Source organism: Allobosea sp. GW821-FHT09G06 (genome assembly GCF_059416005.1).
The window spans coordinates 1,362,264-2,077,214 of the sequence record NZ_JBWKOI010000001.1 but is presented as its reverse complement, the minus strand read 5'-3'; the positions used below and the strand labels follow the sequence as shown (position 1 = coordinate 2,077,214).

The 714,951-nt window shown below is 66.9% G+C and carries 709 protein-coding genes, 8 tRNA genes and 2 other RNA genes (1 of these 719 cut by a window edge); 356 read left to right on the top strand and 363 right to left on the bottom strand.

Annotated features, from left to right (window positions below; translation table 11 throughout):
• The 4 genes from AC07NY_RS10195 to AC07NY_RS10180 form a co-directional block, all read right to left on the bottom strand.
• A partial coding sequence (locus AC07NY_RS10195) for a GTP-binding protein (protein WP_494583627.1) occupies positions 1–518 on the bottom strand: 518 nt, incomplete at its 3' end.
• A gap of 126 nt (positions 519–644) precedes the next feature.
• The gene (locus tag AC07NY_RS10190) at positions 645–1,292 is read right to left on the bottom strand and encodes a DUF1444 domain-containing protein (RefSeq protein ID WP_494583626.1); all 648 of its coding nucleotides are present in this window, start codon (positions 1,290–1,292) and stop codon (positions 645–647) included.
• A gap of 72 nt (positions 1,293–1,364) precedes the next feature.
• Positions 1,365–2,642 carry a nicotinate phosphoribosyltransferase gene (gene pncB / locus AC07NY_RS10185; RefSeq protein ID WP_494583624.1) on the bottom strand — a complete coding sequence of 426 codons (1,278 nt, stop codon included), beginning with the start codon at positions 2,640–2,642 and terminating at the stop codon, positions 1,365–1,367.
• 68 nt (positions 2,643–2,710) lie between these two features.
• Positions 2,711–4,561 (bottom strand): TRAP transporter large permease, encoded by a 1,851-nt coding sequence (locus AC07NY_RS10180; protein WP_494583622.1) that lies wholly within the window; start codon positions 4,559–4,561, stop codon positions 2,711–2,713.
• Positions 4,562–4,734: 173 nt separating this feature from the next.
• Here AC07NY_RS10180 and glpD point away from each other — a divergent pair, with 173 nt between their 5' ends.
• Entirely contained in the window at positions 4,735–6,285 is a 1,551-nt protein-coding gene (gene glpD, locus AC07NY_RS10175; RefSeq protein ID WP_494583620.1) for a glycerol-3-phosphate dehydrogenase, read from the top strand.
• 104 nt (positions 6,286–6,389) lie between these two features.
• Here the strand turns inward: glpD and AC07NY_RS10170 are convergent, their stop codons facing one another.
• The 10 genes from AC07NY_RS10170 to AC07NY_RS10125 form a co-directional block, all read right to left on the bottom strand.
• Positions 6,390–7,661, bottom strand: coding sequence for a peptidoglycan-binding domain-containing protein (locus tag AC07NY_RS10170; RefSeq protein WP_494583618.1), 1,272 nt, complete (start codon positions 7,659–7,661; stop codon positions 6,390–6,392).
• Positions 7,662–7,813: 152 nt separating this feature from the next.
• Positions 7,814–10,549 carry a type VI secretion system ATPase TssH gene (gene tssH / locus AC07NY_RS10165; RefSeq protein WP_494583616.1) on the bottom strand — a complete coding sequence of 912 codons (2,736 nt, stop codon included), beginning with the start codon at positions 10,547–10,549 and terminating at the stop codon, positions 7,814–7,816.
• An 11-nt stretch (positions 10,550–10,560) separates the two neighbouring features.
• Positions 10,561–11,625: a type VI secretion system baseplate subunit TssG gene (tssG, locus tag AC07NY_RS10160; protein ID WP_494583614.1), complete on the bottom strand. Its 1,065-nt coding sequence runs from the start codon at positions 11,623–11,625 to the stop codon at positions 10,561–10,563.
• Entirely contained in the window at positions 11,622–13,583 is a 1,962-nt protein-coding gene (tssF, locus tag AC07NY_RS10155; RefSeq protein ID WP_494583612.1) for a type VI secretion system baseplate subunit TssF, read from the bottom strand. Before tssF ends, tssG begins: the two co-directional genes overlap by 4 nt.
• A gap of 4 nt (positions 13,584–13,587) precedes the next feature.
• Positions 13,588–14,094: a type VI secretion system baseplate subunit TssE gene (locus AC07NY_RS10150; RefSeq protein WP_494583610.1), complete on the bottom strand. Its 507-nt coding sequence runs from the start codon at positions 14,092–14,094 to the stop codon at positions 13,588–13,590.
• Between the two features lie 124 nt (positions 14,095–14,218).
• A complete protein-coding gene (locus tag AC07NY_RS10145) occupies positions 14,219–14,701 on the bottom strand; it encodes an Hcp family type VI secretion system effector (protein WP_492287968.1) in 483 nt (160 codons plus the stop codon).
• 139 nt (positions 14,702–14,840) lie between these two features.
• Positions 14,841–16,346, bottom strand: coding sequence for a type VI secretion system contractile sheath large subunit (gene tssC, locus AC07NY_RS10140; protein WP_492287967.1), 1,506 nt, complete (start codon positions 16,344–16,346; stop codon positions 14,841–14,843).
• A 143-nt stretch (positions 16,347–16,489) separates the two neighbouring features.
• Positions 16,490–17,020 carry a type VI secretion system contractile sheath small subunit gene (gene tssB, locus AC07NY_RS10135; RefSeq protein ID WP_494583608.1) on the bottom strand — a complete coding sequence of 177 codons (531 nt, stop codon included), beginning with the start codon at positions 17,018–17,020 and terminating at the stop codon, positions 16,490–16,492.
• 122 nt (positions 17,021–17,142) lie between these two features.
• On the bottom strand, positions 17,143–18,612 hold the full coding sequence (locus AC07NY_RS10130) for a type VI secretion system protein TssA (protein ID WP_492287965.1): 1,470 nt from the start codon (positions 18,610–18,612) through the stop codon (positions 17,143–17,145).
• Positions 18,613–18,682: 70 nt separating this feature from the next.
• Entirely contained in the window at positions 18,683–19,240 is a 558-nt protein-coding gene (locus AC07NY_RS10125) for an OmpA family protein (RefSeq protein WP_492287964.1), read from the bottom strand.
• A 118-nt stretch (positions 19,241–19,358) separates the two neighbouring features.
• Between AC07NY_RS10125 and AC07NY_RS10120 the strand changes: the two genes are divergently transcribed.
• Genes AC07NY_RS10120 through tagH form a run of 3 tightly spaced genes read left to right on the top strand, consistent with a single transcriptional unit; the run spans position 19,359 to position 23,224 of the window.
• Positions 19,359–21,218: a type VI secretion system Vgr family protein gene (locus tag AC07NY_RS10120; protein ID WP_494583606.1), complete on the top strand. Its 1,860-nt coding sequence runs from the start codon at positions 19,359–19,361 to the stop codon at positions 21,216–21,218.
• A 38-nt stretch (positions 21,219–21,256) separates the two neighbouring features.
• A complete protein-coding gene (locus tag AC07NY_RS10115; RefSeq protein WP_494583604.1) occupies positions 21,257–21,805 on the top strand; it encodes a DUF6931 family protein in 549 nt (182 codons plus the stop codon).
• Between the two features lie 33 nt (positions 21,806–21,838).
• Complete coding sequence (tagH, locus tag AC07NY_RS10110) at positions 21,839–23,224, top strand: type VI secretion system-associated FHA domain protein TagH (protein WP_494583602.1); 1,386 nt, start codon at positions 21,839–21,841, stop codon at positions 23,222–23,224.
• Between the two features lie 120 nt (positions 23,225–23,344).
• Here tagH and AC07NY_RS10105 read toward each other — a convergent pair whose 3' ends face one another.
• The 3 genes from AC07NY_RS10105 to AC07NY_RS10095 form a co-directional block, all read right to left on the bottom strand.
• A complete protein-coding gene (locus AC07NY_RS10105; RefSeq protein WP_494583601.1) occupies positions 23,345–23,698 on the bottom strand; it encodes a RidA family protein in 354 nt (117 codons plus the stop codon).
• Between the two features lie 62 nt (positions 23,699–23,760).
• Positions 23,761–24,543: a hypothetical protein gene (locus tag AC07NY_RS10100; protein ID WP_494583600.1), complete on the bottom strand. Its 783-nt coding sequence runs from the start codon at positions 24,541–24,543 to the stop codon at positions 23,761–23,763.
• 67 nt (positions 24,544–24,610) lie between these two features.
• The gene (locus AC07NY_RS10095; RefSeq protein WP_494583599.1) at positions 24,611–25,120 is read right to left on the bottom strand and encodes a PAAR domain-containing protein; all 510 of its coding nucleotides are present in this window, start codon (positions 25,118–25,120) and stop codon (positions 24,611–24,613) included.
• A gap of 176 nt (positions 25,121–25,296) precedes the next feature.
• Here AC07NY_RS10095 and tssK point away from each other — a divergent pair, with 176 nt between their 5' ends.
• From tssK to AC07NY_RS10065, 6 genes are read left to right on the top strand one after another with little or no spacing between them, the layout of a single operon-like run.
• Positions 25,297–26,634, top strand: a complete 1,338-nt coding sequence (gene tssK / locus AC07NY_RS10090; RefSeq protein WP_494583598.1) for a type VI secretion system baseplate subunit TssK — start codon at positions 25,297–25,299, stop codon at positions 26,632–26,634.
• Entirely contained in the window at positions 26,631–28,082 is a 1,452-nt protein-coding gene (gene tssL / locus AC07NY_RS10085; RefSeq protein ID WP_494583597.1) for a type VI secretion system protein TssL, long form, read from the top strand. Before tssK ends, tssL begins: the two co-directional genes overlap by 4 nt.
• Before the next feature lie 11 nt (positions 28,083–28,093).
• A complete protein-coding gene (gene tssM / locus AC07NY_RS10080; protein ID WP_494583596.1) occupies positions 28,094–31,732 on the top strand; it encodes a type VI secretion system membrane subunit TssM in 3,639 nt (1,212 codons plus the stop codon).
• Between the two features lie 4 nt (positions 31,733–31,736).
• Positions 31,737–32,444, top strand: a complete 708-nt coding sequence (tagF, locus tag AC07NY_RS10075; RefSeq protein WP_494583595.1) for a type VI secretion system-associated protein TagF — start codon at positions 31,737–31,739, stop codon at positions 32,442–32,444.
• A gap of 10 nt (positions 32,445–32,454) precedes the next feature.
• Entirely contained in the window at positions 32,455–33,264 is an 810-nt protein-coding gene (locus AC07NY_RS10070; RefSeq protein ID WP_494583594.1) for a PP2C family protein-serine/threonine phosphatase, read from the top strand.
• Positions 33,261–35,417, top strand: a complete 2,157-nt coding sequence (locus AC07NY_RS10065) for a serine/threonine-protein kinase (RefSeq protein ID WP_494583593.1) — start codon at positions 33,261–33,263, stop codon at positions 35,415–35,417. Before AC07NY_RS10070 ends, AC07NY_RS10065 begins: the two co-directional genes overlap by 4 nt.
• Before the next feature lie 203 nt (positions 35,418–35,620).
• Here the strand turns inward: AC07NY_RS10065 and AC07NY_RS10060 are convergent, their stop codons facing one another.
• The 3 genes from AC07NY_RS10060 to AC07NY_RS10050 all read right to left on the bottom strand — a co-directional run bounded on the left by AC07NY_RS10060 (position 35,621) and on the right by AC07NY_RS10050 (position 39,367).
• Positions 35,621–35,899 carry a hypothetical protein gene (locus AC07NY_RS10060; RefSeq protein ID WP_492287952.1) on the bottom strand — a complete coding sequence of 93 codons (279 nt, stop codon included), beginning with the start codon at positions 35,897–35,899 and terminating at the stop codon, positions 35,621–35,623.
• Between the two features lie 57 nt (positions 35,900–35,956).
• Positions 35,957–37,747, bottom strand: coding sequence for a transglycosylase SLT domain-containing protein (locus tag AC07NY_RS10055; RefSeq protein WP_494583592.1), 1,791 nt, complete (start codon positions 37,745–37,747; stop codon positions 35,957–35,959).
• A 66-nt stretch (positions 37,748–37,813) separates the two neighbouring features.
• Entirely contained in the window at positions 37,814–39,367 is a 1,554-nt protein-coding gene (locus tag AC07NY_RS10050; RefSeq protein WP_494583591.1) for a methyltransferase regulatory domain-containing protein, read from the bottom strand.
• A gap of 370 nt (positions 39,368–39,737) precedes the next feature.
• Here AC07NY_RS10050 and AC07NY_RS10045 point away from each other — a divergent pair, with 370 nt between their 5' ends.
• Together AC07NY_RS10045 and AC07NY_RS10040 are read left to right on the top strand one after the other, a co-directional pair.
• The gene (locus AC07NY_RS10045) at positions 39,738–41,873 is read left to right on the top strand and encodes a caspase family protein (protein WP_494583590.1); all 2,136 of its coding nucleotides are present in this window, start codon (positions 39,738–39,740) and stop codon (positions 41,871–41,873) included.
• A 114-nt stretch (positions 41,874–41,987) separates the two neighbouring features.
• Positions 41,988–42,061 (top strand) — tRNA-Gly (locus AC07NY_RS10040).
• Between the two features lie 523 nt (positions 42,062–42,584).
• Here the strand turns inward: AC07NY_RS10040 and trhA are convergent.
• From trhA to gcvA (AC07NY_RS10025), 3 genes are all read right to left on the bottom strand, one after another.
• Complete coding sequence (trhA, locus tag AC07NY_RS10035; protein WP_494583589.1) at positions 42,585–43,247, bottom strand: PAQR family membrane homeostasis protein TrhA; 663 nt, start codon at positions 43,245–43,247, stop codon at positions 42,585–42,587.
• A gap of 197 nt (positions 43,248–43,444) precedes the next feature.
• Positions 43,445–44,047 (bottom strand): LysE family translocator, encoded by a 603-nt coding sequence (locus AC07NY_RS10030; RefSeq protein ID WP_494583588.1) that lies wholly within the window; start codon positions 44,045–44,047, stop codon positions 43,445–43,447.
• Positions 44,048–44,167: 120 nt separating this feature from the next.
• A complete protein-coding gene (gene gcvA, locus AC07NY_RS10025) occupies positions 44,168–45,052 on the bottom strand; it encodes a transcriptional regulator GcvA (protein WP_492287946.1) in 885 nt (294 codons plus the stop codon).
• 155 nt (positions 45,053–45,207) lie between these two features.
• Between gcvA (AC07NY_RS10025) and AC07NY_RS10020 the strand changes: the two genes are divergently transcribed.
• Together AC07NY_RS10020 and AC07NY_RS10015 are read left to right on the top strand one after the other, a co-directional pair.
• Positions 45,208–46,017: a crotonase/enoyl-CoA hydratase family protein gene (locus AC07NY_RS10020; protein WP_494583587.1), complete on the top strand. Its 810-nt coding sequence runs from the start codon at positions 45,208–45,210 to the stop codon at positions 46,015–46,017.
• Positions 46,018–46,061: 44 nt separating this feature from the next.
• On the top strand, positions 46,062–46,502 hold the full coding sequence (locus AC07NY_RS10015; RefSeq protein ID WP_494583586.1) for a DUF1330 domain-containing protein: 441 nt from the start codon (positions 46,062–46,064) through the stop codon (positions 46,500–46,502).
• Positions 46,503–46,540: 38 nt separating this feature from the next.
• Here AC07NY_RS10015 and AC07NY_RS10010 read toward each other — a convergent pair whose 3' ends face one another.
• Together AC07NY_RS10010 and AC07NY_RS10005 are read right to left on the bottom strand one after the other, a co-directional pair.
• The gene (locus tag AC07NY_RS10010; RefSeq protein ID WP_494583585.1) at positions 46,541–49,264 is read right to left on the bottom strand and encodes a bifunctional diguanylate cyclase/phosphodiesterase; all 2,724 of its coding nucleotides are present in this window, start codon (positions 49,262–49,264) and stop codon (positions 46,541–46,543) included.
• Positions 49,261–50,283 carry a TRAP transporter substrate-binding protein gene (locus AC07NY_RS10005; protein ID WP_494583584.1) on the bottom strand — a complete coding sequence of 341 codons (1,023 nt, stop codon included), beginning with the start codon at positions 50,281–50,283 and terminating at the stop codon, positions 49,261–49,263. The genes AC07NY_RS10010 and AC07NY_RS10005 overlap by 4 nt, the downstream gene beginning before the upstream one ends.
• 562 nt (positions 50,284–50,845) lie before the next feature.
• On the opposite strand from AC07NY_RS10005, the gene AC07NY_RS10000 reads away from it, so the two are divergent.
• Complete coding sequence (locus tag AC07NY_RS10000; RefSeq protein ID WP_492287941.1) at positions 50,846–51,142, top strand: hypothetical protein; 297 nt, start codon at positions 50,846–50,848, stop codon at positions 51,140–51,142.
• A 22-nt stretch (positions 51,143–51,164) separates the two neighbouring features.
• Here AC07NY_RS10000 and AC07NY_RS09995 read toward each other — a convergent pair whose 3' ends face one another.
• Together AC07NY_RS09995 and AC07NY_RS09990 are read right to left on the bottom strand one after the other, a co-directional pair.
• Complete coding sequence (locus AC07NY_RS09995) at positions 51,165–51,416, bottom strand: hypothetical protein (RefSeq protein ID WP_494583583.1); 252 nt, start codon at positions 51,414–51,416, stop codon at positions 51,165–51,167.
• 149 nt (positions 51,417–51,565) lie between these two features.
• Complete coding sequence (locus tag AC07NY_RS09990) at positions 51,566–51,868, bottom strand: DUF6522 family protein (protein WP_494583582.1); 303 nt, start codon at positions 51,866–51,868, stop codon at positions 51,566–51,568.
• Between the two features lie 542 nt (positions 51,869–52,410).
• Here AC07NY_RS09990 and AC07NY_RS09985 point away from each other — a divergent pair.
• The 8 genes from AC07NY_RS09985 to AC07NY_RS09950 are packed head-to-tail and all read left to right on the top strand — an operon-like array spanning position 52,411 to position 60,830.
• Positions 52,411–53,016 (top strand): flavin reductase family protein, encoded by a 606-nt coding sequence (locus AC07NY_RS09985; protein ID WP_494583581.1) that lies wholly within the window; start codon positions 52,411–52,413, stop codon positions 53,014–53,016.
• Between the two features lie 23 nt (positions 53,017–53,039).
• Positions 53,040–54,044 (top strand): MsnO8 family LLM class oxidoreductase, encoded by a 1,005-nt coding sequence (locus AC07NY_RS09980; protein WP_492287937.1) that lies wholly within the window; start codon positions 53,040–53,042, stop codon positions 54,042–54,044.
• A gap of 26 nt (positions 54,045–54,070) precedes the next feature.
• Entirely contained in the window at positions 54,071–55,414 is a 1,344-nt protein-coding gene (locus AC07NY_RS09975) for an LLM class flavin-dependent oxidoreductase (protein ID WP_494583580.1), read from the top strand.
• A 37-nt stretch (positions 55,415–55,451) separates the two neighbouring features.
• The gene (locus tag AC07NY_RS09970; RefSeq protein ID WP_494583579.1) at positions 55,452–55,988 is read left to right on the top strand and encodes a GNAT family N-acetyltransferase; all 537 of its coding nucleotides are present in this window, start codon (positions 55,452–55,454) and stop codon (positions 55,986–55,988) included.
• A gap of 41 nt (positions 55,989–56,029) precedes the next feature.
• Complete coding sequence (locus AC07NY_RS09965) at positions 56,030–57,832, top strand: amino acid ABC transporter permease/ATP-binding protein (protein ID WP_494583578.1); 1,803 nt, start codon at positions 56,030–56,032, stop codon at positions 57,830–57,832.
• Between the two features lie 32 nt (positions 57,833–57,864).
• On the top strand, positions 57,865–58,797 hold the full coding sequence (locus tag AC07NY_RS09960) for an ABC transporter substrate-binding protein (protein ID WP_494583577.1): 933 nt from the start codon (positions 57,865–57,867) through the stop codon (positions 58,795–58,797).
• Between the two features lie 44 nt (positions 58,798–58,841).
• Positions 58,842–59,774 (top strand): ABC transporter substrate-binding protein, encoded by a 933-nt coding sequence (locus AC07NY_RS09955; protein ID WP_494583576.1) that lies wholly within the window; start codon positions 58,842–58,844, stop codon positions 59,772–59,774.
• 18 nt (positions 59,775–59,792) lie between these two features.
• Entirely contained in the window at positions 59,793–60,830 is a 1,038-nt protein-coding gene (locus AC07NY_RS09950) for an LLM class flavin-dependent oxidoreductase (protein WP_494583575.1), read from the top strand.
• A gap of 162 nt (positions 60,831–60,992) precedes the next feature.
• On the opposite strand, the gene AC07NY_RS09945 is transcribed toward AC07NY_RS09950, so the two are convergent.
• Positions 60,993–62,003 carry a DUF2891 domain-containing protein gene (locus tag AC07NY_RS09945; RefSeq protein ID WP_494583574.1) on the bottom strand — a complete coding sequence of 337 codons (1,011 nt, stop codon included), beginning with the start codon at positions 62,001–62,003 and terminating at the stop codon, positions 60,993–60,995.
• Positions 62,000–62,926: a hypothetical protein gene (locus AC07NY_RS09940; protein WP_494583573.1), complete on the bottom strand. Its 927-nt coding sequence runs from the start codon at positions 62,924–62,926 to the stop codon at positions 62,000–62,002. Before AC07NY_RS09940 ends, AC07NY_RS09945 begins: the two co-directional genes overlap by 4 nt.
• 92 nt (positions 62,927–63,018) lie before the next feature.
• Here AC07NY_RS09940 and AC07NY_RS09935 point away from each other — a divergent pair, with 92 nt between their 5' ends.
• Entirely contained in the window at positions 63,019–63,927 is a 909-nt protein-coding gene (locus tag AC07NY_RS09935; protein ID WP_494583572.1) for a LysR family transcriptional regulator, read from the top strand.
• A 141-nt stretch (positions 63,928–64,068) separates the two neighbouring features.
• Positions 64,069–64,839, top strand: coding sequence for an HpcH/HpaI aldolase family protein (locus AC07NY_RS09930; protein ID WP_494583571.1), 771 nt, complete (start codon positions 64,069–64,071; stop codon positions 64,837–64,839).
• Between the two features lie 36 nt (positions 64,840–64,875).
• Here the strand turns inward: AC07NY_RS09930 and AC07NY_RS09925 are convergent, their stop codons facing one another.
• Positions 64,876–65,847 carry a Bug family tripartite tricarboxylate transporter substrate binding protein gene (locus AC07NY_RS09925; protein ID WP_494583570.1) on the bottom strand — a complete coding sequence of 324 codons (972 nt, stop codon included), beginning with the start codon at positions 65,845–65,847 and terminating at the stop codon, positions 64,876–64,878.
• A 196-nt stretch (positions 65,848–66,043) separates the two neighbouring features.
• Between AC07NY_RS09925 and AC07NY_RS09920 the strand changes: the two genes are divergently transcribed.
• From AC07NY_RS09920 to AC07NY_RS09905, 4 genes are all read left to right on the top strand, one after another.
• Entirely contained in the window at positions 66,044–66,745 is a 702-nt protein-coding gene (locus AC07NY_RS09920; RefSeq protein WP_494583569.1) for a GntR family transcriptional regulator, read from the top strand.
• A complete protein-coding gene (locus tag AC07NY_RS09915; RefSeq protein WP_494583568.1) occupies positions 66,735–67,652 on the top strand; it encodes a dihydrodipicolinate synthase family protein in 918 nt (305 codons plus the stop codon). Before AC07NY_RS09920 ends, AC07NY_RS09915 begins: the two co-directional genes overlap by 11 nt.
• Positions 67,653–67,826: 174 nt before the next feature.
• On the top strand, positions 67,827–69,560 hold the full coding sequence (gene araD / locus AC07NY_RS09910) for an L-arabinonate dehydratase (RefSeq protein ID WP_494583567.1): 1,734 nt from the start codon (positions 67,827–67,829) through the stop codon (positions 69,558–69,560).
• Positions 69,560–70,483, top strand: a complete 924-nt coding sequence (locus AC07NY_RS09905) for a 3-hydroxyacyl-CoA dehydrogenase NAD-binding domain-containing protein (protein WP_494583566.1) — start codon at positions 69,560–69,562, stop codon at positions 70,481–70,483. Before araD ends, AC07NY_RS09905 begins: the two co-directional genes overlap by 1 nt.
• 3 nt (positions 70,484–70,486) lie before the next feature.
• Here AC07NY_RS09905 and AC07NY_RS09900 read toward each other — a convergent pair whose 3' ends face one another.
• Positions 70,487–71,881, bottom strand: coding sequence for a DUF2793 domain-containing protein (locus AC07NY_RS09900; protein ID WP_494583565.1), 1,395 nt, complete (start codon positions 71,879–71,881; stop codon positions 70,487–70,489).
• 66 nt (positions 71,882–71,947) lie between these two features.
• Positions 71,948–72,697, bottom strand: coding sequence for an aspartate/glutamate racemase family protein (locus AC07NY_RS09895; RefSeq protein WP_494583564.1), 750 nt, complete (start codon positions 72,695–72,697; stop codon positions 71,948–71,950).
• Between the two features lie 247 nt (positions 72,698–72,944).
• On the opposite strand from AC07NY_RS09895, the gene AC07NY_RS09890 reads away from it, so the two are divergent.
• A complete protein-coding gene (locus AC07NY_RS09890) occupies positions 72,945–73,319 on the top strand; it encodes a VanZ family protein (RefSeq protein WP_494583563.1) in 375 nt (124 codons plus the stop codon).
• A 207-nt stretch (positions 73,320–73,526) separates the two neighbouring features.
• A complete protein-coding gene (locus AC07NY_RS09885; protein WP_494583562.1) occupies positions 73,527–74,969 on the top strand; it encodes an undecaprenyl-phosphate glucose phosphotransferase in 1,443 nt (480 codons plus the stop codon).
• Between the two features lie 14 nt (positions 74,970–74,983).
• Here AC07NY_RS09885 and AC07NY_RS09880 read toward each other — a convergent pair whose 3' ends face one another.
• The 3 genes from AC07NY_RS09880 to AC07NY_RS09870 all read right to left on the bottom strand — a co-directional run bounded on the left by AC07NY_RS09880 (position 74,984) and on the right by AC07NY_RS09870 (position 76,399).
• The gene (locus AC07NY_RS09880) at positions 74,984–75,631 is read right to left on the bottom strand and encodes a WecB/TagA/CpsF family glycosyltransferase (protein WP_494583561.1); all 648 of its coding nucleotides are present in this window, start codon (positions 75,629–75,631) and stop codon (positions 74,984–74,986) included.
• Positions 75,632–75,693: 62 nt separating this feature from the next.
• Positions 75,694–75,915 (bottom strand): hypothetical protein, encoded by a 222-nt coding sequence (locus AC07NY_RS09875; RefSeq protein WP_492287917.1) that lies wholly within the window; start codon positions 75,913–75,915, stop codon positions 75,694–75,696.
• A gap of 88 nt (positions 75,916–76,003) precedes the next feature.
• Positions 76,004–76,399 carry a (R)-mandelonitrile lyase gene (locus tag AC07NY_RS09870; RefSeq protein WP_492287916.1) on the bottom strand — a complete coding sequence of 132 codons (396 nt, stop codon included), beginning with the start codon at positions 76,397–76,399 and terminating at the stop codon, positions 76,004–76,006.
• Between the two features lie 222 nt (positions 76,400–76,621).
• Between AC07NY_RS09870 and AC07NY_RS09865 the strand changes: the two genes are divergently transcribed.
• The 6 genes from AC07NY_RS09865 (at position 76,622) to AC07NY_RS09840 (ending at position 84,071) form a co-directional block, all read left to right on the top strand.
• Positions 76,622–78,151 (top strand): ABC transporter substrate-binding protein, encoded by a 1,530-nt coding sequence (locus AC07NY_RS09865; RefSeq protein WP_494583560.1) that lies wholly within the window; start codon positions 76,622–76,624, stop codon positions 78,149–78,151.
• Positions 78,152–78,219: 68 nt separating this feature from the next.
• On the top strand, positions 78,220–79,833 hold the full coding sequence (locus AC07NY_RS09860; protein WP_494583559.1) for a serine hydrolase domain-containing protein: 1,614 nt from the start codon (positions 78,220–78,222) through the stop codon (positions 79,831–79,833).
• Between the two features lie 326 nt (positions 79,834–80,159).
• A complete protein-coding gene (locus AC07NY_RS09855; protein ID WP_494583558.1) occupies positions 80,160–81,188 on the top strand; it encodes an extracellular solute-binding protein in 1,029 nt (342 codons plus the stop codon).
• A gap of 68 nt (positions 81,189–81,256) precedes the next feature.
• Positions 81,257–82,435 (top strand): ABC transporter ATP-binding protein, encoded by a 1,179-nt coding sequence (locus tag AC07NY_RS09850; RefSeq protein WP_494583557.1) that lies wholly within the window; start codon positions 81,257–81,259, stop codon positions 82,433–82,435.
• Positions 82,432–83,268, top strand: a complete 837-nt coding sequence (locus AC07NY_RS09845) for an ABC transporter permease (protein WP_494583556.1) — start codon at positions 82,432–82,434, stop codon at positions 83,266–83,268. The genes AC07NY_RS09850 and AC07NY_RS09845 overlap by 4 nt, the downstream gene beginning before the upstream one ends.
• 5 nt (positions 83,269–83,273) lie before the next feature.
• Positions 83,274–84,071 carry an ABC transporter permease gene (locus AC07NY_RS09840; protein WP_494583555.1) on the top strand — a complete coding sequence of 266 codons (798 nt, stop codon included), beginning with the start codon at positions 83,274–83,276 and terminating at the stop codon, positions 84,069–84,071.
• Here the strand turns inward: AC07NY_RS09840 and AC07NY_RS09835 are convergent.
• On the bottom strand, positions 83,979–85,031 hold the full coding sequence (locus tag AC07NY_RS09835; RefSeq protein ID WP_494583554.1) for a LysR substrate-binding domain-containing protein: 1,053 nt from the start codon (positions 85,029–85,031) through the stop codon (positions 83,979–83,981). The genes AC07NY_RS09840 and AC07NY_RS09835 overlap by 93 nt on opposite strands.
• 251 nt (positions 85,032–85,282) lie before the next feature.
• Here AC07NY_RS09835 and AC07NY_RS09830 point away from each other — a divergent pair, with 251 nt between their 5' ends.
• The 14 genes from AC07NY_RS09830 (at position 85,283) to AC07NY_RS09765 (ending at position 102,880) form a co-directional block, all read left to right on the top strand.
• Complete coding sequence (locus AC07NY_RS09830) at positions 85,283–86,980, top strand: class I adenylate-forming enzyme family protein (RefSeq protein WP_494583553.1); 1,698 nt, start codon at positions 85,283–85,285, stop codon at positions 86,978–86,980.
• Positions 86,977–88,425 carry an amidase gene (locus AC07NY_RS09825; protein ID WP_494583552.1) on the top strand — a complete coding sequence of 483 codons (1,449 nt, stop codon included), beginning with the start codon at positions 86,977–86,979 and terminating at the stop codon, positions 88,423–88,425. Before AC07NY_RS09830 ends, AC07NY_RS09825 begins: the two co-directional genes overlap by 4 nt.
• Positions 88,422–89,267, top strand: a complete 846-nt coding sequence (locus AC07NY_RS09820) for an amidohydrolase family protein (RefSeq protein WP_336814267.1) — start codon at positions 88,422–88,424, stop codon at positions 89,265–89,267. Before AC07NY_RS09825 ends, AC07NY_RS09820 begins: the two co-directional genes overlap by 4 nt.
• A 118-nt stretch (positions 89,268–89,385) precedes the next feature.
• A complete protein-coding gene (locus AC07NY_RS09815) occupies positions 89,386–90,441 on the top strand; it encodes an NAD(P)H-dependent flavin oxidoreductase (protein WP_494583551.1) in 1,056 nt (351 codons plus the stop codon).
• A gap of 93 nt (positions 90,442–90,534) precedes the next feature.
• Positions 90,535–92,046 carry a MocR-like pyridoxine biosynthesis transcription factor PdxR gene (gene pdxR, locus AC07NY_RS09810; RefSeq protein WP_494583550.1) on the top strand — a complete coding sequence of 504 codons (1,512 nt, stop codon included), beginning with the start codon at positions 90,535–90,537 and terminating at the stop codon, positions 92,044–92,046.
• A 140-nt stretch (positions 92,047–92,186) separates the two neighbouring features.
• Entirely contained in the window at positions 92,187–92,960 is a 774-nt protein-coding gene (locus tag AC07NY_RS09805; protein WP_494583549.1) for an ABC transporter ATP-binding protein, read from the top strand.
• A gap of 31 nt (positions 92,961–92,991) precedes the next feature.
• Positions 92,992–93,774, top strand: a complete 783-nt coding sequence (locus tag AC07NY_RS09800) for a transporter substrate-binding domain-containing protein (RefSeq protein WP_494583548.1) — start codon at positions 92,992–92,994, stop codon at positions 93,772–93,774.
• A 45-nt stretch (positions 93,775–93,819) separates the two neighbouring features.
• Entirely contained in the window at positions 93,820–94,518 is a 699-nt protein-coding gene (locus AC07NY_RS09795; RefSeq protein ID WP_494583719.1) for an ABC transporter permease, read from the top strand.
• Positions 94,515–95,243 (top strand): ABC transporter permease, encoded by a 729-nt coding sequence (locus AC07NY_RS09790; RefSeq protein ID WP_494583547.1) that lies wholly within the window; start codon positions 94,515–94,517, stop codon positions 95,241–95,243. Before AC07NY_RS09795 ends, AC07NY_RS09790 begins: the two co-directional genes overlap by 4 nt.
• Complete coding sequence (locus tag AC07NY_RS09785) at positions 95,230–96,012, top strand: inositol monophosphatase family protein (RefSeq protein ID WP_494583546.1); 783 nt, start codon at positions 95,230–95,232, stop codon at positions 96,010–96,012. Before AC07NY_RS09790 ends, AC07NY_RS09785 begins: the two co-directional genes overlap by 14 nt.
• A 199-nt stretch (positions 96,013–96,211) precedes the next feature.
• The gene (locus tag AC07NY_RS09780) at positions 96,212–97,942 is read left to right on the top strand and encodes a hypothetical protein (RefSeq protein WP_494583545.1); all 1,731 of its coding nucleotides are present in this window, start codon (positions 96,212–96,214) and stop codon (positions 97,940–97,942) included.
• A 256-nt stretch (positions 97,943–98,198) separates the two neighbouring features.
• Entirely contained in the window at positions 98,199–99,746 is a 1,548-nt protein-coding gene (locus AC07NY_RS09775; RefSeq protein WP_492287433.1) for an AbgT family transporter, read from the top strand.
• 51 nt (positions 99,747–99,797) lie between these two features.
• Positions 99,798–101,003, top strand: coding sequence for a M20/M25/M40 family metallo-hydrolase (locus AC07NY_RS09770; protein ID WP_494583544.1), 1,206 nt, complete (start codon positions 99,798–99,800; stop codon positions 101,001–101,003).
• A 47-nt stretch (positions 101,004–101,050) separates the two neighbouring features.
• Complete coding sequence (locus AC07NY_RS09765; protein WP_494583543.1) at positions 101,051–102,880, top strand: SLC13 family permease; 1,830 nt, start codon at positions 101,051–101,053, stop codon at positions 102,878–102,880.
• 108 nt (positions 102,881–102,988) lie between these two features.
• On the opposite strand, the gene AC07NY_RS09760 is transcribed toward AC07NY_RS09765, so the two are convergent.
• From AC07NY_RS09760 to AC07NY_RS09750, 3 genes are all read right to left on the bottom strand, one after another.
• Positions 102,989–103,315: a TOBE domain-containing protein gene (locus AC07NY_RS09760; protein WP_494583542.1), complete on the bottom strand. Its 327-nt coding sequence runs from the start codon at positions 103,313–103,315 to the stop codon at positions 102,989–102,991.
• A 189-nt stretch (positions 103,316–103,504) separates the two neighbouring features.
• Positions 103,505–106,009: a rhomboid family intramembrane serine protease gene (locus AC07NY_RS09755; RefSeq protein WP_494583541.1), complete on the bottom strand. Its 2,505-nt coding sequence runs from the start codon at positions 106,007–106,009 to the stop codon at positions 103,505–103,507.
• A gap of 152 nt (positions 106,010–106,161) precedes the next feature.
• Complete coding sequence (locus tag AC07NY_RS09750; protein ID WP_494583539.1) at positions 106,162–107,151, bottom strand: zinc-dependent alcohol dehydrogenase family protein; 990 nt, start codon at positions 107,149–107,151, stop codon at positions 106,162–106,164.
• A 103-nt stretch (positions 107,152–107,254) separates the two neighbouring features.
• Here AC07NY_RS09750 and AC07NY_RS09745 point away from each other — a divergent pair, with 103 nt between their 5' ends.
• The 7 genes from AC07NY_RS09745 (at position 107,255) to AC07NY_RS09715 (ending at position 114,460) form a co-directional block, all read left to right on the top strand.
• Positions 107,255–108,151 carry a LysR family transcriptional regulator gene (locus tag AC07NY_RS09745; RefSeq protein ID WP_494583717.1) on the top strand — a complete coding sequence of 299 codons (897 nt, stop codon included), beginning with the start codon at positions 107,255–107,257 and terminating at the stop codon, positions 108,149–108,151.
• Between the two features lie 244 nt (positions 108,152–108,395).
• Entirely contained in the window at positions 108,396–109,049 is a 654-nt protein-coding gene (locus tag AC07NY_RS09740) for a hypothetical protein (RefSeq protein WP_494583537.1), read from the top strand.
• Positions 109,049–110,281 carry a DUF4350 domain-containing protein gene (locus tag AC07NY_RS09735; RefSeq protein ID WP_492287426.1) on the top strand — a complete coding sequence of 411 codons (1,233 nt, stop codon included), beginning with the start codon at positions 109,049–109,051 and terminating at the stop codon, positions 110,279–110,281. Before AC07NY_RS09740 ends, AC07NY_RS09735 begins: the two co-directional genes overlap by 1 nt.
• The gene (locus AC07NY_RS09730) at positions 110,250–111,206 is read left to right on the top strand and encodes an AAA family ATPase (protein ID WP_494583535.1); all 957 of its coding nucleotides are present in this window, start codon (positions 110,250–110,252) and stop codon (positions 111,204–111,206) included. The genes AC07NY_RS09735 and AC07NY_RS09730 overlap by 32 nt, the downstream gene beginning before the upstream one ends.
• On the top strand, positions 111,203–112,516 hold the full coding sequence (locus AC07NY_RS09725; protein ID WP_494583533.1) for a DUF58 domain-containing protein: 1,314 nt from the start codon (positions 111,203–111,205) through the stop codon (positions 112,514–112,516). The genes AC07NY_RS09730 and AC07NY_RS09725 overlap by 4 nt, the downstream gene beginning before the upstream one ends.
• A gap of 17 nt (positions 112,517–112,533) precedes the next feature.
• The gene (locus AC07NY_RS09720) at positions 112,534–113,571 is read left to right on the top strand and encodes a stage II sporulation protein M (protein WP_494583532.1); all 1,038 of its coding nucleotides are present in this window, start codon (positions 112,534–112,536) and stop codon (positions 113,569–113,571) included.
• Positions 113,555–114,460 (top strand): RDD family protein, encoded by a 906-nt coding sequence (locus AC07NY_RS09715; protein WP_494583530.1) that lies wholly within the window; start codon positions 113,555–113,557, stop codon positions 114,458–114,460. Before AC07NY_RS09720 ends, AC07NY_RS09715 begins: the two co-directional genes overlap by 17 nt.
• Before the next feature lie 28 nt (positions 114,461–114,488).
• On the opposite strand, the gene AC07NY_RS09710 is transcribed toward AC07NY_RS09715, so the two are convergent.
• On the bottom strand, positions 114,489–115,235 hold the full coding sequence (locus AC07NY_RS09710; RefSeq protein WP_494583528.1) for a hypothetical protein: 747 nt from the start codon (positions 115,233–115,235) through the stop codon (positions 114,489–114,491).
• Between the two features lie 198 nt (positions 115,236–115,433).
• On the opposite strand from AC07NY_RS09710, the gene AC07NY_RS09705 reads away from it, so the two are divergent.
• Complete coding sequence (locus tag AC07NY_RS09705; protein WP_494583526.1) at positions 115,434–115,856, top strand: hypothetical protein; 423 nt, start codon at positions 115,434–115,436, stop codon at positions 115,854–115,856.
• A gap of 8 nt (positions 115,857–115,864) precedes the next feature.
• On the opposite strand, the gene AC07NY_RS09700 is transcribed toward AC07NY_RS09705, so the two are convergent.
• Positions 115,865–115,949, bottom strand: a tRNA-Tyr gene (locus AC07NY_RS09700).
• A 169-nt stretch (positions 115,950–116,118) separates the two neighbouring features.
• Positions 116,119–116,673, bottom strand: coding sequence for an AAA family ATPase (locus AC07NY_RS09695; RefSeq protein ID WP_494583716.1), 555 nt, complete (start codon positions 116,671–116,673; stop codon positions 116,119–116,121).
• Positions 116,674–116,774: 101 nt separating this feature from the next.
• Here AC07NY_RS09695 and rlmB point away from each other — a divergent pair, with 101 nt between their 5' ends.
• The 3 genes from rlmB (at position 116,775) to AC07NY_RS09680 (ending at position 119,788) form a co-directional block, all read left to right on the top strand.
• Positions 116,775–117,575, top strand: a complete 801-nt coding sequence (gene rlmB / locus AC07NY_RS09690; RefSeq protein ID WP_494583524.1) for a 23S rRNA (guanosine(2251)-2'-O)-methyltransferase RlmB — start codon at positions 116,775–116,777, stop codon at positions 117,573–117,575.
• A gap of 322 nt (positions 117,576–117,897) precedes the next feature.
• Complete coding sequence (locus AC07NY_RS09685) at positions 117,898–119,526, top strand: MFS transporter (protein ID WP_494583522.1); 1,629 nt, start codon at positions 117,898–117,900, stop codon at positions 119,524–119,526.
• Between the two features lie 187 nt (positions 119,527–119,713).
• Positions 119,714–119,788: transfer RNA gene (locus tag AC07NY_RS09680), tRNA-Thr, on the top strand.
• 59 nt (positions 119,789–119,847) lie between these two features.
• On the opposite strand, the gene AC07NY_RS09675 is transcribed toward AC07NY_RS09680, so the two are convergent.
• Positions 119,848–120,333, bottom strand: a complete 486-nt coding sequence (locus AC07NY_RS09675) for a DUF3617 domain-containing protein (protein WP_494583521.1) — start codon at positions 120,331–120,333, stop codon at positions 119,848–119,850.
• 176 nt (positions 120,334–120,509) lie between these two features.
• Here AC07NY_RS09675 and AC07NY_RS09670 point away from each other — a divergent pair, with 176 nt between their 5' ends.
• The 4 genes from AC07NY_RS09670 to AC07NY_RS09655 all read left to right on the top strand — a co-directional run bounded on the left by AC07NY_RS09670 (position 120,510) and on the right by AC07NY_RS09655 (position 123,339).
• The gene (locus AC07NY_RS09670; RefSeq protein ID WP_494583520.1) at positions 120,510–120,800 is read left to right on the top strand and encodes a hypothetical protein; all 291 of its coding nucleotides are present in this window, start codon (positions 120,510–120,512) and stop codon (positions 120,798–120,800) included.
• 126 nt (positions 120,801–120,926) lie between these two features.
• The gene (locus tag AC07NY_RS09665) at positions 120,927–121,352 is read left to right on the top strand and encodes a hypothetical protein (protein ID WP_492287415.1); all 426 of its coding nucleotides are present in this window, start codon (positions 120,927–120,929) and stop codon (positions 121,350–121,352) included.
• Between the two features lie 76 nt (positions 121,353–121,428).
• Positions 121,429–122,412, top strand: a complete 984-nt coding sequence (locus AC07NY_RS09660; protein WP_494583518.1) for an MBL fold metallo-hydrolase — start codon at positions 121,429–121,431, stop codon at positions 122,410–122,412.
• Between the two features lie 153 nt (positions 122,413–122,565).
• Positions 122,566–123,339, top strand: coding sequence for an NAD kinase (locus AC07NY_RS09655; RefSeq protein WP_492287413.1), 774 nt, complete (start codon positions 122,566–122,568; stop codon positions 123,337–123,339).
• Positions 123,340–123,345: 6 nt separating this feature from the next.
• Here the strand turns inward: AC07NY_RS09655 and AC07NY_RS09650 are convergent, their stop codons facing one another.
• Together AC07NY_RS09650 and AC07NY_RS09645 are read right to left on the bottom strand one after the other, a co-directional pair.
• Positions 123,346–124,560 (bottom strand): DUF2336 domain-containing protein, encoded by a 1,215-nt coding sequence (locus AC07NY_RS09650; RefSeq protein WP_494583516.1) that lies wholly within the window; start codon positions 124,558–124,560, stop codon positions 123,346–123,348.
• Positions 124,557–125,633: a lytic transglycosylase domain-containing protein gene (locus AC07NY_RS09645; RefSeq protein ID WP_494583514.1), complete on the bottom strand. Its 1,077-nt coding sequence runs from the start codon at positions 125,631–125,633 to the stop codon at positions 124,557–124,559. The genes AC07NY_RS09650 and AC07NY_RS09645 overlap by 4 nt, the downstream gene beginning before the upstream one ends.
• 290 nt (positions 125,634–125,923) lie before the next feature.
• Here AC07NY_RS09645 and AC07NY_RS09640 point away from each other — a divergent pair, with 290 nt between their 5' ends.
• The 3 genes from AC07NY_RS09640 to AC07NY_RS09630 are packed head-to-tail and all read left to right on the top strand — an operon-like array spanning position 125,924 to position 127,534.
• Complete coding sequence (locus AC07NY_RS09640) at positions 125,924–126,421, top strand: MaoC family dehydratase (RefSeq protein ID WP_494583512.1); 498 nt, start codon at positions 125,924–125,926, stop codon at positions 126,419–126,421.
• A gap of 5 nt (positions 126,422–126,426) precedes the next feature.
• On the top strand, positions 126,427–127,305 hold the full coding sequence (locus tag AC07NY_RS09635) for an HpcH/HpaI aldolase/citrate lyase family protein (protein WP_494583510.1): 879 nt from the start codon (positions 126,427–126,429) through the stop codon (positions 127,303–127,305).
• Positions 127,306–127,324: 19 nt separating this feature from the next.
• Entirely contained in the window at positions 127,325–127,534 is a 210-nt protein-coding gene (locus AC07NY_RS09630; RefSeq protein WP_494583508.1) for a heavy-metal-associated domain-containing protein, read from the top strand.
• Between the two features lie 104 nt (positions 127,535–127,638).
• Here AC07NY_RS09630 and AC07NY_RS09625 read toward each other — a convergent pair whose 3' ends face one another.
• The 3 genes from AC07NY_RS09625 to AC07NY_RS09615 form a co-directional block, all read right to left on the bottom strand.
• A complete protein-coding gene (locus tag AC07NY_RS09625; RefSeq protein WP_494583506.1) occupies positions 127,639–128,241 on the bottom strand; it encodes an SRPBCC family protein in 603 nt (200 codons plus the stop codon).
• Between the two features lie 90 nt (positions 128,242–128,331).
• Positions 128,332–128,937, bottom strand: a complete 606-nt coding sequence (locus AC07NY_RS09620) for a flavin reductase family protein (RefSeq protein ID WP_492287406.1) — start codon at positions 128,935–128,937, stop codon at positions 128,332–128,334.
• A 4-nt stretch (positions 128,938–128,941) separates the two neighbouring features.
• Complete coding sequence (locus tag AC07NY_RS09615) at positions 128,942–129,511, bottom strand: nitroreductase family protein (protein WP_492287405.1); 570 nt, start codon at positions 129,509–129,511, stop codon at positions 128,942–128,944.
• Positions 129,512–129,668: 157 nt separating this feature from the next.
• Between AC07NY_RS09615 and AC07NY_RS09610 the strand changes: the two genes are divergently transcribed.
• Positions 129,669–130,532 (top strand): RgsD C-terminal domain-containing protein, encoded by an 864-nt coding sequence (locus AC07NY_RS09610; protein WP_494583504.1) that lies wholly within the window; start codon positions 129,669–129,671, stop codon positions 130,530–130,532.
• Positions 130,533–130,693: 161 nt separating this feature from the next.
• On the opposite strand, the gene AC07NY_RS09605 is transcribed toward AC07NY_RS09610, so the two are convergent.
• From AC07NY_RS09605 to yidD, 6 genes are all read right to left on the bottom strand, one after another.
• Positions 130,694–131,398, bottom strand: a complete 705-nt coding sequence (locus AC07NY_RS09605) for an SGNH/GDSL hydrolase family protein (RefSeq protein WP_494583502.1) — start codon at positions 131,396–131,398, stop codon at positions 130,694–130,696.
• Between the two features lie 41 nt (positions 131,399–131,439).
• Positions 131,440–132,666, bottom strand: a complete 1,227-nt coding sequence (locus AC07NY_RS09600) for an OpgC family protein (RefSeq protein ID WP_494583500.1) — start codon at positions 132,664–132,666, stop codon at positions 131,440–131,442.
• A gap of 426 nt (positions 132,667–133,092) precedes the next feature.
• Positions 133,093–133,710, bottom strand: coding sequence for a GDYXXLXY domain-containing protein (locus AC07NY_RS09595; RefSeq protein WP_494583499.1), 618 nt, complete (start codon positions 133,708–133,710; stop codon positions 133,093–133,095).
• Positions 133,710–134,999: a DUF2157 domain-containing protein gene (locus AC07NY_RS09590; RefSeq protein ID WP_494583497.1), complete on the bottom strand. Its 1,290-nt coding sequence runs from the start codon at positions 134,997–134,999 to the stop codon at positions 133,710–133,712. The genes AC07NY_RS09595 and AC07NY_RS09590 overlap by 1 nt, the downstream gene beginning before the upstream one ends.
• Positions 135,000–135,299: 300 nt before the next feature.
• Positions 135,300–137,297, bottom strand: a complete 1,998-nt coding sequence (gene thrS, locus AC07NY_RS09585) for a threonine--tRNA ligase (protein ID WP_494583495.1) — start codon at positions 137,295–137,297, stop codon at positions 135,300–135,302.
• 51 nt (positions 137,298–137,348) lie between these two features.
• Positions 137,349–137,711 (bottom strand): membrane protein insertion efficiency factor YidD, encoded by a 363-nt coding sequence (gene yidD / locus AC07NY_RS09580; RefSeq protein WP_494583714.1) that lies wholly within the window; start codon positions 137,709–137,711, stop codon positions 137,349–137,351.
• Between the two features lie 101 nt (positions 137,712–137,812).
• On the opposite strand from yidD, the gene AC07NY_RS09575 reads away from it, so the two are divergent.
• On the top strand, positions 137,813–138,574 hold the full coding sequence (locus AC07NY_RS09575) for a phosphatase PAP2 family protein (protein WP_492287398.1): 762 nt from the start codon (positions 137,813–137,815) through the stop codon (positions 138,572–138,574).
• A 7-nt stretch (positions 138,575–138,581) separates the two neighbouring features.
• Here the strand turns inward: AC07NY_RS09575 and AC07NY_RS09570 are convergent, their stop codons facing one another.
• Complete coding sequence (locus AC07NY_RS09570; RefSeq protein ID WP_494583493.1) at positions 138,582–139,028, bottom strand: iron-sulfur cluster assembly scaffold protein; 447 nt, start codon at positions 139,026–139,028, stop codon at positions 138,582–138,584.
• A gap of 185 nt (positions 139,029–139,213) precedes the next feature.
• Between AC07NY_RS09570 and folE the strand changes: the two genes are divergently transcribed.
• The 3 genes from folE to AC07NY_RS09555 all read left to right on the top strand — a co-directional run bounded on the left by folE (position 139,214) and on the right by AC07NY_RS09555 (position 141,515).
• Positions 139,214–139,858, top strand: a complete 645-nt coding sequence (gene folE, locus AC07NY_RS09565; RefSeq protein ID WP_494583491.1) for a GTP cyclohydrolase I FolE — start codon at positions 139,214–139,216, stop codon at positions 139,856–139,858.
• A gap of 67 nt (positions 139,859–139,925) precedes the next feature.
• A complete protein-coding gene (gene hisI / locus AC07NY_RS09560; RefSeq protein ID WP_494583489.1) occupies positions 139,926–140,333 on the top strand; it encodes a phosphoribosyl-AMP cyclohydrolase in 408 nt (135 codons plus the stop codon).
• A gap of 204 nt (positions 140,334–140,537) precedes the next feature.
• A complete protein-coding gene (locus AC07NY_RS09555) occupies positions 140,538–141,515 on the top strand; it encodes a patatin-like phospholipase family protein (protein WP_492287394.1) in 978 nt (325 codons plus the stop codon).
• 25 nt (positions 141,516–141,540) lie between these two features.
• Here the strand turns inward: AC07NY_RS09555 and AC07NY_RS09550 are convergent, their stop codons facing one another.
• On the bottom strand, positions 141,541–141,972 hold the full coding sequence (locus AC07NY_RS09550; RefSeq protein WP_257732156.1) for a CBS domain-containing protein: 432 nt from the start codon (positions 141,970–141,972) through the stop codon (positions 141,541–141,543).
• 196 nt (positions 141,973–142,168) lie between these two features.
• Positions 142,169–142,981: a rhomboid family intramembrane serine protease gene (locus AC07NY_RS09545; RefSeq protein WP_494583486.1), complete on the bottom strand. Its 813-nt coding sequence runs from the start codon at positions 142,979–142,981 to the stop codon at positions 142,169–142,171.
• A 410-nt stretch (positions 142,982–143,391) separates the two neighbouring features.
• Between AC07NY_RS09545 and AC07NY_RS09540 the strand changes: the two genes are divergently transcribed.
• A complete protein-coding gene (locus AC07NY_RS09540) occupies positions 143,392–143,961 on the top strand; it encodes a PAS domain-containing protein (protein ID WP_494583485.1) in 570 nt (189 codons plus the stop codon).
• A gap of 61 nt (positions 143,962–144,022) precedes the next feature.
• Positions 144,023–144,637: a PilZ domain-containing protein gene (locus AC07NY_RS09535; RefSeq protein WP_257732159.1), complete on the top strand. Its 615-nt coding sequence runs from the start codon at positions 144,023–144,025 to the stop codon at positions 144,635–144,637.
• Between the two features lie 36 nt (positions 144,638–144,673).
• Here the strand turns inward: AC07NY_RS09535 and AC07NY_RS09530 are convergent, their stop codons facing one another.
• Complete coding sequence (locus tag AC07NY_RS09530) at positions 144,674–145,318, bottom strand: glutathione S-transferase family protein (protein WP_494583482.1); 645 nt, start codon at positions 145,316–145,318, stop codon at positions 144,674–144,676.
• Between the two features lie 376 nt (positions 145,319–145,694).
• Here AC07NY_RS09530 and AC07NY_RS09525 point away from each other — a divergent pair, with 376 nt between their 5' ends.
• The gene (locus tag AC07NY_RS09525; RefSeq protein WP_494583480.1) at positions 145,695–146,330 is read left to right on the top strand and encodes a transglutaminase-like cysteine peptidase; all 636 of its coding nucleotides are present in this window, start codon (positions 145,695–145,697) and stop codon (positions 146,328–146,330) included.
• A 245-nt stretch (positions 146,331–146,575) separates the two neighbouring features.
• Here AC07NY_RS09525 and AC07NY_RS09520 read toward each other — a convergent pair whose 3' ends face one another.
• Together AC07NY_RS09520 and AC07NY_RS09515 are read right to left on the bottom strand one after the other, a co-directional pair.
• The gene (locus AC07NY_RS09520; RefSeq protein ID WP_257732162.1) at positions 146,576–147,106 is read right to left on the bottom strand and encodes a gamma carbonic anhydrase family protein; all 531 of its coding nucleotides are present in this window, start codon (positions 147,104–147,106) and stop codon (positions 146,576–146,578) included.
• A 54-nt stretch (positions 147,107–147,160) separates the two neighbouring features.
• Complete coding sequence (locus AC07NY_RS09515) at positions 147,161–147,487, bottom strand: DUF6949 family protein (protein WP_494583478.1); 327 nt, start codon at positions 147,485–147,487, stop codon at positions 147,161–147,163.
• A gap of 163 nt (positions 147,488–147,650) precedes the next feature.
• Between AC07NY_RS09515 and AC07NY_RS09510 the strand changes: the two genes are divergently transcribed.
• The gene (locus tag AC07NY_RS09510) at positions 147,651–148,370 is read left to right on the top strand and encodes a hypothetical protein (protein ID WP_494583477.1); all 720 of its coding nucleotides are present in this window, start codon (positions 147,651–147,653) and stop codon (positions 148,368–148,370) included.
• A 111-nt stretch (positions 148,371–148,481) separates the two neighbouring features.
• On the opposite strand, the gene AC07NY_RS09505 is transcribed toward AC07NY_RS09510, so the two are convergent.
• Positions 148,482–148,694: a DUF3126 family protein gene (locus AC07NY_RS09505; protein ID WP_199092659.1), complete on the bottom strand. Its 213-nt coding sequence runs from the start codon at positions 148,692–148,694 to the stop codon at positions 148,482–148,484.
• Between the two features lie 170 nt (positions 148,695–148,864).
• On the opposite strand from AC07NY_RS09505, the gene AC07NY_RS09500 reads away from it, so the two are divergent.
• Both AC07NY_RS09500 and AC07NY_RS09495 read left to right on the top strand, forming a co-directional pair.
• The gene (locus AC07NY_RS09500) at positions 148,865–150,238 is read left to right on the top strand and encodes a serine hydrolase domain-containing protein (protein WP_494583474.1); all 1,374 of its coding nucleotides are present in this window, start codon (positions 148,865–148,867) and stop codon (positions 150,236–150,238) included.
• A gap of 254 nt (positions 150,239–150,492) precedes the next feature.
• Entirely contained in the window at positions 150,493–150,831 is a 339-nt protein-coding gene (locus tag AC07NY_RS09495) for a hypothetical protein (RefSeq protein ID WP_492287386.1), read from the top strand.
• A 15-nt stretch (positions 150,832–150,846) separates the two neighbouring features.
• Here the strand turns inward: AC07NY_RS09495 and glyA are convergent, their stop codons facing one another.
• On the bottom strand, positions 150,847–152,169 hold the full coding sequence (gene glyA / locus AC07NY_RS09490) for a serine hydroxymethyltransferase (RefSeq protein WP_494583472.1): 1,323 nt from the start codon (positions 152,167–152,169) through the stop codon (positions 150,847–150,849).
• A gap of 126 nt (positions 152,170–152,295) precedes the next feature.
• Here glyA and AC07NY_RS09485 point away from each other — a divergent pair, with 126 nt between their 5' ends.
• On the top strand, positions 152,296–153,186 hold the full coding sequence (locus AC07NY_RS09485; protein WP_494583470.1) for a LysR family transcriptional regulator: 891 nt from the start codon (positions 152,296–152,298) through the stop codon (positions 153,184–153,186).
• A gap of 5 nt (positions 153,187–153,191) precedes the next feature.
• Here the strand turns inward: AC07NY_RS09485 and cysE are convergent, their stop codons facing one another.
• Positions 153,192–154,040: a serine O-acetyltransferase gene (gene cysE, locus AC07NY_RS09480; protein WP_494583469.1), complete on the bottom strand. Its 849-nt coding sequence runs from the start codon at positions 154,038–154,040 to the stop codon at positions 153,192–153,194.
• A 189-nt stretch (positions 154,041–154,229) separates the two neighbouring features.
• Positions 154,230–154,997, bottom strand: a complete 768-nt coding sequence (locus tag AC07NY_RS09475; RefSeq protein WP_494583467.1) for an alpha/beta fold hydrolase — start codon at positions 154,995–154,997, stop codon at positions 154,230–154,232.
• 100 nt (positions 154,998–155,097) lie between these two features.
• Here AC07NY_RS09475 and AC07NY_RS09470 point away from each other — a divergent pair, with 100 nt between their 5' ends.
• The 4 genes from AC07NY_RS09470 to AC07NY_RS09455 all read left to right on the top strand — a co-directional run bounded on the left by AC07NY_RS09470 (position 155,098) and on the right by AC07NY_RS09455 (position 158,046).
• Positions 155,098–156,075 (top strand): acetyltransferase domain-containing protein, encoded by a 978-nt coding sequence (locus AC07NY_RS09470; protein ID WP_494583465.1) that lies wholly within the window; start codon positions 155,098–155,100, stop codon positions 156,073–156,075.
• A gap of 79 nt (positions 156,076–156,154) precedes the next feature.
• On the top strand, positions 156,155–156,406 hold the full coding sequence (locus AC07NY_RS09465) for a zinc-finger domain-containing protein (RefSeq protein WP_494583463.1): 252 nt from the start codon (positions 156,155–156,157) through the stop codon (positions 156,404–156,406).
• Positions 156,407–156,491: 85 nt separating this feature from the next.
• Positions 156,492–157,673 carry an FAD-dependent monooxygenase gene (locus AC07NY_RS09460; RefSeq protein ID WP_494583461.1) on the top strand — a complete coding sequence of 394 codons (1,182 nt, stop codon included), beginning with the start codon at positions 156,492–156,494 and terminating at the stop codon, positions 157,671–157,673.
• Between the two features lie 58 nt (positions 157,674–157,731).
• Positions 157,732–158,046 (top strand): hypothetical protein, encoded by a 315-nt coding sequence (locus AC07NY_RS09455; protein WP_494583459.1) that lies wholly within the window; start codon positions 157,732–157,734, stop codon positions 158,044–158,046.
• A gap of 3 nt (positions 158,047–158,049) precedes the next feature.
• Here the strand turns inward: AC07NY_RS09455 and chrA are convergent, their stop codons facing one another.
• The 3 genes from chrA to AC07NY_RS09440 form a co-directional block, all read right to left on the bottom strand.
• A complete protein-coding gene (gene chrA / locus AC07NY_RS09450) occupies positions 158,050–159,435 on the bottom strand; it encodes a chromate efflux transporter (RefSeq protein WP_494583457.1) in 1,386 nt (461 codons plus the stop codon).
• Entirely contained in the window at positions 159,432–160,265 is an 834-nt protein-coding gene (locus AC07NY_RS09445; protein WP_494583455.1) for a chromate resistance protein ChrB domain-containing protein, read from the bottom strand. The genes chrA and AC07NY_RS09445 overlap by 4 nt, the downstream gene beginning before the upstream one ends.
• 132 nt (positions 160,266–160,397) lie before the next feature.
• Positions 160,398–161,660: a hemolysin family protein gene (locus AC07NY_RS09440; RefSeq protein ID WP_492287448.1), complete on the bottom strand. Its 1,263-nt coding sequence runs from the start codon at positions 161,658–161,660 to the stop codon at positions 160,398–160,400.
• Between the two features lie 126 nt (positions 161,661–161,786).
• On the opposite strand from AC07NY_RS09440, the gene AC07NY_RS09435 reads away from it, so the two are divergent.
• Together AC07NY_RS09435 and AC07NY_RS09430 are read left to right on the top strand one after the other, a co-directional pair.
• Complete coding sequence (locus tag AC07NY_RS09435; protein WP_492287375.1) at positions 161,787–162,434, top strand: DUF938 domain-containing protein; 648 nt, start codon at positions 161,787–161,789, stop codon at positions 162,432–162,434.
• 224 nt (positions 162,435–162,658) lie between these two features.
• Positions 162,659–163,162: a DUF6778 family protein gene (locus AC07NY_RS09430; protein WP_494583453.1), complete on the top strand. Its 504-nt coding sequence runs from the start codon at positions 162,659–162,661 to the stop codon at positions 163,160–163,162.
• A gap of 34 nt (positions 163,163–163,196) precedes the next feature.
• On the opposite strand, the gene AC07NY_RS09425 is transcribed toward AC07NY_RS09430, so the two are convergent.
• The 4 genes from AC07NY_RS09425 to AC07NY_RS09410 all read right to left on the bottom strand — a co-directional run bounded on the left by AC07NY_RS09425 (position 163,197) and on the right by AC07NY_RS09410 (position 168,612).
• Positions 163,197–163,283: transfer RNA gene (locus AC07NY_RS09425), tRNA-Leu, on the bottom strand.
• 54 nt (positions 163,284–163,337) lie between these two features.
• Positions 163,338–163,991, bottom strand: coding sequence for a DUF1190 domain-containing protein (locus AC07NY_RS09420; RefSeq protein WP_494583451.1), 654 nt, complete (start codon positions 163,989–163,991; stop codon positions 163,338–163,340).
• 50 nt (positions 163,992–164,041) lie between these two features.
• A complete protein-coding gene (locus tag AC07NY_RS09415; RefSeq protein ID WP_494583449.1) occupies positions 164,042–165,607 on the bottom strand; it encodes an AMP-binding protein in 1,566 nt (521 codons plus the stop codon).
• 185 nt (positions 165,608–165,792) lie between these two features.
• A complete protein-coding gene (locus AC07NY_RS09410; RefSeq protein WP_494583447.1) occupies positions 165,793–168,612 on the bottom strand; it encodes a phosphoenolpyruvate carboxylase in 2,820 nt (939 codons plus the stop codon).
• Between the two features lie 185 nt (positions 168,613–168,797).
• Between AC07NY_RS09410 and AC07NY_RS09405 the strand changes: the two genes are divergently transcribed.
• Together AC07NY_RS09405 and AC07NY_RS09400 are read left to right on the top strand one after the other, a co-directional pair.
• On the top strand, positions 168,798–169,397 hold the full coding sequence (locus tag AC07NY_RS09405) for a DUF2239 family protein (protein WP_494583446.1): 600 nt from the start codon (positions 168,798–168,800) through the stop codon (positions 169,395–169,397).
• A 136-nt stretch (positions 169,398–169,533) separates the two neighbouring features.
• The gene (locus AC07NY_RS09400) at positions 169,534–170,427 is read left to right on the top strand and encodes a DMT family transporter (protein WP_494583444.1); all 894 of its coding nucleotides are present in this window, start codon (positions 169,534–169,536) and stop codon (positions 170,425–170,427) included.
• A gap of 12 nt (positions 170,428–170,439) precedes the next feature.
• Here AC07NY_RS09400 and gpt read toward each other — a convergent pair whose 3' ends face one another.
• From gpt to AC07NY_RS09375, 5 genes are all read right to left on the bottom strand, one after another.
• On the bottom strand, positions 170,440–170,949 hold the full coding sequence (gene gpt / locus AC07NY_RS09395) for a xanthine phosphoribosyltransferase (protein ID WP_492287368.1): 510 nt from the start codon (positions 170,947–170,949) through the stop codon (positions 170,440–170,442).
• A 120-nt stretch (positions 170,950–171,069) separates the two neighbouring features.
• Positions 171,070–172,869, bottom strand: a complete 1,800-nt coding sequence (locus AC07NY_RS09390; protein WP_492287367.1) for a methyl-accepting chemotaxis protein — start codon at positions 172,867–172,869, stop codon at positions 171,070–171,072.
• Positions 172,870–173,196: 327 nt separating this feature from the next.
• Positions 173,197–173,958 carry a competence/damage-inducible protein A gene (locus AC07NY_RS09385; RefSeq protein ID WP_494583443.1) on the bottom strand — a complete coding sequence of 254 codons (762 nt, stop codon included), beginning with the start codon at positions 173,956–173,958 and terminating at the stop codon, positions 173,197–173,199.
• Between the two features lie 95 nt (positions 173,959–174,053).
• Entirely contained in the window at positions 174,054–174,905 is an 852-nt protein-coding gene (locus tag AC07NY_RS09380; RefSeq protein WP_492287365.1) for an FkbM family methyltransferase, read from the bottom strand.
• Positions 174,906–174,959: 54 nt separating this feature from the next.
• A complete protein-coding gene (locus AC07NY_RS09375; protein ID WP_494583440.1) occupies positions 174,960–176,141 on the bottom strand; it encodes an HD-GYP domain-containing protein in 1,182 nt (393 codons plus the stop codon).
• A 210-nt stretch (positions 176,142–176,351) separates the two neighbouring features.
• Between AC07NY_RS09375 and map the strand changes: the two genes are divergently transcribed.
• From map to AC07NY_RS09335, 8 genes are all read left to right on the top strand, one after another.
• Positions 176,352–177,173, top strand: a complete 822-nt coding sequence (gene map / locus AC07NY_RS09370) for a type I methionyl aminopeptidase (RefSeq protein WP_492287363.1) — start codon at positions 176,352–176,354, stop codon at positions 177,171–177,173.
• A complete protein-coding gene (gene radC / locus AC07NY_RS09365; RefSeq protein ID WP_494583438.1) occupies positions 177,170–177,907 on the top strand; it encodes a RadC family protein in 738 nt (245 codons plus the stop codon). The genes map and radC overlap by 4 nt, the downstream gene beginning before the upstream one ends.
• Positions 177,907–178,275: a DUF488 domain-containing protein gene (locus tag AC07NY_RS09360; RefSeq protein WP_494583436.1), complete on the top strand. Its 369-nt coding sequence runs from the start codon at positions 177,907–177,909 to the stop codon at positions 178,273–178,275. The genes radC and AC07NY_RS09360 overlap by 1 nt, the downstream gene beginning before the upstream one ends.
• Before the next feature lie 207 nt (positions 178,276–178,482).
• Positions 178,483–179,898: a circularly permuted type 2 ATP-grasp protein gene (locus AC07NY_RS09355; RefSeq protein ID WP_492287360.1), complete on the top strand. Its 1,416-nt coding sequence runs from the start codon at positions 178,483–178,485 to the stop codon at positions 179,896–179,898.
• Positions 179,899–179,968: 70 nt separating this feature from the next.
• Positions 179,969–180,910 (top strand): alpha-E domain-containing protein, encoded by a 942-nt coding sequence (locus AC07NY_RS09350; protein ID WP_492287359.1) that lies wholly within the window; start codon positions 179,969–179,971, stop codon positions 180,908–180,910.
• Positions 180,911–180,963: 53 nt separating this feature from the next.
• Entirely contained in the window at positions 180,964–181,791 is an 828-nt protein-coding gene (locus AC07NY_RS09345; protein ID WP_494583433.1) for a transglutaminase family protein, read from the top strand.
• A gap of 47 nt (positions 181,792–181,838) precedes the next feature.
• The gene (locus tag AC07NY_RS09340) at positions 181,839–182,588 is read left to right on the top strand and encodes a proteasome-type protease (protein WP_492287357.1); all 750 of its coding nucleotides are present in this window, start codon (positions 181,839–181,841) and stop codon (positions 182,586–182,588) included.
• An 85-nt stretch (positions 182,589–182,673) separates the two neighbouring features.
• Positions 182,674–184,905 carry a putative bifunctional diguanylate cyclase/phosphodiesterase gene (locus AC07NY_RS09335; protein ID WP_494583431.1) on the top strand — a complete coding sequence of 744 codons (2,232 nt, stop codon included), beginning with the start codon at positions 182,674–182,676 and terminating at the stop codon, positions 184,903–184,905.
• Positions 184,906–184,933: 28 nt separating this feature from the next.
• Here AC07NY_RS09335 and AC07NY_RS09330 read toward each other — a convergent pair whose 3' ends face one another.
• Positions 184,934–185,533, bottom strand: a complete 600-nt coding sequence (locus AC07NY_RS09330; protein WP_494583429.1) for an exopolysaccharide biosynthesis protein — start codon at positions 185,531–185,533, stop codon at positions 184,934–184,936.
• A 118-nt stretch (positions 185,534–185,651) separates the two neighbouring features.
• The gene (locus tag AC07NY_RS09325) at positions 185,652–185,921 is read right to left on the bottom strand and encodes an usg protein (RefSeq protein WP_494583712.1); all 270 of its coding nucleotides are present in this window, start codon (positions 185,919–185,921) and stop codon (positions 185,652–185,654) included.
• Positions 185,922–186,081: 160 nt separating this feature from the next.
• Here AC07NY_RS09325 and bcsS point away from each other — a divergent pair, with 160 nt between their 5' ends.
• Entirely contained in the window at positions 186,082–186,813 is a 732-nt protein-coding gene (gene bcsS / locus AC07NY_RS09320; RefSeq protein WP_494583427.1) for a cellulose biosynthesis protein BcsS, read from the top strand.
• A 9-nt stretch (positions 186,814–186,822) separates the two neighbouring features.
• Here bcsS and AC07NY_RS09315 read toward each other — a convergent pair whose 3' ends face one another.
• The 10 genes from AC07NY_RS09315 to AC07NY_RS09270 all read right to left on the bottom strand — a co-directional run bounded on the left by AC07NY_RS09315 (position 186,823) and on the right by AC07NY_RS09270 (position 196,863).
• A complete protein-coding gene (locus AC07NY_RS09315; RefSeq protein ID WP_494583426.1) occupies positions 186,823–188,424 on the bottom strand; it encodes an NTP transferase domain-containing protein in 1,602 nt (533 codons plus the stop codon).
• A gap of 9 nt (positions 188,425–188,433) precedes the next feature.
• Entirely contained in the window at positions 188,434–189,126 is a 693-nt protein-coding gene (locus AC07NY_RS09310) for an XdhC family protein (protein ID WP_494583424.1), read from the bottom strand.
• Between the two features lie 3 nt (positions 189,127–189,129).
• Positions 189,130–189,759, bottom strand: a complete 630-nt coding sequence (locus AC07NY_RS09305) for a LysE family translocator (RefSeq protein WP_336814380.1) — start codon at positions 189,757–189,759, stop codon at positions 189,130–189,132.
• A 1-nt stretch (position 189,760) separates the two neighbouring features.
• The gene (locus tag AC07NY_RS09300; protein WP_494583422.1) at positions 189,761–190,084 is read right to left on the bottom strand and encodes an XdhC family protein; all 324 of its coding nucleotides are present in this window, start codon (positions 190,082–190,084) and stop codon (positions 189,761–189,763) included.
• A 197-nt stretch (positions 190,085–190,281) separates the two neighbouring features.
• A complete protein-coding gene (locus AC07NY_RS09295; protein ID WP_494583420.1) occupies positions 190,282–191,481 on the bottom strand; it encodes a vWA domain-containing protein in 1,200 nt (399 codons plus the stop codon).
• Entirely contained in the window at positions 191,478–191,858 is a 381-nt protein-coding gene (locus AC07NY_RS09290; RefSeq protein ID WP_492287350.1) for a nuclear transport factor 2 family protein, read from the bottom strand. The genes AC07NY_RS09295 and AC07NY_RS09290 overlap by 4 nt, the downstream gene beginning before the upstream one ends.
• Before the next feature lie 32 nt (positions 191,859–191,890).
• Entirely contained in the window at positions 191,891–192,805 is a 915-nt protein-coding gene (locus AC07NY_RS09285; RefSeq protein WP_494583418.1) for an AAA family ATPase, read from the bottom strand.
• 157 nt (positions 192,806–192,962) lie between these two features.
• Entirely contained in the window at positions 192,963–193,766 is an 804-nt protein-coding gene (locus AC07NY_RS09280; protein ID WP_494583416.1) for an FAD binding domain-containing protein, read from the bottom strand.
• 124 nt (positions 193,767–193,890) lie between these two features.
• A complete protein-coding gene (locus AC07NY_RS09275) occupies positions 193,891–196,254 on the bottom strand; it encodes a xanthine dehydrogenase family protein molybdopterin-binding subunit (RefSeq protein WP_494583414.1) in 2,364 nt (787 codons plus the stop codon).
• Between the two features lie 96 nt (positions 196,255–196,350).
• Positions 196,351–196,863, bottom strand: a complete 513-nt coding sequence (locus AC07NY_RS09270; protein ID WP_494583412.1) for a (2Fe-2S)-binding protein — start codon at positions 196,861–196,863, stop codon at positions 196,351–196,353.
• A 288-nt stretch (positions 196,864–197,151) separates the two neighbouring features.
• On the opposite strand from AC07NY_RS09270, the gene AC07NY_RS09265 reads away from it, so the two are divergent.
• Positions 197,152–198,507 carry a methyl-accepting chemotaxis protein gene (locus AC07NY_RS09265; protein WP_494583410.1) on the top strand — a complete coding sequence of 452 codons (1,356 nt, stop codon included), beginning with the start codon at positions 197,152–197,154 and terminating at the stop codon, positions 198,505–198,507.
• 123 nt (positions 198,508–198,630) lie between these two features.
• Here the strand turns inward: AC07NY_RS09265 and AC07NY_RS09260 are convergent, their stop codons facing one another.
• Positions 198,631–199,083 (bottom strand): SRPBCC family protein, encoded by a 453-nt coding sequence (locus AC07NY_RS09260; protein WP_199085851.1) that lies wholly within the window; start codon positions 199,081–199,083, stop codon positions 198,631–198,633.
• A 147-nt stretch (positions 199,084–199,230) separates the two neighbouring features.
• Here AC07NY_RS09260 and AC07NY_RS09255 point away from each other — a divergent pair, with 147 nt between their 5' ends.
• Complete coding sequence (locus AC07NY_RS09255) at positions 199,231–200,490, top strand: aconitase X (RefSeq protein ID WP_494583408.1); 1,260 nt, start codon at positions 199,231–199,233, stop codon at positions 200,488–200,490.
• Complete coding sequence (locus AC07NY_RS09250) at positions 200,481–200,891, top strand: aconitase X swivel domain-containing protein (RefSeq protein ID WP_494583406.1); 411 nt, start codon at positions 200,481–200,483, stop codon at positions 200,889–200,891. The genes AC07NY_RS09255 and AC07NY_RS09250 overlap by 10 nt, the downstream gene beginning before the upstream one ends.
• 15 nt (positions 200,892–200,906) lie before the next feature.
• Here the strand turns inward: AC07NY_RS09250 and AC07NY_RS09245 are convergent, their stop codons facing one another.
• The gene (locus AC07NY_RS09245) at positions 200,907–201,422 is read right to left on the bottom strand and encodes a flavin reductase family protein (protein ID WP_492287342.1); all 516 of its coding nucleotides are present in this window, start codon (positions 201,420–201,422) and stop codon (positions 200,907–200,909) included.
• Positions 201,423–201,694: 272 nt separating this feature from the next.
• On the opposite strand from AC07NY_RS09245, the gene AC07NY_RS09240 reads away from it, so the two are divergent.
• The gene (locus AC07NY_RS09240; RefSeq protein ID WP_492287341.1) at positions 201,695–202,021 is read left to right on the top strand and encodes a cupin domain-containing protein; all 327 of its coding nucleotides are present in this window, start codon (positions 201,695–201,697) and stop codon (positions 202,019–202,021) included.
• On the opposite strand, the gene AC07NY_RS09235 is transcribed toward AC07NY_RS09240, so the two are convergent.
• Complete coding sequence (locus AC07NY_RS09235; protein WP_494583404.1) at positions 202,008–202,217, bottom strand: hypothetical protein; 210 nt, start codon at positions 202,215–202,217, stop codon at positions 202,008–202,010. The two genes, AC07NY_RS09240 and AC07NY_RS09235, sit on opposite strands and share 14 nt — an antisense overlap.
• Before the next feature lie 213 nt (positions 202,218–202,430).
• Between AC07NY_RS09235 and AC07NY_RS09230 the strand changes: the two genes are divergently transcribed.
• The 6 genes from AC07NY_RS09230 (at position 202,431) to AC07NY_RS09205 (ending at position 208,085) form a co-directional block, all read left to right on the top strand.
• Positions 202,431–203,354, top strand: a complete 924-nt coding sequence (locus tag AC07NY_RS09230; RefSeq protein WP_492287339.1) for an ABC transporter permease subunit — start codon at positions 202,431–202,433, stop codon at positions 203,352–203,354.
• A gap of 4 nt (positions 203,355–203,358) precedes the next feature.
• On the top strand, positions 203,359–204,744 hold the full coding sequence (livM, locus tag AC07NY_RS09225; RefSeq protein WP_494583402.1) for a high-affinity branched-chain amino acid ABC transporter permease LivM: 1,386 nt from the start codon (positions 203,359–203,361) through the stop codon (positions 204,742–204,744).
• Positions 204,745–204,809: 65 nt separating this feature from the next.
• Positions 204,810–205,610: an ABC transporter ATP-binding protein gene (locus tag AC07NY_RS09220; protein WP_494583711.1), complete on the top strand. Its 801-nt coding sequence runs from the start codon at positions 204,810–204,812 to the stop codon at positions 205,608–205,610.
• On the top strand, positions 205,607–206,338 hold the full coding sequence (locus tag AC07NY_RS09215; RefSeq protein WP_492287337.1) for an ABC transporter ATP-binding protein: 732 nt from the start codon (positions 205,607–205,609) through the stop codon (positions 206,336–206,338). Before AC07NY_RS09220 ends, AC07NY_RS09215 begins: the two co-directional genes overlap by 4 nt.
• Before the next feature lie 127 nt (positions 206,339–206,465).
• Positions 206,466–206,840: a DUF6867 family protein gene (locus AC07NY_RS09210; RefSeq protein WP_494583400.1), complete on the top strand. Its 375-nt coding sequence runs from the start codon at positions 206,466–206,468 to the stop codon at positions 206,838–206,840.
• Positions 206,841–206,969: 129 nt separating this feature from the next.
• Positions 206,970–208,085 (top strand): branched-chain amino acid ABC transporter substrate-binding protein, encoded by a 1,116-nt coding sequence (locus AC07NY_RS09205; RefSeq protein WP_492287335.1) that lies wholly within the window; start codon positions 206,970–206,972, stop codon positions 208,083–208,085.
• A gap of 117 nt (positions 208,086–208,202) precedes the next feature.
• Here the strand turns inward: AC07NY_RS09205 and AC07NY_RS09200 are convergent, their stop codons facing one another.
• The 7 genes from AC07NY_RS09200 to AC07NY_RS09170 form a co-directional block, all read right to left on the bottom strand.
• The gene (locus tag AC07NY_RS09200) at positions 208,203–208,475 is read right to left on the bottom strand and encodes a hypothetical protein (protein ID WP_494583398.1); all 273 of its coding nucleotides are present in this window, start codon (positions 208,473–208,475) and stop codon (positions 208,203–208,205) included.
• A gap of 32 nt (positions 208,476–208,507) precedes the next feature.
• The gene (locus AC07NY_RS09195) at positions 208,508–209,299 is read right to left on the bottom strand and encodes an alpha/beta fold hydrolase (protein WP_494583396.1); all 792 of its coding nucleotides are present in this window, start codon (positions 209,297–209,299) and stop codon (positions 208,508–208,510) included.
• A gap of 36 nt (positions 209,300–209,335) precedes the next feature.
• Positions 209,336–209,914, bottom strand: a complete 579-nt coding sequence (locus AC07NY_RS09190) for an RBBP9/YdeN family alpha/beta hydrolase (RefSeq protein WP_494583394.1) — start codon at positions 209,912–209,914, stop codon at positions 209,336–209,338.
• A 189-nt stretch (positions 209,915–210,103) separates the two neighbouring features.
• Entirely contained in the window at positions 210,104–211,411 is a 1,308-nt protein-coding gene (purB, locus tag AC07NY_RS09185) for an adenylosuccinate lyase (RefSeq protein WP_494583393.1), read from the bottom strand.
• Positions 211,412–211,560: 149 nt separating this feature from the next.
• Positions 211,561–212,244 carry a ribulose-phosphate 3-epimerase gene (rpe, locus tag AC07NY_RS09180; protein WP_494583391.1) on the bottom strand — a complete coding sequence of 228 codons (684 nt, stop codon included), beginning with the start codon at positions 212,242–212,244 and terminating at the stop codon, positions 211,561–211,563.
• Positions 212,245–212,419: 175 nt separating this feature from the next.
• Positions 212,420–213,112, bottom strand: coding sequence for a glutathione S-transferase family protein (locus tag AC07NY_RS09175; protein ID WP_494583390.1), 693 nt, complete (start codon positions 213,110–213,112; stop codon positions 212,420–212,422).
• Positions 213,113–213,156: 44 nt separating this feature from the next.
• Positions 213,157–214,128, bottom strand: a complete 972-nt coding sequence (locus tag AC07NY_RS09170) for a hypothetical protein (protein ID WP_494583388.1) — start codon at positions 214,126–214,128, stop codon at positions 213,157–213,159.
• Between the two features lie 264 nt (positions 214,129–214,392).
• On the opposite strand from AC07NY_RS09170, the gene AC07NY_RS09165 reads away from it, so the two are divergent.
• Complete coding sequence (locus tag AC07NY_RS09165; protein ID WP_494583387.1) at positions 214,393–215,643, top strand: NAD(P)/FAD-dependent oxidoreductase; 1,251 nt, start codon at positions 214,393–214,395, stop codon at positions 215,641–215,643.
• A gap of 287 nt (positions 215,644–215,930) precedes the next feature.
• Positions 215,931–217,067 carry a dipeptidase gene (locus tag AC07NY_RS09160; RefSeq protein ID WP_494583385.1) on the top strand — a complete coding sequence of 379 codons (1,137 nt, stop codon included), beginning with the start codon at positions 215,931–215,933 and terminating at the stop codon, positions 217,065–217,067.
• A 75-nt stretch (positions 217,068–217,142) separates the two neighbouring features.
• Here the strand turns inward: AC07NY_RS09160 and AC07NY_RS09155 are convergent, their stop codons facing one another.
• Both AC07NY_RS09155 and AC07NY_RS09150 read right to left on the bottom strand, forming a co-directional pair.
• A complete protein-coding gene (locus AC07NY_RS09155) occupies positions 217,143–217,643 on the bottom strand; it encodes a Clp protease N-terminal domain-containing protein (protein WP_494583383.1) in 501 nt (166 codons plus the stop codon).
• Between the two features lie 9 nt (positions 217,644–217,652).
• Positions 217,653–217,874: a hypothetical protein gene (locus tag AC07NY_RS09150; RefSeq protein ID WP_492287324.1), complete on the bottom strand. Its 222-nt coding sequence runs from the start codon at positions 217,872–217,874 to the stop codon at positions 217,653–217,655.
• Between the two features lie 193 nt (positions 217,875–218,067).
• Here AC07NY_RS09150 and AC07NY_RS09145 point away from each other — a divergent pair, with 193 nt between their 5' ends.
• Positions 218,068–218,895, top strand: a complete 828-nt coding sequence (locus AC07NY_RS09145) for an RNA methyltransferase (RefSeq protein WP_494583381.1) — start codon at positions 218,068–218,070, stop codon at positions 218,893–218,895.
• Positions 218,896–218,952: 57 nt separating this feature from the next.
• On the opposite strand, the gene AC07NY_RS09140 is transcribed toward AC07NY_RS09145, so the two are convergent.
• Complete coding sequence (locus tag AC07NY_RS09140) at positions 218,953–221,241, bottom strand: TonB-dependent hemoglobin/transferrin/lactoferrin family receptor (RefSeq protein WP_494583379.1); 2,289 nt, start codon at positions 221,239–221,241, stop codon at positions 218,953–218,955.
• 396 nt (positions 221,242–221,637) lie between these two features.
• Here AC07NY_RS09140 and AC07NY_RS09135 point away from each other — a divergent pair, with 396 nt between their 5' ends.
• On the top strand, positions 221,638–222,915 hold the full coding sequence (locus AC07NY_RS09135) for a flavin monoamine oxidase family protein (RefSeq protein WP_494583377.1): 1,278 nt from the start codon (positions 221,638–221,640) through the stop codon (positions 222,913–222,915).
• 4 nt (positions 222,916–222,919) lie between these two features.
• Here the strand turns inward: AC07NY_RS09135 and AC07NY_RS09130 are convergent, their stop codons facing one another.
• Positions 222,920–223,861, bottom strand: a complete 942-nt coding sequence (locus AC07NY_RS09130; RefSeq protein WP_494583375.1) for a bifunctional helix-turn-helix transcriptional regulator/GNAT family N-acetyltransferase — start codon at positions 223,859–223,861, stop codon at positions 222,920–222,922.
• Between the two features lie 136 nt (positions 223,862–223,997).
• Between AC07NY_RS09130 and murI the strand changes: the two genes are divergently transcribed.
• From murI to AC07NY_RS09115, 3 genes are all read left to right on the top strand, one after another.
• Positions 223,998–224,885, top strand: a complete 888-nt coding sequence (murI, locus tag AC07NY_RS09125; RefSeq protein WP_494583373.1) for a glutamate racemase — start codon at positions 223,998–224,000, stop codon at positions 224,883–224,885.
• A 175-nt stretch (positions 224,886–225,060) separates the two neighbouring features.
• Entirely contained in the window at positions 225,061–225,678 is a 618-nt protein-coding gene (gene rpsD, locus AC07NY_RS09120; RefSeq protein ID WP_199085872.1) for a 30S ribosomal protein S4, read from the top strand.
• Between the two features lie 141 nt (positions 225,679–225,819).
• Positions 225,820–226,095 (top strand): hypothetical protein, encoded by a 276-nt coding sequence (locus tag AC07NY_RS09115; RefSeq protein WP_494583371.1) that lies wholly within the window; start codon positions 225,820–225,822, stop codon positions 226,093–226,095.
• A 63-nt stretch (positions 226,096–226,158) separates the two neighbouring features.
• On the opposite strand, the gene AC07NY_RS09110 is transcribed toward AC07NY_RS09115, so the two are convergent.
• A complete protein-coding gene (locus AC07NY_RS09110; protein WP_156407051.1) occupies positions 226,159–226,311 on the bottom strand; it encodes a hypothetical protein in 153 nt (50 codons plus the stop codon).
• Between the two features lie 200 nt (positions 226,312–226,511).
• Between AC07NY_RS09110 and AC07NY_RS09105 the strand changes: the two genes are divergently transcribed.
• Entirely contained in the window at positions 226,512–226,754 is a 243-nt protein-coding gene (locus tag AC07NY_RS09105) for a hypothetical protein (RefSeq protein WP_492287318.1), read from the top strand.
• A 94-nt stretch (positions 226,755–226,848) separates the two neighbouring features.
• On the opposite strand, the gene AC07NY_RS09100 is transcribed toward AC07NY_RS09105, so the two are convergent.
• Positions 226,849–227,469 carry a hypothetical protein gene (locus AC07NY_RS09100; RefSeq protein ID WP_494583369.1) on the bottom strand — a complete coding sequence of 207 codons (621 nt, stop codon included), beginning with the start codon at positions 227,467–227,469 and terminating at the stop codon, positions 226,849–226,851.
• A 175-nt stretch (positions 227,470–227,644) separates the two neighbouring features.
• Here AC07NY_RS09100 and AC07NY_RS09095 point away from each other — a divergent pair, with 175 nt between their 5' ends.
• From AC07NY_RS09095 to AC07NY_RS09070, 6 genes are all read left to right on the top strand, one after another.
• On the top strand, positions 227,645–228,643 hold the full coding sequence (locus AC07NY_RS09095) for a P1 family peptidase (protein WP_494583367.1): 999 nt from the start codon (positions 227,645–227,647) through the stop codon (positions 228,641–228,643).
• Between the two features lie 117 nt (positions 228,644–228,760).
• Positions 228,761–229,075, top strand: a complete 315-nt coding sequence (locus AC07NY_RS09090; RefSeq protein WP_492287315.1) for a hypothetical protein — start codon at positions 228,761–228,763, stop codon at positions 229,073–229,075.
• A complete protein-coding gene (locus AC07NY_RS09085) occupies positions 229,072–230,532 on the top strand; it encodes a methyl-accepting chemotaxis protein (protein WP_494583365.1) in 1,461 nt (486 codons plus the stop codon). Before AC07NY_RS09090 ends, AC07NY_RS09085 begins: the two co-directional genes overlap by 4 nt.
• Positions 230,533–230,739: 207 nt before the next feature.
• Positions 230,740–231,528: an ATP12 family chaperone protein gene (locus tag AC07NY_RS09080; protein ID WP_494583363.1), complete on the top strand. Its 789-nt coding sequence runs from the start codon at positions 230,740–230,742 to the stop codon at positions 231,526–231,528.
• A gap of 5 nt (positions 231,529–231,533) precedes the next feature.
• Entirely contained in the window at positions 231,534–231,920 is a 387-nt protein-coding gene (locus tag AC07NY_RS09075; RefSeq protein ID WP_494583361.1) for a DUF1801 domain-containing protein, read from the top strand.
• Positions 231,921–232,018: 98 nt separating this feature from the next.
• Complete coding sequence (locus AC07NY_RS09070) at positions 232,019–233,548, top strand: acyl-CoA carboxylase subunit beta (protein ID WP_492287311.1); 1,530 nt, start codon at positions 232,019–232,021, stop codon at positions 233,546–233,548.
• Between the two features lie 9 nt (positions 233,549–233,557).
• Here AC07NY_RS09070 and fabF read toward each other — a convergent pair whose 3' ends face one another.
• The 6 genes from fabF to AC07NY_RS09040 all read right to left on the bottom strand — a co-directional run bounded on the left by fabF (position 233,558) and on the right by AC07NY_RS09040 (position 239,102).
• Complete coding sequence (fabF, locus tag AC07NY_RS09065; protein WP_494583358.1) at positions 233,558–234,823, bottom strand: beta-ketoacyl-ACP synthase II; 1,266 nt, start codon at positions 234,821–234,823, stop codon at positions 233,558–233,560.
• A gap of 9 nt (positions 234,824–234,832) precedes the next feature.
• Positions 234,833–235,348, bottom strand: a complete 516-nt coding sequence (locus AC07NY_RS09060) for a winged helix-turn-helix transcriptional regulator (protein WP_494583357.1) — start codon at positions 235,346–235,348, stop codon at positions 234,833–234,835.
• Between the two features lie 73 nt (positions 235,349–235,421).
• The gene (locus AC07NY_RS09055; RefSeq protein ID WP_494583355.1) at positions 235,422–236,564 is read right to left on the bottom strand and encodes an ABC transporter permease; all 1,143 of its coding nucleotides are present in this window, start codon (positions 236,562–236,564) and stop codon (positions 235,422–235,424) included.
• Positions 236,561–237,454 (bottom strand): ABC transporter ATP-binding protein, encoded by an 894-nt coding sequence (locus AC07NY_RS09050; RefSeq protein ID WP_494583709.1) that lies wholly within the window; start codon positions 237,452–237,454, stop codon positions 236,561–236,563. Before AC07NY_RS09050 ends, AC07NY_RS09055 begins: the two co-directional genes overlap by 4 nt.
• Positions 237,455–237,483: 29 nt before the next feature.
• A complete protein-coding gene (locus AC07NY_RS09045; protein ID WP_494583353.1) occupies positions 237,484–238,443 on the bottom strand; it encodes an HlyD family secretion protein in 960 nt (319 codons plus the stop codon).
• Positions 238,440–239,102 carry a CerR family C-terminal domain-containing protein gene (locus AC07NY_RS09040; RefSeq protein WP_494583351.1) on the bottom strand — a complete coding sequence of 221 codons (663 nt, stop codon included), beginning with the start codon at positions 239,100–239,102 and terminating at the stop codon, positions 238,440–238,442. The genes AC07NY_RS09045 and AC07NY_RS09040 overlap by 4 nt, the downstream gene beginning before the upstream one ends.
• Positions 239,103–239,275: 173 nt before the next feature.
• Here AC07NY_RS09040 and AC07NY_RS09035 point away from each other — a divergent pair, with 173 nt between their 5' ends.
• The 4 genes from AC07NY_RS09035 to AC07NY_RS09020 all read left to right on the top strand — a co-directional run bounded on the left by AC07NY_RS09035 (position 239,276) and on the right by AC07NY_RS09020 (position 242,772).
• Entirely contained in the window at positions 239,276–240,649 is a 1,374-nt protein-coding gene (locus tag AC07NY_RS09035; protein WP_494583349.1) for an MBOAT family O-acyltransferase, read from the top strand.
• Positions 240,624–241,646, top strand: a complete 1,023-nt coding sequence (locus AC07NY_RS09030) for a hypothetical protein (protein ID WP_494583347.1) — start codon at positions 240,624–240,626, stop codon at positions 241,644–241,646. The genes AC07NY_RS09035 and AC07NY_RS09030 overlap by 26 nt, the downstream gene beginning before the upstream one ends.
• Before the next feature lie 180 nt (positions 241,647–241,826).
• Positions 241,827–242,249, top strand: a complete 423-nt coding sequence (gene dksA, locus AC07NY_RS09025; protein WP_492287303.1) for an RNA polymerase-binding protein DksA — start codon at positions 241,827–241,829, stop codon at positions 242,247–242,249.
• Positions 242,250–242,379: 130 nt separating this feature from the next.
• Entirely contained in the window at positions 242,380–242,772 is a 393-nt protein-coding gene (locus AC07NY_RS09020) for a GFA family protein (protein ID WP_494583346.1), read from the top strand.
• Positions 242,773–242,790: 18 nt separating this feature from the next.
• Here the strand turns inward: AC07NY_RS09020 and AC07NY_RS09015 are convergent, their stop codons facing one another.
• From AC07NY_RS09015 to flgF, 6 genes are all read right to left on the bottom strand, one after another.
• Positions 242,791–244,023, bottom strand: a complete 1,233-nt coding sequence (locus AC07NY_RS09015) for an HlyD family secretion protein (protein ID WP_494583344.1) — start codon at positions 244,021–244,023, stop codon at positions 242,791–242,793.
• Positions 244,016–244,468, bottom strand: a complete 453-nt coding sequence (locus AC07NY_RS09010; RefSeq protein WP_494583343.1) for a hypothetical protein — start codon at positions 244,466–244,468, stop codon at positions 244,016–244,018. Before AC07NY_RS09010 ends, AC07NY_RS09015 begins: the two co-directional genes overlap by 8 nt.
• A 378-nt stretch (positions 244,469–244,846) precedes the next feature.
• The gene (gene flgH / locus AC07NY_RS09005; RefSeq protein ID WP_494583342.1) at positions 244,847–245,599 is read right to left on the bottom strand and encodes a flagellar basal body L-ring protein FlgH; all 753 of its coding nucleotides are present in this window, start codon (positions 245,597–245,599) and stop codon (positions 244,847–244,849) included.
• A gap of 17 nt (positions 245,600–245,616) precedes the next feature.
• On the bottom strand, positions 245,617–246,663 hold the full coding sequence (gene flgA, locus AC07NY_RS09000) for a flagellar basal body P-ring formation chaperone FlgA (RefSeq protein ID WP_494583341.1): 1,047 nt from the start codon (positions 246,661–246,663) through the stop codon (positions 245,617–245,619).
• 14 nt (positions 246,664–246,677) lie between these two features.
• Complete coding sequence (gene flgG / locus AC07NY_RS08995; RefSeq protein ID WP_494583339.1) at positions 246,678–247,469, bottom strand: flagellar basal-body rod protein FlgG; 792 nt, start codon at positions 247,467–247,469, stop codon at positions 246,678–246,680.
• A gap of 21 nt (positions 247,470–247,490) precedes the next feature.
• Positions 247,491–248,234, bottom strand: a complete 744-nt coding sequence (gene flgF / locus AC07NY_RS08990) for a flagellar basal-body rod protein FlgF (RefSeq protein WP_492287297.1) — start codon at positions 248,232–248,234, stop codon at positions 247,491–247,493.
• Between the two features lie 285 nt (positions 248,235–248,519).
• On the opposite strand from flgF, the gene fliL reads away from it, so the two are divergent.
• From fliL to AC07NY_RS08970, 4 genes are read left to right on the top strand one after another with little or no spacing between them, the layout of a single operon-like run.
• The gene (gene fliL / locus AC07NY_RS08985) at positions 248,520–249,023 is read left to right on the top strand and encodes a flagellar basal body-associated protein FliL (protein ID WP_494583337.1); all 504 of its coding nucleotides are present in this window, start codon (positions 248,520–248,522) and stop codon (positions 249,021–249,023) included.
• A gap of 42 nt (positions 249,024–249,065) precedes the next feature.
• Entirely contained in the window at positions 249,066–250,193 is a 1,128-nt protein-coding gene (fliM, locus tag AC07NY_RS08980) for a flagellar motor switch protein FliM (RefSeq protein WP_494583335.1), read from the top strand.
• Positions 250,194–250,202: 9 nt separating this feature from the next.
• On the top strand, positions 250,203–250,658 hold the full coding sequence (locus tag AC07NY_RS08975; protein WP_492287294.1) for a DUF6468 domain-containing protein: 456 nt from the start codon (positions 250,203–250,205) through the stop codon (positions 250,656–250,658).
• Positions 250,655–251,440: a MotE family protein gene (locus AC07NY_RS08970; protein WP_494583333.1), complete on the top strand. Its 786-nt coding sequence runs from the start codon at positions 250,655–250,657 to the stop codon at positions 251,438–251,440. The genes AC07NY_RS08975 and AC07NY_RS08970 overlap by 4 nt, the downstream gene beginning before the upstream one ends.
• A 12-nt stretch (positions 251,441–251,452) precedes the next feature.
• Here AC07NY_RS08970 and AC07NY_RS08965 read toward each other — a convergent pair whose 3' ends face one another.
• Positions 251,453–251,992: a hypothetical protein gene (locus tag AC07NY_RS08965; protein WP_494583332.1), complete on the bottom strand. Its 540-nt coding sequence runs from the start codon at positions 251,990–251,992 to the stop codon at positions 251,453–251,455.
• A gap of 203 nt (positions 251,993–252,195) precedes the next feature.
• Here AC07NY_RS08965 and AC07NY_RS08960 point away from each other — a divergent pair, with 203 nt between their 5' ends.
• Positions 252,196–255,624: a hypothetical protein gene (locus tag AC07NY_RS08960; protein WP_494583331.1), complete on the top strand. Its 3,429-nt coding sequence runs from the start codon at positions 252,196–252,198 to the stop codon at positions 255,622–255,624.
• A gap of 9 nt (positions 255,625–255,633) precedes the next feature.
• Here the strand turns inward: AC07NY_RS08960 and AC07NY_RS08955 are convergent, their stop codons facing one another.
• The 4 genes from AC07NY_RS08955 to AC07NY_RS08940 all read right to left on the bottom strand — a co-directional run bounded on the left by AC07NY_RS08955 (position 255,634) and on the right by AC07NY_RS08940 (position 258,985).
• Positions 255,634–255,978 carry a lipid-A-disaccharide synthase N-terminal domain-containing protein gene (locus AC07NY_RS08955; RefSeq protein WP_257732267.1) on the bottom strand — a complete coding sequence of 115 codons (345 nt, stop codon included), beginning with the start codon at positions 255,976–255,978 and terminating at the stop codon, positions 255,634–255,636.
• The gene (locus tag AC07NY_RS08950; protein ID WP_494583329.1) at positions 255,978–256,721 is read right to left on the bottom strand and encodes a glycosyltransferase family 2 protein; all 744 of its coding nucleotides are present in this window, start codon (positions 256,719–256,721) and stop codon (positions 255,978–255,980) included. Before AC07NY_RS08950 ends, AC07NY_RS08955 begins: the two co-directional genes overlap by 1 nt.
• 93 nt (positions 256,722–256,814) lie before the next feature.
• Positions 256,815–258,512 carry an ArnT family glycosyltransferase gene (locus AC07NY_RS08945; protein WP_494583328.1) on the bottom strand — a complete coding sequence of 566 codons (1,698 nt, stop codon included), beginning with the start codon at positions 258,510–258,512 and terminating at the stop codon, positions 256,815–256,817.
• A 215-nt stretch (positions 258,513–258,727) separates the two neighbouring features.
• Positions 258,728–258,985, bottom strand: coding sequence for a hypothetical protein (locus tag AC07NY_RS08940; RefSeq protein WP_494583326.1), 258 nt, complete (start codon positions 258,983–258,985; stop codon positions 258,728–258,730).
• A gap of 105 nt (positions 258,986–259,090) precedes the next feature.
• Here AC07NY_RS08940 and AC07NY_RS08935 point away from each other — a divergent pair, with 105 nt between their 5' ends.
• On the top strand, positions 259,091–259,378 hold the full coding sequence (locus tag AC07NY_RS08935) for a hypothetical protein (protein ID WP_494583324.1): 288 nt from the start codon (positions 259,091–259,093) through the stop codon (positions 259,376–259,378).
• Between the two features lie 4 nt (positions 259,379–259,382).
• Here the strand turns inward: AC07NY_RS08935 and AC07NY_RS08930 are convergent, their stop codons facing one another.
• Positions 259,383–260,393, bottom strand: a complete 1,011-nt coding sequence (locus AC07NY_RS08930) for a hypothetical protein (RefSeq protein WP_494583322.1) — start codon at positions 260,391–260,393, stop codon at positions 259,383–259,385.
• A gap of 44 nt (positions 260,394–260,437) precedes the next feature.
• The gene (locus AC07NY_RS08925; protein ID WP_494583320.1) at positions 260,438–261,424 is read right to left on the bottom strand and encodes an extracellular solute-binding protein; all 987 of its coding nucleotides are present in this window, start codon (positions 261,422–261,424) and stop codon (positions 260,438–260,440) included.
• 111 nt (positions 261,425–261,535) lie between these two features.
• On the opposite strand from AC07NY_RS08925, the gene AC07NY_RS08920 reads away from it, so the two are divergent.
• Positions 261,536–262,579 carry an ABC transporter ATP-binding protein gene (locus AC07NY_RS08920; RefSeq protein ID WP_494583318.1) on the top strand — a complete coding sequence of 348 codons (1,044 nt, stop codon included), beginning with the start codon at positions 261,536–261,538 and terminating at the stop codon, positions 262,577–262,579.
• Positions 262,576–264,249 (top strand): ABC transporter permease, encoded by a 1,674-nt coding sequence (locus AC07NY_RS08915; protein ID WP_494583316.1) that lies wholly within the window; start codon positions 262,576–262,578, stop codon positions 264,247–264,249. Before AC07NY_RS08920 ends, AC07NY_RS08915 begins: the two co-directional genes overlap by 4 nt.
• A gap of 414 nt (positions 264,250–264,663) precedes the next feature.
• On the opposite strand, the gene AC07NY_RS08910 is transcribed toward AC07NY_RS08915, so the two are convergent.
• The 4 genes from AC07NY_RS08910 to AC07NY_RS08895 all read right to left on the bottom strand — a co-directional run bounded on the left by AC07NY_RS08910 (position 264,664) and on the right by AC07NY_RS08895 (position 265,810).
• A tRNA-Arg gene (locus tag AC07NY_RS08910) sits at positions 264,664–264,740 on the bottom strand.
• A 31-nt stretch (positions 264,741–264,771) separates the two neighbouring features.
• Positions 264,772–265,077: an ETC complex I subunit gene (locus AC07NY_RS08905; RefSeq protein WP_047574221.1), complete on the bottom strand. Its 306-nt coding sequence runs from the start codon at positions 265,075–265,077 to the stop codon at positions 264,772–264,774.
• Positions 265,078–265,143: 66 nt separating this feature from the next.
• A tRNA-Pro gene (locus tag AC07NY_RS08900) sits at positions 265,144–265,220 on the bottom strand.
• 107 nt (positions 265,221–265,327) lie between these two features.
• Positions 265,328–265,810, bottom strand: coding sequence for a DUF192 domain-containing protein (locus tag AC07NY_RS08895; RefSeq protein ID WP_494583314.1), 483 nt, complete (start codon positions 265,808–265,810; stop codon positions 265,328–265,330).
• A gap of 203 nt (positions 265,811–266,013) precedes the next feature.
• Between AC07NY_RS08895 and AC07NY_RS08890 the strand changes: the two genes are divergently transcribed.
• Together AC07NY_RS08890 and AC07NY_RS08885 are read left to right on the top strand one after the other, a co-directional pair.
• A complete protein-coding gene (locus AC07NY_RS08890) occupies positions 266,014–267,843 on the top strand; it encodes an aq_1923 C-terminal domain (protein ID WP_494583313.1) in 1,830 nt (609 codons plus the stop codon).
• Positions 267,833–268,546, top strand: coding sequence for a CatB-related O-acetyltransferase (locus tag AC07NY_RS08885; RefSeq protein WP_494583312.1), 714 nt, complete (start codon positions 267,833–267,835; stop codon positions 268,544–268,546). Before AC07NY_RS08890 ends, AC07NY_RS08885 begins: the two co-directional genes overlap by 11 nt.
• Here the strand turns inward: AC07NY_RS08885 and AC07NY_RS08880 are convergent.
• The 5 genes from AC07NY_RS08880 to aspS are packed head-to-tail and all read right to left on the bottom strand — an operon-like array spanning position 268,518 to position 272,959.
• A complete protein-coding gene (locus AC07NY_RS08880) occupies positions 268,518–269,570 on the bottom strand; it encodes an acyltransferase family protein (protein ID WP_494583310.1) in 1,053 nt (350 codons plus the stop codon). The two genes, AC07NY_RS08885 and AC07NY_RS08880, sit on opposite strands and share 29 nt — an antisense overlap.
• On the bottom strand, positions 269,567–270,448 hold the full coding sequence (locus AC07NY_RS08875) for a glycosyltransferase family 2 protein (protein WP_494583308.1): 882 nt from the start codon (positions 270,446–270,448) through the stop codon (positions 269,567–269,569). The genes AC07NY_RS08880 and AC07NY_RS08875 overlap by 4 nt, the downstream gene beginning before the upstream one ends.
• 42 nt (positions 270,449–270,490) lie before the next feature.
• The gene (locus AC07NY_RS08870; protein ID WP_492287276.1) at positions 270,491–270,799 is read right to left on the bottom strand and encodes a hypothetical protein; all 309 of its coding nucleotides are present in this window, start codon (positions 270,797–270,799) and stop codon (positions 270,491–270,493) included.
• 7 nt (positions 270,800–270,806) lie between these two features.
• The gene (locus AC07NY_RS08865; protein ID WP_492287275.1) at positions 270,807–271,175 is read right to left on the bottom strand and encodes a hypothetical protein; all 369 of its coding nucleotides are present in this window, start codon (positions 271,173–271,175) and stop codon (positions 270,807–270,809) included.
• Between the two features lie 5 nt (positions 271,176–271,180).
• Entirely contained in the window at positions 271,181–272,959 is a 1,779-nt protein-coding gene (gene aspS, locus AC07NY_RS08860; protein ID WP_492287443.1) for an aspartate--tRNA ligase, read from the bottom strand.
• 141 nt (positions 272,960–273,100) lie between these two features.
• On the opposite strand from aspS, the gene rnd reads away from it, so the two are divergent.
• On the top strand, positions 273,101–274,240 hold the full coding sequence (rnd, locus tag AC07NY_RS08855; protein ID WP_494583307.1) for a ribonuclease D: 1,140 nt from the start codon (positions 273,101–273,103) through the stop codon (positions 274,238–274,240).
• 119 nt (positions 274,241–274,359) lie between these two features.
• On the opposite strand, the gene fliP is transcribed toward rnd, so the two are convergent.
• Entirely contained in the window at positions 274,360–275,061 is a 702-nt protein-coding gene (gene fliP, locus AC07NY_RS08850; protein ID WP_492287442.1) for a flagellar type III secretion system pore protein FliP, read from the bottom strand.
• A 221-nt stretch (positions 275,062–275,282) separates the two neighbouring features.
• Positions 275,283–276,620, bottom strand: coding sequence for a hypothetical protein (locus AC07NY_RS08845; RefSeq protein WP_494583305.1), 1,338 nt, complete (start codon positions 276,618–276,620; stop codon positions 275,283–275,285).
• 222 nt (positions 276,621–276,842) lie between these two features.
• Here AC07NY_RS08845 and flgB point away from each other — a divergent pair, with 222 nt between their 5' ends.
• The 12 genes from flgB (at position 276,843) to AC07NY_RS08785 (ending at position 289,613) form a co-directional block, all read left to right on the top strand.
• A complete protein-coding gene (gene flgB / locus AC07NY_RS08840; RefSeq protein WP_492287271.1) occupies positions 276,843–277,244 on the top strand; it encodes a flagellar basal body rod protein FlgB in 402 nt (133 codons plus the stop codon).
• Positions 277,245–277,246: 2 nt separating this feature from the next.
• Entirely contained in the window at positions 277,247–277,657 is a 411-nt protein-coding gene (gene flgC, locus AC07NY_RS08835) for a flagellar basal body rod protein FlgC (RefSeq protein ID WP_494583303.1), read from the top strand.
• A 32-nt stretch (positions 277,658–277,689) separates the two neighbouring features.
• Positions 277,690–278,013 carry a flagellar hook-basal body complex protein FliE gene (gene fliE, locus AC07NY_RS08830; protein WP_336814303.1) on the top strand — a complete coding sequence of 108 codons (324 nt, stop codon included), beginning with the start codon at positions 277,690–277,692 and terminating at the stop codon, positions 278,011–278,013.
• Positions 278,014–278,038: 25 nt separating this feature from the next.
• The gene (fliQ, locus tag AC07NY_RS08825) at positions 278,039–278,305 is read left to right on the top strand and encodes a flagellar biosynthesis protein FliQ (RefSeq protein WP_336814302.1); all 267 of its coding nucleotides are present in this window, start codon (positions 278,039–278,041) and stop codon (positions 278,303–278,305) included.
• 77 nt (positions 278,306–278,382) lie between these two features.
• Entirely contained in the window at positions 278,383–279,138 is a 756-nt protein-coding gene (gene fliR, locus AC07NY_RS08820; protein ID WP_494583707.1) for a flagellar biosynthetic protein FliR, read from the top strand.
• Positions 279,139–279,148: 10 nt separating this feature from the next.
• Complete coding sequence (gene flhB, locus AC07NY_RS08815; RefSeq protein ID WP_492287269.1) at positions 279,149–280,216, top strand: flagellar biosynthesis protein FlhB; 1,068 nt, start codon at positions 279,149–279,151, stop codon at positions 280,214–280,216.
• A 72-nt stretch (positions 280,217–280,288) separates the two neighbouring features.
• Entirely contained in the window at positions 280,289–282,793 is a 2,505-nt protein-coding gene (gene cckA / locus AC07NY_RS08810) for a cell cycle histidine kinase CckA (RefSeq protein WP_494583301.1), read from the top strand.
• A gap of 193 nt (positions 282,794–282,986) precedes the next feature.
• On the top strand, positions 282,987–284,072 hold the full coding sequence (gene recA / locus AC07NY_RS08805; protein WP_349237279.1) for a recombinase RecA: 1,086 nt from the start codon (positions 282,987–282,989) through the stop codon (positions 284,070–284,072).
• Positions 284,073–284,457: 385 nt separating this feature from the next.
• On the top strand, positions 284,458–287,100 hold the full coding sequence (alaS, locus tag AC07NY_RS08800; protein WP_494583299.1) for an alanine--tRNA ligase: 2,643 nt from the start codon (positions 284,458–284,460) through the stop codon (positions 287,098–287,100).
• Between the two features lie 7 nt (positions 287,101–287,107).
• Positions 287,108–288,271, top strand: a complete 1,164-nt coding sequence (locus AC07NY_RS08795) for a cyclic nucleotide-gated ion channel (RefSeq protein WP_494583298.1) — start codon at positions 287,108–287,110, stop codon at positions 288,269–288,271.
• A 2-nt stretch (positions 288,272–288,273) separates the two neighbouring features.
• Positions 288,274–288,897 (top strand): hypothetical protein, encoded by a 624-nt coding sequence (locus AC07NY_RS08790; RefSeq protein WP_494583296.1) that lies wholly within the window; start codon positions 288,274–288,276, stop codon positions 288,895–288,897.
• A gap of 80 nt (positions 288,898–288,977) precedes the next feature.
• On the top strand, positions 288,978–289,613 hold the full coding sequence (locus AC07NY_RS08785) for a class I SAM-dependent methyltransferase (RefSeq protein ID WP_494583294.1): 636 nt from the start codon (positions 288,978–288,980) through the stop codon (positions 289,611–289,613).
• Between the two features lie 81 nt (positions 289,614–289,694).
• On the opposite strand, the gene AC07NY_RS08780 is transcribed toward AC07NY_RS08785, so the two are convergent.
• Positions 289,695–290,909, bottom strand: a complete 1,215-nt coding sequence (locus AC07NY_RS08780) for an NADP-dependent isocitrate dehydrogenase (protein ID WP_454656322.1) — start codon at positions 290,907–290,909, stop codon at positions 289,695–289,697.
• A 214-nt stretch (positions 290,910–291,123) separates the two neighbouring features.
• On the opposite strand from AC07NY_RS08780, the gene AC07NY_RS08775 reads away from it, so the two are divergent.
• The 3 genes from AC07NY_RS08775 (at position 291,124) to AC07NY_RS08765 (ending at position 293,389) form a co-directional block, all read left to right on the top strand.
• Entirely contained in the window at positions 291,124–291,939 is an 816-nt protein-coding gene (locus AC07NY_RS08775; protein ID WP_494583293.1) for a hypothetical protein, read from the top strand.
• Between the two features lie 77 nt (positions 291,940–292,016).
• Positions 292,017–292,754 carry an SDR family NAD(P)-dependent oxidoreductase gene (locus AC07NY_RS08770; RefSeq protein ID WP_494583291.1) on the top strand — a complete coding sequence of 246 codons (738 nt, stop codon included), beginning with the start codon at positions 292,017–292,019 and terminating at the stop codon, positions 292,752–292,754.
• Between the two features lie 89 nt (positions 292,755–292,843).
• On the top strand, positions 292,844–293,389 hold the full coding sequence (locus tag AC07NY_RS08765; RefSeq protein ID WP_492287261.1) for a 2,4'-dihydroxyacetophenone dioxygenase family protein: 546 nt from the start codon (positions 292,844–292,846) through the stop codon (positions 293,387–293,389).
• A gap of 139 nt (positions 293,390–293,528) precedes the next feature.
• Here the strand turns inward: AC07NY_RS08765 and AC07NY_RS08760 are convergent, their stop codons facing one another.
• The gene (locus AC07NY_RS08760) at positions 293,529–293,936 is read right to left on the bottom strand and encodes a flagellar assembly protein FliX (protein WP_494583290.1); all 408 of its coding nucleotides are present in this window, start codon (positions 293,934–293,936) and stop codon (positions 293,529–293,531) included.
• A 228-nt stretch (positions 293,937–294,164) separates the two neighbouring features.
• Here AC07NY_RS08760 and AC07NY_RS08755 point away from each other — a divergent pair, with 228 nt between their 5' ends.
• The 8 genes from AC07NY_RS08755 to flaF all read left to right on the top strand — a co-directional run bounded on the left by AC07NY_RS08755 (position 294,165) and on the right by flaF (position 300,815).
• A complete protein-coding gene (locus AC07NY_RS08755) occupies positions 294,165–295,298 on the top strand; it encodes a flagellar basal body P-ring protein FlgI (protein WP_492287259.1) in 1,134 nt (377 codons plus the stop codon).
• Entirely contained in the window at positions 295,298–295,654 is a 357-nt protein-coding gene (locus AC07NY_RS08750) for a rod-binding protein (protein ID WP_494583288.1), read from the top strand. Before AC07NY_RS08755 ends, AC07NY_RS08750 begins: the two co-directional genes overlap by 1 nt.
• Positions 295,641–296,129 carry a hypothetical protein gene (locus AC07NY_RS08745; protein WP_492287257.1) on the top strand — a complete coding sequence of 163 codons (489 nt, stop codon included), beginning with the start codon at positions 295,641–295,643 and terminating at the stop codon, positions 296,127–296,129. Before AC07NY_RS08750 ends, AC07NY_RS08745 begins: the two co-directional genes overlap by 14 nt.
• Positions 296,130–296,355: 226 nt before the next feature.
• Entirely contained in the window at positions 296,356–296,811 is a 456-nt protein-coding gene (locus AC07NY_RS08740; RefSeq protein WP_494583286.1) for a hypothetical protein, read from the top strand.
• A 240-nt stretch (positions 296,812–297,051) separates the two neighbouring features.
• Complete coding sequence (locus tag AC07NY_RS08735) at positions 297,052–298,425, top strand: flagellin N-terminal helical domain-containing protein (RefSeq protein WP_494583284.1); 1,374 nt, start codon at positions 297,052–297,054, stop codon at positions 298,423–298,425.
• 201 nt (positions 298,426–298,626) lie between these two features.
• Positions 298,627–300,018, top strand: coding sequence for a flagellin N-terminal helical domain-containing protein (locus AC07NY_RS08730; RefSeq protein WP_494583282.1), 1,392 nt, complete (start codon positions 298,627–298,629; stop codon positions 300,016–300,018).
• A gap of 49 nt (positions 300,019–300,067) precedes the next feature.
• Positions 300,068–300,460 (top strand): flagellar biosynthesis repressor FlbT, encoded by a 393-nt coding sequence (gene flbT, locus AC07NY_RS08725; protein WP_336811500.1) that lies wholly within the window; start codon positions 300,068–300,070, stop codon positions 300,458–300,460.
• A complete protein-coding gene (gene flaF / locus AC07NY_RS08720; protein WP_492287253.1) occupies positions 300,444–300,815 on the top strand; it encodes a flagellar biosynthesis regulator FlaF in 372 nt (123 codons plus the stop codon). The genes flbT and flaF overlap by 17 nt, the downstream gene beginning before the upstream one ends.
• A gap of 88 nt (positions 300,816–300,903) precedes the next feature.
• On the opposite strand, the gene AC07NY_RS08715 is transcribed toward flaF, so the two are convergent.
• The 7 genes from AC07NY_RS08715 to AC07NY_RS08685 form a co-directional block, all read right to left on the bottom strand.
• Positions 300,904–302,421 (bottom strand): flagellin, encoded by a 1,518-nt coding sequence (locus tag AC07NY_RS08715; protein WP_494583280.1) that lies wholly within the window; start codon positions 302,419–302,421, stop codon positions 300,904–300,906.
• Positions 302,422–302,428: 7 nt separating this feature from the next.
• Positions 302,429–304,300: a flagellar hook-associated protein FlgK gene (gene flgK / locus AC07NY_RS08710; RefSeq protein WP_494583278.1), complete on the bottom strand. Its 1,872-nt coding sequence runs from the start codon at positions 304,298–304,300 to the stop codon at positions 302,429–302,431.
• Positions 304,301–304,359: 59 nt separating this feature from the next.
• Positions 304,360–305,760 carry a flagellar hook protein FlgE gene (locus AC07NY_RS08705; RefSeq protein WP_492287250.1) on the bottom strand — a complete coding sequence of 467 codons (1,401 nt, stop codon included), beginning with the start codon at positions 305,758–305,760 and terminating at the stop codon, positions 304,360–304,362.
• A gap of 177 nt (positions 305,761–305,937) precedes the next feature.
• Complete coding sequence (locus AC07NY_RS08700; RefSeq protein ID WP_494583276.1) at positions 305,938–306,951, bottom strand: YcjF family protein; 1,014 nt, start codon at positions 306,949–306,951, stop codon at positions 305,938–305,940.
• A gap of 13 nt (positions 306,952–306,964) precedes the next feature.
• Positions 306,965–308,410 (bottom strand): YcjX family GTP-binding protein, encoded by a 1,446-nt coding sequence (locus AC07NY_RS08695; RefSeq protein ID WP_494583274.1) that lies wholly within the window; start codon positions 308,408–308,410, stop codon positions 306,965–306,967.
• Positions 308,411–308,567: 157 nt separating this feature from the next.
• A complete protein-coding gene (locus AC07NY_RS08690) occupies positions 308,568–309,095 on the bottom strand; it encodes a SixA phosphatase family protein (RefSeq protein ID WP_494583272.1) in 528 nt (175 codons plus the stop codon).
• A 9-nt stretch (positions 309,096–309,104) separates the two neighbouring features.
• Entirely contained in the window at positions 309,105–309,803 is a 699-nt protein-coding gene (locus AC07NY_RS08685; protein WP_494583270.1) for a TetR/AcrR family transcriptional regulator, read from the bottom strand.
• A gap of 103 nt (positions 309,804–309,906) precedes the next feature.
• Here AC07NY_RS08685 and AC07NY_RS08680 point away from each other — a divergent pair, with 103 nt between their 5' ends.
• Complete coding sequence (locus AC07NY_RS08680; protein WP_494583268.1) at positions 309,907–311,160, top strand: ABA4-like family protein; 1,254 nt, start codon at positions 309,907–309,909, stop codon at positions 311,158–311,160.
• Between the two features lie 4 nt (positions 311,161–311,164).
• On the opposite strand, the gene AC07NY_RS08675 is transcribed toward AC07NY_RS08680, so the two are convergent.
• Positions 311,165–312,010 (bottom strand): AAA family ATPase, encoded by an 846-nt coding sequence (locus AC07NY_RS08675; RefSeq protein WP_306224731.1) that lies wholly within the window; start codon positions 312,008–312,010, stop codon positions 311,165–311,167.
• Positions 312,011–312,229: 219 nt separating this feature from the next.
• Here AC07NY_RS08675 and AC07NY_RS08670 point away from each other — a divergent pair, with 219 nt between their 5' ends.
• On the top strand, positions 312,230–314,023 hold the full coding sequence (locus tag AC07NY_RS08670; RefSeq protein ID WP_494583265.1) for a cation:proton antiporter domain-containing protein: 1,794 nt from the start codon (positions 312,230–312,232) through the stop codon (positions 314,021–314,023).
• On the opposite strand, the gene AC07NY_RS08665 is transcribed toward AC07NY_RS08670, so the two are convergent.
• Both AC07NY_RS08665 and AC07NY_RS08660 read right to left on the bottom strand, forming a co-directional pair.
• Positions 313,959–315,071: a glycosyltransferase family 4 protein gene (locus AC07NY_RS08665; protein WP_494583263.1), complete on the bottom strand. Its 1,113-nt coding sequence runs from the start codon at positions 315,069–315,071 to the stop codon at positions 313,959–313,961. The genes AC07NY_RS08670 and AC07NY_RS08665 overlap by 65 nt on opposite strands.
• The gene (locus tag AC07NY_RS08660; protein ID WP_492287241.1) at positions 315,071–315,901 is read right to left on the bottom strand and encodes a UDP-2,3-diacylglucosamine diphosphatase; all 831 of its coding nucleotides are present in this window, start codon (positions 315,899–315,901) and stop codon (positions 315,071–315,073) included. The genes AC07NY_RS08665 and AC07NY_RS08660 overlap by 1 nt, the downstream gene beginning before the upstream one ends.
• Positions 315,902–316,029: 128 nt before the next feature.
• Between AC07NY_RS08660 and AC07NY_RS08655 the strand changes: the two genes are divergently transcribed.
• The 4 genes from AC07NY_RS08655 to AC07NY_RS08640 all read left to right on the top strand — a co-directional run bounded on the left by AC07NY_RS08655 (position 316,030) and on the right by AC07NY_RS08640 (position 319,903).
• Complete coding sequence (locus AC07NY_RS08655) at positions 316,030–316,809, top strand: SDR family oxidoreductase (RefSeq protein WP_336811490.1); 780 nt, start codon at positions 316,030–316,032, stop codon at positions 316,807–316,809.
• A gap of 121 nt (positions 316,810–316,930) precedes the next feature.
• Positions 316,931–317,854 carry a DMT family transporter gene (locus AC07NY_RS08650; RefSeq protein WP_336811489.1) on the top strand — a complete coding sequence of 308 codons (924 nt, stop codon included), beginning with the start codon at positions 316,931–316,933 and terminating at the stop codon, positions 317,852–317,854.
• Positions 317,855–317,953: 99 nt separating this feature from the next.
• On the top strand, positions 317,954–318,574 hold the full coding sequence (locus AC07NY_RS08645; protein ID WP_199091747.1) for a helix-turn-helix domain-containing protein: 621 nt from the start codon (positions 317,954–317,956) through the stop codon (positions 318,572–318,574).
• Positions 318,575–318,733: 159 nt separating this feature from the next.
• Positions 318,734–319,903 carry a GGDEF domain-containing protein gene (locus AC07NY_RS08640; protein WP_494583259.1) on the top strand — a complete coding sequence of 390 codons (1,170 nt, stop codon included), beginning with the start codon at positions 318,734–318,736 and terminating at the stop codon, positions 319,901–319,903.
• Here AC07NY_RS08640 and AC07NY_RS08635 read toward each other — a convergent pair.
• Positions 319,900–320,520, bottom strand: coding sequence for an HAD-IA family hydrolase (locus AC07NY_RS08635; protein WP_494583257.1), 621 nt, complete (start codon positions 320,518–320,520; stop codon positions 319,900–319,902). The two genes, AC07NY_RS08640 and AC07NY_RS08635, sit on opposite strands and share 4 nt — an antisense overlap.
• A 61-nt stretch (positions 320,521–320,581) precedes the next feature.
• The gene (locus tag AC07NY_RS08630; protein ID WP_494583255.1) at positions 320,582–321,487 is read right to left on the bottom strand and encodes an AraC family transcriptional regulator; all 906 of its coding nucleotides are present in this window, start codon (positions 321,485–321,487) and stop codon (positions 320,582–320,584) included.
• 102 nt (positions 321,488–321,589) lie between these two features.
• Between AC07NY_RS08630 and AC07NY_RS08625 the strand changes: the two genes are divergently transcribed.
• A complete protein-coding gene (locus AC07NY_RS08625) occupies positions 321,590–322,333 on the top strand; it encodes an SDR family oxidoreductase (RefSeq protein WP_494583253.1) in 744 nt (247 codons plus the stop codon).
• 216 nt (positions 322,334–322,549) lie between these two features.
• Here the strand turns inward: AC07NY_RS08625 and AC07NY_RS08620 are convergent, their stop codons facing one another.
• The 6 genes from AC07NY_RS08620 to lysM all read right to left on the bottom strand — a co-directional run bounded on the left by AC07NY_RS08620 (position 322,550) and on the right by lysM (position 328,723).
• Positions 322,550–323,491, bottom strand: coding sequence for a c-type cytochrome (locus tag AC07NY_RS08620; protein WP_494583251.1), 942 nt, complete (start codon positions 323,489–323,491; stop codon positions 322,550–322,552).
• 181 nt (positions 323,492–323,672) lie between these two features.
• Positions 323,673–324,104 (bottom strand): c-type cytochrome, encoded by a 432-nt coding sequence (locus AC07NY_RS08615; RefSeq protein WP_492287235.1) that lies wholly within the window; start codon positions 324,102–324,104, stop codon positions 323,673–323,675.
• Between the two features lie 130 nt (positions 324,105–324,234).
• A complete protein-coding gene (locus AC07NY_RS08610) occupies positions 324,235–326,544 on the bottom strand; it encodes a xanthine dehydrogenase family protein molybdopterin-binding subunit (protein ID WP_494583249.1) in 2,310 nt (769 codons plus the stop codon).
• A 260-nt stretch (positions 326,545–326,804) separates the two neighbouring features.
• Positions 326,805–327,764 carry a DUF3829 domain-containing protein gene (locus tag AC07NY_RS08605; protein ID WP_494583247.1) on the bottom strand — a complete coding sequence of 320 codons (960 nt, stop codon included), beginning with the start codon at positions 327,762–327,764 and terminating at the stop codon, positions 326,805–326,807.
• A 55-nt stretch (positions 327,765–327,819) separates the two neighbouring features.
• Positions 327,820–328,137 carry a rhodanese-like domain-containing protein gene (locus tag AC07NY_RS08600; RefSeq protein ID WP_492287232.1) on the bottom strand — a complete coding sequence of 106 codons (318 nt, stop codon included), beginning with the start codon at positions 328,135–328,137 and terminating at the stop codon, positions 327,820–327,822.
• 145 nt (positions 328,138–328,282) lie between these two features.
• The gene (gene lysM, locus AC07NY_RS08595) at positions 328,283–328,723 is read right to left on the bottom strand and encodes a peptidoglycan-binding protein LysM (RefSeq protein ID WP_257732329.1); all 441 of its coding nucleotides are present in this window, start codon (positions 328,721–328,723) and stop codon (positions 328,283–328,285) included.
• A 179-nt stretch (positions 328,724–328,902) separates the two neighbouring features.
• Between lysM and AC07NY_RS08590 the strand changes: the two genes are divergently transcribed.
• Together AC07NY_RS08590 and AC07NY_RS08585 are read left to right on the top strand one after the other, a co-directional pair.
• Positions 328,903–329,331 carry a GlcG/HbpS family heme-binding protein gene (locus AC07NY_RS08590; protein WP_494583244.1) on the top strand — a complete coding sequence of 143 codons (429 nt, stop codon included), beginning with the start codon at positions 328,903–328,905 and terminating at the stop codon, positions 329,329–329,331.
• Positions 329,332–329,488: 157 nt separating this feature from the next.
• Entirely contained in the window at positions 329,489–330,550 is a 1,062-nt protein-coding gene (locus AC07NY_RS08585; RefSeq protein ID WP_494583242.1) for an NAD(P)/FAD-dependent oxidoreductase, read from the top strand.
• 232 nt (positions 330,551–330,782) lie between these two features.
• Here the strand turns inward: AC07NY_RS08585 and AC07NY_RS08580 are convergent, their stop codons facing one another.
• From AC07NY_RS08580 to AC07NY_RS08570, 3 genes are all read right to left on the bottom strand, one after another.
• Positions 330,783–333,278 carry a hypothetical protein gene (locus tag AC07NY_RS08580; protein WP_494583240.1) on the bottom strand — a complete coding sequence of 832 codons (2,496 nt, stop codon included), beginning with the start codon at positions 333,276–333,278 and terminating at the stop codon, positions 330,783–330,785.
• Positions 333,279–333,684: 406 nt separating this feature from the next.
• Complete coding sequence (locus tag AC07NY_RS08575) at positions 333,685–334,920, bottom strand: urate hydroxylase PuuD (RefSeq protein ID WP_494583238.1); 1,236 nt, start codon at positions 334,918–334,920, stop codon at positions 333,685–333,687.
• A gap of 38 nt (positions 334,921–334,958) precedes the next feature.
• Positions 334,959–336,344, bottom strand: a complete 1,386-nt coding sequence (locus AC07NY_RS08570) for a nucleobase:cation symporter-2 family protein (protein WP_492287227.1) — start codon at positions 336,342–336,344, stop codon at positions 334,959–334,961.
• 215 nt (positions 336,345–336,559) lie between these two features.
• On the opposite strand from AC07NY_RS08570, the gene uraH reads away from it, so the two are divergent.
• The 3 genes from uraH to AC07NY_RS08555 all read left to right on the top strand — a co-directional run bounded on the left by uraH (position 336,560) and on the right by AC07NY_RS08555 (position 338,680).
• Positions 336,560–336,913 (top strand): hydroxyisourate hydrolase, encoded by a 354-nt coding sequence (gene uraH, locus AC07NY_RS08565; RefSeq protein ID WP_494583236.1) that lies wholly within the window; start codon positions 336,560–336,562, stop codon positions 336,911–336,913.
• A 6-nt stretch (positions 336,914–336,919) separates the two neighbouring features.
• Positions 336,920–338,344, top strand: a complete 1,425-nt coding sequence (gene puuE, locus AC07NY_RS08560; RefSeq protein ID WP_494583234.1) for an allantoinase PuuE — start codon at positions 336,920–336,922, stop codon at positions 338,342–338,344.
• Positions 338,345–338,521: 177 nt separating this feature from the next.
• Complete coding sequence (locus tag AC07NY_RS08555) at positions 338,522–338,680, top strand: hypothetical protein (protein WP_199088394.1); 159 nt, start codon at positions 338,522–338,524, stop codon at positions 338,678–338,680.
• A 153-nt stretch (positions 338,681–338,833) separates the two neighbouring features.
• Here AC07NY_RS08555 and AC07NY_RS08550 read toward each other — a convergent pair whose 3' ends face one another.
• Complete coding sequence (locus AC07NY_RS08550; RefSeq protein WP_494583232.1) at positions 338,834–340,291, bottom strand: SNF2-related protein; 1,458 nt, start codon at positions 340,289–340,291, stop codon at positions 338,834–338,836.
• A gap of 83 nt (positions 340,292–340,374) precedes the next feature.
• Between AC07NY_RS08550 and AC07NY_RS08545 the strand changes: the two genes are divergently transcribed.
• On the top strand, positions 340,375–341,763 hold the full coding sequence (locus AC07NY_RS08545) for a M20 family metallopeptidase (RefSeq protein WP_494583230.1): 1,389 nt from the start codon (positions 340,375–340,377) through the stop codon (positions 341,761–341,763).
• Between the two features lie 6 nt (positions 341,764–341,769).
• Here AC07NY_RS08545 and AC07NY_RS08540 read toward each other — a convergent pair whose 3' ends face one another.
• The 5 genes from AC07NY_RS08540 to AC07NY_RS08520 all read right to left on the bottom strand — a co-directional run bounded on the left by AC07NY_RS08540 (position 341,770) and on the right by AC07NY_RS08520 (position 346,061).
• Positions 341,770–342,027 (bottom strand): hypothetical protein, encoded by a 258-nt coding sequence (locus AC07NY_RS08540; RefSeq protein ID WP_492287222.1) that lies wholly within the window; start codon positions 342,025–342,027, stop codon positions 341,770–341,772.
• Positions 342,028–342,101: 74 nt separating this feature from the next.
• A complete protein-coding gene (locus AC07NY_RS08535; RefSeq protein WP_494583228.1) occupies positions 342,102–342,560 on the bottom strand; it encodes an MgtC/SapB family protein in 459 nt (152 codons plus the stop codon).
• A gap of 115 nt (positions 342,561–342,675) precedes the next feature.
• Positions 342,676–342,751 (bottom strand) — tRNA-Lys (locus tag AC07NY_RS08530).
• Between the two features lie 139 nt (positions 342,752–342,890).
• Entirely contained in the window at positions 342,891–344,168 is a 1,278-nt protein-coding gene (locus AC07NY_RS08525; protein ID WP_492287220.1) for a solute carrier family 23 protein, read from the bottom strand.
• Positions 344,169–344,498: 330 nt separating this feature from the next.
• Complete coding sequence (locus tag AC07NY_RS08520) at positions 344,499–346,061, bottom strand: 2-isopropylmalate synthase (protein WP_494583226.1); 1,563 nt, start codon at positions 346,059–346,061, stop codon at positions 344,499–344,501.
• A gap of 394 nt (positions 346,062–346,455) precedes the next feature.
• Here AC07NY_RS08520 and AC07NY_RS08515 point away from each other — a divergent pair, with 394 nt between their 5' ends.
• Together AC07NY_RS08515 and AC07NY_RS08510 are read left to right on the top strand one after the other, a co-directional pair.
• Positions 346,456–347,115, top strand: a complete 660-nt coding sequence (locus AC07NY_RS08515; RefSeq protein ID WP_494583224.1) for a YoaK family protein — start codon at positions 346,456–346,458, stop codon at positions 347,113–347,115.
• Between the two features lie 65 nt (positions 347,116–347,180).
• A complete protein-coding gene (locus AC07NY_RS08510; protein WP_494583222.1) occupies positions 347,181–347,525 on the top strand; it encodes a hypothetical protein in 345 nt (114 codons plus the stop codon).
• Positions 347,526–347,634: 109 nt separating this feature from the next.
• Here AC07NY_RS08510 and AC07NY_RS08505 read toward each other — a convergent pair whose 3' ends face one another.
• The 10 genes from AC07NY_RS08505 to AC07NY_RS08460 all read right to left on the bottom strand — a co-directional run bounded on the left by AC07NY_RS08505 (position 347,635) and on the right by AC07NY_RS08460 (position 358,881).
• Positions 347,635–349,737 (bottom strand): M3 family metallopeptidase, encoded by a 2,103-nt coding sequence (locus AC07NY_RS08505; protein WP_494583220.1) that lies wholly within the window; start codon positions 349,735–349,737, stop codon positions 347,635–347,637.
• Between the two features lie 27 nt (positions 349,738–349,764).
• Positions 349,765–350,487, bottom strand: coding sequence for an NUDIX hydrolase (locus AC07NY_RS08500; protein WP_494583218.1), 723 nt, complete (start codon positions 350,485–350,487; stop codon positions 349,765–349,767).
• The gene (locus tag AC07NY_RS08495) at positions 350,484–351,383 is read right to left on the bottom strand and encodes a PhzF family phenazine biosynthesis protein (protein ID WP_494583216.1); all 900 of its coding nucleotides are present in this window, start codon (positions 351,381–351,383) and stop codon (positions 350,484–350,486) included. The genes AC07NY_RS08500 and AC07NY_RS08495 overlap by 4 nt, the downstream gene beginning before the upstream one ends.
• Before the next feature lie 17 nt (positions 351,384–351,400).
• Positions 351,401–352,516: an endonuclease/exonuclease/phosphatase family protein gene (locus AC07NY_RS08490; protein ID WP_494583215.1), complete on the bottom strand. Its 1,116-nt coding sequence runs from the start codon at positions 352,514–352,516 to the stop codon at positions 351,401–351,403.
• A 10-nt stretch (positions 352,517–352,526) separates the two neighbouring features.
• Entirely contained in the window at positions 352,527–353,375 is an 849-nt protein-coding gene (gene pdxY, locus AC07NY_RS08485; RefSeq protein WP_494583213.1) for a pyridoxal kinase PdxY, read from the bottom strand.
• Positions 353,376–353,479: 104 nt separating this feature from the next.
• Positions 353,480–354,559, bottom strand: a complete 1,080-nt coding sequence (locus AC07NY_RS08480) for a sensor histidine kinase (protein WP_494583211.1) — start codon at positions 354,557–354,559, stop codon at positions 353,480–353,482.
• An 89-nt stretch (positions 354,560–354,648) separates the two neighbouring features.
• Entirely contained in the window at positions 354,649–355,668 is a 1,020-nt protein-coding gene (locus AC07NY_RS08475) for an ABC transporter substrate-binding protein (RefSeq protein ID WP_494583209.1), read from the bottom strand.
• 107 nt (positions 355,669–355,775) lie between these two features.
• Positions 355,776–357,140, bottom strand: coding sequence for a DUF3592 domain-containing protein (locus AC07NY_RS08470; RefSeq protein ID WP_494583207.1), 1,365 nt, complete (start codon positions 357,138–357,140; stop codon positions 355,776–355,778).
• Positions 357,141–357,214: 74 nt separating this feature from the next.
• On the bottom strand, positions 357,215–358,006 hold the full coding sequence (locus tag AC07NY_RS08465) for an ABC transporter permease (RefSeq protein WP_336811451.1): 792 nt from the start codon (positions 358,004–358,006) through the stop codon (positions 357,215–357,217).
• Positions 358,003–358,881 (bottom strand): ABC transporter ATP-binding protein, encoded by an 879-nt coding sequence (locus AC07NY_RS08460; RefSeq protein ID WP_494583205.1) that lies wholly within the window; start codon positions 358,879–358,881, stop codon positions 358,003–358,005. Before AC07NY_RS08460 ends, AC07NY_RS08465 begins: the two co-directional genes overlap by 4 nt.
• A 189-nt stretch (positions 358,882–359,070) precedes the next feature.
• On the opposite strand from AC07NY_RS08460, the gene AC07NY_RS08455 reads away from it, so the two are divergent.
• Positions 359,071–359,595 carry a DedA family protein gene (locus tag AC07NY_RS08455; protein WP_494583203.1) on the top strand — a complete coding sequence of 175 codons (525 nt, stop codon included), beginning with the start codon at positions 359,071–359,073 and terminating at the stop codon, positions 359,593–359,595.
• Positions 359,596–359,669: 74 nt separating this feature from the next.
• On the opposite strand, the gene AC07NY_RS08450 is transcribed toward AC07NY_RS08455, so the two are convergent.
• The 3 genes from AC07NY_RS08450 to AC07NY_RS08440 form a co-directional block, all read right to left on the bottom strand.
• Complete coding sequence (locus tag AC07NY_RS08450) at positions 359,670–359,822, bottom strand: hypothetical protein (RefSeq protein WP_494583201.1); 153 nt, start codon at positions 359,820–359,822, stop codon at positions 359,670–359,672.
• A 26-nt stretch (positions 359,823–359,848) separates the two neighbouring features.
• Positions 359,849–360,229 carry a DUF1127 domain-containing protein gene (locus AC07NY_RS08445; protein ID WP_494583199.1) on the bottom strand — a complete coding sequence of 127 codons (381 nt, stop codon included), beginning with the start codon at positions 360,227–360,229 and terminating at the stop codon, positions 359,849–359,851.
• 93 nt (positions 360,230–360,322) lie between these two features.
• A complete protein-coding gene (locus AC07NY_RS08440) occupies positions 360,323–361,150 on the bottom strand; it encodes a helix-turn-helix transcriptional regulator (protein ID WP_494583198.1) in 828 nt (275 codons plus the stop codon).
• A 304-nt stretch (positions 361,151–361,454) separates the two neighbouring features.
• On the opposite strand from AC07NY_RS08440, the gene AC07NY_RS08435 reads away from it, so the two are divergent.
• The gene (locus tag AC07NY_RS08435) at positions 361,455–361,847 is read left to right on the top strand and encodes a ComEA family DNA-binding protein (RefSeq protein ID WP_494583196.1); all 393 of its coding nucleotides are present in this window, start codon (positions 361,455–361,457) and stop codon (positions 361,845–361,847) included.
• A 227-nt stretch (positions 361,848–362,074) separates the two neighbouring features.
• Here AC07NY_RS08435 and AC07NY_RS08430 read toward each other — a convergent pair whose 3' ends face one another.
• The 3 genes from AC07NY_RS08430 to AC07NY_RS08420 form a co-directional block, all read right to left on the bottom strand.
• The gene (locus AC07NY_RS08430; protein ID WP_492287202.1) at positions 362,075–362,305 is read right to left on the bottom strand and encodes a hypothetical protein; all 231 of its coding nucleotides are present in this window, start codon (positions 362,303–362,305) and stop codon (positions 362,075–362,077) included.
• A gap of 332 nt (positions 362,306–362,637) precedes the next feature.
• Complete coding sequence (gene ilvC / locus AC07NY_RS08425; RefSeq protein ID WP_100963369.1) at positions 362,638–363,657, bottom strand: ketol-acid reductoisomerase; 1,020 nt, start codon at positions 363,655–363,657, stop codon at positions 362,638–362,640.
• 14 nt (positions 363,658–363,671) lie between these two features.
• Positions 363,672–364,337 (bottom strand): TetR/AcrR family transcriptional regulator C-terminal domain-containing protein, encoded by a 666-nt coding sequence (locus AC07NY_RS08420; protein ID WP_494583193.1) that lies wholly within the window; start codon positions 364,335–364,337, stop codon positions 363,672–363,674.
• Positions 364,338–364,479: 142 nt separating this feature from the next.
• Here AC07NY_RS08420 and AC07NY_RS08415 point away from each other — a divergent pair, with 142 nt between their 5' ends.
• Positions 364,480–365,025, top strand: a complete 546-nt coding sequence (locus AC07NY_RS08415) for a DUF924 family protein (protein WP_494583191.1) — start codon at positions 364,480–364,482, stop codon at positions 365,023–365,025.
• Between the two features lie 16 nt (positions 365,026–365,041).
• Here AC07NY_RS08415 and AC07NY_RS08410 read toward each other — a convergent pair whose 3' ends face one another.
• From AC07NY_RS08410 to AC07NY_RS08375, 8 genes are all read right to left on the bottom strand, one after another.
• Positions 365,042–365,764, bottom strand: coding sequence for a haloacid dehalogenase type II (locus tag AC07NY_RS08410; protein ID WP_494583190.1), 723 nt, complete (start codon positions 365,762–365,764; stop codon positions 365,042–365,044).
• A 108-nt stretch (positions 365,765–365,872) separates the two neighbouring features.
• On the bottom strand, positions 365,873–366,619 hold the full coding sequence (locus AC07NY_RS08405; RefSeq protein WP_494583189.1) for a helix-turn-helix domain-containing protein: 747 nt from the start codon (positions 366,617–366,619) through the stop codon (positions 365,873–365,875).
• Between the two features lie 71 nt (positions 366,620–366,690).
• Positions 366,691–366,912, bottom strand: a complete 222-nt coding sequence (locus AC07NY_RS08400; RefSeq protein WP_492287197.1) for a hypothetical protein — start codon at positions 366,910–366,912, stop codon at positions 366,691–366,693.
• Positions 366,909–368,162: an FAD-dependent oxidoreductase gene (locus tag AC07NY_RS08395; protein WP_494583187.1), complete on the bottom strand. Its 1,254-nt coding sequence runs from the start codon at positions 368,160–368,162 to the stop codon at positions 366,909–366,911. The genes AC07NY_RS08400 and AC07NY_RS08395 overlap by 4 nt, the downstream gene beginning before the upstream one ends.
• A 16-nt stretch (positions 368,163–368,178) precedes the next feature.
• Complete coding sequence (gene ilvN, locus AC07NY_RS08390) at positions 368,179–368,721, bottom strand: acetolactate synthase small subunit (protein ID WP_492287195.1); 543 nt, start codon at positions 368,719–368,721, stop codon at positions 368,179–368,181.
• 42 nt (positions 368,722–368,763) lie between these two features.
• Positions 368,764–369,447: a glutathione S-transferase family protein gene (locus tag AC07NY_RS08385; protein WP_494583185.1), complete on the bottom strand. Its 684-nt coding sequence runs from the start codon at positions 369,445–369,447 to the stop codon at positions 368,764–368,766.
• Positions 369,444–370,154: an aspartate/glutamate racemase family protein gene (locus AC07NY_RS08380; RefSeq protein ID WP_494583183.1), complete on the bottom strand. Its 711-nt coding sequence runs from the start codon at positions 370,152–370,154 to the stop codon at positions 369,444–369,446. The genes AC07NY_RS08385 and AC07NY_RS08380 overlap by 4 nt, the downstream gene beginning before the upstream one ends.
• Before the next feature lie 159 nt (positions 370,155–370,313).
• Complete coding sequence (locus AC07NY_RS08375) at positions 370,314–372,077, bottom strand: acetolactate synthase 3 large subunit (RefSeq protein WP_494583181.1); 1,764 nt, start codon at positions 372,075–372,077, stop codon at positions 370,314–370,316.
• A gap of 326 nt (positions 372,078–372,403) precedes the next feature.
• On the opposite strand from AC07NY_RS08375, the gene AC07NY_RS08370 reads away from it, so the two are divergent.
• Complete coding sequence (locus AC07NY_RS08370) at positions 372,404–373,867, top strand: GGDEF domain-containing protein (protein WP_494583180.1); 1,464 nt, start codon at positions 372,404–372,406, stop codon at positions 373,865–373,867.
• A 3-nt stretch (positions 373,868–373,870) separates the two neighbouring features.
• Here the strand turns inward: AC07NY_RS08370 and miaA are convergent, their stop codons facing one another.
• Positions 373,871–374,797: a tRNA (adenosine(37)-N6)-dimethylallyltransferase MiaA gene (miaA, locus tag AC07NY_RS08365; RefSeq protein WP_494583178.1), complete on the bottom strand. Its 927-nt coding sequence runs from the start codon at positions 374,795–374,797 to the stop codon at positions 373,871–373,873.
• Positions 374,798–374,809: 12 nt separating this feature from the next.
• Here miaA and serB point away from each other — a divergent pair, with 12 nt between their 5' ends.
• Complete coding sequence (serB, locus tag AC07NY_RS08360; RefSeq protein ID WP_494583176.1) at positions 374,810–375,697, top strand: phosphoserine phosphatase SerB; 888 nt, start codon at positions 374,810–374,812, stop codon at positions 375,695–375,697.
• A gap of 145 nt (positions 375,698–375,842) precedes the next feature.
• On the opposite strand, the gene AC07NY_RS08355 is transcribed toward serB, so the two are convergent.
• The 8 genes from AC07NY_RS08355 to AC07NY_RS08320 all read right to left on the bottom strand — a co-directional run bounded on the left by AC07NY_RS08355 (position 375,843) and on the right by AC07NY_RS08320 (position 382,265).
• Positions 375,843–376,184, bottom strand: coding sequence for a DHCW motif cupin fold protein (locus AC07NY_RS08355; protein WP_492287189.1), 342 nt, complete (start codon positions 376,182–376,184; stop codon positions 375,843–375,845).
• A gap of 148 nt (positions 376,185–376,332) precedes the next feature.
• Positions 376,333–377,850, bottom strand: coding sequence for a DegQ family serine endoprotease (locus AC07NY_RS08350; RefSeq protein ID WP_492287188.1), 1,518 nt, complete (start codon positions 377,848–377,850; stop codon positions 376,333–376,335).
• A gap of 160 nt (positions 377,851–378,010) precedes the next feature.
• Positions 378,011–378,202, bottom strand: coding sequence for a DUF2065 domain-containing protein (locus tag AC07NY_RS08345; protein WP_494583174.1), 192 nt, complete (start codon positions 378,200–378,202; stop codon positions 378,011–378,013).
• Positions 378,203–378,220: 18 nt separating this feature from the next.
• Complete coding sequence (gene hflC, locus AC07NY_RS08340; protein WP_494583172.1) at positions 378,221–379,156, bottom strand: protease modulator HflC; 936 nt, start codon at positions 379,154–379,156, stop codon at positions 378,221–378,223.
• Positions 379,153–380,316, bottom strand: a complete 1,164-nt coding sequence (gene hflK / locus AC07NY_RS08335) for an FtsH protease activity modulator HflK (protein ID WP_494583170.1) — start codon at positions 380,314–380,316, stop codon at positions 379,153–379,155. The genes hflC and hflK overlap by 4 nt, the downstream gene beginning before the upstream one ends.
• Before the next feature lie 154 nt (positions 380,317–380,470).
• A complete protein-coding gene (locus AC07NY_RS08330) occupies positions 380,471–380,986 on the bottom strand; it encodes a dihydrofolate reductase (RefSeq protein WP_492287185.1) in 516 nt (171 codons plus the stop codon).
• A gap of 5 nt (positions 380,987–380,991) precedes the next feature.
• Complete coding sequence (locus AC07NY_RS08325) at positions 380,992–381,474, bottom strand: GNAT family N-acetyltransferase (RefSeq protein WP_494583168.1); 483 nt, start codon at positions 381,472–381,474, stop codon at positions 380,992–380,994.
• Positions 381,471–382,265 (bottom strand): thymidylate synthase, encoded by a 795-nt coding sequence (locus AC07NY_RS08320; RefSeq protein WP_494583166.1) that lies wholly within the window; start codon positions 382,263–382,265, stop codon positions 381,471–381,473. Before AC07NY_RS08320 ends, AC07NY_RS08325 begins: the two co-directional genes overlap by 4 nt.
• Positions 382,266–382,479: 214 nt before the next feature.
• Between AC07NY_RS08320 and AC07NY_RS08315 the strand changes: the two genes are divergently transcribed.
• The 6 genes from AC07NY_RS08315 to AC07NY_RS08290 all read left to right on the top strand — a co-directional run bounded on the left by AC07NY_RS08315 (position 382,480) and on the right by AC07NY_RS08290 (position 385,642).
• Positions 382,480–382,743, top strand: coding sequence for a hypothetical protein (locus AC07NY_RS08315; RefSeq protein ID WP_494583164.1), 264 nt, complete (start codon positions 382,480–382,482; stop codon positions 382,741–382,743).
• A gap of 38 nt (positions 382,744–382,781) precedes the next feature.
• Positions 382,782–383,167: a transfer-messenger RNA gene (gene ssrA / locus AC07NY_RS08310) on the top strand.
• A gap of 62 nt (positions 383,168–383,229) precedes the next feature.
• Positions 383,230–383,802 carry an SspB family protein gene (locus tag AC07NY_RS08305; protein ID WP_494583162.1) on the top strand — a complete coding sequence of 191 codons (573 nt, stop codon included), beginning with the start codon at positions 383,230–383,232 and terminating at the stop codon, positions 383,800–383,802.
• A gap of 11 nt (positions 383,803–383,813) precedes the next feature.
• The gene (gene fumC, locus AC07NY_RS08300; RefSeq protein ID WP_492287179.1) at positions 383,814–385,208 is read left to right on the top strand and encodes a class II fumarate hydratase; all 1,395 of its coding nucleotides are present in this window, start codon (positions 383,814–383,816) and stop codon (positions 385,206–385,208) included.
• A 15-nt stretch (positions 385,209–385,223) separates the two neighbouring features.
• Positions 385,224–385,421: a DUF4169 family protein gene (locus AC07NY_RS08295; RefSeq protein WP_494583160.1), complete on the top strand. Its 198-nt coding sequence runs from the start codon at positions 385,224–385,226 to the stop codon at positions 385,419–385,421.
• A complete protein-coding gene (locus AC07NY_RS08290) occupies positions 385,418–385,642 on the top strand; it encodes a ribbon-helix-helix domain-containing protein (RefSeq protein ID WP_492287177.1) in 225 nt (74 codons plus the stop codon). Before AC07NY_RS08295 ends, AC07NY_RS08290 begins: the two co-directional genes overlap by 4 nt.
• 296 nt (positions 385,643–385,938) lie before the next feature.
• On the opposite strand, the gene AC07NY_RS08285 is transcribed toward AC07NY_RS08290, so the two are convergent.
• Both AC07NY_RS08285 and AC07NY_RS08280 read right to left on the bottom strand, forming a co-directional pair.
• On the bottom strand, positions 385,939–389,538 hold the full coding sequence (locus AC07NY_RS08285; RefSeq protein WP_494583158.1) for an AsmA family protein: 3,600 nt from the start codon (positions 389,536–389,538) through the stop codon (positions 385,939–385,941).
• 164 nt (positions 389,539–389,702) lie between these two features.
• Positions 389,703–391,142, bottom strand: coding sequence for an FAD-binding oxidoreductase (locus tag AC07NY_RS08280; protein WP_494583156.1), 1,440 nt, complete (start codon positions 391,140–391,142; stop codon positions 389,703–389,705).
• Between the two features lie 202 nt (positions 391,143–391,344).
• Between AC07NY_RS08280 and AC07NY_RS08275 the strand changes: the two genes are divergently transcribed.
• Positions 391,345–391,917 (top strand): thioesterase family protein, encoded by a 573-nt coding sequence (locus tag AC07NY_RS08275; protein ID WP_257734511.1) that lies wholly within the window; start codon positions 391,345–391,347, stop codon positions 391,915–391,917.
• A gap of 247 nt (positions 391,918–392,164) precedes the next feature.
• On the opposite strand, the gene AC07NY_RS08270 is transcribed toward AC07NY_RS08275, so the two are convergent.
• The 3 genes from AC07NY_RS08270 to AC07NY_RS08260 form a co-directional block, all read right to left on the bottom strand.
• Positions 392,165–392,974, bottom strand: coding sequence for a potassium channel family protein (locus AC07NY_RS08270; protein ID WP_494583154.1), 810 nt, complete (start codon positions 392,972–392,974; stop codon positions 392,165–392,167).
• Positions 392,975–393,080: 106 nt separating this feature from the next.
• Positions 393,081–393,764 (bottom strand): class I SAM-dependent methyltransferase, encoded by a 684-nt coding sequence (locus tag AC07NY_RS08265; protein WP_494583152.1) that lies wholly within the window; start codon positions 393,762–393,764, stop codon positions 393,081–393,083.
• Positions 393,761–394,984, bottom strand: a complete 1,224-nt coding sequence (locus AC07NY_RS08260) for a BtaA family protein (RefSeq protein ID WP_494583150.1) — start codon at positions 394,982–394,984, stop codon at positions 393,761–393,763. The genes AC07NY_RS08265 and AC07NY_RS08260 overlap by 4 nt, the downstream gene beginning before the upstream one ends.
• A 239-nt stretch (positions 394,985–395,223) precedes the next feature.
• Between AC07NY_RS08260 and msrB the strand changes: the two genes are divergently transcribed.
• Positions 395,224–395,655 carry a peptide-methionine (R)-S-oxide reductase MsrB gene (msrB, locus tag AC07NY_RS08255; protein ID WP_494583148.1) on the top strand — a complete coding sequence of 144 codons (432 nt, stop codon included), beginning with the start codon at positions 395,224–395,226 and terminating at the stop codon, positions 395,653–395,655.
• An 89-nt stretch (positions 395,656–395,744) separates the two neighbouring features.
• On the opposite strand, the gene AC07NY_RS08250 is transcribed toward msrB, so the two are convergent.
• On the bottom strand, positions 395,745–397,385 hold the full coding sequence (locus AC07NY_RS08250) for an acyl-CoA dehydrogenase family protein (RefSeq protein ID WP_494583147.1): 1,641 nt from the start codon (positions 397,383–397,385) through the stop codon (positions 395,745–395,747).
• Positions 397,386–397,537: 152 nt separating this feature from the next.
• Here AC07NY_RS08250 and AC07NY_RS08245 point away from each other — a divergent pair, with 152 nt between their 5' ends.
• The 6 genes from AC07NY_RS08245 to AC07NY_RS08220 all read left to right on the top strand — a co-directional run bounded on the left by AC07NY_RS08245 (position 397,538) and on the right by AC07NY_RS08220 (position 402,843).
• Entirely contained in the window at positions 397,538–398,464 is a 927-nt protein-coding gene (locus tag AC07NY_RS08245) for an alpha/beta hydrolase (RefSeq protein WP_494583145.1), read from the top strand.
• A 131-nt stretch (positions 398,465–398,595) separates the two neighbouring features.
• On the top strand, positions 398,596–400,977 hold the full coding sequence (locus AC07NY_RS08240; RefSeq protein ID WP_494583143.1) for an ATP-dependent helicase: 2,382 nt from the start codon (positions 398,596–398,598) through the stop codon (positions 400,975–400,977).
• Between the two features lie 102 nt (positions 400,978–401,079).
• Positions 401,080–401,274, top strand: coding sequence for a type II toxin-antitoxin system HicA family toxin (locus tag AC07NY_RS08235; protein WP_494583141.1), 195 nt, complete (start codon positions 401,080–401,082; stop codon positions 401,272–401,274).
• Between the two features lies 1 nt (position 401,275).
• Complete coding sequence (locus tag AC07NY_RS08230; protein ID WP_494583139.1) at positions 401,276–401,563, top strand: type II toxin-antitoxin system HicB family antitoxin; 288 nt, start codon at positions 401,276–401,278, stop codon at positions 401,561–401,563.
• Positions 401,564–401,605: 42 nt separating this feature from the next.
• Positions 401,606–402,028, top strand: coding sequence for a GNAT family N-acetyltransferase (locus AC07NY_RS08225; protein WP_494583138.1), 423 nt, complete (start codon positions 401,606–401,608; stop codon positions 402,026–402,028).
• A 44-nt stretch (positions 402,029–402,072) separates the two neighbouring features.
• On the top strand, positions 402,073–402,843 hold the full coding sequence (locus AC07NY_RS08220) for an SDR family NAD(P)-dependent oxidoreductase (RefSeq protein ID WP_494583136.1): 771 nt from the start codon (positions 402,073–402,075) through the stop codon (positions 402,841–402,843).
• Between the two features lie 17 nt (positions 402,844–402,860).
• On the opposite strand, the gene AC07NY_RS08215 is transcribed toward AC07NY_RS08220, so the two are convergent.
• On the bottom strand, positions 402,861–403,277 hold the full coding sequence (locus AC07NY_RS08215; RefSeq protein WP_492287162.1) for a winged helix-turn-helix transcriptional regulator: 417 nt from the start codon (positions 403,275–403,277) through the stop codon (positions 402,861–402,863).
• A 102-nt stretch (positions 403,278–403,379) separates the two neighbouring features.
• Here AC07NY_RS08215 and AC07NY_RS08210 point away from each other — a divergent pair, with 102 nt between their 5' ends.
• Entirely contained in the window at positions 403,380–404,135 is a 756-nt protein-coding gene (locus AC07NY_RS08210; RefSeq protein WP_494583134.1) for an SDR family oxidoreductase, read from the top strand.
• A 12-nt stretch (positions 404,136–404,147) separates the two neighbouring features.
• Here the strand turns inward: AC07NY_RS08210 and AC07NY_RS08205 are convergent, their stop codons facing one another.
• Positions 404,148–404,540, bottom strand: a complete 393-nt coding sequence (locus tag AC07NY_RS08205) for a VOC family protein (protein WP_494583132.1) — start codon at positions 404,538–404,540, stop codon at positions 404,148–404,150.
• A gap of 121 nt (positions 404,541–404,661) precedes the next feature.
• On the opposite strand from AC07NY_RS08205, the gene AC07NY_RS08200 reads away from it, so the two are divergent.
• Positions 404,662–405,609: a 50S ribosomal protein L11 methyltransferase gene (locus AC07NY_RS08200; protein ID WP_494583130.1), complete on the top strand. Its 948-nt coding sequence runs from the start codon at positions 404,662–404,664 to the stop codon at positions 405,607–405,609.
• A gap of 44 nt (positions 405,610–405,653) precedes the next feature.
• Here the strand turns inward: AC07NY_RS08200 and AC07NY_RS08195 are convergent, their stop codons facing one another.
• Positions 405,654–405,782, bottom strand: coding sequence for a hypothetical protein (locus AC07NY_RS08195; protein ID WP_494583128.1), 129 nt, complete (start codon positions 405,780–405,782; stop codon positions 405,654–405,656).
• Positions 405,783–405,838: 56 nt separating this feature from the next.
• Complete coding sequence (locus AC07NY_RS08190) at positions 405,839–406,081, bottom strand: hypothetical protein (protein WP_494583126.1); 243 nt, start codon at positions 406,079–406,081, stop codon at positions 405,839–405,841.
• Positions 406,082–406,378: 297 nt separating this feature from the next.
• Between AC07NY_RS08190 and AC07NY_RS08185 the strand changes: the two genes are divergently transcribed.
• Entirely contained in the window at positions 406,379–408,214 is a 1,836-nt protein-coding gene (locus AC07NY_RS08185; RefSeq protein WP_494583124.1) for an aminopeptidase P family protein, read from the top strand.
• A 245-nt stretch (positions 408,215–408,459) separates the two neighbouring features.
• Here the strand turns inward: AC07NY_RS08185 and AC07NY_RS08180 are convergent, their stop codons facing one another.
• The 4 genes from AC07NY_RS08180 to AC07NY_RS08165 all read right to left on the bottom strand — a co-directional run bounded on the left by AC07NY_RS08180 (position 408,460) and on the right by AC07NY_RS08165 (position 411,703).
• On the bottom strand, positions 408,460–408,759 hold the full coding sequence (locus tag AC07NY_RS08180; protein ID WP_492287156.1) for an AzlD family protein: 300 nt from the start codon (positions 408,757–408,759) through the stop codon (positions 408,460–408,462).
• A complete protein-coding gene (locus tag AC07NY_RS08175; protein ID WP_494583122.1) occupies positions 408,756–409,469 on the bottom strand; it encodes an AzlC family ABC transporter permease in 714 nt (237 codons plus the stop codon). Before AC07NY_RS08175 ends, AC07NY_RS08180 begins: the two co-directional genes overlap by 4 nt.
• A 29-nt stretch (positions 409,470–409,498) precedes the next feature.
• Positions 409,499–410,362: an AraC family transcriptional regulator gene (locus AC07NY_RS08170; RefSeq protein WP_494583120.1), complete on the bottom strand. Its 864-nt coding sequence runs from the start codon at positions 410,360–410,362 to the stop codon at positions 409,499–409,501.
• A 96-nt stretch (positions 410,363–410,458) separates the two neighbouring features.
• Positions 410,459–411,703, bottom strand: a complete 1,245-nt coding sequence (locus AC07NY_RS08165) for an MFS transporter (protein WP_494583118.1) — start codon at positions 411,701–411,703, stop codon at positions 410,459–410,461.
• 95 nt (positions 411,704–411,798) lie between these two features.
• On the opposite strand from AC07NY_RS08165, the gene AC07NY_RS08160 reads away from it, so the two are divergent.
• Positions 411,799–412,773 (top strand): AraC family transcriptional regulator, encoded by a 975-nt coding sequence (locus AC07NY_RS08160; RefSeq protein WP_494583116.1) that lies wholly within the window; start codon positions 411,799–411,801, stop codon positions 412,771–412,773.
• 117 nt (positions 412,774–412,890) lie between these two features.
• On the opposite strand, the gene ligA is transcribed toward AC07NY_RS08160, so the two are convergent.
• On the bottom strand, positions 412,891–415,059 hold the full coding sequence (ligA, locus tag AC07NY_RS08155; RefSeq protein ID WP_494583115.1) for an NAD-dependent DNA ligase LigA: 2,169 nt from the start codon (positions 415,057–415,059) through the stop codon (positions 412,891–412,893).
• 213 nt (positions 415,060–415,272) lie between these two features.
• On the opposite strand from ligA, the gene AC07NY_RS08150 reads away from it, so the two are divergent.
• Together AC07NY_RS08150 and AC07NY_RS08145 are read left to right on the top strand one after the other, a co-directional pair.
• Positions 415,273–416,064 carry a DUF2189 domain-containing protein gene (locus AC07NY_RS08150; protein WP_494583113.1) on the top strand — a complete coding sequence of 264 codons (792 nt, stop codon included), beginning with the start codon at positions 415,273–415,275 and terminating at the stop codon, positions 416,062–416,064.
• 37 nt (positions 416,065–416,101) lie between these two features.
• Positions 416,102–416,233, top strand: a complete 132-nt coding sequence (locus AC07NY_RS08145) for a hypothetical protein (protein ID WP_494583112.1) — start codon at positions 416,102–416,104, stop codon at positions 416,231–416,233.
• A 190-nt stretch (positions 416,234–416,423) separates the two neighbouring features.
• Here the strand turns inward: AC07NY_RS08145 and AC07NY_RS08140 are convergent, their stop codons facing one another.
• Entirely contained in the window at positions 416,424–418,442 is a 2,019-nt protein-coding gene (locus AC07NY_RS08140; RefSeq protein WP_494583110.1) for a DEAD/DEAH box helicase, read from the bottom strand.
• A gap of 357 nt (positions 418,443–418,799) precedes the next feature.
• On the opposite strand from AC07NY_RS08140, the gene aidB reads away from it, so the two are divergent.
• Positions 418,800–419,621 (top strand): AidB family quorum-quenching N-acyl homoserine lactonase, encoded by an 822-nt coding sequence (aidB, locus tag AC07NY_RS08135; protein WP_494583108.1) that lies wholly within the window; start codon positions 418,800–418,802, stop codon positions 419,619–419,621.
• 5 nt (positions 419,622–419,626) lie between these two features.
• On the opposite strand, the gene recN is transcribed toward aidB, so the two are convergent.
• The 8 genes from recN to AC07NY_RS08095 all read right to left on the bottom strand — a co-directional run bounded on the left by recN (position 419,627) and on the right by AC07NY_RS08095 (position 429,503).
• Positions 419,627–421,309, bottom strand: a complete 1,683-nt coding sequence (gene recN, locus AC07NY_RS08130; protein WP_494583106.1) for a DNA repair protein RecN — start codon at positions 421,307–421,309, stop codon at positions 419,627–419,629.
• A 71-nt stretch (positions 421,310–421,380) separates the two neighbouring features.
• Positions 421,381–422,274 carry an outer membrane protein assembly factor BamD gene (locus tag AC07NY_RS08125; protein ID WP_494583705.1) on the bottom strand — a complete coding sequence of 298 codons (894 nt, stop codon included), beginning with the start codon at positions 422,272–422,274 and terminating at the stop codon, positions 421,381–421,383.
• Positions 422,275–422,601: 327 nt separating this feature from the next.
• Complete coding sequence (lpxC, locus tag AC07NY_RS08120) at positions 422,602–423,549, bottom strand: UDP-3-O-acyl-N-acetylglucosamine deacetylase (protein WP_492287146.1); 948 nt, start codon at positions 423,547–423,549, stop codon at positions 422,602–422,604.
• Positions 423,550–423,852: 303 nt separating this feature from the next.
• Entirely contained in the window at positions 423,853–425,559 is a 1,707-nt protein-coding gene (ftsZ, locus tag AC07NY_RS08115) for a cell division protein FtsZ (RefSeq protein WP_494583105.1), read from the bottom strand.
• A 96-nt stretch (positions 425,560–425,655) separates the two neighbouring features.
• Entirely contained in the window at positions 425,656–426,951 is a 1,296-nt protein-coding gene (gene ftsA / locus AC07NY_RS08110; protein WP_257734567.1) for a cell division protein FtsA, read from the bottom strand.
• Between the two features lie 32 nt (positions 426,952–426,983).
• On the bottom strand, positions 426,984–427,946 hold the full coding sequence (locus tag AC07NY_RS08105; RefSeq protein ID WP_494583103.1) for a cell division protein FtsQ/DivIB: 963 nt from the start codon (positions 427,944–427,946) through the stop codon (positions 426,984–426,986).
• A gap of 5 nt (positions 427,947–427,951) precedes the next feature.
• Complete coding sequence (locus AC07NY_RS08100; RefSeq protein WP_265060244.1) at positions 427,952–428,866, bottom strand: D-alanine--D-alanine ligase; 915 nt, start codon at positions 428,864–428,866, stop codon at positions 427,952–427,954.
• A 133-nt stretch (positions 428,867–428,999) separates the two neighbouring features.
• Positions 429,000–429,503, bottom strand: a complete 504-nt coding sequence (locus tag AC07NY_RS08095; RefSeq protein WP_494583101.1) for a MarR family winged helix-turn-helix transcriptional regulator — start codon at positions 429,501–429,503, stop codon at positions 429,000–429,002.
• A gap of 105 nt (positions 429,504–429,608) precedes the next feature.
• Between AC07NY_RS08095 and AC07NY_RS08090 the strand changes: the two genes are divergently transcribed.
• Positions 429,609–430,193 (top strand): nitroreductase family protein, encoded by a 585-nt coding sequence (locus AC07NY_RS08090; RefSeq protein WP_494583099.1) that lies wholly within the window; start codon positions 429,609–429,611, stop codon positions 430,191–430,193.
• A gap of 36 nt (positions 430,194–430,229) precedes the next feature.
• Complete coding sequence (locus AC07NY_RS08085) at positions 430,230–431,123, top strand: EamA family transporter (RefSeq protein WP_494583097.1); 894 nt, start codon at positions 430,230–430,232, stop codon at positions 431,121–431,123.
• Here AC07NY_RS08085 and murB read toward each other — a convergent pair.
• The 4 genes from murB to AC07NY_RS08065 all read right to left on the bottom strand — a co-directional run bounded on the left by murB (position 431,098) and on the right by AC07NY_RS08065 (position 435,843).
• The gene (murB, locus tag AC07NY_RS08080; protein WP_494583095.1) at positions 431,098–432,024 is read right to left on the bottom strand and encodes a UDP-N-acetylmuramate dehydrogenase; all 927 of its coding nucleotides are present in this window, start codon (positions 432,022–432,024) and stop codon (positions 431,098–431,100) included. The genes AC07NY_RS08085 and murB overlap by 26 nt on opposite strands.
• A 164-nt stretch (positions 432,025–432,188) precedes the next feature.
• On the bottom strand, positions 432,189–433,595 hold the full coding sequence (gene murC, locus AC07NY_RS08075) for a UDP-N-acetylmuramate--L-alanine ligase (protein ID WP_494583093.1): 1,407 nt from the start codon (positions 433,593–433,595) through the stop codon (positions 432,189–432,191).
• Between the two features lie 15 nt (positions 433,596–433,610).
• Positions 433,611–434,714, bottom strand: coding sequence for an undecaprenyldiphospho-muramoylpentapeptide beta-N-acetylglucosaminyltransferase (murG, locus tag AC07NY_RS08070; protein WP_494583091.1), 1,104 nt, complete (start codon positions 434,712–434,714; stop codon positions 433,611–433,613).
• Positions 434,715–434,718: 4 nt separating this feature from the next.
• Positions 434,719–435,843 (bottom strand): FtsW/RodA/SpoVE family cell cycle protein, encoded by a 1,125-nt coding sequence (locus AC07NY_RS08065; RefSeq protein WP_494583089.1) that lies wholly within the window; start codon positions 435,841–435,843, stop codon positions 434,719–434,721.
• Between the two features lie 304 nt (positions 435,844–436,147).
• On the opposite strand from AC07NY_RS08065, the gene AC07NY_RS08060 reads away from it, so the two are divergent.
• Positions 436,148–436,627: a VOC family protein gene (locus AC07NY_RS08060; RefSeq protein ID WP_494583087.1), complete on the top strand. Its 480-nt coding sequence runs from the start codon at positions 436,148–436,150 to the stop codon at positions 436,625–436,627.
• Positions 436,628–436,768: 141 nt separating this feature from the next.
• Complete coding sequence (locus AC07NY_RS08055; RefSeq protein WP_494583085.1) at positions 436,769–437,761, top strand: glycerophosphodiester phosphodiesterase family protein; 993 nt, start codon at positions 436,769–436,771, stop codon at positions 437,759–437,761.
• 13 nt (positions 437,762–437,774) lie between these two features.
• Here AC07NY_RS08055 and murD read toward each other — a convergent pair whose 3' ends face one another.
• The 9 genes from murD to AC07NY_RS08010 form a co-directional block, all read right to left on the bottom strand.
• Positions 437,775–439,208, bottom strand: coding sequence for a UDP-N-acetylmuramoyl-L-alanine--D-glutamate ligase (murD, locus tag AC07NY_RS08050; RefSeq protein ID WP_494583083.1), 1,434 nt, complete (start codon positions 439,206–439,208; stop codon positions 437,775–437,777).
• A 213-nt stretch (positions 439,209–439,421) separates the two neighbouring features.
• The gene (gene mraY / locus AC07NY_RS08045) at positions 439,422–440,504 is read right to left on the bottom strand and encodes a phospho-N-acetylmuramoyl-pentapeptide-transferase (RefSeq protein WP_492287133.1); all 1,083 of its coding nucleotides are present in this window, start codon (positions 440,502–440,504) and stop codon (positions 439,422–439,424) included.
• A gap of 21 nt (positions 440,505–440,525) precedes the next feature.
• Entirely contained in the window at positions 440,526–441,950 is a 1,425-nt protein-coding gene (locus tag AC07NY_RS08040; RefSeq protein WP_494583081.1) for a UDP-N-acetylmuramoylalanyl-D-glutamyl-2,6-diaminopimelate--D-alanyl-D-alanine ligase, read from the bottom strand.
• A complete protein-coding gene (locus AC07NY_RS08035) occupies positions 441,950–443,398 on the bottom strand; it encodes a UDP-N-acetylmuramoyl-L-alanyl-D-glutamate--2,6-diaminopimelate ligase (protein ID WP_494583079.1) in 1,449 nt (482 codons plus the stop codon). Before AC07NY_RS08035 ends, AC07NY_RS08040 begins: the two co-directional genes overlap by 1 nt.
• Positions 443,399–443,566: 168 nt before the next feature.
• Complete coding sequence (locus AC07NY_RS08030; RefSeq protein ID WP_494583078.1) at positions 443,567–445,345, bottom strand: peptidoglycan D,D-transpeptidase FtsI family protein; 1,779 nt, start codon at positions 445,343–445,345, stop codon at positions 443,567–443,569.
• Positions 445,342–445,728, bottom strand: coding sequence for a cell division protein FtsL (gene ftsL / locus AC07NY_RS08025; protein ID WP_492287129.1), 387 nt, complete (start codon positions 445,726–445,728; stop codon positions 445,342–445,344). Before ftsL ends, AC07NY_RS08030 begins: the two co-directional genes overlap by 4 nt.
• 2 nt (positions 445,729–445,730) lie before the next feature.
• Complete coding sequence (gene rsmH, locus AC07NY_RS08020) at positions 445,731–446,771, bottom strand: 16S rRNA (cytosine(1402)-N(4))-methyltransferase RsmH (RefSeq protein WP_494583076.1); 1,041 nt, start codon at positions 446,769–446,771, stop codon at positions 445,731–445,733.
• Complete coding sequence (locus AC07NY_RS08015; RefSeq protein WP_492287127.1) at positions 446,768–447,244, bottom strand: division/cell wall cluster transcriptional repressor MraZ; 477 nt, start codon at positions 447,242–447,244, stop codon at positions 446,768–446,770. Before AC07NY_RS08015 ends, rsmH begins: the two co-directional genes overlap by 4 nt.
• 476 nt (positions 447,245–447,720) lie before the next feature.
• Positions 447,721–448,185, bottom strand: coding sequence for a MarR family winged helix-turn-helix transcriptional regulator (locus AC07NY_RS08010; RefSeq protein ID WP_494583074.1), 465 nt, complete (start codon positions 448,183–448,185; stop codon positions 447,721–447,723).
• 150 nt (positions 448,186–448,335) lie between these two features.
• On the opposite strand from AC07NY_RS08010, the gene AC07NY_RS08005 reads away from it, so the two are divergent.
• Positions 448,336–448,758 (top strand): organic hydroperoxide resistance protein, encoded by a 423-nt coding sequence (locus AC07NY_RS08005; RefSeq protein ID WP_494583072.1) that lies wholly within the window; start codon positions 448,336–448,338, stop codon positions 448,756–448,758.
• Positions 448,759–448,926: 168 nt separating this feature from the next.
• Here the strand turns inward: AC07NY_RS08005 and rnpB are convergent.
• Positions 448,927–449,333: RNase P RNA component class A (rnpB, locus tag AC07NY_RS08000), an RNA gene on the bottom strand.
• Between the two features lie 57 nt (positions 449,334–449,390).
• Entirely contained in the window at positions 449,391–450,044 is a 654-nt protein-coding gene (locus AC07NY_RS07995) for a lytic transglycosylase domain-containing protein (protein ID WP_494583070.1), read from the bottom strand.
• A 355-nt stretch (positions 450,045–450,399) separates the two neighbouring features.
• Here AC07NY_RS07995 and AC07NY_RS07990 point away from each other — a divergent pair, with 355 nt between their 5' ends.
• The 6 genes from AC07NY_RS07990 (at position 450,400) to AC07NY_RS07965 (ending at position 456,749) form a co-directional block, all read left to right on the top strand.
• Positions 450,400–451,149, top strand: coding sequence for a TerB family tellurite resistance protein (locus tag AC07NY_RS07990; protein WP_494583068.1), 750 nt, complete (start codon positions 450,400–450,402; stop codon positions 451,147–451,149).
• A 10-nt stretch (positions 451,150–451,159) separates the two neighbouring features.
• Positions 451,160–451,963, top strand: a complete 804-nt coding sequence (locus AC07NY_RS07985; RefSeq protein WP_494583066.1) for an N-acetylmuramoyl-L-alanine amidase — start codon at positions 451,160–451,162, stop codon at positions 451,961–451,963.
• Positions 451,964–452,070: 107 nt separating this feature from the next.
• Positions 452,071–453,735: an HlyD family secretion protein gene (locus AC07NY_RS07980; protein ID WP_494583064.1), complete on the top strand. Its 1,665-nt coding sequence runs from the start codon at positions 452,071–452,073 to the stop codon at positions 453,733–453,735.
• Positions 453,736–453,745: 10 nt separating this feature from the next.
• A complete protein-coding gene (locus tag AC07NY_RS07975) occupies positions 453,746–454,495 on the top strand; it encodes an ABC transporter ATP-binding protein (protein ID WP_494583062.1) in 750 nt (249 codons plus the stop codon).
• A complete protein-coding gene (locus AC07NY_RS07970; protein ID WP_492287119.1) occupies positions 454,492–455,724 on the top strand; it encodes an ABC transporter permease in 1,233 nt (410 codons plus the stop codon). Before AC07NY_RS07975 ends, AC07NY_RS07970 begins: the two co-directional genes overlap by 4 nt.
• 83 nt (positions 455,725–455,807) lie before the next feature.
• Positions 455,808–456,749: a sensor domain-containing diguanylate cyclase gene (locus tag AC07NY_RS07965; protein WP_494583060.1), complete on the top strand. Its 942-nt coding sequence runs from the start codon at positions 455,808–455,810 to the stop codon at positions 456,747–456,749.
• Positions 456,750–456,788: 39 nt separating this feature from the next.
• Here AC07NY_RS07965 and AC07NY_RS07960 read toward each other — a convergent pair whose 3' ends face one another.
• Positions 456,789–457,148 carry a winged helix-turn-helix transcriptional regulator gene (locus AC07NY_RS07960; protein ID WP_492287117.1) on the bottom strand — a complete coding sequence of 120 codons (360 nt, stop codon included), beginning with the start codon at positions 457,146–457,148 and terminating at the stop codon, positions 456,789–456,791.
• A 123-nt stretch (positions 457,149–457,271) separates the two neighbouring features.
• Here AC07NY_RS07960 and gstA point away from each other — a divergent pair, with 123 nt between their 5' ends.
• The 3 genes from gstA to AC07NY_RS07945 all read left to right on the top strand — a co-directional run bounded on the left by gstA (position 457,272) and on the right by AC07NY_RS07945 (position 460,181).
• Positions 457,272–457,883: a glutathione transferase GstA gene (gstA, locus tag AC07NY_RS07955; protein ID WP_494583058.1), complete on the top strand. Its 612-nt coding sequence runs from the start codon at positions 457,272–457,274 to the stop codon at positions 457,881–457,883.
• A 16-nt stretch (positions 457,884–457,899) separates the two neighbouring features.
• Positions 457,900–458,280: a nuclear transport factor 2 family protein gene (locus AC07NY_RS07950; protein WP_494583056.1), complete on the top strand. Its 381-nt coding sequence runs from the start codon at positions 457,900–457,902 to the stop codon at positions 458,278–458,280.
• A gap of 185 nt (positions 458,281–458,465) precedes the next feature.
• Positions 458,466–460,181, top strand: a complete 1,716-nt coding sequence (locus AC07NY_RS07945) for a Na/Pi cotransporter family protein (RefSeq protein WP_494583055.1) — start codon at positions 458,466–458,468, stop codon at positions 460,179–460,181.
• A gap of 55 nt (positions 460,182–460,236) precedes the next feature.
• On the opposite strand, the gene AC07NY_RS07940 is transcribed toward AC07NY_RS07945, so the two are convergent.
• The 4 genes from AC07NY_RS07940 to AC07NY_RS07925 all read right to left on the bottom strand — a co-directional run bounded on the left by AC07NY_RS07940 (position 460,237) and on the right by AC07NY_RS07925 (position 466,570).
• Entirely contained in the window at positions 460,237–460,671 is a 435-nt protein-coding gene (locus AC07NY_RS07940; RefSeq protein ID WP_494583053.1) for a GNAT family N-acetyltransferase, read from the bottom strand.
• A 55-nt stretch (positions 460,672–460,726) separates the two neighbouring features.
• Positions 460,727–464,479, bottom strand: coding sequence for a methionine synthase (metH, locus tag AC07NY_RS07935; RefSeq protein ID WP_494583051.1), 3,753 nt, complete (start codon positions 464,477–464,479; stop codon positions 460,727–460,729).
• A 166-nt stretch (positions 464,480–464,645) separates the two neighbouring features.
• A complete protein-coding gene (gene metF / locus AC07NY_RS07930) occupies positions 464,646–465,557 on the bottom strand; it encodes a methylenetetrahydrofolate reductase [NAD(P)H] (RefSeq protein ID WP_494583049.1) in 912 nt (303 codons plus the stop codon).
• A complete protein-coding gene (locus tag AC07NY_RS07925; RefSeq protein ID WP_492288289.1) occupies positions 465,557–466,570 on the bottom strand; it encodes an ArsR/SmtB family transcription factor in 1,014 nt (337 codons plus the stop codon). The genes metF and AC07NY_RS07925 overlap by 1 nt, the downstream gene beginning before the upstream one ends.
• A gap of 339 nt (positions 466,571–466,909) precedes the next feature.
• On the opposite strand from AC07NY_RS07925, the gene AC07NY_RS07920 reads away from it, so the two are divergent.
• Positions 466,910–467,167, top strand: coding sequence for a hypothetical protein (locus tag AC07NY_RS07920; RefSeq protein ID WP_494583048.1), 258 nt, complete (start codon positions 466,910–466,912; stop codon positions 467,165–467,167).
• Positions 467,168–467,849: 682 nt separating this feature from the next.
• Here the strand turns inward: AC07NY_RS07920 and AC07NY_RS07915 are convergent.
• Positions 467,850–468,125 (bottom strand): hypothetical protein, encoded by a 276-nt coding sequence (locus AC07NY_RS07915; RefSeq protein ID WP_494583046.1) that lies wholly within the window; start codon positions 468,123–468,125, stop codon positions 467,850–467,852.
• Between the two features lie 119 nt (positions 468,126–468,244).
• Between AC07NY_RS07915 and AC07NY_RS07910 the strand changes: the two genes are divergently transcribed.
• The gene (locus tag AC07NY_RS07910) at positions 468,245–468,640 is read left to right on the top strand and encodes a GFA family protein (RefSeq protein ID WP_494583044.1); all 396 of its coding nucleotides are present in this window, start codon (positions 468,245–468,247) and stop codon (positions 468,638–468,640) included.
• 150 nt (positions 468,641–468,790) lie between these two features.
• A complete protein-coding gene (locus AC07NY_RS07905; RefSeq protein ID WP_494583042.1) occupies positions 468,791–469,963 on the top strand; it encodes a GAF domain-containing sensor histidine kinase in 1,173 nt (390 codons plus the stop codon).
• Here AC07NY_RS07905 and AC07NY_RS07900 read toward each other — a convergent pair.
• From AC07NY_RS07900 to AC07NY_RS07890, 3 genes are all read right to left on the bottom strand, one after another.
• Positions 469,943–470,311, bottom strand: a complete 369-nt coding sequence (locus tag AC07NY_RS07900; RefSeq protein WP_494583040.1) for a response regulator — start codon at positions 470,309–470,311, stop codon at positions 469,943–469,945. The two genes, AC07NY_RS07905 and AC07NY_RS07900, sit on opposite strands and share 21 nt — an antisense overlap.
• A gap of 314 nt (positions 470,312–470,625) precedes the next feature.
• Positions 470,626–471,737, bottom strand: a protein-coding gene (locus tag AC07NY_RS07895; RefSeq protein ID WP_494583703.1) for an IS3 family transposase whose coding sequence is annotated in 2 segments (ribosomal slippage) — positions 470,626–471,476 and positions 471,476–471,737 — 1,113 coding nt in all. Because the reading frame shifts where the segments join, the coding sequence is not laid out codon by codon here.
• A gap of 422 nt (positions 471,738–472,159) precedes the next feature.
• Positions 472,160–472,363: a cold-shock protein gene (locus AC07NY_RS07890; RefSeq protein ID WP_047581917.1), complete on the bottom strand. Its 204-nt coding sequence runs from the start codon at positions 472,361–472,363 to the stop codon at positions 472,160–472,162.
• 471 nt (positions 472,364–472,834) lie between these two features.
• Between AC07NY_RS07890 and AC07NY_RS07885 the strand changes: the two genes are divergently transcribed.
• Positions 472,835–473,458 carry a YitT family protein gene (locus tag AC07NY_RS07885; RefSeq protein WP_494583038.1) on the top strand — a complete coding sequence of 208 codons (624 nt, stop codon included), beginning with the start codon at positions 472,835–472,837 and terminating at the stop codon, positions 473,456–473,458.
• A gap of 97 nt (positions 473,459–473,555) precedes the next feature.
• Entirely contained in the window at positions 473,556–474,725 is a 1,170-nt protein-coding gene (locus AC07NY_RS07880) for an alpha-hydroxy acid oxidase (protein WP_494583037.1), read from the top strand.
• 39 nt (positions 474,726–474,764) lie between these two features.
• On the opposite strand, the gene AC07NY_RS07875 is transcribed toward AC07NY_RS07880, so the two are convergent.
• From AC07NY_RS07875 to AC07NY_RS07865, 3 genes are all read right to left on the bottom strand, one after another.
• Positions 474,765–475,142 carry a type II toxin-antitoxin system VapC family toxin gene (locus AC07NY_RS07875; RefSeq protein WP_492288280.1) on the bottom strand — a complete coding sequence of 126 codons (378 nt, stop codon included), beginning with the start codon at positions 475,140–475,142 and terminating at the stop codon, positions 474,765–474,767.
• A complete protein-coding gene (locus tag AC07NY_RS07870; protein WP_492288279.1) occupies positions 475,139–475,414 on the bottom strand; it encodes a type II toxin-antitoxin system Phd/YefM family antitoxin in 276 nt (91 codons plus the stop codon). Before AC07NY_RS07870 ends, AC07NY_RS07875 begins: the two co-directional genes overlap by 4 nt.
• Before the next feature lie 113 nt (positions 475,415–475,527).
• Positions 475,528–477,315 (bottom strand): peptide ABC transporter substrate-binding protein, encoded by a 1,788-nt coding sequence (locus AC07NY_RS07865; RefSeq protein WP_494583034.1) that lies wholly within the window; start codon positions 477,313–477,315, stop codon positions 475,528–475,530.
• Between the two features lie 355 nt (positions 477,316–477,670).
• Here AC07NY_RS07865 and AC07NY_RS07860 point away from each other — a divergent pair, with 355 nt between their 5' ends.
• Positions 477,671–478,087, top strand: coding sequence for a DUF1801 domain-containing protein (locus AC07NY_RS07860; protein ID WP_494583032.1), 417 nt, complete (start codon positions 477,671–477,673; stop codon positions 478,085–478,087).
• 28 nt (positions 478,088–478,115) lie between these two features.
• On the opposite strand, the gene AC07NY_RS07855 is transcribed toward AC07NY_RS07860, so the two are convergent.
• Positions 478,116–478,754: a VOC family protein gene (locus tag AC07NY_RS07855; protein WP_494583030.1), complete on the bottom strand. Its 639-nt coding sequence runs from the start codon at positions 478,752–478,754 to the stop codon at positions 478,116–478,118.
• Positions 478,755–478,904: 150 nt separating this feature from the next.
• Positions 478,905–480,557, bottom strand: coding sequence for an energy-dependent translational throttle protein EttA (gene ettA / locus AC07NY_RS07850; RefSeq protein ID WP_494583028.1), 1,653 nt, complete (start codon positions 480,555–480,557; stop codon positions 478,905–478,907).
• Positions 480,558–480,762: 205 nt separating this feature from the next.
• Between ettA and AC07NY_RS07845 the strand changes: the two genes are divergently transcribed.
• On the top strand, positions 480,763–481,569 hold the full coding sequence (locus tag AC07NY_RS07845; RefSeq protein ID WP_494583026.1) for an MBL fold metallo-hydrolase: 807 nt from the start codon (positions 480,763–480,765) through the stop codon (positions 481,567–481,569).
• A 108-nt stretch (positions 481,570–481,677) separates the two neighbouring features.
• Here AC07NY_RS07845 and AC07NY_RS07840 read toward each other — a convergent pair whose 3' ends face one another.
• Positions 481,678–482,418: an SDR family NAD(P)-dependent oxidoreductase gene (locus AC07NY_RS07840; RefSeq protein WP_494583024.1), complete on the bottom strand. Its 741-nt coding sequence runs from the start codon at positions 482,416–482,418 to the stop codon at positions 481,678–481,680.
• A gap of 111 nt (positions 482,419–482,529) precedes the next feature.
• On the opposite strand from AC07NY_RS07840, the gene AC07NY_RS07835 reads away from it, so the two are divergent.
• A complete protein-coding gene (locus AC07NY_RS07835; RefSeq protein ID WP_494583023.1) occupies positions 482,530–483,147 on the top strand; it encodes a TetR/AcrR family transcriptional regulator in 618 nt (205 codons plus the stop codon).
• Between the two features lie 95 nt (positions 483,148–483,242).
• The gene (locus AC07NY_RS07830; protein ID WP_494583021.1) at positions 483,243–483,566 is read left to right on the top strand and encodes a hypothetical protein; all 324 of its coding nucleotides are present in this window, start codon (positions 483,243–483,245) and stop codon (positions 483,564–483,566) included.
• A 12-nt stretch (positions 483,567–483,578) separates the two neighbouring features.
• Here AC07NY_RS07830 and AC07NY_RS07825 read toward each other — a convergent pair whose 3' ends face one another.
• On the bottom strand, positions 483,579–484,586 hold the full coding sequence (locus tag AC07NY_RS07825; RefSeq protein ID WP_494583019.1) for an aldo/keto reductase: 1,008 nt from the start codon (positions 484,584–484,586) through the stop codon (positions 483,579–483,581).
• 154 nt (positions 484,587–484,740) lie between these two features.
• On the opposite strand from AC07NY_RS07825, the gene fliK reads away from it, so the two are divergent.
• The 3 genes from fliK to AC07NY_RS07810 are packed head-to-tail and all read left to right on the top strand — an operon-like array spanning position 484,741 to position 487,813.
• Positions 484,741–486,363, top strand: coding sequence for a flagellar hook-length control protein FliK (gene fliK / locus AC07NY_RS07820; RefSeq protein ID WP_494583017.1), 1,623 nt, complete (start codon positions 484,741–484,743; stop codon positions 486,361–486,363).
• Positions 486,360–486,653 carry an EscU/YscU/HrcU family type III secretion system export apparatus switch protein gene (locus tag AC07NY_RS07815; RefSeq protein WP_492288269.1) on the top strand — a complete coding sequence of 98 codons (294 nt, stop codon included), beginning with the start codon at positions 486,360–486,362 and terminating at the stop codon, positions 486,651–486,653. Before fliK ends, AC07NY_RS07815 begins: the two co-directional genes overlap by 4 nt.
• Positions 486,650–487,813 carry a GNAT family N-acetyltransferase gene (locus AC07NY_RS07810; protein WP_494583015.1) on the top strand — a complete coding sequence of 388 codons (1,164 nt, stop codon included), beginning with the start codon at positions 486,650–486,652 and terminating at the stop codon, positions 487,811–487,813. Before AC07NY_RS07815 ends, AC07NY_RS07810 begins: the two co-directional genes overlap by 4 nt.
• Here AC07NY_RS07810 and AC07NY_RS07805 read toward each other — a convergent pair.
• Complete coding sequence (locus tag AC07NY_RS07805; protein ID WP_494583013.1) at positions 487,746–488,672, bottom strand: hypothetical protein; 927 nt, start codon at positions 488,670–488,672, stop codon at positions 487,746–487,748. The two genes, AC07NY_RS07810 and AC07NY_RS07805, sit on opposite strands and share 68 nt — an antisense overlap.
• 167 nt (positions 488,673–488,839) lie before the next feature.
• Here AC07NY_RS07805 and mog point away from each other — a divergent pair, with 167 nt between their 5' ends.
• Entirely contained in the window at positions 488,840–489,373 is a 534-nt protein-coding gene (gene mog, locus AC07NY_RS07800; protein WP_494583011.1) for a molybdopterin adenylyltransferase, read from the top strand.
• Between the two features lie 17 nt (positions 489,374–489,390).
• On the opposite strand, the gene AC07NY_RS07795 is transcribed toward mog, so the two are convergent.
• The 12 genes from AC07NY_RS07795 to AC07NY_RS07740 form a co-directional block, all read right to left on the bottom strand.
• Positions 489,391–489,960, bottom strand: a complete 570-nt coding sequence (locus AC07NY_RS07795) for a glutathione peroxidase (RefSeq protein WP_494583009.1) — start codon at positions 489,958–489,960, stop codon at positions 489,391–489,393.
• A gap of 123 nt (positions 489,961–490,083) precedes the next feature.
• Positions 490,084–490,470 carry a response regulator gene (locus AC07NY_RS07790; RefSeq protein WP_047578914.1) on the bottom strand — a complete coding sequence of 129 codons (387 nt, stop codon included), beginning with the start codon at positions 490,468–490,470 and terminating at the stop codon, positions 490,084–490,086.
• Positions 490,471–490,481: 11 nt separating this feature from the next.
• Complete coding sequence (gene cheB / locus AC07NY_RS07785) at positions 490,482–491,591, bottom strand: chemotaxis-specific protein-glutamate methyltransferase CheB (RefSeq protein ID WP_492288264.1); 1,110 nt, start codon at positions 491,589–491,591, stop codon at positions 490,482–490,484.
• The gene (locus AC07NY_RS07780; protein ID WP_492288263.1) at positions 491,591–492,184 is read right to left on the bottom strand and encodes a chemoreceptor glutamine deamidase CheD; all 594 of its coding nucleotides are present in this window, start codon (positions 492,182–492,184) and stop codon (positions 491,591–491,593) included. Before AC07NY_RS07780 ends, cheB begins: the two co-directional genes overlap by 1 nt.
• Positions 492,181–493,059: a CheR family methyltransferase gene (locus AC07NY_RS07775; protein ID WP_494583007.1), complete on the bottom strand. Its 879-nt coding sequence runs from the start codon at positions 493,057–493,059 to the stop codon at positions 492,181–492,183. The genes AC07NY_RS07780 and AC07NY_RS07775 overlap by 4 nt, the downstream gene beginning before the upstream one ends.
• 3 nt (positions 493,060–493,062) lie before the next feature.
• A complete protein-coding gene (locus tag AC07NY_RS07770) occupies positions 493,063–494,880 on the bottom strand; it encodes a methyl-accepting chemotaxis protein (protein ID WP_494583005.1) in 1,818 nt (605 codons plus the stop codon).
• 65 nt (positions 494,881–494,945) lie between these two features.
• Positions 494,946–495,458 carry a chemotaxis protein CheW gene (locus tag AC07NY_RS07765; protein ID WP_492288260.1) on the bottom strand — a complete coding sequence of 171 codons (513 nt, stop codon included), beginning with the start codon at positions 495,456–495,458 and terminating at the stop codon, positions 494,946–494,948.
• Positions 495,455–497,761: a chemotaxis protein CheA gene (locus AC07NY_RS07760; RefSeq protein ID WP_494583003.1), complete on the bottom strand. Its 2,307-nt coding sequence runs from the start codon at positions 497,759–497,761 to the stop codon at positions 495,455–495,457. The genes AC07NY_RS07765 and AC07NY_RS07760 overlap by 4 nt, the downstream gene beginning before the upstream one ends.
• Before the next feature lie 19 nt (positions 497,762–497,780).
• Positions 497,781–498,140: a response regulator gene (locus AC07NY_RS07755; RefSeq protein WP_257731518.1), complete on the bottom strand. Its 360-nt coding sequence runs from the start codon at positions 498,138–498,140 to the stop codon at positions 497,781–497,783.
• 6 nt (positions 498,141–498,146) lie between these two features.
• The gene (locus AC07NY_RS07750) at positions 498,147–498,428 is read right to left on the bottom strand and encodes an STAS domain-containing protein (protein WP_257731517.1); all 282 of its coding nucleotides are present in this window, start codon (positions 498,426–498,428) and stop codon (positions 498,147–498,149) included.
• A gap of 304 nt (positions 498,429–498,732) precedes the next feature.
• Positions 498,733–499,200: a response regulator gene (locus AC07NY_RS07745; RefSeq protein WP_265055593.1), complete on the bottom strand. Its 468-nt coding sequence runs from the start codon at positions 499,198–499,200 to the stop codon at positions 498,733–498,735.
• A gap of 55 nt (positions 499,201–499,255) precedes the next feature.
• On the bottom strand, positions 499,256–500,728 hold the full coding sequence (locus AC07NY_RS07740) for a methyl-accepting chemotaxis protein (RefSeq protein WP_494583001.1): 1,473 nt from the start codon (positions 500,726–500,728) through the stop codon (positions 499,256–499,258).
• 256 nt (positions 500,729–500,984) lie between these two features.
• On the opposite strand from AC07NY_RS07740, the gene AC07NY_RS07735 reads away from it, so the two are divergent.
• Positions 500,985–501,722 carry a superoxide dismutase gene (locus tag AC07NY_RS07735; protein ID WP_494583701.1) on the top strand — a complete coding sequence of 246 codons (738 nt, stop codon included), beginning with the start codon at positions 500,985–500,987 and terminating at the stop codon, positions 501,720–501,722.
• A gap of 113 nt (positions 501,723–501,835) precedes the next feature.
• On the opposite strand, the gene AC07NY_RS07730 is transcribed toward AC07NY_RS07735, so the two are convergent.
• The 6 genes from AC07NY_RS07730 to AC07NY_RS07705 all read right to left on the bottom strand — a co-directional run bounded on the left by AC07NY_RS07730 (position 501,836) and on the right by AC07NY_RS07705 (position 509,064).
• Positions 501,836–503,059, bottom strand: coding sequence for an MFS transporter (locus AC07NY_RS07730; protein ID WP_494583000.1), 1,224 nt, complete (start codon positions 503,057–503,059; stop codon positions 501,836–501,838).
• Between the two features lie 171 nt (positions 503,060–503,230).
• Positions 503,231–504,718, bottom strand: coding sequence for a M81 family metallopeptidase (locus AC07NY_RS07725; RefSeq protein ID WP_494582998.1), 1,488 nt, complete (start codon positions 504,716–504,718; stop codon positions 503,231–503,233).
• Positions 504,719–504,758: 40 nt separating this feature from the next.
• Positions 504,759–505,604: an ABC transporter permease gene (locus AC07NY_RS07720; RefSeq protein WP_494582997.1), complete on the bottom strand. Its 846-nt coding sequence runs from the start codon at positions 505,602–505,604 to the stop codon at positions 504,759–504,761.
• The gene (locus AC07NY_RS07715) at positions 505,601–506,533 is read right to left on the bottom strand and encodes an ABC transporter permease (protein ID WP_293809060.1); all 933 of its coding nucleotides are present in this window, start codon (positions 506,531–506,533) and stop codon (positions 505,601–505,603) included. Before AC07NY_RS07715 ends, AC07NY_RS07720 begins: the two co-directional genes overlap by 4 nt.
• Positions 506,534–506,564: 31 nt before the next feature.
• Positions 506,565–508,124, bottom strand: a complete 1,560-nt coding sequence (locus tag AC07NY_RS07710; protein ID WP_494582995.1) for an ABC transporter substrate-binding protein — start codon at positions 508,122–508,124, stop codon at positions 506,565–506,567.
• A 61-nt stretch (positions 508,125–508,185) separates the two neighbouring features.
• Complete coding sequence (locus AC07NY_RS07705; protein ID WP_492288252.1) at positions 508,186–509,064, bottom strand: MurR/RpiR family transcriptional regulator; 879 nt, start codon at positions 509,062–509,064, stop codon at positions 508,186–508,188.
• A 141-nt stretch (positions 509,065–509,205) separates the two neighbouring features.
• On the opposite strand from AC07NY_RS07705, the gene AC07NY_RS07700 reads away from it, so the two are divergent.
• The 9 genes from AC07NY_RS07700 (at position 509,206) to AC07NY_RS07660 (ending at position 520,596) form a co-directional block, all read left to right on the top strand.
• Positions 509,206–510,483 carry an NAD(P)/FAD-dependent oxidoreductase gene (locus tag AC07NY_RS07700; protein WP_494582993.1) on the top strand — a complete coding sequence of 426 codons (1,278 nt, stop codon included), beginning with the start codon at positions 509,206–509,208 and terminating at the stop codon, positions 510,481–510,483.
• Between the two features lie 166 nt (positions 510,484–510,649).
• Positions 510,650–512,287 carry a methyl-accepting chemotaxis protein gene (locus AC07NY_RS07695; RefSeq protein WP_494582991.1) on the top strand — a complete coding sequence of 546 codons (1,638 nt, stop codon included), beginning with the start codon at positions 510,650–510,652 and terminating at the stop codon, positions 512,285–512,287.
• A 127-nt stretch (positions 512,288–512,414) separates the two neighbouring features.
• Positions 512,415–512,879: a chemotaxis protein CheW gene (locus AC07NY_RS07690; protein ID WP_494582989.1), complete on the top strand. Its 465-nt coding sequence runs from the start codon at positions 512,415–512,417 to the stop codon at positions 512,877–512,879.
• On the top strand, positions 512,879–514,144 hold the full coding sequence (locus tag AC07NY_RS07685) for a CheR family methyltransferase (RefSeq protein ID WP_494582988.1): 1,266 nt from the start codon (positions 512,879–512,881) through the stop codon (positions 514,142–514,144). Before AC07NY_RS07690 ends, AC07NY_RS07685 begins: the two co-directional genes overlap by 1 nt.
• On the top strand, positions 514,144–514,839 hold the full coding sequence (locus AC07NY_RS07680; protein ID WP_494582986.1) for a chemotaxis protein CheW: 696 nt from the start codon (positions 514,144–514,146) through the stop codon (positions 514,837–514,839). The genes AC07NY_RS07685 and AC07NY_RS07680 overlap by 1 nt, the downstream gene beginning before the upstream one ends.
• Complete coding sequence (locus tag AC07NY_RS07675) at positions 514,836–517,103, top strand: hybrid sensor histidine kinase/response regulator (protein ID WP_494582984.1); 2,268 nt, start codon at positions 514,836–514,838, stop codon at positions 517,101–517,103. Before AC07NY_RS07680 ends, AC07NY_RS07675 begins: the two co-directional genes overlap by 4 nt.
• Before the next feature lie 28 nt (positions 517,104–517,131).
• On the top strand, positions 517,132–518,151 hold the full coding sequence (locus AC07NY_RS07670; RefSeq protein ID WP_494582982.1) for a chemotaxis response regulator protein-glutamate methylesterase: 1,020 nt from the start codon (positions 517,132–517,134) through the stop codon (positions 518,149–518,151).
• 13 nt (positions 518,152–518,164) lie between these two features.
• Complete coding sequence (locus AC07NY_RS07665) at positions 518,165–519,187, top strand: diguanylate cyclase (RefSeq protein WP_494582980.1); 1,023 nt, start codon at positions 518,165–518,167, stop codon at positions 519,185–519,187.
• Between the two features lie 164 nt (positions 519,188–519,351).
• Positions 519,352–520,596 (top strand): Zn-dependent hydrolase, encoded by a 1,245-nt coding sequence (locus AC07NY_RS07660; RefSeq protein ID WP_494582978.1) that lies wholly within the window; start codon positions 519,352–519,354, stop codon positions 520,594–520,596.
• Here the strand turns inward: AC07NY_RS07660 and AC07NY_RS07655 are convergent.
• A complete protein-coding gene (locus tag AC07NY_RS07655) occupies positions 520,574–521,554 on the bottom strand; it encodes a LysR family transcriptional regulator (RefSeq protein WP_494582976.1) in 981 nt (326 codons plus the stop codon). The two genes, AC07NY_RS07660 and AC07NY_RS07655, sit on opposite strands and share 23 nt — an antisense overlap.
• A 151-nt stretch (positions 521,555–521,705) precedes the next feature.
• On the opposite strand from AC07NY_RS07655, the gene AC07NY_RS07650 reads away from it, so the two are divergent.
• From AC07NY_RS07650 to AC07NY_RS07635, 4 genes are all read left to right on the top strand, one after another.
• Positions 521,706–522,371 (top strand): RraA family protein, encoded by a 666-nt coding sequence (locus AC07NY_RS07650; RefSeq protein WP_494582974.1) that lies wholly within the window; start codon positions 521,706–521,708, stop codon positions 522,369–522,371.
• A gap of 75 nt (positions 522,372–522,446) precedes the next feature.
• The gene (locus AC07NY_RS07645; protein ID WP_494582972.1) at positions 522,447–523,970 is read left to right on the top strand and encodes an ABC transporter substrate-binding protein; all 1,524 of its coding nucleotides are present in this window, start codon (positions 522,447–522,449) and stop codon (positions 523,968–523,970) included.
• Positions 523,971–524,064: 94 nt separating this feature from the next.
• Entirely contained in the window at positions 524,065–524,982 is a 918-nt protein-coding gene (locus AC07NY_RS07640) for an ABC transporter permease (protein ID WP_494582970.1), read from the top strand.
• Positions 524,982–525,854, top strand: coding sequence for an ABC transporter permease (locus AC07NY_RS07635; protein WP_113584666.1), 873 nt, complete (start codon positions 524,982–524,984; stop codon positions 525,852–525,854). Before AC07NY_RS07640 ends, AC07NY_RS07635 begins: the two co-directional genes overlap by 1 nt.
• Before the next feature lie 162 nt (positions 525,855–526,016).
• On the opposite strand, the gene AC07NY_RS07630 is transcribed toward AC07NY_RS07635, so the two are convergent.
• Positions 526,017–527,168, bottom strand: a complete 1,152-nt coding sequence (locus AC07NY_RS07630; RefSeq protein WP_494582968.1) for an acyl-CoA dehydrogenase family protein — start codon at positions 527,166–527,168, stop codon at positions 526,017–526,019.
• A 112-nt stretch (positions 527,169–527,280) separates the two neighbouring features.
• Here AC07NY_RS07630 and AC07NY_RS07625 point away from each other — a divergent pair, with 112 nt between their 5' ends.
• Both AC07NY_RS07625 and AC07NY_RS07620 read left to right on the top strand, forming a co-directional pair.
• Positions 527,281–528,474 carry a CaiB/BaiF CoA transferase family protein gene (locus tag AC07NY_RS07625; protein ID WP_494582967.1) on the top strand — a complete coding sequence of 398 codons (1,194 nt, stop codon included), beginning with the start codon at positions 527,281–527,283 and terminating at the stop codon, positions 528,472–528,474.
• Between the two features lie 8 nt (positions 528,475–528,482).
• Positions 528,483–529,106, top strand: coding sequence for a TetR/AcrR family transcriptional regulator (locus AC07NY_RS07620; RefSeq protein WP_494582965.1), 624 nt, complete (start codon positions 528,483–528,485; stop codon positions 529,104–529,106).
• Positions 529,107–529,108: 2 nt separating this feature from the next.
• Here AC07NY_RS07620 and pdxR (AC07NY_RS07615) read toward each other — a convergent pair whose 3' ends face one another.
• On the bottom strand, positions 529,109–530,536 hold the full coding sequence (pdxR, locus tag AC07NY_RS07615; protein WP_494582963.1) for a MocR-like pyridoxine biosynthesis transcription factor PdxR: 1,428 nt from the start codon (positions 530,534–530,536) through the stop codon (positions 529,109–529,111).
• A 75-nt stretch (positions 530,537–530,611) separates the two neighbouring features.
• Here pdxR (AC07NY_RS07615) and AC07NY_RS07610 point away from each other — a divergent pair, with 75 nt between their 5' ends.
• The gene (locus AC07NY_RS07610; protein WP_494582961.1) at positions 530,612–531,235 is read left to right on the top strand and encodes an FMN-binding negative transcriptional regulator; all 624 of its coding nucleotides are present in this window, start codon (positions 530,612–530,614) and stop codon (positions 531,233–531,235) included.
• 19 nt (positions 531,236–531,254) lie between these two features.
• On the opposite strand, the gene AC07NY_RS07605 is transcribed toward AC07NY_RS07610, so the two are convergent.
• From AC07NY_RS07605 to AC07NY_RS07575, 7 genes are all read right to left on the bottom strand, one after another.
• Positions 531,255–531,614 (bottom strand): hypothetical protein, encoded by a 360-nt coding sequence (locus tag AC07NY_RS07605; protein ID WP_494582960.1) that lies wholly within the window; start codon positions 531,612–531,614, stop codon positions 531,255–531,257.
• A 129-nt stretch (positions 531,615–531,743) separates the two neighbouring features.
• Positions 531,744–532,676: an ABC transporter substrate-binding protein gene (locus AC07NY_RS07600; protein WP_494582958.1), complete on the bottom strand. Its 933-nt coding sequence runs from the start codon at positions 532,674–532,676 to the stop codon at positions 531,744–531,746.
• The gene (locus AC07NY_RS07595) at positions 532,673–533,653 is read right to left on the bottom strand and encodes an ABC transporter substrate-binding protein (protein ID WP_494582956.1); all 981 of its coding nucleotides are present in this window, start codon (positions 533,651–533,653) and stop codon (positions 532,673–532,675) included. Before AC07NY_RS07595 ends, AC07NY_RS07600 begins: the two co-directional genes overlap by 4 nt.
• Positions 533,654–533,741: 88 nt before the next feature.
• Positions 533,742–535,238 (bottom strand): tripartite tricarboxylate transporter permease, encoded by a 1,497-nt coding sequence (locus AC07NY_RS07590; RefSeq protein ID WP_494582954.1) that lies wholly within the window; start codon positions 535,236–535,238, stop codon positions 533,742–533,744.
• A gap of 7 nt (positions 535,239–535,245) precedes the next feature.
• Positions 535,246–535,710, bottom strand: coding sequence for a tripartite tricarboxylate transporter TctB family protein (locus AC07NY_RS07585; protein ID WP_494582952.1), 465 nt, complete (start codon positions 535,708–535,710; stop codon positions 535,246–535,248).
• Positions 535,707–536,690, bottom strand: coding sequence for a Bug family tripartite tricarboxylate transporter substrate binding protein (locus AC07NY_RS07580; protein ID WP_494582950.1), 984 nt, complete (start codon positions 536,688–536,690; stop codon positions 535,707–535,709). The genes AC07NY_RS07585 and AC07NY_RS07580 overlap by 4 nt, the downstream gene beginning before the upstream one ends.
• A gap of 42 nt (positions 536,691–536,732) precedes the next feature.
• Entirely contained in the window at positions 536,733–537,521 is a 789-nt protein-coding gene (locus AC07NY_RS07575) for an aspartate racemase/maleate isomerase family protein (RefSeq protein WP_494582948.1), read from the bottom strand.
• 121 nt (positions 537,522–537,642) lie between these two features.
• Between AC07NY_RS07575 and AC07NY_RS07570 the strand changes: the two genes are divergently transcribed.
• Entirely contained in the window at positions 537,643–538,590 is a 948-nt protein-coding gene (locus AC07NY_RS07570; RefSeq protein ID WP_492287980.1) for a LysR family transcriptional regulator, read from the top strand.
• Here the strand turns inward: AC07NY_RS07570 and AC07NY_RS07565 are convergent, their stop codons facing one another.
• Together AC07NY_RS07565 and AC07NY_RS07560 are read right to left on the bottom strand one after the other, a co-directional pair.
• The gene (locus AC07NY_RS07565; protein ID WP_494582947.1) at positions 538,591–539,739 is read right to left on the bottom strand and encodes an acyl-CoA dehydrogenase family protein; all 1,149 of its coding nucleotides are present in this window, start codon (positions 539,737–539,739) and stop codon (positions 538,591–538,593) included.
• A gap of 14 nt (positions 539,740–539,753) precedes the next feature.
• A complete protein-coding gene (locus AC07NY_RS07560) occupies positions 539,754–540,917 on the bottom strand; it encodes a dihydrodipicolinate synthase family protein (RefSeq protein WP_494582946.1) in 1,164 nt (387 codons plus the stop codon).
• A gap of 166 nt (positions 540,918–541,083) precedes the next feature.
• On the opposite strand from AC07NY_RS07560, the gene AC07NY_RS07555 reads away from it, so the two are divergent.
• From AC07NY_RS07555 to AC07NY_RS07490, 14 genes are all read left to right on the top strand, one after another.
• Positions 541,084–542,136, top strand: a complete 1,053-nt coding sequence (locus AC07NY_RS07555) for a LacI family DNA-binding transcriptional regulator (RefSeq protein WP_492287983.1) — start codon at positions 541,084–541,086, stop codon at positions 542,134–542,136.
• 24 nt (positions 542,137–542,160) lie between these two features.
• Complete coding sequence (locus tag AC07NY_RS07550; protein ID WP_494582944.1) at positions 542,161–543,753, top strand: acyl CoA:acetate/3-ketoacid CoA transferase; 1,593 nt, start codon at positions 542,161–542,163, stop codon at positions 543,751–543,753.
• Complete coding sequence (locus AC07NY_RS07545; RefSeq protein ID WP_494582943.1) at positions 543,750–544,523, top strand: enoyl-CoA hydratase/isomerase family protein; 774 nt, start codon at positions 543,750–543,752, stop codon at positions 544,521–544,523. The genes AC07NY_RS07550 and AC07NY_RS07545 overlap by 4 nt, the downstream gene beginning before the upstream one ends.
• Before the next feature lies 1 nt (position 544,524).
• Entirely contained in the window at positions 544,525–545,286 is a 762-nt protein-coding gene (locus tag AC07NY_RS07540) for a 3-ketoacyl-ACP reductase (protein WP_494582942.1), read from the top strand.
• A gap of 112 nt (positions 545,287–545,398) precedes the next feature.
• A complete protein-coding gene (locus AC07NY_RS07535) occupies positions 545,399–546,067 on the top strand; it encodes an amino acid ABC transporter permease (protein WP_494582940.1) in 669 nt (222 codons plus the stop codon).
• A 9-nt stretch (positions 546,068–546,076) separates the two neighbouring features.
• Positions 546,077–546,727 (top strand): amino acid ABC transporter permease, encoded by a 651-nt coding sequence (locus AC07NY_RS07530; RefSeq protein WP_257731466.1) that lies wholly within the window; start codon positions 546,077–546,079, stop codon positions 546,725–546,727.
• Between the two features lie 45 nt (positions 546,728–546,772).
• Positions 546,773–547,594 (top strand): transporter substrate-binding domain-containing protein, encoded by an 822-nt coding sequence (locus AC07NY_RS07525; RefSeq protein ID WP_494582938.1) that lies wholly within the window; start codon positions 546,773–546,775, stop codon positions 547,592–547,594.
• Between the two features lie 69 nt (positions 547,595–547,663).
• Positions 547,664–548,443 (top strand): amino acid ABC transporter ATP-binding protein, encoded by a 780-nt coding sequence (locus AC07NY_RS07520; protein ID WP_494582936.1) that lies wholly within the window; start codon positions 547,664–547,666, stop codon positions 548,441–548,443.
• Between the two features lie 121 nt (positions 548,444–548,564).
• Entirely contained in the window at positions 548,565–549,539 is a 975-nt protein-coding gene (locus AC07NY_RS07515; RefSeq protein WP_494582934.1) for an AraC family transcriptional regulator, read from the top strand.
• 168 nt (positions 549,540–549,707) lie between these two features.
• Complete coding sequence (locus AC07NY_RS07510) at positions 549,708–550,712, top strand: helix-turn-helix transcriptional regulator (protein WP_494582932.1); 1,005 nt, start codon at positions 549,708–549,710, stop codon at positions 550,710–550,712.
• A 222-nt stretch (positions 550,713–550,934) separates the two neighbouring features.
• The gene (locus AC07NY_RS07505; protein WP_494582930.1) at positions 550,935–551,477 is read left to right on the top strand and encodes a hypothetical protein; all 543 of its coding nucleotides are present in this window, start codon (positions 550,935–550,937) and stop codon (positions 551,475–551,477) included.
• 51 nt (positions 551,478–551,528) lie between these two features.
• On the top strand, positions 551,529–555,887 hold the full coding sequence (locus tag AC07NY_RS07500) for an autotransporter domain-containing protein (protein ID WP_494582928.1): 4,359 nt from the start codon (positions 551,529–551,531) through the stop codon (positions 555,885–555,887).
• 7 nt (positions 555,888–555,894) lie between these two features.
• On the top strand, positions 555,895–556,323 hold the full coding sequence (locus AC07NY_RS07495) for a globin family protein (protein WP_494582926.1): 429 nt from the start codon (positions 555,895–555,897) through the stop codon (positions 556,321–556,323).
• Entirely contained in the window at positions 556,320–556,928 is a 609-nt protein-coding gene (locus AC07NY_RS07490) for an invasion associated locus B family protein (RefSeq protein WP_494582924.1), read from the top strand. Before AC07NY_RS07495 ends, AC07NY_RS07490 begins: the two co-directional genes overlap by 4 nt.
• Positions 556,929–557,015: 87 nt before the next feature.
• Here AC07NY_RS07490 and AC07NY_RS07485 read toward each other — a convergent pair whose 3' ends face one another.
• The 3 genes from AC07NY_RS07485 to AC07NY_RS07475 form a co-directional block, all read right to left on the bottom strand.
• Positions 557,016–558,113: a transglutaminase-like domain-containing protein gene (locus AC07NY_RS07485; protein WP_494582922.1), complete on the bottom strand. Its 1,098-nt coding sequence runs from the start codon at positions 558,111–558,113 to the stop codon at positions 557,016–557,018.
• Positions 558,110–558,709, bottom strand: a complete 600-nt coding sequence (locus AC07NY_RS07480; protein ID WP_494582920.1) for a TlpA disulfide reductase family protein — start codon at positions 558,707–558,709, stop codon at positions 558,110–558,112. The genes AC07NY_RS07485 and AC07NY_RS07480 overlap by 4 nt, the downstream gene beginning before the upstream one ends.
• Before the next feature lie 189 nt (positions 558,710–558,898).
• Positions 558,899–559,285 carry a RidA family protein gene (locus AC07NY_RS07475; RefSeq protein WP_494582918.1) on the bottom strand — a complete coding sequence of 129 codons (387 nt, stop codon included), beginning with the start codon at positions 559,283–559,285 and terminating at the stop codon, positions 558,899–558,901.
• A 26-nt stretch (positions 559,286–559,311) separates the two neighbouring features.
• On the opposite strand from AC07NY_RS07475, the gene AC07NY_RS07470 reads away from it, so the two are divergent.
• A complete protein-coding gene (locus AC07NY_RS07470; RefSeq protein ID WP_494582916.1) occupies positions 559,312–560,511 on the top strand; it encodes a LacI family DNA-binding transcriptional regulator in 1,200 nt (399 codons plus the stop codon).
• Here the strand turns inward: AC07NY_RS07470 and AC07NY_RS07465 are convergent.
• The gene (locus AC07NY_RS07465) at positions 560,494–561,639 is read right to left on the bottom strand and encodes an ABC transporter substrate-binding protein (protein WP_494582914.1); all 1,146 of its coding nucleotides are present in this window, start codon (positions 561,637–561,639) and stop codon (positions 560,494–560,496) included. The two genes, AC07NY_RS07470 and AC07NY_RS07465, sit on opposite strands and share 18 nt — an antisense overlap.
• 206 nt (positions 561,640–561,845) lie before the next feature.
• On the opposite strand from AC07NY_RS07465, the gene AC07NY_RS07460 reads away from it, so the two are divergent.
• The 6 genes from AC07NY_RS07460 (at position 561,846) to AC07NY_RS07435 (ending at position 566,889) form a co-directional block, all read left to right on the top strand.
• Entirely contained in the window at positions 561,846–562,739 is an 894-nt protein-coding gene (locus tag AC07NY_RS07460) for a dioxygenase family protein (protein ID WP_492288000.1), read from the top strand.
• A gap of 8 nt (positions 562,740–562,747) precedes the next feature.
• Complete coding sequence (locus AC07NY_RS07455) at positions 562,748–563,512, top strand: SDR family NAD(P)-dependent oxidoreductase (RefSeq protein ID WP_494582912.1); 765 nt, start codon at positions 562,748–562,750, stop codon at positions 563,510–563,512.
• 8 nt (positions 563,513–563,520) lie between these two features.
• Positions 563,521–564,444, top strand: a complete 924-nt coding sequence (locus AC07NY_RS07450; RefSeq protein ID WP_494582910.1) for a beta-keto acid cleavage family enzyme — start codon at positions 563,521–563,523, stop codon at positions 564,442–564,444.
• Positions 564,441–565,466 carry a quinone oxidoreductase family protein gene (locus tag AC07NY_RS07445; RefSeq protein WP_494582909.1) on the top strand — a complete coding sequence of 342 codons (1,026 nt, stop codon included), beginning with the start codon at positions 564,441–564,443 and terminating at the stop codon, positions 565,464–565,466. The genes AC07NY_RS07450 and AC07NY_RS07445 overlap by 4 nt, the downstream gene beginning before the upstream one ends.
• Before the next feature lie 4 nt (positions 565,467–565,470).
• On the top strand, positions 565,471–565,806 hold the full coding sequence (locus AC07NY_RS07440; RefSeq protein WP_492288004.1) for a cupin domain-containing protein: 336 nt from the start codon (positions 565,471–565,473) through the stop codon (positions 565,804–565,806).
• Positions 565,807–565,878: 72 nt separating this feature from the next.
• A complete protein-coding gene (locus AC07NY_RS07435; RefSeq protein WP_494582907.1) occupies positions 565,879–566,889 on the top strand; it encodes a Bug family tripartite tricarboxylate transporter substrate binding protein in 1,011 nt (336 codons plus the stop codon).
• A 198-nt stretch (positions 566,890–567,087) separates the two neighbouring features.
• Here AC07NY_RS07435 and gcvA (AC07NY_RS07430) read toward each other — a convergent pair whose 3' ends face one another.
• The gene (gene gcvA / locus AC07NY_RS07430) at positions 567,088–567,978 is read right to left on the bottom strand and encodes a transcriptional regulator GcvA (RefSeq protein WP_494582906.1); all 891 of its coding nucleotides are present in this window, start codon (positions 567,976–567,978) and stop codon (positions 567,088–567,090) included.
• Positions 567,979–568,121: 143 nt separating this feature from the next.
• Between gcvA (AC07NY_RS07430) and AC07NY_RS07425 the strand changes: the two genes are divergently transcribed.
• The 5 genes from AC07NY_RS07425 (at position 568,122) to AC07NY_RS07405 (ending at position 572,880) form a co-directional block, all read left to right on the top strand.
• Entirely contained in the window at positions 568,122–568,589 is a 468-nt protein-coding gene (locus tag AC07NY_RS07425; RefSeq protein WP_494582904.1) for a RidA family protein, read from the top strand.
• Entirely contained in the window at positions 568,586–569,794 is a 1,209-nt protein-coding gene (locus AC07NY_RS07420; RefSeq protein WP_494582903.1) for an aminotransferase class V-fold PLP-dependent enzyme, read from the top strand. The genes AC07NY_RS07425 and AC07NY_RS07420 overlap by 4 nt, the downstream gene beginning before the upstream one ends.
• A gap of 146 nt (positions 569,795–569,940) precedes the next feature.
• Positions 569,941–570,849 (top strand): hypothetical protein, encoded by a 909-nt coding sequence (locus tag AC07NY_RS07415; RefSeq protein WP_494582901.1) that lies wholly within the window; start codon positions 569,941–569,943, stop codon positions 570,847–570,849.
• Positions 570,842–571,219 (top strand): HNH endonuclease, encoded by a 378-nt coding sequence (locus AC07NY_RS07410; protein WP_494582899.1) that lies wholly within the window; start codon positions 570,842–570,844, stop codon positions 571,217–571,219. Before AC07NY_RS07415 ends, AC07NY_RS07410 begins: the two co-directional genes overlap by 8 nt.
• A gap of 35 nt (positions 571,220–571,254) precedes the next feature.
• Positions 571,255–572,880, top strand: coding sequence for a terminase large subunit (locus AC07NY_RS07405; protein ID WP_494582897.1), 1,626 nt, complete (start codon positions 571,255–571,257; stop codon positions 572,878–572,880).
• A gap of 224 nt (positions 572,881–573,104) precedes the next feature.
• On the opposite strand, the gene AC07NY_RS07400 is transcribed toward AC07NY_RS07405, so the two are convergent.
• Both AC07NY_RS07400 and AC07NY_RS07395 read right to left on the bottom strand, forming a co-directional pair.
• On the bottom strand, positions 573,105–573,899 hold the full coding sequence (locus tag AC07NY_RS07400) for a DUF4145 domain-containing protein (protein ID WP_494582895.1): 795 nt from the start codon (positions 573,897–573,899) through the stop codon (positions 573,105–573,107).
• Complete coding sequence (locus tag AC07NY_RS07395) at positions 573,896–574,141, bottom strand: transcriptional regulator (RefSeq protein WP_494582894.1); 246 nt, start codon at positions 574,139–574,141, stop codon at positions 573,896–573,898. Before AC07NY_RS07395 ends, AC07NY_RS07400 begins: the two co-directional genes overlap by 4 nt.
• An 84-nt stretch (positions 574,142–574,225) precedes the next feature.
• Between AC07NY_RS07395 and AC07NY_RS07390 the strand changes: the two genes are divergently transcribed.
• The 9 genes from AC07NY_RS07390 to AC07NY_RS07350 all read left to right on the top strand — a co-directional run bounded on the left by AC07NY_RS07390 (position 574,226) and on the right by AC07NY_RS07350 (position 580,666).
• Complete coding sequence (locus AC07NY_RS07390) at positions 574,226–574,684, top strand: hypothetical protein (RefSeq protein WP_494582892.1); 459 nt, start codon at positions 574,226–574,228, stop codon at positions 574,682–574,684.
• Positions 574,678–574,956: a hypothetical protein gene (locus AC07NY_RS07385; RefSeq protein ID WP_494582890.1), complete on the top strand. Its 279-nt coding sequence runs from the start codon at positions 574,678–574,680 to the stop codon at positions 574,954–574,956. Before AC07NY_RS07390 ends, AC07NY_RS07385 begins: the two co-directional genes overlap by 7 nt.
• A gap of 90 nt (positions 574,957–575,046) precedes the next feature.
• Positions 575,047–575,772 (top strand): hypothetical protein, encoded by a 726-nt coding sequence (locus AC07NY_RS07380; protein ID WP_494582888.1) that lies wholly within the window; start codon positions 575,047–575,049, stop codon positions 575,770–575,772.
• Positions 575,773–575,965: 193 nt separating this feature from the next.
• The gene (locus AC07NY_RS07375) at positions 575,966–577,204 is read left to right on the top strand and encodes a phage major capsid protein (protein ID WP_494582887.1); all 1,239 of its coding nucleotides are present in this window, start codon (positions 575,966–575,968) and stop codon (positions 577,202–577,204) included.
• 3 nt (positions 577,205–577,207) lie between these two features.
• The gene (locus AC07NY_RS07370) at positions 577,208–577,528 is read left to right on the top strand and encodes a phage head-tail connector protein (RefSeq protein WP_494582885.1); all 321 of its coding nucleotides are present in this window, start codon (positions 577,208–577,210) and stop codon (positions 577,526–577,528) included.
• Entirely contained in the window at positions 577,525–578,058 is a 534-nt protein-coding gene (locus tag AC07NY_RS07365; RefSeq protein WP_494582883.1) for an HK97 family phage prohead protease, read from the top strand. The genes AC07NY_RS07370 and AC07NY_RS07365 overlap by 4 nt, the downstream gene beginning before the upstream one ends.
• Positions 578,055–579,290 (top strand): phage portal protein, encoded by a 1,236-nt coding sequence (locus AC07NY_RS07360; protein ID WP_494582881.1) that lies wholly within the window; start codon positions 578,055–578,057, stop codon positions 579,288–579,290. Before AC07NY_RS07365 ends, AC07NY_RS07360 begins: the two co-directional genes overlap by 4 nt.
• 3 nt (positions 579,291–579,293) lie before the next feature.
• Positions 579,294–579,542 (top strand): helix-turn-helix transcriptional regulator, encoded by a 249-nt coding sequence (locus AC07NY_RS07355; protein ID WP_494582879.1) that lies wholly within the window; start codon positions 579,294–579,296, stop codon positions 579,540–579,542.
• Entirely contained in the window at positions 579,539–580,666 is a 1,128-nt protein-coding gene (locus tag AC07NY_RS07350) for a tyrosine-type recombinase/integrase (RefSeq protein ID WP_494582878.1), read from the top strand. Before AC07NY_RS07355 ends, AC07NY_RS07350 begins: the two co-directional genes overlap by 4 nt.
• Positions 580,667–580,671: 5 nt before the next feature.
• Here the strand turns inward: AC07NY_RS07350 and AC07NY_RS07345 are convergent.
• From AC07NY_RS07345 to AC07NY_RS07335, 3 genes are all read right to left on the bottom strand, one after another.
• A tRNA-Ile gene (locus AC07NY_RS07345) sits at positions 580,672–580,747 on the bottom strand.
• 126 nt (positions 580,748–580,873) lie between these two features.
• Complete coding sequence (locus tag AC07NY_RS07340; protein ID WP_494582876.1) at positions 580,874–583,282, bottom strand: methyl-accepting chemotaxis protein; 2,409 nt, start codon at positions 583,280–583,282, stop codon at positions 580,874–580,876.
• Between the two features lie 413 nt (positions 583,283–583,695).
• The gene (locus AC07NY_RS07335) at positions 583,696–584,103 is read right to left on the bottom strand and encodes an acyl-CoA thioesterase (protein WP_494582874.1); all 408 of its coding nucleotides are present in this window, start codon (positions 584,101–584,103) and stop codon (positions 583,696–583,698) included.
• A 137-nt stretch (positions 584,104–584,240) separates the two neighbouring features.
• On the opposite strand from AC07NY_RS07335, the gene AC07NY_RS07330 reads away from it, so the two are divergent.
• Entirely contained in the window at positions 584,241–584,678 is a 438-nt protein-coding gene (locus AC07NY_RS07330; RefSeq protein WP_494582872.1) for a VOC family protein, read from the top strand.
• On the opposite strand, the gene AC07NY_RS07325 is transcribed toward AC07NY_RS07330, so the two are convergent.
• A complete protein-coding gene (locus AC07NY_RS07325) occupies positions 584,663–585,898 on the bottom strand; it encodes an MFS transporter (protein ID WP_494582870.1) in 1,236 nt (411 codons plus the stop codon). The genes AC07NY_RS07330 and AC07NY_RS07325 overlap by 16 nt on opposite strands.
• A gap of 139 nt (positions 585,899–586,037) precedes the next feature.
• Positions 586,038–586,325 carry an HlyU family transcriptional regulator gene (locus AC07NY_RS07320; RefSeq protein WP_494582868.1) on the bottom strand — a complete coding sequence of 96 codons (288 nt, stop codon included), beginning with the start codon at positions 586,323–586,325 and terminating at the stop codon, positions 586,038–586,040.
• 206 nt (positions 586,326–586,531) lie between these two features.
• Here AC07NY_RS07320 and AC07NY_RS07315 point away from each other — a divergent pair, with 206 nt between their 5' ends.
• Both AC07NY_RS07315 and AC07NY_RS07310 read left to right on the top strand, forming a co-directional pair.
• Positions 586,532–586,849, top strand: coding sequence for a hypothetical protein (locus tag AC07NY_RS07315; RefSeq protein ID WP_494582866.1), 318 nt, complete (start codon positions 586,532–586,534; stop codon positions 586,847–586,849).
• Positions 586,850–587,000: 151 nt separating this feature from the next.
• Positions 587,001–587,252, top strand: a complete 252-nt coding sequence (locus AC07NY_RS07310; RefSeq protein WP_494582865.1) for a DUF2798 domain-containing protein — start codon at positions 587,001–587,003, stop codon at positions 587,250–587,252.
• A 4-nt stretch (positions 587,253–587,256) separates the two neighbouring features.
• Here the strand turns inward: AC07NY_RS07310 and AC07NY_RS07305 are convergent, their stop codons facing one another.
• The 6 genes from AC07NY_RS07305 to dnaG all read right to left on the bottom strand — a co-directional run bounded on the left by AC07NY_RS07305 (position 587,257) and on the right by dnaG (position 593,510).
• Entirely contained in the window at positions 587,257–587,682 is a 426-nt protein-coding gene (locus AC07NY_RS07305) for a secondary thiamine-phosphate synthase enzyme YjbQ (RefSeq protein WP_494582863.1), read from the bottom strand.
• The gene (locus tag AC07NY_RS07300) at positions 587,682–588,293 is read right to left on the bottom strand and encodes a LysE family translocator (RefSeq protein WP_494582861.1); all 612 of its coding nucleotides are present in this window, start codon (positions 588,291–588,293) and stop codon (positions 587,682–587,684) included. Before AC07NY_RS07300 ends, AC07NY_RS07305 begins: the two co-directional genes overlap by 1 nt.
• Positions 588,293–588,544, bottom strand: a complete 252-nt coding sequence (locus AC07NY_RS07295) for a hypothetical protein (RefSeq protein WP_257731442.1) — start codon at positions 588,542–588,544, stop codon at positions 588,293–588,295. Before AC07NY_RS07295 ends, AC07NY_RS07300 begins: the two co-directional genes overlap by 1 nt.
• Positions 588,545–588,625: 81 nt before the next feature.
• Entirely contained in the window at positions 588,626–589,186 is a 561-nt protein-coding gene (locus AC07NY_RS07290; protein ID WP_494582859.1) for a hypothetical protein, read from the bottom strand.
• Between the two features lie 219 nt (positions 589,187–589,405).
• Complete coding sequence (gene rpoD / locus AC07NY_RS07285) at positions 589,406–591,415, bottom strand: RNA polymerase sigma factor RpoD (protein WP_492288020.1); 2,010 nt, start codon at positions 591,413–591,415, stop codon at positions 589,406–589,408.
• 196 nt (positions 591,416–591,611) lie between these two features.
• Positions 591,612–593,510 (bottom strand): DNA primase, encoded by a 1,899-nt coding sequence (gene dnaG, locus AC07NY_RS07280; RefSeq protein ID WP_494582857.1) that lies wholly within the window; start codon positions 593,508–593,510, stop codon positions 591,612–591,614.
• A gap of 123 nt (positions 593,511–593,633) precedes the next feature.
• Here dnaG and AC07NY_RS07275 point away from each other — a divergent pair, with 123 nt between their 5' ends.
• Positions 593,634–593,912 carry a type II toxin-antitoxin system VapB family antitoxin gene (locus tag AC07NY_RS07275; RefSeq protein ID WP_494582856.1) on the top strand — a complete coding sequence of 93 codons (279 nt, stop codon included), beginning with the start codon at positions 593,634–593,636 and terminating at the stop codon, positions 593,910–593,912.
• A complete protein-coding gene (locus AC07NY_RS07270; protein ID WP_494582854.1) occupies positions 593,909–594,295 on the top strand; it encodes a type II toxin-antitoxin system VapC family toxin in 387 nt (128 codons plus the stop codon). The genes AC07NY_RS07275 and AC07NY_RS07270 overlap by 4 nt, the downstream gene beginning before the upstream one ends.
• Positions 594,296–594,313: 18 nt before the next feature.
• Here the strand turns inward: AC07NY_RS07270 and AC07NY_RS07265 are convergent, their stop codons facing one another.
• Positions 594,314–594,775, bottom strand: a complete 462-nt coding sequence (locus tag AC07NY_RS07265; RefSeq protein ID WP_494582852.1) for a GatB/YqeY domain-containing protein — start codon at positions 594,773–594,775, stop codon at positions 594,314–594,316.
• A gap of 155 nt (positions 594,776–594,930) precedes the next feature.
• Between AC07NY_RS07265 and carA the strand changes: the two genes are divergently transcribed.
• From carA to AC07NY_RS07245, 4 genes are all read left to right on the top strand, one after another.
• The gene (gene carA / locus AC07NY_RS07260; RefSeq protein WP_494582850.1) at positions 594,931–596,139 is read left to right on the top strand and encodes a glutamine-hydrolyzing carbamoyl-phosphate synthase small subunit; all 1,209 of its coding nucleotides are present in this window, start codon (positions 594,931–594,933) and stop codon (positions 596,137–596,139) included.
• Between the two features lie 21 nt (positions 596,140–596,160).
• Positions 596,161–596,490, top strand: coding sequence for an NIPSNAP family protein (locus AC07NY_RS07255; protein WP_494582848.1), 330 nt, complete (start codon positions 596,161–596,163; stop codon positions 596,488–596,490).
• A gap of 173 nt (positions 596,491–596,663) precedes the next feature.
• Entirely contained in the window at positions 596,664–597,482 is an 819-nt protein-coding gene (locus AC07NY_RS07250) for a prephenate dehydrogenase/arogenate dehydrogenase family protein (protein ID WP_494582846.1), read from the top strand.
• Positions 597,483–597,533: 51 nt separating this feature from the next.
• Positions 597,534–597,959: a group III truncated hemoglobin gene (locus tag AC07NY_RS07245; protein WP_494582845.1), complete on the top strand. Its 426-nt coding sequence runs from the start codon at positions 597,534–597,536 to the stop codon at positions 597,957–597,959.
• 122 nt (positions 597,960–598,081) lie between these two features.
• Here the strand turns inward: AC07NY_RS07245 and AC07NY_RS07240 are convergent, their stop codons facing one another.
• Positions 598,082–599,014, bottom strand: a complete 933-nt coding sequence (locus tag AC07NY_RS07240; RefSeq protein WP_494582844.1) for a LysR family transcriptional regulator — start codon at positions 599,012–599,014, stop codon at positions 598,082–598,084.
• Between the two features lie 91 nt (positions 599,015–599,105).
• Here AC07NY_RS07240 and AC07NY_RS07235 point away from each other — a divergent pair, with 91 nt between their 5' ends.
• Positions 599,106–600,014: a DMT family transporter gene (locus AC07NY_RS07235; RefSeq protein ID WP_494582842.1), complete on the top strand. Its 909-nt coding sequence runs from the start codon at positions 599,106–599,108 to the stop codon at positions 600,012–600,014.
• On the opposite strand, the gene AC07NY_RS07230 is transcribed toward AC07NY_RS07235, so the two are convergent.
• Positions 600,015–601,268: a class I SAM-dependent methyltransferase gene (locus AC07NY_RS07230; RefSeq protein ID WP_494582840.1), complete on the bottom strand. Its 1,254-nt coding sequence runs from the start codon at positions 601,266–601,268 to the stop codon at positions 600,015–600,017.
• Between the two features lie 132 nt (positions 601,269–601,400).
• Here AC07NY_RS07230 and AC07NY_RS07225 point away from each other — a divergent pair, with 132 nt between their 5' ends.
• The 3 genes from AC07NY_RS07225 (at position 601,401) to AC07NY_RS07215 (ending at position 603,496) form a co-directional block, all read left to right on the top strand.
• On the top strand, positions 601,401–602,096 hold the full coding sequence (locus tag AC07NY_RS07225; RefSeq protein WP_494582839.1) for a class I SAM-dependent methyltransferase: 696 nt from the start codon (positions 601,401–601,403) through the stop codon (positions 602,094–602,096).
• A 127-nt stretch (positions 602,097–602,223) separates the two neighbouring features.
• Entirely contained in the window at positions 602,224–603,021 is a 798-nt protein-coding gene (locus AC07NY_RS07220; protein WP_494582837.1) for a hypothetical protein, read from the top strand.
• 4 nt (positions 603,022–603,025) lie between these two features.
• A complete protein-coding gene (locus tag AC07NY_RS07215; protein ID WP_492288032.1) occupies positions 603,026–603,496 on the top strand; it encodes a hypothetical protein in 471 nt (156 codons plus the stop codon).
• A gap of 28 nt (positions 603,497–603,524) precedes the next feature.
• On the opposite strand, the gene AC07NY_RS07210 is transcribed toward AC07NY_RS07215, so the two are convergent.
• From AC07NY_RS07210 to AC07NY_RS07195, 4 genes are all read right to left on the bottom strand, one after another.
• Positions 603,525–603,929 carry a GtrA family protein gene (locus AC07NY_RS07210; protein WP_494582835.1) on the bottom strand — a complete coding sequence of 135 codons (405 nt, stop codon included), beginning with the start codon at positions 603,927–603,929 and terminating at the stop codon, positions 603,525–603,527.
• A 40-nt stretch (positions 603,930–603,969) separates the two neighbouring features.
• Positions 603,970–605,280, bottom strand: a complete 1,311-nt coding sequence (locus tag AC07NY_RS07205; protein WP_494582833.1) for a hypothetical protein — start codon at positions 605,278–605,280, stop codon at positions 603,970–603,972.
• A 146-nt stretch (positions 605,281–605,426) separates the two neighbouring features.
• The gene (locus AC07NY_RS07200; RefSeq protein WP_494582831.1) at positions 605,427–606,488 is read right to left on the bottom strand and encodes a class I SAM-dependent methyltransferase; all 1,062 of its coding nucleotides are present in this window, start codon (positions 606,486–606,488) and stop codon (positions 605,427–605,429) included.
• A gap of 96 nt (positions 606,489–606,584) precedes the next feature.
• Positions 606,585–606,974, bottom strand: a complete 390-nt coding sequence (locus AC07NY_RS07195; protein ID WP_336811245.1) for an ArsR/SmtB family transcription factor — start codon at positions 606,972–606,974, stop codon at positions 606,585–606,587.
• A gap of 151 nt (positions 606,975–607,125) precedes the next feature.
• On the opposite strand from AC07NY_RS07195, the gene AC07NY_RS07190 reads away from it, so the two are divergent.
• Positions 607,126–608,334, top strand: coding sequence for an MFS transporter (locus AC07NY_RS07190; protein WP_494582829.1), 1,209 nt, complete (start codon positions 607,126–607,128; stop codon positions 608,332–608,334).
• A gap of 16 nt (positions 608,335–608,350) precedes the next feature.
• Here the strand turns inward: AC07NY_RS07190 and zigA are convergent, their stop codons facing one another.
• Positions 608,351–609,562, bottom strand: a complete 1,212-nt coding sequence (gene zigA / locus AC07NY_RS07185; RefSeq protein ID WP_494582827.1) for a zinc metallochaperone GTPase ZigA — start codon at positions 609,560–609,562, stop codon at positions 608,351–608,353.
• A 229-nt stretch (positions 609,563–609,791) separates the two neighbouring features.
• Between zigA and carB the strand changes: the two genes are divergently transcribed.
• Together carB and greA are read left to right on the top strand one after the other, a co-directional pair.
• A complete protein-coding gene (carB, locus tag AC07NY_RS07180; protein WP_494582825.1) occupies positions 609,792–613,139 on the top strand; it encodes a carbamoyl-phosphate synthase large subunit in 3,348 nt (1,115 codons plus the stop codon).
• A 104-nt stretch (positions 613,140–613,243) separates the two neighbouring features.
• A complete protein-coding gene (greA, locus tag AC07NY_RS07175; RefSeq protein ID WP_492288040.1) occupies positions 613,244–613,720 on the top strand; it encodes a transcription elongation factor GreA in 477 nt (158 codons plus the stop codon).
• 117 nt (positions 613,721–613,837) lie between these two features.
• On the opposite strand, the gene AC07NY_RS07170 is transcribed toward greA, so the two are convergent.
• On the bottom strand, positions 613,838–614,449 hold the full coding sequence (locus AC07NY_RS07170) for a MarC family protein (RefSeq protein WP_494582823.1): 612 nt from the start codon (positions 614,447–614,449) through the stop codon (positions 613,838–613,840).
• Positions 614,450–614,620: 171 nt separating this feature from the next.
• Here AC07NY_RS07170 and AC07NY_RS07165 point away from each other — a divergent pair, with 171 nt between their 5' ends.
• On the top strand, positions 614,621–615,118 hold the full coding sequence (locus tag AC07NY_RS07165; RefSeq protein WP_494582822.1) for a hypothetical protein: 498 nt from the start codon (positions 614,621–614,623) through the stop codon (positions 615,116–615,118).
• Between the two features lie 9 nt (positions 615,119–615,127).
• Here AC07NY_RS07165 and AC07NY_RS07160 read toward each other — a convergent pair whose 3' ends face one another.
• Positions 615,128–615,592, bottom strand: a complete 465-nt coding sequence (locus AC07NY_RS07160; protein ID WP_492288043.1) for an Lrp/AsnC family transcriptional regulator — start codon at positions 615,590–615,592, stop codon at positions 615,128–615,130.
• A gap of 81 nt (positions 615,593–615,673) precedes the next feature.
• On the opposite strand from AC07NY_RS07160, the gene AC07NY_RS07155 reads away from it, so the two are divergent.
• The 3 genes from AC07NY_RS07155 to AC07NY_RS07145 all read left to right on the top strand — a co-directional run bounded on the left by AC07NY_RS07155 (position 615,674) and on the right by AC07NY_RS07145 (position 618,751).
• Positions 615,674–616,663 (top strand): mitochondrial fission ELM1 family protein, encoded by a 990-nt coding sequence (locus tag AC07NY_RS07155; protein ID WP_494582820.1) that lies wholly within the window; start codon positions 615,674–615,676, stop codon positions 616,661–616,663.
• Positions 616,664–616,750: 87 nt separating this feature from the next.
• The gene (trxB, locus tag AC07NY_RS07150) at positions 616,751–617,716 is read left to right on the top strand and encodes a thioredoxin-disulfide reductase (RefSeq protein WP_494582818.1); all 966 of its coding nucleotides are present in this window, start codon (positions 616,751–616,753) and stop codon (positions 617,714–617,716) included.
• Between the two features lie 144 nt (positions 617,717–617,860).
• Entirely contained in the window at positions 617,861–618,751 is an 891-nt protein-coding gene (locus tag AC07NY_RS07145; protein WP_079591033.1) for a LysR family transcriptional regulator, read from the top strand.
• 544 nt (positions 618,752–619,295) lie between these two features.
• Here AC07NY_RS07145 and AC07NY_RS07140 read toward each other — a convergent pair.
• The 7 genes from AC07NY_RS07140 to AC07NY_RS07110 form a co-directional block, all read right to left on the bottom strand.
• Positions 619,296–619,847, bottom strand: coding sequence for an NADPH-dependent FMN reductase (locus AC07NY_RS07140; protein WP_492288046.1), 552 nt, complete (start codon positions 619,845–619,847; stop codon positions 619,296–619,298).
• Positions 619,848–619,958: 111 nt separating this feature from the next.
• On the bottom strand, positions 619,959–620,534 hold the full coding sequence (locus tag AC07NY_RS07135) for a methylated-DNA--[protein]-cysteine S-methyltransferase (RefSeq protein WP_494582815.1): 576 nt from the start codon (positions 620,532–620,534) through the stop codon (positions 619,959–619,961).
• Between the two features lie 90 nt (positions 620,535–620,624).
• Positions 620,625–621,581 (bottom strand): protein-methionine-sulfoxide reductase catalytic subunit MsrP, encoded by a 957-nt coding sequence (gene msrP, locus AC07NY_RS07130; protein ID WP_494582813.1) that lies wholly within the window; start codon positions 621,579–621,581, stop codon positions 620,625–620,627.
• A gap of 223 nt (positions 621,582–621,804) precedes the next feature.
• Entirely contained in the window at positions 621,805–622,914 is a 1,110-nt protein-coding gene (gene leuB, locus AC07NY_RS07125; RefSeq protein WP_494582811.1) for a 3-isopropylmalate dehydrogenase, read from the bottom strand.
• A 141-nt stretch (positions 622,915–623,055) separates the two neighbouring features.
• On the bottom strand, positions 623,056–624,645 hold the full coding sequence (locus tag AC07NY_RS07120) for an ABC transporter substrate-binding protein (RefSeq protein ID WP_494582809.1): 1,590 nt from the start codon (positions 624,643–624,645) through the stop codon (positions 623,056–623,058).
• A gap of 92 nt (positions 624,646–624,737) precedes the next feature.
• Positions 624,738–625,127, bottom strand: coding sequence for a RidA family protein (locus AC07NY_RS07115; RefSeq protein WP_492288050.1), 390 nt, complete (start codon positions 625,125–625,127; stop codon positions 624,738–624,740).
• A gap of 77 nt (positions 625,128–625,204) precedes the next feature.
• Positions 625,205–626,389: a lytic murein transglycosylase gene (locus tag AC07NY_RS07110; protein ID WP_494582807.1), complete on the bottom strand. Its 1,185-nt coding sequence runs from the start codon at positions 626,387–626,389 to the stop codon at positions 625,205–625,207.
• Positions 626,390–626,517: 128 nt separating this feature from the next.
• Between AC07NY_RS07110 and AC07NY_RS07105 the strand changes: the two genes are divergently transcribed.
• Genes AC07NY_RS07105 through AC07NY_RS07095 form a run of 3 tightly spaced genes read left to right on the top strand, consistent with a single transcriptional unit; the run spans position 626,518 to position 627,514 of the window.
• The gene (locus AC07NY_RS07105) at positions 626,518–626,775 is read left to right on the top strand and encodes a SemiSWEET family sugar transporter (protein ID WP_494582805.1); all 258 of its coding nucleotides are present in this window, start codon (positions 626,518–626,520) and stop codon (positions 626,773–626,775) included.
• Positions 626,776–626,816: 41 nt separating this feature from the next.
• Entirely contained in the window at positions 626,817–627,173 is a 357-nt protein-coding gene (locus tag AC07NY_RS07100; RefSeq protein ID WP_494582803.1) for a DMT family protein, read from the top strand.
• A gap of 38 nt (positions 627,174–627,211) precedes the next feature.
• Positions 627,212–627,514 carry a hypothetical protein gene (locus tag AC07NY_RS07095; RefSeq protein ID WP_492288053.1) on the top strand — a complete coding sequence of 101 codons (303 nt, stop codon included), beginning with the start codon at positions 627,212–627,214 and terminating at the stop codon, positions 627,512–627,514.
• Positions 627,515–627,621: 107 nt separating this feature from the next.
• Here AC07NY_RS07095 and AC07NY_RS07090 read toward each other — a convergent pair whose 3' ends face one another.
• The 3 genes from AC07NY_RS07090 to AC07NY_RS07080 all read right to left on the bottom strand — a co-directional run bounded on the left by AC07NY_RS07090 (position 627,622) and on the right by AC07NY_RS07080 (position 630,628).
• A complete protein-coding gene (locus AC07NY_RS07090; RefSeq protein WP_494582801.1) occupies positions 627,622–628,755 on the bottom strand; it encodes a PQQ-dependent sugar dehydrogenase in 1,134 nt (377 codons plus the stop codon).
• Between the two features lie 251 nt (positions 628,756–629,006).
• Entirely contained in the window at positions 629,007–629,981 is a 975-nt protein-coding gene (locus tag AC07NY_RS07085) for a Bug family tripartite tricarboxylate transporter substrate binding protein (protein ID WP_494582799.1), read from the bottom strand.
• Positions 629,982–630,148: 167 nt separating this feature from the next.
• Positions 630,149–630,628 (bottom strand): YaiI/YqxD family protein, encoded by a 480-nt coding sequence (locus AC07NY_RS07080; RefSeq protein ID WP_494582798.1) that lies wholly within the window; start codon positions 630,626–630,628, stop codon positions 630,149–630,151.
• Between the two features lie 165 nt (positions 630,629–630,793).
• Here AC07NY_RS07080 and AC07NY_RS07075 point away from each other — a divergent pair, with 165 nt between their 5' ends.
• Both AC07NY_RS07075 and AC07NY_RS07070 read left to right on the top strand, forming a co-directional pair.
• Positions 630,794–631,996 (top strand): pyridoxal phosphate-dependent aminotransferase, encoded by a 1,203-nt coding sequence (locus AC07NY_RS07075; protein WP_494582797.1) that lies wholly within the window; start codon positions 630,794–630,796, stop codon positions 631,994–631,996.
• A gap of 53 nt (positions 631,997–632,049) precedes the next feature.
• Entirely contained in the window at positions 632,050–632,424 is a 375-nt protein-coding gene (locus AC07NY_RS07070) for a rhodanese-like domain-containing protein (RefSeq protein ID WP_494582795.1), read from the top strand.
• Positions 632,425–632,539: 115 nt separating this feature from the next.
• On the opposite strand, the gene trmD is transcribed toward AC07NY_RS07070, so the two are convergent.
• The 6 genes from trmD to ffh form a co-directional block, all read right to left on the bottom strand.
• Positions 632,540–633,235: a tRNA (guanosine(37)-N1)-methyltransferase TrmD gene (gene trmD / locus AC07NY_RS07065; RefSeq protein WP_494582793.1), complete on the bottom strand. Its 696-nt coding sequence runs from the start codon at positions 633,233–633,235 to the stop codon at positions 632,540–632,542.
• Between the two features lie 4 nt (positions 633,236–633,239).
• Complete coding sequence (locus AC07NY_RS07060) at positions 633,240–633,911, bottom strand: HAD family hydrolase (protein ID WP_494582792.1); 672 nt, start codon at positions 633,909–633,911, stop codon at positions 633,240–633,242.
• Positions 633,898–634,419: a ribosome maturation factor RimM gene (gene rimM / locus AC07NY_RS07055; RefSeq protein WP_492288061.1), complete on the bottom strand. Its 522-nt coding sequence runs from the start codon at positions 634,417–634,419 to the stop codon at positions 633,898–633,900. The genes AC07NY_RS07060 and rimM overlap by 14 nt, the downstream gene beginning before the upstream one ends.
• 99 nt (positions 634,420–634,518) lie before the next feature.
• The gene (gene rpsP, locus AC07NY_RS07050; protein ID WP_257731397.1) at positions 634,519–634,887 is read right to left on the bottom strand and encodes a 30S ribosomal protein S16; all 369 of its coding nucleotides are present in this window, start codon (positions 634,885–634,887) and stop codon (positions 634,519–634,521) included.
• Positions 634,888–634,918: 31 nt separating this feature from the next.
• Positions 634,919–635,434, bottom strand: a complete 516-nt coding sequence (locus AC07NY_RS07045) for a GNAT family N-acetyltransferase (RefSeq protein ID WP_494582789.1) — start codon at positions 635,432–635,434, stop codon at positions 634,919–634,921.
• Entirely contained in the window at positions 635,431–637,005 is a 1,575-nt protein-coding gene (gene ffh, locus AC07NY_RS07040) for a signal recognition particle protein (RefSeq protein ID WP_494582787.1), read from the bottom strand. The genes AC07NY_RS07045 and ffh overlap by 4 nt, the downstream gene beginning before the upstream one ends.
• A gap of 305 nt (positions 637,006–637,310) precedes the next feature.
• On the opposite strand from ffh, the gene AC07NY_RS07035 reads away from it, so the two are divergent.
• The 6 genes from AC07NY_RS07035 (at position 637,311) to AC07NY_RS07010 (ending at position 641,253) form a co-directional block, all read left to right on the top strand.
• Entirely contained in the window at positions 637,311–637,739 is a 429-nt protein-coding gene (locus tag AC07NY_RS07035; RefSeq protein WP_494582785.1) for a hypothetical protein, read from the top strand.
• Positions 637,740–637,817: 78 nt separating this feature from the next.
• On the top strand, positions 637,818–638,372 hold the full coding sequence (locus AC07NY_RS07030) for a CAP domain-containing protein (RefSeq protein WP_494582784.1): 555 nt from the start codon (positions 637,818–637,820) through the stop codon (positions 638,370–638,372).
• 35 nt (positions 638,373–638,407) lie between these two features.
• On the top strand, positions 638,408–638,833 hold the full coding sequence (locus AC07NY_RS07025; RefSeq protein WP_494582782.1) for a hypothetical protein: 426 nt from the start codon (positions 638,408–638,410) through the stop codon (positions 638,831–638,833).
• An 84-nt stretch (positions 638,834–638,917) separates the two neighbouring features.
• Entirely contained in the window at positions 638,918–639,544 is a 627-nt protein-coding gene (locus tag AC07NY_RS07020; RefSeq protein ID WP_494582780.1) for a LysE family translocator, read from the top strand.
• A gap of 8 nt (positions 639,545–639,552) precedes the next feature.
• Complete coding sequence (locus tag AC07NY_RS07015) at positions 639,553–640,161, top strand: class I SAM-dependent methyltransferase (protein ID WP_494582779.1); 609 nt, start codon at positions 639,553–639,555, stop codon at positions 640,159–640,161.
• Positions 640,162–640,194: 33 nt separating this feature from the next.
• On the top strand, positions 640,195–641,253 hold the full coding sequence (locus AC07NY_RS07010; RefSeq protein ID WP_494582777.1) for an MBL fold metallo-hydrolase: 1,059 nt from the start codon (positions 640,195–640,197) through the stop codon (positions 641,251–641,253).
• 56 nt (positions 641,254–641,309) lie between these two features.
• Here the strand turns inward: AC07NY_RS07010 and AC07NY_RS07005 are convergent, their stop codons facing one another.
• The gene (locus tag AC07NY_RS07005) at positions 641,310–642,131 is read right to left on the bottom strand and encodes a GyrI-like domain-containing protein (protein WP_494582775.1); all 822 of its coding nucleotides are present in this window, start codon (positions 642,129–642,131) and stop codon (positions 641,310–641,312) included.
• 212 nt (positions 642,132–642,343) lie between these two features.
• On the opposite strand from AC07NY_RS07005, the gene dapF reads away from it, so the two are divergent.
• Complete coding sequence (dapF, locus tag AC07NY_RS07000) at positions 642,344–643,228, top strand: diaminopimelate epimerase (protein WP_494582774.1); 885 nt, start codon at positions 642,344–642,346, stop codon at positions 643,226–643,228.
• A gap of 49 nt (positions 643,229–643,277) precedes the next feature.
• On the top strand, positions 643,278–644,600 hold the full coding sequence (gene mtaB, locus AC07NY_RS06995; protein ID WP_494582772.1) for a tRNA (N(6)-L-threonylcarbamoyladenosine(37)-C(2))-methylthiotransferase MtaB: 1,323 nt from the start codon (positions 643,278–643,280) through the stop codon (positions 644,598–644,600).
• Between the two features lie 252 nt (positions 644,601–644,852).
• Here mtaB and AC07NY_RS06990 read toward each other — a convergent pair whose 3' ends face one another.
• The 4 genes from AC07NY_RS06990 to AC07NY_RS06975 form a co-directional block, all read right to left on the bottom strand.
• Complete coding sequence (locus tag AC07NY_RS06990) at positions 644,853–645,962, bottom strand: sulfite oxidase (RefSeq protein WP_494582770.1); 1,110 nt, start codon at positions 645,960–645,962, stop codon at positions 644,853–644,855.
• 254 nt (positions 645,963–646,216) lie between these two features.
• A complete protein-coding gene (locus tag AC07NY_RS06985) occupies positions 646,217–647,932 on the bottom strand; it encodes an AMP-binding protein (protein ID WP_492284770.1) in 1,716 nt (571 codons plus the stop codon).
• A gap of 212 nt (positions 647,933–648,144) precedes the next feature.
• Complete coding sequence (locus tag AC07NY_RS06980; protein ID WP_492284771.1) at positions 648,145–650,229, bottom strand: elongation factor G; 2,085 nt, start codon at positions 650,227–650,229, stop codon at positions 648,145–648,147.
• 232 nt (positions 650,230–650,461) lie between these two features.
• Entirely contained in the window at positions 650,462–650,647 is a 186-nt protein-coding gene (locus tag AC07NY_RS06975) for a hypothetical protein (protein WP_494582768.1), read from the bottom strand.
• A 274-nt stretch (positions 650,648–650,921) separates the two neighbouring features.
• On the opposite strand from AC07NY_RS06975, the gene AC07NY_RS06970 reads away from it, so the two are divergent.
• Entirely contained in the window at positions 650,922–651,110 is a 189-nt protein-coding gene (locus AC07NY_RS06970; protein ID WP_494582767.1) for a hypothetical protein, read from the top strand.
• 186 nt (positions 651,111–651,296) lie between these two features.
• Here the strand turns inward: AC07NY_RS06970 and AC07NY_RS06965 are convergent, their stop codons facing one another.
• Positions 651,297–652,085 (bottom strand): SDR family NAD(P)-dependent oxidoreductase, encoded by a 789-nt coding sequence (locus tag AC07NY_RS06965; protein ID WP_494582765.1) that lies wholly within the window; start codon positions 652,083–652,085, stop codon positions 651,297–651,299.
• A gap of 176 nt (positions 652,086–652,261) precedes the next feature.
• Here AC07NY_RS06965 and rplS point away from each other — a divergent pair, with 176 nt between their 5' ends.
• The 4 genes from rplS (at position 652,262) to AC07NY_RS06945 (ending at position 656,122) form a co-directional block, all read left to right on the top strand.
• Positions 652,262–652,657 (top strand): 50S ribosomal protein L19, encoded by a 396-nt coding sequence (gene rplS / locus AC07NY_RS06960; RefSeq protein ID WP_494582763.1) that lies wholly within the window; start codon positions 652,262–652,264, stop codon positions 652,655–652,657.
• 341 nt (positions 652,658–652,998) lie between these two features.
• Positions 652,999–653,448, top strand: coding sequence for a MarR family winged helix-turn-helix transcriptional regulator (locus AC07NY_RS06955; RefSeq protein WP_494582761.1), 450 nt, complete (start codon positions 652,999–653,001; stop codon positions 653,446–653,448).
• Positions 653,449–653,504: 56 nt separating this feature from the next.
• Positions 653,505–655,073 carry an MFS transporter gene (locus AC07NY_RS06950; protein WP_494583699.1) on the top strand — a complete coding sequence of 523 codons (1,569 nt, stop codon included), beginning with the start codon at positions 653,505–653,507 and terminating at the stop codon, positions 655,071–655,073.
• 5 nt (positions 655,074–655,078) lie between these two features.
• On the top strand, positions 655,079–656,122 hold the full coding sequence (locus AC07NY_RS06945) for an HlyD family secretion protein (RefSeq protein WP_494582759.1): 1,044 nt from the start codon (positions 655,079–655,081) through the stop codon (positions 656,120–656,122).
• A gap of 17 nt (positions 656,123–656,139) precedes the next feature.
• On the opposite strand, the gene AC07NY_RS06940 is transcribed toward AC07NY_RS06945, so the two are convergent.
• On the bottom strand, positions 656,140–656,544 hold the full coding sequence (locus AC07NY_RS06940) for a hypothetical protein (RefSeq protein WP_494582757.1): 405 nt from the start codon (positions 656,542–656,544) through the stop codon (positions 656,140–656,142).
• A 222-nt stretch (positions 656,545–656,766) separates the two neighbouring features.
• Between AC07NY_RS06940 and AC07NY_RS06935 the strand changes: the two genes are divergently transcribed.
• The 6 genes from AC07NY_RS06935 to leuD all read left to right on the top strand — a co-directional run bounded on the left by AC07NY_RS06935 (position 656,767) and on the right by leuD (position 660,462).
• Complete coding sequence (locus tag AC07NY_RS06935; RefSeq protein WP_156134498.1) at positions 656,767–656,919, top strand: hypothetical protein; 153 nt, start codon at positions 656,767–656,769, stop codon at positions 656,917–656,919.
• Between the two features lie 109 nt (positions 656,920–657,028).
• Positions 657,029–658,447 (top strand): 3-isopropylmalate dehydratase large subunit, encoded by a 1,419-nt coding sequence (gene leuC / locus AC07NY_RS06930; protein WP_494582755.1) that lies wholly within the window; start codon positions 657,029–657,031, stop codon positions 658,445–658,447.
• Between the two features lie 23 nt (positions 658,448–658,470).
• Positions 658,471–658,716 (top strand): hypothetical protein, encoded by a 246-nt coding sequence (locus AC07NY_RS06925; protein WP_494582753.1) that lies wholly within the window; start codon positions 658,471–658,473, stop codon positions 658,714–658,716.
• Positions 658,716–659,165 carry a metallopeptidase family protein gene (locus AC07NY_RS06920; RefSeq protein WP_494582751.1) on the top strand — a complete coding sequence of 150 codons (450 nt, stop codon included), beginning with the start codon at positions 658,716–658,718 and terminating at the stop codon, positions 659,163–659,165. The genes AC07NY_RS06925 and AC07NY_RS06920 overlap by 1 nt, the downstream gene beginning before the upstream one ends.
• Positions 659,166–659,168: 3 nt before the next feature.
• The gene (locus AC07NY_RS06915; protein ID WP_494582749.1) at positions 659,169–659,801 is read left to right on the top strand and encodes a LysE family translocator; all 633 of its coding nucleotides are present in this window, start codon (positions 659,169–659,171) and stop codon (positions 659,799–659,801) included.
• A gap of 58 nt (positions 659,802–659,859) precedes the next feature.
• On the top strand, positions 659,860–660,462 hold the full coding sequence (gene leuD / locus AC07NY_RS06910; RefSeq protein ID WP_199088048.1) for a 3-isopropylmalate dehydratase small subunit: 603 nt from the start codon (positions 659,860–659,862) through the stop codon (positions 660,460–660,462).
• Positions 660,463–660,623: 161 nt separating this feature from the next.
• On the opposite strand, the gene AC07NY_RS06905 is transcribed toward leuD, so the two are convergent.
• From AC07NY_RS06905 to AC07NY_RS06885, 5 genes are all read right to left on the bottom strand, one after another.
• Positions 660,624–661,874: a DUF1501 domain-containing protein gene (locus AC07NY_RS06905; RefSeq protein WP_494582746.1), complete on the bottom strand. Its 1,251-nt coding sequence runs from the start codon at positions 661,872–661,874 to the stop codon at positions 660,624–660,626.
• Positions 661,875–661,879: 5 nt separating this feature from the next.
• The gene (locus AC07NY_RS06900; protein WP_494582744.1) at positions 661,880–663,337 is read right to left on the bottom strand and encodes a DUF1800 domain-containing protein; all 1,458 of its coding nucleotides are present in this window, start codon (positions 663,335–663,337) and stop codon (positions 661,880–661,882) included.
• Between the two features lie 156 nt (positions 663,338–663,493).
• A complete protein-coding gene (locus AC07NY_RS06895; protein ID WP_492284782.1) occupies positions 663,494–663,892 on the bottom strand; it encodes a DUF1801 domain-containing protein in 399 nt (132 codons plus the stop codon).
• Between the two features lie 22 nt (positions 663,893–663,914).
• On the bottom strand, positions 663,915–665,006 hold the full coding sequence (locus tag AC07NY_RS06890; protein WP_494582742.1) for an ATP-dependent DNA helicase: 1,092 nt from the start codon (positions 665,004–665,006) through the stop codon (positions 663,915–663,917).
• A gap of 81 nt (positions 665,007–665,087) precedes the next feature.
• Entirely contained in the window at positions 665,088–666,764 is a 1,677-nt protein-coding gene (locus tag AC07NY_RS06885; RefSeq protein WP_494582740.1) for a methyl-accepting chemotaxis protein, read from the bottom strand.
• A 183-nt stretch (positions 666,765–666,947) separates the two neighbouring features.
• On the opposite strand from AC07NY_RS06885, the gene AC07NY_RS06880 reads away from it, so the two are divergent.
• Entirely contained in the window at positions 666,948–667,940 is a 993-nt protein-coding gene (locus AC07NY_RS06880) for an alpha/beta hydrolase (RefSeq protein WP_494582738.1), read from the top strand.
• Between the two features lie 9 nt (positions 667,941–667,949).
• Here AC07NY_RS06880 and AC07NY_RS06875 read toward each other — a convergent pair whose 3' ends face one another.
• Complete coding sequence (locus AC07NY_RS06875) at positions 667,950–668,534, bottom strand: GNAT family N-acetyltransferase (RefSeq protein WP_494582736.1); 585 nt, start codon at positions 668,532–668,534, stop codon at positions 667,950–667,952.
• A gap of 90 nt (positions 668,535–668,624) precedes the next feature.
• Between AC07NY_RS06875 and AC07NY_RS06870 the strand changes: the two genes are divergently transcribed.
• On the top strand, positions 668,625–669,242 hold the full coding sequence (locus AC07NY_RS06870; protein WP_494582734.1) for a LysE family translocator: 618 nt from the start codon (positions 668,625–668,627) through the stop codon (positions 669,240–669,242).
• 12 nt (positions 669,243–669,254) lie between these two features.
• On the opposite strand, the gene AC07NY_RS06865 is transcribed toward AC07NY_RS06870, so the two are convergent.
• Entirely contained in the window at positions 669,255–669,950 is a 696-nt protein-coding gene (locus AC07NY_RS06865) for an SDR family oxidoreductase (RefSeq protein WP_494582732.1), read from the bottom strand.
• A gap of 184 nt (positions 669,951–670,134) precedes the next feature.
• Here AC07NY_RS06865 and AC07NY_RS06860 point away from each other — a divergent pair, with 184 nt between their 5' ends.
• On the top strand, positions 670,135–670,380 hold the full coding sequence (locus AC07NY_RS06860) for a type II toxin-antitoxin system VapB family antitoxin (protein ID WP_494582730.1): 246 nt from the start codon (positions 670,135–670,137) through the stop codon (positions 670,378–670,380).
• Positions 670,377–670,802 carry a type II toxin-antitoxin system VapC family toxin gene (locus AC07NY_RS06855; protein WP_494582728.1) on the top strand — a complete coding sequence of 142 codons (426 nt, stop codon included), beginning with the start codon at positions 670,377–670,379 and terminating at the stop codon, positions 670,800–670,802. The genes AC07NY_RS06860 and AC07NY_RS06855 overlap by 4 nt, the downstream gene beginning before the upstream one ends.
• A 33-nt stretch (positions 670,803–670,835) precedes the next feature.
• Here AC07NY_RS06855 and AC07NY_RS06850 read toward each other — a convergent pair whose 3' ends face one another.
• Complete coding sequence (locus AC07NY_RS06850; protein WP_494582726.1) at positions 670,836–674,435, bottom strand: hydantoinase B/oxoprolinase family protein; 3,600 nt, start codon at positions 674,433–674,435, stop codon at positions 670,836–670,838.
• Positions 674,436–674,655: 220 nt separating this feature from the next.
• On the opposite strand from AC07NY_RS06850, the gene AC07NY_RS06845 reads away from it, so the two are divergent.
• From AC07NY_RS06845 to AC07NY_RS06830, 4 genes are all read left to right on the top strand, one after another.
• A complete protein-coding gene (locus AC07NY_RS06845) occupies positions 674,656–675,204 on the top strand; it encodes a TRAP transporter small permease (protein WP_494582724.1) in 549 nt (182 codons plus the stop codon).
• A gap of 2 nt (positions 675,205–675,206) precedes the next feature.
• The gene (locus tag AC07NY_RS06840; protein WP_494582722.1) at positions 675,207–676,511 is read left to right on the top strand and encodes a TRAP transporter large permease; all 1,305 of its coding nucleotides are present in this window, start codon (positions 675,207–675,209) and stop codon (positions 676,509–676,511) included.
• Positions 676,512–676,551: 40 nt separating this feature from the next.
• Entirely contained in the window at positions 676,552–677,541 is a 990-nt protein-coding gene (locus AC07NY_RS06835; RefSeq protein ID WP_494582720.1) for a TRAP transporter substrate-binding protein, read from the top strand.
• Positions 677,542–677,622: 81 nt separating this feature from the next.
• A complete protein-coding gene (locus AC07NY_RS06830; protein WP_492284793.1) occupies positions 677,623–678,153 on the top strand; it encodes a winged helix DNA-binding protein in 531 nt (176 codons plus the stop codon).
• Between the two features lie 13 nt (positions 678,154–678,166).
• On the opposite strand, the gene AC07NY_RS06825 is transcribed toward AC07NY_RS06830, so the two are convergent.
• Both AC07NY_RS06825 and AC07NY_RS06820 read right to left on the bottom strand, forming a co-directional pair.
• Positions 678,167–678,721 (bottom strand): SRPBCC family protein, encoded by a 555-nt coding sequence (locus AC07NY_RS06825; protein ID WP_494582718.1) that lies wholly within the window; start codon positions 678,719–678,721, stop codon positions 678,167–678,169.
• Positions 678,718–679,041 (bottom strand): metalloregulator ArsR/SmtB family transcription factor, encoded by a 324-nt coding sequence (locus AC07NY_RS06820; RefSeq protein WP_336813730.1) that lies wholly within the window; start codon positions 679,039–679,041, stop codon positions 678,718–678,720. The genes AC07NY_RS06825 and AC07NY_RS06820 overlap by 4 nt, the downstream gene beginning before the upstream one ends.
• A gap of 136 nt (positions 679,042–679,177) precedes the next feature.
• On the opposite strand from AC07NY_RS06820, the gene AC07NY_RS06815 reads away from it, so the two are divergent.
• Complete coding sequence (locus AC07NY_RS06815; protein ID WP_494582715.1) at positions 679,178–680,080, top strand: DMT family transporter; 903 nt, start codon at positions 679,178–679,180, stop codon at positions 680,078–680,080.
• Between the two features lie 24 nt (positions 680,081–680,104).
• Here AC07NY_RS06815 and AC07NY_RS06810 read toward each other — a convergent pair whose 3' ends face one another.
• The gene (locus AC07NY_RS06810) at positions 680,105–680,737 is read right to left on the bottom strand and encodes a pyridoxamine 5'-phosphate oxidase family protein (protein WP_494582713.1); all 633 of its coding nucleotides are present in this window, start codon (positions 680,735–680,737) and stop codon (positions 680,105–680,107) included.
• A gap of 185 nt (positions 680,738–680,922) precedes the next feature.
• Here AC07NY_RS06810 and AC07NY_RS06805 point away from each other — a divergent pair, with 185 nt between their 5' ends.
• From AC07NY_RS06805 to AC07NY_RS06790, 4 genes are all read left to right on the top strand, one after another.
• The gene (locus AC07NY_RS06805; RefSeq protein WP_492284799.1) at positions 680,923–681,381 is read left to right on the top strand and encodes a hypothetical protein; all 459 of its coding nucleotides are present in this window, start codon (positions 680,923–680,925) and stop codon (positions 681,379–681,381) included.
• 14 nt (positions 681,382–681,395) lie between these two features.
• The gene (locus tag AC07NY_RS06800; RefSeq protein WP_492284800.1) at positions 681,396–682,061 is read left to right on the top strand and encodes a ribonuclease T2 family protein; all 666 of its coding nucleotides are present in this window, start codon (positions 681,396–681,398) and stop codon (positions 682,059–682,061) included.
• A 63-nt stretch (positions 682,062–682,124) separates the two neighbouring features.
• Positions 682,125–682,976, top strand: a complete 852-nt coding sequence (locus AC07NY_RS06795) for a 23S rRNA (adenine(2030)-N(6))-methyltransferase RlmJ (RefSeq protein WP_494582710.1) — start codon at positions 682,125–682,127, stop codon at positions 682,974–682,976.
• Positions 682,977–683,013: 37 nt separating this feature from the next.
• On the top strand, positions 683,014–683,616 hold the full coding sequence (locus tag AC07NY_RS06790; protein WP_492284802.1) for a glutathione S-transferase: 603 nt from the start codon (positions 683,014–683,016) through the stop codon (positions 683,614–683,616).
• Positions 683,617–683,783: 167 nt separating this feature from the next.
• Here the strand turns inward: AC07NY_RS06790 and AC07NY_RS06785 are convergent, their stop codons facing one another.
• The gene (locus AC07NY_RS06785) at positions 683,784–684,431 is read right to left on the bottom strand and encodes an outer membrane protein (RefSeq protein WP_492284803.1); all 648 of its coding nucleotides are present in this window, start codon (positions 684,429–684,431) and stop codon (positions 683,784–683,786) included.
• A 375-nt stretch (positions 684,432–684,806) separates the two neighbouring features.
• Between AC07NY_RS06785 and AC07NY_RS06780 the strand changes: the two genes are divergently transcribed.
• Together AC07NY_RS06780 and AC07NY_RS06775 are read left to right on the top strand one after the other, a co-directional pair.
• Positions 684,807–685,622: a glycosyltransferase family 2 protein gene (locus AC07NY_RS06780; protein ID WP_494582707.1), complete on the top strand. Its 816-nt coding sequence runs from the start codon at positions 684,807–684,809 to the stop codon at positions 685,620–685,622.
• Positions 685,615–686,361, top strand: a complete 747-nt coding sequence (locus AC07NY_RS06775; RefSeq protein WP_492284805.1) for an SDR family oxidoreductase — start codon at positions 685,615–685,617, stop codon at positions 686,359–686,361. Before AC07NY_RS06780 ends, AC07NY_RS06775 begins: the two co-directional genes overlap by 8 nt.
• Before the next feature lie 4 nt (positions 686,362–686,365).
• On the opposite strand, the gene AC07NY_RS06770 is transcribed toward AC07NY_RS06775, so the two are convergent.
• From AC07NY_RS06770 to AC07NY_RS06725, 10 genes are all read right to left on the bottom strand, one after another.
• Positions 686,366–686,995: a 2-hydroxychromene-2-carboxylate isomerase gene (locus AC07NY_RS06770; RefSeq protein WP_494582705.1), complete on the bottom strand. Its 630-nt coding sequence runs from the start codon at positions 686,993–686,995 to the stop codon at positions 686,366–686,368.
• Positions 686,996–687,122: 127 nt separating this feature from the next.
• Positions 687,123–687,407 (bottom strand): hypothetical protein, encoded by a 285-nt coding sequence (locus AC07NY_RS06765; RefSeq protein ID WP_494582703.1) that lies wholly within the window; start codon positions 687,405–687,407, stop codon positions 687,123–687,125.
• A 137-nt stretch (positions 687,408–687,544) separates the two neighbouring features.
• Positions 687,545–688,309: a peptidoglycan editing factor PgeF gene (pgeF, locus tag AC07NY_RS06760; protein ID WP_494582701.1), complete on the bottom strand. Its 765-nt coding sequence runs from the start codon at positions 688,307–688,309 to the stop codon at positions 687,545–687,547.
• Positions 688,310–688,352: 43 nt separating this feature from the next.
• The gene (locus tag AC07NY_RS06755; protein WP_494582699.1) at positions 688,353–689,444 is read right to left on the bottom strand and encodes a class I SAM-dependent methyltransferase; all 1,092 of its coding nucleotides are present in this window, start codon (positions 689,442–689,444) and stop codon (positions 688,353–688,355) included.
• Positions 689,441–690,295 (bottom strand): prolipoprotein diacylglyceryl transferase, encoded by an 855-nt coding sequence (gene lgt, locus AC07NY_RS06750; protein WP_494582697.1) that lies wholly within the window; start codon positions 690,293–690,295, stop codon positions 689,441–689,443. Before lgt ends, AC07NY_RS06755 begins: the two co-directional genes overlap by 4 nt.
• Before the next feature lie 84 nt (positions 690,296–690,379).
• On the bottom strand, positions 690,380–691,399 hold the full coding sequence (gene curA, locus AC07NY_RS06745; protein ID WP_494582696.1) for an NADPH-dependent curcumin/dihydrocurcumin reductase: 1,020 nt from the start codon (positions 691,397–691,399) through the stop codon (positions 690,380–690,382).
• A 143-nt stretch (positions 691,400–691,542) separates the two neighbouring features.
• On the bottom strand, positions 691,543–692,121 hold the full coding sequence (locus tag AC07NY_RS06740; RefSeq protein ID WP_494582694.1) for a chloramphenicol phosphotransferase CPT family protein: 579 nt from the start codon (positions 692,119–692,121) through the stop codon (positions 691,543–691,545).
• A gap of 102 nt (positions 692,122–692,223) precedes the next feature.
• A complete protein-coding gene (locus AC07NY_RS06735) occupies positions 692,224–692,484 on the bottom strand; it encodes a hypothetical protein (protein ID WP_492284813.1) in 261 nt (86 codons plus the stop codon).
• A 41-nt stretch (positions 692,485–692,525) separates the two neighbouring features.
• Positions 692,526–692,801: a 30S ribosomal protein S21 gene (rpsU, locus tag AC07NY_RS06730; RefSeq protein ID WP_492284814.1), complete on the bottom strand. Its 276-nt coding sequence runs from the start codon at positions 692,799–692,801 to the stop codon at positions 692,526–692,528.
• Positions 692,802–692,939: 138 nt separating this feature from the next.
• On the bottom strand, positions 692,940–693,149 hold the full coding sequence (locus AC07NY_RS06725; RefSeq protein ID WP_293806237.1) for a cold-shock protein: 210 nt from the start codon (positions 693,147–693,149) through the stop codon (positions 692,940–692,942).
• 405 nt (positions 693,150–693,554) lie between these two features.
• Here AC07NY_RS06725 and uvrC point away from each other — a divergent pair, with 405 nt between their 5' ends.
• From uvrC to AC07NY_RS06700, 5 genes are all read left to right on the top strand, one after another.
• A complete protein-coding gene (gene uvrC, locus AC07NY_RS06720; protein ID WP_494582691.1) occupies positions 693,555–695,672 on the top strand; it encodes an excinuclease ABC subunit UvrC in 2,118 nt (705 codons plus the stop codon).
• A gap of 181 nt (positions 695,673–695,853) precedes the next feature.
• Complete coding sequence (gene pgsA / locus AC07NY_RS06715; RefSeq protein WP_257731334.1) at positions 695,854–696,465, top strand: CDP-diacylglycerol--glycerol-3-phosphate 3-phosphatidyltransferase; 612 nt, start codon at positions 695,854–695,856, stop codon at positions 696,463–696,465.
• Positions 696,462–696,755, top strand: a complete 294-nt coding sequence (moaD, locus tag AC07NY_RS06710; protein ID WP_492284816.1) for a molybdopterin converting factor subunit 1 — start codon at positions 696,462–696,464, stop codon at positions 696,753–696,755. Before pgsA ends, moaD begins: the two co-directional genes overlap by 4 nt.
• Positions 696,756–696,759: 4 nt before the next feature.
• Positions 696,760–697,227, top strand: coding sequence for a molybdenum cofactor biosynthesis protein MoaE (locus AC07NY_RS06705; protein ID WP_492284817.1), 468 nt, complete (start codon positions 696,760–696,762; stop codon positions 697,225–697,227).
• The gene (locus tag AC07NY_RS06700) at positions 697,196–698,278 is read left to right on the top strand and encodes a DUF1176 domain-containing protein (protein ID WP_494582688.1); all 1,083 of its coding nucleotides are present in this window, start codon (positions 697,196–697,198) and stop codon (positions 698,276–698,278) included. The genes AC07NY_RS06705 and AC07NY_RS06700 overlap by 32 nt, the downstream gene beginning before the upstream one ends.
• A 223-nt stretch (positions 698,279–698,501) precedes the next feature.
• Here AC07NY_RS06700 and AC07NY_RS06695 read toward each other — a convergent pair whose 3' ends face one another.
• Positions 698,502–699,389, bottom strand: coding sequence for a branched-chain amino acid aminotransferase (locus AC07NY_RS06695; protein WP_492284819.1), 888 nt, complete (start codon positions 699,387–699,389; stop codon positions 698,502–698,504).
• 182 nt (positions 699,390–699,571) lie between these two features.
• Here AC07NY_RS06695 and AC07NY_RS06690 point away from each other — a divergent pair, with 182 nt between their 5' ends.
• The 4 genes from AC07NY_RS06690 to AC07NY_RS06675 all read left to right on the top strand — a co-directional run bounded on the left by AC07NY_RS06690 (position 699,572) and on the right by AC07NY_RS06675 (position 703,128).
• On the top strand, positions 699,572–700,075 hold the full coding sequence (locus AC07NY_RS06690; protein ID WP_494582686.1) for a MarR family winged helix-turn-helix transcriptional regulator: 504 nt from the start codon (positions 699,572–699,574) through the stop codon (positions 700,073–700,075).
• A gap of 84 nt (positions 700,076–700,159) precedes the next feature.
• Positions 700,160–700,903: a response regulator gene (locus AC07NY_RS06685; protein ID WP_492284821.1), complete on the top strand. Its 744-nt coding sequence runs from the start codon at positions 700,160–700,162 to the stop codon at positions 700,901–700,903.
• Positions 700,904–701,067: 164 nt separating this feature from the next.
• Positions 701,068–702,357, top strand: a complete 1,290-nt coding sequence (locus tag AC07NY_RS06680) for an ATP-binding protein (RefSeq protein WP_494583698.1) — start codon at positions 701,068–701,070, stop codon at positions 702,355–702,357.
• Positions 702,358–702,429: 72 nt separating this feature from the next.
• Entirely contained in the window at positions 702,430–703,128 is a 699-nt protein-coding gene (locus tag AC07NY_RS06675; RefSeq protein WP_494582683.1) for an alpha/beta hydrolase, read from the top strand.
• Here AC07NY_RS06675 and AC07NY_RS06670 read toward each other — a convergent pair.
• Positions 703,100–704,026, bottom strand: a complete 927-nt coding sequence (locus AC07NY_RS06670; RefSeq protein WP_494582681.1) for a LysR family transcriptional regulator — start codon at positions 704,024–704,026, stop codon at positions 703,100–703,102. The two genes, AC07NY_RS06675 and AC07NY_RS06670, sit on opposite strands and share 29 nt — an antisense overlap.
• Before the next feature lie 98 nt (positions 704,027–704,124).
• Here AC07NY_RS06670 and AC07NY_RS06665 point away from each other — a divergent pair, with 98 nt between their 5' ends.
• Positions 704,125–704,763 (top strand): glutathione S-transferase, encoded by a 639-nt coding sequence (locus AC07NY_RS06665; RefSeq protein WP_494582679.1) that lies wholly within the window; start codon positions 704,125–704,127, stop codon positions 704,761–704,763.
• A complete protein-coding gene (locus AC07NY_RS06660) occupies positions 704,753–705,679 on the top strand; it encodes a pyridoxamine 5'-phosphate oxidase family protein (RefSeq protein ID WP_494582677.1) in 927 nt (308 codons plus the stop codon). The genes AC07NY_RS06665 and AC07NY_RS06660 overlap by 11 nt, the downstream gene beginning before the upstream one ends.
• Here the strand turns inward: AC07NY_RS06660 and AC07NY_RS06655 are convergent.
• The 6 genes from AC07NY_RS06655 to AC07NY_RS06630 all read right to left on the bottom strand — a co-directional run bounded on the left by AC07NY_RS06655 (position 705,676) and on the right by AC07NY_RS06630 (position 710,908).
• Entirely contained in the window at positions 705,676–706,035 is a 360-nt protein-coding gene (locus AC07NY_RS06655) for a tRNA-binding protein (RefSeq protein WP_494582675.1), read from the bottom strand. The genes AC07NY_RS06660 and AC07NY_RS06655 overlap by 4 nt on opposite strands.
• A complete protein-coding gene (locus AC07NY_RS06650) occupies positions 706,032–707,999 on the bottom strand; it encodes a methyl-accepting chemotaxis protein (RefSeq protein ID WP_494582674.1) in 1,968 nt (655 codons plus the stop codon). Before AC07NY_RS06650 ends, AC07NY_RS06655 begins: the two co-directional genes overlap by 4 nt.
• A 117-nt stretch (positions 708,000–708,116) precedes the next feature.
• A complete protein-coding gene (locus AC07NY_RS06645) occupies positions 708,117–708,851 on the bottom strand; it encodes a TetR/AcrR family transcriptional regulator (RefSeq protein WP_494582672.1) in 735 nt (244 codons plus the stop codon).
• Positions 708,852–708,916: 65 nt separating this feature from the next.
• On the bottom strand, positions 708,917–709,738 hold the full coding sequence (gene proC / locus AC07NY_RS06640; protein WP_494582670.1) for a pyrroline-5-carboxylate reductase: 822 nt from the start codon (positions 709,736–709,738) through the stop codon (positions 708,917–708,919).
• 117 nt (positions 709,739–709,855) lie between these two features.
• On the bottom strand, positions 709,856–710,362 hold the full coding sequence (locus AC07NY_RS06635; protein ID WP_492284830.1) for a type III secretion system chaperone family protein: 507 nt from the start codon (positions 710,360–710,362) through the stop codon (positions 709,856–709,858).
• A gap of 291 nt (positions 710,363–710,653) precedes the next feature.
• Positions 710,654–710,908, bottom strand: coding sequence for an accessory factor UbiK family protein (locus AC07NY_RS06630; protein WP_494582668.1), 255 nt, complete (start codon positions 710,906–710,908; stop codon positions 710,654–710,656).
• A 140-nt stretch (positions 710,909–711,048) separates the two neighbouring features.
• Between AC07NY_RS06630 and AC07NY_RS06625 the strand changes: the two genes are divergently transcribed.
• From AC07NY_RS06625 to AC07NY_RS06605, 5 genes are all read left to right on the top strand, one after another.
• Positions 711,049–712,200 carry a M24 family metallopeptidase gene (locus AC07NY_RS06625; RefSeq protein ID WP_494582666.1) on the top strand — a complete coding sequence of 384 codons (1,152 nt, stop codon included), beginning with the start codon at positions 711,049–711,051 and terminating at the stop codon, positions 712,198–712,200.
• A gap of 61 nt (positions 712,201–712,261) precedes the next feature.
• Entirely contained in the window at positions 712,262–712,822 is a 561-nt protein-coding gene (locus tag AC07NY_RS06620; protein ID WP_494582664.1) for a hypothetical protein, read from the top strand.
• A gap of 197 nt (positions 712,823–713,019) precedes the next feature.
• Positions 713,020–713,964 carry a ribose-phosphate pyrophosphokinase gene (locus tag AC07NY_RS06615; RefSeq protein ID WP_492284834.1) on the top strand — a complete coding sequence of 315 codons (945 nt, stop codon included), beginning with the start codon at positions 713,020–713,022 and terminating at the stop codon, positions 713,962–713,964.
• A gap of 11 nt (positions 713,965–713,975) precedes the next feature.
• Positions 713,976–714,698 (top strand): 7-cyano-7-deazaguanine synthase QueC, encoded by a 723-nt coding sequence (queC, locus tag AC07NY_RS06610; protein ID WP_494582662.1) that lies wholly within the window; start codon positions 713,976–713,978, stop codon positions 714,696–714,698.
• On the top strand, positions 714,695–714,951 hold the beginning of the coding sequence (locus AC07NY_RS06605; protein ID WP_494582660.1) for a VUT family protein. The gene runs 307 nt beyond the window's last position; 257 of the gene's 564 nt are visible here — the first part of the coding sequence; its start codon is at positions 714,695–714,697; its stop codon lies beyond the right edge, outside the window. The genes queC and AC07NY_RS06605 overlap by 4 nt, the downstream gene beginning before the upstream one ends.

Sequence of the window (714,951 nt, the reverse complement as noted above, 5' to 3'; positions counted from 1 at the left end):
CCCTTGGTGATCGGGATGTCGTCGCCCGGGAAGTCGTACTTCGAGAGAAGCTCGCGGATCTCCATCTCGACGAGCTCAAGCAGCTCGGCGTCGTCGACCAGGTCGACCTTGTTCATGAACACCACCAGCGCGGGAACGCCGACCTGGCGCGCCAGCAGGATGTGCTCGCGGGTCTGCGGCATCGGGCCGTCGGCAGCCGAAACAACCAGGATCGCGCCGTCCATCTGCGCCGCGCCCGTGATCATGTTCTTCACGTAGTCGGCGTGGCCGGGGCAGTCGACGTGCGCGTAGTGGCGGTTCGCCGTCTCGTACTCGACGTGAGCGGTCGAGATCGTGATGCCGCGGGCCTTCTCTTCCGGAGCCTTGTCGATCTGGTCATACGCCGTGAACGAAGCGCCGCCCGTCTCAGCCAGAACCTTCGTGATCGCAGCCGTCAAAGACGTCTTGCCATGGTCAACGTGACCAATCGTTCCAATGTTGCAGTGCGGCTTGTTCCGCGAAAACTTCTCTTTGGCCATGACACCCTTGTCCTCGAAGGCGGCCCTTCGGGCCCAGAAACGCGGTCGCATTAGGGGGTTTTGAAGCGGGATGCAAGCCGACCAGCCTCGTCGGCGTCCTGCGGCGCCAAAGCGGCGATGCCCTTGCTAATTCTTCACCATCCAGCGACCTCGGACTCGCTGCAGAAGAAACGTCGTCACCGAATAGCCATCGCTCGGCATTCGAGCGATGCGCCGCAAGGCCGCGAGCGCCTCCGGATCGGCTCCATCACCGAAGGCGACGATATCGCGCGCCGGCACCGCGACGACCAGGCCGTCGGGAAGATTCGGGATCGCGGACCAGACCTCGGGGAGCAGCAGCAGTGCCGCATTGTAGTCCGCCTCGAAGGACAGGGTCCTGACGGGACCATGTTCCTCGACCTGCAAGCGCGCGACCCTGCGCTTCAAGTTTTCCCGCCCAACATTCATCATATCCTGGTCGCTGAGCCCGAAACGCTTTCCTTCACCGCTCATGACGTAGCGAGAGGTATTCTTGCGATCTTCAACGACGACGACCGAGATATCGACCCCTAGATCCGCATGCACGAGTCCTGACGCGGGCTGCGGTTGCGCACGGGCCTTTTCCGCGACCGCCGCGACAAAGCTGCGGTTCTTGACGGTGAGCAGCAACGAAGCCTTGAACGCGGCGGCCTCGCGGTGAGGCACGCCGCATCCCGAGCAATCCGTTTCCTGAGCGTTCGATGCAGCCGGCCACGCCACGAGCATGGCAAGCACCACAACCAGTAAGCGCATCATGCCGAGCCCCCCAGCCCGCAAGCATGATGGCGCACTGAGAACATAATGGCAACATATTTCGCTGACGCTAGGTCACGAGACCCCGAACACCCGCCGGTAGCGCTTCACCATCTCCGGATCGCCCGAGACCTTCTCGGGATTGTCGGAGAGCTTCACGGCCGGGCGGCCATTGGCCTTGGTGACCTTGCAGACCAGCGAGATCGGATCGAGCGCGCGCGAGCCGTCCGGCGAGCAGCCGACGAGGTCGTTGGTGAGGTCCGTGCCCCAGCCGAAGGCCATGCGGACCTTGCCGTCGAAATGATGGTAGACGCGCTCGATCGCGTCGACATCGAGCCCGTCGGAGAAGACCAGCATCTTGTCGCGCGGATCGCGCCCATGCTCGCGCCACCAGGCCATGATCGTCTCGCCGGCCGGGATCGGCGGCGCGCTGTCGGGGCGGAAGCCGGTCCAGTCGGCGACCCAGTCCGGCGCATGGCGCAGGAAGCTCTGCGATCCGAAGGCGTCCGGCAGCGCGATCAGCAGGTTGCCGCCATAGACCTGGCGCCATTCGTCCAGAACGCGATAGGGCGCGCGCAGCAATTCCTCGTCCGAATCGGCGAGCGCCGCCAGCACCATCGGCAGTTCGTGGGCATTGGTGCCGATGGCTTCCAGATCGGCATCCATCGCCAAGAGCACGTTGGAGGTGCCGGTGAAGGCCGAGCCCAACCCTTCCTTCAGCGCCTCGACGCACCAGCGCTGCCAGAGATGGCCGTGGCGGCGGCGCGTGCCGAAATCCGAGAGCTTGAGGTTCGGCAGCTTCTGCAGCCGCTCGACCTTGTCCCACATCTTGGCCTTGCCGCGGGCATAGAGCACGTCGAGCGAGAAGCGCTTCTGGCCGACCATGACCCGGCGCGCCCGGAGCTCGTTGACGATCGCCAGCGCCGGCACTTCCCACATCGTGCTGTCGGTCCAGGGCCCTTCGAAATGCAATTCGTACTGGCCGTCGACCTTGCGCAGGTCGTAATCGGGCAACTGGAAATCGGCGAGCCAAGCCATGAAATCCGGCGAGAACATCTGCGTCTTGCCGTAGAAGCTGTTGCCCGACAGCCAGATCAGCTCGTTCTTGGTGAAGCGCAGCGAGCGGGCATGGTCGAGCTGCGCCCGCAATTCGCCCTCGTCGACGATATCGGCGAGGCGAATATGCTTCGAGCGGTTGATCAGCGAGAAGGTGACCTGCACATCCGGGTGGAAGGCCCGGATCATCTGCAGCATCAAGAGCTTGTAGAAATCCGTGTCGAGCAGGCTGCGGATGATCGGGTCGAGCCGCCAACCGTGGTTGTAGGTCCGCGTCGCGATGTCGGTGAAGATCATATCGAAGTCCGGGCCGGCTCACGGCGTAGGCGATGGAACGGCGCGGGCGCCGGGCGAAGGAAAGCGCATCAGAACAGCGCCTTGAGCCCCGGCGCAAGCGCGGGCCACGCAGCCATGCCCAGCGACAGCACCATGAGGGCCGCGAGCAGCACGCCGAGCAACGGCAGCACCGCCCGGAAAACGGCCCCGGCAGGCACCCGCATGATGCCGCTGACGACATAGACGAGGATGCCGAGCGGCGGCGTCAGCCCATGGATCATCAGGTTGACGACGAGCACCACGCCGAACTGGATCGGGTCGAGCCCCGCCGCGACCGCCACCGGCAGGAGCAGCGGCGCGAGCAGCAGGATGGCCGCGCCGATATCGAGGAAGAGCCCGGCGACCAGCAGCACGAGATTGGCGAGCAGCATCACCGCATAGGGCCCGGCGCCGAACGCGGTGACGAGCCCGGCCATCTGCTCGGAGACCCGGTCGACCGCGAGCAGGAAGGCGAAGGGCGCCGAGGCGCCGATCAGGAGGCCGATCGCCGCAGCCTCCGCCGCCGACTTGCGCAAGGCGGCAAGCACGCCACGCGCGTTGAGCCTGCGCAGCGCGAGACAGGCGATGACGGCATAGGCGACGGCGAGTGCCGAAGCCTCCGTCACCGTCACCACGCCGAAGCGGATGCCGACGACCACGACGATGCCGAGCCCGATCGCAGGAATGGCGCCGATCAGCGCCCTGCCCCGCTCCGCCGCGCTTGCCTTCGGTGCCGCACCGACGACGCCGCGCGCGCTGAGATGGATGCCGATCGCAAGCGCCAGCGCCAGCACGCCGCCAGCGACGAAGCCGCCGACCAGAAGCGAGCCGACCGAGAGATTGGTCGCGCTCGCCAGGATCAGGAAGGCGATCGAGGGCGGGATGATGTTGTCGAGCATCGAGACGCCCGCGACGATCGCCGCCGCATTGGCCGGCGGATAGCCGCGCGCCACCAGGGTCGGCGCCATCACCTTGGCTCCGAAGGCGGCATTCGCCACCGAAGAGCCGGAGGCGCCCGAGAACAGCACGCTTGCGACCAACGCCGTCTGCGCGAGCCCTGCCCGCCAATGGCCGACCAGCGTCGCGGCAAAGCGGATCAGGCGCTCGGCCAACCCGCCCGCTGTCAGCAATTCGCCGGCCAGCAGGAAGAAGGGAATCGCCAGCAGCAGGAACTTGCCGACACCGCCGACCATGGTCTGCACGATCGCCGGCTCCGGCATCAGGCCGCCGAACGGCCCGGTCAGCGAGACGCCGGCCAGAAGCGCGAATGGCAAGGGCGCACCAAGCAAAAGCCCTGCCCCCGCGACGAGTGCTGCGACGAGGCTCGGCGTCGGGAAGAGATCGAAGGAGAGCTGCGCCAGCCCGTAGAGACAGCCACCGAGCATGAGCGCAGCGAACGCGCCGGCCCAGCCGCGCTCGGTTCCACCCCGCAGGAACAGCATCAGGAGCGTCAACCCGCCGCCACAGGCGAAGGCGGCAAAGCGCAGGGCTTCCGGCAGGCCGAGCACGGTCGAATGCCCGCCAACGAGCGCGGCGACATTCGCCCCGCCCGCAGCCAGCACGAGCGCACCATGGAAGGCGATGGCATCCGCGAGAACGGCCGCAATCCGCTGCGGCAACGCCGGCAGCAAGCGGACCAGAACATCGAGACGCATCGCCAGCATGCCGGTGACGGCAAGCGGCGCACCGACCGCGATCAGCGCCAGATGCAGCCAGATCGCGAGCTCGTCCGACCAGACGAAGCCGCCGCCGAACAGATAGCGCTGCAGGACAGTCGCCATGACGACGAGAAACAGCACCGCCAGGATCGCCGCGCCGGCATGTTCCAGCGCCGTGCGAAGGACGGCCTCCGCCCGCTCCGGAAACCGCCTCCCGTGCTCTCGTTCCACCGACTGGCTCATCCCGCCGCCATGCCTCGCTTCGCGGCCCTGTTCCGGCCTCGCGCGCCGCGCGTCAAGCCACCCGAATTGACATCCTCCTCGAATTGACCACAGGAGCGGGGCTTGCCGCGTCGTCCCGGCCGGGATTGGATGGCGCCATCGATCAGCCTTTTCCAGCCTTCCAGAAGACGCGCATGGCTTCCGAAACGACCTCGCCCTTAGCCGGCTTCGGCACCGCCCCCGCCACCTCCTACGACCTCGCCGTCATCGGCGGCGGCATCAACGGCGCGGGTATCGCCCGCGATGCGGCCGGGCGCGGCGCCTCGGTCGTGCTGTTCGAGAAGGACGATCTCGCGAGCGCCACCTCCTCGCGCTCGACCAAGCTGATCCATGGCGGCCTGCGCTATCTCGAGCATTACAAGTTCCGGCTGGTGCGCGAGGCGCTGATGGAGCGCGAGCGGCTCTGGGCGATCGCACCGCATATCATCCGACCGCTGCGCTTCGTGCTGCCGCATCACAAGGGCCTGCGCCCGGCCTGGCTGCTGCGGCTCGGCCTGTTCCTCTACGACCATATCGGCGGCCGCAAGCTCCTGCCGGCGACGCGCACGCTCGACCTCGCCCATGACGCGGTCGGCAGGCCGCTCAAGGACGATCAGGCCAAGGCCTTCGAATATTCCGATTGCTGGGTCGAGGATGCCCGCCTTGTCGTGCTGAACGCGATGGACGCCGCCGTGCGCGGCGCCGCGATCCACACCCGCACACGCGTGACTGCGGCGCGGCGCGAGAACGACCTCTGGCAGCTCGACACGGACGGCCCCGAAGGCCGCCAGACTGTCTGGGCGCGCACGCTTATCAACGCCGCCGGTCCCTGGGTCGGCGAGGTCCTGAACGGCGTCATCCACACCAATGCCAAGGCCGGCGTCCGCATGGTCCAGGGCAGCCATATCGTCGTGCCCAGGCTTTACGAGCACGACCGCTGCTACATCTTCCAGAACGCGGACGGACGCATCATCTTCGCGATTCCCTACGAGCAGGATTTCACGCTGATCGGCACGACCGACCGCGACTATCACGGCGACCCCGCCGAGGTCGTCGCGACGCCGGACGAGATCGCCTATCTCTGCGCCGCCGCGAGCGAATATTTCCGCCAGCCCGTCACGCCGGCTTCGGTGGTCTGGACCTATTCGGGCGTGCGCCCGCTCTATGACGACGGCGCATCCAAGGCGCAGGAAGCGACGCGCGACTACGTGCTGACGCTCGACGCTCCCGAAGGCGAGGCGCCATTGCTTTCCGTCTTCGGCGGCAAGATCACGACCTATCGCCGCCTCGCCGAGGCCGCGATCGCGAAGCTCGCGCCGCTCGCGCCCTGGGCCGCCCGCGCCGAATGGACGGTTGCCGGCGCCCTGCCCGGCGGCGATTTCCCGGTCGGCGGCTTCGATGCGCTCGTGAGCGGGATCGCGAGCACCTATCCCTGGCTCGAACGCCGCAGCGCGACGCGGCTCGCCCGCGCCTATGGCACCCGCGCCCGCGATATCCTCGGCGATGCGAAGAGCCTCGCCGACCTCGGCCGGCATTTCGGCGCGGACCTCTACGAGCGCGAAATCCGCTACCTGATGAAGGCGGAATGGGCGCGCCGGGCGCAGGATGTGCTCTGGCGCCGCGGCAAGCTCGGCCTGCGATTGTCGAAGGCCGAGAGCGAGGCGCTCGACGATTTCATGCAGCGGGAATCAGCCACAGCCACCTGATTAAATTCGCCTTCGAGAACAATGACTTACGACCGGAAACGGAATCTGTTCCGCAACAATCGGCGATCCCGGCAGGCAAGCCGGGATCGCCGGAGCAGCCAGCCTCAGAAGCCGCAGATCTCGACGAGCTTTTCCTGCGTCTTCGGTCCCGGGACCCCGTCGACCTTGAGCGGCGGATAGGCTTTCTGGAAGAGCTTCACCGCCTTGGCGGTCTTCGGCCCCTTGATGCCGTCGACACGTCCGGCGCCGAAGCCGAGCGCATTGAGCCGGAACTGCACCCCCGTGAGGTATTCCGGTTTCGGCGCGGCCTTTTTGCCGGCCTTGATCGCGATCTCCGGGAGCCGGATCACGGTCTTGCCCTGCCGGCGCTCGCGATAGACCTTGAAGCTGCTCTTGACGATCTCCGGCGGTGCCGGGTCGCGCCTGGAGGGAACGGAGGTCGCCGCCACCACGACGGGAACTGCGAAATCGACGCCCTCGCTCGTCTCGATCGCGGTGACGCCCGCGATCAGCATGGCCGCCCCCGGTACGAGTGCGAGCATGCTCTCCATCACGGCAGTAGGCCCCAGGGTATTGACCAGGCCGACGGACTGTCCCTCCATCAGCCCCATAGGGGTGTGAAGCCGCCCCCAGCGCCGGACCAGATCCTCGAGCGTCGTGAAGTACTTGCCCTTGTAGTCGGAGAAGCGGACCCGCCCGAAGATGTCCCGCACCGCAAGGACCGTGTGCTTAACCTCCAGCATCTCGCCCTTGGCCGTCTTCACCCAGCAGCGGATGGCAAAGACCACCACGCCATCCTGGGTTTCGGCGGCGCGGACGATGTCCCTGACGGTCTGTGCCTGATTTAGGCGCGTGATCTTGGCTCCCTGCGCCATCAGGAACTGCAGACCGTTTTCGACCGACATGGCAAGTATCGGCACCCCTTTCTTGTTCCTCCCGAGCGAGCCGACCGCCCTTCCGGCTGCGGCAGCCATTTCATCGAGGGTGATGAAATAGGTCTTGCCGCGCGTGATCGCCACGACGTTATTGACCGCCTGGAAGGTGCAGGGTCCGGTCACGCCCTTGACCTGCACCGCGAGCCGTATGGCCTGCGTGTGGATGAGTCGCGACAGCATCCCGCCGCCCTTGCCCAGCGGCCCCAGGATGGCAAGCAGGCGCAGCGCATCCTTGCCCACCCCGGCCAGGCCACCCTCAGCGATGCCTTCGCCGAAGCGCAGCACATCGACGTAGCCTCCACCCAGGTCCATCGAGGTCTGCACGCCGGTGGCGACAGCCACCGCCCACCATTGCGGATTATCCTGAACCCATTCGCCGAGGATCTTCTCGGTCTCAAGCTTCTGCTTATCCCACCAGTCGGCATATTCAGACCAGGCCATCCAACGTCTCCCTGCGGCCTGAAGCATCGGGCCGGGAAACGCGGATCGCGTCCCGGGCATCCGGTGCCCCGTCGACAAGCCGGAGCACCGGGCCGCACCCGAAGGATGCGCCGCCCCCAGCCGCCATTAGTCGCGGAGCACGCGGCGGCGGTTCACGCCACCCGATAGGCGAATTGGCCCTCCTCGACCGAGACCTTCGCCTCGGTCAGCGGCTTCTTCTCCAGCTGCAGGTTGAGAATCGCGCGCGAAAGCGCCGGCAGCATCGAGTTGGTGATGATGTTGTCGATCATGCGTCCGCCCGAATCCGGGTCGTTGCACTGGCCGACGATATGCTCGACGACCGCATCGTCGTAGACGAAGGCCGCCTTGTGGTTCTCGCTGAGCCGCTTGCCGATGCGACCGAGCTGGAGCCTGACGATCCCGGCCAGCATGTCCGAGGACAGCGGGTAATACGGAATAGTGACGAGCCGCCCGATCAACGCCGGCGGGAACACCTTGAGCAGCGCGGGCCTCAGACTCACCGCCATGACCTCGGGATCAGGCTTGGCCGCGCCATTGGCGGACAGGCTCATGATCTCATCGGTGCCGACATTCGAGGTCAGGATGATCAGCGTGTTCTTGAAGTCGATGCGCCGGCCGGTGCCATCCTCCATCTGGCCCTTGTCGAAGACCTGGAAGAACAGCTCGTGGACGTCGGGATGCGCCTTCTCGACCTCGTCGAGCAGCACCACCGAATAGGGCTTTCGCCGCACGGCCTCCGTCAGCCGCCCGCCCTCGCCATAGCCGACATAGCCGGGAGGCGCGCCCTTCAGCGTCGAGACGGTATGCGCCTCCTGAAACTCGCTCATGTTGATAGTGATAACGTTCTGCTCGCCGCCATAGAGCGATTCCGCCAGCGCCAGCGCCGTCTCGGTCTTGCCGACACCGGAGGGGCCGCAGAGCATGAACACGCCGATCGGCTTGTTGGGATTGTCGAGCCTGGCGCGGTTGGTCTCGATGCGCTTGGCGATCATGCCGATGCCGTGGCCCTGGCCGACGACGCGCTTGTTCAGCGTCTCCGCGAGGTTGAGCACGGTCTCGATCTCGTCCTTGACCATCCGGCCGACCGGAATGCCGGTCCAGTCCGAGACGACGGAAGCCACCGACTGCTCGTCGACATGGGCGTAGATCATCCGGTTGGCCGGATCGATCTCGCTCAGTGCCGCGAATTTCGTGTTGAGGACAGCACGGGATTCTTCCGGATCGGCAGCAGCCTCCAGAGCGGGAGCCTCCGCCTCAGTCGGCGCAGGCGCGACATTCTCGTTCGCCTCCTGCGTGCCGCTTTCCTTCTTCGCCTCCCCGCCCGGCGCCTTTTCGCCGAGTTTGGTGCGCAGCGCCTTGATCTCCTCGACGATGGCGAGCTCGCCCGCCCAGGCGCCTTCGAGGCCCGAGAGCTTCTCCTGCCGCTCCGCGATCTCGGCTTCGATCTCGCCAAGGCGCTTGGTGGCATCGGTGCCGAGATCGGCATCCGCCGTCAGCGCCGCCTTTTCCTGCTCTAGCGAGGCAATCGCGACGCGCGCATCCTCGATCGCGGCCGGCGTCGCGCTCTGGCTGATGGCGACGCGGGCGCAGGCCGTGTCGAGCAGGCTCACCGCCTTGTCGGGGAGCTGACGCGCCGGAATGTAGCGATGCGACAGCGAGACCGCCGCGACGATCGCCGCGTCCGAGATGCGGACCTTGTGGTGCTTCTCCATCGGGCCGATCAGCCCACGCAGCATGGTGCAGCAGCGCGCCACATCCGGCTCGTCGACCTGCACCGGCTGGAAGCGCCGGGTCAGCGCCGGGTCCTTCTCGAAATACTGGCGGTATTCCGACCATGTCGTCGCCGCGATGGTGCGCAAAGTGCCGCGCGCCAGCGCCGGCTTCAGGAGGTTGGCGGCATCGCCCGTGCCGGCCTGCCCGCCAGCGCCGATCAGCGTATGCGCCTCGTCGATGAACAGGATCACCGGCGTCGGCGAGGACTGCACCTCGTCGATCACCGAGCGCAGGCGCTGCTCGAACTCGCCCTTCATCGAGGCACCGGCCTGCATCAGGCCGATATCGAGCGCGCAGACGCGCACGCCTCGGAGTGGCGGCGGCACATCGCCGGAAGCGACGCGCTGGGCAAAGCCCTCGGCGATCGCGGTCTTGCCGACGCCGGCCTCGCCGGTGAGGATCGGATTGTTCTGGCGCCGCCGCATCAGCACGTCGATGACCTGCCGGATCTCGTCGTCGCGGCCGAGGATCGGGTCCATCGTGCCGGAGCGGGCCTTGACGGTGAGGTCCTGCGAGAAGCGGTCGAGCGCGGTCGTGCCCTTCGCGCCCTCGGCCTGCTCCGCGCCGGGCGTTCCCGCCGCACGCAGGCCAGAGCCGTCCATCGGCCGGAGGTTTTCCTCTTCCGAGCTTTCCCAGATCTTGCCGTGGCCTGCGGCCAGTTCCTCGACCGGGATCTTGGAGAATTCCTTGGAGAGCCCCGTCAGAACACGGCGCAGTTCGGTCGATTTCAGCGCCGCGACCAAGAGATGGCCGGTCCTGATCTGCGTCTCCCCGAAAAACAGGGTCGCATAATGCCAGCCACGGTCGAGGATATCGACGATATGGTTGGCGATGCCCGGCATCTCCGTCTCGTTGCGGCGGAAGCCCTCGACCACGCCGCCAAGCTCCATCAGCATCTTGGCACGGTCGAGCTTGTAATGGTCTGCCGTCAGGGTCAGGTCGTTCGACGTGCCCTGCAGGATCTGGAGCAGCCAATGCGCCAGCTCGACATTGCGGTTCCCCGCCCCCTTCGCCTGCCGGAGCGCCTGCAGGAAGGTGTCGTAGCCGACCCGGTTGAGCTTGCCTGTGACGGCTTCGAGGCTGATATCGGCCATGGTCGTCCCCTTCAGTGTCCAGTGGCCGCAGCGCGGCTTCGTTTCAGGCGCAGGCTTTCGGCGGGGTGGAAGCGGGCGTCGCGGCGCAAGGCGCCCTCCTCGACATCCCAGTTCGGCGCCATCCAGCTCGTCCAGCCGAGATGGCCGGACTGTCCGAGCCGGACCGGCTTGACCTCACCGACCGGCAACGCGAGCTCGACATCCCATTCGAACTGCTCGCCGAGATGGAAGAACACCGCATCCGCCAGCGGCTCGCAGCGGTCCCCGTTCGGCAGGAAGCGCTCGAATTGTTCGAGGTCGCGCGCGACGATCTTCACGCGGAACTTGTCCTCGACGCTGTAGACGCTGCCGCCCAGCAAAGCGTCGCCGCCCAGCGTGCAATGCGAACCGCCAAGCCGCGAGCGGTCGGCCGGATCGAAGACCAGCCACATCCCGGCAAACTGCTCGATCTCGATATCGGCCTTGAACAGGCCGGCGAGGAAGCGCCGCAGGCGCGACGCCGATTTCGCCTGCGCGCCGATCAAGCCGGCATGCGCGAGCTTCTCGGCATCGGGCACCGTGTCCTGCTTGAGATAGGGCTTCGAGCCCACCCCGATCATGCTGCCGATATAGGCGGCGAAGCGGTCGAGATCGGGCCGGTCATGCTGCGCGATCGGCCGCGAATCCGCCCAGGCCCGGTAGAACAACTGCAGGAAGCGGTGGTTGAAGATGTCGAGGAAGCGCGGGAAGGCGTCGTCGCGCGCCAACGTCCAGTGGTAGCTCTCCTCGGTCGTCGCCAGCGGCAATGGCCCCTGCGGCCCGAGCAGGCCGAGGAACTTGACGAAGAGCCGCAGGCGCCCTTGCCCGTCGCGGTCGGCCTCGGCAAGGCTCGATGCCGGGAAGTCGAGATAAGGCTGCTCGCCCAGCGCGACATATTCATCTCGTCGCGAGACGACCTCGCCGACCCGCGGCCGGTCCGGAAAGCTCCGCTCCAGCCGGCGCATCACCGCGTAGAAGTCGAAGCGCCAGGGCTCGGCCTCGAGCTGCGCCTGGTAGTTCGGCGCCTTCTCCAGCGGGGTGGCGGCGTCCTCGCTCACAGGATGCGCCTCGCGCCGGCCCGCGGCGGAAAGCGCATGACCTCGCCGCGCTCGACGGTGCGGATCACCGTCTGGGTGAAATGGTTCATCGCCGCGTATTCGGCGAAGAAGCGGTCGAGCACGGCGCCCAGCAGGAAGACGCCGGAACCCTCGAAGGCCTTCTCGTCGAGCAGCACGGTGATTTCGAGCCCGCGTGCAGCACCCGTCCCCGCCCGCTGCGGAAAGCGGCGCACGACCGCGCGACTGTCGACACTCTTGATGCCGCGGATGCGCCGCTCGGTCGCGCTGTCGGCGAGATCGGCGAAGAGCGATAGCAGTTCGCGCAGCGCCTCCCCATTCTCGCCCGCCCCGCGCTGGACGAGCCCGAGATGGTTGAGGCTGATCAGGTTGACCAGGCGCCAGGTCACGACGCCGGTGCTGGCGGTCTCCGAGCGCAGCTTGAGCTGGGACACGACCGGCTCGCGCGGCGGCGTCGGTCCGGCAAGGCAGGCGATGTCGAGCGAGACATTGTCGATCAGGCGGAAATCGGCACCGCCCTGCCCGGTCGGCAGGTGCTCGGTCAGGTGCCGGTTGGAGCAGAGTGCCCGCACGCTGAGTTCGGCGACCGAGGACGTGTCGGAGACGCTCGCCGGCTCGACCAGCGAGATGAACATCTCCGTGCCCGTATAGTCGGAAGCCTTGCCCTGGCGGCGTTCGGCCGAGGAGCGGCGTCGCGGCAGTCGGCGCTGCGTATAATGCAGCCCCTGCGTCGGCGAGGCGCCCTCCGGCGAGGAATAGAGCGGATGGACCGGCTGCTTCTCGCGCCCGCCGACATAATGCGCGTGCACCGAGAGGATACTGTGCGGCTCGTAGTCGAGCGCGCGACTGCGGTCCGGCACGACATGGAACTCGTGCTGGTTCGTCTTGACCGGGATACGGTCTGTCGTCTTCTCGAACAGGTTGATCGCGGGCGACGCGTAGAGCGCGAACATCTCCTTGCGCACGGCGCCGGGCAAACGCGTGTTCACCTCGTCGAAGACGAAGATGATGTCGACTGCCTTGGCCTTGAGCTTCGGCATAACACCGCTAAGCCCCTCCAGCCGGAAGCCGAGGAACTTGCGCGGGAACCAGAACAGCTCCCGCAACAGGTCGAAGCCACGGAAGACGCGGGTATCGGCCGGCAGCAGCGCCTCATCCTCGTCGAACCCGATCTGCTCGATCCGGCAACCATCGCCCGGCGTCACCACGGGATCGCCGAATTCGTCGAGATGGCGGAAATGGATGCCGACGCAATTCGAGAACAGCTGCTCGTAAAGCGCGACCGCGTCTCCTTCGCTGCCGAGCAGATGGAACGGCAATTCGCGGGTCCGGCAGCCGGCGAACCAGCTCGCCGGGTTCTTCAGCGCCTGCGCGGCGGAGGGCTCCAGCTCCCGATCGGCCATGACCCGATGGTTCAGAGAGATGCGCAGGCCCGACAGTGCCCGTGGGCCGGTACGCAGGCCCAGCGCCTGCAATGGCCCAGGCGCCGGGATGTACTCGGCCGCCGTGATTTCGAAGGGCCAGAGCGTGACGTCTCCGCCCAGCCGGTAACGGCACGCGACCCGGCGCTCGCGCTCCAGATAGGTCGCGTCGATATAGGAGCCGCGCGCGATGCGCAGACCCTCGCGCAGGGCCGGGTCCGAATAGGGCGGCGCCACGCCGGCCAGCAGCGCCGAGGGCGTCGGCGCCAGATAGTTCGGCAGCAGCTGCTCGATCAGGTTGTTGGTGAATTCGGGAAACTCGTGCCGGAGCTTGAGCTGGACGCGGGCGGCAAGAAAGGCCGCGCCCTCCAGCAGGCCGCCGACCATCGGGTCCATGCGCTCCCCGGCGAGCCCACCGAGCCGCTCGGCGATGCCGGGATACTCCTCCGCGAACTCCTTGCTATGCTCCATGAAGAGCCGGAGTTCCTGGTTGTAGAGGTCGAGAAACTCCTGGTTCATCGCGTCACCGCCCCTTGATCGCGATCTTGCCGGTATCGAGTTCGAGATCGGCGATGAATTGGACGGGAATATTGAGCGGTTCGCAATTCAGATCGGCGCGAACCAGGAAGCGGATCTTCAATTCGGCCGGATCGAGGCTCTGGTCGCGCTCGACCGCGACCGACTTGCGGATCAGGCGCGGCTCGTAGCCGACCAGAACATTGGCCAGGTCCTCGCGGATCGCGTCGACCCGGTGCTCGTCGATCGACAGCCGCGTCATGTCGGGAAAACCGTGGTTGAGCACCGAGCGGCGCACGTGCTCCAGCCCTGAGAGATCGACGCAGGAGCCGAGATTGATGGTGTTGACGAGCGCATCGAGATCGACGGCGATCTCGCGGCGCAGCTTCTGCTCGGTGATCGCGGCCCGCGGCGCGGCGCGGCGGGGCGCGATCACGCGTTCACCGCCCTCGTCCCTCAGGTCGAGCGCGGTCCTCGCATCCTTTTCCAGATGCGCCTCCCGGAATGCGAACATCAAAGGCGGCCGCAGCCGCTTCTTCGAGATCGGATCGACCATGGTCTGATGTACCATCGGCAAGGCAAGGCAAAGCAAGACAGGCCATCGGCCCCGGCGGGTGCCGGGGCCGACAAGCTTCAGCTCACTTGGAGTGGGTCTTGATGTCCCAGGTCATGGTGATCGGCGCGTCGAGCGAGCCGTCCTGCTTCTGCGGCTTGTACTCGTATTTGATCTTCGCGTAGTTCAGCGAGAACTGGTCGGTCGGGATGCTCGCCCCGCCGGCGGCGTCGCCCGACTGGTAGCTCGACACCAGCAGGTCCTCCAGCGTGACCACATAATAGTCCTGCTGCGTCTCGCCCTGCTTGCGCACGAAGAGCACCGCCTTCTTGATGTGCTTGCCGCTGGCGCAGGACAGCGCCAGGTTGGCCGAGGCCTTGCCGACCGAGGCCGTGAAATGGATGTCCTGGAAGCTCGCCTTGCCGGCGCCGCCGCCGGCATTGGACGCATGCGAGCCCGCATTGCTGATGCCCCAGGAGAAGGAATCCACTTCGATCGTGTCCTTGTGGTTCTTGTCCTTGCTTTCGCCCTTGATGCCATCGATCTCGAGCAGGAAGTCGCTAGCCATTGTTACCTCCAGAGTAGGGATTGCTATGGGCGCGCGGATGCGGGCCCGCTGTGGACGCACTTCTCCTGTCGCGCCGGCCTCGACCGGCCGGCACGCCGAAGATCCTCGTTGTCGCCGTCACCCGTAGATCAGGTGACGATCACTGCTTGGGAGCTGGCAGTCGCGAGACCAGGCTCAGGCCGATATCCATGCCTTCGAGCTGGAAGTGCGGCCGCAGATAGAACTTGGCCGAGTAGTAGCCAGGATTCTCCTCGTCCTCGAAGACATCGATGCGCGCATCGGAGAGCGGGCGCCGCGCCTTCGTCTCTTCGCTGGAATTGACCGGATCGCCGTCGACATAGTCGGTGATCCACTCCTGCAGCCAGCGCCGCAGCGGCTCCTTTTCCTTGTAGGAGCCGATCTTGTCGCGAACCATGCACTTCAGGTAGTGCGCGAAGCGCGAGACCGCGAACATGTAGGGCAGCCGCGACGACAGGTTGTCGGATGCGGTGGCCGCCACGCCGTCCGGCCCCGAGAAGGCCTTGGGCTTGTAGAGCGACTGGGCGCCGATGAAGGCGGCCTTGTCGGTGTTCTTGCGATGGATCAGCGGGATCAGGCCGGATTTCGCCAACTCCGCCTCGCGCCGGTCGCTGATCGCGATCTCGGTCGGGCATTTCAGGTCGACGCCGCCATCATCGGTCGGGAAGGTATGGGTCGGCAGGTTGAGCACCTCGCCGCCCGACTGCACGCCACGGATGCGCGTGCACCAGCCATATTCCTTGAAGGCGCGGTTGACGTTGACCGCCATGGCATAGGCCGCGTTCATCCAGGCGTATTTCTCGCCCTTGTGCCCGTCGGTATCCTCCTCGAAGGCGAATTCCTCGACCGGCTCCGACTTGGCGCCATAGGGCACCCGCGACAGCACCCGTGGCAGGCACAGGCCGACATAGCGGGAATCCGCCGCATCGCGCAGGCCCTTCCAGGCGGCATAATCAGGCGTATCGAAGACCTTGCCGAGATCGCGCGGGTTCGACAGCTCCGTCCAGGCATCCATCCCCATCAGGGTCGGGTCGGCACCGGCGAAGAAGGGCGCATGCGCCGCCGCCGCCACCTTCGACAGATCGCGCAGCAACTGCACGTCGGTCGGGACATGACTGAAATGATAGTCGCCGACCAGGCAGCCGAAGGGCTGGCCGCCGAGCTGGCCGAATTCCTGCTCGTAGATCTGCTTGAACAGCGGGCTCTGGTCCCAGCGCGCGCCGGGGAACGTCTTGAGATTGCGATAGAGCTCGCTCTTGGAGACGTTCATCACCTTGATCTTCAACTGTGCGTCCGTCTCCGAATTGAAGACGAGATAGTTGAGACCGCGCCAGGCACTTTCGATCTTCTGGAACTCCGGCGCGTGCAGCACCTCGTTCATCTGCTCGGTCAGCTTGGCGTCAAGCCTTGCGATCATCTCCTCGATCGTGTCGATGACGTCGCCCTTGATCAGGGTCTGGTCCGCCAGCGCCTGATTGACCAGGGTCGCGACCGCGTTCTCGACCTCGGTCGCCGCGCGTTCCGTCTTGGGCTTGAAACTCTGCTTCAGGATCGCCGAGAAATCGTCGATCTCGCGCGTCTCGACTGCTGCCCCGCCGGGCTGTTGGGATTGTGCTTCCGCTGCCATTGCCGCCTCGCTCGCTTAATCGCCTGCAGGCCCTGCCCCGTCCCATGCGGACGGGATCGCTTCAGATCGTCCGGAGCGTCGCTCTCGCGAAAACCGGTTCCGGTTCCTCGCGTCGCGCTCCGGAGGCGGGCCTGCGCCCTGCCTCAGTTTGCCGTCTTGTCTTCGGAATGCTCGCCCTTGCCGAGCCTGTCCTTCAGCGCCGCCATCAACTGGGGATCGGCCAGCAGCGCCTTGATCTGGTCGCTCGCGGCCATCTTGCCGTCCATGTAGCGCAGCAGGTTGGCGAGCTGCTCGCGCGCCTCCAGCAGCCTCGCCGTCGCCGGGATCTGGCGGGCGATCGCGGCCGGGTTGAGGTCCTCGAACTTCGAGAACTTGAGCGCCACCGAGAGCTTCTCGCTGCTGTCGTCGCCCAGCTTGTTGGGCACGTTGAAGGACACGGCCGGCTCGATCGCGGCCATGCGCTGATCGAAATTGTCCATGTCGAAGTCGAGGAACTTGCGCTGCGAGATGTCGGATTTCTCGATCGCCGAGGCATTGCCCGAGAGATCGGCCATCACGCCCATCACGAAGGGCAATTCGATCTTCTGCTCCGCGTTGTACGGGTCCTCATAGGTGATGTGGACCCGAGGCGGCCTGTTGCGGCGGATGAACTTCTGTCCAGAATCTCCGGCCATGTGACGTGCCCCTCTGCATTCGTGCCACGCCGACGTAACGTGACATCCTATCCGGTTTCACCCGTCATCGATATAGTCTCGCGACCGTGACGGGAGGTTCAAGGCAATGACGAAAAACTTCCCTAGCTGTCGGTCTCCGGCAACGGCACGACATCTGGCAGGATGTTGCCGAGAAGCGACATGAAATCATGCTGCGCCAGCGCACAGGCCTTGTCCATGAGGAGCGGCGTCGGGTGCGAGGGCTCGACCTGGCGATAGAAGGCGGCGACCGCCCTCATCGCACCCACCGCATCCGCGCGGCTGCCGATCACGATCGTGGACGGCACCGGGCTCGGCGGGGGACTGGAAGTCTCAGCCGCCTCTGCGGCGACCTCCTCCTCCGCCCCGCCTTCGGAAGCGTCATCGCCGGCCTCGGCATCGCTGTCGTAGCTCTCCTCGGCCTCCTCCGAACCGTCGCCGTAGCTCTGGTCCGCATCGCCATCGGCTTCGTAGGCACTCTCCGCCTCGTAGCCGTCAGGCGCCGGCAGCCGCTCGAGCGGCAAGCGGAACCGGCGCTGCTCGCCGATCTCGATCACCGCCTTGTCGACATGCTCGGGGAACATGATCTGGATGACCTCGATCAACGACTTTCCGATCAGCTGCTGCGCCTGCCCGATCAGCAGGACGGCCGGGCTCGACGGCTCGGTTTTGCGAAAGTAGCCGAGGCAGGCAGAGAGCGTATCCTTCACTTGGAGGATGCTCGAAACGCTGCCGGGACTGAAGCTGACGGTGTTTGCTGCCGAGCCCTGCGGACCGGTCGCCGCCGGCTCCAGACCCGCCGCTTGATGGCCCGGGACGCGCCGCGCGACCGCGGCATCGAGGAAGGTAGCGATCTGGTCCAGCAGCGCCGCCAGGCGCGGAAAGCTAAGGGGATGATCGACACCGACCTTCTCCAGCCAGCTCGTCCGCAGGCGCGCGAGCGCGTCGCGCCCCGCATTCGCACGGCCGAGAACCGCGACCAGATCGTCGACATCGGCCTCGCTGAGCGCCGCCTGGATCGTGCTCGCATCGGGATGCTGCTCGCCATCGACCAGCTTGGTCTCACCGCTGGCCACGAGCTGGCTGCGGAACATGAGCGGGCCGATCCGCCGGCTGACGAAGAGCGGGGCGTGCTGCAGCGGCAGCACCACCGTCGCCAGTTCGTCGAGCCCCTGCAGGGCGACCTCGCGCATCACGAAATCGCCATCCATCGCGCGCGGATGCACCTCCTCCCAGTGCGAGCCGAGGAGATCGGCCATGGCTGAGAGGCACGCCGTGAATCCCGGTACGTCGCGATTGAGGATCGTGAGCTTGGCCGCGAGCACGAAGAGCCTGAGGTCGCGCGAGCGCTCCAGCAGCTTGCCGAGCTCGGCGAAGGCGGCGGGAAACTCGATGCTCGTCCGGTCGAAGGCAATCTGCCGGCCGTCGTCGTCGCGGCGAAAATACGAGGCCGGCAGCGCGACCTCGAGCCGCGCCGTGGCATTCATGAAATCGAGATCGTCCTCGAGATCCGGCCCGCAGGGCTCGTCTGCCGAGATCGGCTTCGTCAGTTCGGCGAAATTCAGGCCCGCCATCGCTCTCCCCGCTCAAAGGAGCAGCGCCCCGGCCACGGCCGGAGGCGCCGCAGCCGCCTCTCGTCTTGCTTCACTCGGTCCGCAGGCGGGTCTCGACCCGACGGTTGTCGCCGGAGAGCGGATCGGCCGCGATCGGCTTGCTCTGCCCGTAGCCCTTGGCCACCAGGTTGGAGGCCTTGACGCCATGCCCGCCGAGATAGCGGACGACGGCCTGCGCGCGGCGTTGCGACAGGTTGAGGTTGTAGGACGCGCTGCCGGCGGCGTCGGTATGCCCCTCGACCATGAAGGTCTGCTTCGCGAGCTGCGGGTTCTTCAGCGCCTTCGCGAACTCGTCCAGGTTGAGCTTGGCCTCGGGCTCCAGCTCGTCGGAATTGTATTTGAACTTCACCACGAGGTCGAAGGCGCTGACGGGCTTGGCGGGCTCGACCACCTGCCCGGCCCTGGCACATTCGGCCTCGGTACCGACGCAGAGCCCCCGCGTCAGGGCGGGCTTGGGCGCGACCGCCGGCCCGAAATGCTTGACGATGTCTTCGGCCTTGTAGGTCTGCGCGCCCGCCATGTTCGCCATGGAGAGAACCATGGCGCCGGTCAGAGCGACAAAGGCAGTGAAGCCGGGCTGCTTGCGCATGGGAACACTCCCGCTGAATTTCGCCGTCTGGCAGTTGATGACTTAGGGACCGAAGGATGAACCTAGAAATCACCTACGTCAAGATAAAAATAGAGGCGCGAATCGAAAGGTTCAATTGATGCCATCCGCTCTTGGGCAAGAACAAAGAACCGCGTCTTTTTCAACTCCGGCGGGGAAAGACGAATTTACACTTATCAAGTTCGAAGCCAACGAAGCTTTGAGCGAATTATTCACTTATAATATTGAGGCGACCAGCAAGACTGAGAACGCCGACCTGCAAAGCATCATGAGCGAAAAATGCTCGATCAAGTTCACGCTCAAGAACAAGAGCGAGCGTGTGCTGAACGGCACGCTGGTTGATGCCCAATGGCTCGGCCAGCAGGACGACCTCCATATCTACCGCTTCACGCTCAAGCCCTGGCTCTGGCTGCTCTCGCAGCGGGCCGATTGCCGGATCTTCAAGAACAAGACCGCGCTCGACATCATCAAGGAGATTTTCAAGAAGGAGGGGTCGGCGAGCTTCGACGACCGCACCAGCGAGACGCTCCAGCCGATCGACTACTGCGTGCAGTATCGCGAGACCGATCTCGACTTCGTGCTGCGCCTGATGGAGCAGTACGGCATCTACTACTACTTCAAGCACAGCGACGGCGACCACAAGCTCGTGCTCTGCGATTCCCGCTCCGCTCATGACCAGGTGACGGCCGCGGCCGAGCCGAGCTTCCAGGGCGACGCCTCGGCTTATGCCTTCGTCCAGCAGGGCAACCGCTTCCCGCGCAGCATGGTCGAGCATCTCACCCACTGGTCGACGATCCGCCGCCTGCGCACCGGCAAGTTCGAGCTCAAGGATTATGATTTCGAGAAATCGGAATCCGATCTCACGGCCCGCGCCGAGGAAGGCTTCCCGAAAGCCAAGTCCTACGAGGCCTATGACTACCCGGCCGCCTACACCAAGCGCGACCAGGGCGAGCATTTCGCCCGCGTGATGGCCCAGGCCGAGCAAGCGCAGGACGACCGCCGCTATGCCGGCGGCGATGCCGCGAGCCTCTATCCCGGCGCGCTGATGAAGCTCTGCGACCACCCAAGCGGCGCCGAGAACAGCGAATATATCGTCGTCCGCGCCACCCATGCTTTCGGCATCCAGAGCTATCGCTCGTCGGGACGCCGGGACGAGGCGCTCTATCACGGCTCCTACGAACTCCAGAAAAGCGACAAGCGCTTCCGCGCGCCGATCGTGACGCCGCGCCCGACCGTCTACGGGCCGCACACCGCCAAGGTGGTCGGCGAGAAGAACCAGGGCGAGGAAGGCGATATCGACGTCGATGAGTACGGCCGCATCTGGCTGCGCTTCCATTGGGATCGCGAGGACGGCTCGACCTCCTGCCGCACCCGCGTCGCGCAGATGTGGGCCGGCAAGGGCTGGGGCGGGCAGATCATCCCCCGCATCGGCCAGGAGGTTATCGTCGAGTATATCGAGGGCAACCCGGACCTGCCGCTGGTCGTCGGCGCCGTCGTCAACGACCAGCACAAGCCACCCTACGAACTGCCGGCAAACAAGACCCAGTCCGGCCTCAAGTCGGAATCGACGGATGGAGCCGGCTTCTCCGACACCTATAACGAGATCAAGTTCGAGGATCGCAAGGACCAGGAGGTCCTGGAAATTCGAACCGAGAAGGACCACAAGATCACGGTCAACAACATCGAGACCCGCGATATCGGCGAACGCTACCAGGACGGCGGCTATTCGCGCGAGACCACGCTGAAGAAGGGCAACGACAAGCTCGACATCCAGAACGGCAAGCTCGACGTCGAGGCGCTCACGGAGATCAATCTCAAGGTCGGGGAAAGCACGATCAAGATGACCCCCGGCAGCATTGAGATCAAATCGCCGACCATCACGATCCATAGCCAGGCGCTGACGGAGGTGAAGAGCGATGGCATCCTCGTCGTCAAGGCGCCAATGGTGAACATCAACTGACCCCGTAGACCGACAACGACAGAACGGCCGGAGCCTCCATGTCACGCCTGCGCTTCAGCACCGCCCGCGAAGTGTTCGAGACCTATCCCGCGGCCCGTCAGGCCGTCACGATGGCGCCGACCACCGAGCCGCCGCTGGCTTTCCTCGGCCGGCTCGTCAGGGGTCCGGCGCCGACGGAGGCGGCGAGCTTCTGTGCGTTCCTTTTGCCCCGGCGCGAGACGGTCTGGTGGGCCTTGCAGGCGGTGCGCTCGATGCAGCCGCCCGGCACGCAGGACCCCGGCCTTGCTGCCGCCGAGGCCTGGGTGCGCGAACCCGGCGACAAGACCCGCTTCGAGGCCCTGCGGCAGGCCCAGACCGGTGACAGCGCGCGGCCCGGCACCTTCGTCGCCTGGGCTGCCGGCTATTCAGGCGGCAGCATGTCGGAGAGCCACCCGATCCCGACGCCGTCGGACCTGACCGCGAAAATGGCCCGGATCGCGGTGCTCAATGCGATCAACTCTCTCCCCGCACGCGAGCGTGAAGGCGCATTGCGTGCTTGCGTCGAAGCATGCATTCGTTTGGCTGAAGACGATGCCGGCAAGCGCTGATCCTTCCGCTCAGGCCGTAACGGGATGTCCGCGATGGCGCTGACACTGAAGATCGAGAACGAGACCTCGCTGCCCGATGGCGGCCCGCTCAGCGTGACCACCAGCGGCGGGCGCGGCCTCGATATCGGCCGCGACCAGCATCTCGACTGGGCGCTGCCCGATCCGTCGCGCGCCGTCTCCGGCCGCCATTGCGAGATCCGCTTCCGCGACGGCGGCTGGTGGCTGCGCGACATCTCGACCAACGGCACCTTCGTCAATGGCGGCGAGCATCGCGTGCAATCGCCCTACCGGCTCCAGAACGGCGACAGGCTGGAGATCGGCCACTACATCATCGCCGTTGCCATCGAGGGCGAGGCCGGACAAGCCGCCGACATTGCCCCTGCCCCGCCGCCCTACGCCGCCCAGCCGGAATCGCTGTGGGCGCAGAGCGAGGAAGCCGCGCCGCCGATTCCGCGCCGCGACCTGATGCCGCCGAACCATGCCAGGCCGGTCCATGCCGGCTTCATCGATTGGGCGGCCGACATCCCGGCTCCGAGCGCCGAGCCGCCACCTCCGCCCGCGCGGGACTGGTCGCCTCCCGCGGCACGAAACGACGAATTCGCCTGGGCACCGCTCCAGCCGCAGCCCCTTCCGCCGGAGGAGCCGGTCGCACCGATCCCGACGCCGCGGCGCCCGCCCGCGAACAACCCGGCCAGCGCCAGCCCGTGGGACGAGCCGGCCGAGGACGCGCTTCCGCCCGATACGGCGGCTGAGCAGCCTCCCGAGCCGGCACCGGCCTTCGCGCCGCCGCCCTTCCCGGCTGAACCTGCCGCACCGCAACCCGGCGCGCCTGCCCCGATCTCGATGGGCGAGTTCATGCAGCGCTTCGCCAAGGGCGCCGGCGTCTCGCCGCAAGCGCTGGCGACGCAGGACCCTGGTGCCTTCGCCGAACAGCTCGGCGGCCTGATGCGGCTGATCGCCGAGGAGCTGAAAGGCTTGCTCGCCGCCCGTGCCGAGACCAAGCGCATCGCCCGCAGCACCAGCCAGACGATGATCCAGGCGCAGGACAACAACCCGCTGAAATTCTCGCCGACCGTCGACGACGCCCTGCAACTGATCTTCGGCCAACCGCGCAGCGGCTATCTTGATGCCAAACGCGCCTTCGACGAGAGCTTCCGCGACCTCAAGGCGCACCAGATCAAGACCTATTCGGCCATGCAGCACGCCCTCAAGATGCTGGTCGAGGACCTCGATCCGCAGGCGATCAACGAGGCAACGGCCCAGGCTGGCGGCCTCGGTGGCCTGATCGGCTCGCGCAAGGCCAAGATGTGGGAGGCCTATGTCGCCCGCTGGGACGCCAAGACCGCACCTTACGAGAACGGCCTCGTCGACGCCTTCATGATCTATTTCGCCGAGTGCTACGACCGCGGCGGGAAGTGACGGGCACAAGGCCGTCATGCTCGGGCTTGACCCGAGCATCTCAGGACGAGAAGGCGCCCCTTTCGGCAAGAGTTTCTCGGGTCTGCGCTACGCTTCGCCCGAGAATGACGCCCCGGTCGGTCAACCCTTCGCCGCGACCGCGGTAATCTCGATGGCGTAGCCCGGCGAGGCCAGCTTCGCCTCGACGGTCGCGCGCGCCGGAGAATGGCCCTTCGCAACCCACTTGTCCCAGACCGCGTTCATCTCGCCGATCTTGCTGATATCGGTGAGGAAGATCTGGACGCTGAGGATGCGCTCCTTGCGGCTGCCGGCCTGCGCCAGCGTGTCTTCCAGAAGCGCCAACACTTCCTCGGTCTGCTCGCTCAGCGAGGCGCCTTCGGTCTTCTCGGCAACGTGGCCGGCGAGAAAGATGATGCCGTTGAAGATGGCAGCGTCGCAGTAGCGGGCGGCGAGTCCGATGCGTTCGATGGTCATGGGCTTTACGTCCTGTCGCGAGAGAAATGGCGCAGCTCGCTTGGCCCGCCCGCCCCGCCCGGTCAAGCCGACGGCAGCGCCAGGATTTCGCGGATGGCGCGCGGCTGGAGCTGGCGCGGCGCATCGTCCATCGCGACCTTGTAATAGCCGAGGATGCTGAGCTGCTCGTAGGTCGCCCAGATCGAGTCGTCCTCGAAGGCGGCCATCCGCTCCTCGAAATTCAGGATCATGCCGTATTCCAGGCCGACGCCGCGCTCGATCGGCGGTGGGGTCGGCTTGCTGCGCTTCTGCGCCTCGGCGGCGGCGAAGGCGGCAAGCGCGCCGGGTATCCAGGCCTGCTCATAGGCCGCGACGATATCGGCGACGGCCTCACCCTTCCCCGTCAAAACCCTCCGGCAGGCATCGGCGAAGGCGTCGGTCAGGCCGTTCGCCTCGGCGGCGGAATCGGCCTTGTTGTAGTCGGCCCGCAGCGGCTCGACATAGGCGAAGAGGTTTTCCAGCTGCCGCGCCGCCGCCCCCGCCAGAAACAGCCAGGGAAAGGCGCCATCGATCGAAATCTGGCCAGGCAGGAGATGCGCCGCCTGCTCGCCGTCATCGGCCCGGAAGAACTGGCGCACCGCCGCCGTGCAGCTCACGTTTGGAATGGGGAGGATCGGGCGCTTGCGCCGCGCGGGATCGCGGATCAGCGCCATGAAGCAGAGCGTCTCGGCGACCCTGCCATTGCGGGCGAGCCCATGGTTCTTCGCCCGGCGCTGGTCCGAGGACAGGCGCTGCACGATCTTGTGGCGGAAGCGTTCGCTCTTCGCTTCCGCCCGGTCCGGCACCGTCCGCCTGCTCTTTGACATCGCACCTCGCAGCGAGAAAACGATTCAGACTCAGCGACTTCCACCGCATCCTTGAATCAATCTGGCATCAGCCGCCGATGATCACGGTGGGCAGGCCCATCATGATCTTGTTGGGCGGGCCCAGCGCCTCGATGATCGTGTCGCCCATCCGGCAGGCCGGCAGGTTGTTGATCAGCACCGTCTGCGAGCCGTCGATGACGACGCCGGGCCCATGCGTCGGCAGCGGCAACGGGCCGAGCGGCGTCAGGCAGATATGGATATCGGCGCCGCCGGCCGCGCCTGTGATCGTCGAGCCCATGCTGGCGGCGGCTGAGTTCTTGGCGGTTTCCTCGGCGGCGATGGCGGCCGGTGCTCCCGGCGTGCCGGCCGCGGCGACGGTGGCGGCCTGAGCCACCTGCAGGGCCGCATCGGAGACCGCCTTGGCGGCCTGGATCGCGGCAGCAGCAGCGGCCGGCACGCCGCGCCAGGCCAGCATGCCGCCGATGATCACGTTCACGCTGCCTGGTCCCGGTTGCAGGACTGGCGGCAGCGGATGTAGCACCGGGTCCATGATACGGGCGGCCGGTCCCTTGGGCATGTGAGCCTCCTGCTGGAACGGATTCGTACCTACGAGGACTGCCGTGAAAATCGCCCCGCCGCATCCTTCAAGTCAATGATGGCGGCTCCCGCGCGGCGCGCTAGCATTCGTTTGGTGACGCTTGGGTAGGACCCGTATAAGCTCGCCCAGCCTGCCGTCGAGTGAGCGAGACCGGAATGTCGTGGTACAGCAAGGTCGTCTGGTCGGAAGGACTGTTTCTCAGGCCGCATCACTTCCAGCAGAGCGATCGTTATCTCGAAAACCTGCTGGAAAGCCGCGTCAGGACCATCTCGCCCTATCCATGGGGCTTCTCGGTGCTGGAGATCGACCGCGACCTCGCCCAGCAAAGCCGCATCGGCCTGCGCCGCGCCGTCGGCGTGATGCCGGACGGCACGCCCTTCGCGCTGCCTGACAACAGCCCGCTCCCGGCCGCGATCGAAGTGCCGGAGAATGCCGCAGGCCAGATCGTCTGGCTCTCGCTGCCGCTCGCCGCCGCCAATACGCGGGAGGTCGAGGACACGCTGAACGGCTCGGCCAGCCGCTATGTCCCGGCGAACGAGATGCTGATCGATTCGACCGCCTCGCTGCGGACCGAAGAAGAGATCGACGTCGCCCATCCGCGCCTGACGCTGGAGCTGCGCAAGACCTCGAAGGCCGGCTATGTCGGCCTCGCGCTCGGCCGCATCCTCGAAGTGCGCGACCGCGCGATCCTCTTCGACGAGAAATTCGCCCCGCCCGTGCTGGTCTGCTCGGCCTATCCGGTGATCGAGGGCTGGCTCGACCGCGTCATCGGCTGGATCGACAACAAGCTGGAGGAACTGGCCCGCTACGCCGCCGATCCGACGGCGGGCGGCGGCCTGCAGAGCGCCGATTATTTCGTGCTCCAGCTCCTCAACCGCAGCATCCCGGTGCTGAAGCACATGCGCCGCTCGCGCTTCGTCCACCCCGAGCGGCTGTTCACGACCTTCCTCGCGCTCGCCGGCGAGCTTGCGACCTTCACCACGGCCGAGCGTCGCGCCCGCGACTATCCGGCCTATGATCACGATGACCTGGAGAACTGCTTCGCCCCGGTCGTGCGCGACATCCAGGACTTCCTCTCGGCCAATCTCGGCCGCCGCGCCATTCGGCTGGAGATCGTCGAGCGCGCGCAGAACGCCTTCATGTCGACGATCCGCGACCGCAGCCTCGTGCGCAACGCAACGCTGGTGCTGGAAGTCGCCGCGCGCCGGCCGCTGACCGAGATCCAGGCGCAGTTCCCGCAGCTCTTCAAGATCGGCCCCAACACCAAGATGAACGAGATCGTCCATGCCCATCTGCCGGGCATCAATCTCGTTCATCTGCCGACGCCGCCACCGCAGATCCGCGCGCTCACGGATCATGTATACTTCTATCTCGACCGCACCTCGCCGCTCTGGCCGGAATTCTCGACGGCGAGTTCGATCGGCATGCATTTTTCCGGTGACTGGCCCGATCTCGAACTCGAGCTCTGGGCCGTTCTGGAGGGCAGGCGATGAGCGATCCGGGTTCGCCCTCAGATCCGTTCGGCCGCTCCGAGCGGACGATCATCAGGCCGAACCCCGGCGGGCGCCGCGCGCCCCTGCCGCCCGCTCCCGCCGCGCCGGCCCCGGCCGCGCCACAGCAGGCACCCCAGCCCTATCAGCCGCCGCAGGTGCCCTCGCCCGGCGTGCCCGGCACCGGCGACGAATGGATGTCGAACCCGGCGCCGATCCCGCAGCGCCAGCAGGCCCCGCCGCCTCCGGCCGGCGGCGGCCAGTCCCTGCCGCGCCGCGACCAATTGCTGACGCCGAATGCCAACCCGCTTCTGCGTGCAGCCAGCCCGCTGCTGCTGCTGCTCGGGCGGATGCGCGCCAACCTCTCCAACGCGCCCTTCGCCCAGCTTCTCGGCCAGGTTGGCGAAACGATCGAGGCCTTCGAGCATGAGGTTCGCGCCGCTGGCGTCTCGGCCGAGACCGCGCAGACCGCGAAATACGTCATCGCCGCCAGCGCCGACGACATCGTCCAGAATATCCCCGGCGACGACCGCCATGTCTGGACGCAGTACAGCATGCTCTCGCGCTTCTTCGGTGAGCGCATCGGCGGCGTGCGCTTCTTCGAGATGCTCGACAAGGCCAAGGCCGATCCATCGGTCAATTACGACCTGCTGGAGCTGATGCATGCCTGCCTGGCGCTGGGCTTCCAGGGCATCCACCGCACCTCGGCCGGCGGCGCCAACAATCTCCAGACGATCCAGCGCAACCTGTTCGAGACGTTGCGGCGGGTGAAGCAGCCCGATCCCGAATTGTCGCCGCGCTGGCGCGGGCAGGCGATCGCGCAGGCCGTCGCCGGCTTCAAGGTGCCGGTCTGGTCGGTGGCCGCGATCGCGGCGGTTGCCCTGCTCGGCGTCTATTTCGTCTTCCGCGCCCTGCTCGCCGGCAATGCCGAGGCGGCCTCGACCGCCCTGCTCTCGGTCCATCCCAAGGGCGAGATCGGCATCATGCGCAAGGTCTTCTCGGCCCCGCCGCCGCCTCCCCCGCCACCGCCGCAGCCGCCCAAGGTCTGCGCCGCCGTGCAGCCGCCGATCGTCTGCCTGGTGACACCGAACGTCGTCATTGTCCGCCTCGTCGGCATCACGCTGTTCGAACCGGGGCAAGCCGCCGTGCGCACCGAGTTCCAGCCGCTGATCGAGCGCATCGCCGCCGTGCTGGAGCAGGAGGGCGGCGCGATCAAGGTCGTCGGCCATACCGATAACGTGCCGATCCGCACCGCCCGCTTCCCCTCCAATGTCGAGCTGTCGCAGGCCCGTGCCAAGGCGGTCGGCGACGGCTTGAAGGCCAAGCTCAGCAAGCCGGACCGGATCAGCTTCGAGGGCAAGGGCGCCGATACCCCGATCGCGCCCAACACCACGGCCGACGGCCGCGCCCAGAACCGGCGCGTCGAAATCCTGATCCAGCGTCAGAACTAGGAGGCAGGACGATGAATCTCGCCACCTGGCTCCGCATCGTGGCCATCCTGATCGGCGCGCTCGCGCTCGCCGCGCTGATCTGGTTCGGCGGTCCCTTCGTCGCCTTCGGCGAGGTCCGGCCGTTCGAGTCGTTCTGGGTCCGACTGCCCATCGCCGTGCTTCTTTTGGTCGGGGCGCTCGCCTGGATCGCCGTCATCGTCATCCGCCGCCGCAAGGCGACGGCGGCGCTCACCGAGGCGCTGGAAAAGGAGGAGTCGACCGGCGACGGCGCCGCCCTCTCCAGCGCGATGAAGGACGCGCTGGCGACGCTGAAGAGCGCGCGCGGCAAGGGTGGCGACTATCTCTACGACCTGCCTTGGTATGTCATCATCGGCCCGCCCGGCGCCGGCAAGACGACCGCGCTGGTCAATTCAGGCCTGAAATTCCCGCTGGCGCGCGGCGCGACGCCGGCCGCCGTCGCAGGCTCCGGCGGCACCCGCTATTGCGACTGGTGGTTCGCCGAGGATGCGGTGCTGATCGACACAGCCGGCCGCTACACCACGCAGGACACCGACACAAAGGCGGAGAAGTCGAGCTGGCTCGCCTTCCTCGACCTGCTCAAGACCAATCGCCCGCGCCAGCCGATCAACGGCGTGCTCGTCGCGATCAGCGTCGAGGACCTGCTGACCTCCTCCCCTGAGGAGATCGCCGCCCATGCCGACGCGATCCGCGCCCGCCTGCTCGAACTGCACGAGCGGCTGAAGGTCGATTTCCCGGTCTATGCCGTGTTCACCAAGGCCGACCTGATCGCCGGCTTCAACGAGTTCTTCGGCCAGCTGACCGAGCCGCAGCGGCGCATGGTCTGGGGCCATACCTTCCAGACCGCCGACAAGACCCGCAACATGATCGGCGATGTGCCGCCGGAATATGACGCGCTGATCGAGCGGCTGAACGAGCGCCTGCCCGACCGGCTCCAAGACGAGCACAATCCGACCGCGCGCGCCCAGATCTTCGGCTTCCCCAGCCAGATGGCGACGCTGAAGCGCGGAATCGTCGATTTCCTGACCCGCGTCTTCGAGCCGACGCGCTATCACGCCAATGCGACCTTGCGCGGCTTCTATTTCACCTCGGGCACGCAGGAAGGCACGCCGATCGACCAGTTGATCGGCGCGCTCTCGCGCAATTTCGGCTCGGATCATGCTGGCGCGGCTTCGTTCTCCGGCAAGGGCAAGAGCTACTTCCTGACCGAACTGGTCCAGAAGGTCGTGATCGGCGAATCCGGCTGGGTCTCGACCGATCTCGGCGCCGCCCGCCGCACCACCGCGCTGCGCATCGCGGGGTTTGCCACGGTCGCGCTTTTGTCGCTCGCCGCGCTCGGCCTGTGGTGGACGAGCTTTTCGCGTAACAGCGACCTGATCACCGCGACCAATTACGGGCTTTCCGACTATCGCAGCGCCGCGGCCCCGGTCCTTCAGGAGACCACCATCTCCGACCGCAATTTCAGCCGCGTGCTGCCGCTGCTGCACAAGCTCCGGAACATGCCGGCCGGCTATGCGACGAAATCCGAGCCGACGCCGACGCTCGCTACTTTCGGCCTCAGCCAGCGCGACCGCCTGCAGAACGCGACCGAGATCACCTATCAGCAGGCGCTGGAGCGGATGCTGCGCTCGCGCATCATCTTCCGGCTGGAGGAACAGCTCGAGGCCAACGCCAACAACCCCGGCTTCGTCTACGAGGCGCTCAAGGTCTACATGATGGTCGGCGGCCAGGCGAAGCTCGACCGCGAGCTCGTGACGTCCTGGATGCGGCTCGACTGGGCCGAGAACCTCTTCCCCGGCCCGGCCAATGCCAAGGGCCGCGAGGCGCTGGAGGAGCACCTCGCCGCCATGCTCGATCTCGACGAGGGCACCGGCGAGCCGATCGTCAAGCTCAACCAGTCGCTGATCGAGCAGAGCCAGCGGACGCTGCGCCGCCTCAGCATCGCCGAGCGCGCCTATGAGCTCCTGCGCACGCAATCCCGTAGCGAGAGCCAGAAGGACTGGGTCGTCTCGCAGCGCGGCGGCTCCGATGTCCGCCTCGTCTTCGAAGGCGTCACCGGCGAGGATCTCGACCAGATCCGCGTGCCCTATTTCTACACTTATGACGGCTTCCAGAACGCCTTCATCGCCAAGCTCGGCGATATCGGCGACCAGATCGAGCGCGAGCGCTGGGTGCTGGGCGAAAATCTCGACCAGCAGGCGATCACCGCCCAGTACGCGACGCTCTTCCCGGACCTGATGAAGCTCTACAGCCGCGACTATGCCGCGAGCTGGCAGCGCATGCTGAAGCGCCTAAAGCTGCGGCCGCTCAATGCCGACAAGCCGCGCTATGTTGCTCTCAGCGCGATCAGCGCCGCGACCTCCCCGTTCAAGCAGGTGCTGGAGGCGCTCCGCGACGAGACGCAGCTCACCAAGGAACGCCCCAACGCCAAGAAGGCGGTCGCCCAGGCCGCGGCACAAGCGGCAGCCGATACGCTGGCCCAGCGCGCCAGCAATGCGCTGAACCGCCTCGGCACCAACCTGCCGCTGGCGGCGCCCGGCGTCGATCGCGTGCTGGCCGGCGGCGGGCCCGATACCGCGCTCGGCGCCGATATCGAATCCCAGTTCAAGCCCTTCCACGTCCTGGTCGACGGTGATCTCGGCCGCCGCCCGGTCGATCAGCTCCTCCAGACCTTCTCCGAGATCAACCAGAACCTCGCGACCGCCGCGACCAATCCGGCGCAGTCGGCGGCGGCAAACGCGGCGCTCGTGCCCTTGATCGCGACGCTGCGCGCAAACTCCTCGCGCTATCCCGCGCCCTTCGACGGCATGGTGATCCAGGCGGTCAATGATTTCGAGGGCGATGCCACCGGCGCGACCGTCGCCCTGCTGCGGCAGGCGCTGGCCGAGCAGGTCACGCGGGTCTGCACCGAGGTGATGAACAACCGCTATCCCTTCACCAAGGCGAGCACCCGCGACGTGCCGCTCGCCGATTTCGCCCGGCTCTTCGCGCCCGGCCAGATCATGGACAAGTTCTACAAGGAGCGGCTGGAGCCTTTCGTCGACACCTCCAAGCCGCAATGGAACTGGCGCGTCGACAGCCGCGTCGCCCGCGCGCTCTCGCCGACGACGCTGCGTGAGTTCCAACGCGCCAGCGAGATCAAGGAGGCCTTCTTCCCGACCGGCGGCAACCTGCCCTCCTTCCAGATGGTGGTGACGCCGACCGCGCTCTCGGCCGATGCCGCCAATGCCAAGCTGGAGATCAACGGCTTCACCGTGACGAGCCAGCAGGGCGTCAACACGCCGACCCCGGTGATGTGGCCGGGCGGCGGCGTCGGCAAGACGGCGGTGACGCTGACGCTGGGCGGTGGCGGCGGCAACGCTTCCGGCGGCATGTTCAGCGGCGGCTTCTTCTCCTCGGGCCAGCAGGGCGGCGGCGCGCAGGGCGGCGAGGCCAAGCTCTTCGAGAAGGAGGGCACCTGGTCCTTCTTCCGCCTGCTCGATGCCGGCTCGGTGCTGAAGCAGGGCGACAATATCGGCTTCAACCTGAATGCCGGCGGCCGGCAGGTTGGCTACTCGTTCGGCGTCGGCTCGCTCAAGAACCCGCTGATCCTGCCGGCGCTGCGGGAAATCCGCTGCCCCTCTGGGATATGACAAGGTGCCCTGCGGCCTCTTCGGCAAGCTCCCGGCCAAGCGCGACTTCATCGCGTTGAACGCCCCCTCCGGCTTCCTCGGGACTTACGAGAAATGGCTGCAGGGTGGCCTGACCGCGAGCCGGCTCGAGCTCGGCAATCGCTGGCAGGAAGCCTATCTCAACGCCCCGATCTGGCGGTTCTGGCTCGGCGGCGCCCATGGCGGGCAGACGGTTGCGGGCGCCTTCATGCCCTCCGTCGATGGCGTCGGCCGCTATTTCCCTTTGACGGTCTTCGCAGCCGCGAGCCCGGGCGCCGCGATCCCGCCGCCCGAGCTCGACCCGCAGGATCAATGGTTCGAGGCGATCGAGGATTTCTTGCTTCAGGCGCTGGAACCGCAAGCGAGCTACGAGGCCGTGGCGCAGCGCCTAGCCAACCTGCCCGTCCCACACGACCACCATCTCGCCGCCCCGCCGCAGGACATGGTCCGCCTCGCCGACGGTACCATCGTCAGCGCCGCGATCGCCTCCGGCTTCCCGGAGCGGCTGGCGGCCCTGCGCGTCGAGGACCATGCCCGCGCCTATGCCCATGCGTGCTATCTCTGGACGATCGGCGGTCCGAATTTCGAGCCGCTGGCGCTGACCGGCCACGCCTTGCCCGATCCCTATCTCTTCGCCGGCCTGCTCACCGGCCGTTTCGACGGCCATCTCGCGCCCGAGCGCGCCGGACCATGAGGGCGATGCCATGAATGACGCCCCGCGCCGGAACCCGGATTTCGAGACCGGCTGCATCAGCCATACCGGCAAGGTCCGCACGGCCAACGAGGACAATTTCATCCTGCGGCCGGAGATCGGCCTCTGGGCCGTCGCCGACGGCATGGGCGGGCATGAGAACGGCGCGCTCGCCAGCGCGACCGTTGTCGCGGCGCTGGAGGCGGTCGGCGCCGCGGGCTCGGCGCCGGACCTGCTTGCCATGCTGGAAGCCGGCATACTCAAGGCCAATGACGACCTGCGCGCCGAGATCGACCGGCGCGGCGCGACCATGGGCGCGACGCTGGTCTGCCTGCTGATCCACCAGCGCCATTTCGCTTGCCTCTGGTCCGGCGACAGCCGCATCTACCTCGTCCGCAGCGGCCGCATCGCGCAGGTTTCGCGCGACCATACCGAGGTTCAGGACATGGTCGATCGCGGCCTGCTCACCGCCGAGGAGGCGAGGCGTTCGCCCCGACGGCACGTCATCACCCATGCGATCGGCGTGCACGAGACGCCGGAGCTCGACCTCGAAAACGGCGAGATCGCCGATGGCGACGCCTTCCTGCTCTGCTCGGACGGGCTGACCGAGCATGTCACTGACGCCGAGATACTGGCCGCGGTCGAGGCAGGCGGCGCGCAAGCCGCCTGCGACGCCCTGCTGGCGCTGACGCTGGAGCGCGGCGCGCGCGACAATGTCACGGTCGTGATCGTGCGCTATCGACAGGGCACGAGCGAAAGGACACGCTGGATGCCGAACCGGTCCGTCAGGGGGAATGCGACGCCAGGGAGCACCACGCCATGAGCGACGATTCCGAACGCACCGTCTTCGCGCCCCGCGCCAATGCCCGCCTCGGCACGAAGCTCAACGGCATCTACGAGATCGAGAGCCTGATCGCCGTCGGCGGCATGGGCGAGGTCTACAAGGGCCGCGCGATCCAGACCGGCGACGCCGTGGCGATCAAGATGATCCGCCCCGACATGGCCCGCGACGACGCCGTGCTCGCCCTGTTCCGGCGCGAGGCGGCGGCGCTGCACAACCTCTATAACGAGGCCATCGTCCGCTACTACGTCTTTGCGATCGATCCGGTGAGCGAGACGCCCTATCTGGCGATGGAATTCGTCGACGGCCAGCCACTCTCCGAGCGCATCCAGCAGGGGCCACTCAGCGTCGAGGAAGCCGACATCCTGCGCCAGCGCGTCGGACCCGGCCTGCATGCCGCGCACCGGCTCGGCATCATCCATCGCGACATCTCGCCCGACAACATCATCCTGCCGGGCGGCGATCCCTCCCGCGCCAAGATCATCGATTTCGGCATCGCCCGCTCCAGCATCCTCGGCGAAGGCACGGTCATCGGCTCCGGCTTCGCCGGGAAGTACAACTATGTCTCGCCGGAGCAGCTCGGCCTCTATGGCGGCGAGGTCTCCGGCCGCTCGGACATGTATTCCTTCGCGCTCGTGCTGGCCCAGGCCCTGACCGGGCGCGCCATCGACATGGGCGGCAGCCAGGTCGACATCATCGACAAGCGCCGCCGACTGCCCGATCTCTCGGGCGTCGATGCGCGCATCCGCCCCCTGCTCGCGCGCATGCTCGCGCCCGACCCGAAGGACCGCCCCGCCGACATGGCGGAGGTCGCCACTTGGCAGGCGCCCGCCCCAGGCAAGAAGGCCACAGCCAAGGCCCCGGTCGGCAGAACCACGACTGACAAGCCGGGGCGCTCGCCCCTGCCGCTCGTCGCCGGCATCGCCGCGCTCGCGCTACTGGCCGGTGGTGGCTTCTACGCCTGGACGACGATGGGTGGCGGGCAGCCGGCGCGGGTCGCGACCAACGATCCGCCGCCGCTCTCGGAGCAGCCCTCGGCCAGCATTCCGACTGCCGCGGTGAACGCACCGCCTGCCCTGACCGAAGCGCCTGCCGCGAAGGCCTCGCCGGCAAGCGCTCCCCCAGCGCTGACCGAAGCACCGGCGCAGCCGGCAGCCCCCACGACGCCCGCGCCGGCCGCCGAGAAACCTCCGGCTCCTCCGAACCCACCGGCGCCGCCTCCGGTGGTACAGCCGCCGGCTGCGCAACCGCAAACGGGGCAGCAGCAGCCCCAACGGCCGCAGCGCCCCCCGTCAAGCTCACCCGGCTCGCAGGTTGCTGTGAACACCGAGCCACCACAGCAGCAGGCGCCGGCTCGTCCGCCTGGGGCCGAACCCGTCAAGCAGCCGCCTGTCGTCGAGGTGAAGCCGCCGGAGCCGCCACCTGTCGCGGTCGTCATTCCGACGCCGCCTCTCAGCCAGAGCGTTCCATCACCGCAGCCGCAGGCCACCGCCATCGTTCCGGACCCCGAGCCGCGCACGCCGGCCGAGCGGATCGAGCGCTATGTCCGCGACTATGACGGCGGCTCCTGCTTTTTCCTCTGGCCGCTCGAGATCGGCGACCGCAAGGCGACGCTGGAAGGCTTCGGCAGCTCGTCCGCGCCTTTCGTCGCCTTCGACAGCGCCTTCAAGGCGGCGCAGGGCTTCGAGGCGCAGATCCATCTGCGGCCGATGACCGAGGCGCAATGCCCGATGGTCGATTTCCTGCGCCGGCCCGGCATCGGCATCGATCGTAGCCCGCGCATCCAGATCGGCGCCTTCAACATGAAGAGCGGCGACATCCTCAACGGTTCGGTCGAGGCCGGCGGCGGCCAGAATCTCGATGTCGTGCTGATCGGCGATGACGGCCTCGTCTACAATCTCGCAAGCTTCATGAAGCGCGAGGGCAACAAGGTGACCTTCAACCTCAAGCTCGAATCGACCGGCGGCGCCGCGCGTCCGCAGACCGTGCTCGCGCTCGTCACCAAGGAGCCGCTGCCGGCGCTCTCCGGCCCCAATCCCTCGCCCGCGAGCGAGTTCTTCGCCAATCTCAAGCTCGACCTCGCCCGCCAGAGCGGCAAGCTGGGGTTGGGGATCAAGTATTTCCGGATCGAGTGAAGCGGGGACGGAGTGGACATCCGCGGGAACCCCTCTCCTGTAAGGAGAGGGGTAGGGGTGAGGTGTAGGCCGTTGGATCAGCGAATTGCAGCCCCACCGCCGCGCAGCGACCACCTCGCAGCAAACCACCTGACGGCCGACACCTCACCCTGCCCTCTCCTTACAGGAGAGGGTTCCCCGCGCCTTTGTCGTCTCGGCCACCCTCAATCCTCCCGATACAGCACGCCCCATTCGTCCTGCCAGACGCCGGCCTTGTCCTCGACCACGATCGGCGCCTGGATCTCGTTGGCGAGGCGGATCGCGGTGCGGAAAGCATCCTTCGCGGCCAGTTCGTCGCTGACGAAATCATTGACGAGATGCCCGCCGGCGAGATCGGCCGGACAGAGCACATGCCCGAAGGCTTCCCCACCGCGCTCCGACAGCTTGAGCGTGATCGCATCGGTCGGCGGCTCGTCGACCTGTTCGAAACGGTTGGCCGGCATGGATCGTCTCCTTTCAGTGCTCGCTGGGAGCGGATGGCCGCACGCGGCGGCAAGGCGTCATTTCTTCGGTTGCGGCCGGGCGATGCCGGGCCCCTGCCCCGGCCTGACCGCGCTGTAGCGGTCGAGCCTGACCTTGATCATCTCGTTGAACTTCTTGTGGACCTCGGAGACCGTGAGCACCTTGGTCTCACCCCCGGCATCGGCATAGAAGATCGGCCGGTTGGCCTGGGCCGGCTTGGGCAGGAGTTCGGCCGCCTTGACGCCGGGCTGCTCTTCCATCGTCTCGATGAAGGTCTGCGCCGCGTCCGGGCCGAGGAAGTGGATCAGGTAGATCTCGCCGCCGGTGAGGTGGCGTCCCAGCGCCCGTTCCAGCCGAAGCGTGTCGCGCTTCAGCATCTCGGCCGCCAGCAGCGCCGAGATATAGGGCTCGCGCCGCATGTCGAGGATGCGCTGGCGCTGGGCACTATCGCTGACCACGAACTGCCGGCCCGACTTGCCGATCATTTTCGCGTCGGCGCCAAGCCCGTGCTTCGTGCCGAATTCGTAGATCACGCCGAGCCAGGTCTGCTCGATGAACTGGTAGAGCCCTGTCGCCGAGGAGGTCTGCGCCTTCACCGCCGTCGAGAACGAGGATTCCTTGTCGGCGACCGCCATCAGCAGGGTCGGGTCGGCACCGACGACCTTGCTGGCGCGCACGATGGTGTCGACGAGGTGGCGGCGGATCTTGATCGGCCCGAAGGTCAGCACCTGGTCGGGATCGCCGCTGGAGATCTGCGGTGGGGGCTGCGGCGCGCCGCTGGGCGAGACCGGTCCCGGCGGCGGCCCGCCCTGCATCTTCGGCGGCACCAGCAGGATATTGGACGGCAGCTGCAGCTGGTTGACCGGCACCTGCTGGGTCGGCGCGTCCTCCTGCGGCTTGATCGCCGCCAGCGAGGGATCGTTGTCGAGGGCGAACTGGGCCGCCTGCCGCGCGCCCTCCAGATCCTGCTCGACCGAGGACAGGATCAGCGAAGGCCGGGCCGGCGCATCCTTCAGCGCCGGGGCTTCCACCGCGGCGATATCGACCCCGCGCTCCGGCTGCGGCCGCTCCGGCTGCTGGAGCCGCGCATAGGCCAGCCCGAGCACAGCGGCCGTCACGCAGGCGACGCCGGCCGCGACGGCCGCGATCGCCTTGCGTCCGGAAGCAGCCTTCTTCGGCCGCGCATCGGGCGGCTCGGCAGCGGCCGCTGGCTTGGCGGGTGAGATTCCCGGAGAGGCCGGAGAAACGGCCACCGCCGGCGGGGCGGAAGATGGGGCTGGAGCAACCGCAGCCGGCCGCGCCGGAGCTGGTCGCGACGGCTCTGCCACCACCTGTCGCGCAGGGCGCGGCGCGCCCGGAGCCGATGACGGACGCGGAGGCAGCGGGCTTGCCGGCACCGGCGTCGCGGCCGCTTCCGGCTTCCCGGTCACGAGGTTGCGCAGCGCCTCCAGCCAGCCGGCATCGCCCCGTCCGGCAAGCGCCGCGAGATCGTCGACAAGCCGCTGCGCCATCACCTGCGGCACGCCGGCCTCGCGCGCGATCGTGCCGACAACGCCCTTGCCCGGCTGCTCCGACACCATCTTCAGCGCGTAGAACCAGAGCTGCAGCGGCGTGCGCCGGCTCTCCAGCGGCGTCCCCTCCGCCGGATGGATCATGTAATTGCAATGCTGGCAGGCGAAACCGCGCAACTTCGGGCGCGGCTCGAACTGCGCCGGCCGGCCGCAGGCGGGGCAATTCATGCGTGTCCCGCCGCGGCGCAAGCGCATCAGCGCGGCGAGGCAAGCCTCCTCCGGAAACAGCGCCTGGAATTGCCGGAAGCGCTCGCTCATTCCGCTGGCCTGCGCCCCATCGCCCCCTGCCGGAAGGTTACGCCCGGCACGGGCGCTTCACAATCGTCACGCCCGCAGCAGCCCGAGGCGCGCGACATCCTTCAGATGCATCGACACCTCCTCCGCCGTCGCTCGCTCCGGCAGGCCGGGGACCGTGATCCCGGAGCCGCGGGTCTCGTCGAGGAAGGCGTTCATCGCGTCGAGCAGCATGCCCTGGTCGCGCGAGCCGTCGAGCAGGCTGACGAACTTCCGCACGACGACGCCGTCGAGCTGCACAGTCCGGTGACGCAGATCGGTGACCTCGGCAGAGCTCGCAGCCTGCCAGCGCGCGATCTCGCTGGCCGCCGGCTTCTCGCTGATCGCCGTCGTCAGCGGCGGCGCTTCCAATCGGATGTCGAGTAACCCCGCCTTGAAGATCGCGATCAGGGCTTCGTCCAGCCTCGCGACCTCATGCGCGCGGTCCGGCCCCAGCTCGCCGGCCACCTCGCGGCAGGACCGTTCGACCAGCTCATCCCAGGTGATGCTCGCCGGCCAGATCGCGCTGAGGATGCCGAGCGCCGCCTTGCACAATGGCAGATCGACGGCAAGCTGCACGCCCTCGTCGAAGCTGAAGCGCTGGACGCCGGGCTTCTCGTCGTCCTTGGCAGGCGCGAGCCGCGCATTGGCGGCAAGATGATAAGGCCTGAGCGAGTCCGGCCGGACGCCGCGGCTGAGCGGGACATCGGCACGGCACAGGAGCGTCTCGCGAAAGGCGCGCCCGATCAGCAGGTCGAGCACCTGCTCGCGCAGGGCCGCCTGCTCCAACGGCAGCTTGTCGAGCATCTGCTGGGCCGGCCCCTTGGCAGCGCCGTAGAGGTTCGGGAACGAGGCTTCGGCCAGGAATTGCAGGCCATTTCGCTCGGCGACCGTGAGCACCTCGTGCAGCGCGAAGGCACGCGCACCGGGATTGAGATCGTCGTGATAGAAGACGTTATCGGGCAGCTCGTCGATCTGCTTGAGGCGCTGCCGCAGCGCCGCGCCATGGAAGCTGTCGGGATCGCTCGCTTCGGCGATCTCCTTCAGGGCGGCGCGAGCGACCCTGACCCGCTCGCGCGGGTCATCGATGTCCTTGACCGCGAAGAGCATGACGTCGCGCGCGAGATCGCGCAGCCGGCAGCCCGGCAAGGCATTGTAGCTGACATAGGCCACGCCCTGCGGCGCCAGCAATTGCCCGAACAGCGCGAGGATTCGCTCGCGCACCACGTCCGGCACCCAAGAATAGACGCCGTGGACGATGATGTAATCGAAAGTCCCGATCTCCTCGCCGACAGTGAGGATGTCGCGCTGCTCGAAAGCGAGGTTGCTCAGGCCAAGCTCCGCGGCATTGGCGCTTGCCTGCCGGATGGAGTCACCGCTGAGGTCGATGCCGAGGAAGCGGCTGTCGGGATACTGCGCCGCCATCGGGATGAGATTTCCCCCGCGTCCGCAGCCCAGTTCGAGCACGCGCATCGCGCTTGGCAGGGCCGGGCTCAAGCCGTGGAAATCCGCGATGGTCGCCAGACGCGCCGGATGGGTCTGCGCGAAGGAATGGCCGGGATAGGCCACGGCATCATAGGGATTGATCGCTGGATCGCTCGTCATGCCCGCTGCCGCCCGGCTTCGTCCCCGGTATTCGAGCCGAAGCACCGCCCCGACGCCTCATTCATTTGAAGGAGCGTCGTCCGACCCTGCCCTCGCGGCACGGCTGGAACAAGCTCTCCGATACCGGACAATTAAGTCACACCCGCGCGATTACGCTTGAGGAACCGCTGCGATTGACGCTGCCAACATCAGGCGAAACCTGAAGAATAGACCGCCTGAGCCGGTTCCGGATCGTGGCTTTCCAGCGGCGGTTTGATGTTGCTTCAAGTGCCGGCTTTCTGGGAACCTCCATCATATGGCGGACGCCCCTTCGAATCGCGGGCGTCAGACAGGGTCCAGCGAGTCGTTCTTCTCGCGCAGGGGAAGCAGCATGCGGATACATGCCCGGGCCTATGCGTATCTCATCGCAGCGTGGACGGTAGCCTTCGCCGCGCTGAGCCTCGGCGCCACGCCCGCTCTTGCCCAGAAGCGCTTCGCCTTCGTCGTCGGCAACGGCGCCTATGCCAATGTCACGAAGCTGCCCAATGCCTTGAACGACGCCAATGCCACCAGCACCATGCTGCGGGAAGCAGGCTTCGACATCACGCCGGCGCTCGATCTCTCGCTTGCCGGCCTGCGCGGCGCACTCGATGTCTTCATCGACAAGGTCCGCCGCAGCGGTGCCGACTCCACGGCGCTGGTCTATTACGCCGGCCACGCCGTGCAGCTCGACGGCGCCAACTACATCCTGCCGACCGATATCCGCCCCCAGATCGCGACCAGCATCGCCGATCAATCGCTCTCGCTGGGCGATATCCTGCGCCGCCTCGACGGTGCCGGCGCCAAGTCGAAGATCGCGATCCTCGACGCCTGCCGCGACAATCCCTTCGCCAACCGTCAGGTCGCTCGTGGCCTCGCCCTGCAGATCGTCGACGGCGCCAATGAAGGCATCAGCAACGAGGCCGGCCTCGCCCGCGTCGATTCCGGCAGCGGCACCTTCGTCGCCTTCGCGACCTCGCCGGGCTCCACCGCAGCTGACGGCACCGGCTCCAACAGCCCCTTCACCACCGCCTTCCTGCGCGAGGCGCGCGAGCCGGGCCTCGCCGTCGAGCAGATCTTCCGCCGCATCCGCCTCGCCGTCTACGATTCCACCAATGGCACCCAGATCCCCTGGGACACCTCCTCGCTGATCACCGAATTCAGCTTCTTCCAGCGCCCGGCCGGCGCCCCTGCGGCCCAGCCCGCCACCGCCGGCAACGTGCCCCTGACGGCCCGCCCGACGCTGGCCTCGCTGCGCGCCATGTCGCCGGCCGATGCCGCCCGCACCGCGATCGCCTGGGACCGCAGCGACATCTACGGCAACACGCTGGCCATCAACCCCGAAGACCAGACCGCGCTGCGCCTGAACCGCATCCTCGCCCAGCGCACTGACGAGCGCGCCTGGGCCGAGGCCATTCTCGCGGGCGATGCCGAATCCTTCCGGCTCTATGCCCGGCTCTATCCTGTCTCCGACCACACCGCCGCGGCCCTGCGGCTGGCTGCAACCGCGCCCAGCCGCAACCGCGTCCAGGTCGCCCAGACCTGCCCGGTCTGCCCCGCCGTGCAGCAGCCCCGCACCCGCCGCGCCGACTACACGCCGCGCGGCGTCTCGCCGGCTCAGTCGGGCGCGCCGCGTCAGGCGCCGCCCGCGACGCCTCAGGGTGTGGCACCGCAGGCCATGGCGCCCGTCCTGCCCACCCTGCTGCCCGAACGCCCGCGTTGGACCGGCTTCTATGTCGGCGGCTCGCTCGGCGGTGGCCGGCAGGGCGACCGCACGACGGTGGCAGGCCCGTTCGGCAGCCCGATCTTCACGCCGACCACGACCACCACCACGACCGTCACCACGACGTCGCCCATTGTGGGGACCACGACGACCACGACGACGACGTTCGGCACACCGATCCTCGCTGCCAGCGCGATCAATCCGCTGGCCGTGCCGCGCAGCTTGACGCCTGACGGGAGCGGCATGGTCGGTGGAGCGCAATTCGGCTTCAACTACCAGATCGGCGCCATCGTCATCGGCGCCGAGACCGACCTCTCGGCGACGCGCCTCGGCGGCAGCCAGACGGTCGCGGCCAGCCCCGGCGGGACTCGCTTCACCACCCGCGCCGAGAACGAGGTTTCGATGCTCGGCACGGTCCGCGCCCGCGCCGGCTTCGTCCTTGGCGACGTCATGATCTATGGCAGCGGCGGTTATGCCTATGGGCTCGTCGACCAGAAGGGCTCGATCGCGCCAGACAATCCGGCCACGACCTCGGGCGCCGCAGCCTCCCGGTCAGGTCTCGCCAGCGGCTGGGCTCTGGGTGGTGGCGTGGAATATGCGATCATGCCCGGCATGACGCTGAGGCTCGACTACACGCATTACGACCTGGGCAACCAGAAGCTGACCTTGCAGGACTATACCGGGCTCGCGCCCTCGCAATATGCGATCATGCGCGCCCGCACCGCCGGGGATATCGTCAAGGCCGGCTTCAACTTCGGCTTCTGAGGCCGGCGGCCGTCTCCCTGGCGAGAGACGGGAGCGCGCCAGGGCGACATCTGGCGGACAACCCTGATCGGCCCCTTGACACTGGCGGGTCGGATGGGGAATTTGGCGCCCGATGCGGGTGTAGCTCAATGGTAGAGCAGCAGCCTTCCAAGCTGAATACCCGGGTTCGATTCCCGGTACCCGCTCCAAAGCTCCTTGTACGGACAGCGCGTTAGAATCTGCCGACTCGGCCGGTTCCTGTTTTCCCGGCGTTGACCGAGTTGGCCAGACTTGATGTCGCCACACTCGCTGCATATAGAGGCAGCGTCGACCTGAGTGTCCGGCCTGCTCCCGCTCGAAATGAGCCCTGAGCTTTTCCCGCGTATTCATAGTTTGATCGCCGCAAATGAAGCGGCGCCGCGCCGATTGCATTGCAATCGACGATTTCTCTAAGCCGCGTAGGCTACGCCTCCGGCAATTGGAACAATATGCAACATCAAGTTCGATTGAAATTGAAGACGACGACCCCCAACCCGCTCCTCTTGGACAATGCCTCCCGACGCAGTGGCCGCCCGAAGCTTCATGCTGCGCCGACCGCTCCACGAGCCCCCCGGGATTGGGCACCCGAGCCCTGCGGCCTCACCCGTGAAGAGCTTCGCCAGATCGTCGAAGACATCATGGGTTGAAGCCGATCGCCACCGCCTCTCAGTGGCTCACACGATCGGCGCAGGCTCACACGATCGGCGCAATCGCATAAGCCCGAAACACCGCCCCGTAGAAGCAGCCGGAAGCGACAAGAACGAAGCCGTGCCAGATCGCATTCTGGAACGGCAGGCTTTCCCAGACGTGGAAGATGACCCCGATCGAGTAGAGAACGCCGCCGGCGACGATCAACCACAGGGTGGTCGCCGGCAGCAGGCTGACGCTTTCCCAGATCAGCAGGCCGCTCCAACCGATCGCGAGATAAAGCGCGATCGACAGGCGGTCGAACCGGCCCGGCAAAACCACCTTGATGACGATCCCGGCAGCGGCCGCGAGCCACACGACCGCCAGCAGAACCTGAGCCAAAACGCTCCCGCTCAGCTTCATCAGGAACGGGGTGTAGGTGCCGGCGATGAGGACGTAGATCGCCGAATGGTCGAAGCGCCTGATGAACCATTTGCGGGGCGAGATCGGCCACATGTTGTAGGTGGCGGAAACGATGAGAACGGCGAGCAGGGCCGCGCCGTAGATCGAAACAGGGATCAGGTCGAACAGCGGAGCGCTGCTCGCGACCTGAGCAATCAAGACTGCGACGGCCCCCAATCCCAAGGCAACGCCGAGGACATGGATCACGCCGTCGGCCCAAAGCTCGGCACGCCTGAAAACAAAACGTCCTGTGGCAGGCAGGTTCAAGGGAGGCCTCGCGGGTACCGGAGCTTCACGAAGAAACACCTAGCAAAAACCGGTTGCTCTTTCCTACCTGCGATTTGGACCGGCGCCTATCACCGGCGGTGACCTTGCGCCGATGATTGCCGGCAATGCCTCCTTCCGAAGCCTCCGATGCTCTGCAGAGCGTTCGCATGCCACCGCGACGGAATCGTCGGCAGCCCTCAGGCTGCCGGGACGAGCGCGGGATAGAGCGAGGCGAGCAGCAGCAGCGCCATCGCAATGTTGAAGACGCGCAGGAAGCGCGCATCGCCGAGAAAGCCGCGCAGCATCGTCCCGACGCCCGCCCAGGCGATGGTGCAGGGCGCGTTGATAAGCATGTAGACCAGCGTTACGATCAGGATGTTGGAGAAGAAACCATCCTGCGGCGTGTAGGTCGCCACCGCCCCGATCGCCATGATCCAGGCCTTGGGGTTGATCCACTGGAAGGCCGCCATGTCCACGAAGCCGAAGGGCTCGCTGCCGGCACTTTCCGTGCCCATCGCCCCGGAGCGGGCGATCTTCCAGGCGAGATAGGCGAGATAGGCCGCGCCGCCATAGCGCAGCAGATCGTGCAGGATCGGAAAGCCCGTGAAGACCGTGCCGATGCCGAGCCCGACCGCCAGCACCATGGCGGAGAAGCCGAGATTGACCCCGAGAATGGCCGGAATCGTCGGCCGGAAGCCGAAATTGGCTCCCGACACCAGCAGCATCGTGTTGTTCGGCCCCGGCGTGATCGATGTCACGAAGGCATAGACGGCAAAGCCGAGGAGAAGGTCGAAACTCATGAGCCACCACATGATCGGGAAGCTCTCGAATGCGCATCGGTGGCGGCGCGAGGCAAATGAGTAATATTGACCTCCGCGTGAACGATCTTCACGCGTCGCGCCGTCGCAGCCTTGAGGAACTCAAGTGGCTGGCGCCGCGCTTTCCTGCAGGATCCAGGAGCGGAACGCGGTCATGCGCGGATCATCCGCCCGGCTTTCGGCTCCGACGAGCCAGTAAGCGGTCTTGCTCGGGACCGCCTCCCAAACCTCCACCAGCGCGCCCGAAGCCAGTTCCTCGTTCACCAGTGGCTTGCGGCCCATCGCGACGCCGAGCCCCCGGCAGGCCGCCTGGAACGCCATCTGGATGGTGTCGAAGCGCAGGCCCCGCGCTATATCGGGCACGGGACGGCCGGTTTCCGCTGCCCAGGTCGCCCAGTCCTCGCTGGTTCGGGTCACATGGATCAGCGGCGCCTGCTCGATATCGGCGAGGCCCTGGACCCGCTCACGGATCGACGGCGCGCAGACCGGAACCAGCTCCTCGGCGACCAGCTTGTCGGCGATGACACCCTGCCAGTTGCCGCGCCCCATGCGGATCGCAAGATCGACCCCGCCCTCCGACAGCTCCGCCCGCTCCTGTGCGGTATCGATGACGATCTGGATCTCCGGATGCAGCGCGCGGAACTTGTGCAATCGCGGCAGCAGCCAGCGCGCCCCGAATGTCGGCGCCGCACTGATCGAGAGCTGGCCCGATCCATGTCTGTTGATGACCTGCGCGCTGCCGCTGGCCAGCAGGTCGAGCGCCTGGCGTACGACGGGGACATAGGCGCGCCCCGCCTCCGACAGCACCAATCCCTTCGAGGTCCGCAGGAAGAGCGGCACGCCGAGCCATTCCTCCAGCGACTGGATGCCGTGGCTGACGGCGCTCGGCGTCAGCAGCAATTCCTCGGCGGCGTTCTTGAAGCTCGACAGCCGTGCGGCCGCCTCGAACAGGCGCAGCGCGTTCAGCGGGGGTAACCGGGAGCGCATCGCACTCACCTCCTGTCAGGCTTCTCGCGGCACACGCGATCCGGCGCCATTCACCGAAGTGAAATTTGCTCACGTGCCCAAGAAGATTACCCGTTTGTTCGATCCGCAGCCTGATTGCAACGTCCCGCCACGCAGCAGAGGCAGGAGCCGTGATCATGAATGCAACGACGGAGCACCCGGTGCTGATCGAGATCGCCGGCAGCATCGCCACCCTCACGCTCAACCGGCCGGACAAGCTGAATGCGCTGAACTATGCGACGATCGACATGCTGCAACGCGATCTCGACACGATCGAACGCGACGATTCCGTGGGCATCGTGATCCTGACCGGAGCCGGCGACAAGGCGTTCAGCGCCGGGGCCGATATCGCCGGCTTCTCGCTCAGCGTCGAGGCCGGCGTCACCGCCGCCATGAGGGACTTCGTCGGGCGCGGCCAGGCCCTGACCCGGCGCATCGAGAACTTTCCCAAGCCCGTCATCGCCGCGGTGAACGGCCTCGCCTTAGGCGGCGGCTGCGAGATCGTCGAGGCCTGTCCTCTCGCCATCGCCAGCGAGCATGCCCGCTTCGCCAAGCCGGAGATCAATCTCGGCTTTCCCCCGACCTTCGGCGGAACGCAGCGCCTGCCGCGCCATGTCGGCCGCAAGCGGGCCCTCCAGCTCATCCTGACCGGAGAGCCGATCCCGGCCGAGGAAGCCGTGCAGATCGGCCTGATCAACGAGGTCGTGCCTCCGGCCCGGCTCCTGAAGCGGGCGCGGCAGCTCGCGACGACAATCCTTGGCAAGTCGCCGGCGGCGGTCAGCGCCTGCCTGGCGAGCGTCACCCGCGGCATCAACCTCTCCATCGACGAGGGGCTGGCCGTCGAAGCCGGGCAGTTCGCGCAACTGGCCCATACGGCGGACGTCCGCGAAGGCATCAGCGCCTTCCTCGAACGCCGACCGGCCCGGTTCGGCGGGTCCGGACGATAACCGGAACAACGCTCGCAACCCGCAGCACCCGCAAGGTCATGAACATGTCAGGCTATATCGATATCGAGAAGGCACGTTACCTCGCGCTGCGCGACGGCGACTATCAGGGCGCAATCCACCTGCTCAACCTGATCCGCCTGCGCGAGCACGCCGATTATCCGGATGGCCGCGAGGCCAGCGGCGTCGAGGCCTATCAGAGCTACGGCCGGGCCAGCGAGCCGGTGCTCGCCCGCATCGGCGCCCGGATCGTCTGGGAGGGCCGGTTCGAGACGATGCTGATCGGGCCGTGGGGAGAATACTGGGATCTCTGTTTTGTCGCGGAATATCCCAGCGTGCAGGCCTTCGTCGAACTCCTGCGCGACCCCGTCTATCGGGAAGCCGTCCTGCATCGGAAGGCCTCCGCGCTGGACTCCCGCCTGATCGCCCTGCAGCCCCGGCCGGGAGCGACCCGCTTCGGCCAGTTCCTTGCGGAAGCCTATGGCTGATCGCAGCAGTGCTCCCCGCAGGCCGAGCTTCCGACGGGCTAGAGCGTGTCGGACGAGTCGACCGTGCGGCCGCCCCGCTGCCCGTTGCGATTGCGCGGCGAGCGCCTGAACAGGGTCGTGTGGACAGCATGCAGGATCGGATGCGGCCTTCCGAGCAGGTAGCCCTGCGCCTCCGTGCAGCCGGCCCGGTCGACGGCATCGAGCTGGTCCTGCGTCTCGATGCCCTCCGCCGTCGTCGTCATGCCGAGCTCGGCCGCCAGCGCCGCGACCGCCGTCACGATGGCCGCGCTGTCGGAATGGGCCGTCATGTCGCGCACGAAGGAACGGTCGATCTTGACCTTGTCGAGCGGGAAGAGCCTGAGATGGCTGAGGCTCGAATAGCCCGTCCCGAAATCGTCGAGCACGATGCGCACGCCAAGCTCCTTCAGGCTCCTCAGCGTCCCGAGATTGCGATTGTCGTTGGCGAGCAGCGCGGTCTCGGTGATCTCCAGCTCCAGCCGCTCGGGATCGAGCCCCGTCTCGCGCAGGATGTCGCGCACGGTCGCGACCGCATCGCCGAAGATCAATTGCACGGGCGACAGGTTGACCGCGATGCGCAGGTCGCCCGGCAGCTGGGCTGCATCGGTGCAGGCCTGGCGGAGGACCCATTCGCCGAGCTCGACGATCAGCCGGGTCTCCTCCGCCAGCGGCACGAACTCCGCCGGCGCGACGAGGCCGCGTTCCGGATGGTGCCAGCGCAGCAGCGCCTCGAAGCCGCAGAGCTTGCTGGAATTGAGGTCGAAGATCGGCTGGTAGGACAATTCGAACTGCCGCTCCTCGATCGCCTCGCGCAGGTCGGCTTCGAGCGCGAGCCGGGCGCGCAACTGCTCGTCCATCTCGGCCGTGAATACGCAGCAGACGCCGCACCCCAGCGCTTTGGCCTGATAGAGCGCGAGATCGGCCTGTTTCAGAAGCAGGTCCGCGTCGAAATCAGTCCCCTCGGCCACGGCGATGCCGATGCTCGCCGAGATCGAGATCGTGCGATCCTTGATGATGTAGGGCTGGCTGAGAACCTCGATGATGCGCGCGCCCAGCACCTGCGCCTGTTGCGGCTGCTCCCGACCGAGGCTGAGGACCGCGAACTCGTCGCCGCCGAGGCGGGCGACGCAGTCGGTATCGCGTACGCAGGTCGCCAGCCGCTCCGCGACCGACAGGAGCAGCAGATCGCCAACCGGATGTCCGAGCGTGTCATTGACGTCCTTGAAGCGATCGAGGTCGAGGAACAGGAGCGCCACCGCCCCGGCATCACCCCCGGCCCGCCGCAGCGATTTCGCGATCTGGCTGCGGAAGGAGAAGCGGTTCTGCAGGCTCGTCAGGTCGTCATGATGCGCCAGGAAGCGGATGCGGCTTTCCTGATCGATGAGAGCCGCGTTCTGCTGCCGCGCTTCCTCCGCCGCCTCGTTCGCGCGCAGATTGGCAGCGGCGAGTTCGGCCAGCGCCGCCTTGAGCGCGGTGATATCGGTGCGGATGCCGACGGTCCCGCCGGCCTTCATCTGCCGCTCGGTGATCAGGAGCCAGCGGCCATCCGGCAGCAGGCGCTCCATCGCGCCGCTGCCCTGCCGGTGCCAACTGGCGATCTCCTTCACGAACTCGTCGATATCGACGGTCATCTGGGGATATTGGCCGAGCTCCGCGCCCTTGCGGATGATCTCCTCGAAATGCGTTCCGACCGTCATGAAGGGCGCACTCAGGGCGTAGAGGTCGCGGTAGCGCTGGTTGCAGGTTACCAGCCGGTCGTCCTCGTCCCACATCACGAAGCCGTCCGACATCGCCTCGATCGCGTTGTCGAGCACCGCTGCGGCCCGCGCCCGCTCGGCATCGGCGCGCTCGCGCTGGTGGATGGCGAGCAGGATCGCCCCGGCAAAGGCCGCCAGCAGCAGCGCCCCGACGATGGCCGCCGTGATGGTCCTGTCCCGGTCCTGGCGCCAATCCGCAAGAAGATCCGCGTTGGTCGCGCTCAGGATGACGCGGATATCGCCATAGAGCGAACCACGAACCACGTTGAGGGTGCCGTTCTCGCTGCCCCTGGTCCCGACCAAGAAAGCCTTGCCGTTCACGGCCCCCTCCGGCAGCGCGGAGGCACGGGTCTTGCCGATCAGCAATTCGTCATGCGGCAAGGTTGCGACGACCTGGCCGTTGGCGCGCTCGAGCGAAATCTGCGTGCCGGGGCTGATGCCGGTCTCGCCGAGGAGCTTCATCAGCGTGTGCAGGGGGACTTCCGCGACGGGGACGATGCCGTGCCAGGCCGGCATCCGGCGCGCGACGTAGAGCGACCAGTCCCCGGTGACGACGTTGCGCAGCGGCCCGATCAGGTTCGTCGGCTGCCGCCCGACCATCGCGACGGCAAGCGGCAGCCCATGGCGTGCACCACTCGATTTGGCCGAGGCAATGACGCTGCCATCCGGCCCGACGAGCAGGAGGTCGCGGAAGGCCATGGTCTGGAAGTTGAGTCCGCGCAGCAGCTGGCTGGCCGCATCCCGCTGGCCCGGCCCGATCTGTGCGACCTCGAACAGGGTGACGAAACTCGCCAGCGCGCCGTCGACCTGCAGCAATTGCCGGTCGAGCGCATTCTCGACGGCCATGGCGGAGCTTTCCAGCGCCTGCTCGGCGGCGCGCCAGGCGGCGGCCTCACGCTGCCGGACCAGATTGAAGGCACCGGTAGCCGCCACCGTAAGGATGACGGCCGTCCCTGCCGCGACCATGAGTTTCAGGCGGCTGATCACGGCGTCCGTGGCTCGATGGCGTGGAGCGGCTTGAGATAGGTGTTCCAGGCCGAGACGCAGTCCTGGCCACAACGCTCGAACCAGCGCGGCAGGACGACCTCGGCGAGGAGGCGGCGGCGCGTCTCGTCGGCAGGCGAGGCCGGCACCACGGTCATGGGCCGCTCGGGCTTGCCGGAGCAGGGTTCGGTCCCGGCATTGCAGGCGAGACCTTTCCGCGTATCGGCCTCCGTCTGCGACCAGATGCGATCCTCGAGCCGGCCGACACCCATCTTGATGGTGTCGCGCACATCCGTCGGCAGCGCCTCCCAGGCTGTCGCGTTGGCGCCGAAGATCGAGACGCCCCAGCTGAGCGCGAAGGCATGCACGGAGACGGCGACGCGCGGCAGGCCGATCTCGTAGCCGCTCAGCGTGCCGGTGATCGCGCAATCGGCAACCCCGTCGCGCAGCGCCGCCACGATCTCGGCGAAGGGCAGGATCACCGGCACCGCGCCCATCGCCGTCATCAGCTCGGATTGGGCGACCGAGGAGGTGCGTACCTTGCGGCCGGCGAGGTCGCCGAGCCCGGTGAAGGGCTTGGCGCAGAACAGAACCTGGGCCGGATAGGCATAGACCCCGAGAAGCTCGATGTCGTAGCGCTGGCGCAGCACGTTGCGCAGATGCTCCCGGAAGGCATCGACGGTCCGGCGCAGCGTCGCGACATCCGGGTTCAGAACCGGCAGGTCGACAGCGCTCAGCTCCGGTTCGTCGCCCGCGACCGCGCTCAGCAGCGCCGTGCCGAACGAGACCACGCCGAGCCGCAGCAGCTGGAGCATTTCCTGGTTGCGCAGGCCACCCGCATCGAGCGGCCGGATCGTCGCGCTGATGCGGCCCTTCGACAGCACGCTGATTTCCGACTGCCAGAAGGGCTGCTCGATCTTGGTGTATTGGGTGACACCGGCGAGCCCGCCGATGATCTGCAGCTTGATCGGCTCCTCGGCCCTCGTCTGGGCCAGCGCCCCGCAGCCTGCGAAGGCGAGCATCGCAGCGACTGCTGCAATCACAGGCTGCACGCGTCGACGCGGGTGATACGTGATGGTGTTGTCGCAGGCCGTGCCCATCTCCCCCCCGGTGGTCGCCTGTTACGAGGGGGCCGATATTCGACCGCGGGGGTTAACCGGGGTTGAATCGGAAGCTCGACCTTGTCCGGATGGCGTATCTGTCCCCGCTTTCCAGAGGCTGACCAGCAATCGGGAGGCAGGGCTTGTTTGCCGGCAATGGGAGGGCGAGCGTCTCGACGGTACATCCGAATACTGTTCGGGGCGCAGCAGCGGGTTCTATTGCGGAAGCGAGCAATAGCGGAGGCTGCGTGCAACAACGGCCGGGAACGCTTCTGCTGTTGCCGTGCAAGCCAGGCTTGCTATGCTCGATAATCTGGCGATCCTGATCCCAAACCATCCCCCGAGGCCCCGCGGCTTCTCCCTTCACGCGCGTCTGGCGACAACGCGTGGGCGAGCCGAGACCGGCCTGTCGAGCAAGGGCTGGCAGGCGGGAGGGTTCGAGCGATGCAGGTGGGGGCAGAAGATGCGTCTATGGGCGACAGCGGTGCTTTGGGCTCTGGCATGTCCGACGGGAGCGACCAGCGAAGTGCTGCGCCAGGGCGAATTCCTGCAGGACTACATCACCTGCGAAGCCTGGATGAAGCGCGAGGCCGCGGATAACGAGATGCATGCGCTGATCGGCAACTGGGTGATCGATGCCCTGCGCAAGAGCTCGCCGTCGCGGCTGTCGAAATACGGCGACGGCGAAATCCTCGAGGCGGTCGAGCGGCAATGCCGGGCTCAGCCGGCCAAGACCTTGACGGTCGCCACCTTCCTGGCCGGGCTCCGGCTGCCCGAATAAAGAACGGCCGAAGCGCGCCGCGTCAGAACGAGGGCGCGAGGCCGTTGCCGAAGCTGTCGGACCGCCCGGCAAAGCCAGGCGAGCTGTCGCGCGAGTAGGCAGGCCCGCTCAGCCGGGCCGGTGCCGGTCCGGCGTCGAGATAGCTGCGCTGCTGCGGACGGATCGTCATGGTCTGGACGGCCGGCGGCTCGGAATAGGCGGCAGGCTCGCTCGAAACGCAGCCACCCAGCGCCGCGAGGAAAGCCGTGGCTGCAGCGAAATGGAGAATGCGCATCGTTGCCTCGTCATGAAAATGCAGGAGAAAAACGAAGACCGGCCGCGCCGCTGCGATTCACCCCGCTGAACCGTCATTATCGGGACCTCGGCCGGAAATGTACATTACCGCCCCGGAGCTTCCCCGCAGGCCCGGCATGCGTCCTGCGGTCAAGAGTGATCGCGGCGCCCCTGCGACGGAACGAATTCGAGCTGTTCTTCCTCGATGCTCCCATCGGTCGCGATGACGGCTTGCCAGCGGCGATTGCCGCACAGAACGGAGAGGCGCCAGCGCCCGGCATCCTCGCCCTCCCCGCGCTCGACCCGGCTCGTCACCAGCCCGCGGCGCATCAGCTCGCGCAACTCCTCCGCCGACCAGCCGAACCGCCGGGAGAGCCTGACGGCATCGAGCACGAAGGAGCCATCGGCATCCCGGGTGAAGGGAGGTTCGGGCAAGGCTTCGCCGGTGACCATGATGCTTCGCTCCGGAGCGCGATCGTTCGGCCTCTTCTGCCGCGAAGCGACGGCCGCATCCAGCCCATCCACCCGGGAGAGCGGAAATCTTTCCGCGCCGCATGGCCCGGTGGCGCTTCCGCCTCCCGCGGAGCTGATCTTTGAAAGGCTGTTTCATTGACCGCGCGGTGTTCGGCGGAAAGAATGGACAGTATCGAGCGGTGTTCGCACCACTCCTTCGCGGGATTTGCTGGAGCAGCTTGCACCGCGTCAACAATGCTAAAAGCACCACGACGAAATCGTGGGCTCCGCGATACGGAGACACGTCGGTGACGACATGCACGACTTCATCCAATCCTGCTCCCGCGCGCAGGGATCGATGTTCCTGACGGGATGCCGGGCGTCCTGAGCGCCTGAATTCTTTCCATCGCGACGCTGCCGCGACGCCGATCCTTCCGGCGAAGGGGACGCTTGTCCCGTCCTCCCAGCGGCAACCTGCGGAACCGCCATCGATCGGCGCCCCGCTCTCCCACAGATCCAAACGGCCTGCTCCAGAGGTTTCCATGGCGATCCTGTCCCTTGCCTCCTCGCTTCCGACCCGCGCCGCGACCGGCCAGGCCGCCCGTGCTCTCCCGGCCCCGACGGCTGGGAACGGCGATTTCCGTACGGCCTTGCGCCATCTCGCCGGCGGCGTCTCCGTCATCACGACCGGGGGCGGCGAGGATCGCACGGGCCTGACCGTGACCTCGCTCTCCTCGCTCTCGGCCGAGCCGCCGACCGTGATGTTCGGCCTCAACCTCTCCTCCTCGACCTACCCCGTCCTGGCGCGCCATCGCAGCTTCGGCGTGAACTTCCTCAGTGCCTCACAGAAGCAGGTCGCCGACCGCTTCGCCGGGCGCGGCGGCGAGAAGGGCCCGGCCCGCTATGCCGAGGCGGAGTGGAGCGAGGGCCGCACGGGCGCGCCGCTTCTGGAAGGCGCGCTCGCCGCGCTCGATTGCGAGCTGGAAGAGCTGATCGAGCGCCACTCGCACGCGATCGTCATCGGCCGCGTGCGCGAAATCCGGCTCGGCAGCAACGACGCCGCCCTTCTCTACTGGCGCGGCGATTACGAGCGGCTCGGCTGGATGGCCGAGGAAGCGTCGACCGCGCTCGGCCTCCGCTCCGCCTGACCTCCCGAACGGTAGCGAAATCCATGACCTACGCACTCAGCATTCTCGACAAGAGCCCGCTCATCGAGGGCGAAACCGCCGGCACAGCATTGCAGCGCACGGTGAGCCTCGCCCAGGCCGCCGAGCGCCTCGGCTATCACCGCTTCTGGCTGGCCGAGCATCATGACTTCCCCGGTCTCGTCAGCCCGGCGCCGGAGGTGTTCGCCGCCTATCTGCTAGCCCGCACGCAGCGCATCCGCATCGGCTCCGGCGGCGTCCTGCTGCCGCATTACAGCCCCTACAAGGTCGCAGAGGCCTTCAACCTGCTGGCATCGCTGGCGCCCGGCCGTGTCGATCTCGGCATCGGCAAGGCGCCGGGCGGCCTGCCGCTCTCGACCAAGGCTCTGCGTGTGCTGCACGATCCCGCACGCGCACCGTCCTTCGAGGCGCTGCTGGACGAGCTCGACGGCTTCCTGGCTCCGCCTACGGCGACGGATGGCCCGCGGGACAAGGCCCGCGCGCTGCCTGTCCCGCCCGTGACGCCGGAGCGCTTCCTGCTCGGCGCCAGCCCGGACAGCGCCCGGCAGGCCGGCGAGCGTGGCTGGCACTTCGTCTTCGCCGGCCACCACAACGGCGATCCCAAGGCGATCGACGAGAGCCTGAACGCCTATGCCAAGGCCGGCGGCACGGCCCCCCTGCTGCTCGCGGTGGCCGCCTTCGCCGCCGAGACGGCTGAGGAGGCGCAGAGCCTGACGGAGAACCACCGCGTCGTGCGCCTGACCCTCGACAACGGCCAGAACCTCAATCTCGGCAGCGAGGAGCAGGCGGCGGAATATGCCCGCCAGGCCGGCGCCACCTCCTACCGCACCGAGATCCGCAAGCCGCATATCCTCGCCGGCACGCCAGGGCAGGTCCGGCGCGAGCTCGACGGGCTGCATGCGCGCTTCGGCATCGGCGAGTTCGTCATCGACACGCCGACGGCCCTGACCAGCCGGCGCCTCGCTTCCCTCACGCTGCTCGCCGGCGAGAGGCCGGCGCTGGCCGCCTGATCCTCTCTTTCGAAAGGACTGATCCCATGTCCCGCACCCGCCTCACCTTCGGCCTGATGCTCCAGGGCGCCGGCAGCCACATGAACGCCTGGCGCCACCCGAGCAACCCGGCCGATGCCAGCGTCAATCTCGATTTCTTCATCCGCAACGCCCGCAAGGCCGAGGAGAACGGCATCGCCTTCGCCTTCGTCGCCGACGGGCTCTACATCAACGAGAAGTCGATCCCGCATTTCCTCAACCGCTTCGAGCCGCTGACCATCCTCTCGGCGCTGGCCACGGTGACGAAGAAGCTCGGCCTCGTCGGCACGGTCTCGACCTCCTATAGCGACCCCTACACGATCGCCCGGCAATTCGCCTCGCTCGACCTGATCTCGGGCGGCCGTGCCGGCTGGAACGCAGTCACCTCGCCGCTGGAAGGCTCCGGCCGCAACTACAGCCGTCCGCATCCCGAGCATTCGCTGCGCTACGAGATCGCGCAGGAATATCTCGATATCGCCAAGGGCCTCTGGGATTCCTGGGATGACGACGCCTTCATCCGCGACCGCGAGGCCAGCCGCTTCTTCGACCGCGAGAAATTGCACACGCTGAACCACAAGGGCCGCTTCTTCCAGGTCGAGGGTCCGCTCAACATCCAGCGCTCGCCGCAAGGCCAGCCGGTGCTGTTCCAGGCGGGTGCCTCGGAAGCAGGCATCGGGCTCGCCGGCCGCCATGCCGATGCGGTCTTCGCCAACCATGTCCCGCTGGAGGAGGCGCAGGCCCTTTACCGCGCGATCAAGACCAGCGCCGTCGCCCATGGCCGCAGCGCCGACGACGTGAAGCTCTTCCCCGGCGCCGGGCCGATCGTCGGCCGCACCGCCGCCGAGGCCGAGGAGAAGTACCAGGCCATCCGCAACCTCGTCTCGATCGAGGACGCACTGGCCTATATCGGCCGCTATTTCGACCATCACGATTTCAGCGCCTATCCGCTGGACGCGCCGTTCCCGGAACTCGGCGATATCGGCAAGAACAGCTTCCGCTCGACGACCGACCGCATCAAGCGCAACGCCGTCCTGAAGCGCCAGACCTTGCGCGAGGCGGCTTTGGAAGCCGCGACCCCCCGCACGGATCTGATCGGCTCGGCCGAGGAGATTGCCGACCGGCTGATCGAGCGCGTCGAGGCGCAGGCCGCCGACGGCTTCGTGCTCGGCTTCCCGGTGATCGGCCAGGGCCTCGACGATTTCGTCGAGCTGGTGATCCCGGTGCTGGAAGCGCGCGGCGTCTACGACCGCAACCTGCCCGGCACGACGCTTCGCGACCATCTCGGCCTGTCCCGTCGCGAGAGCCGTTACGCGACCCCGTCGGACGCCGAGCCGGCGCGCCGCGCGAGTTGAGCCAGCACCTCAAAACCATCACGGAAAGGCTCCCGCCATGGCCGATGAATTCTTCTACACGACCCCGCTCGACCCGCTCGCCCAGCCCCTGGTCGAGCAGCTCACCTGGGAATATGCCACGCGCTACGGCAGCTATTTCGGCGAGCCGCCCGGCGCCGAGATGAGCCGCTACCCGGCCGAACTCTTCGCCCCGCCGGACGGCAATTTCGTGCTGCTGTTGCGCGACGGCCAGCCGATCGCAGGCGGTGCCTTCAAGCGCTACGACCAACATACCGCCGAGATGAAGCGCATCTGGACCCATAGCGATTACCGCCGCCAGGGTCTCGCTCGCCGCATCGTCGCCGAGATCGAAGCGCAGGCGGTCAGGCAGGGCTATGGCAAGATCTACCTGACCACCGGCTTCCGTCAGCCCGAGGCCAAAGGGCTCTATCTGGAGACCGGCTACACGCCGCTCTTCGACGTCACGGTCGATCCCGAGATCTACCGGAAACTGCCCTTCGAGAAGGAGCTTTCCGCGCTGCCGGCCTCGCTGCCGCGCCCGCGTGACGCTCACGCCGCCCGCGACGCTGCCTGACCGGGCCGCCTCTCCCTCTCTCATAACAAGAAGAGCCAGCCATGACCCTCGCCAGCGATTTCGCGGGCTTGCCTACGCACGCCCAGAATCCAGCCCCGCACCGCGATTTCAGCCGCTATCGCATCGTCCCCGCCCGCTATCCCGGGCGCACCATCGGCACGGTCTTCGCCGCTGTCGTGATCTTCGCGATCGTGAATTCGGTGCTCTCCAATCCGCGCTGGGGCTGGGACGTCTTCGCGGAGTGGTTCTTCGCCGAACCCGTGCTGGTCGGGCTCGGCCGCACGCTGTTCCTGACGCTGCTTGGTACGGTCTTCGGCTTCCTGTTCGGTACCTTGCTGGCACTGGCGCGGGTCTCCGGTTCGCCGCTGCTCGCCTCGCTGTCCTGGGGCTATGTCTGGCTGTTCCGCTCGATCCCGCTGATCGTGCTGCTGCTGATCCTGAACAATCTCGGCTATCTCTACAGCACGATCTGGCTCGGCATTCCCTTCACCGATATCGGCTTCGGCAGCTGGTCGACCACGCAGCTGATCACGCCCTTCTTCGCGGCCGTGCTGGGTCTCACCCTCAATGCCGCGGCCTTCTCCTCGGAGATCGTCCGTGGCGGCATCCTCGCCGTCGACCAGGGCCAGCATGAGGCCGCAGCCGCGCTCGGCCTGCCGAAGCACCGCCAGGTCTCGCGGATCGTGCTGCCGCAGGCGATGCGCTCGATCCTGCCGACCGCCTTCAACGAGATCATCAGCCTCGCGAAGGGCACGAGCCAGGTCTACATCCTCGCCCTGCCGGAGCTGTTCTACACCATCCAGGTCATCTACCGGCGCAATCTCGAGGTGATCCCGCTGCTCATGGTGGCCACGGTCTGGTACCTCGTCATCCTCAGCGTCCTCTCCTTCTTCCAGCGCCATATCGAGCGCCACTATGCCCGCGGCGCCCTGCGCAATCCGCCCCCGTCGGCGATCGACACGGCCCTGCGCTGGCTCGGCAGGAACCGCGTCGCCCCGGCGATGGCCGGCACCGGCTTCACTGCCCCGACGCAGGCTCCTGCTGCGCCGCGCACGGCCTCGCTCGCCACGCTCTCCCCGCGCAGCGGCGGCGAGATCCGCATCAGCCATGTCTCGAAGAGCTTCGGCCCGCTCAAGGTGCTCGACGATGTCAGCCTGTCGCTGCGCCCCGGCAGCGTCACCGCGATCATCGGCCAGTCCGGCTCGGGCAAATCGACCCTGCTGCGCTCGATCAATCATCTGGAGCGCGTCGACGAGGGCTTCATTGCCATCGACGGCGAGTTGATCGGCTACCGGCAGGACGGCGAGACGCTCTACGAATTGAAGGAGAAGGACATTCTGGCCCGGCGCGTCGATGTCGGCATGGTCTTCCAGAACTTCAACCTCTTCCCGCACCTGACCGCGATCGAGAACATCGCCGAGGCGCCGGTGACCGTGCGCGGCCTCTCCCGCGAGCAGGCTCTGGCGGAGGCGCAGGAACTGCTCGCCCGCGTCGGCCTCGCCGAGAAGGCGAACGCCTATCCGCGCCAGCTTTCCGGCGGCCAGCAGCAGCGTGTCGCCATCGCCCGCGCGCTCGCCCTCAAGCCCAAGGTCCTGCTCTTCGACGAGCCGACCTCGGCGCTCGACCCCGAGCTCGTCGGCGAAGTGCTCGACGTCATCAAGGAGCTCGCCCGCTCCGGCACGACGCTGGTCATCGTCACCCACGAGATCGGCTTCGCCCGCGAGGTCGCCGACCAGGTCGTCTTCATGGAAGCCGGCCGCATCGTCGAGACCGGTGTCCCGGCCGACGTGCTCGGCAACCCCAGTCACAGCCGCACCCGCGAATTCCTCGCCAAGGTGCTCTGACCTTACCCGCCCGCCAGACAAGGAAACCGCCCATGATCACGCGCCGTAACTCGCTCAGCCTCCTCGCCGGCGCCGCCTCGGCCGCCATCCTCCCTGCCCGCGCCTTTGCCCAGCAGGGTATCGACCTCTCGCCCGAGCAGCCGGGGCGCCCTCGCGCGCAGATCGACGAGGCCGCGATCAAGCTCATCGCCAAGGATGCCAAATTCGCGAAGGACGGCGTGTTCACCGTCGCCAACAATACCGGGCGCTTCCCCTTCGGCGGCTATGCCAGCGACACCAAGACGATCATCGGCGCCGAACCCGATATCGCCCAGCTCGTCGCCGACGCGCTGGGCCGCAAGCTGGAGGTCATCCCGACCGCCTGGGCCGACTGGCCGCTAGGCGTCACCTCCGGCAAGTTCGATGCGGTGATCTCGAACGTCACCGTCACCGAGCAGCGCAAGGAGAAGTTCGACTTCTCGACCTACCGCAAGGACCTGCTCGGCTTCTATGTGAAGAAGGACAACGAGATCGTCATCCGCGAGCCGCGCGATGTCGCCGGCCTCAAGATCATCGTCGGCGCCGGCACCAATCAGGAGCAGATCCTGCTGCGCTGGAACGAGGCCAATCTCAAGGCCGGCCTGAAGCCCGTCGACATCCAGTATTACGACGACGATGTCGTGCTTTACCTCGCGCTCGAATCCGGCCGCGCCGACGCCTATCTCGGCCCGAATGCCCTGCTGAGCTACAAGGCCGTACGTGAGAACAAGACCCGGCTCGCCGGCAATTTCTCCGGCGGCTGGCCGATCCTCGCCGAGATCGCGGTCACGACCCGCAAGGGCGCCGGCCTCGCCGATGCGATCACCCAGGCGCTCAACACCCAGATCAGGAACGGCAATTACGCCAAGGTTCTGGCCCGCTGGAACCTCTCCGCCGAGGCGATCGAGGAATCCCGCACCAACCCGCCTGGCCTGCCGAAGGCGTGATCGCCTCGCCCGACCGCGGACACTTTCGAGAACTGGAGACCATCATGATCCCGCGACGGACACTGCTGTCGCTGCTCGTCGGCGCGCTCAGCGCCGCGAGCCTGCCCGCCCTCGCCCAACAATTGCCCTTCGACCTCGGCCCGGAGCAGCCCGGCCGCATCCGCGCCGACAAGGACCCGGCCGCCATCGCCGCCGTGCCCAAGGGCTTCAAATTCGTCGAACCCGGCCTCTTCACCGTCGGCATCAGCCCCGGCGGGCCGCCGCTCACGACCTATGCCACGGACGCCAAGACCGTGATCGGCGCCGATCCCGACTTCGCCCTGCTGATCGCCGACAGCCTGGGCTTGAAGCTCAATCTCGTACCGCTGGCTTGGGCCGACTGGCCGCTCGGCCTGACCTCCGGGAAGTACGACGCCGTCATCTCGAATGTCGGCGTCACCGAGCAGCGCAAGGAGAAGTTCGACTTCTCGACCTATCGCCTCGGCCTGCACGGCTTCTTCGTCAAGGCCGACAGCAAGGTCACGAGCATCAAGGAGCCGAAGGATGCCGCGGGCCTGAGCTTCAGCGTCGGCGGCGGCACCAATCAGGAGCGCATCCTGCTGGAATGGAGCAAGCAGAACGTCGCGGCCGGCTTGAAGCCGCTCGAACTGCAGCTCTTCGATGACGAGGCCGCCCGGCTCGTCGCCTTGCGGGGCGGCCGCGTCGATGTCGTCGTCCAGCCCCATGCCCAGCTCGTCTTCATCGCGGCCCGCGACAAGGACATCAAGCGCATCGGCACGCTGAGCGCCGGCTGGCCGCTGAAATCCGACGTCGCGATCACCACCCGCAAGGGCAGCGGCCTCGTCGATGCCCTGACGCTGGCCACCAACAACCTGATCAAGTCGGGCAAATACCGGCAGGCGCTGGCCCGCTGGGGCATCGAGGAGGAGGCGGTCGAGCGCTCCGAGACCAACCCGCCCGGCCTGCCCAAGTACTGATCTGAAGAGCCGACTGACATGACGAAGCTCTCGATCCGGCACATCGCCTTCCTGACGCCCGGCAATTACGACGATGCCGATCCCCACCGCGGGCTCGAAGACACGCTCTCGCTCTTCGAGCATGGCGAGGCCATCGGCTTCGACAGCGCCTGGATACGTCAGCGCCATCTCGAACCCGGCGTGTCCTCGGCGGCGGCCTTCCTCGCCGCCGCGACCCAGCGCACGCGCCGGATCGGGCTCGGCACGGCGGTCATCCAGATGGGCTACGAGAATCCGTTCCGGCTGGCGGAGGACCTCTCGCTGGTCGATGTGCTCTCGGACGGCCGCTTGAACATCGGCCTCAGTGCCGGCCCGCCGCCCTTCGGCAAGCTCCTGGGCGAGCGCCTCTTCGATGGCGATCCGGCTGCGATCGATTTCTCGCATGCCCGCGTCGCCCGGCTGGCCGCCAATATCGAAGGCGAATGGCTCGGCGATGCCGATACGCGCATCACCTCGGCCGCCGGCGAACATCGCCCACGCCTGCGCCCATACGCGCCCGGCTTGCGTGAGCGGCTCTGGTATGGCGGCGGCTCGCTACGCTCGGCCCGTTGGGCGGCGGAGAACGGCTTCCACCTGCTCGTCGGCAATATCAATACGGCTGAGGAGACCGACAGTTTCTTCGAAGTGCAGCGGAGCCATATCGAGACCTTCCGCGCCCACTGGAAGGGCGAAGGCCAACCGCGCATCGCCGTCGGTCGCGTCATCGTCCCGCTCGACGGGGCCGACACAGTGACGCGCCAGCGCTATCGCGACTATGCCGCGAGCCGGCACGCCCGCACGCTTGCCCCCCAGGGCGAGCGACGAACCCAGTTCGCTCCAGACCTCGTCGGAACCGCCGCGGAACTGATCGAGCGCCTCGCGGCGGACCCGATCCTGCCGCTCGTCGACACGCTGCGGCTGGAACTGCCCTATAATTTCAGCATCGACGACTACCGCCAGATCACGACCGATTTCGCGAGGCTGGTCGCCCCCGCGCTCGGCTGGCGCGGCGGCGTCGAGCTGAAGGGCGCGGCCTGACCGGCTTAAACCGCGCTGATTTTTCTCGGAAACACAGCGTCATCCCGGGCTTGCCCCGGGATCCATCGAAGGGCTGCGGAGCGCTACGATGGATCCCGGATCGGCGCTGCTGCGCAGCTTGTCCGGGATGACGCCCTGTTCACGTCGGAAATCAACGAGCCCTTACCGCTCCTCGATGGCGAGCACGGCGAAACTCGCAAGCCAGTGCTCACCCATATAGTCGCCGGCGATATGCGGCAGCCCGGTTTCGAGATGCAGCCTCGCCGCATCCGCGATGACCAGGCGCCGCACATCGCCCTCAGGCAGCGCCGCCGCCAGCGCACTCCAGCACCAGGCGCGGCTGAGATTGAGCCCGTCGAGATGCGCGATCTTGCCGTCGGTCCGGTCCGTCACCGTCGCCGGCTTGAACAGGATCGCCGGCTGCTGCTGCGCGATGCGCGGCAGGAAGCGCTCGAACCAGGGCAGGAAGCGCTCCGCCGGCAGCAGGCGGCGCATGCACTCCGCCTCGATCAGCGCCGAGGACTGGAAATCGTCGCCGCTCGGCTCGCCCCAGGCCGGGCAATCCTCGTCGGCGCCATACCAGCGCAGGGCCGTCTCGCGCAGCAAGGTCAGGAAGGCGCCGTCCTCGGTCGCATCGGCATAATCCGCCGCCATCCGCAGGCCGAAGGCCGTGTTGAAATGCGTGCCGACCCGCACCGGATAGGTCGCGATCGGCAGGAAATCGCGGAAGCGCTGGGCAAAGGCCTCGGCGAGCGGCTCCAGCGCCCGGCCCCAGCGCCCGTCGTCGAGCCCCTTCAGCTCTGAGGCAAGCTTCAGCAGCCAGCCCCAGCCATAGGGCCGCTTGAAGCCGCGCGCCGTCGGCTGAGCGAGATAGGCGCATTCGACCGCAACCTTCTCCGGGACGAGCTGCTCGTCGAACAGCGCGACGATATCGGCCACCGCTTCCATCATCGGATAGCGCCGCAGCAGGCGAGCCAGCATCCAGTAGCTGTGCACGCAGGAATGCCAGTCATAGCTGCCATAGAACACCGGATGCAGCTGGCTCGGCGTCTGCGCATCCTGCGGCCCGGCCAGCGTATGGTCCGGCTTGTTCGGGTATTCACGACGGACATGGCCGAGCGCGATGCGGGCGAAGCGATGGGCGATCTCTTCGGTCAGCGTGGGGGTGGTCATGAAGTGGCTTTCTCCGGCGTGGCCCAGCGTATCAGGAATGCGATCAGGCGGGGGGTCATGTAGATCGGAAACTGCGTCGCAGCGAAGAAAAGCGCCATGGTCGGCGAGGTCGAGGCCCCGAGCGCCGACCAGACCAGCCCGACATTGCGATTGCCCAGGATCAGGCCGATGCCGAGCCGCTCGGCCAAGGTGCCGGGCAACAGCACCACGCCAAATCCCTGCAGGGCCAGATTGCAGGCGAAAGCCAACGCCACACAGGCCAAAGCAGCCATGGGCTCGGCCTCGATCTGGGCACGCACCCCGGCCATCGTCGAAATCGCGAAGATCAACAGAGCGGCCAGCACCAGTCCGTCGATGGCATCGGCATGGCGTTTCAAGGTTCCCGCCGCGCGTTGCCTCAGGACCAGCGCGACGCCTGCCGCCCCAGCGGTCAAAACGAACAAACGCAGAGCCAACTCGACCGGGTCAAACGCAATCCCGGCGAACCATGACGCCAGCAGCGGCACGCTCAGCGGCGCCAGCGCCATCGACAGCAGGGTGACCGCAAGCGGGATCGTCGCATCGAGCCCCAGCATCCGTGCCACGGCAGCGGTTCCGCCCGATGGGGGCGCACAGACCGCGAGCACCATGGCAAGGGCCAGCTCTGGCCCGATCCCGATCACGCGAGCGGCCATCCCGACCAGCACGGGGCAGACCAACATCACCACGATTGGCAAGAGCGCCGAAAAGCGCGGCTGCCACAGGGTTCGCTTGAAATCGGCCGCGTTCACACGGAGCAGCGTGCCGAGCACGATTACGAAGATCGATGCCGCCATCGCCGGACGTGCGGCCTCTGCCAGTGCCGGAAAGGCAAGGCCGGCAAGCACACCGACGATCAGCAGGGTCGGCCCGCGCGGCGCAAGGCGCAAAATAGGATTCGTCATGCGGCGTCCGGCCTGTCGATCGAGTGCCGCTCAAGCTAGGTCGGGCAATTTCATTGTTGAAATCGATTTTTGATATCTTCATCATTGCTCAGATGAATTTAACAGCAATCGACCTCAACCTGCTGGTGGCCTTCGAAGCCCTGATGGAGGAACGCCACGTCACGCGCGCGGCAAGCCGCATCGGCTTGGCCCAGCCTTCGATGAGCAGCGCGCTCCGGCGGCTGCGCGACCTGTTCGGCGACGAACTCTTCCTGCGCGGTCCCGGCGGCATGCAACCGACCGACAAGGCGCTGGCCCTCGCCCAGCCGATCGGCGCAGCGCTGGAACAGATCCGCGGCGCGCTCGCGCCCGGGCAGGGCTTCGATCCCGCCACCTCGCGACGACGCTTCGCGATTGCCGTGACGGATTACGGTGACCTCGTGATTGTCCCCGCCCTCGTCGTGCTGTTGCGCCGGGAAGCACCGGGCGTCGATCTTGCCGTACGCCCCATCACGGACGCCGCGGCAGCACTGGCAAAACTCGAACGCGGCGAGCTCGACGCCCTGATCGGCGGCCATCTGCCGGATTCACCGGCCAGCCTGCGCCGGCCCCTGTTCGAGGAGCACTTCGTCTGCATCCGCGATCAGAAACACGCCGCTGACGCGGCCGCTCTCGGCATCGGCGAATACGCCGCCCTGCCCCATGCCCTGTTCTCGGCAGCCGGTGGCGACGGTTTGCCGAGCGCGATCGACGACAGGCTGGCACGCCAAGGCCTGAAACGTCGCGTCGCGGTCACGCTCCCTCATGTCGTCGCCGTGCCCTTCGCCGTCGCCGGCACCGATCTTATCGCGACCATGGCCGAGCGCGTGGCGCGGCGCTTCGCCGAGAGCGCCGGGGTTGCGGTGCTGCCGCTTCCGTTCGAGAGCCCGGCCTTCGCCATCGATCTCGTCCACGCCCGGCGCGCGCTCGCCGACCCTGCTCTGCGCTGGCTCGTCGAAGCCGTCACGAGAGCGGCCGCCTGATTCGTCCTCAGGCTGCAACCCCGCCATCTCCTGCCGCCGGGTCCTCTTGCCCGCTCGGTATGGTCTAACCGAGTCTGTGCGCTCCGACAGGCTTCGGCCAGCCGGGTAGCGTCGCCAATCAATCGCCTGAGGGGAAACGCCGTGGACCTGCCTGCCAACGCCTTCAAGGCCGCACTGAAGCGCGGCGAGCTTCAGATCGGATTGTGGAGCAGCCTGTGCAGCCCGATCGTGTCCGAGATCATCAGCCAGAGCGGCTTCCACTGGATTTTGGTCGATACCGAGCATTCACCCAATGAGCCTCCCGACGTCATCGCCCAGCTCCAGGCCCTGAAGGGCGGCACCGCGACCCCGATCGTCCGCCCGGCCTGGAACGACGCCGTCCTGCTCAAGCGCCTGCTCGATATCGGCGTGCAGGCCGTGCTCGTGCCCTTCGTCCAGAACGCCGAGGAAGCGCGCAAGGCCGTCGCCGCCTGCCGCTATCCGCCCGCCGGCATCCGCGGCATCACGGTCAGCGGCCGTGGCAGCCATTACGGGCGCGTGCCGGACTATCTCAAGCGCGCCGATGGCGAGATCTGCGTGCTGGTGCAGGTCGAGACCGGCGAGGCGCTCAGCCGGATCGAGGAAATCGCCTCGGTCGATGGCGTCGATGGCGTCTTCATCGGCCCGGCCGATCTCTCGGCCTCGCTCGGCCATATCGGCAATCCCGGTCATCCCGAGGTTCAGGCGGCGATCCAGGACGCCGTGAAGCGCCTGACCGCGATCGGCAAGCCCGCCGGCATCCTGACGCCGTCCGAGCCCGATGCGCGCCGCTATATCGAATGGGGCTATCGCTTCGTCGCGGTCGGCTCCGATCTCGGTCTCATGACCAAGCAGGCCGACGCGCTGGCCAAAGCTTTCGCCCCCCAGCGCTGATCGGCGCGTTAGAAGCCGGGGCGCTAGCCCCGGCCCTCACTCGATCTTCACATTCGCCTTCTGCGCGACCTCGGCCCAGCGCTTGGTCTCGGAGGCGATATGGGCGGTGAACTGCTCCTGACTCGACCCGACCGGATCGACGCCGAGCTTCTTCAACTGCTCGATCACCGCGGGCTCGCGCATGATCGCCTGCGTCTCTGTCGAGAGCTTGGCGACGATCTCCTTCGGCACGCCGGATGGCGCGAAGAAGCCATGCCAGGAGCTGGCATCGTAACCCGGAATGAATTCGGACAGCGCCGGCAGGTCCGGGGCGACCGCGAGCCGTTTCGGCGTCGCGGTGGCGAGCGCGCGGATCTTGCCCTCCTGCACATGCGGCCAGGCGATCGTGATATTGTCGAAGGTGATCTGGATCTGGCCGCCAAGCAGGTCCTGCGTCACCTGCCCGCTCGACCGGTAGGGCACATGCACCATGTCGGTGCCTGTCGAGACCTTGAACAGCTCGGCTGCCATATGGGTCGAGGTGCCCGCCCCCGACGAGCCGAACGAGTATTTGCCGGGGTTCTTCTTCAGAAGGTCGATCAATTCCGGCACGGTCTTGGCCGGCAGGTCGATATTGACCATCAGGATGTTCGGAACGCTCGCCACCTGCGAGATCGGCGCGAAATCCTTGATATGGTCGAAGGGCAGCTTCGTATAGACGGCCGGGTTGATCGCGTGGCTCGACACCGTGCCCATGGTCAGCGTGTAGCCGTCGGCCGGCGCACGCGCGACAGCGGCGACGCCGGTATTGCCGCCGGCGCCGGGCCGGTTCTCGACGATGAACTTGCCGCCGAGCCGCTGGCCCAGCCGGTCGGCCAGGATGCGCCCGAGCAGGTCGGTCGTGCCGCCAGCCGCGAAGGGCACGACGATGGTGACGACCTTGCTGCCGGGATAGTCGCCCTGCGCCAAGGCGGGCCCCGCCGCAGCCAGGCAGGCGGCGGCGATGATGGTTCTGCGCGTAATGCTCATCGGTTCGTCTCCCCGTCGCGGATAATTCCGCCTGCACCTCATGACGGGCGCTTGTCCCCAGCGATAACACAGGATCGCGGATTTGAAATCTGAAATTTCAGATTGCTGGACGCAGCTCTTTGTGCTGTTTGATGGCCATGGCGCATGAGCCGGCAGCCGCGGTGGAGCGGTTCCGGCAACGCGCCCTGGAAGAACCATGTTGCAGCCTGCCGTCGAACCCGTTGCGCCCGATCTGCTGCGTTCGCTGCGTGAGCATGTCCATGAGCGCTTGCGCCGCGCCATCGTCGCCGGGCGCTTCCGCAATGGCGAGCGCCTGAACGAACGCCATCTCGCCGAGATGCTCGGCGTCAGCACGACGCCGGTGAAGGACGCGATCCGCAAGCTCGAAAGCGAGGGGCTGGTCCGTACCGAAGCGCGACGCGGTGTCTTCGTCGAGTTCTCGCCCCGTCAGGCCTTGGAAATGGCGCTCGGCCGCGCTGCGCTCGAAAGCGTCATGGCCCATATCGCCGCCAATCATCTGACCGAGGATGGCGCAGCCGAGCTCGGCAAGCTGATCGCCGAGATGGAGCAGGCGACCGAGCATGGCGATCTCGAGGATCTCGTCGCGCTGAACGAGACCTATCATCGGGCGATCCACCGCATCTCCGGTTGCACCTATCTGGAGCGCCGCCTCGACGGCCAGCGCATGTACGACCATGCCCAGCGCATCGCCCTGCATTCCGAGCCAGATGAGCGCCGGAGAGGCTTCGAGGAACATCGCGACATCTACGAGGCGCTCCTGGCGCGCGATCCCGCGCGCGCCGAGCTCAGGATGCGCCGTCACATCGTCCGCTCGGCGAAGGCCCATGTCAGGCTGGTCTTCGGCGCGGATGCGGAGGGACTGGATTATGACGAATGACAAGGTCCGCCGCGCGCTGCGCGGCATTTCGGGCGTCCATGTCACCGCCTGGACGGCGGATGGCGAGGCCGACTGGGCGTTGACCGGCAGGATCGTCCGGCGCATCGCGGAAGCCGGCATCCACAACATCGTCTCGGCCGGCAATACCGGCGAGTTCTACCCGATGACGACGGCCGAGGTGGAGCGCTCGCACGCGACCGCCGCCGAAGCCGCCGCCGGCAAGGCGCTGGTCACCGCCGGCATCGGTCGGTCCCTGCGCGAGGCGGTCGCGACCGGCAAGCTCGCGGCCAAGGCCGGCTGCGATGCCGCGATGGTCCACCACCCGCTCGACCCCTTCGCCGCCCCGCAATCCCAGGCCGACTACATCCTCGCGATCGCCGAGGCGCTGACCATCCCGCTCGTCGCCTATATCCGCTCGGACGCCATCGGCGTGAAGGACCTGATCCGCGTCGCGACGCACCCCAATGTCGCCGGCGTGAAATTCGCCTCGAACAACATGATGCTGCTCGCCGATTGCGTACGCGAGACGGAAGGGTCGTCGGCCAACTGGATCTGCGGCCTCGCCGAGGGCTGGGCTGCGCCCTTCTATGCGCTCGGGGCCCGCGGCTTCACCTCGGGCCTGATCAATGTCGCGCCGAAGCGTTCGCTCGCCGTCTGGCGCGCGCTGGAGGCAGGCGACTATGAAACGGCCCGCCGCGAGGTCGATGCCATCGCCGGCTTTGAGAAGCTGCGCACCAAATACGGCAACGGCGCCAATGTCACGGTGGTGAAGGAGGCGCTGGGCCTGCTCGGCACCGATGTCGGTCCGGTCCGCCTCCCCGGCCTGCCGGAGCTGAACGAGGCCGAGCGGGCGGAGCTGCGCGGCATCGTGTCGGGCTGGGGTAGCCAGCGCGCCGCAGCGGAATAACCTCTGTCATTCCGGGGCATCGCGCAGCGATGAACCCGGAACCCACGACCGGGTGAGCCCTTCACAGCAGGCGGACACCGTCTGACCCAGTCGTGGGTTCCGGGTTCGACCCTGCGGGTCGCCCCGGAATGACAAGCCATCGAGCCAACAAAGAGCATCACCGAGGAAACGCCCATGTCCGCCCGCCCCCGCAAGACGCCCGAGACCCTGCGCAGCTGGCGCTGGTTCGGCGCGAGCGACCTGCGCTCCTTCGGGCATCGCTCGCGCGCGTTGCAGATGGGCTTCGGCCATGAGGAGTTCATGGGCAAGCCGGTCATCGGCATCATCAATACCTGGTCCGAGATCAACCCCTGCCACACCCATCTGCGTGACCGCGCCGAGGCGGTGAAGCGCGCGGTCTGGGCGGCCGGCGGCTTCCCGATCGAAATCCCCGTCATGTCGGTTTCCGAGCAATATCAGAAGCCTACGACCATGCTCTATCGCAACTTCCTGGCGATGGAGACAGAGGAATCGATCCGCTCCCACCCGCTCGACGGCGCCGTCCTGCTCGGCGGCTGCGACAAGTCCACGCCGGCCCTGATCATGGGTGCATGCAGCGCCGGCCTGCCCTTCATCTTCGTGCCGGCCGGGCCGATGCTGCGCGGTAACTGGGCCGGCAAGGTGCTGGGCTCCGGCGCCGACGTCTGGAAATACTGGGCCGAGAAGGAAGCCGGCAACATCACCGACGGTGAGTGGAAGGACATGGAGAGCGGCATCGCCCGCTCCTACGGCACCTGCATGGTGATGGGCACCGCCGCGACCATGATGAGCCATGCTGAGGTGCTCGGCCTCACCCTCCCCGGCTCCTCCGCCATCCCCGCCGCCGATGCCGCCCATCCCCGCATGGCCGCAATGGCGGGCAAGCGCATCGTCGAGATGGTCTGGGAAGACCTGACCCCGGATCAGATCCTGACCCGCAAGAGCTTCGAGAACGCGCTGACCGTCCATATGGCCGTCGCCGGCTCGACCAATGCGATCATCCATCTGGTCGCCATGGCCGGCCGCGCCGGCGTGCCGCTGACGCCGGATGATTTCGATGCCTTCTCGCGCAACGTCCCCGTCGTCGCGAACCTGCGCCCTTCAGGCGATTTCCTGATGGAGGATTTCTTCTATGCCGGCGGCCTGCCCGCCCTGCTGAAACAGCTCGAAAGCAAGCTCCACACCGATGCGATGACCGTGACCGGCAAGCCGATCGCCGAGACCATCGCACTCGCCCAGGTCTATGACGACAACGTCATCCGCCCGCTCGACAAGCCCGTGTCGACCGCCAATGGCCTTGCCGTGTTGAAGGGCAACCTCGCGCCCGATGGCTGCGTCATCAAGCCCTCCGCCGCCGAGCCGCGCCTGCTCAGGCATTCCGGCCCGGCACTGGTCTTCGAGCATTACGATGCGATGATGCAGGCCGTGAACGACGAGAATCTCGATGTCACCGCAGACCACATTATGGTGCTCAAGAATTGCGGCCCGGTCGGTGGCCCCGGCATGCCGGAATGGGGCATGCTGCCGATCCCGAAGAAGCTGCTGAAACAGGGCGTGCGCGACATGCTGCGCATCTCGGATGCCCGCATGTCCGGCACGAGTTACGGCGCCTGCATCCTCCATGTCGCGCCGGAGGCCTATATCAAGGGCCCGCTCGCGGCCGTGCAGACCGGCGACATCATCAGCGTCGATGTCGAGGCGCGCAGCATCTCGGTCAACCTCGCTGAGGAAGAGATCGCAGCCCGCCTCGCCGCGTGGGCGCCGCCGGACCGCGATTATCCCCGCGGCTGGGGCAAGATGTCGGCGGCCCATATCCGCCAGGCCGACAAGGGCTGCGATTTCGACTATCTGGAAGGGACGGCGAAGGTGCCGGAACCCGAGATCCATTGATGCAGGATATCCGCGACATCGAGCGCGTCGCCATCATCGGCGCCGGCCTTATCGGCAGTTCATGGGCGGCGCTGGCCATGGGCCACGGCCTGAACGTTTCAGCCTACGATCCCGCCCCTGGCGCGGAGGAGAAGTTCCGCCATGCGGTCGGCCGTGCCCGCGCCCAACTCTCGGAGCTGGGATTGGCCAATACCGGCCAGTACCTTTTCACGAACAATCTCGACGAAGCCCTGCAAGGCGTTGATTTCGTTCAGGAGAATGGGCCGGAGAACGAAACGGCCAAGCGCGAGCTGCTAGCCCGGCTCGATACAGCATTGCCGCCCGAGGTCATCATCGCCAGCAGCACTTCGGCCCTGCTGCGCAGCGCGATCGTCGCGGATTGCCAGGACAAGCGCCGGGTCATCGTCGCCCATCCCTTCAATCCGCCACATCTCGTCCCATTGGTCGAGATCGTCGGCGAGGACGAGGCGGTCGTCGCGCGCGCCGCCGCCTTCTATCGCAGTCTCGACCGGCGCCCGGTCATCCTCCAGCGCGAAATGCCCGGCCATGTCGCCAACCGGCTGGCGTCGGCGCTCTATCGCGAGGCCGTCCATCTGGTCGAGCAGGGCGTCGCCAGCGTCGCCGAGATCGACGCCGCGCTTTGCAACGGCCCCGGCCTGCGATGGGCCCTGATGGGGCCGCACATGACCTATCATCTCGGCGGCGGCGAAGGCGGCATCGCCGGCTATCTCGCCCATCTCGGGCCGAGTCAGGTCCGGCGCTGGCAGTCCCTCGGCACGCCCTCGCTCGACGCGGATGTCCAATGCAAGATCATCACGGGCGTCGCGGAAGAAGCTGCCGGACGCACGATCCAGCAGCTCGAAGAACGCCGCGACGAAGGGCTGCTCGCCCTGCTGCGCGCCCGCAAGCTCGTCAGCGAGTAAGCCTCACAGCTCCGCGTCGAAGGCGATCGCGTCGAACGCCGCCCTCACCCGCCCCAGCGCTTGCGCGGTGACATAGGCATAGGCGCGCTCAGACGATTGCGCGACGACGCCCCGGTCGGTGCCCTGCACGTTGATCTCCAGCGAGACCGTGGCCGTGACGCTCGGCGTCGCCCGCATCGGCACCGGAAAGGTCAGGCTCTGCCGGCTCGCCGCAGCAGCAGCTTGATAGGCATCGATCAGCACCTGCCCGCCCTGCCGCAGATGGTAGCGCCGGCACAACATCTGCTCGTCGGAGAGCGGGCGCGCCACCCAGCCTGTCGCAAGCCGCCCGCGCTCCAGCTTGATCCGCGCGAAGCTGACGGCGCCCGCGCTTGGCGACAACCGAACCTGCAGCACGCCGGTATCTCCGACGGCGGGCGCCAGCGTGAGCGAACGCCGCCCGGCCCCGGCTGTGATCGTGCCGGACTGGCTGCCGATCGTGACCGCGAGGCTGCCGCCGCTCAGATCCTCGACCGAGAGCGTCAACGGCAGACTGACGAAGGACGAAAGCCCCCAGAGCGCCGGCTCGACCGGCTGGATGATCGCGCCCGACGTCAACGTGAGGGTGAAGCCGCTGAGCGAGAGATTCGCTCCACCCGTCGCCGCCTTCCAGCGATCGAAGCCGTAGGCGCCAGCCGCCAGCGCGCCGCCTGCGAAGCCGCGCTGATTGATCGCCATGTCGCCATTGACCAGCAGGTTCGCGCCGGAAGCCCAGGGCGAGCCCGGCAAGGCGACGCCCCCCGAGGCCCGGTCGATCGCCAGCGCATCATGCCAGGCCGAGCCGTCGGCACTGACCTTGATCCGGAAATCGTCGTCTCCGGCGAGGCCGAACTCGGCCCGGCCCGACCAGTTGCTCTGGAACAGCAGGCTCGCGGTGTTACCGGCCGCATTCTTGTTGATCTTCATCCGGTGATCACTGCCGGCATGGCTGAACAGGCTGGCATCCGAAGACACGGCAAGGCGATTGGTCGTGTCAGCCGTCGCGTTCACGCCCCAGCGCTCGGCGCCGAGGCTGCTGAGCGGGCTGTCGCGGCGCCATTCCGTGCCGGTCCAAAGATTGTGCTCGGCCTCGTCGATCACCCAGGCCTGCCAGCCGGCGCGCGGTGCGAGGAAAGTCCAGCCGCCATCCTCGAACAGCGCGACCTGATTGGTGCGACCGGCAAAGGCCCCGGTGCCGCCAGCCGGCACGACATAAGCAGAAAGCGCGGTCGGCGAAGCGGGCGGTGCAGCCTGAGTTCGGCTGTCGACGGTGAGATGGACCAGCCCGTCGAGCCGCATCAGGGCATCGTTATGGGTGACGTGCTTCTGCGCCTGCCCGGCAGCGAGCAGCGGCAGGGAAAGACGGGGCGTATCGGTCATGGGGCCTCGCGGAAGGGGATTTCAGCGAGGCGGATTATCGGGCGGCTGGAAGGACCGGGGATAAGTTCAGCCGAAGCGGCGCGGCCTCAAGCCCGCGTGGAACCAGTTGATCAGCGAATAGATGTCATGGACCGGGAGCCCGGTCGCCGCCTGCACATCGGCCGCATAAGGCGGCATGTTCGTGCATTCCAGCACGATCGCGCCGACCTCCGGATGGCGGGCGACGAGATCGAGCGCCGCCTGCACGACGTCCTGCCGGGCGAGCTCGACATCCATGTCGTCCTTCTCGGCCTTGATCAGGACGCGGAAGAACTCGCGCCCGTTCTCCGTGCCGGTGACGGGCGTGTCGAGCGGTACGCCCGCCGCCTCCAGATGCTTCGGCGTCAGCGACCCCGCCGAGACCGTGACCACGCCCACGCGCTTGCCCGGCGGCAGCGTCGCCTGCACCCAGGGCACCTGCATCAGCGAAGAGGTCGCGACCGGTACGCCGACCGCAGCCGCAAGCTCGCGCTGGAACAGCGAGAGGAAGCCGCAATTCGTGGTGATCGCCTCGGCGCCGAGCCGGACGAGATCGCGAGCGGCCTCGATGAAATCCGGCAGCAGCCCGGCTGCGCCCTTGAGCACGACCTTTTCAGGACTGGCGCCGCCAACGACGCGATAGAGCACCGGGAAGGGCCAGGTCGTGCCATTGCCCATATCGCCGGGAATCCGCGGAAAGCGGGCTTCCAGCATCAGGATGCCCAAGGGAACACCGTAGATCGCCTTTCCACCGCGCGCGATGCGCGTCGGCGAAGGTGCAGTCGAGAACTCCGTCATCCAGCCTCCGCTTGCCGATGAGTCGGCATGCTAGCTTCGACATGGGCGGTCCGTCACCCGTGGATCAGGCCACGGAGGCAGAGTTGAAGAGAAACTTCATCAGCTTCGGTCGAAACTCCGGCCGCCGCCATTGCTTCGTCGTTTTTGCATCGCCATAAGACCGGCTCTCGTTCCGCTCTCGCGCGATTCCGCCGGTTCTGGTCCGTATCTTGCCTGCCCCGCCACGCCGTTCGTCCGGAGCCCGGTCTTGATTCTTTCGCTCGACAAGTTTCGTCGCATCGCCGTGATGGCAGGCTGGGCTGCCCTGCTCGCGATCCTGGTCTCGACCCTGTCCCCCCTGGGGGCGCGACCGCATATTCCCTATCTGGACGCGGATACCGAGCGCTTTCTCGCCTTCTTTGCCGCCGGCGCGGCGCTGGCTTTTGCCTATCCGCGCCAGCGCTGGCTTGTGCTGGCGGGCATCGTCGCCTTCGCCATCGGCCTCGAGGGGCTCCAGACGCTGGAGGCGACCCGTCATGGGCTGCGTCACGATGCGATCGTGAAGGTTGCCGGCGCCACGCTCGGCAGCGTCGCTGCCGCGGCATTTGACACGATGGCGCAGCGCCTCCGCAAGCCCGCCTGACGCATCCTGGCACAACAGCATCCGGCAAGATGCCGGCTCGCGCTGCTCTTTTCGGCTGAGCGCCCCCTATCCGCGCCAATCTGGCCCGTATCCCTACGGCATGGGCCTTGCCACTTCCCTCCCGACCATGGCCCGGCGCCGGCACATTGTGCCGCAACGGGACATACTCAAGCCGGCTCACGCCGGCATGGCTGGCCGGGGGAAGAGATGAGCGTCAATGATCTGAGCGGCATGCCGCAAGCCCTGCCCGACAACCGAGCCGGCATCTGGCGCCTCTCGTTCGGGCCGCTGACCGCGGCAACGGATGCCGCCGTGGTCGCCTCCCTCGTCTATGCGGTGTCGTTCGCCTATCACCTCGGCGCCACGAACCTGCCGGGCGTCGACCGCTCGACGCCGGAACTGGCAGCGATGCTCGCGACCCTGTTCGTCTTCATCAATCTGATGCGCGGCCGCTATCAGATCGGCAACTATCTCTCGACGCGCGGACAGATCGGCTCCGCCTTCGCCGTCTGGAACATCACGATGGTCGCCTTCCTGGCCCTGCTGTTCCTCGCCAAGATCGCCGATCATTACTCGCGCGCCGTCATGATCGCGACCTATCTCTGCGGCATCCCCGTCATCGCCCTGTCCCGCTCGGCGGTTGTCCGGCTGATCGCAGCCGGCAGCCGGACCGGGCGGATCACGGCCGAACGCGCCTTCCTCATCGGGCGCGAGGCGAACATCATGTCCTTCGTCTCGCGGCATAAGCCCTGGCATATGGGTTTCGCGGTGACCGACGTCGCCTTCCTGAAAACGTCGCGCGAGGCCGGCCCGGCCGCCCTGGCGGCGGATCTCGCCACAGCCGTGGCGAATTGCCGTATCCGGCGGCCGGACGCGGTCTTCATTGCGGTTCCCTGGTCCGATCAGGAAACCATCTCGGCCTGCGTCGATGCCTTCACGAACCTGCCGGTTGCGATCCATCTCGCCCCCGAGCCGATCATGGAACGCTTCGGCAATGCGCATGTCGTCCATACCGGCACGCTCTCGAGCCTGCGCCTGACACGCCAGCCGCTCTCAGCAGTCGAGATCGCAGTGAAGCGCGCCTTCGACATCGTGGCAGCGTCCTGCGGCATCATCCTGACTCTGCCGCTGCTGCTCCTGATCGCGGCGCTGATCCGGCTGGACTCCCCCGGTCCCGTCCTGTTCCGCCAGCGGCGTTACGGCTTCAACCAGCAGGCTTTCCGCATCTTCAAGTTCCGCACGATGACGACGACCGATGACGGCCAGGTCGTCGTTCAGGCCAAGCGCAACGACCCCCGGATCACGCGGCTCGGCCATCTGCTGCGTCGCTACAATCTCGACGAACTGCCGCAGCTCCTGAACGTCATCGCCGGCGACATGTCGCTCGTCGGGCCGCGCCCCCATGCGCTGGCGCATGATATCGAATTCGAGCGCAAGATCGCCAACTATGCCCGCCGCCACAACGTCAAGCCCGGCATCACGGGCTGGGCGCAGGTCAACGGCTTCCGCGGCGAGACCGATACCGACGAGAAGATGGCCGGCCGGGTCGCCTACGACCACTGGTACATCGATAACTGGTCGTTCTGGCTCGACATCACCATCCTGTTCCGGACAGTCCTGAGCAAGAAGGCTTTCGCGAACGCGCGCTGAGGCCTTGGCATCACTCAGCCCCGGCCGCGAGGCCGTGGCTGGGTGATGCCAGCCGGCTGAAAGGCGCCGCGGAGCCTTTGCATCAGAACGATACGGCAGAAGGCCAGCCCCGCTTTTGCCGTCGCTCCAAACCGAAGCAGTCGCCTCGGCAGGATATGATCGGAAAGGAAGTTCGGTCCCCCCAGGACAAAGCCCGGAAAGCTCCCCGGCAGGTTGACGCACTCTCCACGGATTCCCGCCGCGTCGCATTGCGCGCAGAACTGCCGAAAGCGCGCCTTCGGGAGATCGGTGACGATCACATCCGCATCTGCCGCCGCGATGTGATCGAGCACGGCGCGGTCGACCGGCCCGGCGAAATCGGCATCGCAGATGCCGGCGACGCGCAGCCCCGGCCAATCCGACGTGATTCGCTCCCTCAGCGCATAGATCGCGCGGCTATCGCCACCAAAGAAGAAAACGGCCCGGTTCCGCCCGGCGCAGTCGCGCAGGAAGGCGGCCATCGCGCCCTCCCCGCCGTCCCGCGCGGGAATTGCAAGCAAGCGTGCCTGGCCCTGAATGATGCTCGATTGCACGGCGATCCCGACATGGATGCGGATTGCATGCCGGACGGTCCGGCACGCTTGCGCCCATCTCCAGGCGATATGGTAAATTTTTTGACACATGCCGCAACGTCAAGTTTTCGGCGCGATCTTGCAGAAATGAGGCAGCGCGACAGGGCGCCGGATCAAGCGAAGTGGCGCCAAACCGTGCGGCCGAGCCAGAGACTCCACCCCGCCACGAGGGTCAGGGCCAGCAGTGCCGCCCCGATGATCAAGGACCGGCCGATCAGGATGCTCACGACGCTGTCCGCGATCGCCGGCTCGTTGTCGTTCGCAGCCTGCGGCCGCCGGCCGAAGCCGGGAGCGTGAACAGGTGCCGGAAACCGTGGCACGCGCTCGGGTCGCATGGAACTCTCTCGCAAGGTTACTCAGGCGTTAAGCAGGAACGAATATCAATGATCCAATTCGCGACGAAATAAAAGCGCAAGATGCGCGCTATCCGCCATATTGAGTGTCGGAAACCTGCTCCAGCCAGTCCACGACCTTGCCGTCCTGCACTTCCTGGATCGCGATATGGGTCATGGCCGTTGCAGGAGAGGCGCCATGCCAATGCTTCTCCCCTGGCGGGAACCAGACGACGTCGCCGGGCCGGATTTCCATGATCGGCCCGCCCCAGCACTGAGCCCGGCCGAGGCCTGCGGTAACGATCACCGTCTGCCCAAGCGGGTGGGTGTGCCAGGCCGTGCGGGCACCCGGCTCGAAGGTGACGTTAGCCCCCTGGACGCGCTCGGCCGCATGGGCGTTGCAGAGCGGGTCGATCCTCACCGTTCCGGTGAACCAGTCCGAGGGGCCCTTTCCGGAAGGCCGGGAGCCAGCACGCGTGATGTCCAAGGAATCTCTCCTCGCTTCAACCAGAGTTCGCGGGAACCATGCCGCCGCCGAAGCCCGGAATCCAGCCCTGCGTGACGGCCAGCCGCATTCGGACCGGAGACGCTGGAATCGTCTCGCTCACGGATGTTTCGCCGAAACCCGCGCAGAGCATCGCTTGACAGTGCTCCAGGCGAATGATTGCCTATTATGGTCTATATAACATAATTACGGAATAAAAAAACGATGAGGAAACTGCTTGCACTCGTGGGGGTCGCCGCGTCGATCTCGCTTTCTTCCGTCGCGCCGAGTCCTGCCCAGCAGGCCGGCGGCATCGTCAATGTCGCGGTGATCGGCGAGCCCGCCTCGCTCGACCCCGGCATCAGCGCGACCGACCTCGTCGGCATGATCTCGCAGCATGTCTTCGAGACGCTCTTCACCTTCGACAGCAAGTGGAACGTGACGCCGCTCCTGGCCGAGGCGATGCCGACGATCAGCGCCGACGGTACGGTCTACAACATCGCGCTCCGCCAGGGCATCAAGTTCCATAACGGTCGCGAGATGACCGCCGAGGATGTCGTCGCCTCGTTGAAGCGCTGGATGGAGGTCGCCTCCCGCGGCAAGCAGACGGCGCTCTATGTCAAGTCGGTCGCCGCGACCGGGCCGAGCGAGGTCACCATCACCCTGAGCCAGCCCTATGCGCCGCTGCTCTCGCTGCTCGCCTTCAACAACTCCGCTGCCGCGATCATGCCGGCCGAGGCCTTGGCAACGCCGCTCAAGGAGGTAATCGGCACCGGCCCCTACAGGCTCAAGGAACACAAGCCGGACCAGTATGTTCAGCTCGCCCGCTTCGACGGCTACAAGCCGCGCAGCGAGAAGGCCGACGGCTTCGGCGGCGCCCGCATCGCCAAGCTCGACGAGATTCGCTTCGTCCCGGTGCCCGATGCCAATACCCGCGTCGAGGCCGCCATCGCCGGCCAGTACGATTATGTCGACTCCCTGCCCGTGGAAGCTTTCGCGCGGTTGGAGAAGGGCAAGGCGAAGCCCGCCCTGCTGAACAATTTCGGCTGGCCGATCTTCGTGATGAACAACAAGGAAGGCCCGCTCAAGAACGAGAAGATCCGCAAGGCGGTTCAGGCGGCCCTCAGCGAGACGGACATGCTGGCCGCCGGCTTCGGCGATCAGAAGTTCTACGCCGTCGACGGCGCGATGTATCCGGAAGGCTATGCCTGGCGCAGCGATGTCGGCGTCAAGGGCAACTACAACATCGCCGACGACAAGAAGGCGGGCGCCCTGCTCAAGGAGGCCGGCTACAAGGGCGAGCCGATCCGCATCCTGACCAGCCGCCAGTACGAGTTCCACTACAAGATGGCGCAGGTCGCGCAGATCTATCTGGAACAGGCCGGCTTCAAGGTCGACCTCCAGGTCAGCGACTGGGCGACCATGATCCAGCGCAACAAGAAGCCCGAGCTCTGGGAGGTCTTCATCACCCACAGCCCCTTCCTGCCGGAGCCGGCGCTGAACTTCATCCTGTCGAAGACCGCCGGCGGTTGGTGGGATACGCCGGAGAAGGAAAAGGCACTCGACGCCTTCAACAGCGCGACCAACCAGGACGCCCGCGTCAAGCACTGGGTCGAGTTGCAGAAGCTGATCTTCGAGCAGGCCCCGATCGTGAAGATCGGCAACTTCAGCGCGCTCTCGGCCGTCGCGCCGGGTCTCACAGGCTTCACCCCGTCGCCCTGGCCAGCCTTCTGGAACGTCGAGATCAAGCGCTAAGCCTCAAGCGCCGCGTTTCCCCCGGAAGCGCGGCGCTTCCACATCAGCCTCCAGCCTAAAAGCCTGCCATGTCCCGCGCCTCTCTCGCCCTCGATCCCGCCACGATCGCCGCCCGCATCGCCCCGCATGTCGCGGCCTGGAACAGCGAGACCTCGCCGGGCATGATGCTCGCCGTCCTCTCCGGCGGCGCGGTCATGCACGAGGCAGCCTATGGCATGGCCGATCTCGCCAACGGCATCCCCCTCTCCAGCCGCTCGGTGGTGCGCATCGCCTCGCAGAGCAAGCAGTTCACCACCTGGCTGCTGCTGGCGCTGGAGCGCGAGGGCCGTCTGTCCCTGCAGGACGATATCCGCACCCATCTGCCCTGGCTGCCCGATTACGGCCGGACGATCACCCTGCATCATCTCGCCTCGAACACCTCGGGCCTGCGCGACATCCTGGAGATGATGACGATCGGCGGCGTGCCGATCCTCGCTCCCTCCTCGCGCCAGTACGCCTGCGACGTCGTGGGCCGGCAGAGCGAGCTCAATTTCGAGCCGGGCTATGACCTGCTCTACAGCAACAGCAATTTCCTGCTGCTCTCCGAGATCCTGGAGAAGGTCTCGGGGCTCAGCTTCAACGACCTCCTGAAGGAGCGCATCACCGGCCCGCTCGGCATGCACGACACGGCGCTGATGCCGCGCGACGACGTGATCCTGCCGCGGCTCGCAGGCCATCACCGTCGCGGGCCGGATGGCGAGTGGCTGAAGGCCGCCTGGGGCATCGCCATCGGCGGCGAAGGCGGCATGGTCTCGACGCTGCACGACATGATCATCTGGCAGCAGAACCTGCGCCAGCCGAAGATCGGCGACGCCCAGATGATCGCGCGCATGGAAGATGCCGGCGTGACGATCAACGGCGTGCCCTCGCCCTATGGCTACGGGCTGGTGCGAGACAATGGCGATCTCAGCGAGGCGGTCGGCCATGGCGGCTGGATCGCCGGTGCACGCTCGGAATCGGTGCGCTTCAAGAAAGCCGATCTCGGCATCGTCCTTCTCGCCAACCACGACGATTGCGCGCCCTATGTTCTAGCCCGCTCGATCGCGCGCGACCTGTTGGGCACCGCCCACGAAGATCAGAAACAGGCATTTGATCTTCCCGCCGGCACCTATCGCGACGAGACCGGCGACGACGCGTTTCAGATCGAACTGCGCCAGGGCCAACCCTATCTGATCATGAACATGGGCGGCGCGCCGCTCCTGCCTGTCGGCGACAGAGGCTGGCAGCCGCAGGCCTCGATCCCGGCTTTCGCGCTGAAGCTGGAAGCCGGTGGCGCGCTATCCGCGACGCGCTTCGGCCGCACCCGCCGCTTCATTCCGATCGGACCGACCACGTCCCCGATCGATCGCTTCGCCGGCAGGAGCTTCGCGGCAGAATCCGGCGCCTTCCGCGGCGAGACCCGCAAGGTTGGCCCCGAGTTGCATCTCACCCTGTCCTCGCCCGAGGGCAGCCAGCGTGTGAAGCTGATCGCCCATGGCGATGACTTCTTCTTCGCCCATCCCGTCAGCACCGCGGTTCACGACCAGTGGCGCGTCTGCCCCTGGGTGCTGCCCTGGCTGTTCACCGTCCGCATCGCGAACGATTGCCTGATCATCAACAGCGACCGCACCAAGCGGTTGGTGCTGAGCGAGACTGGCCGGTAGGCGGCAGAGCCACCCCCCTTGTCATTCCGGGGCTTCGCGTAAGCGAAGAACCCGGAACCCACGACCGGGTGAGCCCCTCGCAACCGAACACGTCATGCCTCACCCAGTCGCGGGTTCCGGGTTCGCGCCTTTGGCGCGCCCCGGAATGACACAACGCGCGCCCGGAAATAGGCCGTCCACCCCAGGCTCTCGCTCGCCTCGCCCCACTCATAACTTCCTGGAATGAAGTTCGGATTCCTTTGAATTTGCAATGAGGGGCCGCACCCTGGAGTCTCCCATCATCGAGGTCGCACAGAACGGCCTGCATGAGAATCGGGAGCCATCAAATGAAGCCATGGGTGTTCGCATTGTCGATGCTGGCGGCCAGCGCCGGCCCGAGCGCGGCCGAAGTCATTCACGCGACCTGGGGCGGCGGCGGCGCGGCCGTGCTGCGCGAGCATTTCCAGGTTCCGTTCACCCAGAAGACCGGCATCGCCGCCCGCATGGCCGAGGTGCCGAACACGGCCGGCGCCGTCCGCTCGCCGTCCGCCTCGCAATATAACGTGGTCGAGGTCACCTATTTCGAGGCGATCGGGCTGGCCAAATCGAACCTGCTCGAAGCCTTCGAGGACAAGGAGATCCCGGCGATCACCAACCTGCCGAAGGAGCTGGTCGTCCGGAACAAGGACGGCAAGATCGTCGGCCTCGCCACGCATTTCGGCTATTACGGCATCGCCTTCAACAACACGCTGGCCAAGGCCTCGGATTTCCAGTCCTGGAATGACCTCACCGACGCCCGCTGGAAGGGCAAGCTCGCGGTCACGCGCCCGGTCTACGCCACCTCCTACGACCTCACCATCCTCGCCCATGCCAATGGCGGCGGCGCTGCCAAGATCGAGCCCGGCATCGAGCCCTTGAAGGCGATCTTCGCCAATTCGCTGACGACCTATACCTCGCTCGCCCATATGAACACGCTGCTGACGCGGGGCGAGGTCACCGCCGCGCCGTTCTACTCGACGCGTGTCTGGAGCCTGCGCCGCGACGGCCAGAAGACTATAGAACTGGCGATCCCCAAGGAGGGCGCGCTGATGCTGCCTTATGTCGTCGTGGTGCCGAAGGGCTCGGCCGAGAGGGCGCAGACCGTCACCTATCTCAACGAACTCCTGGATGCCGCCGCGCAGACCCGGATCTCCGGCCAGAACGGCTCGATCCCGACCAATAACAAGGCCGTGCTGCCGCCCGAATACGAGCAGGATCTCGGCATGACCCGCGAGGCGCTGATGAAGAAGATGTATATTCCCGATTGGAATGTCATCGTCAGCGATTACGAGGATCGGCTCAACCGGGTCGAGCAGATCGCCGCCGGCAAGCGCTGACCACAGCGCCTGAGCCGCGATCCGCCGAACACGTTCTCACCCACTCGCTTACCCGGCGGATTCGATCGATGTCCCCTGCCCAGCCTGAAGCCCTCGCGCAGGCCGCGCCCTCCCGTGCGGCCCGCGGTTCCATCCATGTCGCCGGCGTCGCCAAGGCCTATGGCGCGACGACAGTGCTCTCCGGCCTCGATCTCGCGGTCGAAGCCGGAACCTTCGTCACGCTGCTCGGCCCCTCCGGCTGCGGCAAGACCACGCTGCTGCGCCTGATCGCCGGCTTCATCCAGCCCAGCGCCGGCAAAATCGCGATCGACGGCCGCGACATGGCGGGCCTGCCGCCGCAGCGCCGGCCGATCGGCATGGTCTTCCAGAACCTCGCTTTGTTCCCGCATTTCTCGGTCGAGGAGAACGTCGCCTACGGCCTGCGCCTGCGCAACGTGCCGGAGGCCGAACTGCGCCGGAAAGTCGGAACCTTCCTCGACCTCGTCGGGCTCGGCCATCTCGGCAACCGCCGCATCTCGCAGCTCTCCGGCGGCCAGAAGCAGCGCGTGGCGCTGGCCCGTTCGCTGGTGCTCGAACCCTCGATCCTGCTGCTCGACGAGCCGCTCTCGGCGCTCGACCTGCAGCTCCGCAAGCAGCTGCAAGTCGCCCTCAAGGAGATCCAGCGCGAGCTCGGCACGACCTTCGTCTTCGTCACCCACGACCAGGAAGAAGCGACCCTGATGTCGGATCGCATCGTGGTGATGAGCGCAGGCGCGATCCAGCAATACGACACGCCCCCAGTGATCTATTCGCAGCCCGCCAATCTCTTCGTCGCCAAGTTCGTCGGCGAGCTCAACGAGATTCCCGGCCGCATCGCCGCAGTGACGGCCGGCACGGTCGAGATCGACGGACCGGGCGGCCGCCATGCCTTGCCGGCGAGCGGCATCCGCGGCTTCTCGCCTGCCCCCGGCGCAGCCTGCGTGATCGGCTTGCGCCCCGAACGCATCGCGATTCTGCCACCGGACGCCGATACCGGCGGGCGCATCACGCTGCCGGGAACCGTCGTCGAGCGCATCGCGCTGGGGCCGGTCCTGCGCTTCACCCTGCGCTGCGGCGAGCAGCGGCTGGTCGCGGTGCGGCTGACCAGCGACGGCGCCGCCCTGCCGGAAGCGGGCTCGCCCTGCCGCGTCGCCTTCGACCCCGCCGACGCGCAGATCTTCGAACCGCTGGCAGCACCCGCCGCCGCGAGCTTCGGAGAGAAGCCATGACGGAGACGCAACCTGCCTCGCCGGCCAAGGCGCTGCTGCTCCTGCCGGTCCTCGTCCTGCTCGGCCTGTTCTTCGCCTCGGTCTTCCAGCTCTTCTCGAACGGCTTCGCCGATGCCGATGGCTGGTCGCTGCGCTACTTCCGGCAAATCCTCAACCGCAGCGACTATCAGGTCATCTTCGCGCGGACGATCCTGTCCTCGCTGACGGTGGCGCTGCTCTCGGTGGCCCTGTCCTATCCGATCGCGCTCCTGCTCTGGCGGCTCGAGCGCTGGCGCAACACGCTCCTGATCGTGGTCCTCGTGCCCTGGCTCGTCAGCCTGGTCGTGCGCACCTATGGCTGGCTCGTCCTGCTCGGCCCCAAGGGCGTGATCAACGGCATGCTGGCCTGGACCGGCATCATCCAGCAGCCATTGGCGCTGATGTTCAACGATCTCGGCATCGTCATCGGCCTGACCCATGTGCTGATCCCCTTCGCGGTGATCTCGATCCTGTCATCGCTGCTGGCGATCGAGAGCAATCTGGAGGAGGCGTCGGGCGTGTTGGGCGCGAGTCGCTTCCAGACCTTCCGGCGCATCGTGCTGCCGCTGTCGCTGCCGGGCGCCTTCACGGCGCTGATCGTGATCTTCCTGGCGAGCATCGGCGCGATCGTCACGCCGATCGTGCTCGGCGGCATGTCACATCAGTTCGTGGGATCGCAGATTTACCAGGAGGTCATGTACACCTTCAATCTGAACAAGGCCGCGGCCTGGTCGATCTGCCTGCTCGCCATCAGCTTCCTGTCGCTGCTCCTGCTGAAAGCCATCGAGCGCCGGCTGATCGGGACCATGGAGTGAGCGCGATGACGGCAAATCCCAAACTCTCGACCTGGGCCGGCATCCTGCTGCTGGTCTCGCTGCCGGCGCCGATCCTGATCATCATCGGCGCCTCCTTCAGCGACACCAGCTATATCCAGTTCCCGCCGGAGGGTCTGAGCCTGCGCTGGTATCGCGATGCGCTGTTCGATCCGCGCTGGCCGCGCGCCTTCGCGATCAGCGTCGGCATCGCGGCGGTGACGGCAGTGATCGTCACCATCGTCAACTTCATGGCCGCCTATTACACGCAGCGCCATGCGCCGAAGCTCGCGACATGGCTGGAGCTGGCGATCTTCTCGCCATTGTTCTTCCCGCATGCCGCGATGGGCGTCGCCATGGTCGCGCTCGTCGCCCAGTTCGGGCTGATCGGCACGGCGCCGGGCATCGTGCTCGCCCATCTCATCGTGACGCTGCCCTTCTCCTACCGGCCGATCCATATCGCCTTGCGCAGCCTCGACCCCGATCTCGTCCGCGCCGCCAATGTGATGGGCGCGAGCGAATGGCGCGCGCTCAGGGATATCGTCATCCCGATGTGCCGGTCCGGAATCCTGACCTCGCTGCTCTTCGCCGGGATCATCTCCTTCGACGAGGTCACGGTGACGATGTTCCTGATCGGGCCGAACATCTCGACCCTGCCGGTCCAGATCTTCTCCTTCGTCCAGGATTCGGCGACCCCGGTGCTGGCGGCGATCTCAACGATCAGCGTGCTGATCACCTTCCTCGCCGTGATCATCCTCGATCGCGTCGCCGGACTCACCTTCTTCGTCCGTCACGACGGCGCCTAATCCCGCGCCGTCGCGCGGGCGCCGCTGCGGCAGGCGCACGGTCAGGCTCTCAGTGGCGCGCGGATCATCACCCTGCGCCAGTGCAGCGATGCGTGTCTTGAGCTCGGCGAGAAAGGCCTTGGTCAGGGGCGAGACCGGGCGGTTGCGCGAGACGATGGCGTTGAAGGTGAAGGCGATGGTCGGCTCGAAGCGGCGCGCCACCAGATCCGGCCAGAAGCCCTGATGCACGGTCATCGGCTCGACGATGGCGATGCCGAAGCCGCGCGAGACCAGCGCATTCGCTTCGACCGAGGAGAACACCTCCGTCCGCATCTTGCGCGTGACCCGCTGCTGCTCGAACACCGCGTCGGTCAGGTGGCGCATGCGGCTGTTGCGCGTGAAGGAGATGAACTCTGCCCCTTCCAGATCGCGCGGCACGATCAGCTCGCGCCCCGCCAGCGGATGATCCCGCCGCATCACGCAGACCGCATCGGCATGGAACAGCGGCTCGGTCAGGAGGTCCGGGTGATGGAAATGGCTAACCGAGAAGCCGATATCGACATTCTGCCCGAGCACGTCGCTGCCGACGACGCTGGAGACGTCGAGCGCAACCGAGATCGCTGGATTGGCCTCGGCGAAGGCGACGAGCGCATCCGCCACCAGCGTATGGCCGATCGAGGCCGCCGAGACGATCCTGAGTTCCCCTGACCGCAGGTCGCGCAGATCGCGCGCGAAGCGCTCGACATCGCTCAGCGAGGCGAAGAGCCGACGCACCTCCTTGTAGAGCAGCTGCGCCTGATGCGTCGGGATCAGGCGCTTGCGCTTGCGCTCGAACAGGGTGAGCGCGAGGTCGATTTCGAGCCCCGCCAGGATCTTGCTCATCGCCGGCTGCGACAGCCGCATCCGCTCGGCCGCGGCCGTGACGCTGCCGGTCTCCATGAACTGGATATAGGCCTCGAGCTGTCGATGGGTGATCCGCATGCAAGGCTCCGCCACTGGCTTCGGAATAAATATAACCAGCAGGCATGATTTCTAGTCAAAAAGAAATTTGCGGCGCCCTGCCGGCAGCGGAATAGTGCGGACCAGGCCAGACGGAAAACTGGAAAACACGCCAGAGACCGGCAAAGCCTCGCAATCCCGCCACGCTCTCAATCGCGCCCAGCCAGCGACGGAAAACATAACTTCCAGACCTGTTCGACGCGAACCTGCCTTTCGAGATGCCAATGCCGCCCTTGCCCACCGACTCTGAGACGCCCGTCTGGGCCGATGCCTATGTGGCGCGCCTGGCCGCGCTGGATGTGGAGGCACGGCATCGCGAGATGGAGCGCTTCACCTTCCCCCGCAATATCGGCACCCTGCTGCGCGAGGCGGCTACTGAGGCGCCGGGCGCGCTCGCCTGGAACTTCTTCGAGACCGGCGAGACGATCACCTATGCCGCGCTCGACAAGGCCGTCGACCGGATGGCCGTGGCGCTCGCCTCCTTCGGCGTGACGCGCGGCATGAAGGTCGGCGTGATGCTGCCGAACTGCCCGCAGATGCCGATCGTCTGGCTTGCACTCGCGCGGATCGGCGCCGTGATGGTGCCGGTCAACCTGCGCTATACCGGCCGCGAGCTTGCCTATGTGCTCGGCGATGCCGGCGCCGAGGCGCTGGTCATCCATGACGAATGCGGCCCGCAATATCGCGAGGCGGTCGAGGTGGCCGAGGCCGGGAAGTTCCCACAGCCCCACCGCATCCTGCGCATGGCGGCCGAGGAGGCGCAGGAGAGCCTGCTGCCGCCGGGCGCGATCACGCTGGATGCCCTCGTCGCCTCAATTCCCGAAGGCGCGCGGCATGAGGGGCCCGAGCCCGCCCATGACGACCTCATGAACATCCAGTACACATCGGGCACGACCGGCTTCCCCAAAGGCTGCATGCTGACGCATCGCTATTGGCTGGGCGCCGGCTTCGTGAACGGCTTCCGCGACGCCCGCCGCTTCCGCCGTGTGCTCGCCTCGACGCCCTTCTTCTACATGGACCCGCAATGGCTATTGCTGTTGTGCTTCTACCAGCGCGGCACGCTCTTCGTCGCGAAACGCCAGAGCGCCAGCCGCTTCGCCGCCTGGCTGCGCGAGCACCGCATCCATTTCTGCCTGTTCCCGGAGATCGTCTTCAAGCAGCCGGAGACGCCGCAGGACGGCCAGACCGAATTGATGCGGGCCAACATCTATGGCCACCGCAAGGAGATCAACGCGGCCCTGCGCCAGCGCTTCAATGCCCCAGCGATGGAGGCCTTCGGCATGACCGAGGTCGGCCCCGGCCTCTACATGCCGCTCAATGCGTTGCACATGGTCGGCTCCGGCTCCTGCGGCATCCCCGCTCCGTTCCGGCAGGCGCGCGTCGTCGACGAGGAAGGCAAGGACGTCACCCGCGGCGAGATCGGCGAGCTCGTGCTCAAGGGCACCGGCCTGATGCTGGGCTACTACAACCGCCCCGAAGCCAATCGCGACAGCTTCTTCGGCGAGTGGTTCCGCACCGGCGATCTCTTCCGGCAGGATGCGGAGGGCTATTTCTACATTGTCGGCCGGCTCAAGGACATGGTGCGGCGGGCCGGCGAGAACATCGCGGCCCGCGAGGTCGAGACCGTCTTGCGCAACATGGACGAGATCGAAGAGGTCGCCGTCGTCCCCGTGCCGGACGATCTGCGCGGCGAGGAGGTCAAGGCCTATGTCCTGCCCGCCGCCGGCCTCAGCGGCAGCGACGACTTGATCGGCCGGATCGCCAGGCATTGCGAGGCCAATCTCGCCGCCTTCAAGATCCCCCGCTACATCGCCTTCGTCGACGACATCCCGCGCACGGCCTCGCAGAAAGTCGCGAAGACGGCCTTGACGGCCGGCGTCGCCGACCTGCGTCTCGGCGCCTTCGACAGGGTGGAAGGAATCTGGCGATGAGCATGCCCCTCTGGAGCCGCAGCGCGGCCGAGCTCCTGCCCGAGCTGCGCTCCGGCGCGCTCAAGGCCGAGACGCTGATGCAGTCGGTTCTCGGCCAGATCGAGACGCGCAACGCGCCGGTCAACGCCTTCTCCCATGTCGCGACCGACAGCGCGCTCGACGCCGCCCGCGAGGCTGACCGCAAGCTCGCCAAAGGCGCTGCGCCCGGCCCGCTCCACGGCCTGCCCTTCAGCGTCAAGGACCTCGTCGCCGTCGCCGGCATGCCGCTCGAATACGCCTCGCATGCCTTCGCAGGACAGGTCGTCGATACGGATGCCGAGGCGGTCGCCCGCCTGCGCCGGGCCGGCGCGATCCCCTTTGCGAAATCGACCACCCCGGAATTCGGCCACAAGGTGCTGACCGATTCCCCGCGCCAGGGCATCAGCCGCAATCCCTGGAACACCGATTATAGCTGCGGCGGCTCCAGCGGCGGCGCGGCGATCGCGGCGGCGATGGGCTTCGGCCCGCTGCATCTCACCTCGGACGGCGCCGGCTCCGGCCGCATCCCGGCCTCCTGCTGCGGCATCGTCGGCCTGAAGCCGAGCTGGGGCGCGGTCCCGCACGAGACCACCACGGACCTGTTCGGCTCGCTGACCTGCCTCGGCCAGATGGGCCGCACGGTCGCGGATGTCGCGCTGATGTTCAACGCGATGAAGGGCCCCGACCGGCGCGATCCGCTCTCCTTCGGCGGCTCGGCCGAGCCCGTCCGGCTTCCCGACAATCCCGTCGCGGCCCTCAAGGGCCTGCGCTTCCGCTACGCGCCCAAGACGCTCAACCGCTGGGTTGCCCCGGCGGTAGAAGCAGCCGTCGGCGAGACCGTCGAGCGCCTGCTCACGGCCGGCGCCGAGCGCGTGGCGATGCTGGACGACATCGTCTTCGATACGCCCTCGGCCCTCGTGCTGATGCGCGCCTACCAGCATGCCCGCTTCGGTACGCTGCTGGACGAACATGGCGCGCGGATGGACCGCACCGCCCGCCTCGGCCTGACGATGCAGCCGGAAACCCAGACCTATACGCGCCTCGCCCACGCCCAACGCGCTCGCTCCGAGATCTACCGGCAGGTCGAACGCCTCTTCGACGGTGCGGATGTCTTCATCACACCGACCGTCGCGGCGCCGGCCCTGCCCATCGGCCAGCAATCGGATGGCCCGCTGATCGTCAACGGCATCGACCACGGCCCGCTGCGCGACGCCTGGTATCCCTACACCATCCCCTACAACGCCAGCGGACACCCCGCCCTCTCCGTACCCTGCGGCATGAGCCCGGACGGCCTGCCGATCGGCCTCCAGATCGTCGGCCGCTGGCATTCGGAAGCGCAGCTTTTGGCGGTCGCGGCTGCGATCGAGGCGCTGAAACCCTGGGCCGCGACCTGGCCCGCCCTCTCCGGCAAGGAGCAGCATTCGTGATCATCGACTATGGCAGCCGCCCGCCGCTTCCCGCCTTCGGTCCGAAGGGCGCCGAACATCTCAAGCGCTACCGGCAGGTCTATGCCGCCAGCGAAACCGCGGCCGAGCCGCAGCAGGACCTCGCCGGCTATCTCGCGGAATACGACAAGGCCGGCGTCACGCATGTCTGCGTCAAGGCACGCGATCTCGAGACGACCTATGGCTGGCGTATCAGCAACGAGGATGTCGCCGATTTCTGCCGCGAGCAGGGGCCGCGCTTCATCGGCTTCGCGGGCGTCGACCCGAACAAGGGCATGACGGCGGTCCGCGAGCTCGACCACGCCGTGCGCGTGCTGGGCCTGCGCGGGCTCAACCTGCAATGCTTCGAGCACCATCTCGCGATCAACGACCGGCGAATGTACCCGCTCTATGCCAAATGCATCGAGCTCGACATTCCCGTGAACATCCACTGCTCGATCAATTTCGCGACCTCGACCTTGATGCGTTACGGCCACCCGTCCCTGCTCGACGAGGTGATGGTTGATTTTCCGGAGTTGCGGGTCTGCGCCTCGCCGCCGGGCTTCCCCTGGGTGCATGAACTGATCGGCGTCGCCTGGCGCCATCCCAATGTCAGCATCGGCCTCGTCGCGGTCCGGCCGAAATACCTGCAGGTCGCGGGCTCCGGCTACGAGCCGCTGCTGCAATATGGCCGCACCGTCCTGAAGGACCGCATCATCTTCGGCAGCGCCTATCCGCTCGGCCCGATCGCGCGCACCATCGCCGAGATCAGAGCGCTCCCGATCGGCGAGGAGGTGGAGAAGCTCTGGCTCCACGACAACGCCAAGCGCTTCCTGCGGCTTTAGAGCCGCTGCGGCCCTCCGGCCCAATCTTGCACTCCGGATGCGCCGAGCTTCACCTTTGAAATCGTCGCGCCGCGCTGGAAACTGCACGTCAGGCCATCGACCTGCGTGAGGAACCATCATGACCAGCACGGCACAATCACGGTTGCTCGCCCTTCTCGGAATCGAGTTGCCGATCATCCAGGGGCCGATGGCGGTCGCGACGACGCCGGAGATGGTGATCGCGGTCAGCGAGGCCGGCGGCCTCGGCTCGCTCGCCAGCGCGCAATACGACGAAGCCGGCCTGCGCGCCGCGCTGGACAAGGTGCGGGCCGGCACGAGCCGGCCGATCAACCTGAACTTCTTCTGCCACGTCACGCCCACCCCTGCCCCGGAAAGGCAGGCGGCCTGGCTCCACCGCCTCTCCGGCTATTACGCCGAAGCCGGCCTCGACCCCGCCATGCCGAAGCCCATGACCGGACGCACGCCGTTCGATGCGATCTCGGCCGGCGTGGTGGAGGATTACCGGCCGGAGGTGGTCTCCTTCCATTTCGGCCTGCCGGCGCCCGAACTGCTCGAACGGGTGAAGCGCACAGGGGCCAAGGTGTTCTCGTCGGCAACCACCGTGGCCGAGGCGCGCTGGCTCACTGAGCGCGGCGTCGATGCGGTGATCGCCATGGGGGCCGAGGCCGGTGGCCATCGCGCCAGCTTCCTGACCGACCGGATGTCGGAGCAGGTCGGCACTTTCGCTCTCGTCCCGCAGATCGTCGATGCCGTGTCCGTGCCCGTCGTCGCAGCCGGCGGCATCGTGGACCGGCGTGGCGTCAACGCCGCCTTCGCGCTGGGCGCGGCCGCCGTGCAGGCCGGCACGGCCTATCTGTTCACGCCCGAAGCCGCCATCTCCGCCGTCTACCGCAAGGCCCTGGGCATGGGCGAGCGGCCGACGGCGATCACCAACCTGTTCACCGGCCGGCCGGCGCGCGGCATCGTCAACCGGCTGATGACGGAGGTCGGCCCGCTCTCGGAACTGGCCCCGCCCTTCCCCACCGCCGGCACGATGCTCGGGCCGCTGCGCAGCGCCGCGGAGACGACAGGGCGCGACGACTTCAGCCTGCTCTGGGCCGGGCAGGCATTCCCGCTCGCCAGGCCGAAGTCCTCTGCCGAACTCACCCTCGCGCTCGCAGGCCGCTCCGGTTGAGCGATCCAATCACCGGCTGAGTCTTCGGAAATCCACTTGGAGAATTCGGCATTTAAGTCCATTCGGGAGGTCGGATCAGCCTGCCGAGGGTGAATGGTCAACCTGTTCAACTATCCCGTCTGGAACCTGATCAGGCTCGAACGCGACAGCGACGCCCCGCTCTATGAGCAGATTTTTGCCCGCTTCCGGGCGGGCATCATCGAGGGCGTGCTGCCGCGCGGGACGCGCCTGCCGCCCAGCCGTGTCCTGGCCAAGGAATTGTCGATCGCCCGCAATACCGTGGTGCAGGCCTATGACCGGCTGGAGGCGGAAGGCTATGTCCGGCGCAGCCACGGCTCGGGAACCTTCGTCGACAAAATCCTGCCCGAGGATCACCAGACGCGGGCGAATCCCGCCCCGCCCGCGCCGGCACCGGGCCAGGCGGCGCTGTCGGAACGGGCGATGCGGCTCCTCGGGTTCGGCCTGCCGGCCGAACGCTCGGAGACGCTGGGCCTCAGCCCCGGCGTGCCTGCTCTCGATGAGTTTCCCTACGACATCTTCAGCCGGATCGCGGCCCGGCACTGGCGCTCGCGCGCGATCTCGCAGACCGGTTACGGCGTCGGGCGCCCCGGTGCCGGGCTGACGCGGCAGATCGCCACCTATCTGGCCGAGGCGAGAGGCCTGGCCTGTGCGCCGGAACAGGTCATCGTCATCGGCAGCACGCTCCAGGCGGCGGCGCTCGTCGCCCATGTCCTGCTCGATGCCGGGGACGAGGTCGCGGTCGAGGATCCCGGCCATCTGACCGAACTCGCCACTTTCGAGCTCAGCGGCGTGCGGATCCGCCCGGTTCCGATCGACGAGATGGGGCTCAATGCAGCTGCGCTTCCGACGCAAGCCGACGGAGGCGCGTTGCCGAAACTGGTCGTCGTCTCCCCGGTCGAGCAGTTCCCGTTCGGATCCTCGATGCCGCCAGCGCGGTGCCAGGCGCTGCTCGCCTGGGCGCAGGCCCATCGCAGCTGGGTGCTGGAGGACGACTTCAACAGCGAGATCCGCTGGTCGGGACAGGCGCAACCGCCGCTCTTCACCGCCGATACGCAAGGGCGCGTCATCTATACCAGCTCCTTCAACCGTGCGCTGGCTCCCGGCCTCCGGTTGGCCTATCTCGTCGTGCCGCCCAACCTGGTCGAAGCCTTCACCCGGGTGCAGCGCGTCTTCTCACTCTACGCGCCCCAGCCGGACCAGGCCCTGGTCGCGGCCTTCATGGCGGAAGGGCATCTGGCGACGCATCTGCGGCGGATGCGGGCGATCTACCGGGAACGCTCGCTCCTGCTGGCCGACGGGCTGCAGCAGCGCATCGGCGACCGCTTCGTCATCCCTGATGTGACGGCGGGACTGCACATGACGGTTCGGCCACGCGTCCTGTTCGACGATGTCGCGGCCGCGACGGCGCTTCTGCACCGCGGTTTCGACTGCCCGGCCTTGTCGCGCTATTGCCGCGGGCCAGCGCGGCAGGGATTGATCCTCGGCTTCGGCAACACCCGGACCGAAAAGCTGCCGGCCTGCGTCGAGGCGGTGGCCGAGGCGATCGATGCCGCCTGCGACAGGGCGGGGCCTGACGCCCCGTGACGATGCAGTAGGCGCCCGCCACGGACCCAGCCTGCTACCCTTTTGGGCGATGGCCGGAACTGGACCCTAGCGAAAGCTCCGAATTGGACCTTGGGGGGCCATGATCCGCCTCACATTCTGCCGTCAGCAGCGGAGTCCTCATGAACGTCGAGCGCAGCACCGTCCTGGAAGTCGAGGGCATCCGGAAGAGCTTCGGGGACCTCGCCGTCCTCAAGGGGCTGGACCTGACGGCCCGCAGCCATGATGTCGTGACGATGATCGGCGCCAGCGGCTCGGGCAAGAGCACCTTCCTGCGCTGCATCAACTTCCTCGAATTGCCCGATGCCGGCACCATCCGCTTCGAGGGCGAGACGGTTCGGCTGGCGCAGCAGGGAGCCGGCCGGGGCCAGCTCGACCGCAAGCAGATCAACCGGATGCGCAGCCGCATCGGCATGGTGTTCCAGAGCTTCAATCTCTGGACCCACCTCACCGTGCTGGAGAACGTCGCGGTGGCGCCGATCAAGGTGCTCCGCCTCAGCCGCAAGGAGGCGACGGAGCGCGCCGAGGCCTATCTCGAAAAGGTCGGTCTGATCGAGAAGCGCAATGCCTATCCCGCCCATATCTCCGGCGGACAGCAGCAGCGCGTCGGCATCGCCCGGGCGCTGGCGATGGAACCGGCCCTGCTGCTCTTCGACGAGCCGACCTCGGCGCTCGATCCCGAGCTGGTCGGCGAGGTGCTCGCGGTGATGCGCACGCTCGCCACTGAGGGACGCACCATGATCATCGTGACCCACGAGATGGGCTTCGCCCGCGAGATCTCCAGCGAGGTCCTGTTCCTGCACCGGGGCGTCGTCGAGGAGCGTGGCCCGCCCGAGCAGGTCCTCGGCGATCCGCGCTCCGAGCGCTGCCGGGCCTTCCTCCAACGCGTCCTGTGAACCGAGCCGTCAAATAAAAGGGGAGAACGACATGCTGAAGCCAATTCTCGTCGCCGCCGGATTGCTCGGCGCCTTGACCGCGGGAGCCGCGGCAAAGGACGTCAAGGTCGGCAGCGAATGCACCTACCCGCCCTTCAACTTCCGTGATGCCAAGGGCGAATTGCAGGGCTTCGACATCGACGTCGCCCGCGAGATCGGCAAGCGCCTGAACGTCAACCTCGTCTTCGTCTGCCAGCAATGGGACGGCATGATCCCGGCGCTGCTCGCCGGCAAGTTCGACCTGATCGTGGCGAGCATGTCGATCACCGACGAGCGCAAGAAATCGATCGACTTCAGCGTGCCCTATCGCTCCTCCACTGCCCGCTTCGTCGGCGCCAAGACGCTCAACGTCCAGCCGATCGGGGCCGACGGCAAGCCGGACCCGAAGGCGCTGGCCGGCAAGACGGTCGGGCTGCAGCGCTCCTCGACCTACGAGCAGTTCATGACCAAGGAATTCCCGGGCGTGAAGCTCGCGCAATACGACACGGTCGACAACCTGCTGCTCGACCTGCAATCGGGCCGGATCGACCTCGCCTTCGCCGGGCCGATCAAGCTCGACGGCGATTTCCTGCAGAAGCCGCGCGGCGAGAAATTCCATTTCGTCGGCCCCGAGATCAACAACATCGCCCTGTTCGGCCCCGGCGTCGGCGTGGCGCTCCGCAAGGAGGACAGCGCGCTCCGTGACCAGATCGACGCAGCGCTGAACGCCTCGTTCAAGGACGGCTCCTTCAAGGCGATCAACGATCGCTACTGGTCGTTCAGCGTCCTGCCCTGATCGCGCGACGAGGCAGCGGACCCGAGAGCGGCGGAGGTCGTGACGATGGATGTCCTGATGGGCTGGGGCGGCCAGCTCCTGCATGGGACGCTGGTGACCCTGGAGGTCGCCTTCGCCGCGCTGGCGCTCGGGCTCGTCTGGGGCATCCTCGGCGCGCTCGCCCAGCTCTCGCGCTGGTGGCTGGTCCGGCAGCTCGGCTTCCTGTTCACGCTGATCATGCGCGGCACGCCGGAGCTGCTGATCATCCTGATCATCTATTTCGGCGGCTCGGTCACGTTGACCGGGCTCGCCAAGTCGGTGGGGATGGCAGCGGGCTTCGTCGAGATCCCCGCCTTCGCCGCCGGCGTCTTCGCGCTCAGCCTCGTTTTCGGCGGTTATGCCGCGGAGGTGCTGCGCGGCGCCTTCCTCGCCATTCCGAAGGGCCAGATCGAGGCGGCGGAGGCCTTCGGCTTCTCCTGGTGGGATGCCTTCACGACGGTGCGCCTGCCGCAGATCTGGCGCTTCGCCCTGCCGGGACTCGGCAATAACTGGATCTCGCTGATCAAGGACACCTCGCTCGTCTCGGTCGTCGGGCTGGAGGAGATCATGCGGGTCAGCGGCATGGCGACCGCGGTCACCGGCGAGCCCTTCCGCTTCTATCTGATCGCGGCGATCATCTTCTACGCGCTGACCACCAGCAACGGGCTCATCGTCGCGAAACTGGAACGCCGTGCCAGCCGCGGCGAACGGGAGCTGGCGCGATGAACCCGGCCCTGATGATCGAGAGCCTGCCCGCCCTGATCGAGGGCACCTGGCTCAGCCTGCAGCTCCTGACGGCGGCCCTGGTTTTCGGGCTGGCGCTGGCCGTGCCGATGGCTATCGCCAGGCTCGAGGCGCCTGCCCCGGCGCGCGCGGTGATCGCCTTCTACATCTCGTTCTTCCGGGGCACGCCGCTCCTGGTCCAGATCTTCCTGGTCTATTACGGCCTGTCGCAGTTCGACTTCATCCGCGAAAGCGCGCTCTGGCCCTTCATCCGGGAGCCGTGGTTTTGCGCCGTCCTGACCTTCGCGCTCCACACCGCCGCCTATACGGCGAATATCCTGCGCGGCGCGATCCAGGCGGTGCCGGCCGGCGAGATCGAGGCGGCACATGCCTGCGGCATGTCCGGCCCGATGGCCTATCGCGTCATCATCCTGCCGCGCGCCTTCCGGCTCGCCCTGCCCGCCTATGCCAACGAGATCGTCAGCATGCTCAAGGCGACGTCGCTGGCGAGCACCATCACGCTCATGGAACTGACGGGCACGGCCAACACGATCGTGGCGCGCACCTTCGCGCCCTATGAGCTCTTCGTCACCGCGGCCGCGATCTACCTCGTCATCGCCGCCATCCTGACCGCAGCCCTGCGGGCCCTCGAATACCGGCTCGCCAGACACCAGCGCCCGCTCGCCACGACGGCGGTGACCGCCGGAGATACCCATGTCCAAGCCTGACATCCATGCCTTCGCCGGCTTCGCCGAGCGGCTCGCCGATCTCAGCGGCACGATCATCCGCGAGGCCATCGCCAAGGGGCGGAGCTTCGACACCAAGGCCGATCGCAGCCCGGTCACCGAGATCGACCGCCGCGTCGAGGATCGCCTGCGCCGCGAGCTCGCGGCCATCCATCCCGATCACGGCATTCTCGGCGAGGAATACGAATCCATCGGCCTCGACCGCGATTTCGTCTGGATCATCGACCCGATCGACGGCACCAAGGCTTTCATCACGGGCATCCCAACCTTCGGCACGCTGATCGCGCTGGCCTATAAGGGCACGCCGATACTCGGCGTCATCGACAACCCCGTCACGGCCGAGCGCTGGATCGGCGGCGACGGGTTGCCGACACGGCGCAATGGCGAGGCGGTGCAGACCCGCAAGGGCGCGTCACTGGCCGAGGCCATCCTCGGCAACGGCAACCCCGAGCCTTTCGATGCCGGCGAGCGGGCCGCCTTCGAGCGGCTGCGCAGCGATACGAAATGGTGCGTCTACGGTGGCGGCTGCCACGCCTATGGCCGGGTCTCGGACGGCGCGCTCGACATCAGCATCGATGGCGGGCTCGACCCGTTCGACTACTGCGCGCTGACCCCGATCGTGCGCAATGCCGGCGGCGCGATCACCGACTGGCAGGGCCGCGAACTGACGATCCATTCCGGCCATCGCTGCGTCGTGGCGAGCGGCAGCCCGGCCTTGCACGCGGAAGTCCTGCAGAAGCTGGCACACTGACGGTTTCGGCGCGCCTGCTCGCCGCCTACCCCGTCCAGTCGCGTCCCCGCTGGAAAACCGGCACGCGAACAAATGAGATAGCCAGCCCAATGCCGGGATTCTGAGCCAATCCGCATTCCCTCCGGTGTTGCTAGCGTGGCCCGATGACTTGGGGCACGGCGCTCTTCTCGATGGCGGCGGCAACAGGAGCGGCGGCGACATGACCTTCGACTGGAGCCTTGGATCGGAGGCCTCCGCTTGGGCCGCCTCGACCGCCCGGCTCGATGATTTCCGGCCTCTACTCCCGGCGGAGGAGGAGATCGTCGCCAAGCTGCGTTCCGGCAATTTCGACAAGCTCGGCGACGGTGCGCTGCCGGCCGAACGGACTCCGGATCGGGAGGTCCGCGCCGGCTTCCTGCGCTTCCTGATCCTGGGCGGCGAGGCCGGCTGCCGGCCCCATGAGAAAGGCGTGCTCGTTCGCGGCGCCTGGATCACGGATGTGCTCGACCTCGAAGCCTGCCGCGTGTTCCGCGATATCGGCCTCAACGATTGCCATTTCGAGGCCACACCGATCCTGCGCGCGGCCATCATCAACCGGCTGTTCCTTGACGGCTCGCGCCTTCCGGGCCTCCAGGCCGAGCGTCTGGAGGCTCGCGGCGGGATCTATCTGCGTGGAGCGGAGATCGAAGGGACCGTCAATCTCGATCAGGCCCGCCTCGGCGGAAACCTCCAATGCGACGGCGCCACGATCCGCAGCCGCGGGGACTACGCCGTGCTGGGGCGGAGCCTGGAGGTTCGCAACGTCCTCCTGCGCGGCGCGACGCTCCGCGGCGGCATCAGCCTGTCGGGCGCCGTGCTCGCGGCCGATCTCGATATCGCCGGCGCGACCGTCGTCGCGTTCGAGCGCATGGCGCTCGATGCCGGCGAGATGGCCTGCCATGGCAGCGTGGTCCTGCGCAGCGCCCGCATCACCGGAGAAGCGAGGCTCACCGCATCAGACATCTCCGGCGACCTCGATTGCTCCGGTACAATCGTCGACAACCCCGGCAAGATCGCCATCGAGGCCAGCCGGATGGCCGTCCGCGGCGCGTTCTTCCTGCGTCGCGAGGCCCGCCTCGACGGCACGCTGGCGCTGACCGGAGCCTCGATCGGCACCATCCACGACGAGGCGGCCTGCTGGCCGAAGCCCGGCGACCTCATGCTCAACCGCTGTCGCTACGGTGCCTTCATCGATGCGCCGGTCGACGCCGACAGCCGCCTCGACTGGCTGTCGCGCCAGACGCCCGCGCGCTGGGGCGAGGATTTCTGGCCGCAGCCCTATGAGCAGCTTGCCACCGTCTTCCGCGAGATGGGCTATGGCGAGGATGCCGCCTCGGTGCTCGCCATCAAGGAGCGCCTGCAGCGCAGGGCGCGCCGGGCTCGCGCCGGGAATCCGATCTGGCGGGCGCTCCTGTTCGTGTCCGACGGCATTCTCGGCATCACCCTCGGCTATGGTCGCAGGCCGCTTTTCGCCCTCCTCTGGCTGGCCTTCTTCTGGCTGACGGGGACCGCGGTCTTCACCTATGCCGAGCGCCAGGGCGCGGTGATGCCGAACAGCGCCGTCGTGCTGCGCGCGCCGGAATGGACCCTGTGCGGCCTCCCGCAGGACGAACAGAGGCCGCTGCTCGCCAGTGGAGTGTCGCAAGGGCTGGCGACACCGGGACAGACCCAGCTCGCCTGCTTCCGCGAACGCTGGGAGGCTTCGAGCTTTCCCGCCTTCAAGCCTTGGGCCTATTCGCTCGACACGCTCCTTCCCGTCCTCGACATGGGACAGCGCAGCTTCTGGCGCCCGAACCCGACGAAGCCCGGCGGGCGGCTCGCGATCAACTATTTCTACTTCCAGTCGGTCGTCGGCTGGGCCTTGAGTCTGCTCGCCGTCGCGGGCTTCTCGGGCCTGGTGAAATCCTCGTGATCCAGCCGCGGCCCGAGCAGGCGGCGATGCGGTGACGATGTACTGGAGTTCTGGCGGGCCGTGCCAACGCCCGCGCGAGTTTCAAATTTTGGGACGCGATGCTCAGCCTCTGGGATTCCCTGCCGATGTCCTTTCCCAAGAGGCACTTAATGATCGCCACCAGAATTCGGGATTCTGTCTGCGCCCATGTGAAGCCGAAGGCCGGCACAGGTCGCGCGCCTGAATAGCGAAGACTCTGGCTTGAGGGGGATGCGCGATGGCGACTGCAGCCGCACCGAAAACGGTCATGCAACGGTTTCTCGACACGGTCGAGAAGGTGGGCAACATGGTGCCCCACCCCGTCATCATCTTCCTGATCCTGATCGGGATCGTCATTGCCCTCTCGGCAGTGCTGGGCCTGTTCGGCGCCGCCGTCACCTTCGAGCGGATCAACCCCGATACGCACAAGATCGAGACCGCGAGCACGGCGATCCGCAGCCTGCTCACGATCGACGGCATCCGCTTCATGTATTCGTCGCTGATCCCGAACTTCATGAGCTTCACGGCGGTCGGCCTCATGATCGTCGCCATGATCGGCGCCGGTGTCGCGGAGGAATCCGGGCTCGTCACCGCGCTGATCCGCAAGCTCGTGATCATCTCGCCGCGCTGGGCGCTGACCTATATCCTGTCCTTCGTCGGCATCATCGCCAGCATCGCGGCCGATGCCGGCTACCTCGTCCTGATCCCGCTGGCCGGCATCGCCTATCTCGCCGTGGGGCGCCATCCCGTCGCCGGGCTGGCCCTGGGTTTCGCGGCGGTCGCGAGCGCCTTCACGGTCAATATGCTGATCAAGCCGCTCGATGCGGTGCTGGTCGAGTTCACCAACGATGCCGCGCGCCTCGTCGATCCCAACCGCACGATCGGCCTTGCGTCCAACCTCTGGTTCTCGATCGCCTCGGTGCTGTTCCTGACGGTCATCATCGCCTTCATCACCGACAAGATGATCTCGCCGCGTCTGGGCGCCTATGACCCGAAGCTGGCGGCCGAAGGCACCGTCACCGAGCAGGGCGCGGTGCTGTCCGAGGCGGAGTCGCGCGGCCTGCGCTTCGCGGGGTTCGGCCTGCTCGCGCTGGTGGCCGTGTTCTGCCTGCTGACGATCCCTGCCGGCGCGCCACTGCGCAACCCGACGACCGGCGAGCTGATCGGCAACTCGCCCTTCATGAACGGGCTGATCGCCCTGATCATGCTCTTGTTCCTGGTCACGGGCTGGGCCTATGGCATCGGTGCCGGCACGCTGAAGACTCTGGCGGAGGTCATCGCGGCGATCGAGAAATCGATCAAGAGCATGGGCGGCACGATCTTCCTGTTCTTCGTGCTCAGCCAGTTCGTCGCCTATTTCACCTATACCAATATCGGCACGGTGATGGCGCTCAGCCTCTCGGGAGCGCTGCAGGCCGCCAATATCGGCGCCTTGCCGCTACTGCTCGGCTTCATCGTCGTGGTCGCGCTGATCGACCTGCTGCTGACCGGCGCGATCGCGAAATGGGCGATCTTCGCCCCCGTCTTCGTGCCGCTGCTGATGAAGCTCGGCGTCGAGCCGGAAGCCGTGCTCGCGGCCTATCGCATCGGCGATTCCCCGATGAATGCGATCACGCCGCTCAACGCCTATTTCGCCCTCGTGGTCGGCTTCATCCAGAGATACGACCGCAATGCCGGCGTCGGCACGGTGGTGTCGCTGATGCTGCCCTATGTCGTCTGGATGTTCGTGCTGTGGACCGCGCTCTTCGCCGTCTGGAAGATGCTCGGCCTGCCCTGGGGCCTCTGACCTCCCACGCCACCTATTCCGTCGCCAATTCAAACCGCCCGGATGCAGATCATGACGACACCGTCCATTCCCCTCGACACCGAAGCCGCTATCGCGCATCTCATGCGCTTCCTCTCGGTCGAAGGCGTCACCGGCAAGGAAGCCAATATCGGATCTGCCGTCGTCGAGGCGCTCAAGGCCGTCGGCGTTCCCGCCTCCGCCATCCGTTTCGATGACGTCAACAAGCGCATCCCGCTGCCGACCGAGACCGGCAACCTTATCGTCGACCTGCCTGGCACCAAGGACGGGCCGCGCCTGCTGTTCTCGACCCATCTCGACACCGTGCCGCTCTGCGCCGGTGCCAAGCCGGAGCGCAAGGGCAACCGCATCGTCTCCGACGGCACCACGGCGCTCGGCGGCGATGCCCGCACCGGCGTCGCCCTGCTGGTCGTGCTGGCCGAGACGCTGATCAAGAACAAGCTGCCCCACCCGCCGATCACGCTGCTCTTCACCGTGCGCGAGGAAAGCGGCCTGCACGGCGCCCGCGAGCTCAACCCCAAGGATCTCGGCGGCGCTGCGATGTGCATCAATGTCGACGGCCAGCTCGCCTCCGAACTGCTGATCGGCGCCGTCGGCCAGGAGAACTGGGAGGTCGAGATCACCGGCAAGGCCTCTCATGCCGGCGTCGCGCCTGAAAAGGGCATCTCGGCGACGCTGGTCGGCTCGATCGCGATCACCGAAGCCCGCCGCGAAGGCTGGTTCGGCAAGATCGTCAAGCCCGACGGCCGCGGCACCAGCAATGTCGGCATCTTCGGCGGCAAGGGCGGTACGACCGCCGCCGGCGACGCCACCAATGTCGTCACCGACTACGCCTATATCCGCGGCGAGGCGCGCAGCCCCGAGGCCGCCTTCGCCACGAAGATCGCCGAGGCTTTCAAGGCCGCCTTCGCCAAAGCGCAAGCCGAGGTCAAGGACGATGCCGGCGAGACCGCGCAGGTGAAATTCAGCCACAAGCCGGCCTATCCGCCCTTCGAGCTCGCCAAGGATTCGCCTGTGGTGAAGCGCGCCACCAAGGCTCTCGGCCTGCTCGGAATCAAGCCGAACTACCTGTTCTCGAATGGCGGGCTCGATGCCAACTGGCTCGACAAGCATGGCGTGCCGACCATCACCATCGGCGCCGGCCAGGCCGAGATCCACACCATCAAGGAATATGTGAATCTCGACGAATATGAGAAGGGCTGCCGCCTAGGCATCCTCATGGCGACGATGGAAGACTGAGACCTCAACAGGGCCTGCCCTGAGCAGAACCCACAAGGAGCCGCCGCTTGAGCCCGATCGCCTATACCGGCCTCATCATCGCCATTGCCGTCGTCCTGTTCATCACGAACAAGGTGCCCGTCGTGCTCGTCGCGATGGGCACTGCGCTCGGCCTCTGGGCAACCGGCGTGCTCACCTTGCCTCAGGCCCTCGCTGGCCTGGGCGACCCCGCTGTCATCTTCATCGCCTCGCTCTTCGTCGTCAGCTCCGGGCTGGAGGTCACCGGCGTCACCGCCTGGGCGGGCCAACTCCTGATCAGGGGTGCGGGCGAGGAAAGCCGCACGCGCCTGCTGCTCCTGATGATGGGGCTGGTCGCCCTGCTCGTCGCGCTGATCAGCCTCAACGGCGCGGTCGCGGCCTTGCTGCCGGTCGTCGTCGTCATCGCGGTCCGGCTCAAGCGCAACTCCTCGCAATTGCTGATGCCGCTGGTCTTCGCCGGCCATGCCGGCTCGATGCTGGCGCTGACCGGAACGCCGGTGAACGTGCTGGTCTCCGAGGCCGGGCTCGATGCCGGCGTCGGCGGCTTCGGCTTCTTCGAATTCGCGCTGGCCGGCATCCCGCTGCTCGCCGGCACGATGGCGATCATCATCCTGTTCGGCGAGAAGCTGCTGCCGCAGCGCAATGGCGCGACCATGCCGGCGGATTTCAGCCGGCATGCCAAGACGCTGGTCGAGCAATACGGCCTCGCCAGCGGCATTCATCAGCTGCGCGTCCGCGCGACCTGTCCCTATATCGGGCAGCCTACCAGCGAGGTCGATCTCGGCTCGTGGTCCGGGCTCCAGCTCGTCGCGATCCAGGACGGCGACACCGCCGGGCCGCTGCGCCGCACGACCATCGCCGAGGGCGACCATCTCCTCCTGCGCGGCGATGCCGAGGCCGCGGCCCATTTCGCGGCGCAGATGCATCTCGCCTTCCGCGAGGAAGGGGCCGGCGACAGCGAGGAGACCTTGTTCAATCGCCGCTCCGGCCTCGCCGAGGTGGTGATCCCGCCGCGCTCCGGCCTGATCGGCCAGACCGTGTTCCCGGGCATGGTCACCGAAAGCGGGGACCTGATCGTGCTCGCCGTCCAGCGCGGCGCCAACGACGCGCAAGGCTCCGGCGAGGCCAAATCGGCCGGCGTCGTGCTGCAGGCCGGCGACACCATGCTGCTGCAAGGCACCTGGAAGGCGCTCGACACCCATCTCGACGACCCCGACGTCCTCGTCGTCAGCTCGCCGGAGCTGGTGCGGCGTCAGGCGGTGCCGATGGGCCCCGGCGCCAAGCAGGCGATCATCATCCTGTTCGCGATGGTTCTGATGTTGGCGACCGGCGTCGTCCCCTCCGCCGTGGCGGGCCTGCTGGCGGCAGGCGCCATCATCCTCTGCGGCATCATGAACGTCGAGCAGTCCTATCGCGCGATCAGCTGGACCACCGTCATCCTGGTCGGCGCGATGATGCCGCTCTCGACCGCGATGATCGAGACCGGCGCGGCCAAGATGCTGGCCGACCGGCTCGTCGCCCTGGTCGGCGATGCCGGGCCGACGGCACTGCTCGCCGGCCTGTTCGTGCTGACGGCCGTGCTCGGCCAACTCATCAGCAACACGGCGACGGCGCTGATCATCATCCCGATCGGCGTCGCGGCCGCGACGGCCATGGGCATCTCGCCGCGCCCCGTGCTGATGAGCACGGCCGTCGCCGCCGCCGGTGCCTTCCTGACACCGATCGCGACGCCGACGAACCTGATGGTGATGGGACCGGGCGGCTATGTCTTCAGCGATTACTGGAAGCTCGGGCTGCCGCTCCTGCTCTGGTTCTTCGTCGTCGCCGTCTTCATCGTGCCGCTGATCTGGCGCTTCTGAGAACAGCGCTGCGTGCCGGCGCGTTCGCGCGCGGCACGTCGCTGAAGCATCGTGCAACGGCCCGGAAGCCCCGGAAGCAGGCGTTGGATTTGGCCCGAAGGCCGACGCTCATGCGGCCTCGGTTAACAGAAGCGCTGCGCCATTGACCGAGACGAAGACCGTGCTTCCGATCGCGGGAGGGTCGATGCTCGACACATGCGCGGTGAACCGGCTTTCGGCGCCGTCATGGTGCGCCCGCAAGGCCACCGCGCATTGCCCGCCCCGGAAGGCGATATCCTCGATGACGGCCTTACGGCCAGGCCCGTCCGGCGAGAGCCGGAATTGCTCCGGCCGGAGCATGATCGTGCAGCGGCCGCTGCGACCGCCCGTTTCAGCAGCAAGCCGGTCGAGCGCGCAGGAGACGCCCACCGCCTCGATCCTCGCCTCGAACAGCACGGCATTGCCAAGGAGCTGCGCCGTCTCGAGCGGCCGGACGCCAGTAGAGCTCGTAGGGTGCGCCGGTCTGCACCAGCCGGCCCTCGCGCATCACCGCGAGCTGGTCGGCGAAAGACAGGGCCTCGCCCTGGTCATGCGTGACCAGGAGCGTCGTGATCCCGGCCCTGCCGAGCACGCGTGCGCTCCAAACTACTGCTCGATCTTCTTGAATTCGGCTCGTGCGCCGCCCCATTCATAGAAGCGTTTCGGGCACATGGCTTGTGCCGCCAGGAGATGCCGAGCCGCCTCCGGCAAGTCGTCCCGAAGCAAATGGCTCTCGGCGATATAGAAATGCGCTTCGCAGCCTTGGCCCTGATTCTTGACGCGGTTTCGGTCTGCTGCCGCCGAACGCAATGTATCCGCATCGATTTCCTGGCGCAGGTAGCGAATGGCCGGGGCCGGCCATTGCCCCATATCGAGCGTCCTCGCCGTTGCGCCCAATCGTTCGCCTTGGCCAGCCCGCATCGAGGCAAGATGCAGCCAGATCGCGACGTAATGATCCGCGGGATTAAGGGCGTAGGCTCGCTCGAAATCCGAAACGGCTTCGGAAAAGCGACCGTCCAGGAACAGGAACCAGCCGCGCTGGCGCCACGCCGAAAAGTTCCCCTGATCGATCGCAATAGCCTGATCGGTCCGGACAATCGCCGCACGCTGATCACCCAGATCCGACAGGACGTTGCCAAGCCTGAGAAGGGCCGCGATGTTGTCAGGTGAGGACTTCAGGAGCAGTTCGTAATCCGCCTTTGCATCATCGAGTTCGTCCAGTGCATGTTCGGCGTCGGCTCGCAAGGCCGGCAATTCGGGCTTCGCAGGCAGGCTGGCGCTCATGGCGCGTATCACCAGCGCTTTTGCGGGAGCAAAATCATAGGCCGCCATGCGCTCGCGAGTGACCAGCACCAACGCGTTCTGGTAGACAGCCCCGGCAACCGCCGGCGGCTCGCCTGCCATGATCCGGGTGATCGATGTCAGTGCGGCCTCTCGCATGGCGACGTCGTCACCCGCGGTAACGGCGCGGGCGGTCTGGCTTCTCGGATCGCGTGGAAAACGTCTGACCAGCTCGCTCGCCCGGGCCAGCCATTCCGCGTCGGTTTTCGGCAGCTCGGCAGCGGGAATCTGGAGGCGGTTCAGCGAAAAATCGCCAAAGCCGGCCATGGGCACGGAAGCGAAACTGGCCGCTGACACGGCGATCGCGGCTCCGAGCACCACCCTTCCCACCGTTGTCGTTCGGCCAGGCCGATACAGTGCCGCATAAGCCAGCCCAAGAATTCCTCCGACCGCGGCTCCGCCGAGATGCATGGCATGATCTGCCATGGTCACTGGCAGCCAGCTGGCCTTCCAGAACGTCGTGGCGAGACTCACAAGACAGAAAGCCAACAGCGCGAGGCGCCGCCAGTCATCGGCAAGCCGGAAGCTGATCACCAGACCGGCGGCAAAAAGCGCCATGATGGCGCCGGATGCCCCCGCGCTCAAAAGGGTCGGGTCGTTATGGACGATCGAGGCGGCGGCACCGCCCAGGCCACCGAACAGGAAGATCGCGACGAACCAGGCGACTCCGACGACAGGTTCGAGCAAGGCGCCGATGGCCAGGAGGCCGATGAGATTGGCTCCCAAATGGACCGGACTCCAATGCAGGAACGAGGCAGACGAGAGCCGGTACCACTGCCCGGCCTGGATCGCGGCTTCGTAAGACAGGCCGCCCCACCACAGCACGGTGAACCAACCGATGGTCGATGCCGCGGTCGCTCCTCGATTGGTGATGATCTCGGCCGCGAAGATCGCGCACAGCACGAGGCAGAGCGCCAGCGTCGCCCACGGGACCACGGCTCCCGAACGTCCCGGAATCTCCTTTCGGACATCGGCCGGCGTTGATCCGAGGATATCCTGCGGCGCCGCGTCGTGCCGGGCGTCGAACGAGCGCACGACACTCGTGCCGGCAACGTGGTCGTAGAAAGTGTCCCGCTGCCGGATGATCGCGATGGCGGCGGCGACCAGCGCAACGCTTGGCAACAGGCCCCCGAGCACTCCGAGAAGGGTTATGACATCGGCCGCCGGCGCAAATCCAAGGCTCGCCGCAGCCGCAAGCAGCAGCACAATCACCACCGTGGGCACGGCAGGCGCGGCAAACACGAGATATCGGCGTGCCAGCTTTCGCCGGATGTCCGCATCACCCGCCTCGTCGGGCCGCCCGACGACCGACAACGTCGCCAATCGACGCCCCGGCGAGCGCCCGCCCTTTCTTTCGATCGCCCAGCGCATCAAGGCGAGCAGCGGCCAATGCAGAACGGCCAGATCCAACGCGACAACGATATCACCGCGAACGTCGATCGAGTGAGCGATATTGTGCTTGATGACGGAGCCTGGCTGCTGCCGAACGAGAACATGAGACCGTGCCACCGGCCAGCTCAGGAAATTGAACGAACAGACCGCCTCGCTGGTTGGCTCGAAACCCGGAGGCACGCTCAGCGCCGCCGGACGCCTCGTCGCAGGCCTGCACTCTCTAAGGAACCCACTGCTGTCCTGCACCAGTCCACCGGTAGGGCCGTACAGGAATGCCGCCAGCGCCTGCGTGAGCAGCATCACCAGAAGGTAGTCGACAAGAAATCCACCGGCGCGGCTGAGAACACCACCCCTTACCCAACCCGGCGTTTCTCTCATCACTGCCCCCCGACAGAAGAAAAGAGCTCACCGGCAGCCTGCTGAGAGGCAAGAGCGTTGGAGGGAGCAGCGATGCCGAGAGTAAGCTTGGTTTTCGACGGCCGAACCGAGTGTCAGGCCTTGCGGGAAAACGTCGTGGGTTTGCCGCGCCCTCAAAGCGTCACCACGACCTTGCCGAACTGCTCGTTCGATTCAAGGTAGCGGTGCGCCTCGGCGATTTCGTGGAACGGAAAGGTCCGGGCAATGATCGGCTTCAGCGAGCCGTCGCTCAGCCCTTCCAGGACGAAGGTCTTGGCAGCGGCGAGCCGCGCGGGATCGCCGGTGACCTCGTGGACGAGATAGCCGCGCAGCGTCAGCCCTTTGCTCAGCACGTTGAAGAATGGGAAGGGCGTCGCTTCGGAACTCTGGCCGCCATAGTTGATGAGGATGCCACCTCGGGTCATCGCAGCGGTAAGCGGCATGAAGGCAGGGCCACCGACTGCGTCGAAGACGACCCGGATCCCACCATCGCCAGCGATATCGTTCAGTCGGGCTTCGATATCCTCCTCGGACGAAGCAACGACATGGGCGGCGCCGGCCTCCCGTAGCGCCGCAGCCTTCCGCGCGGTCCGCGTCACTGCGATTGGGATTGCACCGAGGCGATTGGCGACCTGGATCGCGGCGAGCCCCACGCTGCTGGATGCTGCGGTTATCACCACATACTCGCCTTGCTTGATACGGGCGAGATCGATCAGCGCGCCATAGGCGGTCAGATACTGCATCCAGCTCGCCGCAGCCGCGTCCCAGCCGAGCGTCGGCGGGTGCTTCACGGCCAGTTCGGCCGGGGCGACGACGATCTCGCCATGCATCGGCCAGCTCACCATCGAGCGCGGCGGCACCAGGCTGACGGCATCGCCAGGCGAGAAGCCCTCGACGCCTGCCCCAACGCGATCGATCAGGCCGGCGGCTTCGAGGCCGATACCGGAGGGGAAACGCGCCTGCTCGATATAGCGGCCGGAGCGGAACAGGGCCTCCGCTCGGTTGAGACCGAGTGCCTTGGTCCGGATCCTGACTTCGCCGGGGCCCGGCGGCGGTACATCGATGTCCTCGATGGTGAGAACCTCTGGACCGCCATGGCGGTGAAAGCGGACCGTGCCGGCCATGCTCATGACTCCAAAATGGAGCGAATGAATGAGCTATGGCAGCGCGCCGTCCCGCGATAAACATCGCTCCCCGATCGATAATCAAAATCAGCAATTCTGAATGATGGATCGCCTTACCAGCATGGCCGTGTTCGTCAGGGCGGTCGATCTCGGCTCCTTTGCCGCAGCGGCGGCGACGCTCGGCCTGTCGGCTCCAATGGTCGGAAAGCATGTCCGCTTTCTGGAAGAGCGCCTTGGCGTTCGGCTGCTCAACCGCACGACGCGGCGGCAAAGCCTGACCGAGTTCGGCCGGGCCTATTACGAACGCTGCCGAACCATTCTCGCCGAGGCTGCGGCGGCCGATGCGCTCGCCGCCGACCAGTTGGGCGAACCTCGCGGCAAGCTCCGGGTGACGCTGCCGGCACTGTTCGGCCGGTGTTGTGTCATGCCGATCCTGCTTGATCTGGCGCGCCGTTGCCCGCAGCTGGAGCTCGATCTCGCCTTCGGCGACGGTTTCGTCGATCTCGCAGAGGGCGGGCATGACCTCGCCATCCGCACCGGTGAGCTGCACGATGCCGCAAACCTGGTGACGCGCCGCGTCGCCCGCCAGCGCATGATCGTTTGCGCCGCACCATCCTATCTCGCAGCTCACGGGAGCCCCGCGCTTCTTGGCGATCTCGCCGATCATGACGCCGTGATCTATCGCCGCTCCGGCCGCGTGCGGCCCTGGCTGTTCCCGCGCGAGGAGGGACCGCCGGTGGAGGTCATGCCGCGGCACCGGCTGCGGCTCGACGATCTCGAGGCGATCGCCGATGCGGCGATGCTCGGCATGGGCCTCGCCTGGTTGCCGTCATGGCTGGTGCGAGAGCGGCTCAAAGCCGGGGAGCTGGTCGAGCTGCTGCCGGAGGAAGGACGATTGCCCTACGACGTGCACGCTCTCTGGTTGCAGACGCCGCATTTGCCGCCGAAGATGCGTGTCGCGATCGATGCGCTGGCGGCGGATCTGCCGGGGCTGATGTGAAGCGGCCCCGGCGACGGGTTTCCGCATTCGACGGCCAAAGAGGTGCAACTGTAGATCGAAGGCACGTTTAAGGCTGCAGGCCAGAGATGGCCGCCGATGGCGTCGCAGGCTTCCAAGGATTCCCTGGCGACAAGTCTCGAAGCATGCCTGTGCAGATGCGCGGTATATCCTTGCACGTTCCGCCCCTATGAGACCGTCGTTTCCTTCGCCATACTGCTCGCGATCGCATGCGGATTCGAAGGTTGTGAAGCGGCTGCCCCTCCTGCTCGTTGCATTCTGCGTCGTCACGCTCGACGGCGCCGCGCGGGCGGCCACTGATGCCAGCGAGATCGTCCGGCAGAGCATCCGCCGCCACGACATTCAGACGGAGATGCCGGTGCCCGAGCCGCGGGCTTCGAGCTGGCTCGACTGGCTGAAATTCGACATCTCCGCCGATATGGCGCGCATCCTGCTCTGGGGCGCCGTCATCCTCGGTGTGGCCGTGACGATCTGGTCCTTGCGCGACAGCCTGCCGGCCTTCAGCCGCTCGCGTCGGATCGCAGCCGGGCAGATGCCCTCCGGCTTCTCCGATCCCTCCGCCCGGATGGAGGAAGCGCAGCTCGAAGCCGACGACCTCGCGAGCCGGGGCCAATATGGCGAAGCCATGCATGTGCTGCTGCTCAAGAGCCTCGCCGAGATCCGCATGCGGCTCGGCGCCAGCTTCGCGGTCTCGCTGACGAGCCGCGAGATCCTGCGCAAAGTCACCCTGCCGCAGACCGGGACCGGCGCGCTCGGCGCCATCGTCCGATCGGTCGAGCAGACCTATTTCGGCGGCAGGCCGGCATGGCATGAGGATTATCTCGGCTGCCGGCAGGAATTCGAAACGCTGAAGCGCTCGCTGGCGGCAGGCGCCGCTTGATGGGGGCTGCGACCTTCCAGCCCCGCGTCCTTGCAGCGCTTGCGGCGGCGCTCTGCACCCTCTTCGCTGCGTCGCTGCTCCTGACCGGAATGGGTGGGCGCGAGGCGACAGGCCTCGCTTCCGGCGCCAACAGCTATTCCAACTCCGCCGTCGGCCATCTCGCCTTCCATGACCTGTTGCGTGGCTCGGGCTACAGGACGATGCGCGCCGAGGACCGCCCACTGGAGGCTGCCGGTGAAGATGGCGTGCTGATCCTGGCCGAACCGGCAGGGAGCCTGACCAGCGAGGAAAACCGGAACAAGCTCGCGACGGCCAGCCGCATCCTGCTCGTCCTGCCGAAATGGACCGTGCGCGCCGGGGAGCGGCGCAAGGACTGGATCGGCCAGGCGGAGCTTGCGCCCTTGCTGCGCGTCCAGTCGGCCCTGAGCGCGGCAGTCAGCGGCGGCAACGTCGTCCGGACGAAGCCGCCAGTCGCCTATAGCAAGACGATCGCGGCGGCGGACCCAACCGTCCAGGGCGACATCCAGCTCATCAAGGGCTCCAATCTCACGCCGCTGATCTCGACGCCGGACGGCATTCTGCTCGGCGAGTTGCGGCAGGGCGATCGCCGCATCTTCGTGCTGGCCGATCCCGATCCGATCGAGAACCACAGCATCGGCAAGGGCGCGAACGCCGCCTTCGCGCGCGATATCGTCGCCGCCCTGCTCGACGGCAAAAATCGCCCGCTGGTCTTCGACGAGACCATCCACGGCTTCCGAAGGTCGCCCCCGAACCTGCTGAAATTCCTTTATGAATTCCCGCTCAATCTGGTGCTCATCCAGGTCCTGGCTGCGGTCGCGCTGCTGCTCTGGGCAGCGATGGGGCGTTTCGGAGCGCCCTTGCCGGCGCCGCGCCGGCTCGATGCCGGCCGGCATGCGCTGATCGGCAGTGCCGCGGCGCTGGTCGACTATGCCGGGCACCATGCCGCGATCCTGCAGCGCTATATCGCGATGACGCTGCAGGACGCCGCGCGAATTCTGCGGGCACCGGCCGGGCTGGAAGGCAACGACCTGACCGCATGGCTCGCAAGGGCCTCCGAAGCGCGGGGTATCGACCCGAAGCCACTCCTCGGACTGGGTGCCTCCACCTTAAGCTCCCGCAATCTCGCCTCGCTGCTCGCCGCGGCGCAGGCTCTTCATCACTGGCGCAAGGACCTGCCGCATGGAACTCCGCGACGTCTCGACGATCACTGAAGGGCTTCGCGGCGAAATCCGCAAAGCCGTCGTCGGCCAGGACGAGGTCGTCGAGCTGATGCTGGTCAGCCTGCTCTGCGGCGGACATGTGCTGCTGGAAGGCGTGCCGGGCACGGCCAAGACCTTGCTGGCGCAATCCTTCGCGACCGGGCTGTCGCTCCACTTCGGACGCATCCAGTTCACGCCGGACATGATGCCGGGCGACCTGCTCGGCACCAATCTCTTCGATTTCCGGACCAGCAGCTTCAACCTGACGCGCGGGCCGATCTTCACCGACATCCTGCTCGCCGACGAGGTCAACCGCACGCCGCCCAAGACGCAGGCCGCGCTGCTGCAGGCGATGAACGAGCGCAACGTCACCATCGACGGCACGACCCATCCGCTGGGTGAGGCCTTCATGGTGGTCGCGACCCAGAACCCGATCGAGCAGCAGGGCACCTATCCGCTGCCGGAAGCGCAGCTCGACCGCTTCCTGTTCAAGATCAACCTGAGCTATCCGAGCCGCGAGGAGGAATTCGCCATCGTCGCGCGCCACGGGCACCGCGCCGCCATGCCGAAGCTTGCGGAATTCGGCCTCGCCCCAGTCGTCTCGGAACAGCATCTGCTGGCAGCCCGCGCGCTGGTCGGAGGGATCGCCCTCGGCGAGCCGCTGGTCGGCTACATCGTCGACCTCGTCCGCGCGACGCGCAGCCATCCGGCGATCGAGACCGGCGCCTCGCCGCGCGCCGCGACCATGCTGGCCTCGGCGAGCCGCGCCCGTGCGGCGACGCAGGGGCGCGACTTCGTCATCCCCGACGACGTCAAGGGCATCGCCCTGCCCTTGCTGCGGCACCGGATCGTGCTCGCCCCCAATGCCGAGATCGACGGATTGATCAGCGACAAGGTCATCCTCGAGCTGATCGATCAGGTTGCCGCACCGCGATGATCAGGCCGACCTCGCGCGCCGTCCTGCTCTTCGGGGTGACCGTGCCGGTCGCCATCGGCCTGCTGATCCATGACCAGACGCTCTGGCCGATCGCGCTCGATCTCGGCCTGTTCGTGCTGGCCCTGATCGGGCTCGATGCCCTGCTTTGCACCCGGCCGTCACGATTATCTCTGACGGTCGATGCGCCGCCGCGCCTGTATATCGGCAGCGAGGGACACCTGACCGTGAGCGCCGCTATCGAGGGCGCATCGCGGGCAGTGTCGATCCAGGTCCTGCCGGAGCAGGTCGGCGATGTCGCTCCGCCCGAGCTCGCCCGGTTCGATGTCCAGCCCGGGGCCGTGGGCTCGGTCACGTTGCCGCTGCGGCCTTTGCGGCGCGGACGGATCACGATCGATGCGCTCTGGCTGCGCTGGCGCGGTCCGCTCGGCCTCGCTGGACGGAGCCAGCGCCGGCCGCTGGCGCTCACGATCGACGTCGTGCCCGATATCCGCGGCATCGCCTCGGCCGCCGTGCAGTTCTTCAGCCGCGACGCTATCGACGGCATCAAGGTCCAGCGCCAGAAGGGCGAAGGCACCGAGTTCGAGGCGCTGCGCGACCATGTCCAGGGGCTCGACAACCGCTTCATCGACTGGAAGCACTCGGCCAAGCATCTGAAGCTGCTGTCGAAGGAATTCCGGATCGAGCGTAACCACCAGATCGTGCTCGCCTTCGACACCGGCTACCTGATGGCCGAGCCGATCGACGGTTTGCCGCGGCTCGACCATGCGATCCATGCCGGCTTGCTGCTGGGTTGGGTCGCGCTGCGCAGCGGCGACCATGTCGGCAGCTTCGGCTTCGATTCACGCATCCGGCAATATCTCCAGCCCTCGCCCGGCCGGAGCGCCTTCGCCCGGCTCCAGAATGCCTCGGGCCAGCTCGGCTACCGGGCCGAGGAGACCAATTTCACGCTGGGGCTCGCCGAGCTCAACGCCCGCCTGAAGCGCCGGGCGCTGGTCGTCCTGTTCACCGAATTCATCGACACGACCACTGCGGGACTGCTGCTGGAAAGCCTCCAGCGCATGGCCAACCGCCATGCCGTGATCTTCGTCACGCTGCGCGATCCGCTGCTGGCCGATATCGTCGATGCCGAGCCGGCGGGCTTCCGGCCGGTCGCCGAAGCGGTCGTCGCCCGCGACCTGCAGCGCGAGCGCGCCGTGGTGCTGGAGCGACTGGCGCGGATGGGGGTGCATTGCCTGGAAATCCCGCCGCGGGGCCTGGCCGTCGGCCTCGTCAACCGCTACCTCACCATCAAGCAGAGGGGGCTGCTATAGAACCGAACAGCTCCTCCATGGCCGCGCCTCCGGCCCCGGTCGCGACCGTCACGCTGCGCAGCGCCGAGTTTCGCAGGAACCGCGAGACGGCCTGGCGGGTACTGGACGATCTCGTCTCGCGCATCGAGAAGAAGGGTCTGTCGCGCCTTTCCGCCGCGGAATTGCAGGAACTGCCCCTGCTCTACCGGACAGCCGCCTCCTCGCTCTCGGTCGCCCGCTCGATCGCGCTCGACCGCAACCTGATCCTCTATCTCGAAGGGCTGGTGCTCAGGGCCTTCTTCGTGGTCTACGGCCCGCGCATCGGCATCCTCGAAGCGCTCGGAGGCTTCCTGAAACGGGGCTTCCCGCAGGCCGTCCGCGGAGCAGGCTGGCATATCCTGCTGGCGACGCTCGCCATCGCGGCCGGCATCGCCATCGGCTACCTGATGGTGCTGCCGAACGAGGCCTGGTTCGGCATGCTCGTCCCCGAAGGCCTGGCGGGTGGACGCGGCCCGGCGAGCACGGCCGACCAATTGCGCCGAACGGAAATCTTCGCGCCCTGGCCCGGCTTCGTCGATTCTTTCGTGGTCTTCGCCAATTTCCTGTTCCGCCACAATGCCACGATCGGGATCATGACCTTCGGGCTCGGGGTGTTCGGCGGCGTGCCGACGCTCTTGCTGCTCGGCTATCAGGGCATCGTGCTCGGAGCCTTCCTGGCGCTGCACTACAATCGCGGCCTGCTCGTCGATTTCATCGGCTGGATTTCGATCCATGGCGTGACCGAGATCGGCGCGCTCATCCTGTGCGGCGCCGGCGGGCTCGTCATCGCCGAGAAGATCCTGTTTCCCGGCCGCTACAACCGGCTCGACAGCCTTGCCATGGCTGGCAAGGCGGCGGCCGGGCTCGCAGGCGGGGCCGTGCTGATGCTCTTCGTCGCCGGCATCATCGAGGGGGGCCTGCGCCAGCTCGTCGCCTCGACGCCCTGGCGCTTCGCGATCGGCGCCACGACCGGCGTGCTGTGGACGGTCTATTTCCTCTCGATCGGCAGACGCGGACGCCATGGCCCAGCGACTTGACCGCATCAACCGTCTGCTCGACGGCATCACCCGCAACCGGCGCGAGATCATCACGCCGGAAGGCGTGGCGCTGGAGGTCGATATCGCCAACCATGGCGAGCGGCTCGTCGCCTTCCTGATCGATTTCCTGTTCTGGATGCTGGCGACCGCCCTGCTTTTCCTCGTGCTCGGCCTGACCCTGCTGCACGGCGTCACCGGCTCGGTGACGGTCACGGTCGTGCTCTTCCTGTTCTTCCTGCTCCGGAACCTCTACTTCATCTATTTCGAGCTGCAGAGCCAGGGCGCGACGCCGGGCAAGCGCATCGTCAACCTGAAGGTGATCGACCGCAGCGGCGGCCCGCTCCTGCCCGGCGCGATCGTCGCCCGCAACCTGACGCGCGAGGTCGAGATCTTCCTGCCGCTTGGGCTGTTCTTCGCCGTGCCGAAAATCGGGGCCGGCGCCGAGTTCTGGACGGCGGCGAGCTATTTCGGCTGGGCGGTCGCGCTCTCGGCCCTGCCCTTCTTCAACCGCGATCACCTGCGCGCCGGGGATCTGATCGCGGGCACCATGGTCATTTCCGTGCCGCGCCGCGCCCTGCTCGCCGAACTAGCGGAGGCGCAGAGCCGCTTCGTCTTCAGCCGCAAGCAACTCGACGCCTATGGCGCCTTCGAATTGCAGGTGCTGGAGGAATTGCTGCGCCGGCCGGCCTCGCCCGATACCTTCGCCATGCAAGTGCAGGTCTACGACAAGATCCGTCGCAAGATCGACTGGACGGAGAAGGTTCCTCCAGCCGAGGCGCTCGATTTCCTGAAGGCCTTCTACACGGCCGAGCGGGCGCATCTCGAACGCGAGCAGCAGTTCGGCCGCTACCGCGCCGACAAGAACGAACCCGCCGCGACCGGCCCTTGAGAGCCCGCACGGCAGGCTCTCGCGCGCCTCAATCGAAAACGCTGGCGAGCGTGTCCAGGCCGACGCCTTCCTTGGCCACGCGCAGATCATGGTAGATCACGGCCGAGAGCACGGCGGCGAAAGCGGTCGAGACGACCTGCCAGCCGAAGCTCAGCAACTGTCCGACGAGACCCGTGCCGCCGATCATGGTGAACACGAAGGCACCCAGCACCGAGATCACCACGACGAGCAGGAAGAGCCCGAAGATCTGCCAGCGATAGCCCTTGGTCAGCGCGACGCTGCGGCTCATGCTCTCAGTCACGCCCAGCTTCTCGATGACGCAGGCGGGAATGGCGACATAGAGCATGCAGCCGATGATGACGCCCGGCACGATGAGAAGCAGGAAGCCGAGCATCGTCGCAAGGCCGACCAGGATACCGACGCCGATGACGGGAATCGTGCGGGCGAGCCCGACCCGCAAGGAATCGCCGATCGTGAAGGGCTGCTGGCGCATCTCCTGGAAGGCACCGTAGAGGCTCGTCGCCTGGGCCAGGGTCTGGAGCACGAAGGTCAGGAGCCCGGTCAGAATCGCGCCGAAGGCGATGCCCGATGCCGCAGGAGTGTTCGACGACAGTGCAGTGAAGGTCAGCAGAAGGATCGGGATCATCGGCACGAAGGCCAGCAGGACGAATTTGCCAGTCTGGCGCCCGAGGATCGCCGAGGTCTTGTTCATCACGGCGCCGACGCGGAATTGATTCGATGCAAGGGCATAGCCACCCGATGACACGTCGTTCATTCGACCCTCTTTCAAATACGGCGAAATGGTGACCGAGCTGACTGTACAGGGCAACCAAAGTGAAAATCTATCTCTCCCGAAACGCTTTTTTGATCTGATCCCTGAGCGGCTTAACGATGTATTGCCACGGCGTGTGATCGTCCGCCTGCACGAAGGCTTCGGCCGGCATGCCCGTTCGAGCAGAAGTAGCTCACCGGCATGCGTGAGCATCTGGCCTTCGAGGTCATGCTCTACACCGGCTTTCGGCGCGGCGATGCTTCCCGCTTCGGTCGGCAACATGTCCAAAGCGAACTGATCTACATGACGAGGGAGAAGGGCCAGGGAAAGGCCAGCGTCGTCCTCCCTCTCCTGCCCCCGCCGGCGGGTTCGATCGAGACCGCCAAGACCGGCGGCATGACCTTCATCGCCAGGGCTGATGGAACGGCGATGGGCAAGGAAGGGGTCGGGAACTGGTTCGCTGACGCTGGTATGTCTGCCGATGTGCCGCGCCGCGAACCGAACCCGGCTTGCTCAGCAGGCCGCCGCACTCCTGATTCCGGAACCGAAATCGGACGCCTACTCCCGCACCTCATTGTCGGGTACGGGCGTCGTGGCGAGAAAGAAGGAAAATCAAGTTCTTAGGAAAAAGGTGGTGGGGGAAGCAGGACTCGAACCTGCGAAGGCATAGCCAGCGGATTTACAGTCCGCCCCCTTTGCCGCTCGGGACATTCCCCCGCCTGCGCCCTTGATCGGCTCGGTGAGCCCAGGGCCACCGATATGTCACTTTCGCGACGACCGGTAGGCGCGGCCGGACTTATGGTGACCGGGCCGCGCCCTGTCAACGGCAAAAAGACCGATCATGCGAATTCGTTGTGAAGGCCCGGCGAGATCCCCGAAAAATCGATCACTCCCGGACGAGCAGGCGATCGAGCACGAAGCTCACGCGCTCCGCGACGCTGACGCGGGGCAATTCGACGAGTGTGTAGCCATAGCGGGGGTAGGTTGCGGCCATGGCCGCATAGGTCCGCTCCGCCTCGGCAAAGTCCTGCTTCCGCTCGGCATCCTGCGTGAAGATCTCGCGCCAGGGCGGGGCGATGAAGACGGTCCGCCCGTAGCGCAACTGCTGCGCGGCACGCGCGACATGATCGGGAATCGGCAGGCCGCACAACGCCAGATATCCCGCGATGTCGGGAAGGCCGCGATCGAAGAACACGTTTCCCCGTCCCGCGCGGGCTTCGGCATGGCCGCGCAGGTCGGCCGCCAGCATCAACTCGGCGAACAGCGCCGGATCGACTGAGGGCAGCCCCCGGCCACCGATCATCTGCTGGTCGCGAATGATCGCCCGCCCGGCCTCGGGCCACACCGCTTGGCCGCTGGCCGCCAGGGCCTCGATCAGGCTCGTCTTTCCCGCGCCCGGGCCGCCGGTGATCACGATCAGCCGGTCCGTTTCCTGTGGCATCGTGGCTCCTTTTCTCGTGGGATATGTCGGCAAAGGGTGGTTCGCGCTGGCCAAGCGCGCGATGTCGTGGCACGGCAATCCGGCAATCACTGGAGAGAGCGATGGCTCCGCCGTTCCGCCCGAAACAAGCCAGGCCCGCAGGGGGCAGACAGGGCGCCCGCCGCAGCGACGGGCCGCCGCCGCACCGGCCGGGCGATATCGACGAGGCCGTGCTCTACGGCGTGCATCCCGTCGTCGAGGCGCTGAAGAATCCGCGGCGCCGCCACCGGCGCCTGCTCGCGACGGAGAATGGCCTGCGCCGCCTGCAGGAGCAAATCGACCCTCTGCCGCTCGAGGCGGAGATCGTGCGTCCCTCCGAGATCGACCGGCTGCTCACTCCCGATTCGGTGCACCAGGGCCTCTATCTCGTCTGCGATCCCCTGCCCTCGCCCGATTTCGACAGCCTGCCGGACGATGCGGTGGTGCTGGCGCTCGACCAGGTCACCGATCCGCATAATGTCGGCGCCATCCTGCGCTCGGCCGCAGCCTTTGCCGCTGCCGCCGTGATCGTCACGATCCGGCACTCTCCCGCCGCCACCGGCGTGCTGGCGAAATCCGCCTCCGGCGCGCTGGAGCATGTGCCGCTGATCGCCGTGCGCAATCTCGGCGATGCGCTCGATACGCTGGGCAAGCGCGGCTTCCTGCGCGTCGGCTTCGATTCGGATGGCGACGTCTCGCTGGACGACGTCGCGCTGCGCCGCCCGCTGGTGATGGTGATGGGCGCCGAGGGCAAGGGCCTGCGCCAGCGCTCGCGCGAGCTCTGCGACCATGTTGCAAGGCTCGAAGTACCGGGCACGATCACCAGCCTCAACGTCTCGAACGCGACCGCGATCGCGCTCTACGCAGCCAGCCGGCGCCGCTGACCAGCAGACTCCAAGTGCCGGAAAAACGGGTTGTTTTCCGCGCTTTCCGGCCTGCGGAATCTCCCTCGCCGTTAGTCTCATAGACGAACGGTGCAAGACCAAGTGCCTGATTGCCCCTGCGACAATCCGCGCGCAATCCTCTGAAGCGAGCTGGGATGACGGGACTCACCCGCCTTCCGGCCGCGCGGCCATCGTCACTGAGAACGTGAACCGCGCGAAACGAGGTTGCCGGGCCCGCCCCGGCTTCAGGGCTTCACCAGGGGAGACAAACGCCATGAGCATGGCATCACAAGCATCGGGAACGAGGGCAGCGCCCCGGCCGATGACCAAGGAGGAAAAGAAGGTCATTCTGGCCTCGTCGCTCGGCACCGTGTTCGAGTGGTATGATTTCTATCTCTACGGCTCGCTCGCCGCCATGATCGGCGCGCATTTCTTCTCGGCCTTCGATCCCAACACCCGCGCGATCTTCGCGCTGCTGGCGTTTGCGGCAGGCTTCCTCGTCCGCCCGTTCGGCGCGCTGTTCTTCGGCCGCCTGGGTGACCTCATCGGCCGCAAGTACACCTTCCTCGTCACCATCGTGATCATGGGCGCCTCGACCTTCCTGGTCGGCCTCCTCCCCAGCTACGCCTCGATCGGCTGGATCGCCCCGGTGGTCCTGATCGTCCTGCGCATGCTCCAGGGCCTCGCGCTTGGCGGCGAGTATGGCGGCGCGGCGGTCTATGTCGCCGAGCACGCGCCCGTCGGCCGTCGCGGCTTCTACACCTCCTGGATCCAGACCACGGCAACGCTCGGCCTGCTGCTCTCGCTGATCGTCATCCTCGGCATCCGCACCACGATGGGCGAAGCCGAGTTCGCCGCCTGGGGCTGGCGCATTCCGTTCCTAGCCTCGATCTTCCTGCTCGCGATCTCGGTCTGGATTCGCCTCCAGATGCAGGAATCGCCGGCCTTCAAGAAGATGAAGGAAGAGGGCACGGGCTCGAAGGCGCCGCTCTCGGAAGCTTTCGGCCAGTGGAAGAACGCCAAGATCGCGCTGCTCGCGCTGTTCGGCCTCACCGCCGGCCAGGCCGTCGTCTGGTACTCCGGCCAGTTCTACGCGCTGTTCTTCATCCAGAGCATTCTCAAGGTCGATCTCTACTCGGCCAACGTGCTGATCGCCTGGTCGCTCATCCTCGGCACCGGCGGCTTCATCGTCTTCGGCGCGCTGTCGGACAAGATCGGCCGCAAGCCGATCATCCTGGCCGGCTGCCTGATCGCGGCGCTGACCTATTTCCCGCTGTTCGGCGCGCTCACCAAGGCCGCCAACCCGGGCCTCGCCGCTGCGCATGAGAACGTCAAGGTCCAGGTCGTCGCCGACCCCGCCACCTGCGGCTCGGTCTTCGATCCGGTCGGCGTGCGTACCTTCACGCAGCCCTGCGATATCGCCCGCCGCACGCTGGCGACCCAGGCGATCGTCTACACGCAGGCCCCGGCTCCGGCCGGCACCGCAGCCAAGGTGACGGTCAACGGCACGGAGATCGCCATCGACGGCTCGTTCGCGGGGAACATCGCCAAGGCGGCGGTCGCGGCGGGCTACCCGGCCCCGGGCGATGCGCGCATCGTCAAGACCGGCTTCGTGGGCGCGCTGTTCAACGGCCAGTCCCTGACGATCATCGCCATCCTGACCGTGCTCGTCATCTACGTGACGATGGTCTACGGCCCGATAGCAGCCGCGCTGGTCGAGCTCTTCCCGACCCGCATCCGCTACACCGGCATGTCGCTGCCCTATCACATCGGCAACGGCTGGTTCGGCGGTCTGCTGCCCGCCACCTCCTTCGCGATGGTGGCCGGTACCGGCGACATCTATTACGGCCTCTGGTACCCGATCGTGATCGCGCTGATGACCTTCGTGATCGGCATGCTCTTCGTGCCGGAGACCAAGGATCGCGACATCATGACCTACGAGAACGACTGAGCTGAAGCAGCCGGTCCGACGAACGAGCCCCGGCCTCACGGCCGGGGCTTTTTCGTGTGCGAAAGCACAACGCTTCCACGATGTTCGAGATGCTTGCCCTCGCAGCCATCGGCTGCTAACCGCTAACCCATCGTCGGATGAGCTTCCGCCCGGCGAATACCCCGGCCTCAGGGCCGGACGCGATGGCGCCGGCGTAGCACAGCGGTAGTGCAGCGGTTTTGTAAACCGAAGGTCGGGAGTTCGATCCTCTCCGCCGGCACCATGTCCCCTTCTCGGGTCTTGCGATCAGCCCGCCTGCCGCCTGCACCTTGTCCTGCGAATTTACGGCGCGGGCTTCGGCGACGGCATCGAGATCACCTTGCCGTCCGGCATGATGATGTCGCCGGGCTTCTGGCCGGGCGCGCATTCGCCGACACGCGTGGCCTCGACGACGAGCTTGCGCTCCACCGGGCCGGCCTGGCCGGGCATGCCGCTGATCTTCGTCGTACCTTCAGTTCGGACCGATGTCTGGAAATCTCCGATGATGACGCTGTTGCCGGAAGCCTTGATCTGGCCGACCGCACATTCCGTCTCGACGGCGTAGCCGGTGGCCGTCTTGGTCACCAGCATCTTCGAGCAGGCACCGGCAGCGAGCCCCCCGACGATCGACTGGTCAGTTCCCGGACCGACGCATTGCTTGGCGATGGTCTCGCCCTCGTTGCCCTTCGATTTCGTTTCCCAGAGGCCGGGCTTGCGCTGGGGCAGCTGCTGCGCCGCGGCGGGCAGCGCAACGAGGGCGCCGAGCGCGGCGATCAACACGAGTTTCATGGCGGTGCTTTCCCATGTGAATCGACAAGTGCCGAGACAAGACGGAGGCCAAGGCCAGAATGAGGCAGGGGTCATGCAGGTCTGTGCAACGGAACGCCCCCTTGACAGATCCACCGCCGGGGGAACGTTTGGCGGGCCAGGCGGTTATCCGGCTGGTCAAGCTTTGGGAGGCTTCGATGAAAGCCCTTGTCCTTACGCTCGCCCTTATCCTCACAGCCGGAAGCGCCGAGGCGCAAACGCGGCCCTCGACCGTCTCGCGCCCCTGCGCGGCGAGCCAGCGCGACGTCCAGGCGAATGGTGCCATCGTGCTGGGGACGGGCGGCTTCACCTATGACCGCTTCGTGCGCGACCGGAGCTTCTGCGAGTTCGACGAGGGTCTGGAGCCCGCCTTCGTGCCCAGCCGCGAGAGTCCGACCTGCTTCATCGGCTATCGCTGCAAGACCCAGTCCCGCTGGATGAATGACTGAGGCTACGGCCTCACCAGACGCCCGTGCATTCCATGGCTGGCCGGCAGGCGCGATCATGGGTTAGATGGCGGGACCGCGGTGGCCTCAGGCAACACACCGCCCTGATCGATCTTTGCACGGACCGGAATGGACGACCGGACACAACTTCTTGCACTCGCGGCCCGGTGCGAAGCTTCCAGCAAGCCGAACCGCGAGCTCGATGCCGATATCTACGAGGCGCTCGGCTTCGTCGTCAGGCGCAAGCCGGCGCAGCTGGTCAACCGGCGCACGCCGGCCGGCGGCATCTACCAGCACGGCTCGTTCTGGAAGACGCTGGGCACCGTCAGCGCCGATATCGACATCGCCGTCTCCCTGCTGCGGCAGAAGGCGCCCGGCTGGAGCTGGAGCCTGCAATGCCTCGCCAACGAGGAGACGCTTGCCTTCCAGGCGCTGGTCGCGGACTGCTCCGGGCAGGGCGTCATGGGCTCGCTCGCGCTCTGCGCCGCGATGCTGCGCGCGCTGGCCAGGCGCGATCCGCCCGCCGCTTCGGATTCGGGCCTCACGGAAACTTGACCTTCCGGCAAGCCCTTGCGGTTGAAAGCAGGAAGGCCGTCGCTAGTCTGCCTGCGACCCGAGGGGAGACCAGACCATGCAGGACACAGATTTCTCGCGCCGCGCCGCCCTTGTCGGTACCGGCGCTCTCGTTGCAGCCGCAACACTCGATCTGCCCGGCATCAGCCCGGCCCAGGCACAAGGAGTTCCCGTGAACCAGGCTCCCGGCTTCTATCGCTACAAGATCGGCGACATCACCGTCACCGCGATCAATGATGGCTTCGGCAGGCGCCCGCTCGAAGGTTTCGTGCGCAATGCCGAGCTCGCCGACGTCAAGAAGGCGATGGAGCAGGCCTTCCTGCCGCAGGACGCACTCAGCATCACCTTCACCACGCTGGCGATCCAGCATGGCGGCAAGCTGACCCTGATCGACACCGGCAACGGCGATTCCGGCGCGCCGACCTCCGGCACCTGGATGGCGAATTTCAAGGCGGCGGGCTTCGATCCGAAGGACGTCTCCAGTGTCGTGTTCAGCCATTTCCACGGCGACCACATCAACGGCTTCCGGCTGAAGGACGGCACGGCCGTGTTCCCCAATGCCGAGGTCATGGTCCCGGCGGCCGAATGGGCCTTCTGGATGGACGACGCCAGGATGAACGCCGCGCCCGATGCCATGAAGGGCGCCTTTGCCGGCGTGCGCCGTGTCTTCGGCCCGGTCGCCAAGGACGTGAAGCAGTTCGAACCGGGCAAGGAACTCCTGCCCGGCCTGACCCCGGTCGCGGCCCCCGGTCACACGCCCGGCCACACGGTCTTCGCGCTCGGCTCCGGCAACGGCAAGCTGATGATCATGTCGGACACGACCAACCATCCCGCCCTTTTCGTGCGCAATCCCGACTGGTCGGCGGTGTTCGATATGGACGGCCCGCAGGCGGCGGCAACGCGGCGCAAGCTCCTCGACATGGTCTCGGCCGAGCGCATGCAGGTCGCCTTCTACCATGCCCCCTTCCCGGCGACCGGCTTCATCGCCAAGGACGGAAACGGCTTCGAGATGGTGCCGGTACAGTGGAGCACCGCTCTCTAAGGATCCTCGGTTCCTCAGCTCATATCGAGGCCGGGCGAAAGCCCGGCCTTTTTCGTTGCCGGGACTTTGTTGCCGCCATGGCCTCGCGGCCAGACGCCCGGACGTGTTAAGCCTGCCCCCGATACCGCAGGGCCTGCCGTTTCAGGACACGCTATGACCGAACGATTCGGCGCGATCTCCTTCGTCGCCAGCGACACCCCTGAGGCTCAGGCGGCGCTCGACAAGCTCGTCGAGCGCTATGGCAATGCCGATCCGGCTGAGGCCGATGTCGTGGTCGCGCTCGGCGGCGACGGCCTGATGCTGCAGACGCTCCATCGCTTCCTCGGCACCGGCAAGCCGATCTACGGCATGAATCGCGGCTCGGTCGGCTTCCTGATGAACGAGTTCAAGGAGCGCGGCCTGACCAAAAGGCTCGACGCCGCCCAGCGCAGCATCGTGCATCCCTTGTCGATGCAGGCCACGGACCGTAACGGCGCGACTGTGCAGGCCAAGGCGATCAACGAGGTCTCGCTGCTGCGCCGCTCCTATCAGGCCGCGAAGCTGCGCATTTCGGTCGATGGCCAGGTGCGCCTGTCCGAGCTGATCGCCGACGGCCTCCTGCTGGCGACACCCGCGGGTTCCACCGCCTATAATCTCTCCGCCAATGGCCCGATCCTGCCGCTCGATGCCCCCCTGCTCGCGCTGACGCCGATCTCGGCCTTCCGGCCGCGGCGCTGGCGCGGCGCCCTGCTGCCGGACCATGCCAAGGTCTTCATCGAGGTGCTGGAAGCCGATAAGCGTCCGGTCAGCGCCGTCGCCGATCACACCCAGATCGACGAGGTCACCTCGGTCTCGATCGAGATCGACCGCGGCGTCGACCTCGTCATGATGCACGACCCCGGCCACAGCCTGGACGAGCGCATCCTGCGCGAGCAATTCGGCTACTGAGCCTCTTCAGGCAGCGTCGCGCAGGTCGCTCTCGGCGAGTTCGATCAGGAAGGACGGATCGGCCTCGACGAGCAGCGCCAGCGCTGCATCGTCCGCCAGCGAATCCGCCAGACCGCGCGCCTCCTCGCGAGCCGCTTCCGCATCGAGGCGGCGCAGCAAGGCCATCAGCGCATCCGCTTCAGGCCCTTCCGCCCCCTCGCAAGCGATCAGCACCGTGCGCAGCAGGCCGCGATCCATGCCGTGCCGGACCGGCGGCCGATCGAAGCCGCGCGCATTGAGCGCCATGATCGCAGCCGAGAAGGCCGGCTCCAGCGAGGCCGGCAAACCCGCCTTGCGGCAGAGCGCCTTGAGCCCGGCACCGCGCCTGTCGCGCAGCAGGGCCGCGACACGCTCCTCCGGCAGGCCGGACAGGGCGACGAAAGCCGCCTCCGCCAGCGCCGGCTCGCCGCTGAGCAGCGAGCGCAACATCAACCCCGATGTCAGCCGCCCGGTGACCCTGAGCACCTCGACGATCGCCGGCGCATCGCTGGCCTCGCCGCCGGCTGCGAGCGCAACGGCGACCCGCTCGGTCGATTCACGAGCCAATCGGGCACTGCGCTCGGCCGTCAGCCAGCCACAGCCTGTGACGAAGCTCGCCAACGTGTCGGAAACCCTGGCCGCGATCGTCTGCCGCAAGCCTCCCGGCAGGTCGGCGCGCTCGAGCAGCGCCTCGCGCAGCGCACCGCTATCGCCATGGCGCTCGATCATGCGCTCCAGCGAGAAATCGGGGATCTCGGCGGTGCGATTGCCCGCGAGCGTGACCAGCGCCTCCTCGCAGCCGACCTCGGCCAGCGCCGCACAAACGCTGATCGGCAGGCAGCGGCGCATGGCGATGGCCTTCTGGGCGAGCGCATCGCCGACAGCAGCGGCATCGACCAGGTCGGCCTCGGTCAGCACCGGCGAATGCGCCAGGACCAGCGCCGCGACATCGCTCTGCTCGGCGATCAGGCCGAGCGCGAGATTGCGCGGCGTGCGCATCGAAGGCGCCATTTCCTCGGCGATCGCGCGCCGCACCAAGGGCGAGGGATCGTCGATCAGCGCGATCAGCGCCGTCTCGGCCTCGTGCCGGTCCTCGTCGGACATGCCGGAACGCAGATAAGCGCCCGCCAGCGCGGCGGCTCCGCTCGCGCGCGCCTCGGCCGGCGCGGTCCGGGCCCACAAGAGGAAGCGCCGAACGATCATGTTCCGCTCCGCTGGATCATGAAGGAAGACAGGTCGAGCGGCCCGCCGCGCCGCTTGCCCGCCGGCTGTGCGGCCGCGACATCGGGCTGGGAGAAGTCGTTCGGCCGCGACGGCGGCAACGGCGCGTTGACCGCCTTGGCCGGAGGACTGACGACCGAGCCGGCGGCCGCGGGGCTCGCATCGGATAGCGTGCCTTCGCTCTGGCCGGGCCGCGGGAAATAGCGTTCGCCGCCTTCGAGCGAGGCCATGCGCGTGCCGTTGCGAGGCGGCGTGGTCCAGAGATTGGCGACGGCCTTCGAGACGGGATCGCGCGAGCCGCCCGTCGAGAACAGGCCGACGAGCCCCTTGGCGCGGTCGGGCCGCAGCGCTGCCGCGATCTCGGCAACCGGGATATCGTCCTGCCCCGCCTGCGCGTTCGGCGCCACCTTGGCGGCAACCTGCGTACTGGCATGGCTGGCCGCCAGCACGCCATAGACCTCCTGCACGCTGCGCGCGCGGCCGGCCTTGTCGTAGAAGATCGAGCGATTGGCAGCGGCGGCCTCTGGGAAATCCCGCGCCGCGACGCGGCTGGGGTCACTGGCCGACGCGCGGATCAGATCGGAGGCGCCGCGCGCACCGAGCACATGCGCCATATAGAGCTCGCCCGCCTGCGGCTGCCGGCCGAGGCTGGAGGCAAGCTGAGCGCGGTTCTTCTGGGTCAGCGCGCCAGCCATTACGGCGGCGACCTGCGGGTCGTTGCGCAGCTGGAGGATCTTCTCGCGCGCCGCCGGATCGGAAACGCTGAGGCGCCCGCCGCTCTCGGTGATCGCATCGGCATATTGCGAAAGGCCTTGCTTCGGCCCCTCCTGCTTCACCATGGCGAGCCAGGTCTGCTCGATGAACTGGAAGAGCCCCGTGGCGCTCGATGTGCTCGCCTTGGCCGTCGGCTCCAGCGACGACTCGCGCTGCGCCGTCTTCAGCAGATAGTCGAACCCCGCCCCCGTCCGCTCCGCGCCCTGACGGATGGCGCTGACGACCGGGTTCGCAGGCTGCGTTTCGCGGCTCTGGCTCTGCGGCGTGGTGAAGAGGAACATCGAGACCTTCGGCGGCGGCCCGCGCGCATTGCGAGGGCACCCTCCAAAATTGCTCCATTATGGTAAGCGAACCGTTAAGATCGGCTCCACGCCGGGGGTACCAGCGCTTTCCACTTCCCTCCCGGCGGAGGTCCCTCTACGACTTCTGGTTCCGGCTCAGCAGCCGGCCCAGCATCGAACCGAAAAGTGGATTCCACTTTTCGGAAAGTTTCGATGCGGTGACAAAGATACCGATCGCCATTGGCGCGCCCGACAGGGCGCGCGGCGATCTTATGAAGGCGGAGGCGTCTATGGCGGATGTGGTGCGTCACAAGCGTGGCGGAATCTATTTCGAGGATTTCCAGGTCGGCGCGGTCATCGAGCACGGCCTGACCCGCACCGTCACGCAGATGGACAACATGCTGTTCTCCAACATGACGCTGAACCCGCAACCCCTTCATATCGATGCGCATTTCTGCGCGACCGAGACGGAATGGGGCAAGCCGCTGATGAACTCGCTGTTCACGCTCGGCCTGATGATCGGCATCTCCGTCAACGACACCACGGTCGGCACGACCATCGGCAATCTCGGCATGACCGATGTGCTCTTCCCCGCCCCGCTCTTCGAGGGCGACACGATCAACTGCACCACCGAGATCGCGGCCAAGCGCGAGTCGCGCTCGCGCCCCGATGCCGGCATCGTCGAGTTCGTGCACAAGGCCTACAAGCAGGACGGCACGCTGGTCGCCCAGTGCCGCCGCCAGGCCTTCATGCGCAAGCGCCCGGCCCCTGCCACGGTCGCGGTCTGACCGGCATGCGCTCGCTCCTGTTCGTGCCGGGCGACAGCCCGAAGAAGCAGCAGAAGGGCCTGGATTGCGGCACGGATGCGCTGATCCTCGACCTTGAGGATTCCGTCGCGCTCGACGGCAAGCCGCAGGCGCGCGAGATCACGCGCGCCTTCCTCGAATCGACCCGCGCCTTGCCGAAGCGCCCGTTGCTGATCGTCCGCATCAACGGCCTGACGACCGGCATGAGCGATGCCGATCTCGACGCGATCATGCCCGGCGCACCCGATGCGATCATGCTGCCAAAATCGGAGGGCGGCACCGATGTCGGCCACCTCGCCGCCAAGATCGCGGTGCGCGAGGCCGAATCCGACCTGCCGGACGGCTTGACGCGCATTCTCCCGATCGCAACCGAGACCGGCAAAGCGATCTTCGGGCTCGGCAGCTACCACCGCTCCTCGCACCGCCTGATGGCGCTGACCTGGGGCGCGGAAGACCTCTCGGCCGACCTCGGCGCCGAGACCAACCGGCTGGAGGACGGCTCCTATGCCGACCCCTATCGCCTCGCCCGATCGTTGACGCTGTTCGCGGCGACGGCGGCGCAGGTCGACGCGATCGACACCGTCTTCACCAATTTCCGCGATGATGCCGGCTTCCGGGCCGAATGCCTCGCCTCGCGCCGCGACGGCTTCACCGGCAAGATGGCGATCCACCCGGCACAGGTCCCGGTCATCAACGAGATCTTCGCGCCATCGCCTGCCGCGCTCGCCAAGGCCGAGCAGATCATCGCCCTGTTCGAGGCCAATCCCGGCGCCGGCGTCATCGGGCTCGATGGCGAAATGCTGGATCGCCCCCATCTGATCAAGGCACAGCGGCTCGTCGCGCGAGCTCGCAAACTGGCTGAATGAACCGCCGGAGGCGATTCGAATGACTCAGGTTTTCGAGGTTTCAGGCATGCATTGCGGCGGCTGTGCCTCGCGCGTCCAGCGCGCCGCGACGGCGTTCGCTCCCGGCGCGACGGTGACGCTCGACCCGCCGCGCCTGACCTTGCCGGAAGGCATCAAGCTCGATGCCGAGGCGATCAACAAGGCGCTGGCGGAGTTCGGGGATTATCGCGCCATGCCGCTGGCAGGTTGAAGCCGGCCGCGTCTAAAGGCCGGCCCCTGACGAAAGCGTCGTCCATGAGAGTGCAGCCGACGCGCAGCATTTTCACGAAATGCGACGGCTCCATTGCGAGTCCTTCAGAGCGACAACGCCGCCTTGAATTTGGCCGAACAGCTCGCGGCGGTCCGACCGCGTAAGGTCAGAATCAACGGAACGGATTCGCGCCACTTCGCCAGCGGCATGGTGGACGCTTCCGTTTCCGCGCATGACTGCATCATCACGACTTCTTGCGTCTTGATGTTCGTGACGTTCATCGCAACGGTGTAGGTCAGCTGGAAATGATCTCCCATTGCAGGCGTCAGGCTCCCGCCGCCGGCAACCAGGACTTTGTAGAAATTCTGCGCCGATGCGTCAGGCCGACGGAATTTCTTCTGAAGGCCATCTGCGATCGGCTGGGTGACGTTTCCCGTGTTGAGAATATCGGGCTCGGCCGATGCCGCGACGATGGCCGCCCCGATCAGGACCCCGGCAATACCGCCCTGGCCGTTCATGATCGCGGTGCCCGCAGTTTGTCCTCTGGTGACGACATTCACGGCGTTGCGGCTGGTATTGGCCTCAACCTCCACCGAGCCTTTCGACAGCATGTCGGCGACCTCGATCGACGAGTAGCGCGGTACGCAAGCGCCAAGGCTCGACACGAAAAAAGCCGCCAGCGCGGCGGCTCGGAAAGATGAATGCATTCGGCCCGTCCCCTATCCCAAGGGCATGTCGCATGCCGCGGATTATCGAGTCGAGGCGATCCCTGCGCAGGCCAAGTGCAAATGCACAACTTATCCGCCGGCCGGACGGGTGATCGAGAACAGGCTCGTCACCTCGGCATAATCGGCATAGCCGCAGCGCGCGATCGGGTTGGCGCCTGCGGTGTCGAAGCGCCCGTCCTTGACGAAGGCATCGTCGATGAAGATGCCGACGACCTGCCCAAGCACCATCCAGCGCGGCACGGCGTTGCCGTCGACATCGAGCAACTGCTGCACCGAAAGCAGCTTGCATTCGAGCGCAGCCGGCGTGCCGGCGACGCGCGGCGGCTTGACGAAGCGCGACGGCGCCATCTCAAGCCCGGCATGGGCGTATTCGCTCTCGCCGCGCGGCAGCGGCGCCGAGGTCAGATTCATCGGATGCGCCAGCGCCTTGGTGACCAGCGAGCAGGTGAACTCACCGGTCTCCTCGACGAAGGCGACGGCGTCCTTCTTGTTCTCCGAGGAGAACATCACGATGTTCGGCCGCGACGAGATCGCGTTGAAGAAGCTGTAGGGCGAGAGATTGACCTCGCCTTTAGCGCTCAGCGCCGTGATCCAGCCGATCGGCCGCGGCGCGACGATCGCCTTGAACGGATCATGCGCGAAGCCGAGATCCTCTTGCGTGGCCGAATAGATCATCGCGTCAGGTCCCGTAATAGCTGACGATATCGGCCATCACCGGCCGGTCGCGATCGGTGATCGGCGCCGTCGGCGTGCCCAGATGCACGAAGCCGGCCATCCGCTCGTCCTCGGCCAGCCCGAAGGCGCTCAGCACCTGCCGGTCGAAGGAGAACCAGTTGGTCAGCCAGGAGCCGGCATAGCCCATGGCATAAGCGGCGACGAGCATGTTCATGCAGACCGCGCCGGCCGAAAGCTCCTGCTCCCAGAGCGGAATCTTGGCATGCTCGCGCGCCCGCGAGACCACGGCGACGATGACCGGCGCATGCAGCAGGCGCTTGCGCTCGAACTCGACCTGATCCTCGCTCGCCTGCGGGTTCTTCTCGCGGAAGATGCGCGCGACGATCTCCGCCGCTTCCTCGCGGGCCGCGCCCTTGAAGACGATGAAGCGCCAGGGCGCGAGCTTGCCATGGTCGGGCACGCGCGCGGAGATGGCGAGCAATTCGTCGAGCTGAGCGCCATCGGGGCCGGGCGCCGTGAGGAACTGCGGCGGCACGGAGCGGCGCAGCTTGAGCAGAGAGAGCGTATCGGTCATGAAACATCCTGACTATGGCTTGGGAATTGACCTATTCCTTCGCCATGATGAGGACAAGCGGAGCTGCTCATACATCGCCGCAGAGCCGCCGAGGACGAAAAGCATGCTTGAATTGGAGGGCTTTAAAGCTCGCCGCCTTGTCGGAGCCGCCTTCGCCATGGCTGTCCTGCTTGCGCCGAACCTCGCCGGCGCCCAGTCCGCCGATCCCGGTCCCGGCGCGGACACGCCGCCTCCCGCGCCCCTGCAAGGTCAGCCGGTGGCGCCGAGCGGATTGGCGCGGCTGTCCGTCTCCGCCCAGTTCGCCGCCGACCGCAAGCCGATCCGCTCCGGGTTGAACTGGCGGGTTCTCAGCGAGGGCGGCGACGGCGCCTCGTCGCGGATCGTCGCGCGTTCGTCAGAGCCGGAGCCGGCCTTCTCGCTGCCGCCCGGCAATTACGTCATCCATGCCGGCTACGGTTTCGCCAGCGGCACGAAGCGCGTCAGCCTCAGTCAGCAGGGCCTGCGCGATCAGGTCCAGATCAGCGCAGGCGCGCTCTCGCTCGCCGGCTCGATCGGGGATGCCCCGATCCCGGCCCCGCTGCTCTCCTTCTCGGTCTTCGTGCCGCTGCAGGGCAACTCGGAAGGCCGTTTGATCACCAGCGGCGCCAAGGCGGGCGAGGTCATCCGCCTGCCCGAGGGCACCTATCACGTGGTCTCGACCTACGGCGATTCCAACGCGATCCAGCGCGCCGACGTGAAGGTGGAGACCGGGAAGGTCACCGACGCGACGCTGCATCACCGCGCCGCCAAGGTGACGCTCAAGCTCGTTGCCAATGCCGGTGGCGAAGCCTTCGCCGGCACCGCCTTCAGCGTGCTGACGCCGGGCGGCGACGTCATCCGCGAGGCGATCGGCGCTTTCCCGCAGGTGATCCTGGCGGAAGGCGACTATGTCCTGATCGCCCGGCAGGAGGGGCAGGTCTACTCGCGCGACTTCAAGGTCGAGTCGGGCAGCGATCGCGATATCGAGGTTTTGGCGAAGTAAGGCGGCAGCCGCTTCGCAGGCCCATTGTCATTCCGGGGCGCGCTACAGGCGCGAACCCGGAACCCTCGACTGGGTGAGGCCTCCAATACCCAGTCGCAAGCTGCTCACCCAGTCGTGGGTTCCGGGTTCTTCGCTGCGCGAAGCCCCGGAAGGACAGGGCCTCAGTTGGTCGGCTTCACGGCACCCGCCGCCTCGATCCTGACCGGACCGATCCCCGCGACGATCCCGTCGGCCAGCCGCAGCGCGAGGCAGCGATAACCGGCATCGACCAGGTGCAGGCCGTCCATGCCGACGAGCTCCTCCGGCGTGAACTGGCGCGAACTCGACCAGCCCTTCATCATCGCATAGCGCGGGAACAGCGAGATGCCCTGGTCCTGCGCCGTCTTCGTCAGCACAGCGCGGTAATCGTCGTAGTGGGGATAGCGCCCTTCGCGCGGCAGCCAGGGCAGGTCCATCAGGATCATTTCGACCCCGGCGGTGCGGGCCTTGCTCACGCCCTTGCGCAGGATCTTGCCGAGCTTGTCCTCGCCGATATCGCGGATCGCGTCGTTGATCACGGTCTGCCAGATCACGATCGCCGGCTTCTCGTCGATGACGTCGGTCTGCATGCGCAGCAGCATGTCATAGGCCGACTGGCCGCCGACGCCCTTGTTGACGACCCGAACCTCCGCACCCGGCAGGCGCCGGCGCAACTCGGCCTGCAAGACGGCAGGATAGCTCTTGTCGTCGGCGCTGGCGCCGGAACCGGCTGTCGCCGAGGAGCCCAGCGCCACGATGGTCAGGCGGCCGGTTTCCTGGAGCGCCTTGCGGGCCACCGGCAAGCTCGGCTGAAAGGCGGTCTTGGCCGCCTCCGCACGGCAGCGCACATCGAGCGGCGGCGGCAGCGGCGCGGCACTCGATCCGGAATTCAGCGCGAAGAGAAGGAAGGCCGCGGCAGCTGTGCGCCACCGGCCTGGGTAGACTCGGCGCCTGCGCCGCGTTTCGTGATCGAACGGTACCACGACAGGAAAATCCCTAACCCTGTCAGAATTGTAGCGCCACCGGCGCATATCAGCAACTGAACGCCCAGATCGAAGGATGTTTCCGCCAGTACGATCTGCCCGATGATCGAGAGCACGACCCCCGCGCAGAAGACATGCAGCGAGTTCTGCCCGGCATTGGCGAGCATGCGGCCGGGCGCGGCCTTTGCCAGCGCCATGCCCGACGGCAGCCAGCGGATCGCCAGCCACGCCAGCGCGCCGATATGCAGGATGCGCGTCCAGGCGAGATTGGTCTTGTCCGAGCCGAGCTGCACGGAATCGAACCAGTCGTTCAGCGCCGCGATCCCGGTCGGATTGCCGCTGGAGGTCTTCACCACCCAGGCGAAGACGATGAAGGCGACCGCCGCGACGTCGAGCCAGACCAGGCGCGGGGCGCGAATGCCGAGCTGCGCCGCACGGCCGATGACGACGCCGAGCGTGAAGACGACCTGCCAGGCGAAGGGGTTGAAGAACCAGACGCCGGCATTGCCATTGGGCAGATTGAGCTCGAAGGCGAGCGCCATCTGCCAGATCGCCAGCGAGCAGGCGAGCGTCAGCAGCGGGCTCAGCCGCGCCGCGTAATAGATTACCGGGAACAGCGCCAGCAGCACGATATAGAGGGGCAGGATATCGAGATAGGACGGCTGATAGGTCAGCGTCAGCGCGCCGATCAGCGCCTCGACCGTGTCGCGGAAGAAGGGCTGGATATTGATCGCCTCGATATAGAGCGGGTTCTGCGTGCGCGTCACCGCCGTGGCGACGACGCCGCAGACGATGATGAACACCGCGAGATGGGCGATGTAGAGCGTCCAGAGCCGCGCGCCGAGCTTCAGCCCTGCGACCGCGAAGCCGCGCTGCTCGATCAGCCCGCCATAGGCCAGCGTCGCCGAGACGCCGGCGAGCAGCACGAAGATATCGGCCGCGTCCGAGAAGCCGAAATTATGCGGCATATAGGCCGAGACGACGTTTCCCGGCATGTGGTTGATGAAGATGATCAGCAGGGCGAGCCCGCGGATCACGTCGATCCGCGCATCCCGCCCCGGCGCGGCCAGCACCGCGTCCACGGCCGGTCGGCCGAGAAGCAGGAAGCGCCTGAAGGAAGAATGGGAGGACACGGGACAGTAGTCCTTCAGCAGGCCGGAAAATCCAGGGTCGAAACGCCGACGGCCGATGCATGTTCCCGGCTCGCCGCTCTCAAGATGAACGTTCGTTGCCGAACTCATTCATCTGCCGTTCATATAACTCCTGAGGATTCGCGTCACGCGGCGTGTTGTCACAAGCGCGTGTGGCGGATCATCAGCGGCTTTGCGGCAGGGTTGAGACGGGGCGAGGATGACACGGCAATGTGATGCCGGGTGCCTCTCAGAGCCCACTGAGGTTCAGGGAAAATACGCGAGTCATCCCGGGCTTGACCCGGGATCCATGCCGGAGCGCTTCCGGTTGAGGTTCAGGAATGGATCCCGGATCTCCGCTTCGCTCCGTCCGGGATGACTCGCGTTTTCAAGAGACCGCAGCGCCTTAATGCGAACGGCCAATGCGCCTCAATACGGCGGTTCGGCGTAGACCGGCTTGCCGTCGATCAGCAGGCGCTTGATCGCCGCCTCGCCCGACGAGGAGACGGCGGCTACGACCTCGATCCGGGCCTTATCGGTGGTCTCGATCGCCTTGCCCTCGCCCTGCGGCACGAAATAGCTTTCGAGCCCATAGGCGATGCGCAGGCGGTTGCGCTGGCCGCTGCAATCGAAGGCGCCGTCCGCATTGGTGGCGCAGGCCGAGGTCGCGGTGACGCGCCCGGCGATCACGACGATACCGTCGCCGGCCTTGGGCCAGTCGCGCGAAACGCCGGTCGCCTTGGCAAAGCCCTGCTCGTCCCGGCCCAAGCTGACATAGACCTGCTCGCCGCGCTGGAAGCCCGGCTGGCCGGGAGCACCGGTCTCGACCGTGCTGATCGGATAGCTCAGTACGACATAATCGCCGCGGAAGAGGTCGCGCGGATCGACGGGCACGCTCCGCAGCCGGATCTCGGTGCCGCCGCGCAGGATCCGAGCCCGCTGCTCGACGAGCGCGAGCAGGACGAGTCCCAGCAGCAGCGCGGTTGCCAGCGCGCGCCAGACCAAAGGCACCTTGGCGATGAGGCTATCGGCCGAAAGCGCGCGCATCAGGCGGCTTCCTTCTCAGGCGGGTTGAGGCGGGCGAAGAGCCGCCGCGCCCCGGAAGCGATCGCCAGCAGGGCCGCGCCTGCGACGAGGAAGAACAGCGACTGGTCGAGCAGCGTGCCGATCGTCTGCCAGAGCAGGATCAGGATCGCGACGCCGAACAGCACCGAACCCGCCAGCACCAATCGCCGGATGCCGCCGACCGACCCGGCCACCACCAGCGCCGTAGCAGCCAGCAGCACGAGGCTCGCGACGATGATCTTGCCGGCCATGGCGGTGACGATGCCGGTCCAGAACACGACCGGCACCAGCAAGGCGAAGGCAAGCCCCGCCGCCAGGGGCCAGGCGAAACGCCGCTCACGGGCGAGCCCCGCCAGGGCGGCCACGACGGGAATGGCAACGGCATAGGCCATGAAAACGAAGCGGAAGGCGTGGCCTGCGCGTGCCTCGTCCCGGTCGAGGATGCGGATCAGCTCGGTGTTCAGCACCAGCACCAGCCCGAGCAGTCCCCAGGGCAGGCAGGCGGTCAGCACCGAAGGCAAGCCCCGGTCGAGCGCCAATGCGCCCAGCGCCACATAGAACACGGCGAGCGCCAGCCCATAGGCCAGGAGTCCGTAATCGAAGCGATCGAACAGCCCATAGCCCGGCGCCATGGCGAGCCAGGCCCCAGCCGCCAGCACGACGAGGTGATGCACCAGCCGGTTATCGCGCGACAGCGAGAGCCACAGGGCCGGCAGATAGAGGATGAAGAAGCCGAGATGGGCGCCGCTGCGCGCCTCCTCCCAGCGCCCGCCGCTCCAGGCGCAGATCGCGATCAGGGCGATCGCGAGGGCGCCGTTCGAGCGCATCAGGACGGCGGCGATCAGGCCGCCGAGCGCCACCAGCAAGGCCCCGCCCGGCCAGTCGGCGGGCAGGTGGTACATCTGGCCGACCAATGCCAAGCCCGCGCCGAAGATCAGCACGCCGCAGGTCACGGCCGCATCGGCGCCGCGCGGCGAGCCCTGCCGCTCCAGCCGGAAGGCGTAGGCGATGCAGACCGCGATGCCTGCGAGGATCATACCAAGCTTGACGAGGCGCGGGATATCCTCCCAACCGGCTGCGACGAAGGCGGCGACACTCGCCGCGATCAAGAGGCCGCCGAGCAGGCCGAGCACGGCCGGCAGGCGGATGCCACCCTGCTCGCGCGCGACCGAGCGCCGGATCGCGCCGGCATTCTCGGCGCTGAGCCAGCCCTCAGAGACCCAGCGGGGAAGATCGGCCTCGAGCCGCTTGCGATAGGAGCCTGTCAGCATCGCCGGCAATCTGGCATGGCGAGGCGAGGATTCGCTAGGGGCGCCAGATTTTACCAGAAACGCTCCGTCATCCCGGGCTTGACCCGGGATCCATCGTAAGGCTCCGGAGCTCTAAGATGGATCCCGGATCGGCGCTGCTACGCAGCTTGTCCGGGATGACGGTGAGGTTCCGTCAGAAATCAGCAAACCCAGCCGCTCGCCGTCATTCTCGGGCGAAGCAAAGCTTCGACCCGAGAATCTCAGGCAGATCAGGCTGGTTTCCGAGATGGCCGGGTCGAGCCCGGCCATGACGGCAAGTCGTCAGCCCGCCTTCACGGCCTTCCGGCGCGCCAGATCAGGCGCCAGCGCCTCCTGGCCCAGCGCCGCGAGCGCCTCGTCGAGCGTCATCACGGTCTGCGCCTGGCTGCCGAGGCGGCGGACCGTCACGGTCTTCTCCTCGGCCTCGCGCTTGCCGACGGCGAGGATGACCGGGACCTTGGCCAGCGAGTGCTCGCGGACCTTGTACGAGATCTTCTCGTTGCGCAGATCGGCGCGGGCGCGCAGGCCAGCGCCCATCAGGACCATCGTCACCTCCTCGGCATAGGCATCGGCCTCCGAGGTGATCGGGCAGACGACGATCTGCTCGGGCGCCAGCCAGAGCGGGAAATGCCCGGCATGGTGCTCGATCAGGATGCCGGTGAAGCGCTCCAGCGAGCCGCAGATGGCGCGGTGGACCATGACCGGCTGCTTCTTCTCGCCATCGGCGCCGATATAGAAGGCGCCGAACCGCTCCGGCAGGTTGAAGTCGACCTGCGTCGTGCCGCACTGCCAGTCGCGGCCGATGGCGTCGCGCAGCACATACTCGAACTTCGGCCCGTAGAAGGCGCCCTCGCCCGGATTGATCTCGGTCTTGATCCGGTTGCCGGACTGCTTGGCGATCCGCTCCAGCACGCCGGTCATCACCTGCTCGGCATGGTCCCAGACCGCGTCGGAGCCGACGCGCTTCTCAGGCCGCGTCGAGAGCTTGATCACGAGCTCCTCGGTGAAGCCGAAATCCTCGTAGACCGACAGGATCAGATCGTTGATCTTCAGGCACTCGGCCGCGAGCTGCTCTTCCGTGCAGAAGATATGCGCGTCGTCCTGCGTGAAGCCGCGCACGCGCATCAGCCCATGCAGCGCACCCGAGGGCTCGTAGCGATGGACATTGCCGAATTCGGCAAGCCGGATCGGCAGATCGCGATAGCTCTTCAGACCGTGCTTGAAGATCTGGACATGGCCCGGGCAGTTCATCGGCTTCAGCGCGAAGACGCGGTGGTCGCGCTCGGCATCGGCCGGATTCTCGAATGCCGAGGCCGACTTCACCGCGAACATGTTGTCCTGGTACCAGCCCCAGTGGCCCGAGGTCTCCCAGAGCGACTTGTCGAGGATCTGCGGCGCGTTCACCTCCTCATAGTCGGCGGCGAGGCGCCGGCGCATATAGGCGATGATCTCCTGGAACAGGCGCCAGCCCTTGGAGTGCCAGAACACGACGCCCGGCCCCTCCTCCTGGAAATGGAACAGGTCCATCTCCCGGCCGAGCTTGCGATGGTCGCGCTTCTCCGCCTCCTCGAGCTGCTTGAGATAGGCGTCGAGCTCTTCCTGCTTGGCGAAGGCGGTGCCGTAGATGCGGGTCAGCATCGCGTTGTTTGAGTCCCCGCGCCAATAGGCGCCGGCCGTCTTCATCAGCTTGAAGGCGTTGCCGACCTTGCCGACCGAAGTCATGTGCGGGCCGCGGCAGAGGTCGATCCAGTCGCCCTGCGCATACATCTTCAGCGTCTGGTCGGCGGGGATCGCATCGACCAGCTCGACCTTGTAGGCCTCGCCCTTCGCGGCAAAGAAATCCTTGGCCTTGTCGCGGCTCCAGACCTCCTTGGTGAAGGGTTTGTCGCGCGCGATGATCTCGCGCATCTTCTTCTCGATCGCCGGGAAGTCTTCAGGCGTGAAGGGCTCGTTGCGGGCGAAATCGTAGAAGAACCCGTTCTCGATCACGGGACCGATGGTCACCTGCGTGCCGGGGAAGAGTTCCTGCACCGCCTCGGCAAGGACGTGGGCGGTGTCGTGCCGGATCAGTTCGAGCGAACGCGGGTCTTCCCGGTTCAGCAGCTCGATCTTGGCGTCAGTGGTGATCGGGTCGGAGAGATCGACGACGGTGCCGTCGAGCGCCATCGCGACGGTGCGCTTCAGCAGGGAGGGAGAGATGCCCTTGGCGATCTCGGCTCCGGTGATGCCGGAGGGGAATTCGCGCTTGGCGCCATCGGGAAATGTCAGGGAGATCGTCATGGATCGCTATCCTGCTCACTCGGGGATACAAGCCCCGTAAGACTAGGCCGGCTACGGATGTGAGGATTGCGCTCCGTCGCCCGTGGCCGGTTCGGCGTCGGAATCGAAAGCCGCCGGCACATTCGTCCCGCGCCAGCGGCCATAGGCCCACGGCCTATACCACCTCGCATCGGGCGGCAATGCCTCGCAGACGATGTCGATGCCGCTCGTGCCCCACGGATTGCAGCGGCAGATTCGGGCAAAGCCAGCCCAGCCGCCACGCCACAGCCCGAAGCGCAGGATCGCCTCGTCGGTATAGGCAGAACAGCTCGGCCAGTGCCGGCAATGCCGCCCGACCAGCATGGAAAGGCTCAGCTGATAGCCGCGAATGGCGAAATGTGCGGCTTTTCGGGGGAAAAGCGCGACGCTTCGCAGCAGCGAAAATCTTTGCTTAACAAAGAGACGCTGGAATAGATCGTCTGCTTCGTTTCGTTCAGCCACAACCAGAACCGCTTCCCTTGCTCGATACCGGAAACATGATGCGCGCCGCTCGCTTTCGCCAAGCCCTCGTTCGCAAGGCTTCCGTCAGGACCGCCCTCCTCGGCGCCGGCCTCGCGCTTGGCCTCGGCCTCGCAATGCCGGCATCGGCCCAGCAGCGGCCATACCTGCTCTGGCTGGACGGTGCCAAGCTCGACATCGCGCATATCATCGGGCTGCCGCCGGCGCAGAACAGCCCCGAGGGCAAGGCCGAGTTCGAGCAGGTCCAGCAGATCAGCGCGAACCGCACGCCCGAGCGCGAGAAGGCCGCCATCGCCGACCAGCGTCTCGCGCTGGTCAATTTCCTGAACGGCATGGACACCGGCTATGTCGACAACACCCATCGCGAGGTCAGGCTGCTCTTCCGCGAGGCGCAGGTCGAGCTCGGCATCCTCCTGAAGAGCGTCCACCGCCTGACCAGCCGCCAGCGCCCGTTCCAGCTCTGGGCGAAGGTTCGCGTCAAGCCCTGCCCCGGCGCCCGCCCTGAAGGCACCTCCTTCCCGTCAGGTCACGCCGCAACGGCGGCGCTCTATGCCGAATTGCTGAAGGCCGCGGCGCCCGAACTTTCGGACAAGCTGGAAGCGCGGGTGAAAAGCTATGGCGAGAGCCGCCTGATCTGCGGCTTCCATTATCCGAGCGACCTCGTCGCCGGCGACAAGGTCGGCCGCGCGGTGGCCAAGGCCCTGCTCGCCGACCGCGCCTTCAAGGCGCGCTTCGACGAGACCGTGCCGGAAATCCGCGTCGCCTTCGGCGTGAAGTGATATCCCGCTAGGCCGCAGCCTCGCGCCGCTTCGCCTCGATCTGGTCGATCGCATCGACCACCGCATCGAAGGTCAGCATCGTCGAGGCGTGGCGCGCCTTGAAGTCGCGCACCGGCACGAGCACCGCGAGATCAGCCCATTTGCCCTCGGGCGGCGCGGCATTCTCCTTCAGGATGGCGCGGGCCTGCTCGCGCACCTCCCGCAATTCATCGGCCGTGGCGCCGACGACATGGCTCGCCATGATCGCGGACGAGGCCTGTCCCAGCGCACAGGCCTTCACCTCATGGCCGAAGCCGGTGACGACATCGCCCGCCATGGTGACATCGACTGTCACGGTCGAGCCGCATAGCTTCGAATGCGCGCGCGCCGTGGCATCGGGCGACGGCAGGCGCTGCAGCAGGGGGATGTTGGCGGCAAGCGAGAGGATGCGCTTGTTGTAGACGTCGTCCAGCATGGTTCGATCTCTCGCCGGTCTGGAATGACGGGCACGCAGATCCAATATAGGGTCGATCGTCGTATGATGGGAGAGCCTGAATGCCTCTCCCGCCGCGAGGTATCAGACTTGTCGTTCTGGCCTCGGGAGTTGCAGCCTTTGAGGGGCAGCTCGCGAGGCTTCATCGTCCCAACGGGAGGCACCACATGATCCCTGTGGTTAAGTCCTTGTCCGTCGAGGGGGCCATCGGCCCCTCCGCTGACAAGTTTCTGGTCCGCAAGCCCACGCAGGAAGAGGCCGAGGCCGCTGTCCGCACGCTCCTGCTCTGGGCGGGCGACGACCCGTCGCGCGAGGGCCTGACGGATACGCCGCGGCGCGTCGCCAAGGCCTACAAGGAATTCTACAAGGGCTATGCCGAGGACCCGCACCATATCCTCGACCGCGTCTTCGAGGAGGTCGAGGGCTATCGCGACATGGTCCTCGTCCGCGACATCCCGTTCTATTCGCATTGCGAGCACCACATGGTGCCCTTCGTCGGCAAGGCGCATATCGGCTATTACCCCGCGAAGGGCGTGGTCGGCCTGTCGAAGCTCGCCCGCATCGTCGACGTCTACGCCCGTCGCCTGCAGACGCAGGAGACGATGACGGCCCAGATCGCCGACGTGATCGAGGAGGTGCTGGAGCCGCGCGGCATCGCCATCCTCGTCGAGGCCGAGCACATGTGCATGTCGATGCGCGGCGTGCAGAAGCAGGGCTCCTCGACGATGACCACGCAGTATCGCGGCATCTTCCGGGACGATCCGGCCGAGCAGGTGCGCTTCTTCACGATGGTGAAGTCGCCGGGGCTTTGATCGCTCCGGTTGGCCGCGCCTTGTCGTTCCCCTACAAGGCGCGTGACTGCCCTTGCCCGGAGCCGAGATGAGCCTCTATCCCACCGCGCCCGACAAGCACGCCCTCGAGGAGGGAACCGTGCTCAGCCCCCGCTTCGACGCGAATGGCCTTGTCACCGTCGTCGCGACGGAAGCGGACAGCGGCGCGGTGCTGATGGTCGCGCACATGAATGCCGAGGCACTCCAACGCTCGATCGAGACCGGCGAGGCCTGGTACTGGTCGCGCTCGCGCCAGGAACTCTGGCACAAGGGCGCGACCTCCGGGCAGATCCAGACCATCGTCGAGATGCGGATCGACTGCGATCAGGACGCGCTCTGGATCAGGGTGAAGGTGGCCGGCGACGGCGGCTGCTGCCACACCGGGCGCTGCTCCTGCTTCTACCGGGCTCAGCCGCTGCGGAACGAAGCCGGCAAGTCGCTGATCGTTTGCGACTGACGGGCTCTGAAGCAGGCGCACATCGCTGATGCCGCCGGCACGCCTTCACCAATCCGTCAAATACAGGCGATAATCGCCGAAGGCTGAGCCGTTCATCTTTCGCTCATCGGCTTCTGAGACCCTCTCATTCCACGGAGGGACGAGCCCATGCGGTGGGATGGTGTCGCGCGGCGAGCCTTTGGTCTCGGCGGAGGTGGTGCCGCAATGAACGATATGCGCCCGGTCGAGGGACAGCCGGCCCTGATCAGGCCGAAGATCGGCCTCGCGCTCGGCGGCGGCGCGGCACGCGGCTGGGCCCATATCGGCGCGCTCGAAGTGCTGATCGAGGCTGGTTTCGCCCCCGATGTCATCGCCGGAACCTCGATCGGCGCGGTGGTCGGTGGCTGCCTCGCCGCCGGCAAGCTGCCCGAACTCTCCGAATTCGCCACCAGCATGACCAAGCGCCGCATCGTCGGCCTGATGGATTTTCATATCGGCGGCGCTGGCCTGATTTCCGGCGGACGCCTGAAGCGCCTGCTCGAACAGCATCTCGACGGCATCCGGATCGAGGACCTGAACCACCGCTTCGTCGCGGTCGCGACCGAGCTCGGCTTCGGCCACGAGATCTGGCTGACCCATGGCCCGCTGGTCGAGGCCCTCACCGCCTCCTACGCCCTGCCCGGCATCTTCGATCCCGTGAAGCTCGGCGGCCGCTGGCTGATGGACGGCGCGCTGGTCAATCCGGTTCCCGTCACGGCGGCGCGCGCGCTCGGCGCCGATGTCGTGATTTGCGTGAACCTCAACAGCGACCTCACTGGCCGCGGCACGACGATCCAGGACCAGAGCTCCGATCCCGATCCGCTCGTGCCGGAATTGCAGATCCAACCGGAGCCGCGCTGGTATGACGGCATCAGCGGCGCGGCCAAGCGCGTCCGCAACATCGTCGGGCGGCCGGCCGAGAACCGCCCAGGGCTGGCCGGCGTGATGATCGACGCCTTCAACATCACGCAGGACCGGATCTCGCGCTCGCGGCTGGCGGGCGATCCGCCCGACGTGATGATCGGCCCGAAGCTCGGCCGCATCGGCCTGTTCGATTTCCATCGTGCCGGCGAGACCATCGAACTCGGGCGTCAGGCGGCGCGCCGGTCCCTGGACGATATCGCCGCCTTGGTGGCCGCAAACCATATCGTGCCGGAGAGCTGACGCTCCCCGGCCGTCTTACGTTACGTCAGGCCATCGCGATGTAATCGCGCATCGCCTGGCTCTCGGCCTCGATCGCAGCCACGCGATGCTTCACCACGTCGCCGATCGAGACGAGACCGGTGACGCGGCCGTTCTCGACCACCGGAACATGGCGGAAGCGGCCGGTCGTCATGATCTCCATCAGTTCGTCGACGCTGGTCTGCGGCCGGCAGGTCACGACTTTCGACGTCATCGAGCGCGAGACCGCGCTCTCCAGCGCGCCGGCTCCCAGTTCGCCAAGCGCCCGGATGATGTCGCGCTCTGACAGGATGCCCACCAGCGCCCCATCCGCTCCCATGACGACGACGGCGCCGATGCGCTTCTCGCTCAGCGTGCGGATCGCCTCGGACAGTGTCCGATGCGGCTGCACCGAGATCACATCGTGCCCCTTGCCGCTCAGCAACTGCTCGACATTCATGGCCAGTCCCTCCTCGCAGGCGCACCGTTGCCGGCGCGCGGTTTCGCTGGAACTTCGCGAGGGCCGGCAAAACTCCTCATGCCGGGCCGGCTCGGGAAGTGCTTCGCAATGAGGCGAGTGTGGGCGAAGACCTTGGCGCAGGCAAGGTTTCCGAAACGGTTCTAAAGAGCCTTGCGAGGCAGGGCCGCCGGCCGCGTCAGCGCCGCTGCTGCCCCCTGTCGAGCAGCGGGAACAGCAGGAGCCCGACGACGAAACCGCCGATATGGGCCTCCCATGCGATGCTGGTCTCCTCGCCGAAGATCGGCACCAATCCGGCCCCGAACAGGATGTTCGTCACGAACCAGATCGCGATGAACAGCAGGGCGCGCGAGTTGCGCCAGAGCTGCCCGAGCGGCTCGGCCGGAATCGCCTGAACGACCGCGTCATTGCCGAGTTCACCGAAGCGCAGGCCGGGCGCGAAGACGAAGCGGATCGCGGCCGCCGTCGCGCCCGAGATGCCGGCGGAGGCGCCGACCAGCGGCAGCACGTCGAGATCGCGCGACCACCAGTGCAGCAGCGCGCCGCCGATCGTCGCCAGGCCCATGAGGTTGAGGAAGCGCCCCGGCCCGAGCCGCCGCGCGACCGGGCTGCCGAAGGCCGCCAGCCAGACCGCGTTGGAGACCAGATGCAGCCAGGAGCCATGCAGCAGGCCATAGGTCAGGATGGTCCAGAGCCTGACCCCGCCATCGGCCAGCAATAGCCGGACGAGCTGGAGCCGCTCGACCACGTCCTGCCCGGCCGTGACCTGCGCCATCGCGCCGACGACATCGTCGATGCGCCCGGGCGAGAGCCAGAGCGTCAGGCGCGCCGGCACGAAGGCGAGCCAGGACATCAGCACGTAATCGTCATAGTCCGACAGCAGCGAGCGCCCGGCCTGGATCAGGACCAGTACCGCCAACAGCCAGACCACGGCGGAAGGCAGGTTGAAGACGGGCTCGCGCCCCGGCGGGGAAGGATTATGGGAAGCCATGCGGCGATCACACTTGCCGAAGCGCCCGCAGGGCGCAAGCCGCGAGCCCTGCACGAGACACGAAAAAGGGGATCGGCTCGCGCCGTCCCCTTTTTCGCCGGCTGTGACGCCGCCCGGTCATGCCGGGCGGCCGGCTCACGCCCCCTCCACCTCGTCTTGCGGGCGCCATCGGCAACCGCGAATCTCGAGGCTGATTCATGCGCATTTTAACGATCATCCACAATCGTAAGACTTGATTAACCCTAACGCCCCTGCCGCCTCCCCCGACTCAGCGCGGGGTGGCAAGACGGCACGGCGAATGCGTCAGCGCTCTTCCGAGAGATTGATTCGTCCTCCTTTCGAACGGTTCCGCGTCATCATTGGACGCCGGCCCGCTCCAAGGAGAGACAGACGGCGAATATGGGCACAGGATGAAGAACGCGAGCACTAAGCTGGTTTTCGACTATTGGGACGCGCTGCGCGGCGATCGCGCTGCGCCGGAGCGCGGCGAGATCGAGCCCGGCGCCTTGCGGCATGCCCTTGCCGATACCTTCGTGCTCGAGAACGAGCCGATCGGCCCGGTCTTCCGCCTGGCGGGCACGCGGCTCTGCGCCCTGATCGGCAGGGAATTGCGCGGGCGCGCCTTCACCGCGCTCTGGCCTGATGTCGAGGCCCAGGGCGACATGCGCCGCCTCGTCCAGACCGTGATGGACGAGAGTGCCGGCGCGGTCGCCGGGCTCTCGGGCAAGTCGGTCACCGGTACGCCGATCTATCTTGAATTGCTGCTGCTGCCGCTGCGCTATCGCGGCCGCACCCATGCCCGCGTGCTGGGTTCGCTGTCCCCTGCCCTGTCGCCGGACTGGCTCGGCCTCGACACCATCGAATCGATGCGGATGATCTCGCTCAGGATGCTCTGGCCCGCAGCTGCCGCGCGCCCCCCCGTCGCACCGCGCCGTGCCGAACCGCCCCGTCTCGTGGTATTACCGGGCGGGCGGGCCTGATCGGAACGATACGTTAACCGAAACCCGCCTAGGATTATCAAGGAATCTAGGTCGGTTATTGATGTTGAGCGCGCTCAAAACGCCCCGTGCGGCTGCCTTCCCTGCCGAGCGCAGGCGGCATTTCCGTATGAAGGTCGTGCTGCTGGGCCGCTACATGCTGCCGAACCGCATGGAATACCCATGCCAGACGATCGACATCTCGCCCGGCGGCGTCCATTTGGCGGCGCCCGCCAAGGCGAGGCCCGGCGAGCGCGTCATCGTCTATCTCGAGCATCTCGGCCGGATCGAGGGCAACTGCGTCCGCACCACGGCCGAAGGCTTCGCGATGACCATCACCGCGACCAGCCGCAAGCGTGAGAAATTCACGGCTCAATTGACCTGGCTTGCCAATCGCGAGGAGCTCGGCCTGCCTGAGGATCGCCGCCACGAGCGTATCGTGCCGCGCAATCCGCGCTCGACGCTGGTGATGGAGGATGGCGCCGAACATATCGTGCGCGTCATCGACATCTCGCTCTCCGGCGCCGCTTTCTCCAGCGATCTCGACCTGCCGCTCAACACCCCGGTTCGGCTCGGCACCACGCCGGCCCGTGTCGTGCGTCGCTTCGACGGTGGCTATGCCGCCGAATTCCGCTTCCCGCTCTCGGCCGACCTGCTCGACGAGAACCTGGAACTCTGAAGCCCGCCTCGCGGGCTTTCAGCTTCCTTCATAACGTCAGCTCGCGGAGCGCCGCTTGGCGTCAGCCGCCTCGAAGAGCGCGATCTGCTCGGCCTGCGCCTTCCTGAAGGCTGGGCGACCGGTGACGCGGGCGACATACGCCTCGCTCGCCGGCCGGTCGCCGAACGCACGGACCTTCTCGACCCGCAGCACATCCGTCATCAGCAGATCCGCGACGGTGAAGCGGCCGGCCGCGAGCCATTCCCGTTCGCTCAGGACCTGTTCGAGCTGGCCAAGGCGCAGGCGCATCCAGTCCGTGAGCTGATTGTCCTGCGCGCCGGTGACGGTCAGGAACCACCAGGGCACGGACACCATCTCGATCGAGTTGAGCGCGGCCAGCGTCCATTGCAGCGTTTCCGCTTCTCCGACCGGGTCGATCGGCATCAGCGCCTCGCTCTTGCGTGCCAAATACAGCAGCCCTGCTCCACTCTCGAACAGCTGCACCGCGCCATCGTCCAGGAACGGTATCTGCCCGAAGGGCTGGCGCGCGAGATGATTAGTCTCGCGCCCGTCGAAGGGAATGGTGCGGACGTCATAGGCGAGGCCCGCCTCCTCACAGGCCCATCGGAGCCTGAGGTCGCGCACGAAGCCGCGCGGCCCTTCCGGGACCCAGTCATAGCTCCAGATCGTCAGCTCGCTCATCGCAGCAGGCCTTTCCGACACGCACTGATCACGAACAATTCCTGATCGAGGCCGGGCGTTCCACCCACGAGCGGTCGTTCGAGCTGCAATGCCCCCGTCAAACGGCCGGAGAACAGGCTCCCGATGCCGGCTGACAGACACGGCTCCCGCGTTAACGGCTGCGTAGGTTAATCACCCCTTTCAGCATAACCAACAATTAATAGTTAACAATTGGTTTTACGATCGATGCAAAACGTTACTTCCGGCTTTGAACAAGGTTGATCCTGATTTTTACTTGGCCGCGACGCAGCCCGAATACATAAATTTGTACGTTTCCATTTCAGCTCGAATCCATCCGCCGCCACGCATCGTCTCCCCGGGACAGAAAGGGGACGACATGCTCTCACTCCATCGCAATCTGATTGGCACCGCTCTCGCCGCCATGGTCATGATGACCGGCGCAGGCATGGCCCAGGCTCAGGGCTCGGCCGGCATTCCCGTCGCGAGCCTCCCGGCCGAGGCCTCCGGCGACGCCCGCGCACCCTATGCCTGGGTCGATTTCTGCAAGCGCACGCCGGCCGAATGCCGCGTCGATACCCGCGAGGCAGAACGGATCGAGCTGAACGCCAAGACCTGGAAGACGATCGTCGGCGTCAACAACAACACCAATCGCGAGATCGAGGCGATCACCGACCAGGACCATTGGGGCGTCGTCGATCGCTGGGACATCCCGACGGACGGCAAGGGTGACTGCGAGGACTATGTGCTGCTGAAGCGCAAGCGCCTGGCCGAAGCCGGCCTGCCGCGCCGCGCCATGCTCGTCACCGTCGTGATCGACGAGGAGAATGCCGGCCATGCCGTGCTGATGATCCGCACCGATCGCGGCGACTTCGTCCTCGACAACAAGCGCAACGCGATCCTGCCCTGGAGCCAGACCGGCTACGTCTACGTCAAGCGCGAGTCCCAGTACCGCACGGGCTGGACCTCGCTCGGCGGCGCGCAGACCCCGACCGTCGCTTCGGTGCAGCGTTGATGAAGACCGCCGCAGCCACAAGCCGGCTGCGGGCATAAGGACGGCGAGGCTCGGTCACGTCCCCACCCACCCGTCCCCAAGGATCGGGTTTCGCCAAGGGCCGGCTTTCCCCAGCGGGAAGCCGGCCCGCTTCTTTTGGAGCATTTTCGAGCGAAGTGGGCACCGGTTCGCGTGAAGAAAATGCTGTAGATGAAAGACTTGCAACAATTCCGCGTTTCGAAGAATTGCGGAATTGTTGCAGAGCGTCAGTCGAGCCGTTCGAGCCCGGCCGCGAACTGCCTCCAGCGCTGGACATAGGCCTTCGCCGAAGCGGTGATCCCCGCTGCCGCCTTGTCGTCGAGGGTCCGGATCGCACGGGCAGGCGAGCCGACGATCAGTGAGTTGTCGGGGAATTCCTTGCCTTCCGTCACCAGCGCATTGGCGCCGACGAGGCTGTTGCGGCCGATCTTCGCGCCGTTGAGCACCGTGGCGCCCATCCCGACGAGGCTGTTCTCGCCGATCGTGCAGCCATGCAGGATGGCGCGATGGCCGATCGTGCAATTGGCGCCGACCGTCAGCGGGTAGCCCATGTCGGTGTGCAGGACGCAGCCTTCCTGAAGATTGCTGCCCTCGCCGATGGTGATCCACTCGTTGTCGCCGCGCAGCACCGCGCCGAACCAGATTCCCACTCCGGCCGCCAGCCTGACCCGGCCGATGACATGCGCGTCGGGCGCCAGCCACCACTCTCCGGCCTTCGCGGTTTCGGGCCTTGTTCCATCGAGCGCATAGAGGGGCATCGGCTTGTCCTGACGGTTCGAGCCCTCAGGATTGCAGGCGGGCAGCGCCTGCCGTCAAGCGCCGAGGAGATGCAGCAGGTCGAGCACGACGCGGCCCGAGACCAGACTCCAGATGCCGGCCGTCAAACCGGCGAGCATGAGAAAGGAGAACGGCCGCCCGTCGCCCTGCCGGCCCTGCATCATGTTGCGCAGGATCAGGAAGGGCGCGCTGAACACCACCACCGGGACACTGGCGATGGCGGCAAGTCCGCCGGCCTGGAGCAGCTTGAAATCGGCACGCCGCTCCGTGAACAGCTCGAACGCGCTCGCAAGCAGCCCGGCGAAAGCGAAGCCGAGGAACAGGGATTGCAGCGCCTCGACGGCGGCGGGCTGTATGGTCACGGACGCAAACTCTCGACCAGAGCGACGCCCGAACCTGCCGCATGGTCCGCGGTCTGTGAAGGACAGAGTTTACCGATGGTTAACCGTACCGGCCCGGTTATGGTTTACGCGGCATTAAGCCGGCGGTGATTCAGTGGTTGCCACTTGAGTACAAGGCACCGGAATGACCGCATCGCTGCCCTATCATCGGCCCGGCCACCAGGCCGCCCATCTGACCTCGATGGTGCGCATGCGCCTGCAGCAGAAGGCCGCCCCGCTGCCCCGGGCAGATTGGGCGCTGCTGAAGGCGATGCTGCTGATCCTGACGGCTGGCGCACTGGCGACGGCGCTCGCCGTCTACCTCACCCATCGCCGCGACGAGCCAGTGAGGGCGCCTCAACCGGCGCGCGTCGGCGATGTCGCGCTGATGATCCCGAAGGACCTCACCGGCATCGAGGATGATGGCGAGACGAGCCGGCTCGTCGGCATGGTGCGCCTGCGCCTGGATTGGCCGAGCCTCGGCCCGGCCCAAACGGACAATCGCCGGCGGCTCTTGATCACGCTGAGCCCGCCTGACCGGGTCAACGAGCCGGCCCGGCAGCTCGCGACCTATGCCCGCTTCCTGACGCCGACCGTCTGGTCGAATCCCGGCGGCCTCGTGGTACGCGGCTTCCGCAAGGGCTCGCCCTTCGAGAATGACGAGTTCTACGTCTCCGTCCCGGACGGCAAGGGCTTCGCCGCGCGCTGCCCGATCGACACCGGCACGGGCCTTGAGGAGCCCTGCCGCATCACCTTCCAGCATCGCGGCATGGACGTGAACATCCGCTTCCCCCGCACCATCATCGCCGATTGGGCGCTGATGCTGGGAGGCGTCAGGCGGACGCTCGACGGGCTGATCCGGTAGGATCAAGCGTCATTCTCGGGCTTGACCCGAGAATCTCCGGCATAAGCAAGCGCAGGAGCCTCACCTTCACGAGATGCTCGGGTCGAGCCCGAGCATGACGGCTTTGGCGCCTCAGTCCTCGAGATCGACGTCGAGGATCGCCATGGTGAAGTTGAAGGAGCGGTCGCCATCCTCGTCGTCGACATGGATGATGCCGATGAACTCCTCGCCCAGGTAGACCTCGGCCGAGTCGGTCTTCTTCATCCGGGCGCGCACGCTGATCGCGTGGTTGTTGAAGGTGCGGCGCAGATAGGTTTCGAGCTTGGCGAGTTCTGTCTTGTCCACGGTCCTGGGTCCTTTCGAATTGGCCGGGAGCGATGCCACGGCGGGCCACGAAGGGCAAGCGAAAGCAGCCGCTGCCGGCATGGCAGGCCCCATCCATCCGGTGGTTGTGGATGCCATGCGGAATCGTGCCATGTTCGCGAACCTCCGGAACCTTGACGGACCTTGAGACCATGAAGCCGTGGCTTGCTCCCGCCCTCGATTATGTCGCGTCCTGGCTCGATTTCCAGCGCAGCCACCATGACCAGCCGGGCTGCGCGGTCGCGATCGCCGATGGCGAGGAGATCGTGCTGGAAGCGGCCTTCGGCAGCGCCGACCTCGCGACCGGCGAAGCATTGACGCCGCGCCACGGCTTCCGCATCGCCTCGCATTCCAAGAGCTTCACCTCGGCCGGTATCCTGCGCCTCGTCGACGAGGGCCGCCTGCGGCTCGACGACGAGGTCGGCAGCCTGATCGACGGACTGCACCCGGAGGTCGCCAGGGTCACCGTCGGCCAGGTCCTCTCCAACAGCGCCGGCCTGACGCGCGACGGCCCCGATGCCGGCCAGTTTCTCGACCGCAAGCCCTTCTGCAGCAAGGCGGAACTGCTCGCCGATCTCGCCAAGCCGCCGGTCCTCCCCAGCTCGCAGCGCTTCAAATACTCGAACCACGGCTTCGCCCTGCTCGGCCTCGTCATCGAGGCCGTAACCGGCCAGAGCTACAATGAATGGATCACCGACGAGGTCGTCGCCAGGGTCGGTCTCACCGAGACCAAGCCCGATATCGGGCTCTGGGGCCCTCGGCCGATGGCGAAAGGCCATACCGGCAGGCAATTGCTCGGCCAGCGCATGGTCATCCCGGCTGACAATCACTGCCATGCCATGGCGTCCGCCACCGGCTTCGTCGGCACCGCTGCGGATGTCGCGCGCTATTTCGCGCAGCTCTCGCCCCATGCCGAGCGCAGCATCCTCTCCGCGAAGAGCCGCCGCGAGATGGTCCGCCGGCTCTGGCCGGACGACGAATCCAGCCTCGGCCGCCATTACGGGCTCGGCACGATTTCCGGTGGCGAGGGCGACTGGCGCTGGGTCGGCCATTCCGGCGGCTTCCAAGGCTTCATCACCCGCACCGCGATCATCCCGAAGCAGGGCCTGACGATCTCCGTCCTGACCAACGCCATCGACGGCCTCGCCCATCCCTGGCTCGACGGCGTCGCCCATATCCTGAAGGTCTTCGCCGAGCGTGGCGGCCCGTCTGCCCAGACGCGGGATTGGACCGGACGCTGGTGGACGCTCTGGAGCGCGACCGATCTCGTGCCCGTCGCCGACCGCGTGCTCTGCGCCGCCCCGGCCCTGCTGACGCCGTTCCTCGACGCCGCCGAGATCGCGATCGAAGCGCCCGATCAAGGTCGCATCGTGCGCGCGTCGGGCTTCCACAGTCCGGGCGAGACCGTCGCGCTGGAGCGCGAGGGCGGCAAGGTCCGCTCGGTCAGGTTGGCCGGCTCCCGCCTGCTCGATGCCGATGCGATGCGCGCCGAGATGGAAGAACGCTACGGCGAGGCAACGAGCTGAAGGCGGGTCGGCTTTTCCAGAAAACATGGGTCATCCCGGACGGAGCGAAGCGGAGATCCGGGATGACGACGCGTTATTGAACCCAGCCGCCATTCTCGGGCGACCGCAGGGAGACTCGAGAATCTCGTGACGGAAGAGGCTCGGGAGCCTCCCTGGGCAAGAGATGCTCGGGTCGAGCCCGAGCATGACGGAGCGGATACTCCGCCACGCATTCGCCGCCTTCCGGTCGCAGCCTTCGTCTCAAGGGCTGGCCGATGCGTGTTCTTGCCTCGATGATCGCCGCTGTCCTGATCGCGGGAGCGACGGTCGCGCGCGCCCATCAGGCGCCGAGCGGCTGGGACTATCCGTTCTATTGCTGCCTCGATTCCGACTGCGCCCAGATCGAAGCGGAAGCCGTCCGAGAAGTCACCGGCGGCTTCGTCGTCACGATCGCGCCCGGCAAGCACCCGATGTGGTCGAGCGAACGCAAGAAGCCGCTGACGCTCGAAATCCCCCAGGACAAGGCCAAGCAATCGCCGGATGGTCGCTGGCATCTCTGCATCGACGATTCCGGCGAATTGCTCTGCTTCTTCGCGCCGGGGAACGATTCCTGAGGCCTGTCGCGGCGCTCACCGCATGAAATGCAGGTTTCGGAACCGCCCGCGGAAGGCCGTCACATCCTTCGCAACGGCCTCGGCCGGGCGCGAGCCGTTCAGCCCCTCGGCGATATAGCCGGCCAGCTCCGGCATATCCGCCGCCGTCATGCCGAAGCGGACGATCTCCGGCGTGCCCAACCTAAGGCCGTTCACATCGCCCTCGACAGCCGGTAGCGGCAGGCCGATGCCGCAGGAGAGGATGTTGACGGCGCGAAGTCGCTTCGCCGCGGCCTGTCCGCCGCCATAGGTCGCGGCCTCGATCGCGAACTGATGCGACATCGTCATGCCCCGATCACGGGCGAAGACCGGCACCTGCCGCTCGCTGAGCGCCTCGGCCAAGGCCTTCGCCGTCTTCGCCATCTCCTGCGCATAGGCGCGGCCATACGCCTTCCAGTCGAGCAGCGAGACGGCGAGCGAGGCCGATTTCGCCGCGTCGAAATTGGCGGTGAGACCGGGATAGGCGATGACGTCGAGCTTCCTGGCGATCTCCGCGTCGTTGGTCACGATCAGGCCCGAGGGCGGCCCGCCCAGGCTCTTGTAGGTGCTCATCGTCATCAGATGAGCACCCTCTTCCAAAGGTTGCTGCCAGCCATGGCCGGCGATCATGCCGGACATATGCGCCGCATCGAACAGCACGATCGCGCCCACCTCGTCGGCGATGGCGCGGATCTCGCGGATCGGATGCGGAAAGAGATTGAGGCTGCCGCCGATCGAGATCAGCTTCGGCTTGAGGCGCAGCGCGTCCGCCCGCAATTTCTCGACATCGACGGTATAGCGCACCGGATCGATCGGCGCCGGGTGGGTGACGATGCCATAGAGCCCGGCCGCGCCAGCGCCATGGTGCGTGACATGCCCGCCGATCTCGCCGGGCGGCGCGATGATGCAGTCGCCGGCCTTGGCCGCGATCATGAAGGCGTAGAGATTGGCGATAGCGCCCGAGGGCACCCGGATTTCGGCATATGTCGCGCCGAACACCTCGGCCGCGAGCTCGGCAGCGATGATCTCGATCTGCTCGATCGCCTCCAACCCCATCTCGTATTTGTCGCCGGGATAGCCGAGCGATGGCCGCGCCCCGATCCCCGCCGAGAGCAGCGCCTCGGCCTTCGGGTTCATGACATTGGTAGCGGGGTTCAGATTGACGCAGTCGCGCTCATGGATCGCCCGGTTCTCGGTCGCGAGTGCATCGATCCGCGCCGCGATCGCATCGAGCGGCTGGCTCGCCGTCTCAGCCGCGACCTTCAGCACATAATCCTCGCTCGCTTGCGGAACCCAATCGCGCCTGCCCAGTGCCGTCATCTCGCTCGTCTCCCGAACCGCCAAATCCCTCGTTGGCGTCATAACAGCGGTTTGCCGGCCCGCGCGCAAACGAGTATTCATCGCTCGCAGGCTGAGGAATTCTCAGCCTCAACCTGGAGTTTCGCCTTGCCGGTCAAGCCGCCGCGCCCGCGCCTGCCTTCGCTCAACGCCTTGCGCGCCTTCGAGGCCGCGGCGCGATTGGAGAGCTTCAGCAAGGCAGCCGACGAGATCGGCGTCACGGCCGGCGCCGTCACCCAGCAGATCCGGCAGCTCGAAGCGACCTTGGGTTTCGCGGTCTTCCGTCGCCTGCCGCAAGGCGTCGCCCTGACCGATGCGGCGCGCGAGGCGCTGCCGCGCCTGACGCGCGGCTTCGACATGCTCGGACAGGCAGTGCAGGCCCTGCGCGAGGCACAGCCAAACCGGCCGCTCGCCATCGCCGCCCTGCCCTGCATCGCCCAGCTCTGGCTCTCGCCGCGCCTGCCGGCGTTGCAGGCGGCGTTTCCGGACTTGCAGGTCTCGATCTCGGCGATGGAAGAGCCGCCGGATCCGCAGCGCGATCCCTATGATCTCTCGCTGTTCTATCGCGAAAACCCGCCGGCCAGCAGCGGACCGCAACTCGAAGCCGACGCGATCCTGCCGGTCTGCGCGCCCGCTCTCGCCGCAAGGCTCGCGACAGCGGCCGATCTGTCCGCGCAAACGCTACTACACGATGCGGTCTGGCGCAGCGACTGGGCGCGCTGGCTTGCCTTCGCCGCGCCCGGCACCAAGGTCGATCCAGGCCGGGGCCCGGCCTTCTCGCTTTACAGCCTGGCGCTGGATGCCTGCCTGTCGGGTTCAGGTGTCCTGATGGGGCGCATGAGCCTCGTCGGCCCTCATCTCGCAACGGGCAGGCTCATCGCGCCCTTCCCGCAGGCGATGCCGGTGCCCGATCGCCTGACGCTCGCAGCCGCGACCGCTGCCGGCGCGCATCCGCGCCGGGCCGAGATCATGGACTGGCTCGCCGGCTCGGCCGACTGAGCGCGTCAGATATAGGCGCCGCAATCGCCGGCGAGCGTCTGGTCCATCGAGCGTGAAGGTTCGGCACAGCCCGCTTCCCCGACCACCTTGGCCGGCACGCCCGCCACGGTCTTGTTACGCGGCACGGGCTGGAGCACGACCGAGCCGGCCGCGATGCGGCTGCATTGACCGACCTCGATATTGCCGAGGATCTTGGCGCCGGCACCGATCAGCACACCCTTGCGGATCTTCGGATGGCGATCGCCGCCCTGCTTGCCGGTGCCGCCCAACGTGACGCTGTGCAGCATCGAGACGTCGTCCTCGATGACAGCGGTCTCGCCGACGACGAGCGCAGTCGCATGGTCGAGGAAGATACCCTTGCCGATCCGCGCCGCCGGGTTGATGTCGGTCTGGAAGACCTCGGACGAGCGCGCCTGCAGATAGAGCGCGAAATCGCGCCGGCCACGCTTCCAGAGCCAATGCGCCAGGCGGTGGCATTGCAGCGCGTGGAAGCCCTTGAAAAACAGCACCGGCTCCAGCACCCGGTAGCAGGCGGGATCGCGGTCCAGCACGGCCATCACGTCGGCGCGCATGCCGGCGCCAATCGTCTCGTCACTGGCCATCGCCTCGGCAAAGCCCTGCTCGATCAGGTCGGCGGTCACGGCGGGGTGGCCGAGCCGTGCCGCGACGCGATGGGCGACGGCAGCCTCGAAGCTCGGCTGGTTGAGGACGGAAGCGACGATCAGCGTGCCGAGCGCCGGCTCGGCGGCAACGGCAGCCTCGGCCTCGGTCCGCAGGCGGGACCAGACGGGATCGACCCGGTCGAGCCCGGTTGCGAAGTCGCGTGCTTCCGCGACGGAGCGCCCTGACGGCATGGTCATTCTCCGGAAAGACGGGTTCGGCGGAAGGACAGCCTAGCGCAAGGCAGGTGTCCGCATCAAAAGCTCAGGCCGAACCGAAGTTGAATCGAAAAGCGAAGCAGCGGAATCAGATTTTCAGGGAAGATCGACAACACATTGGCGTCGCCCGCTTTTCCGGATTGCCTCTAGTCATCGCCGAGGTTCTCACAAACGCGCGAGGAAGTCGAGGACGGCCTGCTTGTGGCTCTTGTCGCCGACCGCGAGGTTGTGGTCGCGCCCGACGATGTCGAAGGCTTCGGCGCCTGGAATGAGCTTCGCCAGCTCCGGGCCGGAGCCGGAGACATCGTCCTTCGTGCCGACGCTGATCAGGGTTGGCACGGCGATCTGCCCGACCTGCGCGGCAGTCAGCGTCTGGCGCGAGCCGCGGATGCAGGCGGCGAGCGCCTTGAGATCGCTCTTGGTCTGCTCGGCGAAGGCGCGGAACATGCGCTGCATCGGATCGGTGAGCACGTCGAGCGAGGGCGCTTCCATCGCGTCCGCAATGCCGAGCGGCAGTCCGACGCCCTCGACCAAATGGATGCCGAGCCCGCCGAGCAGCAAGGCCTCCAGCCGGCGCGGATGCGCCAGCGCCAGATGGGCCGAGATGCGCGCGCCCATCGAATAGCCCATCACCGCCGCGCGCGGGATGTCGAGATGGTCCATCAATCGGCGCACATCCTCGGCCATGACCTGCGAGGAATAGGCGGCGGGATCGTAGAGCTTCTCGCTCTGGCCATGGCCGCGATCGTCGAGCGCGACGACGCGGTAGCCGGCATGGGTCAGCGTCTTGGTCCACTGGGTGTTGACCCAGTTGATCATGTGCGAGGAGGCGAAGCCGTGGACCAGCACGACGGCGCGGTGCTTCGGCTCGTCAGCGGTCGGCGCCATGTCGATGAAGGCGATCTTCACGCCGTCGGAAGAAAAGCTCTGCATGCGGGTCTCGGATCGCAAGATCGGAACGGTCGCCCTTCCCTGCCATGACCGGGCGGCTTTGGGTACCCGCCATGGCGCGGCTTGCTTATGAGCGCCCGCCATGATGAACGATGACCGCATGACCCAGCCCGCCCCTCGCGAGTCGTCACGCCTCGCCATCGTCGACATCGCCCGCGGCGTCGCGCTCATGGCGATGTTCGTCTACCATTTCGCCTACGACCTCTCGATGTTCCGGCTGATCGAGACCGATATCGTCACCGAGCCGGGCTGGCGCCTGTTCGCGCGCGGCATCGCCGGCACCTTCCTGACCATCGTCGGCTTCAGCCTCGTCCTCGCGACGCGCAAGGGCCTCGACCTCAAGGCCTATCTCAAGCGCCTCGCCATGGTCGCGGGCGCGGCCGCCCTGGTCACGCTCGGCACCTGGCGGTTCATGCCGGGCGACTTCATCTTCTTCGGCATCCTGCACCATGTCGCGGTCGCGAGCGTGCTCGCCCTGCCCTTCCTGCGCCTGCCGGTCATCGCCATCGCCTTGGCCACCGTGCTCGCCTTCGCGCTGCCCTCCTTCGTTGCCTATCCGCTGCTCGACCAGCCCTGGGCGGCCTGGCTCGGCTTCTCGCAGGCGCCGATCCACACGGCCGATTTCGTACCCGTCTTCCCCTGGTTCGGCTGCGTGCTGAGCGGCATCGTGCTGGCCCGCCTCATCCTGCCGCGCCTGCCCGGCACCACACTCGCCGGCTGGTGGCCCGGCAACAAGGCGACCCGAATCGTCGCTTGGGGCGGGCGCCACAGCCTGCTGGTCTACCTCGTCCACCAGCCGCTCTTCATCGGCACGCTGATGCTGGCAACCCAGATTATCGCTCCGACCTCGCCGGAGGAACGCGCCTTCCGGAACGAATGCCAGCGCAGCTGCTCCGGCCCCAACGTGCCCCAAGATATGTGCCGGATGGTCTGCGCCTGCACCGTCGATGGTCTCAAGCGCGAGCAGCTCTGGCAGAAGGCACTCGACAACCTGCTCTCGCCGCAGGAAAGCGCCCGGATGACCGAGCTTGCGCGCGGCTGCCTGCGCGATGGACGCTGATGCAAAAGAGCGCACTGGCGCCCGACGGGCGCACGCGATAGGTTGCGGCCGCATTCCAGACCTTCGAAGAGCGACGACCATGGCCGCGACCGGCATCCCGCATTTCCACAATGACCTCGGCGTCCCCGTCATCAAGGTCGGCGCGCATGAGTTCATGTGCATCGGCGCCAAGCCGCCCTTCGACCATCCGCATGTCTTCCTCGACATGGGCGCGGACCATGAGATCATCTGCCCCTATTGCTCGACGCTGTTCACATACGAGCCGTCGCTGAAGGGCGCCGCCTGCATCCCGCCGGAATGCGCCTATACCGATCCGGCCAAGGCGGCCTGAGGCTCGCCCACTGCATCCGGCGCGCGGGTTCTGAGGGGCACCCGCGCCTCGTCTTCCAGCATCATCATCGAAGGCGTCCGATCCCGTGTCCGCTCCTCATTTCGTCATCGCCGGCGCCGGTATCGGCGGCCTGACCATGGCTCTGTCGCTGGCGCGGCGCGGCATCGCCGCGACCGTCGTCGAAAAGCGCACCGGATTCGGCGAGACCGGGGCCGGCCTGCAGGTTACTTCCAATTCCGGCCGCGTGCTCGATGCGCTCGACCTCGCCTTGCCGCTGAAGCGCATCAGCGTGACCTCGCACGGGCTGATGATCCGGCGCTGGGTCGATGGCTCGCAGGTGCTGGAGATGCCCTCCAGCCCCGAGCGCATGCCGACGCCGTTCCGCATGATGAAGCGCAACGACCTGCATACCGTGCTGCTCGATGCCGCCCGCGCCATGCCGAATATCCGCCTGATGGTCGGGCGCAGCGTCGATGAGGTCAGCCAGAACGCCGACGGCGTCACGGTCGGGCTGACGGCGCGCGACGGTGTCGGCGGGACGCTCTCCGCCCTCGGCCTGATCGGTGCCGACGGCCTGTGGTCGCGCGTGCGCGATCTCACCGGCGACGCCTCCCCGCCCGTCTTCACCGGCTACGAGGCCTGGCGCGCCGTCGTGCCGGCCCGCGCTGGCGACAAGCCGCGCGTGACGCTGCATATGGGCTCCGGCCGCCATGCCGTGCATTACCCCGTCGCGGGCGGCCGCGAGATCAACATCGTCGTCGTCCGCCAGGCCAAGGAGGCCCGCGAGGGCTGGTCACGCGATGGCGACCTCAACATTCTCACCGAGCATCTCGCCGGCGCCTCCCCGGCCCTGCGCGAACTCACCGGCGCGGCCGAAGGCTGGCAGGTCTGGTCGCTGTTCGACCGCAAGCCCGCCGCCATGGCCAAGAGCCGGGTCGCGCTGCTCGGCGATGCCGCCCACCCGATCCTGCCCTTCCTCGCCCAGGGCGCCTCGCTCGCCATCGAGGATGCCGCGGTGCTCGCCCGCCTGCTGGCCGAGACGCTCGGCCGCGAGGGCGCTGCCGGCGTGCCCATGGCCTTCGCCGCCTATGCCGCCGCCCGCGCCCAGCGCGTCGCCCGCGTGCAGGAGGAAAGCCGGGGCAACGGCCGCAACTACCATATGGGCTGGCCGCTCAGCATCGCCCGCGATTTCGCGCTGAAGCGGCTGGGACCGGATGGCCTGCGCAGCCGCTATGGCTGGCTCTACGACTGGCAGGATGCGGCCTGATCTCGTCAAAGCCGCAATCGCTCCCTATCTTCATGCGGGAGGAAGGGACAGACACCAGATGATCCGCGTCAATCTCTACGAGCAGCTCAACGGCCGCACCCGCGCCATGCCGCGCTGGCAGGCCTGGCTCGCCATGGCGGCGAGCCTCACCGTCGGCGTCGCGCTTTTCGTGCTGGCCGCGAGCCTCGCGCTCATCCTGATCCCGGTCGTGCTGGTCGTCGGCGCGATCGCGGTCTGGCGCATCAAGGCCAAGCTGAAGGCGGCGGGCATCGACCCGGCCAATCCCTTCGCCAACCAGCCGCGCCAGCCGGACCGCGTCGAGGTCATCGACGCCGAGTACCGCATCATCGAGCCGGACGAGCAGCGCCGCTAAGGTTCACAACCCGCCTTTGAGCAGGACGCCGGCGACCGCGCAGGCGGCCAGAACCGGCACCATGCCGAGCTTGAAGCGCAGCAGCGCGATGGCCGCACCAGCCGCCAGCAGAGCCGCGCGCCAGTCGAGCGAAGTCAGGACCGGCACCTCCGGATTCATCCCGAGGACAGACAGGCTGGAAACCTCGCGGAAGAGGACATGCAGCCCGAACCAGAGCGCGAGGTTGGCGATGACGCCGACCACGGCGGCGGTGATCGCACCGAGCGCGGCCGAAAGCCCCTTGTTTCCCTTAAGCGCCTCGACATAGGGCGCCCCGAGGAAAATCCAGAGGAAGCAGGGCGCGAAGGTCACCCAGACCGTGAGGAGCGCCCCGAGCCCGCCGGCCACGAGCGGTGGCAGGTTGCCCGGCGCCCGGAAGGCGGCGAGGAAACCGACGAATTCGAGCACGAGGATGAGCGGCCCCGGCGTCGTCTCGGCCAGCCCCAGCCCATCCAGCATCTCGCCGGCCGTGAGCCAGCCAAAGCCGTCGACCGCCGCCTGTGCGACATAGGCCAGGACCGCATAGGCGCCACCGAAGGTCACCGTCGCCATCACGCTGAAGAAGCTGCCGATCTGCGTCCAGACGCTCGCCGGACCGGTGACAAGCCAGAGCATAGCGACCGGCGCAAGCCAGAGCGGCAGCCAGAATGCGAGCACCCGCGCGGCCTTCCCGGCCGAGGGCCGGACATGCGCAAGCGCCCCTTCCAACAGCAAACGATCGACCAGACCGACGACCGGGGGCCCGGCCGCGCCATGCCGGCCGGCCGCGCCGAACCAGTCCGGCCGGATACGATTGCCGAGCCAGCCAATGAGCCCCGCCGCGAGGATGATCGCCGGAAACGGCGCCTTGAACAGGAAGATCGCGACGAAGGCCGCGACCGCGACGCCGACCATCGCCCCGTTCTTGAGCGCCCGGCGGCTGATCCGTATGCCAGCCTCGATCACGATGGCGAGCACCGCCGCCTTCACGCCGAAGAAGATGCCGTCGACCAGTGGCACATGGCGCCAGGTGACATAGAGGATGCTCAGGCCCAGCATCACCAGCGAGCCGGGCAGGATGAACAGCAGCCCAGCGATCAGGCCGCCGATCGTCCGGTGCATCAGCCAGCCGATATAGACGGCGAGCTGCTGCGCCTCCGGCCCGGGCAGGAGCATGCAGTAGTTGAGCGCGTGCAGGAAGCGCTCCTCGCCGATCCAGCGGCGCTCCTCGACCAGCTCCTTATGCATCAAGGCGATCTGCCCGGCCGGCCCGCCGAAGGACAGGAAGCCGATCCGCGCCCAGACGCGCGTCGCCTCGCCGAGCGTCGGCATGCGCGCTGCTGCGGCCGCGCTCGTTTCCACGACGTTCATCGCCGCGCCTCCCCGGCCGGCTTCGGCACCGGCCAGTTATGGCTCTCCTCGCCCGCATCGCGGCACCAGCGATAGAAGGCGTCGTAGAGCAGCATGCCGGCTTCGAGCTGTTCGAGATCGTGCTTGTACATGCGCGACAGCCCAAGCGACGCCGCGAGCAGCCCGGCGGCTTGCGGCTCGGCCTCCAGCGTCGCGGTATCCGCCGCCCGCACGATCCGCGCCAGCCGGTCGAGCGCCGGCGAAACCAGCCCGAACTCCACGATCATCGCATCGAAGGTGCAAAGCGGCCCGCGATGGCTCCAGAACACGCCTTCGATATCGAAGGGCGTAGCGTTGAAGCGCTCGGCCACGGCCTCGACCTCGGAAGCCGCGACGAAGAGAAACGCAGCCTGCCGGTCGATGAAGCGGCGGATGAGCCAAGGGCAAGCGATGCGATCGATCTTCGGCCGCGCCCGCGTCACCCAGACACTACTGCCGAGCGCTCCCGAAAACGGCAGATGCTCCGGCGAGAACACCATCCCCCCGGCCTGACGCCAGCCCTGGTGCCCGCCTTCCAGTGTTTCCGCGGGTATGCCGAGATGGCGCAGCCAGGCGGCGACGCCCTCGCTGAGCTTGAGACCGCGATGGCAGACGACCACCACGCGCCGCTGCCCGGCGAAATCAGCTCCCCATTTGGCAACAGCGCGATAGTCGCGGCGAACGGAGCCGGGCAGGAAAAATGGGTCGGCGGCGACGTCCTCGTCGATGCGCACGTCGATGATCGCCGGCGCATCGGGCAGGCCGACCAGCCGTGACAGCTGGGCGACCGTGATCTGTTCGTTGGTGGGCATGATTGGCGTCCATCCTGAAGCGAGGAAGTTGGACGCGAACATTGGGCCGAAGCCTCACGGGGTCGTCGCGATGGAACCCCTTGATGGCGACTACATCATGCGGGCGCGGCCGGCGTCAACGCCGGCCACAATTCACTCGATCCGGCTGACCAGGATCTTGTCGATGCGGCGGCCGTCGAGATCGACCACCTCGAAGCGCCAATGCCCCTTGTCGAAGCTCTCGCCGACATTGGGCAGATGGTTCAATTCAGCCAGGATGAAGCCGGCGACCGTCTGGAAATCGGCGTCGCGCGGGATCGGGATGCCGAGCTCATGCGAGAACTCGTCGACCTGCATCCAGCCGGCGACGAGATAGGAGCCGTCGGCGCGGGTGACGATCGCTGGCTCGTCCTCCTCCTCTTCCTGGAAGGCGCCGATGATCGCCTCCAGCACGTCGCCGGGCGTGATGATGCCCTCGAAATGGCCGTATTCGTCGAAGACCAGCGCCATATGCACGCGGCTGGCGCGGATCTCGCGCAGCACATGCAGCGAGTCGGCCGTGTCCATCACGATCGGAGCCTCCTGCACCAGCGCCCGCAGATCCTGCGCGTCGCCGGCCTGAAGGAACTCGATCAGGTCCTTGACCAGGACCACGCCCACGATCGCATCGGCCTCGCCGTCCTGCACGGGCAGGCGCGAGCGGCGCGTCGCGCGCAATTGCTCGCGGATTTCCTCGGTGCTGTCCTCGAGATCGATGACCTCGACCTCGCGGCGCGGCGTCATCAGCGCCCGGGCCGAGCGGTCGGCAAGGCGCATCACGCCTGCGATCATCTCGCGCTCGTCGCGCTCCAGCACGCCGGCCGTCTCCGCCTCCGCGATGATGGTGCGAACCTCTTCCTCGGTGACCCTCTCCTCAGATTCGCCCTTCTGGCCGAGCAGGCGCAGTACCGCCTTGCCGGAGACATCGAGCAGGAACACGATCGGCGCGCCGACTTTCGAGAGCAGCCACATCGCCGGCGCGACCCGCGCTGCCACCCGCTCGGGGTCTCGCAGAGCGATCTGCTTCGGGACGAGCTCGCCAAGGATCAGCGAAAGATAGGTGATGGCGACGACGACGAGGCCGACGCCGAGCGTATCCGACACCGACGGCGAGAAACCATGCGTGCCCAGCCATTCGGAGAGGCGCGCGCCGAGCGTGGCGCCGGAGAAGGCGCCCGAGAGCACGCCGACGAGCGTGATACCGATCTGGACGGTGGAGAGGAAGCGACCGGGATCTTCGGCCAGGCGCATCGCGGTTGCGGCGCCCTTGCTGCCCTGATCGCTGAGAACCTTGAGGCGCGCAGTGCGTGACGAAACCACGGCGAGTTCCGACATGGCGAGGAGTCCATTGACGATCGTCAGCGCCACGACGACCAGGATTTCGGTTAACAAAACCAGCCTGCTTGCTGCAAAGCCACGACATCTGGCGGCTCGCTTCCAGCCCCCTTATAGCGGATCGCGGCCTCAACGCGATGGGCCGGACCAAAGATTCGTGAGCGGATAATGAGCAAGCCCAGCTTCTGGCAGCCGACCGCCGATCCCCAGGCCGCCGCCGACCCTCGCCTGCGCGCGCCTTCGGCCCAGCGCAATCGCGATGCGATCCTCGCCGTGCTGGCCGATATCCTGCCTTCCTCGGGGCTCGTTCTGGAGATCGCCTCCGGCTCCGGCGAGCATGCCGTGCATTTCGCCGGGGCCCTGCCCGGCCTCACCTTCCAGCCGAGCGATCCCTCACCCGACGCGGTCGCCAGCATCGCGGCCTGGGCCGCCGAATCCGGCCTCGGCAACATCCGCGCGCCGCTCGTTGTTGACGCCACCGCCCCGGACTGGCCGCTCGAAGCCGCCGACGCGATCCTCTGCATCAACATGATCCATATCGCGCCCTGGGCCGCTGCCGAGGGTCTGTTCCGGCAGGCGGGGCGCCTGCTGAAGCCGGGCCAGCCGCTCTACCTCTATGGCCCCTATCGCCGTTCGGACCGGCCGCTCGAACCCGGCAATGCCGCCTTCGACGAAAGCCTGCGCAGCCGCGATCCGGCCTGGGGCCTGCGCGAACTCGATGCAGTCGCGGCGCTCGGCGCAGCCAATGGATTCGGCGCTTCGGAGATCATCGAGATGCCCGCGAACAATCTGAGCGTGATCTTCCGGGCAGGTTGAGAGCTTTTTCGCCCGACTATCTCGCTATCTCTACCAAAACTGGTGCCCCGCCTCCCCCTCATCCATTCGTTGAACTGGCGAATCGAGTGGCAGCCGAACTACCCCTCGGGCCTGTCTCCGGGGGTAACATGATCAAGCGCATTCTCTGTTTCGGCCTTCTGGCCTTCGCTTTGGCCGGCTGCGTCACGGCGCAGAACCCGCTGTCCCGACAGGATATCGAGACCATGCGCCTCGCTAGCGTCCATGTCGGCACCGACGCTGCCGCGACACTGTGGTGGGGCGACGGCGATCGCGCCTATGCAAGGTCCAAAGGCCGGCCAGAGACGGAATCCGAAGACCTCTCCAAGACGCCCGAAGCGCGCGCCTTCATCGCCAAGCTTGCTGCAGCCAAGATCGGTGCTGCGCTCGAACAGCAGCTGAAGCCGGCTCTGACCGGCGATCGCCCCGTCAAAGTCGAGGTCAATCTGCGGCGCCTTTACGTCGCCTCAGCTATCCAGCGCGTGATCGTGGGCGGAAGTCACGAACTGGTTGCCGATATCACCGTCACCGATGCCAAAACCGGCACGGTGCTCGTGAGCTACCCGGAGTTCCGCGCCATCGCACTGGCCGGCCAGGGAATTGGCGGAACCATGATCGACGCGGCCTTCATGGCCGATCCGATCGAGCGCCTGGCCCTGAACTTCGCAAGCCGATACCGGGAATGGCTGGCGCCGCAACCCGCACCCTAGAACGGGCCGCAGGGGAATCACCGTGTCGCCGAATTGGTGCGGACGGCGGGACTCGAACCCGCAAGCCTTTGAAGGCGCAAGATTTTAAGTCTCGTGCGTCTACCAGTTTCGCCACGTCCGCAGGTGGCACAGCGATAGCGGGCAGGCGCAGCCGGCGCAAGCCTCCGGGACGCTCTCAATGCCGCCGGGCGGGCTTGTACCACTCGACCCCATCGGGATCGACATAGAGGCCTGGCTTGACGTCCGAGCCGATGGTCTTCTCCTCCATCGGCACGCGCACCGTGTCGTCGCGGTCGCCGCGCTTGATATAGGGGGCGGAGCCTTGCCCGGCCTGCCCATTCCCGCCGCGGCCGGCGCTGCTGGCCTGCCCGATGATGCCACGCCGCCCCGCGACCTTGTCCTGCAATTCCGTCACCGGGCGCCCGGCGAAGGCGACCTTGGCGGTGCCCTCGACCACCGGCAAGGCGCGGCGCGCGGCGCCCTCGCCCGTCACGCGCACGCCGATGAAGCGCGGCACATAGCTCGCCCCGCCCTTGCCGAAGGATTCCCAGCCGCCGGCCGAGACCATCTGCGCGCCGCAGCGCTTGTGGCTGCGCTCGCAGGCCGCGCGCGAGCCGTAGCGCGGCGCCGCCTGCTCGAATTCGGCGCGCGCGTTGCGATAGGCGAACTCGCATTGCTCCGCCGTCAGCTTGCCCGCCTCGATGCATTCGTCGCGGCGCACATAGAGCGCGCCCGGCGCCTGCGCGGCAAGATCGGACGGCCCCGTCAGCGACAGGGCAGGCGCAAGTGTGGCGACGCGCAACAGCGCCAGGGCGGAACCCGGAATCATCATCCGGCGTAATAGAATTACAAATGTGGCTTTACCGCAGCGAGCCAGGCTCACAGCAGCGACCTCCGCGAGGCCGCAAGCTCCCGCGTCGAGCCATAGTCGATCTTGCCGTTGCCGAGCACGGGGATGGCCTGCGTCACCAAGATCGCGCGCGGCACCCACAATTCCGGGAAGCCCTGCGCCTTCGCGGCTTCCTGCAGCGCGGCGCGGTCGGCATGCGGCGTTTCGGTCACGAGAACGAGCTGCTCGCCCTTGCGCGGATCGGGCAGCGCGACGACGACATGGTTCTGGTCCGGCCAGACCTTGGCGACCATGGTCTCGACCGCCGCAAGCGAGACCATCTCGCCGCCGAGCTTGGCGAAGCGCTTGGCCCGGCCGCGGATCGCAACGAAACCGTCCTCGATCACGACGATATCGCCGGTATCGTGCCAGCCGCCTTCGGGCGGGATGATCCGGCCCGGCTGATCGGGATCGAGATAGCCGGCCATGACGTTCGGCCCGCGCACGGTGAGCCGCCCGCCCTCATGGATGCCCTCGACCGGCTCCAGCTTGGCCTCGATTCCGGGCAGCAATTTGCCGACCGTGCCCTCCCGGATCGCGGCCGGCGTATTGACGGCCAGCACCGGCGAGCACTCGGTGCAGCCATAGCCTTCGAGGATGGTGGTGCCATAGGGCTCCCACATCCGCTTGGTCTCTGCCTTCACGCGCTCGGCGCCGGCCACGACATAGCGCACGCTGCCGAGATCGTCCTTCTCCGCAGCGCGAGCGTAGCCTTGCAGGAAGGTATCGGTCGCGAGGAGGAAGGTCGCCTTCATGTCGCCGATCAGCTTCGGCACCTGCTTGTAATGCAGCGGGCTTGGATAGAGCACGACCTTCATGCCGTGCAGCAGCGGCACCATCAGCCCGGCCGTGAGCCCGAAGGAATGGAAGGCCGGCAGCGGGTTCATGAAGACGTCGTGCTCGGAGATCGCCCCGGCCGCGTGGGCGAAGACCTGCCGCGCGTTCGAGACGATATTGGCATGGCTCAGCGCCACGCCCTTCGGCTTGCCCTCGGTGCCCGAGGTGAAGAGAATCACCGCCACGTCGTCGGGCTGCGCTTCGAACGTACGATGGATCAGCCCCGGCGCCAGGCTCTGCAAGGCGCCGAGCGCCTTGTCGAAGCTGGTGATCTGCTTGCGGACATCTTCGAGATAGATGACCTGCCGCCCCTCTCCCAAGGCGGCGATCTCGTCGTCGAGCTTGCCCTGATCGACGAAGCGGCGCGAGGTGACGATGGTCTTGAGCTCGGCCAGCTCCGCTGCCGCGCGCAGGTTGCGGACGCCGGCCGTGAAGTTCAAGAGCGCCGGCACGCGCCCATAGGCGAAGAGCGAGAACAGCGTCACCGCCATGCCCTGCATGTTCGGCAGCAGCACGCCCACCTGCTCCTTCGGCGCCGTCAGCGCCGCGAGCTTGCGCCCCAGCACCAACGCGCCAAGTACGAGCCGGCCATAGGTGATCGGCTGGCGCTCCGGATCTTCCAGCGCGATGCGGCCCTTGCCATGGCGGGCGATGGTCTGAAGCAGGGCGCGAAAGATCGTGATCCGCGCGCCCGCGGCGTCAAAGCTGGTGGCGGCCATGTCTGGCGCGTCTCCCGGTCGGCATTTCCCCTGCCGGTCAAACTAGTGAGATCGGCGCGGGTTTCAACGTTCCGAACTTGCGTCATGCTCGGGCTTGACCCGAGCATCTCGGAAACCAGCGCCTTCTGGTCACAAGATTCTCGGGTCTACGCTCCGCTCCGCCCGAGAATGACGCGAGAACAAAATTAGCCGAACGCGCCGATCTCGTGCTGGATCGCCCCGGAGATCTCGCGGATCAGCGCGAACAGCCCCAGCATCGGCGCGAAGACGTCGCGGTGCAGCGCCTCATAGGTGCCGCCCTCGCGCGGCCCCGGCGGCTCGCCGAAATCGAGGCCGATGGTGGGATCGGGATCGCGCGGGAAGATCTCCGCCAGCAGCGCGAGCGAGGCTGGCACGTCGAGGCGCAGCAAGCGCTCGATCAGCGCATCACGGGTCAGGCCGGCATGCGGCCGGAAATCCGGGATATGGGCGAAGGACAGCCAGACGCGATGCATCGCCGCCAGTCTCAGCGCATGCAACGCCACGAGCCGCGCCGACATCTGCGGCACATCGTCGGCCGCCACCTTGAGCTTGAGCGCATCGGCCGAGAGCCGCCAGAACAGGCGCCGCAGCGCCGGCGCCAGCTCCAGTCGCGAGAGCGCCTCCGCGACGACCAGCAATTCCTCGCGCCGCCCCTCCTTCACGGTCCGGCGCGCCCGGTCGAACCAGCTGCCGGGGTCGAGCGTGTCGAGATAGGCGCGCAGCACATCGAGGTCGCTATGCGCCATCGCATGGGCCGCGAGCCGATAGGCCCGGTCGAAGCGCTCGGAGCGCTCGCGCATGGTGCGGAACAAGTCCGGCGCGCGCGATGCGGCATGGCCGACGCCATGCATGCTGTTCGCCATCCAGCCGAGCTGCTGGAGGATGGCGTTATTGGGGATGGCGCGCAGTTCGCGGGGATGGCGGATGCGCGTCGGCCCCGCCCCTTCCGACTGGCGCGCGGCGGGACGCGAACCGGTCTTGTCGAGCAGCGAGGGGCCGAACGTGCCGATCAGCGCGGCATAGCCGGGATCGTCGACGAGTTCGTTCATCTCCTCGCGCACGGTCTGGAAGAACTCGCTGGCGAAATCCGGCTCGTCATAGATCGGGTCCTCGGCCAGTTCCGGTGATGCGAAGACCGCCTCGGCGATCCGCCCGACCGTGGCGCCGGCCAGCTGCGGCGTGCCGAACAGCAGATAGCCGTCGCTGCCCTGGAAGCTGGTCTCGCGTACCGTCCGGATGCCGGCACGCGCAAAGGCCTGCCGCGCATAGGCCGGGTCGAGATAGGCCAGCCGGTCCGACAAGCTGTCGGGATGGGCGCCGCGCCCGACCGACTCGCCATGGGTGTCGAAGATGACGAGCTCGACATCCGAAAGCTCGTAACGCCCCAGCAATTCGGCGATCCGGATGCGCAGGCGCTCGACCCAGAAGGTCGAGGCGACCTGCCCGATATAGCGCCCGGAATCCGAATAGCCGAACTGGATGCAAAGCCGCCCGTGGCGCTTGAGATAGTCGCGGAAATGCGAGCTGCGCAGCGCCTCGTCGATGATGCGCGGCCCTTGCTCCAGCGCGTCGGAGGTCTCGAACAGCGGCGAGATCTCGACGCGGTCGGCGATGCCGAAGCGGCTCGCCAGCCAGAGCGCGCAGAGCAGCGTATAGCCGGTCTCGGTCTCCGCGATCAGGAAGCGCACGGGCTTCGATCCGTCGACATGCTTCACGATCTGCGCGATCGTCATCATCATCCGTGCGGCCGAGGCCCGCTCGGCCGCCAGCGCCCCGAAATCGACCGTGATCGCCTTGACCTTGTCCAACGCCGTATTGGCGGCGGCGAGAAAGGCACGTCGCTGCGCCGGCTGGCCCGGCTCCTCGTCCAGCGGGATCGTCGCGCGCAGGGCGTTGTGGAGCTGCGAGGCGTTGAGCCGGAAATGCGGCAGCGCGATCGAGACGCCATGCGCGAGGCAGCCCGCCCGGATCAGGGCGAGCGCAACGCGCGTTTCTTCGTCGAAGACGTCTGCCAAGGCTTGGTCCAGGGCCTCGATCAGGCGGGTAGCTTCCGGCAGTGCCGTCTCGCGCTCCTGAACCAGCGACAGCGCAAAAGCTTGCAGGGCCTGCAACGAGGGCTGCGTGCCGATGGGCGGCGCCAGTGCAAGCTGTCTCTCCACTGCGGCCAGCGCCTCGCTCACCAGCTGGCGTACCGCTTCCGTGGCAAGGCCCTGCGGCAGCTTTTCGAGGATGCGCGCGAACTGCCCGCTCTTCGATTCCAGCCGGTAGCGCAACGTGTCCCACCAGCCGATATCGGTGCGTCCATCCGTGTCGCAGCCGACCCAGGAGGCCAGCGTGACCGGCTTCGGCGCGAGCTGCGTCCACCGCTCCGGCCAGCGCTCGCGCGCGACCGCGAAGAACGCGGCATTCAAACGGTCGATGGCATCACGGGCATGGCGCACGGCATAGCGCGCCTGCTCGAACTCGTCCTGCAAGGTGATCCGCCCGTCCGGGCGAAAGCTGAGTGCGCCATCGGCGATGACGGCCTCTCCGGCCGCGCCGCCGGAAGCGAGATCGGCAAGCGCATGGCAAAGCTGCCGCGCCATGCCGAAGGTCGGATGGGCTGTGAACACAGCTGCGAAGCGCGCCCGCTCCGCCGCCTGCCGGAACGCGTCGAAGGACGTGGCCTCCTTGGCCGCCTCTTCCGCCAGCGCGGCGAAAACAGCGGATTCGTCATTCTGGAGCCCGACATAGCGCGCGACCCGGCCGGCGCGTTGATGCAAGGCCTCTCGCCCGAGCCGGCGCACCAGTTCGGAGGCGGCGTCCATGCTCAGCTCGCCACGATCCATCAACCGCGTCAGCCAGAGCGTGACGCTCAGCACCGGATTGCCGAACGGGTCGTCGCGGGAATCGCTGCGCGCCGCCTCGACACGGGACAGCAGCTCCGCGGCGAGGCCAGCGACAACATGGGATGAATGACTTTCCGTCGCGATCGTCACGGTCATGATCCCCTCTCCCTGTCCGGCCGGTCGCAACGAGCACGCGGGCGCAACCTAACCCGCGCTGCATTGCAGCATCGGCTTCTCGCAGCTGCAAGCGGGAACGAGCGCAGCTCGGCCGATAAATTTTACCCGGATCATATTGCCATGGCCAAATCACCCGGATAATAAGCGCCCATCAAGGAGCGCCCATGTCCGGTATCGCATTCAGGCCCAGCACCGCCTTTCACGACACCACCCGCCTCACCAGCGGCCCGCTTGCGACCGTCGCGCTCGCAGTGAAAGCGGCGTTGGCAGCCGATGCCACGGCAGCAATCCTCGTCTTCGACGACGCGACCGGAAAGGTCGTCGATCTCGACCTGCGCGGCAGCAACGCCGAAATCACCGCACGCTACGCGCCTCCGACAAACGAGACCGCAGCAACCTCTGACGACGCTCCACGCGGACGCGGCCGGCCCAAGCTCGGCGTCGTCGCGCGCGAGGTGACCTTGCTGCCGCGCCACTGGGACTGGCTCGCCTTGCAGCCGGGCGGCGCCTCGCAGGCCCTTCGGCGCCTTGTCGACGAAGCCCGCAAGGCCGATGGCGGTCGAAGCCGGGCGCGCGCGGCGCAGGAACGGGCCTATGCGTTCATCGCGACGATGGCGGGCAACCGCGAGGGTTTCGAGGAAGCCTCGCGCGCCCTTTTCGCCGGGGACGACGCGCGCTTTGCCGAACATAGCCGCACCTGGTCGGCAGACATTCGCGCTCATGCCGCGAAGCTGCTGGCCGACGACCAGGCCGCTGGCAACTGAGGGGAGCAGACGCTCTCAACCTGCCTTGGAAGCATCCCGGCAGCGCAACCGCAGCGGGTTGCCGCTCCGGTGCGGCAAGGGCATAGCAGCGCCACGCGTCCCGCCGCCTGCATCGCCCTGCCGAAAGCCGCCTTTCATGACCTCCCGCGCTCAATGGCTCGGCATTCTCTGCGGCTTGCTGACCGCGATGATCTGGGGCGTCCAGTCCGTGGTGTCGCGGCACGCGATGCTGATCGACCTGACGCCAGCCGATGTCACGATCCTGCGCTTCGTCTCGGCTGCCGCCGTGCTGCTGCCCTGGGCGCTCAGGCACATGCGCCCCTTCCCGGTCGGCTCACTCGGCTGGCGGCGCGCCTGGGGCATGGCGCTGCTGATCGGCCCGCTCTACAGCCTGATCCTCGTCGCTGGCGCCTCCTTCGCGCCCGCGCTGCATTCGTCGATCATCTCGCCCGGCCTGATCCCGGTCTTCACCGCATTGCTGATCTTCCTCGTCACCGGCGAGCGCGCCGGGCGGATGCGATTGATCGGGCTCGGTGTCATCGTACTGGGCATCGGCATCTTCTCGCGCGATGCCCTCGCCATGGCGCCGTCGCGGCCCGATGCCTGGATCGGTGACCTGCTCTTCGTGCTGATCGCCTTCCTCTGGGCGATCTTCGGCCTGCTCGCCCGGCGCTGGAACGTCAGTTCGCTCGAGGTCACCGCCGCCTCATGCATCCTCTCGGTGCCGCTGCTGGTGATCGTGGCGCTGGTGCTGCCGATCCATATGGCGCGGGCGCCCTTCGCGGAACTCCTGCTCCAGGCGCTCTACCAGGGTGTGCTGGTCGGCGTCGTCGCGCTCTATCTTTATGCGCGTTCGGTCGAGACGCTGGGCGCGGCCAGGGCGACGCTCTTCCTGCCGCTGGTGCCGATCGCGACGGCCGCCGCCAGCGCCCTGCTGCTGGCGGAAGTGCCCTCTCCGACTGAGATCGTCGGCATGGCGATCGTCGTCGCCGGGATGCTGATCGCCTTCCGCTCACCCTCGGTGGGCTGAGCGCGCGGCCTCTCAGCCCTGATGCCCCTTGGCGATCGGCTCCACATAGGAGAGCCCCATGTCCCAGGGGAAATAGATCCAGGTGTCCTGGCTGACCTCGGTCACGAAGGTATCGACAGTCGGCACGCCGGCCGGCTTGGCATAGACCGTGGCGAAATGGGCGTTCGGCAGCATCTCGCGCACGACGCGCGCTGTCTTGCCGGTATCGGTGAGGTCGTCGACGACCAGCACGCCCTTGCCCGTACCGTCGCCGATCGCCTTGATGTTCGGCGCGATGTCCTTGAGCACCTTGAGCTCGGTCTGGTTCTTGTAGTCGTGATAGCTCGCGACGCAGACCGTCTCGATCATGCGCAGGCCGAGCTCGCGGCAGATGATCGCCGCCGGCACGAGGCCGCCGCGGGTGATGCAGACCATCGCCTCGAAAGGCCCCTTCTCGGCGAGGCGCCACGCCAACGCACGGGCATCGCGATGGAACTGATCCCAGGAAACCGGGAAAGCCTTGTTCGAGGACGGTTCGGCCATGGACAGCGCTCCGGACTTAGCCCGACGCGAAGCGCGCCGTTTCCGACCGAAAAGCCTATCGGCGCGCGCCTGACAAGAGGCACTCGCCGAACATCCCCAATTCAGCGTCGATAAACCGCCTCAGAACTCGGCCCAGCCATCCGCCGTGCCGCCGCCGGCGACACGCCGGCCGCGCATCGCTGGCGCCGCGGCACGCGGCGCGGGAGGCGCAGAATGGACGAGCTGCGGGGCAACCCTGTGCCGTTCATCGCCGAGCTGGAAGGCCGAGACCATCGCGCTCAGCGATTCCGTTTCCTGCTGGAGGTCGCGGGCGACCTTGGCGCTCTGCTCGGCCAGCAGCGAGTTCTGCTGCGTGATCTCGTCCATATGCGCGACGGTCCGCGCCATCTCGTCGATGCCGTTGGCCTGTTCCGTCGTCGCCTGCGAGATCTCGCTGACGGTCGAAGCAACCTTGGAAGCGGCGCCGACGATCTCGCCCAGCGTCGTTCCGGCATCCTTGACCAGCCCGACGCCGGCTTGAATCTGCTGCGCAGAATTCGCGATCAACGCCTTGACGCCATTGGCGGATTCGCTGCAGCGAGCCGCCAGCGCGCGCACTTCCGTCGCCACCACCGCGAAGCCGCGCCCGGCATCGCCCGCCCGCGCTGCCTCCACTGCCGCGTTCAGCGCCAGCAGGTTGGTCTGGAAGGCGATCTCGTCGATCATCGAAATGATCTCGGAAATGCCGGACGAGGCCTGCTCGATCCGCCCCATCGCCGCCACCGCCTCGGTCACGATGGCGCCGCCGCGCGCCGCGACCTCGCTCGCCTCATTGCCGAGCTGCACCGCCATCCGCGAATTGCCGGCGCTGTGCTTCACCGATGCGGCAAGCTCCTCGGTCGTTGCCGCAGTCTGCTGCAGGCTCGATGCGTTCGCCTCCGTCCGCTCGGCCAATTGCTGGCTGTCCGAGGTGATCTTGACCGAGGCATTGTCGATCCGCGCCGAGATGTCGCGCACTGAGCCGACCACCTCGGCCAACGTGTCGAGCAGGTCGTTGACGCCGGCGCAGAGCGTCGCGACCTCCCCACTTTTGCCGTCGAGCGTCACCCGGCCGGTCAGGTCCTTGCCCTTCGCCCGGCCGATCACGGCGCTCGTCTCCTGCACCGCCGCCTCGAGCTGCTTGCCCTTGAAGGTCGCGGTGATGTCGGAGGCGAACTTGACGACCTTGTAGGGGCGGCCCTGCGCATTGAGGATCGGGTTGTAGCTGGCCTGAATCCAGATCTCCTTGCCGCCCTTGCCGATACGACGGTACTGACCGGCATCGTACTCGCCACGACCCAGGCGCTCCCAGAAGGCGCGATAGGCCGGCGTCTCACGCTCGGCCGTATCGACGAACATACGGTGATGCTGCCCGACGATCTCTGGCAGCGAGTAACCGAGGACGCTCAGGAAGTTCTGGTTCGCGGTCAGGATCTTGCCGGTCAGGTCGAACTCGATCACGGCCTGCGCCTTGTCGATCGCCGCGCGCTGCCCTTCGAGATCCGCGAGGCGGTTCTTCTGCTCGGTGACGTCGAAGGCGTATTTGATCACGCCGACAGGCTTGCCGCCCGCCCCCAGGATCGGGTTGTAGCTCGCCTGGATCCAGATCTCCTTGCCGCCCTTGCCGAGCCGCAGATACTGGCCCCGCGAGAACTCGCCCCGGCCGAGATCGGCCCAGAACTGCTTGTAGGCGGGGCTCGCCTTCTCTTCGGCCGTCACGAACAGACTGTGATGCTGGCCCTTCACCTCGGCCAGCGTGTAGCCCATCGCCGACAGGAAATTCTCGTTGGCATCGAGGATCTTGCCGTCGAGGTCGAACTCGATCCGCGCTTGCGATCGGTTGATCGCGTCCAGCTGTCCCGCGGCATGCCGGTTCGAGAAAAGGCCGGAAAAGAGCGGCATCTGATATCCCCCCTCGGCGTGACCCGCGCATGACGCGTCATCGGGCCGGCGCCGTCGTGAAAGCCGTTATCGGATACCTACGGCGCGAGGACGCGGCAGGGGAGACCGAATGCTTCCGGCCACGAGACGAATATCGCATCAAACAGTTTATGAATGGTTGATATCTAGATTTCGATGCAACTTTTAGTAGAAAAAACGCACAAAAATGACATATCATCACTGCAGTATTAGTTATAAAATTACACGAAGATCAAAATATGAAAACCGAAAAGAGATATCCGACAATTAATTGTATAAAAATCGCAAAAGTTGCAGATTTTCCTTTCGTCAGGTCGCATTTTGCTTCTCAAGAGCAACCATGGCTTTTACGTCAGCCACAGCAGCAAGCAGTTTCTCTGCATCACGCGACCTGACGACGATATTCGTGTCCGGACCGGTCTCGGACCAGAACGGATAGGAGCCGATCGAAACCGCCGGATGCGCATCCGCTATCGCGGCGAGCGGCCCGCCAATATCGCCCTCGCGCAGTCCCGCCCGGACCGTGTCGGACAGCATCTTCGCTCCGGTCCGCAGCGTCGGCCCGACGACATCCAGCATCGCCTGCATGATCGAGGGCACACCGGCCATCACATAGACATTGCCGATATTGAAGCCCGGCGCCTTGGAGATCGCATTGGCGATCAGGTCGGCGCCGGCCGGGATGCGCGCCATCCGCATGCGGGCCTCGTTGAGCTCAGCCGGCGAGAAGCGCTCCGACAGCATCGCGACCGCGCGGGGATCATGGTCGATCGTGACGCCGAAGGCAGCCGCGACCGCATCCGCCGTGATGTCGTCATGGGTCGGCCCGATGCCGCCGGTCGTGAAGACATAGGTGTAGCGCCCACGCAGCGCGTTGAGCGCCGCGACGATCTCCTCGGAGATATCGGGCACGACCCGGACCTCGCGCAGGTCGACGCCGATATTGGTGAGGTATTCGGCGATATAGCCGATATTCTTGTCCTTGGTCCGCCCGGACAGGATCTCGTCGCCAATCACCAGGATCGCGGCCGTGACGATGGTGGCGGAGGAACTGGCTTCGTTCGCGGACATGGGCGGCGCTCCTGGCTGTCGCACAAGAGCTAGGCGTTCCGTGCGGCGCGCTCAAGCACCGGCGCGGGCGCCCCGGCCATGCCGTGGGCGCGCGCTCAGGCCGGCTTGCGCTCGAACACCAGGTTGAGCCGTGTCTGGGCGACGAGCTTGTAGCCGCTGCGCTCCAGGAGGCCGGCGAGGTCCGTCTGCCAGCGCTGGCGCGAATCCTCGATGATGATGAAGCCCGGCCAGAGCGCCTGCGGCGCATCGCGCAGGAACGGCTCGAGAATCAGGTCCTCGGCGCCCTCGACATCGAGCTTGATCGCGTCGATGCGCTCGTAACCCTCGCCCTCGACCAGCGAGAGCAGGGTCATGGCCGGCACCTTCACCGAGGTCCCGGCGCTCGAATTGAGGATGCGGACGCTCGATTCCCCGCGATTGGTCGGATCGATGAACAGGGTCAATTCGCCCGGCTTGTCGGCCAGCGCGCAGGCCACGGCCTTGACCGTGCCGAACGGGTTCTGCGCGATGTTGAAGGAGAGCCGTGCGAAGACCTCCGGCTGCGGCTCGACCGCGAGGATGCGCGCCCGCCGCCCGGCGCGGGCCGCGACGAAGAGCGAGTAGGCGCCGATATTCGCGCCGACATCGATGAAGGTGAAGCCCTCGTGCAGCCGCGAGGCCAGAAGCTCGCGCTCGACCGCGTCGAAATATTGCGGCGTGAACAGCACGCGCTTCTCGCAGACATTGCCGTCCGGATAGAGGCGCATCTTGGCGCCCAGCGACTCGATATCGACCGGCGCGCCGTCGAGCGAGCGCAGGCCGAGGCGCCGCAGCGCATAGGCGACCTTGCGCCCCAGGAAGCTGTCCGAGGCGGCGCGCGTCCGGGCGATGATGCGGGCGAGATAGGCTTTCGGCGCGAAGGTGCCGAAGGGCCGCTCTTCCGCCGGGTTCTGTTCGATGATGGCCATTGCGCCAGCCTGATACACCTCGACGGGCCTGCGCGCCAGTCGCCGGATATGCGCTTACTGCCCGTCGGCGAAGCGGGCGTGGATTTCGCCGAACCGGGGCGCGATCTCCTGGAAGACATCGACGAGCCGGGGGTCGAACTGCCGGCCGCGTTCTCCCATCACCACCGCGACGGCCTCGCCATGCGTCATCGCCCCCTTGTAGACCCGCTTCGTGACGAGCGCGTCGTAGACATCGGCGATCGCCATCAGCCGCCCTGAGAGCGGGATGCTCTCGCCCGCGAGCCCCTGCGGGTAGCCTGCCCCGTCCCAGCGCTCGTGATGCGTATGGGCGATCTCCTTGGCCAGCCTCAGGAACGAGCTGGAGCCCCCGAGATGGCGCTCGGCATCGGCGATGGCGATGCGCCCGAGCTCGGCATGGGTCTGCATCGTCGCCCGCTCGTCATCGTCGAGCCGGCCGGGTTTCAGCAGGATGCTGTCGGGAATGCCGACCTTGCCGATATCGTGCAGCGGCGCCGACTTGAACAACAGGTCGAGCGTGGCGTCGTCGAGCTCTTCAGCGAAGAGGCCGCGCTCGCGGGCGCCCTCGGCCAGCACCCGCAGATAATGCTGGGTACGCCGGACATGGTTCGCCGTCTCGTTGTCGCGTGTCTCCGCCAGCGAGGCCATGGCCAGGATGATGGCCTGCTTTGCCCGCTCCGCTTCCTCCAGCGCCGTCGACAACGAGTTCACCAGCGCGATATTGGTCATGGCGACCGCCGCGCTGTTGGCGATCCGCCTCAACGCGCGGACCACCTCGGGCGCCGGCCGATGGCGATGCGCCCAATAGGCACCGATCGCGGCAACGGGATCGTCCTGCCTGACCGGCACCATGACAAGGCTGCGCACGAAAGTCGGCCGATAGGCTTCGTGGGGAATCCGCTCGTCCTCGTCGATATCCTCGATGACGACGACCTCGCCATGCTGCATCGCCCAGCCGGAGATGCAGGCATCCATCGGAAAGCGCTGGCCCTTCCAGAGCGGCGCGATGGCGTCCTCGTCGGCATAGTAGCAGCGGCCGTTGTCGCGCAGGATGAAACTGATGCCGTCCGCGCCGATGAGCCCGCGCGCATTGCGTCGCACGACCTCCATGACCTCGTCGATGCCGCGCGCCATCGCGAGATCGAGCGATAGCTGGTCGAGCGCGCTGAGCGTCGGGTCGGATGGGTCGGTGGGCGGCGGAGAGACAGGCGCTTTCATGTGTCCAGGGCGAAGCAATCGGGCAGACGAAAGGTGCGGGCGGCAAGCTGCCTCAAAAAAGTTACAATCCCCCCAACGTCAGCACAACGATCACCCGCGCAGCCCTGCCCCTGCGGCAGCGCAGACATCCCACCCGCCGGAGGCGTGGCAACCGGCTTGCGTGCGCCAGCAAACGCAATAGATAAGAGGGCGAGGAGTTTTCCGCGCGCAATGACCTTCGAAGACACCATCGGCCGCTCGCGTTCACGCGAGCCCGCCATCAAGATTCACGGCCCCGAGGCCTTCGCGGCCATGCACAAGGCCGGCCGTCTGACGGCTGCGGGGCTCGATATGCTCGGCTCCTACGTCAAGCCCGGCGTCACCACGCAGCGGCTCGACGATCTCGCCTTCCAGTTCGCCATGGACAATGGTGCCTATCCGGCGACGCTCTTCTATCGCGGCTACACCAAGTCGATCTGCACCTCGATCAATCATGTCGTCTGTCACGGCATTCCCGACGACAAGCCGCTGCGCGAGGGCGACGTCGTCAATATCGACTACACGCTGATCGTCGATGGCTGGCACGGCGATTCCAGCCGCATGTACGGCGTCGGCGAAGTATCGCGGAAGGCGGAACGCCTGATCGAGATCACCTATGAAAGCCTGCAGCGCGGCATCAAGGCGGTGCGCGCCGGCGCCACCACCGGCGATATCGGCTTCGCGATCCAGCGCTATGCCGAAGCCGAGCGCTGCTCGGTGGTGCGCGATTTCTGCGGCCACGGCATCGGCCAGCTCTTTCATGATGCGCCGAACATCCTGCACTATGGCAGCCCGGGCGAAGGCGTTCTGCTGAAGCCCGGCATGGTCTTCACCATCGAGCCGATGATCAATCTCGGCAAGGCGGGCGTGAAGGTGCTCTCGGATGGCTGGACCGCCGTGACCCGCGACCGCTCGCTCTCCGCGCAGTTCGAGCATCAGATCGGCGTCACCGAGCAGGGCTGCGAGATCTTCACGCTCTCGCCCGCCGGCCTCGGCAATCCGCTCGCGAAATGAGCGTGGGCATCGGCAAGGGATCGCGAAAGGCGCCCTCGCCGGCCACCCCTGCCGCCTCCGACACGCCGCATTATCATGGCCACCGCGACCGTTTGCGCGCCCGCTTTCAGGAAGCAGGCGCGGAGACGCTGCCGGATTACGAGTTGCTGGAGCTGCTTCTCTTCCGCTCGATCCCGCAGCGCGACGTCAAGCCGCTCGCGAAGGAACTGATCCAGCGCTTCGGCTCCTTCGCTGAAGTGCTGGGCGCGCCGGCCGCGCGCCTGACCGAGGTGAAGGGTGTCGGCGACGGCGTCGCGCTCGACCTCAAGATCGTCGAAGCCGCCCTGAAGCGCATGGCCAAGGGCGCGGTCGGCAAGCGGCCGGTCCTCTCCTCCTGGTCCTCGGTCCTCGATTATTGCCGGATGGCGATGGCCTTCGCCGAGCGCGAGCAGTTCCGCATCCTCTTCCTCGACAAGAAGAACATCCTGATCGCCGACGAGGTCCAGCAGACCGGCACGGTCGATCACACGCCGGTCTATCCGCGCGAGGTGATGCGCCGCGCGCTCGAACTCTCGGCCTCGGCGATCATCCTCGTGCACAACCACCCTTCCGGCGATCCGACGCCCTCCGGCGCCGACATGCGGATGACGCGCGAGCTGGTCGATATCGCCAAGCCCCTGGGCGTTGCGATTCATGACCACATCATCGTCGGGCGCGACGGCCATGCCAGCTTCCGCAGCCTCGGGCTGATCTGATGACGCAACTCACGGTGAAGCGCGTCTACGATTCCCCCGCGCCCGGCGACGGCACGCGCATCCTCGTCGACCGGCTCTGGCCGCGCGGCGTGTCGAAGGACAAGATCGACCTCTGGCTCAAGGACCTCGCACCGAGCGATGCGCTCCGCCACGAGTTCCACGGCCATCCCGACCGCTGGGACAAGTTCTGCGCCGCTTATGCGACAGAGCTTGGCAGCCCGTCGGCACAGGCGGCTCTCGCGACCCTCGACGCCGAACGCAGGAAGGGCCCGGTCGCCCTGCTCTACGCCGCCAAGGACGAGAATCGCAACAATGCGCTGGCCCTTCGCCTATGGCTGGACGGCCGCCCGAATTCGGTCCAAGAATAGCGCAGGCATGGCCGCCCTACGCGGCGCCACGAAGGAACAGCCGCTCTCCGCGGGCTGGTTCAGCTTTGCCAAGATCAACTAAAGTAAACTCTACCTGATCAATACTGCCCAGGAAAAAGGCAGACCTGATCAATTGCGCAGCTATTCTCCCTCTTCCCGAACGGCCGCGAATGCGCATAGGCTGGTTTCAACGGGGAAGAGGGCTGCATGGTCGCATTTGATGAAATGACCGGTTCGGGAGCCGAGCTGAGGCCTGCCTACGCGGCTCTGGACCGCTGGCTGAAGGAAGCGCCGCCCGAGATGCTGGCGTTGAGGCGCAGCCAGGCGGAGCTGTTCTTCCGCCGCATCGGCATCACCTTCGCGGTCTATGGCGACGAGGAATCGACCGAGCGCCTGATCCCCTTCGACATCATTCCGCGCGTGCTGACCAAGCCGGAATGGACCAAGCTGGAAGCGGGCCTGCGCCAGCGCGTCACCGCCCTCAACATGTTCCTGGCCGATGTCTACGGCCCCAAGGAATGCCTGAAGGCCGGCATCATTCCGCCCGATCTGGTCTATCGCAACGCCTGCTACCAGCTCGAAATGGTCGACTTCAAGGTTCCGCACGACATCTACTGCCACATCGCCGGCATCGATGTGGTGCGTGTCGACGCCGACACCTTCTACGTCCTCGAGGACAATGCCCGCACGCCCTCCGGCGTCTCCTACATGATGGAGAACCGCGAGGTGATGCTGCGGCTCTTCCCGGAGCTGTTCTCGACGCATCGCGTCGCGCCGGTCGACAACTACCCGGACCAGCTGCTGGCGACCCTGCGCTCGGTCGCGCCGCGCAGTGCATCGTCGGACCCGACGATCTGCCTGCTGACGCCCGGCCAGTACAATTCGGCCTTCTACGAGCACTCCTTCCTGGCCGACAAGCTCGGCGTCGAGCTGGTCGAGGGCTCGGACCTGCTGGTCAAGGACGACGTCGTCTACATGCGCACGACCCAGGGGCCGAAGCGTGTCGACGTGATCTACCGGCGCATCGATGACGACTTCATCGACCCGCTCGCCTTCCGCAGCGATTCCGTGCTCGGCGTCCCCGGCATCATCGGCGCCTACAAGGCCGGCAACGTCACGCTGGCGAACGCGGTCGGCACCGGCGTCGCCGACGACAAGGCGGTCTACAGCTACATGCCGGAGATCGTGAAGTTCTTCACCGGCGAGGAGCCGATCCTGAAGAACGTCCCGACCTATCGCTGCCGTGAGCCCGAGGCCAATGCCTATGTGCTCGACAATCTCGAGAAGCTCGTCGTCAAGGAGGTGAACGGCTCGGGCGGCTACGGCATGCTCGTCGGCCCGCACGCCAACAAGGCCCAGATCGAAACCTTCCGGCGCAAGCTCAAGGCCCAGCCCGAGGGTTTCATCGCGCAGCCGACGCTGGCCCTCTCGACCTGCCCGACCTTCGTCGCCTCGGGCGTGGCGCCACGCCATGTCGACCTGCGCCCCTATGTGCTCTCCGGTGCCAACGGCATCTCCTGCGTGCCGGGCGGCCTGACACGCGTCGCGCTCAAGGAAGGCTCGCTCGTCGTCAATTCCAGCCAGGGCGGCGGCACCAAGGACACCTGGGTGCTCGACGCATGACAGCCTCGGCCGCCCCTTCGCCTGCCCTCCCGAAACAGCCTGCCATCCCGCGGAAAGGCACACGCTGACCATGCTTTCGCGTACCGCAGATAGCCTCTACTGGGTTTCCCGCTATGTCGAGCGGGCCGAATATCTCGCCCGCATCCTCGACGCGACGACGCGCCTGACCAACCTGCCGACGACCTATGGCGGCGCCGGCACGGAATGGCAGAGCGCGGTCCTCACCGCCGGCTGCGAGGAGGCCTTCGCCAAGGCCTATGGCGAGGCCAACGAACGCAATGTCTGCGACTTCCTGACCTTCAACCCGGACAATCCATCCTCGATCCGCAATTGCCTCGCCCAGGCGCGCTCGAACGCCCGCGCGGTGCGGACGGCACTGACCTCGGAGATGTGGGACGCGCTGAACGGCGCCTGGCTGGAGCTGCAGCGCTTCGAAAAGAAGCGCATGGATCGCGAGGAATTCGCCCGCTTCCTCGATTGGGTGAAGAACGTCTCGCTGGTCTTCGACGGCTCGGCCTACCGGACCATGCTGCGCGACGACAGTTACTGGTTCTCGCGGCTCGGCGTCTATCTGGAACGCGCCGACAACACCGCCCGCATCCTCGACGTGAAATATCATGTGCTGCTGCCGGCGGACGAGCAGGTCGGCGGCTCGCTCGACTATTTCCAGTGGACCACGGTGCTACGCGAGGTCTCGGCGCTGACCGCCTATCACTGGGTCTATCGCGAGGCGGTAAAGCCGATCCTCGTCGCCGACCTTCTGGTGCTCAATCGGCGCATGCCGCGCTCGCTCGCCGCCTGCTACGAGAGCATCTCGCGCTTCCTCGACTCGCTCGGCGACGCCTATGGCCGCCAGGGGCCGGCGCAGCGCCAGGCGCGCAAGACGCTGGCCAATCTCAGCAATACCCGCATCGACGATGTCTTCGAGCACGGGCTGCACCAATTCATCGAAGAGTTCATCACCGAGAACAACCGCCTCGGCAACACCATCTTCGAGCAGTACCTGCAATGAACCGCTCGCCTTTGTTCGCCGCGCGACTGCCGTAACCCTGCCCGGACTGGATTATGCGGATCAGGATTTCCCATACGATCGGCTACGACTATGCCGAGCCGGCACGCCATATCACGCAGATCCTGCGGCTGACCCCGCGCGACCATGACGGCCAGCACGTCATGTCCTGGCGCATCGAGCCGAATGTCGACGGGCGCCTGCGCGCCTCGCAGGATGCCCATGGCAACATCGTGCACTCATTCTATGCCGACGGGCCGATCTCCTCGCTCGCCATCCGCATCGACGGCCTGATCGAGACCATCGATCTCGCCGGCGCCGTGCGGGGTGGCCTGGAACGCGTGCCCTGCGAAGTCTACTGCCGCGACACGCTTCTCACGGAGCAGGACGAGGCCCTGCGCAGCTTCGCAGACGAGGTCACGGCCGGCGCCGGCACGCCGCTCTCGCGGATGCATGCGCTGATGAACGCCGTCAGCGATCGCATCGATTGCGTCGAGGCCAGCGGACGCACCGGCGTCGGCGCTGCAGCAGCATTTGCGGCACGCGAGGCGATCGCGCAGGACGTCGCCCATATCTTCATGGCCTGCGCCCGCCATCTCGGGCTGCCGGCCCGCTATGTCTCCGGCTATGTCGCGCAGTCCGACAGCCTGCCGCATGGCAACGGCGCTCATGCCTGGGCCGAGGTCCATCTCGACGACTATGGCTGGATCGGCTTCGACTGCGCCAATGCGCTCTGCCCGATCGACACGCATGTACGGGTTGCCATAGGGCTCGATTTCGCAGATGCAGCACCGGTCCGTGGCTCGCGCCAGGGTGGCGAGGGCGAGAACCTCAACGTGCTCGTCAGCGCCCGCGAGGCCGAAGGCCGCGGCGCCAATCAGTAGCTGCTCCCGCCCGGCGGGCGTGGCCAGGAAGACAGGGATCAAAGCCCGTGACCTATTGCGCCGGAATCCTCGTGCAGGACGGGCTCGTCATGATCGCCGACACCCGCACCAATGCCGGGCTGGACGACATCTCGACCTTCCGCAAGCTCCATGTCTTCAACTGGCCGGGGGATCGCAATTTCGGCCTGATGACGGCCGGCAATCTCTCGATCACCCAGTCGGTGGTCAGCTTTCTCCACGAGGGATTGCCCAATCCCGACACCGGCGAAATGGACACGCTGCAGAACGCCAGCTCGATGTTCAGGGCTGCCCAGCTCGTCGGCCGCTGCATCCGCCATGTCCGCGACATCGACGGTCCGGCGCTGGAGGATGCCGGCGTCAAGTTCGAGATCGGCATGCTGTTCGGCGGCCAGATCAAAGGGCAGCCGATGCGCCTCTTCATGGTCTACAGCGCCGGCAACTTCATCGAGTGCGGCATCGATTCGCCGTTCCTGCAGATCGGCGAGCACAAATACGGCAAGCCGATCCTTGATCGCGCCGTCACCTACAAGACCCATCTCTACGATGCGCTCAAGGTCGGGTTGATCTCGATGGATTCGACCATGCGCTCGAATCTCGGTGTCGGCCTGCCTATCGACCTTGTCGTCATCCGGCGTGATGCCGACGATTTCGAGCTCAACCGGCGGATCGAAGCCGGCGAGCCCTATTTCCACGACCTGCGCGAGCGCTGGTCCGCGGCACTGCGGGCGGCCCATATGGCGATACCGCGCCCGCCCTACGGGCCTTCGGGGACTTGACGCAGCGGCAACCTGAGTGCAGGCAACGGGATGTCAACACTTCAGGCCTTAAGTCACAGCACGAAGACACTTTTCCGGACGAAGAATGCCCTTGACCACCGCCGCGAAGATGACGAATGCGGGCTCCTCCGCTCGCATGTTCGCGAGCACGGTGGTCACGCTGGGCTGCGCCTTCCTGTTGCTCATGGCCGCCGGGATCGGCGTCGTCGTCGCGATCACCCGCGAGGCCAATCGGCTTGAGGCTCAGCGCCAGGCCGAGCGGATCGAAGCCGCCATCAACGGGCAGATCAAGCTGAGCGAATTGAGGCTGGAGCGCCTCGTCGCTGCCGGCGACCTGCCCGAAGCCTTGCAGCAGGCCGGCCCGGCCGCCACCGTCCTGCAAGCCGCTCTCAAACGCCTGAGCGGCCAGCTGATGGATTTCGACGGCGCCTATATCGGGGGCACCGGCAGCACCATCCTGGCATGGGTCGAGAACCCGGCCGTGGCGGACCACGGCAGCAGCGGGGCACCTCGCCATATCGAGGCCTTGCAGCGCGGCGCCAGGAGTTCCTTCGTTGCGGCCGTGATCGGCGACGAGGTCACGCCCCAGTTCGGCGCGGCCCGCTCCACCGTCATCACGGATGGCGGCGAGACGTTGATCCTGACCGTGATCGACCTCTCGCGCATCGCCTCGTTCAGCTCCGATAGCGGCCCGACGCCGCTCTCCTTCGTCGCCTACCGTCATCTGTCCAGCGCCCTGATGTCGGACCTGGCCGAACGCAACCGCATCGCCGATATCCAGCTCGTCACCACGCCGCCGGCCGACCCGCTGTCGAAGCTCGGCCTGCGCACCGCTGACGGCAAGATCGGCGCCTGGCTGACCTGGTCCCCGGCCCGCCCCGGCGACGTCATGCTGCGCCGCTTCCTCTGGGCTCTCATCGCCGTCGCGCTGCTGTTCTCCGCGATCTTCGTCTTCGTCGTCCAGCGCCTGCGTTCCTCGGCCGAGCAGATCGAGCTGCGCGAGCGCCAGATCCAGCGCCTCGCCGGACAGGACGAGCTCTCGCTGCTGCCGAACCGTCGCAGCTTCGACCTGACGCTCGACCAGACCCTCGCCCATATCCACGATGACGGCCCGAGCCTTGCCGTGCTGCTGATCGACCTCGATCGCTTCAAGGCCGTCAACGACACCTATGGCCACACCGCCGGCGACGAGCTCATCCGCCAGGTCGCGGTCCGCCTGTCCGGCGCGGTCCAGGTCGGTGACACCGTTGCACGCCTCGGCGGCGACGAGTTCGGCATCATCCAGACCCATTCCGCGACGCCGGCCGGCTGTGCCGCGCTCGGCGAGCGCATCCTCGCCAGTCTCTCCGAGCCGTTCAGCATCACCGGCGCCGAGGTCACGATCGGCTCCTCGATCGGCATCGCCATGGCGCCGCGTGACGGCACCAGCCGCGAAGCCCTGCTCAAGCTCGCCGATACCGCGCTCTACGAAGCCAAGAACAGCGGCCGTAACCGCTATGCCTTCTTCGAGTCGCAGATGAACCGCTCGATGCAGCTGAAGCGGATGGTCGAGGACGACCTGCGCCACGCCATCGATAACGACCAGCTGATGCTGCACTACCAGCCCCAGGTCTCCGTCGACGGCTCGACCATCGTCGGCGTCGAGGCGCTGGTGCGCTGGCAGCACCCGGCCCATGGCATGATCCCGCCCTCGGATTTCATCGCCATCGCCGAGGAGCGCGGCCTGATCGTGCCGCTCAGCGAATGGGTGCTGCGGCGCGCCTGCACCGAGGCCAAGCGCTGGAAGGGCATCCGCCTCGCGGTCAACGTCTCGCCGATCCAGTTCCGCCACAAGGACTTCGTCGCCAACGTCATCCGCACCATCGAGGAGACGGATTTCGACCCGGCCCAGCTCGAGCTCGAATTGACCGAAGGCGTGCTGATCGAGGATGCCGACGCCGCCGAAGCCGCGATGATGGACATCCGCGCCCATGGTGTCGGCCTTGCGCTCGACGATTTCGGCACCGGCTATTCGAGCCTGATCTACCTGCGCCGGTTCGCCTTCGACAAGATCAAGATCGACCGTTCCTTCCTCGAATACATGGAAGCGACCGGCGAATCCGCGATCCTCGTCCATTCGATGGCCCATCTCGGGCGGGCGCTCGGCCTGCGGGTCTGCGCCGAGGGCGTCGAGACCGCCGAGCAGCACCGCTTCCTGCAGGCGATCGGCTGCCACGAATTGCAGGGCTTCCTGTTCTCGAAGGCAGTGCCCGCGAGCGAGATCGACCGCCTGCTCGGCCTGGATAATCCTTTCGCCGAAATCCTCGCCGCCGCCTGACACCACGAGCCGGGCGCGCGGCGGACCTTCAGAAGAACAGCTCGTGGATGCCGCTGAAGATCGCGTAGGCAAAGCCCGCGCTGAGCAGCAGGCCGGCAGCACCGACCACCGCACCGATGATGATCAGCAACCCGTCCCGCTCGACAAGGCCGAGCCCGACGAGGCAGACCGCAAGCCCGAGCGGGATCTGTCCGATGAACGGCGCCGCGACGATCAGGCCGAGCGCCAGGACGAGGATCACCAGCCCCAGCACCGGGATGGCCCAGGCCCCGCCCAGCATGGTCAGGCGCGGCCGCGAGAAACGCTCAAGCCAGGTCAGCGCCGGCAGTGCCCGCGCCACGGCTCGGGTGAGCTCCGGCTTGCCGATGCTGCGCTTGAGCAGTGCCTGCGGCAGCCACGGCATCCGCCGCCCGGTCAGCATCTGCACGGCGACGAAGGCGAGCACCAGGCCGCAGACCAGCGGGATCGGCGGCGGCATCGGCAGGCAGTTCGGCAGGCCGAGCAGGACGACGAGCAGGGCATAGGCCCGATCCTGCAGCGCCGCGACGATCGTGCCGACGGCAATGCGCTCCCCGGGCAGGCCAGCCAGCGCCGTCAGAAGTCCGGATGTACGCAAAGGAGATGACAAGGGAGCAGGCCGTGCCGAAGCGGAAGCGCCCGCCTAGCATGGCGGCGCACCTGCCAACAAGCGAGCCGGACGCAGGCTTTCAATGCCCCAGGCTCACGCCGGCAGGTCGGCGCAACGTTCAGTGCAGGGTGAACACGCCATTCACGCTGCGGATTTCCGCTGGCCTGATCAGGCGCGAATGCGCAACCGTAACCGAGTGAAGCGGCCCCTCCAGCTCGCGCTTCCAGAACGTCAGGAAATCCTGAAGCACGGGAAAGCGCGGCGCCAGGTCGTATTGCTGCCAGATATAGGTTTGCAGGACGTTGAGGTGATCCGGCATCCGGTAGAGGATCGTCGCCGTGGTCAGCCCATAGCCTTCGAGTTGCCGCATGAAATCGGTCGAAACCATCGCCACCTCCCCTCCGCAACGGACTGAAAGCTTTGCCGGATAGGTCGAGCCTGCTCCCGCCTGGTTAACAAAGGCTTGCCAGCCTACTGACAAACTGCTGCAATCCTGAGGCAGGCTGCCGGACATGACAGCCTGCGCGACGACGGTCGTGGGGGCTTGCGTGGCGTATCGGGTGGGCAAGGCCGGACTGGCCGGGCTGGCGATGAGTTTCGCCACCGCCCCGATCTGTACTGCCAGCGCTGAGGAGGAAGAACCCGAGCGCAGCCCCCTCTCGATGGTGATCTTCGGCTCCATGGAGGCCGGGCCGACCAAGACCTTCCTCTCGGTCGGAATGAAACGCGCCCTCGGCGGCAGCCTGACCAACAGCGGCTTCCGCCTCTTCGTCAAGGCCGGCGGCGCGCAGGAAGAAACCCGCCGCAGCAAACCACATGGCGTGACCTACAAGGCCGAGTCGCAGGCGCTTCTCGGTTATGAATGGCGCATCGGCGACAGCTTTCTCGCACTCTATGCCGGCTCGGATGTCGAAACCGAGCAGCGAATGGAGGCTTTCGGCCCGTCCCTCATCAGAACCCGCTACGGCGCCAGGGTGCAGGCCGACCTCTGGATCGTCCCGACACCGGGGATGATCGTCCAGGCCAACGGCTATCTTTCGACGGTCAACGGGCGTCTCTGGGCGCGCGTCGCACCGGGCTGGCAGGTGCCGGCCGGGTTCTATGTCGGGCCGGAATTCGAGGCCTATCGCGAGCGCGACTACCGCAAGCTGCGCCTCGGGCTGCACCTCACAGGCCTGCGTTTCCTCGGGCTGGAATGGCGCCTCTCCGGCGGCCTCCAGTCAACGAGCAATAGACCTTCCGAATATTACGGCACCTTCGGGCTGCACTGGCAGCGCTGACGCCCGCCCTCAACCCCGCAGCGCCCGCAGAGCCTCCGGCGTATCGACATCGATCGCGATCGCCGGGTCCTCGAACGCGACCTCGATGACACGCTCCCCGGCGTCGTCGAGCAGTCTCCGCGCCCCGCGATCGCCGCTCAGCAAGGATACGGCAGGGAAGATCGCCCGCGCGAGCAGCACAGGATTGCCGCGCTGGCCGAACAGCGTCGGCACGGCCGCCAGCGCCTCAGGCTGCCCGCGATGGGCGTCCATGAGACACTCGATCACGGACGGCGTGACATTCGGCATGTCGCCGAGCGAGATCACCGCCGCCGGCACCTCGGACGGCAGCGCGGCGACGCCAGCCTTCAGCGAGCCGGCAAGTCCGGAGGCATAGTCGGGATTATGGACGAGCCGGACCGGCATATCCGCCAGCGCCACCTCGACCTCGGCGCGCTGATGCCCGGTCACGACGATGACCGGGTTCAAACCCGCCTCGATCTGCGCCTCGACGGCATGGCGCAGGATCGGCTTGCCACGCAGGGGTTGCAGCAGCTTGTTCTCCGCGCCCATCCGCGTCGATTGTCCGGCCGCCAGCACGATCCCCGCCAACGGGCCGCTCTCGGCAGAGCCCGGAGCGCGCGGCTGCGGCCGCGAGACGATCTCCATCAGCAACCCGCCGACACCCATCTTCTGGACGTCGCTGCGCCCGACGGGAACACCGGCGAGATAACGCTGCAACACCCAGTCGAAGCTGTTTTCCTTCGGCGAGCGGGCGCAGCCCGGAGCGCCGATCACCGGCTTGCCCGCGATGCGGCCGAGCATCAGCAGATTGCCGGGATCGACCGGCATACCGAGATGCTCGACCTCGCCGCCGGCCTCGACCAGCGCCTGCGGGATCACGTCGCGCCGGTCGGTGATGGCCGAGGCACCGAAGACGACGATGATATCCGCCTCTCCCGCCGCCTGTTCGGCGATGGCGGCCGCCAATGGCTCGGCCTCATGCGGCACGCGCTTATCCGCCGCCAGCACCGCTTCCGCCGGCTCCAGCCGGTCACGCATGATCCGAAGCGTCTTGTCGACCACGCTCGGCTTCAGCCCCGGCAGCAGCGTCGAAATCACCACGACATTTGACCGACGATAGGGCGCGACCGAGACCGGCGCCGCGCTGCCGAACGCGGCGAGCGCCTGTTCCACCAGCGCTTGCGGCACCGCATAGGGAATGATCTTCACGGTCGCGACGAGCTCGCCCGCAACGACCGCCTTCAGCGCCGGCAAGGTCGCGACCGTGATCGCCTCGTCCACTGCATTGAAGGCGTCGATCGCCGCGACATCGATGCGCAGCACGCCCGCCTGCGTGGCGAACAGGTTGACCCGCCCGGTGAAGGGCGGCTCGGCCACGATCGCCTCGCCGACCATCCGCTCGGCCAGTCGCGCCGCCGCGGCATTCTCATCGATATCGCCCGGCTCCAGCCGGACCGCGACGATTTCGGTGACGCCGGCCGCCGCAAGCTTCGCGGCCAGCTCCGCCGTGACGGTCGCGCCCTTCTTCACGATGGTTCCATCGGCGCGGATGGTATGCGCCGCGATGCAACCGACGGCGTCGGCAATGGCGACCGGTCCGAATTTCATGCTCGATCCTCAGGCCGGCTTGCGGCGTGGGCCACGCAGCGTCGCGACGATCTCGGCCAGGATCGCGAGCGCGATCTCGGCCGGCGAGACCGCACCGATATCGAGCCCGATCGGTGCATGGATGCGATCGGTCGCGGCGGCATCGAAGCCCGCCTCCGCCAAGCGCTCCAGCCGCCTGCCATGCGTCTTCCGGCTGCCCAGCGCACCGACATAGAAGCAATCGGAGCGCAGGGCCGCGACGAGGCCGGGATCGTCGATCTTCGGATCATGGGTCAGCGCGACGAAGGCGGTATAGGCATCGAGCCCGATCCGACCGATCGCCTCCTCCGGCCATTCGGCGAGCAGCGTCACCTCCGGAAAGCGCTCGGGCGTGGCGAAGGCGGTGCGCGGATCGATCACCACGAGATCGAGATCGAGCGCCCGCGCTATCGGCGCCATCGCCTGCGAGATATGAACGGCACCCGTCACGACCACGCGCGGATGCGGCGCCTGCACGGTCAGGAAATAGGATGTCCCCTCCGCCTCGACCATGCCGCTCTTGCCGGAGCGCAATTGCCGCTCCAGCACGTCCGCCAGCGGATCGCCGGCGATCGCGGCCTGCTTCACCAGCCTTTGCGTGCCACTGGCGAGGTCGCTGACCAGCACGGCCGCGCGGCGCGCCTGCCGCTCGGCGTTGAGCGCGGCGAGGATTGAAAGCTCCACCGCTCAGCCCCTGTCCGTCGCGAGCTTCAGGCCAAGCGCGATCATCAGCGAGCCGCCGATCCAGCGCCCGAAGGCGAAGCTCGCCTTGGTCTTCTTCATCGCGCCGACGACGAGCGAGGCGCCGAAAACGGTGACGAGATCGGCCGAGGAGAAGGCGAAATTCACGATCGTGCCGAGGATCAGGAACTGCACCCAGACCGGCAGCGAGGCGGCGGGATCGACGAACTGCGGCAGGAGCGCGATGAAGAACAGCGCGACCTTGGGGTTCAGTATCTCGACGATGAAGGAATCGAGCAGCGCGCGCTTCACCGTCTTGGGCGGCGCGACTGGCTGATCGGGCGAGCCCATGCGTGACCGGATCATGCCGATGCCGATCCAGATCAGGTAGAGCGCACCGGCGATCTTCACGGCCATGTAGAGTTCCGGCACATGCTTGAACACGGCCGAAAGCCCGAAGGCAGCAGCGAAGACATGCAGGTAGCAGCCGAGATGGATGCCGAGCATCGCCATCAGCCCGGCCTTGCGGCCGTGGCTGATCGTCTGGGCGGCGGTGTAGAGCAGCGCCGGCCCCGGAAAATAGGCGACGAGGATCGTCACCGTCGCGAAGGCGACGAGGGTTTCCCAGGAGGCCATCTCAGTTCACCTTCTCGACATAGACCTTGATGCGCCCACCGCAGGACAAGCCCACCTGCCAGGCCGTTTCGTCGGCGACGCCGAATTCCAGCATCCGCGCCTTGCCATCGGCGATGACGTCGGCAGCCTCGGCCACCACCGCACCCTCGACGCAGCCGCCCGAGACCGAACCGAGGAAGTTCCCATCATCGTCGATGACGAGGTGCGAGCCAACGGGGCGCGGCGCCGAGCCCCAGGTCTCGACCACGGTCGCGATGGCAACGCCGCGTCCGCCGCGCGCCCAGTCCTCGGCAGCGCGCAGGATGTCGGTTTCGGTGCTGATCATGGTCGGAGGACCTTGTTGGCTCGCAGGGGAACGCGACCGGCCCCCTCTCCCCCTGCGGGAGAGGGTTGGGGTGAGGGGTCGCGCGACGCTTCTCGATATGTCGAGAGACCCCTCATCCGTCTCGGCTTCGCCGAGCCACCTTCTCCCGCAAGGGGAGAAGGGAGGCGCGCGGGACGGCATTATACAGACATCATGCCTCAACCCGCCTTCTTCAACCACAGGCGCGGATCACTCTCCCGCCCTGCATCCAGCGAAAGCGCCGCGCAAAGATCGGCCATCGCCGCAAGGTTGTGGATCGGCCGGAACGAGTCGACATGGGGCAGCATCGCCCGGATGCCGCTCGCCCGCGCCGCGAAGGCGTCGTAGCGCAACAGCGGGTTGAGCCAGACGAGCTGCCGGCAGGAGCGGTGCAAGCGATCCATCTCGAAGCCGAGGCTGTCGTCGAGATGCCGCTCCAGCCCGTCGGTGAAGAGCAGGACGATCGCCCCGCCCGCCAGCACGCGCCGCGACCAGATCCGGTTGAAATCATGCAGGGCGGTCGCGATGCGCGTGCCACCCTCCCAGTCCGGAGCGGCCTTGCCGGCGAGCGCCAATGCCTCGTCGGGATCGCGCGCCCGCAGCATCCGCGTGACATTGGTCAGGCGCGTGCCGAAGACGAAGGAATGCACGCGCCGGCGCTTCTCGGTCAGCGCGTGCAGGAAATGCAGGAAGATGCGGGAATACTCCGCCATCGAGCCGGAGATATCGACCAGCGCCACAATTGGCGGATGCACCTCGCGCCGTTCGCGGAAGGCGAGATCGATCGAGCCGCCGCCACCCCGCAGCGACTGCCGAAAAGTCCGGCGCGGATCGATACGCGCGCCGCGATGCGCCGGCCGGAAGCGGCGCGTCACGATGCTGTCATCGGGCAGCCTGAGCTCAGCAATGAGTTGCTTGGCGCGCGCGATTTCGGCCGCGCTCATCTGGGCGAAATCGCGCGATTTCAGCATCTCGCGATCGGAGACGGTGAGCCGCGCCGTCAGCTCGGTCAGCTCCTTAGGCGGCTCGTCCTCACGTGGTGGTGGCGCGAAGGCCTCCGCGACACGCAAAGCCCCGGCCTCCGCCTTCTCCGGCTGGCTGTCGGCGCGGGGCGAGACCGGCGACATCTGCGCCATGATCTTCTCGATCAGGTTGCGCCGGCGCCAGAACAGCCGGAAGGCCTGATCGTAGACGGGTGAATCCTCATGCTTCTTCACGAAGATCGCGTGCAGCGCCCAATAGACGTCGTCGCGCCCGCCGAGCGCACCGCCTTCCAGCGCCGAGATCGCCTCGACCACGGCGCCCGGCCCGACCGGCAGCCCCGCCGCGCGCAAGGCGCGAGCGAAATAGGCGACGTTCTCGGCGAGCTTGCCGCTCACGCGCCCCGCGTCTCCGTCATGAACACCTTCTGGACGATCTGCCAGCGGCTCTCGATCTTCAGCAGCGAGAGCAGGTCGGTGAAATAGCGCGGCGGCATCTGGCACTTCACCTTGACCAGCGCCAGCGTCGGCCCGACGAGATCGATGGTCAGGATATGGTCGTCGCGCTGCAACCCGGCCGCCTGCGGCGCCGGCCGGTTGCGCACGGCGTCGAGCCAGGCATCGCGCGTCACGATCTGGATCGCGCCGTCGTCGCGCGCCGTGGTCAGCGCGCTCGTCGGATGGAAGACATGGGCGAGCTTCTCGGCATCGCCCTCATAGAGCCCATCGAGATAGGTCCGGACCGTCGCCTCGACGGCCTTGATGTCGGCGTTCATGGCAGCACCCTCTCGCTTCGCGGCGCGGGAAACTAGCGCCCCGCCTCCGCCTTGGCCCGATCCAGAAGCTCCTTCACCTGCGAGCCCTGCATCGCCTGGATATCGTCCTGATACTTCAAGAGCGCCCCCAGCGTATCCGAAACGATGGCCGGATCGAGCGCGACCGCATCGAGCTCGACCAGGGCCGTCGCCCAGTCCAGCGTCTCGGCGACGCCCGGAGCCTTGAACAGCTCCTCCTTGCGGATCGCCTGCACGAAGGCAACGAGCTGCTTCGAGAGCTTGGCCGGCGCATCCGGCACCTTCGCCTTCAGGATCGCCAGCTCGCGCACGGCATCGGGATAGCCGACCCAGTGATAGAGGCAGCGCCGCTTCAGCGCGTCATGGATCTCGCGGGTGCGGTTCGAGGTCAGGATCACGATCGGCGGCTCGGCCGCGCGGATCGTGCCGAGCTCGGGGATCGTCACCTGCGCATCGGCCAGCACCTCGAGCAGGAAGGCCTCGAAGGCCTCGTCGGTGCGGTCGAGCTCGTCGATCAGGAGGATCGGCGCACCGCCCTCCTGTGGCTCCAGTGCCTGCAGGAGCGGCCGCTTCACCAGATATCTCTCGGAGAAGATATCGCCTTCCAGCCGCTCGCGATCACCGGCCGCGCCGCCGGCCTCCGCCAGCCGGATCGCCATCATCTGCCCCGCATAGTTCCACTCGTAGACGGCGGAGGCGAGGTCGAGCCCCTCATAGCATTGCAAACGGATCAAGCGCCGGCCGAGCCCTGCCGCCAGCACCTTGGCGATCTCGGTCTTGCCGGTGCCGGCCTCGCCCTCCAGCAGCAGTGGCCGCTTCATCCGGAGCGCCAGGAACAGCACCGTCGCGAGCGCGCGGTCGGCGACATAGCCTTGGCCCTGCAGGAGCGCGAGCGTGGCGTCGATCGAGGAAGGCAGCGGCAGGGTCATAGGTACTCGCGTCATTCCGGGGCGACCGCAGAGCGGTCGAGCCCGGAATCCATAACCGCCGACGGAGCCAATGACGAGCACCGACAGCGGTTATGGATCCCGGGCTCTTCGCTTCGCTCGCCCCGGGATGACACCGGTGGCGAGACCAATCGCACGCTTACTTCCCCGTCGCCTGCGCCACGGCCTGCTTGGCCATCACGCCGATGAGATGAGCGCGGTACTCGGCATCGGCATGGATGTCGCCGTTGATGCCCTTGGCGGCGTGCTTCAGCCCGTCCAGCGATTTCGGCGCGAAGCGCGCCTTGAGCGCCGCCTCCGCTTCCGGCCAGCGGAAGACGCCGCCCTCGCCCGCACCGGTCACCGTGACGCGGATATCGCTGCCGCGCTTGGCGACGAAGACGCCGACCATCGCATAGCGCGAGGCCGGGTTGCGGAACTTGGCATAGCCCGCCTTCGAGACCAGCGGGAACGAGACCTTGGTGATGATCTCGCCTTCGTCCAGCGCGGTTTCGTAAAGCCCGGTGAAAAACTCCTCGGCCGTCAGCTTGCGCTTGTTGGTGACGACGGTCGCGCCGAGCGCCAGCAGCGCCGCCGGATAATCCGCCGCCGGATCGTTATTGGCGACCGAACCGCCGATCGTGCCGCGATGGCGCACATGCGGATCGCCGATGCTGCCGGCGAGGAAGGCGAGCGCGGGGATCGCCTCCTGCACCTCGGCAGAGGATGCGACTTCGGCATGGGTCGTCATCGCGCCGATGACGATGTTGCGGCCCTTGCGATTGATGCCTTTCAGGTCGGCGCAGGCGCCGAGATCGACCAGCGCGGTCGGCGAGGCCAGCCGCTGCTTCATCGTCGGCAGCAGGGTGTGGCCGCCGGCGAGGAGCTTGGAATCCTCCTTCTTGGCGAGCAGTGTCGCCGCCTGCCGGGCACTGGTGGGCTTGTGATAGGTGAAAGCGTACATGATGGGTCTCCGCTCTGTTCGGGAACCGTCATGCTCGGGCTTGACCCGAGCATCTCGTCCAGGAAAGCGCTATGGCGCCTCACCGCGATGAGATGGTCGGGTCAAGCCCGACCATGACGGAAAATCATTCGGCTGCCATACGATTCACGCTCTTCTGTGCCGCGCGCCACACTGCCTGTGGCGTCGCCGGCATCGCGATGTCCTCATGGCCGAGCGCGTCGGTGATGGCGTTGATGACGGCGGGCGGCGAGGCGATGGCGCCTGCCTCGCCGCAGCCCTTGATCCCCAGCGGGTTCGACGGGCACGGCGTCACGGTCATGCCGACATCGAAGGACGGCAGGTCGTCGGCCCGCGGCATGGTGTAATCCATGAAGCTCGCCGTCACGAGCTGGCCGTCGGCATTGTAGCGGGCGCCTTCCAGCAGTGCCTGGCCGACGCCCTGGGCGATGCCGCCATGGACCTGTCCCTCGACGATCATCGGATTGATGACATTGCCGAAATCATCGACGGCGGCCCAGCGCTCGATCTTCGTGACGCCGGTATCGGGATCGATCTCGACCTCGCAGATATGGACGCCGGCTGGGAAGGTGAAGTTGGTCGGATCGTAGAACGCCCCTTCCTTCAGCCCCGGCTCCAGCTCCTGCCCGTTGAACTTGTGCGCGACATAGGCCTGCAGGGCGCAGGAGCCGAAATCGAGCTTGCGGTCGGTGCCCTTCACCGAGAAATGCCCGTCCGCGAAGTCGATATCGGCCTCGTCGGCCTCCAGCACATGGGCGGCGACCTTCTTGCCCTTGGCGATCACCTTGTCGATCGCCTTGAAGATCGCGGACATGCCGACCGCGCCGGAGCGCGAGCCGTAGGTGCCCATGCCCATCTGCACCTTGTCGGTATCGCCATGGATGATCGAGACATTGTCGATGGGGATGCCGAGCCGGTCGCTGACCAACTGGGCAAAAGTCGTCTCATGGCCCTGGCCGTGGCTATGCGAGCCGGTGAGCACCTCGACCGTGCCGACCGGATTGACCCGGACCTCGGCCGATTCCCACAAGCCTACACCCGCGCCGAGCGAGCCGACCGCAGCCGACGGCGCGATGCCGCAAGCCTCGATATAGGAGGAGAAGCCGATGCCGCGCAGCTTGCCGGCGCGAGCCGAGTCGCGCTTGCGCTTGCCCAGCCCCTTGTAGTCGATCATCTCCAGCGCCTTCTTCAGCGAGGCGCCGTAATTGCCGGCATCGTACATCATGATGACCGGCGTCTGGTGTGGGAACTTCTTGATATAGTTCAGCATCCGGAACTTGGCCGGGTCCTTGCCGAGCTGGCGCGCGGTGACCTCGACCAGGCGCTCGACGACGAAGGTCGCTTCCGGCCGCCCGGCGCCGCGATAGGCATCGACCGGCGCGGTATTGGTGTAGACCGCGTCGACCTCGCAATAGATCGCCGGGATATCATACTGGCCCGACAAGAGCGGCGCGTAGAGATAAGTCGGCACCGAGGATGAGAAGGTCGAGAGATAGGCGCCGAGATTGGCGGTGGTCTTGACCCGCATGGCGAGGATCTTGCCCTCGGCATCGGTCGCCAGTTCCGCATGGGTGACGTGGTCGCGGCCATGCGCGTCGGAGAGAAAGGCTTCGGTACGATCCGCCGTCCATTTCACCGGCCGCCCGACCTTCTTCGCAGCCCAGACGCAGACCGTCTCCTCGGCATAGATGAAGATCTTCGAGCCGAAGCCGCCGCCGACATCCGGCGCGATCACCCTGAGCTTGTTCTCCGGCGCGATGCCGATGAAGGCCGAGAGCACGAGCCGCGCCACATGCGGGTTCTGGCTGGTGGTGTAGAGCGTGAAGATGCCGTCGCCCGCATCGTAGTCGCCGACGGCCGCCCGCGGCTCCATCGCATTGGGCACGAGCCGGTTGTTGACGAGGTCGAGCTTGGTGACGTGCTTGGCGGCCTTGAACGCCTTCTCGGTCGCGTCCTTGTCGCCGAGATGCCAGTTGAACACGCTGTTGTCCGGCGCCTCGTCATGAACCACGGTCTTGGCGCCGATCGCCTTGGCGGTGTCGACCACCGCCGGCAGCTCCTGATAATCGACTGCGATCGCCTCGGCCGCGTCGCGCGCCTGCGCCAGCGTCTCGGCCACCACCACGGCGACATGGTCGCCGACATAGCGCACCTTGCCCTGGGCCAGCGCCGGATGCGGGCCGGCGCGCATCGGCGAGCCGTCCTTGTTGTGGATCATCCAGCCGCAGATCAAACCACCGATCTTGTCGGTGGCGAGATCGTCCCCGGTGAAGATGCCGAGCACACCCGGCATGCCGGTCGCGGCCTTGGTGTCGATCGACTTGATCTTCGCATGCGCATGCGGCGAGCGCAGGAAATAGGCATGGGCCTGGCCCGGCCGGTTGACGTCGTCGGTATAGCGGCCCTGGCCGGTGATGAAGCGGTGATCTTCCTTGCGGCGGACTGCGGCGCCGATTCCGGTGGCGGACATGGTGTTCCCTCCTCGCACGGCACCTCTGGCGGGCGCCTCATTGCCTGGAACGCAAGACAGACGGGAAACGCGCGCCGTTCGGCGCGGGCAGATGCCTCACTCGGCAGCGCGGCGCGGAGCTTCGCGATCCTTCAATGATCCGCCGGCCATGGCCTCGGCCCCGGCGGCGATCGCCTTGACGATGTTGTGGTAGCCGGTGCAGCGGCAGATATTGCCGTCGAGATCCTCGCGGATCGTCTTCTCGTCGAGGTCGTGGCCGCGGCGGTTCACCATATCGACGGCGGACATGATCATGCCCGGCGTGCAGAAGCCGCATTGCAGCCCGTGATGCTCGCGGAAGGCCTCCTGCATCGGGTGCAGCTTGTCGCCGGCCGCGAGCCCCTCGATCGTCGTCACGGAAGCGCCGTCCACGGAGACGGCGAGCGTCGTGCAGGATTTCACCGCCTTGCCGTCGAGATGCACGAGACAAGCACCGCACTGGCTGGTGTCGCAGCCGACATGGGTTCCGGTCAGCCGCAGGTTCTCTCGCAGGAACTGCACCAGAAGGGTGCGCGGATCGATAGTGGCGGTGACGGCTTTGCCGTTCACCGTCAGCGAAACAGTGGCCATGAGCATATCTCCTGTGACCCGTCTCTGACGCCGATCCGTCCCCTCCCCGGGACTGGACCGTGCTGAAACCCAGGGAATGGCCGGCCTCATCAGGCAGGCTTTCCTTGGAACAGCTCAAAAATGAATGTGGACCCGCGTTTTTCCGGGGTCAAGCGGGACGACGCGCTCCCAAAGCCCTGATTTTCGCCGAATTCCGGGAGATTTCGCCGCCCCGGTCTTCCCGTGGCGCATATTGGCGAAATCTTAATGAGCCCCTGTCAGGCTCTTCCGCGTGGCAGGCCTTCCCGCATGAGCGACTTCGTGCCTCTGATCATGGACCAGATCCAGCGTCGCCTGAGGGCGATCGGCTATGGGGAGGTGCAGCGCGAGCGCTTGCAGCGCTACCGGCCGCTCATCGACCGGCTGATCGAGGGACTGGTCCAGGCCGATTTCGATCGGGCCTTCATCATCCACCCGCCGCTGCGCGATACGGTCCTCCCCGTTGCCGAGGCCCTCTACCCGGCCGAGGCGGCCCATTTCCGCCTGCTGTTCGTCGGCGCCTTCGACGCGACTTACCTCGACTCGATGGATCGGCTTTGCCAGCTCGAGCGGCAGGCCAATGTCCGCACCCGCGCCCGCGCCTCTATCGCCTTCTCGCTGGTGAGGGAGATCTGCCTGGCGAGCCGCAAGCGCTCGCTCGTCTCGCCCGCGAAATTCGCCGAGGACCTCTTCATCATCGAGCGAATCCTGACCTATGACGTCAACACGGCGATGACGATCAGTCAGGAGGTCGAGGCCAGCGACGCCCGCCGCCGCGTCGCCACGCTCGACGAGGCCGCGGTCAAGCTCAAGACCCGCATCGCCAATCTCGACGGCACGATCAGCGATGCCGTCGAGCAATTCGTCGCAACGGCCGACGAAACCGGGCGGACCACCAGTTTCATCAAGGACACCGTCGGGAAGGTCGCCAGCGCCTCGGTCATCGTGCGCGAGAAATCGCTCCAGACCGCGGCCGCAACCGAGGAGATGTCGGCCAATATCGCCGATATCGGCCAGCGCGCCCGGCAGAGCCTGTCGATCACGCATCAGGCGGTGCTCGATGCCGGCGAGATGAACGAGGCGGTCGTACGCCTGCGGGAAGCCACCGGCAGCATCGGCAAGGTCGTCGGCATGATCGCCGATATCGCCGCCCAGACCAATCTGCTCGCCCTCAACGCCACGATCGAGGCCGCCCGCGCCGGTGAGGCCGGCCGCGGCTTCGCCGTCGTCGCCGCCGAGGTGAAATCGCTGGCGACCCAGACCGCGAGCGCGACGCAGGACATCGCCGGCCAGATCGCCGAGCTTGCGGCCAGCGCCGATGCCTGCGGCACCCATGCCGCCGCGATCGCCGCGACGGTCGATGCCATCCGCCTCGATTCCGAGGCGATCTCGGAAGCCGTCACCCAGCAGAGCAAGGTCACCGCCTCGATCGCGCACGACGCCGCCATGGTGGCGGATAGCTCGGACGCGGCGATCGAAAGCGCCAACGCCGTCAATGGCAGCCTGGACATGACGCAGACCGCGCTGGAGCGGGCCAATGCCGCCGCTGCCGACATCGCGCTCCAGGTCGGCGCGGCCGAGGCGGCGGTGACCCAGGCGTTGGCAGCGCTGCGCGAAGCCTCCTGAGGCGCTACGCCGTCATTCTCGGGCGAAGCGAAGCGCAGAGCCCCGAGAATCTCGTGCAGGAAGGGGCGCCTTCTCGTCCTGAGATGCTCGGGTCAAGCCCGAGCATGACGAGCACGGAACGACTCAGCCCTCGCTCACCGCCTTGGCGAAATTGGCGAAGAATTCGTCGGCCAACTTCTTCGAGACCGAATCGATCAAGCGCGAGCCCAACTGCATCAGCTTGCCGCCAACCTGAGCCTCGACCTCGTAGCGCAGCAGGGTCTGGCCGCCTTCCGCGTCGCTCAGATGGACCCGCGCGCCGCCCTTGGCGAAGCCCGCGATGCCGCCCTCGCCTTCGCCGGAGATGCGGTAGCCGTTCGGCGGATCGAGCTCGCTGAGCTCGACCTTGCCCTTGAAGGTCGCCTTCACCGGCCCGAGCTTGACCTTCACCACCGCCGAGAGATGCGTGTCGTCGTCCATGGTGAGCTGCTCGCAGCCGGGAATGCAGGCCTTCAGCACCTCCGGGTCGTTCAGCTTGGCCCAGACCACGTCCTTGGCGGCCGGCAATGTCGCCTCGCCGTTCATCGTCATCGCCATGGCGTGTCTCCTGCATCAGGTCACCGCGACACGGACGATTGCGGCCGGCGCGGTTCGAAGGTTATCCAGTTCCCTATCCATGGTCGCAAAGCCCCCGCCTGCACAAGAGGCGCCCGGCATGGAGCTCGCGCCCATCCGGGAGAACCGATGCTGGAACTCACCCAAGACGAACGCGCGATTGCCGGCGGCAGCGCCGGCGAAGGCGCGGCCATGGCGATGCGGATCGTGGCCGAGGCCGCTCGCCTGATGGGCGCGCCGCGCCTGATCCCGGTCGCTTCCGCCCATATCGACGGCGCGCTCTACCATGGCGATTCCGGCACGCTCTTCGCCGAGAAGCTGGTCGCAGGCGGCGCGCGCGTCGGCGTGCGCGCCAGCCTGAATGTCGGCTCGCTCGCCCCCGCCGGCTGCGCCGCGATCCGTTTGCCGCCGCATGAGCGCGACATGGCCCGCCGCATGATGCGCGCCTATGAGGCGATGGGCTGCGAGCCGAGCTGGACCTGCGCGCCCTATCAGGCCGGCCACCGCCCGGTGCAGGGCAGCGACGTCGCCTGGGGCGAATCCAACGCGGTCGTGTTCTGCAATTCCGTGCTCGGCGCCCGGACCAACCGCTATGGCGATTTCCTCGACATCGCCTGCGCCATCGCCGGCCGCGCGCCGGATTACGGCCTGCACCGCCCCGAGAAGCGGGTCGCGACCCTGCTGATTGATGTCGGCAGCCTCTCCCGCGAACTCCGCTCCTCCGACGTGTTCTATCCCGTGCTCGGCACGATCCTCGGCCGCCGGGCCGGCAGCGACGTCGCGGTCATCGAGGGCCTGCAGGGCTGCACCAGTGAGGATCGGCTCAAGGCACTCGGCGCGGCGGCAGCCTCGGCCGGCGGCGTCGGGCTGTTTCATGTCGCGGGCGTGACGCCCGAGGCTCCGGACGCTGCGACCGCTCTGGGTGGTATTGCACCACGCGAGACGATCACCCTGACGCCGAACGATATCGCCACCGCCCTCGCCCGCCTCTCGACGGCCGGGCCGACCGACCGCGTCGATGCCGTCGCCATCGGCTCGCCGCATCTCTCGCTGGCCGAGATCGACGAACTCGAAGGCCTCATGGCCGGGCGCCGGCTGAGGGTGCCGCTCTACGCCAATACCGGCCGCCATGTCATTGGCCCGCTTGAAGCGCAAGGCCGGCGCGCAGCGCTGGAAGCGGCGGGCGTGGTCTTCGTGGTCGATACCTGCGTCGTCGTCACCCCGATTCTGCCCGAGCTGGAAGGCGCGGTGCTGATGACCAATTCCGGCAAGTTCGCCCATTACGCGCCGGGCAATACCGGCTACGCCGTGACCTATGGCTCGCTCTCGGAATGCGTCGAGAGCGCCATTGCCGGCCGGCTCGTCAGGGAAAGCCGCGTATGGAGCTGAAGGCGGAAATCCTCCTGCCTGGCGACGCCGTCACCGGCGCTTGCCTGGCCCTCACCGCCCCGATCAGCTTCTGGGGCGGCGTCGATCCGGCGAGCGGCGCGATCATCGATGCCCGCCATCCCGAGCGTGGCCGGAACATCGCCGGCCGCATCCTCGCCTTGCCCGGCACGATCGGCTCGTCCTCGGCCTCGGCCGTGCTGCTGGAGCTGGTCCATGCCGGCAAGGCGCCGGCTGCGCTCCTGATGGATACGCCGGACGCCATCCTCCTGCTCGGCCTCGTCGTCGCCCGCGAGATGGGCTGGCCGACGCCACCAGCCTTTCGCTTGCCGGCTGCCGATCAGAAGGGACTCGCCGACCGCGGAATCGCGATCTCGGCAGAAGGGCTGATCACCGTCGTTTGAGGCGGAAAGCGCGTTCTAGACCGCGCTGAAGCGGCGATGCCGATAGATCAGCCCCGCCCCGCGCCCCGCGCCGCCGAGGCCGACGACCTCGCCGATCACGATGCGGTGGCTGGCGACGTCATGCGTCGCGACCAGCCGGCAATCGAAGGCCGAGATCGCGTCGAGCAGGATCGGCGCCCCGGTGGCGAGTGTTCCCCAGCGAGCGGTCGCGAAGCGCGCCTCGCCCTCGACACCCCGCCGGCTGGCGAAGATTTCGGCGAGTTCGACAAGCTGCTCCGGCAAGGTGTTGATGCAGAACGCCCCGCTCGCCTCGATCGCGGCCAGCGTACGGCTGCCCCGCGCGATGCAGGCGAGCACGGTCGGCGGCGAATCGGAAACGGAAGCGATGGCTGTCGCGGTCAGCCCGATGCGCCCGCCCGGCCCGTCGGTGGTCACCACATGCACGGCGCTCGCGACCTGCGCCATGGCATCGCGGAAGACATGGGGCTCCGGGTGGTCCAGCGGCGGCAGAGGGTGGACGGTCTTCGTCATCGGCTCGATCGGTTCACTGTCCCGCATCCGGCGGAACAGCTGTCCATGTAGAGATTCAGGGCTGCCGGCGCCAGCCACCGCAGGCCGAGGCATGGCGCCGGGTATAGCGGCAGCCCCTCTCCATCCGCTAACGGCCCGGCGCAACCGGGGGCCGCGCCCGGTGGCTTGATCTCGCGAAGGCGATCGCTCACGCTCGACCGATATCGGCTGCCAGCGGCCGGGCCGGAGCCTGATCCGATGCCGGCGCGCGGCGTCCGATCGAGGAGATTCCGATGGCCTTCACCTGCACGATTCCCGCCACGCCCACCGTCCAGCAGGACGACGCGACGATCCGGATCACCCGCTGGGATTTCGAGCCCGGCGCCGTGACCGGCTGGCACGAGCATGGCTGGCCCTATTTCGTCGTGATGCTCGTGGCGGGCACGCTGCGCATCCATAACGGCACCGATGTCACCGACGTGCCGTTGGCGCAGGGCCAGGCCTATATGCGCCCGGCCGGCATCCGCCACGACGTCATGAACGGTTCCGACCACCCGATCGCCTTCGTCGAGATCGAGGTGAAGCAGCCCGACGCCCTCAAGGAACTCACGTTGCCGTGACGGCGGCAGCCGCACGACAGCCCTCGCCGGCACTGCAGAGGCCCGACGCGACGCGGTGCCGGTCCATGCATTTTTCCAATCCGACGATCAGCTTTTCGTATTCGTCTTTCGGATGATCCGCCTGCAAGCGCATGACAGGCCGCTGTCGCCGCGATGGCAGGAAATGCCGTTCGCTCAAGTTTTCCCAGCTCGCCACGCAATCATCATGCGCAGAATGCCCGCCACCCCGCAGAGTATTCTGCACATTTTCGCGCCGTTTGGTTCGTAATTGCTTTTGACAGAAATTTGGCGCGGAGCGATTGTCCCCGGCACGAGCCGTTGGTAGCTCTGCATAGAAATCGCATCCCGCATGCGCCGGTGTCATGCCGGTGACGAGAACGGGAGCTGGTTCGAGGGGTCGGCGTTTTTCATGGAAGTCTTCCTGCAGCAGCTCATCAACGGGCTGACACTGGGATCGATCTACGGTCTCATCGCCATCGGCTACACGATGGTGTTCGGCATCATCGGCATGGTGAACTTCGCCCACGGCGACATTTTCATGCTCTCCGCCTTCATCGCGCTGATCTTCTTCATGCTGATCACCGCGGTGGTCGGCACCGGCGCCGGCATGGTCATGCTGGCGCTGGTCGTGGTGCTGGGGCTGGCGATGTTCTTCACCTCGCTGTGGAACTGGACGATCGAGCGGGTGGCTTACCGGCCGCTGCGCGGCTCCTTCCGCCTCGCGCCCCTGATCTCGGCGATCGGCATGTCGATCTTCCTGATGAACTTCGTGCAGGTCGTGCAGGGCCCGCGCAACAAGTCGATCCCGCCGCTGCTCAACAAGTCGATCACCCTGATCGAGAGCACGACCTATTCGGTCCAGATCTCCTACAAGCAGATCGTCATCATCCTGACGACGGCGGTGCTGCTCGCGGCCTTCTGGTACATCGTGCAGAAGACGCCGCTCGGCCGGGCCCAGCGTGCCTGCGAGCAGGATCGCAAGATGGCGGCCCTCCTCGGCATCGATGTCGACCGCACGATCTCGATCACCTTCATCATGGGCGCGGCGCTCGCGGCGGTGGCCGGCGTGATGTACCTCGTGCTCTACGGCGTCGTGAACTTCGCCGACGGCTTCACGCCCGGCGTCAAGGCCTTCACGGCCGCGGTGCTCGGCGGCATCGGCTCCTTGCCCGGTGCGGTCATCGGCGGCCTGCTGATCGGCCTGATCGAGGTGATGTGGTCGGCCTATTTCACCATCGACTACAAGGACGTCGCCGCCTTCACGATCCTGGCGATCGTGCTGGTCTTCATGCCCTCCGGCCTGCTCGGGCGGCCGGAAGTCGAGAAGGTCTGACGCCATGGCGAACAACCCGACCGCAAACCCGGCCGTTCCCGGCCGCGACCTGAAGGCGGCCTTCAAGGAGGCCGGCTTCGCCGCCCTCGTCACGCTCGGCCTCTGCATCCCGATCATCGCCTGGGGCACGCGCCAGAACCTGGACAACGTCCTGGTGCTCGACCCGCGCTGGGATGCCGTCGCCTGGGCCGTCGCCATCGTCTTCGTCGGCCGCTTCCTGGTCGCGCTGCGCAAGCAGGGCCAGCAGGAGGGCAAGGCCACGGTGCGCATCCTGCCGCACGGCACCGTCGCCTTCTTCCAGCGCCATTCCCGCATCTTCTCGCTGTTCGGGCTCGGCTTCCTCGTCACCTTCCCGGTGATCGCGATCGGGCTCGCCGGCTGGGGCGGCGCCCTGAAATGGATCGACAATTTCGGCGTCCAGATCCTGATCTACGTCATGCTCGGCTGGGGCCTGAACATCGTCGTCGGTCTCGCCGGCCTGCTCGATCTCGGCTATGTCGCCTTCTACGCCGTCGGCGCCTATTCCTACGCGCTCCTGGCCAAGAATTTCGGCTTGTCCTTCTGGCTGCTGCTGCCGCTGGCCGGCATCCTCGCCGCCTTCTGGGGCATGCTGCTCGGCTTCCCGGTGTTGCGCCTGCGCGGCGACTATCTTGCCATCGTGACGCTGGCCTTCGGCGAGATCATCCGCCTCGTCCTGATCAACTGGACCGAGTTCTCGAACGGCTATGCCGGCATCTCCGGCATCCCGCGCCCGACCTTCTTCGGCATCCCCTTCACGGCGGCGGATAATGGCTTCGCCGCCGTCTTCGGGCTGGAATTCTCACCGATCTACCGAACGATCTTCCTCTACTACCTCATCCTCTGCCTCGCACTGCTGACCGCCGTCGTCACGCTGCGCCTGCGCCGCCTGCCCGTCGGGCGCGCCTGGGAAGCCCTGCGCGAGGACGAGATCGCCTGCCGCTCGCTCGGCATCAACACCACCAACACCAAGCTCACCGCCTTCTCGATCGGCGCCATGTTCGGCGGCTTCGCCGGCGCCTTCTTCTCGGCGCGGCAGGGCTTCATCTCGCCTGAATCCTTCGTCTTCATGGAATCGGCGGTCATTCTCGCCATCGTCGTGCTCGGCGGCATGGGCTCGCTCTGGGGCTGTGCCATCGCGGCGATCGCGATGATCGGCGGAACCGAGCTCCTGCGCGAGCTCGAATGGATGAAGCAGATCTTCGGCAACGACTTCGACCCGACGAAGTACCGCATGCTGATCTTCGGCTTCGCCATGGTGGTGATCATGATCTGGAAGCCGCGCGGCCTGATCTCGACCCGCGAGCCCACCGCCTTCCTCAAGGAGAAGAAGGCGATCTCCTCCGATCTCGTCCAGGAGGGGCACGGCTGATGGCCACGAACGCTCCCCAATTGACGCCGCAGGGCCGCGCCCTGCTGGAGGTCGAGCAGGTCACCATGCGCTTCGGCGGCCTCACCGCCGTCAACGCGCTGTCCTTCCAGGCCCGCAAGGGCGACATCACCGCGCTGATCGGCCCCAACGGCGCCGGCAAGACCACGGTCTTCAACTGCATCACCGGCTTCTACAAGCCGACGCAGGGCATGGTCTCGCTCAACCATGACGACGGCTCGAGCTATCTGCTCGAGCGCATGCCGGATTTCCGCATCTCCTGGAAAGCCAAGGTCGCCCGCACCTTCCAGAACATCCGCCTCTTCGGCGGCATGACGGTGCTGGAGAACCTGCTCGTCGCCCAGCACAACCCGCTGATGGCGGCCTCCGGCTTCACCTTCCTCGGCGTGCTCGGCATCGGCGGCTACAAGGCGCGCGAGAAGGAGGCGATCGAGAAGGCCAAGTTCTGGCTCGACAAGATCAACCTGACCCATCGCGCCGACGACCCCGCCGCCGATCTGCCCTATGGCGATCAGCGCCGGCTGGAGATCGCGCGCGCGATGTGCACCGACCCGGTCCTGCTCTGCCTCGACGAGCCGGCCGCGGGCCTCAACCCGCGCGAGAGCCTCGACCTCAACACGCTGCTGCTCTCGATCCGCAAGGACCTCGGCACGGCGCTGCTGCTGATCGAGCACGACATGTCGGTCGTCATGGAAATCTCGGACCATGTCGTGGTCCTCGATTACGGCACCAAGATCGCCGACGGCACGCCGGCCGAAGTACAGGCCGACCCGAAGGTCATCGCCGCCTATCTCGGCGTCGATGACGAGGAGGTCGAAGAGGTCGAAGCGGAGGTCGGCATCTCGTGACTCAAGCTCAGCCTCTTCTGGCCGTCCGCGGCGTCAAGACCTATTACGGCAAGATCATCGCGCTGAAGGGCGTCGATATCGACGTCAATCCCGGCGAGATCGTCACCATGATCGGCGCCAACGGCGCCGGCAAATCCACGCTGATGATGACCATCTTCGGCAATCCGCAGGCCCGCGAAGGCTCGGTCACCTATGAGGGCCGCGACATCACGCGCATGCCGAGCCACGAGATCGCGCGCCTGGGGATTGCTCAATCCCCGGAAGGAAGACGCATCTTCCCGCGCATGACGGTGTTCGAGAACCTGCAGATGGGCGCCTCCGTCCGCAATTTCGAGAATTTCGACGAGGATCTCGAGAAGATCTGCGTGCTCTTCCCGCGCATCAAGGAGCGCCTGCAGCAGCGCGGCGGCACGCTCTCGGGCGGCGAGCAGCAAATGGTCGCGATCGCGCGCGCCCTGATGGCACGCCCCAAGCTCCTGCTGCTGGACGAGCCCTCTCTGGGCCTCGCGCCGCTGATCGTGAAGCAGATCTTCGAGGCGATCCGCGAGCTCAACAAGACGCAAGGGTTGACCGTCTTCCTGGTCGAGCAGAACGCCTTCCACGCGCTGAAGCTCGCCCATCGCGGCTACGTGATGGTCAACGGCGTCATCACGATGAGCGGCACGGGCAAGGAACTGCTCGCCAACCCGCAGGTGCGCGCCGCCTATCTCGAAGGCGGCCGGCACTGACATGAGACGGCGGAGGATCATCTCTCCTCCGCTGCAACTTTTTGATGAGAGACGGCCGCACGCCACCCATGCCATCGCTGTGGTGATGTCAGCCGCTTCCAAAGCCGCTTGAAGCGGGGAGCACGAGATGCAGGGCATCCTCTACGAAGAACCGACGATCTGGCTCTTCCTGCTGGTGACCGTCGTCATGGGCGGCTGGCTCGCCTGGATGGCCGGCCGCGCGATCGCCCTGACCTGGCGGCCGAACTGGCAGCTTTTCGTCTACATGCTGGTGCTCGGCCTGTTCGTGCGCTTCATCCATTTCGCCCTGTTCCAGGCGACGCTGCTGACGCTGCACTACTACATCGTCGACACCATCCTGCTCATCGGCTTCGGCTATGCCGGCTGGCGCTACACCCGCGCCAAGCAGATGACGCGGCAATATCACTGGCTGTTCGAGCGCGCCGGCCCCTTTGGCTGGAAGCCCCGCGCGGGCGCCGAAATACGACCGGAATTGCTCTGAAGGAGCTCGCGAGCTTGGTGCGTGACAGACCCCTGAAAAAGCGCAAGACTGACGCTTAGGGTGACGAGAACGCACCGAGACGGGTGGACCGTCCAGCCCGTTGTCAATCATACAGGGGAGTTGCATCACATGAAGAAACTGCTGTTGGGCGGCATTGCGCTCGGCGCGGTCCTCGCCTTCTCCGGCGTGGCCAACGCACAGATCAAGCTCGGCGTCGGCGGCCCGATCACCGGCCCGAACGCGGCTTTCGGCGCGCAGCTCAAGAATGGCGCCGAGCAGGCCGTCGAGGACATCAACGCCGCCGGCGGCGTCCTCGGCCAGAAGATCACGGTGACCGTCGGTGACGACGTCTCCGATCCGAAGCAGGGCGTCTCGGTCGCCAACAAGTTCGTCGGCGACGGCGTGAAATGGGTGCTCGGCCACTTCAACTCCGGCGTCACCATGCCGGCCTCCGAGGTGTATGCCGAAAACGGCATCCTGATGATCTCGCCTTCGGCCACCAACCCGAAGATCACCGAGCGCGGCCTGTGGAACACCTTCCGCACCTGCGGCCGTGACGATCAGCAGGGCAGCGTCGCCTCGGCCTATCTCCTGAAGAACTTCAAGGACAAGAAGATCGCCGTCGTCCACGACAAGACGACCTATGGCCAGGGCCTCGCCGACGAGACCAAGAAGGGTCTCAACGCCGGCGGCGTCAAGGAAGTGCTCTACGAAGGCATCAACGCCGGCGAGAAGGACTTCTCGGCTCTCGTCTCGAAGATCAAGGCCTCCGGCGCCGACTACCTCTACTGGGGTGGCCTGCACACCGAAGGCGGCCTGATCGTGCGCCAGATGCGCGACCAGGGCCTGAAGACGGTCCTCGTCTCGGGTGACGGCATCACCACCGACGAGTTCGCCACCATCGGCGGCCCCGGCGTCGAAGGCACCCTGATGACCTTCCCGCCGGACCCGCAGAAGCGTCCGGAGGCGGCTGCCGTCGTCCAGAAGTTCGCTTCCAAGAACTTCAAGCCGGAAGCCTACACGCTCTACAGCTACGCCGCCGTCCAGATCATGGCCGAAGGCGCCAAGCGCGCGAACTCGACCGATCCGAAGAAGATCGCTGCGGCGCTGCATGGCGGCCAGCCGGTCAAGACCGTGATCGGCGATATCGGCTTCGACAAGAAGGGCGACATCACCCGTCCGGACTACACCGTCTACACCTGGAAGAAGGGTGCGGACGGCAAGATCACCTATGTCGAGAATTGATCTCGGCGGCTGATCCAGCCTCCTGAATGAAAGAGCCCGCTTCGGATCATCCGGAGCGGGCTTTTTTATTGGGCTTTTGTCGAGGCTTTCCCGTTCAAGCCCGCGGCAGCAACGCCTTCAATGGCGGCCTCCCCCGCGGCCACCGAAGCGGCCCAACAGGGTAGCTGCTTCGACGAGCGCCATGTTGACGAAGAGGCGCAGGCTCGACGCCTGAGCGCGATCGGTTTCGCGCCGGGCTTCGATCAGATGGTCGCTGGCTCTTGCCAGGGCAGCGGCACGGTCGTCATCCTCGTCGCCGTCTCCGTCCGGTCGTCGTTGCGCTTGCGGCATAAGACGCTCCAGTTCTGGTTCGGGAGATAACGAGAAGAATTTTCGGTTGTTCCGCCCCAATTTCCACGCCGCGAAAGCGCGGAGACAAGCGGCTATGTGCGGACCGCGACGACGTCACGAATGAACCCATCGAGCAGGCTGACCAGCCTGTCCGGGTCCTCGCGATGCGGGACATGGCCGATACCATCGAGGATCGCCGCCTCTCCCCGCCCGACTGCGATACGTCTGGCATGGTCGGCGGAGCCGTATTCGTCATCCTGCCCATGAACAGCCAGAACCGGGCATCGGACCTGCTCGAGCGCGTCATCCAGCGAAAAAGCGGCGAAGGCCGGATCGAGCCAGGTCTCGGTCCAGGCCGAGACGACCCAGGCGGGATCGCGATGATATCGGCCGAGCCGCGCGAGGTTCTCGGGCTTGGCGAATTCGGCCTGCGCCACCCTGATCCCATCGCGGATGCGGTCATCGACGAGCGCCTGTGCGCCCATCGTGATCAGCCCGGCGCAATCATCGCGGAGATGCGCCGCCGTTTCGACCGCCATCCCGCCGCCGACGCTGTGGCCGCAGGTGATGAAGGCCGAGAACCCGATCTGCTGCTGAAGGAGCGGGACGATCCGGCGCGCCTCCTCCCGCACGAAATCCATCGCGAGCCTGCCGGGAAACGAGTCCGAGCGCCCGAAGCCGAGCCGGTCATAGGCGATGACGCGCCGGCCAGTAGCCATGGCGAGCTTCTCGGGAAAACTGCGCCACAGCTCCACGCTGCCGAGGGAATCGTGAAACAGCAGGATCGGCGTCGCTGCTGGATTGCCGCCGCTTTCCCAAGTCCGGGCGAATAGCTCGCCTCGGCTGGTTTCGATCTGCCGATCCTGAACGTTGATTCCCGTCACGCACGCCCCCGGCAACAAGTCCGACCGACGGCCCGCCTATTGACTCAATGTCTGCGGAACCACGCTCAAGCTCTTGAGAAAGCCTGCGAAACGCAGAAGCCCGTCAGGCCAGGGGCCATGCCCGGATTCGCTGTTGAGATGGCCGCTATCGCCGGCATCGACGAATTCCGAACCCCAGGCCTCAGCAAGCGCCTTCGCCTCGTCCTGCGTGCAATAGGGGTCGGTCGCGCTGCCGATCAGCACCGACGGGAACGGCAGCGTCTCGCGGCGATGCGCGATGAAGTCCGGCCCCATGCCGGGCACCGCGCCCTTGGCCTTCTCGGAGGCAGGCGCGACCAGGAAGGCGCCGGCGACCTCGCCGGGGTGCAGATGCTCGGCGGCGAAGGCGACGGCGCTGCAGCCGGCCGAATGCGCGACCAGCACGACGGGGCGCGTGGCTGAGCGCACGGCCTTCACGATCTCATCGGCCCAGACATGACGGGAGGGCTTGTACCAATCCGCCTGCTCGACGCGGCGCGCCGTCTTCAGGCGGGTTTCCCAGCGGCTCTGCCAATGGTCGGGGCCGGAGCCCGACCAGCCGGGGATGATGAGGATATCGACGTCGGAGGATTTCATGATGGGTCAGTGTAGAGCTGTCTTCCCGTGCGCGTTGCAGCGTGAAACGCTGCTGCGCAGACACGGGACCGTCTTACGAAGAAGCGCCTTTCCGTCATGCGGTCCCGCATCTGCGCAGCAGCACTTGCGTGCTGCAGCGCGTGCGGGATGACGAACCGGCCATCAAAGTAGGTCGCCCCACCAATGGGTTCAAGCGTCCCCGAACACCCGGCGGAAGATCGTGTCGACATGCTTGAAGTGATAGCCCTCGTCGAACATCGCCTTGAGTTCGGAAGCGGAGAGCTTCTCGGCGACGTCCTTGTCGGCCATCAGGTTGGTCAGGAAGTCCTCGCCATGCTCCCAGGTGCGCATCGCGTTGCGCTGGACCATGGAATAGCTGTCCTCGCGGCTGGCGCCGGCCTGGGTCAGGGCCAGCAGAACGCGCTGCGAATTGTGCAGGCCGCCGAGCCGGTCGAGGTTCTTGCGCATGTTCTGCGGGTAGACCAGCAGCTTGTCGACGACGCCCGTGAGACGCGCCAGCGCGAAATCGAGCGTCACGGTGGCGTCGGGGCCGATCATGCGCTCGACGGACGAGTGCGAGATGTCGCGCTCGTGCCAGAGCGCCACGTTCTCCAGCGCCGGCGTGACCATGCCGCGCACGAGGCGAGACAGGCCCGTCAGGTTCTCGGTCAGCACCGGATTGCGCTTGTGCGGCATCGCCGAGGAGCCCTTCTGGCCCGGCGAGAAATACTCCTCGGCCTCGTAGACCTCGGTGCGCTGCAGGTGGCGGATCTCGGTCGAGAGGCGCTCGATGCAGGAGGCGACGACGCCGAGCGTCGCGAAATACATCGCGTGCCGGTCGCGCGGGATCACCTGCGTCGAGACCGGCTCGACGGTGAGGCCCATCTTCTCGGCGACATACTCTTCCACGCTCGGGTCGATATTGGCGAAGGTGCCGACGGCGCCCGAGATCGCGCAGGTCGCGATTTCCGCGCGGGCCGCCACGAGGCGGGCGCGGCAGCGGTCGAACTCGGCATAGGCCTGCGCGAGCTTCAGCCCGAAAGTCACCGGCTCGGCATGGATGCCGTGCGAGCGGCCGATGGTCGGGGTGAGCTTGTGCTCGAAGGCGCGGCGCTTGATCGCGGCGAGCAGCGCATCGACATCGGCGATCAGGATATCGGTGGCGCGCGCGAGCTGAACCGAAAGCGTGGTGTCGAGAATGTCCGACGAGGTCATGCCCTGGTGGACGAAGCGCGCTTCCGGCCCGACGATCTCGGCGAGATGCGTCAGGAAGGCGATGACGTCGTGCTTGGTGACGCGCTCGATCTCGTCGATGCGCTCGACGTCGAAGACGGCATCCTTGGCCTTGGCCCAGATCGTCGCAGCCGCTTCCTTCGGCACGACGCCGAGCTCGGCGAGCTTGTCGGTCGCATGCGCCTCGATCTCGAACCAGATGCGGAAGCGGGTCTGCGGCTCCCAGATGGCGACCATCTCGGGGCGGGAATAGCGCGGGATCATCGCAAGCCTTTCACACAATGCGCGCCGTCATCCCGGACGACCGCAGGTCGCTCCGGGATCCATCATAGGGCTCGGCGCCCTATGATGGATCCCGGCACTCCGCTTCGCTACGGCCGGGATGACGGCCGCTATCTCCAGTCAAAAAAAGCTCAAACCCACGACCCGCGCGCAGCCTCGGCCGCCTTGCGGATCGCTTCGATATTGCCGGCATAGGCCGAAGGCCCGCCCTTGAACACGGCCGAGCCCGCGACCAGCGTATCGGCGCCGGCCTTGACGACCAGCGGCGCGGTCTCGGGCGTCACCCCGCCGTCGATCTCGATGGAAATCGGCCGGTCGCCGATCAATGCCTTCACCTGCGCGACCTTCTCGACCACAGAGCGGATGAAGCTCTGCCCGCCGAAGCCGGGATTGACGGTCATCAGAAGGATGAGATCGACATCCTCGATCAGGGCTTCGGCCGCGCTTGCCGGCGTGCCGGGATTGAGCACGATGCCGGCTTGCTTGCCCTGCGCCTTGATCGCCTGCAGCGTGCGGTGCGGATGCGGGCCCGCCTCGACATGGAAGGAGATCAGGTCGGCCCCGGCCTTGGCGAAGGCTTCGATGTAGGGGTCGACGGGCGCGATCATCAGGTGCACGTCGAAGAACTTGCTGGTGTGCGGGCGGATCGCCTTCAGCACATCGGGGCCGAAGGTGATGTTCGGCACGAAATGCCCGTCCATCACGTCGCAATGAATCCAGTCGGCGCCAGCAGCGTCGATCGCGCGCACCTCCTCGCCGAGCTTGGCGAAATCGGCCGAGAGGATCGAGGGGGCGATACGGATGGGGCTGGTCATGGCCGGGGGTTTAACGCCCCGAGCCGCCTGCCGCAATCGCGAAACCGGGCCAATACAACCTCGTCATGCTCGGGCTTGACCCGAGCATCTCATGACACGGGGGCTCCGATACCTCCTCCTGCAAGAGATTCTCGGGTCTGCGCTTCGCTCCGCCCGAGAATGACGGCCTCGATGTTCAGGCGCTCCGCTGCTGCCGCTGGGCCACAGGCACGGACAGCCTGCGGTCCGCTTCCGCCGTCTCCGCCACCACCTGCGCGAAAGACGGACGCAGCTTCAGGCGCGTATACCACTCCGCCAACCCGGGATAGCCGTCGAGCGACGGCCCACCGAGGCGGCGGATGAAGAGCATGCTCATGAAGATCGCGATATCCGCCACCGAAAGCCGGCTGCCGAAGAACGGACGCCCCGCCAGCTTCTGCTCCAGCACGTCGTAATGGCGCAGCAGCCCCTCCTCGGCGATCAGCGCATCCGCCTCCTGCGCGATGCGGCGGTCGCGATCCGGCGAGGGCGGCTCCGTGCGGTACATCAAGGGCTTCAGCGCCTGGAACAGGATCTCGTCGCCATAGAGCTCGTCGAGCCGGCAACGCGCTCGCTCGACCGGCGTATCCGGCATCAGCTTCGGCTCGGGATAGGCCTCGTCGAGATATTCGTTGATCACGGTGGAATCGTAGAGGACGAGCCCGCAATCGGTCAGGATCGGCACCTGCCGCTTCGGGTTGAGCGCCAGCACCTCGGGATGCCGCGGATCGTAGCCGGTCGTCTGGTTGAACGGCACCATGATGCGCTGGAAGGCGAGGCCCTTCTCGGTCAGCGCGATCTCGACCTTGCGTGAGAACAGGCTCAACGGCCCGGAATAGAGGGTGATCATGGCGCGGCTCTCCTGCGACGGGGAAAGCCTCGCAAGCCGCTGCGTCAACGCCCGTCAGCAGCCTCCCGGCGCCGAATCCGCGCTGCGATGCCGCCGAGCAGCCAGGGCAGCAGGTAGATCGGGAACTGCGCCAGCGCGAAATAGAGGAAGGTCGTCGGCGAGACGCCAGCCCCCAGCGCCGCGACGAGCAGCCCCATGTTCCGCTGTCCCGTGCCGTAGCCGATCATGAAGCGCTCGGAGGCCGGCAGCAGCCGCAGCACCAGCCAGCTCGACGCCAATCCAGCTGCAGAGACCGCGAAGACGCACCCGAGGACGAACAGCACGAGCCTGGGATTGTCGAGCGCAGCCTGGGTCACGCCGTCCATCGCCGCGATCGCGAAGATGAAATACATCAGCACGCCGAAGCCATCGAGATTGGCCTTCATCGCCTTGATGCGCGCGAGCCCCAGCCAGAGCCGGATCGCGGAGGCCACCGCCATGCCGCCGCCGATGAAGATCAGGAGGCGCAGCGTCAGCGCCCAGCGGTCGAGCGGCACCGCCGCCCCTGCGAGCAATTCGACGAGGATCGGCGCGACGATCGGGCTCACGATCGTGGTCAGGATCACGCTGGCGATGATCAGCGAAGGCTCGAAGCCGTAGAGGATCGCGACCGCCGGCGAGGACATGATCGGCGGCGCCGCGCCCATGATGGCGAGCCCGAGCACGATGCCGGGATCGAGGTTCTCGCGCCCGACCAGCAGGAGCGCCCCGCCGATCAGCAGCACCGGCCCGGCGATCAGCCAGGCGCAGCTCGCGGCGAGCTTGGCCGGGCGCCGCAGCAGCCCGAGCGTCACGCTCATGTCGAGCCGCATGAACACGACCGTGGTGAAACAGAAGATCGTGATCGGCAGCGCCGGCCGCGCCATCGCCGAGAATTGCGGCAGCGCGAGCCCGAGGAAGATTGAGAGCGCGAAGCCTTGCGTGCCATGACGGCCGAGCCACGCGAGCGCGGCAGCGATGAAGGCAGCGGGATGCATCGGCCGGGCTCTGGAATCGTTCGCGAAACAGACGCACACTGGCTGAAGGCGCGCGCAGCGTCACCTGCCGCAGACGCAAGCCAATCCTGCGCCGGCATAAAATTGCGCACTCTTTCGGCGATTGCAGCCCATGACCGGACAATCCGGAAAACTGGCGCAGAAATTGCGAAAGATTAGGCTGTTCCGCGCAAAATCCGGTCGTGCCGCTGACAAGCCGGCGCAAACCGGTATCCTTGCGGGAAAAGGGGCTGGCAGGAGCAGGTCATGAAGGTGGATACGATCGTTCTCGGCGCCGGTATCGTCGGCATTTCGGTCGCGCTTCATCTCCAGAAGGCCGGGCGCGCCACCTTGCTGGTCGACCGCCGTGCTCCCGGCGAGGAAACCAGCTACGGCAATGCCGGCCTGATCCAGCGCGAGGGCGTCTACCCCTACGGCTTCCCGCATGATTTCGGTGCGCTGATCCGCTACGCGATGAACAACACCATCGACGCGCATTATCACTGGAGCGCGATCCCGAAGCTCGCCCCCTTCCTGTTTTCCTACTGGATGCATTCGCGCGCCTCGCAGCATCAGGCGATCGCCCATAAATACGCGACGCTGATCGAGCATTGCGTGACCGAGCATGACGCGCTCGCCCAGGAGGCCGGTGCCACGAACCTGCTGCGTCGCGACGGCTGGATGAAGGTGTTCCGCACCGAGAAGGAGCGCGACACCCGCCTCGCGGAGGCCGCCCGCTGGAACAGCGAATTCGGCCTGAACTACCGGGCGCTCGATATGGCGACACTCAAGGCCGAGGAGCCGCATCTCGACCATGGCAGCCTGATCGGCGGCCTGCACTGGACCGACCCGACCACCGTCGTCGACCCGCTCGGGCTGTCGAAGGCTTATGTCGCGCTGTTCGAGAAGCTCGGCGGCAAGCTCGCCATCGGCGATGCCGGCACGCTCCAGCAGAACGGCGCCGGCTGGACCGTCACCCTCGCCGACGGCACCACGGCCGAGGCCAAGGATGTCGTCGTTGCGCTTGGCCCCTGGGCCGACGTGCTCAGCAACAAGCTGGGTTACCGTCTGCCGCTCGCGGTCAAGCGTGGCTATCACATGCATTACAAGCCGCAGGGCAACGCCGTGCTCAACCATCCGGTGCTCGACACCGAGCGCGGCTATTTCCTCGCCCCGATGCTGCAGGGCATCCGCCTGACCACCGGCGCCGAATTCGCCGACCGCGATGCGCCGAAGACCCCGGTCCAGCTGGCCCGTGCCGAGCCGATCGCCAAGCAGCTCTTCCCGCTCGGCGAGCGCGTCGATGCAGAGCCCTGGCTCGGCCGCCGCCCCTGCACGCCGGACATGATGCCGATCATCGGCCCGGCGCCAAAGCACAAGGGTTTGTGGTTCTCCTTCGGCCACGCCCATCACGGCCTGACGCTCGCCGCCGTCACCGGCCGGATGATCGCGGAAATGGTGACCGGCCAGAAGGTCTTCGTGGACCCGACGCCGTTCGCGCCCGCGCGGTTCGTCTGAGGCGCCGCCTGCTGAAGGGCACCTGTCATCCCGTGCGCGCTGCAGCGTGAAACGCTGCTGCGCAGACACGGGACCGTCACCCGGAAGAGGCGCCTTCTCGTCGGACGATCCCGCATCTGCGCAGCAGCACTTCGTGCCGCAGCGCGTGCGGGATGACACCTGGGCAAGTGCGGTATGACACCCGGCACCGGCGCCTCGCCGTCATGGCGCCCCTGCGTCCCGCCCCCTCGCCTCCCGGCGCACTCCCTGCCACGATCCGGCTCCCGATTCCCGACCGAGACCCCGCCATGGCCCTCGCCAAACCGCCCGTCCAGGACAATGCCTACGCCGCCGCGCTCGCCCTGCTCGACCGCGTCCCGCTGATCGACGGCCATAACGACCTGCCCTATGTCATCCGCAAGGATGCGAAGGCGAAGGGCGATGTCGCGACCTACGGCCTCGACAAGGTCCATGCCGAGGGCGACACCGACATCCCGCGCATGCAGGCCGGCAAGATGGCGGCGCAGTTCTTCGCGGCCTATGTCCCGCCGAAACAGGCCAATCCCGCTGGCTTCGCGCTCGCCCAGATCGCGCTGATGCGCGACATCCTCAAGCGTCACGCGGATGTCTTCCGCCCCGGCCTCTCCGCCGCCGATGTCGAGGCTGCCAAGGCCGAGGGGCGCATCGCCCTGTTCATGACCATCGAGAACGGCTCGGCGGTCGATGGCGAGCTCGACTCGCTCGACGCCTATTACGATCTCGGCGTGCGCCTGATGACGCTCTGCCACAACAACACCACCGACTGGTGCGATTCCGCCACCGACGCCCCGCGCCATAACGGCCTGACCGGCTTCGGCAAGGACGTGCTGCGCCGGATGAACAAGCTCGGCATGGTCATCGACCTCGCCCATGTCGCGCCGAAGGTGATGCATGACGCGCTCGACGTCTCCAGCGCCCCGCTGGTCTGGTCGCACTCCAACGCCTTCACGCTCTGCGACCATCCGCGCAACGTCCCCGACGACGTGCTCGATCGCGTCGCCGGCAATGGCGGTGTCGTGATGGCGACCTTCGTGCCGGATTTCATCAGCCAGGCCTCGCGCGACTGGCACCGCCCGACCAAGGACCAGTACGGCAAGGCGCTGGAAGGCATGGACGCCAAGACGGAGGCCGAGATCGAGCGCAAATCTGGCCCGCGCCCGAAGGCGACGCTTCCCGAATACTGCGACCATGTCGAGTATCTCGCCAAGCGCATCGGCCACGACCATGTCGGCATCGGCTCGGACTTCTTCGGCTGGGTCAACCCGGACGGACTGGAGGACACCACGACCTTCCCGTCGGTGATCGCCGAACTGATCCGCCGCGGCTGGTCGGAAGAGAACCTGACCAAGCTCGCCGGCGGCAACATGCTGCGCGTGCTGCGTGCGGTGGAGAAGGCGGCAGCTTAATTCGATCGGACGATCAGCCGGCACTATGGCCGGCTTGGGGACTGCCCGTGCGACAACGCATGGGCAGCGACGCGTTCATAGGCCGCTCTTCCCGACGATCGCGTCGGCGCTCGATTTCAGAACGGCGGAATCGACGCCGAGGGCACGCAGCGCCCGCGGCGCCACGCCCTGCGGCATGGCGGCGACGATGCTGACGACGTGAGCGCCGAGCAGGGGCGCGTGATCTCTTCGGGCTTCCGCCAGCTCTTGCATCACGACCTGCCCGGACGGCGCGGCATGATAGGCGCTGGCATGGGCCGAAACCGGCATATCGGGCGGCGCGTCCACCGTCAGGCCGATCGAGAGAAGGGCATCGCCATATTGCCGTTCGATCGCGGCTTTCAGGGCGTCAGGCTCGGCCCCCGCGCGCTCGAAGGCGAGGCGGGCCGTGCCATCCGGAAGGTCGAGCGCAGCCAGCAGGAAATGCTCTGCCCCCGGCTCCCGCTGCTGGTCGTGCAGGGCATGGGCTTCAGCCCGCTCGCAGAGGCGCTTGATCGTACCCATGTCGCCAAGCTTCGATCTGATGCGTTCGAACATCGATTCTCCCTAAGTGGAGCGGTCATCCGCCACCACATCCGAAAGCCTTTTATGGGCGGCTTGCTTGGTGACCCCGAGGGCCAGGGCGATCCGCGACCACGGCCAGCCTTGCTGCAGGGCCGACCGCACGGCCCCGCGCTCGATCCGATCCGCCAGGCGGCGCAAGGCGACGACGGCCGCCAAAGCTTCCTCGGGATCGGTCGGGATGGCGATGTTGCGCAGATCATCCATCCGTCAACCTTAGTTGACGAGCGCGCCACCGTCAACAAAAGTTGACAAACCAGCTCTCGGCAGCTCTCGGGCAATGCTGCGTCCGTGGCTCTCGCGGCCTCGCCGGGCTCGCCATGAGAACCGGCTTGACGTATGGCCTCCCGCGGCAGCCCGTTTGGGTGCTGCGCAGAAGATCAGACGAAGCGACTGTCCCATGACCGGTTCCGGCACCGACCGCACCCGCCCAGCCGTCCAGGCCCCTGCCCCCATCGTCATCCTGGTCGAGCCCCAGCTCGCCGAGAATATCGGTATGTGCGCCCGCGCCATGGCGAATTTCGGCCTCTCCGAGATGCGCCTCGTCGCCCCGCGCGACGGCTGGCCGAGCGGCGGGGGCCTCAAGAAAGGCGCGACGGCAGCGGCCTCCGGCGCGACGCATATCCTGGAGAACGCCCGGCTCTTCGATACCGCCGCCGAGGCGATCGCCGACCTCAACCACGTGCTGGCGACGACGGCCCGCGAGCGCGGCCAGATGAAGCGCGTGCTGACCCCCGCCGAAGCCATGCCCGAGGTCGCCGGCCGCATCGGCTCCGGCGAGCGCGTCGGCATCCTGTTCGGGCGCGAGCGCATCGGCCTCACCAACGAGGAGATCAGCCTCGCCGACGCGATCCTGACCTTCCCGGTCAATCCCGCCTTCGCCTCGCTGAACCTCGCCCAGGCCGTGCTGCTCAACGGCTATGAATGGTTCAAGACGACGGGTGGCGAGCCGCCCTTCCGCGAGAACAATCCCTCGCCGCCGGCCAAGCGCGAGATGATCCTGTCGATGTTCGACTATCTCGAAGCCGAGCTCGACACCTGCGGCTTCTTCCCGGCCGGCAAGAAGCCGGTGATGACGGCGAACCTGCGCGACATCCTGCACCGCCTTGACATGACCGAGCAGGAGGCCCGCACGCTGCGCGGCGTCTTCAAGTCGCTGGTCGAGGGACCGAAGAAGGCCCGGCTCCTGGCGCGGCAAGCGGATGAGGCGGACGGCGCCGAAGGATAAAAAAAAGCCGGCCCCGAAGGGCCGGCTCGTCTGGTCGGGGGGTCTCGAAACGCCCGGTCAGAACTGGTACTTCAGCGTCGCCTTCACGGTGCGGCCCGGCTCGCTGTAGTAGTCGCGGGCCTGGGTCAGAGCGCCGGTCGGGACGTTGACCGCGTCGAAATACTTGCGATCGAAGATATTGTAGACGCCGACCTGCAATTCAAGGTCGGCGATCTGCGGCGCGGGGCGCCACCAGGCCGAGGCGTTGAACACCGCATAGCCCGGCGCCTTGAAGCCGGCATTGGTGCCGGTCGTCGCGGCGACGTCGTCACGCGCGGCGGCGAGCTTGGCCGAGACCTCGGCACCCCAGCGATCGGTGCCATAGGCGACCGCGACGATGCCCTGCACCGGCGGGATCGAGTTCAGGAAGACGTCATCCGTCTTGTTGCGGCCGCGGGTATAGGCGAACGAACCACGCACCAGCCAGTTCTGCGCGAAAGCGTACTGACCGTTGATCTCGATGCCCTGAATCTCGGCCTTGGGGATGTTCCGGAAGCCGAATTCGCCACCCTGCGGATAGAGCCCGCCGGCCGGGGCAACCTGATAGCTCTCGATGAAATTGTCGTAGTTCGTGTAGAAATAAGCGATCGAGCCGCCGAGCTGTCTGTCGCCGAAGCGGACGCCGACATCGACGCCATTGCCCTTTTCCGGACGCAGCGTGGGATTGCCGGCGCGCAGATAGGTGCCCGGCCCGCCGAAGCGGCCGTAGAGCTCGTTGGCCGTCGGCGCGCGGAACGTCTTGGCCCATTGCGCGAAGACGGTGACGTCCTTCACCCAGGGCGCGTTCTTCAGGATGTCGTATTCGAGCCGCAGGCGCGGCGACCAGGCCGAGTCGCTCGACGACGGCGGCAGGCCGACGGGCTGCGAACCGCCCATCGAATAGGCCGGCGTCTGCTGCGGCTTCTCCTCGTACCAGTCGAAACGCACGCCAGGCGTGATGCGCAGGCGGTTGTCGAGCAGGCCGATCTCGTCATGCACGTAAAGGCCGAACAGCTTGCCGTCGACATCGGGCTGGTCAGCCTGGTTGGTGTGCAGGTTGTTGCAGGTCGTGAACGGCGCCAGGAAACGTCCCGAGGCCGGGCGCGCCGGGCAGTTGTCGAGGCCCGAGGAATACTGCTTGAGCGACGAGGCACGCAGCTCCGTGCCCAGCGTCACGCGGTGCGACAGCACGCCGGTCTGGAAGTTCTTCACCACATAGCCGTTGAAGCCGTAGGCGTTCTCCTCATTCTCGTTGTCGCGAATATGGGGGCCGACGATGCTGGTGAAGCGATAGGCGTGGACGATGTCGTTGCGGACCAGGCGCTGCCAGTAGAGCGTGGCATGCGCCTCGTCGAAGAAGCCGCCGGGCTGCTTGTAGTCATAGGAGAGCGAGATGCGGTTGCGCTCGGTATCCTCGCCGGTGACATAGTTGCCGGGGCGGAAGTTGCCGGTCAGCGAGACGCCGGTGCCGGTGAGGGTCTGGGTCCGCTCGGCGCGCTTGAAGAGCTCGCCGGTCAGGCCGAAGCGATGCACCCCGTCGATGGTGTGATAGATCTTGCCGAGCAGGTTGTACTGGTTGAAGTCGCTCGGGCTCGGCGCCGTGCGGGTGACGCCGACCGTCTTGATGTTGCCCTTGCTGTCGATCTCGTGGCCGTCGCGGAAGCCGCCCTGCAGCAGCACGGAGGTGTTGCCCATGCGCGCCGCCACGGCCGCGCTGCCGAACCAGGCCCGGTCCGTGCTGTCATAGCCGGTCTTGGCCAGCGCGCCGTAGGAGCGGCCGGCCTTGATCAGGTCCTCCGGGTCGAGCGTGCGGACCGCGAGCGCGCCACCGAGCGCACCATTGCCGAGCGTGGCGCCGCCGCTGCCGCCGCGCAGCAGGTCCAGCGTCGACAGCGAGTCGAAATCGAAGGCCGCGCTGCCGCCGCGATTGACGCGCGTATCGATCAGGAAGGGCTGGCGGATGCCGTCGACCGTCGTCAGCACGCGCGCGCCGTCGAGGCCGCGGATGTTCAGCGAATTGTTCTGCCGGTTGAAGGTGATGCCCGCCTCGACCCGGTTGGCGAGATCGGTCAGGCTCTGCACCTGCTGGCGGTCGAGTTCCGCCCGCGTCGTGCGCGTCGTCGTCGGACCGTTGAGCAGCGCGCCCCCCGGGATGCCCTCGCCCTGCACGTTGATCTGGTCGAGAACGACGGGACCTTCCGAAGCCTGCGCCGCAGGCGCGATGCGGGTCCGGCCTTGCTGCTGCGCGATCGCAGGCGAAGCCAGCAGCACCACCATCAAAGCGCCGAGCGCGACGCCTTCGCGCAATGTGCCGGAATACGTCCCCATGGCCTTGACCCGTCCTTCTGAACGCTACGGGCCGGAGCCGCCGCGCTTCACAGTTTTAAATTAATACAAACAAGGTCTTATCCACCCCGATAAGACAATATTCGGATATGGAGCGACTCGATAACTGTCAATTGGCTGCCACGCGAAGGACATCTTCCGATGCAGGAAGATCACAATAGTAGAATTTCTCTAAAGAATAATATTGGATCGCATCGTTCTAAGCTGGCCCTCGCAACCCCGCCTCACCATCCCGTGAGGCTCCCGATCTCGTGATCGCGGCCTGCCTCCCGCTCGCCAGCTTCCCGTTGCAATGCGATGGCAAGGCTCCAACATGCGGGGCAGCACGGGACTTCAGAGATGCTCGACCGCCGGACGATCTTGACGGGAACAGGCGCCATGGCCGCGAGCTTTGCCGTTGCCGGCCGGGCAGCCGCCGCGACGGATGCCGATGTCGTGGTGATCGGCGCCGGAGCGGCCGGCATTGCCGCCGCTCATGCCTTGCGCGCCGCCGGGCGGCAGGCCGTCGTGCTCGAAGCGCGTGGCCGCACCGGTGGGCGCGCCTTCACAGACGCCTCGCTTGGCGCCGCCTATGATGCCGGCGCGATGTTCATCCACTGGGCCGAGCGCAACCCCTGGGTCCAGATCGCTCGCGACCTCGGCATCGCAACCCCAGCCGAATCCTGGGGCAGCGGCTTCAAGGTCTTCGCCGATGGCCGGCCCATGGCCGAGCCGGAACGCAACCGCCGCCGGAGTGCATTCGGCCAGATCGACCGCCGGCTGGAGACGGTCGATCTCACCCAGCGCGACATGTCGATCGCCGAATTGCTGGGCGATCTCGGGCCGGAGCTGGCGCCCGTCGCCGCATCCGGCCTGCTGCTCTCGATCGGCGAGGAATCGAGCCGGATCTCCGCCCGCGACTACCAGCGCCTGTGGTCGGGGGAGGATCTCATCGTGCCCTCCGGCTACGGCAATCTCGTTGCGCGCTCGGCCACCGGACTCGATATCCGCCTGAACGAGCCGGTCGAGGCGATCCGCTGGGACGGCCCGGGCGTCACCGTCACCACCCGCTCCGGGACGTTGCGGGCCAATGCCTGCATCGTCACGGTGCCGGTCGGCGTGCTGAAGGCCGGCGCCATCCGCTTCATCCCGGAACTGCCTGCGGCAACGCGCGATGCCCTCGGTGGCCTGCATATGGGCGCGCTGACCAAGATCGCGCTCAAGGTCGAGGGTGACCGCTTCGGTATCGCACCGGGCACGAGCTTCCTCGAAGCGGCGGCGCCGGAACGCCTGATGAATCTCGACATGTTCCCGGGCGGCCAGGACATCGTCATCGGCTATTGCGGCGGCGACTATGCCCGCAAGCTCTCCGAGGCCGGCACCGACGAGGCCCGTGCTCACCTCGTCGACCTGCTGGTGAAGATGGTCGGCGCCGATTTCCGCAAGGGGGTGAAGGAGGTCTCCTTCCCGGCCTGGTGGACCGATCCCTTCGCCCGCGGCTCCTATTCGATCTGCGACCCCGGCCACGAGGCGGCGCGCGACGCCCTCGCCCAGCCGATCGGCAACCGCCTCTTCATCGCCGGCGAGGCGACGGCGGGCGGCGGCGCCATGACGGTCGGCGGCGCGACGCTGGCAGGCCGCACCGCAGCAGCCGCAGTCGCCCGCCTGAAGGCCTGACGCGTCAGGCCGCGCTCGGCCGGAGCGTCAGTTCCCAGTTCTGGCCGACAAGGTCGTGGCCGAAGGAATGGTGCTTTTCCTCGGCCACCAGCCGAAAACCCTCGCCGACATAGATGCCGCGCGCCGCATGCAGGATGTCGTTGGTCCAGAGCACCATGCGCTCGTAGCCGGCGGCGCGGGCAAAACCGATCGCCTCGCGGACGAGCCGCTTGCCGAGCCCGAGCCCATGCGCCCGCCTCTCGACCAGCACGAGCCGGAGCTTGGCGGTCGCCCCGTCCTCCTGCACGACGAAGGCCGAACCCACGGGCCCACCGTCCAGCTCAGCGATGAAGCAGCGTTCGCGACCGGGCTTGAACTCCCGCAGGAACTTCGCGGCGATCTCCGCGACGAGCGCCTCGAAGGAGATGTCCCAGCCATAGTCCTCGGCATAGAGCCGGCCATGGGCGCCGATGACCCAGCCCATGTCGCCAGCGCGATGCTCGCGAATGACGGGAGCCGGGCGATCACCTGTCTCTCCGGAGAGAAGACGCGCTGTATCGGCAAGCGCGGTGACGAGGCGGGCCTGCTCGGACGGCGCGAGGCGTTGCAGGATGGCCCCCGCCTGCGCGTTGGAAGCCTGGTCCAATGGCTGGAAGGCCGCCCTGCCCTTTTCCGTCAAACGCAGGCGCAAGGCACGCCCATCGGCGGCCGAACGAGTCCGTTCGAGCCAGCCCTGCCCCGTGAAACGCTTGAGGATGCGCGAGAGATAGGCCGGATCGAGATCAAGCACCCTGGCCATCTCGCCCGCCTGCCAGTCGTCGCGCTGCGCCAGTTCATAGAGCACGCGCGCCTCGGCCAGCGCGAGACCCGAACCATGCAGGCTGCCGCCGAGCGCCCCCACCCAACGGGTGTGAAAGCGGTTGAAGCGGCGGATCGCGGCGACGGCTTCGGTCTCGACGGCATCCATGGCTCACCTCCACAGCGATGCCAATCCATTTAGTGGACAGAGTCAACTAAATTTCGAGACAGTGGATAAACGCGCCATTGACCGTCTCTTAACCGGTGTCTGGCGGAGTCGGGCTTTGAAATCCCTCGGCATCATCATGCAAGTCGATCTCCTCGCCGGCACGGGCCACCGCCCCCTTGCGATCCCCCGGCCCCGGCCGACCATCCTCGTCTTCGATTCCGGCCTCGGCGGCCTCACCGTGCTCGGCCGCACCACAAGGGCCTGTCCCGGCGCCCATACCGTCTATGCCGCCGACGATGCCGGCTTTCCCTATGGCCGCCTGAGCGAGGACGAACTCGTCATTCGCGTGCTCGCGGTGATGGAACGCCTCGTCGCGCGCTTCCATCCCGATCTCGTGGTCATCGCCTGCAACACCGCCTCGACGCTGGTGCTGCCAGCCCTAAGAGCGCGCTTCGCGATCCCCTTCGTCGGCACCGTGCCCGCGATCAAGCCGGCCGCAGCGGCGACCCGCAGCGGCATGATCTCTGTCCTCGCCACCCCCGGCACGGTGGCGCGCGACTACACACGCGAATTGATCGAGACCTATGCGGCCAGCCACCGCGTCACGCTCGTCGGCGCGACGCGCCTCGCCGGGCTCGCCGAGCAGGCCCTGAAGGGCGAGACCGTCGACGACGCCGTCCTCGCCGCCGAGATCGCACCCTGCTTCGTCGAATCGGACAGTCGCCGCACCGATGTCGTGACGCTCTCCTGCACGCATTACCCCCTGCTGCTGGAGCGGATGAAGCGGCTCGCGCCCTGGCCGGTGGAATGGATCGATCCGGCGCCAGCGATCGCGCGCCGCGTCGCCGATCTGTTGTCCGGCTCCCGCGAGCCTGATCTTGCCTGCCCGGAGGCTGTCGCCGTCTTCACCAGCGGCTCCGGCCTCACCGGCCCCTTGCGGATCGCGTTGGCCGGCTACGGCCTCGCGCAGGTCATCGTCGAGCCGATGGCGCTGGCGAACGGCATTTCGTCGTCCCGGAATTGACTCGAAGCCGGCTTTCCGTCATACGCCCTCTCGTCGCGCGGCTCCTCACGGGGCCGCGTGGCTTTTTCCGCACCCGTGATCCGCTCTTCTTCGGAAGCTGGATCTGTCGCCTCGGCCAAAGTCGAGGAGCAGGAGGGCGCGGTCCTCAACTCGCGAACCTGAGAGGACACGCGATATGTCGAAGCGCCATGAGGCGAAGTACAAGATTGACCGCCGCCTCGGTCAGAACATCTGGGGCCGCCCGAAGTCCCCGGTCAACCGTCGTGAATACGGCCCCGGCCAGCACGGCCAGCGCCGCAAGGGCAAGCCGTCCGACTTCGGCACGCAGCTCCGCGCCAAGCAGAAGCTGAAGGGCTATTACGGCTCGATCTCCGAGAAGCAGTTCCGCCGCTACTACGCCGAGGCGATCCGCCTGAAGGGCGACTCGGGCGAGAACCTCGTCGGCCTGCTCGAGCGCCGTCTCGACGCGGTGATCTACCGCGCCAAGTTCGTGCCGACCGTCTTCGCGGCCCGCCAGTTCGTCAACCACGGCCACATCACCGTGAACGGCAAGCGCGTCAACATCGCTTCCTATCAGGTCAAGCCGGGCGACGTGATCGCGGTCAAGGAGAGCTCGCGCCAGCTCGCCATCGTCATCGAGTCGGCTGCTCTCGCCGAGCGCGACGTGCCTGACTACATCGACGCCGACCACAGCAAGTCGACCGCCACCTACACCCGCACCCCGACCCTGTCGGACGTGCCCTACGCGGTGCAGATGGAGCCGAACCTGGTCATCGAGTTCTACTCGCGCTGATCGGCGGCAACGCCCTCAGCCTTTCGAGGCTGAGACGCAATTCAGGGGATGGCCTTCGGGCCGTCCCCTTTTTCGTTCTGGAGCCGAGCTTCTCGGCATGATGCGGCCGTCGACTGCAATCGAGAGGATGGCGTGAGGGTTTTGAAAGCGATTGCCGACGCGTTAGCGACCGCCGCATTCCTGCTCGCGATGACCGTGGGATTAAGCGTTGCGCAGCCGTCGGCCGCCTCGGCCGAGGTCCGCTTCGGGCGCAATGTCCGCGTCGGCGGGCACGACTTCTCGAATCAGAGCTTCAACCGGAAGCGACGCGCAGAGATTCATCTCTATGACCGCACGCCGTCTCGATCGGGCTGCGTCTGGCGCTCGGATGGCCGCGGCGGCAAGGTGAAAACCTGTCACCTGCGCCGGATCAGGTAGAATGGGCCGCATGACGAAGCGGCAAAGGCGGTCCTGGTCGGGATGAAGAGGACTATCCGCGGCTCAGAGATGCGAGCCGACCTCATTGCGGAAGAAGTAGCAGCCCACGCCCACGCAGCCGATCAGGATCGACAGTGCGTAGGGACCGAACAGGCAGACGATGAAGACGGAGCCGATGAAGGCCCGCATCGCCCAGCATGACCATGTCTGCTTCATGGTTCACCTTTCGCATCGCAATCACTGACAAAGCGTAAATGGCGAGCCGTGAATCCAACCTGAATGGATATGGTAAACGCCTGAATTCCCAGCGAATTCCATGCGTTAGTAATTTTGGCGAAAGCGGGGCGAGATCGTTCTTCTCCGTATCTCCCGATCGCGGGGTAGCGTAGCGTCATCGTTCCGGAGAGGAGATTCGCATGAAAAGACTTCTGCTGACGGCTTTCGCCCTGTGCTGCATGGCCGGCGCCGCCCAGGCGCAAAGCTGCAACCTTCAAGCCTCGGACAAGAAGCTCGCCGGCGCCGCCAAGACGAGCTTCCTGACCAAATGCGAGAAGGATGCCGGCGCCGCCTGCGACAAGCAGGCCGCCGACAAGAAGCTGGCGGGCGCCGCCAAGAACAGCTTCACCAAGAAATGCGTCTCGGATGCCGTCGGCACCTGAAGCCAACGCCGTCTAACCACATGAAGAGAGCCGCGTCCGGATCCGGACGCGGCTCTCTTCAATCATGGGTCTGGCAACGGATTGAGGTCAGCGCTCAATCGTCGTGCTGGTCGTCGCGATCGCGCCACTGTCTGCGCTCGCCACGATCCCGGCGCTCGCCGCGATCGTCGTCATGCCAGCCGCCGCGCCAGGCGCGCATCTCGCGGAAACGCTCGCGCCCTTCCGCCATCGCCTCGCGCACCGAGCGGCGCAGCACCGTCTTCTGCTCGTCGCTGAGCGTCGTCCAGAGCGGGCGCACGGCATCGGCGAGTTCCTTGGAGCGGGCAGCGCGCTCGCCCTGCTGGTTGGCGGTCGCGTCGAGCCGCTCCATCAGGTCGGCATGGCGCAACGCCTCGCGCCGCTCGCGCATCTGGTTCCAGACGGCGCCACGATCGGCGCTGCGCTGCTTGATGAGGCCCTCGACCTTGTCGAACAGCGCCGTCTGCTCGGGCCTCAGCTTGAGATCGGCCCGCACTTTCGACAGGCGCTCGTCGAGCCGCGCCTTGGCACGCTCGGCCCGGCGCTCACGCCATTCGTCGCGGCGCTGCTCGCGGCTCTCGGTGCGCTCCTGCTTCTGGTCGCCGCCCGCGGGTGGAACCGGTTGCGGCTGCGCCAGCGCGAAGCTGCCGGCGAGCATCGCGATCGACGATGCGGCGATGAGGGCGATGGGTTTCACGGAGCAACCTCCCTTGAAGCAGTCAGTCGAAGCGTCGCGCAGCGGGTCTCGAAGCCGATAGGCGATGACACCAGCCTGATCCTGCAGGCCTGACCCGGCAATGGCCAGCAGATGAAAAGATCGTAATGTAGCAACAACGCCTTCGGCGCGATTCGGTTCGCCATCGGGTTTCCTCATGCACAACCTCATCACCGATGTTCGCGGCCTGCTCGTTGGCCAGGCGCATGACGCTACAGCAGCGACCGGCGTCACGGCCGCGATCTTCGAACGGCCCACCATCGCCTCGGCCGCCGTGCTAGGCGGCGCGCCCGGCACCCGCGACACCGCCCTGCTCATTCCCGAGATGACCGTCGAGCATATCGATGCGATCGTGCTCTCGGGCGGATCGGCCTGGGGCCTTGGCGCGGCAGACGGCGTGATGCACTGGCTGGCCAAGGAGGGACGCGGCTTTCCGGTCGGCGCCTTCCGCGTGCCGATCGTCCCGCAGGCGATCCTGTTCGACCTGATGAATGGCGGCGAAAAGCCCTGGGCGCGTGGCGAAGGCGAGACACCCTATGCCCGCCTCGGTGCCGAAGCTGCCGCCGCCGCTTCCGCCAGTTTCGCGCTCGGCTCGGCCGGCGCAGGTTACGGCGCGACGACCGCGACCTTGAAAGGCGGCCTCGGCTCGGCGAGCGCGCGGGCGGCGACCGGGCAGATCGTCGGCGCTCTCGTCGCAGTCAACGCCGTCGGCAGCGCCACGATCGGCGACGGCCCGCATTTCTGGGCAGGCCCTTACGAGCGCGATGGAGAATTCGGCGGCCTCGGCTGGCCCGCGACCATCACGCCCGAGGACACGGCCCTGCGCTTCAAGGGCGGCACCGGCCAGAACACCACAATCGCGCTCGTCGCGACCGATGCCGTGCTGACCAAGCCGCAGGCGCGCCGCCTCGCGCTCGCCGCCCATGACGGGCTCGCGCGTGCGCTCCGCCCGGCCCATGCACCGCTTGACGGCGACATCGTCTTCGCCGCGGCGACGGGCTACAGCGGCGCTCCCTCGGATGCCTTCGCGATGACGGAGCTTTGCGCCACCGCGGCCGATGTGCTGGCCCGCGCCGTGGCGCGCGGCGTCCATGCCGCCACAGCCCTGTCCTTCCCCGGCGCCAGGCCCGCCTGGCAGGATCGCTTCAGACCCTGAATCGGAATCAGGCACATACCGCAACGTTAGCGAAGCAATTTACCAAGCATAAAGCCGGCCTCCGTAACCTGCCCGTCTAGGTTTCCGTCTGCCTGACCGGACAACCGGGAGGATCATATGCGCGAGATCGGTTTCGGCCTGATCTGCGGCGTCGCGATGGCGGTCGCCGCTCTCCTGATTGCAGCCTGGCCCGCGCCGGGGCGGCCGATGGCGGCCTTCTTCCCCGCTGGAACCGGTACGGCGGAAATCGCTCAGGCCGTCACCGGCGCGAGCGGCAGCCTCCTGCAGATCGATTCAGGCTCCTCGGTCGCCTTCACCATGGGAGAACGCGACGGCTTCGTCTCGGCGCTCTACGGCGCGGGAGCCTGGCTCGTCATCGATGCGGCCTTTGCCAAGCTCTGCACCGGGAGTGCCCCAGGGAGCAGCCGATGAACGACGTCCTGCGCTTTCGCGAGCGCTTCTCCCGCTTCCTGATTGCGATCCTCTGGGCGAACGCCGCCTTTCTGGCGCTCGGAACGCCGTCGGGCTCGCCGCTGAGAAGCCCCACTCTCGTACTCGCAGTCGTCGTGCTGGCGGTGCTGGGGACGATGGTCTGGCGCATCGAGCGCACCGGCTGGATCACGCGCCAGATCACGAGCATCGTGACCATGGGCCAGGTCATGCTGCTGGTCTATGCCTTCGCCGGCCATCCCTACCAGTCCGACATGCACATGTACTTCTTCGCCATGCTGGCGGTGCTCGCCGGCTGGCTGGACTGGCGCATCTTCATCCCCGCGACACTGGCCATCGTCGTGCATCACCTCGCATTGAGCCTGCTGTTCCCCGGCGCGGTCTTCCTCAACGGCAACCAGATCGACCGCGTGCTGCTGCACGGCCTGATCGTGGCCGTGCAATCGGTCGCGCTCAGCTGCGTTGTCTGGTCGCTGCGCCAGTCGCTCGAGATTTCGGCGCACGAGCGTGATGCGGCCGATGCCGCCCGCGCCGCGGCGGATGAGGCACGTCAGGATCTCGCCGAGACGATGGAACGGGGCGCCCTCGTCCGCCGTCAGGTCCTGCACAACGTCGCCGACGATTTCGAGCGCGAGATCGCCGGCATCGCGCGTGACGTCATCGCTTCCGTGCAGTCCCTGCGCATCGCCTCGCAGCAGATGAAGACCGGCGCGGTCGAGGTGTCCGAACGGTCCAGCGCGGCGTCGCAATCCTCGCGCCAGACCTCCTCCAACGTCGTCGCCGTCACGCAAGGCACGGCGGAGCTGGCGCATTCCTTCGCCGAGGTCGACCGCCAGGTCGCGGAAACCACCCGTGTCGTCGGCGAGACCACCCGGCAGGCTCAGGCCGTGCTCGATACGGTCGGCGAGTTGTCGCGCAAGGCCGGCCAGATCGGCGACATCACCGACGCGATCTCGACCATCGCCAAGCACACCAACCTGCTCGCGCTGAACGCCTCGATCGAGGCCGCCCGCCTCGGCCATTCCGGCGGCGGCTTCACCATCGTCGCCCAGGAGATCAAGTCGCTCGCCAACCAGACCTGGCGCGCGACTGAGGAAATCCAGAACCAGATCGGCGCCATCCGCGACTCCAGCTCCGAGGCGATCGGCGCGATCGACGCCATGAACGCCACCGTCGGCTCGCTCAACCAGATCTCCGGCAATGTCGCGACGGTGGTCGAGCAGCAGAATGCCGCCGCCGCAAACATCGCCCAGATCATCCGGCGCGCCGCCGACGAGACCGTCTTCGCCGCCGGCCATATCGACATCGTCAGCCGCATCGCCGCGGAAACCGACGAGGCCGCCAGCCATGTCGCCGAATCCGCCGACAAGCTCTCGCGCCAGTCGGTGCATCTCGACACGGAGGTCGCGCAGTTCCTCGGCCGGATCCGCGCCGCCTGAGAGTCTGTTTGGAAACTCCCGCAGCCCTCATCCTGAGGAGCCATTCTCTTGAGAATGGCGTCTCGAAGGATACTTCAGGGGGCTCCGGAGATCACTGGAACACCCTTCGAGACGCCGCTTCGCGGCTCCTCAGGATGAGGGCTGTGTTTCCAAACGGGCTCTGAACGCGGGTTTCCCTGCCGGGCGCGAATGCGCTATGGCGGGGCCATGTCCACCGACGATTTCCTCGCCCGTTTCGGCTCGCCCGGCGCCAGCCAGCCCGACCCCGTCGCCGCAGCCCAGCAGGCGATGCGCAATCCCCTGCCCGCCCGCTTCTACAAGGAGGCCGGCGTTCTGGAGCGGGACGGTCTATTCCATGTCGCCCTCGACGGCAAAACGGCGCGGACCCCGGCCCGCAAACAGCTCGCGGTGACCTCCCGCCCCGTCGCGGAAGCTCTCGCCGTCGAATGGCAGGCACAGGCCGAACGCATCGACCCCGCCCGGATGCCTCTGACCCGACTCGTCAATTCCGCGCTCGACGGCGTCGAGAACCAGCAGGAGGCCGTGCGCGCCGAGATCGTCCGCTATGCCGGCTCCGATGCGCTCTGCTACCGCGCTGGCGAGCCCGAGGCGTTGGTCGAACGGCAGAACGAAATCTGGCAGCCGATCCTCGGCGATATCGAGGCACTGATCGGCGCCCGCTTCCTGCTGGCGGAAGGCATCGTGTTCGCGCAGCAGCCGGAGGAGACGCTCGCGGCCGTCGCCCGCCACGTCGGGAAAATCCCCGCCCCGCTCGCGCTCGCCGGCGCCCATAACGTCATGACGCTGACCGGCTCGGCCATCCTCACGCTGGCGCTGGCAAACCGGCGGATCGATCCGGACACCGTCTGGGATGCCGCCCATCTCGACGAGGACTACCAGATCGGCATCTGGGGCCAGGACGAGGAAGCAGTAGAGCGCCGCGTCATCCGCCGCCGCGAATTCGACGCGGCCGTACTGTTGCTGCTGAAAGGCTAGGCACGATGAAAATGGGGCCGGCGGCGACATCTCCCGATGCTTACGTCGAAGCCCTCTCCGGCTGGCAGCGCGCCCTCGTCGAGCAGTTGCGGCGGGATGTCCGCGCCGCCGCCCCGCTCGACGAGCGGATCAAATGGACCCATCTCGTCTATTTCTCGAACGGACCGCTCCTGCTGATCCGCGCCGAGGACAAGCGCGTCCTGTTCGGCTTCTGGCGCGGCAAGCGCCTGCGCGAGGTCGCGCCGCGCCTCAAGGCCGGCGGCAAATACGAACTGGCGACCTGGGAATTGCGCGAGGGCGACAGCGTCGACCCCGCGCTGGTGACGAAGCTGGTTCAGGAAGCCGTCCAACTGAACGACGCGCTCGGCAATCCGGCCGCACGTTCCGCATGATTGCGGTTCCCGCTTCAGCAAACGTCGTAATGGACTCATGCGCGATCGCCGCTTAAGCCGGCTTTTGAGACGCGATTTCCGGCCGGGAGCCTGCCGCCATGAAGGACATCCTCGAACAGCTCGAAACCCGCCGCGAGGGCGCCCGCAAGGGCGGCGGCGAGCGCCGCATCGAGGCGCAGCACAAGCGCGGCAAGCTGACGGCGCGCGAGCGCATCGAGCTCCTGCTCGACAAGGACTCCTTCGAGGAGTTCGACATGTTCGTGCAGCATCGCGCCGTCGATTTCGGCATGGACAAGGCCGAGAAGATCCCCGGCGACGGCGTCGTCACCGGCTGGGGCACGGTCAACGGCCGCACCGTCTTCGTCTTCTCGAAGGACTTCACCGTCTTCGGCGGCTCGCTGTCGGAGACGCACGCCCAGAAGATCATCAAGATCCAGGACATGGCGCTGAAGATGCGCGCGCCGATCGTCGGCCTGTTCGATGCCGGCGGCGCCCGCATCCAGGAAGGCGTCGCGGCCCTCGGCGGTTATGGCGAGGTCTTCAAGCGGAATGTGCAGGCTTCGGGGGTCATCCCCCAGATCTCGGTGATCATGGGTCCCTGCGCCGGCGGCGACGTCTATTCGCCGGCGATGACCGATTTCATCTTCATGGTCCGCGACACCTCCTACATGTTCGTCACCGGCCCGGAGGTGGTGAAGACCGTCACCAACGAGACCGTGACCTCCGAGGAACTCGGCGGCGCCAAGGTTCACACGTCGAAGTCCTCGGTCGCCGACGGCTCCTTCGAGAACGATGTCGAGGCGCTCCTACAGGTGCGCCGCCTGCTCGACTTCCTGCCGGCGAACAACACGGCCGGCGTGCCGGAATGGCCGTCATTCGACGTGCCTGATCGCGTCGACATGAGCCTCGACACGCTTGTGCCCGACAATCCGAACAAGCCCTACGATATCAAGGAATTGATCCTGAAGACGGTCGACGAGGGCGACTTCTTCGAGATCCAGCAGGCCTATGCCGGCAATATCGTCACCGGCTTCGGCCGCATCGAAGGCCGGACCGTCGGCATCGTCGCCAACCAGCCGATGGTGCTGGCCGGCGTGCTCGACTCGGACGCCTCGCGCAAGGCCGCCCGCTTCGTGCGCTATTGCGACGCCTTCGAGATTCCGATCGTCTCGCTCGTCGACGTTCCCGGCTTCCTTCCGGGCACGGCGCAGGAATATGGCGGCCTGATCAAGCACGGCGCCAAGCTGCTCTTCGCCTACTCCGAATGCACAGTGCCGCTGGTCACGATCATCACCCGCAAGGCCTTCGGTGGCGCCTATGACGTGATGGCCTCGAAGCATATCGGCGCCGACGTCAACTATGCCTGGCCGACGGCGCAGATCGCGGTGATGGGCGCCAAGGGCGCGGTCGAGATCATCTTCCGTGGCGGCGATGCGGAAACCATCGCGCGCCAGACCAAGGAATATGAGGACCGCTTCATGTCCCCCTTCGTCGCGGCCGAGCGCGGCTATATCGACGAGGTGATCATGCCGCACTCGACACGCCGCCGCATCGCCCGGGCCCTCGCCATGCTGCGCACCAAGAGCGTCGAACGCCCCTGGCGCAAGCACGACAACATTCCGCTCTGAATCGGCTGCTTACGGCCAGCGCCTGAACACGGCGCTGGCATTCACGCCGCCGAAGCCGAAGCCGTTCGAGATGGCATGCTCCATCGCGAGCGGCCGCGCTGTCTTCGCAACGAGGTCGAGCCCGGCCGCCGCCTCGTCCGGGTTCTCCAGATTGAGCGTCGGCGGGGCGATCTGGTCGCGCAGCGCAAGGATCGTGAAGATCGCCTCCAGCCCGCCGGCCGCGCCGAGTAGATGGCCGGTCGCGGATTTCGTCGCGCTGATCGCGATGCCGCCCTCATCACCGAACACCGCCTTGATCGCGGCAAGCTCGCCACGGTCGCCGACCGGGGTCGAGGTCGAATGGGCGTTGAGATGGGCGATATCGGCCGGACGGAGACCTGCCTGTCTCAGCGCGGTCTCCATCGCCCGCCGCGCGCCGGAGCCGTCCTCGGGTCCCGAGGTGATGTGATAGGCGTCGGCGCTGGTGCCGTAGCCGGTCAGCTCCGCCAGGATCGTCGCGCCGCGCGCCTGCGCATGCTCCAGCGCCTCGATCACCAGAAGCCCGGCGCCCTCGCCCATGACGAAGCCGTCGCGATCCCGGTCGAAGGGTCGCGAAGCCTTCTCCGGTTCGTCGTTGAAGCCGGTCGAGAGTGCGCGGGCCGCCGCGAAACCGCCGAGCGCGACGAGATCGACGCAGGCCTCGGTGCCGCCGCAGAGCGCGATATCGACCTCGCCAGCCCGGATCATGCGGGCCGCATCGCCGATCGCCTGCACGCCGGCGGCACAGGCCGTGACGGGCGCGCCGATCGGCCCCTTGAAGCCGTGTTCGATCGAGACATGGCCGGCGGCCAGATTGACGAGGAAGGACGGGATCGTGAAGGGCGAGAGCCGGCGCGCCCCGCGCTGGTCGACAGTCCGCACGGCTTCCGCGATCGCCGGGAAGCCACCGATGCCCGAGGCGATCACCGTCGCGGTGCGCTCGCGCTCGGCCTCGCTCTGCGGCCGCCAGCCGGCCTGCGCCAGTGCCTCCTCGGCGGCGACCAGCGCGAACTGGATGAAGCGATCCATCTTGCGCTGGTCCTTCGGTGCGATCACCGCATCGGGATCGAAGCCGCCCTCGGCATCCTCGGCCTTGAGCGGCACGATGCCCGCGACCTTGGCCGGCAGCGTCTCGACGATCGCATCCGGCAGGCGCCGCAGCCCGGAGCGTCCAGCAAGCAGGCGCTGCCAGACGATCTCGGTCCCGCAGCCGAGCGGCGAGACCACGCCCATTCCGGTGACGACAATACGGCGCATGGAAAGCTCCTATGTGTGGGAGGCCGGCGCAGCCGCATCCCGCGCCGCCACGATGGCGAGGCGTTGCAGCATGCCGGGGCTGGCCTGCGGGCCGGCGATGACGGTGACGTTGTCGGGATTCACGGGCTGCAAGCTCTGCGCATCGGCATAGGCCGGCATGACCGCACGCCCGCTTTCGCGATCGGCGAGCAGCAGGGCCTGCCCTTCCGGCGCGAGATGGCGATTGCCGAAGGCGACCAGCGCCGCGACCACGGGAAAGAAGTCCCGGCCCTTCTCCGTCAGCACATATTCGTAGCGCTTCGGCCGTTCGCTGTAGAGCCGCCGCTCGAACAATCCGGCCTCGGTGAGATGCTTCAGGCGCCGCGCCAGCATGTTCGGCGCGATGCCGAGGCTGCGCTGGAACTCGTCGAAGCGGGTGAAGCCCTGCAGCGCATCGCGCAGGATCAGGATGCTCCACCATTCGCCGACGGCCTCGACGGCGCGGGCGCAGGGACATTCGGCAAGCGGGATGAGCCGGGGCTGCATACGCCCCAGCTAATGCAGTGACTATCATTTTGCAAGTCACTGCCGCGACCCGAACGTCGCGCAGTGACTTCGCTCAGTCCAGCGTGCTCCGGAACCGCATCAGCGCGAGCCCCGCGTAAACCGGCACGAACAGGCTGAGATAGAACACCTCGTCGCCGATATCGCCGAGGCCCGCACCTTTCAGCATGATCGCGCGGATGATCCGCAGGAAATGCGTCAGCGGGAAGAGTTCGCCCAGCGCCTGCGCCCAGGCCGGCATGCCGGCGAAGGGAAACATGAAGCCGGACAGCATCAAGGACGGCAGGAAGAAGAAGAAGGTGAGCTGCATCGCCTGAAGCTGCGTGCGCGCCACCGTCGAGATCGTGTAGCCGAGCAGCACCAGCGCCAGCACGAAGATCAATACGCAAGTGAGCAGCAGCCCGAGCCCGCCGAGGAACGGCACGGCGAAGAGCAATTTCGCCGCTCCCAGCACGATCACCACCTGCACGGCGCCGACGGCGAGATAAGGCAAGACCTTGCCGAGCATGATCTCGCCCGCCGTCGCCGGCATGGCAAGCAAGTTCTCCATGGTGCCGCGCTCGATCTCGCGGGTCAGCGCCATCGCCGTCATCATCACCATGGTCATCTGCAGGATGACGCCGAGCAGGCCCGGCACGATGTTGTATTGGGTGATGTTCTCCGGGTTGTAGCGCCGGTGCACGACGAAGGAGAGGCTGTCGCCGCTGGCGCCGGCCGGATCGGTGACTGGCTCGCGCCCTTGCGCCCGCTGCAAGGCCCGGCTCGCGATCGTGCCGAGCGCCGAGACCGCGCCGCTCGCCGCAGCCGGATCGGTCGCATCGGCCTCGACCAGGATGCGCGGTTTGTCCGCCCGCTCGACGCGGGCGCCGAAATCGCTGGGAATGGTGACGAGGAAGGAGATTTCGCCCTTCGCCATCAGGCTTTCGGCCTCGGCCGCGCTCTGTGGCCGCTCGCCGAAGCGATAATAGTTCGAGACCTCCAGCGCCGAGACCACGGCGCGCGTATAACGATCCTGCCCGAGCGCGAGGATCGCCGCCGGCAGGCCGCGCGGATCGTTGTTGATGGCGTAGCCGAAGAGCAGGAGCTGGACGATCGGCACCGCCAGCATCATGGCGAAGGTGATGCGGTCGCGCCGCATCTGCACGAATTCCTTGGCCAGCATCGCGCCGAGCCGGCGGGGCGAGAACAGGGAGATCATGCCGCCCGCTCCTGCGCGCCGGTCATGAACTTGATGAAGACATCCTCGAGGCTGGTCTCGCCGGGCTCGACCTTGAGGCCGGCCTCGTTTTTCAAGGGCGCCAGCGCCGCTTCCAGCTTGCTCCGGTCGGCGCCGACGACATGCAGCGTCGCGCCGAAGGGCGCCACCTGCTCGACGCCCTCAGTCGCCTCCAGCGCCCGGATCTGGGCAGGCTTCAGCGCGCCATGCACAACATAGGTCACGAGCCCAGAGCCCTTCACCACCTCCTCGACGGTTCCCGTCGCCAGCATGCGGCCATAGGCGATGTAGCCGATGCGATGGCAGCGTTCGGCCTCGTCCATGTAATGGGTCGAGACCAGCACGGTCAGCCCATCGCCGGCCAGCCGATGGATCTCGTCCCAGAACTCGCGCCGCGCCTTGGGATCGACGCCGGCCGTCGGCTCGTCGAGCAGCAGGAGCTTGGGCTGGTGCATGATGCAGGCCGCGAGCGCCAAGCGCTGCTTCCAGCCGCCCGAGAGCGTACCGGCGAGCTGGTCCTTGCGCGAGGTCAGGCCCAGCCCGTCCAGCGTCTTCGCCACGGCCTCATCAACCGGGTTGAGCTCATAAAGCCTGGCCACGAAGGTCAGGTTCTCGGCGATGGTCAGGTCTTCGTAGAAGGAGAAGCGCTGCGTCATGTAGCCGACCTGACGCTTGATCGCAGCGCTCTGCGTGCGGACATCGAGCCCGAGCACCGTGCCCTCCCCGGCATCGGGCTTGAGCAACCCGCAGATCATCCGGATCGTCGTCGTCTTGCCCGAGCCATTGGGGCCGAGGAAGCCGACGATCTCGCCGGTCGCCACCGCAAGATCAACATCGTCGACCACCGTGCGCTTGCCGAAGCGCTTGGTCATGCCGCGAACATCGATGGCGAGCGGCGCGCTCACCGCTGCCCCCTGAGCGTCACATCGACGATCTGGCCGGGCTGAAGTGCCGATTGCGGGCCGCCATCCGGCCGCGCCTCGACGAGATAGACCAGCTTCTGGCGCGTCTGCGCCGAATAGATCACCGGCGGGGTGAACTCGGGCTCCGGCGAGACATAGGTCACGGTCGCGGTCAGGCCGGGCGCGCAACCGTCGCAGCGGACATCGAGCTTCATGCCCGTCGTCACGCCGGAGACCCGCACTTCCGGCACATACAGCATCAGCTTGGCGGCGCCGTCCGGCAGCATCAGAAGCACCGGCGCGCTCGGCCCCGCGAGCTCGCCGACCCGGCGCAGCACGTCGCTGATCCGCCCGGCCGAGGGCGCGACGAGCTGGCGCTGCGACAGCCGCCAGCGCGCCTGCGCCAGCGCCGCCTTGGCCTGCTCGACCGCGTTCTCGCTTGCCTTGATCTCGTCCGGCCGCGCCGGCAGGCGCGCGACATCCAGATTGGCGGCATTCTGGCGGACGCTCGCGGCGGCGACATCGCGCGCCGTTTCCGCCTGGTCGAAATCGGCCTGGGTGGAGACACCGCGCCGCAGCAGGTCCTGCCGGCGGTCGAGCGCCCGCTCGGCCTCGCGCTGCTGCGCCTTGGCCGAAGCGAGATTGGCCTCGATCACCGCGATCTCCTCCGGGCGCTTGCCGCTGCGCAGGTTGTCGAGCTGCGCCTGCGCCTGGACCAGTCGCGCCTCGCTCTCGCGAACTGCGTTCTCGGCGTCGGTCGTCTCCAGCCCGGCGACGACCTTGCCGGCCTCGACGCGGTCGCCGCGACGGATATCGATATGCTCGATGCGGGCGGTGTCGATCGGGCCGAGCCGCACGTACTCGCCCTCGACATAGCCGGCGATCCGGACCGTATCGCCGCCACAGGCGGAGAAGCTCCCGGCGATCAGGCCGAAGGAGCAGAGGAAGCCGAGGATCATGACCTGTTCTCCCGCGTGCCGGCGATGCTCGCGCGGACATTGGCGCGGATGACCCCGGCGATCGCCTCGCTCTCAGCCGTGTCGATCGTGCTCCAGCCCATGCGCCGCATCACGGCCGGCCGGGCCAGCCGGAAATAGAGCACCTGCCCGATCGTCGCGAAGACCGCGAGCTTCGTCTCCTGGGCCTCCGGCGCCATGCCGGTCGCGGCTGCCCAGAGCCGGCAGAGCTGGCCGTGGACCGGGCCGACCAGCCCCTCGTAAAGTGTCTCGAAGGCCGAGGTCGGCTCCATCATCTCGCGCAGGACGAAGCGGGCGATGGTCTCGCTCTCTTGCGCCTGCGTGGCGAAAGCGGCGACCCGCCCGACGATGCCGAGCAGCAATTCCACCGCCATCTCCGGCGCGAGCCCGTCGAGCGGCGGCATGGCAGCGGCTGCACCGAAGACCCGCTGCTTCATCGTCGCGACGACCGCCTCGGCGCAGGCCTGGCGCAGGCCGTCCTTGCCGCCGAAATGATAGGCGATGCCGGCGCTGTTGACGCCCGCCGCCTGGGCGATCTCGCGGATCGAACTCGCCTCGAACCCGTGCCGCCCGAACAGGTCGAGCCCGGCCCGGATCAGCGCCTCGCGCGTTCCCGCATCCTTGACTGAAATGGCTTTCATGCGATCTTCATAGCATCAATCACAATTTCAATCAATCGATTGATTGAAATTGTGGACTGAGGAACTCGTGGCCCACGCTTCCTGCTCCTCTCCCCCTCGATGCCAGCCGCGACATGACTCGCCGCCGATAATGGTCTAAGGCGGCAGCCATCCTTTGATCCGCTCCCCGCCCGATGCTCTTCAACTCCTTTGCCTTCCTGCTCGCCTTCCTGCCGCTCGCGCTTGCCCTTCACTGGGGGGCGGAGCGCTTTGCGCCGAGCCTGCGGCTGCCGGTGCTGGTGGCGCTGTCCTTCGCCTTCTACGGCTATTGGGACTGGCGCTTCCTGCCGCTGCTGGCGCTCTCGATCGGGCTGAACTGGCTGATCGCGGAAACCTTCCAGAAGACGAAGTCCGGGGCGCTGATCACGCTCGCGATCGTCCTGAACCTCGCCGTGCTGGCGGTGTTCAAGTACTTCAACTTCTTCGCGGATCTCGCTGGAATGATTCCCGGATTGCCGGCGCCGAAATTCGACATCGCGCTGCCGCTCGGCATTTCGTTCTTCACCTTCCACCACATCATGTACCTGACGGATCTCCGGCGCGGGCAGGCGCCGCGCTACGATCTCGTCCGTTACGCGCTCTACATCGCCTTCTTCCCGCAGGTGCTCGCCGGCCCTTTGGTGCGCTGGCGCGAGATCATGCACCAGCTCGACGAGCGGCCCTATCAGCGCCCGGACGCGGCCGAGCGGATCGCGCGCGGCCTGATGCTGCTGACCTTCGGCCTCGCCAAGAAGGTGATGATCGGCGATCCCCTCGCCGAATATGCCAACCCTGTCTTCGCGGCGGCCGCCGCCGGCAAGGTCATCAGTTTCATGGAGGCCTGGCAGGCGACGCTCGCCTTCACCTTCCAGATCTATTTCGACTTTTCCGGCTATACCGACATGGCGTTGGGCCTGGCCCTGCTCTTCGGCGTCGTGCTGCCGCAGAATTTCGAGGCGCCCTATCGCTCGCTCTCGATCCAGGATTTCTGGCGCCGCTGGCACATGACGCTGTCGCGCTTCCTGCGCGACTATCTCTACATCCCGCTCGGCGGCTCGCGCAGCGGCCTGCCGACGCAGGTCTGGGCGCTCTTCGCCACCATGGCGCTGGGCGGCCTCTGGCACGGCGCCGGCCTCACCTTCGTCGCCTGGGGCGTGGCGCATGGGCTGGCGCTGATCGTCGCGCTGTTCTGGCGCCGGGCCAACCTGCCGATGCCGGCGGCACTCGGCTGGCTTCTGACCTTCCTGTTCGTGGCGCTGTGCTGGGTCCTGTTCCGGGCCACGAATTTCCAGGCCGCGCTCGCGATCTACAAGGGCCTGTTCGGCTTCGCGCCGATCGGCACCGGCTTCAAGTGGCGCGCCCTGCTGCCGGCGGCGGCCTTCGCCATCATCGGCCCCACCGCCTGGAACCTTGTCCACAAATTGCCGCCGGCCCGTTGGCTGGCCATCCTGTGCGGGCTCCTGTTCGTCATCATCCTGCTGAAGATCGGCGAAGACGCCAATTATGAGTTCATCTACTTCCAGTTCTGAGCAGGCCGCTCGGGCGGCGAAGTGGACGGGCTTCACCGGCGCCTTCCTCGGCGCGGCGGTGCTGATCGCTGCCGCCTTCCTCACAGCGGCCTTCCTGATCGACCCCTATGATTCCGGCCGCTCGCCCTTGAAGTTCAAGGAGGGCGTGCGCCCGCAGGGGCCGCGCACGGCACTGGCCAGCCGCGGCCGCGATCCGAGTTTCACGGGTGCCATCTTCGGCAACTCGCATATCCAGCTGATCTCGCCGGAGGAATTGCGCACGAGGACCGGCATCCCCTTCGTCTCGCTGATCGCGCCGGCGACCATGCCGAAGGAGACCTTCGCGACGATCGACTGGTTCCTGCGCCATCACCGCAAGACGCCGCCGAAGGCGATCGTGATCGGCATCGACAATTACTGGTGCACGGCGAATCCCGCGCTGCCCAACGAGAAGCCCTTCCCCTTCTGGCTCATGAGCCGCAGCCTGTCCGATTATGTCGGCGGGTTGATGCGCTTCGACCTGCTGGAGGAATTGCCCCGCCGTATCTCCTACCTGACCTCGCGCAAGGCCGAGCGCGCCCGCCCGGACGGCTACTGGGACTACGAATCGGGCTACGGCGTGCAGGGCTACGGCACCAATCCCGAGATCATCGCCCGGCTGCAGAAGCCGCTCGAGACCGGCGGCGGCAATGTCGATGGCCCCTTCCCGGCAGCGACGGGGCTGGAAGCGCTGATGCAGGCCGCTCCGGCCGAGACCGCGCTGATTCTCCTGCGCCCGCCGGTCTATGTCACCGCCCTGCCGAAACCCGGCACGCGCGACGCCGCGGCAGACGCCGCCTGCCGCAAGGCTTTCGCCGATCTGGCGGCCCGGCGCCCGCGCACCGCTCTAGTCGATTGGCGAGTCGACCGGCCAGAATTGCGCGATCCCAACCTCTTCTTCGACCATAGTCACTACCGCCAGCCGATCGCCCGCTTGGTCGAAGCCGACATCGCCGAAGCCATCCGCAAGCTGAATTGACGTGAAACCTGCCGATTTCGTCGAAAATCGGCCTGAGATCGCATGTTTTCACGAAGCCGTTGAAGCCCTGTCGGAAGCGATTGTTCCAGTTGAAACGGACCGTTATAAGGGCGCCAAATCGGCTCCCCTCCCGCGGCACAGCCGATGGGTGCGTGAGGCGACAAACTAGAGAGCGCGCCCATGTCGAAGCAGATCATCATCGAGGCGGATTACAAACCGAGCGATGACGAGCCGTTCATGAACGACCGTCAACGCGAGTATTTCCGCGGCAAGCTCCTCGCCTGGAAGGACGAGATCCTGCGGGAGGCCAAGGAAACCCTGGTTACGCTGCAAAGCGAGAGCGAGAATCATCCGGACATCGCCGACCGGGCCTCCTCCGAAACCGACCGCGCCATCGAATTGCGCGCCCGCGACCGGCAGCGCAAGCTGATCGCCAAGATCGATGCGGCCATCGCCCGGATCGACGACAACTCCTACGGCTACTGCGAGGAGACCGGCGAGCCGATCTCGCTGAAGCGCCTCGAAGCCCGCCCGATCGCGACCCTCTCGCTGGAAGCGCAGGAGCGCCACGAGCGCAACGAGCGCGTCTTCCGCGACGATTGAGTAGCAGCTGGCTCTACCGGCTTTTCGAAAGGCCCCGCGTCGAAGGATGCGGGGCCTTTTTGCGTCAAGGAACCGCCGCTTCGGCGGTACGTTCTCGCGGCGAAGGCGGGCGAACAGGAGGAGACGAGGCATGGACCGTTTCACGGGCGGCTGCCGGTGCGGTGACATCCGGGTCGTGGCATCGGGGCGCCCTTACCGGGTCGGCATCTGCCATTGCCTGGATTGCCGCAAATATCACGGCGCCCTCTTCCACGCGTCGGCGATCTTTCCGCAGGACGCGGTGACGATCGAAGGGGAAGCTCGCGACTATGGCGGACGGTTCTTCTGCCCCCGCTGCGGCTCCACGGTCTTCGGGCGCAGCGGTGACGAGGTCGAGATCAATCTCGGCTCGCTGGACGTGCCGGACCAGTTGGTGCCGACCTACGAGCTCTGGACCATTCGCCGCGAAGCCTGGCTGCCGCCCTTCCCGCTGAAGAAGCGGTATGAGCGCGATCGCGACTCCGCCGGCCGATCCGAGGACTAGCGCCGGCCCCGCCCGCCGTCAGTGGCCACTGAACACGAGGGTCTTGACCGGCAGGACGAGCGCCTGGATGCGCAGCAGCATGGCATGGACCAGCCCGGTCGCATCGACGGCATGAAGCGCGATACGACGCAGCGTGCCGGTTTCCTTCGCGGCGATGATGTCGTGGTTGTTGCTATAGGCGTTGGCGATGCAGCTGCTGCCGGGCGTCACGCCGTCGAGCCCGCCCTGGTAGAGCGGCTCGAGATAGGTGAGGATCGTTCCGGGCCGGATCACCTGCTGTGCGTCGATCAGTTGCTCTCCGCTTCGGAGCTGGCCCGCGGCGATGAAGTCCTGCACACCCGTCACCACCATCGGGATGACCTCCCAGGGCTTCGAGATGCAGGTCACCTCGGCAACCATGCCGACCTTGATCACCTGCGCCTCGATCTGACCGAAGCCGGCCTGCATCCTGCCCCTTCCCGCTTCTTCAGGGATGATGATCCCGGCCGGACGCATGAAGGGGTTGACGACGTCGCCAGCCCGCAGCGTGAACTGCTCGACATGCCCGGTGAAGCCGGCCCGCACCACGGTCTTGCCCAACTCCACCTCGGCCTGGGCCAAGGCCGCCTGGGCGCTCGCACGCTCGGCCGGCAACAGCGTCACGATCTTGGTCTGGGCGGCCGCCTGCGAGGCCGTCGCCGACGCAACCGCGGCCTCGCGCCCGGCCACGATGTTCTCGAGCCGCTCGAGCTCGCGGGTGGCGACGACGTTCTCATTGCGCTGCCTGAGCTCGCGCTTGGTCTGCAATTCGTCGAGCGCCTGCTGCAGCGCGCTCTTCGCTTCCTGGATCTTGCCGTCATAAGCGAGGATATCGGCCTTCGCGACGGCCAGCGTCGCGTCGACCTCGGCGATCTTGCGCCGCGCGGCCTCGACGGCTGCCTCCTGGCTCTTGCTGTCGAGCGTGAAGATCGGCGCGCCCTTTTCGATCTTCGCGCTGTAACCGACGTGGACCTGCGCAACGCGACCATTGATCTCCGGCACGATCGGGACCGTGCGGAAGAAGACCGTGGCGCTGGTCGTGGAGGGGTGGTTGTAGAAGATCACGGTGATCAGGCCGACCGTCAGCATCACGCAGGTGACGAGACCCCAGCGCAGTTCGAACCAGACCGAATAGAGCGTGAGCTCGCGGCCGAACCGCTTGCCCTGGCCGTAGCGGCGATAAAGATAGTCAGGAAGGAGCGTGAAGAGCGCGCAGACGAGAAGCTCAAGCATGGTTCTTCTCCTCGACGCTGGCGCCAGCATACGGCGCATTCCCGTCCGGCCCGGGGACGGCAGTCTCCGCGTCCGATGCCGCGTCGCCGCCGGTGCCCGGTGCGATGCCGGCCATTTTCTCGAGGGAGCCGGCCATCCGGCCGAACATCCCTGGAATGTCGGGCAGGTCGATCAGGGCGAGCAGCAGGCCGGCGACCCAGAAGGCGTGGACATGCGTGAAGAGCGCGAGCAAGCCGAGAACGGCGACGATCTCGAACTGGATCTTGTGCGTCTTGTGCGCCATCCGCTCGGGCAGGGTGTGCAGGCGCAGGAAAAGCAGCCCAATGCCCAGAACCGCGCCGATGAGGATGATCGCCGCGACCACCATCAGGTAGTCCGTTCCCCCCGGCGCAGTAATGAAGCTCGGCAGGTGATGAGGTGCGACGGGGTTCACGGCTGCCGTCATGACGGTACTCCTGTCGCCGGAGGCATGGTCAGAGCTGCCGCACAACTCCGCTCAAGCCTCGTCGAGGCAGCAGGTCCGCCATCATCACAGCGTAAGGATGTCCCTAGGTCAACATGCCCATCGTCAATTCGGCCTGGGAGCAGGCGATGCAGAGGGCCTGTCCGCCATCTGGAACGTATCTCTCGACGGAAAGAGCTTAGTTGAGGAACGATGAGAAGCCCCGCGTCGGGAGAACGCGGGGCTTTTAGCCGCCAGCCTTGAAAGCTTGGGGAGCGTGGCAGGCGGCCGGGATGGTGGCGGCTCGGGAGAGACCGCCATCCGTCCGGCGCGGAGACAAGGGGGAGCGTTCCGCGCCGTCCGGGATTCCGGTGAAGAGGGTCAGAAGGGCAGTAGGATATCCATCACCTGCTGGCCGTAGCGCGGCTGCTGGACATCGGTGATCTGGCCGCGGCCGCCATAGGCGATGCGGGCCTGAGCGATCTTGGTCGAGTCGATGGTGTTGTCGGACTCGATGTCTTCGGGCCGGATCACGCCGGCGACGATCAGCTCGCGGATCTCGAAATTGACGCGGATCTCCTGCTTGCCCTCGATCACGAGATTGCCGTTGGGCAGGTTCTGGGTGACGACCGCCGCGACATTGGTCGCCAGCGTCTCGGAGCGGTTGACCGAGCCCGCGCCCTCGCTGGACGCATCGGAATCGAGCTTCAGGAGCGATGAGGCCTTGGCGCCGTTGGGCAGGAACGCATCGAGCTTGTTCTCGAAGCCGAAGGTGTTGTCGGCGCCGAAATCCTCGCCGTTTTTGCGGCTGCGCTTGGTCGTGTTGTTGAGCTGGGCCTTGTCGGTGACCTTGACCTTGACGGTGACGAGATCGCCGACATTGCGGGCGCGCTGGTCCTTGAAGAAGGCGCGCGAGCCGGTGCGCCAGAGCGAATTCGGCGCGTAGGAGGCATGCGCCACCTCCGGCATCGGCATCTGCACCGGCTTGTAGCCCTTGGCAGCGGTCGGGTCGTCGACGGGCGACAGCGTCGGCGCCTGGCCGACATTGGCGAGACGATCGCCGATGCCGCAGGCACCGAGCGAGGCGGCCAGCAGCAGGAGCCCGGAGAGCTTGGCGAGGCGATTGGCGTGCATGGCGGTTTCCACGGACTTTACTGGGCGCTGGCGACGCGGCCGGCGGTCGACGGCTGGACGGAGACCCGCCCGGGACCGGAGATCTTGCCTTGCAGCACGCGCTTGGACTGGGGATTGGTGACGGAGACGACATCGCCCATCGCGCCGGCCTCGTTGGCCTTGCCGCGCAACGTGATCAGCAGGCCCGGCGCCTCGTAGACGATGGTGACGAGGTCGCCCTTGCCGACGATCTCCTCGCGCTGGACGTCGCTGCCGCGCAGCGGCACGCCGGCGAGCAGGGCGCGGCGCGCGACCTTGTCGATGGCGGCACGGGTATCGCCGATGATCTCGGTGCCATGCCCCTCGCGCGGGCGACGCTCGACGGTGACGTCATCCTTGCCGAGCGTCTCGCCACGGGCGATCAGGCGCTTGGGCACCACGACCTCCATGGTCTCGACGAGCTGGCCGGAGATGCGCAGCGGCTTCAGCCGCATCGCCGCGCTGCCGGGCACCGCGAGGCGAGCCTGCAAGCGCCGCGAGCGGGCATCGAAGGAGAGATCGACCACCGCGACCTCACCGGTCAATTCGGGCTCGACGGCGACGCTCGGCGCCCCGCCATCGATCGCCAGAGCGAAGATGCGGGCATCGACGCCGAAGCGCTCCTGCAGCCCGGCCTTCACCGCGGCTTCGAGATCGAGCGCCGTGACACGGCGTGCGGCCCGCGTCACCACGACCTGCGCGAAACCCTGGCTCTGGATCTCGCTGGCATCGCGGACGATGCCGGCCGAGCGGGCCGCCTCGACGATGCGAGCGACCTGGATCGTGCCGGTCTCGCCGAGCGCCGGCGCCCGGAAGGCCGCCGTCGCCGCGGCCTCGCCGGCAAGGCCGGGGATGAGATCGCCGAAGGTGACGAGATCGCGCCCGAGATTGACCTCGGGGCGCAGCTGCAGCTTGGACGGCAGCGCGGCGGCAGCCGGAGCCGCGACGGCCGAAGCCATCGCGACCGGCGCGGGCTGGGCCTGCTGCGGCGAGGCGAAGGCGGCGGTGCCGGAGAGCAGCAGGGCGACCAGGGAGAGACGGATCATGATGCTTACCCCCCTTAGCCGCGGAACATCTGGGTCGTCGCCGACATCATCTGGTCGGCGGCGGTGATGACCTTGGAATTCATCTCGTAGGCGCGCTGCGCGGCGATGAGGGAGGAGAGCTCCGTCACCGCTTGGACATTCCCTTCTTCGAGATAGTTCTGCTGCAGCGTGCCGAAGCCTTCGCCACCGCCGAAGCCGTCGATCGGCTGGCCCGAGGCGGCCGTCTCGACATAGAGATTGTCGCCGATCGACTCGAGGCCGACCTTGTTGACGAAGCGCACGAGCTGGATCTGGCCGAGCTGCTGCGGCGCGGTCTGCCCCGGCACCATCGCCTCGACGATGCCCTGCGCGTTGATGCTGACGCTGGAGGCGTTGTTGGGCACGGTGATGCCGGGCTCGACCTGATAGCCGTCGCGGGTGACGAGCTGGCCCTGGGCGTCGAGGTCGAAGGAGCCGTCGCGGCTATAGGTGGTGCGGCCGTCCGGCATGCGGACGCGGAAGAAGCCCTCGCCGCGGATGGCGAGGTCATAGGGCTTCTCGGTCGGGCTGATATTGCCCTGGGTCATGACGCGGCCGGTCGAGACCGTCTTGACGCCGGAGCCGATGAAGGTGCCGGCGGGCGCCTGGGTGTTCTGGTCCGAGGTGGCCGAGCCGGCGCGCCGGAAATTTTCATAGAGCAGATCCTGGAAATGGACCTGCTGGCGCTTGTAACCGGTGGTCCGGACGTTCGCGATGTTGTTGGAGATGACCTGGACGTTCATCTCCTGGGCCATCATGCCGGTCGCGGCTGTCTGCATGGCGCGCATGGTGCGTGCTCCCTTCCGCTATCAGGCTTGCTGGTCGGCCAGGCGCGAGATCGCCCGGCTGCGCAGTTCATCGGATTTGCTGATCATGTTGGCGATGCTCTGGTAATTGCGCTGCACCTCCATCAGGCGGGTCAGTTCGACCACGGCCTTGACGTTGGAGCGCTCGATCGCGCCGGGTTCCAGCCGCGCTTCCGGGCCGGCCGGCTGGGCTGCCACGGTGGACGAGAACAGGTTGGTGCCTTCGTTCGCCAGCGTCGCCGGATCGGCGAAGCGGACCTGGCGCAGCTTGCCGCGCGTGCCCTGGTCGCTGCTGACGGTGCCGTCGGCGGCGATCCGCATGGAGTGCTCGCTGGAACCGAAGGCGATCGGCCCGGCCTCGCCCATCACCGGCAGGCCGGTCTGGGTCACGAGCCGGCCCTGCCGGTCGATATTGAGGGAGCCGGCGCGGGTGTAGCGCTCGCCGTTCGGCGTCTGCACGACGAGGTAGTTGTCGCCCTTCAGCGCCACGTCGAGCGGGTTGCCGGTCAGTTCCAGCGCCCCCTGCGACAGGTCGAGCGGCGTGCCCTTGTCGATGACATAGGACAGCGGCCGGTCGGCCGGCTTGAAGGCATCGGCCTTCGCGCCAGGCATGAGGAATTCGTTGAAGCGCGCGCTGCGCGCCTTGAATCCATTGGTGCCGACATTCGCCATGTTGTTGGCGATGACGTCCAGCTCGCGCGCCAGAGCCACCTGGCGCGACAGGCCGATGAGAAGCGCGTTCTCCACGGCTCAACTCCCGATCATGTCCCGCGGCAACCTCGACGCTCCCCAGCGCAGTCGCCACGGCCCAGTACTGGCAAGCGTCGTGCCAGCATGGTTAATCCAGGCAAGATGCTGATATCATTGAATATCGCCATGAAGATCTGCCCCACCGCACCCCGGCACAAGCTGCTGGAGCGGCAAGAAACGCCCGGCAAATTCTGCCGCCCTTAACGACGCGTTAACCGTAATTGGGGAAGGTGGCTCAAGGGGCGGCAGAACGCGGCCCGACGGGCCGGGACGCGTGACGAGATGGCGAAGAAAGCCAAGGCGAAAGAGGAAGGCACTGCCGGCGAAGAGGCGCCGAAGAGCAAGAAGAAGCTCTTCATCATCATCGGCGGCGTCGTGCTGCTGGCGGCTGCCGGCGGTGGCGGCTGGTTCTTCCTGAAGAAGCCCTCGCCCGAGCAGGTCGCGGCCGCCGAAGCCGCCGCGAAGGCCAAGAACCCCATCGCCTTCCTCGACATGAAGGACATGATGATCAGCATGTCCAACAGCGGCCAGCAGGACCGCGCGCCCGTCATGAAGATCAAGGTCGTGCTGGAAATAGCCGATGCGAAGGCCGCCGATCAGGTCAGGCCGTTGCTGCCCCGCATTGAGGATGCCTTCCAGGTCTTCATGCGCGAATTGCGCCCCTCCGACCTCGAAGGTTCGGCCGGCATGTACCGCCTGAAGGAAGAGCTGCTGCGCCGCGTCAACCTGACCGTCTATCCGGTCAAGGTCGACGCCGTGCTGTTCAAGGAATTGTTGGTGCAGTGAGCCGAATTCCGGCCCTGACCGCACCGAGATGACGGCGGAACGATGAGCACCGAGCGCGACAAGAACACGCCGAGCGACGAGCCGCTGACCCCGGAGGGGATGGCGGCCGGCTGGGCGACGATGCCCGACATCATCGAGGAGGATGGCGAACAGGAAGGCGGTACCGACCGCCTGATGTCGCAGGAAGAAATCGACACGATGCTCGGTTTCTCCAGCGGCGACGACGGCGCGTCCCGCAACGGCATCCAGGCGATCGTCGATTCCGGTTCGGTCGCCTACGAGCGTCTGCCGATGCTCGAGATCATCTTCGAGCGCCTGGTGCGGCTGCTCTCGACCAGCCTGCGCAACTTCTTCACCGACAATGTCGAGGTCACGCTGGAGAGCATCCGCTCGGTGCGCTTCGGCGACTACGTCAACTCGATCTCGCAGCCGGCGCTGCTCTCGGTCTTCAAGGCCGAGGAATGGGACAATTTCGGCCTCATCACCATCGAGTCGGCGCTGATCTACTCCGTCCTCGACGCCATGTTCGGCGGCAAGCGCGGCCAGCCGGCGCCGCGCATCGACGGCCGCCCCTTCACCACCATCGAGATCCGCATGGTCCAGCGCGTCATCGAGCTCGTGCTCAGCGATGCCGAGGCCGCCTTCAAGCCGCTCTCGCCGGTGCACTTCACCGTCGACCGCGTCGAGTCCAATCCGCGCTTCGTCTCGATCTCCCGCCCCGCCAATGCCGCGATCCGCGTCGAGCTCAAGTTCGACATGGAAGGCCGCGGCGGCGCGCTGCACCTGCTGCTGCCCTACGCCACGATCGAGCCGATCCGTGAATTGCTGCTCGAAAGCTTCATGGGTGAGAAGCTCGGCCGCGACCCGACCTGGGAAAACCATCTCGCGACCGAGGTCTGGCAGGCGGATGTCGACGTCACCTGCGTGCTGCACGAGACCCGGATGCCGCTGAAGCGCGTCATGAAGCTTGAGATCGGCGATACCCTGATGTTCGACGCCCGCCCGGACGCGACCGTCTCGCTGCGCTGCGGCGACTTCATCGTCACCGAGGGCCGGATCGGCCGGGTCGACGACAAGATCGCCGTCCAGGTCGTCAGCCCCTTGCGCCGCTCCAAGACCACCATCGCTGCCTTCGACAGCCTCGCCAGCCATCTCGGCGCCACCGCCTGAAGAGGACACATGACGATCAACCTCATCGCCGACGTGCTTGTTGCCTCGCTTCTCGTCGCCACCATCATCACCTGCTTCATCCTGACCAAGCGCATCGAGCGCCTGAAGGCGGACGAGGCCGGCATGCGCCAGACCGTCGGCGCACTGATCACCGCGACCGACAATGCCGAGCGCGCCATCGCCGGCCTCAAGTCGACGCTGGGCGATTGCGACCGCACCCTGGAAGAGCGCCTGCGCACCGCCGAGCGCTATGCCGCCGATCTCGCCGCTCAGGTCGAGGCCGGCCAGGCGGTGATGGAGCGCATCGGCCAGATCGTCAGCGCCGCGACCCTGGTCGGCGCCAAGGAAGCCCCGGTCGAGGCCCCTGCCGTGCCGGCCCCGGTCTCCCGCCTTGAGAGCGCGGCCCAGTCGGCGGCCGCCATCCGCGCCCGCGCCGCCCGCCGCCTCGAGGAACAGGCTGCGTGATCGAACGGCCCCGCCTCCTGCCGGCAGTGATTCTCGGCGCCATGGGTCTCCTGGCGCTGAAGCTGCTTGCCTGGACGGCGGAGCCGACTCCTGGCCACATCCCGGCCTCCCTGCCGCTCATGGCGCAGGCGCCCGCCGGCAAGAACACCGCGCGCGCCGTCTTCGATCCGGAAACGACCGGGTCGGTGCCTGCTCCCGATCCGAAGAAGGAGCAGGAGAAGAAGGAGGCCGAGGCCAAGGCCGAAGCCGCCCGCGCCGCCAATCCCAACAACAAGGCCGGCATCATCAACGGCACGGCCCAGCCGGTCTCCCCCGCGGAGAAGGCGATCCTGGAACGCCTCGGCGAGCGCCGCGAGGAACTGGAAGGCCGCATGCGCGAGCTGGAGATGCGCGAGCGCCTGCTGAACTCCGCCGAGAAGAAGCTCGACGGCCGTGTCGGCGATCTCAAGGCGCTCGAGGAGAAGGCCGGCGGCCCCGGCGCCGCCAAGCCTGCGGTCGAGGAGGCCAAGGCGATCAAGAACCTCGTCATCATGTACGAAGCGATGAAGCCGAAGGACGCCGCGCGTGTCTTCGACCGGCTCGGCCTCGACGTGCTCGTGCCGGTCGTCCAACAGATGAACCCGCGCAAGATGTCCGAGGTCCTGGCGGCGATGGCGCCCGACCGCGCCGAGAAGCTCACTGTCGCTCTGGCGACCAGCGGGCGCAGCGCGCTCGTCGAGCGCGTGGCGAACGAAGCTCCTCTCTCCGGCAACGAACTCCCGGCAATCACGCCCCAGCGCTGAGCCGGCCGCGCCTCAGCGCGACTTGATCCGGGCGAGTGCGAAGTCCAGCTTCGGCACCGTTTCGGCTGGCGGTGCATCGTCAGGAAGATGGCGCGCGACCTTCGCCATGAGCTGGTCGAAGCCGTTGTCATAGGGCGAGAACCGAATGCGGGGGCCGCCGAAGCCGGAAATCCAGTAGTAACCCGTCAGCTCCACCCCGAACTGCGAGAGCTCGTTCCACGACAGGCTTCGTTCCTGCAGGAACATCGTCCGGCGCTCGATCCGCTCCCCGTTCCAGCGCACGCGTTCGATGACGATGTGCAGGGCCAGCACCAGCGTCACCAGCACGAAGAAGGCGGCGATCGGGACAGGCGCCTTGCCTGCCGCTGCGACGAGGGTCCCGATGGCCGAGACCACCACACCGCTGACCATGCCCAGCCAGGAAAAAGGTCCCGGCGTCAGATAGCTCCAGCCGCCGCTACGCTGGGCGCGTCGCCGCTGGAAGCAGGTGCAGAGCGCGACCATCATCATGAAGGCCGGAACGAAGAGCGCGATCTGGCTCAAGGTCGACATGCGGCCTCATCGGCAACGGATGCAGCCGAAGAAGCCTAGCCGACGCCGCGGATACCGACAAAAGCGGCCTGGAAGGATGGCAAACAAACCCTGTTTGCCATCCGCCGGTGCTGGCCTCGGAAGCGCCTGCGTTAACACGCCATTATGGTTGACGCGCTAGCGTGCCGAAGGGCCGCTGCGTTCTCCGGACGCGGCGAGGCCCAGTGTCGCGTTGGGTCGAGTATCACGGTTTGCGTCTGTCGCGCTCCCTCGCCTTCGGTATCGGGCTGGCCGCTCTCGCGCTCGCCGCCGGCCTGGAGACGCCTGCCCTGGCGGCCGGCGCGAGCCTGCGTGGCGAAGCCATGCCGGCCGGCTTCGGCCGCCTGTCCCTGACCTTCGACGAGCCGATCCAGACCCGCATCCGCGTCGCCAACGGCGTGCTGATCGTCGCCTTCGGCGGCCAGGTCCAGGTCGATGTCGCGCGCATCGCCCGCGAATTGCCGAACTACGTTTCGGTCGCCCGCGTCGACCCCGATGGGCGCGGCATGCGCTTCGCGCTGACCCAATCCTACAAGGCCAACCTGATCGAGGCCGGCGACAAGGCTTTCATCGATCTCCTGCCGCAGAACTGGTCCGGCGTCATGCCCGGTCCGCCGGCGGAAGCCCTCGCCGAGCTGACCGAGCGCCTGCGCCTCGCCGAGGTCCGGGCGAAGGAGGCCGCGCGCCAGCCTGCCACCCCCCCGGCCGTGCTGACGATGACCACGGCCAGCCTGCCGACGCTGGACCGCCTGATCTTCAAGGCTCCCGCCGAGACCAAACTCACCGCCGACCTGTCCAACGGCAGCCTGAAGCTCGTCTTCGACCGGCCGATGAATGTCGAGGCCGGCGCGATCCGCAGCGCCCTGCCCACCGATATCGGCCTCACCGGGCTCGATGCCGGCAAGGAAGCGCTGAGCCTGACCCTGTCCCTGCCGAAGGACTGGCAGATCCGCAGCTTCGACGACGAGACCGGGCTGGTGGTCGACCTGCTGCGCCCCGTGAAGCAGGAAGCGCCATCGCTCACCGAGCTGGCAAAGCCGCCCGTGCCGACACCCCCGGCAGCGGCGGCGCCAGCCGAGCCTGCCGCGAAGCCCGCAGCAATTCAGCCGGCTACGCCCCCAGTGCAGGCCGCAGTTGCAGTGCCAGCGGCCCCCGAAGTGCCGCCGGGTCCCGTCGTGGTCAGCGCCGACGGCAAGCGCCTCAACTTCCGCTTCACCCGCCCCACGGGTGCCGCCGCCTTCCTCGATGCCGGCGTGATGACGCTGGTCTTCGACACCCGCGACACGATCGACCCCGCGAAGCTCGCGGGGGTGATGCCGAAGCTGATCGAGGACAGCTCGGTGACGCGCGAGGGCAAGGTCACCCTCGTGAAGCTCAGGCTGGCCGGCCAGCCGCTGGCTCGCCTGTTCGACAACGGCCCGGCCTGGTCGCTCGACCTCGGCGAGGATGCTGGCCGTCCCGCCGCCCCGGTCGAGCCGCAGCGCAGCATGGACGAGCGCGGCCAGACCATCGTCGCAGTGCCTCTCGCCGGCCTCACCGGCATCCACTGGCTGGAGGCCGGCCCCGCCGGCCTGCCCGTTGCGGTTGCGACCGCGACCGGCCCGACCCGGCTCACACCCAAGCCCTACCAGTTCGTCGAATTCGGCCTGCTCCCGACCGCGCAGGGCCTGGCCGTCCAGGCGCATGCCGACGACGTCGCCGTGCGGGCCGGCACCGAACAGGTCCGCATCGGCCGCAGCGGCGGGCTCAACGTGTCGCTCGATATCGGCGACCCCACCCACAAGGCCGAGGAGAAGACCGAGAAGCGGAAGGTCGCACCGCTGCTCGATGGCGATGCCTGGGCGGAGTTACGCGGCGGCAACCCACTTGAGCGCGCCCGTACCCTCCTGCTCGACGTCACCGACGCGTCGCGCGGCCGCAAGTCGGACGCCCGGCTGGCACTCGCCCGCTTCTATGCGGCCCATGGCTTGATGCCCGAGGCCGCCGGCCCACTGAATGCCATGCTCGCCGACGACAAGGCGATGCGTGGCAATCGCGAGGCGCTCTTCCTCAGGGGCGTCATCGCCACCGGGATGTATCGCGACCAGCAGGCGCTGGCGGCCTTCGATGCAGACCCGATCAAGGACGATGTCGAAGTTGGGCTTTGGCGCGCTTTGGTCGAGCAGCGCATGAATCGCGATGCGCAGGCGCTCGTCGGCTTCCGCCGGGCCGAGGCCGTCATCGACCGCTACCCGGCCGATCTGCAGGGCGTGTTCCGCGAGGCGACGGCACGTGCCGCCCTGGCCCAGCAGGATATCGCTGTCGCCGAGCGCCAGATCCAGGCTTTGGCCGACATGCCGCGCGGCAGCTTCGACCAGGAGCATCTCGCCCTGCTCCAGGCGCGGCTCGACGATATCAGCGGCCGCCCGGAAGCCGCGATGAACGGCTACAAGTCGCTCTTCGAGGCCAAGAGCCGTCCGATCGCCGCCGAGGCGCAGTTGCGCGCCGTCAAGCTGGCCGATGCCGAGAAGCGCACCGACATCAAGGCCGACGAGGCCATCGCCCGGCTGGAGACCGTCTCCGTCATCTGGCGCGGCGGCAGGCTGGAGATCGAGGCCCTGGCCGAGCTCGGCCGGCTCTATGGCGACCAGCAGCGCTGGCGCGACGCCTTCATGGTCGCGCGCCGCGCCAACGAGAACTTCACCGAGGACCCGCTGACCCGCCGCATGCATGACGAGACGGCGCAGCGCTTCGCCGAATTGTTCAGCGGCAGCGGCCTCGGCAAGCTGCCGCGCATCGAGACGCTGGCCCTGTTCTACGATTTCAAGGAATTCCTGCCGATCGGCCGGCGCGGCGACGAGATCACCCGCCTGCTCGCAGACCGGCTGGTGGAGCTCGACCTGCTCGACCAGGCAGCCGAGATCCTCAAATACCAGATGGACCGCCGCCTCAGCGGCGCGGCGCGTTCCACGGTCGCGGCACGGCTTGCCATGATCAACCTGATGAACGGCAAGCCCGCCGACGCGGTGCGCGCGCTCAACACGACGCGCATCGTCGAACTGCCGGCCGACGTCAAGCGCGCCCGCCTGCTGCTGGAGGCCAAGGCGCTCTCCGACCTCTCGCGCACCGATCAGGCGCTCGAAATGCTGGAGGCCGAGCGTGGCCCCGAGATCGACCGGCTGCGCGCCGACATTTACTGGACCGGCCGCCGCTGGCGCGAGGCGGGGGAGGCTTACGAGCGTCTGCTCGGCGAAACCTGGCGCGGCGATGGCACGCTCAATGACAGCGAGCGCGCCGATGTGATGCGCGCCGGCGTCTCCTATGTGATGGGGAGTGAGAACCTGTCGCTCGACCGGCTGCGCAGCAAGTTCGCGCCGAAGATGGCCCGTGGCGCCGATGCCCGCACCTTCGCCTTCATCACCGGTGCGGACCGGACGCGCGCCGCCGACATCCGTGAGATGGCGCGCGCCACCGCCAATGCCGACACGCTCTCGGAGTTCCTGAAGGCCTATCGCGAGCGCTATCCGGACTATTCGGCCGCAATGCGCAAGCCGCAGGCACCTGCCGCCGACAAGCTGCCCTCGCCCGCCGATGGTGCAGCGGCCGAGCCCGGAGCGCCGCCCTCGCGGAGCTGAAGCCGAGCCCTAGCCCGGCCCGGAATTAGTATCCTCGCCGCGCGCCCTGGCGCGCAGGACGAATTGCAGGTTGCGGATATAGACGAAGACGCCGAAGCCCTGGCCGAGGATGAAGACCGGGTCGCGCCGGTAGAGCGCATACATCAGCAGCAGGGCGCCGCCACCGATCGAGAACCACCAGAAGGTCATCGGCACGACCGAGCGCCCGGCCTTCTCACTCGCCAGCCACTGCACGACGAAGCGCATGGTGAAGAGCCCCTGCGCGACGACACCGAGCAGGACCCACCAGTCGATATTGTTGACGAAGACGTCGTGGAAATAATTGCCGATGGTCTGCTGCAGGTCGATGAGCATCACATCGTCTCCGAGACGATCTGGGGCACGCGCTTGCGCCGCCGGATCAGCCACCAGACACCGGCGAGATCGAGGATACCCACCCAGAGCCGGTCGAAGAAGCCGTAATTCGAGACGCCGGTCAGCCGCGGCCGGTCGCGCACGTCGACATGCAGCACCTTGTGGCCCTCGCGCGCCATCAGCGCCGGCATGAAGCGATGCAGCGCGTCGAAATACGGCAGGGCGAGATAGGCCTCTCGGCGGAAGCATTTCAACCCGCAGCCGGTGTCGCGCGTATCGTCCTTCAGCACGCGCACGCGCACGCCGTTGGCGATCTTCGACTGCCAGCGCTTGAAGCCGGTATCCTTGCGCCCGACGCGCTGCCCCTGCACCATCCCGGCCTGGAGCCCGGCCTTCTGCAGGGCTTCGACCATCTCCGGCAGGAAGGCCGGATCGTTCTGGCCGTCGCCGTCGAGCGTCGCGACGATCGCCGAGCGGGCATGGCGCACGCCGCTGCGCACGGCCGCGCTCTGGCCACAGGACTGAGCATGGGCGACGACGCGCAGCCAGGGCCGTGTCGTCGCGAGCTCGGCCAATGCGGCGGCCGTGCCGTCGGTCGAGCCGTCATTGACGTAGACGACCTCGAACGGGCCGATTCCCGCGCAGGCCTTCTCGATATCGGCGACGAGCGGCGCGATGTTGCCAACTTCGTTGCGCACCGGCACGACGACGCTGAGCAGCGGATGGGAAGAGGTTTCGGTCAAAGGATAATCATCCAGAAAAACGGCCCGCAAATTGCGTCAGCTTAGCCGAGAGGGCAAGGGTTTCGCGCAGAAGGGTTTCGGGCGCAATGGTTCTCACCTGGGCGAGTTTGCGAAGACGGCGATCTCCAGCTTGCGCCCGCCATTCAGGTTGAAGCCGTTGATCGTAGTCACGAGCCGCGGCTTCATGGTTTGGCTCGCCAGCGCCGAATTGAAGTCGTTGGCGAAGCGGCTCTCGACGAAGGCGACGCGGCAGCCGGGCTGGCTCAGGAACGCCGCCGCATCGGCGCCGCTTGCAGCCATCGTGAGCTTCGTGCCGGTCAGGAAGACGAGGCTCGGCTCGCGATAGCCGAGCGTCAACACGGCCGGTTCGGCGCAACCGGCGGCCTTGACCGTCTCCGCCAGACGCGGCGACAGCTTCAGCGAGCGCAGGCTCTCGATGGCGAAGGGATAGACGGCGATGGTCAGCAGCAGGCTCGCCGGCACGCAGCGCCAGAGCGCACCCTCGAAATCCTGCCTGCGGAAGGCCGCGATGACGCTGATGCCGATGAGCAGAACGAGCGCGAAGAACGGCAGCGCGAACCAAGGCACGGCCCGGTCCAGCGTCCAGTTGCCGAACAGGATCGTGCCCATCAGCGCCAGCGGCACGATCACGACGAGGCAGGCGGTGAGCACCGCGCCGCGCCGGTAACGGTTGATGCCGCCGTTGAGCACGGCGAGCAGCAGCAGTGCGGTGATCGCCGGATAGAGCGGCAGCACGTAATGCGGCAGCTTGGTCGGCACAGCCTCGAAGACCAGCCAGGACGGCACGATCCAGGCGATCAGGAACAGGATCTGCGGCTCCCTGCGGCGCACCCAGGCGAAGGGCACCGCCATCGCGGCGAAGGCCGCCGCCGGCCAGTAGGTCGCGAAGAAGACGACGAGATAGAGCCCGGGCGGCCCCCAATGCTTCTCCTGCCCCTCGGCGACCTTGCCGAGCATGTCCTGGCCGACGCTGTCGGCAAAGAAGCTGCCACCGGTCTTGATCATGATCGCCGCGAACCAGGGCAAAGCAACGATGAGGCAGAGCAGCAGGCCGGCGCCGAAGCGCAACGGCTTCAGCCAGCGGAAGGAGCGCTGGCTTGCGCTCAGCACGAGGATGGCGAGGCCCCAGACCATCGGCACGATCGGCCCCTTGATCAACAGGCCGAGCGCGGTGGCGCCCCAGAACACCAGCCAGTTGCGCCGGTCCGGCACGAAGGCGAGCGAGCGCGTCCAGTCGAGCCAGGTCCGCGCCAGCGCGCCCATGGTCGCAACGGCGCAGGCGGCGAGCAGTGCATCGGTCTTGGCGATGCGCGCCTCGACGCCGAGCAGCACGGCGGCCGCCATCAGCGCCCCGCCGAGCAGGGCCAGCGGCGGCGAGAGAAAAGCCAGCAGCGCCCAATAGGTCAGGAGCACGGTCGCGGTCGCGCCGATCAGCGAGGGAATGCGGTAGAGCCAGATCTGCGTACGCGCCTCGGGCACGCCGAGCGCCTCGCCGGCCTTCACCGCCGCGCTCTGCAGCCAGTAGATGCCGACCGGTTTCTTGTGGCGCGCCTCGTCCTGGAAGCGGATATCGACGAAATCGCCGCTCTCCAGCATCTGCTTGCTGGCCTGCGCGAAGCGCGGCTCGTCGCGGTCGAGCGGCTGGAGCGTGCTGTATCCGGGCAGGAAGGCGGCGAGCGACAACAGCAGGAGGAAGATACAGGCCCGCAGATGGCTGGCCGAAGCCGCTTCCTTGAGGCGGTCAATCGCTGGCGTGAGCGAAAACATCATTCATCCCCGCGGCTGCCGGCCGCAACTATACAGAATGCCGGCTGCCGCCCGATGGCGGGCCATTCAGGCACGATCAAGGCGGTGCCGCGCGGGGTTTACGCTGCCGGGCCATGGTCGGCAAGCGTCGAAGGCTGATGGAGCCCATGCGGGGGTGGACCGCATCATGAATAGCGATGCAGCCGAGCGCCCTCGGCTGCCCCAGTGTCCGATCTTCGTCAGTCGATCGACGCCTTGTTGTCGATACGGATCGCCTGGACCATGCGCGGTGACAGGGTCATGGCCTGCTCAGACGCGGCCACGGCGGGATCAGCCGCGACCGACAGGCTGACCGGCAATTCGCAAGCCGCCCTGGGGCTGAGCGCATAGGCGGACCCCAGCGCCGGCAGGCTGGCCGTCTTGACGAAACCGGGCTCGGCCAAGGCCGGGGACGAAAGAGCCGCCGCAAGGGCGGTGATGGCAACGAACCGCAACATGGTTGCTCTCCGCGTTTTCCCCCGCTCTCACAACGTGGCAAGGCGGCGCCTGTTCCGTCGGACGAAAGCCAGGCTATGCTCAGCGGGAATGGGAGAAGGCTCGGCATGGCGCGCCTGCTGACCAAGGCATTGCTGACAGGCCTCGTTGGCCTCGTCATCGGCCCGCTTCTGGGCCTGATCTGGGTCTTCGGCCTGATGCTGTTCGATCCGAAATGCGGCCCCGGCGATTCCGGCGGCTGCGCCATGGGCCTGCTGACGGTGCCGGTCGCCCTCGCCCTGCCGAGCTTCGTGCTGTTCGCGCTCGCCAGCCTGATCCGGAACCTGTGGAAGCTGCGCCCGCGCGACCCCGCCGCCACGATCCGTAAATTGCGGAATTGGGGCCGCGAAGACTGACCCCTCAGCGGTCGAAGGCGATTCCGAGATAGGTCCGGTCGTCGGTCCAGCTATCGGCCCCGGAGCCCTTCACGCTGGCATAGGGACCGATCTTGTCGGGATCGATCCGCTCGACCTCGGCGAAGCTGGCCTCCCATGCCGCCACTCCGAAGGGGTCCGGCTCGGCGAAATACCCGTCGCTGAACAATTCGAACGTCGCGACCTCGGTAGCGGGATAGTCCGCCGTGAAGACATGCCGATCAGCGATGGCGAAACCGTCGAGCACGCCATAGCCGAGATCGCTCGTGGGGTGATTGGAGAAGGCGCGCTGGCCGCTGATGCCGCTATCGACCAGCCGCTCGATCTCGGCCCGATCGATCGTCGGCATCTCCTCCTCGCAGAGGCGCAGCACATGCGCCCTGATCGTGGCGCAGGCCTCCGCGCCCAATCCGGCCGGTGGTTCGCGCAAGCCGTTCCAGACGGCATCCTCCGAGATCGCGCGCTGAGGCAGCGGATCGGCCCGCACCCTGCCGAGATGCGCCCAGCATTCGCGCCGGATCAGCGCCGTCACCCGGTCGAGCGGCTTCTCCTCGACATGGCGGATCGTTCCCAGCGCCTTCCCGCCGAGCCGAATCCCGGAATCGCCGACCGAGACCAGTTGCAGCGCCGGGCCGTCATGATAGCCCAGCGCCAGCGTGCAGCCGATCCGGGAGGCGGGATCGGCCGAGGCCTTGTCCAGCAGGCCATGCGCCGCATAGCCCGCCCGCAGGGCATCGCCCAAGGCCTGGACCAGCCTGCGCACACGCTCCGGCCCGCCGCGAACGCTCAGGTCCTCGTCGAGCAGGAAGCGGGAGACCTCCGTCGCCACCAGGCCGGAAGCGAAACGCCCGGCCCGCATGGCGCCGAAGCGGCGCCCGCTGCGGTCGGTCACCCCGTCGATCACGGCATAGCCGCGGCCGGGCAGGATGACGACGCTGTCCTCGTTCTCCTCAGGGTTGGCGAAGCGCTTGCCGAGGCTGAAGCATTCGATCTGCATGGTCGTCGTCGTATCCGGCTGTCAGCGTATGCCCGTCGCCCCCGTCAGTTGCCGGTCACCTGGCGCCACTTCTCGATCAAGGCCTTGGTGCCGCCGAGTTCCTCGACGGACTTGAGCTTGACCAGGGTCAGTTCGGACAGCGGCTTCACATCGCCCGGCGCGGCGACGTCCTTGCGCACCGAGCGCCGTCCGGCTTCCTTGACCAGCGCCTCCTGCGTCTTCTTCGACAGGGCCCAGTCGATGAAACGCTTCGCCGGCTCCGGATTGGGCGCGCCCTTCAGCATCGCCACGCCGTCGGGCGAGGTCGTGGTGCCGTCCTCGATATAGGAGATCTTCACCGGCGCGCCGCCGGCGACATACTCGAGCGCGTTGTCCTCGAGCGTCAGGCCAAGCGGCGCCTCGCCATCGGCGACGAAGCGCGGCACGGCGCCGGAGCTGTCGGAGAAGACGAAGTTCTTGGCGAGCTTGCCGTAATTCTCCCAGCCCTTGTCACCGCCGGCGGTCAGCACCGTCGTCATCTGCTGGAAGGCCGAGCCGGAATTGTCGACGCGGGCCGAGGCGACCTTGCCCTTCCATTTCGGGTCGGAGAGCGCAGCCCAGGTCTTCGGGACGTCGGCTTCCTTGATCATGCGATTATTGACCATCAGCACGTAGATGACGGTCGTGTAGGGCGTCCAGGCCGGGTTGCTGACGAAGCGCTCGTCGATCGCGCCCTGGTCCTTCGGCGCATAGGGCGCGAGCAGGTCGGCATTCTCGCCCAAAAGCGAGCCGGTGACGCTCCAGATCACGTCGGCCTTCGGCGCGGCGGCCTCGGCACGGGCACGGCGGAAGACGTCGCCGGAACCGAGTTGCACGACCTCGGCCTTGATCCCGGTCTCCGCCTCGAAGAGCGGGATCATCTTCTGCACGATCGAGGATTTGTGGGCGGTGTAGAGCACGACCTTGTTGTCGGCAGCATGGGCCGCTCCCGCGGCGCCAAGCAGCCCCGCCGCGAGCAGAATGCGCCCGACCCAGATTTTGCGCGACGTCATGATGTTCCCGATCCTCTCCCAGGGCGTCGATCTGTGCCGACGATGATGAGCCATCTTGCCGTCCAATCGCGGCCATGCGCAACTAGGGGAAAGGGGAGATTCTTTGCCGGCATGGCTTATTTGAACGTCGAAGGCGCGATCAAGCGCTACGGGGCTACGACGGCATTGAACGGCGTGTCCTTTTCCGTCGCCCAAGGGGAGTTCTTCACGCTGCTCGGCCCGTCCGGCTGCGGCAAGACGACCTTGCTGCGCTCGATCGCGGGCTTCTCGCAATTGTCGGAGGGCAAGGTCTCGCTCGCCGGCACCGATCTGCTGGCTGTGCCGCCGCACAGGCGCGATATCGGCATGGTCTTCCAGGACTATGCGATCTTCCCGCATCTGACCGTCGCCGAGAACGTCGCCTTCGGCCTCAAGGCGCGCAAGGTCGCCGCGTCCGAGATTCGCGACCGCGTCGCCGAGGCGCTTGCGACCGTGCGCCTCTCGGCGCTGTCCGAGCGTCTGCCGGCTGCGCTCTCGGGCGGCCAGCAGCAGCGCATCGGCATCGCCCGGGCGATGGTGGTCAAGCCGCGCCTGCTCCTCATGGACGAGCCGCTCTCCAATCTCGACGCCAAGCTCAGGCTCGACCTGCGCGACGAGATCCGCGACATCCAGCGCACGATCGGCATCGCCGCGATCTACGTCACCCACGATCAGGAGGAGGCGCTCGCCATCTCCGACCGGATCTGCGTGATGGATGGCGGCTCGATCGAGCAGATCGGCACTCCCCAGCAGATCTACGGCCAGCCGGCGACGCGCTTCGTCGCCTCCTTCGTCGGAACGATGAACCTGCTCGCGCCCTCCGCCTTCGGCCTGCCGGATGTGCCGGGCGTGGCACAATGGGCCCTGCGGCCAGAACGTCTGCGTCTCGCCGAGGCCGGAGCGGCCGGACACGGGGCCTCCGCCATCACCGGCGTGGTCGAGCATTTCACCTATCTCGGCCGCGAGGCCCATCTCACGGTCCAGGCGCAGGGACACCGGCTCGTCGCGCAGATCGCCGCTCCTCCCCCGGACCTCGTCATCGAGGCCGGTCGCGAGATCAGGCTCGGCTTCGACCGTGCCGACCTGCACGCTTTCGATGCCGCAGGCCGGCGTCTCCAGACGGAGCTTGCGGCATGAGCGCGGTCGCCGCCCCGGCCAGGCGCATCGGCTGGCGCCCGGATTTCTGGACGCTCGTCGCGGTAGGAGCCTGGGCGATCCTGATCGTGCTGCTGCTCATCCCGCTCGGCCTCGTGCTGGTCTCCAGCTTTCGCGACGAGAGCGGTGCTCTCACCCTGGCCAACTGGCAGCGACTGTTCACCAGCACGCGTTACTTCAACGCGCTGATCAACACGCTGATCGTCGGCTTCGGCGGGCTGGCCGGCGCGCTCCTGCTCGGTTCGGTCATGGCGTTCTGCATGGCCCGCCTCCGGATCAAGGGCGGCCGCTTCGTCTCGATGATGGCGATCCTGGCGCTGGTCTCGCCGCCCTTCATCGGCGCCTATTCCTGGATCGTGCTATTCGGCTCGGGCGGCATCGTCCGGCAGACCCTGATGGGCTGGGGCATCTTCATGCCGCCGATCTACGGCGTCTGGGGCATCCTCATCGTCTTCGCCTTCAAGTTCTATCCATACGTCTACTTGCTGACGTCCGGCGCGCTCGCCAACATCAATCGCTCACTGGAAGAAGCCGCTGAGAATCTCGGGCTGACGCCGTTCCAGCGCGTGATGAAGATCTCCTTCCCGCTGGTCCTGCCGGCGCTCTCGGCTGGCGGCCTGCTCGCGCTGATCCATGCGATCGCCGATTTCGGCACGCCGCGCCTGCTCGGACGCGGCTTCAACGTGCTCGCGACGGAGGCCTACACCGCCTATTCCGCCGAGATCGGCTCCAATCTCGGCATGGCGACCACGCTCAGCCTCGTCCTGATCCTGATGTCGATGATCTTCGTCTTCATCCAGCGCTACATGTCGCGGCGCAACGTCTACCACAGCAACCTGATCAACCGGCCGGAGAAGATCCAGCTGCGTGGCTTCGCCAATGTCGCGGCCCATGCGGCGGTCTATTTCATCGCTTTGGGCGGCGCGATGCCGGCGATCATCGCGGCGATCTACTCGATCCGGAAGACGAACGGCCCGGTCTTCCAGCCCGGCTTCGGCCTTGAAAGCTATACCCGCATCATCGCCACGCTCGGCGACGTCGTGCGCAACTCGCTCGTCTTCTCCGGCGTCTCCGTGCTGCTGATCGTCGTCATCGGCACGCTGATCGGCTGCCTCGTGGCAAGGCGCAACACCGCCCAGAGCTCGCTGCTCGATGCGACCCTGATGGTGCCCTATGTCATGCCGGGCATCGTCGTCGGCGTCGCCTTCATCGCGGCTTTCAACACGCCGCCGCTGGTGATGACCGGGACGGCGGCGATCATCATCCTCTCCGTCTTCATCCGCCGCCTGCCCTATGCCGTGCGCTCCTCGGCGGCGGCACTGCGGCAGGTCGGGCCGAGCATGGAGGAGGCCGCGATCTCGCTCGGCTACAGCCCGGTCCAGGCCTTTCTCAAGGTCACGATCCCGCTGATCCTGCCGGGCATCGTCGCCGGCGCGATGCTGTCCTTCGTGACGGCGGTCAACGAGCTTTCGTCATCGCTCGTGCTCTATGTCGGCGGGACGATCACGATGCCGGTCAAGATCTACATCGCGATCAACGACGGCGACTACGGCACGGCCGCCTCGCTCTCGACGATCCTGCTCGTGCTCAGCGGCACGGCGATCTACCTGGCCTTCCGCCTGCTGGGCCGCGACGAGCGCGCCCTGCTCTAGGCGCGATCTGCCACGCGGTACGTCGCATTCTCAAGGGAATGACGAGACGGGTCGCCCGCTACTCCGGGTAGATCGCTCCGCCGGAGCGTTCCGCCCGTCTGTCCTGATCCCGCTTCCAGTCGCGATCTGCCGTCATTAGGCAGTTCGCGTAGCCATCCGTTCCGCGGGCGAAGCCATAGCTGTCGCAACTGGCTTCATCTTGCGAGCGACGATCACTCTGGCCGGCACAGCCGGCGGAGAGCAATGCGAGTGTAAGAACGATTGTTTTCCGCATGCCCGGGAAGCTGAGCGATGAGGCTGGCGAAAACGTGACCGCCTCCGGTCTAAGAGGCAAGCCCGGGAATCACCTTGTCTGGTCGTTCCGGCACAGCCGCGGCGGCGGATGCTGTTCCCGCTTCGGTACAGCAGGGAAAATGGCGAGCCCGGCAGGATTCGAACCTGCGACCAGCAGCTTAGAAGGCTGCTGCTCTATCCATCTGAGCTACGGGCCCGAAAGCGAGGGAGCGCCCTCGCCTGTCGGCTTCAATGCGTCCACTGACCGACGCGCGTGAACTTGAAATTGTCGGAATAGGAGACCGTGCGGCGCTTGGCCTCGTTGGGCTGCTCGACGCGATAGGCGATGCCGTTGCGCGTGGCATACGCGACCGCCTCGGCCTCGCTGTCGAACCAGAGCTTGAGCTGGCTCTTCATGTCCGAGGACGAGGTCCAGCCCATCAGCGGCTCGATCTGGCGCGGCGCCTCCGGCTCGTATTCAAGCAGCCAGCGCTCGGTCTTGGCCGTGCCGGACTGCATGGCCGTGCGGGCCGGGCGATAGATGCGTGCGGTCATGAAAGCGCTCTGCCGTCACCAAGATCCCTGCAGCCCGTGCATCGGGCTGCCGTAAAACGTTTCCAGTGGTCGGGGCACCAGGATTCGAACCTGGGACCCTCTGCTCCCAAAGCAGATGCGCTACCGGGCTGCGCTATACCCCGACGGCACTCGAAACGTTGCGGTTCGCTATCATGCCACAGGCTGAACCCGCAAGCGAAAGCCAATCATCCGGCATCAGGCTTGTGCAGCGACGCAGCCGCCGCCCGCGTCAGCGTTTGAACAGGGCGTGCTCGACCTTGTCTCCCGCCTTGATGCCGAGCTGCTTGCTGACGCCGCCATTGATCTCCAGCACGGAGAGCACCGGCTCGCCCGATGGAATCGTCCGCGTCGAGAGCGGCTCGGTGCGTTCGGCGATACGCGCGATCGTGCCGTCGGCTCGGATGAACAGCATATCGAGGGAAATGTAGGTGTTCTGCATCCACATCGCCACCGGCTCGCTGGCGGCGAAATCGAACAGCATGCCGCGGTCAGTCGGCATGTAGTTGCGGAACATCAGCCCCTTCGCCCGCTGGTCCGGCGTACGCATCACCTCGACCTGGAAAGCGTGGCGCGTGCCGCCGCTGACGATGACGAGCGATTCGAGGCCCGCTCCTCCGACTGCCGCCGGCTGGCCCTGCGCCTGCAATCCGGCCGGAGCGAGTGCGATCAGCGCCAGCGCAAGGGCGGCGAGAACGGTTCTGACGGCATGCATCGCTTTGGACTCCGTGGCGGCCATGGCCTTCGTGCTCTAGAAGCGGCCGATGGCAAATCTTCGGCAGATGGCCGCGTTCGCCGCCTTTCGGTCAAGCCTTTCGTCATCATATGAATGCGGGATGCCAGGCCGCATCGGCTGACGGCTTTCTTTCGTCATCCGCTTGCGGCAGTTTCGCCGGATTAGAGAACCAGGAGATATCCATGATCGCTGCGCGCCCTCGTCGGACGACGCATCTCGCCGGCACGGCTCTGGCCGCCGTCTTCCTGACCTTCGCGTCCTCGGCCTGGGCCGCCGATTTCCAGCTCGACAATGTCAGGATCGACCTCGGCAAGCTGGTGATCAACGCGCCGAAGATCGCGGTCAAGGGCTCGACCCTGGAGAAGGACGCCTTCCTGGCCTTGTTCACCGGCAGCGGCGAATCGGCTGCCGGCCGGGCAGCCAAGCTGAACGCGGCCGAGATCAGCGCGCCGGAACTCTCGCTGGTGCAGACGGTCGGCGACCAGAAGCAGACGACGACCTATCGCGACATCCGCCTCAGCGATATCCGCGAGGGCAAGGTCGGCCGCGGCGAATCGGCCAGCGCCAGCATCACCGCCGACGGCGCCGCCACCGGCCCGATGAAGGGCGAGCTGAAGCGCACCGCCTTCGACGCCTTCGACCTGCGCCAGATCACCCGCGTCCTGACCGAGAAGGCCGCGCCCGGCACCAATGAGGCGATGCTGCCGATCATCGGGAATTTCGAGCAGGACGGCTACAATCTGGACATGGGCAAGGCCGGCAAGATGTCGCTCGGCAAGACGACGGCGCGTGGCTTCGCCGCCAAGGTCGGCCCCGAGCCGCTGCTCGACGTGATGTCCCGCTTGGCGGCCGCCAGCGAGGAGGTCGAGCGCAAGCAGGGCGACAAGAAGGCCGATGCCGACAAGTCCCCCGCGAAGACCGAGGCCGAACGGCAGCTCGGCCTTTCCGTGCTCGCGCTCTTCGACATGTTCGAATACGGCAGCGGCGAGGCGCGCGACCTCGTCATGAATGTGAGCCCACCGCCAAAGGCCGGGGCCAAGGGTGACCCCGTCGACATGCGGATCGCCCGCATGGCCTTCGGCGAGAGCACCCCGGCGAAATCCGGCTTCGTCATGGAAGGCTTCCAGTTCCGCTCGGGCGAAGCCAAGGGCGGCATCGATTCGATCGGCTATTCCGGCTTCGCCTTCGGCTCCGTCATTCGCGAATTGCGGGCCGCGCTGGCCGAGCCCGACAAGCCGATCGACGAGGTCGATTTCCGCCGCTTCATCCCGACCCTCGGCACCATCCGGCTCGCCGGCATCTCGATCGATGCGCCCGCGATCATCACCGGCAAGGAGCCGATCAAGATCTCGCTCGGCACCTTCGAGATCAAGGCGGGCGAGCAGCTGAACGGCATCCCGACCAGCCTGGCGCTGACGATCAACAACCTCGTCACCCCCGTGTCCGAGGCCACCGGCAACCCGGCCGCCAAGGACATGATCGCGATGGGCATCCGCACGCTCGACCTCTCGGCCAAGCTCGACCTCGCCTGGGAAGCGGCGAAGAACGAGATCGCGATCCGCACGCTCTCCTTCGGCAGCGCCGGCCTCGCCCAGATCGAAGCCTCCGGCACGCTCGGCAACGTCACCAAGGACCTGTTCGCCAGCGATCTCGCCCTCGCGCAGGTCGCCGCGCTCGGCGCCACCGCCCGCAACCTGCAGGTCAAATTGCAGAATTTCGGCCTGGTCGAGAAGCTGATCGAGAACGAGGCGCGCAAGTCGAAGCGCAAGGTCGAGGATGTCCGCCAGCAGTTCACGATGGTCGCGAGCCTCGGCCTCGCCGCGATCCTCGGCCCCTCCGACGGCGCCAAGAGCGTGGCGGCCGCCGCCTCCCGCTTCGTCGCCAAGCCGGGCACGCTCACCGTCGCCGCCAGCGCCCGATCGGCGGCGGGCCTCGGCCTCGCCGACATCATCACCATGACGGAGCCGACGGAGATCTTCGAGAAGATCGATCTGAAGGCCGATGCGCAGTGACGACCAGGGCGCGTTAGCGCCCGAGGACAGCGACTGGCGCCCATCAGGCCTCGAGGCCTGGTGGGCGGGCCTGCCGCAGGTTCCCCGAGGCTGGCTGCGCAAGCGCCTGAACCCAGACAACCAGACCCGGCTGCACCTTGCGAAGCTCGTCGCAAGGCGGCCGGGGCAAATCACGATCAGCCCCTATACCTATGGCCGCCCGAAGGTGCGCTTTCCCGAAAGCGGCGCCCGGCTCGTCATCGGTCGCTATGGCTCGATCGCCGATGGCGTCGAAATCCTGCTCGGCGGCAATCATCGCCTGGACTGGGCGACGACCTACCCCTTCCCCGCCCTGCTTCGGCTCTGGCCGCAGGCCGCCGGAATGAGCGGCCATGACACGACCCGCGGCGATGTCGTCATCGGCCACGATGTCTGGCTCGGCTCGCAATGCATGATCATGTCCGGCATCACCATCGGCCACGGCGCCGTGGTCGCGGCGCGCGCGGTCGTCACGCGCGACGTGCCGCCCTACGCGATCGTCGCCGGCAATCCGGCCCGCGTGGTCAGGCTGCGCTTCGATGAGACTCGCATCGCCGCACTTCTCGAAACGGCATGGTGGAATCGCCCCAGCGCCGAGATCGAGCCGCTGATCCCGCTGCTGCTCTCCGAGCGGATCGACGATCTGCTGGAAGCGCTCAGGAAGCGCCCATCAGCCGGCGTTTGAGCCCGAGCGCCGGCTTCTCGACCAGATACCAGGACAGCGCTGCCACGACGACGGTCACGGCCAGCGACGGCCAGAGCAGCGCCACCGCGCCAAGCGACGGGAACAGCGCGTGCAGCGCCTGCTGCACCGGCCAGCCATATAGATAGACACCGTAAGAGAGATCGGCCGGCGGCTCGACCGAGCGCCGCGTCAGGGCCGGCGCCAGCGCCAGTACGAGGACGCCCCAGGCTGTGACGAGATAGAGCGCCGCCTTGTAGAGCGGCGTGAAGGAGAGCGGCACCAGCGCGAGCAGAGCAATCGCCAGCAGCGGCAGCGAAAGCGGCACCTTCTCGCGATAGAGATAGACCACGCCGCCAGCGAGAAAGATCAGCGGCAAGCGCAGCGCCGTCTCGGTGCCCTTCGAACCATGCGGCGCCATGACCTCGCGCAGGATGACGGCAAGCGTCAGCACCAGGAGCGCCGCCAGCGCGAGGCGCGGCCGCGCCAGTATCCCGGCAAGGCCGGCGACGAGCACGCCGAGATAGCACAGCGTCTCGTATTTCAGCGTCCACACCGTCCCCAGCGGGAAGGGCAGCGGGTTGGTCTCGAACACGCCGGGCAAGGCCGCCGCGCTCTTGAAAGTGGTGAGCGTCCCCGAGATGAAGCGCCAGAGCCGCGGGTCGCGGAAATAAGCGGAGAGGTCGAGCGTCGTCATCAGGGCGCCGAGGACAAGCGCGACGATCAGCGTCGCCGCCATCAGCCCGGGCGCGATCCTGAGCAGGCGCGCGACGACATAGTCGCGCCAGCCGCGCCGCACGAAACTCATCGTCACCAGGAAGCCGGAGACCGCGAAGAAGCCGTTGACCGCATGCTCGCCCAGCGTGAAGCCGGTGGTCTGGAACCAGGGCTCCTGCTCCACCCGCCCGTCGGTCACGCTGAAGGCATGCGACACGACCACGGCGAGCGCCATGACCAGCCGCAGCAGGCCGAAATTATTGTGCGGGTTGGCGAGCGCCTCCGCGACCGTGGGCCGGGCCCGGCTCATGGCATCTCCCCCAGCCCTTCATGGGCGAGCGCCGTCTCGCCACGCCGCCAGGCACGCGCACCGGCTGCGGAGCCCGCATGCGCGAACATCTTCTCGCGCTTGAGCAGCAACCCGTAGCCCGCGGCCTTGCCGGCATTCTCCAGCATCCGGATCGGCCCCGGCCCGGCGAGCCCGTATTTCCGGGCGATATAGTGCTCGGACCAGGCGAGGTGCCAGCGCGCCTTGAAGCGCCGCTGCGGCGACGGCGCCGTCGAGCGGCCACGGCCATGACGCGCCTCGGCTTCATGGACATGGACGAGCGCGTGACCGGCGTCGCGCATGCGCCGGCACAAGTCGTCATCCTCGTAGAACAGGAAGATCGCCGGGTCGAAGCCGCCGAGCGCGACGAAGACCTCGCGCCGGATCAGCAGGCAGGCCCCCGACAGGAACGGCAGACAGGCATCGCCCACGGGGATCGCCATCGTGCCTGAGCGGTTGAGATGAGGCGGGGACAGCAGCGAGCGCGGCTGCAGGAAGATGCGGCCGGACGGCTCGACGATGCGCGGTGCCAGCATCCCGGCATCGGGATAGCGTTCCGCCGCAGCGAGCAGCGCCGCAGCCGCTCCCTGCCCCAGTTCCAGATCCGGATTGACGATCAGTACATAGGGCGTCTCAGTTGCCGCGACGCCGATATTGTTGGCGCGTCCATAACCTTCGTTGCGGGCATTCGCGATCACCCGCGCGCCTTTGGCCTCCGCGATCGTGCGGCTGGCGTCGCCGCTGGCATTATCGACGACGATTGTCCGCACGCCCTCCCCGGCCAGCGCATCGAGGCAGGCGGGCAGGACCTCGGCGCTGTCAAAGCTGACGACGATGGCGGTGATGGCGGCGGCGGGCATTGCCGCCTTGTGGCCTTGTCGGGAGGCCGGAAGCAAGCGATTTCAGCGGCGTGCGAGCGCGCCGATCTCGCCCTTGATCCGCTCGCGCTCGCTCGCTTCGCAGCGATGAGGCGCCTTGTAGGACTTCACGGCATAGCCGGCATTGGCCGCGACGAAGCGCTGCCGCTCCTGTCGATCGAGCCGCGCGATGATCCGGCCGCGATCGACCTGCAGGCCGCAATCATAGGCGCGCGAGACGGTGGCCGCGGCATATTCCACCGTGCCCGGCATCGGCCCCGCTGCGGTGCAGGCAGCGAGCATCGCGCATAGGGCCACCGCGGCAGCCCGCTTCTGGATCGAGGATAGCGGCACGGGCGGCTCAGAGCTTGTCGAACTCTCCGGCACGGATGCGGCCCATCCGCGCCTTCAGCTCCGCCCGCTCCTCGGCCGTGCAGGCCTGCGGCCTGACACCCTGATTGACCATCTCGGCCTCGGAAACGCCGACATAGGCCGCGCGCGCCGCCGCGATCTGCTGGTCGTCGGCGCCGCGCGCCTTCTCGGCCGCGAGGAAACGGTCGAGCGTCGAGCGTTGCGGCGAGCCCGCCTTGCAGGTTGTCGCGCGCGAGACCGTTGTCGCCAGCGCCGAGGCACGGCCGGCGCTGCTGTCGCCGGCAGCGACGCAGGCGCCCAGCAACGGCGCAAGAAGGCAGGCGAGCGGCAGCGCCCGCCCGATCGGCAGCAGGGCCATGGACGTCAGCCGTTCTTCTCGGGAGCGTTGATCCGCAGATGCGCCTCGCGCAACTGCTTCGGCGTCGCTTCGGCCGGTGCCCCCATCAGCAGGTCGACAGCCTGCTGGTTCATCGGGAACAGCGCGACCTCGCGCAGGTTCGTCGCACGCGCCAGCAGCATGATGATGCGGTCCACGCCGGCCGCCATGCCACCATGCGGCGGGGCGCCGTACTGGAACGCGCGATACATGCCGCCGAAGCGCTCGATCACCGTCTCCTCGCCATAGCCGGCGATCTCGAAGGCCTTCACCATCGCTTCCGGCTTGTGGTTGCGAATGCCGCCCGAGGCGAGCTCGAAGCCATTGCAGGCGATGTCGTACTGGAAGGCCTTCAGCGAGAGCGGGTCTTCCTCGGTCAGCGCCTTCAGGCCGCCCTGCGGCATCGAGAAGGGGTTATGCGAGAAATCGACCTTTTTCTCGTCCTCGTTGTACTCGAACATCGGGAAATCGACGATCCAGGCGAAGGCGAAGGCGTTCTCGTCGATCAGGTTGAGCTCCTGGCCGACCTTGTTCCGGGCGCTGCCGGCGAACTTGTAGAACTTGTCCGGATCGCCCGCGACGAAGAAGCAGGCATCGCCGCCCTTCAGTCCCATCTGCTTGATGATGGCGGCGACGCGCTCAGGCCCGATGTTGTTGGCGATCGGCCCCTGGCCCTCGCCGTCCTCCTTGACCATCAGGTAGCCGAGGCCCGGCTGGCCTTCGCCCTGCGCCCAGGAGTTCATCCGGTCGCAGAAAGCGCGCGAACCGCCACCCGGCGCAGGGATCGCCCAGACACGGTTCTTCTCGCCTTCGAGGATGCGCGCGAAGACCTTGAAGCCCGAGCCGCGGAAATGCTCGGAGATGTCCTGCATCTCGATCGGGTTGCGCAGGTCCGGCTTGTCGGAGCCGTATTTGGCGATCGCTTCGGCATAGGGGATGCGCGGCCAGTTCTTCTGGACGCTGCGGCCCTCGGCGAATTCCTCGAACACGCCGGTGATGACCGGCTCCATCGTCGCGAACACGTCCTCCTGCTCGACGAAGCTCATCTCGACGTCAAGCTGGTAGAACTCGCCCGGCAGGCGGTCGGCGCGCGGGTCCTCGTCGCGGAAGCAGGGCGCGATCTGGAAGTAGCGATCGAAGCCCGCCATCATCAGGAGCTGCTTGTACTGCTGCGGCGCCTGCGGCAGCGCGTAGAACTTGCCGGCATGCAGGCGGCTCGGCACCAGGAAGTCGCGCGCGCCTTCCGGCGAGGAGGCCGTCAGGATCGGCGTCTGGAACTCCGAGAAGCCCGAATCCTTCATGCGGCGGCGCATCGAGTCGATGACCTTGGTGCGCAGCATGATGTTGTTGTGCAGCTTCTCGCGACGCAGGTCGAGGAAGCGGTACTTGAGGCGGGTATCCTCGGGATATTCGAGATCGCCGAAGACCGGTAGCGGCAATTCGGCCGAAGGACCGAGCACCTCGATCGCGGTCGCGAAGACCTCGACCGCGCCGGTCGGCAGGTTGGCGTTCTCGGTGCCGGCAAGGCGAGCCTTGACCTTGCCATCGATGCGAACGACCCATTCCGAGCGCAGCGTCTCGGCCTCAGTGAAGGCCGGCGAATCAGGATCGATCACCACCTGCGTCATGCCGTAATGGTCGCGCAGGTCGATGAAGAGCACGCCACCATGGTCGCGGATGCGATGGCACCAGCCGGAGAGGCGGACATTCTGGCCGATATCGCTGTCACGGAGCGCGCCGCAGGTGTGGGAACGGTAGCGATGCAGGGTCACGGGCGTGTCTTTCGGAAATGCGTCGAAGGCCGGCGAAGAAGCCAGCCGCAGCTTGCGGCTAACCACACGCGCGCGCCCGAAATGTCAAGAACGCCCGCGACATCCCGCTTCTGTCTCTGCTAAGACGGCCTCACCATGCATCTCATTTCCGATACCGCCGCGCTCTCCGCCGCCTGTGACCGCCTCGCGAGCCACCCTTTCGTCACGGTCGACACCGAGTTCCTGCGCGAGACCACCTATTACCCCAAGCTGTGCCTGATCCAGCTCGCCTCGCCGGACGAGGCCGTGCTGGTCGATCCGCTCGCGCCCGAACTCGACCTCGCGCCCTTCTTCGCGCTGATGGTCAACGAGAACGTCGTCAAGGTCTTCCACGCCGCGCGGCAGGACCTGGAGATCGTCTGGCTGCTCGGGCGCGTGCTGCCTCACCCGCTCTTCGATACGCAGGTTGCCGCCATGGTCTGCGGTTATGGCGACTCGGTCGGCTACGAGCAGCTCGCCAACGACCTCGCCAAGGCCCGCATCGACAAGTCCTCGCGCTTCACCGACTGGTCGCGCCGCCCGCTGACCGAGGCACAGCTCGCCTATGCCGAGTCGGACGTCACCTATCTGCGCGACATCTATCTCGCCCTGAAGGCCGATCTCGACGCCAGCGGCCGCGAGAGCTGGGTCGCCGAGGAAATGTCCGTGCTGACCTCGCCTTCGACCTATGAGGTCAAGCCGGAGAACGCCTGGCAGCGCCTCAAGGGCCGCATCCGCAAGCCGCGCGAACTGCCGAACCTGATGGAGATCGCCGCCTGGCGCGAGCGCGAAGCGCAGACCCGCGACGTGCCGCGCCAGCGCGTGCTCAAGGACGACGCCATGATGGACATCGTCCAGCGTGGCCCGCGCTCGGTCGAGGCCCTTGCCGAGCTGCGCTCCGTCCCCAACGGCTTCGAGCGCTCGCGCAGCGGCGCCGAGGTCCTGGCCGCGATCGAGCGCGCCGCCGCGATCGATCCCAAGACCTTGCCCCGGCTGGAGCGCGAGCGCGGCCGCCCGACCAATGCCGCCGTGCTCGACCTGCTCAAGGTGTTGCTCAAGGCGGTGGCGGATGCCGAGCGCGTGGCGCCCAAGATCATCGCCTCCAGCGACGATCTCGACGCCATCGCCTCCGACGACCTCGCCGACGTGCCCGCCCTCCAGGGCTGGCGCCGCGGCGTCTTCGGCGAGAAGGCTTTGGCCCTGAAGAACGGAACGCTCAGCCTGCGCATCCAGCGCGGCCGGGTGGTGGTGGGCTGACGGGGCAAGCCGCCCACCGTCATTCTCGGGCGAAGCGCAGCGCAGACCCGAGAATCTCGTGACAAGATAGCTCTGGTTTCAGAGATGCTCGGGTCAAGCCCGAGCTGACGAGCTTCTGCTCACCCGCTGCCGTAACTCTTCACCAGCGAGCCCGCGACCAATCCCCAGCCGTCGACTAGCACGAAGAAGATCAGCTTGAACGGCAGTGCCACCGTCACTGGCGGCAGCATCATCATGCCGACCGACATCAGGATCGAGGCCACGACGAGATCGATGATCAGGAAGGGCACGAACAGCAGGAAGCCGATCTCGAAGGCACGGCGCAGCTCCGAGATCATGAAGGCCGGGATCAGCACCTCGACGCCGACATCCTGCGGCGTCTGCGGGCGCGGCCCCTGCGACATGTCGAGGAACAGTGCCAGGTCCTTCTCCCGGACATGCCTGAGCATGAAGGTCTTGAAGGGCACGACGCCGCGATTATACGCCTCCTGCGGCTGGATCTGGCCGGCGACCAGCGGCTGGACGGCGTTGGTATAAGCCTCGCGCAGCGTCGGGGCCATCACGAAGCCGGTCAGGAACAGCGAGAGCCCGAGGATCACGGCGTTCGGCGGCGCGGTCTGCGTGCCGAGCGCCGAGCGCAGCAGCGACAGCACCACCACGATCCGGGTGAACGACGTCACCATGATCAGGATCGACGGCGCCAGCGACAGCACCGTGATGACGGCGATGAGCTGCAGCGCCCGCTCCGCGACGCCGCCGCCCTGCCCGAGATCGAGCGAGAGCGTCTGCGGCAGCGCCGGCACGCTCTGGAGCACGAGCATCAGCGCGGCCGCCACCAGGGCGCGCCCGCCTCGAAACCGTCTCGCTCGTCCGCCGATGAATGTCACGCGCGCCGCCACAGCCCGACTCAACCGACCGGGCGCCGACGAGGCTAGCCACGCGAAAACGCCGCGCAACCGATGCGCGGCGTCATGAGGCCAGATGGCCGACAATCCTGTTGATGGCCTGCCACCCGAAGGCGTTCAGGCCATGCGCGACGGCCTCAGGACTTGGCCTTCGGATCGCGGCCGAGCAGCCGGGCGAACTCGGCTTCGATCGCGTCCACCGAGAACGGGTCGATTTCCTTGGTGGCGGGTTCCACCGGCTTTTCAGGCTCGGGCTGCGGCTTCGGAGTTTCGACCGGAGCCGGCTCTTCCACGATCGCGATCGTTTCCTCGTCCTCGATGACCGGCTCGTCCTCGAGCACGGGCTCGAACGCCGGGATGGGTTCCGGCTGAGGCACTTCGGCCGGCTTCGGCTCGAACGGCTTGGGTTCCGGCGCCTTCTGGATCGGGGGTTCCGGCGCCTTCTGGATCGGGCGATCCAGCGACAGTCCCAGGGCCGCCGCGAGCTCCGCCTCGACATCGCTCGGGATCGGCTTCTGGCGCGGCGGCACAACCGGGGCCGGAGCCGGCGCCACGACGATCTCGGGCACGATCTCAGGCTCGGGCGCTGGCGGCTCGACGACCGCGGCGGCCTTCACGGGCGGCGCCTTCTCCTCAACGACAGGCGCGGGAGCGAGCTTTTCGGTGACGAGAGGCGGTTCCACGGCGGGCGCAGCAACCTCCGGGGCCGCGTCAGCGCCGAGATTGGCCGGACGCACGGCGGAGAACGGCCGCTTCAGCGCTTCTTCGAGTTGGCGCGTCATGTCGTCGAGCTCGCCGGCGCTGACGGCGGGCTGCGGCGCATGCTCGCGCGCAAAGCTCGGCGCAGGACCGGTGGTGACGGGCGGCACCGGCATCGCCGGCGCGGCGGGCTTGGCGGCGGCGGCAACCGACTCCGCCGCAGCCACACCGAGCGCGGCGGCGACACCCGCGGTTGCGGCCGTGGCGGCGACGCCGGTCAGCGGCGGCTCCGCCTGGACCGGAACGGCCCGGCTCGGCAGCGGCGGCAGCAGCTCGGGCCCCTCGGGCGCATAGCCGGCGCGGCGGGCTTCATCCCCCGCCCGCATCGCCGGCTCGCTCGGCGGAACCAGCGACTCGAACGGCGGCAGCGGCCGGTCGGCCGCGGTATCGACATAGGTCGGCGGGGCCGCGCGGCTGCCGCTGCGCATGATATTGGTCTCGACCACGACGTCGGAAGCGCCGCCGATCATCAGCAGATGCTCGATATTGTCGCGCCGGATCAGCACGAGCTGGCGCTGGCGGTCGAGGTCGTAGGTATCGACCACGCCGAGCCGGGGCTGGCGCTGCCGCCCGCCGGCCTGGCCGCGCAGGCGCAGGCGCCCGCCCTGGATCTGCCGCACGAACAATCCGAGCAGCGCGAGAAGCACGAGAATGACGACAGAGGCGACGATCACCTTCTGCGCGGTCGAGAGTTCCAATCCGAACAAGCTCTGCAAGGTATGCCTCTTACGCGACGGCGGCCCGGACGGCCGTTAAGTCCCGTCCATGTTTCAACACCTTGGCTATAGCATAACGCTTTCGCTATCGGGAAACATGGTGAACGCGTGGTTAATCACACCCGCGAAAACCCGCCGCTTTAACCGGATATTAACCATGAACCCGGCAGGATTTGCCGGGTAGACCGACCTCGCCGGCTACGCAAACGGGGAGCTGGAGCCATGGCGAACGACGGATTCAGCCTCAGTGGCGGCCTGATGCAGGCGCTGAAGACGCGCATGCATTACCAGCAGTCGCGCCAGAAAATCCTCGCTGAGAACGTCGCCAATGCCGACAGCCCCGGCTTCCGCCCGGTCGACCTGAAGCCGCCGAGCGCCGATCCGGCTCGCGCCGGCGTCGCGGTCGCCCGCACCAGCGTCGGGCATATGAGCCTGAACACCGCCAATGGCGGCTTCGACGGCACCGGCGCCCCGCGTTTCGAGACCACGCCCAACGGCAACGCGGTCAATCTCGAGGACGAGATGCTCAAGGTCGCGCAGAACCAGTCCGACTATCAGCTTGCCGCCTCGCTCTACAGCAAGGGGCTCGGCCTGATGAAGATCGCGATCGGCAAGGGGCGCTGATCATGGACCTGATCAAGAGCATCGCCGTCGCGGCTTCCGGCCTGCGCAGCCAGTCCGGGCGCATGCGCATCATCTCCGAGAACATCGCCAATGCCGATTCGGGTCCCGAGAAAGCCGGCGCCGAGCCCTATCGCCGCAAGGTCCCGACCTTCCAGCGCCATATGGACCGCACGCTCGACGCCCAGCTCGTGGCCCTCGGCAAGGTCCAGCGCGACCCGAGCGCCTTCAAGACCAAGCACGAGCCCGGCAACCCGGCAGCCGACGCCAACGGCAACGTCCAGATGCCGAACGTCAACTCGCTGGTCGAGATTGTCGACATGCGCGAGGCCCAGCGCAGCTACGAAGCCAATCTCAACCTGATCTCTTCGACGCGCCGGATGATCCAGCGCACCATCGACATCCTGCGCGCCTGAACCGCGCGGCTCCAGAAGGAGACTGAATAGCCATGGCCACTCCGGGTTTCGCCGCGGGCGCCTACGCCTCCATCCAGGGGATGGGTGCCGGCAATCTGATGCGCAAGCCGCTCGCCACGGGCGGCGCGGAAGCGGGGGGACCGGATTTCTCCGCCCTCCTCGGCAAGGCGCTCGATGCCACCGCCAATGCCGGCCGTCAGGCCGATGCCCAGACCGCGAGCGTCGCGGGTGGACGGGCCGATATCGTCAATGTCGTGACGGCGGTGGCCGAGAGCGAGGCCGCGATCGAGACGCTGGTCGCCGTGCGCGACCGCGTCATCGCGGCTTACGAAGAAATCATGCGGATGCCGGTCTGACGGCCAAGAAGATCGGACTGACATCATGACTTCCGGAGCCATTCTCGACATCGCCCGCGACGGCATCGTCGTCTTCCTCAAGGTCGGCGGCCCGCTGATGGTGATCGCGCTCGCGGTCGGCCTCATCGTCTCGCTGGTGCAGGCGCTGACCCAGATCCAGGAACAGACGCTGGTCTTCGTGCCGAAGATCGTCGCCGTCTTTGCCGCGCTGCTGCTGTTTCTTCCGTTCATGGGAGACGCGCTGGCGGGTTATATGGGGCGAGTCGCCGCCCGAATCGCCACGGGCGGATGAGCCCGTCGCGCCTGACGCCGGCCCTGGCCGGCGCGGGTCCGCGGCGCACCCATTGGCGCGAAGGTGCCCGCGGCACGATGCAGATCGCGATCCTGCCCGAGATCAGCGCCATTTTCGTGCTCGTCTTCGCGCGGGTCGGCACGCTCGTCATGCTGATGCCCGGCATCGGCGAACGCTTCATCTTCTCGCGGGCGCGACTGTCGCTCGCCTTCTTCATCGCCCTGATGATCGTCCCGATCGCCCGGCCCTCGCTGCGCGTGCCCGGCGATGTCTCCGGGGTCGTCACGCTGCTCATCGGCGAATTGCTGGTCGGCCTCGTCATCGGGCTTTGCGCCCGGCTGGTCATGGCCTGTCTGCAGACCGCCGGCACGCTCGTCGCCCAGACCATGGGGCTCGGCTTCGCCATGACGGTCGATCCGACCGGCGGCATGCAGAACCCTTCGATCGGCAACTTCCTGACGATGCTCGGCATCACGCTGATCCTGACCACGGACCTGCACCATATCGCGATCGCCGCAATCCATGAGAGCTACCGCCTGCTGCCACCGGGCGGTGCCGTCGACATGACCGACACCATGGCGCTGGCGATCCGCTCGACCGCGCGCGGCTTCGCGCTCGCCGTCCAGATTTCCGCGCCCTTCCTCATCTTCGGCCTGCTCTTCAATCTCGGCCTCGGCGTGCTCGCACGGATGATGCCGCAATTGCAGGTCTTCTTCCTCGCCGTTCCCGCCTCGATCATGGGCGGAATGCTCGTCCTGCTCGTCGTGCTCGGCGTGATGATGAGCGTCTTCATCGCCGACCTCGGCGCCTTCCTCCGTCAGTTCACCGGCTGAGGGGAGCGCGATGTCCGAGGACACAGAAAACGAAGACAGAACAGAAGACCCGACCCAGCGAAAGCTGGACGAAGCCACCGAGAAAGGCGACGTCCCCAAATCGCAGGAGATCGGGACCTTCTTTGTGCTCTGCGGCTTCACGCTCGCCCTGATGGTCGCCGCTGGCTGGTCGGCGCGCGAGGCCATGCTGTCGCTGCGCTCCTTCCTGATGAACGCGCATCAGGTCCCCTCCGACGGCGCCTCCTTCATGCAGGTCACGCAGCGCGGCGTGCTCACCGGCTTTATGGCGCTGGGCCTGCCCTTCGCCTTCATCCTCTGCGCAGGGCTCGCCGGCGCGATGCTTCAGCACAAGCCGCTTTGGACCTTCGAGCCGCTGATGCCGAAATTCGATCGCATCTCGCCGATGGCCGGTGCCAAGCGCCTGTTCGGCAAGGAGGCCTGGGTCAATTTCGCCAAGGGCCTCGCCAAGACGGCGCTGATCGGCATTGTCGTCTGGTACACGCTCTGGGCGCAGCACGACCGGCTCGAAGGCTTTGCCCAGATGGGCATCGAGGCGCTCATGCCGGCTGCGCTCTCGCTCGCGATCCAATTGATGGGCGCGGTGCTCGCCCTCTTCGCCATCATCGCCATCGGCGATTTCGGCTGGCAGCGCTTCTCCTGGTACCAGCGCCAGAAGATGACCAAGCAGGAGATGAAGGACGAGTTCAAGAACTCGGAAGGCAATCCCGAGATCAAGGCGAAGCTGCGCCAGATTCGCGCCAGCCGCGTCCGCAAGCGCATGATGGCGGCGGTGCCCAAGGCGACCGTGATCATCACCAACCCGACCCACTTCGCCGTCGCGCTGCAATACGAACCCGGCATGCCGGCTCCCTTGTGCCTCGCCAAGGGCGTCGATACGGTGGCCCTGAAGATCCGCGAGGTCGCCGGCGAGCATCGCGTGCCGATCGTCGAAAATCCCCCGCTGGCGCGTGCGCTCTATGCCACGGTCGACATCGACGAAGAAATTCCTGTCGAACACTATCAGGCTGTCGCCGAAGTCATCGGATACGTCTTGCGCCTGAAGGGCCGTCGCGCCTAACTCCGGGATGGATGCGAAGGAAGCTTGGCTGCCGGGTTTCCGCGCGGCCGCAAGGGAACGGACTCCACCGCAATGAGCGGCACCACGGCGACCAATACGATCGATCGCTCGGACAAGCCCGGCCATATCGGGATCATCCTGTTCGTTGCGGCGCTGCTCGTCGGCGCGGCGATCGCGCTCGGCTTCCTCGCCAATGAATGGGCGCAGCCGCTGATCCTCGGCCTGCTCGCCCTGCTCTCGGTCGTCGGCGTCTTCGGCCTCTTCGCCTTCGCCATCGGGCTGGTGCAGTTTTCCGGCCGCGCCTCCCGCAACGACCTGACCAAGGCCATCGTCGACCGCGCCGATGACGGCATCGTCGTGACCGAAAGCGAGAACGAGGTCGTCTATGCCAACGAAGCCTATCTCGCACTGGCTGGCGCGACCGGCGCCAACGACCTGAAGCCGGTCGGGCGCCTGCTGACCGGACGCGCCGACGTCTCCGAGGCGATCTACCGGCTCGCCACCGCCGCCCGCGAGCACCGCCGCCTCGTCGAGGAGGTCCGGCTCGAGCCCGCGCTGAACGGGCGCGGCGAGGTCGGCTGGTACCGCGTCCGCGTCTCCCCCGTCCGCCGTGAGGCCACGACCGCGACGATCTGGTCGGTCTCCGACATCACCCCGGAACGCGAGCGCCAGGAAAATGCCTTCCAGGAGCTCCAGCACGCGATCGACTATCTCGACCACGCGCCGGCCGGCTTCATCTCGATCGATGCCGATGGCGAGGTCTCCTATCTCAACGCCACCCTCTCCGGCTGGCTCGATTTCGACCTTGCCCGCTTCGGCTCCGGCGGCCTGCATCTCGACGATGTCTGCACGCCCTCCGCCGCTGCCCTGGTCCAGGCGATCCGCGGCCAGCCCGGCGATGTCCGCGTCGAGGTGCTCGATGTCGATCTGAAGCGCCGCAACGGCGCGCCCCTGCCCGTGCGCCTGCATCATCAGGTCGCCTTCGGGCAGGACGGCCGCGCCGGCCCCTCGCGCACCCTCGTCCTCAACCGCACGGCGGGCGAGGCCGGGGCCGATGGCGGCAGCGATGCCGAGGTCCGCTTCGCCCGCTTCTTCCATTCGACGCCGATGGCGATCGCGACAGTCGACGAGACCGGCGCGATCCTGCATTCCAACGCCGCCTTCGCCCGCCTGATCCCGGCTGGCCTCAGGCCCCGCACCATCCACGACCTCGTCGCTTCTGGCGCCGGGCTAGACGAGGCGCTGGCCGAGGTGGTCGCCGGCCGCTCTGGCGGCAACCCGCTCGACCTCACGCTCGCGGGCGAGGACGGCCGCTCGGCCAAGCTCTACCTCACGCCGGTTGCCGGCACCGAGGGCGGCGACGGCGAGCGCGCCATCGTCTACGCGCTGGAGACCACGGCGGAGCGCAAGCTGCGCGACAACATGGACCAGGCCGGCAAGATGCAGGCGGTCGGCCAGCTCGCCGGCGGCATCGCGCACGACTTCAACAACGTGCTGCAGGTCATCATCAACGCCTCGGAGTTCCTGCTGGCGAGCCACCGGCCGACCGACCCGTCCTTCCCGGACATCATGCAGATCAAGCAGAACGCCTACCGCGCCGCGGCGCTGGTCAGGCAATTGCTCGCCTTCTCGCGCCGCCAGACCCTGCGCCCGCAAGTGCTGGAGCTCGGCGAGGTGCTCTCCGATCTCTCGCTGATGCTGAAGCGCGTCGTCGCCGACAAGGTCACGCTCGACGTCCGCCAGGGCCGCGACCTCTGGCCGGTCAAGGCCGATCTCGGCCAGCTCGAACAGGTCATCGTCAACCTCGCCGTCAACGCCCGCGACGCCATGCCGAACGGCGGCAAGCTCGCGGTGCGGACCCGCAACGTCGCCCGCGAGGACTGCGCTTCCTTCAGCCATGAGGCCCTGCCGACCGACGACTACGTGCTGCTGGAGGTCGAGGATACCGGCACCGGCATCCCGCAGGAGCATCTCGACAAGATCTTCGAGCCCTTCTTCACCACGAAGGAAGTCGGCAAGGGCACCGGCCTCGGCCTCTCCATGGTCTATGGCATCGTCAAGCAGACCGGCGGCTATGTCTTCGTCGACTCGACCATCGGCAAGGGCACGGCCTTCCAGATCTTCTTGCCGCGCCACGTCCCGAGCCAGGAGGAGATCGCAGCCGAGGCCGCCGCCAAGGAAGCGCCGAAGAAGCTCGCCGCCGACCATACCGGCGCCGGCGTCATCCTGCTGGTCGAGGACGAGGACGCGGTGCGTGCGCTCAACGCCCGCATGCTGGTCTCGCGCGGCTACACCGTCCACGAGGCGGCGTCCGGCGTCGAGGCGCTCGACCTCTTCCTCCAGAACGACGGCAAGATCGACCTCGTCGTCTCCGACGTGGTGATGCCGGAAATGGACGGCCCGACGCTGCTCGGCGAATTGCGCAAGCGCAACCCGAACACCAAGGTCGTCTTCGTCTCCGGCTATGCCGAGGAAGCCTTCCGCAAGAACCTGCCCGAGGGCGAGGAATTCCACTTCCTGCCCAAGCCCTTCACGATGAAGCAGCTCGTCGAGACCGTGAAGGCGGCGATGGGGTGAGATCGGCGGCGCCCTCACGCGGGCACCGCACACCGCCCCGTTTTTCCATCTCGTGACAGCTCCTGACAGTCCTGCTGACAGAAACTGACACTGAGAACAAAAAAAGAACTTGCGGACAGGAACAAAGCGTGACCATCTCCATGTCAAGACGCATTGAGATGTCCCCCTCGCCCTGTCATAAGGAGCCCGAACCGTGAATCAGGCGAATCTCAAACTCGTGGAAGGCTCCTCGATGGACAAGGCCAAGGCGCTCGATGCGGCGCTCTCCCAGATCGAGCGCGCCTTCGGCAAGGGCTCGATCATGCGGCTCGGCAAGAATTCGCCGTCGATCGAGATCGAGACGATTTCGACCGGTTCGCTCGGCCTCGACATCGCGCTCGGCGTCGGCGGCCTGCCCCGGGGCCGCGTCATCGAGATCTACGGGCCGGAATCCTCCGGTAAGACCACGCTGGCGCTGCACACCATCGCCGAAGCCCAGAAGAAGGGCGGCGTCTGCGCCTTCGTCGATGCCGAGCACGCGCTCGATCCGGTCTATGCCCGCAAGCTCGGCGTCAATCTCGACGATCTCCTGATCTCGCAGCCCGATACCGGCGAGCAGGCGCTCGAGATCACCGACACCCTCGTCCGCTCCGGCGCGATCGACGTGCTCGTGGTCGACTCCGTTGCGGCGCTGACGCCCCGCGCCGAGATCGAGGGCGAGATGGGCGATGTTCAGCCCGGCCTCCAGGCCCGCCTGATGAGCCAGGCCCTGCGCAAGCTCACCGCTTCGATCTCGCGCTCGAACTGCATGGTCATCTTCATCAACCAGATCCGCATGAAGATCGGCGTGATGTACGGCTCGCCGGAGACCACGACCGGCGGCAACGCACTCAAGTTCTACGCCTCGGTGCGTCTCGACATCCGCCGCGTCTCGACGCTGAAGGAGCGCGACGAGGCGACCGGCAACCAGGTCCGCGTCAAGGTCGTCAAGAACAAGGTCGCGCCGCCCTTCAAGCAGGTCGAGTTCGACATCATGTTCGGCGAGGGCATCTCGAAGGTCGGCGAGCTGATCGATCTCGGCGTCAAGGCCGGCATGGTCGAGAAGGCGGGCGCCTGGTTCTCCTTCGACAGCCAGCGCCTCGGCCAGGGCCGCGAGAACGCCAAGACCTTCCTCAAGGCCAATCCGGACCTCGCCGCGAAGATCGAAGCCACGATCCGCCAGAATTCCGGCCTCGTCGCCGACCGCATCCTCGATCAGGCGGACCCGACCGCGGACGATCTCGACGAAGGCGAAGCCTGAGATAGCCAACGCCGTCATGCTCGGGCTTGGCCCGAGCATCTCAGGCCGAATGAGGCGACCTATCCTGAGAGAGATTCTCGGGTCTGCGCTTCGCTCCGCCCGAGAATGACGTTCCGATGCAAGCGGGCGGTCTTCGGGCCGCCCGTTTTCGTTTGCCGATAAGGCTTTGCGGGCTGTGCGCTGCATCCCAAGCATTTTCAAGCGAAGTGGCCACCGGTTCGCGTGAAGAGAATGCGGCAACTAGAAGACCGGAGCCTTTCCGTGTTTCGCAGAAACGCGGAAAGGCTCCGGCTTTCTGGACAGGCGCCAACCGCCTGACTAGAACCGGTTCTTCCCGCCGAGCGCGAGCCCGGCCTCCTGCCCAAGATCAGAGCGCAAAAGAGCGATGAGCGGCGTCAACGATATCCGGTCGACCTTCCTCGACTACTTCAAGTCCCAGGGCCACGAGATTGTGCCGTCGAGCCCGCTCGTCCCGCGCAACGACCCGACGCTGATGTTCGCCAATTCGGGCATGGTGCAGTTCAAGAACGTCTTCACCGGGCAGGAGAAGCGCCCCTATTCGCGCGCCACCACCGCCCAGAAATGCGTGCGCGCCGGTGGCAAGCACAACGACCTCGACAATGTCGGCTACACCGCCCGTCACCACACCTTCTTCGAGATGCTGGGGAACTTCTCCTTCGGCGACTATTTCAAGGAACAGGCGATCCACCACGCCTGGACGCTGGTCACGCGCGAATTCGGCCTGCCCAAGGACAAGCTGACGGTCACCGTCTATTCCGAGGACGACGAGGCGCATGCGCTTTGGAAGAAGATCGCCGGCCTGACCGACGACAAGATCATCCGCATCCCGACCTCGGATAATTTCTGGCGCATGGGCGATACCGGTCCTTGCGGCCCCTGCTCCGAGATCTTCTACGACCATGGCGACCATATCTGGGGCGGCCCGCCAGGCTCGGCCGAGCAGGACGGCGACCGCTTCATCGAGATCTGGAACCTCGTCTTCATGCAGTACGAGGAAGCGGCCGGCGGCATCCGCACCAACCTGCCCCGCCCCTCGATCGATACCGGCATGGGGCTGGAGCGCATCGCGGCCGTGCTCCAGGGCACGCATGACAACTACAATATCGACCTGTTCCGCGCCCTGATCACCGCGATCGCGGACCTGACCTCGGTCGATCCGGATGGTCCTATGAAGGCGAGCCATCGCGTCATTGCCGACCATCTGCGCTGTTCCGCCTTCCTGATCGCCGACGGCGTGCTGCCCTCGAACGAGGGCCGCGGCTACGTGCTGCGCCGGATCATGCGCCGCGGCATGCGCCATGCGCAGCTGCTGGGCGCCAAGGAGCCGCTGCTCTACAAGCTCGTGCCGGCGCTGACCCGCGAGATGGGCCGCGCCTATCCCGAATTGCTGCGCGCCGAAGCGCTGATCACCGAGACGCTGAAGCTGGAAGAAACCCGTTTCCGCACCACGCTGGCGCGCGGTCTCACCTTGCTCGACGACGCTTCGAAGGATCTGACCTCCGGCCAGAGCCTCAAGGGTGACGTCGCCTTCACGCTCTACGACACCTACGGCTTCCCGCTCGACCTGACGCAGGACGCCCTGCGCGCCCGCGAGATCACGGTCGATACCGAGGGCTTCGATGCCGCCATGCAGCAGCAGAAGGCCAAGGCGCGCGCCGCCTGGTCCGGCTCCGGCGAGGCTGCGACCGAGACGCTCTGGTTCCCGCTGCGCGACAAGGTCGGCGCGACCGAATTCTTGGGCTACGACACCGAGACCGCCGAGGGCGTCGTCACCGCGCTGATCCGCGACAATGCCGAGGTCTCCTCGCTGAAGGCCGGCGAGAGCGGCTTCATGCTGGTCAACCAGACGCCATTCTACGGCGAATCCGGCGGCCAGGTCGGCGATGCCGGCCTGGTCAAGGCGCCGGGCACGGTGGTCGAGGTCACCGACGTCCAGAAGAAGCTCGGCGACGTCTTCGCCCATGGCGTCACGGTCAAGGAAGGCGAGCTGAAGCTCGGCGCCGCCGTCGAGCTCGTCGTCGACCATGAGCGCCGCACCGCCATCCGCGCCAACCATTCGGCGACGCATCTCCTGCACGAGGCCCTGCGCCTCGTCCTGGGCGACCATGTCGCGCAGAAGGGCTCGCTGGTCTCGGCCGATCGCCTGCGCTTCGACTTCTCGCATCCCAAGCCCATCAGCGCCGAGGAGCTGCGCGAGGTCGAGGAGATCGCCAATGCGATCGTCCTGCAGAACGAGCCGGTCACGACCCGCCTGATGAGCGTCGACGAGGCGATCGCCTCGGGCGCGCGCGCCCTCTTCGGCGAGAAATACGGCGACGAGGTCCGCGTCGTCGCGATGGGCACGAACCCGGCCGGCCGCGCCTATTCGGTCGAGCTCTGCGGCGGCACCCATGCCTCGCGCACCGGTGATATCGGCCTCGTCAGCATCGTCGGCGAAGGCGCAGTGGCGGCCGGCGTGCGCCGCCTCGAGGCCATGACGGGCAATGGCGCGCGCCTGCGCCTCAACGCGGAATCGCGCCTGCTCGACGGGCTGGCGAGCCTGCTCAAGGTCCCCGCCAACGAGGCCGGTAACCGCCTCGCCGCCCTGATCGAGGAGCGCCGCAAACTCGACCGCGAATTGACCGAGGCCCGCAAGAAGCTCGCCATGGGCGGCGGCGGCACGGCTGAGGACCCGGTCCAGGAGATCGCCGGTGCCAAGCTCCTCGCCCGCGCCGTCACCGGCATCGAGATGAAGGACCTGAAGAGCCTCGCCGACGAGGCCAAGGCTCGCGTCGGCTCCGGCGTCGTCGCCATCGTCGGCGTTGCCGATGACGGCAAGGCCGGCGTCGTCGTCGGCGTCACGCCTGATATGACCGAGCGCTTCGATGCGGTCGCGCTGGTCCGCGTCGCCTCCGAGCAGCTCGGCGGCAAGGGCGGCGGCGGACGCCGCGACATGGCCCAGGCCGGTGGGCCGGACGGCAGCAAGGCGCAAGCCGCGCTCGACGCCGTCGCGGCCGCGATGGGCTGACGAAGAGATGGCCGCCGCCACGCCTCGACGGGGCTGGCGGTGGCAGGTTCACCTGTGGTTCGATCACGGTGCCGGCGACGACCTCGTCGCCACCGTGATCCACCGGGCGCTGGTCGCGCTGATCTGCGCCAATGTGCTGGCGATCGTGCTGGAATCGGTTCCCACGCTCGCCGCCCGCTTCGGCCCCGGTTTCGAGCTGCTGGAGCGCATCTCGCTCGCGGTCTTCACGGTCGAATACGCCATCCGCATCTGGATCGCGCCCGAGCATGCCCGCTATCGCGGCCTCAGCGCGACGCGCGCCCGGCTCGCCTATCTCCGCTCCTTCCCGGCCATCATCGACCTGCTCGCGATCCTGCCGCTCGCGGCCGCGCTGCTGGGTTTCGGCGAGGTCCGGTTTCTCCTGCTGCTGCGCCTGCTGCGCTTCTTCAAGCTCGGCCGCTATTCGCCCGGCATGGCCTCGCTCGCGGCGGCGCTGGCGGCGGAGCGCAAGGCGCTGGTCGCCTGCTTCGTCATCCTGATGGGCGTGATGCTGGTCGCGGCAAGCGCCATGCATCTGGTCGAACATGAAGCCCAGCCCGACAAGTTCGGCACCATTCCCGATGCGATGTGGTGGGCGATCATCACCCTGACCACGGTCGGCTATGGCGATGTCTTTCCGATCACCGTAGCCGGCAAGGCGGTCGCGGCCGTCACCGCCGTACTCGGCCTCGTCATGCTCGCTTTGCCGGTCGGCATCGTCGCGACCGCGTTCGCGCAGGAGATCCACCGGCGCGAATTCGTCGTGACCTGGAGCATGGTCGCGCGCGTGCCGCTTTTCGGCGGGCTCGATGCCAGCGAGATCGCCGCCGTGATGCAGTTCCTGCGCGCCCAGTCGGTGCGCTCAGGCGCCGTTATCATGCATCAGGGCGAACCCGGCCGGGCGCTCTATTTCATCGCCAGCGGCGAGGTCGAAGTCGCGCTCGCCAACAGCCGCGACCGGCTCGACGAAGGCCATTTTTTCGGCGAACTCCAGCTCGATGATATCGCCATCGCCAGCCATTCGCCCTGCCCGCAAGCGGCGGTGGCGACGGTTCCTTCCAAGCTCCTGGTGCTCGACCCCATCGATTTCCGGGCACTCACCACACGCCACCCCCGGCTTGCCGAGCGCATCCGGGCGCTGGCGAGAGGATGAACGTGAAACGCCGTTCCCTGATCGCGCTCGCAGCCTTGCTCCTGCCAGCGCTGGCAGCCGCACAGACGAAAACCGCCCCGCGCCGCAGCGATGCCCCCGCCCTCTCCGCGGCCCGCACCATCGTCGCCGGTGCACCGCTCAGCGTCTTCCTCAGCAACGCGCCGCAAGGCGCCCGCCTCGCGATCGCCCGCCCCGACGATCCCGCCAGCAAGGCAATCGTCGTCGTCGAGCCGAAGAACGCCGTCCCCGCCCTGCCGACGCCGGGCGCCGTCGGCGCCTATGAAGTGCGCCTCACCGTGGAGAAGGACGGCGCGCCCGTGATCCTGCTGCGCCAGCCCCTCGCCACGACAGAGCCCAGCGCGACGCTGGCTGCGCCGGAGCGGGTCGGCCGTGGCCAGGGCGTGCCGGTGCGCGGCATCGGCCCCAATGGCGAGCAGGACCGTGTCATGCTGGTGAAGCCCGATGCTCCCGCCGACACAGACGGCCCGCGCTTCTTCCCGGCCGAGAATGTCGAGGCGACGCTGGAAGCGCCGGACCAGCCGGGCCTCTATGAATTGCGCTACGTGCTGCATGCGCCGCTGGCGGAGCACCAGATTCTGGCGCGTCGGGCCATTAAGGTCGAATGAGCCGCCTGCAGCGGCTGGATCAGTAAAACTCCCGCAATCTTCCCCGCCTATATCGGCCTTGATTTGGGGAGTACCGAAGGATGAGCAGCGTGAGCGATGCCCGCTTCTGGGATCGGACATCCGGCCGATACGCGCGTAGCACCATCTCGGACATCGCCGGCTATGAACGCACGCTGGAGCGGACGCGCGGGCTGCTGAGGCCGCAGGATCGGGTGCTGGAACTCGGCTGCGGCACGGGATCGACGGCGCTCAGGCTGGCCGACGGCGTGCAAAGCTATCTCGCGACGGACATCTCGACCGGCATGATCGCGATTGCCGAGCAGAAACTGGCGATAGAAGCGATCTCGGAATTGAGCTTCCGCGTCGCCACGGCAGAAGCGCTCGGATCCGACGCATCTTTCGATGCCGTTCTGGGCTTCAGCTACTTGCATCTGGTGCGTGACCTGTCCGGCACGCTCGAACATATCCGCGGCTTGCTCGCCGAGGGCGGGCTGTTCATCTCGAAGACGCCCTGTATCGGGGACATGAACCCGCTCGTCGGATACGCTGCCCTGCCCGTGATGAGGGCGCTCCGGCTGGCGCCCTATGCTGCCGTCTTCAACGCGGCAGAGCTTAAGGAACGCGTGTCTGCGGCCGGCTTTCAGATTCTGGACGTCGAGAACCACGCGACCAAGGGTAAGCACTGGCGCCCCTACATCGTGGCCCGGAAGGCCTGATCACTGCCGGCGAGCACAGCGCATGGAAAAAGCCCGGCCTTTCGGCCGGGCTGCTCATTCCACGCAACGATGAGCTTGAAATCAGGCAGCCATCGCCTTGCGCATGTTGTCGCTGACCTTCTCGAGGAAGCCGGTGGTCGAGAGCCACTTCTGCTCGGCGCCGACCAGCAGGGCGAGGTCCTTGGTCATGTCACCGGCCTCGACCGTGTCGACCGTGACCTTCTCCAGCAGCGAAGCGAACTTGGCGAGCTCGGCATTGTTGTCGAGCTTGGCGCGGTGCGCGAGGCCACGGGTCCAGGCGAAGATCGAGGCGATCGAGTTCGTCGAGGTCTCCTTGCCCTTCTGGTGCTCGCGATAGTGGCGGGTCACCGTGCCGTGCGCGGCCTCGGCCTCGACGGTCTTGCCGTCCGGCGTCATCAGCACCGAGGTCATCAGGCCGAGCGAGCCGAAGCCCTGCGCCACCGTGTCGGACTGCACGTCACCATCGTAGTTCTTGCAGGCCCAGACATAGCCACCCGACCACTTCATCGCGGAAGCGACCATGTCGTCGATCAGGCGGTGCTCGTAGGTGATGCCGAGCTTGTCGAACTCCGCCTTGAACTCGGCCTGGTAGATCTCCTCGAAGATGTCCTTGAAGCGGCCGTCATAGGTCTTGAGGATGGTGTTCTTGGTCGAGAGATAGACCGGGTACTTGCGGATCAGGCCGTAGTTCAGCGAGGCGCGGGCGAAGTCGCGGATCGAGTCGTCGAGATTGTACATCGCCATGGCGACGCCGGCCTCGGGGGCCTTGAAAACCTCCTTCTCGATGACCTTGCCGTCCTCGCCGACGAACTTGATCGAGAGCGTGCCCTTGCCCGGGAACTTGAAGTCCGTCGCGCGGTACTGGTCGCCGAAGGCGTGGCGGCCGATGACGATCGGCTGGGTCCAGCCCGGCACCAGGCGCGGCACGTTCTTGCAGATGATCGGCTCGCGGAAGATCACGCCGCCGAGGATGTTGCGGATCGTGCCGTTCGGCGACTTCCACATTTCCTTGAGGTTGAACTCCTTCACGCGGCCCTCGTCCGGCGTGATGGTGGCGCACTTCACCGCGACGCCATGCTTCTTGGTGGCGTTGGCGGCATCGATCGTGACCTGGTCGTTGGTCGCGTCGCGGTTCTCGACCGAGAGGTCGTAATAGTCGAGCTCGAGATCCAGATACGGGAAGATCAGGGTGTCCTTGATCTTCTGCCAGATGATCCGGGTCATCTCGTCGCCGTCCATGTCGACGACCGGGTTGGCGACCTTGATCTTGCTCATGCGATGACCCCTGTTCTCTCCAGATAGAACGATCCGAAACCACGCCTTTCGGCATGGCCTGCGGCTGGGTCGCTTCCTAGCGGGTTACGCGCGGCGGGGGAAGCGCGGCTTTCGGGCAATCTCGCGCAACAATCATTATGCTGCACTGCCGCAAAATCGGCATCTTCCCCGCCTAGCCTGACCTGCCGCTCGTCATAGCGACAGGACGAACGACGTGTTCCGTTTCATTCCCGATTGCCGGTCCGGCTTCGCGCCGGCCACGCTCCTTCTTGCGGCGACGCTTAGTCCCGCCCTCGCCTCCACGCCGCTCACGGCAGAGGAGCAGCCCGCCATGCCGCTGCCGATCCCGCGTGGCGCCTTGATCGATCCCGACGCGGACGAGATGCCGGCGCTTGCCGCGAGCGAGCCCGATGCGATCGTCTTCGATCCGGGGTTGGCCGCGCTCGGTCGCGCCGCCGCATCATCGGGCGCACATCTGCGGGCGCGGGCGCCGATCCCGGTCGACATCATCCGCAAGGGTTTTGCCGCCCGCCAGAATACGATGAGCGCGGCGCAGGACCGCTCGGTCGGCTTCAAGCTCGGGCAGGACATCTTCTCGCTCTCGACCACGCTCTCCGATCCGGCGAGCACCGGCGCGACGCGGAATGCGGAATTGCGCTGGCGGCTCGCCCAGCCTGTCGGGGCAGGCAAAGGCTTCATCTGGGGCCTCGCCACCGGTGGCGGCAGCGCGCTCTACGGCAATCCCGAACAGATCGGCGAGGCGCTGATCGGGTACCGGCAGGAGCTGTTCCCCCACCTCACCCTGACCTCCCAGCTCACCATGGGCGGGACTTACGTCTTCGCGCCGGGCGACGGCATTCACACCGCGATGACGCCGGAGATGAAGCTTTCGGTCGATCTAGCCAGACTGGCCGACCTGCCCTGGCAAACCTCCTTCGACGTCACGCTGGCGCGCAAGGTGCCACTCGTGGCCAGCGATTTCGAGACGCGCGGCCGGGCGATGCTCTCCTTGAAGTACAAGTGGGACTGAGCGGCATGGCCGCCACCGCATGGCGGCCTGCGTCTTCCTGCCTTCCCCCTCAGCGCGGGCCGCTCTAGCCTCGCCCCATGACACACGCGACTTCGACCAAATTCGCCCTCGTCACCGGCGGTACGCGCGGCATCGGCGCCGGTGCCGCTCTCGCGCTCGCCACGGCCGGCTACGAGGTCCTCGCCACCGGCCTGACCGAGGAGGAGGTCGCGGCGGCGCCGACCCATCCCGCCATCCGCCATGCCCGGCTCGACGTAACCCGCGACGCCGAGGTCGCCGCCATCGTCGCGACCTGCCCGCGCCTCGACGCGCTGGTGAACTGCGCCGGCATGATCCAGCGCGGCGGCAAGGAATTCGAGATCGACGCCTTCCGCCTGACAATCGAGGTCAATCTCAACGGCACGATGCGGATGTGCCTCGCCGCCAAGGACAAGCTCGCCGCCAAGGGCGCGGACAAGGCCGGCGGCGGCATTGTCAATATCGCCTCGATGCTGACCTTCCACGGCTCGCCCTTCGCGCCGGGCTATGCGGCCTCGAAAGGCGGCATCGGCCAACTCACCAAGTCGCTCGGCGCCGCCTGGGCGCAGGACGGCATTCGCGTCAACGCGGTCGCGCCGGGCTGGATCGAGACCGAACTGACCCGGCCGCTGGTCGAGGATGCTGAGCGCTCAGCGCCGATCCTCGCCCGCACGCCGATGGGCCGCTGGGGCAACCCCGGCGATGTCGGCGGCGCCATCGCCTTCCTGCTTTCGGACGCGGCCCAGTTCATCACGGGCGCGATCCTGCCGGTCGATGGCGGCTATCTCGCCGTCTAGGAAAGCGATTCCAGCCCAATGACTTGGGCCGGAAACCTGAATCAGATTGCGCGCGGATTGAATCAGAACATCAGCCCGGGAGAGACGCCATGAACACGACGAGCCCGATGCCCGTCGCGGCCACGCAGGAGGAGCGCTGGACGCCCTATCGCCATCCCCAGCCGAAGGAATCGCCGCCCGAGCTGATCGTCCCGAACGTCATCCCCACCGACGAGCGCGTCTGGGTTCCGGTGGACGACAATGTCTGGTTCCGGCCCCTGCTCCTCTGCACCTCGCGCGGCTACTGGATGAACCTGCTCAAGGTCCGCCGCGCCGGCGTGCTCTCACGCCACCGCCACCCGCTGCCGGTCCACGGCTATGTGCTCAAGGGCCAATGGCGCTATCTGGAGCACGATTGGGTCGCGACCGAGGGCTCCTATGTCTACGAGGCGCCGGGCGAGACGCATACGCTGGTGGTCGATCCCGATGTCGAGGAGATGATCACCATGTTCCAGGTCAACGGCGCGATGATCTATGTCGATCCGGACGGCAAGTGCCTGGGCTATGACGACGTCTTCACCCGCATCGACAAATGCCGCGCGCATTACGCCCAGAACGGGCTCGGTGCGGAGTATGTCGATCAGTTCATTCGATAGGTCGACCAGTGCAGAGGGCCGTCATTCTTGGGCGAAGCGAAGCGCAGACCCGAGAATCTCTGGCAGAATAGAGCTATGAGCCCCTCTTTTGGCATGGGATGCTCGGATCAAGCCCGAGCATGACGGCGCTTTGTCGCCCTCAGCGCTTCAGCTTCGCGAGCTCCACGGCCGCGCGCAATTCGATGTGGGCCAGCACCTCGTCGAGACGCGGATCGTCCGTGGTCTCGCGCCGGAGCGCCAATGTCGTGCGCAGCCGCTCCAGCTCGGAGGGCAGCACCCGGCCAGCGAGCAGCGCCGCCTTCAGCCGATCGAGCCCGTCGAGCAGGTCATGTCCGCGCCTCGCCTGCCGACGCTTGCGATCCTGCGAATCCTCCTGCGCCTGGACGGCGAGCAAGGTGTCGAGCGGACCTGCCGCGCTGACGCCGCTGCTGCGGGCAGCGGTCGCCGATTCCTGCGTCGGAAGCGTGAAGGCCGCGCCGCTCGAGCGCCTCGCGGAACTGGCCGGGCCGGCATTCGAAACGGGCGCGCGCTGGTCGATCCTGATCATCGGCGGCCTCGTGAAGGGTTAACGAACTCTTGCGGCAAGACGGTTAACAGCCGGTAAATTGCCCGGCAGAAACTGCCGCCCCGGCAGGAAGCGCAAGCCCCGCAAGAGCCTCCCGACCATGACGCCGAACTGCAAAGGACTGACAAACAAGGCTTTTCAAATTCGAGCGGTTTGGCACGCCGCTCGCAAGGGCTCTGGCGAGTTCAACCACTCTTTGGTGCCAGACGCATGTTCCGCAACCCCGCCCTGAAGACGCTGCTGAAGCCGCTGGCCGCCATGCTGGCCGTGGTCGTCGGCCTGTCGTCGCAGCCGGTGTTCGCGCTCTCGCGCATCAAGGACCTTGCCTCCGTCGAGGGCGTCCGGACCAACCAGCTGCTCGGCTACGGCATCGTCGTCGGCCTCAACGGCACCGGCGACACGCTCAACAACACGCCCTTCACCAAGCAGTCGCTGCAGGCGATGCTGGAGCGCCTCGGCGTCAACACCCGCGGCGCCAACATGCGCACGGCCAACGTCGCCGCCGTGATGGTGACGGCCAACCTGCCGCCCTTCGCCACGCAAGGCACGCGCGTCGACGTCACCGTCTCGGCCATGGGCGATTCCAAGTCGCTGCAGGGCGGCACGCTGCTGGTCACGCCGCTGCTCGGCGCCGATGGCGAGGTCTATGCGGTGTCGCAGGGCCCGGTCGCGATCTCCGGCTTCTCGGCCGAGGGCGAAGCCAGCAAGATTACCCGCGGCGTGCCGACCGTCGGCCGCATCGCCAATGGCGGCGTCGTCGAGCGCGAGATCGATTTCGCGCTGAACAAGCTCTCGACGCTGCGCCTGTCGCTGCGCAATCCCGACCTGACCACCGCACGGCGCGTCGCCGCCGCGATCAACGATTTCGTCGGCGGCGACTCGGCCGAGCCGACCGATCCTTCGACCGTGGTCCTGCAGATTCCGCCGCGCTTCAAGGGGAACATGATCCGGCTGCTCACCGATATCGAGCAGCTGCGCGTCGAGCCCGACCAGCTCGCCCGCATCGTCATCGACGAGCGCTCCGGCATCATCGTCATGGGCAAGGACGTCCGCGTCTCCACGGTCGCCGTGGCGCAGGGCAACCTCACCGTCACGATCAGCGAGCAGCCGCAGGTCTCCCAGCCCGAGCCGTTCGGGCGTGGCCAGACCGTCGTGACGCCCCGGACCAACGTCAAGGTCGATACCGGCGGCGGCAACAAGCTCGCCCTCGTCAAGGAAAGCGTGACGCTGGCCGAACTCGTCGACGGGCTCAACGCGCTCGGCATCGGCCCGCGCGACCTGATCTCCATTCTCCAGGCCATCAAGTCGGCAGGCGCCCTGCAGGCCGAAATCGAGGTGATGTGATGACTGCTGCCCTCGCGCTTCCCGCCGCGAACCTTGCCCTCGGCGTCGCCGGCAAGGTCGCCAGCGGCATCGCCGATGCGCTCGACCCGGCCAAGGCCAAGGCGAAGAAGCAGGCCGACGAGTTCGAGACCATGTTTCTCGAGCAGATGACCGAGAAGCTCTTCGCCAACGTGGGCACCGAAGGCCCGCTGGGCGAGAACGGCACCGGCGGCGGCATCTGGCGTTCTCAGCTGACGCAGCAATATGCCCAGCAGATCCAGAAGGCCGGCGGCATCGGCCTGTCCAACCAGATCATGCGCGACCTGATCAACCTGCAGGAGCAGGCTGCGGGCGGAGTGCAGAATGCTGGCCGCTAAGCCGATCCTCGACGAGCGCCCGCGCATCGCCGATGCGCTGAGCGCGCGCGCCCTGGTCGAGGCCGTGCTGGAGGCGCTCGGCGCCCTCTCCCATCTCGTCGGCGAGGAAACCGAGCTCGTCCGCGCCGGCCGCCTGCCGGAAGCGATGACCCGCGAGCCGCGCAAGACCGAGCTCGCCGGCATCTACATGCGCGGCGTCGAGCAGGTGAAGCTGAACGCCGTGGCGCTGGCCCGCTTCGTGCCGGGAGAGGTCAAGCGGCTGAAGGACGCCCATCTCGCCTTCCAGGGCCTGATCGAGACCAACCAGATCGTGCTGGCGACGGCGCGGGCCGTCTCGGAATCGATCGTTCGCGATCTCGCCGCCGATGCCAACAAGCCGATGCGCGCCAATGGCTACGGCCCGGCGGCGACCGTCGGCGCCGGCGTCTTCGCCCGTCCGAATTCCGGGCCATTGGTCGTCTCGCGCCGGCTGTGAGACGCTATGGCTGGTCGCTTCCGCTCTGGGGCAGGAAGCGCCAGCCCCTTGGTTTAAAAAGGGTTTACGCGACGGCTGCGCCGGAAACCCTAAAGATTTACCTAATTTCTTGACGCCGGATTCAATCTTTTCTGCCAATCTCCGTACTGTCGGGTAGCACGTCCTGCTCCCGGCAGCGGACGAGAGCGGCGCGACGGCGCCGTGAACGACTCCAGAAGGAGTGGTCATGGATTTTGGCAACGCCCCCAAGCTCGCGGCCGTGATCGGCCCGCCGCCTGTCAGCCGTTCTGACGTCACGGCCCATGCCGGCAGCGTCGCGGTCGACCTTCCCCCTGAAAAGACCGTGCAGTCGGCCTCGGCCGGCGCGGCCGTCAATGTCGAAGTCCGCGCCGAGGCGCGCGACGCGCAGAGCCGCGCCGATGGCGAGCGCCGCGCCCGCGCCAACGCCCAGAACAGTCGCGAGGCCGCCCGCACCACCGACGAGACGGTCGAGCGCAAGCTGATCATCGATCCGCAGACCCGCGCGATCGTGCTGCAAAAGAAGGACCCGCACACCGGCGAGACGATCTCGCAGCTCCCGGACGAGACACTCCTGAAGCTGCGCGCCTACTCGCGCGAACTCAGCGAGCGGGCCCGCGAGGCCAGCGAAACCCAGCACCATCAGGTCGAGCGGACGGCCTGACGGCCACCTCCCCTTGCACCGCTTCGTGAAGCCGCCCGCCTCCGCGCGGGCGGTTTGCGTTTGGCCCTACGCCGGCCGCCGCAATTAGAGGCTGCTTAACCATGCCCCGACAAGGCGGCGATCCCGCTCAATTCGCCGGCTGAAATTTACCTGTTGTTACGGGCTGGGCCAGCAGGGTCGGCCCGTCCTGGCCAGAACGGCCGGGGCGCCAGAAGGCTCCATACCAGAAGGTAAACACAAATGGCCGTCTCCATCTCCTCGGGCGTTCGCGCCGCTCTCTCGTCGCTCCAGTCGACCGCCGCCCAGGCTCAGGCTTCCCAGTTCAAGCTCGCGACCGGCAAGAAGGTCAACAGCGCGGTCGACAATCCCGTCAACTACTTCACCGCCGCTTCGCTCGATCAGCGCTCCAGCCAGCTCACGGGCCTGCTGGACGGTATCTCGAACGGCATCCAGACCGTCCAGGCCGCTTCCAAGGGCATCGACGGCATCACCAAGCTGGTGAACTCGCTCCAGTCGACGATCAAGCAGGCTCAGTCGGACGCGGCCCAGAACCGCCCGACCAAGGCCGGTACCGCTATCTCGACCGCGGCTGAGCAGGTCGCGACTTCGAAGAGCCTGAAGGACGTCGCCCTCGACAAGAAGATCGTCGACGACAACCTCGCCGTCGCCAACGATGCCACCGCGACCTATGCCGGTAACCTCGGCATCGCCGACGACGCCGACGGTGTCCGCGCCGCGATCTCGATCAAGGCCGGCTCGACCACCTACACGGCTTCGTTCGACGCCAAGACCTCCACGGTCCGCGACGTCGTCAACGAGATCAACAAGTCGGGCATCGCCACCGCCTTCGTCGACGAGAAGGGCCAGCTCAACGTCAAGGGCACGGGTTCGGACAACGTCGAGTTCGGCTTCGGCACCGCCGCCGTGACCGCCGTCGCTCCGGGCGCCCCCACCCCGACGGAAATCACCACCGCCAACGACGCCGCAGTCACCGCTGCCGGCACCGGTGGCAGCAACACCGCGATCGGCTTCCTGGCTGCTGACGCCACTGCGGTCGGCGCGATCAAGGGCCAGAGCGTCACCTCGGCGGTGCGTTCGAACCTGATCGACCAGTACAACGACCTGCGTGGCAAGATCGACGATCTGGCCAAGGACGCGAGCTTCAACGGCATCAACCTGCTGAAGGGCGACCGTCTCTCGATCCAGTTCAACGAGAAGGCCGGCAAGAACCAGACCAAGCTCGACATCCAGGGTTCGGACGTCACGTCCGACAACCTCGGCCTCGTCAAGGCTGGCAACACCACCCTCGCCGGCCAGGTCAACTTCCAGAACGACTCCGATCTCGAGAAGGCCACGCAGTCTCTGACCGGCGCGCTCTCCTCGCTGAAGTCGCTGTCCTCGACCTTCGGTGCGAACCTCTCGGTCGCGCAGACCCGTCAGGACTTCACCAAGGACATGGCCGACGTGCTCAGCACGGGCTCTGCGAACCTGGTGAACGTCGACGCCAACTCGGAAGCCGCCAACCTGCTCGCGCTGCAGACCCGTCAGCAGCTCTCGCAGACGGCGCTGTCGCTCTCGAACCAGAGCGAGCAGGCGGTCCTGCGCCTGTTCTGATCTTCGGTCCGCAGAAGCGGATCAGCCCGCAGAACGCGGGGCGAAGTCAAAAGGCGGCGGAGCATCACGCTCCGCCGCTTTTCGTTTTGGCGCGGTAACGAGATTGCCGGCGCAATTAACCTTTTATTATCCCTAACAAGTGATGATCCCCCCTGAAATCAGGTTGCATCGCGCCGGAATCGCGCGTTCAGGGGACCGAAGATGGCCAGCACGATCCTTTCCAATGGCGTTCGCAACAACCTGCTGACGCTGCAGCAGACCACTGCCCAGCAGAGCGTGATCCAGAACCGCCTCGCCACCGGCAAGAAGGTCAATTCCGCCATCGACAACCCGGTGAATTACTTCACCGCGCTCTCGCTGAACGATCGTTCCAGCCAGCTGACCGGCCTGCTCGACGGCATCTCGAACGGCATCCAGACCATCCAGACGGCCTCCAAGGGCATCGACGGCATCACCAAGCTGGTGAACTCGCTCCAGTCGACGATCAAGCAGGCGCAGGCCGACGCGGCCCAGAATCGCCCGACCAAGGCCGGCACGGCCCTCGCCACCGCGACCGAAGCGGCCGTGACCTCGAAGAGCTTGAAGGACATCGCCCTCGACAAGCGCGTCGTCGACGACAATGCCGGCGGCGCCAATGCCGCCACCGCCACCTATTCCGGCAATGTCGGCGGCCCTGCGCTGGCTGCCGGTGACGAGGCCGTGACCTCGATCTACCTGAAGTCGGGCTCGACGACCTATACCGCGAACTTCCTCAGCACGAACGCGACCGTCCGCGACGTCGTCAACGAGATCAACAAGTCGGGCATCGCCACCGCCTTCATCGACGAGAAGGGCCAGCTCAACATCAAGGGCGCCGGCTCCGAGAAGGTCGAGTTCGGTATCGGCACCGCGACCTTCACCCCGGCTGCGCCGGGTGCGCCGACCGCGGCTGAAATCACGGCCGCGGGAACGACCGCTGGCACCACGGCCACGGGTGTGACCAGCGACAACACCGATTTCGGCTTCGCACTCACCGACAACACCGCGGCCGGCACCACGATCACCGGCTCGAGCATCACCTCGGCGGTGCGCTCGAACCTGATCGACCAGTTCAACGATCTCCGCAACAAGATCGACGATCTCGCCAAGGATTCGAGCTATAACGGCATCAACCTGCTGGCCGGCGACCGCCTGACCATCCAGTTCAACGAGAAGACCGGCAAGAACCAGACCAAGCTCGACATCCAGGGCTCCAACCTGACCTCGGAAAACCTCGGCATCCCGAAGGCGGTCAACACGCAGCTCACCGGCTTCATCAACTTCCAGAACGACGCCGACCTCGACAAGGCCACAGCCTCGCTCACGGGTGCGCTGACCTCGCTGAAGTCGCTGGCCTCGACGCTGGGCTCGAACCTCTCGGTTGCCCAGACCCGCCAGGACTTCACCAAGGAACTGGCCAACGTCCTGACCACCGGCGCCGGCAACCTGGTGCTGGCCGATCCGAACGAGGAAGGCGCGAGCCTGCTCGCCCTCAACACCCGCCAGCAGCTCTCGCAGACCGCGCTGTCGCTGGCGAACCAGGCCGACCAGGGCGTGCTCCGGCTCTTCGGCTGACGCCGAGGACGCCGCCCGCCCTCCCCTCCAGCCAGAAGGCAGGACCGACATGGCTCTCAAGGTCGAGCTCAAGCCACGCGAACGCATCATCATCGGCCAGGTGGTGATCCGCAACGACGAGCAGCGCACCCGCTTCTTCATCGAGGGCGACGCGCCCATCCTGCGCGAGAAGGACATCCTGACCGCCGCGACCGCCGACACTCCGGCGAAGAAGATCTATCTCGCGATCCAGCTCATGTATCTGGCGCAGGACCCGACGCATGAGCACGAGACCTATTTCCAGCTCGTGCGCGAATTCATCAATGCGGCGCCAAGCGCTCTGCCGCATGTTCACGAGATCAATAACCGCATCTTAAGCGACGACCTCTATAAAGCTCTCAAGGCGGCCAGAAAGCTGATCGTCTATGAAGCGGAACTGATCGAGAATGCAAAACGGGTTTAACGCCTACGCTGCCGCGGCCAAGACTGCCCAATCCGTCGTTTCGCCTCGCGAACTCGAAGCCTCCCTCCTGATCAAGGCCGCCACGCGGCTCCAGGCCGTCGCCGACGACTGGAACCTGCGCGAGCGCGAGCTGGACGAGGCACTGACCTATAACCGCCGCCTCTGGACCCTGCTGGTCTCCGCCGTCATCGCCGAGGACAATCCGCTCCCGGTCGGCATCAAGACCAACATCCTCGGCCTCGCCAATTTCATCTTCAACCAGACCTTCAAGATCTCGGCCGATCCGCAGCCGCAAGCGCTCGGCATCCTGGTCAACATCAACCGCGACATCGCCGCCGGCCTGCGCGGGCGCTGAGCCCGCAGCAACGACATCGCCGGACGAACGAAAACGCCGCCCTTACGGGCGGCGTTTTCGTTCGTGAAGAGCAGCGCTCCGGGAGCGCTCAGAGATAGTTCGTTAGCGAAAGCTTCGAGAGCATCGAGGTCACCTGATAGCTCGCCTGCAACTGCGTCTGCAGCGACAGGATCTGCGTCGCGACCTCCTCGGTCGTCACGTTCTCGATCCCGGCCAGCGTCGTGGTCAGGTAGTCCTTGGTGCTCTGGTGGCGCGCTTTCGCGTTCGACAGCGCCGACTGGGCCGAACCCAGCTCGGTGATGATCTCGGCCGGCTTCTGGGTGCTGCCGCCGAAGCCGAGCTTCTCACTGACCCGCGCCGTCATCGCCTCGTAGCGCGCCTGCGAGTTCGCATCGGCCGCCGGGAAATTCTCGACCGACATGATGGCGAACTGCGCGAGGCCGACGCGGAAGGCCTCCTCGTTCGCCCGTGCGCCGGTGCCGACCGTCTGGCCCTGGTCGACCTGGACCGTCGCGGTGTTGCGGGCTGGGTCCGCCCCGTCGTCGCCACGATACCAGATCACGGTTGTCGCAGCCGCGCCGGCATTGGTCGGCGGCAGGGTCGCGCTGGCGAAGGGAGGTCCTGGAACCCGCTTCGGCGGGTTGTTCGGGCTACCGGCGAAGAAATCCTGCGCCGCGACCTGCGAAGAGGCCGCCGAGAGCGTCGTCTTCGCCTCCTGGCCGAGCGCGGCGCCGATCGCGGTGCGCAAATTGGCAGCCGTCGCATTGGCGTCGACGCCGATCTCGAAGCTGTTGGTGTCCGAGCCCGTGGTGCCGGCGGCGCGCGCGGTCAGCACGACCTCTTCCTGCGTCCCGTCCGGCAGGTTGAGCATGAGACGCACGGTATCGCCGGCCGCGGGCTGCGTCGCGACGTTCACGGAAACATCGGCCGGCGGGCCGGGATTGAACGTCGTCCCGAGTGCGGCGGAGCTGCCCACGACGCCCGCGATCTTGAAGCCGTACGGATGGACCGTCGCTTCTTCGGAGATCGTCGCGGTGGTGCCGGCGCCGCCCACGGTCAATCGGCCCTGGCCGGAGCCGAAATCGGCCTGCCGGCGCTCGTCGATCAACTGCTTCAGGCCGGCCTTGCCGGCACCGTCGCCATTGACGATCTCGCTGAAGCCGGCGGTCGGCTGCGTGTCGGAGGTCTTTCCGGAGAACAGGTAGCGCCCGTTCACCGCGATGTTCAGCAGGTCGAGCGTCTGCTTGAACTTCTCCTCGGCCAGCACCTGCGGCGAGGAGCGTCCGCCGGCGCTCGGCACATAGCTGTTGGAGCGCGTGTCGTTGCGCGTCTCGTTGGTGAGCTTGGTGAAGTTCTCGACCGAGGCGGTCTGCAGCTTGAGGTTCACATTGCTCAATTCGATGCCACTCAGCCAGGAATCGAGCTGCGCGACCTTGCCGTTCAGATCGAGGCTGACGCGCCGGTCGATGCCGAGATCGCCATAGCTGGTGCTGCGCTGCTTGGTGTCGAGCTGGCGCTGCAGGTCGTCGAACTGGGCCCGGGTCGAGACGTATTCATTGGGCTTGGCCGTGCGATAGGCGCCGGTGCCGTAGCTGGTGATGGTCATCGCGGCCTCACACTCTCATCAGCACGTCCATCATCTCCTTCATCGTGGAGATGACGCGGGCATTGGCGGCATAGGCGGTCTGGAGTTCGATCAGCATCGACATTTCCTGGTCGACATTGACCTGGGCCATCTGCTGGAAACGGCTCTGGACCGAGGCGAGCGCCACCTGCTGGCCCTCGTCGAGCCGCTTGGCGGCCTCGACGGCCTGCCCCTGCGAGGAGACCACCCGCTGGACGAAATTCGAGATGGTCGTGCTCGAGCTCGCCGTGTTGCCATCGAGCCCGGAGGCATTGGTGAACGCACGCTGGCTCTGCGTCAGCCGCTCCAGCATCAGCTTGGGCCGGGTCGCGTCGCCCTGAGCCGTCGCCGGCGAGGTGTTGTAGGCGACCAGCAGCGAGCGATCGGCGATCAGCGCCGGATTGACCGTGATCCGGGCGGAAAAGCCCGTGGTCTGGGATCCCCCGTCGAAGGAACCGGTGAAGGCGTTGCCGGACGGACCGTCGACGAAGAACGGCAATTCGACCGCACCGCCCGCCGAGGCGAGCACCGAGTTCGTCGGCCGCGACGTCAGCCCGATGACATCGCGCGTGCCGGCCGCACCGTCATCGACGATGCGCAGCGTCGAGCCCGTGTTGGACACGGTGAAGCCCGTGCCGACGGCGGCCTGGATCTGCGCCGCGACGGAAGCAGGGCCGCCCGAGAAATCGATCCCGACGACGCGGTTATTGGCATCGCCGCTGGCCGAGGCCGGCAGGGGCAGCGACGCCGCGGAATCGACGCGCACGAACGTGAAGCGCTGGGTCTGCCCGCCGGGCGTGACCTTGTAGTCGAGCGTGACGGAATTGCCGGATTGCAGACCGGCAAGGTCGACATCGAAACCGGTGGCCGCGCCTGCCGTAGCCGGCGTGCCGGCGATCTCGCGGTCCGAGAGCGCCTTCGACATCTGCGCCGCGATCTCGTCGAGCTGCGCCTGGGCCTGGACCAGCGTCTTGTCGCGCAGTTCGATATTGGCCGCGATCTCGCCGGAGCGGAAAATCCGGTTGGCGATGGCATCCGAGGCGTTGCCGGAGGCATCGACGATCTTGATCGTGCCGACGCCGCGCTTGGCCGGGTCGATGTTCCACTGGTTGTCGGCGCCTAAGCCCGCATGCTCGTCGAACTTGAAGGTGACGGCCGCGGTCCCGTCGAAGAGCTGCGTCCCCGAGCCGGTCACGATCGAGACCGAGCCGCGCGCATCCTCCATCGTCTTGATGTCGACATACTGCGACAGTTCGGACAGGATCAGGTCGCGCTGGTCCTTGAGGCCCGCCGTCGCACTGTCGTTCGGACTGCCGACGATGCGCGTGTTGACCTTGGCGAGCGCGCCGAGCAGGTCGTTGACCTTGGTCACCGCATTGGCGAGCCCGCTCTCGGCCTGGCTGCGCAGTGCCTGCACGCCACTGGAGAGTGTGTTGAGCTGGCGCGCGAGCTGCGTCGCATTGTCCAGCACCTGCGAGCGCAAGCTGTAGGACGACGGGTCGTTCTGGAGCGACTGCAGCGCCCCGGTGAACTTGTTGAAGATCGTGTCCAGCGCGGTCGCGCTGCCGGGCGCGCCATAGAGCTTGTCGAGGTTCGACAGCGATTCTGCGCGCGTCGACGTATAGGCCGCGCCGGAGGATTCCTGCCAGAGCTGGTGCTGGACGATCTTGTCGAGCAGGCGCTGGACCTGCGTGCTCTGCACGCCGATGGTCAGCCCGGTCAGGCTGTCGTTGGTCGAGACCGTGCGCCGGACATAGCCCGTCGTCCCCGCATTGGCGACGTTCTGCGAAACGACGCCGATGCCGACCTGGGCGGCGTTGAGGCCGCCGATCGCCGTGTTGAGGGAAGTGCTCAGGCCCATCGTCAACTCCTGTTGCGAGAGGCGGCCCTCCTGGGCCGCCGCTTAGGCAGACGCGTCGTTCAGCGGATGATGTTGAACACCGCGCTCAGCATCTCCTGCGCGGTGGTGATGACCTTGGTGTTGGCCGAGTAGGCCTGCTGGGTAACGATCATCTTCGAGAATTCGTCGGCGATATCGGTGTTCGACTGCTCGACGCTGCCGCCGACCATCTGCGAGGTGCCGAGACCGATGATCGGCGGGCCGGATTCGATCGTCTCCTCGAAGGCGCCGCCATCGAGGCGCTTCAGCGAGTTGTCGGCGTTGAAGCGGGCGACCGAGACCTGCGCGAGCGCCACGACCTGGCCGTTGCTGAAGGTGCCGATCACCTGGCCCTCGGCCGAAACCGTGACGCGGTCGAGCGTGCCGGCCGTGTAGCCGTCCTGGCGGATGCTGCGCGCGTCGATCTGGCCGCTGACGTCGCCGTTCTGGGTCACGCCATTGCCGCCGGTCGTCAGGTTGATGCCGGTGATGGTGGTGCCGTTGATCGTCATGGTCGGCAGCGCGATGTCGCCGCTCGCCGGGCTCACCATCTGGCCGGTGGTGCCGAAGGTGACGTTCTGCCCGGTCTGAACATAGGCGACCTGGCCGGCGCCCGTCGCGCTGGTGTCCTGCGCCACGAACAGGCCCCAGGTGCCCGTCGTCGGCGGCACCGCGGCCGGGTTGCCGTTGTCGATCTTACCCCAGCGCATCTCGACGCTGGTGGCCTTGCCGAGCGTGTCGTAGACGGTGACCGAACCGCCGGGGATCGAGGTCGCCAGGAAACTGCTGATATTGTTGCCCATCACCGCGGCATTGCCGGCATAGGGGTTCGGCGCCGTACCCGCGGCCGTGACCGCGGCAGGGTTGAGGAATTCGCTGCCGCCTTGCGACTTCTGGGTCGTGGCCGGCACGGCCGGGATATTGGCGCGATACTCGATCGAGGTGGTCGCCTTGGCCGGGAACTGCTCCTTGGTGATGCGCAGCACTTCCGGCTGCGTGCCGATCAGCTGGCCGGTCACCTGGTCGATCTTCAGGCCCTTGAGATAGTAGCCCGCACCGTTGACCAGATAGCCGTTGGCGTCGAAATCGAAATCGCCGCGCCGCGTAAAGAGGTTCGAATTGGCGAACTGGGTGTTGGCGCCGACACCGCTCGCGCGCTGGTCGACCACGAAGAAGCCGTCGCCGTTGATCGCGATATTGGTGTCGATGCGGGTCGGGTTGAGGTCGCCCTGGATCGAGTTCGTCGCCTGGCTGAAGGCCTGCACCGAACCGGCGACCTGCCGCCGCAGCGCCGCATCCGGCACGAGATCGGCAAAGGCCGTGTCGACCCGCTTGTAGCCCGCCGTCCGCGAGTTGGCGATGTTTCCGGAGATGTTCTCGAGCGCATAGGACTGCGCCGTCATTCCCGAAACCGCCGTGGTCAGCGCACTGAAAACACCCATGGAACCCTCACCTCGACCGGCAGCCCCCCAAGGGCGGCCCACAACTCGTGGCAAGGTTCTGCACGGCGCGTGCCATGCAGGGCTTCACGCGATTTCAAGGAGTTGGATCGTTTACGAAAGGTTTAGCGGCAGTCCGAGCCGGGCAGAATCGCCCTTTGCCGGCAGATTCTGCCGGGTTCAGGCCTCGTCATCCCGGCCGTTTCGCCAGCCGCCGAGATCACCCGCGACATCGGACAATGTCGGCGCATTCGCCTCGACGAAGGGCAGCGGCCGGCAGACCGCGAGCGCGGCAAGCCCGATCCTGGCCGTCAGCATGCCGTTGATCACGCCCTCGCCGAGCTTGGCCGAAAGCCGGGCTGCGAGCCCCTGCCCCACCACCTGCTGGATCACGGCATCGCCCGCAGCAATGCCGCCCGTCAGGACAAGGTGGTTCATGACCTGCCGCGCCAGCCGGAGCAGACCGAGCGTGCCGGGCCGCCCGGCATAGATGCCGGCGATCGAGCGCAGCAATCGCGCGCAGGCGACCAGCACGAAGACGACATCGACCAATGCGCGCGGGCTGACCGCCGTGACCAGCGAGACACGCCGCGCCGCCTGCGCGATCTGGGCAGTGGCCAGCGCATCGAGCGGCGCGAGCAGGCTGCGCTCCGCCACCGTCAGCATGTCGCGCGCCGCGAAGAGCTGCGGCAGCGCCTCCTGCAGGGCGGCGCGGCCCTGCGCCGTCTGCGCCCGCCCCTTGTAGAGCGCGACGAGCTCGCCCGCGATGGCGCGCCCCTCGTCGGGCGTGCCGCCAACCAGCGCCGCGACAGCGCGCTCGCGCAGCGCCTCGACCTTGCGCTCGCGCAGGATGTCGCGCAGCACCCGCCCCAGCATGACCAGCAGCGCCAGCGTCGCCAGCGTCGCGCAGACCAGCGCGGCATAGCCCAGCGCCGGGTTCTGGCTCATCAGCGAGCGGATGGTGTTCTCGACCCAGACGCCGGCCGCCAGCGCGAGGAAGCCGGACAGCCCCGCCACGAACAGCGAGCCCCAGGAGAAGCCGCGCCTGGCTTTCACGGGCGCGACAGGCGCTTCGGCATCGATCGGCTCGCTCTCCGGCAGGATCGCGAGATCGCCTTGCCGCAGCGGGGCTTCACCGACCGGCTCGCCCGGCTGCGGGTTATCGAGGCGGATCGCGCGCGGTGCCTTGCTCATCGCGAAACCCCGTTCATGACAGCTTGTCGCCGATCAGGAATTCCAGCGCACGGTCGAGGCGGATCTGCGGCTGCGGCTTGAGCCGCCCGCCCGCATCCGGCGCGACCAGAGGCGGCCGGAAGCGCGGCGCCCTGACCTGCCAATGCGCCTTGGGATCGAAGATCGCCTCGGGCCGCTCCGGCAACTCGCCGGGGAAGATGGCCGCTTCCGTGATGCCATCGAAGACCTGCCCGTCGATGGTCTCACCCGCCTCCGGCACGCCGGCGATGGCCGGCAATTCCTCGCGGCCTTCCTTGATCCGGACCTCATGCGTCGCCCGGACGGCGGCCAGCGCCATCGCTTCGACCCGCGCGCCCGCGCCTTGCGCCCGCGACAGCGCCCGCCCGACCAGATGCGACATCACCGCCGCCAGCCGGTCATGGCTCGCATGGTGGATATGGTCGGCCTTGGTCGCGGCGAAGAGCACGCGCTCGATCCGCGGCGCGAACAGGCTCGTGAGCCAGGAATTGCGCCCGACCGAGAAGGCCGTGAGCGCCTGCCCCAAGGCGGTTTCGAGATCGGCCAATGCCGGCGCCCCGGCGTCGAGCGCGGCGAGCACGTCGACCAGCACGATCTGCCGGTCCAGCCTTGCGAAATGGTCGCGGAAGAACGGCGTCACCACGACGCGCTTATAGGCCTCGAAGCGCTCCGCCATCAGCGCGGCGAGCGTGCCCGGCCGCACGTCCCGGTCATGGCCGAGATCGAGCGGCGCGAAGGTCAGGGCCGGCGATCCCTCGAGATCGCCCGGCATCAGGAAGCGCCCCGGCGGCGTCACCGCGACCGCCTCGGGATCGGCCCGCAGGCGCGCGAGATACCCCTTGAACAGATCGCTTGCGGCCTCCGCCGCCAGCTCATCCGGAGCCCCCTCGGGGTCACGACCTAACAGGTCAGCCAGCCACTCCGCCGCGGCCTCGCGCCGATGCGCCTTGCGCGCATCCGCGACAGCCTGCGCCGACCAGGCCTTGTAGTCCTGCCCGATCAGCGCGAGATCGAGCAGCCATTCGCCGGGATAATCGACGATATCGAGCGTCAGCGTCGCCGGCCCCTTGAACCAGCCCGCCGCGCGTTCGTAGTCGATCTCGATCCTGAGTTCGGAAATGCGCCGCGTCGATTCCGGCCAGCGCCGGTCCAGCCCGTTCATGGCGGCGCGATGCGCTTCATAGGGAAAGCGCGGCACATCCGGGTCCGGCTGCGGCACCAGCCTGACGCGGGCGATCCGCCCCTCGGACGAAGCCTTCAGCACCGGCAGCTTCGCGCCTTCGATCAGGTTCTGGATCAGCGCGGTGGTGAAGACCGTCTTGCCCGAGCGCGACAGCCCGGTGACGCCGATCCGCAGGCGCGGGCGGGCAAGCCCGAGCAGGCTGTCGCCGAAGGCGAGAGCCGCGTTGCGGGCGCTGTCGAGATAGGAGGCGTCGCTCATAAGGCCGGAGCGCGAAGGAAGTGCCCGAGGCTTCGCTGAGATGAGCCGTCCAGCGTGGCCGTCGAGAACCCGCGCGGAGCGGACATTGGTCCGTGAGCACCGGAAGCGAAGACGGTCGCGTTGGATGGCCGTCTCAGTAGAAGCACCGGGCGCTTCCTCATTCGTCCGGGCCTTCGCCCAGCGACCCTGGCGTCACGAAGCGGTCGAGGCGCCCCTCGCGTGCCGCGATCGCGTACCAATGCTCGACCGCGAAATCGATCACGGCGAGCCCGCAGGTCGGGTATTTCTGGCTCATCCGCGCCGAGGCATAACGATCGCCATGGCCGGTCAGCAGATGCGCCAGCTCCTCGAAGCCGGGATTGTGCCCGATCAGCAGGAGCGTGCGGACATCGCCCTCGACCTCCTGCACGACATCCAGCAATCGCTCGGTCTTGGCCTCGTAGATTTGCGGCTCGAACTGGACCGGTGGTCGTTCGGGCAACATCGGCGCGACCATGTCCCAGGTCTCGACCGTGCGCTTGGCCGGCGAGACCAGGACGAGATCGGGCAGCAGCAATTCATCGGCGAGATAGCGCCCCATCACCGGGGCGGCCTCGCGCCCGCGCGCCGCGAGCGGTCGGTCGCGGTCGGCCACACCCGTGGGCCAGTGAGACTTGGCGTGGCGCAGAAGCATGAGGCGTCGCATGGAGAGAACCTAATCGCGGGCGTCGGCTTTTACGAGCCCCTGCGTCGCGCCAAGTGCCGAAGCCAGCAGAGCGAACAGCCGGGCCGCATACTCGTCGATAAAGACCTCGCGGCTGCCCTTGTGGTTCAGGAAATCCAGCGCCCCGTCGATCAGCAGGGTCGAGAAGCCGTGAACGGCGGACCAGGCCAGCAAGACCTCCGGCAGATCGGGATCGAGCACATCCGCCGGCGGCTTCTGGTCCAGGGCAGCCAATGGTGGCCGGCCAGTGGCCAATCGCACCTCTCGCAGCAGGATGCCGAAGGCGCGGCCCGAGGCGATCTGGCAGCCGACATCCTCCCGGTCGATGCCGCGCTGTCCGAAGACCACGCGGAAGCGGCCGGGATTGGCCAACGCCGTCTCGACATAGGCGCGAGCGATGGCGGCGAGCCGGCTACGCCCCTGCTCATGCGCGGCAGCAACGGCCGCTTCCATCGCCGTTCCGAGATCGATGAAGCCCAGCGTCGCGATCGCGGTGAGCAGCCCGGTCAGGTTGCCGAAGTGATGAGCGGGCGCCGCCGGTGAGACCCCAGCCCGACGGGCGCATTCGCGCAAGGTGAAGCCGCCGAGCCCACGTTCCGCCAGCACCTCTTCGGCGGCGGCGATCATCGCCTCCCGCAAGGCGCCATGGTGATAGTGCCCGCGCACGGCCCGCGCCGGAGCCTCGGCCATCGCGGCCTCCTTGATCTTAACAGCGTCAAAATAATCTTGACGGCGTCAAGATAGCGAGTCAGAACCGACGCGCAACTGAACACTGTCAAGTTTGGAGGATGTCATGCCGCCTTTGACGTCGGACGCTGCGTTCTCGGCTGCCGGCCAGCTCGCGATCGGCGGCTGGCTCCTCCTGATCTGCCTGCCGCGCTGGCGCCTCGGCCGAGCCATCGCCGGCCTCGTTATCCCCACGCTTCTCTCGCTCGGCTATTTTGTCCTGATCGCCGTGTTCTGGCATGGGGCGAGCGGCGGCTTCTCCTCGCTCGACGCTGTCGCATCCCTCTTCGCCTCGCGGCCATTGCTGCTGGCAGGGTGGGTCCATTTTCTCGCCTTCGACCTGCTGATCGGCAGCTGGCTGCTCGGCCAGTCGCAGCGCGAAGGCCTGCCGCATTGGGTGATGATCCCGGTTCTCGCCCTCACTTTCCTGTTCGGCCCGGCCGGCTATCTGCTCTATCGCCTGATCGCCGCCAGCCGCGACATCGCATCGGAAGACCGTATCCCGCGCTTCCTGGCGCGACTGCCGGCGCCGTTCCGGGCACTGGAATGGGAGCCGCGGCTGACGGCGGCCGGGATCGCAATGCTTCTGCTCGTGATCCCGACGCTGCTCGCCTATGCCATCGACCCAAGGCTGTTCAACGGCGACAATGTCTGGCTCAAGCCGCTGAAATTCGAGCTCTCGATCGCGGTCTATCTCCTGTCCTTCGCAGTGCTGCTGCCGTTGACCAGCGAGACGTTCCAGCGCTCACGGCTCGGCCGCTTCACGGTCTGGCCGGTGATCGCGCTGCTCTTCTTCGAGCTCGTCTATATCGCCTGGCGCGCCTCGCGCGGCGAAGCCTCCCATTACAACCAGGACGGCCTGACGGCGACGATCCTCTATGCCGCGATGGGCGCCGCTGCCGTGCTCTTCACGGCCGCGAGCGGCGTGCTGGCCTATGGCCTCGCCCGCAGCGATGCCGCGCCGATGCCGCCGGTGCTGCGCCGCTCGCTGGTGCTCGGCCTCGCCCTGACCTGCATCCTCGGCATCCTCTCTGGCGCCATCCTGAGCGAAGCGGGTGGTCACACGGTCGGCACGCCGGCGCCGTCCTCGTCCGTCGTGCCCTTCTTCGGCTGGTCATTGTCCGCGGGCGACCTGCGGCTCGCCCATTTCCTGGCGCTGCACGCGATGCAGATCGTGCCGGCCTTCGCGCTGGTCGCTTCTTTCCTCGGCACGGCGGCCGCACCGCGCGCGGTCGATGCCTTCGCCCTGGTCTATGCCGGCATCACCGCAACGGCGCTGGTCGCGGCGCTCAATGCCCGGCCGCTACTCGGAATGGGCTGAAGCCTCAGCGGCTCTCGCGCCGGGCCATGAAGGCGAGCTTCTCGAACAGCGAGACATCCTGCTCGTTCTTGAGCAGCGCCCCGTGCAGCGGCGGGATCAGCTTGCGCGGATCGCGCTCGCGCAGCACCTCCGGCCCGATATCCTCGGCGACGAGGAGCTTCAGCCAGTCGAGCAGTTCAGAGGTCGAGGGCTTCTTCTTGATGCCGGGAACCTCGCGCACTTCGAAGAACAGCCGCAGCGCCTCTTCCATCAGGCGCTTCTTGATGCCGGGGAAATGCACCTCGACGATCGCCTGCATCGTCTCGGCATCGGGGAAGCGGATATAGTGGAAGAAGCAGCGGCGCAGGAACGCGTCCGGCAGTTCCTTCTCGTTGTTGGAGGTGATGATCATCACCGGCCGCTGCGCCGCCTTGATGGTCTCGCCGGTCTCGTAGACATGGAACTCCATGCGATCGAGCTCGAGCAGCAGGTCGTTCGGGAATTCGATATCGGCCTTGTCGATCTCGTCGATCAGCAGCACCGGCCTGACCGGCGCGACGAAGGCCTCCCAGAGCTTGCCGCGCTTGATGTAGTTGCCGATCTCGGAGACGCGGGGATCGCCGAGCTGGCTGTCCCGCAGGCGGCTCACCGCATCGTACTCATAGAGGCCCTGCTGCGCCTTGGTCGTCGACTTGATGTGCCAGGTGATCAATGGCGCGCCGAGCGCCGCCGCGACCTCCTCCGCCAGCACCGTCTTGCCCGTGCCGGGCTCGCCCTTCACCAGCAGCGGCCGCTCCAGCCGGATCGCGGCATTGACGGCGACGGTGAGATCCTCGGTCGCGACATAGTTTTCGGTGCCGGCAAAGCGCATGGACAGTCCTTCTGAACGATTGGCCGGACGCTATCCCATTCGCATCGCACGCGGAAACCGGATTTTTCGCCCGGGGCACCTGAGCGCCCGCGCCTAAAGGCTCGCGCCGCAAGGCGAATTTCTGCCCGCCATGACGATTCCAAGGTTGTGCTGCGCCGCCGCAAACCGCAAGAATTGCCGGCGCATCCCGCAAGCCCTCGAATCGCAAGGTCAGCCCTTTTGGCCGGAACAGTCGACCCTTCCGTCTACAAGGACGCTGTCGTCGTGCTCGCGACGGCCGGCGTGGTCGTACCGCTGGCCAAGAGCCTCAAGGTCAACTCGATCATCGCTTTTGTCGCCTGCGGTGCCCTGCTCGGCCCCTTCGGCCTTGGCGGCCTGGTCTCCACGATTCCGCTGCTGAGCACGATCACCGTCTCGAATGCCGAGGCGCTCGCGGGCCCGGCCGAGCTCGGCGTCGCCTTCCTGCTCTTCGTCATCGGGCTGGAACTCTCCTTCGAGCGCCTGATGACGATGAAGCGGCTCGTCTTCGGCCTCGGCCTCGGCCAGGTCGGACTCTGCGCCGCTGCGATCGGGCTGTTCGCCTATGCGCTCGGCCAGCCGGCGGCGGCGTCCCTCATCATCGGCTTCGGCCTTGCCCTCTCCTCGACCGCGATGGTCGTCGAATTGCTGGCCGCGAAGAAGCGAATGACGACCTCGGCCGGCCGCTCCAGCTTCGCGATCCTGCTCTGCCAGGACCTCGCCGTCATTCCCCTGCTCTTCCTGATCAGCGTGCTCGACGCGCAGAACGGCTCAGGCTCCCTGCTCGCCGGTCTGGCCGAGGCCTTCATCAAGGCCTTCGTCGCCATCGCGATCATCGTCGTCATCGGCCGGCTGGCGCTACGCCCGCTCTTCCGGCTGGTCGCCTCGACCGATTCGACCGAGAGCTTCATGGCGGCGACGCTCCTGACCGCGCTCGGCACCGGATTGATCGCGGCGGCTGCCGGCCTCTCGATGGGACTCGGCGCCTTCATCGCCGGGCTGCTTCTCGCCGAGACCGAATTCCGTCGCGCCATCGAGGTCACGATCGACCCGTTCAAGTCGCTGCTGATCGGCGTCTTCTTCCTCACCGTCGGCATGGGCGTGAACCCGGCCGATATCGCGGCCCACCCCGTCGCGATCCTCGGCGGCGCGGCCGGGCTCGTGCTGGTCAAGGGCACCATCATCTTCGGGCTCGCGCGCCGCTTCCGGCTGGCGACGGCGACAGCCCTCGAAACCGCGATCCTGGTCGCGCCGGGCGGCGAGTTCGCCTTCGTGCTGCTCAACGCTGCGACCGGCGCCAAGCTGATCGACCCCGGCGCCACCAGCATCGTTCTGGCCGCCGTCTCGCTCACCATGGTTGCCCTGCCGTTGCTGGCCCGCATCGCCCGCAACCTCGCGCAGAAGCTGGCGACGCCCGTCATATTGCCCGACGAAGCCGCCATCCTGCCGCCGGACGACCACACGGCGCGCGCCATCGTCGTCGGCGGGGGGCGCGTCGGACGTCTGGTCGGCTCGATGCTGGACGAGCACGACAAGTCCCATATCGTCATCGACGCGGATGCCTCGCTGATCACCGCGCAAAGGCGTGCTGGCCGCCCCGCCTATTACGGCGATGCGACCAAACCCGAATTCCTGCGCCTGTGCGGCCTGGAAGAGGCCACGGCCCTGATCGTCACGATCGACAATCCCCGCGCCGTCGATGCCATCGTCCTCGCGGCGCGCTCGCTGCGGCCGGACATCGTCATCGTCGCCCGTGCCCGCGATGCGACCCATGCCCGCCATCTCTACGAGCTCGGCGTGAACGACGCGGTGCCGGAAACGATCGAGGCCAGCCTGCAATTGTCGGAAGCGGCTCTGGTCGGGCTCGGCGTGCCGATGGGCCTCGTCATCGCCTCGGTTCACGAGCGGCGCGACGGCTTCCGCGCCCAGCTCAAGCCGGCAGGCGATGCGGCAGCCCGCGCCCTTCCCCGCCACGCCCGCTCGCGAAGGCTGTGAGCGTCGTGGTCGTGACGGGCTCCGGCTCGCGCGGAAAATAGCCAGCCTCGCGCGCCACGCGGTGGATATGGGCATAGAACTGCGCGGCGCTCGCAGCCCAGCTATGGCGCGCCGCCAGCTCCAGGCAGGCCTCGCGCGGCACCCTCAACGCCTGCATCGCGGCACTGCGCAGATCCTCGTCCAGCACCGCAGCCGCGCTGCCGGCGAACACGTCACGCGGCCCCTGCACCGGGAAGGCCGCAACAGGCAAACCGCTCGCCGCCGCCTCCAGCAGGACGATGCCGAATGTGTCGGTCAGGCTCGGGAAGACGAAGACGTCGGAGGAGGCATAGATCCCGGCCAGCTCCTCGCCCTCCTTCAGGCCGAGGAAGCGCGCTTCGGGAAAGGCGCGTTCGAGATCGCCCCGCGCCGGCCCGTCGCCGACCACGACCTTGCTGCCCGGCAGCTTGAGCGACAGGAAGGCCTCGACATTCTTCTCGACCGCGACCCGCCCGACATAGAGGAAGATCGGCCGCGGCAGATCGAGCAGGCTCTGCGGGCGCGGATGGAACAGGCTGAGATCGACGCCGCGCCCCCAGCGCACCAGATTCTCGAAGCCGTGCTGGCGCAGCTCCTCCTCCACCGTCGCGGTCGAGACCATCACGGCGGCGGCAGGGCCATGGAAACGGCGCAGCAGGCGGTAGCTCCAGCTCTCCGGGATCGGCCAACGCGCCGCGATATATTGCGGGAAGCGGGTGTGATAACTCGTCGTGAACGGCCGCTTCTGAGCGAGGCAGACCGCCCGCGTCAGCCAGCCGATCGGCCCTTCGGTCGCGATATGGATATGATCGGGCGTGAAATCGGCGATGCGCGCCGCAAGCGCGCGGCGCGTCGCCAGGGCGAGGCGGATATCCGGATAGCTCGGCAGGCCGACCTGATGGAAGCCCTCCGGCGTCAGCGCCTGCGCCGTGATGCCGAACTCCGGCGCCGCCGCGATCATCTGCTCCAGCGAGCGCACGACGCCGTTGACCTGGGGCCGCCACGCATCCGTCGCGACGAGAACGCGCATCACGCGGCCTCGATCAGGTCCCGGACCGGGGCTGGTCGCGCCGGCATCGTGACCGGTGCGGCAGGCGCATTGTTCACCCGGCCCTGCGGCCAGCGGATCAATTCGAAGCGGCCGTCCTCGTGCTCGACGAAAGCCGTGCAGCTTTCGACCCAGTCGCCGGTGTTGATGTAGGTCAGCCCCTCGATCTCGCGATGCGCGGCATGGTGGATATGGCCGCAGATCACGCCGTCGGCCTTGTGGCGGCGCGCTTCGGCGGCGAGGCAGGTCTCGAACTCGCCGATATAGTTCACGGCGTTCTTGACCTTGGCCTTGGCCCAGGCCGAGAGCGACCAATGCGGCAGGCGCAGCACACGGCGCACCCGGTTGATCGCCATGTTGAGCGCCAGCGCGACCGTGTAGGCCCAGTCGCCGAGCAGCGCGAGCCATTTGGCGTTGCGCACCACGAGGTCGAACAGGTCGCCATGGATGACGAGCATGCGCTTGCCGTCGGCGGTCTCGTGGACGATCTCGTCGACCAGCGTGATGCCGCCGAACTGCAGGCCTGTGAAGTCGCGCAGGAAATCGTCGTGGTTGCCGGTGACGTAGATCAGCTTCGAGCCCTTGCGCACCTTGCGCAGCAGCTTCTGGATCACGTCGTTATGCGTCTGCGGGAAGTACCAGCCGCTCTTCAGGCGCCAGCCGTCGATGATGTCGCCGACGAGATAGATCTGCGGCGCATCATAGGCGCGCAGGAACTCCAGCACGAGATCGGCCTGCGCCCCACGGGTGCCCAGGTGCAGATCCGAGATGAAGATGCTGCGGACCCGCTTGCTGTTATCCTCGTCGCTCATGCCGGTCAGCCCCTGCTGCTGCGATGCGAGGGCCGTGTGTCTGATTTGCGTTGCGCTTTGATGACGGCGCGACCAATCCATGCTCAGGCTACGCGCCGCGCAATTTGCGACGCTGATCGGAGAACACCATGGATCTGGGAATTGCCGGCCGCACGGCCATCGTCTGCGCCTCCAGCAAGGGGCTGGGCCGCGGCTGCGCCGAAGCGCTGGCGCAGGCCGGCTGCACCGTCGTGATCAACGGCCGCGACGCCACCACGCTGGAAGCCACCGCAGCCGCGATCCGCGCCGCGACGGGCGCGACTGTCATCGCCGTCGTCGCGGACGTCTCGACCAAGGCTGGCCAGGATGCCTTGCTCGCAGCGGCGCCGAATCCCGACATCCTCGTCAACAACAATGGCGGCCCGCCGCCCAAGCCCTTCCGGCAGGTGACGCGCGACGGCTTGCTCGAAGGCGTCGTCCAGAACATGGCAACGCCGCTGGAGCTGGTTCAGCGTGTCATCGACGGCATGATCGAGCGCAAGTTCGGCCGGATCATCAACATCACCTCGGCGAGCGTCGTGACCCCGCTGACCGGGCTCGACGTCTCCTCGGCTGCGCGTGCCGGCCTCACCGCCTTCCTCTCGGGCGTCGCCCGCGAGGTCGCGCATGCCAATGTCACCATCAACAACATCCTGCCGGGCGTGTTCGACACCGACCGGATCAAGACCGCCACCAACAAGGTCGCGGAGATGCAGGGCATCAGCATCGAGCAGGCCACGAAGAACCGGCTCGCCGCGGTTCCCGCCGGCCGCCTCGGCACGCCCGACGAGTTCGGCAAGCTCTGCGGCTTCATCGCCAGCGCCCATGCCGGCTACATCACCGGCCAGAACTTCCTGATCGACGGCGGCGCCTTCCGCGGCACGTTCTGAGGCCGCTCCCACGCCAATGACCTAGCCGGGTTGCAGAGTTCACGCTTCGCTTCCCGGCCTGGACATGGTCTAAACAGGGACGGTTTCGCTCGAAACCGTCCCCTTGTTTCGGCCGCGTGCTTTGTCCCCTCTTCTCGGCATCACCCTCAAGCTGGTCTCGGCACTGGCCTTCACGCTGATGTCGGCGGCGATCAAGTCGATCTCGACGCGCTACCCGACGGGCGAGATCGTCTTCATCCGCTCCTTCTTCGCGATGATTCCGCTGCTCATCTGGCTGGCCTGGCGCTCGGAGCTGCCGGCAGCGCTGAAGACCAGCAACCTGCGCGGCCATCTCAAGCGCGGCATCATGGGCTCGACCGGCATGTTCTGCGGCTTCGCGGCCCTGCAGTTCCTGCCGCTCTCGGAAGCCGTCGCGATCGGCTATGCCGCGCCGCTCGCCGTGGTGGTGCTGGCCGCGCTGGTGCTCAAGGAAAAGGTGCGCATCTATCGCTGGAGCGCGGTGACGATCGGCTTCGTCGGCGTGCTCATCATGCTCTCGCCGCATCTCGGCGCGGGCGCCCATCCGGTCGGCGGCAACGCGGCGCTCGGGGCCATGCTCGGGCTCGCCGGCGCCTTCTGCTCGGCCTTCGCCTCGGTCGAGGTGCGGCTCCTGACCGCGACCGAGCGCACCGGCGCCATCGTCTTCTACTTCATGCTGCTGACCAGCCTGCTTGGCCTCTCGACCATCCTGCTCGGCTGGAATATGCCCGATCTCACGGACGCGGCGATGATGGTCCTGATCGGCATCCTCGGCGGGCTCGGCCAGATCCTGATCGTGCAGGCCTATCGCTATGGCGACGCCTCGCTGATCGCGCCTTTCGAATACTCGACGATGCTCTGGGCCGTCGCCATCGGCTGGTTCTGGTTCGGCGAATGGCCGGCCCTGGCGATCCTGATCGGCGCGACCATCGTCATCGTGTCGGGCATCTATGTGATCCTGCGCGAGCGCCAGCTCGGCCTCGCCCGCCGCGAGCAGCGCGAGGTCGGCCCCAGCCGCATGACCTGAGGATGAGCGAACCGCCGGCCCCGCGTCCGGCACAGTTCGCTTGTTCAAACGATCGTCCGCCGTTACAAACGACGTCACACGCGAAAAGGGGCCGGACGGATGGGAATCGAGACCAAGGAGCGCGGCGGGCGGGAGCTTGAATCCGGGGCTCAGGTCATCTCCGGCCAGCTCGGCAAGACCATCCAGCGGCTGCGGAAGGCCTATAATTTCTCGCTCTCCGACCTCGCCGAGCAATCCGGCGTCGCCAAGTCGATCATCAGCCAGATCGAGCGCAACGAGACCAACCCGACGCTGGCGACGATCTGGCGGCTGTCGCAGGCGCTCGACATCTCGATCGAGCGCGTCCTCTCCAGCGGCGAGGAAGAGCCCTTCATCGAGAAGACCACCCGCGCCGACACGCCGATCCTTGTCTCCGAGGACGGCAAGCTGCGCCTCGCCATCGTCGGCTGGATCAAGACGGTCGAGTGGCTGCAATGGTACGAGGTCAGCGCCGAGCCCGGCGGCGAACTCGATTCCGAAGGCCACCAGCGCGGCTCGATCGAATCGCTCTCGGTCACCTCGGGCGAGTTCGAGGTCGAGGTCGGCGATATCGTCCAGCGCGCCAAGGCCGGCGAAACGCTGCGCTACCGCTGCGACCGCCGCCATGTCGTCCGCTGCGTCGGCAACGAACCCGGCACCGCGCTGATGGTCTGCATCCTGAAGGCGGCCGTAATGGAATAACCGAGCGCCTCGCCCGGTTATTCCCCTCTCCGATCGCCAGTCGGGTATCAACACAAGCTGGAGTTAACTTCTCTCGGTTAGATCGCCTTTGGGTTGGGCGTGTTGGGAGCAGTTGATCATGCCTGAAACCGAACGTCGGCAGCGCTGACGGCGATACCGATGGATCTGGCGACCCTCTGGTATCTCACGACAGGAACGGCGGTCCTCGCCGCGATCATGACCTTCTGGGAGCGGAAGGGCCATGGCCAGCGCTCGCGCGAACTCGGCCTCTGGGCTTCGGCCTATGGCGTGTTCGTCATCGGCTGCGTGCTGGCGCTGAACCGCGACACGCTACCCGGCGTCGCCGGCCCGGCCATCACCAATGTCGTGATGATGCTCGGCTACCTCCTGGTGTTCCAGGGTGTCCTGGCACTGGACGGACGAAAGCTGCCCGCCACCCTGATCGCCGGCCTGCTCGCGGCTATCGGCACGGCCTGGTTTGCTGCCGGAGCCGGCGCGGCAGGCCTGCTCTGGAACCATGTCAGCGCCTTGCCGATCGCTGTCGTCTGCGGCCTGACCGCTTTCGCGCTGCTGCGCAGCCGCACGGTGCGGACCCTGCGCTCTCGCCCCGTCGCGGTCGCGACCTTCGCCTGCCACGCCCTGTTCTACGCCGCCCGCACCTTCGTCGTCCCGATCATCGCTTCGATCCACGGCGACGACGTGCTGCCGCTGGTGGCGGAGATCACGATGTACGAAGCCGTGCTGTTCACCGTCGCGATGCCGATGTCGCTGCTCGCCCTCGTGCGCGAGGAAGACCGGGCCAACCTGCTGGCGACCGCCCGCACCGATTTCCTGACCGGCCTCAACAACCGGCAAGGCTTCTTCGAGCTTGCGCCACGTCGCCTGAGCCACGCGGGGAAATACGCCCCGCATGCCCTGCTTGCCTTCGACCTCGATCACTTCAAGGCCATCAACGACCGCTACGGCCACGATGCCGGCGACCGTATCCTCAAGCTTTTCGCCGATATCGCGCGCGAGGTCGTGGCTCCCGGCAGCATGAGCGCCCGGCTCGGTGGCGAGGAATTCGCGATTCTGCTGCCCGATACGACGGGAGCGGATGCCCATGCGATCGGCCAGGACATCGCCCGGCGCTTTGCTGAAGCGGCCATGCGACATGACGGTCCCGGCATTCCCGCGACCGTCAGTATCGGCCTCGCCGAAGCCTGTGGGCGGGAGGCTGACCTCGCGACGCTTCTGGCCACCGCCGATCGCGCCCTCTACCGGGCCAAGATGCTCGGCCGCAACCGCATCGAGATCGCGAAGCCGGAGCCGGTCGCGAAGGCGGCTTAGGCACGCGCCCTCGGGCTACCCCTCTCACTCGCCTCTTCCGCCTCCGCGAAGAGAGCCGCCAGTGGCCGGGTGCCGTCCCAGAGGGCGGCACTCCACCCTTCCTTGCGTGCTGCGTCGACATTCGTCGGCTTGTCGTCGATGAAAAATATCTCGTGCGGCACGAAGCCCGACCGCCCCGCAACCGGCCGAAAGAATTCAGGCTCGGGCTTTGCGGAGCCGAGTTCCGCCGCATAGTGCATGCCGTCGAAAAACCGCTTCAGCGCGAGCTCGTCCCAGATGTAGCGGGCGCGCTCGTGCTCCTGCACCGTGGCGAGATGCAGCTTCACTCCGCTGGTCCTGATCGGCGCAAGCTGCGCCAGTAGACCATGATCGAGATGGGCATCGTTCTCGAACCAGTAGCGGATCAGCCTGCCGGCATCGAGTTCCGGCGCCATCTCGGCCAGCACCGGTGCGAGACGTTCCCGCAAGCTCGCGCGTCCCAGGATGATGTCCGGCCAATGCGGCGCGAAGAATGCCGATTGCAACAGCGCCGGTGACAGGCCGAGATCGCGTTCGAGATGGGTCGACCAGCCACCCGGCTCGGGGTGCACGATCACGACGCCATCGACGTCGACCATCAGGGTTTTGAATCGCATGTGCTGAGGATAGGGCCGGCTGAAGGCTTTGCCGAGCGGCTTATCACGCCCGTGTGCCACTCCGCGCATAGCGGCGCGGCGGCTGCCCGACATGGCGGCTGAAGGCCGTGCTGAACGTGCTGGCCGAGCCGTAGCCGACCTGCCGCGCGACCTCGTCGAGCGCGAGGTCGCCGCCGGCGAGCAGGGTCTTCGCCAGAGCCATCCGCCAGGCCAGCAGATATTCCATCGGCCGCAAGCCGACCTTGCGCATGAAGCGCTCGAAGAAGGCGGTGCGCGACATGCCGGCGCTGCGCGCGAGTTCCACCACCGTCCAGGGCCGCTCCGGCCGGCCATGGATCTGCCGGAGCGCATCGGCCACGCGCTGATCGGCGAGCCCGAGCAGCAGGCCGGGCGGTGCTTCATGGCTGCGTGCCGCCCGCAAGGCTTCGATCAGCAGGATCTCGACGAGCCGGGCCAGTACGAGATCGCGCCCGGCACTGTCCGCACCCGCCTCTTCCGCCACCAGCCGGACCAAAGTCGTGAGGCGCGGCACGCCGCGGATATGGATCATCCGCGGCAGCAGCGAGAGCAGCAGGGCGGCATCGGGCGTATCGAACAGGAAATAGCCGCCAAGCAGGCGGGCATCGGCGGGGCCGTCCTGCGTGCCATGGCGCACCTCCTCGGTGAGGGACGCCGCGACCTGAGGATCGATCGGCCGAGGCGTCACCGGCTCGAAACCCGAGAGCGTGAAGGCCGGCGTTGCCGGCAGCAGCACGAAATCGCCGGCCTCCAGCGTCACCGGCCCCTCGCCATCGACCGCGAGCCGACAGCTTCCTTCCAGCACGACGCAGAAGCTGGGCTGTCCGAAGGCGGCATAGCGCACGCCCCAGCGCCCGGCCCCGCTGATGCCCTTGGCGAACACCGCCTGGGGACGCAGCAAGGCGATCACCTGGGACAACGGGTCAGTCATTCCGAACTCTTGCAAACGAAATTTGGACTTATCATCGCTGATAGTTCAGAGCAACACGGATATCTCTCCGGCGTCAACCCCAAGCGCGAGAGAGAAACCGCCATGAAGACCGTCCTGATCACCGGCTGCTCCTCCGGCTACGGCCTCGAAACCGCCCGCCACTTCCACGCCAAGGGCTGGAACGTCATCGCCACGATGCGTAAGCCCCGCGCCGATCTCCTGCCGGTGTCCGAGCGGATGCGCATCCTCGCGCTCGACGTCACCGATCCCGACAGCATCGCCGCCGCCCTGGCCGAAAGCGGCCCGATCGACGCGCTCGTCAACAATACCGGTGTCGGCGTCGTCGGCGCCTTCGAGGCGACGTCGATGGCGCATATCCGCAAGGTATTCGAAACCAACACCTTCGGCGCGATGGCGATGACGCAGGCGGTGATCCCGCAATTCCGCGAACGCCAAGCCGGAATCATCGTCAACGTGACCTCCAGCGTGACGCTCGCCGCGATGCCGCTGGCCGCGGCCTATACTGCCAGCAAGACCGCGATCACCGGCTTCACCGGCTCGCTCGCTCATGAGCTCGGCGCCTTCGGCGTGCGCGTGAAGCTGGTCGAGCCCGGCTATGCCCCGACGACACGCTTCGCCCACAACACCGAAGTCCGCGTCCAGGACCTGATCCCGCCGGCCTATGCGGGTTTCGCCGAGCCGATCTTCGCCGGTTTCGCCAACCCGCCGCTCATCACCCGCGAGAGCGATGTTGCGGAGACGATCTGGCTGGCGGTGAACGATAGCTCCGGCCAGCTCCGCTTCCCGGCCGGCGCCGATGCCGTTGCCTTGGCAAAGGCGAGTTAAGTATTTGGCCGATTCCCGGATCATTCCCGATGGGAGCCACCGTTGTCATTCCGGGGCACGCCGCAGGCGTGAACCCGGAACCCACGACTGGGTGAGACATTCGACGCCGGGTTGCGAGCCGCTCGCCCAGTCGTAGGTTCCGGGTTCTTCGCTGCGCGAAGCCCCGGAATGACAAGCGTGTGCCGCGAAGCCGCACACCCCTGCGCCAGGCAATACCTAGGGCGCCTTGGCCTGCGGCCGTGCCGGACCTTCTATCGCCGGCAGCGATTTCAGGTATTCCGCCATTGCCATCCGGTCGGCCTCGGGCAATTGCGCGATATTGCGCACGACCGAGGCCATCGAGCCGCCGACGCTGTCGAAGCCCGGCGTGAAGCCGGTCTTCAGGAGTTCGGCGATCTCCTCCTTCGACCACTTGGCCAGCCCCTTCTCGGACTGGGTAATGTTCGGCACCCAGCCCTTGCCTTCCGGGTCCGGCCCGCCGGCGAACCGCGTTGCCGGGACGATGGCGCCAAGCACATTGCGGGCTGAATGGCACTCGGCGCAATGGCCGGGGCCGTTGACGAGATAGGCGCCGCGGTTCCAGGCCTCGCTCTTCGTCGGGTCGGGCCGGAACGGCGCGCCTTCGAAGAACAAGAGCTTCCAGCCTCCGACCATACGCCGAATGTTGAACGGGAACGACAGGTCGTGCGGCGCAGCCTTGCCCTCGACCGGCGCCAGCGTGCGGATATAGGCGAAGAGATCGGCCAGAGCCTTCGGCGGCATCAGCCGGTAGGAGGTGTAGGGAAAGGACGGGTAGAGATGCTGGCCGCGCGGCGAGACGCCGGCCGCCATCGCATCGACGAAGTCCTGCACGCCCCAGTTGCCGATGCCGTCACGCGTATGCGGCGAGATATTCGGCGCGTGGAACGTGCCGAAGGGCGATTCGAGCGCCAATCCGCCGCCGAGCCTGAGCTTGTCGTCCTGTCCGGGCGTGGCATGGCAGGAGGCGCAGCCGCCCGCGTTGAACAGCAGCTTGCCGTTCTCGACATCCGCCGCTGGCAGTGCGCCGATCTCCGGCGAAGGCGAGACCACACGCGGATCGGTCAGGACGTAGAAGCCCGCGAAGCCCACGACCGCCAGCAGCACGAGGGTCACGAAAAGGCGGCGCAGCAACAGCATCGAGGTCTCCCGTCGGCAGGTCGACAGATTGGACGGGCCGGCCTCACATCGGCAACCCTCAAAACGCAGCAATTCCAAACTGGCTCGTTTTCAACGCCCGCAGGGCGCGAAGGCTCCGGTGGCGACAAAAAAGCGGGCGGCCATCGCTGGCGCCCGCTTGCCGAACCAGCCGTGAGGCCGGTCACTTCTTGATGCGATAGACCTCGTGGCAAGTGCCGCAATTCTTCGTCACCGCGCCGAAGGCGGTGCGGAAACCGTCGAGATTCGCGACGGTCGCGCCGGCCGCCGCATCGGTCTCGAACTTGGCGAAGGCAGCCTTGAACCCGGCCTGATCCTCCCAGATCTTCGGATTGGCCGTGGTCTCGCCGCCGGTCTTGGAGGAATCCGGGAACAGGGTGGGCACCTTCTTGGCCGCATCGGCATAGGTCTTGAAGATCGCCTGCGCCTTGGCGGCATCGAAGGCCACTTCGCCCTTCGCGATCGCGGCACCATCGCGCGTCGCCGCGCCGACCGCCTTCATCGCGTCCTTGCGTTCCGCGATCGGGTTCGACTGCGCCATCACGGCAGTGAGGCCGAGCCCGAGGCCGGCAAGAACGAGAGCGGTGCGGATCATTCGGTTCCCCCTGAGACCAGTTCGCGCCGAATGGCGCTCTTTTGAACTTGTCTAGATCAAACGATGATCGCGCAACCGCCAAGTCGCTTTTGCGTGAGAAGGCTTGCAGAACCGCAAGTCTGCCCTTGCGTCAAAGCCGATAGCCAGCCTCTTTCAGGGCCGTGAAGACCTTGAGTGGCGTCGCCGGCATGTCCATGGCCTTGATGCCCGCCGCCCGGTCGAGCGCGTCGACAACCGCATTCATCACCGCCGGACAGGCACCGATCGCGCCGGCTTCGCCCGCACCCTTCACGCCGATCGCGTTGGTCAGGCAGCGGACATTGCGCGTCTCGAAATGGAAGTTCGGGATGTCGACGGCGCGCGGCAGGGCATAGTCCATGAAGGTCGCGGTCAGCATCTGCCCGTCCGGATCGAAGCGGATCTCCTCCATCAGCGCCTGGCCGATGCCCTGGGCCGAGCCGCCATGGACCTGGCCCTGCAGCATCAGCGGGTTCAGCGTCACGCCGAAATCGTCGACCACGACGTAGTTCAGGATCTCGGTGCCGCCGGTGCCGGGATCGATCTCCAGCTCGCAGACATGGGTGCCGTTCGGATAGGTCGCCTCCGGCGGCTGCCAGCTCTGGTGAACCTTGAGCAGGGCCGGCGTTGCGCCAGGCAGGGCCGCGATGGCCGCAAGGCCGAGCGCCTTGTCGGTGCCGACGATCCGCACCGCGCCGTCGACGATCTCGAGATCGCCCACCGCCGCCTCGAGCTTCTCGGAAGCGAGTTGCTTCAGGTTATCGGTCAGGATGCCCGTCGCCTTGTCGAGCGCCGCGCCGCCCACAGGAATCGAGCGCGAGCCGCCGGTGCCCGAGCCGGTCTCGACCCGGTCGGTATCGCCCTGCACGACGCGGATGCGATCCATCGGGATATCGAGATGCTGCGAGACGAGCTGCGAATAGGCCGTCTCATGCCCCTGCCCGTTCGACTGCGTGCCGATCAGCACGGTGACCGTGCCGTCTTTTTCAAGAATGACCGTGGAGCTCTCCGGCCCGCCGCCGCCGCAGGCCTCGATATAGCTGGCGAGGCCGATGCCGCGGATCTTGCCGGCCTTGGCGGAAGCCTTCTGGCGGGCCTTGAAGCCCTTCCAGTCGGCCACATCCATGGCGTGGCGCATATGGCCCTCGAACTCGCCGGAATCGTAGACCGGGCCGGTCTGCGTCTTGTGCGGCATCTCGGACGGCTTGACGAAATTCTGGGCGCGCACCGCGTCCGGCGTCTTGCCGGTCTCACGCGCGATCGCATCGACCAGCCGCTCGATCAGATAGGCGGCCTCGGGACGACCGGCGCCGCGATAGGCATCGACCGGCGTGGTGTGGGTCAGCACGCCCCGGAACACGACATGCACGGCCGGGATGTTGTAGCAGCCCGGCGTCATCGTGGTGCCGACCCAGGGGATGAAGGGCCCATATTGCGAGAGATAGGCCCCCATCTCGGCCGAGAGATCGACCTTGAGCCCGATGAACTTGCCCTTGGCGTCCAGCGCCATCGTCGCCGTCGCGAGATTGGCGCGGCCATGCGTGTCGGCGAGGAAATGCTCGTTGCGATCGGCGACCCAGCGCACCGGGCGCTTCAGCTTCTCCGCCGCGATCATCGCCAGCGGATATTCCCGGTAGAGGAAGATCTTGGTGCCGAAGCCGCCGCCGACATCCGGCGTCACCACGCGGATGCGCTTGGGATCGACCTTGAGCACATAGGTCGCGATCAGGTCGCGCATGCCATGGCTGCCCTGGCTGCCGAGCGTCAGGGTCCAGCGCTTGTCCGCCTTGTCGTATTCGGCGATGCAGGCGCGCGTCTCCATGTAATTGGAGGCGAGCCGGTTGTTGACGACGGTGAGTGACACGGTGCGGGCCGCCTTGGCGAAGGCCTTCTCGGTCTTCTCGCGATCGCCCTGCTCGGCTTCGAAGGCGACATTGCCGGTCCGGTCGGGCCAGACCTGCGGCGCATCCGCCTCGAGCGCCTCGGCGATGCCGGTTATGGCCGGCAGCGGGTCCCAGTCGATCGCGATCGCCTCGGCCGCGTCGCGCGCCTGCGCCAGCGTCTCCGCGACGATGAAGGCGACGGCCTCGCCGACATGGCGGACCGTATCGGTCGGCAGCACCGGGACCGGCAGCGACTTCGACATCTCGCCGGAGGTCGTCTTCACATGCCCCTTGCAGGGCAGGTCGCCGTATTGGGAGACGTCGGCGCCAGTCAGGATGAGCTTGACGCCCTTCATCTTGCGCGCGGTCTCGACATCCGCGACGGCGAAGCGGGCATGGGCGTAAGGCGAGCGCAGGACGAAGGCGTGCAGGGCGCCGTCTGCGGTTATGTCGTCCGTATAGCGGCCGGTGCCGGTGGTCAGGCGTTGATCCTCGACCCGCCGCACAGGCTGGCCGAAACCGAATTTCATGGGACGCATGAGGCATATCCTCAGTTTGGTCTGAAAGCCGATCCGGAAACTGTCGAGCCCTCATCCTGAGGAGCAAGCCGAAGGCTTGCGTCTCGAAGGATGCTCCAGATGGTTCCGGAGCCTCCTGGACCATCCTTCGAGACGCCGCTGATGCGGCTCCTCAGGATGAGGGCTTCTTTTCCAAACAGTCCAATGAAAGACTGGAGCATAAAACGCGCCACGTCAGCCCCGGCGCATCACGCGCCGGGAATGCGCCGCACGCATCGATCTCAGCGCGACATGCGAACGGCCGTCTCCGAGAGCGAAACCATGGTGTTGTAGTTGCTGACGATCCAATTGGCGTCGTTGGCCGCGCCGCGCCGGACATCGCCCTTGCTCTTGGCGAGCTTGTCGCTGAAATCGCGAAGCTTGCCGAGCCAGGAGCTGGCCTGGCTCTCGATGAAGGGCACGCCCTTGGGGTCCTTGTCCTTGAACGCGTCCATCTCGCGCACCGCGGCGGCATAGTCGGCGACCGCGGCGTTGAACGACTTGAGATCGACGATCGGGCTCTCGTTGCTCGGCATCAGGTCCATGACAGCGCGCGCGTTGATCATGATGTTGCGCACCTGCCAGCGGGCCGACTTGCCCTCGCGCTGCTCGACCGAGGCGAGCTCGCGCTGGTCGAGACCGCGCTTGTAGACACGCATCAGCGCGTCGAGCTTGGAACGCTCCTCCAGGAAGGTCCTGGCCGCCGGCACCATCAGCGCATGCAGCTTCTGGCCCTCGGCGAGATTGTCGTCGCGATAGTCCTTGCGGTCGTAATAGCGCTCGGCCTTGGTGATCAGCGGCGCCAGCTCCTGATAGGCCTTGATATAGCGGCCCATGGTCTCGTCGATCGCCGGCAGCTTCGGCTCGCGGGCCATCGCCTCCTCGGCCTTCTTGGTCTCGCTGGCCACGTCATAGAGGCTGTAGAGCCCGTAGGTGATGTAGCGCTCCTTGCCAGTCGGGCCCTTCTTCATGTCGACCCAGCTACCATAGCGCTCCCAGGACTGGATCGCGCGCAGCGTGCGGTTCATCAGCCCGGTATAGGCGTTCGACTTGGTGATCGCGGCCTGGAGGTCGTCGTCGCCGGCCTTGCTGGCGCTGCCGGCCGGCATCGTCGCCACGCCTTGCGCCCAGCCGGCCCCGGGCGCCGCCAGAAGGAGCGCGGTGGCGCAAACGGCACCGTAGAAGAATGCACGGGTCAGCATGGTCCTTATCCTTAGTCTTGCAAGCGGCGCGGGGCGCGGATCGGGCTTGAAGCCATCAATCCTGCGTCACCGGCTCGCCATGCATCAGCCAGTCCTTGAAGCCGCCGGCATAATGGCTGTCGATGTCGAGCCCGGCCGACTGCGCGAATTCGAGCGCGCGCCGCGAGCGCACGCCCGCCGCGCAGGAGAGCACGATGCGCTTGCCCGGCTCGTTCGGCAGGTCGGCGGGGTCGAATTGCGACAGGGGGCGCGATACGGAGCCCGGAATATGCCCGGCGGCGAATTCATGCGGCTCGCGCACGTCGACCAGCAGGATGGAGCCGTCGCCCAGGCCCGCCTTCACGGCGTCGATATCGAGGTCTTTCACGATCATGGGCAGGCCACTCCAGCTCGGTCAGGCGAGCCGTTGAGATAGGGCGGCATCCCGGGAAGCGCCACCGTTCGGCCGCGTTCCCGGGATTCCAAAACGAAAAGCAGCCGCGGGCGCAAGGCGCGCGGCTGCTCTGTCACTGAAGGAATCAGGCCTTCGGCGGAATCCGCAGGACCCAGCCCGGCTGGATCAGGTCGGGATTCTTGACCGGCGGCGTGTTGGCCTTGACGATCTCGGTGTATTTCGCGCCCTGGCCCTTGCCGTAATGCTCCTCGGCGATCTTCCAGAGCGTGTCGCCCTTCTTCACCGTGTAGAACACCGCCGCGGCGGCTTCCTTGGTCACGGCGAGGTCGGATTCGACCTGGGCCACGCCGGTGGTGTTGCCGAGCGCGAGAATGATCTTCTCGGCTTCTTCCGTCGAAACGGCCTTGCCGGACACCTTCACCTTGTCGCCGTCGATCTGGATATTGACGTCGGAAGGCAGGCCGTGCCCCGCAAGTTCCTTCTGCAGATCGTCGGCGGTCGCCGCCTTTGCCGAGCCGCCGAAAATCTTGGCGCCGGCATCCTTGATGAAACTGAACAGACCCATGAGTAAACCTCCGCGTGTCGCGGCGCTATCAAGCCCTGTCGGGCGGCCCTATGCAAGTCGGCAGGGAAAAGGTGTTTTGCTTGCCGGCTAGCGCAGATCGCGAAAAGCGAGGCCAAACGGCCTTTCCCGCACCGCCTGCGGCTGGCAAGAACGTCGCACACGAAAGCGGAGTTTCCCCCATGCTGACCCTCGCCCAGGCCCAGACCATTCTCCAGACCGCGCTCGGCCATGCCGAATCCAACGGCTTCAAGCCGCTCGCCATCGCCGTGCTCGACGCACGCGGCGCGCAAAAGGCCTTCGCCGCGCAGGATGGCACCAGCCTGAAGCGCGGCGAGATCGCGCTCGGCAAGGCGCATGGCGCGGTCGCGCTGGGCGTCGGCTCGCGCGCGCTGCACAAGATGGCGCTGGACCGCCCCTATTTCGTCGAGGCGGCGACCCATGCCGTCGGCGGCTCGCTGGTGCCGGTCCCCGGCGGCGTGCTGATCCGCTCGCCCGAAGGCGCGCTGCTCGGCGCGGTCGGCATCTCCGGCGACACCTCCGAGAATGACGAGGCCGCCGCCTGCGCCGGCATCACTGCCGCCGGGCTCAAGGCCGATACGGGAGCCTGAATCCACTCCGGCGACCGGGAAAAAGAGAAGGGTCTTTCCCCTCCCCGGTCGCCGCGCCGATTTCGCACTTTGCACTTGCCAACAGGCCTTCGAAGCCTCATGTCCTCCGCGCGGGTTCGTTAAATCGGACAGTTTGGACCGGCTCGAAGGTAGAATCATGAGCGAAGCGGCTGCCGCCAACGAAAACGAAGTCATCACCACCGACGTTGTCATCATCGGTGCCGGCCCTTGCGGCCTCTTCGCCGTCTTCGAGCTCGGCCTGCTCGATATCCGCGCGCATCTCGTCGACATCCTGCCGAAGGTCGGCGGGCAATGCGCGGAGCTCTATCCGGAGAAGCCGATCTACGACATCCCGGGCTTTCCGATGGTCACCGGCCAGGCGCTGGTCGACAACCTGCTGGAGCAGATCAAGCCGTTCGGCCCCACATTCCATCTCAACCAGATGATCGAGGCCGTGGAGCCAACCGGCACCACTGACGCGCCGCGCTTCCGCGTCACCACCGATGCCGGCACCGTCTTCGACACCAAGACCGTGATCATCGCGGCCGGCGGCGGCTCCTTCCAGCCGAAGAAGCCGCCGATTCCCGGTATCGAGGCTTACGAGGCCGGCTCCGTCTTCTACGCCGTGCGTAAGATGGAGACCTTCCGCGGCCGCAACATCCTGATCGTCGGCGGCGGCGATTCCGCCCTCGACTGGACACTGAACCTCCAGCCCATCGCCAACCGCGTCACGCTGATGCATCGTCGCGACGATTTCCGCGCCGCGCCGCATTCGGTCGAGCAGATGCGCAGCCTCGTCGCTGACGGCAAGATGGACATGAAGCTCGGCCAGGTCACCGGCCTCAAGGGCGAGAACGGCAAGCTTGAGGCGGTCGTCTGCCGCGGCACCGACAACGAGCCCTTCGAGATCGCCTGCGATACGCTGCTGCCCTTCTTCGGCCTGACGATGAAGCTCGGCCCGATCGCCGACTGGGGCCTGAACCTCAACGAGAACCTCGTTCCGGTCGACACCGAGAAGTTCGAGACCAGCGTGCCCGGCATCTTCGCCGTCGGCGACATCAACACCTATCCGGGCAAGCTCAAGCTCATCCTCTCGGGCTTCCACGAAGCGGCGCTCTGCGCCCAGAAGGTCCACCGCTACGTCTATCCGGAGAAGCGGCTGACCTTCCAGTACACGACCTCCTCGACGAGCCTTCAGAAGAAGCTCGGCGTCGCCTGAGCGAGCGTTTCTAGAGGGAAGCGTGTCATCCCGTGCGCGCCGCAGCGTGAAACGCTGCTGCGCAGGCACGGGACCGCGTGTCGCTTGGGGCTCCCTTCCTCACGGCCTCCGCAAGAGCGCCTTTTCCTGACAGCGGTCCCGTGTCTGCGCAGCGGCACTGCGCGCCGCAGCGCGCACGGGATGACACCGGTTCCCTGAAAGCAGGAAAGCCGCGGCACCCGCCGCGGCTTTTTCAATGCGCGACGGCGTCGCCCGGAATATGCGCGGATGCCGTGCCGTTGCGCGCCGCCGGGCCCTGGATGGTGCCCAGCCCCAGCGAATTGCGCACGCTCTCGGACGGGCCGGCCAGCTTCGGCATCTCGCCCGGCGCGGTCACAATCTGCGGCTCGGCGTGGCGCGGCGCCGGCGGCAGCATGTCGTCCGGCTCCTGCGGCTCGATGCGCGCCCTGAGCTCAGCCAGCGCCCCCCAGAGCGGCTGGAAGCTGAAGCGCACCTTATGCGTGCCGGCCGGCACCTGAACGGCACGAAACAGCACATTGGCCCGCAGGATCTCGGCCTCGACGCCATCGACCTCGGCCTTCCACCAGGGATGCCAGATATCGTTGAGCACGACGAAGCCGGCGACCGGGGTCGTGACCTCGATCTCGACCTGGGCATTGAAATAGCGCGTCAGCTTGACCTCGGCCTGAACGGCGACCGGCCCTTCCGGCGTCGCGACCGGCGGCTCGGTATCGAGCAGTACGGCCTGGGTCGGGTCGGTCTCCGGCCAGCGACCGGACAGCTTCATGCTCTCGAAATCGGCGAACTGCCAGCCGCCGACGAACTGCACACGCGGCAGCGCCCTTGGGTTCTCGTAGACATAGCCCTGCTTGGTCCGGGCGATCAGGGTCAGGTCGCTCTCGCTAAGGGCGCGGTCGACCTGCTCGATCGGAACCGGCGAGGCGATGTAGCGCAGGCCCAGCAGGTTCGCGAGCCGGCAGCGATAGGACGGGAAGAGCGGCGTGAACTTGCGGTCGGCCGGGCGGGCGATGCCGTCGCCGGTGCCGACCGCCTCGGAGAAATCCTCCAGCCGCAGCGGATTGTAGCCGAGCGTATGGTCGAAGCCGTGGACCATGCCGGCATTCGGCCATTCGAAGCCCATGCCGAGCAGCTCCACCCGGTCACGCCGCGGCGAGCCGTCAGGCTGCGAGGTCAACTGCTTCAGCAGTGCGATGGTGTCGTTCTTCGTGCGGGAATCCAGCACATCGTACATCTGCGGCGAGAGCGCCGTCGATTCGTTCGGGCCATTGTTGACGCCGAGATCAGCGGCGACGACGCCGGTGACCAGCACGGCCGCGGCCGCCGTGCCGAGCGCGCCGCGCCAGCGCTGCAGGATGAAGAAGGCCCCGCCCGCGAGCGCAAACCAGCCCAGCGCCATCGCAACCGGCTTCCAGGCGTCGGCGAGATGGCCCCAGCCGCGCGAGACCGCGAGCGCGAGCACGATCGTGCCGAGAACCAGCGCCGCCCCGACCAGCATGTCGCGGCGGAACGAAGTGCCCGCCTCCGCCGTCAGGATGCGATGCAGCACATAGCCCGAGAGAATCGCCGCGATGCCGCCGATCAGGAAGGTCGCATCGGCCGGGCGGCGGAACTGCTTCACGCCGGGGAGATATTCATAGGTCAGGTGGAACAGCGGCGTGTAGCGCCCGAGCGCGAACAGCACCATGAAGACCAGCATCAAGGTCAGCGGGCGCACCGACTTGTCCCAGAGCCAGCCGCGCGTGACGCCGGGCGCCAGCAGCAGCAGCAGCGGCAGCGCGCCGAAATAGACCTGCGCCATGTTCTGCGAGAGATAGAGCACCCGCGCATCGCCATAAGGGCCCCAGAACTCGACGGCCGGGTCCTTGGCCCCGAACAGGTCGCCGACGAAGGCGGAGAGCAGCGACATCGGATGCAGCGAGCCGCGCGCCGCGATCCCGAAATCGATCTCCGGCCGGGTCGTCGCCTCGGCGAAGAGCCAGGTCCAGATCAATGGCATGGCGATGACCGCAACGCCGACGACGCTTGCGGCCGTGATCGGCAGCAGGCTCGCCTTGAAGGCAGGCCAGCCGCCGGAAATCCAGTGCGCCACGACCATCGCGACCAGCACATAGCCGGCGAGCAGCGCGACCTGGTCCGGCTCCAGCACCATCATGCCGGCCGCGAGGCCGGCGAAGACGCCTGACAGGATCGAAGACCGTTGCAGCATTCGCGCCGTCAGCCAGAAGGCGATCGCGAAGAAGGCATAACTCGCGATCTGCCCGACATGCTGAACGCGCCAGGCAGCCGAGGCGCCGAAGGCGAAGACCAGCGCCGCCATCAGGCCGCCGGCCGGGTGCCAGCCGCGATCCCGGAAGAACATCAGAAGCGCGAGCCCGCCAGCCAGCAGATGCGCCAGCACATAGGCATCGACCTCGCGGAAGCTCGGCTCCGGCGAGATCAGCGCGAGCAGGATCGCGGGCGAGAAGATCAGCGATTGCGGATCGGCGATCTGCGGCGAGCCAGCGAAGACGTTGTGGTTCCAGAAGGGCGACTGGCCGGTATGGATCGCGTTGGCGAGGAACTGCACCTGCGCCTGGAAATGCGCCTTGGCGTCGAACGGAATCGTCACGGCCCCCGAAAGCCAGGGCCAGCACAGGATGCCCCATGCCACGACGAAACCGATGGCCGCCAGCAGGTAGCCGGCGCCCCTTGCATCAACGCGTCTCAACTGGACCCCCACGGTCCTCGGCACGAACGGTCCCGTTCTGGGATCCTGTCTCCAGCCCTGTCAGTGGCTGGACCATGGCGCTGCGTACCTGAACCGAATCTGAACGTGATCACGCCTCCGTGAACGAGGCTGATGACAGTCTGAAGAATGCGGAAATGGGATGTGTGAGTGCGGGCGTCCTTTCCTTCTCCCCTTGCGGGAGAAGGTGGCCCGAAGGGCCGGATGAGGGGTCGCTCAGGTCCGAATCGTCATTGCGAGCGTAGCGAAGCAATCCAGGGGGCTGGGTGAGGCGTTCGACCTGCCCCCTGGATTGCTTCGTCGCTTCGCTCCTCGCAATGACGGGAAGCGTCGCGCGACCCCTCACCCTAACCCTCTCCCGCAAGGGGAGAGGGGACAGCGCAGAGCCTCAGCGCGCCGCCGCAAGCCACCCCGCCAGCGCCTTCCGCTCGGACGGAGTCATGCCGGAGAGGTTGTTCGGCGGCATCGCATGGGTCATCACCGCCTGCGCGCGGATGGCGCGGGCATGCATGGCGATCTGCTCGGGTTCGTGCAGCATCACACCCTTGGGCGCGATCTGGATGCCGGGCCAGGATGGCTCCGGCGCGTGGCACATGGCGCAGCGCCCGGTCACGATATTCGAGACCTCGGTCGGCGGCAGCGTCATCCCCGCCAGCAGGATGGGCTTGCCCCCATCGCGCGCTTTGAGGCCGAGCTGCTCGCGCCCGCCGGGCGAGGACGACATCGCTACCCAGAAGGCGAGCCAGAGCGCCAGGATCGCCACCGCCCAGCACCACCAGGGCGACTTGGCGTGGTCGCCGTGCCGGATGTTGAAGAAATGCCGGATCAATGCCCCGGCGACGATCACCAGCGCCACCAGGAGCGGGATCACGCTCGAATTGGCATAGGTCACCGGATAGTGGTTCGACAGCATCAGTAACAGCACCGGCAGGGTGATGTAGTTGTTATGCGTCGAGCGCTGCTTGGCGGCCTTGCCGTATTTCGGGTCGGGCTTCTCGCCGGCTGTGAGCGCGGCGATCACCTTCCGCTGGCCGGGCATGATGTTGAAGAACACGTTGGCGGTCATGATCGTCGCCATCAGCGCGCCGGTATGGATCAGCGCGCCCCGTCCCGAAAAGACATTGGCGAAGGCCCAGCTTGCCGCGACGACATAGCCGAAACCGACGAGCCCGAGCAGGACGTCATGCTTGCCGAGCGGCGACTTGCACATCAGGTCGTAGATCAGCCAGCCGATCACCAGCGCCGTGATGCCGATCGCGCCCGCCGCGAAGGGCGAGAGCTGCATCACCGCCGGATCGATCAGGTACAACTCGGACTGCGCATAATAGACCCAGACGAGCAGGAAAAAACCCGAAATCCAGGTCCAGTAGCTCTGCCATTTGTGCCAGGTCAGCTCGGCCGGCATCATGGCCGGGGCGACCATGTATTTCCGCATCTCGTAGAAGCCGCCGCCATGCACCTGCCAGGCGCGCCCGCCGGTGCCGGGCGGAATGTCGTCCGCCGCCTTCAGCGAGGCGTCGAGATGGATGAAGAAGAACGAGGCTCCGATCCAGGCGATCGCCGTGATGACATGGAGCCAGCGCAGCATCATGCCGCCCCACTCCATCAGATAAGCTGCAAGCATCGCGTCACACTTTCAGAAACTTGGACTGGACGGCCGGATCATTCGGAGCCGTGCGAGGACTGCGCCGCCGAGAGGCGCGCGGCCTCGGCCGATTTCATGCCGTTGAAATAGAAGTTCAGCGCCACCGACACGACCGCCGTCAGCAGGATGCCCGAATGCAGGAACGGGTCCAGCCCATGCGGCAGTTTGCTGAAGAAGGTCGGCGCCACCAGCGGGATCATGCCGAAGCCGAGCGAGAGGGCGACGACATAGAGATTGTTGCGGCTGCTCTGATAATCGACGTTCTGCAGGATGCGCACGCCCGTCGCCGCCACCATGCCGAACATCACGATGCCGGCGCCACCGAGCACGAAGAGCGGCACGGATTCCACCAGCGCGCCGAGCTTCGGCATGAAGCCCATCGCCAGCAGGATCAGCCCGCCCGCCACCGTGACATAGCGCGAGCGCACGCCGGTGACCCCGACGAGCCCGACATTCTGCGAGAAGGAGGTGTAGGGGAAGGTGTTGAACACGCCGCCGATGACCGTGCCGATGCCGTCGGCGCGCAGGCCGCGGTTCATGTCGTCGCGCGAGATGGTGCGGCCGGTCATCGTGCCCAGCGCCAGGAACATGCCGGCCGATTCGATCAGCACCACGATCATCGTGATCGACATCGTCACCGCCGCCATCAGGTTGAAGGTCGGCCAGCCGAAGGCGAAGGGCGTGATCACCGCGAACCAGGGAGCCTGGCCGACCTTGCCGAAATGCATCATGCCCAGCGAAGCCGCGGCGAGGCAGCCGATCACGATGCCGCCGAGCACCGCGACATTGCAGAAGAAGCCCCGCGCGAATTTGGTGATGAGCAGGATGACGACGAGGACGAACCCGGCCATCGCCAGATGGATCGGCTCGCCATAGCCCGGCAGGTTCGGCGCCGCCGCGCCGGCCGCCCAGTTGACGCCGACCCGCATCAGCGAGATGCCGATCATCAGGATGATCGAGCCCGTGACCACTGGCGGGAAGAGCGGCAGCAGCGAGCCCATCACGGGGGCGATCAGCACGGCGAAAATGCCGGACAGGATCACCGCGCCGAAGATGCCGGTAATGCCGAGCGCGGGATCGGAAGCCATCGCCACCATCGGCCCGACGGCCGCGAAGGTGACGCCCATCATCACCGGCAAACGGATTCCGAAGGGCCCGATCCCGAGCGATTGGATCAGCGTGGCGATGCCGCAGGCGAGCAGGTCGGCATTGATCAGCAGCGCGACCTGTTCCGGTGGCAGCTTCAGCGCCCGGCCGACGATCAGCGGCACAGCCACTGCACCGGCATACATGACCAGGACATGCTGCAACCCAAGCGCGAACAACTTGGGCGGGGGCAGGACCTCATCGACGGGATGGACGGTCGACGCATCGACCCTTTCGCTCCGGACGGCGGCATCCATCGGCATTCCCCTTTTTCTTTGAGGCGCCTTTCCGGCACCTGAAAGCAGCGTAAAGCGGCACGCCGGGCAGCGTCGAGGGAGCATTGTCAACAAAAAGTCAAAGCTGCTTTGATCGCGACGAGCGGGTTTTGCCGCCGCGATCAGGCCCGGACGCCTTGCCCGGAAGGGTTGTCCCGCTACTGTGCTCGCCAACGGGATCAAGAGGGCGACGGATCATGGGACATCTCTCGACGCATGTGCTCGACACGGTGAACGGCCGCCCCGGCGCCGGCATCGTGGTGACGCTGGACCGGCTCAAGGCCGACGGTTCGCGCGAGCGACTGGTCGAGGCTGTGACCAACAGCGACGGGCGCACCGACGCCGCCCTGCTCTCCGGCACGCTTACCCCCGGCAGCTATGAACTGACCTTTGCCATCGGTGCCTATTTCCGCGGCCTCGGCACCGCCCTGCCAGAGCCCGCCTTCCTCGATCTCGTCCCCGTCCGCTTCGGCATAGCCGAGCCGGAGGGTCGCTATCACGTCCCGCTCCTGGCCTCGCCCTGGAGCTATTCCACCTATCGCGGCAGCTAGACCATCATGAGCCAGACCACCTATCCGCGCGACATGAAGGGCTATGGCCGCGCTGCTCCGCATCCGCACTGGCCGGGCGAGGCCCGCATCGCCGTCCAGTTCGTGGTCAATTACGAGGAAGGCGGCGAGAACTGCATCCTCCATGGCGATGCCGCCTCCGAGGCCTTCCTCTCCGAGATCGTCGGCGCAGCGCCCTGGCCAGGCCAGCGCCACATGAACATGGAGTCGATCTACGAATACGGCTCCCGCGCCGGCTATTGGCGGCTGTGGCGGATGTTCACCGAGCGCAACATGCCGGTCACGGTCTTCGCGGTGGCGAGCGCGCTGGCCCGCTATCCCGAGATCGTCGGCTCGATGCAGGAGGCCGGCTGGGAGATCGCCACTCACGGCCTGAAATGGATCGACTATCGCGATACGCCCAAGGAGCGCGAGCGCGCCGATATCCTCGAAGCCATCCGCATCCAGACCGAGCTCACCGGCGAACGTCCGCTCGGCTGCTACCAGGGCCGCACCTCCGAGAACACCATTCCCCTGACCATGGAGGAAGGCGGCTTCCTCTACACGGCGGACGTCTATGCCGACGAACTGCCCTATTGGCTCAGCAGTCCGAAGGGGCCGCAGCTCGCCGTGCCCTACACGCTCGACGCCAACGACATGCGCTTCGCCACGCCGCAGGGCTTCAACACCGGCGAGCAGTTCTTCACCTATCTCAAGGACTCGTTCGACACGCTCTATGCCGAGGGCGAGACCGCGCCGAAGATGATGTCGATCGGCCTGCATTGCCGCCTCGTCGGCCGGCCGGGCCGCGCCGCCGCGCTCGCCCGCTTCCTCGACTATGTGCAGAGCCATGAGCGGGTCTGGGTTGCGACCCGCCTCGACATCGCCCGCCACTGGGTCAGGACGCAGCCGCCCCAGGGCGGCTATGTCCCGTCGAAGCTGCCGAAGGCGCTGTTCATCGAAGTCTTCGGCCGCGTCTGGGAGCATTCGCCCTGGATCGCCGACGCGGCCCATGATGCCGGCATCGGCGCCGGCCACGACACAGCGGAAAGCCTCCACGCAGCGATGGTCGCGGCCATGCGCAAGGGTTCGGCCGAACAGCAGAAATCCCTGCTCACCGCCCATCCCGACCTCGCCGGCAAGCTCGCCGCCGCAGGCGAGCTCACGCCTGAATCGACGCAGGAGCAGGCCGGCGCCGGGCTCGATCGCCTCACCAGCGACGAGCGCGTCCGCTTCACGGCGCTGAACGAGTCCTACAAGACCCGTTTCGGCATCCCCTTCATCATGGCGGTGAAGGGCGCGACCAAGGCCCAGATCCTCACCGCCTTCGACGCGCGCTTGAAGAATACGCCCGAGCAGGAAACCGCGACGGCGCTGGCCGAGGTCGAGAAGATCGCCCTGTTCCGGCTGAAGGAACTGCTGCCGGCAGGCTGAGGCCTTCTTTCACAACCTCGTCATGCTCGGGCTTGACCCGAGCATCTCGGAAACCAGCGCCCTCTGGTCCTGAGGTTCTCGGGTCTGCGCTTCGCTCCGCCCGAGAATGACGCCCCTCGGCCCGGAACCTCCTCTCCTGCCACCACGTTGATGCGCGGAGACAATGGAGAGGTTTTCGTGTTCCGCCTGCTTCTGATCATCATCGTGCTGGTCGTCGGATATGACGCCGTCGTTCATCAGGGCGCTTATACGCGCGACGCCTGGAACAGTATCGTTCGCCTCACCGGCTCATCTGTCGAGGGCGCCAAGGAACTTGGTGAGCGCGCCCGCAACTGAGTCCCGGAATTCGCGAATTCCCGTAAAATGCGTGCGTCATCCCGGACGCAGCGAAGCGGAGATCCGGGATCCATCGTAGAGTGCGGCGCCCGACGATGGATCCCGGGGCAAGCCCGGGATGACGTCGTGTTTCCGCGCCACATTGAGAAAGGGTCAGGCAGTCGCCCGCCCCTCGACGATCCCCGCGATCGCCTCCAGCATGCGCGTATCGTCCCCTGCCAGCCCTTCCATCGCCGCCATGCGCTGGATCACCGTGCCGGCGATCGCCTCCTCCACGCTATCCTCGGCATAGGCGTAGAAGATCGTCGCGTGCTGGCCGTCGCGATGGCAACGCCCCTCGATCTGCTGCAGCTGGATCGCGCTATGGCGCATGTCGTGGATGACGAGCGCCCGCTCGCGCTCGCCGCCCGGCATCTCGCCGCGATGCAGCGAGATCGACTCGGTGACGGTGAAGATCACCGCATCGAGCTGCCCCGTCTGGAAAGCGATGCGGGTCTCCTCGTTTTGCACGCCGGAGCGCTCGCCATTGATCTCGGCGGTGCGCCAGCCGCGCCCGCGCAACGTCTCGGCGAGCATCGCGCTGGTTTCGAGGAAGGCGACGGAGACCGCGACCTGCTCGTCATTGCCCAGCAGGTCCTCGCAGAAATCCGCCGTGCCGGGAATGCGGAGCAAACTGGCTTTCTGCCGGAAGCGCAGATCGGCGGCCCAGCCCTGCGGTTTGCGCGTCGACCCCCCGGCTAGGCCCAACTCCTTGCGGAACTCACGCCAGGTCGCGTCATAGAGCTTGCGCGCAGCGGTATCGAGCGCGACCGGCGCGAGCTCCCGCTGCACCTCCGGCCAGCCGGCGATCTCTTCCGGCCGCCGGCGCAGGCCGATGGCGTTGGCGCCGCGATAGAGCAGGTCCGCCATCACCTTGCGGTCGGTCTCGTTCGGCTCCCAGCTCCAGTTCTTCCAGCGCCCCTTGGCGCGGCCGATCTTGAGGCGCTTCATCAGCCCGCGAAACCCGTCGAGATCGGCAGTGGGCATGCCCGCCGCCTTGGCCAATAACGGCGCCAGATAGGACAATTCATGCGGCGACTGGCCGGCGGTCGCGCTCATATAAATCGTGAAATCGGCTGCTTCCGCCATCTGCCGGCACACAAGCCCCTGCTGCGAATTCGGATTGCGGATGCGGTGCGCCTCGTCGATCACGACGAGCGGCCAGACGCGCTTCGGGCGGCCGTGCTTGGCGATCTCGTTATTCTTCGCCCGCGCCGAGCGCTTCTTGCTGTCGGCGACAGGCGCAAGCAGCGACTTCGTCTTCTCGAAATTCATCAGCGTCACGCGCTTCGCCGGCAGGCCCGACAGCGCCATGGTCCGCCGCCACTGCGGGATCGCGCCCTTCGGGCAGATCACCAGCACCTCCTCCTCCGGCATCGCCGATAGCGCCAGCCAGGCCGAGAGCGTCTTGCCGAGCCCGGTGAGGTCCCCCAGCAGGAAGCCGGCCGCGCCCTTCCCCCGCGCCGCCAGGATGGCGTCTCGCGCGACGAGCTGGTGCGGATGCGGGATCATCGTCATGCGGTTGGACGTGCTCAGTCGTGTGGCGAGGCGCCCGCCCTGCCCGGCGGGCATGGCGCGCCCGGCTCTCTTGGCACTGGCGCCGGCTCGCGTCCACCGGCACTGTGCCGGCCACTTATTGGGGAGACGACAAGACCATGACCCGCGCGCAGGCGATTGCGAAAGCCCAGGACTATTTCGACTCAGGCCGGATGAAGGACGATCTCGGCCGGCTTATCGCGATCCCGACCGAAAGCCAGAATCCCGACCGTGCTCCGGTGCTCGGCGAGTATCTCGACAAGGAGATGCAGCCCCTGCTCGAATCGCTCGGCTTCACTTGCCGCATCCTGACCCATGCCAAGGCACGCGGCCCCTTCCTCTATGCCGAGCGCATCGAGGACCCCGCCCTGCCGACCATTATCGGCTACGGCCATGGCGATGTGATCCGCGGCCTCGACGCGCAATGGAGCGAAGGCCTCTCGCCCTGGAAGCTCGTCGAGCGTGACGGCCGCTGGTACGGCCGCGGCGTCGTCGACAACAAGGGCCAGCACCTCATCAACATCAACGGCCTGCGCGCCGTGCTGGAGACGCGCGGCAAGCTCGGCTTCAACGCCAAGTACCTGATCGAGATGGGCGAGGAATCCGGCTCGCCGGGCCTGCGCGAACTTTGCGAGGACGAGGCCGAATTGCTCAAGGCCGATGTCCTGATCGCCTCGGACGGCCCGCGCCTCAATGCCGAGCGCCCCACGGTCTTCCTGGGCGCCCGTGGCGTCATCACCTTCGACCTGCAGATCACCGCACGCGAGGGCGGCCACCATTCCGGCAACTGGGGCGGCATCCTCTCCGATCCGGCGATCCAGCTCGCCCATGCCATCGCCTCGATCACCTCGCCCACCGGCCAGATCCGCATCCATGAATGGGTGCCGAAGGAACTGCCCGACGGCGTTCGCCGCGCGCTCGCCGATTGCGAGATCGACGGCGGCCCGGACGGCCCGACCATCGACCCGAACTGGGGCGAGCCCGGCCTGTCCCCAGCCGAGCAGGTCTTCGGCTGGTGTTCCTTCGACGTTCTCGCGATGAAGTCCGGCGTGCCGGAAACGCCGGTCAATGCCGTGCCGCCGAGTGCCTGGGCGCGCGTCGCGCTGCGCTTCGTCGTCGGCATCGACCCGCGCGACGTCGCGCCGGCGCTGCGCCGTCATCTCGACCGCCACGGCTTCGACATGGTCGAGATCGTCATGCCGGGAACCGAGCGCTTCGGCGCAACGCGGCTCGACCCCGACGATGCCTGGGTGCGATTCACCATCGATTCGATCGCCGAGAGCACCGGCAAGAAGCCGGCTCTGCTGCCCAATCTCGGCGGCTCGCTGCCGAACGACATCTTCGCCGAGATCCTGAAGCTGCGCACGATCTGGGTGCCGCATTCCTATCCGGGCTGCTCGCAGCACGCCCCGGACGAGCATCTGCCGGCAGCCATCGCGCGCGAAGGGCTCGTCGCCATGGCCGGGCTCTACTGGGATATCGGCGCCGGCAACGCCCCGAAGCTCTGATCCGGACTATTCCTGCGGCTGGCGCGGATCGCGTCCCGGCGGCAGATCGATCGGCGTCGCCGGGGGAGCCTCCGGCGGCGCATTCGGCGGCAGTTCCGGCGGCGGCTCGGTCGGGATGCCCTGCGGTTCGGCGTCCGGCGGCGATTCGACCGGCGGAGCCGGAGGAACCTCGGCCGGCGTCAGCGGCGGCACCTCGGGCGGCGGATTCGGGATGGCCGGCGTATTGCCGGGCGCGGCCGCAAGGCCTTGATCCAATGGCATCATGTGAAACCTGTCCTTTCGGACAGGAACGCCCGAGCCGCCGAAAGGCTCCCTCCCGCTCGGGGAAGCGTCGCTGCTTAGTCCGGCGGCCGAGACGTGCCTTCATCGCCCGGGAGCGGATGGCGGCGCTGCAAGCGGCTCTCCAGCGAATGGTCGAGAAACAGCAGGACGAGCGCCAGGACCGTGGCCGCCAGCGTCACCGGCCATTTGCCCAAGCCCGCTGAGCAGCCCAGCGCAGCCGTCACCCAGATCGCCGCCGCCGTGGTCAAGCCATGGGGCATCAGGTCGCCATCGCGGCGGATGATCAGGCCGGCGCCCAGAAAACCGACGCCGGTCAGCACGCCCTGGACCACGCGACTCGCAGCATCGGGATGCAGGGTCTCGCTGAACAGGCTCGCAGCGGCAGCGGTGCCGAGCCCGACCAGCCCGAAGGTCCTGAGGCCGGCGCTCTTGCGCTGGAGTGTCCGCTGCCAGCCGACCGCGACACCAGCCACAAGGCCGGCCAGCAATCGCAGCACCAATTCGAATTCGCCCACGCTGCTGCTCGCTCCGTCGCCATTTCAGGCAGACGATAACACAGCCTCGGGCCGGCGAAGGCGCAAGCCATTCGCCTCAGCGAGGCATCAATTCAGCGATGTCAAGGAAAGGTCGTGGTGGGTGATGTAGGGCTCGAACCTACGACCCGCTGATTAAGAGTCAGCTGCTCTACCAACTGAGCTAATCACCCATACGCCACGAAGCGCCGCCGGTCAGCGGCGTCAGCCGCGTCAGGCAGGGGGCGTGTAGCAAAGGCCCCGCCCCCTGTCCACCCATCTGTGACAGTTTTTTCAAACGCGGCGAAAAAGGCTTCGCCGCGCTGTGGATTGTCAGGCCGTACGGCGGTTCAGCAGGTGATAGAGGATGATCGCGCCGAAGGTCGCCGTGCCGATTCCGCCGAGCTCGAAGCCGAAGATCGGCAGCTTCAGGTCGCCGGCGCCGAGAATCAGCGCGGTCGCGACGGTGATCAGGTTCTTCGGCTCGGAGAAGTCGACCTTGTTCTCGACCCAGATCCGGCCGGCGGTCGCGGCGATCAGGCCGAAGACCACGACGGCGAGGCCGCCAAGCACCGCGACAGGGATCGTGCCGATCACCGCGCCGAACTTCGGCGAGAAGCCGAGCACCAGTGCGATGACGCCGGCCGCGACGAAGACCAGCGTCGAATAGACCCGCGTCACCGCCATCACGCCCATGTTCTCGGCATAGGTGGTGACGCCCGTGCCGCCGCCCGAGCCGGCGATCATGGTGCCGAGACCGTCTGCGATGAAGCCGCGGCCGATCAGGTGGTCGAAATTGCGGCCGGTCATCACCGCGATGCCTTTGATATGGCCGAGATTCTCAGCGACCAGGATGATCGCGACCGGCACGATCAGCGTCATCGCCTTCATGTCGAAGACCGGCGCCACGAATTTCGGCATGCCGAACCAGGCGGCCGCGCCGATCTTGCCGAAATCGATCGTCGGCGCGCCGAAGCTCGACGCGGTCACGGCATAGAGGATGTAGGCGGCAAGCCCGCCGATCAGCACCGGCAGGCGCTGCGGCAACCCGCGCCCATAGACGGCGATCAGCGCCACCGCCACCACCGTGAACAGCGCGATCCACTTGGTATAGGCGCTGGCCGAGATCATGCCGATCGCGACCGCCGTCAGGTTGAGGCCGATCGCGGCCACCACGGCGCCCGTGACGACTGGCGGCAACAGCTTCTCGATCCAGGCCGTACCGACGCCCTGCACGATCAGGCCGATCAGGGCATAGACCGCGCCGCAGGCGATGATGCCGCCGAGCGCCACGCCGATATTCGCGTTGGGGCCGGAGCCGGCATAGCCGGTCGCGGCGATGACGACGCCGATGAAGGCGAAGGACGAGCCGAGATAGCTCGGCAACTGCCCGCGCGTGATCACGAAGAACAGCAGGGTCGCGATGCCCGAGAAGAAGATCGCGACATTCGGATCGAAGCCCATCAGCACCGGGGCCAGCACCGTCGCGCCGAACATGGCGACGACATGCTGCAAGCCGGCGATGAGCGTCTGCCCGGTCGGCAGCCGCTCGTCCGGCATCACGACGCCGGAAGTCTTCAAGGTCCAGTTCGGAAAATAGCCCATCGGCATCGCGCTCCCCAGGGTCGCCGGGGGAGCGACCGCACCGGACGTGCAGATGAAAGCAAAAAGCGAGCCGGCGCCAGATCGCGCCGGCGTCATCCACCGGAATCGGAGGGCGGCAGCTGTGCGCAATCAGTGTAGGGATAGCGCTGTCATCCCGTGCGCGCTGCGGCATGGAATGCCGCTGCGCAGACACGGGACCGTTTTCAGGAAGAGGCGCCCTTGCGGAAGCCGTGAGATAGCGCGCCCTACTCGTCACGCGGTCCCGTGTCTGCGCCGCAGCGTTTCACGCTGCAGCGCGCACGGGATGACGCGCTTCCTTTGACGCGCCCTTCCCTCTTACTCCGCCGCCTGCGCGTGCAGGCGCCCGCCGCGGGCGATCAGCTTGTTCAGCGCGGCGAGATAGGCCCTGGTCGAGGCGACCAGCGTGTCCGGATCGGCGCCGCGGCCGGTCACAGACGAACCGTCGCGCGCGAGCCTGACCGTCACCTCGGCCTGCGCATCGGTGCCCTCGGTCACGGCATGGACGTCGTAGAGCTCCAGCGTCACCTCATGCGGCACGATCGCCTTGATCGCGTTGAAGATCGCGTCGATCGGCCCGTTGCCCTCGACCTCCTCGGTGACATGCTTGCCGTCGACATCGAGCTTCATCGTGGCGCGCTGCGGGCCGCGCGTGCCGGCGATCACCGTCAGCGATTCCAGCTTGATGCGGTCATGGGCGGTGGCGATGTTCTCGTCGACCAGCGCCTCGATATCCTCGTCGTAGACATGCTTCTTGCGGTCGGCCAGCGCCTTGAAGCGGGTGAAGGCGTCTTCCAGCTGGTTGTCGCCCAGCTCGTAGCCCATCTCCTTCAGCTTCGAGCGGAAGGCGGCGCGGCCGGAATGCTTGCCCATCACCAGCGAGGTCTTGGTCACGCCGACCGATTCCGGCGTCATGATCTCGTAGGTGGTGTTGTTCTTCAGCATGCCGTCCTGGTGGATGCCGCTCTCATGCGCGAAGGCGTTCCGGCCGACGATCGCCTTGTTGTACTGCACCGGGAAGGAGCAGGCAGTCGAAACGGCCTTGGAGATGCGCATCAATTGCGTCGCATCGATGCCGGTATCGTAGGGCATCGCGTCGCCGCGCACGCGCAGCGCCATCACGATCTCCTCCAGCGCGGCATTGCCGGCGCGCTCGCCGATGCCGTTGACCGTGCACTCGACCTGCCGGACGCCGCCCTCGATCGCCGCCAGCGAATTGGCGACGGCCAAGCCCAGGTCGTTATGGCAATGCGCCGAAAAGATCGCCTTGTCGGCGTTCGGCACGCGCTCGCGCACCGCCTTGAACATGGCGCGATACTCGTCCGGCGTGGCATAGCCCACCGTATCAGGCAGGTTGATCGTGGTCGCACCGGCCCGGATCGCAGCTTCGACCGTGCGGCAGAGATAGTCGATCGGGGTGCGGGTCGCGTCCATCGCCGACCACTCGACATCCTCGACCAGGTTGCGCGCCTGCGTCACCGTCGCGGTGATGATCTCCAGCACCTGCTCCTGCGTCTTGCGCATCTGGTGCTCCAGATGGATCGGCGAGGTCGAGACGAAGGTGTGGATGCGCGGCTTCACCGCATGGCGCACCGCCTCGCCGGCCCGGGCGATGTCGGCGCTGATGGCGCGGGCGAGGCCCGCGACGGTCGCGCGCTTCAGGCGGCGCGCGATCTCGGATACCGCCTCGAAATCACCCTCGGACGCGATCGGGAAGCCGGCTTCGATGATATCGACGCCCATCGCGTCGAGCGCGTCCGCAATCTCCAGCTTCTCCTCGAAGGTCATGGTGGCGCCGGGGCACTGCTCGCCGTCGCGCAAGGTGGTGTCGAAGATCAGGACGCGGTCTTTTGCGGAGCCGGACTGGGTCGGGTTGGTCATGGGTCTGCTTCCGGGTGTCGGCGCGCCGCGGAATTTTGGGAAAGGCGGGCGCTGGGTTTTCTGTCGGCGGTTCTCGTCAGTCCCCTGAGCGCCCAGGCAGCATGCCCGGCCGGCCCTCAGGGGCGGCTAAGGAGAAGAAGGCCAAGAAGCGAGAACGGAGCGCGGGCGCGCATGCCGACGACCTGCGCAGCGGCGCAGTCCTTCGTCAGGTCATGGCGGGCGGTCGAAACCACGGGCGTTCCTCAAATCGACGGGACAGGATGTAACCGAAGCACGGGGCTCAACGCAAGCATATGTCGCATGCCGATTTGAATTAAGAACGGACGACCCCTGTGAATTAGGATGACGCCGCGCGATTCGGCCGGCGGTCGCGCAAGATTGGGGACCGGCATGAATGTCGGAGCGCCGCGCCATGATGCGCTATGACCGGCCGGTCATCGGCCTCGCCTTCTGCCTGTCGGGCCTTGCCGGTTTCGTCGATGCGCTCGGCTTCCTCAGCCTCGGCGGCTTCTTCGTCTCCTTCATGAGCGGCAACACCACCCGTTTCGCCATCGAGCTCGCCGGCCGCCATGCCGGCGGCATCCTGCTCGCCGCGACGATCCTCGGGCTCTTCGTGCTCGGTGTGGTCGGCGGCTCGCTGGCCGGACATTTTGCCGGGCGCCAGCGCAAGGCGGCCGTGCTCGCCTTCGTCACGCTCGCCCTGCTGATCTCGGCCGGCCTCGATTCGATCGGGCTCGGCATCGCCGGCGCCGGCGTGCTCGCCATCGCGATGGGTGCCGAGAACAGCGTCTTCCAGCGCGACGGCGAGGTCACGATCGGCCTGACCTACATGACCGGCACGCTGGTGAAGATGGGCCAGCGCATTGCCGGCGCCCTGCTCGGCGGGCCGAAGCTCGCCTTCCTGCGCCATTTCGTGCTCTGGCTCGGCCTGCTCAGCGGCGCGATCGCGGGTGCCGTCGCGCATGGCCGCATCGGGCTCGACGCGATCTGGCTGGCGGCAGGTGCCGCCGCGCTCTTCACCCTCGTCGCGCTCTTCATGCCCGAACGCGACTGACGGGCCGCTTTGCCGCGCCCGAGGAATCGGTCATGCTCCCGCGCAAACTAGCCGGAGCCTTACCGATGCGCGCCTCAACCATCCTCGTCCCGGCCTTCGCCGCGCTCCTGCTCTCCGCCTGCCAGACGCCGTCCGGAAGCCCGCCGCCGGCACCGGCACCGTCGCAGGCTGCCCCGGGCGTCACGCCGAACACCTTCCGCATGCCCGCGGGCACCGGCTGTTCCGGGGAGGTCGAGCGCTTCCAGGCGGTGATCGACAACGACCTCGCCACCGGCCACACCACCAAGGGCGTGCATGACCGGGTCAGCGGCGAGATTTCGCGCGCCCGCTCAGCCTGCTCCGCCGGCAACGATGCCGGCGCGACCGGCCAGATCCGCGCGGCCAAGGCGAAGTTCGGTTATCCCGGCTGAACTAGGCTCGTCATGCTCGGGCTCGACCCGAGCATCTCGGAAACCAGTGGCTTCTTGTCCAGAGATTCTCGGGTCGAAGCACAGCTTCGCCCGAGAATGACGGCGACGTTCAGGCCGCCAGGCCCCGCTTCTCCAGCAGCGCATCCGGCGTCGGCAGGCGGCCGCGGAAGAGCGTATAGGCCTCGGCCGCATCGCGCGTATCGCCGGCCGAATAGATGTAGCGCTTCAGCTTCTCCGCGACGGCGGGCGAGAACACGTCGCCCGTCTCGGTGAAGGCGTTGAAGGCATCGGCATCCATCACCTCCGACCAGAGATAGCTGTAATAGCCGGCCGAATAGCCGTCACCCGAGAAGACATGGGTGAAATGCGGCGTGCGGTGCCGCATGGTGATCTCGGCGGGCATGCCGATGCGGGCAAGCTCCGCCGCCTCAAAGGCAAGCGGATTGACCTCCGCCGGCGCCTCCAGCGAGTGGAAGGCGAGATCGACCAGCGCCGAGGAGGTATACTCCACCGTGGCGAAGCCCTGGTTGAAGGTCTGCGCGGTCTCGATCTTCTCGATCAGGGCCTCAGGGATAGGCTCGCCCGTCTCGGCATGGCGGCAATATTCGCGCATCACCTCGCGCGTCATGAACCAATGCTCGTAGAGCTGCGACGGCAGCTCTACGAAATCGCGCGCCACCGAGGTACCGGCGAGCGAGCCATAGGTCACGTCCGAGAGCAGCCCGTGCAAGGCATGGCCGAACTCGTGGAACAGCGTGCGGGCATCGTCGAGCGAGAGCAGCGCGGGCTTGCCCTCGGCGGGCTTCGCGAAATTGCAGACATTGACGATGATCGGCCGGGTCTCGCCGTCGAGCTTGCGCTGGCCGCGGAAGGCGCTCATCCAGGCGCCGGAGCGCTTCGAGGCACGGGCGAAATAATCGCCGACGAACAGGCCGATATGGCGCCCGCTCGCCGTCTCCGTCACCTCGAAGATGCGGACATCCGGGTGATAGCCCTTGAGTTCCGGCCGCTCCGCGAAGGACAGCCCGAACAGCTTGCCGGCGACGTCGAAGGACGCCTGCCGGATGCGGTCGAGCTGGAGATATTGCTTCAGCACGGCCTCATCGAGCGCATAGGTCTTCTGCCGGACTTTCTCGGCATAGTGGCGCCAATCCCAGGGGCGGATCGGGCCGTTCTCGCCCTCGCTCTGCGCCAGCGCCGCGAGATCAGCCGCCTCGCGCGCCGCGCGCGCCTTGGCCGGCTTCCAGACCAGCTCCAGCAGTCCCCGCACATGCTCCGGCGTCTTCGCCATGGCGTCGTCGAGCTTGAAATGCGCGAAGGTCGGATAGCCCAGCAGCTTCGCCTTCTCGGCCCTGAGCTTCACCATCTCGGCGACGATGGCGCGGTTATCGCTCTCCCCGCCGTTCTCACCGCGCTTGCTCCAGGCAATGAAGGCTTCCTCGCGCAGGTCGCGGCGGGTCGAGAAGGTCAGGAAAGGCTCGATGATCGAGCGCGACAGCGTCACGGCATGCTGGCCGGGCTTGCCGCGATCGGCGGCGGCACGCGCCATCGCCGCCTTCACGAAATCCGGCAGGCCGGCGAGGCCCGCCTCGTCCGCGATGAACAGCGCATAGGAGGATTCGTCCTTCAGCACGTTCTGGCTGAACTGCGTGCCGAGCCCCGCCAGCCGCTCGTTGATCGCGGCAAGCCGCTTCTTGTCCTCGGCATTGAGTTTCGCGCCCGAGCGGATGAAGCCTTTGTAGCTGCGCTCCAGGAGGCGGGCCTGCTCGGGGCTCAGGCCGAGCGCATCGCGCCTGGCATTGACCGCATCGACGCGGGCGAACAGCCCCTCATCCATCATGATCGCCGACCAGTGCCGCGAGGTGATCGGCGACATCTCGCGCTCGATCGCCTGCAAGGCCTCGTTCGTATCGGCGCCTGTCAGGTTGTAGAAGACGCCGCCGACACGGCTGAGCGCCCGCCCTGCCCGCTCCAGCGCCTCGATCGTATTGGCGAAATCGGGCGCGGCCTTCTCAGTGACAATCGCCGCGATCTCAGCCTTGTGCTTGGCGAGCGCCGCCTCGAAAGCCGGGCGGATATGCTCCGGCCTGATCGCCGCGAAGGGCGGAAGCCGGAACGGCGTCTCCCAGCGCGTAGCGAAGGGATTTTCGGCCGGCAAGGGCAAGGCCTCTGGATACTTGGCTTCGGGATAGGCGGTCTCGGCAGAGCTCATCGGATCACTTTCGCGAAACAGGCAGGGTCACTTGCCGTCGAAGATATGTGCGAGATAGCGGCGCATGAAGGGCGGCATGTCGTGCTTTTCGGTCTCGGTGAGATCGCGCACGATCACGATGTCGGAGAGTTCCTCCTCTTCGAGGTTCTTCATCCGCTCCAGCATCAAGGCGCGCGCTTCATCGGCCGGCAGGTCGATCCTGACCTCGCGCATGAAGGCGATGCGGCCCTGCTCGATCAGCGCCGTCCAGCCTTCGCCGACCGCCAGTTCCTCGGCGCGCAGGCCCGTCTCCTCGCCGAGTTCGCGGGTGACGCTGCCGGCGAGATCGAGCGTGCCGTCGGGGCGGGCATCCTCACGATCGGGCGTACCAGCGGCGAAATAGACCTTGCCGGCATTGGCGGTGTGGTCGCCCATCTTGCCGCAGAGAAAGGCGCCGTCATTGGCCCTGAGCGCAGCCATGGCGAAGCCGTTGCGGATGACGGGGCCGGGATGGCCGACATCGCGCCAGGTCATGAAGGCGGCATAGTCCGTCTCGAAATAACCCGCCTCGAACACGCCGTCGCGGATCGCGGCGCGGTGCTGCAGCATGACACGGCCGTTGAACATCGTGGGCTTGCCGGCGCTGATCTCGGCCCAATGCGCCGCGATCTTCTCAGCGTTCTCGCGCGCGAAGGTCCAGTCATAGGGCTCGACCAGGGCATCGACCCGCGACAGCCGGACGATCGAGCCGTTCTCGACGTCATCGCTCACAACAGCACGCCCTCGCTGACCACGATCGCCGAACCGCCGATCCGAGCAGAGACCAGCGCACCGCCGCGCACGCTCAGCTCCAGCGCGATCTGCGAAGGCCGGCCCATCTCGTAGCCCTGCTCGACGACGAGGCGGTGGTCGCCATCCTCCGGCTTGTCATAGGCCATGATCGCGCCGGCAAAGGCCGCAACCGCCGAGCCCGTCGCCGGGTCCTCGACGACGCCGGCGCCCGGCCAGAACATGCGGGCGTGGTAGTGATGCCCGACCTCGGCGGTCTCGCGGCAATAGACGAAGGCATTGCCGTTCGGCGTCGCGGCCATCACCCGTTCGAAGGCACCGGCGACCTTCGCCCTGGCGACCGCCTCGCGGCTCGTGACAGGCACGGTCGTATAGGCGACGCCGGCCGAGAAGGCGCTTGGCCGATGCGCGTCGAAGCCGAGATCGGCCAAGTCGAGCCCGAGCGCTTCCGCCAGTTGCGCATCAGCAACCGGCAGATCGAGCGGCTCCGGCAGGCGCGGCAGGGTGAAGGTGGCGTGGCCGGCATGGCTGCCCTTGATCGCGACAGCGCAGGAGACCGGCCCGACCTTCTCCTCCAGCACCAGCATGTCGGCAGGCTTGCCCTCGGCCTCGTCGGTGAGCGCGAGCCAGACCGCCGTGCCGACCGTCGGATGGCCGGCAAAGGGCAGTTCGCCACCCGGCGTAAAGATGCGGATCGCGGCGCGATGCTCCGGCTTCTCCGGCGGCGCGACGAAAACCGTCTCGGAGAGATTGAACTCCCGGGCGATCGCCTGCATCGCCTCGGTGTCGAGCCCCTCCGACTGGAGCACCACGGCCAGCGGGTTGCCGGCATGGCGGCGCGTGGTGAAGACGTCGAGCGTGACGAAGCGGCGTTTCATCGATGCGTCCTTGGGGATCAGCCTTCGGGGATGTCGAGTTCGACGGTGAGCGGGCAATGGTCGGAGGCCTTGGGCCTATCCCAGCCGGCGCGCGGATAGCGGTTCGCGCAGGTCGCAAGCGTCGCCATCGAGCGGTCCGGCTCGCGCGGATCGAGCGGCACCCGGTAAGGCAGGCCACGGCGGATCATCTGCATGGCAGGCCTCGGGTTCGCCGCCGCCAAGGCAGGCGAGAGCAGGATGTGGTCGAGCGGCATATGGCTGTCGACCAGCCGCTCCTGGCTCTCCGACCAGTAGCGCCGGAAATGCGTCCAGCGCTCATGCACCGGCAGCGTGTCCATGGGATCGACCGCGAAATCGTCGAGCAGCGGCTCGATGCCGCTATTGCCCTCATCGACGACTTCGGCACGGGGCCCGAGCCCGTAGCGGTAGCCGTTGAGATCGCCGAGCACGATCCAGTTGGTCTCGCGCCAGCCGCCGCCGAAGCGCTGCTGGACCAGCCAGCGCACGGCGCGCGCCTCGGCGCGGCGCACCGGCAGTGTCGCGGTGCGCCCATCCTCGCGGCCGTTGTTCATCGACTTGAGATGGCAGCCGAACAGGCTGAGGCGCCGCCCATTGAGGCTCAGCTCCACCTCCAGGCAATCGCGCGCGAAGACCTTGGCCTGCGGCCCGATGCCGAGCATGGCGAGCTCGCGATCATGCACGCCGGCCTGCGCGAAGGTCAGGTCCTTGTGCGAGCGCACCGTGACCTGCCCCGGCCCGAACAGATCTTTCCGCGCCGCGAAGCCGATATCGATGTTGCGGCGGTCATTGCCGTCGATCAGCGTGAAATGGCCGTAGCGATGGTCGGCGATGCGGTGGACGTAATTGGCGAAGAAGGCCTGCAGGCTCGCCAGCGAATCGACCTCCTGCAGCATCCAGAGATCGGCCTGCGCCTCGGCGATGGCGAGCGCCGTCATCTGGCGCTTGTCGTCTTCCAGCGCGACGGCAAGCGAGCGCTCCACGGCGTCGCGCTCATCGGCACGCGGGAAATGGAACAGCGACATCGCAGCCGCCGTCTCGGTGCGCCCGCCCGGCTCGAAGCGGTGGCGCGTCAGCAGGTTCTCGACATTGAAGGTGCCGACGCGCAGCTTCATCGTCGGACGCTCAGATCGCTTCCGGCGCGAAGACCTGCGAGGGCGTGACGAACTCGTCCTGCGCCGCCACCGTCAGGATCTCGCGCGACCCCGCCTCCTTCGTCCGCTTCAGCAAACCGTAGATCGAGGAGGCCGCCTTCGACAGCGCAGCCGACGCCGATTCCTCGCGCAGGTAATGGGTGAAGAACAGGGCCGCGATCGCATCACCCGCGCCGTTGACACTGACATCGAGCTTGGGCGTGCGCACCCGCCAGCTGCCCTTGGCATCGGCCGCCATCAGGTCGATCGAGTCGCCCGGCGTCTCCTCGGTCTCAAGCGAGGTCACCATCACGACCTTCGGGCCGGCATCGCGCAGCGCCTCGACCGCCCGATGCGCATCGGCGAGGGTCTTGATCTCGACATCGGTCAGCAATTCTAGCTCGAACTGGTTCGGCGTCACGATATCGGCGGCCGGCACGGCCTGCTCGCGCATGAATTCAGGGATGCCCGGCCGCACGAAGACGCCGCGGCCGACATCGCCGATGACGGGATCGCAGCAATACAGCGCCTTCGGATTGGCGGCGCGCACCCGCTCCACCGCCGAGAGGATGGCATGGCCGATATCGGCCGAGCCCATATAGCCGGAGATGACGCCGTCGCAGCTCCCGAGCACGCCGCGCTCGGCGATGCCGTCCATCACCTCGTCGATCATGCCGCCGTCGAAGACGCGGCCCTTCCAGCTGCCATAGCCCGTATGGTTCGAGAACTGCACCGTATGGATCGGCCAGACATCGACACCGAGCCGCTGCATCGGAAAGGTCGCGGAGGCATTGCCCACATGGCCATAGGCGACATGAGACTGGATCGAGAGAATATTCATGGTCCGAAGCGATACCCCGTTCGCGGTGGGACCGCGAACCTAACGGCTCCCGCGCGGGGCGCAAATCGAAAGCGGTGAAGCGACCTATCGCTAACGCGCGGCGGCTATTCCCGCGGCGCGACATTGGCCATCGTCGTGGTCAGGACATAGCGCAGGCCCTCGGGCCGGTAGTCCAATTCGACCTCACCCTGGAATTTCTGCGCCATGACGCGCTCGACCAGCCGCGAGCCAAAACCCTGCCGCCGCGGCTTGGCGACAGGCGGCCCGCCGCTCTCGATCCACTCGAAGCGGAACGCATCCTCGCTCTGGGGCCGGCCGACACTCCAGCGGATCGAGACCTCGCCGGTCTCGACCGAAAGCGCACCATACTTCACCGCATTGGTCGCCAGTTCGTTGGCGGCGAGCGCCAGCGTCATCGCCTGGTCGGCCGTCAATTGCAGCGGCGGCCCTTCGACCCGGATCGTGCCGATATCCGAGCGATGCGGCGCCAGCGCGCCGTCGATCACGGCGCGGATCGGCGCGCTGCTCCAGCTCGACCGGGTCAGGATGCTGTGCGCCTCGCCGAGCGTCGCGATACGGTCGCTGAGGATGGACTGCGCCTCCTCCAGCGTCTCGGCCGAACGGAAGGTCTGGCTGGCGATCGCAGCGATCATCGCCAGCGTGTTCTTCATGCGGTGCGCGAGTTCGGCATTGAGCAGGCGGCCGTTGCGCTCGGCCTGCATCTTGCCGGTCGTCTCCATCACCGTGTCGATCACGCCGAGCACGCGGCCGGTCTCGTCGCGGATCGGGCTGTAGCAGAACGTGAACCAGGTCTCTTCCGGATGGCCGTAGCGGTCGATGGTGAGCGGAAAATCCTCGATGAAGATCGCCTCGCCCGCGAAGGCGTTGTCGACCAGCGGGCCGATATCGTCCCAGACCTCGGCCCAGACGTCGCGGAACGAACGGCCGAGCGCACAAGGCTTGTCGCCGAGGATCGGTCGGAAGGCATCGTTATGGATCGTAATCAGGTCCGCGCCCCAGACGATGCATTTGGGAAAGCGCGAATTGACCATCATGCCGACGGCGATCTTCAGCGCGGCGGGCCAGCCGGCGATCGGCCCCAGCGACGTCGCGCTCCAGTCATGATCACGGATGGCAGCGGCCATGTCGCCGCCACCATCCAGAAAGGCGTCTTCGCCGCTCACGTATTTTCCCCAGCGCGAATCGGCGCAGCATGCACGGAACGCAGAACGGGCGCGACGTCAAAAGACAGGCGCCGCATTCGCGCCCACAATCAGGAGCCGGAGGCAGCCTTCTTGGCGAAACCGTCGAGGAAGGTCTTCGACAGGTCGACATTCGAGTTGGTCAGCTCGGGGTCGAGCAGCTTGAGCGAGTCGTACATGCTCTTCATCGCATCCGGGGTCGAGATGCCGGTGCGCGAATAGCTCTCCTGCGAGTTCTTGACCGCCTGGAGATAGAGCGGCTTGTCGCCGAGCAGGTACTCTTCCGGCACCAGCGCCGCGACATCCTCGGGCTTCGCCGTCTCCAACCACTTCAGCGACTTCATCAGGGCATTGACCAGCTTCTGGGTCGTGACCGGGTTCTTCTCGGCGAAGTCGTTCTTGAGATAGAGCACGGCCGCCGGGTTCGAGCCGCCGAACAGGCCCTTGGTGCCGGCCTCGGTGCGGGTGTCGATCAGCGAGACGATGTCGCCATCGGCCTCGAGCTTCGAGGTGACGGGATCGAGATGCGAGATCACGTCGATCTGCTTCTGCTTGATCGCCGCGATCGCGCTCGCACCGGCGCCGACACCGATGATCGCGGCATCCGTGGCCTTCAGCCCCGCCTTGACCATGGCGTATTGCGCCGTCAGCGCCGTCGAGGAGCCGGGAGCCGTGACGCCGATCTTGAGGCCCTTGAAGTCCGCCGCGGACTTCACCTTGTCGGCGAGGTCCTTGCGCACGGCGATGGTGATCGCCGGGAAGCGCCCGAGTTCGATCACGGCGCGGATGTCCTGGCCCTTCGCCTGCATGCGAATGGTGTGCTCATAGGCACCGGTCACGACATCGACCGAGCCGCCGACCAGCGCCTGCAGTGACTTGGCGCCACCGCCGAAATCGTTGATCTCGACGTCCAGCCCCTGCTCCTTGAAGAAGCCCTTCTTCTCCGCGACCGTGAGCGGGAGGTAATAGAGCAACTGCTTGCCGCCGACGCCGAGCGTGAGCTTCGGCTTCTCGGCATTCTGGGCGAAGGCCGGGGCGGTCAAAGCCGCCAGCGCGAGGCCGGCCGCCAGCATCAGGTGTCTGCGGTTCATCGGGGTTCCTTCCCTGCGGATTGCTTTGTTCTGAAAGCCTTCTTGCAGGCAGTTGTAGTGAGTAGCCCGCGACCCGCCAACCCCGCCTTGCGTATGGGCCGGGCGTCTCAGTGCAGGATGCGGCTGGTATAGAGCGCGACCGCGAAACAGGCTGCGGCGATCCCCAGCAGGGCCCAGCTCGCGCGCGTCGGATTCTCCAGCGCCGCCTCGGAAGGGTTGGCAGGGTCGTAATGCACCTCGACCTTCGCCCCGACCGGATAGCGCCCGACCACCCTGTCCGCGATGGCGCGGGAGCCGGACACGACCAGCCCGACCGCGACCTGCCGGCTGGCATAGCTTTGGCCAGCTACCTCGTAGCGATACTCCACGATCGGCACATAGGTGCGGCGCGTCGGGCCGGAATCCAGCGAACCGCGCTCCTCGACCCGGCTCTCGACGATCTCGCCCGGGACCACCGGCCAGGCATTGGCGCGCTTGAGGCGGCGCCGATAGGCCAGGAAGAAAGCGAGCGCCGCAAGGCCGATGCCCGCTGCGAACAGCGTGACCGTCACATCCGCATCCGGCGCAACCGACCGCAGGGCGGCCGGCCCGAACGCAAAGGCCCAGTAGATACCGGCGGCGATCACCCCGAAGAACGCCAGCACCCCGCCGCAACCCTTGACGATGCCCTTCGGCGCGTCGCGCTCCAGCACGTTGCTGTCGGGATCGGCGGGGTCGTAATAGACCGTCACCGTCGCCCCGACCGGGTAGCGCTTCAGCGCCTCGTCGGCGAAAGGGCCGCTGATATTGCCAAGGCTGACGCGCGTGCCCTGATAGTTCCGGCCCCGCACCGAGAAACTATAGGCGACATCCGGCACGTTCTCGGTCGTACCGATGGTGCTGCCGGCCGGCGGGCTGCGGCTCGCCATGCGCGAGCGGGTGATCCGGCCCTGCACCTGCGCCCAGCCCTTCGCCTGCCGCACCTTGAGGAAGCCGTTGACGATCAGCGCGATCAGCATCACTGCCATCGGCAGGAAGATCAGCGCGACGACGCCGAAGGTCGAGTTCGCGAAAGGCAGGCGCTCCTTCCAGCTATCCGGCAATTCGGAGATGATGAAAAGGAGCGCGATCGAGGCGATGACCGCGATGATCGCCCAGACCGGCGGCTCGCCCCGCGCCTCGGCCGCCTGCTTGCCGGACGCCTTGCGCTGCCAGGCACGCTCTTCGCGCCAACCGGTCTCGCCGCGCAGATAAGCCAGCAGAACCGCCTTCAGCACCGCCGCATCGACAGTGTCGTCAGCCTCGAAACGGTTCTCGCCGTCGTGATAGGTCAGGCGGAACCGCCCCTTGCCCTTGGCGAAGGCTTCGATATCCCCGTCATCATCCGCAAGATTGACGAACCAGCCGGCCTCGCCGCGACAGCCATCGACCGCCGCGATGACATCCGCCGGCTTGGGAGATTCGATGATGCGGTCATTGACGTCGAGTTCCATGACCCGCCCCCGCCACGCTTGATCGCGGGGCGGAGCATGATCCTGCCCGGCCCCGCTAGCAAGCGGAGATGACGTTAGGTCGTCGTCGTCGAACTCTGTCCGGGTCGCCAGACCAAGAGCCGCTTCTCGATCAACGTCACCAGCGAGTCGATCGCAATGACGAAGATCGCCAGGATCAGCATGCCCGAGAACACGCCGGTGACGTCGAACACGCTCTCGGCCTCATGGATCTTGTAGCCGAGCCCGGCCGAGGACCCGAGATATTCGCCGACGACAGCACCGACCAGCGCGAAGCCGACCGAGGTGTGCAACGAGGAGAACATCCAGGTCAGCGCGGACGGCCAATAGACATGCTTGAAGAGCTGGCGCTCGTTCATGCCGAGCATGCGGGCATTGGCCAGGATCGTCGGCGAAACCTCGCGCACGCCCTGGTAGACGTTGAAGAAGACGATGAAGAAGACGAGCGTGAAACCGAGCGCCACCTTCGACCAGATGCCCAAGCCGAACCAGAGCGCGAAGATCGGCGCCAGCACGACGCGCGGCAGGGCGTTCGCCGCCTTGATATAGGGGTCGAACACCGCCGAGAGCAGTTCGCGCCGCGCGAAGGCGAAGCCGAACAGGATGCCGGCGAGCGAGCCGATGACGAAGGCCAGCACCGTCTCGGTCAGCGTAATGCCGAGATGCCAGTAGATATCGGCACTGGTCAGCTGCTTGAAGGTGCGCGTCAGCACCGCGACCGGCGTCGAGAAGAAGAACTGCATCGTCTTGACGTCGCCGAACAGGCTCGTGGTCGTCACGACATGCCAGACCAGCAGAAAGGCCAGCATCACCAGGATCTGGAGCGAAAGAAGCTTCACGCGCTTCATGACGCGTCTCCCCCGACGAGCTCGCGCCCCTCGCCCATCGCATAGGCCTTCTGGACCTCGACGCGCAGCGAGGCCCAGATGTCGCGATGGATTTCGTGGAAGGCCTTCTCCAGCCGGATATCGGCGATGTCGCGCGGGCGCGGCAGGTCGACCTTGTAATCGGCGACGATCCCCGCCGCCGGCCCCGCCGACATGACCACGACCCGGTCCGAGAGCGCGATCGCCTCCTCGAGATCATGGGTCACGAACATCAGCGCCTTGCGGTCGCGCGACCAGAGATCGAGCAGGAGATTGCCCATGATCTGCCGGGTCTGCGCGTCGAGCGGCCCGAAGGGCTCGTCCATCAGCAGGATCTCGGGATTGCGGATCAGCATCTGCGCGAGGCTGACGCGCTTGCGCTGCCCGCCCGAGAGCATATGCGGATAGCGGTCGACGAAGGTGCGCAAGCCGACGCGGCCGAGCCATTCGCGCGCCCGCTGGTCGGCCTCGTGGCTTGGCACGCCCATCGGCTCCAGCGCGACCTTGACGTTCTCCAGCGCCGTCTTCCACGGCATCAGCGCATCCTGCTGGAAGAGATAGCCGGCGCGCCGGTTCAGCCCCGAGAGCGGCTTGCCGAAGATGCCGACCGTGCCGGCCGAAGGCGTGAGCAGGCCTGCCGCCGCATTCAGCAGCGTGGACTTGCCGCAGCCGGTAGGCCCGACGATCGAGACGAACTCGCCCGGATGGACCTTGAGGTCGATGCCTTTCACCGCCTGATAGCGGCCGCCATCGGCGAGATGGAAGGTGATGTCGATGCCGCCGAGCGCCACCGCCGGATTATCAGACGAAACCGCCCCCGTGCCCGCATGCGCCTGCGGGCGATCCTGCAACTCCATGAAATCCGTTTCCCCGTCGGGCTCAAGGCTGGTGCCTGGCCGTCAGCTTTTTTCACGTTGCCGGAATTAATAGGCGATCATCCGGGGAAGGCAACGCCCCGCCCTGCGGCGGCCCGTCGCTTGCATCGCTCCATCGACACGGCCATATGGCGGGACCGACCCGACCCCGCTGGAGCCGAGCCGAACGCCATGGCCGAACTGGAACAAGCCATGAAGGCGCTCGTCGACTTCATGCAAACCCATCAGCAATGGGCGATCCCGATCGTCTTCGCGGTCGCCTTCGCCGAATGCGTCGCGATTCTCTCCTGGCTGGTGCCAGCGACCGTGTTCTTCACCACATTCGGCGCCGTCGCCGGCGCTTCCGGCCTCAATCTCGTGCCGCTCGCTCTGGCGGCCTCGCTCGGCGCAGGCAGCGGCTTCTGGGTATCCTATGTCGCGGGCGTCCATCTGGGCCCCCGCGTCCACGATTACTGGCCGTTCCGGAACAATCCGCAATTGCTCGATCGCGGCCATGCCTTCTTCGAGAAATGGGGCATCGCCAGCATCCTGATCGGCCATTTCTTCGGGCCGCTGCGTGCCGTCATCGCCATCGTCGCCGGCATCGTCGCGATGCCGTTCTGGGCCTTCCAGCTCGCCAACTGGCTGGCCTCCTTCGCCTGGGGCTTCGGCCTGCTCTATGCGGTCGGCCGCTTCAGCGAATTCCTCGCACGCTGAGCGACCACCGAGGTCGGGGCGCTTCGGCAAAGTAAAATGCCGGCCGCATGACGCGGCCGGCATCGGCTGGTCGCTCAGCCTGCGCTACTTTGCGCCGAGGCCGCCTCGGCCTCACGCAGCGCCTGGGCGCAGTCGTCGCAACAGACCTCGACGGTATTGCCGCCGATCGTCACCTGGACCGTGTTCTCGTCGAGTTCGCAATCACAGGCTGCACAGGTTCCGCTCATGGCTTGGTCTCCTTGATCCGGGCCGGTCAATCGGCCGCCCCGAGACAGACCACGCCGCGAAAGGCGCCGCTGTCGGATTCTTTAGCGATCCGCTCGGGGCGGCTCGGGCTGCCTGCGCTGAGGCCGCGCAGGATGTCCTCGACGCGCTCTCCGCCCGCCAATCCGCGCCGCTCCTCGGCCCGCAGCGCGATGATCGCGGTCGGATCGCCGAAATAGCGAGCGGCCGAAGCATCGCGCAGGTCGCTGCCGCGCAAGCCGAGATCGCGCAGATCGTGCTCGCTCAATTCACAAAGCCTGCTGAAATCGCGGCGGGCCTGCAGCCAGCTTTCAATGCCGCCGACGAGCCTGCCCAGAGCCAGAAATGCAGTGGCGGCAGGCTTGGCCGCCCCGATGATGAAGCTGATCACGATGTGTCTCCCTGGTCAGAAGCGATGACCTGAGGAAACACCAGGGGACTGACAGCTGCTGTCGGAATCTTTCGCGACCTGTGACAGCTGATGTCAGCGGAGATGCAGCGATCGCTGGAACTCTGCCGGGCTGCGGCCGTAGGCCTGACGGAAGGTGGCGCTGAAATGGCTGTGGCTGGAAAAGCCCAGCTCCAGCCCGAGCTGGGTGAGGTCGTCGCACGCGCCCAGCAGATCGAGCGCGCGGCCGAGCCGCAGGCGCAACTGATAGCGATAGAGTGGCATCCCCTCGACCTGGCTGAAGACCTGCGTCAGATAGACCGGCGAAACGCCGACCTCGTCGGCGATCTCCGCGAGCGTCCAGCGTCGGGCGAGATCGCTCGCAATCACCAGCTTCGCACGGTCGACGAGCTTGCGCCGCCCCGCAGAGCCGCTCACGCCGTGTGAGGTCCTTTCGCCGAAGACTCGTCGCACGAGCGTGAGGACAAGAGTTTCGGCCTCGAGCGTTTCGGCCACGCCGCGATGCAGGCTGTGCCGCAGCAGCGCGACGAGAGCCTGGGCGCGCGGATCGATCCGTCGCCGCTGCATCGCGAGGGCGTTCGTGCCCCGCTGGAGCAATTCGGCCGGCACCAGCTCGTGCAGGACAGCCTCGTCCAGCTGCAGATCGAGACAGGCGTCGCCGCCGGCCACGGGGTGGCTGACCTGATAGCCCTCGTAGGGATTGAAACAGAGCAGCTGATTGCTCTCCGCGACCACATCCTCGCGGCCGACATGGCGGACGAACAGACCGCGATACGGAAAGACCAGATGCGTCCTGTGCGTGCACTCCTCGTCGCTGCGATGCCGACACTCGCCAGAGCAGACCACATCCCGAACGACGGCGATCTTGCTGTCGAGAAGATTGCTGATCGAGAATTCCGCCATGGCCGTCTCCCCGGAGCCTCGCCTCGCGACAGGTAAAGCCCTTACGACAATCGAAAGGCGATGATTGTCAGCAGCGCTGAAAGGCTTGGCCTGAGGCCGCCGGAAACCTGACTGGCCGGTGAACGCCGCATTCGGAAATCGTTCAAACCGAAAGGCGCTTCTTCATGTCGTCGCATCGCGGCACACCCCAACGGTGAAGCCCGGCGCGACACGCTGAACGGCCCCGTGCCGCCAGCGTCGTCCGACGGAGGGACCCGGCCCCCGGCGGATGCGATGATCCGGGCCGACCCGCGAGGTCCCAGTCATGACGATGTCACGTTTCCTGATCCCCCTCGTCGCGCTTGCCGCCATGGGCGGCCAGGCCTTCGCCCAGACCGCGACGCAGGCTCCCGCCACCCCGGCCAAGCCGGCCGCGCCCGTGACAGTGCCCGCCGCCCCGGCAGCGCAAGCCGCACCCGCCGCGAAGCCCGCAACCCCGGCTGCCGCCACGCCCGCAGCGGCCCAGGCCAAGAAGATCAACATCAATACCGCGACCGCAGCCGAGCTCGACACGCTCAAGGGCATCGGCGAGGCCCGCTCCAAGAAGATCATCGAGGAGCGCGGCAAGGCGAAGTTCAAGGATTTCGCCGACCTCGTGAAGCGCGGCACCCTGCCCTCGAATGTCGAGGCCGAGATCAAGGACAAGGTCACCTTCTGATCGGTCCCCGCCTGTAAAAAAGCCTCCGGCGCCAAGCGCCGGAGGCTTCCTCCGGTTTCATCTTTCAATGCGGTGCCTCAGGCCAGGCCGAGGACCACAGCCAGCATCATCGCCAGCGACAGCGCCATCACGACGCGGATGCCGACCGGCGTTTCAAGAATGCGTAAGAGTTCCATCACGGCCTCCCCTGTGGCGGGCAAACACGAACGGCTTCGCAAAACTCACGTTCAGTAGATGGTCGCCTCGATCACGATCCAGGCGATCGTCACCATGACGAGCCCTCCGATCAGGACCATCAGGACCGGCCGGTCGAGAAAGCCCTGCCGCGCCTCGACAGGTGTTTCCACCGCCGGATCGGCATCGCTGTGATCATCGGCCCGCATCGGCGGAATCGGATCGCCGCCGCGCAATTGCTCGGGGTCCTGAACCGGCACTCTGGGTCGCGTATCGACCGTCATGACCGTCTCCCTTGGTCTGTCGCAGGCCTTTCCGGCCATGCACCGCAAGGAAAACGCCCGGGCGCGCGGAGGGTTCCAGCCGGCGCCGCAACGAAAGCGGGCGGCAGCCTCTCGGCCACCGCCCGCAAACAGGAAAATCAAATTATATCAATCGACTGCAGGATATTCTGGAATCAGGTCCGGAACATCTTGAATCAATCTGGGAAGCGGCTTCCCCTCCCGTCATTCTCGGGCGCTGCACGGCAGCGACCCGAGAATCTCCAACCGGAAAGAGCGCCTCTCCGTCCTGAGATGCTCGGGTCAAGCCCGAGCATGACGGAGCTTGGAAGAACTCAGTTCTTGGTCTTGTCGACCAGAGCCTTGGCCTTGATCCACGGCATCATGTCGCGGAGCTTGGCGCCGACTTCCTCGATCGGATGGGCGGCGTAGCGGGCGCGGGTCGCCTTGAACGAGGTCTGGTTGACCTTGTTCTCGAGCATCCAGTCGCGGGTGAACTTGCCCGACTGGATGTCGGTCAGGACGCGCTTCATCTCGGCCTTGGTCTCGGCGGTGATGATCCGCGGGCCGGTGACGTACTCGCCGTACTCGGCCGTGTTCGAGATCGAGTAGTTCATGTTGGCGATGCCGCCTTCGTAGATCAGGTCCACGATCAGCTTCACCTCGTGGAGGCACTCGAAATAGGCCATCTCGGGGGCATAGCCCGCCTCGGTCAGCGTCTCGTAGCCGGCCTTGATCAGCTCGACCAGGCCGCCGCAGAGCACGACCTGCTCGCCGAAGAGATCGGTCTCGCACTCTTCCTTGAAGGTGGTCTCGATGATGCCGGCGCGGCCGCCGCCATTGGCCGAGGCGTAGGACAGGCCGAGGTCATGGGCGTTGCCGGTCGCGTCCTGATGGATCGCGATCAGCGTCGGCACGCCGCCGCCGCGCTGATACTCGGAGCGGACGGTGTGGCCGGGGCCCTTCGGGGCGACCATCAGCACGTCGAGGTCCTTGCGCGGCTCGATCAGGTTGAAATGAACGTTGAGGCCGTGCGCGAAGAGCAGCGCGGCGCCTTCCTTCATGTTGGCATGCAGCTCGTCGCGATAGATGTCGCCCTGCAGCTCGTCCGGGGTCAGCATCATCATGATGTCCGAGACCTTGGCGGCCTCCGACGGGGTCATCACCTTGAAGCCGGCCTCTTCGGCCTTCTTGCGCGTCGCCGAACCTGCCTTGAGCGCAATGATGACGTCCTTGACGCCGGAATCGCGCAGGTTCAGCGCGTGGGCGTGGCCCTGCGAGCCGTAGCCGACGATGCAGACCTTCTTGCCCTTGATCAGGTTGATGTCGGCATCACGATCGTAATAAACGCGCATGGGTGTCTCCTTTGTCACGCGTTGGACTTGTCCCGGCCCGAGGCCTTCAGCCCCGCGCCGTAGAGGGTGAGAAACTGCTCGGTCGCCCGCTCGGCGTCCGTGGCGATCTCGGCCCGGCTCAGCGTCAGCGTGTCGCCGAGCAGGAGCCGGATCTGGACGTCGCGGCCGGCGAGGCCGAAGAAGGTGCGGAAGGCCGTCTCGGTATCGTCGAAGGCGAGCAGACCCGCCTCGCGCCCGGCATCGAGCACCGGCTTCAGGCGCTCACCGATGGCGAAGCGGCCATTGGCCAGCACGATCGAGCCGAGATTGCCGTCGCGCGAGGCCGCCTGGCTGATGCCGATACGGTTGAGCGCGATCGAGGTCGGCGAGGTGATCACCTCCAGCCAGTTTGCAGCAAAACCCTTCAGGCTCTCGCGCAGCGCGCCGGCATCGAGATTCTGCCGGTCGAAATTGCCCGCCCTCACCTTCGAGGCCTGCCATTGCACGGTCGCGGTGAGCAAACCGTCGCGGTCGCCGAACCACTTGTAGAGCGTCTCCTTGGAGCAGCTCGCGCGCCGCGCCACCGCGGTCATGGTGAGACCACTACCCTTCTCGACCATCAGGCTCAGCACGGCATCGAGCACGGCCTGCTGGCGCGCTGTCAGCGCCTCGCCTTGCGTCTCTGCGGAGCCTTGCGTCATGGGCGGAAGAAATCCAGTACCGTACGTTACGGTTCAGGCATCTATCGCAGCGACGGGCAGCCCGCAAGCGTTATTCGCAACTGGCGCATGGCCGAAGAAGAATTATCTCTGGGCGATCGGATATCGAGGAACGGAGCCCTTCATGACCCTGCCCAGCGCCCATGCCGTCGTCAGCTTCTGGCGCGAGGCCGGCCCGGAGAAATGGTTCGCCAAGGACGAGGCTTTCGATGCCGAGATCATCAGGCGCTTCCTCCCGGCCCATGAGGCCGCAGCAGCCGGACAACTCGCTGATTGGGAGGATACCCCGGAAGGCGTCTATGCGCTGCTGATCCTGCTCGACCAGTTCCCGCGCAACATGTTTCGCGGCAGCCCGCGCGCCTTCGCCACCGACGCGCAAGCGGTCGAGATCGCCGAGCGCGCGATCGCGAGAGGGTTCGACGAGACCTACCGGCCGCCGGAGAAGCGCTTCTTCTACATGCCCTTCATGCACTCGGAAGGGCTCGCCGATCAGGAGCGTTGCATCGAACTCTGCGCCGCCGCCGATGACGCGGACGGCGTGAAATATGCCGAGATCCACCGCGACATCATCCGCGATTTTGGCCGCTTCCCGCACCGCAACCCGGTTCTCGGCCGCAAGACCACAGCGCAGGAAAAGGCCTTCCTCGACGAAGGCGGCTTCAGCGGCTGAAGGATCGCGACGGCCGTCAGGCCGTCACCTCCCGATGCGCCTGCGCCATGTCGGCGAGGCTCTTGAAGTGGAAATCGACGCTCGGCCGCTTCTCGGGGACCTGCGTCGCGCCGCTTCCCGCCTTGTCGAAGCGCCGGTCGATCCAGGCTCGCGCCAGCCCGGCCTTCTGTGCCGGCACATGGTCGTGGAACAGGCTCTGCGCGGTATGCAGCACCTCATGCGCGGCGAGCCCGAGATCGGCCGCGAGATGCTCCAGCAGGAAGGCGAAGTTGCGCGGATCGGGCTTGTAGGAGCCGATATCCTCGGCGGTGTAGATGCCGTCGAAAGTCACGCCGAGCTTCCGGTTGCTGGCGGCGAAGCTCTGGCGGTCGACATTGGACAGGATCACGAGCTTGTAGTGCCGCTTGAGATAGGCGAGCGCCTCGGCTGAATCGGGAAAGGCCGGCCAGTCCGGCACCGAGGCGCCGAAACGCTCGTTGAGATCGGCATGGATGCGCACGCCTAAATCCCGGGCGAAGCGGGCATGCACCGCGGCCAGCAGCGTCGGATAGCGCAGGGAGGGCGTCGCCTCCTCCTGCTCGGTCTCATAGCGGGCGAAACGGGCGAGCGCGTCCTCCCGCTCCAGCGCGATCCCGCCAGCGCTCAACAGCGGCTGCAAGGCGTTCCAGATGCCGGTCTCCCAGTCGATCAGGGTGCCGTAGCAATCGAATGTCAGGACTTTGAAATCGGTCAGCTTCATGGCCGGGCGCTCCTCAAGTGGTCATCGCGAGCGCTCAAGCTAGCCAACACCGGCGCTGCCGTGATGAGGCGAAGCTCCGAACGGCTTGACCGAAACTGCGATGCCGGGTCAGGCCCCTGCCGGATTACGGTTCGCGGCGCGGAAATCGCTCGGCGTCAGGCCGAAGCGGCGCTTGAACTGCCGGTTGAAGGATGCGGCGTTCTGGTAGCCTAGATCATAAGCGATCTCCGAAACCGGCGCGGCCGTCGTCGCCAGCCTCTCGGCGGCGCGCTCGAACAGGCGCTGAAGCTGCAACTGCTTGGGCGAGCGGCCCATGGTCGCCCTGAACAGCGCGTGGAACTGGCTCTGCCCAAGCCCGGCCATCCGGGCCATCTGCGCGACGCCTGTGACCTGCCCCGCTTCGGCCACATCCAGCACGCGCCGCTCCGCGCGCGACCAGGGCTGCGGCCGCTCGCCCGGCTCGACCAGATGCAGCGCCGTCATCGCCATGCGCGCGGCGGCCCCGCTCGGGCAGGCCCCGGTTTCAACCTCGGCTCCGAGCTGGCGGAACATCCGCCACAGCCAGGGCGCGATCGGCAGGAGCGAAGGCTCCGCGCTGTTGAGCAAGGCCGGCTGCGCCTCGCTACCAAGGCCCGCCACGTCGACATCGAGGATGAACATGCTGCAATCGCTACTCGGCTCGAAGCCGTGCTCGCAATGCCGTGGGATCAGGGCGACACAGTTATGGGAGACGACGCCCCGGCGTCCTTCGACATCCAGCCGCATGGCGCCCTGCATCGGCAACAGGATCTGGCTGAAATTGTGATGATGCCGATCGCCACCGCGATAGCTGCGGACCTCAAGCTGGATCGACATCGGCCGCCCTCCTCACCAAGTCATGCGCGCCCATGCCTCGCGAGGCAAGGCGGCATGATTCAGGCGGCGGGTCAGCCGCCCGCGACCTGCTGGCTCGCGATGCGCTGCAGGAAGATCGCCGCGATCGTCAAAAGGAACCCGGCCCACCACAGTGGCGAGCGCAGGCTCTTGCCGCTGCCGAGCGGCTCGACCTGCCCCTTGCCGGAAAGCCGCATCATGATCGGCCAGGCGAAGCAGGCCAAACCGGCAATGCCGAGGAAAAGCGCGATATGTTCGAGGCTCGGTGTCGTCATGCCCTTACGCTCGCAAATGCTGGCTTCGCCGGGAAGGCCGGTCCCAGTTTCAGGGTCTGTAGGGGATCGCCATACAGCCCCGCGACGAGCAGGGCCAGTTGCCTGTCGATGCCTGGCAGACGCGCCAAAGGCGGCACGAGCCGGTCACGCAGCAGCGGCAGCAACCGGCTGTCGGATTGGTAGAACGGCGTGAACAGGCGGCTCGCCGCCTGATAGAGCCGGACATGGAATCGCCGTAGCTGCGCATAACGCTCCAACGCGTCGGCGATATCCGCAGCCTCGTTCACCGCCATCGCCAGCGCATAGGCATCGAGCAAACCCATATTGGCGCCCTGCCCGAGCTGCGGGCTGGTCGAATGGGCGGCATCCCCGATGAAGGCGAGCCCGCGCCCGGCCGGGACCGGCAAGGTGTGGTGCCGATAGGAAGCCAGCAGCAATTGTTCGGGCGCGGCGATGCTCTCAAGCATCGGCGCTGTCTGCGGCCAGTGACGGAGCACGTCCACCTTCCACGCATCCAGACCGCGCGCCTGCCATTGCGCATGCTCGGCCGGCTTCAGGCTCCAGAAGAAGGAAGCGAGCAGCGTCTCGTTGTCATGCTGCCGGCCGATCGGCAGCACGCCGACCATCACGCTCGCCCGATGATAGCGCTGCTCCAGCGCATGCGGATCGAACCCCGCCGCCAATGGCGCATTGGCCCAGATCGCGCCATAAGCCAGCGGGCGCTGCCGCACCGGCCGCAAGGCCCGGCCGATCAGGGGCGAGCGCGCGCCCGTGGCATCGATCACGAGGTCGAAGGGCCCGAGCTTCCGCCCGTTATCCAGGACGAGCGAGACATTGCCGCCGCTGCCGCTCTCGACATCCGTGATCTCGCAGCCGGTCTCCACCGCGATCCCGCGCGCCGACACGGCTGCGAACAGCGCCTCGAACAGGCTGCCGCGATGAATGCCGAGGCCGAAGGCGTCGGGGCCGAGCGCCGCGTAGCGCACATCGAGCACGACGGAACCTGTGGCCGCGCCGAGCCCATAGAGCCGGTCGAGCCTGCTGCCGCGCGCGATCAGCGCATCGGCAAGGCCGAGTTCGCGCAAAACGGCGAGCCCGGTCGGCTGCAGGATCAGGCCGGACCCGAGCGGCTGCGGCGTCGCGAAGCGCTCGACCAGCGTCACGCGATGCCCGGCGCGCTCCAGCAGGAGCGCAGCCGAGAGCCCTGCCGGCCCGCAACCGGCAATCGCGATCTCGTAGCGGCGCGTCACCGGCAGCAGCCGGTGGTCACATCGATTCCGGGCCGCGGCTCATCGCGGCGATGCCGGTGCGCGAAACTTCGGTCAGGCCGACCGCCGTCATCGTCTTGATGAAGCGCTCGATCTCCTCGGTCGCTCCGGTCAGTTCGAAAACGAAGGAGGTCAGCGAGGCATCGAGCACGCGCGCCCCGAAGGCCGAGGCGAGGCGCATCGCCTCGACGCGGTGATCGCCCTTGCCGACGACCTTGACCAGCGCGAGCTCGCGCTCGATCGCCTCGCCCTGCTCGGTCAGGTCGACGACGCGATGCACCGGCACCAGCCGGTCGAGATGCGCCTTGATCTGGTCGATGACATTGGCCGTGCCGGAGGTCACCACCGTGATGCGCGAGAGATGCTTCTCATGCTCGGTCTCGGAGACGGTGAGGCTCTCGATATTGTAGCCGCGGCCCGAGAACAGCCCGGCGATGCGGGCAAGAACGCCCGGTTCGTTGTCGACGATCACCGCCAGCGTATGGCGCGCGGTCGGCTGGGCCTTCGGAGCATTCGGGTAGTGGGTGGCGGGCTTCGACATGACGGACCTGTGAGGCGGGTTGGAGCGAAAGAGAAGGAATGATCAGCTGTGGCGGAGATCGACGAGGGCGGGTTCGTCCACCTCGTCCTGCGCTACGATCCAGGGCTCGACCAGCGCGGCGGCGAGCCACTCGCGATAGGCCGGCAGCGCGAGGATCGCGCGCATGTAGTCCTGCGAAACCGGGTCGACCGCGATGCCATAGGTATCGAAGCGGGTGACGACCGGCGCGAACATCGCATCCGCAGCCGAGAAGGCGCCGTAGAGGAAAGGCCCGCCCGCGCCGAAGCGCTCGCGCGCCTGCCGCCACAGCGCGGTCAGCCGCTCGACATCGCGGGCAACGCCGGGACCGCGATCGCGCGCGGCGAAGCGCTTGCCCAGATTCATCGGGCAGGCACTGCGCAGCGCCATGAAGCCGGCATGCATCTCGCTAGAGATAGCCCGCGCATGCGCGCGCGCCGCAGCGTCGCGCGGCCAGATCCCGGCCTGCGGATGCGTGTCATGCAGATACTCGCAGATCGCCAGCGTCTCCCATACGGCGACATCGCCATCGACCACCATCGGCAGCGTGCCGCCGCTGCCGGGCGCCGCGGCGAAGACGGTCTCCTTGAAGCCGGGCTCGTCGAGCGGCACGAGCTGCTCGGTGAAGGCGATGCCAGCCACGCGCATCAGGAGCCAGGCCCGAAGCGACCAGGACGAATAGCATTTGTTGCCGATCAGAAGCTTCATGCCGCGGCAACCTCCCACTCATCGACGAAATCGAGTGCCGCCGCGACATGCAGGGCCGTCGTCTCGAACACCGGCACGGAAACATCGCCCTGCGACAGCAGGAGGCCGATCTCGGTGCAGCCGAGAATGACGCCGTCGGCGCCCTCCTCCTTCGCGGCGCGCGCGACGATGGCGCGGTAGCGCTCGCGCGAGGCCGGCTCGATCCGCCCGCGACACAACTCCTCGTAGATGATGCGATGGACGTCGTCGCGCTCCTCGGGGGCCGGCACCAGCGCCTCGACGCCAAAGGCCCGGAGCCGGTCGCGATAGAAGCCCTGCTCCATGGTGAAGCGCGTCGCCAGCAGAAGCGGCCGGCGCGAGGACGAAGCCAGAACCGCCCGCGCCGTCACGTCGGCGAGATGCAGGAAGGGCAGCTTGGTCGCGGCGATGATCTGGTCCGCGACCTTGTGCATGGTGTTGGTGCAGAGCACGAGGCAGGAGGCCCCGCCCTGCTCGAGGCGGCGCGCGCTCGCGGCCAGCACAGCACCGGCCGCAGCCCAGTCGCCCTTGGCCTGCATTTCGGCGATACCAGCGAAGTCGACCGAATGCAGCAGCACGTCGGCCGAATGCAAACCGCCCGAGCGCGCACGCACGCCCTCGTTGAGGAGCCGGTAGTAGACCGCGGTCGACTCCCAGCTCATCCCGCCGATCAGACCGATGCTGGCCATGGTGTTTTCCTTCAATCGTACCCTCAGCCCTCATCCTGAGGAGCGGGCGAAGCCCGCATCTCGAAGGATGATCCAGATGCCTCCCCGCCCGTTTGAGCATCCTTCGAGACGCCGCTGACGCGGCTCCTCAGGATGAGGGCTGAGGGAGACTGGATGAGCTCAAACGAGCTGCTTGCCCTTGGCGTCGATGATCTCGCCGGTATCGCCCTCGAAATCGGGCAGGATCATCTCGTTATGGGCCTTGCCCGACGGGATCATCGGGAAGCAGTTCTCTTCCTTCGCGACGAGGCAGTCGAAGATCACCGGACCGGGCGTCTCGATCATCTCCATGATCGCGTCGTCGAGCTTGGCCGGGTCGGAGCAGCGGATGCCGTGGCCGCCATAGGCCTCGGCGAGCTTCACGAAGTCAGGCAAGGACTGCGAATAGCTCTCCGAATAGCGCCCGCCATGCAGCAATTCCTGCCACTGGCGCACCATGCCCATGTACTCGTTGTTGAGGATGAAGATCTTCACCGGCAAACGGTACTGAACGGCCGTCGACATCTCCTGCATGTTCATCAGGATCGAAGCCTCGCCGGCGACGTCGATGACCAGCGCCTTGGGATGCTTCATCTGCACGCCGATCGCTGCCGGCAGGCCGTAGCCCATCGTGCCGAGACCGCCCGAGGTCATCCAGCGGTTGGGCTCCTGGAAATGCAGATACTGCGCGGCCCACATCTGGTGCTGGCCAACCTCGGTCGTGATGTAGGTGTCGCGATCCTTGGTCAGAGCATGGAGGCGCTCCAGCGCATATTGCGGCTTGATGATCGTGTCCGAGTTCTTGTAGGCGAGGCTCTTGCGGCCGCGCCAGCCGTCGATCTTCGTCCACCAGGCGGCGAGCGCGGTCTTGTCGACTTGCGGACTGGTCTCGCGCCAGATCCGGACCATGTCCTCGAGCACATGGGCGCAATCGCCGACGATGCCGATATCGACCTTGACCGTCTTGTTGATCGAGGACGGATCGATGTCGATATGGATCTTCTTCGAGCGCGGCGAGAAGCCATCGATGCGCCCGGTGATGCGGTCGTCGAAGCGCGCGCCGATATTGATCATGACGTCGCAGTCATGCATCGCGAGGTTCGCCTCGTAGGTGCCGTGCATGCCGAGCATGCCGAGCCACTGCTTGTCGGCGGCCGGGAAGGCGCCCAGTCCCATCAGCGTCGAGGTGACCGGGAAGCCGGTCAGCCGCGCCAGTTCGCGCAGCAGCACCGAGGCATGCGGGCCGGAATTGATCACGCCGCCGCCGGTATAGAAGACCGGCCGCTTGGCGCCGGCGATCAGCTCGACCGCGGCCTTGATCTTGTTCAGGTCGCCCTTGACCACCGGGCGATAGGTCTTGTGCTGGTTGTCGCGCGGGCGGCTATAGGCGCCGGTCGCGAACTGGATGTCCTTGGGGATGTCGATCACGACCGGGCCCGGGCGGCCGTTGGCGGCGACGTAGAACGCCTCGTGCAGGATGCGCGGCAGGTCGTGGATGCTCTTCACCAGGTAGTTGTGCTTGGTGCAGGAGCGGGTGATGCCGACCGTGTCGCATTCCTGGAAGGCGTCCGAGCCGATCAGATGCGTCGGCACCTGGCCGGTGATGACGACGAGCGGGATCGAGTCGAGCAGCGCATCGGTCAGGCCCGTGACGGCATTGGTCGCGCCGGGGCCGGAGGTAACGAGCACGCAGCCGACCTTGCCGGCGCCGGAGCGGGCATAGCCCTCGGCGGCGTGGACCGCGCCCTGCTCGTGGCGGACGAGGACGTGCTTGACCTTGTCCTGCTGGAAAATGGCGTCGTAGATCGGGAGTACGGCGCCGCCCGGATAACCGAACAGGTGCTCGACACCTTGATCCTGAAGCGCGCGGACGACCATCTCGGCGCCGGTCATCATCTCGCTCATTACGCTCTCCTGCGGCTGGTCTTTTTGTCGGTCTGGAATGCGGGCAATAAAAAAGGCCCTCGGAGGGGCCTGGGCGTGCGCTGGCGTCGGGGACGCCCGGTTCGAAAACCGGCCCCTACCAGCGCACCTCTACGAGAATAAGCTTGCGCATTGCGCACATGTTCCTTGACGAAAGTTGCCGAACGCTAACGGAGGCCGCGCAGCCGGTCAAGCGTTAACATGTGCGGGGATCGGCACTTCCGTCGAGTCCGGAAAATGCCATGCCGCAAGGGAACACTTTCTCAATCCGTCGGCGCTAGGTTCTCCCCGCTCGAACCGGGACGGATATGTACTACGAGGTCCACACCGAGAATATCGCGGCCCGCGGCCATGCCCCGGAGATCGCACGGATTCTGAGCCGCTTCGCGCTTCATCGTCAGGACGGCGAGCCCGTCGGCTACGAGAAGCTCGCCGCCGCGCTGCTGCCGGAATTCGGCGAGGACCTGATGATCCTGGAACCCACCGGCGACGGCGACTATCGCTGGCTGCATTTCGGGCGCGAGATCATCCGCTATTCCGGCGCCAGCCGCCTCGGCAAGCGCCTCTCGGACATGCGCGAGCACGTCGCCCGCTTCTCGACCGACAGCTTCGACCAAGCCATCGCCGAGGATCGGCCGCTCTATACCGTGCATCGCTCGACCCAGACGGTGCGCGTCGCGCTCTGGGAGCGCCTGCTCCTGCCGACCACCACGCGCGACGGGCGCCGCTTCATCATCGCCTTTAGCCGTCCGCTGCAGTTCCGCGAGGATCTGCTCAATGCCGTGCTGGACTCCTCGCCCAGCGGCATCGTCGCCCTGCGCGCCATTCGCGACGCAGCCGGCCAGATCGAGCAGGCCGTCGTCGTCACCGCGAACCGGCGCGCCGCAGAGTTGAGCGGTCGCGCAGAGAACGACCTGCTCGACACCGATGGCCGCGAAAGCCTGACCTTCCTGTCCGACGCTTCGGTCTGGCGCCGCTGCCTCTACGCCATCGACCTGCAGCGCGCCGACACGCTCGAGGTCTCCTTCACGCGCGACGGCGCCACGACCTGGCTCAGGGTCGCGATCGCTCCGCTCGGCGACGGCCTTCTTCTCACGCTGACGGACATCACCGACCTGACGGTCGCCAACCAGACCTTGCAGATGCGCGCCGCCACGCTGGCGCTGGAGATCGGCCGCGAGCGGGCGACCCGCCGCGCGCTTTCCGAGGAAATCGGCCTGCGCGAGGAACGCGAGAAGGAACTGCGCCGCCTGGCGGAGACGGACCCGCTGACCGCGCTGCTCAACCGCCGCTCCTTCACCGAAAAGGCCAATGCCGCGATCGCGGCGAGCGAGGCGGACAGCACCGACATCGCCCTCATCATCGTCGATCTCGACCATTTCAAGCAGGTCAACGACACCTACGGGCACCCGGCCGGCGATGCGGTGATCCGTGCCTTCGCCGATCTGCTACTCGGCCAGTTCCGCAACGAGCACAACCTCGTCGGCCGCTTCGGCGGCGAGGAATTCGCCATCCTGCTGCAGGACTGCGACCTCGCCTCGGCCGCGGCGAGCGCGCGCCAGATTCAGGACGCCCTGCTCACCCGCTCCATGCCGGTCTCCGAGACCCTGGCGCTCAAGGTGACCGCGAGCCTCGGCATCGCAGCGCTTCACGCCGGCGAAACGCTGGCATCCCTGACGGCCCGCGCCGACCAGGCGCTCTATCGCGCCAAGAACGAAGGCCGCAACCGGCTCGGCCTCGCCGATCCCGCTCCTGTCGCCGAAGCGGCCTGAGGCTCAGAGCCCGAGACGCTGCGCGGCCAGTTCCAGCGCAGCCTCTGGCGCGACCGCTTCCCAGCCTGCCATCTGGTGACGGAACCACGTCACCTGCCGCTTGGCATAGGCGCGCGTATCGGCCTGGCCGCGCCGGATCGCCTCGTCCAGCGTGATCTCGCCATCGAGATGGGCGATCAGGCCCGGCACGCCATGCGCGCGCATGATCGGCAAGAGCGGATCGAGCCCTCGCTGCTTCAACCGTGCAACCTCGTCCAGCGCACCCTCACCCATCATGACTTCGAAGCGTCGGTCGATCCGCTCTCGCACCGCATCGCGCTCCGGATGGGCGAATAGCCGGAGCGTCGGCACATCGCCCAGCGGCCCCGGCTCGCGCTCGCCCTGGAAGCTCGCCAGCGAGCGCCCCGTCGCCCGGAAAACCTCCAGCGCGCGCATGATCCGCATCCGGTCGCTCGGGCGCAGTCGCTCCGCCATGGCGGGATCGCAAGCGGCAAGTTCGGCATGGAGCGCTGCCGTCTCGCGCCCCTCGGCATCGGCGCGGAAAGCGACCCGCACCTCTTCCGGCACCGGCGGCATCGCCGAAAAGCCCTCGGTGACGGCCTTGAAATAGAGCCCGGTGCCACCGACCAGGATCGGCAGGGAGCCGCTCGCACGCAACTCCGCCAGCAACACCGTCACATCGGTGGCATAGCGCATCGCCGAATAGTTCACAGCGCCATCGACATGCCCGTAGAGGCGATGCGGGACCATTGCCTCCTCGGTTTCGCTAGGCCGGGCCGACAGGACACGCAGATCGGCATAAACCTGCATGGAATCGGCGTTGACGACGGTGCCGCCGGTGCGGCGCGCGATCTCGATCGCCAGCGCGGACTTGCCGCTCGCGGTCGGACCTGCGATGAGCACCGCGCCGAATTGCCCTTCCGCCTTCACCCGGTTCCTCACATGCTCGTCGCCACACTCGTATCCGCCCACGGCCAGGCGCTGGTCGGCGAAGCCCTTCTCGCCCACCTCGCCCGCGCCCTGCCCGGCATCACCGGCACGGCGGTGCTCGACGGCGAAATCGCTGCCGACCTCTTCGCGGAAGCAGCCGATGCACGCAAGCTCGAAGCCGACATCCGCACGGAACTGACAGGCGCGGCGATCGACGTCATCGTTCAGCCGGCGGCGACGCGCCGCAAGGCGCTGTTCCTCGCCGACATGGATTCGACCATGATCGGCCAGGAATGCATCGACGAGCTCGCCGCCTTCGTGGGCTTGAAGGAGCATGTCGCCGCGATCACCGAACGCGCCATGCGCGGCGAGATCGATTTCGAACCGGCCTTGCGCGAGCGCGTCGCCTTGCTGAAGGGCGTGCCGCTCTCCGTCGTCGGCGAGATCATCCGCGACCGCATCACACTGACGCCGGGTGGGCGCGAACTCGTCCAGACGATGCGCGCCAATGGCGGCTACACTGCGCTGGTTTCGGGCGGCTTCACCGTCTTCACCGGGCCGATCGGCCAGACCATCGGCTTCGACGAGCATCGCTCCAACACCCTGCTCGCCAATGACGGCATCCTGAACGGAACGGTCGCCGATCCCATCCTGGGCAAGCAGGCCAAGCTCGACGCGCTGATCGAATTGCGCGCCCGTTTCAAGCTTGCGCCCGCGCAAACCATGGCCGTCGGCGACGGAGCCAATGATCTCGCCATGCTCGGCGAGGCTGGGCTCGGCGCCGCCTTCCGTGCCAAGCCTGCGGTGGCAGCCGCAGCCGATGCGCGGCTCGACCATGCCGATCTCACCGCGCTGCTCTATGCCCAGGGCTACACGGGCAGCGAGATCGTCCGGAGCTGATCTTACATTCCAAACCGCGGGTCATCCCGGACGGAGCGAAGCGAAGATCCGGGATCCATTCCGGAACCTTTATCGGAAGCGCTCCGGAATGGATCCCGGGTCTCACTCCGGTCGCCCGGGATGACTCGCGCCTAAGAGCAGCGCTTCAATCGACGATGAAGAGCTTCGCGCCGGTCTTGGTCGCGGAGCGATGCGCCTCGGCATTGTCGGCGACCTGATAGCTCATGCCGGCGCGGAGCGGCAGCACACGGCCGTCGGCGAGCGTGGTCTCCATCTCGCCTTCCAGGCACAGGATGATGTGACCCTTCGAGCACCAGTGATCGGCGACATAGCCGGGCGAATACTCGACCATCCGCACCCGAATGCGATTGCCCTCGGGGCCGAAATACTGGACGCGCCAGGTCGCCTCGCCGCTGTCGCCGGCATGGCGCTCCACGGGAATCGTCGCCCAGTCGGTGGTGACGAAGGGAATTTCGCTGAGCTTCATCTCGGTCTCTCCGGGCGCCGTCGCCAAGCTCTAGCCGCGTTCAACCGGTCTGCACCAGCGCACCCACCTCGTCACCGACCTGCGGACAGGGCATGAAAAAGGGCGGCCCAGCCGGACCGCCCTTTTCATTCAACCGTTTCTGCCGGTCTCAATTCATCGACACTGCGACGAAGCGGACCTCACCCTGGCCGTTCGAAACGAGCAGGAGGGCGGATTTCTTGCCTTCCTTCTTCAGCACGTCGAGCCGCTTGGTCACGTCTGCCGGAGCGTTGACCGGCTCCTGGCCGACTTCGACGATCAATTCGCCGACGAGCACGCGCTTGTCGGCGGCGTTCGAGTTGGCATCGACCTTGGTGATGACAACGCCCTTGAGGCCGTCCTTGATCGAGTAGCGCTTCCGGAGCTCGTCCGTCTGCGGCGAGAACTCGAGGCCGAGCGCGCTCGTCACCACGGGCTTGGCCGGCTCGGCCGCAGGCTTGTTCGCCGAGGCCGACTGGACCTTCTCGCCATCCTCGAGGCGGCCGAGCTTGACCGTCTTGGTCTCTTCCTTGCCCTTGCGGACCACCACGAGCGGCACGTCCTTGCCGACGGGCGTCGCGGCGACGATGCGCGGCAGGTCGCGCGAATCCTTCACGTCCTTGCCGTCGAACTTGACGATCACGTCACCGGTCTCCAGGCCGGCGGGCTTCGCCGGACCCTTCTCGTCGATGCCGGCGACGAGCGCGCCGCGCGCCGAGCCGAGGCCGAGCGCTTCGGCGGTGGCGTCGTCGACCGTCTGGATGCGCACGCCGAGCCAGCCGCGCCGGGTCTCGCCGAACTCCTTGAGCTGGTCGACGACATTGGTCGCCAGCGTCGAAGGCACGGCGAAGCCGATGCCGACCGAGCCGCCCGTCGGCGACAGGATCGCCGTGTTGATGCCGATGACCTCGCCGGCCATGTTGAACAGCGGGCCGCCCGAATTGCCCTTGTTGATGGCCGCGTCGGTCTGGATATAGGTGTCGTACGGCCCCTGGCTGATGTCGCGGTTGCGGGCCGAGACGATGCCCGAGGAGACCGAGCCGCCGAGGCCGAACGGGTTGCCGATCGCCATCACGGGGTCGCCGATCCGCATCTTGTCGGAATCGCCGAACTTGACCGAAGGCAGCGGCTTGTCGTGCTTCACGCGCAGCACGGCGAGATCGACCTTGCTGTCCTTGCCGATCACCTCGGCCTTGAGGCGCAGGCCGTCATTGAAGATCACCGTGATCTCGTTGGCGTCGCCGATGACGTGGTTGTTGGTGACCACGATGCCGGAGGGGTCAACCACGAAGCCGGAGCCCGCCGATTGCGAGCGGCGCTGCTGCGGCGCCTGGCGCTCGCCCTGCTGGTTGCGGCGGTTGAAGAATTCCTCGAACAGGTCGCCGAAGGGCGTGTCGGGGCCGAGCTGCGGCAATTGCGGCAGGTTGCGGCCCTTCGTGTCGTTGGTGGTGACCGCCGCGATGTTGACCACTGCCGGCATGACCTTGTCGACGAGGTCGGCAAGCGAGGTCTGCCCCTGGAGGAGCGGCGTGTTGGCCTGCGCATGCCCCGGCGCCAGCACCGGCGAAGCCAGCAGCGCGAGGCCGGCGACGCCGGCAGCGAGAGCGATGCGGACAGGCCTGGCTGCGGAAAGGGTGTTCGATGCCATAGGGGTCCTCATGTTCGGAAGAATACGGGCCGATCGATGCAGGCAGGCGCGCCCGATGCCTCAAGGCAGACGGACGCGCCTGATGATTGAACTCCGAAATGCGGCGGAAGGGCGACGCACGATCATGTCATCGAACACGATCATGTGCCCGCCCCCGCTGCTACCAGACGCCGCGCGCGAGCCAGACCAGGATCACGCCCAGCACCGCCGAGCCGATGCCGATGAGCCGCATCCGGTCCACCGGCGTTTCGGCCGCGCTACGGAGGGCATCCTTCGCCAGATGCGGGATCGCGGCGAAGAGAATACCCTCGATAGCGAAGACCAGGCCGAGCGCCGCGATGAAATCTAGCATTCGCGTCGCTCGCCTTGATCAGGGCCGGGCCGGCGCAGGCGTGGCAGGCGTCGCCGAAGCACCAGCCTGGCCGTCCTGACGCTGCGCGTTCGGGCCGTTGAAATACCGGAAGAACGGCGAATCCGGCGTCAGCACCATCCGCGTATCCCCGGGCTTGATGCTGGCTTCATAGGCCTGCATCGAGCGGTAGAAGGAGAAGAACTCCGGATCCTTGCCGAAGACTTCGGCGAAGACCTTGTTACGCTCCGCCTCGCCTTCACCGCGGATCACGTCGGAGCGCTGCTGCGCCTCGGCGACGATCACGGTGGCATCCCTGTCGGCCCGGGCCCGGACCTCCTGGGCCTGCTGGCCGCCGAGCGCGCGTGCTTCCGCCGCCTCGCGCTGGCGTTCGGTCTGCATGCGCTGGAACACCGCCGCGGAGTTCGCCGCCGGCAGGTCGACGCGCCGCAAACGGACATCGACGACGGTCATGCCGAAGCGCGCCGCCTCGCGGTTCACGTCGTCGCGGATGCGGTTCATCAGGCGCGAACGCTCGGTGCGAACCATCGCGATGAAGGACGCCTCCGCCAGCACCGAGCGAACATTACCGTTCACGATCGAGGCGAGCTGCGAGTTCGCGCGCGGGATGTTGTTGACCGCCTGGTAGAAGCGCAGCGGGTCCGAGATCCGGTAGCGCGTGAAGGCATCGACCACGAGACGCTTCTGGTCCGAGGCGATGATTTCCTGCGCCGGCAGGTCGAGGTCGAGGATGCGGTTGTCGAGCAGGGTCACCTGCTCGAACGGAGCCGGCAGCTTGAAATAGAGGCCCGGCGCCGTGACGACGCTGCGGACCGCGCCGAGGCGCAGCACGAGAGCCGATTGGGTCTGCGAGACCACGAAGGTGCAGGCGTACAGAACGACTGCGGCGACGATGACCGCGACGAGAAGCGCCGCGCGCAACACGGGGGAGTTCATCGCTGAGCCCCTCCCTGCTGCTGGCCCGGCACCGGGCGACGCTGCTGGAGCTGGTCCAGCGGCAGATAGGGCACCACGCCCTGCCCGCCCGCCGGGTTGTCGAGGATGATCTTGTCGGTCCCGCCCATCACGCGTTCCATCGTCTCCAGGAAGAGACGCTCGCGCGTCACGCCCGGAGCGTTCTTGTACTGCTCGTAGACCGCGTTGAAGCGGCTGGCCTGACCACGCGCTTCGGCGACGGTCTGTTCCTTGAAGGCTTCCGCCGACTGGACCAGCCCGGCCGCGCGACCACGCGCCTCCGGCACGATGCGGTTGGCATAGGTCTGCGCCTCGTTGCGCAGGCGCTCCTGGTCGGCACGGGCCGCCTGGACGTCGCGGAAGGCGTCGATGACCTGCTGCGGCGGGTCGACCTTCTGGAGCTGGACGAGGCGAATCTGCACGCCGGCATTGTAGCCGTTGAGCGTCTCCTGCATCAGCTGGCGCACCTCGGTCTCGATCGCGCCGCGATCGGTCGTCAGCACCGGCTGGATGTTGCGGCGGCCGATGATCTCGCGCATCGCGCTCTCGGCCACGGCCTTCACGGTGCCCGGCGGATCCTGGATGTTGAAGACGTAGTTCTCGGGCGCGGCCGGATCGATCTGCCACTGCACGATGAAGTCGATATCGACGATGTTCTCGTCGCCGGTGAGCATCAGGCTCTCCTCGGTGACGTCGGTCTGGCGCGAGGCTCGCACCGATTCGACCGTGCGGAAACCGACCTCGGTGGTGATCACGTTCGTCACCTGCGGCTTGACCACGCTGCCGATCGGGTAAGGCCAGTTCCAGTTCATGCCCTCGCCGGTCTTGCCGGCGAAGCGGCCGAAGACGACGTTGAGGCCGACCTCGTTGGGCCGCACGAAATAGATGCCGGAGCCGAGCCAGAGCAGGATCAGCAGCAGACCGCCGATGATCAGGCCGCGCCCGCCGATATTGCCGCCCGGTACAAGGTTCTTCAGCCGGTCCTGGCTGCGCCGCAGGATCTCCTCGAGATCGGGCGGATTGCCGTTGCCACCGCCCCCGCCTGAACCGCCGCCCCAGGGACCGCCGCCGCCATTACCTCCGCGCTGGCCCCAGGGTCCGCCCCCGCCGCTGCCACCGCCGCTCTGATTGCTCCAAGGCATTCGCGAGCCGTTCCCTTTCGTTCTATCGAGGCCGAGCCATAAGCAAATCACGGCCGCTTGTCAGCGCCTTCGACCGAAGGCGCTGGGCTGACTTGGTCATGGGCCATGGATTCGTCAACGGCGCAAGCCATTCATCGTGAACGGAAAGCGGCGATCAGCCGCGCCTGGCATAGGTGACGAAGGTATAAGGATGGTCGTTCTCGGCATCGGCTGGATGGCTTTCCCGCGCCGTCTCGGCGAAGGCGCCCTCGTCCCATCCTGGGAATGCCGCGTCGCCGGAAGGCCGCGCATGAACCATGGTGAGTTCGAGCCGGTCGGCCAGCGGCAGCATCTGCGCGTAGATTTCGGTGCCGCCGCCGATGATGACGGCATGGGCGCCCATCTCCTGGCCCAGTGACTGGGCCAGCGTCAGCGCCTCCCCGACCTCATGGACGACATGGACGCCTTCGGCATGGAAGGCGCGATCCCGCGTCAGCACCACCGTCTGACGGCCCGGCAAGGGCTTGCCGATCGAGAGATAGGTCTTGCGCCCCATGATGATCGGGCAGCCGGTCGTCAGCCGGCGGAAGCGCTGCATGTCGGTCTTCAACCGCCAGATCAGCTTGTTGTCGCTGCCGATCACGCCATTGTCGGCGATGGCCGCGACGAGGACGACCGGAAGAGGCTGCATTGCGCTCACGCCTCCGCGCCGAGCTTCGCCAGCGCTTCGCCTTCCAGCCGCTTCACGGTCCATTCGTCTTGCGCCTTGGCGCCGATCGCCCGGTAGAAGACGCGCGAGGGCTCGTTCCAGTTCAGCACCCACCAGGCGAGGCGCGGCAGGCCTTCATCGACGCAGCGCCGCGCCAGCCCCGCGATCAGGGCCTTGCCGATGCCGCGCCCTCGCTGGTCCGGCCGGACATAGAGGTCCTCCAGCCAGATGCCGTGCCGGCCGGAGAAGGTCGAATAGGTGTAGAACCACACGGCGAAGCCGACCGGCTCGCCATCCCATTCGGCGATGTCGCAGAAGGTCTTCGGATTCGGCCCGAACAGCGCGGCTTCGAGCTCGGCCTCGGTCGCCACGACCTCGTGCAGCAGCTTCTCGTATTCGGCGAGCTCGCGGATGAAGGCGAGCACGAGCCCGGCCTCGCCGGGACGGGCGGAACGGATGGTCAGGGTCATACTGCGATCGGAGCCTTGATGCCGGGATGCGGATCGTAATCGGTGATGGTGACGTCGGCGAACTCGAAATCCTCCAGCCGCGTCACTGCCGGATTGAGGGTGAGCTTCGGCAGCGCGCGCGGCTCGCGCGACAGCTGCAGCCGCGTCTGGTCGAGATGGTTCACGTAGAGATGCGTATCACCGAAGGAATGCACGAACTCGCCGACGCCCAACCCCGTCACCTGCGCCACCATATGCGTCAGCAGGGCATAGCTCGCGACGTTGAAGGGCACGCCGAGGAAGACATCGGCCGAGCGCTGGTAGAGCTGGCAGGAGAGCTTGCCGTTGGCGACGAAGAACTGGAACAGGCAATGGCAGGGCGCCAGCGCCATCTTCGGGATATCGGCCGGGTTCCAGGCCGAGACGATCAATCGGCGCGAATCCGGGTTGCGGCGGATCTCGTTCACCAGCCAGGCGATCTGGTCGATCACCTGCCCGTCCGGCGCCGCCCAGGAGCGCCACTGCCGGCCATAGACCGGGCCGAGATCGCCATTGGCATCGGCCCATTCATCCCAGATCGTGACGCCGTTCTCCTGGAGGTAGCGCACATTGGTGTCGCCGCGCAGGAACCAGATCAGCTCGTGGATGATCGATTTCAGGTGCAGCTTCTTGGTCGTGACCAGCGGGAAGCCTTCAGACAGGTCGAAGCGCATCTGGTGCCCGAAGACGGCGAGCGTGCCGGTGCCGGTGCGGTCGTCCTTGCGGACGCCCTCGGTCAGGACGCGTTGGAGCAGGTCGTGATACTGGCGCATGGCGACTCTCTGGAAGGCGCGCGACTATAGCGGCTTGGAGGCGGCTTGGCCCCGCCCGGCAGGCAGGCATCCCCAGCCTTTGCGCAGACCCTGTCAGCTGATGGCGGGAGCCTGAAGCCTCACGCAAATGCGACACTTCGTGAGCCTCCTCCGTCCGCAAACCCGCCCCAATCGGCGCCGCTCATCGCGCGCTTGATTCGTGGGGATAGTCGATATGCCGATCCTGAACGCACCCGGCAGCCTGCTGGCAGCGCTTGCTCTCAACGCCCTGATCGCGCTCTCGGCGCATGGCGAGGAGACCTATGCCAACGCTACGATCTCGGAACGGCAGGCCCGCGACATCGCCTGGAGCGCCGGGCTCGTCCATGTCGAGGAGATCGTTCGCCTGGACGATCGCTGGGAGGTCGCCGGCCGCACCGTCGAGGACGACGAGATGAGCCTCGATATCGACATCCGAAATGGACGCATTCTGAATTGAGGCAGGGAAACCGCAGTCCCTGTCGAAAAAGCGTGAGAACCCTTTCCCAACGCCACAGGCTTCCCTATATTCGCAGGTGCCGCTCGCAAGAACGGCTATGGCGATAAACGGATCTCGAAATAAGCCTTTCGGACCCGGGGGCGGTACCCGGCGCCTCCACCCCAGCCCTGCGGCGCGAGCAGCAGGAACTTGCAGCCGAGCGGTTGCAGGGCTGCGGCGGGGGCGAAATAGGATCGACGAGGGTGTAAAGGTTATCCTTTTGCTCGGCATGGTTCCGCCGTTATCGGGCCAAAGCATAGTTGCCAACGACAACAATGCTCGGGTTGCTGTCGCCGCGTAAGCGGTGCTGGTTCCCAAACCAAAGCCCTTGCGTTTAGCCGCGTAAGGCGGGGCTCGGAGGCGCCTGGCAACAGAAGCCTCCACTTCTTTTTCTGACGGCCTGCCGGCTGTTCCCGCCGGAACGCAACAAGCGGAAACCACGACTCGATGTCCAAGGATGTTCTTCGTTACGATCTCATGGTGCAGGACGCGCTGAAGGGCGTGGTCCGCAAGATCCTGACGGAGGCCGCGCGCGACGGGCTGCCGGGCGAGCACCATTTCTACGTGACCTTCCGCACGGGGGCTCCGGGCGTGCGCCTGTCGCAGCGCCTGCGCGAGAAGCATCCCGAAGAGATGACCATCGTCCTGCAGCACCAGTTCTGGGACCTGAGCGTCGGCGAGCATTCCTTCGAGGTCGGCCTGTCCTTCTCCGGCGTGCCGGAGCGGCTGCTCGTGCCCTTCGACGCGATCTCGACCTTCTTCGACCCCTCCGTCCAGTTCGGCCTGAAATTCGAGGCGCAGGACCAGGCCGAGGAGGCCGCTTCGGCAGAAGCGGAGTCTACCGAGCCTGCCCCCGCACCGGCGAAGATCGTGCCGGCTGCCCTCCCGGCCGCGAAGGGCAAGGCGCCCGCCGCCGAGCCGGCCGCCGCATCCGCGAAAGCGGAGCCGGCCACCGAGGGCGATGACAGCCGAGGCAGCGCCGAAGTGGTCAGCCTCGATTCCTTCCGCAAGAAGCCCTGACGACGGACCCCATGACCGAGACGCGCACCGAAACCGATTCCTTCGGCCCGATCGCCGTGCCGGCGGATCGATACTGGGGCGCGCAAACCCAGCGCTCCCTCGAGAATTTCCGCATCGGCGGCGAGAGCGAGCGCATGCCGCTACCGCTCGTCCATGCGCTGGTGCTGGTCAAGAAGGCCGCCGCCCATGTCAACGCCAAGCTCGGCCTGCTCGACCAGCGCGTCGCCGGCGCCATCGCCCATGCGGCGGACGAGGCGCTCGCCGGCAAGTTCGACGGGCATTTCCCGCTGGTGATCTGGCAGACCGGCTCCGGCACCCAGTCGAACATGAACGCCAACGAGGTGCTGGCGAACCGCGCCAATGAACTGCTCGGTGCCGGCCTCGGCGCCAAGAGCCCGGTCCATCCCAACGACCACGTCAATCGCGGCCAGTCCTCGAACGATTCCTTCCCGACCGCGATGCATATCGCCGCCGTGCTGGAGATCACGCGCCGGCTGCTGCCGGCGCTGCGCGCTCTCGAAAAGGCGCTGAACGCCAAGGCCGAAGCCTTCAAGCATCTCGTCAAGATCGGCCGCACCCATCTGCAGGACGCGACCCCGGTCACGCTCGGCCAGGAATTCTCCGGCTATGCGATGCAACTCCATCTCGGCATCGGCCGGATCGAGGCGGCGCTCGGCGGGCTTTATGCGCTGGCGCAGGGCGGCACCGCTGTCGGCACCGGCCTCAACGCCCATCCCGATTTCGCCGCCTTCTTCGCCAAGGAAGCCGCGACGCTGACCGGCCTGCCCTTCCGTAGCGCCGAGAACAAGTTCGAGGCGCTGGCGAGCCATGGCGCGCTTGCCGCCGCCCATGGCGCGCTGGCTGCGCTCGCCTCCGACCTGTTCAAGATCGCCAACGACATCCGCCTGATGGGCTCCGGCCCGCGCTCCGGCCTTGGCGAGATCAGCTTGCCGGAGAACGAGCCGGGCTCCTCGATCATGCCGGGCAAGGTCAATCCGACCCAGGCCGAGGCGCTGACCATGGTCGCGACCCAGGTCCACGGCAACCAGGCGACGGTCGGCTTCGCCGCCAGCCAGGGTCATTTCGAGCTCAACGTCTTCAAGCCGGTGATCGCAGCCGCTTTCCTGCAGTCCGTGCGGCTCCTCGCCGACGCGGCCGAGAGCTTCCGCGTCAACTGCGTCGAGGGCATCGAGGCCAACGAGACGCAGCTCAAGGAGCTGCTTTCGCGCTCGCTGATGCTGGTGACGGCGCTGGCACCTGCGATCGGCTACGACAAGGCCGCCGGCATCGCCAAGGCCGCCCATCACAACGGCACGACCTTGCGCGAGGAAGCGCTGAAGGCCGGCGTCGATGCCGAACTCTTCGACGCGACGGTCAAGCCCGAGCTGATGCTCGGCCCGGCCTGACGCAGGGCGGGTGCCGTGGCCGAGATCATCAACCTCCGCCAGGTCCGCAAGCAGAAGGCGCGGGCGGAGGCTGAGAAGACGGCCGAGCAGAACCGCATCTCCTTCGGCCGTACCAAGGCCGAGCGCAAACTGACTGAGGCCGAGCGCGACAAGGCCGCCCGCCATATCGACGGGCACAAGCTCGACCGCGACGACGAGCCGGAGCCGGCATGAAGCCGGAGCGCAAGCGCTCGCTCAGCATCGCCGGCCATCGCACCAGCATCTCGCTGGAAGCGCCCTTCTGGGAGGCGCTGAAGGAGATCGCAGCCGGCGAGGATCGCCCCATCGCCGCCCTCGTCGCCGAAGTCGATTCCGGCCGGGGCGAGCTCAACCTCTCATCTGCGCTAAGACTGCATGCGCTGGCGCATTACCGGAAGTTGGCCGGCGGCTCGTAGGCAGTGCGGTCAACGGCCGGCCTACTCCTGGTCACAACCACCCTTGTCATTCCGGGGCTTCGCGCAGCGAAGAACCCGGAACCCACGACTGGGCGAGCCGCCGGCAACCGCGCATCGAATGTCTCACCCAGCCGTGGGTTCCGGGTTCGCGCCTCCGGCACGCCCCGGAATGACAAGGGTTCTGCATGTCGGACCAGCATGATCGGCAACGGTTACGTCACCAACCAAAAATCACACACATTCAAGCACTTGCCAGAAACTCCGGAATCAAATCGCGAAGCGCTTGAATCAAGCTCTCAACGCAACGGCGCGTTGCGCGGTTGCGGCTGTGCCGGTGCAACGCCGCCGGTTGGCGCCTGCACCGCGCCTTCCGGCGAGCTGCTGAGCGGCGCTCCCGGCAGGACGAGCGGGCCGGGCTGTGATTGAACCTGTGGCGGCGCGGATTGTGCTGCGGCCCGTTCGGCAGCAGCGGCAGCCCGCTCGGCCGCGGCGCGGGCGCGTTCCTCGGCTTCCGCCCGCCGGCGCGCTTCCAGCTCCGCCCTCGCCTGCTCGATGCGCCTCAACTCCTCGGCCCGCTTCTCTTCGGCCAGACGACGCTGCTCCTCGATTCGCCGCGCCTCCTCCTGCCGCTTCTCCTCGGCGATGCGGGCCTCTTCCTGCGCCTTCAGGAACTCGGCGAGCTTGCGCTCGTTCTCGCGCGTCTCGCGCTCGGCCCGCAGGCGCCGCGCATGCATCGCCCGCTCGCGCGCATCGGCCTCGAAGGCCTCGACGCGCTCGATCTCGCGCGCCAGAGCCCGTGCCGCCACGGTGTTCGACAAGGCGCTGACATCGCTCTCGCGCCGGAGGTTCGACAAGGGTCCGCGCCAGGCGATGCCGATCTGCGGCGCATCGCCCGGCCAGCCCTTCGGCAGGGCGCCGAGCGGCCTCAAGCCGAGCCTGAGATCGGCAGTCAGTGCGCGCAGATCAAGGATGCCGCTCGCCTCGGCGCGCAGACCGTTGCGTTCGAAGGCGAAGGGCTGGAGGCGGATCAAGCCGCCCGCCAGCGTGAACGGCAGCGTGACATCGCCAAGCGCCCAGGCATCCTTGTCGAGCGCTTCGCTCAGGCGATCCTGCAGGCGCGATGCATCGCTCTCGGACGCATCCTCGCCAGTGCCGGCGATGATCCGCGCATAGGCATTGGGATCGAAGCGTGCGAGCCGCGTGCCGGTGAGCGCAAGGCTGCCGGCCCCGCTCAGGCCAGCAACCAGCCGCGCCGGAGTCTCGCCCGAACCGCCAAATTCGATTTGCCCCGAGGCTTTGCCGCCGACGGCGCCCTTGGTGAATTCGCCGAGATCGACCGCCATCAGGCTGAGCCGGCCGTTGAGCTGGGCGAGCCCGCCATCGCGGCGCAGGCCGAGCCGCCCGGCGAGTTGCCCGCCACCATAGCTGCCCCGGATATCATCGATCCGAAGCCCGTCCTGATCCGAGCGCAGGGCGAAGCTGGCATTCCGGATCGTCCCGCCCTCAAAGGCGAGGAGCGTCCCCGCCTCCACCGCGATATCGAAATCGGGGAAGCCCGCCACGCGTCCGAAGCGTCCCGTCGACCAGAGCGCATTCGGCGTCGCCGCCGCCTGCCCCAGCGCTGCACCCATCAATGGCCGCAGATCGGCTGCCGGCACCGCGATCCGGCCGGAGGAACGCCCCTCGCGCGGCAGCAACAGCGAGCCGTTCACTGCCATGCCGCCGAGATTGGCGGTGATATCGTCGAGCCGGATCGCCTCCTCGGCCATGCCGAGCCGCGCAGAAGCGTCTATCACCCCATCGGGCAGCAGGCGCGCGGGGCCTTCGGCGAGAATCTGCCCCGGCCCATCGGCCTGCAAGGTCAGCTGCGGTCCCTTCCCGCTATCCTCGACGACCACAGACAGCCCCTGCCCGGCGAGCGAGCCTGTCGCCTTGCCCCGGTCCAGTTCGAGAGTGAACCGGCCAGCCCCGCCCTGCTGAGGCAACGGCAGACCCAGGGCCGCGAAAGCCTGCCGCCGATCGTTGAGTTCGAAGCCGAGCGCCGCCCGGCTCCAGTTGCCGGTCCGGTCAAGCCGGCCGTCGAGCTTGAGCCTGCCCGCCGCAGCCGTGCCCTCGGCCGACAGGCTGGTCTCGCCGGAAGCCGCACGCGTCAGGCGGAAGCCGGTATCGAGCCGCGCGAGCCCTTCGCCGACGCGCTGGAGCGCCTGGATCGCGGTCTCCGGCAGCAGGGGGCCGGCCAGCGCCGTCAAGGTCTCGAAGCGCGGCGCCCGCACCCGCCCGGAAATCTCGCCGCCCTCCGCCAGCAAGGCGCCGGCACCCGTGACGGCGACGCCACCGAAGCCATCAACCGACAGCCGGCTCAGGCGCCAGACATCGCCCTCGCGCCTGAGGTCGAGATTGGCCGAACCCGGCGGGGCATTGCGGAAGCGCAGATTGGTGAGCGCCAGATCCAATGCGACGTCGCGCTGCCGGAGCAGGCCGGAGAGACTGTTGCCGGGCGGCAGCGTGTCGAGCGAGAGCCCGTTCACCGCCGCCTTGGCTGCAATCCGGTTCGGCGCGATCTCGCCTGAGGCATCGAGCCGCAGGCCCGACGAGCCGGCAACCAGCAGGCGCTGGAAGCGGCCGCCGGTGCCCGTCCAGGCTCCGACGATATCGGCGTCGATCCGCCCGAGCCGCGCGATGAAATCGGCCAGCGCCGGGTCGAGACCGGCCCGCGCCAGCACCAGCCCGACACGCCGCGCATCGTCGGCTTTGAGATTGAGCCGGCCCGAGGCACCTTCGGAATTCAGGCTGCCGCTCGCGCCCAGCAGAGCCCCGGCCACGCGCACCGAAGCCGATGCATCGCTCAAGCCCCCGTCATGGAGATGTCCCCGCAGAGCGAGCGTCGAGAAATCCTCGCCGCGCCAGATCAACTGGTCGAGATCGAGACTGACATCGAAGGCGCCCGGCAGGCCCTGCAAGGCGCGTGCAAAGCCCTGCCGCTCGGCTAGCGCCGTCGTCAGCGCATCGGCATCGAGCCGGCGCGCCCGCAGCGCCAGCGAGCCCTTTCCCGTACCGGGGAGATACTGCCCCTCGCCTTCCAGCCGCGCCGCGCCACCGGCGATGTCCAAAGCAAGCCCGGATAAGTCGAGCTGGCGGCTGCCGCCCTTGACCCGCCCGGCGAGCGCGACCGCACCGCCCGGCGAGAGATTGAAGGCACCATCAAGCTCGGCGCCGAAGCCCTCGGCTCCCTTGGGGAAGAGCAGAGCGCCGTCGAAGCCGAGCTGCAGATCCTCGCCGGTGAGAAAGGCCTTCGTCCGCAGCCGGCCGTCTGCCTCGATCTCACCCGTGGTGACGCGCAGCGACGCACCCGCGACCTCGCCCTCGAAACGCCAGGGGCCGGCGAAGCTCACCGCCGACATCTCCGCCGCGATCGGCGTGAGCGTGACGGCTGGCTTGCCCGCCTCGCGCCAGATCAGCGTCGAGCGGCTGATCGTCAGGCGGTCGAGGCTCGCGCCGGCCGGAATGCCCGTACCGCTCCGCTCCGGCAGGCGGATGACACCCGCCTCGTCCAGCGAAAGCGAGATCGCTGCGCCATCGAGCCGCGCTTCCGAGAAGCGGAACTCGCCGCGCGCCAGCGCAGCCAGCGCCAGCTCGACGGTGGCATGCTCGGCGCTGGCGGAGCTTGCCGTGCCGTCGCCCGGCCCGATCCGCACGTCCTCCAGCGCGATGCGCGGCGAGGGCAGCAGACGCAGGCCGATGGCGCCGCCGACCCGCGTCTCGACGCCGAGCGCCTCGCTCAACCGCGTCTCGATCTGCGGGCGATAGGCGCGCCAGTCGACGAAGCCGGGGCCGATCAGGGCCGCCAGCAGCGCCAGCACCAGCAGGCCGGCCAGAACTGTCAGACTCTCTCGCAAATTCCGCTGCCTGCCCCTGTCGTCATGGTGAAGTAGCGCAGGCCGCGAACGTCATTGCGAGCACAATGACGACCGGTACCGACGCCTCCCCCATCCTGCCCGCAAGTAGCGGCGAGATCACGACATTTCCGCGAACCCTGCGGGCAGCGCAAGCCGCAACGGCGTCACAGGGCGACGATTTTTCCGGGATTGAGGATGTTGCGCGGGTCGAGCGCGCGCTTCAGCGTGCGCATCACCGCGAGCGCCTCAGCCCCGTGCTCCTGCTCCAGGTACTTCATCTTCTTCTGGCCGACGCCGTGCTCGCCGGTGCAGGTGCCGCCCATGGCGAGAGCGCGCTTCACCAGCCGGTCGATGAAGGCCTGCGCCCGCTCGACCTCGGCCTTGTCAGCGAGATCGACCAGCGGCTGCGTGTGGAAATTGCCGTCGCCGACATGGCCGGCGATCGGCGCGATCAGGCCTGAGGCCTCGATATCGCGCTTGGTCTCCTCGACGCATTCGGCGAGCCGCGAAATCGGCACGCAGACATCGGTCGCGACCGAGTCGAAGCCGGGGCGCAGCGCCTTCGCCGCCCAATAGGCGTCATGGCGCGCCTGCCAGAGCTTGGAGCGGTCCTCCGCCTTGGTCGCCCATTCGAACGGTCCGCCGCCGAATTCGGCCGCGATCTCGCCGAAGCGCTCGGACTGCTCCTTCACGCCGGCTTCCGTGCCGTGGAACTCGACGAAGAGCATCGTCGTCTCCGGCAGGCCAAGCTTGGCGTGCAGGTTGACGCCGCGGATCATCACGTCGTCGAGCAGTTCGATGCGCGCCACCGGCAACCCGGTCTGGATCGTCAGGATCGTCGCATCGCAAGCGGCTTTCACCGAGGGGAACGGGCAGACGCCGGCGGAAACCGCCTCTGGGATGCCGTGCAGCTTCAGCGTCACCTCGGTGATGATGCCGAGAGTGCCTTCCGAGCCAACGAGCAGACGGGTGAGATCGTAGCCGGCCGAGGTCTTGCGGGCGCGTGTCGAGGTCTTGACGATCGAGCCGTCCGCCATCACGGCGGTCAGCGCGAGCACATTGTCTTTCATCGTCCCATAGCGGACGGCATTGGTGCCCGAGGCGCGCGTCGCCGCCATGCCGCCGAGCGAGGCATCGGCGCCGGGATCGATCGGGAACATCAGGCCCTGGTCGCGCAGATGCTCGTTGAGTTCCTTGCGGGTGACGCCGGCCTCGACGACGACATCGAGATCCTCGCCATGAACCGCGATGATCCGCTTCATCTGGGACATGTCGATGCAGACGCCGCCGAAGGCCGCATTCACATGACCTTCCAGCGAAGTGCCTGTCCCGAAAGCGATAACCGGCACGCCATGAACGGCGCAGAGCTTGACGATCTCGGAGACCTCTTCGGTGCTCTGCGGGAACACCACCGCATCCGGCGGCTGGTTCGGAATCCAGGTCAGCGTGTGGCCGTGCTGCTGGCGCACGGCGAGGCTGGTGACCAGGCGGTTGCCGAAGCTTGCAGCCAGCGCTTGCGTGACCGCCGCGATCGCCTCCGGCGCGGGCGGCAGCACTGCGGCCGGGACAGGGCTGTCATGAGGAACGGCGGCAGGCAGGCTCATTGTCAACATCCGGTTCTGGCGCTTAGACTTGGAACAGATCGGTTTCGCAATCGGTTACGCTTCGACATGGTCCTGCCATACTGGCCGGCCCAGAATGCTGACGCCGATTGCGAGCGATGCATACTAGATCATGCGACGGTCGAATGGGCAGCGGCAATAATGCCGCCGGCCCTTGAACGAGGCGCCTGTCAGGGAGGCGAACATGAAACACGATACGCGCGCCCCGGCGCTGTTCTTCGCGCCCTTCGTCTCGTCGGCGATGCGGGTCGAGCCGCAATGGATCGACTATAACGGCCATCTCAACATGGCCTATTACCATGTGCTGTTCGACCGAGCGGTCGATGAGGTTTTCTCGCTGGTCGGCCTCACCCGCGACTATGTCGAGACGCGGCATGCCTCCACTTTCACGGCGGAGTGCCACATCCTCTACAAGCGCGAACTGACCGAGGGCGATCTCGTCCGCGTCACCGCGCAACTCATCGCCTTCGACGACAAGCGCCTGCATTACTATCTGGAGATGCGGCATGCCAACGAGGGTTGGCTCGCAGCGACCAGCGAAAACCTGTCGCTGCATGTCGACATGGTCCACCGCAAGGTCACGCCCTTCCCGGCCGATATCCTTGCCAATATCGCCCTGATGAAGGCGGCCCACAGCATGATGCCATTGCCGGCCACGATCGGCCGCATCATCGGCATGCCCAGGAAATCCGCGATCCGGGTCGACGAGACCGCCGAGGAACGCGAGACCGAGACGGCGACCGAAACTCGGCACTAAAGCATGCTGACAGTTGATCGGCGGAGCTTTGCACTACGTCCCTTGTCATTCCGGGGCTTCGCGTCAGCGGAGAACCCGGAACCCACGACCGGGTGAGCGCTTTAAGCCACATGATCGCCGAGGCTCACCCAGTCGTGGGTTCCGGGTTCGGCCTGCGGCCGCCCCGGAATGACAGACATGGCGCGAAACCTCGACGAAGGGCCAGTCAACAGCGCTCCTCAGGATGAGGGCTGCGCATCTGCGCTCCTCAGGGATCGTCGTCGGGGATTTTCAGCTTGTGCCCGCAGGCCTTGCAGTAGACCGCATCCGGCTCGTGGCGCTGCAAGGCGCATTCCGGGCAGGGAAACAGCACCTTGTTCGGGCGGAACAGCGCCTGCGCCAGCCGCACGAACAGCGTGATGCCGACGATCATCACCACGATCGAGGTCAGCTTGCCGGCGACACCCGGCAGGGTCACGTCGCCGAAACCGGTCGTCGTCACTGTCGCGACCGTGAAATAGAGCGCCTGGACATAGCTCTCCAGCCCGCCCTCGTGCCGGAAGAAGAAGGTGTAGACGAAGCCGGTCACCACGAAGAGGAAGGTCGCGATATTGCTCAGCGCCCGGACCACGCTTTCCCATTCGCGGAAGCGGGTTTCGCGGAACTGCGCCCAGACGATGCCCTTGTGCGAGAGTGACCACAGCCTGAGGATGCGCAGGAAGCCGAAATTCTCCAGCCATTGCGGCATGAGCAGCGTCAGCAGGATGAAGAGGTCGAGCAGCATGGTCGGCTGGCGCAGCAGCCTGAGCATGTTGGTCGAGGCCAGCAGGCGCGCGCCGATCTCGGCGATCACGATCACCGCAACCGAATAGTCGATCCAGAGGAAGGCCGCGTTCTCCCTGAGCAATGGGGTCAGGATGAAGAAGGCGATGATCAGGAGGTCGACGACCGTCGTCACCGCCTGGAAGCGCAGGGCTGACGGCGAGCGCCCATGATAGAGCTGGCGCAGCCGGTCGCGCAGGGCTTCGAAGCGGCTCTGGTCGGGCGGGGCGTCGGCGACATCCATCGCCGTCAGCATAGGCGCTAAAGCATCGGCCCGAAAAGTGTGCGCGGTTTTCGGACAAAGCTGATGCAAGAACAAGGAGCTAAAGGATTGGACTGAATATCGTATTCAGTCCAATCCTTTAGACTGGCGCGCCGCTACGCCGCGTCGCCACCGCATGGACCGCATAGCCGCGATAGGGCGCACCGATCCGGCAATCGGCCCCGGCCGCTTCGGCCGTCGCGCACACGACCTCAGGCAAATCCTCGCGCGGCGTGACATGGAACAGCGCAAGCCAGCGCAGCAGCACTGCCTTGAACGGCGCCGGCAAGCCGGCCTGATCGCCGAAATCGACGATATGCAGCGAACCGCCGGGCGCGAGCCGGCGCAGCGCCTCGGCGACGACGCCCTGCCAGGGCGGGATCATCGAGAGCGCATAGGAGATCACGATCCGGTCGAAGCCGGCATGACCGAACAGCTCTTGGGGATCGAAGCCGGTGGCATCCGCCTGCGCGAGCTTGATCCGACGCTCCAGCCCGGCCTTCGCCACCGAGTTTTGCGCCGTCGCCAGCATTGCGCTGGAGACGTCGAGCCCATGGCAGGCGCAATCCGGATAGCGCTGCGCGATCCGGATCAGGTTGCGCCCGGTGCCGCAGCCGATCTCCAGCACGCTCCCGCCCTTCGGCGGCTGCAAACCGTCGATGAGCTGGTCGCGGCCGAGCAGATAGAACTTCCGGCTGGCATCGTAGATATGGCGCTGGTGCCAGTAGATCCGGTCCATCAGCCCCGCGGCTGAGCCGCCCGCCGGCGCCTCGGCGGCGCTCACCGCGCCGGCCCCTTCAGGACATAGAGGTGGAAGCCGCCATAAATCGCCGAGCGATCCTGCCGGCAGAGTTCGCGGCTCTTCTCCTCCTCGTAATGCCACTGGTCGAGGATCGCGGCCGGCACTCTCCCCGGGAGCAAGCGCTCGTCGGCCGCCGTGCGGAAGATCACCCGCGCGCCCGGCCGGGCCGTGCGCGTAACCTGCGACCACAAGGCCGTGAGATCGGCGTCGTTCATCCAGTCCTGCGCATCGAGCAGCACATAGGCGTCGCAGCTCTCGGCCGGCTGGTCTTCGAGGAAGGCCGTGACCGCACTCTGGCGATAGGAGACGCCGGGAGCGCGCTCCTTCACCGCCGCGAAATGCTGCTTCTGGAGATAGGGCGGGAAGGCCGCGTCCGGTCCCTCGCCATAGCGCCGACCGAAAGCCTGCTGGGCGAAGTAATTGTCCTTCAGGTCGAAATCGCAGGCGAGGCGCTCGAGCCTGAGCTTCAGCGCGCCCAAGATGCCGTCCTCGCCATCGGCGGCCAGCGCCTTGTACTGCGCCGGCGGGATGCCGAGCCCGTAGAGCGAGGCCGGCTGGCGCACCAGCCAGCGCACCAGCTTGCGCTCGAAGACCGGCGCCAGATGCCTGTCGTAAAGCGCGCGCTGCTCCGCCATGTCCCGCGCTGCCAGCATCGCCTTGGGATTGCCGCCGAGCAATCGCGCCAGCACATGGCCGGTGCCGATGAAGCGGCCGAGCAGGCCGTAGCGGTGGAATCCCCGAGCGAAGAGATTGATCCGGCGCCGCCCGTTCAGCCCCCGCCCCTCCCAGTATCCGCGCGAGACCGCATCGAGATGATCAGCGATCTCGCGATCGTAGAGCGCGACATTGGCGCGATCCCTCGCCCGGCCGAAGAAGCGCAGGAAATCCTCCTGCCTCTCCATCCGTGCCAGCGCCGCGAGCTTCAATCGGCCGAGCGCGATATGGGTAGCGTTGAGATCGACCGCGCTGACCCGGATCGGCGCCGCGGTGAGATAGGACAGGATGTTGCAGGAGCCGGAGGCGATCGCCACGACATGGTCGCCGGCCTTGAGCTCAAGCGCCGCCATGTCGACGACCGGGTCTTCCCAGATCTGCGGATAGACCAGCCCCGAGAAGGCGCGTGCGAACAGCCATTCCAGCATGCCGGCCTTGGAGAGCGTCTTGCTGCGGCGGACCGCTTGCCCGAGGCCCGAGCTCGTCATGCGGCGGGCCGCGCGTGCCGTTTGCGTCGCCTGTTCCGTCACCGGTTTTCCTCCCTTTGCGGGTGGCCGGGCTGCTAGAGGAGTCGCGTGACGGTCAGGTGACGATGCTGCGGGGATTGCCACGGCATCGTGAAACGACGGCAGGTCAGCGGGGCTGAAATCTTGCGCGCGAAGCCCCATATTGGCGGCTCGAAAGCCGATGAGGCGCTCCCGCCAGGAAGGAGATCGCAATGGGTCTGATGAGCATGTTCGGAGCTGAGAAGAAGCAGGACGAGAGCTTCCCCTTCCAGCTAACGGACGCCGAATGGCGCGCGCGCCTGACGCCGGAGCAATATCGCATCCTGCGCGGCCACGGCACCGAGCGGGCCGGCTCCTGCGCACTCAACTACGAGAAGCGCGCCGGCACCTTCTCCTGTGCCGGCTGCGACCAGAAGCTGTTCAAGTCCGGCAAGAAATTCGAGAGCGGCACCGGCTGGCCGAGCTTCGACCAGCCGCTTGAGGGCTCTGTCGGCACCACCGAGGATCGCAGCTACGGCATGCTCCGCGTCGAGGTCCACTGCGCCAATTGCGGCGGCCATCTCGGCCACGTCTTCCCGGACGGCCCGCCGCCGACCGCCCTGCGCTACTGCATCAACGGCGAGGCGATGACGTTCGAGCCGGAAGCGGCGTGAGGCACACGCGTCATGCGCGGGCTTGACCCGAGCATCTCGTGACGGAAAAGCGATGCAGAGATGCCCGGGTCAAGCCCGGGCATGACGTTTCAGATAGCGGGTACCGCCCGCCGCGCCAATGCTGCCGCATCGACCGCTGGCGGCAGGTCGCCGAACTGCCCCGACCAGCCATCACCAAGCCGCGTGGCAATGAACGCATCTGCCACGACGTTCGGCGCGAAGCGCAGCAGCAGCGAGCCCTGCAGCAGCAGCGCCAGCCGTTCCGTCAATCGCCTTGCCTGCCCCTCGTTGCGCATCAGTTCCGGCAACTCCGCCTCCAGCCGCTTCAGCGCCGCATCATAGCGCCGGTCCGCGCCCGCAGCCGCCATCAGCTCGGCCCGCAGCACATCGACCACCTCCTCCTCGCGCGCCAGCGAACGCAGTACATCGAGGCAGATGACATTGCCCGAGCCTTCCCAGATCGCGTTGAGCGGCGCCTCCCTGTAGAGCCGCGCGATCGGATTCTCCTCGATGAAGCCGTTGCCGCCATGGCATTCCAGCGCCTCGGTGACCACGGCTGGCGCCCGCCGCGTGATCCAGTATTTCGCGATCGGCGCCCCGACCCGCGCCAGCAGTCGCTCGCTTTCCGACACCTCCTGCCGGTCGAGCGCAGCGAAGAGCCGAAAGGCGAGCCAGGCGGCCGCCTCCGCCTCGATAGCGATATCGGCCAGCACGTTCTGCATGATCGGCTGGTCGATCAGTGCCTTCTGGAAGGCGCGGCGATGCTGGACATGATGCGCGGCGAGCGACACCGCCATCCGCATCAGCCCTGACGAGGCCGCCGCGATATCGAGCCGCGAATTGTGGTTCATCGACAGGCCCGTGCGGATGCCCCGGCCCGGCTCGCCGATGAGATGGCCGATGCCCCCCCTGAACTCGACCTCGGAAGAGGCATTCGAACGGTTGCCGACCTTGTCCTTGAGCCGCTGGATCGCGACACCGTTGCGCGAACCATCCGGCAGCCAGCCCGGCACGACGAAGCAGGAAATGCCCTCACCTGTCCGCGCCAGCGTCAGGAAAACGTCGGAATGCGGCACCGAGAAGAACCATTTCCGTCCGTGCAGCGAGAATGTGCCGTCGCGATTATCCTCGGCCACCGTCTGGGTCTGACGCAGGTCGGAGCCGCCTTGCGTCTCCGTCATCGCCGTTCCGACGGTCGCCCCGGTCTTGAGATGCGCCGGCCCCTGTCGCCGATCGTAGCGATTTGAGGTGACGAGAGAGCCCCACTGCTCCCAAAGCAGAGGGTCCTGCTTCAGCACCGGCGCGGCGGCATAAGTCATGCTGATCGGACAGCAGATGCCGCTCTCGGCGCCATACCAGAGATATTGCAAGGCGGCGCGGGCGACCTGCGCACCGGGCTCCGGCCGGTTCCAGGCGAGCGCATGCGTCTCCTGCCCGATCGCGAGCTCCATCAATTCGTGCCAGGCCGGATGGAAGGCGATCTCGTCGATGCGATTGCCGAAACGGTCGAAGGCGCGAAGCTCTGGCGTATAGCGATTGGCGAGATAAGCCAGCTCCTGCACCCGCGCCGAGCCGACGGTCCGCCCTGCCTCATGCAGCCGCTCGCGCGCCCAGTCCGCACCGAAGGCCGAGACGATGCCGGGCAGCACCGGATCGGCGGCAAAGGCATCATACTCTGCCAGCGCCGGCACCTGATTTGTGATCGGCTCGCCGTGCGATCGCTGCGCCATCGCCCTACCTTCCAGCTCTGCGAACAATCCCTGCCGTTAACCACCAGACTATGCCGGTCTCCGCCGTTTGCGAATCCGCCCGATTGCTGCCCCGGTTCCTGCTGCACATCGTCCCGCGCGCCACGATCGGCGCGCGACGACGGAGACCCAACGTGCGACGCGCCCTTCCGAATATGTTGCTGATCGCCCTCATCGCCGGCTTCGGCGTGTCCGCCGCTCCGGCGCACGCCCAGCCCCAACCGGTTCCGAAGGTTCAGCCGGGCGAAGGCCGCCCTTATGAAATCGTCGACAGCGAAGTCTGGGACGTGCCCGATCCGGTCTCGCGCCGCGGCTATCAGGTCTTCGTCGCCTTGCCGCCCTCCTATGCGAAGGAGCCGCAGCGACGTTACCCGGTGCTCTACGTCACGGACGCCGACTATGCCTTCCCGATCCTGCGCCAGATCAGCCGCCGCCTGAACCTCGAAGGACCCAAGGTTGAGGAATTCATCCTGGTCGGGCTGTCCTATGCCAAGGGCGAAGATGGCGCTGTCAGCCGCCGGCGCGACTACACGCCAACGCCGAACGGGCCGAGCACCGCACCGGCTGGCACGGTTCACGGCGAGGGGCCGGCGTACCAAACCTATCTGCGCGATCAGGTGAAGCCGTTCATCGCCGCCCGCTATCGGACCGATCCCGCCAGAGCGCTCTTTCTCGGCCACTCCTACGGCTCCCTGCTGGGCGCGCAGATCCTGTTCACCGAGCCCGGCCTGTTCAGCGGCTATATCCTCGGCAGCCCCTCGCTCTGGTACGACAAGCGCCATGCTCTGGGACTGGAAGCGCGCTATGCCGCCGGGAACAGCGACCTGCCGGCCAAGGTCTATCTCTATGTCGGCGCCTATGAGGCACAACGCAAAGGCGACCGGCGCTACAGCCAGACGGTCGACATGGTCGCCGACAACCGGGCGCTGGAGGCGGCGTTGCGCAGCCGGAAGTATCCAAATCTGACTCTGAAGTCGGTCGTCTTCGACGATGAGGATCACCTCACCGTCGCACCGCGCGGCTTCACGCAGGGCCTGAAATACCTGCTGCCAGCGCGCTGACCGGCGAACAGGGGCATGCTGCCACCTCCCTGTGGAACGGGATATAAAATGATCGCTCCGGCAGGGCGCAATCCTGACAGCGACATCCTATATTCGCCGGAGAACGAATCACGCACGAGCAGCGCACACCCTTGTCCGACGCAGACCCCTTTTCCGCTCCCCCGCCCCGCCCCGGCGGCCTCGCTGCGCGCGCTGCCGCGCAGCCGGCGGCCGGCTATCTCGCGGGTCTGAACCCGGAGCAGCGCCAGGCGGTCGAGGCGACGGACGGCCCGGTTCTGGTGCTCGCCGGCGCCGGCACCGGCAAGACCCGCGTACTCACCACCCGCATCGGCCACCTGATCTCGACCAGCCGCGCCTACCCGTCCCAAATCCTCGCCGTGACCTTCACCAACAAGGCGGCGCGCGAGATGAAGGAGCGCGTCGCCCATCTCGTGGGCCCGGTCGCCGAGGGCATGCCCTGGCTCGGCACCTTCCACTCGATTTCGGCCAAGCTCCTGCGCCGCCATGCCGAATTGCTCGACCTGCGCAGCGATTTCACCATTCTCGACACCGACGATCAGATCCGCCTGATGAAGCAGGTCATCCAGGCGGAAGGCATCGACGAGAAGCGCTGGCCCGGCCGGATGCTGGCGGGCTTCATCGATAGCTGGAAGAACCGCGGCCTCTCCCCCAAGGACGTTCCCGCGGGCGAGGCCGCCGTCTTCGCCAACGGCAAGGGCGGCAAGCTCTACGCCGCCTATCAGGAGCGTTTGAAGGCGCTGAACGCCGTCGATTTCGGCGACCTGCTGCTGCATTGCCTGACGCTGTTCCGCGACTATCCGGACGTGCTCCAGACCTATCACGACCGCTTCCGCTACATCCTCGTCGACGAGTACCAGGACACCAACACGGCGCAGTATCTCTGGCTGCGCCTGCTGGCTCAGGGACGCCGCAACATCTGCTGCGTCGGCGACGACGACCAGTCGATCTATGGCTGGCGCGGCGCCGAGGTCGACAACATCCTGCGCTTCGAGCACGATTTTCCCGGCGCAACGGTGATCCGGCTGGAGCGTAACTACCGCTCGACCGGCCATATCCTCGCCACCGCCTCCAAGCTGATCGCCCGCAACGAGGGCCGGCTCGGCAAGACCTTGCGCACCGAGGATGCACTCGGCGAGAAGGTCACCATCACCGGCGCCTGGGACAGCCAGGAGGAAGCCCGCCTGATCTCCGATGAGATCGAGGCGATGCAATCGAAGAAGCACAATCTCGCCGAGGTCGCGGTGCTCGTCCGCATCTCCGCGCAGATGCGCGAGATCGAGGAGCGCTTCGTCCAGGCCGGCGTGCCCTATCGCGTCATCGGCGGCCCGCGTTTCTACGAGCGCGCCGAAATCCGAGATGCGCTCGCCTATCTGCGCTGCGTGGTGTCGCCGACCGACGATCTCGCCTTCGAGCGCATCGTCAACGTGCCCAAGCGCGGCCTTGGCGACGCCACGGTCCAGCTCCTGCACAACCATGCCCGCGCCACCGGCTTCTCGCTGATGCAATCGGCCCGCGCCGCCGTCGAGAGCGACGAGTTGAAGCCCAAGGCCCGCACGTCCCTGCGCGAGCTGGTTGACGCCTTCGGCCGCTGGGCGGCGCGGGCCGAGCATATGCCGCAGGGCGAGCTCGCCGAGCTGGTGCTGGAGGAATCCGGCTATACCGAGATGTGGAAGAAGGACCGTTCGGCCGATGCCGCCGGGCGCCTCGAAAACCTCAAGGAGCTCGTCCGCTCGCTCGACGAATTCCCGGACCTGCCAGCCTTCCTCGAACACGTCTCGCTGGTGATGGATGTCGGAGACGGCGAGGCCGAGGCGCGCGTCTCGATCATGACGCTGCACGCCGCCAAGGGTCTGGAGTTCGACACGGTCTTCCTGCCCGGCTGGGAGGAAGGCCTGTTCCCGAACCAGCGCGCACTCGACGAAAGCGGCCGCGCCGGGCTGGAGGAGGAGCGCCGCCTCGCCCATGTCGGCCTCACCCGCGCCCGCAAGAAGCTGAAGCTCTATTTCGCCTCGAACCGGCGCATCCACGGCCTCTGGCAGACCAGCCTGCCCTCCCGCTTCATCGACGAATTGCCGGAGGAACATGTCGAGGTCGAGCAGGCCCCGACCAGCTATTCGCAGGGCGGCTACGGCGCCTCGCGCTTCGACCGGATGGAGAGCTTCGGCTCGACCTACAACACGCCGGGTTGGCAGCGCGCGCAGGAGAACCGGGCGAAGAACAGCGGCGGCGGCAGCGGCTTCTCCGAAAGCGGCCGCGGTTTCGGCCAAGGCAATTTCGGCAGTTCCTCCCGCCAGCGCGGCCCGCTGCTGATCGAAGGCGAGCTGACGGCGAAATCCTCCGGCGAATCCGCCTATGGCGAGGGCGCCCGCGTCTTCCACGTCAAGTTCGGCCCCGGATCGGTCGCGAGCGTCGACGGCAACAAGCTGACCGTCGATTTCGACAAGGCCGGCCGGAAGATGGTGCTGGACTCGTTCGTGCAGAGGGCGGGGTAAAATCAGTCTTCTTTGTCAACGGGAAAACGCACCTGCTTTTCCGTAGCGGGACGAATAAGGGCATGCCTAGTTGATGTGCGATTAGCGCATTCGGAACAGCCCATGCTCAACAACAGCGCCGACATCATTCGCCGCCTCGAACGCGAGGGCTGGGAATGCGTGCGCATCACCGGCTCGCACCGTGTCTTCAAAAAGCCTGGCGTCCGTGACACTATCGTGGTGCCGCATCCGAAGAAGAGCTTCGGGCCCGGCCTCGTGTTGAAAATTTACAAGCAGGCAGGTTGGCCGCGCGACTGACATGACCCATTACGTCGCCATCATCGAGGATGCAGGCCCCGACCATGCCGTCGGCGTCTGGTTTCCCGATCTGCCCGGCTGCTTCGCGGCCGGCGATACGCTGGATGAGGCCTTGCTCAACGCTCCCGAGGCGGTTGCGCTCTGGATCGAAGCCCAAGGCGGCACGGCACCACACCCCCGCACGCCCAGCGAACTACGCAGCGATCCCGAGACCTCAGCGGACATGGCCGCACATGCCATCGCCCTGATCCCGGCGCCCGGCCTATCGTTGCAGCCAGCCGCGGAGTAGAAGCAGCGCATCCTTACTGCCTCTCCCACGATGCGACCGACCATGCCTCCCGAGATCACCCTCACCGACGCCGAAGACGACGCTTTCCGCAAGCTGCTCGGCGAAGGCCTGAAAGACTATAACGACGCCGCGATCGGCCGGCACGATCGCCGGGAATTGCAGATTCGCATCAGCGATCCCGATACGGGCCAGCCGATCGGCGGCCTCGCGGGCCGCACCTCGCTCGGCCTGCTCTTTATCGACACCGTCTACCTGCCGAAGAGCCTGCGCGGCACCGGCATCGGCAGCCGCATCCTCGCCATGGCCGAGGAGGAAGGGCGCCGGCGCGGCTGCAGCAAGGCCGTGCTCTTCACCATCAGCTTCCAGGCGCCCGAGTTCTACAAGAAGCTCGGCTGGCAGGTTTTCGGCGAGATCGCGCCGAAGCCGCCGGGTGCGACCAGAATCTACCTGACCAAGGACCTCTGAGCGCTCAGGCGCCGTCCGACCGGCCGTGGGGTCGAAAAGGTGACATGACGATGCAGGCAGGGAGTCTCGCAGGTCGGCGGTCCGTGATCACCGGCGCCGGACGCGGGCTGGGCGCAGCACTTGCCATCGCGCTGGCCGAGGCCGGAAGCAGCGTTGTGCTCTGCGGCCGCAATCAGGCCGGGTTGTCGGATACTGCGACAGCCATTCGCGAACGAACAGGTAGCGAGCCTCACCGCGTCGCGCTCGATCTCGCCGATGCCGCCAACGTCGAAGCTGCCGGCCGAAAGCTCGCCGACAGCGAGGATATCGACATCCTCATCAACAATGGCGCGATGTGGCTGGAGGGGCGCGAGACAGCCTATTCCGCCGAGGAAGTACTCGGCGTCGTCAACGCTGCGGTTTCCGGAACCTTCCTGCTGACACAAGCGCTGCTGCCGGCGCTGCGGCGTTCGAGCTGTCCGGACATCGTCACCATCGGTTCGATCAGCGGTCTGCCCAATGCGGCGCTGCAGAGCGTCTCCGTTCCCTTCTACGCCGCCAAGCACGCGCAAGCTGCGCTCGCCGACGGCTTTCGCCAGATGCTCGCGGGGTCACCGATCCGCTCGATCACGGTGCATCCGCCTTATCTCGACGACATGCTGCCGGGCGACGCCGAGTGGCAGGCGAACGCACAGCGCACCAAAGGCAGCCGCGGCAGCAATCGCGATGTCGTCGAAGCGGTCATCTTCGCCTTGACGCGGCCACGCCATCTGACCTTGGCGATCACTCTCGATGCCGATGACGGCGGGCAGTTTCCGCAGACGCCCCGTGGCTGAGCGCAACCGTCGAGCCGCTACCGCTCTTCCCGCTCGCGAAATGCCTTCCGCGCCGCCGAAACCTCGCCGTAATAAGTCTCGGCCCAAGTCCAGACGCCACAGAAGGCGGCGCTGAGCTCGCGCCCGAGCTCGGTCAGCGTGTAATCGACATGCGGCGGGATCACCGGATGGACGGTGCGGGTAACCAGCCCGTCGCGCTCCATCTCGCGCAAGGTCTTGGTCAGCATCTTCTGGCTGATGCCGCCGACGATGCGGCCGACCTCGGTGAAGCGCAGCGTGCCGTGCTCCTCCAGCGCCTCCAGCACCAGCATCGTCCATTTGTCGGCGATCTGAGCGATGACCTGCCGCACCAGCGATTCCACCGCCGGGCTGACCGGCGGGATCGCCTCGCTGCGCTGATGCATCGCCGCCATGGCGGTTCGGATCGCCTGCATTCGACACTCTCCTTTTGGTGCGTATGGCACTTCTGAGCGCCTTCTTTCCATTGAAGAGTATGGGCGCCATCTCGTCTCATGCAACCACGAGAGGGCCTTGTCATGAAGATTTCCGGAAACACCATCCTCATCACCGGCGGCGGCTCGGGCATCGGCCCGGCGCTGGCCGAGGCACTGCACGCCAAGGGCAACAAGGTCATCATTGCCGGGCGCCGCGAAGCCGTGCTCGACGCGGTCACCGCCAACAATCCCGGCATGGAATCGATGCTGCTCGACATCCAGGACGAGGCCGATATCGCCGCCTTCGCCCGGCAGACCGTCGCGCGCTTCCCGAGCCTGAATGCCGTCATCAACAACGCCGGCATCATGAAGCCGGAGAACCTGCCCGCCGCCGACAATCTCGCCATCGCCGAGGAAACGATCGCGACCAATCTGCTCGGGCCGATCCGCCTGACCACCGCGCTGCTGCCGCATCTCCTGCAACAGCCGCGCGCCACGGTGCTGACCGTCTCGTCGGGCCTCGCCTTCGTGCCGCTGGCGGCGACCCCGACCTATAGCGCGACCAAGGCCGCGATCCATTCCTGGTCGATCGGCCTGCGGGAGCAGCTCAGGAACACATCGGTCGAGGTCATCGAGATCGCCCCGCCCTATGTCCAGACCGAGCTGCTCGGCCCGCATCAGGCGGTCGATCCGGCCGCGATGCCGCTCGCCGATTTCACCAACGAGGTGATGACGATCCTCGAAACCCAGCCCGAGGCTGCCGAGATCATCGTCGAGCGCTGCAAGCCGCTGCGCTTCGCCGAGGCGACCGGCAGCTTTGCGCAGGTTTTTGCCGGGCTCAACGCACAGCACGGCTGACCAAGGAGAGCGCTACTCCGCCCGATGGCAGCAGACGCAAACCTTGTTGCCGTCGGGATCGCGGAAATAGGCCCCATAATAATGCGCGTGATAATGCGGCCGCAGGCCAGGCGCCCCTTCGCAGCTCCCACCATGGGCCAGCGCGATCGCGTGACAGCTGTCGACGGTTGCGCGGCTTTCGGCCAGGAAGGCCACCATCTGGCCGTTCCCCGGCTGAGCGGTCTGCCCATCGAACGGGCGGGTCAGGAACAGCAGAGGCCGGTCGGAATCCGTCGGCTGCCAGGCGGCAGCGGCGGCTTCCGGGTCACGGAAGCGCAGCCTCAGCCCCAATGCGCCGCAAAGCGCGCCATAGAACGCCTCTGCTCGCTCGAAGGCGTTCGTTCCGACGCTGATATGGGAGAACATGCGGAGCCTCCTGCTTCCAGCTTTGGCAGCTTGGGAATGTCTCGCACCCTACCGCAAGGCGCACCGCTCGGAAGCGCAGCGATCGCATGACAACCCCGTCGCGCGCTGCTAAGGCCAGCGCATGCGCGAAGGCCTCCTGCCAGCGACGGTCGCGACCGTCCTCGAACTCTCCACCTCGGGCGAACAGGCCCGGGCCCTCACCGAATTGCTGGGCGAGATCTTCGATCCCACGGAGACGGCGATCTCCGCCTTCGAGGTCGCGGACGGGATCACCACGCTCTCGATGAACATCCCGTGGAAGGTCGAGATCTACTTCGCCAATCCGCCCGACGAGGAGGCGGTGCGCGACCTGCTGCGCCCCATCGTCGGCGAACTCGTGGACAACACGCCCTTCACCACCGTCAACACCAAGGACTGGGTCGCCAACAGCCTGGACGGGCTGAAGCCCGTCCGCGCCGGCCGCGTCCTCGTTCATGGCGCGCATGACCGGCACGTCGTCCGCACCAACGATGTCGCCATCGAGATCGAGGCTGCGCTCGCCTTCGGCACCGGCCATCACGGGACGACCGCCGGCTGCCTGCTGGCGCTCGACGCCGAACTGAAGAAGCGCCGGCCCCGCCATGGCATCGATATCGGCACCGGCACCGGCATTCTCGGGCTGGCGCTCGCCAAGCAGATCAAGCGCAAGGTCGTCGCCGGCGATATCGACGCGGTTGCGGTCGAGGTCTCCGCCCATAACGCCCGGCTCAACCATGCGCCGAACGCGCTCGATCTCTATGTCGCGCCCGGCTTGCGCCATGCCAAAGCCTGGCGCCCGGGCCATTTCGACTTCGTCTTCGCCAATATCCTGGCCGGTCCGCTGAAGCGGCTCGCGCCGTCGATCGCGCGCGTGCTCTCGTCGAACGGCACGCTGATCCTGTCCGGCCTGCTCGCGATGGATGTCGCCGGCGTCGTCTCGGCCTACCGGCACCAAGGCGTCTATCTCGCGAGCCACTCGCTGCGCGAAGGCTGGGCGACGCTGGTCATGAAAAAAGGCGGCGCAGCCCCGAGGCCGCGCCGCCTTGCCTGACCTCCGGCGCTTCCGGGGAAGCGCGAGATCGTTACTCTGTCGGCTTAGAAGCCGATATAGCCGTACTTCTTCTCGGCATCGGCCTGCAGGCTGCGGGCATCGTGCCAGACGGCGGCGGTGAACTTCGCGGCGTCAGCGATCTGTTCGACGATGTGCTTGATGATGGCGATCATGGTGATGGTCCTCAAGAGTTGTCAGCTGCGCGGCTCGGGGCCGCGGCGGCGTGAATTCAGCGGTTGAAAGGCAGGGAAACGTCGCTCGCCAGCGTCGCGGACGGGTAGCCGCCCAGCACGAGCTCTGCCTCGTTGACGAGGAGGTTGCGGGCGCGCAGTTCGCGGGCTGCGGAACGCGCACGGCTCACGACCAGCGCGGCGTAGAAGCGCTGCATCAGGCCCGGCTTGCTGGCGCGGGTTTCGCCATGGGTCCGGCCCGGTACGGGCAGCAGGTCGGCATTATCCAACACATAGGTCATGGGTCTATCTCCGAAAAACGAAGGACAGTCCCGGTCGCTTCCTCGTTCTCTTATGCGACTAAGGTGGGGTCATTTCGCACTTGCGAGAAGATATGTTCGCATATGCAAGACATGCAAAAAACGCATGCGATCCGTCCATATCCGTTAATGTTTGCGTAGATTGCATAACCAGACAGCACAATGCGATCTCGGCAGGCAGCGCCGTCCCACGGAACGGGCAGCACCCCGCCGACGCATTTGCGCTGGCGCTTTCGCGGGCGCGAGGCGACGATGGCCCGACCTAAGCCGGACCCTGCCATGACCGATTCGACCCTGCCGACCTGCCGTTTCCAGTCCTTCTCCGAGCCGAGCGATCCCAGGCTGGTCGCCGGTCGCGTCGCCGCCCTGCGCAAGGCTCTCGCCGCACAAGGGCTCGCCGGCTTCGTCGTCCCGCGCGCCGACGAGCACCAGGGCGAATATGTTCCCGCCCATATGGCCCGCCTCGCCTGGCTGACCGGCTTCACCGGCTCGGCCGGCAATGCCGTCGTGCTGGCCGACAAGGCCGCGTTGATCGTCGATGGCCGCTACACCATCCAGTCGGCCGAGCAGACCGATACCGAGGTCGTCACGCCGGTCCGCATGGAGGAAACGCCGCTGGAGCGCTGGGTCGAGCAGAACCTGCCGGCTGGCGGCAAGCTCGGCTACGATCCCTGGCTGCATACGGTCGATGGCCTCGCCCGCCTCGAGAAGGCAGCGGCCGCGGCCGGCGGCAGCCTCGTTGCCGTCAAGGCCAACCCGATCGACGCGCTCTGGAGCGACCGTCCGGCGCCCCCGACCGCACCGGTCAAGGCGCATCCGGCCGCCTTCGCCGGCGAGGACAGCGTCTCGAAGCTCGCCCGCATTCAGAAGGCACTGGCTGAGGCCAAGGTCGACGCGCTCGTCGTCTCCGATCCGCATGCCCTAGCCTGGGTCTTCAACATCCGCGGCGGCGATGTCGAGCACACGCCGCTGCCGCTCGGCTATTCGATCGTCCCGCGCGAGGGCCGGCCGACCGTTTTCCTGGCACCGGAGAAGATCACCAACGAGGCCGGTGATGCGATCGGCGCCGTCGGCGAGATCGCCCCTCCGGTCGAACTCGACAAGCAGATCGCCAGGCTCGGCGCCAGCAAGGCCAAGGTCCGACTCGACGCCGCGACCGCAGCCTCGGCGCTCGCGACGCTGATCCGCGAGGCCGGCGGCACGCCCGATGCCGGCACCGACCCGATCGCGCTGATGAAGGCGCGCAAGAACGCGGCCGAACTCGATGGCGCCCGCAACGCCCATCTGCGCGACGGCGCCGTCATGGTGCGCTACCTGTCCTGGCTGGCGCGCGAGGCGCCGAAGGGCGGCCTGACCGAGATCGATGCCGTCGCCGCGCTCGAGGCCGAGCGGCTCAAGACCGGCCTGCTCAAGGACGTCTCCTTCACCACCATCGCCGGCGCCGGCCCCAACGCGGCGCTGCCGCATTACCGCGTCAGCGAGGCGACCAACCGCAAGCTGGAACCAGGCATATTCCTCGTCGATTCAGGCGGCCAGTACGAGGACGGCACCACCGACATCACCCGCACCATGGTCATCGGCACGCCCACGCCCGAGATGCGCGATCGCTATACCCGCGTGCTCAAGGGCCATCTCGCGATCTCGCGGCTGGTCTTCGTCAAGGGCACCTCGGGCGCCCAGCTCGATGCCTTCGCCCGCCTGCCGCTCTGGCAGGGCGGCTTCGATTTCGACCACGGCACCGGCCATGGCGTCGGCAGCTACCTCTCGGTGCATGAGGGGCCGCAGCGGCTCTCCAAGCTCGGCACCACGCCGCTGGAGCCGGGCATGATCCTCTCCAACGAGCCCGGCTACTACAAGCAGGGCGAATACGGCATCCGCATCGAGAACCTGATCGTGGTCGAGGAGCGCCAAATCCCCGGCGCCGATCGGACGATCTACGGCTTCGAGACGATCACCTGGTGCCCCTATGAGCGCGCCCTGATCGAGAAGGACATGCTCGATGCCGGCGAAATCGCCTGGATCGACGCCTATCACGCCAAGGTCTGGGAGAAGCTCGCGCCGCAGGTCGAGGGCGAGGCGAAGGTTTGGCTGGAAACGGCTTGTCGGGCTTTGTGATCGGCATCGTGGGGCCGCCTTCCCTTCTCCCCTTGCGGGAGAAGGTGGCTCGGCGAAGCCGAGACGGATGAGGGGTCGCGCGACCTCTGCCGTCATTGCGAGCGTAGCGAAGCAATCCAGGAGGACGTAGAGCTCTCCCGCCCCTGGATGGCTTCGTCGCTTTGCTCCTCGCAATGACGGAAAGCATCGCGCGACCCCTCATCCGCCTGCCGGCACCTTCTCCCGCAAGGGGAGAAGGGCGATGCTCACATCACCATCCTGAACCCGACCACCGCGATAACCCCGACCGCGACCACACCCAGCAAGGGCAGCCGCGTCGCCGCGAGCGCCGTCACCGCCGCGGCGGCCGTCTCGGCCCAGCCGGTCGCGAGCGCGCTCGGCGCGATCACCGCGATCAATACGGCTGGCGGAATCGCGTCGAAAGCGGCCTGCGCCCGCGGCGAGAGGCTGAGCCGCCCAGCCAGAGCCAGCCCGGCGACGCGCGTGAAATAGGTCACGATCGCCATACCGAGGAAGGCGAGGAGATTGATCGGATCGACGCTCACGCCTTGGCCTCCTCGGTGACCGGCTGCTCTTCACCACCGGCGGCAAGCCATGCCGCCAGCAATCCGCAGAGCGCTCCCGCCGCGACATGCCAGGGCGGCCCGGCGAGCCGATAGGTCACGGCCGAGGCGATGCCGGCGGCGGCCACCGTCCAGAACGTCACCCGCCCCTTCCAGAAGGCGGCGACAAGCGCGATGAACAGCGCCGTAAAGGCGAAATCGGCGCCGAGCCGCTTGGGATCGCCGAGCACCGCGCCGATCATCGCGCCGAGCGTCGAGTTGATCAGCCAGCCCGAAACGAAGGGAATGACCATCGCGAACCAATAGGCCGGCGTCAGGCGGTGCGTGCGGGCGCGCTTCTCGGCCAGCGCCCAGTTCTCATCGGCCATGTAGTAGAGGCCGAGGAATTTCTGCCAGCGGCTGAAGCCCTGCAGCTTGGGCGCCAGCGACGCGCCCATCAGCACATGGCGCGCATTGATCAGCAGCGTCGAGAACACCAGCGCGGCGACCGGCGCCGGGCTCGCCCAGAGCTCGATCGCGGCGAACTGCGCCCCGCCGGCGAAGACCATGATGCTCATCAGGAAGACTTCGAAGGGCGAGAGCCCCTTGCTGGCGGCGACCGCGCCGAAGAGCAAACCGATCGGCGCCGCAGCCACGGCGGCCGGCCAGATATCGTTCAGGCCGCGCCTGATGTCGTCACGCATCGTGGACATGGAATCTTGGTTCTCTTGAAGCTTATTGTTCAGCCGGCATGCGCCGCGCGAAAGGCGCCGGGCGTCACCCCAAGCCGCGCCTTGAAGGCCCGCGTCAGATGCGGCTGGTCGCAGAAGCCCGTCGCCGCTGCGACATCGCCCAGGCTCTCGCCGCGCCGCAACCGCTCGCGCGCCCGCCGGACGCGGACATCGATGAGATAGGCATGGGGCGTCAGCCCGGTCTCGCGCCGGAACGCCCGGATCAGATGATGCCGGGGCAAACCGGCAAGCGCGGCAAGATCGGCCAGCGACAGGTCTTCCTCGTAGCGTGCCTCGATCGCCCGGCGCGTGCGCGCGACCGGCCCATCCTCGCGCCCGACCGCCTGCACGGTCAGATCGGCATGGCGGGCCAGCATATGGGCATAGGCGCGTAGCAGCGCTTCCTCTCCGGCCAGCGCGTCGGTGCCTTCCTCCAGCAGGCGATGCGCGGCGCTGAACAGCGCGGCGCCGGCCGGGTCCTGCACGACGGGATCACGGAAGAACGGCGTGCCAACTACCTCGTTCCCGGTCAGAGAAGCCGCGATCTCCTGCATCAGTTCGACGGAGGGGTAGCTCATCCGGTAGCGATAGCCGCCATCGCTCGGCGCGCCGTCATGGACGTCGAGCGGATGGTTCATCACGATGTCGCCGGGGCCGGCATAGAGCTTCTGCCCGCGCGCGTGCCAGACTTCGCAACCCATCTCGATCGTGCCGATCGCATAGGTGTCATGGGCATGCGGGGCGTAGGCATGGGTGCGGAAGGTCGCGGCAAGGAATTCGAGCCCATCGAAGCGGCGCGCGGCGAACAGATGCGCGCTCTCCCCCGCCCTGAGCGGGGTCTCCAGCAAGGCCTGTTCCTGCGAGATCGACTGCATGCCCGAAGATAGCGCAGAAGCCCGCCAACCTGTCTTGAAGAAAAGTGATCGGGCGCATCACGCGCCCGATCGGTTTTGTCGTTCGGAAATGAAGCGTCAGAGGGCGTGTGCAGCCGCGCCCGTACCCACCCGCTCGGGGCTCTTGGAGCCGAGCAGCAGCACGCCCAGTCCGCCGACCAGTGTCGCGACAGTCGCATAGGCGATGACGCCGAGCGTCCCGAAGCCATCGACCAGCAGGCCGCCGAAGATGGCACCGCTCGCGATCGCGATCTGGAAGGCGGCGACGATCAGGCCGCCGGCCGATTCGGCTTCCTCTTCCGGCGCGACCCGCACCAGCCAGGTCTGGAAGCCGACCGGCAAGGCACCGAAGGCGAAGCCCCAGAGCCCGACCGCGATGGCCGAGGCGATCGGCGACGCGCCGAGGAAGAGCAGGCTCACGCCCACCAGCGCGATCAGGAAGGCGCCGAAGATCACCGAGGCCTTGGCGCTGCGTGCCGTGATCGCCCCACCGGCGAAATTGCCGAAGAAGCCGCCGACGCCATAGGCCAGGAGGACGAGCGAGATCGCCTCGACCGAGAGCTTGGGGATCTGCTCCAGGAACGGGCGGACATAGGTGAAGCCCGCGAAATGGCCGGAGATCACCACGACGATGCCGGCGAGGACGAGCGCGATGCTGGGCTGGCCGAGCAGGCGGAACAGCGTGCGGATATCGGGCGAGCCGCGCGCCGGGAGACGCGGCAGCACCGCGATCTGGACGACGAGCGTGGCGACGCCGACCAGCGCCGAGAGCCAGAACACGAAGCGCCAGCCCATCACGTTGCCGAGATAGGCCCCGATCGGCGCGGCGCTGACCGTGGCGAGGGAGACGCCGGCGAAGATCAGCGACATCGCCTTGGGGAGCGCGCTGGGCGGCACGAGCCGCATCGCGGTCGCCGCGACCATCGACCAGAAGGCGCCGAGCCCGATGCCGAGCAGGACGCGGGCGAAGAGCAGCGTCGTCAGGTTGGTTGCGACAGCCGCGATGATGCTGGAGACGATCAGCAGGCCAGTCAGCGACCAGATCACGATGCGCCGGTCGATGCCGCGCGTCACGATGGCCGCGGCAAGGCCGGCGATGGCGCCGACCACGGCGGTCGCGGTCACCGCCTGTCCGGCGGCGCCGACGGAGACGCCGACATCGGCCGCCATCGGGGTCAAAAGGCTTGCCGGCAGGAACTCGGCCGTGACGAGGCCGAAAACGCCGAAGGTCAGGGATGTGACGGCGGCCCAGGCCGGCTTGTCGCGGGCCTCCTCGGCTGTGTCGTCGAATTCGATTGCTGTGGCAGACAGGGAATCTGACATGGGGTTCTCCATGAGGTTGCCGGAAGATGGGCGTGGCCTCATGGAGTTTCCATGCTATATCATCCGCATCTCATGACCGTTCGTCCAGGATTGCCATGACCGCTTCCGCCGACCACCTGACCGAGATGCTGCGGGGCCTGCGGCTCGACGGCGTCGATTACAGCCGCTGCCAATTGGCCGCGCCCTGGGGCGTCGTCTACCCGCCGACCCATCAGGCCTATTTCCATTTCATCTCGCGCGGCAGCTGCTGGCTGAAGACGCCGGCCGGCGAATGGCTGAAGCTCGCGGATGGCGATGCCGTGCTGCTGCCGCGTGGCGGCGGCCATGTCCTGGCAAGCACGCCCAAGGCCCTCGCCTCCCCGCCCTGCGAGTGCCGGGTACGCGAGTCCTACGGCAATATCTTCGATGTCGAAGGCGGCGGCACGGGTGAGCATATGCTGCTCTTCACCGGCCGGATGACCTTCAATGTCGATCTCGACCACCCGTTGCTGCGCCTGATGCCCGACCTGATGCGGATGAGCGATTTCATCGCCGACGAGCCCGGCCTCCCGCATCTGCTGGAGGCGATGGGCCGCGAGGTCATGCTGGACCGGGTCGGGGCCGGCGGCATCCTCGCCCGCCTCGCCGATGTGCTGGCGGCCGCGATCATCCGCGCCTGGGTCGAGCGCGGCTGCGGCGCCGCCAAGGGCTGGGTCGCAGCGGCGCGCTGCCCGACGATCGGCAAGGTTCTGGCGGCGATCCACGCCCATCCCGAGACCGACTGGACGGTCGAGAGCCTGGCCGAGCTGATGGGTGCCTCACGCTCCGGCTTCGCCGAGCGCTTTGCCGAGGTCGTCGGCGAGACGCCCGCCCGCTATGTCGCGCAGGTGCGGATGCATCAGGCGCGGCAATGGCTCGCCCGCGACAAATTGCGGATCGCGGTGGTGGCGCAGCGTCTCGGCTATGAGTCGGAAGCCTCGTTCAGCCGCGCCTTCAAGCGCATCACCGGCCTGGCGCCAAGCCAGGTGCGGATAGCGGGTGAAGCGCCACCGGTCGCGATGTTCACTCCGGCAGCGGAGGCGGCGGAGTAGGCAACGTCTCACGCGTCTTGGTCGGGCTTGACCCGACCATCTCAGGACGAGAAGGCGCCCTCTGTTCATGAGACTCTCGGGTCTGCGCTTCGCTCCGCCCGAGAATGACGAGCCTGTTCAGCCGCCCACCAGCTCAAACCACCCCGCCTCGTCGATCACCTCGACGCCGTGCTTGGCGGCATCCTTGAGCTTCGACCCTGCACCCGGCCCAGCGACGAGCAGGTCGGTCTTCGACGATACCGAGCCAGCCACCTTCGCGCCGAGCCGCTCGGCCATCGCCTTGGCCTCGTCCCGGGTCATCCGCTCCAGCGCGCCGGTGAAGACCACGATCTTGCCGGCCACGGGGCTGGCCGAGGCCACCGCCTCCAAAGGCTGCGGCGAGACCTGCGCCAGCAGACGGTCGAGCAGCTCCTCGTTATGGGGTTCGCCGAAGAATTCGATCAGCGCCTCGACCACCGTCGGGCCGACGCCGTCGATGGCGTCAAGTTCCTGTCGCTCAGGCGATGCCTCATCGGCCGCGGCGATGCCCGCCGCTCGCAGCGCCTCGAACGAGCCGTAATGCCGCGCCAGCAAGCGCGCCGTCGTCTCGCCGATATGGCGGATGCCGAGCCCGAAGATGAAGCGGTTGAGCGGCGGCGTGCGCCGGTCCTCGATCGCATCGAACAGCTTTGCGACGCTCTGGGCGCCGAAGCCCTCCTTGGCCTTGAGCTTCTTCAGGGGATTGGCTGCGTCGCGCGCGGCGAGCGTGAAGATATCGGCGGGTTCCCTGACGGGAAGCTCGGCATCGCCATGGAAGAACTCGATCTGCTTGTCGCCGAGCCCGTCGATATCCAGCGCATCGCGCGAGACGAAATGCTTGAGCCGCTCGACCGCCTGCGCCGGGCAGATCAGGCCGCCGGTGCAGCGGCGGATCGCGTCTTCCTTGCCGCTACGCGGATTGAGTTCGCGCGTCGCATGGCTGCCGCAGGCCGGGCAGAGCGTCGGGAACTCGTACGGCTTCGAATCCGTCGGGCGCTTGGCGAGATCGACCGCCTCGACGCGCGGGATCACATCGCCCGCCCGCTTCACCGTCACGGTGTCGCCGATACGGATATCGGTGCCATCGCGGATCGGCAGCCCCTTGGAATCGAAGCCGCGAATGTAGTCCTCGTTATGCAGCGTCGCATTGGTCACGACGACGCCGCCGACCGTCACCGGCTTCAGTCGCGCCACCGGCGAAAGCGCACCGGTGCGGCCGACCTGGATATCGATCGCCTCCAGCACGGTGGTCGCCAGCTCGGCCGGGAACTTATGCGCGATCGCCCAGCGCGGCGCCCGCGAGACGAAGCCGAGCCGCGCCTGCAGCGCGAGCTCGTCGACCTTGTAGACCACGCCGTCGATATCGTAGCCGAGCGTGGCGCGCTGGCTCTCGATCAGGCGGTATTGCGCGATCAGCTCCGCCACGCTCTCGCAGCGCTTCATCAGCGGGTTGGTGCGGAAGCCCCAGCGCCGGAAGGCCTCGACGACGCCGAATTGTGTCGGCGCCGGCAGCACCGGCATCTCTCCCCAGGCATAGGCGAAGAAGCGCAGGGGCCGCGCAGCGGTGACGCTGACATCGAGCTGGCGCAGCGAGCCCGCCGCGGCATTGCGCGGATTGGCGAATTCGGGCAGCCCCTTCTCGCGCTGGCGCTCGTTGATTCCGGCGAAATCGGCGTGTCCCAGATAGACCTCGCCGCGCACCTCGGCGATCTCTGGCACATCAGGTCCGGCGAGCGTCCCGGGGATTTCCGAGATGGTGCGGGCGTTGAGGGTAACGTCCTCGCCCTCCTCGCCGTCGCCGCGCGTCGCGGCCGCGACCAGCTCGCCCTTCTCGTAGCGCAGCGAGAGCGAAAGCCCGTCGATCTTGGGCTCGGCGGTGAAGGCGATGCCGTCCTCCTCCTTGCGGCCGAGGAAGCGGTAGACGCGTCCCACGAACTCGGCGACGGCCTCGTCGGAGAAGGCGTTGTCGAGCGAGAGCATCGGCACGCGGTGGCGGATCTTGGCGAACTTGCCCGACGGCTTGGCGCCGACCTTGGCGCTGACATCGCTCTCCTGCTTCAGCGCCGGAAAGGCCTCTTCCAGCGCGACGAGCCGGCGACGCTTCGCGTCATAGGCGGCGTCGTCCATGATCGGCTGATCGTCCTGGAAATAGGCGTCGTTGGCGGCCTGCACCGCGGCCGCGAGCAGCTTGTGCTCGGCTTTCGCCTTGCGCGGCGTCAGCTCCGCGATCGGCGTTTCGGAGGAGGTGGAATCTGCGGCGTCGCTCATGGCAAACCATTAGGCGAGATGATCGTGACGAGGAAGGGCAGCAGCCCTTGCGACAGATGCAAGGCTACGCCGCCCCGAAAGCCTGCGACAAACAAGACATTCACGCGTATAATTTGCAGGCTGGGAATTGGAAGCTCGACGCCGCAGGCCGTTGACGCCAAGGATTTCGTCGACAGCCATATGGCGAACCGGGCCGGAACCGGGAGACACGCCATGGCCAATCTCGACGGCACAGTTCATGACATTGTTTCGCTCTCGCAGCCGCGCATCAGGACCATCACGACACGGGACCTGACCGAAGCGCTCTTGCGCGGCTGGGAGGATTTCAAGGCGCAGCCGAGCCACCTCGTCTTCGTCGCTCTGATCTATCCGGTCGTCGGCATCCTGCTGGCGCAGCTCACCGTGAGCTACAACATCTTCCCCCTGCTCTTCCCGCTGTTGTCGGGCTTCGCGCTGCTCGGCCCCTTCGCCGCGATCGGGCTCTACGAGATCAGCCGGCGCCGCGAGAAGGGCATGGATTCATCCTGGGTCCATGCCTTCGAGGTGCTGCGCTCGCCCTCGATCGGGCAGATCGCGCTGCTCGGCGCCATGCTGACCGGGATATTCCTCGGCTGGCTCTTCAGCGCCTGGTTCCTCTATCGCGGCCTGCTCGGCCTGCCCGCCGATGTCTCGACCGCCGATTTCCTGCGCACCGTCTTCACCACCGCGGATGGCTGGATCATGATGGTGATCGGCAATTCGATCGGGCTTCTGCTGGCGATCCTCGCCTTCTCGATCTCGGTCGTATCCTTCCCGCTGATCATCGACCGGCATGTCGATGCGCCCACAGCGATCCGCACCTCGATCGCTGCCGTCGAAGCCAATCCGCGCGTGATGATGTATTGGGGCCTGATGGTGACCGGCTTGCTGGTGCTCGGCTGCCTGCCGATGCTGGTCGGCCTGATCGTGGTCATGCCGGTGCTCGGCCACGCCACCTGGCATCTCTACCGCAAGGTCGTGGGCTGAGGTCCGCAAGCGCCAAGGGGAACCTTTGGCGCCTAAAATGGGTTCACCCCCTGCCAAATCGAGCCGGAAGGCTCCATTCCGTCAGGGGGTTTTCATGAACAACATCATTTATCTCGTCGGCCTCGTCGTGGTCGTGCTCGCCATCCTCTCCTTCCTCGGCCTGCGCTGAGGAGGGTGGTGGAAAGCGCTCACCCAATGGGCGGCGACGCGAAGCGCACCGATCTTCAAAGAAATAGCGCCGTCATCCCGGGCTTGCCCCGGGATCCATCGGAGGGCGCCGGCGCTCTACGATGGATCCCGGAGCTGCGCTGCTTTGCAGCTTGTCCGGGATGACGGCGCTTTGGTGTAAAGGCTGAAGCTCAGCCGCGAGGGCCGCCGCGGGGCTTGCCCTTGCCGAAAGGCTTGGGACCGCCCGGACGCCCACCCTCGGGCTTGGCGGCGAAAGGCTTGCCCTTCCCCTCATACGGCTTCTTGAAGCCACCACCCGGCTTGCCATCGTCACGGCGCGGCGGGCGCGCGTCGTCGCGCGGAGGCCTGCTGTCGGCGCGATACGGCTTGCGCTCGTCGCTCCGCGGCGCGCGTTGATTCGCGTCCCGGGGCTCGAAACGCGGCCGCTGCGGCCTGTCGTCGGCAGCAGGCTCATCGCCCCAGCTCTTCCGCGGCGCGGCCGGACGCTCGGCCTTGTCCCCGAAAGCCTTGGCCGGGCGGCGCTCGGCCTCGGTCGTCGGCTCGATCACGATCTTGTCGCGATCCGGAATGCGCACCGACTCGTAGAAGCGATCGGCCACGTCGGCATCGATCTCGACCTTGGTCTCGCGGTCGAAGATGCGGATCGCGCCGACCTCGTCGCGCGTGATCCGGCCGCGGCGGCACAGCATCGGCAGGAGCTGGCGCGGATCGGCGCCCTGCTTGCGACCGATATCGAGGCGGAACCAGACAGTGTCGCCGCGCGGGCCGGCAGGCTTGCGCGCGCGCTCGCCATCCTCACCCTCGTCGCGGCCGAACGGGCGGCGCTTGGCGGCATAATCCTCGTTCGTACGGACCGGGCGGCGCTCGTCACGGCCGAAACCGGGGTCGCCGACCTCTTCCGCCGCCGGCAGGCGGGTGCGGTAGAGCCGGACCAGAGCGGCGGCGATGTCGCGCGCCTCGCGGCCCGCCATCAGCGCGTCGATCATGCCGGCATCGTCCTCGGAGCCGTCGCCATTCAGCAACGGATCGGAGAGCAGACGCTCCTGATCGAGGACGCGGATCTCCTCCTCCGTCGGCGGGCCGATCCACTCGGCCTCGACCTTGCCTTCCATCAGCAGGCGCTCGGCCTTGCGGCGGCGCGACTGCGGAACCAGCAGGACGCTCGTGCCCTTGTTGCCGGCGCGGCCGGTGCGGCCCGAGCGATGCTGCATCACCTCGGAATCGTTCGGCAGTTCGGCATGGATGACGAGGTCGAGCCCCGGCAGGTCGATGCCGCGCGCGGCAACGTCGGTCGCGACGCAGACCCGCGCCCGGCCGTCGCGCAGCGCCTGCAGCGCCGCGTTGCGCTCGTTCTGGCCGAGTTCGCCCGAGAGCGCGACCGAGGTGAAGCCGCGCTCCAGCAGGATCGCCTCGAGATGGCGCACCGCGTTGCGGGTGTTGCAGAAGACGAGCGCCACCGGCGCATTGTGGAAGCGCAGCAGGTTGACGACCGCGAGTTCGGCCTCCTTCGGGAAGACGCGCACGGCCTTGTAGGCGATGTCGGCATGGCCGCGCCGGGTCGCTTCCACCTCGATGCGCAGGGCATCGCGCTGGTAGCTCTGGGCGAGCTGGACGATCGCCTTCGGGAAGGTCGCCGAGAACAGCAGGCTGCGCCGCTCCGCCGGTGTCGTCTTCAGGATGTATTCGAGGTCGTCGCGGAAGCCGAGATCGAGCATCTCGTCAGCCTCGTCGAGCACGACGGCCTTCAGCGCGGAGACGTCGAGGCGGCGGCGCTCGATATGGTCGCGCAGGCGGCCGGGCGTGCCGACCACGATATGCGCGCCCTCGTCGAGCAGCATCGCCTCGCGGCGCGGGTCCATGCCGCCGACGCAGGAGATCACCCGCGCGCCGGTCTGGGCATAGAGCCAGGCGAGCTCGCGCTGCACCTGCAAGGCGAGTTCGCGCGTCGGCGCGATGATCAGGGCCAGAGGCTCGGCGGCGGGGCCGAGCTTCTCGGCGGTGCCCAGCAGGGTCTCGCCGATGGCGAGGCCGTAGGCGATGGTCTTGCCCGAGCCGGTCTGCGAGGAGACCAGCAGGTCGCGCCCGCGGGCAGCATCTTCGATAACGGCGCTCTGCACCGGCGTCGGGTCGGAGTAATTGCGATCGGCGAGCGCGCGCGCGAGCGGCGGGCTCGTGAGAGAAAAGGACATACGATAAAGGCCTAAGGGTTGCGGCGCCGACGAAGGAACGGCGCGAAAGCGTGACGATGGGTTCAGGCGGCACTAGAGCATCGGACCGAAAGGCGGAATGCGCTTTTCGGCAAATCCGATGCCAAAACAAAGAATTAGATCGCCCCCCGTCATCCCGAAGGACATATGGCGATCTAACGGGCATGCTGCACCATCGGATGACAGCGGCTCATAAAGCAAAGCGACACAAAAGGAAATGCGGCATTCCCGCGCCCCGCGCAGGGCTGAGCCGGGCCGGACGCGCCTTGCAGGCTGGGTGGCGGCCCCACTAGCTTCCGGCCTCATCGACGATGCGTGATGCCGAAGCGGAGAACACCAATGGTCCAGCAACCCCGCCGCATCGGCGCCTATGAGGTCCAGATCCTGCATGACGGCGTCTTCGAAGCGCCGCTCGATGTCCTCATCCATGCCGATGGCGAAGCAGCCTGCAAGGAGGCGGTCACACGCTGGGGCAAGCCGAAGGTCAGCATCACCGTGAACTGCTTCGCGCTGAAGGGCCCGGGTGGCATCACGCTGATCGATGCCGGCACCGGCCCGTCCTGGGGCGAAGCGATGGGCCATGCGCCGAGCGCCATGGCCGATGCGGGCATCGCGCCCGAGGACGTCGCCCGCATCCTGATCACGCATCTCCACGGCGACCACGCGCTCGGCCTGTTCGACGGCGACAAGGCACGTTTCCCGAACGCCGAGATCATCGTGCCCGAAGCCGATTTCGGCTTCTACGGCGACGAGGCCAATCGCACGCGGACGCCGGAGAAGAAGCAGGGCGCCTTCGCCATCACCGCGACGCTGAAGAAGCTCTATGCCGGCCGCATCCGCGCTGTCCCGGCTGGCGAGGCCCAGCCGGGCATCAGCTTGATCCCCCTGCCCGGCCACACCTGCGGCCATAGCGGTTACCTGATCGAGGGCCACGGCGAGAGCCTGCTGCTCTGGGGTGATGCTCTGCACCTCTCCGATCTCCAGGCCTCGGACCCGGATATCGGCTTCGTCTATGATCTCGACGCCGGCACGGCGCTCGCCTCGCGCCGCGGTATCCTGGGCCGTGCCGCGCATGAGAACTGGCTCGTGTCCGGCGGACATGTCGAAGGGTTCAGGCGGGTGATCAAGAAGGGCGCCGGCTACGAACTGGTCGCGGCCTGACGGCCTCAGCCGCGCAACCCCGCCGCCTGCAACAGGCGCCCGGCCGCCGCGCGGGCTTCCTCGGTGATCGAGGCGCCGGCAAGCATCCGCGCGATCTCCTCGCGCCGCGCCTGATCCTCTAGTGCCGTGACCCGCGTCACGGTGCGCGAGGCCTCGCCCTCCCCCGCCGATTTGGCGATCAGGAAATGCTGCCCAGCCTTGGCCGCGACCTGCGGCGCATGCGTCACCGAGATCACCTGCACCCGGCCGGCTAGCCGCGCCAATCGCTCGCCGATCGCATCGGCCACGGCACCGCCCACACCGGTATCGATCTCGTCGAAGACCAAGGTTGGGGCCGAGCCTCGTTCGGCCAGCACGACCTTCAGCGCCAGCATGAAGCGCGAGAGCTCACCACCCGAGGCGACCTTCATCATCGGCCCCGGCCGCGTGCCCGGGTTGGTCTCAACCCAGAACTCGACCTTGTCGAACCCCTCCGGCCCGCGCGCCGCCGCATCGCTCTCGATGCGGGTGATGAAGCGCGCCCGCTCCAGCTTGAGCGGCGGCAACTCGGCCTTCACGGCGGCATCGAGCCGCGCTGCGGCCGCCTGCCGTGCCTCGGAAAGGGCCCGCGCCAACCCGAGAAACGCTGTTTCCGCCTCGCTCAATTCCGCTTCGAGCCGTGACAGCGACGATTCGCTCTCGTCCAGCGCAGCAAGATCGCTCGCCATCGTCGCCGCGAGCACGGAGAGTCCATCGACCGGCACATCGTATTTGCGACCGGCAGCCCTGAGCGCGAACAGCCGCTCCTCGATACGCTCCTGCTCACGCGGGTCGTATTCGGCGGCACGCGTCGCGGCGGCGAGCGCCTCGCCAGCCTCTTCCAGCGCGACGATCGCGGTGTTGAGTGCGGCGATCGAGGGATCGACCAGTTCCGGTGCCTGGCCAGCCCGGCGCTCCAACCGGCGCAGCACGGCGGCGAGCGTCGGAACGGCAGAGGATTGGCCGCCGACCGCCTCATAGGCTTCGTTCAGATCGCGCGCGACCTTCTCCGCCTGCATCATGCCCTGCCGGGTCGCAGCCAGCGCGTCCTCCTCGCCGGCCTGCGGTGCGAGCTTGCCGAGCTCTTCGACGGCATGGCGCAGGAAATCCGCTTCCTTGCGCGCCGCCTCGACCCGCAGGCGCTGCGACTGCAGAGCCTGCCGCGCCCGCTTCAATGTCTCGCTTGCACCGGCGACCGCCTCGGCCTGCGCTTCCAGCCCGCCGAAACCGTCGAGGATCGTGCGGTGCTGCGCCGGGTCGGTCAGGGCGCGGTCGTCATGCTGGCCGTGGATTTCGACGATCGCGGCGCCGACCATGCGCAGAATCTGCACCGAAACCGGCTGGTCGTTGATGAAAGCGCGGGTGCGTCCGTCGGCATATTGCACGCGGCGCAGGATGAGATCGCCGTCTGTGTCGATCTCCTGCGCCTGCGCCAGCTTGCGGGCGGGATGGGTCAGCGGCAGGTCGAAGACGGCACTGACCTGCCCTTGAGCCTCGCCATGGCGCACGAGCGAGCCGTCGCCGCGCCCGCCGAGCGCCAGCGCGAAGCCGTCGAGCAGGATCGACTTGCCCGCACCGGTCTCGCCAGTGAGCACGCTCAGCCCCTCATGGAAGCCGAGATCGAGCCTGTCGATCAGGACGATGTCGCGAATCGAGAGCTGCGCCAGCATCGGCGCTCACGCCTGTCTTTGGAGACGGAAGGGTTGCCCGTGGCCCGTCATGCGAGGGGCCTCCTCTCTCGTCAGAGGCGGTTCAGCCCAACGATCCCGCCGACCGTGCGCGAGAAGCCCTGGAAGGCACGGCTGATATAGGAGCCGCGATCCTCCCGAGGCTCCAGACCGCCGCTCTGCAGCAGGGCATAGGCGTCCTTGTACCAGGGGCTGTCGGGGAAGTTGTGCCCGAGGACGGCTGCCGCCGTCTGCGCCTCGTTGGTGATGCCCAGCGCCATATAGGCCTCGGACAGGCGCATCAGCGCCTCCTCGACATGGCGCGTGGTCTGGTACTTGATGATGACTTCTCGGAAGCGGTTCACCGCGCCGGTGTAGTTGCGCTTCTCCAGATAGTAGCGCCCGACATTCATCTCCTTGCCGGCCAGCTGGTCACGCGCCACCAGGAGCTTTTCCTTGGCGTCGATGACGTATTCCGACTTCGGGTAATTGGCGATGAGCTGTTCCAGCGCCTGGATCGCCTGGCCCGTCCGCTCCTGGTCGCGGGTCGCGTCCGGGATCTGGTTATAATAGGACATCGCCAGGATGTACTGGGCATAAGCCGCATCCGGGCTCGCCGGGTTCTGCGCGATGAAGCGCTTCGAGGCGGTGATCGCCTCTTCCCATTTCGACGCCTGGAAATTGGTATAGGCCGTCATCAGCAGGCCCTTGCGGGCATAGGGCGAGAACGGCGCGGTCTTGTCGATATCCTCGAACCGCTTCGCGGCGCCTTCGCTGTCGCCGCTCTGCAGGCGGGCGAGGCCCTCGTTGTAGAGCTTGTCGGCCGGCGTCACCGGCGTCAGGTCCGGCTTGTAGACCTCCGGCTTGTCGAAGGGATTGAGCGAGGACAGGGTATCGCAGCCGCCGAGCAGCAAGGCGGCGCCCAGCGCGAGGGCGATGCCCCTGCGCGGCGAAAGACCGCGATGGATTGCCGGAAGGCTTTGCCGCGTCACGCTCACGTCGTCCGTCCTCTTTCGATCGTCCCTCGTGCATCGGACCGAAAAGTGGAAGCCACTTCTCGGAACAATCCGATGCTGAACCAAGGCTGGGTCGCCACTTTGCGTCTGGTCGGACGCGTGGCGATCCAGTCTCCGGGAAGCATGCCTTACCTCAGACGCTTCCCCCGCGCCACTGCCGAAAATCGGTTATGACGGGATTCCGCATCGCTGCGGCATCTGGGACAAAAACCCGGCGATAGGAAGGCGAAGCTGCGTTTCGCCGCGCCTGGAGCCTCCGGCAAAACCCGGAGGGGCCTCTCAGTGCAGGTCCGGCGCGAAGGCGGCCGGCGCAGCGGCAGCCATCTGCACGGCGCGCGGCGCCGCGAAAACCGGCTGGGATTCGACGATCGCGAAATTCGCGCGATCGGCGAACAGCGCCTGGAGAATCTGAACATTCATCCGGTGGCCGCCGCAATAGGAGCGGAACTCGCCGATGATCGGATAGCCGGCAAGCGCGAGGTCGCCGATCGCATCGAGCACCTTGTGGCGCACGAACTCGTCGCCGTAGCGCAGACCCTCGGGGTTGATTACCTTGTCCTCGCCGACGGCGACGGTGTTCTCGAGCGAGGCGCCCTGGGCGAAGCCCGCCTTCCAGAGCTGCTCGACATCACGCATGAAGCCGAAGGTGCGGGCCTTCGAGATCTCGCTGGCATAGGCCTGCGCGTCGAGGTCGAAGACCTTGCGCTGGCGGCCGATCACGACGCTGTCGAAATCGATCTCGACATCGAGGCGGAAGCCATGCTCGGCCGGCGCGAGCTCGGCGAAGGCGCGGCCCTGCTCGATGCGGACCGGCTGGAGAACCTTGAGATAGCGGCGCGGCGCGGTGAGCGTGGTCATGCCGGTCGCCTCGATGGCGGCGACGAACTCGCGGGCGCTGCCGTCCATGATCGGCATTTCCGGCCCGTCGATCTCGACCAGCACGTTGTCGAGGCCCATGCCGGCGCAGGCCGACATCAGGTGCTCGATGGTCGAGACCGAGGCCGGGCCGCGATCGCCGATGACCGTGCAGAGCTCGGTGGCGCTGACCTTGGTGTGCTTGGCGTGGATGAGCTGGGGCGGCATGCCCTCGATGCCCGTGCGCAGGAAGACGACGCCGGAATTGGCACTGGAGGGCTTCAGGCAGATGCTGGCGGGGGCTCCGGAATGGACGCCGATCCCGGTCAGGGTCACGGCTGCGCGCAGGGTCGTCTGCCGATCGAAGCTCATTCCGTCATCCAATCCTGATCATCGGGATCGCCTCTCATCCGCCTTGGCGGGGTGGCAGGATCACGATGTCTATCCAAGGCCGGCACCGGAGCGAACCCGGCGACGCTGTCGTTCTGATGCGCCGCAAGATAAGCTTTTGGAGCCGCCTCTCAAAATCACGCTTTCTTTCGCTGTGTTACAGCGCTGCTCAGGCAGAGCGGGTCATATAAAGCGCTGAAAGATAAACATTTTCTAACGACGAAAAACCCGCCGCGGATGATCCGCGGCGGGCTTGTTACAAAGCCGTGAGAGGCTCGGGCCCGGTCAGTTCGCCTGGCGGCGGAGGAAGGCGGGGATCTCGAGATGGTCTTCCTCGCTGGAGCGAGTCGGCGCGGCGCGGCCATGCGGGTCGAGCTGGCCCTGGGCCGGACGCGAGGCCGGCTGCGGCGCCGGGCGGCGCATGTACTCGGCGTGCGCTGCGCTCGGTGCGGCCGCCTGCGGCATCGGAGCCTGCGGCATCTGGCGGACGGGCGCCGGGGCCGAAGCCATCTCGGCCTCCTCATCCTTACGACCACCGAAGCCGACCGAAGCGAGGCGCTGCATCAGCGACATGCGCTTCTGCTCGACGGCGCTCGGCGGCTGCGGCGCGGGCTGGGCGCCGCGATGCGCGTTGAGCTGGGCCTGGCCGGGAGCCGGCAGATCCTCGACTCGCGGCATGCGGGTCGGGCGAACGACGGCGCGCTCCGGCATCGGCGGGATGAAGCTCTCGTCGAAATGCAGGTGCGGCTCGGCATGGTGGACCGGCTCGGGAGCCGGCGGAGCGGCCATGACGGGGCGCGGCTGCACCGGCTCGATGCGGATGTCCTGCGCGACCTGGGCGATCGGAGCGGGTTCCGGCATCGGCATCGGGGCGACACGGGCGGTCTCGATCACGGGAGCCGGCGGGGCGACCGGGCGGGTGGTGGCGACGGCAGCGTTGCTGCGCAGGCGGGCCTCGGCCTTCAGGCGCTCCGCGACCTGGGCGATGCGGGCCTCGGTGTCGTCGTTCTCGACCAGCGACGAGATCGGCTTGTCGATGCCGGTCGCGACGACGGAGACGCGCACGGTGCCTTCGAGCGATTCGTCGAAGGTGGCGCCGACGATGATGTTGGCCTCGGAATCGACCTCCTCGCGGATGCGGGTGGCGGCTTCGTCGACCTCATAGAGCTTCATGTCGCGCCCGCCGGTGATCGAGATCAGCAGGCCGCGTGCCCCCTTCATCGAGACGTCGTCGAGCAGCGGGTTGTTGATCGCGGCCTGGGCCGCGGTCAGCGCGCGCTTCTCGCCCTGCGCCTCGCCGGTGCCCATCATCGCCTTGCCCATGCCGCGCATCACGGCGCGAACGTCGGCGAAGTCGAGGTTGATCAGGCCGGGGCGGACCATCAGGTCGGTGATGCAGGCGACGCCCGAATAGAGCACCTGGTCGGCCATGCCGAAGGCGTCGGCGAAGCCGGTGGTCTCGTTGGCGACGCGGAACAGGTTCTGGTTCGGGATGACGATCAGGGTATCGACCGCCTCGTTCAGCTCGCCGATGCCGGCTTCAGCCATGCGCATGCGGCGCTGGCCTTCGAACTGGAACGGCTTGGTGACGACGCCGACGGTCAGGATGCCCATGTCGCGGGCGACGCGGGCGATCGCGGGAGCAGCGCCGGTGCCGGTGCCGCCGCCCATGCCGGCGGTGATGAAGACCATGTGAGCGCCCGCCAGATGGTCACGGATCTCGTCGATGACCTCTTCGGCGGCCGCGCGGCCGACTTCCGGCTGCGAGCCGGCACCGAGGCCCTCGGTGACCTGCAGGCCCATCTGAACGATGCGGGAAGCGCGCGACAGGGCGAGAGCCTGCGCATCGGTGTTGGCGACGACGAAATCGACACCGTCGAGGCCGGCCTCGATCATGTTGTTGACCGCATTGCCACCGGCGCCACCGACGCCGAACACCGTGATCCGGGGCTTCAGTTCCCGGATGTCCGGGGCTTGCAGATTCATCGCCATGGTTGCCTCTTTTGATCCCTTGTCCGGCGCCTGGCGGGAGCCGTCCCGATTGCTACGTTTGACGCCGTGGCCCGCCCTAAGGACGAGCCGTACTCACTAGAAACTGTCTTTCAGCCACCGCCCGACACGCGAGAAATACCCGTCCGTCCCGGTCATCAGAGGCCGCCCGCCGGCCGCGCGCGGCTCGAAATGCTCGACATGGGCGACCTGCGGATAGACCAGCAGGCCGACCGCCGCCGCGAAGGCCGGGCCCTTGCCGGCTTCCGGCAAGCCCTTGATCCCGAGCGGCCGGCCGGTCCGGACCTGGCCGCCGAGGATGCGCCGCGCCACTTCCGGCAGACCGGTGAGCTGGCAGGCGCCGCCGGTGAGGACGACGCGCCGCCCGGCCTGGGCCGAGAAGCCGGCATTGTTCAATCGGTCGCGCACCAGTTCGAGGATCTCCTCGACGCGCGGCTTGATGATCCGCACCAGATGCGACTTGGCCAGATGGTTCGGCATGTCGCGCTCGTCGTCGTCGACCTGCGGCACCGCGATCATGTCGCGCTCGTCGGAGGCGCTGGAGATGCAGGAGCCATGCAGCGTCTTCAGCCGCTCGGCCGCCGAGACGCGGGTCGAGAGGCCGCGCGCCACGTCCATGGTGATGTGGTTGCCGCCGACCGCGATCGCGTCGGCATGGACGAGATGCCCGCCCGAAAACACGCCGAGCGAGGTCGAGCCGCCGCCGAGATCGACGAGGACGACGCCCATCTCCGATTCGTCGTCGACGAGGACCGAGAGGCCGGACGCATAGGGGGTCGCGACCACCGCCTCGACTTCGAGATGGCAGCGCTCGACCGCGAGCATGACGTTGCGCGCCGCCGCCGCCTCGCTGGCGACGACATGCATATCGACCGAGAGCTTGCCGCCGATCAGCCCGCGCGGATCGAGCACACCCGGCACGCCGTCCAGCGCATAGCCGGTCGGCAGGGCATGGAGCACCGCCTTGCCGGGGCGCAGAGCATGGGTCGCGGCGGTCGCGAGCACGCGCTTCACGTCGCCGTCGCCGACGGAGCCGGAGCGCAGATCGACGCTGGCCGCATAATGCTGCGAGCCGATGCGCCCGCCGGTCAGGTTGACGATGACCGACTGCACCTCGACCTTGGCCATGCGCTCGGCCGCGTCGACCGCGGCGCGGATGGCGCGCTCGGCGCTTTCGAGATCGACGATCGCGCCGCCCTTCAGGCCGAGCGAGCGCTGGTGGCCGATGCCGATGATGCGGGCGACATGGGTGCGCCCGCGCAGCCGCTCATTGGTCTCGGCCGGGCTGAGCTCGGCGATCAGGCAGACGACCTTGCTGGTGCCGATGTCGAGAATCGACAAGGTCGCGCTCTTGCGCGACGACAGCGGACGCATGCGGGGGGTCAGACCCTGGGAGGTGACGTGGTTCACGCCTCGCCTCCCTTCTTCTTGGCCTTGCTCTTGAGCTGGTCGGCACGCGCCGCGGCCGCCTCTTCCGAGAGCCGCATCGTCACCCGGTCGGGCTGGCGCAGGTCGATGGCGAGCACATCCTTCTCGAGGATGCGGTAATCGCTCTCCAGCGACACGAGGCGCTGCACCGCGGCTTCCGGCTTGGTCTCGGGCAAGCGCACATCCATGCCGTTGTCGAGTTTCAGGTTCCAGCGGCGCCCGGAAACGAGCGTCGCGGCGCGAATATGCTGGGCGAAGGCGCCCGCCTGATTGCGGATCGCCAGATATTCGGCAGCCCGGTTATTGGCGTCCTTGCCGACGACCAGCGGCAGATAGGCGAAGCGACCATCGTCCATCTTGTCGATCACCGTGCCGTCAGCCGCGATCACGAAGAGCTCGCCCTTCACCTGCCAGAGGGCGTAGGGCTCGCGCTCGGTCAGCGCGATCGAGACCTCGCCCGGATAGAGCTTGCGGACGGCGGCCTCGCGAATCAGCGGCGTCGCCTCCAGCTGCTTGCGGGCCTCGTCGGCGTCGAAGAACACCAGCGAGGTCTTCGAATCGATGCCGGCCGCGACCAGGACCTCCTGCTCGGACAATCCCGAGAGGCCGGAGATGGTGACACGGTCGATGCCGAAGCCGAGCGCCCGCGCGAACATGTGGCGCGGCTCGCCGTAATTGTCCTGCATGGCCTGCCAGTGGCCGCCGAGCACGAACCCGCTGCCGAGGCTGAGCGTGAGGAAGCCGAGCGCCAGCCAGGTGCCGAGGCTCTGCGGCAGGCGCTGCGCCAGCGGCACCGCGACCGCGCTGCGGCGCGAGCGGCGCATCCAGCGACCCTGGCGCTGCTCACCCACCAGCAGCTGGGGGGCGGCAGGCGCCACCGGCAGCCGGGAGAGCGGCCGGGCAGGCGCATATCGGGGCATGGCAACGGTCTTCGTCGACATCGCTTTCACCGATCGAGGGAGGCGTCCTCCACCATCCATTTGACGAGCTCACCGAAATCCAGGCCCGCATGGGCAGCCAACTCGGGCACCAGGCTGGTTTCGGTCATCCCGGGCTGCGTATTGACCTCCAGCCAGACGAGCGTGTCACTCTCGTCGTGGTAGCGGAAGTCAGATCGGCTGACGCCCCGGCATCCGATTGCTTGATGCGCCGTTAACGCACACTCTTCGATCTGCTGGTAAATTTTCGGTAAAATTTGAGCCGGACAGATGTGGATCGAGCCGCCTTTCGCGTACTTCGCGTCGTAGTCGTAAAACTCACCGGTTGCGGCTTGTATTTCGGTCACACCGAGGCTGCGGTCGCCCATCACCGCGCAGGTCAGTTCGCGCCCGGCGATGAAGGTTTCGGCCAGCAGCATCTCGCCGCAAGGCCAGTCCGGCCGGGCGATTTCCTGCGGCGGGTGTTCCCTGCCCTTCTTCACGATGACGACGCCGACGGAGGAGCCCTCGTCGATCGGCTTGAGCACGTAAGGCGGCGGCAGGACATGCTTCTTGGCGGCCGCGAATCGCGAGACGTTGACGCCATGGGCAACGGGAACGCCGGCCGCCTTCACCACGGTCTTCGCCCGGTCCTTGCGGATGGCTAACGCGGAAGCCAGCACGCCGGAATGGCTATAGGGAATGCGCAGGATTTCCAGCACGCCCTGGATCGTGCCGTCCTCGCCGAAGCGGCCATGCAGGGCGTTGAAGGCGACGTCGGGTTTCAGCTTCGCCAGCACCTCGGCGATGTCGCGCTGCACGTCGACGCGGGTGACGCGGTAGCCGACGCTCTCCAGTGCCCGCGCACAGGCCGCGCCGCTGTTGAGGCTGACCTCCCGCTCGACGGACCATCCGCCCATCAGCACTGCAACATGTCTGGTCATCGACGCTTCGCTCCTGCGATGCGTCCAACCTCGTTAAACTTGGTTAACAGCGCGTTAACCATGACGAGCCCAGCGTTAACGCGAAGCCTTGGGGCGCAGCCCTAATACCGCGCGAAACCCGCTGCGGCCGGGCCTAGCCGATCTTCGCGAGCAGCCGCCTGAGTTCGGCGCGCTCCTCCGCCGAAAGCGCGCTGACCAGCCGCTCCTCGGTCGCGACATGGCTGACGACGATTCGGTCCACCAGCGCGAAACCGGCCTCCGTCAGCACGATCCGCAACGCGCGCCGGTCGGCCGGATCGGGCTGCCGCTCGATCAGCCCGCGCTTCTGCAAGCGGTCGAGCCGGTTCGTCATCGCCGAGGTCGAGATCATCATGTCCGCGGCGAGTTCGGAGGGCGAGAGCGCCCGCCCCCTGCCCTGGCGCCGAAGCGTCAGCAGCACGTCATGGCCGGCGAGATCGAGATCATCCCCCGCGAGATTGGCGGAAACCCCCTCACGCACCCGGTCCGCCGCGCGCCAGAGATCGCCGCAGACCGCCATGACGCTGGTGTCGAGGTCGGGCCGCTCCCGCCGCCACTGCGCCAGGATCGAATCCATCGGGCCGCCCTGCGCGTCCCGGCGCTCTTGACTCATTTTCATGCCCCATCTAATTACACGACATCAAATAATTTGATATCGAAATATATGACTTCGAACCACAATACCACCCGCCCCTCGTGGGGCAAGCCATACGGACATCCTGACATGGAACCGAGGATCGCCAGTTTCCCGATCGACCCGGTCTTTCTCGACCGCTGGTCCCCCCGCGCCTTCCAGCCCGAAGAGATCGACCAGCATGCCCTGCTGACGATGCTCGAGGCCGCGCGCTGGGCGCCTTCCGCCTATAACGAGCAGCCCTGGCGCTTCCTCTACGCCCTGCGCGGCGATGCGCACTGGCCGGAATTCCTGGCCTCGCTCGACGACTTCAACCGCGAATGGGCGCAGAACGCCGCGGCCCTCGTCTTCGTGCTGTCGGATGCCGGCGCCGGAGCGGCCGATGCGCAGGCGCAATCCCCGGCGCTGCGCAGCTTCGACACCGGCGCAGCCTGGTCCCAGCTCGCCCTTCAGGCCACCCGGCTCGGCTATCACGCCCACGCCATGGCGGGGCTCGAATACGATGTCGCGCGCCGCAACCTTGCCGTGCCCGGCCGCTTCCGCATCGAGATCGCCGTTGCGATCGGTCGCCGCGGAACGCCGGACCTCCTGCCGCCGGCTCTGCGGGACCGCGAGCAGCCGAGCCTGCGCCGGCCCCTGACGGAAACCGCCTTCGCCGGCCGCTTCCCCGCCTGACAATCCCGTGACCATCATCCCGCCCGGGAGCCCGCCATGTCGCTCAACCTCAACAGAACATTGCTCACCACGATCCTCGTGCCCTGCATCTGGGGCACGACCTACATCATCTTCACCCAGACGCTGCCGGTCGATCATCCGCTGCTCGTCGGTGCGTTGCGGGCCCTGCCGGCCGGATTGCTATTGATGGCGCTCGGCCCCGGCCTGCCGCCGCGTGACAAGCTCCTGCCACTGGCGGCGCTCGGCCTCGCCAATATCGGCATCTTCTTCGCCCTGCTCTTCGTCAGCGCCGCGCGGCTTCCCGGCGGGCTTGCCGCCACCGTCGGCTCGACCCAGCCCCTGATCGTCGGGCTGCTCGCCTGGCCCCTGCTCAACCGGCGTCCGGGCCGCGGCCAGATCGTGGCAGCGCTCGCCGGGCTCGTCGGCGTCGCTCTGCTGGTGCTCGATCCGCATGCGAAGCCCGATGCGATCGGCATCATCGCCGGCCTCCTGAGCGCCGCCTCGATGGCGACGGGAACCGTGCTGATCGAACGCTGGGGCAAGATGGGTTCGCCGCTCGCGATCGCGGCCTGGCAGCTCACGCTCGGCGGCCTGATCCTGCTGCCGGTCGCGCTGATCGCAGAAGGCTTGCCGCCGGCCCCCACCGCCCTGAACGGGTTCGGATTCGCCTATCTCGTGCTGATCGGCACCGCCCTGACCTATTGGCTCTGGATCAGGGGCATCACGACGCTCGGCGCCGGCGTCGCCTTCCTCGGGCTGCTCAGCCCGACCATGGCGACCATTCTGGGCGCCCTGCTGCTGGGCGAATGGCTGAGCCCGGTGCAATTCCTGGGCATCGCGATCGTGCTCGGCTCGACGATCGTCGGAATGATCCTGTCGCGCCGCCGCGCCTCAGCAGCTCCGGCTATGCCGCAACCCCGAGCCGCTTGATCTCCCACTGCAGCTCGAAGCCGGAGTTCTCCTTGACCCGGCGGCGAACCTCCTCGCCAAGCCCCTCGACATCGGCGGCCGTCGCGCCGCCGGTGTTGATCAGGAAGTTGCAGTGCATCTCCGAGACCTGCGCCCCGCCGACGCGCAGGCCACGGCAGCCGGCGGCATCGATCAACTTCCAGGCCTTGCCGCCCTCGGGGTTCTTGAAGGTCGAGCCGCCGGTGCGCTCCTTGATCGGCTGGGCCGCCTCGCGCGCCGCCGTGACTCGGTCCATCTCGGCCTGGATTTCCGCCTGATCGCCCGGCCGCCCCTGGAACAGGGCGGAGGTGAAGATGATGTCGCGGGTCGAGGCCGCGCTGTTGCGATAGGTGAAGCCCATATCGGCATGGGAGAGCGTCACGATCTCGCCCTTGCGGGTGACGCCACGCACCGAGACCAGCACATCGGTCGTCTCGCCGCCATGGGCGCCGGCATTCATGCGCAGCGCCCCGCCGATCGAGCCGGGGATGCCGCGATAGAAAGCAAGCCCGTCGAGCGAGGCATCCGCCGCGGCGCGGGCGACCTTGACGTCCGGCACGGCCGTGCCGGCACGCAGGCGGTCGCCGCTCTCCAGTGCGATCTCGCCGAAGGCCTTGCCGCCGAGCCGGATCACGACGCCGGGAATGCCGCCATCGCGCACGATCAGGTTGGAGCCGAGCCCGATCACCGTGACCGGAACGTCCTCCGGCAGCTTCGACAGCAGATAGGCGAGATCCTCGTCATCGGCCGGCGTGAACAGGATCTGCGCCGGGCCGCCAACGCGGAACCAGGTCAGGCCCGCAAGCTCCTGATTGGCGAGAAGCCGGCCCCGCAGGTCGGGAGCCGAGGCGCGGATGTCGGAGGAGAGGTCTGCGAAGGACATGGCGTCGCTTTAGAACATGATGGTCGCGGAGGGAAACGCTCGTCATGCTCGGGCTTGACCCGAGCATCTCTTGCCGAAGGAGGCCTCCTTGCCTCCTCTGGCCGCGATTCTCGGGTCTAAGCTTCGCTTCGCCTGAGAATGACGGCGGGGTGGACTGCGCGAAATTACCCCTTCAACGCCGCCAGTTCGCCCGGCAGCGCATAGGCCCATTGGGTGATGTTGCCGGCGCCCAGGAACACGACATAGTCGCCCGGCCCCGCCAGTTCCGCCACCATCCCGGCGAGCTTGTCGGAACTCTCCAGCGGCAGGGCATGGCGATGGCCGCGCGCCTTGATGCCGGCGACCAGCGAATCGCGATCAGCGCCGGCGATCGGCGCCTCGCCGGCCGCATAGGTATCGGCCACGATCACCGTGTCGGCATCGTTGAAGCAGGCGGCGAAATCGTCGAACAGGCTCGACAGGCGGGTGTAGCGATGCGGCTGCACGATCGCGATCACCTTGTTCTTGGTCGAGGCGCGCGCGGCCTTGAGCACGGCGGCGATCTCGACCGGATGATGACCGTAATCGTCGAAGATCAGCGCGCCGTTCCACTCGCCGGTCTTGGTGAAGCGGCGCTTCACGCCGCCGAAGCCAGCCAGCGCCTGACGGATGCGCTCGACCGGGATGCCCAGATCATAGGCGACGGCGATCGCAGCCGTGGCGTTGAGCGCATTGTGATGGCCCGGCATCGGCATGATGAGATCACGGATCACCTCGTCGCGGCCGGTCTTGCGGTCGCGGATCAGCAGCGTGAACTTGGCCTGCCCGCCGGAGAGATCGATGTCGATCAGGCGGAAATCGGCCTGCGGGTTCTCGCCATAGGTGACGACGCGGCGGTCGGTGATCTGGCCGACCAGCCCCTGCACCGTCGGATGGTCGATGCACATCACCGCGAAACCGTAGAAGGGCAGGTTCTCGACGAAGGAGCGGAAGGCCGCCTTGATCGCATCGAACGTGCCGAAATGGTCGAGATGCTCGGGGTCGATATTGGTGACGATCGCGACGTCGGCCGGCAGCTTCAGGAAGGTGCCGTCGGACTCGTCGGCCTCGACCACCATCCAGTCGCTCTCGCCCATGCGGGCATTGGTGCCATAGGCGTTGATGATGCCGCCATTGATCACGGTCGGGTCGAGCCCGCCCTTCTCCAAGAGCGTCGCGACCAGCGAGGTCGTGGTCGTCTTGCCATGGGTGCCGGCGATGGCGACGCAGCTTTTCAAGCGCATCAGCTCGGCCAGCATCTCGGCGCGGCGCACCACCGGCAGGCGCTTCTCGCGGGCAGCCAGCAGCTCCGGGTTGTCGCGCTTGATCGCGGTCGAGACCACGACGACCTCGGCCTCGCCGAGATTCTCCGCCTTGTGACCGACGAAGGTGGTGATGCCCTTGTCGGCGAGGCGCTTGACGTTGGCGCCGTCGGAGGCGTCCGAGCCCTGCACCTTATAGCCGAGATTGTGCAGGACCTCGGCGATGCCGGACATGCCGATGCCGCCGATGCCGACGAAATGGATGGAGCCGAGCTTCGGCGGCAGCTTCATGGTCCTGGAATCCTGTCAGTTCTGAGAATGGGCCGTGGCGATCACGAGATCGGCGAGGCGGTCGGCGGCGTCGGGGATGCCGGCGCTCTTCGCGTTTGCGGCCATCGTCGTCAAGTGTGCGGGCTGCGCGATCAACTTCGACAATTCGGCAGCAAGATGACGCGGCGTGAAGTCCGGCTGGAGAATGCGGGTCGCTCCGCCCACGCCTTCGAGGAAGGCGGCATTGGCCGCCTGGTCCTGATCGAGCGAGCCCGGCAGCGGCACGAGCAAAGCCGGCCGACCGATCACGGTGAGTTCCGCCACGGTCGAGGCGCCCGAGCGGGCGATCACGAGCTGCGCCGCCGCCATCTGCGCCGGCAGATCCTTGAAGAAGGGCGCGATCGTCGCCTGGACGCCGAGCGTCTCGTAGATGCCGCGCACGCGCCCGTCATCCTCGGCCCGCGCCTGCTGGACGATGGTCAGGCGCGCCCGCTCGGCATCGGTGAGGAGCTCAATCGCCGGCGGCACGATATCGGCCATGATGCGCGCGCCCTGGCTGCCGCCGAAGACGAGCAGCCTGATCTTGCCCTCTCCCGGCCAGTCGTATTCGCGGCCCGCGGCCTCGATCACGGCGGGACGCACGGGGTTGCCGACATGGCGGCACTTGGCCTGCTGCGCTTCCGTGAGTCCCCCAACCTTGGCGAAGCCGGTCGCGATCACGTCTGCACGCCCCGCGAGGAAGCGGTTGGCCCGGCCGATCACGGCGTTCTGCTCGTGGATCAGGGTGCGGACGCCGGCAAGCGACGCGCCGAGCACCGGCGGCACCGTCGGATAGCCGCCAAAGCCGACGACCACGGCCGGCTTCACCTGCCCGATGATCCGCCGCGCCGCGAACGTGCCCCTGGCGATGGCGAACAGCGCCTTGGCCTTTTGCAGCGGCGAACGACCGGACGGCGTCGCCGCCGGCACCGCATGCACCGCCTCGGCCGGGAAGTTCCCGGCGAATTCGGCGGCGCGCGTATCGGTCATCAGCACGACGCGCATGCCCTTGGCATGCAGCGCGTGGCTCAGCGCCTCCGCTGGGAAGAGATGGCCGCCGGTTCCCCCGGCCGCCAGCATGATCAGCTTGCCCGTGGCCATCAGGTCAGCGCCCGAAATCGACGGCGCGCGGGCGACGGCGGGTCAATGCCAGCAGGAAGCCGGTGCCGACCGCGAGCGAGAGCAGCGAGGAGCCGCCATAGGAGATGAAGGGCAGCGTCATGCCCTTGGCCGGCATCATGTGCAGGTTGACCATCATGTTGATCGCCGCCTGGATGCCGAAGAGCAGGGCAAGGCCGGTGACCGCGAGGCGGATGAACGGGTCCTCCGCCTTCTGGGCCACGAACAGCGCCCGGATCACGATGGCCGCGAAGAGCGCGACCAGCAGCATGCAGACCACGATGCCGAATTCCTCGGCGGTCACCGCGAAGATGAAGTCGGTATGGGCGTCGGGCAGGATGCGCTTCACGGTGCCCTCGCCCGGACCTTTGCCGAGCCAGCCGCCCTGCGCGAAGCTCTCCAGAGCCGTGTCGACCTGGAAGGAATCGCCCGAGCCCTTGTCCATGAAGCGCTCGATGCGGGCGCGAACGTGCGGCACCAGTTCATAGGCGACGAGGATGCCGACGGCGCCCACGCCGCCAAGCCCGATCACCCAGAACCAGTGCAGGCCGGCGACGAAGAACAGCCCGCACCAAACGAGGCTGACCAGCATGGTCTGGCCGAAATCGGGCTGGAGGACGAGCGGCACGATGGTGATCGGCAGCAGCAGCAGCGCCAGGATCGTGCCCGGCAGGTCCGGCCGGCGCGTGCCCTCGGCGAAGGCCCAGGCGGCCATGATGACGAAAGCGGGCTTGAGGAATTCGGACGGCTGGACCGAGCCCAACGGCCCGAGCGTCAGCCAGCGCTTGGCGCCCTTCACCTCGACGCCGAAATAAAGCGTCGCCACCACCATGGCGAGCGAGCCGAGATAGATCAGCAACGCGGCGCGCCGCACCTGGCGCGGCGTCATCAGCGACACCCCGAGGAAGATCACCATCGCGCCGACGAGATAGGCCGCCTGCCGGTTGACGAAATGGAAGGTCGAGAGCCCCAGACGCTCGGCCACCGGCGGCCCGCCCGCCATCAGCAGCACGACGCCCGAGACCATCAGGGCGACGAGCGCGGTCAGGATGAGGCGGTCGATCGACCACCACCAGCGGCCGCTGAGAGAAGGTTCCGCGCGCGAGACCATGACGGGTATCCCATCGACAAATTCGGCGCGGCCGAAACCGCGCTTGCGTGACGAATCACTCTGTCAATGAATGGTTAACCGATTGATTCCGATGCCCCGGATCGGCGGCATCCGAGCCTCGCGATCCACAGCCGCGCATGGCGCTTCGTGGCCTCTACGGCGCAGCTTCGGCCACCTCGATCAGCCTCTCGCCTCAAATCGGACTCGTGCCGCCGCTCAGATGCAGGGGCCGCTCCTGACACGCATTGTCGGCTCATGCCGGGAATTTCACGCCGCACCCGTCTCGACAGCGAAAGGACTGACCATGGCCATCGCCAAAAATACGATCTGCCTGTGGTACGACAAGGACGCCGAGGCTGCCGCCCGCTTCTATGCCGAGACTTTCCCGGACAGCGCCGTGAACGAGGTCTTCCGCGCCCCGACCGATTTCCCCTCCGGCAAGGCCGGCGACGTGCTGACCGTCACCTTCACCGTGCTCGGCATCCCCTGCCTCGGCCTGAATGGCGGGCCGACCTTCAAGCACAGCGAAGCCTTCTCCTTCCAGATCGCCACCGAGGACCAGGAAGAGACGGACCGCTACTGGAACGCCATCGTCGGCAATGGCGGGCAGGAAAGCGAATGCGGCTGGTGCAAGGACAAATGGGGCCTGTCCTGGCAGATCACGCCGCGCGTGCTGACCGAGGCCTTGGCCGTCGGCGGCGAGGAGGCGAAGCGCGCCTTCGCGGCGATGATGACGATGCAGAAGATCGACGTCGCGAAGATCGAAGCCGCCCGGCGCGGCTGAGGACGCGACTGTTCCAGCGAAGCCCTCGGCTGCGTTCGCGAGAAGGACGACAGGCCGCGCCGCAATTCCGTCACCCCGTCCGTGATCGATCCCGCAGCGACGCGATTCAAGCGCCGCTTGATTCGCGATCGGGAGGACAACTTGCGGAAGATTTGGCGTGGTGTTGCCCTCGGCGTGCTCGCGCTCGCCGCGCTCCTCTATGTCGGTAACACGAACCATCTCGCACCGGCGCGCGGCGGCGGCCCCGTCCTGCTGGCGCATCGCGGCATCGCCCAGAAATTCGACACGGCCGGCCTGACCCGGGACGGCTGCACCGCAACGCGCATGCTGCCGCCGACCCATGGCTATCTCGAAAACACGATCGCTTCGATGCAGGCGAGCTTCGAGGCCGGTGCCGACATCGTCGAGCTGGACGTCCACCCGACGACGGACGGGCAGTTCGCAGTCTTCCACGACTGGACGGTCGATTGCCGCACCGATGGCCGCGGGGTCACGCGCGAGCACAGCATGGCCGATCTCCGGAAGCTCGACCTCGGCTACGGCTACACCGCCGATGGCGGCAAGAGCTTTCCCTTCCGTGGCAAGGGCGTCGGCCTCATGCCGACGCTCGACGAGGTCCTGCAGCGCTTTCCGGACAAGACCTTCCTGATCAACGTGAAGAGCAACGACCCGACCGAAGGCACGAAGCTCGCCGCGATGCTCAACGCCCTGCCGCCGCAGCGGCGCGCCACGCTTCTGGTCTATGGCGGCGACAATCCGATCGCGACGCTGCGAGCGCAGGCTCCCGGCATCACGGCGATGTCGCGCGCTTCCCTGAAAACCTGTCTGCTGCGCTATCTCGGCACGGGCTGGACGGACACGGCGCCCGATGCCTGCCGCTCGATGGTGGTGTTCGTGCCGATCAACATCGCGCCCTGGCTCTGGGGCTGGCCGAACCGCTTCCTTGCGCGGATGGAGGCCGTGGGCAGCCCCGTCTTCGTGCTCGGGGACTATCGCGGCGGCGAGCATTCCACCGGCATCGACAGCAAGGCCGATATCGAGCGCCTGCCGGCGGGCTATGCCGGCGGCGTGTTCACCAACGAGATCGAGGCGGTCGCCGCCGTGCTCAAGCCCCGCAAGCCGGCGGCGCACTGACTAAGGCTGGCGGTTAGCGCTTGCCGCCGAAAGGCTCGAAGCCCGGCAAGTCCGCGACAAGCTTGCGGAACGTGTCGCCGCGCACCTCGAAATTCGGGAACTGGTCGTAGGAGGCGCAGGCCGGCGAGAGCAGCACCGCGATCTCACCCTCGCCCGTCGCCGCCAGCGCGTCGCGCGTGGCCTCATTCACAGCCTTGTCGAGCGTTACGCTGCGCTCATAGGCGACGCGCCCGTCATCGTCGAAGGTCGCGGCAAAGAGGTCGCTCGCCGCACCGATCAGATAGGCCTTGGCGATGTTGGGGAAGTAGCGACGGAGCGACTCGATGCCGCCATCCTTGGCCTTGCCGCCGAGGATCCAGAAGATGCCGTGGAAGGAGGTCAGCGCCTTTTCCGTGGAATCCGCGTTCGTCGCCTTGGAATCGTTGATGAAGACGACGCGGCCGATCCGGCCGAGCTCCTCCATGCGATGCGCGAGGCCCGGATAGGTCTTGAAACCCGCCGCGATCTCCTCAGCGCTCAAGCCCAGCGCCGAGCAGGCCGCAAAGGCCGCCGCCGCGTTCTGTGCGTTGTGCGAACCACGCAGCGAGCCGATTCCGGCGAGATTGGCGACGACTCGCGGCTTGCCGTCCTTCACTTCGACGATACGCGTATCGAGCCGGCCCTGATTGGCGGTGACGCCGGCGAAGACGCCCTCGTCCAGCGGCTGCTCGCCGCTGATCTTCACAAGCGGGCGGCCTCCGGCGGCCCGGCGGCGCGCCATCTGCTTGGAGGCGTCGTCATCGACGCCGACCACCGCGATATCGGCCGCCGAGACCAGCCGTTCCTTGATGGCGGCATAATTCTCCAGCGAGCCGTGCCGGTCGAGATGATCCGGCGTCAGGTTCATCTGGATGCCGACGCTAGGCGCGAGCGAAGGCGCGAGATCGATCTGGAAGCTCGAGCACTCGATGACATGGATGCGGTTCGCAGCCGGCGGCTCCAGCGCCAGCACGGCGGTGCCGATATTGCCGCCCATCTGTACGTCGCGGCCGGCTTGCTTCAGCACATGGGTGATCAGCGCGGTGGTGGTCGACTTGCCGTTGGTGCCGGTGATGCAGACGACCGGCGAACCCGGTGCGACCTTGGCCCGCTCAAGGAAGAACAACTCGACATCGCCGATGATCGCGACGCCGGCAGCCTTGGCCTTGCCGACGGTCCAATGCGGCTCGGGATGGGTCAGCGGCACGCCGGGCGAGAGCACGAAGGTCGCAAAGCCCGACCAGTCGGCATTCGCCAGATCGACGATGGCGATGCCCTCAGTGGCCGCCTTCTCCCGGCTCTTTTCGTTATCGTCCCAGGCCGCGACCTCGGCCCCGCCCGCCTTGAGTGCGCGCGCCGTGGCGAGCCCAGAGCCACCGAGGCCGAACAGGGCGACCTTGCGCCCGGCGAAGACTGTGACGGGCGTCATCGGGATCTCGCTTTCATAAGCCAACGCACGCCCTCGTTGTCATTCCGGGGCGCGCCACAGGCGCGAACCCGGAACCCACGACCGGGTGAGTCATCAGATGCCCAGTCGCCGGCGCCTCGCCCAGTCGTGGGTTCCGGGTTCTTCGCTACGCGAAGCCCCGGAATGACAAAGGTCGGTCCGACCAAGGGCGATCCGGCGGATGTCAATATCGCCTCAGCGCAGCTTCAGCGTGGCGAGGCCGACCAGCGCCAGCACGACCGAGATGATCCAGAAGCGGATCACGACCTGCGGCTCGGTCCAGCCCAGCTTCTCGAAATGGTGGTGGATCGGCGCCATCAGGAAGACGCGCTTGCCCGTGCGCTTGAACACGAAGACCTGGATGATGACCGAGAGCGCCTCGACCACGAAGAGGCCGCCGACGATGGCGAGCACGATCTCGTGCTTGGTCGCGACCGCGATGGTGCCGAGCAGGCCGCCGAGACCCAGCGAGCCGGTATCGCCCATGAAGATCTGGGCCGGCGGCGCGTTGAACCAGAGGAAGCCGAGGCCAGCACCGATCACCGCGCCGCAGATCACCGCGAGCTCGCCCGCGCCGGGGATGTGGTGGATCTGCAGGTAATTGGCGAAGATCGCGTTGCCGACGAGATAGGAGATGAAGCCGAAAGTGCCGGCCGCGATCATCACCGGCACGATGGCGAGCCCGTCGAGACCGTCGGTCAAGTTCACCGAATTGCCGGCGCCGACCACGACGAAGGCAGCGACCAGCGGGAACAGGATGCCGAGCGGAATGATCGCTTCCTTGAGGAAGGGCATCGCGAAGCCCGACGAGATCGCTGGCGGCTGCGTCTGCATGATGAAATAGCAGGCGATCAGCGCGACCACGACCTCGATCGCGATGCGCGCCTTGCCCGAGAAGCCCTTGTGCGACTGCTTGGTGACCTTGAGATAGTCGTCATAGAAGCCGATCGCGCCATAGGCCGCGGTGACGCCGAGCACGATCCAGACATAAGGATTGCGCAGGTTGCCCCAGAGCAGCACCGCGACGAACAGCCCGGTCAGGATCATCAGCCCGCCCATGGTCGGCGTGCCGCGCTTGGCGAGATGCGATTCCGGCCCGTCCGTGCGGATCGGCTGGCCCTTGCCCTGCTTGATCCGCAGCCAGGAGATGGCCGAGGGCCCGAAGAAGAAGACGAAGAGCAGCGCCGTCGCGGTCGCCCCGCCTGCGCGGAAGGTGATGTAGCGGAAGACGTTCAGCACCGGGAAGGTGCTGGCGAAGTCGGCGAGCCAGACGAGCATGCTGCGGGTTTCTCTTGTAAATCAGTCTTCGGCAGGCACGGCAGGAAAGCGCGCGAGGATCGCCTTGACGATCGGACCCATGCGCGTGCCCAGCGATCCCTTGACCGTGACAGTGTCGCCGGCGCGAATCGCATCGAGCACGAGCGGCTCCAGCTCGCTCGCGGAGGCGGCATAAGCCCCCCGCATGGCGGAAGGCAAGCTCTCATGCAGCCCTTTCATCAGCGGGCCGCAGGTGAAGACCTTGTCGATCCCGTTCGAAACCAGCGGCTCGGCCAGCCCGCGATGCAGCTCCGGGCCGGTCTGCCCGAGCTCGAGCATGTCGCCGAGCACGGCGATGCGCCGGCCGCGGCCCTCGATCGGCAGGCGGCCGAGATTCTCGATCGCGGCGCGCATCGAGGCGGGGTTGCCGTTATAGCTTTCGTCGAGCAGCGTGATCCTGCCGCCGGGCACCTGCAGCACCTGCCGCGCGCCGCGCCCGGCCGGCGGCGTGAGATCGCCCAGCGCCAGCGCAGCCAGTGCGAGATCGGCGCCGAGCGCATGGACGGCGGCGAGCACCGCGAGCGAATTCAGCACGATATGCTTGCCCGGGCTGCCGAGCCGGTAGGTCACGGGCTCGCCGAAGACGCGCGCCTCGACCGTCGACAGGTCGGGCTTCAGCGCACAGGAGATCAGCTTCACATCGGCATCAGGGCTTTCGCCGAAGGTGATGATCCGCCCGGCGGGGCCGGACTTGGCGATGTCGCGCAGCAATTCGGATTGCGGGATATCGGCATTGACGATCGCCGTGCCGCCCTTCTCCAATTCCCAATAAACACCTGCCTTTTCCTCGGCGATCCCCTCCAGCGAGGCGAAGGCGGCGAGATGCACGGGCTGGATCGTGGTGACGATGGCGACCTGCGGGCGCACCATCCGCGCCAGCGGCACGATCTCGCCGGGGCTGTTCATGCCGATCTCGTAGACCCCGTATGCAACGTCGCTGGGTGTCCGACACAAGGTGAGCGGCACGCCCCAGTGGTTGTTGTAGGAAGCGACCGGCGCATGGGTCTTGCCCTGGCGCGAGAGCACGAGGCGCAGAGCCTCCTTGGTACCGGTCTTGCCGACCGAGCCGGTAACGGCGACGACACCGGCCTTGAGCTCGGCCCTGCGCGCGGTGCCGGCATGCTCCATCGCCTTCAGCACGTCCGGCACGATGGCGAGCGCACCGACGCCCTCGAACTGAGCCGCATGGGCTTCGTCGACCACGGCGAGCGCCGCGCCCTTGTCGAGCGCGCCCTTGACGAAATCATGCCCGTTGCGGGCCTCGCCGGTGATGGCGAAGAAGACGTCGCCCGGCTCCAGCGTGCGGGTGTCGATCGAGGCGCCGGTCACAACCGGCGGCACGGCGCCCTCGGGCCGCGCACGTAGCGCCGCGATCAACTTGTCTCCGGTCCAGAGCGGGGCGCCCATTACTTGATCTCCGATAGCGCCTTACGAACCACGTCATGGTCCGAGAAGGGCAGCGTCCGGTCGCCTATGATCTGGCCGGATTCATGGCCTTTTCCAGCCACGACCAGCAAATCCCCAGGCTTCAGCATCTTTACGGCCGCGTTGATCGCTTCCTCGCGGTCGCCGATCTCCTGAAGCTTTGGCGAAGCCGCCATGATCTCGGCCCGGATCGTCGCCGGGTTCTCGCTGCGCGGATTGTCGTCGGTGACGATGGCGATATCGGCCTTCTCGGCCGCGATCGCGCCCATCAATGGGCGCTTGCCCTTGTCGCGGTCGCCGCCGCAGCCGAAGACGCAGATCAACCGCCCGGTCGCATAGGGCCTGAGCGTCGTCAGCACGGCCGCGAGCGCATCGGGCTTGTGCGCGTAATCGACGACGACGAGCCCGCCATTGGCCTCGCCGACACGTTCGAGCCGCCCGGCGACACCTGTGAGGCCGGAGATCGCCTTGAGTGACGCCGCCTTGTCCTCGCCGGTCGCGATCGCGAGCCCGGCTGCGACCAGCGCATTGCCGGCCATGAAATCGCCGACCAGAGGCAGGTCGATCGACAGCTCGCGCCCATCGAAGCCGACGGTCAACCGCTGCGAGAAGCCGTCGCGCTCGTTGCGCAGCAGGGTCAGCGTCTCGCCCTTGCGGCCGATGCCGATGATCGGATGCCCGGCCTTGGAAGCAGCCTCAGCCGCCTCCTTCGCATAGGGCTCGTCGCGGTTGATCACCACGGGAGCGCCCGCCGGCAGCAGCTCCCAGAGCCGCAGCTTCGCGGCGAGATAGTCCTCGACGCTCGGGTGATAATCGAGATGGTCGCGCCCGAGATTGAGGAAAGCGCCGGCGCTCAATCTCACGCCGTCGAGGCGACGCTGGTCGAGCCCGTGCGAGGACGCTTCCATCGCCAGCTGCGTGATGCCCTCGCCGGCAAGCTTGTCGAACGAGGCGTGCAACGAGAGCGGGTCCGGCGTCGTCAGCGAACCGTAATCGGCGCCTTTGCTGGTCACGACACCGATCGTGCCGACGCTGGCCGCTTCATGGCCGAGCGCCTGGAAGATCTGCCGCGTGAAATCCGCCACCGAGGATTTGCCGCTGGTGCCGGTCACCGCGACGATGGTCTTCGGCTGGCGCGGATGGATCTTCGCTGCGGCGAGCGCCAGCGCCAGCCGCGGATCGTCGACCTGCGCGAAGGCGACGCCCGCCGGTAGATCGGCCGGACGCGGCCCGCCCGAGACGATCGCGACGGCGCCATGCCCGACTGCATCCATGATGAAGCGCGCGCCATCGGCCTTGGCGCCGGCGAGCGCGACGAAGACATCGTCGCCGGTCACCTTCCGGCTGTCGAAGGCGACGCCATGCACTTGCTGGCTCGCGGCCTCAGCCTCGAAAATCTCGGGGAAGAGGTCTCCGAGTGTCCAGGACATCGCGTTCATCATTCCGTTGTCCTTGACCGCATCCGGCCGTCATTCTCGGGCGACGCGAAGCGTAGACCCGAGAATCTCAGGCCGGAAGAGGCTTCCGAGCCTTCTGTGTCGAGAGATGCTCGGGTCAAGCCCGAGCATGACGGTCGAGACCCAGCCATCGTCGCGCGCTCAGCGCGAACCCCAGGCACCGAGCCGCGCCATCAGCGGGAACGGCGACGGCGGCGGGTCGAAGCGCGGGTTGAGCCCCAGGATCGGCCCGGCGCGCTCGATCACGCGGCCGGTCGTGACGCCGGCATTCCACGCCGCGGTCGAATAGCCGCCGCTCTCGGCATAACCCTTCGGCTCGTCATAGATCGCGAGGAACAGGTATTTCGGCTTGTCGGATGGGGCGATCGCCGTGAAGGTCGTGAAGTTCTTGTTCTTGGCGTAGCGGCCGTTGATGACCTTCTCGGCCGTGCCGGTCTTGCCGCCGACGAAATAGCCTTCGACATTGGCCTTGCGGGCCGAGCCCTTCTCGCCGTTCAGCCGCATGATGAAGCGCATCGCCTCCGAGGTCTCGGGCTTGATCACCCGCGTCGCGACCTGGCGCGCCTCCTCTTCGCTGCGCTTCAGGAAGGTCGGCTTCATCAGGTAGCCGCCATTGACCAGGGCCGCCACCGCGGTCAGCGCCTGCAGCGGCGCGACCGCGAGGCCGTGACCGAAGGCGATGGTCGCGGTGTTGATCTCGCCCCAGCGCTGCGGAACGATCGGGGCCGCGCTTTCCGGCAGCTCCGTCGTCATCCGGTCGAGCTGCATCATCTTCTTGAGGAAGGCCTTGTGACCGTCGACGCCGACGGCCAGCGCCATCTTGATCGAACCCATGTTCGACGAGTGCAGGAAGACTTCCGGCACGGTAAGCGTGCGGCCGGTGCCGTGGTATTCCTTGATGACCTGCCGGCCGAACCGCATCATGCCGCCGGCGGTCGAATAGCTCGAATTGATGTTGGCTTTGCCGGAATCCAGCGCCATCGCGATGGTCAGCGCCTTGAAGGTCGAGCCCATCTCGTAGACGCCGACATTCATCCGGTTGATCCGGTCCTTCTCCAGCGCGTCGACCGGATTGCCCGGATCGAAATCCGGGAGCGAGACCAGCGCGATCACCTCGCCGGTATTCACATCCATGATCGCGCCGGCGGCGGCGATGGCCTTGAAGCGTTCCAGCCCCTTCGACAGTTCGTCACGCAGCAGATGCTGGACGCGTAGGTCGATCGAGAGCTTGACCGGCTTGAGGTCGGACGCCTCTGTCGCCAGTCCGGCGCCGTTCAGGTCCTGGAGCCCTTGCGAGTCGATATATTTCTCGATGCCGGCGATGCCGACATTGTCGATATTGGCGAAGCCGAGCACATGGGCTGCGGCAGTGCCGTTCGGATAAACGCGCTTGTTCTCGGGCACGAAGCCGACGCCGGGGATGCCGAGCCGGTGGACTTCCGCCTGCTGGCGCGGCGTGATCTCGCGCTTGACCCAGACGAAGCCCTTCTTGGTGGCGAGCTTGTCGCGCAATTCCTTGGCGTCGAGATCCGGCAGCACCGCCGTCAGAAGCTCGGTCGCCTCGTCCTTGTCGAGGATGCGGCGCGGCTCGGCGAAGACCGAGACCGTGCGGATATCGGTCGCCATCACCTCACCGTTGCGGTCGACGATATCGGGCCGGGCAGCCGAGATGGCGTTGGAGGTCGCGCGGCGAAGGCCGACCTGCTCGTTCGGCGCCACGCCGAGATAGACCAGCCGGCCGGTGATCGCGAGGAACAGTGCCGAGAAGCCGAGGATGACGAGGCCGACGCGCGGCTCGCTCTTCTCACCGCTCATGCGGAAGACATCGCGCAGCCAGGCCAGGCGCCCGCGCTTGACGGCGATCTCCTCCGGCCCCGCCTGCTCTGCCACCGGTGCCTGCTGATCGATCGAGCGGCTCATGGCATGGCTCCCGGCGTCGTCGCGCCTGCCTTGGTGTTACGCGGCGTCTCGGTCGGCAGGCCCAGCCCGAGATCCTCGAGCTTGCGGCCGATCGCATCGACCTTCGGGCCGCGGTTCGGGACGTCGGAGGGCTTGACGACCTGCGTCACCACGAAGGGCTGCAGGTCGAGATGGCGCTCGGCCAGCATCTGGACGCGGTCCGGCCGGTTGAGGAACTGCCATTCGGCCTTGAGCACGGCGATGGCGTCGCGCTCGCGCTGGGTCTTGGACTTGAGCTTCTGGAGATGCTCGGTCGCCAGCGTCGTCTCGTATTTGATCGAATAGGCATAGACCGCCGAGGAGACCAGCGCGCCGATGGCGATGACATGCAGGAGCTTGATCACGCTCAGGGCCTCCGGCGCGGCTGCGGGTCGGGGACGGTGGAGAGCGCGACGAGCCCGGCATCGGCCCGACGCGACGGCGCGTCGTTGCGTGCGGCTGCGCGCAGCTTGGCCGAGCGCGCCCGCGGATTGGCCCGCATCTCGGCTTCAGTCGGCGCGACGGCACCCTTCTCGACCAATTTGAAGGTCGGCTGCGCGGCGGCCAACGCCGGCGCATGGCGCGAGCCCGCCGGCACCCGGCCGGAACGCTCGGCGAAGAACTGCTTGACGATACGGTCTTCGAGGGAATGGAAGGTCACCACGACGAGCCGACCGCCCGGCTTGAGGACGGTCTCGGCCGCATGCAGCGCCCGGACCAGCTCGCCGAGCTCGTCATTGACCGCGATGCGCAGCGCCTGGAACACGCGCGTCGCCGGATGCGCCCCGCCGGGCTCGCCCCAAACAATGCTGGCGACGAGATCGGCCAATTGCTTGGTGGTCGTGATCGGCGCCTTGCGGCGGGCCTCGATCACGGCCCGGGCGACGGCGCGCGAGCGGCGCTCCTCGCCATAATGGTAGAAGATATTGGCGAGCAGCCCTTCCTCGGCCTCGTTGACGAGGTCGGCAGCGCTCTGCCCGGCGCTGCTCATGCGCATGTCGAGCGGCCCGTCGAAGCGGAACGAGAAGCCGCGCTCGGCCTGATCGATCTGCATCGAGGAAACGCCGATATCGAGCACGACGCCGTCGAGCGGCGCCATCCTGAAGCGCTCAGCCTCCTCGGCCAACTCGCCGAAATTGGCCTGCGACAGCGTCAATCGTCCAGCCATCGCGGCAACGAGGTCGGCCCCGCCCGCGATCGCCGAGGGATCGCGGTCGAGCCCGAGCAGGGTCACATCCGGCGCGGCATCGAGGATCGCGCGCGAATAGCCCCCTGCCCCGAAGGTACCGTCGAGATAGCGCCCGCCGGCCTGCGGCGCGAGCGCGGCCAGAACCTCGGCGAGCAACACGGGCACATGACGAACCGGTCCGCCAATGGCTCCGCCGGAACGGTCGCCATGGTCCGTCATGTGCCCGAGCCTCCCGTTGGAATGGTCAAACTGCCGAGCGTGCGCTTCACGTCGCGCAGGCGCGTCCGCGCCGCGTCGAGATGCGCGCGGAACCGCTCCGGCTCCCAGATCTGAAACTTGTGACCATGGCCGACGAAGGTCACCGCGTCGCCGATGCCGGCATGCGCCTTCAGCGCCTCGCTCAGCACCATCCGCCCCTCCGTGTCGATCTTCAGCACCTCCGAGGTGCCGTTCAGCGCGGTCGAAAGCAATTCCCACTCGTCCGAGAACGGCGAGAAGCGCGCGAGGATGTCGTCGATCGTGGCCCGAAGCGCATTGCCACCGGCATCCAGCGCCGGCAGGTCGAGGCCCTGATGAACATAGAGGCCCTCGTAGCCATCCTTCGCCAGAACCGCGCGGAAGCTCGATGGAATGGAGACACGCCCCTTGGCGTCGAGCCGGTTCGTGAAATTCGAGACGAAGCGGTCCGTCAACGCCGCCTCCCGGCCTGCTCTTCAAGGCGCCACTGCTGAGATGGGCGAGCGGCGAAAAGACTCCCCGTCGAGGCAGGCAAGGCAGCCCAGCAAGCCAAATTCCGCGCGGCACACGGAGCCTGACCCTTGGTTTGCCTGCCGGCTTCGACGGGATGATTTGGGATAGCATGGGCCTATATGGGCGTCAATGGAATCGCAGGCGCAACGGCGCACCTGCGGGGACTCTCCGCCATCACAGCTCGTTAAGGTTAAGTATCCGTAAGCACGCGCAATTCGGCGCTGCCCGACCCTAAGGGCAGGCGGAGAAACGCATCAGCGCTGCGAAAAATTTTTACGAAAGCGGGGCGTTATTTTCGGCGAGCTGGAGAGCCGCGCCGTCCGGAAGCCACTCGGAAGGTGCCATCCCTGTCATTCCGGGGCGCGTCTGCGGCGTGCCCCGGAATGACAGGGATGGCAGCTACGGCAAAAAACCACCCTCAATCCTCGCGCGATGACGCCAGCAGCGCATCGCGGACAAGCCCGAGCTGGTCGCGCAATCGCCCCGCATCGCCGGCCGTTCCGCCGAGCGCCTCGCCGACGGCGTCCTGCACGCAGCGCCCCTGCTCGCGCAGCCCCTCCCCCTTCTCGGCGAGATGGATGCGCACCTGCCGCTCGTCGCGGGCATCGCGCTCGCGCCGGATCAGGCCGGAGGCTTCGAGCCGCTTCAGCAATGGCGTCAGCGTGCCGGAATCCAGCATCAGCCGCTCGCCCAGCTCCTTCACCGTGAGCCCTTCCTGCTCCCAGAGCACGAGCATCACGAGATATTGCGGATAGGTCAGCCCGAGCGCGGCGAGGATCGGGCGATAGGCCCGGTTGAAGGCATGGCCGACCTGATAGATCGCGAAGCAGAGCTGCTGCTCCAGACGCGGCGCTCCCTCCCGGTCCTTGTCCTGCTTCGCCATAGCGCCCTCGCCGATCACCTTGTTTCACGGAAAGCTGAAAGCGGCCCCACAATCAACCGCCCTCCGCCTCACTCAAATTAATTGTTGACAATCTAATTGCACACAATCTATATAGCAAACATCGCTTCACCCCAGGAAGGAAACCCGATCATGAAGACGCTCTATACCGCCCATGGTTCCGCCACCGGCGGCCGCGAAGGCCTGGCCGCGACCGATACCGGCAACGTCAAGCTCGTGCTGAACACGCCCAAGGAACTCGGCGGCGGTGGCGGCGAAGGCACCAATCCCGAGCAGCTCTTCGCCATGGGTTATTCGGCCTGCTTCCTCGGCGCTCTCAAGTTCGTCGCCGGCAAGGAGAAGGTGAAGATCCCGGATGACGCGAAGGTCTCGGCCGATATCGGCATCGGCGCCCGCGACGACGGCCAGGGCTTCGGCATCACCGCGAAGCTGACCGTCTCGGTGCCCGGCCTCGACAAGGCCGCGGTCGAGGACCTCGTCGCGAAGGCCCATGTGGTCTGCCCCTACTCGCACGCGACGAAGGGCAACATCGCGGTCGAGACGGCGGTGGCCTGAGGGCTCACCATCAATCAACACGCGCCGTCATCCCGGACGCAGCGAAGCGAAGATCCGGGATCCATGCCTGAACCTTCTTCGGAAGCGCTCCGGCATGGATCCCGGGCCTCCCTACGGTCGCCCGGGATGACGCGATTATTGGAATTACGTCGGAAAGTCGGGAAGCAAGGTGCCAGTCGGCCTGTAAGCCGGGTTCTGGATGGCTACCGGATTTCTCCGATAACGTGACGGCCATTCCTCTGGGACGCGCATTGCTGCGCGCCTCGAGCAACCAACCCGGACGACAAGGCACAGAAACCTGCCCCTGCCCGCTTGCGCGGGCAGCATCGTCCCTATTCGGTTTTGCTCCCGGTGGGGCTTGCCATGCCGTCCCCGTTGCCGGGTCCGCGGTGCGCTCTTACCGCACCTTTTCACCCTTACCCTGCCGGAAAAGCCGAAGCTCTCCAGCGCAGGGCGGTTCGATCTCTGTGGCGCTTTCCCTGGGGTCGCCCCCGCCGGACGTTATCCGGCACCGTGTTTCCGTGGAGCCCGGACTTTCCTCCCTCGCGAGCGAGAGCGGCCGTCCGGCCGACTGGCGTGGGGGAGATGCGCGCTGGCGCGCCCGGCGTCAAGCGAAACCGGGCGGTATCAGGTCAGTTGCGGGCGGTGATCGTGCGCACCTTGGCGCAATAAGTGCGGTTGGCGCCGCTCATGCGGTTGGTCATGTGGCCGCTCTGATACTTCATGATCGTGCGGCAGGTGTCGCCGCCGGCCATCTTATAGGCCATGGCGAGGTACTTCATGCCGTAGCGCGCATTGGTCTCGGCATCGAGCAACCCGCTCGCGCTGCCGGAATAGCCCATGCCGCGCGCCGTCTGATGGCGGATCTGCATGAGGCCGTAATTGCCGGCGTTCGAAGCGCGGGGATTGTAGCGGCTCTCGACGCGCACGACGGCGTCGGCCAGCGAGAACGGCACACCGTTGGCAGCGGCATGGCGGGCGACGATCGCCTTGATGCCCTCGGAGCCGGCCGGAGCGGCAAGCGCACGGCTGGCGCGGGTCTCGGTCTTGTCAGCTTCAAGCTTGGCGGCTTCGGCCTTGGCGGCGCGGGTCGCGGACTTCGCCTTGGGAGCCTCGGCCTGGACATCCTCGCCCTTGCCCTCAGCAGCCTTGGCGCGGGCGATCTCGGCATCACGAACGAGCAGCGACCGGGGGTCCGTTTCCGCGTTGACGAAATCCTCGGCCAGGGCAACCCCGGAGAGGCTAATCAGGCACGCAGCCGCAAGACCACCACAGATATATCGCATGTCGAATTTGAACCCCATTGAGCCATGACTGGCCGATGGGGCTGCTCAACTGATGGTCGAATGTGTCGATAATCTGGCGCATTCCACAGAAAAACGCACAAAAATTAGCGTATACAGGAATTTATTCTATATTTAACTATTCAGTATTCATATGTATTCGCTAGCGCGAAAAACTTCGCCGGCTCCCCGCCCCCGAATGCGAATCAAGCAGGCGAATCAGCCGCCACATTTCAGCCGCATTCCCGGCCGGAACTGCATTTTTGGCGCGGCAGGCCGTCGCACCGGGCGCTCTTGCGCGATATCCCTCCCTCCTTTCATCATCCGCGCATTCGGATTCACCGGGATCGGTTTTGTGATGGCTTCCTCTTTCTGGGGCGCTCTGGGGGGCGGCGGGCTCGGGCTCGTGATCGGCGGCCCGCTGGGCGCGCTTCTCGGCGCGCTCGCCGGCCATGTCCTGGTCGATCGCGAGGGCGCGCCCTTCGGCCCGGCGCCGCGGGAGCTGGTCTTCACCACGGGGCTCGTCGCGCTCGCCGCCAAGATGGCGCGCTCGGACGGCGTCGTGACCTGCGACGAGGTCACCGCCTTCCGCCGCATCGTCGAGGTCCCGCCCGACCAGCAGCAGCGCATCGAGCGCCTGTTCGACCTCGCCAAGCAAACCAGCGCCGGCTTCGAGGCCTATGCCACGCAGATCGCCGGCGCCTTCAAAGACGAGCCCGCCCTGCTGGAAGACGTGCTCGACGGGCTCTTCCTGATCGCCGCCGCCGATGGCGCGATCCATGAGGCCGAGCACGCCTATCTCCAGTCCGTCGCCGGCATCTTCGGCATCACTGAGGCTGATTTCGCCCGGATCGAGGCCCGCCATGCCCGCCGGCCGGACGATCCCTATCTCGTGCTCGGCGCCAGCCGCGAGATGGACGACGCCGAACTGAAGCGGCATTACCGCCGCCTCGTCGCCGAGACCCATCCCGATCGCGAGATCGCCCGCGGCCTGCCCGAGGAAGCGGTCGCGATCGCGACGCGCCGGATCGCCGCCATCAACGCCGCCTGGGACGCGATCCAGAAGGAACGCGGCATGAGTCGCAGCCTCGCGCCCGAACCCGCCTGAGCCAGCCCGCATGACCGATATCGCCCCGCCGGACGTGGCCAAGCCCGACAGCCGCTTCGCCTCGAAAATCTTCCCCTCACCAAATCATGGCGAGCGCAAGCATGCGGACGGCACGCCGGGCCGCCGGCCGGACATGCTGATCCTGCACTACACCGGCATGCCGGTCGCGGGCGAAGCGCTGCAATGGCTCTGCAACCCGGTGGCCCAGGTCTCCTCGCATTATTTCGTCTTCGAGAACGGCCACACGCTCCAGCTCGTGCCGGAGGGCCGGCGCGCCTGGCATGCCGGCGCCTCGCATTGGGCCGGCGAGACCGACATCAACTCGGGCTCGATCGGCATCGAGATCGCCAATCCCGGCCATCCCGGCGGCCTGCCCGACTATCCTGAGGAGCAGATCGCGGCGACGCTGAACCTCTGCCGCGACATCTGCGAGCGCTGGTCGATCCCGCCCGAGCGGGTGCTCGCCCATTCCGACATCGCGCCCGGCCGCAAGATCGATCCCGGCGAGAAATTCCCGTGGCGCCGCTTCGCCGAAGCCGGCGTCGGCCTCTGGACGGAGCCGGCCCCGATCAGCGGCGGGCGCTTCTTCGCCCGCGGCGAGAGCGGCCAGCCGGTCGAGGCCTTGCAGGCGATGTTCGCCATGCTGGGCTATGGCGTGACCGTCGACGGCGTCTTCGACGAGAAGCTGGAAGCGGTGGTCGCAGCCTTCCAGCGTCACTGGCGCCAGGAGAAGGTCGACGGCGTCGCCGATTCCTCGACGATCACGACGCTTCGCGACCTGCTCGCCGCCACGCAAGCCGCCCGCACCGCCTGAGCTGCGGCTAAGCCAAAGATTGCAGGAAGTTAACTCGCCGGACGGTGCGCTTTCTGGCAAACTCTTCTTCGCTCGCGCCCAGGTGCGAACGGGATGGGGAAACGACCTTGCGCAGATGGCTGATCGGAACCGGGCTGATCGTTCTCGCGGCGGCCGGCGGCTATTGGGCCCTGCGCCCTGCCGGCAGCAACGCCAATGAGTCGCCCTATCGCACGGCGCCCCTCGATCGCGGCCGCATCACCGCCGCCGTGCGCGCCACCGGCACGCTGACGCCGGTCACCACCGTCCTCGTCGGCTCGCAGCTCTCCGGCCAGATCGTCGAGGTCCTCGCCGACTATAATTCGCAGGTGAAGGCCGGACAGGTCGTCGCCCGCCTGCAAAGCGACCAGATCCGCACGCGCCGCGACGCCGCCCAGGCCGATCTCGAGCAGGCCCGGGCCGATCTCATCGTCAAGACCGCCCAGCTCGAACGCGCCCGCGCCGCCCGCATCAAGGCGGATTCCTTCATCCGCGATATCGAGGCGCAGCGCGCCCGCACCTCCGCCCAGCTCGCCGACGCCAAGCGGACTTTCGAGCGGCAGGACCAGCTCTTCAACCGCTCCACCGGCTCGCAGCAGAATCTCGACACGGCCCGCACGCAGGTCGAGGTCCAGACCGCCTCCCTCGCCTCGAACGAGGCCCAGCTCGCCTCTGCCCGCGCCGAGCTCAAGGGGCTCGATGCCGATATCCAGCTCGGCGAGGGGCAGGTCCAGTCCGCCCAGGCAGTGATCGCAGCCCGCGATGCCAAGCTCAGGGACATCCTGATCGATCTCGAACGCACGCAGATCCGCTCGCCGGTCGATGGCGTCGTGGTCCAGCGTCAGGTCGATCTCGGCCAGACCGTCGCCGCCTCGCTCTCCGCGCCGACACTGTTCCAGATCGCGCAGGACCTGCGCACCATCGACATCTACGCCAATATCGACGAGGCCGATGTCGGCCGGCTGAAGCCCGGCCAGCCGGTCTCCTTCACCGTCAACGCCTATCCCAACCGCAATTTCCAGGGCCGGGTCGAGATGGTCCGGCTCGGCGCCCAGACCATCCAGAACGTCGTCACCTATACCGGCATCATCCGCGTCGAGAACCGCGACATGGCGCTCCTGCCGGGCATGACCGCCAATCTCCAGGTCGTGACCGAGGATCGGCCGGACGCGCTGCGTGTGCCGAATGCCGCCCTGCGCTTCCGCCCGGCCGGCGCAGCGGGTGCGGCCCCCGCCGGGTCAGGCACGAGCCCCGTGGCGGTTCCGGATGCCGGCGAGCGCACGCCCCGCGCCGCCAACGCCCTGCGCGAGCGGATCGAGACCGAATTGCAGCCGACGCCCGAGCAGAAGCAGGCGATCGCCGAGATCCTCAGGGAACGTCGCGGCAATCGCGAAGCCATGGCCGGCCTCTCGCCGGAGGAGCGGCGCGCCGCCTTCCGCGCGGCCGGCGCCGAACTGGTCACGAAGATCGGCGCGGTGCTCGACCCCGAGCGACGCGCGAAGCTCGAAGCCATCATGCAGGAAGGCCGGCGCGCGGCGCCCAGCCGGGGCATTCCCGGCCGCGTCTATGTGCTGGACGAAGCCGGCCAGCCCAAGCCCGTGCCCGTCATGCTCGGCCCGACCGACGGCGCCTTCACGGAACTGCTCGGCGGCGACGTCAAGGACGGCGCGCAGGTCGTTACAGGCGGCGGTCCGCGCCTGACGACGGCGCCGGAACCGCCGGCCTCCCGCGCCCGCGGGCCACGGCTGTTCTGAGGGCGCCGCGATGCCCCTGATCGAAACCCGTGACCTCTCCCGCGTCTACGATCTCGATTCCGGCCGTGTCACGGCGCTGGACCGGGTCTCGCTCACGATCGAGGCCGGCGATCTCGTCGCGGTGATGGGTCCGTCCGGCTCGGGCAAATCGACCTTCATGAACCTGATCGGCTGTCTCGACCGGCCGAGCGGCGGTCACTACGTGCTGGACGGCGTCGCGGTCGAGACCTTGTCGGGCGACGGGCTCGCCGAGCTGCGCAACCGCAAGCTCGGCTTCGTCTTCCAGCAGTTCAACCTGCTGCCGCGCATCGATGCCTGCGCCAATGTCGAACTGCCGATGGTCTATGCCGGCGTCACCCGCGCCGAGCGGAAGCGGCGCGCGCTTGCCGCACTCGCCCGCGTAGGCCTCGCCGAGCGCGCGCATCACCGCCCGATGCAGCTCTCCGGCGGCCAGCAGCAGCGTGTCGCCATCGCCCGCGCGCTGGTCAACGAGCCACGCCTGCTCCTCGCCGACGAGCCGACCGGCGCGCTCGACAGCCGCACCGCGCTCGAAATCCTCGCGCTCTTCCAGGACCTCAACCGCGAGGGCGTCACCGTCGTCCTCGTCACCCATGATGCCGAGGTCGCCCGCCATGCACGCCGGCTGATCCGCTTCCGCGACGGCCACCTGCTCAGCGATCTCAGGCAGGAGCCCGCCGACGCCCGCGCCGCGCTCGCGGCCTTCGACGCCGGCATCGGCCTGCCGGAGGCCGCCGCATGAGTCTGACCGAGGCGATCCGCTCGGCGCTGTCCGCCATCGGTGCCAACGCGCTGCGCTCGGCACTGACGATGCTCGGCATCATCATCGGCGTCGCCGCCGTCATCGCCATGGTCGCGATCGGCTCCGGTGCCCGCGCCCGCGTCACCGGCCAGATCAAGTCGCTCGGCGCCAATCTCGCGATCATCCAGTCCGGCAACGTCACGCAGGGCGGCGTACGCCTCGGCGCCGGCGCCTCCTCGACGCTGACCGACGAGGACGCCGCCGCGATCCTGCGCGAGGTCGAGGACGTCACGGCCGCCGCACCGGTCCTCATCACCCGTGCGCAGGCCGTCTATGCCGGCGCCAACTGGTCGACCCAGATCACCGCCACCGATCTCGACTTCTTCGCCGCGCGCGAGTGGGAGATCGGGTCGGGCCGGCTGTTCGAGCCCGAGGAACTGCGCAAGGGCGAGATCGTCGCCGTGATCGGCCAGACGGTCGCGCGCAACCTCTTCGGCGAGGAGAACCCGCTCGACCAGCAATTCCGCATCCGCAACGTGCCCTTCAAGGTCATCGGCGTGATGGCATCGAAGGGCCAGTCGGCCCTGGGGCAGGATCAGGACGACGTCATCTTCGTGCCGCTCGACACCGGCCGGCGCCGCATCGTCGGGCGCAACTATGCCCGCGACCGCTCGGTGCAGAGCATCATGGTCAAGTTCGCGAACGAAGAAGCGATCACGCCGGGCATCGCCGAGGTCACAGCCCTGCTGCGCCAGCGCCACCGGCTGATGGAGGATCAGGAGGACGACTTCATCGTCCGCAACCTCACCGAGATCGCGAATACCGCAACCGCCGCCGCGACCACGCTGTCATGGCTGCTTGCGGCCGTCGCCGCCGTCTCGCTCCTCGTCGGCGGCATCGGCATCATGAACATCATGCTGGTCTCGGTGACAGAGCGCACCCGCGAGATCGGGCTCAGGCTCGCGGTCGGCGCGCGCCAGAGCGCCGTGCTGACCCAGTTCCTGATCGAGGCGACGACGCTGGCGACCATCGGCGGCGCGGTCGGCGCCGGGCTCGGCATCGCGGCAGCGCTGACCATCGCTCATGTCGCCGGCTGGCCCTCGGTGATCTCGATCCAGACCATCCTGATCGCGGTCGGCGTCTCCGGATTGATCGGGGTGTTCTTTGGCTTTTACCCGGCGCGCCGGGCCGCGAGGCTCGATCCGATCGAAGCGCTCCGGCGCGAATGAGGCAGGGGATTTTATCGCACTGCGCAAGGGTCGCTTAACCCCACCCGCCCTAGGCTGCCCTTGAGGCAGTCAGGAGGCGGACCGTGAACAGCCAGCAGCTCACCGCGGCAACGCAGCCCCTCTACGATCGCGCGGTCGCTGCCGCCGCCGTCGGCGCCTGGGAATGCAATCTCGCCAATGAATCGCTGAGCTGGACCGACGGGGTCTACGACCTGTTCGGCCTGCACCGCGGCTCCGCCATCTATCGCAGCGCGACGCTGGACCTCTACGAGGAGCGCTCGCGCCGCGAGATGAACCAGCTGCGCAGCAAGGCGATCAGCACCGGCCAGGGCTTCGCGCTGGATTGCCGCATCAAGGCCGCGAATGGCGACAAGCGCTGGATGCGCCTCATCGTCGGCGTCGGCTATGAGCACGGCCGGCCGATCCGCATCTTCGGCTCGAAGCAGGACGTCACTGCCGAGAAGGGGCTTTGGAGCGAAACCGCGGCGCTGGTGCGGGCGAACGCAACAACGAACCTCACCGCGCGCCGCAGCTTCACCGACGCCGTTCGGCAGTTTCGGCAGGAACGCGGCCGCGAGCCCGAGCGCTTCGCCCTTGCCATCTTCGAGATCGATCGCTTCGCGACTCTCGTCGAGAATTACGGCCGCCCCGCGGGCGACGATGTGATCCGCAATTTCGGCGAGCGGCTGCGCCGGCTCTTCCCCGACGCGCTGGCCATCGACCAGACCGGCCCCGGCGCCTTCGCCCTGCTGCTGCGCATGCCCGGCGACAAGGGCTATCTCGCCTCGATGCTGTCCGGCACCCGCAAATTGCTGTGCCGGCCGATCCCGCGCGGCAATCACGTCATCGATTTCACGCTCTCGATCGGCGCAGCCCTGCTGACGCCGGAGGGTTATCGCGAGCAGAACGAGATCTTCGCGGGCGCCGAGGCCGCGCTCCAGGTCGCCGGCATGGCCGGGGGCGACTGCGTCCGTGTCTTCGACGGGCCGGTGGCCGCCGTCAGCCGGGTCGTGCTCGCCGGCTGACGGCGCTGAAACGCTCCGGCTGCCGTTAGCTCTGCCCGGTCAGGCGGCCTCTCCGCGCGCCAGTGCCTTGAGCTTGGCGCCGACCTCCGCAATCGCCTGAATCGCCGGCACGTATTCGCGGCCTAGTGGCGTCAACGCGTATTCCACCGAGGGCGGCGAGCCCGGCAGCACCTTCCGCGCGACGACGCCCTTGGCCTCCAGGCCGCGCAACCGGGCGCTGAGCATCTTGGCCGAGATCGCGGGGATGTCGCGGCGCAGTTCGCCGAAGCGGCGCGGGCCGCCGCTCAGAAACCAGACGACATTCGGCGTCCAGGCTCCGCCGAGCACCAGCATGCAGGTGCCGACATCGCAGGTCTCCGGCGGCTCCGGAGACCGATTCCTGCGAATTTTCAATGCCATGCGGAAAACCTCCGGTAACCGGGAGGATACCGGAAAATGAAGTTACGACAAGTAATGAGGTATACAAAGGTTATCATCGGAACCTAACCATGGCGCATCACCGATCCACGGAGATGAACCGTCATGAAGCTCTATTTCGCACCCGGCGCCTGCTCGCTCTCGCCCCATATCGCGCTCCGCGAGGCCGGCCTGCCCTTCACCCTCGAAAAAGTCGACATCGTCACCGGCAAGACCGCGAGCGGCGAGGACTTCGCCGCGACCAATCCCAAGGGCTACGTTCCCGCACTGAAGCTGGACGACGGCAACGTCCTCACCGAAGGCGCCGCGATCGTCCAGTACATCGCCGACCTCGCTCCATCCGCCGGCCTCGCTCCCCGGCCCGCGACGCTGGAACGGGCGCGGTTGCAGGAATGGCTCAATTTCCTCGCAAGCGAGCTGCACAAGGCGTTCTCGCCCCTGTTTCGGCCCGGGATAGACGCGAGCGGGCGGCAGGAAGCCCGGACAGCGATCGCGCGGCGCCTCGGCCATATCGAGGCCGCGCTCGCCGATGGACGCAGCTACCTGCTCGGGGACGCCTTCAGCGCCGCCGACATCTATCTCTTCGTCATCGCGGGCTGGGCCGAGGGCAAGGAGATCCCTCTCTCGGCCTGGCCTCGCCTGACGGCCCTGCTGGAGCGCGTCGCGGGCAGGGACAGCGTGCGGGAAGCGCTGAATGCCGAACGCCTCGCCGCCTGACCCGAGGCACGGCACCATGAACGCGCAATTCACCCCGATCGAGGCCCTGCTCGGCCGCTATTTCGACGGCCTTCATCACAGCGACGCGGCCCTTCTGGGCCGCGTCTTCCATCCGCAGGCGGTCTACGCCTGCGCCACCGATGGGCGGCTGACCCACATGACGATGGACGCTTATATGCCGATGGTGGCCGCCCGCCCCTCTCCGGCCAGCCGCCAGGAGAAGCGGCACGATCGGATCATCTCGATCGCCTTCGTCGGGCCGGTCACGGCGCTGGCCAGGGTGGAATGCGCCATCGGAGAAAAGCGCTTCACCGACCTGCTCAGCCTCGTCCAACTCGATGGCGAGTGGCGCATCATCGCCAAGGTCTTCCATTTCGATCTCGTGCCCGCGGCCTGACGAGAGCGGCACCCGAATGCAGATCAGGGAGTTCGGTCACAACACTGTCGCAGGGGAAGCTCTAGAAGAAAGCGATCGATCGAGACCTCACCTGCGGCCGGGATCGGCCCGGCCTTGCCGGGGCGGTTACGGCCGCGCCGCAAGCCTCGCCGGTGCGTCAGCCCCGGCCGCGCCGGGAATCTCCGATGCAGATCGACATCTTCTCGCAAGTCATCGTGCCAGTGATCGGCGGCCTGGGCATCTTCATGCTCGGGCTCGAATTCATGAGCAACGGCATCCAGTCGCTCGCCGTCAACAAGATGCGGGCGCTGCTCGCGCGGATCGCCGGCACCCCGTCCAAGGGCGTGCTCGCCGGCACCTTCATCACCGGCGTCATCCAATCCTCGACCGCGATGACCGTCATGGTCGTCGGCCTCGTCAATGCCGGCGTGATCGGGCTGAGGCCCGCGATCAGCGTGATCATGGGCGCCAATATCGGCACGACGCTCGGCAACGGCCTGATCGCGCTGCCGCTCGGGCCGCTTGGGCTGCTGCTCGCCGGCATCTTCGCGCTGCTCCACATCTTCGCCAAGACCGACAAGGTCAAGAACATCGCGCTCGCCTGCATGGGCTTCGCGCTGATCTTCTACGGCCTCAACCTGATGACCGGCGGCCTGCGCCCCCTGCGCAACATGCCGGAGGTGATGGGCGTGATCTCGGCGCTCAAGGCCGACACCTATCTCAACCTGATCTACTGCGTGCTGATCGCCGCCGGCATCACGGCGATGATCCACTCCTCCTCCGCGACGATTGGCATCGTCATGGGGCTCGGCGCCGCCGGCATCCTCGACTGGAAGACCGCCGTCGCCTTCTCGCTCGGCGCCGATCTCGGCACCACGATCACCTCCTGGATGGCCTCGCTCAACCTGTCGAAGAACGCCAAGCGGGCGGCCTACGCCCATATCTCCTTCAACATCATCGGCGTGATGGTGACGATACCGCTCTTCTTCATCTCGATGGACGTGCTGACCTGGGCGATGCAGTGGTTCGGCGGCGATCCCGGCGTGCCCGTGATCAAGGACGGCAAGGAGACCTTCCCGCTCGTGCCGGTCGCGGTCGGCCTCTACTCGACCTTCTTCAACATCTTCAACACGCTGTTGCTCTTCCCCTTCGTCGGCGTGTTCGAGCGGGTGCTGTCGCGGGTCGGCGCCACCTCGGCCGAGGATATCGAGGACTATTCCCAGCCGCGCTATCTGGTGAAGGCCCATGACCATGCCGAGGCGGTGCAAGCGATCCAGCGCGAGACCGGCCGCTATCTCGAGGCCGCCCGGCTCTTCATTGATATCGCCAGCGGCAAGCCGGACGCGCCGGACAAGATCGAGGAGCACTATGCCGCGATCGACATCCTCAACCGCGACATCCGCGCCTATACCTCCGGCATGTTCACGCCCGAGATGCCCTATACTCGGGCCGATCTCGTCGCCAGCCTGATCGAGGAAGAGGATTTCACCGCGAGCCTCGGCGAGACGCTCTACCAGATCGCCCGCCGCATCGAGCGCCAGCCCTTCGGCGAGCAGGGCCGAAAGCTCGTCGACACCGTGCTCGACAAGGTCTCCGAGACACTTGCCACCATCGTCCCGATCGGACAGGAGCGGGCCCCGGCGACCGGCATTGCCGAAGCGCGCAATGCCGAGCTCCTCGCCCTGCGCGAGCGCTGCCTGCGCCTCGGCTCGGAATTGCCCTGGGTCGAGCGCGGCGCGATCCTTGCCTTGCTCGGCAGCGCCGAACGCGCCTTCTTCCTGATCGAGCGCATCGACGCCGAACGCCGCTCGGTCTCGCGCGAGATCGCGGCAGTGCCGGCCGGCGCGAAGGCCGGGGAAGCCGGCCTCGGCAGCCTGACGCCTGCGGCCGTTCCGGCCTGAACCGACATTCGACGCCACGAACGCGAAAGCCGCCCCACCGGGCGGCTTTCTTGTGTCAGAGGAGCTTGGTGAAGACGATCTGCCCGTCGAGGCCCCGGCCCATATCGCGCCAGCCATGGCGGACATAGAAGCGCTCTGCCCGCGTGCCGGCGCCGGTTTCGAGCCAGGCCTGGGCATGGCCCGCAGCCTTCAGCCCGATGAGCGCCTCATCTAGCAAAGCGCGGCCATGGCCCCGCCCCTCCTGCGCCGGATCGATGAACAGGGCCCAGATCAGGCCGGTCTGATGGTTGGCGCAGGCGAAGCCCACGATCTCGCCGGCGTCTTCCGCGACGACGAAGATCGCCTGCTCGCGATACCAGGCGACATCCGCGTCCGTCACCTTCGACGGGTCGCTCAGGATGTTCTCGCGCACGTCCATACGGATAGCGCGGATGCGCGGATCATCCGCCGCCACCGCCTTGCGGATCAGCCTTGCCTTGTCAGTCGTCACGAACACTCTCCACCGCTGCGGCAGGCGTGATGCCCGCCACGGCGATAGAAGGCAACTACTCCGCCGCCTGCAGGCGATAGGCGGCCGTGTCGTAGTTGAGGATCGGCGCGAGCCAGCGCTCGACCTCCTCGATCGTCATGCCCTTGCGCTGCGCGTAGTCCTCGACCTGATCGCGCTCGACCTTGGCAACGCCGAAATAATAGGCCTCCGGATGCGCGAAATAGAGCCCGGAGACCGAGGAGCCCGGCCACATCGCATAACTCTCGGTCAGCTTCACGCCGACGCGGCGCTCCGCCTCGAGCAGACGGAAGAGCGTCTCCTTCTCGGTATGGTCGGGCTGGGCCGGATAGCCCGGCGCCGGGCGGATACCCTGATATTCCTCGCGGATCAGATCCTCGTTCGAGAAGGTCTCGTCCGGCGCATAGCCCCAGAACTCCTTGCGGACGAGCTGGTGCATGCGCTCGGCAAAGGCCTCGGCGAAGCGGTCCGCCAGCGCCTTGACCATGATCGAGCGATAGTCGTCGTTGTCGCGCGCGAACTTCTCGGAGATGCGCTCTTCCTCCGCGCCGGCCGTGACGGCGAAGGCGCCGATGTAATCGGGCGCGACGCCTTCCGGCGCGACGAAATCGGACAGGCACATGTTCGGCTTGCCGTCGCGCTTCGAGAGCTGCTGGCGCAGGCCATGGAAGGTCGCGAGTTCGTCCTGCCGGCTCTCGCCGGTATAGAGGCGGATATCGTCGCCGACGGCATTGGCCGGCCAGAAACCGATCACCGCCTTGGGGTTGAACCAGCGCTCCTCGACGACGCGCTTCAGCATCGCCTGCGCATCGTCCCAAAGCGCGCGCGCCGCCTCGCCCTGCTTCTCGTCCTGCAGGATCGCCGGGAAGCGGCCCTTCAATTCCCAGGTCTGGAAGAACGGCGTCCAGTCGATCACCGGCACGAGATCGGCGATGTCATAGGTGCGGAAGGTGCGCGTGCCCAGGAAGCTCGGCTTCGGCGGCTGATAGGCGCTCCAATCCGTCTTGAAGGGATTGGCGCGCGCCTTGGCCAGTGGCTGGCGCTGCTTGTCGGCCTCGGAGCGGCGATGCGCCTCGGCGACCTTGGCGTATTCCGCCTGCACGCCCGCGACATAACCCGGCTTCTGTTCCGACGACAGCAGGCTGGAGACCACGCCGACGGCGCGCGAGGCGTCGTTGACATGCACGGTCTGGCCGGCGCTGTAGGCCGGGTGGATCTTCACCGCCGTATGGACACGGCTCGTCGTCGCTCCGCCGATGAGCAGCGGGATATCGAAGCCCTCACGCTCCATCTCCGAGGCGACGGTCACCATCTCGTCCAGCGAAGGCGTGATCAGCCCGGAGAGGCCGATGATGTCGACCTTCTCCCGGCGCGCCGTCTCCAGGATCTTCTGGGTAGGCACCATCACGCCGAGGTCGATCACCTCGTAATTGTTGCACTGGAGCACGACGCCGACGATGTTCTTGCCGATATCGTGGACATCGCCCTTCACCGTCGCCATCAGCACCTTGCCGGCGGCCGAGCGCTCGGAGCCGCCGTTCAGGCGCTTCTCCTCCTCCATATAGGGCATGAGATAGGCGACGGCCTGCTTCATCACGCGGGCGGATTTCACCACCTGCGGCAGGAACATCTTGCCCGAGCCGAAGAGGTCGCCGACCACGTTCATCCCCGCCATCAGCGGGCCTTCGATGACGTGCAGCGGCTTGGCAGCGTTCAGGCGCGCCTCTTCGGTATCGACATCGATGAACTCGGTGATCCCCGCGACCAGCGCATGCTCCAGCCGCTTCTCGACCGGCAATTCGCGCCAGGCCAGGTCCTTGCCGGACGCAGCGACCGAACCGTCGCCCTTGAAGCGCGGCGCGGCTTCCAGCAGGCGCTCGGTCGAATCCTTGCGGCGGTTGAGGACGACATCCTCGCAGAGTTCGCGCAGCTCGGGGTCGAGATCGTCATAGGAGCCGAGCTGGCCGGCATTGACGATGCCCATGTCCATGCCGGCCTTGATGCAATGGTACAGGAAGACCGAATGCATCGCCTCGCGCACCTTCTCGTTGCCGCGGAACGAGAAGGACAGGTTCGAGACGCCGCCCGAGATATGGGCATGCGGCAGGGTCTCGCGGATGGCGCGCGTCGCCTCGATGAAATCGTTGCCGTAATTGTCGTGCTCCTCGATGCCCGTCGCCACCGCGAAGATGTTCGGGTCGAAGATGATGTCCTCGGGCGGGAAGCCGATCGTCTCGGTCAGCAGCTTGTAGGCCCGCGTGCAGATCTCGATCTTGCGCTGGAACGTGTCGGCCTGCCCGACCTCGTCGAAGGCCATGACGACCACCGCCGCACCGTACTGCCGGCAGATGCGCGCCTGCTCAAGGAAGGCTTCCTCGCCCTCCTTCATCGAGATCGAGTTGACGATCGGCTTGCCCTGGATCGTCTTCAGACCGGCCTCGATCACCGGGAATTTCGACGAGTCGACCATGATCGGCACGCGCGAGATATCCGGCTCCGAGGCGATCAGGTTGCAGAATTCGGTCATCGCCTTCTCGGAATCGAGCAGGCCCTCGTCCATGTTGATGTCGATGACCTGCGCGCCGTTCGCGACCTGGTCGCGCGCCACATCGAGCGCGGCGGCATAGTCGCCGGCCGTGATCAGCTTCCGGAACTTGGCCGAGCCGGTGACGTTCGTGCGCTCGCCCACGTTGACGAAGGGGATGGTCTCGTCGAGCGTGAACGGCTCCAGACCGGCCAGCCTGAGATAGGGCTTCGTCTCCGGGATCTGGCGCGGCGCCTTGCCGGCGACCGCCTCGGCGATGGCGCGGATATGGTCCGGCGTCGTGCCGCAGCAGCCGCCGACCATGTTGACGAAGCCGGAATCGGTGAATTCGGCCAGCATCTTGGCGGTCGCCTCTGGGCGTTCGTCATAGAGGCCGAATTCGTTGGGCAGCCCGGCATTCGGATAGGCGCAGACCAGCGTGTCGGCGATGCGCGACATGTCCTTGATATGCGCCCGCATCTCGCGGGCACCGAGCGCGCAGTTGAGGCCGATGGTCAGCGGGGCTGCATGGCGCACCGCGTTCCAGAACGCCTCGACCGTCTGGCCGGACAGCGTGCGGCCCGAGAGATCGGTGATCGTGCCGGAGATCATCACCGGCAGGCGAATGCCCTTCTCGCGATAGACCTGCTCGATCGCGACGATCGCGGCCTTGGCGTTGAGCGTGTCGAAGATCGTCTCGATCAGCAGCAATTCCGAGCCGCCATCGATCAGGCCCCTGACCTGCTCGGCATAGGAATCGCGCACCTGATCGAAGCTCACGGCGCGGAAGCCGGGATTATTGACGTCGGGCGAGATCGAGAGCGTGCGGTTGGTCGGGCCGATCGCCCCGGCGACGAAGCGCCGCCGCCCGTCTTCCTTCTCGGCGATCATCGCCGCCTCGCGGGCGAGCCGCGAGCATTCGACGTTCAGCTCATAGACGATCGCCTCCATGCCGTAATCGGCCTGGGCGATCGAGGTGCCGGAGAAGGTGTTGGTCTCGACGATATCGGCGCCCGCCCGGAAATAGGCGAGATGGATGTCGCGCAGCGCCTCGGGCTGGGTCAGGGCGATGATGTCGTTATTGCCCTTGAGGTCGTGGTTGAAGCCCTTGAAGCGCTCACCGCGAAAATCGGCTTCGGAGAGCTTCAGGTCCTGGATCTGCGTGCCCATCGCGCCGTCGAGCACGAGGATGCGCTCACGCGCGGCCTGGCGCAGGGAGCGTTCGATCTCGGCGCCGTCAACGGGAGCGGGAATGAAGTCGGACATCGTTACGCTTTCCAACCGGAAACGGGTCTGCTCGAAAACTCAGCCCTCATCCTGAGGAGCGCTTCGCAGAAGCGCGTCTCGAAGGATGCTCCAGATGGTTCCGGAGCCTCCTGAAGCATCCTTCGAGACGCCGCTGGCGCGGCTCCTCAGGATGAGGGCTCGTAATTCACTCCGCCGCCGCTGCCTGCGCCGCCGGCTTCTCGGGCTTCAATCCCACGAGATGGCAGATGGCATAGACGAGGTCGGCCTTGTTCATCGTGTAGAAATGCAGGTCGGTGGCGCCACGATCGATCAGGTCGAGAACCTGCTCGGCGCAGACGGCCGCCGCGACGAGGCGGCGGGTCGCGACATCGTCCTCCAGCCCCTCGAAGCGGTCGGCCAGCCATTGCGGCACGCTGGCGCCGGTCTTGCGGGCGAAATTCGCGGTCTGCCTGAAATTCTGGACCGGGACGATGCCCGGCAGGATCGGGATCTCGATGCCCCTGGCGCGCACCTTGTCGAGATAGCGGAAATAGACGTCGTTATCGAAGAAGAACTGGGTGATCGCCCGCGTCGCGCCGGCATCGACCTTCTTCTTGAGCGCATCGATATCGGCATCGAGCGAGGCCGCTTCCGGGTGCTTCTCGGGATAGGCCGAAACCGTGACCTCGAAATCGCCGATCCGCTTCAGGCCGGCGACGAGGTCCGAGGTCTGGTGGTAGCCGTCCGGATGCGGCTCGTAAGCCGTGCCGAGCCCACCGGCCGGATCGCCGCGCAGCGCCACGACATGGCGCACGCCAGCGTCCCAATAGGAGCGGATGACCTCGTCGATCTCGGCCTTGCTCGCCGAGACGCAGGTGAGATGCGCGGCAGGCTTCAGCCCGGTCTCCTCGACCATGCGCTTGACGGTGGCGTGGGTGCGCTCGCGGGTCGAGCCGCCGGCGCCATAGGTCACCGAGACGAAGCTGGGGCCGAGCGGCTCGAGCCGGCGCACGCTGTCCCAGAGCGCGAGCTCCATCTCCTCGGTCTTCGGCGGGAAGAATTCGAAGGAGACGCGCGGGCGGCGGGAGCCGTGGCGGCTGGGGCGGAAAGCATTCATCACGCAACCTCGAGATTGATCGTGCGGGCCGGCGGATCGGCCTGGACGCGCCGGTCGCGGCCACGCCAGAGCATGACCGGGAGCTGGCCCGAGCCGCCATCGGCAAGGGTGACTTCGCGGGACAAGTCGCAGGACAGGCCCGCCTCGGCGAACCATGCCGCGATCTGCTGGCGGGAGAAGCCCAGCCGGCGATGCGCATGCTCGGTCCGCAGGAATTCCATCTCGTGCGGCGCGAAATCGACGACGATCAAGCGCCCGCCGGGCGCCAGCATCGCGGCGGCCTCGCGCACCGCCCGGCCGGGATCGTCGAGGAAATGCAGCACCTGATGGATCACGACGAGGTCGAAGGAGCCGCGCGCGAAAGGCAATGCATAGATGTCGCCCTGCCGCAGCTCGACGCGCGATAGCCCCGCCTGCTCCAGATTGGCGCGCGCCACCGCCAGCATCGCATGGTTGGCATCGACGCCGACGGCGCGGCCGAATTTCGGCGCGATCCGTTCCAGCATCCGGCCCGTGCCGGTGCCGAGATCGAGCATCGCGCCGGGCGAGCCCTCGCCGACGGCATCCTCGACCGCCGCCTCGACGGCATGGTCGGGCACATGCAGGCCGCGCAACCGGTCCCAGTCGCGCGCGACGCTGGCGAAATAGCTCTGCGCAGCCTCGGCCCGCGTCGCCCGCACCGCTGCGAGCCGCTCGCGATCGGCCGCGAGCACCGGGTCGCTCAGGTCCAGCCAGGCGGCGAGCGACGCGGCGAAGGCCCCACCCGGCCCGGTCTCGTCCAGCCTGAAGAAGGCCCAGGCCCCCTCGCGCGAACGCCGGACCAGCCCAGCCTCGGCCAAGAGCTTGAGATGGCGCGAGATGCGCGGCTGCGACTGGCCGAGGATGTCGGTGAGATCGGAGACCGAAAGCTCACCCTCGGAGAGCAGCGCGAGGATGCGCAGCCGCGTCTCCTCGCCGGCGGCCCTGAGGCCCGCGAGAAGCACATCGGAAGACAATGTCGTCGGCTGCCGCACGCGCTGGCGTCCTCTGTCGACAAGGAAAAAGATATAAAGATATCTTTATATCGAACACGCCGTTCGTGCAAGCGGATTGTCGTGCGGAAAACAGGACGGAGCCATCGGGGAGAAGACGGCGACGCGCCGCGCTGGCAATGAGGGATTGCGCAGCCTCCCGCATCAGCGTCCCGCCACTCTCTGTGAGCGAAAGAACTCCCTGGCCGCCTGGTAGACCCGTCGGCCTCATGCTTCCATGACCGGCCGCCGCCGATCCTCCTCCGCAACATCCGCTTCCGACCCATAGCGGCCGCGCGAAAAGTGCAGGATGATGCCCCGCATAGGCTTGCGAGGACTGCAATGTTCAAGCGCATATACGAGTTCTTTGCCCCCCAACCTGAGGAGGTGTTCGCCCAGCGTTTGATATGGGGGGCGGGCATGGCTCAGTCCATGAGCATTTCGCTGGTTCGCATCGACGGCAAGTTCCGCGTCGAGTTCAGACTGCCTAGTGATCCCGAAACAGGTAGAATCCAGCCATTCAAGCTTTCTCCGGACAAGCTAGATGAACTGATCACCTACCTACAAAGCTGTCGGGATTTCGTGCGGAAGCCGCGATGACCGCTTCCGACCCGTTGCTGTCATTCAAAAAGTGCGGAATGATGCTTCGTAGAACCAAATATGAAGCTTGCTCAGACGGTGTGACATGCAGATCATGCTCCAGATCATCGATTTTGGAGTTTTCGCTTTTGTAATAATCTCGATGGTTGAATTTTATAGATGCATGTACCTGTCGCGCACGTCCTCCGACGTTGCCGGCAGAGAAAGATACTCAAAACGATATCATCTAATTGCGTTGTTGGGCGTCGCTCTAGTTCTGTCCTATCTTTCCTTAAGAACTGGGGTCAATTGGCTAAATTCGCCTGCTTAAAGGTGTTTCTGCCAAGACATTCAACAGTCGAGCTTAGCGGGCACGCTTCCGACCCATAGCTGTCGCTGCCAGAATGTGCGACGTTGCTCCAATGTCCCGTTTATGCTTCTCAGAGCCTTGGCATGCTGAAGATGTTGCGAGCCCCGTATCCCATACTGGTCATAATAATCGTTAGCTTCATTTCTAGTTTCGCCGCACAAAGCGCGCATCATAAATTCGATTTAAGTCCACTTGTGACAGCATCTCTAGCATCACTAATCATGTCTGCGGGTCTCGGTCTGGCATATCTCGTTATGTTCAGGGGGAAATAATCGCCCGCCGATCCCATTACGACCGCTGACGAGCGCGACGTCAGCTTCCGACCCTTTACGGTCATTTACGGGCCGGAGGCATCGGCTCCTGCTTCGCGACCTCGCGCACAACGTCCAGCCAAAGCATCATCGCCCGCCTGTCGCCGCGCTGACGCGCAAGGTCAGCGATCCGTTGAGCCGCTTCGAGCGCCGAAGTACCCGCTTCCCTTATCAGCGTAGCCGCCTCGCGTTTCACCAGGCGATGCCGCTCTAAACGGCCCTCGGCGAATGCGGCCACGAAGTCGAACAAATCGAGGAACCGGAACATCGCTAGACGCAAGTTGGAGACTATGACCATCTGATCCTTTCGGGATCGATGCTGCAAGCTCCGCTTCCGCATCATAGCGGACGCTCTTGCGAACGTCGCAACCGCGATGCCATGCTTCCTAACCAGGCGACTTCGGGAGTGAAGCGAGGATGCACAGCGGCTCATGCCTGTGTGGCACGGTCACGCTGACGGTGGCAGATCGTCTGCCAAGTCCCAATTTCTGCCATTGCCGCATGTGCCGGAAGCACTCAGGCCATTACTTCGCGTCGACCGACGTGCCCAGGGCTGCCTTGACGATTGTCGGCGAGGAGAAACTGGCGTGGTTTCAATCCTCGGAGAACGTCCGGCGCGGCTTCTGCTCGACATGCGGCTCGTCGCTCTTCTGGGATCGGCCGGATCGGGATTGGATCGCCGTGGCAATGGGCGCTTTCGACGGGCCGACAGAGACCGCTGCAGATTTGCATATCTACGTCGCCGACAAGGGGGACTACTACGAAATCGCAGACGGCCTGCCGCAATACGGCACCGTTCCACCGCGCGCTTGAGGCGTTGGGAGCGAACGACCGTTTTCAACCCGTTGCACACACCCGCTTGCGAGCGAGATGGGACTTGTCGCGTTGCTGTCTTTTGACATTGCGATGCGAACAGGTTGGATGATAGGGCCGCCAATTCGGCGCACTCCCAGAGACCTTTACGTGCACGACTTCCAAACTGATCTCGACGCGATTTCAAGAATCGACGCCGTGCCAACTATTCTTGATGTCGTCTGCCAGACGACGGGAATGGGTTTCGCGGCCGTGGCCCGCGTGACTGAAACGCGCTGGGTCGCATGTGGCGTCCGAGACCTCATCGAGTTCGGTTTGGAACCCGGCGGCGAGCTGAAGGTCGAAACGACGATCTGCAGTGAGATACGCGATCATCGTGAGGTCGTCGTCATCGATCATGTTGCGGAGGATCCGACCTACCGCAACCATCACACGCCGGCGATGTATGGCCTGCAAAGCTATATCTCGATGCCGATCATTCTACCGGGCGGAGAATTCTTCGGGACTCTGTGCGCGATCGATACCAAGCCTCGGAAGCTCGATACGCCCGCCACGCTCGGCATGTTCAAGCTCTTCGCCGAGTTGATCGCGTTCCACTTGGATGCTCATCGGCAGCTGAAAGACAGCCGCGATCTGCTCGATATCGAAGAGCACAAGAGCGAATTGCGGGAACAGTTCATCGCTGTCCTCGGGCATGACCTTCGCAATCCGCTCGCGTCCTTTACGGCTGGCACCCGCCTGCTCGGCAAGGAGCCGCAGACGCCGAAAGCACAGGGTATTTTGGTGCATCTTCTCAACACGACCATGCGCATGAGCTTGCTCGTCGAGAACATGCTCGATTTCGCCCGTGGCAGGTTGGGTGGCGGCATCACCATCGACACGGCGGAAGAGCGTTCCGCCGCCGACACGATTGATCAGGTCGTCAATGAGGCTCGAACCTCATCGCCCGACAGGGTGATTACCTTCGAGCATGCCTTGTCGGTTCCGATACGAGCCGACCATGCCCGCATCGCACAGATGTTCGGAAACCTTCTCGGCAACGCGATTTCGCATGGGGCTACCGACAAGCCCATCCGCGTCGAAGCGGTCGTCATCGAAGGCGAGTTCCGGTTGTCCGTGGCGAATGCCGGCAAGAAGATACCGGAGGAACTCCTGATAAAGCTGTTCCAGCCTTATTTCCGTGGCAGCCAGAACAGGCGCGAGGGGCTCGGGCTTGGGCTCTATATCGCCTCCGAAATAGCCAAGGCACATCGCGGGCGGATCGAGGTTTCCTCAAGCGATGATGAGACGAAGTTCACGTTCTCAATGCCGTTGATCAGCTAGAACACGCTCGACCGCATGGCTGATCTGGCTGGGTGTATAGGGCTTCGGCAGAAATCGCGCGAAGGGCGGCAACTGCGCCGCCAACGGGCGCGCTCTTCCCGATGCGATGAGGATGCCGATGGGCGGCCATCTGTCTCTGACCATGGCCGCAAGCGCCAGACCATCCATCGATCCCGGCATCTCGATATCGGTGAAAATCAACACGATATCGTCGCGCTGCTGAAGGTGCTCCAGCGCCTGATCGGCAGAGGCGGCTTCCAGAACGCGGAAGCCCGCTTCCTGAAATATATCGACCGCATCCATTCGGATGAAAACATCGTCTTCCACGACGAGAACGAGCTGTTGCACGAGCTGACTTTCGGCAGGCGAGACGCCTGAGAGACTGAACGGAACTACGCGAGGTTCTGTTCCAATCGATTAACGGCGCGGTCTCACCGCTCAGCGCGGCAGTTGGAAATCTCATTTCGCTTCGCGATATCGACGAAGCGCCTTTTCGACCATTTCGTTCTCGTCGTTAGCGATCATAGCGAATGAAGCTACAATGTAGGCAAGACGTGTACGTTCCCGCTCGTGTTCCTCTTCATCGATACCCATCTTCAGGATCTGCCAAGCGGTTGACCTGAGACCCTTTTCTCCTGCGTTCTGAGGGAGAGTACTGGGTTTCATTTCTGGCCTCGGGCGGCCTGCTTTTCCAGCGTGGATTTGAGGGCGAACTCGGCGGGCGTGATGTTGCCGAGGGCCGAGTGGGGTCTGTGGCGGTTGTAGTCCTCCTTCCATGAGGTGATGGCGCTGCGGGCCTCGACGAGCGTCGAGAACAGCGTGTCGTTGAGGCACTCGTCCCGGAAGCGTCCGTTGAAGCTCTCGATGAAGGCGTTCTGCGTCGGCTTGCCGGGGGCGATGTAGTGCCACTCGACGCCGGTCTCCTGGCACCAGCGCAGGATCGCCATCGAGGTGAACTCGGTGCCGTTGTCGGACACGATCGTCCCCGGCCGGCCACGCAGCCGAATGACGCCATCCAGTTCCCGAGCCACGCGCAGACCTGAAAGCGAAGTGTCGGCGACGAGCGCCAGGCATTCGCGCGTATAATCGTCGACGATGGCGAGCACCCTGAAGCGACGACCGTCCGAGATCGTATCGGAAAGAAAATCGAGGCTCCAGCGCGCATTGGCCCGATCAGGCACGAGCATGGGCCTGCGCGTGCCCAGTGCCCGTTTGCGGCCGCCACGCCGGCGCACCTGCAGCTTCTCTTCGCGATAGAGCCGTCGCAGCTTCTTCTGGTTCATCACGATGCCCTGGCGGTCCAGCATGATGTGGATCCTGCGATAGCCGAACCGCCGGCGCTCCGCCGCCACGGCCTTCATCGCCTCGCGCAACAGGGCATCGTCCGGCCGGGTGCTCGTGTAGCGCACCGTCGAGCGGTCGATCGTCAAGGCCAGGCACGCCCGACGCTGGCTCACCGCATGCACCGTGCAGGCATGAGCCACCGCCTTCCGCTTCGCATCGGGCGTCACCATTTTTTTGCGGCGACATCCTTCAGGATCGCGTTGTCGAGCATCTGTTCGGCCAGCAGCTTCTTGAGGCGGGCGTTCTCATCCTCGAGGGTCTTCAGCCGGCGGGCGTCCGACACGTCCATCCCGCCATACTTCGCCTTGAACTTGTAGAAGGTCGCCGAGGAGATGCCGTGCTTGCGGCAGACATCCGCCGTCGCAGATCCAGCCTCCTGCTCCTTCAGCATCCCTATGATCTGCTCTTCCGTGAATCGTGAGGGGCGCATCGTCCGTCTCCTTGAGTGACGGACTCTACTCAAATCTGGAGGAAGATCGGGGCTCAGGTCAAAACAGAAAGCTGCGTCGCCGCGCGTCCCCGGACGCACCGCGCTCACGCGGCGTCCAGGCGAGCAGCCCCAGATGCCCGCCCGCGGAGCCGGGGCGGCGCGAGGTCGTCGCTATTCGACATCATCGGCATCGGCACGCAGCCGTCGGCTGCGAACGCCGCAAGGCTCCGCGCATCCCCCGGATGCCCAGACCCGAAACCCCGCAGGCTAGGCCTGAACGGGGCTTTCGGTGCATCATGTCACGTCAAGAAGCATCGCGCCGGACACACAGCGAAACGCCGATCCGGTCGTCATTTTCAGGCGCGCGCTCGCCAGCACCCCGCCGCGCGCGGCAGGCGAGCCTTACGGCAAACAGAATGGTCTCAGAGCACTTTCAGATCGCCCGCGGCCGTCTTGCCGCGCTCGGTCTTCAACTCGAACGAAACCTTCTGCCCCTCCGTCAGCGTCATCATGCCGGCTTCCTTCACGGCCGTGATGTGCACGAACACATCCTTGCCGCCTTCCGCCGGTTGAATGAAGCCGAACCCCTTCTCAGTGTTGAACCATTTCACGGTTCCGGTCGCCATCGCCACATCCCTCGAAGCCAAAGCGTCTCTCACCGGCGCGGAACGCATGGCTCCTATGCCGGCAAGGGAAGGATTGACCGAAAACTGATCCTTGTCGAGATGAAAGGACAGGCAGGCGCAGCCTGAACCTTTCAAGATTTTGTCAACGCGATCCGTGTCTTGGCGCCACTGCGAGAAGAGCCGCCCAGATCGGGTTTCACTTTTCCGAACGTAGCTACCTAGCGTCCCTGCTCGTCAGGATTGTCGTGTTCTTTTCACTTCAACCGCAGGCCGATGGTTTTGGTCTCTCCTGCCGCGCGCATCATCTTGGCGACATCGTTCCGTTCCCGCAGCCGCCGGACAAAATCCTCACCATCGACTACCGGGCTGAAGTCTCGCCGGCTGCATCGAGCCGGAAGAAGGAGGCTCCGCCCGGCGCGATCCTTGCAGGCCCTCTGGTGCCGGAAGCCGCCAGCCGATACAGGCCTCGCCATGTCCCAAACCGCCGTTCCCGCCATGCCGCAGCAGCACCGCTTCTACGAAGACCTCCTCGCCCTGCCGCTGGGCACGCTGATGATCAGCTTCGGCATCGTCCTCTACGCCAAGGCGACGCTCTTGACCGGCGGCGCGGCCGGGCTCGCGCTCCTCCTGCAATTCGGCACGGGCGCGGATTTCAGCCTGCTCTTCTTCGTCATCAACCTGCCGTTCTACTGGCTCGCCTTCCGGCGGATGGGCCTGCCTTTCAGCTTGCGCACCTTCGTCGCCGTCGGCCTGATCTCTGTCTTCGTCTGGGCGACGCCGGGCTGGTTCCGCATCGAGGCGGTGGCGCCGCTCTATGCCGCCATCGCCGGCGGCGTCGCGATGGGGCTCGGCCTGCTCGCGCTGGCGCGTCACCGCACCGCGATCGGCGGCGTCAACATCCTCGCGCTCTACCTGCAGGAGCGCCATGGCCTGCGCGCCGGCTGGGTCCAGCTCGGCATCGACGCAGCGATCTTCGCCGCCGCTCTCTTCGTGCTGCCGCCCGACAAGGTCGCGCTCTCGCTCCTCGGCACGCTCGTTCTCAACGCCATCCTCGGCATGAACCACAAGCCCGGCCGTTACATGGCGGTGTCCTGACGAAAGGCCCGTTTGCGCCGCGGAACGGTTGCGCCCTGCCCGCCAGCATGCGAGCAAGCCCGGAGGACAAGACGGGACGCCAACGGCGAGACGAGACATGGCCCAGCCCCTGACCATCGAAGACCTGCGCCTTCTGGCCAAGCGCCGGGTGCCGCGCATGTTCTACGACTACGCCGATTCCGGCGCCTGGACCGAGGGCACCTACCGCGCCAACGAGACCGATTTCGCCAAGGTCAAGCTGCGCCAGCGCGTCGCGGTCGACATGACCAACCGCTCGCTCGCCTCCGAGATGATCGGCCAGCCGGTTTCCATGCCGGTCGCGCTCGCTCCCACCGGCCTCACCGGCATGCAGCACGCCGATGGCGAGATCCTCGCCGCCAAGGCCGCAGCCAAGGCCGGCGTGCCCTTTACACTCTCGACCATGAGCATCTGCTCGATCGAGGATGTCGCGAACCACACCCAGGCTCCGTTCTGGTTCCAGCTCTACGTGATGAAGGATCGCGACTTCATTTCCCGCCTGATCCAGCGCGCCAAGAAGGCCGGCTGCTCGGCCCTTGTCCTGACGCTCGACCTGCAGATCCTCGGCCAGCGCCACAAGGACATCCGCAACGGCCTCTCAGCCCCGCCGAAGCCGACCATCGCCAACCTGATCAACCTCGCCTTCAAGCCGCGCTGGTGCCTGAAGATGCTGGACACGCCGCGTCGGCAGTTCGGCAATATCGTCGGCCATGTCACCGGCGTCGCCGACATGTCCTCGCTCTCCTCCTGGACCGCCAGCCAGTTCGATCCGCAGCTGAACTGGGACGACGTCCAGTGGATCAAGGAGCAATGGGGCGGCAAGCTGATCCTCAAGGGCATTCTCGATCCGGAAGATGCCGAGATGGCCGCCAAGAGCGGCGCCGACGCCCTGATCGTCTCGAACCATGGCGGCCGCCAGCTCGACGGCGCGCTCTCCTCGATCGAGGCCCTGCCCGGCATCGTCGAGCAGGTCGGCAACCGCATCGAGGTTCTGTTCGACGGCGGCATCCGCTCGGGCCAGGACGTGCTGAAGGCGATCGCGCTCGGCGCGCACGGCACCTTCATCGGCCGCGCCTTCCTCTACGGGCTCGGCGCCATGGGCGAGCGGGGCGTCACCGCCGCCCTCGACATCATCCGCAAGGAGCTCGACACCACGATGGCGCTCTGCGGCCTGCGCGATATCAAGGATGTCGACGAGCGCATCCTCGTCGGCGGCCGCGCCGGGGCGATCAAGCGGCTGGCCTCGTAGTCGCTGGCCATCATTCGACGACGACGCTCGCCGTCAGGCTCAGACAAGCAACATCGGAACGCCGTAATCCATAAGGCGGCGATCCGATGTCACCAGGGTCAACTCGCGGGCGATAGCCTGGGCCACGATCATCCTGTCGAACGGGTCGCCATGGTGACGCGGCAACCTGGCAGCCGCGAGCGTGTCATCAAGCTCGATGGGCAGCCAGGCGACACCGAGAGCCTGGACCTGCGCCCAGGCATCGTCTGCGAAGGCCAGTTTTCGCAGGCTCCGCTTGATTTCGAGCTCCCACACCGATGCGACGCTGACGAAGACCTCCTCGGCTTCATCGATCGTCAGCCTCATACGGTCGGATAGGCGCTCCCGATCGACGCCGACCCACCACAGCACGGTCTGACTATCGAGCAACAGCCTCATGCGCCGCTCGGCTCGTCGGAAGCCTCCTGATAGACTTCGAATAGCTCGGTGAGGTCATTCTCAGGCTTCCACCAGTCGGGATCGATCTCGACAAAAAGCCCGGCCAGCTGACCAGATTGGCGCCGTGGGCGCTGGGCCTGCGGAGGATCGACCTGCACCAGCTTCACGGCCGGCACGCCGTTGCGCGCGATGACGACCTCCTCGCCGCGCAAGGCCTGTTCGATCAATCGCGAGAGACCGGTCTTGGCCTCGTGCACGTTCACGATGGTCATCGCCCTCTCCATATTAGCTAAGCTTAGCTAATATGGAGAGGGCGGATTTGAAAGGCAACGTCCCGCCAAAGCGGTCCCCCGCCGGGACAAGCCCGGCGGGGGTTTTCATAACATCAGGCACGATACCAGGACGCCAGGTTCCAGGTGTCGACATCCCAGCCTGAATGGTCATGCGAGAGGGTGTTCGACGCGGCGACGACCTTCTTGCGCGACAGGATCGGCAGGATGACGTTGGCTTCGCAGAAGATCTCGTTGACCTTGATCAGGAGCGCGGCGCGCTTGGCCGGATCGAGCTCCTTCTGGGCGGCCTTGTAGGCCTCGTCGGCAGCCGGGTCGGTGTAGCGCGAGACGTTGCGGCCCAGCCACTTGTTCTCCTTGTTGGCGACTTCCCACGAGGTGAACTGGTTGAGGAAGCGCTCCGGATCAGGCTGCGGCTGCGTCGTGGTGTACATCTCGATGTCCACGTAGAGCTTGGTGTAGGTGTCCGGATTGGCAACGTCCGACGAGAAGAACACCGAAGCGGTCACCGACTTCAACTCGATATCGATGCCGGCGCGCTGGCAGGCCTGCTTGATGATCGCCTGCACCTTCTGGCGCGGAGCGTTGATCGAGGTCTGGAAGACGTATTTGAGCTTCTTGCCGTCCTTCTCGCGGATGCCGTCCGAGCCCTTCTTCCAGCCGGCATCGTCGAGAATCTTGTTCGCCTTCTCGATGTTGAACTCGTACTTGAGCTTCTCCGACTTGAACTGCTTGGGCTCGTTCACGAAGCTCGCCGTGGCAGCGCCGGCGCGGCCATAGATGAACTTCTGGATCGAGTCGCGGTCGATCAGCAGGTTGATCGCCTGGCGCACGGCCGGGTCGCTGAGCGTCGGGTGCTTGGTCTTGACGCTCGAACGCTCGCCATCGACCTCGGTCCAGGGATCGGTCGTGTTCAGGGTGATGAACTCGATATCGCCGGCAGCAGCGGCGCTGATCTTGCCGCGCCCGCCCATCTCCATGCGCTTGAGGACTTCGTCCTCGACCAGCGTATCCCAGGCATAGTCGTATTCGCCGGTCTGCAGCACGGCGCGAGCCGCCGAAACCGCATCACCGCCGCCCTTGATCTCGAACGTGTCGAAATGCGGACGATTGGCGACGTGATAGCTCTCGTTGCGAGCGCCGGAGAGGATGTCGCCCGGCTTGAAGTCGACGAACTTGTAGGGGCCGGTGCCGACGGGCTTGAGGTTGGCCGGAGCCTCGCGCGACTTCGCGCCCTTGTACTCGCCAAAATGATGCTTCGGGATGATCATGCCGGCGACGCCGACGAAGGGATCGGCCCAGAACGGCGTCGGCTTGGCGAAGATCACCTTGACGGTGAAATCGTCGACCTTCTCGACCTTGATGTCCTTGTAGGCGCCGGTGGTGTAGGCGGCCGTCGCCGGGTCGGCAGCGTATTCCCAGGTGAAGACGACGTCGTCGGCCGTGAACGGCTTGCCGTCATGCCACTTCACGTCCTTCTTCAGCTTCCAGATGACGGTGGTGCCGTCCTCGGACAGGCCGCCATTGGCCTTGGTGGGCACCTCGGCCGCGAGCTGCGGGATCAGGTTGCCTTCCTTGTCCCAGCCGGCAAGCGGCTCGTAGAACACGCGCGAGGCGATCTGATCCTTGGTGCCCGAGGCGAAATGCGGGTTCAGCAGGGTCGGGGCCTGCCAGAGCAGCATCTTCAGCGGTCCGCCGCCGCCGGCCTTGGTCGGCTTGTACTCAAGCGTGGCATTGGCCATCGCGACATCGTTCCAGGCGAGGATCTGGGTCGCGATCGGCGCGGTGATGCCGAGCGCCGCCATCTTCTGGATGAAGGAGCGCCGCGACAGCCCACCCTTCTTCACGTCCTGCACCATACCCTGGATATACTGGCTAGTCATAATCAACCTTCACGTCATGGCAGCAAGAACACGATCAATAACTTGACCAGTTCCAGATCGGATTTATCAGTTCCAAGGCGTAGAATTGCTTTGGACGCGACTCTGCTCCTAGGAGGCGCTGCCTTAATCATAACTTAAGTCGTCAGACGGGAACCGCATGGCGGACCTGCTTGCCACTCGTAGCCCCGGCTAAATTACGCTGATTCACAAGGGAAAAACGCTGCGCACCCGGCTAACGGGAGTCATGTCATAGCGTCGCAGCGGGGCCCTCCCGGCGCCGGGAACCGCATTTGCCGACCGCCAGCCGGCTTTCGTAACATGGCCGCGCTGGGGCACATCCCGCAGGAGCGACCGCATGAGCGCAGAGGACAAGCCACGCCTTCTATCGGGCGGCAACCCGCAGATTCCGAAGGGCGACGGCGACGCGCCGGTGCAGGCCTATATCGCCGCCATGCCCGGCTGGAAGAGCGCGGTCGGCCGGCGCATCGACGACCTGATCGTCAAGGCCGTCCCCGAGGTGACGAAGGCCGTGAAGTGGAACTCGCCGCTTTACGGCACCGGCAACCAGACCTGGTTCCTCGGCATCCACTGCTTCACGCGCTACGTGAAGGTCTCGTTTTTCAAGGGCGCGCTGCTTGACCCAATGCCGCCGGGTACCTCGAAGCAGAAGGAGGTGCGCTATCTCGACATCCACGAGAGCGACGCCCTCGACGAAGCCCAGTTCTCGGGCTGGGTCAGGCAGGCGAGCCAGCTGCCAGGCGAGCGGATGTAGAATCGCCAGCGCCATCCGGGCACCGCGATCAGGATAGTTCCTTCAGCCCGCCGGGCGTCTCGATCTGCGCCCTGTAGCGCAGCTCCGGCCCATGGCTGACGACAGGCCCCCGCTCCGTTCCCAGTTCCTGCAACAGCGCCGCGATCGCCTGCGCCTCCGGATGCTCCAGCGTGAACCCGCGCAAGCGTGCGCCCAAATCGGCGATCGTCGCCATCGAGCGCGCCTTGCCGCGCCGGTCGATGATCGAGGGAGCCGCCCCGCCCCAGGGCAAAGACCCGTCATCGGGAATGGAGAAATCGAAGGCAGGGGTGTCCATCGGCAGCGCGGCCTTGCGACCGAAGATCGCCTCCCGACCCTTCAGGACAGCGTCGATACCATCGGCCCGCGCAACCCAGCCGCGCAAGCGACGGCCGGCATCCCAATCCCACCGGACCTGCTTCTGGTCGTCGAGTCCGAACCAGCGGGCGCGTCCGGGATGTGCCCCGTCGGGATCGAGGGCGACGATCTCCAGATACGTCGTGCCGCCGAGCTGAAGCAGGTGGTTATGGGTCCCCATATACCCGTGCCGCTGGCCGAAGGGCACATCGAGATCGAGGCAACCCCGAACATGCGCGACGCCCTCTACAAGCGTCGGCGCGATGACGGTGAGATGGTCGAGGGTCAGCATGCTGCCAGTTGAGGCCGACGCGCGCCTGTAGTCCAGCGCCTGCGATCGCGAACCGCTTCGACACGCCTCAGCGCATCTTAAAGCAACACATGAAAAAGCCCCGCGGAACCTTGCGGCACCGCGGGGCTTTTCGATTCAGATATCAAGCACTCAGCGCGAGAACTTCTTGTACTGGATGCGCTTCGGAATGGTCGAGTCGATGCCGAGGCGGCGCTTCTTGTCCTCCTCGTAATCGGCGAAGTTGCCCTCGAACCACTCGACATGGCTGTCGCCCTCGAAGGCGAGGATATGGGTCGCGATGCGGTCGAGGAACCAGCGATCGTGGCTGATGATCACGGCGCAGCCGGCATAATCCTCCAGCGCCTCTTCCAGCGCGCGCAGCGTGTCGACGTCGAGGTCGTTGGTCGGCTCGTCGAGCAGCAGCAGGTTGGCGCCGGACTTCAGCATCTTGGCGAGATGGACGCGGTTGCGCTCACCGCCCGAGAGCGAGCCGACCTTCTTCTGCTGGTCGCCGCCCTTGAAGTTGAAGGCCGAGCAATAGGCACGGGAATTGATCTCGCGCTTGCCGAGATAGAGGATGTCGTTGCCGCCGGAGATTTCCTCCCAGACGTTCTTCTTGTCGTCGAGCGAGTCGCGGCTCTGGTCGACATAGCCGAGCTGGACGCTCTCGCCGACCTTGATCGTGCCGGCATCCGGCTTCTCGACGCCGGTGATCATCTTGAACAGTGTCGTCTTGCCGGCGCCGTTGGGGCCGATCACGCCGACGATGCCGCCCGGCGGCAGCTTGAAGGAAAGGCCGTCGATCAGCAGCTTGTCCTGGAAGCCCTTCGACAGGTCCTCGAAATCGACGACGTTGTTGCCCAGCCGCTCGGCGATCGGGATGATGATCTGGGCGGTGTCCGGCCCCTTGTTGTTGGCCTTCTGCACAAGCTCGTCATAGCGCTGGATGCGGGCCTTGCTCTTGGCCTGGCGGGCCTTCGGCGAAGCGGCCATCCATTCGGCTTCGCGCTCCAGCGTCTTCTGGCGCGACACGTCCTCGCGGCCTTCCTGGGCGAGGCGCTTCTGCTTCTGCACCGACCAGGCCGAGTAGTTGCCCTCATAGGGGATGCCCTGGCCGCGATCGAGCTCGAGGATCCAGCTGGTGACGTTGTCGAGGAAGTAGCGATCGTGGGTGACGATCAGGATCGCGCCCGGATAGGTCCGCAGATGCCCTTCGAGCCAGGCGGTGGTCTCGGCGTCGAGATGGTTGGTCGGCTCGTCGAGCAGCAGCAGTTCCGGCTGCTCCAGCAGAAGCTTGCACATCGCGACGCGGCGGCGCTCGCCGCCCGAGAGCTTGTCGACGGCCCAGTCATCCGGCGGGCAGCGCAGCGCGTCCATCGCCTGGTCGACCTTCGAATCGAGATCCCAGAGCCCCTTCGCCTCGATCTCGTCCTGGAGATTGGTCATCTCGTCGGCGGTCTCGTCCGAATAGTTCATGGCGAGCTCGTTGTAGCGATCGAGAATCGCCTTTTGCGGGGCGACGCCGAGCATGACGTTCTCGCGGACGGTCAGGCTCTCTTCGAGCTTCGGCTCCTGCGGCAGGTAGCCGACGCGCGCACCTTCCGCGACCCAGGCCTCGCCGGTCCATTCCTTGTCGAACCCGGCCATGATCTTCAGCAAGGTCGACTTACCGGCGCCGTTGACGCCGAGGACGCCGATCTTGGCATCCGGGTAGAAGGACAGGTGAATGTCCTTCAGCACCTGCTTGCCGCCCGGATAGGTCTTGGACAGGCCGCGCATATGATAGATGAACTGGCGGGACATGGGGCGAGCGGGCTCCGCTTTCGAACGCTTGCGACAGGGATGTCGGGAAATCTGGCCGCTATGTAGCGACCGGGCGCGTCGCCCGCAACCGCCTGCCGGTGGAGCAGGTGCCTTTCACAAAAGCGGTAGAGCGATCCGGGCGCCCTTCCCCCGGCACGGCTTTTGCCGGAAGCTCATCCGGCCTGAACGCTGCCGGAGCCCGCCGATGAGCCTGCCCGCCGTCCTGTTGCGTCTGCTTGCTGGCCTCGCTTTTGCGCTGCTGGCAACGATTCCCGCCGGCGCCCAGTCGAACGAGCCTGGCTGCCGGCCGGAGATGGCGAGCCTGCGCCTGCCGATCCACCGGGTCCAACTGGCGAAGGACGAAGCGCGGCTGACCTTCGTCGGCCACGCCACCTTCCTGATCGAGACGCCGGGCGGGGTGAAGATCGCGACCGACTACAACGACTATGTCCGCCCGCCGGTGACGCCCGACATCGCGACGATGAACAAGGCGCATTCCACCCATAACTCGCGCAATCCCGACCCGGCCATCAAGCATGTCCTGCCCGGCTGGGACCTGTCCGGCCGCGGCGCCGCGCAGCACGACCTCACCTTCGGCGATGTCCGCGTCCGCAACGTGCCGACCAATATCCGCACCTATGAGGGCGGCACGGACTATGACGGCAACTCGATCTTCATCTTCGAGATCGGCGAGCTCTGCATCGCCCATCTCGGCCATCTGCATCACCCGCTGGAGCCCGGCCATCTGCGCGCGCTCGGCCGGGTCGACATCGTGCTATTCCCGGTCGACGGCAGCTACACGCTCGACCAGACCGGCATGCTCGACGTGCTGAAGTCGATCCAGGCGCGAGTGATGATCCCCATGCATTTCTTCGGCGGCGGCACGCTGAACCGCTTTCTCGCCCGCACGCAGGACATCTGGCCGGTCGAGCGCCGCGAGCAGGCGACGATCACGCTGGGCAAGGCGACGCTGCCGGCCAAGCCCACCATGATCGTCCTGCCCGGGCATTAGCATCTTGCCATCATTCTCGGGCTTGCCCCGAGAATCTCAGCCCGGAAGAAACTCCTGCGCCTCCACGTTATGAGGTGCTCGGGTCAAGCCCGAGCATGACGACCTGCCTCAGGTGTTCACGCCGCCGTCGATGGCGAAGCCGGCGCCGGTGATGAAGCGCGCCTCCTCGCTGGCGAGATAGGCGACGAGCCCGGCGATGTCCTCCGGCTGGCCGTAGCGCGGGATCGCCATGCGCGCCCGCTGGGCATCGGCACCGGGACCGCCAGCCGGGTTCATGTCGGTATCGGTCGAGCCGGGATGGACGATATTGACGGTGATGCCGCGCGGGCCGAGATCGCGCGCCAGCCCCTTGGTGAAGCCGATCAGCGCCGCCTTGCTCATCGCATAGAGCGTGACGCCGGGCTCGACGACGCGGTCGGCCAGGCAGGAGCCGGTCGAGATGATCCGCCCGCCCTCGCCCAGATGTGCCGCAGCCGCCTGCGAGGCCAGCACCACCGCGCGAACGTTGACTGAAAGCGTCGCGTCGATATCGGCGAGGCTCCAGTCCGCGACCGGGCCGCCGCGATAGATGCCGGCATTGTTGACGAGGATATCGAGGCCACCGAGCGCTTTGGCAGCATCATCGACTGCGCGCGTCACCGCGGCGGGGTCGGCGCTGTCGGCGGCGATGGCGAAGCCCTTGCGGCCGAGCGCTTCGATCTCCTTCACGACAGCAGCCGCCTTGTCGGCGGAGCGCTCATAGGTCAGCGCGACATCGGCTCCCTCGGCAGCAAGTCTGCGGGCAATGGCGGCGCCGATTCCGCGGCTGCCGCCGGTGACGAGCGCGCGCTTTCCGGCAAGGCGTGACATGGCAAACTCCATTTATGTGATGATCGATACATAATACATGCTGCGCTTGCCTGCGGTGGTCAAGGGAAATATATAATGGTCATCACAAAATAATTTCGAGGAGGCGGATTCATGGCCGAGCGCGGCCGTCCACGCAGTTTCGACCGGCAGGCAGCGCTGGAGCGCGCCATGGACGTCTTCTGGGAGCGCGGCTACCAGGCGGCCTCGATGAGCGACCTCACCGAGGCCATGGGCATCAATTCGCCGAGCCTCTACGCCGCCTTCGGCAGCAAGGAAGAGCTCTACCGCGAGGCGATCCACCATTTCGCTGCGACCGAGAGCGACGATATCCTTGCGCCGCTCCAAAATGCGCCCACCGCGCGGGCCGCGCTCGAAGGCTATCTCATGGCGAGCGCGAAAACCTTCACCCGGCCCGGCCGGCCGCCCGGCTGCATGGTCGTGCTCTCGGCGGTGAACGCCGTCGGCGTGGGCGACGAGACCAGCCGCATCCTGCGCGAGATGCGGGCCGGCAGCGTCAGCATGATCGAGGAACGGCTGCGGCGGGCCATCGACGGAGGCGAATTGCCGGCATCGCTCGATCCGCATCCGATCGCGAGCTACTACGTCACCGTCCAGCAGGGCATGTCGATCCAGGCGCGCGACGGTGCCTCACGCCAGATGCTGGAGACGATCGCGCAGGGCGCCATGGCCGCATGGGACAGTCTCACCCGGCCACGCGCAGCCGCCTGAAGATCCGCGTTAACGCCTCGCTGAGACTGATTTCAGGCTTTCCTTGCCCTTGCGGCAGATCGCGGCATCCTGTCGGCAACCGGGAGACTGCCCCCATGCGCCGCTTCGCCGCCCTCGCCTGCCTGCTCGCGACCGCCACCTTGCTGCCCGTCCAGGCCGAGGCGGCGCGGTTCCGCATGGGCGGACGCAGCTCGGCCAGCCCGGCCAAGGTGAGCCGCAGCATCGTGATCGTGCCCGGCATCACGGCCGGAGCCAGCCGCGCACAGGCCGCGACCGGCCAGCCCGAGCGCGTGCCCTTCCCGATGGCGACCGCCGAGCGCGAGGCGCCCTTGCCGCTGCGCCTCTCGTCCAATAGCGAAACCAAGAGGCGCTGGTGCCAGACCGATATCGTGGTCGGCGGCTTCTGCATGATGAACTGAGCAAGCCGTCGCTCAGGCGCGGCTGACGCGCCCTTCCAGCGGATAGGCCGGGTCGCTGTAGCCCGGCGTCGAGGGATGCCCCGCCGGCACGAGCCGGTCGATCAGCGCCTCATCCTCAGCGTCGAAGCCGGCATCGAGCGCCGCGAGATAGGCTTCCCACTGCTCGAAGGTGCGCGGCCCGGCGATCGCCGCCGTGACGAAGGCGTTGTTCAGCACCCAGCGCACCGCGAACTGGATCGGCGTCAGGCCCTTGCGCCCCGCATGCTCCTTGATCGTCTGGGCGATGATCAGGCTTTCCTCGCGCCATTCCGCCTGCATCATCCGCCGGTCGCCGCGTCCGGCGCGCGTGCCTTCCGCCGGTGCCTGACCCGGCGCGTATTTCGCGGTCAGCACGCCCCGGGCTAGCGGCGAATAGGAAGCGACGCCCAAGCCGAAATGGCCGCAGGCCGGCAGATGCTCGACCTCGGGCATGCGGTTCATCGCGTTGTAATAGGGCTGGCTGACGACCGGGCGGTCGATGCCAAGCTCGTCGCAGAGCCGGCAGATCTCGGCCAGCCGCCAGGCGCGGTAATTCGAGACGCCGAAATGTCTGATCTTGCCCTGGCGGACGAGATCGGCGATCGCGTGCACCGTCTCTTCCAGCGGCGTCGTGTGGTCCTCCTTGTGGAGGTAGTAGATGTCGATGGTCTCGCTGCCGAGCCGGCGCAGGCTGTCTTCGCAGGCACGCAGGACCCAGCGCCGCGACAGCCCGCCATTCATCGGCCCCTTGCCCATGACGTTGGCCACCTTCGTCGCCAGCACCCAGTCATGGCGATGCGCGGCGATGGCGCGGCCCGTGACCTCCTCGGACTGGCCCTCGTTATAGACATCGGCCGTATCGATGAAATTGATCCCGGCTTCGCGCGCACTGTCGATGATCCGGCGCGAGGTCGCCTCGTCCGCCGGACCGCCGAACATCATCGTGCCCAGGCAGAGCGGCGAGACCTTGAGGCCGGAGCGGCCGAGACGGCGATAATCCATGGCAGATATCCTCGAACGGGGTGGCCAAACCTGCCGCAGCGCCGCGCCATATGCCAGCGCCCGGCGCGCAGGCACGCCCTGCATCACGCGGCCGACCGGCAAGGAAATGCTTAATCTTTCGTGACAGGGTGGTGCGTCGTCACAGGGACGCCCGATGAATCTCGCCCAGCTCGTCAAGAGCCAGACCCTCGCCACCTTGCTGCAAGCGCTCGACGCAGGCGGCGAGCTGTCGGCTGGCCGGACGGTGCAGGCCAGGCTCGCTTCGCTGGAACCGGACGGCACCGCGACCGCGATGATCGGCGACAGCAAGGTCGCGCTCGTCCTCGCCGGCCCTCAAGCCAGGCAGGCAGCCCTGCAACCGGGCGCCACGCTGTTGCTGCGCCTCGACCCGCCCGAGCAACCCGGCGGAGACCTGCGCGCCACACTGGTCGAAGTGCGCCCGCCATCGGCAGCGGCAACGGGGCAGGCCCAGCCGCAACCAGCCGCAGCACCTCAACCCGCACAGCCGAACGCGCCTCCGGCTTCGACAGCGGCTCCAGCCCGGCCGAACCCGGCCGCAGTCCTCGCTCCTGTGCCACAGCCGGCCACCTCACCGGGATCGGTGGTCGCGCATCCGCCCTCACCGGTCGCGGTGCAGCAAGCTTTCCTGCAGCAAGCCCTGCAGGCGCTGGGCCTGCCGGCAGCGCAGACGGCCGCCACGCCTGCGATGGGGGCAGGCTCCACCCCCACCGCCAACGCCACCCCACCGGCAGGCGCTGCGTCTCCTGCCACTCCCGTGATCACGGCCGCGACCGCGCGCGCCGTCGCCGGGCCGCTGCTCGGCCCCATGCTGCAACATCAGGCCGGCCTCGCCCCGCTCTTCGCCAATCTGCGGGCGCTGGCGCAGGGAACGATCTCGCTGGCCCTGCCCAAGACGCTGCCGCCCGCGATCCAGCAGGTTCTGGCACAGGCTATTCCCGCCGAACGGCAGGCCCCGACGGCGGCACGGCTGAAGGAAGCCTTTCAGGCGTCCGGGCTCTTCCTCGACGCCCGGCAAGCCGCAGCACTACCCGCACCCCGGCAAGGCGATCTCAAGGCCGGCCTCCAGGCCCTGCGCGAGACCTTGCTGCCGATCATCGACGCCTTGTCGCCGGACCCGAAGGCGAGCCGCCATGAGCACGGCAGCGAGCAGACAGCGGAGCTGCAGACCGGCTCCACCGACCAATCCACCCGCCTTGCCCCGCCGCGACGCGACGGTCCGCTCACGCCGCAGCCAGCCGTGGAGCCCTCGCTGGCGCCGGGCGAGAAGCCGCTCGCCATCGCCGAGACCCTGCTCGACCAGACCGAGGCCGCGCTCGACCGGATCAAGCTGACGCAATATGCCTCGCTGCCGCTGGAGCCCGCCCGGCAGGACGGCACACAACCAGCGCAGCGCTGGCTCGCCGAGATACCGCTCGCCTTCCAGCAGGGCATCTCGATGCTGCCGCTCCAGGTCGAGCGCGACCCGCCCCGCCGCGACGCGCAAGGGGTGAGCCCGCCGGTCTGGCGCATCCGCTTCGCGCTCGATGTCGAGCCGATGGGGCCGCTCCAGGGCGTCGTCACCTTGCAGGGCCGCGATGTCGGTGTCTCGATCTGGGCGGAGCGCGAGGAGACGAGCCAGCTCCTGCGCGGCGCCGCGCCTGGTCTCGAAGGCGCCCTGCTCGATGCCGATTTCGCCAGCGGCGCCATCGATATCCATACCGGCCAGCCGCGCGTGATGCAGCCGACGGCCGGCCAGTTCCTGGACCGCCTGTCATGAGCGCGCCGCAGCCCCCTCGGATCGCCGTCGCGCTCGAATATGACGGGCACGGCGCGCCGCGCGTCACCGCCAAGGGCCGCGGCGAGCTGGCCGAGCGCATCGTCGAGACCGGCAAGGAGCATAACGTCGCCGTCGAGCAGAACGCGATCCTCGCGCAGGCGCTCTCGGCGGTCGAGCTCGACGACCAGATCCCGGAAGAGCTCTATCGCGCCACGGCGCAGGTCATCGCCTTCGTCCTCTCCCTGCGCGGTGAGTTGCGCCGGCCGAACCGGGACGGCCATCGGTCTTGAGCACGATCGTCGTCAGGCGCCTCGGCCCCGCCGCTTATGCGGATCTGGGACCGGTTTTCGCGGAACTCGCGCGCCATGCACTGGAGCCCAATCCGCATATGGCTCCGGCCGCAATCTCGGCCGCGACGACGCTCGTGCCGGAGGAGGAGATCGTCGTCCTCTGCGCCTGGCTCAGCGAAGCCCTCGATTTCGAGCAGCTCGTCGGAATCTGGGCTTTCCGTCGCATCAAGGGCTGGCGCAGCGGCTTTTCCGCCGCCCTCGCCTCACCGCTCGTGCCGCTCTACGAGGTCTCCTCCCTGCCGGTGCTCGACCGCGACCACGCGGCGGAGGCGGCACGCGCCCTGATGCGCTATCTCCTCGGATCGCGCGATCTGCCGCACCGGCTTCTGCTGCCGCTGCTGCCGCTCGACGGCCCCTGCTACGCCGTGCTCGCCGAAGCCTGCCGCCAGACCGGCAGCACGATCTCGACCTATGAGCGCTGGGTCCGGCCGGTGATGATCCCGCGTCCGGACGATAATTTCGAAGCCTATCTCAGGCGCACGCTCGGCTCTTCCTACAAGAAGCGGATGCAGCAGTTCCGGGCGGTAGGGAAACAAGGCGCCCTCACCTTCCGGCGCAATCGCGGTCGTGGCGCGCTGGAGGCGCTCGACGCCTTCCTCACGCTCGAAGCCTCCGGCTGGAAGGGCGAAGCCGGCACCGCCATCGCCTGCCTGCCGGCCGACACCGCCTATATGCGCCGCCTGGCCGAACTCTGTGCCGCCGACGACACCTTGCTGATCGACACCCTGCTGCATGACGGCCGCGTCATCGCCATGGGGCTGCTGATCGATAGTGGCAACCGCCGGCATTTCCTCAAGATCGCCTATGACGAGACTCAAGGCCGCCATTCCCCCGGTCGGACCCTGGCGATCGCCATGCTGCAGGCCGATTTCAACGGCACGCCGCCTGCCTTCTTCGACAGCGGCGCCGGCGAAGGGGTCGATGCCGGCACCTATGTCTGGGGCGAGCGCCGCGAGATGGCCAATGCGATCATTCGCGTCGGCCCGGGTCGCCTGGGCGCGGCCGAGATCGCAGCCTTCAGCCGGATGTGGCTCAGGCGCCTCCGGGATGCCGCCCGAGCCCGATCCGCCCGAGCAGCCAACGGCCGACCTCCGGCTTGAAGTGCAGCGTGTCGAGCCAGTAGCGCGACGAGGCCTTGCCGGGATCGAAATCTTCGAACGGATGGTCCGAGACGAAGTCATGGAACGGCAGGCCACGCCGCGCCGCGAGCGCTGCGACATCCCGTCGCCAGGACATCAGCTCGGCAGCCCTTCCGCCATCCGCAATAAGCTGCCGCTGGGCCGCGCTCATCGGCGACAGGACGATCGTGACGCCCCGCCCCTGCAACAGGTCGAGCGCCTTTTCGAGGTGGCTTAGGGCGTCCGGCTGGTAGAGCATCGCCGCGATATTCTGCTCGCGGGTGATCCTGCCCACCAGCGCGGCGTCGAAATCCGGCGTCGCCTTGTAGCCGTCACCATGCCAGAGGCCGGGCTCCATCCGCAGCGGCCGCGGCCCGCGCAGGTTGTCGATCGCCTTCGGGTTGAGCACCACCGAGACCAGCGCCTCGCGGCGCCCGGATGCCGTCGCAAGCTTCCGATCGATCGGCGGTGGCGGCGGCCACGCCGTGAACATGAAATAGTCGAGCTCGATCACCACCCGCTTGACGCTGCCGACATCGATGGCCAGCGCCGCCAATGTCGGCAGCTCCCGTGCCATCAGCGCGGAGAAGCCGGCATTGTAGACTTGGCCTGCCTCTGCCGAGGCATCGCGCGGATCGATACCGCGATAGACCACAGAAGAGCCGATCAACAATGTCTGCGGTGTGAGCCTGGCGATCTGGAGCGGCTTGATCAGGCGCATCTCGACATCGAGCAGGCGGCTCGCGCCGACGCCGTCGCGTGTCCAGGGCGGGGTGTCGCGAAACACCCAGTAGGGATCGCGCCAGAGCGTCAGCACGGTCAGAAGTCCGACCGCCAGCATGATCGTCGCCGCGAAGCAGGCGGCAAAGCTGCGTGGTTCGGCAGAACGGGACAAGGCGGCGGCAAGGCGCATGGCGCTGCGCTACCAGATCAGCCCGGTGCTGGCGAGGCCGGCTTGACCGTCCATCCGGCCCGCCGATACAGCAAGCCACCCGCAGGAGAAAGCCGATGAGCGCGACCGCCCGGATTGGAATCGTCACGGTCTCCGACCGCGCCTCGGCCGGCATCTATGCGGACGAAGGCGGGCCGGCGATCGAGACCTATTTCAGGAAGGTCCTGATCTCGCCCTGGGAGGCCGTCGCGCGGGTCATCCCCGACGATCGCGCCACGATCGCGCAGACGCTGCGCGACCTCGCCGACAAGGAGGGCTGCTGCCTGATCGTCACCACCGGCGGCACCGGTCCGGCACCGCGCGACGTCACGCCGGAAGCGACCGAGGATGTCATCGAGAAGCCGATGCCGGGCTTCGGCGAATTGATGCGCCAGGTCAGCCTCGCCAAGGTGCCGACCGCGATCCTCTCGCGCCAGACCGCTGGCATCCGGGGCAAGTCGCTGATCGTCAACCTGCCCGGCCGCCCCCGTGCCATCGCCGAATGCCTGGACGCGGTGATGCCGGCGATCCCCTATTGCATCGACCTGATCGAAGGGCCCTGGCTCGAAACCGACCCGGCGGTGATCGCGGCGTTCCGGCCGAAGAAGTGAGATAGGCGCGAAGAGGCTCAGCCCGCCGCCAGCTCCCGGCCGATCGCCTGCACGAGCTGCGGTGAGAGAGGGTCCGTCCCGGACGGAAAGCCGCCAAGCAGCGCGCCGTCGCGGCCGATCAGATACTTGTGGAAGTTCCAGCGCGGTGTGTCCGCCGGCTTCTCCGAAGCGGCCCAGCGATAGAACGGATGCGCCTCCGGGCCGCGCACGACGGACTTCTCGACGAAGGCGTAGGTCGCGCCATGGCTCTGCCGCGCGGCCTCGGCGATGGCAGCGCCTTCGAGCGGCTCCTGTCCGCCGAAATCATTGCTCGGCACGGCGACGAGCATCAGGCCGCGCGCCTGATAGCGCTGCCAGAGCTGTTCCAGCGTCGCCATCTGCCCGGCATAGCCGCAGCGCGTCGCCGTGTTGACGACGAGGATCGGCCGGCCGCGGTAATCGGCGAGCGGCATCCGTCCGCCGCCCGGCTTGTCGAAACCGAATGCATGGGCGCCCGTCAGGGCCTGCGCCACAGCTGCGCGCGACGCGATCCCCGTCACGACGGCTCCGGCGATCCCGGCGACAATCTGACGGCGCGACGGCAGCATGGTTTCTCTCCGGTTCGACAGCCGAACGGGCGGCATCATGCCCCAAAGCAAAAAGCCCCGCAGCCGGCCGGCGCGAGGCTTCGCTTCACGATGGCGAGACCGATAGGTCTCCGCAGGCAACTTTCAGCAGGCGAGAACCTTCTTCACCCGCACTTCGAGATCGCGCAGCTCGTAGGGCTTCACGACGTAATGATCGGCGCCGTTGCTGGTCGCCTCGTCCATCTTGTCGACCGAGCGCTCGGAGGTCGCCATGATGATCTTGATCTGGTTCAGTTCCGGCACCGAGCGGATGGCGCGCAAGAGGTCGATGCCGCTCATGCCGTCCATGTTCCAGTCGAGCAGCAGCAGGTCGTAGCGCTTGGTCTGCATCTTCATCAGGGCCTCGCGGGCGTTCTCCGCCTCGTCGATGTCCTGAAACTCGATCTGCTTGAGGAAATAGGTCGCCAGGCCGCGCATGCTCTTCTGGTCGTCGACCACCAGGATGCGGTATTCGCTTCTGGCCTTTGACATCACTTTGCTCCTTACGCGGTGCGTAGATTCGGCCGCTCGCCGACCAGCTGCCCGACTGCTCCACCGATCTGGGTGAGCGGGACGACCCTGTCGGCGGCTCCGATCTCGAAAGCCGCTTTCGGCATCCCGTTTACCACGCAGGTCTCCCCGCTTTGGATTAACGTCTCGGCGCCGGCTTTGCGCATGGCTAACAAACCGTCAGCACCGTCACGCCCCATGCCGGTGAGCAGGATGCCCACCGCATGGCTGCCGACGCTGCGTGCCACGGAGTGGAACATCACGTCGACGGAGGGCGAATGGCCGCTGACCAGCGGTCCCTCGCGCAGCACGCAGACGAACTCGCCGCGGCGCTCCTCGATCTCGAGATGGCGCGGGCCGCCCGGTGCCACCACGGCCATGCCGGGCCGCAGCCTGTCGCCGTCGGCGGCTTCGCGGACGTCGAGGCCGGTCGCGGTCGCAAGCCGGGCCGCGAACTTCGCCGTATAGCCCGGCGGCATGTGCTGCACGACGACGATCGGCAGCCTGAGATGGGCGAGGTCCCGCATCACCGTCTGCACGGCCGGCACGCCGCCGGTCGAGGCGCCGATCGCGATCAGCGAGGTCTTGCCGCTGCGCGCCGGCTCCCGTGGCGGGGCCACTGCCGGACGGGCCGGCGCAGCGGCGGCCATCTGCGTCATCTGCCTTGCGGCGGCGAGCATCTTGCGGCTGGCTGCGGCGCGCTGCAAAGCCGCGACGAGATGCTTCATGAAGCCGTCGAGCGTATGGGTCGTCCCATCGGGCTTCTCGATGAAGTCGATCGCGCCCAGCTCCAGTGCCTGGATGGTGTTGTCGGCGCCCGGCCCGCCGAAGGCCGAGACGATCAGCACCGGCAGCGGGTCCTGCTTGAGGACGCGCGCCAGAAGCTTTAAGCCGTGCCGGCCCGGCAATTCGAGGTCGAGCGTCACGACATCGGGCCTGAGCTCCTGGATGGCGTCCCAGCCCTCCTCGGCGCTGCCGGCGATGCCGATCACCTCGAAGCCCGGCGCAGAATTGATGATCTGCGTCATCAGCTTCTGCATCAGCACGGAATCGTCGACGACGAGGACCTTGACCGGAGCGGCGGAAGACGTCGCGACAACCATCACCAGACCTCCACTTCACCGGCCACCGGCTGCGTCTTGAGCCGGTTGAGATAGGCGATTTCCTGCTCGTGGCTGCTGTCGCGCGCGGTGGGCTGGACATGCTGCACCCAGGCCCGGCCCGTCGAGGGCTGGTAATGGATACGCCGCGAACGCGTGCCGCCGACATCCCGCGACACCACCGGGATGCCCTCGACCTTCAGGAATTCGTTGACGAAAGCGATATTGCCGTCGCCGATCGCAAGCATCGTGGCGCCCGAGAGCACGCGCGCCCCGCCGAAGACCTTCGCCTCGAAATTGCTCCTCTTGGCGCCGCGCTTCAACAGGTCATTGATCAGCACTTCCATGGCGGTGTCGCCATAGCGCTCGCCGGCGCTCGAATCCGAGCCGCCATTGTTCTTCGGCAGCAGGAAATGGTTGAGGCCGCCGACCCCGGCGACGGGATCGCGCATGCAGACCGAGACGCAGGAGCCGAGGACGGTGGCGACGATCTCGTCCTTGGCGGAGGTAATCTCGTGCTCGCCCGGCGCCACAGTGATGATCGTCGCCTGGAAACGCGGGTCGAAATAGCGGCGGGAGGACCGGGAGACGCTCATGCAGTCCTCTCGTAGATGGTGCGGCCGATCAGGCGCAGGTTCGGATGCGGTTGCGGCAGCGATTCCGAATGCCCGAGATAGAGGAAGCCGCCGGGCGCCAGCAGCGCCACGAAACGGTCGAGGATCGAGGCCTTGGTCTGCGTATCGAAATAGATGAAGACGTTGCGGCAGAAGATCACGTCGAACGGGCCGCTCATCGGCCATTTCTCGATCAGGTTGAGCCGCTTGAAGGAGATCATGCGGCGCAGGTCCTCGGCGATGCGAGCCTCGCCCCGCCCTGCCCCGCCTTCGAGCTTGAGCATCGGCTTCACATCGGACGGCAGGCGCTCGAACAGCTCCGCCGGATAGATGCCGGCCTCGGCCCGCGTCAGGATGTCGGTATCGATATCGGTCGCCAGGATCTTGAAGTCGAGGTCGCTGCGCGGCCCCACCACGTCGCGGCAGGAGGCGGCGATCGAATAGGGCTCCTCGCCGGAGGAGCAGGCCGCCGACCAGATCCGAATGCGGCCGCGGCGGCCGGAACGCTCCTGCAGCAGGCGTGGCATCACGTCCTTGCGCAGATGGTCGAAATGGTGGCGCTCGCGAAAGAAGGCGGTGTGGTTGGTGGTCACCGCGTTGATGAGTTCGGGCAATTCGCCCGCCGCCTGCGGCGTCTTGAGGAAGGCGCAGTATTCCGCGACCGAGTTCAGGCCGAGCGCCTTGACGCGCCGTGCCAGGCGGCCGCGCGTCATCGCTTCCTTGTGCTCGCGGATGACGATGCCGGCCTGCTCATAGACCAGCGTCGCGATGAACTTCATGTCGTCGCGGGTCAGGGTCACGTCGGCCATCGCGGGCTGGGCCAGCGCAAAGGGATTGGACGAGGCAGGTCTGTTCATCTCTCAAATCCCCATCCGGCCGCCAGCGGCGACGCGGCGATGCTGTGTCTGTTGCACGGTCCGCGGCGGCACCTGTGCCGTAACGGGCGCGACGTTGCGCCGGGCCGAAGCCGGAACGCCGTGCAAGGTGTGGTGGCCGCCGAGTGCCTCGATATGGGCGTGCAGCGCGGCCGCCTGGTCGGCGAGCTCGGCCGCGGCCTCGGCGCTGCGTTCGGCGAGATCGCTGTTCTGCCTGATGCCCTTGTCCATCTTGGCGACGCTGCGGCCCATCTCACCCGCCCCCCCGGCCTGCTCGGCCGTCGCGGTGGCGATCTCGGAAACCGTCGCGGAAACCTTGCCCGCCGCGGCGACGATGCGCTCCAGTGCCGTGCCGGTCTCCCGGACGAAGCCGACGCCCTCCGCGACCTGCCCGTTCGACGAGGCGATCAGCCCCTTGATGTCCTTGGCCGCCTGCGCCGAGCGCTGCGCCAGCGAGCGCACTTCGGACGCAACCACGGCAAAGCCCTTGCCGGCATCGCCCGCACGCGCCGCCTCGACCGCGGCGTTGAGCGCCAGAAGGTTGGTCTGGAAGGCGATTTCGTCGATCACGCCGACAATCTCGGAAATCTTCAGCGACGAGCTTTCGATACGCTCGATCGCGCCGATCGCCCGCGTGACGACGCCCTGTCCCTGCTGCGCGACGCTCATCGTCTCGCCAGCGAGTTCGCCGGCCTCGCGGGTGCGGATGCTGCTGCGCCCGACCGAGGCGGTCACCTGTTCGGCAGCGGCCGAAGCCTCTCCGAGATCGGTTGCAGCCCGTCCGGCGCCGGCTGCAAGCTCCGTGGTCGCGGCATCGACCTCGGCCGCGGCCTGCGAAACCCGGCCGGCGGTCGCGCGGATTGTCTCGAATGTCGTCCCGAACCGTTCAAGCGTCTCGTTGAGGCTGTCCTGAAGCTGGCCGAGGCTGCCCTGGTGGGTCACCGGGATGCGCCGGTTCAGATCGCCCTCCGCCATGCCGGAGACGGCATCGGCCATCTGGTCGAACGTGCCCTCGAGCAGCGCGTTGATCCGGTTCAGGCCCTTGACCGCATGGCCGAGCGGCAGCGGCTGGCCTTCCGACGACAGCCGGCGGGAAAAGTCGCCGGCCTCGGCCGCCTCGACGAGTGTCACGATTTCACCGGCGAGCTTGAGGTCGCCGGTCATCTCGCGCCATTCCACGGCGGTGCCGAAGCTGCGGCCGTCGGCACGCATCATGGCGGTCAGGGTCAGGCAGATCGTGCGGCGGCCGAGCGTCAGGCGCACCGGCTGGCCGCTGAGCGGTTGATGCTCACCCTGCACGCGCTCCATGACACGGCCCAGCATGTCCTTGGCGGAACAGCCCGGAAAGGCGGCGCGGAAATCCTCCTGCGCCTCGCCGAAGAAGCGCAGCAGCGCCTTGCTGACATAGACGACGCGGCCGGCAGGGTCACAGAGCATGATGCTGGCGCGGCCATGGTCGAGCGCGGCGCGCAGGCGCTCGGCTTCCTGGCCCTGCTCATGGATCGATGCGAGCGCGCGCGACAGATCGGCCCCCTCGCCTGATCCGGACAGGTTGGGAAATGTGACGTCGCCGCCCTCGGCCAGACGGGCCGCAGCGGCGGCGCTCCGCGCAAGCGGACGGGTCGAGCCCCAGGCCGCGACCCCGCCGAACAGCGCGACGGTCGCGACCGCGGCTGCGCCCAGGGCGGGCGCGCCGGCGAAGGCGGCATAGGATGCCAGGCTGCCGGCAAGCGCCGCCGAACCGGCGGCGAGCAGCGGCTGGCTGACCGAGAGACGTGAGAAGGGGCCGAGCGCGCTGCCCATGGGGTTCGATCGTTTCTTGTTCTCGCCCGCTTCTTGAACGCTACGCTCGGGCTGGTCTCAAAAGGTCAGGCGGCCCGGCTGGTCTTGATCAGGGCCTCGGCGCCGCCGTCGCGGATCACGGCCGCGAGGTCGAGCAGCGCGACGATGTCGGTGTCGAGCAGAACGAGGCCTTCGATCAGGCCATGCTCGTCGCGCTCCAGGTCCGGCGCCGGACGCACCGCGGTGACCGGCACGTCGACGATATCGGAGACCGAGTCGACCAGCAGGCCGGCGGTCTTGTCCTCGACATCGACGACGACGATGACATGGGTCGCTGTCGCCTCGGTGGCGCCGAGCCCGATCGCGGTGCGCAGGTCGTAAACCGCGAGGATGACACCGCGCAGGTTGAGCACGCCGCGCACATGCGGGGCCGCATGCGGCAGCGGCGTCGTCGCCTGCCAGCCCTTGATCTCGCGGACCATGCCGACATCGATGCCGAAGGTGCGGTCGCCGACCTTGAAGGTTACGATCCGGCGCGCGGCCGATTCAGGCTGCGCCGACGAGAAGTGCTTTTCGCCGAGTTGGAGCGTCATGGTCATCCAGCCATCTTGAGGTCAGATTGAGGGGGGCGGCTGCCGGACGCGGCAAGCCGTAGCATCGAGTCGATATCCAGGATCAGGGCGACGAGGCCGTCGCCGAGGATCGTCGCCGCCGAGGCGCCGTTGACCGCGCCGTAATTCGCCTCGAGGCTCTTCACGACGACCTGCTGCTGGCCGACGATCTCGTCGACGGCGATGCCAACATTGTTGCCGCGCTCGTTCTCGGCGATGATCACGATGTTCTCGTTGGTCGTGCCCATCGAGCCCATCACGTCGCCCAGCCGATAAAGCGGAGTGACCTCACCGCGCCAGCGCAGGACTTCCTGGCCGAAGGGCAGGCGCTCGATCGGGGTCGAAGCCAGGTGCTGGGTCTCGATCACCGAGGCGATCGGGATGACATAGCGGTCGTCGCCGCAGCGGATCACCATGCCTTCGAGCACCGCGAGCGTCAGCGGCAGGGCGAGCGTGAACTTGCAGCCCCGGCCCGGCTCGGAGTCGACCGAGATGCGCCCACCGAGCGATTCGACGTTCCGGCGCACGACGTCCATGCCGACACCGCGCCCCGAGACGTCGCTGACAACCTCGGCAGTCGACAGGCCGGCGGCGAAGATGAGCTGATCGATCTCTTCCGGCGCGAGCTTCTCGTCCGCGCCGACAAGGCCACGCGAGCGCGCCTTGGCGAGCAGCCGGTCGCGGCCGATGCCGCGCCCGTCATCGGTGACGGAGATGACGATGCGGCCGGCACGATGCTCGGCGACCAGCTTGATCGTGCCCTCGCGCGGCTTGCCGGCTTCGATGCGATCGTCCGGCGTCTCCAGCCCATGATCCATCGAGTTGCGGATCATGTGGGTCAGCGGATCGGCGAGTTCCTCGATGATCGTCTTGTCGACCTCGGTGTTCTCGCCTTCGAGCACAAGGCGCACTTCCTTGCCGAGCGTCTGGGCCAGTTCGCGGACCAGGCGCGGCATGCGCTGGAACACGGCCTTCACCGGCTGCGCGCGGACCGCCATGACGTGGTCCTGCAATTCGCGGGTCTGGCGCGACAGCGTCAGCATGCCCTCGGCGGTCTTGGCGTGGACGTCATATGGCAGCGAGCGGACGCATTCGACCAGCATGGACTGCGTGATGACGATCTCGCCGACGAGGTTCATCAGCTTGTCGATGCGGTCGAGATCGACGCGAACGCTGACGGCCTGACGCTGGCGCGCCGAATTGTCGGGGGCGGCCGGAGCACGCGGCGCCGCGCGGGCGACGGCGGGCGCCTCCGCGGCGACAACCGCAGCGGCTACGGCGACCGGGGCCGGCGCAGGCTGGATATCGGGCTCGTTCGCTGCTTCCGGCGCGGCGCCGAGCTTGGCGAGGATCGCGGAGAGGTCGGCAGCAACCGCGCTGGAGACTTCCGACTGGGCGGCCGGAGCCTCAGCGACCTGCGGAGCCTCAGTCACGGCCGGCTCCGGGAAGCTGATCTCGAATTCCTCGTTCGCGAGGCTGAAATCGAAGCGGCCGTGCAGATCCTCGACCGTGAGTTCGGTGCGCAGGTCCACGTCGAAGCGCATCCAGCAATCGCTGACGTCGATGCTTTCGAGCGGCGGCACCTGACTCAGGTCGCAGCGGATCGAAACGATGTCGTCGGCCGGCAGGGAGCCCAGCACGACGCGTGGTTCGATCACGCGGCGGAACAGGTCCGGCTCCGGCATGATGCGCAGATGGACGTCGCGGCCGGGCTTGCCGGTGGCGCGCGCAGGGGCGGCGACGGGCTCGTCGTCCCAGCCGTCATCGGAGGCGGCCGCCGGAGCTGACGTCTTCGCCTCGACCATGGCGAGCAGGTTGCCGAGCGCGGCGATGCCGATGGGCGCATCGTTGTTGGCGGCGGGGGCGGCCGGTTCCGGAGCGGGCGCGGCAGGAGCCGCCGGCGCGGCGACGGGCGCCTGCGGTTCCTTGCCGACCTGCTCGAGCGCGGCCAGCAGGTCCGGACGCTCGGTCGCGGGCTCGTCGTTGCGGGCGGCCGAGACCAGATCGGCGACGGCATCGGCGCAGCGCAGGAACAGCGCGAACGGCGCGTCCTCGATGGCGACGCGGCCTGACCTCAGATGGTCGAGCGAAGCCTCGAAGACATGCGCGAAGCCGACCAGCTCCGTGCAGCCGAAGGCACCCGCGCCACCCTTGATCGAGTGAATGGCACGGAAAGCGGCATTGACGTCCTCAGGGTCGGTGGAACCCTCGTCGAGAGCCTGGAGCTTCAGCTCCAGCGCGCCGAGGAGTTCCTCGCATTCCTGGAAGAAGGTCTGCTTGAGTTCTGCCAACGGATCCATCGGCCGACCTTCAGTTCTGGTAGCGCGCGACGAGGCCGAGCAGCGTGTTGGGTTCGAAAGGCTTGACCATCCAGGCGCTGGCGCCGGCACGGCGACCCTCGGCCTTGATCTCGGCGCCGTTCTCCGTGGTCAGCACGATGATCGGCGTGTTCTGCCCGGCGGGACGCGAGCGGCAGGCGCGCGTGAATTCGATGCCGTCCATGATCGGCATGTTGAGGTCGGTGATCACCAGATCGGGGCGGAACTGGTCGAACTTGGTCAGTCCGTCCTCGCCGTTCTCGGCCTCCGCCACTTCATGGCCGGCATTGCGGAGCGTCAGGCTGAGCAGGCTGAGCAGGGTCTTGGTATCGTCGATCGCCAGGATTTTCATACCTGATCACTCCAGAACGAGAGCGCTGTGAGCGGCGTCGAAGCCGATCGCCCGCAAGGATTCGCGGCATTCCTCGGAAGCCGCCTTGAGCGTGACCGAAAGCCCCCGCGCGGCGGCGCTGGTGGCTGCGGAGTGGAGAAGCTGGATCCAGAGACTGGGCAGCGGCCCGGCCTCGGCGCATTCGACAGCGATGCTTTCCCGCTGTTCCAGCGCCACCAAGAGCTGGTTGCGGAACGTCGCGGCCTCGGTGCGGCCGAGGAAAGGGGGAAGCGAGACGGTGATGACCATGAAGAGCGACCCAGGATTGCGTCAGGAGCATCGCGTCAAACTGGTAAAAACTTCGCTAAATATGTTCAGCCGCATCAATACTCTTGGCATTTTCGCGGCAGCTGCGGCCTACCTGGGGTTGTCGCCGGCTACGGCAGCGTTGTGGCAAGGCCTGATCGGTTACGCCAGAAGGGCGCCGCAGCGCCGATACGACATGGCGGGCAAGAGATTCGGTGCGATAGCCGGACTTTCTTGGCGGCGCGCACGAGCGAAGTCCTGGCGCCGGGGCGGCCCGGTTTCGTTGGGAAAAACCTTGGGGCAACCGTCAGAAGATGGCGTTGCTGATCGCGCGCGGCACCAGCGTGATCTTGCCTTCAGCCTCACGGTATTTCCGGGGCATGTTGATGACGCCCGAGAGATGAAGCCAGAGATTGTTCGGCGAGATCGGCTTCGTGACGATCTCATGCGCGCCGAGCTTCGCCGCCTGGACGACCGAACGCCGGTCCGGCCGCTCCATCATGACCAGCACCGGCGCCTTGGCGAAGGGCGAGGTCTTGAAGGAGCGGATCGCAGCCAGGCACTTGACGCTGTTCCCTTCCGGCATGTCCCAGTCGAGGATGACGATGTTCGGCTGCTTCTGGATGAAGGTCGAGGCAGCCGAGGACAGGTCCGACGCCTCGAAGATGCGGTTGAGCTGCGCCTGGTACAGCATGGTGCGCACGATCCGGCGATAATGCGGGCTCGGATCGATGAGCAGCACCGAAAGGTTGGGAAAGGAAGGCGCTAAATGCATGGCGCTGGCTCGGGAACTCGCTTACTCAACTCGACAAATTGCATACGGCCGGCGGCTAGACCTTGAGCCCGAAGCGGAAGCCGCCCCAATGCCGCCCCTTGACCATGATCGGCGCCGACAAGTCTTCCATCACGAGGAACTGCCCGCCGCCCATGTCGCGCCGGTAGCTCTGCAGCAGGAACGGCTTGCGGTTGCGCGCGGCGGCAAGTCCTGTCCGATCGTCGAAGATGCGACGGTTGCGGCAATTGGCGTTGTTCCAGACGGGATCGCCGCCCTGGGGCTGCGCATACTTGCGGTTATGCGTCGGCAGGAAGCCGTTGCGGTCCACTGCAGCGCAGAACACGATCCGCCCGTTCGAGGTCAGGAGCTCTTCCTGCAAGGGCGGCAGCAACCGGTCGGTGAGCGCCACGAAGCGCGTCATGTGCTGGACGGGGTCCGAACCCGGGATCGGTCGATAGGCTTCGTCGAACAGGTCGGCCAATGTGAGCTCGCCGCGCTCGATCGCTGCCTCGAACATCTCGCCGATCGTGCCGGCCGTCTCCATCACCGTCGCGATCAGCTCCGACTGTGCCGTGCGCACGCCGGATGCCGCGATCGAGCCGAGGATGCCCTCGCTGATCGCGACCAGCGCCTCGGTGCGCTGACCGGCTTGCTGGAGATTGTCCGTGGAGGCATCGACGCCGGCGACAAGCGCGGCGAGATCGTGCCCCGCCTTGGCGCAGGCTTCCGCATTCTCCCGCGTCGGCCGTGACACCGCCTCGATCTCGCCGATCAGTTCGACGACCGAGCGGCCGAAGCTGTCGAACTCACCGATCTGCTGCGAGATCGTCTGGCTGCCCGCCTGGGCGCGCTGTGCCGTCTGTGCATTCTCCTGGCTGCGGCGCGCGACGGCGTCGACGGCCTTCACGAGCAGGTCGAGCTGGGCAGCACTCGCCGCCGTCGCCTCGCGGGTCTGTTCCGCCAGCGCCTTCACGGCGGCGGCGATGACGGCGAAGCCCTTGCCGGCCTCGCCGCTGCGGGCCGCCTCGACGCCGGCATTGATCGACAGGAGCTGGATCTCGCGGGTGATCGACTGGATCGCGTCGCTCGACGCCCGCGCCTTGTGCGCGTCCCCGACGGCCTGCGCCAGGATCTGCGACATCGACTGCGCTTCCTGCGACAGGGTCGCGATATCCGCCTGCGCGGCGTTGAGCCCGAGCCGGACCGATGTCGTCACGCGTTCGAGCCCGGTGCGGACGCCGGAAGCCGCCGCCTGCGCGCCCTCGGCAGCCTGCCGGATCGCGTTGTTCGCCTGCGACACCTGTTCGACGGCGCCGACCACGCGGCGCAGGCCGGCCGTCTGCTTGTCGAACTGTTGCGTGACGTCGCCGACGCGCCCGGCGATATCCGTGATCTCGGCGCTGAGCTTGCCGAAACGGGCCGCGATCTCGCGCACCGCGCGCTCGGCGCCCGTCCCGGCCGGCTCGTCAACAGGCGCCGCTGCAATCGCGCCAACGGGCAGATCGAGCTTGCGAGCCAGTGCATGCATGGCGGGACGCCCCTTCAACCCGGGAGGATTTCTCTCGGAACCGTAGAGAAACGCGGTAAATCGCCGGTTAAGAGCCCGTTCCGGCGATTTACCACTTTCGGCGTGCACGCCGGGATTGCGATATTGCCCTAGGGTCAACGGCCAGGCGCGTCCGTGCTATAGCTGCAGCGATCGACGGCGGACCCGCAACGGGCAACGCGCGTTGAGCCAGAAGCCAACTCGCCCGAACGCTTTCCGGAGGAATTCCATGACCGTCATTTCCGCCGTCTCCCGCCGTGGCCTGATCGGCCTGGGCGCCGCAGCGCTCGTCGTCGCCGCCGCGCCGCGGGTTTGGGCGCAGGCCGCAGCCCCCGCAGCGCCGACCGGCCCGTTCTCGCTGCCGAAGCGCGCCTATGAGGCCAATGCACTGGAGCCGCATATCGACGCGGCGACGATGGACATCCACTACAACCGGCACCACGCGGCCTATGTCGCGGCGCTGAACAATGCCGCCAAGGACAACGGCGTCATCGCCAAGGCCTCGGTCGCCGAGCTCATCGCCGATCTCGGCCAGCTCCCGGAGAGCATCCGTACCCTGGTCCGCAACAATGGCGGCGGCCATGCCAACCACAGCATGTTCTGGGAGATCATGGCGCCGGGCGCCGGCGGCGCGCCGACCGGCGAGGTCGCAGAGGCGATCACCCGCGATCTCGGCGGCTTCGACAAGTTCAAGGCCGATTTCGAGGCGGCAGGCCTGCGCGTCTTCGGTTCGGGCTGGGTCTTCGTCACCGTCGACAAGGCCGGCAAGCTCGCTTTGCTCGGCAAGCCGAACCAGGACAGCCCGATCATGGACAAGCAGCTGGTCCTGCTCGGCAACGACGTCTGGGAGCACGCCTATTACCTGAAGTACCAGAACCGCCGCGCCGACTATCTCAAGGGCTGGTGGAACGTGGTCGACTGGAAGAAGGTCAACGAGCGCTACGCCGCTGCCAAGGCTGGCAAGCTGGCGCTTTGATGACACGCGTCATTCTCGGGCGAAGCAAGGCTTCGACCCGAGAATCTCTCGCAGGATAGGGCGCCCCCCTCCAGAGATGCTCGGGTCAAGCCCGAGCATGACGGCGCGTTGCGCTAATGCCCGACCTTCGCGCCGCCCGTCCCCTCGCTGAGGCGCGGCAGGAACCAGGCGAGTAGCCCCATCAGCGGGATGAACGAGCAGATCTTGTAGACCGCCTCGATGCCGAGAATGTCGGCGAACTCGCCGAGCAGCGCCGCCGCGAGGCCGCCGAGCCCGAAGGACAGCCCGTAGAAGAAGCCGCCGACCAACCCGACGCGGCCGGGCAAAAGCTCCAGCGCGTAGATCAGGATCGCGGCGAAGGCGCTCGACATGATCAGGTTGATCACGATCGTCAGCACGCCGGTCCAGAACAGGTCGGCATAGGGCAGGATCAGCGTGAAGGGCAGCGCGCCCAGGATCGAGAACCAGATGATCTTGTTGCGGCCGATCCGGTCGCCCAGCATGCCGCCCCCGAGTGCGCCGACCGCTGAGGAGGCGAGGAACAGGAACAGCATCACCTGCGAGTTCTGGATCGAGATGCCGAACTTGCCCATCAGATAGAAGGTGTAGAACGACGAGAAGCTCGCCGAATAGGCGTTCTTCGAGAACAGCAGGATGATCAGGATGGTGATCGCGAAGGCGACCGAACGCTTGCCCGGACGGGCCGGCGCCGCGCTCGCCGCCGCAGCCTTCGGCGGCCGCGCCCTGTCGAGCCGCGCATAGCTTGCTGCCGTCCAGACCATCAGCATCATCGCGACCAGCGCCGCGACCGAGAACCAGGCGAGGCTGCCCTGCCCGCGTGGCACGATGATGAAGGCGGCGAGAAGCGGCCCGAGCGCACCGCCCGTCTGGCCGCCAACCTGGAAGATGCCCTGCGCCAGGCCATGCTGGCCGCCGGACGCGTTACGCGCCATGCGCGTCGCCTCCGGGTGGAAGATCGAGGAGCCGATGCCGACGCAAGCCGCCGAGAGCAGCAAGAAGCCGTAGCTGCCGGCATAAGCGAGGCCGATCAGCCCCGAGAGCGTGAAGCCCATGCCGACCACCATCGAATAGGGCATCGGGTGCTTGTCGGTATAGAGCCCGACCGCCGGCTGCAGCAGCGAGGCCGAGACCTGGAAGGTCAGCGTGATCAGGCCGATCTGGCCGAAATCGAGCCGGTAGGCTTCCTTGATGATCGGGTAGATCGCCGGGATCAGCGACTGGATCATGTCGTTGAGCAGATGCGTCACGCTGAGCGCGATCAGCACCGGCATCATGGCCCGTTGCGGCAGGGAGGCGGTCGGCGCGCTGGCGGTCATCTGGGCTAAGTCCCGCGGCATCTCCGGCAGGCCGATTCCCGCCTCGTGACGCGGTCGAAGGCTCTAGAGGATCACCGGCACGGGCACAATTTCGTAAGCCGGCGCCACGGCATTGCGTTCACCGCATGGGCCGATGGCGGGCGCCCCGGACGAAGCGCCCGCGTTGCAGGCTCACGCCACCTTGTCGAGCGGATAGAGCGGCCGGCGGACGCGGCGATAGGGCAGCTTGCTAAGATCGGGCGTGCAGAGCGCACCGCTGTCGCAGACGGTGACCTTGCCGGCGATCGGCTCGAAGGCGGCGCGGAAATGCTGCATCGACTTCAAGCCGACGACGCGCTTCGCCGCCGGGTCGATGCCGAACGCGCGGAACTGCTGCAGGTCGTTCATCTGGGCGCGGATCGTCGTGACGAGAATCTCGATATCGCCGACGCGCAGCACGGCGCAGGGGCCCCAGCTCGCCTGCAAGCCGCCGATCATCGGGCCATCGCCGGTATAATCGCCGTCGCTGACACTGACGAGCGTGCCGGTAAGCTCCAGCGGCCCGCCGCCGATCTCGGGATCGACCTTGCCGCCGAGCCTGACCGAGACGGTCGAACCCGGCTTGCCCTTGCGCAGCGCGGCCGCGACCTCGGGATCGACCATCGGCCCGAAACAGGCGTCCTTGAGATCGGCATCGATCATGCCCTTGAGCAGGCCGGTCGCGTCGCCATAACCGCCGCCGCCGGGATTGTCGGCGTAATCGGCGATGATCAGCGGGCCCTTCGTCGCGACGTACGACTTCGCCTCGTTGACCGCATCCTCGACCGAAAGGAACGGCGTCACCACGTCGAAACGGCGCTGCCACATGTCCTCGACCATCGCTTCGGCGAAGGCCTGGTGCCGCTCGCGGTCGCCTTCGCAGGTGACGAGCACGGTCGGCCCGACCTCGCGGATATCGGCATTGCCGAAACCGCCATTGACGCTCACGGCGAAGACGCCGGCCTCCTTCTCATAGGCCTTGGCCTTGGCGATGCGCTCGACCATCGGGCCGATGTCGGTGCGCCCGCCATTGACCTCCTCCAGCATCGGCCGCTCGGCGCGCAAAGTCACCGGCTTGATCTCACCTTTCAGTGTCCGCTGCATGATGCCTGCCGCGAGCTTGCCGATCTCGCGCATATCGACATGCGGATAGGTCTTGTAGGAGACGACGATGTCGGCGAGATCGGTCATCTTGCGGGTGACATTGGCATGGGGATCGAGCGTGATGCCGATCGGCACGTCAGGCCCAAGCACGGCGCGGACGCGCTCCAGCAACTCGCCCTCCCCGTCCTCGCAGAACTCCGTGACCATGGCGCCGTGCAGGCCGAGCAGCACACCGTCGATCTTTCCCGCATGGGCCTTTGCGGCCTCGACGATGACGCCGGCGATCCGATCGAAAGCGTCGCGCGTCACCGGGCCGGAGGGCTGGGCGGCAGCGCTGATCGCGTGGATGACGTTCCACCCCGCCGGGCGACCGATATCGAGGAAGCCGGCGATCGGCGTATTGGCCTCGGCCCGCGCGGCGATCGCGTCCTCGCCGAGCTTGATGCCGCGATCGGTGAAGGCGGCGTAGTCGGCCGGGCAGCGGCTGAAGGTATTGCTCTCATGCGAGAACTCGGCGGTCAGGACGGTGAAGCTCATGGCGTTCCTCTGGCTGCTTTCGCGAGTTGTTTGGGGGAGTTCAGCCGTCCCGCAGCGGGCGGCGGATATCGAGCGCCTCGATCAGCGCATCGCCGAACAGGTTGATGGCGATGACGGCCGTGGCGATGACGAGGCCGGGGAAGATGATGATCCAGGGCGCGATGAAGATCTGCGCCGTACCGGAACTCATCATCGCTCCCCAGCTCGGGACGGGCGGCTGCGCGCCCAGCCCGAAGAAGCCGAGCGTCGCCTCGAGCACGATCGCATCGCCCGTCGCCAGCATCCCGGCGACGATGACCGGCGTCATCGCGTTGGGCAGGAGATGCAGGAAGAGAACACGCCCCGGCCGGGCGCCCGCCGTCACCGCAGCATCGACGAAGAGCTCGCCCTTCAGCGCCATCACTTGCGCCCGCGTCAGCCTGGTGAATTGCGCGAGATAGGCGATCGCGATGGCGATCGCCGTCGAATGCAGCCCGGGCCCCAGGATCGCGATCAGGATCAGCGCCAGCAGGATTTCGGGGAAGGACCAGGTCAGGTCGACGAAGACGGTGACGACCTTGTCGAAGATGCCGCCGAAATAGCCGGCGGCGGCGCCGAGCGTCGCGCCCATCAGCACCGAGAGCGCGATCGAGAGCACGCTGACGCTGAGCGAGGTCCGTGCGCCCTGGATGATGCGCGAGAGCAGGTCGCGCCCGAACTCGTCTGTGCCGAGCCAATGCGCGGCCGAGGGAGGCGTGTTGGCCATGGATAGCTTCTGCGCGGCGTAATCATAGGGCGCGATCCAGGGCGCGAAGATCGCGCAGAGCACGAGCGCGAGCAGGAACAGCGCGCAGATGGTGCCGCGCGGCGAACGAGCCAGCCGGCCGACGAGAGAGGAGCGGCTCATCGGGCACCCATCGCTTCACGCAACCGCGGATCGAGCGCCGCCTGGGCGAGATCGCCGATCAGCGTGCCCAACATCACCGCGATCGCCAGCATCAGCAGGCAGCCCTGCACCAGCGGGTAATCACGCTGGCCCAGGCCCGTGATCAGCAGCGAGCCGAGCCCCGGCCGGGCGAAGACATACTCGACCGTGACCGCGCCACCCAGGATCCAGCCGATGCGCAGGCCCAAAATCGTCATCACCGGCAGCATCGCCTGCTGCAGGATATGGCGGAGCTGGATACGCCAGAACGGAACGCCCTTGGCTTGCAGCACCCTTACGAAATCCCGCTGCGAGATTTCGACCATGGCGGCGCGGGTGACGCGGGCGATCAGCGCCGTGCCGCCGATGCCGATGGTCAGCGCCGGCAGCACCAGCGCATCCCATGTCCGCGCGCCCGAGACCGGGAACCACTCGAACTGCACGGCGAACATCAGGATCATCAGCAGCGCGAGCCAGAAGCTCGGCAGCGTCGATCCCAGCAGGATGAAGCCCATCACCGCCCGGTCGAACAGGCTGTCGCGGAAGGAGGCCGCGAGCACGCCCGTGACGATCCCGACCACCGTCGAGAAGATCAGCGCCGTGCCGCCGAGCGCGAGGCTATGCGGCATGTTCTCGGCGATGAGCTGGGAGACCGGCTGGCGCATCACGATGGCATCGCCGAAATCGCCGGTGACGACCTTGGCGAGCCAGCGCCCGTACTGGACCAGCAGCGGCTGGTCCAGGCCGTAGCGCGCGATCATCTGCGCCCGCTGCTCGGGCGAGGAGCCGACCTGGATCAGATGCTCCAAGGGGTCGCCCGGCACGAGATGGATGATCATGAAGATCACCAGCGAGACGGCGAGGAAGACCGGCACCAGCATGGCGAGGCGCCGGATCGCGAAGCGCAGCAAGGATCGATCTCCCGCGTAAGTTCGTCCCGGCTCAGTTGGCCGGGGCGATGTCGATCATCGACTGGCTGGAGAAGCCGATGCCGCGAATCTTCTCGGGCATCACGACGCGCTTGCCATAGGCCAGGCTCTGCACCGGCTGGTAGATCGGCGCGAACGGGTACTGCGACAGCACGTACTCATGGTACTTCGTGAAGTTCGCGACACGCTCGTCCCAGGTCTTCGACTTGTTCATGGCGATGTCGTTGAGCTTCTCCGCCTCGGGATCGTTGAACATCGAGACATTGGGGTAGCCCGCGCGCTTGGCCGCGAAGAACCAGTCGACGATATCGGCATTGGTCCACTGATAGGCGCGCACCGCGAGCTGGTGCTCCGTCTTCTTGCGGTACTGCGCATTGATCGAGCCGGCATCGACGATGCTGATATCGGCCTGCACGCCGACGGCCTTGAGCTGCGCCTGGACGATCTCGGCGAGTCGCTTGAACTCGGTGCCGTTCTGGGCCCAGAGCTTCACCTCGAGGCGCTTGCCGTCCTTGACCCGGATGCCGTCGGCGCCGGGCTTCCAGCCGGCCGCGTCGAACACCTTCTTCGAGCGCTCGGGGTCGTAGGAGATCTTGTACTTGGGATCGACCTGCGACTCCTTGAGCGAGGAGATCAGAAAGGTGTCGGCGGTCTCGCCGTTGCCGCCATAGAGGCTGGTCAGGATTTCCTTCTGGTTGACGGCGAAGGCGGTCGCCTCGCGCACCTTGACGTCGGTGAACGGCTCGACGCTGGTGTTGATCGGCATATAGACCACCTCGTTGCCGGGGATGGTCACAAGCTTCACCGCCTTGTCGGCCTGGATGCGCGGCAGGAAGTCGGTGGGCACGTTGACGAGCACATCGGCGCCGCCGGTCTTGAGTTCGAGGTAGGCGGTCGATTCCTCGCCGATCTCGCGGAAGGTCAGCTTCTTGAACTTGGCCGACCCCTGGTTCTTCGACAGGGCGGAGGCCGATTTGTAGTCGTCGTTGCGGACGAGCACGGTCTGCTGGCCCACCGTGAACTGCTGCATCTTGTAGGGGCCTGTGCCGATCGCCTCGGTCACGCCGAACTTGTCGCCGAGCGCTTCATAGGATTTCGGCTCCGGCACGCACATGAAGGAGCTTGCGAGGTTGAACAGCAGGTTCGGGTCGGGATGCTTCATGTGGAAGCGCACGGTCAGGTCGTCGACGACCTCGACCTTCTCGATCGCCTCGACGGTGAAGGCGTTCTCGGTGCCCTTGAACTGCGGCACCCACCACTCGATCGTCTTGGCGTTGAAGGGTTCGCCATTGTGGAACTTCACGCCGGGCTTGAGCTTGAACGTCCAGAGCTTGCCGTCCGGGCTCGACTCCCAGGAGGTCGCGAGCTGGCCGTGGAAGCTCTGGTCGGCATCCTGCACCACCAGCCGGTCATAGATCAGCGTCGTCGCCGTGTTGAGCTTCGTCGCCTTGATCGGGTTGTAGGTCGGCGCGCCGACAAGGCGCGCGGTCATCACGAACGTGGCTTCCTGCGCCAGCGCCGTGGTGGCGGCAAGCGCCGACAGGCCCAGCGCCAGGAGGCTCCCCTTCATCATCGTCTTCATCCCGTTTCCCCTTTTGTTTCGAGATGCTGCGAAAGGCTTTGGATCGCGGCCGTCAGCCGAGCGGGCCGGAACTGTCCCCGACATGGCCGGTGAAGCGGCCGTAAAGCTCGGCCATCCGGTTCAGCCGCGCCTCGACCTGCGGGCCAAGCTCGACGAAGACCGCGTTGATCAGCAGGTTGCTCAGGCTCGCCATCTGCGCGGTCGAGTCCCAGAACAGGTTGAACTCGGTCGAGACGACCAGCATCTCGTCGACGAGCCCCTGCCCCCAGTCGCAGAAGGAATCGGTGATGAGCGTGGTCTTGATGCCCGCCGCCTTCGCCTGTTCGGCCAGCACCTTGGCCATGCGCGAATAGCGCCGCGCCTCGAAGATCACGAGGCAGCGCTCCTTCTCTCCCGACAGCAGCAGGTCCGAGAAATTCCCGGCGGCGAGATCGGCGAGATGCACGCCGTCGCGCAGATATTGCAGCTGGTTGGCGAGGTACTGCGCGAGCCCGCGCTCGGTCTGGAAACCCGTGACGTAAACCGACGAGGCCGTCGCCAGCCGGCGGGCGACGCGCCTCCACTCTTCGCTCTGGGCAAGTTCGTAGATGCGCACGAGCCCGGCGATCTCCAGCTGGAGGCTGCGCGCCAATTGATCGTCGCCGGCGAGGCTGCGCTGCTGGAAATCGCGCAGGCGGTCGCTGATCAGCCAGGGCCTGTCGCCGATCTCCTCGGCGAGATTGGCCTTGAGGTCCTTCAGGCTCTTGTAGCCGAGCGTCCGGCAGAAGCGCCCCACCGTCGGCTCGCTGAGCGAGACCTTCTCGGCCAGGCTCGCAGCCGTCTCGAAAGGCAGGCTCGCCATCTGCGCCAGCATATAGCTCGCCAGCGCCTTGTCGGCCCTGGAGCCGTTGGCAAGGCAAGCCTGCAATCTCTGGCGAAGCGTCTGCGACATCGGCACTCCCGCGCTTCAGGAGATCAAGAAATTTTTCTTTCAAACTGTCAAACGATTTTTATTTTCTTGCAAAACTGGTTCAATTGGGGCTCGGTTCGGCTATGCCCGATCTCGGGCCAAAGGGGATGGATTCGACTGGCGATGGCGACCGCGACAGGACAGGCCGATGTGATCGTGCTCGGCGCTGGCATCGTCGGCGTGAGCGTGGCGCTGCACCTGCAGGAGCGTGGACGGCGCGTGCTGCTCGTCGATCGCGGCGAGCCCGGCGCCGAGACCAGCCACGGCAATGCCGGGCTGATCGAGCGGTCCTCCGTCGTGCCCTATGCCTTCCCGCGCGATCTCGCGACGCTCGCCAGCCTGGCCTCCAACCGCTCGATCGCCGTGCGCTACCGACCGGCCGCGCTGCTGCGAATGGCGCCATGGCTCGCGCGCTACTGGTGGAACTCGGCTCCGAACCGGCTCGATAAACTGGGCCGCGCCATCCTGCCATTGATCGAGCGCTGCATCGAGGAGCACCAGCGCTGGACTCAGGCTGCCGGCACCGAGGCGCTGATGCGCAGCGAAGGCTGGATCGAGTTTTATCGCACACAGCGAGGCCTCGACCTCGCGACCCAGGGGGCAGCCGAACTCGCCGCCTATGGCCTCACCTATGACCTGCTCAACGAGGAGGCTCTACGCCGGCTTGAACCCGGTTTGCTCACCGGCAGCGTCTCCGGCGCCGTGCATTGGCGCGACCCCGTTACGGTCAGTGATCCCGGCGCGGTGACGCGCGCCTACGCTGCGCTCTTCGTCGCTCGCGGCGGCCTGCTGAAACCGGCCGACGCTGCCAGCTTGCAGCAAGATAACGGGACGTGGCGCCTCTCCGCCGATGGCGGGAACTGGCAGGCGCCCGAGGCGGTCGTCGCGCTCGGCCCATGGTCGAACGATCTCGTCGAGCGTTTCGGCTATCGCTTCCCGATCGGCTTCAAGCGCGGCTACCACATGCATTACGAGAGCGCCGCCGAAACGGCGCCGCAGCATCCGCTCTGCGATGCCCAGGCCGGTTTCGTGCTGACCGCGATGCAGCGCGGCGTCCGCCTGACCACGGGGATCGAGCTGGCCGGCCGCGACGAGCCTTCCGATTCCTGGCAGCTCGATCAGGCCGAGCGCATCGCGCGGCAGATCGTGCCGCTGGGCCGCCGCCTCGATGCCGAGCCCTGGCGCGGTGCCCGCCCCTGCCTGCCCGACATGCTGCCGATCATCGGCGCGGCTCCTCACCATCGCGGCCTGTGGTTCGCCTTCGGCCACGCCCATCACGGCTTCACGCTGGGGCCCGCGACCGGCCGCCTGCTCGCCGAGATGATGACCGGCGCGCCGACGCTCTGCGACCCTGCGCCCTTCGCGGCCGAGCGCTTCCTGCCTCAGGCCCGTGTCGCCTGAACCGGCGGGCGCCGCCGTACTCGTCCACAGCCTTCATTCGAGGCGTTTCCGCAACGGAGACGCAATAACTCCTCGCTAACGATGATCTGCGCACGCTTCGGCTCATGATCACGGCGGCAGCCGGCCCGGCGACCGCCGATAGCGCGCCGCGACGATGGATTGAGCGATGAAGAGCCTGACGATACGCCGCCGCATCCTGATCAGCTTCGCCGCGATTCTCGCGGTGATGTCCGCCATGGCCGGAGCCAGCTATCTCTGGTTCCTCCAGACCGAGCGGGAGGTGATCGAGGTCGAGACCAAGACCGTTCCTGCTCTCTATTACAGCGCGCAGCTGATGGTGGTCTGGGCGGATAGCAACCAGTTCGCCGGTGAGCTAGGGCGGGCGAACACCACGGCAGAGGTCAGCCAGGCCGCCGATGCGATCCTTGCCAACCGGGCAAGGCTGCGCGAGCTGCTCAAATCCTACGAGCGCACGGTCGACTCGGAGACGGACCGGCGCAACCACGCGGCTGCCTCGCAACTCATCGAACAATTTGCGGCGGCGGAGGATGCGATCCTGGCTGCCAGCAAGCAGGCAGCAGCGAAGGGGGAAACCTTCGATCAATCCGCCGCCGTCAAGCGTGATCTCGAACCGATCGGCGTAAAGGTCCGCAGCACGCTCCGCGGGATGGTCGATTTCAACAAGGCCGAAGCCGACGAATCGACCCGCCAGATCGTCACGATCGTCCGCGCCGCCGAGCTTGGCTTAATCGTCTGCTTCGCGATCGCCGTCGTCCTTGCGGTCCTCTGCGGCTACCTGCTGTTCCGGGCGATCACGGTGCCCCTCGGCAAGCTGCTCGGCATCGTCGACCACATGCGGCAGGGCGATTTCAGCGAGCGCCTGACGCTGGAGCGGCGCGACGAGTTCAGCACGCTCGCCGATGGCGTCAACGGCATGGCCGACGATCTCGCCGGGCTTATCGGCCAGGTCCAGAAGTCGAGCATCCAGGTCAACACCTCGATCACCGAGGTCGCCGCAACCTCGAAGGAACAGCAGGCGACGGCCAACGAGATCGCCGCCACCACGACAGAAATCGGCGCCACCGCCAAGGAGATCTCCGCCACCTCCAACGAGCTCGCCCATACGATGGACGAAGTCTCCGCCGTCGCCGAGCAGACCGCGACGCTCGCCAATGGCGGGCAGGCCGGGCTCGCGCGCATGGAGAGCACGATGCGGCAGGTGATGGAGGCCGCCGGCGCCATCAATGCGAAGCTCGCGATCCTCAGCGAGAAGGCCGGCAACATCAACCAGGTCGTAACCACCATCACCAAGGTCGCCGACCAGACCAACCTGCTCTCGCTCAACGCCGCGATCGAGGCGGAGAAGGCCGGGCAATATGGCCGCGGCTTCGCCGTGGTCGCGACCGAGATCCGACGCCTCGCCGACCAGACGGCCGTTTCGACCTACGATATCGAGCAGATGGTCAAGGACATCCAGTCGGCCGTCGCTGCCGGCGTGATGGGCATGGACAAGTTCTCCGAGGAGGTTCGCCGCGGCATGCAGGAAGTCCAGCAGGTCGGCGGCCAGCTCTCGGAGATCATCGAGCAGGTCCAGGGGCTGGTGCCGCGCTTCGAAGGCGCGAACGAAGGCATGCAGGCGCAGGCGACCGGCGCCGGCCAGATCAGCGAGGCCCTGTCCCAGCTCAGCGAGGCCGCGCAGCAGACGGTCGAATCCCTGCAGCAATCGACTCTCGCCATCGACGAGCTCAACCAGGTGTCCAGCGGGCTGCGCAACTCGATCTCGCGCTTCAAGCTGCGCGCCTAGAGCATTTTCAAGCGAAGTGGACACCGGTTCGCGTGAAGAAAATGCGACAAAACAAAGGCTTGGGGTATTTCTGCGGTTCGAAGAAGCGCGAAATGCCCCAACAAGAAGGGCGGAACGGAACCGCGCGATGCTGTTTCTGATGTTCCAGCTAGGACAGGATCGCTACGTGCTCGATACCGGGCAGGTCGAGGCCGTGCTGCCGCTGCTCGCGACCAAGCAACTCCCCGGCGCCCCCAAGGGCGTCGCCGGCGCGATCAATTATCGCGGCCGGGCCGTGCCCGTGGTCGATCTCGCCTTGCTGGCGCTCGGGCGCCCGGCCGAGCCGCGCCTGAGCACCCGCATCATCCTGCTGCGCTATCCATCCGGCCTCGGCAGTGACGATCTCCTCGGCCTCCTGGTCGAGCAGGCTGTCGAGACCATCGAGCGCGATGCGGCCGATTTCACCACATCCGGCGTCGAGGCCGGCATGCCGCCCTATCTCGGCCCGGTCGCGAGCGACGAGCGCGGGCTGATCCAGTGGGTCCGGGGCGAAGCCCTGCTCACGCCCGAAATCCGCGACATCCTGTTCCGTCAGCAAGCGACGGAGCCGTGATGGACGAGACCGCTCCGATCCGGGATTTCGAGAAGCTGCTCAGGGAAACCATCGGCCTGAGCATGGAGACGGTCGGCGCCTCCGTGATCCGCCATGCCCTGAAGCGGCGGATGACCGCCTGCGCGATCTCCGATCTCCACGCCTATTGGGCTTTCGTCACGTCGAGCCCGGCCGAACGGCAAGAGCTGGTCGATGCCGTCATCGTCCCCGAGACCTGGTTCTTCCGCGATCGCGAGGCCTTCGGCGCGATGGTCCGGCATCTGCGCGAAAACCGGACGGGTAATCGCCCGCTGAAGCTGCTCAGCCTGCCCTGCTCGACCGGCGAGGAGCCCTATTCCATCGCGATGGCCCTGCTCGATGCCGGCTTCCCGGATGGCAGCTTCCAGATCGACGCGATCGATGTCAGCAGCCGCAACCTCGTCCATGCCGAGCGTGCGATCTACGGCAAGAACTCCTTCCGCGGCACGGATATCGCCTTTCGCGATCGCTATTTCGAGGCTGCGGAGGGCGGCTTCAGGCCGCACGGCATCGTCCGCCGGCACGTCCGCTTCCGCCTCGGCAACGTCCTCGCCGCGGCGACGCAAGCCGGGCAGGAAACCTACGATGTCGCCTTCTGCCGCAACCTGCTGATCTATTTCGACCGCGAGACGCAGGGAACGGCCCTGACCCGGCTCCGGCAGATGCTGGCCGATGACGGCCTGCTCCTGGTCGGTCCGGCCGAATCCGGCCTGCCGGTCCTGTGCGGCTTCGCCTCGGTGCGCTTCCCGCGTGCCTTCGCCTTCGTCAAGGCAGCCGCCGCACGCGTGAAGCCGGCCGAGCCGCCAGTCGCGCGAAAGCCGAGACCGGCTGCCGTGAAAGCAGCCCCCTTGCCGCAGGCGCCCAAACCCGCGCCTCGCCCCTTTGCGCAGAAGGCCGCTTCCGTCCAGCCATCCGCCCCCTCGCCCGACCAGGCAGCTGCCAGCCTGACCGAGATCGAGCGCGCGGCCGATGCCGGGCGCCTGACCGAAGTGAGCGCAGCGGCCGAACGCCATATCGCCGAGTTCGGTCCGTCGCCCGATGCGTTCTACTGGCTGGGGCTCGCTCATGACGCCGCCGATGCGGTCGAGGACGCCATGCGCAACTACCGCAAGGCGCTCTACCTCGCGCCTGACCACCAGCGAGCCCTTGCCCAGCTCCGGCTGCTCCAGCAGCGGCAAGGCGACCATGGCGCCGCCAAGGCCCTCGCTGACCGGCTCGACCGGCTGGCCAAGCGGAGCGGCACCTGATGTCGGCCGAGAACGCCCCGATGACGACCGAAGGCATCGACGAGTGCTGGCGCGAGATCGGCGTCAGTGGCGACCGTTCCTGTCCGGAGCTGGAGGAGCAGCTCCACTGCCGCAACTGCCCGACCCATGCGCAGATCGCCCGCAAGCTGCTCGACCGCCCCCTGCCGCTGGGTTATCGCGACGAGTGGACACGGCATTTCGCCGGGCGCGACGAGAAGGCCCCCGAAGGCGAGGAGATCGACAGCGTCCTGATCTTCCGCATCGGCGAGGAATGGCTCGGCTTGCCGGCCGCGATCTGCCGCGAGATCGCCGAACCACGCCCCGTCCATTCCCTGCCCCATCGCCGCAGCGAGGCCGTGCGCGGCATCGTCAACGTTCGCGGCGAATTGCTGATCTGTGTTTCGCTCCAGGCCCTGCTCGGCATCGGCGGGGCAGCCACCTCCCGTGGCACCGATCGCATCGCCGTCTTCCCGCGCTTGATCGTCACCGGCGAAGAGGCCCGTCACGTCGCTTTCGAGGTCGACGAGGTCCATGGCCTCCACGCCTACCGCGCCCATGAACGCAGCGCGGTTCCGGCAACGGTCGGCCGCTCGGCGGCGAGCGTCGTCGAGACGATGATTCCGTGGGAGGGCCGCGCCGTCGGCTGCCTCGATGCAGGCCGCCTGCTCGGCCTGATCGACCGGAGCATCGCATGAGCGGCGAGGACCTCAGCGACCTCTCCATGCTCGAGCTGTTCCGGGCGGAACTGGCGGCGCAGTCGCAGGCCTTCACGGCCGGCCTCCTCGCCCTCGAGCGCGACCCGACCGCCGCCGTTCATCTCGAAGCCTGCATGCGCGCGGCCCACTCCTTGAAAGGCGCCGCCCGCATCATCGATCTCACGCCGGCCGTGCAGGTCGCGCATGAGATGGAGGAGTGCCTCGTCGCCGCCCAGCACGGCAAGCTCCGGCTCAACCAACGGCATATCGACGCGCTGCTCGCCGGGCTGGACCTCCTTGCTGCGATCGCTGCCGGCGCGGACGAGCCTGAGGCGCAAACAAGGAGCAAGATCGAGACCTTCACCCAGGTCTTGCGGCAGGCCACCGACGAAACGGAGGCGCCTGTGCCGAGCGCCTCTCGTGACGATGCTGCCGCCTCAGGCAACGCCCTTGCCACCGAACCGCCAACTCCCGCGGCGCCTGTCCTTGCGGACACCCCCGCCCTGACAGCGGATGGCGCGGCCGGCGAGCGCATGGTCCGGGTCACCGCCGACAGCCTGAACCGCCTGCTCGGCCTCGCCGGTGAATCGCTGATGTCGGCGCGCCGGCTGCGGCCGTTCAATGACGGACTGCTGCGGTTGCGGCGCGTCCAGGCCGAACTCGCCAAGAGCTTCGAGGATCTGCGCGCCGCGATGCCGGCCGATGCCGATGGTCGCGCCGCACAGGCCCTGGCAACCGCACAGCTGAAGCTGGCCGAGGGCCAGGCGCTCCTCGTCCAGCGCCTCGACGAGATGGACACGGTCGACCGGCGTGCGACCGATCTCGCCAATCGGCTCTATGATGAGACGCTGGCAAGCCGAATGCGGCCCTTCGAGGACGGCGTCCGGCATTTCCAGCGCAATGTCCGCGATATCGGCCGGGCGCTCGGCAAGACGGTGCGCCTCGACATCGTCGGCGGCGCCACCAGCATCGACCGCGACATCCTCGACCAGCTCGACGCGCCCCTCGGCCATCTCCTGCGCAATGCCGTCGATCACGGCATCGAGGGCCCCGAACAGCGCCGCGCCAACGGCAAGCCGGCCGAGGGGCTGGTGCGGCTGGAAGCCCGGCACAATGCCGGCCTGCTCCAGATCATCGTCTCGGATGACGGCGGCGGCATCGATATCGAGGCGCTCCGGCAGGCAACGCTCGCGCGTGGCCTCACCACGGCCGAGACGGTCTGGGATCTCAGCGAGGAGGAACTGCTCGAATTCCTCTTCCTGCCCGGCTTCTCGATGAAGGCGACGGTCAGCGACATCTCCGGCCGTGGAGTCGGCCTCGATGCGGTGCAGGCCATGGTCCGGCAGGTGCGCGGCCAGGTCACCATCGCCTCAGAGCCCGGCATCGGCACCCGTTTCCAGCTCCAGCTCCCACTGACGCTGTCGGTGATCCGCGCGCTCCTGGTCGAGATCGACGGCGAGCCCTACGCCTTGCCGCTCACCGCGATCGCCCGCGCCTTGCGGCTCCCGCGCGACAAGATCGAATTGCTCGAAGGCCGCCCGCATTTCCGCCATGGCGAACAGCAGGTCGGGCTCGTCACCGCCCATGAGATTCTCGGTCGGGGCGAGGCGGCAGCGGACGGGGCGGAGCTGGCGACGGTCGTCGTCGGCGAAGGCGACAATCTCTATGCGCTGGTCGTCGACCATTTCCTCGGCGAGCGCGAGCTCGTCGTCCGGCCGCTCGATCCGCGTCTCGCCAAGGTCAAGGATGTCAGCGCCGCCGCCCTGATGGATGACGGCTCGCCGGTCCTGATCCTCGATGTCGAGGACCTGATCCGCTCGATGGAGAAGCTGGTCTCGGGCGGGCGCCTCAGGACGCTGGAGCGCAGCGTGGCGCGCGCGGGCCAGAAGCGCCGCAAGCGCATCCTCGTCGTCGACGATTCGCTGACGGTGCGCGAACTGGAGCGGAAGTTGCTCGACCATCGCGGCTTCGAGGTCGAGGTCGCCGTCGACGGCATGGACGGCTGGAACGCTGTCCGTTCCGACACCTTCGACCTTGTCGTCACCGATGTCGACATGCCCCGCATGGACGGCATCGAGCTCGTGACCCTGATCAAGCGCGATCCCGGCCTGCGCAACCTGCCGGTGATGATCGTCTCCTACAAGGACCGCGAGGAGGACCGCCGCCGTGGCCTCGATGCCGGCGCGGATTACTATTTGACCAAGGGGAGCTTCCACGACGAAACTTTGATCCATGCGGTCGTCGACCTGATCGGCGAGCCATGAATCAGAGCATGCGCTGTGGGGGCGTTTCATGAAAATCGGGCTGGTCAACGACCTGCCGATGGCGGTCGAATTGTTGCGACGCGTCATCGTTTCCACGGCGGAGCACGAGGTCGCCTGGATCGCCATGAACGGCCGCGAAGCGGTCGAGGCCTGCCGGCGCGACCGGCCGGACCTGATCCTGATGGATCTCAACATGCCGGAGATGGATGGCGTCGAGGCCACGCGCCGGATCATGGCCGAGACGCCCTGCCCGATCCTGCTGGTCACCGCCAGCGTCGATGCCAATGTCTCCGGCGTCTACGAGGCGATGGGCCATGGCGCGCTCGACGCGGTCGATATCCCCAGCGTCGGCCTGACCGGGCACTCCTCGGCGCAGACCGCGGCGCTCCTCGCGCGCATCACGACGATCGGCCGGCTCTCGCGCAGCCTGCCCCCGACGCCCCGCAGCCAACGCCGGGCGCCGTCTCCCATTTCTCCTTCGCAACGCCTCGTCGCCATCGGCGCCTCCGCGGGCGGCCCGGCGGCCGTCGCGGCCCTGCTGGGCGGACTGCCTCCCGAATTCCCCGCAGCGATCATCCTCGTGCAGCATCTCGACGAGCAATTCGTGCCGGGCTTCGCCAGTTGGCTCAGCCAGCATTGCCGCCTGCCCGTCCGGCCGGCCCGCGAGGGCGACCGGCCGGAGCGTGGCGCGGTGCTGATCGCGGCGAGCCCCGACCATCTCGTCTTCAGGGCAAGCGGAGAGCTCGGCTACCGGGTCGAGCCGCGCGACTATCCCTACCGCCCATCGGTGGACGTCTTCTTCGAGAGCGTCGCGGAACGCTGGCAGGGAGACCCGGTCGGCGTCCTGCTCACCGGCATGGGCCGCGACGGCGCCCGTGGACTGAAGCTCCTGCGCGACAGGCAGTGTTTGACGATCGCGCAAGACAAGGCCACAAGCGCGGTTTACGGGATGCCCAAGGCTGCCGCTGCGATCGGCGCGGCCGCGGAGATTCTGCCGCTGGCCGCGATCGCCCCTCGCCTGAACGAGGCGTGCGCTCCGTCGTCCTGATGAAGGTTGCCCTATGACAGGCGAAACGAAATCTTCCCTGCCTGATGTCCCGCCACCGGCCGACAGCTACCTGTCCATGGTCCTGCTGGTCGATGACCAGGTCATGGTCTGCGAGGCGGTACGGCGCGCGCTGGCGCATCACGGCGATGTCGATTTCCACTACTGCACCGACCCGCTGGAGGCGATCACGGTCGCCCAGCGCGTGAAGCCGACCGTCATCCTGCAGGACCTCGTGATGCCCGGCGTCGACGGGCTCGATCTCGTCCGCCAATACCGCAAGCACCCGGCGCTCCATGCGGTGCCCGTCATCGTTCTCTCGACCAAGGAAGACCCGGCGACCAAGAGCGAGGCCTTCCACGCCGGCGCCAACGACTATCTCGTCAAGCTGCCCGACAAGATCGAGCTGATCGCTCGCGTGCGCTACCACACCCGCGCCTATCTCGATCATCTCCAGCGTGACGAGGCCTATCGTGCCTTGCGCGAGAGCCAGCGCGAGTTGATGCGCGCCAATCTGGAACTCGAACGCCTGACCCGGATCGACGGCCTGACCGGCCTCGGCAACCGGCGCTATTTCGACGAGTACCTCGCCGCCGAATGGAAGCGCTGCCAGCGCACCCAGAGCCCGCTCTCGGTGCTGATGATCGATGTCGATCATTTCAAGCGCTACAACGACGCCTATGGCCATCTTGCCGGCGACGACGTGCTGAAGCAGATCGCACGCGTGATCCAGGACGGCTCCACCCGCTCGACCGACCTGGCCGCGCGCTTCGGCGGGGAAGAGTTCGTGGTCATCCTCACCGGCGTGCCGCAGGAAGGGGCGGTCCACGTCGCCGACCGTCTGGTGCAGGGCGTGCGCGACCTCAATATCGCGCATGGGGCGGACCGCGTAACGATCAGCGTCGGCGTGGCCACGGCCTGGCCGGATGCCGAAAGCGAACCGGCACGGCTGGTCAATGCCGCCGACCTTGCCCTGTTCCGCGCCAAGAACGAGGGCCGCAACCGCCTCGTCTCGGCGGAGCTGCCGCCGAACCGCTGACGGTTCCGGGGCCGGCCGATGGCAAGCATAGGCAATATCTATTTGCCTGCGCCGCCCCTCCCCTGAAATCCTGAGCTGGACGGTTCGCCCGCTATCGCGGCGCGGATCCGTCGCGTCATCGCCCCGCAGCAGCTCCCGCCCGGCCCGGCGGAGAGGAGACCGTCATGCCCAGCCTCGACACGGCCCGTATCGACATCGAGCGGTTCTGGACCACGATCGAGCGCTCGGCCGAGATCGGCCCGGGGCGGCCGGGCGGGCTCTCCCGTCTCGCGCTGTCCGATACCGACAAGGAGGTCCGCGACACCTTCGTCGGCTGGTGCCGCGAGGCCGGCCTCACCGTCCGCGTCGACGGCATCGGCAACATCTTCGCCCGCCGCGCCGGCACCGATGACAGCCTGCCGCCGGTGGTGATGGGCAGCCATCTCGATACCCAGATCAATGGCGGCCGCTTCGACGGCATTGCCGGCGTGCTCGGCGGCCTCGAAGTCTGCCGCACGCTCGATGCGCTCGGACACCGCACGCGCCGGCCGATCGAGATCGTCAACTGGACCAACGAGGAAGGCGCGCGCTTCTCGCCGCCGATGGTCGGCTCCGGCTGCTTCGTCGGCGCCTATACGCTCGACTTCGCGCAAGGACGCACCGACGAGGAAGGCCGCACGATCGGGCAGGAGCTGGAGCGGATCGGCTATCGCGGCGAGATGGAGGCCACGCCCCACTCCTTCGACGCCTATGTCGAATTCCATATCGAGCAGGGCTACTATCTCGACCGCGACGGCATGCAGGTCGGCGTCGTCACCGGCGGCTTCCCGAGCACCGGCATGCTCGTCGAGTTCAAGGGCGAGACCGCCCATACCGGCCCCTGGCCGATGGAGCGGCGCCGCAACGCCCTCTTGGCCGGCGCGCGCCTGCTGGTCGAGACCGACGAGATCGGCTGGGCCTATGCCGCCGGCGGTGGCAAGGCGACGGCCGCGCGCCTCGCCGCCTGGCCGAACAAGCCGGGCATCCTGTCAGACTGGGCGCAGGCCGTCTGCGACGTCCGCCATCCCGATCCGGAAACCTCCGAGGTCATGGCCGAGCGCGTGCGCCGCGCCGTCGGAGAATCCGCCGCCCGCGCCGGCTGCACCGCCGAAATCCTCGATGTCTGGAAATGGGGCGGCAGGATCTTCGCGCAGGAGCTGATCGACAGCGTCCGCCAGACCTCTCTGGCGCTGGGCTACCGCACGCAGGACATCCTCAGCCAGGCCGGCCACGACGCCTATTTCGTCGCCCGCCATGCGCCGACGACGATGATCTTCGCGCCCTGCAAGGGCGGCATCACCCATAACAACGCCGAACTCTGCACGAAGGAGGACCTCGAACCTGGCCTCAACGTGCTGCTTCACACCGTCATGGCGCGGGCGGATCGCTGAGCAGAACCGCGGCGGCCTCGGCCGCCGGCTCCTCCTCGGTCGCGCTGAGCCGCTGCTCGAACAACCGCAGGAAGGCCTCTTCCGCGGCGCTGAGCTGCATCGCCGGGTTGGAGATGAAATAGAGATCGGCCCCAAGCAGATCCTCGGGCCGCGCCAGATTCCAGAGCGAGCGGCTCTCCAGCGCCTCGGCCACCGAGGCCAGAGGCAGGATACCGATGCCGAGCCCGGCTGCGATCATCCTTGTGACCTCCTCCAGATTGGGGCTGGAGCCGACGACCCGGCTGCCGAGCCCCGCCCCTTCACGGACCGAGACCATCGGCTCCAAGGCGCCGTCCTGCCCACAGGCGAGCGCGACGAAGGGCTCGTCGCGCAACTCCGCGAGCGGCACGTCGGAGAGCCCAAAAAGCGGATGCCCACGCCCGCACAGGATGCCGAATTCCTCGCGCAGCAGCGGCCGGCAGTCGAGCCCGGCCAGGGGCTTGGCGAGCAGGCAGAAGCCGAAGGGGCTGAGCTTCTGCGAGACTGCGCGGACGATGTCCTGGCTGTTGGCGACGTCGATCCGCACGCTGACGCCGGGATGCTTGCGGTTGAGCTGCGTCAGCGTCCGGTCGAGCGGCGGCAGCACGACATGGGTGACGACGAGCAGGCGTACGAGCCCGGTCAGGTCGTCATGATCCTCCGAGAGCCGGTCGCCGATGCGCGCCACGCTGCGGTAGATGTCGACGCATTCCTTGTAGAGCAGTTCGCCGCGCTTGGTCAGGACGAAGCGGCGGCTGTCGCGCTGGATCAGCTGGCCGCCCAGCGTCTCCTCCAGCCTTTGCAGCGCCGCGCTGACCGTGGGCTGGCGCACGAGCAAACGGTCGGCCGCCCGCGTGATGCTGCGCTCCTCGACGATGACGAGGAAGCTGTGCAGCAGGTTCCAGTTGAGATGATGCAGCTTCGGCTTCGTTCCGCTCAAGCGAGCTTCTCCCCCTTCGGTCGTCCCTGCCCCTTATGCAAACCGGCTGCCGTGGCAAGCCTATGCTTAGCATAGGAACTGTCTATTGGACCCGGTTTCGCGGCTTCCCTAGGTTCGGCAGAACGCGACATCCTCCAGCGCAAGGGCGACCATGACAGCGACCGGATCATCGGCCGAAGCCTCGATCGCACAGCGCGCCGCGCTCTTCCGCGAGATCGAGACCGCGACGCTCGGCCATATCCTGACCGAGGGTTTCATGGTCCCGGCGATCCAGTGCGTCATCGAGGGGCCGCGCGTCTGCGGGCCGGCCCTCACCGTCAGCGTCCCGCCCGACGATGGCGCGGTGCTCTCCTGCGCGCTGACGCAGGCCAAGCCCGGCGACATCCTCGTCATCGATCGCCAGGGCGACGATCGCCATGCCTGCTGGGGCGCGGTGATGACCGCCGCCGCCCAGGCCGCCGGCATCGTCGGCGTCGTCATCGACGGCTTCGTCACCGATGTCGCAGCGATCCGGGCTTCGGGCCTGCCGGTCTGGTGCCGCGGCCGCTCGCCGCTGACGACAAAGCTTCTCGGCAAGGGCGGCTCTATCGGCGAAACCGTGAATTGCGGCGGCGCGACGGTGCGCGCCGGCGACCTCGTCCTCGCCGACGAGAACGGCGTCTGCATCATCGATCCCGCCGAGGCCGAAGCTCTGGCCCGCACCTGCGCCGCCATGCAGGCGGCCGAGCCCGATGTCATCGCGCGCGTCCTCAAGGGCGAACGCATCGACGAGATCAACGGCGCGCGGAAGCTCTGGGAAAAGTTGCGGACTTCGTAGGTTCCGGCCGCGGAATCGCCCATAGAGGCGCACTCCGGCCGGATGGATCATCCAGAAACACAGGGGAACACACCGATGAAAATCTTGGGAACGACCGCGCTGGCCGGCGCGCTGCTGGCCGCCTCTTTTGCCTTCGCACCGGCTCCGGCCATGGCCGGCAAGGCCGACGATACGCTCAACGCCGCCTTCGCGCTCGAGCCGGAAGCGCTCGACACCTACAAGATCGCCGGCCGTGAGGGCCTGATCCTCGCCCGGCACATCTATGACGGCCTGCTCTACAAGGATCTCGACACCGGCGAGATCAAGCCGGCGCTCGCCAAGGCCTGGCGCTTCGTCGACCCCACGACGATGGAATTCGACCTGCGCGAGGGCGTGACCTTCCATAACGGCGCGAAGTTCACCGCCGACGATGTGGTCTACACCCTGACCACCGTGCTCGACCCGGCTTACGGCACGCGCTTCCGCATCGCCGTGGACTGGATCGACAAGGTCGAGAAGGTTTCGGACTTCCAGGTCCGCATCAAGATGGCCAAGCCCTTCGCCGGCGCGGTCGAGATGCTGGCCGATGCGCTGCCGATCTACCCGGCCGCCTATTTCAAGGAAGTCGGCTCCGCCGGCATGGCGGCCAAGCCAGTCGGCACCGGCCCCTACAAGCTCACCGAGATGACGCCCGGCATCCGCTATGCCTTCGAGCGCTTCGACGGCCACTATGCCGGCAGCCCGAAGGGCAAGCCCGCGATCGGCAAGATCGTCGTGCGCACCATCCCCGAGCTCAACACCCAGTTTGCCGAGCTGATGGCCGGCAAGCTCGACTGGACCTGGCGCATCCCGCCGGATCAGGCCGCGCGCCTCGCCAGCCGCGTGCAGATCGTCAACGGCCCGATCATGCGCATCTCCTATGTCGGCATGACCGTGACCGGGAAGGGCAAGGACTACCCGACCAAGAACCTGAAGGTGCGTCAGGCGATCAACCACGCCGTCAACCGCGAGGCCATCGTCAAGGCCTTCGCCGGCGGCGCCTCGCAGGTCCTCAACGCCGCCTGCAACCCCAAGCAGTTCGGCTGCGCGCAGGACGTCATGAAATACGCCTATGACCCGGCCAAGGCCAAGGCGCTGCTGACCGAAGCCGGCTTCGCCAATGGCGTCGATATCGAGATGGTCTTTGCCGCCATGCCGCGCCCGGTCGCCGAGGCGATCGCCAGCGATCTCGGCAAGGCCGGCATCCGCGTCACGCTGAACGAACAGCAATACGCCGCCGGCGTGCAGAAGTGGCGCGCGGGCGAACTACCGACCTTCTTCACCAACTGGGGCAGCTACGGCACCGGCGACGTCGCCTTCATCATCTCCAACTTCTTCGGTGGCGGCGCCGACGACCTCGTGCAGGACAAGGACGTGATCGAGCTGGTCAACGCGGCCGACACCTCGCAGGACCGGGCGCTGCGCGAGGCGAACTACGCCAAGGCGCTGAAGAAGATCGCCGATCAGGCCTATTGGCTGCCGATGTACGACTTCAACATCAATTACGGCCTGTCGCAGCAGCTCACCTTCAAGCCCCATCCGGACGAGTTCGCCCGCTGGTGGCTGTCGAGCTGGAAGTAACGGCTTCGCTCCTATCGCCGCGTCGCTTCCAGTCCATGACTGGTAGCGGCGCCATCCCTGCCAGGCAGGCCGACCCGCTATCCCCGGAGCCGTCATGCTGCCCTTTCTCGCGCGCCGCCTGATCGTCGCCGCCCTCGTGGCGCTTGCCGTCTCGGCCGTCGCCTTCGGATTGATGTTCGTCTCCGGCGACCCCGCTGTCGTCCTCGCCGGCCAAGCCGGCCGGGCGCAGGATGTCGAACTGATCCGGCAGGCCTATGGCCTTGATCGGCCGATCCCGCTGCAGTTCCTGAGCTGGATCGGCAAGGCCTTCGCCGGTAATTTCGGCACCAGCCTCTATTTCAACCTGCCGGTGGCGCCGATCATCGCCGAGCGGCTCTCGGTCACGCTCGTGCTCGGCTCGGCCGCCTTCCTGCTCGCACTCGTTGTTGCTGTCCCGCTCGGCATCCTCGCCTCGCTCAAGCCCGGCGGCACGCTCGACCGCATCGCGCTGATGCTCGCCGTGCTCGGCCAGGCGATCCCGAGCTTCTGGCTCGGCCTGATCCTGATCGTGGTCTTTGGCGTCTGGTACGGGCTCGTGCCGATCTCCGGCACCGAGAGCTGGCAGGGCTACATCCTGCCGGTCGTCGTGCTCAGCTACTACGCCATGCCCGCCCTGATGCGCCTGACGCGGGCCGGCATGATCGACGTGCTCACCGCCGATTATATCCGCACCGCCCGCGCCAAGGGCGCCTCGCAGCCACGCGTCTTGCTGGTCCACGCCCTGCGCAACGCCGTGCTGCCGCTGGTCTCGCTCGCGGCCGTGCAGTTCGGCCTGATGCTCTCCGGCTCGATCGTCATCGAGAGCGTCTTCGCCATCAACGGGCTCGGCCGCCTCGCCTGGGAATCGCTGCTGCGCAGCGACCTGCCCGTGGTGCAGGCGATCATCCTGATCCTCTCGCTGATCTACGTCACGCTGACCACCGTGGCCGACCTGATCAATGCCTGGCTCGATCCCCGCCTGAGGAGCGCCTGATGTCGATCGCCGACAGCCCTGCCATCCGCCGGCGCAAGCTCTTCAAGGGCCTGAGCGCCAGCAGCGCCATCCGCATCGGCGGCGGCCTGCTCGCCGTCATCGTCTTCGTCGCGATCTTCGCGCCCTGGCTCTCAAGCCATGATCCGATCGCGCAGGATCTCGGCAAGCGCATGATCCCGCCCTTCTGGTATCCGGGCTCGGACCCGGCACACTGGCTCGGCACCGACCATCTCGGCCGCGACTACCTTGCCCGCCTGCTCTATGGCGCCCGCGTCTCGCTCCTGATCGGGCTTGGCGTCACGCTCTGCGCCGGGTTCATCGGCACGATGCTCGGCCTCGCCGCCGGCTATTTCGGCGGCCGCGTCGATATGGCGATCAGCTTCATCGTGACGACGCGGCTCTCGCTCCCGATCGTGCTGGTGGCGCTCGCCGCCGTGGCCTTGGGCGGTGCCTCGCTGAAGACACTCGCGATCGTGCTCAGCCTCCTGCTTTGGGACCGTTTCGCGGTGGTCGTGCGCGCCGCGGCGCAGAGCCTGCGCAGCCGCGAATTCGTGCAGGCGACCCAGTCCTTCGGCGCCTCGCATCTCTACATCATGCTGCACGGCATCCTGCCGAACCTGCGCAACACGTTGATCGTGGTCGCGACGCTGGAGATCGCCAACGTCATCCTGCTCGAAGCCGCGCTCTCCTTCCTCGGTCTCGGCGCCCAGCCGCCGACGCCGTCCTGGGGTCTGATGATCGCGGAAGGACGCGAGCATATCCTGTTCGACCCCTGGCTGATCGCCTTGCCGGGCGCCGGGCTCTGCCTGCTGATCCTGGCGGTGAACCTGCTCGGCGACGGCGTCCGCGACGCGCTCGACGAGCGGCGCTGAGCGAACCGTCGTTATCCTCGGAACCACGCCGTCATCCCGGACAAGCCGCGAAGCGGCGCGGATCCGGGATCCATCGTAGAGTTCCGGCGCCCTCCGATGGATCCCGGGGCAAGCCCGGGATGACGAAGCGGTTCCGAGGGAAATTGGCGGAGATAGGCGCGCTCAGCCCAGCGCCTTCACCATGTTGCGGGCGATGACGATCTGCTGGATCTGCGAGGTGCCCTCGTAGATCCGGAACAGGCGCGCATCCCGGTAGAAGCGCTCGATGCCGTGATCGGCGATATAGCCGGCCCCACCATGGATCTGCACGGCCCGATCGACGACGCGACCGACCATCTCGCTAGCGAAGAGCTTGCAGCAGGCGGCATCCGTCGCGACATCCTCGGCCCGATCCTTGGCGCGCGCGGTCTCCAAGACCATGCAGCGCGCCGCATAGGCCTCCGTCCGGCTGTCGGCGAGCATCGCCTGCACGAGCTGGAACTCGGAGATCGGCTGGCCGAACTGCTTGCGTTCCACGGCATAACGCAGGCTGTCATCGATCACGCGCTCGGCCATCGCGACGCAGACCGCCGAGATATGGAGGCGCCCGCGATCGAGCACCTTCATCGCCGTGCGAAAACCCTGCCCCTCGCGCCCGCCGAGCAGCGCATCGGCGGGAACGCGGCAATCCTCGAAGATCACATCCGAAGTATGCGAGCCGCTCTGGCCCATCTTCTTGTCGACCGGCCCGAGCGAGAGCCCCGGCGTGCCCGCTTCGACCAGAAAGGCCGAAACGCCCTTGGCGCCGGGCTGCGACGGATCGGTGCGTGCGAACACCGTGAACAGCCCGGCATGCGGGGCATTGGTGATGAAGCGCTTGGTGCCGTTGAGGACATAGCCGCCCTCGACCTTTCGCGCCGAGGTCTTCAACGAAGCGGCATCGGAGCCCGCCTCCGGCTCCGTCAGCGCGAAGGAGCTGATGAGTTCGCCCGAGGCCAGGCGCGGCAGGTAGCGCTGCTTCTGCTCCTCCGTGCCGTCCATGATCAGCCCCTGCGAGCCGATGCCGTTATTGGTCCCGATCAGCGAGCGGAAGGCCGGCGATGTCCGGCCGAGCTCGAAGGCGACCCGGACCTCCTCCTCCATCGTCAGGCCGAGACCGCCGAACTCTTCCGGGATCGAGAGACCGAACAGGCCCATGTCCGCGATCTCCCGGCGAATCTCGGCGGGAATGCGATCCTCCTGCGCGACCTGATGCTCCAGGGGCCGCAGGCGCTCGCGCACGAAGCGCGCCACGCTCTCCAGCAGCCCCTGCATCGTCTCGCTATCCAAGGCCATCGTCCTCTCCCTCGCTTGCCCTCGCCCGGTGCCTCGGGCTTCCTTGACAAGGCGGGGCAGTTAAATACCTTCCAGCCGGTAAGTAAATATCGGGAATGCGAGGCGGCAGGCGATGGGCGCGGCACTAGACGGCATCAAGGTCCTCGATCTCACCCGCGTCCTTGCCGGCCCCTGGGCGACCATGACGCTGGGCGATCTCGGCGCCGAGATCTGGAAGATCGAGCAACCCGGCGCGGGCGACGACACGCGCGGCTGGATGCCGCCCTCGGTCGAGGGCATCTCGACCTATTATCTCGGCGCGAACCGCAACAAGAAGAGCCTCGCCGTCGATATGGGCACGACTGAGGGCCGCGAGATCATCGTCGAACTCGCCCGCAAGGCCGATATCCTCGTCGAGAATTTCCGGCCGGCCTCGCTGCGCAAGTTCAGGCTGACCTATGAGGACCTCAAGGCGATCAACCCGCGCCTGATCGTCTGCTCGATCTCCGGCTATGGCCGCGGCCATGCGCAGGAGGAGCGGCCCGGCTACGACTTCATCATCCAGGCCGAATCCGGCTTCATGGCGATCACCGGCGAGCGCGATGGCGAGCCGATGCGGCTGGGCGTCGCCTTCATCGACCTCGTCACCGGCATGAATGCCGTCCAGGCCGTGCTCGCCGCGCTCTACATGCGCGAGCGCAGCGGCGAGGGGCAATGGCTCGATATCGGCCTCAACGACAGCGCCCTGTTCTTCCTCGCCAATATCGCCTCAGGCCATCTCAATACCGGCAAGGATCCCGGCCGTTACGGCAATGCCCATCCCAGCATCGTACCCTACCAGATCTTCGCCTGCATCGGCGGCCGGATCGCCATCGCCGTCGGCAATGACGAGCAGTTCCGCCGCTTCTGCCGGGCGCTCGGCCTGGCCCAGCTTTCGGACGATCCGCGCTATTCGACCAACCGCAAGCGCACCGAGCATCGCGAAACCCTGCTGCCCCTGCTCGAACAGCATTTCGCGGGCCTGAACCTGACCGAAGTACTGGCTGACCTGCGCGCCGCCGGCGTGCCCGCAGGCGATGTCCGCAGCGTCGGGCAGGCCCTGAGCAGCGACATCGCCGAATTGCGCCAGAGCGTCGTCTCGGTGCCCTCACCGACGATCGGTACCTTCCGCTCGGTCCGCAGCCCCTTGCGCATGTCGGCAAGCCCCCCGCGCGAACCGACGCCGCCGCCCGCAGTTGGCGAGCATACCGATGCGGTCCTGGCCGAGCATCTCGGCCTTGAGCCCGGGCAGATCGAGCGCCTGCGCGCTGCCGGCGCGATCGGCTGAGGCCAGCCATGGCAGGACCGAACACCACAGCGAAACCGAAGCGCCAGGGTCGCCCGCCGACGATCGAGAACGCACGCGACCGCATCCTCGACGATGCCGCGCGGCTCTTCGCCCGCGACGGCTATGACGGGACATCGCTCGGCGAGCTCGCCGCTTCGGTCGGCGTCACCAAGGCGGCGATCTACCACTACTTCCCGAACAAGAAGGAGATCTACGAGGCGATCATCGTGCGCACGCTGGAGGGGCTGCGCCGTCACGTCTCGCAGGCGACGGCCGAGGCCTCCGGCCCGGAAGAGGCGCTCGCCCGCTTCATGACCGCCCATGCCGATTTCTTCGAGGATCACTATGACGGCTTCCTCACCATGCTCGTCGGCTATGGCGGCATGGAGAACGTCGTGATGATCGCGGAGGCGCAGAAGCTGCGCGACAAGCACGAGCAGGCCCTGAGGCAAATCATCGCCGACGGCGTCTCCAAGGGCGCCTTCCGCCCGCTCGATATCGACATCACCAACCGCGCCGTCCTCTCGATGCTCAACTGGATGGTGCGCTGGTTCAAGCCGGGCAAAGGCCGCCGCGCCGCCGCCTTCGCGCAGGATTATTGCGACCTGCTGCTCGGCGGCTTGCGCGGCTGATTTCAGGTCACCGCAGAAAACACCTTGGCCAGTCCGGCAACGCCGCGCCGGATCACATCGACCTCATGCGCCGCATAGCCGATGACGAAGCCGGCCTCGGCCGGCCGCTCGGTCCCCGAGGCATAGAGCGGCCCGATCGGATAGAGGCCGATCCCTGCCGCGCGAGCCGCTTCGACGATCGCCGCCTCGCGCTCCGCCGGAGCGCCGTTCAGCCAGGCGACGACATGCAGGCCCGTATCCGCGCCGGTCACGGTCAGGCGCGTCCCGCATTCATCGGCGAGAGCCTGCAGCAGCGCCGCCCGGCGCTCCGCATTCCGCCTGCGGACGCTGCGGACATGGCGCTCGTACCCACCGCTCGACAGGAACTCCGCCAGCGCCTCCTGCTCCAGCAAGGGCGTATGCCGATCGGTCAGGCGCTTGGCCTCCGCGAAGACAGGGCTGAGATCAGGCGGCACGACGAGATAGCCAAGCCGCAGCGTCGGCGAGAGCGTCTTCGAGACCGTGCCGAGATAGATCACCTTGTCGGGCGCCGAGACCTGAAGCGGCGGGATCGGCGCGACGCCATGCCGATACTCGCCATCGTAGTCGTCTTCGACGACCATGGCCCCGGCCTCGGCAGCCCAGTCGAGCAAGCCCCGCCGCCGCGCCGCCGAAAGCACGCTGCCGAGCGGATACTGGTGAGACGGCGTGACATAGGCCAGTCGCGCCGCCGGCAAGCCCTCCGTCCTGATGCCCTCGCGATCGACGGAGACAGGGATCGTCACGCCGCCCGAAGCAGCGAAGGCATGCCGCGCCAGCACATAGCCGGGGTCTTCCATGACGAAGCCATCGCCGGGGTTGAGCAGCAGCCGGGCGCAGAGATCGAGCCCCTGCTGCGAGCCGTTGACGACGATGATCTGCTCCGGCGCGCAACTGATCCCACGGGCGCGCCACAAATAGCTCTGCAAGGCCTCGCGAAGCGGAGCCGAACCCTGCGGATCGCTGTAGCGCAAACGCTCGGCCCGGCGCAGGCTCGCCCGGTTGAGCGCGCGGCGCCAGGCCAGCATCGGAAAATCCGCCCCGTTCAGATCGCCATAGCGGAGATCGGCGACGCGGTAGGTCTGGAACCGGGCCGGCGCGGGCAAGGCAAGCAGGCGCTCGGCAAAATCGGACAGGGCTCGCACGCTCGCCGGAGCATCGGCCTTGGGTATTGGAGCAGCCGCAAGCCCGCGCGCCACGACGGCTCGCGCGCCGGGGCGGTTGAACAGATAGCCCTCCGCGATCAACTGCGCATAGGCCGCCGTGACCGTCGTCCGCGACACGCCCCATTCGATGGCGAGCGCCCGGCTCGACGGCAGGCGATCGCCCGGCCGGTATTCTCCGTCATGGATTCGCTGCTTGATCGCGGCGATGATCCGGCGGGTGACGCCCTGCTCTTCCAACTGGACCACTCAAAACTCTTGGAACTGGATATTCCTGAAGGTCCAGATTGCAGGCATGACGGCGGCGGCACAAGGAGTTCCCGCATGTACACCCCACCGGCCTTTCGCGACGAGGACAGGACGAGCCTGCTGGCGACGATCCGCGCGGCGCGTCTCGCCACCTTCATCACCGCGACCGCGGAAGGCCCGCTGGCGACGCCGCTGCCGCTCTTCATCGATGAGAACGAGGGCGAGCATGGCGTGCTCTACGGCCATCTCGCCAGAGCGAACCCGCAATGGCGCGTGCCTGCCGTCGGCAACGGCCTCGCCATCTTCGCGGGACCGGACGCCTATGTGACGCCGAGCTGGTATGCGGTGAAGCAGGAGACCGGCAAGGTCGTGCCGACCTGGAATTACGTGACCGTCCACGCCTCCGGTCCGGTCGAATTCTTCGACGATGCGACCCGCCTGCTCGATGTCGTCACCCGCCTGACCAACCTGCACGAGGGCGACCGCGCCGCGCCCTGGGCGGTCTCGGATGCGCCGCCCGAATTCGTCCAGGCGCAGTTGCGCGGCATCGTCGGCCTGCGCATGCCGATCGCGACGCTCGAAGGCAAACGCAAGCTCAGCCAGAACCGCAGCGCGGCCGACCGCACCGGCGTCGCCGCCGGCCTCGCCGAAAGCGAGCGGCCGACGGAGCGCCATGTCGCGACCCTGATCCCGGTCTGAGGGGCGGGGCGCGCCGGACTTACGACGCCCGCTTGGCGACGATGGTCAGTTCGCCGTCATTGTCGAGCGAGGCCAGCACCACGTCGCGGGAGGTGAAGCCCTTCGTGGCCAACGCCGATTTCAGCTTGGGCTCGCCCTCGATTGCGGATTGGACCCGCTGGAGCTGCCCCGCCGGCTGCGCCTTCGACTGCTGCGTGACCTGCTCCTGCGCGGCAGCCGGCAGCGCGTCCATGTCGACGACGCTGACCGTCTTGATCGTGGCGGCCTTCTCCTCCGAGGGCGCGGATTGGGCCGGCGGCGTCGGCGTGGCCGGCGCTTGCGCCATGGCGCCGCCCGAGACGAGCAGCGCGGTTCCGATGGCAATCATGGCCTTTCGCATGGAGAGTTCTCCTCTGTATTGGCGATGAGATGAAAGGTCATCGGACAGCCCAAATGCGGTCTCAGGCTGGAGCCGGTCTGGTCATTTCGCGGTGATGTTGTGGCGAAGCCTGCCACAACTTCCACGGCCTCAGGCCGGCCGCAGCTGCGCGAAAACCTCCTGCGCCTTGAGCGGCCGCGTCGCCGGGAAGGCCCGCGCCAGCAGGTCGAGCGCCTCCTGCAGGCGGGGCGGATCGACATCGCCGTCGCGCACGCCCTGCCGCTCGGCATGGTTCATCTCGATGGCGAGCGTGCCCTTGAGGCGGCGCAGGTTGATCGCGCGGTCGAGCTGGGGCCGCATCTCCATCACGGCATCGATCCCGGCTTCCGGATCGGCGCGCAGGTCGGCGAAGCCCTTCGCCACCGCCTCGACCAGCACGCGCGCTAGGCCGGGATCGGCCAGCAAGGCAGGCGATGCCAGCAGGGAATTGCCGTAGAAGGACGGCAGCCAGTCGCGGTACTCGATGAAGCCGACCTTGTCTTCGATCGAGAGCCCCTCCTCCGAGAGCGAAGCCTTGATCGTGTTGACGAAGCCGAAGACGCCGTCGCAGTCGCGCGTCTCGACCATCCGCCGCACCATCAGCCCGAGCGAGTCCTCCGAGAAGATCAGCTTGACGCGGGAGGCATCGATCCCGGCCGCCACGACGAGCGCCGGGAACATCTGCAATGCCGCATCATAGGTATGGCCGAGCACCGTGCGCCCTTCCAGGTCGCGCGGCGTCGCAATGCCCTCGCCCGTCCGGACGGCGATGGTCAGCGGCGTCTGGTTGAAGGCAGCATAGATCGCCTTCGGCCCGGTCTCCGGCGGCAGCCCGCCGAGTGCAAGCGCGAGCGCGTTGAGGTCGCCATAAGCGGCGTCATAGCCGCCGCCGAGCAGTTCGGGGATGACGGCGGACGCGCCCTTGCCGGCATGCCAGTCGATCGAGATGCCGGCATCGGCCAGGTAGCCGCGCCGTTCGGCGAGAGCGAAGCCGGCATGAGGGCCGGCGAAGGGGCCGTTCAGGAGGATGCGCAGGCGTTTCAAGCGACGGCTCCTTGGGTCTGGCGGGTGCGGGCAAGCTCTGCAGCCGGCGGCAGGAAGCGGGCTGTGAACAGGCGTTCGGTCGCGGGGACGCGCGGCAGGTTCTGCGCGCTGGCATGGCGGCGGACGCTCTCGGTGAAGCGCACCGCGTCGATCATGCCGAGGCCGAGCCGCTCGCCATCGGGATGGGCGAGCTCGACGGCGAGCGTGGTTCTCCATCGGATGCGCTCGACCTCCCGGTCGGCCTCGGGCGCGAAGCTCAGCACGGCGTCGAGCGCGGCCTCCTCGTCGGCGAGGGCCTCGACGACGCCGCGATTGATGGCGGCGACCAGGCGCGTCAGCGCCTCCGGCTCCTCGGCGATGACGCGCGGCGAGGCCATGAAGCCGCTGCCATAGAAGAACGGGGCGTAATGGTCATAGCGCAGCCAGCGCAGTTGCGTCGCCGCGTCCTTGCCCTGTGCCGCCAATGCAGCGGTGATGGTGCTGACATAGCCGAACAGGCCATGCGGCCCGCGTTCCGTGTCGAGCCGCGCCACCAGTTCCGCCATCGCACCGTCGGCGGTCTCGACCTTGACGGCATCCGGATCGAGCCCGGTCGCCTCGGCGAAGGCCCGGAAGGTGCGCAGGCCCACATCGGAGGCATGCCCGATCATATGCTTGCCCTTGAGGTCGGCCGGCGTCGTGATCGGGCTGCCAGCGGGCACCGCAACCGCCGCCGCCGAGGCGTTGAACAGCGCATGGACGCAGGTCGGCGCACGCTCCGGCTCGGCCGCCGCGACCTCGATCAGCGAATTCAGGTCGCCATAGGCGAGGTCGAAATCGCGCGCGACCAGTCCGGGCGCAGCGTTATAGGCGCCGGTGCCCGGCGTGAACTCCAGTTCGATCCCGGCGTCAGTGACATAGCCGCGCCGGATCGCCAGCAGCAGCCAGGCCTGCGGCCCGCTGAAATTGGCATTGAGAAGCATCTTGAAGCGTTTCATCGCGAATGGCCCTTGCACGGGGAAAAAGTGGTCGCAGGGCGCGCTTCCATCGATGCGCACGCGCCCCGCGACCCAGTGGGAGGCCCCGTCACTCTTCCTTGAGTGTGTCGCGCGCCTGCCGCAGGCTCGGCAGCAGCACGACCATCAGCAGCACGGCCGCCGTCAAAAGCAGCCCCAGGCTCAGCGGCCGCTCCCAGAACACGGAGAGGCTGCCGCGGGACAGGAGCATCGCGCGCCGGAGGTTTTCCTCCATCAGCGGTCCGAGGATGACGCCGAGCAGGAGCGGCGCCGGCTCGAATTCCAGCTTGATCAGGACATAGCCGAGGATGCCGAAGGCGATCGTCAGATAGACGTCGAAGACGGAGCTGTTGATCGAGTAGACGCCGATGCAGCAGAACAGGATGATCGAGGTGTAGAGCAGCCGGTAGGGAACCTGCAGCAGCTTCACCCAGAGCCCGACCAGCGGCAGGTTGAGGATCACCAGCATCAGGTTGCCGATCCACATGCTGGCGATCATGCCCCAGAACAATTCGGCATGCTTGACCATGACCTGCGGGCCGGGCGTGATGCCCTGGATCGCCATCGCGCCCGCCATCACCGCCATCACCGCGTTGGACGGCACTCCCAGCGTCAGCAACGGGATGAAGGAGGTCTGCGCGCCGGCGTTGTTCGCGGCCTCGGGTGCGGCGACACCCTCGATCGCGCCCTCGCCGAAGCGCTCCGGCGTCTTCGAGATCTTCTTCTCGATCGCATAGGCGGAGAACGAGGCGAGCAGCGCGCCGCTGCCCGGCAGGATCCCCAGCGCCGAGCCGATCAGCGATCCCCGCAGGATCGCTGGCGTCGCCGCCCTCATCTCCTCCCGGTTCGGCATCAGTTCGCGGAACGGGATCGCCTGCGGCCGGACGATCTCCTTCTCGAGATTGTAGATGATCTCCGAAAGCCCGAAGAGGCCGACCGCGAGGCAGACGAAGTTGATGCCCTCCGCCAGCGCCGGCACGTCGAAGCTCATCCTGGGCAGCGGGCTGTTCGGATCGGTGCCGACGAGGCCGAGCAGGATGCCGACCAGGATCATCATCACCGCCTTGAGCAGCGACCCGCTGGCGAGCACGATCGCGGCGACGAGGCCGAGCACCATCAGCGCGAAATAGTCCGAAGGCCCGAACTGGAGCGCCACCTTCGACAGGGCTGGACCGAACATCGCGACCAGCAAGGTCGAGACCGTGCCGGCGAAGAAGGAGGCGATCGCGGCGATGGCGAGCGCCGCGCCGGCCCTGCCCTTGAGCGCCATCTTGTAGCCGTCGAGCGCCGTCACCAGCGACGAGGCCTCGCCCGGCACGCGGGCCAGGATCGCGGTGGTCGAGCCGCCGTATTGCGCGCCGTAATAGATGCCCGCCAGCATGATCAGCGCCGAGACCGGCGCGACATGGAAGGTGGCGGGCAAGAGCATCGCCATGGTCGCGACCGGGCCGATGCCGGGCAGGACGCCGATCAGCGTGCCGACGAAGACGCCGAGCAGGCAGAAACCGAGATTGGTCGCGGACGCGGCGACGGAGAAGCCGAGAGCGAGATTGCCGAGCAGATCCATGGCGCGCTCACCTCGGCAGGATGGGGATCGCCAAGCCCAACAGCTTGACGAAGATCAGGGCGGAAGCCGCCGCGAGGCAGACGGCCAGCACGACGTTCTCCCGGAAGCGGGTGATCGGGCTCGCGAAGCCGCAGACGATGATCAGGATTACGATGGCCGCGAGAATCCCGAGCCTGTCGATCGTCAGTCCGAACAGCGCGATGCCGGCGGAGATGACGGCCAGCGGCCTGAACTGGAAGTCCGGCAACGGCTTGCCGGATTTCAGCATGGCAGTGGCGATCATCGCGACGCCTCCGGCAATGATCAGCCAGGAGACGGTGGCCGGCAGGTAGCCGGGGCCCATCTGGCGCAGCACGCCGCGTTCAAGGTCCCAGGAGGCGGCGAGGCCGAGCAGTCCGAGCGCCGTGACCAGCAGCCCGGAGGCGAGCTCGGCCCGCCCCGGCCGGACGGGGGAGAGGCTGGGCTCGCTCATTGTCCGGCCGCCCCGGCGGCGATGATCATCGGCCGCCACACGTCGATCTGGTCGGCGACGAAGGTGGAGAATTCGGCCGAGGTCATCGGGTCGTAGTAGTTGCCGATCTTCGAGAATTGGTCGGTGGTGGCCTGGCGCGTGCAGATATCGGCGAGCGCGGCGCTCATCTTCTCCGCGATGGCCGGCGGCAGGTTGGCGGGCGCGCTGATGCCGTGCCAGTTCTTGACCGAGACGTCGTAGCCCAGCTCCTTGAAGGTCGGAATGTTCGGCACCGCCGGCAGGCGCTTGTCGGAGGTGACGCCCAGGCCGAAGAGCTCGCCCGCCGCGATCTGCGGCACGCTGGTGACGATGCCCTCGAACTGCAGGCCGATGATGCCGGCCGTGAGGTCGATCCTGAGCGGCCCGGCGCCGCGATAGGGCACATGGAGGATGTCGATCCCCGCCGCGCGGCAGAAGGTGTTGCCGGTGATATGGCCGATCGAGCCGACGCCGCTGGAACCGAAGCTGAGCTGGCCGGGGTTGGCCTTGGCCTTGGCGATCAGTTCGGCCGCCGTCTTCACGCCGACATTGGCGTGGGCCACCAGCCCGCCATAGGTCGCGCCGAGATAGCAGACATGGGTGAAGTCCTTGACGACGTTGTAGGGGATCTTCTTGAACATCGTCGGCGCGATGGTGAAGGGCGCGTTGTTGGAGAGCAGGAAGGTGTAGCCGTCCGGCTGCTCGCGCCGCAGGATGTCGCCCGCGACCGTTCCGCCGGCGCCGGGGCGGTTATCGACGATGAACTGCTGCCCGAAATGCTCGGACAAGGCTGGCGTGATCGCCCGGGCGACGAAGTCGCTGGAGCCGCCGGGCGGGAAGGAGATCAGAATGCGCACCGGCTTCGTGGGCCAGGCGGGCTGCGCCTGGACCACGGCCGGGCAAGCGAGCGCGGAAGCCGCCGCGAGCTTGCCGAAATGCCTGCGTGTAAGGGTTGTGACCATGACCGTTCGTCCTCTGAGCAGGCCACTGACGGGCCCTTGTTGTTATCGGGGAGAGGCTGGGCTTAGTGCCGCATCCGGGGGCTTGTTCCGGGGCGGGTCGTCGAGAAGGGCGAGCGCGACATCGAAGCCGATCGTGGTGGAATCGAAGACCCGGACGCCGAGGCCGGCGCAGCGGCGCGACAGCGCGTGCCCGCCGAGATTGGTGCTCCAGATCAACAGGCCTTCCGGCTCGGCCCGCGCACAGAGATCGGAGGCCACGGCGATCAGGTCGTCATCCGTCACCGCCGCCGCCTCGAAATTGTCCTCGATGCCGAGCGCCGATGACGCGATCACGGTGATGCCCTCGTCGCCGAAGGTGCTGGTCAGCCGCTCGCAATCGTCGAGGCCGCCCTGCGCGATCAGGGCGATGCGGCGAATGCCGTCGGCTTTCAGGACCTGGAGGGTCGCCAGTGCCGTCGTCGTCGCCGGCACGCCGGCGATCTCCTCGATCATCCGGCACAGCACCCGGTCGGGCTCGAAGCCGAGCAGCGCCCCGCGCGTCGCATTCCACAGGATGACGTCGGGCCGCGTATCGGCGAGCAGCCGCGTCGCCCGACGGAAGCTGTCGAGTTCGTAGCCGTCGCTCGGATGCCCGGAATAGGGAACCCGCGTCATGCAGATGTCGAGATCGGGGCGGCTTTGCCGGATGACATAGGCGACACGCTCGACCGTCCGGTTGGACGACGGCAGCACGACCCCGATCGTCGGCCGCGAGGCCTTGTCCGGCCTGCCGCCATCCTCGCGGCTGCTGCGGCGCGCGTTGGGCTGCCTGATGCGTCCGGCGTCGATCATGCACGCTCCCCCTGCGCCATGAGGGCCTAAGGCCTGTTGACGTAAGGTAGGATCGGCGCTTCGAATGTTGCCGTCCAGCTCAGAATTTGTAACTCTCCATTCTCAAAATTAGGATGGTCAAATGCGCGCCTCCCTCGTCCCCGCCGCTCTTCGCTATGTCGAGCAGGTCGCTCGCTCGGGCTCGATCCAGAAGGCCGCGCGCGAGCTCCATGTCGCGGCCTCCGCGATCGACCGGCACATCCTGCTGCTGGAGCGGGACTTCAACATGGAGTTGTTCGAGCGGCTCCCGCGCGGCATGCGCCCCACTGCGGCCGGCGACGCCATCATCGCGCTGGCCCGCAACTGGCTGGCCGACGAGCGCCGCGCCGCCGCGGACCTGCGCCAGCTACAGGGCGTCGATCAGGGCCACACCCGGCTCGTCGTGATGGACAGCCATGTCAACGGCTTCCTGCCCCGGCTGATCCGCGGCCTCAATGCCGAGCACCCGGCAATCTCGCTCGATGTCGAGGTCGCGAGCCCCGATGCGGCCTTGACCGCGCTGGCCGGCGATGCCGCCGACATCGCCGCCGTCTTCAACCTCGTCCCGCGCCGCGAAATCCATGTGCTCTGGAGCGCAGCGCTGCCGGTCGGCTGCGTCGTCGCGCCGTCCCACCCGCTGGCGAGCGCCGAGTCCGTCAGTTTCCAGGAAGCCTCGACCCACCGCATCGCCCTGCAGAGCCGCGCCCTGACGATCCGGCGCTATCTCGACATGCATCATGGCTGGCTGTTTTCCGACCCGCGCCGGGCCGTGGTCACCAACTCGCTCCAGCTGGTGAAACAGCTCGCGCTCGAAGGCGAATATCTCGCCTTCACCTCGGAGCTCGACACCGCGCCGGAGTTGATGAACGGCTCGCTGGTCTTCCTGCCGATCCGCGACACCGCCGTCGAGCCGCAATCGGTGAGCGTCGCCATCGATGCCCGCCGCCCGCTCTCGCGCGTCAGCCGCATCGTCTCGGAATGGCTGATCGCGGAGATCGCCGGCTGCCTCGCGGCGGTTCGCGCCAGGGCCAGTCAGGCCACGGCCCCGTAATCAGGCGCCGTTCCTGATCAATTCCCGCGCGATGATCGTGCGCTGGATCTGGTTGGTGCCCTCATAGATCTGCGTGATCTTGGCGTCGCGATAGAGCCGCTCGACCTCGAAGCCGCGGATATAGCCGGAACCGCCGAAGACCTGCACGGCATTGGCCGTCTGCGCCACCGCCATGTCGCTGGCGAAGCACTTGGCCATCGAGGAGGCGGAAGTCGCGGGTTTCTCGTGATCGATCAGCAGCGCGGCACGTTCCACCAGCGCGCGAGCGGCAGCGATGTCCTTGGCCATGTCCGCCAGCAGCCATTGCAGGCCCTGGTTGTCGAGGATCGGCTTGCCGAACTGGCGCCGGTCACGGGCATAAGCCAACGCCGCTTCCAGCCCCGCCTGGGCGATGCCGACGGCCAGCGAGGCGATGCCGACGCGGCCCTTCTCCAGCACGCTCATCATGATGTGGAAGCCGCGCCCCTTCGGGCCGAGCAAGGCTTCTCGCGGAACCACGACACCATCGAAATTGAGCGCGCCGACCTGGCTCGCGCGCTGGCCCATCTTGTGCTCCTTCGGCCCACGCGAGACGCCGGGCGCATGCAGATCGACCAGGAAGATGCTCATGCCGCGATGGCCGGCGGCCGGATCGGTCGAGGCCAGCACGAAGCCGAGATCGGCGACGGGCGCGTTGTGGATCCAGAGCTTGCCGCCGTCGATGACATAGCCCTCGGCGGTCTCGCGCGCAGTGGTGCGGACATTGGAGAGATCGGAGCCCGCCTCGGCCTCGGTCAGGCAATAGGCGACGCGCGTCTTGCCGGCGAGGATGTCGGGCAGGCGCTGCAATTGCTCGGGCGTGCCGTAGCGGGTCAGCAGCGTGCCGATCAATTCGACGAGGCCGCATTGGTCGGCGACGGATGAATAGCCTCGCGACAATTCCTCCATGACGATCGAGTAGGCATAGGTATCGAGCCCGGCGCCGCCATGTTCCTCCGGCACGGTGATGCCGAACAGGCCGAGCGCGCCCATCTGCGCGTAGATTTCAGCCGGAAAGGTCTCGTCGCGGTCGAGATCGGCGGCAACGGGCCTGACGACCTCCTCGGCGAAGCGCCGGGCGGTCTCGCGGGTCTGGTCGTAGATTTCGGCGTCGAGCAGGGGGGCGTGCATGACCTGCCCTCCCCTCAGGCGATGCCGTTGAGAGCGCAGAGATGCGTCATCCGGCGAGCGGCCAATTCGGGATCGATCAGCAGCCCCGACTGGTCCGCGAGACGGAAGAGATCGGCGTAGTGCAGGATGCCGCGCGCGGATTCAGCGCCGCCGACCATGCGGAAATGGGTCTGGAAGCCGTTGAGCCAGGCGAGGAAGACGACGCCGCATTTGTAATGCTGCGTCGGCGCCTCGAAGAGCCGGCGCGAGAGCGCCACGGTGGGATCGAGGATCGCATGGAAGCCGGCGCGGTCGCCCGCCTCCAGCCTGGCGAAGGCGGCTGCGGCGGCCGGCGCGATCGGATCGAAGATGCCGAGCAGGCCGTGCGAGAAGCCCTGATCGTCGCCGCCGATCAGCTCCGCGTAGTTGAAGTCGTCGCCGGTATACATCACGACGCCCGCCGGCAGGCGGCGGCGCATAGTGATCTCCTTGCCCGCGTCGAGCAGCGAGATCTTGATGCCGTCGATCTTGTCGGCGTGGTCGCGGATCAGGGTGAGCACGGTCTCCATCGCCGGCTCGAAATCGCGGCTGCCCCAATAGCCGGCAAGCGCCGGATCGAACATCTCGCCGAGCCAGTGCAAGATCACCTTGCCCCGGCATTGGCGGATGAGGTGGCCATAGACGGCAAGGTAGTCGTCCGGCCCCTTCGCGACGCGGCAAAGCGCGCGGCTCGCCATCAGGATGATCTTGCCGCCATGCTCCTCGATATGGCCGATCTGCTCCTCATAGGCGTGGATCACATCGTCGAGGCTGCGGGCATCCTGCGGAGCAAGCTGGTCGGTGCCGGCGCCACAGGCGAGATCGGCGCCCGGCGTCGCCTTGGCCTCGGCGAGGACGCGGGTGATCAATTCGGCGGCGTTCTGCCAGTCCAGCCCCATGCCGCGCTGGGACGTGTCCATCGCCTCGGCGATCTTGAGGCCGAGCCCCCAGAGATGATGCCGGAAAGCCAGCGTCGCATCCCAGTCGACGGCCGGCTCGCGCCAGGGATCGACCAGTTTCAGCGGGTCGGCGACGACATGGGCGGCGGCATAGACGGTGCGGATGCCGTTGGCTTTGGCCGTCTGCGGGAAAGGCGAAGGCGGCGCCAGCCTGTAGCGCTCGCTGCGGCCGTCCATGCGGGGCAGGCTGATCTCGACCATCGCTTCCTCCGGTGAATTTATTGGAACGTTCCAATTAAGAAACGCGTTTCCAGCCTTATACAGAGGCAATAAAGGCTTTGAAAGAGACATATTGCGCGCCGATCCATTCACTGATAATGGAACGTTCCAAGAAAAGAACAGCGCCACGCGCATCAGGGATGAAACGATGCCGCAGCCGCAAGGCAGCAAGGGAAAGGTGACGATCATCGAGATCGCGGACGCCGCCGGCGTCTCGAAATCGACGGTCTCGCTCGTCCTCACCGGCCGCGGCGCGGTGAAGCCCGAAACCCGCCAGCATGTCCTGCAGACCATGGACCGGCTCGGCTATGTCTATAATCGCGGCGCCGCCAATCTCCGTAACGCGCAGTCCCGCATCGTCGGCCTCGTCCTCAACGACCTCTCCAACCCGTTCTTCGCCGAATTCGCGATCGGCGTGGAGAAGGTGCTGCAGATGGCCGGCTATGTCGCCTTCATGGCCAACACCGCCGAGAGCGTGGTGCGGCAGGAGCAGGTGATGCGGATGATGCGCGAGCATGGCGCCGGCGGCATCATACTCTGCCCCGCGCTGGATACGCGGCCCGAGCATCTCGATTGGGCCAAGGCTGCCGGAACTGCGCTGCTGGTCGCGATCCGCCGCCTGCCCGGCGCCGATACGAGCATCGTCGTGCCGGAGAACCTCCTCGGCGCCAGCCGCGTCACCCGCCACCTCATCAATCTCGGCCATGAGCGCATCGCCTTTCTCGGCGGCATGCATTCGATGGTCGTCCGGCAGGAGCGGCATGGCGGTTTCCTCTCGGCGATGGAAGCGTCCGGCCGCAGCGTCGATCCCGCGCTAAACCTCGAGAGCATGCCGACGCGCGACGGTGGTTTCAGCGCGATGAGCGCGGTGCTCTCGCTCGCCGATCGGCCGACCGCAGTCGTCTGCTACAACGACGTCACCGCGATCGGCGCGATGCTCGCCGCCGCGCGCCACGGCCTCATCGTCGGGCGCGACATCGCGATTGTCGGCTTCGACGACACCAGCGAGGCGCGCCATGTCTCTCCGGCGCTGACCACCGTCGCGGTCGATCCCGTCGGCCTCGGCGAGCGCGCCGCAGCCCTCCTGCTGAAGCAGATCAACGATCCCGCCGCCGAGCCCGAGAGCTTCATCGGCCCCGCCCATCTCGTCATCCGCGAATCCTGCGGCGCCTATCAGCGCGCGCTCGCGGCCGCCGGCTGAAACTTTCCGAAGAGACAAGAGATCATGGCCTTCCCCCGCATCCTCTCCGCCGACGAAGCCGCCGCCCTGATCCCGGACGAGGCGATCGTCACGGTGTCCTCCTCCTCCGGCCTTGGCTGCCCCGATGCGGTTCTGGCGGCGATCGGCCGGCGCTTCGACGCGTCCGGCCATCCGCGCAACCTGACGACGCTGCACCCGATCGCGGCCGGCGACATGTGGGGCGTCAAAGGCGTCGACCACATCGCCAAGCCCGGCCTGCTGGCGCGGATCATGGGCGGCTCCTACCCCTCCGGCCCATCCTCGGCCGAGCCGCCGGCGATCTGGAAGATGGTCACGGGCAACGAAATCCCGGCCTACAACATCCCGAGCGGCATCCTGTTCGACATGCATCGCGAGGCCGCGGCCAAGCGGCCGGGCGTGCTGACCAAGATTGGCATGGATACCTTCGTCGATCCCAAGCATCAGGGCTGCGCCATGAACGCGCGCGCCATGGCCGAGCCGATCGTTGCCCGTGTCGAGTTCGACGGCGAGGACTGGCTCTATTTCCGCAGCATCGTGCCGAAGGTCGCGATCATCCGCGCCACCACAGCCGACGAGCGCGGCAACCTCTCCTACGAGCATGAGGGCGGACTGCTCGGCCCGCTCGATCAGGCGCTGGCGGTCCGCAACAATGGCGGCATCGTCATCGCGCAGGTGAAGCGCGTGGTCGAGGCCGGCAGCCTCAATACGCAGGCCGTCTTCGTGCCCGGCATCCTCGTCGATGCGATCGTGGTCGCGCCCGACCAGATGCAGACGACACAGACCGTCTACGATCCCGCCATCTCCGGCGAGGTGCGCCGGCCGCTATCGAGCTTCGAGACCCCGGCCTTCGACGTCGCCAAGGTCATCGCGCGCCGCGTCGCGCAGGAATTGCGCCATGGCGACGCCGTCAATATCGGCTTCGGCATCTCGGCCAATGTCCCGCGCATTCTGATCGAGGAAGGCCAGCACGGCGCCGTCACCTGGGTGATCGAGCAGGGCGCCGTCGGCGGCGTGCCTCTCCTAGAATTCCAGTTCGGCTGCGCCTCCAATGCCGAGGCCATCGTCCCCTCCCCCTACCAGTTCACCTATTTCCAGGGTGCGGGCTTCGACATGTCGCTGCTCTCCTTCCTGCAGATCGACAAGCTGGGCTGCGTCAACGTCTCGAAGCTCGGCGTGCGCCCGCATGTCACCGCCGGCGCCGGCGGCTTCATCGACATCACCGCACGGGCCAAGCGCATCGTCTTCTCCGGCTATTTCAGCGCCGCCGCCAAGCTCGCGATCGCGGATGGCAAGCTCGTCATCGAGAAGGAAGGCAAGGTCAGGAAGCTCGTCGAGGCTGTCGAGCACATCTCCTTCTCCGGCCCCCGCGCCATCGCCCAGGGCCAGGACATCACCTATGTCACCGAGCGCTGCGTGATGAAGCTGACGACTGAGGGCATCGTCGTCACCGAGATCGCGCCGGGCGTCGATCTGGAGCGTGACATTCTCGCCCAAAGCGAGTTCCCGCTGCTGGTGCCCAAGCCGCCGAAGCTGATGGACGCCGCGCTGTTCAATGAGGCGTTGCTCGGCCTCGAAATCCCCGCGAGGGCGGCATGAGCGATCCCGTCCGCCTCGACATCGCTTCCGGCATCGCGACGATCACGCTCGCCCGGCCGGAGAAGCTCAACGCGCTCGACGACGTCATGGTCGGCCTGCTCGGCCGCTTCGCCGAGACGATCGATGCAGACCGCTCGGTGCGTGCGGTCATCCTGACGGCCGAGGGCAAGGCCTTCTGCGCCGGCGGCGACATCGTCGCCTGGGGCGGGTTATCTCCGCTGGAGATGGGTCAGGGCTGGGTCCGCTCCGGCCACCGCGTCTTCGACAAGCTCGCGCGCATGAAGCCGCCGGTCATCGCCGCGATGAACGGCCATGCGCTCGGCGGCGGGCTGGAGCTCGCCGTCACCGCCGATATCCGCATCTGCGAGGTCCAGGCCAAGATCGGCCTGCCCGAAACCGGGCTCGGCATGATCCCCGGCTGGTCCGGCACGCAGCGTCTCGTCCGGCGCCTCGGCGGGCAGGTCGCACGGCGCCTTGCGCTCACCGGCGAGATCGTCACCGCCGAGAACGCGCTTTCGCTCGGCATCGTCGATCAGGTCGTCGAGAAGGGCGGCGCGCTCGCAGCCGCGCAGGCCATGGCCGAGCGCATCTGCCAGCGCGGGCCGGTCGCCAATATCGTCGTCAAGCAGCTCATCAATGCCGCCGAGGACGAGGATAGCGGCGCGATCATGGAAGCGCTGGCGAGTTCGCTCGTCTCCTATACCGACGACGTCAAGGAAGGCGTCTCCGCCTTCCAGCAAAAGCGCACGCCGACCTACCGGGGAGAGTGAGATGACGCGCCCCGTTGCCCTCATCACCGGCGCTAGGCGCGGCATCGGCCGCGCCATCGGCATCGCCCTCGCCAAGGCCGGACACGACATCGCCTTCACCGATATCGCAGAGGACGAGGCCGTCGCCGAAGCGTTGAGGCTGTTCGAGGCAGAAGGCGCGACGGCGCGCTTCTTCAAACACGACGTCGCGGCCGTCCCGAGCCATGCCGGTCTCGTCGCCGATGTGAAGGCGGCTTTCGGCCGGCTCGATCTCTTCGTCTCCAATGCCGGCATCGGCGCGCCCGTGCGCGGCGACATGCTGGAGATCACAGAGGAAAGCTTCGACCTCGTGATGGACATCAACCTGCGCGGCGCCGCCTTCCTGAGCCAGGAAATCGCCAAAACGATGCTCGCGGACAGGCCGGAACGCCCGGCCATCGTCTTCATCACCTCGGCCTCGACGGAGCTGATCTCGATCGACCGGGCGCAATATTGCGTCTCCAAGCTCGGGCTCTCGATGTGGGCGAAGGCGCTCGCGGTCCGGCTGGCGCCAGAGGGCATTGCGGTCTTCGAGATCCGGCCGGGCGTGATCCGAACCGACATGACCGCGAAGGTCGCCGCCAAGTATGACGCGCGCATCGCCGATGGACTGATCCCCGCCGGGCGCTGGGGCGAAGGCGAGGATGTCGCGGCCGCGGTCGCTGCCCTGACGAGCGGGCAATTCGCCTATGCGACGGGGACAGTCATCAACGTCGATGGCGGCTTGCTGATCCCGCGTTTGTAGCAAGACTGGACCGACAAGACCGAGAAGCCAGCGCCAAGCCGGCCGGATTTGCAGGAAGGACAGGATCGATGAAGGCTGTTGAGCAGCGGAAGCTCCGGAGGGGCTTGCCCGCATGAGCTATGAGTTCGATTTCGCCGACGTCTTCGCGGCCTGGCCCGAATTGCTGCAGGGGCTGTTCAATTCGCTCGTGCTCTCGGCGCTGGCGATGGCGATCGGCATGGTGGTCTCGGTCGCCGGCGCGCTCGGCAAGACCTCGGGCCCGAAATGGCTGGTCTGGATCATCGACGAATATATCGAGCTGATCCGCAACACGCCGTTCCTGATCCAGATCTTCATGATCTATTTCGGCCTGCCCTCGCTCGGCCTGAAGATGACCTCGAACACGGCGGCGCTGCTGGCGCTGGTCGTGAATGTCGGCGCCTATGGCATCGAGATCATCCGCGCCGGCATCGAGAGCATCCAGAAGGGGCAGATCGAGGCCGGCAAGTCGCTGGGCATGCGCCCGCTCCAGATCTTCCGCTACATCATCCTGAAGCCCGCGATCCAGGCGATCTACCCCTCGCTGACCAGCCAGTTCATCCTGCTGATGCTGAACACCAGCGTCTGCTCGGCGATCGCGGCGAGCGAGCTGACGGCGGTGGCCGGCGACATCCAGTCGCGCACCTTCCGCAGCTTCGAGGTCTATTTCGTCGTCACATGCATGTATCTCGGCCTCTCCGTCTTCTTCTGGACGGTCTTCGCCGCGATCGAGCGCACCTTGCTGCGCAAGCCAACCCGGTGAGGTGAGACGATGCGCACACTCGGCTCCCCCGACATCATCTACATCCTCATGGCAGTGCGCTGGACGCTGCTGCTCTCGCTCGTCGCCTTCCTCGGCGGCGCACTTGGCGGTGCGCTGGTCGCGCTTGCCCGCACCGGCGAGTATAAATGGCTAAGGGTCGCCTCGGCCGGCTACATCAAGGTCTTCCAGGGCACGCCGCTCCTGATGCAGCTCTTCCTCGCCTTCTTCGTGCCGGGGCTGTTCGGCTGGTCGGTCGATCCCTGGACGGCGGCGGCGCTCGGCCTCTCGCTCCATGCCAGCGCCTTCCTCGGCGAGATCTGGCGCGGCGCCATCGAGGTCGTGCCGCGCGGGCAATGGGAGGCGGCGACCTCGCTCGGCCTGCGCTACGCCCCGAAGATGGTGCTCATCATCGCCCCGCAGGCGATCCGCATCGCGATCCCGCCGACGATCGGCTTCCTCGTGCAGCTGATCAAGGGCACCTCACTCGCCTCGATCATCGGCTTCGTCGAGCTGACGCGCGCGGCGCAGATCATCAACAACGCCACCTTCCGGCCCTTCACGATCTTCGCGCTGGTGGCGCTGGTCTATTACGTCATCTGCCGGCCGCTCTCGGCCTACAGCAAGAGAATGGAGCAGAAGCTCCTCGTCGCCGCGCGATAATCAGCGTCGATGCAACACGAAGCCCACCTCAGAGGAGAACGACCCATGTCACTGTTTAAATCGATTTGCCGCCGCAGCCTTGGCGCGCTCGTCTTCGCCGGCCTCGCCGCCGCAGCTCTCAACACCGCGCCCGCCCAGGCCGCCACGCCCGACGAGATCAAGGCCCGCGGCAAGCTGATGGTCGGCGTGCTGACCGACTACCCGCCCTTCGGCGGCACCGACGCCCAGCAGAATCCGGCCGGCTACGATGCCGATGTCGCCGCCCTGATGGCCAAGGCGCTCGGCGTCAAGCTCGAGCTCGTGCCGGTCACCGGCCCGAACCGCATCCCCTACCTGCTGACCAACAAGGTCGACGTGCTGATCGCCACCTTCGGCATCACCGCCGAGCGCCAGAAGCAGGTACTCTTCTCCAACCCCTACAGCACGCTGACGATCTACGTGCTCGCCCCCAAGAGCCTGAACATCAAGACGGCGGAAGACCTGAAGCCGGTGACGATCAGCGTCGCGCGCGCCTCGACCCAGGACACCGCGATCAGCGCCGTCGCGCCGGCCGGCACGCCGCTCAAGCGCTTCGACGATGACGCGACCGCGCTTCAGGCCCTGATCTCCGGCCAGGTCCAGGCGATGGGCGCGAGCAACACCATCCTCGCCCAGCTCCTGAAGGATTATCCGCAGCTCAATATCGAGCCGAAGATCACGCTGCGCGAGCAGGCCAACGGCATGGCCTTCCGCAAGGCCGACACGGCGCTGGCCGAGTTCTCCAACAAGTTCATCGCCGAGATCGAGGGCAATGGCGAGCTCTCGAAGATCAACCAGAAGTGGTTCGGCATCCCGCTGCCGAAGCTGCCGGCGATGCCGCAGTTCTGACCACGCCTGACAGGTGCCCGGCTTCGCGCCGGGCACCTCTTTCGACTGTCATCCAGAACGGTTTTGCAGATGTCCGCGACAGCCCCGGCCGCCACCGATCACGAGATCGGCGACGTGATCATCGAGATGCGCAAGGTCGACAAGTTCTATGGCGACTTCCATGTCCTGCGCGATATCGACCTCACCATCTCGCGCGGCGAGCGCATCGTCATCTGCGGCCCCTCGGGCTCGGGCAAGTCGACGCTGATCCGCTGCTTGAATCAGCTCGAAGAGCATCAGAAGGGCGAGATCGTCATCGACGGCACCACCGTCCATGCCAAGCTCAAGGGCATCGAGGACATCCGCCGCGAGATCGGCATGGTCTTCCAGAGCTTCAACCTGTTCCCGCACCTGACCGCGCTCGAAAATTGCACGCTGGCGCCGATGAAGGTGCGCGGCACGCCGAAGGCCGAGGCCGAAGCGACAGCCCGCAAGATCCTGGAACGCGTCCATATCCCCGAGCAGGCGCATAAATACCCGGTCCAGCTCTCGGGCGGCCAGCAGCAGCGCGTCGCGATCGCGCGTTCGCTCTGCATGAATCCGAAGATCATGCTGTTCGACGAGCCGACCTCGGCGCTCGACCCCGAGATGGTCAGCGAAGTCCTCGACACGATGGTCGAGCTCGCCGAGAGCGGCATGACCATGATCTGCGTCACCCATGAGATGGGCTTCGCCCGCAAGGTCGCCGATCGCGTGATCTTCATGGATGCCGGCGAGATCGTCGAGATGGCGCCGCCGGAGCAGTTCTTCTCGGCCCCGCAGAGCGAACGGACGCGCAAGTTCCTCGGCCAGATCCTGCATCACGCCTGACGGCCCTTCTCCGGCACGGGGAAGGCTGCGCGCGCTCTGCAACCTGGGATTGATCCCGCTTGTGCGGAAATCGATCCGATAATAGAGGAATTGGGCCGACCATCATCCCCGAGAGAGCGCAGTGACGGCAGCCCCGTTCCCGATGATGCGACTGCGGACGGACGATGTCCCGCGCCGGGAACAGATGGCCTTCGTGCACGACTTCGTCGCGCGCCATGTCGGCGGACTGGAATTCCGCCCGGCCGACCGGGACAATATCCGGATCGATATGGAAGCCATGATGCTGCCGGGCGGGCTGACCGTCGGCCGCGGCCTCTATGCGCCGATGCACGGCGCGCGGACGCGCGGTCTGCTGCAGGACGGCCGCGAGCACTACCTGCTGACGATCCATAACGAGGACCACGAGGTCGCCGTCGATGGCGGCAGGATGATCAAGGTCTCGGCCGGCGATGTCCTGCTGCTGAACGAGGCGGTCTGCTTCGAGTTCTGGCAGGGCAAGCCGATGTCCGTCGACGTGCTCTCGCTCGACCAGCGGCGGCTCGCGAGCCTGGCGCCGCGCGTGGCGCTGGAAGCGAGTTATGTCATTCCCGCGGCATCGGCGTCGCTGTCGCTGCTCTCTGGCTATGTCGAGATGCTGCGCCGCCATCCGCCCGTATCGGTCAGGGCGAGCGAAATCGCCTCCCGCCATGTCTACGACCTCGCCGCGCTGGTCCTCGACGGCTTCGTGCATGGCGGCGCCGAGCGCAATGCCAGCAGCATCGCGGCGGCGCGGTTGAAGCTCGTACGCAAGGATATCCTCGAACGGCTCGCCGATCCCGGCCTCGGGATCGAGGCGGTCGCCCGGCGCCAGGGCATCACGCCGCGCTATGTCCAGCGCCTGTTCGAAGCGCAGGAGACGACCTTCTCCGACTTCGTGCGCGACCAGCGGCTCGATCTCGCCTTTCGCATGCTCCGCGAGCGCGACCCGGCCTCCTGCACGATCACGACCATCGCCTATGATGCCGGGTTCTCCGACGTCACCTCCTTCAACCGGGCCTTCCGGCGACGCTTCGAGGCGACGCCCTCCGAAGTCAGGGCGAGCGCTCTGAGAGGCTGATTCAAGCCAGCCTTTTGCAATCCGGCCGCGGAAAAACCTCTGCTTTGTTCGCCGGCTGCAAAATCTGTTCGCCGCGATCCGAGACGGCCCCTCCTTCCCCGCCATAGCGTCCGCCCCCTCTGAACGGTGGGGGAATGGCTCCTACTTCGTCGAAGCCGGAGCCCTCGCATGACGATCGCACCGTTTGCGATGCAGCGGCTGTCGACAGAAGAGATTCCGCGCGGCGAGCGGATGGCTTTCCTGCACGATTTCATGGCCCGGCATGTCTGGAGCGGGCGGCGGCTGCTACCGGCCGACCCTGACGATATTCGCGTCGATCTCGAAGCGATGGCGCTGCCCAGCGACCTTCTCGTCTCCCATGGTCGCTTCACGCCGATGCGCGGCATCCGGGCGCGCGACCAGTTGCAGGACGGCCGGCAGAACTACGTCTGGACGATCCAGGACGACGAGCGTGAGGTTTCGGTCGCGGGCAAGCCGCCGATCAGGATCGGCGCGGGCGATCTCGTGCTCGTCAACGAGGGGACCTGTCACGAATGCTGGCACGGCCGCTCCACCTCCTTCGACTTCGTCTCGCTCGACCGCCGGCTGCTGGCCGACCGCGCACCCCGCATCGACATCGAGGCGAGCTACGTGATTCCGGCGGCGACGGAAGGCATGTCGCTGCTGAAGGACTATGTCGCGCTGCTGCGCCGCAATCCGCCGGGCTCGGTCAGGGTCGCCGAGGCGGCGGCGCGTCATGTCTACGACCTCACGGCCCTGGTCCTCGGTGGCGTGCTGCGGGGCGGAACCGAGCGCAACGAGAGCAGCATCGCGGCAGCCCGGCTCAGGCTCGTGCAGAAGGACGTCCTCGAACGCCTCTGCGATCGCGATCTCCAGATCGAGGCCGTGGCAAGGCGCCAGGGCGTCACGGTGCGCTATGTCCAGCGCCTGTTCGAGAATGCCGGGACGACATTCTCCGATTTCGTGCGCGGGCAGCGGCTCGAACACGCCGTCCGATTGCTGAAGGAGCGCGACCTCGCCTCCAGCACGATCACGACGATCGCCTATGATGTCGGGTTCTCGGACGTCTCCTCGTTCAACCGTGCGTTCCGCAAGCGCTTCGATGCCACGCCTTCCGAGTTCCGGGCGGACATCCTGAGTCGCCGCGCCACCCTCCCGAGAGGCGAGGAATGACGGATGAAGGCCTTCAATGCGGGTCGTTGGCCGCTCCTGCCGCCAATCCCCGAAAAATGCCCGGGGCGATGTTCGTTTCCTGCAAAACCGCTTCGCTCCCCGCGCAGACGGACCAACCGCCCTCTTCCTAGAATCCGGCTCGAATTGCGCGAAAGCGCTGCTCCGCTTTGCCGAATGGGCCGTGCCGACAGCCTTCATTCTCGGCCTTGGAAGGGATTTCGAGTGCTGTCGATCTTAAGCGCCCGCAAGCACGGTGCCGCCGCCGCGCGCCGCCCGAAGCGCCGTCTCCTGTCGGCCGCGCTCTGCGCCGGCTTCCTGTTCGCCGCCGATCCCGCAGTGGCCCTGACGCGCGACGAGGTCGCCAAGGTCGCGGAGCTGATCGCGGCGCTGCAGCCGGGTTTCGGCTCCTTCGCCTATGACGAGGAGATCGTCGGCGAGTGGTTCGAGCGCGATTCCGCCGAGCGCGGCCTGATCCGGGCCGCCGGCTTCACGGCGGAAAGCTGGAAGACCGCGGTCGGCGATACCTTCCGCGGCCTCGCCGCCCTCGCCCCCCAGAGCGAGATCGACACGTTGCGCGCCAAGCTGGACGCCGGCGCGAGCGGCCTTGTCGGGTTGAACGCGGCCCAGAAGGCGGAGGCCTTGCAGGCGCTCCGGGTGGAATTCGCGCGGATGCTGGCGTTCCGCACCGAGGGCGCGCGCTTCGCCGACATCGTGCGCCCGCTCGCGCCGCGCCTGAAGGCGATCCTCGACAACAGCTCCGACTGACGCCCGACCATCACCGCCGGCCGACGCTCATCTCGTGTTTCCCAAAGGCCCATGATGAAAACTGCTTCCTCGAAGCGCCCCGTGCGCAGCCATGCTCTCCGCAGGACGAGCCTTCTCTCGGCGACAGCCCTCGTCGCGGCCGGCACGCTGGCTGCGCCCTCAGCGCAGGCGAACTCCGTGCTCTACACCGTGAGCGGCACCTATGCGGATGCGATCACGGTCGGAGCGACGAGCGTGATCCGGACCCAGACCGGCGTCGACGCGGTCTTCGCGGGCACCGTCACCTATAGCGACCCCACCGTCGGCTATCTCTTCCTCGGCGATACCTCGGCCAATAACGGCACCATCGTCTTCGCACCGACCAGCATCGGCGGCACCCTGGGCTACGACTATCTCAGCATCGCCGGCGGCGTGGTCCGTTTCGGCAGCGATGCGGCGCGGACCTTCTACAGACGGTCTGGAACGGCGGTGATCGTCTCCGGCGGCACGCTCGATCTCGGCGGTGTCAGCCAGACCATCAGCCTGGTGAGCCACCTCGGCGTGAATGCCGGCACGATCACCAACAATGGCCCCGGCGCCGCCACCCTGACCATCGCCAACAGCATCGACTTCAACGGGGCGATCACCGACGGCGCGAACGCGCTTGGCCTGCGCTTGCAAGGCAGCGGTACGCAGACCCTCGGCGGCAACAGTACGTATTCCGGTGGCACGACCCTGGCCGCCGGCTCGCTGCTGACGGTGACGCATTCCAATGCGCTCGGCACCGGCGCCCTGCGTTTCGAAGGGCTGGGCAGCACGCTTGCGCTGAACGATACCATCTCGCTCGCGAACAATATCAGCCTGGCGGCGGGCGCCACCGCCGTCTTCACCGTCGGCAGCGGCACCGGCCGGCTCATGGGCGATATCGCCAGCAACAATGGCGACCTGTTCAAGGATGGCAACGGCGAACTCGTCCTCGGCGGCGCTGTCAATGCCGGCCGCATCTTCCTCAATCGCGGCAGCCTGACCTCGGCCACGCCGCTCGGCGGCAACATCTCCGATACAGCGTCGATCATCGTCTCCCCGAACGCGACCTTCAACGTCCAGGGCAACGAGAAAATCTACGAGGTCATCGGCACCGGGCAGGTGGCGCTTGCCAATGGCGCACAGCTGACACTCGGCCGCGACGGTAACGGAGGATCGGACTTTTCGACCACCTCCAGCAACCTGATCACGGGCGCCGGCTCGCTGCGCAAGGAAGGCGACAACCGTCAGACACTGCGCGGCGCCAACACCTATTCCGGCGGCACCACGCTGGCTGCCGGGACGCTTCGCGCGGGAATAACCGGCGCTCTCGGCACCGGCGGGCTCACGATCGCCGGCCAGGGAACAACGCTTGCCCTCATCGACAACGTCCGGCTCAACAACGCGATCACGCTCGATCAGGGCAATCTCAATGTCGAGGTGGAGAGCGGCACATCCACACTCGGCGGGCGAATCACGCGAGCGAATCCGGCGGAGGTCCGGGACTTCCACAAGAACGGTCCGGGCAGGCTCATCCTGGCCAGCAATGGGTCGGACGTCTCGCATGCCTATGTGAACAGCGGCCTCCTGCAGGTCGACGGCACGATCACGGCCCAGACCCTGCAGGTGGCGAACACTGCCGGACTTTCCGGCATCGGCACCGTCAACGCCAATGTCACGGTCGCGAATGGCGGCACCTTGCACGGGCGCTCGGACCAGACCCTGACCATCAACGGCAACCTGATCCTGAACAGTGGCTCCACGATCGAGGTCGAGCTCGATGCCCCCAGTACGCGCGCCTTGTTCGGCGTCGGCGGCAACCTGACGCTCGACGGCGGCCTGAACATCTCCAGCGCCGGCAATTACGGCGAGGGCGTTTACCGCCTCTTCGACTACGACGGAACGCTCACCGATAACGGGCTCGACGTCACCGCAGCACCACCCGGCTCAACCGCGACCATCCAGACCGGCGTCGCCCGCCAGGTCAACATCGTCGTGGGATCAGGCGCCGGCCCGGTCTGGCAGTTCTGGGACGGCGGCCAGACCGTGTCCAACGGCCAGGTCGATGGCGGCACCGGCAACTGGGGCGGCACCACCAACTGGACGGATGCGAACGGACAGGTCAACGCGGCCTGGGCCGGCGGGCATGCGGCCTTCCAGGGCGCATCCGGCACGGTCACGATCGCTCCGGGCGGCGTATCGGTGCACGGCATGCAGTTCGCCGTGAACGGCTATTCCCTCAATGGCGGCCCCATCACGCTGGCGGCGCCGCAGACCGTCATCCGCGTCGGCGACGGCACGAACCAGGGCGCGAACTTCATCGCCCGGATCGGCTCCGACCTCACCGGCACCGGGGGATTGCTGAAGACGGACCTGGGACGGCTGATCCTCGACGGCAACAACAGCTACCAAGGCGATACCTACGTCCTGGGCGGCAGGCTGGAAGGCAACACGGGCAGCATCCGCAACAACATCGTCAATAACGGCACCGTCGTCTTCGATCAGGCGCAGAACGGCAGCTTCGCCGGCAGCATCACCGGCCAGGGCGGCACCATGATCAAGGACGGCGTTGGGACGCTGCGGCTGACCGGGCTCAACACGCTGGAATGGTCGATCCGGAACGGCGTCCTGTCCTCGACCACCGACGCCTTCCGCGGCAACCTCGACATCCGGGGCGGCGCGACGATGCGCTTCGAGCAGAACGCCTCGGGCACCTATGCCGGCAACGCCCGCAGCAGCGGCAATGGCGACGGCCGGCTGGAGATCGTGGCCGGCGCCGGCAACATCATCGCCTTCACCGGCGATTCCAGCGGCTTCACCGGCATCACCACGGTCGAGACCGGCGCCCTCGCCGTGAACGGCCAGCTCGGCGGCACCCTCGGCGTTACAGCGGGCGCGCGCCTCCAGGGCATCGGCACGGTTGGCGAGGTGACGGTCGCCGGCACGATCGCGCCCGGCAATTCGATCGGCACGCTCAATGTCGCCGGCAACATCACCTTCAATCCGGGCTCGACCTACGAGGTCGAGATCGATGCCGCGGGCCAGTCGGACCGGATCGTCGCCGCGGGCAGCGCCACGATCAACGGCGGCTCGGTCAGGGTGCTGGCCGGCGCGGGCAGCTATGCGCCGCAGACGCGCTACACCATCCTCACCGCAGCGGGCCCGCGCACCGGCACCTTCACCGGCGGCGTGAACTCGAACCTCGCCTTCCTCGACCCCGCGCTCAGCTACGACGCCAACAACGTCTACCTGACGATGGTCCGCAACGGCCTGAGCTTCCAGACTGTCGGCCTGACCTGGAACCAGGTCGCCGCCGGCGCAGCCACCGAGAGCCTGGGCGGCAGCCACGCCGTCCATGATGCGCTGCTGACCCTGTCGGCGGATCAGGCGCGCGGCGCCTTCGACCAGCTTTCCGGCGAGGTCCATGCCTCGGCCCGCACCGCCCTGATCGAGGACAGCCGCTTCCTGCGCAGCGCCGTCAACGATCGCCTGCGCGCGGCTTCCGGCGGCGTCGGCGCCGCTCAGGGGGATGCCGTCACCTATGTCGATGGCAAGCCCGTTCCGGCTGCGCCCGGCCCCGACCGTTTCACCGTCTGGGGCCAGGGCTTCGGTTCCTGGGGTCGCACGGATGGCGACGGCAACGCGGCGAAGCTGGGGCGCAAGACCGGCGGCTTCTTCATCGGCGCGGACACCCCGGTCTTCGACCGCTGGCGCCTGGGCGCCGTCGCCGGCTACAGCCGCACCACCTTCGACGTGAAGAGCCGCCATTCCTCGGGCACGAGCGACAACTACCATCTCGGCCTCTATGCCGGCGCCAACTGGGGTGCGCTCGCGCTGCGGACCGGCGCCGCCTACACATGGCACGATATCGAGACCAACCGGACCGTCGGCTTCGCCGGCTTCAACGACCGGTTGAAGGGCGACTACGGCGCCGGCACGGCGCAGCTCTTCGGCGAGCTCGCCTATGGCTTCTCCATGGGAAGCACCCGCTTCGAGCCCTTCGCCAATCTCGCCTATGTCAATCTGCATACGGACGGGTTCGCCGAGCAGGGCGGCGCGGCGGCGCTCACCGGCACGGCCGCGAACACCGATGCGGTCTTCGGCACGCTGGGCCTGCGCGCCTCGACCACTTTCACCCTCGGTGGGGCGAACCTCACGGCGAAGGGCATGCTCGGCTGGCGCCATGCGTTCGGTGATACGACGCCGCTCGCCGCCCTGCGCTTCGCCGGTGGCGGCAGCCCCTTCGGCATCGGCGGCGTGCCGGTCGCCCGCAATGCGGCGGTGATCGAGGCCGGGCTCGATTATGCGATCTCTCCGAACGCCACGCTCGGCATCAGCTATGGCGGCCAGTTCGGCTCCGGCATCGCCGACCATTCCGCCAAGGCCAACTTCAATGTCAGGTTCTGAGGACTGCATGGATCATCGTTCCCGCTCCCTCATCCTGACAAATATCGTGGCGCTGTTCCCGATCGCCGAGCAGGCGGACGCGATGTTCGCCAGCCGGCTGCTCGAAACCTATCCGGAGGTCTATCGGCTCTTCGCCCTGGAGCTCGAGCCGCAGGAGCGCAGCCTCGTCCTGACGTTGCGGCTGATGTTCGGGAATTCCCGGCACTTCGGAGAAGTCCTGCCGATCGTGCAGGAGCTCTCCCGGTCCCACAGGATCGGCCGCCTGATCGAGCCTCACTATCAGGCCCTGGCGGGGACGCTGCTCTGGACGCTCAGGCGCAGCCTCGGCCCCGCTTTCACGATCGAGGCCGAACTGGCCTGGCAACGAGCGCTCGAAGGACCTCCTGAACCGGCTGACGCGTCCTCGAAAGCCGAAGGCCGAAAGGCGATCGCATGACCGGCTCCCCGCTTCGCATCCTCGGCACCATCGGCTTGGCCGGGCTCGCCGGCTCCAGCCAAGCCGCCCCAGTCGCGGGCCGGGGCGGCGGTCCCGTGCCGCCACGCATCGAGATCGCCCAGGCTCCGGCAGGCGCGCAAACCGCGGTAGCCGGAGCGACGCTGCCCGGCGGCGCGTCCTCCCTCAACGAAACCTACAAGGACTGGCGCGTCGTCTGCGCCCAGCAGGCCAGCACCAAGCGCTGCGTGCTCAGCCAGATCCAGGCGCAGCAGGATGGCCAGCGCGTACTCGCCATCGAGCTCAATGCGCCGGCGGGCAATGCCGTGGCCGGCGTGCTGGTGCTGCCCTTCGGGCTGTCGCTCGATTCCGGCGTCGCCTTCCAGATCGACGAGAAGCTGACGGCACAGCCGATGCGCTTCCGCACCTGCCTGCCGAACGGCTGCCTCGTCGCGGTCAGCTTCGATGCGCCGACGGTCATGGCCCTGCGAACGGGCACGGCGCTGAAGATCAAGGCGACGGCCGATGGCGGCGCCGCCGCGCCGTTCTCGATCTCGCTCCAGGGCTTCGCAACCGCCCTCGACCGCGTGGCGACGCTGTCGCGCTGAGGCCGGAACGCTGCGCTCCGGGGGCGGCACAGAATGCGTTGGAGATGAGGCTTCGGGGCGAAGGCAAGGCCTTCGCCCCGAAACGCTTCAGGCCGTCAGCTCGGTCGACTTGATCATGTATTTGAACGTATCGGGGTCGAGGCAGTCGAGCAGCGCTCCCGCGACCTCCGCCTGCGGATACATCAGGAAGCCGACCTTGTGCCTCGAACCCGGCAGGACAAGGTCGTGCGCGACATTGTAGCCGAGCCAGTTGCCTTCCCAGGCGCCGAACAGCGCCTGCCGCGCCGCAACCACCTTCGGATCGTCGACCGTGTTGTTTCCCGGGGGCTCCTCGAGCACGACCTTGCGCACATCGGCAGGATCGGTAGCCACCCAGCCATAGCCGTCGAGCCAGATCTCTGCCCGGCAATGCTGGGCCTTGGTGATGACGTCCGAACCCGTCCCGAGGCTCTTGTAGCCGAACTTCGAGGGCGCGACGCGGATGCCGTAGATGTCCCTGGCCGGTATGCCGGCGCTGCGGACCAGGGCGACATAGAGCGCGTTCAGATCGGCGCATTTGCCGCTCAGGTTGCCGGTCCGCAGCATCGAGGCGACGTCGCCGGTGCCGCAGCCGCGAGTCTTGGCATCGCGGAAGGTGTTCGCCACGACCCATTCATAGATCGCCCGCGCCCTGTCGAGATCGCTTGTCTTGCCGGCAGCTGCTTTCTCCGCGGTCTCCCGGACGATGCCGTCGGTCGGCATCAGCTCCGTCGCCTCAAGATAGAGCTTGCGGTCGGCCTCTCCCAGCGCCGGCACGGCTGATTTCGTCGCAAGGTCCTCGGCCCGGTCGCGCAGGGAGAAGCCGCTGCGGACCTCGACGCGCGGAGCGCTCTCGCCATCCTTGAAGACGAGATGCAGGAGCTCGGCACCGTATTTTGGATCCCGGACGATCTCGGCCGACAACGCATTGGTTTCCCAACCGCTCTTGCCGGGCTTGATCCACTCGTCCTCCCGCACCGAAGGCAGGGGAATCCAGGCCTGAGCCTTGCCGTTTGCCGGCAGTTCGAGCCGCGTCGCCACCTCGAAATCACGCCAGGCCCCGGGTTTCGGCGCGAAGGGCGCCGTCTGCGCACCGGCAGGGCGAGGAAGTGCCAAAGCGGCTGCAGCGCAAGCACCGGTCTTCAACATGTCGCGACGGCTGATCATGGCGGCGTCTCCTTTTCCCCTCGGTTGCTTTTCGGCGGTGTGGCAGGCAAGGCCGCAAGCGCTGCTGCAACCGACCGGCTCGTCCAGTCGAGCGGCTCGACAGCTTTGAGCGCAGGCCTGAGATCGCGATCGAGCACGAAGCTCGTCGGCAGGCCCTCGACCTGCCAGGTCTTCATCGCGCCGCGGTCGCGATCCAGCAGGATCGGAAAGGCGACGGGACGATCGCGGAAGAAATTGCGCACCCGCGCATCGACCTCGCCGACACTGATCGCGAGGATTGCGGGACTGCCCTTCCCCGTGGCGGCAAGCGCGTTCAGCGAAGCCATCTCCTCAATGCAGGGCGCGCACCAGGTGGCGAAGAAATGAACGATGACGGGTTTGCCGCGAAATTCAGCGAGTTCGATGCCGGGGCCGTCAAGCTGGCTCAGCGCGAGCGCCGGCACCGTCTCGGCGGGCCATGGGCGGAGTTCGTCAGCCGCACAAGGGGTACCGACGATCATAAGCGACAGGGCGGCCAGCAGAATTCGCCGGAACGGCTCCAGCCTGCAACTCAGTCGATGAGCGCCCCGAAACTCGGGAGCCTTGACGGCAGCCACATCCCATCTTGCGGGCAAGGCTCAGGAAACGTCAATTTCGACTTTTGACGAGACGAACGATGGCAGAGCGGCCCCAGCGGAGCCGAAAGTCCACAGCATGCCTCGCCGCAAGACCAGGCTCGGGCAAAGCTGGATATGCTCCCATCCGGCGGACGAGAGCACCACGATCTGCAACGGCAGCTCAAAAGCTCAGTCGATCAGCGCGATCCCCTGGATCTCGATCAGCATGGCGGGATCGGCGAAGCCGGTGACCGTGACCGCGGCGCTGGCCGGGAAATCGGCACCGAATATCTCGGCGCGAATCTCGGTCATACGCGTGGTGTTGCGCGCGTCGGTGAGAAAGACCGTCATCGTGACGATGTCCTTCAGCGTTGCGCCCGCTTCCTTCAGCGTCGCCTCGATGTTCCTGAAGGTCTGATAGGTCTGCGCGTCGAAATCGCCCGCCAGGGACTTTCCGCCATCGTCCTTCTGGCCGGTATGCCCGGCAATCCAGATCGTCTTTCCGCCTTCGGTGACGATCGCCGGCGAGAAGGCACGGGTCTTTTGCCAGGTGCCTCGAATGAAAGTCTTCTTCATCGCCCTGCCCTCAGTGTCAGCGAAGATTGCATCTGCAATCGATTGCAGAAATAGCAGTTGCGGTCAAGCGCGGGATATGGGTACTCCCGTCAAAGCCCTTCTGCATCATCCCGGATCGCCCGACTTTGGAAAAAGAGACGCGACGGCTCAATGTGACGCTGAAACAGGTGGCCGAGCGTGCCGGCGTCCATGCATCGACGGCGTCGCGGGCCCTCAACCTGGCCACGCGCTCCATGGTCGTGGCGGAGGTGGTCGCGCGGGTCGAGAAGGCTGCGGCGGAACTCGGCTATCGGCGCGACCCGGTCGCGGCCAGCCTCCGGACCGGCCGGTCGCGGCTGGTCGGCGTTCTGGTCCCCGATATCGCGAACCCCGTCTTCAGCCCCATCCTCAGTGGGGCGAGCGAGTTCTTCGCCGCACAGGGCTATGCCTTGATCGTGGCGGATGTCGGCAACGATGAGGGGCGACAGATCGACCTCGTCGAGGGGTTGGCGGCCCACCGCGTCGACGGGCTCATCCTGGCGACCGTCAGCCGCGAGGATCCTCTAGTCGACTATTGCCTGCAGAAGAAGCTGCCGGCCGTCCTGGTCAACCGCGCGGAAATGCAGACGCGCCTGCCTGCGGTCATCTCGGACGATGCGCTGGGCATGCAGCTGGCCGTGGATCACCTGACCCAGCTCGGGCATCGCGTCATCGGGCATCTCGCCGGCCCGTCCCGCCACTCGACCGGATACCTGCGGCACAGAGGCTTCCAGCTCGCCGTCATGTCACACGGAATCGCGCTGGACGACGCACCTTGTCAGGAGGCCGGCGCCTATAGCCGCGAGGAGGGAGCGGCGGCGACGCGACGCCTGCTCGCTGCCCGGCCAGACCTGACTGCCATCGCCGCGGCCAATGACCTTCTCGCCCTGGGCGCCTACGATGCACTGCGCGAGGAGGGGCTGAGCTGTCCCGACGACATCTCGATCATCGGGCACAACGACATGCCGATGCTCGATCTCACCTCGCCCGGACTGACCTCGATCAGGATCAGCCACAAGGAGATGGGACGGCGCGCGGGGCAATTGCTGCAAGCGGCCATCGAGAACCGCGATTCACCGCCTCACAACATCGTCCTGCCCTCACAGCTCGTCATCCGCGGCTCGACCGCGCCGCCTCCGAGCTCCACGCATCCGCGCCGGGGAGAGGTTCGGGATGCGACCGCCGACCCGTCACGCAAGCGCCGCTGAACGGTAGCTGTCATCGACATAGGCTTCCGGCGGACCGAGCGGCTTATCGCCATGCGCGCTATAGCGGTGCCTCAGCGCGATGACCTCGGCGACGCCGTCACGGTCGATCGCAAGCGATCTCGTGATGCCGCCGCGCGCGATCAGAGCCTCATAGGCCGGGTCGGCCACGAGGCTGAGCTGGGGCATTCTCCTGCCCAGAATATCGCAGGCAGCCTGGCGGTTGGCGGGATCGCCGAGCCAGGCCACGCTGTCGTGGAACGCTGCAATGAACGCCTTGAGCGCCTCGGCATTGGCGCGCGCCCAGCTCTGCCGCGAGCCGCCGACCACACCCTGATAACTGCCGAGCACCTGCTTCGCGCGGACCAGCCTGGCCTTCCCCGCAGCCTCGGCCGCCAGGCAGAGCGGGGCGTTCAGCAGCGTCGCCGTGCAAGCCCCCGAATTCAGCGCGGCGAGCCGCTCAGCCCCCGTGCCGACGCGGACATAAGAGACGTCCTCATCCCTCAATCCCTCCTGCCGCAAAAGCTCCCGCAGAACGAAGGCGAAGCCGGTGGTCATGGCATCGACGGCCAGGGTTCCGCCACGCAGCGCCGCGAGCGAATCGACGTTCGGCTGCGCCATGACGCTGAGCAGCCCGTCATCGACGCCCATGAAGGCGAAAAAATCGACCTCGCCCTCGAGGGGCTCTTCGCCGTGCCCCTCGGCATAGGCGATGATGTTGTCGATCGACGTCAGGGCAATCTGCGCGCTGCCATCATGAAGCTCGCGGGCCATGTGGCGCGAATTGGGTGTCAGGCTGACACGCAGGTCGATGCCGGCCCGCGCGAAGATGCCCTGATCGAGACCGGCGAACAGCGGCCAATTGGACGCGCCCGGAAAGGCAATCACATGCAGCGGCGGCGTCATCGAGCTGTTCCCCTCCTCTGTAAACGGGTCAGGGCCGCCGGCCGCGGCACGCGCGGTTCCTGACGCCGCTCTCTCGCTACCCCCGGCCGCGTGGCGCAACCTGGTCGTCCTGCGGCAGCATCGACACGCTGCTCCCGCCCACACCTCAAGGCCCGCTTGACGATGAGGCTCCCTCGCGAGCCGCGACTCGCAAGTCACATACAATCGATTGTACGGATCGGTCAACACCGAACCTCCAGAGCTTGGCTAGAGAATACTGGGCGCAAAACTCCCAAAACTCATCAAATTCCGCTCTTATCGGAACCACACCACGCGCATTTAGCCGAGATTCCAGCCATTGAAAGCGGAGAGCAAAGCCAAAGAGCTCCTCTACAGCGCGACGCCTTGCAATATGCAATCGATTGCATTATCCAAGCTACCGGGAGGCGCCAATGATTATCGAGACCGAGCAGATGCTCACCAGCGCTGTCATCGACGCGATGGCAGGCGCCAACGATCCACGGCTGCACGAGGTCATGGCAGCACTTGTGCGCCACGCCCACGCCTTTGCCCGCGAGGTCAAGCTCACCGAAGCGGAGTTCGAGAAGGGCCTGGCCTTCCTCAATGCGATCGGCCAGGCGAGCAACGACACGCATAACGAAGCCGTCCTGTTCTCCGACGTGCTCGGCTTCTCGACGCTGGTCTGCCTTCTGAACAACGGCAATGCCGGCGCGACCGAGACGGCTTCGGCGCTGCTCGGCCCGTTCTGGCGGATGAATTCACCGAGGACCGCCAATGGCGGCTCGATCCTGCGCTCGCCGACGCCGGGGCCGGAACTCTTCGTCAATTGCCAGGTCGTCGATGTCGATGGCGCCCCCATCGCCGGCGTGGAGATCGACGTCTGGCAGGCCTCGCCCGTCGGGCTCTACGAGAACCAGGATGACGGGCAGGCCGACATGAACCTGCGGGGCAAGTTCCAGACCGATGCCGACGGTCGTTTCGCGTTCCGTTCGGTCCGGCCGGCCGGCTACCCCGTCCCGACCGATGGCCCGGTCGGGGAGCTGCTGCGCGCGCAGCGGCGCGAGCCCTATCGGCCGGCGCACCTGCACTTCCTCGGCTTCAAGCAGGGCTACAAGACCCTCATCACCCAGGTCTTCGTGGCTGAGGACGAGCGGCTCCAGAGCGATGTCGTCTTCGGCGTCACGCGCCATCTCGTCGGCTCCTATCGCCGGCACGAAGACGGCCCGCCGCCCGCGCCGGGCGTGACAGCCCCCTGGTACACGCTCGACTACGGCTTCGTCATGGAACCCGGCGAAGCCAAATTGCCCGCCCCCCCGATCAAGTGAGCCCAGTCATGACCTATCCCAAGGACCTTTCGGGCAAAGTGGCGCTGATCATCGGCGGAGCCGGGGCGATCGGCACGGCGACCGCCGCCATGCTGGCGCAGGCAGGGGCGACCATCGTCATCACCCATATGCCAGGGGCGGCGTTCGAGCGCACCGCGGCAGACATCGTCTCGAATCTGCCCGCCGGCCGGAACCACGGTCATTTCGCCGCCGATGTCGTGGACACGCCTTCCCTGATCGCTTTGCGGGAGGACATCGCCGCGCGCTACGGGCGGCTGGACATCCTGGTGAACGCGGCCGGCTTCACCAGGCCCGTCCCGCATGGCGACCTCGACGCGCTCGACGACGATCTCATCGACAGGATGTTCCAGGTCAACTGGCGGGGGCAATTCGCGACCATCAGAACCTTCGCACCCTTGCTCAAGGCCTCGGGCGATGGGCTCGTGGTCTCGATTTCCTCGATCGCCGCCTTCACGGCGGTCGGCTCCAGCATCGCCTATTGTGCCGCCAAGGCCGGCATCGACGTGATGACCAAGGCGCTTGCCCGGGTCATGGCACCGGAGGTGCGCGTGCTCGCGGTCTCGCCGGGCGTCGTCGACACCCAGTTCGTGCCGGGGCGTGGCCTCGACTTCAACGACAAGGTGGCGGGATCGACACCGCTGAAGCGCATCGGCAATGTCGACGATATCGCTGCGGCGATCACCGCCTGCGCCACGCATCTGGGCTTTTCGACCGGACACATCGTCCAGGTCGATGGCGGCCGTGCGCTGTGAGATCGCCGATGCGTGCCCCCCGCGACAAGGTCATCATCACATGCGCCATAACCGGCAATCTGACGAAGCCGGAGCAGACGCCTCATCTGCCGATCTCGCCCGCACAGATCGCCGATTCCGCCCTGGAAGCGGCCGAGGCCGGGGCTGCCATCGTCCACCTGCATGTCCGTGACCCCGCCACCGGCAAGCCATCGATGCAGCTCTCGCTTTATCGCGAGGTAATGCAGCGCATCAGGCAGTCGAACCTGGACGTCATCGTCAACCTGACAACCGGACCGGGCGGGCGCTTCGTGCCCTCGGATGCCAACCCGCGCGAGGCCGGGCCAGGGACCACGCTGACCACGCCGGAGATTCGGGTTGCCCATGTGCTCGATCTGAAACCCGACATCTGCACGCTCGACCTCAACACCATGAACTCCGGCGGCGAAGTGGTCATCAACACGCCGCGCTCGGTCCGCCGCATGGCGGAGCTGATCCGGCAGGCCGGCGTCCTGCCCGAGATCGAGCTCTTCGACACCGGCGATATCGCCTTGATGCGCGACTTGATCGCGGACGGGACGCTGACCGGCCCGCTGCTGTGTTCCTTCGTGCTGGGCGTCCGCTACGGCCTGCAGCCTTCCCCCGAAACGATCCTCTACGCGCGCAACCTGCTGCCGCCCGAAGCCCAGTTCACGGCGATCGGCATCGGGCGCGCCGCCTTCCATTGCGTCGCGCTCTCCTATCTCAGCGGCGGCCATGCCCGCGTCGGGCTGGAGGATTCCGTCTACATCGATCGGGGCGTGTTAGCGCCTTCCAACGCGGCGATGGTCGCCAAGGCGCGCCGCATCGTCACCGAGCTCGGCGGCACGATCGCCACCAGCCACGAGGCACGCGCCCTTATCGGCCTGCCGCTGCCGGAAACAGCATCGAACCCTGCGAAGGCCGCCCCATGAACAAGCTCGAATCTTCGCTTTCAGGCGCTGCGGTGGCGCGCAGCCTGCGCGTGCTGGAGAAGGCCGCCGATATCGGCGCAATGGACCTGCCGCTCAGTCCGCGGGAGATGCGCCGCCCCGCCGCCGGGGAAGTGCTCGTCGAGATCCGCGCCGCCGCGGTCAATCCCTCGGACGTCAAGGCCGCCACCGGCCTCATGCCTTACGCGGTCTTCCCGCGCACGCCGGGCCGTGACTATGCCGGCATCGTGGTGGCTGGCGAGCCCGGGCTCATCGGCCAGCAGGTATTCGGATCTTCAGGCGATCTCGGCATCCGCCAGGACGGCTCGCATGCCAGCCATATGCTGGTGGAGGCGGATGCCGTCGTCGCGCTGCCGGCCAATCTCTCGCTGGCAGAGGCGGCAGGCATCGGCGTCCCTTTCGTCACCGCCAACGAGGGGCTGCGGCGTGCCGGTTTCAGGGGAGCGGACGAAACCGTCCTGATCATGGGGCTCTCCGGCAAGGTCGGACAGGCGGTCGCTCAGATCGCGAGCTGGCACGGAGCCAAAGTGATCGGCGTGGTTCGCGGCGGCCAGGAGTTCCGAGGCCATGTCAACGGCGACATCGCGATCCTCGATGCCGCCTCCGATGTGGCGACGCGCGTGCGCGAGCTGACGGGGGGACGCGGAGCGAGCCTGGTCTTCAACACGGTCGGGGACCCCTATTACGAGATCGGTACGAAATGCATGGCGGTGCTCGGGCGGCAGGTCTTCATCGCCGCTGTGCACCGCAACGTCACCTTCGACATCCTCGCCTTCTACAAGGGCCGGCACAGCTATGTCGGCATCGACACGATCGCGCTCGGCTCGGTCGAAAGCGGCGCGATCCTGCGCGAGCTGGCGCCGGGCTTCGCGTCGGGCCATCTGCGCCCGTTCCCGATCAAGCCTGAGGCGATCTTCCCGCTCGAACGGGCCATGGAGGCCTATCGCGCGGTGATCGGCGGCTCGCGCGATCGCCTGATCCTCGACCCGACCATCCAGGGGTGAGCCGATGCATGTGACCAGGCTTGCCGAGGCGCAGTTCTACGAAGCACCCGGCCATTTCGACATGAAGATGCTGCGCCTGCAGGGGCGCGAGGCAGGCCCCGGCGACACGCTCTGGCTCGGCCTGTCCCACATCCTCCCCGGAGGAGGCACGACGCTGTCGGCCTCCGGGCAGGAGAAATTCTACGTGGTCCTCGACGGTGAGGTCACCGTCGTCACCGAGGCCGGCCTCGTCACGCTCGGGCCGTGGGATTCCTGCCGGGTCGCCCCGGACGAGGCGAGGAAACTGGAGAACCGGACGAACCGGCCCTGTTCCATCCTTCTGGCCATGCCTCTGGCCTGACGCAACCGAAACGGGCGGCGCGAGAGCCACAAGAAGGGCCAGCGCTCAATATCTGTGAAACGGGAGGACCGCATGCAAGAAGGTGGCATTCGCAGGAAAAACTCACATCCGTCCCGGCGGCAGGCGCTTGCAGCGCTCGGCGCGCTGGCATTCTGCACGGCGCCGGGGATCGCGGCAGCGCAGGCCTGGCCCCAGCGCCCGGTGACCGCCGTCGTGCCGCTGGCCGCAGGCAATGCCATCGACATCGTCGGACGTATCGTGCTCGATCAGATGTCGAAGCAGCTCGGCCAGGCCATCGTCGTCGAGAATCGCCCAGGGGCCGGCGGAACCATCGGGGCGACCGTCGTCGCCAAGGCCGCACCGGACGGCTACACGATCCTCGTCCACTCCTCGTCGATCGCGATCGCGCCGGCGCTCTACTCCAAACTGTCCTACGATACGCTGGGCGATCTCGTGCCGGTCATTCCTTTCGGCTTGCAGCCGAGCGTCTTGGTCGCGTCTCCGAAGAAGGGCTACAGAAACGTCGCCGATGTCATGGCGGCGGCGAAAGCAAAGCCCGGCGCCCTGAACTACGCCTCGGCCGGCACCGGCAGCACCTCGCATCTGGCGGCGTTGCGCATGTTGTCCGGTGCTGGCGTCAGCATGCAGCATATCCCCTATCGAGGCCCGGCGGACGCCATCTCCGGACTCCTGGCCGGCGAGATCGACATCTACTTCCTGCCATTATCCGCGGCGATTCCGCACCTGAAGGAAGGCGCGCTGACAGCCCTCGCCGTCAGCACCACCAAACGGGCGGCAGAACTGCCCGATGTTCCGACCACGATCGAGGCCGGGCTACCGAACTCCACCTATGAATTCTGGATCGGGCTGTTCGCTCCGGCCAAGACGCCACAGCCGATCGTCGACCGGCTCTACGAGGAAGCCAGCAAGGCGCTCCAGATGCCGGCGGTGCAGGAGCGGCTGCGGACTGTCGGCATGGAGCCGATGCCCATGACCCGCGACCAGTTCGAGAAGCGCATGCGGACCGAGGTTGCCGAGATCGGCGCGCTGGTGAAAGCCGCGGGCGTCCCTCCGGTCAATTGACGCGCATCGGTCGATATTGGCGCTGAGCAGCGGCTGAATGCGCGGTGGCTTCGGAGCTTCGCGCACGAAGCAAAAATTGGTCGGCCGGGCCGGACAGAACAGGATCGCAACCGTCCTGCACGCCAAGGCAGTACACCGCTCCTTTCGAGAGTGAGTGCAACGCGAGCGGCTGTTTCGTTACAGGAATCGCTGTTTCGTTCAGGCCCCGGCGATCTCTTGCCGGAGCCACTCTGTGAACGGCGCCGTCGCCGCGTTGGCATCTGCTGTCCGGGATCGGACCAGCCAGTATCCGAGCGAAGGCGATGTCACCGGCTCCGGCAGCGGCGCGACGAGGACGCCGCGGCGGAGATGGTCGGCGACCAAGAGCCCTCGCCCCATCGCCACGCCCTGGCCGTTCACTGCTGCTTGCAGAACGATGTTGTAGTCGGTCAGCTGCAATCCACGGTCGGCGGCGAGCTCGACGCCCATCTGCCGCGCCCAGACCTCCCACTCGGTCGGGCGCTGGCTGAACAGCAGCGTGTGTCCGTGGATATCGTTGGGTACAGCAAGCGGGTTGCGCGCGGCCAATGCCGGACTCATCACCGGCATGAGCCGTTCGGTGGCGAGAAACTCGCAACGCGAGCCGGGCCAGTCCCCCTCTCCGAAGCGAATGGCGATGTCCGCCTCTCCAGATTCGAGGCTGGCCCGGCGCAGAGTCGGATCCAGCACCAGCTCGATCTGCGGATTGGCGGTACGGAAGGCATCCAGCCGGGGCAAGAGCCAGTTCGCGGCGAAGGATGGCAGCAGGCTGACACGCAGCCGCTGGCATTGCGCATCCGCACGCACGGCGCGTGTACCCTCGGCGACCAGGGAGAAGGCGCGCGAAACGCTGCCGAGATAGCGCTCGCCGGCCGCCGTCAACGCGACGCTGCGAGGCTTGCGCTCAAACAGCACGACGCCGAGCGCCTGCTCCAAGGCGCGAATATGGTGGCTCACCGCGCTCTGCGTGATCAGCAGCTCCTCCCCCGCGCGGCGAAAGCTCAGAAGCCGTCCCACGGCTTCGAAGGCGCGCAGGGCATGAAGCGGCGGCAGATCGGCGGAGGATCGCATAATGTCAGACCGTTTCGGCAAGCATGCCTTGAGTCTCTACGGCAGCTCCGACTCATGAGCCAGATCGATTGCAACATGCCGATGCTTCGAATTGGTCAGCAGGGATCGCAGGCGTCATCGTTTTCCATCGAAAGGATCACGCCATGACGATCACCGACCGCCTGCGAGCTCTCGGATATGCACTGCCGACCTCCGCAGCTCCCGCAGCAAACTATGTCTCGGCGACGCGGGCCGGCTCCACCGTGTTCATCTCAGGCCAGATCGCGCAGGACGATGAGCGGATCCACCGCGGACGGCTCGGCGCCGAGCTGTCGGTCGAAGAGGGGCGCGCGGCCGCAGGCGCCGCAGCGCTCAACGTCATCGCCCAGATCGCGGCCGCGACGGAGGGGCGTCTGACCGACGTCGCCCAGGTGCTCAAGCTCGGCGTCTTCATCGCGAGCACGCCCGATTTCGTTGAGCATTCCCAGGTTGCGAACGGCGCCTCGGATCTGCTCGTGCAGGTTTTCGGCGAAGCCGGACGCCATGCCCGGTCGGCCATCGGCGTCGCCGCGCTGCCGCGCGGCGCCAGCGTCGAGATCGAGGCGATCGTCCAGCTCGCGGTTTCGCCATGACGAACCATTTCGATATCGAGGCGCTGCGAGCTGCAACGCCGGGCTGCGCGACGAGCGTTCACTTCAATCACGCCGGCGCCTCCCTGATCTCCGCCGCCACGCTGGCCGCGATCACCGGGCATCTGGAGCGGGAAGCCGCGCACGGACCGCACGAGGCAGCAGCCGCCGTCCAGGACAGGCTGGACGCAGCCAGGGCCGATGCGGCGCGGCTCCTGAACGCCTCGACTGCAGAGATCGCCTTTACCCCGAGCGGCTCGGCCGGCTGGGGCCTTGCCTTCGCGGCCCTCCCCCCATTGCGAGCCGGCGACCGCCTCCTCGTCGGTCGCCAGGAATGGGGCGGCAACCTCGCGACGATGCAGGCGGCAGCCGATCGGACCGGAGCCCGGATCGAGGTCATTCCCTGCCGCGTGGATGGTTCGGTCGACCCACAGGCACTCGCAGCGATGCTCGACGAGCGCGTCCGGCTGATCGCGTTGACATGGCTGCCTGCCAACGGGGGACTGATCAACGACGCAGCGGCAATCGGCCGGGTCGCGCGTGCAGCGGGCATTCCCTATTTCGTCGATGCCGGCCAGGCGCTCGGGCAGATTGCGGTCGATGTTGAGGCGATCGGCTGTGACGTGCTGAAAGGCGCCGGGCGCAAGCATCTTCGCGGGCCGCGCGGGACGGCGATCCTCTATGTCCGCCAATCCTTCCGGCCGCAGCTGAGGCCAGTCTTCCACGACGTCCTCTCGGCGCCCTGGACGGCACAGGGGCCGGCGCCGCGACAAGATGCCAGGATCTTCGAGACCAGCGAGGCGCCCATCGCGCTGCTGCTCGGGCTTGGCAACGCGTTACGCGAGGCACTGGCGCTCGGTGTCCCCTCGATCCGCGCACGGATCGATCTCATCGCGACCCGGGTACGTTCCGAGCTGGCTTCGATCGGCGGTGTGGCGATCCACGACCTCGGGCAGGAACGATCCGGCCTGGTTTCGTTCACGATCCGCGATCTCGACGCGAACGAGGTCAAGAACCGCCTGGCGGCCGAAGGAATCAATGTCGGCGCCAACGGGCCGGCCTATACGCCCTTCGACATGCAGGCGCGCGGGCTTACCGGAATCGTGCGCGCATCGGTCAGCTATCTCACGAGCGAAGGCGACATCGCCCGCTTGATCAACGCCGTCGCCGGGTTGGCTGCCGAGGCCCGGTCATTCGCGAACACCTAGCCAACCGGGCGATCATCGCTGCGCGTGTGGCGAACCGGCCAGAGAAGACTCGGGATGCCGCTTCTGAAACGCCGCAAACAGGCCGGATGAGCCCCAAAGCGCACCACCGGCACAATCCTCTGGCTAAGGCATTGATCTGAAACGGAATGGTGGGCCGGGCCGGCCTTGACCATCTCCGCCATTTCAACGAGTTAGCGCAAAATGAGACCGGGGCGAAAGTCAACGATCTCAATGCCTCTCCCGAGGCGACTGTCTCATCCGGTTCAACGCCGGCGAAGCTCTGTCAGCTCGGCCCGGTAGCATCTGCACTCTATGCTGAAATCAACGCTGCGGCGAACGCCGAGCAGCTCGACGGCATCGGGTCGCGGCTGTGGCCGCTCTGGAGCGCCGGCCAGATTCTAGACGATGAGGCGGAGTTCCTGTCGGGCGCCATCGAGGGACGCCGCCCGAACGCCGGAGCGCGCGCGCGTGCTGCTGGCGCCCGGGTAGAGCCGCCTCGCCTCAATGCACGGATCGGCAGCCATTTCCCGCCTCGCCAGCGCCCGCGTTCTCCTGATCGTCAGGCTTCGCGGGATCGTCGGCGGCGCCTCGGCGGATCGAGCGCTTTGCCGGACACGCTGCGCCACCACTACACCGAGGGGCAGCGGGCAGTGCTCTGCATCATTGCTGGCGAGGTGAAGGCTCGCGGCGCCTGCGCTCTACCGATCGACAAGATCGCCGCGCTGGCCGGTGTCTGCCGCACGACCGTGCAGACGGCCCTGCAAGAAGCGCGGCGCCTTGGTCATCTCAAGGTCACTGCCCGGCCGGTCGCCGGTCGGAAGAACCTGCCGAACCTCGTCGAGATCACGTCGCCGGAGTGGCGCATGTGGATAAAGCGCGGTTATCCTGCGCATCGCCCGATAGGGTCCAATCCTGCAAATTCGGTGGCCCCCACGAAGAACCCCTACACATATAAGGGGAACGCCGAGCGTGATCGCAGCCGCTCAGAGGGCTTGGCGAGAGGAGAATGCGGCAAGCGCAGCACCTATCCTGAGAGCGTGGCGCGCTATGGCTAGCTGGCCCTACAACACGAGCACCTGGCAGAAGCTCAGGCAGGCGAAGCTTGCTGAGACGCCCATGTGCTACGCCTGCGACCTGCGCGGGCTGATCGTGCCGGCCGTCGCCGTCGACCATGTCCGCTCGATCAAGTCCGGTGGTGCGCCATTCCCCTCGCTCGATGGGCTGATGAGCCTGTGCGAGCGCTGCCACAATGAGAAGACGAGCGCAGTCGATCAGCCTCGGCGCGCCTCGTTCGGACGTCGGTTCAAGGGCTTCGACGCTTCCGGCAACCCCATTGATCCGGGCGATGATTGGCATGGTGGGGGTGCCTCCGATCACGGCGGTTGCGGGAGGGCAGACCGTTGTGGGAGTTCGGAAAATACTTAGTTTCAGACACTTAGCTTGGATCGGGGCATAGCGAGATGGCACTTCGGGGCGTAGGAGCGAAGCCGCTTTCGGAACGCGGCAAAGTCGGCGGTCGCGAGGTCAAGCCGTGGGAGGTGCCCGGCCTGACCCGGCCCGAGCGCGTCATCGCATTCTGCGAGGATCTGCCGATCACGGCCGGTAAGCTCGCCGGCACGACGATGAAGCTCCGCGAGTGGCAGCGCGAGTTCATCCGCGATGTCTATGCCGAGGACGCGGCTGGCCGCCGGCCGGTGCGCACGGCGGTGCTGAGCATGGGCCGCAAGAACGGCAAGACGCAGCTCGCGGCGGCGCTGGCACTCTGTCACCTGCTCGGACCGGAGGCGGAAGCGCGCGGCGAAGTGTATTCCTGCGCACTGACCCGCGACCAGGCGGCGAAGCTCTATGCCGAGATGGCGGCCATCCTGCAGGGCCATGCCGAGCTGGACGATCGCTGCAACATCGTGCGCTTCACGAAGCAGATCGAGGTTTTGACCGGCGACGGCGCCGGCTCGATCTATTCCGCGCTCTCGGCTGATGCCGGCAGTAAGCTCGGCCTGTCGCCTTCCTTCGTCGTCTATGACGAGCTGGGCAGTGCGCCGAATCGGGCGCTCTTCGACGCCATGGACACCGCCACGGGCGCCCGCGACAACCCGCTGATGATGGTGATCTCGACGCAGGCCGCCGCCGATTTCGCCGTCATGTCGGAGCTGATCGATTACGGGCTGAAGGTCACCGATGGCGATGTCATCGATCCCAGCTTCCACCTGACGCTCTACGCCGCGCCGCAGGATGCCGACCCCTGGGCGCCAGAGACGTGGCGCGCCGCCAATCCGGCAATCGGCGACTTCCGCTCGCTGGAGGACGTCGAGCGGCAGGCAGCGCAGGCCCGCCTGGTGCCGTCGAAGGAGGCTGCGTTCCGTAACCTGATCCTCAATCAGCGCGTGTCGGCTGTCTCGCGGTTTATCCACAAGGCCGAATGGGACGCCAATGCCGGCGCCGTGGACTTCGGCCGGCTCGACGGCCGGGAGTGCTATGCCGGGCTCGATCTCGGCGCCACGCGTGACCTAACAGCGTTCGTCATGGTGTTTCCGGATGAGGGCGGCCGATTCGACGTGGTGTCGCGCTTCTTCATGCCGGAGGCGAATATCGAGGAGCGGTCGAACGAGGACCGCGTGCCTTATGACCTATGGGCGAAGCAAGGGCTGATCACCCTGATCCCCGGCTCGACGATTGATCCCGGCTTCGTCGCAGAGGCCATCGCCAGCGCAGCGGTCCGCTACCAGTTGCAGGCGGTCGCCTATGACCGCTGGCGCATCGAAGATCTGCGGCGCGAGCTGGGCTTGTTCAGCAGCTCTGTCCCGCTGACGCCCTTTGGGCAAGGCTTCAAGGATTTCTCGCCGGCGGTCGACATGCTGGAGCGCTGCGTCGCGGAGAAGCTGCTGCGCCATGGCGGCAACCCGGTGCTCAACATGTGCGCCGCAAATGCTGTCGTGACGCGCGATCCCGCCGGCGGGCGAAAGCTCGACAAGTCGAAGGCGGCCGGCCGGATCGATGGGCTTGTCGCGCTCGCGATGGCACTCAGTGTGTCGAAGCGGCACGAGCCGGAGGCGCTGCCTGCTTGCTTGGCGGAACTGATCGCCTAATCACTAATAACGTTATCGGTGACGGCAGAAATAAGGGTATCACGGTGACACCCTTATTTTCCTCACTTGCAACGTTTTAGTGATCAACCGCGATCGGACCGCACTGAATTGCGCTGATTTAGCACGATATTCCGCAATATTGCGGATTTAACTGTCAACGTTGACAGTGATCTCACTGGAAGCGCTTCCAGTGAGCCCAAAATAAGGGTGACATGGTGTCACCCTTATTTTGGCTCTTTCGGCTTATCGCGCTTCTCGATGGCGGCTTTAGCACCAGGCGGAAGCATGTCGAACAGCTTATCGGCTTCGAGCTTTTCAGTAATCAATCTTTGACAAATTCTGTTGATACACCGCAGTAGAAACTCAGCCGTTTCGCGATCGTCTTTTAAATCAATCTCTCCGGGATGAACCGCATTGTTTCCGATGACGCGAACCGCGTCGAGCATCTTTGCGATATCGGGGTTCAAACCGCGCGATACAAGCTCTCCAATTTGATCATTTAAGTTACTGCTCTTGCATTCCAGAAAGATGCAAAACTCTTGAATTGCCAACCGCGAGAGAGCGGCGGAAGCGCGAGGAGAGATTTCTAGAATACCAGAAGCCTCTAAAAAGACGGGCTTGATCGACGCAGGAAGATCTTCATGAGCTTCCACAGCGCCTGCTGGTGGGTAAACAAGACGATCCGATATCCAGACGCTGACTTCACTGCAATGATCGCACTGCGCAACTTCAACTTTATACAATTTATACGCGTAAATGTCAGAGTTGTCGCTAGCAAGAAAAACGTCGTTTGAAAGTAGCCTCCTAGCAAGTTTAGCGATCTGCTCGGCGCCTTCCTCACCATTCTCTGCTCTCTTCTCAAAATCCTGAACAATCTTAACTGAGGTTCTGTTCGGAAGAGCGCCTTTCTTTAAAGCGTTAGCGAAAACATTGTGCCAGTGTTGAACGGCTCGCACGTGACAGTGAGGGCAATTAAATCCCGTTTTATCGATGGAGGGAGTCGAATACCTGTCGCTCACGATCGGCCCCTCAGTCGGACACCAGCCCCTCCGCCATTCTGCGGGATAAACTCCACCCCGGCCTCCTCCAATGCAGCTCGGATTGCAGCCTGATTTGCAGGAGTCATCGATAGCGGCCCGTCCACGCCCTCAGCGCGTCGTATGGTAGCAACGCCTACTTTCGACGCCTTTGCCAGGTCCTCCGCGCGCCAGCGGACCAAGGCTCGCGCCGCTCTCATTTGAGCGCCCGTGATATCAGACATATCGTTTGATAGCCTATTGATCGTTCGTAATCCAGATGATATGACGCATATCATTAGATCGCTCACAAACCAATAGGACGTGATATGCGCAACACACCCGTTCGCGCGGCTGGCGGAGCTTTGCCGGAAGCCGTGTCCCTGAGCCGCCGGTTCGTCTTCGGTGGCATTGCTTCCGCCCCGGCGCTTGCGCTCCCTGCGCTGGCGTCGCAGGAGCCGGCCTCGCAAAAGGAAATCGCGCAGCGTGTGCGCGAACTGGCTGGCCAGATGTCGGAGCTGCTTACCGAGCTCGACGGCGGCGGCTGGCAGGTTGAAGTGCTGCCGGCCCTGTCGGGCATTTGGCGGTACGAACTGGAGCGCACTGATCTGGACGCCAATGTCCGGCTCCATCGGTCTTTGACGACTGCCGCCGGCGCCCTAAACGAATTGCAGCCCGGCGCTTGGCGGGTCGGATGCAATGTCTCGATGGGGTTCGCCGTCATCGCGAATGACGAATGGCGCCGCTTTGATAGGCCTGCCGATATCGGGGAGCGGCGGGGATGCTGAGCCGTCCGGAGCTACGCCTCGTACTGGAAGGGCGGATCGAGCAGCATCTCGCCGCGGCTACTCGGCTGATTGCGGCACTCGATCGCATCGATCCAGACCCTGATCTGGAGCCTGACAACGACGCCGAAGATGGTGCCGATCTGGAGGATGATCGTGCGGATTGGGAACCGTCTCTCGGCTGGTCACCCTGCAACGTCCACCTGGGCATGGTCGATCTGGAACTCGACGATAGCGATGTCGAGGGCGACGGGCGCGGACTCAGGGTCGTTTGACACCTACTACATTATAGGAAGGCGCTTGACGCTCTTGGTCCAATAAAGTAGGAAGTAACAATCAGGGCTTCCCGATTTTTGGATTTCGATGTGCTGGACCTGAGTGTTCACGAACTGTTTTCCGGCCCGGAGATCGAGCGGGCTTGCCGGTTGCCGCCGCGATCGATGGAGCTGTTGAAGCGCCATGCAATTGCCCCGGCGCCGGCAATCCCCGGCTCGCGCGGCAAGGCAGATATGTACGAATTCAAGGCCTTTGAGGTGTTCGCAGCGACTTCGGCTCTCGTGGCTACCGGCAAGGGCATTGTCGCGAGCGCGCGCATCGCGATCGCCCTGACCGAGGAGCTGTTTTCCAGCTACGACGAAATCCCTTGGGGCGCAGGCCATTGGCGCGGCCTCAAGCGCGAATCGATTGATGAAGTGATCAATGAGCGGGGTCGCGTCATCCCGCTCCAATTGTTGCGCAAGATCATCAAAGATACCGACAAAAACATCGGCAAAGCATGGAGCGATGACTATAAATTGATCATTGCCGATGAGGTGAGAGCTTATTCAGCAACGGATCAACGCTTAGCAATTGCGCATCCGTATAAGGTGAAAGCGACATCTCTTGTCCCTGAATTTTACATCCTGCCGACCCCGCGCGGAGAGGATGTTACGATCCAGAAGGTCAATGGCGAAGAGGATTACGTAAGCTTTATTGAATCCTTGGATTTCGCGATCGGCGTTGTGCAGGTGAATTTCAGCTTGGCAATTCGTCGGGCGCTTTACGACATTCACGACATGCGCCGTCGAGCCGCTGCCGGGACACTTAGATGATCCCGAGGCTCTCCTTTTCTCCTCCTCATGAGTTTGCGGCGCGCTGTGCGCGTCGTGATCCCCGCTGTGAAGCGGCATGTCCCAGCGCCGGCAACACCGGACCGATGGAGCCCGATCCCGTCCTCGGACGGCTATTCCCGCAACCGATTGAACGTCGTGACGACAGTCCAGTCCCTCAGAAGGATCTTTATCCATGAAACTCCATGACCTGCGTGAGAAACGCGCCGCCAAGATCGCCGAGATGCGCGCGATCAACGAGAAAGCCCTCACCGCCAATCGCGATTTCGACGATAGCGAGCGTGCCGCCTTCGACGCCTGCGAAAAGGAGACGCGCGCCCTAGACGATCAGATCGGGCGCGTCGAGCGTCTCGACGCAATGGAGCGCAGCGCTCCGGCGGAGCAGGTCGGCGGGGCCGAGATGCAGCGGGAGCTTCGCAGCTATTCGCTTTCCTCGGCGATCAATGGCGCGCTCTCCGGCCGACTGACCGGCCGCGAGGCCGAGATGCACCAGGAGCTGTCGAAGGGGCGCGAGCAGCGCGCCGGCGCCGGCGTCCACTTGGCGGTGCCGACCGAGATCCTGCTCGGCGAGACGCGCAATCAGACGGTCGGCACCGGCTCTGCTGGCGGCTTCACCGTCGCGACGCAGGTTGCGGCCGTCGCCGATCGTTTCCGGCCGGCGCTGAAGGTGCAGGGCATGGGCGCCACGGTCATGGCGAACCTGACAGGCTTCCTCGACCTTCCGAACCTCGCCTCGTCCGGCATGGCGAGCTGGGTGGCGGAGAACGGCAACGCCACGCGCAGCGCCGTCACCTTCGAAAAGGTCAGCATGGGGCCGAAGACGATTACGGGCGAATATCGCCTCTCGCGCCGCCTTATGCTCCAGTCCGGCGCCTCGATCGAGGATCTGCTCCGGCGCGATCTCGGCTTCATCCTGGCGCAGGGCCTCGACCTGGCCGCCATCGCCGGCACCGGAGCGAGCAACCAGCCGCGCGGCATCCTTAATACGGTCGGTGTGGCAAAGGAGACGACCGAGACGGACTTTGCCGACACCACGGCAAACCTGATCTCCGCTCTGGAGCTGGACGATGTCACCGGCACGGCGGCCTTCCTGACCAATCCGACCGTGATGAAGGCGGTGCGGAAGATGAAGGACGCCGATGGGCATGTGATCCCGGCAGCCGAGCTGTTCCACGACCAGCGCGTCGAGGTCTCGACGCAGGTCCCGACCAATCTCGGCGCCGGCACCAACAAGTCCGCGCTGATCTACGGCCTCTGGAGCGAGCTGGTGCTCGGCTACTGGTCGGCGGTCGATATCCTGCTCAACCCCTACCATCCGGACGTGGCTTCGAATGGCGGCGCGCTGCTGCACGCCTTCCTCGATGCGGACGTGGCCGTGCGCCACCCCGACGCGTTCCGCTACGCGGAGATTTGAGCCGTGGTGACGGTCGCCGACGCCAAGGCCCGCCTCGGAATCATCGGCACCGCCGACGATGTCCTCCTCGATCAGTTGCTCGAGGAGGCGCGCGCTTATCTCGCGCGCATCGGCGTCGTAGTCGATCCTGAAAGCGGGCCGGTCGGCTCGGCGATCGTCGTCATTGCTGGAACACTTCTGCGGCGCGCCAAGGACCATGGCACGCGGCAGGAGACGATCGAAGGAATCGGCAGCCGCTCGACCTTCGATCCCGCCTCGCTCGATGAGGCGGATTGGACGCTCGTCCGTCGCCTCTGCGATCCCTATCGAGAGGTGACGCTGTGAAGACCGAACGTCGCGCGCTCCCGCTGGAAATCCGCGCCAAGGGGCGCAAGCTGGAAGGCTATGCCGCCACCTTCGCGAACCCCGCCACGATCGGCGGGCGCTTTGTCGAGACCATCGCGCGCGGGGCATTCGCCGCCACGCTGCGCAACCGGGGTGATATCCTCGCACTGGTCGACCATGATCCGGGCCGGGTGCTGGCGCGGACCCGCTCCGGCACGCTGCGACTCTCCGAGGACGAGAAGGGGCTCGCCTTCTCCCTCGACGTGCCCGACACCTCGCATGGCCGGGACGTGCTGGCGCTTGCAGAACGTGGCGACCTTGGCGGCATGTCCTTCGGTTTCACTGCCGTGGACGAGCACCGCGACGGTGATCGTCGCGAGCTGCGTGCCGTCGAGCTGCACGAGATATCGATCGTGCTCGCCTGGCCAGCCTATGACGGCACGATCGTTCAAGCCCGCTCGCTGGCCCACCCTGCGCCGCTCCGAGCCTGCGCGGAGCGCACCCTCATGCTTCTGGAGCTGTCCCGATGAGCTGGCTCTCTCGGCTGCTGGGGCGCGAGGCGCGCTCCGAAACCCGCGTCCGCTCCGATGATCCCTACATCGCTGAATGGTTCGGCTTGCAGGGTGGCGCCGGTGCCCATGTCGATCCGCAGCGCGCCGGCGGCATCGCCACGGCGGGCGCCTGCATTTCGATCATCAGCCAATCGCTCGCCGCGGTGCCGCTCAACGTCTATCGCCGCACCGCGAATGGCGGCCGGGAGCGCGCGACCGATCATCCGCTCTATGGCGTGCTGCACGATGCCCCCAACGGCGTCATGACGGCTTTCGAGGCCCGCGAGACGCTACTCGCCAGCCTCCTCATGACCGGCAACGCGTATGCCGTGCTTGAATGGAACGCGCGCGGGCAGGTGACGGGTCTACATCCGCTCGATCCGGGCCGTGTTGCCGTCGAGCGGCTGGAGAGCGGCCGGTTGCGTTACCGCGTGACGGAGCGTGCTGGCGTGCGTGTCTATCTTCAGGACGAGATCCTGCACCTCCGCTATCGCCTCGCGCGCGACGGGGTGATGGGGCTTTCGCCGATCCAGCTCGCACGCGAGACGTTCAACCTCGCCCTGACGCAGCAGGACACGGCTGCCGGCCTTGCGGCCAAGGGAAACCGGCCCTCGGGCGCGCTCGTGTTCCCGAACGCCATGGGAGCGTCGGGAAAGAACGATGCGCTTGCCGCGCTCGGCGCCAAGATCAGCGCGAACAGCGTCACCTCGAATGTTCTGGTGCTCGACGGCGGCGCGGAGTGGAAGTCGTTCTCCATGACGGCGAAGGACGCGGAATTCCTCGAAAGCCGGAAGCTGACAAATCTCGATATCTGCAAGATCTGGGGCGTGCCTCCGACCGCTGTCGGCATCCTCGATCACGGCACCTATTCCAACGTCGAGATGGAGAGCCGGGCGCTCGTCGTGCGCTGCCTGGCGCCGATGGCGCGGCGCGTCGAGCAGGCGATGAATGTCGCGCTGCTGCCGGCCGGGAGCCGGAAGACGCTATTCGTCGAGCACGATCTCGCCGGCCTGCTGCGCGGCGACATGAAGGCGCGTTACGAAAGCTATCGTATCGGCCGCGAATGGGGCTGGCTCAGCCCGAATGAGATTCGGGGCTGGGAGAACCTACCGGAGATCGACGGTGGCGAGGAATACCTGTCGCCGCTCAACATGACGCCGCTCAATGAGCGGGGCCGTGTGGACCCCTCGGCCGAGCCGGAGGGCGAATAGGCTATGGCGCGATCGACCCTTCGCGAGCTCAGTCTCCCACGCTTTGCGCTCAAGCGCGATGAGGCGGCGGCTTCGCTTGCGATCTCGGTCGGCACCTTTGATGCCTGGGTCCGTGACGGCCTTATGCCGAAAGGCCGGAAAATCAGGGGCAACACGCTATGGGATGCGGAGGCTGTGCGCGAAGCCTGGCGCAGCCTTATTGATGGGGAGATCGACGACGGATCGAACCCCTTCGATGAGGTGGTCGCATGATCAAGACCCGCCTGAAATTCCTCGTCTACGATCCCGATCCTCGCGGTAATCCGCGCTACTACGTGCGCATGCCTGGCCAAAAGAAGGTTCGCATCCGCGAGCCCTTCGAGGATGCCCATGGTGTCACCGAAAAATTCATGGCCGCGTATTTCAAGGCGCTGGAGCAAATCCAACCCGCAACGCCAAAGGTGTTACGGGCCGAGACGTTCAATTGGCTGGTGGATCAGTTCTATCGATCCGCAGCCTTCAAGGATCTCGATCCCGACACGCAGCGTGTTCGCCGGCAGATCCTCAACCGCTTCTGCGAAACCGCCGGCGATCTGCCGTTTCGCAGGTACCGACGCTCCGACCTGATGAAGAGCCGCGAGAAGCGGCGCTCAACGCCGGGCGCGGCCGACAACCTAGTGAAGGCGCTTCGTCGTCTGTTCAACTGGGCGATCGAGCAGGAGCTTATGACCTCGAATCCTGCTGCCGGCGTGAAGTCGATGCGGAAGGGTGAGGGATGGCACACCTGGACGACGGGAGAAATCTCGAAGTTCCGCGAGCATTTTAAGCTCGGCACCCGCCCTCGCCTTGCCTTAGAAGTGCTTCTCAGCATCGGCGCTAGACGTTCGGATGCGGCTGCGGTCGGTCGTCAGCACGAAAGCGGTGGTTGGCTCAAATTCACGGCGGCGAAGAACCGCAAGCGATCACCTACCGTGATCGAAGTCCCGATCCGGCCCGAGCTGCGCGCAGCGATCGACCAGACGCAGACGGGCGATCTCACCTACATCGTCAGCGATCAGGGCAAGCCCTACACAGTCGAGAGCTTCGGCAACAAGTTCCGAGACTGGTGCAATGAAGCTGGCCTGCCCCATTGCTCTGCGCACGGGCTCCGCAAGGCCGCTGCCGTCGATCTTGCCGAGAATGGCGCCACGGCATCCGAGCTGTGCGCAATCTTCGGATGGACGAAGCTGGAGACAGCCGAGATCTACGTCCGGAAGGCTCAAAAGAAGCGCATGGCGGGCAATGCATTTGCCCGCCTGGACGATTACCGCGCGAAGGAAAGTGTCTCACTTTCGGGCCGTTCTAAGCCCTCTGAGACAAAGCGAGGAAAAAGCCTTGGAAAATCAAAGCCGAAATAAGGAGGTGGTGGGCCGGGCCGGACTCGAACCGGCACCGGCGCTGTTATGAGCAGCGAGCTCTAACCATTGAGCTACCGGCCCGCTCCTCGCCTAGCATCGCCGCTACCCGGCAAGCAAGGCGCATGCGGCCGGAATCGAAAGGGCCTCCCGACAATGCCGGGAGGCCCTGTTCCACTCACGGAAGCCGGGTAGCTCCGGTCTTCCGTATCAGGCTGCGGCGGCCTGCCTGTGCTCGCCATGCTCCTCGGCCGCATGGCCCTGCCGGAAGGTGAAGCGGCCGATATGCTCGGTCAGCGCCCGCGTCTGCTCGTCGGTCAGCGCGAGCGCGGCATTGGTCTCCTCGACCAGCGCGGCGTTCTGATGCGCCATCGTGCCGATGCCGTCGATCTCGGTATTGATCGCCGAGACGTCGCTCGCCTGGTTGCGGGCGGTCTGGGAGATGCCGTTCATCAGGCCGGTCAATTCGTTCACCGAGGAGACGATCGCGCCGAACATCGCCGAGGTCTCCTCGACCAGCCCGACGCCGACCTTGACGTCGCCATGCGCCGCCTCGACCAGCTTCTTGACGTCGTTCGAGGCATCGGCCGAGCGCTTGGCGAGGCTACGCACCTCGGTCGCGACCACCGCGAAGCCCTTGCCGGCATCGCCGGCACGCGCCGCCTCGACCGCTGCGTTCAGCGCCAGCAGGTTGGTCTGGAAGGCGATCTCGTCGATCATCGCGATGACCTCGGAGATCTTGCTCGACGACTGGCGGATGCGCTGCATCGCTTCCAGCGCCGACGCCACGACCTTCTCGCCCTGTTGCGCGCGCTCTTCCGCGCCCTGCGCCATGCCGGTCGCCTGGGCGGCCTCGCTCGCGGTCTTCTTTACCGTGCCGGCGAAGGCGCCGAGCTGGTTGGTCGCCATCGAGACGGCGTTGCTCTCCTCGCTGGTACGCTCGGCCAGATCGGTGACGCCGTCGAGGATCTCGCTGGTCGCGCTACGGACGGCCGAAACCGTCTCGGCAAGGCGGGCAAGCGTGCTCTCGAACTCGTTGGCGAGCGCATTGGTGCCGTCCTTGAGCTCGGCGAAGGCCCCCTGATACATCCCCTCGATCCGGGTCGAGAGATGGCCGGCCGACAGCTCCGCCAGCACGTCGCAGGTTTCCAGCAGACCGGTCTGGACCGTTTCCAGCAGCGAGTTGACCGAACCGGCGAGCGCATTGAGCTCGGGATCGGCGAACTGCGCCGCGACGCGCTGGGTGAAATCGCCGGCCGCGGCGGCGGCGACGACGACGCCGAAGGCCTCGCCCAGCTCGCGCATCATCTCGCGGCGCTGCTCCTGCGCCCGCGCCTCGTCCTCGACCTTGGCAAGCTCGGCGGCGCGCAGCGCCACCGCGTTGTCGCGGAACAGCAGGACGCTCTTCGAGATATCCGAAATCTCGTCATTGCCCTTGGTGTCGACCACCGTCTCCAGCGCGCCATCGGCAATCGCCTTGGTCGCAGCCCAGAGGCGGTTGAGGCGGCCGACGATCATCGGACGAACGAAGAGGAAGGACAGGGCCAGCGCAACCAGCAGCGAGGCGATACCGATCGCCGCCAGCGTCATTTCGCTGCGCTCGATCACCGCCTTGGTCGAGTCGCGGCCGGCAATCGCGCCGCCGCGTGCCGAGGCCACGAGCTCGCCGACCTCGCGGCGGACCTTCTCCGCCGCCTGATCGAGATTCTTGAGACCCGCGGCGATCGCGGCTTGCGTCCCCAGATCACGTTCGCGGATGGCGACAAGCCCGCCTGCGCCCTCGCCGAGATCGGTCACGGCGTTGACGGCCTGGCCGCGCGCCGGATTGGCCTGGAGCATGTCGGCCGCCGTCAGGAGGCCGCGAACCTGGCCGAGCTGCGCCTTGAGGCGCGCCTTGGCATGTTCCAGCTTCTCGGTGCTGTCGACCTGGGAGATCTCGCGCAGCAGGCCGACGGTCTCACTGATTTGAAGTTGGAGCGCCTGGGCGGTCTGGAGCGAGGACAGGTCCTTGTCCAGCACCTTGGACAAGGCGGCGTCGAATTCGGTACCAGTGAGCTGGGCTGCGCTGGTGATGTTCATCTTGACGTTGAACTGCGCGTCCGACGTCTCGAAATCCGCCATGGCGCTGAAGCCGTCGCGGGCCTTCGACAGAGCGGTGAGCGCGGTCGCGGTATCGGCGGCGTTGCGCAGCCGCTCTCCGGTCAGGTCGTTGATGTCGTTGATCTGGCGGGCCAGGTCGTCGATCGCCGATTGCGGCTTGGACTTGTCGACCTTGCCCTGCTCGGCGATGCGCCGGAGCAGCTCCAGCTGGCGCGCCTCGACGGTATCGAGCTCGCCGGTCAGGGTCGCGCGCTGCTGCAGGGTCGAGACCTCGCTGAAGCGCGCCGCGAGCGCGGTCGACTGCGTCGCCGCCTGCGACAGTTCGAGCGCGAGCTCGACCACGGGCATCTTCTGGCCAACGAGGTCGTCCACCGTCTGATCGACGCTGTTATAGGAGAACCACGCCACCGAGGACGAGACGATGGTCAGGGCCGTCATCACGCCGAGGGCGGCATAGATCCGGGGCGCGATACCGATCCGCAACGGCTTGCCCTCACGCACGGGCTTGGCTTTCGTCATGAAGTCGTACTCCGGATTCACGCAACGCTGGAGAAAGGAGTTCAGAACAGGAGGAACCACCTGCCCGGGGCTTAGCCCGTGCTGGTGCGATCGTGCGGCGGACATGGGAATCCCCTCCCTCCCCCGGCTTGCAGGCCAGGCGGCAGGATCCGCATGCGGCATCGAAAGTCCATGGAAGTCCCCTGGCCGGGGCATTCCCCGGTCTGGAGCGCAGCATCGTCCAAGTGCGCTTAAAGAACGCTTAAAGTGGATTCTTTTGAATCACTCGCGCAGCAGAGAGATTCACCTGACGTTAGAGGAGGTTAAATCGCTTTAACCTTCAAGCTTCGGCATCGGCCCGAAAAGTGGCCCGCGGTTTTCGGATCGAGCCGATGCAAGCTCGAAAACCGAAAGCAGCGGACTGAATATCCTATTCAGTCCGCTGCTTTCGGCACAGGGCGGGGGCGGCCTTCCTCATCGATCGCGACGAAGGTGAAAGTGGCGTCGGTGACCTTCTCGTGCAGCGTGGTGCGGAAGCGCTTGGCCCAGGCTTCGACATGGATCTTCATCGAGGTGCGCCCGACGGATTCGATCTCGGTATAGACGCTGAGCACGTCACCGACTTTGACCGGCCGGAAGAAGGTCATCGCATCGACCGCGATCGTGACCACGCGGCCCTGCGCCTGGTCGACGCCGGCGATGCCGCCGGCCTGGTCCATCCGCGACATCACCCAGCCGCCGAAGATGTCGCCATTGGCGTTGGTATCGCCAGGCATGGCGATCGTGCGCACGGTCAGCGTCCCGCGCGGAGCTTCATCGGGGCCGTCAGCAGCAGGGCTCATGGGCATCCTTCAGGCAAGCGGGAGAATCCGCCCGGCCGATGATGCTGACGCTACGGCGCGCGCGCAAGCCGGCGCTTTGCATTGCCCAGCGATGTCGCCGACACTCTCGACAGGCCACGCGAACAGGGATCGATGCCATGTCCAGCGCCAGCAGCTCCAAGCCCGAACCCATGATCATCATTTCGCTGCGCTATGCCGATGCGCCGCGGATGTATGACTGGCTGATCGAGGCCTTCGGCTTCGAGAAACATGCCGCCTATTATTCCGAGGACGGCAAGACGCTCCTCCACGGCGAACTCAGGATGGGATCGAGCTTCGTGATGCTCGGCTCCTCCGAGGGCAACGAATTCGGCAAGCTGGTCTCGCGCCCGGCCGAACTCGGCGGCACCACCGCCTCGCCCTATATCGCCACCGACGATATCGACGCCCGCTGCGAGCGCGCCCGCAAGGCCGGCGCCGAGATCTGCATGGAGCCGACCGACCAGCCCTATGGCAGCCGCGACTTCATCTGCATGGACCCCGAGGGCCATGTCTGGTGCTTCGGCACCTACAGGCCGGCTCAGCCAGCGACCTGAAGCGGCGGTATCGACCGCCTTGCCCGCAGCATCAGCCAGCAGACCACGCCGAGATTGACGAGGTTCCAGGCGAGCCCGTTGAGGAAGGCCATCCGGTACGAGCTGAAATAGTCGAAGATCATGCCCGAGAGGTAACCGCCGAAGGCCATGCCGAGCACGGTCACCGACATCACCAGGCCGATGCGCACGCCCGCCTGCTTGGCCGGGAGATATTCGCGGATGACGACGGCGTACATCGGCACGATGCCGCCCTGGAACAGGCCGAAGATGCCGCTGACGACATAGAGCGACTGCAAACCGTCGAACCAGAGATAGAGGAAGAGCGCCACGCCCTGCATCAGCGAACCCAGCGCCAGCGTCGCCACGCCGCCGATCCGGTCGGCGACGAAGCCCGAGCCGATGCGGCTGACGATGCCGAGCAGCATCATCAGCGAGAGCATCTCGGCGCCACGCGCCACGCCGTAGCCGAGATCGCCGCAATAGGCGACGATATGGACCTGCGGCATCGCCATGGCGACGCAGCAGGCAAAGCCCGCGACGCAGAGCAGGAGCTGGAGCTGGCCGGCGCTGAGGCCGAGATCGCCGCGCGCTCCCGCGCTGCTGGCCTCGGCGGCCGCCATCGTCGCCGCCGTCGGCTGGCGCCGGAAGAACGGTGCGAGCGGCAGCAGCACCACCAGCGTGACGATGGCGATGCCGAAATGCGTGGCGCGCCAGCCATGGTTGGCCATGCCCCAGGTGATGACCTGCGGCCAGAACACGCCTGCGAGATAGCTGCCCGAGGCGCCGCAGACCACGGCGAGGCCACGATGCTTGCGGAACCAGTGCGACAGGTCCGAGATCAGCGGCGAGAAGCCGGCGGCGCTGCCCATGCCGATCAAGAGCCCATGCGCCAACGCGAACTGCCAGAGCGAATGCGACATCGCCGCAGCGGAATAGCCGGCCGCGAGCAGGAAAGCGCCGATCACGATCGGGACCATGATGCCGTAGCGATCCGCGACCCGGCCCATGATGATGTTGCCGGCGCCGAAGCCGAGCATAGCGAAGGTGTAGGGCAGCGAGGCGCCGGCCCGCAGCGTGCCGAACTCGCCCTGCATTGCCGGCAGCACGACGACGACCGACCAGGAGCCGACGCAGGCGACCGTGCCGATCACCAGCGCGACGGCGAGCCGGAGCCAGGCATAGGACGAATCAGGTTGGTAACGGTCGGCGTCCTGGGACATGCTTCCTCGGCGGCCACGCATTTGTAGGTGGCTCTTCTCCGGGCAGCTTTAGCGGCTGGAATCCGCCGGGCAAGCACCTGCGGGACAGCCCTGCCGCGCGCCAGCGGCAGGAAGCATTCCGAATTCCCGCGCCGCAACCTCAGCGGAAGACGCGATCGCCTTCCATGTCGACGATCTGCTGGCCCTTCACCAGGGTGAAGTCGGCGGCCTCGGCCTGCCCCGGGAAACGGTCGGCCCGGATGAAGCGATGGCTCTTGGTCTCGCCGTCGACGACCTTCTCGATCACGCCGCAGAGCTGGTACTGCCCGCCCTCCTGATAGGGCGTGGCATGGATGGTGAAGCCGTTATGCTCGATGCTCTTGACCGGGCCGGCGGGCTTGTCCTCGGCTGGCTTGCGGCCACCGAACAGTGATTTGAAGAAAGACATGGTGCCTCCGCATTGCTCGCGGCCTGATATAGGACAGGAGCGGCTTCAAGGGGAGCGCTGTTTCGCTTGAATCGGGGAGAGCCCATCGCCGGCCCTGCCGCTTGAACGGCGCTGCGCCGCTTCCCACATTCAAGGTGTTCAGGGCAGCCGCAAGGCTTCCCGATATCCCGCCGCCCAAGCGGCTGCCTCCGGACAGGGAGGTGGTCATGACACTCGGCAAATTTCTGATGATCGCGGGGCTGGCCGGCGCGACGCTCGCAGCACCTGCATTCGCCCAGCTGCCGTCGCCGCGCGGACCGCCCTGCGCCGACCGCAACCATGTCGTCGGCCAGCTGCGCGAGACCTTCGGCGAGCGCAGGATCGGCAGCGGGCTGGCGGAGAGTGGCGTCCTGTTCGAGCTCTATGTCGGGCCGACCGGAAGCTGGACCTTGCTGGCCACCACTCCGGCCGGCAGGAGTTGCTTCGTCGGCGCGGGCGAGGCCTGGGAGCCCATGCCGGAACCGGACCTGTTCGCGGTGCGCTAGGCGGGTTGGCAAGCCCACGCCGATTGGCTATGCAGCCGCCATCGGGCTTTCCGACCCGTTCGTAAGCGTCTCACGTCAGGCAACGCATCCGTCCGGCATGCGCCGTATCAGATGCATCCGATGCGGCCTGCACCTTGCGAAAGCCTGACTGATGTCCAGCCCTGCCTTCCCTCGCCTTCCCGCCCGCTATGCCGGCGTGGTGATGCCCTTCTTCCTGTCCATCCTGATGACCTTCGTCGTTTCCGGCATCTCGACCCTGAAGGCTCTCGGCCCGACAGCCGAGTTCCTTCAGACCTGGCCGGCCTCCTGGGCCCTGTCCTGGCTTGTCGCCTTCCCGACGCTGCTCCTCGTGCTTCCCATCGTCCGGCGCCTCGTTGCACTCGTGGTCGCGCCGCCGGCCTGATCCGTCACGCCGATAGGTGGAGGGCGACCTCGCGCCGATGTGGCCGCTGGCGGTGCTCGAACAGATAGATGCCCTGCCAGGTGCCGAGCGCGAGGCGTCCGCCCATCACCGGAATCGAGAGCGAGACCGGCGTCAGCGCCGCCTTGATATGGGCCGGCATGTCGTCCGGCCCCTCGTCGCGATGGGCGAGATAGGCCATCGCCGGATCATCCGCCGGCGGCACCAGCCTGCGGAAGAACGCGTCGAGATCGCGGCGCACGTCCGGGTCGGCGTTCTCCTGGATCAATAGCGAGCAGGAGGTGTGCCGCACGAACAGCGTCAGCAAGCCGCTGGTCTCGCCGCTCTCCTTGACGAAAGAAACGGCACGGTCGGTGAACTCGTAGAGTCCCGGCCCGCGCGTCTCGACGCTCAGGATCGCCTGCCGCGCCATCAGCGCTCGGTGAGCGCGAGCTTGGCGCCGAGCGCGACGAAGGCTGCGGCGAAGCTCCGGCGCAGCCAGGCCATCACCGCCGGGCGGCTGATGACCTTGTCGCGCATCGCCGCGGCGAAGAGCCCGTAGAGCGCGAAGACGATGAAGGTCATCGCCATGAACACGCCGGAGAGCTCCAGCATGCGCGCGCCCGGGCTTACCTCGTCGGCGGCGATGAACTGCGGCAGGAAGGCGACGAAGAAGATCGAGAGCTTGGGGTTGAGCAGGTTGAGCGCCAGCCCGTCGCGCAGCACCAGCCAGGCCGAGCGCGCATCGGACTTGGTCTCGACCTTGAGCGCGCCATGTTCCTTGAGCGTCTGCCAGGCCATGTAAAGCAGATAGGCGACGCCGGCATATTTCACGATGGCGAAGGCGAGCGCGCTGGCATGCAACAGCGCCGCGATCCCCATCATCGCCGCGATCAGATGCGGCACGATGCCGATCGTGCAGGCGAAAGCGGCGAGCACGCTCGCCCGCGAGCCGCGCGTCAGGCCGGCGGCGATGGTGTAGATCGCGCCCGTTCCCGGCGAGGCGACGATGATCAGCGAGGTCAGCAGGAATTCCGGGGACATCAGGAGCTCAACCCTTCGAAGATGCCGCCGATGACGGTGACGACCGCCTCGCCGGTCGCCACCGCGACGGTTCCCACGCCTTGGACCACGGCCCCGGCCACATCGATCGTGACGGTTCCCGCGATATCGAGCGCGCCGCCGATGATGTCGGCGGTGGCGGACCCGGTTTCCTGCTTCGGTTCGTTCTGGGCTTGCGCCTGGAGCGCGGCCTGAGCGGCCTCGATCTCTTCGGGCGTTGGGATACCGGTCATCTGCTCTCCTCCGACGGAAGCGCCGATCTTCGCGGCGACCTTAGCAGAACTGTGGCAGGATCGGGCAGTTGGCAGAGATGGCTATCGCGCCTGCCAGAAATGGAGCTGCCCGACATGGTTGTTGCCGGACAACCTGTCGTCCTGCGCCACGATCTTGGTGCCGTCGAACAGGTCCCAGTGGTCACCGGTGGTCCGCTCCATGAACAGGAAGGACCATTTCTTGTCTCCCGCCGTCTGGTAGCAGTTTTCCAGGTAGAGCACGCCCTTGCGACCGAGCACCTTGGGCGTGACCTCCCGACAGACGCCCTCGATATCGGGCTTGCCATAGGCGCGCCGGATGCGCGGCAGCAGCTCCGCGGCCCGGATGAAGAGCATCTGGCTGAGCCCCCGCAGCGGCTCCCGCGAACCGCGCGGAACCCCGGATTGCGGCCCGCCCGGCAGCGCCCGCGCGCCCCGGAAGGATGTTCCGAGCTCGTCGTTCATGATGGCTTCGATCGTCGCATCGTCCCCGGAGGGCGTGATGCGCATCGTATAGCCCATGCAGATGGCGCAGCGATTGAAGGTATCGCCGACCGCGCTCTTCGCCCACGGGCGAACCGTGGCGTAGCGGTCGGCAAGGGAGTCATAGGTGAAGGGGAGCATGGGCGATCTCCTGGAGCGGAAGGCGGTGATCCCGAAGATCGACCACCTGTCCGCAATGATCGAGCGGCGGCAGACTGGCCAGCCGCCGCTGCGCGAGCATCCTCCGTTCGCAGGAGGGCTTATCCGGCAAGCCACGGCAAGACCCGCCAGAAAAGAAAAACCCGCCTCCGCAGCGCGGAAGCGGGTCTCGTTCGTGATCTGCAGGAAGCCGCCCGACCGTCAGTTGTCGAGAAAGCTCCTGAGCTTCCGCGAGCGGCTCGGGTGCTTCAGCTTGCGCAGCGCCTTTGCCTCGATCTGGCGGATGCGCTCGCGGGTGACGCTGAACTGCTGGCCGACCTCTTCAAGGGTGTGGTCGGTGTTCATGCCGATGCCGAAGCGCATGCGCAGCACTCTTTCTTCGCGCGGGGTCAACGACGCGAGAACTCGCGTCGTTGTTTCACGAAGGTTGCTCTGGATCGCGGCGTCGATCGGCAGGATCGCGTTCTTGTCCTCGATGAAGTCGCCGAGATGCGAATCTTCCTCGTCGCCGATCGGCGTTTCCAGCGAGATCGGCTCCTTGGCGATCTTCAGGACCTTGCGCACCTTCTCCAGCGGCATGGCCAGCTTCTCGGCCAGCTCCTCCGGGGTCGGCTCGCGGCCGATCTCGTGCAGCATCTGGCGCGAGGTCCGCACGATCTTGTTGATCGTCTCGATCATGTGCACGGGGATGCGGATCGTGCGCGCCTGGTCGGCGATCGAGCGGGTGATCGCCTGCCGGATCCACCAAGTCGCGTAGGTCGAGAACTTGTAGCCCCGGCGGTACTCGAACTTGTCGACCGCCTTCATCAGGCCGATATTGCCTTCCTGGATCAGGTCGAGGAACTGCAGGCCGCGGTTCGTGTACTTCTTGGCGATCGAGATCACGAGACGCAGGTTGGCCTCGATCATCTCCTTCTTGGCCTGACGGGCCTCGCGCTCGCCCTTCTGGACCATCAGCACGATCTTGCGGAATTCCTGGATCTCCAGGCCGGTCTCGGAGGCGAGCGTATGCACCTCCTCGCGCAATTGCTTGATCCGCTCCAGCTCGGCCGCGACGAACTCCTTCCAGCCGCGCGAGCCGAGCTTCGAGACGCGCAGGACCCATTTCGGGTCGAGCTCGCCGCCGACATGCTGTTTGAGGAAGTCGTCGCGCGCCACGCCATAGCTCTCCGCGAGGCGCAGCAGGCGCGTCTCATGGCCGATCAGGCGCTTGTTGATGTCGTAGAGCTGCTCGACCAGCGCCTCGATGCGGTTGTTGTTGAGCGAGAGCGACTTCACCGCGGTGATGATGTCGTCCTTGAGCTTCTTGTACTTGCGGTCCTGCGACGGCGAGAGCTTGGTGTTCTCCAGCCGGTTGGCAATGTCCTGGTCCTGCAGGCGACGCAGCTTCTTGTAGTCGTCGGCGATGGCGTTGAAGGTCTCGAGCACGCGCGGCTTGAGCTCGGCCTCCATGGCCGAGAGCGACACGTTGTTCTCCATGTCGTCATCGTCCATGTCCGGCGGGGTCTCGCCCTCCGGAGTCTCGGCCTGTTCGGCTTCCTCGGCCTCCTCCTCGCCTGCCGCGGCGGGGTTCTTGCCATCGGGGCCGGCATAGGTGGCTTCGAGATCGATGATGTCGCGCAGCAGCACCTTGCCGTCGACGAGCTCGTCGCGCCAGATGATGATGGCCTGGAAGGTCAGCGGGCTTTCGCAAAGTCCCGCGATCATCGCCTCGCGGCCGGCCTCGATGCGCTTGGCGATCGCGATTTCGCCCTCGCGCGAGAGCAATTCGACCGAGCCCATCTCGCGCAGATACATGCGGACGGGATCGTCGGTGCGCTCGGTCGGCTCCAGGTTGCGCTTGGTCTCGACCGGCAGGGTCTGGCGCGAGGCGTCGACCATGTCGCCGCCCTCGGGCTCCTCCTCGTCGCCGCCGCCGTCCTTGCGGGCCGCGCGCTCCTCGCCGGCCGCTTCCGGGTCCTCGTTGTCGACAACGTTGATGCCCTGCTCGCTGAGCTGGCCGAGCACGTCCTCGATCTGCTCCGAGGAAAACTCCTCGGAAGGCAGAACTTCGTTCAGTTCGTCATAGGTGACATAGCCGCGCTTCTTCGCGAGCTTGATCATCCGCCTTACGGCCTGATCGGTCAGGTCGAGCAACGGGCCGTCGGTAGTCGGGGGGGCATCCGGCGCGACCTGATCGGTCTTTTCCCGTTCGCTCGCTTTAGTCGCCATCAATCAGCGCTCCGCACTCGCGCCGGCCATGGCCGAGACAGCCATATACCGACGCATAAAAGGGCGGCGCGACCGCAGGCCCGGCGCGCTCACCCACCCAAATCCAGTTGCAGATGGCACCAGACGTCGTTGACGAATCGTGAACCACCCCACAGCTTGCGCGCACTTGGACACGCGTCCACCACTCGCTGGGTAATCAATCCTCGGACATGGCCTCGGTGCCTTCGATTGTCTCGAGGCGGGCCTTCACGTCCTTGATCCAGGCGAAATTGGCTTCGGTCGCGTCATCAGCCAAGGCGCGCTCGGCTGCTCTCAACTCGCTATTTAGCGTCCGCGCGCGATGATGCAAGACGATGGCCTGATGAATCGAGTCAAAAACCGATTCAGGATCAGCATCTTGCGCGAGTTTCAGCCGCTCGGCCGGCCCCGTCACGGCCATGAGATGCCCCTGCGCTTCCCTGACTCGCGGCTGCGCCAGCCGATTCGCCAGCGTCTCCCGGTCGAGCGTGTCCTCGACGGCATCGAGCAGCGCCTGCCGGAAGCGCTCGGCCGCCGGCCCATCGAGCGACAGCTCCGCGATCTCGTCGGCGCAGCGCATGAGGAGGTCAGGATGGCTCGCCAGCGCCAGCAGGATGAAGGCCTCGCGCTGGTCCTCGCCGCGCAGCTTCGCTACGAGGCGTGACTGCGTCAGCGCGCTCGAAGCTTTGAGCGGCCCGGCGAGCCATGGCGGCACCTGCCGGCCGAACCCGCCGCGCTGGGGCGCTCCGCCCCGGCCGCGCTGGAAGTTCCCGCCCCCGCCGCCACGCTCCTGACGCGCAGGAGCTGCGCTGGCGAAGAGCTGCGCCAGCCGCTCGTCCATCTCGCGGCGATAATGCTTGCGCGTGGTCTCGTCGCGGATCTGCCCGAGCGGCTCCTTCAGGCGTCGCTCGAAGGCGGCGCGGCGCTCCGGCGTATCGAGCGGGCCGGCCTCGACCTCGCGCTGCCAGAGCATGTCGACCAGCGGGCGCGCCGCCGCGACCACCTCGGCGATCGCCTGCCGCCCGCCCGAGCGGGCGAGATCGTCCGGGTCCTGCCCGTCCGGCAGCAGGGCGAAGGAGAGCGACTTGCCCGGCTCCAGCAGCGGCAGCGCGATATCGATCGCCCGGCTCGCGGCCTTGCGGCCGGCCTTGTCGCCGTCGAGGCAGATCACCGGCTCGTCGGCCATGCGCCAGAGTAGGCCGAGCTGGTCCTCGGTCAGGGCCGTGCCCAGCGGCGCCACCGTCTGCGGGAAGCCAGACAGCGACATGGCGATCACATCGACATAGCCCTCGACCACCACGACCTGGCTCGTGTCATGCGCGGCCTTGCGGGCATTGTGGTGGTTGAACAGCAGATGGCCCTTGTGGAAGAGCGGCGTCTCCGGCGAGTTCAGGTATTTCGCCGCAACCTCCGAGCTCATCGCCCGCCCGCCGAAGGCGATGACCCGCCCGCGCGAATCATGGATCGGGAATATCACCCGGTCGCGGAAACGGTCATAGGGCACGGCGATCTCCTCGCCATGCACCAGCAATCCCGCCTCCATCATCAACTCGGCCGGGACTCCCTTCCCCGCGAGATGATCGCGCAGCGCGAAACGGTCGGCCGGACCATAGCCAAGGCGAAAGCGCGTGCGCGCCTCGCCGTCGAGCCCGCGCGTCGCGAGATAGCGCCGGGCTCCGCCGCCGCGATCGCCCATCAGTTCGGCCTCGAAGAACTGCGCCGCCAGCTCCACGACCTCGTGCAGGCCCTTGCGCTTCTCCTCCTGGACCTGCGCCTCGGCCGTGATCTTCGGCAGGATGACGCCGGCCTCGGCCGCGAGCTTCTCGACGGCTTCGGGGAAGGAGAGCCCCTCGGTCTCCATCACGAACTTGAAGATGTCGCCGTTCTTGCCCGACGAGAAATCGAAGAACGACGCCTTCTGGTCATTGACGAAGAAGGAGGCCGTCTTCTCGGCATTGAAGGGCGAGAGCCCCTTCCACTCGCGCCCGGCCTTCTGCAGGCGCACGCGCTTGCCCACGACCGCCGAGACAGGCAGCCGCGCCTTGATCTCCTCAAGGACGGAGGGCGGGAATTTCATGGCGCCCTGTCTGGACCCTTCGGAGCCCGATGCCAACCGCCAAGACGCCCCGGGCCGAGCTTATGGACCATATCCACAGCGCCCCCCATCTGGTAAAGAAAATCGGAGAAAAGGAAGAAAGCCATGGCGCTCAACATCAAGGACCGCGAAACCGAGGAGGCCGTGCGCCTGCTCGCCCGCCGCCGCGGCCTGAGTTTGACCGAAGCCGTGCGCCAGGCCGTCAGGAGCGAGCTCGGCAAGGACGAATTGTCCGAGGAGGAGAAGGCCCGGCGCGTGGCGGCGGCCATGGCGCGGATGGAAGCGCTTTACAAGAAGTACGACATCAAACCGACAGAGCGCTCGATGACCCGCGACGAGATCGACGATTTCCTGGGCTATGATGAAAACGGCCTGTGGTCGTGATCGTCATCGACACATCCGCAGTCGTCGCCTGCCTGGCCGAGGAGGCCGAAGCTGCCGAGTTCACAAAGAGAATCGCGCTGGCCGAGCGTCGCATCATATCGAGCTTCAACCTGTTGGAAGCGCGCCTCGTTCTAGTCTTCTCGAAGGGAATTCCCGTAGAAATCGTCGATGACTTCCTGACGAATGAACGCATAGAGGTCATCCCCTTCGACGAACCGCTCTCCGATCTCGCCTTCGAAGCCTATGGCCGTTTCGGCAAGGGCCGTCACGCCGCTCGTCTCAACATGGGCGATTGCGCCGCCTACGCGCTGGCGAAAGCGCGCGGCTGGCCGCTGCTCTACAAAGGCGACGATTTCTCCGAGACGGATATCGAGCGGGCCTGAGGCCCGCCCGTTGCCGGCTCAGCCGCCGAGCGCGGCCTTCACCATCGGGCTGACCTTGCCGAAATCCATCTGGCCGGCATAGGCCGCGCGCAGGACGCCGATGACCTTGCCCATGTCCTTGACGGCGGTCGCGCCGGTCTCAGTCACGGCCTTGTCGATCGCCGCCTTCACCTCATCGTCCGACATCTGCTTGGGCAGATAGGACGAGATCACCGCGACCTCGACGCGCTCGCCATCGGCAAGCTCCCGGCGGTTGTTGGCATCGTAGATCGCGATCGATTCCTGGCGCTGCTTGATCATCTTCTGGAGCACGCCGAGGATCTCGTCGGCGGTCGCCTCGCCCTTGCCGGCGCCGCGCGCCTCGATGTCCTTTTCCTTCAGCGCGGCGCTGATCAGGCGGATCGCCGCGACCTTCGCCTTCTCGCCGGCCTTCATCGCTTCCTTCATGTCGGCCGTGAAGCGCTCGCGCAGGCTCGTCATCTCGTTGTTCCTTTTTCTCTTGTGCGGCCTGCGCCAGCTTTGATTGACGGGCCGCGCCCGGCTCTTTAAGGCTCGCGTTCCAGACCGGCGGAGTGGATTGCCGCAGCCCCGCCCCCGCATTTTTCCGCTCAAGCGGACTGGACCGAGACATAGACATGACCGCTCCCGAAGGAAACCCCGCCGCAGACGGCTGGACCGAACCGCGCGCGACCGCGCTCCTCGTATTGGCTGATGGCACTGTGCTGGAAGGCTTCGGCCTCGGCGCCGTCGGCGAAGCGCCGGGCGAGGTCTGCTTCAACACGGCGATGACCGGCTATCAGGAAATCCTGACCGACCCGTCCTATGCCGGGCAGATCATCACCTTCACCTTCCCGCATGTCGGCAATGTCGGCGTGAACGAGGAAGATACCGAGACGGTGAACGCCGCCGCCTCTTCCGGCGTGCGCGGCTGCGTGCTCCATGCCGCGATCACTGAGCCCTCGAACTGGCGCGCGAACCGCCATTTCGACGCCTGGCTCAAGGCCCGCAATATCGTCGGCATCTGCGGTGTCGATACCCGCGCGCTCACCGCCCTGATCCGTGACAACGGCATGCCGAACGCGATCCTCGCCCATAGCCCGGACGGTGTCTTCGACATCGAACGGCTCAAGAAGCAGGCCGCCGCACTGCCCTCGATGGCCGGTCTCGACCTCGTCCCGCTCGTCACCGCCTCGCAGCGCTATGATTGGAACGAGACCCCCTGGGTCTGGCCGGCCGGCTACGGCAAGCGCGAGAGCAACCAGTTCAAGGTCGTCGCCATCGATTACGGCGTGAAGCGCAACATCCTGCGCCTGCTCGCCAAGGCCGGCTGCGACGTCACCGTCGTGCCCTCGACCGCGAGCGCCGAGGACATCCTGGCGCTCAATCCCGACGGCATCTTCCTCTCCAACGGCCCGGGCGACCCGGCCGCGACCGGCGAATATGCCGTGCCGGTGATCAAGCAACTGCTCGACCGGAAGGTCCCGACCTTCGGCATCTGCCTGGGCCACCAGATGATGGCGCTCGCCATCGGCGGCCAGACCATGAAGATGAAGCAGGGCCATCACGGCGCGAACCATCCGGTGCAGGACAAGACCACCGGCAAGGTCGAGATCGTCTCGATGAACCACGGCTTCGCGGTCGATCCGGCGAGCCTGCCGGCCAATGCGGTCGAGACCCATGTCTCGCTCTTCGACGGCTCGAACAGCGGCATCGCGCTGACCGACCGCCCGGCCTTCAGCGTCCAGCACCATCCGGAAGCCTCGCCCGGCCCGCAGGACAGCCACTACCTCTTCACCCGCTTCACCGAATTGATGGCGGCCGAGAAGGCGAAGAAGGCGGCCTGAGGGCCGCCGAAGGAGACGGGCATGATCCACCAGTTGCGCATCTACGAGATCTTCGAGCGCAACAAGGCGGCCTTCCATGCCCGCTTCCGCGACCACGCCGCGCGCATCATGGCCCGCCACGGCTTCCGCATTGTCGCCATGTGGGAAACCGCGAGCGCCGGGCGCACCGAATTCGCCTATATCCTCGCCTGGCCCGATACGGAGACCAAGGCCAAGGCCTGGGCGAGCTTCATGGCCGATCCCGAATGGATCGAGATCAAGCGCGTGACCTCGCTGGAACATGGCAGCCTCGTCGGCGCGATCGAGGATCGCGTGATGACGCCGACCGCCTATTCGCCGGCACTCGATTGACAACGGCCGCCCCCGCGCGCTTTAAGCAGGGCATGATCAGCCTGCTCGCCTTCCTTCACGGCTATTACGCCCCGCTCTCATAGAGGCGGTGGCATTCCCATGTTCAACCGCCGCGCTGGCGGTTGAATTCAGGCAGATCACCCGGCATCGCGGCTCACCACCGAGCGAAAACGATGTCCTCCTCGATCAGAACCATCTCCACGATCGGCATCATGGGCTTCGGCGCCTTCGGGCGATTGATGGCCCGCCATCTCCAACCGCATTTCGCCTTGCGTGTCTGCGATCCCGGGAGCGCGCCCGAGGCCAATACGACCGGCAAGGGATTGCAGCCGGCGACGGCCGCCGAAGTCGCCGCTTGCGATCTCGTCATCCTCGCCGTGCCCGTCCCGGCGATCCCCGAGGCGATTACGGCCCTGCGCCCGCATCTCAAGGCCGGCGCGATCGTGCTCGATGTCGGCTCGGTCAAGATCGGCCCGGCCCGCGCCATGCAGGCGGCGCTGCCTGATAATGTCGAGATCATAGGCACGCACCCGCTCTTCGGCCCGCAGAGCGCCCGCGACGGACTTGCCGGCCTCAAGATCGCGCTCTGCCCGATCCGAGGGAAAAGCACGCCGCGCATCGCAGCCTTCCTGCGCCATGTGCTCAAACTCAAGGTGATCGTCACTACGGCCGACGCCCATGACCGCGAGGTTGCGATGGTGCAGGGCCTGACCCATCTCATCGCCAAGATCCTGGTCCGCATGGAGCCACTGCCCCGGACGATGACCACGGCGAGCTTCGACCTCCTGATGCAGGCGACCGAGATGGTGCGCTACGACGCGCCCAACGTCTTCATGGCGATCGAGCGTGCCAATCCGCATGCCAAGGCGGTGCGCGACCGCTTCTTTGCGCTCGCCGAGGAGATGCGGTTGTTCCTGGAGAACGGCCATCTTGAAGCCGCGCCGTCAGCCGCCACCCTGCCTCACAAGGTCGCAGAGGTCGCGCAGGCCTAGCCTTCGCCGTCCCACCCGAAGACAATGCAGAAAATCACGAATGCCCCAACGATGACCGACAATCCCCTGCTCTACCCGGGCGCCGCCCATCCCGACCTGCGCGAGCCGATGATCGCGGAGCTCGTCCGCACGTTCTATGCGCGGGCCAGGGAGGACAAGCTGATCGGCCCGGTCTTCGCGGCCGCCGTCGAGGACTGGGACCACCATATCGGCAAGATCACCGATTTCTGGAGCGGTGTGATGCTGCGCACCGGCCGTTACGACGGCCGCCCAATGCGCCCGCACCTGATCCTGCCATTGGAAGGCAAGCATTTCGATCGCTGGCTCGACCTGTTCGAGATCACCGCCCATGAGGTCTGCCCGCCCGATATCGCGCAGGCCTTCATCGTCCGGGCGCGGCGCATCGCCGACAGTTTCGAGATGGCCCGCGCCAGCCAGCGCGGTGAATTTGCCGCGCCGAGGCACAGCTTGCGCTGAATGCAGCCCGTCATTCTCGGGCGGAACGAAGCGCAGACCCGAGAATCTCAGGCCGAAAGAGGCTCCAACGCCCACTGGTCACGAGATGCTCGGGTCAAGCCCGAGCATGACGCAAGGAATGGCTAGGCCGCTCTGGCTTCCCGGCTGAGAAACGTCGCGATTTCCCCGCGATCGGCTCCCGCTTCGAGCGCAATCCGCTCGGCCAACGCCGCCGCCGATGGCCGCAACGCACCGAGCGGCCGGTCGAGCCAGTAGGAGACCGGGTTCAGCGCCTCACGCTCATCCACACGAACGATCCGCCCCACCGCCAGTTGCTCGCGCGCCAGAGGCGGACGCGCCAAGGCGATGCCGAGCCCATGAGCGGCCGCATCCAGCACGAGATTATAGTCCTCGAAGCGCCGATCCTGCGGGCGCGGGCGATAATCCAGCCCCTGCGCCGCGAACCAGGCCTTCCAGCCGGCGGCATCCGAATCATGGATCAGGGGCTGCGCGAGCAGACGCTCCGGCGCCCCTTCCCCGATCGCTTCGGCAAGCTGCGGAGAGGCGATCGGGAAACACCATTCCTCGAACAGCTTGAGCGAAAGCCGGTCCGGCGCTCCGCCGCGCCCGCAGCGTATCCCGAGATCGACGCCCTCCTCCTCGAAATCCACCTTGCGATGCTCGACCTGCAGCACGATCCGCAGCGATGGCGTCCCGGCCTCCAGCACGGCCAGTCGCGGCATCAGCCAGAGCGCGCAGACCGAGGGCGGCGCGCTGACCCTGACCACCGAGGCGCCCCTCACCTCGCGCCACCGCTCCGAATTATCGGCGATCAGCGCGAAGGCCTCCTGCGTGCGCTGGAGCAGGCGCTGGCCTTCCGGCGTCAGCGAAACGCCCCGCGCCTGCCGCAGGAAGACACGCAGGCCCAGCCAATGCTCGAGCTTGGCGATCTGCCGGCTCACCGCGCCATGGGTCAGGTTCAACGCCTCCGCTGCGGAGGAGAAGCTGCCGGTCCGCGCGGCCGCCTCGAAGGCGCGCAAGGTGTCGAGCGGTGGCAGGTTCGAGCTGTGATCCATTCTCACAGCTCATGCGCGAATTGTTCGTTTGTCAATCAGCTCGCCGAGGCGCTTATCGGGAGCAACTTCTCGTCATCGATGGATCGACGCCATGTCCTCCTCAAGCTGCACCTCCCCCAGCCTCGCCGCTTCCGGCGCCCAGCGCCTCGACCCGACGCTGGTCTTCACCGTGACCTTCACGGTCATGGCCTGGGCCTCCTCCTTCCCGGCGATCCGCGCCGGGCTCGCCGGTTTCGGCCCGGCCGAGATGGCCGCATTGCGCTTCGCGCTCGCCGGCGGCCCGGCCGCGCTCTTCCTCATCGCGACACGGGCGAAGCTGCCCGAGCTCGGCGATATCTGGCGCTTCCTCGTCGGCGGCGTGATCTTCATCGCGGGCTATGCGCTGCTCTTGAATTTCGGCCAGCGCGTCGTGCCGGCCGGCCCCGCCGCCTTCATCATCAACACCAACCCGATCATGACGGCCGTGCTCGCCATGATGATCCTGGGCGAGCGTTTCAGCCTGACTGCCTGGCTCGGCACGGCCTTGTCCTTCGCCGGGATCGGCGTGATCGCGCTCGGCAAGGGGCTCGATGTCGAAATCGGCCTGAGCGTGCTGCTGATCCTCGGCGCCGCCTTCTGCAATGCCATCACCACGGTCGTGCAGAAGCCGCTCTTTGGCCACTACAAGCCCCTCCATGTCGCCGCCTGGAACATGGCGATCGGCGGCTTCGTGCTGCTGCCCTTCCTGCCCTCGGCGATCGAGCAGGCGCAGGTCGCGCCCGCCATCTCCTTCTGGTCGGTGGTCTATCTCGCGGTGGTGCCGAGCCTGATCGCCTACGGCACCTGGGCGATCACGCTCTCGCGCCTGCCGGCCGCCCGCGCCTCGAACTTCCAGTACGCCGTGCCGCCGATGGCGATGCTGATCGGCTTCTTCTGGCTCGGCGAGGTGCCAACGATCTTCGGCCTGATCGGCGGCGCCATGGCCTTGGCCGGTGTGGTCGTCGTCAACCTGAAGCGCTGATCAAAATCCCCTCGCCGCCAGCGCCTTCTCGTCATCCGCGATATAGTCGCGGATGATCGGGACGGCGCTCTTGTGCTGGCCGAGAAGGAGCTGGAACACCATGTCGCCGCCGATATCGAAGGAGATCGAGCAGGCGCAGAGATAGAATTCCCACATCCGGGCGAAGCGCTCGCCCATCATGGCGACGACCTCCGCGCGCTTCGCCATGAAACGCTCGCGCCAAGCCTCCAGCGTCCAGTGGTAGTGGCGGCGCCAGAACTCGCAGTCGGACGCCCACAGGCCGGTCTGCTCCTGCGCCGCGAAGACCTCCGACAATGCCGGCGCATAGCCGCCCGGGAAGATGTACTTGTCGAAGAACGGCCCGGTGAAGCCAGGCGGCCCGACGCGGCCGATGCAATGGACCAGCGCGATCCCGTCCGGCGTCAGCAGATCACGGATCTTCCCGAAGTACTCGCCATAATGCGCGACGCCGACATGCTCCATCATGCCGACCGAGACGACGCGGTCGAACGTGCCGCCCAGCTCGCGATAGTCCTTGTTGATGAAGGTGACGACATCGCCAACGCCGGCCGCCTCGGCCCGCCTCGAGGCCGCCGCCATCTGGTCGGGCGAGACGTTGAGCCCGGTCACCTTCGCGCCACAGGCCTTTGCGAGATAGATCGCAAGCTCGCCCCAGCCCGAGCCGATATCGAGCACGCTCATGCCGGGCTCGATCTTGAGCTTGGCGGCGAGGTGCCGGAGCTTCGCCTTCTGCGCGGCCTCCAGCCCGACCTCAGGGCTGTGCCAGTACGCACAGGAATAGGTCATCGTCTCGTCGAGCCAGAGCCGGTAGAACTCGGTTGGGATGTCGTAGTGATGCTTGACCTTCTTCCCGGCGACGCCGAGCGGATTGTGCATCCGCCAGCGCCGGATCTTGAAGCGCACCTTGCGGATCGCCTGCTGCAACGGGTCCTTGCGCATCTCGCGGCGCTGCAGCCAGAACAGCGTCAGCAGGTCGTGGATCGTGCCGTCCTCGAAATCGATCCGCCCGTCCATGTAGCCCTCGGCCAAAGCGAGCTCGGGATTGAGGAAGAGCTCCCGCTCGACGCGGTTGTCGTGGAAGCGCACGGTGACGGCGGGTGCGGACTTGGTCACTCCGGCAAAGAGCAGTTCCGCCGGTCCGGCGCCGAAGACATGCCGCTTGCCGTCCGGCGTGATGACCGTCAGGCGACCGTGGCGGATGAAACGCTTGAGCAATCGCGGCAGCAGCAGCATGGGCGCTCCTCGTCTCGATTCGCCAACTAAAGCCGAAACCCCGCGGCCTCGAAACCCCCGAAGGTTGCGGAGCCACCCGGCTTGCGCGTAGTCATCGGGAATACTGGCGCAACCCGAGGGTCGACCGAACACATGTCCTGGCGCGATTTCTGGAACGGCGAGCATTCGATCTACGTCTCGCCGCGCCACAAGGCCCTGCATTACCGCGCCATCGCGACCGACCTGATCGGCCATATCCCGGCGGCCGACGCGGTCGTCCTCGACCATGGCTGCGGCGAGGCGCTGGATGCCGCCCGCGTCGCCGCGTCCTGCGGCAAGCTCTATCTCTGCGAGGCAGCGCCTAACGTGCGCGACAAGCTGCGCGCCCAGTTCGGCCGCAAGGACAATATCGTCGTGGTCTCGCCCGAGGAGGTCGAGGCTCTGCCGCCGGGCTCGCTCGATCTCGTCGTCGCCAATTCGCTGCTGCAATATCTCTCGCGCGACGAATTGAAGGCGCTGCTGGACACCTGGCGCGACCGGTTGAAGCCCGGCGGTGCGCTCATCCTCGCCGACGTCATCCCGCCCGATGTCAGCCCGCTGACCGATGCCTCGCAATTGCTCGCCTTCGCCTGGCGCGGCGGCTTCTTCCTGGCGGCGCTCGGCGGCCTCGTCCGCACCGCCTTCTCGGACTATCGCAAGCTCCGGGCGCAATACGGCCTCTCGACCTATACGGCCGAGGCGATCACCGCCCTGATCCGCGAGGCCGGCTTCGCGGATGTGCAGCGGCCGGAGAATTTCGGCCACAACCCGCACCGGATGACCTTCAAGGCCATCAAGGCCGCAGCATAGACGAAAGTAGAATTCAGTTCGGCATTCCGATGTTTCCGCCTCGGAATTCCCTTACGGAAGTTCGTCATACGCCTTGATTTGACGCTTCAAGTATGGCTTTGACCGCGGCTTGCCCCGCGAGATTTCCGTGCAGGACCAGTTCACCTGTCCCTATTGCGAAGCCGCGCTCAACCGAGGCGTGCTGTCCTGCCGCAACTGCGGCCGGGATCTCACACCCGTGCTGCCGCTGCTGCACCGCCTCGATGCGCTCGAAGAACGGCTCGCCGCCGCCGAGAAACGCGCCGAGGAGGATCGCGCCGCGCTCGCCGCAGCCCGGACAGCAGAGCCGGTCAGGGCCGCCGCCTTCGCGCCCGCGGAAGCACCGCAGGAGCCGGCGCACGCCCCTCTGGGGCTCGCCCGCCGGCGTTTCTGGGTGCTGCCCTTCGGTCTGGTTCTGCTGCTGCTCGCCTATTGCGCGGTCATCCTCTGGCTCGACCTGCCGCTCTGGACGCTGCGCCTCGCCTCGATCGCGATCCCGTTCTTCACCGGCCTGATCTATTTCGGCATCCGCCCGCGCCTGATCGCCTTCGATATCGGCGTCGCCATCGCCTTCGCGATTTTTTCCGTCGCGACCATGAACGCGTTGCTGGGTTGGCACGACAACATACCGCTCCTTCCGCAAGGGTCGGTGGCCTGGCGCGAGACCTCGTTCTACGCGCTGAGCATCGGCGCCTCCATGTTCTCGGGGATGTTGCTGCGCGTGACGCAGGCTGCGCTCACCGCGCGTGGCCTCGTCTCGCTGCCGGAACTGCGAAAGGGGCTGCAGGCCGTCCACGGCAAGGTGCCGATGGAAACGCTGAAGACCATCGAAACCACCATCCTGATGGCCGGCACCGCCGTTTCGGCCATCGCCGGCCTGATCGCCGCAATCCTTGGAGTGAAATAGGACGATGATGAAGTCTGTGCTCGCTCGGCACATTCTGGCTGCCGTTCTCGCCACCGCCACCTTGCCGATGGCAGCGCAAGCTGCCGATCCGGTCCATCTCATCACGCGCGAGGAAGCCGGCCTGCCGGCGGCGCCCAAGACGGCCGCCAGCACGCGCAACCTGACGCGCGGCCCCGGCATCGACACGCTTCCGACCCCGGACAAGGGCGTCGACGGCAAGCCGTTCCGCCTCAACGTGCGCTTCATGCCGGCGAACGGCGTGCCGATCGACCCGGCGACGGTGCGCGTCTTCTACCGGCGCGACCCTCCGGTCGACATCACCCAGCGCATCAAGCAGTACATCACGCCGGGCGGCATCGACGCGCCCTCCGTCGTCGTGCCGAGCGGGAACCATGTCATCGAGATCGAGGCCACCGACAAGGAAGGCCGCATCGGCCGCAGGCAGATCACGCTGACCGTCGCCCCGACATCGTGAGGCAATCAGGCGTGACGCGCCCGGTGCGTCACGCCGCCCTGTCCGCGAAGCTGAAGAACTTGTGGCCGAGGAACGAGAACACCATCACCACGCCCGTGGTGACGAATTGCATCGGCAGATAGGGCAGGCCCGCCCGCGCCACGAAGAGATGCATCAGGATGCCGGTGAGCACGAAGCCCCCAGCCGCGATCAGGGCGAAGCGCCAGCCGGCCTGGGCATGACTGCGGGTCGCGTCGAAGGTCATCCAGCGGTTGAGCGCATAGGATACAAGCGCGCCGACGATGAAGCCGGCGAGCGTCGCCGGCACCGGATCGATCCGGCCAAGTTCGACCAGACCGATCAGCACGCTGTAATGCGCGACCGCCGTCAGCCCGCCGGCCAGGACATAGGCGGCGAGCTGACGAAACTGGCGCGGATAGCGGCGAAGCGGCATCCGCGCTTCCTAGAGGATGCCGTAGGTTCACGGAAGCCCGTCAGCCCGCGTCGCTGCCGGCGAGATTGGCCGGCATGCCGCCGACCGGCATGTCGAGCCCCTGCTTCAGCGTATCGAGATGGTACTCGCGGATGCGCCCATTGGTCGGGTCGCTGACGAAGGCGCTGCCGCCGATCACCGCGAGTCCCGGCGTCGGGGTCTTCGCACCATAGGCGCAATCGAAGGCCGGCACCGCCTCGAAGGCCGCAAGCTCCTTCCAGGCCGGCGCGATCTCATAGACTCTGAGCTTGCCGTCCGGCGTCAGGTTGGCGAGCCGGCCACCATTGCCGCTGAGCTCGAACTGGCAGGCGGCCTGCCCGCCCGGCACGGCCAGCACATCCTCGATCTTCAGCGCCCTCGCCTCCGGATCGATCCGCAGCAGCGCGTCGTAAGGCGCCTTCAAACCGTAATTGCCGACGAGATGGCGCCCGGCGTCGCGCGACTTCAGCGCGCTGACGCGGCGCTCGTCGGGATAGCCGAGCTTGCGCCCGCTCCACGCCGCCGCAGCCCCCTTGCCGGCCTTCGACAGAACCAGCAGGCCGCCGCCTGCGCCCTCGGCGCAGCCGAAGACATGACGCCCGCCCCGCGCTTCGGCCGAGCCGTGGAAGAGCTTGCAGGAGGCATCGGGCTTTGCCGCGTCGTCGAACAGCGCGACGCGCTTCCAATCCTTGCCCTCCACGAGAATCTCGAAGCCGTTCGGACGCGACGAAGCGCTGCGGTCGTCGCCCTTGGCATAGGCCGGGTTCGGGATCGACATCAGCCATTGCCGGTTGCCCAAGGGCACGGCGATGCCGTGCTGCGGTGCCGGGCTCGGCCAGGTCGTGACGGAGGGCTTGTCCTTGGCCAGGCTATCGATCGCGACCAGCACGGCCTTCGGCTCGCTCTTGCCCTCCCAGGGACGCAGGCCGTCGAAGAACAGCGCGAGCTGGCCATGGCCGGAGAGCACATGCGCCGGCCGGTCGCCCTTCACGGCGAAGTCGAGCAGCTTCGGCGTCGCCTTGTCGAGATCGACATGGTCGCCATGCGATTCGGCGATCAGCCCGGTATCGAGGATGCGCAGCGTGCCCGCCTCGTCCCCGGTCTTGACCACGACATAGCGCCCGCCGGAGACGCCCGCGAAGCCGGGATTGGCCTTCGGCATATCGAAGCTGTGCGTGACCTCGCCGCTGTCGAGATCGAGGATGCGGACGACCGGCTTCTCGTGATCGGCGAAGACGAGGCGCCCGCGCAACGGGGCATGATCATGGGCGAAGGCCGCGGAAGCGAGCAGGCAGCCGGCAAGGCCGGCAGCAGCGAAGCGGGGAGAAGGCACGGGAGAGCTCCAAGGCAATAATGCAATACTATAACATTACATCACTGCCCCACAAACTCAACCCGCTTGCGCGCCTCCAGTGGACAAGTCGGGGCGCCGGCAAGCGCCCGACAGGCGCCTGCCGAACAGCGACCAGCCCGTCGGACTCAGGCCCGAACCTCGAACACCATGTTGAACGGCGTCTCGGTCGCCCTGCGGAAATGCTGGAAGCCGGCATCCATCGCGACCTTGCGCAAACGCATCTCGCCGGCCTGCGCACCCAGCCCCAGCCCGACCTCCTGCGAGAGCGAGGCCGGCGTACAGATCATCGTCGAAGCCCCGTAGAAAATCCGCCCGACCGGGTTCAGGTTGTCCTTGAGATGATCGTGCGCGAAGGGCTCGACGATCATCCAGCTGCCATCCTCGGCCAGCGTCTCGCGCACATGCTTTCCGGCGCCGACCGGGTCACCCATGTCGTGCAGGCAGTCAAACATGGTCACGAGGTCGTATTTCCGCTCCGGGAAATCCTTGGCCGAGGCGCGCTCGAAGACGATGCGGTCGCCGACACCGGCCCTCTCCGCCGCCTCGCGGGCCCGCTCGATCGAGGGCCCGTGATAGTCAAAGCCGTGGAAGCGCGATTGCGGATAGGCCTGCGCCATCAGGATGGTGGAGGAACCATGCCCGCAGCCGACATCGGCGACGGTCGCGCCCCGCTCCAGCTTGGCCTGGACGCCGTTCAGTGCCGGAATCCAGTCCGCCGTCAGATGCGCGTTATAGCCCGGCCGGAAGAAGCGCTCGGTCCCACGGAACAGGCATTTGCTGTGCTCGTGCCAGCCGAGCCCCGAGCCGGTACGGAAGGCCTCCTCGACCTTAGGCTCATCGACCCACATGGACTGGACGATCTCGAAAGCCCCGGCGAAGAAGGCCGGACTGTCCTCCTCGGCGAAGGCCATGGCCTGCTCGGGCGAGAGGCTGAAGCTGTCGCTGCCCTCGTCATAGTCGACATAACCGGCCGAGGCCTGGCCCGCGAGCCATTCGCGCAGATAGCGCTCCTTGAGGCCGGTCTTCTCGGCCAGTTGCTGGGAGGTGACGGGCTTGCCGTCGGCCATCGCCTTGTAGAGGCCGAGCTGGTCGCCCAGCACGATCAGCGCACCGGTGACGGAGGCACCGACGTCACCGACGAGGCGTCCAACCAGGGCATCGAGTTTCTGAGGGTCGGCAGCACGCATGGCCATGCTCCTCGGGTTCGGGCGTGGCCGGTGCCGTACGCGACCCGGCTCGACGCCATCGCGGAAGCAAGGACGCTAGACCCGTGCGAGGGCCTGTCAACGTGACGAAGTCTGACCCTGAGCCTGCTCGGCACCCGCGAGCCATTCCGACCCCAGCCGCGGCAGGTTCGGATCGCGCCGCGCCGTCTCGATGACGCTGTCGATCAGCCCTGGAAAGCGCTGGTTCAACTCCTCGCGCCGGATGCTGAGATAGCGCGACGTGCCCTCCACCCGCATGCGGGTGATGCCGGCCTCGCGCAGCTTGGCGAAATGGTAGGACAGCAGCGAGGGCGAGGCGAAGGCGGTGAAATGGCTGCAGCGCGCCTTGTCGACCTCGTTGACGTCCGAGAGCGCAACGAGGATGCCGAGCCGGATCGGATCGGCCAGCGCGCCGAACACGTCGGCGGGTGCAACATCCTCGATATCGGGGTGAAAAACCGGCTTCATGGCCTTCGAGATAGGCGATGCAGCCGCTCCTGACAATATTCAACATTCATTGAAATTACCCTTGCGGTAATTGTGGCACGGGTTTATTTCAACGATCCTTGAATTTCGAACCCAGCTTTCGAAACAGCGATCATCCGCAAGGATCATTCCCATGGATACGCGCCTTCTCTCGCTTGCCGGCGGCGCCTTCGCCATCGGCACGGGCAGCCTGATCGTCACCGGCATCCTGCCCCATCTCGCCTCCGGCCTCGCCGTCTCCGTCGATACCGCCGGCCTCCTCATCTCGATCTTCGCGCTGGCCTACGCCATCGGCTCGCCGATCCTCTCGACCGTGCTCGGCGATGCCGATCGCAAGCTCGTCCTGGCCGGCGCGATCACTGTCTTCGGCCTGGCCAATCTCGGCGCCGCCTTCGCCACCGATTTCTGGGTCGTGATGGCGGCCCGCATCGTCATGGCCCTCTCGGCCGGCGTCTTCATGCCTGCCGCCAATGCGGTTGCCGTCGCGGTCTCCGCCCCGGAACGGCGCGGCCGCGCCATCGCGCTCGTCACCGGCGGCATGACCGTCTCGCTGATCCTGGGCATCCCGATCGGCACCGCCGTGGTCGGCTTCGGCGGCTGGCACCTCGCCTTCCTGATCGTCGCAGGTTTGAGCGCGCTCTCGCTGGCGGGCCTTCTGGTCAAGCTGCCCAAGGGTCTGCCGCATGGCACCAACACGTTGCGGGAGCGGCTGCAGGTCGCGGGGCGCGGCGACGTGCTGCTGGCGCTGGCCACGACCATGCTGTGGACCACCGGCGCCTTCGTTCTCTACACCTATATCGCGCCCTTCCTGACCAACCATGCCGGCATCACCGGGCCCTGGCTCGCCGCGACGCTGGTCGTCTCCGGTCTCGGCTCGGCCATCGGCAACCAGCTCGGCGGCATCGCCAGCGACCGTTTCGGCCCTGAACGCTCGCTCGCCGTCGTGCTGTCGATCCTGGCGGCAGCGCTCTTCACCGCCTCGCTGATCGCGATCAGCCTGCCGCCGGCTCTGGCGATCTGGCCGATTCCCTTCGTGCTCTTCGTCTGGAGCGCGGCGGGCTGGGCCGGTCATCCCTCGCAGATGTCGCGACTGGCGGCGATGGCGCCGGACGCAACCGTGGTCGCGCTCTCGCTCAACGCCTCCGCGCTCTATTTCGGCATCGCGGCCGGCGCAGCGCTCGGCCAGCAGGTGATGCGCCATGCCGGCACCTGGCCGCTCGGCTTCGTCGGCGCCGCCTGCGAGGTCGCGGCGCTCGCGGTGCTCGCATTCACCCTCTACCGCAAACGCGCCGCCAAGCGCGTGCCGCCCCTCTCGGAAACGGCAGCGCCGGCCCGCAGCTGAGACGGCGCGGCGCGGCTCAGGCCGCTTCCGCCCGCCGCCAGGCCGGGAACGGGTCCGGCAGGTCGCGATAGCGCTCGGGGTTGAAGCGCAGCGGCAGGGCATCGCCGAGGAGGCAGAGATCGAGCGCGGTCCGAATCGCCGCCTCGTCCAACTCCGTGCCGATGAAAACCAGCTCCTGCCGGCGATCGCCCCAGACGGAATGCCAGTTGCGGTTCAGGATCGCCTGCCACTCGGGATGCTCGGGCCAGCGCGAGCGCGGCACGGCGGCCCACCAGAAGCCCATCGCCTCGGTGCGGCAGATGCTGCCGGCGAGCGACATCTCGCCAACCCAGTCCGGCCGGGTCGCCAGCCAGAAATGCCCCTTGGCACGGATCAACCCCGGCCATGTCCGCCCCAGGAAGGCGTTGAACGTCTCGGGATGGAACGGGCGCCGCGCACGGTAGACGAAGGAGGAGATGCCGTATTCCTCCGTCTCCGGCACATGGTCTTTAAAGCCGTAGAGCTCCTTGTGCCAGAGCGGATGCTCCTGCGCCTTCTCATGGTCGAACAGGCCGGTATCGAGCACGGCATCGAGCGGCACCTTGCCGAAATCCGCCGCGATCTGCCGCGCATCCGGATTGAGCGCGCGCACGATTCTGCTGACGGCCTCGCGCTCTTCCGCCGAGGCGTCCGAGATCTTGTTCAGCACGACGACATCGGCGAACTCGATCTGCTCCACCAGGAGATCGACCAGCGTGCGCTCGTCGCCTTCCCCCGCCGTCTCGCCGCGCTCGCGCAGGAAATCGCGCGAGCCGTAATCCCTGAGCAGGCTCGCGGCATCGACCACCGTGACCATCGTGTCGAGCCGCGCGACATCGGACAGCGAAAGCCCGGCCTCGTCGCGAAACTCGAAGGTCGCGGCGACCGGCAGCGGCTCGGCGATGCCTGTTCCCTCGATCAGCAGATAGTCGAACCGCCCCTCCTCCGCGAGGCGGCGCACCTCGGCGAGCAGGTCGTCGCGCAAGGTGCAGCAGATGCAGCCATTGCTCATCTCGACCAGCTTCTCATCCGTGCGCGAGAGCTTGCCACCGCCCTCCCGCACCAGATCGGCGTCGATGTTCACCTCGCTCATGTCGTTGACGATGACCGCGACCTTGCGACCCTCGCGATTGTTCAGGATGTGGTTGAGCAGGGTCGTCTTGCCGGCTCCGAGGAAGCCGGAGAGGACTGTGACGGGCAGGCGACGCATGAAGAGACCTCGAAATGAAATGTTATAATATAACATTCCATAGAAGCCTCATGCCTGGCAAGGGGCCATGACGAAGCCGTGCACATCTGGCCGTGCCGCTCCTTTTAGCTTTCCCCCGCGGCCTTCGCCGTCTATAGCGAGCGCCTAGCATTCATTCAGACGCTCGCCACGCCTCCGCTCGCCCGATCGGACCGGCCTTGCGCGCGCCTGCCCAAGACCGGTCGAGATCATGCCCAAGCGCACAGACATCAAGTCCATCCTGATCATCGGCGCCGGCCCCATCATCATCGGCCAGGCCTGCGAGTTCGACTATTCCGGCACCCAGGCCTGCAAGACGCTGAAGGCCGAGGGCTACCGCATCATCCTGGTCAACTCGAACCCGGCGACGATCATGACCGATCCGGACCTGGCCGACGCGACCTATGTCGAGCCGATCACGCCCGAGATCGTCGCCAAGATCATCGAGAAGGAGCGGCCCGACGCGCTGCTGCCGACGATGGGCGGCCAGACCGCGCTGAACTGCGCGCTCTCGCTCAACAAGAAGTCGATCGTCCAGCCCGATGGCAGCAAGATCAGCGTGCTCGAGAAGTTCGGCGTCGAGATGATCGGCGCCACCGCCGAGGCCATCGACAAGGCCGAGGACCGCGAGCTCTTCCGCGAGGCCATGACCAAGATCGGCCTCGACACGCCGCGCTCGCACCACATCAAGACGCTCGGCCAGGCGCTCGACGCGCTGGAGGATATCGGCCTTCCCGCCATCATCCGCCCGTCCTTCACCATGGGCGGCACCGGCGGCGGCATCGCCTACAACAAGGGCGAGTTCATCGACATCGTCGAGCGTGGCATCGACGCCTCCCCCACCAGCGAGGTTCTCATCGAGGAGAGCGTGCTTGGCTGGAAGGAATACGAGATGGAGGTTGTCCGCGATAAGAAGGACAACTGCATCATCGTCTGCTCGATCGAGAATTTCGATCCGATGGGCGTCCATACTGGTGATTCGATCACGGTCGCGCCCGCGCTGACGTTGACCGACAAGGAATACCAGATCATGCGCGACGCCTCGCTGGCGGTGCTGCGCGAGATCGGCGTCGAGACCGGCGGTTCGAACGTCCAGTTCGCGATCGACCCGGAAACCGGCCGCATGATCGTGATCGAGATGAACCCGCGCGTCTCGCGCTCCTCGGCGCTGGCGTCAAAGGCGACGGGCTTCCCGATCGCCAAGGTCGCGGCGCGCCTCGCCGTCGGCTACACGCTCGACGAGATCGAGAACGACATCACCGGCGGCGCGACGCCTGCCTCCTTCGAGCCGACGATCGACTATGTCGTCACCAAGATCCCGCGCTTCGCCTTCGAGAAGTTCCCGGGCTCCGAGCCGACGCTGACCACCGCGATGAAGTCGGTCGGCGAAGCCATGGCGATCGGCCGCACCTTCCAGGAATCGCTGCAGAAGGCGCTGCGCTCGCTGGAGACCGGGCTCGACGGCCTCGACGAGATCGAGATCGAGGGCTTCGGCCAGGGCGATGACCGCAACGCCATCAAGGCGGCGATCTCGACCCCGACGCCGGACCGCATCCTCCATGTCGCCCAAGCCATGCGCGCCGGCTTCACGGACGAGGAGATCCACGAGAGCTGCAAGATCGATCCCTGGTTCCTCGCCCAGATGCGCGAGCTGGTCGAGACCGAGCAGAAGATCCGCGCGATCGGCCTGCCGACCACGCCCGGCGCCTTCCGCCAGATCAAGGCGATGGGCTTCTCCGACAAGCGCCTCGCCGCCGTCTCCGGCAAGACCGAGGCCGAGGTCCGCAAGGCGCGCCGCGCGCTGGAGGTCCGCCCGGTCTACAAGCGCATCGACACCTGCGCGGCCGAGTTCGCCTCGCCGACCGCCTACATGTATTCGACCTATGCCATGCCCTTCGCCGGCAAGGCGGCCGACGAGGCCAATCCGTCCGACCGCAAGAAGGTCGTGATCCTCGGCGGCGGGCCGAACCGCATCGGCCAGGGCATCGAGTTCGACTATTGCTGCTGCCATGCCTGCTACGCGCTACGCGATGCCGGCTACGAGACCATCATGGTCAACTGCAACCCGGAGACGGTCTCGACCGACTACGACACCTCCGACCGGCTCTATTTCGAGCCGCTGACGGCGGAGGACGTGCTCGAGATCCTTGAGACCGAGAAGCAGAACGGCACGCTGATGGGCGTCATCGTCCAGTTCGGCGGCCAGACCCCGCTGAAGCTGGCGAACGCGCTGGAAGAGGCCGGCATCCCGATCCTCGGCACCTCGCCCGACATGATCGACCTCGCCGAGGACCGCGACCGCTTCAAGCGCCTGCTCGACAAGCTGCACCTGAAGCAGCCGAAGAACGGCATCGCCTATTCGGTCGAGCAGTCCCGCATCATCGCCGGCGAGCTCGGCCTGCCTTTCGTCGTGCGCCCGTCCTATGTGCTGGGCGGCCGCGCCATGGCGATCATCCGCGACGAGATCCAGTTCGAGGACTATCTGCTCGGCACCCTGCCCTCGCTGATCCCCTCCGAGGTCAAGGCCAAGTACCCGAACGACAAGACCGGCCAGATCAACACGGTTCTCGGCAAGAACCCGCTGCTGTTCGACCGCTACCTGTCGGATGCGATCGAGGTCGATGTCGACTGCCTTTGCGACGGCAAGGACGTCTTCGTCGCCGGCATCATGGAGCATATCGAGGAAGCCGGCATCCATTCCGGCGATTCGGCCTGCTCGCTGCCGCCACGCTCGCTCTCGCCTGAAACCCTGGCCGAACTGGAGCGCCAGACCAAGGCGATGGCGCTGGCGCTCGATGTCGGCGGCCTGATGAACGTCCAGTACGCCATCAAGGACGGCGATATCTACGTGCTCGAAGTCAATCCGCGCGCCTCGCGCACGGTGCCCTTCGTCGCCAAGGTGATCGGCCAGCCGATCGCCAAGATCGCCGCCCGCGTCATGGGCGGGGAAAGCCTCGCGAGCTTCAACCTGAAGCCTGCGAAGCTCGACCATGTCGGCGTCAAGGAAGCGGTCTTCCCCTTCGCGCGCTTCCCCGGTGTCGACGTCCTGCTCGGGCCGGAAATGCGCTCGACCGGCGAGGTCATCGGCCTCGATCGCTCCTTCGACACCGCCTTCGCCAAGAGCCAACTCGGTGCCGGCTCCAAGGTGCCGGTCAAGGGCACGGTCTTCGTCTCGGTCCGCGACGAGGACAAGCCGCGCATCGTGCCGGCGGTCCGCATCCTCGCCGATCTCGGCTTCCGCATCCTCGCGACCGGCGGCACGCTGCGCCACCTGCAGGAGCAGGGCATCTCGGCCTCCAAGATCAACAAGGTCCTGGAAGGCCGCCCGCATGTCGTCGACGCGCTGAAGAACAGCGAGATCCAGCTGGTCTTCAACACCACCGAGGGGCCGCAGGCCCTGGCAGACTCCCGTGCACTCCGGCGCACGGCCCTCTTGCACAAGGTGCCCTATTATACCACCTTGGCCGGAGCGATCGCAGCGGCGGAGGGCATAAAGGCCTATTGCAGCGGCGATCTCGAAGTACGATCGTTGCAGTCGTATTTCGAACGCGCGGCCTGACCGGCCGCACGGCGCGAATTCTAGAGATTGAGGCGGAAGCGCGGGAGCCGGCGGTCGATATGCCGCCGGTGAGCCGCGCTTTCGGAGCTTATGGGACGGAAGGTATGGAAAAGGTTCCGATGACCGCGGGCGGCTTCGCCGCCCTGGAGGCCGAGTTGAAGGACCGTCAGCAGGTCCAGCGCCAGCGCATCATCACCGCGATTTCCGAGGCGCGCGCGCTGGGTGACCTTTCCGAGAACGCGGAGTACCACGCGGCCAAGGAAGCGCAGTCGCTCAACGAGGGCCGGATCATGGAGCTCGAATCGCTGATCGGCCGCGCCGACATCATCGATATCGCCAAGCTCGCCGGCGGCGACACGATCAAGTTCGGCGCCACCGTCAAGCTGATCGACGACGATACCGAGGAAGAGAAGAGCTACCAGATCGTCGGCGAGCCGGAATCGGACGTGAAGTCCGGCAAGGTCTCGATCGGCTCGCCGATTGCGCGCGCGCTGATCGGCAAGAAGGTCGGCGATTCCGTCCAGGTCAACACGCCCGGCGGCGGCAAGTCCTACGAAGTCGTCAGCGTCGTCTTCCGCTGAGATCAGCTTCATTCTCGGGCGAAGCGAAGCGCAGACCCGAGAATCTCGTGACAGGGGGCGTTGAGCCTCCTCCGGCCGGAGATGCTCGGGACTTCGCCCGAGCATCACGCCGCTTCCCTACCCCGCCAGCACGACCCGCATCGCCTTGATGATGCCGTCCACCGCGACGCTGGCCAGGATCAGCCCCATCACGCGGCTGATGACGCTGGCGCCGGCATTGCCGATCACCGCGATGATCCGCGAGGCGCTGAACAGCAGCACGAGCATGATCGCGAAGATGATCGCGATCTGCAGCACCGTCTCTGCCTGCTCGGCGAGGCTGAACTTCGAATTGTCGGTGACCGTCATCACCGTCAGCATCGCGCCGGGACTGGCGATGCTCGGGATCGCCAGCGGATAGACCGCCTTTTCGAGATCGGAGGAGCGCAAGAGCTTCTGGTCCTCCTCCAGCTTCGATTCGCCGAAGATCATCGTCAGCGCGAACAGGAACAGCACGATGTTGCCGGCGATCTGGAACGAGCTCAGTTCGATATCCATCGCGCTCAGCAGCACCTGACCGAGCAGGACGAAGAACAGCAGCACGAGGAAGGCGACGAGCGAGCCATGCAGCGCGATACGCCGCGCCGCCGTGGCGCTCAGGCCGGCCGTCACCGCCAGGAAGACCGGCAAGGTCCCGATCGGGTCGATCACGACCCAGAGCTTCACGAATTCGGTCAGCCAGCGATCCACGGCAGTGCCCCCTCGGCCACGCCTGACGCAGACGCAGCTCCCCGCTCCGATAGACCGGGTTTCGACACCGCTTGGCAACCGTCGCCCGCGCATGCTCGGCCCAGCCGCCGGCCATGGACTATCGCGGGTCCGCACCTACATTGAAGCGACAAGGCTTTCGGAGATCCGATCATGATCACCCGTCGACATGTCCTGGCATCGGCGCTCGGCGCCACCGCATTGGCGCTCGTACCCGCCGCCTCGCCCGCTTTCGCGCAGACGCCGGCGGTGGGTGCGATCCGGGTCGAGGCGCTGCCCTCGGTCGTCGAGGCCTGGGGGCCGCATTTGCCCATGGTGAAGGCCGAGCTTGAACGGACCCTCGCCGAAATCCTCGGCCCGGCCTACCAGCCCCGGACCGGAAACCGGCTTGTCGTGACGATCGGCAGCATCTGGCTCGCCAGCTATGCCGGCGGCAGCAGGCTGTCCGATGGCGGCAGCAGCAACGACACGCTGGAAAGCACCGCAGCGCTCTACGACCGCAAGGGCAAGCTGTTGGCGAGCCACCCGATCCGGTCGACGGAAACCTCCGGCGGTGCCGGCGCCTGGTATCTGCCCGATGTCGACCAGCGCCGCCTGAAGGCGCTCGCCCGCAACAACGCCTGGTGGATCAAGCGTTATATCGCGAGCTGAAAGCCGCACTCAGCCGAAGGGAACGATCGGCTCGTCCTTGACCCGGTCGAGGGCGAGCGCGGTCCGGACATTGCGGACATTCGGCATGGCCGTGAGCTCGGCGACGAAGTCTTGGAAGGCTTTCAAGTCCGGCGCCACGCATTTCAAGGAGAAGTCGATATCGCCCGAAAGGGTCCAGCACTCGCGCACCGTCGGCCAGTTGCGCATGCGCTCCTGAAAGGCGACGAGATCGGCTTCGGCCTGGCTCGCCAGATGCACGAAGGCGAAGCAGACCACCTCGAAGCCCAGCTTCCGCTCGTCGAGATCGGCATGGTAGCCGCGGATCAGCCCGGCCTCCTCCAGCGCGCGCACACGCCTGAGGCAGGGCGGCGGCGAGATGCCGACGCGGCTGGCGAGCTCGACATTGGTCATGCGCCCATCGGCCTGGAGTTCGCGCAGGATGCGCAGGTCGATATCGTCGAGTTTGGGGCGCACGAAAATCCTCGCGTGAAGGTCGCGCTGGTGTAGACGGCGCCGCCAAGCGATACAAGGCGCATGCCACGAGCCCAGAAAGCCATGCACGACAATCCGGAGCCGAAACTCTGGGTCCTGACCGACGGCAAGGCCGGCGACGAATTGCAATGCCTCGGCGTCGCTGAACGGCTGGGCGTTGTGCCGGAGGTCCGCCGCGTGAAGCCGCGCAAGCCATGGGCCTGGCTGATGCCGCGCGGGCCGATCGACCCGCGCGAGGCACCGGACCGGCCGGACAGCCCGCTCAAGCCCCCCTTCCCCGATATCGCGATCGCCTCCGGCCGGCGCGCCGTCGCCTATCTGCGGGCACTGAAACAGGCCTCGAACGGCGCGACCTATACCGTCTTCCTCAAGGACCCGCGCACCGGCTCCGGCACGGCCGACCTGATCTGGGTCTCCGGCCATGACCGGCTGCGCGGCGACAATGTCCTGGTCACCACGACCTCGCCGCATCGCCTGACGCCCGAGAAGCTCGCCGCGGCACGCGCCGCACCGCCTGCGGCGATCGCGAGCCTGAGCGCGCCGCGCGTCGCCGTGCTCGTCGGCGGCGACAGCCGGCACCATCGCTTCACGCCGGCCGATATCGAGCGTCTTGCCGGACAGCTCGACCAACTCGCCCAATCGGGTGCAAGCCTGATGGGCTCGCCCTCGCGGCGGACCTCGCCCGCGCTGGGAGCTGCCGTCGCCGCCGTCTTCGCCAAGCATGGTGGCTGGTGGTGGGACGGCACGGGCGAGAACCCCTTCCTCGCCCTGCTCGCCAATGCCGATGCGGTGGTCGTCACTGCCGACTCCACCAACATGGTCGGCGAGGCCGCAGCGGCCGGCGTTCCCGTACTCGTCTTCGAACCCACGGGCGGCCATCCCAAGATCGCGGCGCTGGTCGCGGCACTGGAGCGCGAGGGCGTTGTGCATCGCTTCTGTGGACGCCTTGAAGGCAAGGCTTACGAACCGATAGACTCAACGCCGATCATAGCCGATGCGATACGGCAAGGCTGGCTGCGCCACCGGGCTGCCCTGGGGTTCACGCGCTCCTGAACCCGGCGACCCTTGTTTCGGCGCTGCGCCTGCGTATCTGACGGATCGAGACTGCGGCCCCAAGCCCGCAGGAGAGGAACTGAGACGATGGCCCATACCCACGCCCGCGTCATGATCGTCGGCTCCGGCCCGGCCGGCTACACCGCCGCGATCTACGCTGCCCGCGCCATGATGGAACCGGTGCTGATCTCCGGCATGCAGGCCGGCGGCCAACTGATGATCACCACCGATGTCGAGAACTATCCCGGCTTCGCCGACGTCATCCAGGGCCCCTGGCTGATGGAGCAGATGCGCGCCCAGGCCGAGCACATGGGCACCCGCATGGTCTCCGACCACATCGCCCGCGTCGATCTCTCGCAGCGCCCCTTCCGGCTCTGGGGCGATGGCGGCGAGACCTATTCCTGCGACGCGCTGATCATCGCGACCGGCGCCCAGGCCAAGTGGCTGGGCCTGCCCTCCGAGCAGAGCTTCCAGGGCTTCGGTGTTTCGGCCTGTGCGACCTGCGACGGCTTCTTCTTCCGCAACAAGGAGGTCGCGGTCGTCGGCGGCGGCAACACTGCCGTGGAGGAAGCGCTCTATCTCGCCAACCTCGCCAGCAAGGTCACGCTGATCCATCGCCGCGACAGCCTCCGGGCCGAGCGCGTGATGCAGGAGCGCCTGTTCAAGCACCCGAAGATCGAGGTGGTCTGGGACAGCGAGATCGCCGAGATCTGCGGCGGCACCACTCCGCCCAGCGTCACGCATCTGCGCCTGAAGAACCTCAAGACCGGCGCTGAGAGCGAACTGAAGACCGATGGCGTCTTCATCGCCATCGGCCACAAGCCGGCGACGGAGCTGTTCGTCGGCCAGCTCGCCATGAACGAATCCGGCTATCTCGATGTCGAGGCCGGCACGACCCGGACCAATGTCGATGGCGTTTTCGCGGCCGGCGACGTCACCGACGAACATTACCGTCAGGCGGTCACCGCCGCCGGCCTGGGCTGCATGGCCGCGCTCGACGCCGAGCGCTGGCTTGCCGCCAACGCGCTGGATCGCCGCGAAGCCGCGGAATAAAGGCTTTCGCGCAACCCATCACTGACTCTGATGGGTTGCGTCACCAGATTCACGACGAATAACAGAGACTCCCTGTCACACAGGCGTTGACGCACAACGCCTTTATCCCCCATCATGCAAAAAACGCATAGCGGGGGAAGCGCGGTGGATTGGGACCGCATTAGAATCTTTTATACGGTCGCGGAGTCAGGCAGCTTTACAAAAGCTGGCGACGTTCTCGGCTTGAGTCAATCGGCCGTCAGCCGCCAGATCGGCGCGCTGGAGCGGGAGCTGCGCGCGCCGCTGTTCCATCGCCATACGCGCGGCTTGATTCTCACCGAGCAAGGCGAATTGCTGTGGCGTGCCGCCCGCGAGATGACGCAGCGGCTCGAGCGCACGCGCTCGCAGCTCTCCGAGACCCGCGAGCACCCGTCCGGCGAGCTCAAGGTCACGGCGACCCGTGGCCTCGGCGGCCACTGGCTGACGCCGCGCCTCTCCGAGTTCATGGATCTCTACCCCGACATCCGGGTCGAGCTCATCCTCACCGATGAGGAACTCGACCTGTCGATGCGCGAGGCCGATATCGCGATCCGCCTGCGCCAGCCGCAGCAGCCGGACCTGATCCAGCGCAAGCTCTTCACCGTGCACTTCCACGTCTATGCCTCGCCGGCCTACGTGAAGCGCTTCGGCGAGCCCAAGAGCTACGACGATCTCGACAACCACCGCATCCTGTCCTTCGGCGGCACCTCGCCGTCTTACCTGACGGCGGTGCACTGGCTCGGCACGATGGGGCGCGACCAGCGCAACCCGCGGCCGATCCATCTCACGGTCAACAACATCACCGCGATGAAGCGCGCGGTGGATTCGGGCGCCGGCATCGCCGTGCTGCCGGACTATCTGATCGAGACCGGCTCCCCGCTCGTGCAATTGATGCGCGAGACCGAGATGCCGCAGCTCGAGAGCTACCTGGTCTATCCCGAGGAGATGAAGTCGGTCGCCCGCGTTCAGGTCTTCCGCGACTTCCTCATCCAGAAGGCCCAGCGCTGGACCTACTGATTTCGCCTCATGGGTGAAAAGGAATCGGGCGCCGCAAGGCGCCCTTTTCAATTCTGGCGGTTTTGTGACCAAGCAAGCATCTCGCATGCGCCAAAATCGGATCGTTCGCCTGAAAACTGTTCAGCAGCGGACGAAAACCGGGTTTCCGAGGGGCCTGCAACTTCCCCGCGCAGGCCTCATCCTGCAACGAACGCATATTTCTCAATCATTTAGGCTCAAATTAGCGCCATCTGCCCTTGGTTCATGCAACAGGCGCATGGCGGACCCAAGGTATGTTGCATTGCAAAATGGCAGGTCATGGCCGATATTGAACTCACGGTTGTTCGAAACGGGCTCCGCAATCTCCTCCCGGCGTTGAGTTCGTTTCAGCCGTTCCCCTCTGAGATGTTTGGCGGTTTCGCCAGATGTTTCAAACTTTCAAAGCCGGCTCCCCTCGGGGACGCCGGCTCTTTTTTTGGCCTGACCACTGGCTGCCGGTGTCGCCGGAACGAAAAAGGCGCCGCCCGGAGGCGACGCCTTCTTGCAAGCGCAGAGGCGGCTTCGATCAGGCGGCGAGCTTGCCGGCGATCTTGGCGAAATTGTCGACGAAGCCCTGCAGGAAGCCGCGCGTCGCCTCGTTGGTGACGTTGCTCTCGGCGTCGATCAGGTCATCCTTGAAGGTGACGAAGACCTGGCTGCCGACGACGACACCGGCGAGATTGGTCAGGATCATGCGCAATTCGTTCTGGGAGACGGCCGTACCGACGGCGCCGCCGCTGGTGCCGGTGACGGCCACGGTCTTGCCGGCCCAGGAATTCTTGCCATAGGGGCGCGAGGCCCAGTCGATCGCGTTCTTGAGCACGGCCGGGATCGAGCGGTTATGCTCGGGCGTGACGATCAGGATCGCGTCGGCGGCCTCGATCTCGCGCTTCAGGCGCAGTGTCGACTCGGGGCGGTTCGGCTCCAGATCCTGGTTGAACATCGGCAGGTCGTCGATCTGGACGAAGGTGGCGTCGAAAGCGCCCTCACCCAGCTTCGCCAGCGCCTGGGCCAGCTTGCGGTTGATCGATTCGCGGCGGTTGCTGCCCACGATGACGGCGAGCTTCAGTTTGGCCATGGTAGTCCCCAGTGAGGGTGGAAAGGCCGGCACAGTAGAGGCCGCGCCTCACGCCGCGCAAGCCGCCGCGCTGCAAGGGCGATATTGCGTGAATTCAAGCTGCGAGGCTGGTCAGTGCCGCCCCGGCCGCGCCGCCAGCGGCAGGGCGTCGAACAGACTGGGCTCGGCGCTGGTGCGCGCCTTCTCGATGGTCAGGATTCTGAGCTTGATCTCGACTCCGCCCTCGGCCGAGAAGCCGCCGGTCTTGCCGCCAGCGGCCAGCACCCGGTGACAGGGCACGATGATCGGCCAGGGATTCTGGCCGAGCGCGACGCCGACGGCCCGCGCCGCACCGGGATCGCCGATGCGTTGCGCCACCTCGCCATAGGTCAACGTCTCGCCATGCGGAATGGCGAGTGCAACCTCATAGACCTTGCGGTTGAAGTCCGAGACGCTCTCCAGCGCCACCGGCAGATGCGACAGGTCGCGCTTCTCGCCATCGAACAGCGCCCGGATGCCGGCCACGGCTTCCGCGACGAAGCCCTCGGCCTCCGTCTCGTCGGCCTCGGGAAAGCGCCGCTCCAGGCGCTTGCGGGCCGCCGCCTCGTCGCGCTCGGGCAATTGCGCGCCGATGAAGCGCTCGCCCTCCCAGACGACGGCGCAGGGGCCGATCGTGGTCTCGAACAGGTGGAAATGCTGGTTGGCCATGTGCGACCCGTGTCGTTCCGGCTTGGGATGACACGAGGTCTAGCACGGCAGCGGCAGGAGACGGCACCCGAAACCTGCCGAGGCCCTGCCTCACATGAAGAGCTTCTCGCCCTCCAGCCCCTTGTAGAGCCCGGCGACCTGCTCGCCATAGCCGTTATAGATCTGCGTCGGGCGCCGCTCGCGCGAGCCCAGGATCTGCTCGCTCGCCTGGCTCCAGCGCGGGTGCGGCACGGCCGGGTTCACATTGGCCCAGAACCCGTATTCCGAGGCCTGCAGCCCCTCCCAGAAGGTCTTCGGGCGCTCGGCGACGAAGCTGATCTTCCGGATCGACTTCACCGACTTGAAGCCGTATTTCCACGGCGTGATCAGGCGGATCGGCGCGCCATGCTGCGTCGGCAGCGGCTTGCCGTAGATGCCGGTGACGAGCAGCGGCAACTCGTTCGTCGCCTCGGCGATGGTCAGCCCCTCCGTATAGGGCCAGGGATACCAGCGCTGGTTCTGCCCCGGCGCGACGCGCGGGTTCAGGAAGGTCTCGAAGCGAATATACTTCGCGCCCGAGAGCGGCTTCGCCAGCGCGACGAAGGAGGCGAGCGGAATGCCGGTCCACGGCACCGCCATCGCCCAGGCCTCGACGCAGCGGAAGCGATAGAGCCGCTCCTCGATCGGCAGCTTGCGGATCAGGTCGTCGAAGCCGATCTCGAAGGGCTTCTCGACGAGCCCGTCGACCTGAATGGTCCAGGGCCGTGTCGCGAGGCGCTTCGAGGCATCGACGATGTCCTTCGACATGCCGAATTCGTAGAAGTTGTTGTAGTTCGCGGCGTCGTCTTCCGCCGTCTGCGGCACACCCAGAACATAGGCGGCATTGCGCTTGGCCGGGTAGAGATCGAGCGTCGGATCGGCGCTTTGAGCCGTCGCAATGCCCGGCAACGCGGCGCCTGCGATCAATCCAGCCCCCGCGGCCATAAGCTGGCGGCGATTGAGGAACACGCTCTCGGGCGTAGCCTGGCTTTCCGGCATTTCCCAGCCGGCACGGCGCTTGATCAGCATGACGGACATACTCCGTTTTCGTCGGGCCGACTTAGGCCACGAAAGCGGGGTCACGGCAATTCACGAGGGAGAGAGACGCGACCTATCCCCTCTCCCCTTGCGGGAGAGGGTTGGGGTGAGGGGTCGCGCGACACTGATCGCTAGCGACTCAGGGCAATATGACCCCTCATCCGTCCCGGCTGCGCCGGGCCACCTTCTCCCGCAAGGGGAGAAGGAAAGAACATCAGCCCCGCGCTTCCAGCGCCTTGATGATCGCCGCGCCCATCTCGCTGGTCGAGACGGCGTTGGCGCCCGGCGCCGCGATATCCTTGGTGCGGGTGCCGGAGCCGAGGACGTCGGCGATCGCGCCTTCGAGCCGGTCGGCCGCCTCGCCCGCGCCGAACGAATAGCGCAGCGCCATCGCGAAGGAGCCGATCATCGCGATCGGATTGGCGAGGCCCTTGCCGGCAATGTCCGGGGCCGAGCCATGGACGGGTTCGTAAAGCGCCTTGCGCTTGCCCGTGGCGGAGTCCTCGGCGCCGAGCGAGGCGGAGGGCAGCATGCCGAGCGAGCCGGTCAGCATCGCCGCGACGTCCGACAGGATGTCGCCGAACAGGTTGTCGCAGACGATGACGTCATATTGCTTCGGCCAGCGCACGAGCTGCATGGCGCAGTTATCGGCGAGCACATGCTCGAGCTCGACATCCTTGTACTCGGCGGCGTGCAGCGCGGTGACCGTCTGCTTCCAGAGTACGCCGGTCTTCATGACGTTGTGCTTCTCGGCCGAGGAGACCTTGTTGCGGCGGGTGCGCGCCAGTTCGAAGGCGACGCGGCAGATCCGGTCGATTTCCGGCGTGGTGTAGAGCTGCGTATCGACGCCGCGCTTGGAGCCGTCCTCCAGCGTGACGATCTCCTTCGGCTCGCCGAAATAGACGCCGCCGGTAAGCTCGCGCACGATCAGGATGTCGAGGCCTTCGACAACCTCGGGCTTCAGCGAGGAGGCCGAGGCGAGCGCCGGGTAGCAAATCGCCGGGCGCAGGTTGGCGAACAGGCCGAGATCCTTGCGCAGGCGCAGCAGGCCGGCTTCCGGGCGATGCTGGTAGGGCACGTCGGCCCATTTGGGACCACCGACTGCGCCGAACAGCACGGCGTCGGCGTCCTGGGCGAGCTTCATGTCGCCTTCGGAGATCGCCTGCTTGTGCGCGTCATAGGCCGCGCCGCCGACGAGCCCCTTCTCGATCTCGAAGGAGCCGAGGCCCTGCTTGCCGAACCAGGAGACGATCTGCTCGACCTGGCCCATCACCTCGGGGCCGATGCCGTCGCCGGGGAGCAGCAGGAGCTTGTGGGTCGCCATGGTCGTCGCCTCGCGCTTGATCGTGAACCGAACCGGTTTCCGGTCTTGCGGCGGTGATTACGGGCGGAACCGTGGCGACGCAAGCGGTGGGCCTGCGAAGCCGGCGCATGGCAGGCCATGCGCCGGCGCCGGGAGCGCTGCTCAGGCCTTCTTCTCCATGTTCCAGAAGAACTGGACCGGCGCGAGCACCATGCCGCTCAGGTTCCGGCGGAACGCCATCGGCTGCTGGACGAGGCCGCAGGGAACGTAAGGAACGGCCTCGAAGCCGCGCTCCTCGATCTTCGCCGCGATCTCCTTCTGCTTCGCCTCCTCCGGTGTCGCGATCCAGGTGTCGCGCAGCCCTTCGATCTGAGCATCCTCGGGCCAGCCGAACCAGGCGGAGCCGCCATTGGCCCGCATCAGCGGATGCAGCGCCGGATTGAGCGTGTCGGCGCAGGACCACAGCGTGTGGAACACCGACCAGCCGCCCTGATCGGGCAGGCCGCGATTGGCACGCCGGCCGATGAAGCTCGCCCAGTCGGTCGCGACCAGCTCCGAATTGATGCCGAGCTTCTTGAACAGATCCTCTGTAACCATGCATTGCTGATAGGCGATCGGCTGGTCGGCCGGCGCGAGCAGGACGACCTTCTCGCCCTTGTAGCCAGCCTCCTTGAGCATGGCCCTGGCCTTCTCGAGATTGCCCGGCATGGCCGCCGCCCCGCCCGCTCCCGACGACATCGGCGAGCCCGGGGTGAAGAAGGTCTTGGCCGGGCTGTAGAACGCCTTGTCGCCGACGACCGCCTCCATGTAGTCGGTCTGGTTGACGGCGGCCATCACGGCCCGGCGGATCGCCGGGTTGTTGAAGGGCGGCTGCAGCTGGTTGAAGCGCATCAGCAGGAACAGGCCGAGTGGCACGTTCTCGATGACGACGTCCTTGTTGCCCTTCAGCATCGGGATCAGGTCGACGGGCGGCTGCTCGTACCAGTCCAGCTCTCCCTGCATCAGGGCGCCGGCCGCGGCCGCCGCTTCGGTCAGGGCGAGCCACTCGATGCGATCGATCCGGGCGACCTTGCCGCCGGCGGCCCAGGACGGGGCCTCCTCACGCGGCTTGTACTTGGCGAAACGCTCGTAGATCGCGTTCTGGCCGGGCACCCACTGCTTGTCCATGAAGCGCCACGGGCCGGAACCGACCGCCTCCGTGATGTTCTTCATGTGGTCGGCCTGCGCGATGCGCTCCGGCATGATGAAGGGCACGTTCGACGAGAGCTTGCCGAGCGCGGCCGTCATCATCGGGAACGGCTTCTTCAGGCGGATGCGGAAGCTGCGCTGGTCGACGACGTCGTAACCGTCGACGAAGGTGGCGAAGGTCTGGCCGAAGGCATCCCGCTTCGACCAGCGCGCGATCGAGGCGATGCAATCCTGCGCGCGGACCGGCGTCTCGTCATGGAAGGCGAGCCCGTCGCGGAGGCGGAACGTCCAGCTCAACCCGTCCGGCGCGGTCTCCCAGGCCTCGACCATCTGCGGCTTGATCTGGAAATTCGCATCGGTGGCGAAGAGCGTGTCGTAGATCAGGTAGCCGTGATTGCGGATGACATAGCTGGTGGCCGTGATCGGATCCAGCGAAGGCAGAGGCGTCGAGGGGTTGAAGCGCAGCGTTGCCGCCGCCCCCTGCGAGAAGGCCCGGTTGCCCATGAAGGCTGTCGCGGCAAGCGCGCCAGCTCCTGTGAGGACCGTGCGACGGCGTATCGACATGGCAGATCTCCCTCTTTTTGTAGGCGGATGCCTCAAGGGCATCGCCTAGCAAGGGATATACCAATTGTCGGCACCCTGTCGACAACTTGCCGTCAAGCGCTTCCGATACGCGCGGTCACTTCGATCTCGACCTTCATCTCCGCCTTGAGCAGCCCGGTCACGACATAGATCGCGGCCGCCGGCCTGATCTCGCTGAAGAACTCGCCGCAGACGGCCAGCACCGGCTCGCAATAGCTGCGGTCGGTGACGAAATATTGGGCCCGCGCCACCTGCGCGAGCGAGGAGCCGGCCTCCTCCAGCACGGCGCTGATCGTGCGGAAGATGTTGCGGGCCTGCTCGGCCGCATCCTCCGGCAGCAGCATGGTGGCGTAGTCGTAGCCGGTCGTGCCGGAGACGAAGACGAGATCGCCGTCGATCACGGCGCGTGAATAGCCGAAGCTGCGCTCGAAGGGCGAGCCGGTGGAAATCAGGCGGCGGGTCATGGCGTCTCCGGAGGCTTCAGATGCGGCAGGAAGGCTTTTCCCAAGCGCTCCCGCGACGCCACCCGTTTTCTGCGCGATCAGACCCGCCCGCCCTTGAGCGCCCGCAGAACCTTCTCGCCCGGCCGTCCGGTCTGAGGCATGCCGATCTTCGCCTCGATCTCCTTGATCGCCGCCCGCGTCAGCGAGCCGACGGCGCCATCCGGCTCGCCGACATTGTAGCCGCGCTGGATCAGCAGGCGCTGCAGCTCGCGGCGTTGCTCGCGCGACAACGGCAGGTCGTCGGTCGGCCAGTCGCCCTGCACGCCCGGCTTGCCGCGCAGGCGATCGGACAGCAGCGAGATGGCGAGCGCATAGGAATCCGCGCCGTTATAGCTGTAGGCGGCGTCGTAGTTCTTGAAGACGAGGAAGGCCGGGCCGTTGCGCCCCGCCGGCATCAGCAGGCCGGCATTGCCCGAGCCCGTCAGCGCCGAGCCGTCATATTTGACGATGCCGCGCGAAGCCCAGCTCGACACCGGTTGCTTCGGGTTACGCCCGGTCGGGCCGGAATAGCCACCGGGCACGCGCACCTCATAGCCCCAGGTCGCGCCGGTGACCCAGCCCGCCTTGTCCATGAAATTCGCGGTGGAGTGCAGCGCGTCGGGGATCGAATCGACGAGGTCGCGCCGGCCGTCGCCATCGCCGTCGACCGCGAGCCGGAGATAGGTCGAGGGGATGAACTGGGTGTGTCCGAAAGCGCCTGCCCAGGAGCCGAACAGCCGCTCGGGCCGCACGTCGCCGCGCTGAATGATCTGCAGCGTCGCGATCAATTCGCCCTTGAAGAAGGCGTTGCGGCGCGGCGCCAGGCAGGCGCCGGTCGAAAGCGCCTGCACCAACGGCATCTTGCCCCGCGCCTTGCCGAAATCGCTTTCGACGCCCCAGACGGCGGCGATGGTGTGCCGGTCGACGCCGAAGCGCTGTTCGGCCGCGGCGAGGGTCGAGGCATGCTGGCGCATCATCGCACGCCCTTCCGCCACCTTCTCCTCGTCGACGAGGGTGCCGAGATAGTCCCAGATCGGAGTCTTGAACTCCGGCTGGTTGTTCATGGCTTCGATGACCTTCATGTCCGGCTCGACGCCGACCATGGCCCGGTCGAAGGTCGCGCCCGAGACGCCCTTGGCGGCGGCCGCCGACTTCAACCCGGCAAGGCAGGACTGGAACCCGCTCTGCGCCGAGGCGGCGGAGGCGAGAAGGACGAGTGGCAAGGCCAGTGTGATTGCGCGCATGGTCTCCACCGAATCGCAGAATTCACGCAAAACTAGGGCGTCGCCGTTAACGGAAGTTAATCATGCTCCATCTGGCGGCGCGGCCCCGAATCCCGCTATGGGAGCGGCGCCCTTCGGAACCTCCGCCCGTGCCCCTCACCGTCGAACTCCTCGGCTTCGCCGCTGCCGCGCTGACCAGCCTGTGCTGGCTGCCGCAGACCTGGCGTACATTGCGCACCCGCGACACCCGCGCGATCTCGCTGTGGACGCAACTTCTGCTCGCTTGCGGGACGGTGCTCTGGCTGGTCTACGGCGTCCAGATCCTGTCCTGGCCGGTCATCGTCGCCAATACGCTGACCCTGCTGCTCGTGCTGGCCATCATCACCATGAAGCTGCGCTTCGGCTGAACGCCCGAGCGCCTTGAACCATCGCGCAGAAGGCTACCGGCATGCCCTCGCTTTCCATGGCCCATCTCCTGCCGATCGTGATGCTGTTCGGCTCGAACATCTTCATGACCTTCGCCTGGTACGGGCATCTCACCTACAAGAGCACGGCGATCTGGCTCGCCATCCTCGCGAGCTGGATGATCGCGCTTCCCGAATACATGCTGGCCGTGCCGGCCAACCGCATCGGCTCCGCCGTCTATTCCGCCGCCGAGCTCAAGACGATGCAGGAGGTGATCACGCTCACCGTCTTCGCCGGCTTCTCGGTGTTCTGGCTCAAGGAATCGCTGACCTGGAGCCATGCGGTCGGCTTCGCCCTGATCGCGGCCGGCGCCTTCTTCATCTTCCACGCCAAGGCCTGAGCGCCGCGCTTCACTTTCCCTTCGACAGGACTACTGCCTTGCAAAAGACGGCACTGCTTCTCTGCGGCCTCGTGCTCGCCCCCACGGCTGCCCTCGCCGGCCCGACCTGCAGCCCGAGCGACGACAACGCGCGCATCCTCTCCGGCCCTTCGGCAAGCGCCGTCCATCGCAATTGGCAGGGCGGCAAGCAGGTCGGCTACGGCTGGTCGCTCCAGGTCGAGCGCAGCGCCCATGATGCCGCCGGTACCGAATATTATTTCGGCGATCTCTACGACCCCAATGGCAGCCTCGCGACTCGCAAGGTCTTCGTCATCGAGCGCGAATGGGATTGTGGGCCGTAAGGCCTCGTAGGGCGTCATTCTCGGGCTTGACCCGAGAATCTCTGGCAGAATGGAGCCCCTCCTCGTCCTGAGATGCTCGGGTCAAGCCCGAGCATGACGAGCCCGCCTCACTTGGCCGGCCTCACCCGCAGCACCTTCCCGTCGGCATCGTCGCTGAGCAGGTAGAGAAAGCCGTCCGGCCCCTGCACGACGTCGCGGATGCGCGCGCCGATATCAGTCAGCAAGCGCTCCTCCCCAGTCACCTTCTCGCCTTGCGTCGAGAGCCTGACCAGCATCTGCCCGGCCAGCGCTCCGACGAAGAGCGAGTTCTTCCAGGCCGGCCAGGCCGCGCCGGTATGGAAGGCGGCCCCGGACGGCGCGATCGACGGGTCCCAGTAGAACAGCGGCTGCTCCATGCCGGGCTTCGCCGTGCCCTCGCCGATCTTCGCGCCGGAATAATCGACGCCATAGGTGATGACCGGCCAGCCATAGTTCAGCCCGGCCTTGGGCGTGTTGACCTCGTCGCCGCCGCGCGCCGCATGCTCGGCTGTCCAGAGCTGCCCGGTATCGGGATGCAGCGCCGCGCCCTGCACGTTGCGGTGGCCGATCGACCAGATCTCCGGCGCCCAGCCATCCTTCTTCGGATTGTCGGCCGGCGTCGCGCCATCCGGTCGGATGCGGATGACCTTGCCGAGATGGTTGGCAGGGTTCTGCGCCTGATCGCGCTGGCTGTAGCGGTCCCCCACCGTGACGAAGAGCGCCCCCGTCCGGTCGAAGACAAGCCGCGAACCGAAATGCAGGTTGGAATTGATCGCCGGCAATTGCCGAAAGATCACCTCGACGGCCGTCAGCGCCGTGCCCTGCTCGTTCAGGCGCCCGCGCGCAACGCTAGTGCCGCTGCCGCCGGAGCGCGGCTCGGAAAAGGAGAGGTAGACGAGGCGGTTCTGCGCGAAACCCGGATCGAGCGCGATGCCGAGCAAGCCACCCTGTCCGCGTGCCGTAACGCTCGGCACCCCGTTGATCGGCCGCGAGAGCTTGCCGTCTTTCTCGACCAGCCGCAGCCGGCCCGGCCGCTCTGTGACCAGCATGCGCCCATCCGGCAGGAACGCGAGGCCCCACGGGTTTTCCAGCCCGCTCGCCACGGTCTCGACCGAAAGCTCGCCGGCGCTGGAGGGATAGCGCTTCTGGGCCGATGCCGGCAGCGCCGGGCTCGCGAGCGCCAGCACCGTTCCGAGCAAACCCACCAGACCCAATCGCAGCATCACGCTCTCCTCGCTCCATCCGGCTCCTGACCGGAGATAGAGGGGAACGCTGCCGATCACCAAGCCGTTGCGGCCAACTCACGACGAAGTGAGACGATCGGATAATCTCAGCCCTCATCCTGAGGAGCAGCAGAAGGCTGCGTCTCGAAGGATGTTCCAGCAGGCTCCGGAACCATCTGGAGCATCCTTCGAGACGCCGCTACGCGGCTCCTCAGGATGAGGGCTGAAGGAATATCAGTAGTTTCCGATCCCTATTCCGGCTTCACGCCGGCATCAGCAATGATCTGCTTCCAGGTCGCGATTTCCTGGGCGTGATAGGGCTTGAACGCTGCGGGATCGCGCACCTTCAGCGTGAAGCCGAGCTTCAGGATCGCCTCGCGGGTCTCGGGCTTGTTGAGCGACGCGATGACCGCCTTCGACAGCTTGTCGAGCACGTCGTCCGGCGTCTTCACCGGGGCGAAGAAGGCCGCCCAGGAATCGGCGTCGGCATTGCTCACGCCCTGCTCGCGCAACGTCGGGATGTCCTTGGCGCGCGGGTTGCGCTCGGGGCTGGCAAGAGCGAGCGCACGCAGCGTGCCGGCATTGATCTGCTCCAGCACGCTCGGCAGCGTCGAGTTGGCGATGTCGATGCGGTCGCCGATGATCTCCTGCACCAGCGGCGCCGCGCCGCGGAAGGGCACATGCGTCATCTTGATGCCGGTGCGCTGCATGAACAGCTCCATGGCAAGATGCGAGCCGGAGCCGACGCCGGTCGAGCCGTAATTGAGCTTGCCCGGATCGGCCTTGGCGAGCGCGATCAGCTCCTGGATGTTCTTCACCGGCAGGCCGTTGCGCACGACGAAGGCGTGCTCGAAGGCGCCGACGCCGGCGAGCGGCGCGAAATCCTTGACCGCGTCGTAGCCCGGCTCCTTCAGCAGGAACATGTTGTTGCCATGCGTCTGGTTGTTGCCGAACACGATGGTGTAGCCGTCCGGCGCCGCATGGGCGACGGCGCGGGTGCCGACGGCGCCCGAGGCGCCGGCCCGGTTGTCGACCACGACATTATGCCCGAAGGCGGCCGAGAGATCCTGCGCCACGAAGCGCGCGATGGCGTCGGTCGGCCCTCCCGCCGGATACGGCACGACCAGGGTGATGACCTTGCTCGGGAAGCTCTGCGCGCGGACGATCGACGGAGCGAAGACGGCGCCGGCCATCAGGCCGAGCGTGGAACGGCGGGTCAACGACATGGACTTCCTCCCGGGCGCCCGCCTGAATTGGCGAGCCTGCTTTGCGGCGAGATTTACGGGCAAAGGCGCCATGCGTCCAGCAGCACCTAAGGCGCAGTCAGCCTCGACCGACCTGCGGCAGACGCGGACCGTTACGGTTCGGACGAGCCTGTCCTGTACGGGACGAGCTACCCACTGAGCCCTGCCCGCTTCAGCCGCTGGATCGCAAGATCGAGCGCCTGAAGGAAGGCCGAGCGGTCCTTCTGCGAGAACGGCTTCGGCCCGCCCTGCACGGTGCCCATCGCGCGCAGGTCCTCCATCATGTCGCGCGTCGCCAGCGCCATGCCGATCGAGGCCTCGGTGAAGGGCTTGCCGGTCGGCCCGATCACGTCGGCACCGGCCTTGATGCAGCGATCCGCCAACGGGATGTCAGCCGTGATCACGATCGAACCGCGCGAGACCCGCTCGGCGATCCAGTCATCGGCCGCATCGAAATTGCCGGGCACTGTGACCCGTTCGATCCAGGGCTCGCGCGGCACATTGAGGAAGCTGTTGGCGACGACGAAGACATGCAGGCGATGCCGCCCGGCGACGCGATAGACCTCGTCCTTCACCGGACAGGCATCGGCATCGACATAGATTGCGATCGGACCGGCAGCGTTCGTCATGAACCGGCCTTCGCATGTCCGGGCCGCAGGGGCAAACCGCTCACAATTCATGACGTTTCTGCCAGACATCAATCAGTTGCGCTTGCGATCATGGCCCGTGAGTCATAAACCACGCGCGCGCCCTTTCCGGCGCTCATCCGTCCGCCTCCTCCGGAGATCAGTCCCATGGCCTTTCTTGCCGATGCCCTGAAGCGCGTGAAGCCGTCCGCGACCATCACGATCACGCAGAAGGCCCGCGACCTGAAAGCCCAGGGCAAGGACGTGATCTCGCTCTCCGTCGGCGAGCCCGATTTCGACACACCGGACAATATCAAGGCAGCGGCGATCTCCGCGATCCAGCGCGGCGAGACCAAGTACACCCCGGTCTCCGGCATCCCGCAACTGCGCGAGGCCGTCGCCCGCAAGTTCAAGCGCGAGAACGGCCTGGACTACAAGGCGAGCCAGACCATCGTCTCGACCGGCGGCAAGCACGTCATCTACAACGCCCTGCTCGCCACGCTGAACCCGGGCGACGAGGTCATCTGCGTCTCGCCCTACTGGGTCTCCTATCCCGAGATGGTCGCGCTCTGCGGGGGCACCCCGACCTTCGCCGAGACCTATCTCAAGAACGACTTCAAGCTGCAGCCCGAGGACCTCGAGAAGGCCATCACCCCGAAGACCAAGTGGGTGATCCTGAACTCGCCGTCGAACCCCTCGGGCGCCGCCTATAGCCATGCCGAGATGAAGAAGCTCACGGATGTGCTGATGCGCCATCCGCATGTCTGGATCCTCACCGACGACATGTACGAGCACCTCGTCTATGGCGATTTCCAGTTCGTCACCCCGGCGCAGGTCGAGCCCGCCCTCTACGAGCGCACGCTGACCATGAACGGCGTCTCGAAGTCCTATGCCATGACCGGCTGGCGCATCGGCTACGCCGCCGGCCCGCAAGCTCTGATCAACGCCATGGACCTCGTGCAGGGCCAGCAGACCTCGGGCACCTCGGCGATCTCGCAATGGGCCGCGGTCGAGGCGCTCGATGGCACGCAGGAGCATATCCCGGTCTTCAAGAAGGCGTTCGAGCGTCGCCGCGACCTCGTCGTTTCCATGCTGAACCAGACCCGCGGCCTGAAGTGCCCGGTGCCGGAAGGCGCCTTCTACGTCTATCCCGACTGCTCGGCCCTGATCGGCAAGACCCTGCCGAACGGCAAGAAGATCGAGACCGACGAAGACCTCGTCATGGGCCTGCTGGAGACGGAAGCGGTCGCGGCCGTCCACGGCTCGTCCTTCGGCCTCGGCCCGAACTTCCGCATCTCCTACGCCACCTCGGACGAGAAGCTGGAAGAGGCTTGCCGCCGCATCCAGCGCTTCTGCGCCGAGCTGCGCTGAGCACGATGACCAAAGGCGCCGCAACGCGCCGGATCGTTCTGGCCGGGAGCTTCATGCTCCCGGCCTCTTTCGTTTTCGGGCAATCGGCAGCAACGCTTTCACCGCGCGAGGCCCATGAGGCGGCGCTGGCGAAGCGCATCCTGCTGGTCGATATCCGCGGGGCGCAGGAATGGGCCGATACCGGCCTGCCGCAGGGCGCTCTCGCGCTGGATGTCGATGCACCGGCCTTCGAGGTCAGGATCGCGGGCTTGCGCCTCGACCATCCCGGCAAGCGCATCGTCCTGATCGACCGGACAGGCGCGCAGGCGGTCGCCGTCGCGCAGAAGCTCGCCGGGCGCGGCTGGCGCGATCTCGCGGGCGTGCGTGGAGGGGTGCTTGGGCCGGGTGGCTGGCTGGCGGAGAAGCTGCCGGTTTCGGCTTACCCATAAAGAACAGCCGTCATGCTCGGGCTTGACCCGAGCATATCCTGCAGAAAAAGGCGCCTCCTCCGGCGAAGAGATTCTCGGGTCTGCGCTGCGCTCCGCCCGAGAATGACGGCACGTCTCAGTCCTCGCCGCGCGCCTTCAACAAATCCGGCCGTCGCGCCCGCGTAATACGCTCCGCCTCCGCCCGCCGCCATTTCGCGATGCGGGCGTGGTCACCGGAGAGCAGCGCGTCCGGCAGGCCCCTGCCCTCCCATTCACGCGGGCGGGTATAATGCGGGTATTCGAGCAAGCCGTTCTCGAAGCTCTCGTCCTCGCCCGAGGCGACCTTGCCCATCACGCCAGGAATGAGCCGCACGCAAGCATCGAGCAGCGTCAGCGCCGCCATCTCGCCGCCGGAGAGGATGTAGTCGCCGATCGAGACCTCGATCAGGTTGCGCCCTTCGATCACCCGCTCATCGACGCCCTCGAACCGCCCGCAGACGATGACGAGGCCGGGCCCTTCAGCCCAGTCTCGCACCTGTTCCTGCTTGAGCGGCCGCCCGCGCGGCGACATCAGCAGGCGCGGACGCGCATCATCCGCCGGCACCGCTGCATCGATCGCCGCGGCGAGCACGTCGCAGCGCAGCACCATGCCGGCGCCGCCGCCGGCCGGGTTGTCGTCGACATTGCGATGACGGCCGATGCCGTGCTCGCGGATCTGATGGCTATCGAGCGACCACAGCCCCTTGCGCAGCCCCTCGCCCGCCAGCGAGATGCCGAGCGGCCCCGGGAACATCTCCGGATAGAGCGTCAGGATCGAGGCGCGGAAGGACATGCCTTCAAGCAAAGCGCAGCGCAGGCAAACCGTCCAGCGCGGTGAAGTCCGGAGCCGAGGCGATCAGGTTGTCGTAAGCCGCAAAGCCCTCGGGTCCGAGCAGGGTGAGCAGCGCCACAGCCCGCATGCCGGCGCGGCGTGCCGCCTCGACGCCGAGTGGCGCATCCTCGAAGACGATGCAATCGGCCGGATCGACCTTCATGCGCTCGGCTGCGGCCAGGAACATGTCGGGATGCGGTTTGCCGCGAAAACCCTGGCTCGGCGAGACGATCGTCGAGAAGCGCCGGCGCAGGTCCAGCGCATCGAGCACCACCTCGATATTGTCAGGCGGCGCGGCGGTGCCGACCGCCATCGGCACGCCAGCCGCATCGGCGCGTGCCATCAGATCGAGCAGGCCGGCGGTCGCCGCGACATGCGGGCGATAGGCCTCGCGATAAAGCGCTTCCTTGGCATCGCCCATCGCGGCGATCTCGTCGGCGGTCGCATTCGGGAAATAGGGGCCGACGATCTCGCCCAGCGCCATGCCGGCGGTGCGGGCCGAAAAGGTCTCGCGGTCGAACGGCAGGTTGTTGCTGACGTGCCAGCTCTCCCAGGCATCGTCATGGAAGCGCATGTTGTCGACGATGGTGCCGTCCATGTCGAAGATCAGCGCGCGGGCCGGCCTATTGCTTGTCATCGTCGGGCTCGAACAATCCCAAGGGGGGCTCGGCCTCGATCCGGCGCGCGGCGATGTCGATGCGCGGCGCGAAGGCCTTGGTGAAGGGCATCAGGACGAAGCGCCCGTCCGGCGTCTTGATATCGAGCAGGTCGCCGGCCCCGTAATTCTCGACCATGGTGACGGTGCCGAGCACCGCTCCATCAGGCCCGACGACACTGCAGCCGATCAGGTCGGCATGCAGGAACTCGTCTTCATCGGCATCCGCCGAGAGCTTGTCGCGGGCGACGAAGAGTTCGGTCCCGTTCAGCGCCTCGGCCTGCTCGCGCGTCGTCACGTCCTTGAGCCGGGCGACGACCACTTCCTTGGCCGGGCGGATATCGGTGATCTCGAAGCTGCGGCCCTTGCCGTCGGTCAGCGGGCCGTAACCGGCGATCCCGAGGGGATCGCCGGTGAAGGTCTTGATCCTGACCTCGCCGCGCACGCCATGCGGCGCGCCGACGATACCGAGCAGGATGAGGTCGCTCATGTCAGCACGCCATGCCCGGCCTTGAGCCGGACATCTCCTTGAGAAAACCCTCGGGCCGAGGCTGCGCCTCGCCCGAGACCGACGTGCGGACGATCAGGCTCACGCCTCGGCGGCTTCTTCAGCGGCCGGAGCAGCGGCCTTCTCGGCCTTCTTCTCGGCGCGCTCCTTGGCCTTCTCGCCGGGAACAGCCTTGTTCGGGTTGTTGCGGGCAGCGCGCTTGACGAGGCCGGCGGCGTCGAGGAAGCGCAGCACGCGGTCGGTCGGCTGGGCGCCCTTGGCGAGCCAGGCCTGGACCTTCTCGATGTCGAGCACGACGCGGTCGGCGGCGTCCTTGGCCTTCATCGGGTCATAGGAGCCGATCTTCTCGATGAAGCGGCCATCGCGCGGCGAGCGCGAGTCGGCGACGACGATGCGGTAGTAGGGGCGCTTCTTGGCGCCGCCGCGGGTCAGGCGAATCTTGAGGGACATGGGTCTTCTCCGGTCAGGTTTGGTTTCAGTTTCAGTGTTTCGCAGACGTAGCCGCCGGATGCCGGTAGATGCCGACCTCGGTGCCACGGATCACGAAGGGTTTCTCGAAGCGCGCGCCGAGACGTTCGGCGACGCGGATCGAGGGTCGGTTGTCGGGATGGACCAGGCTCATCAGTGTGGTCCATCCCAAGTCGCGATAGGCATAGTCACGGGCGCGCAGCGCAGCCTCGGTCGCATAGCCACGACCATGCTCGCCTGCGAACAGGCTCCAGCCGATCTCCGGCTCGGGCCAGCCTTCCGGCGAGAGCAGACCGCACCAGCCGACGAGCCGGCGGTCGTCCTTCGCCTCCAGCGCCCAGAGGCCGTGGCCGCGCAGCGCCCAATGGCCGGCCATGGCGGAGAAGCGGCGCCATCCGTCCCAGCGGTCGCTGGTGCCGCCGACATAGCGGGTCAGGTCCTCGTCGGCGTAGAAATCGACGAGCACGTCGAAATCGGCGGCCGTCCAGCCGCGCAGCCACAACCGCTCTGTTTCCAGAACGGGAATCACTTCTTCTTGCCCCCGAACGGGTTACCCAGACCGGGCAGGCCGCTGCCGCCAAGGCCCGGCAGCTTCGGCATCATCCCGGCCGGCGGGGTCACGCCCTTCGGCAGGCCGGGGAAGCCGCCCGGCGGCATCGACGGCAGGCCGCCGCCCGCGCCGAGCTGCTTCTGCAATTCCGCGAGCTGCGCCGGATCCATCTTCGAGGGATCGGGCATGCCGGCCGGCAGGCCGCCGCCGAGCCCGAACATCGAACCGAGCTTACCGAGCATGCCGCCCTTCTGCTTGGCCATCATCTTCATGGCATCGGCCATGCCGCGATGCATCTTGAGCAGCTTGTTGATCTGCTCGGCCGTGGTGCCGGAGCCGGCGGCGATGCGCTTCTTGCGGCTGTTCTTGAGCAGGTCGGGATTCTTGCGCTCGGCCGCCGTCATCGAATCGATCGCGGCGATCATGCTCTTGAACATCTTGTCGCCGACGCCGGCATTGGCGAGCTGTGACTGGGCCTGCTTCATGCCGGGTAGCATGCCCATCACGCCGCCGATGCCACCCATCTTTTCCATCTGCTGGAGCTGTGCGCGCATGTCGGAGAGATCGAACTGGCCCTTGGCCATGCGCTGAGCGGTGGCCTGCGCCTGCTCGGCATCGATCGTCTGCGCCGCCTTCTCGACGAGCGAGACGATGTCGCCCATGCCGAGGATGCGGTTGGCGACGCGCGACGGGTGGAACTCGTCGAGCTCGTCGACCTTCTCGCCGATGCCGACGAGCTTGATCGGCTTGCCGGTGACGGCGCGCATCGAGAGCGCCGCACCACCGCGCGAATCGCCGTCCATGCGGGTCAGCACGATGCCGGTGAGGCCGACGCGGGCATCGAAGGCGCGGGCCGTGTTGACGGCGTCCTGACCGGTCAGCGCGTCGGCGACGAGCAGCACTTCATGCGGGTTCGTCGCAGCCTTGACCTCGGCGACCTCGGCCATCAGCGTGTCGTCGAGCGTCACGCGGCCGGCGGTGTCGAGCATCACGACGTCGTAGCCGCCGAGGCGGGCGGCCTCGACCGCGCGCCTGGCGATCTGCACGGCCGACTGGCCGGCGACGATCGGCAGCGTCTGCACGCCGACCTGCTGACCGAGAATGGCGAGCTGTTCCATGGCGGCCGGGCGTCGCGTATCGAGCGACGCCATCAGCACCTTCTTCTTGTGGCGCTCGGTCAGGCGCTTGGCGATCTTGGCCGTAGAGGTGGTCTTACCGGAACCCTGAAGGCCGACCATCAGGACCGGAACCGGCGGCACGGCATCGAAATTGATGCCCTCGCCCTCGCCGCCTAGTGTCTCGATCAGGACGTCGTTGACGATCTTGATGACCTGCTGGCCGGGCGTGACCGACTTCAGCACCTCGGCGCCGACGGCGCGCTCGCGCACCTTCTCCGTAAACGAGCGGACGACCTCGAGCGCGACGTCCGCCTCCAGCAGCGCGCGCCGCACCTCGCGGAGCGCCGCGTTGACGTCCTCCTCGGTCAGCGAACCCCTGCGGGTCAGCCCCGAGAGGATGCCGGAGAGCCTGTCGCTCAGCGTGCCGAACATGCGGACCTGCCTGCTTGCCTCAGGAAGCCTTCAGCACCACGACCTCATCGCCAAGCGGTTTCGCGCCCGAGGGCGCAATCGCGCTGTCGGGCGTTGACCTCCGGGCTCATGAAAGCGGCTTGCGCGGCCCGGTCGGCGGATGTGGTTTCGGCGATGTCGGCGAAACGGATGCGGTCTTAAAGCGGAAGACTGTGGCGAAAGTCAAGTTTTGGGGACAGGCAGGCGCTGAAAATGGCGCTCGGGTTGCACGGCCGCCCTCTTCCACGCATTGCTGGACGGTTCGATTCATCATCAAGGGACCGACGATGCGCTTTTCCGCCCTTCACAGCCTGCCCCTCGCTGCCGGCCTCGTGCTTGCCAGCCTTGCCCCGGCGATGGCCCAGCCCTGCGCCAGCAACTTCAAGGTCGATGGCGTGCCGATGATGACCGGGCTGAGCTACCGCACCTGGGACCTCATCCCCAACCGCCAGCCCGCGGCCGTGCTCAGCGATCTCGGCGCCGCGGTTTCGGCCGAGGGCTTCGCCGACATGCGCATCGACAAGGCGACCAGCGCCGTCGTCGCCATTCAGGAGACCACCGGCTCCGGGCGTCCGCAGACCCTGCGGATCACCGCCCGCAAGAACGGCAAAGGCACCCGCGTCGATGCGGTCTTCGTCGTCCAGGCCGGACAGGTCGCGCCGGAGGATTATGTGCGCAAGGCGTTCTGCCGCGTGATCGGCGGCGCACGCAGCTAAGTCACGGAAATCGCGCGGCCCCAGAAAGGCCCTGATCGGGCGGCATCGCTGCGGCCCGATTCGCAAACGTGCCGGCCCATGACACTGAAACCCGCCTCGATCCTGCTGGCCCTCTCCGTCCTGCTGGCCGCCTGCGCCGGCGATCCGCGTCGCGAAGGCCCACTCGATCCGCGCATGGTCGAGAAGGTCGCGGCCGTCTCGCTCGACCCCGCCCAGGCCGGGCGCATCCTCAACGCCTATCGCGCCAGCCAGGGTCTCGGCCCGGTCCGGCCGGACCCGCGCCTGATGGCGATGGCGCAGCGCCAGGCCGATGCCATGGTGGCGAAGAACGCCCTGTCGCATGACGCCGGCGGCGACTTCACCGCCCGCATCCATGCCGCAGGCGTCGACAGCGTCCGCGCCGCGGAGAATCTCGGCGGCGGCTATTTCTCGGTCGAGGAAGCCTTCGACGGCTGGCGCAAGTCGCCGGGCCACGACGCGAACCTGCGCATGAAGGAAGCGACCCGCTACGGCATCGCGCTCTCCAAGGACCCGCGCACCAGCTACCGTGTCTGGTGGGTGCTCGTCGTCGCGGCCGATCCCGAGCCGCGCGTGACCCTGGGTTACGGTGACAGGCCTCCGCAGCCTCGCTAACCAGCGACATCCGTCACTCCCCAGCGAGCGTTCAGATGTCCATTCGTTCCTTTATTCCTTTCGTCATTGCCGCTACCGCCTCTTTCGCCGGCCTGAGCGGCGCCCAGGCCCAGCCCTGCGCCACCAATTTCACCTCGTCGGGCGTCCCGATGGTCTCGCAGATCACCTACAAGACCTGGGACCTCTCGAAGAAGGCTCCGGCCGCCGTGCTGCCTGCGATCCTCCGGGCGATCGAGGCCGATCGCGATTTCGGCGATATCCGCACCGACAAGGCGAATGGCACGATCACTGCCATGCAGGAGGTCACCGGCTCGGGCCGCCCGCAGATCCTGAAGGTGACGACCCGCAAGCAGCCGACCGGCACCCGCATCGACATCGCCTTCACCGTCCAGCCCGGCCAGATCGCGCCTGAAGAGGCTGTGAAAAAGGGCCTCTGCGACTTCCTCAAAGGAGCGCGCTGAGCCGGTCTGACAAGGCTTCATTCGGCTCTTTACAAACCCCCGCTTCTGGTGATGGCTCTGGTCTTTAGCGGAGCCATCACCATCATGACCTTCGAAGCCTGGATCGCCTTCACCGCCGCCACCGCCGCCCTTCTGGTCATTCCCGGACCGACGATCCTCCTCGTCATCTCCTATGCGCTCGGCCAGGGCTGGCGCACCGCCTTCCCGATCGCCGTCGGCGTCGCGCTCGGCGATTTCACCGCGATGACGCTCTCGATGCTTGGCGTCGGCGCCCTGCTCGCCACCTCCGCTTTGGTGTTCACCGCGCTGAAATGGATCGGCGCGGCCTATCTGGTCTGGCTCGGCATCAAGCTCTTCCGCGCCGGCGGCACGCTCGACGCCAAGCCGCGCGAGGATGCCGCTCCCGGCTGGAAGATGCTCGGCCATGCCTGGCTGGTGACGGCGCTGAACCCGAAGAGCATCACCTTCTTCGTCGCCTTCCTGCCCCAGTTCCTGGACACCAGGGGCGATTTCTGGACTCAGATGCTGATCTTCGAGGCGACCTTCATCACCCTCGCCTTCGCCAATGCCATGGGCTACGCGCTGATCGCCTCGCGGGCACGGGCCGTGGTCAGCAATCCGCGCGCAATCGGGCTGTTCAACAAGGCCGGCGGCACGCTCCTGATCGGGGCCGGCGTCGCCACCGTCGCGATCCGCTCCGGCAGCAACTGACGCCGATCATGTCGAGCAAGGACGACCAGACGCTCGGCTTCTATGCCGAGGAAGCCAGCGCCTATGCCGGCCGCGACCGGCTGGCCGAGCACCGCCGTATCGACCCCTTCGTGGCCAGGCTCTGGCCCGGCGCCCGGATTCTCGAACTCGGCTGCGGCGGCGGCCAGGATAGCGAGGAGATGCTGCGGCGCGGCTTCGATGTCGTGCCGACGGACGGCTCACCGGAACTGGCGGCGCAAGCCGAGCAGCGCCTCGGCCGTCCGGTCGGCGTCCTGCTCTTCGAGGATCTGGAGGACGTCGCGGTCTATGACGGTATCTGGGCGCATGCCTGCCTGCTGCATGCGCCGCGCCCAGCCCTGCCCGGCATCATCGACCGGATACACCGTGCCCTGCGTCCGGGCGGCGTCCTCTATGCCAGCTTCAAGGCCGGTGAGGCCGAAGGGCGCGACGGCCTCGGCCGCTATTTCAACTATCTCTCATCAGATGAGCTGCGCGCGGCCTTCGGCAACGACGCCCGCTGGCAGTCCCTGACGATCGATGAGGACACCGGCTCCGGCTATGACCGCCAGCCGACGCGCTGGCTTCACGCCTTGGCGATCAGATCGCCGGAGCCTTGACGGAAGGTTGCGGCGGCCTACCTGTTCTGGACCATGACCCGCCGCAAACTCCTCTCCTTCGTCGGCCTCGGTGCGCTGCTGGCTTCGACCGGCGCCGCCTGGGGCGCGATCTCCCGCTCGCGCAATCCCTATTACCAGGGCCCCGTCAGCGACCATTTCAACGGGCTCGTCTTCAGCGACGGCCGCCCGGTGACCAAGGGCCTCGCCGATGTGCTGCGCTGGCAGACCGGCAAGCGCGAGCGCGAGGCCTTCCCCCTCGCCTATCAGGCGCCCCCGCAGGACAAACCGTCCGCCAGCGTCAACGGCATCAGGATCGTCCATCTCGGCCATGCCTCCTTCCTGTATCAGGTGGCCGGCCTCAACCTGCTGATCGACCCCGTCTATTCGCTACGCGCCAGCCCCTTCTCCTTCATCGGTCCGAAGCGCGTGAATGCGCCGGGCGTCGCCTTCGCCGACCTGCCGAAGATCGACGCTGTGCTGGTCACGCATAACCATTACGACCATCTCGACATCGAGACGCTGGCGCTGCTGCATGCCAGAGACCAGCCGCGCATGATCATGCCGCTCGGCAATGACGCGATCGTCCGCGCCCGCATTCCCGATGCCCGCACCGAAGCGCATGACTGGAACGACCGGCTCACGCTCTCGGACAAGGTCGCGGTGACGCTGGTGCCGAGCTACCACTGGTCGGCGCGCGGCGCTTTCGACCGGCGCATGGCCTTGTGGTGCTCCTACATCTTGGAAACACCGGCCGCGAAGATCTTCCATATCGGCGATACCGGCTACCATGACGGCTCGTTGTACCAGGAACTGGGGAGCCAGCACGGGCCGTTCGACCTCGCCGTGCTGCCGATCGGCGCCTATGAGCCGCGCTGGTTCATGTCGGACAACCACATGAATCCCGACGAAGCGGTCAAGGTCATGCTGGCGCTAGGTGCCAAGCAGGCGATCGGCCATCACTGGGGCACCTTCCAGCTCACCGACGAAGGCGTCGAGCGCCCGCCCGAGGCGCTGAAGACCGCACTCGCGGAAGCCGGCCTGCCGGAAGAGCGCTTCAGGCCGATGCGGCCGGGTTTGAGCTGGAGCGCGTGACGACCCTTGTCATTCCGGGGCGGCGCATCGCGCCGAACCCGGAATGACAAGGAAAGTTACTTCGGCTGAACGTAGACGTTGATCTCGAGGTTTGGATCGCCGGGGTCCTTGAGGTCGCTGACATACTCTTCCAGGAAAGCGTCCTTCACGGCGATGCTCTTGGCCTCGAGATAGGCCGTGATCGTCTCGTAGGTGGAATCGATGTCGTCATAGGGCGCGATATGCTGGAAGCGCAGCGCCTTCCCAGCCGGTGACGCGCTCAGCTTCACCCCAGGCCCGAGCGCGGGAGGCGGGCCTCCGGCCGGCACCGCGACGGGCAGCATCGCCTCGAAACGAAAACCGTCATCGGTCGTCTCGACAAAGAGCGACAAAGGCCGACCGGCAACCGGCAGACCCGCCTTTTGGGCCTCGGCACGCAAGGCGTTGAAGCTCTCCGACAGCCTCTGGAAACCCTGGTCCCAGCTCGCCTGCCCCGACAGCAGCAGGACGGGCTTTGCGGCCAGCGTGACCTCCTCGATATCGCTGGAATCGCTGCGCCTGCCGGCGAGCGTCGCATTGGGGTCGGGCACGCCGGTCTGCTGCTGCACGGGCGGCAGGGGCTGGCCCGGCGGCGGCAGGGTCGGCGGCGGCTGCACAGGCTGTGGCTCGACCGGTCCGGGCAAGGTCGGCGCGGGCTGCACCGGCTGCGGCACCACCGGGTTCGGCGCCGGCGGAGCCGGCTGGACCGGCTGCGGCCCCGGCTGGGAATCCGGCACGGGCGCAGGCGGCGTCTGCGCCGGAGCGGACGGCATCTGGGCTGGGCTGGCGCCGGGCGGCGGGGCAAGCGGCGCCGATTCGACGGCGGTCGGCGGTGCGACGCGCGCCTGAGCGAGAGCCATTCCGCTCGGCAGGCTCGCCAGGCCGGCGAGCGCCAGAGCACAAATCCGGGAATACCGCCGAGAATCACGCATTGTCACGGCCCTGAGTTTCACGCGATTCGCGCCCTTGCGGCGCAACATAGAATGTCCACCTTGTCTCAGGAACGGGGACGAGGGTGGCTTTTTCACGTCGCCTCGGCCATAGACCCCTTATTCACGGGACGTGTGACCAAATGAACGCTCTGGCCAATCGCCGGTTCCTGAAGATGAACGGGCTCGGCAACCAGATCACGGTGCTGGACCTGCGCGGCAGCAAGCACCTCATCAGCGAGGCGGAAGCCCGCGCCATCGCCTCCGAGCCGCGCGCCCGCTTCGACCAGCTCATGGTTCTGCACGATGCCATCACGCCCGGCACCGACGCCTTCGTGCGCATCTACAACACCGATGGCTCGGAAGCCGGCGCCTGCGGCAACGGCACGCGCTGCGTCGCCTGGGCGATGATCGCCGACCCGCAGATGGGCGATGCTACCAAGAGCCATCTCGCGCTCCAGACCAAGGCTGGCCTGCTACCGGCAGTGCGGGAGGGGGAGACGCTCTTCACCGTCGACATGGGCATCCCGCGCCTCGCCTGGGACCAGATCCCGCTGGCCGAGCCCTTCGAGGACACCAGCCGCTTCGAATTGCAGATCGGGCCGATCGACAACCCGATCCTGCACACGCCCTGCGCCGTCAACATGGGCAATCCGCACGCGGTCTTCTTCGTCGCGGACCCCTATGCCTACAATCTCGAGCAGATCGGCTCGCTGCTTGAGAACCACCCGATCTTCCCCGATCGCGCCAATATCGAGCTCGCCGCGGTGAAGGCGCCCGACCACATCGTGCTGCGCGTCTGGGAGCGCGGCGCCGGCATCACTCAGGCTTGCGGCTCGGGCGCCTGCGCGGCGCTGGTCGCGGGCGTGCGTCGTGAACTCACCGCCCGCAAGGCCACCGTCAGCCTGCCCGGTGGCGATCTCGCCATCGAATGGCGCGAGCGCGACGGCCATGTCCTGATGACCGGCCCGGTCGAGTTCGAATGGGAAGGCACGCTCGATCCGGCCCTGTTCGATCAGGCGGCGTGATGGCCCTGGAGCATTTTCAAGCGAAGTGGCGCCGGTTCGCGTGAAGAAAATGCGACCAAACAAGAACCCAGAGCATGTCCACGTTTCTCCGAAACGTGGACATGCTCTGGAGGTCGTCACCTTCGGCTGTCGCCTCAATATCGTCGAGAGCGAGGCGCTGAGGCTCCAGGCGGAAGCCGCCGGGCTGAAGGATGCCGCGATCGTCAATTCCTGCGCCGTCACCGCCGAGGCGACCCGGCAGGCGCGGCAGGCCGTGCGCCGCCTCAAGCGCGAGCAGCCGGACAGGCCCGTGATCGTCACCGGCTGCGCCGCGCAGATCGAGCCCGCCCGCTTCGCCGATATGCCGGAGGTCGACCGCGTCCTCGGCAATGACGAGAAGCTGCGGCCCGAGAACTGGACGGCGCTCGCCCGCTCCAACAGTCTCGGCCATCCCGATACGGCAGCGACGGACAAGCTCGATGTCGGCGACATCATGGCCCGCACCGTCCTGCGCGCGCCCGTCACCGGCCGCTTCGCCAGCCATACGCGCGGCTTCGTCCAGGTCCAGAACGGCTGCGACCACCGCTGCACCTTCTGCGTCATTCCCTTCGGACGCGGCAATTCGCGCTCGCTCGCCATCGCCGACGTCGTCGCGCAATGCCGGACCCTGCTCGAAGCCGGAGCCCGCGAGATCGTCCTGACCGGCGTCGATCTCACCAGCTATGGCCGTGACCTCGCGAACGAGCCGACGCTGGGCGCACTTGCCGGCGCGATCCTGCGCGCCCTGCCCGAACTGCCGCGCCTGCGCCTCTCCTCGATCGACGCCGTCGAGGTCGACGATGCGCTGCGGGACCTGCTCGCGACCGAAGCCCGCCTGATGCCGCATCTGCATCTCTCGCTGCAGGCCGGCGACGACCTCATCCTCAAGCGCATGAAGCGCCGCCACAGCCGCGATGATGCCATCCGCTTCTGCGCGGAGATCCGGGCCTTGCGTCCCGATATCGTCTTCGGCGCCGATCTCATCGCCGGCTTCCCGACCGAGGACGAGGCGATGTTCGCCCGCTCGCTCGATCTCGTCGCGGAATGCGGGCTCAGCTTCGTCCATGTCTTCCCTTACTCGGCCCGCCCCGGCACGCCGGCTGCGCGCATGCCGCAGCTTTCGGGAGAAATCGTCTCGGAGCGTGCTGCGCGGCTGCGTACGACAGCAGGTACGGCGCAGCAGCGTCATCTAGCAGCGCGCATCGGCCGCCCGCTTAGCGTCCTGACCGAACGCGGGAATACCGGCCGTGCAGAGGATTTCACGCTGGTTCGTTTCGCCCGCGACATCGCGCCGGGCGAGATCCTGCCGGTCACCGGCCACGCCGCCGACGGCAAGGCGCTTCTCGCGGCCTAACCAACCGCGTCATTCTCGGGCGAAGCGAAGCGCAGACCCGAGAATCTCTCGCAGGATAAGGCGCCTCTTCCGGCCAGAGATGCTCGGGTCAAGCCCGAGCATGACGAGCTTGTTCGACCGAGGATTGGTGGATCGGAAAAGAATAGCCGCCTCGGTCGCCGATGGGAGGAGGAGTGACCGAGGCGGCAGAGCCATGCCCGGAATGGCAGACCCACTTCTTAGACGCAGCAACCCGCCAAAAGGTTCAAAGCCTCACGCGACCACGGATCCGCGCACGCGCTGGACCTGATTGTTGCAATATCCCCGTGGGTTCCAGACCGGCTCCAGCGGCTGGACGCTGCCCTCGGCATCGCGCGCCCGCGCCATGACGACGAACGGTCCTGATGGTTCGGCGGCGACCTCCACCTCGAAGCGTCGCCAGGCAAAGCGTCCCTCGCCGGCCTGCAATTCGACATCCTGCCAGCTTTCGCCGCCGTCGCTGGAGATCGCGACCGCTTCCAGCGCAACGGCACCGCTCCAGGCGAAGCCCGCGACCTTCAATCGTTCGCCCTGCTTCGCCACGAAGCCGTCTGATGGAGCTGTGATCAGCGACTTGACCGGCATGTCGGTGATGACAGCGAAATTCTCAGGGTCGAGGGGCTCGCCGGGGTGCACCGGCCGGATCGGCATCCGATAATCCGTCCCGCGCATCTTCTCGCCGTCATGCTCGATATCGCGCAGGGTGATCCGGTCGAGCCATTTCTGCCAGGCAGAGCCGGGATAGCCCGGCGCGACGATACGCAGCGGGCCACCGTGCAGGCGCGGCAAGGGCTCATCATTCATGGCGAAGGCGATCAGCGTTTCAGGAGCCACCGCCTTGGCCATCGGCAGGCCGCGCGAGAGCGCCGCCTTCTCCGGCTTGCCGATCTGACGGTCCGGCGCGTGATGCGCGGTGTAGACCGCGCTCTGCTTCGGGCCGGCATGCTCCAGCACATCCGCCAGCCGCACGCCCGTCCAGCGCGCGCAGCCGACGGCACCGAGCCGCCATTGCAATCCATCCGTCGCGGGCGAGAAGCGCGAGCGGCCATTGCCGGCGCATTCCAGCACCGCGGTGACCGTGACGGTTTCGAAGCGCTGGCGCAGGCCCTCGACGGTCCAGACCGCCGGGCGCTCGACCTCGCCATCGATGGTCAGCGTCCACTCGGTACTGTCGTCGATCTCCGGTAGATGGCCGTTATTGCGGATGAAGAAGGAATCGACCGGCGTGATCGACTCGTCGAGCAGCGCGAGCGCCGGCTCGGCATTCAGCGCCTCCTCCTCGTAGACATGGAGGCCGGGCTTCAGGCGGCGCAGCAGCGGCAGTTCGACGAGGCGATGAGGCAAGCGGCAACGATCTCCGGTGACGCGTGGCGGTCACCCGCCCACGCGAAAGCCGACAGAGATGGCACGATGCTCGCCCGCCTGTCGACCGCCCCCCAAGGTGAGAGCTTGCTCCTACAGCCCTCATCCTGAGGAGCCATTCTCTTGGAATGGCGTCTCGAAGGATGCTCCAGATGTCTCCGGAGCCTCCTAGACCATCCCTCGAGACGCCGCTGCGCGGCTCCTCAGGATGAAGGCTCCGGAAGTTCCTGGAGGCGTCAGCGCTGGGCAACGACCTCCTCGCGCAGCGCACGGCGCAGCACCTTGCCGACATTGGTCTTCGGCAGGCTCTCGCGGAAGAAGATCTGCTTGGGCACCTTGTAGCCGGTCAGATTCTCCTTGCAGTAGGCGCGCAGCGCATCGGTCGTCAGGGTCGGGTCCTTGCGCACGACGAAGGCGGTGACCGCCTCGCCCGAATGCTCGTCCGGCAGGCCGATCACAGCCGATTCCAGCACGCCCGGATGCGAGGCCAGCACGTCCTCGACCTCGTTCGGATAGACGTTGAAGCCGGAGACCAGCACCATGTCCTTCATCCGGTCGACGACCTTGACCTGCCCGTCCGGCAGCATGACGCCGACGTCGCCGCTGCGGAAATACCCGTCCGCCGTCATCGCCTTGGCGGTTTCGTCCGGGCGATTCCAGTAGCCGGCCATCACCTGCGGCCCGCGGATGCAGATCTCGCCCGCCTCGCCCATCGGCATGTCGTTGCCTTCGGCGTCGCGGATCGCGATCTCGGTCGAGGGGATCGGATAGCCGATCGTGCCGCTGAACTCGGTCAGGTCCGGCCGGTTGATCGTGGCGATCGGCGAGGTCTCCGACAGACCGTAACCCTCGATGATCGGGCGGCCGGTCACGGCCTTCCACTGCTTGGCGACCGCGGCTTGCGTCGCCATGCCGCCGGCGACGGCGAAGCGCATCTCGGAGAAATCGACTTGCCTGATCTCGGGATGGTTGGCGAGCGCGTTGTAGAGCGTGTTGACACCGGAGAAGAGCGTGAAGCGGCTCGCCTTCAGCGTCTTGATGAAGCCCGGGATGTCACGTGGATTGGCGATCAGCAGGCTCTTGGCACCGATGCGCAGCATGAACATGCAGCAGCAGGTCAGAGCGAAGATGTGGTAGAGCGGCAGCGCCGTCACCATGACATGCTGGTAGTCGCTGCGGCCGAGCGGCGGCTCCAGCACCCATTCCAGCCAGAAGCCCGCCTGCTGAACATTGGATGCGACATTGCGATGCGTCAGCGTCGCGCCCTTGGCGACGCCGGTCGTGCCGCCGGTATATTGCAGGAAGGCGACATCGTCCGGGGCGACCGTCACCGGCGCCATCCGGGCGCCGCCCTGCAGAACCTGCTGGAAGCCGACCGAGCCCGGCAGGTTGTAGGGCTTCACCACCTTCTTGATGCGGCGCGCGACGAAATTGACGATCTTGCCCTTGAAGCCCATCAGGTCGCCGGCCGTGGCGACGACGATGGCGTCGAGCTTCAGGTTTGGCTTCGCCTCCTCCACGACATGGGCGAAGTTCTCGATCACCACGAGCACCCGCGCCCCGGCATCGTTGACCTGATGGGTCAATTCACGTGCCGTGTAGAGCGGATTGACGTTGACGGCGGTGAAGCCGCCGAGCAGCACGCCGAAGAGCGCCGCCGGATAGGCCAGGATGTTCGGCATCATCAGGGCGACGCGATCGCCCTTCTTCAGTCCCTGAGCCTGCAGCCAGCCGGCGAAGGCCTCGGCCGCCTGACGGGTCTCGGCGAAGGTGATCGTCTTGCCGAAGCTCTCGAAGGCCGGGCGGCTGGCATAGGTCGAGCAGGCGGAACCGATCAGGTCCACCAGCGTGCCGACCTTGGCGTCGTCGAGTTCCGGCGGAACGGCCGGTGGATAATGCGCTAACCAAGGTCGCGAGGCATTCCTGGCCTGCGTGGCGCCGGTCGCGGTCATTCTTCCCTCCCTCTCGCCCGGTTGGCCGCCTCGCGACGGGTTCCGGTGCATTTTCATGATCGTACAGTGCGGAACAGCGGCCGGGAGCGCAAGCTCCAGCCACCATGAGCTGTCGAATGTTCACATCTAAACAGTCCGCACGGCACGAAATCAAGCCCGATCCGGGAGCCAGGGAATGGCTCCCGGAGGGAAGGCGGGCCTGAATTCCCGGTTCAGCGCGCCTGCGCGAGGGCGAGCGCCTGGGCGGAGACCACGGCCTCGGCCGGCTTGCCGGCAAGTTCCGCAAGATGGTCGAAGCGCGCGCTGAACGAGCCGACGCCGGACGTGGCCGAGCGCAACTCGACGATCAACCCGGTCATCTCGGCTTCAGGCACCAGCGCCTTGATCTGGTCCCAGCCGCGCCAGCCGGGGCGCGTGTCGTAGCCGAGAATCTGCCCGCGCCGGGCGGAGATCAGCGCCGAGGCCCGCGACATCGCCTCCGAGGGAATCACCACGTCGACCGAAAGGATCGGCTCCAGCAGCACCGGCTTCGCCTGCGGCATTGCCTCGTTCATGGCGAGCCGCGCCGCCTGCCGGAACGCCATGTCGGAGGAATCGACGGTGTGGTAGGAGCCGTCGGTCAGCGTCACCGCGACATCGACGATCGGGAAGCCGAGCGGTCCCTTCTCGCAGAAATCGCGCATGCCGGCCTCGACCGAGCCGATATACTGGCGCGGCACGACGCCGCCGGTGATCCGGTCGACGAACTGGATGCCCTCCCCGCGCGGCAGCGGCGCGACCTCGATCACGACGTCGCCATACTGGCCGTGGCCGCCGCTCTGCTTGCGATGCCGGCCGCGCGCCCCGGCTTGGCCGCGGATTGTTTCGCGATAACCGACCTGTGGCGTCTTGTTGAGCACGGTGACGCCATAGCGTCCGGCGAGCTTCTCCAGCGCGACGCGTAGATGCATCTCGCCCTGGCCGGACAGGCGGGTCTCGCCGAGTTCCGGCACCTGCGTGACCGCCAGCGCCGTATCCTCCTCCGTCAGGCGCTGCAGCGCTGCCGCCAGCCTGACATCGTCCTTGCGCTCCTTCACCGCGATGGCGAAGGCATGCACGGCTTCGGGCGGGGCGACCGCGCTGACCACGCTCGCGCGGGTCTTGCCGAGCATAAAGGCCTCGCCCGTCGCGATGCCGTCGAGCTTGGCGAAACCCGCGACATCGCCCTCCTCCGCCGCGGGCTTGCGGCTCTGCTCGGCGCCCTTCAGAGAGACGACGCCCGCGATACGGGCCTCGACGCCGCTCGAGGAGGTCACGACATCGCCTTCCGCCAGCCGGCCGCGCATCACCCGCGCCAGCGAGACCTTGCCGCCCTGGCTCGAATGCCAGGTCTTCATCACCTGCGCGAGCGGCGGGCCCTCCGGCAGGATTCCGGCGCGTCCGCGCGTCTCGGCCAGCCCCGGCGCCTCATGCCTGAGCGCCTTGAGCAGCCGGGTCACGCCATTGCCGCGCTCGGCCGCTCCGATCAGCACCGGCACGACATGGCGATGCTGCAATTCACGGGCGAGATCGTCGAAGACGCGGTCGCGCGGCGGCTCCATGTCGCCGAGCAATTCTTCCATCAGTTCGTCGTCGTAATCGGCGAGCCGCTCCAGCATCGAGAAACGCGCTTCCTTCTCGCGGCCGGCTTCGTCGACGGCCAGCGGCACGATCTCGCTCGGCGCATGCTCGCGGTAGATGAAGGCCCGTTCCAGGGCGAGATCGATGAAGCCGATCGCGATGCCCTTCTGCCAGATCGGGATCTGGCGCAGCAGCAGCGGCGTGCGCGAGGCGCGCTGCAGGATGGCGAGCGTCTCGCGCACCCGGCGCGAGGCCGTGTCGATCTTGTTCAGGAACAGGAAGCGCGGGATGTCGGCTTCCTCCAGCTCGCGCAGTACCAGCTCCAGCGCCGGCGCCTTGCGGTCATCCGCCTCGCAGACGACCACGGCCGCATCGACCGCCGGCAGCACATGGCGCATCTCGTGCAGGAACTCGACCGAGCCGGGGCAGTCGATGAAATGGAAGGTGTCGCCGAGGAAATCGACACTCGCGACGGTGGGCTCCGTGCTCATCTGGTGGGCGCGCGCCTCGGGCGCCGCATCGCCGACCGTGTTGCCGCCCTTGACCGTGCCGGTGCGGGTCAGCGCGCCGCATCGCATCAGGATGCTCTCGAGCAGCGTCGTCTTGCCGCTCTGGAAGGGGCCGACGATCGCGATGCATCGCGGCCCCGCGCGTCGGGTGCCGTTTGCGGAGACTCCGTTCTGTGCGGATGCGGGCATGGCTTCCTCCTTCGGGACTGGCCGCGATGGAGGAGAAGGTCTGGCAACCCCGGCTCCGGCGCGGCGGAAAGCCGGCGGGAACCGCGAATGCGCTCACGCCGGATGGGCGGCGGTCGCTCGGGCCCGACAGGGTCGGGCGGCCGTCGGAGAGGCAGTTGGACGGAGGTTCGCGCCGATCGGGAGCGGACGCAAGGGCTTTGTCGGCGGTCGCGAAAATGGGCTGCGATATTGCTCAGTCAGGCCGTTTCGCGCCCGCGGCGGGGTTGGTTTGATGCATCGGCTGGCCGGCCGGCGCCGTCTCTCGGCCGTATTCACGATTTTGGGGCGTTTCGGCTGCGGGCGCGCCGCCGGTTACCGGGCGATTGGCGCCGGGCGCTTGCTGCGTCGCGCCGGAGCCGGTTCCCTGCTGCGGCGCCATGCCGCTCGATCCCGAGCCGCTACCGGTTCCTTCTTGGGCCGTTGAGGGCGGCGAAGGCGTCTGGGCCTCGGCCATCCCCGTCGCGGCCAGCACGGCTATTGCAACCCCTACTGCATATGATTTCATCGCTTGTCCTCCCGGCTGCCTCGCACGGAGGACCATGGCCGACCAACGCCATCGGGCCGGACACGGTTCCGGCGGGAACCCGGAAGGCCGCCAGACATTCTACGAGGCGGACGGCCGCTACGGTCGTGATGGAGCATGGAGACAGCCGATGCCCGCGAACGCCTCGCAGACGGAATTGGACGAGCGCATCGCCCTTCTCCGGCGCAACATCGCCGAACTGATGGAACAGGCGACGGGCGCCTCCGGCGCGGCCGTCGAGGAGGCCCTCGCCGATCGGCTCAGCGAACAGCAGGACATGCTCAACGAGCTGCTGAAGCAGCGCGAGGCTAAGGGCTAGCGGCGTTTTCCCGCGCCGGCTGCATCTGCCCCTTTTGTCATTCCGGGGCGCGCCGCAGGCGCGAACCCGGAACCCACGACCGGGTGAGACATTGCATTCGCCGTTGGCAAAGGGCTCACCCGGTCGTGGGTTCCGGGTTCTTCGCTGCGCGAAGCCCCGGAATGACAACGGGTTCGCGCACGAAGTTCAGAGGTTGCGCCGCTCGCCGCGCAGTGTGGCGAGCCCGATGCCGGCCGCATCGAAGCCGCCATCGACCGCCAGCACCTGCCCGGTGATATAGGTCGACCGGTCCGAGCAGAGGAAGAAGATCGCCTCGGCCAGCTCCTCCTCCAGCCCGTAGCGGCCGAGCGGCACGGCATCGCGATAATCCGCGCGGATCTCCAGGCTGTGCACCGCCTTGGCCATCGCGGTCTCGACCGGCCCGGGCGCGACTGCGTTGACGCGGATGCCAAGTCCCGCGAGCTCGACCGCCTGCTGCTTGGTGAGATGCGCGAGCGCCGCCTTCGAGGTGCCGTAGGCCACCCGCAGCGTCGAGGCGCGCAGGCCCGAGATCGAGGTGATGTTGACGACGGCGCCACCGCCATTGTCGGCCATCGCGCGCGCCGCAAGCTGTGTCGCCAGGAACGGGCCGGTGAGATTCACCGCCATCACCCGCTGCCACTCGTCATGGCTGGTTTCCAGCAGGGGCTTGAACACCGCCGTACCGGCATTGTTGACGAGGGCGTCGAGCCGCCCAAAGCGCTTGGCCATGCCGGCGAAGGCCGATTCGAGCTGCGCCGGCATCGCTACGTCGCAGGTCAGCACCAGCACCCGCTCGGGCGTCGCGATCTCGGCCGCGGCCCGCTGGAGCCCAGCCCCGTCGATATCGAGCAGGCCGACCTGCCAGCCTTCAGCCAGGAAGCGCTTGGCCGTGGCGAGGCCGATGCCGCGCGCGGCGCCGGTCACGAGGGCGGTCTTGATAACGGGATCGGTCATGGCATCTCGTCCGATGGCGTGTCGCTTCCACACAGGCTATGCATGCCGGCAGCGTGGCCAACAAGCCGGGATTGCCGCTCGACAAACCCACCGCGCTCCTGTATGGCCCCGCACTCAACTGAAAACAGCGAGCCGAAAGCCCGCGCTTCCGCGCGAATACGGCCATGGAGAGACCCATGAACATCATCGAACAGATCGATGCCGAGCAGATTGCCAAGCTGAGCGAAGGCAAGGCCATTCCCGCGTTCCAGCCCGGCGACACCGTGCAGGTCAACGTCAAGGTCAAGGAAGGCGAGCGTAGCCGCGTCCAGGCCTATGAAGGCGTCGTGATCGCCCGCAACGGCGGCGGCCTCAACCAGAGCTTCACCGTCCGCAAGATTTCCTATGGCGAGGGCGTCGAGCGCGTCTTCCCGCTGTTCTCGCCGAACCTCGACTCGATCAAGGTCATCCGCAAGGGCAAGGTGCGTCGCGCCAAGCTCTATTACCTGCGCGATCGTCGCGGCAAGTCGGCCCGCATCGCCGAGCGCGTCGATGCCAAGCCCTCCAAGGGCCAGAAGGGCGCCGGCAAGTAAGCCGAACCCTCAGCGCCGAAAGCATCGGCACAACGAGATTGGAACGCGGTCCTTCGGGGCCGCGTTTTTTCTTGCCTGAAGGCCAAGGACGGCACCCCTATCCACCAGCTTTTTCTGGAACCGCAGCGTCATCCCGGGCTTGCCCCGGGATCCATCGAAGGGTTCCGGCGCTCTACGATGGATCCCGGATCTGCGCTGCTACGCAGCTTGTCCGGATGACGCCGCGGTTCCATCGCGCTGAAATGCAAAAATTGCATATCGGAAGCATGGATTTCCGGTTGATATGCATTTTCAGAACATATAAGTATGACAATCATTAGCATGCTATTTATGTTGGTGCTATGGACCTAACCCAGCTTCAGGCCGCGTTCACCGGCGAACTTGCCGCCGTCAACCGCAAGCTGCGCGCGCTCGTCGACGACCGTGCGCGCGACATGGGCCTGACCCTCTCGCGGGCGCGCCTGCTGATGGAGCTCGCCAAGGCGGACGGGCCGATCCAGTCCGATCTCGCCGGCCTGCTCGATATCGAGCAGCCGACGCTGGTCCGGCTCCTCGACGGGCTGGAGCGCAACGGCATGATCGAACGCCGCTCCGTCGAGGGCGATCGCCGCGCGCGCCGCGTCTTCCTGACCGAGACCGCCCGCGCCCAGGCGCAGGACATCCTCGACTTCCTCGCCGAGCTGCGTGCCGGCATCCTGCTGGGCATCGCGCCCGAAGAGCTGGAAGCGGCGCTTGACGTCCTGCGCCGCACCTCGCGCAATATCGCGGCAGGCCGGAGCGCCGCCCCGTGAGCACGTCCGAACCATCCGCCGCGCCCGTCGCGCCGCCTCCACCGGCCGGGCTGACGATGCCGCCGGCCCGCGCGCTCGCCTATATGCTGGCTTCGGTGACGCTGGCGATGACGCAGCAGATCGGCGCGAACCTCGTCAACACCAATGTCTACCAGATCCAGGGCGAGCTGGGCGCCACCCTCGCCGAGACCAACTGGCTGATCGCGGCCTATATGGCGCCGAATGTCTCGCTCTCGATCGCCCTGATCAAGATCAGGATGCAGTACGGCCTGCGCAATTTCGCCGAGATGAGCCTCGCCGGCTTCGTGCTCGCCGCCTTCCTGAACCTCACCTTCGTCCACGACCTGCCCTCGGCCGTGATCGTGCGCTTCATGAGCGGCATGGCGGCGGCGCCGATGTCCTCGCTCGCCTTCTTCTACATGATCGAGCCCTTGCCGCCGCAGAAGAAGCTCACCGTCGGCCTGTCGCTGGCGCTGACCAACACCACGCTCGGCATCCCCGTGACGCGCCTGATCTCGCCCTGGCTGCTCGATCTCGGCGGCTTCCATGGCCTGACGCTGTTCGAGATGGGCCTCGCCATGGTCGCCTTCGGCTTCGTCTATGCGCTGCCGCTGACCACACCGCCGCGCGTCAAATGCATCGGCCCGCGCGATATCGTCAGCTATATCCTGATCGCGATCGGCTTCGGCTCGATCGCGGTCGCGCTCAGCCTCGGCCGCATCTACTGGTGGTTCGAGGCGCCGTGGCTGGGCTGGCTCCTCGCCTGCGCCGTCATCTGCCTGACGCTGGCGGTGATCGCCGAGCTGCATCGCGACAGCCCGCTCATCGATATCCGCTGGCTGACCAGCCCGACGACGCTGCATTTCGCCGGTGCGCTGCTGCTGATGCGCGTCGTGCTGGCCGAGCAGACCGTCGGCGCCTCCAATTTCTTCCAGGCGCTCGGCATCCAGAACGAACAGACCCTGTCGCTCTACGGCGTGATCCTCTGCGCGATCCTGGCCGGCGGCGTCACCTGCGCGCTGCTGCTGCGGCCGGGCCGCGAGAACTGGTTCTACGGCACGGCCCTCGCCTGTGTCGCGCTCGGTGCCTGGCTCGACAGCGGCGCCACCAGCCAGACAAGGCCGCACGATATCTGGCTGAGCCAGGCACTGGTCGCCTATGGCTCCGGGCTCTTCCTGCCGGCGGCGATGGCGCAGGGCATGGGCAGCGCCATCGTGCGCGGCCCGCTCTACATCCTGAGCTTCATCACGGTCTTCCTGTTCACGCAGAGCATCGGCGGCCTGCTCGGCTCCGCCATTTTCGGAACCTTCATCACGCTGCGCACCACGTTCCACTTCAACGTGCTGGCCGAGCATTTCGTCCTGTCCGATCCGTTCTTCGCCCAGCGCGTCAACCAGTTTGGCGGGATCTATAGCCATGTCCTGACAGACCCGACGCTGCTGCGGGCGGAAGGCGTGACACTGCTCACCCAGCGGGCCTCTCAGGAGGCCATCGTCCTCGCCTATAACGACGCCTTCATGCTGATTTCCGCGATCGCCGCTCTCGCCCTCGCCGGCCTGCTCGCACACCTCGCCTATCTGCAATTGCGCAAGCCCGCCGCCCCTATCGCTCAACCCGCACCCTGACCGCCATGTCCCGCATCCTCCGCTCCGTCTCGACCTATGTCGCGCTCGCCATTGGCCTCGTCGGCCTCGGCATCATCCTCTACGCCTGGCGGCTGCCGCCCTTCGCCAGCGCCGTCGAGATGACCGAGAACGCCTATGTGCGCGGGCAGGTCACGATCATCGCGCCGCAGCTCGCCGGCTATGTCGCCGAGGTCCCGGTGCAGGATTTCGCTACGGTGAAGAAGGGTGATCTGCTTCTGCGCATCGACGACCGCATCTTCGCCCAGAAGCTGGAGCAGGCCCGCGCCGGCCTCGCCGCCCAGCGCGCCGCGCTCGCCAATTCGGATCAGTCGCGTGCGGCCGCCGAAGCGCGGCTGCGCGCCGCCGTCGCCAATGTCGCCAGCGCCGAGGCGGCCTTGCGCACGGCCGAGGCGAACTGGGGCCGCATCGAGCCATTGCGCGAGCGCGGCGTCGTCAGCCAGACCTCGACGGACCAGAGCCAGCAGGCGCTCGATCAGGCCCGCGCCTCCATCACCGCGACCAATGCCGCCGTCGATGTCGCCCGGCAGGACATCCAGACCGCCATCGTCAACCGCCAGTCGCTGGTGGCAGCGGTCGAGGGCGCCGAGGCCGCAGTCCACCTCGCCGAGATCGACCTCAGCAACACCCGCATCACAGCCCCTCAGGACGGACGGCTGGGCGAGGTCCAGGCCCGGCTCGGCCAATATGTCTCGGCCGGTACGCAGTTGATGGCGCTGGTGCCGAACCAGGTCTGGGTCATCGCCAATTTCAAGGAGACGCAGCTTGCCGGCATGCGCACCGGCCAGCCGGTGAGCTTCACCGTCGATGCGCTGCGCCATGCCCGCATGACAGGGACGATCGAGCGCTTCTCGCCGGCGGCGGGCTCCGAGTTCAGCGTGATCCGGCCGGATAACGCCACCGGCAACTTCATCAAGATCGCCCAGCGCGTGCCGGTGCGGATCGCCGTCGATCCCGGCCAGCCCCTCGCCGAGCGGCTGGCGCCCGGCATGTCCGTTGTCGTCAGCGTCGACACCTCCGCATCGCGCTGATGGCGCGGCGCGAAAGGTCAGTCGTTGGTGTCGAGGTCGGTGAACAGGAACCCGGCCGGCGTCCGCGTGAAGGTGAAGATCGCCGCGCCGCAGATGACGGAATAGACGTCATTCTTGTTGCCGTCGACGGCATAGACGGGCTTGCCGCGCTGGAGACAGGCGCGGTTCTTGGCGGTGAAATCGCGCGGATAAGCCTTGGCGCGGAACTGCGCCGCGTCGCGAACGGTATCATCGGCCATGAAGGGCAATTTCGTCAGAGCTGCGACGGCCGCTGCATCATTCGCCTTCAGCGCCGCACGGAACTTGGCGATGAAGCCGTCGAACTCCTTCTGCACGGCAACAGGAGCTTTCCCTGGAGCCTGGGCGAAGGCGGGAGCCAGTTGCAGAAGAACGGCCGCAACCGCGATTGCCGAAATCCTCATGTTTCCACTCCCTTTGATCGGAAACGCCGTGAAGATGCAGGCCAGTGCGAGAGATGCTATCGCAACGTCACAGCTGGCTCTAGAGAAGGCTGTGCGCTGGCACGCACGGTCATCTCGGCGCCGCCACCCTTGCGTCACGCCGATGGCGCGGCTGCAACGGCATCGATTGTCCGTCTTGATTGGAACTGCTAAACAGTAGCCATGTCGCCGTGTGAGCATCATTTGCAGCGCTTCAGCGCCGTGCAGGGAGAGGGCCATCTGCCGCCCCTGCCGACGACGCAGGACTTTGCCGCGCTGCATGACCATGCCCGTTTGCCCTGGCGCTTTTTCGGCCGCTTTACCGCCTCCATTGCCGCAGGCCTTACCGGCGCCTGAGACCGGCCGCTTCCGCGCGGCCGGCGACAGGCGAACCGTTTTTGCGTGCCGGCGCGAGCAAGCCGGCGCATGATCTCCAAAACCGATTTCAGAAGACCGAGACCAAGCCATGACTGCGACCAAAGGTCCCCAGACGCTCTACGACAAGATCTTCGACGACCATGTCGTCGACCGGCAGGATGACGGCACCTGCCTGCTCTATATCGACCGCCACCTCGTCCATGAGGTGACGAGCCCGCAGGCCTTCGAGGGCCTGCGCATGACCGGCCGCAAGGTCCGCGCACCTGAGAAGACGCTCGCCGTCGTCGACCACAACATCCCGACGACGGACCGCACCAAGGGCATCGCCGAAGAGGAAAGCCGCATCCAGGTCGAGGCACTCGCCAGGAACGCCCGGGATTTCGGCGTCGAGTATTTCAACGAGCTCGACAAGCGCCAGGGCATCGTCCACATCGTCGGCCCCGAGCAGGGCTTCACCCTGCCCGGCACGACGATCGTCTGCGGCGACAGCCACACCTCGACGCATGGCGCCTTCGGCGCGCTCGCCCACGGCATCGGCACCTCGGAGGTCGAGCATGTGCTCGCCACCCAGACGCTGATCCAGAAGAAGGCGATGAACATGCTCGTCCAGGTGGACGGCACGCCTGCCCCCGGCGTCGGCGCCAAGGACATCACGCTCGCGATCATCGGCGAGATCGGCACTGCCGGCGGCACCGGCTCGGTGATCGAATATGCCGGCGAAGCGATCCGAGGCCTGACCATGGAAGGCCGCATGACGGTCTGCAACATGTCGATCGAGGGCGGCGCCCGCGCCGGCATGGTCGCGCCCGACGAGAAGTCCTTCGCCTATCTGAAGGGCCGCCCCAAGGCGCCGCAGGGCGCGGCCTGGGAGGCCGCCGTGCGCTACTGGGAGACGCTGCGCACCGACGAGGGCGCGCATTTCGACCGCGTCGTCCGTCTCGACGCCGCCAACCTGCCCCCGATCGTCTCCTGGGGCACGAGCCCGGAGGACGTCATCTCGGTCACCGGCGCCGTTCCGGACCCGGAGCTCATTGCCGACGAGGTCAAGCGCGCCTCGAAGAAGCGCGCGCTGGAATATATGGGCCTGACCGCCGGCACCAAGATCACCGACATCCCGCTCGACGTGATCTGGATCGGCTCCTGCACCAACGGCCGCATCGAGGATCTGCGCACGGTCGCCAAGATCGTCGAGGGCAAGAAGCTCCATGAGAGCCTCGACTACGGCATGATCGTTCCCGGCTCCGGCCTGGTGAAGGAGCAGGCCGAGGCCGAGGGCCTCGACAAGATCTTCATCGCCGCCGGCTTCGAATGGCGCGAGCCCGGCTGCTCGATGTGCCTCGGCATGAACCCCGATCAGCTCAAGCCCGGCCAGCGCGCCGCCTCGACCTCGAATCGCAATTTCGAGGGCCGTCAGGGCTATCGCGGCAGGACGCATCTCGTCTCGCCGGCGATGGCGGCGGCGGCGGCCCTCACCGGCCGCTTCGTCGACGTCCGTACGCTGGGCTGAGGCGGACAGGCGGGGAGCTGACCATGTCGAACGATCCCCGCGAAGCCGGCCGCGAAGCCGAATCCAAGGCGGCGCTGGACCGGGTCAAGCGCGACAGCGAAAGCCTGCTCGGCTCCTCGATGGGCCGGGCAGCCGATCACTTCTCGGGAGCCGACGCGCCCGAGGGCGACAAGGTCGAGCTCTGGGGCCGGCGTATCGGCCGCTCGCTCTCGCTTCTCGGCGTCATCGTGCTGGCCTGGTGGCTCGGCCACCAACTGAAATTCTGGTGATGGGCAAGACCGTGGACGCCAGGGTCACGACAACAGCAGAGATCGACTGGGACGGCGTGAAAGCGCCGTCGCGGGAGGCGTTCGAAATTCTGGCGCAGGCCGCCTTCGACCGCCTGCCGGAGGAATTCCGCGCGCTCTGCTCGGATGTGATCTTCAACGTCACCGAGTTTCCCGAGGACGACGTGCTGAAGGAGCTGGAGGCGGAAAGCCCGTTCGACCTGCTCGGCCTGTTCAGCGGTGTCGGCCTGCCCCAGCAGGGCTATGCTCCGCAGACCGGCCAGATGCCCAACACCATCCACCTCTATCGCCGTCCGATCCTCGACTACTGGGCCGAGCATGACGAGAGCCTCGGCTCGATCGTCACGCATGTCATGGTCCACGAGATCGGCCACCATTTCGGCTTCTCCGACGAGGACATGGAAGCCATCGAAGCCGGGGCGGAGCGCTAGGCGATGCTGGACGAACTGATCCGCAACCTGCCCGGCCTGATGCTGGTCTATTCGGCCTTCATCCTGGCAGTCGCGAGCCCTGGTCCGAGCAATCTCCAGATCATGGCGACCTCGATGGAGCGCGGACGCAGCGCCGGCTCCACCTTGGCGCTCGGTGTCACCGCCGGCTCCCTGACATGGGGCATCCTGGCCGCCATCGGCGTCACAGGCCTGATCGTCGCCCATCCGGGCGCGCTCTACGCCATCAAGATCGTCGGCGGCCTCTATCTGCTCTTCCTCGCCTGGCGTTCCGCACGTTCGGCGATGCGGGCCGAGATGCCTCCGGCAAAAATGGTGGCTTCGGGGCGCCGCACCTTCCTGCGCGGCTATCTCATGCACATCACCAACCCGAAGGCGATCCTGAGCTGGACGGCGATCATCGCGCTGGCCCTGCGGCCCGATACACCGCCGGTCGTGCTCTACGCCATCATCATAGGCTGCATGCTGATCTCGCTCGCGATCAACCAGTTCTATGCCGTGCTGTTCTCGACGGCGTCGATGATCGCGGGCTACCGCCGCATTCGCCGCAAGGCCGAGGCCTGCCTCGCCGCCTTCTTCACCTTCGCCAGCTTCAAGCTGCTGACATCGCAGCTCTGAAACCCTTCACCGCCATAACCGCAAGAACATCGCCAAAAGGCCCATCGGAGCTTCCGCCATGCAGCCCTTCACCACCCTGACCTCGACGCCCGCGCCCATGAAGGTGGTCAATGTCGATACCGACATGATCATCCCCAAGCAGTATCTGAAGACGATCAAGCGCACCGGCCTCGGCACCGCGCTGTTCTCGGAAATGCGCTACAAGGACGACGGCTCGGAGAACCCCGATTTCGTGCTGAACCAGCCGGCCTACCGCAAGGCCGAGATTCTCGTTGCCGGCGACAATTTCGGCTGCGGCTCGTCGCGCGAGCACGCGCCCTGGGCGCTGCTCGATTTCGGCATCCGCTGCGTGATCTCCACCAGCTTCGCCGACATCTTCTACAATAACTGCTTCAAGAACGGCATCCTGCCGATCAAGGTCACTCCCCAGCAGCTCGACATGCTGTTCGACGACGCCGAGCGCGGCTCCAACGCGACGCTGACGATCGATCTGGCCAGCCAGACGATCAAGGGCCCGGACGGCGGCGAGATCAAGTTCGAGATCGACCCCTTCCGCAAGCACTGCCTGCTGAACGGCCTCGACGATATCGGCCTGACCATGGAGAAGGGCACGAAGATCGACGCCTACGAGGAAAAGCTGAAGCAGCGCGCCTGGGCGTGAGATCAGGCATCATTCGCTGATTTCACTCGGAAACACGCCGTCATCCCGGGCTTGACCCAGGATCCATTCCGGAACGCTTACGAGCGAGCTTCAGGCATGGATCCCGGATCTCCGCTGCGCTGCGTCCGGGATGACAATGTCTCGCTCAATCCAGTCAATCGCTAAGCAACCAGCCCCTGTACCGGCCTGAGATCGCCGGTCTCCGGGAACACGGTCTCGGCCAGCACGGGGCCGGACACGCCGAAGAGCTCCGATACCACGCCCTTGGCAACCGCTCGGATATCCGTCGTCGGCTTGAGGTCGCGGTTCTGGTAGAGCTGCTCGGGCTTCAGGCCCGGCCAGTCCGCGACGATCCGGCCGCCCTTGACCCCGCCTCCGACTAAGAAGGCGACGGTGCCGGTGCCATGGTCGGTCCCCGTCGTGCCGTTGACAGCCGCCGTACGCCCGAACTCGGTCGCGACCATCACCACCGTATCCTTCCAGACCGGACCGAGCCCCTGCTCGAAGGCGGCGAAGGCACCGTCGAGCCCGCCGAGCAGATTGGCGAGACGCCCCTTGGCGCCGCCTTCGTTCGCATGGGTGTCCCAGCCCTCGAAAGCGAGCGCGGCGATGCGCGGCCCGTCATCGGCGCCGACCAGCGCGGCCGCGCCCTCCGCGATGCGCCGCATGCCCTCGGCCGTGTCCGGTCCACCGCCGCCCCTCTGCTCGCCGGCCATGCCGCGCCTTTGCGCCAGCCCTTCCGTCTCGATCGCCTGAGCCAGCGCTCGCGCCAGCCCGGGGTCGCGCTGGCCGTAGAGATCGGCGAGCCGCATCGTCAGGTCGCTGCCGGCGCGCGCCATCCGTGGCGGCGCCCAGCCCAGCACCGGCGCATCGCCGCGCACCACCAGCGGCGGCACGACGCCGACGCCGAGCACGCCCTTGCGCGAGATGCCCTCGCCGGCCGGCAGGCTCGCGATCAAGCGGTTGAGCCAGCCGGTCTGGGTCGCGCCCGCCCCCGGCTGGCCGCTCTCCAGAACGTCCTGCCCGTCGAAATGCGAGCGCTCGCGATAGCCGGTGGCCGCAGCGTGGACGATCGTCGCCTGCCCCTGCTTGTAGAGCCGCGCGAGGTTCGGCATGGCCGGATGCAGGTAGAAGAAGCCGTCGAGCGGCAGCGCCGCCTCCGGCCCGTCCTTGGCGAGCGCGATGCCCTCGCGCAGGCCGGCATAATCGGGATCGCCGATCGGCGGCACGGCCGAGAGCCCGTCGAGCGCGCCGCGCAGAATGACCAGCAGGAAGCGCGGATCGCGCGAACCCGCCGCCGCATAGGCGAATTTCGGCACGAAGGACCAGGCGAAGAGCGCTCCGGCCGCACCAAGGATGGCGCGGCGCGACGGCGTTATCCGTTCGCAATCATCGTCGTCGTGATCGACCATCGGCGTCACCTCCGCTGGAATTCGGGCGACATCAGCAGGAGCGCGAGCGCCTGCGGCTTGCTCTCGGCTCGCGCCACCGCCTGCTTCGTCTCGGGCGAGAGCAGCGGCCCCAGCACGTCCTCGCAGAGCACGCGCGGATCGGCGACAGAACCCGCCGCCTGCCGCCCCCATCCGGCAGCGACATCGACGCGCGTCTTCAGCCCCTCGGCCGAAGCCCAGGCCGCATTGTCGTCGGCATAGCCATTGGGGCCGGAGGGCTGCCAGAACGGTTGCCCCATAACGCCGGCCGGTCCGATGATCTGGCCGAAATCCGGCTTGCGGCCAAGCGCGCGATATGAGGCGAGCAGGAATTCCTGCGGCGAGCGGATCTTGCTGGCCGGCGCGCGCCAGGCGGCGTCATCCTCGATCAGGACGCGATAAACCGTCGGCAAGTCGCCGCCGCTCTGCCGGAATGTCAGGGCGAGCTTCTCGACCAGCGCACGCGGTGGCGCATCGGCCACGAAATGACGGACGAGCTTCGTCGCGATGAACCTGGCCGTCGCCGGATGGCGCGCGAGATCGGTCAGCGCGGCGATGCCTTGCGCCTTGCCCGGCTGGTCGTAGCGGCGCCCGAGCAGTGGCGTCACGCCGGGCTCGTGCAGGCCGGCATTGAAGGCGAAGGAGCCGGGAAAGCCGAGCACGCCCTCGCGTCCGACCACCGTCCAGCCCGTGATGATCCGGGCGAGATTGGTCACGTCCGCCTGGGCATAGCCGCCGGAGACGCCGAGCGTGTGCAGCTCCAGGATTTCGCGGGCGAGGTTCTCGTTGAGGCCGCGCCCGCGACGGCGCCCGGCCGGCGAGTTCGGGCCGACCGACTGGCGGTTGTCGAGGAAATCCAGCATCGCCGGATGGCTTTCCGCTGCGATCAGCATGTCCTCGAAGCGGCCGAAGACATGCGGGCGGATCGCCTCGCGCTCATAGGCGCCGGCCATGATCCGGCTCATGTTGCTCTTGGTCGCACCAATGCAGAAATGGTTCGACCAGAACATCACCAGCCGCTCACCGAAGCCGGTCTCGGCCGCAAGCGCGAGATCGACGCGCGCCTTCACCTCGTCGCGATAGGTCCGGTACGGCAGCGCCGGCTCGTTTGCGGGCTTCGGCGCGGGCGCCATCTGATTCTGGGCTCCCACCGGAGCAGCCTGCGGCACGGCATTCGCGACCTGCATGCCTGGTGCCGGGGCGGCGACACGGCGCGCCTCACGCTCGCGCTTCTCCTGATCCTCGAAATCATAGAGCGCCTTGCCGATCTCGGCCGCGCCGGAAAAGGTCGCGCCCTCAGGCTGTGCGACGCTGCCGGCCGCAATCTCCGCCAGAAGCCGGTCGCGAACCTGCGCCCGCGCTGACTCGCCCTGCCCGGGCTTCGGCCCGAGGCCGAACCGTTGCAGTGCAATCGCCCCTGCCTTCAGCTCGCCCGTTTCCGCCATCCGCGAGGCCTCCGCTGGTCGTGATGCGAGGATCGATATCGACTATGGCGAAAAGCCGGCGGCTTTCATGACAATTCGGCAATGTTTGGCGAAGCTGGTCTCGAAACAGGCTTGAACAAAGCTTTTCGCTCGGGTTTTAGCGAATGGCTTCCAGCCTCAGCCTCGTTTCGAGCGTGACGTATTGAGCGCGACGGCCTCGCCAATGAGCGCCTTGAAGGCATCCGCGTCCAACGTCTCGCCCTCGCGGATATCGATAGCGCGGCGGGCATTGCCCTCCAGGCTCGAATTGAACAGGCCGGCAGGATCGGCCAGCGAAGCACCCTTCATAAAGGTCAGCTTGACCACGTTCTTGTAGGTCTCGCCGGTGCAGATGATGCCGCCATGGGACCAAACCGGCACGCCGCGCCACTTCACCTCCTCAATGACGTCGGGATCGGCCTCGCGGATCAGCGCGCGCATCCGTGCCAGCGTTGCGCCACGCCAGTCCCCGAGTGCCCCGATCTTCGCGTCGATGAGCTCGGACGCCGCCTGGTCCTGAACCTCGTCCTTCGCCATGACCGTTCCCTCGCTCCAGCGTCTAGACCACCACCGTGACCGCCTCGGCCGCGCGGGTCAGGCCGGTATAGAGCCAGCGCGCCCGGTGCTCGCGGAAGGCGAAGCTCTCGTCGAAGAGCACGACATCGTCCCATTGCGAGCCCTGTGACTTATGCACGGTCAGCGCATAGCCGAAGGTGAACTCGTCGGTATGCTTGCGCAGCTCCCACGGCACTTCATCCTCGGTGCCGTCGAAGAAGTTCGGCAGCACCGAGACCTTCACCGCCTTGCCACCGGCATCGTCCTCCGGCGTGACGCGCATGGTGATCAACCCCTTCTTCGAGGTCTTGATCTCCTGCACGATCCAGGAGCCACCATTGAGCAGGCCCTTGCTCTTGTCGTTGCGCAGGCAGACCAGCTTCTCGCCGGCGACCGGGCTGTTGTCGGCACGACCCATCAGCTGGCGGATGCGGGCATTGTAGTTGCGCCGCGTCTTGTTCATGCCGACCAGCACCTGATCGGCGCCCATGACGATCTCGGGATTGATCTCGCCCCGCCGGATCACGCGGCTCGGGCCGTATTCGCCGAGTTCGAGCTGCCCGCCCTCGCGCACGATCATCGACATCCGCACGATCGGGTTGTCCGCCGCCTGCCGGTGGACCTCGGTCAGCATGACATCCGGTTCCTGCTCGGTGAAGAAGCCGCCGCCCTTCACCGGGGGCAACTGGGCCGGGTCGCCCAGCACCAGAACCGGCGTGCCGAAGGAAAGCAGGTCCCGGCCCAATTCCTCGTCGACCATCGAGCATTCGTCGATGATGATCAGCTTCGCCTTGGCCGCCGCGCTGTCGCGGTTGAGCGCGAAGATCGGGCTCTCCTCATCGACGCCGCGCGAGCGATAGATCAGCGAATGGATGGTTTGCGCGCCATGGCAGCCCTTGTTGCGCAGCACGAGCGCGGCCTTGCCGGTATAGGCGGCGAAGACGACGTCGCCATCGACCGCTTCCGCAATGTGGCGCGCGAGCGTGGTTTTGCCGGTGCCGGCATAGCCGAACATGCGGAAAAGCTGCGGCTCACCGGTCTGCAGCCAGCGCGCCACGGCGGTCAAAGCCATATCCTGCTGGGGCGACCAGCTCATCGCGGAACCATCATTAAAAGAGGCATGGCGCAGATGGGGCCGAGTCGGGCCGCGAGGCAAGCCCGGCGATGCCGGAACCGCTCAGGCGGCGCGCAACCTCCTGACGAAAGCCTCGGCCTCGGCCTGCAGGGCGTTGATCCGTTGGTCGAGCTCCCGTGCGCTCGCCGCGCCGGTATCGGCCTGGCCGACGGTCTGGAGATTGGCGGCGGCGATCTCGCCCATCGCCAGCGCGGCCGTGCCGGTCACATCGGATATCCGCGCCACGGTCTCGCCGAGCGAGCCGAGCAGCTCGACATGCGAACCGACCATGGTCGCGATCTCGGTGCCGGTCTGCTCGACCGCCGCGACGCTGGCCCCGATCGCCGACACCGCTTCGGCGGCATGGGACAGGGCCTCGTCGGCCTGCGCGATCCGGCTGACGATCCGCCCGGCAGCATCCGATGCCTGATTGGCGAGCGTCTTCACCTCCGCGGCGACCACGGCGAAGCCGCGGCCATGGGCCCCGGCACGCGCGGCCTCGATCGTCGCGTTGAGGGCGAGCAGGTTGGTCTGGCGCGCGACCGCATCGATGATGCCCACGACATCGCGGATCTGGGCCGCGTTCTCTGTGAGACGCGTCACCAGCGCATGGGTGCCGGCCGCCTCTCGGGTCGCGTCGGTTGCCATTTCCGAGACCCGCCGGACCTCGGCATTGATCTGGCCGACGACGAAATCCAGCCGCAGGGCCGCCTCGCTGGAACGCCGCGCATCGATCCCCGCGCCATCGACGGAAGCCGCCGCCGTCTCGGTGCTCCGCGAAATCTGGTGGACGCGAACCGCCGCGTCCTGCAGCGCCATGCGCAGCACCTCGCTGGACCGCCCGATCTCGCCGAGCAGGACGCCGAGCCGCGCCTCGAACTCGTCGGCGATTCCCGCAAGCTCGGCATTGCGGAGCTGTTCCAGGCGCCGCGCATCGTCGGCCTCGCTCTCGCGCGTCACCAAAGTCGCCCTGATCTCGCTGAGCTGACGCACGACGCGGGCGAGCTGGCCGATCTCGTCGGCGCGGTCGCGATGCGGCACGTCGATGACCCGGTCCGACGCCACCGCCTGCCGGATCGCCTCCATCAGATTGCGCAGGGGTCGCGTCAATTGGCTGCGCAGCATCAGCAGCGCGAGAAGCGCGCCTCCCAGCGGCAGCAGAACCGCGAAGAGAATCGTCCGGAAGCGCACGGCCTCGGCCCGTGCGGCGGCGCGCAAGGAGGCGTCGCTGGCCCGCTTCGCGAGCTGATCGCGCAGCGCAGCGGTCGTCGCGACGATCTCATCGACATTGGCCCGCGCCTCCTCGGCGCCGGCCTCCAGCAAGGCGGCCTTGGCCGAGACGCGCTGGCCGATATCGACGATGCCATGCTGGAAGGCGATGAAGGTCTTGATCCGCGCATCGAGCGTCGGGTTCGCGTCGCGCAGGTTCGCCGGCAGGGCCGAGATCAGATGCGCACGCGCCGCATCGACCAGATCGATGGCAGCGTCGAGCTTGCCGAGCATCACCTCGACCTCCTGCCGGGAACTGTCCGCATCGACCCGGCTGAGTAGTGCAGCCGCCGCGATCCGGCTGGACAGAAGCGAAGCGCTGCCGGCAAGGCGGATATCCGAGAAAGCGCCGGCATCGATGCGCCGGGCCTCGTCGAAGCCGCGCAAGGCGCTGGCGAGGCCGAGCGCCCCGGCGAGACCCAGCAGCGCGAAGAAAATCATGATCTTCGCCGTCAGTCCCAGTCGCCGCATCGTAGCCTCGGTCTCGTAGTCCCCGTCCATCTGACAGAGGCGAACGAACACGAGGTTAACGCGAAGCAAGATGACGTAACGATATCAATAACTTAGCCGGATACGTAATAATCCTCCACACCGCCGCGCGAGCCCTGTCCCGGCGCGATTGCGAGGGATCGCGGGCCGGCCTAGCTTCACGCCATGAGACGCCGCGCCAAACGAATCCTCCTGCTCTGCCTCGGCTTGGCCTTCATCGGCTATGCTGCCTTCGTGCTATCGCCCTGGCCGTCGGCGCTGCTGACGCGCCTCGCCTTCAGCTATGGAGCATCGAAGACCACGGCCGCGCTCGCCCCGCATGTCCCGGCCGGCATCCGCGAGCAGCGCGATATCCGCTACGGCGGCGCCGAGGACGAGAAGCTCGACATCTATCTTCCGCCGGGGGGCCGCATCGAACCTGGGCGCCCGACCATCGTCTGGATCCATGGCGGCGCCTTTGTCGCCGGCGACCGGCAGGACGTGGCGCCCTATCTCAAGATATTGGCCGGGCGCGGCTTCGCAGCGGTCGCGATCGGTTACACCCGTGCGCCGACGGCCCCTTATCCCGGCCCCGTGCTCCAGGCGAATGCCGCGCTCGGCTTCCTGCAGCGCGAAGGCCAGCGCCTCGGGATCGATCCCACGCGCATCGTGCTGGCGGGCGATTCGGCCGGCGCTCATATCGCCTCCCAGCTCGCCGCCGGCCTGACGGGCAAGGACTACGCGGAACTGCTCGGCCTGAAACCTGCCGTCGAGGCGGCAGCGCTACGCGGCACGGTCCTGTTCTGCGGCGCCTTCGATCCAACGGCTTTCGAGCTGACCGGCCCCTTCGGCGGCTTCATCCGTTCCGTACTTCTCGCCTATTTCGGCACGTCGAATCCCTTCGACAGCGAGCGCATCACCGAGGCTTCCATACCGCGCTATGTCACGGAAGCCTTCCCGCCGAGCTTCATCTCGGTCGGCAATGGCGACCCGCTGGCGCCACAATCGGTGGTGATGGCGCAGGCCCTGCGCGATCGCGGCGTCATGGTCGACACCCTGTTCTTCCCGCCCGAGACCGAGCCGAAGCTGCCGCATGAATACCAGTTCGATCTCGGCCGCCCGGAAGGGAAGCAGGCACTGGAGCGGCTGACGGCCTTCCTCAGTGGGCTCTCCCGCTGACAGCCGCGTCTACAGCACCAGCCGGAGCAGCGGCCGCCCCGGCTTCTGCCGCGCGACCTCGACGAAGCCCGCGCGACGGAACACGCTTTCCGGTCCGACATAAAGCCCCTCAACGCTGCGCCTGTCCTCATTGTCCATAGCCGCGGCCTCGATCAATCGCGCGCCGCTATCGCGCGCGAAGGCCATAGCTCCATCAAGCAGCGCACCTGTGACGCCCTTGCCGCGAAAGCCCTTGCGCACGAAGAAGCAGGAGGCCGCCCAGTTACGGGCATCCTCCGCAGGTGCATCAGGCAGCGGCGTCGAGGCGCGGCGGGGATTGTTCCATTCGGGGATATCGGCGCGCGGGCCGACCTGCAGCCAGCCTACGGCCTTGCCCTCGGCATAGGCGAGCACGCCGGGCGGCGGCCCCTTCTTCACCCGGTCCTCGAATAATTGCCGCGCCCCCTCGCCCAGCAACGGCTTGCGCAATCGCTGCGGCATGCGGAAATGATTGCACCAGCAGCCATAGCAGGGCCCCTGCGGGCCGAAGAGGTCCTCCAGATCGCCCCAGCGCTCGGGCGTCAGCGGCTCCACGACAAAGCCCGTCCGGTCCATCGCTATCTCCCGATCCGCAGCAAGGCGGAGCATCTGGACAGGTCATCAAGATCGGCAGATCACTATGCGACACTGCCGGAGACCAGCGCCATGTCGCTCGAAACCTATGCCGCCTATCTCATCGCCTGCATCGTCATCATCATCGTTCCCGGGCCGACGGTCACGCTGATCGTCGCCAACAGCCTGAAGCACGGTACCCGCGCCGGCCTCCTCAACGTGGCAGGAACCCAGTTCGGGCTTGGCATCATGGTCCTCGTCGCCGGCATCGGGCTGAGTTCGGTCGTCGCCGCGCTCGGCCATGGGTTCGAATGGCTCCGGCTGGCCGGCGCCGCCTATCTGATCTGGCTGGGCTGGAAGATGTTCCGTTCGGCGGGCGCCGATCTCGACGGCACGGCTCCGGCGAAGCCGCCGCGCGGCGGCTTCTTCCTGCAGGGCGCGCTGGTTGCCCTCAGCAACCCGAAGACGCTCCTGTTCTTCGGCGCCTTCTTCCCGCAGTTCCTCGATCCCGCGCGCGACCACGCCACCCAGATCGCGATCATGGGCGCGACCGCGCTGGTCTTCGCTGCGCTCAGCGACGGCGCCTATGCCCTGCTCTCCGGCAAGGCCGGGCATTTGCTGTCGCGCAATCGCGTCCGGCTGCTGTCGAAGCTCAGCGGCGGCTTCCTGGTCGGCGGCGGCCTCTGGCTCGCCTCGACGCGGGCGAGCTGAGGCCGTCTGCCGTCACCAGGCGATCGCCTCGCCGGTGTAATCGCGGAAGCTGTTGGTCTGCGCCATGCCGGAGGCGTCGATGGTGCGGATCAGCCCATTGGCGCTCTCGGCCGGCGTGATGTCGGCGCCGCTGCCGCCCATGTCGGTCTGCACCCAGCCGGGATGGAACAGCATCACGCTGACATCGCGCGACCGCACGCTGTTGCCGAAGACGACCATGGCCATGTTCACGGCCGACTTGGACGAGCGGTAGATCAGCGCATTGCCGGGATTGGCCGCGATGGAGCCCATGCGGCTGGAGATCGTCGCGATCTTGCGGCCCTGCCCCGCCTCGACATTCGGCAGGAAGGCCTGCGCCACCCGGATCGGCGCGTAGACATTCACCTCGAAGACCTCGCGCCATTCGTTGAAATCGACATCGAGCCCGCTCTGTCGGTCGCGCGGTCCGTAAAGGCCCGCATTGTTCAGGAGCACATCGATGGGCTGCCCGGCGAGCGCCTCCTTGGCCGCCGCGACGCTGGCATCGGAGGTGACGTCGAGCTCCACCGGGATCAGCGCCGCCGGATGCTCGGCCGCGAGCTCGGCCAGAGCTCCGCCCCATGGGTTGCGCGCCGCCGCGATCACGCGGTCGCCCCGGCGCAGCAACTCGATGGTGATGGCAAGTCCGATGCCGCGATTGGCGCCGGTGATCATCCAGGTCTGGGGCATGTCCGTCTCCTCGTCCTGCGGAAGAGCTTGCCGGGCAAGGCCGCCGAAGGAAACTGCCAGATACGCAAAGGCATCCTGCGGCTGTTGCAGAATCTGCATCCCGCTTGCGTGAATATGCAAATTGAACCATATGAATATTCATATCCCTGTGTGAATGTTCACATGGGTTTCACATGGAGCTACCGTGCCGCTCTACATCCGGGACGACGATGTCGATGCCCTCGCCGGTCGTTTGCAGCGGATCGCCGGGACGCGCACGAAGACCGAGGCGGTACGGCAGGCGCTGGAGCACGAGCTCGACCGGCTGGATGCCGCCCGCCCTCTGCGCCAGCGGCTCACCAAGAGCCTGGCCCTCGCCGACGCCATGGGCAGCGGGGCAAGTGACTTCGACCTGAAGTCCTTCACGGACGCACTGTGGGACGACGCATGATCTATCTGGATGCTTCGGTCATCGTCGCGATCCTCGGCCGCGAAAGCGATGCCGATGCGATCGTTGCCCGCATCGAAGCCGCGGAACGCCCGTTTCTGGTTTCACCCACCGGCCTGTTTGAAGCGGCCATGGGACTGGCAGCCAAAAAGGCTCGCGAAACCGGAAAGACGTTGGACGCGCAATTCATCGACCTGGCGCAACAGGCCGTCCAGCAATTCGTGGCGGACATTGCCGCCAACGAAATCACCATCACTCCAGCAATCGGTACAGCCGCACTGGAAGCCGCCAAGCGCTACAGCCGCGCCATCGGCAGTGCAGCCGCACTGAACTTCGGCGACTGCTTCGCCTATGCCTGTGCCAAGGAGCACGGTGCCGCCCTGATCTACAAGGGCAACGACTTCGTAGAGACCGATCTTGGCTGATACCGACACAGCGCCGGTATCAGCCTAATCCGGTCAGCCCTTCGCCTTGCCAAAGCCCCCGGCCGTCGGCGTTATCACGGTCACTGCCTCGCCCGCCTGGAGCAGCGTCTGGTCGGAGGGCTTCAGCTCCTCGACCGTGCCGGAGAGCCTGCGCACCAGCGTCTTGCCGAGTTCACCCGCCTCGCCGCCATCGACGCCGAAGGGACGGACCCGGCGATGCGAGGCGAGGATCGCGCAATCCATCGTCTCGCGGAAGCGGATGGTGCGCGAGGTGCCGTCGCCGGCCGACCATTCGCCCTTGCCGCCCGAGCCCTTCCGGATGTGGAAATCCTCCAGCACGACCGGGAAACGCGTCTCCAGGATCTCCGGATCGGTTAGGCGCGAATTGGTCATGTGGACATGCACGCCCGATGTGCCGTTGAAGCCGGGGCCGGCCGGCGAGCCCGAGCAGATCGTCTCGTAATACTGGTACTGGTCGTTGCCGAAGGTCAGGTTGTTCATCGTGCCCTGCGAGCAGGACATTGCCTTGAGCGCGCCGAACAGCGTGTTCGTCACCGCCTGCGATACCTCGACATTGCCTGCGACGACCGCCGCCGGATAGCGCGGCGCCAGCATCGAGCCCTCCGGCACGACGATCCTGATCGGACGCAGGCAGCCTGCATTCATCGGGATCGCGTCATCGACCATGACGCGGAAGACGTAGAGCACGGCGGCGCGGGTGACGGGCGCCGGAGCGTTGAAATTGTCCGGCCGCTGCTCGGAGGTGCCGGTGAAATCGACCGTCGCCTCGCGCTTCTCGCGGTCGATGGTGATCTTCACCTTGATCGCGCAGCCCTGGTCCATCGGATAGGTGAACTCGGAATCGTGCAGCTTGGTGAGCAGCCGCGCCACGCTCTCGGCCGCGTTGTCCTGGACATGGCCCATATAGGCCTGCACGACATCGAGGCCGAAGGAGCCGATCATCTTCTTCAGCTCCGCCAGACCCTTCTCGTTGGCGGCGATCTGCGCCTTGAGATCGTTGACGTTCTGCACGACGTTGCGCACCGGATAGCGCGCGCCGGTCAGGCGCTTGACCAGTTCCTCCTCGCAGAAGCGGCCCTGATCGACGATCTTGAAATTGTCGATATAGACGCCCTCTTCCTCGATATTGGTCGCCAGCGGCGACATCGAGCCCGGCGCGGTGCCGCCGACATCGGCGTGGTGGCCGCGGCTCGCCACCCAGAACAGGATCTCCTTGTCCTCGGGGTCGAAGACCGGCGTGCAGACCGTGATATCCGGCAGATGCGTGCCGCCATTATAGGGCGCGTTCAGGCAGTAGACGTCGCCGGGCTTGATCACCGGATTGTTGGCGATCACCGTCTCGACCGAACGATCCATCGAGCCCAGATGCACCGGCATATGCGGCGCGTTGGCGACGAGCGCCCCGGTCTGGTCGAAGACCGCGCAGGAGAAGTCGAGCCTCTCCTTGATGTTCACGGAATAGGCGGTGTTCTGCAGCGTCACGCCCATCTGCTCGGCGATCGACATGAACAGGTTGTTGAATATCTCGAGCATCACCGGATCGGCCTTGGTGCCGATTGCCGCCTGCTGGATCAGCGCCTTGACGCGGACGAGCACGAGATGGTCGCGGGCCGTGAGCTTGGCGCTCCAGCCCTCCTCGACGACGACGGTCTGGTTCGGCTCGATGATGATCGCAGGTCCGGCGACGCTCTGGCCGGGCTTGATCGCCTCGCGACGGACGATCGCCGCATCGTGCCATTGGCCCTTGGCGAAGAAGCGCGTGCGCTCGGCCGCGACCGGCTCGCCGGCCTGCTCACCGGCCGCGGCCTCTTCGAATTTCGCACCGCCACCGACGGCCTCGACCTCGACCGCCTCGACGACCAGCGCCTTGGTCTCGTCCATGAAGCCGAAGCGCGCCTTGTGCGCGGTCTGGAAGGCCTCCTGCATCACGGCGCGCGTGCCGGCAGGGACTGCGATTGCGGTATCGGTGCCGGAATAGCGGATATGGGCGCGCACATGGATCGCGATATCGCCCTCGGCGACGCCCTGCCCTGCGACTTCTGCCTTCGCATCAGCGGCGAGCTTCGTGGCGACAGCTTCGATCGCGGCCTTGACCTCGCCGTCGAGCGCGACGTCCAGCGCCGATGTCCGCGTCGAGCGGATTTCGGCCAAGCCCATGCCATAGGCGGAGAGCAGGCCGGAGAACGGGTGCAGCAGCACGGTCTTGATGCCGAGCGCGTCCGCCACAAGGCAGGCATGCTGGCCGCCGGCACCGCCGAAGGAGTTCAGCGCGTAACGCGTGATGTCGTAGCCGCGCTGGACCGAGATCTTCTTGATCGCCTCGGCCATGTTGGCGACGGCGATCTGGATGAAGCCGTCGGCGACCTCCTCAGGGCTGCGCCCGTCGCCGACCTCGGCCGCCAGCACCGCGAACTTGTTACGGACGATACCGACATCGAGCGGCTCGTCCTGCTGCGGTCCGAAGATCGCCGGGAAATAGGACGGGATCAGCTTGCCGACCATGACATTCGCATCGGTCACCGCGAGCGGCCCACCGCGACGATAGGCGGCGGGACCAGGATTGGCGCCGGCCGAATCCGGCCCGACACGGAAGCGTCGCCCATCGAAATGCAGGATCGAGCCGCCACCGGCCGCGACCGTATGGATCAACATCATCGGCGCGCGCATGCGCACGCCGGCGACCTCTGTCTCGAAGGCACGCTCATACTCGCCGTCGAAATGCGCGACGTCGGTCGAGGTGCCGCCCATGTCGAAGCCGATCACCTTGTCGAACCCGGCCGAGCGGCCGGTCTCGGCAAGGCCGACCACGCCACCGGCCGGGCCTGACAGAATCGCGTCCTTGCCCTGGAACAGCTCGGCCGCGGTGAGGCCGCCCGAGGACATCATGAACATCAGGCGCGCGCCGGTGCGGGCGATATCGAGCTCTTCGGAAACCTGCTGCACATAGCGGCGCAGGATGGGCGAGAGATAGGCATCGACCACGGCGGTGTCGCCGCGCCCGACCAGCTTCACCAGCGGCGAGACCTCGTGGCTGACGGAAACCTGCGGGAAGCCGATGTCGCGCGCGATCCGGGCCGCGACCTGCTCATGCGCCGTGTAGCGGTAGCCATGCATGAAGACGATCGCCACAGCGCGGAAGCCGGCATCGTATTGCGACTGCAGGGCGCTGCGGATCGCCGCCTCGTCGGGCGCGCGCTCGACCGTGCCATCGGCCAGCACGCGCTCGTCGATCTCCTCGACCGCATCATACAGCGCCTCGGGCAGGATGATCTGCTTGGCGAAAATGTCCGGCCGCGCCTGGTAGCCGATGCGCAGCGCATCGCGGAAACCCTTGGTCGTAACCAGCAGCGTACGGTCGCCCTTGCGCTCCAGCAATGCGTTGGTGGCGACGGTGGTGCCCATACGCACCTCACCGATGGTCCCGGTCGGGATCGGCTCGCCTGCCTTCAGGCCGAGATGCTCGCGGATGCCCTGCACGGCCGCATCGCGATAGGCGCCCGGATTTTCAGAGAGCATCTTCCTGGCATGGAGATTGCCAGCCGGATCGCGGCCGATCACGTCGGTGAAGGTGCCGCCGCGATCGATCCAGAAGTCCCAATGAGCCGCCGACATAGACCCTCTCCCCCTTGGACAAGCCGGGATCGCCCGACACTGATAAATCATCGATAAATCGTCGATGAGTTATTGACAAGGCGATTCCGCCGGCTACGATCCCGATTGTGGCTGGAACATGGCTGAGGGGCCGGGCCGGCGCGAAAGCGGAGGATGCGACGATGCGAGCAATCCTGGCAACCGGGCGCACCTGCGCTCCCATCGGATGGGAGCGCCTTCGATGATCCGTCGCGCACTCGATTTCCTCTATCTCGCCGCCGGCTACATCGCCGGTCTGTGCCTGATCGTGATCTTCGTCCTGATGATGCTGCTTTCGGTCGGGCGCGATATCAATTTCAACGTGCCGTCCGGCGACGATTTCGCTGGCTGGGCCTTTGCCGCCATGGCCTTCTTCGGCCTGGCGCATACCTTCAAGAAGGGCGAGATGATCCGGGTCGGGCTGCTGATCGAGCGCCTGCACGGACGCGCGAAAAAGGCGGCCGAGCTGTTCGCTCTCACTGTCGCCGCGCTCTTCATCGGCTATTTCACCTGGCAGACCGGGAAGCTCGCCTATGATTCCTGGCAGTATTTCGACATGTCCACGGGCGTCGTCTCGGTGCCGCTCTGGATCCCGCAACTCTCCCTTGTGCTCGGGCTGGGAACGCTCCTGATCGCAATCGTCGACGAATTCGTCATCGTCCTGCGGACGGGTCGCCCGACCTACGAGCCCGAGCCGCCGAAATCGGTCGAGGAACTGGTCGAGCGCGTCGCTCAGGGCGGAGGCGTCTGATCATGAGCCTGCCTGTTCTCTCGCTCGTCCTGCTCGGCTTCCTCGTCCTCGTCCTCGGCTCCGGCATCTGGATCTCCGTCGGCCTCGGCCTCGTCGGGCTGCTCGCCATGTGGCTCGTCACCGACGTGCCGATCGGCCAGGTGCTGGCGACCACGGTCTGGAGTTCCGCCAGCGGCTGGACGCTGACGGCCTTGCCGCTCTTCATCTGGATGGGTGAAATCCTGTTCCGGACACGCCTGTCCGAGCAGATGTTCCTGGGGCTCTCGCCGTGGCTGCAATGGCTGCCCGGCCGGCTCATCCATACCAATATCGTCGGTTGCGGCATCTTCGCCGCCGTATCGGGCTCCTCGGCGGCGACGGTCGCGACGATCGGCAAGATCTCGCTGCCGGAGCTTCAGAAGCGTGGCTATGACGAGAAGCTCAGCCTCGGCACGCTGGCCGGCTCCGGCACGCTTGGCCTGCTGATCCCGCCCTCGATCCCGATGGTGGTCTACGCGGTGACGGCGAACGTCTCCGTGCTTCAGGTCTTCCTCGGCGGCTTCCTGCCCGGCCTGCTCGTGATGGCGCTCTATATGGGCTACGTCATCATCTGGTCGCTGCTGAACCCGGACAAGACGCCGCCGCGCGACCCCTCGATGCCGTTCATGGAGAAGATGCGGCAATCGATGAAGCTGCTGCCCTGCCTCGTGCTGATCGCGGCGGTGTTCCTGGCGCTCATCCTTGGCTTCGCCACCGCGACCGAATGCGCCGCCTGGGGCGTAAGCGGCGCGCTGTTCCTGGCCTGGTGGAGCGGCACGCTGACCTGGAACACGCTCTTCCAGAGCATCATGAGCGCCACCCGCCTTACTTGCATGATCATGCTGATCCTGGCGGGCGCGGCCTTCTGCACGGCGGCGATGGCCTATACCGGCATCCCGGCCGCGCTGGCCGAATGGGTCAAGGGGCAGCAACTCTCGACGCATATGCTCGTGCTGGCGCTGACCTGCATGTACATCATCCTGGGCTGCCTGATCGACGGCATCTCGATGATCGTGCTCACCGCCGTCATTGTCCTGCCGATGGTCAAGGAGGCGGGCTTCGACCTCGTCTGGTTCGGCGTCTATCTCGTCATCCATGTCGAGATGGCGCAGATCACCCCGCCGGTCGGCTTTAACCTGTTCGTGCTGCAGAACATGAGCGGCAAGGACACATGGACGATTGCGAAAGCAGCGTTTCCGTTCTTCATTCTGCTGAACGTCGCCGTCCTCATCATCACGACCTTCCCGCAGATCGTGCTCTACCTGCCGAAGCTCGCCTTCCCGGACTGATCCTCGGCTCCATCATCACAAGCAAGAGAGAGGGAATGACATGATCAACCGCAGACATATCGCGACCGCCGCCTTCGCCTTCGGCGTCAGCGCGCTCGCCTTCGCCATGCCGGCCTCGGCTCAGACCAAATGGAACCTGCCGGCCGCCTACCCGAGCGACAACCCGCACAGCGAAAACCTCGTGCTCTTCGCCAAGGACGTCGAGGCGGCCACCGGAGGCAAACTCCAGATCACCGTCCATCCCGGCGCCTCGCTGTTCAAAGCGCCCGAGATCAAGCGCGCGGTCCAGTCCGGCCAGGCCCAGATGGGCGAGGTCCTGCTCTCGATCCACGAGAACGAGGATCCGATCTTCGGCGTCGACGTCGTCCCCTTCCTCGCCACCTCCTATCCCGATGCCATGAAGCTCTACAAGGCGTCGAAAGCGGCGATCGAGAAGAAGCTCGACGCGCAGGGCATCAAGCTTCTGTTCATGGTCCCCTGGGCGCCGCAGGGCATCTACACCAAGAAGGACGTCAACACCTTCGAGGACCTGCGCGGCCTGAAATGGCGTTCCTACAATGTCGGGACCTCGCGCCTCGGCGAGATCGCCGGCATGCAGTCGGTCACGATCCAGGCGGCGGAACTGCCGCAGGCGCTGGCGACCGGCGTGGTCAACTCCTTCATGTCGTCGGGCGGCACCGGCTACGATTCCAAGGTCTGGGAATCGCTGACCCACTTCTACGACACGCAGGCCTGGATCCCGAAGGACGCGACCTTCGTCAACAAGGCCACCTTCAACGCCCTCGACAAGGCGACGCAGGACGCACTGCTCAAGGCCGCCGCGACGGCCGAGGAACGCGGCTGGAAGATGTGGCAGGAGAAGGCCGGCTGGTATCTCGACCAGCTCAAGGCCAAGGGCATGAAGGTGCAGGCGCCCTCGCCCGCGCTCGCCGCCGGCTTCAAGAAGGCCGGTGAGCAGCTCACCGCCGACTGGCTGAAGAAGGCCGGCGCCGAAGGCCAGGCCATCGTCGACGCCTACAAGAAGATGTAACGGCCGCCTTCGGCCCCAATCCAGACGGGGTTTCCCTTTCCATCAGGAGAGGGAAACCCCGAACCGCTTCCGGATCGAACCGTGCCCGCATCGCCTCCTCCACCCGACGACCTTGGCCCGATCGTCTCTTCCGGCCATCTCGCGTCGGGAGCCCTGCCGGCGCTCTCGGAATTCGAGTTCGCGCTGAGCATGACGGTGCACGCCTTCCAGCGCTGGATGATCCGCTGCATGGCGGCGGCCGGCATCGCCGATCTCTCGCCGCTCGATGTGCTCGTGCTGCACAACGTTAATCACCGCGGCAAGGCCAAGCGCCTCGCCGATATCTGCCTTGTCCTCAATATCGAGGACACGCATCTGGTGAACTACTCGCTGAAGAAGCTCGAGCGGCTGAAGCTGCTCAAGGGCGGCCGCAAGGGCAAGGAGAAGACCGTCGAGGTCACCCCCGCCGGCGAGGAGGCCTGCCGGCGCTACGCCCAGATCCGCGAGCAGCTCCTGGTCAAATCCATTCGCGCCACCGGCGCAGATCCGGCTCGGCTCTCCGAGATCGCCGCCGCGATGCGCTCGCTCTCCGGCCAGTACGACCAGGCGGCGCGGGCGGCGGCGAGCCTCTGATCAGCCTGGGCCGTCAGCTCTTGCCCGGCTCGGGCAGGTCGGCATAGCGCCCGGCATAATCCGCATCGAGCGCTTCGAAACGCGACCAGAACCCGCGCCGCGGAGCGCCGCTGAGCACGTCCTCCAGCAGGCCCAGATGCATGTGCCAGCCGCCGGAGACGCTGGTCATCTCCGCCTTGCTCGGCAGCTTGCGATGCGTCAGCACCAGCAGGACCTTCTCGCCCTTCGGCAGGAGCTCGAACTCGACCTCCGATTCCGGCTCCCCGCCGCCGCCCCAGGTGAAGGCGATGAGCCGGGGCGGCTCGTAGCGCGTGATCGTCCCGGTCGAGCGCACGCCGTTCTCATGCACCTCGCGATAGGCTTCCGGCGGTGCCTCGTCGGTGATGTCAGAATGCTTGAACAACATCTCCGTGCGGCCGCCGACGCGCAAGTCGAAGGCGCCCGAAGCGAGCCACTGCCCGCGCTTCTCCGACTCGGTGAGATACGACCAGACCCGTTCCACAGGCCACGGCAGCAGGCGCTCGAAGCGCACTGCGCCGCTTTCCAGCACGACGCCATATTCGTTCATCGGGTTTCTCCCTCGCCCGGTTCGGGCTTTGCAAGTTCCTGTTCCAGGATATCGAGGTGGCGGCCCCAGAAGCGCCGGACCTTGCCGAGCCAGGCGTCGAACGCTTCAAGCCCCGCCGGATCGAGCCGATAGATCCGCTGCTGCCCCCGAGCCTCCACCGTCACCAGCCCGGCCTCTCTGAGCACCTTGAGATGCTGCGAGATCGCCGGCGCGCTGGCGCTGAATCGGGCCCCGATTTCGCCTGCCGACAGCGCCCGCTCGCCCAGCATCTCGACGATGCTGCGGCGTGTCGGGTCGGCAAGGGCGGCGAAGCGATCCATGGCCTATTACTTCGCCACTCACTTAATTAAGTCAATACTTAATATTTGAGGGTCATGGGGGCATGCGGAAACGCGGATTGCCACGCGCCCCGGACTCCGCCAGTGGTGACGCGCCTCTGGAACCCTTTCGCCTGCCATGACCGCCCGCAACGCCTCGCTCGTCGGCATCGCCATGATGCTGCTCGGCATCCTGCTGTTCTCGCTCAACGACGTGATGGGCAAATGGCTGGTCGCCACCTACACGGTGGGCCAGCTCCTCGTGGTGCGCAGCCTCGCGGCGCTCGTCGTCATCCTGCCCTTCGTCTTCAAGCAGGGCGTGCAGCGGACGTTGCGGCCGGAACGCCCCGGCCTGCAGGCCTTGCGCGTGCTGTTCAGCTCGGGCGAGGTCGCGCTGTTCTATCTCGCCGTCAGCTACCTGCCGCTCGCCGACACCATGACGATCTGGCTGGCCGCGCCAGTCTGGGTGGTGATCCTCGCAGCGCTCCTGCTCGGGGAACGCATCGACGGCCGGCGCTGGCTCGCCATCGCATTGGGCTTCGCCGGCGTCGCCATCTCGCTCAATCCAAGCGGCGCCAGCCTGTCGATGCCCGCGCTGATCGCGCTGTTCGGCAGCTTCCTCTTCGCCGCGATGATGATCGCTGGCCGCCAGCTGCGCGGCACGCCCGATGTCACGCTGGTCGCCTGGCAGACGCTCGGCGCCCTGCTGATGGGGCTCGCGCTCCTGCCCTTCGGCTGGGTGACGCCGAGCCTGAAGGACACCGCCCTGCTCGGCCTGCTCGGCATCGTCGCGATGGGCGCGCATATCTGCGTCACCCGCTCGCTCAAGCTCGCGGAAGCCTCGGTCGTCGTGCCCTATCAGTACACGCTGATCGTCTGGGCGCTGGTCTTCGGCTGGTTCATCTTCGGTGACTGGCCGACGCCCGCCATGCTGTGCGGCGCGGCCCTGATCGTCGCGGCGGGCCTCGTCCTGCTCATCCTCGAACGCAAGGCCGCGGCGGCGCCGGCCGTGCTCGAAGCGACCGGAGCCGGCGCGCCCTGACGGGCTCGCCGCTGCCGAGCGCCCTCAATAGAGGCGCGTGCGATAGCCTTCCTCGAGATTGCGATCGGCCTCGTCGCCGTCGACCGCCTTGGTCTGGTCGGCGATGATGCGGCCAAGCGTCGGGAAGGAGTGGCGCGGCACCTGCGTCGCCGGATCCCACAGCTTCGAGCGGATCAGCGCCTTGCCGCAATGGAAATAGGCTTCCTCGACCTCGACGATCAGGCCCGTCACCGGCGCGCGCTCCTGCATCGCGGAGGGAGCCAGAAGCTCCGCATCGCGCGTCGCCCGCCCCTTGCCGTTGACGCGCAGGGTCTCTGGAATGCCCGGGACCATGAAGACGAGCCCGACGCCCGGCGCCGACATGATATTCCCGAGTGAATCGACCCGGTTGTTGCCGCGCCGGTCGGGGATCAGCAGGGTCTTGTCGTCGAGCACGCGCACGAAGCCCGGCCCGTCGCCGCGCGGGCTGGCGTCGGCATTGCCCTGCGCGTCGCTGCTCGCCAGGACGAGGAAGGGCGAGAGCGCGATGAAGTCCTTGCAGAACTGGTCGAGCCGGCGCAGCACCTTGCCCGTCGCCAGCGGATGGACGGGCCCGATATGGCCGCGCAGGGCTTCCTCGTCCTCGATGCGCGCCGCCGGATCGTCGAAGCAGTCCATGATGTCGTTTCCCCGTGTTTCTGCCGCCAATCTGTCCGATCGCGGCGCCTCGCGCCAGCGCGGGAGGTTTCTGCCGGCCAGCCTTTGTCCGCATGGCGCCGTGCCGCGCGCATGCGCCTTGACCGGTGACCGGCACATCGCCATCGTGCGCGGCATCTTCGCCCTCTCATACGAGGCCTGATTCCATGCGCCGCGCCCTGCTGCGAACCGCTCTTGTTTCCATCGCCTGCCTTGCGGGCTTTGCCGCCAACGCGGCAAGCGGCCGCGTGGTCCATCCGCTGGACCGCGCAGAGAACCGCACCTTCCCGATGTACGGCAACCTTCCGGGCTGCGACGATCCGGCGGTGCTCGGCGAGGTCACCAACCGCTTTAATTCGCGCGAGAGCACGTTCTGGGGTCCGCTCCAGGCTGTCTCCTATGACCGCATCGGGCAGATCGGCTTTCGCAGCTGGGGCGATGACTTCATCCCGCGGCGCTTCTGCAGCGGCCGCGTTCTGCTGAATGACGGCAAGTTCCGCCGCGTCGATTACTCCGTGCGCGAGAATCTCGGCCTCTTCGGCCTGACCTGGAACGTCAACTGGTGCGTCAACGGCCTCGATCGGCAGCGCACCCACGCACCCGACTGCAAGATGGCGCGCCCCTGATTGCAGGCTCTCCGATGTTGAAATCGCTGGCAATCGCGGCTCTGGCGCTGTTCGGCTTCGCCGGGGCCGGCCATGCGCAGGATTTCGGCCAGCGCGGCGGCACGCCGGGCGATTTCGATTTCTACGTGCTGGCCCTGTCCTGGTCGCCGGGCTTCTGCGAGCTCGACGGCGACCGCTCGCGCAACCGCGAGCAATGCGGCGAAGGCGCCGGACTGCGCTTCGTCGTGCACGGACTCTGGCCGCAGAACGAGCGCGGCTATCCCAGCGAATGCGGCCCGGCCGGCCGCACACCCTCGCGAATCGCAATGGAGCAAGCCGAAGGCCTGTTCCCGACCGAAGGCCTCGCCCGCTACCAGTGGCGCAAGCACGGCACCTGCACCGGCTCCAGTCCGAGCGACTATTTTCGTGACGTCCGCCGCGCCCGCGAGAAGGTGGTCATCCCGCCGACACTCGCCAAGGCCGAGCGCGACCAGACCTGGACCGCGATCGATCTCGAACGCGCCTTCGCCGCCGCCAATCCCGGACTGCGCCCGGACATGATGTCGGTCGCCTGCAAGCGCGGCGTGCTGCAGGAGGTGAAGATCTGCTTCACCCGTGATCTCCGCGATTTCCGTTCCTGCCAGCAGGTTGATCGCTCCGGCTGCCGCGCCCGCGAGTTCACCGTCGTCGCGCCGCGCTGATAACCGAATGTGGCAGGACTTTGCCGCTTCCGGTCGGGAGCGGCTTCCTCTACCAACGGCAGCATGAACTATCGCCATGGCTTCCACGCCGGAAACTTCGCCGATGTGCTGAAGCATGTCGTTCTGACGCGCATCCTGCTGCATCTCAACGCCAAGCCGACGCCCTACCGCATCATCGACACCCATGCCGGCAGCGGCCGCTACGATCTCGATTCGGAAGAGGCTTTGCGGACCCATGAATGGAAGGACGGCGTCGCGCGGATCGACCGTTCGCCGCTATCCCCGGCGGTCGAGGCCTTGCTCGCTCCCTATCGCGCCGCGCTGGAAGGCGCTCGCGCGCTCTATGGCACCGGCGCCTATCCCGGCTCGCCCTGGCTCTGCCGCCACGCGATGCGGCCCGATGACCGGCTGGTCGCCGCCGAGCTCCACCCCCCGACTTACAAGAAGCTCTCGGAGGCCATGGGTCGCGACAAGCGCTGCAAGCCGCTCGCCATCGACGGCTGGACGGCATTGCGGGCCAATGTGCCGCCGAAGGAGCGCCGCGGCCTTGTCCTGATCGACCCGCCCTTCGAGGAGAAGGACGAGTTCGCGATGCTCGCCGACCAGTTCATCGCGGCGCATCGCAAATGGCCGACCGGAATCTATGCGCTCTGGTATCCGATCAAAGGTAGCAGCGGCATCGGATCGCTGATGGATGCGGTGCTCGATGCCAGAATCGGCCGGCTCCTGCGCCTCGAAATGGATGTCGACCGCCCCGAAGCGGCCGGCGGCCTCAGCGCCACCGGCCTGCTGATCGCCAACCCGCCCTGGACGCTGGCCGAGGAGGCCGAAATCCTGCTTCCTGCATTGACCGAGCGGCTCGCCCAGGGGCCGCGCCCGCGCTATCACTGCGAGGCGATCCGCCCCGACGGCTGATCGACCACTTTATCGCTCCGCCTCAAGGATATCGCCGATGCTCGTCCTGCGCTCCTCACCCGCCTCCCCGTTCGGCCGCAAGGTCAAGATGGCGGCCCTCGAACTCGGGCTGATGAGCAAGATCGAGATCGTCGCGGCCGATACGACCGATCCGACGGAGGTGCTGCGCCAGCAGAACCCGCTCGGCAAGATTCCGACGCTGGTGCTGGAGGACGGCACGACGCTGTTCGATTCGCGCGTCATCGTCGATTATCTCGACCATCTCAGCGGCGGTAAGCTGATCCCGGCCGGCGAGGCCCGCTTCGTCCAGTTGCGCTTGCAGGCTCTCGCCGACGGTATCTGTGATGCGGCGCTGCTCAAGGTCTATGAAGGGCGCTTCCGTCCGGAGGAAGCCCGCAACGCCAACTGGGTCGCCCATCAGGACGGCAAGGTCGCGCGTGGACTGGCCGCGCTCGAAGCTGCGCCGCCCGCCTTCCCGGAGCGCCCGCGTGTCGGCGAGATCGCGCTCGCCTGTGCGCTGGGCTATCTCGACCTGCGCTTCGAAGGCTCCTGGCGCGCCGCTCATCCGAAGCTCGTCGCCTGGCTCGACGATTTCGCCGCCCGCGTCCCGGCATTCGAGGCGACACGCTTCAAGGGCTGATCGCGCCGAATAGCGGCGACAGCTCACGCAAATGATGAAAGCCGGCGACTCAGGTCGCCGGCTTTTTTCTTGGGCCCGCTCAGGCGTCGGTGCAGCCTTGCCCGCCGGCAACAAAAAAACCCGGTGGCCTAGGCCACCGGGTCCGTTCTGTCTCCGGAAGGAGAGGATCAGAACTTGTAGCTGAGACGGGCGCGGACGACCGAGAAGTCGGTGCCGACCTTGGTGCCGGTGTTCAGGATGCTCTTCTCGCCCAGGTCGACGTACAGGTACTCGACGCCGGCGATCAGGTTGTTGGTGATGGCGTACTCGAGGCCAGCGCCGACAGCGTAACCGCCGGTGTGGCTGCGGTCCGACGAGAACGCCAGAGCCGGGATCGAGGTCTTCACGTTGCCGTAGGCCCAACCACCGGTGATGTAGGGCATGAACCGGTCGAAGGCGACGCCAACGCGAGCGCGGACCGTGCCGAAGTAGTCGGTCTTGACGCGGACGAGGCCGAGGTTGTTGCCGCTGCTGAGATCGGCAGCCTGCAGGTCAGCCTCGAGGCCGACGACGAACTGGCCCATCTGGTAGTTGTAGCCGACCTGGCCACCGCCGACGAAGCCGTCGAGATCGCCGACATTGGCGAAGCCGTTGGCGTTCACGTTGCCCCAGCCGTAGCCGGCGTTGGCGCCGACGTAGAAGCCGGTCCAGGTGAAGGCGGGAACGTAGACCGGAGCCACAACCGGGCCCTTGCGCGACGGCAGGTCAGCGGCCGAAGCGGCGCCAGCGGCGACGAGACCGAGCGCGGCAACGCTCGCAAGCAGATACTTCTTCATGACAAACTCCTTAGTCGTCGCTGTCGCCGGGAAAACCCGGCGGTTGATTTCGATGAACCCGTTATAAGACCGGGAGCCGGCTTTGTCTGTTGCATCGGAAGCACATCTGCCTTGCAGACCGCGGCAGAAATGCGGCACGAATGCGATAACTGAACGCAAATAGGTAAAACCAGGTTAACCAACCAGCGACTAGCCACCATGGTAAATCGAATACTAACAGTAGTTCGACCCCACGCCGCCCTAGGAACATGGCCCGGCCTACAAACGCGGCTGCTTATCCAAGGTTCCCGCGGCGATTGCGGCTTTTTTCGCCTGTCTTGCCGCTCCGTCCCGCCCGTGCTTAAGCCTTGAGACGACAGGAACCGAAGAAGAACCGTGCTGCCCCTCTCGATTTTCATCATCGCCCAGAACGAGGCGGACCGGATCGGCCGGACCATCGAAGCGGCGCGGGCGCTGAGCGACGACATCGTCGTCGTCGATTCCGGATCGAGCGACGGCACCCAGGCCCTGGCCGAGTCGCTCGGCGCTCGCGTCATCTTCAACGCCTGGCCGGGCTACGGCCAGCAGAAGCGCTTCGCCGAGGACCAATGCCGCCACGACTGGCTGCTCAATCTCGATGCCGATGAAGTCGTCCCGCCGGACCTTGCCGCCGAGATATCCGCTCTCTTCGCCAATGGCGCGCCGACGAAGGACGCCTACAAGGTGCGAATCGCCGAGATTTTTCCCGGCGAGGGCGCACCGCATCGCTTCGCCTATGCGCTCGCCCCCGTGCGCCTCTACCGCAAGAGCAAAGGCCGCTATTCGGCCTCGCCCGTGCATGATCGCGTCGATCTCGCCGCGGATGCGCAGGTCGGGCGCCTGCGCGGGACCGTGCATCATTTCTCCGTCCGCTCGCTGGGCGAACAGATGGACAAGCTCAATGCCTATAGCGACGCGCAGGCCGACGACCTCGATGCACGCGGCGGCACGCTTTCCGTCTTCCGGCTGGTCGCCGAATTCCCGGCCAATTTCCTGAAGGCCTATATCGGGCGGCGCCATGCGCTGCGCGGCATCTACGGCTTCATGACCGCGATGAACTACGCCTTCTATCGCTATCTGCGCGTCGCCAAGCACTGGGAGCGTCGCCTTCAGCGGCGCGCTTCCGCCCAGGCGACGACGCACCCTGCGAAGCGCGAGGGCCGCGATGGCTGAGGTTGCGCTCGTCACGGGCGGCGCCCGCCGAATCGGCCGCGCCATCGTCGAAAAGCTGGCAAGCACCGGCTATGCCGTCGCGATCCACCACGGCGACAGCCGCGAGGATGCCGAAGCTCTGTTGAGACAACTTGAGGCGAGCGGGGCGAAGGCCTGCCTTTTGACCGCCGATCTCGTCGACCCCGCGGCGGTCGCGACCCTGATTCCCGCGGCCGAGGCGGCGCTCGGCCCCGTCACGCTTCTCGTCAACAACGCCGCGAGCTTCCTTGCCGACGATGTCCGATCGCTGGATATCGCCACCTGGAACCGTCAGTTCTCGATCAACCTGCGCGCCCCGTCCCAGCTGGTGGGCATCATGGCGGAGCGCCTGCCGGCCGGCGCGACAGGCGCCGTCGTCAATATCGTCGACCAGCGCGTCTGGAAACTGACGCCACAATATTACTCCTACACCCTGACCAAGGCCGCGCTGCTCACAGCGACCCGGACCCTGGCGCAGGCGCTGGCCCCGCGCATCCGTGTTAATGCCGTCGGCCCCGGCCCGACCTTCCCGAACAGCTATGATGGCGCGGACCGGCTGGAGCAGGAAGCCGCCGGCACCCTGCTCGGGCACAGGATAGCGCCTGAGGAAATCGCCGACGCTGTGCTTTATCTCGCCCGCGCCAGCTCCGTGACCGGCCAGATGATCGCCGTCGATGCCGGGCAGCACCTCGGCTGGCGCACGCCCGACATCATCGGCTGATTCGCTAGAGAGCGCCTTCGGCGCGATAGGGCGCGCGGCCGCTGGCCAGCGCTGCATCCAGCAGATCGAGCCGGTCCTGCCCCCAGAACACCTCGCCATCGAGCACATAGCTCGGCGCGCCGAAGACGCCGGCCTCGACGGCCTGGCCCAGGGTCTCCTCATAGCGGAGCTTGACTGAGGGCCCCTCGGCCGCGTCGAGCAAGGCCGTCCCGTCGAAGCCTGCCCGCGCCGCGCAGGCCAGCAGCGCCTCGGGGCGGCTCATGTCCTCGCCCCGCGCCCACAAGCCGGCCATCACATCGCTGATGAAGGCGTAGGGGTCGCCGTCCTTGGCCCGGATCGCGATCGTCATGCGATCGGCCGATGACGGATCGAACGGAAAATGCTTCGGCTGCAGCACGAGCGGCAGGCCCCGCGCCGCGCGCCAACGCTGGAGATCGAGCAGCCGATAGCGCTGCCTGACCGGATGCCGCTTCGGCAGCGGCAGGCCGCCAGTCTCGTCGAACACCGAGCGCAGCGGCATCGGCCGGTAGTCGATCGCGCAGCCATGCCGCCGGGCGATCTCGTGAAAGGCCGCATTGCCGAGATAGGTCCAGGGCGAATGTAACGAGAAGTAATAGGTGATCGAACGGGACAAGATCGCCTCGCGGGCTTTTGCAGACAGCGATAGCATCACCGCCGCCCGGCCCTTCTTGCAAGGCCGCGGCCGTGCGCCTCGTGCAGCCCGGCCCCGCGAGGAGCCGGGAAGCTCGCGGAGAGGCAGGTCAGGCGGCCTTGTTCTTCAGCGCGCCGATGATCGCGGTGAGAATCGCGCCGCCGGCACCGCCCGAGATCAGGTTGGTCAGGATGCCGCCGACGCTGAGATTGCCGCCCTGCGCCGCCGCGCTGATCGCCGGCAGCAGAAGCGGGATCAGCTGCCCGAGCACGCCACCGCCCACGAGCCCGGAAATCGTGTTGCCGAGCGTCCCGAGGTCGAAGCTCGGGCTGGCCTTGCCGGCCGCATTGCCGCCGATCGCACCGGCGATCAGGTTCATCAGGATCTGTTCCATCTCGGCCCCCGCATCTGAATGCATCGCCCGAAGAACATCTGCCCGAGAGAAGCGATGCGTTCCCGCGGCAGCCGGAACGATGCGCCTGCCGAAGCCGTGCGACAAGCCGTCGCGCCGCTCCATCAACTGCTATCGGCTCAGTCGAGCGCGATCGCCGCGATCAGGCGGCCGTAATCGGGTTCGCCGCGATGGGTCGTACGCCGATAGCTGAAGAAGCGCTGCTCGTCGCCATAGGTACACAGGCCCATGTCGACGAAGCGGCCGATTCCCGCCTCCTGCGCCTTGAGCCCGATGAAGGCCGGCAGGTCGAACATCGCATGCGCAGCGCGCTCCGACGGCGTGAAGAAGCGCGCATAGGTCCGATTCTCGGCCTTGAAGCGCTCGCTGAATTCCGGGCCGACCTCATAGGCCTTGGCGCTGATCGTCGGGCCGAGCACGGCGGTGATGCGCTCGCGCCGGGCGCCGAGCTTCTCCATTGCCGTCACCGTCGCACCGACGATGCCGGTGAAGGCGCCCTTCCAGCCGGCATGGGCGGCACCAATCACCCGCGCCTCGCCATCGGCGAAGAGAATCGGCCCGCAATCGGCGGTAGAGACGCCAAGCGCGACATGCGAGGCGGAGGTCACCATCGCGTCGGCCTTGGGGCGATCGCCCGGCCAGGGGCCCGTCACCACTTCCACATCGGCAGAATGGACCTGGTAGAGGCTGATCAGGTTTTCCGGCGCGACTTCGAGATGGCGCGCCATCCGTGCCCGATTCTCGGCGATCGCCGCCGGAGCGTCGGCGGAGCCGAGCCCGCCATTCAGCGAAGCGTAGATTCCGGTCGAGGCGCCACCTTCACGGGTGAAGAAGGCGTGACGGATGCCGGCTTCTCCGGCGAGCTCGCGGGCGGTGATGAACATGAAGCAGATCCGGTTGCGCGAGGCCGCGAGCGGCCCGCTGGGTTCAGCCCCGATCTGGCAGCCGATGAAGGTCAAATCCGGGCAGGGGCGGCAGGTTCCGCTGCGATAGCGCGAGAACCTTGAACAAATCGCCCATGCCGGTCTCGCCTTGCGCGATCAAGCGGTCGAAGGCGACCGAAATCGCCGCGCGCTGGTCGGGATTCGCCTTGAGCGACAGCGCCTGCGCCCGCTGCGGAAGCCCGAGTGCCAGCAGGACATCGCGCTGCGTCGCCGGGCCGTGTAGCGCGGCGCCGGCCTTGAGAGCGGCCTGTCCCATCCGCTCGAAATCGACATGGACGGTGAGATCCGCCTCGCCGGGCTCCGCGAGCGGAGCGACGAACTCATGCCGTTTCATCGCCTGCAGCGTGTCGCCGAAGCCGGAACGCGCCGAGCCGTAATCGATGAGCAGTGCCGCCCCGCCTGCCGAAGCGAGATGGCCGGCGAGCTGCGCGACGATATCGAGCGCGATCGAAGGCTGCTCGAACACATTGCCGATGGGCGCGGCGATGTTCAGCCCGCTCTCGCCCGCTGCGGACAGGCCGAAGGCGAGATCGCCGTCATCGCCGAGCCCGACCAGCCGCTCGCGCCAGCCTTCCGCCGTCATCACGAACTGGTCGAGCGGCAGGGCGTCCAGGAACTCGTTGGCGACCACGATGACCGGGCCGTCGAGCGCGCCGGCAACCGTATCGTGCCAGACCGGCTCGAATGCCTTCAGCGCTGCCGCCTGCCGGCCGCGCAGCACAGGGCTGGTTTCGACGAGATGGACCGATAGGGCCGCATGGAAGCCCGGCACGATTCGCGTCGCCCGCAGCATGTCGGCCATCAGCGTCCCGCGTCCCGGCCCGAGTTCGACGAGTCGGAACCGCGCGGGCGCGCCCATAGCCTGCCAGGCATGGGCCACCCAGAGACCGATCAGCTCGCCGAACATCTGGCTGATCTCGGGGGCCGTGGTGAAATCGCCCTCGGCCCCAAGGGGATCGCGCGTCATGTAATAGCCATGACGGGGATGGCCGAGCGCCAGCGCCATGTAGCGGCCGATGCCGATCGGCCCCTCCTGCCGGATCAGGTCGACGATCTCGGCCTTGAGCGTGGTCACGCCCGCGCCTCGCCGGGCGCCTCGCGCTTGCTGCGCAGCACCAGCCACAGGCCGGCGAAGAACACCGGCAGCGACAGCAGCATGCCCATGGTGATGCCGCCCGAAAGAGCATCGACCGATGTCCCGAACAGGAAGCCGAGCTGCGGATCGGGTTCGCGGAAGAATTCGCAGACGATCCGCGCGACCGCATAGCCCATGCCGAAGACGCCGGCGACGAAACCCGGCCGCCTGAAGCCACCGAAGCGGACCAGCACGTTCACAAGGATGAAGAGCAGCAGCCCTTCGCCGAAGGCCTCGTAGAGCTGGCTCGGATGGCGCGGCAGCGGCCCGCCATTCGGGAACACCATGGCATAGGGGAAATCGGGCGCCGGCCGGCCCCAGAGTTCGCCATTGATGAAATTGGCGATGCGCCCGAGCAGGAGCCCGATCGGCACCACGGCCGCCGCGAGATCGAACACCGACAGCGCGGGATAGCCACGCCGCTTCGCGAAGAGCCACAGGCCGAGCGTCGCGCCGATCAACCCGCCATGGAAGGACATGCCGCCCTGCCAGATCGCGAAGATGTCCTGCGGGCGTTCGAGATAGCGCGCGAGGTCATAGAACAGCACGAAGCCGATGCGCCCGCCGAGCACGACGCCGAAGGCGACGAAGAGCAACATGTCGTCGAGTTCGATGGCTTGAGGCCGCGCCCGCCCGCCCCACAAGCCGTCGGCGGCGACGAGCTTGCGCGCATACCACCAGCCGCCGAGCAGGCCGACGACATAGGCAAGCCCGTACCATTTGATCGCCAAAGGCCCGAGCTGCACCGCGACGGGGTCGATCATCGGGAAAGGAATGGCGAAGACGGGCATGGCAAAGTCCGGTGGCGGGCGCGGCGAGATGGCCGCGCGCCCGCTGAATGGTCAAGGAAAAAGGCTGGCGCGTGGCGCCCTCGCTCAGAGCTTAACGATCAGCTTGCCGAAATTCTTGCCCTCCAGCAGGCCGATGAAAGCCTCCGGCGCGTTCTCCAGCCCGGTGACGATGTCTTCCTTGTATTTGACCGCGCCCTCGGCGATCCAGCGCGCCATCTCCTCGCGGAAGGTCGGCCCCTGCGCGGCGGCGAATTCGCGCTGGATGAAGCCGCGGATCGTCAGGCTCTTCGACAGCACCTGCCGCATCATGCCCGGTAAACGGTCCGGCCCCGGAAATTCGCCGCTCGCGTTGTAATGCGCGACGAGGCCGCAGACCGGGATGCGCGCGAAGGTGTTGAGCAGCGGGAAGACCGCATCCCAGACATGGCCGCCGACATTCTCGAAATAGACGTCGATGCCATCCGGACAGGCCGCGGCGAGCTTGGCCGCCATATCGGGATCGCGATGGTCGATCACCGCGTCGAAGCCGAATGTATCCCGCACGAAGGCGCATTTCTCAGGACCGCCGGCGATGCCCACCGCCCGCGCGCCCTTGATCCTGGCGATCTGCCCGACCGCAGAGCCGACCGGACCGCTCGCCGCCGCGACCACGACCGTCTCGGCCGGCTTCGGCTGGCCGATAGTGAGCAGGCCGGCATAGGCGGTGAAACCGGGCATGCCGAGCACGCCGAGCGCCGTCGTCAACGGTGCGGCTTTCGGGTCGAGCTTGCGCAATTGCGCGGCATTGGCGACCGCGTAGGACTGCCAGCCGGAATGCGAGAGCACGATATCGCCGGGCTTGAAGGCCGGATCGCGGCTCTCGATGACCTCGCCGACGGTCCCACCCTCCATCGGCTGCCCGATCTCGGTCGCGGCGGCGTAGGATTTCGCCGCGCTCATCCGCCCGCGCATATAGGGGTCGAGCGAGAGATAGAGGATCTTGAGCAGCACCTGCCCCTCGGCGGGCGCCGGGATGGCGGCATGCTCCAGCCGGAAATTCTGCGGCGCCGGGCGCCCCTCGGGCCGGGAGGCGAGCACGATGCGAACGCTGTCGGGCTGGGACATGGGTTTCAATCCTCGATGATGAAGGGCGTGGGCCTGTCCCTCTCATATTGGCGCAGCCTGAAGCGGACGGCAGTCCCCTCGCCCTGCATTCGCAGCCGGCGCGAACGCGTCGATGACATGGCAACGCGATTGCCGGGCTTTGCTCAGCCCCGGTCGCGCCGCTCGCGCAACCGCTCGAAGGCAGCAGGTTTCGATCGCACCCGCCACGTCGCAATGACAGCGTCGGCATTGGCGTCCCGATCCTGCATCGCATCCACCTCGGTATCGTAGAGGCAATAGGAATGGATGCGGTGGAAATCGCGCCGGGCGTCGCCGATCGGCCTGTCGCCACGTTCGCGCTCGCGCCGCTCGAGCTCCTCCAGCGCGCAATGGACGCCGACGAAGAACACGTCATGGCCGGCGAGCGTATCCGCGAGCCGCAGCAGCCAGGCCTCGCTCTCCATGATGTGCTCGACGATGAGGTCGTTGCCGGCCTCGACATAGGCGAGAAGCGAGCGCTCGAAGCCGAGGAAGAAGGCTTCCCGCATGGCTCGCCAGTCGAACTCGCCGCTCTTGATCCGGGCACTCGGCAGAACGCCGGCATCGCGCAGGTGATCGATCGAGATGTGCCAGAACGGCGTATCGATCCGCGCCTGGAGGGCGCGCGCCAGCGAGGACTTGCCGCTGCTCGACGCGCCGTTGAGCAGGATGATGCGGCCGGGCGCGGGAGAGGAATCGTTCATGGCACGCGCTCTTCCCGCCGGGCACAGGCCGCGTCGGCCGAAATGCAGACGGGCGGCACATCCTGATGGCCGCCCGTCTGAAACCTCGTCAAGGGAAGAACGTCAGAGCGCCTTCGCGGCAGCCCGGCTCGGGCGCTTCGAAGCGACCTTGCGAACCGGGGCGGCCGCCTTGGCCGCAGCTTCCTCGGCATCTCTGGCCAGCCGAAGGGCCCGCAGCTTCTCGGTCTTGAGGCGGGCCTGACCGGCCTCATCCTCGACCGCCTGCCAGGCGTCGAGCGCTTCCTTGCGGCGCTGTTCGGTCGCCGAGACGGCCTCCTGCGCCCGAGCAGCGATCTCGTCCAGCTTCATGCTGCGGCTCGACATGCGAAACTCCTACTCAACGGCGCTGATCGGCCTTCCGCCAATCAGACGGCGGACGGCGGACGCGGGGCGCCGGGACGGGCCTTGCCGACCGGCAGCTTCCGCTTCGGCGCCGGCAACAGACCTTCGCGCTGCGCCTGCTTGCGGGCGGCCTTCTTGGCGCGGCGAACCGCCTCGCCCTTCTCGCGGGCCCGGCGCTCGGACGGCTTTTCGAATTCGCGGCGCTGCTTCATCTCGCGAAACACGCCTTCGCGCTGCAGCTTCTTCTTCAGGACGCGCAGCGCCTGCTCGACATTGTTGTCCCGAACGAGAACTTGCATGGTCATCCTTTCCAGAAAGCACAAAGGGCCGGGCTTGTTGGTCCCGACCCTTCACTTAACCGTTGGTGCGAAACGTCGTGTCGTGGCGCCGGTACATCCGCGGCGGCCTCAAAGCGTCGTCGTCCCGCTCCGGAACGGTTACTCAGCCCGCAGGTTGTCGGCCGAGCTCTTGCCCGAACGCTTGTCCTGAACGATCTCGTACGAGATCTTCTGCCCGTCGCGCAGATCGCGCAGACCGGCGCGCTCGACGGCGCTGATGTGGACGAAAACGTCCTGCCCGCCATCGTCAGGCTGAATGAAACCGAAACCCTTGGTGGCGTTGAACCACTTGACAGAACCAGAAGCCATAGGTGCCTCCCGCAAACATGTTTATCCAAGCCCCATGGAAAACATGCGGCGGCGAATTCGATCAGAGGAAGAAAATCATCAGCATGTCGCGCTCAAGCGTCGCGAGCGGCCAAGTCATCAGGCCTAAATCGAAACCAAGAGATAGGCCTTGACCACCCCGATGTCAAATCGACAACGAAAAGGCGCCTTTGGGAAAACCAAAACGAGCATCGCGTCACGCAAGGAACAACGTTGGAGGAACGATCGTCAATAGCGGCTCGACATTTGGTTTTATCAGCTGGCGGATAGCGGCCAATTCGCGGGCAGGACAGCACCTCTCCTGACATGACGAAGCCGCTCCGGCATCCTACATGGAGACCGAGAAGACGCAGGCCCAAGACGCCGCAGGATAGAGTACGCAAGCGCATGAGTCGCGAACGCCAGGACGATCTGCCCCAGGACGAGTTCGAGGACGAGGAGGACACCCTCCCCGGCGCCGAGCCCGCGCTCGTCCTCGCGGAAGCCGCGCCCGGCGCGCTCAAGGCCGGCATCGAGGTCATCCAGCAATTCGCCAAGCACCTGCCGAACCGGCCCGGCGTCTACCGGATGTTCGATCGTGCCGGCGAGGTGCTCTATGTCGGCAAGGCCAAGAGCCTGAAGAATCGCGTGACCTCCTATGCCCGCGGCATGGCGCATACCAACGCCGTCGCCCGGATGATCGCCGAGACGGCGAACATGGAGTTCGTCACCACCGGCACCGAGACCGAGGCGCTGCTGCTCGAGTCGAACCTGATCAAGCAGCTCCGGCCGCGCTACAACGTGCTGCTGCGCGACGACAAGTCGTTCCCCTATATCCTGCTGACCGGCGATCATGACGCCCCCGCGATCCTGAAGCATCGCGGCTCGCGCCAGCGCAAGGGCGACTATTTCGGCCCCTTCGCCTCGGTCTGGGCGGTGACGCGCACCATCGACGCGCTGCAGAAGGCCTTCCTGATCCGCACCTGCGCGGATTCCTTCTATGAGAACCGCACCCGCCCCTGCCTGCTCTTCCAGATCAAGCGCTGCGCCGGCCCCTGCACCGGCGAAATCTCGATCCCCGAATACCAGGGGCTGGCCAGCCAGGCGCGCGACTTCCTCTCCGGCCGCTCCTCGGCCGTGAAGCAGCTCCTGTCCGCGCGAATGCAGGAAGCTGCTGAAGAGCTCGAATTCGAAAAAGCCGCCCGCTATCGCGACCGCCTCGCCGCGCTCTCGGCCGTGCAGGCCGGGCAGGACATCAACACGCAGGGCGTCGAGGAGGCCGACGTCTTCGCCATCGACGAGCAGGCCGGGCAGTTCTGCGTCGAGATCTTCTTCTTCCGCAACCACCAGAACTGGGGCAACCGCGCCCTCTTCCCGCGCGCCGATCGCTCATTGACGCCGGCCGAGGTGCTCGCTTCCGTCGTCGCCCAGTTCTACGACGACAAGCCGCCGCCGCGCCTCGTACTGCTCTCGCACCCGGTCGAGGAGATCGAATTGATCGGGCAGGCGCTCTCGGCCCGCGCCGGTCGCAAGGTCGAGGTGGCCCATCCCAAGCGCGGCGAGCGTGCCGATCTGATGGCCCATGCTGTCAAGAACGCCCGCGAGGCGCTCTCACGCAAGCTCGCCGACAATGCCGGCCAGAGCGCGCTGCTCGCCGCGCTCGGCGCCGCCTTCGGCATGGAGACGGCGCCGCGTCGGGTCGAGGTCTACGACAACTCGCATATCATGGGCACGAACGCGGTCGGCGGCATGATCGTCGCCGGGTCGGACGGCTTCGTGAAGAACCAGTACCGCACCTTCAACATCTCGACCGACACCATCGCCGGGGACGATTTCGGCATGATGCGCGAGGTGCTGACACGGCGGTTCGCGAAGTTGGCGAAGGAAGAAGGCATAACCCTCAGCCCTCACCCCGAGGAGGTCGCGTTAGCGACCGTCCCAAAGGACGCTCCAGAGGGCGAGGGAGCCTCAGCGATCATCCTTCGAGACGCGCCTGAAGGCGCTCCTCAGGATGAGGGCTCCCGCGGAAAAAGCCGCAAGGCGGCGAAACCGCGCAAGGACGAGGACGGCTTCCCCTCCCGTCCCGATCTCGTCATCGTCGACGGCGGCAAGGGCCAGTTCAGCGCCGCGCTCAAGATCATGAAGGATCTCGGTGCGGCCGACATCCCGCTCGTCGCTATCGCCAAGGGGGAGGATCGCAACGCCATGCGCGAGACCTTCCATATGGAGGGCCGCGAGCCCTTCAAGCTCCAGCCGCGCGACCCCGCGCTCTATTTCATCCAGCGCCTGCGCGACGAGGCGCATCGCTTCGCCATCGGCACCCACCGCGCCAAGCGCAAGCGCGAGACGATGAAGAACCCGCTCGACGAGATCCCCGGCATCGGCCCCTCGCGCAAGCGGGCGCTGCTGCTGCATTTCGGCACTGTGAAGGCGATCCAGCGCGCCAAGCTCGACGACCTCATGCGCACGCCCGGCGTGAATGCCGCGACTGCCAAGGCTGTGCATGATTTCTTTCATGATGCGTAGAGCATCGCGCGAAAACGCGGAAAACCGGCGTTTCGCAGAAGCAATGCTCCATGACGTTGAAAGCGAGGCCGTTTTTCGCCTTCGGACATCCCCGTTGAAAGACGACGCGGTCGCGAAGTTCTGCCACATTCACGCTGTTGCGTGTTGACGCTACTGCTGCCGCCTTGCTTTGGTGCATCTCGTGACGATTCTTCCAGACGCCATCAGGCGGCGCGGCCCCTGGTCGCTGCCCAACCTCCTCACCTACGGGCGGATCCTGGCGATCCCGGCCCTGGTGGCGATCCTGTTCTGGCCGCGCGACGACTGGATGCGCTGGCTCGCGCTCGGCATCTACACCGTCGCTGCCATCACCGATTATCTCGACGGCTACATCGCCCGCGCCTGGAGCCAGCAATCCGCGATCGGACGCATGCTCGACCCGATCGCCGACAAGCTGCTCGTCGCCGCCCTGCTGCTGATGCTGGTCTATACCGGCCAGATCGAGGGCTGGACGCTCTGGGCCGCGATCGTGATCCTCTGCCGCGAGATCCTGGTCTCGGGCCTGCGGGAGTTCCTGGCCGATCTCAAGGTCAGCGTGCCCGTCAGCAAGGTCGCCAAGTGGAAGACGACGGCGCAGCTCTTCGCGCTCGGCTTCCTCATCGCTGGCCCGGCCGGCGACAAGGTCCTGCCCGGCAACACCACGATCGGCATCGTGCTGCTCTGGGCCGCGGCGGGCCTGACGATCTATACCGGCTGGGACTATTTCAACGCCGGCATCCGCCATCTCGTCGCGGAAGACGAGCGCGCGCCATGAGCACCGCAGCCGCCATGGCAGCGGCGGGCACGCGCCCGGTCCGCATCGTCTATTTCGCCTGGGTGCGCGAGCGCGTCGGACTGCCCGAGGAGACGCTCGACATCCCCGTCGATCTCGCCACCATCGCCGATCTCGTGCGCTGGCTGAAGGCGCGCGGCGAGGGCTACGAAGCCGCCTTCGCCGACGAGGCCGTCGTGCGGGCCGCGCTCGACCATGTCCATGCCAAGCCGCAGGCCCGGCTCGGCGCCGCCCGCGAGATCGCCTTCTTCCCGCCGATGACCGGCGGCTGAGGCCGTGACGTCCCCCCTCATCCGCATCCAGCGGGAAGATTTCTCGCTGCAAGACGAGATCGACGCGCTCTCGGCCGGCCGCGCCGATATCGGCGCCGTCGTCTCCTTCACCGGGCTATGCCGCGACGAAGCCGGCACGCTCGCCGCGCTCGAACTCGAGCACTACCCCGGCATGGCCGAGGCCGAGATCGCCCGCGTCGCGGCTGAAGCCTCCGCGCGCTGGCCATTGCTCGGCCTCGTCGCGATCCATCGCTACGGGCTAGTCAGGCCGGGCGAGCAGATCGTGCTGGTGCTGGCGGCTTCGGCCCATCGCCGCGCCGCGTTCGAGGCGGCCGATTTCATGATGGACTATCTCAAGACCCGCGCCCCGTTCTGGAAGCGCGAGCACCGCGCCGACGGCACGCTCGGCGGCTGGGTCGAAGCCAAGGCGGATGACGACGATGCGGCGGAACGCTGGAAACAGGATTCCTGACGGCTGGAAGAGCGCCGCGCTCGGCGCTGGCCTCGCTCTTGCGCCGGCCCTCGCTTTCGCAGCCGCACCGGAGCCGAAGAGCTTCCGCGATTGGATGGCCGGCTGCGACAATCTCAAAAGCTGCACCGCTCTGTCGCTCCCGAATGAGGCGGCCGACCCGGTCGCTTATCTGCGCCTGGAGCGTCCGGCCGGGCCGGACATGCCGGCCGAACTGACCCTGCGCCTGCGCGGTGACTGGAAGACCCCGCCCCGGTCGGTCCAGCTCAAGCTCGATGGCGCGCCCTTCCCTGCCGGCGGCAAGGCAATGCCGGCGGAAACCGATGGCGACATGCTGTCCCTGACCTTCAAACCGGCCGAGGTCACGGCCCTTGTCGAGGCTGCCCGCAAGGCCACGAAGCTCTCCATCGCCGCTCCGCAGGTAGCGGCCGAGGTTTCGCTATCGGGTGCGGTGGCGGCCCTGCTCTGGATCGACGAGCAGCAGGGGCGCCTCAACACGACCTCCGCCCTGATCCGCAAGGGCAGCGGCACGAACGTGCCCGCCGCCCCTGCCCTGCCGGTCGTCATCGCGAAGCCCGCAAGCGCCGCGCTGTCGGAGAAGGACGGCAAGGCGCTCACTGCCGCGCTGCGCAAGGAACTCAAGCAGCGCGACCCCGATGGCTGCGAGGACGACGAGACACTGATCAGCATCGACGAGGCCTGGACGCTTGACGGCACGCACAGCCTCGTTTCGCTGGCCTGCTCGCGCGGCGCCTACAATGTCTCGAATGCGTTCTGGATGATCGAGCGTGGCGACGCGAAGACGGCCAAACCGGTGGCCTTCGCGCAAGGCGACGGCGACGCGAAGAACACGCTGGTGAATGCCGAGTTCGACCCGAAGAGCGGCCGCATCACTTTCTTTGCCAAGGGACGCGGCATCGGCGATTGCGGCGCCGCGGGTGGCTATGCCTGGACCGGCAGCGCCTTCGTCCAGATCGATCTTAGCCTGATGGGCGAATGCCGCGGCATCGGCTCCGAGGACTGGATCACGCTGTATCGCAGCGAGATCAAGTAGGGAGCGTCATTCCCGGGCGGAGCCAAACTCGGCTCTAGGACGGGCGTTCAGAACCACGATTTGTCATTCCGGGGCTTCGCACAGCGAAGAACCCGGAACCCACGACCGGGTGAGCCGCCTGCAACCGGGCATTGGGGTATCTACCCAGTCGTGGGTTCCGGGTTCGCGCCTGCGGCGCGCCCCGGAATGACAGAGGTGGAGTTTGGAACCGCGATGTCGCGCCTCAAGCCGCTTTCGTCTGCGGGCGCACCGCGGCCGAGTAGTCTTCCATGATCACCTTGCCCATGTTGCCGGTGATGAAGTTGTACGGGCCGATCTCGGAGACCAGCGTCACCTCGGCGGCCGAGCCGGTGATGAAGCACTCGTTGAAGCTCTCCAGCTCCTCCGGACGGATACGCCGCTCCACCACCTCGAAGCCGCGCTGGCGGCACAGGTCGATCACCGACTGGCGGGTGAGCCCGTTCAGAAAGCGGTCGGCCAGCGGCGTATGGATCACACCGTCCTTGATGAAGAAGATATTGGCGCCGGTGCATTCGGCGACATTGCCTTCCCAGTCGAGCATCATCGCATCGGCATAGCCGCCGCGCTCGGCCTTGTGCTTGGAGAGCGAGCAGATCATGTACAGACCCGCCGCCTTGGCATGAACCGGCGCGCAGGCCGGGTCCGGCCGGCGGTAATCGGCAACGTCGAGGCGGATGCCCTTCAGCTTCGCCGCCATGTCGAACATGCTCGGCCACTCCCAGACCGCGATCGCGGTATGGATCGTGTTGTTGCGGCCGGACACCGCCATCATCTCCGAGCCGCGCCAGGCGACCGGGCGGATATAGGCGTCCTTCAGGCCGTTCTCCTTGAGGCAGAGATACTTGGCCTCATCGAGCTCGGCGACCGAATAGGGGATCGTGAAATCCATAATCTCGGCCGACTTGTGCAGGCGCTGCGAATGCTCGGTGCTCTTGTAGATCACGCCGTCATAGGAGCGCTCGCCCTCGAAGATGCACGAGCCGTAATGCAGCCCATGGGTCAGTACGTGAATCTTCGCGTCCTTCCACGGCACGAGCTTGCCGTCGAACCAGATGACGCCATCGCGCTGGTCGAAAGGAATGACTGACATGGACCTTCTCCTGGGTGCTTGTTTCCGGAACTCCGGCACAGCCGTTTTCGGAACGCAAGCCTGTGTCTAAAGCTGCGCCGCAGCGGTACGTTTTGAAATAATCGTTCGCTCAGCGCCCTTGACCGGTAATCTTCCGTCTGAGATATGTCAATAAGGCTGACCCAAATTTTTGGAAGCGCGTTTTGGTCCCATCTCCTTCCGACGCCGAAGACCTCCCGCTCAGGCCCTCTTCCGAGGCGGTCCCGCATGACCTGATCGAGCTGCTGTTCTTCGCCTATCGCGACTTCGTCGGCGACCCCGACCGCATCCTCGCCGATTACGGTTTCGGCCGGGCGCATCACCGCGTCCTGCACTTCGTCCAGCGCCGGCCGGGCCTGACCATCGCCGAACTGCTCGATATCCTCCAGATCACCAAGCAGAGCCTCAATCGCGTGCTCAAGGAACTGGTCGAGAAGGGCTATATCGAGCAGCGCACCGGCCGGCAGGACAAGCGCCAGCGCCATCTCCACACCACGCCTTCCGGCCAGGACCTGGCGCTGCGCCTCGTCCGCCTCCAGGCCAAGCGCATCAACCGCGCGCTTGAAGGGGCCGGTCCCGAGACCGCCGCCATCGCGGCGCGGTACCTCGCCGCCCTGATCGACCCCGCCGAGCGGCCGAAGGTAGAGCGACTTCTCGACAAGCCTTAGCGGCGACCGGCTCCCTACGTTATGCTATGGGAGCCCAGCACCGCGAGCGCGCCGGCTAAGACCGGCGCAGGAGAAAGGCGCGAGATGATCGCAACCGAGACCCTGGCGAAGCCGGCCCGCAAGCCCCTGCCTGACGAGGCCCCGCATATCCTTGTCGTCGACGACGACCGGCGCCTGCGCGAATTGCTGGGCCGGTTCCTCAGCGACAACGGCTACCGGGTGACGACGGCGGCCAATGCAGCGGAAGCCGATACGCGACTTGGCAACCTCGTCTTCGACGCGATCGTGCTCGACGTGATGATGCCCGGCGAGAACGGCTTCGACTTCGCCCGCCGCTTCCGTGGCGGCTCCGCCGTGCCGATCCTGATGCTGACCGCCCGCGCCGACGGCAAGGACCGCATCAACGGCCTCGAAATCGGCGTCGACGACTATCTCTCCAAGCCGTTCGAACCGCGCGAGTTGCTGCTGCGGCTCGGCAACATCCTGAAGCGCACGCTGGTCGTCGAGGCCGCGCAATCCGGCACACGGCCCGATTTCGTCCGCTTCGGCCCCTTTATCTACGGGCTGGCGCGCGGCGAATTGCGCAAGGGCGAGGAGACCATCCGCCTGACCGAGCGCGAGCGCGAGATCCTGACCGCATTGGCGGAGCGTGCCGGCGAGGTCGTGCCGCGCGAGGAACTGGCCGCACAGGGCTCGGCCGCCAATGACCGCACCGTCGATGTCCAGATGAACCGCCTGCGCCGCAAGGTCGAGCGCGACCAGACCGATCCGCTCTATCTCCAGACCGTGCGCGGCGTCGGCTACAGGCTGGTGACGGACCGGACGTGACGCCGCTGCAACCCGGCAGGAAAGGCCCGTCCGCGCTGCGCTCCGCCGCACGTGCGCTGGCGCGCGTCTACGCCGGGCTGGAGCATGCGGTCGAAAGCCTCGGGAAGGCCGTGCGGCCAGTCATCAAGCGCATCGGCCGGCCCTTGCAGATCATAGCGCGCTACATGCCCAAGGGGCTCTACCCGCGCGCCCTCGTCATCGTCATCGCGCCGGTCGTGCTGCTGCAATCGGTCATCGCCTATGTTTTCATGGAGCGGCACTGGCAGACGGTGACGCAGCGCCTCTCCTCGGCCGTCTCCGCCGACATCGCCATGCTGATCGATGTCTACGAGAGCTACCCGCAGGATGCCGACACCACGACGCTGTCGCGCATCGCCGCCGAGCGCCTCGGCATGGACCTCGACATCATCCCCGATTCGGACCTGCCGGCGCCGGGCCCGCGCCCCTTCTTCTCGCTGCTCGACAACGCGCTCTCCACCGAGCTCAGCCAGCAGGTCGCCCGCCCCTTCTGGCTCGACACGGTCGGCCGCTCCAGCCTGATCGAGATCCGCATCAAGCTCGGCAAGGACGTGATGCGCATCCTGACGCGGCGCAACTCCGCCTATGCCTCGAACAGCCATATCTTCCTGCTCTGGATGATCGGCACGTCGCTGATCCTGCTCACCATCGCGGTTTTGTTCCTGCGCAACCAGATCCGCCCGATCCTGAAGCTCGCCGATGCGGCGGAGGCTTTCGGCAAGGGCCGCGACGCCGATTTCCGGCCGCGTGGCGCCCGCGAGGTCCGCCGTGCCGGCAATGCCTTCATCGAGATGAAGCGCCGCGTCGAGCGCTCGATCGGCGAACGCACGACGATGCTGAACGGCGTCAGCCACGACCTGCGCACCATCCTCACCCGCTTCAAGCTCTCGCTCGCCCTGATGGAGCGTTCCTGGGAAATCGAGGCGCTGGAGAAGGACGTCGACGAGATGAGCCGCATGCTCGAGGACTATCTCGCCTTCGCCCGTGGCGATGCCGGCGAGACCGCGATCGAGACCGATATCCGCTCGCTGCTGGAAGAGTTGAAATCCGATGCCGAGCGGCAGGGCCACCAGACCGAACTGACGGTGATCGGCGATCCGCTCGTCGTGATTCGCCCCGACGCCTTCCGCCGCCTGCTCACCAATCTCGTCTCGAACGCCGCCCGCTATGGCGACCGCATCGCGATTCGCGCGACCCATGACGCGCGCTACCTGATCGTGATGGTCGACGATGACGGCCCCGGCATCCCGCCCGACCAGCGTGAGGACGTCTTCCGCCCCTTCTTCCGGCTCGACGAGGCTCGCAATGTCGATGGCGGCGGCACGGGCCTCGGCCTCGCCATCGCGCGCGACATCGCCCGCGCCCATGGCGGCGACATCATGCTCGCCGATTCACCGCTCGGCGGCCTGCGGGCGACAGTGCGGTTACCGGTCTAGAGCCGCGCGGTTTCGCTCGACAGCCGCGAAAGTCGAGCGCTAGTCTCCTGCTGACGCAAGGGGAGGCCGGACATGCGGTTCCTGAGACGATCTCTGGCTGTCCTCGCAGCGGCCCTGCTGCTGACGGCATCGGCAGCCCAGGCCGAGGAGGTCGTCGATCTCGGCAACGGCTTCGTCGGCAACGGCCGGGCGCTGCTCAACAAGCCGGCCGGCAAGGCACGCGCCGGGCTCGTGCTTCTCACGGGCGGCGACGGCAATATCGGCATCGGCTCCGACGGCAGCGTCGCGCGTGGCGGCAACTGGATCGTGCGCACCCGGGGCGCCTATGCCCGCAGCGGCATTGCCAGCATCACGCTCGATGCTGGCGCCGACCCGGCCAAGGCCGTGGAATACATGCGCGGCATCGCACCCCGCGTGGTGGTGGTGGCGATGAGCCGGGGCGCCCTCAAGGTCGCCGATACGCTATCGGCACGGCCGGACGGGGTCGTCTTCGCCTCCTCCATTCTGGACGGCGCGCCCGGCATGATCGGCGATCCCGGGCGGCTGCCACCGACGCTGATCATCCACCATCGGCAGGACAGCTGTCGCCTGACGCTGCCGGAATCGGCCGTCACCTTCCAGCAATGGACCGGCGGCAAGGCACGCCTGATCTGGATCGACGGCGGCAGCTCGACAGGCGATCCCTGTCAGGCCCGCGCCTATCACGGCTTCATCGGTCGCGAGGGTCAGGTCGTCGCCGCCATCACGAGCTTTGCGGGCGCGCTGCGCTAGCCGAGGCACCGATCGGGGCAAGCTCCGGCAGTCGCGCCACCGCATGATCGATGAAGGCGCGCACCCGCGGCGCCGGCTGTCGACCACCCGGCACCACGAGCTGGACCGGCAAGGGCGGCGGCTCGAATTCCGGCAACAACCGCACCAACGTTCCCGCAGCGAGGTCGTCCGCCGCCTGATAGGACAAGACCCGGGCCAGCCCCCGCCCGGCCCGCGCCGCGATCAGCACGGACTCCACCTCGTTGACGATCAGGCGCGGCGTCAGGACGACGGCGCTTCCCGAACGCGGCCCACCGAAGCGCCAGGTCAGCGTCTGGTTGGCAGCGACGCTCGCGATGGTCTCATGCGCGGAGATATCGGCCGGGCGCCGCAAGGGCGGGCAATTCGCGAGATAGGATGGCGCCGCGACGAGGATGCGCCGGACCTCCCCGACCTTCCGCATCAGCAGGCCGGAATTCGGCAGCGGCCCGATCCTGACCGCGAGCTGCAGATCTTCCTCGATCAGGTCGAGATTGCGGTCCGCCAGCACGAGCTCGACCTGCACTTGCGGATAGCGATCGAGGAACTCGCTCACCAACGGCGTGACATGCCGCCGACCGAAGGAGAGCGGCGCAGTGATGCGCAGAAGGCCGCTCACCGGCTCGGCCGCAGCAACGCCCAATGCCGCCTCGTAATCGGCGAGCAACCGCCGGGCCGTTGTTGCAAGTTCCCGACCGGCATCGTTCGGCGTCAGACGCCGTGTCGTCCGCGCGATCAATTGCGTCCCGACCCGCTCCTCCAGCCCGGCAAGAGCCCGCGTCACAGCCGGGCGCGACTTCCGCAAACGCCGTGCCGCGCCGGCCAGGCTGCCGGCATCGACGATCGCGACGAAAATCGCCAGCTCCTCGATCCGGTCCATCGCATCGTTCCGGAAATTGAAATTCTAAGTTCAACCGATAGCAGATTTCGGCATTCTTCCGAAACGATCATGATGCCCCGCAAATCAGGAGCATTGCCATGCCGTCGCCAGAGATCATCCTCCACGGAACGCCTCTTTCAGGTCACGCCCATCGCGTCGAGTTGCTGCTGCTCGCGCTCGGCCTGCCCTATCGCACCGAGGAGGCCCCGGCCGACGTCCGGCGGGGCGAGGCCTTCCGCAAGCTCAACCCGCTCGGCCAGATTCCCGTGCTGCAGGATGGCGACCTCACCTTCGCCGACAGCAATGCGATCATGGTCTATCTGGTCCGGCGCTATGCCCCGGACAGCGCATGGTTGCCGCTCGATCCGGTCGGCGCCGCCCATGTCCAGCGCTGGCTCTCGATCGCCGCTGGCGAGGTCATGCACGGCCCCTCCATCGCCCGCCTCGTCACCCAGTTCGGCCTGAAGGACGACAAGGCCCGCGCGCAGCGGATCGCCGCCCGGCTGCTGACGTTCATGGAAGAGCATCTCATGACACGCGACTATCTTGCGGCCTCCCAGCCGACGATCGCCGATCTCGCCTGCTATTCCTATGTCGCGCATGCGCCGGAAGGCGGTATCTCGCTGAAGCCCTATCCGGCCGTGCGCCGCTGGCTCGCTCGCATCGAGGCCCTGCCCTTCTTCAAGCCGATCCCGCCTTCGCCCCTGCCGCCGGAGCTCGACAACGATGCTGCCTGACGGTCCCTTCCACACCGGCGAGCTGGCAGCGCAGGCGCTGGCCGGCGTCGCCTCGCGCGGTGCCGGTATCCGCCCGTTCATGCCGGATCAGCACCGCATCTTCTTCGGACAGTTGCCCTGGCTCTTCGCCGGCATGCTCGACCGGGACGGCTGGCCCTTGGCGACGGCGCTGGCCGCTTCTCCCGGTTTCGTGGAAAGCCCGACCCCAACTGCGTTGACGATCGCGGCCCTGCCCTCGAAGGATGATCCGGCCTTTGACGCGTTCCAGCCGGGCAGCCCCATCGGCCTGCTGGGTCTCGAACTGGAAACCCGCCGCCGCAATCGCGCCAACGGCCGGGTCGGGATCGTTACTCCAGACGGCTTTACCGTCGAAATCGAGCAGAGCTTCGGCAATTGCGCGAAGTACATCCAAGTCCGCAATCGGCTTCAGGATGAAAAGGAACTCGCCTCGCCAGCCATCAGCCTGTCAGGCCTGGATGCAGAGGCGCGCGTACTGATCGCAGGAGCCGACACGCTGTTCATCGCCAGCGCCGCGGCGCTTGAAGCCGAGACCGGCGGCGTCGACATCTCGCATCGCGGCGGCCGGCCCGGCTTCGTCCGCATCGACGGCGACACGCTCACCATCCCGGATTTTGCCGGCAACAGCTACTTCAACACCTTCGGCAACCTGTTGCAGGAACCCCGCGCCTCCCTGCTCTTCGTCGATTTCGCGACGGGCACGCTGCTGCAATTGCAGGGCGAAGCGGAGATCGTCTGGCAGGGGCCGGAGCTGGCACGGCTCGACGGCGCCGAGCGCCTATGGCGCTTTCATGTGAAGCGCGGCTGGCGCCGGCCCGGCGCGCTCCGCCTGCGCTGGTCGGCGCCGGAATTCGCACCGACCACCTTGCAGACCGGCCTGTGGCCGGTGGCCGCCTAGAAAAGCCTGCCGCCGATCGGGACTTCATGCCCCGGCCCGATCAGGACGACTTCACCCTCGGCATCGGGGATGCCCAGCGTCAGCACCTCCGACATGAACTTGCCGATCTGGCGCGGCGGGAAATTCACCACCGCGAGGACCTGCCGGCCGGGAAGCTCTTCCGGCCGGTAGTGCTTCGTGATCTGCGCCGAGGATTTCTTGCGGCCGATCGTGCCGCCGAAATCGATCACGAGCTTGATCGAGGGCTTGCGCGCCTCAGGGTAAGGCTCGGCCTCGACGATCGTGCCGACACGGATGTCGACCTTCAGGAAATCGTCGAAGCCGATCTGTGCGGCCGGAGCCGCGGGCTCGCTCAAAACTCCGCCCAACCGTCGTCGCGGGCACCGGTCTTGGGCGCCGCAGCAGCGCCGTTGGCGGCCTTGGCGCGCGGGACGGCGGGGCGCGGCGCAGCAGCGACCGCCGCCCGCATGGTCTGCGAGATCGCCTTGAGCCGGGCGACATCGCCGCCAAGCTGGAAGCGCGCGACCAGCGAGGAGAGCCGGTCGGCCTCCTGCGACAGCGAATGCGCGGCGGCGGTCGACTGCTCGGCCATCGCGGCGTTCTGCTGCGTCGCCTGGTCCATCTCGCCGACGGCGGAGTTGACCTCCTGAAGGCCTGAGGCCTGCTCCTGCGCAGCGCCCGCGATCTCGGCCACCAGCGTGGTGACGCGCGTGATCTCGGAGGCCATGCGCTGCAACGCGCCGCCGGTCTGGCCGACCAGCGTGACGCCCTTCTCGACCTCGATGGTCGAGGCGTCGATCAGGGTCTTGATCTCCTTGGCGGCGGAGGCAGAGCGCTGCGCCAGCGCGCGCACCTCGGACGCCACGACCGCGAAGCCCTTGCCGGCGTCGCCGGCGCGTGCCGCCTCGACCGAGGCGTTGAGCGCGAGCAGGTTGGTCTGGAAGGCGATCTCGTCGATGACACCGACGATCTGCGAGATTTCCTGGGCGGACTTCTCGATGCCGCCCATCGCCGTCACCGCATCGCGAACGATGCTGGTCGACTGCTCGGCCTCGGTCTTGACCTGCTCCGTCGCCTGGTTGGCGAGGCGGGCGCTCTCGGCGGTCTGGCGGACGGTGGCGGTGAGTTCGTCCAGCGCGGTGGCGGTCTCCTCGACCGAGGAGGCCTGCTGCTCGGTGCGGCTGGCGAGATCGTCGGCCGCCTGGCTGATCTCGGTCGAGCCCGCCTTCATGCTCTCGGTATTGGTCGCGATCTGCCGCATCGCGTCCTGCAGCTTGGCGATGGCGCCGTTGAAGTCGTCCTTCAGCTTGACGTACTCGGCGGTGAAATTGTCCTCGATCCGGTAGGTCAGGTCGCCATCCGAGAGATGCTCCAGGCCCTGGCCCAGCGCATGGACCACATCGGCCTGCACGCGGGCATGCTCGGCGCGATCGGCCTCGTTGCGACGGCGCTCGCCATCGGCGGCGTGGCGGTGGCCAGTGGCCTCCTCCTCCATGCGGATCTTGTCGGCCTCCATCGCCTCCTTGGCGAGGGCGGCGTCGCGGAAGACGACGAGCGTGCGTGCCATCGCACCGATCTCGTCGGGCCGCTCCTGATGCGCGATCGGGGTGTCGAGCTGGCCGGCAGCCAGGCCTTCCATCGAGCCGCGCACGGAGTGGAGCATGCCGGAAGCGCGGCGGCTGAGCACGATCACGAGGCCGAGCATGATGAGGCCGAGCGGCACCAGAACCTTGGCGACGCCGCCGACCATGCCCATGAACGCCGCATCGACGTCATGGACATGCAGGCCGGAGCCGACCACCCACTGCCATTGCGGAATGCCGATGATGTAGGAGATCTTGAGCGAAGGCTCCTTGTCGCCGGGCTTGAGCCAGCCATAGTCGACGAAGCCTTCGGTCTTCGCCTTGGCCAGCGAAATCATATCCTGGACGAAGAACTTGCCGTCCGCGTCCTTGAGCGGCTTCATGTCCGTCGACTGGATCTTCTTGTTCGCGTGCAGGACGCTGATGCCGTCGTAATTGATCAGGAAGTAATAGTTCCCGCTGTCGAAGCGCGCGCTGTCGAGCGCAGCCATCGCCAGCTTCTTGGCCTCGTCTTCCTTCAGCTCGCCGCTCTGGACGCGCGCCAGATAGCCTTTGACCGTCGTCGCGGCCGACTCGACGGCGTTCTTCATCTCGGCCCGCTTGAGCGTGATCATCTCGTTGCGGGCTGCGTTAAGCGTATAGCCGACGCTGCCGACGGCGATCAGCACGGCCAAGGCGGCGATCAGACCGAAGGAACGGCTGATCGAGAGGGTAGCAAGCTTCCGGGTGAACGACATTCGCGTATCCTGCGCGGATGGGGATTCCCCTCATTCGCGCAAAATGGCTAAGGCACGCTTAACGTTGACCCGATTTCGCCACATTTCGTCGCAGGCAGCGCGAGGCTGCCTCCGCGCTCAGATCGCCGGCGCGTAATCCTCGTTATCCTCGCCGCGCTCCGACGCCCGCTCGCGCCGACGCCCCTTCAAGGGACGCCCCGAGCAGATCGCGCGCGCCAGCCCGCGGAACGGTGCCGTCAGCCGGTGCACGTCCTCGACCCGGGCCATGATGCGCCCGGCCGTCTTCAGCTCGCGGTCGAGCCGCGCCATCGTCTTCGACAGCTCCGGCTCGTCATCGTCGAGCCAGGCCTCGGAAACCCGCGCCATCAGCAGCACCGCACCCTGCACCCGCAGGTGCCCAAGCGCGTCCTCGGTCGGGATGCCGGCAGAGGCGAGCATATAGCGCCAGGAATTGACCGCGCCGCGATTGAGCGCCGCCAGCGCCAGCGGATCGCGGCGAATGACCGGCGCGATCTTGCGCAAGCCGGCCTTGTAGGGCGCCATCGCGTCGAGCCGGCGCATGACGAGATCGAAGAGCCGCTCCTTGACAGGCTCGCCCGCGAGATCGTCCGAGGCATTGGCGAGGACAGCGTCATCGACGATGCGGGTCACACCGCCGAGCATCGCGAGCTTGGACGGAAACAGCCCGCGCAATTGCGAGAGCGTCAGCCCGGCCTCGGTCGCGATATCCGGCAGCTCGATCTGGTCCCAGGGCCGCTCCGTGGCGAGCTTCATCAAGGCATCGACCGCACGACGGCGCGGGTCGACGGCAGGCGCAGCCTCGGGCTGGGTGGAAACGGGTTTGCGGGCCATGGGCAGCTCCTCTCGCTTCGCGTCGAGAGGAGGTTAGGCCGCTATCGTGGCGGGTGGAAGGCGGTTCAGCCCGAAAGCTCGCCGGCGCGACGTTTGGCAGCAGCCACGGCCTTGCGCATGAGCGGCTTCATGCCGTCATCGGCCATCAGCACCTCGAGCGCCGCAGCGGTGGTGCCGCCGGGCGAGGTCACGTTCTGGCGTAGCGTGCCGGGCGGCAGCGGCGACTGGAACAGCAATTCGCCCGCCCCTTCAACGGTCGCCCGCGCCAGCCGCTCGGCGACATCTGCCGGCAGGCCGGCATCCTTGCCCGCCGCAGCGAGGCATTCGACAAGATGGAAGACATAGGCGGGGCCCGAACCCGACACGGCGGTCACCGCATCGATCAGCCCCTCGTCGTCGAGCCATTCGACCTTGCCGATGCTGCCGAGCAGAGCGTCAGCGGTGGCGCGCTGGGCGGCGCTGACGCCCTTACCGGGCGCCGCGGCGGTGGCGCCGCGCTGCACGGCCGCGGGCAGGTTCGGCATGGCGCGGATGATCGCGCCGGCATTGGGCAGGCGCGCCGCGAGATCGCCCAGCGTCTTGCCGGCGAGGATCGAGATCAGCAGCGTGCGGGGATGGATGAAGGCCTGCACCGCTGGAGCCGCCGTGTCGAGCATCTGCGGCTTGGTCGCCAGCACGACGACATCGGCGGCGGGAATCTCCTTGGCCGAAGGGTTGACCCTCATGCCCTTCTCATTGGCGAGCGCGACCATCTCGTCCGACGGCTTGGGGTCGATCAGGCTGATGCCCTTCGGATCGATGCCGATGCGCAGCCAGCCCTCCAGCATCGCTCCGCCCATCTTGCCCGCGCCGATGAGGACGAGCGATTGCGGCAGGGAAGCGGTCATGGCGGTTCTCATCGCTTGGAGACAGGGCACGCGCCCGGATTTGCTCCCGGGCAGCACAGGACCAGAGCCTGCAAGGGCTGACCGGGTCAAGCCCGGCCATGACGGCGGCGCAGCGGTTCAGGCTTCGCCGACCGTCTCCAGGATCGCGCCTTCCATGCCTTCCTTGGCGGTCTTGCCGGCCCAGACGACGAACTGAAAAGCCTGATAGTAGCGCTCGCAGGCTTCGACGGCGGCCTTGACCAGCGCGATCGCCTGCTCCTCGGTCGGCTCGGCCCCGCCGGAGAGCAGCAGGGCGTGGCGGTACATCACCACGCTTTCGCTGCTCCAGAGGTCGAAATGGCCGAGCCAGAGCTGCTCGTTGACGAGGCTGACGAGTTGCAGCACCTCGCCGCGCCGCCGCTCCGGCACCTTCAGGTCGAAGGCGCAGGCGATATGCAGCGCCTCCACCTCGGCGAGCCAGGTGACCGCGACCTGGTATTCCGACCAGCCGCCGGTGACGGCAACGGAAAGTTCGTCCTCGCTGTCGCGATCGAACGCCCAGTCATTGAGCGCGGCGAGGCGTTCGAACAGGTCGAGAGGATTGGAAGGCCGATCCAGCTCGGCATCCATATCGAGGTCCATCATGCCCTAGGGTCCACCTTCCGGATGCTGGCGCATCCGGCGCGTTCGAGAAGAGGAACACGGCGACTGGAAAGCCGAAGGAACGCAACACACCTCCGGAACCCCTCATACGGAGGCGTTCCCATCCGGCGCGGCAGGATGAATCCGCCCGACGAATCAATTCTTTCCACCGACGATAGCGCAGGCGCTGTGACGCTCCCAACACGGCGCCAAGCTCCGCGGATTCGGCCGGCGGGCTCAATCCCCTGGAAGGGCTGTCCACAGCACATGGCTGTGGACATAACCTCAGGGCAGTCAGGCCTTGCCGAGCTTGTCCTCCAGCGCCTTCAGCCGGGCGGCGAGCTTGTCGTTCTCCTCGCGGGCGATCAGCGCCATCTCGCGCACCGCCTCGAACTCCTCGCGGGTGACGACGTCGAGATCGCGCAGCAGCCGCTCGATCTGGGTCTTCACCACGGTCTCGACCTCGCGCCGCACGCCCTGCGCCGCGCCGGCGGCATCGGTGGCGAGACGAGCGATATCGTCGAGGATGCGGTTGCCGGGGTTCACCATGGCTCTCTCCTTGGAGGCGCGAAACTCTCTGAGGACAGCCTATAGGCAGCCCGCGCTGAGCCCGCAATTGCGACCGGATGTCGGGCTTGCTCCTCGGCAGCCGGCGCGCTCACATGGCGACAGCTTCGGAGAAACGCGCCATGGCCCTGCATTTCACGCCCGCCGAATTCGCCCGCCGCCGCGAAGCCCTGCTGGCGGCGATGCAGGCCGAGCGCCTCGATGCGCTCTTCCTGTTCCAGCAGGAATCGATGTTCTGGCTGACCGGATACGACACCTTCGGCTTCTGCTTCTTCCAGTGCCTCGTCGTCAAAGCCGACGGCACCATGGCGCTGCTGACCCGCTCCGCCGATCTCCGGCAGGCGCGGCAGACCTCGAATCTCAGCGATATCCGCATCTGGAAGGACGGCCGCGACGCCGATCCCACAGTCGACCTGCTCGCGCTGAGCCGCGATCTCGGGCTTGCCGGGAAGCGCATCGGCGTGGAGTTCGAATCCTACGGCCTCGTCGCCTCGAACTATCGCAAGCTCGAAGCCCGCTTCTCCGGACAGGTCGAACTCACCGACGCCTCGTTGATCGTGACCCGCCTGCGCGCCGTGAAATCGGCGGAAGAGATCACCTATGTCCGGCGCGCCGCCGTGCTCGCCGATGCAGCCGACCGCGCGGCGCTCGACGCGATCCGGGCCGGCGCCGACGAAGGCGAGATCCTCGCCGCCCAGCACAATGCGATCTTTGCAGGCGGCGGCGACTATCCCGCCAACGAGTTCATCATCGGCTCCGGCCGCGACGCCCTGCTCTGCCGCTACAAGTCAGGCCGGCGCAGGCTCGACGCCAACGACCAGATCACGCTCGAATTCGCCGGCACCGACCGGCATTATCACGTCGCCGCGATGCGCACCGTCGTCATCGGCGAGCCCCGCCCGCTCCACCGCCCCTATCACGCCGCCGCGCGCGACGCGCTCCTCGCTTGCGAGGCCGAGCTGAAGCCCGGGCGCACCGCAGGCGACGTCTTCGCCGCCCATGCCCGCGTCTTCGACGAGCACGGCCTCGCCCAGCACCGGCTCAATGCCTGCGGCTATTCGCTGGGCGCCAAGTTCACCCCGTCCTGGATGGACTGGCCGATGTTCTACGAGGCGAATGATTGGCCGATCGTGCCGGGCATGGTGATGTTCGCCCACATGATCCTGATGGATTCCGCCAGCGAAACCGCGATGTGCCTGGGCCGGACCTATCTGGTCGGCGAAGGCGGCGCCGAGGCGCTCAACCTGCCCGATCTGGACCTCGTCATCCGTTGAGCCTAGAAGAAGCGCGCAGGGAATCTCGAAGCAGTCCACAGCCCAAAGGGCGGGAGGCGTCATGATCAACCGTTTTAGCGGCCTCGTTCTGGGGCCGGTTTTGGCGCTGGCTGTCGCCGGCTGCCAGGAAACCACCCAGACCGCTTCCCGCCCGCGCGTCGACGCGCCGGGCGTCCCGGTCTCGGTCCAGAGCATCTCCGGCGCGCCGGAAAACGTCACCACCAGCTTCGCCGGCTTGCTCGGCGAGGCCGCGGCCGAGCGCAAGATGGAGATCGTTCCCGGCAACAAGCCGGCGCGCTTCCGCGTGAAGGGCTATCTCACGGCCCAGCCGACCGAGGACGGCCAGACCTCGCTCGCCTTCGTCTGGGATGTCTATGATTCGACCAAGCAGCGCGCCCAGCGCGTGCAGGGCGAGAGCATCGGCAAGCGCAGCGGCGGTTCCGATCCCTGGGCCGGCATCGACCAGACGATCGTCGCCAAGGCCGCCTCCGACTCGATGGACGCCATCGCCGGCTTCCTCGTCACCGCGCCGGGCGTCGAGACGCTCGCGGTCGACGACAAGGCAGCGAAACCCGCGAGGGCGGGCACCCGGGTCGCCGCGACCAGCGACAAGAAGAGCTGAACCGACAAGCGCAGCCCGCCTCATGGCGACGCTGCGGCAGTGGTTTCCGGGTCACGGCGCGTCGCCCTGCGCTTTTTGACCACCGATATTGCACTGCAACGGTCGACTCCATCCGACCGCGCTGTTAAGAGCCGTTCGAATTGAGCCGGCAATGCCGGCCCTCCCTGCTCAGCCTTACTGCAACGGTGCGCTACGGCATGGCCTCCCACTTCAAAGTCGTCGCCGGCAACTCCAATCGTCCGCTGGCCGAGGCGATCTGCCACCATCTCAGCATCCCGCTCGCCAAGGCCTCAGTCCGGCGTTTCGCCGACATGGAGGTCTTCGTCGAGATCCAGGAGAACGTGCGCGGCCAGGATGTCTTCATCATCCAGTCGACCTCGTTCCCGACCAACGACCATCTGATGGAGCTGCTGATCATCACCGATGCCTTGCGCCGCTCCTCGGCGCGCCGCATCACGGCGGTGATCCCCTATTTCGGCTATGCCCGTCAGGATCGGCGCGCCTCGGGCCGCACCCCGATCTCGGCCAAGCTCGTCTCCAACCTGATCACCCATGCCGGCGTCGACCGCGTGCTGACGCTCGATCTCCATGCCGGCCAGATCCAGGGCTTCTTCGACATCCCGACCGACAACCTGTTCGGCGCCCCGTTGATGGCGCGCGACATCAAGGACCGGCTGGAATGGAAGAACGCCATGGTCGTCTCGCCGGACGTCGGCGGCGTGGTCCGGGCGCGCGCGCTCGCCAAGCGCATCGATGCCCCGCTCGCCATCGTCGACAAGCGCCGTGACCGGCCGGGCGAGTCCGAGGTCATGAACATCATCGGCTCGGTCGAGGGCCGCTCCTGCATCCTGATCGACGACATCGTCGATTCCGGCGGCACGCTGGTGAACGCGGCCGATGCGCTGCTCGAGCAGGGCGCCAAGGAAGTCTTCGCCTATATCACCCATGGCGTGCTCTCCGGCGGCGCGGTCGCCCGCATCGCCGGCTCCAAGCTCAAGGAACTGGTCATCACCGACTCGATCATGCCGACCGAGGCCGTGAAAGTCGCCCGCAACATCCGCGTCATCTCCATCGCCGGCCTGATGGGCGAGGCAATCGAGCGCACGGCGAGCGAGACCAGCGTGTCGAGCCTGTTCGACTGAGAGGTTTCGGCTTGGGCAACTCACGCGCCCTCGTCCTGTTCTCCGGCGGCCAGGACTCCACCACGACGCTCGCCTGGGCGCTCGACCGCTTCGATGCGGTTGAGACGATCGGCTTCGACTACGGCCAGCGCCATCGCATCGAGATGGAATGCCGCGAGACGATCCGCGCCAAGCTGCCGGGCCTGTCCGCCCGCTATGCCGAGCGACTCGGCCCCGACCATGTCGTCGATCTCAAGGCGCTCGGCGCGATCTCCGAAACGGCCCTGACCCGCGAGACCGAGATCGCCTTTGCCGAGACGGGCCTGCCCACGACCTTCGTGCCCGGCCGCAACCTGATCTTCCTGACCTTTGCCGCAGCGCTGGCCTATCGCCGCGACCTCAAGCACATCGTGCTCGGCGTCTGCGAGACCGACTATTCCGGCTATCCCGACTGCCGCGACGACACGATCAAGGCGATGCAGGTCGCGCTCAGCCTCGGCCTCGATCGCAGGTTGGTGCTGCACACACCGCTGATGTGGCGCGACAAGGCCCAGACCTTCGCGCTGGCACGCACCATAGGAGGGCAGGCCCTTCTCGACCTCGTGATCGAGGACAGCCATAGCTGCTATCTCGGCGACAGGACGACCCTGCATGACTGGGGTTACGGCTGCGGCCATTGCCCGGCATGCGATTTGCGATCAAAAGGCTTCGCGGCCTATCTCGAAGCCCCCGACGATACTGGACTTATTCCATGACCCGTGACCGCCAGCGCCAGACGGAGGGCTTCATTGCCCTGGCCCTGTTCGCACTGACCATCCCCGCCGCCAACTGGCTGATCGGCAATGCCGGCGCGGTCTGCGTGCCCAATGGCCCCTGCCTCGTCCCGGTCTGGCCGGGCGTCATGGCGCCGAGCGGCGTCCTGATGGTCGGCCTCGCGCTCGTCCTGCGCGACATCGTCCAGCGCCGCCTCGGCCCGCTCGCCGGCCTCGGTGCCATCGCAGTCGGCAC

Coding starts and splice junctions, on each gene's coding strand:
- AC07NY_RS10190 (WP_494583626.1), bottom strand. CDS start 1,292: ATGATGCGCTTACTGGTTGTGGTGCTTGCCATGCTCGTGGCGTGGCCG.
- pncB (WP_494583624.1), bottom strand. CDS start 2,642: ATGATCTTCACCGACATCGCGACGCGGACCTACAACCACGGTTGGCGG.
- AC07NY_RS10180 (WP_494583622.1), bottom strand. CDS start 4,561: ATGAGCCAGTCGGTGGAACGAGAGCACGGGAGGCGGTTTCCGGAGCGG.
- glpD (WP_494583620.1), top strand. CDS start 4,735: ATGGCTTCCGAAACGACCTCGCCCTTAGCCGGCTTCGGCACCGCCCCC.
- AC07NY_RS10170 (WP_494583618.1), bottom strand. CDS start 7,661: ATGGCCTGGTCTGAATATGCCGACTGGTGGGATAAGCAGAAGCTTGAG.
- tssH (WP_494583616.1), bottom strand. CDS start 10,549: ATGGCCGATATCAGCCTCGAAGCCGTCACAGGCAAGCTCAACCGGGTC.
- tssF (WP_494583612.1), bottom strand. CDS start 13,583: ATGAACCAGGAGTTTCTCGACCTCTACAACCAGGAACTCCGGCTCTTC.
- AC07NY_RS10150 (WP_494583610.1), bottom strand. CDS start 14,094: ATGTTCGCATTCCGGGAGGCGCATCTGGAAAAGGATGCGAGGACCGCG.
- AC07NY_RS10145 (WP_492287968.1), bottom strand. CDS start 14,701: ATGGCTAGCGACTTCCTGCTCGAGATCGATGGCATCAAGGGCGAAAGC.
- tssC (WP_492287967.1), bottom strand. CDS start 16,346: ATGGCAGCGGAAGCACAATCCCAACAGCCCGGCGGGGCAGCAGTCGAG.
- tssB (WP_494583608.1), bottom strand. CDS start 17,020: ATGGCCGGAGATTCTGGACAGAAGTTCATCCGCCGCAACAGGCCGCCT.
- AC07NY_RS10130 (WP_492287965.1), bottom strand. CDS start 18,612: ATGGCGGGCCTGAATTTCGCCGAACTGACGAAGCCGATCTCGGCAGAC.
- AC07NY_RS10125 (WP_492287964.1), bottom strand. CDS start 19,240: ATGCGCAAGCAGCCCGGCTTCACTGCCTTTGTCGCTCTGACCGGCGCC.
- AC07NY_RS10120 (WP_494583606.1), top strand. CDS start 19,359: ATGCCATCCGCTCTTGGGCAAGAACAAAGAACCGCGTCTTTTTCAACT.
- AC07NY_RS10115 (WP_494583604.1), top strand. CDS start 21,257: ATGTCACGCCTGCGCTTCAGCACCGCCCGCGAAGTGTTCGAGACCTAT.
- tagH (WP_494583602.1), top strand. CDS start 21,839: ATGGCGCTGACACTGAAGATCGAGAACGAGACCTCGCTGCCCGATGGC.
- AC07NY_RS10105 (WP_494583601.1), bottom strand. CDS start 23,698: ATGACCATCGAACGCATCGGACTCGCCGCCCGCTACTGCGACGCTGCC.
- AC07NY_RS10100 (WP_494583600.1), bottom strand. CDS start 24,543: ATGTCAAAGAGCAGGCGGACGGTGCCGGACCGGGCGGAAGCGAAGAGC.
- AC07NY_RS10095 (WP_494583599.1), bottom strand. CDS start 25,120: ATGCCCAAGGGACCGGCCGCCCGTATCATGGACCCGGTGCTACATCCG.
- tssK (WP_494583598.1), top strand. CDS start 25,297: ATGTCGTGGTACAGCAAGGTCGTCTGGTCGGAAGGACTGTTTCTCAGG.
- tssL (WP_494583597.1), top strand. CDS start 26,631: ATGAGCGATCCGGGTTCGCCCTCAGATCCGTTCGGCCGCTCCGAGCGG.
- tssM (WP_494583596.1), top strand. CDS start 28,094: ATGAATCTCGCCACCTGGCTCCGCATCGTGGCCATCCTGATCGGCGCG.
- AC07NY_RS10070 (WP_494583594.1), top strand. CDS start 32,455: ATGAATGACGCCCCGCGCCGGAACCCGGATTTCGAGACCGGCTGCATC.
- AC07NY_RS10065 (WP_494583593.1), top strand. CDS start 33,261: ATGAGCGACGATTCCGAACGCACCGTCTTCGCGCCCCGCGCCAATGCC.
- AC07NY_RS10060 (WP_492287952.1), bottom strand. CDS start 35,899: ATGCCGGCCAACCGTTTCGAACAGGTCGACGAGCCGCCGACCGATGCG.
- AC07NY_RS10055 (WP_494583592.1), bottom strand. CDS start 37,747: ATGAGCGAGCGCTTCCGGCAATTCCAGGCGCTGTTTCCGGAGGAGGCT.
- AC07NY_RS10050 (WP_494583591.1), bottom strand. CDS start 39,367: ATGACGAGCGATCCAGCGATCAATCCCTATGATGCCGTGGCCTATCCC.
- AC07NY_RS10045 (WP_494583590.1), top strand. CDS start 39,738: ATGCGGATACATGCCCGGGCCTATGCGTATCTCATCGCAGCGTGGACG.
- AC07NY_RS10030 (WP_494583588.1), bottom strand. CDS start 44,047: ATGAGTTTCGACCTTCTCCTCGGCTTTGCCGTCTATGCCTTCGTGACA.
- gcvA (WP_492287946.1), bottom strand. CDS start 45,052: ATGCGCTCCCGGTTACCCCCGCTGAACGCGCTGCGCCTGTTCGAGGCG.
- AC07NY_RS10020 (WP_494583587.1), top strand. CDS start 45,208: ATGAATGCAACGACGGAGCACCCGGTGCTGATCGAGATCGCCGGCAGC.
- AC07NY_RS10015 (WP_494583586.1), top strand. CDS start 46,062: ATGTCAGGCTATATCGATATCGAGAAGGCACGTTACCTCGCGCTGCGC.
- AC07NY_RS10005 (WP_494583584.1), bottom strand. CDS start 50,283: ATGCTCGCCTTCGCAGGCTGCGGGGCGCTGGCCCAGACGAGGGCCGAG.
- AC07NY_RS09995 (WP_494583583.1), bottom strand. CDS start 51,416: ATGCGCATTCTCCATTTCGCTGCAGCCACGGCTTTCCTCGCGGCGCTG.
- AC07NY_RS09990 (WP_494583582.1), bottom strand. CDS start 51,868: ATGGTCACCGGCGAAGCCTTGCCCGAACCTCCCTTCACCCGGGATGCC.
- AC07NY_RS09985 (WP_494583581.1), top strand. CDS start 52,411: ATGGCGATCCTGTCCCTTGCCTCCTCGCTTCCGACCCGCGCCGCGACC.
- AC07NY_RS09980 (WP_492287937.1), top strand. CDS start 53,040: ATGACCTACGCACTCAGCATTCTCGACAAGAGCCCGCTCATCGAGGGC.
- AC07NY_RS09975 (WP_494583580.1), top strand. CDS start 54,071: ATGTCCCGCACCCGCCTCACCTTCGGCCTGATGCTCCAGGGCGCCGGC.
- AC07NY_RS09970 (WP_494583579.1), top strand. CDS start 55,452: ATGGCCGATGAATTCTTCTACACGACCCCGCTCGACCCGCTCGCCCAG.
- AC07NY_RS09965 (WP_494583578.1), top strand. CDS start 56,030: ATGACCCTCGCCAGCGATTTCGCGGGCTTGCCTACGCACGCCCAGAAT.
- AC07NY_RS09960 (WP_494583577.1), top strand. CDS start 57,865: ATGATCACGCGCCGTAACTCGCTCAGCCTCCTCGCCGGCGCCGCCTCG.
- AC07NY_RS09955 (WP_494583576.1), top strand. CDS start 58,842: ATGATCCCGCGACGGACACTGCTGTCGCTGCTCGTCGGCGCGCTCAGC.
- AC07NY_RS09950 (WP_494583575.1), top strand. CDS start 59,793: ATGACGAAGCTCTCGATCCGGCACATCGCCTTCCTGACGCCCGGCAAT.
- AC07NY_RS09945 (WP_494583574.1), bottom strand. CDS start 62,003: ATGACCACCCCCACGCTGACCGAAGAGATCGCCCATCGCTTCGCCCGC.
- AC07NY_RS09940 (WP_494583573.1), bottom strand. CDS start 62,926: ATGACGAATCCTATTTTGCGCCTTGCGCCGCGCGGGCCGACCCTGCTG.
- AC07NY_RS09935 (WP_494583572.1), top strand. CDS start 63,019: ATGAATTTAACAGCAATCGACCTCAACCTGCTGGTGGCCTTCGAAGCC.
- AC07NY_RS09925 (WP_494583570.1), bottom strand. CDS start 65,847: ATGAGCATTACGCGCAGAACCATCATCGCCGCCGCCTGCCTGGCTGCG.
- AC07NY_RS09920 (WP_494583569.1), top strand. CDS start 66,044: ATGTTGCAGCCTGCCGTCGAACCCGTTGCGCCCGATCTGCTGCGTTCG.
- AC07NY_RS09915 (WP_494583568.1), top strand. CDS start 66,735: ATGACGAATGACAAGGTCCGCCGCGCGCTGCGCGGCATTTCGGGCGTC.
- araD (WP_494583567.1), top strand. CDS start 67,827: ATGTCCGCCCGCCCCCGCAAGACGCCCGAGACCCTGCGCAGCTGGCGC.
- AC07NY_RS09905 (WP_494583566.1), top strand. CDS start 69,560: ATGCAGGATATCCGCGACATCGAGCGCGTCGCCATCATCGGCGCCGGC.
- AC07NY_RS09900 (WP_494583565.1), bottom strand. CDS start 71,881: ATGACCGATACGCCCCGTCTTTCCCTGCCGCTGCTCGCTGCCGGGCAG.
- AC07NY_RS09895 (WP_494583564.1), bottom strand. CDS start 72,697: ATGACGGAGTTCTCGACTGCACCTTCGCCGACGCGCATCGCGCGCGGT.
- AC07NY_RS09885 (WP_494583562.1), top strand. CDS start 73,527: ATGAGCGTCAATGATCTGAGCGGCATGCCGCAAGCCCTGCCCGACAAC.
- AC07NY_RS09880 (WP_494583561.1), bottom strand. CDS start 75,631: ATGTGTCAAAAAATTTACCATATCGCCTGGAGATGGGCGCAAGCGTGC.
- AC07NY_RS09875 (WP_492287917.1), bottom strand. CDS start 75,915: ATGCGACCCGAGCGCGTGCCACGGTTTCCGGCACCTGTTCACGCTCCC.
- AC07NY_RS09865 (WP_494583560.1), top strand. CDS start 76,622: ATGAGGAAACTGCTTGCACTCGTGGGGGTCGCCGCGTCGATCTCGCTT.
- AC07NY_RS09860 (WP_494583559.1), top strand. CDS start 78,220: ATGTCCCGCGCCTCTCTCGCCCTCGATCCCGCCACGATCGCCGCCCGC.
- AC07NY_RS09855 (WP_494583558.1), top strand. CDS start 80,160: ATGAAGCCATGGGTGTTCGCATTGTCGATGCTGGCGGCCAGCGCCGGC.
- AC07NY_RS09850 (WP_494583557.1), top strand. CDS start 81,257: ATGTCCCCTGCCCAGCCTGAAGCCCTCGCGCAGGCCGCGCCCTCCCGT.
- AC07NY_RS09845 (WP_494583556.1), top strand. CDS start 82,432: ATGACGGAGACGCAACCTGCCTCGCCGGCCAAGGCGCTGCTGCTCCTG.
- AC07NY_RS09840 (WP_494583555.1), top strand. CDS start 83,274: ATGACGGCAAATCCCAAACTCTCGACCTGGGCCGGCATCCTGCTGCTG.
- AC07NY_RS09835 (WP_494583554.1), bottom strand. CDS start 85,031: ATGCGGATCACCCATCGACAGCTCGAGGCCTATATCCAGTTCATGGAG.
- AC07NY_RS09825 (WP_494583552.1), top strand. CDS start 86,977: ATGAGCATGCCCCTCTGGAGCCGCAGCGCGGCCGAGCTCCTGCCCGAG.
- AC07NY_RS09815 (WP_494583551.1), top strand. CDS start 89,386: ATGACCAGCACGGCACAATCACGGTTGCTCGCCCTTCTCGGAATCGAG.
- pdxR (WP_494583550.1), top strand. CDS start 90,535: ATGGTCAACCTGTTCAACTATCCCGTCTGGAACCTGATCAGGCTCGAA.
- AC07NY_RS09805 (WP_494583549.1), top strand. CDS start 92,187: ATGAACGTCGAGCGCAGCACCGTCCTGGAAGTCGAGGGCATCCGGAAG.
- AC07NY_RS09800 (WP_494583548.1), top strand. CDS start 92,992: ATGCTGAAGCCAATTCTCGTCGCCGCCGGATTGCTCGGCGCCTTGACC.
- AC07NY_RS09795 (WP_494583719.1), top strand. CDS start 93,820: ATGGATGTCCTGATGGGCTGGGGCGGCCAGCTCCTGCATGGGACGCTG.
- AC07NY_RS09790 (WP_494583547.1), top strand. CDS start 94,515: ATGAACCCGGCCCTGATGATCGAGAGCCTGCCCGCCCTGATCGAGGGC.
- AC07NY_RS09785 (WP_494583546.1), top strand. CDS start 95,230: ATGTCCAAGCCTGACATCCATGCCTTCGCCGGCTTCGCCGAGCGGCTC.
- AC07NY_RS09780 (WP_494583545.1), top strand. CDS start 96,212: ATGACCTTCGACTGGAGCCTTGGATCGGAGGCCTCCGCTTGGGCCGCC.
- AC07NY_RS09775 (WP_492287433.1), top strand. CDS start 98,199: ATGGCGACTGCAGCCGCACCGAAAACGGTCATGCAACGGTTTCTCGAC.
- AC07NY_RS09770 (WP_494583544.1), top strand. CDS start 99,798: ATGACGACACCGTCCATTCCCCTCGACACCGAAGCCGCTATCGCGCAT.
- AC07NY_RS09755 (WP_494583541.1), bottom strand. CDS start 106,009: ATGAGAGAAACGCCGGGTTGGGTAAGGGGTGGTGTTCTCAGCCGCGCC.
- AC07NY_RS09750 (WP_494583539.1), bottom strand. CDS start 107,151: ATGGCCGGCACGGTCCGCTTTCACCGCCATGGCGGTCCAGAGGTTCTC.
- AC07NY_RS09745 (WP_494583717.1), top strand. CDS start 107,255: ATGGATCGCCTTACCAGCATGGCCGTGTTCGTCAGGGCGGTCGATCTC.
- AC07NY_RS09735 (WP_492287426.1), top strand. CDS start 109,049: ATGGGGGCTGCGACCTTCCAGCCCCGCGTCCTTGCAGCGCTTGCGGCG.
- AC07NY_RS09730 (WP_494583535.1), top strand. CDS start 110,250: ATGGAACTCCGCGACGTCTCGACGATCACTGAAGGGCTTCGCGGCGAA.
- AC07NY_RS09725 (WP_494583533.1), top strand. CDS start 111,203: ATGATCAGGCCGACCTCGCGCGCCGTCCTGCTCTTCGGGGTGACCGTG.
- AC07NY_RS09720 (WP_494583532.1), top strand. CDS start 112,534: ATGGCCGCGCCTCCGGCCCCGGTCGCGACCGTCACGCTGCGCAGCGCC.
- AC07NY_RS09715 (WP_494583530.1), top strand. CDS start 113,555: ATGGCCCAGCGACTTGACCGCATCAACCGTCTGCTCGACGGCATCACC.
- AC07NY_RS09710 (WP_494583528.1), bottom strand. CDS start 115,235: ATGAACGACGTGTCATCGGGTGGCTATGCCCTTGCATCGAATCAATTC.
- AC07NY_RS09705 (WP_494583526.1), top strand. CDS start 115,434: ATGCGTGAGCATCTGGCCTTCGAGGTCATGCTCTACACCGGCTTTCGG.
- AC07NY_RS09695 (WP_494583716.1), bottom strand. CDS start 116,673: ATGCCACAGGAAACGGACCGGCTGATCGTGATCACCGGCGGCCCGGGC.
- rlmB (WP_494583524.1), top strand. CDS start 116,775: ATGGCTCCGCCGTTCCGCCCGAAACAAGCCAGGCCCGCAGGGGGCAGA.
- AC07NY_RS09685 (WP_494583522.1), top strand. CDS start 117,898: ATGACCAAGGAGGAAAAGAAGGTCATTCTGGCCTCGTCGCTCGGCACC.
- AC07NY_RS09675 (WP_494583521.1), bottom strand. CDS start 120,333: ATGAAACTCGTGTTGATCGCCGCGCTCGGCGCCCTCGTTGCGCTGCCC.
- AC07NY_RS09670 (WP_494583520.1), top strand. CDS start 120,510: ATGAAAGCCCTTGTCCTTACGCTCGCCCTTATCCTCACAGCCGGAAGC.
- AC07NY_RS09665 (WP_492287415.1), top strand. CDS start 120,927: ATGGACGACCGGACACAACTTCTTGCACTCGCGGCCCGGTGCGAAGCT.
- AC07NY_RS09660 (WP_494583518.1), top strand. CDS start 121,429: ATGCAGGACACAGATTTCTCGCGCCGCGCCGCCCTTGTCGGTACCGGC.
- AC07NY_RS09655 (WP_492287413.1), top strand. CDS start 122,566: ATGACCGAACGATTCGGCGCGATCTCCTTCGTCGCCAGCGACACCCCT.
- AC07NY_RS09650 (WP_494583516.1), bottom strand. CDS start 124,560: ATGATCGTTCGGCGCTTCCTCTTGTGGGCCCGGACCGCGCCGGCCGAG.
- AC07NY_RS09645 (WP_494583514.1), bottom strand. CDS start 125,633: ATGTTCCTCTTCACCACGCCGCAGAGCCAGAGCCGCGAAACGCAGCCT.
- AC07NY_RS09640 (WP_494583512.1), top strand. CDS start 125,924: ATGGCGGATGTGGTGCGTCACAAGCGTGGCGGAATCTATTTCGAGGAT.
- AC07NY_RS09635 (WP_494583510.1), top strand. CDS start 126,427: ATGCGCTCGCTCCTGTTCGTGCCGGGCGACAGCCCGAAGAAGCAGCAG.
- AC07NY_RS09630 (WP_494583508.1), top strand. CDS start 127,325: ATGACTCAGGTTTTCGAGGTTTCAGGCATGCATTGCGGCGGCTGTGCC.
- AC07NY_RS09625 (WP_494583506.1), bottom strand. CDS start 128,241: ATGCATTCATCTTTCCGAGCCGCCGCGCTGGCGGCTTTTTTCGTGTCG.
- AC07NY_RS09620 (WP_492287406.1), bottom strand. CDS start 128,937: ATGATCTATTCGGCCACGCAAGAGGATCTCGGCTTCGCGCATGATCCG.
- AC07NY_RS09615 (WP_492287405.1), bottom strand. CDS start 129,511: ATGACCGATACGCTCTCTCTGCTCAAGCTGCGCCGCTCCGTGCCGCCG.
- AC07NY_RS09610 (WP_494583504.1), top strand. CDS start 129,669: ATGGCTGTCCTGCTTGCGCCGAACCTCGCCGGCGCCCAGTCCGCCGAT.
- AC07NY_RS09595 (WP_494583499.1), bottom strand. CDS start 133,710: ATGCGCGCGCTTTCGGCCGATAGCCTCATCGCCAAGGTGCCTTTGGTC.
- AC07NY_RS09590 (WP_494583497.1), bottom strand. CDS start 134,999: ATGCTGACAGGCTCCTATCGCAAGCGGCTCGAGGCCGATCTTCCCCGC.
- thrS (WP_494583495.1), bottom strand. CDS start 137,297: ATGACGATCTCCCTGACATTTCCCGATGGCGCCAAGCGCGAATTCCCC.
- AC07NY_RS09575 (WP_492287398.1), top strand. CDS start 137,813: ATGATGCGCGCCGCTCGCTTTCGCCAAGCCCTCGTTCGCAAGGCTTCC.
- AC07NY_RS09570 (WP_494583493.1), bottom strand. CDS start 139,028: ATGCTGGACGACGTCTACAACAAGCGCATCCTCTCGCTTGCCGCCAAC.
- folE (WP_494583491.1), top strand. CDS start 139,214: ATGATCCCTGTGGTTAAGTCCTTGTCCGTCGAGGGGGCCATCGGCCCC.
- hisI (WP_494583489.1), top strand. CDS start 139,926: ATGAGCCTCTATCCCACCGCGCCCGACAAGCACGCCCTCGAGGAGGGA.
- AC07NY_RS09555 (WP_492287394.1), top strand. CDS start 140,538: ATGAACGATATGCGCCCGGTCGAGGGACAGCCGGCCCTGATCAGGCCG.
- AC07NY_RS09550 (WP_257732156.1), bottom strand. CDS start 141,972: ATGAATGTCGAGCAGTTGCTGAGCGGCAAGGGGCACGATGTGATCTCG.
- AC07NY_RS09545 (WP_494583486.1), bottom strand. CDS start 142,981: ATGGCTTCCCATAATCCTTCCCCGCCGGGGCGCGAGCCCGTCTTCAAC.
- AC07NY_RS09540 (WP_494583485.1), top strand. CDS start 143,392: ATGAAGAACGCGAGCACTAAGCTGGTTTTCGACTATTGGGACGCGCTG.
- AC07NY_RS09535 (WP_257732159.1), top strand. CDS start 144,023: ATGTTGAGCGCGCTCAAAACGCCCCGTGCGGCTGCCTTCCCTGCCGAG.
- AC07NY_RS09530 (WP_494583482.1), bottom strand. CDS start 145,318: ATGAGCGAGCTGACGATCTGGAGCTATGACTGGGTCCCGGAAGGGCCG.
- AC07NY_RS09525 (WP_494583480.1), top strand. CDS start 145,695: ATGCTCTCACTCCATCGCAATCTGATTGGCACCGCTCTCGCCGCCATG.
- AC07NY_RS09520 (WP_257732162.1), bottom strand. CDS start 147,106: ATGCCCCTCTATGCGCTCGATGGAACAAGGCCCGAAACCGCGAAGGCC.
- AC07NY_RS09510 (WP_494583477.1), top strand. CDS start 147,651: ATGACCGCATCGCTGCCCTATCATCGGCCCGGCCACCAGGCCGCCCAT.
- AC07NY_RS09500 (WP_494583474.1), top strand. CDS start 148,865: ATGAAGCCGTGGCTTGCTCCCGCCCTCGATTATGTCGCGTCCTGGCTC.
- AC07NY_RS09495 (WP_492287386.1), top strand. CDS start 150,493: ATGCGTGTTCTTGCCTCGATGATCGCCGCTGTCCTGATCGCGGGAGCG.
- glyA (WP_494583472.1), bottom strand. CDS start 152,169: ATGACGGCACTGGGCAGGCGCGATTGGGTTCCGCAAGCGAGCGAGGAT.
- cysE (WP_494583469.1), bottom strand. CDS start 154,040: ATGCCGTCAGGGCGCTCCGTCGCGGAAGCACGCGACTTCGCAACCGGG.
- AC07NY_RS09475 (WP_494583467.1), bottom strand. CDS start 154,997: ATGCAGAGCTTTTCTTCCGACGGCGTGAAGATCGCCTTCATCGACATG.
- AC07NY_RS09470 (WP_494583465.1), top strand. CDS start 155,098: ATGATGAACGATGACCGCATGACCCAGCCCGCCCCTCGCGAGTCGTCA.
- AC07NY_RS09465 (WP_494583463.1), top strand. CDS start 156,155: ATGGCCGCGACCGGCATCCCGCATTTCCACAATGACCTCGGCGTCCCC.
- AC07NY_RS09455 (WP_494583459.1), top strand. CDS start 157,732: ATGATCCGCGTCAATCTCTACGAGCAGCTCAACGGCCGCACCCGCGCC.
- chrA (WP_494583457.1), bottom strand. CDS start 159,435: ATGAACGTCGTGGAAACGAGCGCGGCCGCAGCAGCGCGCATGCCGACG.
- AC07NY_RS09445 (WP_494583455.1), bottom strand. CDS start 160,265: ATGCCCACCAACGAACAGATCACGGTCGCCCAGCTGTCACGGCTGGTC.
- AC07NY_RS09435 (WP_492287375.1), top strand. CDS start 161,787: ATGAGCAAGCCCAGCTTCTGGCAGCCGACCGCCGATCCCCAGGCCGCC.
- AC07NY_RS09430 (WP_494583453.1), top strand. CDS start 162,659: ATGCGCCTCGCTAGCGTCCATGTCGGCACCGACGCTGCCGCGACACTG.
- AC07NY_RS09420 (WP_494583451.1), bottom strand. CDS start 163,991: ATGATTCCGGGTTCCGCCCTGGCGCTGTTGCGCGTCGCCACACTTGCG.
- AC07NY_RS09415 (WP_494583449.1), bottom strand. CDS start 165,607: ATGGCCGCCACCAGCTTTGACGCCGCGGGCGCGCGGATCACGATCTTT.
- AC07NY_RS09410 (WP_494583447.1), bottom strand. CDS start 168,612: ATGACCGTGACGATCGCGACGGAAAGTCATTCATCCCATGTTGTCGCT.
- AC07NY_RS09405 (WP_494583446.1), top strand. CDS start 168,798: ATGTCCGGTATCGCATTCAGGCCCAGCACCGCCTTTCACGACACCACC.
- AC07NY_RS09400 (WP_494583444.1), top strand. CDS start 169,534: ATGACCTCCCGCGCTCAATGGCTCGGCATTCTCTGCGGCTTGCTGACC.
- gpt (WP_492287368.1), bottom strand. CDS start 170,949: ATGGCCGAACCGTCCTCGAACAAGGCTTTCCCGGTTTCCTGGGATCAG.
- AC07NY_RS09390 (WP_492287367.1), bottom strand. CDS start 172,869: ATGCCGCTCTTTTCCGGCCTTTTCTCGAACCGGCATGCCGCGGGACAG.
- AC07NY_RS09385 (WP_494583443.1), bottom strand. CDS start 173,958: ATGTCCGCGAACGAAGCCAGTTCCTCCGCCACCATCGTCACGGCCGCG.
- AC07NY_RS09380 (WP_492287365.1), bottom strand. CDS start 174,905: ATGGCCATCATCGAACAGAACCCGGCGGAAGAGCGGCCCTTCGGCACC.
- AC07NY_RS09375 (WP_494583440.1), bottom strand. CDS start 176,141: ATGAAAGCGCCTGTCTCTCCGCCGCCCACCGACCCATCCGACCCGACG.
- map (WP_492287363.1), top strand. CDS start 176,352: ATGACCTTCGAAGACACCATCGGCCGCTCGCGTTCACGCGAGCCCGCC.
- radC (WP_494583438.1), top strand. CDS start 177,170: ATGAGCGTGGGCATCGGCAAGGGATCGCGAAAGGCGCCCTCGCCGGCC.
- AC07NY_RS09360 (WP_494583436.1), top strand. CDS start 177,907: ATGACGCAACTCACGGTGAAGCGCGTCTACGATTCCCCCGCGCCCGGC.
- AC07NY_RS09355 (WP_492287360.1), top strand. CDS start 178,483: ATGGTCGCATTTGATGAAATGACCGGTTCGGGAGCCGAGCTGAGGCCT.
- AC07NY_RS09350 (WP_492287359.1), top strand. CDS start 179,969: ATGCTTTCGCGTACCGCAGATAGCCTCTACTGGGTTTCCCGCTATGTC.
- AC07NY_RS09345 (WP_494583433.1), top strand. CDS start 180,964: ATGCGGATCAGGATTTCCCATACGATCGGCTACGACTATGCCGAGCCG.
- AC07NY_RS09335 (WP_494583431.1), top strand. CDS start 182,674: ATGCCCTTGACCACCGCCGCGAAGATGACGAATGCGGGCTCCTCCGCT.
- AC07NY_RS09325 (WP_494583712.1), bottom strand. CDS start 185,921: ATGGTTTCGACCGATTTCATGCGGCAACTCGAAGGCTATGGGCTGACC.
- AC07NY_RS09315 (WP_494583426.1), bottom strand. CDS start 188,424: ATGAAATTCGGACCGGTCGCCATTGCCGACGCCGTCGGTTGCATCGCG.
- AC07NY_RS09305 (WP_336814380.1), bottom strand. CDS start 189,759: ATGGCCTCCTGGGAAACCCTCGTCGCCTTCGCGACGGTGACGATCCTC.
- AC07NY_RS09300 (WP_494583422.1), bottom strand. CDS start 190,084: ATGATCAGCACCGAAACCGACATCCTGCGCGCTGCCGAGGACTGGGCG.
- AC07NY_RS09290 (WP_492287350.1), bottom strand. CDS start 191,858: ATGAACGCCGACATCAAGGCCGTCGAGGCGACGGTCCGGACCTATCTC.
- AC07NY_RS09285 (WP_494583418.1), bottom strand. CDS start 192,805: ATGACCCTGCCGCTGCCTTCCTCGATCGACGCCACGCTCGCGCTCCTG.
- AC07NY_RS09280 (WP_494583416.1), bottom strand. CDS start 193,766: ATGTACGCTTTCACCTATCACAAGCCCACCAGTGCCCGGCAGGCGGCG.
- AC07NY_RS09275 (WP_494583414.1), bottom strand. CDS start 196,254: ATGTCCGCCACCGGAATCGGCGCCGCAGTCCGCCGCAAGGAAGATCAC.
- AC07NY_RS09270 (WP_494583412.1), bottom strand. CDS start 196,863: ATGGCCACTGTTTCGCTGACGGTGAACGGCAAAGCCGTCACCGCCACT.
- AC07NY_RS09265 (WP_494583410.1), top strand. CDS start 197,152: ATGAGCGACTTCGTGCCTCTGATCATGGACCAGATCCAGCGTCGCCTG.
- AC07NY_RS09260 (WP_199085851.1), bottom strand. CDS start 199,083: ATGGCGATGACGATGAACGGCGAGGCGACATTGCCGGCCGCCAAGGAC.
- AC07NY_RS09255 (WP_494583408.1), top strand. CDS start 199,231: ATGCTGGAACTCACCCAAGACGAACGCGCGATTGCCGGCGGCAGCGCC.
- AC07NY_RS09250 (WP_494583406.1), top strand. CDS start 200,481: ATGGAGCTGAAGGCGGAAATCCTCCTGCCTGGCGACGCCGTCACCGGC.
- AC07NY_RS09245 (WP_492287342.1), bottom strand. CDS start 201,422: ATGACGAAGACCGTCCACCCTCTGCCGCCGCTGGACCACCCGGAGCCC.
- AC07NY_RS09240 (WP_492287341.1), top strand. CDS start 201,695: ATGGCCTTCACCTGCACGATTCCCGCCACGCCCACCGTCCAGCAGGAC.
- AC07NY_RS09230 (WP_492287339.1), top strand. CDS start 202,431: ATGGAAGTCTTCCTGCAGCAGCTCATCAACGGGCTGACACTGGGATCG.
- livM (WP_494583402.1), top strand. CDS start 203,359: ATGGCGAACAACCCGACCGCAAACCCGGCCGTTCCCGGCCGCGACCTG.
- AC07NY_RS09220 (WP_494583711.1), top strand. CDS start 204,810: ATGCGCTTCGGCGGCCTCACCGCCGTCAACGCGCTGTCCTTCCAGGCC.
- AC07NY_RS09210 (WP_494583400.1), top strand. CDS start 206,466: ATGCAGGGCATCCTCTACGAAGAACCGACGATCTGGCTCTTCCTGCTG.
- AC07NY_RS09205 (WP_492287335.1), top strand. CDS start 206,970: ATGAAGAAACTGCTGTTGGGCGGCATTGCGCTCGGCGCGGTCCTCGCC.
- AC07NY_RS09190 (WP_494583394.1), bottom strand. CDS start 209,914: ATGAAATCCTCCGACGTCGATATCCTCATCATCCCCGGCTGGTCGGGC.
- purB (WP_494583393.1), bottom strand. CDS start 211,411: ATGATCCCGCGCTATTCCCGCCCCGAGATGGTCGCCATCTGGGAGCCG.
- rpe (WP_494583391.1), bottom strand. CDS start 212,244: ATGACCAGCCCCATCCGTATCGCCCCCTCGATCCTCTCGGCCGATTTC.
- AC07NY_RS09175 (WP_494583390.1), bottom strand. CDS start 213,112: ATGATCACCCTCTATTCCGGGCCGTTGAGCCTGTTCTCACGCAAGGTC.
- AC07NY_RS09170 (WP_494583388.1), bottom strand. CDS start 214,128: ATGCATCCCGCTGCCTTCATCGCTGCCGCGCTCGCGTGGCTCGGCCGT.
- AC07NY_RS09165 (WP_494583387.1), top strand. CDS start 214,393: ATGAAGGTGGATACGATCGTTCTCGGCGCCGGTATCGTCGGCATTTCG.
- AC07NY_RS09160 (WP_494583385.1), top strand. CDS start 215,931: ATGGCCCTCGCCAAACCGCCCGTCCAGGACAATGCCTACGCCGCCGCG.
- AC07NY_RS09155 (WP_494583383.1), bottom strand. CDS start 217,643: ATGTTCGAACGCATCAGATCGAAGCTTGGCGACATGGGTACGATCAAG.
- AC07NY_RS09150 (WP_492287324.1), bottom strand. CDS start 217,874: ATGGATGATCTGCGCAACATCGCCATCCCGACCGATCCCGAGGAAGCT.
- AC07NY_RS09145 (WP_494583381.1), top strand. CDS start 218,068: ATGACCGGTTCCGGCACCGACCGCACCCGCCCAGCCGTCCAGGCCCCT.
- AC07NY_RS09140 (WP_494583379.1), bottom strand. CDS start 221,241: ATGGGGACGTATTCCGGCACATTGCGCGAAGGCGTCGCGCTCGGCGCT.
- AC07NY_RS09135 (WP_494583377.1), top strand. CDS start 221,638: ATGGCCGCGAGCTTTGCCGTTGCCGGCCGGGCAGCCGCCGCGACGGAT.
- AC07NY_RS09130 (WP_494583375.1), bottom strand. CDS start 223,861: ATGGATGCCGTCGAGACCGAAGCCGTCGCCGCGATCCGCCGCTTCAAC.
- murI (WP_494583373.1), top strand. CDS start 223,998: ATGCAAGTCGATCTCCTCGCCGGCACGGGCCACCGCCCCCTTGCGATC.
- rpsD (WP_199085872.1), top strand. CDS start 225,061: ATGTCGAAGCGCCATGAGGCGAAGTACAAGATTGACCGCCGCCTCGGT.
- AC07NY_RS09110 (WP_156407051.1), bottom strand. CDS start 226,311: ATGAAGCAGACATGGTCATGCTGGGCGATGCGGGCCTTCATCGGCTCC.
- AC07NY_RS09105 (WP_492287318.1), top strand. CDS start 226,512: ATGAAAAGACTTCTGCTGACGGCTTTCGCCCTGTGCTGCATGGCCGGC.
- AC07NY_RS09095 (WP_494583367.1), top strand. CDS start 227,645: ATGCACAACCTCATCACCGATGTTCGCGGCCTGCTCGTTGGCCAGGCG.
- AC07NY_RS09090 (WP_492287315.1), top strand. CDS start 228,761: ATGCGCGAGATCGGTTTCGGCCTGATCTGCGGCGTCGCGATGGCGGTC.
- AC07NY_RS09085 (WP_494583365.1), top strand. CDS start 229,072: ATGAACGACGTCCTGCGCTTTCGCGAGCGCTTCTCCCGCTTCCTGATT.
- AC07NY_RS09080 (WP_494583363.1), top strand. CDS start 230,740: ATGTCCACCGACGATTTCCTCGCCCGTTTCGGCTCGCCCGGCGCCAGC.
- AC07NY_RS09075 (WP_494583361.1), top strand. CDS start 231,534: ATGAAAATGGGGCCGGCGGCGACATCTCCCGATGCTTACGTCGAAGCC.
- AC07NY_RS09070 (WP_492287311.1), top strand. CDS start 232,019: ATGAAGGACATCCTCGAACAGCTCGAAACCCGCCGCGAGGGCGCCCGC.
- fabF (WP_494583358.1), bottom strand. CDS start 234,823: ATGCGCCGTATTGTCGTCACCGGAATGGGCGTGGTCTCGCCGCTCGGC.
- AC07NY_RS09060 (WP_494583357.1), bottom strand. CDS start 235,348: ATGCAGCCCCGGCTCATCCCGCTTGCCGAATGTCCCTGCGCCCGCGCC.
- AC07NY_RS09055 (WP_494583355.1), bottom strand. CDS start 236,564: ATGATCTCCCTGTTCTCGCCCCGCCGGCTCGGCGCGATGCTGGCCAAG.
- AC07NY_RS09050 (WP_494583709.1), bottom strand. CDS start 237,454: ATGACCAAGCGCTTCGGCAAGCGCACGGTGGTCGACGATGTTGATCTT.
- AC07NY_RS09045 (WP_494583353.1), bottom strand. CDS start 238,443: ATGATCCTCGGCTTCCTCTGCTCCTTCGGCCTGATCGCCGGGAGCTTC.
- AC07NY_RS09040 (WP_494583351.1), bottom strand. CDS start 239,102: ATGAAAGCCATTTCAGTCAAGGATGCGGGAACGCGCGAGGCGCTGATC.
- AC07NY_RS09035 (WP_494583349.1), top strand. CDS start 239,276: ATGCTCTTCAACTCCTTTGCCTTCCTGCTCGCCTTCCTGCCGCTCGCG.
- AC07NY_RS09030 (WP_494583347.1), top strand. CDS start 240,624: ATGAGTTCATCTACTTCCAGTTCTGAGCAGGCCGCTCGGGCGGCGAAG.
- dksA (WP_492287303.1), top strand. CDS start 241,827: ATGTCGAAGCAGATCATCATCGAGGCGGATTACAAACCGAGCGATGAC.
- AC07NY_RS09020 (WP_494583346.1), top strand. CDS start 242,380: ATGGACCGTTTCACGGGCGGCTGCCGGTGCGGTGACATCCGGGTCGTG.
- AC07NY_RS09015 (WP_494583344.1), bottom strand. CDS start 244,023: ATGCTTGAGCTTCTCGTCTGCGCGCTCTTCACGCTCCTTCCTGACTAT.
- AC07NY_RS09010 (WP_494583343.1), bottom strand. CDS start 244,468: ATGACGGCAGCCGTGAACCCCGTCGCACCTCATCACCTGCCGAGCTTC.
- flgH (WP_494583342.1), bottom strand. CDS start 245,599: ATGCACGCCAATCGCCTCGCCAAGCTCTCCGGGCTCCTGCTGCTGGCC.
- flgA (WP_494583341.1), bottom strand. CDS start 246,663: ATGATCCGTCTCTCCCTGGTCGCCCTGCTGCTCTCCGGCACCGCCGCC.
- flgG (WP_494583339.1), bottom strand. CDS start 247,469: ATGCGCGCCATGCAGACAGCCGCGACCGGCATGATGGCCCAGGAGATG.
- fliL (WP_494583337.1), top strand. CDS start 248,520: ATGGCGAAGAAAGCCAAGGCGAAAGAGGAAGGCACTGCCGGCGAAGAG.
- fliM (WP_494583335.1), top strand. CDS start 249,066: ATGAGCACCGAGCGCGACAAGAACACGCCGAGCGACGAGCCGCTGACC.
- AC07NY_RS08975 (WP_492287294.1), top strand. CDS start 250,203: ATGACGATCAACCTCATCGCCGACGTGCTTGTTGCCTCGCTTCTCGTC.
- AC07NY_RS08965 (WP_494583332.1), bottom strand. CDS start 251,992: ATGTCGACCTTGAGCCAGATCGCGCTCTTCGTTCCGGCCTTCATGATG.
- AC07NY_RS08955 (WP_257732267.1), bottom strand. CDS start 255,978: ATGCTCATCGACCTGCAGCAGACCATCGGCAATTATTTCCACGACGTC.
- AC07NY_RS08945 (WP_494583328.1), bottom strand. CDS start 258,512: ATGATGTTTTCGCTCACGCCAGCGATTGACCGCCTCAAGGAAGCGGCT.
- AC07NY_RS08940 (WP_494583326.1), bottom strand. CDS start 258,985: ATGTTGCGGTTCGTTGCCATCACCGCCCTTGCGGCGGCTCTTTCGTCC.
- AC07NY_RS08935 (WP_494583324.1), top strand. CDS start 259,091: ATGGCGCGCCTGCTGACCAAGGCATTGCTGACAGGCCTCGTTGGCCTC.
- AC07NY_RS08930 (WP_494583322.1), bottom strand. CDS start 260,393: ATGCAGATCGAATGCTTCAGCCTCGGCAAGCGCTTCGCCAACCCTGAG.
- AC07NY_RS08925 (WP_494583320.1), bottom strand. CDS start 261,424: ATGACGTCGCGCAAAATCTGGGTCGGGCGCATTCTGCTCGCGGCGGGG.
- AC07NY_RS08920 (WP_494583318.1), top strand. CDS start 261,536: ATGGCTTATTTGAACGTCGAAGGCGCGATCAAGCGCTACGGGGCTACG.
- AC07NY_RS08915 (WP_494583316.1), top strand. CDS start 262,576: ATGAGCGCGGTCGCCGCCCCGGCCAGGCGCATCGGCTGGCGCCCGGAT.
- AC07NY_RS08905 (WP_047574221.1), bottom strand. CDS start 265,077: ATGACCGCACGCATCTATCGCCCGGCCCGCACGGCCATGCAGTCCGGC.
- AC07NY_RS08895 (WP_494583314.1), bottom strand. CDS start 265,810: ATGCATGCCGTCAGAACCGTTCTCGCCGCCCTTGCGCTGGCGCTGATC.
- AC07NY_RS08890 (WP_494583313.1), top strand. CDS start 266,014: ATGATCGCTGCGCGCCCTCGTCGGACGACGCATCTCGCCGGCACGGCT.
- AC07NY_RS08885 (WP_494583312.1), top strand. CDS start 267,833: ATGCGCAGTGACGACCAGGGCGCGTTAGCGCCCGAGGACAGCGACTGG.
- AC07NY_RS08880 (WP_494583310.1), bottom strand. CDS start 269,570: ATGAGCCGGGCCCGGCCCACGGTCGCGGAGGCGCTCGCCAACCCGCAC.
- AC07NY_RS08875 (WP_494583308.1), bottom strand. CDS start 270,448: ATGCCCGCCGCCGCCATCACCGCCATCGTCGTCAGCTTTGACAGCGCC.
- AC07NY_RS08865 (WP_492287275.1), bottom strand. CDS start 271,175: ATGGCCCTGCTGCCGATCGGGCGGGCGCTGCCGCTCGCCTGCCTTCTT.
- rnd (WP_494583307.1), top strand. CDS start 273,101: ATGCATCTCATTTCCGATACCGCCGCGCTCTCCGCCGCCTGTGACCGC.
- fliP (WP_492287442.1), bottom strand. CDS start 275,061: ATGCTCGTGCTCCAGAGCGTGCCGGCGCTGCCGCAGACGCTCTCGCTC.
- flgB (WP_492287271.1), top strand. CDS start 276,843: ATGGCGAACGACGGATTCAGCCTCAGTGGCGGCCTGATGCAGGCGCTG.
- flgC (WP_494583303.1), top strand. CDS start 277,247: ATGGACCTGATCAAGAGCATCGCCGTCGCGGCTTCCGGCCTGCGCAGC.
- fliE (WP_336814303.1), top strand. CDS start 277,690: ATGGCCACTCCGGGTTTCGCCGCGGGCGCCTACGCCTCCATCCAGGGG.
- fliQ (WP_336814302.1), top strand. CDS start 278,039: ATGACTTCCGGAGCCATTCTCGACATCGCCCGCGACGGCATCGTCGTC.
- fliR (WP_494583707.1), top strand. CDS start 278,383: ATGCAGATCGCGATCCTGCCCGAGATCAGCGCCATTTTCGTGCTCGTC.
- flhB (WP_492287269.1), top strand. CDS start 279,149: ATGTCCGAGGACACAGAAAACGAAGACAGAACAGAAGACCCGACCCAG.
- cckA (WP_494583301.1), top strand. CDS start 280,289: ATGAGCGGCACCACGGCGACCAATACGATCGATCGCTCGGACAAGCCC.
- alaS (WP_494583299.1), top strand. CDS start 284,458: ATGAGCGGCGTCAACGATATCCGGTCGACCTTCCTCGACTACTTCAAG.
- AC07NY_RS08795 (WP_494583298.1), top strand. CDS start 287,108: ATGGCCGCCGCCACGCCTCGACGGGGCTGGCGGTGGCAGGTTCACCTG.
- AC07NY_RS08785 (WP_494583294.1), top strand. CDS start 288,978: ATGAGCAGCGTGAGCGATGCCCGCTTCTGGGATCGGACATCCGGCCGA.
- AC07NY_RS08780 (WP_454656322.1), bottom strand. CDS start 290,909: ATGAGCAAGATCAAGGTCGCCAACCCGGTCGTCGACATGGACGGCGAC.
- AC07NY_RS08770 (WP_494583291.1), top strand. CDS start 292,017: ATGACACACGCGACTTCGACCAAATTCGCCCTCGTCACCGGCGGTACG.
- AC07NY_RS08765 (WP_492287261.1), top strand. CDS start 292,844: ATGAACACGACGAGCCCGATGCCCGTCGCGGCCACGCAGGAGGAGCGC.
- AC07NY_RS08760 (WP_494583290.1), bottom strand. CDS start 293,936: ATGATCAGGATCGACCAGCGCGCGCCCGTTTCGAATGCCGGCCCGGCC.
- AC07NY_RS08755 (WP_492287259.1), top strand. CDS start 294,165: ATGTTCCGCAACCCCGCCCTGAAGACGCTGCTGAAGCCGCTGGCCGCC.
- AC07NY_RS08750 (WP_494583288.1), top strand. CDS start 295,298: ATGACTGCTGCCCTCGCGCTTCCCGCCGCGAACCTTGCCCTCGGCGTC.
- AC07NY_RS08745 (WP_492287257.1), top strand. CDS start 295,641: ATGCTGGCCGCTAAGCCGATCCTCGACGAGCGCCCGCGCATCGCCGAT.
- AC07NY_RS08740 (WP_494583286.1), top strand. CDS start 296,356: ATGGATTTTGGCAACGCCCCCAAGCTCGCGGCCGTGATCGGCCCGCCG.
- AC07NY_RS08735 (WP_494583284.1), top strand. CDS start 297,052: ATGGCCGTCTCCATCTCCTCGGGCGTTCGCGCCGCTCTCTCGTCGCTC.
- AC07NY_RS08730 (WP_494583282.1), top strand. CDS start 298,627: ATGGCCAGCACGATCCTTTCCAATGGCGTTCGCAACAACCTGCTGACG.
- flbT (WP_336811500.1), top strand. CDS start 300,068: ATGGCTCTCAAGGTCGAGCTCAAGCCACGCGAACGCATCATCATCGGC.
- flaF (WP_492287253.1), top strand. CDS start 300,444: ATGCAAAACGGGTTTAACGCCTACGCTGCCGCGGCCAAGACTGCCCAA.
- AC07NY_RS08715 (WP_494583280.1), bottom strand. CDS start 302,421: ATGACCATCACCAGCTACGGCACCGGCGCCTATCGCACGGCCAAGCCC.
- flgK (WP_494583278.1), bottom strand. CDS start 304,300: ATGGGCCTGAGCACTTCCCTCAACACGGCGATCGGCGGCCTCAACGCC.
- AC07NY_RS08705 (WP_492287250.1), bottom strand. CDS start 305,760: ATGGGTGTTTTCAGTGCGCTGACCACGGCGGTTTCGGGAATGACGGCG.
- AC07NY_RS08700 (WP_494583276.1), bottom strand. CDS start 306,951: ATGAGCAAGGCACCGCGCGCGATCCGCCTCGATAACCCGCAGCCGGGC.
- AC07NY_RS08695 (WP_494583274.1), bottom strand. CDS start 308,410: ATGAGCGACGCCTCCTATCTCGACAGCGCCCGCAACGCGGCTCTCGCC.
- AC07NY_RS08690 (WP_494583272.1), bottom strand. CDS start 309,095: ATGCGACGCCTCATGCTTCTGCGCCACGCCAAGTCTCACTGGCCCACG.
- AC07NY_RS08685 (WP_494583270.1), bottom strand. CDS start 309,803: ATGGCCGAGGCTCCGGCGCGGGCCGTGCGCGGGCACTATCACCATGGC.
- AC07NY_RS08680 (WP_494583268.1), top strand. CDS start 309,907: ATGCCGCCTTTGACGTCGGACGCTGCGTTCTCGGCTGCCGGCCAGCTC.
- AC07NY_RS08675 (WP_306224731.1), bottom strand. CDS start 312,010: ATGCGCTTTGCCGGCACCGAAAACTATGTCGCGACCGAGGATCTCACC.
- AC07NY_RS08665 (WP_494583263.1), bottom strand. CDS start 315,071: ATGCGCGTTCTCGTCGCGACGGATGCGTGGCGGCCCCAGGTCAACGGC.
- AC07NY_RS08660 (WP_492287241.1), bottom strand. CDS start 315,901: ATGAGCGACGAGGATAACAGCAAGCGGGTCCGCAGCATCTTCATCTCG.
- AC07NY_RS08655 (WP_336811490.1), top strand. CDS start 316,030: ATGGATCTGGGAATTGCCGGCCGCACGGCCATCGTCTGCGCCTCCAGC.
- AC07NY_RS08645 (WP_199091747.1), top strand. CDS start 317,954: ATGGGAATCGAGACCAAGGAGCGCGGCGGGCGGGAGCTTGAATCCGGG.
- AC07NY_RS08640 (WP_494583259.1), top strand. CDS start 318,734: ATGGATCTGGCGACCCTCTGGTATCTCACGACAGGAACGGCGGTCCTC.
- AC07NY_RS08635 (WP_494583257.1), bottom strand. CDS start 320,520: ATGGTCGACGTCGATGGCGTCGTGATCGTGCACCCCGAGCCGGGTGGC.
- AC07NY_RS08630 (WP_494583255.1), bottom strand. CDS start 321,487: ATGACTGACCCGTTGTCCCAGGTGATCGCCTTGCTGCGTCCCCAGGCG.
- AC07NY_RS08625 (WP_494583253.1), top strand. CDS start 321,590: ATGAAGACCGTCCTGATCACCGGCTGCTCCTCCGGCTACGGCCTCGAA.
- AC07NY_RS08620 (WP_494583251.1), bottom strand. CDS start 323,491: ATGCTGTTGCTGCGCCGCCTTTTCGTGACCCTCGTGCTGCTGGCGGTC.
- AC07NY_RS08615 (WP_492287235.1), bottom strand. CDS start 324,104: ATGATCCGCACCGCTCTCGTTCTTGCCGGCCTCGGGCTCGGCCTCACT.
- AC07NY_RS08610 (WP_494583249.1), bottom strand. CDS start 326,544: ATGCGTCCCATGAAATTCGGTTTCGGCCAGCCTGTGCGGCGGGTCGAG.
- AC07NY_RS08605 (WP_494583247.1), bottom strand. CDS start 327,764: ATGCTGACCCGTGCATTCTTCTACGGTGCCGTTTGCGCCACCGCGCTC.
- AC07NY_RS08600 (WP_492287232.1), bottom strand. CDS start 328,137: ATGATCGTGAAAGACCTCGATATCGACGCCGTGAAGGCGGGCCTGGGC.
- lysM (WP_257732329.1), bottom strand. CDS start 328,723: ATGGGTCTGTTCAGTTTCATCAAGGATGCCGGCGCCAAGATTTTCGGC.
- AC07NY_RS08590 (WP_494583244.1), top strand. CDS start 328,903: ATGCTGACCCTCGCCCAGGCCCAGACCATTCTCCAGACCGCGCTCGGC.
- AC07NY_RS08585 (WP_494583242.1), top strand. CDS start 329,489: ATGAGCGAAGCGGCTGCCGCCAACGAAAACGAAGTCATCACCACCGAC.
- AC07NY_RS08575 (WP_494583238.1), bottom strand. CDS start 334,920: ATGCTTGCAGCTTATCTGATGGAGTGGGGCGGCATGATGCTGCGCTGG.
- AC07NY_RS08570 (WP_492287227.1), bottom strand. CDS start 336,344: ATGGATGCCGCCGTCCGGAGCGAAAGGGTCGATGCGTCGACCGTCCAT.
- uraH (WP_494583236.1), top strand. CDS start 336,560: ATGGGACATCTCTCGACGCATGTGCTCGACACGGTGAACGGCCGCCCC.
- puuE (WP_494583234.1), top strand. CDS start 336,920: ATGAGCCAGACCACCTATCCGCGCGACATGAAGGGCTATGGCCGCGCT.
- AC07NY_RS08550 (WP_494583232.1), bottom strand. CDS start 340,291: ATGCCCGCCGGGCAGGGCGGGCGCCTCGCCACACGACTGAGCACGTCC.
- AC07NY_RS08545 (WP_494583230.1), top strand. CDS start 340,375: ATGACCCGCGCGCAGGCGATTGCGAAAGCCCAGGACTATTTCGACTCA.
- AC07NY_RS08540 (WP_492287222.1), bottom strand. CDS start 342,027: ATGATGCCATTGGATCAAGGCCTTGCGGCCGCGCCCGGCAATACGCCG.
- AC07NY_RS08525 (WP_492287220.1), bottom strand. CDS start 344,168: ATGCCGATGGGCTATTTTCCGAACTGGACCTTGAAGACTTCCGGCGTC.
- AC07NY_RS08520 (WP_494583226.1), bottom strand. CDS start 346,061: ATGACCAACCCGACCCAGTCCGGCTCCGCAAAAGACCGCGTCCTGATC.
- AC07NY_RS08515 (WP_494583224.1), top strand. CDS start 346,456: ATGTCGGAGCGCCGCGCCATGATGCGCTATGACCGGCCGGTCATCGGC.
- AC07NY_RS08510 (WP_494583222.1), top strand. CDS start 347,181: ATGCGCGCCTCAACCATCCTCGTCCCGGCCTTCGCCGCGCTCCTGCTC.
- AC07NY_RS08505 (WP_494583220.1), bottom strand. CDS start 349,737: ATGAGCTCTGCCGAGACCGCCTATCCCGAAGCCAAGTATCCAGAGGCC.
- AC07NY_RS08495 (WP_494583216.1), bottom strand. CDS start 351,383: ATGAAACGCCGCTTCGTCACGCTCGACGTCTTCACCACGCGCCGCCAT.
- AC07NY_RS08490 (WP_494583215.1), bottom strand. CDS start 352,516: ATGAAGCTGCGCGTCGGCACCTTCAATGTCGAGAACCTGCTGACGCGC.
- pdxY (WP_494583213.1), bottom strand. CDS start 353,375: ATGAATATTCTCTCGATCCAGTCTCATGTCGCCTATGGCCATGTGGGC.
- AC07NY_RS08475 (WP_494583209.1), bottom strand. CDS start 355,668: ATGAACCGCAGACACCTGATGCTGGCGGCCGGCCTCGCGCTGGCGGCT.
- AC07NY_RS08470 (WP_494583207.1), bottom strand. CDS start 357,140: ATGGAACTCGACGTCAATGACCGCATCATCGAATCTCCCAAGCCGGCG.
- AC07NY_RS08465 (WP_336811451.1), bottom strand. CDS start 358,006: ATGAAGCGCGTGAAGCTTCTTTCGCTCCAGATCCTGGTGATGCTGGCC.
- AC07NY_RS08460 (WP_494583205.1), bottom strand. CDS start 358,881: ATGGAGTTGCAGGATCGCCCGCAGGCGCATGCGGGCACGGGGGCGGTT.
- AC07NY_RS08455 (WP_494583203.1), top strand. CDS start 359,071: ATGGCCGAACTGGAACAAGCCATGAAGGCGCTCGTCGACTTCATGCAA.
- AC07NY_RS08450 (WP_494583201.1), bottom strand. CDS start 359,822: ATGAGCGGAACCTGTGCAGCCTGTGATTGCGAACTCGACGAGAACACG.
- AC07NY_RS08440 (WP_494583198.1), bottom strand. CDS start 361,150: ATGGCGGAATTCTCGATCAGCAATCTTCTCGACAGCAAGATCGCCGTC.
- AC07NY_RS08435 (WP_494583196.1), top strand. CDS start 361,455: ATGACGATGTCACGTTTCCTGATCCCCCTCGTCGCGCTTGCCGCCATG.
- AC07NY_RS08430 (WP_492287202.1), bottom strand. CDS start 362,305: ATGACGGTCGATACGCGACCCAGAGTGCCGGTTCAGGACCCCGAGCAA.
- ilvC (WP_100963369.1), bottom strand. CDS start 363,657: ATGCGCGTTTATTACGATCGTGATGCCGACATCAACCTGATCAAGGGC.
- AC07NY_RS08420 (WP_494583193.1), bottom strand. CDS start 364,337: ATGACGCAAGGCTCCGCAGAGACGCAAGGCGAGGCGCTGACAGCGCGC.
- AC07NY_RS08415 (WP_494583191.1), top strand. CDS start 364,480: ATGACCCTGCCCAGCGCCCATGCCGTCGTCAGCTTCTGGCGCGAGGCC.
- AC07NY_RS08410 (WP_494583190.1), bottom strand. CDS start 365,764: ATGAAGCTGACCGATTTCAAAGTCCTGACATTCGATTGCTACGGCACC.
- AC07NY_RS08405 (WP_494583189.1), bottom strand. CDS start 366,619: ATGTCGATCCAGCTTGAGGTCCGCAGCTATCGCGGTGGCGATCGGCAT.
- AC07NY_RS08400 (WP_492287197.1), bottom strand. CDS start 366,912: ATGACGACACCGAGCCTCGAACATATCGCGCTTTTCCTCGGCATTGCC.
- ilvN (WP_492287195.1), bottom strand. CDS start 368,721: ATGTCGAAGCCCGCCACCCACTACCCGAATGCTCCGAAGGCCCAGCCG.
- AC07NY_RS08385 (WP_494583185.1), bottom strand. CDS start 369,447: ATGAAGCTTCTGATCGGCAACAAATGCTATTCGTCCTGGTCGCTTCGG.
- AC07NY_RS08380 (WP_494583183.1), bottom strand. CDS start 370,154: ATGGCCAGCATCGGTCTGATCGGCGGGATGAGCTGGGAGTCGACCGCG.
- AC07NY_RS08375 (WP_494583181.1), bottom strand. CDS start 372,077: ATGAGCGAGATGATGACCGGCGCCGAGATGGTCGTCCGCGCGCTTCAG.
- AC07NY_RS08370 (WP_494583180.1), top strand. CDS start 372,404: ATGTACTACGAGGTCCACACCGAGAATATCGCGGCCCGCGGCCATGCC.
- serB (WP_494583176.1), top strand. CDS start 374,810: ATGCTCGTCGCCACACTCGTATCCGCCCACGGCCAGGCGCTGGTCGGC.
- AC07NY_RS08355 (WP_492287189.1), bottom strand. CDS start 376,184: ATGAAGCTCAGCGAAATTCCCTTCGTCACCACCGACTGGGCGACGATT.
- AC07NY_RS08350 (WP_492287188.1), bottom strand. CDS start 377,850: ATGGCATCGAACACCCTTTCCGCAGCCAGGCCTGTCCGCATCGCTCTC.
- AC07NY_RS08345 (WP_494583174.1), bottom strand. CDS start 378,202: ATGCTAGATTTCATCGCGGCGCTCGGCCTGGTCTTCGCTATCGAGGGT.
- hflC (WP_494583172.1), bottom strand. CDS start 379,156: ATGAACTCCCCCGTGTTGCGCGCGGCGCTTCTCGTCGCGGTCATCGTC.
- hflK (WP_494583170.1), bottom strand. CDS start 380,316: ATGCCTTGGAGCAATCAGAGCGGCGGTGGCAGCGGCGGGGGCGGACCC.
- AC07NY_RS08330 (WP_492287185.1), bottom strand. CDS start 380,986: ATGCAGCCTCTTCCGGTCGTCCTCGTCGCGGCCATCGCCGACAATGGC.
- AC07NY_RS08325 (WP_494583168.1), bottom strand. CDS start 381,474: ATGACCCTGACCATCCGTTCCGCCCGTCCCGGCGAGGCCGGGCTCGTG.
- AC07NY_RS08320 (WP_494583166.1), bottom strand. CDS start 382,265: ATGCGCCAGTATCACGACCTGCTCCAACGCGTCCTGACCGAGGGCGTC.
- AC07NY_RS08315 (WP_494583164.1), top strand. CDS start 382,480: ATGCCGATCCTGAACGCACCCGGCAGCCTGCTGGCAGCGCTTGCTCTC.
- AC07NY_RS08305 (WP_494583162.1), top strand. CDS start 383,230: ATGTCCAAGGATGTTCTTCGTTACGATCTCATGGTGCAGGACGCGCTG.
- fumC (WP_492287179.1), top strand. CDS start 383,814: ATGACCGAGACGCGCACCGAAACCGATTCCTTCGGCCCGATCGCCGTG.
- AC07NY_RS08290 (WP_492287177.1), top strand. CDS start 385,418: ATGAAGCCGGAGCGCAAGCGCTCGCTCAGCATCGCCGGCCATCGCACC.
- AC07NY_RS08280 (WP_494583156.1), bottom strand. CDS start 391,142: ATGAGCCTGCCTGCCGCCGTTCCTCATGACAGCCCTGTCCCGGCCGCA.
- AC07NY_RS08275 (WP_257734511.1), top strand. CDS start 391,345: ATGAAACACGATACGCGCGCCCCGGCGCTGTTCTTCGCGCCCTTCGTC.
- AC07NY_RS08270 (WP_494583154.1), bottom strand. CDS start 392,974: ATGCTGACGGCGATGGATGTCGCCGACGCCCCGCCCGACCAGAGCCGC.
- AC07NY_RS08260 (WP_494583150.1), bottom strand. CDS start 394,984: ATGACGAGCTCGGGCCTCGGGCAAGCGGTCCGCCGCAGCAAGACGCTC.
- msrB (WP_494583148.1), top strand. CDS start 395,224: ATGAGCATGTTCGGAGCTGAGAAGAAGCAGGACGAGAGCTTCCCCTTC.
- AC07NY_RS08250 (WP_494583147.1), bottom strand. CDS start 397,385: ATGGCGCAGCGATCGCACGGCGAGCCGATCACAAATCAGGTGCCGGCG.
- AC07NY_RS08235 (WP_494583141.1), top strand. CDS start 401,080: ATGCTCAACAACAGCGCCGACATCATTCGCCGCCTCGAACGCGAGGGC.
- AC07NY_RS08230 (WP_494583139.1), top strand. CDS start 401,276: ATGACCCATTACGTCGCCATCATCGAGGATGCAGGCCCCGACCATGCC.
- AC07NY_RS08225 (WP_494583138.1), top strand. CDS start 401,606: ATGCCTCCCGAGATCACCCTCACCGACGCCGAAGACGACGCTTTCCGC.
- AC07NY_RS08220 (WP_494583136.1), top strand. CDS start 402,073: ATGACGATGCAGGCAGGGAGTCTCGCAGGTCGGCGGTCCGTGATCACC.
- AC07NY_RS08215 (WP_492287162.1), bottom strand. CDS start 403,277: ATGCAGGCGATCCGAACCGCCATGGCGGCGATGCATCAGCGCAGCGAG.
- AC07NY_RS08210 (WP_494583134.1), top strand. CDS start 403,380: ATGAAGATTTCCGGAAACACCATCCTCATCACCGGCGGCGGCTCGGGC.
- AC07NY_RS08205 (WP_494583132.1), bottom strand. CDS start 404,540: ATGTTCTCCCATATCAGCGTCGGAACGAACGCCTTCGAGCGAGCAGAG.
- AC07NY_RS08200 (WP_494583130.1), top strand. CDS start 404,662: ATGCGCGAAGGCCTCCTGCCAGCGACGGTCGCGACCGTCCTCGAACTC.
- AC07NY_RS08195 (WP_494583128.1), bottom strand. CDS start 405,782: ATGATCGCCATCATCAAGCACATCGTCGAACAGATCGCTGACGCCGCG.
- AC07NY_RS08190 (WP_494583126.1), bottom strand. CDS start 406,081: ATGACCTATGTGTTGGATAATGCCGACCTGCTGCCCGTACCGGGCCGG.
- AC07NY_RS08185 (WP_494583124.1), top strand. CDS start 406,379: ATGACCGATTCGACCCTGCCGACCTGCCGTTTCCAGTCCTTCTCCGAG.
- AC07NY_RS08175 (WP_494583122.1), bottom strand. CDS start 409,469: ATGTCCACGATGCGTGACGACATCAGGCGCGGCCTGAACGATATCTGG.
- AC07NY_RS08170 (WP_494583120.1), bottom strand. CDS start 410,362: ATGCAGTCGATCTCGCAGGAACAGGCCTTGCTGGAGACCCCGCTCAGG.
- AC07NY_RS08165 (WP_494583118.1), bottom strand. CDS start 411,703: ATGTCAGATTCCCTGTCTGCCACAGCAATCGAATTCGACGACACAGCC.
- AC07NY_RS08160 (WP_494583116.1), top strand. CDS start 411,799: ATGACCGCTTCCGCCGACCACCTGACCGAGATGCTGCGGGGCCTGCGG.
- ligA (WP_494583115.1), bottom strand. CDS start 415,059: ATGAGCGACGCCGCAGATTCCACCTCCTCCGAAACGCCGATCGCGGAG.
- AC07NY_RS08150 (WP_494583113.1), top strand. CDS start 415,273: ATGGCCAATCTCGACGGCACAGTTCATGACATTGTTTCGCTCTCGCAG.
- AC07NY_RS08145 (WP_494583112.1), top strand. CDS start 416,102: ATGGGTTCACCCCCTGCCAAATCGAGCCGGAAGGCTCCATTCCGTCAG.
- AC07NY_RS08140 (WP_494583110.1), bottom strand. CDS start 418,442: ATGTCCTTTTCTCTCACGAGCCCGCCGCTCGCGCGCGCGCTCGCCGAT.
- aidB (WP_494583108.1), top strand. CDS start 418,800: ATGGTCCAGCAACCCCGCCGCATCGGCGCCTATGAGGTCCAGATCCTG.
- recN (WP_494583106.1), bottom strand. CDS start 421,309: ATGCTGGCGCAGCTCTCGATTCGCGACATCGTCCTGATCGACAGGCTC.
- lpxC (WP_492287146.1), bottom strand. CDS start 423,549: ATGAGCTTCGATCGGCAGACGACCCTGCGCGCAGCCGTGACCCTGACC.
- ftsZ (WP_494583105.1), bottom strand. CDS start 425,559: ATGGCGATGAATCTGCAAGCCCCGGACATCCGGGAACTGAAGCCCCGG.
- ftsA (WP_257734567.1), bottom strand. CDS start 426,951: ATGCGTCCGCTGTCGTCGCGCAAGAGCGCGACCTTGTCGATTCTCGAC.
- AC07NY_RS08105 (WP_494583103.1), bottom strand. CDS start 427,946: ATGTCGACGAAGACCGTTGCCATGCCCCGATATGCGCCTGCCCGGCCG.
- AC07NY_RS08100 (WP_265060244.1), bottom strand. CDS start 428,866: ATGACCAGACATGTTGCAGTGCTGATGGGCGGATGGTCCGTCGAGCGG.
- AC07NY_RS08095 (WP_494583101.1), bottom strand. CDS start 429,503: ATGAAAATGAGTCAAGAGCGCCGGGACGCGCAGGGCGGCCCGATGGAT.
- AC07NY_RS08090 (WP_494583099.1), top strand. CDS start 429,609: ATGGAACCGAGGATCGCCAGTTTCCCGATCGACCCGGTCTTTCTCGAC.
- AC07NY_RS08085 (WP_494583097.1), top strand. CDS start 430,230: ATGTCGCTCAACCTCAACAGAACATTGCTCACCACGATCCTCGTGCCC.
- murB (WP_494583095.1), bottom strand. CDS start 432,024: ATGTCCTTCGCAGACCTCTCCTCCGACATCCGCGCCTCGGCTCCCGAC.
- murC (WP_494583093.1), bottom strand. CDS start 433,595: ATGAAGCTGCCGCCGAAGCTCGGCTCCATCCATTTCGTCGGCATCGGC.
- murG (WP_494583091.1), bottom strand. CDS start 434,714: ATGGCCACGGGCAAGCTGATCATGCTGGCGGCCGGGGGAACCGGCGGC.
- AC07NY_RS08065 (WP_494583089.1), bottom strand. CDS start 435,843: ATGGTCTCGCGCGCGGAACCTTCTCTCAGCGGCCGCTGGTGGTGGTCG.
- AC07NY_RS08060 (WP_494583087.1), top strand. CDS start 436,148: ATGGCCATCGCCAAAAATACGATCTGCCTGTGGTACGACAAGGACGCC.
- murD (WP_494583083.1), bottom strand. CDS start 439,208: ATGACGCCCGTCACAGTCTTCGCCGGGCGCAAGGTCGCCCTGTTCGGC.
- mraY (WP_492287133.1), bottom strand. CDS start 440,504: ATGCTCGTCTGGCTCGCCGACTTCGCCAGCACCTTCCCGGTGCTGAAC.
- AC07NY_RS08040 (WP_494583081.1), bottom strand. CDS start 441,950: ATGGGCGCCCCGCTCTGGACCGGAGACAAGTTGATCGCGGCGCTACGT.
- AC07NY_RS08035 (WP_494583079.1), bottom strand. CDS start 443,398: ATGTCCTGGACACTCGGAGACCTCTTCCCCGAGATTTTCGAGGCTGAG.
- AC07NY_RS08030 (WP_494583078.1), bottom strand. CDS start 445,345: ATGAGCCGCTCGATCGATCAGCAGGCACCGGTGGCAGAGCAGGCGGGG.
- rsmH (WP_494583076.1), bottom strand. CDS start 446,771: ATGACGGACCATGGCGACCGTTCCGGCGGAGCCATTGGCGGACCGGTT.
- AC07NY_RS08010 (WP_494583074.1), bottom strand. CDS start 448,185: ATGGCGAAGCAGGACAAGGACCGGGAGGGAGCGCCGCGTCTGGAGCAG.
- AC07NY_RS08005 (WP_494583072.1), top strand. CDS start 448,336: ATGAAGACGCTCTATACCGCCCATGGTTCCGCCACCGGCGGCCGCGAA.
- AC07NY_RS07995 (WP_494583070.1), bottom strand. CDS start 450,044: ATGCGATATATCTGTGGTGGTCTTGCGGCTGCGTGCCTGATTAGCCTC.
- AC07NY_RS07990 (WP_494583068.1), top strand. CDS start 450,400: ATGGCTTCCTCTTTCTGGGGCGCTCTGGGGGGCGGCGGGCTCGGGCTC.
- AC07NY_RS07985 (WP_494583066.1), top strand. CDS start 451,160: ATGACCGATATCGCCCCGCCGGACGTGGCCAAGCCCGACAGCCGCTTC.
- AC07NY_RS07975 (WP_494583062.1), top strand. CDS start 453,746: ATGCCCCTGATCGAAACCCGTGACCTCTCCCGCGTCTACGATCTCGAT.
- AC07NY_RS07970 (WP_492287119.1), top strand. CDS start 454,492: ATGAGTCTGACCGAGGCGATCCGCTCGGCGCTGTCCGCCATCGGTGCC.
- AC07NY_RS07960 (WP_492287117.1), bottom strand. CDS start 457,148: ATGGCATTGAAAATTCGCAGGAATCGGTCTCCGGAGCCGCCGGAGACC.
- gstA (WP_494583058.1), top strand. CDS start 457,272: ATGAAGCTCTATTTCGCACCCGGCGCCTGCTCGCTCTCGCCCCATATC.
- AC07NY_RS07950 (WP_494583056.1), top strand. CDS start 457,900: ATGAACGCGCAATTCACCCCGATCGAGGCCCTGCTCGGCCGCTATTTC.
- AC07NY_RS07945 (WP_494583055.1), top strand. CDS start 458,466: ATGCAGATCGACATCTTCTCGCAAGTCATCGTGCCAGTGATCGGCGGC.
- metH (WP_494583051.1), bottom strand. CDS start 464,479: ATGTCCGACTTCATTCCCGCTCCCGTTGACGGCGCCGAGATCGAACGC.
- metF (WP_494583049.1), bottom strand. CDS start 465,557: ATGAATGCTTTCCGCCCCAGCCGCCACGGCTCCCGCCGCCCGCGCGTC.
- AC07NY_RS07920 (WP_494583048.1), top strand. CDS start 466,910: ATGTTCAAGCGCATATACGAGTTCTTTGCCCCCCAACCTGAGGAGGTG.
- AC07NY_RS07915 (WP_494583046.1), bottom strand. CDS start 468,125: ATGGTCATAGTCTCCAACTTGCGTCTAGCGATGTTCCGGTTCCTCGAT.
- AC07NY_RS07910 (WP_494583044.1), top strand. CDS start 468,245: ATGCACAGCGGCTCATGCCTGTGTGGCACGGTCACGCTGACGGTGGCA.
- AC07NY_RS07890 (WP_047581917.1), bottom strand. CDS start 472,363: ATGGCGACCGGAACCGTGAAATGGTTCAACACTGAGAAGGGGTTCGGC.
- AC07NY_RS07885 (WP_494583038.1), top strand. CDS start 472,835: ATGTCCCAAACCGCCGTTCCCGCCATGCCGCAGCAGCACCGCTTCTAC.
- AC07NY_RS07880 (WP_494583037.1), top strand. CDS start 473,556: ATGGCCCAGCCCCTGACCATCGAAGACCTGCGCCTTCTGGCCAAGCGC.
- AC07NY_RS07875 (WP_492288280.1), bottom strand. CDS start 475,142: ATGAGGCTGTTGCTCGATAGTCAGACCGTGCTGTGGTGGGTCGGCGTC.
- AC07NY_RS07870 (WP_492288279.1), bottom strand. CDS start 475,414: ATGACCATCGTGAACGTGCACGAGGCCAAGACCGGTCTCTCGCGATTG.
- AC07NY_RS07865 (WP_494583034.1), bottom strand. CDS start 477,315: ATGACTAGCCAGTATATCCAGGGTATGGTGCAGGACGTGAAGAAGGGT.
- AC07NY_RS07860 (WP_494583032.1), top strand. CDS start 477,671: ATGAGCGCAGAGGACAAGCCACGCCTTCTATCGGGCGGCAACCCGCAG.
- AC07NY_RS07855 (WP_494583030.1), bottom strand. CDS start 478,754: ATGCTGACCCTCGACCATCTCACCGTCATCGCGCCGACGCTTGTAGAG.
- ettA (WP_494583028.1), bottom strand. CDS start 480,557: ATGTCCCGCCAGTTCATCTATCATATGCGCGGCCTGTCCAAGACCTAT.
- AC07NY_RS07845 (WP_494583026.1), top strand. CDS start 480,763: ATGAGCCTGCCCGCCGTCCTGTTGCGTCTGCTTGCTGGCCTCGCTTTT.
- AC07NY_RS07840 (WP_494583024.1), bottom strand. CDS start 482,418: ATGTCACGCCTTGCCGGAAAGCGCGCGCTCGTCACCGGCGGCAGCCGC.
- AC07NY_RS07835 (WP_494583023.1), top strand. CDS start 482,530: ATGGCCGAGCGCGGCCGTCCACGCAGTTTCGACCGGCAGGCAGCGCTG.
- AC07NY_RS07830 (WP_494583021.1), top strand. CDS start 483,243: ATGCGCCGCTTCGCCGCCCTCGCCTGCCTGCTCGCGACCGCCACCTTG.
- AC07NY_RS07825 (WP_494583019.1), bottom strand. CDS start 484,586: ATGGATTATCGCCGTCTCGGCCGCTCCGGCCTCAAGGTCTCGCCGCTC.
- fliK (WP_494583017.1), top strand. CDS start 484,741: ATGAATCTCGCCCAGCTCGTCAAGAGCCAGACCCTCGCCACCTTGCTG.
- AC07NY_RS07815 (WP_492288269.1), top strand. CDS start 486,360: ATGAGCGCGCCGCAGCCCCCTCGGATCGCCGTCGCGCTCGAATATGAC.
- AC07NY_RS07805 (WP_494583013.1), bottom strand. CDS start 488,672: ATGCTGGCGGTCGGACTTCTGACCGTGCTGACGCTCTGGCGCGATCCC.
- mog (WP_494583011.1), top strand. CDS start 488,840: ATGAGCGCGACCGCCCGGATTGGAATCGTCACGGTCTCCGACCGCGCC.
- AC07NY_RS07795 (WP_494583009.1), bottom strand. CDS start 489,960: ATGCTGCCGTCGCGCCGTCAGATTGTCGCCGGGATCGCCGGAGCCGTC.
- AC07NY_RS07790 (WP_047578914.1), bottom strand. CDS start 490,470: ATGTCAAAGGCCAGAAGCGAATACCGCATCCTGGTGGTCGACGACCAG.
- cheB (WP_492288264.1), bottom strand. CDS start 491,591: ATGGTTGTCGCGACGTCTTCCGCCGCTCCGGTCAAGGTCCTCGTCGTC.
- AC07NY_RS07780 (WP_492288263.1), bottom strand. CDS start 492,184: ATGAGCGTCTCCCGGTCCTCCCGCCGCTATTTCGACCCGCGTTTCCAG.
- AC07NY_RS07775 (WP_494583007.1), bottom strand. CDS start 493,059: ATGAACAGACCTGCCTCGTCCAATCCCTTTGCGCTGGCCCAGCCCGCG.
- AC07NY_RS07770 (WP_494583005.1), bottom strand. CDS start 494,880: ATGGGCAGCGCGCTCGGCCCCTTCTCACGTCTCTCGGTCAGCCAGCCG.
- AC07NY_RS07765 (WP_492288260.1), bottom strand. CDS start 495,458: ATGACCATGACGCTCCAACTCGGCGAAAAGCACTTCTCGTCGGCGCAG.
- AC07NY_RS07755 (WP_257731518.1), bottom strand. CDS start 498,140: ATGAAAATCCTGGCGATCGACGATACCAAGACCCTGCTCAGCCTGCTC.
- AC07NY_RS07750 (WP_257731517.1), bottom strand. CDS start 498,428: ATGGTCATCACCGTCTCGCTTCCCCCTTTCCTCGGCCGCACCGAGGCC.
- AC07NY_RS07745 (WP_265055593.1), bottom strand. CDS start 499,200: ATGCATTTAGCGCCTTCCTTTCCCAACCTTTCGGTGCTGCTCATCGAT.
- AC07NY_RS07740 (WP_494583001.1), bottom strand. CDS start 500,728: ATGCATGCACTGGCTCGCAAGCTCGATCTGCCCGTTGGCGCGATTGCA.
- AC07NY_RS07730 (WP_494583000.1), bottom strand. CDS start 503,059: ATGACCGCCAGCGCGCCGACCGCCTCCCTGCCGCAACGGGCCATGATG.
- AC07NY_RS07725 (WP_494582998.1), bottom strand. CDS start 504,718: ATGAGCTTCACCGTCCTGACCGCCGAGTTCTCGCATGAGAGCAATACC.
- AC07NY_RS07720 (WP_494582997.1), bottom strand. CDS start 505,604: ATGAGCCGCTCCTCTCTCGTCGGCCGGCTGGCTCGTTCGCCGCGCGGC.
- AC07NY_RS07710 (WP_494582995.1), bottom strand. CDS start 508,124: ATGATGAAGGGGAGCCTCCTGGCGCTGGGCCTGTCGGCGCTTGCCGCC.
- AC07NY_RS07705 (WP_492288252.1), bottom strand. CDS start 509,064: ATGTCGCAGACGCTTCGCCAGAGATTGCAGGCTTGCCTTGCCAACGGC.
- AC07NY_RS07700 (WP_494582993.1), top strand. CDS start 509,206: ATGGCGACCGCGACAGGACAGGCCGATGTGATCGTGCTCGGCGCTGGC.
- AC07NY_RS07695 (WP_494582991.1), top strand. CDS start 510,650: ATGAAGAGCCTGACGATACGCCGCCGCATCCTGATCAGCTTCGCCGCG.
- AC07NY_RS07690 (WP_494582989.1), top strand. CDS start 512,415: ATGCTGTTTCTGATGTTCCAGCTAGGACAGGATCGCTACGTGCTCGAT.
- AC07NY_RS07685 (WP_494582988.1), top strand. CDS start 512,879: ATGGACGAGACCGCTCCGATCCGGGATTTCGAGAAGCTGCTCAGGGAA.
- AC07NY_RS07680 (WP_494582986.1), top strand. CDS start 514,144: ATGTCGGCCGAGAACGCCCCGATGACGACCGAAGGCATCGACGAGTGC.
- AC07NY_RS07675 (WP_494582984.1), top strand. CDS start 514,836: ATGAGCGGCGAGGACCTCAGCGACCTCTCCATGCTCGAGCTGTTCCGG.
- AC07NY_RS07670 (WP_494582982.1), top strand. CDS start 517,132: ATGAAAATCGGGCTGGTCAACGACCTGCCGATGGCGGTCGAATTGTTG.
- AC07NY_RS07665 (WP_494582980.1), top strand. CDS start 518,165: ATGACAGGCGAAACGAAATCTTCCCTGCCTGATGTCCCGCCACCGGCC.
- AC07NY_RS07660 (WP_494582978.1), top strand. CDS start 519,352: ATGCCCAGCCTCGACACGGCCCGTATCGACATCGAGCGGTTCTGGACC.
- AC07NY_RS07650 (WP_494582974.1), top strand. CDS start 521,706: ATGACAGCGACCGGATCATCGGCCGAAGCCTCGATCGCACAGCGCGCC.
- AC07NY_RS07645 (WP_494582972.1), top strand. CDS start 522,447: ATGAAAATCTTGGGAACGACCGCGCTGGCCGGCGCGCTGCTGGCCGCC.
- AC07NY_RS07640 (WP_494582970.1), top strand. CDS start 524,065: ATGCTGCCCTTTCTCGCGCGCCGCCTGATCGTCGCCGCCCTCGTGGCG.
- AC07NY_RS07635 (WP_113584666.1), top strand. CDS start 524,982: ATGTCGATCGCCGACAGCCCTGCCATCCGCCGGCGCAAGCTCTTCAAG.
- AC07NY_RS07630 (WP_494582968.1), bottom strand. CDS start 527,168: ATGGCCTTGGATAGCGAGACGATGCAGGGGCTGCTGGAGAGCGTGGCG.
- AC07NY_RS07625 (WP_494582967.1), top strand. CDS start 527,281: ATGGGCGCGGCACTAGACGGCATCAAGGTCCTCGATCTCACCCGCGTC.
- AC07NY_RS07620 (WP_494582965.1), top strand. CDS start 528,483: ATGGCAGGACCGAACACCACAGCGAAACCGAAGCGCCAGGGTCGCCCG.
- AC07NY_RS07610 (WP_494582961.1), top strand. CDS start 530,612: ATGTACACCCCACCGGCCTTTCGCGACGAGGACAGGACGAGCCTGCTG.
- AC07NY_RS07605 (WP_494582960.1), bottom strand. CDS start 531,614: ATGCGAAAGGCCATGATTGCCATCGGAACCGCGCTGCTCGTCTCGGGC.
- AC07NY_RS07595 (WP_494582956.1), bottom strand. CDS start 533,653: ATGAAACGCTTCAAGATGCTTCTCAATGCCAATTTCAGCGGGCCGCAG.
- AC07NY_RS07590 (WP_494582954.1), bottom strand. CDS start 535,238: ATGGATCTGCTCGGCAATCTCGCTCTCGGCTTCTCCGTCGCCGCGTCC.
- AC07NY_RS07585 (WP_494582952.1), bottom strand. CDS start 535,710: ATGAGCGAGCCCAGCCTCTCCCCCGTCCGGCCGGGGCGGGCCGAGCTC.
- AC07NY_RS07580 (WP_494582950.1), bottom strand. CDS start 536,690: ATGGTCACAACCCTTACACGCAGGCATTTCGGCAAGCTCGCGGCGGCT.
- AC07NY_RS07575 (WP_494582948.1), bottom strand. CDS start 537,521: ATGATCGACGCCGGACGCATCAGGCAGCCCAACGCGCGCCGCAGCAGC.
- AC07NY_RS07570 (WP_492287980.1), top strand. CDS start 537,643: ATGCGCGCCTCCCTCGTCCCCGCCGCTCTTCGCTATGTCGAGCAGGTC.
- AC07NY_RS07565 (WP_494582947.1), bottom strand. CDS start 539,739: ATGCACGCCCCCCTGCTCGACGCCGAAATCTACGACCAGACCCGCGAG.
- AC07NY_RS07560 (WP_494582946.1), bottom strand. CDS start 540,917: ATGGTCGAGATCAGCCTGCCCCGCATGGACGGCCGCAGCGAGCGCTAC.
- AC07NY_RS07555 (WP_492287983.1), top strand. CDS start 541,084: ATGCCGCAGCCGCAAGGCAGCAAGGGAAAGGTGACGATCATCGAGATC.
- AC07NY_RS07550 (WP_494582944.1), top strand. CDS start 542,161: ATGGCCTTCCCCCGCATCCTCTCCGCCGACGAAGCCGCCGCCCTGATC.
- AC07NY_RS07545 (WP_494582943.1), top strand. CDS start 543,750: ATGAGCGATCCCGTCCGCCTCGACATCGCTTCCGGCATCGCGACGATC.
- AC07NY_RS07540 (WP_494582942.1), top strand. CDS start 544,525: ATGACGCGCCCCGTTGCCCTCATCACCGGCGCTAGGCGCGGCATCGGC.
- AC07NY_RS07535 (WP_494582940.1), top strand. CDS start 545,399: ATGAGCTATGAGTTCGATTTCGCCGACGTCTTCGCGGCCTGGCCCGAA.
- AC07NY_RS07530 (WP_257731466.1), top strand. CDS start 546,077: ATGCGCACACTCGGCTCCCCCGACATCATCTACATCCTCATGGCAGTG.
- AC07NY_RS07525 (WP_494582938.1), top strand. CDS start 546,773: ATGTCACTGTTTAAATCGATTTGCCGCCGCAGCCTTGGCGCGCTCGTC.
- AC07NY_RS07520 (WP_494582936.1), top strand. CDS start 547,664: ATGTCCGCGACAGCCCCGGCCGCCACCGATCACGAGATCGGCGACGTG.
- AC07NY_RS07510 (WP_494582932.1), top strand. CDS start 549,708: ATGACGATCGCACCGTTTGCGATGCAGCGGCTGTCGACAGAAGAGATT.
- AC07NY_RS07500 (WP_494582928.1), top strand. CDS start 551,529: ATGATGAAAACTGCTTCCTCGAAGCGCCCCGTGCGCAGCCATGCTCTC.
- AC07NY_RS07495 (WP_494582926.1), top strand. CDS start 555,895: ATGGATCATCGTTCCCGCTCCCTCATCCTGACAAATATCGTGGCGCTG.
- AC07NY_RS07490 (WP_494582924.1), top strand. CDS start 556,320: ATGACCGGCTCCCCGCTTCGCATCCTCGGCACCATCGGCTTGGCCGGG.
- AC07NY_RS07485 (WP_494582922.1), bottom strand. CDS start 558,113: ATGATCAGCCGTCGCGACATGTTGAAGACCGGTGCTTGCGCTGCAGCC.
- AC07NY_RS07475 (WP_494582918.1), bottom strand. CDS start 559,285: ATGAAGAAGACTTTCATTCGAGGCACCTGGCAAAAGACCCGTGCCTTC.
- AC07NY_RS07460 (WP_492288000.1), top strand. CDS start 561,846: ATGATTATCGAGACCGAGCAGATGCTCACCAGCGCTGTCATCGACGCG.
- AC07NY_RS07455 (WP_494582912.1), top strand. CDS start 562,748: ATGACCTATCCCAAGGACCTTTCGGGCAAAGTGGCGCTGATCATCGGC.
- AC07NY_RS07450 (WP_494582910.1), top strand. CDS start 563,521: ATGCGTGCCCCCCGCGACAAGGTCATCATCACATGCGCCATAACCGGC.
- AC07NY_RS07445 (WP_494582909.1), top strand. CDS start 564,441: ATGAACAAGCTCGAATCTTCGCTTTCAGGCGCTGCGGTGGCGCGCAGC.
- AC07NY_RS07440 (WP_492288004.1), top strand. CDS start 565,471: ATGCATGTGACCAGGCTTGCCGAGGCGCAGTTCTACGAAGCACCCGGC.
- AC07NY_RS07435 (WP_494582907.1), top strand. CDS start 565,879: ATGCAAGAAGGTGGCATTCGCAGGAAAAACTCACATCCGTCCCGGCGG.
- gcvA (WP_494582906.1), bottom strand. CDS start 567,978: ATGCGATCCTCCGCCGATCTGCCGCCGCTTCATGCCCTGCGCGCCTTC.
- AC07NY_RS07425 (WP_494582904.1), top strand. CDS start 568,122: ATGACGATCACCGACCGCCTGCGAGCTCTCGGATATGCACTGCCGACC.
- AC07NY_RS07420 (WP_494582903.1), top strand. CDS start 568,586: ATGACGAACCATTTCGATATCGAGGCGCTGCGAGCTGCAACGCCGGGC.
- AC07NY_RS07415 (WP_494582901.1), top strand. CDS start 569,941: ATGGTGGGCCGGGCCGGCCTTGACCATCTCCGCCATTTCAACGAGTTA.
- AC07NY_RS07410 (WP_494582899.1), top strand. CDS start 570,842: ATGGCTAGCTGGCCCTACAACACGAGCACCTGGCAGAAGCTCAGGCAG.
- AC07NY_RS07405 (WP_494582897.1), top strand. CDS start 571,255: ATGGCACTTCGGGGCGTAGGAGCGAAGCCGCTTTCGGAACGCGGCAAA.
- AC07NY_RS07395 (WP_494582894.1), bottom strand. CDS start 574,141: ATGTCTGATATCACGGGCGCTCAAATGAGAGCGGCGCGAGCCTTGGTC.
- AC07NY_RS07390 (WP_494582892.1), top strand. CDS start 574,226: ATGCGCAACACACCCGTTCGCGCGGCTGGCGGAGCTTTGCCGGAAGCC.
- AC07NY_RS07385 (WP_494582890.1), top strand. CDS start 574,678: ATGCTGAGCCGTCCGGAGCTACGCCTCGTACTGGAAGGGCGGATCGAG.
- AC07NY_RS07375 (WP_494582887.1), top strand. CDS start 575,966: ATGAAACTCCATGACCTGCGTGAGAAACGCGCCGCCAAGATCGCCGAG.
- AC07NY_RS07360 (WP_494582881.1), top strand. CDS start 578,055: ATGAGCTGGCTCTCTCGGCTGCTGGGGCGCGAGGCGCGCTCCGAAACC.
- AC07NY_RS07355 (WP_494582879.1), top strand. CDS start 579,294: ATGGCGCGATCGACCCTTCGCGAGCTCAGTCTCCCACGCTTTGCGCTC.
- AC07NY_RS07350 (WP_494582878.1), top strand. CDS start 579,539: ATGATCAAGACCCGCCTGAAATTCCTCGTCTACGATCCCGATCCTCGC.
- AC07NY_RS07340 (WP_494582876.1), bottom strand. CDS start 583,282: ATGACGAAAGCCAAGCCCGTGCGTGAGGGCAAGCCGTTGCGGATCGGT.
- AC07NY_RS07335 (WP_494582874.1), bottom strand. CDS start 584,103: ATGAGCCCTGCTGCTGACGGCCCCGATGAAGCTCCGCGCGGGACGCTG.
- AC07NY_RS07330 (WP_494582872.1), top strand. CDS start 584,241: ATGTCCAGCGCCAGCAGCTCCAAGCCCGAACCCATGATCATCATTTCG.
- AC07NY_RS07325 (WP_494582870.1), bottom strand. CDS start 585,898: ATGTCCCAGGACGCCGACCGTTACCAACCTGATTCGTCCTATGCCTGG.
- AC07NY_RS07320 (WP_494582868.1), bottom strand. CDS start 586,325: ATGTCTTTCTTCAAATCACTGTTCGGTGGCCGCAAGCCAGCCGAGGAC.
- AC07NY_RS07315 (WP_494582866.1), top strand. CDS start 586,532: ATGACACTCGGCAAATTTCTGATGATCGCGGGGCTGGCCGGCGCGACG.
- AC07NY_RS07310 (WP_494582865.1), top strand. CDS start 587,001: ATGTCCAGCCCTGCCTTCCCTCGCCTTCCCGCCCGCTATGCCGGCGTG.
- AC07NY_RS07305 (WP_494582863.1), bottom strand. CDS start 587,682: ATGGCGCGGCAGGCGATCCTGAGCGTCGAGACGCGCGGGCCGGGACTC.
- AC07NY_RS07300 (WP_494582861.1), bottom strand. CDS start 588,293: ATGTCCCCGGAATTCCTGCTGACCTCGCTGATCATCGTCGCCTCGCCG.
- AC07NY_RS07295 (WP_257731442.1), bottom strand. CDS start 588,544: ATGACCGGTATCCCAACGCCCGAAGAGATCGAGGCCGCTCAGGCCGCG.
- AC07NY_RS07290 (WP_494582859.1), bottom strand. CDS start 589,186: ATGCTCCCCTTCACCTATGACTCCCTTGCCGACCGCTACGCCACGGTT.
- rpoD (WP_492288020.1), bottom strand. CDS start 591,415: ATGGCGACTAAAGCGAGCGAACGGGAAAAGACCGATCAGGTCGCGCCG.
- dnaG (WP_494582857.1), bottom strand. CDS start 593,510: ATGAAATTCCCGCCCTCCGTCCTTGAGGAGATCAAGGCGCGGCTGCCT.
- AC07NY_RS07275 (WP_494582856.1), top strand. CDS start 593,634: ATGGCGCTCAACATCAAGGACCGCGAAACCGAGGAGGCCGTGCGCCTG.
- AC07NY_RS07265 (WP_494582852.1), bottom strand. CDS start 594,775: ATGACGAGCCTGCGCGAGCGCTTCACGGCCGACATGAAGGAAGCGATG.
- carA (WP_494582850.1), top strand. CDS start 594,931: ATGACCGCTCCCGAAGGAAACCCCGCCGCAGACGGCTGGACCGAACCG.
- AC07NY_RS07255 (WP_494582848.1), top strand. CDS start 596,161: ATGATCCACCAGTTGCGCATCTACGAGATCTTCGAGCGCAACAAGGCG.
- AC07NY_RS07250 (WP_494582846.1), top strand. CDS start 596,664: ATGTCCTCCTCGATCAGAACCATCTCCACGATCGGCATCATGGGCTTC.
- AC07NY_RS07245 (WP_494582845.1), top strand. CDS start 597,534: ATGACCGACAATCCCCTGCTCTACCCGGGCGCCGCCCATCCCGACCTG.
- AC07NY_RS07240 (WP_494582844.1), bottom strand. CDS start 599,014: ATGGATCACAGCTCGAACCTGCCACCGCTCGACACCTTGCGCGCCTTC.
- AC07NY_RS07235 (WP_494582842.1), top strand. CDS start 599,106: ATGTCCTCCTCAAGCTGCACCTCCCCCAGCCTCGCCGCTTCCGGCGCC.
- AC07NY_RS07230 (WP_494582840.1), bottom strand. CDS start 601,268: ATGCTGCTGCTGCCGCGATTGCTCAAGCGTTTCATCCGCCACGGTCGC.
- AC07NY_RS07225 (WP_494582839.1), top strand. CDS start 601,401: ATGTCCTGGCGCGATTTCTGGAACGGCGAGCATTCGATCTACGTCTCG.
- AC07NY_RS07215 (WP_492288032.1), top strand. CDS start 603,026: ATGATGAAGTCTGTGCTCGCTCGGCACATTCTGGCTGCCGTTCTCGCC.
- AC07NY_RS07210 (WP_494582835.1), bottom strand. CDS start 603,929: ATGCCGCTTCGCCGCTATCCGCGCCAGTTTCGTCAGCTCGCCGCCTAT.
- AC07NY_RS07200 (WP_494582831.1), bottom strand. CDS start 606,488: ATGCGTGCTGCCGACCCTCAGAAACTCGATGCCCTGGTTGGACGCCTC.
- AC07NY_RS07195 (WP_336811245.1), bottom strand. CDS start 606,974: ATGAAGCCGGTTTTTCACCCCGATATCGAGGATGTTGCACCCGCCGAC.
- AC07NY_RS07190 (WP_494582829.1), top strand. CDS start 607,126: ATGGATACGCGCCTTCTCTCGCTTGCCGGCGGCGCCTTCGCCATCGGC.
- zigA (WP_494582827.1), bottom strand. CDS start 609,562: ATGCGTCGCCTGCCCGTCACAGTCCTCTCCGGCTTCCTCGGAGCCGGC.
- carB (WP_494582825.1), top strand. CDS start 609,792: ATGCCCAAGCGCACAGACATCAAGTCCATCCTGATCATCGGCGCCGGC.
- greA (WP_492288040.1), top strand. CDS start 613,244: ATGGAAAAGGTTCCGATGACCGCGGGCGGCTTCGCCGCCCTGGAGGCC.
- AC07NY_RS07165 (WP_494582822.1), top strand. CDS start 614,621: ATGATCACCCGTCGACATGTCCTGGCATCGGCGCTCGGCGCCACCGCA.
- AC07NY_RS07155 (WP_494582820.1), top strand. CDS start 615,674: ATGCACGACAATCCGGAGCCGAAACTCTGGGTCCTGACCGACGGCAAG.
- trxB (WP_494582818.1), top strand. CDS start 616,751: ATGGCCCATACCCACGCCCGCGTCATGATCGTCGGCTCCGGCCCGGCC.
- AC07NY_RS07140 (WP_492288046.1), bottom strand. CDS start 619,847: ATGGCCAAACTGAAGCTCGCCGTCATCGTGGGCAGCAACCGCCGCGAA.
- AC07NY_RS07135 (WP_494582815.1), bottom strand. CDS start 620,534: ATGGCCAACCAGCATTTCCACCTGTTCGAGACCACGATCGGCCCCTGC.
- msrP (WP_494582813.1), bottom strand. CDS start 621,581: ATGCTGATCAAGCGCCGTGCCGGCTGGGAAATGCCGGAAAGCCAGGCT.
- leuB (WP_494582811.1), bottom strand. CDS start 622,914: ATGGCGACCCACAAGCTCCTGCTGCTCCCCGGCGACGGCATCGGCCCC.
- AC07NY_RS07120 (WP_494582809.1), bottom strand. CDS start 624,645: ATGTCGATACGCCGTCGCACGGTCCTCACAGGAGCTGGCGCGCTTGCC.
- AC07NY_RS07115 (WP_492288050.1), bottom strand. CDS start 625,127: ATGACCCGCCGCCTGATTTCCACCGGCTCGCCCTTCGAGCGCAGCTTC.
- AC07NY_RS07110 (WP_494582807.1), bottom strand. CDS start 626,389: ATGCGCGCAATCACACTGGCCTTGCCACTCGTCCTTCTCGCCTCCGCC.
- AC07NY_RS07100 (WP_494582803.1), top strand. CDS start 626,817: ATGCCCTCGCTTTCCATGGCCCATCTCCTGCCGATCGTGATGCTGTTC.
- AC07NY_RS07090 (WP_494582801.1), bottom strand. CDS start 628,755: ATGCTGCGATTGGGTCTGGTGGGTTTGCTCGGAACGGTGCTGGCGCTC.
- AC07NY_RS07085 (WP_494582799.1), bottom strand. CDS start 629,981: ATGTCGTTGACCCGCCGTTCCACGCTCGGCCTGATGGCCGGCGCCGTC.
- AC07NY_RS07080 (WP_494582798.1), bottom strand. CDS start 630,628: ATGACGAACGCTGCCGGTCCGATCGCAATCTATGTCGATGCCGATGCC.
- AC07NY_RS07075 (WP_494582797.1), top strand. CDS start 630,794: ATGGCCTTTCTTGCCGATGCCCTGAAGCGCGTGAAGCCGTCCGCGACC.
- AC07NY_RS07070 (WP_494582795.1), top strand. CDS start 632,050: ATGCTCCCGGCCTCTTTCGTTTTCGGGCAATCGGCAGCAACGCTTTCA.
- trmD (WP_494582793.1), bottom strand. CDS start 633,235: ATGTCCTTCCGCGCCTCGATCCTGACGCTCTATCCGGAGATGTTCCCG.
- AC07NY_RS07060 (WP_494582792.1), bottom strand. CDS start 633,911: ATGACAAGCAATAGGCCGGCCCGCGCGCTGATCTTCGACATGGACGGC.
- rimM (WP_492288061.1), bottom strand. CDS start 634,419: ATGAGCGACCTCATCCTGCTCGGTATCGTCGGCGCGCCGCATGGCGTG.
- rpsP (WP_257731397.1), bottom strand. CDS start 634,887: ATGTCCCTCAAGATTCGCCTGACCCGCGGCGGCGCCAAGAAGCGCCCC.
- ffh (WP_494582787.1), bottom strand. CDS start 637,005: ATGTTCGGCACGCTGAGCGACAGGCTCTCCGGCATCCTCTCGGGGCTG.
- AC07NY_RS07035 (WP_494582785.1), top strand. CDS start 637,311: ATGCGCTTTTCCGCCCTTCACAGCCTGCCCCTCGCTGCCGGCCTCGTG.
- AC07NY_RS07030 (WP_494582784.1), top strand. CDS start 637,818: ATGACACTGAAACCCGCCTCGATCCTGCTGGCCCTCTCCGTCCTGCTG.
- AC07NY_RS07025 (WP_494582782.1), top strand. CDS start 638,408: ATGTCCATTCGTTCCTTTATTCCTTTCGTCATTGCCGCTACCGCCTCT.
- AC07NY_RS07020 (WP_494582780.1), top strand. CDS start 638,918: ATGACCTTCGAAGCCTGGATCGCCTTCACCGCCGCCACCGCCGCCCTT.
- AC07NY_RS07015 (WP_494582779.1), top strand. CDS start 639,553: ATGTCGAGCAAGGACGACCAGACGCTCGGCTTCTATGCCGAGGAAGCC.
- AC07NY_RS07010 (WP_494582777.1), top strand. CDS start 640,195: ATGACCCGCCGCAAACTCCTCTCCTTCGTCGGCCTCGGTGCGCTGCTG.
- AC07NY_RS07005 (WP_494582775.1), bottom strand. CDS start 642,131: ATGGCTCTCGCTCAGGCGCGCGTCGCACCGCCGACCGCCGTCGAATCG.
- dapF (WP_494582774.1), top strand. CDS start 642,344: ATGAACGCTCTGGCCAATCGCCGGTTCCTGAAGATGAACGGGCTCGGC.
- mtaB (WP_494582772.1), top strand. CDS start 643,278: ATGCGACCAAACAAGAACCCAGAGCATGTCCACGTTTCTCCGAAACGT.
- AC07NY_RS06985 (WP_492284770.1), bottom strand. CDS start 647,932: ATGACCGCGACCGGCGCCACGCAGGCCAGGAATGCCTCGCGACCTTGG.
- AC07NY_RS06980 (WP_492284771.1), bottom strand. CDS start 650,229: ATGCCCGCATCCGCACAGAACGGAGTCTCCGCAAACGGCACCCGACGC.
- AC07NY_RS06975 (WP_494582768.1), bottom strand. CDS start 650,647: ATGGCGCCGCAGCAGGGAACCGGCTCCGGCGCGACGCAGCAAGCGCCC.
- AC07NY_RS06970 (WP_494582767.1), top strand. CDS start 650,922: ATGCCCGCGAACGCCTCGCAGACGGAATTGGACGAGCGCATCGCCCTT.
- AC07NY_RS06965 (WP_494582765.1), bottom strand. CDS start 652,085: ATGACCGATCCCGTTATCAAGACCGCCCTCGTGACCGGCGCCGCGCGC.
- rplS (WP_494582763.1), top strand. CDS start 652,262: ATGAACATCATCGAACAGATCGATGCCGAGCAGATTGCCAAGCTGAGC.
- AC07NY_RS06955 (WP_494582761.1), top strand. CDS start 652,999: ATGGACCTAACCCAGCTTCAGGCCGCGTTCACCGGCGAACTTGCCGCC.
- AC07NY_RS06950 (WP_494583699.1), top strand. CDS start 653,505: ATGCCGCCGGCCCGCGCGCTCGCCTATATGCTGGCTTCGGTGACGCTG.
- AC07NY_RS06945 (WP_494582759.1), top strand. CDS start 655,079: ATGTCCCGCATCCTCCGCTCCGTCTCGACCTATGTCGCGCTCGCCATT.
- AC07NY_RS06940 (WP_494582757.1), bottom strand. CDS start 656,544: ATGAGGATTTCGGCAATCGCGGTTGCGGCCGTTCTTCTGCAACTGGCT.
- leuC (WP_494582755.1), top strand. CDS start 657,029: ATGACTGCGACCAAAGGTCCCCAGACGCTCTACGACAAGATCTTCGAC.
- AC07NY_RS06925 (WP_494582753.1), top strand. CDS start 658,471: ATGTCGAACGATCCCCGCGAAGCCGGCCGCGAAGCCGAATCCAAGGCG.
- AC07NY_RS06920 (WP_494582751.1), top strand. CDS start 658,716: ATGGGCAAGACCGTGGACGCCAGGGTCACGACAACAGCAGAGATCGAC.
- AC07NY_RS06915 (WP_494582749.1), top strand. CDS start 659,169: ATGCTGGACGAACTGATCCGCAACCTGCCCGGCCTGATGCTGGTCTAT.
- leuD (WP_199088048.1), top strand. CDS start 659,860: ATGCAGCCCTTCACCACCCTGACCTCGACGCCCGCGCCCATGAAGGTG.
- AC07NY_RS06905 (WP_494582746.1), bottom strand. CDS start 661,874: ATGGTCGATCACGACGACGATGATTGCGAACGGATAACGCCGTCGCGC.
- AC07NY_RS06900 (WP_494582744.1), bottom strand. CDS start 663,337: ATGGCGGAAACGGGCGAGCTGAAGGCAGGGGCGATTGCACTGCAACGG.
- AC07NY_RS06895 (WP_492284782.1), bottom strand. CDS start 663,892: ATGGCGAAGGACGAGGTTCAGGACCAGGCGGCGTCCGAGCTCATCGAC.
- AC07NY_RS06890 (WP_494582742.1), bottom strand. CDS start 665,006: ATGAGCTGGTCGCCCCAGCAGGATATGGCTTTGACCGCCGTGGCGCGC.
- AC07NY_RS06885 (WP_494582740.1), bottom strand. CDS start 666,764: ATGCGGCGACTGGGACTGACGGCGAAGATCATGATTTTCTTCGCGCTG.
- AC07NY_RS06880 (WP_494582738.1), top strand. CDS start 666,948: ATGAGACGCCGCGCCAAACGAATCCTCCTGCTCTGCCTCGGCTTGGCC.
- AC07NY_RS06875 (WP_494582736.1), bottom strand. CDS start 668,534: ATGGACCGGACGGGCTTTGTCGTGGAGCCGCTGACGCCCGAGCGCTGG.
- AC07NY_RS06870 (WP_494582734.1), top strand. CDS start 668,625: ATGTCGCTCGAAACCTATGCCGCCTATCTCATCGCCTGCATCGTCATC.
- AC07NY_RS06865 (WP_494582732.1), bottom strand. CDS start 669,950: ATGCCCCAGACCTGGATGATCACCGGCGCCAATCGCGGCATCGGACTT.
- AC07NY_RS06855 (WP_494582728.1), top strand. CDS start 670,377: ATGATCTATCTGGATGCTTCGGTCATCGTCGCGATCCTCGGCCGCGAA.
- AC07NY_RS06850 (WP_494582726.1), bottom strand. CDS start 674,435: ATGTCGGCGGCTCATTGGGACTTCTGGATCGATCGCGGCGGCACCTTC.
- AC07NY_RS06845 (WP_494582724.1), top strand. CDS start 674,656: ATGATCCGTCGCGCACTCGATTTCCTCTATCTCGCCGCCGGCTACATC.
- AC07NY_RS06840 (WP_494582722.1), top strand. CDS start 675,207: ATGAGCCTGCCTGTTCTCTCGCTCGTCCTGCTCGGCTTCCTCGTCCTC.
- AC07NY_RS06835 (WP_494582720.1), top strand. CDS start 676,552: ATGATCAACCGCAGACATATCGCGACCGCCGCCTTCGCCTTCGGCGTC.
- AC07NY_RS06825 (WP_494582718.1), bottom strand. CDS start 678,721: ATGAACGAATATGGCGTCGTGCTGGAAAGCGGCGCAGTGCGCTTCGAG.
- AC07NY_RS06820 (WP_336813730.1), bottom strand. CDS start 679,041: ATGGATCGCTTCGCCGCCCTTGCCGACCCGACACGCCGCAGCATCGTC.
- AC07NY_RS06815 (WP_494582715.1), top strand. CDS start 679,178: ATGACCGCCCGCAACGCCTCGCTCGTCGGCATCGCCATGATGCTGCTC.
- AC07NY_RS06810 (WP_494582713.1), bottom strand. CDS start 680,737: ATGGACTGCTTCGACGATCCGGCGGCGCGCATCGAGGACGAGGAAGCC.
- AC07NY_RS06805 (WP_492284799.1), top strand. CDS start 680,923: ATGCGCCGCGCCCTGCTGCGAACCGCTCTTGTTTCCATCGCCTGCCTT.
- AC07NY_RS06800 (WP_492284800.1), top strand. CDS start 681,396: ATGTTGAAATCGCTGGCAATCGCGGCTCTGGCGCTGTTCGGCTTCGCC.
- AC07NY_RS06795 (WP_494582710.1), top strand. CDS start 682,125: ATGAACTATCGCCATGGCTTCCACGCCGGAAACTTCGCCGATGTGCTG.
- AC07NY_RS06790 (WP_492284802.1), top strand. CDS start 683,014: ATGCTCGTCCTGCGCTCCTCACCCGCCTCCCCGTTCGGCCGCAAGGTC.
- AC07NY_RS06785 (WP_492284803.1), bottom strand. CDS start 684,431: ATGAAGAAGTATCTGCTTGCGAGCGTTGCCGCGCTCGGTCTCGTCGCC.
- AC07NY_RS06775 (WP_492284805.1), top strand. CDS start 685,615: ATGGCTGAGGTTGCGCTCGTCACGGGCGGCGCCCGCCGAATCGGCCGC.
- AC07NY_RS06765 (WP_494582703.1), bottom strand. CDS start 687,407: ATGGAACAGATCCTGATGAACCTGATCGCCGGTGCGATCGGCGGCAAT.
- pgeF (WP_494582701.1), bottom strand. CDS start 688,309: ATGTTCATCACCGCCCGCGAGCTCGCCGGAGAAGCCGGCATCCGTCAC.
- lgt (WP_494582697.1), bottom strand. CDS start 690,295: ATGCCCGTCTTCGCCATTCCTTTCCCGATGATCGACCCCGTCGCGGTG.
- curA (WP_494582696.1), bottom strand. CDS start 691,399: ATGTCCCAGCCCGACAGCGTTCGCATCGTGCTCGCCTCCCGGCCCGAG.
- AC07NY_RS06740 (WP_494582694.1), bottom strand. CDS start 692,121: ATGAACGATTCCTCTCCCGCGCCCGGCCGCATCATCCTGCTCAACGGC.
- AC07NY_RS06735 (WP_492284813.1), bottom strand. CDS start 692,484: ATGTCGAGCCGCAGCATGAAGCTGGACGAGATCGCTGCTCGGGCGCAG.
- rpsU (WP_492284814.1), bottom strand. CDS start 692,801: ATGCAAGTTCTCGTTCGGGACAACAATGTCGAGCAGGCGCTGCGCGTC.
- AC07NY_RS06725 (WP_293806237.1), bottom strand. CDS start 693,149: ATGGCTTCTGGTTCTGTCAAGTGGTTCAACGCCACCAAGGGTTTCGGT.
- uvrC (WP_494582691.1), top strand. CDS start 693,555: ATGAGTCGCGAACGCCAGGACGATCTGCCCCAGGACGAGTTCGAGGAC.
- moaD (WP_492284816.1), top strand. CDS start 696,462: ATGAGCACCGCAGCCGCCATGGCAGCGGCGGGCACGCGCCCGGTCCGC.
- AC07NY_RS06700 (WP_494582688.1), top strand. CDS start 697,196: ATGCGGCGGAACGCTGGAAACAGGATTCCTGACGGCTGGAAGAGCGCC.
- AC07NY_RS06695 (WP_492284819.1), bottom strand. CDS start 699,389: ATGTCAGTCATTCCTTTCGACCAGCGCGATGGCGTCATCTGGTTCGAC.
- AC07NY_RS06685 (WP_492284821.1), top strand. CDS start 700,160: ATGATCGCAACCGAGACCCTGGCGAAGCCGGCCCGCAAGCCCCTGCCT.
- AC07NY_RS06680 (WP_494583698.1), top strand. CDS start 701,068: ATGCCCAAGGGGCTCTACCCGCGCGCCCTCGTCATCGTCATCGCGCCG.
- AC07NY_RS06675 (WP_494582683.1), top strand. CDS start 702,430: ATGCGGTTCCTGAGACGATCTCTGGCTGTCCTCGCAGCGGCCCTGCTG.
- AC07NY_RS06670 (WP_494582681.1), bottom strand. CDS start 704,026: ATGGACCGGATCGAGGAGCTGGCGATTTTCGTCGCGATCGTCGATGCC.
- AC07NY_RS06665 (WP_494582679.1), top strand. CDS start 704,125: ATGCCGTCGCCAGAGATCATCCTCCACGGAACGCCTCTTTCAGGTCAC.
- AC07NY_RS06660 (WP_494582677.1), top strand. CDS start 704,753: ATGCTGCCTGACGGTCCCTTCCACACCGGCGAGCTGGCAGCGCAGGCG.
- AC07NY_RS06650 (WP_494582674.1), bottom strand. CDS start 707,999: ATGTCGTTCACCCGGAAGCTTGCTACCCTCTCGATCAGCCGTTCCTTC.
- AC07NY_RS06645 (WP_494582672.1), bottom strand. CDS start 708,851: ATGGCCCGCAAACCCGTTTCCACCCAGCCCGAGGCTGCGCCTGCCGTC.
- proC (WP_494582670.1), bottom strand. CDS start 709,738: ATGACCGCTTCCCTGCCGCAATCGCTCGTCCTCATCGGCGCGGGCAAG.
- AC07NY_RS06635 (WP_492284830.1), bottom strand. CDS start 710,362: ATGATGGACCTCGATATGGATGCCGAGCTGGATCGGCCTTCCAATCCT.
- AC07NY_RS06630 (WP_494582668.1), bottom strand. CDS start 710,908: ATGGTGAACCCCGGCAACCGCATCCTCGACGATATCGCTCGTCTCGCC.
- AC07NY_RS06625 (WP_494582666.1), top strand. CDS start 711,049: ATGGCCCTGCATTTCACGCCCGCCGAATTCGCCCGCCGCCGCGAAGCC.
- AC07NY_RS06620 (WP_494582664.1), top strand. CDS start 712,262: ATGATCAACCGTTTTAGCGGCCTCGTTCTGGGGCCGGTTTTGGCGCTG.
- AC07NY_RS06615 (WP_492284834.1), top strand. CDS start 713,020: ATGGCCTCCCACTTCAAAGTCGTCGCCGGCAACTCCAATCGTCCGCTG.